Origin of the sequence: Pseudodesulfovibrio cashew (genome assembly GCF_009762795.1) — a bacterium.
Lineage (GTDB): Bacteria > Desulfobacterota > Desulfovibrionia > Desulfovibrionales > Desulfovibrionaceae > Pseudodesulfovibrio > Pseudodesulfovibrio cashew.
Genome location: NZ_CP046400.1, coordinates 2,591,152 through 3,302,500 on the forward strand (window position 1 = coordinate 2,591,152; position 711,349 = coordinate 3,302,500).

681 protein-coding genes, 14 tRNA genes, 2 rRNA genes and 1 other RNA gene (1 of these 698 cut by a window edge) are annotated in these 711,349 nt (G+C 57.0%); 322 read left to right on the plus strand and 376 right to left on the minus strand.

What is annotated here, in order from left to right; all coding sequences use genetic code 11:
• Positions 1 to 149 precede the first annotated feature (149 nt).
• The 35 genes from rpoB to GM415_RS11830 all read left to right on the plus strand — a co-directional run bounded on the left by rpoB (position 150) and on the right by GM415_RS11830 (position 26,933).
• Complete coding sequence (gene rpoB / locus GM415_RS11660) at positions 150 to 4,262, plus strand: DNA-directed RNA polymerase subunit beta (protein WP_158948352.1); 4,113 nt, start codon at positions 150 to 152, stop codon at positions 4,260 to 4,262.
• A gap of 85 nt (positions 4,263 to 4,347) precedes the next feature.
• On the plus strand, positions 4,348 to 8,496 hold the full coding sequence (rpoC, locus tag GM415_RS11665; RefSeq protein ID WP_158948354.1) for a DNA-directed RNA polymerase subunit beta': 4,149 nt from the start codon (positions 4,348 to 4,350) through the stop codon (positions 8,494 to 8,496).
• A 209-nt stretch (positions 8,497 to 8,705) separates the two neighbouring features.
• A complete protein-coding gene (gene rpsL, locus GM415_RS11670) occupies positions 8,706 to 9,077 on the plus strand; it encodes a 30S ribosomal protein S12 (RefSeq protein WP_158948356.1) in 372 nt (123 codons plus the stop codon).
• Positions 9,078 to 9,171: 94 nt separating this feature from the next.
• The gene (gene rpsG / locus GM415_RS11675; protein ID WP_158948358.1) at positions 9,172 to 9,642 is read left to right on the plus strand and encodes a 30S ribosomal protein S7; all 471 of its coding nucleotides are present in this window, start codon (positions 9,172 to 9,174) and stop codon (positions 9,640 to 9,642) included.
• A 15-nt stretch (positions 9,643 to 9,657) separates the two neighbouring features.
• Positions 9,658 to 11,730, plus strand: coding sequence for an elongation factor G (gene fusA, locus GM415_RS11680; RefSeq protein WP_158948360.1), 2,073 nt, complete (start codon positions 9,658 to 9,660; stop codon positions 11,728 to 11,730).
• Between the two features lie 132 nt (positions 11,731 to 11,862).
• On the plus strand, positions 11,863 to 12,183 hold the full coding sequence (gene rpsJ, locus GM415_RS11685; RefSeq protein WP_015416571.1) for a 30S ribosomal protein S10: 321 nt from the start codon (positions 11,863 to 11,865) through the stop codon (positions 12,181 to 12,183).
• 12 nt (positions 12,184 to 12,195) lie between these two features.
• Positions 12,196 to 12,828 (plus strand): 50S ribosomal protein L3, encoded by a 633-nt coding sequence (rplC, locus tag GM415_RS11690; protein WP_158948362.1) that lies wholly within the window; start codon positions 12,196 to 12,198, stop codon positions 12,826 to 12,828.
• A gap of 11 nt (positions 12,829 to 12,839) precedes the next feature.
• Positions 12,840 to 13,460: a 50S ribosomal protein L4 gene (gene rplD / locus GM415_RS11695; protein WP_158948364.1), complete on the plus strand. Its 621-nt coding sequence runs from the start codon at positions 12,840 to 12,842 to the stop codon at positions 13,458 to 13,460.
• Positions 13,460 to 13,750 (plus strand): 50S ribosomal protein L23, encoded by a 291-nt coding sequence (rplW, locus tag GM415_RS11700; RefSeq protein ID WP_158948366.1) that lies wholly within the window; start codon positions 13,460 to 13,462, stop codon positions 13,748 to 13,750. The genes rplD and rplW overlap by 1 nt, the downstream gene beginning before the upstream one ends.
• A 2-nt stretch (positions 13,751 to 13,752) precedes the next feature.
• Positions 13,753 to 14,583, plus strand: a complete 831-nt coding sequence (gene rplB / locus GM415_RS11705; protein WP_158948368.1) for a 50S ribosomal protein L2 — start codon at positions 13,753 to 13,755, stop codon at positions 14,581 to 14,583.
• An 11-nt stretch (positions 14,584 to 14,594) separates the two neighbouring features.
• Complete coding sequence (gene rpsS / locus GM415_RS11710) at positions 14,595 to 14,864, plus strand: 30S ribosomal protein S19 (protein ID WP_015416576.1); 270 nt, start codon at positions 14,595 to 14,597, stop codon at positions 14,862 to 14,864.
• Positions 14,865 to 14,878: 14 nt separating this feature from the next.
• Positions 14,879 to 15,211 carry a 50S ribosomal protein L22 gene (gene rplV, locus GM415_RS11715; protein WP_158948370.1) on the plus strand — a complete coding sequence of 111 codons (333 nt, stop codon included), beginning with the start codon at positions 14,879 to 14,881 and terminating at the stop codon, positions 15,209 to 15,211.
• Between the two features lies 1 nt (position 15,212).
• The gene (gene rpsC / locus GM415_RS11720; RefSeq protein WP_158948372.1) at positions 15,213 to 15,854 is read left to right on the plus strand and encodes a 30S ribosomal protein S3; all 642 of its coding nucleotides are present in this window, start codon (positions 15,213 to 15,215) and stop codon (positions 15,852 to 15,854) included.
• On the plus strand, positions 15,854 to 16,267 hold the full coding sequence (rplP, locus tag GM415_RS11725; protein WP_158948374.1) for a 50S ribosomal protein L16: 414 nt from the start codon (positions 15,854 to 15,856) through the stop codon (positions 16,265 to 16,267). The genes rpsC and rplP overlap by 1 nt, the downstream gene beginning before the upstream one ends.
• A 3-nt stretch (positions 16,268 to 16,270) precedes the next feature.
• Entirely contained in the window at positions 16,271 to 16,462 is a 192-nt protein-coding gene (gene rpmC, locus GM415_RS11730) for a 50S ribosomal protein L29 (protein WP_199244361.1), read from the plus strand.
• 3 nt (positions 16,463 to 16,465) lie between these two features.
• On the plus strand, positions 16,466 to 16,732 hold the full coding sequence (gene rpsQ / locus GM415_RS11735; RefSeq protein WP_158948378.1) for a 30S ribosomal protein S17: 267 nt from the start codon (positions 16,466 to 16,468) through the stop codon (positions 16,730 to 16,732).
• An 18-nt stretch (positions 16,733 to 16,750) separates the two neighbouring features.
• Entirely contained in the window at positions 16,751 to 17,119 is a 369-nt protein-coding gene (gene rplN / locus GM415_RS11740) for a 50S ribosomal protein L14 (protein ID WP_158948380.1), read from the plus strand.
• Between the two features lie 9 nt (positions 17,120 to 17,128).
• Complete coding sequence (gene rplX / locus GM415_RS11745; RefSeq protein ID WP_158948382.1) at positions 17,129 to 17,452, plus strand: 50S ribosomal protein L24; 324 nt, start codon at positions 17,129 to 17,131, stop codon at positions 17,450 to 17,452.
• 8 nt (positions 17,453 to 17,460) lie between these two features.
• Positions 17,461 to 18,000, plus strand: a complete 540-nt coding sequence (rplE, locus tag GM415_RS11750; protein ID WP_158948384.1) for a 50S ribosomal protein L5 — start codon at positions 17,461 to 17,463, stop codon at positions 17,998 to 18,000.
• Positions 18,001 to 18,011: 11 nt separating this feature from the next.
• Positions 18,012 to 18,197 (plus strand): type Z 30S ribosomal protein S14, encoded by a 186-nt coding sequence (locus GM415_RS11755; protein WP_097013558.1) that lies wholly within the window; start codon positions 18,012 to 18,014, stop codon positions 18,195 to 18,197.
• Positions 18,198 to 18,212: 15 nt separating this feature from the next.
• Complete coding sequence (gene rpsH / locus GM415_RS11760; RefSeq protein ID WP_158948386.1) at positions 18,213 to 18,596, plus strand: 30S ribosomal protein S8; 384 nt, start codon at positions 18,213 to 18,215, stop codon at positions 18,594 to 18,596.
• 11 nt (positions 18,597 to 18,607) lie between these two features.
• Positions 18,608 to 19,144 (plus strand): 50S ribosomal protein L6, encoded by a 537-nt coding sequence (gene rplF / locus GM415_RS11765; RefSeq protein ID WP_158948388.1) that lies wholly within the window; start codon positions 18,608 to 18,610, stop codon positions 19,142 to 19,144.
• Positions 19,145 to 19,156: 12 nt separating this feature from the next.
• Entirely contained in the window at positions 19,157 to 19,516 is a 360-nt protein-coding gene (rplR, locus tag GM415_RS11770) for a 50S ribosomal protein L18 (RefSeq protein WP_158948390.1), read from the plus strand.
• Positions 19,517 to 19,533: 17 nt separating this feature from the next.
• Positions 19,534 to 20,025 (plus strand): 30S ribosomal protein S5, encoded by a 492-nt coding sequence (gene rpsE, locus GM415_RS11775; RefSeq protein WP_158948392.1) that lies wholly within the window; start codon positions 19,534 to 19,536, stop codon positions 20,023 to 20,025.
• Positions 20,026 to 20,037: 12 nt separating this feature from the next.
• Positions 20,038 to 20,211 carry a 50S ribosomal protein L30 gene (gene rpmD / locus GM415_RS11780; RefSeq protein ID WP_158948394.1) on the plus strand — a complete coding sequence of 58 codons (174 nt, stop codon included), beginning with the start codon at positions 20,038 to 20,040 and terminating at the stop codon, positions 20,209 to 20,211.
• Positions 20,208 to 20,654, plus strand: a complete 447-nt coding sequence (rplO, locus tag GM415_RS11785) for a 50S ribosomal protein L15 (protein WP_158948396.1) — start codon at positions 20,208 to 20,210, stop codon at positions 20,652 to 20,654. The genes rpmD and rplO overlap by 4 nt, the downstream gene beginning before the upstream one ends.
• Positions 20,655 to 20,680: 26 nt before the next feature.
• Positions 20,681 to 21,988 (plus strand): preprotein translocase subunit SecY, encoded by a 1,308-nt coding sequence (gene secY / locus GM415_RS11790; protein ID WP_199244292.1) that lies wholly within the window; start codon positions 20,681 to 20,683, stop codon positions 21,986 to 21,988.
• 2 nt (positions 21,989 to 21,990) lie between these two features.
• A complete protein-coding gene (gene map, locus GM415_RS11795; protein WP_158948398.1) occupies positions 21,991 to 22,761 on the plus strand; it encodes a type I methionyl aminopeptidase in 771 nt (256 codons plus the stop codon).
• A 128-nt stretch (positions 22,762 to 22,889) separates the two neighbouring features.
• The gene (gene rpmJ / locus GM415_RS11800) at positions 22,890 to 23,003 is read left to right on the plus strand and encodes a 50S ribosomal protein L36 (RefSeq protein ID WP_158948400.1); all 114 of its coding nucleotides are present in this window, start codon (positions 22,890 to 22,892) and stop codon (positions 23,001 to 23,003) included.
• A gap of 12 nt (positions 23,004 to 23,015) precedes the next feature.
• On the plus strand, positions 23,016 to 23,387 hold the full coding sequence (rpsM, locus tag GM415_RS11805) for a 30S ribosomal protein S13 (RefSeq protein WP_158948402.1): 372 nt from the start codon (positions 23,016 to 23,018) through the stop codon (positions 23,385 to 23,387).
• A gap of 82 nt (positions 23,388 to 23,469) precedes the next feature.
• Complete coding sequence (gene rpsK / locus GM415_RS11810) at positions 23,470 to 23,856, plus strand: 30S ribosomal protein S11 (protein WP_158948404.1); 387 nt, start codon at positions 23,470 to 23,472, stop codon at positions 23,854 to 23,856.
• Between the two features lie 15 nt (positions 23,857 to 23,871).
• Positions 23,872 to 24,498 (plus strand): 30S ribosomal protein S4, encoded by a 627-nt coding sequence (gene rpsD, locus GM415_RS11815; protein WP_158948406.1) that lies wholly within the window; start codon positions 23,872 to 23,874, stop codon positions 24,496 to 24,498.
• A 12-nt stretch (positions 24,499 to 24,510) separates the two neighbouring features.
• The gene (locus GM415_RS11820; protein ID WP_158948408.1) at positions 24,511 to 25,551 is read left to right on the plus strand and encodes a DNA-directed RNA polymerase subunit alpha; all 1,041 of its coding nucleotides are present in this window, start codon (positions 24,511 to 24,513) and stop codon (positions 25,549 to 25,551) included.
• Entirely contained in the window at positions 25,541 to 25,957 is a 417-nt protein-coding gene (gene rplQ / locus GM415_RS11825; protein WP_158948411.1) for a 50S ribosomal protein L17, read from the plus strand. Before GM415_RS11820 ends, rplQ begins: the two co-directional genes overlap by 11 nt.
• A gap of 85 nt (positions 25,958 to 26,042) precedes the next feature.
• The gene (locus GM415_RS11830) at positions 26,043 to 26,933 is read left to right on the plus strand and encodes a selenium metabolism-associated LysR family transcriptional regulator (RefSeq protein ID WP_158948413.1); all 891 of its coding nucleotides are present in this window, start codon (positions 26,043 to 26,045) and stop codon (positions 26,931 to 26,933) included.
• 32 nt (positions 26,934 to 26,965) lie between these two features.
• Here the strand turns inward: GM415_RS11830 and GM415_RS11835 are convergent, their stop codons facing one another.
• The 4 genes from GM415_RS11835 to GM415_RS11850 form a co-directional block, all read right to left on the minus strand.
• The gene (locus GM415_RS11835; protein ID WP_158948415.1) at positions 26,966 to 27,781 is read right to left on the minus strand and encodes a menaquinone biosynthetic enzyme MqnA/MqnD family protein; all 816 of its coding nucleotides are present in this window, start codon (positions 27,779 to 27,781) and stop codon (positions 26,966 to 26,968) included.
• Positions 27,781 to 28,851, minus strand: a complete 1,071-nt coding sequence (gene mqnC, locus GM415_RS11840) for a cyclic dehypoxanthinyl futalosine synthase (protein WP_158948417.1) — start codon at positions 28,849 to 28,851, stop codon at positions 27,781 to 27,783. Before mqnC ends, GM415_RS11835 begins: the two co-directional genes overlap by 1 nt.
• 84 nt (positions 28,852 to 28,935) lie before the next feature.
• The gene (gene mqnE, locus GM415_RS11845) at positions 28,936 to 30,030 is read right to left on the minus strand and encodes an aminofutalosine synthase MqnE (RefSeq protein WP_158948419.1); all 1,095 of its coding nucleotides are present in this window, start codon (positions 30,028 to 30,030) and stop codon (positions 28,936 to 28,938) included.
• Between the two features lie 8 nt (positions 30,031 to 30,038).
• Positions 30,039 to 30,674, minus strand: a complete 636-nt coding sequence (locus tag GM415_RS11850) for a TetR/AcrR family transcriptional regulator (protein ID WP_158948421.1) — start codon at positions 30,672 to 30,674, stop codon at positions 30,039 to 30,041.
• A gap of 122 nt (positions 30,675 to 30,796) precedes the next feature.
• Between GM415_RS11850 and GM415_RS11855 the strand changes: the two genes are divergently transcribed.
• Positions 30,797 to 31,624 carry a 1,4-dihydroxy-6-naphtoate synthase gene (locus GM415_RS11855; RefSeq protein ID WP_158948423.1) on the plus strand — a complete coding sequence of 276 codons (828 nt, stop codon included), beginning with the start codon at positions 30,797 to 30,799 and terminating at the stop codon, positions 31,622 to 31,624.
• A gap of 125 nt (positions 31,625 to 31,749) precedes the next feature.
• On the opposite strand, the gene GM415_RS11860 is transcribed toward GM415_RS11855, so the two are convergent.
• From GM415_RS11860 to GM415_RS11890, 7 genes are all read right to left on the minus strand, one after another.
• Positions 31,750 to 32,637 carry a DMT family transporter gene (locus tag GM415_RS11860; RefSeq protein WP_158948425.1) on the minus strand — a complete coding sequence of 296 codons (888 nt, stop codon included), beginning with the start codon at positions 32,635 to 32,637 and terminating at the stop codon, positions 31,750 to 31,752.
• 178 nt (positions 32,638 to 32,815) lie between these two features.
• The gene (locus GM415_RS11865; RefSeq protein WP_158948427.1) at positions 32,816 to 33,085 is read right to left on the minus strand and encodes a hypothetical protein; all 270 of its coding nucleotides are present in this window, start codon (positions 33,083 to 33,085) and stop codon (positions 32,816 to 32,818) included.
• Between the two features lie 87 nt (positions 33,086 to 33,172).
• On the minus strand, positions 33,173 to 33,712 hold the full coding sequence (gene yjgA, locus GM415_RS11870) for a ribosome biogenesis factor YjgA (protein WP_158948429.1): 540 nt from the start codon (positions 33,710 to 33,712) through the stop codon (positions 33,173 to 33,175).
• 3 nt (positions 33,713 to 33,715) lie between these two features.
• The gene (locus GM415_RS11875) at positions 33,716 to 34,333 is read right to left on the minus strand and encodes an ABC-type transport auxiliary lipoprotein family protein (RefSeq protein ID WP_158948431.1); all 618 of its coding nucleotides are present in this window, start codon (positions 34,331 to 34,333) and stop codon (positions 33,716 to 33,718) included.
• 13 nt (positions 34,334 to 34,346) lie between these two features.
• Positions 34,347 to 35,495 (minus strand): MlaD family protein, encoded by a 1,149-nt coding sequence (locus GM415_RS11880; RefSeq protein WP_242012235.1) that lies wholly within the window; start codon positions 35,493 to 35,495, stop codon positions 34,347 to 34,349.
• Positions 35,495 to 36,331, minus strand: coding sequence for an ABC transporter ATP-binding protein (locus GM415_RS11885; RefSeq protein WP_158948433.1), 837 nt, complete (start codon positions 36,329 to 36,331; stop codon positions 35,495 to 35,497). Before GM415_RS11885 ends, GM415_RS11880 begins: the two co-directional genes overlap by 1 nt.
• A 2-nt stretch (positions 36,332 to 36,333) precedes the next feature.
• Positions 36,334 to 37,485: an ABC transporter permease gene (locus GM415_RS11890; protein WP_338419777.1), complete on the minus strand. Its 1,152-nt coding sequence runs from the start codon at positions 37,483 to 37,485 to the stop codon at positions 36,334 to 36,336.
• 337 nt (positions 37,486 to 37,822) lie between these two features.
• On the opposite strand from GM415_RS11890, the gene GM415_RS11895 reads away from it, so the two are divergent.
• From GM415_RS11895 to GM415_RS11905, 3 genes are all read left to right on the plus strand, one after another.
• Complete coding sequence (locus GM415_RS11895; protein WP_158948435.1) at positions 37,823 to 38,296, plus strand: Lrp/AsnC family transcriptional regulator; 474 nt, start codon at positions 37,823 to 37,825, stop codon at positions 38,294 to 38,296.
• Between the two features lie 22 nt (positions 38,297 to 38,318).
• Positions 38,319 to 41,336 (plus strand): proline dehydrogenase family protein, encoded by a 3,018-nt coding sequence (locus GM415_RS11900; protein WP_158948437.1) that lies wholly within the window; start codon positions 38,319 to 38,321, stop codon positions 41,334 to 41,336.
• A 340-nt stretch (positions 41,337 to 41,676) separates the two neighbouring features.
• Positions 41,677 to 44,280: a chemotaxis protein CheW gene (locus GM415_RS11905; RefSeq protein ID WP_158948439.1), complete on the plus strand. Its 2,604-nt coding sequence runs from the start codon at positions 41,677 to 41,679 to the stop codon at positions 44,278 to 44,280.
• A 108-nt stretch (positions 44,281 to 44,388) separates the two neighbouring features.
• Here GM415_RS11905 and GM415_RS11910 read toward each other — a convergent pair whose 3' ends face one another.
• The 3 genes from GM415_RS11910 to rpe are packed head-to-tail and all read right to left on the minus strand — an operon-like array spanning position 44,389 to position 47,523.
• Positions 44,389 to 44,883, minus strand: coding sequence for a GNAT family N-acetyltransferase (locus GM415_RS11910; protein ID WP_158948441.1), 495 nt, complete (start codon positions 44,881 to 44,883; stop codon positions 44,389 to 44,391).
• Between the two features lie 6 nt (positions 44,884 to 44,889).
• Positions 44,890 to 46,818, minus strand: coding sequence for an ATP-binding cassette domain-containing protein (locus GM415_RS11915; RefSeq protein ID WP_158948443.1), 1,929 nt, complete (start codon positions 46,816 to 46,818; stop codon positions 44,890 to 44,892).
• 54 nt (positions 46,819 to 46,872) lie between these two features.
• Positions 46,873 to 47,523, minus strand: coding sequence for a ribulose-phosphate 3-epimerase (rpe, locus tag GM415_RS11920; RefSeq protein ID WP_158948445.1), 651 nt, complete (start codon positions 47,521 to 47,523; stop codon positions 46,873 to 46,875).
• Positions 47,524 to 47,729: 206 nt separating this feature from the next.
• On the opposite strand from rpe, the gene GM415_RS11925 reads away from it, so the two are divergent.
• Positions 47,730 to 48,494 carry a substrate-binding periplasmic protein gene (locus GM415_RS11925; RefSeq protein ID WP_158948447.1) on the plus strand — a complete coding sequence of 255 codons (765 nt, stop codon included), beginning with the start codon at positions 47,730 to 47,732 and terminating at the stop codon, positions 48,492 to 48,494.
• Between the two features lie 77 nt (positions 48,495 to 48,571).
• Here GM415_RS11925 and ahbA read toward each other — a convergent pair whose 3' ends face one another.
• The 9 genes from ahbA to GM415_RS11970 all read right to left on the minus strand — a co-directional run bounded on the left by ahbA (position 48,572) and on the right by GM415_RS11970 (position 58,522).
• A complete protein-coding gene (gene ahbA, locus GM415_RS11930) occupies positions 48,572 to 49,021 on the minus strand; it encodes a siroheme decarboxylase subunit alpha (RefSeq protein WP_158948449.1) in 450 nt (149 codons plus the stop codon).
• Positions 49,022 to 49,319: 298 nt separating this feature from the next.
• Entirely contained in the window at positions 49,320 to 50,498 is a 1,179-nt protein-coding gene (gene ahbD, locus GM415_RS11935) for a heme b synthase (RefSeq protein ID WP_158948451.1), read from the minus strand.
• Between the two features lie 5 nt (positions 50,499 to 50,503).
• Entirely contained in the window at positions 50,504 to 51,484 is a 981-nt protein-coding gene (gene hemB, locus GM415_RS11940; RefSeq protein WP_158948453.1) for a porphobilinogen synthase, read from the minus strand.
• Between the two features lie 220 nt (positions 51,485 to 51,704).
• Complete coding sequence (gene ahbC / locus GM415_RS11945; protein ID WP_158948455.1) at positions 51,705 to 52,898, minus strand: 12,18-didecarboxysiroheme deacetylase; 1,194 nt, start codon at positions 52,896 to 52,898, stop codon at positions 51,705 to 51,707.
• 209 nt (positions 52,899 to 53,107) lie between these two features.
• On the minus strand, positions 53,108 to 54,295 hold the full coding sequence (locus tag GM415_RS11950) for an OmpA family protein (RefSeq protein ID WP_158948457.1): 1,188 nt from the start codon (positions 54,293 to 54,295) through the stop codon (positions 53,108 to 53,110).
• Between the two features lie 102 nt (positions 54,296 to 54,397).
• Complete coding sequence (locus GM415_RS11955; protein ID WP_158948459.1) at positions 54,398 to 54,733, minus strand: hypothetical protein; 336 nt, start codon at positions 54,731 to 54,733, stop codon at positions 54,398 to 54,400.
• 9 nt (positions 54,734 to 54,742) lie between these two features.
• Complete coding sequence (locus GM415_RS11960; RefSeq protein ID WP_158948461.1) at positions 54,743 to 55,978, minus strand: YIP1 family protein; 1,236 nt, start codon at positions 55,976 to 55,978, stop codon at positions 54,743 to 54,745.
• Between the two features lie 271 nt (positions 55,979 to 56,249).
• The gene (locus GM415_RS11965) at positions 56,250 to 57,452 is read right to left on the minus strand and encodes a glycosyltransferase family protein (protein ID WP_158948463.1); all 1,203 of its coding nucleotides are present in this window, start codon (positions 57,450 to 57,452) and stop codon (positions 56,250 to 56,252) included.
• Positions 57,449 to 58,522, minus strand: coding sequence for a glycosyltransferase family 4 protein (locus GM415_RS11970; RefSeq protein WP_158948465.1), 1,074 nt, complete (start codon positions 58,520 to 58,522; stop codon positions 57,449 to 57,451). Before GM415_RS11970 ends, GM415_RS11965 begins: the two co-directional genes overlap by 4 nt.
• A 233-nt stretch (positions 58,523 to 58,755) precedes the next feature.
• Here GM415_RS11970 and GM415_RS11975 point away from each other — a divergent pair, with 233 nt between their 5' ends.
• On the plus strand, positions 58,756 to 59,328 hold the full coding sequence (locus tag GM415_RS11975; RefSeq protein ID WP_158948467.1) for a nicotinamide mononucleotide transporter: 573 nt from the start codon (positions 58,756 to 58,758) through the stop codon (positions 59,326 to 59,328).
• 199 nt (positions 59,329 to 59,527) lie between these two features.
• Here GM415_RS11975 and fliS read toward each other — a convergent pair whose 3' ends face one another.
• From fliS to GM415_RS12005, 6 genes are all read right to left on the minus strand, one after another.
• Positions 59,528 to 60,142, minus strand: a complete 615-nt coding sequence (gene fliS / locus GM415_RS11980) for a flagellar export chaperone FliS (RefSeq protein WP_158948469.1) — start codon at positions 60,140 to 60,142, stop codon at positions 59,528 to 59,530.
• A 20-nt stretch (positions 60,143 to 60,162) separates the two neighbouring features.
• Complete coding sequence (fliD, locus tag GM415_RS11985; protein WP_158948471.1) at positions 60,163 to 61,857, minus strand: flagellar filament capping protein FliD; 1,695 nt, start codon at positions 61,855 to 61,857, stop codon at positions 60,163 to 60,165.
• Positions 61,858 to 62,020: 163 nt separating this feature from the next.
• Positions 62,021 to 62,908, minus strand: a complete 888-nt coding sequence (locus GM415_RS11990) for a flagellin N-terminal helical domain-containing protein (protein ID WP_158948473.1) — start codon at positions 62,906 to 62,908, stop codon at positions 62,021 to 62,023.
• Positions 62,909 to 63,180: 272 nt separating this feature from the next.
• Complete coding sequence (locus GM415_RS11995; RefSeq protein WP_158948475.1) at positions 63,181 to 64,860, minus strand: CgeB family protein; 1,680 nt, start codon at positions 64,858 to 64,860, stop codon at positions 63,181 to 63,183.
• A gap of 111 nt (positions 64,861 to 64,971) precedes the next feature.
• Positions 64,972 to 65,754: an AsmA family protein gene (locus GM415_RS12000; protein ID WP_158948477.1), complete on the minus strand. Its 783-nt coding sequence runs from the start codon at positions 65,752 to 65,754 to the stop codon at positions 64,972 to 64,974.
• An 86-nt stretch (positions 65,755 to 65,840) separates the two neighbouring features.
• Positions 65,841 to 66,815: a zinc dependent phospholipase C family protein gene (locus GM415_RS12005; protein WP_158948479.1), complete on the minus strand. Its 975-nt coding sequence runs from the start codon at positions 66,813 to 66,815 to the stop codon at positions 65,841 to 65,843.
• Between the two features lie 84 nt (positions 66,816 to 66,899).
• Here GM415_RS12005 and GM415_RS12010 point away from each other — a divergent pair, with 84 nt between their 5' ends.
• The 3 genes from GM415_RS12010 to dnaA all read left to right on the plus strand — a co-directional run bounded on the left by GM415_RS12010 (position 66,900) and on the right by dnaA (position 70,252).
• On the plus strand, positions 66,900 to 67,427 hold the full coding sequence (locus tag GM415_RS12010; RefSeq protein WP_158948481.1) for a hypothetical protein: 528 nt from the start codon (positions 66,900 to 66,902) through the stop codon (positions 67,425 to 67,427).
• 124 nt (positions 67,428 to 67,551) lie between these two features.
• Positions 67,552 to 68,283: an FAD-dependent thymidylate synthase gene (gene thyX, locus GM415_RS12015; protein WP_158948483.1), complete on the plus strand. Its 732-nt coding sequence runs from the start codon at positions 67,552 to 67,554 to the stop codon at positions 68,281 to 68,283.
• 613 nt (positions 68,284 to 68,896) lie between these two features.
• Positions 68,897 to 70,252: a chromosomal replication initiator protein DnaA gene (gene dnaA / locus GM415_RS12020; RefSeq protein WP_158948485.1), complete on the plus strand. Its 1,356-nt coding sequence runs from the start codon at positions 68,897 to 68,899 to the stop codon at positions 70,250 to 70,252.
• 148 nt (positions 70,253 to 70,400) lie between these two features.
• On the opposite strand, the gene GM415_RS12025 is transcribed toward dnaA, so the two are convergent.
• From GM415_RS12025 to GM415_RS12085, 13 genes are all read right to left on the minus strand, one after another.
• Positions 70,401 to 71,978: a hydantoinase B/oxoprolinase family protein gene (locus GM415_RS12025; RefSeq protein ID WP_158948487.1), complete on the minus strand. Its 1,578-nt coding sequence runs from the start codon at positions 71,976 to 71,978 to the stop codon at positions 70,401 to 70,403.
• A 90-nt stretch (positions 71,979 to 72,068) separates the two neighbouring features.
• The gene (gene tsaB / locus GM415_RS12030; RefSeq protein ID WP_158948489.1) at positions 72,069 to 72,860 is read right to left on the minus strand and encodes a tRNA (adenosine(37)-N6)-threonylcarbamoyltransferase complex dimerization subunit type 1 TsaB; all 792 of its coding nucleotides are present in this window, start codon (positions 72,858 to 72,860) and stop codon (positions 72,069 to 72,071) included.
• The gene (gene rseP / locus GM415_RS12035) at positions 72,835 to 73,893 is read right to left on the minus strand and encodes an RIP metalloprotease RseP (protein WP_158948491.1); all 1,059 of its coding nucleotides are present in this window, start codon (positions 73,891 to 73,893) and stop codon (positions 72,835 to 72,837) included. The genes tsaB and rseP overlap by 26 nt, the downstream gene beginning before the upstream one ends.
• Before the next feature lie 107 nt (positions 73,894 to 74,000).
• Positions 74,001 to 75,203, minus strand: coding sequence for a 1-deoxy-D-xylulose-5-phosphate reductoisomerase (gene dxr, locus GM415_RS12040; RefSeq protein WP_158948493.1), 1,203 nt, complete (start codon positions 75,201 to 75,203; stop codon positions 74,001 to 74,003).
• 13 nt (positions 75,204 to 75,216) lie between these two features.
• Entirely contained in the window at positions 75,217 to 76,020 is an 804-nt protein-coding gene (locus GM415_RS12045; protein ID WP_158948495.1) for a phosphatidate cytidylyltransferase, read from the minus strand.
• Positions 76,021 to 76,120: 100 nt separating this feature from the next.
• Positions 76,121 to 76,828 (minus strand): polyprenyl diphosphate synthase, encoded by a 708-nt coding sequence (gene uppS, locus GM415_RS12050; protein WP_242012236.1) that lies wholly within the window; start codon positions 76,826 to 76,828, stop codon positions 76,121 to 76,123.
• 19 nt (positions 76,829 to 76,847) lie between these two features.
• The gene (gene frr / locus GM415_RS12055; RefSeq protein ID WP_158948499.1) at positions 76,848 to 77,402 is read right to left on the minus strand and encodes a ribosome recycling factor; all 555 of its coding nucleotides are present in this window, start codon (positions 77,400 to 77,402) and stop codon (positions 76,848 to 76,850) included.
• A 1-nt stretch (position 77,403) separates the two neighbouring features.
• Entirely contained in the window at positions 77,404 to 78,126 is a 723-nt protein-coding gene (pyrH, locus tag GM415_RS12060; RefSeq protein ID WP_158948501.1) for a UMP kinase, read from the minus strand.
• Between the two features lie 275 nt (positions 78,127 to 78,401).
• Entirely contained in the window at positions 78,402 to 79,229 is an 828-nt protein-coding gene (gene tsf, locus GM415_RS12065; protein WP_158948503.1) for a translation elongation factor Ts, read from the minus strand.
• A gap of 2 nt (positions 79,230 to 79,231) precedes the next feature.
• Positions 79,232 to 79,999: a 30S ribosomal protein S2 gene (gene rpsB / locus GM415_RS12070; protein WP_158948505.1), complete on the minus strand. Its 768-nt coding sequence runs from the start codon at positions 79,997 to 79,999 to the stop codon at positions 79,232 to 79,234.
• Positions 80,000 to 80,162: 163 nt separating this feature from the next.
• Positions 80,163 to 81,770 (minus strand): glycosyltransferase, encoded by a 1,608-nt coding sequence (locus GM415_RS12075; RefSeq protein WP_158948507.1) that lies wholly within the window; start codon positions 81,768 to 81,770, stop codon positions 80,163 to 80,165.
• A gap of 159 nt (positions 81,771 to 81,929) precedes the next feature.
• A complete protein-coding gene (locus GM415_RS12080) occupies positions 81,930 to 83,045 on the minus strand; it encodes an SPL family radical SAM protein (RefSeq protein WP_158948509.1) in 1,116 nt (371 codons plus the stop codon).
• Entirely contained in the window at positions 83,038 to 84,000 is a 963-nt protein-coding gene (locus GM415_RS12085; RefSeq protein WP_158948511.1) for a ParB/RepB/Spo0J family partition protein, read from the minus strand. The genes GM415_RS12080 and GM415_RS12085 overlap by 8 nt, the downstream gene beginning before the upstream one ends.
• 264 nt (positions 84,001 to 84,264) lie before the next feature.
• Between GM415_RS12085 and fusA (GM415_RS12090) the strand changes: the two genes are divergently transcribed.
• From fusA (GM415_RS12090) to GM415_RS12100, 3 genes are all read left to right on the plus strand, one after another.
• The gene (gene fusA / locus GM415_RS12090) at positions 84,265 to 86,322 is read left to right on the plus strand and encodes an elongation factor G (RefSeq protein ID WP_158948513.1); all 2,058 of its coding nucleotides are present in this window, start codon (positions 84,265 to 84,267) and stop codon (positions 86,320 to 86,322) included.
• Positions 86,323 to 86,513: 191 nt separating this feature from the next.
• Positions 86,514 to 87,236 (plus strand): lysophospholipid acyltransferase family protein, encoded by a 723-nt coding sequence (locus GM415_RS12095; protein WP_158948515.1) that lies wholly within the window; start codon positions 86,514 to 86,516, stop codon positions 87,234 to 87,236.
• 3 nt (positions 87,237 to 87,239) lie between these two features.
• Positions 87,240 to 88,907 carry a ribonuclease J gene (locus GM415_RS12100; RefSeq protein WP_158948517.1) on the plus strand — a complete coding sequence of 556 codons (1,668 nt, stop codon included), beginning with the start codon at positions 87,240 to 87,242 and terminating at the stop codon, positions 88,905 to 88,907.
• Positions 88,908 to 88,931: 24 nt separating this feature from the next.
• On the opposite strand, the gene GM415_RS12105 is transcribed toward GM415_RS12100, so the two are convergent.
• The 6 genes from GM415_RS12105 to GM415_RS12130 form a co-directional block, all read right to left on the minus strand.
• Complete coding sequence (locus GM415_RS12105) at positions 88,932 to 90,767, minus strand: SLC13 family permease (protein ID WP_158948519.1); 1,836 nt, start codon at positions 90,765 to 90,767, stop codon at positions 88,932 to 88,934.
• A 137-nt stretch (positions 90,768 to 90,904) separates the two neighbouring features.
• Positions 90,905 to 91,513: a DUF2238 domain-containing protein gene (locus tag GM415_RS12110; protein WP_158948521.1), complete on the minus strand. Its 609-nt coding sequence runs from the start codon at positions 91,511 to 91,513 to the stop codon at positions 90,905 to 90,907.
• 1 nt (position 91,514) lies between these two features.
• Positions 91,515 to 91,850: a hypothetical protein gene (locus GM415_RS12115; RefSeq protein WP_158948523.1), complete on the minus strand. Its 336-nt coding sequence runs from the start codon at positions 91,848 to 91,850 to the stop codon at positions 91,515 to 91,517.
• A gap of 110 nt (positions 91,851 to 91,960) precedes the next feature.
• The gene (locus GM415_RS12120; RefSeq protein WP_158948525.1) at positions 91,961 to 92,473 is read right to left on the minus strand and encodes a carboxymuconolactone decarboxylase family protein; all 513 of its coding nucleotides are present in this window, start codon (positions 92,471 to 92,473) and stop codon (positions 91,961 to 91,963) included.
• An 80-nt stretch (positions 92,474 to 92,553) separates the two neighbouring features.
• Positions 92,554 to 93,132, minus strand: coding sequence for a TetR/AcrR family transcriptional regulator (locus GM415_RS12125; RefSeq protein WP_158948527.1), 579 nt, complete (start codon positions 93,130 to 93,132; stop codon positions 92,554 to 92,556).
• A 319-nt stretch (positions 93,133 to 93,451) separates the two neighbouring features.
• On the minus strand, positions 93,452 to 96,139 hold the full coding sequence (locus GM415_RS12130; protein WP_158948529.1) for a M16 family metallopeptidase: 2,688 nt from the start codon (positions 96,137 to 96,139) through the stop codon (positions 93,452 to 93,454).
• A gap of 455 nt (positions 96,140 to 96,594) precedes the next feature.
• Between GM415_RS12130 and GM415_RS12135 the strand changes: the two genes are divergently transcribed.
• The 9 genes from GM415_RS12135 (at position 96,595) to GM415_RS12170 (ending at position 105,746) form a co-directional block, all read left to right on the plus strand.
• Positions 96,595 to 97,245 carry a succinate dehydrogenase/fumarate reductase transmembrane subunit gene (locus tag GM415_RS12135; RefSeq protein WP_158948531.1) on the plus strand — a complete coding sequence of 217 codons (651 nt, stop codon included), beginning with the start codon at positions 96,595 to 96,597 and terminating at the stop codon, positions 97,243 to 97,245.
• Between the two features lie 12 nt (positions 97,246 to 97,257).
• Positions 97,258 to 99,093, plus strand: coding sequence for a fumarate reductase flavoprotein subunit (locus GM415_RS12140; protein WP_158948533.1), 1,836 nt, complete (start codon positions 97,258 to 97,260; stop codon positions 99,091 to 99,093).
• 3 nt (positions 99,094 to 99,096) lie between these two features.
• Positions 99,097 to 99,834, plus strand: a complete 738-nt coding sequence (locus tag GM415_RS12145; RefSeq protein WP_158948535.1) for a fumarate reductase iron-sulfur subunit — start codon at positions 99,097 to 99,099, stop codon at positions 99,832 to 99,834.
• Between the two features lie 333 nt (positions 99,835 to 100,167).
• Positions 100,168 to 101,007, plus strand: coding sequence for a fumarate hydratase (locus GM415_RS12150; RefSeq protein ID WP_158948537.1), 840 nt, complete (start codon positions 100,168 to 100,170; stop codon positions 101,005 to 101,007).
• Positions 101,007 to 101,567: a Fe-S-containing hydro-lyase gene (locus GM415_RS12155; protein ID WP_158948539.1), complete on the plus strand. Its 561-nt coding sequence runs from the start codon at positions 101,007 to 101,009 to the stop codon at positions 101,565 to 101,567. The genes GM415_RS12150 and GM415_RS12155 overlap by 1 nt, the downstream gene beginning before the upstream one ends.
• A gap of 105 nt (positions 101,568 to 101,672) precedes the next feature.
• Complete coding sequence (locus GM415_RS17985) at positions 101,673 to 101,843, plus strand: hypothetical protein (RefSeq protein WP_199244294.1); 171 nt, start codon at positions 101,673 to 101,675, stop codon at positions 101,841 to 101,843.
• A gap of 487 nt (positions 101,844 to 102,330) precedes the next feature.
• Positions 102,331 to 103,506 (plus strand): aminotransferase-like domain-containing protein, encoded by a 1,176-nt coding sequence (locus GM415_RS12160; RefSeq protein WP_158948541.1) that lies wholly within the window; start codon positions 102,331 to 102,333, stop codon positions 103,504 to 103,506.
• A 51-nt stretch (positions 103,507 to 103,557) separates the two neighbouring features.
• A complete protein-coding gene (locus tag GM415_RS12165) occupies positions 103,558 to 105,267 on the plus strand; it encodes an FAD-dependent oxidoreductase (RefSeq protein WP_158948543.1) in 1,710 nt (569 codons plus the stop codon).
• A gap of 83 nt (positions 105,268 to 105,350) precedes the next feature.
• Positions 105,351 to 105,746, plus strand: coding sequence for a response regulator (locus tag GM415_RS12170; protein ID WP_158948545.1), 396 nt, complete (start codon positions 105,351 to 105,353; stop codon positions 105,744 to 105,746).
• Positions 105,747 to 105,818: 72 nt separating this feature from the next.
• Here the strand turns inward: GM415_RS12170 and GM415_RS12175 are convergent, their stop codons facing one another.
• The 5 genes from GM415_RS12175 to GM415_RS12195 all read right to left on the minus strand — a co-directional run bounded on the left by GM415_RS12175 (position 105,819) and on the right by GM415_RS12195 (position 111,483).
• Positions 105,819 to 106,826 (minus strand): ABC transporter ATP-binding protein, encoded by a 1,008-nt coding sequence (locus GM415_RS12175; RefSeq protein WP_158948547.1) that lies wholly within the window; start codon positions 106,824 to 106,826, stop codon positions 105,819 to 105,821.
• 1 nt (position 106,827) lies between these two features.
• Positions 106,828 to 107,799 (minus strand): ABC transporter ATP-binding protein, encoded by a 972-nt coding sequence (locus GM415_RS12180; RefSeq protein WP_158948549.1) that lies wholly within the window; start codon positions 107,797 to 107,799, stop codon positions 106,828 to 106,830.
• 3 nt (positions 107,800 to 107,802) lie between these two features.
• The gene (locus GM415_RS12185; RefSeq protein ID WP_158948551.1) at positions 107,803 to 108,720 is read right to left on the minus strand and encodes an ABC transporter permease; all 918 of its coding nucleotides are present in this window, start codon (positions 108,718 to 108,720) and stop codon (positions 107,803 to 107,805) included.
• Positions 108,721 to 109,698, minus strand: a complete 978-nt coding sequence (locus tag GM415_RS12190; protein WP_158948553.1) for an ABC transporter permease — start codon at positions 109,696 to 109,698, stop codon at positions 108,721 to 108,723.
• A 225-nt stretch (positions 109,699 to 109,923) separates the two neighbouring features.
• Complete coding sequence (locus GM415_RS12195) at positions 109,924 to 111,483, minus strand: ABC transporter substrate-binding protein (RefSeq protein ID WP_158948555.1); 1,560 nt, start codon at positions 111,481 to 111,483, stop codon at positions 109,924 to 109,926.
• Between the two features lie 238 nt (positions 111,484 to 111,721).
• On the opposite strand from GM415_RS12195, the gene GM415_RS12200 reads away from it, so the two are divergent.
• Entirely contained in the window at positions 111,722 to 112,138 is a 417-nt protein-coding gene (locus tag GM415_RS12200; protein ID WP_158948557.1) for a hypothetical protein, read from the plus strand.
• 125 nt (positions 112,139 to 112,263) lie between these two features.
• Here GM415_RS12200 and GM415_RS12205 read toward each other — a convergent pair whose 3' ends face one another.
• The 4 genes from GM415_RS12205 to GM415_RS12220 form a co-directional block, all read right to left on the minus strand.
• On the minus strand, positions 112,264 to 114,798 hold the full coding sequence (locus GM415_RS12205; RefSeq protein ID WP_158948559.1) for a TIGR03960 family B12-binding radical SAM protein: 2,535 nt from the start codon (positions 114,796 to 114,798) through the stop codon (positions 112,264 to 112,266).
• Positions 114,799 to 114,897: 99 nt separating this feature from the next.
• Positions 114,898 to 115,242, minus strand: coding sequence for a hypothetical protein (locus tag GM415_RS12210; RefSeq protein ID WP_158948561.1), 345 nt, complete (start codon positions 115,240 to 115,242; stop codon positions 114,898 to 114,900).
• Positions 115,243 to 115,416: 174 nt separating this feature from the next.
• Entirely contained in the window at positions 115,417 to 116,991 is a 1,575-nt protein-coding gene (locus tag GM415_RS12215; protein WP_158948563.1) for a sodium/solute symporter, read from the minus strand.
• Position 116,992: 1 nt separating this feature from the next.
• Positions 116,993 to 117,259, minus strand: a complete 267-nt coding sequence (locus GM415_RS12220) for a hypothetical protein (protein ID WP_158948565.1) — start codon at positions 117,257 to 117,259, stop codon at positions 116,993 to 116,995.
• A 159-nt stretch (positions 117,260 to 117,418) separates the two neighbouring features.
• Here GM415_RS12220 and GM415_RS12225 point away from each other — a divergent pair, with 159 nt between their 5' ends.
• From GM415_RS12225 to GM415_RS12240, 4 genes are all read left to right on the plus strand, one after another.
• Positions 117,419 to 118,525, plus strand: a complete 1,107-nt coding sequence (locus GM415_RS12225; RefSeq protein ID WP_158948567.1) for a putative nucleotidyltransferase substrate binding domain-containing protein — start codon at positions 117,419 to 117,421, stop codon at positions 118,523 to 118,525.
• 77 nt (positions 118,526 to 118,602) lie between these two features.
• The gene (locus GM415_RS12230; protein ID WP_158948569.1) at positions 118,603 to 120,156 is read left to right on the plus strand and encodes a glycosyltransferase family 9 protein; all 1,554 of its coding nucleotides are present in this window, start codon (positions 118,603 to 118,605) and stop codon (positions 120,154 to 120,156) included.
• A gap of 78 nt (positions 120,157 to 120,234) precedes the next feature.
• On the plus strand, positions 120,235 to 120,837 hold the full coding sequence (locus GM415_RS12235; RefSeq protein WP_158948571.1) for a DUF8043 domain-containing protein: 603 nt from the start codon (positions 120,235 to 120,237) through the stop codon (positions 120,835 to 120,837).
• Between the two features lie 2 nt (positions 120,838 to 120,839).
• The gene (locus GM415_RS12240; RefSeq protein ID WP_158948573.1) at positions 120,840 to 121,196 is read left to right on the plus strand and encodes a hypothetical protein; all 357 of its coding nucleotides are present in this window, start codon (positions 120,840 to 120,842) and stop codon (positions 121,194 to 121,196) included.
• 62 nt (positions 121,197 to 121,258) lie between these two features.
• On the opposite strand, the gene GM415_RS12245 is transcribed toward GM415_RS12240, so the two are convergent.
• Positions 121,259 to 122,179, minus strand: coding sequence for a hypothetical protein (locus GM415_RS12245; protein ID WP_158948575.1), 921 nt, complete (start codon positions 122,177 to 122,179; stop codon positions 121,259 to 121,261).
• Between the two features lie 6 nt (positions 122,180 to 122,185).
• Positions 122,186 to 123,352 (minus strand): murein transglycosylase domain-containing protein, encoded by a 1,167-nt coding sequence (locus GM415_RS18205; RefSeq protein WP_277872923.1) that lies wholly within the window; start codon positions 123,350 to 123,352, stop codon positions 122,186 to 122,188.
• Positions 123,353 to 123,474: 122 nt separating this feature from the next.
• On the opposite strand from GM415_RS18205, the gene GM415_RS12255 reads away from it, so the two are divergent.
• Positions 123,475 to 123,786, plus strand: a complete 312-nt coding sequence (locus tag GM415_RS12255; RefSeq protein ID WP_158948579.1) for an Hpt domain-containing protein — start codon at positions 123,475 to 123,477, stop codon at positions 123,784 to 123,786.
• 81 nt (positions 123,787 to 123,867) lie between these two features.
• On the opposite strand, the gene GM415_RS12260 is transcribed toward GM415_RS12255, so the two are convergent.
• From GM415_RS12260 to GM415_RS12285, 6 genes are all read right to left on the minus strand, one after another.
• On the minus strand, positions 123,868 to 124,659 hold the full coding sequence (locus GM415_RS12260) for a 2-amino-3,7-dideoxy-D-threo-hept-6-ulosonate synthase (protein ID WP_158948581.1): 792 nt from the start codon (positions 124,657 to 124,659) through the stop codon (positions 123,868 to 123,870).
• A gap of 249 nt (positions 124,660 to 124,908) precedes the next feature.
• A complete protein-coding gene (locus GM415_RS12265) occupies positions 124,909 to 125,289 on the minus strand; it encodes a RidA family protein (RefSeq protein WP_158948583.1) in 381 nt (126 codons plus the stop codon).
• A gap of 19 nt (positions 125,290 to 125,308) precedes the next feature.
• The gene (locus GM415_RS12270) at positions 125,309 to 126,277 is read right to left on the minus strand and encodes a hypothetical protein (RefSeq protein WP_158948585.1); all 969 of its coding nucleotides are present in this window, start codon (positions 126,275 to 126,277) and stop codon (positions 125,309 to 125,311) included.
• A 125-nt stretch (positions 126,278 to 126,402) separates the two neighbouring features.
• Positions 126,403 to 128,538, minus strand: a complete 2,136-nt coding sequence (gene feoB / locus GM415_RS12275; RefSeq protein WP_158948587.1) for a ferrous iron transport protein B — start codon at positions 128,536 to 128,538, stop codon at positions 126,403 to 126,405.
• 3 nt (positions 128,539 to 128,541) lie between these two features.
• A complete protein-coding gene (locus GM415_RS12280; protein WP_158948589.1) occupies positions 128,542 to 128,784 on the minus strand; it encodes a FeoA family protein in 243 nt (80 codons plus the stop codon).
• A gap of 57 nt (positions 128,785 to 128,841) precedes the next feature.
• Complete coding sequence (locus GM415_RS12285) at positions 128,842 to 129,021, minus strand: FeoB-associated Cys-rich membrane protein (protein ID WP_158948591.1); 180 nt, start codon at positions 129,019 to 129,021, stop codon at positions 128,842 to 128,844.
• Between the two features lie 245 nt (positions 129,022 to 129,266).
• Here GM415_RS12285 and GM415_RS12290 point away from each other — a divergent pair, with 245 nt between their 5' ends.
• Both GM415_RS12290 and GM415_RS12295 read left to right on the plus strand, forming a co-directional pair.
• A complete protein-coding gene (locus GM415_RS12290; RefSeq protein WP_242012237.1) occupies positions 129,267 to 129,938 on the plus strand; it encodes a PilZ domain-containing protein in 672 nt (223 codons plus the stop codon).
• Between the two features lie 20 nt (positions 129,939 to 129,958).
• The gene (locus GM415_RS12295; protein ID WP_158948595.1) at positions 129,959 to 130,159 is read left to right on the plus strand and encodes a hypothetical protein; all 201 of its coding nucleotides are present in this window, start codon (positions 129,959 to 129,961) and stop codon (positions 130,157 to 130,159) included.
• Positions 130,160 to 130,222: 63 nt separating this feature from the next.
• Here the strand turns inward: GM415_RS12295 and asnB are convergent, their stop codons facing one another.
• Positions 130,223 to 132,103, minus strand: a complete 1,881-nt coding sequence (gene asnB, locus GM415_RS12300) for an asparagine synthase (glutamine-hydrolyzing) (protein WP_158948597.1) — start codon at positions 132,101 to 132,103, stop codon at positions 130,223 to 130,225.
• Between the two features lie 266 nt (positions 132,104 to 132,369).
• On the opposite strand from asnB, the gene GM415_RS12305 reads away from it, so the two are divergent.
• Together GM415_RS12305 and GM415_RS12310 are read left to right on the plus strand one after the other, a co-directional pair.
• Positions 132,370 to 133,407 (plus strand): glycosyltransferase family 9 protein, encoded by a 1,038-nt coding sequence (locus tag GM415_RS12305; RefSeq protein ID WP_158948599.1) that lies wholly within the window; start codon positions 132,370 to 132,372, stop codon positions 133,405 to 133,407.
• A 19-nt stretch (positions 133,408 to 133,426) separates the two neighbouring features.
• The gene (locus tag GM415_RS12310) at positions 133,427 to 134,104 is read left to right on the plus strand and encodes an LbetaH domain-containing protein (RefSeq protein WP_158948601.1); all 678 of its coding nucleotides are present in this window, start codon (positions 133,427 to 133,429) and stop codon (positions 134,102 to 134,104) included.
• Positions 134,105 to 134,222: 118 nt separating this feature from the next.
• Here the strand turns inward: GM415_RS12310 and GM415_RS12315 are convergent, their stop codons facing one another.
• Together GM415_RS12315 and GM415_RS12320 are read right to left on the minus strand one after the other, a co-directional pair.
• Complete coding sequence (locus tag GM415_RS12315) at positions 134,223 to 135,563, minus strand: surface carbohydrate biosynthesis protein (RefSeq protein WP_158948603.1); 1,341 nt, start codon at positions 135,561 to 135,563, stop codon at positions 134,223 to 134,225.
• Positions 135,564 to 135,585: 22 nt separating this feature from the next.
• The gene (locus GM415_RS12320) at positions 135,586 to 137,046 is read right to left on the minus strand and encodes a B12-binding domain-containing radical SAM protein (RefSeq protein ID WP_158948605.1); all 1,461 of its coding nucleotides are present in this window, start codon (positions 137,044 to 137,046) and stop codon (positions 135,586 to 135,588) included.
• Between the two features lie 362 nt (positions 137,047 to 137,408).
• Between GM415_RS12320 and GM415_RS12325 the strand changes: the two genes are divergently transcribed.
• Both GM415_RS12325 and GM415_RS12330 read left to right on the plus strand, forming a co-directional pair.
• A complete protein-coding gene (locus GM415_RS12325; RefSeq protein ID WP_158948607.1) occupies positions 137,409 to 138,275 on the plus strand; it encodes a class I SAM-dependent methyltransferase in 867 nt (288 codons plus the stop codon).
• A gap of 22 nt (positions 138,276 to 138,297) precedes the next feature.
• On the plus strand, positions 138,298 to 139,494 hold the full coding sequence (locus GM415_RS12330; protein ID WP_158948609.1) for a sulfotransferase family protein: 1,197 nt from the start codon (positions 138,298 to 138,300) through the stop codon (positions 139,492 to 139,494).
• Between the two features lie 6 nt (positions 139,495 to 139,500).
• On the opposite strand, the gene GM415_RS12335 is transcribed toward GM415_RS12330, so the two are convergent.
• The 15 genes from GM415_RS12335 to GM415_RS12405 form a co-directional block, all read right to left on the minus strand.
• The gene (locus GM415_RS12335) at positions 139,501 to 140,217 is read right to left on the minus strand and encodes a WbqC family protein (RefSeq protein ID WP_158948611.1); all 717 of its coding nucleotides are present in this window, start codon (positions 140,215 to 140,217) and stop codon (positions 139,501 to 139,503) included.
• Position 140,218: 1 nt separating this feature from the next.
• Positions 140,219 to 141,628, minus strand: coding sequence for a cytidylyltransferase domain-containing protein (locus GM415_RS12340; protein WP_158948613.1), 1,410 nt, complete (start codon positions 141,626 to 141,628; stop codon positions 140,219 to 140,221).
• The gene (locus GM415_RS12345; protein ID WP_158948615.1) at positions 141,628 to 142,644 is read right to left on the minus strand and encodes a hypothetical protein; all 1,017 of its coding nucleotides are present in this window, start codon (positions 142,642 to 142,644) and stop codon (positions 141,628 to 141,630) included. Before GM415_RS12345 ends, GM415_RS12340 begins: the two co-directional genes overlap by 1 nt.
• Entirely contained in the window at positions 142,645 to 143,505 is an 861-nt protein-coding gene (locus tag GM415_RS12350) for an N-acetylneuraminate synthase family protein (RefSeq protein WP_158948617.1), read from the minus strand.
• Positions 143,506 to 143,754: 249 nt separating this feature from the next.
• The gene (locus GM415_RS12355; protein WP_158948619.1) at positions 143,755 to 144,708 is read right to left on the minus strand and encodes an NAD-dependent epimerase/dehydratase family protein; all 954 of its coding nucleotides are present in this window, start codon (positions 144,706 to 144,708) and stop codon (positions 143,755 to 143,757) included.
• 20 nt (positions 144,709 to 144,728) lie between these two features.
• Positions 144,729 to 146,105: a radical SAM/SPASM domain-containing protein gene (locus tag GM415_RS12360; protein WP_158948621.1), complete on the minus strand. Its 1,377-nt coding sequence runs from the start codon at positions 146,103 to 146,105 to the stop codon at positions 144,729 to 144,731.
• A 225-nt stretch (positions 146,106 to 146,330) separates the two neighbouring features.
• Complete coding sequence (locus GM415_RS12365; protein ID WP_158948623.1) at positions 146,331 to 147,308, minus strand: lysylphosphatidylglycerol synthase transmembrane domain-containing protein; 978 nt, start codon at positions 147,306 to 147,308, stop codon at positions 146,331 to 146,333.
• Positions 147,305 to 148,531, minus strand: a complete 1,227-nt coding sequence (locus tag GM415_RS12370) for a glycosyltransferase family 4 protein (protein WP_158948625.1) — start codon at positions 148,529 to 148,531, stop codon at positions 147,305 to 147,307. Before GM415_RS12370 ends, GM415_RS12365 begins: the two co-directional genes overlap by 4 nt.
• 20 nt (positions 148,532 to 148,551) lie before the next feature.
• The gene (locus tag GM415_RS12375; protein WP_158948627.1) at positions 148,552 to 149,682 is read right to left on the minus strand and encodes a DegT/DnrJ/EryC1/StrS family aminotransferase; all 1,131 of its coding nucleotides are present in this window, start codon (positions 149,680 to 149,682) and stop codon (positions 148,552 to 148,554) included.
• The gene (locus tag GM415_RS12380) at positions 149,682 to 150,713 is read right to left on the minus strand and encodes an NAD-dependent epimerase/dehydratase family protein (protein WP_158948629.1); all 1,032 of its coding nucleotides are present in this window, start codon (positions 150,711 to 150,713) and stop codon (positions 149,682 to 149,684) included. Before GM415_RS12380 ends, GM415_RS12375 begins: the two co-directional genes overlap by 1 nt.
• 59 nt (positions 150,714 to 150,772) lie before the next feature.
• The gene (locus GM415_RS12385; RefSeq protein WP_158948631.1) at positions 150,773 to 151,459 is read right to left on the minus strand and encodes a GNAT family N-acetyltransferase; all 687 of its coding nucleotides are present in this window, start codon (positions 151,457 to 151,459) and stop codon (positions 150,773 to 150,775) included.
• Between the two features lie 7 nt (positions 151,460 to 151,466).
• Entirely contained in the window at positions 151,467 to 152,957 is a 1,491-nt protein-coding gene (locus GM415_RS12390) for an ArnT family glycosyltransferase (RefSeq protein ID WP_158948633.1), read from the minus strand.
• A 168-nt stretch (positions 152,958 to 153,125) separates the two neighbouring features.
• A complete protein-coding gene (locus GM415_RS12395; protein WP_158948635.1) occupies positions 153,126 to 153,857 on the minus strand; it encodes an amino acid ABC transporter ATP-binding protein in 732 nt (243 codons plus the stop codon).
• A 1-nt stretch (position 153,858) separates the two neighbouring features.
• The gene (locus tag GM415_RS12400; RefSeq protein ID WP_158948637.1) at positions 153,859 to 154,869 is read right to left on the minus strand and encodes an amino acid ABC transporter permease; all 1,011 of its coding nucleotides are present in this window, start codon (positions 154,867 to 154,869) and stop codon (positions 153,859 to 153,861) included.
• Between the two features lie 78 nt (positions 154,870 to 154,947).
• Positions 154,948 to 155,772, minus strand: coding sequence for a transporter substrate-binding domain-containing protein (locus tag GM415_RS12405; protein ID WP_158948639.1), 825 nt, complete (start codon positions 155,770 to 155,772; stop codon positions 154,948 to 154,950).
• A gap of 435 nt (positions 155,773 to 156,207) precedes the next feature.
• Between GM415_RS12405 and GM415_RS12410 the strand changes: the two genes are divergently transcribed.
• The 7 genes from GM415_RS12410 (at position 156,208) to GM415_RS12440 (ending at position 166,193) form a co-directional block, all read left to right on the plus strand.
• Positions 156,208 to 157,776 (plus strand): hybrid sensor histidine kinase/response regulator, encoded by a 1,569-nt coding sequence (locus GM415_RS12410; RefSeq protein ID WP_158948641.1) that lies wholly within the window; start codon positions 156,208 to 156,210, stop codon positions 157,774 to 157,776.
• Positions 157,777 to 157,839: 63 nt separating this feature from the next.
• Positions 157,840 to 158,946, plus strand: coding sequence for an AI-2E family transporter (locus GM415_RS12415; protein ID WP_158948643.1), 1,107 nt, complete (start codon positions 157,840 to 157,842; stop codon positions 158,944 to 158,946).
• Positions 158,947 to 159,020: 74 nt separating this feature from the next.
• On the plus strand, positions 159,021 to 160,196 hold the full coding sequence (gene mltA, locus GM415_RS12420) for a murein transglycosylase A (RefSeq protein ID WP_242012238.1): 1,176 nt from the start codon (positions 159,021 to 159,023) through the stop codon (positions 160,194 to 160,196).
• Between the two features lie 52 nt (positions 160,197 to 160,248).
• A complete protein-coding gene (locus GM415_RS12425) occupies positions 160,249 to 160,650 on the plus strand; it encodes a type II toxin-antitoxin system HicB family antitoxin (protein ID WP_158948647.1) in 402 nt (133 codons plus the stop codon).
• Positions 160,651 to 161,097: 447 nt separating this feature from the next.
• Positions 161,098 to 162,234 (plus strand): class II glutamine amidotransferase domain-containing protein, encoded by a 1,137-nt coding sequence (locus GM415_RS12430; RefSeq protein WP_158948649.1) that lies wholly within the window; start codon positions 161,098 to 161,100, stop codon positions 162,232 to 162,234.
• Complete coding sequence (locus GM415_RS12435) at positions 162,198 to 163,832, plus strand: glutamate synthase-related protein (RefSeq protein WP_158948651.1); 1,635 nt, start codon at positions 162,198 to 162,200, stop codon at positions 163,830 to 163,832. The genes GM415_RS12430 and GM415_RS12435 overlap by 37 nt, the downstream gene beginning before the upstream one ends.
• A gap of 30 nt (positions 163,833 to 163,862) precedes the next feature.
• Complete coding sequence (locus tag GM415_RS12440; protein ID WP_158948653.1) at positions 163,863 to 166,193, plus strand: FAD-dependent oxidoreductase; 2,331 nt, start codon at positions 163,863 to 163,865, stop codon at positions 166,191 to 166,193.
• Positions 166,194 to 166,272: 79 nt separating this feature from the next.
• On the opposite strand, the gene GM415_RS12445 is transcribed toward GM415_RS12440, so the two are convergent.
• A complete protein-coding gene (locus tag GM415_RS12445) occupies positions 166,273 to 166,836 on the minus strand; it encodes a DUF922 domain-containing protein (RefSeq protein WP_158948655.1) in 564 nt (187 codons plus the stop codon).
• Between the two features lie 57 nt (positions 166,837 to 166,893).
• Positions 166,894 to 167,538 carry an HD domain-containing protein gene (locus GM415_RS12450; RefSeq protein WP_158948657.1) on the minus strand — a complete coding sequence of 215 codons (645 nt, stop codon included), beginning with the start codon at positions 167,536 to 167,538 and terminating at the stop codon, positions 166,894 to 166,896.
• Positions 167,539 to 167,778: 240 nt separating this feature from the next.
• Here GM415_RS12450 and GM415_RS12455 point away from each other — a divergent pair, with 240 nt between their 5' ends.
• Both GM415_RS12455 and GM415_RS12460 read left to right on the plus strand, forming a co-directional pair.
• Positions 167,779 to 168,105 (plus strand): DUF190 domain-containing protein, encoded by a 327-nt coding sequence (locus GM415_RS12455; RefSeq protein WP_158948659.1) that lies wholly within the window; start codon positions 167,779 to 167,781, stop codon positions 168,103 to 168,105.
• Positions 168,106 to 168,199: 94 nt separating this feature from the next.
• Positions 168,200 to 168,913, plus strand: coding sequence for a DUF554 domain-containing protein (locus GM415_RS12460; RefSeq protein WP_199244295.1), 714 nt, complete (start codon positions 168,200 to 168,202; stop codon positions 168,911 to 168,913).
• Here GM415_RS12460 and GM415_RS12465 read toward each other — a convergent pair.
• The 3 genes from GM415_RS12465 to GM415_RS12475 form a co-directional block, all read right to left on the minus strand.
• Positions 168,910 to 169,485, minus strand: coding sequence for a hypothetical protein (locus tag GM415_RS12465; RefSeq protein WP_158948661.1), 576 nt, complete (start codon positions 169,483 to 169,485; stop codon positions 168,910 to 168,912). The two genes, GM415_RS12460 and GM415_RS12465, sit on opposite strands and share 4 nt — an antisense overlap.
• Complete coding sequence (locus tag GM415_RS12470; protein WP_158948663.1) at positions 169,482 to 170,255, minus strand: NifB/NifX family molybdenum-iron cluster-binding protein; 774 nt, start codon at positions 170,253 to 170,255, stop codon at positions 169,482 to 169,484. Before GM415_RS12470 ends, GM415_RS12465 begins: the two co-directional genes overlap by 4 nt.
• Positions 170,256 to 170,319: 64 nt before the next feature.
• On the minus strand, positions 170,320 to 172,953 hold the full coding sequence (locus GM415_RS12475) for a PAS domain S-box protein (protein WP_242012240.1): 2,634 nt from the start codon (positions 172,951 to 172,953) through the stop codon (positions 170,320 to 170,322).
• Positions 172,954 to 173,637: 684 nt separating this feature from the next.
• On the opposite strand from GM415_RS12475, the gene GM415_RS12480 reads away from it, so the two are divergent.
• From GM415_RS12480 to GM415_RS12490, 3 genes are all read left to right on the plus strand, one after another.
• Positions 173,638 to 174,780: a tyrosine-type recombinase/integrase gene (locus tag GM415_RS12480; protein ID WP_158948666.1), complete on the plus strand. Its 1,143-nt coding sequence runs from the start codon at positions 173,638 to 173,640 to the stop codon at positions 174,778 to 174,780.
• A 287-nt stretch (positions 174,781 to 175,067) separates the two neighbouring features.
• Positions 175,068 to 175,346, plus strand: a complete 279-nt coding sequence (locus GM415_RS12485; protein WP_158948668.1) for a helix-turn-helix transcriptional regulator — start codon at positions 175,068 to 175,070, stop codon at positions 175,344 to 175,346.
• 268 nt (positions 175,347 to 175,614) lie between these two features.
• Positions 175,615 to 177,990: a phage NrS-1 polymerase family protein gene (locus GM415_RS12490; RefSeq protein ID WP_158948670.1), complete on the plus strand. Its 2,376-nt coding sequence runs from the start codon at positions 175,615 to 175,617 to the stop codon at positions 177,988 to 177,990.
• A gap of 960 nt (positions 177,991 to 178,950) precedes the next feature.
• Here GM415_RS12490 and GM415_RS12495 read toward each other — a convergent pair.
• Both GM415_RS12495 and GM415_RS12500 read right to left on the minus strand, forming a co-directional pair.
• Entirely contained in the window at positions 178,951 to 179,445 is a 495-nt protein-coding gene (locus GM415_RS12495; RefSeq protein WP_158948672.1) for a hypothetical protein, read from the minus strand.
• An 85-nt stretch (positions 179,446 to 179,530) separates the two neighbouring features.
• Positions 179,531 to 180,130 carry a GIY-YIG nuclease family protein gene (locus GM415_RS12500; RefSeq protein ID WP_158948674.1) on the minus strand — a complete coding sequence of 200 codons (600 nt, stop codon included), beginning with the start codon at positions 180,128 to 180,130 and terminating at the stop codon, positions 179,531 to 179,533.
• Positions 180,131 to 180,403: 273 nt separating this feature from the next.
• Between GM415_RS12500 and GM415_RS12505 the strand changes: the two genes are divergently transcribed.
• From GM415_RS12505 to GM415_RS12540, 8 genes are all read left to right on the plus strand, one after another.
• A complete protein-coding gene (locus GM415_RS12505; RefSeq protein WP_158948676.1) occupies positions 180,404 to 183,469 on the plus strand; it encodes a BPTD_3080 family restriction endonuclease in 3,066 nt (1,021 codons plus the stop codon).
• A gap of 5 nt (positions 183,470 to 183,474) precedes the next feature.
• Positions 183,475 to 186,300 (plus strand): site-specific DNA-methyltransferase, encoded by a 2,826-nt coding sequence (locus GM415_RS12510; protein ID WP_158948678.1) that lies wholly within the window; start codon positions 183,475 to 183,477, stop codon positions 186,298 to 186,300.
• Position 186,301: 1 nt separating this feature from the next.
• Positions 186,302 to 186,913, plus strand: coding sequence for a hypothetical protein (locus GM415_RS12515; RefSeq protein WP_158948680.1), 612 nt, complete (start codon positions 186,302 to 186,304; stop codon positions 186,911 to 186,913).
• Positions 186,910 to 188,976, plus strand: coding sequence for a 3'-5' exonuclease (locus GM415_RS12520; protein WP_158948682.1), 2,067 nt, complete (start codon positions 186,910 to 186,912; stop codon positions 188,974 to 188,976). The genes GM415_RS12515 and GM415_RS12520 overlap by 4 nt, the downstream gene beginning before the upstream one ends.
• 21 nt (positions 188,977 to 188,997) lie before the next feature.
• Entirely contained in the window at positions 188,998 to 192,105 is a 3,108-nt protein-coding gene (locus tag GM415_RS12525) for a helicase-related protein (RefSeq protein WP_158948684.1), read from the plus strand.
• A gap of 7 nt (positions 192,106 to 192,112) precedes the next feature.
• A complete protein-coding gene (locus GM415_RS12530) occupies positions 192,113 to 193,405 on the plus strand; it encodes a hypothetical protein (protein WP_158948686.1) in 1,293 nt (430 codons plus the stop codon).
• 158 nt (positions 193,406 to 193,563) lie between these two features.
• Entirely contained in the window at positions 193,564 to 194,442 is an 879-nt protein-coding gene (locus GM415_RS12535) for a hypothetical protein (protein ID WP_158948688.1), read from the plus strand.
• A complete protein-coding gene (locus GM415_RS12540; RefSeq protein WP_158948690.1) occupies positions 194,433 to 195,695 on the plus strand; it encodes an MBL fold metallo-hydrolase in 1,263 nt (420 codons plus the stop codon). The genes GM415_RS12535 and GM415_RS12540 overlap by 10 nt, the downstream gene beginning before the upstream one ends.
• A 118-nt stretch (positions 195,696 to 195,813) precedes the next feature.
• On the opposite strand, the gene GM415_RS12545 is transcribed toward GM415_RS12540, so the two are convergent.
• Both GM415_RS12545 and GM415_RS12550 read right to left on the minus strand, forming a co-directional pair.
• Positions 195,814 to 195,900: transfer RNA gene (locus tag GM415_RS12545), tRNA-Leu, on the minus strand.
• 50 nt (positions 195,901 to 195,950) lie between these two features.
• On the minus strand, positions 195,951 to 197,636 hold the full coding sequence (locus GM415_RS12550; RefSeq protein ID WP_158948692.1) for a YcaO-like family protein: 1,686 nt from the start codon (positions 197,634 to 197,636) through the stop codon (positions 195,951 to 195,953).
• Positions 197,637 to 197,771: 135 nt separating this feature from the next.
• Between GM415_RS12550 and GM415_RS12555 the strand changes: the two genes are divergently transcribed.
• Positions 197,772 to 198,461, plus strand: coding sequence for a TVP38/TMEM64 family protein (locus GM415_RS12555; protein ID WP_158948694.1), 690 nt, complete (start codon positions 197,772 to 197,774; stop codon positions 198,459 to 198,461).
• Here GM415_RS12555 and GM415_RS12560 read toward each other — a convergent pair.
• From GM415_RS12560 to rdgC, 3 genes are read right to left on the minus strand one after another with little or no spacing between them, the layout of a single operon-like run.
• Entirely contained in the window at positions 198,458 to 199,024 is a 567-nt protein-coding gene (locus GM415_RS12560) for an arylesterase (RefSeq protein WP_158948696.1), read from the minus strand. The two genes, GM415_RS12555 and GM415_RS12560, sit on opposite strands and share 4 nt — an antisense overlap.
• Before the next feature lie 3 nt (positions 199,025 to 199,027).
• A complete protein-coding gene (locus tag GM415_RS12565) occupies positions 199,028 to 199,549 on the minus strand; it encodes a hypothetical protein (RefSeq protein WP_158948698.1) in 522 nt (173 codons plus the stop codon).
• Positions 199,550 to 199,558: 9 nt separating this feature from the next.
• A complete protein-coding gene (rdgC, locus tag GM415_RS12570) occupies positions 199,559 to 200,173 on the minus strand; it encodes a recombination-associated protein RdgC (RefSeq protein ID WP_158948700.1) in 615 nt (204 codons plus the stop codon).
• Positions 200,174 to 200,330: 157 nt separating this feature from the next.
• On the opposite strand from rdgC, the gene GM415_RS12575 reads away from it, so the two are divergent.
• Complete coding sequence (locus GM415_RS12575; RefSeq protein ID WP_158948702.1) at positions 200,331 to 200,702, plus strand: hypothetical protein; 372 nt, start codon at positions 200,331 to 200,333, stop codon at positions 200,700 to 200,702.
• A gap of 1 nt (position 200,703) precedes the next feature.
• Here GM415_RS12575 and GM415_RS12580 read toward each other — a convergent pair whose 3' ends face one another.
• Positions 200,704 to 201,183 carry a PilZ domain-containing protein gene (locus tag GM415_RS12580; RefSeq protein ID WP_158948704.1) on the minus strand — a complete coding sequence of 160 codons (480 nt, stop codon included), beginning with the start codon at positions 201,181 to 201,183 and terminating at the stop codon, positions 200,704 to 200,706.
• Between the two features lie 329 nt (positions 201,184 to 201,512).
• Here GM415_RS12580 and GM415_RS17990 point away from each other — a divergent pair, with 329 nt between their 5' ends.
• On the plus strand, positions 201,513 to 201,656 hold the full coding sequence (locus GM415_RS17990; protein ID WP_199244296.1) for a hypothetical protein: 144 nt from the start codon (positions 201,513 to 201,515) through the stop codon (positions 201,654 to 201,656).
• Positions 201,657 to 201,745: 89 nt separating this feature from the next.
• On the opposite strand, the gene rfbA is transcribed toward GM415_RS17990, so the two are convergent.
• Positions 201,746 to 202,636: a glucose-1-phosphate thymidylyltransferase RfbA gene (gene rfbA, locus GM415_RS12585; RefSeq protein WP_158948706.1), complete on the minus strand. Its 891-nt coding sequence runs from the start codon at positions 202,634 to 202,636 to the stop codon at positions 201,746 to 201,748.
• A 126-nt stretch (positions 202,637 to 202,762) separates the two neighbouring features.
• On the opposite strand from rfbA, the gene GM415_RS12590 reads away from it, so the two are divergent.
• The 5 genes from GM415_RS12590 (at position 202,763) to GM415_RS12610 (ending at position 206,908) form a co-directional block, all read left to right on the plus strand.
• On the plus strand, positions 202,763 to 203,497 hold the full coding sequence (locus GM415_RS12590; protein ID WP_158948708.1) for a DUF1614 domain-containing protein: 735 nt from the start codon (positions 202,763 to 202,765) through the stop codon (positions 203,495 to 203,497).
• 20 nt (positions 203,498 to 203,517) lie between these two features.
• The gene (locus tag GM415_RS12595; protein ID WP_158948710.1) at positions 203,518 to 204,300 is read left to right on the plus strand and encodes a MogA/MoaB family molybdenum cofactor biosynthesis protein; all 783 of its coding nucleotides are present in this window, start codon (positions 203,518 to 203,520) and stop codon (positions 204,298 to 204,300) included.
• A gap of 106 nt (positions 204,301 to 204,406) precedes the next feature.
• Positions 204,407 to 205,771: a TolC family protein gene (locus tag GM415_RS12600; RefSeq protein WP_158948712.1), complete on the plus strand. Its 1,365-nt coding sequence runs from the start codon at positions 204,407 to 204,409 to the stop codon at positions 205,769 to 205,771.
• 5 nt (positions 205,772 to 205,776) lie between these two features.
• Positions 205,777 to 205,983 (plus strand): dual CXXC motif small (seleno)protein, encoded by a 207-nt coding sequence (locus tag GM415_RS12605; RefSeq protein WP_158948714.1) that lies wholly within the window; start codon positions 205,777 to 205,779, stop codon positions 205,981 to 205,983.
• A complete protein-coding gene (locus GM415_RS12610) occupies positions 205,961 to 206,908 on the plus strand; it encodes a lytic murein transglycosylase (protein ID WP_158948716.1) in 948 nt (315 codons plus the stop codon). The genes GM415_RS12605 and GM415_RS12610 overlap by 23 nt, the downstream gene beginning before the upstream one ends.
• On the opposite strand, the gene GM415_RS12615 is transcribed toward GM415_RS12610, so the two are convergent.
• The gene (locus GM415_RS12615; RefSeq protein ID WP_158948718.1) at positions 206,905 to 208,014 is read right to left on the minus strand and encodes a glycosyltransferase family 4 protein; all 1,110 of its coding nucleotides are present in this window, start codon (positions 208,012 to 208,014) and stop codon (positions 206,905 to 206,907) included. The genes GM415_RS12610 and GM415_RS12615 overlap by 4 nt on opposite strands.
• Before the next feature lie 78 nt (positions 208,015 to 208,092).
• Here GM415_RS12615 and GM415_RS12620 point away from each other — a divergent pair, with 78 nt between their 5' ends.
• The 5 genes from GM415_RS12620 (at position 208,093) to GM415_RS12640 (ending at position 214,690) form a co-directional block, all read left to right on the plus strand.
• On the plus strand, positions 208,093 to 208,953 hold the full coding sequence (locus GM415_RS12620; protein WP_158948720.1) for a glycosyltransferase family 2 protein: 861 nt from the start codon (positions 208,093 to 208,095) through the stop codon (positions 208,951 to 208,953).
• A gap of 68 nt (positions 208,954 to 209,021) precedes the next feature.
• Entirely contained in the window at positions 209,022 to 211,673 is a 2,652-nt protein-coding gene (locus GM415_RS12625) for a tetratricopeptide repeat protein (RefSeq protein ID WP_158948722.1), read from the plus strand.
• 77 nt (positions 211,674 to 211,750) lie between these two features.
• The gene (gene gpmA / locus GM415_RS12630) at positions 211,751 to 212,497 is read left to right on the plus strand and encodes a 2,3-diphosphoglycerate-dependent phosphoglycerate mutase (RefSeq protein WP_158948724.1); all 747 of its coding nucleotides are present in this window, start codon (positions 211,751 to 211,753) and stop codon (positions 212,495 to 212,497) included.
• A 12-nt stretch (positions 212,498 to 212,509) separates the two neighbouring features.
• Positions 212,510 to 213,610: an A/G-specific adenine glycosylase gene (gene mutY / locus GM415_RS12635; RefSeq protein ID WP_158948726.1), complete on the plus strand. Its 1,101-nt coding sequence runs from the start codon at positions 212,510 to 212,512 to the stop codon at positions 213,608 to 213,610.
• Positions 213,611 to 213,712: 102 nt separating this feature from the next.
• Positions 213,713 to 214,690, plus strand: coding sequence for a VgrG-related protein (locus tag GM415_RS12640; RefSeq protein WP_158948728.1), 978 nt, complete (start codon positions 213,713 to 213,715; stop codon positions 214,688 to 214,690).
• Positions 214,691 to 214,741: 51 nt separating this feature from the next.
• On the opposite strand, the gene GM415_RS12645 is transcribed toward GM415_RS12640, so the two are convergent.
• Both GM415_RS12645 and dksA read right to left on the minus strand, forming a co-directional pair.
• Positions 214,742 to 216,259: an NFACT RNA binding domain-containing protein gene (locus tag GM415_RS12645; protein ID WP_158948730.1), complete on the minus strand. Its 1,518-nt coding sequence runs from the start codon at positions 216,257 to 216,259 to the stop codon at positions 214,742 to 214,744.
• A gap of 33 nt (positions 216,260 to 216,292) precedes the next feature.
• Positions 216,293 to 216,655 (minus strand): RNA polymerase-binding protein DksA, encoded by a 363-nt coding sequence (dksA, locus tag GM415_RS12650; protein WP_158948732.1) that lies wholly within the window; start codon positions 216,653 to 216,655, stop codon positions 216,293 to 216,295.
• Between the two features lie 217 nt (positions 216,656 to 216,872).
• Between dksA and GM415_RS12655 the strand changes: the two genes are divergently transcribed.
• The 5 genes from GM415_RS12655 (at position 216,873) to GM415_RS17995 (ending at position 218,422) form a co-directional block, all read left to right on the plus strand.
• Positions 216,873 to 216,947, plus strand: a tRNA-Gly gene (locus GM415_RS12655).
• 5 nt (positions 216,948 to 216,952) lie between these two features.
• A tRNA-Cys gene (locus GM415_RS12660) sits at positions 216,953 to 217,027 on the plus strand.
• A 4-nt stretch (positions 217,028 to 217,031) separates the two neighbouring features.
• Positions 217,032 to 217,106, plus strand: a tRNA-Gly gene (locus tag GM415_RS12665).
• A 38-nt stretch (positions 217,107 to 217,144) separates the two neighbouring features.
• Positions 217,145 to 217,219 (plus strand) — tRNA-Gly (locus tag GM415_RS12670).
• Positions 217,220 to 217,489: 270 nt separating this feature from the next.
• Positions 217,490 to 218,422, plus strand: a complete 933-nt coding sequence (locus tag GM415_RS17995; protein ID WP_242012241.1) for a hypothetical protein — start codon at positions 217,490 to 217,492, stop codon at positions 218,420 to 218,422.
• A gap of 21 nt (positions 218,423 to 218,443) precedes the next feature.
• Here the strand turns inward: GM415_RS17995 and GM415_RS12680 are convergent, their stop codons facing one another.
• On the minus strand, positions 218,444 to 219,310 hold the full coding sequence (locus GM415_RS12680; protein WP_158948734.1) for an EamA family transporter: 867 nt from the start codon (positions 219,308 to 219,310) through the stop codon (positions 218,444 to 218,446).
• Between the two features lie 105 nt (positions 219,311 to 219,415).
• On the opposite strand from GM415_RS12680, the gene GM415_RS12685 reads away from it, so the two are divergent.
• From GM415_RS12685 to leuB, 6 genes are all read left to right on the plus strand, one after another.
• A complete protein-coding gene (locus GM415_RS12685; RefSeq protein ID WP_158948736.1) occupies positions 219,416 to 220,063 on the plus strand; it encodes a phosphatidylserine decarboxylase family protein in 648 nt (215 codons plus the stop codon).
• A 33-nt stretch (positions 220,064 to 220,096) separates the two neighbouring features.
• On the plus strand, positions 220,097 to 220,867 hold the full coding sequence (pssA, locus tag GM415_RS12690; RefSeq protein ID WP_158948738.1) for a CDP-diacylglycerol--serine O-phosphatidyltransferase: 771 nt from the start codon (positions 220,097 to 220,099) through the stop codon (positions 220,865 to 220,867).
• Between the two features lie 133 nt (positions 220,868 to 221,000).
• A complete protein-coding gene (locus GM415_RS12695; protein WP_158948740.1) occupies positions 221,001 to 222,536 on the plus strand; it encodes a 2-isopropylmalate synthase in 1,536 nt (511 codons plus the stop codon).
• 3 nt (positions 222,537 to 222,539) lie between these two features.
• Positions 222,540 to 223,799, plus strand: a complete 1,260-nt coding sequence (leuC, locus tag GM415_RS12700) for a 3-isopropylmalate dehydratase large subunit (protein WP_158948742.1) — start codon at positions 222,540 to 222,542, stop codon at positions 223,797 to 223,799.
• 9 nt (positions 223,800 to 223,808) lie between these two features.
• The gene (locus GM415_RS12705) at positions 223,809 to 224,300 is read left to right on the plus strand and encodes a 3-isopropylmalate dehydratase small subunit (RefSeq protein WP_158948744.1); all 492 of its coding nucleotides are present in this window, start codon (positions 223,809 to 223,811) and stop codon (positions 224,298 to 224,300) included.
• Positions 224,301 to 224,555: 255 nt separating this feature from the next.
• Positions 224,556 to 225,623, plus strand: a complete 1,068-nt coding sequence (gene leuB / locus GM415_RS12710) for a 3-isopropylmalate dehydrogenase (protein ID WP_158948746.1) — start codon at positions 224,556 to 224,558, stop codon at positions 225,621 to 225,623.
• Positions 225,624 to 225,679: 56 nt separating this feature from the next.
• Here leuB and GM415_RS12715 read toward each other — a convergent pair whose 3' ends face one another.
• The 4 genes from GM415_RS12715 to GM415_RS12730 form a co-directional block, all read right to left on the minus strand.
• Positions 225,680 to 226,375 (minus strand): hypothetical protein, encoded by a 696-nt coding sequence (locus GM415_RS12715; RefSeq protein ID WP_158948748.1) that lies wholly within the window; start codon positions 226,373 to 226,375, stop codon positions 225,680 to 225,682.
• A 17-nt stretch (positions 226,376 to 226,392) separates the two neighbouring features.
• Positions 226,393 to 226,863, minus strand: a complete 471-nt coding sequence (locus GM415_RS12720) for a hypothetical protein (protein ID WP_158948750.1) — start codon at positions 226,861 to 226,863, stop codon at positions 226,393 to 226,395.
• A gap of 8 nt (positions 226,864 to 226,871) precedes the next feature.
• Positions 226,872 to 227,105, minus strand: coding sequence for a hypothetical protein (locus tag GM415_RS12725; protein WP_158948752.1), 234 nt, complete (start codon positions 227,103 to 227,105; stop codon positions 226,872 to 226,874).
• Positions 227,106 to 227,224: 119 nt separating this feature from the next.
• Positions 227,225 to 227,479 carry a GIY-YIG nuclease family protein gene (locus GM415_RS12730; protein ID WP_158948754.1) on the minus strand — a complete coding sequence of 85 codons (255 nt, stop codon included), beginning with the start codon at positions 227,477 to 227,479 and terminating at the stop codon, positions 227,225 to 227,227.
• 80 nt (positions 227,480 to 227,559) lie between these two features.
• Between GM415_RS12730 and GM415_RS12735 the strand changes: the two genes are divergently transcribed.
• The 5 genes from GM415_RS12735 (at position 227,560) to GM415_RS12755 (ending at position 232,914) form a co-directional block, all read left to right on the plus strand.
• Positions 227,560 to 229,533: an ABC-F family ATP-binding cassette domain-containing protein gene (locus tag GM415_RS12735; protein WP_158948756.1), complete on the plus strand. Its 1,974-nt coding sequence runs from the start codon at positions 227,560 to 227,562 to the stop codon at positions 229,531 to 229,533.
• Positions 229,530 to 229,916 carry a (deoxy)nucleoside triphosphate pyrophosphohydrolase gene (locus tag GM415_RS12740; RefSeq protein WP_158948758.1) on the plus strand — a complete coding sequence of 129 codons (387 nt, stop codon included), beginning with the start codon at positions 229,530 to 229,532 and terminating at the stop codon, positions 229,914 to 229,916. The genes GM415_RS12735 and GM415_RS12740 overlap by 4 nt, the downstream gene beginning before the upstream one ends.
• 130 nt (positions 229,917 to 230,046) lie before the next feature.
• Positions 230,047 to 230,919, plus strand: coding sequence for a methylenetetrahydrofolate reductase [NAD(P)H] (gene metF / locus GM415_RS12745; RefSeq protein WP_158950915.1), 873 nt, complete (start codon positions 230,047 to 230,049; stop codon positions 230,917 to 230,919).
• A 16-nt stretch (positions 230,920 to 230,935) separates the two neighbouring features.
• Positions 230,936 to 231,961, plus strand: coding sequence for an aspartate-semialdehyde dehydrogenase (locus GM415_RS12750; protein WP_158948760.1), 1,026 nt, complete (start codon positions 230,936 to 230,938; stop codon positions 231,959 to 231,961).
• 11 nt (positions 231,962 to 231,972) lie between these two features.
• Complete coding sequence (locus GM415_RS12755; protein ID WP_158948762.1) at positions 231,973 to 232,914, plus strand: aminotransferase class IV; 942 nt, start codon at positions 231,973 to 231,975, stop codon at positions 232,912 to 232,914.
• Between the two features lie 55 nt (positions 232,915 to 232,969).
• Here the strand turns inward: GM415_RS12755 and GM415_RS12760 are convergent, their stop codons facing one another.
• Positions 232,970 to 233,875 (minus strand): glycosyltransferase family 2 protein, encoded by a 906-nt coding sequence (locus GM415_RS12760; protein WP_158948764.1) that lies wholly within the window; start codon positions 233,873 to 233,875, stop codon positions 232,970 to 232,972.
• A 455-nt stretch (positions 233,876 to 234,330) separates the two neighbouring features.
• Between GM415_RS12760 and GM415_RS12765 the strand changes: the two genes are divergently transcribed.
• Complete coding sequence (locus GM415_RS12765) at positions 234,331 to 236,838, plus strand: SulP family inorganic anion transporter (protein WP_242012242.1); 2,508 nt, start codon at positions 234,331 to 234,333, stop codon at positions 236,836 to 236,838.
• A gap of 3 nt (positions 236,839 to 236,841) precedes the next feature.
• On the opposite strand, the gene rfbD is transcribed toward GM415_RS12765, so the two are convergent.
• The 11 genes from rfbD to GM415_RS12820 form a co-directional block, all read right to left on the minus strand.
• Entirely contained in the window at positions 236,842 to 237,711 is an 870-nt protein-coding gene (rfbD, locus tag GM415_RS12770) for a dTDP-4-dehydrorhamnose reductase (RefSeq protein ID WP_158948768.1), read from the minus strand.
• Complete coding sequence (gene rfbB, locus GM415_RS12775; RefSeq protein WP_158948770.1) at positions 237,711 to 238,727, minus strand: dTDP-glucose 4,6-dehydratase; 1,017 nt, start codon at positions 238,725 to 238,727, stop codon at positions 237,711 to 237,713. The genes rfbD and rfbB overlap by 1 nt, the downstream gene beginning before the upstream one ends.
• 93 nt (positions 238,728 to 238,820) lie before the next feature.
• Complete coding sequence (gene trmL, locus GM415_RS12780) at positions 238,821 to 239,273, minus strand: tRNA (uridine(34)/cytosine(34)/5-carboxymethylaminomethyluridine(34)-2'-O)-methyltransferase TrmL (RefSeq protein ID WP_158948772.1); 453 nt, start codon at positions 239,271 to 239,273, stop codon at positions 238,821 to 238,823.
• Positions 239,274 to 239,276: 3 nt separating this feature from the next.
• Positions 239,277 to 239,984: a molybdopterin-guanine dinucleotide biosynthesis protein MobB gene (locus GM415_RS12785; protein WP_158948774.1), complete on the minus strand. Its 708-nt coding sequence runs from the start codon at positions 239,982 to 239,984 to the stop codon at positions 239,277 to 239,279.
• A gap of 15 nt (positions 239,985 to 239,999) precedes the next feature.
• Positions 240,000 to 240,656, minus strand: a complete 657-nt coding sequence (locus GM415_RS12790; protein ID WP_158948776.1) for an energy-coupling factor ABC transporter ATP-binding protein — start codon at positions 240,654 to 240,656, stop codon at positions 240,000 to 240,002.
• Positions 240,653 to 241,348, minus strand: a complete 696-nt coding sequence (locus GM415_RS12795) for an ABC transporter permease (RefSeq protein WP_158948778.1) — start codon at positions 241,346 to 241,348, stop codon at positions 240,653 to 240,655. Before GM415_RS12795 ends, GM415_RS12790 begins: the two co-directional genes overlap by 4 nt.
• Before the next feature lie 60 nt (positions 241,349 to 241,408).
• On the minus strand, positions 241,409 to 242,233 hold the full coding sequence (locus GM415_RS12800) for an ABC transporter substrate-binding protein (protein WP_158948780.1): 825 nt from the start codon (positions 242,231 to 242,233) through the stop codon (positions 241,409 to 241,411).
• 85 nt (positions 242,234 to 242,318) lie between these two features.
• The gene (locus GM415_RS12805) at positions 242,319 to 242,705 is read right to left on the minus strand and encodes a winged helix-turn-helix domain-containing protein (protein ID WP_158948782.1); all 387 of its coding nucleotides are present in this window, start codon (positions 242,703 to 242,705) and stop codon (positions 242,319 to 242,321) included.
• 121 nt (positions 242,706 to 242,826) lie between these two features.
• Positions 242,827 to 243,660, minus strand: coding sequence for a HesA/MoeB/ThiF family protein (locus GM415_RS12810; RefSeq protein ID WP_242012243.1), 834 nt, complete (start codon positions 243,658 to 243,660; stop codon positions 242,827 to 242,829).
• A 1-nt stretch (position 243,661) separates the two neighbouring features.
• Positions 243,662 to 243,889 carry a MoaD/ThiS family protein gene (locus GM415_RS12815; protein WP_158948784.1) on the minus strand — a complete coding sequence of 76 codons (228 nt, stop codon included), beginning with the start codon at positions 243,887 to 243,889 and terminating at the stop codon, positions 243,662 to 243,664.
• Between the two features lie 98 nt (positions 243,890 to 243,987).
• Complete coding sequence (locus tag GM415_RS12820; protein ID WP_158948786.1) at positions 243,988 to 245,715, minus strand: aldehyde ferredoxin oxidoreductase family protein; 1,728 nt, start codon at positions 245,713 to 245,715, stop codon at positions 243,988 to 243,990.
• Between the two features lie 438 nt (positions 245,716 to 246,153).
• On the opposite strand from GM415_RS12820, the gene GM415_RS12825 reads away from it, so the two are divergent.
• Positions 246,154 to 246,720 carry a Rossmann-fold NAD(P)-binding domain-containing protein gene (locus tag GM415_RS12825; RefSeq protein ID WP_158948788.1) on the plus strand — a complete coding sequence of 189 codons (567 nt, stop codon included), beginning with the start codon at positions 246,154 to 246,156 and terminating at the stop codon, positions 246,718 to 246,720.
• 98 nt (positions 246,721 to 246,818) lie between these two features.
• On the opposite strand, the gene GM415_RS12830 is transcribed toward GM415_RS12825, so the two are convergent.
• A complete protein-coding gene (locus GM415_RS12830) occupies positions 246,819 to 247,160 on the minus strand; it encodes a hypothetical protein (protein ID WP_158948790.1) in 342 nt (113 codons plus the stop codon).
• A 362-nt stretch (positions 247,161 to 247,522) separates the two neighbouring features.
• On the opposite strand from GM415_RS12830, the gene GM415_RS12835 reads away from it, so the two are divergent.
• The 4 genes from GM415_RS12835 to GM415_RS12850 are packed head-to-tail and all read left to right on the plus strand — an operon-like array spanning position 247,523 to position 251,076.
• A complete protein-coding gene (locus tag GM415_RS12835; protein ID WP_242012244.1) occupies positions 247,523 to 248,566 on the plus strand; it encodes an ABC transporter substrate-binding protein in 1,044 nt (347 codons plus the stop codon).
• A 49-nt stretch (positions 248,567 to 248,615) separates the two neighbouring features.
• Positions 248,616 to 249,584, plus strand: coding sequence for a FecCD family ABC transporter permease (locus GM415_RS12840; protein ID WP_242012245.1), 969 nt, complete (start codon positions 248,616 to 248,618; stop codon positions 249,582 to 249,584).
• Positions 249,575 to 250,360, plus strand: a complete 786-nt coding sequence (locus GM415_RS12845; protein ID WP_158948796.1) for an ABC transporter ATP-binding protein — start codon at positions 249,575 to 249,577, stop codon at positions 250,358 to 250,360. The genes GM415_RS12840 and GM415_RS12845 overlap by 10 nt, the downstream gene beginning before the upstream one ends.
• Positions 250,357 to 251,076 (plus strand): substrate-binding domain-containing protein, encoded by a 720-nt coding sequence (locus GM415_RS12850; RefSeq protein WP_158948798.1) that lies wholly within the window; start codon positions 250,357 to 250,359, stop codon positions 251,074 to 251,076. The genes GM415_RS12845 and GM415_RS12850 overlap by 4 nt, the downstream gene beginning before the upstream one ends.
• Positions 251,077 to 251,250: 174 nt before the next feature.
• On the opposite strand, the gene GM415_RS12855 is transcribed toward GM415_RS12850, so the two are convergent.
• From GM415_RS12855 to GM415_RS12890, 8 genes are all read right to left on the minus strand, one after another.
• Positions 251,251 to 251,327 (minus strand) — tRNA-Val (locus tag GM415_RS12855).
• Positions 251,328 to 251,405: 78 nt separating this feature from the next.
• Positions 251,406 to 253,511 (minus strand): FAD-dependent oxidoreductase, encoded by a 2,106-nt coding sequence (locus tag GM415_RS12860; RefSeq protein WP_158948800.1) that lies wholly within the window; start codon positions 253,509 to 253,511, stop codon positions 251,406 to 251,408.
• Positions 253,512 to 253,520: 9 nt separating this feature from the next.
• Positions 253,521 to 254,096 (minus strand): electron transport complex protein RnfA, encoded by a 576-nt coding sequence (locus tag GM415_RS12865; RefSeq protein WP_158948802.1) that lies wholly within the window; start codon positions 254,094 to 254,096, stop codon positions 253,521 to 253,523.
• Positions 254,097 to 254,105: 9 nt separating this feature from the next.
• Entirely contained in the window at positions 254,106 to 254,783 is a 678-nt protein-coding gene (gene rsxE, locus GM415_RS12870; RefSeq protein ID WP_158948804.1) for an electron transport complex subunit RsxE, read from the minus strand.
• 9 nt (positions 254,784 to 254,792) lie between these two features.
• Positions 254,793 to 255,371, minus strand: a complete 579-nt coding sequence (rnfG, locus tag GM415_RS12875) for an RnfABCDGE type electron transport complex subunit G (protein WP_158948806.1) — start codon at positions 255,369 to 255,371, stop codon at positions 254,793 to 254,795.
• Positions 255,372 to 255,388: 17 nt separating this feature from the next.
• Positions 255,389 to 256,366, minus strand: a complete 978-nt coding sequence (locus tag GM415_RS12880) for an RnfABCDGE type electron transport complex subunit D (protein WP_158948808.1) — start codon at positions 256,364 to 256,366, stop codon at positions 255,389 to 255,391.
• Entirely contained in the window at positions 256,363 to 257,547 is a 1,185-nt protein-coding gene (locus GM415_RS12885; protein WP_158948810.1) for an electron transporter RnfC, read from the minus strand. The genes GM415_RS12880 and GM415_RS12885 overlap by 4 nt, the downstream gene beginning before the upstream one ends.
• Before the next feature lie 14 nt (positions 257,548 to 257,561).
• Positions 257,562 to 258,425 (minus strand): cytochrome c3 family protein, encoded by an 864-nt coding sequence (locus tag GM415_RS12890; protein ID WP_338419778.1) that lies wholly within the window; start codon positions 258,423 to 258,425, stop codon positions 257,562 to 257,564.
• A gap of 115 nt (positions 258,426 to 258,540) precedes the next feature.
• On the opposite strand from GM415_RS12890, the gene GM415_RS12895 reads away from it, so the two are divergent.
• Both GM415_RS12895 and GM415_RS12900 read left to right on the plus strand, forming a co-directional pair.
• The gene (locus GM415_RS12895) at positions 258,541 to 260,022 is read left to right on the plus strand and encodes an alkaline phosphatase (RefSeq protein ID WP_158948812.1); all 1,482 of its coding nucleotides are present in this window, start codon (positions 258,541 to 258,543) and stop codon (positions 260,020 to 260,022) included.
• A 68-nt stretch (positions 260,023 to 260,090) separates the two neighbouring features.
• On the plus strand, positions 260,091 to 261,299 hold the full coding sequence (locus GM415_RS12900; protein WP_158948814.1) for a YibE/F family protein: 1,209 nt from the start codon (positions 260,091 to 260,093) through the stop codon (positions 261,297 to 261,299).
• On the opposite strand, the gene GM415_RS12905 is transcribed toward GM415_RS12900, so the two are convergent.
• Positions 261,229 to 261,525 (minus strand): potassium:proton antiporter, encoded by a 297-nt coding sequence (locus tag GM415_RS12905; RefSeq protein WP_158948816.1) that lies wholly within the window; start codon positions 261,523 to 261,525, stop codon positions 261,229 to 261,231. The two genes, GM415_RS12900 and GM415_RS12905, sit on opposite strands and share 71 nt — an antisense overlap.
• A 91-nt stretch (positions 261,526 to 261,616) precedes the next feature.
• Between GM415_RS12905 and GM415_RS12910 the strand changes: the two genes are divergently transcribed.
• On the plus strand, positions 261,617 to 262,243 hold the full coding sequence (locus GM415_RS12910) for a flagellar brake domain-containing protein (protein ID WP_158948818.1): 627 nt from the start codon (positions 261,617 to 261,619) through the stop codon (positions 262,241 to 262,243).
• Between the two features lie 124 nt (positions 262,244 to 262,367).
• Here the strand turns inward: GM415_RS12910 and GM415_RS12915 are convergent, their stop codons facing one another.
• The 5 genes from GM415_RS12915 to GM415_RS12935 form a co-directional block, all read right to left on the minus strand.
• Positions 262,368 to 263,276 (minus strand): NAD(P)/FAD-dependent oxidoreductase, encoded by a 909-nt coding sequence (locus GM415_RS12915; protein WP_158948820.1) that lies wholly within the window; start codon positions 263,274 to 263,276, stop codon positions 262,368 to 262,370.
• A gap of 76 nt (positions 263,277 to 263,352) precedes the next feature.
• Positions 263,353 to 264,135 carry a sterol desaturase family protein gene (locus tag GM415_RS12920; protein ID WP_158948822.1) on the minus strand — a complete coding sequence of 261 codons (783 nt, stop codon included), beginning with the start codon at positions 264,133 to 264,135 and terminating at the stop codon, positions 263,353 to 263,355.
• A 22-nt stretch (positions 264,136 to 264,157) separates the two neighbouring features.
• Positions 264,158 to 265,270: a response regulator gene (locus GM415_RS12925; protein WP_158948824.1), complete on the minus strand. Its 1,113-nt coding sequence runs from the start codon at positions 265,268 to 265,270 to the stop codon at positions 264,158 to 264,160.
• 60 nt (positions 265,271 to 265,330) lie between these two features.
• On the minus strand, positions 265,331 to 266,101 hold the full coding sequence (locus GM415_RS12930) for an HD domain-containing protein (protein WP_242012246.1): 771 nt from the start codon (positions 266,099 to 266,101) through the stop codon (positions 265,331 to 265,333).
• A 2-nt stretch (positions 266,102 to 266,103) separates the two neighbouring features.
• Complete coding sequence (locus GM415_RS12935) at positions 266,104 to 266,433, minus strand: SHOCT domain-containing protein (protein WP_158948826.1); 330 nt, start codon at positions 266,431 to 266,433, stop codon at positions 266,104 to 266,106.
• Positions 266,434 to 266,626: 193 nt separating this feature from the next.
• Here GM415_RS12935 and GM415_RS12940 point away from each other — a divergent pair, with 193 nt between their 5' ends.
• The 10 genes from GM415_RS12940 to lpxC all read left to right on the plus strand — a co-directional run bounded on the left by GM415_RS12940 (position 266,627) and on the right by lpxC (position 275,385).
• The gene (locus tag GM415_RS12940; RefSeq protein ID WP_158948828.1) at positions 266,627 to 267,025 is read left to right on the plus strand and encodes a response regulator; all 399 of its coding nucleotides are present in this window, start codon (positions 266,627 to 266,629) and stop codon (positions 267,023 to 267,025) included.
• A gap of 226 nt (positions 267,026 to 267,251) precedes the next feature.
• The gene (locus GM415_RS12945) at positions 267,252 to 267,824 is read left to right on the plus strand and encodes a TIM44-like domain-containing protein (protein ID WP_158948830.1); all 573 of its coding nucleotides are present in this window, start codon (positions 267,252 to 267,254) and stop codon (positions 267,822 to 267,824) included.
• Between the two features lie 24 nt (positions 267,825 to 267,848).
• Positions 267,849 to 268,565: a class I SAM-dependent methyltransferase gene (locus tag GM415_RS12950; protein ID WP_158948832.1), complete on the plus strand. Its 717-nt coding sequence runs from the start codon at positions 267,849 to 267,851 to the stop codon at positions 268,563 to 268,565.
• A 2-nt stretch (positions 268,566 to 268,567) separates the two neighbouring features.
• Positions 268,568 to 270,298 carry a YcaO-like family protein gene (locus GM415_RS12955; protein ID WP_158948834.1) on the plus strand — a complete coding sequence of 577 codons (1,731 nt, stop codon included), beginning with the start codon at positions 268,568 to 268,570 and terminating at the stop codon, positions 270,296 to 270,298.
• Between the two features lie 202 nt (positions 270,299 to 270,500).
• Entirely contained in the window at positions 270,501 to 270,818 is a 318-nt protein-coding gene (locus tag GM415_RS12960) for a TusE/DsrC/DsvC family sulfur relay protein (RefSeq protein ID WP_158948836.1), read from the plus strand.
• Positions 270,819 to 270,977: 159 nt separating this feature from the next.
• Positions 270,978 to 271,202: a 50S ribosomal protein L31 gene (gene rpmE / locus GM415_RS12965; RefSeq protein ID WP_158948838.1), complete on the plus strand. Its 225-nt coding sequence runs from the start codon at positions 270,978 to 270,980 to the stop codon at positions 271,200 to 271,202.
• Positions 271,203 to 271,397: 195 nt separating this feature from the next.
• On the plus strand, positions 271,398 to 272,345 hold the full coding sequence (locus GM415_RS12970; RefSeq protein WP_199244297.1) for a DUF1385 domain-containing protein: 948 nt from the start codon (positions 271,398 to 271,400) through the stop codon (positions 272,343 to 272,345).
• A 2-nt stretch (positions 272,346 to 272,347) separates the two neighbouring features.
• Positions 272,348 to 273,415, plus strand: coding sequence for a peptide chain release factor 1 (gene prfA, locus GM415_RS12975; RefSeq protein ID WP_158948840.1), 1,068 nt, complete (start codon positions 272,348 to 272,350; stop codon positions 273,413 to 273,415).
• A gap of 17 nt (positions 273,416 to 273,432) precedes the next feature.
• The gene (gene prmC / locus GM415_RS12980) at positions 273,433 to 274,284 is read left to right on the plus strand and encodes a peptide chain release factor N(5)-glutamine methyltransferase (protein ID WP_158948842.1); all 852 of its coding nucleotides are present in this window, start codon (positions 273,433 to 273,435) and stop codon (positions 274,282 to 274,284) included.
• A 183-nt stretch (positions 274,285 to 274,467) separates the two neighbouring features.
• The gene (lpxC, locus tag GM415_RS12985) at positions 274,468 to 275,385 is read left to right on the plus strand and encodes a UDP-3-O-acyl-N-acetylglucosamine deacetylase (protein WP_158948844.1); all 918 of its coding nucleotides are present in this window, start codon (positions 274,468 to 274,470) and stop codon (positions 275,383 to 275,385) included.
• 101 nt (positions 275,386 to 275,486) lie between these two features.
• Here the strand turns inward: lpxC and GM415_RS12990 are convergent, their stop codons facing one another.
• The 13 genes from GM415_RS12990 to GM415_RS13050 all read right to left on the minus strand — a co-directional run bounded on the left by GM415_RS12990 (position 275,487) and on the right by GM415_RS13050 (position 286,787).
• Positions 275,487 to 276,314 carry a hypothetical protein gene (locus tag GM415_RS12990; protein WP_158948846.1) on the minus strand — a complete coding sequence of 276 codons (828 nt, stop codon included), beginning with the start codon at positions 276,312 to 276,314 and terminating at the stop codon, positions 275,487 to 275,489.
• A 9-nt stretch (positions 276,315 to 276,323) separates the two neighbouring features.
• A complete protein-coding gene (locus tag GM415_RS12995) occupies positions 276,324 to 276,731 on the minus strand; it encodes a hypothetical protein (RefSeq protein ID WP_158948848.1) in 408 nt (135 codons plus the stop codon).
• Positions 276,732 to 276,752: 21 nt separating this feature from the next.
• Positions 276,753 to 277,079, minus strand: a complete 327-nt coding sequence (locus GM415_RS13000; RefSeq protein WP_158948850.1) for a hypothetical protein — start codon at positions 277,077 to 277,079, stop codon at positions 276,753 to 276,755.
• Positions 277,080 to 277,082: 3 nt separating this feature from the next.
• Complete coding sequence (locus tag GM415_RS13005) at positions 277,083 to 277,805, minus strand: flagellar basal body-associated FliL family protein (protein ID WP_158948852.1); 723 nt, start codon at positions 277,803 to 277,805, stop codon at positions 277,083 to 277,085.
• 25 nt (positions 277,806 to 277,830) lie between these two features.
• A complete protein-coding gene (locus tag GM415_RS13010) occupies positions 277,831 to 278,211 on the minus strand; it encodes a chemotaxis response regulator CheY (protein ID WP_158948854.1) in 381 nt (126 codons plus the stop codon).
• 19 nt (positions 278,212 to 278,230) lie between these two features.
• On the minus strand, positions 278,231 to 279,016 hold the full coding sequence (locus GM415_RS13015) for a FliA/WhiG family RNA polymerase sigma factor (RefSeq protein ID WP_158948856.1): 786 nt from the start codon (positions 279,014 to 279,016) through the stop codon (positions 278,231 to 278,233).
• Positions 278,958 to 279,785: a MinD/ParA family protein gene (locus GM415_RS13020; RefSeq protein ID WP_158948858.1), complete on the minus strand. Its 828-nt coding sequence runs from the start codon at positions 279,783 to 279,785 to the stop codon at positions 278,958 to 278,960. The genes GM415_RS13015 and GM415_RS13020 overlap by 59 nt, the downstream gene beginning before the upstream one ends.
• Before the next feature lie 17 nt (positions 279,786 to 279,802).
• On the minus strand, positions 279,803 to 280,873 hold the full coding sequence (locus GM415_RS13025) for a flagellar biosynthesis protein FlhF (protein WP_158948860.1): 1,071 nt from the start codon (positions 280,871 to 280,873) through the stop codon (positions 279,803 to 279,805).
• Between the two features lie 9 nt (positions 280,874 to 280,882).
• Positions 280,883 to 282,985: a flagellar biosynthesis protein FlhA gene (gene flhA, locus GM415_RS13030; protein ID WP_158948862.1), complete on the minus strand. Its 2,103-nt coding sequence runs from the start codon at positions 282,983 to 282,985 to the stop codon at positions 280,883 to 280,885.
• Between the two features lie 65 nt (positions 282,986 to 283,050).
• The gene (gene flhB, locus GM415_RS13035; RefSeq protein WP_158948864.1) at positions 283,051 to 284,115 is read right to left on the minus strand and encodes a flagellar biosynthesis protein FlhB; all 1,065 of its coding nucleotides are present in this window, start codon (positions 284,113 to 284,115) and stop codon (positions 283,051 to 283,053) included.
• Positions 284,116 to 284,128: 13 nt separating this feature from the next.
• A complete protein-coding gene (fliR, locus tag GM415_RS13040) occupies positions 284,129 to 284,920 on the minus strand; it encodes a flagellar biosynthetic protein FliR (RefSeq protein WP_158948866.1) in 792 nt (263 codons plus the stop codon).
• Positions 284,921 to 285,068: 148 nt separating this feature from the next.
• A complete protein-coding gene (locus tag GM415_RS13045; protein WP_158948868.1) occupies positions 285,069 to 285,974 on the minus strand; it encodes a M23 family metallopeptidase in 906 nt (301 codons plus the stop codon).
• 63 nt (positions 285,975 to 286,037) lie between these two features.
• Positions 286,038 to 286,787, minus strand: coding sequence for a tRNA lysidine(34) synthetase (locus GM415_RS13050; protein WP_158948870.1), 750 nt, complete (start codon positions 286,785 to 286,787; stop codon positions 286,038 to 286,040).
• 170 nt (positions 286,788 to 286,957) lie between these two features.
• Here GM415_RS13050 and GM415_RS13055 point away from each other — a divergent pair, with 170 nt between their 5' ends.
• Genes GM415_RS13055 through moaC form a run of 4 tightly spaced genes read left to right on the plus strand, consistent with a single transcriptional unit; the run spans position 286,958 to position 290,161 of the window.
• Positions 286,958 to 288,298 (plus strand): DUF4340 domain-containing protein, encoded by a 1,341-nt coding sequence (locus tag GM415_RS13055; protein WP_158948872.1) that lies wholly within the window; start codon positions 286,958 to 286,960, stop codon positions 288,296 to 288,298.
• Between the two features lie 27 nt (positions 288,299 to 288,325).
• Positions 288,326 to 288,559, plus strand: coding sequence for a DNA-directed RNA polymerase subunit omega (gene rpoZ, locus GM415_RS13060; protein ID WP_158948874.1), 234 nt, complete (start codon positions 288,326 to 288,328; stop codon positions 288,557 to 288,559).
• 2 nt (positions 288,560 to 288,561) lie between these two features.
• Positions 288,562 to 289,680, plus strand: a complete 1,119-nt coding sequence (gene dnaJ, locus GM415_RS13065) for a molecular chaperone DnaJ (protein ID WP_158948876.1) — start codon at positions 288,562 to 288,564, stop codon at positions 289,678 to 289,680.
• Between the two features lies 1 nt (position 289,681).
• Complete coding sequence (gene moaC, locus GM415_RS13070; RefSeq protein ID WP_158948878.1) at positions 289,682 to 290,161, plus strand: cyclic pyranopterin monophosphate synthase MoaC; 480 nt, start codon at positions 289,682 to 289,684, stop codon at positions 290,159 to 290,161.
• Positions 290,162 to 290,238: 77 nt separating this feature from the next.
• Here the strand turns inward: moaC and hisF are convergent, their stop codons facing one another.
• The 5 genes from hisF to GM415_RS13095 all read right to left on the minus strand — a co-directional run bounded on the left by hisF (position 290,239) and on the right by GM415_RS13095 (position 293,430).
• On the minus strand, positions 290,239 to 291,018 hold the full coding sequence (gene hisF, locus GM415_RS13075) for an imidazole glycerol phosphate synthase subunit HisF (RefSeq protein WP_158948880.1): 780 nt from the start codon (positions 291,016 to 291,018) through the stop codon (positions 290,239 to 290,241).
• On the minus strand, positions 291,008 to 291,649 hold the full coding sequence (hisH, locus tag GM415_RS13080; RefSeq protein WP_158948882.1) for an imidazole glycerol phosphate synthase subunit HisH: 642 nt from the start codon (positions 291,647 to 291,649) through the stop codon (positions 291,008 to 291,010). Before hisH ends, hisF begins: the two co-directional genes overlap by 11 nt.
• 123 nt (positions 291,650 to 291,772) lie before the next feature.
• Positions 291,773 to 292,558: a J domain-containing protein gene (locus GM415_RS13085; RefSeq protein ID WP_158948884.1), complete on the minus strand. Its 786-nt coding sequence runs from the start codon at positions 292,556 to 292,558 to the stop codon at positions 291,773 to 291,775.
• A gap of 18 nt (positions 292,559 to 292,576) precedes the next feature.
• Positions 292,577 to 293,014 carry a YkgJ family cysteine cluster protein gene (locus GM415_RS13090; protein WP_158948886.1) on the minus strand — a complete coding sequence of 146 codons (438 nt, stop codon included), beginning with the start codon at positions 293,012 to 293,014 and terminating at the stop codon, positions 292,577 to 292,579.
• Positions 293,011 to 293,430: a CoA-binding protein gene (locus GM415_RS13095; RefSeq protein WP_158950925.1), complete on the minus strand. Its 420-nt coding sequence runs from the start codon at positions 293,428 to 293,430 to the stop codon at positions 293,011 to 293,013. The genes GM415_RS13090 and GM415_RS13095 overlap by 4 nt, the downstream gene beginning before the upstream one ends.
• Before the next feature lie 80 nt (positions 293,431 to 293,510).
• On the opposite strand from GM415_RS13095, the gene GM415_RS13100 reads away from it, so the two are divergent.
• Positions 293,511 to 294,734, plus strand: a complete 1,224-nt coding sequence (locus GM415_RS13100; RefSeq protein WP_158948888.1) for a M24 family metallopeptidase — start codon at positions 293,511 to 293,513, stop codon at positions 294,732 to 294,734.
• Between the two features lie 96 nt (positions 294,735 to 294,830).
• Here the strand turns inward: GM415_RS13100 and GM415_RS13105 are convergent, their stop codons facing one another.
• The 6 genes from GM415_RS13105 to GM415_RS13130 all read right to left on the minus strand — a co-directional run bounded on the left by GM415_RS13105 (position 294,831) and on the right by GM415_RS13130 (position 301,546).
• A complete protein-coding gene (locus tag GM415_RS13105; RefSeq protein WP_158948890.1) occupies positions 294,831 to 296,399 on the minus strand; it encodes a flotillin family protein in 1,569 nt (522 codons plus the stop codon).
• 13 nt (positions 296,400 to 296,412) lie between these two features.
• Positions 296,413 to 297,000, minus strand: a complete 588-nt coding sequence (locus GM415_RS13110; protein ID WP_158948892.1) for an NfeD family protein — start codon at positions 296,998 to 297,000, stop codon at positions 296,413 to 296,415.
• Between the two features lie 119 nt (positions 297,001 to 297,119).
• Positions 297,120 to 298,052 carry a sensor domain-containing diguanylate cyclase gene (locus tag GM415_RS13115; protein ID WP_158948894.1) on the minus strand — a complete coding sequence of 311 codons (933 nt, stop codon included), beginning with the start codon at positions 298,050 to 298,052 and terminating at the stop codon, positions 297,120 to 297,122.
• Between the two features lie 73 nt (positions 298,053 to 298,125).
• Positions 298,126 to 298,638, minus strand: coding sequence for a DUF2867 domain-containing protein (locus tag GM415_RS13120; protein ID WP_158948896.1), 513 nt, complete (start codon positions 298,636 to 298,638; stop codon positions 298,126 to 298,128).
• Positions 298,631 to 299,821, minus strand: coding sequence for an iron-containing alcohol dehydrogenase (locus tag GM415_RS13125; protein ID WP_158948898.1), 1,191 nt, complete (start codon positions 299,819 to 299,821; stop codon positions 298,631 to 298,633). Before GM415_RS13125 ends, GM415_RS13120 begins: the two co-directional genes overlap by 8 nt.
• A 27-nt stretch (positions 299,822 to 299,848) precedes the next feature.
• Positions 299,849 to 301,546: a protein-disulfide reductase DsbD family protein gene (locus tag GM415_RS13130; RefSeq protein ID WP_242012247.1), complete on the minus strand. Its 1,698-nt coding sequence runs from the start codon at positions 301,544 to 301,546 to the stop codon at positions 299,849 to 299,851.
• Positions 301,547 to 301,755: 209 nt separating this feature from the next.
• On the opposite strand from GM415_RS13130, the gene GM415_RS13135 reads away from it, so the two are divergent.
• A tRNA-Lys gene (locus tag GM415_RS13135) sits at positions 301,756 to 301,831 on the plus strand.
• Between the two features lie 208 nt (positions 301,832 to 302,039).
• On the opposite strand, the gene GM415_RS13140 is transcribed toward GM415_RS13135, so the two are convergent.
• Together GM415_RS13140 and nifJ are read right to left on the minus strand one after the other, a co-directional pair.
• Positions 302,040 to 302,780 carry a PEP-CTERM sorting domain-containing protein gene (locus GM415_RS13140; protein ID WP_158948902.1) on the minus strand — a complete coding sequence of 247 codons (741 nt, stop codon included), beginning with the start codon at positions 302,778 to 302,780 and terminating at the stop codon, positions 302,040 to 302,042.
• A 287-nt stretch (positions 302,781 to 303,067) separates the two neighbouring features.
• Positions 303,068 to 306,577, minus strand: a complete 3,510-nt coding sequence (nifJ, locus tag GM415_RS13145) for a pyruvate:ferredoxin (flavodoxin) oxidoreductase (protein ID WP_158948904.1) — start codon at positions 306,575 to 306,577, stop codon at positions 303,068 to 303,070.
• 349 nt (positions 306,578 to 306,926) lie between these two features.
• On the opposite strand from nifJ, the gene GM415_RS13150 reads away from it, so the two are divergent.
• Positions 306,927 to 309,113 carry an MFS transporter gene (locus tag GM415_RS13150; RefSeq protein WP_158948906.1) on the plus strand — a complete coding sequence of 729 codons (2,187 nt, stop codon included), beginning with the start codon at positions 306,927 to 306,929 and terminating at the stop codon, positions 309,111 to 309,113.
• A gap of 68 nt (positions 309,114 to 309,181) precedes the next feature.
• Here GM415_RS13150 and GM415_RS13155 read toward each other — a convergent pair whose 3' ends face one another.
• From GM415_RS13155 to GM415_RS13195, 9 genes are all read right to left on the minus strand, one after another.
• Complete coding sequence (locus GM415_RS13155) at positions 309,182 to 310,564, minus strand: MBL fold metallo-hydrolase (protein WP_158948908.1); 1,383 nt, start codon at positions 310,562 to 310,564, stop codon at positions 309,182 to 309,184.
• Positions 310,565 to 310,803: 239 nt separating this feature from the next.
• Positions 310,804 to 311,862, minus strand: coding sequence for a hypothetical protein (locus tag GM415_RS13160; RefSeq protein ID WP_158948910.1), 1,059 nt, complete (start codon positions 311,860 to 311,862; stop codon positions 310,804 to 310,806).
• 30 nt (positions 311,863 to 311,892) lie between these two features.
• Complete coding sequence (locus GM415_RS13165) at positions 311,893 to 313,551, minus strand: Na/Pi cotransporter family protein (protein WP_158948912.1); 1,659 nt, start codon at positions 313,549 to 313,551, stop codon at positions 311,893 to 311,895.
• Positions 313,552 to 313,652: 101 nt separating this feature from the next.
• Complete coding sequence (locus GM415_RS13170) at positions 313,653 to 314,786, minus strand: ABC transporter permease (protein ID WP_158948914.1); 1,134 nt, start codon at positions 314,784 to 314,786, stop codon at positions 313,653 to 313,655.
• Positions 314,783 to 315,718, minus strand: a complete 936-nt coding sequence (locus tag GM415_RS13175) for an ABC transporter ATP-binding protein (RefSeq protein ID WP_158948916.1) — start codon at positions 315,716 to 315,718, stop codon at positions 314,783 to 314,785. The genes GM415_RS13170 and GM415_RS13175 overlap by 4 nt, the downstream gene beginning before the upstream one ends.
• A gap of 17 nt (positions 315,719 to 315,735) precedes the next feature.
• Complete coding sequence (locus tag GM415_RS13180) at positions 315,736 to 316,680, minus strand: HlyD family secretion protein (protein ID WP_242012248.1); 945 nt, start codon at positions 316,678 to 316,680, stop codon at positions 315,736 to 315,738.
• 128 nt (positions 316,681 to 316,808) lie between these two features.
• The gene (locus GM415_RS13185; protein WP_158948920.1) at positions 316,809 to 316,973 is read right to left on the minus strand and encodes a hypothetical protein; all 165 of its coding nucleotides are present in this window, start codon (positions 316,971 to 316,973) and stop codon (positions 316,809 to 316,811) included.
• 220 nt (positions 316,974 to 317,193) lie between these two features.
• Positions 317,194 to 318,504, minus strand: coding sequence for a hypothetical protein (locus GM415_RS13190; RefSeq protein ID WP_158948922.1), 1,311 nt, complete (start codon positions 318,502 to 318,504; stop codon positions 317,194 to 317,196).
• Positions 318,505 to 318,697: 193 nt separating this feature from the next.
• A tRNA-Asn gene (locus tag GM415_RS13195) sits at positions 318,698 to 318,773 on the minus strand.
• A gap of 276 nt (positions 318,774 to 319,049) precedes the next feature.
• Here GM415_RS13195 and lysS point away from each other — a divergent pair.
• From lysS to GM415_RS13255, 12 genes are all read left to right on the plus strand, one after another.
• A complete protein-coding gene (lysS, locus tag GM415_RS13200; RefSeq protein WP_158950927.1) occupies positions 319,050 to 320,558 on the plus strand; it encodes a lysine--tRNA ligase in 1,509 nt (502 codons plus the stop codon).
• Positions 320,559 to 320,588: 30 nt separating this feature from the next.
• Positions 320,589 to 321,818 carry a lipoprotein-releasing ABC transporter permease subunit gene (locus tag GM415_RS13205; protein WP_158948924.1) on the plus strand — a complete coding sequence of 410 codons (1,230 nt, stop codon included), beginning with the start codon at positions 320,589 to 320,591 and terminating at the stop codon, positions 321,816 to 321,818.
• Positions 321,811 to 322,494: an ABC transporter ATP-binding protein gene (locus GM415_RS13210; protein WP_158948926.1), complete on the plus strand. Its 684-nt coding sequence runs from the start codon at positions 321,811 to 321,813 to the stop codon at positions 322,492 to 322,494. Before GM415_RS13205 ends, GM415_RS13210 begins: the two co-directional genes overlap by 8 nt.
• Entirely contained in the window at positions 322,484 to 325,204 is a 2,721-nt protein-coding gene (gene bamA / locus GM415_RS13215) for an outer membrane protein assembly factor BamA (protein ID WP_158948928.1), read from the plus strand. Before GM415_RS13210 ends, bamA begins: the two co-directional genes overlap by 11 nt.
• A gap of 27 nt (positions 325,205 to 325,231) precedes the next feature.
• On the plus strand, positions 325,232 to 325,750 hold the full coding sequence (locus GM415_RS13220; RefSeq protein WP_158948930.1) for an OmpH/Skp family outer membrane protein: 519 nt from the start codon (positions 325,232 to 325,234) through the stop codon (positions 325,748 to 325,750).
• Between the two features lie 5 nt (positions 325,751 to 325,755).
• Positions 325,756 to 326,802, plus strand: coding sequence for a UDP-3-O-(3-hydroxymyristoyl)glucosamine N-acyltransferase (lpxD, locus tag GM415_RS13225; protein WP_158948932.1), 1,047 nt, complete (start codon positions 325,756 to 325,758; stop codon positions 326,800 to 326,802).
• Positions 326,795 to 327,253, plus strand: coding sequence for a 3-hydroxyacyl-ACP dehydratase FabZ (gene fabZ, locus GM415_RS13230; protein WP_158948934.1), 459 nt, complete (start codon positions 326,795 to 326,797; stop codon positions 327,251 to 327,253). Before lpxD ends, fabZ begins: the two co-directional genes overlap by 8 nt.
• Entirely contained in the window at positions 327,253 to 328,071 is an 819-nt protein-coding gene (lpxA, locus tag GM415_RS13235) for an acyl-ACP--UDP-N-acetylglucosamine O-acyltransferase (protein WP_158948936.1), read from the plus strand. The genes fabZ and lpxA overlap by 1 nt, the downstream gene beginning before the upstream one ends.
• Positions 328,071 to 328,904 (plus strand): LpxI family protein, encoded by an 834-nt coding sequence (locus GM415_RS13240; RefSeq protein WP_158948938.1) that lies wholly within the window; start codon positions 328,071 to 328,073, stop codon positions 328,902 to 328,904. Before lpxA ends, GM415_RS13240 begins: the two co-directional genes overlap by 1 nt.
• Positions 328,905 to 329,037: 133 nt before the next feature.
• A complete protein-coding gene (locus GM415_RS13245; RefSeq protein ID WP_158948940.1) occupies positions 329,038 to 329,937 on the plus strand; it encodes a damage-control phosphatase ARMT1 family protein in 900 nt (299 codons plus the stop codon).
• 1 nt (position 329,938) lies between these two features.
• Entirely contained in the window at positions 329,939 to 333,094 is a 3,156-nt protein-coding gene (locus tag GM415_RS13250) for an AsmA family protein (RefSeq protein WP_158948942.1), read from the plus strand.
• A 79-nt stretch (positions 333,095 to 333,173) separates the two neighbouring features.
• Positions 333,174 to 334,586 (plus strand): YhjD/YihY/BrkB family envelope integrity protein, encoded by a 1,413-nt coding sequence (locus GM415_RS13255; RefSeq protein ID WP_158948944.1) that lies wholly within the window; start codon positions 333,174 to 333,176, stop codon positions 334,584 to 334,586.
• A 24-nt stretch (positions 334,587 to 334,610) separates the two neighbouring features.
• Here the strand turns inward: GM415_RS13255 and GM415_RS13260 are convergent, their stop codons facing one another.
• The 3 genes from GM415_RS13260 to nth are packed head-to-tail and all read right to left on the minus strand — an operon-like array spanning position 334,611 to position 337,012.
• Positions 334,611 to 335,252: a YdcF family protein gene (locus GM415_RS13260; RefSeq protein WP_158948946.1), complete on the minus strand. Its 642-nt coding sequence runs from the start codon at positions 335,250 to 335,252 to the stop codon at positions 334,611 to 334,613.
• A 5-nt stretch (positions 335,253 to 335,257) separates the two neighbouring features.
• Positions 335,258 to 336,376: a tRNA guanosine(34) transglycosylase Tgt gene (gene tgt, locus GM415_RS13265; RefSeq protein WP_158948948.1), complete on the minus strand. Its 1,119-nt coding sequence runs from the start codon at positions 336,374 to 336,376 to the stop codon at positions 335,258 to 335,260.
• The gene (gene nth / locus GM415_RS13270) at positions 336,377 to 337,012 is read right to left on the minus strand and encodes an endonuclease III (RefSeq protein ID WP_158948950.1); all 636 of its coding nucleotides are present in this window, start codon (positions 337,010 to 337,012) and stop codon (positions 336,377 to 336,379) included. It abuts the gene before it with no gap.
• Between the two features lie 126 nt (positions 337,013 to 337,138).
• On the opposite strand from nth, the gene cutA reads away from it, so the two are divergent.
• The 12 genes from cutA (at position 337,139) to pal (ending at position 346,990) form a co-directional block, all read left to right on the plus strand.
• Positions 337,139 to 337,459: a divalent-cation tolerance protein CutA gene (gene cutA / locus GM415_RS13275; protein WP_158948952.1), complete on the plus strand. Its 321-nt coding sequence runs from the start codon at positions 337,139 to 337,141 to the stop codon at positions 337,457 to 337,459.
• Between the two features lie 72 nt (positions 337,460 to 337,531).
• Positions 337,532 to 338,467, plus strand: coding sequence for a carbohydrate kinase family protein (locus GM415_RS13280; RefSeq protein WP_158948954.1), 936 nt, complete (start codon positions 337,532 to 337,534; stop codon positions 338,465 to 338,467).
• A 110-nt stretch (positions 338,468 to 338,577) separates the two neighbouring features.
• Positions 338,578 to 339,660, plus strand: coding sequence for a phosphotransferase family protein (locus GM415_RS13285; RefSeq protein WP_158948956.1), 1,083 nt, complete (start codon positions 338,578 to 338,580; stop codon positions 339,658 to 339,660).
• Between the two features lie 3 nt (positions 339,661 to 339,663).
• A complete protein-coding gene (locus GM415_RS13290; RefSeq protein WP_158948958.1) occupies positions 339,664 to 340,248 on the plus strand; it encodes an adenylyl-sulfate kinase in 585 nt (194 codons plus the stop codon).
• Positions 340,249 to 340,322: 74 nt separating this feature from the next.
• On the plus strand, positions 340,323 to 341,666 hold the full coding sequence (gene miaB, locus GM415_RS13295; RefSeq protein WP_158948960.1) for a tRNA (N6-isopentenyl adenosine(37)-C2)-methylthiotransferase MiaB: 1,344 nt from the start codon (positions 340,323 to 340,325) through the stop codon (positions 341,664 to 341,666).
• Positions 341,660 to 342,154 (plus strand): bifunctional nuclease family protein, encoded by a 495-nt coding sequence (locus GM415_RS13300; RefSeq protein WP_158948963.1) that lies wholly within the window; start codon positions 341,660 to 341,662, stop codon positions 342,152 to 342,154. The genes miaB and GM415_RS13300 overlap by 7 nt, the downstream gene beginning before the upstream one ends.
• Before the next feature lie 7 nt (positions 342,155 to 342,161).
• A complete protein-coding gene (locus GM415_RS13305) occupies positions 342,162 to 342,812 on the plus strand; it encodes a histidinol phosphate phosphatase domain-containing protein (RefSeq protein WP_158948965.1) in 651 nt (216 codons plus the stop codon).
• 111 nt (positions 342,813 to 342,923) lie between these two features.
• Positions 342,924 to 343,628, plus strand: a complete 705-nt coding sequence (gene tolQ, locus GM415_RS13310) for a protein TolQ (protein WP_158948967.1) — start codon at positions 342,924 to 342,926, stop codon at positions 343,626 to 343,628.
• 9 nt (positions 343,629 to 343,637) lie between these two features.
• A complete protein-coding gene (gene tolR / locus GM415_RS13315; protein ID WP_158948969.1) occupies positions 343,638 to 344,051 on the plus strand; it encodes a protein TolR in 414 nt (137 codons plus the stop codon).
• Positions 344,052 to 344,073: 22 nt separating this feature from the next.
• The gene (locus GM415_RS13320) at positions 344,074 to 344,997 is read left to right on the plus strand and encodes an energy transducer TonB (protein ID WP_158948971.1); all 924 of its coding nucleotides are present in this window, start codon (positions 344,074 to 344,076) and stop codon (positions 344,995 to 344,997) included.
• Positions 344,998 to 345,002: 5 nt separating this feature from the next.
• Entirely contained in the window at positions 345,003 to 346,313 is a 1,311-nt protein-coding gene (locus GM415_RS13325; protein WP_158948973.1) for a PD40 domain-containing protein, read from the plus strand.
• Positions 346,314 to 346,435: 122 nt separating this feature from the next.
• Positions 346,436 to 346,990 (plus strand): peptidoglycan-associated lipoprotein Pal, encoded by a 555-nt coding sequence (gene pal / locus GM415_RS13330; protein WP_158948975.1) that lies wholly within the window; start codon positions 346,436 to 346,438, stop codon positions 346,988 to 346,990.
• 83 nt (positions 346,991 to 347,073) lie between these two features.
• Here pal and GM415_RS13335 read toward each other — a convergent pair whose 3' ends face one another.
• Positions 347,074 to 347,556 carry a phosphatidylglycerophosphatase A family protein gene (locus tag GM415_RS13335; RefSeq protein WP_199244298.1) on the minus strand — a complete coding sequence of 161 codons (483 nt, stop codon included), beginning with the start codon at positions 347,554 to 347,556 and terminating at the stop codon, positions 347,074 to 347,076.
• Between the two features lie 217 nt (positions 347,557 to 347,773).
• Between GM415_RS13335 and GM415_RS13340 the strand changes: the two genes are divergently transcribed.
• The 3 genes from GM415_RS13340 (at position 347,774) to GM415_RS13350 (ending at position 350,406) form a co-directional block, all read left to right on the plus strand.
• Positions 347,774 to 348,880: a radical SAM/SPASM domain-containing protein gene (locus tag GM415_RS13340; RefSeq protein WP_158948979.1), complete on the plus strand. Its 1,107-nt coding sequence runs from the start codon at positions 347,774 to 347,776 to the stop codon at positions 348,878 to 348,880.
• 85 nt (positions 348,881 to 348,965) lie between these two features.
• The gene (locus GM415_RS13345; protein ID WP_158948981.1) at positions 348,966 to 349,511 is read left to right on the plus strand and encodes a class I SAM-dependent methyltransferase; all 546 of its coding nucleotides are present in this window, start codon (positions 348,966 to 348,968) and stop codon (positions 349,509 to 349,511) included.
• Between the two features lie 385 nt (positions 349,512 to 349,896).
• Positions 349,897 to 350,406, plus strand: coding sequence for a GNAT family N-acetyltransferase (locus GM415_RS13350; RefSeq protein WP_158948983.1), 510 nt, complete (start codon positions 349,897 to 349,899; stop codon positions 350,404 to 350,406).
• A gap of 66 nt (positions 350,407 to 350,472) precedes the next feature.
• On the opposite strand, the gene GM415_RS13355 is transcribed toward GM415_RS13350, so the two are convergent.
• Entirely contained in the window at positions 350,473 to 350,910 is a 438-nt protein-coding gene (locus tag GM415_RS13355) for a VOC family protein (RefSeq protein WP_158948985.1), read from the minus strand.
• Positions 350,911 to 351,053: 143 nt separating this feature from the next.
• Between GM415_RS13355 and GM415_RS13360 the strand changes: the two genes are divergently transcribed.
• Entirely contained in the window at positions 351,054 to 351,542 is a 489-nt protein-coding gene (locus GM415_RS13360; RefSeq protein ID WP_199244299.1) for a GNAT family N-acetyltransferase, read from the plus strand.
• A gap of 174 nt (positions 351,543 to 351,716) precedes the next feature.
• On the opposite strand, the gene GM415_RS13365 is transcribed toward GM415_RS13360, so the two are convergent.
• The 3 genes from GM415_RS13365 to GM415_RS13375 all read right to left on the minus strand — a co-directional run bounded on the left by GM415_RS13365 (position 351,717) and on the right by GM415_RS13375 (position 353,394).
• Entirely contained in the window at positions 351,717 to 352,088 is a 372-nt protein-coding gene (locus GM415_RS13365; protein ID WP_158948989.1) for a hypothetical protein, read from the minus strand.
• The gene (locus GM415_RS13370; protein WP_158948991.1) at positions 352,075 to 352,719 is read right to left on the minus strand and encodes a TetR/AcrR family transcriptional regulator; all 645 of its coding nucleotides are present in this window, start codon (positions 352,717 to 352,719) and stop codon (positions 352,075 to 352,077) included. The genes GM415_RS13365 and GM415_RS13370 overlap by 14 nt, the downstream gene beginning before the upstream one ends.
• Before the next feature lie 261 nt (positions 352,720 to 352,980).
• The gene (locus GM415_RS13375) at positions 352,981 to 353,394 is read right to left on the minus strand and encodes a PaaI family thioesterase (protein WP_158948993.1); all 414 of its coding nucleotides are present in this window, start codon (positions 353,392 to 353,394) and stop codon (positions 352,981 to 352,983) included.
• 259 nt (positions 353,395 to 353,653) lie between these two features.
• Between GM415_RS13375 and GM415_RS13380 the strand changes: the two genes are divergently transcribed.
• Positions 353,654 to 354,454, plus strand: coding sequence for a hypothetical protein (locus tag GM415_RS13380; RefSeq protein ID WP_158948995.1), 801 nt, complete (start codon positions 353,654 to 353,656; stop codon positions 354,452 to 354,454).
• Between the two features lie 115 nt (positions 354,455 to 354,569).
• Here the strand turns inward: GM415_RS13380 and GM415_RS13385 are convergent, their stop codons facing one another.
• Positions 354,570 to 355,187, minus strand: coding sequence for a Maf family protein (locus GM415_RS13385; protein WP_158948997.1), 618 nt, complete (start codon positions 355,185 to 355,187; stop codon positions 354,570 to 354,572).
• Between the two features lie 184 nt (positions 355,188 to 355,371).
• On the opposite strand from GM415_RS13385, the gene GM415_RS13390 reads away from it, so the two are divergent.
• The 10 genes from GM415_RS13390 to GM415_RS13435 all read left to right on the plus strand — a co-directional run bounded on the left by GM415_RS13390 (position 355,372) and on the right by GM415_RS13435 (position 365,534).
• Positions 355,372 to 356,094: an OmpA/MotB family protein gene (locus GM415_RS13390; RefSeq protein WP_158948999.1), complete on the plus strand. Its 723-nt coding sequence runs from the start codon at positions 355,372 to 355,374 to the stop codon at positions 356,092 to 356,094.
• 17 nt (positions 356,095 to 356,111) lie between these two features.
• Positions 356,112 to 356,984 carry a motility protein A gene (locus GM415_RS13395; protein WP_158949001.1) on the plus strand — a complete coding sequence of 291 codons (873 nt, stop codon included), beginning with the start codon at positions 356,112 to 356,114 and terminating at the stop codon, positions 356,982 to 356,984.
• Positions 356,985 to 357,082: 98 nt separating this feature from the next.
• Positions 357,083 to 358,030: a glucokinase gene (locus tag GM415_RS13400; protein ID WP_158949003.1), complete on the plus strand. Its 948-nt coding sequence runs from the start codon at positions 357,083 to 357,085 to the stop codon at positions 358,028 to 358,030.
• A 7-nt stretch (positions 358,031 to 358,037) separates the two neighbouring features.
• Positions 358,038 to 358,736 (plus strand): TVP38/TMEM64 family protein, encoded by a 699-nt coding sequence (locus GM415_RS13405; RefSeq protein WP_158949005.1) that lies wholly within the window; start codon positions 358,038 to 358,040, stop codon positions 358,734 to 358,736.
• Positions 358,729 to 360,180 (plus strand): dihydrolipoyl dehydrogenase family protein, encoded by a 1,452-nt coding sequence (locus GM415_RS13410; RefSeq protein WP_158949007.1) that lies wholly within the window; start codon positions 358,729 to 358,731, stop codon positions 360,178 to 360,180. Before GM415_RS13405 ends, GM415_RS13410 begins: the two co-directional genes overlap by 8 nt.
• Before the next feature lie 65 nt (positions 360,181 to 360,245).
• Positions 360,246 to 360,725, plus strand: a complete 480-nt coding sequence (gene gpt / locus GM415_RS13415; RefSeq protein WP_277872924.1) for a xanthine phosphoribosyltransferase — start codon at positions 360,246 to 360,248, stop codon at positions 360,723 to 360,725.
• A gap of 122 nt (positions 360,726 to 360,847) precedes the next feature.
• Entirely contained in the window at positions 360,848 to 361,984 is a 1,137-nt protein-coding gene (locus tag GM415_RS13420; protein ID WP_158949011.1) for a BMP family ABC transporter substrate-binding protein, read from the plus strand.
• Positions 361,985 to 361,999: 15 nt separating this feature from the next.
• Complete coding sequence (locus GM415_RS13425; RefSeq protein WP_158949013.1) at positions 362,000 to 363,064, plus strand: ABC transporter permease; 1,065 nt, start codon at positions 362,000 to 362,002, stop codon at positions 363,062 to 363,064.
• Between the two features lie 3 nt (positions 363,065 to 363,067).
• The gene (locus GM415_RS13430; RefSeq protein ID WP_158949015.1) at positions 363,068 to 363,985 is read left to right on the plus strand and encodes an ABC transporter permease; all 918 of its coding nucleotides are present in this window, start codon (positions 363,068 to 363,070) and stop codon (positions 363,983 to 363,985) included.
• Positions 363,986 to 363,989: 4 nt separating this feature from the next.
• Positions 363,990 to 365,534: an ABC transporter ATP-binding protein gene (locus GM415_RS13435; RefSeq protein ID WP_158949017.1), complete on the plus strand. Its 1,545-nt coding sequence runs from the start codon at positions 363,990 to 363,992 to the stop codon at positions 365,532 to 365,534.
• Between the two features lie 29 nt (positions 365,535 to 365,563).
• Here GM415_RS13435 and GM415_RS13440 read toward each other — a convergent pair whose 3' ends face one another.
• A complete protein-coding gene (locus tag GM415_RS13440) occupies positions 365,564 to 367,645 on the minus strand; it encodes an acyltransferase family protein (protein WP_158949019.1) in 2,082 nt (693 codons plus the stop codon).
• A gap of 344 nt (positions 367,646 to 367,989) precedes the next feature.
• On the opposite strand from GM415_RS13440, the gene GM415_RS13445 reads away from it, so the two are divergent.
• The 4 genes from GM415_RS13445 (at position 367,990) to GM415_RS13460 (ending at position 370,801) form a co-directional block, all read left to right on the plus strand.
• The gene (locus GM415_RS13445; protein ID WP_158949021.1) at positions 367,990 to 368,460 is read left to right on the plus strand and encodes a MarR family winged helix-turn-helix transcriptional regulator; all 471 of its coding nucleotides are present in this window, start codon (positions 367,990 to 367,992) and stop codon (positions 368,458 to 368,460) included.
• A 48-nt stretch (positions 368,461 to 368,508) separates the two neighbouring features.
• Positions 368,509 to 368,970, plus strand: coding sequence for a DsrE/DsrF/DrsH-like family protein (locus GM415_RS13450; RefSeq protein ID WP_158949023.1), 462 nt, complete (start codon positions 368,509 to 368,511; stop codon positions 368,968 to 368,970).
• A 134-nt stretch (positions 368,971 to 369,104) separates the two neighbouring features.
• Positions 369,105 to 370,376, plus strand: coding sequence for a dGTP triphosphohydrolase (dgt, locus tag GM415_RS13455; protein ID WP_158949025.1), 1,272 nt, complete (start codon positions 369,105 to 369,107; stop codon positions 370,374 to 370,376).
• Positions 370,377 to 370,387: 11 nt separating this feature from the next.
• Positions 370,388 to 370,801 carry a bacteriohemerythrin gene (locus GM415_RS13460; protein WP_158949027.1) on the plus strand — a complete coding sequence of 138 codons (414 nt, stop codon included), beginning with the start codon at positions 370,388 to 370,390 and terminating at the stop codon, positions 370,799 to 370,801.
• A 74-nt stretch (positions 370,802 to 370,875) separates the two neighbouring features.
• Here GM415_RS13460 and GM415_RS13465 read toward each other — a convergent pair whose 3' ends face one another.
• From GM415_RS13465 to GM415_RS13490, 6 genes are all read right to left on the minus strand, one after another.
• Positions 370,876 to 371,100, minus strand: coding sequence for a YgdI/YgdR family lipoprotein (locus GM415_RS13465; protein ID WP_158949029.1), 225 nt, complete (start codon positions 371,098 to 371,100; stop codon positions 370,876 to 370,878).
• A 108-nt stretch (positions 371,101 to 371,208) separates the two neighbouring features.
• Positions 371,209 to 371,997: an amidohydrolase family protein gene (locus tag GM415_RS13470; RefSeq protein WP_158949031.1), complete on the minus strand. Its 789-nt coding sequence runs from the start codon at positions 371,995 to 371,997 to the stop codon at positions 371,209 to 371,211.
• A gap of 64 nt (positions 371,998 to 372,061) precedes the next feature.
• The gene (locus GM415_RS13475) at positions 372,062 to 372,478 is read right to left on the minus strand and encodes an acyl-CoA thioesterase (protein WP_158949033.1); all 417 of its coding nucleotides are present in this window, start codon (positions 372,476 to 372,478) and stop codon (positions 372,062 to 372,064) included.
• Positions 372,478 to 373,674 (minus strand): cofactor-independent phosphoglycerate mutase, encoded by a 1,197-nt coding sequence (locus GM415_RS13480; protein ID WP_158949035.1) that lies wholly within the window; start codon positions 373,672 to 373,674, stop codon positions 372,478 to 372,480. The genes GM415_RS13475 and GM415_RS13480 overlap by 1 nt, the downstream gene beginning before the upstream one ends.
• 13 nt (positions 373,675 to 373,687) lie before the next feature.
• Positions 373,688 to 374,983: a homoserine dehydrogenase gene (locus tag GM415_RS13485; protein ID WP_158949037.1), complete on the minus strand. Its 1,296-nt coding sequence runs from the start codon at positions 374,981 to 374,983 to the stop codon at positions 373,688 to 373,690.
• A 2-nt stretch (positions 374,984 to 374,985) separates the two neighbouring features.
• Positions 374,986 to 376,197: an aminotransferase class I/II-fold pyridoxal phosphate-dependent enzyme gene (locus GM415_RS13490; RefSeq protein WP_158949039.1), complete on the minus strand. Its 1,212-nt coding sequence runs from the start codon at positions 376,195 to 376,197 to the stop codon at positions 374,986 to 374,988.
• A 238-nt stretch (positions 376,198 to 376,435) separates the two neighbouring features.
• Between GM415_RS13490 and GM415_RS13495 the strand changes: the two genes are divergently transcribed.
• From GM415_RS13495 to ettA, 9 genes are all read left to right on the plus strand, one after another.
• Entirely contained in the window at positions 376,436 to 377,359 is a 924-nt protein-coding gene (locus tag GM415_RS13495; protein ID WP_158949041.1) for a branched-chain amino acid transaminase, read from the plus strand.
• A gap of 152 nt (positions 377,360 to 377,511) precedes the next feature.
• Positions 377,512 to 379,425 carry a DNA polymerase III subunit gamma/tau gene (dnaX, locus tag GM415_RS13500; RefSeq protein ID WP_158949043.1) on the plus strand — a complete coding sequence of 638 codons (1,914 nt, stop codon included), beginning with the start codon at positions 377,512 to 377,514 and terminating at the stop codon, positions 379,423 to 379,425.
• Between the two features lie 26 nt (positions 379,426 to 379,451).
• A complete protein-coding gene (locus GM415_RS13505) occupies positions 379,452 to 379,763 on the plus strand; it encodes a YbaB/EbfC family nucleoid-associated protein (RefSeq protein WP_158949045.1) in 312 nt (103 codons plus the stop codon).
• 100 nt (positions 379,764 to 379,863) lie between these two features.
• Positions 379,864 to 380,469: a recombination mediator RecR gene (gene recR, locus GM415_RS13510; RefSeq protein ID WP_158949047.1), complete on the plus strand. Its 606-nt coding sequence runs from the start codon at positions 379,864 to 379,866 to the stop codon at positions 380,467 to 380,469.
• 17 nt (positions 380,470 to 380,486) lie between these two features.
• A complete protein-coding gene (recD2, locus tag GM415_RS13515) occupies positions 380,487 to 382,694 on the plus strand; it encodes an SF1B family DNA helicase RecD2 (RefSeq protein ID WP_158949049.1) in 2,208 nt (735 codons plus the stop codon).
• Positions 382,695 to 382,843: 149 nt separating this feature from the next.
• Positions 382,844 to 383,350, plus strand: coding sequence for a ferritin (locus GM415_RS13520; RefSeq protein WP_158949051.1), 507 nt, complete (start codon positions 382,844 to 382,846; stop codon positions 383,348 to 383,350).
• Positions 383,351 to 383,419: 69 nt separating this feature from the next.
• On the plus strand, positions 383,420 to 385,105 hold the full coding sequence (locus tag GM415_RS13525; RefSeq protein WP_158949053.1) for a 2-oxoacid:acceptor oxidoreductase subunit alpha: 1,686 nt from the start codon (positions 383,420 to 383,422) through the stop codon (positions 385,103 to 385,105).
• 11 nt (positions 385,106 to 385,116) lie between these two features.
• Positions 385,117 to 385,947, plus strand: a complete 831-nt coding sequence (locus GM415_RS13530) for a 2-oxoacid:ferredoxin oxidoreductase subunit beta (protein ID WP_158949055.1) — start codon at positions 385,117 to 385,119, stop codon at positions 385,945 to 385,947.
• A 96-nt stretch (positions 385,948 to 386,043) separates the two neighbouring features.
• The gene (gene ettA / locus GM415_RS13535) at positions 386,044 to 387,726 is read left to right on the plus strand and encodes an energy-dependent translational throttle protein EttA (RefSeq protein WP_158949057.1); all 1,683 of its coding nucleotides are present in this window, start codon (positions 386,044 to 386,046) and stop codon (positions 387,724 to 387,726) included.
• An 85-nt stretch (positions 387,727 to 387,811) separates the two neighbouring features.
• Here the strand turns inward: ettA and GM415_RS13540 are convergent, their stop codons facing one another.
• The 5 genes from GM415_RS13540 to GM415_RS13560 form a co-directional block, all read right to left on the minus strand.
• Entirely contained in the window at positions 387,812 to 388,153 is a 342-nt protein-coding gene (locus tag GM415_RS13540; RefSeq protein WP_158949059.1) for a DMT family protein, read from the minus strand.
• Positions 388,154 to 388,323: 170 nt separating this feature from the next.
• Positions 388,324 to 390,531, minus strand: a complete 2,208-nt coding sequence (locus GM415_RS13545) for a GGDEF domain-containing protein (RefSeq protein ID WP_158949061.1) — start codon at positions 390,529 to 390,531, stop codon at positions 388,324 to 388,326.
• Positions 390,532 to 390,780: 249 nt separating this feature from the next.
• A complete protein-coding gene (locus tag GM415_RS13550; protein ID WP_158949062.1) occupies positions 390,781 to 393,027 on the minus strand; it encodes a carboxyl transferase domain-containing protein in 2,247 nt (748 codons plus the stop codon).
• Between the two features lie 11 nt (positions 393,028 to 393,038).
• Positions 393,039 to 394,457: a biotin carboxylase N-terminal domain-containing protein gene (locus tag GM415_RS13555; protein WP_158949064.1), complete on the minus strand. Its 1,419-nt coding sequence runs from the start codon at positions 394,455 to 394,457 to the stop codon at positions 393,039 to 393,041.
• A gap of 311 nt (positions 394,458 to 394,768) precedes the next feature.
• Positions 394,769 to 396,985 carry a CHASE2 domain-containing protein gene (locus GM415_RS13560; protein WP_158949066.1) on the minus strand — a complete coding sequence of 739 codons (2,217 nt, stop codon included), beginning with the start codon at positions 396,983 to 396,985 and terminating at the stop codon, positions 394,769 to 394,771.
• A 214-nt stretch (positions 396,986 to 397,199) separates the two neighbouring features.
• On the opposite strand from GM415_RS13560, the gene GM415_RS13565 reads away from it, so the two are divergent.
• From GM415_RS13565 to GM415_RS13575, 3 genes are read left to right on the plus strand one after another with little or no spacing between them, the layout of a single operon-like run.
• Entirely contained in the window at positions 397,200 to 398,519 is a 1,320-nt protein-coding gene (locus tag GM415_RS13565; RefSeq protein WP_242012249.1) for a TolC family protein, read from the plus strand.
• Between the two features lie 43 nt (positions 398,520 to 398,562).
• Positions 398,563 to 400,254: an ATP-binding cassette domain-containing protein gene (locus GM415_RS13570; RefSeq protein WP_158949068.1), complete on the plus strand. Its 1,692-nt coding sequence runs from the start codon at positions 398,563 to 398,565 to the stop codon at positions 400,252 to 400,254.
• Between the two features lie 12 nt (positions 400,255 to 400,266).
• Positions 400,267 to 401,598: an HlyD family type I secretion periplasmic adaptor subunit gene (locus GM415_RS13575; RefSeq protein WP_242012250.1), complete on the plus strand. Its 1,332-nt coding sequence runs from the start codon at positions 400,267 to 400,269 to the stop codon at positions 401,596 to 401,598.
• Positions 401,599 to 401,651: 53 nt separating this feature from the next.
• Here the strand turns inward: GM415_RS13575 and GM415_RS13580 are convergent, their stop codons facing one another.
• Positions 401,652 to 402,374: a sulfite exporter TauE/SafE family protein gene (locus GM415_RS13580; protein ID WP_158949072.1), complete on the minus strand. Its 723-nt coding sequence runs from the start codon at positions 402,372 to 402,374 to the stop codon at positions 401,652 to 401,654.
• Between the two features lie 139 nt (positions 402,375 to 402,513).
• Here GM415_RS13580 and GM415_RS13585 point away from each other — a divergent pair, with 139 nt between their 5' ends.
• Positions 402,514 to 402,693 carry a ferredoxin gene (locus GM415_RS13585; protein WP_158949074.1) on the plus strand — a complete coding sequence of 60 codons (180 nt, stop codon included), beginning with the start codon at positions 402,514 to 402,516 and terminating at the stop codon, positions 402,691 to 402,693.
• A gap of 115 nt (positions 402,694 to 402,808) precedes the next feature.
• On the opposite strand, the gene GM415_RS13590 is transcribed toward GM415_RS13585, so the two are convergent.
• The 3 genes from GM415_RS13590 to GM415_RS13600 form a co-directional block, all read right to left on the minus strand.
• On the minus strand, positions 402,809 to 403,258 hold the full coding sequence (locus tag GM415_RS13590) for a DUF1499 domain-containing protein (protein ID WP_158949075.1): 450 nt from the start codon (positions 403,256 to 403,258) through the stop codon (positions 402,809 to 402,811).
• Between the two features lie 61 nt (positions 403,259 to 403,319).
• Positions 403,320 to 404,222 (minus strand): DMT family transporter, encoded by a 903-nt coding sequence (locus tag GM415_RS13595; protein WP_242012251.1) that lies wholly within the window; start codon positions 404,220 to 404,222, stop codon positions 403,320 to 403,322.
• Positions 404,223 to 404,360: 138 nt separating this feature from the next.
• Complete coding sequence (locus GM415_RS13600; RefSeq protein ID WP_158949077.1) at positions 404,361 to 406,385, minus strand: HAMP domain-containing methyl-accepting chemotaxis protein; 2,025 nt, start codon at positions 406,383 to 406,385, stop codon at positions 404,361 to 404,363.
• Positions 406,386 to 406,788: 403 nt separating this feature from the next.
• On the opposite strand from GM415_RS13600, the gene GM415_RS13605 reads away from it, so the two are divergent.
• Positions 406,789 to 407,547: an EF-hand domain-containing protein gene (locus tag GM415_RS13605; RefSeq protein WP_158949079.1), complete on the plus strand. Its 759-nt coding sequence runs from the start codon at positions 406,789 to 406,791 to the stop codon at positions 407,545 to 407,547.
• A gap of 211 nt (positions 407,548 to 407,758) precedes the next feature.
• Here the strand turns inward: GM415_RS13605 and GM415_RS13610 are convergent, their stop codons facing one another.
• From GM415_RS13610 to GM415_RS13630, 5 genes are all read right to left on the minus strand, one after another.
• Positions 407,759 to 408,373, minus strand: coding sequence for a CDP-alcohol phosphatidyltransferase family protein (locus GM415_RS13610; protein ID WP_158949081.1), 615 nt, complete (start codon positions 408,371 to 408,373; stop codon positions 407,759 to 407,761).
• Between the two features lie 413 nt (positions 408,374 to 408,786).
• Positions 408,787 to 408,882, minus strand: a tRNA-Ser gene (locus tag GM415_RS13615).
• Between the two features lie 91 nt (positions 408,883 to 408,973).
• Complete coding sequence (locus tag GM415_RS13620) at positions 408,974 to 409,345, minus strand: NifB/NifX family molybdenum-iron cluster-binding protein (protein WP_158949083.1); 372 nt, start codon at positions 409,343 to 409,345, stop codon at positions 408,974 to 408,976.
• Positions 409,346 to 409,427: 82 nt separating this feature from the next.
• Positions 409,428 to 409,883 (minus strand): nucleoside deaminase, encoded by a 456-nt coding sequence (locus GM415_RS13625; protein WP_158950933.1) that lies wholly within the window; start codon positions 409,881 to 409,883, stop codon positions 409,428 to 409,430.
• 48 nt (positions 409,884 to 409,931) lie between these two features.
• Positions 409,932 to 410,747, minus strand: a complete 816-nt coding sequence (locus tag GM415_RS13630; protein WP_158949085.1) for a phosphoribosylformylglycinamidine synthase subunit PurQ — start codon at positions 410,745 to 410,747, stop codon at positions 409,932 to 409,934.
• Positions 410,748 to 410,919: 172 nt separating this feature from the next.
• Here GM415_RS13630 and GM415_RS13635 point away from each other — a divergent pair, with 172 nt between their 5' ends.
• The 15 genes from GM415_RS13635 (at position 410,920) to GM415_RS13705 (ending at position 423,449) form a co-directional block, all read left to right on the plus strand.
• Positions 410,920 to 412,563: a CTP synthase gene (locus GM415_RS13635; protein ID WP_158949087.1), complete on the plus strand. Its 1,644-nt coding sequence runs from the start codon at positions 410,920 to 410,922 to the stop codon at positions 412,561 to 412,563.
• Positions 412,564 to 413,373, plus strand: coding sequence for a 3-deoxy-8-phosphooctulonate synthase (gene kdsA, locus GM415_RS13640; protein WP_158949089.1), 810 nt, complete (start codon positions 412,564 to 412,566; stop codon positions 413,371 to 413,373).
• Positions 413,366 to 413,893 carry a KdsC family phosphatase gene (locus GM415_RS13645; RefSeq protein ID WP_158949091.1) on the plus strand — a complete coding sequence of 176 codons (528 nt, stop codon included), beginning with the start codon at positions 413,366 to 413,368 and terminating at the stop codon, positions 413,891 to 413,893. Before kdsA ends, GM415_RS13645 begins: the two co-directional genes overlap by 8 nt.
• Positions 413,894 to 414,502: an LPS export ABC transporter periplasmic protein LptC gene (lptC, locus tag GM415_RS13650; RefSeq protein WP_158949093.1), complete on the plus strand. Its 609-nt coding sequence runs from the start codon at positions 413,894 to 413,896 to the stop codon at positions 414,500 to 414,502.
• Between the two features lie 19 nt (positions 414,503 to 414,521).
• Positions 414,522 to 415,367, plus strand: coding sequence for a lipopolysaccharide transport periplasmic protein LptA (lptA, locus tag GM415_RS13655; RefSeq protein ID WP_158949095.1), 846 nt, complete (start codon positions 414,522 to 414,524; stop codon positions 415,365 to 415,367).
• Positions 415,368 to 416,093 carry an LPS export ABC transporter ATP-binding protein gene (gene lptB / locus GM415_RS13660; protein WP_158949097.1) on the plus strand — a complete coding sequence of 242 codons (726 nt, stop codon included), beginning with the start codon at positions 415,368 to 415,370 and terminating at the stop codon, positions 416,091 to 416,093.
• Between the two features lie 245 nt (positions 416,094 to 416,338).
• The gene (rpoN, locus tag GM415_RS13665) at positions 416,339 to 417,745 is read left to right on the plus strand and encodes an RNA polymerase factor sigma-54 (RefSeq protein ID WP_158949099.1); all 1,407 of its coding nucleotides are present in this window, start codon (positions 416,339 to 416,341) and stop codon (positions 417,743 to 417,745) included.
• A gap of 31 nt (positions 417,746 to 417,776) precedes the next feature.
• Positions 417,777 to 418,316 carry a ribosome hibernation-promoting factor, HPF/YfiA family gene (gene hpf, locus GM415_RS13670; protein WP_158949101.1) on the plus strand — a complete coding sequence of 180 codons (540 nt, stop codon included), beginning with the start codon at positions 417,777 to 417,779 and terminating at the stop codon, positions 418,314 to 418,316.
• 2 nt (positions 418,317 to 418,318) lie between these two features.
• Entirely contained in the window at positions 418,319 to 418,768 is a 450-nt protein-coding gene (locus GM415_RS13675) for a PTS sugar transporter subunit IIA (protein WP_158949103.1), read from the plus strand.
• A 21-nt stretch (positions 418,769 to 418,789) separates the two neighbouring features.
• A complete protein-coding gene (gene rapZ / locus GM415_RS13680) occupies positions 418,790 to 419,671 on the plus strand; it encodes an RNase adapter RapZ (protein ID WP_158949105.1) in 882 nt (293 codons plus the stop codon).
• A complete protein-coding gene (locus GM415_RS13685) occupies positions 419,668 to 420,114 on the plus strand; it encodes a PTS sugar transporter subunit IIA (RefSeq protein WP_422393755.1) in 447 nt (148 codons plus the stop codon). Before rapZ ends, GM415_RS13685 begins: the two co-directional genes overlap by 4 nt.
• A 7-nt stretch (positions 420,115 to 420,121) precedes the next feature.
• Positions 420,122 to 420,586, plus strand: coding sequence for a PTS sugar transporter subunit IIB (locus tag GM415_RS13690; RefSeq protein ID WP_158949107.1), 465 nt, complete (start codon positions 420,122 to 420,124; stop codon positions 420,584 to 420,586).
• A 22-nt stretch (positions 420,587 to 420,608) separates the two neighbouring features.
• Positions 420,609 to 421,283, plus strand: a complete 675-nt coding sequence (locus GM415_RS13695) for a PTS sugar transporter subunit IIC (RefSeq protein ID WP_158950937.1) — start codon at positions 420,609 to 420,611, stop codon at positions 421,281 to 421,283.
• A 96-nt stretch (positions 421,284 to 421,379) separates the two neighbouring features.
• Entirely contained in the window at positions 421,380 to 422,300 is a 921-nt protein-coding gene (locus tag GM415_RS13700) for a manganese-dependent inorganic pyrophosphatase (RefSeq protein ID WP_158949109.1), read from the plus strand.
• A 375-nt stretch (positions 422,301 to 422,675) separates the two neighbouring features.
• The gene (locus GM415_RS13705; RefSeq protein ID WP_158949111.1) at positions 422,676 to 423,449 is read left to right on the plus strand and encodes a transporter substrate-binding domain-containing protein; all 774 of its coding nucleotides are present in this window, start codon (positions 422,676 to 422,678) and stop codon (positions 423,447 to 423,449) included.
• Between the two features lie 111 nt (positions 423,450 to 423,560).
• On the opposite strand, the gene dapA is transcribed toward GM415_RS13705, so the two are convergent.
• The 14 genes from dapA to GM415_RS13775 form a co-directional block, all read right to left on the minus strand.
• Complete coding sequence (dapA, locus tag GM415_RS13710; RefSeq protein WP_158949113.1) at positions 423,561 to 424,442, minus strand: 4-hydroxy-tetrahydrodipicolinate synthase; 882 nt, start codon at positions 424,440 to 424,442, stop codon at positions 423,561 to 423,563.
• 55 nt (positions 424,443 to 424,497) lie between these two features.
• On the minus strand, positions 424,498 to 425,358 hold the full coding sequence (locus GM415_RS13715; RefSeq protein ID WP_420705209.1) for a UshA-like (seleno)protein family 2: 861 nt from the start codon (positions 425,356 to 425,358) through the stop codon (positions 424,498 to 424,500).
• Position 425,359: 1 nt separating this feature from the next.
• The gene (locus GM415_RS13720; RefSeq protein WP_158949117.1) at positions 425,360 to 425,635 is read right to left on the minus strand and encodes an HU family DNA-binding protein; all 276 of its coding nucleotides are present in this window, start codon (positions 425,633 to 425,635) and stop codon (positions 425,360 to 425,362) included.
• Positions 425,636 to 425,769: 134 nt separating this feature from the next.
• The gene (locus tag GM415_RS13725; RefSeq protein ID WP_158949118.1) at positions 425,770 to 426,579 is read right to left on the minus strand and encodes a MinD/ParA family protein; all 810 of its coding nucleotides are present in this window, start codon (positions 426,577 to 426,579) and stop codon (positions 425,770 to 425,772) included.
• A 12-nt stretch (positions 426,580 to 426,591) separates the two neighbouring features.
• On the minus strand, positions 426,592 to 427,443 hold the full coding sequence (locus GM415_RS13730) for a GGDEF domain-containing protein (protein WP_158949120.1): 852 nt from the start codon (positions 427,441 to 427,443) through the stop codon (positions 426,592 to 426,594).
• Positions 427,421 to 428,540, minus strand: a protein-coding gene (gene prfB, locus GM415_RS13735; protein ID WP_199244300.1) for a peptide chain release factor 2 whose coding sequence is annotated in 2 segments (ribosomal slippage) — positions 427,421 to 428,464 and positions 428,466 to 428,540 — 1,119 coding nt in all. Because the reading frame shifts where the segments join, the coding sequence is not laid out codon by codon here. Before prfB ends, GM415_RS13730 begins: the two co-directional genes overlap by 23 nt.
• Before the next feature lie 9 nt (positions 428,541 to 428,549).
• The gene (gene lnt, locus GM415_RS13740; RefSeq protein WP_158949122.1) at positions 428,550 to 430,064 is read right to left on the minus strand and encodes an apolipoprotein N-acyltransferase; all 1,515 of its coding nucleotides are present in this window, start codon (positions 430,062 to 430,064) and stop codon (positions 428,550 to 428,552) included.
• Entirely contained in the window at positions 430,065 to 430,886 is an 822-nt protein-coding gene (locus tag GM415_RS13745) for a hemolysin family protein (protein WP_158949124.1), read from the minus strand. It lies immediately after the preceding gene.
• 130 nt (positions 430,887 to 431,016) lie between these two features.
• Entirely contained in the window at positions 431,017 to 432,894 is a 1,878-nt protein-coding gene (gene mnmG, locus GM415_RS13750; RefSeq protein ID WP_158949126.1) for a tRNA uridine-5-carboxymethylaminomethyl(34) synthesis enzyme MnmG, read from the minus strand.
• A gap of 26 nt (positions 432,895 to 432,920) precedes the next feature.
• Complete coding sequence (locus GM415_RS13755) at positions 432,921 to 434,141, minus strand: M20 family metallo-hydrolase (protein WP_158949127.1); 1,221 nt, start codon at positions 434,139 to 434,141, stop codon at positions 432,921 to 432,923.
• 103 nt (positions 434,142 to 434,244) lie between these two features.
• The gene (locus GM415_RS13760) at positions 434,245 to 434,529 is read right to left on the minus strand and encodes a PxxKW family cysteine-rich protein (RefSeq protein WP_158949129.1); all 285 of its coding nucleotides are present in this window, start codon (positions 434,527 to 434,529) and stop codon (positions 434,245 to 434,247) included.
• A gap of 131 nt (positions 434,530 to 434,660) precedes the next feature.
• Entirely contained in the window at positions 434,661 to 436,001 is a 1,341-nt protein-coding gene (locus tag GM415_RS13765; RefSeq protein WP_158949131.1) for an amidohydrolase, read from the minus strand.
• Positions 436,002 to 436,008: 7 nt separating this feature from the next.
• Entirely contained in the window at positions 436,009 to 436,758 is a 750-nt protein-coding gene (mtnP, locus tag GM415_RS13770) for an S-methyl-5'-thioadenosine phosphorylase (RefSeq protein WP_158949133.1), read from the minus strand.
• Positions 436,759 to 436,770: 12 nt separating this feature from the next.
• Entirely contained in the window at positions 436,771 to 437,292 is a 522-nt protein-coding gene (locus GM415_RS13775; protein WP_158949135.1) for an adenine phosphoribosyltransferase, read from the minus strand.
• A gap of 99 nt (positions 437,293 to 437,391) precedes the next feature.
• Between GM415_RS13775 and rsmA the strand changes: the two genes are divergently transcribed.
• The 9 genes from rsmA (at position 437,392) to cbiB (ending at position 446,893) form a co-directional block, all read left to right on the plus strand.
• Positions 437,392 to 438,174, plus strand: coding sequence for a 16S rRNA (adenine(1518)-N(6)/adenine(1519)-N(6))-dimethyltransferase RsmA (rsmA, locus tag GM415_RS13780; protein WP_158949137.1), 783 nt, complete (start codon positions 437,392 to 437,394; stop codon positions 438,172 to 438,174).
• A 415-nt stretch (positions 438,175 to 438,589) separates the two neighbouring features.
• Positions 438,590 to 438,862, plus strand: a complete 273-nt coding sequence (locus GM415_RS13785) for an HU family DNA-binding protein (protein ID WP_158949139.1) — start codon at positions 438,590 to 438,592, stop codon at positions 438,860 to 438,862.
• 18 nt (positions 438,863 to 438,880) lie between these two features.
• Positions 438,881 to 439,051 carry a hypothetical protein gene (locus GM415_RS18000; RefSeq protein ID WP_199244301.1) on the plus strand — a complete coding sequence of 57 codons (171 nt, stop codon included), beginning with the start codon at positions 438,881 to 438,883 and terminating at the stop codon, positions 439,049 to 439,051.
• A gap of 218 nt (positions 439,052 to 439,269) precedes the next feature.
• On the plus strand, positions 439,270 to 439,470 hold the full coding sequence (rpsU, locus tag GM415_RS13790) for a 30S ribosomal protein S21 (protein ID WP_158949140.1): 201 nt from the start codon (positions 439,270 to 439,272) through the stop codon (positions 439,468 to 439,470).
• Position 439,471: 1 nt separating this feature from the next.
• Complete coding sequence (locus tag GM415_RS13795) at positions 439,472 to 439,921, plus strand: GatB/YqeY domain-containing protein (protein WP_158949142.1); 450 nt, start codon at positions 439,472 to 439,474, stop codon at positions 439,919 to 439,921.
• A 151-nt stretch (positions 439,922 to 440,072) separates the two neighbouring features.
• Complete coding sequence (locus GM415_RS13800; protein ID WP_158949144.1) at positions 440,073 to 442,370, plus strand: endonuclease MutS2; 2,298 nt, start codon at positions 440,073 to 440,075, stop codon at positions 442,368 to 442,370.
• Positions 442,371 to 442,384: 14 nt separating this feature from the next.
• A complete protein-coding gene (dnaG, locus tag GM415_RS13805) occupies positions 442,385 to 444,139 on the plus strand; it encodes a DNA primase (RefSeq protein ID WP_158949146.1) in 1,755 nt (584 codons plus the stop codon).
• Positions 444,126 to 445,874: an RNA polymerase sigma factor RpoD gene (rpoD, locus tag GM415_RS13810; protein ID WP_158949148.1), complete on the plus strand. Its 1,749-nt coding sequence runs from the start codon at positions 444,126 to 444,128 to the stop codon at positions 445,872 to 445,874. Before dnaG ends, rpoD begins: the two co-directional genes overlap by 14 nt.
• 68 nt (positions 445,875 to 445,942) lie before the next feature.
• Positions 445,943 to 446,893 carry an adenosylcobinamide-phosphate synthase CbiB gene (gene cbiB, locus GM415_RS13815; protein ID WP_158949150.1) on the plus strand — a complete coding sequence of 317 codons (951 nt, stop codon included), beginning with the start codon at positions 445,943 to 445,945 and terminating at the stop codon, positions 446,891 to 446,893.
• 39 nt (positions 446,894 to 446,932) lie between these two features.
• On the opposite strand, the gene GM415_RS13820 is transcribed toward cbiB, so the two are convergent.
• From GM415_RS13820 to GM415_RS18210, 17 genes are all read right to left on the minus strand, one after another.
• Positions 446,933 to 448,114, minus strand: a complete 1,182-nt coding sequence (locus GM415_RS13820; protein WP_158949152.1) for a sensor histidine kinase — start codon at positions 448,112 to 448,114, stop codon at positions 446,933 to 446,935.
• Positions 448,115 to 448,225: 111 nt separating this feature from the next.
• On the minus strand, positions 448,226 to 449,026 hold the full coding sequence (gene proC / locus GM415_RS13825) for a pyrroline-5-carboxylate reductase (protein WP_158949154.1): 801 nt from the start codon (positions 449,024 to 449,026) through the stop codon (positions 448,226 to 448,228).
• On the minus strand, positions 449,026 to 449,448 hold the full coding sequence (gene ndk, locus GM415_RS13830) for a nucleoside-diphosphate kinase (RefSeq protein WP_158949156.1): 423 nt from the start codon (positions 449,446 to 449,448) through the stop codon (positions 449,026 to 449,028). Before ndk ends, proC begins: the two co-directional genes overlap by 1 nt.
• A gap of 75 nt (positions 449,449 to 449,523) precedes the next feature.
• Positions 449,524 to 450,318: an ABC transporter ATP-binding protein gene (locus GM415_RS13835; protein ID WP_158949158.1), complete on the minus strand. Its 795-nt coding sequence runs from the start codon at positions 450,316 to 450,318 to the stop codon at positions 449,524 to 449,526.
• A complete protein-coding gene (locus tag GM415_RS13840) occupies positions 450,315 to 451,214 on the minus strand; it encodes an ABC transporter permease (RefSeq protein ID WP_158949160.1) in 900 nt (299 codons plus the stop codon). Before GM415_RS13840 ends, GM415_RS13835 begins: the two co-directional genes overlap by 4 nt.
• Before the next feature lie 121 nt (positions 451,215 to 451,335).
• A complete protein-coding gene (locus GM415_RS13845) occupies positions 451,336 to 452,286 on the minus strand; it encodes an ABC transporter substrate-binding protein (RefSeq protein WP_158949161.1) in 951 nt (316 codons plus the stop codon).
• Positions 452,287 to 452,419: 133 nt separating this feature from the next.
• Positions 452,420 to 453,397 carry a flagellar motor switch protein FliM gene (gene fliM / locus GM415_RS13850; RefSeq protein ID WP_158949163.1) on the minus strand — a complete coding sequence of 326 codons (978 nt, stop codon included), beginning with the start codon at positions 453,395 to 453,397 and terminating at the stop codon, positions 452,420 to 452,422.
• Between the two features lie 350 nt (positions 453,398 to 453,747).
• Complete coding sequence (locus tag GM415_RS13855) at positions 453,748 to 454,974, minus strand: divergent polysaccharide deacetylase family protein (protein WP_158949165.1); 1,227 nt, start codon at positions 454,972 to 454,974, stop codon at positions 453,748 to 453,750.
• 19 nt (positions 454,975 to 454,993) lie between these two features.
• Positions 454,994 to 456,286 (minus strand): S41 family peptidase, encoded by a 1,293-nt coding sequence (locus GM415_RS13860; protein WP_158949167.1) that lies wholly within the window; start codon positions 456,284 to 456,286, stop codon positions 454,994 to 454,996.
• A gap of 44 nt (positions 456,287 to 456,330) precedes the next feature.
• Positions 456,331 to 457,437 (minus strand): murein hydrolase activator EnvC family protein, encoded by a 1,107-nt coding sequence (locus GM415_RS13865; protein WP_158949169.1) that lies wholly within the window; start codon positions 457,435 to 457,437, stop codon positions 456,331 to 456,333.
• 4 nt (positions 457,438 to 457,441) lie between these two features.
• Positions 457,442 to 458,095 carry an endonuclease III domain-containing protein gene (locus GM415_RS13870; RefSeq protein WP_158949171.1) on the minus strand — a complete coding sequence of 218 codons (654 nt, stop codon included), beginning with the start codon at positions 458,093 to 458,095 and terminating at the stop codon, positions 457,442 to 457,444.
• Complete coding sequence (gene prmA / locus GM415_RS13875; protein ID WP_158949173.1) at positions 458,096 to 458,956, minus strand: 50S ribosomal protein L11 methyltransferase; 861 nt, start codon at positions 458,954 to 458,956, stop codon at positions 458,096 to 458,098.
• 66 nt (positions 458,957 to 459,022) lie between these two features.
• On the minus strand, positions 459,023 to 459,235 hold the full coding sequence (locus GM415_RS13880; RefSeq protein ID WP_158949175.1) for a hypothetical protein: 213 nt from the start codon (positions 459,233 to 459,235) through the stop codon (positions 459,023 to 459,025).
• A 57-nt stretch (positions 459,236 to 459,292) separates the two neighbouring features.
• Positions 459,293 to 460,495, minus strand: coding sequence for an aspartate aminotransferase family protein (locus GM415_RS13885; protein ID WP_158949177.1), 1,203 nt, complete (start codon positions 460,493 to 460,495; stop codon positions 459,293 to 459,295).
• A gap of 17 nt (positions 460,496 to 460,512) precedes the next feature.
• Positions 460,513 to 460,971, minus strand: a complete 459-nt coding sequence (gene dut / locus GM415_RS13890; RefSeq protein WP_158949179.1) for a dUTP diphosphatase — start codon at positions 460,969 to 460,971, stop codon at positions 460,513 to 460,515.
• Positions 460,972 to 461,109: 138 nt separating this feature from the next.
• Positions 461,110 to 462,717, minus strand: coding sequence for a sodium:solute symporter family protein (locus GM415_RS13895; RefSeq protein ID WP_158949181.1), 1,608 nt, complete (start codon positions 462,715 to 462,717; stop codon positions 461,110 to 461,112).
• Positions 462,718 to 462,852: a symporter small accessory protein gene (locus tag GM415_RS18210; protein ID WP_277872925.1), complete on the minus strand. Its 135-nt coding sequence runs from the start codon at positions 462,850 to 462,852 to the stop codon at positions 462,718 to 462,720.
• Positions 462,853 to 463,436: 584 nt separating this feature from the next.
• On the opposite strand from GM415_RS18210, the gene GM415_RS13900 reads away from it, so the two are divergent.
• From GM415_RS13900 to secF, 8 genes are all read left to right on the plus strand, one after another.
• Positions 463,437 to 464,963, plus strand: coding sequence for a glutamate synthase-related protein (locus tag GM415_RS13900; RefSeq protein ID WP_158949183.1), 1,527 nt, complete (start codon positions 463,437 to 463,439; stop codon positions 464,961 to 464,963).
• A gap of 12 nt (positions 464,964 to 464,975) precedes the next feature.
• Complete coding sequence (locus GM415_RS13905) at positions 464,976 to 465,422, plus strand: 4Fe-4S dicluster domain-containing protein (RefSeq protein WP_158949185.1); 447 nt, start codon at positions 464,976 to 464,978, stop codon at positions 465,420 to 465,422.
• Between the two features lies 1 nt (position 465,423).
• Positions 465,424 to 466,719: an NAD(P)/FAD-dependent oxidoreductase gene (locus GM415_RS13910; protein WP_338419779.1), complete on the plus strand. Its 1,296-nt coding sequence runs from the start codon at positions 465,424 to 465,426 to the stop codon at positions 466,717 to 466,719.
• Positions 466,720 to 466,732: 13 nt separating this feature from the next.
• On the plus strand, positions 466,733 to 467,830 hold the full coding sequence (locus GM415_RS13915) for a class II glutamine amidotransferase (protein ID WP_158949187.1): 1,098 nt from the start codon (positions 466,733 to 466,735) through the stop codon (positions 467,828 to 467,830).
• 1 nt (position 467,831) lies between these two features.
• Positions 467,832 to 468,590 carry a GltB/FmdC/FwdC-like GXGXG domain-containing protein gene (locus GM415_RS13920; RefSeq protein ID WP_158949189.1) on the plus strand — a complete coding sequence of 253 codons (759 nt, stop codon included), beginning with the start codon at positions 467,832 to 467,834 and terminating at the stop codon, positions 468,588 to 468,590.
• An 82-nt stretch (positions 468,591 to 468,672) separates the two neighbouring features.
• Positions 468,673 to 469,032, plus strand: coding sequence for a preprotein translocase subunit YajC (gene yajC, locus GM415_RS13925; RefSeq protein ID WP_158949191.1), 360 nt, complete (start codon positions 468,673 to 468,675; stop codon positions 469,030 to 469,032).
• A 125-nt stretch (positions 469,033 to 469,157) separates the two neighbouring features.
• Entirely contained in the window at positions 469,158 to 470,753 is a 1,596-nt protein-coding gene (secD, locus tag GM415_RS13930; protein ID WP_158949194.1) for a protein translocase subunit SecD, read from the plus strand.
• 10 nt (positions 470,754 to 470,763) lie between these two features.
• Entirely contained in the window at positions 470,764 to 471,828 is a 1,065-nt protein-coding gene (gene secF, locus GM415_RS13935) for a protein translocase subunit SecF (protein WP_158949196.1), read from the plus strand.
• A gap of 293 nt (positions 471,829 to 472,121) precedes the next feature.
• Here secF and GM415_RS13940 read toward each other — a convergent pair whose 3' ends face one another.
• The 6 genes from GM415_RS13940 to GM415_RS13965 form a co-directional block, all read right to left on the minus strand.
• Entirely contained in the window at positions 472,122 to 472,787 is a 666-nt protein-coding gene (locus tag GM415_RS13940; protein WP_158949198.1) for an adenylate kinase, read from the minus strand.
• Between the two features lie 96 nt (positions 472,788 to 472,883).
• Complete coding sequence (gene tilS / locus GM415_RS13945; RefSeq protein WP_158949200.1) at positions 472,884 to 473,903, minus strand: tRNA lysidine(34) synthetase TilS; 1,020 nt, start codon at positions 473,901 to 473,903, stop codon at positions 472,884 to 472,886.
• Between the two features lies 1 nt (position 473,904).
• The gene (locus GM415_RS13950) at positions 473,905 to 474,261 is read right to left on the minus strand and encodes a hypothetical protein (RefSeq protein WP_158949202.1); all 357 of its coding nucleotides are present in this window, start codon (positions 474,259 to 474,261) and stop codon (positions 473,905 to 473,907) included.
• Positions 474,261 to 475,634, minus strand: a complete 1,374-nt coding sequence (gene hemA, locus GM415_RS13955) for a glutamyl-tRNA reductase (protein ID WP_158949204.1) — start codon at positions 475,632 to 475,634, stop codon at positions 474,261 to 474,263. Before hemA ends, GM415_RS13950 begins: the two co-directional genes overlap by 1 nt.
• The gene (locus GM415_RS13960; RefSeq protein WP_158949206.1) at positions 475,631 to 476,443 is read right to left on the minus strand and encodes a cytochrome C assembly family protein; all 813 of its coding nucleotides are present in this window, start codon (positions 476,441 to 476,443) and stop codon (positions 475,631 to 475,633) included. The genes hemA and GM415_RS13960 overlap by 4 nt, the downstream gene beginning before the upstream one ends.
• Complete coding sequence (locus tag GM415_RS13965; RefSeq protein WP_158949208.1) at positions 476,430 to 477,107, minus strand: precorrin-2 dehydrogenase/sirohydrochlorin ferrochelatase family protein; 678 nt, start codon at positions 477,105 to 477,107, stop codon at positions 476,430 to 476,432. Before GM415_RS13965 ends, GM415_RS13960 begins: the two co-directional genes overlap by 14 nt.
• 107 nt (positions 477,108 to 477,214) lie before the next feature.
• Between GM415_RS13965 and GM415_RS13970 the strand changes: the two genes are divergently transcribed.
• Both GM415_RS13970 and GM415_RS13975 read left to right on the plus strand, forming a co-directional pair.
• Positions 477,215 to 478,468 carry a glycosyltransferase family 9 protein gene (locus tag GM415_RS13970; protein ID WP_158949210.1) on the plus strand — a complete coding sequence of 418 codons (1,254 nt, stop codon included), beginning with the start codon at positions 477,215 to 477,217 and terminating at the stop codon, positions 478,466 to 478,468.
• Position 478,469: 1 nt separating this feature from the next.
• A complete protein-coding gene (locus GM415_RS13975; RefSeq protein WP_158949212.1) occupies positions 478,470 to 479,738 on the plus strand; it encodes a CgeB family protein in 1,269 nt (422 codons plus the stop codon).
• 76 nt (positions 479,739 to 479,814) lie between these two features.
• On the opposite strand, the gene GM415_RS13980 is transcribed toward GM415_RS13975, so the two are convergent.
• From GM415_RS13980 to xerD, 11 genes are all read right to left on the minus strand, one after another.
• Positions 479,815 to 481,038 (minus strand): replication-associated recombination protein A, encoded by a 1,224-nt coding sequence (locus GM415_RS13980; protein ID WP_158949214.1) that lies wholly within the window; start codon positions 481,036 to 481,038, stop codon positions 479,815 to 479,817.
• Positions 481,035 to 481,775 carry an RsmE family RNA methyltransferase gene (locus GM415_RS13985; RefSeq protein ID WP_158949216.1) on the minus strand — a complete coding sequence of 247 codons (741 nt, stop codon included), beginning with the start codon at positions 481,773 to 481,775 and terminating at the stop codon, positions 481,035 to 481,037. Before GM415_RS13985 ends, GM415_RS13980 begins: the two co-directional genes overlap by 4 nt.
• Before the next feature lie 48 nt (positions 481,776 to 481,823).
• A complete protein-coding gene (gene lysA, locus GM415_RS13990; protein ID WP_158949218.1) occupies positions 481,824 to 483,062 on the minus strand; it encodes a diaminopimelate decarboxylase in 1,239 nt (412 codons plus the stop codon).
• 96 nt (positions 483,063 to 483,158) lie between these two features.
• Complete coding sequence (locus tag GM415_RS13995) at positions 483,159 to 483,596, minus strand: hypothetical protein (RefSeq protein WP_242012253.1); 438 nt, start codon at positions 483,594 to 483,596, stop codon at positions 483,159 to 483,161.
• Positions 483,597 to 483,599: 3 nt separating this feature from the next.
• Complete coding sequence (mutS, locus tag GM415_RS14000) at positions 483,600 to 486,206, minus strand: DNA mismatch repair protein MutS (RefSeq protein ID WP_158950943.1); 2,607 nt, start codon at positions 486,204 to 486,206, stop codon at positions 483,600 to 483,602.
• Between the two features lie 45 nt (positions 486,207 to 486,251).
• Positions 486,252 to 487,397 carry a tetratricopeptide repeat protein gene (locus GM415_RS14005; RefSeq protein WP_158949220.1) on the minus strand — a complete coding sequence of 382 codons (1,146 nt, stop codon included), beginning with the start codon at positions 487,395 to 487,397 and terminating at the stop codon, positions 486,252 to 486,254.
• A gap of 8 nt (positions 487,398 to 487,405) precedes the next feature.
• Positions 487,406 to 487,768: a LapA family protein gene (locus GM415_RS14010; protein ID WP_158949222.1), complete on the minus strand. Its 363-nt coding sequence runs from the start codon at positions 487,766 to 487,768 to the stop codon at positions 487,406 to 487,408.
• A 12-nt stretch (positions 487,769 to 487,780) separates the two neighbouring features.
• Positions 487,781 to 488,269 carry an HIT family protein gene (locus GM415_RS14015; protein WP_158949224.1) on the minus strand — a complete coding sequence of 163 codons (489 nt, stop codon included), beginning with the start codon at positions 488,267 to 488,269 and terminating at the stop codon, positions 487,781 to 487,783.
• Complete coding sequence (locus GM415_RS14020) at positions 488,269 to 488,748, minus strand: TIGR00725 family protein (protein WP_158949226.1); 480 nt, start codon at positions 488,746 to 488,748, stop codon at positions 488,269 to 488,271. Before GM415_RS14020 ends, GM415_RS14015 begins: the two co-directional genes overlap by 1 nt.
• A 77-nt stretch (positions 488,749 to 488,825) precedes the next feature.
• Entirely contained in the window at positions 488,826 to 491,519 is a 2,694-nt protein-coding gene (locus GM415_RS14025) for a CBS domain-containing protein (protein ID WP_158949228.1), read from the minus strand.
• A gap of 10 nt (positions 491,520 to 491,529) precedes the next feature.
• Positions 491,530 to 492,462 (minus strand): site-specific tyrosine recombinase XerD, encoded by a 933-nt coding sequence (gene xerD / locus GM415_RS14030; protein ID WP_158949230.1) that lies wholly within the window; start codon positions 492,460 to 492,462, stop codon positions 491,530 to 491,532.
• A 202-nt stretch (positions 492,463 to 492,664) separates the two neighbouring features.
• Between xerD and GM415_RS14035 the strand changes: the two genes are divergently transcribed.
• The 4 genes from GM415_RS14035 (at position 492,665) to GM415_RS14050 (ending at position 497,180) form a co-directional block, all read left to right on the plus strand.
• Positions 492,665 to 493,831: an LL-diaminopimelate aminotransferase gene (locus GM415_RS14035; RefSeq protein ID WP_158949232.1), complete on the plus strand. Its 1,167-nt coding sequence runs from the start codon at positions 492,665 to 492,667 to the stop codon at positions 493,829 to 493,831.
• Positions 493,819 to 494,331 (plus strand): 2-amino-4-hydroxy-6-hydroxymethyldihydropteridine diphosphokinase, encoded by a 513-nt coding sequence (gene folK, locus GM415_RS14040; protein WP_158950945.1) that lies wholly within the window; start codon positions 493,819 to 493,821, stop codon positions 494,329 to 494,331. Before GM415_RS14035 ends, folK begins: the two co-directional genes overlap by 13 nt.
• 16 nt (positions 494,332 to 494,347) lie before the next feature.
• Entirely contained in the window at positions 494,348 to 494,623 is a 276-nt protein-coding gene (locus GM415_RS14045) for a transcriptional regulator (RefSeq protein ID WP_158949234.1), read from the plus strand.
• A 406-nt stretch (positions 494,624 to 495,029) separates the two neighbouring features.
• A complete protein-coding gene (locus GM415_RS14050) occupies positions 495,030 to 497,180 on the plus strand; it encodes a tetratricopeptide repeat protein (RefSeq protein WP_242012255.1) in 2,151 nt (716 codons plus the stop codon).
• Positions 497,181 to 497,220: 40 nt separating this feature from the next.
• Here the strand turns inward: GM415_RS14050 and GM415_RS14055 are convergent, their stop codons facing one another.
• The 6 genes from GM415_RS14055 to rimI all read right to left on the minus strand — a co-directional run bounded on the left by GM415_RS14055 (position 497,221) and on the right by rimI (position 502,363).
• Positions 497,221 to 498,951: a PAS domain-containing sensor histidine kinase gene (locus GM415_RS14055; protein ID WP_158949236.1), complete on the minus strand. Its 1,731-nt coding sequence runs from the start codon at positions 498,949 to 498,951 to the stop codon at positions 497,221 to 497,223.
• 500 nt (positions 498,952 to 499,451) lie between these two features.
• Positions 499,452 to 499,538 (minus strand) — tRNA-Leu (locus GM415_RS14060).
• Between the two features lie 15 nt (positions 499,539 to 499,553).
• Positions 499,554 to 499,901, minus strand: a complete 348-nt coding sequence (secG, locus tag GM415_RS14065; protein ID WP_158949238.1) for a preprotein translocase subunit SecG — start codon at positions 499,899 to 499,901, stop codon at positions 499,554 to 499,556.
• 40 nt (positions 499,902 to 499,941) lie between these two features.
• Positions 499,942 to 500,700, minus strand: a complete 759-nt coding sequence (gene tpiA / locus GM415_RS14070; protein ID WP_158949240.1) for a triose-phosphate isomerase — start codon at positions 500,698 to 500,700, stop codon at positions 499,942 to 499,944.
• A complete protein-coding gene (locus GM415_RS14075; protein WP_158950949.1) occupies positions 500,697 to 501,899 on the minus strand; it encodes a phosphoglycerate kinase in 1,203 nt (400 codons plus the stop codon). The genes tpiA and GM415_RS14075 overlap by 4 nt, the downstream gene beginning before the upstream one ends.
• A 17-nt stretch (positions 501,900 to 501,916) precedes the next feature.
• Positions 501,917 to 502,363 carry a ribosomal protein S18-alanine N-acetyltransferase gene (gene rimI / locus GM415_RS14080; RefSeq protein ID WP_158949242.1) on the minus strand — a complete coding sequence of 149 codons (447 nt, stop codon included), beginning with the start codon at positions 502,361 to 502,363 and terminating at the stop codon, positions 501,917 to 501,919.
• A 98-nt stretch (positions 502,364 to 502,461) separates the two neighbouring features.
• On the opposite strand from rimI, the gene GM415_RS14085 reads away from it, so the two are divergent.
• Positions 502,462 to 503,001: an NUDIX hydrolase gene (locus tag GM415_RS14085; RefSeq protein ID WP_158949244.1), complete on the plus strand. Its 540-nt coding sequence runs from the start codon at positions 502,462 to 502,464 to the stop codon at positions 502,999 to 503,001.
• 43 nt (positions 503,002 to 503,044) lie between these two features.
• Here the strand turns inward: GM415_RS14085 and GM415_RS14090 are convergent, their stop codons facing one another.
• A complete protein-coding gene (locus GM415_RS14090) occupies positions 503,045 to 503,836 on the minus strand; it encodes an inositol monophosphatase family protein (protein WP_158949246.1) in 792 nt (263 codons plus the stop codon).
• 63 nt (positions 503,837 to 503,899) lie between these two features.
• Positions 503,900 to 504,175: a DUF6485 family protein gene (locus GM415_RS18105; protein WP_338419780.1), complete on the minus strand. Its 276-nt coding sequence runs from the start codon at positions 504,173 to 504,175 to the stop codon at positions 503,900 to 503,902.
• Between the two features lie 183 nt (positions 504,176 to 504,358).
• Here GM415_RS18105 and GM415_RS14095 point away from each other — a divergent pair, with 183 nt between their 5' ends.
• Positions 504,359 to 506,077: a hypothetical protein gene (locus GM415_RS14095; RefSeq protein ID WP_158949248.1), complete on the plus strand. Its 1,719-nt coding sequence runs from the start codon at positions 504,359 to 504,361 to the stop codon at positions 506,075 to 506,077.
• 43 nt (positions 506,078 to 506,120) lie between these two features.
• Positions 506,121 to 507,206 (plus strand): glycine cleavage system aminomethyltransferase GcvT, encoded by a 1,086-nt coding sequence (gcvT, locus tag GM415_RS14100; RefSeq protein WP_158949250.1) that lies wholly within the window; start codon positions 506,121 to 506,123, stop codon positions 507,204 to 507,206.
• 60 nt (positions 507,207 to 507,266) lie between these two features.
• On the opposite strand, the gene GM415_RS14105 is transcribed toward gcvT, so the two are convergent.
• Positions 507,267 to 507,917, minus strand: a complete 651-nt coding sequence (locus GM415_RS14105) for a lysophospholipid acyltransferase family protein (protein ID WP_158949252.1) — start codon at positions 507,915 to 507,917, stop codon at positions 507,267 to 507,269.
• A gap of 161 nt (positions 507,918 to 508,078) precedes the next feature.
• Here GM415_RS14105 and yedF point away from each other — a divergent pair, with 161 nt between their 5' ends.
• Positions 508,079 to 508,699, plus strand: a complete 621-nt coding sequence (gene yedF / locus GM415_RS14110) for a sulfurtransferase-like selenium metabolism protein YedF (RefSeq protein WP_158949254.1) — start codon at positions 508,079 to 508,081, stop codon at positions 508,697 to 508,699.
• Between the two features lie 61 nt (positions 508,700 to 508,760).
• A complete protein-coding gene (locus tag GM415_RS14115) occupies positions 508,761 to 509,513 on the plus strand; it encodes a pseudouridine synthase (protein ID WP_158949256.1) in 753 nt (250 codons plus the stop codon).
• Between the two features lie 3 nt (positions 509,514 to 509,516).
• Here the strand turns inward: GM415_RS14115 and lolA are convergent, their stop codons facing one another.
• From lolA to GM415_RS14135, 4 genes are all read right to left on the minus strand, one after another.
• Positions 509,517 to 510,212: an outer membrane lipoprotein periplasmic chaperone LolA gene (gene lolA, locus GM415_RS14120; RefSeq protein WP_242012257.1), complete on the minus strand. Its 696-nt coding sequence runs from the start codon at positions 510,210 to 510,212 to the stop codon at positions 509,517 to 509,519.
• A gap of 13 nt (positions 510,213 to 510,225) precedes the next feature.
• Complete coding sequence (locus GM415_RS14125) at positions 510,226 to 512,460, minus strand: DNA translocase FtsK (RefSeq protein WP_158949258.1); 2,235 nt, start codon at positions 512,458 to 512,460, stop codon at positions 510,226 to 510,228.
• Positions 512,461 to 512,547: 87 nt separating this feature from the next.
• The gene (efp, locus tag GM415_RS14130; protein WP_158949260.1) at positions 512,548 to 513,105 is read right to left on the minus strand and encodes an elongation factor P; all 558 of its coding nucleotides are present in this window, start codon (positions 513,103 to 513,105) and stop codon (positions 512,548 to 512,550) included.
• A gap of 44 nt (positions 513,106 to 513,149) precedes the next feature.
• A complete protein-coding gene (locus GM415_RS14135) occupies positions 513,150 to 513,611 on the minus strand; it encodes a type II 3-dehydroquinate dehydratase (protein ID WP_158949262.1) in 462 nt (153 codons plus the stop codon).
• Between the two features lie 102 nt (positions 513,612 to 513,713).
• Here GM415_RS14135 and yihA point away from each other — a divergent pair, with 102 nt between their 5' ends.
• Positions 513,714 to 514,295: a ribosome biogenesis GTP-binding protein YihA/YsxC gene (gene yihA, locus GM415_RS14140; protein ID WP_158949264.1), complete on the plus strand. Its 582-nt coding sequence runs from the start codon at positions 513,714 to 513,716 to the stop codon at positions 514,293 to 514,295.
• A 2-nt stretch (positions 514,296 to 514,297) separates the two neighbouring features.
• Here the strand turns inward: yihA and GM415_RS14145 are convergent, their stop codons facing one another.
• The 3 genes from GM415_RS14145 to GM415_RS14155 are packed head-to-tail and all read right to left on the minus strand — an operon-like array spanning position 514,298 to position 516,795.
• Positions 514,298 to 515,437 carry an LptF/LptG family permease gene (locus GM415_RS14145; protein ID WP_158949266.1) on the minus strand — a complete coding sequence of 380 codons (1,140 nt, stop codon included), beginning with the start codon at positions 515,435 to 515,437 and terminating at the stop codon, positions 514,298 to 514,300.
• Positions 515,434 to 516,603 (minus strand): LPS export ABC transporter permease LptF, encoded by a 1,170-nt coding sequence (gene lptF / locus GM415_RS14150; RefSeq protein WP_158949268.1) that lies wholly within the window; start codon positions 516,601 to 516,603, stop codon positions 515,434 to 515,436. Before lptF ends, GM415_RS14145 begins: the two co-directional genes overlap by 4 nt.
• 9 nt (positions 516,604 to 516,612) lie before the next feature.
• Positions 516,613 to 516,795: a hypothetical protein gene (locus GM415_RS14155; RefSeq protein ID WP_158949270.1), complete on the minus strand. Its 183-nt coding sequence runs from the start codon at positions 516,793 to 516,795 to the stop codon at positions 516,613 to 516,615.
• A 124-nt stretch (positions 516,796 to 516,919) separates the two neighbouring features.
• Here GM415_RS14155 and GM415_RS14160 point away from each other — a divergent pair, with 124 nt between their 5' ends.
• Together GM415_RS14160 and GM415_RS14165 are read left to right on the plus strand one after the other, a co-directional pair.
• Positions 516,920 to 517,711, plus strand: coding sequence for an undecaprenyl-diphosphate phosphatase (locus GM415_RS14160; RefSeq protein WP_158949272.1), 792 nt, complete (start codon positions 516,920 to 516,922; stop codon positions 517,709 to 517,711).
• A 92-nt stretch (positions 517,712 to 517,803) separates the two neighbouring features.
• Positions 517,804 to 517,880: transfer RNA gene (locus GM415_RS14165), tRNA-Met, on the plus strand.
• A gap of 161 nt (positions 517,881 to 518,041) precedes the next feature.
• On the opposite strand, the gene GM415_RS14170 is transcribed toward GM415_RS14165, so the two are convergent.
• Both GM415_RS14170 and GM415_RS14175 read right to left on the minus strand, forming a co-directional pair.
• Positions 518,042 to 518,644: a LysE family translocator gene (locus GM415_RS14170; protein WP_158949274.1), complete on the minus strand. Its 603-nt coding sequence runs from the start codon at positions 518,642 to 518,644 to the stop codon at positions 518,042 to 518,044.
• 8 nt (positions 518,645 to 518,652) lie between these two features.
• Positions 518,653 to 519,429 carry an AraC family transcriptional regulator gene (locus tag GM415_RS14175; RefSeq protein WP_242012258.1) on the minus strand — a complete coding sequence of 259 codons (777 nt, stop codon included), beginning with the start codon at positions 519,427 to 519,429 and terminating at the stop codon, positions 518,653 to 518,655.
• Positions 519,430 to 519,754: 325 nt separating this feature from the next.
• Between GM415_RS14175 and ssrA the strand changes: the two genes are divergently transcribed.
• Positions 519,755 to 520,140, plus strand: a transfer-messenger RNA (tmRNA) gene (gene ssrA, locus GM415_RS14180).
• A 271-nt stretch (positions 520,141 to 520,411) separates the two neighbouring features.
• On the opposite strand, the gene GM415_RS14185 is transcribed toward ssrA, so the two are convergent.
• On the minus strand, positions 520,412 to 521,038 hold the full coding sequence (locus GM415_RS14185) for a tetratricopeptide repeat protein (RefSeq protein ID WP_158949276.1): 627 nt from the start codon (positions 521,036 to 521,038) through the stop codon (positions 520,412 to 520,414).
• Positions 521,039 to 521,252: 214 nt separating this feature from the next.
• Here GM415_RS14185 and ileS point away from each other — a divergent pair, with 214 nt between their 5' ends.
• The 7 genes from ileS to GM415_RS14220 all read left to right on the plus strand — a co-directional run bounded on the left by ileS (position 521,253) and on the right by GM415_RS14220 (position 527,526).
• The gene (ileS, locus tag GM415_RS14190) at positions 521,253 to 524,069 is read left to right on the plus strand and encodes an isoleucine--tRNA ligase (protein WP_158949278.1); all 2,817 of its coding nucleotides are present in this window, start codon (positions 521,253 to 521,255) and stop codon (positions 524,067 to 524,069) included.
• A 6-nt stretch (positions 524,070 to 524,075) separates the two neighbouring features.
• Positions 524,076 to 524,561 carry a signal peptidase II gene (lspA, locus tag GM415_RS14195; protein ID WP_158949280.1) on the plus strand — a complete coding sequence of 162 codons (486 nt, stop codon included), beginning with the start codon at positions 524,076 to 524,078 and terminating at the stop codon, positions 524,559 to 524,561.
• A 31-nt stretch (positions 524,562 to 524,592) separates the two neighbouring features.
• Positions 524,593 to 524,820, plus strand: a complete 228-nt coding sequence (locus GM415_RS14200) for a PLD nuclease N-terminal domain-containing protein (protein ID WP_158949282.1) — start codon at positions 524,593 to 524,595, stop codon at positions 524,818 to 524,820.
• Positions 524,817 to 525,722, plus strand: a complete 906-nt coding sequence (locus GM415_RS14205) for a tetratricopeptide repeat protein (protein ID WP_158949284.1) — start codon at positions 524,817 to 524,819, stop codon at positions 525,720 to 525,722. Before GM415_RS14200 ends, GM415_RS14205 begins: the two co-directional genes overlap by 4 nt.
• A 63-nt stretch (positions 525,723 to 525,785) precedes the next feature.
• A complete protein-coding gene (locus GM415_RS14210; protein WP_158949286.1) occupies positions 525,786 to 526,223 on the plus strand; it encodes an NIL domain-containing protein in 438 nt (145 codons plus the stop codon).
• Positions 526,224 to 526,245: 22 nt separating this feature from the next.
• Positions 526,246 to 526,764 carry a PilZ domain-containing protein gene (locus GM415_RS14215; protein ID WP_158949288.1) on the plus strand — a complete coding sequence of 173 codons (519 nt, stop codon included), beginning with the start codon at positions 526,246 to 526,248 and terminating at the stop codon, positions 526,762 to 526,764.
• Between the two features lie 24 nt (positions 526,765 to 526,788).
• The gene (locus GM415_RS14220) at positions 526,789 to 527,526 is read left to right on the plus strand and encodes a protein phosphatase CheZ (protein WP_158949290.1); all 738 of its coding nucleotides are present in this window, start codon (positions 526,789 to 526,791) and stop codon (positions 527,524 to 527,526) included.
• A gap of 77 nt (positions 527,527 to 527,603) precedes the next feature.
• Here the strand turns inward: GM415_RS14220 and mgtE are convergent, their stop codons facing one another.
• A complete protein-coding gene (gene mgtE / locus GM415_RS14225; protein ID WP_158949292.1) occupies positions 527,604 to 528,935 on the minus strand; it encodes a magnesium transporter in 1,332 nt (443 codons plus the stop codon).
• Positions 528,936 to 529,097: 162 nt separating this feature from the next.
• Between mgtE and nadC the strand changes: the two genes are divergently transcribed.
• Genes nadC through nadB form a run of 3 tightly spaced genes read left to right on the plus strand, consistent with a single transcriptional unit; the run spans position 529,098 to position 532,622 of the window.
• Positions 529,098 to 529,967: a carboxylating nicotinate-nucleotide diphosphorylase gene (gene nadC, locus GM415_RS14230; RefSeq protein ID WP_158949294.1), complete on the plus strand. Its 870-nt coding sequence runs from the start codon at positions 529,098 to 529,100 to the stop codon at positions 529,965 to 529,967.
• A gap of 11 nt (positions 529,968 to 529,978) precedes the next feature.
• The gene (nadA, locus tag GM415_RS14235) at positions 529,979 to 531,019 is read left to right on the plus strand and encodes a quinolinate synthase NadA (RefSeq protein WP_158949296.1); all 1,041 of its coding nucleotides are present in this window, start codon (positions 529,979 to 529,981) and stop codon (positions 531,017 to 531,019) included.
• A gap of 16 nt (positions 531,020 to 531,035) precedes the next feature.
• Positions 531,036 to 532,622: an L-aspartate oxidase gene (nadB, locus tag GM415_RS14240; RefSeq protein ID WP_158949298.1), complete on the plus strand. Its 1,587-nt coding sequence runs from the start codon at positions 531,036 to 531,038 to the stop codon at positions 532,620 to 532,622.
• A 363-nt stretch (positions 532,623 to 532,985) separates the two neighbouring features.
• Here nadB and GM415_RS14245 read toward each other — a convergent pair whose 3' ends face one another.
• The 7 genes from GM415_RS14245 to GM415_RS14275 form a co-directional block, all read right to left on the minus strand.
• Positions 532,986 to 534,449 (minus strand): TrkH family potassium uptake protein, encoded by a 1,464-nt coding sequence (locus GM415_RS14245; protein WP_158949300.1) that lies wholly within the window; start codon positions 534,447 to 534,449, stop codon positions 532,986 to 532,988.
• The gene (gene trkA, locus GM415_RS14250) at positions 534,450 to 535,817 is read right to left on the minus strand and encodes a Trk system potassium transporter TrkA (RefSeq protein ID WP_158949302.1); all 1,368 of its coding nucleotides are present in this window, start codon (positions 535,815 to 535,817) and stop codon (positions 534,450 to 534,452) included.
• Positions 535,818 to 535,987: 170 nt separating this feature from the next.
• Positions 535,988 to 536,647, minus strand: coding sequence for a nitrite/sulfite reductase domain-containing protein (locus GM415_RS14255; protein WP_158949304.1), 660 nt, complete (start codon positions 536,645 to 536,647; stop codon positions 535,988 to 535,990).
• A 23-nt stretch (positions 536,648 to 536,670) separates the two neighbouring features.
• Positions 536,671 to 537,336: a nitrite/sulfite reductase domain-containing protein gene (locus GM415_RS14260; RefSeq protein WP_158949306.1), complete on the minus strand. Its 666-nt coding sequence runs from the start codon at positions 537,334 to 537,336 to the stop codon at positions 536,671 to 536,673.
• Positions 537,337 to 537,339: 3 nt separating this feature from the next.
• Positions 537,340 to 537,657: a cupin domain-containing protein gene (locus GM415_RS14265; protein WP_158949308.1), complete on the minus strand. Its 318-nt coding sequence runs from the start codon at positions 537,655 to 537,657 to the stop codon at positions 537,340 to 537,342.
• Between the two features lie 9 nt (positions 537,658 to 537,666).
• Positions 537,667 to 538,461, minus strand: a complete 795-nt coding sequence (locus tag GM415_RS14270) for an ATP-binding protein (RefSeq protein WP_158949310.1) — start codon at positions 538,459 to 538,461, stop codon at positions 537,667 to 537,669.
• 30 nt (positions 538,462 to 538,491) lie between these two features.
• Positions 538,492 to 539,808 (minus strand): 4Fe-4S binding protein, encoded by a 1,317-nt coding sequence (locus tag GM415_RS14275; RefSeq protein WP_158949312.1) that lies wholly within the window; start codon positions 539,806 to 539,808, stop codon positions 538,492 to 538,494.
• A 102-nt stretch (positions 539,809 to 539,910) separates the two neighbouring features.
• Here GM415_RS14275 and GM415_RS14280 point away from each other — a divergent pair, with 102 nt between their 5' ends.
• On the plus strand, positions 539,911 to 540,585 hold the full coding sequence (locus GM415_RS14280; RefSeq protein ID WP_158949314.1) for a Crp/Fnr family transcriptional regulator: 675 nt from the start codon (positions 539,911 to 539,913) through the stop codon (positions 540,583 to 540,585).
• Positions 540,586 to 540,653: 68 nt separating this feature from the next.
• Here GM415_RS14280 and GM415_RS14285 read toward each other — a convergent pair whose 3' ends face one another.
• The 10 genes from GM415_RS14285 to GM415_RS14330 all read right to left on the minus strand — a co-directional run bounded on the left by GM415_RS14285 (position 540,654) and on the right by GM415_RS14330 (position 553,074).
• Complete coding sequence (locus GM415_RS14285) at positions 540,654 to 541,502, minus strand: ABC transporter substrate-binding protein (protein WP_158949316.1); 849 nt, start codon at positions 541,500 to 541,502, stop codon at positions 540,654 to 540,656.
• Between the two features lie 196 nt (positions 541,503 to 541,698).
• Entirely contained in the window at positions 541,699 to 541,965 is a 267-nt protein-coding gene (gene rpsT, locus GM415_RS14290; protein WP_158949318.1) for a 30S ribosomal protein S20, read from the minus strand.
• 147 nt (positions 541,966 to 542,112) lie between these two features.
• On the minus strand, positions 542,113 to 544,224 hold the full coding sequence (gene glyS / locus GM415_RS14295) for a glycine--tRNA ligase subunit beta (protein ID WP_158949320.1): 2,112 nt from the start codon (positions 544,222 to 544,224) through the stop codon (positions 542,113 to 542,115).
• 36 nt (positions 544,225 to 544,260) lie between these two features.
• Positions 544,261 to 545,130: a glycine--tRNA ligase subunit alpha gene (gene glyQ, locus GM415_RS14300; protein WP_158949322.1), complete on the minus strand. Its 870-nt coding sequence runs from the start codon at positions 545,128 to 545,130 to the stop codon at positions 544,261 to 544,263.
• A gap of 13 nt (positions 545,131 to 545,143) precedes the next feature.
• Positions 545,144 to 545,899 (minus strand): DNA repair protein RecO, encoded by a 756-nt coding sequence (recO, locus tag GM415_RS14305; RefSeq protein WP_158949324.1) that lies wholly within the window; start codon positions 545,897 to 545,899, stop codon positions 545,144 to 545,146.
• A gap of 23 nt (positions 545,900 to 545,922) precedes the next feature.
• Entirely contained in the window at positions 545,923 to 546,936 is a 1,014-nt protein-coding gene (locus GM415_RS14310) for a helix-turn-helix domain-containing protein (protein ID WP_158949326.1), read from the minus strand.
• A gap of 25 nt (positions 546,937 to 546,961) precedes the next feature.
• Positions 546,962 to 547,864: a SurA N-terminal domain-containing protein gene (locus tag GM415_RS14315; protein WP_242012259.1), complete on the minus strand. Its 903-nt coding sequence runs from the start codon at positions 547,862 to 547,864 to the stop codon at positions 546,962 to 546,964.
• Between the two features lie 131 nt (positions 547,865 to 547,995).
• Positions 547,996 to 548,991: a peptidylprolyl isomerase gene (locus tag GM415_RS14320; RefSeq protein ID WP_158949330.1), complete on the minus strand. Its 996-nt coding sequence runs from the start codon at positions 548,989 to 548,991 to the stop codon at positions 547,996 to 547,998.
• Positions 548,988 to 552,485, minus strand: coding sequence for a transcription-repair coupling factor (mfd, locus tag GM415_RS14325; RefSeq protein ID WP_158949332.1), 3,498 nt, complete (start codon positions 552,483 to 552,485; stop codon positions 548,988 to 548,990). Before mfd ends, GM415_RS14320 begins: the two co-directional genes overlap by 4 nt.
• A gap of 88 nt (positions 552,486 to 552,573) precedes the next feature.
• Positions 552,574 to 553,074, minus strand: coding sequence for a chemotaxis protein CheW (locus GM415_RS14330; protein WP_158949334.1), 501 nt, complete (start codon positions 553,072 to 553,074; stop codon positions 552,574 to 552,576).
• 323 nt (positions 553,075 to 553,397) lie between these two features.
• On the opposite strand from GM415_RS14330, the gene GM415_RS14335 reads away from it, so the two are divergent.
• Positions 553,398 to 553,613, plus strand: a complete 216-nt coding sequence (locus tag GM415_RS14335) for a hypothetical protein (protein ID WP_158949336.1) — start codon at positions 553,398 to 553,400, stop codon at positions 553,611 to 553,613.
• A 78-nt stretch (positions 553,614 to 553,691) separates the two neighbouring features.
• Here GM415_RS14335 and GM415_RS14340 read toward each other — a convergent pair whose 3' ends face one another.
• A complete protein-coding gene (locus tag GM415_RS14340; protein WP_158949338.1) occupies positions 553,692 to 555,029 on the minus strand; it encodes a UDP-glucose dehydrogenase family protein in 1,338 nt (445 codons plus the stop codon).
• A 199-nt stretch (positions 555,030 to 555,228) separates the two neighbouring features.
• On the opposite strand from GM415_RS14340, the gene GM415_RS14345 reads away from it, so the two are divergent.
• The 7 genes from GM415_RS14345 to cimA are packed head-to-tail and all read left to right on the plus strand — an operon-like array spanning position 555,229 to position 561,697.
• On the plus strand, positions 555,229 to 555,954 hold the full coding sequence (locus GM415_RS14345; RefSeq protein WP_158949340.1) for a pyridoxine 5'-phosphate synthase: 726 nt from the start codon (positions 555,229 to 555,231) through the stop codon (positions 555,952 to 555,954).
• Positions 555,955 to 555,963: 9 nt separating this feature from the next.
• Positions 555,964 to 556,338, plus strand: coding sequence for a holo-[acyl-carrier-protein] synthase (locus tag GM415_RS14350; protein ID WP_158949342.1), 375 nt, complete (start codon positions 555,964 to 555,966; stop codon positions 556,336 to 556,338).
• 24 nt (positions 556,339 to 556,362) lie between these two features.
• Positions 556,363 to 557,904, plus strand: coding sequence for an NAD(P)H-hydrate dehydratase (locus tag GM415_RS14355; protein ID WP_158949344.1), 1,542 nt, complete (start codon positions 556,363 to 556,365; stop codon positions 557,902 to 557,904).
• Between the two features lie 2 nt (positions 557,905 to 557,906).
• Positions 557,907 to 558,356, plus strand: coding sequence for a CBS domain-containing protein (locus GM415_RS14360; RefSeq protein ID WP_158949346.1), 450 nt, complete (start codon positions 557,907 to 557,909; stop codon positions 558,354 to 558,356).
• Between the two features lie 9 nt (positions 558,357 to 558,365).
• On the plus strand, positions 558,366 to 558,851 hold the full coding sequence (gene tsaE / locus GM415_RS14365) for a tRNA (adenosine(37)-N6)-threonylcarbamoyltransferase complex ATPase subunit type 1 TsaE (protein ID WP_158949348.1): 486 nt from the start codon (positions 558,366 to 558,368) through the stop codon (positions 558,849 to 558,851).
• A 12-nt stretch (positions 558,852 to 558,863) separates the two neighbouring features.
• Positions 558,864 to 560,102 carry an aspartate kinase gene (locus GM415_RS14370; protein WP_158949350.1) on the plus strand — a complete coding sequence of 413 codons (1,239 nt, stop codon included), beginning with the start codon at positions 558,864 to 558,866 and terminating at the stop codon, positions 560,100 to 560,102.
• A complete protein-coding gene (gene cimA, locus GM415_RS14375; protein ID WP_158949352.1) occupies positions 560,099 to 561,697 on the plus strand; it encodes a citramalate synthase in 1,599 nt (532 codons plus the stop codon). Before GM415_RS14370 ends, cimA begins: the two co-directional genes overlap by 4 nt.
• A gap of 71 nt (positions 561,698 to 561,768) precedes the next feature.
• Here the strand turns inward: cimA and GM415_RS14380 are convergent, their stop codons facing one another.
• The 3 genes from GM415_RS14380 to surE all read right to left on the minus strand — a co-directional run bounded on the left by GM415_RS14380 (position 561,769) and on the right by surE (position 565,057).
• Positions 561,769 to 562,992, minus strand: coding sequence for an EAL and HDOD domain-containing protein (locus GM415_RS14380; protein WP_158949354.1), 1,224 nt, complete (start codon positions 562,990 to 562,992; stop codon positions 561,769 to 561,771).
• 235 nt (positions 562,993 to 563,227) lie between these two features.
• Positions 563,228 to 564,211 (minus strand): type I glyceraldehyde-3-phosphate dehydrogenase, encoded by a 984-nt coding sequence (gene gap, locus GM415_RS14385; protein ID WP_158949356.1) that lies wholly within the window; start codon positions 564,209 to 564,211, stop codon positions 563,228 to 563,230.
• Between the two features lie 93 nt (positions 564,212 to 564,304).
• Positions 564,305 to 565,057 carry a 5'/3'-nucleotidase SurE gene (gene surE / locus GM415_RS14390; RefSeq protein ID WP_158949358.1) on the minus strand — a complete coding sequence of 251 codons (753 nt, stop codon included), beginning with the start codon at positions 565,055 to 565,057 and terminating at the stop codon, positions 564,305 to 564,307.
• A gap of 143 nt (positions 565,058 to 565,200) precedes the next feature.
• On the opposite strand from surE, the gene GM415_RS14395 reads away from it, so the two are divergent.
• The 7 genes from GM415_RS14395 to GM415_RS14425 all read left to right on the plus strand — a co-directional run bounded on the left by GM415_RS14395 (position 565,201) and on the right by GM415_RS14425 (position 570,363).
• Positions 565,201 to 566,229, plus strand: coding sequence for a 3'-5' exoribonuclease YhaM family protein (locus GM415_RS14395; RefSeq protein ID WP_422393756.1), 1,029 nt, complete (start codon positions 565,201 to 565,203; stop codon positions 566,227 to 566,229).
• On the plus strand, positions 566,205 to 566,837 hold the full coding sequence (gene tmk, locus GM415_RS14400) for a dTMP kinase (protein WP_158949362.1): 633 nt from the start codon (positions 566,205 to 566,207) through the stop codon (positions 566,835 to 566,837). The genes GM415_RS14395 and tmk overlap by 25 nt, the downstream gene beginning before the upstream one ends.
• Positions 566,838 to 566,954: 117 nt before the next feature.
• Positions 566,955 to 567,776, plus strand: a complete 822-nt coding sequence (locus GM415_RS14405) for an amino acid ABC transporter permease (protein ID WP_158949364.1) — start codon at positions 566,955 to 566,957, stop codon at positions 567,774 to 567,776.
• Positions 567,777 to 567,936: 160 nt separating this feature from the next.
• Positions 567,937 to 568,755: a transporter substrate-binding domain-containing protein gene (locus GM415_RS14410; protein WP_158949366.1), complete on the plus strand. Its 819-nt coding sequence runs from the start codon at positions 567,937 to 567,939 to the stop codon at positions 568,753 to 568,755.
• A gap of 12 nt (positions 568,756 to 568,767) precedes the next feature.
• The gene (locus tag GM415_RS14415; RefSeq protein WP_242012261.1) at positions 568,768 to 569,658 is read left to right on the plus strand and encodes an amino acid ABC transporter permease; all 891 of its coding nucleotides are present in this window, start codon (positions 568,768 to 568,770) and stop codon (positions 569,656 to 569,658) included.
• A 110-nt stretch (positions 569,659 to 569,768) separates the two neighbouring features.
• A complete protein-coding gene (locus GM415_RS14420; protein WP_158949368.1) occupies positions 569,769 to 570,029 on the plus strand; it encodes a glutaredoxin family protein in 261 nt (86 codons plus the stop codon).
• Position 570,030: 1 nt separating this feature from the next.
• On the plus strand, positions 570,031 to 570,363 hold the full coding sequence (locus tag GM415_RS14425; RefSeq protein WP_158949370.1) for a ferredoxin-thioredoxin reductase catalytic domain-containing protein: 333 nt from the start codon (positions 570,031 to 570,033) through the stop codon (positions 570,361 to 570,363).
• Positions 570,364 to 570,404: 41 nt separating this feature from the next.
• Here GM415_RS14425 and GM415_RS14430 read toward each other — a convergent pair whose 3' ends face one another.
• From GM415_RS14430 to trmFO, 3 genes are all read right to left on the minus strand, one after another.
• Complete coding sequence (locus GM415_RS14430; protein ID WP_158949372.1) at positions 570,405 to 571,481, minus strand: M48 family metallopeptidase; 1,077 nt, start codon at positions 571,479 to 571,481, stop codon at positions 570,405 to 570,407.
• A 124-nt stretch (positions 571,482 to 571,605) separates the two neighbouring features.
• Positions 571,606 to 572,913 carry an O-acetylhomoserine aminocarboxypropyltransferase/cysteine synthase family protein gene (locus GM415_RS14435; protein WP_158949374.1) on the minus strand — a complete coding sequence of 436 codons (1,308 nt, stop codon included), beginning with the start codon at positions 572,911 to 572,913 and terminating at the stop codon, positions 571,606 to 571,608.
• 126 nt (positions 572,914 to 573,039) lie between these two features.
• The gene (gene trmFO / locus GM415_RS14440; RefSeq protein ID WP_158949376.1) at positions 573,040 to 574,368 is read right to left on the minus strand and encodes a methylenetetrahydrofolate--tRNA-(uracil(54)-C(5))-methyltransferase (FADH(2)-oxidizing) TrmFO; all 1,329 of its coding nucleotides are present in this window, start codon (positions 574,366 to 574,368) and stop codon (positions 573,040 to 573,042) included.
• 80 nt (positions 574,369 to 574,448) lie between these two features.
• Between trmFO and GM415_RS14445 the strand changes: the two genes are divergently transcribed.
• From GM415_RS14445 to GM415_RS14465, 5 genes are all read left to right on the plus strand, one after another.
• Positions 574,449 to 575,414 (plus strand): ABC transporter ATP-binding protein, encoded by a 966-nt coding sequence (locus GM415_RS14445; protein WP_158949378.1) that lies wholly within the window; start codon positions 574,449 to 574,451, stop codon positions 575,412 to 575,414.
• 9 nt (positions 575,415 to 575,423) lie between these two features.
• Entirely contained in the window at positions 575,424 to 576,374 is a 951-nt protein-coding gene (locus tag GM415_RS14450) for an ABC transporter ATP-binding protein (protein WP_158949380.1), read from the plus strand.
• Between the two features lie 102 nt (positions 576,375 to 576,476).
• Positions 576,477 to 577,040, plus strand: coding sequence for an HDIG domain-containing metalloprotein (locus GM415_RS14455; RefSeq protein WP_158949382.1), 564 nt, complete (start codon positions 576,477 to 576,479; stop codon positions 577,038 to 577,040).
• Between the two features lie 102 nt (positions 577,041 to 577,142).
• Positions 577,143 to 577,913: a cobalt ECF transporter T component CbiQ gene (gene cbiQ / locus GM415_RS14460; RefSeq protein WP_158949384.1), complete on the plus strand. Its 771-nt coding sequence runs from the start codon at positions 577,143 to 577,145 to the stop codon at positions 577,911 to 577,913.
• Positions 577,910 to 578,626: an energy-coupling factor ABC transporter ATP-binding protein gene (locus tag GM415_RS14465; RefSeq protein ID WP_158949386.1), complete on the plus strand. Its 717-nt coding sequence runs from the start codon at positions 577,910 to 577,912 to the stop codon at positions 578,624 to 578,626. The genes cbiQ and GM415_RS14465 overlap by 4 nt, the downstream gene beginning before the upstream one ends.
• Before the next feature lie 38 nt (positions 578,627 to 578,664).
• On the opposite strand, the gene GM415_RS14470 is transcribed toward GM415_RS14465, so the two are convergent.
• Positions 578,665 to 579,096: a response regulator gene (locus tag GM415_RS14470; protein WP_158949387.1), complete on the minus strand. Its 432-nt coding sequence runs from the start codon at positions 579,094 to 579,096 to the stop codon at positions 578,665 to 578,667.
• Positions 579,097 to 579,279: 183 nt separating this feature from the next.
• Between GM415_RS14470 and GM415_RS14475 the strand changes: the two genes are divergently transcribed.
• Genes GM415_RS14475 through GM415_RS14510 form a run of 8 tightly spaced genes read left to right on the plus strand, consistent with a single transcriptional unit; the run spans position 579,280 to position 587,840 of the window.
• Positions 579,280 to 580,689 (plus strand): MATE family efflux transporter, encoded by a 1,410-nt coding sequence (locus tag GM415_RS14475; protein WP_158949390.1) that lies wholly within the window; start codon positions 579,280 to 579,282, stop codon positions 580,687 to 580,689.
• Positions 580,686 to 581,567 (plus strand): DUF2156 domain-containing protein, encoded by an 882-nt coding sequence (locus GM415_RS14480; RefSeq protein WP_158949392.1) that lies wholly within the window; start codon positions 580,686 to 580,688, stop codon positions 581,565 to 581,567. Before GM415_RS14475 ends, GM415_RS14480 begins: the two co-directional genes overlap by 4 nt.
• A 5-nt stretch (positions 581,568 to 581,572) precedes the next feature.
• Positions 581,573 to 582,874, plus strand: coding sequence for an alkaline phosphatase family protein (locus tag GM415_RS14485; RefSeq protein ID WP_158949394.1), 1,302 nt, complete (start codon positions 581,573 to 581,575; stop codon positions 582,872 to 582,874).
• A 3-nt stretch (positions 582,875 to 582,877) separates the two neighbouring features.
• Positions 582,878 to 585,022 carry an ATP-dependent helicase gene (locus GM415_RS14490; protein ID WP_158949396.1) on the plus strand — a complete coding sequence of 715 codons (2,145 nt, stop codon included), beginning with the start codon at positions 582,878 to 582,880 and terminating at the stop codon, positions 585,020 to 585,022.
• Positions 585,023 to 585,035: 13 nt separating this feature from the next.
• Positions 585,036 to 585,983 carry a thiamine-phosphate kinase gene (gene thiL, locus GM415_RS14495; protein WP_158949398.1) on the plus strand — a complete coding sequence of 316 codons (948 nt, stop codon included), beginning with the start codon at positions 585,036 to 585,038 and terminating at the stop codon, positions 585,981 to 585,983.
• Positions 585,984 to 585,991: 8 nt separating this feature from the next.
• Positions 585,992 to 586,396: a tRNA (N6-threonylcarbamoyladenosine(37)-N6)-methyltransferase TrmO gene (gene tsaA / locus GM415_RS14500; protein ID WP_158949400.1), complete on the plus strand. Its 405-nt coding sequence runs from the start codon at positions 585,992 to 585,994 to the stop codon at positions 586,394 to 586,396.
• Position 586,397: 1 nt separating this feature from the next.
• A complete protein-coding gene (locus tag GM415_RS14505) occupies positions 586,398 to 587,261 on the plus strand; it encodes an alpha/beta fold hydrolase (RefSeq protein ID WP_158949402.1) in 864 nt (287 codons plus the stop codon).
• A 12-nt stretch (positions 587,262 to 587,273) separates the two neighbouring features.
• Positions 587,274 to 587,840, plus strand: coding sequence for a chalcone isomerase family protein (locus tag GM415_RS14510; RefSeq protein ID WP_158949404.1), 567 nt, complete (start codon positions 587,274 to 587,276; stop codon positions 587,838 to 587,840).
• A gap of 45 nt (positions 587,841 to 587,885) precedes the next feature.
• Here GM415_RS14510 and GM415_RS14515 read toward each other — a convergent pair whose 3' ends face one another.
• From GM415_RS14515 to GM415_RS14565, 11 genes are all read right to left on the minus strand, one after another.
• Positions 587,886 to 588,377, minus strand: a complete 492-nt coding sequence (locus GM415_RS14515; RefSeq protein WP_242012262.1) for a DUF2179 domain-containing protein — start codon at positions 588,375 to 588,377, stop codon at positions 587,886 to 587,888.
• A 329-nt stretch (positions 588,378 to 588,706) separates the two neighbouring features.
• On the minus strand, positions 588,707 to 589,696 hold the full coding sequence (gene ilvC / locus GM415_RS14520; RefSeq protein WP_158949408.1) for a ketol-acid reductoisomerase: 990 nt from the start codon (positions 589,694 to 589,696) through the stop codon (positions 588,707 to 588,709).
• 117 nt (positions 589,697 to 589,813) lie between these two features.
• Positions 589,814 to 590,305 carry an acetolactate synthase small subunit gene (gene ilvN, locus GM415_RS14525; protein ID WP_158949410.1) on the minus strand — a complete coding sequence of 164 codons (492 nt, stop codon included), beginning with the start codon at positions 590,303 to 590,305 and terminating at the stop codon, positions 589,814 to 589,816.
• Between the two features lie 12 nt (positions 590,306 to 590,317).
• Positions 590,318 to 592,009, minus strand: a complete 1,692-nt coding sequence (gene ilvB, locus GM415_RS14530) for a biosynthetic-type acetolactate synthase large subunit (RefSeq protein WP_158949412.1) — start codon at positions 592,007 to 592,009, stop codon at positions 590,318 to 590,320.
• Between the two features lie 3 nt (positions 592,010 to 592,012).
• Complete coding sequence (locus GM415_RS14535) at positions 592,013 to 592,240, minus strand: DUF465 domain-containing protein (protein WP_158949414.1); 228 nt, start codon at positions 592,238 to 592,240, stop codon at positions 592,013 to 592,015.
• 38 nt (positions 592,241 to 592,278) lie between these two features.
• Positions 592,279 to 592,563, minus strand: coding sequence for a DUF167 domain-containing protein (locus GM415_RS14540; protein ID WP_158949416.1), 285 nt, complete (start codon positions 592,561 to 592,563; stop codon positions 592,279 to 592,281).
• Between the two features lie 18 nt (positions 592,564 to 592,581).
• Positions 592,582 to 593,085, minus strand: coding sequence for a DivIVA domain-containing protein (locus GM415_RS14545; RefSeq protein WP_158949418.1), 504 nt, complete (start codon positions 593,083 to 593,085; stop codon positions 592,582 to 592,584).
• 30 nt (positions 593,086 to 593,115) lie between these two features.
• Positions 593,116 to 593,424 (minus strand): YggT family protein, encoded by a 309-nt coding sequence (locus GM415_RS14550; RefSeq protein WP_158949420.1) that lies wholly within the window; start codon positions 593,422 to 593,424, stop codon positions 593,116 to 593,118.
• A gap of 87 nt (positions 593,425 to 593,511) precedes the next feature.
• Positions 593,512 to 594,192: an HAD family hydrolase gene (locus GM415_RS14555; protein ID WP_158949422.1), complete on the minus strand. Its 681-nt coding sequence runs from the start codon at positions 594,190 to 594,192 to the stop codon at positions 593,512 to 593,514.
• A 16-nt stretch (positions 594,193 to 594,208) separates the two neighbouring features.
• Positions 594,209 to 595,003, minus strand: a complete 795-nt coding sequence (locus GM415_RS14560) for a hypothetical protein (protein WP_158949424.1) — start codon at positions 595,001 to 595,003, stop codon at positions 594,209 to 594,211.
• A gap of 29 nt (positions 595,004 to 595,032) precedes the next feature.
• Entirely contained in the window at positions 595,033 to 595,392 is a 360-nt protein-coding gene (locus tag GM415_RS14565) for a hypothetical protein (protein WP_158949426.1), read from the minus strand.
• Between the two features lie 228 nt (positions 595,393 to 595,620).
• Here GM415_RS14565 and tatA point away from each other — a divergent pair, with 228 nt between their 5' ends.
• On the plus strand, positions 595,621 to 595,815 hold the full coding sequence (gene tatA / locus GM415_RS14570; RefSeq protein ID WP_199244302.1) for a twin-arginine translocase TatA/TatE family subunit: 195 nt from the start codon (positions 595,621 to 595,623) through the stop codon (positions 595,813 to 595,815).
• Positions 595,816 to 595,927: 112 nt separating this feature from the next.
• On the opposite strand, the gene GM415_RS14575 is transcribed toward tatA, so the two are convergent.
• Together GM415_RS14575 and GM415_RS14580 are read right to left on the minus strand one after the other, a co-directional pair.
• A complete protein-coding gene (locus tag GM415_RS14575; protein ID WP_158949428.1) occupies positions 595,928 to 596,830 on the minus strand; it encodes a hypothetical protein in 903 nt (300 codons plus the stop codon).
• A 20-nt stretch (positions 596,831 to 596,850) separates the two neighbouring features.
• Complete coding sequence (locus tag GM415_RS14580; protein WP_158949430.1) at positions 596,851 to 597,786, minus strand: hypothetical protein; 936 nt, start codon at positions 597,784 to 597,786, stop codon at positions 596,851 to 596,853.
• Between the two features lie 149 nt (positions 597,787 to 597,935).
• Here GM415_RS14580 and GM415_RS14585 point away from each other — a divergent pair, with 149 nt between their 5' ends.
• Positions 597,936 to 598,424, plus strand: coding sequence for a SixA phosphatase family protein (locus GM415_RS14585; protein ID WP_158949432.1), 489 nt, complete (start codon positions 597,936 to 597,938; stop codon positions 598,422 to 598,424).
• 61 nt (positions 598,425 to 598,485) lie between these two features.
• Here GM415_RS14585 and miaA read toward each other — a convergent pair whose 3' ends face one another.
• From miaA to GM415_RS14605, 4 genes are read right to left on the minus strand one after another with little or no spacing between them, the layout of a single operon-like run.
• Positions 598,486 to 599,418: a tRNA (adenosine(37)-N6)-dimethylallyltransferase MiaA gene (miaA, locus tag GM415_RS14590; RefSeq protein WP_158949434.1), complete on the minus strand. Its 933-nt coding sequence runs from the start codon at positions 599,416 to 599,418 to the stop codon at positions 598,486 to 598,488.
• Between the two features lie 3 nt (positions 599,419 to 599,421).
• A complete protein-coding gene (gene coaD / locus GM415_RS14595; RefSeq protein WP_158949436.1) occupies positions 599,422 to 599,937 on the minus strand; it encodes a pantetheine-phosphate adenylyltransferase in 516 nt (171 codons plus the stop codon).
• Positions 599,925 to 600,485: a 16S rRNA (guanine(966)-N(2))-methyltransferase RsmD gene (gene rsmD, locus GM415_RS14600; protein WP_158949439.1), complete on the minus strand. Its 561-nt coding sequence runs from the start codon at positions 600,483 to 600,485 to the stop codon at positions 599,925 to 599,927. Before rsmD ends, coaD begins: the two co-directional genes overlap by 13 nt.
• Entirely contained in the window at positions 600,486 to 602,093 is a 1,608-nt protein-coding gene (locus GM415_RS14605; RefSeq protein ID WP_158949441.1) for an MBL fold metallo-hydrolase RNA specificity domain-containing protein, read from the minus strand.
• A 196-nt stretch (positions 602,094 to 602,289) separates the two neighbouring features.
• Here GM415_RS14605 and GM415_RS14610 point away from each other — a divergent pair, with 196 nt between their 5' ends.
• The 5 genes from GM415_RS14610 to GM415_RS14630 all read left to right on the plus strand — a co-directional run bounded on the left by GM415_RS14610 (position 602,290) and on the right by GM415_RS14630 (position 608,418).
• Positions 602,290 to 602,949 carry an LOG family protein gene (locus GM415_RS14610; protein WP_158950959.1) on the plus strand — a complete coding sequence of 220 codons (660 nt, stop codon included), beginning with the start codon at positions 602,290 to 602,292 and terminating at the stop codon, positions 602,947 to 602,949.
• Positions 602,950 to 602,955: 6 nt separating this feature from the next.
• Positions 602,956 to 603,855 (plus strand): DMT family transporter, encoded by a 900-nt coding sequence (locus GM415_RS14615; protein WP_158949443.1) that lies wholly within the window; start codon positions 602,956 to 602,958, stop codon positions 603,853 to 603,855.
• 230 nt (positions 603,856 to 604,085) lie between these two features.
• Positions 604,086 to 604,406 (plus strand): putative quinol monooxygenase, encoded by a 321-nt coding sequence (locus GM415_RS14620; RefSeq protein ID WP_158949445.1) that lies wholly within the window; start codon positions 604,086 to 604,088, stop codon positions 604,404 to 604,406.
• Between the two features lie 266 nt (positions 604,407 to 604,672).
• Positions 604,673 to 605,794 (plus strand): ABC transporter substrate-binding protein, encoded by a 1,122-nt coding sequence (locus GM415_RS14625; RefSeq protein ID WP_158949447.1) that lies wholly within the window; start codon positions 604,673 to 604,675, stop codon positions 605,792 to 605,794.
• Positions 605,795 to 605,832: 38 nt separating this feature from the next.
• Positions 605,833 to 608,418, plus strand: a complete 2,586-nt coding sequence (locus GM415_RS14630; protein WP_158949449.1) for an ATP-binding protein — start codon at positions 605,833 to 605,835, stop codon at positions 608,416 to 608,418.
• A 24-nt stretch (positions 608,419 to 608,442) separates the two neighbouring features.
• Here the strand turns inward: GM415_RS14630 and GM415_RS14635 are convergent, their stop codons facing one another.
• The 4 genes from GM415_RS14635 to GM415_RS14650 are packed head-to-tail and all read right to left on the minus strand — an operon-like array spanning position 608,443 to position 611,872.
• Positions 608,443 to 609,198, minus strand: coding sequence for an OmpA family protein (locus GM415_RS14635; protein ID WP_158949451.1), 756 nt, complete (start codon positions 609,196 to 609,198; stop codon positions 608,443 to 608,445).
• 11 nt (positions 609,199 to 609,209) lie between these two features.
• Entirely contained in the window at positions 609,210 to 609,974 is a 765-nt protein-coding gene (locus GM415_RS14640; RefSeq protein WP_158949453.1) for an OmpA/MotB family protein, read from the minus strand.
• A 20-nt stretch (positions 609,975 to 609,994) separates the two neighbouring features.
• Entirely contained in the window at positions 609,995 to 610,747 is a 753-nt protein-coding gene (locus GM415_RS14645) for a motility protein A (protein WP_158949455.1), read from the minus strand.
• Between the two features lie 3 nt (positions 610,748 to 610,750).
• Positions 610,751 to 611,872 (minus strand): DUF342 domain-containing protein, encoded by a 1,122-nt coding sequence (locus GM415_RS14650; RefSeq protein WP_158949457.1) that lies wholly within the window; start codon positions 611,870 to 611,872, stop codon positions 610,751 to 610,753.
• Positions 611,873 to 612,142: 270 nt separating this feature from the next.
• Between GM415_RS14650 and GM415_RS14655 the strand changes: the two genes are divergently transcribed.
• Together GM415_RS14655 and GM415_RS14660 are read left to right on the plus strand one after the other, a co-directional pair.
• Positions 612,143 to 612,535 carry a flagellar protein FlaG gene (locus GM415_RS14655; protein WP_158949459.1) on the plus strand — a complete coding sequence of 131 codons (393 nt, stop codon included), beginning with the start codon at positions 612,143 to 612,145 and terminating at the stop codon, positions 612,533 to 612,535.
• 135 nt (positions 612,536 to 612,670) lie between these two features.
• On the plus strand, positions 612,671 to 612,964 hold the full coding sequence (locus GM415_RS14660) for a hypothetical protein (protein ID WP_158949461.1): 294 nt from the start codon (positions 612,671 to 612,673) through the stop codon (positions 612,962 to 612,964).
• A 91-nt stretch (positions 612,965 to 613,055) separates the two neighbouring features.
• On the opposite strand, the gene GM415_RS14665 is transcribed toward GM415_RS14660, so the two are convergent.
• From GM415_RS14665 to GM415_RS14675, 3 genes are all read right to left on the minus strand, one after another.
• Positions 613,056 to 616,643: a PEP/pyruvate-binding domain-containing protein gene (locus GM415_RS14665; protein WP_158949463.1), complete on the minus strand. Its 3,588-nt coding sequence runs from the start codon at positions 616,641 to 616,643 to the stop codon at positions 613,056 to 613,058.
• A 360-nt stretch (positions 616,644 to 617,003) separates the two neighbouring features.
• Positions 617,004 to 620,705, minus strand: coding sequence for a pyruvate carboxylase (locus tag GM415_RS14670; RefSeq protein ID WP_158949465.1), 3,702 nt, complete (start codon positions 620,703 to 620,705; stop codon positions 617,004 to 617,006).
• Between the two features lie 66 nt (positions 620,706 to 620,771).
• The gene (locus tag GM415_RS14675) at positions 620,772 to 621,692 is read right to left on the minus strand and encodes a biotin--[acetyl-CoA-carboxylase] ligase (protein WP_158949467.1); all 921 of its coding nucleotides are present in this window, start codon (positions 621,690 to 621,692) and stop codon (positions 620,772 to 620,774) included.
• Between GM415_RS14675 and GM415_RS14680 the strand changes: the two genes are divergently transcribed.
• From GM415_RS14680 to GM415_RS14690, 3 genes are all read left to right on the plus strand, one after another.
• Complete coding sequence (locus tag GM415_RS14680; RefSeq protein WP_242012263.1) at positions 621,691 to 622,833, plus strand: tRNA nucleotidyltransferase/poly(A) polymerase-related protein; 1,143 nt, start codon at positions 621,691 to 621,693, stop codon at positions 622,831 to 622,833. The two genes, GM415_RS14675 and GM415_RS14680, sit on opposite strands and share 2 nt — an antisense overlap.
• A 109-nt stretch (positions 622,834 to 622,942) precedes the next feature.
• Positions 622,943 to 623,860, plus strand: a complete 918-nt coding sequence (locus GM415_RS14685; RefSeq protein WP_158949468.1) for a DHH family phosphoesterase — start codon at positions 622,943 to 622,945, stop codon at positions 623,858 to 623,860.
• On the plus strand, positions 623,857 to 624,276 hold the full coding sequence (locus GM415_RS14690) for a response regulator (protein WP_158949484.1): 420 nt from the start codon (positions 623,857 to 623,859) through the stop codon (positions 624,274 to 624,276). Before GM415_RS14685 ends, GM415_RS14690 begins: the two co-directional genes overlap by 4 nt.
• 8 nt (positions 624,277 to 624,284) lie before the next feature.
• On the opposite strand, the gene GM415_RS14695 is transcribed toward GM415_RS14690, so the two are convergent.
• Positions 624,285 to 625,064, minus strand: coding sequence for a hypothetical protein (locus tag GM415_RS14695; RefSeq protein ID WP_158949486.1), 780 nt, complete (start codon positions 625,062 to 625,064; stop codon positions 624,285 to 624,287).
• Between the two features lie 124 nt (positions 625,065 to 625,188).
• Between GM415_RS14695 and sucD the strand changes: the two genes are divergently transcribed.
• Positions 625,189 to 627,267 (plus strand): succinate--CoA ligase subunit alpha, encoded by a 2,079-nt coding sequence (gene sucD / locus GM415_RS14700; RefSeq protein ID WP_158949488.1) that lies wholly within the window; start codon positions 625,189 to 625,191, stop codon positions 627,265 to 627,267.
• A 12-nt stretch (positions 627,268 to 627,279) separates the two neighbouring features.
• On the plus strand, positions 627,280 to 628,335 hold the full coding sequence (locus GM415_RS14705; RefSeq protein ID WP_158949490.1) for a glycosyltransferase family 4 protein: 1,056 nt from the start codon (positions 627,280 to 627,282) through the stop codon (positions 628,333 to 628,335).
• A 4-nt stretch (positions 628,336 to 628,339) separates the two neighbouring features.
• Here the strand turns inward: GM415_RS14705 and GM415_RS14710 are convergent, their stop codons facing one another.
• From GM415_RS14710 to GM415_RS14725, 4 genes are all read right to left on the minus strand, one after another.
• On the minus strand, positions 628,340 to 628,795 hold the full coding sequence (locus GM415_RS14710) for a metal-dependent hydrolase (RefSeq protein WP_158949492.1): 456 nt from the start codon (positions 628,793 to 628,795) through the stop codon (positions 628,340 to 628,342).
• A gap of 13 nt (positions 628,796 to 628,808) precedes the next feature.
• Entirely contained in the window at positions 628,809 to 629,396 is a 588-nt protein-coding gene (locus GM415_RS14715; RefSeq protein WP_158950963.1) for a TetR/AcrR family transcriptional regulator, read from the minus strand.
• A 154-nt stretch (positions 629,397 to 629,550) separates the two neighbouring features.
• On the minus strand, positions 629,551 to 630,711 hold the full coding sequence (locus GM415_RS14720) for a SufB/SufD family protein (RefSeq protein WP_158949494.1): 1,161 nt from the start codon (positions 630,709 to 630,711) through the stop codon (positions 629,551 to 629,553).
• 20 nt (positions 630,712 to 630,731) lie between these two features.
• Positions 630,732 to 631,490, minus strand: a complete 759-nt coding sequence (locus GM415_RS14725) for an ABC transporter ATP-binding protein (RefSeq protein ID WP_158949496.1) — start codon at positions 631,488 to 631,490, stop codon at positions 630,732 to 630,734.
• Positions 631,491 to 631,653: 163 nt separating this feature from the next.
• Here GM415_RS14725 and GM415_RS14730 point away from each other — a divergent pair, with 163 nt between their 5' ends.
• Entirely contained in the window at positions 631,654 to 632,382 is a 729-nt protein-coding gene (locus GM415_RS14730) for a Smr/MutS family protein (protein WP_158949498.1), read from the plus strand.
• Positions 632,383 to 632,460: 78 nt separating this feature from the next.
• On the opposite strand, the gene GM415_RS14735 is transcribed toward GM415_RS14730, so the two are convergent.
• The gene (locus tag GM415_RS14735) at positions 632,461 to 633,006 is read right to left on the minus strand and encodes a chemotaxis protein CheW (RefSeq protein WP_158949500.1); all 546 of its coding nucleotides are present in this window, start codon (positions 633,004 to 633,006) and stop codon (positions 632,461 to 632,463) included.
• 283 nt (positions 633,007 to 633,289) lie between these two features.
• Between GM415_RS14735 and GM415_RS14740 the strand changes: the two genes are divergently transcribed.
• Positions 633,290 to 633,366 (plus strand) — tRNA-Pro (locus tag GM415_RS14740).
• A gap of 67 nt (positions 633,367 to 633,433) precedes the next feature.
• Positions 633,434 to 633,509: transfer RNA gene (locus GM415_RS14745), tRNA-Thr, on the plus strand.
• Between the two features lie 76 nt (positions 633,510 to 633,585).
• Here the strand turns inward: GM415_RS14745 and GM415_RS14750 are convergent.
• The 3 genes from GM415_RS14750 to GM415_RS14760 form a co-directional block, all read right to left on the minus strand.
• Positions 633,586 to 636,084 (minus strand): Lon protease family protein, encoded by a 2,499-nt coding sequence (locus tag GM415_RS14750; RefSeq protein ID WP_158949502.1) that lies wholly within the window; start codon positions 636,082 to 636,084, stop codon positions 633,586 to 633,588.
• 13 nt (positions 636,085 to 636,097) lie between these two features.
• Positions 636,098 to 636,514, minus strand: a complete 417-nt coding sequence (locus tag GM415_RS14755) for an Hsp20/alpha crystallin family protein (RefSeq protein WP_158949504.1) — start codon at positions 636,512 to 636,514, stop codon at positions 636,098 to 636,100.
• Between the two features lie 190 nt (positions 636,515 to 636,704).
• A complete protein-coding gene (locus GM415_RS14760; protein ID WP_158949506.1) occupies positions 636,705 to 637,544 on the minus strand; it encodes a flagellin in 840 nt (279 codons plus the stop codon).
• A 163-nt stretch (positions 637,545 to 637,707) separates the two neighbouring features.
• Here GM415_RS14760 and GM415_RS14765 point away from each other — a divergent pair, with 163 nt between their 5' ends.
• On the plus strand, positions 637,708 to 638,736 hold the full coding sequence (locus tag GM415_RS14765; protein WP_158949508.1) for a glycosyltransferase family protein: 1,029 nt from the start codon (positions 637,708 to 637,710) through the stop codon (positions 638,734 to 638,736).
• Positions 638,737 to 638,789: 53 nt separating this feature from the next.
• Here the strand turns inward: GM415_RS14765 and ilvN (GM415_RS14770) are convergent, their stop codons facing one another.
• Together ilvN (GM415_RS14770) and ilvB (GM415_RS14775) are read right to left on the minus strand one after the other, a co-directional pair.
• Positions 638,790 to 639,068: an acetolactate synthase small subunit gene (gene ilvN / locus GM415_RS14770; protein ID WP_158949510.1), complete on the minus strand. Its 279-nt coding sequence runs from the start codon at positions 639,066 to 639,068 to the stop codon at positions 638,790 to 638,792.
• The gene (gene ilvB, locus GM415_RS14775) at positions 639,061 to 640,737 is read right to left on the minus strand and encodes an acetolactate synthase large subunit (RefSeq protein WP_158949512.1); all 1,677 of its coding nucleotides are present in this window, start codon (positions 640,735 to 640,737) and stop codon (positions 639,061 to 639,063) included. The genes ilvN (GM415_RS14770) and ilvB (GM415_RS14775) overlap by 8 nt, the downstream gene beginning before the upstream one ends.
• A gap of 344 nt (positions 640,738 to 641,081) precedes the next feature.
• Between ilvB (GM415_RS14775) and GM415_RS14780 the strand changes: the two genes are divergently transcribed.
• Positions 641,082 to 641,681 carry an NAD(P)H-dependent oxidoreductase gene (locus GM415_RS14780; protein ID WP_158949514.1) on the plus strand — a complete coding sequence of 200 codons (600 nt, stop codon included), beginning with the start codon at positions 641,082 to 641,084 and terminating at the stop codon, positions 641,679 to 641,681.
• A gap of 205 nt (positions 641,682 to 641,886) precedes the next feature.
• Here GM415_RS14780 and GM415_RS14785 read toward each other — a convergent pair whose 3' ends face one another.
• Both GM415_RS14785 and GM415_RS14790 read right to left on the minus strand, forming a co-directional pair.
• Positions 641,887 to 642,069 carry a hypothetical protein gene (locus GM415_RS14785; protein WP_158949516.1) on the minus strand — a complete coding sequence of 61 codons (183 nt, stop codon included), beginning with the start codon at positions 642,067 to 642,069 and terminating at the stop codon, positions 641,887 to 641,889.
• Between the two features lie 33 nt (positions 642,070 to 642,102).
• The gene (locus GM415_RS14790) at positions 642,103 to 644,247 is read right to left on the minus strand and encodes an EAL domain-containing response regulator (protein ID WP_158949518.1); all 2,145 of its coding nucleotides are present in this window, start codon (positions 644,245 to 644,247) and stop codon (positions 642,103 to 642,105) included.
• 173 nt (positions 644,248 to 644,420) lie between these two features.
• Here GM415_RS14790 and GM415_RS14795 point away from each other — a divergent pair, with 173 nt between their 5' ends.
• From GM415_RS14795 to epsC, 5 genes are all read left to right on the plus strand, one after another.
• Entirely contained in the window at positions 644,421 to 644,681 is a 261-nt protein-coding gene (locus tag GM415_RS14795; RefSeq protein ID WP_158949520.1) for a DUF493 family protein, read from the plus strand.
• A 175-nt stretch (positions 644,682 to 644,856) separates the two neighbouring features.
• On the plus strand, positions 644,857 to 645,708 hold the full coding sequence (nifU, locus tag GM415_RS14800; protein WP_158949522.1) for a Fe-S cluster assembly protein NifU: 852 nt from the start codon (positions 644,857 to 644,859) through the stop codon (positions 645,706 to 645,708).
• A gap of 1 nt (position 645,709) precedes the next feature.
• The gene (gene nifS, locus GM415_RS14805; protein WP_158949524.1) at positions 645,710 to 646,906 is read left to right on the plus strand and encodes a cysteine desulfurase NifS; all 1,197 of its coding nucleotides are present in this window, start codon (positions 645,710 to 645,712) and stop codon (positions 646,904 to 646,906) included.
• A 2-nt stretch (positions 646,907 to 646,908) separates the two neighbouring features.
• The gene (cysK, locus tag GM415_RS14810; protein WP_158949526.1) at positions 646,909 to 647,829 is read left to right on the plus strand and encodes a cysteine synthase A; all 921 of its coding nucleotides are present in this window, start codon (positions 646,909 to 646,911) and stop codon (positions 647,827 to 647,829) included.
• A gap of 9 nt (positions 647,830 to 647,838) precedes the next feature.
• Positions 647,839 to 648,759 (plus strand): serine O-acetyltransferase EpsC, encoded by a 921-nt coding sequence (epsC, locus tag GM415_RS14815; protein WP_158949528.1) that lies wholly within the window; start codon positions 647,839 to 647,841, stop codon positions 648,757 to 648,759.
• Between the two features lie 82 nt (positions 648,760 to 648,841).
• On the opposite strand, the gene GM415_RS14820 is transcribed toward epsC, so the two are convergent.
• The 6 genes from GM415_RS14820 to GM415_RS14845 form a co-directional block, all read right to left on the minus strand.
• A complete protein-coding gene (locus tag GM415_RS14820; RefSeq protein WP_242012264.1) occupies positions 648,842 to 650,143 on the minus strand; it encodes a methyl-accepting chemotaxis protein in 1,302 nt (433 codons plus the stop codon).
• A 725-nt stretch (positions 650,144 to 650,868) separates the two neighbouring features.
• Positions 650,869 to 651,111 carry a hypothetical protein gene (locus tag GM415_RS14825; RefSeq protein WP_158949530.1) on the minus strand — a complete coding sequence of 81 codons (243 nt, stop codon included), beginning with the start codon at positions 651,109 to 651,111 and terminating at the stop codon, positions 650,869 to 650,871.
• A 4-nt stretch (positions 651,112 to 651,115) separates the two neighbouring features.
• A complete protein-coding gene (gene gpmI / locus GM415_RS14830) occupies positions 651,116 to 652,645 on the minus strand; it encodes a 2,3-bisphosphoglycerate-independent phosphoglycerate mutase (RefSeq protein ID WP_158949532.1) in 1,530 nt (509 codons plus the stop codon).
• A gap of 12 nt (positions 652,646 to 652,657) precedes the next feature.
• The gene (gene rsfS / locus GM415_RS14835) at positions 652,658 to 653,029 is read right to left on the minus strand and encodes a ribosome silencing factor (protein WP_158950967.1); all 372 of its coding nucleotides are present in this window, start codon (positions 653,027 to 653,029) and stop codon (positions 652,658 to 652,660) included.
• Between the two features lie 9 nt (positions 653,030 to 653,038).
• Positions 653,039 to 653,632 (minus strand): nitroreductase family protein, encoded by a 594-nt coding sequence (locus tag GM415_RS14840; protein WP_158949534.1) that lies wholly within the window; start codon positions 653,630 to 653,632, stop codon positions 653,039 to 653,041.
• A gap of 58 nt (positions 653,633 to 653,690) precedes the next feature.
• Positions 653,691 to 654,545 (minus strand): DUF547 domain-containing protein, encoded by an 855-nt coding sequence (locus GM415_RS14845; protein WP_158949536.1) that lies wholly within the window; start codon positions 654,543 to 654,545, stop codon positions 653,691 to 653,693.
• 184 nt (positions 654,546 to 654,729) lie between these two features.
• On the opposite strand from GM415_RS14845, the gene GM415_RS14850 reads away from it, so the two are divergent.
• The 4 genes from GM415_RS14850 to GM415_RS14865 all read left to right on the plus strand — a co-directional run bounded on the left by GM415_RS14850 (position 654,730) and on the right by GM415_RS14865 (position 658,046).
• Positions 654,730 to 656,034 carry a phenylacetate--CoA ligase family protein gene (locus GM415_RS14850; protein ID WP_158949538.1) on the plus strand — a complete coding sequence of 435 codons (1,305 nt, stop codon included), beginning with the start codon at positions 654,730 to 654,732 and terminating at the stop codon, positions 656,032 to 656,034.
• Positions 656,035 to 656,059: 25 nt separating this feature from the next.
• Entirely contained in the window at positions 656,060 to 656,491 is a 432-nt protein-coding gene (locus GM415_RS14855) for an ACT domain-containing protein (RefSeq protein ID WP_158949540.1), read from the plus strand.
• Positions 656,492 to 656,776: 285 nt separating this feature from the next.
• On the plus strand, positions 656,777 to 657,550 hold the full coding sequence (locus GM415_RS14860; RefSeq protein ID WP_158949542.1) for a substrate-binding periplasmic protein: 774 nt from the start codon (positions 656,777 to 656,779) through the stop codon (positions 657,548 to 657,550).
• Positions 657,551 to 657,662: 112 nt separating this feature from the next.
• Positions 657,663 to 658,046, plus strand: a complete 384-nt coding sequence (locus GM415_RS14865; RefSeq protein WP_242012265.1) for an Hpt domain-containing protein — start codon at positions 657,663 to 657,665, stop codon at positions 658,044 to 658,046.
• Positions 658,047 to 658,069: 23 nt separating this feature from the next.
• Here GM415_RS14865 and GM415_RS14870 read toward each other — a convergent pair whose 3' ends face one another.
• Positions 658,070 to 659,428 (minus strand): MATE family efflux transporter, encoded by a 1,359-nt coding sequence (locus GM415_RS14870; protein WP_158949544.1) that lies wholly within the window; start codon positions 659,426 to 659,428, stop codon positions 658,070 to 658,072.
• Between the two features lie 97 nt (positions 659,429 to 659,525).
• Here GM415_RS14870 and cls point away from each other — a divergent pair, with 97 nt between their 5' ends.
• The gene (gene cls / locus GM415_RS14875) at positions 659,526 to 660,971 is read left to right on the plus strand and encodes a cardiolipin synthase (protein WP_158949546.1); all 1,446 of its coding nucleotides are present in this window, start codon (positions 659,526 to 659,528) and stop codon (positions 660,969 to 660,971) included.
• Positions 660,972 to 661,088: 117 nt separating this feature from the next.
• Here the strand turns inward: cls and dapB are convergent, their stop codons facing one another.
• From dapB to uvrB, 4 genes are read right to left on the minus strand one after another with little or no spacing between them, the layout of a single operon-like run.
• Complete coding sequence (gene dapB, locus GM415_RS14880; protein WP_158949548.1) at positions 661,089 to 661,868, minus strand: 4-hydroxy-tetrahydrodipicolinate reductase; 780 nt, start codon at positions 661,866 to 661,868, stop codon at positions 661,089 to 661,091.
• Between the two features lie 24 nt (positions 661,869 to 661,892).
• A complete protein-coding gene (gene ligA / locus GM415_RS14885; RefSeq protein WP_158949550.1) occupies positions 661,893 to 663,926 on the minus strand; it encodes an NAD-dependent DNA ligase LigA in 2,034 nt (677 codons plus the stop codon).
• 24 nt (positions 663,927 to 663,950) lie between these two features.
• Complete coding sequence (locus GM415_RS14890; RefSeq protein ID WP_158949552.1) at positions 663,951 to 664,985, minus strand: potassium channel family protein; 1,035 nt, start codon at positions 664,983 to 664,985, stop codon at positions 663,951 to 663,953.
• Between the two features lie 5 nt (positions 664,986 to 664,990).
• A complete protein-coding gene (gene uvrB / locus GM415_RS14895; RefSeq protein ID WP_158949554.1) occupies positions 664,991 to 666,988 on the minus strand; it encodes an excinuclease ABC subunit UvrB in 1,998 nt (665 codons plus the stop codon).
• An 87-nt stretch (positions 666,989 to 667,075) separates the two neighbouring features.
• On the opposite strand from uvrB, the gene GM415_RS14900 reads away from it, so the two are divergent.
• Positions 667,076 to 667,537, plus strand: coding sequence for a hypothetical protein (locus tag GM415_RS14900; protein ID WP_158949556.1), 462 nt, complete (start codon positions 667,076 to 667,078; stop codon positions 667,535 to 667,537).
• Here the strand turns inward: GM415_RS14900 and aat are convergent, their stop codons facing one another.
• The 4 genes from aat to GM415_RS14920 all read right to left on the minus strand — a co-directional run bounded on the left by aat (position 667,538) and on the right by GM415_RS14920 (position 671,629).
• A complete protein-coding gene (aat, locus tag GM415_RS14905) occupies positions 667,538 to 668,248 on the minus strand; it encodes a leucyl/phenylalanyl-tRNA--protein transferase (RefSeq protein ID WP_158949558.1) in 711 nt (236 codons plus the stop codon).
• 63 nt (positions 668,249 to 668,311) lie between these two features.
• The gene (clpA, locus tag GM415_RS14910; RefSeq protein WP_242012266.1) at positions 668,312 to 670,633 is read right to left on the minus strand and encodes an ATP-dependent Clp protease ATP-binding subunit ClpA; all 2,322 of its coding nucleotides are present in this window, start codon (positions 670,631 to 670,633) and stop codon (positions 668,312 to 668,314) included.
• Positions 670,634 to 670,636: 3 nt separating this feature from the next.
• On the minus strand, positions 670,637 to 670,951 hold the full coding sequence (clpS, locus tag GM415_RS14915; protein ID WP_158949560.1) for an ATP-dependent Clp protease adapter ClpS: 315 nt from the start codon (positions 670,949 to 670,951) through the stop codon (positions 670,637 to 670,639).
• An 81-nt stretch (positions 670,952 to 671,032) separates the two neighbouring features.
• The gene (locus tag GM415_RS14920) at positions 671,033 to 671,629 is read right to left on the minus strand and encodes a class IV adenylate cyclase (protein ID WP_158949562.1); all 597 of its coding nucleotides are present in this window, start codon (positions 671,627 to 671,629) and stop codon (positions 671,033 to 671,035) included.
• Between the two features lie 45 nt (positions 671,630 to 671,674).
• On the opposite strand from GM415_RS14920, the gene crcB reads away from it, so the two are divergent.
• On the plus strand, positions 671,675 to 672,052 hold the full coding sequence (gene crcB, locus GM415_RS14925) for a fluoride efflux transporter CrcB (RefSeq protein ID WP_158949564.1): 378 nt from the start codon (positions 671,675 to 671,677) through the stop codon (positions 672,050 to 672,052).
• Positions 672,053 to 672,067: 15 nt separating this feature from the next.
• On the plus strand, positions 672,068 to 672,406 hold the full coding sequence (locus GM415_RS14930) for a DUF190 domain-containing protein (RefSeq protein WP_158949566.1): 339 nt from the start codon (positions 672,068 to 672,070) through the stop codon (positions 672,404 to 672,406).
• 54 nt (positions 672,407 to 672,460) lie between these two features.
• On the opposite strand, the gene GM415_RS14935 is transcribed toward GM415_RS14930, so the two are convergent.
• From GM415_RS14935 to GM415_RS15025, 19 genes are all read right to left on the minus strand, one after another.
• Positions 672,461 to 673,531: a protein-glutamate methylesterase/protein-glutamine glutaminase gene (locus tag GM415_RS14935; RefSeq protein ID WP_158949568.1), complete on the minus strand. Its 1,071-nt coding sequence runs from the start codon at positions 673,529 to 673,531 to the stop codon at positions 672,461 to 672,463.
• 25 nt (positions 673,532 to 673,556) lie between these two features.
• Positions 673,557 to 675,758, minus strand: a complete 2,202-nt coding sequence (locus tag GM415_RS14940) for a chemotaxis protein CheA (RefSeq protein WP_158949570.1) — start codon at positions 675,756 to 675,758, stop codon at positions 673,557 to 673,559.
• Positions 675,759 to 675,891: 133 nt separating this feature from the next.
• Positions 675,892 to 677,940 (minus strand): methyl-accepting chemotaxis protein, encoded by a 2,049-nt coding sequence (locus GM415_RS14945; RefSeq protein WP_158949572.1) that lies wholly within the window; start codon positions 677,938 to 677,940, stop codon positions 675,892 to 675,894.
• Positions 677,941 to 678,100: 160 nt separating this feature from the next.
• Positions 678,101 to 678,634 (minus strand): DUF2062 domain-containing protein, encoded by a 534-nt coding sequence (locus GM415_RS14950; RefSeq protein WP_158949574.1) that lies wholly within the window; start codon positions 678,632 to 678,634, stop codon positions 678,101 to 678,103.
• A gap of 3 nt (positions 678,635 to 678,637) precedes the next feature.
• Positions 678,638 to 680,689, minus strand: a complete 2,052-nt coding sequence (gene fusA / locus GM415_RS14955) for an elongation factor G (protein WP_158949576.1) — start codon at positions 680,687 to 680,689, stop codon at positions 678,638 to 678,640.
• Position 680,690: 1 nt separating this feature from the next.
• Positions 680,691 to 681,572: a hypothetical protein gene (locus tag GM415_RS14960; protein WP_158949578.1), complete on the minus strand. Its 882-nt coding sequence runs from the start codon at positions 681,570 to 681,572 to the stop codon at positions 680,691 to 680,693.
• 34 nt (positions 681,573 to 681,606) lie between these two features.
• The gene (gene bamD, locus GM415_RS14965; protein ID WP_158949580.1) at positions 681,607 to 682,335 is read right to left on the minus strand and encodes an outer membrane protein assembly factor BamD; all 729 of its coding nucleotides are present in this window, start codon (positions 682,333 to 682,335) and stop codon (positions 681,607 to 681,609) included.
• 8 nt (positions 682,336 to 682,343) lie between these two features.
• A complete protein-coding gene (gene trxB, locus GM415_RS14970) occupies positions 682,344 to 683,264 on the minus strand; it encodes a thioredoxin-disulfide reductase (RefSeq protein WP_158949582.1) in 921 nt (306 codons plus the stop codon).
• Between the two features lie 4 nt (positions 683,265 to 683,268).
• A complete protein-coding gene (gene trxA, locus GM415_RS14975; protein WP_158949584.1) occupies positions 683,269 to 683,589 on the minus strand; it encodes a thioredoxin in 321 nt (106 codons plus the stop codon).
• A gap of 150 nt (positions 683,590 to 683,739) precedes the next feature.
• Positions 683,740 to 684,816 (minus strand): tRNA (adenosine(37)-N6)-threonylcarbamoyltransferase complex transferase subunit TsaD, encoded by a 1,077-nt coding sequence (gene tsaD / locus GM415_RS14980; protein WP_158949586.1) that lies wholly within the window; start codon positions 684,814 to 684,816, stop codon positions 683,740 to 683,742.
• Complete coding sequence (gene fbp / locus GM415_RS14985) at positions 684,816 to 685,847, minus strand: class 1 fructose-bisphosphatase (protein WP_158949588.1); 1,032 nt, start codon at positions 685,845 to 685,847, stop codon at positions 684,816 to 684,818. Before fbp ends, tsaD begins: the two co-directional genes overlap by 1 nt.
• A 41-nt stretch (positions 685,848 to 685,888) precedes the next feature.
• The gene (locus tag GM415_RS14990) at positions 685,889 to 686,692 is read right to left on the minus strand and encodes a PDC sensor domain-containing protein (protein WP_242012267.1); all 804 of its coding nucleotides are present in this window, start codon (positions 686,690 to 686,692) and stop codon (positions 685,889 to 685,891) included.
• A 48-nt stretch (positions 686,693 to 686,740) separates the two neighbouring features.
• Entirely contained in the window at positions 686,741 to 687,532 is a 792-nt protein-coding gene (locus tag GM415_RS14995; RefSeq protein ID WP_158949590.1) for a tetratricopeptide repeat protein, read from the minus strand.
• A complete protein-coding gene (locus tag GM415_RS15000; protein WP_158949592.1) occupies positions 687,516 to 687,836 on the minus strand; it encodes an FtsB family cell division protein in 321 nt (106 codons plus the stop codon). Before GM415_RS15000 ends, GM415_RS14995 begins: the two co-directional genes overlap by 17 nt.
• A gap of 5 nt (positions 687,837 to 687,841) precedes the next feature.
• Complete coding sequence (locus tag GM415_RS15005) at positions 687,842 to 688,120, minus strand: hypothetical protein (protein WP_158949594.1); 279 nt, start codon at positions 688,118 to 688,120, stop codon at positions 687,842 to 687,844.
• A gap of 271 nt (positions 688,121 to 688,391) precedes the next feature.
• Positions 688,392 to 688,973 carry a CDP-diacylglycerol--glycerol-3-phosphate 3-phosphatidyltransferase gene (gene pgsA / locus GM415_RS15010; RefSeq protein WP_158949596.1) on the minus strand — a complete coding sequence of 194 codons (582 nt, stop codon included), beginning with the start codon at positions 688,971 to 688,973 and terminating at the stop codon, positions 688,392 to 688,394.
• Between the two features lie 8 nt (positions 688,974 to 688,981).
• Complete coding sequence (locus GM415_RS15015; RefSeq protein ID WP_158949598.1) at positions 688,982 to 689,872, minus strand: Mrp/NBP35 family ATP-binding protein; 891 nt, start codon at positions 689,870 to 689,872, stop codon at positions 688,982 to 688,984.
• Positions 689,873 to 689,920: 48 nt separating this feature from the next.
• Positions 689,921 to 690,850: a DUF368 domain-containing protein gene (locus GM415_RS15020; protein ID WP_242012268.1), complete on the minus strand. Its 930-nt coding sequence runs from the start codon at positions 690,848 to 690,850 to the stop codon at positions 689,921 to 689,923.
• A gap of 47 nt (positions 690,851 to 690,897) precedes the next feature.
• Positions 690,898 to 691,539: a protein-L-isoaspartate(D-aspartate) O-methyltransferase gene (locus GM415_RS15025; protein ID WP_158949602.1), complete on the minus strand. Its 642-nt coding sequence runs from the start codon at positions 691,537 to 691,539 to the stop codon at positions 690,898 to 690,900.
• 174 nt (positions 691,540 to 691,713) lie between these two features.
• Between GM415_RS15025 and GM415_RS15030 the strand changes: the two genes are divergently transcribed.
• The 3 genes from GM415_RS15030 to GM415_RS15040 all read left to right on the plus strand — a co-directional run bounded on the left by GM415_RS15030 (position 691,714) and on the right by GM415_RS15040 (position 694,330).
• The gene (locus tag GM415_RS15030) at positions 691,714 to 692,145 is read left to right on the plus strand and encodes a CBS domain-containing protein (protein WP_158949604.1); all 432 of its coding nucleotides are present in this window, start codon (positions 691,714 to 691,716) and stop codon (positions 692,143 to 692,145) included.
• Between the two features lie 186 nt (positions 692,146 to 692,331).
• A complete protein-coding gene (locus tag GM415_RS15035) occupies positions 692,332 to 693,660 on the plus strand; it encodes a M23 family metallopeptidase (RefSeq protein ID WP_158949606.1) in 1,329 nt (442 codons plus the stop codon).
• 118 nt (positions 693,661 to 693,778) lie between these two features.
• Entirely contained in the window at positions 693,779 to 694,330 is a 552-nt protein-coding gene (locus GM415_RS15040) for a hypothetical protein (protein WP_158949608.1), read from the plus strand.
• Here the strand turns inward: GM415_RS15040 and GM415_RS15045 are convergent.
• The 12 genes from GM415_RS15045 to GM415_RS15100 all read right to left on the minus strand — a co-directional run bounded on the left by GM415_RS15045 (position 694,327) and on the right by GM415_RS15100 (position 707,380).
• Positions 694,327 to 695,313 carry an ADP-ribosylglycohydrolase family protein gene (locus tag GM415_RS15045; RefSeq protein WP_158949610.1) on the minus strand — a complete coding sequence of 329 codons (987 nt, stop codon included), beginning with the start codon at positions 695,311 to 695,313 and terminating at the stop codon, positions 694,327 to 694,329. The two genes, GM415_RS15040 and GM415_RS15045, sit on opposite strands and share 4 nt — an antisense overlap.
• Positions 695,314 to 695,345: 32 nt before the next feature.
• On the minus strand, positions 695,346 to 696,662 hold the full coding sequence (deoA, locus tag GM415_RS15050; protein ID WP_158949612.1) for a thymidine phosphorylase: 1,317 nt from the start codon (positions 696,660 to 696,662) through the stop codon (positions 695,346 to 695,348).
• Position 696,663: 1 nt separating this feature from the next.
• Positions 696,664 to 697,086, minus strand: a complete 423-nt coding sequence (locus GM415_RS15055) for a cytidine deaminase (protein ID WP_158949614.1) — start codon at positions 697,084 to 697,086, stop codon at positions 696,664 to 696,666.
• Between the two features lie 69 nt (positions 697,087 to 697,155).
• Positions 697,156 to 699,621, minus strand: coding sequence for an endopeptidase La (gene lon, locus GM415_RS15060; RefSeq protein ID WP_158949616.1), 2,466 nt, complete (start codon positions 699,619 to 699,621; stop codon positions 697,156 to 697,158).
• Between the two features lie 123 nt (positions 699,622 to 699,744).
• Positions 699,745 to 700,998, minus strand: coding sequence for an ATP-dependent Clp protease ATP-binding subunit ClpX (gene clpX / locus GM415_RS15065; RefSeq protein ID WP_158949618.1), 1,254 nt, complete (start codon positions 700,996 to 700,998; stop codon positions 699,745 to 699,747).
• Positions 700,999 to 701,000: 2 nt separating this feature from the next.
• Complete coding sequence (gene clpP, locus GM415_RS15070) at positions 701,001 to 701,621, minus strand: ATP-dependent Clp endopeptidase proteolytic subunit ClpP (RefSeq protein ID WP_158949620.1); 621 nt, start codon at positions 701,619 to 701,621, stop codon at positions 701,001 to 701,003.
• Between the two features lie 271 nt (positions 701,622 to 701,892).
• Entirely contained in the window at positions 701,893 to 703,380 is a 1,488-nt protein-coding gene (gene tig, locus GM415_RS15075; protein WP_158949622.1) for a trigger factor, read from the minus strand.
• Positions 703,381 to 703,427: 47 nt separating this feature from the next.
• Positions 703,428 to 703,512, minus strand: a tRNA-Leu gene (locus GM415_RS15080).
• Between the two features lie 166 nt (positions 703,513 to 703,678).
• A complete protein-coding gene (thiD, locus tag GM415_RS15085; RefSeq protein WP_158949624.1) occupies positions 703,679 to 705,049 on the minus strand; it encodes a bifunctional hydroxymethylpyrimidine kinase/phosphomethylpyrimidine kinase in 1,371 nt (456 codons plus the stop codon).
• A 111-nt stretch (positions 705,050 to 705,160) separates the two neighbouring features.
• Complete coding sequence (locus tag GM415_RS15090) at positions 705,161 to 705,589, minus strand: hypothetical protein (protein ID WP_158949626.1); 429 nt, start codon at positions 705,587 to 705,589, stop codon at positions 705,161 to 705,163.
• 119 nt (positions 705,590 to 705,708) lie between these two features.
• The gene (locus GM415_RS15095; protein WP_242012269.1) at positions 705,709 to 706,650 is read right to left on the minus strand and encodes a MerR family transcriptional regulator; all 942 of its coding nucleotides are present in this window, start codon (positions 706,648 to 706,650) and stop codon (positions 705,709 to 705,711) included.
• Between the two features lie 280 nt (positions 706,651 to 706,930).
• Positions 706,931 to 707,380 (minus strand): hypothetical protein, encoded by a 450-nt coding sequence (locus GM415_RS15100; RefSeq protein WP_158949628.1) that lies wholly within the window; start codon positions 707,378 to 707,380, stop codon positions 706,931 to 706,933.
• A 317-nt stretch (positions 707,381 to 707,697) separates the two neighbouring features.
• Between GM415_RS15100 and GM415_RS15105 the strand changes: the two genes are divergently transcribed.
• Positions 707,698 to 708,087: a Ros/MucR family transcriptional regulator gene (locus GM415_RS15105; protein WP_158949630.1), complete on the plus strand. Its 390-nt coding sequence runs from the start codon at positions 707,698 to 707,700 to the stop codon at positions 708,085 to 708,087.
• A gap of 77 nt (positions 708,088 to 708,164) precedes the next feature.
• Here the strand turns inward: GM415_RS15105 and GM415_RS15110 are convergent, their stop codons facing one another.
• From GM415_RS15110 to GM415_RS15120, 3 genes are all read right to left on the minus strand, one after another.
• Entirely contained in the window at positions 708,165 to 708,818 is a 654-nt protein-coding gene (locus GM415_RS15110) for a TetR/AcrR family transcriptional regulator (protein ID WP_158949632.1), read from the minus strand.
• A gap of 470 nt (positions 708,819 to 709,288) precedes the next feature.
• Positions 709,289 to 709,403, minus strand: a 5S ribosomal RNA gene (rrf, locus tag GM415_RS15115).
• A gap of 67 nt (positions 709,404 to 709,470) precedes the next feature.
• Positions 709,471 to 711,349: ribosomal RNA gene (locus GM415_RS15120) — 23S ribosomal RNA — on the minus strand (it continues 1,059 nt past the right edge of the window).

Here is a 711,349-nt window from a genome sequence, read left to right on the forward strand (position 1 = left end):
AAACATGGGCCGTAAATGCATGTTTCGGCCATGGCTTAGCACCCGTTTTCCTCGCAGCGGCCTGATCCACGTGGTCGCTGCCCGACTCAAGGGCAGAGGGTTTCCGTCCCTCCCGTCCCAACCATCAACCGCTCACGCATGAGGGTATAATGGGTCATTTCAGAAAAACATTCGGTAGCATCAAGAACTCGCTTCCCATCCCGCACCTCCTGGAGTTGCAGGTGGATTCCTACAAGCGTTTCCTGCAGGAGGGCACCGCGCCCGCCAGCCGGGGCGACTTCGGTCTGGAAGGCGTGTTCCGGTCCGTGTTTCCCATTGAAGATTTCAACAAGACCGCTAGCCTTGACTTTGTCAATTATGAAATCGGCGATCCCAAATACGACGTCGATGAGTGCATCTCGAAAGGTTTGACCTACGAGGCACCCATTCGTATTACTGTCCGTCTCGTAGTTTTCGACGTGGATGAAGAGACCGACAATCGCACTATTCGTGACATCAAGGAACAGGATATATACTTCGGGACCATCCCGCTGATGACGGAAAAAGGCACCTACGTCATCAACGGCACCGAGCGCGTTATCGTCAACCAGTTGCAGCGCTCCCCCGGCATCATCTTCGAGCATGATTCCGGCAAGTCCCATTCCAGCCGTAAGGTGCTGTACTCCTGCCGCATCATTCCCATGCGCGGTTCGTGGCTCGATTTCGACTTCGACCACAAGGACATCCTGTATGTCCGTATTGACCGCCGCCGCAAGATGCCGGCTACCATCCTGCTCAAGGCCATGGGCCTCTCTCGCGCCGACATCCTGGAGTACTACTACGATATCGAATCCTACAACCTGCTCAAGACCAAGGTCCAGCGGCTGGTTGTCGAGGATCAGTATCGCAAGGAACCCGCCTTTGCTGACATCAAGATTGACGACAAGGTGATCGTGGCCAAGGACGCCAACATCACCAAGGGCGCTTGGCGCAAGCTCGTCCGTAATGACGTCAAGCACATCGAGGTGGACCCGGTTTCCCTGCTTGGCCAGTTCCTGGCCGCCGACATCGTCGACAAGAACGGCGAGGTCATCGCCGAGGCCGCCGAGGAGTTGACTGTTGATCTGGTCGAGAAGATCCGCGATGCCGGGATCAAGGAGCTGAACGTGCTGCACACCCGCGGCATGGACGTTTCCTCCTCCCTGCGCGACACGCTCCTTCTTGACAAGACCACTGACATGGAGACCGCGCAGATCGAGATTTACCGTCGTCTGCGTCCCAGCTCTCCGCCCACTCCCGAGATCGCGTCCAACTTCTTCGAGAACCTGTTCCGCTCTTCCGACTACTACGATCTCTCCAGTGTTGGCCGTTACAAGCTCAATTCCCGTCTGAATCAGGAAGTGGACCTGAATACCCGCACCCTGATCAACGAGGACATCCTGCTGGCCGTGAAGGAACTCATGCGCCTGAAGGATACACACGGTCCCGCTGACGATATCGACCACCTCGGCAACCGTCGCGTGCGTCCCGTGGGTGAACTGGTCGAGAACCAGTACCGTATCGGTCTGGTGCGCATGGAGCGAGCCATCAAGGAGCGCATGTCGCTTCAGGAAGTGGCCACGCTCATGCCTCACGACCTGATCAACCCCAAGCCGGTAGCGGCCGTGCTCAAGGAGTTCTTCGGAACCTCCCAGCCCAGCCAGTTCATGGATCAGACCAACCCGCTCTCCGAGGTGACGCACAAGCGCCGCCTGTCCGCATTGGGCCCCGGCGGTCTGACCCGCGAGCGCGCCGGCTTCGAGGTGCGCGATGTGCACACCTCGCACTACGGTCGTATCTGCCCCATTGAGACACCGGAAGGACCGAACATCGGTCTGATCGTGTCCCTGACCACGTATGCCAAGGTTAACGACTACGGTTTCATTGAGACGCCGTACCGCAAGGTGATTGATAAGAAGATCACTGACGAAATCAATTACATGGACGCCTCCAAGGAGGCCAAGGAAGTTGTGGCCCAGGCCAACGCTCCCCTGGACGATAATGGCGTCTTCATCAACCCGCGCGTCAACGCGCGCCTTGCAGGCGACGTCCAGCTTACCGCTGCCGAAGATGTCACCTGCATGGATATCAGCCCGAGCCAGACTGTTTCCATCTCGGCCGCGCTGATTCCCTTCCTGGAGCACGATGACGCCAACCGCGCGCTCATGGGCTCCAACATGATGCGCCAGGCTGTACCGCTGTTGCAGGCCGAGCAGCCGCTGGTCGGCACGGGCATGGAAGGCCCGGTTGCCCGCGACTCCGGCGCCTGCGTCTTGGCTGAAGAGGACGGTATCGTCCATTACGTCGATGCCGAACGCGTCATCGTGAACTACGAGGGCGGCATCTACGGACCTTCCGGCGGAGCCAAGCACTACGAGTTCCAGAAGTGGCACAAGTCCAACCAGAACTCCTGCTTCGGCCAGCGTCCCAAGGTCCAGGTCGGCCAGGTGATCAAGAAGGGCGACATCCTCGCCGACGGTCCCGGCATCGACGACGGTGAGCTTGCCCTGGGCAAGAACCTGCTCGTGGCCTTCATGCCTTGGTGCGGTTACAACTTCGAGGACTCCATCCTCATCTCCGAGCGCATGGTCAAGGAAGACGTGTTCACCTCGATCCACATCGAGGAGTTCGAACTGGTCGCCCGTGACACCAAGCTGGGACCCGAGGAAGTGACCCGCGACATCTCCAACGTCTCCGAAGAGATGCTTCGCAACCTCGACGAATGCGGTATCATCCGCATCGGTGCTCGCATCAAGCCCGACGACATCATGGTCGGTAAGATCACGCCCAAGGGCGAGACCCAGCTGACCCCTGAAGAGAAGCTCCTCCGGGCCATCTTCGGCGACAAGGCCCGCGACGTGAAGAACACCTCCCTGAAGGTGCCGCCGGGAATCTCCGGCACCATCGTCGACGTCAAGGTCTTCAACCGCCGTTCTTCCGACAAGGATGACCGGACCAAGGCCATCGAGGACGCCGAGCTCGCCGCTTTTGACGCCAAGGAGATGAAGCATATCGCGGCTCTGACCGAGGCCACCCGCGAGCGCATCTGGGAAGCCTGTGAAGGCGGCAAGCTCAAGAAGGACATCGTCGGCTCGAAGAAGACCATGCTGGGCAAGACCGGCGAGGTCGTCGAGCGCGAAGCCATTGACGGCATTCCCGTGAAGAAGCTTGTCGGCATCTTCGACAAGGATATCAACGACCAGATCAAATTGATCGTGGCCGATTACGAAGGCCAGGTTGCCTTCATAAAGAACATGTATGACGTCAAGCGCGAGAAGGTCACCGAAGGCGATGACCTGCCTCCGGGCGTCATCAAGATGGTCAAGGTCTACGTCGCGGTGAAGCGTAAGCTCTCCGTGGGCGATAAGATGGCCGGCCGCCACGGCAACAAGGGTGTCGTCTCCTGCATTCTGCCGGAAGAGGACATGCCCTTCTTTGCCGACGGCACGCCCATGGACATCGTGCTCAACCCCCTGGGCGTTCCCTCCCGTATGAATATCGGGCAGATCATGGAAACCCACCTGGGCATGGCGGGCCGCAAGCTCGGCCAGCAGCTCCATGAGCAGCTGATCGAGGGTGCAAATGACCTGCGCGAGCGCGCCAAGTTCGTGTTCGAGTCTCCCGATATGGACGAATTCATCGACTCCATGTCCGATGAGGAGTTCATCGAGACCGTCAAGCGCTGGAAAAACGGCATCGTGGCCAAGACCCCGGTCTTCGACGGCGCCAGCGAAGACGAGATCTGGGGCTGGCTGACCAAGGCCGGCTGCGACGACGACGGCAAGTTCATCCTCTACGATGGACGAACCGGCGAACCGTTCCACAGCCGCGTCACCGTGGGCATCATGTACATCCTCAAGTTGCACCACCTGGTCGACGAGAAGATCCATGCCCGTTCCACCGGTCCTTACTCGCTGGTTACCCAGCAGCCTCTCGGCGGTAAGGCACAGTTCGGTGGTCAGCGCCTGGGTGAGATGGAAGTCTGGGCCCTGGAGGCCTACGGCGCCGCCTATCTTCTGCAGGAGTTCCTCACCGTCAAGTCCGACGATGTGCAGGGCCGCGTGAAGATGTACGAGAAGATCGTCAAGGGCGACAACTTCCTGGAAGCCGGGCTGCCGGAATCCTTCAACGTCCTGGTCAAGGAACTCATGTCGCTGGGTCTGGATGTGACCCTGCATTACGAGGACCGCAAGCGTCCGGCCACCGCTCCCCAGGGTGCGGCTCCAAGGCCGTTGATGCCGTAGGGACGGACACTAACACGGTTAATCGACCTGGCGGGCCGCATCGGCCCGCCAGGCACCATATAACTTTTTACGATAGGGGATATCCATGACGTTGGACGATCTGTTCACCTTGCGTGGAGCGCCGAATCAGACGGCCCAGGGCCGCAACCTGAAGGCTATCCAGATATCCATCGCCTCGCCCGAGACCATTCGCGAATGGTCCTACGGCGAAGTGAAGAAACCCGAGACCATCAACTACCGGACCTTCAAGCCCGAGCGCGACGGCCTTTTTTGCGCCAAGATCTTCGGGCCCGTGAAGGACTACGAGTGCAACTGCGGCAAGTACAAGCGCATGAAGCATCGCGGCATCGTCTGCGAGAAGTGCGGCGTCGAGGTCATCGCCTCCAAGGTTCGCCGCGAGCGCATGGGCCACATCGAATTGGCCGCGCCCGTTGCCCACATCTGGTTCCTCAAGACTCTGCCTTCCAAGATCGGCACGCTGCTCGACATAACCATGGCCGACCTGGAGAAGGTGCTGTACTTCGATTCCTTCATCGTGCTTGATCCGGGCGAGACCCCGCTCAAGACGCATCAGGTAGTGTCCGAAGACCAGTACTTCCAGGTCATCGACCACTTCGGCGAAGACGCCTTGAAGGTCGGCATGGGCGCCGAGACGGTCCGCACCATGCTGGAAGCCCTGGATCTGCCGACCCTGCGTACCGAACTGCGTGAGGAGTCCCAGACTACCCGGTCTCAGACCAAGAAAAAGAAAATCACCAAGCGGCTGAAAATCGTCGAGGCTTTCCTCGAGTCCGGCAACAAGCCCGAGTGGATGATCATGGAAGTGATTCCCATCATTCCGCCCGAGCTGCGTCCTCTCGTCCCCCTGGACGGCGGCCGTTTCGCCACCTCCGACCTCAACGATCTCTACCGTCGCGTCATCAACCGCAACAACCGCCTGAAGAGGCTGTTGGAGCTGGGTGCGCCCGAGATCATCATCCGCAACGAAAAGCGCATGCTCCAGGAAGCCGTTGACGCCCTGTTCGACAACGGTCGCCGTGGCCGCGCCATCACCGGCACCAACGGTCGCCCGCTCAAGTCGCTGTCCGACATGATCAAGGGCAAGCAGGGCCGTTTCCGCCAGAACCTGCTCGGCAAGCGTGTCGACTACTCCGGCCGTTCGGTCATCGTGGTCGGTCCGAAGCTGAAGCTGCATCAGTGCGGCCTGCCCAAGAAGATGGCCCTCGAGCTCTTCAAGCCGTTCATCTACGCCGAGCTGGAAAAGCGCGAACTGGCCACCACCATCAAGTCCGCCAAGAAAATGGTCGAGCGCGAAGACCTGGTCGTCTGGGATATCCTGGAAGACGTGGTCCGCGAATACCCGATCATGCTCAACCGTGCACCGACCCTCCACCGCCTGGGCATCCAGGCCTTTGAGCCGCTGCTCGTGGAAGGCAAGGCCATTCAGCTTCACCCGCTGGTTTGCTCCGCCTACAACGCGGACTTCGACGGTGACCAGATGGCCGTGCACGTGCCCCTGTCGGTGGAGGCGCAGATCGAATGCCGCGTGCTCATGATGTCCACCAACAACATCCTGAGCCCCTCCAACGGTTCGCCCATCATCAACCCCTCGCAGGACATCGTCCTCGGTCTGTACTACCTGACCACGCCCCGTTCCTTCGAACTGGGCGAGGGCATGTGCTTCTCCGACCGCGAGGAGGTCATCGCCGCCTACGATCACGGCGTTCTGGGCCTGCACGCACGCATCAAGGTTCGCATCGACGGCAAGCTGGAGGAGACCACCACCGGCCGCGTCATCGTTAGCGAGCTTATCCCGGACGAAGTGCCGTTCGAGATGGTCAACTGCGTGCTCAACAAGAAGAATATCGCAGCCCTGGTCTCCGGTTCCTACCGCACGGCAGGCACCAAGGCCACGGTCATCCTGTGCGACAAGATCAAGGACCTTGGTTACGAATACGGCGCTCGCGCCGGCGTGACCATCGGCGTCAAGGACCTCAAGATTCCCGACGCCAAGGCCGGTATGCTTGAAACCGCCCACGCCGAAGTGGACGAGATCGAGAACCAGTTCCAGGATGGTATCATTACCCGGACCGAGAAATACAACAAGGTTGTCGACGTCTGGACCAAGGTTACCAACGACATCTCCAACGAGATGATGCAGGAAATGTCCACCGACGTGCTGACCGATCCCAAGACCGGCAAGACCGAGGTGAACTCCAGCTTCAACCCCATCTACATGATGGCCACCTCGGGTGCTCGAGGCAACCAGGACCAGATGCGTCAGTTGGCCGGTATGCGCGGTCTGATGGCCAAGCCTTCGGGCGAGATCATCGAGACGCCCATCACCGCCTCCTTCCGCGAAGGTCTGTCGGTTCTCCAGTACTTCATCTCCACTCACGGCGCTCGTAAGGGTCTCGCGGATACCGCGCTCAAGACCGCCAACTCCGGTTACCTTACCCGCCGCCTGGTCGATGTCGTTCAGGACGTGACCGTCTCCGAGATCGACTGCGGCACCGTTGACGGCCTGGAGCTGACCCACCTGATCAAGGGTGGTGAAATCAAGCAGCGGCTGCACGAACGCGTGCTCGGCCGCGTGACCATGTTCGATGTCTATAATGAAGACACCGGCGAATTGATTATTCCCGGCAACACGATCATCGATTCGGCGTACGCCAAGAAGCTCGACGCTTCCGGCGTTAACTCCATCACCATTCGTTCCGGCCTGACCTGCAAGGCCAAGCAGGGCGTTTGCGCCATGTGTTACGGCCGTGACCTGGCCCGAGGTCATCTGGTCAACGTCGGTGAGACCGTCGGCATTATCGCCGCCCAGTCCATCGGCGAGCCCGGAACCCAGCTGACCATGCGTACCTTCCACATTGGTGGTACCGCATCCAAGGAAATCGAGTCCTCATCCATCGAAGCCCAGCACAACGGCCGGGTCGTCACTTCGCGCATGCGTACCGTCGTCAACTCCGAAGGGCACAAGATGGTGCTCGGCAAGAGCTGTCAGGTCGGCATCGTGGACGATCAGGGCCGCGAGCGGGAAAAATACGTGCTGCCTTCGGGTGCACGCCTGCTGGTGGACGACGGACAGGACGTCAAGAAGGGCTCCCCGCTGGCCGAGTGGGATCCGTACATGGAACCCTTCATCGTCGACGTTTCCGGCGCCATCAAGTTCAAGGACATCATCGAAGGCAAGACCGTGCAGGAGGATCGCACCTCCAAGGCGTCCGTCACCATCATGGAGTATCGCACCACCAACTACCGGCCCGCGGTCGGCATTCTGGACGAGGACGGCAAGGCCGTGCAGCGTCCCGGTACCGACATCGACGCCAACTTCGCCATGCCGGTGGGCGCCATTCTGATGGTCAAGGACGGCGATCAGGTCAAGGCGGGTGACGTCATCGCGCGTAAGCCGCGTGAGTCCTCCAAGACCAAGGACATCGTCGGTGGTCTGCCTCGCGTCGCCGAGCTGTTCGAGGTGCGCAAGCCCAAGGATCTGGGTGTTGTCTCCTCCATTGACGGCATTGTCACCTTCGGTCCCGAAACCAAGGGCAAGCGCAAGGTCGTGGTCACTCCCGAGGTGGGCGACTCCAAGGAATTCCTCATTCCCAAGGGCAAGCACATCACGGTTCAGGAGTCCGACTTCGTGGAAGCGGGCGATCTGCTGACCGAAGGCTCTCCGGAGCTGCACGACATCCTGCGCATCAAGGGCGAGAAGTACCTGGCCCGCTACCTGGTCGAGGAAATCCAGGACGTGTACCGCTTCCAGGGCGTTAATATCAACGACAAGCACATCGAAATCATCGTCCGCCAGATGCTGAAGAAGGTTTCGATCCTGGAGCCCGGTTCCACCTCCTTCCTCATCGGCGAGCAGGTGGACAAGCAGCGGTTCATGGAAGAGAACGCCAAGGTCATGGAAGAGGGCGGCAAGCCCGCTGTCGCAGAGACCCTGGTTCTGGGTATCACCCAGGCATCTCTGTCCACGGACTCCTTCATCTCCGCAGCCTCCTTCCAGGAGACCACCAAGGTGCTGACCGAGGCTTCGCTCAAGGGCAAGTCCGACCAGCTGCGCGGCCTGAAGGAGAACGTCATTGTCGGCCGTCTCGTGCCTGCAGGAACCGGTTTCCGCAAGTACATCGACACCGACATCGTGGTCCCGGATCAGCCCGAGCGGCCCGACAAGTTCCTTGAGGAGCTTGAGGAGAATCCGCTTCTGGTCGAGACGGAGTAACGAAATTAATAACATCGCCGTTGGTGGTGTTAATATATTGAAATGATTGGAGAGGTCTTTCCTCTCCAATCATTTTTGAGAAATCGGGACTCAAGTTACCGAAAAGAGTGGGGCGAATCCCTTGACAAGCCTCGCTCTTTTGGATTACTTGCGGTCCTCTTTGCGCAGTAGTGCGCGTGGTATTGTATTAACTATTGATTGGAGGATGAATGCCTACCATTAACCAGCTCATCCGCAAGGGGCGCAAGGTTCAGCCCAAGCGGAAGAAGACTCCGGCTCTGCTGGAATGCCCGCAGCGGCGCGGCGTGTGCACCAGGGTGTACACCACGACCCCGAAGAAGCCGAACTCCGCTCTTCGTAAGGTCGCTCGTGTGCGTCTGACCAACGGCATCGAAGTTACCGCCTACATCGGTGGTGAGGGTCACAACCTGCAGGAACACTCCGTGGTGCTTATCCGCGGTGGTCGTGTCAAGGACCTTCCCGGTGTCCGCTACCACATCGTCCGTGGCTCCCTCGATACCTCCGGTGTCGATGATCGCCGTCGCGGCCGTTCCAAGTACGGCACCAAGCGTCCCAAATAGGTTGTAGCCTTTTTCAATGCCCGGGGAGGGATGACAAAGTAGGGCGGAGGCTGCCCGAAATAATGTCCCCCCGGTGAAACTCAAGGAGAAAGAAATGCCTCGTAAAGGTCCTGTCGCCAAGCGGCAGATCCTGCCGGATCCTGTTTACGGCAGCAAGCTCATCACCCGCTTTATCAACCGTCTCATGATCGACGGTAAGAAAAGCACCGCTGAAAGAATTTTCTACCAGGCTCTCGAGATCCTGGCCGATAAAACCAACGAAGATGCCCTGCGCGCCTTCGAGAAGTGCCTGGACAACGTCCGCCCGGCCCTTGAGGTCAAATCCCGCCGTGTCGGCGGTGCGACCTATCAGGTCCCCATGGAAGTTCGTCCCGACCGTCAGACCGCTCTGGCTATCCGCTGGATGATCTCCTACTCGCGCGGCCGCGGTGAGAAGGGCATGGTTGCCCGTCTTTCCGGCGAGCTTCTCGACGCTTTCAATAACCGTGGTGGCGCTGTTAAGAAGCGCGAAGACACCCACAAGATGGCCGAAGCCAACAAGGCTTTCGCTCACTACCGCTGGTAGGCACGGAGAAGAAAAGTGGCGAGAAAAGTTCCCAGAGAGAAACAGCGCAATATCGGTATCATGGCCCACATCGATGCGGGCAAGACTACTACCACCGAGCGTATTCTGTTCTACACCGGCGTGTCTCACAAGATTGGTGAGGTGCACGACGGCGAGGCTACCATGGACTGGATGGTCCAGGAGCAGGAGCGCGGCATTACCATTACTTCTGCCGCGACCACCTGTTTTTGGCGTGACCATCGCGTCAACATCATCGACACCCCGGGCCACGTTGACTTCACCATGGAAGTCGAACGCGCCCTGCGCGTCCTGGACGGCGCTGTCGCCGTCTTCGACTCCGTAGCCGGCGTCGAGCCCCAGTCCGAGACCGTCTGGCGCCAGGCCGACCGCTACCGCGTTCCCCGCATGGCCTTCGTCAACAAGATGGACCGCATCGGTGCGGACTTCTTCCGTTGCGTCGAGATGATGAAAACCCGTCTCGGTGCCAAGGCAGTGCCCCTTCAGCTCCCCATCGGCGCTGAAGACAACTTCGAAGGCGTGGTCGACCTCATTGAGGGCAAGGCCTACATCTATGATCACAAGGATCATGGCGCTTCCTTCACCACCATCGACGTCCCGGCCGAGCTTCAGGACAAGTACGAGGAAATGCGCGCCGAGATGATCGAAGCCATTGCCGAAGAGGACGAAGCGCTCCTCGAAAAGTACATGGCCGAAGAGGAACTGACCGCCGATGAGCTTCGCGAAGGCGTCCGCAAGGCTACCAACAGCCTGACCATTTGCCCGGTGCTGTGCGGTACCGCATTCCGCAACAAGGGTGTCCAGCCGCTGCTCGACGCCGTTGTGGATTACCTGCCGTCTCCCCTGGACATCGAGGTCATGAAGGGTGAAGATCCCTCCACTGGTGAAGTGGTCGAGTGCCCCTGCGACGACGACAAGCCGCTTTCCGCGCTGTCCTTCAAGCTGATGACCGATCCCTTTGTCGGTCACCTGACCTTCCTGCGCATCTATTCCGGCAAGATCGAATCCGGCTCCACCTTCATGAACGGTGCCACCGGAAAGAAAGAGCGCATCGGTCGACTTCTGAAAATGCACGCCAACAAGCGTGAAGAGATAAAAGAGGCATACGCCGGTGACATCGTCGCCGCCGTCGGCCTCAAGAACCTGGCCACCGGCGATACCCTCTGCGATCTTAAGAGCGCAGTTGTTCTGGAGTCCCTGGACATCCCGGATCCGGTTATCGAAGTGGCCATCGAACCCAAGACCAAGGCAGACCGTGACAACCTGTCCAACGCTCTCGTCAAGCTCGCCAAGGAGGATCCGTCCTTCCGCGTGAAGACTGACGACGAGACCGGGCAGTGCCTGATCGCCGGAATGGGCGAGTTGCACCTGGAAATCATCGTTGATCGTCTTCTCAGGGAGTTCAACGTGAACGCAAACGTGGGCGCTCCCCGCGTGGCGTACCGGGAGACCATTTCCGCCGAGACCAAGGTGGACGTCAAGCATGCCAAGCAGTCTGGTGGTCGTGGCCAGTACGGCCACGTTGTCCTGGAAGTCGAGCCCAACCCTGAGAAGGGCTACGAGTTCGAGGACGAAATCAAGGGCGGCGTGATTCCCAAGGAATACATCCCCGCCGTGGATAAGGGCATCCAGGATGCCATGAAGAACGGCATCGTGGCCGGGTTCCCGGTCGTCGACGTCAAGGTCAAGCTGGTCTTCGGTTCCTATCACGAAGTCGACTCCAGCGAACAGGCCTTCTACATCGCCGGTTCCATGGCCATCAAGGAAGCCTGCAAAAAAGCCAAGCCGGTGCTGCTTGAGCCGATCATGTCGGTTGAAGTGGTTACCCCCGAGGATTACCTCGGTGACGTCATGGGCGACCTGAACGGTCGTCGTGGCCGGGTTGGCGAGATGGAAGCCCGTCCCGGGGTTCAGGTGGTTCGCTCTTACGTGCCGTTGTCCGAAATGTTCGGCTACGCCACGGACCTGCGATCCAAGACCCAGGGCCGCGCGACCTTCACCATGCAGTTCGATCACTACGAAAAGGTGCCGAACAGCCTGGCTGAAGAGTTGATGTCAGACAAAAACTAACGACGAGCCGGGATTTTCCCTTTGCTTGACAGTTTGGCTGGTCGGGTGTACACCACCCGACCGCTGCAATGAACTGCGTTGTTTACCTGAAAATGACGCGAGCAAAGATAAATCCTTCGAGGAGAAAGCACTATGGCTGCTTCGATGGCGAGCGATCGCATCAGAATTAAACTGAGATCATACGATTACCGTATTCTGGACAAGGCTGTCACCGAGATCGTTGACACCGCCCGGAATACCGGTGCGGCTATTGCCGGCCCCGTGCCGCTGCCCACCCGCATTCATCGTACCACCATCCAGAAGTCCGTTCACGTCGACAAGAAGTCCCGTGAGCAGTTTGAAATGCGCATTCACAAGCGCCTTCTGGATATTCTTGAACCCACTCAGCAGACGGTTGACGCCCTCGGCAAGCTTTCCTTGCCCGCCGGCGTCGATGTCGAGATCAAACTCTAGGGAGGATTAGTAATGTCTAAGACTCTCGGAATTCTCGGCAAGAAGCTGGGTATGACACGCATCTTCAAAGATGATGGTACCATCTGCCCGGTGACCGTTATCGAGGCGGGTCCCTGCCCGGTCATGCAGATCAAGACCACGGAAAAGGAAGGCTACAACGCCCTGCAGCTCGGTTATGATGCCATTGCCGAACGCAAGGTGAACAAGCCCATGAAGGGCCACATGGCCAAAGCCGGCAAGGAGCTTTACCGCACACTCAAGGAATTCCCCCTTGACGCAGTGGAAGGCTACGAGCTCGGTCAGGACATCACCGTTGAGATTTTCGCCGCCGGCGAAAAGGTCAAGGTGACCGGCACCTCCAAGGGTAAGGGCTTCCAGGGCGTCATGAAGCGTCACAACTTCGCTGGCTCCCGAGCATCGCACGGTGCGGAAAAGGTCCATCGCGTTCCCGGTTCTGTCGGTAACGCCACCTTCCCGGGCCGCGTCTGGAAGGGCAAGAAGATGCCCGGCCAGATGGGTAACGCCCGCGTGACCGTGTCCAACGTGGAAATCGTCGATGTCAGGCCCGAGGACAACGTTCTCGTGGTCAAGGGCCAGATCCCTGGTCCGAACAATGGCCTCGTGATGATCCGCAAGAACGGTTAGAGGTATACATCATGGCAAAATTACAAGTTGTAGATCAGAACAATACGAAAGTCGGTGACATCGAACTGGCTCCCGAGGTCTTTGAGGTTGAAATTCAGCCCGAGATCCTCAACCTGGTTGTCCGTTCGCAGCGCGCCGCCAAGCGGCAGGGCACTCACGCAACCAAGAACCGCGCCCGTATCACGGGTGGTGGACGCAAGCCCTGGCGCCAGAAAGGCACCGGTCGCGCCCGTGCCGGTTCCTCCCGCTCGCCCCTGTGGCGTGGCGGTGCCGCCACCTTCGGTCCCCAGCCCCGCGACTATTCCTTCAAGGTAAACAAGAAGGTTCGCAAGCTGGCCCTGCAGATGGCTCTGTCCTCCCGCGTCTCGGAAGAGAAGCTCAAGGTGGTCAAGTCCATCGAGCTGGAAGATATCAAGACCAAGGCCTTCGCCGCCGTTGCCGAAAAGCTCGGCCTCGGCAAGACCCTCATCGTCGCCAAGGACGCTGACGAGAAGCTGGTGCTTTCCGCACGGAACATGCCCCACATCAAGGTCATCGAAGCCGATAAGCTGAATGTTTATGACGTGCTGCTGTACCCCGAGCTGGTGATGCTCGAGACCGCCGCCCAAGACGTTCAAGAGAGGTTGAAGTAATGGATTACTCCCAAGTATTGATCCGCCCCGTCGTGACCGAAAAGGCCAACGACGCCAAGGAACAGTCCAATCACGTCTCTTTTTACGTCCATCCCGATTCCAACAAGATCGAGGTGAAGAAGGCAGTCGAGGCAGCCTTCGACGTCAAAGTCGAGTCCGTGAACATCGTCCGCAAGCAAGCCATGCCCCGCAAGCGCTTTGGCCGAGTCACCGGTCGTATCTCCGGTTACAAGAAGGCCTACGTGAAGCTGGTGGAAGGCGATAAGATCGAAATCTTCGAAGGAGTGTAACAATGGCAACCCGCAAGCTGAAGCCTACTTCTCCGGGCCGCCGGTTCCAGACGATCTCCGATTTCGCCGAGATCACCCGGACCACTCCCGAGAAGTCGCTGACCAAAGGCCTGACCAAGAAGGCCGGCCGCAACAATAATGGTCGGGTCACCGCCCGTCGCCGTGGCGGCGGTCACAAGACCCTGTACCGTATCATCGATTTCAAGCGTAACAAGCTTGGCGTTCCTGCCAAGGTTGCCGAGATCGAATACGATCCGAACCGCAGCGCCCGTATCGCTCTTCTGCACTACGCGGACGGCGAGAAGCGCTACATCCTGGCTCCTGTCGGCCTGAATCAGGGCGACACCATCCTGGCGGGCGAGGGCGCCGACATCAAACCCGGCAATGCCATGGTGCTGAGCCAGGTCCCGACCGGTACCATCGTGCACAACATTGAGTTGCACCCCGGCAAGGGCGGTCAGTTCTGCCGCGCCGCCGGCACCTATGCCCAGCTCATCGCCAAGGAAGGCAAGTACGCGCTTCTGCGCATGCCCTCCGGTGAGGTCCGCAAGGTCCTGGCCACCTGTTGTGCCACCGTCGGTCAGGTCGGAAACATTCATCACGAGAATATCAAGATCGGCAAAGCCGGCCGTAACCGCTGGCTCGGTCGTCGCCCGAAGGTCCGTGGTGTTGCAATGAACCCGATCGATCACCCGCTGGGTGGTGGTGAGGGCCGTAGCTCGGGTGGTCGCCATCCGGTGTCCCCGTGGGGCGTCCCCGCCAAGGGCTACAAGACCCGCAACAAGAAGAAGGCTTCCTCGAAGCTCATCGTCAAACGCCGCGGCCAGAAGTAGGAGTATAACCAATGCCCAGATCTCTTAAGAAAGGCCCGTTCATCGACGGCCACCTTATGAAGAAAGTCGAAGCCGCTGCCGAGAACCAGGACCGTCGCGTCATCAAGACCTGGTCCCGTCGTTCCACGATATTCCCCGAGATGGTCGGCATGACCTTCGCCGTTCACAACGGCCGCAAGTTCATCCCGGTTTTCGTGACCGAGAACATGGTCGGTCACAAGCTCGGCGAGTTCTCGCCCACCCGTACCTACTTCGGCCACGCTGCCGACAAGAAGAAGTAGGGTAGGAGGACAACATGGAAGCCAAAGCAGTAGCAAAATACATTCGCGTATCTCCGCGCAAGACCCGCCTGGTCGCCGAGAACATCAAGGGCAAGGGTGTCGAGGATGCACTGAACATCCTGCGATTCACCCCCAAGAAGCCCGCTGAGATTCTCCGCAAGGTGCTGTACTCTGCCATTTCCAATGCAGAGCAGATGCCCGGAGTGGACGTTGACTCCCTGATCGTTGATACGGTCATGGTCAACGAAGGACCGACTTGGAAGCGCATCCAGCCGCGTGCCATGGGCCGCGCCTATCGTATCCGGAAGCGTACCAGCCACATCACCATCGTGGTGAAGGAGCAGTAATATGGGACAGAAAGTACATCCTTACGGTTTCCGTCTTGGGTATAACAAGAACTGGGTGTCCCGCTGGTACAGCAGGAAGGATTACCCCGCATTCGTTTTCCAGGACGATAAGATCCGCAAATTCGTCAAGAAGAAACTTTACCAAGCCGGTATTGCCCGTCTCGAAATCGAGCGCGCCGGCGGTAAGATTCGCCTGATCATCCACACCGCGCGTCCCGGTATCGTCATCGGTCGCAAGGGTGTTGAGATAGAAAAGCTGCGCGAGGAACTCCGCAGCAAGTTTCAAACCGAGTTCACCATTGAGGTCAACGAGATCCGTCGACCGGAGATTGAAGCTCAGCTCGTAGCTGAGAACATTGCCCAGCAGCTCGAACGCCGTATTGCCTTCCGCCGTGCCATGAAGCGCACGGTGGGCCTTGCCAGGAAATTCGGTGCCGAGGGTATCAAAGTCGCGTGTGCGGGTCGCCTTGCCGGCGCCGAGATCGCTCGCGGCGAGTGGTACCGTGATGGTCGTGTGCCCCTGCACACTCTCCGCGCCGACATCGACTACGGTTTTGCCGAGGCGGCCACCACCTACGGCGTGATCGGAGTCAAGGTCTGGATCTTCAAGGGTGAGATTCTGGACAAAGAGGTAGAACAGTAATGCTTGCTCCAAAAAGAGTTAAATTCAGAAAGCGGCAGAAAGGCCGCCTCAGAGGCAAGGCCCAACGGGGTAACAGCGTGTCCTTCGGCGATATCGGCCTGAAGGCATTGGAGCACGGAAAGATCACCAGCCAGCAGATTGAATCCGCTCGTGTCGCCATCATGCGTCACATCAAGCGCGGAGGTAAGGTCTGGATCCGTATCTTCCCTGATTTCCCCGTCACCTCCAAGCCCGCGGAAGTCCGCATGGGTAAGGGTAAAGGCGCTCCCGAAGGCTGGGTTGCGCCGGTGAAACCGGGTCGTATCATGTACGAAGTTAAAGGTGTCGACATCGAGCTCGCCAAGGAAGCCCTCAAGCGTGCTTCCTACAAGCTGCCGATCAAGACCGCCATCGTTGTGAAGGAGGGCCTGTAAATGCTGACTTCCAAGGAACTTCGTGAACTGGATGACGCCAAGCTCAACGAGAAACTGGTTGAAACCCGGCAGGAGCTGTTCGGCATGCGCTTCAAGCACGCCACCGCCCAGCTGGAGAACACCATGTCTCTGAGCGGCGCCAAAAAGACCATCGCCCGTATCCTGACTATTCAGCGGGAACGACAGGGAGCGTAAGAAATGGCTGAGTTCAAGTACAAAGGCAACAGGCGCGTGCTCACCGGCCTGGTCATCTCCGACAAGGGCGACAAGACCATCGTCGTCCGGGTCGAGACCTTGGTCAAGCACCCGCTGCTGAAGAAGTATATTCGTCGCCGCAAAAAGTTCATGGCCCATGATCCGGCCAACGACTGCGGTGTTGGCGACAAGGTGCAGATTGTCGAATCGAGGCCCATGTCCAAGCGTAAGCGCTGGCACCTGGTTCAGATCCTCGAAAAGGCCGTTTAAGGGTTAGGAGGAAATACCATGATTCAGGTAGAATCCAATCTCGACGTGGCCGACAACTCCGGAGCCAAGAAGGTTCAGTGCATCAAGGTGCTCGGCGGCTCCAAGCGCCGTTACGCCAGCGTCGGCGACATCGTTGTAGTGTCCGTCAAGGAAGCCATGCCTCACTCCAAGGTGAAGAAGGGTTCCGTGATGAAGGCGGTTGTTGTCCGCACCAAGAAGGAGCTCGGTCGTCCCGATGGTTCCTTCATCAAGTTCGACAACAACTCTGCGGTCCTGCTCAACAATAACATGGAGCCCGTGGGTACCCGTATTTTCGGTCCCGTGGCCCGTGAACTGCGCGCGGCAGGGTTTATGAAGATCGTTTCCCTCGCCCCCGAGGTCCTGTAAGAGGATAAGATGATGAAGACTAAGATTCGCAAAGACGACAAAGTCATGGTCATCGCCGGCAAGGACAAGGGAAAGGTCGGCAAGGTGCTGAAGATATTGGTCAAGAAGGACAAGGTCCTGGTTGAAAAGGTCAATATGGTTCAGAGGCACACCAAGGCCAACCCCTATGCCCAGCAGCCCGGCGGTATTATCGAGAAGGAAGCCCCGATCCATGTATCCAATGTGGCTATCGTGTGCGATGCGTGCACGAAGCCCACGCGGGTCGGGTACAAGAAGACTGAAGACGGGAAGAAAGTTCGCTTCTGCAAGAAGTGCAACGAGATCTTCAAATAGGTATCAGTATGACACGTCTCGAACAGGTTTATAAAGAAAAGGTAGTCCCTGAGCTCCAGAAGGAGTTCGGCTACAGTTCCTCCATGGAGATCCCGAAAATTACCAAGATCTCCCTGAACATCGGTCTTGGTGCCGCTTCGCAGAACAGCAAGCTCATCGAACCCGCCGTTGAGGAACTGACCGCCATTGCCGGCCAGAAGGCCGTGGTTACCAAGGCAAAGAAGTCCATCGCCCAGTTCAAGCTGCGCGAAGGCATGCCCATCGGTACCCGCGTCACCCTCCGCGGCGAGGCCATGTGGGACTTTTATGACAGGCTCGTGAGCTTTGCTCTTCCCCGTGTCCGCGACTTCCGCGGCGTTCCCGACCGTGGTTTCGATGGTCGCGGTAACTTCACCATGGGCATCAAAGAGCACACCATATTCCCCGAGCTTGAGATCGACAGGGTCGAGTTACCGAAGGGTATGAACGTGACTGTGTGCACGTCCGCCAAAACCGACAAGGAAGGCAAGATGCTTCTTGATCTCCTTGGCATGCCCTTTAAGAAATAGGAGGACGGAAAGTGGCCAAAACAAGCATTCGCGTTAAGGCACGCCGCAAACCCAAGTTCAAGGTCCGCGCTTACAATCGTTGTCCGATTTGTGGCCGTCCTCGTGCTTTTCTGAGGCGCTACGGCATTTGCCGTATCTGCTTCCGCAACAAGGCTCTCGCCGGTGAACTGCCCGGCGTCCGCAAGGCGAGCTGGTAATTAAGGAGAAATGAAATGGCTGTTGTTGATCCTGTAGCCGACATGTTGACCCGCATCCGGAATGCGTACGGAGCTTATCACACCGATGTCTCCGTGCCCGCTTCCAAGATGAAAGCTTCCATCGCGGGTATTCTGAAGGAAGAAGGTTATATCACCGACTACGCTGTCGAGGACAGGGACATCAGTATTACCCTCAAATACGCCGAAGGCAAACCGCTTATCACTGGTCTGAAGAAGATCAGCAAGCCGGGCCGCCGCGTGTATGTTGGTGCTTCTGATATCCCCCGCGTGCAGAATGGTATCGGTATTTGTATCGTATCCACCTCCAAGGGGCTGCTCGAAGGCGCCAAGGCCAAAGAGGCCAATGTCGGCGGCGAGTTGCTTGCTGAAATCTGGTAGAGAGGTTCCACATGTCTCGTATAGGAAAGAATCCCATCGACATCCCTTCCGGTGTCGAGGTGTCTGTTGGAGCCTCCGAGATCCAGGTAAAGGGACCCAAAGGGACCCTGACGACTCCGGTCCACGAGACCGTTGAGTACAAGATCGAAGAAGGCAAGGTGTTTGTCACCCGCACTGATGATACCCGCCTCGCCCGCGGTCAGCACGGTCTTCGCAGGACTCTGCTCGCCAACTGCGTGGAAGGCGTGTCCAAGGGCTTTGCAAAGGGCCTGGAAGTCATTGGTGTCGGTTACAAGGTGTCCGTCCAGGGCAAGAAGATCGTCCTCAACGTGGGATTTTCCCACCCGGTCGAGTTCGATCTGCCCGCCGGCATCGAAGCCAAGGCTGAAGGCGTCAAGCTGACCATCGAAGGCATCGACAAGCAGCTTGTCGGTGAAGTTGCGGCTCAGATCCGCCGCGTGCGTCCGCCGGAACCCTACAAGGGCAAGGGCATCAAGTACGCTGACGAAATCATCCGCCGCAAGGCCGGTAAGTCTGGCGCTAAGTAGAGGGAATAAGCCATGAGTAAAAGCAAGAATGCACAGCGGCTTTCTCGTAAGCCCCGCATCAGAAAGAAGGTATCCGGTACCGAAGCGCGGCCTCGCCTGGTCGTCTTCCGTTCCAACCAGCATCTCTATGCTCAGTTGGTGGACGACGTAAACGGCGTGACCCTGGCCTCCTCCAGCACCCAGGTGCTGTCCAAGGACGGAGACGTCCTCAAGGCCAACAAGGACTCCGCAGCCAAGGTCGGCAAGGACATTGCCGCCAAGGCCTTGGAGAAGAAAATCGAAGCCGTCGTCTTCGACCGGAATGGATATATCTATCACGGTAAGGTCAAAGCCCTTGCCGACGGTGCCCGCGAAGGCGGGTTGAAATTCTAGGTAGCTAGGAAAGTACAATGGAACAAAATGAAAGTGGACTGATAGAAAAAATCGTCTACCTCAATCGCGTCGCCAAGGTTGTTAAGGGTGGCCGCCGTTTCAGCTTCAGCTGCCTGGTGGTCGTCGGCGATGGTGAGGGAGCGGTCGGTTACGGACTCGGCAAGGCCAACGAAGTGCCTGAAGCCATCCGCAAGGCCAGCGAGCGCGCCAAGAAGAGCATGATCCAGGTTCCCCTGCTGGACGGCACCCTGCCTTACGAGGTGCTGGGCCGTTACGGCGCTGGACGCGTCATGCTCAAGCCCGCCTCCCGCGGTACCGGCATCATTGCCGGTGGCCCTGTGCGCGCCATCATGGAAGCCGTCGGCGTCCATGACATCCTGACCAAGGCAATCGGCACCAACAATCCGCACAACGTGCTGCGTGCCACCATTGCCGGTCTCGAATCCCTGCGGAGTGCCGAGGAAGTTTCCGCCCTGCGCGGCGTCTCGGTTTCCACCCCGCGGAAGTAAAGGAGAGCGCCCGTGTTGAAAGTGAAACAGATCAAGAGCAAGATCACGTGCAAGCCCAACCAGGTCAAAGTCCTGGAATCTCTGGGCCTGCGCCGCATCGGTCAGGTCAAGGAGCACGACGACAACAGCGTCATCCGTGGCATGATCTATAAGGTGAGACACCTCGTGGAGGTTACTGAATCATGAGACTTCATGAACTGTATGCTTTCCCGGAAGAGTACAAGAACCGCAAGCGCATAGGTCGCGGCTCCGGCTCCGGCTGGGGCAAGACTGCGGGCAAGGGCCACAAAGGCCAGAATGCTCGTGCCGGCGGCGGTGTCCGTCCCGGTTTCGAGGGTGGCCAGATGCCTCTGGCTCGCCGTCTGCCCAAGCGCGGTTTCAAGAATCCCTTCCGTGTGGAATATGAGGCCGTGAACGTGGGCCGTCTGATCGCCATGTTCGATGGCAAGGACGAGATCACTGTCGCCGACATGTACGAGCGCGGCGTTGTCGCCAACGGCGCTCCCGTCAAGGTGCTCGGTACCGGCGAAGTGGACAAGGCCGTGACCATTGAGGCTCACCGCTTCAGTGCTTCCGCTGCCGAAAAGATCGCCAAGGCCGGCGGTACCGCCAAGGCCATTGAAGGCTAACTCTCTAGAGTATCGGAAGGGTTATCGTGTCGATGTCAGGAGTTGAGAATCTTGCCCGGGTGCCAGAGCTGAAAAAGAAGCTGCTCTGGACGTTCGCACTGCTTGCTGTCTACCGGATGGGCATCCATATCCCTATTCCTGGGGTCGACAGCGGAGCACTGTCCGAGTTCTTCGCGCAAGCGCAGAACACCCTGTTCGGCGTTTTTGACATGTTCTCTGGCGGTGGCCTGAAAAACATGTCCATCTTCGCCCTGGGCATCATGCCTTACATCTCGGCTTCAATCATCCTGCAGCTCCTGACCGTTGTGTCGCCCGAGCTGAAGCGCCTCCAGAAGGAGGAGGGTGAAGCCGGACGGAAAAAGATAACCCAGTACACCAGATACGGCACCGTGCTCATTACCATCGTGCAGGGCTTTGCCATTGCCACAGGTCTTGAGTCCGCTGCCAGCCCCACCGGGGCGTCCATGGTGCTTCACCCCGGATGGGGGTTCAAGCTGATGACCATCTTGACCCTCACCGCGGGCACCGTGTTCCTGATGTGGCTGGGTGAACAGATGACGGAAAAGGGTATCGGCAACGGTATCTCCCTGATCATCTACGCGGGTATCATCGCCGGCCTTCCAGCTGCAGTGATGAATACCGTGCAGTTGATGTCCGTGGGTGAAATCACTCTGTTCGTGTTGCTGCTCATTGGAGCCTGCATGGTCGTGACCCTGGCGTTCATCGTCTTCATGGAGCGCGGTCAACGCAGGATTCCGATTCACTATGCCAAGCGTCAGCAGGGGCGGCGCATGTTCGGCGGGCAGACTACGCATCTGCCGCTCAAGATCAACACCGCTGGTGTTATCCCGCCGATCTTCGCGTCTTCCATCCTGATGTTCCCGGCGACGGTTGCGCAGTTCTCGAACGTGCAGTGGCTGAAGGACATTTCCTCCTTCATGCGCCCTGACTCCATCGTCTACAACATCCTGTATATTGGAATCATCATGTTCTTCTGCTACTTCTACACGGCGATCATGTTTGATCCCAAGGGAATCGCTGAGAACATCCAGAAGCAGGGCGGTTTTATCCCAGGCATTCGCCCGGGAGCCCGCACCCGCGAATACATTGACCGTGTTTTGGCCCGGATCACCCTCTGGGGCGGTTTCTACGTGTCCCTGGTTTGTGTCCTGCCCATGTTCCTGATTTCGAACTTCGGCGTGCCGTTCTATTTCGGCGGTACCTCGTTGCTTATCGTAGTCGGCGTGGCCATGGACTTCATGGGGCAGATCGAGTCCTATCTGATATCCCGTCAGTACGAGGGCTTGATGGGCAAGGCCGGCAAGGGGAGATAACCTTGAAAAAGTTCAGGGGGGTCTTCCTCAAGAATGAAAAAGAGATTGGCCTCATGCGTGAGGCCAATCGTATTGTTTCCCGAATCCTCGACGAACTCGGGGAGAACGTCAAACCAGGCGTCTCCACCATGGTGTTCGAGGAAGTCTGCCAGGCTCGCTGCAAGGAGTTCGGCGTTCGCCCGGCATTTCTGGGGTATCAGGGTTTTCCCTATGCCCTCTGCTGCTCTGTGAATGAAGAGATCGTGCACGGCTTCCCCTCCAGGGAGCGCATCCTCGAAGAGGGCGACATCGTCAGCTTCGACATGGGGGTGGTGTACAACGGGTTCTACGGAGACTCCGCCCGCACTTTTGGTGTGGGAGAAGTTGATGCCGAAACGCAAAAACTCATGGACGTAACCCGAGAGTCTCTTTACAAGGGTATCGATAAAGCCTGGCCCGGCAACAACCTGTATGACATCTCCGCGGCAATCCAGTCATACGTTGAAGGGTTCGGCTTTGGTATAGTCCGACGATTTGTCGGCCACGGGATCGGAAGCCATCTCCATGAGAAGCCCGAGATCCCCAACTTCGTTCCCAGGGGCATAGCCGGCGTTCCTCTCAAAGCCGGCATGGTGCTTGCCATTGAGCCGATGGTCACGGCTGGGAGCTATGAAGTGGAAATACTGGACGACAAATGGACCGCCGTCACCAAGGACAGGAAAATGTCCGCTCATTTCGAGCATACGATTGCGGTCACGAGCGACGGACCTATGATATTGAGCTTGTCCGACTGATTTTCGCCTTGGCGATTTCGGGCTTGCGCTTTGTCGCAAAACGCTGTATGAAGTACAGCTTCGTTTAAAAGGCCACCCCTGAAAGGGGGTATTGGCATTATTGTTATTTAGAAAGTTTGGAGACGGTCATGAAAGTCAGACCTTCTGTTAAGAAAATGTGTTCCAAGTGCAAAGTAATCAGGCGCAACGGCATTCTGCGGGTGATCTGTGAGAACCCCCGCCACAAGCAGCGCCAAGGATAAAGGGTAGTAACTATGGCACGTATAGCTGGTGTTGATTTGCCGAGAAACAAGCGCATGGACATTGCGCTTACCTACATCTACGGCATCGGCCGGACCATGGCCCTGAAGATTCTTACGGATACCAACATCGACTGGCAGACCAACAGTGATAATCTCACTGCTGATGAAGTCACCGCCATCCGTAGCGAAATCGAAAACAACTACAAGGTTGAAGGTGATCTCCGCCGTGAAATCACCACCAACATCAAGCGTCTGATGGACATTGGTTGCTACCGTGGCCTCCGTCATCGTCGCGGTCTGCCCGTTCGCGGTCAGAAATCCAAGACCAACGCTCGCACCCGCAAGGGACCTCGCCGTTCCGTGATGGGCCGCAAGAAGAAATAGCGTCGGCAACGAAGCTAATACTCGCGTGGCCCCTTCTGGGTATCGCGTTTTTTAAGACTTTTATTCAACGGAGATTCAGGCCATGGCTAGACCTCGTCGAGCTGGGAAGAAAAAAGAGAAGAAAAGCATTCCCGTAGGCATCGCCCACGTCAAGGCCACGTTCAACAACACGATCGTGACCTTTACCGATGTCAAGGGCAATGTCGTCAGTTGGGCTTCCGCAGGCGCTCATTTCAAGGGTTCCCGCAAGTCCACTCCTTTTGCGGCACAGATGGCTGCTGAAGCAGCCGCCAAGCGTGCTCAGGATTCCGGCATGCGCACCGTCGGCATTTACGTCAAGGGACCCGGTTCCGGACGTGAGGCCGCCATGCGCGCCATCAACAACGCTGGTTTCAAGGTAACCTTCATTCGCGACATCACCCCGATTCCGCACAACGGTTGCCGTCCGCCCAAACGCCGCAGGGTTTAATTAAGGAGAATTATCGTGGCAAGATATACTCAAGCAAAATGCAAGCTGTGCCGCCGCGAGGGAGAAAAGCTCTTCCTCAAGGGTGATCGCTGCTACACCGACAAATGCGCTTACGAAAAGCGTCCGTACCCTCCGGGACACTCCGGCCGCATGCGCCACAAGATGAGCGACTACGCCGTTCAGCTTCGTGAAAAGCAGAAGGTTCGCCGCATGTACGGCGTGCTCGAAGGCCAGTTCCGCGACTACTATCATCGTGCAGATGGCATGAAAGGCGTCACTGGTCACAACCTGTTGATGCTCCTCGAGCGCCGTCTTGACAACGTCATTTTCCGCCTTGGTTTCGCCAACTCCCGCGACCAGGCGCGCCAGTTGGTTCGCCACGGCATTTTCAAGCTGAATGGCCGCCGCGTGAACATTCCGTCCATGCAGGTCAAGCCCGAAGACGTTATTGAGGTTCGTGATGAAGCTCGCAAGATTCCCGTGATCGGCGAAGCTCAGGAAGTCATTGCTCGCCGCGGCTGCCCCGAGTGGCTGGAGTCCGACGGCGCCAACTTCAAGGGCACGGTCAAGGCCATGCCGAGCCGGGAAGACATCCAGTTCCCGATCAACGAGCAGCTGATTGTCGAATTGTACTCCAAGTAAATAGGGGACTACATGCTTATTGAGAACGGCGACAAACTTATCAACACCCGCAACTGGAGTGAACTCGTCAAGCCTGAAAAGCTTGTGCGCGATCCCAAGTCCGGCGTGAATTACGGGAAGTTCATCTGTGAACCTCTTGAGCGCGGCTATGCCACCACCATCGGCAATGCCATGCGCCGGGTCCTTCTGTCCTCTATGCAGGGGTGTGCCATTGTTGCCGCCTCCATCGAGGGCGTGCAGCACGAGTTCACAACCATGCCGGGTGTCCTGGAAGACATGACCGAAGTGGTGTTGAACCTCAAGCAGGTTCGCATCGCCATGACCACCGATGAGCCTCAACGTCTCGTTCTCGAGGCCGACAAGAAGGGCAAGGTCACCGCCGGCATGATCCAGGAGAATCAGAACGTCAAAGTCCTGAACACCGATCAGCTCATCGCCACCCTGACCGAGGACCGTCCCCTGAAGATGGAACTCGAAGTCCGCATGGGCAAGGGTTATGTCCCGGCCGACATGCACGAGGGGCTCACCGACGAGATCGGCTCCATCATCCTTGATGCCAGCTTCTCTCCCGTGAAGAAGGTGGCCTACTCGGTGGAGCAGGCTCGCGTCGGGCAGATGACTAACTACGATAAACTCATCCTGGAAGTCTGGACCGACGGTTCCGTATCCCCCGAGGATGCCTGTGCATACAGCGCCAAAATCCTGAAGGACCAGCTCTCCGTGTTCATCAACTTCGATGAACTCTCTTCCGAGGCTGCCGAGGAAGAAGAGGATTCCATCGATCTGAACCCGAATCTCTTCAAGTCCATTGATGAACTCGAACTTTCCGTTCGAGCCACCAATTGCTTGAAGGCCGCCAACATCCAGTTGGTCGGTGAGTTGGTACAGCGTAGTGAGCAGACCATGCTCAAGACCAAGAACTTCGGCCGCAAGTCTCTCGACGAGATTCGCCGTGTCCTTGACAGCATGACGCTCAAGTTCGGTATGAACGTCGAGGATTTTGACAAGAAGTACCAGGAATGGTTGAAGAGGAAAGAGAAAAATGAGGCATAGAAAATCAGGCCGCAAGCTGAACCGGACCAATACTCACCGCGCCGCCATGTTCAAGAATATGGCCCGCGCGCTTCTTACCTACGAACAGATCCGCACCACTGAAGCCAAGGCCAAGGAACTGCGTCGCATCGTCGACAAGCTCATCACCCTGGCATTGCGCAATGATGTCCACACCCGCCGTCAGGCCTACAAGGTGTTGGGCAGCCACCAGATGGTGCAGCGTCTCTTTGACGAAATCGGTCCTCGTTTCGAGGGCGGTGCCGGTGGTTACACCCGCATCGTCAAGCTCTCTCAGCCCAGAAAGGGCGATTGTGCTCCCATGGTCATCATTGAGCTGACCAAGAAGGCGAGCCCGGAAGCCGAAAAGGGTTCCGACGAGAGTGCTGCCGAAGCCAAGGAAGATTAGCAATAGTAAAGAGGACAGGCTCTTGCCTGTCCTCTTTTTTTATGCTTATGTATAGATAAAATCAATAACCGGGATGGGTTGCCTGATGGATGTCCGTAAGCTTGAGGCGTTTTGCAGGGTTTATGAGTTGGAGAATTTTTCAAAGGCTGGGGAGTTGATGTTTCTTTCTCAGCCGACTATCTCATCCCATGTGGCAAACCTGGAAGAGGAGTTGGGTGTCAGGCTATTCGACCGTATGGGTCGCAAGGTCATGGCCACTCAGGCCGGGCACGTACTCTATCGTAGCGCGAAATCCGTTTTTGAGACCCTTGAGCAAGCCAAGGCTTCTATTGAGTTGCTGCGTGACAAGGTGACGGGTGAGTTGCTGGTGGGGTGCTCAACTATTCCTTCCTATGCGCTTCTTCCGGAAATGCTGTCAGGCTTTAGCGTCCAATACCCCGAGGTCCGCTTCACCATTGAAACCCGCGATTCAGCCGAGGTCATCAAGCACGTAGCTTCAGGCGATTGGCCGGTCGGCATCGTCGGCAAGCGCCCTGAGGAGGACTCCCTTGCAGCCGAGCTGTTGGCGGAAGATGAAATCGTGGTTGTGGCTTCTGCAGACGCGACTTGGCTTCCTCCCGAAGAGGGGCCCATCTCTTTGGAGACATTGGTCAAACTGCCTTGGGTTATGCGCGAGAGGGGATCGGGGACTAGAAATGTACTTGAACTTGCCCTTAATAAAGCGGGCAAGTCCCTCCAGGCGCTCAATGTCCGTTGCCTGATCGATAGCACCTGCAATTCAATCGCCCACACGGTAGGTGGACTCGGTGTAACCGTAACGTCGCTGCTTGCCACCAAGGAGTTGTTGGATCGGGGTGAGCTCAAGCGTCTTGATGTTCCGGAATTGGCAGGAAAACGCCGTTTTTATCTGATCTACCACCGGGACAGGCACATGTTCCCCGCCTTGAAGACTTTTATTGATTACGCTCGACGGTAACAATAAGGCCCGGTGATTAACCGGGCCTTTTCTTATGGCAAAAAAGCCAGCGGCGGCACATCGGGTATCATTCCCTTGTCCGCAAGGTGTCGATAAAAGCGGGTAAGGCCTTCTAACTCACGTTCTCCGAACTCATAGACAAGCCCGTCGAAGTAGGAGCACATCTCGGTTTCGTTCAGACAGGAGTCACCTGCGGCTAGTACGCACATGTCGCCCAGGTGGTCGGAGCCCCAATGCCTCGCCTCAATGAGTTTGGCGCAGGCTTCGCGAATACGATCTCCATGAGCGGCCAGACTGTCGCGGCGGGCGATCCAGACGCCGAAGATAAAGGGTAGGCCCGTCAGGTCTCGCCATGCTTCCCCCAGGTCCACCCTGTGCGGATAATCCGGGTGGTAGCGCAGGTTAAGCGCCTCGTCGCCGATTGCCAGAATCGCGTCAGGGCGTTCTCCCTGTTCCAGTTGCGACGTAGCGTCTCCGGTTATGTATTCCACGGTAACATCCCATTCCAGCATAAGTATCTTGAGCAGTGCGGCCGAGGTGTGGGTCTGAGAGCTTACCAGCAATCGTTTCCCGGCCAGATCCTGGACCGGAAAGCGACTCAGCAGGAGTACGGACTGGACCGGTCCCCGACTACCAATGGCGATGTCAGGGATCAGATAGTACTTTTCCGGATGCCTCGCGTATTCGATGGATGAGGCTGCCGAAAGGTCCAGTTCGCCCGCATCCATCAGCTTGTTCAGTGCGGAAGGAGGGCCGGAAACGATGTCGAAGTCGTTGTCGATCAATCCGTTTTCCAACGGATGATAAATGGGGAGGACATTGAGATAGCCGATTTTCCCAAGGCGCATTATTTGGCCTCCAACAGAGTATAGTCCATGGTGCGTTGCCGAGGGGTGAACCCGGCGGCTTCAACCAGACGATGAATCTCTTCACGTGAAAGCCGGAACGCCACCCCGGCGGCCTTGACCACGTTTTCCTCGATCATGGTCGAGCCGAAGTCATTGCCGCCGAAATAGAGGGCGAGCTGGGCAATTTTTGGCCCCATGGTTACCCAGGAGACCTGGATGTTGTCCACATTGTCCAAAACGAGGCGTGAGATGGCGAGGGTGCGCAGATACTCCACGCTGGTCAGCTTGCGACAGTGGGGAAGTTCCGTGTGGTCCGGCTGGAAGGTCCAGGGTATGAATGCGGTGAAGCCGCCTGTCCGATCCTGGGTTTCGCGTACTGCGAATAGATGTTCCAGCCGCTGCTCCGGCGTCTCGAGATGACCGAACATCATGGTTGCGGTGGTTCGCAGCCCCTGATTATGGGCCTCCTCCATAACGTCCAGCCACTGCCCGGCAGGGCATTTGTTGGGCGCCACCTCCGAGCGGACTGCGTCCACCAGGATTTCGGCCCCGCCGCCAGGGATAGAGTCCAGTCCGGCCTCATGCAGACGTCGTATGACTTCGCTGATGGGAAGGTGCTCCTTCTCGCTCCAGAAGACGACCTCGGGCGGGGAGAAGGCGTGGATATGCACGTTGTAGTTGGCTTTGATATGCCGCAGCATGTCTTCGTACCAGGTGAGTGGCAGATCGGGGTGGTGCCCGCCCTGCATCAAAATTTGAGTCCCACCCAACTCCAGCGTCTCACGAATTTTTTCACCGATCTCCTCGAAAGAGAGCACGTATCCGCCATCCTCGTCTGGTTCCTTGTAGAACGCGCAGAACTTGCAGCAGCAGACGCAGATGTTGGAATAGTTGATGTTGCGGTCCACCACGTAGGTGACCATCGGCTCGGGATGTTTTGCCAGCCTAACAAGATGCGCCAATTGTCCGAGTTCATGGAAATCAGCCTCGGCATACAACGTCATGGCTTCGTCAAAATCAATCCGTTCGCCATTAACAATTTTATCCGAGATATTCTTCAATCGTTCCATTTTCGTTCCGCCGTCTGTTGTTTTCATCGCGAAGCGTGCCCAATAGTCTAGGAAGGGAGAGGGAGATGGAGGGCCGGTGAGGCGTCAGATCTCGTTGAAAAAGCCATCGCGCTCCACCGGAGTACAGCCGCAGCCCCGAATCATGTCGGTCAGTTCCCTTCGGGTCATCCCCTGTTCAGAGGTAGCTCCTGCTTCGTGGCCGATCTTTTCCTCGACCACCGTGCCGTCGAAGTCGTCCGCCCCGAACTTGAGCGCGGCCTGGGCCTGCTTGGTTCCAAGCATCACCCAGTAGGCTTTCACGTGCGGAACGTTGTCGAGCATGAGCCGGGCCACGGCTATGGTCTTGAGCTCATCCAGGCCGGTGAGAGGCTTTTCAATGGCGAGCTGGCTGTTCTCCGTCAGGAAGGGCAGCGGGATAAAACAGGTGTACCCGCCGCTACGATCCTGGGACTCACGCAGCCGGATCAGGTGATCCAGTCGGTCCTCCTCGGACTCTATGTGGCCGAAGAGCATGGTACAGTTGGTCTTGATGCCCAGGGAGTGGGCCTCTTCGTGCACGGCCAACCATTGCTCCGCAGTGGACTTGCGCGGGCAGATCTGTTGGCGGATTTCCGGCGCAAAGATTTCGGCCCCACCGCCGGGCAGCATATCCAGCCCCGCGTTTTTCAGGCGCGTGAGGACTTCTCGGGTAGTCTGGTTCTCCAGTTTCGCGAAATGGGCGATTTCCACGGCGGTGAAGCACTTGAGCACCACGCCGGGATACTGTTCCTTAACCGCGCGCAGGATGTCCTCGAAATAGGCCAGGTCGAGCCTGGGGTGGCAGCCGCCCACGATGTGGACCTCGCGCGGGGTCAGACCGCCGGTTTGGAGCTTGGCCAGGACCGCGTTCCGGTCGAGGACGAAACCGCCTTCCTGCCCTTCTTCGCGCTGGTAGGCGCAGAAGGTGCATCCATTGACGCAGACGTTGGTGTAGTTGACGTGCTGGTTGATGACGTAAAAGGCCTTATTGCCGTGCAACCGGGATCTGGCCTGGTTGGCCAGCGCGCCTACAGCCAGGGGCTCAGGGCAGGCGAAGAGCTTTTTGCCGTCCTCGAAGGAGAGCCGCTCCCCAGCATCGACTTTGGCCTTGATGCCGGCCAGTCCCATGTTTTCGTAAAAATCGCTTTTGAGCAGTTGCATGCGGACTCCTATGCGTTTCCCAGGCCGTGGCGCAGCAGGTCTGCGACGGCGCGGGCTTTGTCCTCTATGGTTCGTCCGACGGGCTCGATGCCCATGTCCAGTGAGGGCAGGGCGTGGCTTTGCAGGAACCTGTCCAGGGTGGAGTGGAGGGTGTATACCGTCATATCCCGGTCCAGGCCGGAGCGCAGTTGGCCTGAAGCTATGCCGTCGTCCACCAGCCGCCGCAAGTACTTGGCATGGGCCGCGCGGATTTCGCCGAGAAATTTGTCCCGCAGGGGGAAGGATTCGTTAAACAGCATCTTTAGATAGATGCTGTAGAGGTGCGGATGCGCGTCAATGAAGGCGCCGCTTGCGAGGAAACTCTGCTCGATGCGTTCGAAGAAGTCGCCTGAGCCGCTGTCGCGAATGGCTTTCAGAGGTTTCTTGAACTCGGCCACGGCCTGGCCGAAGAGGTATTCGAAGAGGCCTTCCTTGCTGCCGAAATACTTGAACAGCGAGCCCTTGGCGATGCCCAGCCGCTTGACGATACGGTTGACCGAAGCCTGATGGTAGCCGTGTTCGGCGAACTCCTCGGTGGCTTCGGCCAGGACGCGATTTCGTTTCTCATCCGGCAGGTTTTCAAATGTACTATTGGTCTCGCTCATGGTTCATCCCTTGCGCTTCAGTCCTGGTTCCGGTAGAGGTGACCAGGTGGTCACCATGAATAGCCGTGGCCGAGCGTTGTGTCAATAGCAATGGTGAAATACTGTTATTCAAGTGAGATATAATGAATAGAGCACTCAAGATGGGGTATTCCCCCTGCCCCAATGATACGTTCATCTTTCATGGCCTTGCCTCGGGTCTGGTGCCCTGGCCCGGCGGGCTGGACATCCTCCTGGCAGATGTCGAGGAACTCAACGCCCGGGCTGTTAAGGGTGAGCTGGACGTGGTCAAAGTTTCGGCGGCCGCCGCGGCGGAGATTCTGGATGAGTACGTGCTCCTGCGAGCGGGCGGCGCCATGGGTTACGGCGTGGGCCCCCTGCTGGTGTCGCGGGACCGTCGGGATGTCGCCTCGCTTGATGGCGCTACCGTGGCCATTCCGGGCCGCAGGACTACGGCCAATCTGCTGTTTGGGCTCTGCTGCAAGGAGGCCGGGGTGTCGGTGGAGTTGAAGGAGATGGTTTTTGACGAGGTCATGCCCGCCGTGGCGGCTGGCGAAGTTGACGCCGGGGTGGTCATTCACGAGGGAAGGTTCACCTTTGCCGAGCATGGCCTGACGCGGTTGCTCGATCTGGGGGCGTTCTGGGAGGAGCACACCGGACTGCCCATTCTTCTCGGGGCCATAGCCATCCGGCGTTCGCTGGGCATGGACACGGCCCGGCGGATGAATGAGGCCATTCGGCAGAGCCTGCTCGCGGCGAGGGAGAATCCCGAGCGCGCCAGGGCCTACATCAAAAGTCATGCCCAGGAGATGGATGACAATGTGATCCGGGAGCACATCAGGACTTTTGTCACGGACTATAGCCTGGACGTGGGTGATGCCGGAGCTGGCGCGGTTGAGCGACTGTTGCGTGAAGCCGGGGCCACGGTGGAGGACGTATTTATTGAGCTCTGATTTGCCGTTGAATGGATTTGAAGAATTAGCCAGGAGAGCGCTTGTGACGAGCGCCGTTGAGACGATTAAAGCCGCCTAAGGGCGGCTTTATTTTTTTTGGGGGGGGGGAGGAGAAATGGAGAGGGTTAGGCCGTTTTCTTCTCCTGAGTCAGATAGACCCCGGCAATGACTAGGGCAGAGGCAGCGTATTGGATCAGGTTGAGCCGTTCGCCGAGGAAGATAAAGCCCAGAGCCAGGGTGATGACCGGGATCAGGTTGATGAAGGCCGAGGCCTGGCTGGCCGATATCTTTGACATACCGTAGTTGTAGAGGCCGTAGGCCCCGATGGTGACGAAGATGCCGAGATAGGCGATGGCCATAAATCCGATGAGTGAGAACTGGGTCGGTAGCTCTGTGCTGGGCAGGAAGAGCAGGGGGAAATAGAACAGGGAGCCGACAAAGGCCTGGATCATAGTCAGGAACCAGGGATTGTAGCGGGGCATCAGTCCCTTGAGGGTAACCATGTAGCCCGTGGCGCAGACCATGGCCAGGAATTCGAGGAAGTTGCCCAAAATGGGGTTGGGGGCCGTTTCCGTAGACTGGGCTGCGGCGGAGAGGACAAATGCGCCGGCAATGGCCAGTCCGAATCCGGATAGGGTCCGCCGGGTGATGTGCTCGCCCAGGAAGAAGCGGGCGGCGACAGCGACCATGATCGGGAGCAGGGCGGTGATCATACCCGCCTGAGAAGCGTCGGTGTAGGTCAGGGACAGGGCCTCGAAAATGAAATAGAGTCCCGGTTCGCAGATGCCCATGAAGGCGAGCAGCTTCCAGTCGCCTTTGCGGTATTCGACGTTGCTAAGGGATTTGCAGACGGTCAGGAAGCAAAGGGAGGCCATGAACATGCGGCCGAAGATGACCACCATGGGATCGAAATGGCGGAAGCCAACTTTGAGGGCGATAAAGGAACTGGCCCAGAGAAAGGCCGCCATACAGAGCGCCAGGAGCGCCTTGCCCTTGCCTTGTGTATCCGTCATGTGAGTCGCCTTGTGCTAGGGTTCGGGAGGTGCAGGTCTATCACCCTTTGAGCAGGTTGGGAATACTCGGGATCATCATATGTTAAGATGCTCTTGATCAGATTTGGCTATGGGCCGAAAACAGAAAAAGCCCTGCCGAAACGGCAGGGCTTTTTCCGGTGTTCTTCGCAGGCCCTGGCTAGTGGGGGCAGACTGCCAGGACGTTGACGGGCTTATATCCGTTCTGGGGATTCAGGGCATACCGGCAACCGAGGTGGGAGCCGGGACGCTTGTGGGCGATATCTTCTTCGCTGCCCAGATAGAAGGGGCAGGAGTTGGAGTTGCAGATGAGAATGACGTCCCAGCCGGTCTCCGGCGGCGGAAGCCAAGGCTCCATGGGCTTGCCGCAGTGGGGGCAATTGCGGTCTTCCAGCTCGGTGACGATTCCGGCATATTCGTGAATAACCATGATATCTCCTTTCCGGCGCGCGCGGCGCAGGTTTCGTGGTCTTGTGGGAAGATAAAGCCTGTAGCGCTCCCGTCAAGGGGCGGATGATCAACTTTCTTCGTCTTCGGGAAATTCGCGTAACAGCTTGAACAGGGCTCGGGCATTCTTGGACGGCTTCCCGCTCGCCTTCTCCCTTCTCGCGCCGAGCACGAGTTGGCGCAGCCGCTGCCCGTCTTCCGGGTGGGTTTCGAAAAGTTCCTGGAGCAGGTCATCGTCCCCGTCCACCAGGGCATCGCGTATTTTCTCCAGACGATGAAATTTTTCGGTCTTGACCTGGTGGCCCTGGTGGGCCGCCTCCACGATCTCTCTTACGTGGCTTGTGTCAAAGGTGCGCATGAGCTTGCCCACGTATTGCATGTGGCGACGCCTGGCCTCGTGCTTGGTCAGTTTTTTGATGAGCAGCAACGCTTTCTCAACCTCGGGCGGGAGGTTGGCTTCCTTGACGACGCGGTCGCCCAGGGCGGCCAGATCGCCGCCGAGCTGTTGCAGGTCGTGCATGTCGCGCTTGAGCTGTGAGCGGCTCGGGCGCTCCTCTCTCTCGTCGAACTCCTCGGGTGCGTATAAATCTCTTTTTTGTTTTTTTCTCATGGATTACCGGGTAAGTGGCGCGGTTTTGAGGTCTTGCTCCAACTGGTCGAAAATGGCCTGGACGCCTTGTGTCATGGCCTGGACCAGTTGCGCCGGGTCAGGGGCGGCAAAGGGCACCCGCTGGTGATAGTTTCCGGAAAAGATGACCTCGTTGCCGGAAGTGGCTTCGTCCACCACGAAGAACTGCATGTCAACCACCGCAGCGGGCGAGTCCGATGAATAGTCGCCATAGAGGGCGTTGACAACCCCCTCCAGGGTGAGGGAGGGCACCACCAGGCTGCCTGGCTCGACAATGTGCGCGAACCGGCCCGAGGCGGCAAGCCAGTGGCGGAGTTCCGCCGTCAGGTTGTTGCCCGGCGTGACGAAGAACAGGTTGTAGAAATCCGATTCGATGCGTCCGTCCCGCATCTGGTAGACCAGCTCGCGGGTGTCGTAGAGCTCGGACACGCTCAGGCGGCGGACCTTGAGGATCGTGTCGTCCTGTGGGGGCACGGCCTCTGCGGTCCTCTCGGGTGTAATACGGTAGTATCGTTTCACCAAGGGCTGGCCGCCCAGCTTGACGCAGGCGGCGGCAGCCAGGGCCAGGGCCAGAAATAAAATGGGGATACGGATGTGTTTCATGGCGTATTCCGGGTTAAGGGGTGCCGGAGCCGGCCTTTTCGGGCGGCTGGCCGAAGAAGACGCCGGACGGATAGCGCTTGGCATCGCCGGAGAGTTCCTTGAGGTTTTGCATTACTTGCCTGGCGTCTTCGAGGATGGCGTGAATGTTTGACTCCTCGCCCGCCACCACCGAGTTCAGTCGGTTGGCCAGGGCGTGGACCTTGCCCACGGCTGCGGCCAGATCTCCTGAAGCGCGAGCCACGTTCTCCAGAGCCGGAGCAATCTCCGCCATGGCCTTTTTCATGCGCGGGTCAGTCAGTGTCTTGTTCAGGGAGTCGGCCGTCTTCTTGAAGCTGGCCATGGCCTTATTGGCTTCGGCTGCGGCGGCTATGACGTCGTCCGCGGCACCGTTGACGATCTTGTTGACGCCCGCTACGGCTCCCACCACTTCGGGGATGAGGCGCTCCAGCTCGGGGTCGGCCATCAGTTCGTTGACACGAGCTATGAGGGTATTGGTCTCCTTGAGGATTGAGAGCATGCGGTTGCCCGCTTCCTTGCCGCCCTCGGCTCGCATGAAGTTGTCGATGGTGTCGACGATGGACTTGACGTCCTCGACGATGCTGGTGATGTCGCCCTGCTTGATGCCGCTCAGGGTCTGGGAAATGGTCGTCACTGCGCCTTCGATGCGGCCAAGGGTGCTGGGCACGGACGGGACGTAGGCCACGTCGGGTGTCCAATCGATGGACAGGGGAGGGTTGGATTCGGGGTCGACATAGACGAAGTTGAGGAAGAGCTGGCCGGTCAACCCCAGCGAGGTGGGACGAACCCTCAGGCCGGTAGTCACTTCCTTGTTCAGTGAGGAACGGAATTCCTCGTAATCCTGGTCCTGGAAGAGGTCCGGGTTGATGTCGCATTCCACCAGCACATAGCGGGCGTCAGTGTCATTCGCTTCCTGGTACTTGTTGTTCACGAAATTGATAGCCGCCACCCTGCCTATGGCCACGCCGCGCAGCTTCACCGGCGAGCCTACCTCAAGGCCGTTTACCGATTCATTGAAGTAGCTTTCCACAATGAAGGTGGTCTGAAAGTAGCGGCCCGCGCCGAGGATGATGACCACGGCCACCAGCATGCAGGTGCCGACAACGATGAAGGCTCCGAGTTTGAAGTAGTCGTGTTTGCGCATTATCGAGCAACCTTGCCTTGCGACGGGGAGGCATTGTCCGTCATGTTGCGGTCCGCTTCCACGCCGTCCGTTTTGCCCAGTGAAGGCATGCGGTGGAAGAATCGTTTCACGAAGATGTTGTCCGAGGTGTCGCGCAGAACCTTGGGGTCGCCTTCGGCCACGATGGACCGCACCTCCTTGTCCAGCATGATAACGCGATCCGCGGTTTTGTAAATGGATTCCAGTTCGTGGGTAACTATGACGAAGGTAATCCCCAGGGTCTCGGAGAGGTTGAGGATCAGGTCGTCCAGCTCCGCCGAGGAGATGGGGTCCAGCCCTGCGCCGGGTTCGTCAAGAAAGAGGATTTCAGGGTCCAGTGCCATGGCCCGGGCTATGGCGGCCCGTTTTTTCATGCCGCCGGAGAGGGCGGCCGGGAGCTTGTAGAAGGCGTTTTCCAGGTTGACCATGGCCAGCTTGGACTTGCCGATCATATCCCTGGCCTCCCGCGGCAGGTCCGTGAATTCTTCCAGCGGAAGCATGACGTTTTGCAACAGGGACATGGAGCCGAACAGGGCGCCCATCTGGTACATGACGCCGAATTTGCGGATGATGGCGGCGCGCTCATCACCTGTGGCCGAGATCAGGTCCCGGCCGTCGAACTCGACGCTTCCGGACATGGGTTGATAGAGCCCGATCATGTTTTTGAGCAGAGTGGATTTGCCGCAGCCCGAGCCACCCAGGATTACGAACACTTCCCCGGGCATGACGTCGAAGGAGACGTTTTCCACGACCACGGTGTCGCCGTATCCGCAAGTCAGGTCGCGCACGCTGATGATCGGTTTGCCTCTCTGCTTCATGGCTACCATCCCATATAATAGAAAGCCATGGCGAAGATGCCGTCGGCAAAGGCGATGAGGATGATGCCCGAGACCACCGCGCTGGTGGTGGACAGGCCGACGGCGCTGGCGCCGCTACGGGTTTGCAGTCCGCGCAGGCAGCCGACTCCAGCCACCAGAACGGCGAAGACGAAAGCCTTGATCATGCCGCCCCAGAAATCGAGAAAATCAAGATAGGCGAAGACCCGCGAGGTGAAGGTGACCAGGGGAAATCCGAGGGAGAGCATTACCACCGCACCGCCCACCAGGCTGGCCATGTTGAAGAAGATGGTCATGAGCGGGATCATGAATAGGGCGGAGAGAAGTTTGGGCACGACCATGAAGCGCATGGGTGAGAGTCCCATGGTGGTCAACGCGTCCAGTTCCTCATTGATCTTCATGGTGCCAATCTCGGCGGCGAAGGCCGAACCGGACCTGGCCGCCAGGAGAATGGAGGTGACCAGCGGTCCCATTTCGCGGAACATGACCAGGCCGAGCATGTTGGGGACGAAGATTTCTCCGCCGAACCGTTCCAGGCTGACCGCCGATTGGAAAGACATGATCAAGCCCATAAGGAAGCCGATCAGGGTGATGATGAACAGGGAGTCCACGCCCACGTTGAGGCAGGAGAGAAGTACGTCCTTCCATCGGACTCTCGTCGGATGCATGACCGACTGAAACAGTATGACCGTGGCTTCGCCCACGAAGGCGATCATCTCGTAGAGAGCGCGAAAGACCTCTTCGGTGGCCATGGCCACGGCCACGAATATACCGCGTCTCTCCTTGGATTTTTTGGGCGACCAGCAGGGGAGTTCGTAGCGCCAGACCAGCTCCACCAGTCGCTGCTGGTCGTCGGTCAGGTTGGTCAGTTCCAGGCTTCCGCCCGAACAAACGGCCTTTTCCCTGATCTTGAGCAGCAGAGCCAGGCCCGCGCCGTCAAGATAGTCCACCTCTCCGCAGTCGACCAGCACCGAGCGGGGCATGCCGTCGGCCAGTGGGGCCACGGCGTCGTCCCAGACCGCTGCCGTCCCCGGCGCGTCAAGGCGTCCCGCAAGCGTGATCCGCAGGCCGTTGACATCGGGCTGTACCGTGACGCGGGCTTCGGGATGCATGGCGGTCGGTCTTTGCTGGGGCAACGTGGTCTCGTCGGTTAGGTTGTTGAAAGCGGTTAGAGGCCCTGATCTCCAAATATATCTGATGACTTGATAAATGGAAAGTAGCGTATTTTGCTTTATTCGGAATTATAAGTTTCTTTCTTGGAGGTCAATTCCCGGCACGGGACTCCCCCTGTGTGGCGGCGTGGGAGCATGGAGGGGGAATGGCCATACTGTATTGAAGTCTATTATGATTTTACAAGGAATGGGCACGTGGGAGCAAGTTTGGCCTTGCGGAAATCGGAGGTGCAAAATGGCAGTCAGGCCATTCGCGGGAGAGAGTTGACAAACACAAAAAAGAATATTATTTGTTCAGACCATGATAAACAGAAAAATTGACGATCTTGATCTTAAGATTCTGAACATACTTCAGGACGATGGCAAGGTGTCCAACGCCGAAATCGCTCGCAAGGTGGGCAAGGCTCCTTCCGCCGTGCTGGAACGGGTCCGCAAACTCAGGCGCAATGGCATCATCAAGGGATACGAGTGCATCGTGGACCACAAGATGCTCGGCCGCGCCCTGACCGCCTTCACTTCCATCCGCGTGGAGGAAGGCGTGGGAGCCACCGAGGTGGGGGCCAAGCTGGCCGAACTGCCCGAAGTGCTGGAGGTGCACTATACGGCAGGACGGGATTCCTACCTGGTCAAGGTCCGTGTCGAGGACACCGAGTCACTCCAGGCGACCCTAGCCAAGTTCGGGACCATTTCCGCCGTACGCGATACCAACTCCACCATTGTGCTGACAACGGTGAAGGAGTCGCGGGTAATTCCACTACCAACAAACGACGAATAGACTATACGACAAGGAGTTTTCAATGACTACTGAAATCCGCTCCCTGGACCCGAGAATCATAACTCGGGGCAGGGAGTTTTTTTCGTCCATTTCCGGCGAATCTCCTTCGGTTTTCAACAAGGGGTGGTGGACCGGAAAAGTCATGGATTGGGCCATGAAAAACGATGAATTCAAGGTCCAAATGTTCAGGTTTGTTGATGTTCTTCCTTACCTGAACACCTCGGAGTCCCTTTCGCGCCATATTGAAGAATATTTCGCGGGTGACGACTCCAACATCCCTGACGTGCTCAAATGGGGTGCTACAAAGACCAAAATCGGCGGTGGTCTCATCGCCAAGGTACTGAACAAGACCATCCGCTCCAACATCGAATCCATGGCCCGCCAGTTCATCATCGGACAGGAGGCCAAGGAGGCGGTCAAGGGCATCAAGAAACTGCGCAAGGATGGGTTTACCTTTGTCCTTGATTTGCTTGGCGAAGCCACTGTCTCCGAGAAGGAGTCCGACGCCTACCGCGACGGCTACATGGACGTGCTCGAAGCCATCCACAAGGAGCTCGGAAAATGGAAGCCCCTGGGCGGCGGTTCCGGCAGTCGCGACTGGGGCCACGCTCCCATGGTCAACGTGGCCGTCAAGCCGTCCGCATTTTATTCTCAGTCCAAACCGGTGGACATGGAGGGCACCGTGGAGGGCATGATATCGCGCATCGAGCCCATCTACCGCAAGGTCATGGACATGGGCGGATTCATGTGCATCGACATGGAGCAGCTCAAGTACAAGGACGCCACCATAGAGCTCTACAAACGGTTGCGCACCAAATATCCCGACTACGAAAATATCGGTCTCGTCTTTCAGGCCTACCTGCGTTGTACCGAGGATGACGTCCGCGAGTTCCTGGATTGGTCCCGCGAGAAGAAGCTTCCGGTCTCCATTCGTCTGGTCAAGGGCGCATACTGGGACTACGAGACCGTCATGGCCAAGCAGAACGGCTGGCCTGTACCTGTCTGGACCCACAAGCCCGAATCGGACATGGCCTATGAGCGCATCGCCAAGATGATTCTGGAGAATAACGACATTTGCCATTTCGCCTGTGCCTCGCACAACATCCGCACCATCTCCGCCGTCATGGAGCTGGCCGCCGAGCTGAAAGTGCCCGAGGAAAGGTACGAGTTCCAGGTTCTCTACGGGATGGCCGAACCGGTCCGCAAAGGGCTCAAGAACGTTGCCAAGCGCGTCCGGCTCTATTGCCCCTATGGCGATCTTCTGCCCGGTATGGCCTACCTGGTCCGTCGCCTGCTGGAAAACACGGCCAACGAATCCTTCCTCAAGCAGACCTTTGCCGACGAGGCGGACATGGACCGGCTGCTGGAGAATCCGGAAGAGACCCTGCGCCGCCAGTTGGAAGGCGCGTGCATTACCCGGGAGGAGGAATCGGGACTGCCCAGGTTCAACAACCATCCGGTAGTCGACTTCACTCTTGAGGCCGAGCGCAATGCCTTTCCCAAATCCATCGCCAAGGTTCGAGCGGCGGCAGGTGGCAGGGTGCCGCTGTTCATCAACGGACAGGAGGTGGTTACGGACGACACCCTCGACTCCTACAACCCGGCAGACCCGACCGAGATCATCGGCACTGTCTGTCAGGCCGGGACAGACGAGGTGGCCCGCGCGGTGGAGGCCGCTTCCGAGGCATACCTAGCCTGGCGCGACGTGACTCCCGAGGAGCGCGCGGAGGCCCTGCTCAAGGCGTCCCGCTATCTTCAGGACAACATCCATGACCTTTGCGCCCTTCAGGTGCTCGAGGTGGGCAAGCAGTGGGATCAGGCTCACGCCGATGTGGGTGAGGCCATCGATTTCCTCGAATACTATGCCCGCGAGATGATCCGTCTCGGTTCTCCCCGCCGCATGGGGCACGCACCCGGCGAGATGTCTCATCTCTTCTACCAGGGCAAGGGTGTGGCCGCAGTCATCGCGCCTTGGAACTTTCCGTTGGCCATCTCCGTGGGTATGGTCTCCGCGGCCATAGTCAGTGGCTGCCCTGTAGTCTATAAGCCCGCCGGTCCCTCCTCCTGCGTAGGCGGCAAGCTGGTGGATATGTGGAAGGCCGCCGGACTGCCCGACGGCGTCTTCAACTTCTGTCCGGGGCGCGGATCGGTCATGGGCGACCACCTGGTCGACCATCCTAGCGTCTCGGTCATCGCCTTCACCGGGTCCATGGAAGTGGGCCTGCGCATCCAGGAGCGCGCTGCCGTGGTCCAGCCGGGCCAGCAGCAGTGCAAGCGCGTCATCGCCGAGATGGGCGGCAAGAACGCCACCATTATTGATGATGACGCCGACCTGGACGAGGCCGTGCTCGGAGTGCTTTACGCGGCCTTCGGCTTCCAGGGGCAGAAGTGCTCCGCCTGTTCGCGGGTCATTGTGCTGGATTCCATCTATGACCGTTTCGTGGAGCGGCTGACCGAGGCCGCCCAGTCCGTCAAACTCGGGCCGGCCGAGGACCCGGCCAACTATATGGGCCCGGTGGTGGACAAGGCCGCCCAGGAAAACGTCCTGCGCTACGTGGGCATCGCCGAAAAGGAAGGGCGTGTGCTGGTCAAGCGCAAGGCTCCCTCCGAGTTTACGTCCAAGGGCGGATGCTACGTGCCTCTCACCATCGTGGAGAACATCACCAAGGACGACCGTCTGGCACAGGAAGAGGTCTTCGGCCCGGTTCTTTCGGTCATGCGTGCCAAGGATATGGACGAGGCGCTGGACATCGCCAATTCCACCCGCTTCGCCCTGACCGGTGCGATTTACTCCCGTAGCCCCAAACATCTGGAGCGCGCCTACCGGGAATTCCGCGTGGGCAACCTCTATCTGAACAAGCCCTCGGTCGGCGCTCTTGTGGAGCGGCATGCCTTCGGCGGGTTCAAGATGTCCGGGGTGGGCTCCAAGTCCGGCGGCCCTGATTATCTGTTGCAATTCCTTGACCCTCGTTTGGTCTGCGAAAACACCATCCGTCGTGGTTTCGCTCCCATTGAGGAGGACGATGACTGGTTGAGCTGATCCGGGGTAGTCATCACACGAGAAAGCAGCCCTGCCGACGATTGTCGGCAGGGCTTTTTTGTGCTCGGGAGCGTTGCTTTTCTCTTTCGAGAGGAAATGGTTTGCCTTAGATGGGTTTTCACTGTGTTGTGAATTGATAAGATGATAATATATTAAATGTGTGTAAAAATACGTAATTTGTAAAAAACTATTAAATAAATATATTGTAGAATAATACGATTGACAAAATTAGTCTCATTGATAGCATTCGCTGTAATTCGGTCAGCGGAGGTTCTTCACTCGTGTATGTCAGGGGGGAGAAGGCTTTCCGGGGCGATTTTACCATGCATATGAGGTGCCCATGTCCAGTTTCGTGTACCGCGATGTCACTGTTCCCGGTAGTCTTCGGGGAATCATCAACTACATGGTAGCGGTCGAGCGCTACCGGGAAGAGTTGTCCAATCTCGGCAGTCAATGGGATCTGCTGACGATTCTCGGGCAGATGAGCGGGACCGGCACGGATATGACCGGCACCAGAAAGGGATTCATGAACCTGACCTCCGAGCTGCTGGGGCAACTCGGTCTGGAAACCCTGAAAAAGACTTCGCAGGCCATTGGCGCCAAGGCTCAGGTGGCCGTGGACATCGTTATCCGCAATCTTTTCGAGCGGACGGCGGATATCGGATTTCTGGCCACGGACAACGACATACGGGAATTTCTCGAAGCCGTGGGCAGAAGCGAGGCGGAAGGGGATGGAGATCCCCGCGAAGCGATGCTCGCTGCTATGGTCGATCGCTTTCGTGAGTATGTCGCCAAGTACTCGGTCTATTTCGATATTGTGCTTATGGATACAGGCGGCAATGTGGTCGCCCGATTGGACCAGGACTCCCATATGGGGCGCTCTGACTCCCCTGTCATAGCCGAGGCGCTGTCCACATCCGAGGATTTCGTCGAGTATTTCGGTCCCAGCGACCTCCTTCCCGATGCAGGAGATTCGTTGATCTACGCCTACCGGGTGACGGAGACGGACGATCCGGCGTCGCCGGTTCTCGGCGTACTCGCCCTCTGTTTCCGCTTTCAGAACGAGATGGAGGGCGTTTTCAAAAAGCTCACCAACGAAGGGGATTGGGCCGTTCTCCTTCTTTTGGACCGTGACGGCATGGTCATTGCGAGTTCGGACGAAAACCACATCAGGCGCGGCTCGGCAATGGAGTTGGTTCTGGACGAGGAGTACCGTGTGGTGCGCTTCGCCGGGCGCGAGTATCTGGCCAAGACGTGCCGGACCAACGGATATGAGGGTTTTTATGGCTTGGGCTGGTACGGCCACGCCATGCTGCCGCTGGAGCATGCCTTTGACGCCGAAAGCCGGAACCTTGCCCAGCGGGTGGACGAGAAGGTGCTTAAGGCGGTCATGAGCGACCCCAGACTGTTTTCCGAGGCGTTGCGGAGCATTCCTGTCCAGGCGGACCGGATTCAGGCCGAGTTGGAGCGGACGGTCTGGAACGGCAACGTCCGGGAAAGCGATGCCCAGTCCAAGGTCCTGCTATGGAACATCTCCGACGCCGGCTCCAGGACCAAATCCGTTTTTGAGAAATCCATCGGTAATCTCCACGAGACCGTTGTCTCGGCCATCCTTGACGATGTGGAATTTCAGGCAGCTCTGGCTGTGGATATCATGGACAGGAACCTTTACGAACGGGCCAACGACTGCCGGTGGTGGGCACTGACCACGGCCTTTCGGCGGATTCTGTCCCAGCCGCACAAAAGCGAGCAGGACTTGGAGTCCATCTCTTCAATCCTGGCGTACATCAATGGCTTGTACACGGTGTATACCAATCTTTTTGTCTACGATGCCAAGGGCACCATTCTCGCGGTTTCCAATCCCAAGGAAAAGGAGCTCGTAGGGCGAACGCTGAACACCGCCTGGACGAGTGAAACCCTCGCCATCAAGAGCAGTCAGGAATACAGCGTCTCGCAATTCGAGCAGACCGAGCTGTACGGTGGGCAGCATACCTATATTTACGGCGCGTCGATTGCCGATATTACGCATTCCAAGCGGGTGGTCGGCGGGATCGGTATCGTGTTCGACAGCCAGCCGCAGTTTGCCGCTATGCTTGAAGACTCGCTTCCCCGTGATGAAAACGGTTCGGTTTGCGAGGGGTGTTTCGGCATCTTCGCCGACAGGAAGCGGAAGATCATCAGCTCGACCGACCAGGGCCACCGCGTCGGTGATGTACTTGAAATTCCAGAGGTGTTTTTCTCGTTGGACAATGAAGAGAAGACGTCCCGAATCATAGAATTCCAGGGACAGTATTACGCCGTCGGGGCCTGCACCAGCTCGGGGTATCGCGAGTTCAAGATCAGGGACAACTATGTCAACGACGTGGTCGGCCTGGTGTTCGTCCCTCTAGCCGAGATCAGCACCCAGGCTGTCCGAAACATCCGGAAGCGGGATGTGAGCATGGACGTTATCAGAACGCGTTCCGGCAGCGAGGACTGCGTGGAGATCGCTTCTTTCTATGTCGGCAGCAAGTGGTTGGGCATCAACGCGAAAAAGGTGGTCGAAGCCATCCGTCTCGACAAGGTCACCGATATTCCGGGCGCGCGCCCATCCCTCAGGGGCAAGGTTTTGTTCAAGGACAAGGTGGTTCCGGTCATCCGGATTCACAGCCTTGTTGGGATGGAGTACCCCGAAGACGAATCGCACCTTCAGATCGTGATTGTCCGCTATGACAACGGGAATCAGGGTATGCTCGGCATCGTCGTCGACTCTTTGGCCGAGATACCCGAGGTCTGCAATACTCGCGTGGATTGCTCGCTTTCCACTCTGGAGGGGAACGGCTACACGGAATGTCTTATTAAGCCCGACGAGAATTCCAAGCGCAACGACATGCTTGTGGTGCTCGACCCCGATGGGCTCATGCGCCATCTTGCGCAGCAGGGCATCACGCCGTCCAAACACTAACCTGCCTCGACTGCATTCCCCGCCTTTGTCTGGCGAGAAGAGCAAGGCTGAGCCTGCGCTGTGTCGCGGCCAAGCAAGCGTGCCGATATTTCAGGGTGGTCCGGGGAATTATATCAGGGTGAGGGCCATCTCGTGCCATTCCGCGCCGCCGTGGGTGGAGGCGGAAAGGCCGTTGTCCACGAAGCCGAACCGGGAATAGTAGGGAATCAGGTCGGCCTTGCACAGGAGCAGGATGCGCTTTTTGCGGAGGTCTCTGGCCTGCTGAATGAAACGGGTCATGAGTTTCCCGCCCACCCCGTTCTTGCGGTACTCTGGAAGGACCGACAGGGAGAAGATGACTATGTTGCCGCCGTCCGGGTCGTGGCCGATGAGCTGCTTGAATTCTTCGTCCGTGATGTCATCCTTGCCCGTTGAGCCGGAGTTGACCTGGCCGACCACTCGGCCGTCCATCTCCGCGACCAGAAAGCCTTCGGGATAGATGTTGATGCGATTTTCCAGGGAGGAGGTCCAGGCCGCCTCGCACGGGGGAAAGCTGCGGACCTCCACGGTGTGGCAGGCGGTGAGGTCCTCCGGGGTGACTGTGCGGATGGTGCAGTTGCTCATGTCGCTTTAATCCAGATCAACGCCTTCAAGGGCGGCTTCAAGTTCTTCCCAGGTCGTATAGGCGGTTTCAAGCTCGCTTTCAAGCGCTTCGAGGCGGCTTTGATCTGTCGCCATTTCTTCCCCGCTGTGCTTGAAATACTCGGCAGAGGCCATCTTGGCATGAAGCGCCTCCAACTCGGCTTCCAGGGTTTCGATCAGGGCGGGCATGCTTTGGAGTTCTTCCTGCTTCCGCTCCAGCTCGAACTTCTCTTTGAAGGAGAGCTTCTTTTTCTTGGGGGCGACAGCTGGCTTGGCTTCCTGCTTCGGCTTGCAAGCCTTGGCCGGAGTCGTTGTTTCGGGGCGCTGCCGCAGCCAGTCATCGTAGCCGCCAACGTACTCCGCCACCACGCCGTTGCCCTCGAAAGCAATGGTCGAGGTGACCACGTTGTTGAGAAAGTCGCGGTCATGGGAAACCAGCAGCAGGGTGCCTGGATAATCCAGCAGCAACTCTTCCAGCAGATCCAGGGTCTCGACGTCCAGATCGTTGGTGGGTTCGTCCATGACCAGTACGTTGGAGGGCCGGGTGAAAAGCCTCGCCAGCAGCAGCCTGTTGCGCTCACCGCCTGACAGGACCGAGACAGGCACCTTGGCGCGGTCCGGCGTGAAAAGGAAATCCTTGAGGTGGCTCATAACGTGGCGGCGGTTGCCGTTGATGGTTACGAAGTCGTTGCCGTCGGCCACGTTGTGCCTGGCGGACTTGGTCTCGTCGAGCTGTTCCCGGAGCTGGTCGTAATAGCTGACCTGAAGGTTGACGCCGTGGCGCACAGAGCCGTTTTGCGGTTCGATTTCGCCGAGCAGAATATTGAGCAGGGTGGTCTTGCCTGCGCCGTTGGGGCCGATCAGTCCCACCCGGTCGCCACGCATGATGGCCGTGGAAAAGTCGCTGACCAGCGGCTTGTCGTTGTAGCCGAAGCAGATGTCCTTGGCCTCGACCACCAGTTTGCCGGTGCGTTCAGCCTCCTGAATGACCATTTTCACCGAGCCGGTCCGTTCGCGACGGGCCTTGCGCTCTTCACGCATCTTGATCAGATCGCGGACTCGGCCCATGTTCCGGGTTCGGCGCGCCTTGATGCCCCGGCGAATCCAGGTTTCCTCTTCGGCCAACTTTTTGTCGAAATTGTGGTTCTGCTTGGCCTCGGCCTCCAGGTCCGCCTCCTTGCGCGCAAGGTAGGTTTCATAATTGCAATCCCAGCTGTTCAGGTTGCCTCTGTCCAGTTCCAGGATACGGGTGGCGATGCGCTTCAGGAAGGCGCGATCGTGGGTGACGAAGAGCAGGGCCGTGTTCTGGCGGAGCAGGAAGTCCTCCAGCCAGTTGATGGATTCGATGTCCAGGTGGTTGGTGGGCTCGTCCAGAATGAGCAGGTCCGGGTCGGAAACCAGGGCTCGGGCCAGCAGCACCCGACGTTTGGTGCCGCCGGAGAGGGAGTCGAAAGGTTCGTCGCCGTCGAGCTTGAGGTGGGATAGGACAGTCTCGATGGTCTGATGGTGGGGCCAGCCTCCTGCATCTTCCAGAGCGTGCTGGGCTCGCTCCATGCGGGCCACCAGCTTCTCGTGGTCGCCAGTTCCCAAGGCCAGGGCGCGGACAGCTTCGTGATATGCCGTAAGTTGGGCACCGGTCTCGCCGAGCCCTTGCGCGGTTACGTCGTAGACCAGGCCGCCGAGGTCCTTGGGCACCTCCTGCGGGAGCAGCGCCACGCGGGCACCTTTGGCGTAATCCACGTTGCCGCCATCCGGGACGGTCTTGCCGGAAATGATATTGAGCAGAGTGGATTTGCCTTCGCCGTTGCGGCCAAGAAGACAGACGCGTTCACCCGGTTCGATCTGCATGGAAACGGAATCCAGCAGGATTGTGCCGGTGAAGTTGATGGAAATGTCGCGCAGGGAAACCAGGGCCATGGTGCTCTCTAAAAAAAGGCCTTTTGGCCCTTGGGTACAGTGTGTGGAAGTGTCCTACTTGCAGACTTCCTGAAAAACCTTATGCCGTTCCTCGTAGGGCGGATAGCCGAAGAAGGCGGAGCCGGAAACCAGGACATCGACGCCGGCCGCAGTCAGTTCCCCGGCGTTTTCAGCAGTGACGCCGCCGTCGATCTGGATCAGCGTGTCAGCGCCAGCCTCGTTGATCATCGCCTTGAGTTCTCTGACCTTGTCCATACAGAACGGGATGAATTTCTGGCCGCCGAAGCCTGGATTCACGGACATGATCAGGACCATGTACAGTTGCGGAATGAGGTACTTGATGACCGAGAGCGGCGTGTGCGGATTGAGGGCTACGGCGGGCTTGGCGCCGGTCTCCGCGATCTGGGCGCAGACGCGCTCCAGGTGCGTGCAGGCCTCGGCATGGACGCAGATGAGGTCGGCCCCGGCCTCAGCGAAATCTTCGATGTAGCGACCGGGATCCTCTATCATCAGGTGACAGTCGAAGAACAGGTTGGATTTCTTGCGCATGGCCTTGATGATGGGCGGCCCGAAGGTGATATTGGGCACAAACCTGCCGTCCATGACGTCCAGGTGGACCCACTCGAGGCCCGCGGCCTCCAGGGCTTTGAGTTCCGATTCCATATTGGCGAAGTCCGAGGAAAGCATGGAAGGGGAGAGTATCATCGTGTCCCTCATGGGGTTGCGGGGTTTTTATCCGGGCTCGTGGCCCGTCGTCCGTGGCAGAGGTGTACCTGTAACCGTTGCCTGAGGCAACCCCCGGGGGCTGGACAAAATGCGGGAAAGAGGGAAGACTCCGGTTCGTGCCTGTCAGGAGTTTTCTCATATCGTCAAATACACCAATCGCCCTTGTGCCTCGCCGTTTAGCGCTCATGGCGTGCCTCTTTGGTTGCGCCGTTCTTCTTCTCTTTTCCACACCTGTATCGGCAGGGAATTTTCGTTTTTATGTCGGTGAGTTGTTCCCCTATGTCATCAGGGTAGGGCCGGACGGCTATGCCGGCGCTGCGGTAGACGTGGTCTCGGAGATCATGGCCGAGGCGGGGAGCCCTGTGGAGCCGGGGGATTTGGCGCGAATATCCTGGCCCAGAGCCATTGATGATGTCGAAAGCTCTATGAACATGGGCATTTTTTGCATGGCCCGGACGCCACTGCGGGAGAACCTGTTCAAATGGGTTGGGCCCATCGCCCATCTCAAGCTCGGCCTGATAGGAAGGAAATCGTCTCGCATGACCATCAGGAATTTTGCGGACTTGGCGCATCACGAGATTGGAGTCATCCGTAACAGCGGGCCCCACACCATGCTTACCGCCGAGGGGGTGCCCGCCGCGAATCTTACTTTGTTACTCGACAACGAGCAGCAGTTTCGGATGCTACACGAGGGGCGGGTCGACCTCATTACCCAGGCCGATGTGGCCGCTCCCTATTATTTGCGGGAAATGGGCCTCAATCCTGATGAGTACGAAATGGTGTACGTTCTCAAGGAGCTTGATCTGTACGTGGCGTTCAACAAGAATACGCCCGACAGGTTCATCCGGCGGGTGCAGGCCGCTCTGGACGCCATGAAGAAGCCTGATGTCCAGGGATCGAGTCGTTTCCAGCGCATCCTGGACCGCTACACGCAGGGAAAAGAAAACTAGTCTTTATTCCGTAGGAAAGCGGAATCCCCGCGACACGCCGTGTCGCGGGGATTCCGCTTTTGTCTTGCCATGATGAGCTACTTGTCCATCTTGAAGTCGACTTTGATCTTGAACAGTTTGTCCGCAGGAAGGTTGAGGACCTTGATGCCTGTGGCTTTGGTGATGGATGCAAGGATGGACTCCACCGCTTCCATGTCCGGGGCGATGAGCGCGAACCAGACGTTGAACTCGTTCTCACGCAGGTAGTTGTGGGTCACGCCATCGTGCTTGTTCACTTCGGCCACGAATTCGTCCAGCTTGTCTTCCGGCACGGAGGCCGCGCACAGGGTGGATTGCCAGCCCAGCGCCTTGGAAGTGAAGTTGGCCCCCATGCGTCGGATCACGCCCGACTTTTTCAGGTCTCGTACCCGCTCAAGCACCTCGGCCTCGGAAAGGCCGACCTGTTTGCCGACTTCCTCGTAGGGGTGCGAAGCGAGCGGAAAGTGTGACTGAATGATGTCCAGAATCTGCTTGTCGTAATTATCCATCTGAAGAATGCCTCCGGCGGCTTAAGGAACCCTTTGAGAAGGGTTCCTTAAGAATCCTCCCAAACTTTTTATCGCGGCGCAGGAAAAGCGGCGTAGCTTGATCAGCCTTCTGGCGCCGAATTGAACCATCATCGAATGCCGTTTTCTTTTGTTCTCCTATAATCCCCTGTCATCCCTCCCCGCGAAGCGGCGCTAGAAAGTTTAGGAAGGGAGAGGGGATGGGGGTCCGGGGGAAGGGGAGAGGGACAACCCTTTGCAAAGGGTTTCCCTCTCCCCTTCCCCCGGCCGCCGGAGGCCTCTATCTAGGCCTTTTTTTCGGCGTGTAAGAACAGAGGGGTTCCTCTTTAAGGTAGTGCCCCTTCATGGTCTGGGCGCGCGCTCTGCAGCCGCCACAGACCTTTTCGTATTCGCAGTAGCCGCACTTGCCGTCGTATACTTCCGGGTTGCGCAGGTTGAGGAACTGCGGGGACTGTTTCCAGATTTCCGGAAACGGGATTTCGCGGACGTTGCCGCAATCCAGCTCAAGGTAGCCGCAGGGCTGCACCTGGCCGCGATGGGAAATGAAACAGAAGCCGATGCCGCCCAGGCAGCCGCGGGATACCGCGTCCAGGCCGAAGTTCTGGAAGTTGACGGGTACGCCTTCCTCCTTGGCCCGCTGGCGCAGGATACGGTGATAGTGAGGCGCGCAGGTGGCCTTGAGCTGCATGTCCGTGGTCTTGCGGAAGTCGTAGAACCAGTTGAGTACGTCCTCGTATTCCTCTGCGGTAATGACCTCGGTGCCCAGCTCCACGGCCCGGCCCGTGGGCACGAGCAGGAATATGTGCCAGGCGGACGCGCCGATGTCTTCACACAGATGGAAGATGTCCTTGAACAAGTGGAGATTGTTCTTGGTCACCGTTGTGTTGATCTGGAACTCGATGCCCACGTCCTTGAGATACTGGATGCCGCGCATGGAGGCGTCGAATGCGCCAAGCTCGCCGCGGAATTCGTCGTGCTGGGTCGCTTCGGGCGCGTCGATGGAGATGGAGCAGCGTTCGATCCCCGCGTCCTTCATCTTCTGCGCGGTCTCGGGCGTGATCAGCGTGCCGTTGGGGGCCATGACGCAGCGCATGCCCTTGGCCTTGGCGTAGGCGATCAGCTCGTAGACGTCGGCGCGCATCATGGGCTCGCCGCCGGTAAAGATGATGATCGGGGAGCCCACGTCCGGGAAGGTGTCGATGAGCGCCTTGGCCTCGTCGGTGGAGAGTTCGCCTTCATAGGGTTCGGGGTGCGCCTCGGCCCGGCAATGCTTGCAGGCGAGGTTGCAGGAGCGGGTCACTTCCCAGGCGATGAGCCTGCAGATGGGGGTGACGCCGTCGTCGAGATATTTCTTTGGCGCATTTTCCGCTCCGGGATGCGCGCCGCCGGGGTGACCGCCGGGATGGCCTTCGGGCGGGCAGCCGCCCATGGAGCCGGGATGTCCTTTGTGTTCGCTCATAGTAATTATTTCAGCGTCTTTAAGACGTCTTCGGTGAAGTAGGTCAGAATGAGGTCGGCCCCGGCGCGTTTGAAGGCGACAAGGGATTCCATGATGACGGCCTGCTCGTCGATCCAGCCGTTGAGAGCGGCGGCCTTGATCATCGAGTACTCGCCGGAGACCTGGTAGACGGCCACGGGCGTGTCGAAGTTGTCGCGTACCTGTCGGACGATGTCGAGGTAGGGCAGGCCGGGCTTGACCATGAGGATGTCCGCGCCCTCTTCGAGGTCGGCCACGGCTTCACGCATGGCCTCGCGGGCGTTGGGCGGGTCCATCTGGTAGGTCTTGCGGTCGCCGAACTGCGGCGCGGACTCTGCGGCCTCGCGAAAGGGACCGTAGAAGGCGGAGGCGTACTTGACCGCGTAGGACATGATCGGGACGTTGATGAACCCGGCTTCGTCCAGGGCGTCGCGGATGGCGGCCACTCGGCCGTCCATCATGTCGGAGGGCGCGACAACGTCGGCTCCTGCGCGTGCCTGGGCTACGGCGGTCTTGGCCAGCAGGTTCAGGGTCGGATCGTTTTGCACGTAGTCGTGCTGGACGATGCCGCAATGCCCGTGGGAGGTGTACTCGCACAGGCAGGTGTCGGCGCAGACGATGAGTTCTGGCCAGCGGTCCTTGAGCAGGCGGATGGCCTTCTGGACGATGCCCGCGTCGGCGTATGCCTGGGTGCCCATTTCGTCCTTCTCGGCGGGAATGCCGAAGAGAATGCAGGATTTCAGACCGTTAGCCACGGCCTCGCCCACTTTCTTTTCCAACTGCTTGAGGGAGAGCTGGTACTGGCCGGGCATGGAGGAGATTTCCTTCATGAAGGACTCGTCGTCCGTCTCGGCCACGAAGTAGGGCATGATCAGGTCGTTTGCGGTGACAGCGTTCTCCCGGACCAGCTCACGCATGGTCAGGCTGGAGCGGAGCCGCCGTCCACGATAAAAATCGGCAGGAATCATGATATATCTCCGAAAATATGTTTTTGACTGACCATTCTGTACTCCTTTTCCCCCTCAACGCCAACAATGTGCATCCACTTTCGCGGCTGCACATCCTCGACGCCGCGGGCGGAGTACCGGAAAGTTTGGGAAAAGGAGGAGAAAGGGGCCGGGAGAGGGGAGAAAAACCTTTATCAAAAGGTTTTTCTCTCCTTCCCCCGGCCGCCGGAGGCAAACCCGCTTACAGCGGTTCGCCGGTTATTTCTTCGTCGGTCAGGTAGCAGGCGGGGTCCTGCGCCCAGAAGTCGTCGTAGTACGCTTCGGCGCGGGCGCGGAAGTTGCCGCCGCAGATGTTCAGGAACCGGCACTTGGCGCAACGGCCCTTGACGTAGGGGCGCTTGTCCTTGAGCTTGTGCAGCAGGTCGATCTTCTCATCCATCCAGATTTCGGAGAACGGGCGTTCCAGCACGTTGCCGAAAGTGTGGTGGCGCATGAACTGGTCGGCGTGGACCTGGCCGTCCCAGGAGATGCAGCCGATGCCGCGGCCGGTGGAGTTGCCCTCGTTCATCTTGAGCAGTTCGAGGACCTCGGCGGCGCGCGCAGGATCTTCCTTGAGCAGGCGGTAGTAGACCAGGGGGCCGTCGGCGTGGTTATCCACGGTCAGGACTTCCTTGGGCTTGCCCTTGTCGAAGAGTGCGCGGGTCTCGTCCATGATCAGATTGACGATGTCGCGGGTCTCCTGGTGGTCGAGGTCTTCCTTGATCAGCTCGGAGCCACGGCCCGAGTAGACCAGGTGGTAGAAACAGATGCGGGGGATTTCCATATCCTCGATGAGGCGGAACAGGTGCGGCACCTCGGGGGCATTACGCTTATTGATGGTGAAGCGCAGGCCGACCTTGAGGCCCTCGGCCTGACAGTTCTCAACGCCTTTGAGGGCTTGCTTGTAGGAGCCCTTGACGCCGCGGAACTTGTCGTGAACGGCCTCGGCGCCGTCGATGGAGATGCCGACGTAGGAGAGTCCGACTTCCTTGAGCTCACGGGCCTTGGATTTGGTGATCAGCGTTCCGTTGGTGGAGATGACGGCACGCATGCCTTTGCTGGTGGCATACTTGGCGAGGTCGACGAGGTCTTCGCGGACCAGGGGCTCGCCGCCGGAAAAGAGCATGACGGGCGCGCCGAACTGGGCGAGGTCGTCGATGATCTCCTTGGCTTTCTCGTTGGAGATGGGGTCCTCATGGGCGCTGGGGTCCACTGCGTGAGCGTAGCAATGCACGCACTTGAGGTTGCAGCGCTGGGTCATGTTCCAGACCACCACCGGCTTCTTATCCTTGGAGAATTGCAGGAGATGGGAGGGCAACTGCCCGGAATCACGGTTATAGCGGAGGGCATCGGAGGCCTCCACCGCGCCGCAATAGAGTTTGGAAATACCTATCATTTAATTAAACCTCACAGGTGAATTGAAGGTCTGAGGTAGCACACAAAACGGTGGGTGTAAAAGATGAAAAAAGGCGCGGCAGCGCCCGTCTTCCCGTCCGCCCGAGAATGTAAGAACTACTCCTGAAAAGTCAAGAATAGGTTTATTCCACTCGGTTTTGCCCTTGCGGGGCAAGGATCAGGGCGCCGATTCCGGAGGAAAACAGCGGATTATTGCGCCAGGCGTATTTCAACCCTGCGGTTTTTCTGCATGGCTTCGGGGGAGATCCCCGAGGCTATGGGTCTGGATTTGCCGTAGCCCACAGTTTCTATCTGGTCCGGGGAGATGGACCACTTTTCAACCAGATAGCGTTTGACCGCGTCGGCGCGCTGCTTGGAGAGCGTCAGATTGTAGGTCTCGGTTCCGCTTGCGTCGGTGTGGCCCGCGATGATTATCCGTTTGCCCTTGAGCTCCGGAGAGTTCAGGGCCTCGCCAAGAGCGTCCAGGCGGGGATGGGACTGCTTGGCTATGGTCGCTTTGTCGAAATCGAAGTGGATGTCCAGGTTCACTCCGTTGATGTCGGGGCGGGGTGTAATTCCCGGGTCACCCTGTTTTTCGGCCTGTCCTCCTGTCTGCTCTGCGGGAAGGTTTCGTTCCATTCCTGCTCCATCGCCACCTGAGAGCGGCTGGCCGCCTTCGGGCTGTCCCGCCTGACCTGAGGCGGAAGGTGCGGAAGAGGGTTTGGTCAGTCCGGCCTTCATTTCACCGGTGTTTTCGACGAACGGGTACTGCTCTTCCGGATCGGGCAGCCATCCCTTGAGCGGAATGGCCATGTCCATGGCAATGGACCGGATCAGCTTGTTGAACGGGCCGTCCGGCATGCGGAATTCGTGGACGAAATAGACGTAATCGTCGGGTTGCCTGAATTCGATGCGCCCGGACTGGAGCATGGTCCACAGGAGCATGCCGTTGCCTGCCGCATAGATGTCGATACGGATGGTGATGGCCGTGTCGTCAACATTGCTCCCGGCATAGAAGTAGGGCACCGAGCCGAGGATGAGCAGGTCTGCGCCGCGTAACCTGGCCTTCTGCAGGGATGCGCTCAGCCCCGGGTAATCGGGGGTAGAACTGAATTCCTGCGTGGGAAAGAGGCGCTCCTGGGTCCAGACGTCGTGGAAGGTGCGGGCGAACTCCGTGCCGAGGGTGTTGAAGTCGCTGTTGTCCTGCTGGATGATGAAAGGCGGGAAATAGGCTGTCAGAGGGCGGTACTGCTTGCCCTTGGGGTGCACCGAGACCTGGAGTGACGACTTCCTGACGGGGGATTCGGAATAGACCTTTATCTGGTCGGTCAGGGAGAGGTCCACGTTGGCGCAGGCTGTCATTGCCATCAACAGTGCGAAAAGTATTGCTTTCTTCATGCCATTCACCGGATTGACGTTAGCGCGGCCCCTTGGAGCGCGCCAACATGGCGACGCCTCCGGGGCTGACGCCTGAAGAAAAGCAAGGAACGTGCCGCAGGGCTATTGCAGCCTGTCAGTAGGCGACGGGGCGGACTCGATGGATTCCAGAAGCTGCTCGCGCGACTCCTGCAGCCCCTGGCGGAGCAGGAGCTTTTTTCCGGTGGAAAGCCTGCGGAATTCCGGCCGGTCGGCCAGCTCCCGCAAACGGTCCATCTCTATGATTACATTGCGGATGAGTTGTTGGATTTCCTTGCCTCGCGGGCTGAGTTGCGAGGCGAGCACGGCAAGGTCACGGATTTCCTCGGCCATCCGTTTGAAGTTTTTCGGCTGGATCTGCCGGGCCAGCTTTCGCTGGGCCCGGAAGGCTTCCACTTTATCCTTGATCCACCGGAACATGCGCGGCTCCTAAATGGTCGTCATCCCGGCCTGGAAGGCGTAGAGACCGGCGATCATGCCCAGCAGCAGCGGGATGAGGGCCACGGGGATGACCTTGGCATAGGACGTCTTGTGGATGTGCTTGAGTCCGATGATGGTCAGGAACAGGCCCCAGACGGCGGCGACGAACATCCAGCCGATCTCAATAGAGGATATCGGCATGGGGAAGATGCCCAGGATGATCGGCGCGTTGGCATAGGCGAGTGCCCGGAACGTGCCTTCAAAGCCTTGGTCTCCCGCCTTCATGAGCGTGAGCAGCAGGTGATAGAATCCCGTCATGATGAACTGTCCGGCCGCGATGAGTGCGGGCACGAAGAGAAGCATGATGACCGGCGTAAGCATGCCCGTAGCTCCGCTCGCGGGAGTGGTCCCGTCCATGCCCAGAGGGCCGGAGAGTCCTGCCAGTCCCCAGAAATACTGGACCAGGGACTGTACCAGGGTCAGCAGGATGGTAAAGGTCAGCGGCTTGGACAGTCCGCCGCCTACGGGCATGACCGAGAAGAAGAGCCGGGGCGAGAGCAGGATCAGCTTGATGGTCATGTACAGTCCGTGGAAGAAACCGTAGCGGTCAAGCTGTTCGAAGGGCGGTGGTACCAGGGGCCCCAGATCACCACCATCGTCCTTGAAGTCTTCCATCATGGGGTCGGGAAAATCTTCGGAGAATTGGCCCGTCCAGCCGGGAACGGGCTGGTCGTCCTCCAAGGGGAGGCTTTTGGGAATGGAATCGCGGTTCCAGGGGTCTTCGCTTTCCGGCTTCGCCTCGCCTTTGGGCTTCCATTTGGCACCGATGACCGGGGGCTTTCGCGTCCTTTCCGGGGAGGGCTCTTCGCCAGCGCCGGATTCACGGGGCGGCGCCATGTCGTGCAGCTTGTCCCAGAGTTCTTCTCCGGGGGCTTCTCCCGGTTGGGCGATATGAGGAAAGACCGGGCCTTCGTCTTCTTCCTGGGCGAGGTCGGCATCCTGTTCCGTGGGATCAGGCGGCGGAGCCATGTGGCGTTCGGGAACTGGTTCCGGCGCGGGCGCGACAGTCCCGGCATCGGGCACGGAATCATCCTGTGCGAAGCCGAAATCGTCCTGTTCCTCGGGCAAATCGCGGAACTGGAACTTGGTTTTGCATTTGGGGCAGGTGGCCACCTGCGAACGGGCGGGAATCTTGGATTCGTCAACCTCGCGGCTGAACTGGCATTCGGGGCAAATTATTTCCATGTCTCAATCCTTATAAGACATCTTGGTCAGTGATGCACGGTCGTATCCATTTTGTACGCAACAATCAAGTGGACTGCAAACGGATGCACGGAAGCAGGCGGGGAGATCCTCAAGCTATTTGGCCGCGCTTGTGAATTGTTGTAACTGGCTGCATTGTTGGCATAAAATGAGTTGTGGTGCAACAGGGGACATACCCATACACCATTTCTCATTCAATCTTGCCGACTGAAATAATTCATAAATCCGTACAGATAATCTCGTGCCACATCCTCTAGGCGGGATTTTCCTCCAAAAGAAGGACCTGGATGGCCCCTTCGATGAAGGAGACTTCGTTGAACAGGCCCCGCTCCATGGTCGGGTAGTCCTCGTTGAGCCGGTGGGTTACGCCGCTCCCGGCGCGGTCGAACCGCTCCAGCTTGGCGGCCAGCTGTTCCGGAGTCTTGCTCAGGCGGCTGTAGTGCAGGATGGGCGCGTCCAGGGACAGGGCCACCCTTCCCTTGATGCCTGTGAGCCGTTCATGCACTGGTCGTTCGTAACGGACCTCGCCGTTGTTGCGGAAGAGACGCAACTGCAGATCGGGCCACAGGCCGAACCCCACTTTGACGTTCTCTTCATCCGGATAGAAGGTCATGCGGGGGAAATAGCAACCTTCAAGCCGCTTGATGAGCAGCAGGGCGGGGAACAGTGACCAGGTGTCCTCACTGAACGTTTCGTCGCCATCCAGGGAGAGAACCCATTCTCCGGAGCATTCATCCAGCATCCGGTTGCGCTGGTCCGCGAAATCCTTGAGCGGCTGGGCGAAGTGTTTCACCGCCACTCGGCACATGGGGCACTCTTCCGGCACGTTTTCGCTGTCCCAGATGACCACGATTTCCTTGATCCATTCCGGGAACTGGCCGAAGAACCGCTCGAGGTCGGGTTCGTCCGGGTTGAGGATGACACCCACGCTCATATCCGGAGCCTGAGCCGCCACATGGCTCAGGTAGGCGCTGTTGATGGCTTGGTGCTGTCGGGCGGCGTGAAAGAGGCGTTGCAGGTTCTGGTACTGCGACTTTTCTTCTCCGTTGAGGTCCGGGTTGAGGGCCGTGTGGGCGTTTTTGGCCGAGACTCCGGCCAGGGCCAGCAGTTGGAGGTGAGCCCACGGGGACGTGTCGCCCAGGACTGCGCAGCGTCCCTGGTCCCGCCAGGATGGATTGGCGTCGAGAAAACTGCGGGCCTTGTCCAGGGACGTCTCGCAGACGATGAGCCGTACCTTGGCAGGCAGGGCATTTTCCAGGGACAGGGCCTGGTCCCCGGAGCCGATGCCGAAGAGAATAAGAGTCTCGGCACCGCTTTTGGCGAGCAGCTTGAGCGTGCGTTCGACAAAGGCCTCGACTTCCTGTCGTGCAGCCTTGGGAGCGGGCTCGGAGTGGGGTGAATTCCCAGCAAAATCGAAGGCGAGAACCGCATCTGTATAGCGGCGAATGGTATTCATATGGATATTCCTTTGCGGGCGAGTTGTTCGAGGTAGAGCGTTTCCAATTGCCGGGCGATGACCTGCGCCCGATAGAGGCGGGCTGCCTTTTTACGTCCGGCCTCACCCATGCGGCGAGCTTCCTCAGGGTGGGCGAGAAGAAATTTGACGGCGTTCACGTATTCATCGGTGGTGGCGGCCACCAGCCCGGTCTCGCCGTGATCGACCAGCTCCAGTTGCGCGTTGTCCCTGAGTCCCTCGCAGGGGTGGGTGACCACGGGCAGGCCGCAGGCCATGGCCTCGGCGATGACCAGACCGAAAGACTCCCCAGTGTCGTTGGCGTGGGCGAGCAGAGAGACGTTGTCAAGGAATTCAGCTACCTGGGCGTCGCTCCGCACCGGCTCATGGAACACCACCGCCTCTTCCAGGCCGTGGGTGCGGACAAAGTCGAAGGCTTCGGGGATGCCTCCTATGACATGGTAGCGGAATCCGGGGACGTCTCGCACCAATGCGGGCAGGATGTCGAGGGCCAATCTGGACCACTTGCCGGGGTCGGCGCGGGAGATGCGGCCTACGCAAGGGCTGGAGAAGTCCCGGTCCCGTTCTGCATGTTCCCTGAAGAAATCTGTGTCCACCGGGTTGTAAAGGTAGCCATAGCGCGGAGGTACGGCTTCAATGCCGTGCATCCTGGCGAACCGGTCCTGGCAGAATTTCGAGACGAACAGGGTAGTGTCGATGATCTCGGCTATCGGGCTGGGGTCGTGGCGTCCGAAGACGTTGGTCTCAAAGACAACGGGGACCCCGGCCAGTCTGACCGGCTTGAGCAGACCTGGCTCAGGCCAGCCCGCGCGGTGGATATGGACGATGTGCGGCTTGAAGGCGTCGAGCGTGCGGAGCAGGTCTCCGCCAACGTAGGTGTCTATGCCCAGGGCTCTGATCTGGGTCGCGCGTTCGCCGTCCACCGGGCTGTAGACTGCCGGAAGAAATCGGGATCTGTCCAGGTTGGCGACCAGGAGTTGCATGACCTTTTCCGTGCCTCCCAGGGACAGGGAGTTGGCCATGTGAAGTACGCGGATCAAAGACTGGGACATGGGCGGAAAGTGACACATGCCGGGGATGTTGTAAACTCGGCAGCTGGTTATGGTGTAGTATTGTCGGCAAAATAGGCGCAGGCAATCGCTGGTCGTTTTTCGGAGACCCTTAAATGATGATCGGGCACCGTTTCAGGGGGAACGATAGCAATGGATAATGGTTGGCTTTTGAATTATGGTTCCAACTTTCCTGACATAAAAAACGCTTACGGATATTTTATGGAGTATTTTACATGGAGCTGTTGCTGCAGATATGGGGCGGAGCGTGTTATCTGCTTAACAAGGTTTGCTTTTCCCGGGCTGAACGAAGCCTAACCCACGAGCAAAATCGCACTTGGCGGATCTGGTCTTGGTGCGTGTATCTCGCGGGGCTCCCGGCATGGGTCATCGTACTTGTTTCCGAGCACAATTGGATCGCGGCAACCGTTGAGTCGGGGGGAGCGCCCGCCATGACCATAGGCCTGGTCATCGCCTTGCGTGGGCATGGCAGAGAGCCGAAGTGGCTCGATTTTCTGGCACGTTATTCGGTCATCCTCGGCCTGGGGTTGAGTCTCTATGATTTTGGCGGCATTACAACCGTCAACCAGGTGCTGGAACTCTGTATCGCCGCAGGCTTTCTCATGGGAACGTATCTTATGGCAAAGGACAAGATCCACGGATACTTCTGGCTTATGCTTGGGAATGTAAGCTGCTCTGCCTTGATGGGCATCCAGCACTACTACATCCTCATGGTGCAGCAGTTGCTGTCGCTTTTCTTTGTCGTCGACGCGTATCGGACTCGGCGAAATGCCAGCCCGAGACAATAAAGGGTAGGATGCGTCAAGGGCTTGTCCGAGTTCTCCGAAGTATGGAGTTGAACGGCGGTTGTCAAAAATACCCCGGCATCCAGGCAAACTGTTTCAGCATGACAATACCCCCCTGATCTTGCGAGTGAACAGGGGGGTATAGTTGGCTTTTCGTTTTGACCGAGAGTTGTGGTAACTCTTTGAGATTCGGCCCTTCCGTCTACGAATTGTTATTGTTGTAGGCGTTGGCTGCGCGGAATTTGGCTGCATTGGCCGCCGTGCGAAGCTTGGGCGGTGCCTGCGGTTTGCCGGCTGCCGGTTGGGGCGGAACGGCCTTTTGCTTAGGATCTGCCTGGGGGTGTGCCGGTGTCGCCTGAGACTTGGCCTCCGCCGTTGGCAGGGTGGGCGGCGCTTGGGGCACGACGGGCCTGGCGGGCTTTGGTGCATTGACCGGCGGAGTCTTGCCGTCCGCAGTCGGCACGATCTGGGCGTAGGCCGAGTGGATGCCTTCAAGAATCTTGATCACATCGTCCACCAGCTTCTTGTCCAGGCGGATGTTCGCCTTGATCAGCTGTGAGGTGCAGAACATGTAAAGTTGGGCGAGCTTCGGTGTGATGTCTCCGCCCTTTTCCTTGTTCAGACTCTCGGACAACTCATGGATGATCGCCATGGCTTTGGATATGTATATGCCCTTCTTGGCGTAGTCCTTGTTGTCTATCTCCACCTTGGCGCGCTTGAGGAACTTGATTGCCGCCTCGTAAAGCATAAGCAACAGTTCTCCCTGGGTGGTGGTTTCCACCTGGGTGGCAAGATAGGCCCGTGCTGGGTTAGCCATTACGTCATCCTCCTAAATCGCTATGCAAGTTGGTTGAGGGCGGCCTCAAGCTGCCCTTGCTGCAGTTCGTATTGCCCGAGCAGGGAATCCAACCTGGCATACTTTTCCTTCATGGTTCGCTCCATCTTCTCGATTCGAGTTGTCTCGTAATCGATCTTTTTGTCGATGGAGTCCATGATATCCTTATAGTTGTTCTGCAGGACGGCGAGCGGTCCGCCTTCATAGGTGTACTCGTTGAACGGCTTGGTCAGGTCGGCCAGCTCGTCGATCATTTCCCCGACTTTGCCCTGCTTGATGGAAACCGTGCCGCTATAGGTGCCCGCTCCGGTGTTGTCCAGGCGTATGGCCATACCCAGGGCCGAGCCTGAAAGGCCGGTGATTTCCCATCCGGAGATCTTGGCTGCCTCGCCGTTGATGGTGGCACTGGTGATGCCGCTGCCGTCGCTGACAATCTGAATGTCATAGATGCCGGCCTCGGTGGTCCCGTCGACGATCGAGGTAAGGGTGAAGTCCGGAGACTGGCTTGCCAGCAGGTTGTTGGCAGAGAAAAGTTCGGCCACGCCTTCCGGGTCATCCGCCAGGGCTTCGTCGAAAATCTCCTCGTCAAGCTTGAGCAGGCCGTATGTCGTGGACCCTTCTTCGGCGTCGGTGAGAATGCCGAGTTGGGACAGGGCGGCGTACTTGTCTCCAGTCAGGTTGTCTTGATTCCAGTTGACAAAGCCCTTGCCGAGCTCAGCGGTGATGTTCTTGAGATTCTGGCCAACTATGTCCACGCCGTAGTTGCCGGTCAGGATGGACCCCTCTCCTTCCTCGTCCACCTCGGTGAGGGCCTGGATCTGCGCCCTGATGACGTTCACCTGGTCTATGAAGGTCCTGACGTTTTCCTTGATGCCCTCGGTGTCAGTAACCACATTGAGCTTGACGTTGGTGCCTGCCTCGGAATCGTTCAGGTTGAGAGTTATTCCCTCGATGACGTCGTCGATGACATTGGTGTCCCGCTCGATCCAACCGCTGTTGGAGGCTGGGAATCCGTTGACCCTGATCTGGGCGTTGACCGCGTTCTGGGTCTCGTCGAAGTCGGACGCGCCGAAGATCATGGAGCCGGCGTCGGAAATGTAGAGTTGGTTGTCGCTGCCCTGGTCCATGCCGTTGAGCTGGAGGTGGTATACCGACCCGTCGAAGATAGTCGAGGCCCGAATTTTATCACGTGAATCCGCGTGGTTGTTTATGATGTTGACGAATCCTGACAGAGTCGTCCCCGCGCTGATGTTACTCAGGGTGATTGTTTCGCCGGCATAGGAGAAGGTGAAGGATGTGGTGGACGAGGTGATGGCCGTATCCAGTGAGGATGCCCCCGAGGCGGTGATCAGAACGTCGTTGGTGGCGAGTTGGCCTACTTCTATGTTGTGGGAGGCTTCCTGGGCGTCGCTGGTGGCAGTGGCAGTGAGCAGGGTAGAGTCGGACGAGTTGACGGACTTGGCCATGAACTCGCGCATGGTGTCAAACCCCTCAAGAGTAGTCTTGAGGGAGAGCATCTGCGTGTTGAGCGCCTTGAACTGTTCGTTCTTGGTTTCCCAACTCGCCTTCCAGTTTTCCAGGCGGGTGACACGTGTCATCTCCGCATCGACGAGGCCGTCGATGAGCTGACTGAAGTCGGTGCCGTTTCCCAGCCCGGTGAAGTTGATTGCTCCTGAAGTGTACGTAGAATCTGCCATGGTGTTTCCCTGCGTGGAAGTTTTTTCCCCCTTACAATGGGTCGCTAGTAAACATGCAATCGCGGTGCCATGTTGACGACTTGTTTAACCTGTTGAAATCAAAGGCCGAGCCCCCATTCGGGAGCCCGGCCGAAGGTGCGCATTACTGCGTCTTTGATCACGACTAACCGATGAGGGACAGAGCCATCCTCGGCAGGGAGTTGGCCTGGGACAGCATGGAGACTGCGGCCTGGGTCATGATCTGGTTCCGGACGAACTCGGTCATCTCGGTGGCGACGTCGACGTCGGAGATACGGGACTCTGCAGCCTGGGTGTTCTCGGCCTGGATTTCCAGGACGGTAACGGTGTTTTCCAGCCTGTTCTGCAGGGCACCGAGGTTGGCGCGGATCTTATCCTTGGAGATGATCGCGTTGTTCAGAACATCCAGGGACTGCTGGGCCAGGGCCTGGGTGGAAATGGATGCACCCGCACCGGTTCCGGCACCAAGACCGACGCCGAGGGCGGAAGCGGTCGCACTGTTGATCTGGATGTAGTAGTAGTCTTCCGCGCAGTCGTTACCGGTACCGAAGTGGACCTTCAGCTTGCCGGTGGCCTTGAGGCCAGCACCGCTGTGCGTGGAAGAGGACAGGTTACCGTTGAGCAGGTAAAGTCCGTTGAAGTCGGTGGAGTTGGCGATACGGGTGATTTCCGAAGCCATGGCCTGATACTCGGAGTCGATGATCAGTCGCTGGTCGGAGTTGTAGGTACCCGTGGAGGCCTGCATTGCCAGTTCCTTCATACGGATCAGCTTTTCATCGATAACGCCCAGGGCGCCATCAGCCGTCTGGATGAGGGAGATGGCGTCGTTCGCGTTACGAATGCCCTGCTGCAGGGAGCTGATGTCTGCGCGCATCAATTCGCGGACGGCCAGGCCGGCCGCGTCGTCCGACGCCTGGGTGATGCGAAGACCCGAGGACAGGCGGCGGGTTGACGTTTCCAGATCCCCGTACGCGGAGCCCAGGTTCCGTGCGGCGTTCATAGCCATCAAGTTGTTGTTAATAACCAGAGCCATAATTTCCTCCTTGAAATTGTTTCGGCTTCCATGCCTGAGATTGGCTTCCCGAGATTGGGTTTACCGGGAAAATCTCTTAACTTGTGCCTACTTCATCGTCTGGAGGAGAGAAAACTTTAGGTCGGGTGAACGTTTTTTTATGTGCAAAAAAGAAATGTAGCCGGAATCCCTCCGTCAAGAGGAAGAAATTGCCCTTTGTTGGCTCGGTTTTGCTAAGAAAAGCTAAAGATTGTGGATAAGAGACAGGTCGTCGCCAACGGCATGAAAACGGATCAGCCGAAGGTCTTTCGCATGATTTCCAGCATGCCGGAGAGCCGATGCGCGTAAGTGTGGTGGGCGAGGATGCGTTTGCGCGCGGCCATGGTCACGTTTTTCCTCGCCAGGGTGTTGTCGAGGTAGTGCCTGACCCTCTCCGGGATCTCTTCCGGGGAATGGTAGACCGCGACCTCGCTGTCGAGGTCGAAAAGGTCCTCCATTTGTTCCCGGTAATCGGTAAGCAGGAAGCCTCCGCAGGCGGGAACGTCGAAGACACGCTGGTTGACCGCGCCGATCATCTGGCGGCTGGTGCAGTTGAAGTTGACCTTGGAGTGGGGATAGAAGCGCGACAGCTGGGTGTAGTAGTCCAGGCCGGGCATATGCCGCCAGTCCCCCGGGCCGAGTTGCTCCTGCCATCCCTCGTCACCCACGATGGTCGGGTTGAACGGGAGAATTCTCCTGACACAGGAGAGCCGGTATTGCCGAGTGGCCTCCCAGGTAAGCAGAGATTCGATGGCGAGCTTGCGTTCCCGGTCGGCGAGGCCCGTAAGCAGTTTGTACCATTCCGGACGGTGCTTCCGGAGGAAGTCGGCGGCTCCGGTTTCGATTGAATCGCCGAACTGTCCGGCAACGGTGCGATACTCTGCCGCGAATTCAGGCGGCAGTGCGGCGTCCTCCAGGCAGCGGGCCACGGGAGAGGCCATGGAGTTGCCGACAAAGGAAATGTCGCAGGGCCATTCGTGCGGAGCCGTGTCGCCGAAGCGGAGCTTGAAGCGGTCGGGGTCCGTGGCCAAAGGCAGGTAGTGGACGTTGTCAAATCCCTTGTCATGGAGCAATTGCAGGTTGCCCGCGTCGTAGGTGAAGAGCGCCGTATTGTCCGTTGCCGGGCGGGCATACTCGTGGAGTATCAGGTGGGGATTGTCCACGAACCATGAGGCCAGGGGCAAGCCGAGGTCACCGAGCAACTCGGCCAGTCTCCCTTCGCGGTCAAGACCGAAGTGGTTGACCGTGAGCACGAAGTCGGGGCGGAAGTCCACCACGGTGGAAAGCAGCTCCTCAATGAAGGCGTTGCTCCCAGTGGGACCACCTTCAAGCTCCATGACCCGGTATGGGATTGCCAGCTTGTCCAGCGCCGAGCGGATTTCCCCGCACAGGAAGTAGTTGGCGTCGAAAAAGAGGACTTTCGGAGTCGTGTCCTGGAATTTGGGATATCGAGCCTGCGACCAGAAATCGGTCTTGGCGGCCGCTTTGAGGGCCTCGGCCAGGGCTCCGTAGTAGTCCCGGTCCAGGCGTAGGTACAAGGGGAGGATGACAGGTGCAAGCGGCTGTCCGCCATTCTCTTCCCGCCACAGGGACAGCCTTTCCAAAACCATGCGGGGATCGGGCTCGTCGATCAAAAGCAGGTTTTCACTACCCTCGAACCGTTGCCTGAAACCGGTAACGCTGTCGATGGCGTCTTCCCGGTCAACGATGGCGACAGGCAGGCCTCGTTTCAGGAGGCTCTCCGCTGCATGGCCCAGCCCCGCGCCCAGCAACACGGGCAGGGTGCCGGGTTCCACCTTGGCGGCAAGTTCCGCCTCTCTCTCCGTGCCGCTACGGCCCCAGAGATGCCAGGTCTTTCCTTGGACGTGCAGGCGGATGTCAGTGAGTGTGTTCTCTGTCTCGACGGGTTCCGCGATATATTCAAGCTTGGTCATGGGTTCGTTCCGTACCGTAATTCCCGTATTTTCCGCAAGTTGTTCAACAGTTGAAAAGAAAGGCCGCGCCCGGTGCGGACGCGGCCCTGTTGCTGGCTGAGTAAAGACAGCCTAGTCGCCGAACAACCCCTTTACGGTCTTGCCGAGGCCCTCGGTAGCCTCGGAGGCAGCGCCGGAAGCGCCTTCAACGGCCTTGCCCAGGGTTTCCGTGAGCTGCTTGCCCACTTGGGTGACCGAGCCGGTCACGTCGCCGGTCATCTCGCCGAGCACGATGGCGAACGCCTCGGCCGGGGAGGTCTCCTTTTCCTTGCCGATATCCTTCAGGTGGATGTCGGGCAGGTCGATGCCCACACCCTTGTCTCCGAAGGCGTTGAGCAGAGAGCCGCCCAGGTTGATCTTTCCGTTCTTGACGATGAAGTTGTTGATCTGGATTTTCTTTTCAGAGCCGGTCTCGCTCGCGGTGTCTTCCTTCTTGGCGGCCTTTTCATCGCTGGCAACGGTCTTCTTGATGTTGTTGACGATGGTCTGGAAGTTGTCGGTCTTGCCCTTCTTTTCATAGCTGATGACCGGGCCGTCCACATAAATTTCTTCGATGATGATCTTGTCCGAGGTCAGGGAGTCGGTGTTTACCTTGACGCGGATGGTGTCGCATTCGATGGCGCTGGGCATGTTGAATCCAGCGGGGTTGCCCAGCAGGAAGCCGTCCAGCGAGCCTGAACCGGACAGGATGGAGATGTCCGCGTTGTCGAGTTTGACTTCCGTTTTGGTGATCTTCGGGCCATAGGTTTCCGTGGCCGTCTTGATAATGGAACCGAGGTTGAGAATTGTCAGCACGATGACGGCAATGACGCCGATCACGACAACGCCTCCGCCGATGAGTATGAATTTTTTCATGATAGCTCCTAGGTTGACCGGATTATGATTATCGAACAGTAGGCTACTTTGCGTGCCAGGGCAACCGGAACTTGGAAAGCATTGGGTTACTCCAGGTCGGGAAACGGCGGTTCGGCGAAGTACAGCATGGCCTCGGTGGACGTGTTCGAAAGCCCGGCGTCCATGGACGGCCCGGCTTCAGGCAGAGAGAGGGGTGCGCCTTCAAACACTGCCGGTTCCATGGCGTGGCACAGGGCTGCTGCCTTTGCGGCAGCCTGGTCCATGAGTGTGTCCAGCGAGGCGTGCAGCCTTTCGCCGGTCACCGGGTGGAGATAGCTGATGGAGGCCTCCAGCCGAGGCAACTGCCGTTTCAATTGCGGCGCGTAGAAAAGCATGCCGGTTTCAGCAAGAACTCTCGGAAGGCGATGTCGCAGGGCGAAGAGCAGGCGGGCCGGGAGGGACATGGGATAGAACCGCTGGAGCAGGGCGAAGACGCGCCATGCCCGTGAGAGTTGCTTTTGGGTTTCCTGCACGGGGAGTGATGCCCACTCTGTGAGGGTCTGCATTGGAAGTCCTTCTCGAAACAGGTCGGGGCAACGGCGGAGCAGCGCGGACAGGCGATAATCCGGGGTGCCGATTTTTTCCGGGCAGGCTGCCATGTCCATGAGGCTTTCCATGGCGCGGTGGCGTTGGCGCGCCAGGGAACGGGCGTTCTCCCCGTTGGCATAGTAGTCGCCGGAGAAATGATAGACCATGGGGTGCATGGCCGCGTCGGCGAAGAGGTGCGAGACCATGCCCGCCAGCAGGGCCGCTGGGAGCTTCCTGTTCTCGGCTTGCGCCGCATGACCTGCCTGGGCGCGGATGAGGGCGAAGGTATCCTGGCCGTCGGCGCCGTGCATGACGTGGGCCAGGGACTCCAGCGGCTTGGCGCCTGGCGAGACCGCATAGAAGAGGGCGTCGTGGAATACAGCGCCGAGCAGCAGGCCAGCCTGGCTAGAGGCAAGGCATGGGCCGAACCTCGTGCCGATCAGGCGGGCGGCGGTTCTTTCGGCTACGGTGAAGTGGATCAGTTCCTTGGGCACGGCGGTTCCGGATTATCGATTGCGTTTTGTCCACCCTACTTGATAACGTCCGCCAGGCAAAGAACCCAGTAAGGAAGGAAACGAATGGGCAAGTACCTGATCAATGAAGAATACGATGTGGAAGAGGCCGGGGCGACCAAGTCCTTCGCCAAAGGGGATCGTCGGGAGGACTATGCCGACGCCTGGCGCAACACGGGCAACGTCATCCTCATGGGGTTGCCCGGGAGTGGCAAGCGCGCTCTGGCGGACCTGTTGGCTGAACGAACGGGGCTGCCCGTGGTCGCGCCCGGGGATGCTGAGCGGGCGGTCGAAGCCCTTGGCGGTGAAAACCGCATCATTATCCTGAATGATACCATCATGGAAGCTCCGACCGTGAGGCCGCTTGTCCATGGCGCGGGCAAAGGATTCTATCTCATGAACGACTCAAACACACTGGCGGACAGGGTGGCCCAACGGGACGGTGTTGAGGATCGCGATGCATTGTGGCGGGAACTTTCAGCCCGTCTGGCGGTCATGGAGCCCCTTTTTTACGAGACGCTTCATTTCATTCTCCAGCCGGGACAGACACCGGAGGAGATGGTCGAGGACGCGTTGGAAAAAATCGCCTACTAGGCAGAAAGCGGCGGATGTTCTCATCTCGCAGGGGAGACCGGGGAGTGAGGCCTTGGTGACAGGACAGCCGCTTTGGGGTACACGGAGTGCCCGTGCAATACTATATACTAATGGAGCTTGATTGATGCCGGAAAAGAAACTCAGGGTCGAATTCATGGCCATGACCCCCGATGCGCTGTCACTTATCTACGCCGCCTTCCGGCAGTGCTATCATGCCGGATTCGTGGCGGACATGTGGCCCCGCCTGCTGTCCGGAGAGATCGATCCCGAGGTCCAGGCCGAGTTTGTGGCCAAGACCATGGAGTCCGGCCATGATTCTCCCATCGAACATGTTTCCATGACCTTTGCGGCGGAGGGGATTTCCCGGGCCTGCTCTCACCAGATCGTGCGTCACCGCATCGCCTCCTATTCCCAGCAGAGCCAGCGCTACGTGACCGAAAACGACATGGAGTACATCCTGCCTCCGGCCATCGCTCGTATCCCCGAGGCTCGGGAGCGGTTTGAGCGGTTCATGGACGAGGTCCAGTCCGCCTATTCCGACCTTCGGCAAATCCTGGTGGACCACGGGCGCAAAGCCAAGGCCAACGAGGATGCCCGGTTCGTGCTGCCTCAGGCTGCGGAGACCAAGATCGTCATCACCATGAACTGCCGTTCCCTGCACCACTTCTTTCATTTACGTTGCTGTAACAGGGCGCAGTGGGAAGTACGTGCCATGGCCGACGCCATGCTTGCCATCTGCAAGGAGAAGCTTCCGGCCATATTCGCCAACGGCGGGGCAAGGTGCGAGCAGTTGGGTTACTGCCCGGAATCGCCGAAATTTGCCTGTGGCAAGTACCCGACGCGCGAAAAAAAATGAGGCAAATTTTCCAACAGAGCGGGACTTTTTCCTGTATCCCGTAACTCCCGTGACGCTTGGCATTTTTTTGTCAAGCGTTTTTTTTGTTGTTTTTTCAGTAGGTTCCTTGTGTTCGTAATCCAAGAATCGGCGGGAGCCCTTGAGAATCAAGGCCTAGCGGGGATGGGGGGTAGGTCATGCAATCTGATTTTTCGTGGCGATAATGGTTACTCATTGATTTTTTTCTTTTATATCGGTGTGTTAATGGAGAATCACGTGAATAGATAAACGCGGTACTTTTGCGCAACGGGTAGAAAAAAAATCTTTGCAAAAAGATATTAGTTGAAAAAGTGAGATAAAAGGTGAAAATGCAAATGATACATGTTGAAAACTATTTCACCAGCTGTTGATAAATATGTTGTTTAGAAAAACTCTGGACCGGGAAAACCCTGTGACAGTGCTGTTTCAAAGGGGATCGACCGGGAAACGTCCTGTTTCCGGAGTTTGGACATAATTGTTTGTATTTCAGCTAGTTAGTCTGGACGGTGGTTGTCTAAAACCTGAGCCCTCCATCGGGCCTACAAATGGAATTCGAGAATTGTCTGAGACAGGGCGATCTACTATCAATCTCCGCATGATGAAGACTGCGTGGAAGCAAATAGAACGCTCGTTGGAGAAGAGCCTGAACCCCGGGGTATACACCGTCTGGATCAAGCCGTTGCAGGGAAAGGTTGAAGGAAATCGCCTCTCTCTGGTCGCCCCGAACGATTTCGTCGCCAACTGGGTCAGGGACCGTCTCCTTCAGGTGATTCGCGAGGTCGCCTCTCATGTCATTGGCTGCGATCCCAGGATCACCATTACCGCGAGCACCGAGAAACGCGTCGCTCCCGTAGTTAAATCCGTACCGGCCAAATCCCTGAATGCGGGGTCCGCCGAGCTGGGCTTGCCTCTAGTGGAAACGCCAAAGGTCATCGCGACCCGGAACTGGCGTTTTTCTTTTGACGATTTTGTGGTCGGGCCCAGTAATGAACTGGCCTGCGCCGCAAGCAAGTCCATCTCCGATGCGGCTTTTACCTCGGATCATCTTTTTCTCAGTTCGGCCCCCGGCCTGGGCAAGACGCATCTGTTGCAGTCGGTGGGCAATGCCCTTTGCAGCGCAAGCAACCGTCGGGCTCCGCGAGTGGCCTGCCTCTCCTCCGAGGAGTTCGCCACGCGCATGGTACTCGCCTTCAAGGCACGCAAGATCGACGAGTTCAAGGCGCAGTTCCGAGAGAATATCGACATGCTTCTGCTGGAGGATGTCCATTTCTTCCAGGGAAAGGAGAAGATGCAGGAGGAACTGCTCTGCACGCTTACGGCGTTGCGTGAGCGGGGCTGCAAGGTGGTGCTGACCAGCCCCTTTATGCCCAAGGAACTCAACGGCGTGGACAGTCGTCTGGTTTCCCGGTTCTGTTCCGGTTTCTTGGCGCATATCAACCGCCCGGACATGGAGACCCGACGCCGTATCGTACAGGAAAAGGCGCGCAAGCTTCAGGTGTCCGTCCCGGTGGAGGTCACCGAGTTGCTGGCCGAGCGCATCACTTCTGACATTCGCCAGCTGGAATCCTGCCTGAACAACATGGTGCTCAAGGCGCGGCTGCTCAACCGAGCCGTTACCCTGAACCTGGCCTGGGAAGTGCTCGACAACTACGCGGTGCAGAATGCCACGCCCGACTTCGCGCACATCATTGAATTTATCTGCAAGAGCTACTCCCTGTCAGAGGATGAGCTCAAATCCAAGAGCCGCAAGCGCCAGATTGTCCTGGCCCGCAATACCGCCTTCTATCTGGCGCGGAAGCACACCGAGCTCTCTCTCAAATCCATCGGCGAACGCCTTGGCCGGAGACATTCCACGGTGCTCAAGGGCATCACCAAGGTCGAGCGGGAGATTTCGCTCCAGACACCGTTGGGCCGCCAGATCGAGAAGACCACCGAGCGACTCGCTCCCTAATTCGTCCCCCACGTGTTTCCCCGGAATTGTCGGCGCATCAGTCACGTAACAGCCGATGATTCCGGGGACATTTCATTCCTTAAGATGTGATTCCGTCCGCCGACAAGGGTGTGGTGGAGACTGAATGGTTTCGCTGTCTGGCGTGCCGTCAGGATTGTTTGGCGCCGTATCCGCCGCCGCCCGGGGTTTCGATGCGCAGGCGGTCGCCGGGGCGGAGTTCGCGGTGGAATTTACCCGGTAGTTCTTCGGTCTTGCCGTCGCGAGTGAGGGTGTTCTGACCCGGAGCGCCCGGTTCGCCCCCGTTCGCGCCGAAGGGGGCGTGGTTGCGCCGTTCGGAGAGCACGGTGCCTTCGCAGGGCGCGGTCAATTCGATGTCGCGGATCATGCCGTCGCCGCCCCGGTGTTGGCCTTCGCCGCCCGTGTCGCGCCGGACGGCATACTCTCGGACCAGGAACGGATAGGCGTATTCCAGGGCCTCTACCGGCGTGTTCAGGGTGTTGGTCATGTGCGAGTGGACCGCGGATTCGCCAGGGCCGCCCGGAGAGGCACCCATGCCGCCCGCCAGGGTCTCGTAATAGGCGAAGGGGGCGGGGCCGTGCGGGTTGCCTATGGTCACGTTGTTCATGGTCCCCTGGCTGGCCGCCGGGATGCGTTCGGGCATGGCCGTCGATAATGCACCGAGGATGACGTCCACGATGCGCTGGGAGGTCTCCACATTGCCTCCCGCCACTGCCGCCGGGAACAGTGCGTCCACCGCCGAGCCCTCTCGGGTGATGACCTCCACCGGCCGCATGCAGCCCGCGTTGGCCGGAATGTCCTGCGCTGCCAGGGCGCGGAAGACGTAGAGCACGCAGGAGAGGGTGATGGCGCGGACAGCGTTGATGCTTCCTTCGGCCTGATCGTCTGAGTCGCTGAAATCCAGTTTTGCCATGTCGTCGTTCACGGTCAGTCTCAGGCGAATGAAGATGTCCATCGTCCTGACTCCGTCTCCGTCCAGACAGTCCTCGAAGTCGTAGGTCCCGTCCGGGATGGCCGCGATGGCTTGGCGCGTGATCCTCTCGGAATAGTCCATCAGCGCCGCACCGTATTCCCGGCAGGTGTCCAGACCGTATTTGCCAATGCACTCGATCATGCGCCGGACCCCGGTGGTGTTGGCCATGAACTGGGCCGCGAAGTCTCCCTCGCGTTCTGCCGGGGTGCGCACGTTGGACAGTACCATGGCCAGGATATCCCGATTGATCATGCCTCGCCGGATGATGCGTACGGGCGGGATAATAAGCCCTTCCTGGAACAGGGAAGTGGAGAGCGGCATGGACCCGGAGGTCATGCCGCCCACATCTGCGTGGTGGGCGCGGTTGGCCACATAGAAATCCGGCTTGGTGCTCCCCTCGGCAAAGACCGGAGCGACAACGGTGATGTCCGGCAGGTGGGTGCCGCCCCGGAACGGGTCGTTGAGCATGACCATATCTCCGGGTTCGAATCCCTCATCCTCCGGCAAGGCGCGCATGGCGGCTTTGACGGAAAGGGGCATGGACCCCAGGTGCACTGGGATGTGCGCGGCCTGGGCGATCATGTCGCCGCTTGAGTCGAACACGCCGCAGGAGAGGTCGCGACGCTCCTTGATGTTGGGCGAGAACGCGGTGTGGGTCAGGGTGACGCCCATTTCCTCGGCGATGGAGGAGAACCGGTTCTTGAAGACTTCGAGAAGGATGGGGTTGATCGGCATGCTGCTCCCTGGGCATGGCGCGTGCGGCGCGATTGGTGGTCCTTTCGGCTCAGGATACGTGCCGGAGGGGCGCAAGGCAACCTCGGGAAATCAGCTCCGTTGCAGTTCTTCCAGCCGCCGCTTGGCCTCGTCCGGGTCCAGGCCGCGTTTCTTGGCGATGTTCGGCAGGTTGTCCTCGGCGTCCGTGGCGCGGACGTAGACCGGTTCAATGGAGGCGGAGGCGTAGTCGGCATGCAGGGCTGCGTCCAGGAGCATCTCCGGGGAGGCGTTGTCCCAACGGGAGGGGAGCATGACATAGCCGGGGCAGTCCGCTGCCAGTTCGGCGAAAAATTCGGGATTTTTGCGTAGGCCGCTGCCCATGAGGTGGCCTTGCTCCCCTAGGAATTTGACCGTCTTGGCCGCTTCGGCCAGGGGCAGGGAGCAGAGCGGGTGCAGCGTTTCCAGCGAAGGCGCGGCAAAGGATTGCAGGTAGACCAGCCCTCGCCTGGCATAGGTCAGGACATGGAGCGGACCGGTAATGAGTGGTGCGGGACCTGCGGCAAGGAGCGGCAGGTATTCGAGCCCGGCAAGTGCCGCCCCGGATCCTGCGGCCAGCCCTTCGGCAGCGGCGAGCACCAGCCGCAAGCCGGTGAAGCTGCCGGGGCCGCGAATGCAGGCGATGCGGTCGATGTCCCGGACCGTGAGGCCAAAGCCGTCCAGGGTCTCCTTCAGGCCGGGAACGAGAAAGCGGATGGACTCACCCGGTACTGTCCATTCCCGGGAGGCGAGCATGCGCCAGCCGCCGGGCACGGGTTGTCCCAGTGCCAGTTGCAGCCGTTCCTCGGTCCCACCCATGGCCAGGACCAGGCCGGACGATTTATGAGAGGATGCGACGGAAGTCATTGAAGATGGCCAGGGCCATGAGCATGAGCAGCAGGAGGATGCCGAAGCGCATGGCGATCCCCTTCCACTTTTCGTTCAGCGGGCGACGGATGATGGTTTCAATGGTAAAGAACAGGATGTGTCCTCCGTCCAGCACCGGGATGGGCAGCAGATTGATGATGGCCAGGTTGACGGAGATTATCGCCACCATGGCCAGCAGGTCGAAGATGCCGGATTGGGCCGAGGTGTGCACCATCTGGGCGAGCATGATCGGGCCGCCGATGCTTTCCACCGGGATGAGGCGTTCGATGATTGAGACGAATCCCTTCACCACGACCACAGCCATTCTCCAGGTTTGCTCCAGGGCAGCCTGGATTCCCAGCCCCTCAACCGGGTAATATTCAACCTTGCCCCCTTGGGTGATGCCCACCAGAGGCGCTGTTACCTTTTCGCCGAACAGGTTCTTGACGGTGTTGATCTTGGGCGTCACATGCAGGGTGAGGGTTTCATCATTGCGCTTGACGGTGAAGGCAAGATCATTTTCTCCACCCTTGCGAATGGTGGTGACAAGCGCCCCCCAGGAGTCGATTGGGGCGCCGTCGATGGCCAGGATGTGGTCGTTGGGTTGGATGCCCGCCGCAGCAGCAGGCGAGTCGGGCATGACGCCGCCCACGGTGGGCAGGATGATGCCTTGGCCCTGGGCCAGCAGGAGGAACCAGTAGATGAGAAAGGCGAGCAGGAAGTTGAAGAAGGGGCCGGCGGCCACTACAAGCATGCGGTGCCAGGCAGGACGGTTGGAAAAGAGTTCATCCTCGGGAAAATCCTCGTCCTCTTCGCCGGTTTCTCCGGCCAGAGCCACGTAGCCGCCCAGGGGAATGAGGGACAGCTTGTAGTCCGTTCTGCCAGAAGTGAAGCCGAGCAGCTTGGGGCCGAAGCCGAGAGAGAAGGCCTTGACTCCCATGCCGAGCATGCGGGCGACTGCGAAGTGTCCGAGTTCGTGGAAGAAAATCAAGCCGCCGAGGGCGAGAACAATGGCGATAGCGCTGGTTATCATAGATTCCTCATGATGCCGGGCCGGTTTTTGAATGCGCGGCAACAATTACTATACGTATTTATTCCCGTTTGGCTAGGGCGTGCAAATATTTTCCACCGCACTGCTTCTTACAGCAGCGTTTCGGCTTCTTCCCGGGCGAGGCGATCAAGGGCCAGGACCGCCTCGGGTGTGGAGACATCCACGGGCGTATGGCGCTCCAGGGCTTTTTCAATGGTTGCCGGGATATCCAGGTAGTGGATTTCCTCCCGCAGGAAGGCGGCCACGGCGACTTCATTGACCGCGTTGAGCACGTTGGCGTGGCTCGGCCCCGCATCAAATGCCTCACGCGCCAGGCGCAGGCAGGGGAAGGCGTCCGTGTCCGGCGCCTCGAAAGTCAGGCTGCCCACCTGGGCCAGATTGAGCCGGGGCACATCCACTTCCACTCTACGGGGGTAGCAGAGACAGTGGGCGATGGGTACCTGCATGTCAGGGTTGCCCATGTGTGCCAGTTGCGAACCGTCCACGTATTCCACCAGTGAGTGGACGATGGACTGCGGGTGGACGACCACTTCCACGCGGTCCATGGGCAGGCCGTAGAGGTGGCACGCCTCAATGATCTCCAGTCCCTTGTTCATCAGCGTGGACGAGTCGATGGAGATTTTGGCTCCCATGTCCCAGTTGGGATGGGCCAGGGCCTGGTCGCGGGTCACGGTCTTGAGAAAATCGAGGGACTTGCCGCGAAAGGGACCGCCTGAAGCGGTCAGTATGAGACGCCTGAGGTCGCCTTCAGCGCCGTGTCCGGCCAGCCCTTGGAACAGGGCATTGTGCTCGGAGTCCACCGGCAGGATTACCGCACCGTTCTCCCGGCATGCCTGGCGGATCAGGTGGCCACCCAGGACCAGGGATTCCTTGTTGGCCAGGCCGATCATCTTGCCGGCCTTGGCGGCGGCCAGGGTGGGGGCGAAGCCTGCTGCGCCGACGATCGCCGAGAGTACGTAGTCAACGTCGTCCATGGCCGCCAGTTCGGCATAACCCTGCGGGCCCACAAGTACTTCCGGGGCATAGTCGGAGGGGAGGCAGGAGAGGAATTCCCGCCTGGTCTCATCGTCGAGCACGGCCGCAAAAGGCGGGCGGAAGGCGATGCAGAGCTCGGCCAGCCGCATTGCGTTGCGGCCTCCGGCAAGGGCCGTGACAGTGAACATGCCGGGATGCTTGGCGATTACCTTCAGGGCACTGTCGCCAATGGAACCGGTAGCCCCAAGGATGCACAGAGAGCGCGGGAAATCCGGTAGGGTGGCAGTTTCCGGCCAGGGGGAAATGTAGGTCTTCACGAGCGGTCCGGGGCTAGGGGAAGAAAGGATGGACCGAATTCAGCAGGCCATAGGTGGGCACTACCAGCAGCAGGGAGTCCACGCGGTCCAGGAAGCCGCCGTGCCCAGGCAGAAAGTGTCCGGAGTCCTTGACGGCCAAGGAGCGCTTGAGGGCAGATTCGAAGAAGTCGCCCATCTGGGCCGCGATATTAAGAGCCGCGCCGAGGAGGAGCCATTGCCAGAACGGGGCGTCACCGAAGGCCAGGCCATAGGCAGTGGTGCCCACTACGCAGGCTCCGAATCCGGCCAGGCTGCCGACCCAGGATTTCTTGGGCGAAATCTTGGGCCAGATCTTCTTGTCGCCCCACATGGTCCCTGCATAGAAGGCCGCCGTGTCGGACAGGGCTGCCGCAGCGATGACCAGTACGCATTCCCAGCGGTTGAATTTCAGGAAGAAGTGGAAATTGACCGGGATATAGATGAGTCCCGTCAAAAAGATCATGGCCTGGACAAAGGACGCGGTCATGTCCGCTGAATAGCGGAACAGGAAAATGAAGGCCGAGATCCAGAAGGCGAAAATGGTGATCACCGCCGGGTACATCAGGTCGCCGTTGGTAAAGGCACCGAGCAGCAGGAACGTGAAGGCCGTCCCAAGGGACTTGATGGTCTTTATGCCCTGGTGATCTCGGAACAGGTCGTAGAATTCCCAGAGGGTAAAGGCGCAGAACAGGGCCAGAACGGTAAAGAGGACCCATCCCTGAAAGAGCATGGCCAGGAAGACGAAGGCGGCAAGGACCACTCCGGTGATGAGCCGTTTTTGGTGTGAGGCGATATCCATATATGATTTTCAGCGGTTACTTTGTGTTGACGCTCATGGAGCAAGTACCCACTGTGTACGCTTTTTTACCCCGGTGGGCAATACGGCCGAAGAGAAATCCTTAGCCTTCGGCCAGTTGGTCTCCGGTCTTGCCGAACCGCCGCTGCCGCTCGCCCAGGGAGGCTATGGCCTTTTCCAATTCCTCGGGGGAAAAGTCCGGCCAGAAGATGTCCGTGAAGTAGAACTCCGAGTAGGCGCATTGGAACAGCAGGTAGTTGGAGAGCCGCAGTTCACCCGAGGTGCGGATGATCAGGTCAGGGTCGGGCTGGCCCGTGGTCCAGAGTTCGGCGGCGAAGGCCTCCTCGGTGATCTCCTCCGGCTTGGCGCCCCTGGCGACGAGGGCCTTGGCCGCGCGCAGGATTTCGTCCCGGCCCGAGTAGTTCAGGGCCAGGTTCAGGGTCATGTCGGTGCAGTCCTTGGTCTGGCGCATAACGTGCTTGAGCACCTGCCGGACCGCCAGTGGCATGCCGTCGATGTCCCCCAGGATCTTGAGGCGTATACCCTGTTCCTTGAGAGACTTCTCTTCCCGCTTGAGAAAGGAAGTCAGCAACTCGAAGAGGACCTTGATCTCGGTCTTGGGTCGTGACCAGTTTTCCTTGGAGAAGGTGTACAGGGTCAGGTGTCTGACGCCCAGTTCTCGGCAGCGGGTGACGACGGCGCGGGCCGTCTCGGTTCCTGCCTTATGGCCTTCGGTCCGAGGCAACCCGCGCTGTTTCGCCCACCGTCCATTGCCGTCCATGATGATGGCGATATGGGCGGGAATATTCATTGTATCCAAGCGTGTACCCTTAGATTTCAAGGATTTCTTTTTCCTTGGCGGCCACGACGGAGTCGCTCTGCTTGACGAAATCGTCGGTCAGCTTCTGCACGTCGGCTTCACCCTTCTTGCGTTCGTCTTCACTGATCTCCTTGTCCTTCTCCATGGCCTTCAGGGAGTCGTTGAGGTCGCGACGGACGTTGCGGATGGCGATCTTGCATTCTTCGGTGTACTTCTTGGCCACCTTGACCAGCTCTTTGCGGCGTTCCTCGGTCAGGGGCGGAATGGCGATGCGGATGATCTTTCCATCATTGACCGGGTTCAGGCCGAGGTCGGAGGCGATGATGGCCTTTTCCACTCCGGCGAACGCGCCCTTGTCCCATGGCTGGATGGTGATGGTCTTGGCATCGGGTACTGAGACCGAGGAGAGCTGGCTGATGGGAGTGGGCGTGCCGTAGTAGTCGACCACGATATTATCTACCAGGGCGGTGGTGGCGCGTCCTGTGCGCAGCTTGCCGAATTCCTTTTCAAGGGACGCGATGGCGCCCTGCATGCGTTTTTTCCCGTCAGCGAGTAGCGATTGCATATTAGTCTCCTCCTTGAACAGTCGTTCCTATGGGTTCTCCGTTGGCTGCCTTCCGAATGTTGCCTTCCTCATAGAGGTTGAACACGATGATCGGCAGGTCGTTGTCACGTGCCATGGAAATGGCGGTAGAGTCCATAACCCCGAGGCGCTTTTCCAGGGTTTCCATGTAGGAAACCGTGTCGTATTTCACTGCGTCGTCGAATTTGGCGGGATCCTTGTCGTACACGCCGTCCACCTTGGTGGCCTTGAAGATGGCGTCGCACTTGAGTTCAAGGGCGCGCAAGGCCGCGGCGGAATCGGTGGTGAAGTAGGGATTGCCGGTGCCTGCGGCGCAGATGACCACGCGTCCCTTGTCCATGTGGCGCAGCGCGCGGCGGCGGATATACGGCTCGGCCACGTCCGCCATGGAGAGGGCGGTCATGACGCGGGTGTCGCATCCGTTCTTTTCCAGCGCGTCCTGCACGGCCAAGGCGTTCATTACGGTCGCCAGCATGCCCATGTAGTCGCCCTGCGCCCGGTCCATGCCCTTGGCGCTGGCGGCCATGCCGCGGAAGATGTTTCCGCCGCCGATGACCAGGGCCAGTTGCAGCCCGGTGGCTGCGACGTCCGCGATCTCCTTGGCGAATTGACCGATGGCCTCCGGCTCAATGCCGAAGCCCTGCCCACCGGCGAGTGCTTCGCCGCTGAGCTTGAGTAACACCCGGTTGTACCGTGCTTTGCTCATTCTCACCTCGTGTGTTTCTTGAATGGATATGAACTCGCCCACAGGCGATACCATGTTTCAGGCTGCCGATAAAGAGGTGATTGCGGCATCCGGAGTGTGTCCGGTTCGTTGCTCGCAGCTCTTTTCCGACAGCCTGAAGTGTCTTCGATTCAGGGAGCGCGGTGCGCTCCGCTCTCATGCCTCGGCCAGGGGGAGGAATCTTGTCCCGGTTCTTTCCCGCTCGCTTCGGCCGGTCTCAAAAAAAACGGGCCGTGCGGCCCGTTTTCTTGATTTTGCTAGTCTTCGCCAGCTTCTTCCTTCTGCCCTTCGCCTAGGGCGAGTCGGACGAAGCTTGCGACGGTCGCGCCGCCGAGGATGTCCTTGACGGCTTTCTTGTCTTCCTTGATGTAGGCCTGGTTGAGCAGGCACACTTCGGAGTAGTATTTGTTGAGGCGACCCATGACGATCTTCTCAGCGATATTCTCGGGCTTGCCTTCGTCCATGGCCTGCTTCAGGTACAGGGCCTTTTCCTTCTCCAGCACGTCTGCGGGCAGCTCGTCGGAGGAGATGCAGGACGGGTTCATGGCGGCCACGTGCATGGCGATATCCTTGGCCAGGGTCTCATCTCCGCCACCGGTCAGTTCGACGATGACGCCGAGCTTGTTGTTGGTGTGGATGTAGAGGCCGAGCACGCCGTCGGTGGAAACCTTGGCGAAGCGACCGACACCCATGTTCTCGCCGAGCTTGGCGATGAGGTCGGTGACGTCGGCGACTTCCTGGGGCAGGTCCTCGGCGGCACCGGAGGTTACATCCAGGCCGGCGATCTTTTCGGACAGGGCATCGGCGAAGGCCTTGAAGTCGTCACCCTTGGCAACGAAGTCGGTCTCGCAGAGCAGTTCGGAGATAACGGCGATCTTGCCGTCCTCGGAAACGTACGGGGTGACCAGGCCTTCGGAAGTGGCGCGGCCGGCCTTCTTGGCGGCTTTGGACAGTCCCTTCTCGCGAAGGTACATGACTGCCTTTTCCTCGTCGCCACCGGATTCGACCAGGGCTTTCTTGCAGTCCATCATGCCTGCGCCGGTTTTCTCGCGCAGGGCCTTAACCTGAGATGCGGTGATAGCCATTATTAATTCTCCTCAGTGGGGGCTTCAGCAGGAGCCTCGGCCTTTTCTTCGGTTTTCTGGGCTTCGGCCTTGGCGGCGTAGTCCTTCTGCATGGCGGCACCTTCGAGGCAGGCGTCGGCCATGTGAGTGGCGAACAGCTTGATGGCGCGGATGGCGTCATCGTTGCCGGGGATGATGTAGTCAACCATGTCGGGGTCGCAGTTGGAGTCAACGACGGCGACAACCGGGATACCGAGCTTGCGGCATTCCTGGATGGCGATGTGCTCGCGTTTGGGATCGATGACGAAAGCGGCCTTGGGGGCGTCGGACATATCCTTGATACCGCCCAGGGCGAGGTTGAGCTTCTTGACCTCGCGGTTCATGCCCACGGCTTCCTTCTTGGTGTAGCGGGAGATGGAACCGTCCTCGAACATCTGCTCGAGGTGCTTCAGGCGGTCGATGGAGCGCTTGATGGTCTGGAAGTTGGTCAGGGTGCCGCCCATCCAGCGGTGGGTGACGTAGAACATGCCGGCACGCTGGGCTTCCTGGGAAACGGCTTCCTGCGCCTGGCGCTTGGTGCCGATGAACAGGACTTTGCCGCCCTTGGCGACGGTGTTGACGATGAAATCGTGGGCGGTAGCAAACATCTTGACGGTCTGCTGCAGGTCCATGATGTGGATGCCGTTGCGGGCGCCGAAGATGTAGGGGCGCATTTTGGGGTTCCAACGGCGGGTTTGGTGACCGAAGTGAACGCCGGTCTCCAACATCTGCTTCATAGTAACGTAAGCCATGATGATCTCCTGGGTTTTTCGTCCATCCCGCAGTCCACGAAGGAGCCCGTGCCATCACGGGCCACCCGGAGTTATGGGCGGGATGTGTGAATTTGAAGTCGCGGGGTACTTAGCCCATAATTATATGGATGGCAACCCCTGACGGGTGGGTTTTTTCCGACTGTCACTTTCCAGACTTTCTCATGAGTCTTTCAACCTTTTCCCGCTGCGCCGCGAGCCAGGCCTGGAACTTCATGTCGTTGCCGTGCACCTGGCCGATCCGTGCGGCGTCCAGCTGCCGCTTGAAACCGCCTCCCGTGTTCTGGTGGTGGACGCATTTGACCAGGCCGCAGTATCGCACCTCGCCACCCTGGAGCCTGAGTCGGATGTCGTGGGCCGTGTCGTCGACCTGGGAAGGGGAGTAGCGGACGTCGAATTGCGGGCCGTCGGGCAGGTGGGCCATACGTAGCAGGTGACAGCAGCCCATGACCGCGTCGGTTTCGCGGACGAAGTCATAGTGCCCCGCGTCGAACTGACCCACCTGACAGGGGTCGGTCAGTTTGATGATTTCCGGCTCGGCCACGGCAAACGATCTATAGATGTATTGGATCATGCGTGGCTCAGACCCGAATACGACCTTCGCGCCCACGGCAGAGGTGTCGGGATATCTTCTCATGACCGTAAGGAAATGGGCCAGCCAGTCGGCGGGCAGTTCCACGTCGTCGTCCAGGTAGGCGAGAAAATCGCAGGCGCGGACTTCGGGCAGTGCGCCGAGCCAGTTGCGCGCGGCGGGCGCGCCGATATTCACTGGCAGCGTAATGATGTCGTAGTCGTTGTCCGGGAACAGAACGCGAGCGGCCTCGGCCACCTCGGCGCTGTGATCGGTGCAGCCGTTAAGCAGCACTCGGACGATGGCGGGGCCGAGGTCGGTTTCGGCCAGTCCGGCCAGAGTCCGTTCCAAGTCTTCGGCCTTGTTCCAGGAGTAGAGGCAGACGGCCACCTTGCTTTGGTGGACCAGTGCGTTGTCCGCGCGGCTCGGTTGTTCCAGTTCGGCCATGCGCAAACGGACGGGTGTCTGGTGCGGATCGAGCCGCAGGGACTCCCGGTAGCAGGCCATAGCCTGTTCGGTTTCCCCGCACTTCACGAAACATTCCGCAGCGAGGTTGAGCTGGACTTCAGACAGGGGCATGGCGGCCACCTCTGACCAGATCGGCATGGCGCGTTCCGCATCGCCCAGGCCCGCGTAGTGCAGGAAGAGACGTTGGGTCCATTCCTGTCGGAAAAACTTGGGTGGTGTAAAAGATCCCAGCCATTCCGGCTGGTTGACGCCTTGGTAGAACTCCAGTTGGAGCAGCTGGGAGGCGGCGAGGACGTGGGCGGGCATCCGATCCAGTGTTTCGGTGAGCAGCGTCCGCTTGCGGCGCATGACGCCGGGATCGCTCATGACACCACGCAGGTCCATGAGTTGCGGTTCCAGGGTGAAGTAGCGCATCCGTTCGAGCCGGGCGTCCAAGGCCGGGTCGCCGGTCAACTTGTGGACCAGCTCCAGCCCTTGCGGGTGGAAGGGGCCGAGATCGCGGAGTTTGCGCGCCAGCAGGGTGACCCACTCCCTGGTCCGGGGATGCGCTGCCGCGTCCCTGTCCCGCAGGATGCGTGAGAGAAAGACCAGGCATGCCTCCAGGTCCGGCAGCAGGTTATCGCAATAAACCTCAAGCGCCGTAAAGACGCTGTCGAGACCGATCAGCTCCAGCTCCCCGAACCGCTCCGTGGCCCGATACGTCCCGTCCGTCATGCTCCTCCCAATGGTTTTCCCCGCTATACCGGAATCTCCAATGAAATGCATTCCCTCAAAGCCAACACGCACAGGCTTTCCTTGCCCTCAACGTTCCGCCGAAGGCGCGCCAAAAAGTTTAGGAAAGGAGAGGGGATGGGGGGCCGGGGTAAGGCATTCTCATCTCTCGAAAGCCCGCGCCATGAGGTGGTTGCCGAGTCCGCCGAAATCACTGGGGGTGTAGCCGAACACCTCATTCCAGACCTCGGTGGACTCCATGCAGAAGTAGAGCTGCTTGTCCATGCCGTGGGCGCGCAGCCGGTCGACCATGAAGGAGAACTGTTCCACGCGCAGGGGGCGGAGCAGGCGGGCCTTGCTGTCCAGTCCGGGCACAAATTCATTATATATGTACGTGGTCTCCGGGAAGTTGTCGGCGATGATGGGGGTGAGCTGGGGCATGCAGCGGAAGGAACCGAGGGACATGTAGGCGATCTGCTCGGGCTTCACGTAATCAAAGATGCGGTCGATGATCTCGGCATAGCCCTCGCGCCAGGCCGGATAATGGATGATGGGGTCGAAGTGGAGGCAGACGCGGAATCCGGCCTCGGTGCAGGTGCGGGCCGCTTGGAGGCGTTCGGTCAGGGTGGAGACGTCGAATTCCTCGTGCTCGTTGATGTATGGCGCGTTCAGGGACCAGGCCGGTAGCACCCTGTCGGTGCGTTTGGCGGCCGCCATCCAGGAGAGGTCCACGACTTTGGATTTCAATTCAAGGACCACGTTGTCGTACTCATTGAGAAAGTCGACGAGATCATGGCTGTACCCGGTGAGATGCTCCAGGGCCAGGGAGTCGGTAAATTCGCCTGTGCCGACGCGAAACCGGGTGTTTCGATCCGCGCCAAAGCTGTTGCCCAGCTCGGAAAAGAGGGCGTCCTGATTGGCCCATATCTTGAGGATGCGGTCCTGGAAGTAGGCCTGGAGGATACAGTAGGAGCAGGCCATGGGACAGTTCTCGCCAATGTGGATAATCCGGTAGCCGCAGCAGTGGTATGCGCGGGTGCCGGGGCAGAAGCGGAGGAACTTCCCCTTGTATTCCTTGAGGTAGAGCGCTTGTTCCTCTCCCCGCTCGAATTCTATGCGGTCCTGGTTCTCCGGCACTACGGTCCAGGGGATAGCCTCCTGGGCCGTGCCTGTCAGACGTTCGCGTACGCGTCGGGCCATGGGCGAATCCGTCATGGATTCGTCAACGAAGACATGGGAGATGCGCCGCAGGTGGGAGGGAAGTTGCGGGTTAGTCATCCTGCCCGCCCAGGTTCCAGAGCTTTTCCCATGCCGACTGCCCGGCCATGGCTTGTAGTTGTTCCACTGCGTCGGCGAGCTGGGCTGCATTTTTGACCTGGATGGAGAGTTCGGCCCCGCCTGTCTCGAAGTTGTTGGGCTGGGTGAGCCGCCAGCGTGTTCCGGTGGAAAGTTCTCCGGCGATTTCGACAAAGCGCGCCTGGAGTCGGGACAGCGAAGGGTAGCGGGCGGCCTTGGCCGCGGAGGTCAGCCTGGCGATGGCGTCCTTGGGTGAGAGTCCCTGTTGCAGAATGGCGTCCAGCCCGGCCGTACGCAGAACTTCCGCGAGGGGAGCCTGCTGCATTCGGGCGGTCTCAAAGAGCCAGGTCAGCATGTTGACCGCATTGGAGCGTGACCAGGAGTGGCCGGAGAAAAGCGGCTCCACTGCGTCGCGGTCTTCGGGCGCCATGCGCGAGAGCAGGGTGGCGGTGGCCAGGGGGATCCGTCCGGCGGCGAGGTGTTCCTGCCAGGATTCGGGCAGGTCCAGCCAGGTGATGAACAGCTTGGCATCCTTGGACTTTGCCTTGATACCCAGGCGCGGCAGGATCACAGCGGAGAGTGCCGCGTCGTCCATGAGCGGCCGGAAATAGCGCAACGCGGCCAGGCGCATGCCGTCGTCCTGTGGGCGAGCCATGTTGTCGGTAAGGTAGAGCAGTCCCAGATCGCGTGCATCGGTATCCCTGGCGAGCCGGACGAGCACCGGGGTTCCGGCCGCCCGGAGAACGGCCAGCCGTGCGTACCCGGCCACCAGTTCCAGACCGTGGTCGGTTTCAATGGCCAGTACCGGCGTGGTCTGGCCGAATTCCTCCAAGGATTTCTTTAAGGATTCGTCAACAGTGCCGGACCAGAACAGATAAGGGCCATCCGCTTTGAGTGCGTCGGGCGAGGCCGTGATTATTTCATTGGTGAGATGCAAGTCGGTCTCCTGCCGTGAGCTAAGAAATCTGTGACATTGTATTGTAATTACTTGAATTATTGCTTAAAATGAACGCAAATTAGAATTGATATCCAATAATTTCAGGAGGATGAGACACCAGTTTTATTGCACACCCCCCCTTGACAATTTCGCGTTGCTCTTCCTATAGGACTAAACCTGTCAAAAACCAAGTGCCATTGAACGAGTCGGGTCGCAGGTGTCCCGGATCGGTGGAAAAAACCAATGAATGTACTGGAGTAGAGAATGGCTGACCTGAAAAACCAGAGAACATACGCGCTCGTCGGTCACGGCGGTAGCGGTAAGACTTCTGTTGCGGAAATGCTGCTTTTCAACGCCGGCGTCGTCAACCGTCTCGGCAAGGTTGAAGACGGCAACACCGTCCTCGACTACGAGCCGGAGGAAATCAAGCGCAGGGGCTCCACTCAGCCCGGTTTCGCCGGTTACAAGTGGAAGAAGAACGACCATTTTCTCATCGATGCTCCGGGTGATTCCAATTTTTCCGGTGATCTCTCCTACACCCTGACCGCTGCCGACGGCGCAGTGATGGTCATCGACGCGGTGGACGGCGTCAAGCCACTGACCCGCAAGGTTTGGGCTCAGGTTCAGGCCATGGGCCTTCCCTCCATGATCGTCATCAACAAGATGGATCGCGACCGCGCGGACTTCGATATGGCCTTCAACGGTATTTCCGAGGCCTTGGGTGCGCGCCCGGTCCTCCTGTATTATCCCATCGGCGCCAAGGAAGATTTCAAGGGCGTGGTGGACATGCTGTCCGGCAAGGCCCTCTTGTTCGGCGAGGACGGAGCCGTTTCCGAGGGCGAGATCCCCGGTGATATCGCCGAGGAGGTAGAGACCCTCCGCGAAACCATGATCGAGAACATCGCCGAGAGCGATGAGGATCTCATGGAGAAGTATTTCGAGGACGGCGAACTCTCTCCCGAAGACATCACCAAGGGCCTCAAGGCCGGCGTCGCTTCCGGCGAGTTGGTGCCCGTGGTCGTCTCTTCGGCTCTGAACAATCAGGGCGGGCAGATGATACTCGACACGGTGCAAAGCCTCATGCCCAGCCCGCTCGACCATAAGGCGTGGGAAGGCGAAGACGGCGAGCTGGCCAGCTCCCCGGATGAACCTCTGGCCTGTTTCGTGTTCAAGACCCTGGCCGACCCGTTTGCAGGCCAGTTGACCATCGTGCGTGTGCTCTCCGGTGAAATCAAGCCCGATTCTCATCTGCTCAATGCCTCCAACGGCGAGAAGGAGCGTGTGGGCCAGTTGCTGCTCACTACCGGCAAGGAACAGGCCCAGGCCAAGACCGCCATGGGTCCCGGTTCCATCGTCACCCTGGCCAAACTCAAGAATACCAGCACCGGCGACACCCTGGTCGAAAAGGGCGACTTCAAGCTCAATAAGCCCGAGATGGCTCCGCAACTGATCACCTTCGCCCTTGCTCCGGCCGAGAAGGGCGAGGAGGACAAGGTCTACGCGGCCGTGGCCAAGTTGCTCGACGAGGACGTCACCCTGACCCTCTCCCGCGATGAGGAGTCCGGCGACATCCTGCTCTCCGGCATGGGCCAGAACCATATCGAAATCTCGGTGGAAAAGGCCAAACGCCGCTACAAGGCCGACATCGTCCTGAAGACGCCCAAGGTTCCCTACCGCGAGACCTTCAAGTCCGGCGCCAAGGAAGTGCAGGGCCGTCACAAGAAGCAGTCCGGCGGACGCGGCCAGTTCGGCGATTGCTGGATTCACGTGGAGCCCCGGATGTCCGGCGAAGGCTACGAATTCGCGGACCAGATCGTGGGCGGCGCCATTCCGCGTCAGTTCATTCCGGCAGTGGACAAGGGCATCCAGGAGAGCGCCGCGCGCGGTGTGCTTGCTGGGTATCCGGTTATCGACTTCAAGGTCACCCTGTACGACGGCAGCTACCACAACGTGGACTCCTCGGAAATGGCCTTCAAGGTGGCTGGCTCCCTAGCCTTCAAGAAGGCTGCGGAAAAGGCCCAGATGGCGCTGCTTGAACCCGTCATGCTGGTCACCGTGGCTGTGCCCGACTCCTTCATGGGTGATGTCATCGGCGACCTCTCTTCTCGCCGCGGAAAGGTGCTGGGTTCCGATTCCCAGGCCGGCATCACCGAGGTCAAGGCCCACGTGCCCATGGCCGAGATGCTCAAGTACGCACCGGACCTCAACTCCATGACCGGCGGTCAGGGCACCTTCTTCATGGAGTTTGCCTCCTATGAGGAATGCCCGCCTCAGGAAGCCCAGAAGGTCATTGCGGCCAACAAGAAGGCCGACGACGAGTAGGCGCGACCAGATAGAAATACAGCAGGGCGGCGGGAGTGTTCCCGCCGCCCTTTTTCGTGGGCTGAACTAACCCGTGCAACTGTCCCTTATTGGTTTTTTCATTTGAACCTTTGCTTCGGATAGTGGAATCCCCTTGTTTCGCGCGTTCATTTGGTTTACACAGTCGTGAGCAAAAACAATAAGGATGGCCGATGCTTCGACGCGTATTTTTCGTTCTTCTCCTGTGGTTGGTAACCGTCTACTATAGTTACAAGATGATGCGGGTCGATCCCGAGACGTGTACTCCCGAGGAATATGATCACTGGGGGCTCAAATGGGGCGAGGCCGCGGTCAACCTTGCGGGCATCGACATTGAGGCCGACTTGGGCAATGTGGACCCCAACGGTCACTACGTGTTTATCGTCAACCATCAATCCAATCTGGATATTCCGGTTCTGTTCGAGCTGCTCAAGGGCAACCGTATTCGGTTCGTGGCCAAGAAGTCGCTGTTCGACATTCCCATCTACGGCAAGGCTCTGGCCCATGCCGGGCACATCTGCATAGACCGCGAAAACCGGCGTTCGGCCATGAAGAGCCTTGGCGAGGCCGTGGAAAAGGCCAAATCCGGCTTCTCCCCGGTCATCTTTCCCGAGGGTACGCGCAACACCAGCCTCGACGAACTCATGGAGTTCAAGGTCGGAGGCATGATCATCGCGCTCAAGTCCGGTCTGCCTGTCGTGCCCATCGTCATAACCAACACCGGTCGGGTCATGGGCAAGGGGCAGTTCGTCATCGACAACAGGCCTGTGGTTCGAGTCAAGGCATTGCCTGCCATCGATCCCTCGGAATACAGCCTCAAGGAGCGTGAGAAGTTCAAGGATGATCTCTACGCAATGATGAACGAAGCCTACAAAGAACTGCTCGCCAAAGGATAACCCATGGCCTCCACGTCCCTTACCCTTTATCCACTGGGCGGTCTCGGCGAGATCGGCATGAACTGCATGGCCTACGGCACGGAGCGCTCCATGGTTCTCGTCGATTGCGGCCTCATGTTTCCCGAGGACTATCATTTCGGCGTGGACGTGGTCATTCCCTGCTTTGAGATGGTGCTCAAGCAGAAGGAGAAGCTGCACGGCATAGTGCTCACCCACGGCCACGAGGATCACATCGGCGCGCTGCCCTGGCTGCTCCAGAACGTGGACGTGCCGGTCTACGGCAGCGAATTCACTCTCGGCCTAGTGGAGAGCAAGCTGAGGGAGCACGGGCTCGAGAAGTGGGCTGACCTGCGTCCCGTACGTCCTTATGATCGGGTTTTAATCGGTGATTTCAAGTTCAATTTCTTTCCGGTTTGCCACTCCATCATCGAGGGCTTCGGGTTGGGCATCGAAACACCGGTAGGCCGTGTGGTGCACACCGGCGACTTCAAGATCGACCGCAATCCGCTGGGCGGGCACGCCACGGACCTGGCCGCGTTCCGCAAGTTCGCGGAGGAGGGCGTGCACCTGATGCTGTCGGACTCAACCAACGTGGAGCATGAGGGCTTCGCTCTTACCGAGCGGGAGATCAAGGTTTCGCTCAGGGAAATTTTCTCTACGGCCAAGGGGCGCATTCTGGTCTCCCTGTTCTCCAGCCATATCCAGCGCATGCAGGAAGTCTTCGATCTGGCCGACGCCCAGGGCCGCAAGGTGGCCGTGTCGGGCAGGAGCCTGCACCGCAACATCGAGCTCGCCAGGGAGATGGGGCATCTGAAGATTCCAAAGGGAACCTTCATCGAGCTGGAGGAGCTGGATCAGTACGGCGATTCGGACCTGGTCTTGCTTATTACCGGCTCACAGGGCGAGCCCCTGGCCGCGCTTTCTCGCATGGCCATGGGCGAGCATCGGCAGCTTCAGGTGCGCCCGGACGATCTTTTCATTCTTTCCTCCCGGTTCATCCCCGGCAACGTCAAGGCCATCACTCGTGTCATCAACAACCTCTACCGATACGGGGCGGAGGTGCTGTACGAGAAGATGCATGGCATCCACGCCTCGGGACACGCCCACGCCGGGGAACTAGCCTTGATGATCGAGTCGGTCCGGCCCCGGTACTTCATTCCCGTACACGGCGAATATCGACATCTGGTCAAACACAGCCGATTGGCTGTGGAGTGCGGCGTGGGTGAGCGGTGTTCCCTGGTGGTGGAGAACGGCCAGTCCGTGTCCTTCTACGAGGATGGTTCCGTGGAGTACGGCCCGCTCTTCCCGGCGGAGAAGATTCTGGTGGACGGCAAGGGCGTGGGAGATGTTGGCCAGTCCGTGCTCAAGGAGCGCCAGTTGCTGGCGGGCGAGGGACTGGTCATCGTTGTGCTGGTGGTGGATCAGGCCACCGGAGAAATTTCCATCGGCCCGGATATCATGTCCAAGGGGTTCGTCTTCGAGCAGGAGTACCGGCACTTCCTGGATGACGCCAAGTGCATCGTGCTTGACGTGCATGAAAACATCGCTCCGGGTGATACCAATAAGCTCAAGGAGCGCATCCGCTCCGCGCTCAGGCGGTTCTTCCGCAAGGTCCTGGGACGCGACCCGGTTGTGGTGCCCCTGGTCATCTCCATCGAGGGCAGCGAGTAGCGCATCCCCGGTCGCCGACTAAGGCTACAGGTAATAGGCCGGAAGCAGGAACGAGAGGGTCCCCCACATAAGCAGCGCCAGCGGCACGCCGACCTTGACGAAGTCGCTGAAGGCGTATTCTCCCGCGTTCATGACCAGAAGATTGGTCTTGTAGGCCATGGGTGTGGCAAAGCTCATGTTCGCGCCGAACAATACCGCGAGCACGAAGGCTTCGGGAGGCAGTCCCATTCTGTTTGCTATGGAGATGGCGATGGGAGTGCCGATGACCGCGGCTGCGTTGTTGGAGATGATGTTCGTCAGCACGGCCATGAGCAGCATGAGTCCGCTGATGACGAAGGCCGGCGAAGCGCTGCCCGCAAGCGCCGTGAACAGCGCGCCGAGATAGTCGGCCGCGCCCGTCTTGAGCATTGCGATGCCCAGGGCCAGGCTGGCCACCACGATCAGGATGACCTGGGCGCTCAGGGCGCGGGTGGCGTCCCGCCAGCTCAGGCAGCCGGTCAGGATCATGAGTAGGGCTCCGGCCGGGGCGCTGACGGCGATGGGAAGTACTCCCAGAGCGGCGGTAATGATGATTCCCAGCATTATGACCAGAGCCACGGGCGCCTTGCGCTGGTAGGGCAGGTCCATGGTGGCGTCGAGAACCACGAACTCCCTGCTTTGTTTCAGTTCGGCGATCTTGTCGCGCGGTCCCTGGACGAGCAGGATGTCCCCCACCTTCAGGCGCAGGTTTCGCAATTCGTCCACTACGCGGAGGTAGCGGTGCCCGGAGCGGTGGATGGCCAGGGCGATGATGCAGAACCGGTCGGTGAACCCGTATTGTTTCAGCGTTGTTCCGACCAGGGGAGAGTTCTGGAACAGGGCGATTTCAGCGATCTGCTGGTCGTCGTCGCACAAGGGATGATCGTCGTCGACAGGTTCATCCTCGGAGCCGACCGGATAGAGGGTACCTTTCAAAATCCTTTCAAATTCCTTCAAGTTGTTCGGCGTGTCGCTGACCACGAGGTGGTCCCCAGGGTGCAGCACGGCATCGGGCAGGAGCATGATGGGCTTGCCTTCTCCTCGTTCAAGGGCGGAGACCTCCATCCTTCCGTGGGTCAGGGCCAGGGCCTTGTGCAGCGGTTCTCCGTTGACCGGGCTGGATTCGGTGATGGCGAGATGAGCGGTAAAAACGCGCGGCGAGGACTGACTGATGGCGATCTCCCGCTCGGGGAGCAGCCGGGGAGCAATTAGCCAGAGGTAGGCGATACCGATGCCGCCAGCGATGACGGCCGGGACAAGGAAGTCGAACATGCCGAAGGAGTGCGCGCCCATCTCCGCCGCCACGGAAACAACCAGCAGGTTGGTGGAGGTTCCGATGGTCGTTCCCGTGCCGCCGAGCAGGGTGGAAAATCCCATGGGCATGAGGATGGGAGTGGCCGACTTTCCCGTGGTCAGCGAGACGCTGATGAGCACGGGAAGGAACAGCACTACCACGGGGACGTTGTTGATGAAGGCGCTGATGAACGCTCCGAGGATCAGGGTCAGCAACAGGGAGAGGACCGGGCTTGTCCGCCAGATGCGTCCCAGACTCCGCCCCACCGGCTCCAGCGCGCCGGTTCGCAGGATTCCCTGGCCGGCGATCATCAGGGCGCACACTGCTATCAAAGCCTCATTGCCGAAGCCTTGGAAGAAAATCACCGCGTGGAGCGGGGTTCCGTCGGGCGCAAAGGGGAACAGTTCGAAGCCGATGGTGAGGGCGGCAAGAATGAGCAGGCTGGAGGTTTCAAGCGGTATCCTGTCACGGCTGAACAGAATAAGCGCCAGTCCGGTCAGCAGCAGGACGGCAAGGGCGTGTTCGTTGGGCAGGGCGGGCAGGGTCATGGAAAACCTTTCGCGTGCGGCGTGTCAGCGGTCGGGTGAACGAAATATCCGTACCATACCTTTTTACGGGTGGCGAGGGAGAGCCCGGGGTGTCGGGAGGAGTGAGAGCCGTTTCCGCGTTTCCTGGCGGGTGTTGGCTATGCTGCGTTCTTGGGCCCGGTAAACCGGAACAGGACCAATACGCTGATCGCCCCCAGCGTGTCGCAGAGCATGTCGGTCTGGGCGTCCCAGATGTCGCCCTGTGAGCCGAGAAACTCGATGCCTGCCTCACCTCCGGCCAGGACTGCGTACCACCATTCGATGATCTCATACCCGGCGGCCAGCGCCATGATGGCGAACAGGGCGAAGAGAGAGGTGACCACGGGGTGGGCGAGCTTTTTGCGCGTCAGCAATTCGGCTATGGGATAGGCGTAAAAGCCGATGGAGTAATGCCCGAGGCGGTCGAAGTGGTTGCGCTCGAAACCGAAAAAGTCGGTGACCGCGTCAAAGGGGACGTTGGCGAAAGTGTAGTGCCCGCCGATGGTGTGCAGGACCATCCATACCGCCATCAGTGCGTAGGCGAGATTGGAGAAGCGGAATTTGCGGAAGGTCAGGACCAGCAGCAGGAACACGCCCATGATGGGCAGATTCTCGGCCCACCATACATCCCGCATGACCGGATCGATGGCCAGCGCCCCCCAGAAGAGGACAAAGAGTCCTGCCAGGAAGGCGGGAAAGCGGGACGAAGCGGGCTCGCCCGTATCCATGCTATTTGACCTTCTTCATGCGAACGGCGGTGCCGAAGCAGGAATAGTACTTGTCGCCTTCGGGATGGAAGGCCACGGTTTCGCGGTAACCCACGATGGCGTCGGCGTTGACGTCCACGGCCTGGGCCATAAGGCCATAGAAGGCGTTGTCGAAGGTATAGCTCCGACAGACTATCAGGCCGAAGGCAGACTGGATTTCACGCCCGGGGATGGTCTCCGTGGTCATGATCTTCATATTGCCCGCCATGTACATGTCCTTGGCCAGGGTCAGCCTCTGGTCCATCTTGCCGTCTTCCCTGGTTCCCTGCTTCTTGGGCGAGCCGAATAAGAGCGCCATGCATCCGTCCTCATGGTTTTGGGTTCACTGTTGGAGATTATGTAGCTCAAAGAAGGGGATGGGAGCAAGGGGCAAGGCGCCGGACGGGGAGTGCGCCCTGCCCCTTGCGGTTATTTGGAGAAGGTGCGGAAGACCAGGCTCGCTCCGGCCATTTGTGCGGCCTGTGCCATAGCGTCGAAGATGGAGGTGTCCTGCCAGCCGAGGGCACGCAGGGCGTCCACATCCTTTTCGCCTATATTCTGTGGAGAAGTCAGGGCCTTGCTGACGAAGCCGAGCAGGGCGGCTTCCTTTTCCTCGAACCCGGCTGCGGGGTCGTCGTCGAGCCGGTCAATCTCCTCCTTGCTCAATCCGGCCTGCGCGAGGATGCCGGAATTGAAACTTACGCAGTAGTCGTGGCAGTAATGCCGCGCCGCCAATAGCCGGATGGCCGCCAGCAGGTGAAAGCTCAACTCCTCCTGTCCGGCGAGGTACTTGATGGTCCCGATCTGCACGTCCAGCAGTTTCGGGCTTGCACTATAGAGCTGGACCGCAGCAGGGACACCGAGTTTTGCGGGAAAGAATGAATATGCATCGCCGACGACGCCTTCCGCCTTTTCCGGGTCAACGTAATCAATCAGGAACATGTCAATCTCCTTTGTTGTAGTAGACCGGTCGTCTACTGAGTTGGTGTAAAAAAATGCCGAACCGGACACCGGAACGGCGGCTACTTCAATATCTTGCCAAATATGAACTTTTCGTTGATTTCGAGCGGTTCGTCGCTTTTGCTGACTTTCATTCGGATCAATGCGCCGTGAGAGGATTCCACGATAAAGATGCCGGTATCATGCGGGTCGAGATCAGTGGATACTTCTCCTGCCGCCTGAGCCTCGGCTACCAATTCGGCAAAAATTCCGGCCATGCCGTCAAGGGCAGAGCTGAGGCTGGCACGGAAGGGCTCGCTGAGATCGCTCATCTCCTGAGCCAGATTTCCCAAGGGGCAACCGCGCGTGTAGCCGTGATCCTTGAAGTGCTTGCCCAAGGCATGGAATATGGCCCGCACCTTTTCAAGTGGGGTCAGTGATGTGTCCCGTCGGATGGCATCGGTCATGTCCCGAAAGCCTTTGCTGAAATGATCGACAATGGCGATGCCGAAGGCTTCCTTGTTGGCGAAGTAGAAATAGAACGACCCCTTGGGCACGTCGGCGGCCCGGAGGATATCCTTGAGCCCGGTGTTGTTGAACCCTTTTTGGTGGACCAGGTCGGCTCCGGCTTCGATGATGCGTTGCCTTGTCTCTTCGCTCATGATTTAACTAATAGACCAGTCGTCTAGTGGCGTCAAGGGACTTTTCAGTAAGGTGCTCTGCACGCGGGCTATGGGCATGGAAAATCATCGGACTTGTTACAGGTGAGAGGTCAAAACATCAATGCGGTGCAACGGAAGACAATATCCAAGCAATCTCAAGCCGATGATCTTACGGCTTCAAGGATATGCTTGGCGCCCGCGAAGCGGCACCGGAAAGTTTAGGAAAGGAGAGGGGATGGGGGTCCGGGGGAAGGGGAGAGGAATAACCCTTCTCAAAGGGTTTTCCTCTCCCCTTCCCCCGGCCGCCGGAGGCATCCGCCTACGGCAACACCTTCATCAAATAGGCTTTGTCGGGGTTCATGTATTTGCGCACCACTTCCCGGACCTGCTCCGGGGTGACGGTCTGGGCGCGCTCGATGATATCCTGCTCATAATTCCGTTCGAAGCCGCGCGCCATGAGGCTGGCGGCCTGACGGCTGCGGGAGAGCAGGGACTGCTGTTCCTGGTAGTAGTCCCCGGTGAGGATGTTCTTGGCGCGGGTCAGTTCGTCCTCGGGCAGCACTTTGGCGGAGAGATCGGCGATAACCTTGCGGAAGCCTTCCAGGGATTGCTCCACGGTGTCGGGCTTGGTGCCGATGTACAGGGCTATGAACCCGGTGTTGCGGCTCTGCCAGAGCAGGGAGGTTACGGTGTAGCCCAGTCCCTGCTTGTCGCGCAGTTCATTGAAGAGGAGGCCGGACTGGCCGGACAGGGCCGCTTTCAGCAATTCCAGCCGTGCCGAGTCGTCCTTGTCAGTCTTGCCGGGGGTGGGGAAGACCATGAGCAGGTGAGCCTGGTTGCGGTCCTGAAGGGTCAGGGTGGCCTCGCGCTCGGTGCCCCACTCGGGAGTGGCGAACTCGTATTCGCCCACGGGCGCGGTGAGGGCCGTGGAAATGGTCTTGGCAAAGGACTCGATGGCCGCCGGATCGAACTGGCCGCAGACAGCGATGGTCATGGGCTGCATGGCCTGTCTGCCCCAGAAGCGCATGATGTCGGACTGGCCGAGCTTTTCGACTTCCTCAGGTGTGCCCTGGTGGAGCAGGGCGTATGGGCCGGACTTGTACAGGAACGGGAAGAGGTGGCGGAAAGCGAGACCCAGCGGGCGATCTTCGCGGCTCTTGATGGCCGCAATCTGGTCCTGCTTGGAGCGATCCACCTCGGCCAGATCAAAGGAGGGGGATGTCAGCACGTCCGTCAGCAGCGGCAGAATGTCGCCGGTGAAACGGGTGGGGAACTTGGCCTCCACGGCAAAGATGTTGCGACCTGCGCTGGCCCCTAGGGACGCGGCGTGATCGGCCAGGAACTCCTGTACCTCGGTGGCGGACATGGTCAGGGTGCCGCGCGTCAGCGCCTTGGCCGTCAAGGAGGCGAGACCTTCCTGGTCGGGCGTCAGTTCCCCATCGCCACCGGTCCAGTACAGGGACATGGCCGTGTAGGGCAGGGTTGCATCCGGCAGGAGCACGAGCCGGTTGCCGTTGGGCAGGTCGATAACCTGCTCTTTGGCCTCTGCTGCAGCGGCCTTGGCCTTCTTCACGTTGTTGCGGACGGGCCAGCCCTGTTCGGTGATGGCTTCGAGTGCCTCGGCCTTGACGGTGGTTTGCTCGGGCAGGAGTACGGCCGAGGCCATCCGGTCCGGTCGCACATATTCATCATAAAGAGACTGCAGCTCGCTGCGATCGGCCTGGTTGAGGGCAAAGAGATAATCCTTTTCTCCTTGTTCACCGTTTTCGAAGAACTGGAGGAAAGCGGTCTTGCTGGCCAGGCCGGAGAGGGTCTCCTTGGCCAGGAAGAGTGAGTCCTCCAGGTTGAGCCGGGCGCGGTCGATCTCCCGATCGGTGAAGACGGTGGCGTCGAAGGAGGCGAGATCAGACGTCAGTTCGCGCCAGAATGCGTCCACCTTGTCCGCATCCATTGTGGCGCTGATATAGAGCATGCCGCCCCGTTCCAGGGCCAGCGGAGAGACAGAAATGGAATCCACAAGATGCAGATCATACTTGAACTTGCGGTAGTAACGGGAGGTATCGTCCCCACCCAGGAGCTGGGAGAGGAGGTCCAGCCCGGCATACTCGGCGGAACTGGAGTGCGGAATGGGGAAGGCCACGCCCATGTATACCTTGTTCCACTTGCCGGGCAGGGTGACCACCTTCGGCCCCTGGCCCGCCTCCGGGATGACAAAGGGCTCGGGCGGCAGGACGGTACCTGTGTTCTGCTTGGAACCGAGCAGTCGTTCAGCCTCTGCCAGCACTTCCTGCGGATCGACCTTGCCAACCACGGCCAGGAGCATTGACTGGGGCTGGTACAGGCGGCCAATGTATGCCTTGATCTTTTCGCGGGTGAGTGCGCCGACGGTCTCGGGGTAGCCGATGATCGGCCACTCGTAGGGGGTTCCCTTCCAGACCATGTGCTGAAGGGTCTTGAACAGCTTGGAGCCGGGCGAGTCCTCGCCACGCTTCAGTTCCGAGAGCACGACCTTCTTTTCGCTTTCCAGCTCAACAGGATCAATGGAAGCGTTGAACGCCATGTCCGTGATCACGTCCATGCCGAGCTTCCAATCGTTGTCCGGAACCTCGGCGTAGTACACCGTATAGTCGAAGCTGGTGGCCGCATTGACGTTGCCGCCCACGGCCTCGATGGCTCTGGCGGATTCGCCCATGCCGCGCTTCTTGGTACCCTTGAAGACCATGTGCTCCAACTGGTGGCTGATTCCTGCGATGTCCGGGGTCTCGTAGGCGCTGCCCGCGTGTACATAGAGGCGGGTGTTGACCAGGGGGAAACGGTCGTCTTCCTTGATCAGCACGGTCAGCCCGTTGCTGAGTCTGACGAGGTGCGTGGCGCCGTCCTCCTTGTCTAGGGAAGGCAGGGCCGTGGCGGGGGACTGGGAAGCGATGTCGGTGTTTTTCTTCATGGTGCTCTGGCAGCCTACCAGGAGCGCAAGCATCCCGGTCAGCATGAGTAGTTTTCGAAACATGGTCTTATACTCCGTATGTAAGGCTCGGGGCCGGAAACATGACCTTCGAGGTGCGTTTTTCGGTTTGTCTCGCTTGAAGGTAAGTCCTTGAGCGGCCGAGGCAAGCAAAGAAGGAAGGTGAAAACGGCCCGAGGCGGAGACGAACCTACCCGAGGCCGTCCGAAATGGGAACCCGAAATGGGCGGAGGGTGATTTTTCTCCATTCAAGCATTTGTTTGCACAAAGAATTGACTCACCAGTCAATGCGAGGAAGAAAATGAAAAAAAATATTCGAGCCGGAAGCGGATAAATTGACCGAGCGATCAATGGGGGTTACGCGCACCGGAGCATTGCCGGGCCGGGCTGGAGAAGAGCTTCCGAGTTGTTGGAGATATTGACAAATTTCTTGTGGCATGCGTAGGTGTTATGGATTGCTATTCGAGGGTTGTTTCGTGTCTAACCAACGGAGGAAATGAATGTCCATCAGTTACGCACCTGCCGGCAAATCCGGTAAGTGGGATGGCGTAATGGACTGGTTCCAGATGCTTTCGGGCGCCAGTCTCATCCTGTTCATGTGGTGCCATATGCTTCTGGTATCCAGCGTCGTCATCAGTCCCGGCGTCATGAACAGCATCGCCGAGTTTTTCGAGTCGACCGGCTTGGCCCAGGTCGGCGGTCCGCTTATCTTTCTAGTCTTCCTGGTACATTTCGTACTCGCAGCCCGGAAGATCCCCTTTCGTTTCGACGGCCAGAAAACGGTCGTTCAGCATGCGAAGATGCTAAACCACGGCGACACCTGGATGTGGGTCATCCAGGCCGTGTCGGCCATGATCATTCTGATCATGGGGTCCATCCACATGTGGGTGGTGCTTACCGACCTGCCCATCACAGCGGCCAAGTCCGCCGCTCGCATCCAGGGCGGTTTCTGGGCGGCTTTCTATCTGGTTCTGCTTCCCCTGGCCGAGATTCACGTCGGCATCGGTTTCTACCGCATTGCCGTCAAGTGGGGCTTCATTAAGGACCGGGAGCGCGGCAAGTTCAAGCGCGGCGAAAACGTGTTGACCCTGATGTTCATCACTATCGGTTTCATCACCCTTATCCGCTTCATGTTCCTGGCCATCAACTAACGGAGAATTCCCATGCAGACTATCTACACCGATTTACTTGTTGTCGGCGCGGGTCTGGCTGGTGAGCGTGCAGCGGTCGAAGCTGCCGACGCCGGATTCTCCGCCATCTGTTTGAGCCTGGTTCCCGCACGCCGTTCCCATTCTTCCGCAGCACAGGGCGGCATGCAGGCTTCACTGGGGAACTCGGTCATGGGCGAGGGCGACTGTCCCGACGTCCACTTCGCCGACACGGTCAAGGGCTCCGACTGGGGTTGCGACCAGGAAGTGGCCCGACTGTTCGCCGATACCGCGCCCATTGAAATGCGTCGTCTGGCCCACTGGGGCGTGCCGTGGAACCGCGTGGTGCCTGGCAAGTCCATCTATTATAAGGGCGGCAAGCAGTTCGAGAAGGTCGAGGCCCAGGAGAAGGAAGGCCTGATCATGGCCCGCTCCTTCGGCGGCACCGCCAAGTGGCGAACCTGCTATACCTCGGACGGCACCGGCCACGCGGTCATGTGCACCATGGACAACCGCTGCGCCCAGGTGGGCGTCGAGGTCCATGACAAGACCGAGGCCATAGCCATGATTCAGGACGGCGAGACCTGCTACGGCGTGGTCGCCCGCTGTCTGCGCACCGGCGAGCTGCGCGTCTATCTCTCCAAGGCGACCATGATCGCTTCGGGTGGCTTCGGACGCATTTATCCCAACACTACCAACGCGGTCATCTGTGACGGCGGCGCGCACACCATGTGCGTGAATACCGGCGTGGTCCCCATGGGCAACATGGAGGCCGTGCAGTTCCACCCCACGGGCATCGTCCCCACGGATATCCTCGTCACTGAAGGTTGCCGCGGCGACGGCGGTACGCTCCTCGACGTCGATGAAAAGCGTTTCATGGACAAGTACGAGCCCGAGAAGGCCGAGCTGGCCTCCCGCGACGTGGTCTCCCGCTGGATGACCCACCACATGCGTGAAGGGCACGGCGTCAAGTCGCCCTACGGCGAGCACCTCTGGCTCGATATTCGCCACCTGGGCGAGGAACACATCACCGGCAAGCTCCGCGAGGTGTACGAGATCTGTACTTCCTTCCTGGGCGTCAATCCCATCCATCAGCTCATCCCGGTGCGGCCCACCCAGCACTATTCCATGGGCGGTGTGCGTACCAATAAGGACGGAGCGGCATATGGTCTCAAGGGACTCTACGCCGCCGGGGAGTCTGCCTGCTGGGACATGCACGGCTTCAACCGGTTGGGCGGCAACTCCCTGGCCGAGACCGTGGTCGCCGGCGGCATCATCGGCAAGAAGATCGCTGAATACCTGGAAGGGTGCGAGACCGAGTTCAAGACCGCTTTGATTTCCGATACGGTCAAGGCGCAGCAGGCGCGCATCGACGCCCTGGTTTCCGGCTCCAACGGTTCCGAGAACGTCTACAAGGTTCGGGCCGCCATGCAGGATGCCCTGAACAAGGGCGCGAACATCTTCCGCACCGAGGAAGGGCTCAAGGAATGTGTGACCACGCTTCAGGACACCCTGATCCGGTCCAAGAACGTGGGCCTGCGTTCCAACGGCAGGGGAGTGAACCCGGAACTGGCCGCCGCCCTCAAGCTCGAAGGGCAGGTCAAGATGGCGCTTATGCTCGCCTACGGCGCCCTCATGCGTACGGAATCCCGCGGCTCCCACAACCGCGAGGACTACCCCGCGCGTAACGACCGTGACTGGTTGACCCGTACCCTGGCCTACTGGAAGAAGCCGGATGACGACCTGCCGACCCTCGAATACGAACCGGCCACTTCGGTCGTCGAGATTCCTCCGGGGGATCGCGGTTACGGCAAGTCCGAAATCATCAGCGCCGACGACAAGAAGGAATAGATCATGTCCAGATTACTGAAATTCAATATATTCCGGTACAACCCCCAGGACGAACAGTCCGAGCCGCACATGCAGGAGTTCGTGCTCGAAGAGACCGACTCCATGACCCTGTTCATCGCGCTCAACCGCATCCGCGAGGAGCAGGACCCGTCGTTGCAGTTCGATTTCTGCTGCCGCGCGGGCATTTGCGGTTCTTGCGGCATGGTCATCAACGGGCGTCCTGGACTGGCCTGCCATACCAAGACCCGGGATCTGCCCGGTGAGATCACGCTGCTGCCGCTGCCGATCTTCAAGCTGGTGGGCGACCTGTCCGTAGACACGGGCTCCTGGTTCCGCGAGATGTATACCAAGACCGAGTCCTGGATTCACACCGACAAGGAGTTCGATCCCAACGCCCTGGAAGAGCGCATGGACAACAAGGAAGCCGTGGCCATCTACGAGCTGGAGCGCTGCGTCGAATGCGGCTGCTGCGTTGCGGCCTGCGCTACGGCCCGCCTGCGCGAGGACTTCATGGGCGCTGCCGGGCTCAACCGCGTGGCCCGGTTCCTCATCGATCCGCGCGATCAGCGGACCGACAACGACTACTACGAGATCATCGGCAACGACATGGGTATCTTCGGTTGCATGGGCCTGCTGGCCTGCGAAGACATCTGTCCCAAGCATCTGCCGCTGCAGAACCAACTCGGCTTCCTGCGCCGCAAGATGGGCATTACTTCCTTGAAGCGTTTGTTCAAGAAGTAGAAAGATGCCTCCGGCGGCTGGGGGAAGGGGAGGAAAAACCCTTTGAAAAGGGTTTTTTCCTCCCCTTCCCCCAGACCCCCATCCCCTCCTTTTCCTAAACTTTTTGGAGCTGCTTCGCGGGGAGGGGCGCGGGGGTGAGGTGGGCTGTCGAGACTTGGGTTATAGTTTGGTTAGTAGGTTAGGAAGAAGGTTGTATCAGCGCGCTCGCACGGCTTCGCCGAAGGCGCGTCAAAAAGTTTAGGAGAGTCCAGAGAACCCTTTGCAAAGGATTCTTTGGTCCCGCCCAAGGCGCCCCCCGATAGGGCCGCCGGAGGCATAACCGGAGGCAAAAAGATGAGAGAAATACAGGGTTCGGATGTTGTCGAAGCCGTTGCCGCCATGTGTATCAAGGCGAACACCGAGCTTCCGCAGGACGTCCGTAATAAATTCGAGCAGGCCATGGCCGAGGAGACCTCGCCGTCGGCCAAGGAAGTGCTGCGTCAGCTTCTGGAGAACGCTGACCTGTCCAAGAACACCAAGTTGCCCCTGTGCCAGGACTGCGGGCTGGCCGTCTTCTATGTGGAAGTGGGCGACGACTGCAAGGTGGTGGGTGGCAATCTGCGCGAGCTGATCAACGAGGGTGTTCGCAAGGGGTACGGCGACGGCTTCCTGCGCAAGTCCGCCTGCGATCCGCTGACCCGCGCCAACACCGGCGACGGCACCCCGGCCATTATCCATTTCGACATGGTGCCCGGCGACAAGCTCAAGATCGCCTACATGGCCAAGGGCGGCGGCGCGGAGAACATGTCCCGCGTCACCATGCTGGCCCCGGCCCAGGGGTGGGAAGGCATCAAGAAGTTCGTGGTCAACCGGGTGGCCGAGGCCGGGCCTAATCCGTGCCCGCCAACCGTCATCGGCGTGGGGATCGGCGGTACGTTCGAGCACGCAGCCAAAATCGCCAAGAAGGGGCTCCTGCGCGAGCTCGACGACACCCATCCGGACCCGGACGTTGCGGCCAGGGAAAAGGAATTGGAAGACGCCATCAACCGGCTTGGCATCGGCCCAATGGGGCTGGGCGGCAAGACCACCGTGCTCGGCGTCAAGATCACCATGGAACCGTGTCACCTGGCGAGCCTGCCCCTGGCGGTCAACGTTCAGTGTCACTCCCAGCGTCACGAGGAGGTCGTGCTCTAATGGCTGAATACACTTTGAACACCCCTCTGACGGATGAGGACATCGAACAGCTCAAGGCCGGTGACGTGGTCTTCCTGAACGGGATTATCTACTCCGCGCGCGATGCGGCCCACAAGAAGCTTTTTGAGCTGCTGGACGCAGGCAAGGAGCTGCCCTTTGATTTGCAGGGCTCGGCCATCTACTACGTAGGTCCTTCTCCTGCCCCTCCGGGCCGCCCCATCGGCGCTGCGGGACCGACCACCTCCTACCGCATGGACACCTATGCGCCGCGTCTGCATTCGCTGGGCATGAAAGCGTCCATTGGAAAGGGCAAGCGGTCCGATGAGGTCAAGGGGGCCATGCAGGAACACAAGGGCGTCTACTTTGGAGCCACAGGTGGAGCAGGGGCGCTGCTGTCCAATTCCATCGAGGAATCCACGGTTATCGCCTTCGACGAATTGGGCCCGGAAGCAATCCGTGAAATGAAAGTGAAGAATTTTCCTCTGTTGGTTATCAATGATTGCCACGGCGGAGAGCTCTATGTGAAACCGAATCTGGAAGCTGCCCTGGAAGAGGGTTGACACGCCCCGAGAATTCATACAGTGAGGGGGCTGGGCGACGCATGTTGCCCGGCCCCGAGCCGTTTCGGGCGGGGCGGAGTTTGACCAAGACAGAAGGTGAATGTCATGGAAAAATCCTATTTTGAAGACATAGATTGTCGTAATGACGAACAAAATGCAGAGAAGACGTACACGCCTTATCCTGGTGCGGATGAGAAGTACGACGACGGTTCCGATTGGCGACTGTACAATCCGGACAAATACCGCGACCCCAACTGGTCTCCTGACAAGGAGTAGCTGAAACAGCTTGGGGCCGAAAGGCCCTTTCTCTTGACCGGAGAAAAGTCGCCACTGGCACTATTGTCGCCAGTGGCGACTTTTTTTGTCTTTTATTCCGGCTTATTAACAAGATTGTAGGGGCTGGCAGCCGCTACAGTGGGGCCCTCGGTTCAACCTGGTTGCAGTTTTTTGTACATTTCCTTGACAAAAAGATGTCAATGAATATTATTTTCATTGAAAGGTCCGGTTTAATCCGGTCCGATAAGCGGTGAAGCCTTTGCGTGGCTTCCTTAGCAGAAAACGCACCGCGGTGCCTTCTCCTCTTCTTGCCGGGGCCGACTTGGAGTCGGCCCCATTCCTTTTGGGCTTCGGCTCCTATCCCCGTACTTGGTTTTCCTCTTCCATCCTCCAGACATTGCGGGAGAAGTCCGTTCCACTATCTTTGAGAGCTGTCTTGCGAATCAACGGGTTTCGGGGTATCCAGAACAATCCCAAGGAGAAGTTCATGTCAAATCAATTCGCCCGGAGAATGGGGACGGTCCATCGCTCGTTCATTCGGGAAATCCTGAAAGTCACTGCGGACCCGGAGATCATCTCTTTTGCGGGCGGTTTGCCCAACCCAGAATTGTTTCCGGTGGAGGCCATGGATCGAGCTTCCAACGAGGTGTTCACCGAAATCGGCACCTCGGCCTTGCAATATTCCACCACCGAGGGCGACGCCGGTCTGCGTGCCCTCATAGCCCGGCGTTATGCCGACCGGGGCCTGGAGGTTGATCCTGATTCCATTCTGGTCACCACCGGTTCCCAGCAGATTCTCGATCTCTGCGGCAAGGTCTTCCTTGACAGAGGGGACAAGGTCGTCATCGAGCGTCCCGGTTACCTCGGGGCCATTCAGGCCTTTTCCCTGTTCGAACCCGAGTTCGTAACCATCGCCCTTGAAGACGACGGTCCGAGCCTTGAAGAGCTGGAGGCGGCGCTCAAGGACGGAGCCAAGTGCTTTTATGCGGTGCCCAACTTTCAAAACCCCTCGGGTGTGAGTTATTCTCTGGAAAAGCGCAAGGCCGTGGCCGCGCTCATGGACGAATACGACGCCCTGTTCGTGGAGGACGACCCCTACGGCGAACTGCGCTTCATGGGCGAGGACCTGCCGTTCGTCTATTCCTTCAGCAAGAAGAAGGGACTGCTTTGCGGTTCGTTCTCCAAGATTGCCGCTCCAGGATTCCGCATTGGCTGGGTTGTGGCGGAGAAGGAAATCTACGACAAGCTGGTCATAGCCAAACAGGCTGCCGACCTGCATACCTCAACCGTTTCCCAGCTCATCATGCGTCGGTACATGGAGTCCAACGACATCAAGACTCATGTCGGGTTGATCAAGGAACGGTACGGGCGTCAGCGGGAGTGCATGGTGGAGATGATCGGGCGCTACTTCCCCGAAGGCGTGACCATCACCCAGCCCGAGGGCGGCATGTTCCTGTGGGTGACCCTGCCGGAACAGGTCTCCTCCATGGATTTGCTGGACGCCGCCATCAAGGAGAAGGTCGCCTTTGTGCCCGGAAAGCCATTCTATGTGGACGGCTCCGGTGAGAACACGCTCCGGCTCAATTTCTCCAATTCCGACGAAGCGAGGATCGAAGAGGGCATCAAGCGGCTCGGCAAGGCGCTTGAGGCCATGTTGGATTAACGTTTTCGGCCGTGAGGGACGGCCGGAACCTGAAACATAAGGTACAGTACCATGTCTCAACACATTGTAGTCATTGGCGGCGTGGCCCTAGGGCCCAAGGCCGCCTGTCGGTTCAAACGCCTGGAGCCGGGCTCCAGGGTCACCATGATCGACCAAAGCTCACTCATTTCATACGGCGGCTGCGGCATCCCTTATTATGTCTCCGGCGACGTCTCGGACGCCAAGGAGTTGTCCGAAACCAGTTTTCACATGCTCCGTGACCCCAAGTTCTTCAAAGAGGTCAAAGGGATTGATGTTCAGATTCTGACCAAGGCCACTAAGATCGACCGCGAGAACAAGCAGGTTGAGGTGGAGAGCGTGACCACCGGCGAGACCGCCTCCATCAGCTATGACAAGCTGGTCATCGCCACTGGCGCCTCCCCGCGCAAGCTGGGGCTGCCCGGCGAGGACCTCGAGGGCGTAAGTTACGTTAGCAACCCGGGCGACGCCACGCGCATCCGCGAGGCCATCGCCAAGGGGCAGGTCTCCAATGCAGTCATCGTTGGCGCCGGTTTCATCGGCCTGGAAATGGCCGAGGCTTTTGCAGACATGTGGGGCATCGAGACCACCGTTGTCGAGATCATGGACCAGATCATGCCTCGCCTGGTCAGCCCGACCCTGGCCAAGATGGGCCAGAAGCACATGGAAGAGAATGGCGTGACCTTCCACTTCGGCGAGACCGTTAAGGCCCTTGAAGGCGAGAACGGCAAGGTCACCCGTGTGATTACGGACAAGCGCACCCTGGAGGCCGAGGCGGTCATCATCTCCGCCGGCGTCATCCCCAATTCGCAGATCGCTGCGGACGCGGGCCTCAACTGCCATGAGCGCGGCGGCGTGTTTGTGGACGAGTTCCTGCGCACCAACGATCCGGATATTTACTGCGGCGGTGACTGCGCCATCGTCAAGAATCTGATTACCAATCAGCCCGCCTACCTGCCGCTGGGCTCCATGGCCAACCGCCAGGGCCGCGTCATCGGCAACAACCTGGCCGGGGGCGAGACCCGTTTTGACGGTGTGGTCGGTTCCTTTGTGGTCAAGATGTTCGAGAGCTCCTTCGCCGGCACCGGCTTGAGTCTGGGAGGCGCCAAGGCTGCTGGATTCGACGCCATCAGCGTGCTGCTCACCCAGTTGGATCGCGCCCATTTTTATCCCACCAAGGAACTGATGAATCTGGAGATGATCGTGGAGAAGGGCACACGCCGCGTACTCGGCGTGCAGGGCTTCGGCTCCTCGGGTGACGCCATGGTCGGCCGCATCAACGCTGTGGCTGCCATTCTCAAGTCCGCTCCGGTCATCGAGGACATCTCCAATATGGAGCTGGCCTACGCGCCGCCTTTTGCCGCGGCCATGGACATTCTCAACGCCTTGGCCAACCTGGCCGACAACGCCCTGCGCGGCATTAACCGGGGCGTGGGTCCCGAGGGCTTCAAGGAGATGTGGGACGACCGCGAGAGCGGCGAATGCTTTTTCCTGGACTGCCGCGAGAACGCGGACGCCGCAGCGTTCATGGAGCGCAATCCCGGCCAGTGGCACAACGTGCCCCAGGGTGAGATCTATGACCGACTCGATGAGATTCCCAGGGACAAGAACGTCGTCCTGGTGTGCAACACCGGGGCTCGCTCCTATGAGGCCCAGATCATGCTGGACGAGAAGGGCTACGAGAAAGTGATCAACATTCACGGGGGCATGGCCGCCATCAAGAAATACGGCGTTGACCTGTAAAAGGAAAATGGACTGCGGCCCTGGCGAACCGTTTTGCGGGAGCCGGGCAGGAATCCATTTTCAAAGGGAATGCGAGAGGGGCCGTGCGTTTTCTGATTGTTGACGATGACGAAGGCATCCACCTGCTGCTTCAGGCCATGTTGGCCGAGTACGCGGTCTGCGATTGTTTCGCCTCGGGCGAGACCGCTTTGGCCGCGTTCAACAGGGCGCATGAAGAAGAGTGGCCCTATGACGTGGTGTTCATGGACATTCTCATGCCCGGTATGGACGGCCATCAGGCCGCCGAGATCATGCGCGAGCAGGAGAAGGAATTCGGGGTGGCGCATCAGGAGCAGTTCAAGCTGGTCATGATCACCTCCCTGGTGGACGATACCAACGTCAGCAAGGCGTTCTTCAACACGGACGCCATCTGCTATCTGGTCAAGCCTCTTGACCGGTCAAAGGTCCTTGACGAACTGCGGCAGAACCTGATCCTTTGATTCCCTGCCAAATGAGAAAAATAAAGGGCGGCCTGAGGGCCGCCCTTTTTATTGTATTCAATTGTTCGCTTTCTACAATCTGCCTTCGCTCACGCCGTGGCAGGCAACCACCGTGCCGCTGTCGAGCGTGCGGGGCCGGGGAATCTCCTGTGTGCAGCGCTCGTTGGCGTGGGCGCACCGCCCATGGAAGACACAGCCGGTAGGCAGGTTGATGGGCGTGGGCACGTCGCCCGAGAGCTTGGTGTGCCCGCCAGCCTTGCCGCCGAGCCGGGGAATGGCCGAGAGCAGGGCCTGGGTGTACGGGTGTCTGGGGTTGGAGAACAACTCCTTGGCGTCGGCCAGTTCGCAGACGCAGCCAAGGTACATGACAGCCACGCGGTTGGAGATGTGTTCCACCACGCTCAGGTCGTGGGAGATGAACAGGTAAGTCAGGCCGCGCTGCTCCTGGGCGTCCATGAGCAGGTTGAGGATCTGCGCCTGGATCGAGACGTCCAGGGCCGCGATGGGCTCGTCCGCCGCGATGAATTCGGGATCGAGGACCAGGGCGCGGGCTATGGAGATGCGCTGGCGCTGGCCGCCGGAGAATTCGTGCGGGTAGTTGGAGGCCCACTTGGGGTCTACACCCACCTGGCACATGACCTCGGCCACGCGGTCCTTGACCTCGGCCCGGGACATGCCCGGGTTGTGGAACCGGACCGGTTCCTCCAGGATTTCGTTGACCTTCATGCGCGGGTTCAGCGAGGCATAGGGGTCCTGGAAGACCATCTGCATCCTGGTTCGGTAGGGCAGCATCTTGGCCGAGCTCAGGTTGTCGATGCGTTCGCCCCTGTAAAGGATCTCTCCCTTGTTGGGGCGGTATAGGCCCATGACCGTCCTGGCCAGGGTGGACTTGCCGCAGCCGGACTCGCCGACCACGCTGAGGGTCTCCCCTGGCATGACGTCAAGGGTGACGTTGTTTACGGCCTTGACCACGGTTTTCTTACGGCGGACCTTGCCTTTTTCCAACCGCAGCTGGTCCAGGAAGGAGCCGGAGATGTCGAAGTGCTTGTCGACGTCCTTGATTTCAAGCAGCTTGTTCATCCTATTTACCTCCTTCGCAGGCGAAGCAGGCTACTTGCACGCCGTCTTCCGTTTCGATCAGGTCGGGGACATCGCGGCGGCACCGGTCCAGGCTGATCTCACAGCGTGGTTCGAAGGAGCAGCCGGGCGGCATGTCGAACAGGGACGGCATCATGCCGGGTATCTGGTTGAGCCGCTTGGCGTCTCCCGCCATCTGGGGCAGGGCCTTGAGCAGCCCCTGGGTGTATGGGTGCTTCGGGTTTTCAATGATTTGTTTGGTGGGGCCAATCTCCACCACCTTGCCCGCGTACAGGACCGCGATGCGGCCGGTGACCTCGGAGACCACTGCCAGGTCGTGTGTGATCAGGATCAGGCCCATGTTTTCGGTCTCGCACAGCTCCAGGAGCAGCTCCATGATTTCGGCCTGGATGGTCACGTCCAGGGCCGTTGTCGGTTCGTCCGCAATGATCAACTTGGGGTTGGTCAGTAGGGAGATGGCGATGACGATGCGCTGGCGCATGCCGCCCGAGAATTCGTGCGGATATTGCTTGAGGCGTTTTTCCGGAGACGGGATGTAGACCTTCTTGAGCTTGTCCAGGCAGATGGCCTCGGCTTCCTTGTCCGAGACCTTCATATGCGCCAGGACTGTCTCCTTCATCTGGGTGCCGATGGTCAGCACCGGGTTGAGGGTCATCATCGGGTCCTGGAAGATCATGGAGATGCGGTTGCCCCGGATGCGGCGCATTTCCTCGTAGGAGAACATGGAGAGGTCCTTCCCATCGAAGAGGATTTCGCCGCCCGTGATACGGCCGGGTTTGGAGATGAGATTGATGATGGAGAAACCGAGCACGGACTTTCCCGCGCCGGATTCGCCGACGATGCCGAGGCGCTCGCCCCTATCAAGGGACAGGGAGACGTCGCGCACGGCGTGCAGGGTTTTCTCGCGCAGGGTGAAATCGACGTTGAGGTGTTTTATGTCAAGGAGTCGTTCCATTGTTTACCCCTTGTACAGTTTCGGGTTGAGGTAGTCGCGGACCCAGTCGCCCAGCAGGTTGATGACCAGCACCAGCACCACGAGGACGATGCCGGGGAAAATGGTGATCCACCATGAGCCGGAGAAGATGTACTCGAAGCCGGCGGTGATGAGCGAGCCGAGGGAGGGCTGAGACTGGGGCATGCCCAGGCCGAGGAAGGAGAGAGCGGCCTCGCTCATGATCGCGTTGGCAACCTGGACAGTGGAGATGACCAGCACCGGGGACAGGGTGTTGGGCAGGATGTGACGCCACATGATGCGGGTCTTGGACAGCCCTATTATGCGGGCCGCTTCCACGTATTCCTTTTTCCTCTCCGCCAGGACCGAGGCGCGCACGGTACGGGCATATTGCGGCCACTCTGCCAGACCGATGATCAGGATCAGCAGCGGAGCCGCGATCTTCTCGTAGTTGGCCACGCCGAACATGGTCTGGAAGGTCGCGCCGATGAAGATGGCGATCATGTATGTGGAGAACGAGAGCTGGACGTCGGCGATGCGCATCATGACCGTGTCCAGTTTCTTGATGTAGCCGGAGAGCAGCCCGACGAGCACGCCGAGGAAGGCCTGGAGCGCCACTGCGCCGACGCCGATGAGGATTGAGATGCGCATGCCGTAGAGCATGGTGGAGAGCATGCCTCGGCCCATGTCGTCGGTGCCGAGCAGGAACCGGGCGTCGCCTTCGGGTGACCAGAAGGGCGGCAGCTCGGAGTCGAGGATGTCGATGGTGGTTGGGTCATAGGGGTTGTGAGGGGCGATAATCGGAGCGCCGAACGCGCCGATCACCAGGATGACCAGGATGGCGAAACTGACGTAGGCCACCGGGTCGCGCAGAAAGCTGTAAAGGAAGTAGGATTCCCTGAATCGTTGCCATCTGGATCGCATCTACTTCCTCCCCGCCACGCGTACGGTCGGGTTGACCAAACCGTAGATGAGGTCGACGAAGGTGTTCACCAACACGAAGATGAAGCCCACGACCACGATGTAGGAAACCATCAGCGCGGTATCCGCACGTTCCACCGATTCAATGAACATGGAGCCCATGCCCTGCCACTGGAATACGGTTTCGGTCAGGATGGTGAAAGCGACCATGATGCCGAGCTGAACGCCGCCCACGGTGATGACCGGGAGCAAGGTGTTCTTGAAGGCGTGGACCAGCCAGACTCGGCTCGGCTTGAGGCCCTTGGCCCAGGCATATTTCACGTATTCGCTCTCAAGCACCTCCATCATCTCGGAGCGGATGAGCCTGATGAACAGGGGGAGCATGATGGAGGAGAGCGCGATGGACGGCATGATCAGGTGCAGCAGGCCGTCTTTGGTCAGCATGCCCGAGTCCCACCAGCCGAAGAGGGTCACGGTTTCACCGCGCCCGAAGGACGGCAGCCATTTCAGTTCCACCGAAAAGATGTAAATAAGCAGGATGGCGGTGAGAAAGACCGGAATGGACACGCCGACGATGGAGCCTCCCATGATCACTCTGCTGAAAAAACGTTTCGGGTGGATGGCCGAATACATGCCCAAGGGCACGGAAAGGCAGATGACGATGAGCGAGGCGCAGAAGACCAGTTCCAGGGTGGCAGGCGCCTTTGACACGATGACCTCGGTGACCGGTTTCTTGAAGAAGAAGGAGCGGCCCAGGTCGCCGTGTACGGCGTTTTTGAGAAAGCGTCCGTACTGGACGAGGAACGGGTCGTTGAGCCCCAGCTGATCCCGTATCTGAGCGCGCTCTTCCGGCGTGACGCGCTCGCCGACGAGCTCGCGCACCGGATCGCCGAACGCGCTCTTGATGGAGAAGCCGATCATGGAAATGATCAGCATCACCAGGACCGCCTGGGCTATTCGTTTGATGGTGAATGCAAACATATGATTGATGGGTAAAAGTGTTGTGATTAACTTTGCCTGCTACGAAAACGTCGGTACGCAAGCGAGCCCTCGACGGCGGCCGATCAGTTTCCTCCGTGAGGCCGGAAACGGGCGGCAGTCGGTTGCGATCGGGCATTTCCCAACAGGCTGCAAAGGGGAACCCCGCATCGTGCGGGGCTCCCCTTTTGGATTTTTTTTACGTTTTTGTCCAGTAGGAATTAAACGCTACTTGATGACAAGGTTGCCGAAGTACGGGAAGTTCATGACGTTCACGATGTCTTCGGTGTTCATGCCGGTCTTGGAGGCCCAGGACAGATTCTGCCAGTGCAGCGGAATGAAGGCAGCGTCGGCGTAGAGGATGGCCTCGATCTGCTGGAGCATGGCCTTGCGCTTTTCCATGTTGGTCTCGGTGTTGGAGGCCATGGTCAGCTTGTCCACTTCGGGGTTGCAGTAGTTACCGGAGTTGTACTGGCCCTTACCGGTTTCCTTGTTCGGGCACATGTACAGGTACTCGAAGAAGTTGGCGGAATCCTCGGTGTCGGAATGCCAGCCGATCATCTGGATGTCGGCAACCTGGGCATCGAACTGATCCCAGTACTGGGCCTTGGGCATGGTCTTCAGGCTGATCTTGATGCCGATTTTGGACATCATGGAAACGAACGCCTGGGAGATCTTCTCGTCGTTCACGTAACGGTTGTTGGGGGCGATCATGGTGCAGGTGAAGCCATTTTCATACCCGGCTTCCTTCATCAGCTGCTTGGCCTTGGCCAGGTCGTAGCGGGGCTGCAGGTCGGGGTTGTAGCCCTGGTATCCCTTGGGGGAGTTCTGAGCGGCCGGAGTAGCAAAACCCTTCATGATCTTCTTGGCCACGCCAACGTTGTTGTAGGCATAGGCCATGGCAAGGCGGACCTTGGGGTTGGCGAACTCGGGGCGGCGCTTCTGATTAAGCTGGAAAGTGATGATACGGGAGCCGGACATGGTCACGAGCTTGATGCCATCGGTGTTGCCGACGCGCTCCAGGTCGTTGGGCGGCACGGGCATGATGAAGTCGACGTCGCCGGAGAGCAGGGCGGCCACGCGGGTGGGAGCCTCGCTGATGGGGGTCAGCACGATTTCATCGATATTGCCGGTGTTCTTGTCCCAATAGTCGGCGAAACGGGTGAAGACGGTCTTCACGCCCTGTTCGCGGCTGGTGACCTTGAACGGACCGGTGCCGGACTCATTGTAGTTGGCAAAGGAGTAGTCGGTCTTGAGGATCAGGTCCTTGGGCTTGTCGTTCTTGGGATCGGTGCCGGAGTAGAACGCCTTGTCCATGGGGAAGATGTAGGTGGCCATGGAAAGAACCAGACCGTAGGGCTCGGTGGTGACCAGGTCGACCACGTATTTGTCGGTGGCCACGGCATCGCCGAAGGCGGTGAACAATCCCTTGAAGTCATCGGATTGCTTCAGGCGGTTGAGGGTAAAGACCACGTCTTCGGCGGTGAATTCGTTGCCGGAGTGGAACTTCACGCCCTTGCGCAGGTAGAAGCGGGTGACCAGCGGGCCGATGGTTTCCCAGCGTTCGGCCAGGCGGGGCTCGAAACCGCCGTCCTTGGTCCAGCGGACCAGGGGATCAAAGACCATGTGGGAGTATTGGAGCATGCCGCCGGAGAGCTGGACATGAGGGTCCAGGGAGACCGGGTCGGCGTCCATGGCGAGTTTCAGGGTTTTACCGGCCATTGCGGGGGTGGCAAGCATCATCGCGGCGACGACGATGGCGAGCACCAGGCTAGTGAGCTTTTTCATAAAGGGATTCCTCCATAATGTTGACCTATCGCGCCTTGATGATCGGGCGCACACTTTACCTCTCCTGCGCCGAAAACGACGCTGTTTCCCCTTTGCCTTTTTCCCTGTCCGGCAGGGGGTTGCCCAAGGCTCGGAACCCGGGTTACATGGGCGCAGGGAAACGTAGGTTTCATAACCTTTTCGCCGAATATTAACAATAGGGTCGAGTTATAAAAGCGACAGCTGAGGTGGCAGAACTATGTTCGGAATTCGTATTTTAAACACGTGTTTGACGATGTTTATTCTTTTAACTGCAGGGTGTGGCGTATTTTCCGGGGGTGGCTCTGGGGTAGAGCCGTCACAAACGCTGGCCTTGGACGACGGATTCGAATTCTCCGTACGCATTGAAAAAGGCAAGCTGCTTGGCCTTGATATGCCACTTCCGAACAAAGGGGGGTATCGGATCACCGGGGCTTCGTTCGATCCGTCCATTCTGGGGTTGGTCAATTTTCAGGAGAGCAGGGACGGTGGCGAGCCGCGCCTGCTCTATGTCTTCAAAACGTTGCAAAATGGCACTACGGAGGTGCTGTTCAAGATGGAAAAGCCCGGGGACGGGCACGAGGAGATCTACAAGCGGGCCACGGTCAATGTGGGCGAGAAAAAGGGGCTGTTCTAAAGGCTGACTCGTTCTTTGCTTGCGCGTTTTTTTCGATTTCTTCCAAGGTTATGTTGCCCGGGAGTTCGACCCCGGCTGCAGTCCATTTCAGGGCGTGCGATCGGCCTGAACAGGCTGGAACGAGCCTAGTCGAAGCGCTGGGCCACCTTGGTCAGCGTAAAGTCCAGGGGGGAGGCGTCGTTCATGACGTGCCGCGCCAGGACCAGCGGGCTCATGTAGCTCTGTCGCCAGTCGAGGACCACGGTCAGGCCGTCGTCGGCCTCCTCCGTTTCCTTGACCACTGGCCGGATGTCCACGGTCTTCATGCCCTTCTTGGTCCGTTTCTCCACCATGAATTCGGGGGCGTCCATGAACGCCCGCCACTGCTCCAGGTGTTGCTCCGCATCCTTGGCAAAGGCGAGTTTGAAGACTTCCTCCACCGATTGGGGCTGCTTTTTGCCCATGGACAGCCGGTCCGCCTTGAGCGGGGCCAGCCCTTCGGGCATGACCGGGATGAGGCGTTTGACCACCTCGGCGGGCTCGAAGTCTTCGCGGAAGAAGACGTTGATCCACTCCGCCGTGCTGGAGACGCCCACAGGGAGCGCCTTGCCGAAGGAGAGCCTGGGCATGGGGTGGAATCCGGAGGAAAAGGCCAGGGGCAACCCTGCCCGGCGGAAGGCTCGTTCGAAGACTGCCTGGAGTTCCAGTTGGCTGAGGTAGGCGGCGGGACCGGTCTTTTCGTACCAAAGCCGGTAGTGCCCGCCCTTGACGGTCAGGTCCGGCTTTTCCACGGAATAGGGCGGCTGTTCGCCTTCCTGGTCACGTTCGGCGAAAACCAGTCGATTGCGGATGTCCTTTTCAGTAGCCTGCCTGGACAGGGTGGAGACCCTGCCTTCAAACTGGCAAACACCGCAGTTGCGGCATGCGCCGTAGCGGCAATCCTCAGTGATTTTTTCGGCCAGGGCGCGCTCATGCTCCTTGAGCAGAAAGCGCTTGGTAACGCCGCTGGACAGGTGGTCCCAAGGCAGGGGCGCGTCCATGTCGCGCGGGCCGGTGTATTCATCCCAGGAGAGTCCGGCCTCGTTCATGGCCTCCTTGTAGGGCTCCAGCTTGAGATGGTCTTTCCAACTGGAAAAGAGCGCGCCCTTTGCATAGGCCCGCTCCACCACCTCGGCCAGGCGGCGGTCGCCGCGCGAGAATACGCCCTCCAGCGAGGACATGGCCGGCTCGTGGTAGCGCATGTTCAGTCCCTTGAACTGGCGGAACTGGTCGCGCAGGTAGCCGATGCGCCGGTAAATTTCATCCTGGGAAATCTGTGGCTCCCACTGGAAGGGAGTTTGGGGCTTAGGTACGAAGGGCGACACCGCGGCCGTGATCTGGAGCCGTTTTATGCGCCGTCCGTTTTCGTCCTTGGCCGCGTCTCTCACGGCCAGGCAGAGGTCCACGATGGCGTCCAAGTCCTCGTCCGTCTCCGTGGGCAGGCCTATCATGAAGTAGAGCTTCACTCCCTGCCAGCCGTTGTCGAAGAGCATCTTGACGTGGTCCATGAGTCCGGCTTCATCCACGCCCTTGTTGATGACGTCTCTAAGCCGTTGGCTGCCCGCCTCAGGGGCCAGGGTCGCGCCCGTGCGACGGATGGATGAGATACGCTCCATGATCGGCGCGGAAAGCGAGCCCACGCGCAGGGAGGGCAGGGAGATGGAAATCTGTTCGGAGGCGCACTTGTCAAAGCTGCGGGAGAAGAAAGTGTCCAGTGCCGAGAAGTCGCCCGTGGACAGCGAGAGCATGGAGGTCTCCTCATACCCGGTTTCGGCCAGCCCTTCGGTGAGGATGGTGTCCAGGTTCTCAAGGGAGCGTTCGCGCACCGGGCGGTAGATCATGCCTGCCTGGCAAAAGCGGCAGCCTCGGGTGCAGCCACGTGCGATCTCCATGGTCAGGCGGTCGTGCACCGCGTCGAAGGCGATGACCTGGCCTTTGGGAAAGCCGGTCTTGTTCAGGTCGTCCACCACCGCCTTTTCCACGGTCTCGTATCCCTCCACCAGCGGTTTGAGCGGCTGGCCGGGGCCCTGGTCCTCGAAAAAGGCCGGAACGTATACGCCGGGAACCGCTATAAGCCGCCGCAGCAGTTCGGCGCGGGGCAGGCTTTCCTGCTTAGCCTGTTCGATGACCGTGAGCATGGCCGGGAGTGCCTCTTCGCCGTCACCGATGACCATGGCGTCGAAGAATGGGGCCATGGGCTCGGCGTTGAAGGTGGCACCGCCGCCCGCGATGACCAGCGGATGGCTCTCGTTGCGTTCCGTCGACCGGAAGGGGATTCCCGCCAGATCGAGCATGTACAGGATGTTGGTGTAGCAGAGCTCGTGGGTCAGGCTGAAGGCCAGGGCGTCCAGTTCCGCCAGGGGCGTGTCTGACTCCAGCGTGGCCAGCGGGACCTCTCGTTCGCGCAGAATGGCGGCCGTCTCTTCGCAGGGAGTATATACGCGTTCGGCCTGGAAACGGGGCACGGCGTTGACCGCCTCGGCTAGGATCTTCTGCCCGAGGTAGGACATGCCCACTTCGTACATGTCCGGGAAGGCGAGGCCGCACCGGACGTTGATGGTCGCGGGGTCCTTGAGCGTGACGCCCCATTCGCTGCCGAGGTAGCGGGAGGGACGCGGGAGAATGGGCAGTAGTTCCTTCATCCTGATGAGCCTAAATAAGGTTGGAGGTGTGGTCCACGAAAAATGCGGGGTCGGTCCTTGATGGACCGGCCCCGCAGGGATCAATCGTTGCTGGTTCGGCTAGACGAGGTTCAGCCCGCCGCCTCCGCCGAGGCCGCCGCCTGCGCCGCCGCTGAGGTCAAGGCCGCCAGAGGTCATGCTGATGTTGGTCACGGCCTCGATGTACTTGGTCTTCATCTCTTCGGGACAGGATTTGTATTCGAACAGGACGTGATCCATGGAGATCTCGCCGTGCATTTCCTGGTCGAAGGGATAGCCGAAAGGCAGCAGGACCATCTGGGTGCCGGTCTGGGTGGGCAGGGCCTGGATGGTGGCCGGGTCCTCGATCTTGTTGGCCTCGGCGTTGAATTTGCCGACGACCATGTCGCCGGAAACGAGCTTGACCAGTCTGATGTCGTATTCCATGGGATGATTCTCCTTAAAATTGGGGTCGGCACACTAAGTAGGTATGGAGGCGGTTTCTGTCAAGACAGAGGAGCTGTGCAGGCGGAAAAAGAAGGAGAAAGACGTTGGGACGGGACCGCCTGGGGTAGCAGTCCCGTCCCGGTTGGAGAGGTGGGCTTTGAGCCGGTATGGGGCCTATGCCTTTTCAGGGCCGTGAAGGACGGCCATGACTTCATCGGTATCCGGCGGCAGGGCGTCTTCGCCCTTGGCCGAGTATTCCAGCTTCGACGCCGCGTAGATGGCGAGGAAGGAGAGGATCATGACGAATCCGCCGGGGTTCTTGTACTGCAGGAATTCAGGCAGCATGGACTTCCCGAGGATCATGAAGAAGGAGCCGATGATGCCCACGGCCAGCCCGGCGCAAGCGCCGTTCTTGGTCATCTTGGGCCACCAGACGCCCATGACCAGGACCGGGAAGAAGGTCGAGGCCGCGATGGCGAAGGCCAGGCCGACCAGGACCGCGATCTGCATGGATTCGGCCCAGAAACCCAGCGGGATGCCGAGCAGGCCCACCAGGACCGAGGAGGCGCGGGCGACCATGACGCGGGAGCGCTCGGGCATGTTCGGGTTGAAGACGTTGACCACCAGGTCGTGGCCGATGGCGCCGGAGCAGGCGATGATCAGGCCGGCCACGGTGGAGAGGATAGCCGCGAAGGCTCCGGCCACGACGATGCCGAGCAGGATCTGTCCGCCGAAGTGGGAGCCGGCGACCGGGACGGCCAGGTTCTTGCCGTTGGCAGCCAGCCACTTCATCAGGTGCGGGGAGACGCCGAGGGCCTCGCCCTGAAGATAGGTGTAACGGACCACGTGGCCGACGTAGGGGCTCAGGATGTAGAACATGCCGATGAGGAGCAGGACGTAGATGACGGTCTTGCGGGCGGCCTTGCCATCGGGCGCGGTGTAGAAGCGCACGAGGATGTGGGGCAGACCGGCGGTGCCAAACATGAGGGCCAGGAGCAGGGACAGGGTGTCCTTGAGGTTGGTCAGCCAGAAGGCCGGGCTGGTGTAGGCCGCGCCGTCGAACATCTTGCCGGTTTCCGGGTCAGGCCCCTTGAAGGTCGCAAGGAAGTTGACCACGTCGGTGTAGGTGTAGCCCTTGACCATGAAGGGAATGAAGGCGAGCAGGAACATTGCGCCGAACAGGATCCAGAACTGGACCAACTGGTTGACAGTGGTCGCCTTCATGCCGCCCACAGTGACGTAGAAAGTGATGATGCAGGCGATAATCACGATGGAAGTGCCGTAGTCCAGATTCAGGAGCAGGCCCATGACCTTGCCTGCGCCGAGCATCTGCGGGGCCATGTAGAAGAGCGAGATGAAGAGGACGCCGATGACGCCGAGGATGCGCGCTGTCTTGGAATGGAACCGCTCGGACACGAAGTCGGGCACGGTGTAGCGGCCGAACTTGCGCAGGGGGCTGGCCAGGAACAGGAGCAGGGCGATATATCCCACGAAGAAGCCCAGAGCATAGATGATGCCGTCAAATCCGAACAGGAAGGCGACGCCTGCGACGCCCAGGAATGAGGCCGCAGACAGGTAGTCCGAGGAGATGGCGGAAGCGTTGATGAACGAGTTGACCTTGCGTCCGGCCAGATAGTAGTCCGCCGACGTTTTCTGGCTGCGGAACATGAAGGTGGTCACGATGGTAAAGGCCAGCATGCATCCGATGAGGATGAGGGCCATGACAGGTATTTGGTATCCGGCTTCCATGTTACTCCTCCCCGAAGGTGGCTTCGATTTCGTCTTCCATGGCGTTGGCCTTGCCCACGTACCAGATGAACAGGCCCCAGGTGATGGGGTAGACCGCGATGGCCACGAGCCAGTAGTGCAGCGGGAAATCGAGGATAGACACCTGGGCCACCGCGTCTCCCAGCAGGTAGACGAGCAGGAAGATGGAGATGACGAACGCGAAGTATGGAATGCCCACACCGAGCGCTATGGCCAGTTGCCGTTTTCGGATCATGTCGATTTGGTTCATGGTTTACCCCCTCTGTTTGGTTGGTGTGTTTGCCGTTGAAGCCCTTTTACAGTAGAGAAAATGAAGGGAGCATCGTATTTCAGGTAAACGGTCAAACTGATCCGGTCGGAGCGGAAGCGGTCGTTTTGCTCCCGGTTAGCGGGCGTTTTGTCCCGATCAATGGTTCTCAATAAGCCCGAGGAGCCCACTTTGTGCGGTCAGGCGGCGGATAACCACCCGGCAGGGGTGACGGTAAACGGTTCATATGGCACGCCCAACGGACTGGACGGCGAACTGCTGGTCATGGCGCGCGAGGGGCGGCTGACCGGAATCCGGCGTACGCGTGCCGATCTGGTGGAGGACTGGCTGGACCGGGGCATGACCGCCGAGGAGACCTGCAAGCGGTTGTCGGCCTATAACCGGTCCGTGACTCTGGCCGTACTCGAGGCGCATGCCGAGAATCATCCGTGGCTGCGCGAGTGTGCATTTCTGGAATTCGGCTCCGGCGGTCGCGACGAGCAGGTTCTGGGCTCGGATCAGGACAACGGGCTGCTGCTGCGCGTCGATCCGGACCTTGAGGAGCTGGAGAGCGCGGCCCAGTCCGTGGTAATGGCCCTGGACGGCGCGGGCATGCCCTTGTGCGGCGGCGGGGTGATGATTTCAAACCCCTTGTGGCGCGGCGATTTCGACCAGTGGCTGCACCGTCTGACCGGCTGGCTCTCCAACCCGGCGGAAAAGGGAGCCTGGCAGTCTGGCCTCATTCTTGATTTTCGGTCCGTGTTCGGACCGAAGCGGGATGTCCTGCTCTTGCGCCAGCGGTTGTGGGAATATGTGCGGACCAAGCCCCTCGCCCTGGCTCTGTTGGTGGACGAACTGACCAATTACCGGCTTCCCCTGACCTTCTATGGCGCGTTTGTCACCGAGAAGGACGGGCCGTGGCAGGGGTTCCTCGACATCAAGCATTCGGTTCTGGCCCATCTGACCAACAGCGCGCGCATCCTGGCCCTCAAGTATGACATCATGCCACCCAACACCTGCGACCGGCTCCGCGCCCTGGCTGAGGTGGGGCATGTCTCCTCCGGTCATGCAAAAGCCCTTCTTGATTCCTGGGACTATCTCCAGCGCAAGCGGCTGACCATTGGTCTCGCCTGCGAGCGGGAATCCGTTTCGCCTCATAACTATGTCCGGCCGAGCGCCATGGACGCAGAAGAAAAGGCGCAGCTCAAGGCGGCTATCCACGCCGTGGAAAAGCTGGTTCACCTCGTTCAGGCCGGTTCCGGCCTCTGATCGGCTCCGATCTTGCAAAGCTTCAGGCGGCGACGGGGAATTGACATCCCCCCATCATATATAAAGGATATGACCGCGTGAACGTTCTCATTATCAACCTGACCCGTTTCGGCGACCTGATCCAGACCCAACCCGTGATCTCCGGCCTTGTGGAGCAGGGGCACCGTGTCGGTTTGGTCTGTCTGGAGAATTTTGCTTCTGCGGCCACGCTACTGGATGGGGTGGACGAGGTCTTTCCCTTTCCCGGGGCCGGGCTGCTCTCGCTGCTGGACAGTGACTGGCGGCTGGCCGTGGAGCGCGTATCGGCGTTTCGCGACAGGGTCTTTGAAAGAATGGAGCCGGGGCGGATAGTGAACCTGACTCCCTCGGTCTCCTCGCGCCTCCTGGCCCGCGCGCTGGCTCCGGACTCCGGCGACGTGGCCGGGTTCTCGGTGGATGAGTTCGGGTTCAACGCGGATTCCTCGGCCTGGGCCGCCTTTCTCCAGTTGGCCGGGAGCAATCGGGGCGCGAGTCCCTTCAATCTTTGCGATATTTTTCGCCGTACCGCCGGGCTCGGTGACGAGGGCAACTCCTTGGTATTGGCCCTGACCGATGATGCCGTCCTGTCTGAAGGGCAGCAGCGGCTTACTGATGGAACATCTGACAGCTCCAATGGGTATCTCGCTCTTCAGATGGGTGCGAGCGAAGAGAGGCGACGCTGGCCGGTTGAATATTTCGTGCGACTTGCCGAGCTCGTCTGGGAGCGTGACGGGCTGGTTCCGGTTCTTCTCGGCACCAAGGGGGAAGCGCATCTGGGCGAGCGGTTCCGGGAGCGTGCCGGATGTCCGAGCGTGGACCTCATGGGAGGGACCTCGCTGACGGAACTGGCCGGAGTACTCGGCAACTGCGCCGCCCTGGTCACCAACGACACCGGGACCATGCACCTGGCCGCCGGGCTGGGTGTGCCGCTCTGCGCCGTTTTTCTGGCCACCGCCCAGCCGTGGGACACCGGGCCATACCGGGCGGGCAATTTATGCCTGGAGCCTGATATGGACTGCCACCCCTGCCGGTTCGGCACGCGGTGTCCGAACGACAACAGTTGCCGTCGGGCCGTGGGGCCTGAAACTCTGTATGCTTCGCTGCGGGCCTTGCTGGACGGCGGCGATCCCGAGGGCTGCTCTGGTGCACGGGTTTGGCGAACGCGGACTGGAGACTATGGTTTCATGGATCTTATTTCCCTGTCCGGGCACGACGATGCGGACCGCACAGTGTGGAAAGGGCAGCAGCGGACCTATTTTCGGGCATTTCTGGACGGCGATATCGTGGCCGAGCCCTGCGGGCTCGGGCGCAAATTGTCTACGGGCATGGCGGAAGAATTATCCAAAACTTTGACGAACGCCCGGGACATGCTGTTCCTTCTTTCCCGCCAAGGCATGCTCCTGGCAAGCAACCCGAGATCCCAGGCCAAGGCCAAGTTTCTGGCTTCGTGGCAACGTCTTCAGGGTGTCTTTGATGCGAGTGAATATCTTGATATTCTTGGAAAATTGTGGATGTTTGAATCACAGAAGAGCGGCGGAGATCTGGCTTCTCTGCTTTCGCTGGTGGACCGGTATCACGGTCTGGTCTCCTCCCTGGTCAGGGAATTCGAGTAGTCGGCACGGATATTGAATGATCCGTGGCGAACCGGCATTTACGGAAAAATCAGCATCCCTTTCGAGGAGGAACCAATCATGATCCTGATAGACGGAAAGAAGTACGACATCGGCAGCCAGAATTTTGAGAATCTGGAGCAGGTCTTTGCCAAGGTGGTCGAGGACGGCCATCTGGAAGACCGCATTGTCACCGATGTGCGCATCAACGAAGAGCCGTTCACCGAAATTTATCCCCACCAGTCCGAGGACATCGAGATGTCCGAGGTGGAATCCATCGAGATCATCACCATGGGCACCAGCGACATGGCTGTGGAGATCACCCTGGAGCTCTATAAGGTCGTGAACATCATGGCCGAAGGCGGAAAGCGTGTGGCCGAACTGTTCCGCCAGGCCGACGACGCCGAGGCCCTGGAGACCTACCAGGACCTGCTTGAGGTCATCCGCAACTTCCTGCGCATGATCGGCGTGCTCCGCGATGAATATTCCCTCAAGGATCACAAGGACTACGAGCGTAGCGCCGAGGAACTCAATGACATGTTCACCGAGATGTCCACGGTGCTGGAGAACGAGGACTGGATTTTGTTGGCCGACCTTCTTGAATATGAATTCCTGCCGGCGGTGGAAAAGTGGAAGAAAGTCATCAAGCAGATTCGCGACGACATCCGCGAGTCCAAGAGGTAGACATGGCAAGCCGTCGCCGGTTGCTCGACGAGGCGCTTTCCATCGGTCGCAAGGAACTCGGTTGTCTGGCCGGTGGAGACGTCTTTGGAGCTGAGCGTTTTTCCCGGGACAGGGAGCGCATTCTTGATGAGGCCATTGCCGACCTGGACAGCGAACACCTCGATCAGCTTTCCGATGTGCTCGTTGAGGTGAAGTCACTGCAGGATCAGATCACCGCTGAGGCGCGTCGACTGCATACGAGCCTCAAGCAGGATCTGGCGGGCATGCGAAAGCAGACAAAACGGTTCGCCGGTTACAGTTTCGGTTCGGGAAACATGCCTCGTCTGGCCAAGGAAAGGTTTTTGAACAAGAAGGGGTGAGCCCCGCAGGATACGATTGGCAACAGGAGTCCCCGGTCATTGCGGCCGGGGATTTTTCATTTTCAGAATCGGTCCCAACGCAGTGAGCCGGTCTCTCCGAGCAGTTTTCCGCTGCCGTTGAATTCGATTCCCAAGCGGGTGAAGCCGGGGCGCCCTTCGTGCATGGAGCGGATCTCTCCGGCATACCAATACGGTTTGAAGGTCTTCTCCCTGAAGCTGAACATGAACAGGTTGATGGTCACCTGGGAGCCGGGGGCGCAGTTTTCGGGGATGACTTCGTTACGGATGCTCAGGCCGAGTCCTCCGTGGGAGATGTTGAGCACGGCGTTGGCCGACTGGGCCGCATCTTCCGTGGCAAAGGAGTTCACCGCGACGTGCGGTGCGGCATCAGGGAAGGCGATGTCCGACGTATAGGCTTCTTCCACCCAGAGTTTGATACGGATGAACTGTTGATCTGCCACGCGCTTGCGGGCGTGCTTGCGTCGGCTGATCTGCGCGTAGCCGGTGGGCACGGAGAGGATCAGGCGGTCCCGGTCCGGCCCGTCAGCCTTGAGCAGCTTGGCCGTGAAGGAGTTGACCGCGCCAAGGCTGGTCTTGACCGGGGCGAAGACGCAGGCGACAGTGTCGCCTTCCCTGGCCCGGATCTCCTCCAGGCGTTCGATGATTTCACACTTGATCTTGCTTGAGGCCACGGTGGTGACGACGCAACGGGCCGCCACGCGATTGCCTTTGGGGTCCGTGAGGACGTCCACGGACATGCCTTCCTGCTGCAGGGTGCGGGGCACGTTGACGCGTTTGGCCGGCCGTCCCTTCTTTCGGGGCAGGAGCAGCTTCAGGGCGAAAAGGAGCAGAATCAGCGCCAGCGCGCCGAGGAGTGCTCCTCCGGCCAGCCGGACGGTGTCGGGCGGGATGGAGGGGGCGAGCCCCTGGACGAGTTCGGTTATCGCGTCCGTTGCGCTGCTGATGAGATCCTGCAAGTTCATGATATGTTAAAAATTAACGAAATGCTTTTTGGCGTCAAGGACCTTGAGCAGGTAGCGCCGCGTTTCATCGTGGGGCAGCCTGGTGCGCAGGGTGGAATAGACCTGGGCGGGGGGTAGCGAGTTGATGCGGTCCGCTGCTTCGTCCCTGTCCCTGCTAAAGGTTTTGAGCACCCCACCTGCGCCGCCGTTGTATCCGGCGATGACGCAGTACTCGCGTGACACGGGATTGTTTATTGCTCCCAGGAAACGGGTGTCGAGCAGGTGCAGGTATGCGCTGCCATAGAGGATGTTCGTGGATGGGACAAAGAGTTTGTCTCGCCGAGGCGTGCCGTCATGCCCATTGAGGAAGCGGTAGACGTCGCTTCCGGCCGTGGACGGCACCACCTGCATGAGCCCGACGGCCATGGCCTGGCTGACCGCGAACGGGTTGAAGTCGGATTCCACCTTCATGATGGCGAAGATGAGATTGGGGCTGATGTCGAAACGCTTTGCGTTGGCCAGGACGGTGTCTTGGTATTTCCTTGCCCGGATGTCCAGGTGGTCCCTGACCATATCGAAGGAGACGGCGCGGGCGGTCTTGCCGTCGACCTCGCGCGAGCTCAGCCGCGTGGCGATGAGATAGTCGGCGAACCGCTCGGCCCGCCATGCCCAACGGATATCCTTGCCCTCATGATCCTTGACCTCGCCGAGCAGGAAGGGCGTCTCGCCGAGCTTGACCGTCTTGGCGGAGTAGAGGTCCACGGCCCGAGGATCGCCGGGGGTGAGCAATGTAGTGATAATGGCGTTTTTCAGGGTGGCGAGCGGTGCCTTGTCGTCCACGGTCTCAACGGTAATCCGGCCCGTGTCGAAGTCCACGCTGGCGCGGGAGAGGTAGTTGTCGGTGTATTTGACGTATTGCTTGGGCGCGGGCAGTTGGACGTCGTCCTCGCCCCAGACCGAAGCCACCGCCTCGATGAAGGCGTTGACCGTCTCTGTGAAGCGTTTGATGTCGCTCCCGAGGGCTGCCGGATTGGTCGCGTAGCCGATGGCCTTGTCGCGCGCCAGGGCCTCGGCTGCGGCCGCAGGGCTGCCCGTTGCCGCAGCTCTGGCGATGCGCACGGCATCATACCGCGAGCAGGACCCGAGGGCCAGGGCGAGGCAGAGCAGGAGGCATGTTCTCCAAGTGTGCAACACTCCATTACTCCTTGACATTTGCTTGGGCGCTGGTGACTATATAGAAAGGTTAAGAGGGTTTCACGAGAAATTCAAGCTGGTGAAAATCCTGGCACAATGGCGGTGCACAGCAGGAGGGTATTATGGATGGTCGAAACCCTATTGTCGAAATGATCGACCCCGCCCTGGAACAATTGATGGAACGGTTTTTCGACAGTTCTCACAAGGACGTCGATCAGATGAGGATGTTTCTCGAGGCCGAGGATTATTCCGGGCTCGCAAGACTCGGCCATACGGCCAAGGGGACCGGTTACGGCTACGGCTTTCGCGGCATGGGAGACATCGGATGCCATCTCGAGACGGCGGCTCGCAATGAGGATCGACAGGGATGTGCGGAGCATATTTCGCGCATGAAGCATTACCTGGACAACGTCAAGGTTGAATTCCGCAAATAACGGCACGGCGATGCCGGCAAGGAAACGGGTGGGCGACGCGATCGCCCACCCGTTTTTTGCTGGTATTCGATTTCGGCCGGGTTACAGCAGCTCCATGGCCGCGTCCACGTCCCAGTCTTCATGCACGACCTTGTTGAGCGCCGCCACGATCTTGGCCGGGCTTTTGTGCTGGAAGATGTTCCGGCCCACGGACAGACCGGAGCCGCCCGCCTGGATGGAGTCGTAGACCATCTGCACCAGGTCGCGGTCGCTGTCGAGCTTGGGGCCGCCCGCGATGACCACGGGTACGCAGCAGCCGTCCACCACGCGGGAGAAGGTTTTGGGGTCGCCGGTGTAGTTGACCTTGACGATGTCAGCGCCCAGCTCCACGCCCACGCGCGCGCAGTGGGCCACGACTTCGGGGGCGTACTCGTCTTTGATCTTGGGGCCTCGGGCATACATCATGGCCAGGACGGGCATGCCCCACTCGTTGGCTTCGGAGCAGACCGCGCCGAGGTCCGCCAACATCTGCGTCTCGGTGGCGTCGCCGAGGTTGATGTGCAGGGAGACCGCGTCCGCGCCGAGCTTGAGCGCATCGGTCACGGTGCCGACGAGGGATTTGGCGTTGGGAGTGGGGGAAAGGGAAGTGGAGCCGGACAGATGGATGATCAGCCCGATGTCCTTGCCGCCGGCACGATGGGAGCAGCGGGGGATGCCCTTGTGCATGAGCGTGGCGTTGGCCCCGCCCTCAGCCACCTGGTTCACGGTGTCACGCAGGTCCACCAGCCCGTAGATGGGGCCGACGGTGACGCCGTGGTCGATGGGGACGACGATGGTGCGTCCGTTGTTGCGGTTCATGATCCGTTCCATTCTGATCGCTTTACCCAAATGCATGACTGTCTCCTCGTGTTGTTGCGGCCGGGGTGCGGCCCAAAAAGAAAGAGGCCGCGGACTTTGCCCGCGGCCTCTTGGTTGTTCTCTGTACTGTTTAATTAATGCACACCAAGACCGCAGGCGTTCCTGTTAAAATAAAAGCTAAAAAAGAAAAAGAAACGGGCGGTAATGTTGTGCATGCGTATCAATTAGCCGAATGGAACGTGTGGTGTCAAGTGGCGATTGCGTAACGGCTTGAATTTCGATTCGTTATTTTGCCAAGGCGATGCACTTGAGTTCCACCAGACCGCCAAGGGGGAGCCCGCCGACCTCAATTGCGGCCCGAGCCGGTTTGTGATCCCCGAAGAATTCGGCATAGATGGCGTTCAGTTCCGCGAAGCGGCCCATGTCGGTGACAAAGACGTCTACGGACAGGACCTTGTCCAGGCTTGAGCCGCCTTCCTCCAGGATGGCCTTGAGGTTGGACAGGGCCTGCCGGGCCTGGGCCTCGAAGCCATTGGCCAGTTTCTCTTCGCCGGGAATGATGCCCAGCTGGCCGGACACATACAGGGAGCCGCCCGATTGGGTGGCTTGGGAATAGGGACCCACGGCGGCCGGTGCGTTGTCGGTGTGGATGAAGGAGATGGTCATGATGCCTCCTTGTTCCGGGCTATGCGTCGGCCCAGAGGTAACGGTTGCGTACGGGGGCCGGAAGTCGGCGCACAATTTGGACTATGCCGGCCATGGCCAGGATGGAAAAGCCCAGCCGCGCCCAGAGGATGCCGGAAATGTGGCCGCCCATGAGCGTGATGAGCAGGGTATCTTCGATGAGCGAATGGCACAGGCCCATGAGGGTCAGGGAATAGAAGATGTCCTCTTTGCCCACGTTGCCGGACTTGGCTTCGCTGATGATCAGGCCGCCGCCGTAGGAGAGCCCCATGGTCAGGCCGATGACCGTGATGGCCGAAGCCTTGGGGCCGATACCGATCACATTGAGCACGGGCCGCAGTATCCGGTTGAGCAGGTCGATGACCCGGATTGCGTGCAGCAGGCGCATGACCATGAGCAGGGAGAGGATGATGCAGAAGATCGAAATCAGGTTTTTGGCCTGGCCCAGAGCCCAGGCCGCCAGCGACGGATCGGCCGCTCCCAGTTGGTCCGCCTGGAACAGCAGAGTGGCCTGCCCCTGCAGGGTGCCTGTGGACGAATAGATGAGGTGCAGCGCCCAGGCGAAGACGAACGCACCCGTTAGACGGGCAAGGGCCTGGAAAAGGAAGCGTACCCCGGAGCGCTTGGCGATGGCGCACTCCACGGGCAGGCCGTGGGCCACAAGCATGAGTACACCGAGCACGGTGGCTTGTGCCGAAGTCAGCGGATTGTCGCCGATGAGGGAAGCCAGGACGATGAGCCCGGTATAGATGTTGTTGATGATGGCCGTGGCCCAGACCAGGCCCATCTCGGCGGGTAAGCCGACCAGGCTCATGATCGGCTCCAGCGGCCAGGCAAGGTACTGGATAACGTCCATCTCCTGGAGCGCCTTGACCGCGATCAGGATGGGAACCATGACCTTGAAGAGTTCCATGGATGCGGTGAAGGCATCCTTGAAGAGCGTTTTGGCAAAATGAATAATGGTGTTCATACGTTGGCCGTCCGGGAGGGACGATAGGGTATCAATGGGAAAAAGGGAAGCGGTCCCGACCGTAAAGCATACAAAAAAGGGGAGCCCCGAAGGACTCCCCGATGAATGTTTGGGTATCTTTGCCGTTACAGGAATGCTCCTGCCACGTGGTAGCTGAGGATTGCCATGGCAAAGGCGAGGGTGGTTGAGCCAACCACGCTGAAGGCGGCCCAGGACCAGCTCGATTCGCGGGCCATGGTCACCACGGTGACGAAGCACGGGGCGTAGAGCATGGTGAAGACGATCAGGGCGATGGCCGAGGCCACGGTGAACTGCGGGTCCTTCACCAACCGTTCGGACAGGGGCTGGGCCTCTTCCACGTCGAGCTCGCCCAGGGAGTAGGCTGTGGCCAGGGTGGAGACGATGACCTCCTTGGCCGCGAAGCCGCCGGTCAGGGCGATGTTCACCCGCCAGTTGAATCCGGCCAGTTCGGAAACGGGCTCCAGAGCGGTGCCGATGCGTCCGGCGATGGTGTTGCGCACGGCCTCTTCGGCTTCGCTGTTGTCGATCTCGGTGGTCTGCTCTTCTGTCTGGGCAGCGGCACGCAGCTGCGCGTAATGGTCCAGCCGTTCCTGGGGCAGCTGCGGGAAGGTCATCATGGCCCAGATGAGGATGGAGATGCCGAGGATGACGGTGCCCGCCTTCTTGGCGTACTCCCAGGTGCGTTCCCAGGTATGGATGAGCACGCCGCGCAGGGTGGGCATGCGGTAGGGCGGCAACTCCATGACGAACGGGGTGGACTCGCCCCTGATTACGGTGGAGCGCAGGATGCGGGCCACGATCAGGGCCATGGCCCAGGCGGTCAGGGTGATGCCGAGCATGACCGTGGCAGAGTTCTCCGGAAAGAAAGCGGCGGTGAGCATGAGGAAAACCGGGACCTTGGCGCCGCAGGTCATGTAGGGAGTGACGAATAAGGTGGCGAGCTTTTCCTTTGGCGAGCGCAGGGTGCGGGTGGCCATGACGCCGGGTACGGCGCAGCCGCCCGCGATGCCGCCGGAGACGATGAATGGCAGCACCGAAGTGCCGTGCAGGCCGAATATCTTGAAGATGCGGTCGAGCATGTAGGCCATGCGCGCGATGTAGCCCGAGTCCTCCAGGGCCGAGATCATCAGAAACATGAACATGATCAGCGGGACGAAGCCGAGTACGCCGCCCACGCCATCGATGATGCCGGAGACCACCAGCGAGCGCAGGTGTCCTTCGGGAAGGATGTTGGTGGCTGTGTCCCCAAGCCAGCCGAAAAACATTTCGAGCCAGCCCATGGGAATTTCGCCCACGGAGAAGGTCACTTTATATATGAGATAGATGATGCCGAGCATGATCAACGGCCCGAGCACGGTATGGGTGAGAACCTTGTCCATCTGGTCCGAGCGGGAGATTCGGTCCTCGTCGAGCACGGGATAGGAGACCACGTCCTTGATCATGCCTGCGATGAAGCCGTAGCGGTGATCTGCGATGAGGGCGTCGGGCTGGGCGTTGAGGGTCTTTTGCGTGTGTGCGCCCACTTCCTTGGCCATGGCCTCGAGTTTGTCCGAGAGGGCTGTATTGGCCAGACGTCCCTTGATGACCACGTCTTCGTCCCGTTCCAGGTACTTGATGCCGGTCCATCGGGCAGGAACCCTGTCCGTGAGAAAGTTTTCCTCGGTGATCATCCGGGTCATTTCGTCAAGCACGGGGTCGAGATCCGGGCCGTAGGAGATGTTCAGGGGCGACCAGGCGCCTTTTTTCTCCTCGGCCAGAGCCAGGGCGGCATCGAGCAGCTCCCTGGTGCCGGACTCGTTGCGGGCAACGGTCTCCACCACTGCGCAGCCGGTCAGCTTGGACAGGCGCGCGCTGTCGATGGCCTTTCCGCTCTTGCGGACCTCGTCCATCATGTTCAGCCCAAGGACCAGGGGTACGCCCAGCTCCATGATCTGCACGGCCAGGTAAAGGTTACGCTCCAGGGCGTCGGCGTTCATGACGTCGATGACGACCTCGGGGCGTTCGTCCACCAGAAAGTTCCGGGCCACCAGTTCTTCCTGGGTATAGGCGGTGAGCGAGTAAGTGCCGGGGAGGTCCACCAGTTCAAGGGAGTGGCCCCTTGCCTCGATGTGCCCGACCTTTTTCTCCACGGTGACACCGGGCCAGTTGGCCACGTGCTGTCGTGCGCCTGTCAGGGCGTTGAACATGGTCGTCTTGCCGCAGTTGGGATTGCCTGCGATACCGAGAGTGTAGCTGGCCATGCGCTAGTCCTCCAGAGGGGTGACGGTGATATGGTCGGCTTCGCTGTTGCGCAGCGTGAGAGTGAAGTCCTTGAGGCGGAGCGCCACCGGGTCCTTGAGAGGCGCCTTGCCTATGACCTTGCATTCCGTTCCGGGAATGAGGCCCAGATCACGGATGCGGCGTCCCAGTTCTCCTTCGGCGGATACGGTCAGGATTTTGAGTTTCTGGTTCACTTTAGCCTTGCGCAGGCAGATGGAATTTCCCATGGGTGTCTTCCTCGTTCAGTTGGTTGATAATTGTTATCAACGTTGTGGCAAAAAAAATCAGCGGAGCTCTCCGCAGCCGGTACAACAGTTGTTGTCATGTGCGGAGGAGCAGGATGAATCCTTACCGCAACCGCTACATCCGCAACCGGACTTTGCCGTGAACTGCCTGTATAGGCGACGTGCGACGAAGAAGACGGCGGCCAATATAATGGCGCCTACAAGAATGGTGTCATACATGATATTTCCCTCAAAGTTTCGCGGACGCTTTCGTCCGCCACAAACTAAATAGTGATGTTGAAAATCAATGTCAAGTAAAATGGTGAAGTCTGTTTGAAAGGGAAAATGTGGCGGGAATCCATGACATGCTAGGGGGTATCTCGGCAAGTGTATTGGAGAAAATCATGGGTTCATGTTCAAGCCGCTTGTTTTTGTAACCTGTTTATGCTCAGATACAAATGGCTGCTTCGGAGGATCCTGACAAGGTGAACACGAAAATATTACTGGTTGCCGAGGAGGGCGAGGCCCGCTCGGCCTATACCGGCGTCCTGAGCAAACTGGGCGTCGAATACGATTGTATTGCCTCACCGGACGAGATGACCGACACGCTCATCAACGGGGTCTATAATGGCCTGCTGGTGGATGTGCCGACCATGATTCGTTGCGAGTGCGAGGACAAGAACCGGATCACGCGCATCATGGAGCGGTTTCCCGTTCTGCGTCTAATGTACAACTCCCGGTTTGGCGGGATTCGCGGTCTGGCCCACGGCGGGACCATGCGGGACAACAGGAGCCTGAGCGAATTCATTCAGGACGAATGCATACCGTTTACCCCGCGCTCCATTCGAGTGGCGGAGCGGCATGACCTGGTCTTCAATGTCCTGTTGCTCAAGGACATCGACATGGAAGAGATGCAGGCCGAGCGCACCGTGACCATCAACGTCTCGGAGCACGGCTGCTTCGTGTATTCCGTGGACCAGTGGGAAGCCGCCAGCCCGGCCTGGCTGGTGGTCAACGAGTTCGAGGACAAGACGCCCATCGAGCTCAAGGTTCGCTGGTGCAGCCATTGGGGCAAGGCCATGCGTCTGCCCGGTATCGGCGCGAGTTTCGAATCGATGACGACGCACCAGTACGTGCAATTGCACTCCTACCTCTAGCCCCTTCAAGGGATGTGACGATGAACGACGATTCCAGGGAATTCATGGCGTGGATCGACGCCTTGGCCAAAGGCATCATCGCGGGATGCGCCATCGGCTATCTTTTCAGTTTCACGGACATGATGCCCGCTGGCAAGGCTGTGGCCCTGGGCGGGCTGGCCGGTTGCCTTGCGTCCATTACCTTCAAGAACCGTCGGGACGACCGTCGAAAAGACGATTAGGCCGGATCTCTTTGAGGTCGGGCCCTGCTGTCCTGGAGCCTTCCCTCGACGGTGAAACGCGGCCTAGACTTCGCCCGCCTGGTGCGCGGCGGCCCACAGGGCGAGGTTGAGCAGGTTCCAGACCAGGTTTTTGTGATTCTTCCTTCCGGTGATGTGTTCCTCAACCACGCTGTCCAGCGCCGCCGTGTCGAAATATTTTCCGAAAAACGGAGCCGCCTGGCTCATGGCTTCGCGGGTAAATTCCGCCGCCGATCCTCTGATCCATCGCGTCACGGGCATGGAAAAGCCCTGCTTGGGACGATAGAGGACATCCTTCGGGATGAATTTCTCCGCCAGTTTCTTCAGCAGATATTTGGTCTCGCCGTTTTTTATCTTCAGTTCGACCGGAAGTCCGGCCATGTATTCGATGAGCACATGGTCGAGCAAAGGGGACCGCACCTCCAGCCCGTAGGCCATGGAGGCGATGTCCATCTTGACCAGCAGCGTATCCGGCAGGCAGTTGACGTTGTCCATCCAGAGCATCCTTTCCACCGGATTGTCGGCGTGACCGTAGGAGTCTCGTGAGAGGTCGTACATCCAGTCAAAGGCCAGGTTGTCCAGCCTTGTCGCGGTTTCGTTGGCGTAGATGCGCTTCTTGTGGGCGTCCATGGCGCGCTCGGTGCGGAGCAAATGTTTGAGCTCCGGTCGAAGCAGGCGGAAGGCGGCCTTGCGCCGCAGCTCTGCCCAGGGGGCGTTGTCCGCGAACAAGGCATGGACTTTGTCTCTGGACAGCGGCTTGCCCTTGAGCAGACGGTTCAGGCGGCAGGCCGTCCCTGCGTGGGTATAGGACGAGTAGCCCAGGGCGAGTTCGTCTCCGCCGTCACCGCCCAGGGCCACGGTCACGTGGCGGCGGGTGGCTCGGCTCAGGAGCATCGAGGCCAGGGAGGCGTCGTCCGAAAAGGGTTCGCCGTACTGGCGGACCACCGAGGGCAGCATTTCCTCGAAACCGGCTGGCTTGAGCACCTCCACGTGATGCTCCACCCCGAGATGGCGGGCGACCTTGGCAGCGTGCTCGGTCTCGTCGTATTTTTTTTCTTCGAAGCCGACGGTGAAGGTTTGCACCGGTTCTGCGCTCATTTTCGCCATGAGCGCCACCACCAGGCTGGAGTCCACGCCGCCCGACAATAATGCTCCCAGCGGCACGTCGCTGACGAGCCTGAGCCGTGTGGCTTCCTCCAAGTGTGCCTGGATGGTCTCCAGCGCCTCTTCTTCACCGCATTCGATCTTTTGCCTGAAGTCGAGGGCCCAGTAGCGTTTGATACTCAACCCGTCACGTGTGACCACGCCGTAGTGAGCGGGAGGCAGCTTGCGTATGGCGGTATAGATGGACCAGGGGGCGGGGACGCTGCCTGTGCTCAGAAAGAGGTCCATGGCTTCGACGTCGATGTCTCGGGACACGGCGGGGTGGGCGGATAACGCACGTATTTCCGAGGCGAAGGCGAAGCCGGACGGAGTGTCGGCGTAAAAGAGCGGCTTCTTGCCCATACGGTCCCGCCCGATGACCAGCTTGCGCTCGCGGTTATCCCAGATTGCGAAGGCGAACATGCCCCGCAACATGGGCAGGCAGGCCTCCCCGTATTCGGCATAGAGATGGAGCAGGACTTCGCTGTCACCCGTGGACTTGAATTCGTATCCTTTGGTCCGCAACTCTTCGCGCAGGACTTGAAAATTGTAGATCTCGCCGTTGACCACGATGGCGTTGCCCGTAACCGGGTCGATGATGGGCTGGTGCCCGTTTTCCGAGAGATCGAGGATGGAGAGTCTGGCGTGGCCCAGTTCAATGCCATCCCTGGACCAGGTCTGCTGGTGGTCCGGTCCACGATGGGTGAGGCGCGCAAGCACCGGAGCCAGTGTCTCCGGCCGGGTGGTCCCGCCAGGCTGGAAGAAACCGGCTATGCCGCACATGAAGGGGTATCCTGGAGGTGGCCGCCGATCGATGTCGGCAGGGTTGTGGTCAGGGCGTCAACGGTTCGCCATTGCGATTTAATCATGAAAATCAACTAGCAAAATTGGGTATGCCCGGTCAATGAATACAGGCAGGGGGCAGTAGTGGGAAATGCCTGAAAATGAAACAGCTTGACCCTGGGGGGCTCACGCCTTATGCCTCCAGTGTCCTCGCCGGTTACTCTGCGCGGGACGTTTCGGACGTAATCGAGATTTTAAGGAAGAGAATGATCGAGCTGGCAACGTATACCCCCAAACGCATCCTGGCCTGCCAACTGCGCCAGATAGGCGATGTGGTCCTGTTCACCCCCTGCCTTCGCCTGTTGCGCAAGAGGTATCCGGACGCGGCCATCCACGTGTTGACCGAAAAGAAGTGCGTCCCCATTCTGGAAAATAATCCTAACGTGGACCATATCTGGCCCATCGACAGGAAGGCGCTCAAGAATCCGTTAAAGGCACTGGCCTATTATGCCAAGGTCGGCAGGGCCGGGTACGACCTGATCGTCGATTTCCAGCAACTGCCGCGCACCAAGTGGGTGGTACGACTCTCCAACGCTCCGGTGCGGCTGACCTTCACGCCGCCGTGGTATAATCGGTTCGGTTACACCCACTGGACGACCATGGACAGGGCCTATGCCGCTATTGCCAAGGCAAGCGTGCTCAAGCCCCTTGGCGTCGAGTGGGACGGGTTGCCTCCCGAAATGTTCATGACTGAAGTGGAAATGGCGTGGGCAGATGCGTACCTTGCCGGAATCGGCTTTGGGGATGCTCCGTTCTTGGCCGTGGACCCGAGCCACCGGCGCGAGACCCGACGCTGGCCCGCGTCCTATTTTGCCCGGCTCGTGAATCTGATCCGGGAACGCCATCCCGCCATGCGCGCCCTCATACTCTGGGGCCCTGGCGAGCGGGAGCTGGCCGAACGCGTGGCAGGCGAGATCGGCGAAGCCGCCGTAGTTCCCGACGAACTCCAGTCTCTGAGGGAAATGGCCGCCGTACAGAAGCGGGCGGCACTGCACATCGGCAACTGTTCCGCTCCCAGGCACATGGCCATCGCGGTGGGCACGCCGTCTCTGGTCATGCACGGCGCCACCGGCCCGGGTGCCTGGTGCTTCCCCTCCAGGGAGCACATCAGCCTGAACAAGAAATTGCCATGTCAGCCCTGCAACTCCAACGATTGCGAACATCGCAACTGCCTGAAGCAGCTCCTCCCGGAAGAGTGTCTGCCGTCGGCACTTGAGTTGCTTGATTTGAGCGTTGGAAGCTAAAACGATCGAGGTGGATGAAATGCGGTTTGCACAGTCTGTAGATGATATTAAGGAGCTTGTGGTCCGGCAGCTGGAGAATATGTGGTGTGTTGATCGTAAAAAGAACAGTACACAATTATTCCAGGCTGTTGATGTGACGATTAAACGATGTGAAAGATGCTTCAGGGATTGTGTAAGCAAGCACCTTGTTGAAGATGGCGAGCCTATTTTTAATACGGAGTATTCTAACCTTTATTGCATTTTCTTGTATTATTTGTCGAACTCGCTTTATGAAGAGTTTGAAAATGCCTCTTTGGCAGCAAGAGTCTATCAGCTAAACAAAGCTCTTCATGGCGTTGACATGTTCTATGAAGTGAAATTGCCTGACGTGTTCCATCTGAGCCATCCTCTCGGTTCTGTTTTAGGACGGGCTACCTATTCAGACTATTTCTTTTTTATCCAGAATGTCACTGTCGGCGGAAATCGTGGTAGGTATCCCGTTTTTGGAAAGAATGTCACGCTCTGGAGTGGAGTGACGGTCATAGGGGATACTCATATAGGGAAAAATTGTATCATCTCTTCAAGGTCCTTTTTGAAGGATGAAGTAATTCCGGATAATTCTCTGGTTTTTGGGCGTTCGCCAAATATTGTTATCAAGACAAAAGAGGAAAGCTATTTTTTGAATAAAAATCACTTCAATACAAAAAGCTTGCATTGAAGTGATTTTGTTAATGCTGTGATGCCTAGTGGTTTATAACCATTATGCAAAGCGTATTGCGTCGAAAAGAGTCTGCTTTTCCTTCAAATGCGTTTATTGGCCTTGCGGACAGGTGTTGCTATTGGGAATAGCGAATTTGGAAGCATTCCAAGTAGGTTTGTTTAACATCCAGTTGGGCAAAACGCGGATCATAGAATGAAAAGTCAGCAAGGAGTTGTTTTAGCTCTTGTTGTGTAAGCGGTTTCCAGAGTGCTGCGTCCTTTACCTTTTTAGGTTTGCCGGCAACGCTTCGCAGCCATTTCTTGAAACGGCGGTTCAGGCTGCGCGCACTCTGATCCATGCGTGTTTTCAGCATGAATGGGATGTCGATTTTTTTTCTTACCTGGGCGAGCTTGCGCAATTCGGCAACGGTTGAAACCGCCGCCAGAGGGCCGTCAGTCGATGTGATGTAATGTTTGGCCATCTCTGTCCACTGCGGTCTGAGCTTGGTGAAGTCCTCATCCCTGTTTCCGGCGACACATTCGCAGACTTCTTCGAGGTCAAAGGCATTGTAGGACACTGCGTCGGGAAGTTCCCGGTCGATTCCTTTCATTGAGTACGGCTTATATGACACACAGGGGACTTCAAGGAAAAAGGCTTCGACCGCCGTAGTGCATCCATGCTGGATAACCATTTCACTAGCAAGAATCCACGGGTGCACGCTTCCTTCTCGGACAACTTTGAGATTGTCAGAGGAATCGGCCAGTTTTTCCCAAGATAACGAGCTTTCCGAAGGATGCGGCCGGATTATGAAAGTCTTATCCGGAAATCGTCGCCCCAGTGCTTCCACCATCTCCAGAAATTTAGGGTAGATTTTTTCATCCAGTTCAAAGGCTTTTCTGGCAACTTCAACATTGCCTTGCAAGCCTGCCTCGATGATCCTTTTAATGGCGTCAGGCCCTTCAATGTTGTTGATCGAAGGGAAGCGGGTGTTGATTAGAATAAAGTCGCCATGTTTCTTTTTCAGGGCATCAACCCTAGGCTGAAAAATGGCCCGCAGCTCACTTCTCAGGAGGTCCATCCGAACATTCCCTACCGGAACCGATTTGTGGTTGAATTGTGGGAATACGGAGCTCACCAGCTCTCTTTGATAATTCCCCCATGTAAGGTGTAAATCGACAATGTCGACCGCTTTAGTCGTCACTGCCGTAGTATATCTTTCCGGTATCGGGGTTAATGCCTCTTCGTCGTTTACAGCTATCCGATGTCCGAGACGGCTGAGGGCCGTATGCAGCTTTGGGTAATCCGTGTGCAGGCTTTTGTCATAGAAAATGCCGGGTGTTCCAAGTTTGGCGACTCGGCGGATCATGTCTTCGTGCCCGAACGTAACCTTGAATCCTTCCAGCGCCGCAAGGCCGGCAAGAAAGGCTTTGGCTTGTAACTCTCGCGCGGTAATTTCAACAACAATATAAAGATTCATAGTGATCGGTTGCAATGGGGCTTTATTGATAGCTGCTTTTGGGACGAATCCCTTTTAAGGCTGTTTTGCAGGCGTAATTCAGATATCGGAGTTTCGTGCCGAGTTTGGCTTCTTTCAAATCGTATCTGAGAACTGTGGCGATCCTTGGAGTGTATTTAACCAATTCAAACAGAGAGTTGTGTGGCAACCGGCAGAGAAACTTGATGAGAGTCTTGCTTGGTACTTTGAGATATAATGGGGCGAGACATGTGAGATTCTGGATCTCTTTTATGTCTGGTGTGGAAATGTTTGGTTTGGCAATAGAGTAATTTTTGCCTTCGATGCCTTCGAGGCATCCTTCCTTTCGTGCCAAATCCGTCAGGGCCAGGGAAGGGAGTGGGGCAAACATGCTGATGGTAAGAAAATCCCCATCGACAGCCCTGTACATATCCAGGCTTTCAATAGCGTTGTCCAAGGTCTCCTTGGGGAAACCCATGATGAAGTTGCAGCCGACCCTGAGGCCGTGCTTTTTTAGGATTTTCATTCCATTCAGTATAGCCTTGTTGGAAAGGTTCTTGTTTAGAACGGTATTTCTGAGATATTCGTTCCCGGATTCAATTCCAACCGTCACTTTGCTGCACCCAGATGATTTCAGCAGACTGGCAATTTCGTCGTCAACACAATCAAGTCTTGTTGTGATGATATAGGGAAGACCCACGCGCTTGCTGTAGGTTTCAATAAAATCTTGAAAAAAGGCTTTGGAGATTGTGAATGTACTGTAAGTGAAATAGATCATGTTTGCTGTTGGATCAATTTTGACCAAAAGCTCACATATCTGTGTCAAGTATTCAGCAGAGTAGTACTTCGGAAGTTCTACATTTTTCCCAGCATAATTCGCTTTGTATACATGGTTGAAGCAGAAGGAACAGTTGTTGGGGCATCCTCTGGCGAAGGCTACCCGATGACCATATCGAAATGCCCCGGGGTATTGCGTAAACGCACTAACGTCCGGAAGAGGTAATTGTGAGAAGTCAACGTATTCCGTTGGCTTGTTCACTATTAACTTGTCATTTTGATATACAGCTATTCCGTCTAGGTCTGAAATATCTTTTCCCGTTTCTATCGCATTTAGGACATTGGGCAGAACAATCTCTGCATCACCAATGACAAAGCAGTCAATATGGCTATTCTGCGCCAACGACTCTGGGTACATAGCTGGCTGTACACCTGCCATAAATATGAAAGTGTTTGTAAATCTGCTTTTGACTTCACGTAGCATTGCCATAAGGTGAAAGAAATTATAATCCTTGTACAGGTCATAAACATCCGAATAGACACCTATGGCCAGTGGTGTGTTTTTATCCAACTCGTCATACAGATTATTATGCTCATGTTTAGCACTTAGCAGGGTCGGATTGTAACCTTTATCACGGAGAGTTGCTATGGTAATACCCAACTCCATTATGAAAGTGTTGTCTTTTTGGACAAAAACAATGTTTTTCATTTATGCAAACCTGTTAAGATGTGTGAATTCGGCGTGTGGTCACTTGGATATTGAGTGTGAGACAATGGGGGGCCAAGTGCGTCGTTCTTACGTAATTTCAGATGGCCGGAGCCACATCTCCTTACATCCAAGCGTTTGTTCCGTCAAACCTGTGAATAGGGACATTTCAGTAAACAGGACGGGGATCTCAGCGGACTATTGTGTTGACTAAAGAAACGATTATAGCGCATTGTCTCCCTTCCGTATGGATATCCCCATTTTGAAAAGCGATACTGCCAAAATTAACACGTGAGTGTCGAATTTTTCCCATGTCTTTCAGGGGAAATTCTTTGGCGTGCAAGAAAGAAAATCAGGAGAAGATAATGACTCCATTTGCCGATTCCATGTTCAATGAAATTACTCGATGCCCTTGGTGTAATTCCGAGTCGAGAGAAGACTGGGGGGAACCCCAAGACGGCATTCAGGCGGTTGAATGCTCCAAGTGCGGCTTAATTTACATGGGTAAGATGCTGAATGCTGAAGGGTTGGCAAAGTTCTATTCCGATCATCTTAGTCAGGTTCACTTGGCGGATGAGAACAAGCGCCAACAGCGTGAGTTGATGTATCAATTGGAATTCAAGTATATTCATGGGTTCACCGGGCCTTGCTCCGTCCTTGATGTGGGGTGTAGTGGGGGGTATTTTTTAGACGTCTTCAAGGAACAGGGGTATGAAACTCTGGGAGTGGAAATAGGGACGGAAGGCGCAGCTGAGTGTGGGAAGAAACATTCAGTTTATCAAGGCGATTTCGCCTTTATGGATTTTGACAGAAAGTTTGATCTAATTGTCTTTCGTGGGGTCATAGAACATATCCCACTTCCTAAAACATACCTTGAAAAAGCTCTCAGCTTATTGAATGATGGCGGGTACATCTATATCACCAGCACGCCAAACGCCCAAAGTGTTCCTTGTAGAGTGTTTAAGGACAAATGGAGGCTGCATAATCCTTTGCCTCATTTGATGCATTTTTCCGTGCGGCATTTTGATGAATATTTTGCAAGCCATGGCTTTTGTAAGCGCGGCGAGCATTTCTTGTATGAGGAAACGCCGTATGCCAATATTGAAGAAGATATTTTGCTCGTTGCAAAAGCCATTGAAGCGGTCCGAGAAGGCAAGAAAATAGATTTTGCTTCACCTCCTTTCTACGGTGTGATGATGAGTGTTGTATACCAAAAAGAAGGTGAGCAATAAATCCGCAAGTAAGTCGATATCAATGCGCAATATAATGATAACCGGCATGTTCCGCTCGGGGAGCACCCTGCTTTCCAAGCTGATGAACTTTCACTCGGAAGTCGTTGTCGCCAACGATTCCTTCCTTCATTTCTTCCGCCGGTTTCGCGACAGGGCCTACAGTTCGCATGCCACGCATGACTGGACGCCGGGCGGTCCGTTCAAGGACAATTTCTTGAATCCCAATGTGGCGGCGCGGTTGGCAATCGCAGGGAGTGATCTGTCGGAGCGCCTTTCGCCTGAAGACCTCGACGCACTCAATAACAGGGTGGACGACACCACGGCAAAATTTCACCCTGGCCTGCTGGAGGATATCGCCAGGATCTGGGCGGATACGTTCGCCGGATTCTTCGAAGAGCTGATGGTTCTGGTGGCTAGGAGCTACCCGAAGCAGGGATGCGCCGACCCGGTGGTCGGGTTCAAGATGTCCTGGCTTGAGGAGTTCATCCCTGCCATGCTCAGGGCCTTTCCTGATTTCAAGGTGCTGTTGCTCTACAGGGATGTCCGGGCCGTTGCCGCCTCGCAGAACGCGAAGGAAGAAAAGCGTCCTTATCTTTTCTATGCCCGCAACTGGCGCAAGTCCGTTGCCAGTCTGATCGCTTTCACCAATCCCGCTTCCGGTCTGGCAGACCGCGTTCTTCCCGTTTGTTATGAATCGTTGGTCGACGAGCCGGAAAAACAGGCCCGCCGTATTTGTGATTTTCTCGGGCTGGAATACGATCCTGCAATGATTGATGTCTCCTCCAACGTGGACCAGACCACTGGAACGAATTGGGAGTCCAATTCGTCCTATGGACAGCAGCAGGGCATTTTCACCTCCTCCGTGGACCGATGGAAGCAGACGTTGACGCCGGATCAGATCGACTTTCTCGAATATCTGTGCGGCCCTGAATTGCACTATCTCGGATACGAACTGGTAGGGAGGCACCGTACGGCTTCGGATTTCCCTCTCCCCGACATGGAGCCGAATGAAGCCGAACTGGTTTCCTGGCTCCGGGGCGAACCCGAGTCGGCGCACCTTACGGATGCCTCCAAATGGAAGCAGGTGTTGGAGAACGAGGAAATGCGGCGGGCCGTATTGGCCGGCAGCGAGTCTCTGGACGGAGACGGCGTGGTGCAGTTTTTCCTCTACCCGGAAGCGCTTGCCGTCTTGAGCGAGGCCTACGCCGATCTGTCCTGATTTCTCCTAACTTCGAGTGCTCAGGAGAATCTCTTTTCCCGCCGTGTCGTGGTTGAAGAGCAGATCAATGACACTTAAGTGAGAGATGAAAGGCAGTCCCTTGCCCTTGTTGAACTGCGCATATTCCGGATGGGTGTAGTCCTGGGTCCGGAATTCTATGCCGTGAGGACCGAAGTCCGCCTCGCCCGTGTAGGTCGCCGTGGCATTGTTGGCAAGGTAGAAATCCGCACCGATAGCCCCGCAGATGTTGATCAGCTTCTGTTCTTTCTTTCCGGGAACATCCAGGTCCGAACTCAGGACGAGCTTTGTCCCGATTCCCATTTCTTCACAGAGCCAGCTGATGAGGGCAATATTCAGGTTCCCGACGGTCATGTTCCGGAACTCGTCCAGCTTTTCACTGATCCTGTCGAACCACGGCGTGAAATACGGCGTGCCCTGGTAGGTATGGCGGATGCTGTTCAAGTGATTCTGCACCCAGTCGGAGTGCTCTGAGATGCGGACGTCCTTGATGGCCTTCATCTGGTCTTCTTTCACCGCCGGAACAGTAAGCCACTTGGTATCTTCGGTCGTCGGGCCGCTACGAATGCGGTTTCGGTTCTTCCATTCGCGTTTAATGAACTGGACATCGTCGAGAAAGACAAAGACATCCACGCGGTCTATCATTTCGAAATAGCCTACCCAAGGCAGGTAATGGGGCTGGCAGATTGCGCAACTCAGGCTCATATTAAATCAGGTCTCCGTTGAGGATGGCCCCTCTCAGGCGTTGCATGGCCGGGCTCTGCCAGGCCTCCTGGATGGTGCGGGATGTGATGTTGCCCAGGACTTTGTCGCTGGCAGGTGTCTTGATGTCCCCGTTTTCGGCGAGTTCCAGAATGGTGAACACGGCCTCCTCCGGCGTGAGCGTATTGGGAAAACGGGTCACTTTGCACTCCCTGGCCACATCAAGACTCAGTTCCCGGTCCAGCCGTTCGCGGCATGGAGCGGGCAGGGTCTCCGGAACCGTGAGCACGGGCGGAAAGAGGGCAGCGTTGTTTGTCTTGAATCCGGGGCGGCTGGTTGAAGAGACCTTCTCCGCCGCTGGGAGGAAGCGGACACGTTGTCCCACACTGGGCGGGAACCCCGCTGCCGCACGGACGGCCATGCGAACCAGGGCTGCTTCCAGCAGGAAGGGGCCGAAGGGCGCGTTGGGACCATCGTATTGAAAACAGGCATACGGTTCGTCCAGGTCCCGATGGGTGTAGAGTAGTCTTCCTGCCACGTCCGGATCGGGGTAGAGCGCGCCGCGCGGGGTGTCCGGCGTTCGGACAGGTTCCTGGTCGGAAATGAGGAGGTCTGCATCCAGGGTGTCGTCAAGGACAGTGAAGCCCATACGTTTAAGGACTTCTGTCATGGCTTCCCTGACATCCGTTTCACGAATGTCGAGAGCAATGCGGCAGGCCCGCACCCAGTCGGCCAGGGCCTGATGCTGGATGGCGACAGGCTTTGCCGCAATCCCCTTTTGGGCAAGGCAAAGCCGTCTGTAGTCCAGGTCGTAGTCCAGGGTGAGGAATAGCTCGGACAGGCAGAGCGGCTCTGGGGCGAGCTGGTATCGGATGCGGAATGACCCCGTATTGTCGAAACAGAAATTTTCCACGTGTTCGCGGTGCGTTTTTTCGGTCGCTTCGGTGGTAATTCGGTCCATGGTTCTCATGGTCATGACCACCGCGCCGTATCCGAAGGGATAGGTTCCGAACTCGAACGGCGTGACGATGTCGGCGTCGTTGTCACATAACTCTCGGACCGCGTCGTCGATGACCGGCGGCATGAGCAGGGGATTGTCCGAGCAGACTCTGACGATGACGTCGGGCCTTTCTGGCAGGGCGTTTATGGCGTCGGCCATACGGGAGACCACGTCATTTTCGCTGCCCCGCACCACCGACAGGCCTTCCTCAGCAGCTATTTCGGCCAGGATGTCGTCCAGCGGATTTGTCGTGGTGGCAAAGACGAATTGGTCCACAAGGGCGCATTTTCGGATGCGGTCAAAGACCGAGCGGATGATGTCGGTCTCCCCGAAGGGCAGGATCATCTTGTCCTTGAGACGGCTGGACCCCATGCGGGCGACGATGACAGCCGCAACTTTTTCCCCATGATGCATTATACTGTTTCCTCGCCGAAAAGGAGATCCAGGACGCGGTCAGAGCCTTTCCCGTCAACGGCCTTGAGGGCCGCTTCCACAGTTTGTTGGCGACTTCCCATGGGCAGGAGCTGCGTTATCAGCGATGCGAGTTCATCCGGCGTGGTGAATCCCATGTATCCGGCGGAGGCCATGCCCGCCTTGGCATGAAATTCTTCTGCGAGGGGAATCTGGTGCCATTGGGTGGCGATCATGATCGCCGGGGTCCTGGTTATGGCGGACTCCAGTTTGAGATAGCCAGCGCTGACGATGGCCAGGTCGGAGTTGAAGAGCATCTCGTCCATGTTGTCCACCCGTCCGAGAATTTTTGCCTCGGGCAGGATGGCCTGGAGGTCCTCGCCTAATCTGGTGGCTGCGGGGCCGAGGATGAAGGTCGGAGTGACCTGCGGAAACCGGGCCAGGGCGTGCGCTGCCTTGAGATAGGCCACATCATAGCGACCGCCGCCGAAGGCGACCAAGGCGGTGCGCACCTCACTGTTGAGGGCGCGTTCCTTTCCGATGTAGCGGCGGTAGGCCGGAGCGAACATGAAATAGTCGTATCCGGTTTCGAACCGAGTCGCTGGCGAGCTGATCGAAATATTGCCGAAGCTAGGCAGGTCCTGGCCGCAGATTACCAGGTCGCACTCGTAGGTGTGGTCCAGCAGGTCGTCGAACACCACGACCTTGTCGGCGAATCGCTTCAACAGGCGCTGGCGCAGGTGATGGCATTCCAGCATTTCCATTATCACCAGGTCGAAGCGGCCAAGGGCTTCGAGGGCTGCGCCTTCGTCCTCCAGGGAGACTTCGTCAGGCAGGCCCGTGACAGGGTAGCCCCGGCTCTCAATGAACGCGGGCACCTCTTTCGGGCCTTCCACCAGGAAGTGTATGTCCGTTTCACCCCGCTCCTTGCAGAGATCGGCGAAGGCAGCCAGCCTGAAGACGTTGCCCCATCCCTGGGTCGGGCCGCCGCGGGTGCGGAAAAGAATCCTGTTTGCCATCTAGTCCGTGTGCCTTCTGAAGTCGTACATGTACTCCTCGGCCTCGCATTTGACCACTTCCTGTCCCATGACCCGTTCCGCCTGGCGCACCTTGAACACCATTTCCTTGAGTTCGTTGGGCGTGAGGGAGAAGAAGTTGTCGGACTCGCGCAGCTTCTGGTTCACGGTGAAGTGCTTTTCGATCATGTTCGCGCCTGCGGCAACGGCCAGGGGAGGGACGTAGGTGCCGTGGGTGTGGTCCGAATGACCGACGGGCCAGTCGTAGCGTTCCCTGAGGGCATGTATGGTCCAGAGGTTGGTGTCCTTGCGCTGGGCCGGATAGGATGAAGTCGTGTGCAGGATGACCGGTTCGGCACCGTGCTCGGTGATGATCTTGATCGCCTCGTCCACTTCCTCGTTGGTGGCCATGCCACGGGTGAAGACCACGGGCTTGCCCTTGGACGCCACATGTCTGAGCAGGACCTTGTTGACCAGTTCGAAGGCCGCGATCTTGTAGCCCACGGAGCCGAGGGACTCAGCGAAGTCCGCGCTGTCCGGATCAAAGGCCGAGGTGAAGACCGTCGCGCCTAGGGACTTGGCGTATTCCCAGAGCTCCGCTTCCTGGTCCCGGGTGAACTCCCATTCCTTGAGCCATTTGATGAACATCTTGCCCTTGGGGTTCTTGATCGGGTCGTATCGCTTTTCCGCGATGTAAGTCTGGAACTTCAGCAGATCCGCGCCGCTTTCAACGGCGGCGGCTATCATTTCCTTCATGCGGCCGAAGTCGCCAAGGTGGTTGACGCCGAGTTCGGCGACGATGGTCACCGGGTGGCCGTCACCTACGGTGAAGTTGCCTAGTTGGACGGATTTTCTCGGTTTCATGATGGTCCCTCGCTTTTTCAGGACTGAGCGTTGTGGTTTCCAATCCTACCTGACTCACATCGTTTGTGGCACGGTGCTGACTAGCAATAGTCTGAAACGTAAACAGGCGCAGTACGTTCCGCTTTTTGGGCATATCCAGCGGAGTAGAACTGGCCCTGTTTTTAGTAGGCTCTGTATGGTAGCCCGTTTTGAAGGCGGAGTCTGCACCAGGCTTTGCGTTCGCCTGGTGCGGACTCCGTTGCTGTCGTTCTATTTTTCAGCAGCCTTTGCTTTCATGTAGGCGAAGGTCTTTTCCAGGCCGTCTTCCAGAGTCGTGGTCGGCACCCAGCCGGTGAACTTCTCGAGCTTGGAAACGTCGGGAACGCGGCGGTCGATATCCTCGTAGGATTTGCCGTAGTATTCGGCGTGCGTCATGTATTCCAGATCGATGGGCTTGTCGCTGACCTTCTGGACGGCCTTTGCGAATTCGAGGATGGAGGTTTCCACCGGGTTGCCCACATTGAAGATCTCGTTGAAGCACTTCTCGTCGTGGATGAGCCTGTCAAAGGCATCCACCACGTCGTCGATGTAGGTGAAGGAACGGGTCTGTGAGCCGTCACCGTGCACGATCAGGTTTTTGCCCTGGAGCGCGTTCTCGAGGTAGTTGGCGACCACGCGGCCTCTAAGTCGGGGGCCATAGACGTTGAAGAGGCGGACGATGACGGAGTCCAGTTCCTTGGCGTGAGCACAGGCCATCAGGTAGTGCTCCAGAATGGCCTTGGAAGAGGAGTAGCACCAGCGGTTGGTGGAAGTGGGGCCGAGGACGCGGTTATCCGTTTCCTTGAAGGGCACGTTGGGGTTGTTGCCGTATATCTCCGAAGTGGAGGTCAGGAAGAAGAGCTTGCCGGTCAGGCGGCACATCTCGATCAGCTTGATGCCGACGAAGGCGGTGATGTCGATGACCTTGCGCGGAGTTTTGACGTATTGATCGGGCTCGGCAATGCCGGCAATGTGGCAGACGTAGTCGGCCATGTCCACGCAACGTTTCAGAATATCATCGTTTTTTACGGTATCCTGAACAAAGGTGAAATTGTCGTAATCCAGCAGGTGCGGGGCATGGGGGCCGAGGTCGAGGCCGATAACCTTGGCGCCTTTCTTAAGAAGCAATTCACTGAAATGAGAACCGACGAAGCCCATGGCTCCGGTAACAAAGTACGTTTTCATAATGTTATTCCGTTGAGGTGTTATAATGTATTGACGACTTTCTCGTAACCCAGTTCCCACGGGCTTCCGGCCCAGTCGGCGCAGTCGCCGCAGGCGGTTACGGTCTTGAAAGCCAAGTTGAGATGCTCCATACGCGCCCGGTGATAATACTCTGAGTGCCAGGCGTCAAATATCGAAGTTTCACCCAGGGAGCGGTAGGAGGTCTTGTTCTCCCAGTCGATGGGACAGGCTTTGAGCACGCCGTCGTAATTGATGACGATCCGCCTGAAAAAGTGAGGGCAGGGCCAGCGGCGTTGGATCTCGGCGTCAGCCCGGGGGGTATCCACCAGATTGACGTTGGAGATGAGTTCCCTGACCAGCACTTTGTTGACCTTGGGCTCCCAATATTCCCTGAAGGCGTCCACTTCGTGCAGGTTGCCTTCCTGCTTGACGTAGCTGACCATGACCTTCATTTCCGGACGTTGTTCACGGGCCAGTTCTATGAACCGGTTCACATTTTCATAGGTCTTCTTGAAGGAAAGGCCAACGCGGATGTTTTTGTATGTCTCCTCGGTGGCTGCGTCGAGGGAAAAGTCGACCATGAAGATGCCGCTGTCAATGACTTTCTGGGCCATTTCTTCGGTCATCAATGAGCCGTTTGTCGTCAGACCGACCGGGCCGACGTTCTTGGCTCCGCAGTAATTCAGCATTTCAATGATGTCCGGGTGCAGGAGCGGCTCACCGTCGGCGGTAATGCGTACGAAGTTCAGAGGCTTGTCCGTGCATTCGTTCACGACCTGCTTGAAGTATTCCAGGGGGAGGTGGCGTTTGGCGCCCCTTTTTTCCGGGAATACCGTGGAGTGCGGACAATGCACGCATTTTGCGTTGCAGACGTTGGTCACGTCGAACATTACGTATGTGGGGAAGTCGGCGCACTCCTTGGATTCAAAGCCGAAACCGGCGGGCATGAGCCGTTCGTCCACAAAGGCGCTCTCTGTCGATGCCTCATATTTGGGCGGTGCCACTTTCGTGGCTCTGGCCTTGAAGCTTTCGAGAGATGGTGACGTCGGCATTTCCTCGAAGAAGGGGTGACCAGCCTGGTAGCGACTTTCTGCAAGAGACGTCTCGAAGTCCGTCAGGGGACGCGCATCATATCGGCATATGAATTTCAAGGGGTTTGCAAGGATATGTGCAACGAGTTCTTCCGGTCCCTGTGTCCAAGAGCGGATTTCGTCGTTCTGCAGGGATAAAGCGCGGCAACCCATGCCGACGGGCAGGCGGCAGTGTTCGAACTGGGTGAAGTAGTCCCAGCCGGTTCCAGCCTGCTCCAGACCATCGGTAACGATTGCGGGGTCGAAATACCATTGATTGGGGTTAATGAAGATGATGGTCGAGACGTCATTGCTCTTCGCGAACATCTGGACATCATTCCAGTTTGAGCAGACAGGGAGTCCTGTGGCGCCTGGGATTTCTCCCCAAGTGGCAACCGGACCGATTTGCTGAGCAGCTTGAACCCAAGCTGTGGAAGGAATAGCCGTATTGGGAGTGTCAACGGTTGGAACTATGAGTATCATCATTGTCGTATCTTTTTGTTGATGTTGTATGAGCCCGTCGGCTAGCACGGAGACGTGAGGCTGGCAAGCTTAGTCTTGCAGGCCATGCCGCCTGGCGCGAAAGACGAGAAGGTAAATGCTCCACGTGATGCCTGTGGTGATGACATAGGCGGACAACAGCAGGCAGCGAATGCCGAGAGTCAGGGCAGCGGCTACCTGCGGCGTAAGGCCGTTGTTTACCATGATTCCCATCCAGGTCCAATCGAGTGCTCCCAAACCTCCGGGCATCTGGCTCAATATCCCGGCAAGTTCGGCACTGGGAGCTCCCCAAAATGCAATGAGGCTCATGTTGGTGAACCCGTAAGCCATGATGATGGCGGTGTAAAAGAGGGCGCTTGTTGTGAATTTGGCGGTACTGAGCAGAAACAGTTTTCTTGCAAGAGCAGGATTGAGAATGCCGGTCCGTTGAAGTCCAATACATTTTTCGCGAAGAGGCCCCGGCACCAGCTTGAGTTTGCCCATGAGTGAGGCGATCCAGATTACAATGCCCAGGAACAGTGGCATGAGCAGAATGATTGCAATAACTCCAAGCAGGAAGCAGAGCACAGAGGTCATCCATTGCATCTTGAAGAAGAAATGAAGGAGTCCCGAGAATACGAGCAGACCCAGAGCAATCAGGTCGAACCCCTGATCCCATAGAAAGAGCCCTGTGGTCTTGGCGATAGGCATGACTTCCCTTCGTTTCATGGCAAAGGCACGGGTTGCCGCATTGGCAAGGGTCATCGGAAGAGCTTGCCCCATGAACACTGCAAGGCAGACATATCTGAAATAGTATAACAGTCCTAATCGCTTTGTGCTCTGGGCCTCTGTGACGAGCTGCCATTTGAGGGCTGATAAAAGGAAGACACAGGACAGGAGGGCGAGACAGAGAAGGACCAGTGCAGGATTAAGAGACTGGATGGTGTTTCTGAAGTCACTCCAAGTGAGTCCGGCGTGGTGAAAGATCAGCCCAAAAAGGAACGTCCCTATCAGGAAGAGAGGAAGGGCGATGAGCCAGCGCCGGGTCATTGTGCTTCTTTGCCCGCCAATGACGAATACAAAGCGAGATGTCGGTCGGTTACAAGGTCCCAGTTGAATGTCTTTTGGGCCAAATCCTGTGAGTTTTTCCCTATGGTTTCTGCCAACTCGGGATTATCGAACAGCTTGACCAGGGCTTTTGCTATATGCTGCTCCGGGTCTTTGTGCGGAATGATGACGATGTTTTCCCAGTCCTTCAGGACTCCTTTGCCGTAGGCATTGATATCCAGCATTCCCATTACCGGTTTCCCCATAAACATCGCTTCGATGTTGGCGTTCGCCAAGGAGTTTCTTCCCTCGGGATCAAGATCAAACCACATGGAGTGGAGATCGCAGAGTTTCAGGAAGGCAGGGATCAGGTGGTGCGGTTGCTTCCCCGTGAAAATGACCTCTTTTTCGAGGCCAAGTTCCGCAACGAGGTCGAGCGTGGGTTGGTAGTTCCTTGCGCCGATGATGATCAAACGTGACTCCGGGTGGGTTCTGAGCACTTTGGCAAAGCCGCGAATCAGGGAAAGCCGATTGCGCAAATGATGCAGGTGACCGACGGAGAGGATGACTTTTTTCCCATGGAGTTGGTATTTGTCTCGGAGGGCATCCACATCTGCAGCGGAGGGTTGTTGAGGGAGGTCTATGGCGAGCGGAATGAGTGTGCCGTCTTCGCGTCCAAACCGTGAAGCGAGGTACCTGGTGCAAGAGTTGTCCAGATCAACCACGGCATCTGCTTTGGATACCATGCAGTATCTGAGAAAAGTGGCGTCGATTGCTCCCAGCACGCCATTGTAGAAGGGGTTCGGATGACGGATGATGGAGTGGATCGTCAGAGCCAATGGAAGTTTCAGCCGGTTGGCAAGATAGGCGCCATTGAGGGCCATGTCGAACATGTGGTTGTGAACATGGATGAGTTGGCAGTTGTTTTCCCTCAGCTTCTTGCGCATGAAGGATATGTTTTTGGGAAACATGGTCATGCTGATCCATGGGAAATTGACAGCAATGGGGAGCTTTGGGAATTTGAAGCACGGGAGTCTGTAGACGTCAATCCCGTCCATGTTTTCGTGTTCGGGAGCGTCCTTGCTGACATGTGCTGTAAAAACGGTGACAGCTACGCCCCGCTCAACAAGTTTATTCGCTAATGTGCTGGAATGAATGGACGAACCTGTTGCCAAGGGAGGGAACAGGTTCGTCATCATTGCCACTGAGTGGATGGATTGAGTCATTGTCGTCTGATAAACAGTTATTATTTAAGCTCGTTGTTTATTTCTATCACGCTCTTGATGACATATTCTATTTGGTCGTCTGTCATTCGTGCGTACATGGGGATGGTCAAGGTGCGGTCACCGATTCTTTCGGCAACAGGGAGCATGCCTGGCTGACAGCCGTATTTTTGCTTGTAGAAATCAAGAAGATGGATCGCCCTGAAGTTGACGGCCACCCCGATTTCTCGTTCCTGCAGCATGGACAGCATATCGTCCCGCTTGCCGAGTGGAGCCCATACGGTGAAGAGGTGTCTGGCGTGTTTCGTATTATCGAGCACAGCGGGGAATTCCACTCCCGCTTCTGAAAAGGCGCTTTCATATCTGCTGCAGATGTGTTCCTTTCGTTGGAGGCGGTCCTCGATGATTTTCAATTGATGGATGAGCAATGCAGCCTGAATATCGAACATATTCGCCTTCCATCCCAGAACCGGCATGTCCCAATGCTGGTATTTGGCCGTGTAGCGATCAGCAGCAGACTTGCTCATGCCATGCAGACGGAGAGCGGTCATTTTATCTGCGAGGTCAGAGTCGTTGGTGACAATGGCGCCACCCTCGCCACAGGTAATGTTCTTCGTGGCGTAGAAGCTGAAACACGCAGCAGTGGAAAGCTCGCCGGGTTTATACCCATCCCGCTGTCCTTCGACGCAGTGGGCACAATCTTCGATGACGTCGAGCCCGTGGCGATTTGCTATGGCGGCGATGGCCTTCATGTCGGCCATTTGTCCGTACAGGTGCACGGGGATGATCGCCTTCGTGTTTTCGGTGATAGCTACTTCCACCAAGGCCGCATCCATGTTGCCGGTCAGTGGTTCTGAATCGACAAAGACCGGGGTGGCGCCGCAGTGCTCCACGGCGTTGGCCGTAGCGATAAAAGTCATTGCCGGAACAATTACTTCATCTCCCGGACCGATTCCGAGTGCCTGAAGAGCGAGGAAAAGGGAGATGGTGCAGCTCGTCGTGCCCAGACAATGCTCGGCGCCGAGGTATGCTGCGAAATCAGCCTCGAATTGGCGGGTTTTTGGCCCTGTTGTCAGAAATACGGACTGAAGAGTCTCTGTTATGGCTTCTATTTCTTCCTGGCCGATATTATGGCGATAAAATTCGACTTTCATTATTTTAATAGCCTCCCATCGAGTTTGACTTCGGAAATGACCCGATCAGCTTCAATAAGATACTTGTACCATTTGACGGTTACTGATTTGTCGTCAAAACGAACCTTGTTCATCTTCAGGGCTTCATAGATTTCCTGAGCCCCGTCAACCGGCGCGTATTGCGGTTCAAAGCCCAACACCTTGTTTATCTTGCTAAACTGGACATTGTAATCTCGTCGGTCCGGGTCGCTCAAGACATGGTTGACAGCAACAGGGAACGGCAGGACTTCCCGGATGATGTAGGCAAGGGTCGATATCTGATAATTGTGTTCATTCCCGCCAACATTGAAGATCTCCCCGTTGACAGTACCCGTGTCAGTCTCAAGAACCGTCATGAAAGCGCGAGCGACGTCCCTGACATGGACGAACGGCCGCCATTGTTCGCCACCGCCCGTTATCTGGACTTCATTGTTTGCGAACGCATGGTAGGTCATGATGTTGACCGCCAGGTCGAATCTCATTCTCTTGGAGAGGCCGTACACCGTGGCGAGGCGAAGAGCAGAGACGCAGAAGTCGTCATCGGAAAGAGCGAATGCCGCATTTTCCGCTTTTATGTTGCACTCGGCATACGTGGTCAACGGCTTGGGCGACGTCTCTTCCGTGCTGGCGATGCCCGTTCCCGCACCATAGACACTGCAGGAGCTGGCCAGGACATAGCGCCGGACCCCCGCCTCTTTGGCTTTCTGTGCGATTCTGCTACGGCCCTCGAAGTTAATGGAGGTGGTCAACTGCCCATCGAGATCTCCGGACGGGTCGTTGGATAGAGCCGCTAGATCACATACGGCATCGACGCCTTTGAATAATTCTTTTTCACAAGACCTTACATCACCTTTGACAAGGGTGAAGTTGGGATGATCGAGGGTTTCACCCAGCAGTGCTTGACCGAAAAAATATCGGTCCAACCCGATAACCTTGTGACCGTTTTCCAGAAGAAGGTCTGTAAGGGTCGTGCCGATATATCCGCCTGCGCCGGTGATTAAAATCGTACTCATAGTCACCTACTGTTTGATATAGTTGCTATTCGATGCTTCCAGTTGCTGGAATATTTCCGTTAGATATTCCTGTGGAACACCATGTCCAAGCTGGAAATGGTGTACCCTAGCTTGCTGTACATTCGTGTGGCCGGTACGTTCTCCATTTGGGTAATGACGGAGAACAGATTGCAATCGCTGTACTTTTGTTCAGCTGCAAGAATGAGTTTCCTGGCAATCCCTTGCCTTTTGAAAGGAGTATCCACGGCAACGAGGTCAATGTCGAAGACTCCATCTTCGACAATGAGCAGCAGGAAGCCGGCAATCGTGCCCTGGCTTTCCCAGACCAGCATGTCGGTTCCCCTGTTGCCACTGAAATAATTGGTAGCCCATGATGCGTTGAGTTCGTCCGCATAAGGCCGGAGCTTTTCGTCCAGATGGAAACGGTCATAGCTGTATGATTTTAACGCTATATCCCAAATCCTGTTCTTGTCTTCAGCAACGGCACTTCTGATGTTCGCGTAAGTCTCGCCCTGGGTCGCCTGCTCTTTTTGAAGCGTGACCTGTGTATTAATGAATTGAAATCCGTTGGCCAGCAGGGCATTGGCGCCCTCAATGTCGGATGATGCAATTTTCCCGAACACAAAACGAGCGTTCGGTGGTACCGGAGAGAGAGTCCTCTCGTCGTACCGGATTTCAGGATCAAGTCTATAGGCTTGGCAGTGAATGTGGGCTGTAAGCCAGGGATCTTCGAGGTATGCGTTCATCGAGACTTTAACTATCCTTGCCGGTTGGCAGTAATTTTTGAGCGTAGGAGTTTTTTCTGTCAAAATGAATTGTTGCGCCAGGAGGACTTGTGCTGTCGCCTCCAGGGGGAACATAAAGGCATTTGAGCTTGTCGATTCTGATCAATTCTCCGTCTAGGTAGGATGCAATCTGTGTTTTGTCATGCAAAAAAAGCCAGACAAGACGATTCTTCTCTCGTTTCATAGCCATCTTGATGTGATCTTCCCTGATGCCTTTAGGTTTGATCTCGACATTGAACAGAGTGTAGAATAACCCTTCAATATAATTGGGGTTCCATGGCTTCCATTCCAGAATGATCGGAGTTTTAGATGCGAGCAGTGGAGCAACGACTTGTTCGTTTTTTGTCACTTGAACTATGGCATTGGTGCTTTGGATCTTTTTGGCTGAGAATCCTGCGAATGCGATAAACAGAATGATGAAAAGAGAGGTTGCCAGTCTAGGGAAGCGGAACCGCAATTCGAAAAGAGAATTGCAGAGGAGCATGAGGCCGAAGGGGGCAGCTGTCATCCAGTAGCGTGATGAGGGCCACGTGGCTGGCTTAATCGGGTTTACCCCAGCAACCATGTAGACCAGTAGAAATACATATCCAAGGTAGAGAATGGAAATCGCCTTCCAACGCTGATCTTGAGTTTTCAGAGTCGCAATTGCGGAAATGATAGTCAGGATGAGTACCGGAATCAGGCCTCGCAGTTTTTTGAATTCAATAAAACGCAGCAGGTAGTCTGTTATTGAAAGGCTTTCGTGCCTAGCGATGGCTGTTTGTGTGACTACCCCTATCCGCCCCATCACGTTTCCCGTGTCCCACCAGAAGAAGGCCCATTCCAAAAGGCAAAGAACCCCAACGGAAACAGCAAACAGGATGAGTGGTTTGACTTTGCGGGATGGAAGAAAAATTAACAGCGCCAATCCCGGAAAGACGTATACAGCGGTGAGTCGGGCACTCCATATGAGATAAAAGGCACAGGCTGCCATGAGGATGTAGCCGGTGTTTTTCCTTTCATGCCATGCAAGGATTGCCCATATGGCTATTGCCAGAAAGGTAAACTGGAAAATGCTGGGCCAGAGTTGACTTCCCGACTGCGTCAACTGTGGAAAGAGAATAGTCGTGATGGCGACGATTATGCCAAATCGTTCGTTCTTGAGTTGGGCTCCGATGAGATACATGAACACGGAGCCCACGGAAGCCGACAAAATCGGCAGAACGTAATACAGGGCTGGCTTGTTGCCGAATAATTCCAGAAGTCCCCATAGGGGCATCGTGATTATTAACCTGGCTGTGTGATGGGACCATTGAAGGTTTTCAATGCCGTATTGGAGTGAGCTGGCAAAGTCCCATCGCATGCAATTGTCACCGCCGATGTCGACGTACTCTGCGGTTATTATCCTAACTGCCACGCTGAGTATAAAGAGCAGCAGTATTGTCCGATTTTTGTGGGGAATCAGGGCCGTCTTGGGCATGGAGAATTCCTAATAGAGACACTGTTTGTTCGTCAAGTCGGGAGAACGTGGCTCCGGGGTCTTTGTTCGCGACGAGCAGCATACTGAGTTAAGTTGAACAATGAAAGTGCCAAAAAATAAAAAAGCGCGCCACGGAGAATCCCGTGGCGCGCTCCGATAAGTCTTTAATTACAAGATCTGGCTCAGGAAGAGCTTGGTGCGGTCGTTCTGCGGGTCGGTGAAGAAGTGCTCAGGGGTGCCCACTTCGACGATCTTGCCTTCATCCATGAACACGACCTGGTCGGCCACTTCGCGGGCGAAGCCCATTTCGTGGGTCACGACCACCATGGTCATGCCTTCCTTGGCAAGGGTTTTCATGACGTCCAGGACTTCGCCGACCATCTCCGGGTCCAGGGCCGAGGTCGGCTCGTCGAAGAGCATGACCTTGGGGTCCATGGCCAGGGCGCGGGCAATCGCCACGCGCTGCTGCTGGCCGCCGGATAGTTGGCCCGGGTAGTTGTCCGCTTTGGCGTGGATGCCGACCTTGTTTAATAGGGTCATGGCCTTTTCCGAGGATTCCTTCTTGCCGCGCTTGCGCACCGAGATCTGGCCCACGGTGACGTTCTCCAGCACGGTGAGGTGCGGGAACAGATTGAAGGACTGGAAGACCATACCCACTTCCATGCGGACCTTGTTGATGTCGGTCTTGGGGTCGAGGATGTCCACCCCGTCGATCATGATGTGGCCGGAGTTGGCGTGTTCCAGACGGTTCAGGCAGCGCAGGAAGGTAGACTTGCCCGAGCCCGAGGGGCCGATGACCACGACCACCTCACCGGGATCAACGTGGTAGGACACGTCATGCAGGGCCTGGACCTCATGGGGCACGAAGAATGTTTTGTATACGTTCTTAACATCGATCATCTTAGGCCTCCGCAGTCCGCTTTTCGAGGTATTGGACAAACATGGACAGGGCGAAGGTGAGCACCAGGTACATGATGCCGCACAGGAACCAGAGTTCGTAGGGCATGAGGCTGGTGGTCACGGCCTCGCGCGTGGCCTTGGTCAACTCCCGAATGGCGATGACGCCGAGCAGAGAGGAGTCCTTGATCAGCGAGATGAACTGTCCGGCCAGGGGTGGCAGAATGCGTTTGAAAGCCTGGGGCAGGATGATTTTGGCCATGGCCTTGGTCTTGGTCATGCCCAGGGAACGCGCCGCCTCCATTTGCCCTTTGTGGATGGACTGGATGCCGGCGCGGACGATTTCGGCCACGTAGGCTCCGGCGAAAATGGCCAGAGAGGCTACGCCGAACCAGAGTTCCGGTATCTGGAACAATCCCATCTTGAGCAGCAGGTTGTTGATGATCGTCCCCAGCACGAAGTACCAGATCATGATCTGGACCAGGAGCGGGGTGCCGCGGATGAGTTCGATGTAGGTGATGGCGGACCATTTAAGACACGGATTGGTGGATATCCTTGCCAGGCCTGTGAAAAGGCCGAGCAGAACACCCAGCACGATGGACACCATACTGACTTCTACGGTTACGATGAGACCCTCAAGGAGCAGCCCCATCCGGCCTTCGTCATAACCGCCCAGCGGGTCGCCCATATAAACGAAGTCGCCTTCGGTGACCGTAAGGTCGGAGCCGGGGACGGTGTAGTATTCCGAGTCGGTGTCGCTCTTGACGATAACGACGGAGTCTTCACCTTTCTTGGTGATGGAGGAGATCTCGCCCTCGATCTCCGATCTCACCTCGACGTGTTCCGTATAATAGAAATAACGCGGGAGCCGGTTCCATCGCCAGATGTAGTCAGTCTGAGTTGTGGCCCAGTAGAATCCGAGACAGCTCCCGACCAGCAGGACGACGTAAACCGCCTTCCAAAAAGTATTTTTGTCGAACCCGCCAGCGGACTCGACTTTTTCCTTGTTGGTCATGCAAATGCTCTGTTGTGTTGATGCGAAAAAAAGGGCCGGGGACCGCCTTTCGGCAGCCCCCGGTTGGGAATAGCTATGCTACTGGATGTCCTTGTACCACTGATCGGAACCGAACCACTTGTTGTAGATGCGGTCGTAGCGGCCGTCGTTCTTCATCTGGCGCAGGAAGTTGTTGAGCCAGTTCAGGAAGTCCGGGTCACCCTTGTTGATGGCCCAGCCCAGGGGCTCGTAGGTGAAGGGCTTGTTCAGGAACTTCATGCCGGCGGCCTTGCCGTGCTGAGCATAGAAGATGGAGGTCATGGGCAGGTCGTAGACGGTGGCGTCGGACTTGCCGTTCATGGTTTCCAGCATGGCCTGGTCTTCCATCTCGAAGGACTTGTAGGTGGCCTTGGGGAAGAGGCGCTTGGCGGCCTGTTCGCCGGTGGTGCCCAGCTTGGAGGTGATGGTGTACTTGGGATCGTTCAGGTCCTTCCAGGAGGTGATCTTGTCAGCGGACTGCTTGGAGATCAGCGCGGTCTGGCCGACGATGATGTAGGGATCGGCGAAGTTGACCTTCAGGTTGCGCTCCTGGTTGACGGTCATGCCGGAGGCGATCAGGTCGTACTTGTTGGAAAGGAGGCCGGGGATGATGCCGTCCCAGGCGGTGTTGACGAGTTCCAGCTTCACGCCCATGGCCTTGGCCATTTCCTTGACCATGTCGACATCGAAGCCGACGACGTTGCCTTTCTTGTCGGTCATCTCGAACGGCATGTAACCGGCTTCGAGGCCAACGCGGAGCGTGCCGGACTGGACGATTTTTTCGAGGGTGGAAGCTTTTGCGAGTTCGATGTCTGCCGCGTTGGCGGACACGGCTGCGCACAGAAGCAGGGACAGCATGGCCAGAATGGTAATGATACGTTTCATCCTTTCCTCCAAATGGAACGTGGTTGTGTTGATATGCCTCCGTTCGACGGCTTCGGTCCGGGTAAACCGTGGACGCCGAATCGTGGATTCCAGACTCCGTTGCGCGGAATAGCGGATAACCGAATACCGCGCGACATTTTTCCATAGCCTGATGCCGGGGAAAAGACAAGGAGGGGGCCGCCTTTCTCTGGCTTTGACAAAAAGGTTAAGGATGTCTGTAATTCTGTTTTTTTGTTATTTTTTCGTATAAAATTCTCAAACGATTGTTTCAGTATTGTGCGTTTTGATCAAAATTCTACGACATTCGATATGTCGCGTAAAAAAGGAAAAATGAATCAATTTGAAATGTAATGCACTTACTCTCCTCTTCAAGGTGTGGTAGGGATTGGACAAGCTTTTACGAGTGAAGTTTTCTTATGTGAAACAGGGGTTGCCATGCATTCGGAACGAATTCTTGTGGTGGAAGACGATCCTCTCGCCCGTCTGGACATCCAGACGGCGCTGGAAAGGGCCGGATACGAGGTTGCCGGCATGGCTGCTTCCGGCTGCGAGGCCATAGAGATGGCGGACTCGCTGCGTCCGGACCTGGTGCTCATGGACATTCGTCTTGAAGGGGATATGGACGGGGTCGAGGCCGCACAGGAAATCTCCCGCCACCAGGATCTTCCCGTCATTTTTCTCACTGTCTACGCCGACGAGGAGACCCTGCGCTGGGCCAAAGCCTCGGGCCCTTTCGGCTATCTGCTTAAGCCCGTGGATCACAAGGAACTCAAGTCCGCCATCGAGGTGGGGTTGTATAAGCACCAGATGGAACGGGAACTCAAGCGCGCCAAGGAGGCCGCCGAAGCTGCCAGCCGGGCCAAGACGTCTTTCCTGGGGACCATCAGTCATGAACTGCGGACTCCCATGAATGGCGTGCTGGGCATGGCGGAACTGTTGCTTTTATCCGACCTGGGGCCTCCCTACAGGGAAAACGTACAGCTCATCAGGGAATCGGCCATGTCCCTGCTGTCGGTGCTGAACAAGATCATCGATTATTCCAAGCTCGAAACCTCCGCACTCAAGCTCCGGGAACTCGATTTCCGCTTGGAGGATCTGGCGACCGGCCTTATTTCCCAGTACGAGAAAACCGCTGAGGCCAAGGGGGTGGAGTTGGGATACACCATATCGCCGGACATCCCCGGATGGGTCTGCGGCGATTCAGGCAAAATTCGGCAGGTCCTTGGCAACCTGCTCAATAATGCGGTGAAATTCACTGAAAAGGGTAGGGTGGACGTGGAAATTCATCCTGCATCCCTTGGGGCTCTGCCTGTGGGATCGATGGGAGAATTCGCCGTTGAGGTTCGGGTTCTAGACACTGGCATCGGGATTCCTGAGGAAAAGTTGGAGGCCATGTTCGATTCCTTCACCCTGGCAGAGGACCATCTGAGCCACACCAGCGGCGCGTTGGGACTGGGGCTGGCCATCGTCCAGCGGTTGCTCACGCTGCTGGGGGGGAACGTGTCGTGCGAGAGCGAGACCGGGCGCGGGAGCACCTTCTCCTTCGTCATTCCCCTGAAGGCCAGTCGTTACGAACCGCAGGGCAAGGCCGGGACCTGTCCTGTCAAGGAGCGCAAGCTCGACGGCGTGCGCGTCCTGGTAGCAGAGGACGATCTTATCAACCAGCGTTACATTATGCGGCTGCTGGAGAAGATGGGGGCGTCCGTCACCCTGGCCGAGGATGGCGCGCAGGCCGTGGATGCGCTCCGCCAGGACGAATTCCACGCCGTGCTGATGGATGTGGAGATGCCGGTGCTCAACGGCATAGAGGCCACGCGCCTCATTCGCGATCCGCAGTCAGGTTGCCGCAATCCCGACATTCCCATCATTGCGCTCACGGCACACGCCATGTGGGCCGACGAGCAGCGCTGCCTGAACGCGGGCATGGACGATTACGTGCCCAAGCCGGTGGAAATAGATACCGTCGCCAGCATGATCCTTTCCATCCTCGGGCGGAATCCGTGATTTGTGTCATTGACGTGGCATCGTTCGGGGAATACTGATCAAAGCACGGAGTCGATACGTTACATGAGCGATATAAACGGTCCCCCCTCGCTGCTGCCCGGAGGCATCTACAAGGTCTTTTTCGTAGTCCTTCTGATGTTCTCCCTTTATCTCGGTTTCTCCCTCATCGAGCCCTTTGTTCATACCCTGATCTTTTCCACCGTGCTGGCCGTGCTCTTCGCACCGGTGTACAACTGGGCGCTGGGGGTGGCCAATGGACACCGGGCTGCAGCCTCGGCCATGACCGTGGCCATCATCGTCTTTTGCCTGCTGCTGCCCATGACCTTTCTGATCATCGCGCTCATCAGCCAGGGGGTGGAGTCCCTGGCGGCCCTCAATACTTGGGTCCTGCATGCCAATCCGGACCCGGTCGGCAATCTGCACGTGCTCGACAAGTACTTGGAGTGGCTGCATAAGGAGCTCCCATTTCTACGCCTGAATGAGCTCGATATTCAAGGCAGCATCATCCAGTATTCAAAGGAATTCGCCCAGGCCATGCTCGCGGCCGGGTCCTCCCTGGTGCGCAATGCCGCCAAGCTGGTCCTCCACTTCCTGCTCATGGTCTTCATCCTCTTTTATTTCCTGCGCGACGGCAGCAAGATGGTGGAGTATCTCAAGCATCTGTCGCCGTTGCGTCCGAGGCAGGAGGATTACATCATCGATTCGCTCAAGCGGGTGGCGCGAGGTGTCCTCATGGGCTGCCTGCTGGTGGCCGTGCTGCAAGGTATCGCCGGCGGCATCGGGTTGGGCGTGGCGGGCATCCCCGCCTTCTTCTGGGGGGCGATGATGGCGCTGGCCTCGCTTATTCCCGTGGTTGGCACCGGCCTGGTCTGGGTTCCGGCCGTGGCCTATCTCTTCCTCATGGGGGACTGGAAGACGGCCTTGTTTCTGGCCCTGTGGTGCGGTATCTTCGTGGTGGGCATAGACACCGTGCTGCGGCCCATATTCATGAAGGAGGCCTCGCGGGTTTCGACCTTCTACATCTTTCTCGCCATCCTGGGCGGTGTGTATTCCTTCGGTATGCTCGGCATTTTTTACGGGCCGTTGATTCTCAGCTTCGTCATGGTCATGCTGCATATATATATGGAAGAATATGCCGACGATTTGAATAACAAGGAGGAAACCGGATAATGCCGCTACGGCCGTCTTTGTCGATAGTTGTCCTGTTGATCGCTTTTTCCTGTCTTTTTGGCTGTTCGGGAGGCATGACCGTTTCGCCGCCGGTGGACCCGACGCCTGCTCCGGCCCCTGCCAAAGCCGTCCCTTCCTATGTTCCCATATCCGAGGAAAAGGCCGAGATTCTCTCTGAGGACCTTTCGTTTGGTTCTCAGGGCCTTGAGTCATGGGAGGCCATGAAGCCCGGCCTTGAGGACAGTCTTGGATATATCCTTGACCGCCCCGAGAATGCTGTCTGCGTTCGTCGTCCCGGACTGACCCTCACCTGGGGGCAGCTCGGAGACAGCGTGGCGGAACTGCTGGCGTTGCTGCCTCGGCTCGAAGGCGAGCCGGAGCTGGTCGGCGAACGGTTCCAGTGGCTCAAGGTGGCGCCGGGGACTCTCCTGACTGGGTACTACGAGCCGTGGCTGGAGGCTTCCCTGACGCGTCAGGGGCCGTTCCAGTATCCGCTCTATGGCGTGCCCGACGACCTGCGGGTCATCGACCTGGGCGCGTTTCACCGCCGATGGAAGGGGCAGTCGCTCGTCTATAGGATGGGTGAGAAGGGCATCAAGCCGTATCATGACCGGGAAGCCATAGACGGGGAGGGCGCCCTGGATGGCGAAGGCAGCGAGATCGCCTGGGCCAAGGACCCGGTGGACGTGTTTTTTCTCCAGATTCAAGGGTCCGGACGTCTGGTCCTGCCGGATGGAAGGGTCAAGCACATCCTGTATGGCGGGCGAAATGGCCGCCGGTATGTCTCGCTGGGCAAGGTATTGATCAAGAAGGGGTATGTGCCCCGTGACGAGATGTCCATGCAGCGCATCAGGCAGTTCCTCGATGCCAACCCGGAAAAGGCCAGGGAACTGATGTTCCGCAATCCGAGCTACGTTTTCTTCAGGCTGTCGGATAAGGGGCCGTACGGGGCCATGGGCTCCATCCTTACTCCCCGGTTGAGCGTGGCCGTCGACAGGAACATGATTCCGCTGGGTGGTGTCTGCGTACTCAAGACCGCTCTTCAGGATTCCGGGAGAGGGGACGCCGAGGACTTTCTTTCCCTGGTGCTTGCCCAGGACACGGGCGGGGCCATCCAGGGGACGCGAATGGACCTGTTTTGCGGCTCCGGAGAAAAGGCGGAGTTGCTGGCCGGGCACCTGCAGGAGGATTCCGAGGTCTTTCTGCTGGTCAGCCGCCGGGTCATGGAACCCGCGCTAAACAAAGGATAAGCCGTTCCGTTGCCGACAATTGTTCGGCCATATCGAAATCAAGAGGACAGCAATGCAATATGTCGCGCTCTTCCATAAGGAAAAGAAAGGGTATGGAGTGACCTTTCCGGATTTCCCGGAATGCACTACTTTTGGCGAGGACCTGGATGAGGCCGTTGATCAGGCGCATGAAGCCCTGGCCCTATACCTCGAGTATTTTTTGGAAAATGGCGGGACATTACCCGACCCCACCCCCAAGAAATCCCTGTTGGCGCTTCCGGAGAACAACGAGAGTAAGGCCATCAACATAGCCGTGCAGGGTGACGGGTCGGACTTCGAAGAGTTCGAAGTGACCATGCACGCCCATCTGCTTTCGCGAATTGAGAAGTACTGTACCCTCTATGGTGTGTCTCCGGCGGATTTTTTTGCCGTGGCCTCGCGTGAGGCTATCCGGAACGACGTCTTTTCCGAGTAGAATCCACTTTTTTGTATCTTTCTTCTGCGCGCCGGCGGCTTTTTAAGTCGCCGGGCAAATCGTTACGCTCAAATCCTTTTTTTTCTCTTTCTTTCTGGGAAAATAGCTCAAATTACAAATTTGTAAACAAATAGAGTGCCTACAGGGTTGCGGCCATCGGGGTTTTAGTCTACGTTCATCTGCCGGGCTACACAGTACATATGCGGCTGTTCTGGCGGGAATGTTTCCCTGCTGATTGCAAAAATGTGAATAATGTGTGGAGGGAGCCTCGTCTTCAAGGCGATCATTCGTCAAAACGAATGAGAATGCGAGGGATTTCCTGCCCGGGAAGGAACGCGCGCCAGGGATATCCGCTGTGACATCGAAGGTTGTTCGACGTTTTTCGCAACAATGTCGCAAAAGGTTCCGGCCGCCGATTAACTTCTAACTGTGGAGTGACTTGAAACAATGTGTCGTTTATTTGCGCTCACAAGCCGCGACCCGGTTTCACCCATGCTCGCCATCGACGCCCTCAATGTAATGAAGGAAGGGCATGACGGATCGGGTGTCGGGTTGTACCTCAGCGGTCTTGGCGGCCCCTTTGAAGACCTGAAAGAGTATCCTGTCCTCTCGGGCATTTTCACCGACGCCGGTCTACGGCGTCTTTCCGAATACATGACGGAGAAGGGCTTCAGTTCCAAGTATTCCGTCATGTTCAAGCCGGACACCGAACCGCCGGTGGGCACTCCCAAGCGTGGCACCTACGCGTCCATTGCCTATGAATTGCCTCCCGAATGGAAGGACCTGGACAAGGACGACCTCGGTGAGCGGCTGGTGAAGACTCGCCTGGAACTCCGGGCCGAGGGTGAGCAGACCGGCGACATCATGGTTTTTTCCTTCTGGCCTGATACCATCATGATTAAGGAAGTGGGCGACCCCATGGCCATCGGAGAGTACCTCCAGTTGGGACGCGAAGAGATTCATGCCCGCCACATTCTGGCCCAGGGCAGGCAGAACACCAACTACGCCATTAATCTCTACGCCTGCCACCCCTTCTTCATCGAGGGTATCGGCACCATGACCAACGGCGAGAACACCGCCTTCATACCTATCAAGGAATACCTCCAGTCCCGTGGTGTCACCGGATACCAGGGCTACCAGTCGGATTCCGAGGTGTTCACCCACATCGCTCACTTCACCACCAAGAAGCTGGGGCTCGACATCTCCGCCTACAAGCACGTCATCACCCCTATGAATGACGATGAGATGAAGGACCACCAGGACCGGGAATTCCTCTCCAGCCTGAAGAAGGCCTGCCGCAAGCTGATCATCGACGGCCCCAACTGCGTGATCGGTTGCCTGGAGAACGGAACCATGTTCATGGCTCAGGACCGCAAGAAGCTGCGCCCAGGCGTGGTCGGCGGCAATCCCGAGCTCGGCATGTACGCATTCTCCTCGGAGATATGCGGACTGAATGCTGCCATTCCCGATCGTGACAAAAGTCAAGATTTCCAACCTATGCATCTCGATACGGCCATCGTAGGACCCGATTGCCGGGAGGTTGTCAAATGCTCTCAGAAAGACCCATTACTCCTTCAACGCTAAGCCGCAAGGACTTGCCCTGGCAGGTCAAGTGGGACATCCAGACCTGCACCAAGTGCGGGCGGTGCACCTCTGTCTGTCCGGTCAACGCCATCGAGCTCGGCGTCTTCCGCAAGCGGGAGATAAAGACGTCCATGGGCTTGAACGCCAAGCCTGTGAACGAGTTCTCCACCTTCTACGGCATCCGTCAGCGCACGGACCCGGCCTACGCCTGTATCGGCTGCGCCATGTGCAACATGGTCTGTCCCAACAACGCCATCGAGCCGGTTCGCCAGGAACATTCGACCACGCTCCAGTTCCAGAACAACCGCGGTGGCCAGTCCCGGACCCGTGGCGGACGCCGGAACAGCGGCGAATCCCTGCTGGATCAGCTCAAGTTCATCCGCATCTCCATGCTCACCGACCCGGCCCTGGACGCCGGGCGTCATGAGTTCGATGTGCGGACGTTGCTCGGGCGCGTGCTTTCGCCCGAGAACGAAATCAAGTGTTTCAACGAGAACGGCTGGAAGCCGCCGGTCCGCGAGATTTATCCGCTGGTCATCGGCTCCATGTCTTTTGGCGCGCTTTCCCCGAACATGTGGGAAGGTCTCCAGATGGGCGTGGCGTATCTCAACGAGGAATTGAACATGCCGGTGCGCATGTGCACGGGTGAGGGCGGTTGCCCCCCGCGCCTGTTGCGTTCCCGCTTCCTCAAGTACGTCATCCTCCAGATCGCGTCCGGGTACTTTGGCTGGGATGAAATCATTCACGCCATTCCCGAGATGAAGGTCGACCCCTGCGCCATCGAGATCAAGTACGGCCAGGGCGCCAAGCCCGGCGACGGCGGCTTGCTCATGTGGTACAAGGTGAACAAGCTCATCGCAGCCATCCGCGGCGTGCCCCAGGGCGTTTCCCTGCCCAGCCCGCCCACCCACCAGACCAAGTACTCCATCGAGGAGGCCGTGGCCAAGATGATCCAGTCCATGTCCATGGCCTGGGGATTCCGTGTGCCTGTCTACCCGAAGATCTCCGCTTCCTCGACCTCTCTGGCGGTGCTCAACAACCTCGTGCGCAATCCGTACGCCGCAGGCCTGGCCATCGACGGCGAGGATGGCGGCACGGGCGCGGCGTACAATGTGTCCATGAACCACATGGGCCATCCCATCGCCTCCAACCTGCGTGACTGCTACAAGGCGCTGTGCGTCTCCGGCGCGCAGAACGAGATCCCGCTCATCGCGGGCGGCGGCATCGGCAAGAACGGCAACCTGGCCGCCAACGCCGCTGCGCTGATCATGCTCGGCGCCTCCATGGTCCAGGTCGGCAAGTACGTGATGCAGGCCGGCGCCGGTTGCCTCGGCAGCGAAAAGGATCGCTGCAACGTGTGCAACATCGGTGTCTGTCCCAAGGGCATCACCTCCCAGGACCCGAGAATCTACCGTCGCCTCGACCCGGAAAAGGTCGCCGAGCGCGTGGTCGATTTCTACCTGAGCTTCGACACGGAACTGCGCAAGGTCATTGCGCCGTTGGGCCGCTCCACTTCGCTGCCCATCGGCATGTCCGACGCCCTGGGCGTCAGCGACAAGCACGTGGCTGACCGTCTTGACATCAAGTACGTGATATAACTCGAAGCTTCTGGAGTATCGGAGTAGAAAATGGCTAAGAAAATACATCGAATAGACGGTCACGAGGACGGCGTTCGCATCGAGTCGCGCATCCTCGAAGAGCGTATCCAGGCCGCCGTCCGCAGTGGCGCGCGTAAGCTCGAGATCGACGCCATGGGCCAACACGGCATCGGCGGCAGGCTCTGGATTTCCAAGGAAGAACCCATCTCGGTTACCATTACCGGTTCGCCGGGCCAGCGTGTGGGTTCCAAGGGGTTCCCCGGCACCACCATCGAAGTTATGGGCCCGGTGTCCGACGACGTCGGCTGGCTCAATGCCGGTTCCGAGATAGTGGTCCACGGCAACGCCAGCAACGGTGCCTGCAACGCCATGGCTCAGGGCAAGGTCTTCATCGCGGGCAACATCGGCTCGCGCGGTATGACCATGACCAAGACCAACCCGCGTTTCGAAGCGCCCGAGCTTTGGATTTTGGGCTCGGTGGGTGATTATTTTGCCGAGTTCATGGCTGGCGGCACCGCCGTGGTTTGCGGCCATGAGGCCCAGAATCCGAGTAACGTGCTCGGCTACCGCCCCTGCGTAGGCATGGTCGGCGGCCGTATCTTCGTGCGCGGTCCCATCGACGGCTTCTCCCAGACCGATGCGGTCATGGAGCCCATCGACGACGCCACGTGGGAATGGCTGACTGCCAATTTGGCGGAATACCTTAAAAAAATCAAACGTATCCGGTTGCTCAAGCGGCTCACCAAGCGTGAGGAATGGCAGCTTATCCGGGCTAAGACTCCTTTTGAGAAAAAGGGCAAAACCCGTCGCGCCATGGGCGATTTCCGGACCAATGTCTGGGACGCCGAGCTGGGCAAGGGCGGCATGATCGGCGATTTGACCGATCTGGACCGTTCCCCCATTCCGCTTGTCGTGCACGGCGATCTGCGCCGCAGTGTTCCCGTATGGGAAAACCGCAAGTACATGGCTCCGTGCCAGGCCTCCTGCCCCACGGGCATTCCCGTGCAGCAGCGATGGCAACTGGTACGTGACGGCCTGATGGATGAGGCCATGGACCTCGCCCTGGCCTACACGCCTTTCCCGGCCACTGTATGCGGCTATCTTTGCCCCAACCTGTGTATGGAGGGCTGCACCCGGCCCACCCGTCAGGGCATGGCTCCGGTGGATATCACCAAGCTGGGCAGGGAAGGCTATAAATCCAAGGCTCCCAAGCTGCCGGAATTGTCCGGCAAGCGTGTTGCCGTCATCGGCGGCGGCCCCGCCGGGCTCTCCGTGGCCTGGCAGATCCGCATGAAGGGACACGAGGCCGTGGTCTACGATACGGCCGAGACCCTGGGCGGCAAAATCACCTCCTCCATTCCCAACACCCGCGTGCCCAAGGACGTGGTCGAGGCCGAGGTGAAGCGCGCTGCCGAGGTGCTGCCGCACATTCACCTGCAGCAGGAGCTCAAGACCGAGGAATTCGAGGCGCTCAAGGACGAATACGATTACATCGTGCTCGCCTGTGGTGCCCAGAAGCCTCGCGTCATCCCGGTGCCCGGCCATGAGCGCATCTATCCGGCCCTGACGTTCCTCAAGGACGCCAAGAAGGGCAAGGCCAAGATCGGCAAGAAGGTTGTCATCATCGGTGCAGGTAACGTGGGCTGCGACGTGGCCACCGTAGCCGCTAGCGTCGGTGCCGAGGACATCACTCTCATTGACATCCAGGAACCCGCTTCCTTCGGCAAGGAACGAAAGGAAGCCGAGGCCGTGGGCGCCAAGTTCAAGTGGCCCTGCTTCACCAAGGAAGTTACGGACAAGGGCGTCGAGCTCCAGTCCGGCGAACTGCTGGAAGCGGATACGGTTATCATGTCCATCGGCGACGCCCCGGACGTGGACTTCCTGCCTTCCAACATCGCCCTGGATCGTGGTCATGTGGTTGTCAACGACGACTACCAGACCACCGATTCCCGGATCTTCGCCATCGGCGACATTGTTCGTCCCGGCCTGTTGACCCATGCCATCGGCCATGGCCGTCGCGCCGCTGAAGTCATCGACGATCTGTTCAACAACAGGCGTCCCCTGTCCGACACTCGCGACATGATCGACTACGCACGCATGACCCTCGAATACTTCGACCCGCGCGTCATCGAATTCAGTGACGCCAACCAGTGCGGTTCCGAGTGTTCTTCCTGCGGTTCCTGCCGTGACTGCTACATCTGCGACACGGTATGTCCGCAAGCGGCCATCATTCGCAAAGAACTGCCCGATGGCGGCTTCGAGCGTGTGGTGGATGCGGACAAGTGCATTGCCTGCGGCTTCTGCGCCAATTCCTGCCCTTGTGGCATTTGGGATATGAAGACTCCCGCGCCGCTGGAATAGGTTCGGCATCTAGACGAAAAAACAGGGCGGCGAGGTGTTCCTCGTCGCCCTTTTTTTGCGGATTGATAGCGGACTCGGCTTACAGGTGGCCCTTGTAGCGGTATTGCTTCTGACCATGCTCTGTGATGCGGTCGTATTCCTGCTGCTCCTTTTGGAGTTGGCGGTTGATATAGCTGGCTCTTGCCTTGATGGTCTGCCATGCGGTTTCGCAATTTAGGTCAGTGAGAGAGAGCAGGGTGCGGTCAAGCTCTTTGGCCCATTTCCTGGAGATGGCACCATGGATTTCTTCGTGGATGGTGTAATGCTTGATGATGTCTCGCCACCACAGGCGCGTGTTGGTCGATTGGTGTTGGGCCAGGCGGGGATACTTGTAGGTCAGGTTGAGAAAAACGGTTACCTTGTCCACCCCGCAACGTCCGCCTTGCTGCTTCAGCCGGATCTGGTACTTCAGATCTGTTTGGGTGAAGGCCGGGACAAAGGAGCCGGCTTGCTTGTAGGGGGCGCGTCGCTGCAGGTTCCTGAGAATCTCGGTTCTGGTAACGCCGGCGATGGAGTAGTAGTCCTTGATTTCTTCCTCGACCACCTCGGCAAAGGCCGGCGTGGCAAACAGGATGAGCAAGAGTAAAATGGAAATACGCTTCATGCATGAAGCATAGCCGGAGTTGTCGCGTCAGGCAAGAAAAGGCGTAGGGGGAGGCTGTCAGGGAGCCGGAACAGATGGCGGCACGACGCCGAAGGCGTGCGTTGTGTCGTCCGGGACGGGCTCCAGGCCCTGGTTGCGCAGCGCCAGTTCTTCACGTGCGATATGTCGCGCCGACTCACAGTAAAAGAAATCCGGCTTGCAGATGAGGTCGGCCAGGGCCGTGATGCGGGTCTGCGGCGGGATGGCGTAGCGGGCCACATCAGCCTCGAAGCCGGTGGCCGAAAACCGCCAAAGCTTGTCCGCGTCTCGGGTCAAGCCGTCGTTTTGCGAAAGGAATCCGGGTCTGGTGTCGTGCCCGGATATGATTTCGACGATCTCTTCAGTGAGCCTTGCGGGATAACCTTGGGCAGACAGGATGGTCGCCGCGATCTCAGCTCCAGCCTCCTCGTGACGGAGCCGGACGGCCCGTTTGTTTTCGGCTGTGGCGGTGGACGCAAAGATGGACATGCGTTCCTCCCTGCTCAGGCTGCTCCACCCTGTATCGTGCAGGATGATGGCCGGGATGACCACATCTGCGTCACCTTGTTCCAGTTCGAGCAACCGGATCGCGTAGGCGAGCGTTACTTCTGCGTGCCCTTCGTCGTCCCTCTTCGCCTGGAAGGGCAGGGCGGCGACCCAGATGCGTTGGTGAATGGATTTCATGCTCAGGCGGTTGTGTCCGGTTGTGCTGTGATAGCGAGGTTTCCTGTTGAGAGGGACAAGGACGGATTAGGCGCGCTTGCCTCAAAATGTCAATGGTCCACTTTCCGCTTCATGACTTTGTTGCCATCCGGAACCAGCACCGGCTTACTCTCCGAAAGAGTATGATTTTTCTTGACGAGTCACATCGGCAGGCCTACCATTTGTTGAACAAGCAACAATATAATGTAACAGGTTGATATTATGGAAGGATTTCTATTAACGTTCTATACTCAACAGAATCGTATGCATGGTGATCTTCAGGTCGCCAACTGGATTCTTGAAGAGGCGCGGCAACTGGGTATTCGAGGCGCGACATTGGCTACGGCCAGGGAGGGCTTCGGCCATGACGGCCGTTTTCATTCGGAGAATTATTTCGATTTGGAGGATCGCCCCCAACAGGTAGTCATGGCTGTCACCGAAGACGAATGCAATCATCTTCTCGGCAGATTGGAAGAAAACGGGCCGCGAGTCTTCTATACCAAGTCCAGAATCGAATTCGGATTCACAGGGGAGCCTGGCGCAAGCTGATTCCCTTTGCCTTTTATCACTTCATGCCGGATCTTCCGGTTGATTTTTTGCCTTATCTCACCTCACGCCTATGCGGCGTTTCAAGGAAGCAATTATGATTGGACCGATAGTCAATGCGACGGCGTTGCTCGCAGGCAGCGTTGTCGGGGCCTTGCTTGGCCCGAAACTGAATAACAACCTGCGTACCTCCCTACCCCTGGTTTTCGGCTGTACCTCCATGGGCATCGGGATGGTCATGATCATCAAGGTCAAATTCCTCGCTCCGGTGGTACTGGCCATTGTAGTGGGAACCGTGCTGGGCGAACTCATCCGCTTCGAGGCGGGCATCCAGAAGTTGGCAGGAAAGGCTCGTACCCTGATTGAAAAGCTCACCACTCCGGCTGAGGGGATTTCCCAGGAGGAGTTCCTGGACAAGTTCGTGGCACTGCTGGTGCTCTTCAGCATGAGCGGTATGGGCATTTATGGTTCCATGACCGAAGGTATGACCGGCGATCCGACCCTGCTAATCGTCAAAGCCATCCTTGATTTCTTCACTGCGCCGATTTTCGCCTCCACCATGGGCTTCACCGTCGGCATCCTGGTTATCCCACAGATAATAGTGCAGGGGCTTCTTTACCTGAGCGCTTCTCTGATCATTCCCCTGATCTCACCGGATATGCTCGCCGACTTCTCCTGCTGCGGCGGCATTATTCTTCTGGCTACGGGATTCCGTATCTGCGGCATCAAGCAGTTCCCCATAGCCAATATGCTGCCTGCGTTGCTGCTGGTCATGCCTTTGTCCCAAGCCTGGGCTCATTTTCTGGGTTAGGTATGACGGGCGGACCTCCCTGGGCTTCCATGGGGAGATTGTTCCCCATGGCCGCCAAAGGGGCATAACAACGCCACGCATATTGCTGTGAGGAAGGCTCCTGCCAGGTTCATGAACAGGAATATACCTGTCATCTTCCAGCCGAAATAGCCGACCAGCACCGGAACGAGAACCGGTTTGATCGATCTTGCGCACATGAAGTTGGCAACGTTGAAGGATGAGGCCCCCTTGTCCTTGAGGCTCTTGAACAGGGGATACCAGGCATAGATCGGGCCCATGGAAAGGATGCCTGCCACTGTGGACAGAAGTACGCCCTTTGGACCGGATTCCCTGCCGAGCAGCCGCGAGGCCAGGGACGGGGACAGGTAGCGGTTGAGCAGTATCATCATGGGTAGGGCCACGCAGAAGGGCAGCCACAGTTGGGTGAATATCCGGCCGCAGGCGCGCAGGGCGTCGGCGGTCATGTCCGGATCAACGAGAAAGGCCACGCCGTAAAGCGCGGCGCAGGCCAGGGGGAAAAACCATGGTTTGAGCACCCGGAGCGGTTTGGAGGAGCGGGTGGACTGACTCACAGCACCCCTCTCATCCATGAGCCCATGGCAAAAGACAGCAGGACGGCCATGATGAATCCGATCAGGTTGCGCACCACTGCGAATCGCATGCCGAGGCTCTCGGCCTCCATCGGCAGTTGAACCAGGCCTACGGTAACCCAGGCCATCATCAGGGCCAGGGGGCCGGTCAGATTCACGCCCGCCTTGAGCAGACTCTCGCCGATGACGTAACTGTTGACCGGATTGCCAACCAGTATACTGCCCAGAACTCCACCCCAAAGGGCATCCAGGAAGGGCTTGTCAGGAAACAGGGAAAGCATCCCCTCTTGGCTGACGAATCCTTTAAGCAGCCCAAGTAGCAAAATGATGCCGATAAGACGCGGCAGCAGGGCGTGAAACTGGCGCAGCCCCTTTTTCGCGGCCTCTGGCCATCGGTTCGGCGGCTCCTGAGATTCCGGTTTGTTTTGCTCCTGTGATGGATCGGCCTCCAGGTATTCTCTTACGGCCTGTTCCACATTGCCGGTAACGCCCGTGACCACCTCAATGCCCAGTTTCTCCAGGCCGGCGGCAATATGCGGGGCCACATGGCCCGCCAGCATCACCTTGGCGCCGGCTTCCACCGCAAGCGACATCACTGCGATCCCGGCTCCGGGTCCTTTCTCGGAAGGGGGCGTCAATACTTCGAAAGACATGTCTTCCGATTCCACAACTACCAGGTGGACGGCAGCGCCGAGCGTGTTGCTCACATTTCCGTTGAGATAGGGCTTGTTACTTGGGAGGGCGATTTTCACGAAATCCTCCTGCCTGCCTTACCCGTGAGCGTGTCGAGCCGCTTGTTGCGTTTCAGCATTCGACTCAGGCAGCATCTTCACGCTGAATGGGCAACCCGATGATGAACCGTGTCCATTGGCCTTCTTCCGACCGGACTTCCATGCTGCCCTTGTGCAGGTCCGTTACGATGAAATAGGACACCGAGAGGCCCAGGCCGGTTCCTCGCCCCACCGGTTTGGTGGTGAAAAACGGTTCCATGACCCGTCTTCGGACATGCTCCGGCATGCCCGGGCCGTTGTCTTCGATTTCGATTAGGACCAGGTCGTTGTCCGTCCGTGCCCGCAGGATGAAGGTCGGACTATCATCGCCGTATTCTTTTTCGGCCATGGCTTCGGCCCCGTTTTTCAACAGGTTGAGAAAAACCTGGGTGATTTCGTTGCCATCGCATGTCACATCAGGCAGGTCGCTTTCGTATTCACGCACGACCTGGATTCGCCGAAAATCGAACTGCCGCTGCATGTCGTAGACATTTGTTGCCAGCTTCAGGGCCTCGTCAAGCAGTTCTGCGGCATTGTGGCTACCGGTGCCGGTGGATTCGTTCTTGCGGCTGAAGTCCAGCATGTTGCTTACGATTCGGGCAGCGCGCTCGCCGGACTCTGAAATTCCGTCGAGCATGGTCGGAACATCCCTTCTCCGTAAATAGTCACAGACCGCTTCGAGCGAAACGCCGCAATCCTCTGCCACTCTTCGATTTTTGTTTCCTTCGGCCGAAATGCGTTTCTTTATGTTGTGAGCATACCCGATGACTGCGGCAAGAGGGTTGTTGATTTCGTGCGCCATGCCTGCAGCCAGCCCTCCCACTGACATCATCTTTTCGGACTGGACCATCATTCGTTCCATCTGGACGCTTCGGGACACGTTGTCGATACGGATAACGGCTTCCTTGGAGATGTCCGAACTCAGCGGGAAGACCGTGATATTTTCATATCGGGTCTCCCCGTTTTCATGACGGGGAACCTTGGACGTCTGCCACGGCACATGCTCCACAATGCTGTCTTTGATCGTACTCATATAAGGTGCAAGCCAAGGAAGTATTTCAACAACGTTTTTACCCATGGCCTGCATCGTTGCTATGTTGGTGCTCTTTTCGGCTGTGCGGTTCATGAGGGTTATGCGTCCTTCCAGGTCAACGCCCACGAGCAGGGACGGCATGGAGTCGATGATGTTGGCCAGGTACTTGCGTATGCGCAGCAGCTCCTCCTCGGCCAGTTTTCGCTCGGTTATGTCGATGAGTGACCCCTCGACGATGACGGTCCCGTCCTGCGTCGTGGCTTGCCGGAAATTGACGCTGGCCCACAACTTCCACCCCTTTTTGTGTTTCATCTGCACATGGTGGCCGGTAATTCGTTTGCCCTGAAGGATCATCCCCATGATCTCATCGCGTTCCGAGGAATTGGCGTAAAGATCATCCTTGATGTCTGTGACCGCAGTTTCAAAGTCTTCCGGAGAGTCGTAGCCGAACATCTTTGCCAGCGACTTGTTGGCGGACAATATCTTTCCATCGAGGGAAGACTGGAAAATACCTTCGGCCGCATTGTCGAAAATGGATCGGTACTTGCGTTCGGAGTAGGTCAGCTCCCGCCTTGTGCGCCGCAATTTGAGCACCGTGCTGGAGAGAATAACAACAAGCAGGAAGAGTACGGTAATCAGAGCAATGCCCGTCCAGATCAGCGCGAAATATTCCCTGTAGAAGGAGTAGGGTTCATTGATGACCACACTGTCAGGCGGCAGCTCCTCCATGGAAACGCCAAACTTATTCATGCCAAGCCAGTTGAATATGAAGGCATTGCCACCGATTTTGACCACCGGGATATCGCTGGCCTTTTCGCCGGCAAGAATGCGTCTGCCAAGTCTGCTCATCTGACGTCCATGATGGTAGCCGCTGATGAGCTTACCGCCGATGGCGTTGTCCCGCAGGTTGAAACGGACCAGGCAATAGACGGGGACCGGTGAGTCCTTGGTCAGCTGCGATCCCAGCTTTTCGTAGGTGAGATATTCACCATTACGATCCTCATAATACACGCCCAGCAGCACCACGGAGCCGGGCTGCATGGACAGGACTTTCTCTCTCAATGCCCTGATGGACAGGTTCTCATTGTGTGTGAACTTGACTTTGTCCTCGTACGGTTTCTGGGCTTTCAGGATGCTGTCATGCCAGGCCCGTCCGGTCTTGAGGTAGTCGTTGACCACATAGATTTCTTTTGTGTCCGGGAATTGCCGGAGTATGGTCTCCACGGTTTCGCCGAAAGAGATGATTTCGGCCACGCCGGTGAAGTCCGTTATGTCCGTGATGGAGTCGTCGGTGAAATTGTTTACTCCGCCAAAGACCACCGGAGCGCCCTTGAACAGTTCGTCTCTGTGCTTCAAGAGGAAATCAAAGGCGTTGTTGTCCGTTGCCAGGATCAGGTCGAGGTCAACGTTCCGGTACTTCTCCTTGTAGATGCGTATCAGCCGGTCGTAAAATTCCTGGCCCCGGTTGCGCTTCGTATCCATGTATTCCGTGTGGACTATTACTTCGTCATTGGGTGGGAGGAGCAGTTCATCGCGTATGCCCTTCTCGAGGTTGTCAACCCAGGACATACCGGAGTGATAGGAGTGCAGGATCAAAACGTGACGGGAGCCGTATCCCTGCACTTCTGCCGGCAGAAGCAGAAACATCAGGACTATGATGGCGGCGTATATGCGGTGCGGAATGTGGAGAGATAGGGGCATGGCTACCATATGAATGCGTGAAAAACTGTCATGATTACTCTATTCAATTTAAGAAGCAGATTGCTCCATAAAAATCTATTATTTCATGTAACCCCGAAAAAGGAAAAAACACAACCGTGCATCGGATGTCGCCCTACAGCAGTGTGGTTGCGAGCAACGCGGTTGCAAGTGTGTTGTTCTCAGTTGAGGACTTCCAATAGAAGAGGTTGCGCCACTGCTTTTCTGTCAGTCGCACCAACTCCGATCTCGGCATTCGTTGGCACCAGGCGGGCTGTAATCAGGTTGGGGAATCGCTTCTTTGAGAAGCTATTGTGTTGCCGGTGCGAATCAGGAGAAAGCAACGAGGTGAATCTGGCGTATTGGAAAAGCAAAAGCCCCTGGATTGCAGGGGCTTTCTAAACGACTTCTGCTGAAGTCGGATTAATTTCTGGTACCTGGGACGAGACTTGAACTCGTACGCCCCGAAGAGCAAGGGATTTTAAGCTACGCGCGATGGGCTTTAATAAGGCATAATAACTGACAATAATGGTTCGCGACCAGTGCTTTAGACGATATACTCTTTTTATCCGGCTTTGAGTGGCCTTGCGTAGCAACGGGCCTGAGAACAGGCCGGGAAAGGAGTAGTCGAATATGCCAACGAAACTTACTCAGGGTATCGTTAACAAGGCTAGAGGTACATACCCAGCTGGCAAGCAACTTTATGACAGTGAGGTTAGTGGCCTCAGGTTGGTTATTGGAAAGAAGTCAGCTTCATTTAAGCTGGTCACAGACCAATGGGTCAATGGGCGCAAGGTAAGGGCCATCTCCGTCACCCTTGGCCGCTCAGATGAGCTTAGTCTCAAAGAAGCTCGTCATCGAGCTATCGAAAATAAGCTTGCCGTCAGAAGAGGGGAGAATCCAAACCTCAAGCCTGTAGCTCGAATGACTCTCAAAGATTCTTGGGAGGACTATCGACAATCGCGAGGAAAGGAACTCAGTCCAGAAACTCTCACTTGGTATGAGAGGAAGCTCCTCGGGCCGTTAAAGGCTTTAATGAATCGACCTCTCTCAGAAATTGGGCGTTCTGAGGTCAGAACTTTACACCAGAAGATGACCGAGACAACGGGGCCTTATGGGGCGAATGGAGCAATGAGGGTTCTCAAGCTTCTCTACAACCACGCTTCCGCAGTCGAAGACCTGCCGCCGAACCCTGTATCCAGAGCTGTCAGGATGAATAAGGAAAAGGCTCGAGATTGGGCTCTTTCACATGATGAAATTAGAGACCTGTGGGAGCGCATCGAAAATAATGATGATCGAATTCGAGCTGAGTGTTGGGCGCTGATGCTCTCGACGGGGCTACGATCCATGAGTGCCCGTTCTGCGAGGTGGGAGCATCTTTCCGAAGAAGGTGTTCTTCATGTGCCCACACCAAAAGGTGGAGCTGATAGAGCCTATGACCTTCCAATACCTAAAGGAATGTATGAGAGGTTGATGAGTCTGAAATCCCTCTGCGCTCCATTGGCTTCCCCTTTTATTTTCCCTTCGCCGAATTCAAAGCACGGCTTTGTAAATATCCGCCGCGAAGAGTCTATGCCTTACTCTCCGCACCAAGCTCGGCATACTTTCAGGAATTTGGCAGTTGAGGCTGGGGTCGATTTTACCACTACCGCATTGGTTATGAACCACAAGGTCCCTCATGTGTCTTTCAGCTACATTTCTCGCAGCCATCTTATGGGTGAATTACTGCATGCGGTTGAAGCTGTGTGGGAAAAAATAAATGATATCAGCTCATAATCGAGGGGCAAAAAACTAGCAAAACGTTTATATTTTTTAGGTTGACAGTTTGTTACCGTTGATTTCTCACATTGGGCATTAGTAGCTTTTCGAGTAGTTTTTTGTCCTTAAAAGTGACTCGTAAAAAGAGAGGAGAAAAAAAATGAGATTTGTTTTTGTTCCCGGATGCCGACGCTATGCGCGGTCTCGAAAGAGAGTCCTTGCTGGTTCTCTAGTGATGGAGGACCCAATTAAACTATGCCCGTCATCTTACGGGATGGCGGGTGTATCAACAAAGGAGTTTTGTTATGGATTTGAACGAGTTATTCCGCCCTGTTCTTGACGCCATCGGAATCATTGATGGTCGTCTTGCCTGCCTTGAGGAAAGATTAGGTTCCTCACCCAGTCATTCTGGCTATTTAACTACACACGAAGCTGCTGAATTTCTCAGCCTTTCACCGCAGACTCTCGAATTATGGAGACACAATTCGGAAGGTCCTCGCTACGTCAAGTTAGGGAGAGCTGTTCGGTACGCTGTGGCTGATTTGATCGAATACATGGAACGTAATCAGATCATGGAGGGGTAGATATGTACTTGTTTTTGCCCTCATCTGCTTGTTTGACTGATCGCACCTATAGAGAGTTTTGTGTGTTTTGTCGGATGGTAACTAATACGCGCACGGTACTTCGCGGGTACAATGATATTCGGGTTGGAGAACCTCCTCGTGAGGTTGCTAAGTTCAATCTTCCTGTATGTCCGGAATGCTATTCGAATTTGAAGCCGGGAAGATTGAGTCACAAGCATAAGCGGCTCCTTTTTAATTATCTCGAAGAGAATGAATAAGGGGAGTAAAAATGACCGATATCGATTGTATTTCTCCTGATTTTGGCTCTATCCCTGAGGAACTGAAGAATGCTGACGCGTGGATTGTTTGGAAGGCAAAGCTCAATGGCGAAAAGCTTGGGAAGATTCCTTACTCTCCGCTCACCGGAAGGCGAGTAGATGCAACTGTCCCTGCCTCAGGTTGTTCGTTTGTAGAAGCGAGCAAGGCATATCGCAATGGTAAGTATGCTGGCTTGGGAATCGTTATGGGCGTGGTTCAGAATCTTGTTGGTATTGATCTCGATAACTGCGTGTCTGCCAATGGGGTAATCGAACCTTGGGCTCAGGAGATTGTAGACTCGCTTGCCACGTATACTGAAATCAGTCCCAGCGGAAAGGGGCTTCGGCTTTTCGGTTACGGAAAGCTCCCTCTTGGTCCTAGGCGGAAGGGAACCATTGAAATGTATGACGAGAAGCGGTTTCTGACAGTGACTGGTGATGTGTATGTCGATCAGATTTTAGGAGAACCATTTTTAATTCGTAAGTTTCAGGATGCTCTTGATTCTCTGTATAATGATGTCTTTGGTTCAGAGACGATGGATGAGAGCGATTGGCAGTTTGATCTTGATGATTTGAGGGGGCTCTCAAGACTTCCTGATGCAGATGTTGTCCGATTTGCTCGTGAAGCCAAGAACGGTGGGACTTTTTCTAGGTTGTATGATGAAGGAAATACCGAATCGTATGGCTCAAGGTCAGAAGCTGATCTTGCTCTTTGTAATATGCTCGCCTTTTATTCGGGGCGAGATCCAGATCAGATGGAACGCCTCTTTAACTCTTCACAATTGTGTCGGTCAAAATGGGTAAATAGGCCAGACTATCGCGAACGTACCATCTCTATGGCTATCCGTTCGTGTTTGTCAGTCTTTGGTCCTCAGGTATCTCCTGAGGATGAATTTGAGGATTTACCCCCAGTAATTGGAGTCAATGATAGTTCCTATGAACTTCCGAACGAACCAGAATTCCCTCTCGATGCTTTGCCCAAGGTAATTTCTGCTTATATCAAGGATACCTCTACTCGTGCGGGGTGTCCCCCCGAAATGATTGCCGTCCCTGTTTTGGTTACTCTTGCGGGGTGTATTGGTAGAAAGCCTCGAATTGTCCCAAAGAGATTCGATTTGGATTGGGATGAGGGTGCTTGTCTGTGGGGAATGGTCGTAGCCCATAAGGGGAGTAGGAAGTCCTCAACACAGAGGAAGGCCCTCGAGCCTTTGTCTGCGATAAATAATCGGTGTCGTAATCGATACAAGCATGAGATGGCTGATTGGAAGCGTGCAGAGGAGGTTCTCAAGACTTCTGCCAAGCATGGAAAGATGAGTTTGGGTGACGATGAAGAAACCTATTTTGATATTGAAGGGGATCTTTCTGAACCTGTAAGGATTCAGCCTATTGTCGAAGATGTAACCATTGAGGCCGTAGCTGAACTTATGCAGCACAACGATCGTTTGACCCTTGGAGCCGATGAGCTCTCAGGATTTTTGAGAAATATGGGGAGATATAACAGGGGCAATGACCGCCATTTTTGGCTTAAGGCGCATACTGGTGGACATTTTTCCAGCAATAGGAAGGGGGGAGGAAATGTTTATGTCGAAGAAGCTTATGTAAATATTATCGGAGGAATCCAGCCCGCAGTCTTGAAAGATCTTTTTTTGGGTAAGAATGGGGTTGATGATGGGTTATTTGAGCGGTTTGGTTTGTTGGCCTATCCCGACAAGCCAATTTTGAAGGGAGATGACAATCACCGAGATGAGATTATTCGAAGTCACTATGCGTCAATTTGCAACAAGCTCTTTGAAACGGATTGGGAAAGTGAGTTGGGACGTAGCAATTCATTTTCGGAGGAGCAGCGTTGTAATCCTGTACGCTTCGAATTGGATGCCCAAGATCTTTTTGATCGATGGTTAGATGAGTATACTGAAAGAATCGCTCGGCTTGGGGATAGCCCCGTTATAGGTTTTATCAGTAAGTCTAGTGGCTTGGTTTGTAGGCTTGCTCTGGTATTGAATCTTACTGCTTGGGCTTCAGGGGAAGTTTCACGCCCTAGAAAGGTGTCGATTGCAGTCCTTCGTGGGGCAATTCGATTAGTCGATGAGTACTTTTTTTATATGTGGCATCGTGCCGTACTGGGACCGCAGGTTGATTGGGTTGCAGGACTTTATCATCGTCTTAAGACGAAAGGTATCGATCGTTTTACTCGTAGAGAGCTTGTTCGGCTGGGCTGGGGGGAACTCAAGGGAGAGGCCATTGATAGGTTTATTGAGGTACTTCTCGTGAAGCGCATGGCAAACAAGGAAGAAAGGAACAGCGGATCAAAGGGAGGACGTCCTACTGTCGTATATCATTTGATTTAGAATACCAGAATTGGTTTTGTCAGTTTTGTCAGTTCGTTTGTTGTGAGTTCGCGTCATGTTTTAGAAATGACACAAATTAAAAAAGCTGTTTTATTGATATTTAATACATTGAATTAATAGCTTAATTTTAATGAAATGTGTTGTTGTTCATTCGTGAAAAGTTAGCTGTCAAAACTGACAAAATACAGATGGGGATCTGAAGAAGGGCAGACCGCTTACGATCGCAAAACAACGCGATATGCATTGAACTGGAGTGGCTACAATAGCAAACCAGGAGATGCACATGCGATATGTATTAGATACTTCGTTTTGCGAAGGATTGGAGAATGGGAAGGCTGAAATCACGAGTCTTCTGATAGAGGTCAATTCGTTTGCCGGCGTAGCTGAGGTAGGAGGGCATACGTATCAGTTCTCATTGTCTTACGGTGTCATGGAGACCGATTGCCCTCGTTCGTTCCGACAAGACCTCGTAGAATTGATTTATATATGTGGGCTCCAATCCCTTCCGAGGGCAATATTTGATCAAATGGACATGTTAATTCCTCCTAGAGGAGGGATGTTTTTTAGAAATTTACCTGGAGCATGAATCTGACAGCTTAACGCGCGCGTGCGAGGCTCTTGTACAAGAGCAAGGGATTAACAATCATCCCAGTGTGCGTCTTAATAGCTAGGAATTGCTAATAGACTGGTATTACGTATAGTAATAAGCCTGTTTAGGGACCTGTTTTGATGATCGTTTTGTCCTTATGGAAGAGAAAAGAATCAGAACGTGGAGAAAATAGAGAAGGCAGACGTCGTGTTTAATGATGACGGTGCATCAAAGCACAGTCATGTGCACAGAATTGCTGTCCTCGGGCTATCTATGAGTGTTTCGGTGGCAGTCGTAGGCATGTATTCGATCGCGGCTACCTAAACGGTCTTCGGCCGAAATCGATAGAATTTGGAGTGGTGATATTCCCGCTAGGCTACACTTACACCGAGTTTAGCCAATCTTGCTGTGAATTCGTCCTGGCTCATAGAGTTTCGTTCGGTTTTCCCTTTGAACGCTCCCACCTTGCAAACCGCATACATTGTTGCAAAACCTTTGCGGTTGTGAATATCAAGCATTTCTTCGGCTTTGGTGTATGAAATGCCGTCGACTAAATACAGTCTGCTCAAATTGATTTCTTCCTGCGTGAGTTTGACTCCGTATCCGCTTTTCTGCATGAAATTCTGTGTGGGGGATACATCAAAGAGGCTTTCTTGGGCGCTATGTCCTTTCGATCTGACATAATCCAAAAAGCTGTTTAAAGTCATTGATCCCTTAGCTTGGGCATCCATAAAACTTAAATCTCGACATGCTTTCATGCTGGCATATCCATTCTTGCCAAAATGACCACAGGCAGTTTCAGCCGCTGGGTAAGATACTCCATCAACTACGTAAAATTTAGCCATCAGCAATTCGTCAAATTTCATATAAATACCTTGCTTAGGTTGATTATGATGTGGGGCGATCTAGTAAAAGCAATTTTTGGCCTAGTCGGATAACATAGCGCTGTTATCACTTTTTAATATTCCAGGGGGGCGACAACAGCTCTATTAGCTCCTGTTCCTTTTGGCAGATGATTTCTCTGTCTTCCATTTCGTGTAACCAAAGAGTGACATTGCTCGTAGCTAGCCTGACTAGATTGTTAATCCGACAATTCGTAGATTGCCCATCCTTATAGCAGTTTTTGGGGGCAATTCTGCCGTATCCGTTATTGACTCGCGTTCTCATATTGTCTGTACATCTACCGATGTATTTCACCTCATCTCCAACGAAATAGGCGTACACACCTTTCTTATTATGAAACTCTTTGTCGACAATGGCAAAGGAGGTGTATTCAAGGTCTCCATAGTCATTGAGAAATAATGTGTAGGAGTTATCTCCATCGTTTTTCAAGTTCATCAAGAATTCACCTAGTGGTGCATTTAGTTCCTCTTGTGAGAGGTTGGAGAAATTTTCTAGCTCTGCAATTTTTTTATAGCGTTTTGCTTGAAGCGTTTTTCCTAACGTGCTGTTGTTTTTTCTAGAGAAGACATCGCTGAATATTTCTTTACTGAATTTTAAAGGGATTCCAGAAAAAATCAAATTGTCGATCTGTCTTTTTTTGTTACTCATACCCCCTCCTACCCCCGTTCGACTTACACGTAAATGAATCAATAGTATGAGATTATTTGTTGGCCAGTATAGGAGGTGGTTTTCAGGGCCAGTCCGTTGGATTTGTGATCAATACTGTTTTTTTTAGAAAGTTGGACGTTGTTTGGGTGGGGATTTGCTGCCACAATCTTTTCAATTTATTGACCCAAGGCTTCGCGTTGGCTATAAACACCTCAAAACAATTGTTTTAGCGTTTCTGTTCCGATCGAAATAATCGTCGTCTTGAGGGCCTCCATGGAAAATCTATTTTTTGAACATCCTATTCTGAATTCTCCTTACGACTACCCTGAACAACATTGGGAACTCGATAAACAGGGACAGCCTACTCAAAAAGTCATAAATCGACGCCGTCAGGCAGACTTCATAACGCCAATTCCCAAGCCCAAGAAGCGGAAGGCCAAAGCCGAACAGGCCAAGATGGTCTTTGACGAGGGCAAGGGGCTCTCCACACAAGAGCAGCAGTATACGGCAACAGCTCGGACCATCAACGCTCTTCGAGAACACGTGGACGCTTGGAGGAAGATTCCTGATCCTGGCGGGTGGAAAGTAACGCCAGAAACCGCCCGCCTGCTCCAGCATTGGAGACACCATAAGTTCAGCGGCATTCGTCCTTTTTTCTGTCAGGTTGAAGCTGTTGAAGTAGCCATTTGGCTTACCGAGGTAGCTCCTAAGCTGGGTAAGAAAGGGAAAGCCTTTCTGGAGGTACTTGCTAACGCCAACAATGACGCGAATCCCGAGTTGATGCGACTGGCTCTCAAACTGGCGACAGGTGCTGGCAAGACGACTGTCATGGCGATGCTCATCATCTGGCAGACCATCAACGCCGTCCGTCATCCGACAAGCAACAAGTTCACTCGTGGATTTCTCATCGTCGCTCCCGGGTTGACCATCAAGGATCGGCTGAGGGTGCTCCAGCCCAATGATCCAGACAGCTATTATGCTAGCCGAGAACTGGTTCCCAATGACATGATGGCGGACCTCGAACGGGCCAAAATCGTTATCACCAACTACCATGCCTTCAAACTCCGTGAACGCATGGACTTGTCAAAGGGGAGCCGATCCTTGCTTCAAGGACGCGGGGAGGAGCTGAATACTCTTGAAACCGAAGGGCAGATGATCCAGCGCGTCATGCCTGACTTGATGGGCATGAAAAACATCCTGGCGATCAACGATGAAGCACACCACTGCTACCGGGAGAGGCCCGATAGTACGGATGTTGAAGACTCCAAGGGGGATGAGAAGGACGAAGCCAAGAAGAACAACGAAGCCGCACGGCTCTGGATTTCAGGGCTTGAGGCGGTAAATCGAAAACTCGGTCTCACCTGTGTCATTGATCTTTCGGCGACTCCCTTCTTCTTGCGAGGCTCAGGCTATGCCGAGGGAACACTCTTTCCCTGGACCATGAGCGACTTTTCGCTGATGGACGCCATTGAATGCGGTATCGTCAAATTGCCCCGCGTTCCTGTGGCGGACAATCTTATCGACAGAAGCGAAATGCCAAGGTTCAGGAATTTGTGGGAGCATATCGGCAAGAAGATGCCTAAGAAGGGCCGGGGCAAAGCTAAAAACCTTGACCCCTTGGCTATTCCTACAGAACTCCAGACGGCGTTGGAGGCGCTGTATGGGCACTACGCCAAGACCTTTGATTTGTGGAATGAGAGCGGCATCACTGTGCCGCCTTGCTTCATCGTAGTGTGCAACAACACCTCTACGTCCAAGCTTGTTTACGAGTATATTTCCGGGTTCACTAGAGAGAACGACGACGGATCGATGACGCCAGTTCCGGGCCGGTTGGAGTTGTTCAGGAATACAGACGAACATGGCAACCCGCTTCCTAGGCCTAGAACCCTCTTGATTGACAGCGAGCAGCTGGAGTCTGGAGAGGCTGTGGATAAGAATTTCAGGGAAATATACAGCGAAGAAATTGATCGTTTCCGCAGAGAAATTATCGAACGAACCGGGAGCAGGGAACAGGCGGAGAACATCACCGACCAGGACCTGCTACGCGAAGTCATGAACACGGTGGGAAAGAAAGATCGCCTCGGAGAATCCATCCGCTGCGTTGTCTCTGTCTCCATGCTGACGGAAGGCTGGGACGCCAATACCGTGACCCATGTACTCGGTGTTCGGGCTTTCGGAACGCAGCTCCTCTGTGAACAGGTCATTGGTCGCGCCTTGCGTAGGCAGTCTTATGATCTGAACGAGGAAGGACTGTTCAATGTCGAATATGCAGATGTTCTGGGCATCCCCTTTGACTTCACAGCCAAGCCCGTGGTGGCTCCTCCTCAGCCTCCCAGAGAGACGATTCAGGTCAAGGCTGTGAGGCCCGAGCGTGACCATCTGGAAATTCGCTTTCCAAGGGTTGAGGGTTATCGCGTTGAACTGCCGGAAGAACGCCTTGAAGCCGAATTCAATGACGATTCCATCCTGGAGCTGACACCGACCCTAGTAGGACCTTCCATCACCAAGAACCAAGGTATCATCGGCGAGGATGTTGATCTCAGCCTAGAGCATCTTGGAGACATGCGCAGGTCAACATTGCTCTTCCATGTGACCAAACGGTTGCTCTACACTAAATGGCGTGATCCTGGGGAAGAGCCCAAAATGCACCTGTTCGGCCAGCTCAAACGGATCACCAAGCAATGGCTGGACAACTGCCTGGAGTGTAAGGGTGGAACCTATCCGGCGCAGCTGATGTATCAGGAGTTGGCGGATATGGCCTGTGAGCGGATCACTGCCGGGATTACCCGCAAGCTGGTGGGCAAGAGTCCGGTCAAGGCGGTGCTTGACTCGTTCAACCCGGTGGGCTCGACCATGCACGTCAACTTTAACACTTCCAAGCGGAATCGTTGGCAGACGGATTCGCGCCGATGTCATGTGAACTGGGCCATTTTGGACAGCGATTGGGAAGGAGAGTTCTGTCGTGTGGTGGAGTCGCACCCCAAGGTCAAGGCGTATGTCAAGAATCATAACCTGGGGCTTTTTGTTCCCTATCGCTATGGTTCGATCATGCGAACCTACATCCCAGATTTTATTGTCCAGGTCGAAGACAGGCACGAAGACCTTCTCAACCTGATCGTGGAGATCAAAGGCTACCGGGGTGAGGACGCCAAGGAAAAGAAATCGACCATGGAGAACTACTGGATTCCCGGTGTGAACAACCACAAGCAATTTGGGCGATGGGCGTTTGCAGAACTAACGGAAGTTTTTAAAATCGAATCGGATTTTGCAGCCAAGGTGGAATCCGTCTTCAATGATATGATCCTCGGCGTAAGTGAAGCCAGAGACGAACAGGAATAGATACCATGGCAAAGAAGAAAAATCTCAAATCCGTTGAAACCATCACGCACGAAGACGCTTCCAGAAAGCATATTCCCACTGCCGAATGCCAGTCCATCTTGCGTAAGGAGCACCAGGACCCCATCCGAGTGGCGTATGAACGGCGCAACCGCGATCTTGATCCCCAGCTTGTTTGGCGCGGCAAAGATGAACAGGACTGGTCCGACCTGGTGGTCAGTGCGCCGCCGTTGTTCATCCAAGAAAAAGTCCATCCGAAAGTACTCATAGACGAACTGACCGAGCGGACCAGGAAGCAGGGAGGGGCCAAGGTCCCCCAGCAGATGAGCCTCTTTGACGACTTCAATGGTCTTCCTGATGAAAACGCCAAGACGGAATTCTACCAGCATGATTCCAACTGGTCGAACCGGATGATCCTTGGTGACAGCCTTCAGGTCATGGCTTCACTTGCAGAGAGAGAGGGCATGCGGGGAAAAGTGCAGTGTGTCTATTTTGATCCTCCCTATGGTATTAAATTTAATTCCAATTTTCAGTGGTCGACTTTCAACAGAGATGTGACAGACGGGAAAAAGGAACATATCACGCGTGAGCCTGAGCAGGTTAAGGCTTTTAGAGATACATGGAGGGATGGAATTCATTCATACATGACATACATGCGTGATAGGCTAACTGTAGCAAGAGACCTTCTTGCAGATTCTGGATCTCTTTTTGTGCAGATTGGCGATGAAAATGTTCATAGAGTTAGAACGCTTCTTGATGAAATCTTTGGTCAAGACAATTATGTCTCAACGATTGTATTTGTTAAAACATCAAGTTCAACAAGTGATTATCTCGGACCAACATTTGACTATATTTTATGGTACGCAAAGAACAGGCCATCAGTAAAATATAGAAAGATATTGCTAAAAAAAGAGCCCGGTAAAAAAGGTGGAACAGGATATAAAAGTGTACAACTAAAAAATCTAACTCGTCGTTCTTTAACAAAAGAAGAGTTGCTGGCTCCTGGTATACTGCCTGAAGGATCGAAGATATATTTTCGTGATAATCTAACCAGTCAGAGCATCGGCAGGGCAAAAGGGGAAGGCGCTTCATCTTGGTTTGGTGTTAAGTTTGAAGGAAAGACAATTACTCCATCAAATACGGTACGCTGGAAGACCAACGAACAAGGTTTTGATAGACTTCTTAAGGCATATCGGGTTGATGCGAGTTCTAATAATAAACTGGGTTATATTCGTTTTTTAGATGACTACCCTGCTTATGAGCTCACTGATGTTTGGCATGATACCTTAGGGCAGAATCAATTTGGAGGATCAAAAATATATGTGGTCCAAACAGCTCTATCTGCTGTAACAAGATGTATTCTAATGGCATCGGACCCTGGTGATTTGATCCTTGATCCTACATGCGGTTCTGGGACAACTGCTTACGTAGCCGAACAGTGGGGAAGAAGGTGGGTTACGATAGACACGTCAAGAGTCTCTCTGGCTTTATCTAGAGCTAGAGTTATGGGGGCTCGGTATCCATACTATATACTTTCTGACAGCAAAGAGGGACAAATTAAAGAAGCCGAACTATCACGTACTGAACCTTCATTGAAATCAACGCATGGCTTCGTTCGGCAGGGGTTTGTCTATGAAAGGGTCCCTCATATTACGCTTAAATCAATAGCTCATAACTCTGAGATTGATGTAGTCTGGGACAAATACAAAAACCGCCTTGAGCCAATATTGAATAATCTTAACGAGATCCTAAATACCGACTGGGAAGATTGGCAAATTCCCGTTTCTGCGAAAGAAGAATGGCCCCAAAAAGCAAAAGAGTTGCACGGTGATTGGTGGAAGCATCGAATCGCTCGACAGGAAGAAATTGACGCCTCAATTGCAGCCAAAGCTGATTTTGAATACCTCTACGACAACCCCTACGAGGACAACAAAAAGGCCCGTGTAGCCGGCCCTTTCACCGTCGAAAGCCTCTCTCCTCATCGCGTGTTGACAGTAGATGAAAACGACGAGCTTGTTGATGAACTTGCCAAGCCCGATCAGCAGGTAGAAACGCAGGACTTCGCGCAAATGGTCCTGGAGAATCTCAAGACCGCAGGTGTCCAGCAGGCGCATAAGGAAGACAAGATCGTCTTTTCCACCATCAAGCCCTGGCCAGGGTACTATGTCTGCGCCGAAGGGGTGTACTACGAGGGCGAGGAAGACTCCGGCGTGGAGAAACGGGCAGCTATTTTCATCGGGCCCGAGTTCGGCACAGTCTCCCGTCCAGACCTCGTAGCGGCAGCACGGGAGGCTGGCGACGCAGGGTTTGACGCCTTGATAGCCTGTGCTTTCAACTATGACGCACATTCTTCGGAGTTCAATAGTCTGGGGCGGATACCTGTGCTCAAAGCGCGGATGAACGCCGACCTGCACATGGCGGACGACCTCAAGAACACCGGGAAGGGCAATCTCTTCGTCATCTTCGGCGAACCGGACATCGACATTTTAGAAGCCAAGAACAGTCAGGTACAGGTCAAGATCAACGGCGTGGACGTTTTCCACCCCAATACCGGCGAGGTCCGTAGCGATGGAGCCGAAGGCATTGCCTGCTGGTTCATCGATACAGACTACAACGAGGAGAGCTTCTTTGTCCGCCACGCCTATTTCCTCGGTGCGAATGATCCCTACAAGGCCCTGAAGACAACGCTCAAAGCGGAGATCAACAAGGAGTCCTGGGATACCCTCAATAGCGACATCTCCCGCCCATTCGACAAGCCTGAGTCGGGCCGCATAGCAGTCAAAGTCATCAACCATCTTGGCGATGAAGTCATGAAAGTCTACCGGGTGGGTTGATGTGATTGAGAGCATATCTACAGCCTTCAATTCGCTAACTGCGGCAGACATTGCAAGCCTTCTTGTCTCTGTTGCACTTGTCGTCTTGACGGCTGTTTTGGCTCGATACACACGCACGCTAGCGATTGAGGCTAAAAAGGCCAGAGAACTGCAAACAAGTCCAAATGTCATAGTGACTGCGGTTCACGACGAGAGCAGGCCGACAATTATTATGTTGGTCGTACAAAATATCGGCAATGGAATGGCATTGGATGTTTCATTCATGAGTTCTGTGCCGCTTCAAAAAGCGTATGGCATTTCAGAAGATACAAAGAGAGAACCACAGCCTATTGATCGAGGCCCCTTGGTTACGGGGATTCCTGCGCTCGGCCCAGGCGAGAGCAGAAAGATGGACTGGGGACAACCTGGGGGACTTTTTAAGCTGGTTGGCAGTGAGGCTGTGACAATAGAGTGTAAGTATACTTCACAGGAAGGGCAAAATTATTCAGGCATGTTCAAGGTGGATATTGAATCGTTCATGATGACAAATGCAAATGAAAGCATGCCGTTGAGGACGGTCAAGGCGCTCGAAGATATTGCCGACAACACTAAAAAGGCTTTGAGTAAGTTATGATATTCCGAATAGCCGACACATTCACCGATAGTCTTGGCAAGCTCACGGTCCAAGAGCAGAAAGCGGTCAAAACGTCTGCCTTTGATTTGCAAATGAATCCTGCAAATCCAGGGATTCGTTTCCATAAATTGGACAAGGCAAAAGACCCGAATTTTTGGTCCGCCAGTGTCAGTATGGACATCCGGATCATCGTCCACCGCACCGAAAACAGCCTTTTGCTTTGCTACGTGGATCACCACGACAAAGCCTACCAATGGGCTGAACGAAGAAAGCTGGAAACTCATCCGAAGACTGGCGCGGCTCAGATTGTCGAAATCCGGGAGACAGTGAAAGAAATCACCGTGCCCGTGTATGTCGATACCATCAAAAAGGCCCCCGCGAAACCAACATTGTTTGCTGACACGTCAGATGAGGAGTTGTTGAGCTATGGCGTCCCTGTTGACTGGCTTGAAGACGTAAAGCAAGCCACTGAGGACTCTCTGCTTGAGCTGGCTGACCATCTGCCCCGTGAAGCAGCAGAAGCTCTTCTTGATCTAGCTACAGGCACTCAGCCTGTGATGTACAAGATGGCCCTTGGCAGCGATCCTTTCGAGCATCCCGATGCTCAACGCCGATTCCGTTTGATGACGGATGTGGAAGAACTCGAACGAGCCTTGGATTATCCTTGGGAGAAGTGGACCGTTTTTCTTCATCCAGCACAGAAGAAACTCGTGGATCGAGACTATTCCGGCCCTGCCAGGGTGTCAGGCTCTGCCGGAACAGGAAAGACCATCGTTGCCCTTCATCGAGCAGCACACTTGGCTCGCAGCAATGAAAATGCTCGCGTATTACTGACCACCTTTTCCGATCCCTTGGCATATTCTCTTCAAAATAAACTGGCCCGCCTCCTAGGCAAGGAGCCCAGGCTTGGAGAACGGCTAGAAGTGCAATCCATGAACTCCGTGGGTGTGCGTCTTTATAAGGCAAATCTGGGAGCATTGAAGGTCGCGCCCAAGGAAGCTGTTAACGAACTACTGGAACAAGCGTCTGCTCAGGTCGAAGATCACAAATTCAGCTCTTACTTCTTGCGAACCGAGTGGGAAGAGGTTGTGGATGCCTGGCAGCTCGACACTTGGGACAAGTATCGTGACGTTGTTCGCCTTGGTCGGAAGACAAGACTTCCCGAGAAGCAGCGAAAAGTTCTTTGGGAAATATTTGAAATCGTTCGCTCTGGTTTGGAAAGTAAGGGAATGAAAACCCTTTCGCAGATGTTTAGCGAACTTGCCGTTCATTTAGAAGGAAGCGCGAACCCGCCATTTGATTACGCCATTGTGGACGAGGCTCAGGACATAAGCATTGCTCAGCTTAAATTTTTAGCGGCTCTTTCATCCAGACCTGATAGCTTGTTTTTTTCTGGCGATCTTGGACAAAGGATCTTTCAGCAGCCATTTTCCTGGAAATCGTTAGGAGTTGATATTCGAGGACGGTCAAACACGCTTCGGATCAACTACAGAACATCCCACCAGATTAGACAACAGGCTGACAGGTTGCTTGCCCCGGAATTAGCAGACGTTGACGGTGTCATAGAAGATCGTCGTGCAACACAATCTGTCTTCAATGGCCCAAAACCAATCATTCAAGTCACTGATAGCCAGGAAGAAGAGCAGCAAATCGTCGCAGAATGGCTGAAAGACTTGTTGGGGGATGGATACACTCCTGCTGAAATCGGAGTGTTTGTCCGCTCTGACAATGAAATCCCAAGAGCACAACAGGCCGTCCAAAATTCAGGGTCTCCCTTCGTTGTCTTGGATGAAAAACTTCTTCCAGCGACGGAACAAGTTTCCATCTGTTCTATGCATCTAGCTAAGGGGCTTGAATTCCGAGCTGTAGCGGTTATGGCATGTGATGATGAAATTATTCCTTTACAAGATCGTATTGATACCGTGGTCGATGATTCTGACCTGGAAGAGGTCTACAATACCGAACGACATCTACTCTATGTTGCCTGCACACGCGCAAGAGATCATTTGTTCGTGACCAGCGTTGATCCTGAGTCAGAGTTCATTGACGACTTGAAGATGTAATCCACAATATCCGAGGTTGCTATGGTGCCGCCGATTGAACCGAATACTCGCGTAAGGCTAGTTAATGATCCAGAACGGACAGGGATCACAACTACTAGGTTCAAAGAAACGAGTCGGGGCCTTAAATACCAAATCCGATTCGACGACAACGGGCAGCACGGTTATCAACCAGAGTACGAGCTGGAAGTAATTAAGGACGACAATGAAGATTGGGATGACCTCCTAAAACGTAAACGTTTTGGGAAGCTGTCTGCAATGCGACGCCACCTTACACATATCCATCTGAATGGGCGTCTAGCTAATGTCGTCTACAGTATGGAAACAACAAACACCAAGTATTACCCCCACCAGTACAAACCCCTCTTATCCTTTTTGGAATCGCCATCAGGCGGCCTACTGATTGCAGATGAAGTTGGCCTTGGTAAAACCATTGAAGCCGGTCTTATTTGGACAGAATTACGCGCCAGAAGGGATGCTCGGCGCTTGCTTGTCATTTGCCCGGCGATGCTCTGTGATAAGTGGCGCGACGAACTTCAATTTCGTTTTGGAGTCGAAACAACCAAAATGGGGGCTCAAGAGTTACTCACTGAACTCAGGCGCGACAAGGGAGTAGTACCTGACGGGAAAGGGATAGTGTGTAGTCTGGAAGGGATTCGCCCTCCGTCGGCAACTAAACGCAAAGAAAATCCTAATTCAACTAAAGCAAAGTTGGTTGATCTACTTGAAAGCAAAGCCGACGAAGATTCTCTTATTGACCTGTGTATCATTGATGAAGCGCATTATTTAAGGAATCCTGAATCACGCAGCAATAAGCTCGGTGAGCTAATTAGAAACGTATCGGGTAGCATTGTTCTGTTGTCAGCAACGCCAGTGAATCTGCATAGCGATGACCTTTTCCACCTTCTTGAGATTGTGGACCCTGACTATTTTCAAGACAAAAGGGATTTTCCAGAAGTCTTAGAAGCAAACGCACCTCTTATCAAAGCAAGAGATTTGATTCGAAATTCGAACTCTTCCCTGCAAATGGTTCAGAGTTTATTAGATACAGCTGCGAAACATCGTTTGCTTGTGGACAATAGACAACTCGCAACTCTCAGGAGTGAACTCAGGGACAATGATTCTGAACTTAGCATGAAGGATAGGGTCCTAATTGCAGGCCGTATTGAACGAGTTAATATGTTGGGCCATGTTGTAAATCGAACTCGTAAGCGAGAGATGCCCATTGAGCGGGTAATCAGAAAGCCAAATATATATCACGTCGCTATGGCTGACCATGAAGAGGAGTTGTATTGGTTGGTCACATCAGAAATAAGAAAATATGCTGCCATGAAGGATATTTCTGACGGATTTCTTTTGGCTAGTCCCCAGCGGCAAGTTTCAAGTTGTATGTATGCAGCCATTAAAGGGTGGATCGACAAAGAAACATCTGTAGACGAACTGCTTTATGGTGATTTGGGGGGAGAGGCAGAGAATGAAAGGGAGAGTGAAACGAATGAAATTGGCCCCCTAGTGCGGCACATGATTGAAACCGTTTTGCCTGAAGTTAATTTGCAGGATTATTGGGACGTAGATAGTAAGTTTGAAGAGTTAATTAAGCATCTGACTAATCACTTTAATACGAATCCGAATGAGAAGATTATCATTTTTTCTTACTTCAAGGGGACTATCAACTATCTGTCAAAAAGACTTCAAGAGGCTGGTTTTGGGAACATGGTTCTTTATGGTGGAGTCGCTGACGATAAACAAGAATACATAGCAAAATTCCGTAATTCAGATACTGCAAAAGTCCTTATCGCCTCCGAGGTTGCCAGTGAGGGCGTTGACCTTCAGTTCTGTACAATGCTCATCAATTACGACCTCCCTTGGAATCCAATGAAGGTCGAACAACGGATAGGTAGGTTGGACAGAATAGGTCAGGAATCAGAATCAATTTCTATCCTGAATTTATGTCATGAAGGGACCATCGACCATCGAATTGTTGAACGTCTCCACAAAAGGCTTGGTGTTTTCACAACCTCCATCGGTGAGTTGGAGCCGATATTGGGGCCGGTGATTTACCAGCTTACTAGCGATCTCGTTCGTCATGACCTGACCCCTCAAGAGATTGATGCACGTCTTGAGCAAACAGAACAGGCAATAGAACAAGAGAAAAGGAATAATGAAGAGCTAGAAAAGGAAGCACCAAATCTCCTAGCGCATGGTGACTATATTTTGCAAAAAGTAAAGGCTGCCAGAGATTTTCGCCAAAGAATTAGCCACGACGATCTGATTGCTTACGTTAAATACTTTTTGGACAATTACGCACAAGGTCACACCTTTAGACAAATCGATCAATCGAAGTCGACCTATGAGATACAGCTCCCAACTGATGTTGCTGCAGACTATAACGCATACGTTGCTGACAAAAAGAGCTCCGGGGCCACACGTTTACAATCTGGGCAACCCGTAAAATGCCAGTTCGCCAATAAGGTCCATCAGTTGACTCGCAACTTAGAGCAAATCAGTCAGTTTCATCCACTTATTCGATACATCTCCTCTAAACTAGATCATGAAAAAGGAATTTTTCATCCACTAGTATCAGCCCAAATCCCATCCCTAGAGGCTTCTGGAGTGCCACAAGGGTTATATGCATTTGCTTTGTCGAGGTGGACATTTAAAGGCCTTCGAACTGAGGAGGAAATTAGAGCAAGGGTAAGAAGTCTGCAGTCAGATGAACTATTCCCAGCAGACAGTTCGCTTGAATTGATGAACTCTCTTAGAGCCGTTGGCTGCAATTGGACTTCGGCCTCAAATCAAAGTCTGCCTCAGAATATTGAAGACGCCATTTGGGAATGTATTGATGCTTTGGAAGGGGACTACGAGGAATTATCTTCTGTTAAAATTGACGAAAATTTCGACCGGGTCTCGTTTCAGATTCAGTCCATCGAAAACAATCGTGCAAGGCGTACGAAATCGCTTACTGCTACCATTGAAAAATTAGGTCCTGACAGCAAACAGACGCCGGCATTTAGACGACAATTGGAAAATCATCATAGCCGATGCGACGTTCAAGTAGAGACATATGAAAAGAAAAAGAATCTTGTGCGTTCACAGGATGCAATTTGTTGTGGGATAGTTAAGGTTTCGTGAGGGACACATGCCGATCAATCTGCAAGCAACTCAATACCAGGGTGTAAATCAGGATTCTTTTCCAAGGCGGCGGATTGTTATCGGGTTAGATTTTGGAACCGCGTATACTAAGTGTGTGGTGCACATAACAGGTGAGAGGCGGCAGGCTATCCAGTTCAACGAATCAAAAGAGGGGATTAGTAGGTATCTTGTAAGAGGGCTTGTCTCAATCGATGAAAAACGCCATTTTCATTTGGGGGGAAAATATGCGCGTTCATTTGATGATTTAAAGTCTGCTCTTCTGAACAAGTCGATGCAAGGCCAAAAGCTTGCCTGTGCTATGGGGTTGATGAGCGCGTTCTTGGCTTTGGTGTTACGGCATGTGCGAGAGTGGGTTTTGACGAAGCAAAGTGACGTTTTATCGGGGCATTATATTGAGTGGGATTTGAATATTGGGATGCCAACTGACAGCTACACCGATAGAATTCTAATGGATCGGATAAAGGTCGCTGCGGCTGCAGCCTGGGACAACAGTTTCGCTTCAGAAGTGACTATACGATCTGTTAGCGATTCACTAGAAAAGGCCCAAATAAAGCTAAGAAAGAAAAGTCTTCCCGATTACATTTCTATAGTTCCTGAATTTGTCGCTCAAATAACTTCATATGTGAAGTCTTCATCAAGACAGAATGACTTGCATGCTGTTTTGGATATTGGAGCAGGTACTGTGGATTTTGCCGTTTTTAACGTACATGAAGATGACGGAGATGATAAGTATCCTATCTATTCGAAGTCTGTGAAACCATACGGCACTTTTGTTTTGATGAGAGAATGTTTGGGTGCTGGAGAAATCGAACAGCGGTTGATGTTTGAGATAGAAAATGAGTTTGATTATTCGCAGTACTATCGTCCGATGAGTTTACACAACAAGGCAATGTCTCAGATTAAAAGTGGGTTCAATAGAGCTATGACTTGTTATCCCCAAAGCCCTCGCTGGAGATCTGGACTTCCTCTTTTCCTCTGCGGCGGGGGGAAAAACTTAGATTTTTATAAAGAGTTAGTTACTTGTGTAGTTGATTGCAGAGAATTCATCCCAGGCATGTCAAACAAGGCCATAACGAGAAGTGCGTTTCCAACTCTTGATGGTCTTAATGCTCCAACTCTTTCTTCTAAAGACCACGACAGACTATCCGTCGCTTACGGGCTGTCGAGGGATATTGATGATTTTGGCTTATTAATAAAGGGAGACAATTGGGGGGAGGTGCAATCTTACTCTCGAACGTCATCTCTTAGTGACCGCTTTGTTGATAAGGATCAGGTGTAACTCATATGTTGTCAAACAAAGTGGTCCTACTTTTGGAATCTTTGGTACGTAAATCAAGGTCTTGCCCATGCCGCATCTTTCTCGTGGATGGTCAAAACAGAAGTCTTCTGACGTAGGGCGTCAGCTAAAAGCCTTATGCCAACAAAATAGTTATTCAGATGTTCCAGAAGGATTTACTGAATCATCTCAAAGCATCATTCGGCAACTCGGTTCGTCTGCCGAGCAGTATTGGTTTTATCCCTGAACCAAAGGGAACTCTTAATATTCATATTAATAATCCCGACTGTAATATGCAGTCCGATCGGAACGCCTTTGAAGGGTGGGCATTGGCCTCCCGCGTAGCCGGTTTTGAGCATGTTCGTCTTTCGTGGGCTACAGAGAGCATTAAGGAACCAAAGCACTACAATCGTTTTTTGTATCGAGCTTTCATGTTCTCCAAGTATTTTAAGTGGTTTTCTTCGGATGTTCTCAATGTGGATCATATAGTCGGAGTTGGTATCGAAAAGTACATCAATCATGGAACTGTCTCTGCCTCTGTCAAAGACGATCCGAGATCCGAGTCTGCTTATGAGGATTGCTTGTATCGCTCCCAAGTTTTTAGAGTCGAGCACAATATCGATGAAGGTAGAATTGCTAGGCAACTTCCGGTTGGAGTCTATACCGAGAATCCTCCCACAGAGAAGAGCGCACTTTTTACGGGAAATGCTTCGGCGATAGATTTGATCGGTTTAGACCGCGATGGCGTTCTGAAATTGTTTGAGCTCAAGGTGGCAGGTAACAAGAAGGTCGGCGCCCTTTCGGAATTGTTTTTTTATTCGTGTATCCTCAATGACATACGGAGCGGTTTCATAAAGCCTTCTTCTGACGCGCTCATACGAGACTCTCTCCTGAGTTGGCAAGATGTCATTAATTCCAAGAAAATTGAAAATTATATCATCTCTTCCGGAGAGCTTCACCCCATAGTCAGAGGCGTGTGTGCTAGTAGCGTACTAGAGAATTTCCCAGTCACCTGCATAGAGGGCTACAAGTGCGAATAATCATCCATCGTGGGGCTGATGAGATCGGCGCGAGCTGCGTGGAGGTCGCGTATGGCACAACGCGCATTCTTCTGGATGCCGGTACCTCATTAGATGGCTCGGTGACCGTGTTCCCTGACGATATCAATGACTATTCAGCCGTAATCATTTCACATGGGCATCAGGATCATTATGGACTTCTTGAGAGCTTGCCTGAAAGCGTTGAATTGTACATGGGGGATGTCGCTTGGGGTTTTCTGCAAAGCCTCAGGATATTCACTGGTCAACCGCCGTTAGCAGAACGGTCACGTATTTGCTTGAAGGCGGAGAGGCCTTTCAAAATTGGCGAAATTGTCGTGATGCCATATCTTGTAGATCATTCCGCGCCGGAAGCTTTTGGTTTTCTCCTTTCGGCGGGAGGACGAACAATATACTACAGCGGCGATTTTCGAGCGCACGGGAGAAAGGCCAAGACCTTCGATTATCTGTGTGACCGGCTTCCTCGTGAAATGGATGCCGTATTGTTGGAAGGTACGTTGATCAACCGGGGCAATTCCCATTTCAGCGATGAATCAAAAGTGGAAGAGGGGATAATTGATGCGATTGGCAAGGAAGAGGGACTTGTCTGTCTCAGTTGTTCAGCACAAAATATCGATAGGATGGTGACGGCTTTCCGGGCTGCCAAGCGAAGTGGCAGGGTTTTAGCCCTTGATATCTATTCCGCTTGGATATTGCGAGTTGCTCAGAAGCTGTCAAAGAATATTCCGGATATCCGATGGGACGGTATTCGGGTTCTTTCACACAATAAAGTCGCTTTGGGACAGTATCGGAAGATAAAACAGAACAGTGGGTTTTTCGGAGACTTCGTTCGTGAACTCTATCACTCAGACAATGAGTTGTGGGAGAAGGATATTGTGGATTCACCGTCCCGATATCTTCTCAAGCTGAGCGACTTTGGACTAGCGCACATCCTTCAAAAGCTTCGAAAGCCTTCAACCGTTATATACTCACAGTGGTCCGGGTATCTTGACCATGATTCATCAGCATACAACGAGCCGGCTGGGGCGCTCAAAGCTCTCGCTGGGGAACGGTTTTATGAAATCCATACGAGCGGGCATGCGACCAAAGAGGATCTTGAACGTTTTGTGTCTCAAATATTGCCGAAAACAGTTATTCCGGTTCATACCAACCATAAGCATATGTTTGGGGCATTGTTTTCCCAAACAATCGTATTGGATGATGGGGAAGTTTTTGATTTGGCAGCGACGACGTAAGCTTTGTTATCTTGATTCAGGTTTGTGTTTTTGAGGCAAAACAGGTCTAAAACGGGTTTTGTCTTAGCCAATTAAAAAGCAGTTAGGCCAGATTACTGTCCTAACTGCTTATAATTATTGGTACCCGGGGCGGGATTTGAACCCGCACGGAGCAAGCTCCAAGGGATTTTAAGTCCCTGGTGTCTACCAATTCCACCACCCAGGCGTGGGAGTTTTCCTTATCGCGCGAGGCGCTGCCGCGTCAATGGCTTTCCCCTATTTGAACATGGTCAGATAGTTGCGGAACAGCCGTGGACTGACGCGGGAATAGTGATCGAAGTCCGATATGATCTCCAGGCCGGGGACGATGGCGCGGGTGACCGGGATGTTCAGGTCCTTGCGGGTCAGGTCGGCATAGGCCGGGGTATAGCCGTTGGTCATGAGCGTCTTTTCCAGGACCATGACGTCGCCCTCGGCGCTACCTGTAGAGTAGTCGGGGAGGTATTCCAGCCGCCGGACCGGCAGGCCCTCGGGAGCGGGGCCGGACTTGGGGCCGGGGTAGGGGTATGCCGTTTCCGTCATGGCTGAGACCAGGGCCGACTTGCCGTTCAGGCCGCAGCCGCCACCCTTGTTCACGTCGCCGTGGCGGCCCAGAACCACCGATTTGTAGCAGGGCACGCCCAGTTCCGTGGTGACGTCCAGGAACCAGACGTCAATGCCATCCTCCTTGTAGCCCGCGAGCAGCGGCGCGATAGCCGGGTCGTCGGTCTCGACGCGGAAGCACCGTTCGGGATCGAACAGGACCGTGGCGTCGCTGTCACGCTCGATGACTTCGGTCAGTGCCGATACTTTGGCCTCGGCCATGGTGTTGCCAGAGGCCAGGCCCGTGGACCCAAGGGCCGAGAACAGGCTCGGCTCGTCCAGGTTGCAGAAAAGAAAAACGAACTGGGCCGGGATCAGGATGGGCTTGATTCCGCCCTTGCCGTCCGGGGCGTGCCCCTCGAACCAGTGCAGTTTCTGTCCGGCGTAGGGGACTTCCAGCCGCACGTCCGCCGGGTTGATCGCCTCGGCATCCAATTCGTCGTAGCTGGCGTGGATGAGCGGGTAGTCCCGGGCGTACCCGACTATGCCCTTCTTGCCGAAGGAGGCGTAGGACGAGAATCGTTCCGCCATCTCCATGGAGCAGGAGGCGTCGGCCTGGGCGCGGGAAAGGCCTCGCCCATAGCTGGTCTGGATGCCTTCCAGCGAATTGCCCATGCTTCCGGACACGGTCCGGGTCTTGACCATCCAGTGGCGCAGGCTGGCGATAGGCGAGAGGGACGCCTTGTGCTCCATGACCGGCCCAAGAAAGGCGTCGGCCTTGTCCAGGGCGGCAAAGGCGTGGGCGATGGTTTCCTCAAGCGGCCTGCGCGCTTTGGGCGGCGGCAGTTCCCCGTCCAGGGACTGGCGGATTGTGCTTGCGTCCACGGCCTCAGGCAAGGCGAGCTCCTCTTCGGAGATCACTGCTTCCAGGCCTGCGTCTTCGGGGCGGGGCAACGCCTTCATGGCGAAAATGTTTTTGCCGAACAGTCTGATCCAGGCGGTGTGTCTGGCCTGATCCTCTCGCAGTCTGGAACGGATGTGGATGGCCGGGGTGTGCTCGAGCAGGGTGGCCGGATCAAGGCCGTCGAACAGGGGAAGCAATTGGCGCTGCCGGTCATGGCAGATGCATGCCTCGTACATGACAGCTGTGAGCACCGGGTCGGATTGTCCCTTGTCCTTCATGACTTCGTTGATGAGCTTCTGGAGCTTGCGCGTGCGGAAGTCCTTGAATCCCTGGAGCACGAATTCGTGCATGTAGTCGTCCATGGGATGCTTGCGGAGATGGTCGGCCATCTCGTTGAAGCTCAGGTTGACGTCGGGCATGGCCGCGAACATGCCGACCCCGAAATCCGTGTCCATCATTTGCAGCTTGTAGCGCATCAGGCTTCCTTGTCTTGGGTCTGAATCAACTGGAATTGCTTGAATATGTAGGCATATGAATCGGTTATGCCACAAAGTGATACGCTAGGGCATTCCGGGCTTGAACACAAGCCCTGTTTGGGCGAGGATGCCTTCATGGAAAAGTCCGCCACTCGCGCCGTGTGGAGGCGCTCCGCAAGGATTCTGCTGCTGTTCGCCGTGGCCGGTTTGCTCATCTATGTCTTTGAGCACTGGGGCGACCGTTACATGACTCGTCTGACAGCCTATGTTGCGTCCCAGGGACGGCTCGGGGTGGTCATCTACATTGCGGCTAACGCGCTTGGGACCATGCTCCTGGTGCCGCAGGGGTTTTTCACCGTGCCAGCCGGGATGCTCTTCGGCTGGAAGTTGGGTGCGCTGTGGGCGTCCATCGGCATGACTTTAGGAGCGGTCGGGGCATTTTTTCTCGCCCGTTATGGCGTGCGCGACCATATCCACCGCATGTATAAAGGGAATCGGGTGTTTGTTCGTCTGCAGCAACTCAGCCGACTGCACCCGCTTCACGTCATTTCTTTGTCGCGCATTATCCCTGTCATTCCGTTCCCCGTGGCCAGCTATCTACTGGGCGTAACCGAGGTCCGATCCCTGCCGTACGCGTTGCTGACCTGGCTGGCCATGTTGCCGGAGACGGTCTTTCTTGCCTCGGGCGGGCATTTGCTCCACACGGGATTATCGGGAAAAACGTCGCTGGAGGCCGGAGTGGCCTTGGCCGTGGGCGGGTTGGCCCTGGCCGTAGTTGTTCATCGGATGAAGCGGAAGTTTTTGAACGGCGGGGAAGGCCTTTAACCCAGAGAGCGGACCAGCTTTTCAACCATGGGGTAGAGTTCACGCGCTATGGCCTCTACGCCCTGCTCGTTGGGGTGCATGCCGTCCATGAGAGTCAGGGCATTGTCGCCGAAATAGCAGGACAGGATATCCGGGAAGAGGGGGACTCCGTGCTCTTCAGCCAATTCGGCAAAGATGGGATCGAACCCGGCCTTGTACTCGTCATCCATGACCGTCAGGGCGGTGATGCCCACGAGCAGGAGCGGGATATCTCGTTGCTTGAAGGCCGAAATCAGGGCGGTCAGGTTCGCCTTTACCACCGGCACGGGGTCGCCCACGAAGCAGTCGTTGGCTCCGAATTCGAGAACCGCGCAGTGGGGCTCGGCCATCAGCACCGAGTCCAGCCGCTCCAGGCCGTCCTCCGCCGTGTCGCCTGACACTCCGAAATTGAGACATGTTACCCGTATGCCGTCATCTCGGAGCAGTCGCTCCAGGACCACGGGCAGGGCTTCGTCTGGATGAAGGCCGTATCCCTCGGTCAGGCTGTCCCCGAAACAGGCGATGCGTACCGGCTGGCTGGACATGGTCTATCCGCCGATCCAGAGCTTGACCCTGGCTGCTTCTTCCTTCCATTCCTTGGACATGCGGAGGGTGAGGAATTGGGTGAAGACGATGTCGAGCATCTCCAGGCAGCGTTCCACCAGAAACATTTTTTCCAGAAATTTGGCGTCCGGATCGTCGCCTTCCTCGTCCTTGGACGAGACCTTGGGCGTCTTGAGGCCGGAGAGGCCGAAGTCCGATGAGGTGACCGTGACCAGCCAGTCGTCCTGGTCCATGGCGAAGAGCAGTTGGGCCTTGGAGACCTTTTTGCCGATGCCCAGGCCGGTCTTGGCTTCGGTCAGTTCGCCGCCGGGGTTGGACACCGTTGTGGTGGACTTGGTTTCGCCTTCACCGCCCTGGACCGAGACCTTCTGCTCCATGTGCAGGGTGAAGGTTCGTTTGTCCGGGAGTTGGAAGAGGATGGTTTCGTTGTCGGTCTTGTACCAGAGCCAGGTCAGGAAATCCTGGCCGAGCAGGGTGTTCTCGCGTTCGACGAGGGAAAGATCCATGACGGCTCCTTACACGAAGAGGGTGGGTTCGAGGGATTCCAGCCTGGGGGCGGCTTCTTCGCCTAGGATTTCCATGGCCATGAAAAACGGGGTCAGCGGCTCCAGGTGCAGGTCGAAGGTCAGGGTGAAGTAGTCTTCGAACAGGGCGCGGACCTTGGCGTTGGTGGTGGACAGGTAGACGCGGTTGGCCGACGGGTTCCAGATAATGTCGAACATGGCCGGGATGGGAAAGGTCCTGGCACGCAGTCGGAGGGTGACCTGTTCCTTGAGTTCCCGTTTGCGGTCCCGTGAGACGAAATTCTTGCCTTGCTCCTTGTTGTGCTCCAGCTCCTTGTTCAGGGCGATGGTGCAATGCTTCTTGAGCACGGCGGGCGGGATGCGCCGGGTGTCCAGACGCAGGCCGAAAGCGAAGTAGTCGGCCTTTTCCGGCGGGGACTGGACCCAGTTCATATCCAGCATGTCGTCGATGTTGGTCCAGCCGAAGGATCGCTCGTCGGCGGTGCCGTCGATGTCCACGAAGCAGAACTGCTTCAGTTTTTCGGGCACCTGTTGGAGAAGTTCCCGGGGGACCTCTTCAATGATCCGGTAACGTGTCAGCCCGAGGCTGGCGGATTGGATGCTCAACTGCGTCTCCTCATGTGCACAGGGTTTAAAAGCAGTCCCTGAGGTAAAATCTATCTCTCCGCTTGTAAAGGCCAAAGCGCTTGGGGAGTGGATTGTTTCCGGCCTCGGCTTGTTTTTGTCCGCCGGGGAAGGCATAGTCCGACGCAAAGGAGAGATCATGCAAAAACAAGCACTTACCGAATTGATATCCTATCTTGAAGACGTGGCCGCCAAGGTTCGCAGGCTGGAAGAGGAAGGCGATGCCGTTATCGAGACCGAAGGGCAGCTCGCCTTCCAGGCCAAACTGGAGGAGAAGGCCGAGCTGTTGGCGGCGCTGGGGGAAAAGGCGTGGAAGTTGACTGAGGCCGTAGGCGGGGAGCTGGGCAAGGAAATCGCGGCCCGGCTAGAACAGTTTTCCATGAGTGCCAGCACGTCCCTGCGCATCGGCAGCGTCTTTTTCATGACCGCGCTGCTCTATCCCGAAGATCACCAACCGGGCGAACCCAACGATCTGGAAACTTTCATAACCGATTTGAAAGGGAAGCTGTAGGCTAGTCCGGCAGGTTGAAGGCTTCGTCCTTTTTCCTGCTTTTGCGCTCGGCCTGCTGCTTTTGTCCAAGCAGGACGAGCGCGTGGATGGTATCATCTTGGGCACGGTCCGGGTCGACGTAGGTGCAGCCGACCGTACCGCGTTCATGGCGCATGACCTTGCATAATACGTTCTGGGCTTTGACCTCTCCATTCAGGATCAGGTCCATGTCCAACTCGACGCCTCCCTTGAAGCGCGGTTTTTCAAAGGCGAACCCGAGTCCCGTGGCACTGATGTCCATGACGGGGAATCGTTTTTTCAGGCGGTGGATGTGCACCTCCAGTCCCTTCAGCCGAATGCGGATGGCGTGGCGTTTCTTGGAGAGTTCGTCGTCCTTCTTGATGGAAATGCTGAAGCCCAGGGCTTCCTCATCGATGGGGGCAGCGGAGACGCGTTCCGCTTTTTTTCGCTTTTTCCCGGCGTTGTCGTCCAATTTGACCATGGTGCCTTTGGGGACTGGTGTGGGCCTTGTCCCGTTTTGAGCACCCCCGGTTGTCGACGCGGCTCCTTTGCCGCCGCCTTTTCCGGTCTTGCCGGAACGCGAAAAGAGATTGCTGAAAATATCGATTAAACCCATGTGTACCGCCAGGTAAAATAGAACGTATCCGTTGACATTTCCTTGATAATTCCGCTCCTATTTGCTGTCAAGTTAATGATTCTCAAGACGAGGTGAGAATGGGCCTTCCGTGCTTGGGGGGTTGACAATTTGTGGCGGACGGGACAAAGAACATACATCATTTCAAGGACAAGTTGGGTTGTAGGAGGACAATTATGATTGGCGAACTGCTTTCCGGAATGGCTCACAGCTCCGGTCCCGGTTTTGTGGGCGTATCCCTGATTTTCATTTATCTCGCATGGATTCTCACCATCGGCATCATTCGCGTAAGGGAAGCGATGCAAGAGGACCATCACTAGGGATTAAAAAAACCGCGCTGCCTGGCAGTGCGGTTTCCTTTTCGCCGAGGTCGTTCCTTCTTAGGAAGGGGCGGCCTCTTGTCTTTTCTCTACATAGCGCAACTGCCCGGGGGCTCTTCGAGAACCACCTCAAGAAGATATTTGCCGTAGCTGTTCTTGCTCATTTCGCAGGCCAGCTTTCTGAGTTGGGCATCGTCTATGAAACCCATGCGGTAGGCGATTTCTTCCGGGCTGGCGATGACGTAACCCTGCCGTTCCTGCACTGCCTGGACGAAGTTGGCTGCGCCCAGCAGGGACTCGTGGGTGCCCATGTCGAGCCAGGCGTAGCCCCGCCCCAGGGTTTCCACCGTCAGGTCGCCCCGTTCGAGATACGCCTTGTTGATGTCCGTGATTTCCAGTTCGCCTCTTGCCGAGGGCTTCAGGGACCTGGCAATCTCGATGACGTCGTTGTCGTAGAAGTAGAGGCCCGTGACCGCGTATTTCGATTTGGGCTTTTGCGGCTTTTCCTCAATGGAGAGCGCCCGGTATTCCTTATCGAATTCCACCACTCCGTAGCGTTCGGGGTCTTTGACCAGGTAGGCGAAGACTATGCCGCCTTTTTCCAGGTTGCCCGCCTGCTTGAGGATGGCACCCAGGCCGTGGCCGTAGAAGATGTTGTCGCCAAGGACCAGGCAGACCGAATCCTTGCCGATGAATTCCTCACCGATGAGGAACGCCTGGGCCAGGCCATCCGGACTTGGCTGGACTTGGTATTGCAAATTGATTCCCAGTTGAGAGCCATCGCCCAGCAGCATTCGGAAGTGCGGCAGATCGTGTGGCGTGGAGATGATCAGGATGTCCCGGATGCCAGCCAGCAGGAGCGTGGACAGAGGATAATAGATCATGGGCTTGTCGTATACGGGAAGGAGCTGCTTGCTGACCACGCGTGTCAGGGGATGCAGTCGGGTGCCGGAACCGCCGGCCAGGATTATGCCTTTCATAAAACGTCTCGTCGGGCCTGTGATTTACTTCGGGTTTGAGTTAGGATAGGTCCAGTCCTGAAGTCGCGCACAGTATAGTGTCGTGATAAAACAAAAAGCAACCCGCATCTGTGCGGGCGAGAGAGCATGCAGAATCCCTATTTCCAATTTTCCGGCGGCATCTTCGCGGCGCTCCTGTTCCTCGTTGCGCTGTTCTTTCTGTTCGTCTTCCTGCCGGTTTCCATTATTACCGAGGCCTTTTCCAAACTCGGGCTGACCCCGGCGCAGGGCGTACTCATGCTCATCGCCATCGTTGTTGGCCGCTTCGTGAATGTGCCCGTGCACACCAGCGAGCGGTTGGTTATGGTATCCCGCCCGGGTTCCATGCGTTTCTCAATGGATGCAATGGGGCGCGGCGTTCGCATAGAAGAAGAGACCGCCAATGAACTCAAGAAGCAGGTGTTCGCTGTGAACTTAGGCGGGTGCGTCATGCCGCTTCTGCTGAGCATTACCTTTCTGATCAGCCTGCATATGGAGGGTCGAGCGGGAGGCGCTTACGGCTGGATCGGTTTCGCAATGCTCATGGTGGCTGGCGGATGCTACGCCCTGACCAAAGCGGACTCTTTCACCGGATTGCGCGTTCCTCTGGTCCTGCCCGCGCTGATAACCTTCGTGACCGTGTACTTTTTCGTGCCGCGCGAGTTCCGCCCTGTGGCCGCTTACGTGGCGGGCACTCTTGGCACCGTCATCGGCGGCAATTTGATCCCGTTGTTGACCCCTCGTATCCGCAACAGCGTTGCCGCGCCCGTCGTCTCCATCGGCGGGGCAGGGACTTTCGGCGGCGTGTTTGTCGCGGGCATTCTTGCGGTATTGCTGGCCTGATTTCATTGTAAGGAGTCGTCATGAGTGAAGTATCCCTGTCGTTGACCCTGAACGGCCCGGTGAAAGCCGGGGAGAGGGTGCACCTGTGCAGCGCCGAGGCGGGCATGGGCAGACTGGTGACCGAAGCGCCGCTCACGGGGCTGCGGGCGGGTGACCGCCTGACTGCCGGGGAGGGCGGTTTTCTGGTTGTTTCCGTAGGCTGGTTGCCCGGAGGGGCGGAACATGCCTCTACTCCGCTGTTACTGGCCGAGGCCCTGGCCGAGGCGGAGTCCGGCATTATGGAGTGCCGTCTAGAACGGACCGGCTACGCACTGGCTTGGGTGACCCTGAGTGACAAGGGGGCGGCGGGAAAGCGCACCGACGAATCCGGGCCGCTCATCGGTCGGATGGTCGGTGAAACTCTCGATCTTTCGCTGGTACAGGGCTTTATCATTCCGGACGAGCCGCTTCGCCTGAAAGGGCTTTTGGCCGATCTCTCGCTGGTTCAGCGATTCGACCTGGTCATGACAACGGGTGGCACCGGAGTGGGGCCCCGCGACATCACGCCGGAGTCAACCCTTGCCGTCATCGAGAAGCGGTTGCCCGGCTACGAGCGGGCCATGACCGCAGCGAGCCTGCGCAAGACTCCGCACGGAGCCATTTCCAGAGCGGTTGCCGGGACGTTGGGCGAGACGCTCATAGTCAACATGCCGGGTAGCCCCAAAGCTGTGGCCGAGTGCCTGGAGCCTTTGCTGCCGACCCTGCGGCACACCCTGGAAAAACTACAGGGCGACCCCTCGGATTGCGCCGTGTTGCATAGGTGATCGTCCCTTTGTGGTTGCGGGGTCTCTAAAGATTTGTTAGAAACATCATGTTCAATTGTTGCAAGTTCAACTTTACTCTCAAAAAAGTGAAGCAGGATACCTAATTATGTATCTCAAACGGTCTTTGGCTGTTTTTCTGGCGTTCATGGCTCTGCTGGCCTTTTCGTCCATGGCGCTCGCCCAGGATGCCGACCCCGCACCCGGTTCCGAAATGGCTGCCTCGGAGGATTTCTCCGGGCCTTTTGACCTGGCCCGTTGCGTCAAGCGCGCCTTGGAGGTCAACCCGAGTATGACCGCTATCAGAGCGCAACTCACCGGCTCCCAGTTCGGCACAAAGTCATCCTTCGGAAACTTTCTGCCTACTGTGACCGGCACATACGGTTACAAGTATTATGATCGGAAGAACACGTATTCCAACGACAAGGACAACTGGGCCGCAGGTTTGAACCTGAGTCAGCCCGTGTTCAAGGGCTTCAATCTGCTGGCTTCCTGGCAGAAGGCCAAGTTGACGGAAGAGTCCAACATGGCCTCCCTGACCGATGTCGAACTGACCTTGGTTTCCAACGTGCAGTCCACTTTCCTGTCGCTGCTCAAGGCGCGCATGGACGTGAAGAGCGCCGAGGACTCCGTGGCCCGTCTGGAATCCCAGCTCAAGGTCATCAGCGCATTTTATGAAGTCGGTCTGCGGCCCAAGGCCGAGGTCCTGGATGCCGAGGTCGATCTGGCTTCCGCCCAGCAGGATCTGCTGACCGCCAAGAACGGTGTCTCCACGCAGGAGGCGCAGCTCAACACCTTGCTGAATATCCCGCTTGAGACTCAGGTCGACTACGTCGGCGAGCTCAAGTACATCCCTTTTGGCCTGACCCTGCAGCAGTGCCTGACCCGGGCCTATGCATCCCGTCCCGATCTGGTCATCGGTGAGAAGAGCGTGGAAATGGCCAAGAAGGACGTGACCATGGCCGCCAGCAGCTTCTACCCGCAGGTGGACGCTGATATGGACTACGTCAATCAGGGTACTGACCCTGGCTTCAGCAAGGGCGGCTACGCCTATCGCCAGAAGGAATACTGGACCGCCGGCGTCTCCGCATCCCTGAACCTGTTCCAGGGCGGCGCCGACTACTATGACTACAAGAAGGTGCAGGAGAGCGTGAAGCAGGTTCAGGCCCAGCTCGAAGACACTCGCCTGAGCGCCGGTTTCGAAGTCAAGACCGCCTTGCTGAATATCTCCGAGGCCGCTGATCGCATCACCGTGGCCAAGAAGTCCGTGACAGCGGCCCAGGAAGCCTACCGTATGGCCGTGGCCCGCTACCAGGCTCAGGTCGGAACCAACACCGACGTGCTCAACGCGCAGTCCCGCCTGACCACCAGCGAGGCTCAGCTCTCGCAGGCTTTGGCCGACTACGGCACTGCCATCTCCTCTCTGTACGTCGCCATGGGCGAAAAAAACCTGGGTTTGACCAAGGCAGAGTAAACGCCATGTTCACCCAGCGCAAACGTTCCTGGCAGGCCCGGGGCATGGAGTGCGAAAAGTGCGGGCTGGATCTGACCGCCTATCGGGGGTGCAGGGAAGTGACCCTGCGCTGTCCCAAGTGCGGCAAGATATACGACCTGCGCGCCTATGCCGAAGCGATGGATGACGAATTCGAGGAGGAAATGGGTTTTGTTCCCATGGACAGGATCTGATCTCTCCGCCAAGCGTATTAAGGTGGCGGCCATCGTTTTTGCGTTGGCCGCCATTTTCATTTGCGCCATGGTGAAAACCTCCCCCGCGGGGGAGAACGTCTGGGCTCCGCTGACCGACCGTCTGGTTGCGGATGGCTTTGACCGCGCTTACATCACCCCTCTCTTTTCCAATACCAAGCCCACCTTTTCGCCGGAAATCATGGCCCGCAAGATGAATGCGTTGCTGAAAAGCAAGCTTTCGGCGGCAAAACCGGCCAAGCGTGAAAAGCCCAAGGCAATGCAGCGCTACCTCAACCCTATCCTCATTGCAGGGGCCTACAGCTTTTATCGGGAAAATCGGGATGAATTGGCTCGAATCGAAAAGCGGTACCAGGTGCCGGGAGACCTGCTGACAGCGCTCATGCTGGTGGAGACCAAACTGGGCAGGCAGGTGGGCGACCACAACGCGCTAGGGATTCTGGCCAATATGGCCATAGCCAGTGATTTCGAATTGATCCGACCGCATATCCGCAGGGATGTGCCCGAAGAGTTGCAGGGGTGGCTGGAGCGTCGTACAGGGCAGAAGGCCTCTTGGGGATATGGGGAGCTCAAGTCGCTGCTTACCTACGCGCGCAAAAATGGGGCGGACCCGCTGACTATTCCCAGCTCCATGTATGGGGCCATCGGGTTGTGCCAGTTCATTCCCTCATCCGCCCTGGCTTACGGCGTGGACGGCTCCGGTGACGGCAAAGTGGACCTTTTCGATACGCGGGACGCATTGTACAGCATGGCCAATTTCATCAGGAAGCACGGCTGGAAGCCGGGGCTTGACCATGAGGCACAGGTCAAGATCGTTTATCGGTACAATCATTCCGAGAGCTACGCCCTGACCATCCTGGAAGTAGCAGATCGGATTCGAAAGACCGACGAATTTTTCGGCGACTAACGCCCGTCCAGCAGGCTTTGATAGAGGGTCAGGCTCCGCTTCAGGAACTCCTCAAGAGTGAGTTGAGACAGGGTTCGCTTTTGCGCCGTCAGAGCCTGCTCCCGCAGGGCCTGATCTGTCACAATCTTTTCCAGGGTATGTGCAAGTGACGCGGCGTCGCCCGGTTCCACCAGCATGGGCGGGGTGACCAGGTCCGGCATGACTCCGACGGAGGTGGAGACCAGTGGTCTTTCGGCCGCCATTATCTCCAGGGCGGAGCGGGCGATGGCCTCGGACCAGAGGGAGGATACCACGCCTATGTCCGTTGCCGAAATACAGGCGGCAATGTCGTCGCGCTTGCCGCTTATCCGGGTGACGTCCTCCAGGCCGTTGGCCTCTATCCATCCCCGTATCTCGGCTTCGGTCATGGCCGTATCGAATCCCATCAGGAAGAGCCGGACGTTCTCCAGGCCCTTTTTGCGCAGACGGGCCACGGCTTCAATGGTTTCCTTCTGACCCTTGACCCGGTCGAAGCGGCCCAGCAGTCCGATCACTACGTCCTGATCGGAAAAGCCGAATTCCTCGCGCACCCGATTGCGGCCTTCCGGGTCGAAGCGGAAGCGTTCCGTGTCCACGCCACCGTGGATGAGCCAGAGGCCGTCGCTGGGCGTCCGCATGGAATCAAGAAAGTAGTTGGCCATACGTCGGTTGGTAACGACCACCGCGTCAGCTATATGGGAATGAAGCCAGCGGTTGAGGGGGTCGCTCTTGGGGGGGCGCTGGTCGCCCCGGGTACGCACGAGCTTGTAAGGGAAGCCGAGGTACTTGAGCAGTCCCCAGAGAAAGAACCCTTCTCCCCGGTGGCAGTTGACGATATCAGGCCGGTGCGTCCTGAGAAGTTTTATGACGTGTCGCGCCGCAGCGGCGAAACGGACCGGGCTGACCGTGTTCAGATCAACGGCCACGGTATTCAGGCCCATTTCCCGCGCCTTTTTCTCGGGCGGGGTGCCCGCCTGGGTGAGCACGGTCACCTCATGTCCGGCATCTGCGAGGAGCCGGCTCAGGGTGATGGCGTACCAGGCGGTGGCGTTGTACCATCGGACGTTGATCACTTGGAATATTTTCATTAACTGTCGCTCGGGAGTAGTCGGTTGGAATGTTTGTCCAACATGACAGGTCGTGAACCCGAAGGCAAGAGAGTGCATATGGACGACATCCTCATTTCCATCATCCTTCCCACCTATAACCGGGCCAGGTTTTTGCCCCGAGCCCTGGACTCGGTGCTTAAGCAGACCCATGAGCGCTGGGAGGTCATCCTGGTTGACGACGGGTCCACCGATGAAACCGCCGAGGTCTTGCGTAACTTTCCTGATCCGCGGATTCGCTGTTACTTTCAGGAGAACAGGGGTGTTTCAGCAGCCAGAAACATGGGGTACACCCAGTGCTCAGGCGAGATGATGGCTCTGCTTGATTCTGACGACGAGTGGATGCCCACCAAGCTGGAGATCCAGCTGCGCTATATGCGGGAGAACGGTTTCGAGATATCTCAGACCAACGAGATATGGTACCGTGGCGGCAAACGGGTCAACCAGCCCGCAAAGTACGCCAAGCCTGAGGGATGGTTCTTCGAGGCAGCGCTTTCCATGTGTCTGATCAGCCCGGCATGTACCATGTTTACCCGTGCGGCGTGGGAGACCATAGGGCCTTTCGACGAGTCCATGCCCTCTTGTGAAGACTACGATATGTGGCTCAGGGCGTGCCTCGCCTTTCCCGTTGGCCTGGTCAGGGAGCCGTTGACCATCAAGCACGGCGGACGGGCCGACCAGCTTTCCAACTGCGTGCCCTGCGCAGACCTTTATCGAATCCGCGCGCTGGTAAAAATCCTGCAATGTGGAAAACTTGACGCTTCCCAGAGGGCACTGGCCATGAGGGAGTTGGAGAACAAGGTTGCCATTTACCGCCAAGGGTGTGAAAAAAGAGGAAAAACAGATGAGGCGGAAAAGGTCTGGAACCTGTTTTGCATGGTGCGTGAGGGGAAAGAAGTTCCCTTGAAAGCGCTGTGTTAGGATAAATTGAGTCCATTTCCGAAACCTGGCCCGTGTCAGCGGTGAGCATAAGCCGCCGGGAGAGTGTCGTGCCGTCCATTGAAAATCTCATAAATGACCTGCCGGAGATCAGCCAATCCCGTCTGGTGGCGTCCGGGTACGGCGTCTGGATTGTCTGGAAGGACAAACTCAACAACGCGGTAAAGAACACCCTGAGGGAATACGGCGCTCTGTGCGTGGCCGAGGAGTTGGACCAGGCCCTCTGGTTTTGCAATACCACTGAGGTGTTCCGTGCACTGGCCAGGCTCTACATATGGGCCCGCGTCAACCCCATGCCGGTCTCCTGCCAGGTGATCCCGCTGACCTTCCTGGTGGACTACGACATGAACTATTCCGTGTCCCTGTCGCCGGAGCTAGATCACCAGGAAGCCTCTTCGCCCGGCGACCTTGAGATACTGATTCATCCCAAGCTCAAGAACACGGTAAACGACATCCTCGGCCTGTCGCTCCAGATTCGTGGAGGCATCCCGGGCCTGGCTCCCGTTGAATGGTTCACCATGGTGGCCGACCAGGGTCTGGACTACGAAACCTTCTGCAAGTGGTATTACATCATAAAGCCCCTGGGGAGCCTGTCGGAAAAGGAAGCCAACAAGGGGTGGAGGGAACTTGTCCTTGAGATCGTCGAGCTGTTGAGGAGGCTTGGGCTCCGCTACATCTCAGACATGGAGAAGGGCGCCCTTATTCTGCCTCTTGAGAGCTTCCAATTGCTCAGATCCTTTTGCAGCGAGATGTTGAAGTTGATCAAGCGGCTCAAGGAGGATCCGGAAGGGGGCTACTGGCCTGTGGTTATGGCCGCCGTTCCGCAGCAGGAGTACGAGTTCACCTCGGACCTGCCTCAGAAGATCGGCCTGGATTGGAACAGGCTTTCGCCCGATTACCCCCATGTGCGCTTGGTAGATGGCTTTCTCCTCTCCGAGTGGTTCTATATGAGCGAGACCCGCTACGGGGTCGATGCGGTTTCCCTGGACTCGTGGTGCACCTTGGCTCTGCGTGAGGACGGGGGACGGCTGGATCATGGGACCATGCAGGTGGCCTTGGCCCACACTTTGGTGAACGGCGAGAATTCCCATTGTTTCTATTGCGGTCAGACAGGGCACAAGCCAAGGGATTGCCCGTCCAAGCAGTTGGAAAAGCCCCATCCCAAGGTCTGGCAGGAGCTTGCCAAGACCGACGTGAAGGATTTCACCAAGGGGTTCAGCGGAGTCGACGCCGCCGTGGCGGAAGAGGACGGGAGCGGGTCCATGCTCAAGCTGCTCAGTTCCCACAAGGGGCTGGAAAGCCTCATGCTCCGTGCGGTGTATGAAATCAACGCGCCGGCCCAGTTGCGCTTTCTGCGGATCGTCTGGCGTACGAGGGCCAAGGATTGGGTGGAAGGCATGCGCCAATTGGCGCCCCAGGAAGGAGATTTCGTCTGGGACGCTCTCCAGAGGATCGAGAGCGGGGACCTCGAGAACGCCGAGGTACAGATCAAGGAGGCCCAGCTCAAGTACCCACGGAGCTACCAGCCTCATTCCCTCTGGGGATTCTGGACTATGGAGAGCGGTGATACGAATCAGGCGCTCTTTCATTGGCAGGAAGCCGAGCGCATGAGCTACACGCCGTTGCAGCAAGGTTATTTTTCCTATCTTCAGGCGCGGTTACTCGAGGTTGACGGCAACTTGAAGGACGCCATCAACACGTATAAGCACGCCAATACCTATTCCCCCACCTGGGTCGATCCGGTCTACCGCCAGGGCGTGTGCATGGTAAAGATGGGGTTCACCGGCCAGGCCATGGACGTTTTCTCCGATCTCATCGAGCGAGACCCGCATATCTTCAACCGGATCCTCGTTGATCCCGAGTTGGACCGGGGCCGGGTCCAGCTCATGAGCGCGCTTTGGGAACGCTGGGCCGAGGCGGATGAAATGGTCTCCGCCGCAAAAGGGCGGGTCAGCGAGCTTCGGGACGATATTGCCCGGAGGTTCGACGAGAATCACAGTTATTACGAGCTGGGCCTGGAGGAGTTGGACCGGCTGGAGAAACTGGCCGTAACCAACAATTACGTGGCCTACCGGCAGTTGCTCCGGGGCACGGACAAATTCAAGCAGAATCTGGACGGTGAAGTCAGGCGTGAGATCAAACGGATCGACTCAAATCTGGATTACCAGGCTGAGCGAATCCGGGACATCCAGCATGAGGCCGCCTGGTTCCCGTTTCCCAAGTTGTTGTTGGAGTTCAACAAGGACTTCAACTTCTGTGTGGACAAGATCAACTGGATCAAAACGCAGCAGCTCAAGGAGCCCGACAAGTTCCGCAAGGCCCTCAAGTTCATTGACGAGATCGAGGAACACATAGAGTCCCTCCAGGGACGTCTGGTGACCCTGCGCATCGTCCGCGACAGCACGCTGTTCGTTCTCATGCTGGGGCGCAATTTCATTTGGTTCGAACTGTTGGGCCTGGGCCTTGCCCTGGCCGCCATCCCTGCGACCCTCTATTTCACCCAGGGGATGGAGGGGATATGGCTGCTGGACGCCATCCGAGAGCAGCGATGGGAGTTCTCCAAGGGTTTGGTGATCATTATTAGCGTCCTTTGCCTGGTCCTGGCCGTACTCAAGAGCGGCATCACCTTCGATAAGCGAAAGCGTGAATTGTTCGACCAGATCGAAAAGGAGATGAGCAAGTCCGCGCCCAAGCGATACTGAGCAGGGCTTCTCCTTCACATTGCCGCGCTTTGTGATATGTTGGCTCCATTAACAGGAAACAGGCATCGGAGGGCGGCATGCACAAATTGGTACTTGTCCGGCACGGGCAGAGCGAGTGGAATCTATCCAACCGGTTCACAGGCTGGACCGACGTGGACCTCACCGAACAGGGTATCGGCGAGGCCGTTTCCGGCGGGAAGCTTTTGCGCGAGGCCGGTTTCAGCTTCGATGTGGCCCACACCTCTTTTTTGAAGCGAGCCATCCGCACCCTCTGGCTGATTCAGGATGAGATGGACCTGCTTTGGCTTCCGGTGCAAAAGACATGGCGGCTCAACGAGCGCCACTATGGCGCGCTGCAAGGGTTGAACAAGGCGGAGACCGCCGCCAAATATGGCGACGAACAGGTCTTTGTCTGGCGTCGCAGTTTCGACGTGCCTCCGCCGGAGCTCGACCCTTCAGATGAACGTTCGCCCGCCAACGACCCTCGCTATGCAACCCTCGCTCCTGAAGAAATTCCGTTGAGCGAATCCCTCAAAAAGACCATCGACCGGACAATGCCCTACTGGTTCAAGGTCATCGAGCCGCAGATTCGGGCGGACCGTCGGGTGCTGATCGTGGCTCATGGCAACTCCCTGCGCGGCTTGGTAAAATACCTTGACGGCATGAGCGATGAGGAGATTACCCAACTGAATATACCCACCGGTGTGCCCCTGGTTTACGAGCTGGATGAGAACCTCAGGCCGCTTACCCATTACTACCTGGGCGATCCCGAAGCCGTGGCCAAGGCCGCCGAAGCGGTTGCCAATCAGGCCAAGGGAGGGTAATTCCCAACCGTCATGGACGGAACACGATTCACCCGAAACCTGCTCGATTGGTACGACGCCAATCGTCGCGATCTGCCTTGGCGCGACGACCCTGGTCCCTATCCCGTCTGGATTTCCGAGATAATGGCCCAGCAGACTCAGATGGACCGAGTGGTGGAATATCACCGGCGCTGGATGCGTCATTATCCCGACCCGGAAGCCTTGGCCAAGGCTCCGGAGGAAGCTGTGCTCAAGTCCTGGGAAGGGCTGGGTTACTACAACCGTGCCAGGAATATTCGCAAGGCTGCCGCACGCATCGTCGATGAGTTCGGCGGTGAGTTCCCTTCAGATCCGGCGGTCATCCGTTCTCTCCCTGGCATCGGCGAATACACGGCCGGTGCCATCGCCAGCATCGCCTTTGGTCAGCCCGTCCCTGCCATTGACGCCAACGTGCTACGTGTTTTCGCTCGCGTTTTGGATATCGATACTCCCATCCGGGAGAAGGCGGGCAGGGGGCAGGTCGAAGCGTGCGTGCGAGAACTGTTGCCCGAGGACCGGCCCGGCGACTTCAACCAGGCGCTCATGGAGCTTGGGGCGCTGGTCTGCTCCCGGCTTCCCGATTGTCCGGTCTGCCCGGTCAAGGAACATTGTCTTGCCCATGCGCGGGGCACCATCGGCGCGCGTCCCGTCCTGCCCCCGGGCAAGGACATCATCCGTATTAACATGGCCACAGGCGTGCTTGTTCACGAGGGACAGGCGCTCATACAGAAGCGCAGGCCCGACGACGTTTGGCCCGGACTGTGGGAATTTCCCGGTGGTTGCCTCGAACAGGGAGAAACCCCTGAGGAGGCGCTCGTGCGGGAATACCGTGAAGAGGTGGAGCTGGACGTGGTCCCCGAGGAGAAGATCACGGTGGTGGCTTATTCCTACACGCGTTATCGGGTGACCATGCATTGCTACCTGTGCCGTCCGGCCAACGGGGATGTTCCGGCTCCGGTTTTCAACGCGGCGGTGGAAGGTGGGTTTGTGCAACCTGCGTCCCTGGCGGATTATGCCTTCCCCTCCGGGCATCGTCGGCTCATCGATTTCATGCGCAACGATTTGCGTTTCGCTGAATTGTTCCGTCTCTCCTGATATCATCCCGTCATGCTTGGAGGTGTGGCCGTAGGCACGCCCCTTGCTTGTTTCCCTGCGCAGGCGTGTGTCCAGCCAAAACTTTGACGCAGGAGAAGCGACATGTCTTTCGGGCCAATCGAACAATATAACGCCCTGGCCGCCATGCAGTCAGGCAAGGGCGGCGGTAATCCCGTCCGCAACGTTCAATTGCAGGCGGCTTTCGATACTCAGATGCGCACGGCACAGAGTCTTTTCGGAGAAGGGTCTACAGAATACGGGGAGGGGAGCGCTTCCCGCGGGTTCGATATGGGCATCCTCAACGACGCCATGATGTTCGAAGCCCTGTCCACCATCTCCCGGCTGATGCGCGACGAGGCGGGGCTGCCGCGTCAGGTCGCCGTCTCTCGCAAGATGGCCGGGACCACGCAGGCCCCTGTTGCCGCGCCACTGCCTGAAGCCCCTAATGTCGGTAGCCTGTCGGCTCGTTTCGAGTCCGGTAGCGACGGCGTTGCCACCATAGGCTACGACCGCGTTGGTGGCACCTCCTACGGCAAGTATCAGATTGCGTCCAAGCCCGGCAGTATGGACCGTTTCCTGACTTATCTCGACGCGGAAGCGCCGGAGCTCGCCACCCGCTTGCGTCAGGCCGGTCCAACCGACACCGGTTCCAAGGAAGGCGGCATGCCTGAGGCCTGGAAGGAGATTGCCGCGCAGCAGCCCGAGCGGTTTGAAAAATTACAGCATGATTTCATAGCCACCGAGACCTATGATCCGGCCCGCAACATGATTTTCAAGCAGACCGGACTGGATTTCGACAATGCACCGCCCGCCCTGCGCGAGGTCCTCTGGTCCACGGCTGTCCAGCATGGCCCCACGGGCGCGGCCCGCATTTTCAACAAAGTCATAGATCGGTTCGTCGGACAGGTAAGCGAAGGCAAGTTCGACGCCAAGCTTATTGAGGGCGTCTACGATACGCGCAAGACCCAGTTCGGTTCCTCTACGCAACGGGTGCGCAGGGCCGTGGCCAATCGCCTGAATGAGGAAAAACAGATCGCCCTGAACATGCTGGGCGAGACCAGCCTCAACCGGATCGTGTAGGGCGTTTCCAAGAACAGTTTTTTCAGGCCGGGTATGTTGCCCGGCCTTTTTTCATGCCAGCTTTTCTTCGAGGGACGGGTCCAGGTCCACGCGCAGGGAGCCCTGCTTGGCGTCGACCATGACCTGGCCCTGAGCGAACCCCTTGACCTTGCGCACGTCCTTGACCAGGGCGTACATGATCTCAGCCTTGCCGTCGTCCCGGCGATAGCTCTTCAGGCCGCAGAGGATGGCCGCCTCGGCCAGGGTGGATTCCGGCACCTCGTGGCCGGGGTGATCCCGCTTGAGGATTACGTGCGAGCTGGGGCCGTCCGCAATGTGAAACCAGTAGTCGAAGGGCGAGGCCGCCTTGCTCAACATCTGGTGGTTGGCCTGCTTGTTCTTGCCCCTGATGATTGTGAAACCGTCTGACGATCGGAACAGGGACACGGCCAGACCCTTGTAGCGCTTTGGCAGCGGCGGTGGGCCATCCGGTCCGCGTTCCTCTTTTGACGGGAGTTGGAACTCAGGCAGGGTGCCGTCCTCCAGCCGCTTCAGTTCGGCCAGCAGCTCCTTGCGTCGACGTCGAATATGCGGAAAGCCTCGTTCCGCCTTGTCCGCCATCCTGAAGTAGCGTTCCATGTTTTCGGTGGGGGTCAGGTGGGGGTTGAGCTCCACAGTCATTTCACCGAGTTCCGGATGGGTAACCGTGACCGTTTCCAGCCCTTCCTTGTCCTTGAATCGGTAAAGCTCCGCCTGCATGGCTTCGGCCTTGCGCTTTTCGGCGGCCAGCTTCTGCAGTCGAGCCTCTTCTTCGTCCAGCCGGGCGAGGTTTCGCCGGACTTTTTTGCGCGCCCGCTTCAGCAGGGTCTGGGCGGGTTTTTCCTCTTCCATTTCCATCAGCGGAAACAGAGTTCGTTCGCCATGGGCGTTGGCTGCATCCAGAGCCGAGGAAAAGCAATCCTCCTCCTTGGCGCCCGTGGACCAGGCAAGGGGCGGTTGCCAGCCTCGAGCCGTCTGCGCCAGATAAAAGTTCTGCGTGGTGCCGCTCGCCACGGAAAGATAGAGCCCCAGCGCTTCGTTGTGGTCCAGTTTGGTCAAGGCCTTGCGCAGGGGAGGGGAGATGTGGGGATACTCGCGCCAGATTTCCTCGTCGGCCAGGACGTCCTCCAAAGCGGGCCATTCTGGCTGAGCGTCGAATTCAGGGGGGAGTTCGTCGGCGAGTTCCATGCCGTTTCGCGCGTCCAGGATGAGGAACGGGCCGCACGGAGGATCGGAGCGCGGAGACAGCTCCAAGGCGAGGCGGAGATTGGGCCAGTCCGTGTGGAATCCGAGGATGCGGCGATTGCGCAACCTCTTCCGGAACCACATGGCCATGGCCGGAACCTGCTGTGGATTGACCGGTTTGATGGGGGAAATAAAAAGATGGCCCGCCGGTTTGGCGGGCCTAAAGAGCAGGTGCATGGGCTCGCCCGGATTCTGGATTTTAATGGTCCAGACGCCAGGAGCCGGGCCGAATACCTTGTCTATCCGGCGGTCTGTCAGCAGGGTGCCCAACTCGGCTGCGAGGAAGCGGAAAAAATTTGCCTCCATGGCGGTTCGGGCACAGGCGGTGCGGTCGGGCGGCTAGTCGCCGCGAACGGCTTCGTCCGCTTCCTGCTTGCTTTTACAGTTGATGCACAGCGTAGTCATGGGGCGGGCCTTGAGGCGCGCGATGGAGATATCGTCGCCGCACTCCTGGCAGATGCCGTATTCCCCGTCCTCGATGCGCTCCACTGCCTTCTGGATTTTCTTTACCAGCTTGCGCTCGCGGTCACGCAGACGCAGTGTAAAGGCGCGGTCGGATTCCGCGGTGGCGCGATCCGCCGGATCGGCGTAGACCTCGCCGGACTCGGTCATGTCTTCAATGGTCTCCTCGCTCTTCCTGAGCGTATCGTCCAGCATGCCGGTAAGCATGTCCTTGAAAAACTGCAGATCTTTCTGTTCCATATTTTGCTCCCTTTGGGTGCAACCAGTCGGTGGGAGTACCACCAATTGAAATTACTAAATTAAAGCGCGTAGGTATACCAAAAACGCACTAAAAGTAAAGTCTTTACATTAGGTGAAAAATTCCAGGTGGTTCTTTATTGTATATATGAGAGGAAAAAAGAAAAAATACCCTTGACACCTACTGGAGGCGCGGGTAAACAGTGGTTCGCTTTTGAGCGCGGGAATAACTCAGTGGTAGAGTGCAACCTTGCCAAGGTTGAAGTCGCGAGTTCAAATCTCGTTTCCCGCTCCAAAAGAGGCGACATAGCCAAGTGGTAAGGCAGAGGTCTGCAAAACCTCCATTCTCCGGTTCAAATCCGGATGTCGCCTCCATTTAGCGGGAATAACTCAGTGGTAGAGTGCAACCTTGCCAAGGTTGAAGTCGCGAGTTCAAATCTCGTTTCCCGCTCCAGACATACCGGCCGGTCCTTCGGGACCGGCCTTTCCCAGGCGGGAATAACTCAGTGGTAGAGTGCAACCTTGCCAAGGTTGAAGTCGCGAGTTCAAATCTCGTTTCCCGCTCCAGAAATTTCAAGCCGGCCCTTCGTGGGCCGGCTTTTTTCATTTTCTTTCAGGTCGGTTGAGTCCTGTTTTGGGCGAAGTGCTTTTTTTTGTCCGGAAAAGGGGTGGTCCGGTATGGTCCCTGCAAATCGCAGGGAAACGGAAAACATTTCCCCTACCGGCGTGAGCCGCTGAAAGCTTATGAAGAATACAGATTCATCCCCTGTCTCCGCGTCGCGGACTGGCCAGTTTGATGGCTTGTACCTCAATGGTTCCCCGCTTGTTTCGGTGGGTATGCAGGCCCGCAATTTCACCGCTTCAATTTGTGGTTCCGAACTCGGCATCGCTCCGGAGTTCTATTCGTCGGAGAGTCTGGCCGATGACATTGAGCGGCTGTGCGACCCTGACCAACCGCTGGATGACGCCCGTTTTCTCAACGTGGCAGTGAAGTATTTCTTTGCCTACGTACATGACGGCGCACACCTGGAGCGGGTGGAGTACGGCGATATCGCATCGCTTTTCGAGCGGTTCTCCCGCCATCTATCCCTGAACGAGCCTGGTGACGACGTGGAGCTCATGAACCTGATGCGCCAGTGGTCGCCGGTTCTTCGGGTGCTGGCGGATGCGCCGCGTGCGGCCCACATCATGCGTGCGGTGGCCGGGCAGGTCGACGCGCCCCGTGCCATGGGCGGCCCGTATGTGGGCGTGGACATTGGCGCGGGTACGGGCATCATGCTTCTGGCCCAGCAGATTCAGGCCCGCCGCAACGGCTTCGCTGACATCAGGACGTTGGGGTTTCAGTCAGATCCTCTCTCGGGTGAGCGGACCCACGATCTGGTGCACTCCCTGGGTATGGGCGGCGTCATGCTTGCGGACCCGGCAAGGGAAGGCGCTTACGGCATGCTGCGTGGGCGTCCTGTCAGTCACGTCGCCAACGAAATGGCGGCGGGCATCCAGCAGACTCTGGATCACGGTAATTTCTTCGGCAAGTATGAGGCGTTTTTTACCGCCGTGGGCGACGCGTCGGATCGGGCGATCTTTTTCCCGGAAGGAATTATTGCCCACAGCGGGGCCGAGGGTATGTCGGTCATCCTGACAAGGGAGAATGGATTCAGTGCGCCTGCCGGTTGCGGCCGGACCGGGCTGGTCCCCCAGGCGCTGATCCTCGGGGGTGAGGTCGTGCCAGTGCATAAGCTTGGGCAGGATTTCTACGCTTACCTGACCTGATCTGCCCGGTTTGGGCTTTTCCTACCCGTAGATGACGATGGCGGCTGCTCCGGCGGTCATGATCAGTGTGCCTGCCAGGCGGTAGCTGATGCCGCGCTCCTTGAACAGAACCCTGCCATAGATAACCGAAAAGATGCCTGCCATCCTTTTTATGGTGATCATGTAAGCTGCGGCGGCCATGGACATGGCCATGTTGTGGCTGAGGACCTCGCAGAACAGGATAAGACCGGAGCCCATGGCGAGCAGCGGTTTGCGCGTCACGGCTCTGGCCGACGCCTTGCCCGTGCCGATGAGTACCAGAGGGATGAGCAGACCCAGCAGGCTGAAGAGCAGCATGGACGTGTACATCGGCGAGGAGTGGATGATCATCACCTTGCCGCCTACCGAGGTCAGGGCGTAGATGGCGGCCACGATCAGCATCAGCAGTGAGCCCGGTTCCCTGAAAATCGCCTTGATCGGGCCGAGAATGCCGAATCGGGCGCTGTCCAGATTGATCACGTAGCCACCGGCGACCACCAGTAACATTCCCGCCATGCCGGGCAGGCTGAGCGTCTCATGCAGGATCAGGTCTCCAGAGACCAGCACGAAGACAGGCGTGAAGCTGAGAAAGGGCAGGGTAAGCGATAGAGGCGAAAGGTGGATGGCGCGGTAGTGCAGGATGAAGCCGACCATGGTCAACGGTAGGACCCACGCCATGGCCGGGTAGAAGCCCGGGCCGATCTCGGGCTTGTCAACGAACAGCAGCCCTATGGCGCAAAGGGGCGCGGCATAGAGAAAAGGTATGATGCTCATCTCCCACGGCGAGACGTCCGAGAAGAACCGTTTCAGATAGGCGGAGTTGGACGCCATGCAGAATGCCGCCGAAAGAGAGAGGAAGAACCAAGTCATGGGCAGGGTATACGTTCAGACGTATATAATGTAAAAACAAACTTGCCTATCGGCCCTGTGACGGGTAAGGACGGGGAAATTCGGAAAATAAGGAGCGAGACGACCATGCACAAACCGTCCGTCGGCGTTGCCCTGGAAGGGCTGCCCTACATCATCATCTCCGCCTTTGCGACCCTGCTTTTCGCCGTACTGGACTGTTGGTTCATGGCGCTTCTGCTTTTGGGCCTGACCTGCTTCATCGGCCACTTCTTCCGCGATCCCGAGCGCGTGGGCCCGGAAAACGCCGATGCCGTGTGTTCCCCTGCGGATGGCCGTGTGATCAAGGTCGCCAGGGAAACCGATCCGGTCTCCGGCGAGTCCCGTCAGGTCATCGCCATATTCATGAACGTCTTCAACGTGCACGTGAACCGCATGCCGGTCTCGGGCAAGATCGAACTCATTCGCTACATCCCCGGCAAATTTTTCAATGCCTCCTTCGACAAGGCGAGCGAGGACAACGAACGGAACGTCGTGGTCGTCACGGGCAAAGGTAACCAGCGGTTTACCATGGTCCAGATCGCGGGCCTCATCGCCCGGCGTATCGTCTGCTGGGCCGAACCTCAGGATAAACTCAAGCGCGGAGAGCGGTTTGGTTTGATTAAGTTTGGTTCCAGAGTTGACCTTTACATCCCGGATGGCTATGAACCAACTGTCACCATCGGCCAGAAGGTCGTTGCCGGCGAGACCGCAGTGGCGGACAAGCGTAAGGCGTAAAACGGGATAAGCTAAGTTAAACAAATAGTTATTATGGCCAAGGAAAAGAAATTGCCGCGCCACAAGAGCGTCTACCTCCTTCCGAACCTGCTGACTACGGCCAGCTTGTTTCTCGGCTTTTTGGGATTGACCTGGGCAATCAAGGGGGACTACGCCTCCTGCGCCCTGTGCATCCTGTCGAGTTGCGTGTTCGACGGACTGGACGGCAAAGTGGCCCGCCTGACCGGCACCACCAGCGAGTTCGGGGTCCAGTTGGACTCCCTGGCTGACTTGGTGGCCTTCGGCGTGGTCCCGGCAACCATGGCCTATCTCTGGATGCTCAACGACTTTGGCCGGCTGGGGCTCATGGCAGCGTTTCTGTTCATGGCCTGCGGTGCTTTGCGCCTGGCCCGATTCAACGTCCAGGCGGCCACCAGTTCCAAGAAGCACTTCGTGGGCTTGCCTATTCCTGCGGCGGCCTGCACCCTGGCCACCTTGGTCCTCTTCACCGAGTATGTGCCCGAGCAGTATATGCACTCCGTGCTGCCCATCTTCACGCTCGGCTTGGTCTATGTGTTGTCCTTCTTCATGGTCAGCACCGTCCGCTTTTATTCCTTCAAGGAAATCAGTGCCTTCAAGGCGCATGCCTTCAGTTGGATGGTCACCGCCGTCCTGCTCTTCTCCCTGATTGCCTCGCGCCCCAAGGTGCTGGGCTTCGTCTTCTTCATGGGCTACCTCATCTCCGGCCCGATCTACACCCTCGTTCTACTATCCCGCTACGGCAAACGACTACTACGGGATAGCTCCAGCGAAGAGCTAGGTTAGCTCTCACTCATCCCATATTAGTACGTCGTACTGACCACGAGTTGCCACGCGCGGGTGCGTGTTGGCGCTTGCATACCCATACGCAAACAATTATGAACATACCCCCGGAAGGGGCAAAGTATCGGAGGATACCATGGCAGACAGAGTGTACGTATTCGACACCACCTTGCGTGACGGCGAACAATCTCCGGGCGCAACCATGAACCTGGACGAGAAAATCCGCATGGCCCGCCAATTGGAAACCCTGGGCGTGGACATTATAGAAGCCGGTTTTCCCATCGCCAGCGAAGGTGACTTCGAAGCGGTCCGGGCCATCGCCAAGGCCGTTGACAACGTCCAGGTCGCGGGCCTGTGCCGTGCAGTCAAGGGCGACATCGATCGCTGCTGGGAAGCGGTGAAGGAAGCCAAGCATCCGCGTATTCATACCTTCCTCGCCACCAGTGAAATTCATATGAAACACAAGCTGGGCAAGACCGCCGATCAGGTGCTGGTCATGGCCGAGAACGCGGTCAAACACGCCCGGCAGTACACGGACAACGTGGAGTTTTCCGCCGAGGACGCTTCTCGTTCCGACTGGGACTTTCTGGTCAAGGTCACCGAGACCGTTATTGCGGCCGGGGCCAAGGTGGTCAATATCCCGGATACCGTGGGCTACACCCAGCCGTTTGAGTACTATGAATTGATCAAGTACCTGATGGACAACGTGAAGAACATCGACGACGCTATCATTTCCGTCCATTGCCATAACGATCTGGGGTCTGCAGTGGCCAACAGCCTGGCCGCCATCCGCGCCGGAGCCCGCCAGGTGGAGTGCACCGTACTCGGCATCGGCGAGCGCGCTGGCAACGCCGCCCTGGAAGATTTGGTCATGGCGCTGAACACCCGCAAGGAGCTCTACAATGTGGAGACCGGCATCGTCACCGAGCAGATCTTCCCCTCCTGCCGTCGTCTCTCCCAGATCATAGGCATGCCGATCCCGCCCAACAAGGCCATCGTGGGCGCCAACGCCTTTGCTCACGAGTCCGGCGTGCACCAGGACGGCGTCATCAAGAATCGCCTGACCTACGAGATCATGACTCCGGCCTCCATCGGACGGACTTCCAATGACATCGTCATCGGCAAGCATTCCGGCTCCCACGCGGTCAAGAACAAGGCCGAGGAGCTGGGATACGAATTGGATGACGAGCAGGTCCAGGTGCTCTTCAAGGCGGTCAAGGATTTGGCCGACAAGAAGGAGCAGGTCTTTGACGAGGACGTGGAGGCGCTCATTCTGGAGAAAGTCTACCGCCGTCTGGACAAGTTCCGGTTGGTGGACATGTCGGTCTTTTCCGGCACCGGCGACGTACCCCCGCATGCGGCGGTGGTTATGGAGTTCGGGGAAGAGGGCGGCGAGACTGAGGTCCGCAAGACCAGCTCCTTTGGCGAAGGTTCCATTGACGCCGTGTTCCAGTCCATCTACAGCTTGGTGGGGGTTGCCCCGAAACTCGAAGTCTACTCGGTCAACGCCGTTACCGAAGGGTCCGACGCCCTGGCCGGTGTTGCCGTGCGCATAGAAGATTCAGGCGTCAAGGCCGTGGGCCGCGCCAACGACGGCGATGTCGTCAAGGCCAGCGCCTTGGCCATGATCAACGCCCTGAACAGAATGGATAAAGCCAAAGAGGAGAAATAGACCATGGGTCAGACGTTAGCTGAAAAAATCCTGCAGAATCATACGGACCAGGAGATCACCGAGGCCGGACAGATCGTCCAGTGTTCGGTGGACATGGTCCTGGCCAACGACATTACCGCCCCCCTGGCCATCAAGTCGTTCAAGGCCATGGGCGCGAAGAAAGTGTTCGACAAGGACAAGATTTCCCTGGTCTGCGATCACTTCACCCCGAACAAGGACATTGACTCCGCCGAGCAGGTCAAGGTCGTCCGAGAGTTCGCCGAGGAAATGGGAGTGACCCATTACTATGAATGCGGCGAGGTCGGCGTGGAACACGCGCTGCTGCCCGAGAAGGGCATCGTTGGTCCCGGTGACATCGTTGTGGGCGCTGACTCCCACACCTGCACCTACGGCGGTCTGGGCGCTTTCGCCACGGGCATGGGCTCCACCGACATCGGCGCGGCCATGGCTCTGGGCGAGACCTGGTTCAAGGTGCCGCCGACCATCCGCGTGAACCTGACTGGTACGCCCAAGGAGTACGTGGGCGCCAAGGACTTCGTCCTCAACCAGATCGGTCGCCTGGGCGTCTCCGGCGCGCTGTACAAGGCTCTGGAATACGGCGGCGAGGTAGTCGACAACATGTCCATGGAAGGGCGGATGACCATCGCCAACATGGCCATCGAGGCAGGCGGCAAGGTCGGCCTGTTCCCGGTGGACGCCAAGACCCTTGAGTACGCGAAGCAGGCCGGTTTCTCCGGGGGCGTGGCCATGACCGCCGACGCCGACGCCGTGTACGAGCAGGTCCTGAATATCGACGTTACCGACATGGACCCGCAGGTTGCCTGCCCGCACTTGCCGGACAACGTCAAGCCTGTTGACGAGACCGCCGGTCTCAACATCCACCAGGCCGTTATCGGCTCCTGCACCAACGGTCGCATCGAGGACATGCGCGAGGCTGCTGCCATCCTCAAGGGCCGCAAGGTTGACCCCAAGGTCCGCTGCATCATTCTGCCCGCCACTCCCTCCATCTGGAAGGCGTGCATGAGCGAAGGGCTGATGGAAATCTTCATGGACGCCGGTTGCATCGTGGGCCCGCCCACCTGCGGCCCGTGCCTGGGTGGTCACATGGGCATCCTGGCGGGCGGCGAGCGCGCCATTGCCACCACCAACCGCAACTTCAAGGGCCGCATGGGCTCCCTGGAGTCCGAGGTCTTCCTGTCCAACCCCGCCGTGGCCGCTGCCAGTGCCGTGGCCGGTGAGATCATCAACCCCGCCAAGCTGTAGGAGGCGACAATGAACGTTACCGGAACCGCCCATAAAGTGGGCGATCATATCGATACGGACGCCATCATCCCGGCTCGTTTCCTGGTCACCACTGATGCCAAGGAGCTGGGTGCCAACTGCATGGAAGGCCTGGAGGCCGGATGGGTGGAACGCGTCAAGGAGAACGACGTAATGGTCGGCGGTGTTAACTTCGGCTGCGGCTCTTCCCGCGAGCACGCGCCCATCTCCATCCTCGGTGCGGGCATCCCCGTGGTCATCGCCCACAGTTTTGCGCGCATCTTCTACCGCAACGGCTTCAATATGGGCCTGGTGCTGCTGGAGATCGGCGATGATATCGACAAGTTCAGCGACAAGGACGAGATCGAGGTGGATACCGCCACTGGCGCGATCAAGAATCTGACCACCGGCGTGACCGTCCAGGCCGCCGCTGTTCCCCCGTTCATGCAGGAAATCCTGAATGCGGGCGGACTGGTCGAATACGCCAAGAAGAAGCTGGCGTAGAGTTTGAATGGAGCCGCCTTCGGCGGAAATGAAGGGTGGTTTCGCCTCTGGCGGCCAATGGGGTGCGCCCCCTTTGGAAACCCTATATGCGCCTTTGGCGCAGGTGAATATTAAGTTTTGCCGTTAAGCACCCGCGAAGCGGCGACAAAAAGTTTAGGAGAGTCCGGAGAACCCTTTTCAAAGGGTTCTCTGGTCCCGCCAAAGGCGCCCCCCGGAGGGGTGCCGGAGGCATCCATACCAAGGAGATAGTCAATCATGAAGATTTGTGTACTGCCCGGTGACGGGATCGGCCCGGAGATCGTGGCCCAGGGCCTACGCGTACTGGACGCGGTGGGCGAGAAGTTCGGCCGCACTTTCGAGACCACCGAGGCCCTGATCGGCGGCGCGGCCATCGACGCCGCTGGCGAGCCCCTGCCCGCCGAGACCGTGGCCAAGTGCAAGGACGCTGACGCCGTGCTGCTCGGTGCGGTGGGCGGCCCCAAGTGGGATACCATCGACCCGGCCATTCGTCCGGAGAAAGGACTGCTTGGCATCCGCAAGGCGCTGGGCCTGTTCGCCAACCTTCGCCCCGCCAAGCTGTTCCCGCAGTTGGCCGACGCCTGCTACCTGCGCCCGGACATCGTGGCCCGCGGCCTGGATGTCATGGTCGTTCGCGAGCTGACCGGCGGCATCTACTTCGGCGAGCCGCGTTTTGACGGCGAGAAGGACGGCGAGCGTTTCGGTTACAATACCATGACCTACTACGAGCACGAAATCCGCCGCATCGCCAAGCTGGCCTTCGAGGCCGCTCGCAAGCGTTCCGGCCGGGTCTGCTCCGTGGACAAGGCCAACGTCCTGGACGTCTCCCGCGTCTGGCGCGAGATCGTCATCGACGAGCACAAGAATTACGCCGACGTCGAGCTGGAGCACCTGTACGTGGACAACGCAGCCATGCAGTTGGTGCGCGACCCCTCTCAGTTCGACGTGATCGTCACCGGCAACCTGTTCGGTGACATCCTGTCCGACGAGGCCGCGGCCATCACCGGTTCTATCGGTATGCTGCCGTCCGCCTCTCTCGGAGCGGAAAATCCGGGTCTGTACGAGCCTATCCACGGCTCCGCCCCGGACATTGCGGGCCAGGACAAGGCCAACCCGCTGGCCACCATTCTGTCCGTGTCCATGATGCTGCGCCACGCCTTTGACATGGCCGAGGAAGCGGACTGCATGGAGCAGGCCGTGGAGAAGACCCTGGAGCAGGGCTACCGTACCGGCGACATCTGGCAGGAAGGCGGCAAGTCCGTGGGCTGCACGGCAATGGCCGACGCCGTTCTCGCCAATCTGTAGTCGACAGCTGAAACATAATTGAAAGGGCCGTCCTCCAGAGGAGGACGGCCCTTTTTCTATTGCTGGGCGTCCAGTATCTCCTGCAACCGTTGTTTCAACTTGGGCGATGCCTCGGGCAGAGCTTCCCGGATTGTTTCAACCACGATGGGGTGCTGCTTGGCGTTGACCGTCAAGGACCAGCGAGCGGTGGCCTGGACCAGGGTTATCTTTCCATCGGGTTCGCCGCCGTCCAGGGCGGTGATGATTTTTTTGATGGGCCACTTCTCGCCCGTTGCGCCGAAGATGGCCCAGAAGCAGTCCAGGTGAAATGGGTTCGGGCGGGAAATTGCCTTGAGGTTAGGCTTGCGGGCTTTCAGCAGCCGGGCGGCATGAGTGCTCCCTTTGGCCGCCATTTTCGTCAGGTACTTGTGTCCGTATTCGTCATGCATCAGCCAGGCGGCTGCAATAGCCACCTGTTGGCGCTGCGGCGGGAAGCCTTCGGCCTTGGCAAGGGTCTCTGGAGCGTATTGCGGAGCTCCGTCCAGAGCAGTGGCCAGGAACAGGGCCGCCAGGTTCAGAGTGTCTGAGTCTTTGGGCGGGTGATTAGTCCAGAAAGCGAGATAGGCGGGTAGCAGCTCCGGGGTGGGATGAAGGTAGTAATGCATCTCGTCCAGTGGCGAAGACGCCGCATCGGTTCCCGTTTGGGCCAACGCCGGAGGAATGACGAGACAGGTGAGAAGAAGCAGGGTGGCTAAGTGGGAGAGTCTGGACATGGAAGGCTGAAGTCGAATCAATCGTTGAGCCCTGTCGCCTTGGATTTGATCTTGTTGACTTTCATGGCCTTTTGGGCCGTCTTTAGGTCGATGTAGCCCAAGGCCAGGCAGGAGCCGAGAAAGTCCATCTTGAGCACGCTCATCTTTTGCATGACCTTCTCGTTCTGCTCTAGAGATATCTTGCCCTCCTGAAGCAGGTAGCGGCTGACCTTCTGGTCCTCGTTCTCATCCTCTATGCCCAAGTCTCCGGCTGAGACGGTTTTGATGCCGTCCTGGCTGTTTTTCAGGGTGGAGAGCTTTCTTTCCTTGTCCTCCAGCTCCTTCCGCAGCTCCTTGCGTTGCTTCAGCATGAACTCGAGTCTGTGCTCCATGGATCGTTTCTGGGAGTCCAATGCGTTGACCTCCCTGACTCTCTGAGCAGAGATCTTGTTTATGGCCAGGAACAGGAGAACCGCGCTGACCAGGAGAATAAGGAAGAGGGTAATCATAGTGTCGGTTAGTTGCTCAGGATGTCGATCTCTTCATCCAAGGTTTCGATCTTGACTTTGAGGTCGATGATTTCTTTTTCAACCACGTCGATTTTCTGGGAAAGCTTTTGGGAATACGAGGCCACTTCGTTCTTCTTGCGTCGGACCTGGTCCGAATTGCTGTGGTAATGGACCATGATCATCGCCACGCAGATGAAAACGACCATTACGATAAGAAGCGATAGTGTGCTGATGTCCAACATGTAAACAATCCGTTGCGGTTTGGTTGTTTGTTTAATTTCTAGGTATCGACTTTACTTTTACATTGAAGTCAAAGGTTTGACAAGGTGTGCAAATGTAGGGGGTTTGGGGAGCCGACGAGTTACGCCATATGCTCGAGCAGAAAGTTTATCTTTTTGTATCTTGGCTGTTTCTTTACTTTTATTTCGAGTCGGAGGGCATCGCTCCGGCTTTTCGTACTTACGCAGGCCTCAAGGGAAACCGGTGTCCTGCTCCGGGTGTATTTTGCGCCGGTGCCCGAGTTGTGCTGATCGATGCGGCGTTTTACGTCCGTGGTCACGCCGCAGTAAAGAGTGTCGTCGGCGCAGCGGAGGAGATAGACGTACCAGGTGGGCATGGGGCGGTTGTAGCCAATGGGCGCGGGGCGGTAAAGAGGGCGCTTGCATATTGCCCGTGACCATTATATTCCCTTCACCCATGTCACGAATTACAGTTCAGGGTCTCGGCAAGTCCTATGGGGGCGAGGCCGTTTTTGCAGACGTTTCCTTCGAAGTCACGCCGGGCATGCGTCTTGCCCTGGCCGGTCCCAACGGGTGCGGCAAGAGTACCTTGCTCAAAGTGCTGGCGGGAGACGTGGAGCCTGACGAAGGGCAGGTCTCCGTTTCCGGTTCGGCGCGGGTCGGGTACGTTGAACAGGAGATGGGCGACGACATCCTTGCGCAGCAGTTGTTGTCCTGGGTCCTTTCCGCGTTGCCGTCCTGGAACGAGTTCTGGGAGCAGTGGGAACAGGCCGTGGCCGATGGAGACGACGCCCGCATTGAGCGGCTCGCCCACCGGCAGGCCGAGTTCGAGGAACTATACGGCTACAACCCGGACCACAAGGCGCGCGCCATTTTGTCAGGACTCGGGTTCGCTGACGGTGACCTGCACAAGAATCTCGGGGAACTCTCCGGCGGTTGGCGTGAGCGAGCCAAGCTCGCCCGCGTTCTGCTTCAGGGGGCGGATATCCTGCTGCTGGACGAACCTACCAACCACCTTGATCTGGAGGCGGTGGAGTGGCTGGAGGAGTACCTCCTGTCCTTCCGTGGGGCTCTAGCCTTTGTGGTACATGATCGGATTTTTCTCAACCGCGTGGGAACCCATGTGTTGTTCCTGGGCGGGGGCAAGCCTGTTCTGCGTAAGGGCTCTTTTGACGAGTATCTGGCCTGGGACGCGGAAAACGCGGACCAGCGGGCCAAGGAAGCGGCCAAGCTCTCGGCGCGCATCGACAACGAATACAAGTATATCAACAAGTTTCGCGTCAAGGCGCGCAAGGCTGCTCAGGCCCAGTCCAAGCTCAAGAAGGTGGAGAAGCTGGAGCGGGAGCTGAGTCAGATCAAGGAGTCGCAGGCCAGTCAGCATAGGGGCAGAAGCCTTAGCTTCCGGTTGCCGGAGCCCAAGCGCGGCGACAAGGTAGCCGTGTCGGTGGTCGATCTCGAATTTCACTACGAGGGCGGCGGCTCGGTCTGGCCCAAGCTTGATTTTCAGCTTTTCCGAGGCAAGAAGGTGGCTCTGGTCGCGCCCAATGGCGCGGGTAAGTCGACCCTGCTCAAGCTCATTGTGGGCCGCCTGGAGCCTTCCGCCGGACACACCAAGATCGGCCCAGGAACGGACGTGGGCTATTTCAGCCAGCACCAGCAGGAAATCCTGAATTTGGATAATTCGGTTCTCGGAGAGATACGACGACTTTCGGACCCCAATCTGACCGAAGAGCAGGTCATGTCCGTCCTCGGCCTGTTCCTGCTTGGCGAACCCTATTTCGATCGCAAGGTCAAGGGATTGTCCGGTGGCGAGAAATCCCGCCTGTTGCTGGCGACCCTGTTTCTGGCCCGTTCCAATTTCCTGATTCTCGACGAACCCACCAACCATCTGGACTTCGAAACCCGTGAAGGCCTTATCCGGGCCTTGAAGGATTACGAGGGCACGCTCCTGTTCGTGGCTCACGACCGGTACCTGCTGGGTGAGGTTGCTGAGGAGGTCTGGGCCCTGGACGAAAATGGAATCACTCCCTATCTGGGCGGATTCAAGGCATATCGGGAAAAGCTCAAGGAAGAAGAGTGCCTCAGAGAGCAGGCCGAATGTGTCCAGGAGCAGGCCAAGGAAAAGCGCAAGCTCACCAAGGAGGAGAAGCGCCGTCAGGCCGAGGAACGCAACCGTCTCTACCGCCAACTCAAGCCGTTGAAGAAAGAGTATGAAAAACTTGAAGTTCAGCTTGAAAAAGCGTTGGACGAGCAGGCGACAATCGAAGAGAAGATGAATGATCCCGCAAGTTATGAGAAGCCTGAAGAGGCGCTCAAACTCAACGCCTCCTACAAGGACGTTTCAGACTGGGCCGAGGAACTCATGCTCAAGATGAGCGAGATCGAGGAGCGCATGGAGGTCGTCACGGCCGAGGTGGGGGAAATCGAGTGAAGCCGACTATTCATGTGGTTGCGGGCATCATCTGGCAGGATGGGCGTTACCTGGCGGTGGAGCGTCCGGAAGGCTTTCCCATGGCCGGATGGTGGGAGTTCCCAGGCGGCAAGATCGAACTGGGCGAGTCCCAAGAGGACGCGTTGGTCCGCGAACTGCGTGAGGAGTTGGACATTACGGCCACGGAGCTCTCTTTCTGGCGGGAACTCGAACACGAGTACGACCGGTATTTCGTACGGCTGTATTTCTTTCATGTCACCGGCTTCGACGGCGAGTTGAAGTGCCTGGAAAATCAGCGCATGGAGTGGGTCGATCCGGGCGAACCGCCTGTCCTTGAGTTCCTTCCGGCGGACGTCGCCGTGGTCGAAGCCCTTCACTCCTGATCTTTCTTCGGTCTGAAAGGATTTCCCGGCATTTCTCCATTGAAGGTTGCGCCAAGAAAGCGTATGTAATTTCTCTTTCCCGCATCCCGGCGGGACAAGGATGAACATCGCCAACCGCAAGGAGTGTGCATTGCACGTCTGTGATTTGATCGAAGAACACTCTCCGTTTATTTCACTGGAATTCTTTCCGCCCAAGGAGAAGGAAGCGTGGTCGGGCTTTTTCGAGGTCGTTGAAAAGGTCAAGGCGCTTAATCCCCTGTTCGCTTCGGTGACCTACGGAGCGGGTGGCGGAACCCAGGACAACACGCTTGAGATCGCCTCGCGCATCAAGAAGGATCATGGCATCGAGCCGGTTACCCACTTGACCAGCGTGGGGGCGTCCTCCGAGAAGCTTGATGGCTTTCTGAAGAGCCTGCGCGAGGCGGACATCCAGAACGTCCTTGCCTTGCGCGGCGACGCGCCCCAGGGGGTGAAGGATTTCGATTTCGCCACCCAGGAGTTTCAGCACGCCACCGACGTCATCGAGTTCATCCGCACGCGATACCCGGAAATCTGCGTGGGCGGGGCCGCCTATCCGGAGCCCCACCCCGAGTCTCCCTCCATTCAGTCGGACCTGGAAATGGTCCGCCTCAAGGTGGAGAAGGGGGCACGTTTTCTGGTCACCCAGCTCTTCTTCGACAACCGCATGTACTTCGACTACATCGAACGGCTGAAGGAATTGGGTGCGGATGTGCCTGTCATCCCCGGGGTGCTCCCCATTATGAGTCTGCGCTCGGCCAAGTTCATCCTCGGCCTCTGCGGTGCGGCCATACCCGGTAAATTTTTGAGCGCGCTGGAAAAGGCGCATGTGGAGGGCGGAGACGAAGCCGTGTATGAACTCGGCATCGCCTACGCTACCAAACAGGCCCAGGAGCTCATAGACGGCGGCGCGCCCGGCGTGCACCTCTATACGCTCAACCGGGCCGAAGCAGTGTTGGAAATCGGAAAGAATTTAAAGATATGAGGTTTTGGAGAGAGTTATGAGCAAGAATCCTGTCGTTGCCGTCTGCGGCGCCACCGGCGCCGTGGGCCGTGAAATGTTGAAGGTCCTCGAACAGCGGGACTTCCCGTACAGCGAAATCATCCCTATGGCTTCCTACCGCAGCGCCGGTAAGAAGGTCCCGTTCAAGGGTGAGGAGCTGACCGTTGTCGAGCTGACCGAGAATTCTTTCGAAGGTGTGGACCTGGCCCTGTTTTCCGCTGGCGGCTCCACTTCGGAGAAGTTCGCCCCCATCGCGGCCAAGTCCGGTTGCGTCGTGGTCGACAACTCCTCGGCCTGGCGTATGAACGACGAGTGTCCGCTGGTGGTCCCCGAGGTCAATCCGCATGACCTGGACTGGCACAAGGGCATCATTGCCAACCCCAACTGTTCCACCATCCAGATGATGGTCGCTCTCAAGCCCATCCATGACGAGGCCAAGATCAAGCGCGTGGTGGTCTCCACCTACCAGGCCGTTTCCGGCACCGGCCAGAAGGCCATTGAGGAACTGGAGAACCAGGTCCGCCGCCTGATGTCCGGTCAGCCCGTGGTCGCGGATGTTTACCCGCACCAGATCGCCTTCAACTGTCTGCCCCAGATCGACGTGTTCATGGATAATGGTTACACCAAGGAAGAGATGAAGATGGTCAACGAGACCGTCAAGATCATGGGCGATCCGTCCATCAAGGTCACCGCCACCTGCGTGCGCGTGCCGGTCTTCTACGGCCACAGTGAGTCCATCAACATTGAGACCGAGGAAAAGCTGAGTGCCGATGACGTGCGTTCCCTGCTGTCCAAGGCCCCCGGCATCATCGTCGAGGACTATCCCGAAAAGAAGGCCTACCCCATGGCCATCAATGCAGCAGGTGAAGACGCCACCTACGTGGGTCGTATCCGCGAGGACGAAACCATCGCCAACGGCATCAACATGTGGATCGTTTCCGACAATATCCGCAAGGGCGCGGCCCTCAATACCGTCCAGATCGCCGAGACTCTCATTGAGCGTGACCTGGTTCGGGTGCCTTAAAGGACTTTATAATGGTCAAAGTCGCTGACAGGCAGGCCTATCTCGACGCCATGCTCGCCGCTCAAAGGCCGGGCATCGCCGAGATTCAGGCCTTTTACGAGCATCGCGTGGGCATGATCTGCACGGACCCCTCCGTGATGCTTATGCCGTGGGACGATCATCTGGTCCACCGCGGCGACGGCGTGTTCGAGGCCATGAAGTTCGTGGAGGGCAGGTTGTACCAGCTTGATCCTCACCTCGAACGCATGAAGCGTTCCTCCTCGGCCATCTACCTGGAGCCGCCGTGCTCCTGGGAAGAGATTCGAGAGCTGATCCTGGAGGTCTGCCGCGCCGGAGGAAAGGACACGGGCATGTTGCGCGTGTTCCTCGGACGCGGGCCCGGCGGATTCGGCGTGTTTCCTTCCGAATGCCCTGAATCGAGCCTGTATATCGTGGCGGGCAACCTGCATGTGCCGAAGGAGTCTGTCTACGAGAAGGGGGCTACGGCCTTCAAGACGTCCATTCCGGCCAAGCAGTCCTATCTTGCGACCATCAAGTCCATCGACTACCTGCCCAATGTGCTCATGAAGCGCGAGGCGCTGGAAAAGGGCTACGACTATCCGTTCTGTTTCGACAAGAACGAGTATCTGGCCGAAGGCGCCACGGAAAACGTGTGCATCGTCAACCGTGAGGGCAAGCTGGTCATTCCGGAGTCCACCAACGCCCTGGCAGGGACGACCCTGCTGCGGGCCGTGGATCTGCTCAAGGGCGATTTATCCGTGATCTTCCGAGGTATCACCAAGGAGGATATCCTGGAGGCCCGCGAGGTGATCATTGTGGGCACTACCGGGGACGCCATTCCGGTGGTCCGCTTTAACGGCAAGCCGATTCACGACGTGCAGCCCGGCCCGGTGGCCAAGCGCATTCGTGCGCTGCTCAGGCAGGACCTGCTGGAGAACGGCACTCCGCTCTAGTTTGATAAGGGAAAGTGAAATCAATGAGGGCCGCCTTTGGGCGGCCTTCTTTTTTTTACCGGCTGGCCTGGATAGTGTGGGGTTCCAGATCGAACTGCCGGATGGCCTTCCGGGTCAGGACGTCCGTGCCCATTTGCTGCATGTGGTATTCATGCATCATGCGGGTCACTTCCATAGCCGTGGGGATGACCATGAAGCTGTAGGCATGTGCCCAGGAGTCGCCGCGCAGATAGGCGAGAGCCCACTTGACCGTATGGATGTGAAAGCAGGACTGGTTGTTGATGACGATCATCGCCTTGCAGCGGCCGTCCTCGGCACGTTCACGGAAAGACACCTTGGCATGTTCGCAGGAAGACAGAGGATAGTCCACGTGCAGGAAACCGGCCCCGGCGCCTGCGGCCTGAATCCAGAGATCCCAGTCGCGGTATACCGTGTTGTCCCGGAAACCGACCGTCGCGTCGAATGTTTCTCGACGCATCATGACGGCGGGGCCGAGGATGTTTCTTGAATGGAGCAGGCCGTCGTCAAAGTCGGGCAACTGAACCATACCGGGCCGGATGGACTTGTCGTGCTTCGGCGCCAGACGGATGTAGTCGGCGTACATAACGTCCGCCTCGGCCCGGTCCTCAAACACGGAGATCGCGGTTGTCAGGTACTTCGGGTCCAGCCGATAGTCCGGACGAAGGAAGGCGAGCAGGCTGCCATGGCTTTCCTCCACGGCCCTGTTGCGGGCCGAGGCCGGAGTGGCGTCTGCGTCCACCCGGAGCAGGGTGACGTTGTCCATGCCGGTAATGGCAGACCAAAGAGATTCGGAAGAAGCTGAGTGGACGTCTCCACCTGCCACGATTACCTCGGTGCGTTCCAGTCCGGTGGACTGGCGGGCAACCGATTGCAGCAGGCGCGGCAGGCTCGGGTTTGCTTCCAGGTCGGAAACGATGATGGAGACGTAATGCTTGGTCATTGTCCTCTGCCCTTCCGTGGGTAAGCGTCAATGCATAAGCGGGACCGGGGACGATCCGTGTACCCATTTATCCTCACTCGTGCTTTTTTTATCGGCGCGATATGCGATTACTTTAGGGCTCGGATGATATTTTTTTGAAAAAAATTTGCTGGTACGGATTGGGCTCCCGGCTTGCGCGGGTGCCGCCCTTCACGTATGTATGGTAAAAGTATCAAATAGGTTATGCCTTCGGGCGGGTCGATTTACAATCCATTTGGTGGTGCAGCGTGGCAATTTTCAAGTGTGACTCCTGCGGGTACGAGCGTGAAGTTCCTGACAAGTTGAAAGGGAAAAAGGCCAAATGCCCTCATTGCGGTCAGGGGGTGAATATTGTCGCCGGTTCGACCGTTTCGGTGGCAAACGTTGCTGATTTTTCAGGGGAAGCGCTCGGCGGGATGCCGGAAGAGGGTGCACGCATGGAGAGCACGAACCCGGCGGAGCCGGAAACCGACAGGGGCAGTCAGGAGGATGTTCTCTGCCCTGAGTGTGGTGCGGTCATGGAGGGCGGTTTCGGGGAGTCGGTATGTTCCGAGTGCGGCCATGAACTCGTGCGCAAGGAAGACTTGAAGGAGTTGGATGAAGCCGATGTGGATGTTGAGGATCTGGCCCGACACAGGCCCCCGGAGGTCTGGGACCCCGAATTCGAGGCCGGGCCCGAGAGCCTCTCGGCGTTGGAATCAGGGGATGGTTCCTCCCGCGCAACCGGATTCTTCGGCGCGAGCCTGTTCCAAAATCTTTTTGCGGGTGTGATCTCGGGCGGCCTTGCTTTCTTTTTCGCCGTGGCCATGGCCATGCTGGCCACCGCCCAGTCGGGTATGCATCAGTTCCTGCCTTTCGTCCTTTCGGCGACCCTGGCGGCCATGGCCGTGGGCAGCGCCTTCTACTCGCTGCAAAGCCGCATTCCCTTTGGCCTGGCCGGGAGCGGCACCGTGGTCACCGCCATGATGTTTTTCTTCCTGGGAGCTGTTTACAGAAACATGGCAGGGCGTTTCGAACCCGATATTATCCTGTCGACGTTGGTTGCGGCCATTGTGCTCAGTTCCGTTGTCGTCGGCGTGGGTTTGTGGCTCATCGGGATCCTGCGGGCCGGCAAGCTGATCCGTTATGTTCCGGTTCAGATCATCGGCGGCGTCATCGGCGGTATAGGCATCTATGTGTTGGCCGGCGCCTTCGACTGGATGGGGGGCCTGGGGCTGCACTGGGGGAACCTTCTCTCAACAGCTCAGGAATGTATCGAAGGCCCCCTGTCGGGAGGCTGTCTACTGAACATGGTGCCGAGTCTGGTCTTCGGCTTGCTCCTGTTCTTCGGGCTTTCCCGATGCAAGAACTCCCTTTTTCTCTTTTGCCTTCTGCTGGTGGCCTGTGCTGCCGGATACGGCGTCTCTTTTTGGGGAACGGGCCAGGCTGACGGTCCTTTTTCCACCTCTGTGGCCGATCTAGCAAGTGGCGTCCCCCTGTATTCACTGGATGTGTTGAAGATGGGGCTGGGGGATGTGCAGTGGGATATCATCCGTGCGCACGGACTGTATCTCGGTGCATTGGGATGCATTGCCGCCCTGACAGGCATGTACCGTGTGACCAAGCTGGAGCTGGTGCTGGGCGGCGAGGTGGATTTCAGCAGGGAACTCCGGGCCTTGGGAGTGGTCAATGTCCTTTCCGGGCTTTGCGGAGGCATGCCTGCCGGAATATCCTTCGGTCGGAGTGCCGGAGCCAAAGCCATCGGTGGAAGCGGTCCGTTTGCCGGAGTCGTTGCCGGTCTGGTTGTCCTGACAGGTCTTTATTTTGCCAACACCGTCATGTTGTTCATTCCCCGTTTCGTGCCTGAAGGGATGTTGGTCTTCGCGGGGTTGGCGTTGGTACGCGGGTGGATGTTCAAGGCGCGCACGGCCTTTACCCGGCGGAACGACCTCTGGATGCTTTGGGTGACCTTTTTCGCTACCGTAGTTTTTGGTCTGCTTATTGGTACGGGCTTCGGAGTGGCCCTGGCCCTGATGGTCACGGTTCGTCGGTCAAGCAAGGGCGGTCCGGTGCGTAACGTCCTTTCCGGCGTCGCTCATCGCTCAAGTGTGGACAGGGCTTCCACACAGCAGCGGGTCCTGAGAGAATATGGGGATCACATCCATATCCTCCGGCTTCATGGATTTCTGTTCCTGGGCTCGATGGAAGAGCTGCTTTTGGCGATAAGGCAACGTCTTGATGACAGGAGCCTTTTGCCTGTGGAATACCTGGTCCTGGATTTCAAGATGGTTACCGGCCTGGCGTCGGCTACGGAAATAGGCTTCAGGAAACTTAATCGTCTGGCGGAAGAGTACAGTTTTGAACCGATTATCGCCAGCGCCCCGTTGGAGTTGGAGCAGCACCTGGAACAGGCCGGCTTTCTCGGTGGCGAGGAGGACGCGTTCAAGGTGTTCTACAATTTGGAGTACGCCATGGAGTGGTGTGAGAACCGGGTGCTGGATGCCGAAGGGTTCCTGGACATGCATGAGATGGCACTGCCTGATCTGCTTATGCCCGTGTTTCCCGAGCCCAAGTATATTCCCGCGTTGATGAAGGTGCTCAAACGGGTGACTTTCAAAAAGGGGGAGACCGTTTTCGCCCAGGGAGATGTCTCGGACGCCATGTATTTCGTGGAGTCTGGCAAGCTGGACGTGGAATTGTCGGTGGAGGGCGGCCGGGTCATCAGGCTCAAAAAGGTCGGTCCTGGTGCCGTTGTCGGCGAAATGGGCATCTACACTGCAGCGCCTCGGTCGGCCACGGTGCGTGCAACGGAAAAGTGCGTACTCTACCTGATGACTCTGGACAAACTGGAGGCCGTGGAGAAACGAGCTCCCATGCTGGTTACGGCCATCCACCGTTTCATGATCAACCTACTTGCCGAGCGGTTGGCCGAGGCCAACTTCAAAGTCCACAAACTGATGGGCTGACGTTTAGCTGTCTTTTTCCTGATTAATATATTCCTTGAGCGCATCCTTCCAATGGCGCGGGGTTTCTCCCGTGGTTTGGATGAATCGCGTCAGGTCGAGGACAGAGTAGGCGGGGCGCACTGCCGGAGTCGGGTACCCACTGGTGGGAATCGGTTCCACTGTGCAGGGAAGTCCGGCCAGGCGCACCGCTTCGCTGGCCAGGTCGAACCAGGTGGCGGTTCCTGAGTTGGCCAGGTGGAAGATGCCCGTGGCATCCTTTTCCAGCAGCTTGATTGAGTTGGCGGCAACGTCCGGTGTATAGGAGGGCGAACCGGTTTGGTCGTCGACTACCTTGAGAGTGTTTCTCTCCGTGGCCAGCGTGATGATCTTCTTCACAAAATTCATTTTATCCGGGCCGAACAGCCAGGACGTGCGGATAATTAAAGTGCCGTCGTAGCCGAGGGCGATAAGGTTCTTTTCTCCTTCCGCCTTGCTGATGCCGTAGACGGAGAACGCGCCAGGATTGTCGTAGACCGTGTATGGCGTGGTGCGATTGCCGCTGAAGACGAAGTCCGTGGAATAGTGGAGAAAGGGTATGCCTCTCCTGGCAGCTGCGGCCGCAAGCAACGGCGGTGCTGTGGCATTGAGGGCAAAGGCGACTTCTTCCTGTTCCTCGGCAAGGTCCACCTGAGTGTATGCGGCGGCATTGATCAGCACATCCGGATCGATCTTGTTCAAGACCCGCTCCACGCTTCCGGGGTCGACAATGTCGCAGTCCTTGCTTGAAAGCGGTTTCGGCTTGGCCTTGGCAGCCGTGAGCGCCTTTACCAGTGCCTGCCCGAGCAATCCGGTCTTTCCTCCTAGAACGGCGATAGTTTTACCTCGCAATTCCATCAGCGTCTTTCCTCGTACCAGGTGTTCATGAAGATGCGGTATTCGCCGCTCTGGACCTTTTCAAGCCATGCCGCGTGGTTTTCGTACCATGTCAGGGTGCGCTTCAGGCCGGTGGCGAGGTCGACCGTGGGCGCGAACCCGAGTTCTTCGGCAGCCAGAGAGAAGTCCATGGCGTACCTTTTGTCGTGCCCAGGGCGATCCGTGACGTGGGTTATGAGGGATTCTGGCTTGCCGAGCAGGGAGAGGAGCGTCCTGACCACGTTGATGTTGGCCTCCTCCGCATCGCCCCCGAAGTTGTATGCCCGGCCGGGACGTCCGTGCAGCAGGGTCAACTCAACCCCCAGGCAGTGGTCATCCACGTATATCCAGTCCCGCACGTTGAGCCCATCGCCGTAAACCGGCAGGGGCTTGTCCGACTTGGCGTTCAGGAACATGAGCGGGATGAGCTTCTCCGGGAACTGGTAGGGGCCGTAGTTGTTGGAGCAGCGCGTCACTAGGATGGGAAAGCCGTAGGTCTCGAAGTACGCCCTGGCCAGGAGGTCCGCGCCTGCTTTGGAGGCAGAGTAGGGCGAATTGGGAGCCAGCGGGGTAGTCTCCGTGAATTTACCCTCGTCGCCCAAGGTGCCATAGACTTCGTCGGTGGAGATGTGCACGAAGCGCTCCATGCCTCGCTGGCGTGCGCACTCCATGAGATTTTGTGCTCCCAACACGTTTGTTGCCACGAAGGGGGTGGGGTCGTTGATGGAGCGGTCCACATGGGATTCAGCGGCGAAGTTGACCACCGCATCGAAGGCGTGTCCAGCGAGCAGGTCCATGATTATGTTCCTGTCGCCGATGTCTCCCTGTACAAAGCGGTATCGGCCGCCGTTCTCCTCAAGGTCCAGCAGGTTGAGCCGGTTGCCTGCGTAGGTAAGCTTGTCCAGATTGGTGATGGACCAGTCCGGATGCTTTTCCAGCATGAGGCGGATGAAGTTGGTGCCGATGAAGCCGCATCCGCCGGTGACGAGTAGGTGCATAGTTTTTGGGGGCTAAGTGTTGTGCTCGGGGCGTGCCGCGAGAATCTCCCGAAATCTACAGCCGGGAGGGCAAAAAAACAAGGCGGAAGCTGTTTAGTCGGGTAACAGGTCGGTCTGCCTCATGGCCTCGTACAGCAGGATGCCCGTGGCCGTTGACAGATTCAGGCTGCGTACCTCTCCCCAAATGGGGATACGCACGGCATGAGGCGAGAGGGCCATGATCTCCTGCGGCAGGCCTCGTGTCTCCGGGCCCATGACGATGGTGTCTATGGGCTGAAACTGGAAGTTCTGGTGGGCGACAGAAGCCTTGGTCGAGGCCATGACCAGCCTGTAGGGCTCCACCGTGCGCACGAAGTGTTCGAAACTCGGGTGGATAGTCAGCTTGACGTGTTCCCAGTAGTCGAGCCCGGCCCGCTTGAGGTGTTTGTCGTCGGTTTTGAACCCCAGGGGTTCGATGAGGTGGAGCGGGGTCTTGGTGGCCGCGCAGAGGCGGGCAATGTTGCCGGTGTTCGGCGGAATTTCCGGTTCGAAGAGCACGATGCGCATGGATTACACGTCCAGTTTGATGGTTGCCTTGCCGGGGGAATATCCCTTGAGGGTGCGGATCATTTCACGAATCGAGGCGGAGATTATTTCTTCCACGAAGGGCTTCATGCCCACCGGCGCACCGTTGATGTCCACGGTGATGGAGTTGTGCATGGCCAGGCACGCCTTGGTGGTGACCGCGCCCCGCACGATCTCTGCGGCCAGGGTCCGGCAATCCGGGCGGCCGCAGGTTTCGCAATCCATGCCGGGCAGGAAGAAGCCCTTTTCCAGGACGATATCGGCCAGCGTCTCAACCGAGTCGGCGGCCTGGATTCCGTCCAGGGTCTTGTCGCCGTAGGTGGCGATGGCCAGCTCGGGGCCGAGCCAGTCGGTTCCATCGGAAAGGTCACCGGACAGGCAGAGGATGCGCGGCAGGAAGCCGAAGGACTTGCCGCCTTCCACTATGAGTACGTCCGCCGTGAGCAGCGGGAGCAGGTCCGGTAGGTGGCGACGCTTTGTCCAGTGAACAAAGGCTTCTTCAGAGCCGAGTCCGGCAACCGCGTCACAGACCTTGGCGTATTTTGCGGTATCCGTCTCTACCCAGTCCAGCCCGCTGTGGCTGAACTTGGCGGCCGCTACGGTAAGTCCGCGTGCCTTGAAGGTCTCTGCGAGCCTGATGCCGAGAGTTGTCTTGCCCGAATTCTTGGGACCTATGATGGAAACTGCCTTCATGATCAACTCCGCGAATTAGGTTATGTTCGTGATGATGCCGTTTTCCAAGTGGATGGTCTTGTCGCTCACCTGGTCGAGCCAGGGCAGGTCATGGCTGGCGATGACCAGGCAGGTGCCGTTTTTGTCCCTGGCACGCAATGCTGCCTTGCGTGTCAGTTCGGCGGATCTGATGTCGAGGCTGGCTGTGGGTTCATCCATGAGCAGGACGCTCGGCTTGAGCACCAGGCGGGCTGCCAGGGCCACACGCTGGGCTTCACCGCCGGACAGTTCGAACCACTGCCGGGGAGAAAACGACTCAGGGTCCAGGCCGACCTCCACGAGGGCGTTGTGCACCTTGGTGGTGATGTCTGATTTTCTTCTCACCCGGAGTCCGTAGGCGACGTTGGCATGGACCGAGCGTTTGAGCAAAAAGGGTTCCTGAACCAGCAGAGTCACCTGGCGATGGACTGCGCCAGGGTGTGTGGACGTGGGCGAACCCATGAAGGAGACCGTACCTTCCGTGGGAGCGTTGAGGAACGCCAAAATCTTGAGCAGGGTGGATTTGCCGGAGCCGTTGGGCCCGGCCAGGCCGATAATCTCGCCCTTGTTGATGTCGAGATGGTCGATTGAGAGGACGGTACGTCCGTTATAAATCTGCCGCACCTTTTCCAGGGAGATGAGCGGTTTATTCATTTGACCGCCTTTTTCTTCAACCCAGTGGCGGCAACGTTGACCACCAGGGCGACTGTAAGCAGGACCATGCCAAGGGCGATGCCCACGGCGAACTCTCCCTTGCCGGTCTCCAGGGCGATGGCAGTAGTGATGGTGCGCGTGTGCCACTTGATGTTGCCACCCACAAGCATGGAAATACCAACCTCGGAAACGATGCGCCCGTAAGCGGCCATGGCCGCAAGCATGATGGAAAATCGCGCTTCCATGACCGTAGCCCAGAGGATCTGTTTGGGGCTGGCCCCCAGAGTGATGAGGGTCATGGGCAGCCGTTTGTCCAAACCATCCACTGCATTGGCAGTCATGGCGACGATGATCGGCAGGCCGAGCAGGGTTTGGCCTATGGCTATGCCGGCCAGGGAAAAGAGGAGCCCTGTGCCGCCTAAGGGGCCGTGGCGGGTCAGGAAGGCGTAGACAAGCAGACCGATGACCACTGTGGGAAAGGATAGCAGAGTGTCCACGCCGGTGCGGACGATCTTTTTACCGGGGAAGGAATAGTGGCCGAGGCAAAAGCCGAGGGGGACGCCTATGGCGAGGCTGCAGAACATGGAGAGAGAGGATGCTCCCACCGTTGCCCAGATAGCCGAATAGGTCTCCGGGTCTCCACTGAACAGGAGCACGAAGCCTTGAAGAAAACCTTGAAGCAGATAATCCATGCGTATTCCTTTTAAAACGGGGGGACGGCATGCCCGTCCCCCCGAGAGGTCATACTAGGATTATTTTGCGTTGGGAATAAAAAGCTTCTGTCCGAGAAGCTTGAATTCGCCGATGGCCTTCTGGGTGGCCGGGGAAGCCATCCAGTCGATGAACTGGGTGGCCATCTCGTACTGGGCGTCCTTGCAGTGCTTGGTGTTCACGGCCAGGCCGGAGTACTGGTTGAACAGCACCTTGTCGCCTTCCACCAGAACCTTCAGCGGGGGATTGCCCTCGTGGTTGTGGGAGTACTTGATGTAGGTGCCGCGGTCGGTCATGGTGTAACCGGACTTCTCGTTGGCGACGTTGATGGTCGGGAGCATTCCCTGGCCGGTCTGGATGTACCATTCCTGCTTTTCGGGGACCGCCATGCCGGCGGACTTCCACAGGGAGATTTCCTTTTTGTTGGTGCCGGAGTTGTCGCCGCGGCTGGCGAAGACGGCCTTCTTGGCCTCGATGGTCTTCAGGGCGTCGGTGACGGACATGCCTTTGACGCCGGCGGGGTCGGAAGCGGGACCGATGATGACGAAGTCATTATACATCAGCTCCTTGCGGTCCACGAGGACGCCTTTGTCCATGTATACTTTCTCGGCGCCGGGAGCGTGCACGAGCACGACGTCCACGTCGCAGTTTTCAGCCATTTTCAGGGCCTTGCCGGTTCCCACTGCCACGAATTTGATCTCGATGCCCGTATCCTTAAGGAAGAGCGGTACGATCAGTTCGTCCAGCAGACCGGTGTTGGCGGTCGATGTGGTGGTGGCCATCATCAGCGTCTTGTTTGCCATGGCGGGCAGCGCGAGCGCGAGCGTCAGCATGGCAGCAAGCACGATGGTCATGATGCGTTTCATTGGTGTTCCCTCACTGAGTTGGTGGTTAATCCTTAAAGCCGCTTGAGGCTTCTCCTATCCCAAATTTCAAACACGAAAATATCTCCTATTCCTTGTCGTCGCGGTAGAATTCTCCCGATTTTCCTACCTGCATCTCCAAGATGTCGGATGCCTTTTCGATAGCGTAGTTTTCCACGTCAAGATAGAATTCAAGAAATTTTTCCATCAGTTCCTTGCCAAAAGGAGACAGGTTGAAACGCTGGCCCTGTCCTTTTGTCTTTTCCACCAACGGTTGTCCGATGCGCTCTTCAGCACTTTTCAGCTTGCCCCAGGCACGGCGATAGGACATGCCCAGAGCTTCCGCCGCCTTGCGGAGGGAGCCGAGTTTCTCGATGTGCTGGAGCAGCAAGGTCGAGCCTATTCCGATGTAAAGATCGTTTTCCTGTTCGATCCAGACTCGCAGACGTAAGGTTGCTTGATCAGATTTTGCCATGGGGTACCATAATGTTTTTGAATGATTAATACTATTAGACCGCAGAGGGTAGTATATGCAGGAAAAGCTTGATTAAGTCAAGCTTGGCATAATAGTATGTTTCAATCATAAGCCCCTGAATTTAAAGCAAAATACGGTCAAAGGAAAGTGTTTTTAGATCTGCGATTAGCATGGCTGAGGTGAGTTCGGACTGGCCTGTCGTCAGCAGTTTGACTGCCTCGGCAGCCATAAGAGCAGCGAAAAAAGTGACCGCCGGAGCAGGGCATCCAAGTTTTTCCTCCGCGCCGTTGTCGGTCCCCATGATGTCTGCCGGACCTTCATGTCCGGGCATGACCACTGCCACATAACCGGTCCAGCCCGCCAGGGCGCCGGTGACCAGAGGGATGCCTGCGTCTGCGGCGGCCTGCTGGAGCGCTGGGCGCGTCTTCAGTCCGCCGAGGGCGTCCACGGCCAGGTCGGCCCCGTCCAGAAAGTCGGGGAGGGTCCGGGCGTCGAGGAATTCGTTTTTCGCCTCAAAGGATACCGACGGGTTGAGTTGTTCTGCCCGTTCGGCGGCCACCTCGGCTTTGGGTCTATCCAGCGCTGCCGGAGAACTCAGAGCCTGCCGGTTCAGGTTGGTAGCCTCGAACGTGTCACCGTCCGCACCTCGAATGGTTCCAATGCCCGTGCGCAGGAAGACCTCCAGCAGGGTTCCTCCCAGGCCACCCAGGCCTACCTGGGCAATGGTCGATTCAAGCAGCTTTGCTTGGTGTTGTATGTCAATGATCAGTTGGTTTCTAAGATATCGGGCAGGATGAATGCCCAGAGACAGGGCTTTTGCTTCGACCACATGCCCTTTTACGCCATGCTCGTTTCCGATGGCCATGACCGCAGAAAGACCTAGGACCTGTCCATGTCCTCCGGACGGCAGGTCCTGGTCTACTGCATGCGTTCGAATGGAGTCGGCCAGCGGCACGCTAGCCTCCGCCTACGGCAGGGAAAAGCCCGACGCGATCCTTGTCCTTGATCTCGGTGTCCAGCTCCACCTTGAGGGAATTGACGAACATGATCGCCACATCCTTTTCGGGGATACCGACCTTGACCATGAGCGACCTGATGGTCTCTCCTTCCTCAATGGGATAATCCGCACTGTTTTCAGGCAGGAGAGGGGCCAGAGTCGCAAAGAGTTTTAATTCAATACCCATGTGTTTCCTCTAGCAATTTTACAATACTCGGTCAACGATTCCCAAAAAAAAGGCCGGAGAAAATCTCCGGCCTCAAATCATGCTTGGTGGGCTCTGGATTAAACCTTGGCGCCCTGGAGTTCGTCTTCGTCGATGTCCCAAACCACGTTGTGGGGCGGCAGGGGATCGGTTTCGAAGAAGCGGGGCAGCTTGTCATCCAGCTTGGTGAAGCCGGCCTTGGCGTTGAAGTCCAGTTCGTCCTGCAGGGCACCAACGCCGAGGTTGACCAGGTCGTCCGCGGTGAAGGTGTTGCCGGTGTAAGCCTGGACCAGGTCGGCCATGGCCTGCACGCCGTTTTCGCTGTCGAGGACGGCGAAGGCGACGAAGAGGCAGAAGCCCATGGAGTCGATGGCGGCGGTGGCAACCTGAAGGTTCTTGGAGAGCTCGACGTTGCCGTCCTTGACGTGACCGTCGATGGAGCCGCCGACGCCCAGGACGTTCTGGCAGACGCCGTAACCGGCGGTGTGGTCAGCGCCCATGGGGGTGGTGGCGTAGGTGACGCCGACGCCCTTGACCGCACGCGGGTCGTAGGCGGGCATGGACTGGTTCTTAACAACGGGGAGGCGTTCCACGCCGAATGCGCCGCCAGCGAAGGTGACGCCGTTACCGATGATCATACCCATGGGATCGTCGGAGCCGACTTTCTTGAGCAGCTCAATGGCGGCCTTGCCGTCACCCCAGGGGATGATGCCGCCGTCCATGGCGATGGCGATGGTGTTACCGATTTCGATGGTATCCATGCCCTTTTCGTCGCAGATACGGTCCATGGTGGCGATGTCGTCAATGTCCTTGATCAGGGCGTTGGCGCCGAAGGCCCACACGGTTTCGTACTCGAAGCCGGAGGTGAGGTACTCACCGTTGGCATCGTTGTACTGCTGGGAGCACTGGATGACGCAACCGGTGTGACAACCTTCAGTGGGCTTGCCGCTGCGGGACTTGATGACTTCCTCGATCTTTTCACCGGAGATGTCGGCGGCGTGATCGACCTGGCCGTAGCGGAAGTTCTTGGTCGGCATGGCGCCGGCTTCGTTGATGATGTTAACCAGGATGGAGGTACCGAATCCAGGCAGGCCTTCAGCGGTGACCGGGTGGCCGCGCAGGATGTCGACCCAGGTCTTGCGAGCGGTCTTGAAGGCTTCTGCGTCAGCGGCTTCGACCTTGTTGTTGACGGCGGGGTCAAGGATGATGGCCTTGATCTTCTTGGAGCCCATGACGGCACCAACGCCGCCGCGACCGGCGGAGCGAGCGGGGCGCTTGTAGGGATCGGTGAACTGGATGGTGGCAGTCTTGCGGACGGTCTCACCAGCGGGTCCGATCATACCGCAGACGAGCTTGTCGCCGTATTCGGCCAGCAGCTTCTCGTGAGCGGGGTAGTTGTCCATGCCGACGATGTCGGAGGCGTCCTTGAATTCCACGGTGCCATCGGAAATGACGATGTTGGAGAAAGACGCGCCTTCTTCGGGCTTGTCTTCAAGGATGATGGCCAGCAGGCCCATCTTGGGCATCTTGTGAGCGAACATACCACCGGAGTTGGACTCCTTGATACCTTCGGTCAACGGAGATTTCGTTCCCACGGAAAGACGGCCGGAGTTGGCAGCGGTGGAGCCGCCCAGCAGGCCGGTAGCGAAAACGAGTTTGTTCTCGGCCGAAAGCGGATGGCAGTTGGCCGGGACTTCTTTGTTGATGACGCGCGATGTCAGAGCTCGGCCGCCAAGATTGGCGTAGGGACCGACCTCTTCAAAAGCGTACTCCTTAGTACGGGTGTTGATTCGGAGAATCTTAGGCATTTTGCACCTCTTGCAGTTGAAAGATTCCGGTGCTTAGGACGGGGGTGTCTTTGTAAGCACTTAAAAAACAATTCACCTCTACACCCTTTTGAAAAAAAATGTCAATAAAAACAAACGATTATGCTCAGTCGGACATAATGAAAACGGTTCTTGGGTACTCTGAATAATATGTATGGGATTAAAAGTACTGTGATTTTACCATACTAAATACCCATCTCGGTAAAATACCATGAAGAGCAAAAAAATGTGATTGTGAGAAAAAAATGATGACCAACATAAAAAATGATCAAGTTTTTTATCTTTGAATTATTGATATGCAATGACTTTGCGATTAGAGTCCTGCAAATAAATATTTTCAAAGAAAACAATTGATTATGCCTTTGTGAGCATAATAAATGTGATTTTAAGTTTGGAAATTACAAGGGCAAGGAGCCGAAAATGAATAATCTCAAACGGCTGGCGATCCGGATGGATGAAGCCTCGCGAAGCAACTGGAATTTCATACTTCAAAAGGGATTCTTTGTTCATGGGCAGGAGGGCATGACCGTCAGGGAGTTTCTCTTCTCCCGGTTCGGGTATGATTCGGACTTCATCGATAATTCCGTAAGAACCATATTTCTTAACAGAAGTCCGGTCGACGGCATCGACAAGGTGTACGTCAAGGACGGTGACAGGCTGGCTCTTGGCGGAGCCATGCCCGGCCTGGTGGGCATTGTCATGGGACGAGACAATCCGTTCAAGAGTTTCAGAAAGGATATTGCCAGCAAGGACGGTACCGCGGATGAAGCCAAGGGCGTTTCGATCCGGGTGTTCGCCAAGGTGTTCAGCACGCTGGCGGTTGAGTCGGGTGAGGAGATTCTGAGCCGCGGCATCGAGATCCCGGGCGCTTACCTGCAGAGTGTCCTGGAGGATCATGCGGCAGTTTACCAGGATGGAGGCGGAGCTGTAGAAATGCCCGGGGATAAGGAGATGGTGATGGTCACCGTGGAGTTTGGCAGTCTTTGATAGCCTCCCGACGCTGCCGGTAAATCGGCTTCGACCTGTCTTTTCAGATTTGGTCTTTCAAAGGAGAGCTCCCCGGCGAGGGAAGCTCTCCTTTGCTTTTACTGATTGGGGCAACCCAAGGTTTTGGCGTATCCTTCCAGCTCCTTGAGCTGGCGTCGGTATTGGGTCTCGTAGAAGTAGCTTGACTCCAGAGGAATCTGGGTCCGGTTGTCATAAATCCCGTACCCCATCTTCTTGCATGCGGAGGCACGTTCCGTCTCCGGCATTCCCTGGAGAGATTCGCCATAGTCTTTGACGGCCTTTCTGTAAGCCTTCTTGGCGATCCTGTAGCTGGAGTCAGCCTGTCCTCGAAGTCCCCTGGCGATGTCCATGGCGCTTGCGGGGGAGGTTAAGGCAAAAAGACAAAACATGAGTAGGGCGGATGTGAGTATTTTTCGCATGATGTTACTCCTTTTATTTGTCGTATAGCACGATCCTGGCGTTGTTGAATATCAATAACCATCGCTCATTTTCATGCAAGTGTCATCGCAGCGTTAAATGAGGTTGTTCCGGCTATTTAATTGATTATGTCTAAAAAGGCTCAATGCACTGTCACGGAACCATTAGTTTTCGTGATAGTTGGTCTTTTTCTTGCCACAATTTATTCCGACAGAGTAGAGATTACCCTTATCGTCTGAAGCCGCCCGACCTAAAGGTCGGGAGACATCGGGGCATATCAGCCGCACTTTGATCGGTTCAGGGGTGTATGGCGGGTCGCCCGTGCCCTGTCGCCCAACATCATTATATCAAGGAGATTCGTTCCGTGAAATTATCTTGCAAACAGTTTGCGATTGCCTGGTTGCTGACCTTGCTGCTGGCCGTGCCCGCGCACGCCGCCCGTACCGTCACCGACCAATTGGGCAGGACCGTATCCGTTCCGGACAGCGTCAGCCGGGTAGTTGTCTTGCAACACCAGGCCCTGGACATCATGATCCAGCTTGGTGCCCAGGGCACGGTAGTGGGCGTACTCGAGAAGTGGGACAAGTATCTGCCCGGAGCAGCCAAGTGCATGAGCGACATCAAGGCGATGCCTACTCCCGGCGGCCTGAGTTCAGTGAACATGGAAGCACTCCTCGCCCTAAATCCCGATCTGGTCATCGTCACGCACTATGCCCCCAAGGATATGATCGATCAGATCAGCGCGGCGGGAATCCCCACAGTTGCCATTTCCCTTTTCGACGCCGCCTATGCAGAAGCTTCCAAGCTGAATCCCGATCTGAAGGATGCGCAGGAAGCCTACAACAAGGGGCTGAAGGACGCGGTGCTGCTGCTGGGCGACATCTTCGAAAAACAGGAGCGGGCGGCCAAATTGATGCAGACGGTGGAGCAGAGCCGTTCCATCCTCAAGTCCCACCTCGGCAATATTCCAGAAGGCGAGCGGGTGCGGTGCTACATGGCCAGGTCCAACCTGCACACCTATGGGCGTGGCAAGTACACCAGCGTAATCATGGAGCGCGCCGGAGGCGTCAACGTGGCCGCCAAGGAAGTGGTCGGATTCAAGGAAGTGACCATGGAGGACGTGCTGCGCTGGAATCCCGAGGTCATCTTCGTGCAATGGCGGCACCGCAAGGCCGCCGATCAACTGATCGCAGACCCTGCCTGGCAGCAGGTGGATGCCGTCAAGAACGGGCAAGTTCACGTTTGCCCCGAGTACGTCAAGCCGTGGGGGCACGCTCTGCCTGAGTCCATGGCCCTGGGCGAACTCTGGATGGCCAAGACGCTTTACCCCGAGAAGTTCAAGGATGTCGACCTCGACGCCATGGTGCAATCCTACTACAAGGAATTCTATGGCATTCCCTTCGAGTAGGCCGGTATCGGATCGCCCGCCCATACGCTCTCTGTGGCTATGGGCGGGCGTGGTCGCAGTGTTCTGCCTCGGCCTGGTTTGGGGACGCTATCCGGTCCATGTGGCCGATGTGTGGCGTATCCTGGCCCATGCGGCCGGATTGCCGGTTGATGACGGCCTCCCCGGAGTGTTGAAGGCCGTGGTTCTGCAGGTACGCCTGCCGCGCGTGCTGGCGGCCATGCTCATCGGCGGAGGACTGTCCGTGTCTGGCGCGGCCTTTCAGGGCTTGTTCCGCAATCCCCTCGTGTCGCCGTATGTTCTCGGCGTCGCCTCGGGTGCGGGTTTTGGCGCGGCCCTCGGCATACTGCTTTGGGAAAGCGCGCTGCTCATCCAGGTTTCCGCCTTCGCCTTCGGCATGGTCGCCGTGGGCACGGCGTGGGTGATGAGCCGTCTCTACAGGACCTCCGGCACCATGATCATCATTCTTGCCGGGGTGGTTACGGGCGCGTTCTTTCAGTCCCTGCTTTCCCTGGTCAAATACATGGCGGACCCGGACGACAAGCTGCCCGTCATCGTCTATTGGCTGATGGGCTCCCTGGCCTCGGTGAGCATGGACGACCTGCTGGCCGTGCTTCCCGCCATGGGGATCTGTTTGCTGGGATTGTTTCTGGTGCGCTGGAAACTCAACGTCCTGACCCTGGGGGATGAAGAGGCCCGCGCTCTTGGCGTTGAGGCCGGACGGCTGCGTTTCGGCGTGGTCGTGGCTGTGACGGTGCTGACCGCCTGCGCAGTCTCCATCAGCGGAATCATCGGCTGGGTGGGCCTCGTCGTGCCGCATCTGGCGAGGATGGTGGTGGGCCCGGACTACCGCCGACTTATACCCGCTTCCCTGGCCCTCGGCGCATGCTACCTGGTGATTATCGACGGCCTGGCCCGCAACCTGACTGCCACGGAGATACCGCTTGGCATTCTTACCGCCACGGTGGGCGCTCCGTTCTTCGCCGTGCTTCTGGGCAGGGGGAGGACCGGATGGGCCTGATCCTGCGCATCGAAGAGCTCGGTTTCGCCTATGACGGCAAGCCGCCGGTCTGGACGGACGTGAACTTGTCCGCTCACTCCGGCGAGGTTCTCTCCATTCTCGGTCCCAACGGAACGGGCAAGTCGACCCTGCTTCGCTGCGCTGCGGGGCTGGAGACGCCTGGAAACGGCAGGGTGTTCGCCGGAGAAACGGAGGTGTCGGCCCTGAGCAGGCGCGAGGCGGCCCGACGTATCGCCTTTGTGCCGCAGATGCATACGCCGATATTCTCCTTTAGCGCGCTCGACGTCGTGGTTATGGGGCGAACAGCCCATCTGGGCGCTTTTTCCTCTCCGTCCGGCAGGGATTTCCGCGTGGCGAGGGAGGCGTTGGAAACCATGGGCGCGGCCCATTTGGCGGATGTTTCCTATGACGAGACCAGCGGGGGCGAGCGGCAGCTCATTCTTTTTGCCCGGGCTCTGGCCCAGGAGGCGGATATTCTGCTTCTGGACGAGCCCACCTCGCATCTGGATTTCGGCAACCAGGCGCGTACCCTCGCGCTCATTCGTTCCCTTGCCGACCGGGGACTGACCGTGGTTATGACCACCCATTTCCCGGACCACGCCTTTGGCATATCAGAGCGGACCTGCCTGTTGGCCGGGGGACGGGTGCGTGGCAGCGGCCTGACGCGTGAGATTCTGACCCCGGAAGCGTTGACAGACTTGTATGGTCTCGGCGTGGACATCCATAACCTGGAAGGGGAGCGAATCGTCTGCACCGCAAAGGGGGAGGCCGTATGAGTCTGACCGTGTTTTCCGCGGGCAGTCTGCGCAAGGCATTGCCCGCCATGGCCGAGGCCGTCGGGCTCGATCTGGATGTCCTTTTTGGTCCGGCCGGGCTGCTGCGCCGTCGGATCGAGGAAGGAGAGCGTCCTTCTCTGTTCTTCTCCGCAAATATGGATCACGCACGAGCCGTCGAGACCCTGGACGACTATGCGCCAGCACGGGAGCTTGCTGTGAATCGGCTATGCCTGTTCGGGCGGCGCGAGGCGTTGGAGTGCGGCGATGCGCTGGCCGCCATGCTGGCGCAGGAAAACCGGCTGGGCACCTCTACGCCCGGTGCCGATCCCGGTGGAGATTACGCTTTTTCGGTTTTCGACCGGGCCGAGGCGATCCTGCCGGGCAGCCGGGAACGCCTCCGGGCAAAGGCGTTGCCCCTGGTGGGCGGCAGCCTGCACGGCAAAGACGGCCCAGGTCGCTCTCCGGTGCCCGGACTATTCGAGGCGGGCAAGGTTGATCTATTCTTGGGGTACCGTACTTCGGCCTTGGATGTGGTTCGCTCCGTTGAAGGGTTGGCCATGGTGGAGTTGCCTCCGGCTCTGGCTGTGGAGGCGATTTATGGCGTGGTTGCGCTTCGGGGTGATCCCGTTGTCGCCAAGGCGCTGGCCCTGCTTGATTCCCTGCCTGCGACCGAGGCTCTGGAGCAGTGCGGCTTTATGCGCTGTGACGGGGCTTGATACACATTGTTTGTGGAGGGCTGTTACCGAGCAAATCCATTTGGGGCTACATAATGGCGACATGGATTGTCGGCCGTGCTAGATACAATTGTTACCAGAGTAGATCTCGGTTGGGCCATTAACGCAAAATGGGCAGTTAGAATATTCTAACTGCCCATTCCGATTTGCGAAAAGTGGTGGGCGATACGGGATTTGAACCTGTGACTTCCACCGTGTGAAGATGGCACTCTGACCAGCTGAGTTAATCGCCCACTTTGGTCTCCCTGGGAGCATAACGCCCGAAGGGAGCACTGATATATCCACAAGCGATTTGCTTTGCAACCCTTTTTTTACGGATTCTTGACACAATCTTCGGCCAGACACTCCTGTCCTTCCGTCAGGTCGCGGTTGTAGCAGGTTAGGCCACAGCGCAGACAGCGGCAGGTCTCGTGTTTGACGTCGGCCAAGCCCAGTGGACCCTCGATCTCCTTGAACGTGCATTTGCGTTCGTCACATTCGATTTGGTGCGGCAGTTCGGACCGTCGCCGGTAGCCGACGTCAGGCACATCCGTGAACATGGTGTACGGGATCAGCTCCCGTTGAAGTTGGCTGGAGTAGTGTATCCTGCCTTCGGTCAGGAGCTGGTGGATGGACCGCGCTGCCTTGCGTCCCTCGCCCAGGGCGGTGATGACCAGGGCCGGGCCGGTGTGCATGTCGCCGCCGGTGAAGACATGGGGCAGGGCGGTCTGCAGGGTGTCGGGATGCGCGCCCAGCGTACGCCAGCGGGTCTCCTCCAGCGTGCAGGTCCCGGAGCCGTCGTAGAGGCAGGAGAGCTCGGGTTTCTGGCCGATTGCCGTGTAAACCGTGTCACATTCTATCAGGGTCTCGGATCCTTCGATGGGCACTGGCCTCCGCCGCCCCGAGGCATCCGGTTCACCCAGCTCCATCTTGATGTACTCCACATGGGTTACGTGGCCGTCGTCGTCAGTAATGATCCGCTTGGGAGCAGACAGGAAGAGGTAGTTGACGCCCTCCTCTTCGGAACCGACTATTTCCTCAATGTGGGCGGGCATTTCATTGCGGGTCCTGCGGTACATGAGGGTCACGTGCGCGCCCAGTCGTACCGAAGAGCGGGAGGTGTCGATGGCCGTGTTGCCGCCGCCGATGACCACGACCTTCTTGCCGATGCCCGTGTCCACACCCAGGCCGACCTTGGTCAGGAATTCCGTCCCGGTCTCCACGCCCTTGGCGTTTTCGTTGTCGATGCGCAGGTTCATGTTCATCCATGCTCCCACGCCGAGGAAGACCGCCTCGAAACCTTCCTCTTCGAGGGTCTTGAGGGTGAAGTCGGTTCCGAAATTATGTTCGTGGCGGACCTCTATGCCGAGGTTCAGGATGCCCTCGATCTCCCAGTCCAGGACCGCATTGGGCAGCCTGTATTCAGGGATGCCGTAGCGGAGCTGGCCGCCCAGTTCTGGCATGGATTCGAAGATGGTCGGGCTGTGTCCGAGGCGGCGCAGGAAAAAGGCGCAGGATAGTCCTGCCGGGCCACCGCCGACCACAGCCACCTTGCGACCGGTCTCTGGAGCGCAGGAGATGGGCAGCCGGGTGCCCGAGTTCATCTCCCAGTCTGCTGCGAATCGTTTGATCATGTTGATGCCAACGGGCTCGTCCACGTGGCCCCGGCGGCAGACGCCTTCGCACGGGTGCGGGCAGACGCGACCGATGGAGAGCGGCATGGGGATGCGCTCGCGGATCGTCTCCAGGGCTCCGGCGTAGTCGCCGCGTGATACCTGTTCGATGTAACGCGGGATGTTGATCTGGCCGGGGCAGCGCTGGCGGCAGGGGGCCAGGCAGTCGGTGAGTTCATTGAGGTGGGTGATACGTGCGGTCATGCCTCGGATGGTGATGACGCCGCGTGGGCAGACCTGGGCGCAGCCGCCGCAGGCCGTGCAGAGGTTGGGATCAACCACCGGATAGCCGTCCGGGCCGATCTCGATGGCTCCGAACTGGCATGCGGTCACGCAGGTGCCGTAGCCGAGGCAGCCTTCGGGGCACATCTTGTTGCCGCCGTACAGCATGTGCTGGGCTCGGCAGTCTGCCACGCCGTGATATTCATAGGTCTCTTCGGCCCGGACGCCACCCGTGCAGTCCACGAAGGCGGTCTGCTTTTCGGTGGAGGCGAACTCCAGGCCCATGATATCGGCCACCTTGGCGGCCACCTCGTCACCGCCGATGACGCAGACGTTTGCCCCTGCCTTGCCTTCGACCACTCCCTGGGCCGCGCCAGCGCAGCCGGGATAACCGCAGCCGCCGCAGTTGGCCCCGGCGAGGACAGACTCCACCTGGGCGATGCGCGGGTCTTCATAGACATAGAGGAGCTTGGAAGCCACGGCCAGGATGACTGCCGAGATGAAGCCGATGCCGAGGAGGACGAGAACGGAAGAGGTAATCATGCGGTCCTCCTAGGATGCCATGCCCTTGAAGGCGAAGAAGGCCAGGGACATGAGCCCGGCCATGATCAGGGCCAGGGGCGTGCCTTTGAGCGAGATGGGCACGCGGGCCAGGTCAAGCCGCTCCCGGATACCTGCTAGCACGACCAGCGCGAGAAGGAAGCCGGCACCGGACGCCAGCGAAAAGATGATGGTTTCAGGCAGGGTGAATTTCTCCCTCTGGCAGATGATGGCGATGCCGAGTACCGCGCAGTTGGTGGTAATCAGCGGCAGGAAGATGCCCAGCGACTGGTACAGCGGGGGGATGGCCTTTTTCAGGAACATCTCCACGAATTGGACAAGGGCCGCGATGATCAGGATGAAGGCGATGGTCTGGAGGTATTCCAGGTCCAGCGGGCCGAGCACGTATTCCTGAACGCACCAGGTTATGGTGGCGGCCATGGTCGCCACGAAGACCACGGCCAGCCCCATGCCGATGGCCACGCCTGATTCCTTGGAGGTGCCGATAAACGGGCAGTTGCCCAGGTACTGGGCCAGGACGATGTTGTTGACGAAGATGGCCGAGATGACGAGGACGAAATAATCCATTGTGCCTCCTTACAGCGTGGGCTTGGTGGCGCACATGCCGCAGCTCTTGCAGTCGTGGCCCGGACCCTCGATAGCGTCCAGTCCCTTGGTCTTCCGCTGCCAGTTGGTGAAGGCGTTCATACCCGCGAGCAGAACGCCGAGGCAGACGAACGCGCCGGGGGCTTCCACCATGAAGGAGAAGGGCTTGAACCAGTCGCCCATAACGGCCATGCCGAACCAAGTGCCGTAGCCTAGCAGCTCCCGGAGCGAGCCGAGCAGGGTGAGGGAAATTGTGAATCCGAGACCCATGCCCAGGCCGTCCGCCACGGCCAGGTGGACGGGGTTCTTGGAGGCGAAGGCCTCGGCCCTGCCCAGGATGATGCAGTTGACCACGATGAGCGGCACGAAGATGCCGAGCTGCTGGTAGAGGGGATAGGCGTAGGCCTGCATGAGCAGTTCAACACAGACCACCAGCGAGGCGGCGACCACGATGAAGCAGGCGATGCGGACCTTGGCCGGGATGGCCTTGCGCAGCAGGGAGACCAGGAGGTTGGACAGGGCCAGGACGAAGATGACCGCCATGCCCATGCCGAAACCGTTGTAGGCGGTCTTGGTCACGGCCAGGGTCGGGCAGAGCCCGAGCACCAGTTTGAACGGAGGCAGGTCCTTCCAGAGACCCTTGGAGAATTCCTTCCACAATGTGCTCATGATACCGTCCTAGGAACCCCACGCGTCGGGGAGTTTGTCCTTGATTTGTTTAAATATCCTTACCGCTTCATTCACCGCGGTCACGGTGGCCGTGGAGGTGATGGTCGCGCCGGAGATGGCCTGCACACTGCCTCCGTCCCTGGCAAGGGCTATCCCCTGAGTGGACATGTTGCGGAACTGGTTGCGGAACTCGGGGTCCTTGGCTCGCTGTCCCAGGCCGGGCGTCTCCTTCATGGTCGTGATGCCGATGCCCTCCAGTCGGGAACCGTCGGTTGAGATGCCGACCATCACGCCCACCGGGCCGCCGTAGCCGTTGCCGGAGGTTTCGAAGGCCACGGCGGTCAGCGTGCCGTCCTTTATGGCCGGGAAGACCGTGACCGGTCCGGAGGGCAGATCGAAAGTCTTGCGGTCCTTCACCGGGTTGTTATCGTGCGCGACAAAGACCTGTTCCAGAGCCGGGCCCTGGACATAGGTCAGGACCTGTTCCTCGATGCGCTCGCGCGTGGCCTGGCGAACGCTGGCCAGGGTCAGGCCCGACAGGCCGCATATGAGCGACAGGATTACCACCATCTTGATCATTTCTTTCATCTTACGCTTCCTTCATCTTACGCTTCTTCCATGGGCAGGCGATAGGGGCCGCCGAAGGGGGTGGGGCGAATGCGGTCCAGCAGCGGAGTGAACAGGTTGGCCAGCAGGATGGCGAAGGGGACGCCGTCGGGATAGATTCCGTATACGCGGATGATGATGACCATGGCTCCGGCAATGAGGCCGAAGAGCAGGCGCGGAATGCGCCCTACGGGCGAGCTGGCCGGTTCGGGGGCAAGGAAGAAAGCGCCGAACACGGTCCCTCCGGCCAGCAGGTGGAATAGTGGCGAGGCGTAGGTTGCTGGGTCGATGAGCTGGTATACCCAGGCGGTGCCTGCAACGCCCGCCAGAAACGCGGTCGGGATTTCCCAGGTGATGTGGCGTCGGGCCAGCAGGAACGCGCCCCCCGCCAGTAAGCCAATGACCTGAACCTCGCCGAGCCCTCCCAACTGGTTGCCCATGAGCAGGGAAGTCGGGTCCAGGGAAGCGACCGATTTCAGCCCGAAGTATTTCAGTAGTTGCAGTGGCGCGGGCAGGTTGGACGTGAGCATGGTCGCGTTGGTGTCCATGAACGCGGGCCAGGAGATGCGGCATACGGCCCATCCCACCAGGGACGGGCAGAGCGGATTGCAGCCTAGACCGCCGAAGAGCATCTTGCCGAGGACGATGGATACCGCTGCACCCATGGTTACCAGCCACCACGGAGCCGAAGCCGGGAGCAGAAAGGCAAAGAGCAGTCCTGTGTACAGCGCGCTCAGGTCATCTATGGACTGGGTTCGGCGGAATATCCTGTTGCAGGCCGCCTCGCTCAGGACGGCCACGGCACAGGAGAGGGCCATGACGCGCAGAGCGCCCGTGTGAAAGGCCACGACTGCCATGGTTGCGGCCGGGAGCAGGGCGGCGAGGTGCTCGGCCATGTATCCCTTGATGGTCCGCCCGCAGTGGGCGTGGGGGGGGGCAGTGACGGTCAGGATGGGTTGGAGGGGACGGGAGATCATGCTTCACCTCCGGCGATGTCCTCAATGGGATGGAGAGATTTGGTGCGCAATAGGGCAAGTTCGTACTTGGCCAGCCGGATGTACTGGAGCAGCGGACGTTGCGCCTTGCAGTAGTATGCGCAGAGGCCGCACTCGATGCAGGAGTGGATGTGGTAGTCCTCGGCCCGGGCGAAGTGTTTGAACTCGGCGCAGCGGCTGATCATGCCTGGCATGATACGAGCCGGACAGTGCGCTTCGCACTCGCCGCAGCCAAGGCAGAAATTGTCGGTGGGGTTCAGGCCTTCGCCCTGCTTGACGATGGTCAGTCCGGTTGCTTCCTTGTCCACGCCCTGCTGCAGGTTGAGGGCGGCGCGGCCGCGCATTGGTCCGCCCAGCAGCACCCTGTCTCCGGGGTGGGCCGAGGCGCCCGCCTCTTGGAGGAGGAATCCGACTGCCGTGCCAATCATTATCAGGTGGTTCCTGCCACCGATGGTCAGCACTGTCTCGGTTACCGGACGGCCCGTCTCCATTACACGCCCAATGAGGTAGAGGTCGCGGACGGAAAGGATGGTCACATCTTCCGGATGGGTGCCCAGGAGCACCTCCCTGCCGGTGACCGCCTTCATGACGAGTTGGTCGATGCCGCTCGGGTAGACCGCCGGCACGTCGAGGACCGTACAGTCCGGGAAGGCATTTGTTCGGTTCCCTCTGGCAGTCACCAGATAGGTCTTGGCGGAGGCGGTGATCCGCAGGACCGTTTCCAGGCCCAGTTCTACCACCTTGCGGTAGTCCTGCAACAGGGGCGCGTGGATGGAAATGCCTGGTTCTGGCGGGACTGCATTCACAATCAATGTGTTCGCCTGGCGCAGGGAGCCCGCGTCCACTCCGCTTTGCCGCAGCCACTCTCTGAGGTGATCGCCTCCGTTCTCCGGGGGCTCCTGCGGCGCGGTCCGTTCCTTGCCCGTGACCCGGATCAGGATGCCGTCGCTTTCGATCTCTTCGATGACCCCTGCCAGCGGGGCATGCAGGTCGCCTTCGTCAGGGAGCAAAGCCTTGGCGATGCGGGTTCCGGCCAGGACCTGGTCACCCTTGGCGTAGAGCGCCGTATGGCCATGGGTGGGAATGCGTACCGTTTCGGGTGTCGAGGCCTTGATCAGCGGGCCGGTTTCTCCGGTTTGCAGACTGAAGGAAAATGTACTCATGTCTCGTCGGTCACCTATTTCATATGACATTGATAGCAGGCGTCATCGCCGAACGGGCCGCTGTTCTCTTTTTCGTGGCATCCCATGCATTGTGCGTGGAACGCCTTGGACGTCGTGGGGATCAGTTGATCGGCTGGCTCATCATGGCAGGTGGAACATGCCTCCGGGGTGGCTGCTCCTTTGCTTTCAGGCTTGCGCTCATGGCATCGGCGGCAGCCGTTTTTGCCTTCCTTGAAGAAGTCATCATGGCAATCCGCGCACCTTTCGTGAGTCGCCTGTCGAAGGGCCGGTGTATCTCCGTCCTGGTTCTGCCCGTGACAGTTCGAGCAAGCTTCGGGTTCGGACTCGATGGACTCGTCGTGATGGCAGGCCCGGCAATCCCCGCCGGCATAGTCCTCGGCATGCTCGTCATGGGAGAAGGGCGTTATGGCGGCCCCGGCGTGGTGGCAGACGGAACAGGAGGACTCGTCAAGGGTAGTTTGATGGTCTGCCGCAAAGGCCGTGTCGAATCGGCTTACATGACAGCTTTTGCAGGGAGGCGGTGCGGTGTTGCCACCGGTGGTGTGGTGGCAGGTTCCGCATTGATCGCCAAGGGCGGTGTGGTCGGCGTGGGTAAAAATGACCTTGCCGCCCTTGTTTTCGAGCAGAACTCGGGTGGGTGAGGCTTCTGGGGAGGTGGGAAACAGATATCCGGCAAGGGCGACCAACAACAATACTCCGGTCACAACGGCAATGGGGAGATGGCGTCTCTGCAATGAATCGACCTCGATTTTTAGGTATTGCCATCTTGTAGCTGAAAAATCAGGGTTTCGTCCATAGCTAAGTCGTTTTGACTTGGCGCTCAACCCGGTCCTGCCTCCTTCTGCGGTTGTCACCACTTCGATACGTGGAGGTCACCTCGATCATGATGTTGTCCATGTTTTCGTAACATGGCGGTTGTACATATGAGGGCATTATAAACCGCAATCCGTATCTTTTATCTGGAGGTTGACCATGCGTTTTGTTCGTAGAATTTCAATCTGTTCTCTGGCGTTCGCGCTGATCCTGGCTGTTGGGGCCATGGCCGGTGCGGGCAATGCCGAAGCCGCAAAAACGGCCAAGTATGTATTCTTTTTCATTGGTGACGGCATGGGCCTGCCCCAGCGTGCCGCCACTGCCGCCTATACGGGGCAGAAGCTGGCCATTGACGCCATGCCTGCCCAGGGCATCACCACTACTTATGCCAACGACCGTTTTATCACCGGTTCCGCCGCGTCCGCCACTGCCTTGGCCACCGGGGTCAAGACCAATATCAACTACATCGGCATGGATCCTAACTTCAAACCGGTGAAGACTTTGGCCGAAATGGCCAAGGAACGGGGCATGAAGGTCGGTATCGTTTCTTCCGTGTCTGTCGATCACGCCACTCCGGCGGCTTTTTATGCCCACGTCAAGACTCGCAGCATGTATCACGAGATTGACCACGCCCTGGCCGACTCCGGCTTTGACTTTTTTGCGGGCGGCGGTCTGAAGGACCCCGCGGGCAAAAAGTCCAAGGCCCCCATGGGAGACGCCCTGGAAAAGGCCAAGGCCAACGGCTACAAGCTGGTGGACAATAAGAAAGAGTTCCTGGCCCTGAAGCCCGGCGACGGCAAGGTCATCGCCTGGAACGCCTGGCTGCAGGACGGCAAGGCTCTTCCCTATGTCATGGACATGACCGACAAGGATGTCACCCTGCCCGAATTCACGGGCAAGGCCATTGAGATGCTCGACAACGACAAGGGCTTCTTCCTGATGGTCGAGGGTGGCAAGATCGACTGGGCCTGTCACGCCAACGACGCCACCGCCTCCATTCTCAACACCATTTCCTTCGATAACGCCGTGAAGAAGGCTCTGGCGTTTTACGAAAAGCACCCCGAAGAGACGCTGATCGTGGTTACCGGCGACCATGAGTGCGGCGGCCTTACCCTCGGATTTGCCGGTACCAAATACGGCTCTCACTACGACGTCCTGGGCAGCCAGAAGGTCTCCTTCCAGAAGTTTACCGACGAGACCATGGTTGCCTTCAAGCAGAAGAGCGGCTCATTCGACGATATGAAAAAGATCATCACCGCCGAATTTGGCCTCAAGTTCGACGGTGACGCCAAGAATGACCCAATGGTGCTGGCCGATTACGAAACCGCGAGCATCCAGGCCGCTTTCCAGCGCTCCATGGCCGGTGAAAAAGTCAAGGGCGGCGAATATTTGCTCTACGGCGATTATGATCCCCTGGCCGTGACGCTGACTCACGTGCTCAACCAGAAGGCCGGGCTGGGCTGGACTTCTTACAAGCACACCGGTGTGCCCGTCTCAACCTCGGCCGTCGGCGTCGATGCTGCGCTCTTCAACGGCAGCTACGACAACAAGGACGTGGCTACCAAGATCATGTCCGCCATGGGCATGCCCGCCAAGCCCGTGTACGTCGATGCGGGCAAGCTGCGCCTGGCCGCCAATTAAAACACGATCCATCTTACCGCGACCGGCGGGCCGTATCCCGGCCCGCCGGTCTATTCCTAAGGAATTTCATGCAGACACCAAGCAAGCGGAACCGCGACTGGCTTCTCGTTCTGGTTTTCTTCGTCATCACCACGGCTCTGTACTTCGTGCCCACCGGCTTCGAGAAGGCCGGTGACAGTGACTCGGTTCGATGCAGCGCCGAGGTGGTGGAGGTGGACGACACGAACATCCAGAGCCTCGGTATGATCCGGGCTGGTGAGCAGAGCGTCACTCTGAGAATTATGGACGGCCCCTTCGTGGGAGAGGTGGTCAAGGGCAACAACCAGCTCCTCGGACAGCTGGATCGAGACAAACTGTTCGTCCCCGGCGACACGGCCTACGTTATCCTGACCGTGGATCGTGACGGCAACATCATCTACGTCAACCCGCAGGCCCACTACCGGCTCGGGCTGGAGTTGTTTCTGCTCGGACTGTTCGCGGCGCTGCTGCTGATATTCGGGGGGGTGACCGGATTCAAGGCGCTGCTCTCATTCGTCTTTACCGGCATGATCCTGTGGAAGGTGCTGGTGCCTCTTTTGCTCAAGGGTGTAGATCCGGTCTGGCTGACGCTATGTGTGGTCGCGGCGCTCAGCGCGGTAATCATCTTTCTGGTGGCCGGGGTCAATCGCACAGGCATGGCCGCCTTTCTCGGCGCCTTCCTGGGCGTGGTGTCCAGTTGTGCTTTAGGAGTTTATTTTACCGCCCGTTTTCACGTCCACGGCGCGGTCATGCCATTTGCCGAGACCCTGCTATACGCCGGGTACGGGCACTTGAACCTTACCCGGGTGTTCATGGCAGGCGTCTTCCTGTCTTCCTGCGGGGCGGTCATGGACCTTGCCATGGACGTGGCGGCGGCAATGTCCGAAGTGGTGGCAAAGAAGCCGGGCATCTCCAGGTCCGAGGCCGTCTGGTCGGGCATCCGCGTGGGCCGGGCTGTGGTCGGTACCATGACCACCACACTGCTGCTGGCCTATTCCGGAGGATTCGTGACGTTGCTTATGGCCTTCATGGCCCAGGGTATCCCCTTGGATACCACTTTCAATTTCATCTACGTGGCAGCCGAGGTGCTCAAGACGCTGGTGGGCAGTTTCGGACTGGTGACCGTTGCTCCGTTTACCGCCGTGGTGGGGGGCTTGCTATTGGTGGGATCCGGAGGAGCAGAGGCGACTACTTCCCGAAAACCACTTTGGAGATGGCTGCCAATGCGAAAAACAGCGCACCGGTCAACCACAGGGTAATCGCGAGTTCTGTGGTTGCAAGCACATAAAGGCACTTGATGGCCACGTCCAGGGGAAGGCTTTGGATGGCCGAGGCCAGTTCCAGGCCCAACACATCATAGGCCAGGGAGAGCAGGGTCAGCGCGGGCCAGGATGCGGTGACGACCCATACAAGGGTTTGATAGATCAAGGTCACGACACAACCTATCCAGGCCAGAAGGCCGAGAGCTCGCATTATTCGCAGCACGAAAAAATCTCCTTGGGAAATAGCATGCCGGTCATATATATAATTGCCGCTCCAAAGGCCATGGTATAGTTTTCTCTTAGAGGAGGGAGACGTGAGCGGAATTCAGGCTGGCGACAAGATTCTCTTGGAATTTTCCACCTTTGGAGATCGTTTTCTGAGCGTTGTAACCGACGTTGTGCAGGACGGGCGGCTGTTGGTTTATTCTCCGGTGACGGCTCCAATCATCGAGAGACTGGAGACGGACCGCAAGGTGGTAGTCAAGTATGCTGAAGGCGGCAAGCTGCTGGGATTCCGGTCTCGCGTCCTTAACCGTCTCAACCCCGGCAATTCTCTTTTCGAGCTGGCCCCCCCGGAAAGGACCTTTGACGCCGAGGAAAGGGCTGAGCCCCGGTGCTCCTGCGGGTTTCCCGCCATGATCAGAGAGGGGGCCTTCGAGTTTCAGGCCGTGGTCGAGGACATGTCCCACTCCTGTTCGCGGATTCGTTTTCTTAATGGGGGAAGTGCCTTTGCGGAAGGCATGGAGGGCGACGTCAGTCTGACCTTTCACCCATTTGATATGGACAAGGGCTACTCCGTGGAATGTATCGTCAAAAATATCTTTCTCAAAGGTGACGTACGTTACGCAATTCTTGAGTTCAAAAAGGATGAGGCCGAAGCGCGCAACAGGATATCCCGCTTCATAGAGGCGAAGGTGTGTTGCGGCATCCCCCGGGTCTAGAGTCCGTTCCCAACTGCCTGTATCGATCTTTCAAAAGCAGGGCCGCCGGAAAGGTTCAGTACCTGTCCCGGCGGCCTTTCTGCCCTGAAAGCCTTGTTTGCAGTCGGCCCAAGCGGCCGATGTTTTACTTCTTGTCCCGATTCTTTGCGTAGGTCGCGGCCTCAATGCCGGACACGCAGCCTTCGCCCACGGCCTTGGCCATCTGAAGCGGCGGGCCGCAGATGTCGCCCGCGGCATAGATGCCAGGGATGTTGGTGCGCTGCTTCTTGTCCGTTTCAATGTACTTCATGCTTTCATCCAGTTGGATGCCGAGCATGGCGGTCAGTTCGAGCACGCCCTTTGCGCCAAGCTCGATGAACACGCCGGTCACAGCCTGGGTGGAGCCGTCATCAAGCAGCACGGATTCGACCGCGTTTTCACCCTGGATTTCCTTGATCTGCATGCCTTCGTGAACATGCACACCCTTCTTGGACAATTGCTCGCGCAGTCCGTCCGCCACATCGAGTTCCTCGCAGTAGAGATGTACTTCGCTGGCGAAGTTGGTCAGGGCCACTGCGCCGCCTGCGGCCGCGCTGCGGCAGCCGGCCACGGCCACCACCTCACCCTTGTAGAAACCGGCGTCGCAGTCCACGCAGTAGGATACGCCCTTGCCCAGGAGTTCCTTTTCACCTGGAACCTTGAGCTTATTGCGGCTGGAGCCGGTGGCGAGAATCACGGTCTTGGAGAAGATCTGGTCGCCTGACTCCAGGCCGAGGGCAAAGAGATCGCCGTCGGGCTCCAGGGACAGAACATCCTCGTCGCGGAATTCCGTGCCGAAGCTGGCGGCCTGGTCTCTCCCGGTCTTCAGGACTTCTTCACCGGAGATCTTGAGTTGGCAACAATAGTTTTCAATGTGGGCCCAGTACAGGGAGCTGTTGTCCATACGTCCGAGCATGAGGGTCTTGGCCTTCTTGCGCGAGGCGTGAATGGCCGCTTGCAGGCCGGCGGGACCGGAGCCGAGAATGGTGACGTCGTATATGGTGGATTCGGACATGGGAGCCTCCGTATTTTCAGGTGAAAAAGTGCTAACGAGAATTATAATCACTCTCCTGAAAATGTACAGATTGAATCTAGAGAAAGGGGATGGCCAACATGTTTGGAAGGGATAAGTATTTGGGGTCCCTTAGGATGTTCAGGCCGATGACCATCGTCTCATGCCCTTCGTCCGGCTGGGCCTTATAGGTGCCGAACAAGCGGTCCCACCAGGGAAAGCTGAAGCCGAAGTTGGCGTTGAATTCGTGGGGGTGGGTGGAGTGGTGGACCCGGTGCATGTCGGGCGTGACCACGAGGAGACGCAACGTCGCATCCAGGCCGAGGGGGAGTTTTACGTTGGCGTGGTTGAACATGGCGCAACCGTTTAGCACGAGTTCGAAGGTCAGTACGGCGGCAGGAGGAGGGCCGAGCAGGGCAATGGCTGCCAGTTTGATGAGCATGGAAAGGAAAATTTCGATGGGATGAAACCGGATGCCGGTGGAGGCGTCAATATCCACATCCGCGTGGTGCATGCGGTGGATTCGCCACAGCAGGCGCTGGTGATGGAAGAGGACATGTTGCCCGTAGATCAATGCATCGAGCAGGAGCACTGAGGGCAGGAAGGTTAACCACTGCGGGAGGCTCAGAAAGTTGAAGAGTCCCCAGCCCCGTTCCGCCAGAGTGACGGCCAGTCCGGTGGGGACCAGGGGAATAAGGAATCGGACCAGGAGTGTGGCGATCAGCACCACGGAGAGATTGGAGAACCAACGGCGAAAGCGGGGCGCGGTGAGCCGTTTTCTGGGCCGGAGCGTCTCTGCTGCCGCCATGATGGCCAGGACGAGGAAAAAGACGCCGAGGCGGAGTGACGATTCGTAGGGCATGCTTTCGGTCCGTACCCGAGGCTTACGGGTCGACGTCCTTGGCGGATTCCCTGGTGCCCTCGACCTGGGGGCGCTGCTGGAAGACCTGTTCCTTGTCGGCTTCCCACTGCTTGCCGTGAATGCGTTGAAAGAGTTTGTTGGCTTCCAGAAAAGCGGGATTCATCCTGAGGGACATCGTCACTTCCTTGGAAGCCTCTTCCAGCCTGCCCATGAAGAAATGGGCCTTGGCCATGTTGAAGTAGATGTTTTCATCGTTGGGCGTCAGTTCCAGGGCCTGCGAGTATGCGTGAATGGCGCCTGGATAGTCTCCCTGCTTGCGGAGGTTGACTCCGAGAGTGTTGAACGGATTGGGCGTTTCCGAGTCGTACTTGAGGATCTCAATGAACAGTGATTTGGCTTCCTCAAGCCGATCGAACTGGGCATGGACCTCGGCTGCCTTGCGCAGGAATTTCTTGAATTCCTCCATGTTGCCCTTGCCCTTGTAGGCGTCGGCCAGGCCCTTGTAGGCTTCGGCGAACAGATCATTGATCTTGACCGCCTTCTTGAAGGCCACGATAGCCTTGCCGTACTTGCCCTGGAACATGAACTGGCAGCCCATGTCGTAGTATTTCTGGGCCTCGTCCTGGTAGGAAATGAGCTCCTCGAAGGCCTCGATGGCCTCGTCGAAGTCGCCGCGCTCCACCATGTCCTTGGCTTCCTGCAACTCCATCTCCTCGATTTCCGGGTAGCTGTCGAGTTGGTTCGCCAGTATGAGATACTTTTCGAAGGTGTCCATGGAATAGGGTCGGAGGATGTAGCCGATGCACCCGGCGGCAATGGAGTCGAGGACATAGTCCTTGCGGTTCTCCAGCGTGATCATGATGATGGGTAGCGGCCTGCCGGACATGTTCTTGCGAACGATCTGGGCGAACTTGATGCCGCTCATGTCGCCCAAGTCGGAATCGCACAGGACAAGGTCAATGCGGTTGTCGCAGAGATGGTCGACAGCACTGGCGCCCTCGGAGAACACGTGCACGTGCTTGGCGCCGAACATGTTGATGTTGGCCTGATCCCTCTTGGCATGGACATCCACGCCGCTGACGATCATCACATTGGTGAAGCACCCGTATGCCTTGCTGTTTTTCTTCTGCGCCATGGTATATCATGTTCTCCCTTATCAAATGTCTAATGCGTTGGGAGAGCGATATCAAGAGGGCTATGCGGCATTATAATGGATGAATTTGTTTATCTTTTCTTCAAGGTATTGAATCTTTTTATCTTTTGGCAAAAATGAAAAGATTCTTTCGATCAGGCCTCTGCGGGATGCGATGGAGATGGCGGAAGCGAAGTTGAAATCGTAGATCCAGCCCGCGATCAACAGCTTGAAATCGTTAGCGCACTTTATGTCCCGGTAATCACCAGGCTCCTCCGCCATGACCGCGTCGTATATCCGGTCCGAGTATTGTCCTGGAATTTCCTTGAAACCGTGGGTGATGGTCGGGTCGTTCAATTCGCCGGAAAAGAATTCGATCATGACCTTGAGAATATCGAGCTTGTCGGCATCCCGGACGACCTTGGTGATCAGACCTGCCGGCTCGGGCAGGCTGTCTCTGATAGTCTTGACGTTGTGCTGGGCCACTGCCAGGCGGATGGTGCGCCAGTCATCCGGTGCAATGCCGCAGGGAAGGTCGAGGGATCGCAGGGTGAGGACCCCGAGCCTGGCATGGTTGACTGAATCCTGGTCCTTGAAGGTGCCATAGATGGCGAGCTGGGGAAAGCGTCCGGTGTCGTGATACAGCGTGGCCAGCCTGGCCAGCGTGGCCGTGTGACCGTCAATCCCCTCGCCATCGAGGATCCGTTCGCCGTTGTCCAACACCCGCAGGGAGTGCTCCAGCTTGAGACGGATCATGTCGTCGCGGGAGGGATCTCCCGTGAAATGCCGCTCGGCGAATGCTGTCAGGAAGTCGATGTGCGACGCGAGGGTCATGCTCAGTCCTTGAGAGACTTCATCTTTGTGTTGAATTCCATTTCGGAAATGTCCCCCTTGGCAAAGCGTTCCTCGAGCTCAGCCCGTTCGCGGCGAACCTCCTCTGCCGCCTCCCGATCCATTTCTTTGTCCCTGAAGATGCCTTTGGGCCCGAACAGGACGCGCAGGAAGAGGATGATCACAGCGAAGATGAGGGCCACGAAGGCCATACGCGCGATGGCCGGGCCGATCTGTTCTCCATAGCCGGAATTGAACGGCCAGGCACGCCAGGCCGGGCTGTCGAGAAAATCAAAAAAGCCGCTGACTAAATTGGGGATGGTGTTTAAAATCATGTTTTCTCCGGGAAACTTCCGTTATGGAAGGCGGGACCATAACTACGTCGCAAACTGCCCGCTGGCAAGCCTTTTGGAGCCAGTGGAGTAGCGGCGGAGGATTGCGTCAAGGCGTATTTCCTATTTAGGAATCTTTCCCGTTGAGTTTACCCATGCCTTGGTGTAGGAGGGGTTTGCTCTGGACGGAGGATCTATGCGAATTCTTATAGTGGAAGACGAATTCACCAGCCGCAAGCTGCTCACGGCGTTGCTGGCGGATTACGGGCAGTGCGATACGGCTTCCGATGGTGTGGAGTGCGTTGATATTTTCACCAAGGCTCTGGACGAAGGCAAGCCGTACGACCTGTTGTGCATGGATATCATGATGCCCAACAAGGACGGGCACCAGGCGCTCAAGGAGATCCGGGCCATTGAAAGCCAACGGGGCATTCCACCCTCCCAGGAGTCCAAAGTGATCATGGTCACTGCCCTTAATGATCCCAAGACCGTGGTCAAGGCCTACTATAAGGGAGGCGCGGCGGCCTATTTGCCCAAGCCCATTGAGGTGGAGACTCTGACGGCCATTTTGCGCGATCTGGCATTGATAGACTGATTTCGCAGTTCGTTGTATGTTTCGATCCATGAAAGGAACACTCCCCCATTTGCAAGTTCGATTTTCGCGCAGTCTCAGGCTGTGTTTGAAGGCGGTTTTCGTCCTGTTGGCGTGGGCTTCTCCTGCCTTCGCCCAATCCCCCGCGCCCTCCACGGGGGGCAGCGTCCTCAATATTCTCCTTCTCGGGGTCATTGCCTATTTTCTTGTCCGCATGTTTCGGCGACGCATGGGAGGGGGCGACAAGGACAACACCCGTCCCGGCCAGTGGACGAGGCAGGACAAGGGCGAGAGCGGGACTGAATCGGGCGGTAAGGTCCTTCGGCCCATGGATCGTTACGACGCGGCACGGCAGATGTGGGGTCATCTGAGCTCGGAGAAGTCTTCGGACGAGTCCGCCGCGCCATCGCCTGTAGCCGCGTCCGGCCAGATCGGGTTTGACGAGAACGAATTTCTGGAGGGCGCCAAGCTCTTCTTTTCCCGTTTCCAGCAGGCCAATAGCGAGAAGGAGATTGAAGATCTGCGGGTCTTTCTCTCCGACGAGGTGTACGCCAATGCCGTGCTCAAGGCGCAGCAGTTCCCCGACGAGCGAATCGAGGTCATGCTGGTGGACGCCCGGCTGATGGAACTGAAGTCCGAGGGCGGGCAAACCCTGGCCACGGTGTTTTACGATGCCCAGATAAGCAGGGGAGAGTCGGGCGGACAGCCCGGCCATGTCCGGGCCGTTTGGGAGTTTTCCCGCGACGACGATGTCGAGAACGGCCTGTGGACCCTCGAAAAAATCAATAAAGTAGACCAGTAGCCATCCGGCTGCTTGGAGGATGTTTTGGCTGCGAAAGAGTATGATCTGGACCAGCCCATGGACAAACTGATCGACCTGGCCGTGAACAAGTTCGGCGAGGTCGAATTTCAGGATGTGTCCGTGGGTGGCGACCCCTTCAAAGTGCTGCAAATTAAACACATGCAGCGGTATATTGACAAACTCATGGACAAGACCCGCTCCGGCAAGACTGTTGCCTTGCCGCTATGGGCCAAGCTTTGGCCCGCAGATATGGTCATGGCCCACTCTCTGTCCAAATTCCCCTTGGCCGACGGTGCTTCGGTGTTGGAGATCGGGGGCGGTTCGGCCCTGGCCGGATTGACTCTTGCCCGCAGGGGCTGTGAAGTCACGGTAACGGATACGGACCCGGATGCGCTCCTGTTTGCCCGTATCAATGCCCTGAAGAACGACTTGGGCGAGAAGGTGCGTGTGGTGCCGTCCGACTTCAAGGCTTCACTGGGGTCCCGTTTCGACTGCGTCGTGGGCTGTGAATTGCTCTACGACGAGCCCCTCTTCGACCTGCTCGCCGGATTTATCGACGGTCACTTGGCTGAAGGCGAGGGGGGCGAGGTGTTTCTTTCCTTGGACCTCAAGCGGGCCGCGCGCAACTTCTTCCATGCCTCAGGTGAGCTGTTCAAGATCATGAAGTCCACAGCCACATTCAAGGATGGCGAGTCCGGTGAGGATAAACCGGTCAACCTGTTCCGTTTCATGAGGAAGTAGCCGTGATCGAGCTCAAGGATTGCGTTAAGACATACACCACCGATCAGGACAAGGCGTGCAGCCCCGTGGAAACGGTCACGCGCGTCAAGGGATTGCTCGCCGAGAAGTGTGCGGGCGTCCTGGACAAGACCGATCGGGTGGATACCGGCAGGCTGGGTATTCCTGTATTCGTGTCCACCTGCGGCCCCGAGGCCAAGCGGTTCATGCCCACCCGCAAGCAGATGGGCAAGGGCGCTTCGCCGGAACAGGCCGAGGCTTCGGCCCTCATGGAGCTGGTGGAGCGGTTTTCCTATTTCACCTTCTGGGCCGACGAGGATAACTTTACTCGTTTGACCTGGAGCGAGGCGCAGAAAAAGTGGCCGGGGGAAGTCATGGACATCGCCATGATCGCCCGTTCGGTGGAAGAGGATATCTCTTCCGAAGACGCGGCCCGGCTCATGGACCTGCATCGCTGGCGCTTTCATCCCGCCTTGAACGTGGCCACGGGCAAGCATGAGTATGTGCCCCTGGACTGGTTCAAGAAGCTTAACGAGTTTAACGGGTCCTCGGCGGGTAATACCTTTGAGGAGTCCATCGGACAGGGCGGATGCGAGCTGGTGGAGCGCCACGTCTGCGCCCTTATCGACCGTAGCCGCAAGGTCATGCCGACCATTGACCCCGCATCCTACTCCGATCCGGTCCTGAGCCGGCTGGCAGGCTGCTTCGAGGCCAACGGCGTCAAGCTGGTGCTCAAGGACTTTTCCTTGGGACAGCCTGTGCCGACAGTGGCGGCCGTGGCCTGGGATCCCAAGACCTTTCCGGGCCTAAGCGAGATCGTTTTTACGGCGGGAACATCTTCGTCACCGGTAAAGGCGGCCATCCGCGCCGTAACAGAGGTGGCACAGCTGGCCGGAGACTTCGAGACCAGTCGCGTGTACGAGGCCTCCGGGCTTTCCAAGTTCACCTCTCTGGACGACATTCAGTGGTTGCTGGAAGGCGAGATGGTTCCGTTGGATTCCCTGCCCACTGTGGAGGAACCCAATATATATAATGAATTGATGGCTATGGCCGAGGGGTTGGAAAAACAGGGGACGCCGCTGTATTCGGTGGACACCCGTCATCCGGATCTCATGGTCACCACCAATTACAATTTCGTCCCCGGTTTCGATTTTCGGGAGCGGACGCCTCACCGGTCCATCGGGCTTTTTGTGGGCCGTATCCTGGCCGAGGACGCCGAATTCGGCGACGCCATGGAAGGGCTGGAGGTCGTCGAGGAGATTTATCCGGACGCGTATTTTTTGCCGTTTTTCCGTGGCCTGCTCGCCATGCGCATGCAGGACGTGGAGTACGCGGTGGAACAGTTCCGCGAGGCGGAGCCCATGCAGCCCGCGGATGCGGAACGGGCTTTGGCTGCCTTCTACCAAGGGTATGCACTGTCCCAACTGGAAGAGTGGGAGGACGCCGTGGCGCCGCTCGGGCGGGCTATTGAACTTGACGCCGAGACCAAGGAATACTTCAACCTGCGTGGCGTGGCGCACTTCAAGGGCGGGCGCTACGAAGAGGCTGCCGGGGATTTCCGGGCCGCGTTGGACATCGACTCCGGTTCACCTCATGATTTGGCCAATCTCGGTCTATGTCACAAGTTCATGGGTAACGATGCCGAGGCCCTGGATTACCTGGGCGCGGCCCTCAAGCTTGATCCGGAACTGGAGTACGCCAGGAATCATTACGATGAACTCGTGCAATCCTCATAGGTTGCCCTGAGTCCCTTTCGTGCCTTTGCCTGTGAGAAACGCTCAAGGTGCTTGACAAGCTCAGGGGGGAGAAGTAATGTCCCTCCACGGTTTTGCGCCGTGATCTTTTTGGTATCAAACAGCGGATCGCTGTTTACTGGATATGGTGGCTTCGAGTTGTTTCGGAGCTCAGCATGAAAAACTATCCACTTAGGAGGATAATATGGCTGTTGTTGAATTCCAGGGTGCTACCTTTGAAGTTGATGAAGACGGTTTCCTGCAGAAATTTGAAGACTGGACCCCGCAGTGGGTTGAGTACGTCAAGGACTCTGAAGGTATCAAGGAAATCTCCGAAGACCACCAGAAGGTCATTGACTTCCTGCAGGACTACTACAAGAAGAACGGCATCGCCCCGATGGTTCGTATCCTCTCCAAGGTTACCGGCTTCAAGCTGAAGCAGATCTACGAGCTGTTCCCGTCCGGCCCCGGTAAGGGAGCCTGTAAGATGGCTGGCCTGCCCAAGCCCACCGGCTGCGTCTAGTCCGCAACCCGAGCTTGAAATCAAAGGGTGGAGGCTTGCCTCCACCCTTTTTTTTGCCCTTCACTCCCTTTCGGAAAAAATACGCATTTTCCCTTGCCAACCGGTGAAGTAGTGCGTATAAACCCGAGTTCCAAACGAAATCAATGACAGGAGAGCGTCATGAAAAACGATATTCATCCCAAGACTTACAAGGCCAAAATTCGTTGTCACTGCGGCTACGAGGCCGAACTGCTGTCCACCAAGGGCGAAGAGATCGAGGTCGAAATCTGCTCCAATTGCCATCCGTTCTACACTGGCAAGCAGCGTTTCGTGGACACCGCCGGCCGTATCGATCGTTTCCGCAAAAAGTACGCCGCGTTCGACAAGAACAAAGCTGCAAAGTAACTGTTTTTCACGGCGGAAGCCGCGACTGTATGCCTTCGTTGGGGTCGTGTACCCTTCGAAGGCATATTGTTTTGTCCGGCGGACTTTACAACCGGGAGAGAATCCTTGATTCTTGTCCCGGTTGAGCATCGTGCAGCGACGGGAAGCACGGTGCCTTAAATCGCGCAACACCATCTGTTTCCGGAGGGTAACCGATTGCATCTGCGAGGACTATTCGCCTTGGCGGCTCCCCAGGCCGTGGGAGGGCAGGCCGTAATCGAAGGCGTGATGATGCGCGCCAAGGACAATCTTGCCATCGCCATCCGCAAGTCGGACGGTGAAATCATCACCGAGGTTCGTCCCTGGTTTTCCCTTGCTGTGCATCCCTGGCTCAAGAAGCCTTTCCTGCGCGGTTTTCCTGTGCTGATGGAAACCATGGTCAACGGTATCAAGGCCCTCAATTTTTCAGCCATACAGGCCGCCGATGACGATGAGGAAGAGGGCGAACTGACCAGTTGGCACCTCATCCTGACTATGGTCCTCGCCCTCGGTGCAGCCCTCGGGCTGTTCGTGGTCCTGCCGCACTTCCTGTCCGTGGGCATGGAGTTTCTCGGTCTTGCCGGCGATGTGGATTCCCTGAGTTTTCACCTCTGGGACGGCATTATCAAAATGATCGTCTTCGTGGGGTACATTCTCGCCATTTCCCTCATCCCGGATATCAAGCGGGTCTTCCAGTATCACGGGGCCGAGCATAAGGTTATCTGGACCTGGGAGGATGGACGCGAACTTTCTCCGTCTGCGACCCATTTTTACAGCCGCCTGCATCCGCGCTGCGGAACCGCCTTTCTCCTGTTCGTTCTGGCGATCTCCATACTGCTTTACGCCATCCTGGTGCCGTATCTGCTCCTGGTTTATTCTCCCGAACATTTTGTCGTGAAACACCTGTACATCGTAGGCCTGAAGCTGTTTCTCATGATTCCGGTCTCCAATATCGCCTATGAGGTCATCAAGTTCGCCGGGAAGCACAGCAAGAGCATCTTGTGCAAGATTCTCTGCTGGCCGGGCCTGATGATGCAGATCCTGACCACCAAGGAACCGGACGACAGTCAAATCGAAGTGGCCATTGCCGCCTTGCAGTGCGCCGTTAACGCCGAGGAGTGCTAGAGATGTTTGGCAAGCTTGAAGAAATCGAGACAAAGTTCGTGGACCTGGAAAAGGAGCTCGCCGAGCCCGAAATTTTCAACGACCAGGACCGATACAAGAAGGTCTCCAAGGCGCATGCCGATCTCGGTGATATCGTCAAGGTGTTCCGCGAGTACAAGCTGGTATCGCAGGATATCGAGGACAACAGGGAACTCCTGCACGACTCCGATCCGGATATTCAGGAGATGGCGAAAGCCGAGATAGAGGAATTGGAGCCCCAACTGCCCGAGTTGGAGGACAAGCTCAAGATCCTGTTGCTGCCTAAGGATCCCATGGATGAGAAGAACATCATCCTGGAAATTCGTGCGGGCACCGGTGGGGACGAGGCGGCCCTTTTCGCATCTGACCTCTACCGTATGTATTCCCGATACGCCGAGGCGAATCGCTGGAAAGTCGAGGAGATGAGCTCCAACACCACTGGGTCGGGCGGACTCAAGGAAGTCATTGCCTCCATTTCCGGTGAAAAGGTCTATTCCAAGCTCAAATACGAGTCCGGCACCCATCGCGTGCAGCGTGTGCCTGCCACCGAGTCCCAGGGACGCATCCACACCTCGGCCGTCACTGTGGCGATCATGCCCGAGGCGGAAGAGGTCGATGTGGATATCCGCAACGAGGATCTGCGCGTGGACGTGTTCCGTGCTTCCGGTCCCGGTGGTCAGTCGGTCAACACCACTGACTCGGCAATCCGCATTACCCACGTTCCCACCGGCCTGGTTGTCATCTGCCAGGATGAGAAGTCCCAGCACAAGAACAAGGCCAAGGCCATGAAAGTGCTGCGTTCCCGCCTGCTCCAACTCGAACAGGAAAAGGCCAAGGCCGAGGAAGACGCCGCCCGCCGCAGCCAGGTCGGGTCCGGTGACCGCTCCGAGCGCATCCGCACTTACAACTTCCCTCAGGGCCGCGTGTCCGACCATCGCATCAACCTGACCCTGCACTCCCTGGCGAAGGTGATGGAAGGAGAGTTGGAAGAGCTGACCGACGCCCTCATCAGCCACTTCCAGGCCGAGGCCATGAAGCGGCAGGGCGAGTAGCTCTTCGGGGACCGAGCATGGGTTCCACCATCCTTTCTTTGCTCAAGGAAAGCGAGTCTCGCCTGCTGGCGGTCGATTCGCCGCGTCTGAGCGCCGAGGTGCTTGTGGCCGAAGTGTTGGGCTGCTCAAGGCTTACGCTTGTGGGCGATCGCGAGCGAGAGGTGGACGACCGGGACTTGGAGCGAATCCGCGAACTGGTGGGCCGCCGTGCGACGGGCGAGCCCCTCGCCTATATCCTTGGCCGCAAGGAGTTTTACGGGCTGGATTTTATGGTCACTCCCGATACGCTTATCCCGCGCCCGGAGACCGAACACATTATCGAGGCCGTCGAGGAACATTTCCCCCGAGATTCCCGTTTTCGGTTTGCTGACCTGGGAACTGGCAGCGGTATCCTGGCAGTGACCCTGGCCCATCTTTTCACTGGTTCCAAAGGCGTTGCCGTGGACCTGAGTCCAGGTGCCCTGAATGTGGCTGAAAAGAACGCTCTGGCCCACGGGGTGGCTGATCGGGTTGAGTTTCGCCTGGGAGATTTCACCGAACGGTTGTTTCCTGACGATTCGCTGGATCTTATTGTTTCCAATCCTCCCTATGTGCCTCAGCAGGAGTTCGACGAGGCCAGCCGCGAGGTCGTTGACTTTGAGCCTGTCACTGCTCTTGTCAGTGGGGCGGACGGACTGGACCACATCCGCGCCATGCTGCCTCGTGTTACGGACGCGTTAAAAACCGGGGGGCTATTCATGATGGAAATCGGATACCGTCAGGCAGAGGGTGTTGTGAGAATAATTACTGACTACTTGTCGGAATACAAGGAGATTCAGGTCCTCAAGGACCTTGCGGAGCACGACCGGATCGTGTTGCTGCGGAAATAATAATCTCAAAAAAGCAACACCGGCCAACGAATGTTGTTGTAAAAATACAAGAAGTTGCCAAAAAACAACATAAGTCTAGACAATTTTCAGATAGATAAATCAAGCTAAATCAGTATGTTAAGCTTAAATCAACGGTTGGCATAATCCTTGCTTAGTTAAACATGATTTTCAATCGGAGGATTAATGCTACAAAGAACCATACATAAAACAGTGCGTTGCACGGGGATCGGTCTGCACAGCGGTAAGCAGGTGGAGTTGGTCCTTCGTCCGGCCGCTGAGGATACCGGCATCCTTTTTTCTCTGAAGAATGGCTCCGGTTCCACCTTCCTCACTCCCGCCCCGTCTCTGGTCGTCGAGACCGGTCTGGCCACCGTCTTGGGGGACGGGCGCGAGACCGTCGCTACGGTTGAGCATCTGCTCGCCACTGTCTCCGGCATGGGTATCGACAATATCCACATAGAGGTGACGGGCCGGGAACTCCCGATCATGGACGGCAGCGCCGCTTCCTTCGTCTATCTGCTCAAGCAGGCTGGCGTCCGCAAGCAGTCCAGGAGCCGCCGTGTTCTGGCCGTAAAGAAGAACGTGGAGTTTGAGCAGGACGGCAAGTTCATCAAGGCCCGTCCTTACGACGGCTTCCTGGTGGACTATACCATCGAGTTTGCTCACCCGCTGATCGGCACTCAGCAGATGCGGTTGGAAATCACTCCAGAGAATTTCAGCTCCGAGATCGCCAAGGCGCGTACTTTTGGTTTCCTCAAGGAAGTCGATTACCTGCACGCAAACGGTTTGGCCTTGGGCGGTTCCCTTGATAACGCCATAGTGCTCGATGAGTACGGTGTGCTCAACGCCGAGGGGCTGCGCTTCAAGGATGAGTTTGTACGCCACAAGCTGCTTGACTTCGTCGGTGACATGGCCGTTATCGGTGCTCCGCTTCAGGGCCGCTTCGAGGTTTTCGCTTCGGGGCATGCCATGAATAACGCCTTCCTGCGTCACCTGGACGAGAATCGTGACCTCTACCTGGAGTCCAAGATCTTGGGCGGCAGCGAGGCCATGGAAGCTGTTCCCGGAGACGTTCTGGAGCCCGTGGCTGTCACCGCCTAGACTATCCTTTCCGCAAATGACAAAGCCCGTCTTCGGACGGGCTTTTTTATTGGCTTTCATTGCAATTGAGATGTCCTTTTCGGGACACCTGCATTTGATGGCTATCCTTGTCCGAACATGCGTTCCGCGATAAGGCCGCCGTGGTTGCGCCTAGGCAGATGGGATACTCCCAAGCACTCCAGTCCGCCGGTGAAGCCGGATCGATCCCTTGAGGACAGGTAACGCTTGAGCGCTTCGCTTCTGGCCGGGTGTTGGAGGCGCACTTTGTAGGCCATGTCCGGAGGTCTGGAAATGAATTCCACCCTGACCATGCCGAAGCCTGTCAATTCGAATTCGTAAGTGGGTTGGACGAGTTGGCTTGAACTTTTCTGTCTGGGCACAAAGGCGACGTGGCGTCGCGCCGACGGGATAAGCCACGGCAGATAGTGAAAACGGCCGTCTGCTCGGTCGAGCACGCTGTTGATGGCCTCAAGGCAGCGAGTGGCATCGAGGAGGGCTGGCAGCAGGGCGGCATCTTCCCGTGCGCAGTAGAGAAATGCTTCGAGGCGATCCTGAATGCGGTCTTCGGAAAGAGCCCCATAGTGTTTGCGTAGGCGGTTTTCAAAGAGGGTGCGCGCCGTGTCGAAGTGGCCTGCAAGATTCAGGGCGCTGATTCCGGCGCTGGATGGCTCGAAGATGGCCTTGAGTATGATCTCGGGTTCCAACTGCCGGATAAGGAAGGTGAGTGTACCGCCTTCGGAGGGGGAAAAGGGTAACTGTGCAAGGAGCTTGTGTCCCTCGATATCCACCCAGGCCAGTTCCGGCGAGACGCGCTTAACCAGGGTACCTCGCACCTTCTGACCTTTCTTTCGCCCCTTTTTGAAAGAATCGGACCGGTCGTTGCCGCCACCGGAGCCGAAAAAATGGGAACCGGAATCGCGAATGCGCATTGTGCCCCCCTATGCCTGGTCGATAATCAGTTCCACTTCTTCGATGCTTAGTCCGGTGGCCTTTGCCATGGCGGTAGTTGATTTGCCGGCCCTGTGGCCGTTGAGGATAATTTCTCGCATGAATTGGGGAGATTTGCAGTAGTCATTGGCCAAATCGACGAGCTTCTTGAGCTCTACGGATTTCTTTTCCAGATCTTCATTCAGGGTGACCAGACCTGCCTGCCGTTGTTCGAAGGTGGCGACCAGTTCATTTTCGAGTTGCGTGTTGAACTGGAGGCGTTTGATGAATTCCTCCTGCTTGAGCTGGAGAGCGGTGAGCAGAGATTCCGATTTTCGCAGGCGCAGGAAGAAGAGGATTACCACGCACAGGAGAACGATTTCGCTTACGGTGAACAGGAGCAGAAGCAGGTTGGACATGGGAAGACTCGGGGGTTGAAATCAGATTTTGACGTTGACGATATTGCCGGACCACGGCGAGGGGTTGGGAGAATCGGACTTGGTATCCTCGTCGGATTCCTTTTCCTTTCGCTCCCTTTCCGGAGCTGCCTGTTGTTGGTGCTGTCCTCCGTCGCGATCCACCGGAGTGGTGCGTTCCTTCTTGTCCACCTGTTGGACCTTGCCCTGATCCTGGCGGACCTGTTCCCTGAGTAGCGGGCCGAACAACTGCTGCTGCGCTTCGGGGCTGGCCTTGTCCGCATGCACGATTTTCGCAACGTAATGCATTTGCGAAATGAGGACCGGAAGATCCAGTGGTGTCGAACTCATGGCCTACCTCACTAGGTATTGTTCGAAGAGCAGCGTGTCGAACTGGCCGAATCCCATGTACTGGTTGATGATGGCCAGCAGCTCCTTCTTGAGCTTCTCACTATTCTTCTCATCGGACAAAAACTGTAAATCCTTATTCTTCAGGTAGTAGTACAACGCATTGCGGACGGTGTATGTTTCTTGCTTGAACTGCCGTGCCAGCCCTTCTTCCGTGGTGCTGATAACAATTCGGACCTGAAGAAAGCGAATCTTGTCTTCGTTGTCGCGTTGCTCGATGAGAAAAGGATCGAGTCGGATGAGTATCCGAGGAATTTCGACTTCCTCGGGTTCTTGTGGCGTCTCCTGGACAGTTTCCTCGACGGGCTCGGGAGGAGGCGGGGGAGGTTCTTCGGGGTCGCGTGCGAGCAGGAATATGATGACGGCTACGAGAACCAGAATGATGCCGATGAAGATCAGGACCATCTTGTTGGTGAGCAGATTCTTGAGGGAAAGCTTGGGTTTCTCCTCTTCCTCCTCACCTGGGAAGGGAGTCTCTTCCTCTATGACGACCTCTTCTTCCTCTTCGTCTTCGTCCTCCAGAAAAGGAGCGTCGTCGAGGTCAAGGTCGACTTTTTGCGTGGCCCTGCTAGCTTCGCTGTCGTCAAGCTGGGCTTTTGGCTGCCCGGACTCTTCGGAGGACAGACCTTCGGTCAGATCATCTGAATCGTCCGGGACAAGCAAGACCATGGCGTTTGCCTAACGGGCCGCTGCGCTAGGCGAAGATTTTTTCGATCTTCTGGCCCAATGTTTCCGGGGTGAACGGCTTGACGATGTAATTGGACACTTTGGCTTGGACAGCCTCGATGATATTCTCCTGCTGTGCTTCGGCAGTGACCATCAGGAAGGGGATGTCGGCGTATTCCTCGCTGGCGCGCACTTTGCGCAGCAGATCGATACCCGACATGGTGGGCATGTTCCAGTCGGAAACGATGAAGTCGATGTTGTCCTTATTCAGAATTTCCCATGCGGTGGAACCGTCATCAGCCTCAACGATGTTGTTGAAGCCGAGCTGACGAAGGATGTTCTTCACGATCTTGCGCATGGTGGAGAAGTCGTCCACCACCAGAACACGCATGCCGGTATCATATGCCATGGGATACTCCTTTGACTTATTACTCGCTTTCGTAGCGAGCTCTGAATGTTTTTCTCAGTTTTATCAGGGCCTGGGAGTGAAGCTGGGAAACACGGCCTTCGGTAATGTCCATGACCTCGGCTGTTTCCTTCATGTTCAACTCCTCCCCGTAGTATAGAGATATGACCAATTTTTCTCTTGGCGTCAATTCCTCAATGAGATTGGCTACTTTGTCAACTATTTCCTGAAATGCGGTGGACTGGAAAGGCTCGTCTTCGGTCATATTTTTTCGGCCGATGACGTTTTCATGGAAGCTGTCCAGGCTGAGGCACATCTGGTTGTGCAGCGCCTCCAGTCCCTGTTGGACCTCTTTCTCAGACATTCCGGTGTGTTCCTGAAGTTGCTCAGGGGTCGCGGGGGCACCAGTCTCATGTTCGATATGACGCTGGGCGTCTTCCAGAACCTTTACTTTCTGTCTGAGTCCACGTGAGAACCAGTCCATGCGTCTGAGTTCATCGAGCATGGCCCCCTTGATCCGGTTCTCGGAGTATGTCTCGAACTTGATGCCGAGGCCGGGATTGAACTTCCCCAGGGCATCAAGCAGGCCCAGGCTGCCCGCGCTGATCAACTCGTTGAGTTCGACCGAATGGGGCAGCTTGGCCTTGAGGCGCAGGGCGAGGATGCGGATTTTAGGCGCGTAGAAGCGGACGATGTCCTCACGGTCCCGTGGAGAGAAATCGTCCCAGCTTTTGGCGCCTGCTTCCAGCTCACGCCACGGATCGTTCTTGGAAGAGGAGCTTCTTCCAGAAGAATTTAATATTGCCATCGGTGCTCGGGGTTACTTTCCATGCATCCAGTTTCTTGGCGGCCTGCCTGACCGCCACACTCGCCGGGGACTTGGGAAATTTGTGGCAGAACGGCACCTGCGCGATGACCGATTTGCGCACGTTGGTGTCATAGGGAACACAGCCGACCAGGTCCAGGGAAATGCCATCAAGGAAGTGGTCACAGGCGTTGAGCAGCTTGAGATAGACTTCCCGGGCTGTTTTCTGGTCCTTGACCATGTTCACCAGCACGCGGAATCGTTCCACGCCGTGTTGCAGCTTGAGGACCTTGATCAGTGCATAGGCGTCGGTGAGCGATGTGGGTTCCGGTGTAATGACCAGCAGTCGTTCCTGCACGGCCAGGTTGAAGTAGAGCACGTTGTCGTTGATGCCCGCGCCCGTGTCAACGATGAGGTAGTCCACCTGGTCTTCCAGGGTGTCCATGGCATCCAGGAGATCTATCTTCTGTCCCTTGTCCAGGTCGACCATGTCGGACACGCCCGAGGACGCCGGAAGGATGCGGAATCCATACGGGGTATCGAAGAGGATCTTGTCCAGGGTCACATCCTCGTGGAAGAGGTGGAACAGGTTGTACTCCGGCGCCAGGCCGAGGATGACGTCCACATTGGCCAGCCCAAGGTCGGCGTCCAGGAGGACGACGTTCTTCCCAGCCATGCTCAGGGTATAGGCCAAGTTGACGGACATGTTGGTCTTGCCGACGCCGCCCTTGCCGGACGTCACGGAGAGAACCATCGGAAGATTCGAAGTCATGGCGTCAGTCTATCTCCTTAAGGTTGAATGTCGCCGTTGGGCAGCTTGCGCATGAACAGCAGGCGCCAGATCTTTTCATGTGTGGCCGGTACGATGCTGTTCTTGAGCCCGGGACCGTACGACAGGGCGGAAACCGGCAGCCCGCTGGCGAACGCCATGTTCAATATTGCACCGAATGTACAGGCTTCGTCCAGTTTCGTCCAGATAACGCTTGCAAGTTGTTCACTTTTGTACTTCTCGATGAATCGGCCCAGTTGGCGCTGCGAGTAGTAGGGGTTCAGGACCAGGTGAATATCCATGTCCCGGCACTCCGACATGCCGTACAATTGTGTCCATTCCTTGAGCGAGGTCTTGCCCGGAAGGCCCGGCAGGTCGAGAAAAATGACGTCGAACTGGGCGGCTTCCTTTTGCAGGAGATCGAAATCGTCGCGGGTGATGATTTCCCGAAAGGCGAGGCCGGAAAGCTCGGCATAGTGCTTGAGGACGAGGCGTCCCTTGCCTCTGCCGCCGTCGGCAGTTGCCAGACAGATACGCGCCTTGGGGTTGGCCTTCTTCTCCCGGAGAGCGAGTCGGACCAGACTGGTGGTTTTGCCCGCGCCGCCGGGACCGGCAAAAGCGTGAAATTTTGACGGTCGGTCTTCCAGCATGGAGCGTGCCTCGACCATGTCGTCAAGAACAGGAACAATGGAGCGGGTGCCGTCGTCTCGCAGTTCGCAATAGATTTTGGCCAGGACCTTTTCGTCCACATCTTCGCGCTCAAGGTACTCCAGGGCCAGCTTCTGCTTGGGGGAGAGGGTGTTCAGGTCCATCTGCGGCTTCATGAGTTGAAGCAACTGGTTCCTGATCTGGCTCCATTCGCGTTGCCAGCCGACGCTTTCCTGAAGGGCGTCGTCGATAACCCCGTCCCTGGATCGGGCGGGAGCGGTACGGGCCGGGGTGGAGTCGACTGCGGCCACGATTTCGCAGCACTTGCAGCCGTCTTCGGTTACGGTCTTGTTGGACAGGATGACGGCGTCCTCACCGAGATCAGCCTTGACTTTGGCGAACGCCGCTGTGGAGGTTGCGGCCCGAAACGTCTTCATTCTCATGGTCTGGTCCTACAATTGAACGGTTGCTGCCGATTGGATCTTGACGTCCGCAGGTATTTCAGCCTGCGAGATGACGGGCAGGGTCGGAATGAACCGGCCCAGGAGCTGCGAGAACTGGTTCCTGATCTGCGGAGTAACCAGGAGCACGGGCTGGCCGTCGGCGACCATGGCGTCCTCGGTGGAGCGGTTGATGGCCTGGATTATCTGCTGGGCCACACCGGGCTCCAGGGCGAGGTATCCACCCTGTTCCGCCGGGCGCATGGCCTGGTTGAGGATTTGGTCGATCTCCGGATTCAGGGTGATGATCGGGAGGGTGCCTTCCTCGCCGAGGTATGGCTTGACGATGGTGCGTCCCATCTTGGCCCTGACGAACTCGGTCAGCTGCTGCGGGTCCTGGGTGGCCGTGGCGTAGTCGGCCAGGGTTTCCACGATGGTCAGCAGGTCGCGTATGGAGACGTTCTCCTGAACCAGCGCCTGGAGCACCTTCTGGCAGCCGCCCAGGCTGAGCACGGACGGGACCAGGCTTTCCACGGCCTTGGGAGCCCGCTTGGCGAGGTTGTCGAGCAGTTCCTGGGTTTCCTGGCGTCCGAGGAATTCGTGCAGGTTGCGACGGAAGACCTCGGTGAGGTGGGTGGCGATAACCGTGGACGGATCGACCACGGTGTAGCCCGCCAGCATGGCCTCTTCCTTCTGGGCCTCCGGGATCCAGACTGCCGGAAGGTTGAAGGCCGGTTCCACGGTCTCCACGCCTTCGATTCTTTGCTTGGCGTCGCCCGGGTCCATAGCCAGGTAATGGTCGATGAGCAGTTCGGCCTGGGCCACGGGGTTGCCCTTGATGACCACCCGGTATTCGCCCGGCTTGAGCTGCAGGTTGTCCCGAAGGTGCAGGGAGGGGATGACCACGCCCATGTCCAGGGCGAACTGGCGTCGGATGGAGCGGATTCTGGAGAGCAGGTTGCCGCTCTGTTCCTCGTCCACCAGAGGAATGAGGCCATAGCCAACTTCCAGTTCCAGTTGGTCGAGGGGTAGCAGGGCCTGAACTTCTTCCGGGGTATCCAATGTCGTCGCGTCGGCGGCGGCGTCCTTGTCCTCTTCCGCCGGTTCGAATTGCTTGAAGTGCTGGGCCGAAAGGTGGCTGACTCCGTAAACGATGCAGGCCAGCAACAGGAACGGCAGGGTGGGCATACCCGGCACTATGGCGAAAATGAGCAGGATGCCGGAGACCAGCTTGAGGGCGCGGTGGTGGAAGGAAAGCTGTCCGATGAATTCCTCGCCCATCTTGGCTTCCGCTGCGGCGCGAGAAACGATGATACCCGCAGAAGTGGAGATAATCAGGGAGGGGATGGTGGCCACCAGGCCGTCACCGATGGTCAGCAGTGTATAGGTCTGGGCTGCGTCCATCCAGTTCATGTCTTTCTGGATGACGCCGATGAGAAAGCCGCCGATGATATTGATGCAGGTGATCATGAAGCCGGCGTTGACGTCTCCCGAGACGAACTTGCCGGCACCGTCCATGGCTCCGTAGAAGTCTGCCTCGCGGCGCATGTGTTCACGCTTTTCATTGGCCTCTGTCTCATCGATAAGCCCGGCGTTGAGGTCTGCCTCGACCGCCATCTGCTTGCCGGGCATGGCGTCCAATGTGAAGCGAGCCGCGACCTCGGCGATACGGGTGGTGCCCTGGACGATAACCTTCTTGTTGAGCAGGAACAGGATCATGAAGATGACGATGCCGATGACATAGTTGCCGCCGACAACGAACTCTCCGAAACTCTGAATGACGGACCCCGCAGCGTCCGTGCCTTCGTCGCCGTGCAGGAGGATGGCTCGAGTGGTGGCCACGTTCAAGGCCAAACGGAGCAGGGTGGTGACCAGGAGCAGAGTGGGAAAGATGGAGAACTCCAGCGGAGACGTCATGAACATGGAGGTGACCAGCACGACCAGCCCGAGTGAAATGGACACGGTAAGCATGAAATCGATGAAGAACGTGGGCAGCGGGATGAGCATCACGAAGAGGATGACCACCACGCCGCCAGCGAGCAGGAAATCTCCCTGCTTGGCGAATTTACCGTAATCTATCTTGGGAGCCAGTGGTGTGCTGGGCGTTTGAGACATGTTTTTGACACCTCGTGGGCACGGTTTTCAGCGTTGGCCGGAGGTGCGTTATTGTTTCGTAACTCTTAGCGATTTTTGAACTTATCCAGTTTCGCCAAGATGGCCGCCACGGCCTGGAACAATTCCTCCGGGATGGTTTCCCCGATTTCCACCTGTTTATACAAAGCCCGTGCCAAGGGAGGGTTGGCTTCAATGGGTATGTCGTTCTCTTTCGCAACCTCTTTGATGCGCTCGGCGATGCGGTTGACGCCTTTGGCAAGAACCAGTGGCGCGGGCGCGACCAGGGCGTCGTATTGCAGAGCTACCGCATAGTGGGTCGGGTTGGTAACGACCACGTCCGCCTTGGGGATGTCCTGGAACATGCGGCTGGTCATCATCTGCATCATTTTCTGTTTCTGGCGGTTCTTGACCTGCGGGTCGCCCTCAGCCTGTTTTCGTTCATCCTTGACCTCGTCCTTGCTCATTTTCATCTCTTCCTCGTAGTTCCAGCGGGCGTACCAGAGGTCGGCGACGGCGATGATCATCATGGGGATGAGCGCGTAGTAGGCCATCTTGTAGCCGATGGTGAGCAGGTAGGCGGCTATGCCATGAACATTCCCGTAGAAAAGCGGCAGCAGGTTGGGCATCTCCTGTTTGATGACGATGTAGGGTGCGATGCCAACGGCCAGAGCCTGAAGAATGCTTTTGCCCAACTTGATGAAGGACTGTGGGCTGATGAACAGTTTTTGGAGCGCGGCAGTGATGTTGAACAGCTTCCCAAACTTTGGCTTCATGGGTTTGGTGGTCCAGAGTTTGCCCACCTGAAGTCGCATGGTAGTGTAGGAGACGGCAAAGAGGACCAGGAGAAACGGGAGGACCAGGTACGTCATCTTTTGCAGGCCCCAGGTGAAGAGCGTGTAGGCAATGGACTTATCCATCTCGATGCTCAGCGCATCCTGAAAGGCCCATCGGAAGATTTCCGAGAATTGATCGTAGTAGAAGCCGATCATGAAGCGAAGTGTCAGAATGCCCGCCAGGAGGATGATGACCTTGGAAATTTCCTCGCTTTTGGGAACGTTGCCCTCTTCCCTCTGTTTCTTTCGCCGTTTCTCTGTGGCTTTTTCCGTTTTGCTCGGATCTTTCTGGGGCATACCGCTTCTCTTCCTAGAATGTATTCGGGCCAGCTGCCTGCATGACAGTGCGGAAAATCTCGCTGAGGAGCCCGATGAAGTCGCTTACGTAGTTGGCCATGATGGTGAACAGGAATCCCAGGAAAAAGAAGCCTACGGTGACCTTGATGGGGAAGCCCAGGACCAGGACGTGCATTTGCGGTGCGGCTCTGGCAATGAGCGCCAGGGAAAGATCCACCAGGAACAGGGCGGCCATGACTGGGGCCGCGATCTTGATGGCGAGGATGAACATCAGGTTGGAGAATTCCAGGATGTGTTTGGACAGCCCCGGGGTCAGGAGCAGTCCGCCGGGAGGAATGTACTTGAAGCTTATGCCTACGGCATTGAGAAGCTCCAGGTGTCCGTTGAGCACCAGAAAGGTGAGCATGGTGCACATGTAGAGGAAGTGAGCAGTGGCTGCGTTGGACGTACCGGTGATGGGGTCCACGACGTTGACCATTGAAAATCCCATCTGGAATCCGATTATCTGTCCGCCGAATTGGACCGCTCCAAAGAGGAATTGGACAAGCAGTCCGAGCATGAGGCCGAGGATGATTTCACCGAGAAGCATCAGGACGATTCCGGTGCCCGTGCCCGGGAACATGGTGCCCGGGAAGGATAGTTGCGGCCAGAGCGCGGCGGACAGGGCAAGAACCAAAGCGGCCTTGACTGTCTTGGGGATGGATTGGCCTCCGAAAAAAGGCAACAGGAAAAGGACGATGCTGACCCTGAAGAGTGTCAGCAGAAAGCTGAGGATGCTGTCTGGATTGAAACCGAATAAATCCATATCATCACCGTTGCAAAACCCGCACCACCCCAGCGCGCCCGGGGCTTGCCGTTTTGCGGGGCGAAAAACCTGCGCTTGTTGTCAAAGAAATAGCCCTCCCGGAATCAAGCGTTCCAAGAGGGCCGGTATTGATCATTGCTGATGAACGCTAGTTCAGAATGTAGCGCTTCGGGTTGACCGGAACTCCGTTGAGTCGGACCTCGTAGTGCAGGTGAGGACCGGTGGAGCGCCCCGTGCTGCCTACGTAGCCGATCAGCTCACCGCGGGTAACCACCTTGCCGCTTTTGACCGCGATACGGTGCAGGTGGGCGAAGCGAGTGGTCAGGCTGGCGTTGTGCTTCAGGCGGATGGACAGGCCGTAGGAGCCGTCGCGTCCGGTGAAACTGATCGTGCCGCGAGCCGGGGCGTAAATCGGTGTCCCCCTGGGGGCTGAGATGTCGATACCCTTGTGGAACTCGCGCTTGCCGGTGAACGGCGAGGTGCGCCAGGCGAAACCGGAAGTCACCCAACCGGAAGTAGGCCAGATGGACGGTGTTGCTTCCAGGATGTTCTGGTTATTACGCAGGGTGTGCATGATCTCCTGCTGCCGGACTTCTTCGAGGCGGGCCTCGACGTTCAGTTGGCGCAGGAATTCGTGCATCTTGCGGGCAAGGAGTTCCTGCCTGTAGAGGGGCAGGTAACCTTTGGAGAAATTTTCGTCGGTGGGGCCGCCCTTGGGTGCGGTAGCCTGTCCGCCGTCCTGATCGATGTTGATCATGACACGCAGTTTGGAGTCGAAATCCCTGATGCGGTCGAGGTTGCTCTGGAGGGTGGTGATTTTTTGGGAAAGGCTGAGGAGCTGCGTTTTTTGCTTCTGGACCGTCATCTCCGCCAGGTTGAGACCTTTTTCAACTCGGGCGTGCTGGGCGTATTTTTTCCACAGAATGACATTTCCTGCGGTGAGCCCGGCCATAAAGACAAAAAGCGTGGCTATGACCCATCCCCGAATTTGAAATTTCTTGCAGGAACCCTGTTTGTCCTTGAAGACAACTATATGATATTTTCTGAAAAGCATAGCCTTTGCAGTTGGTTATGGTCTAAGAAAAAAGACGGAAGCGCAGCTTGAAGTGAAATTAGTCTAGACTTTTTTACTTGTCAAGTCAACCTGTTGGCGGGTTATCGCGTTGAACACATTGTGTTTTATCCGTTTGTCCCCCTTCCACGCAAGGCGCAACCATTCATGTATATCGTCCCTTTTTGTGGAACCATTAGAGGGGCATGTGTTTTCCCATACGGGCAGTTCCCACTGGGCGGCTGCTTTTTTGACAGTGGCCTTGTCTAAAAGCATGGTCGGTCGAATGACCTGGAGCTCTCCGCCGAAAAAGGCGTCGTTGGCTTTTAGGCCATCTGCTCTGCCGTTCTGGAGAATGTTCATGAAGAACGTGACGACGTTGTCGTCTGCGTTATGGCCGAAGGCGAGGTGAGTCAAGTTGTACTCCCGACAGAGTTCAAAGAGCCGTTTCCTGCGCAGCATACTACAATAAAAACAGGGGGAGTTCTTGCGGTTTTCCTCGGTGTGAGCGCGCGGGCCATAGTCCGTCAGTTCTATGTGGGCGGAGATGCCGTGGTCGGCACACCAGTCCACGAGCGGGGCGTGAGAAGTCGGATCGAAGCCCGCGTTGACGTGCAGAGCCATCAGCTCTACGGGGAAGGGCATGATCGCCTTGCGGATGGTCAATACCTTGAGCATGAGGAAGGAGTCGACGCCGCCCGAGGCGGCCACTCCGATGCGGGCACCATGAGAGACCATGTCGGTCTTCTGCATGAGTTTGCCCGTTGCGGTCACGCATTTTTTTTGCGCGAAGGTCAGTTTGCCCCAGGAGGCCATGGTTTTTCTCCGTCCCGTTTTTCTGTTAGGTAGTTCAGGTCCGGTAGGGCAGATAGACGATTCCTGCTTGACTTGCAAGTGGGGTTGGGGCAGCTTTACAAGCTTCCGCGCCGTTCCGGCTGAATACAATTCGAAAATAATGCACGGTTTCCCCCCGGAGGGAAGGTGTCTTGAAAAAAATAGCTCTGTTCTTGACCCTCGTCTCGCTGGCCGCCATTGCCGCGGCGGGATGGTGGTACAACAACCTGACCCGAGAGGAATTCGACACGACGAGATGGTTATCGGATTCCTTCGAAAACGTGCAGTCAATTCGTGTGCGGGCAGGCAAAAACGATTTCACCCTTGAGGCTTCCGCCGATGGCTGGCAGGCTCGGATTCCGGGGGCGTCGGGGGCCATCGTCGCAAGGGCCATCCCCAAGAAGGTCCTGGGCTACCTGGTCAGGCTCTCCGAACTGGAGCCCCATCGCTCTATCGGCGGTTTCGACAGGGGCGGTCCGGAAGAATACGGCCTGGACGATCCTGACCTTCGCATCGACGTTACCTTTTCAAAGGCCGGGACAGTCCCGCTGTCTGTCAAGATGACTTCGGACGGTGGCGGTACCATCTTTGGTTGGAACTCGAGAAGCCCCGGGCTTGTTTACGAGTTCGGGAGTAAGGTCGTTGAGGAATTGGGCCAGACCGTCGACTCTTTTCTGGATACCTGGGTACTGAAGTTCGACGAGGAGAACGTAGCCAAGATCCAGCTGGTTCAACCTTTTGGTTCCAGTTGGTTGGTGGAAAAGCGCAAGGAAGGGTACTACTTCGCGTTGCCTGGCTATCTCAAGGACAAGCCCGCCTCGGATTCGGCGTTGAAGCTCTACGTTCATTCCCTCGCCCTGCTCAGGGCCGATCATTTGCTTATGGATCAGATGGAGACCGAAAATCGGATTCCCGCCCTGACCATTCGCATCTGGACAGGGAAGGACAAGGAGCCGTCCTCGGTGGAGTTCTTCACCATCGCCGATGCGCCTGAGGTCTATCTGGGCAAGTCGTCGTGGTTGACCGTTCCCTTCACACTGGACGCCCAGAGCGTGGGACTGCTGGTGAAGAGTGCCTTCGACGTGCAGGGAAGGACCGTGATCAAGCTTGATCTTGGAACCGTGGCTCGTCTGATAGTCGCGCACGGGGAAAACCATTATGCCGTGGAGCGGGGAGACACCGGCTGGCGACTGATGGACAGGAAAAAAGACCTGCCGGGCATTGACATGTTCCTGTGGCGATTTACTGAATTACAGTTTGAGGCTTTGCCTCTGAACAACCTTCCGGATACCGCCGTGAAGCTCATGTACTGCAAGTTGCAGGACAGGGACGGCGAGACACTGAAGGAACTGACGTTTTATGCCGACCCCAAGCTGCCTCAGGGGCAGTGTTGGATGAAGAACGGCGGCGGGATGTATTATCCCGTTTCAAGCAGGCTGCTCAAGGATCTGCAGGGCATGTTCCCCTCCGGCAAGACCGGGGCGGATTCCTAGCCTTGGATTATAGTTAAGGAGAATATCATGGCACGCATTACCGTTGAAGATTGTCTGGCAAAGGTCAGCAACCGTTTTCTCATCACGCAGATGGGTATCAAACGCGTCAAGCAGTACCGCGAAGGTTACGACCCCCTGGTCGAGTCCAAAAACAAGGAAGTGGTCAGCGCTCTGCGGGAAATTGCCGCAGGCAAGATCCTGCCTGAGGAACTCGTGGATGGTGCCGACGCCGACGTGAATTCCGGAGACGTTGACGAGTAGTCATGTCCAAGCGTGATTATTACGACGTTCTTGGCGTCTCCCGCGAGGCGTCCCAGGACGAGATCAAATCGGCATACCGCAAGCTCGCCTTCAAGTTTCATCCGGACCGGAATCAGGATGATCCCGATGCCGAGTCCAAGTTCAAGGAGGCCGCCGAGGCCTACGAGATCCTCGGCAACGCCGAGAAGCGGCAGACCTATGACCGGTTCGGCCATGAGGGCGTAAATGGCAACGGGTTCTCGGGCTTCTCCAGCAATGAGGACATCTTCGGTGCCTTCAGCGATATTTTCGGTGAGGTCTTCGGCTTCGCCGGAGCCGGGCGTGGCGGTGCGAATCGTCCCCGTCCCGGGGCTGATCTGCGCTACAACCTGGAAATTTCCTTCCGTGAGGCCGCCAAGGGCACGGAAGTGGACATCCAGATTCCGGTAGAACAGGTCTGTGATGCCTGTGACGGATCGGGTGCCGCTCCTGGAAGCAATCCCGAGACCTGCCCTCATTGTGGCGGCTCGGGCACTATGCAGCAGGCGCAGGGCTTTTTCCGCATCCAGGTCACCTGCCCCCATTGCCGGGGCGCCGGGAAGCTCATCAGCGACCCGTGCGACACCTGCATGGGCCGGGGCACGGTCATCAGGGACAAGGACCTCAAGGTCCGCATCCCCGCGGGCGTGGACAACAACTCCCGCCTCCGTCTCCGCGGCGAGGGCGAGAGTGGCTTTAACGGCGGTCCTCCCGGCGATTTGTACGTGGTCATCCGGGTGGAGCCCGACAAGGTCTTCGAGCGACAGGGCCAGAATCTGATCATCAGCCGTGAGATATCCTTCGTGGAAGCCGCTCTGGGGCATCGTCTGGAGGTTCCGAGTCTGGACGATCCGGTCAACCTCGACATCCCAAAGGGAACCCAGTCCGGTGAGATTTTCCGCCTGCGCGGCTTGGGCCTTCCGCACTTGGGCAGCGCCCATAGCGGCGACTTGCTGGTGGAGGTTCGGGTCAAGACGCCCACGCATCTCAACTCCAAGCAGGAAGAGCTCCTGCGCGAGTTTGCCGAGATAGAATCCAAGAAATTGAGCACCAAGGCCAAGGGCTTCTTCAAGAAGGCCAAAGACAAGGTCATGGGAGAGTAATATGTCCGACGGCTTTTCGCATATGGATGATGACGGCAACGCCCGCATGGTGGACGTCTCCGCCAAGAACGACACCGCGCGCACGGCGATTGTCCGTTGCGTGATCCGGCTCGCACCGGAGACCCTGCGTCTGCTCATGGAGAACGCGTTGCCCAAGGGTGACGTGCTGACCACGGCCAAGATTGCTGGTATTCAGGCTGCCAAGCGGACTGCGGACATGATCCCCATGTGTCATCCGCTGCCCATCAGCTACGTGGACGTTCGCTTCACCGTGGACGAAGGGGAGTCCACCATCTCCCTGGAGTGTGAGGTACGCACTACCTACAAGACCGGCGTGGAGATGGAGGCCCTGGTGGGTGCGCAGATCGCTGCGGCCACCATCTATGACATGTGCAAGGCGGTCCAGAAGGACATCGTCATCGACAACTGCCGTCTGGCTTTCAAGTCCGGCGGCAAGAGCGGGACATTCCAGGCTGAGTAGACCGCAAGCGACTATGATATAAAAAGCCGCAGTCCGAGGACTGCGGCTTTTTTGGTGCTTCTTTGATGGGATGGGGGCTACCAGACCGAGCGGATCTGGACGCCGGCGTCCTTCATGTATTTCTTGATTTCCGGGATGGTGTACTCGCCGTAGTGGACGATGGAGGCGATCAGCGCGGCCGTGGCGCGGCCTTCGGTCACCGCGTCCACCATGTGCTGAGGAGAGCCTGCGCCGCCTGAGGCAATGACCGGGATGGTCACGGACTCGGAGACCAGTCTGGTCAATTCGAGGTCGTAGCCGTTTTTCACCCCGTCTGCGTCGATGGAGTTGAGGCAGATTTCGCCTGCGCCCAGCGCCTCGCCGGTTTTCGCCCATTCGATGGCGTCCATACCCATGTATTTCCGGCCGCCGTGGATGACTACCTCGAATCCGGAGGGAATGTCTTCGGAGACCTCGACGCGCTTCACGTCCATGCCGAGCACCACGCATTGGGCGCCGAACCGGGCAGCGCCTTCGCTGATGATGTCCGGGTTCTTGACCGCGCCGGAGTTGACGGAAACCTTCTCGGCTCCAGCCAGGAGCACGTCTCGCATGTCGTCCACGGTGTTGATGCCGCCGCCTACGGAGAAGGGGATGAATATCTGGGACGCAACCTTTTCGACCACATCCAGAAAGATGCCGCGCGCCTCGTGGGAGGCTGTGATGTCATAGAAGACGATCTCGTCGGCGCCATCCTCGTAATATTTTCTGGCGGTCTCGACCGGATCGCCGATATCCACATTGCCCTTGAATTTGATGCCCTTGGTCAACTTGCCGTTGCGGACGTCGAGACAGGGGATGATCCGCTTACTGAGCATCGGCCACCTCCAGACAGTAGTTGTAGAAGTTGTCCAGCAGCTTGAGGCCGGGGCGTCCCGATTTTTCGGGATGGAACTGCACCGCCCAGAGGCCTTCGCGCCCGTGGATGGAACAGAAGTCGATGCCGTAGCGGGTCGTGCCGATGACGAACTGATCACCGGGAGCCGGGTAGTAGCTGTGCACGAAGTAGAAATCCGAGGCCGGATCGATATCCTTGAACAGGCGGCACTCCTTGTGGAGGTTTACCTGGTTCCAGCCCATATGGGGAACACGGATGGGAATCCCTTCGTAATCGGTCCAAGAGGGATTGAACAAACGGCATTCGCCAGGAATGACTTCCAGGGCCTTGGTGTCGTTTTCTTCGCTGTAATCGAGCAGGATCTGGCAGCCCACGCAGATGCCGAGCACCGGCTTCTTGTCGCGGATGAGATGCTTGATCACTTCATCCAGGCCGTGGGAATGCAATTCTTCCATCGCCTGGCCGGCAGCACCGACACCAGGGAAGATGATGCCTGCGGCTTGGTTCAGTTCTTCTGGATCGTTTGTAATTTTGTTGGGAATGCCCAGATTTTCGAGTGCCCTGTGAACACTCGTCTGGTTTCCGGCCTTGTAGTCGAATATGGCGAGCATGGGGTCCTCCGGTGCGTCTCTATTCACCAGAGGCACTAGTAAAAATAAATGGGGAAAACAAGGGGTTTTTTCGTTTTGCTGAAATTGTATAACGCCCCGGGAGAACGAGGATGGGCAAACGGCCTATCTGGCCATAATGCGGAGCAGCAGGTCGCCGGTGAACGGTCCGAGCTTGCGTCCGAGCCCCTTGAGGCGGATGGGGCGTCCGACAACGAAATCAGGGGGCAGGGTGACCTCGATTGTCTTGGGCCCTTCGCTGAATTTCTGCTCCACGGTGATACGCACTTTGCGGCCTGGAAGTAGATTCATGGCAGGGAAGTAGACGGTCTGTTCGTGATCCATCTGCCCCTTGAACCAGGATTTGATCCCTCCGCCGATGCCTTTGGACAGGTCCAGGCCCAGGGTGCGCTTGCCCCAACTGAGCTTGAGGTTCCGTTTCTTGAGTTCCAACGGTCCTTTGTAGCCCGGCTGCTCCTTGCGGATTTGGCTGTAGATGTCCTCGAACACCTTCTTGGCGAACGGGTCGTTGAGGATGGTCTTGAGGACCTCCTCTTCCTTGTAATAGAAATTCTGTTGTCGAGAGCGGGCCGACGACTTTTGTTTGCGGGGGCCTGTCTTGCCTGGTTTGGCGTGTCGTTGCTGGCGGGCGTATGCCTTGGCGCCTTCGGCCCGGCTGGCAGTGGGCTCTTCCTTGGCGGAAGCGGATTGCGCACCCCCGTTGCCGTTTTCCAGCAAGCCCTTCGCAATGACATAGGCTTCGTTGATCTCGCGGAATTTCTCCGCCGCGGCGGGATCTGCGTTCAGGTCCGGATGATACTTGAAGGCGAGTTTGCGAAATGCCGTCTTGACTTCCCCAAGCTGCGCGCCTTGCGGGAGCTTGAGTATCCGGTAGCATTCCTGGAGGGTCATGGCCTGGCGTATCCTGCGTTAGTCGTCTGAAATCAGGGCATTGGGCGCTGTGTCAGGATCATAGCGCAAAAGATCTTCATCGTGCAAATATTGCTTGCCCTGGCGCACGAACTCGGCGTGTCCTGCCTCAGGGTTCACGCCCGGGCAGTATTCCTGGATCATCTCCCAGCTTACTTCGTCCACAAGGTTTCCCCGGAAATAGGGCCAGGCACGGCAGATGTCCGGCCTGCCCGGATGGACGCCGCAGCCTTCGTCGAAGAAGAAGCAGTAGCCGTCTTCCTTGGTGACAAGGTGGAGCTTTCCGCCGCGTTGTTCCGTATACCGCTCAATGAGTTCCGTCTCGGTGATGCCGAGATGTTCCGCCAGGCGGGCACGGTCCTTGGCAGTCATGACTATCCCGCCTTCCCCGTGGCAGCAATGGCCGCACATTTGGCATTCGAACGCCTGCACCGTCATCGCGCCACCCCCAGCCGCCTGAGTTCGACTTTGAGGCAGCGGTCCTCGATGACCGTGATGCCGCTGTCCTTGAGAATTTCGCGAGCCTCGGGGCTAATGATGCCGGACTGCATCCAGAAACATTTCGGGGGAGATGCCATTTCCAGCACTTCGCGGGCATGGTCCGGGCAGAACTGCGCATTGCGGAAGACGTCCACCAGGTCGACCTGCTCGGGGATATCCGTGACCGACTTGTAGGTGGTCAGGCCCCAGACATTCTGGCGCACCGGATGGACCGGGATGATTTTCAGGCCCATGTCGATCATGGCACGTCCCACGTCGTGCACCGGACGCCCCGGCTTGTCCACCGCGCCGATCACGGCCACGGTCTTGACCTCGGCGAGCAGGGCGGCTAGCTCTTTGTCATTGTACAGCATCATTTCGTTCCCTTTGTCTTGTGAACGACCTTTTACAGTAATCCAATCACCTTGCCTAGTCGAATATCAGGAGCTTCCCCATGTTTGAGACCAACCGTACCATTCCTCTCGACGAATTGACCAGGCGGCAGGACGCCGTGCGCAAACACCTGCGGAACGTCGCCCCCGAAGCCGGGGGCATTCTCGTCTTTTCCCGCCTGAATATCTACTACCTGACCGGTACTTTCGGGCAGGGTGTGCTTTGGCTTCCCCTCTCCGGCGAACCGGTGCTTCTTATCCGCAAGGGCATAGACCGCGCCCGCCTGGAATCACCTCTCGGGCACATCGCCACCTTCAAGTCCTACTCGGAACTCGCACCGCTGTGCGCTGAGGCGGGCAGCCCACTGACCAAGACCCTGGCGGCGGTCCAGGCCGGTCTCACCTGGCAGCTCGGCAACCTGCTGGCCGCCAAACTCAAGGAGCATGTCATTCTGCCGGGTGATCATGCCGTGGCCCTGGCCAAGATGGTCAAGTCGGAGTTCGAATTGGAAATCTTGCGCCGCTGCGGGGAGTTGCATCACCGCAGCCTTTACGAGGTCCTGCCCTCGCGACTGAAGCCGGGCATGACAGAACGCGAGATATCCCACTTGGCCTGGGAGACATTCTTCGAAGCTGGACACATGGGCATCCTGCGTATGCAGGCCCACGGCGAGGAGGCGTTTCTCGGGCATGTCGCTGCCGGAGATTCCGGCAACTACCCCAGTTCGTTCAACGGCCCGCTGGGGCTGCGGGGCGAGCACCCGGGCTCTGCGCTCATGGGCAGCGCGGCCAAGGTTTGGAAGCTGGGCGAACCGTTGATGCTCGACATCGGCTTCCAGATCGAGGGCTACCATACGGACAAGACCCAGGCCTATTTCGCAGGACCAGCCTCGGCAATTCCGGATGAAGTGCGACGGGCGCATGAGTTCTGCATCGAGGTCCAGAAGTGGCTGTGCGCCACTGCCGCGCCCGGTGTCACTCCGGCCGAACTCTATCTTCATTGCCTCGCCATGGCCGAGGAGCAGGGATATGCCGAGGGGTTCATGGGATTGGGCGACAATCAGGTTCCATTCGTAGGACACGGCATCGGTCTGACCATTGACGAATTCCCGCCTATCGCCAAGGGGTTCGATATCCCGCTGGAGCAAGGCATGGTCTTGGCCTTTGAGCCCAAGCAGGGGATTCCCGGTGTGGCCATGGTCGGCGTGGAGAATACCTTTGAGATCACGGCGGACGGTTGCCGTTGCATCAGCGGCGACGCCTACGACATGGTGCCCGTGGAGTAAGTTGATTTATATCATCGGCAGTTCTTCCAGTAGAGCAAAAGAAAGGGACTCCCGCCTGGGAGTCCCTTTCTTTTGCATCTATTGGATTCAAGACAGTTATTCGGCCTTGGACTCGGTTTCTTTTTTCGGTGATTCCGGTTCGTCCTGCATCTTGCCGAGGTACTCCGGGAGCTCCAGTCCGGCCATTTTGGTGATGTCCTGGAGTGGCGGCAGGCTCTTGACCATATTTGAGAAGAAATTGGCAGTGGAGCTGGAGCCGTCCCCGTTACCGCTGTCCCAGACGGTGACCTTGTCGATCTTGAGGTTCTTGACGGCCTCTATCTGGGTCTGGACGATGTTCTCAAGCTTTTCCAGCAGGAGCATGGTGGCGGCAGCCTTGGCGTCGCCGCCGGTGCTCTCGACGAGCAGGCGGTAACCTTCGGCCTTGCCTTCCAGCATCTGCCGGATACCCTTGGCTTCGGCCTCGTACTGCATGAGGGTTGCGTCGGCTTTACCCTTAGCTTCGCGACGAATTTTTTCGGCCTCGGCTTCGGCTGCGATCTCGATCTTTTTCTTCTCAACTTCCTGGACAGCCACTTCTTCCGCCTTCAGTCGCTCGACCTCGGCCAGATATTGCGCCTTCTGGATTTCGGCCTCGGCCTTTCTCCGGGCGACTTCACCCTGTTGCTTTGCTTCGGCCTGCTTGATGTGCAGTTCGGCTTCGGCTTGGGCTATCTCGGCCTTGGACTTGTTTTCGCCGGTGACGGCCTCGGATTCCTGTTGCTGGACAAAGATACGTTGGTTTGCTTCGGCTTTCTTCTTACCCTTGACCGCCTCGGCCAGGTTTTCAGCGACTTTGATTTCCATCTCGCGGTTGGCGTCGGCTTCACCGATGGATGCCTGGGATTCCTGTTGCTGGACGAAAACGCGTTTGTCGGCCTCGGCCTGCTTTTGGCCTTTTTCAGATTGGGCCACATTTTCGGCAACGCGGATTTCTTTTTCCTTGTTTGCGCTGGCCTCGCCGATGGCGCCGATCTTGTCCTGCTCGGCCACGTCGACCTTGGCCTGGTTAATGGCCTCGGACGCAGCCTTCTTGCCGATGGATTCGATGTATCCCGACTCATCCGTGATGTCTGTAATATTCACGTTGATCAGGTAAAGGCCGATTTTATTCAGTTCTGGGGAAACGTTTTCGCGAACGGACTCAAGGAAGCTCTCTCGATCCTGGTTGATCTGTTCGATGGTCAGGGAGGCGACGGTCAGGCGGAGCTGGCCGAAGATGATCTCCATGGCCATTTCCTCGATCTCCTGCTTGCTCTGGTTGAGCAGCCGTTCCGCCGCGTTTTGCATGATCCCTGGCTCAGTGCTGATGCCCACGGTGAAGGTGCTGGGCACGTTGATGCGGATGTTCTGAAAGGAGAGAGCGTTTTGCAGCGGAATGGCAATGGTCATGGGCGTCAGGCTCATGTAGCTGAAATCCTGGATCAGGGGCCAGATGATGGCGCCTCCACCATGGATGCAGCGGGCCGATTGTCCTTGCCCCACCTTTCCGAAGATGACCAGGATCATATCGGACGGACAGCGTTTGTACCGGGATGCCAGGAAAACCGCCGTGGCAAAGATAAGTATGACAAAGGCAATGACGGGCAGCGCCCAGAGGCCGAATGAGGAAATTTCGTAGTCCATGGGAGTTCCTTCGTTATTGGATGGGGGTTACGACAAGGATGTTGCCGCTTACTTCCGTCACCCGTATCCGGGTGCCGGTACGGATTTCGCTGTTGTCGGCCGATGCGGCGTCGTATTCACGCAGCCTGCCGAGAAAGGTAACCATGACGCTGCCGGTTTTGTTCGGATGGATGGTGGTATAGACCTTACCTTCACTGCCCACGGCCTGGCTGATGTTGATGGTCCCGCTGTGCTGCATGGAAGCCATCAGTTTGAAGAGCCTGCCGATGACCCAGAATGAGGCGAGCCCTGCGGCTGCGGCACCGAGAAGAGAGAGGGCTGCGCCCACCTCGCTTTGTCTGTAGAGCGCATACCCCACCAGGCCGAACATCATGAAAAAAGAGGAAAGACCGTGCAGGGAGAGGAATTTCAGGCTTGCGTCCGTGTCGAATGCGTCGCCGCCGTCCGGGGACTCGAAGTCGGCATGCATCGCCGCTTCATCGCCGAAATCCGCACCAAGAAACTGCAGGGCGAATCTGGCAAGCAGGGGGATGCACCCGGCCAGGGCGCAAATGAGGTAGAATATGTCCAAGCCATTGAGGTTGTTAAACCATGCGCCCATTATCAAACTCCTTACATAAATTAAGGAATCTTTACAGGCTTGAGAGCATCAGTGCAACCCTGCAGATAGATTTTCTGTGTTGGGTGCAATGCCTTGATTGCTTTTGGCAAGAGGGGGCTTTACGGCTCAGATCTCATGGTTGAGGTGACGTCCTTGTCCCTAAAGTAGATGCAATCGCGGCCAGCCTCCTTGCTGAGGTAGGCCTGTCTATCGGCTCTTTCCAATACGGATTGGGCCGATTCGTCTTCATCCGACAGGGCACAGCCAAAGGAAGCGGTTACGCTCAACCTGCTTTCCTCAGTGTCTATCCAGGATTTTTTCAGCAGCTTGCGGAGTCGGTTGGCGACGGTTATCAGCCCCTTCTCGTCGCTATCGAGAAGGAGGATAACGAATTCATCTCCGCCCCAGCGGCAGGCCGCATCAAGCGGGCGGAGCATCGCTGTCAGCGTCTTGGCGACCATGGTGATGATGCGGTCGCCAACTGCATGGCCGAACGTATCGTTTATCTGTTTGAAGTTGTCGATGTCGACGAAGAGGATGCCGAAGGGGGTGTTCCCCTCCCGCATGGAAAGTCCGCACTGATTCATGGTGATGTCCGCATAGCGGCGGTTGCCTATCCCTGTGAGGGGATCGACGAGGACTTCCTTGCGGAGTTTTTCCATTTCCATGACGAGGTTTGGACAATCGGAGCATCTGTTGAACACTTCCACCGCACCGGTAATCTTTCCCGAGGCATCACGTATGGGTGAAGAGCGGACAGTGATCGGCATGCGGTGCCCATGTTTATGATGCATGTAGACCGTTGCTTCTCTGACCTTTCCGTCTTTTATGGTCGCGGCCATGGGGCACCCAGTCAGGCAAAGCTCCATTCCGTTTTTATCGACATGGCGCAACAGATTGTCAGCGCATTCTCTTCCTAGAATTTCTTCGGCCTTATAGCCGCTCAGGAGCTCGGCGCTTTTGTTCCAGAAGGTGATCACGCCATCTGGGTTCATCATATAAACACCGTCTGTCAGGGCATCGAGAATTTTTTTATACTGATCCGAATCCATACTATTTTGATAACCATTGGCCAGTTTAAATCAAGCATAAATAGTAATTGTTTATAAAAAATAAATGCTCTGATCAGGCAACCGCATGTCGTATCATGAAATGGACGACGAGATGGTGAAAGGGCCGGATAATGTTGAAATAGACTGGGCCGGTCCAATGCTTGTAGCGAACAACGGTTCCCGCATAAAAGCGGTTGAGGCCGTTTTCCAATGGTTCTGCGGCAATCAGGATGTGGGCGCTTAAGTGCTTGTCTTCACTCATCGCGGCCAGGAAGGAAGCTTCCTTTCCGTGGGTGACGGTGAAAAAACCGAATGAATCACCCGGGGTGAAGGATATCTCTTCCGGGCTGAGTTTCGGATTCTCCATTGGTTCCTGCCGCATGCCCAGCAGGCGGACGAACATGCCTCTGACGCGATACAATAGTTGTAGCCAACTAGGCGAATACGAAATAAGCCCCGCGAGAAATTCCCGCAGGGCTTTGTTGCTTTCAATGGTCTTAACGTCCATATGGTCGGCCCCTTGGAAAAGCGGCTCCAGTTCCGGCAAGGAAGAAAGGTAGCGCATCGAGGCCGAAGAATCACTCATAGGCCGCCTCGTAAATGGCGATGACGTCTTCAATACCCATGGAGACCGGCGTGATGTCGAAGAGCGCACCCATGGTGGTCAGCGCGTTTTCCGCCAGGAAGGGTATCTCTTCCCGGGTTACGCCATAGTCCGAAAGTTTCTCGTCAGCCAGGCCGGTTTCGGTGATCAGCTTGTCCAAGGCATCCAGGAAGGCCACACCCGAGACTTCCTCCTCCAGGTTTTCTTCCAGGGTGTCACCCATGGCCAGAGCCAGATCACCCAGCCGCTCTTCGCCGCGCGCGGCAAGGAAACCGAAGTAAGCCTTGGAGATGAGCACCAGACCGGCACCGTGGGGCAGGTCGGGGTGGAAGGCGGAAAGCGCGTGTTCCAGAGAGTGATGGGAAATGCAGGAAGAGTATGACTCGCACAGGCCTGCCGCAGTGCTGGCCCAGGCCATGACGGTGCGTGCTTCGAGGTTTTCCGGGTTGGCAACAGCCTCTGGCAGGGTGTGCGCGATGAGATGGACCGCCTCCAGGGCGAGCATGTCGCTTGCAGGCTGGCGACAGGTGGCGAGGTAGGCCTCGGTAGCGTGGAAAAATGCGTCCATTCCCGTGTAGGCCGTCTGCCTCGGCGGCACGGAGATTGTCAGGACAGGGTCCACAATGGACAGGGCCGGGAATGTGGAGTCGTTGCCCCAGCCGATTTTTTCTGCCGAATCCGAGCGAGTGATCACGGCCCATGGGTCCGCCTCGGTGCCGGTGCCCGCCGTGGTCGGGATGGCAACCAGGGGCAGGGCGTCCCTTTCCGGCATCTTGCCCCCGCCGCTTCCGGACTGCATGTAATCCCAGTATGTTCCCGGGTTGGCCGCCATGAGCGCGATGGCCTTGGCCGAGTCAATGGTTGAGCCGCCGCCAAGGCCCACGAGGAAGTCCACGCCGGTCTCTCTACATATCTTTGCGGCTTCATCCACATCATCTGATTCCGGGTTGGGTGCTATCTTGTCGAAGACGATGGTCTGGACTTCCTGTTTTGCCAGGAGCCCCTGAACCCGCGAGAGATACCCCTGTTTGATCATGGCACCGGATTCGCCGATGACGATCATGGCCTTTTTGCCGCGGGGCAGGTACGGGGTGTCACCCAGTTGGTCCAGGGTGTCCGGCCCGAAGACCAGGCGGGTGGGCATGAAGTATTGGAAGTTGAGCATGAGGGGTCTCCTTGTGAATGGTGTGGGCTACTTCTCCCACGATTTCAGGATGCTTTCAAGTTGAGACTCGGTGAATAGATCACGCAGCACCAGCGGGGAGTGGACCTCGCCCGGCCTGAAGAGTGCTGCCGTCGGGATGGACATGGACCCCAGGGCGCGGAGCACCCCTTCTCCTTCCATCGAACGTTCCGTGAGGTCAACCCGGATGAAGGTGACGCCGTACTTGCTTTTCCAGCGCCGGATGTTTTCGGGAGTGAGTACCGTGGCTTCCAACGCTTTGCAGGTGGGACACCAGTCCGCCGTAAAGTCCAAGAAAATTTTTTCCTTTCCTAACTTTTCCTTGAAGATAGCAACTTCGAAGGTTTCCCAGTTGTTGCCTTCCACGGTTTGGGGCGTTGTCCATGCGATGGTCCCGGCCAGGAGCAGCAGACTGAGCATGCGGATGCCCCATTTTAAGGCTGCGCCTGTCGAACGCATGCGCAGCCAGAGCCAGCCGCCCAGCAGTAACGCCCAGAGCGGGGCGAGGACGCGAATCCAGCCGGTGCCGAGAGCGATGCCCGCCAGGTAGAAGGCCGTGCCCACGAGGAAAAAGGCGATCCCCTTTTCCACATATTCTATCCATGGCCCTGATTTGGGCAGGAAACGGGAGAGGCGCGGGTTGACGATCAACAGGATATAGGGGGAGGCCATGCCTACCCCGATGGAGATGAAGACCGTGGCGATGACGGCCCCGCCCTGGACCAGAGCCCAGCTGAGCACGCCGCCCAGGAAGGGGCCGCTGCAAGGGGTGGCGAGCAGGGTAGTCAGGTTGCCCGTGAAAAAGGCCTGGACGCGGGGATTCCTGCTTTCGTTGCCGAACTTGAGGTCGATGACAGGCAGGTGAAATAATCCGAACAGGCTGAGGGACAAGGCCATGATAACAAGGGCCACGCCAAGGACGAGCCATTGCTTCTGGAACAGTGCACCCCAGGCCTGGCCCGTTGCGCCCAGGACCACGGCCAGCACAAGGAAGAAAGTGAGGATGCCTAAGGCGAAAAAGGTGTTGTGTTCACGGAAGGCCTGAATGCGTTCCTCCTCGCTCTCCATGGCGGTGGAGTTCAGGAGGGCGGAGAGCTTCAGGCTGACCACGGGAAGGACGCACGGCATGATGTTCAGGATCAGTCCTGCCAGCAGTCCCATGAGCACAGCGGACAGCAGGCCCGTTACCTCGAGACCTGGTTGCAGGTACCGGGGGGAGAAGTCCCATGTCGCGAATGTTTCCTCTTCAGGGGGAAGGGCTTCGGTTTGGGAGGCTTTGTCGGAGGTTGTCGATGCCAGAGTCTGGTATGCGGGCCACCACTCCTGTTTTTCGGCAGGGGGAAGCGAAGCCGTGTCTATACCCTCGCCGAAGGTCAGGTCACGGCGTACCGGGACGCATTTGGTTGGGTGGCAGAGGAGCAACTCCAGCCGCAGGGAGGCGGGAAGCGTCCCTCCTTTGGGCAGGATGATGAAAAGTTTGGTTCCACTCAGGTACTTGTTGACCATGATTGACGGATCGTACGTATCCGGTTTGCGGACTCCTTTCGGGTAGACCACGGTAAGGTCTTTGCCGTCCGCCGTGGTCCCGGTTAGCTGGGTTGGTTTGCCCATCTCTCCGGGAACATTGGAGTAGGCGTACCAGTCCGGCTCCATGTCCAGAGAGAGAGTTATGACGGTCTCGCCAGCCTCTGTTCTGAATGCGTGCATGGGCATATCCAGCGGCAGGCTGGAGGGGGAAATTTGCGCATTGGCCGGGGTCCAGGCGAGGCAGAGGATGAGCGTTATAAACAGTATGGTAATCTGCCGGGTTAGCTTCATTTCGATCCTATGTGAAAAAAGTGAAAATTTGTTGTTGACAAATGTGACCGTGGCTTATAGATATCTCTCCGTCGTGAGGGCAACCCGCGGCACCGAGTGGGTCACTAGCTCAATTGGCAGAGCAGCGGACTCTTAATCCGGAGGTTCAAGGTTCGATTCCTTGGTGACCCACCACTCAGACTACCAAGCCCGGCTTCGGCCGGGCTTTTTTTGTGCCCTGTTTTCAGGGTGGGTGCTGTTATTTTTTGTGTTTGCATCAGGTAGACAATGTACCCGGAGCGGAGTGGGGTGACAAGATAAACGAGGGGTGGAGGCAGCTTTCGTCCAAAGACAAAGGGCGTCCACTTGGTGGACGCCCTTTGTCTTTGATTGATGTCTGGTGTCAGCCGAGAATGCGCTTGCGCCCGATGCCTACAAGGCCGAGCAGGCCTGCCGCGAGCAGGACGAACGTGGACGGCTCGGGAACGGAGCCGATGGTATCTTCGGAGACTTGCTCAACAGACCCGATGGTCATGTCGTCGAAACCGAATGCGTCGGCGTATGAGCCCCCTCCGAGATTGGAAAAGGTAATGGAAGTAAAAGGGTTGTCTGTGTCGATAAGGCCCCAGAAAAGAACCGAACCGCCGGTTATGCCGAGGGTGTGCGGGACTGCGTATTCTGTGGCTCCGGCAAAAATGCTCAACTGGCCGCTGAAGTCGCCAATGTCGATGCCGTAGAAGCCGAAAGCGGCCACAGGGGTGTCGAAGTTGATGATGAAATCATCTGAGTCCGCATCCCAGTAGTAATCACCGGACGTGCCGTATCGTCCGTAATTGTTGGTCGACCCAGCGGAAACATAATTAATCTCTCCACCGCCCGTCAGGGTTGCGGTTCCGGCTCCCGGAAATGAAATTGCCAGGGGAGCTGAGGTGCCGTCGGAATAACTCTCGAAGTCTTCCGTGCCGGTGCCGGTCAAATGACTGAGAAAATTGGCTTCTGCAGCTTGGGCGTTGTTCCATACTCCCAAAGCAGTTGATTCTCCCACACCTTCATCCTCACCAAAAAACACCTGTTGGTATGCGAACGCGTTGGCGGCAAAAAGTACCAGGGCGCTGCATATGGTTGAGAAGAGAAATTTTTTCATATTGGTATACTCCTGGTTTTAATTTGCTAAGCAAGCTATGTGCCAAAGTATATAGGTAGTAATTTTAGGCTGTTGTGGTTTTTATGCAATAGCGTTTATTAAGAAGTGTAAAGAGATTCGTCCCTGCGTGTAGAAAAAGTTAACATAGGTAAGGTTGAATAACAGCCATAGATGGCGTTGCTGCCCTGGTGGTTGTCATCGATTGTGGCGGAGGGAAGAGAGGCACAAACAAGGGGACCCCGGCAGCGCCGGAGTCCCCTTATTATTAACGTTGGCAGTAGAGTGATCTACTTTTCTTCGCAGGCGCCTTCGGCCATGTGTTTCAGAGTCTCGTAACGGTCGTTGAGATCCTTTTCGATCTTTTCGCGGTATTCCTGAGAGAACTCGGGGTAGAAGCGTTCCAGCATGGCGTAGCGGTTTTCACCGGAGAGGAATTCCTGGAGGGTTCCGTCCGGGGCCTTGGATTCCAGGATGAACGGGTTCTCGCCCTGGTCGGCCAGTTCCGGGTTGTAGCGGTAGAGCGGCCAGTAGCCGGAATCGACCGCGAGCTTCTGTTCGAGCTGGGTCTTGCCCATGCCCTTCTTGATGCCCTGGTTGATACACGGGGCGTAGGCGATGATCAGGGACGGGCCGGGGTAGGCCTCGGCTTCCTTGACCGCCTTGAGGAACTGCTGCTTGTTGGCGCCCATGGCCACCGAGGCCACGTATACGTAGCCGTAGGTCATAGCCATACGGCCCAGGTCCTTCTTGCCCGTGGTCTTGCCTGCTGCGGCGAACTTGGCGATGGAGCCCAGCGGCGTGGCCTTGGAGGACTGGCCGCCGGTGTTGGAGTAGACTTCGGTGTCCATGACCAGGACGTTGATGTCCTTGCCGGAGGCCAGAACATGGTCCAGGCCGCCGTAGCCGATGTCATAGGCCCAACCGTCGCCGCCAAAGACCCAGACGGACTGTTTGGTGAACAGGTCGGACATGTCGGCGATTTCTCGCAGCGCTTTCTTGCGCGTGCCCTTGAGAGCGGCCTTAAGCGCGTCGCCGGTGGTCTTGGAGCCCTCGGCGTCGCCCTTGGCTTCGAGCCAATTCGTGAGCGCGGTCTTGATCTCGCCGGTCTCGTTTTCTGCTGCCGCCTTGGCCAGATCGGCGAGGTGGGTGCGGCGCTGGTCCGTGGCCATCTCGATGCCGAAGCCGAACTCGGCTGCGTCCTCGAAGAGGGAGTTACCCCAGGCCGGGCCGTGGCCGTCAACGTTGGTGCAGTAAGGCGAGGTCGGTGCGGATGCACCCCAGATGGAAGAGCAGCCGGTTGCGTTGGCGATGACCATGCGTTCGCCGTAGAGTTGGGTAATGACCTTGACGTACGGGGTCTCGCCGCAGCCCGCACAGGCTCCGGAGAACTCCATGAGGGACTGGCGGAACTGGCTGCCCTTGACCGTATCACGGCCGAAGGCGTCCTTGTATCCGATGGTTTCGGTGTAATCGAAGTTGGGAACCTGCTCGACGGTCTGGGTGGCGGTGGGCTTCATGACCAGCGCCTTTTCCTTGGCCGGGCAGATGTCGGCGCAGTTGCCGCAGCCCATGCAGTCCAGGGAGTTGACCTGCATGCGGTAGTGCATGCCCTTGACGTCCTTGCCCTTGGCTTCCTGCGTGGCGAAGGTCTTGGGAGCCTTGGCCAGCTCTTCGTCGGTGACGAGCACCGGACGCAGGGCGGAGTGCGGACAAACGAAGGCGCACTGGTTGCACTGGATGCAGTTGTCCACGATCCATTCGGGGACCATGATGGCAACGCCGCGTTTCTCGTACTTGGAGGTGGAGAGGGGCATGGTGCCGTCGTGGGAGAAGGCGGAAACCGGCAGGGTGTCGCCCTTCTGGGCCAGGATGGGCCGCATGACGTCCTTGACGTAGGCGGGCTCTTTCTTGGCCTTGGGCTTGTCGTCGGAAAGGTCCTTCCAGGCGGCCGGGACTTCGATTTCGATGATGGCGTCCGTGGCCTTGTCCACTGCGGCGTTGTTCATCTCGACGATCTTCGGTCCCTTCTTGCCGTAAGCGGCCTCGATGCCGCCCTTGAGCAGGGCCACAGCCTTGTCAAAGGGAATGACGTCGGCCAGTTTGAAGAAGGCGGTCTGCATGACCATGTTGATGCGCCCGCCCAGGCCGACTTCACCCGCGATCTTGACCGCGTCAACGGTGTAGAACTTGAGGTTTTTCTCGGCGATGGTCCGGCGCATGGCTGCGGGGAGCTTCTCGTCCATGTCCGCAGCGGTCCAGGGACAGTTGAGCACGAAGGTGCCGCCGTCCTTGATGCCTTCAAGCACGTCGTAAAGGTTGACGTAGCTCGGGTTGTGACACGCGATGTAGTCCGCCTGGGTGATCAGGTAGGTGGACTGGATCGGCTTCTTGCCGAAGCGCAGGTGCGAGATGGTGATGCCGCCCGATTTCTTGGAGTCGTAGGCGAAGTATCCCTGGGCGTACAGGTTGGTGTTGTCACCGATGATCTTGATCGCCTGCTTGTTTGCGCCCACGGTGCCGTCGGAGCCGAGACCCCAGAACTTGCACTGGACCGTGCCCTCGGGGGTGGTGTCCACGCAGTCGCAGTCGAAGAGGGAGAGGTTGGTGACGTCGTCAAGGATGCCCACGGTGAAGTTGTGCTTCGGTTTGGACAGCGAGTCGTAAACCGCCTGTGCCATGGCCGGGGTGAACTCCTTGGAGCCCAGGCCGTAGCGGCCGCCCACGATCTTGGGTGCGTTGGCCTTGCCCGCGTACGCGGCGCAGACGTCCAGGTAGAGCGGATCACCAAGGGAGCCGGGCTCCTTGGTCCTGTCGAGGACCGCGATCTTCTTGACCGTCTTCGGGATGGCCCTGAGCATGTGCTTGATCGAGAAGGGGCGGAACAGGCGGACCTTGACCAGGCCGACCTTTCTGCCCGTGGAGTTAAGGTAGTTGACGGCTTCTTCGATGGTTTCACACGCGGAACCCATGGCGATGATGATGCGGTCTGCCTTGGGATGGCCTACGTAGTCGAACAGTTTGTAGCGGCGCCCGGTGATTTTGCCCACTTTCTTCATGTAATCGGCGACGATGTCCGGGATGGCGTCGTAGTACGCGTTGACGGTTTCGCGGCCCTGGAAGTAAATGTCCGGATTCTGGGCTGTTCCGCGAACGTTCGGGTGTTCCGGATTCATTGCCCGTTTGCGGAATTCCGCCAGCTTGTCCATGTTCAGCAGTGGTTTCATGTCTTCGTAATCGATGACCGCGATTTTCTGGATTTCGTGCGAAGTGCGGAAACCGTCGAATGCGGACATGAAGGGCACCGAGGCCTCGAGGCTAGCCAGGTGCGCTACCAGGGACAGGTCCATGACCTCCTGGACGGAATTGGAAAAGAGCATGGCGAAGCCGGTCTGGCGGGTAGCCATGACGTCCTGGTGATCGCCGAAGATCGACAGGGCATGGGCCGCAACTGCGCGCGCCGAAACATGGAAAACGCCGGGGAGAAGTTCGCCCGAAATCTTGTACATGTTGGGGATCATCAACAGCAGTCCCTGGGAGGCCGTGAAGGTGGAGGTCAGGGCGCCGCCGGCCAGGGAGCCGTGGACCGCGCCTGCCGCGCCGGCCTCGGACTGCATCTGACGGATCTGGACCCGTTGGCCGAAAATGTTCTTTCTTCCCTGGGCCGCCCATTCGTCGGCAATCTCGCCCATGGGTGTTGAGGGTGTGATGGGATAGATGGCGGCAGTTTCCGACATGGCGTAAGCCACGTGTGCTGCGGCGGTGTTGCCGTCCATGGTCTTCATCTTCTTCTTGGGCATTTCTCTACTCCGAGTTTGTAATTGAACCGCTACATCAAGGGAGCCGCCATCCGGGGGCGGGCAGCCTTGACATGAAATCCGCCTCTCTCAATGACGGGGCAATCCGGACGAGGTGTAGACCGGGACCCGAGGTTGGACCGCATGAGGGGGATTTCATTCTCGAACGATTTTTGTCTCTCTTTATGCTTGTATGGTCAAGCCCTTTTGCTACCGTTGCCCGGTCAAAGAGAACCACTTACCGAAATGTGTTCGGTGAAAGGGAACGTCGGAGAGGAAGCGCGGAGCTGATAGCCCCTTGCCAAGAATAGCGTTTTCCGGTCAGACTGACGGAACTTTTCGAGGATCGCGAATGACGGTGAAGGATGGAAGTATATCTCAGGGACGGCGGTGCGTGCCCGGTGCGATAATCGCGAGCGGATTTTTCGCTGCCTTGGGCATGGCGCTTGTCTCCTTTACCCTGCCGTTGGCCAGCCTGGATGCGAGGGTGAGTGGCGCATGGCTCGGCACGGGGTTCGCCGGATTTTTTCTGGCACGGCTGCTGGCCGGTCCCCTGGGAGGCCTCTGGGCCGACAGTGGCGGGGCGCGCATGCCGCTTCTAGCTGGCGCGGCTATCGGGGCGCTTGCCCCGCTTGCGTATGTCGCGCACCCTTCGGTATCAGCTCTCTATTTTATCCAATTCGTGCTGGGCGGTGTCTCAGGCCTGATTCGTCCCGTGGGCCTGGCCGTGCTTGGCGGCAGCGCCCCCTCCGGCTCGGAGGAAGGGTGGTTTGCCGCCCATGTGCTGGCGTTCAATGTCGCCCTGTTTACTGGCCCGCTTCTTGGCGGATTCCTCTATTGGAACAGGAGCATGGAGCCGGTGTTGGCCGGGGTGGTGGCTTGCATGGTCGTCGCTCATTTGTGCGTTTTCGCGGGAGTGCCAGCCTCGGTCCGTTCGAAGCGGACTTCTGTAGGCGCCGAAGATAATTCTCCGGTCCAGAGGGAGCTCGGAGTGCTGCTCCTGGCTGTGTTCGGGCGTTCTCTGGGACTCGGTCTTTTCATTGCCTTTTATCCCCTGTTGCTCACCATGCGGGCAGGCAAGGCGCCCTTGCTCGTTGCAGCCCTCTTCGCTTTGCCCAATCTGGTGGTCTGCGCAGGTCTGTTTCCCCTCCGTCGGTTAACCGCCCGGTATTCAGGCGTTGCCGTCACCGTAGGAGGGCTGACGCTCAGCAGCCTGGGCTTGTTTGGCGCAGGGATCGGCACTGATATTCCCGCATTTATTTTCAGTGGCGCAGTCATGGGGTTGGGCACCGCTCTTTCCATGCCCGCCTCCATGAATTTGATATCTCGAACTAGGCAGGGGCAGGGGCGGGTGTTCGGCGTGGCCCATGCGACCACCGGCGTGGGGCTTGTCCTGGGGCCGTTGTTGGGTGGGCTGATTCTGACCTGGTCTGGCTCCTTCGGTCTTGCCTTTGAACTGGCGGCTTTGATCGGAGTTCTTTGCTGCGTGCCGTTGCTCTGGAGTAAAGGCGGTGGCGGAGTAAGCAAACTCGCGCGCTGGGCAAAAGGAGTCTTGGCGGTCCTGGCTGCGACTTTGCTGATAGTGGGCCTCGCCCGTGTGGACGCTGCCCTGAACGTAGTATCCATACCTGACGACGGGTTGTACCGCTTTACCGACATGGCCATGGGTACGGTGGTGCACCTGACCCTGGATGCGGACAGCCGGAAAGCTGCAGACGATGCCGCCCGCAAGGTCCTGGCATATATGCATGCGGCCCGGGCCGACCTGGATTTCCGTGACCCCGAGGGCTCTGTGGGGCGTATTAACCGGGGTGCGGGAAGCTATTACGTCGAGCCGAGTCGTCGGGCCTATTCCCTTATTCGTCGGGCCGTAGCCTTGAGCCGGGCCACGGGCGGCGTGTTTGATCCCACGGTTGGCGCACTGACTACGTCCCCTTTATATTATGTATTGGACGAAGCCATTGCCGAGTCAAAGAAGGGGTTGGTGGACTACCGCAAGGTCCTATTTGAGGAGGGGCGCTGGCGGGTCAAGCTTGAACGCAAGGGCATGGCGCTCGATCTCGGGGGCATCGCCAAAGGGGCCATCGTGGACGGGGCGGTGCGTCTGCTCAGGAGCGAGGGCGTGCGCGCGGGCATTGTGGAAGCGGGAGGCGATTTTTACTGCTTCGGGCCTCGGGACTGGACCGTCGGCATACGGCATCCCCGCGAAGACAAGGTGTTCGTAACGGTGACCGTGCGCGAGAAGGGCGTCTGCGGCTCGGGGGACTATCAGCAGTTCGTCAAGGTGGAGGAAGCGGACGGGATCAGCCTACGCCATCATATCATCGATCCGGAGGATATGGAGCCTGCCGACCGATCCGCCGGGGTGACGGTTATTGCCGGAAGCGCCGAGCTGGCTGACGGTCTGGCAACGGCCCTGTTCATTACGGGGCCTGCCAGGGGGAAACTGCTTCTGGACAATACATACCCTGATGTGTCGGCCCTTTGGTTCTCTCGGGATTTAAAGGTTTCGGTCACGGATAATTTTCCGAAGAAATGAGGTGGTAGCTGAGTCAAAAAACAAACCCCGGCATGACCGGGGTTTATTCTTTTCATTGAGACGAGTGGTTATTTTTCTACTTCATATCCGGCCCGGCTCCAGGCGAGGAAACCGCCCGCCAGGGCGCGGACGTTCCAGAATCCGTGCCGTTGCAGGTAGGAGGCCGCGATGTTGGAGCGGTAGCCCGACGCGCAGTAGAGGATGTGGTGGTCATCCTCGGAGAGGTCGAACTTGCCGTCGAGAATGTCGGCCAGTGGGAACTTCACGGCTCCGGGGATGACGCCTCCTGCGGTCTCACCCGGTGTGCGCACGTCGATTAGGCTGACGGGCTTGTTCTCGGCCTGGCAGTTCTGGAGGTCCTGGGCGGAGTCGATGGACAGTTTCTCCACGGGACGGCCGCTGTAGACCCACGACTGGATGCCGCCGGTCAGGTAGCCGAAGATGTTGTCGTATCCGATACGATGGAGTTCGATACACATGCGATCGTAGTCTTCCTTGGACTCGACCACCAGCAGGAGGTCCGCCTTGGGGTCCACGACCATGCCCACCCAGTTGGCCAGGCTGGGTTCGAACCCGATGTTGATGGAACCGGGGATGTGGTATCCGGCAAAGGCGGCGGCGTCGCGTACGTCGATGACTGCGGCTCCGTCGAGCATCCGTTCCTCAAAACGCGCAGGCTCCATGGCTCTGTCCAGAGGGCAGCGCTCCAGCAGGGGCGCACCGCCCGCGTTGGTGGAGATGATGTGCGTGAAGGATTTGGGGCGTGCCGGGAAATTCTGGCTCATGGCCAGGTGGAACGACTCGTAAGAATCGAAACCGAGCATGGGATTGTGGCGGCGCTCGAACCCGAGGGTGGAGCTGGGCTTGGAACTCATGCCACGCCCGCAGAGGGAGCCCGCACCGTGGGCCGGAAAGACCTCCAGGCTGTCGGGATATTTCTGGAATTTGATGTAGAGCGTGTTGTAGAGGTTGTCGATCTGCTCATCGAGCTTGGCGTCACCCACCAAGTCGGGCCGTCCGATGTCGCCTACGAACAGCACGTCGCCGGTGAGGATCATCCACGGCTCGTCGCCGCGGGTGAAATCCGTGACCAGCAGGGAGAGGGCGTCGGGCGTGTGGCCGGGCGTGTGCAGGACCTCAAGTCCGGCGTTGCCCACCACCAGTTTTTGGCCTTCCTTGAGGGGAGTGAAGTCATAGCTTACCGGCGAGGTCTCGTAGACCATGATGTCGCATCCGGTCAGTGATTTGAGTTCGTGTGTGCCGGAAACGTGGTCCGCGTGGACGTGGGTATCGATAACATGGGTGATTTTCATGCCTTCTTCACGAGAGATATCCAGGTAGTCCTGTACGTCCCGCTTGGGGTCGACGACAACCATTTCGCGTGCGGCCGGACAGCCGATGACGTAGGAAAAGCAGCCGAGGCCGGGAGTGGTGATCTGCTTGAAATACATTGTGGCTCCTTATGTTCAGTCAGGTATGAGTACATGTCACAATATGTATTCGGATATTTTTGTGCAACCGCCTCGCATTCTTTTTTAGGAATTATTTACCAAAATCATCTGGAGGGCGACAGTTTCAACTCCGGCCGAAGTTGGTAAGACGCCAGGACAACAGGATGTGCTGCAGCCTCCCAGCTGGGAAGTTGCCGGGGGTTGCTCTCATGGCGCGCATGCCGTGGATGAGGCGGTTGCTACTGTTCCAGCCCTTTGGCCGCTTCGCGGCACTGTTCGGCAAAGTCCGTGAGGACCGTTGCCGCGCTTTGGAATGCGGCTAGCTTGGCATCCGGATCGTCCAGTACTCTTCGGTAGCTCCATTGAGCCAGATAGAAAAGTTCGGAAGGCTGGCCGCCTGGGCAGCGTGCTCCAAGGGTGGAGATGATTTCCTGCCGAATGTGTTCCCGCTGCTGAATGGCTTGCTTCAGGCGTGTGCTCGCTTCGCCTGTGGCCTTGCCGTCGGCCATGGCGTCCTGCAAACGTCCGTTGGCCCGTTCCACGGCTCGGGCTGCCTGAAGATAACGGCCCGCCAACTGGGTAATGTCGGGGTTGTCAGCTATGGCTGTGAAGACGCAGGCGGCACGGTCGATGCGCACGGCGTTGAGACGAAGCATGGCCGCGATCTCGGCTGGTTCCAGCGTTCGCCTCTCCTTGCCGTCCCTGACCGAGTAGACGCGTTCATCGGTCGCGGCGGTGTCTTTCAAGTGGGCCAGGAACGCCGGGGCATAGAGTTTATAGAGCATGGAGATGGCTTCTGGGGTGAAGGCGTAGTCGAGCACGGACCGGCGTGCGGCGCGGATATCGTCGATACGGACGTTGAATCCGCTCAGTTCACGTCCGAAATACACGTTGAGTGCCTTGGCGGAGGCCAGGGTGGCGGGTTTGCCGGTCATGTCCTGGGGGACGAATCGCTGCAGCATGAAGTCGGCCAGGGCTTCCACGAAGGTGAGGGTGACGACCTTGTCCTCCTTGATCTCGATGACCTTAGTCTGCTTTTCGGGCTGTATGGCCGGAGCGGGTTCGGCCACGGGCTTCGTGGCGTTGCGCGCTTCCATCTCCGCCGAGTCGTAGTTGGGCGTGGCATTTTGCTCATGGCCAACCCAGGCCGGAGGCTGTGCAGTTTCACCGGGCGGGCTCACTTCGCGGCGAAGTTCGCCCTGACCGGAATCAGGCGACTTGGAAACGAGGAAATAGGCGCCGACAGCCAGGAGCAGGGCGCACACCACGAGGATGGCAGCGGTAATGTTGCGATTCATTTGGCCTCCGATGGTCTGATGAATAACAGGTTATTCTTCCGGTTTCCAGGCGTATTGATTTTCTTCGTCCGCATTGGCGCAGGTGATATTCAGGCTCCTTAGCCTGGACCAGTAAATGGTCCCCTTGGCCGCCTGTTCGCACATCTGGCGCATACGGGAGTAGTAGTCCAGCAGGGCCACCATTCTGTCGATTTCCAGGTCGCCTTTGGCGCCGACCAGCAACAACTCCTCTTTCAGATCCTGGTAGTGGTCGTGAAGGTTGAGTAACATGCTGTCCAGGTCCTCAAACTCTTCGGCGCAGGGCGTGTGCGCCACGTTCAGAATGTCCCTGACGTTGCGCCGGAAGGCGTGGGCCACGCTCTTGGCCGGTTCCTGCAGGGAGAGGTCCAGGAGGGGGTGCCCTTTGAAGACTTCGTTGATGACGTTCAGGGTCTTGCGGTAGTACTGGATTACCCTTAGCGCTCTTGGCAGTCGGGTCGCCACCTGGTCGGGAAGATCCATGTGCTGCATCTTGACGCAGAAGGCACGTATGTGTCCTGTCAGCTCATCGATGGACGCCCTGTTTCGAATGAAATCCCTGTGGCGAAACTTGGAGGAAAGGGCTTCCTGGCACGTCTGCCGGGTCATTTCGCCCAGCCGTCCCAATTCCATGAACAAGGCGTCCATGGCCAGGGTCGGGGCGTTGAGGACGTTCTTGTCCAGATAAACCGGTTTACCCAGCTGTTCGAATTCCTTGCCGATATGCTCATTGAGAAAAGTAACCAGCCTGCGGGTGAAGGGAAGGAAAATCACCACGCCGAGGAGATTGAAGGCGGTGTGGAAAACGGCAAGGCCCGTTGCCGCATGAGTCGGACCGCTCATGGCCGGGATGGCATCGGCTATCCGGAGAAAGATCGGGATCAGGAATAGCGCCACCAATCCAGTGGCGCCGTTGAAGAGTACATGGGCTGCGGCCACCTTTTTGGCGTTGTAGGTTGCGCCGATGACGGAGAGGCCAGCCGTGGTCGTGGTGCCGATGTTGGTCCCGATGACCGCTGCCGCCGCACTCTCCAGGGTCACCACTCCGGTCATGGCCGCCGTGAGCACCAGGGCCATGGCTGCGCTGGAACTCTGCATGACCAGGGTCAGGGCGAAGCCGATGAGCACGAAGAGGACGAGGCCGGGAAAGCCGCCGATGTTGAAGGCCGATAAATCGATGACCGCTTCCACGCTTTTGAAGGCGTTCTGGAGGACTTCGATGCCAAGAAAAAAAAGACCGAAGCCCGTCAGGGCGTCACCGATGTGTTTCCATCGGGAATCGCCGCCGGTCAGGCGGAGAATCGCACCCACACCGATCATGGGCAGGGCGAGCGCCTTTATTTTCACGTTGACGCCAACGGCGCTGACAATCCAGCCCGTGACCGTGGTGCCGATGTTTGCGCCGTAGATGACGCCAACGGATTGCGGCAGGTTCATTAGCCCTGCGTTGACGAAGCCGATGACGGCTACGGTGATGGCGCTGGAGGACTGGACCAGTGCGGTGATCATGAAACCCGAGAACAGTCCGCGCAACGGCGTTTTGGTCCATTTGCCGAGGATTTGCCGCAAGGCTGGGCCGGCGGCGTTCCGCAGCCCTTTGGTCATCATGTGCATGCCCAGCAGGAACAGGCCGAGGCCGCCGAAGAGTCCCGAGAGAATGGCGAAGGTCATGATTCGGTCCGGCAGGAGAACCGCTGGTCGGCGGAGAAAAGTATATAAAGTAATGATTCAAGCATAGCGCGTGGAGATATCACCGTTTTTTGAGACCTGTGTCAATCCAGGGTTTGGCGATACCGCTTGAGCCCGATCATGATCACGATTGCCCAGAAGGTGAGGATGGGCCAGACGTGGGGCAGGGATTCGGCCAGCCCGTTGCCCTTGAGCAGGATGCCCCTGACAAGCCGGAGGTAGTGGGTCAGGGGCAGGGCCGAACCGATGATCTGAGCCCATTGGGGCATGCCACGGAAGGGGAACATGAACCCGGAGAGGAGGAGCGAGGGCAGGAAGAAGAAAATGGACATCTGTACCGCCTGGAGCTGGTTGCATGCCACGGTGGAGACGGTCACCCCCACGGAAAGATTGGCGCCGATAAAGACCAGGGAGAGCACGAAGGCCATGGGCACACTGCCGTGCATTGGCACCCCGAAGAGGAACCTCGCGGCCACGGTGATCAGCGTCATCTGGATGTAGCCGACCAGGATGTAGGGAATGATCTTGCCCAGCATGACCTCCAGAGGGCGGATGGGGGTGGACAGGAGATGCTCCATGGTCCCTCGTTCCGATTCCCTGGTGATGGCCAGTGAGGTGATCATGACCAGGGTCAGCGTCAGGATAACACCCATGAGGCCTGGAACGATGTTGTACTGGGTTTCTCCCTCAGGGTTGTATTCGTTGTGGATGCGGATATCCACGGGGGAAGCTCCCTGGTTCAGTACGGCGTTGGGACCCTTCAGCTCCTTTTCCAGGGCACGGCGGACGATCTCCGGGAAGGAGGCGACCGCGAGCCCCGTCGCCGTTGGATCGGTGGCGTCGGCTTCGAGCAGGAGCACGGGACGCTCCCCGCGCAGCAGGTCGCGCTCGAAGCTCTGGGGGATGGTCAGAACGAACTGGACCCGTCCCTCGCGCAGGAGGTAGGCGGCATCCTCGCGCGTCTTGGGGGAGTTGGTGAAATCGAAGAATGTGCTGGTCTGCATTGCCGCCACAATGGCCCGGGAGCAGGGCGTGTTGTCTCCTGACAGGACTGCCGTGGGCAGGTGGCGGGGGTCCGAGTTGATTGCGTATCCGAACAGGATGAGCTGGAGAAGCGGGATGCCGATCATCATGGCGAAGGTCAGGCGGTCGCGGCGCATCTGCACGAACTCCTTGCCGACCATGGCTCGAAAGCGTTTCAGGGAGAACCTGGTCATACCAGACCATCCCTGCTTTGCTGCATAAGGTCGATGAACACTTCTTCCAGGCTGGTGTCTATCTCGGACCAGGCATAGGGCTGACGCATGAAGGGGGAGATGTCTTCACGCAGTAAAGCCGGGTCGCGTCCACTGACGTGCAGGGTGTTGCCGAAGGCCACCACCTGATCAACGCCGGTCAGGGCCTTCAGGGTGGAGGAAAGCTCATGCAGTGCTCCGTCTCTTTCGGCAGCGCTTACGGACCAGGTGGTCAGCTTCGCAGCCTGAATCATTTCCTCCAGGGTGCCGGAGGCGAGCAGGTTGCCGTAGGCGATGTAGGCCAGCCGGTGGCAACGTTCGGCCTCGTCCATGTAATGTGTGGAAATAAGCGCGGTGATGCCCTGTGACGCCAGCGTGTGCACCTGGTCCCAGAAGTCGCGCCGCGCACCTGGGTCCACACCCGCCGTGGGCTCGTCCAGGAGCAGCAGCCTGGGGGAGTGCAGGGTGCAGGCGCCCAGTGAGAGGCGTTGTTTCCAACCGCCCGACAACGATCCGGCCAATTGTTTTTCGAATGGCCCGAGGCCCATGCGTTCGATACACTCTTTGACTACTTTGCCGGGGGCTTCCAGCCCGAAGACGCGGGCCGTGAAATCGAGGTTTTCCCTGACGGTCAGGTCCTCGTAGAGACTGAATTTTTGTGTCATGTAGCCCACGTGGGGCTTGATCTTGTCGGACTCGTTTACCACGTCGAATCCGAGGCAGGAGCCGGACCCGGAGTCGGGTTTCAGCAGGCCGCAAAGCATACGGATGGAGGTGGTCTTGCCCGAGCCGTTGGGACCGAGGAAACCGTAGATCTCGCCTCGCTTGATTTCCATGTTCAGGTTGTTGACCACAGTCTTGGGCCCGAAGGATTTGGTCAGGCCGTGGACGTCGATAATGGTTTCTGCGGTCATGGCGCGGTTCCGTGCGGTCAGGGGGCGAGTTCGGGTGCGGTCACGTCAACGGGCTGGCCAGGGTGGAGGCCCGAGGCTTCAGCCGGAGCGGGCCTGGCTTTGAGCATGAACACCAGTTTGGCCCGACTCTCGCTGGAGTAGATAACGGGCGGTGTGTACTCGGCAGAAGGAGAAATATAGTAGATGTGGGCAGGTACGGGCGTTTCCCTGCCGTCCATGGTCACACTCACCTCTTGGTCGGTCTTCAGCCTGCTCACCACATTCTGTGGCACATAGAAACGGATTTCCACGTTTTCCGGCGGAAGCAGAGACACGACCGGCTTGGACGCGGCCACCCATTCGCCGGGACGATAGTAGGTGTCGAAGACGAAACCGGCCGCAGGGGCGGTCCGCTGTTTCTGGTCCAGGTTCCATTGGGCCTGCTTCAGCTTGGCTTCGGCCTGGAGCACCTGGGCCGTTGCCGCTCGGATCTCGTCGCTTCGCGCACCCAGGCGGGCAGTGGTCAGCTCCGCCCCGATCTGCCGGACAAGCTGCGCCTTCTGTTCGTAATCGCTACGTGTCCGGTCCAGCTCCTCCTGGGAAATGGTCTGCTCCTCAATGAGCTTGAGTCGTCGTTCGAATTCAATTTTGGCCAGGTTGGCCGAGGCTTTGGCCTGCCTGAGCTGGGCCTGGATAGAGGCTATTTCGGATGGCCTCTGGCCTTTTTCGAGGTTGGCGAGGTTGTCCTGCGCCTGTTGCAGGCTATGGCGCGCTTCTTCCACGGCGGCCAGTTCAAATTTTCGGTCAAGGGTGAAGAGCAGGGCGTCCCGGGCAATGGATTGCCCGCGCTGGACCATGAGACGTTCGAGCGTTCCGCCTATGGCCGGGGAAACGTAGACGTATTCACCTTCTACATAACCCTGGAAGCGATTCTCCGGCGAATCGGAGCAGGCCGCCAGGGCGATCAGAAGGAAAAACGGCAAAAGGATTCTTCTACATATTCTCATGGACGTACTACTTTTTTGATAACAGTACGTCAGCTTTGAGAATATGACAATGCCCGGTGATAAATGCTGGTTAGGGCCGGCCTGTTGAAAAGAGGGGGAGCGATCTAGCTGAAGTAGCGGTTTTTGTCCTCGCGTTCCTTGGCCAGGTCGAAATCGATATTGATATTGGGCCGCTCATGGGGCTTTCTCTTGCTGTTCACGGCATACAAGATGAAGCCGACGGCGGCTACGCAACCAACAATGATTGATGTTATCAGAATAGTATCCATAATGAGGATTTTTACTCCAAACGCTTGCCTCGGGCAAGGTAAATTTCGACAGAAAACCCAACTTTCGGAATTGGCTGGAGAAACGGATGGTTGCGATAAAATCTTTTGATTCAGGGGTGTTGAGTAACTCGTCAGAGTCGGGAAATTCTCCCGGAACAGAAGGGTGTTCCTCCTTGGACAGGAGGTGGCATAAAATCGTTGGAGAGCGTGAAAAGGGCGGCTAACCGGCGGGAATTCCGAAGAGGGTGACCAGGGCACAGACGGCCGCGAGGCTGCCGAACATGACCGCCTTTCGCCTGGAGAACTCCACGGCGCGGGAGGAGCGCATGACCAGGAGGGCTACCACGCACTGCAAGGCGTAGAAGAGGGCGAAGGCTCGGGAGGCGTAGCTGATGATCTGGTACACGTCCGTGAGCCAGGTCAGGGCGATGGCCAGGGACGAGACGAGGAGGTAAGCGTATTTGGCCGGAACTCGTTTGGTCATGATCGCCTCCATCAGGCCTGAACAGCCTGCGTCGTCCGCTGTGGCCGCCGAGAACTGGCTGCCGATGGCCGTGATGGTGATCAGCGCGGGCAGGATAGGCGCGACCGCGCCGGAAAGGGTGACGATGGCAGTGATGCCGTCCTGAGCCGCACCGCTTACCCCGTTCATGATCACTGCCATCATGGCGATGAAGACCAGGTAGATTCCGGCGGAGATGAGTTGTGCCTGGCGCATTGTGCGGATGCGCTCCTCCTTGGAGTGCTCTGCCCCAAGAAAACGGGAGGTTTCAAATCCCTGAACGACGATGAGCAGGCCCATGAGGATACGCAGGATGTGGAATTTGTCTTTCGGTAAGGGCATTTGCCCGAGTTGCCAGGTGCCTTCGGTCAGATGCGCCGCGTTATGATAGACAAGGCCGGTCACCAGGGCTGCGATCATGGCCAGGTTGAAGCCGACCACGATGCGTTCCACTTTTTCGATTCCCTTCAGGCCGCGCGAAGTGCCGATGATGCCGATCCCGGCAAGGATAAGAGTCACCAGCGTCTTGCCGATCCAAGCACTGGTGAGGGATAGAGGTTGGAGGGCGAAGCTGGCCAATAGTTGCAGGTAATAGGAGACGGATACGCAATAGGCTCCGGCCAGTGCGTAATGGGATATTTTTTCCAAAACATCCGCAGCTTCATCCACCTTGACCCGGCATGCCGCATTCCAGTGGCCTACGTGCGCCTTGTGTTCGTCCCGGCAGGAGTCTTCGGGGGCGTGTTTCTCGAAAATGTCCTCGCCGTAGCGGATATTGAAGCGCACAACCGATCCCACGGCATAGGCGAGGGCGAGCAATCCGGCCATGGCGAACACCGCATAGTTGCCCACGTTTGCGTAGAGCAGGGGGGCGCAGACCAGGAAGCCGCTGCCCATGATCGAAGCCAGGGGCGTGACCGTGGCCCGCCAGGCGGAGGAGTCGGTCAGGGGACGGTAGAAAAGGAGCAGGGAACCCACCGAAAGTGCGGTTACGACAACAATGATGCTGGGTATGGGAAATGTCGGCAAGATGCCCCCGTTGCTACAGATTCCGGCCTCACTCCATAAGGAGGGGGCCGGTCTGGTTTACGTCCTCGATGGGAAGCTCCATCGGCGGCAATGATTCATTTCCTAGGGGGGAATGTCAAACCGGATCAGGGAATATAGTGCGGTAAAAAAAGAAAAACCCCTTACGATTTATCGTAAGGGGTTGTACTTTCTTTGGCTCCCCAGCACGGACTTGAACCGCGAACCTAGTGATTAACAGTCACCCGCTCTGCCGATTGAGCTACTGGGGAACATTTGCCGTCGAAGCGAAAGAGGGTTTAAACAAATCGAATGTGGCGGTCAAGAAAAAAAATTGACTTTTTTCATATTTCGCCTTCTTGATGAAACCGGATGTTAAAGGGGCCATTTTCTTGACTGGAAGCGTTATTTGGCTTACGCATTCAACGTCTCTTGCATTTTTCTAGACTTCTCAAGGGACAGGGAAAAATACATTGTCACAAGATAAGAAAAAAAATAAGAAAATCAAGCTTGCAACGAAGTCGCCTTACGCGGCCAAGTTTATGCCCATGCTCGAGGCCCTTCAGGCCAAGGACGAGTTGAACCCCGTCATTAAGACCCGTGTGGAAAAAGCGTGCGGTCTTTTGGACGAGAATATTCATCTTTACCCCAACGACTTCAAACGCGACACCGAGATCAAGGAGATCTGGGATCGCTTTGATGAAGTTGACGGTGATGCCCTTGAATCCTGCGGCGAACGGTTCGCCATTGCCGGACGGGTGGTTTCCTACCGCTCCTTCGGCAAGGTAACCTTTTTCCATGTTCAGGACCGGAGCGCCAGAATCCAGGTTTACGCCGCCCGCGACGAGTTGGGCGAGGAAGCCTATAAACGTTTTAAGAAGACGGACATCGGCGACATCGTCGGTATTGTCGGCGGCTTGTTCCGGACCAAGACCGGAGAGCTGACCGTCAAGACCTGCGAATTCAAGCTGGTGACGAAATCCATGCGACCGCTGCCTGAGAAGTACCACGGCCTGAAGGACGTGGAGACTCGCTATCGCCAGCGTTACGTGGATCTCATCGTCACGCCCCGCACCAAGGAGATCTTCAAGATCAGGACGGGCGTGGTACGCGAGCTGCGTAACTTCCTGGACGAGAAGGGCTTCATGGAAGTGGAAACGCCCATGATGCAGGCCATCCCGGGCGGCGCCACGGCAAAGCCTTTCGAGACGCACCACAACGCTTTGGACATGAAGCTCTACATGCGCATTGCGCCCGAGCTCTACCTCAAGCGTCTGCTGGTGGGCGGTTTCGAGCGTGTTTACGAGATCAATCGCAACTTCCGCAACGAAGGCATCTCCACCCAGCACAATCCGGAATTCACCATGCTGGAGTTCTACTGGGCGTATGCGAACTTCGAGGACCTCATGGACCTGACCGAGGAGATGTTTTCGCGCATCGCCGTGAAGGTCACGGGATCGTCCGTGGTGGAATACCAGGGCGATAAGATCGACCTCTCCGTCGGGGCCTGGACGCGCATGCCGTTCCATGAGTCCCTGGAAAAGATCGGCGGGGTTTCCCCCGAAGTCTACACCGACTATGAGCAGTGCAAGGCGCTGGTCAAGGAAAAGGGCGAGAAGGTCGTTGAAGGGGAGAAGCTGGGTAAGCTGCAGGCCAAGCTTTTCGATCTGCTGGTCGAGCCCAAGCTGGTGCAGCCGCATTTCATCTATCATTACCCGACGGACATCTCTCCCCTGTCCCGCAGGAATGAGGAGAACCCCGACATCACGGACCGTTTTGAGCTTTTCATGACGGGACGAGAAATGGCGAACGCCTTCTCAGAACTCAATGATCCCGCGGACCAGAGGGCCCGTTTCGAGGATCAGGTTGCGGAGAAGGAAGCCGGAGACGAAGAGGCCCACTTCATGGATGAAGATTACGTTCGCGCGCTCGAATACGGCATGCCGCCTGCGGCGGGCCAGGGCGTAGGCATCGACCGTTTGGTCATGCTGCTGACGGACAGTGCCTCCATCCGGGAAGTCATCCTGTTCCCGCTACTCAGACCGGAGGTTGGGTAAGGCGCAGCCGCCCACTAAAAGAATCCGTTTATGCGATTCGAATCGTTCGTAGCCCTGCGATACCTGTTCGCTCTGCGCAAGCAGTCGTTCATATCCGTCATTTCGCTGTTCGCAGTGTGCGGCGTGGCCATCGGCGTGGGTGCGTTGATTGTGGTCATCGGGGTCATGAATGGGTTTTCCTATGATCTCCGAGAGAAGATCCTCGGGGTGAATGCGCACATACTGGTCACTTCGGTCAGGGGCGGTATCAGTGATTACCGTGAGATGGCCGAGGAAGCGAGCCAGGTTGAGGGTGTGACCGGCGTGACACCGTTCATTTATTCCGAAGTGATGCTCTCCACCCGCAATGGGGTGAAGGGCGTCGTTCTTCGAGGCATTGACCCCGCATCCTCCAAGTCAGTTCTGAGCCTGTCCAAGGACATGATCAGCGGTGACGTGGCGAACCTTGAGGTTGGTGGAGATGCCCCTGGTATCATCGTCGGGTCGGAACTGGCCAAGCGGCTGGGCCTGACTCAGGGGTCGCAGGTGAACCTGCTTTCTCCGGCGGGCCGCTCAGGATCGGCTGGATTCACGCCAAAGGTCCGCAGGTTTGTCGTGGCGGGTGTCTTTCGCACCGGTATGTTCGAGTACGATTCGACACTTGGTTACGTGACCATCCCTGCGGCGCGTCAACTGCTCGGGTTCAAGGGAGATGTTGTTTCCGGCCTGGAGATCAGCGTGGATGACGTCTACAACGTGAAGAGCATATCCACGGCACTCAAGGACAAGATCGGTTCCTTTACAGTGTACGTACGCAACTGGCAGGACATGAACGCCAATCTTTTTGCCGCGTTGGAACTGGAAAAAACCGCCATGTTCATCATCCTGGCAATGATCGTGCTGGTGGGGTCTTTCTCCATTGTCACAACCTTGGTCATGCTGGTAATACAGAAAACCAAGGATATTGCGGTGCTCATGTCCATCGGTGCTGATAATAAAAGCATTCGGCGCATTTTCATGCTGCAGGGGACATTCATCGGGTTGGCAGGGACGTTTATCGGATTCTTGATCGGTGTGCCGGTAAGTTTGCTGCTGAAGAAATATCAGTTCATCAAGTTGCCGAGCAACGTTTATCCGGTGGATTACCTGCCTGTGCGGCTGGAGTCGATAGATCTGGCGGCCATTGGTTGTGCGGCATTTTTATTGTGTTTCTTGGCGACCATTTACCCGGCGCGCCGGGCTGCGGCACTGAGCCCCAGCGACGCCTTGCGTTATGAGTAAAGAACCTTTATACCGCTTGGTCGCCGTGGAGAAGGAGTTCGAAGGCCCTACTGAGGCTGTTCGTGTCCTTCGCAAGATAGATTTGACAATTGAGCGGGGGGAATCCCTGGCCGTGCTGGGAGCGTCCGGTTCGGGCAAGACGACTCTGCTGCACATGCTCGGTACGCTGGACGAGGCTTCGGCCGGAAAAATTTTTTTGAACGGCGTTGATCTCTCCTCTTTGGACAACCGTCAGCGGGCAAGGGTACGGAATCGCGACATTGGATTCGTGTTTCAGTTCCATCACCTGCTGCCGGAGTTCTCCACCTTGGAGAACGTAGCCATGCCTGCCTTTATTTCGGGCATGGGAAGGAGCGAGGGGTTGCGGTTGGCCAAGGAAGCATTGGACATGGTTGGCCTTGCGCACAGACTTGAGCACAAGGTCACGACACTGTCCGGGGGAGAGCGGCAACGGGCCGCCATCGCGAGGGCCATTTTGCTCAGGCCCAAGGTGCTTCTGGCTGACGAACCCACGGGAAACCTGGATGAAGACAACGGCACAAGGATAGGTGACTTGTTGGTTTCTCTTAATAATGAATTGGGTATGACATTTGTTGTCGTCACGCATAATCCCGAACTCGCCGGCATGATGCACCGGCGTGTGGAATTGCGCTTAGGAGAACTCTATGCTCAGTAGTCGTTTTCGCAGTTTGGTGATCCCTGCCATCGCCGTTCTCATGATTGTACTCATGGTCGGTGGCCCGGTTCGCGCCGCAGAAAAGGTCACGCAGGACGTGAAGGTCGCGGTGCTACCTTTCGAGATCAACGCGGGCGAAGATCTTTCCTATCTCAAGGACAGCCTGCCCGAACTGCTGGGCGACCGCCTGCGCGAGGCCGGTTTCGAGGTGGTGGACAATGCGGAAGTGACCCGTCTGATCGAGGAAAAGGGCATCACCTCCATCACGACGAATACGGCACGGCAGCTCGGACTGCTCGCCGGAGCTGGTTTTACCGTTTACGGTTCGCTGAACCAGATCGGCGATGACCTCACACTGGATGCACGCCTGGTTGATTCTTTCCAGTCCACAACCGGCAAGAAGATTTCCGTGACCGAGCAAGGGTTGATTAACCTTCTGCCCGCCGTGGACGGCCTAGTGGACCGGATGAAGATGGATCTGCTCAGGCTCGATGTCATCGCAGAAGTTGACGTGGAAGGCACTCAGGTCCTGGACAAGGACGTGGTTCTCATGCGTCTGACCTTGCAGAAGGGTGACATGCTCTCCGCCAAGGCAGTTAATACGGCACTCAAGAATATTTATGATCTCGGTTACTTCGATGACGTTGAGGTCAAAGTGGATACTGTCCCCGAGGGCAAGAAGATCGTCTTCGTGGTCAAAGAGAAACCGCGTATCCAGGCCCTCGGTGTTCGTGGCTCCGACGCCATTGATTCCGAAGACATCATGGAAGCGATTTCCACGAAGAAGGGCGGTCTCGTCAACCCCAAGGTTCTCGCCGATGATATCCGTGTCATCCGCGAGATGTACCGCAAGGACGGCTACTACAAAGCCAAGGTAACCCATGAGATAGAGGATACCGGAACCGGCGTGGCGCGACTGACCTTTGTCATCGACGAGGGCCCCAAGCTGTATATCGAGCAGGTGGTTATAGACGGTGCCAAGCAGATGGATCCGGATGATATTAAGGACGTTCTGGCGCTCAAGGAACGCGGGATGTTCTCGTTCTTCTCCAATAGCGGCGTGCTCAAGGAAGAACTTCTTGACCGTGATGCGGCCGCCATTCAGGCCTTCTACCAGAGCAAGGGATTTATCGACGTCAAGGTCGGCCGTCCTGAGGTGGAAATCAATGATGACGGCATCAAGGTCATCTACCAGGTATGGGAAGGCGAACGGTACAAGATGGGGGAAACCCTGTTCAAGGGCGATCTTATCGACGACAGGAATCGCTTGTTGTCCGTAACTTCGATCGATTCGCTCAAGGAAGAGGACGAATATTTCGACAGGACAATGCTGAAACGTGACGTGGATGCCTTGACCAACCATTACAACAATTATGGTTACGCCTACGCGGATGTGCAGGTAAACCTCAAAGATGATTCTGAAAAAAGGATTGTCGATGTCGTCTATACCATTACCAAGCATCAGCGTGTCCATATCCGTCGGGTCCTTATCGAGGGCAATTCGATCACTCGCGACAACGTTATTCTGCGCGAAATGCGTCTTGCCGACGGCGATATGTTCAGTGGCAGCAAGCTCAAGCGTTCCCACGCCAGGCTGACCAACCTGGATTACTTTGAAAAGATCGACATCTCTCCGGTTCCCACTGGTAATCCCGAAGAGATGGACCTCATGGTCAAGGTAAAGGACAAGTCCACGGGAAGAATCGGCGGTGGCATCGGCTATTCCACCTATGAGAATGTCTATCTGGCTGCCAACATCACCGAGGCGAACCTGTTCGGCAAAGGATATAACCTATCCCTCAATGCCGCATTCAGCAGCGTTAAGACGTCCTTTACATTGTCATTCAGGAATCCGCACATTAATGATACCGATGTTGGATTCAGTACTGAGGTGCACCGCAGGGCAACGGAGTACAGTACTTATGACAAGTCTTCCACTGGCGGCAGCATGTCCTTTAGCTATCCTGTTGGCGAATATTCATCTTTGGCTTGGGGCTATACCGGAGACTATTATGTCATCAGCGATGTTGATGACGATGCTTCCGACACTGTCAAGGATGATAAAGGATCGCATTTCCTGAGTCAGCTATCCGGTTCTTTCAGTAGGGATACCAGGGATTCCTTCCGGAATACGACGACTGGAACAAGGACTGCTCTGGGTATTCAGTTCGGTGGTGGACCGCTGGCTGGTACGGATGACTTCGTCAAGTATACCGGCGAATTCGGCTGGTGGACACCGATCTTTGAAGAGGTTGTTTTCCATTCCAAGTTCTGGGCCGGATTCCTGCACAAGAACTTTGGTGGAGACACGGTGCCCACCGACCAGCGTTTCGAGCTTGGTGGTATCAGTACTGTGCGTGGTTATTCGAATTATGCCATCACGCCGCTGGATTCGGATGATTCCTCCGAAGGTGGTACCAAGGCGTTTTATACGAACTTGGAGTTCAAGCGGCTGTTGAGCAAGGAATACGGCATCAGTTCGCTGCTCTTCTTTGATGCAGGTAACTCCTGGAAGGAAGATGAAATGATATTCTCTTCCCCGACCCGAAAGGGGACGAGCCCCAGCTTCGGTCTTTACAAAAGTGTGGGCGCAGGTATCAATTGGTATTCCCCAATGGGGCCGATCGGTTTCGTGTACGGCTACGGTATGGACAGGATCGGTACCAGCGGACGTCACAAGATCGAGTTCCTGATGGGACAGCAATTTTAAGCGCAGTCAATCTCAAGGAGAAGTGATATGAAAAAAGCATTGTTTATGGCCGTTGTCTTTACGTTGGTTCTTTCCGCCACCGCCTATGCGGAGCCTAAAATCGGCATCGTCAACATCCAGGCGGCTGTTCTTAATTCCGATTACGGCAAGGAAATCGCCAAATCGATGCAGCAAAAGTTCGAGCCCATGCAAAAGGAGCTTGAAAAAGAAGCAGCAGAAATTAAAAAATTGGAAGACGAACTGAAGAATCAGAATGTGGCGCTCAAGCTGGAAGCCCGCCAGGATCGCCAGCGCGAGTTCCGTCGCAAGATTCGTGATCATCAGGACAGCCTGGTCGCTTTCCGCCAGAAGGTGCAGGCCGAGTCCGAGAAGCAGCGCCAGCCCATCCTTGAGAGGGTGATCAAGGTGATCGACGAGTATGGCAAGTCCAATGGCTACACCGTCATCATCGAATCGACCAATAACATTGTGTACGCCGCTGATGGCGTGGACGTGACCAAGGATATCGTCAACTCACTCAACAAGCTGAAGAAGGCTGGAAAGTAGTTTCCATGAAAATCATGCTGTCTGCCCTGGCTGAAAAGCTGGGGTTGGAATACACCGGGAGCGACCTGGAAATTACCGGCGTGAATACGCTGGAAAAGGCGCGTGAAGACGAGGTCTCCTTTCTTGTCAATCCCAAGTATGCTCCCCAACTGAGTGAAACCCGGGCCGGATGTGTTCTCACTTCCGGCCCGTACGTTGAAAAGGTCGAACGGGCCCTTGTCAGCGGCAACGTCTACATGGACTTGGCCAAGGTCGTTGAGATTTTTGCCGAGCCGCAGGGCTGCATGAGCGGGGTGAGCGAGCTTGCTTACGTCCACCCCGATGCCGTGGTGGATGAAAGCGCCACGATCTACCCCTTTGCCTTCATTGGCGCCGGGGCGGTCATCGGCGCGGGCACCCAGGTCTTCGCCGGGGCTTATGTCGGAGAGAAAACCTCGGTGGGAACCGGTTGCATTCTCTACCCCAACTGCGTCCTCATGGGCGGTTTGACCGTGGGGAACGATGTCATCATCCAACCGGGTGCGGTGCTCGGCGGAGACGGTTTCGGTTTTGCCCAGACTCCGATGGGCCATATGAAGATTCCGCAGATCGGAAACGTCACGGTGGAGGATCGCGTGGAAATCGGTTCCAATGCCGCCATCGATAGAGCCGCATTGGATTCCACTCGCATCGGCATGGGATCCAAGCTCGATAACCTGGTGCAGATTGGCCACAATGTCGAAATCGGACAGCACTGCCTGATAATCGGACAAGTCGGTGTTGGCGGCAGTACCAAGGTCGGCGATGGTGTTGTTCTCGCAGGACAGGTCGGTGTTGCCGACAATGCCGAGATCGGGGACGGCGCCATGATCGGTGCACAGTCCGGAGTAGCTGGCAAAGTCGCTCCCGGCAGCAAGATGGCTGGTTCGCCGGTAATGCCTGCTGGAACCTTTCTGAAGGCCTCGGGCGTTTGCATGCCCAAGCTCCCCGACCTGTTCAAGCGGGTCAAGAAACTCGAAAAAGAGCTTGAAGCGCTGAAACGGACCGTAACCAACGGGGATGAAGATGAGTAACGAACACGTACTGGACATTCGGAAGATCATGGAGATGCTTCCTCACAGATATCCGTTCCTGCTGGTGGATCGGGTGCTTGAATTCGAGTCCGGAGTCCGTTTGAAGGCGTACAAGAACGTCTCCATGAACGAAAATTATTTCCAGGGGCATTTTCCGGGCCTGCCCGTCATGCCTGGCGTGCTGCAACTGGAGGCCCTTGCCCAGGCGGGCGGAATTTTCGTCATGAACTCCGTCGAGGAGTCTCTGGGAGACAAGATTTTTCTTTTTACCGGGCTGAATAAGGTTAAATTCCGCCGCCCGGTGGTGCCTGGAGACCGGCTTGAGCTTAACGTCTTTTACGAGCGGCACAAGCTGAACATGTGGAAAATGCGCGGTGTAGCCGAGGTCGACGGACAGGTGACTGCCCAGGGCGAGTTCTCTGCCACCGTGGCCAATAAAGGGGATATGTAGTGGCTACTGACATACATCCGAGCGCGGTCATCGATCCCTCCGCCGAACTGGGAGCCGATGTTCGCATCGGACCCTACGTCGTTATCGGAGCGGATACCAAGATCGGCGACGGGACCTGGATTGAATCGCACGTTGTGATCAAGTCCTATACGGAGATGGGGAAAAACAATCATATCCATCCTCATGCCGTTATCGGTGGAGAACCTCAGCATACTGCCTACAAGGGCGAAAAGACCTACACCCGTCTGGGTGATAATAACCAGATCCGCGAGTGCGTTACCATTCATCGAGGAACGGTGCAGGGCGCTCAGGAAACCGTGGTGGGATCCAACTGCATGCTGATGGCCTATGCCCATATTGCCCACGACTGTGTGGTCGGCGACAACGTGATCATGGCCAACTCGGTCAACCTGGCCGGACATGTCGAGGTGGGACGTAATGTCATCATCAGCGGCATGTCCGCGGTGCAGCAGTTCATCCGCATCGGCGAATATGCCTTCCTGGGGGGAGCCAGCGGGTACAAGCTTGACGTGCCGCCTTTCATGCTCGCCCATGGAGTACGTGGCATGCTGTTCGGCCCCAACCTCATCGGCCTTAAGCGCAATGGCTTCAGCACGGAAGCCTGCAAGGCGCTCAAAAAGGCGTACAAGATCATTTTCCGCTCTGGTCTGACCCGGGAAGAGGGCATGGCCCAGGCGGAAAAGGAACTGCCGGGCATCCCGGAAGTGGAGCGCCTCACGGCCTTCATTCGCGAGGCCAAGAAAGGAGTGACTCCCGATCACAAGCAGCGCAACTGCTCCGAGAGCCACGACGACTAATGAGTGAAGAAGCGACCACCATCGGCCTGATCGCCGGAGGACTCCAGTTTCCCATACTGGTGGCCAAGGGCGTCAAGGCGCACGGCGGCAGGCTGGTGGTGGCCGGATTCACCGGGCATACCAATATGGAGGTTGCCCGGTATGCCGATGTCTGGCAGGAGCTGAAACTCGGCAAGCTCGGCAAGCTCATTGATTATTTCAAATCCAACGGCGTGGAACGGATCATCATGGCCGGGACCATAGACAAACCCAAGGTCATGGATATCCGGCATTTGGACATGCGCGCCGTCAAACTCCTCTTCAAGCAGAAAAACAAGGGCGATTCCGCCATCCTCGGTACCCTGGCCAAGGAAATGGAGCGGGAGGGGATGCCTGTCATTCCTGCCCATGAATACCTTCCGGAACTACTCACGCCAGAAGGCGTCATGACTCGCCGGCAACCGGATGAGCGGGAATGGGAGGATCTTTCCTACTCTTGGAAGATCGCCAAGGAACTCGGTCGGATGGATATCGGCCAGTGTCTGGTTTCCCGCGAGGGTATCGTCTCCGCCGTGGAGGCGTTGGAGGGCACTGACGCCACCATCCGTCGCGGGTGTGAACTCGGCGGCAAGGGGTGTGTGGTGGTCAAGGTCTTCAAGCCTGGACAACAGGAGCAGGTCGACCTGCCCAGCTTCGGTCTCGGCACATTGGAGATCATGGCCGAGGGCGGCGCCACATGCCTTGGGGTCGAGGCAGGGAAGAGCCTGTTCTTCGACCAGGAAGAGAGCATCGCTTTTGCCGACAAACACGGCATCTCCATCGTCGGCTTGACCAACGATCAATTCGAATCCTGATTCCCCTTTTTTGCGGCATTCTTCTCGCATCAATCTCCGCTTCTTGCCAAGCCGGAGGCGATGTGCGATTCCTCATTGGAGTTTTGCGAATTATCGTCCCAACCTATTAGGGGCGGATCAAGGATATACAGCAATGAAAACTTCTTTGAAATGCATGCCGTGTTTCATGCGTATGGCGCTCCACGAGGCCGAATTAGCTTGCCCGGGAGACGAGGAATTGCATCGCGAAATCATCGTCGAGTGGGGACGTCGCTTGGGCGAATATGACCTGGGAGACTCGCCTCCGGCCCTTGCTCGGCATCTTGCTGAACTGATTCGTGAGAAGACCGGGTGCGGCGATCTGTACCTGGAAGACAAGCGGCAGGCCAATGCGCGGGTGCAGCAACTGATGCCGGAACTCAGGGCCATGATCGAAGCAGAACGGGGCAAGGATGGGGGCGATCCCCTGAGCCTTGTCCTCGAAATGGCCGTGGTCGGCAATTATATTGATCGGGGCGTTGACATCGACGTGGATTGGGAGGCTGAGTTGGCCTGCGTTTCCCAATCCCTTGACCCTGAAATCATGGCCGGTCTCCAGTCGCGGCTTAAGAAAGGTGCAGATGTGCTCGTTCTCGGAGACAACACCGGGGAGATAGTACTCGACACTCTGTTGGTAGAAGAGTTGCAGCGGCTGGGCTGCCACGTCACCTACGCGGTCCGTTCCCATCCCGTCATCAACGACGCCACCATGGCAGATGCAGAAGCCGTAGGTCTCACCGCTTTGTGCGAGGTAGTGGAGAGCGGTGTGGACACTCCGGGCACCGTCATTGAGCGCTGTTTCCCGGATTTCGTAGAGCGCATGCGCCAGGCCGATGTCATCCTGAGCAAGGGCCAGGGCAATTTCGAGGCGTTGGAGGGTGTCTGGCCAGGGGTTTTCTGCGCCTTCAAGGTCAAATGTGAGCGTGTGGCTCGCGACGCGGGCCTGCCTCTGGGGAGTTCGGCATTGCACATTACCACAAATTCGTCCGTTTGTTCTTGCGAAATGGAGAAGTAACGTGCTCCGACGTGCTTGGATTATACTTGGTGAGATCACGGTTGCCCTCGTCATTGTGGCGGCCGCGATTCTTCTCTGGGCTTCCTGGTACGTGGATACGGACGAGTTCAAGGACAACTTCGTCAAGGTTGCCGAACAACTGACCGGCATGCCCGTGCTTCTACGTGGTGAGTTGAATGTCGCGGTGTATCCTGGCGTTTCGCTTGAGGTACTTGATCTTGCCGTGCTCGGTGACGAGAAGTTCGGCAGTGAACCGCTGATGGAGTTCGACACCCTGCGGGTGAGCGCCCGCCTGTTACCGCTGCTGTCAAAGCGCTTCGAGCTGCACTCCATCCTGGTCGAGGGCATGCGCATCAACATCCTCAAGTCTCCGGACGGCGAGCTCAATTGGCAGTCGGTGCTGGATCGGCAATCCAGGCTGGCATCGCTTCCCGAATCAGGAGGGGAGAGCGCTTCGGACATCACCCTAAGCGATTTGGAGGTCGTCAATGCATCGATTGCCTATCGGGACATGGCAGATAATCAGACAATCAGCCTGCAAGGTATAGCCATTCGAACCGGCGCCATCGAGGCAGGCCGTGACATACCCTTTTCCGCCACCAGCATGCTGACGTGGAAATTGCCTGGCATTAACGCCAGATTCGTGCTCAAGGGAATCATCGAGCCCGGAGGCGATGGGAAGGGATTCCAGCTTCGAGACGGCAATCTGTACGCTTCTGTGGGTGGAGCCTTTTTGCCAAAGGGGGCTAGTCCTGGCGAACTGTTGGCTAATGTGGACCTGGATTGGGAAAAGAAGAGGCTGGCCTTTGAGAACGTGACGCTTAGGCTGCTCGGCCTTCAGGGGGAAGGGGAAATCAGGTCAGGCAATTTGAACGAGGGAGTTCATTTTGACGGGCGACTCCACATCAAGCCATTCTCGCCTTCGTTTCTGGCCAGACGTTTTTTCCCGAACATTAGTTCCGAGGCCTTGAAGGGGCTTGGAACAGGCGAATTTTCAACAGTGTTCAGCGTGGATCAATCCGGCTTGGCACTGCAGGAAACAACGGTTTCCGTAGGCGAGACCGTCCTTACGGGTGAGCTGCGGATGCAGGACTACGCCAAGCCTGTATTTACGTTCGACGCCAAGGGCAATCGTGTCGATCTGGAACTTTTCCAATCCTTCTCCGCTTCTAACGCTCCTCTGGTCTGGGGAGATATCCCGTTGGACGCGCTCGCCGTATTTCGAGGAAGCGGCAGCCTGCGTTTGGGCCACCTGAAATTTCGGGGAAAGGCTTTTGAGAATGTCAGTCTCAAGGTCGGAGCACGGGATGAAGGGCTATCGTTCGAGCTTGAAGCCGGGACCGCGAAAGGCGACACATTCATGGCGCAGTCAGATTTTCTCGTAGATCGGAAGAAAGGCTCCCGGATTCCCACCTTGGGCGGTACATTGCGCCTGCGAGCGTCGACTGCGGAGCAGGGCGTCCCGTTTTTGTCCTTCTCTAGCCTCTCAACCACAGGTCCCGGCAAATTTGATGGTGATTTTTCTTTTGCCTCGGTTCCTTGTACCCCGGCGGGATTGGTCCGGGATATCCTCGCTTATGTCAAAACAGACGCAACTTTGTCTCTAGGGCCGGGAAATGGGACGTTCCGCCAGGAAAAAGTCACCCATTCGCTTCGCTATGCAGGATTGGAAGGCTCTTTCAAATTCGTTCCCCGAAAACAGGAATTGGGCGGCGTATTGAATTATGACGCGGATATCTCACTGCGAGGGAATGGTGAGGGACGAGTGGACAGCTTTTCCCTGTCGGCCCAGGGACCGCTGGCCTTTGCCATGGAGAGCGGTCATGCCGCCAGCTCCGGTTTGCAGTGCAAGGGCGGGGCGGCCGGCACTCTGTCGGGTAAACCCAGTCGAGTCAGTGCGAACGGGTTGATCTCATTCGATACGGCGAGGCGCTCCGTTGCCGCCCGCAACGTTAGGGCCAAGGTGCTGGAATCCTCCGTCGGTGGAGAGGTGCAGCTGAGCGACTGGAAGAGTTTGAAGGGCACTGGCAGGCTGGATGTGCCGGGTGCCAACGTTCGGCGCATGATCTATCTCCTGACGGATGTTCGGCTTCGGACCATGGATGTCAATGCCTTGGGAAAGGTGCGCTTATCGACGGATTTTTCATTTGATGACAAGCAGTTTCGTCTGGCCAATCTCAATGGTGATGTCGATGGCACCCCGTTCGAGGGGGTGGTGGATGGCAAGGGATATATGTATCCTAAGCTCTCCTTCACACTGAAGGCCGGCAAATTCGACCTGGACCGCTACCTGCCGCCTTCGACCGGCCCGACGCCCGAGGAGAAACGGGCTGGCAAGGTGCACAAGGCCCCGCCTGTGGACCTGCCTCTCGTTTTCCTGCGTGCGCTCGATTTGAGCGGCGATGCCCGGTTTGAGGAATTCAAGCTGGCCTCCATGCGCACAAGAAATCTGACCGGGCACATTGAAGCGGAAAAGGGGAAGATTTATATTTCAAGGCTGCACGGCGATTTTTACGAAGGAATTTTGACCGGCGAGTGGACCGGACTGATTCGGGCCAGGGACTTGATTACCCGTCTGCAACTGCACGCGAAAAATGCCCAGGCCGGACCGCTCATGAGAGATCTGGCTGAGCGCGAGTACCTTCGGGGGAGGACGAATCTCGATTTCGACCTTACCAGCAAGGGGGGCACGGACGACGACATCGTCAGGAATTTGAGCGGCAAGGCTCGGGGAATGATCAACGATGGCTCCTACAAGTTTTCCGGCTACAGGGACGTGCCTGCGGACCCGCAGCAGAAGGACACCGTGCTGGTCGGCGGTACGCCCTCTCGTGCAAACCAGAGGACTTCGTTCAAACGTGCCGAGGCATCCTGCGCGGTGAATCAGGGGATTTTCGAGGTTGAAGCCCTGAGCCTGGAGGCCCCGCCCATTCTTCAGTCTACCGGCAAGGGGTGGTTTAACCTGCCTGACGACTCCATTGACCTCTCAATTCGAAATGATTTCGTGGCGGTGCCAAGCGTGACGGTTCGCATCAGCGGAAGATTATCCGATCCCGAGATAAACATTCCCAAGGGAAAGATCGTCAACGACACGGTGCGCAATATTCTCAACCTGCCAGAGAAGTCCTTCAAATTCCTGCGCGATTTGTTCAATTGATACGCGGCGGCTTGCCTGGCGGGCGAAGAATGGGATATGGTCCCTTTCAGCAGAATTTATCCGTTTTCATGGAGCAGACATGACCCCGGCAAAGCTCGCACACACCTCACGGGAGATGAAACGTCATTTTTCCGAATCCATCTGGGTCCGTAACGCCCCGGATACTCCCGTTCTCGTTCGCCTTTGGCGGGGGGCGTGTCGCCTTTTGTATCTCATCTTTTTTGGGTTCATGCAGGATCAGTGCATCAGTCGCGCCGCAGCCCTGACCTTTACGACAATCCTATCCATCGTTCCGTTTCTCGCCGTGGCCTTTTCCATTTCCAAGGGGTTCGGGTTGCAGAACACCGACACAATGCGCGTCTGGGTCCTGCGTCTGACCACGGGGAAACCCGAGGTGGCCGACAAGATCATCGAATACATCGACCGGACCAACGTTCAGGCTCTGGGATGGGTGGGCGTGGCCACACTGCTGTTTACGGTGCTGTCCCTGGTCGGGACCATTGAAAAGGCCTTCAACACCATCTGGCACGTGGAGAAGGGACGCTCCACCTGGCGCAAGGTGGCGGACTTCTTCCCTGTCATCGTCTTCGGCCCGATCATTCTGTTCGTGGCGTCCAGTTTCAACGTCAGCCTGCAGAACCAGCAGATCGTGAATACGGTCCTGAGTGTGGAGACCATCGGGTATCTGGAAACTCTTTTTCTGAAAATGACGCCGTATCTGCTGATCATCCTGGCCTTCACCATGATGTACGCCTTCATTCCATATATCCGCGTCAGGTTTTCCTCGGCGGTCATCGGCGGAGCGGTGGGTGGCGTTTTGTGGCAGCTGGCGCAGTGGGGCTACATCAACTGGCAGATCGGGGCGGCCAAGTACAACGCCATTTACGGCAGCTTCGCCCAACTGCCGGTTCTGCTCATGTGGATTTATATAAGTTGGGTCATAGTGCTGCTGGGAGCGGAGGTCAGCTACGCCTGGCAGAACATCAATTCCTTCGTCAAGCAACGCTATTTCGGTCAGGCTACGCCGTTTGAGAGGCAGAAGATCGCCGTGCTGATGATGATTGTGCTGGCCAAGCGGTTTCACGATGGCAAGCCGTTGCCGTCAGTCGAGGAGATATCCGACGGGCTTATGGCTCCGGTCTCCCTGGTGTCCGATCTTTTCAATCTGCTGCAGAGGGCGGGGTATGCCATTCTGACAGAGATCCAGGGCTGTGAGGTCTACGCCCCGGCCCGCAGTCTGGACCATGTGCGTGTTCTGGACATCGTCCGCGTTATCAATATGGACGGGGAGAATCGTATCTTCAAGGCGTTCGCCGAGAAGTTCGGTTTTCTCGACAAGCTGTTCGCCCAACTCGGTGAGGCTACGAGAGAGAGCGAGGCCAATCTGACCCTGCTGGAGTGCGCTGACAAATATCCGAGCTATGTGTTGGACATCGCACCGGAACAGGGCGCGGGCGAATGTCATCACGCGGTGGCCGATACGGATCTGTAATCCGGGCTGGCTTCCGGCGTGAAATTAATCCGTTGAGCGGTACGCGCCTCCTGCCAGGTAATACAGAGTTTTGGCAAACTCCATGATCAGCCTTTGCGCCGAACGCTGATCCTTCCACCACTTCGTCTCGAAAGCTCCCTCTTTGGTAGCCATGACCGTGATGTCACATTCGGGCAGCAGGTCGTCGAGGATTATCTTTACCCTTTTAGTGTGCTCTGGAGAGGTGACCACGAGCAGGGACACCCGCTTGCCATTAAGGTGTTTTTTTAAGGCCTCTATTTCTTCAAGCGTGCTGACGTGACCGTTGCCGAAGGGTTCCAGTTTTTTGGTGTCCCCGCCTAGCACAGACACCAACCTGCGCACGAATTCCATTCTGGGATAGTCGGGGAAGCCTATCAGCCATTTGGTTCTGTCGAGTGGAGTGGGAGGATATTCCTTGGACATGCTGATCAGGATGACGGGCGCATATCCCTGCTTGTACAACTCCACGGCTTCGATCAGCCTATTGTCGTTGCCGGCCAGCGGGAAGATGTAATCCGCCTTGATCGGCGGCTCGTCCACGCGCATCCAGTATCCGGCGAAGGCGGCCAGACCCACACCGGCAAGCATGACGACAACAGTCAGTGCGCCGATGGCCTGAAGCATTGCGCGAACGAGTTTTTTCATGGCTCTTATCCCTTTGCGTACGCGGCTTCGTATTTGGCCTTGAGTTCGGCGAAGGTGCCGTTTTCGATGGCCGCTCTTATCTGTTTCATCAGATCCAGGTAAAAGTACAGATTGTGGTAGGTGTTGAGGCGGTAGGAGAGCAGCTCCTTGGCCATGTACAGGTGGCGCAGGTATGCCTTGGTGAAGTTGCGGCAGGTGTAGCAGCCGCACTCCGGGTCCAGAGGAGAGTCATCCTCGGCGAATTCGGCCCGCTTGATGTTGATCTTGCCCTGGGATGTGAACAGGGTGCCGTTTCTGGCGTTGCGGGACGGCAGCACGCAATCGAACATGTCCACGCCTGCGGACACGCCTTCGAGGAGGTCCAGTGGGGTGCCAACGCCCATGAGGTAGCGCGGCTTGTCTGACGGCATTTTCGGCGCGATGTGGTGGAGGATGTCGTACATCTCCTTAGTTGATTCGCCCACGGACAGGCCGCCGATGGCGAAGCCCTCAAAGTCGATCTCCCGCAACTGCTCCAGGCTTTTTTCTCGCAGGTCCTTATAGAAGCCGCCCTGGACGATGCCGAACATGATTTGGCCGCCGCTTCCCTTGGGATAGTGGTCCCGGCAGCGTTTGGCCCAGCGGGTGGTCATCTCCAGGGATTTGTTGGTGTAGTCCTTGTCCGCGCCATAGCCCACGCACTCGTCGAGCACCATCATGATATCCGAACCGAGGTTCTTCTGGATGTCGATGGCCTTTTCCGGGGAGAAGAAATGCTTGGAGCCGTCGATGTAAGAGCGGAATTCAACGCCCTCTTCGCTCAGCTTGCGGATTTCCTGGAGGCTGAAAACCTGGAAGCCGCCGGAGTCGGTCAGGATGGGCCGTTTCCAGTTGGCGAACTTGTGCAGACCTCCCCGGCGTGCCACCAGGTCGTCGCCCGGTCGCAGGTATAGGTGGTAGGTGTTGCCAAGGATGATCTGGGCGTCCATCTCCTCCAGGTCCAGGGGGGTCAGGGATTTCACCGTGCCCTGGGTGCCCACAGGCATGAAGATAGGGGTCTGGATATCGCCGTGCGCCGTGGTCAGAGTGGCGCGTCTCGCCTCGCCGTCGGTGGCGTGGATTTTGAAATCACCGGGGGTGCTCATTTATTTCACTCCCTTTTTCGGACAGATGTCGTTTAATTCGCACTCATCGCATTTGGGTTTGCGGGCAGGGCAGACCTCGCGGCCGAAGAAGACGAGCAGATGGTTCACATCGCCCCATTGCTCACGGGGATAGAGCGGCATGAGATCCTTCTCGATCTGGATGGGGTCGGTTTTGGTTGTCAGGCCCATGCGGAAGGCGAGCCGCTTCACATGGGTGTCCACGGCGATGCCCTCGTTTACGCCGAAGGCGTTGGCAAGGACGATGGAGGCGGTCTTGCGCGCCACGCCGCCCAGGGTGATGAGTTCGGCCATGGTCTTCGGCACCTCGCCGCCGTATACCTCCATGATCCTGGTGGCCGCAGCCTTGAGGTTTTTGGCCTTGTTGCGGAAGAACCCCGTGGAGCGGACCACGTCCTCGATGTCGGTGACGTCGGCCTCGGCCACGTCGCTTATCTCCGGCCACCGCTCGAAGAAGACGGGTGTGACCATGTTCACCCGTTCATCAGTACATTGGGCAGAGAGCGCAGTGGCCACCAGCAGTTCCCACGGCGTGGACCAGTGCAGGGCGGGCTCGGGCGAGGGATAGCGTTTGGCCAGCCGGTCGTATATTTCCTTTGCGCGTTCTTTCTTTCGCATGAGGTCTCCTTTCGCCGCTCTGGTTAGCACCTGGCGTCATGCGACTCAAGTGCCGAGTGGAGCGGATTCCCGTTGCGTCCTCCACCAAAGCATGTATCCTGAAGGCAGGACCATACGGGAGGGAACATGTCCGAGGTATTCATGTACGTGACCTGTGAAAGCGAAGACCAGGCCGGAATCATAGGAAAGGCGCTGGTGGAAGAGCGGCTGGCGGCCTGCGTGAACATCCTGGGCGGTATGCGGTCACTCTACTGGTGGGACGGGGCTGTACAGCAGGGGGATGAAACCGTGCTCATAGCCAAGACGCGCGACGACTTGACGGACGCGGCAACGGATCGGATCAAGGCACTGCATCCTTATGAGGTGCCGTGCGTGGTCTGCCTGCCCATCACTGGCGGCAATGACGATTTTCTTGAATGGATCAGGGCGGAAACCGGCCGGAAGTAAGGCGGGCCGTTGACTCCCCGGCGACAACCCATTACCCTCGCGGCCACTAAAACGGTATCTTCAGGAGGAAGAATGCAGATCTATATCACCGGGTCACTCGCCTTTGACCGCATCATGACCTTTCCCGACAAGTTTTCCAATCATATCCTGCCGGATAAAATACATATTTTGAACGTCTGCTTCCTTGTGGACGGACTGGATGAGCGGTTTGGCGGCACGGGCGGGAACATCGCCTACAGCCTGGCGCTGCTCGGAGAGAAGTCGGTCCTCCTCAGCCAAGTGGGTAAGGACTTCGCTTCCTACGACGAGCGTCTGCACAAGGTGGGCATCTCAGTGGAGGGCATCCGCACCATCGAGACCGAGTTCACTGCGGGCGCATACATCACCACCGACCAGTCGGACAACCAGATTACCGGCTTCAACCCCGGCGCCATGAAGTATCCCAGCCAGTACGATATGAGCAGGATCGATCCGTCCGAGGCTCTCGGTATCATTTCTCCCGGCAATCTCGGAGACATGATCGACCATCCCCGCTACTATCGGGAAAACTCCATTCCGTTCATCTTTGACCCCGGCCAGCAGATCCCGGCCTTTACCGGCGAGCAGTTGCTGGAGGCCTTTGACGGTGCCGAGATTCTGATCACAAACGACTACGAACTGGAGATGATCCTCAACGCAACCGGATTGACCAAGGACGAGGTTCTGGATCGCGTGGCCTATCTCATTACCACCTTGGGTGAGCACGGTTCCGTGGTCAACTGCAATGGCGAGGTGACCGACATCCCTGCCGTGCCCGTGGACGACGTGGTGGACCCGACCGGCGCGGGCGACGCCTTCCGCTCCGGCCTGCTCAAAGGGCTGGCCATGGGAAAGACCGTTGCCGACTCCTGCAAGCTTGGTTCGGTCTGCGCTGCCTACGCTGTTGAGAAGAGCGGCACCCAGGAGCATTCTTTCACCTTGGAGGAGTTTACGGCGCGCTACGAGGCGAGCTTCGGCCCGCTGGAATGATTCCGGCGAGGGAAGGGGACCGGTTTGCCGAGAAGGCCGTGGGAAAATGCGGGCTGTGTAGCGGGTGACCGTTTGTCGCAGCCTGCCAATCACCAGCCCGGGAGGTTCCCGTGATCGAATTGAAGATCGAGTCCATCAAGCGGTATCTGCAACGCGCGTTCGGCGATGATGCCCGGCTCATCGGAGCGGGTGACATCGGCAACCTGGACGAGCAGGGAATGAAGGGGTTCGGCTACGGCAAGCCCCTTCTCATCCGGTTCGAGGTCGGAGGCGAAGAGCGGGAGGCCGTGCTGTCGGTCATGAAGGGCGACAAGTACGGCCACCAGTTCTATTGGGATCGCGCCGCCATTCTCATGTTCCAGTACGAGACCTCGGCGCGCATGGAGCGTCACGTCCGTCCCCTGGGACTCGGCTACGTGAACGGTTCAGATACCCTCGTGCCGGTGGAGGACCCCAAGGAGTTCTTTATCGTCAACGAGAAGTTGGAAGGGTACGACTACTTCCTCGATCTAGACCGCATCAGGGGCGGCGACTTCCGCGAAACGGACGTGGAGTGCGCCAGGGATTTCGCCCGCTGGCTGGCCAGGATTCATGGCACCAAGCACGACGATCCCCACCTCTACTACCGCCGTATCCGCAACCTGATTGGTTCCAGCGAGTGCATTCTCGGTTTGGTGGACGAGGCCTACCCGCATCCGTACCCACCATTTACCGATGAGCGTTTCGTGGCTCTGGAAAAAAGACTCATTGACTGGCGATGGAAGTTGAAGGGATACGCCCACCGTCTCAGCGCGGTGCACGGGGATTTCCATCCCTGGAACATCCTGGCTACCGGAACCGGCGACTTTTCCGTCCTGGACCGCAGCAGGGGCGAGTGGGGCGAACCGGGCGGCGACCTGGCGACCATGGCTGTCAATTACCTGCTCTGGAGTCTCTACGATCACGATCGGTTGGCAGGCCCCTTCGAGGCCATGTACCGTGCCTATTTTGAGGAGTATCTGGAGCGGACCGGTGACAATGAGGTCCTGGAGGTCATGGCGCCGTTCTTTGTCTTCCGTGGGCTCGTCATAGCCTCGCCCGAGTGGTATCCAGACCATCCGGCCTCGGTTCGCGGCAGGTTGTTCAATCTGATGGTCAATGTGCTGGAGGACGAGGTTTTCGATTGGGAACATATCAACCGGTACATGGAGTAGGCCATGGGTGGGGCAAGCGACGGGAGGGCCATTTGGGTCGTGGGGCTGCCGGGATGCGGTAAGTCCACCCTGGTGCGTGGCATCCGGGACCATCTGCTGGCCCGGGGCATTGAACCGGTGATTCTGGAGATGGACCAAAAGCGGAAGGAATATTTTCCGGAACCCGCTTACACCGCCCAGGAGCGGGAGCGGGCCTATGCCATGTTCGTTGATGAGGCCGCCGAAATAGTCGGGCAGGGGCGGTTCGTGATCATGGATGGTTCCGCCTACAAGGCCGCGTTTCGGGAATATGCCAGGCAGCGCATTCCGCGGTTTGCCGAAATCTTTCTTCGTTGCCGATTGGAAACGGCCATGGAGCGCGAGGCTAATCGTCCTGGCGGGCTGGTCATGGCCGGAATGTATCAAAAGGCCTTGCGCCGACGTATCACGGGCGAGGTCGTTGAAGGGCTTGGCGAAGTCATCGGGGTGGATGTGCCCTTTGAGGAAAGTCCCCATCCGGAATTGCTTATCGACAACTCCAAAATGGACAAAACAACCTGCTTGGGAAAAGTTTTGCACTTTGTAGACGGCTGGGTTTCAGAAGCGTAGTCGCCGCATAAGGGACGAAAAGGGTCCTTGTAATATAACCGTTAAACGCCCGCCTTGCGGGCCGGAATATATAGATGAAATTTCATATCACCACTTTCGGGTGCCAGATGAACGTGCACGATTCGCAGTGGCTGGCCCGTGCCCTGGAGAGCCGGGGCTGGGAGGAAGCCGACGAGGACGAGGCACAGGTCTACGTGCTCAATACGTGCAGCGTGCGCGAGAAACCCGAGCAGAAAGTCTACAGCGAGCTGGGGCGGGTCGCGGCCCACCTCCAGCGAGACCCGGAAATTTTCGCCGCCGTGGGCGGGTGCGTGGCCCAACAGGTGGGCCGCGGCTTTTTTGAGCGTTTCCCTTTCGTCAAGCTGGTTTTCGGTTCGGACGGCATCGCCAATGCGCCCAACGCCTTGGAGCGGATTGCAGAGGGAAGCGATGAGAGGGTGGCGCTGCTCGACTTTGTGTCCCTGTACGAGGAACGGGAAGAGACGCAGACCCGGGTCGTTTCGGATAATCGCCAGGCGTTCGTCAACATCATGCAGGGGTGCGACAACTTTTGCGCGTACTGTATCGTGCCCTACACGCGCGGCAGGCAGAAGTCGCGGCATCCCGACGCCGTGCTCAAGGAGTGCCGCGAATTGGCCGCATCCGGGGTGCGAGAGATCACGCTGCTCGGACAGAACGTCAACAGCTTTGGCCTGGACAAGGGCGGGGCGGGCGTCAGCTTTGCGCAGCTTTTGTATTCAGTGGCGAGCATAGACGGCCTGGAGCGGCTTCGGTTCACCACTTCGCACCCCAAGGATATCGCGCCCGAGGTAATCCGTGCCTTCGGGGAATTGGATAACCTCTGCCCATCGCTGCATCTGCCCCTGCAGTCCGGATCGGACGTCTTGCTCAAGGCCATGCGCCGCAAGTACGACCGCAAGCGGTATTTGGAGATCGTGGACGGTCTCAAGGCGGCGCGTCCGGACATCGCCCTGACCACGGATCTTATCGTCGGCTTTCCAGGAGAGACTGAACAGGACTTCATGGACACCCTTGAGATGGTCGAGCGGGTAGGGTACGAGTCCAGCTTTTCATTCAAGTATTCCGACCGCCCCGGCGTGGCCGCCGTGAACATGGAACCCAAGGTGGAGCCGGAGGAGGCGTCAGATCGCCTGATGCGCTTGCAGACTCTGCAAAATAAGATTACTAGAGAATGTCTAAAGAAGCTTGAATCGACGGAAACCGTGGCTTTCATAGAGGGACTCAGCCGCAAACAGGACGGCGGAGACATCTGGTGGAAAGGCCGCGATCCGGCCGGAAGGATCGTCAACGTGGCCATGCCCGAACAGGACGGTTTGGTCGGGATGATGGTCCCGGTACGCATCGTCGAAGCCAAGAAACATTCGCTTTTGGGCGAAAGGACGGGCGAGCCATGGTAGAGATGGAAATCTTCGGACTGGCATTGGACGAGAATTCCAAGTCACCCATACTCATCCTCAAGGAGGAGGGGGGGCGCGCCCTGCCTATCTGGATAGGGGCCATGGAGGCCATGGCCATTTCCATGGCGCTGAACAAGGTGCCGTTCCCCAGACCCATGACCCACGACCTGCTCCTTTCCGCTATCCGCAAGATGGACGGCTCGGTCGTCCGTGTCGAAGTCACCGACCTCGAAAGCGGCACCTTCTACGCCGAAATCGTCATAGCCTCGGGCGAGGACACCATTCGGCTGGATTCCCGTCCGTCCGACGCCATAGCCCTGGCCGTGCGGGCCAAGTGTCCCATCCTGGTAGGCGACGGCGTGCTCGAAGAAGCTGGCGCTCCCATGCAGGAGGAGGGCGGCGAGGCGGTCATAAAGACCGAGGACGCCGACAAGTGGGCAGACGAGCTTGAGAAATTCTCCGAAGAAGAGACCAAATATAAAATGTAGGCAGACCATGATCGATTTGCACACCCATACTGTATTCAGCGACGGCGAACTCATTCCCGCGGAATTGGTCCGCCGGGCCGAGGTCATCGGGTACAAGGCCCTCTGCATGACCGACCACGCCGATGAGTCCAATATTTATTTCATAGTGGAAAATGTTCTCCGCTTTGTGAAGAAGCATGGCCACTTTTATGACATCAACATCATGGCCGGCGTGGAACTGACCCACATTGCGCCGCCGCTCATCGCCGAGATGGTCGGCAAGGCCCGTGATGCCGGCGCGCAGGTGGTGGTCATGCACGGAGAAACGCCGGTGGAGCCGGTTGCTCCCGGTACCAACCTGGCCGCCATCGAGGCGGGAGTGGATGTGCTCGCCCATCCAGGCCTGATCACCGACGAGGAGACCGCGTTGGCGGCGGAGAAGGGCGTGGCCCTGGAGATCACCACCCGGGGCGGCCACAGTTACACCAACGGTCACGTGGCGGCCATGGCCCGCAAGCACGGAGCCAAGCTGGTGGTCAATAACGACGCTCACGCCCCCAGGGATCTGGTGGGCGCGACCCTGCGCCGGACCATAGCACTCGGAGCGGGGATGACCGTTGAGGAGTACCGCCGGACAGAGGCCAATGCCTGGGAAATCGTGCAGAAATGCATGCGGTAGGCTTGTGACGGAGTGGCGAATTCTAGGAAATCAGAAAGGCCGTTGTCTCGTATGGCGCGGCTTTTTTCGCAAGAAGCGTGTTCCCGGAACACAAACACATAGGGTAAAAGCATGAACATTATGCCTGAAAGCGGAATCCTGACGCTGTTGATGGGCGCGACCCTGGCCGTGAAGCTGGTCATGATTTTCCTGGCGCTCATGTCCATCTGGAGCTGGACCATCATTTTCTTCAAATTCTTCACCATCGGCTCCGCCCGCAAGAAGGTGATCATGGGATACGACCAGTTCATGGATTCGGAGGACCTGACCAGTGGCCTCAAGGCCCTCGGGGCCAAGGAGCAGTCGCCGTTGGCCCGTGTTTCCACCCTGGCGGTGCAGGAGTTCCGCCTGTTGGAGAAGGCGGATGTGAGCCGTGACCGCAAGCGGCTGTTGGTCAAGGACACCCTTCGCCGCGTGCTCAAGCAGGGTATCTCCAAGGAGATGCGGTCGCTCACGCGCAACCTGCCGTTTCTCGCCACTTGCGCCAACGCGGCCCCCTTCATCGGCCTGTTCGGCACGGTTTGGGGCATCATGCATTCCTTCCATTCCATCGGGCAGGCTCAGTCCGCAGCCCTGGCCACGGTGGCCCCCGGCATCTCCGAGGCGCTCATCGCAACGGCCATCGGCTTGCTAGTCGCCATCCCGGCCACCATTTTCTACAACTATTTCCTCGGCAAACTGAATGAGGTGGAGTCCGGCATGGTCGATTTCGCCGGAGCCTTTCTCAACCGCGCGGAACGCGAGATCGCCTGGGCGTCCAAGGGCGAGAAGTACTAGGGAGGCACCATGGCCATCAAAACCGGCGGCGGATTCCTCAACGAGATCAACGTGACGCCCTTCGTGGACGTCATGCTGGTGTTGCTGATCATTTTTATGGTCACCGCACCCCTTATGACCCAGGGAGTGGAGGTGGATCTGCCCACCACTCGGACAGTCAAGAATCTGCCTCAGGATGCCGACCACCTGGTTCTCACCGTAAAGAAGGACGGCAAACTCTTTCTGGATGAATACCAAGTGGGCATCGATGAATTGGCTGATCACCTGAAGCGGTTGGTGGCCAATCAGAAAAAACAGCTCTTTCTTCGGGCCGACAAGGAAGTCGCCTACGGTACCGTGGTTCAAGTCATGGGCGAGATAAAAAGCGCGGGCATAGAGCGCCTGGGCATCGTCGCCGAGCAGAAAAAAGAAGAGAAAAAGTAATCCCCAAAGGGATGACGAGTATATGCGCCTGAGTTTCGGACTGGTTCTTTCCATTGTCCTGCACGGGGGATTGTTGGCCTACGCCTTGTTCTGGGCGGGAGGGCCCGCCACGCATGTGGATATGGACAGGCCCGTCTACACCGTGGACCTTGTATCCCTGGCTCCTCCTCCGCCCCCCGCTCCGACGCCGGTGGTGGAGGCTCCCTCCAATACGACTCCGGAAACCCCGGTGCCGGAGGTTGAAGCGGCCTCTGAACCGGCCGTGGAGGTCAAGGCTGCCCCAGTTGTAGAGGCCAAGCCCGAGCCCAAGCCGGAACCCAAACCTGAGCCTAAGCCCGAGCCGGAAGCCAAGAAAATCAGCGAGAAAAAGGTCGAGAAAAAGACCATCATCAAGAAAAAGGAAGAAAAGCCCAAACCGAAACCCAAGCCCAAGTCGAAACCCAAGCCGCAAAAGACGGCGGCGCAGCTGCGGGCCGAGGCCCTGGCAGCGGCCAAGGCGCAGGTCAAGAAGCAGGAAGCGAAGAAGAGCCAGGCCTTGCGCCAGGAGTTGGCCGCCCTCAAGAAGGAAAAGGGCGACGTCTATGCCCACGGCGGACAGCCCGGAGGGGTGGAAGGAGGCGTCGAGGGCGGCACGGTGGGGGGTGCCCAGGGAGGCACCGGTTCCGGTCTTTCCGAGGTCTATGCCCTGATTGTAGGGACGGCCATCAAGAAGCACTGGCGCTATCCCAGCTTTGCGGGAGAGGCTAACCTGCTGGCCACCTTGGAGATAGTCCTGGACAAGGACGGAAAGATTTTGGCCTCCAGGATTCTGGAATCTTCGGGAAATCCCGAATTCGACAATTCCACCCTGCGGGCGATCAAGGAAACGGAACAGGTGGAGCGGCCACGCACTGACAGGGATCGCGTGCTGCACATCAATTTCAACAGCCAGGAATTGGCAGAGTAGATCGTATGAAACGCATTTTGACGATGATATCGACTGTGGTCCTGACCGTGTGCATGGCGGTTGCCGCCCATGCCGCCGGCCCCCTTACCGTGGACATTCACGGTCCGGGGCAACGGCTGGTGAACATAACCTTGCTGCCTCCCAGGGGGCTTCAGGGAGCGCCCGTGCCCGAGGCTTCGGCCAAGGCTTTTGCCGAGTTGGTGGCCAATGATTTGAGCTATATTCCGTTTCTTCGAATCGTGCCTGTTTCCGATATTCTCGGCGGCGATCCGAGCAAGGGCGTCACCGGACGGGACATCGACTACAAGCCGCTGCAACTGGCCCGGATCGACCTGTGCATGACCACCGGCTGGAACGGCCGGTACATAGAGGCGCGCGTCTTCGAAACCTTCAGCGGCCGCCGTCTGGCGGGCAAGTCGTATAACGATCTTAACGAGACGACATTGCCTCAGGCTGCGGACCGGTTCTGTTCGGCTCTGCTTGAGGCTCTCAGCGGCAAAAAGGGATTTTTCGATTCCCCCATCGCGTTCGTCCGCCAGGAGGGCAAGGCTAAGGAGATCTTTACCGTTCTACCCCAGGGACGCGGTCTGAAGCGCATCACCCGACTGGGCGGCTTCAATCTGAGCCCGGCCTGGTCCGCCAACGGCGAGAAGATTGCCTTTACCCATATTGCCAAGACCCGGCACCAATTGGGCGTTTATGACAGTGCAACCAGGAAGATAACCCTCTACTCCAAGGGATTGGGGCAGACCGTAATAAGCCCGATTTTCGATCCCCAGGACAAGCTGGTCGCCTCGCTTAATCGGAATGGTGCGACCAACATCTATGAATTGGATGATCAGTACAAACCACTGCGTACATTGGCAAAGAGTCCGTATATCGACGTCTCTCCGAGTTTTGACCGGACCGGGACCAAGATGGCGTTCACCTCGGGGCGGGCCGGGAATCCGCATATTTTCATTATGGACGTCAAGTCCGGGCAGGTTCGTCGGGTGACCGTTACCGGCAGGTACAACACTCACCCCTGCCTCAGTCCGGACGGGCGGTATGTGGCCTACACCCATCGGACCGCCAACGGGCACCGTATATTTTTGCATGACCTGACCACGGGGAGGGAGAAGCAGCTATCCTTCGGTCCCGGTAACGACGAGTATCCGGCTTTTGGCCCGGATGGCTATTTCGTGGCCTTTGCGTCGAACCGGACCGGCGAATACAAGCTGTATCTGACCACCCGGCACGGGGATACTCCCAAGCGGATTTCCACGGGCAAGGGGCAGGCCTATGCACCGGCATGGGACACCTCGCTGCAGTGGTGATTTGTCACCCGTCGTGGGTTGATTTTTGTGGAAGAAAGGGTACACGTAATGCAGAAACGTGTACAAGTGCTTGGAAAGCTAAACCATAATGGCCGAGCAGCGGCTCTGGCGAAGGAGTTGGCATGAAATCGAGATGGTATCTTGTTGTAATGGTCATTTTGGCCCTGTTGCTCATGCTGAGCGCGGGATGTGCCAAGAAGAGGACTAGCACCGCGCCGCCTGAAACCCAGGTGGAGGTCAAGGATGATTCCAAATGGACTCCTCAGGAGCCAGCGGAATCCACGGTTGACGAAGCTGCGCTCGCTGCCGAAGCCGAGGCTCGCGCCAAAGCTGAAGCCGTACAGGAGCTCACCAGCGCCACCATTCATTTTGCTTTTGATTCCTATGAATTGGATGCCGAGGCCCGGGGACTTCTGGACCTCAAGGCGAACATCATGCGTCGCTTCAAGGACGTCAAGGTGGTCATTGAAGGCCATTGCGACGAGCGTGGGACAGAGGAATACAACCTTGCCCTGGGTGAGCGCCGTGCGCGCGCCGCATACGAGCATCTGGTTATTCTTGGTGTTGAGCCAGAGCGGATGTCCATTGTCAGCTTCGGCGAGGAGCGCCCCGTGGACCCGGCCCACAACGAAACTGCATGGGCCAAAAACCGGCGCGCGGAGTTCGTTGTTCAATAGACGAAACAAAACGTTGCTAAAAAAACGCCGCATCCTTTCGGGGACGCGGCGTTTTTTTGTCTTTTTGTAGGGGAGCGCGGGGACTAGAACGTGTGGGTGATCAGTTCCAGGACGATCAGGGCATAGAGACCAGCCACGCCGTCATCGGCCATGACTCCCAGGCCGCCGGGTAGGATGGTTTCAACACGCTTGATGGGCCACGGTTTGAAAATGTCGAAAAGACGGAACAGGAGGAAGCCGAGCCCGAGCTGCCACAGCGGCATGGCCGTAAAGCAGAGCAGGGCGAGCCATTGGCCGAAGACTTCGTCGATGATAACGCAGCCCGGGTCCTTTTTGACCAGAATCGATTCAGCCCTGGAGCTGGCCCATGTGCCTACGGCAAAGACGAAGGCCAGGATGAGCAGGCGGCCCGGCGGGGGAAACGCGAGGAAAAGCCAGGGCGCGGCGATGACAGCCGCCAGGGAGCCCCAGGTGCCTGGTGCCTTTGGAAAGTTGCCGATGGGGCCGAGGGTCGCGATGGCCAGGGCCAGTTTATCCGAGGGGAGTTGTGCTTTCGTATTGATCATGGGCGTTATTCCTATCATGTCAGCGTTTGTCTTTCCAGCCCAGATACCGCGCCGCCGCAGTTCAGTTTCATGGGAGCGTATTCGTGCAATCGTATTAAGATATTGGTAAAATGACCGATGAGATCATAGGGTGCGCATTGAGAAGCCGCGCCAATTGGTGTAACAAGTCGCCATACAACGGCGTGCGCAGAAACCGCACCCGAACCAAGGGGGAAATTTGGAGAACCTCAAGCGAAAACTCATTGCGGACGACCGTTACAAAGAGGGGCTAAACGGATGTCTGGAGGTGCCACAGATTCTTTTGGCCCCTACTAATTATTGCAACCTTGCCTGCTCCTATTGCTCCACGAAGAACATCAGGCCTAGCAAGGTCAATATGGATCTTGGTCTGGCCAAGAGCATTATCTCGCAGACCCTCGACAACGGCTGGCCCCTTTCCTTTGGGCAGACCTACGAGCCGTTTCTTCATCCCGATATCGTAGAGATCATCCGTTTTGTGATGGACAGGGGAGGCCGGTTCATTTCCGCAACCAACGGAATGGCCATTGGAAAAGGGGCCTACGATTTGCCCATGAACCTGCTGCTCAGCTTCAGCGCTGATGAGGATGATTACGTTTACCGCAATACCGCCGTTGCCTATGACCGCTACAGGGCAAAGCTGCACGCCTTCCTCAGCCATCGCATCGCGCATACGGTTCCGGGTCGTATTTCCCTGCAAATCGCCGATTATTCCCTCTTCAGCGGCGATATGGAGTACAGCAAGGAGATAAAGGACGTGGATGGCATCCTGCGGAAGTCTCTGGCCACTGCGGCCTGGCTTGGCCTTGATCCGGATCAGGACATGGCAGAGTGGGCCGGACTAATTGCCAGGAGAGCCCCGTTGCCGCTTTTTGAAGATGGTGAGACGGTCATCCAGGTCCAGCCAACCAAGATAATGCCCAATTCCTACGATGCCTTCGTTGATATGGATGTTCCGGCAGCGGCTCGTGGTTATTGCGATTCATGCTACACCATGATGTCCATCCAGGCGGATGGCAAGGTGGCGTATTGTTGTTGCGACCCCAGCGCCAACGCCATTGCAGGGATCCTGGACGCTGACACCGATCTCAAGGAATTCTGGTTGGGCGAGGAGATGAACAGGGTGCGCCGGGGGTTCGACGACTTCGCTCCTATTCATTCGTTTTGCACGCAATGCCTGGATAATGTCAGCGAGCATGTCAAGCCGCTCTTGACAGTGAGAAAGCTTAAGGTCGTTGCCGCCATCCTCAGAGACCACGGCGTACGCGAAGACTTACCCTGGTTCAAATTTCCGGCAGGAATGTAGGTTAAAGTACCGCTTTAAGTTTTTGGAAAAAACAGATGCAATTCCTCTCTCGTGAATTTTTTGATCTATTTTAAAAGTGTAAAAGATGCAGCATGTTAAACGATTTTCGGAAGGCCGGCTGGACGATTCACTGATTTTGAAGGAGTTGAAGCTTTCCAGGGGCCAGACCGTCGTGGATGGGGGATGTGGCTCGGGGTACATGTCCCGGCTCATGGCTCGAAGCGTTGGTCCGGAAGGCAGGGTGTACGCCTTGGACGTCAACGCGCATTACGTGGATTCCCTGCGTCGGGAGGCGACTGAGGATAACCTGGAGGCGTTGGTCTGCGACATGACGAGCACCATGCCTCTGACTGACGGTGAGGCGGATCGAGTGTTCATTTCAACGGTGATTCATTCCCTGCGTCGGGAGTGGATGCCTGGGTTAATCGCCGAGCTGCGACGCGTGTTACGTCCCGGAGGTTTGTTGGGGGTGGTGGAGATGGCCAAGGTGGACACGCCGTTTGGCCCGCCGCTGTGGCAGCGTTACTCTCCAGAGGAACTTTGTGCAGCCCTTCCTTTCGAGCCGGTCAAGACCGTGATGGTCGCGGAATTTTTCTACATGCAATTGTTCCTGGCTCGCGGAGAAGGGTGATCGTTCTTGGCGAGTTCTCCATTGGTGACCATTGCCATTGGCGATCGCATGGGGTAGGCAATTCGTATCTTATCCATAAACGATACCATGCGGTATACGGGACTTGTTTGTTTAAAAGCATAATGGATCTTGCGCTTCGGGTTGCCGGCGATCCTCGCGGCCTTTAGCCCCGTTACATCCGGCTCGGAGTGATGCCTGCATTTCGCATGAGCCTTCCTTTCCCGCCTTCGGGGCGGGTCTTCAGCCGTGTCCGTTCGGTTGCACCCCATCTATTCAGCATCTGCCCTGGAAGTTCGTTTAGCGCTTTCAGATGGCATGGCTTATGCCAGCCGCGTCACAGCGCGGCCAAGACGGCGGGAATACACACTGAACAGGAAGAAATATCATGCATATCAGAAAGGAAACTCGTGAGGACGAAAGAACCATAGAGCGGATTCAGTATGCCGCGTTCAAGGACCATCCCATGCACGCTCCCGGGGCGGAGCCACAGGAGCCTTTGATTGTCAGTATGCTCCGCGCGGATGGAGCTTTGGAAGTATCGTTGCTCGCCGAAGAGGAAGGCACGGCCGTCGGCCATATCGCCCTTTCCTCCGCAACGGTGGGCGAGGATGCGGCGGGCTGGTTCCTGCTCGGACCAGTGGGCGTTCTGCCCGCGCATCAGAAGCAGGGAATCGGGTCGGCTCTGATTCGGGAGGCGATCCGCATCCTGAAACTTAGTGGAGCCGCTGGAATCGTCCTGGTGGGCGATCCCGGTTACTACGGCCGGTTCGGCTTCGCGAGCGTGGACGGATTGACTTGGGAAGGCGTTCCGTCCCAGTTTGTCCTGGCCTTGCCATTGGGCGAAGCCAATCCCAAGGGGAGGATCATGGCTCATGCCGCGTTTTACACGCAATAGTCAGGGCTGGTAAAAAAAACGACAGACATGGCGCGGGGTAGCTAGGCTCTCCCGCGCCTTTTTGTTTTAAAAGCCTTCAAGCACGAGGCTACCGTCAGGATTGAATTGCCAGAAATCGGCATAGGCCACTTCCCATAGGTGCCCATCAGGGTCGGCGAAGTAGCCGCTGTAGCCGCCCCAGAACACGTCCTGGGCCGGTTTGACGACGCGTCCCCCAGCGTCTGCGGCAAGGGACAGGAGTTCGTCCACGTCCACCTTGCTTCGCGCCACATGGGCAAGGGTCACGCCTGAAAAAGCTGGCGGCGCCTCGCCCGCGTCCTGACAGGCATCCTCTGCCAGTTTGTCCAGCGGGTAAAGGGCGAGGCGGGTGCCATTCGTCTCGAAAAAGACGATGCCCGACTCCGGTGTGCCCTTTGCGGGAAATCCCAATGCCCGGTGATAGAAGCGGTAGGCTCGTTCCAGGTCGGAAACTCCGAGGGTGATGAGGCTTATTCTTGGTTCCATTGTTCTCTCCTGATGATGAATTGTCTTTCTGTATACCGATAATTCCCTTTGTAATCTAAACGAAAAAAAATTACACGATTCCAGGCTGTATTTTGAAAGCGTACAATACGGATTCGCAACAGGAACCAGCAGGAGTGAAGAGCATGCGGGATGCGACGGAGCAGGACCTTCCCAAAATCGTGGCTATCTACAATACGACGGTTGCAACCCGTCAGTCCACTGCGGACACCGAGGAAGTCAGCGTAGAGTCCAAGCTGCCGTGGTTCAGGAATCATGTCCCCGGCAAGCGGCCCATCCTGGTTCATGAGGAGGAGGGCGAGGTCGCTGCCTGGGTGAGTTTCGAATCCTTCTATGGCCGCCCGGCCTATAATCATACAGCGGAAATCAGTATTTATATTGATCCGGCTTACCGGCGGCGGGGCCTCGGACGCAGGTTGCTCGACGAGGTTATGGGGATGGCTCCTGGCCTGGGCATCAAGACGATTGTTGGCTACATCTTTTCCCATAACGAGCCGAGCATACGGCTCTTCCGTTCCTTCGGCTTTGAGGAGTGGGGCCGTTTGCCGGACATCGCGGAGATGGACGGCAAAGAGTACAGCCTCTCCATCCTGGGAAAACGACTTATTCCCTAAAGTCTTCTCTGTGCCTTGGTCCTGACAGCTTTCCTTTTGTGTGCTTTCGTGATTTCGGGCCTCTCATTGTGGTGAAGATATGGACTGGATGACCCCGTTGGATAGAAGCAACATGGCTGGCCGTCTGCGAGGAGAGGCCGGATATGGGAGAAGGGAGAGCGCTAAGCGTTTTGCTCAATCCATTTCCTCCAACATGGCCCGCAGAGTTTCCAGGTCCTGTTCAGCCGCACCCGCTGCGGCCTTCACTGCTTGAATTGTATCCGAAAACATCTTTGACATCCTGTTGTAGCCGGATCGCTCCAATCGGGAGGATAACTGGACGTGCATATTGCCGGCATCCTCAAGTAGCTGTCTGCGCTCCTGTCCCGACGACATGTACGCTTTGATGATATTTTTCCTGATATCGCGAAAGAGCTTCTTTTCAAGGGGCTCGTATTGTCCGACCGATTCGGCTTTTGCCGTTTTTGATGGTTGAATCCTTCCTTCCCGGACATCTTGCTCCCATTGCCGAATTTTTGATTCCGCCAATAAGTCAAATCCGGTCATTTTCTTTTCCGTCCTTGTGTGCCCAGTCGATCAGGGCGTTGATTCCGGCGAGTTGGTATGCCGTCATTGCGGAGAGCGCTTTCATGATGGATTCCGCTTCCGTGAATGTCTCCAGGGCAGAAACAAGGAAGCGTACGGACTCTTCGAGGATATTTTTTACCATGAAATGAAACGTGGGCGACAAAGTCATTTCGGGGAACTGTTTCTGTGCCTGTCGAATGGATTGCGATTCCATGGACTGGACGTACTCCCTTGCGAACGATTCATATTTCGTTCCTTGCGCTCGCGATAGAATAATTATGATTTCCAACCGGTTGTCGACGTAGAATTGCAGTAATTCTCCAGACGCAACTTGCGTTTTATTGTCGGGACTCAAGGGACCGTCTTTCCTTGCGAAGGAGGCAATCCTGTTTTGTGTTAACCGCAGGTATGCATCCACCAGACTGTCGGTGATGATCGCCCCGAACAGTCTGTTTTTGTTTTTGAAATATTTGTAGATAGTTCCGGTGGCCACACCAGCTTCGCTTGCTATGTCCCCCATGGTTGCCTTTTTGAATCCAACCTTGGCGAATCGTTCCCTGGCGGCCGAAAGTATTTGCGTCCGTACCGTGTCCTTCAGAATTTGAACCATCAGCTTCTCCCGTGCGCACAAAAGTGAATTGTGCATTCATTTTTAAAAATGAATGTAATGTTCACTAATGAAGATGTCAAATGGATATTGACGAGGACATGCCTGGTACAATTATCTTTTGACCGACGCAGATACCGTGCTTCAGGCAGATGTTATGGAGTGCTATGTTGGCGATTGCGGTGAGCGGAGATTCTGTCAGCTCTGTGCCCGGACAATACATTTCCGGGAATCGCATCCGGCGTGTGAGCCAGACTTATGATGCTATTTTTTGCCGCGCTTGATGTTGTAGACGCCTCGCCCTTCGGCCACATGGACTTCCGGGTTGTCTTCGGACCAAATGACGACATGTGCGTTGCCGACCTTGTTCCCCAACAGGCGAACTGTTGCCTCGGCGTACAGGTCGCAAGCGGCTGCCGGTCTCAGGTAATCGACGCTGAGCGTAATCGTGGCGACAAAATCCTTGCGTTCACAGCGCGTCCAAACGGCAAAACCGCCACAGATGTCGGCCAGCGTTGATATAACCCCGCCATGAATCATCGCACTGTCCGCATGTCCGATCAGTTCATCCTTGAAAGGGATGTACAGCCGTACGGACTCTTCATCGATTTTATCCACTTTGACGCCGAGGAATTGGTGAAAAGGAAATCCGCTTTCGATGAATTTTTCTATGGGCATGAGCTTCCCTACTGTGCATTCTGTGTGTTTGTAATCCCGCCACTCGGAATCCCACTATATTGATCAATATGGTAAGGTTGTAACGGCTTGTCGTCAATTGACTTTTACTTCACGAAACGCATTGAAGTGGGCCTGTGGGAGCTTGCCAGAATGAAATTATATTGATCGGAGCTTGTGCGCTTTCATTGTCAAGACTTACTCGATTTCGTATGACACAAGTGGAGCAAGAAATAATAATGATCTAAAATTGAGGGTAATTATGCCGACTGACAGCGACAGACTTGAGAACCCGGAAGAGCAATTGCTCGTAGCGCTTGAAGGGCTTGGAGGAAAGGCAGGTAATATTACCTTACTTTCAGAATTGAGTGAAAAAGGGTGGGATGACAGCAAGTATTGGGAAGTAAGAAATAAATTGGTCGATAAAGGAGATCTAGTCCTTGGCCGAGGCAAAGGAGGTAGTGTTCTTCGTCCAGAGGCTTCACAGCCTGAACCTGAGCCAACAAATCAAACTGAATGTAGTAGTATAACAAGCGAAATTGATTTATATTCTCCAATTCAAAAACTAATTGAATCAAGGTGGGTAAAAGACAAGAGACTTGATCCTTGGTTGCTTGAAGTAACAGCTCAACAGGGACGGCGGGCAACTGGGGGAGTTTGGTCACGCCCAGATATTACAATCCTTAGCTACTCAACATTCCTATATGTTCCTAGAAAGCAGTTCGAGATAATTACCTTCGAGATTAAGCCCTGGTCTGGTCTTGATGCTAAGGGAGTTTATGAGTCTTTATCGCATAACAAAGCATCTACAAGATCATATCTTCTTTCTACTATTCCAAAAGAATACAATGACGACAATGGGTTATTAAAATCAATTGATGAGACAGCTAAGAGATTTGGGATCGGATTTATTACTGTTTCAGATGTCAACGATTACAGTACATGGGAAGAGCGAGTAGAGTCAGAATATAACGATCCGGAACCACAACTTATGCACGATTTCATATCGCAGCAAATATCTGATGAGGGAAAAGAGACTTTGCTAAAATGGTTTCATTCATGATTCAGTCAAACTGAAACCAAGTACTCTTAAATTTACCTGTAATTAGCCATTGTGTGGGAGCGCCGTGGGGGCTTTGTCTTAGATTGCTTATGAAAATACCCCAAATGTATATTTATTATCCTTCCTGTGGAACGGCAACACCCCAGGACAGCAAAACTTCCAAAACTCTCGCCAGCGGCAGCCCCACGACGTTGGTGTAGGACCCTCGTATGGCCGTGACCAGGAAGGTGCCGATGCCCTGAATGGCATAGGCCCCGGCTTTATCCATGGGTTCGCCTGTGGCTATGTAGCTTTCCAATTCCGTATCGCCGGAGACGCGCATGTCCACGTCCGTGACAACGGCTTGGACCATGGGCTCGCCTTTTGGCGGGACTATGCAGAAAGCGGTGATGACCTGGTGGGTTTGCCCGGAAAGGGACCTGAGCATCTCCAGGGCGTGTTCGGCATCTTGAGGCTTGCCCATGATGCGATCGTCCAGGACCACGATGGTGTCCGCGCCGAGCACCGTGGCGTCGGGAAAATGCGCGGCCACGTCTCTGGTTTTCAGTTCGGCCATGCGCAGGGCATAGGCTTCGGGTTTTTCACCGGTCTCCGGGGCGGGTTCGGTCATGGTGGAAGGATGTATCGTGAAGTCGAGTCCGAGATCGGCGAGTAGTTCCCGCCTGCGCGGAGAACCCGAGGCCAGGACGAGGGGGCCGGTGGTACGGAACGGGCCGTTGGTCGTTTTAGTCATGGCCATCTCTTTGCCCATAATCCGGGTCTCGTCAACGGAGGATCCGGCGACGGTTTTTTGTCATTACCCTTTCTCTTTGTGTCTTGAAGTGATCGGCATGTAAAATAATCTAATGAATACTGATGGTTATATTTATGGCAGAGTTCTTGCTTGTTTCCGTTCGCGGACAACCGCAGGAGATGCCATGCAGGAAATTGACAAGCGATACAGCGACGGACTTTCGTCATTCGACCAGATGGGGGGCTCCTCCAACGCGGAGGGTATGCATGATTGGGCTGTACCCTGGTCGGATCTGATGATGGTCATGTTCGTCCTCTTCGTGGTGCTGTTCATTTATGCCGACACCCATCAGGACGTGAAGGTTCTGTTCAGCAACGAAAGTTCTGAGCAAGCCAAGGCGAGTAGCTCCCTTGATCCGCTCATCGGGCTCATCGGCCAGATCGCCAGCAGGGCGGATACCGGCGTTTCTCAGGAACGGGTCAGTATCTCCTCCAGCGAGGTTCTGTTCCGATCTCGTTCCAACGGCGTGTCCGTGGTCCGTGAAGATGGCAACCGTATCCGCGTTACCCTGCGCGGGGCGTTGTTTTTCGATCCGGGTCTTGGCGGGCTGAAGGAGGGAGCAAACCAATACCTCTCCGAAATCGCGGAGGTCATCCGGCTCAGCGTGGGAGTGGTCCACGTCATCGGCTATGCCTCGGAGGATGAGGCGGAAGGAGCCGAAAGCTTTGCTCTCTCGACGCAACGAGCCTCAGACGTTGCCCAAATGCTCATAAGCCGCTTCGAGGTGGACCCCAAGCGGGTTACCATTACCGGACGCGGTTCCTATACGCCGGAAATCCCCGGCACGACGGAAGTCAACCGCGCCAGTAACCGGCGGGTTGAAATCGTCATCACCAATGAAATCTGAACGGGGTGGAGGAAAACATGAACAGGAAAAATGCAATAGGGGTCGTCGTCAGCCTGCTTATTTTCGTGGCCAGTTTTCTGTTCACCGGGGCAGCGGCTGCCTATTGGAACCTGGCTGCCTTTCTGGTTGTCATATCCGGCCTGACCGCCGCCATGCTTCTCAGTTACCCCATGGAGCATGTGAGGAACGCCTTTCAGGTAGCCAGGAATGCATATCGCAACGGACATGCCTCGCCCAGCGAGATCGTCACCACACTGCTTGATCTCTCGGTAAAGTCCAAGGTGGACGGGGTCCTCTCTCTGGAGCGCAGTGCGGCCAAGGCAACCAGTTCCTTCCTCCGCAACGGGTTGGCCCTTCTTGTGGACAACTACAAGGAGGAGGAGATCCGTGAGACATTGAACACGGAGATGGCCTTCTTCAACCTGCGCCGCCAGCAAAGTGAACGTTTTTTCCTGACCATGGCGCGCGTGGCTCCGGCATTCGGCGTTGCGGGCAGCGTCATCGGCCTGATCGGCCTGCTCATGGGGATCAACGACACCGCTGTAATCCTCAAGAACATCCCGGTGGCGTTCATCTCAACATTGTATGGTCTGGTACTCAGCAATCTCGTCTTTTCGCCCATAGCCGAGAACATCAATTATTCAACTCGGGTGGAGTTGCTCAACCAAAAGTTGGTGCTCGAAGGTGTGGTCGCCATCGGCAAGGAACAGAATCCCTACAAGCTCGAGCGCAAGCTGACCTCATTCCTGACTCCCAGCGAGCGCGAAGGCAAGACCGAGACCCTACGCCGGATTACCCGCAAGTACGTGCAGAAGCGGCAGGCCCCTGTGGAGCCCGCCGGATTCCAGGAGCGCCTGGAGCAGGCCGGTGAGGTTACTGAAGCCGCCTGATCAGGAGATGGCATATCCTAAAAGGAAAGGGACCGTAACGGTCCCTTTTTTTTTCGCGGGTTTGTGCTATCTTTCCGGCTACGGGAGGTAATGCACTCATGGCTAAGATTCTGGCGGCAGACATTGGCGGCACCAACAGCCGGTTTGCCTTGTTCGAGAGCGCGGGCGGCGAGTTGGTTATGGAAGATTCCATCTGGCTTGAGACGCATGGCGCAGCTACGTTTTCCGAGTTGGTCCAGCAGGTCTGGGACAGCGATTTTGCTGCCAGGCCTGGAGGATTCGAGAGCGTGGCCCTTGCCGTGGCCGGGGCTGTGATTCACGGCGTTGCCTGCCCGGTCCTTCCCAACGCGCCCTGGGGTGTTGATCTACGGCAGGTGGATTTTGGTGTTAAGAAAGCCTGTCTTATAAATGATTTCGCAGCACAGGCCTATGCTTGCCGGACTCGAGCCGTGGTGGATGCGGTCGAAATTCAGCACGGAGTGGCTGATGACCGGGGCGTCATCGGCGTCATCGGTGCCGGGACCGGGCTGGGCTATTCGGCTTTATTGCCCGGCGAGGCAGAGTGGATAGCCCTGCCAAGTGAAGGCGGGCACATGGCATTTCCCTTTTCCGGTCCCGAAGAATACGAATACGCCGAGTTCAACCGTCGGGAGAGCGGCCGTAATTGGCCTGAAGGCGATAGCGTGGTGACCGGGCTGGGGCTCCGGCTCGTGCACAAATTCCTGACTGGTGAGGACCGGGCGCCAAGAGAGATCTCCGAAATATTGACGCCCGAGAGCGAGACTGCCCGGTGGTATGCGCGTTTTTATGGCCGAGCCTGCCGGAACTGGGCCATTGCGCTCATGTGTGAGGGCGGCCTCTATGTGGCGGGCGGCATTGCCGCCAAAAATCCCATGTTCGTCAAGATTCCGGAGTTTCTGGAGGAGTTTCACAACTCCCATGTATACGGCGCGTTTCTTCGTTCCGTTCCGATCCGTCTCAACGCCAACCAGGAAAGCGGATTGCTCGGCGCGGGATTCTACGCCATGCAACTGCTCGGCAGGTAGGCGTTCCATGCAGGCAGGGACCACCAAACGGCTGATCGTCATCGGCGTTGTCGTCACACTGGTCCTTTCCTATTTCCTTTTCGATTTCGGCCGTTTTTTTTCGCTGGAATACCTCAAGGCATCCCGCGAGCAGTTCCGGGAGCTCTATGCGGGGCATACCGTCCTGGTCCTGACTGCCTACTTTTGTCTCTATGTGGTCTCCACAGCCCTGGCGCTGCCAGCCGCAACGGTTATCACCCTGGCCGGCGGGGCGCTCTTCGGCTGGACTACCGGGGTCATCGTGGTCTCGTTCGCAAGCAGCATCGGCGCGGCCCTGGCTTTTCTGGTTTCGCGTTACCTTTTCCGGGACTGGGTGCAGTCCCGCTTCGGCGACAAGCTCGCACAGATCAATGGGGGCATAAAACGGGAGGGAGCTTTTTACCTCTTCACCCTGCGCCTTATTCCCGCTTTTCCCTTTTTCGTCATCAATACGGTCATGGGACTCACACCCATGCGTCTTTCAACCTATTATTGGGTTTCGCAGGTGGGTATGTTTCCGGCCACAGTGGTCTACGTCAACGCGGGCAAGGAGTTGGGGCAGCTCGAATCGCTGTCGGGCCTGCTGTCGCCCAGCCTGATTGTTTCCTTCGCCATCCTCGGTCTGTTCCCCCTGGTCGTGAAGAAAGGCATGGACTGGTACAGGGGCAGGGGGGGCGCCCGTGGCTGAATACGATTTCGACATAGGCATCATCGGCGGCGGTGCGGCTGGCCTGACCGTGGCGTCCGGTGCCGCGCAGTTGGGGGCCAGAACGCTGCTTGTTGAGCGAGCTCCACGGCTTGGCGGCGACTGCCTGCACTACGGCTGCGTACCGAGCAAGACGCTCATCCGAACGGCGGCGGTCTATCACCGCATGCGCACGGCAGAGCGATACGGGTTGCCGTCTGTTGACTTGCCACCCGTGGATTTCAGGCAGGTGGCGACCCGCATCCAAACGGTAATTGATCGCATCCAGGTCCATGATTCCGAGGAGCGGTTTTGCAGCTTGGGCGTCAAGGTCGTGTTCGGCCTGGCATTCTTTGTCGACGAACATACTGTGGAGTGTGGCGGCAAACGGGTTACGGCGAGAAAGTGGGTCGTGGCAACCGGTTCTTCCCCGGCTGGCTTGCCCGTGCCAGGGTTGGAGGAAACCGGGTACTGGACCAACAAGGATATTTTTTCCCTGGATGAACTGCCCGAAACGCTTTTGGTCATGGGGGGCGGCCCCATCGCCTGCGAGATGGCCCAGGCCTTTTCCCGGCTTGGATGCGAAGTTACCGTTCTCCAGCGAAACACCCAGCTTTTATCCCGCGAGGACCGGGACATGGCCGAGGTCGTGGCGGATTCGCTTCGCGCAGAAGGCATTCATCTGGAACTGGGCGCGGCCTTTCGGGAAGTGCGCCGGACGGGTGGGGGCGTAGAGGTCGAATTCGAGCGGGATGGCGAAGTGCATACCGCGCGTGGCGTCAACCTGCTGGTGGCGGCGGGGCGCAGGACCAACGTGGAAGGCCTCGGCCTGGATAACGCGGGCGTATCCTATGATCACAAGGGTATTGCCGTGGACGACCGGCTGCGTACTTCGCAAAAACATATTTTCGCGGCAGGGGATGTGACCGGAAAGTATCTCTTCACCCATGCCGCCGGCTACGAGGGGGGCGTCATCATCGCCAACGCCGTGTTGAGACTGCCCCGCAGGGCGGATTACACTTGGTTGCCGTGGTGCACGTATACCGAGCCGGAACTGGCCAGCGTGGGGATGAATGAAAAAGCGGCGCAAAAGGCAGGCAGGGAGCATGCCATCTGGATCGAGGAGTTCGCGGATAACGACCGGGCCCTGGCCGAAGGCGCGACGGGCGGCCGGATCAAGCTGGTGCTGGACAGGAGGGAGAAGCCCCTGGGGGTGCAGATTGCGGGTCCGCACGCGGGCGAGTTGGCCTCGGAGTGGGTGGCGGCTCTCAATTCAGGCACCGGGCTTTCCACTCTGGCCTCGGCGGTCCATCCCTATCCGACCCTGGCCGAGATCAACAAGCGGGTAGCGGGCAGGGTCATGTCTCCCAAGCTCTTTTCCGGCAAGGTGCGCAAGGCGTTGAGCTTTCTCTTCGGTTACAAGGGGCGGGCCTGCCAGCTTGATTAATGGGTCAAACACGGGTAAGAGTCCGTCTCCTTTTTAGGCGTCACAAGTATAATGGAGGTCTGCAGGTGGGCAATTCGAGCTACACGAAAATGTTTCCCGTTTCCTGGGAGCAGTTGCATAGGGACTGCCGGGCGCTGGCCTGGCGTCTGATGGAGAGGGGGCCGTGGAAGGGCATCATCGCCATCACCCGGGGCGGCCTGGTTCCGGCTGCCATCCTGGCCCGGGAACTGGACATCCATCTCATCGACACCATCTGCCTTTCCAGTTACGATTGGAAGGAGCAGGGCGATGCCAATATCCTCAAGCCCATAGATAATGACGGCGAGGGCTGGCTGCTCATCGACGACCTGGTCGACACCGGCAAGACGGCCAAGATCGTCAGGGACATGGTTCCGAAGGCTCATTTCGCCACGGTGTACGCCAAGCCGGCCGGTAGGCCTTTGGTCGAAACTTACATCACCGAAGTCAGCCAGGATACCTGGATTCTGTTCCCCTGGGACGCGGGTTCGCAGTTCGTGGAGCCCATCATTCAGGCCGGTGTGTAGGGCGAAAAAAAATTATCAGGAAAATTCGTAGAGTATTCCCGGATCAGTCGCTGGGGTATTGCCCTTGAGCGCTCGCTGGGATAGTTGAATTTGATCCATATCACGCTAACGGAGAGGTCACCATGAAGAAACTGTTGAAGCTGTGTCTTGCCGTCGCCGTCATGGCGTCGATGCTGTCGCTCTTCGCCTGTGGCGAAGCGCCCGAGGAAAAGAAACCCGCCGAAGCTCCGGCTCCTGAAGCCGAAGCGCCCAAGGAAGCCCCCAAGGCATTCAAGGTCGGTTTTGTTTATGTCTCTCCGGTGGGCGACGCCGGATACTCCTACGCCCATGACTTGGGCCGCAAGGCCGTGGCCGCCATGCCCGGCGTGGAGACCAAGTTCTCGGAATCCGTTCCCGAGGGCGCCGACTCCGAGCGCGTCATTCGCAATATGGCCCGCAACGGCTTCAACATGATTTTCACCACCAGCTTCGGCTACATGGATCCGACCATCAAGGTGGCCAAGGAATTTCCCGACGTGGCCTTCATGCACTGCTCCGGCTTCAAGAAGTCCGAGAACGTGTCCAACTACTTCGGCCGCATCTATCAGTCCCGTTACCTGACCGGCCTGGTCGCCGGGGCCATGACCAAGTCGAACAAGATCGGCTATGTGGCCGCCTTCCCGATTCCCGAAGTCATTCGCGGCATCAACGCCTTCACCATCGGCGTGCGCGAAGTGAACCCCGAGGCCGAGGTCCGCGTGGTTTGGACCAAGACCTGGTATGACCCGGCCCTGGAAAAGGATGCCGCCAAGTCCCTGCTGGACGCCGGATGCGACGTCATCACCCAGCATCAGGATTCCCCGGCTCCGCAGGAGGCCGCCGAAGAGGCGGGCGCCTACGCCATCGGGTACAACTCCGACATGTCCTCCTTCGCTCCCAAGGCCAATCTGACTTCCGCCATCTGGAATTGGGGCCCGGCCTACGTCAAGACCGTGGAAGAGGGAATGAACGGCGCCTGGAAGGGCGACCAGTCCATGTGGTGGTCCATGGCTGACGGCGTGGTTGATATTGCGCCCTTCGGTCCCATGGTCCCCGAAGATGTCAAGGCGAGCGTTCTGGCCAAGAAGGCAGAACTGGTCGCAGGCAAGGACACCATCTTCGCCGGTCCGGTCAAGAACCAGAAGGGCGAGGTCGTCATCCCCGAGGGTACGACCGCTCCCGATGCCGACCTGCTCGGCATGACCTGGTTCGTGGAAGGCGTGGTCGGTACCACCGAATAACGCAACGGACAGTCCGTGCTGAAGATCCGAAAAAGAGACGAACCCTGGAAGTGGGGCGCCCTGGTCATATTCCTGGGCGCCCTGCTCTTTTCCCTCGGCGTAAGCGCTCTGCTCCTTGCGGGGCAGGGTAAGGACGCCCTGCACGGCCTGGCCATCCTTTGGCAGGGAAGCTTCGGCTCCTACTGGGCGCTTGAGGGGGCGCTGCTCAAGGCGATTCCTCTCTTCCTCTGCTCCCTGGGAGTGGCCGTGGCATTTAGGATGCAGATCTGGAACATCGGAGCTGAAGGGCAGTTTGCGCTGGGGGCCATCGGCGCTACCTGGATGGCTCTCTCATTTCCCGACCTGCCAGGGGCGGTGCTCCTGCCGCTCATGTTCATCATGGCCTTCATCCTCGGCGGCATCTGGGCGGTCATTCCGGCGGTGCTCAAGCTCCGACTTAGGGTCAACGAGATCATCTCGACTCTGATGCTCAACTACATCGCCATCCAGCTGCTGGACTACTTGGTCTTCGGCGTGTGGAAGGACCCGACCAGCTTCGGCTTTCCCATGTCTCCTGAATTTTCTGCCGGTGCTGTAATTGGGGGCATCGGATCCAGCCGAGTGCATTGGGGTCTGCTCTTCTCCATTTTCGCAGGCATCGGGCTGTGGGCTTTGATGCGCTTCACCCGCGTCGGGTTCGAGCTCAAGGCCTCGGGCGAGGGAGCGCGCGTGGCTCGTTACGCCAAGATTCGTTACGGTATGTTGGTCATGTTCGTCATGTGTCTTTCCGGCGGGTTCGCCGGATGGGCCGGATGCGTGGAGACCTCCGCCGTGCTCAACCGCCTCCAGCCGAGCCTCATGGTAGGCTATGGTTACACGGCCATTGTTGTGGCCTGGCTGGCCCGGCTCGAGCCGCTGAACATCGCCTTTGCCTCGTTCCTGCTGGCGGCGCTCAGGGTGGGGGTGGAGAACCTCCAGCTTGAGCTTCAGATTCCGGCTGCCTTTGGCGCGATAATGGAGGGCATGATCCTGCTTACGGTGTTGGCCGGGCAATTTTTCCTCATGTACACTCTGGAACGCGTCAAACGGAAGGGGGAGTAAGCTGTGACGGAATTCCTGATCCCGCTGTTTGCCGCCACCGTGCAATCCGGCACGCCCATCCTCTATGCCACCCTGGGCGAGATGATGACGGAGAAGGGTGGCGTGCTCAACCTCGGGGTGGAAGGCATCATGTCCGTGGCTGCACTCGCCGCGTTTTTCGTCTCCATGTCCACGGGCTCGCCCTGGCTTGGCTTTCTGGCCGGCGGTGTGGCGGGCACGCTCATGGCCACGCTGCATGGCTTCGTCTGCATCACCTGCCTCGGCAACCAGGTGGTCTCGGGCCTTGCCCTGACCATTCTCGGCGTCGGGCTGACCAATTTTCTCGGCGTACCGTACGTCGGCCAGAGCGCACCCGGTTTCACTCCCTTTGATTTTCCGCTGCTGTCCTCCATTCCCTATCTCGGCGATATCTTTTTCAAGCACGACATGCTGGTCTACATCTCCTTTGTCGTGCCCTTCGTGTTTTGGTTTTTCTTCAGGCGCACCAGCCTGGGGCTGCATGTTACGGCCACGGGCGAGATGCCTGCCGCCGCCGCTGCCGTTGGTCTGAAGCCGGTTGCGCTTCGCTATTTCGCGGTCATGGCGGGCGGATTCCTCATTGGACTGGGCGGGGCTTACCTATCCCTGGCCTACACCCATCTGTGGACCAACGGCCTGTCCGGCGGACGCGGCTGGATTGCGGTCGCTTTGGTCATTTTCGCCTTCTGGCGGCCAGGGCGAGCCGTTGCAGGGGCCTATCTTTTTGGCGGGGTCATGGCCTTTCAGCTCCGGCTGCAGGCCATGGGCACCCATCTGCCTTCCTCGTTGCTGCTCATGCTGCCCTATGCCTTGACGGTTCTGGTCCTCATCCTGTCCGCCGCGCGAGGCCGCCGCACCGACGCGCCCGCGGCCCTGGGCACCAACATCGAGCCGGAAGGGTAGGGCTATGGCGGAACTCAAATTCGTTCGTCCGGCCCGCGTGCGCCTCCTGCCGGAGGGCACCCAACCGGTGGTATCTCTCAAGGGCGTGACCAAGCGCTTCGGCAAGGTTGTGGCCAACGACTCCATTACGCTGGACATCTATCCGGGCAGGATCAAGGCCCTGCTGGGCGAGAACGGAGCGGGCAAATCGACCATGATGTCCATGCTGGCGGGCCGCTATCGCCCGGATGAGGGCACCATCGAGGTGGACGGCAACCCTGTCCGTTTCCATTCTTCCAAGGATGCCATCGCTGCGGGCATTGGCATGGTTTACCAGCACTTTATGCTTGTGGATTCCATGACCGTGGCCGAGAATGTGCTTCTGGGCCAGGAGGGCAGCTTTCTGGTCAAGCCGGCAGAAATGGAAGGTCGCGTTGGTAGGCTCGCTGAGGAGTACGGCCTTGAAATCGACCCTGCCGCTCGCATCGCCGATCTCTCCATGGGCGAGCGCCAGGTAGTGGAAATCCTCAAGTTGCTCTACCGCGAAAGCCGCATCCTCATTTTCGACGAGCCCACCGCCGTGCTTACCCCCGAGGAGACCAACAAGCTGTTCGAGGCCCTCTGGCGTATGACCGAGCAGGGCAAGTCCATCATTTTCATCAGTCACAAACTTGAAGAAGTCATCGCCCTGGCAGACGAAATTTCCATTCTGCGCCGGGGAAAGATCGAAGGTGAACTGGACCCCAACGCCATCGAGTCCAAGGCTGAGCTGGCCTCGCGCATGGTCGGCAAGGAAGTGCTTCTGGAGATTGATCGCCAGCCCGCCGAGATCGGCGATCCGGTCCTTGAGGTCAGGGGGTTGACAGGGATCGGTTTGAGCGATGTCAGTCTCGACGTTCACAAGGGCGAGGTTGTTGCTCTGGTGGGCGTGGCCGGAAACGGTCAGAAGGCACTGGTCGAGGCCGTGACCGGGCTGGTCAAGCCGCCGCTGGACACGGTCTTCATCATGGGTCAGCCGTGGCGCAAGTTTTTTGCTGAGTCTACCTGGAACCGGTCCATGTGCTACATCCCGGAGGATCGTCTCGGGCTTGCGACTCTGCGCAATCAGAATCTGGTGGACAACCTGCTGCTGACCACTCGCAAGGGCTACACCAAGGGTTTTTTGCTGAACAAGAAGCAGGCGGAAAAAGACACCGTCAGCCTTATCGAGAAGTTCGACATCCGTCCCGGGCGCATCCACGCCCTGGCCTGGCAACTCTCCGGGGGCAACCTGCAAAAGGCCGTGCTCGCCCGCGAACTCTTCCGGGAACCGCGCCTGATAGTCGCGGAGCAGCCTACTCAGGGGCTTGATGTCTCTGCAACGGAAGAGGTCTGGAACCGACTCCTGGCCGCCCGAACCATGGCTGGAATCCTCCTTGTGACCGGAGACCTGAACGAGGCCCTGCAACTTGCCGACCGCGTGGCCGTCATCTACCGGGGCCGGATTCTCGGCGTGATAGACGCCGCTGCCCCCAATGCCCTGGACCGCATCGGCCCCCTCATGGCCGGCGTCCTGGACGATATTCTCTAGCCCTTCTTTTTGCACAGGGCGAGGAGGTGCTATCCCCTCAGGTCAGGCCAGTTGTCATATATTTTTTTGACGATATGGTGCAGAAGTATTTTTGCTCCGGGATAAGATAAATGGTCATCATCTCTATAATACACCACATTGTTGTATGTGTAGCATTGTGAGTCATCACAAAAAAGCTGTTCAGGAAAAACTCGTATTAAATTTGGATTATCTTGAATCCGATCAAGAATTGCATATGATGCTTTTGTCCTTTCGCAGAATACGCTGTATCGTGTTGCTAAATTGCTTTTTTTTGAAATAAAAATTTTGAGTTCACTCGCGGACATATTTATCGTTTTTCTCAATAGCGTATTCGGAACATCCCACCCAACTTCCGGGATAGGATAAACTAATACAACTTTACATCCATTGTTCAGTAATTTTTTTATTGTATCACAATATGCTGATGCAATTTCTTCAAAGTTTGCCTTGCGATATCCTGTCTTCGTTTTGATAACGAGGCCGGGGTGATCATTCCCATACTCACAGCCACCTAATTCATTGTCAAAACGTTCATTTTCTAGCAGCAAAGGGAGCCTGCCGCCGGTAATAATGACAGGTTTTTCATATCCCAAGACCCTTTCTAGTCTATTTTGGTTGAAGTTGATTAGGTCTCTTGTCATGTTTGGATTATCAATGTTGTCCGCTCTATCTATATTCAAGATAAATAATGATGCAGATGAAGTTAAGGGTACAAACTTAGAAATAAAAGGAATTGATTTGTGTTGATTTATGATAGGAGCATTCAAAGTCTCAATGTGTGAATCCCCTAATGTTATCAATGTATACTTTCCACTTTTATTTAATATATAGCAAAATGGGTTTTTTCTAATCTCGGCACCATTACTTTTTGCCAACGATATATAATGGTCTTTTTGAGATTCAAGTCCATAATTTACATCTGACATGAACATTGGCAAAATTTTGAAGCGTGATGGAAATCCCTTCTCCACGAAGATAAGTATGCCAAACATAGATAAAAGGGTGCATGCCAATAACGTCCCACTGAAGACAGTTTTGCGGTTTATTGCCATCTTGTTTCTAAATGGTGTTTCGACATATAAATACGAAATGATAGAGAGAATTAGACAGGTGAAAATAGCTAAAAAAGATTCTTCATTCGTTAAACCTCTGTTTAGTTCAACACGTAATAGGGAAAGCACTGGCTGATGCCATAGGTATAATGAATAAGATATTAAACCGATAGATACAAAAATCTTATTTGAAAGTATTTTCCCAATAAATGTGTCACTTTTCGCGAATGCGATAATGAATGTTACGCTGAATATCAGAACTGCATTTATTAGAGAAGGAAGACGACTATTGTCAGTGAAATGTATTGAGAATATAAAAATGACAGCTAGCGAAAATGATAGGATATATTCAATTGTCATTTTGTGTTTTTCATATTGGCGAATGCGATCATCACACTGGACAATAAGTCCACCTGCAATAAGTTCCCATGCTCTAGTTGGAAGCATATAGAAATTGAAATCTTTATGAGTGAAGCTCATCCATTCACACAAACTAAGTGAAGCAACTCCTATAAATAGTAGTGTTTTGGTAATAGATTTTTTTGACTTGACTACAAGAATGATTAAGATTGGATAAAATAAGTAAAATTGCTCTTCCACACCGAGACTCCACATATGAAGAAGCGGCTTTAGGCTGCTAATTTCAGCATTATAACTATCCTGTCTCCAAAAGAATATATTTGCAATAAATGCAACAGTAGAAAAGAGGCTTTTCCCAAATTCAATAAATGCTTGAGGGAGTAATATCTTCCAACAGAAATAGCTTGTAATCAGGAGAACAACAGTTAGAGCTGGTATGATGCGTCGTGCTCGACGTTCATAAAAATTCATGATGGAAAATGTATTTGAATTTATTTCGCGAAATATTATTTTTGATATGAGGTAGCCTGAGATTACAAAAAAGATATCTACCCCAATAAATCCACCAGAGAATAGCTCCTTACCTTGATATGATATCCCGGCATGGTAGAAAACGACTAGCATGACTGCAACTGATCGCAATCCATCGATTTCCGGTCTATATTTAATATGACCCATTGTTAATCCTTTTGGTTTCTGTTATGCGATGTTTTTTTATATTATATACTTATAATTATCAATCGGGTTCAGGTTAAATTACTGTGGATGATTCAGTTGTGGTAGAATTTTTCGGATGTCATCCAAAGTGTTTTTCAAATCTAATGTTCATGCGGAAAGAGCGGATATATTGCATTGGGAAGAACCAGCCTATCCAATACCCCAACCACGTTTTTCTGTACAATACAGAAGCACTTCAGCCCTAATGTCCTCGTTTCCGTCATTATTGATATTGGAGTGATTCTTTTGTGAGATATAATCTGTGCCCTATTGACAACTTATTCATGATGTATAAAGTTAACACTATGAACAAAGATGAACAGCACATGTTGCCACAAAGGGATGTGGCTGAATTTCAGGATCTCATCGAATCTCTCTTCCAGTGTTGCCGAGAGAGGCAGCAGTACCAGAGTGAGCGGTTTGGTCTGCCCGATGCAGAGTTGCGTTGCCTGTTGTTGTTTCGTAACGAGCGATACCTGACAGCCAAGTCTATTGCGGAAAGGCTTCATGTGGCCAAGAGCAGGGTGACCAAGATCGTTTCTTCGTTGGTGCGCAAGGACTTTGTTGAATCCACTGACGATCCCGTCGATTCCCGTGTGAAGTTGCTTTCCCTTACGCGGTCGGGTGAGAAGTTGTTGGCGGAGGTGCTGACATTCCATTCCGAGGTTCATCGAGCCATTCTAGGAAGATTCACGGATGAGCAGCGCGCCATGTTGCTAGGCAGCATGTCGTTGCTGGGGCGACATATGAAGTCGGTCCGCGATTTGATGGAATAATTTTTTTTTAGCAATTAGTTAATAGCATTAACTAAAAAGGAGCAGGATATGTCGAACGAGAACAAGCAGGGCAAGGATCGGCAGCGGCACGCATTCATTACCTCTCGGGGAACCATGGACGGCGCTATGCCTGCATTGGTAATGGCGCTCAACTCGGTGCGCCTGGGCCATGATGCTACGATTTTTTATACGTTCATGGGGCTGGATGTGATCAAGCCCGGCGGCATCGACAAGTTGAAGTACTACCCTGAGGGGACCATGGGAGCCATTCCCGGAATGCCACAAATGGCTACCAGCATGATGAAGAAGTGGATGGCCGACGCCAACATCCCCGAGGTCGGTGATATGTTTGAAATGGCTCAGATCGAGGGCGTGAAGCTGGTAGCCTGTCATATGACCATGGAAATGATGAAGCTGAAGCCGGAAGATTTCGTTGAAGGTGTTGAGGTCTGGAACGCCGCGGATTTCATCAAGTTCGCCGGAGAGTGTGACTTGTGTCTTTTCACGTAAAGATATCAGTGAGTCGAAAGAGAAACCCCGCGTCAGCGGGGTTTTTTGTGGCCTGTGTGAAGTCGAGCATGTCCCTTGCCGCTTCATTTCCTTCGGTCTTTTCGGTATGGTTACAGGAATAAAGGAACATTTCCGTGAAGAACAGATTTTACACCGAGTTTGATACGGCATCCATTGGCCGGGGACAGTCCAAGAATGTCAAGGGGCGGACGCCCTTTGAGCAGGATCGGGACCGGATCATCTACTCTCCCGCCTTTCGCCGCCTCCAGAACAAGACCCAGGTTTTCCTGTCCGGAGAGTTTGATTTTTACCGCACCAGACTGACCCATTCCATGGAGGTCTCTCAGATCGGGCGCTCCATCGTCAATCACCTCAACCGCACTTCAGGCTTGTTGAGCGATGATTTCCACATCGACCAGGATCTGGTTGAGTCCGTCTGTCTGGCCCACGACATAGGGCACCCCTCCTTCGGTCATGCGGGCGAGCAGGTTCTCAACAAGCTCATGTTTAAGTCCGGCGGGTTTGAGGGCAACGCCCAAAACCTTCGCATCCTTGTTGATCTTTTTTATCGGGACAAGTCTCGGTGGAAGGGGATGAAGCCCACCCGCGCCTTCCTGGACGGAATGCTCAAGTACAAGACGCTCTTTTCCGATTCGGAAAAGAAGAAGCATCATTTCATCTATGATTTCCAGCGGGATATATTGGATTTTGTGAGTCCCGAGGTCGCCTTCGATTCGCTTTTTGAAACGGAAAAGGAGCTCAACTCCTTTAAATCACTGGAGTGCCGGATCATGGACTGGGCAGATGACATAGCCTATTCCATCCACGACATAGACGACGGAATCCGGGCCGGATTCATCACCATGAAGAAGGTGCGCAACTGGATGGAGGAACTGGGAAAGGGATTATCGCCTGACCACGCGACTTTTCTGGATAACTTATGCGGTGCCATTGCGGACGATACCTTTAGCGAATTTCTGGCCCGGCTCATCGGCGAGTTCATTCACTGCACCACGCTGGTGGAACGCGAGAATCCGCTTTCGCCCATGACCAACCGCTACCGCTTCAATATCGCGGTCCGCGCCGAAGGCAAGGCGCTTTGCTCGTTGCTCAAGGACATGGCCGTAGCGTTGGTATTTCATACCCCGCAGGTGCATCAATTGGAGTTCAAGGGAAGCATGATCCTGCGCCAGGTTTTTGAGGTTCTGGAGGGGGAATACATCGATGGGAAATCGGAATACCGGCTGCTTCCGGCGCATTACCATCATGCCCTTGCCCTGCGGGATGACGACGACAAGCGGCGGATGTTGTGCGATTATCTGTCTGGTATGACCGATGGATTTGTCGTCAGGACGTACAAGCGGCTGTTCGATCCCGATTTCGGTTCGATTATCGATTTGATCTAGGAGGAAAGAACATGAAGTGCATGGAATGGTTGGAAGTCTATGACGTCGGAGTCGAAGAGATCAACAAGCAGCACAGAGGGTTGGTGAGGGTCACCAACAAGTTATTCCATGCCATCATGGAGGACAGGGGAGAGGAGCTTCTCTATGACATTCTCAAGGAGTTGGAAGAATACGCGGCGTTTCACTTCGATTACGAGGAGCGCCTGCTACGCGAACACGAGTATCCGAAGGAATTGTTGGAGCGGCATATTCGGGAGCATGACAAACTGAAGGCGGACGTCGCAGACTACATACAGCGCTTGGAAGGACGCGAAGTTGCCATGGATCTGGATCTTTTCGCTTTCCTGAGAGACTGGACGGAGAATCACATGCGCAACACCGACATGCTGTACCGTGATTTTTTCAACGCCAGGGGCGTATACTGAGAGGCCGCGTGAAGCCTGCCTGCCGACTATGTTCTTGCGACATGTCGGGCATCTGCAAGATTGGCTTCCCGCACTTATTCCTTTTCTTGAATGACTTCGATGTCTTCCTGATTGAGGATGACTTCCTTTCCCTTGTCATTCTTGAATTTGTAGGTCTCCGACCTGACATCGTACTCCGGGGTGCCATAGGTCGTGTAGCTTTTGCCCGTCTTTGTGGTCACTTCATACTGTTTCGCTCCGCAACCAAGCAGAAAGAGCGACAGTAGCAGCGTCATCAGAAACGTGATCAAACGATACATGTTTTCCCCTCTCGCTGAATTTATCATACAGTTCCCCCCATACCCCATTTTCCCCATTATAATCAACGCCTATTCCGTCAAGACGTACGGGAAAGGCTGGGGTGGCGATTACAGTCCCAGGATAGAGCAGGAATTTTCCATGATCGCGTCAAGGTCCGCAGCCGTCAGCTTGAGCCTTTTCGTGAGCCGGTCAAGCTCGCTTCCGGCATCAAAGAGAGGGTAGTCGCTTCCGAACAGAACGTGGTCCCGACCAAAGGCGCGGTAGAGTGTTTCCAGCTTAGCGTCGTCGAGGAAATCCATGGAACTGGATGTGTCCACGAAGACGTCTTTGCCCGCCAGTTGATCGAGAGCGTAATCCCAGTGCCGGTATCCGCCCATGTGCGCGGCGATGATGATCGGTTTGGGAAAGGCCTCTCTCAGAGCGGCCAGTTTTCTGGGACAGGAAGGGTTCTCTTCGGGCGGCAGGGTGTCTCCCACGTGGAACAGGCAGACGAAGCGGTCTTCGACCATCTCCATGATGTTATAGAGAGCCGGGTCATCCATACGGAATCCCTGAAAGTCAGGATGGAATTTCAATCCCTTAATGCCATTTTCTTCCAAGCGGTCAAGTTCCTTTTCAAGGTCCTTGTAGCCGGTGTGAACGGTGCCGAAAGGGATGAACTCCTCGTGTTCCTGCTTGATGCTGATGGCCCAGTTGTTTGCCGGGATGACTTGGGCGGGAGCCGTGGCCGCCGCCAGCACGACGCATTTGTCTATGCCCGCGCTGTTCATGCGCGTGTCGAGGTCTTCCATCAAGCCGTTGCCGACGGGATGTATGCCGTAGTGATCCTCAAGTTGGTCCACTACCTTATGTGCGATTTTCGGATGAAAAACGTGCGTGTGAATGTCGATAAACATGGTCGTTACGATGCCTGAACATGAGTCGTATGTAAACGACTGTTTGAATGGGGGCGTGAAGCGGCTAGAACATCTCTTTGAGCCAGTCAGGAACGCGGGTGGGGCGGCCCTCGGCGTTGACGGCGGCGTGTTCTGTCATACCTGTGGCATGGAGCAGGGTTTTGTCCTTATTCCATACCTCGTAGGTGAACTTCATGGACGCGCGCTTCCACTCGCTGATGCCGATGTGGACGAAAATCTCATCATCGAAACGGACGGGCGAACGGTATCGGCACTGGGCTTCGCGTACAGGCAGGAGGATACCTCGCTCTTCGACCTCAGCATAGCTCATCCCCCTCTCGCGGATATAGAGACTGCGTGCTCTTTCAAAGAGATGGAGGTACTCGGCGTAGTAGAGAACTCCCATTGTGTCTGTCTCGCCATAGGAAACGAAGTGCCTGTACCAGCAGTCAGGCTTGGGGAAGTCCTTCGAGGTCGGCATTACTTCATCCCCAGACATTGCAGGGCGAAGGAGAGCAGTTCGTGTCCCTTGTCCAGCTTCAGGCCGGTTCCTTCGGCGGTGGCTTCGGTGAAGGCCTTTACCCCGGAGGGTTCGAGTCCGGGCCCGTTAATGATGAAGGGCACTGCGTCGGTGGTATGCGTCCGTTCGACGATGGGCGTGAAGTGGTCACAGGTGACTATCCAGGCCACGTCTTCGTCCTTGAGAGCCTCTCGCAAGGGGGCGACGATTCGGGCGTCGAAACGGGAGATGGCTTCCGCCTTTTCCGCCGCGTTGCCGCCGTGGCCGCATTCGTCCGGTCCTTCGAGATGCACGAAGACGAAATCGTTGTCCTTGAGGAAATCGAGTGCCGCGTCCACCTTGCCCTGGTAATTGGTCTCCAGCAGGCCGGTGGCACCTTCCACGTCGATGACGGACATGCCCGAGGCGTTGCCGAGTCCCTTGATCAGGTCCACGGCGGAGATGACGGCACCTCGCATGCCGAAGGTCTCTTCGAAATTGGGCAGGATCAGGGGGCGTCCCTGTCCCCAGGGCCAGATGGAATTGGCTCTGGAACTGTTGAGGTTTCGGTCCTCCAGCACTTCCTTGGCCTCGAAAAGAAGGTCCCAGAGCTGGGGGCTTTTTGAGTAGGCGCGAAGATCGAGCTTGATGGGCTTGTCCGTGATGTCGTGGGGCGGATTGATGAACAGCTTGGCGTCGTCGGTGTTGGCTCCGTTTTTCTGGACCAGCAGGTGCCGATACTGAATGCCGGGCACGAAGGTGTAGGTCTCATTGCCAAGCCGCTTTTGGAGCTCCTCGACGATGGGCCGGGAGACCTCGGTGGCGATGTGTCCGGACGAGTAGTCGCGCATGTAGCCGTCTATGGTCAGCTTCGAAACAGTGACCAGGTTCAGCCGCCAGACCAGGTCGTCCGGGTCCAGCACGAGACCTTGGGCCGCCGCTTCAATGGGGCCGCGCCCGGTGTGGTAGGTGGCGGGATCGAAACCGAGCAGGGCCATGTTGGCCACGTCGGACCCCGGAGCCATGCCCTCGGGTACGGTTTGAGCCCGTCCGACCATGCCGGTACGGGCCAGTTCATCCATATTGGGCGTGTCGGCGGCTTCTATGGTGGTCTTGCCCTGAAGCTCGTCCAGGGGCCAACCTCCCATGCCGTCGGCAATAAGGTAGAGTAATTTCACAACAGATATCCGGTTACAGGATTCGGAACTTGACGCACGGCTTCACTGAGAAGTCCATGGCGTCCATCTCCTCGATCATGGCGTCCGCAGCCTTGGCGGAGGTCTCATGGCTGATGATTACCAGGGGGACACCCTCCTCGCCAGCCTCGCCTTTCTGCACGGCCTGGGCGATGGAGACCCCGTGTTCGGCCATGGACTTGGTGATGGTGGCCATGACCCCGGTGCGGTCGGCAACGGTAAAGCGGAAATAGTACTTGGACTCGGATTCCTCGGGGGGCAGGATGTCCGCCTTGGGCAGGGGCTGGTTGCAGAAGCCGGTGTTGTCTGGCACGCGGTCCCGGCATTCCATGCCTCGGACCAGATTCATGATGTCCGCAAGAACAGCGCTGCCCGTGGGCAGGTCACCCGCGCCCTGGCCGTGGAGCATGATCGGGCCCACTGCGTTGCCTTCAAGGCGCACGGCATTGTAGTTTCCTCCCACCCGGGCCAGCAGGTAGGTGTAGGGCACCAGCGCGGGGTGAACTCCCGCCTCCAGCCTGCCGTCCACGTTCATGACGTGGGCCAGCAGCTTGATGCGGTAGCCGAACTCTCTGGCGAACTCGATGTCCATGGGCGTGACGCCGGTGATCCCCTGGATGGGGATATCGGCAAGCGGGTAGTCCACGCCGTAGGCCATGCGGATGAGCACGCACAGCTTGTGCGCGGTGTCGAACCCTTCGATGTCGAAGGTCGGGTCGGCCTCGGCATAGCCCAGATCCTGGGCATCGGCCAGTGCAACCTCGAAGTCCATGCCCTTGGTGGTCATCTCGGAGAGGATGTAGTTGGCCGTGCCGTTCATGATGCCGAGCAGCTTGACGATCTCGTCTCCGGCCAGGCTCTCCTTGAGGGTCTGGACAATGGGGATGCCACCTGCACAGCTGGCCTCGAACATGAGGCCCACGTTGTGCTTGCCAGCCGCTTCGAACAGTTCCAGGCCGTGTTCGGCCAGGAGGTGCTTGTTGGCGGTGACCACATGCTTGCCCGCGGCGAACGCGTCGAGAATCAGGTCCCTGGCCGTGTCCAGACCGCCCATGAGCTCGACCACGATGTCGATATCGTCATTGACCAGCGCCTTGGGATCGTCGGTGAAGGTGACGTCGGAGCCCAGGTCGAAAGCGCGCTGCTTGTTCAGGTCGCGGACCAGAACGGACGCGATTTCAATGCGCTTGCCGAGACGTTTGGCAATGCGCTCCCGGTTCATGTCGAGAATTTTCGCCAGGCCGGAACCGACCGTGCCGAAACCACCCAGACCGAGTCTTATGACATCCATGATTACCCCTTGGCGAAGAATTTACGCAGGTTGCGAACAGCCTGGTTCGTGCGGTGGCGGTTCTCAACGAAGCTGAAACGGACATGGTCGTCGCCGTACTGGCCGAAACCGAGCCCCGGGGAAACCGCGACTTCGGCTTCCTGGAGGAGCATTTTGGAGAACTCGACGGAACCCATGTTCTTGAATTCATCCGGGATTTCAGCCCACAGGAACATGGTCGCCTGAGGCGGGGTCACTTTCCAGCCGATGCGGTTGAGGCCTTCGCACAGGGCGTCGCGGCGGTCCTTGTACACATCCATGATATCTTTGACCGCTTTGTCCATGTCCTCCTGGGAGAATTTGGGGTCGGCGTCCAGGTCTCCGTTCAGGGCGCAGGCCGCCGCAATCTGGATGGGCTGGTAGATACCATAGTCAAGGTAGGACTTGATGCGGGTCAGGGCCTGGACCATGTCCGGGTTGCCCACGCAGTAGCCCACGCGCATGCCTGCCATGGAATAGCTCTTGGTCATGGAGAAGAACTCCACGCCCACTTCCTTGGCGCCCTCGGCCTGGAGGAAGCTCGGAGCCTCGTAACCGTCGAACACGAAGTCCGCGTAGGCGAGGTCATGGATGACGTAGAGGGAATTTTCCTTGGCGAAATCCACTATACGCTGGAAAAAGGCGACGTCCACGCACTGGGTGGTCGGGTTGTGCGGGAAGTTGATGATCAGCAGCTTGGGCTTGGGCCAGGTGTGCTTGATGGCGGTCTCCAGGTTCTCGAAGAAGTCCTGTCCGGGACCGATGGGCACACGGCGCACGTCGGCGCCCGCGATGATCGAAGCATACGGATGAATGGGGTAGGCCGGGTCCGGGGCGAGCACTACGTCGCCGGGCGAGAGCATGGCCAGGGCCAGGTGGGCGAGCCCTTCCTTGGCACCCATGGTCACGCAGACCTCCTGATCACGGTCCAGGGACACGTCGAAGCGCCGGTAGTACCAGTCGCGCACGGCCATGCGCAGCCCCTTGATGCCCTTGGATGCCGAATACTTGGAGTTGCCGGGCTTGTATGCGGCCTCGGTCAGCTTGTCGAGAATGGGCTTGGGGGTGGGCACATCGGGATTGCCCATACCCAGGTCGATGATATCTGCGCCTGCGTGGCGCATTTTCATCTTGAGTTCATTGACCTGAGCGAAAACGTAGGGGGGCAGTCGATCGACTCTCGCAAACTTGGACATGTCGGGAAACTCCTCAATATAGTATTAGTGCAAGCTTGAATACATAGCCATGACCGAGCCGGACTGTCAAAATGAAATTCGGACAAATTGTATGCCACACATTAAGACGGGAAAGCGTGTCTTCAAGCGGGGTTGTCAAACTGTCTTGACCTTGAGGCAACTTTTCCATAGCGTTCGTGTTTCGACTAATGAACCCGACGCCCGGAGGGGCGACAGATTCCCTATTTTGGAGGTATATATGGTCCAGAAATCCGAAACCATCTGGTTCGACGGCAAACAGGTTCCCTGGGACGAGGCCAACGTGCACGTCCTTACTCATGCCCTGCACTACGGCACGGGCGTTTTCGAAGGCATCCGCGCTTATGAATGCGCTGACGGCTCCTCCGAGGTATTCCGCCTTGAAGAGCACATGGTTCGCCTGGCGAATTCCGCAAAAATTCTGGGCATTCCCATGCCTTACTCGGTTGATGAACTTGTCGCCGCTACCGTGGAGACCCTCCAGGTGAACAAGCTGCCCGGCGCCTATGTCCGGCCGCTGGTCTTCGTGGGCGAAGGCGCCATGGGGGTCCATCCCGGCGAGAACCCCATCCGCGTCATCATCGCCACCTGGCCCTGGGGAGCCTACCTTGGTGAAGAAGCCCTGGAGAAGGGCATCCGCGTCAAGTGCTCCACCTTCAACCGCCACCACGTCAACGTCATGATGACCAAGGCAAAGGCGACCGGCAACTACGTCAATTCAGTGTTGGCCAAGACCGAGGCCGTGGCCGACGGTTATGACGAGGCCATCCTGCTCGACACCACCGGTCATGTCTCCGAAGGCTCCGGCGAGAATATTTTCATGGTCCTCAACGACGTCATCTACACCCCGCACTCCGACGGCGTTCTGGGCGGCCTGACCCGTGATTCCATTATCTCCCTGGCGGGAGATCTGGGTTACGAAGTCCGTGAGGAACCCATCACCCGCGACATGATCTACACCGCCGACGAGGCCTTCTTCACCGGCACCGCCGCGGAGTTGACCCCCATCAGTTCCGTTGACCGCCGTGTCATCGGCACCGGCAAGGCCGGCCCTGTGGCCAAGCTGCTCCAGGGCGAGTTCTTCAAGATCGTCAAGGGCGAGAACGAGGATTACGAGCACTGGCTGCACCGCTACTCCCTGTAGTGAGCGGCCACCGGGGAATGACGGAAAGTCTAGAAAACCGGTGCGTCATCTGCTAAGAAAGGGGAAATCCGGCGCGGTTTGTCGGGTTTCCCCATTTTTTTACCGTGATTCCAAAAGGGTCCGTTCGCCGCGCCACAGCCTCAAGTGATCCCATGAGCACATCGAATCTCACTGCCAAGTACCGTCCGCAGACCTTCGCGGAAGTGGCCGGACAGGATGCGATAAAAGCGATCCTCTCCCGCGCCGCAGCCACAGACAAGGTGGCGCCGGCCTACCTGTTTTCCGGCACGCGCGGAGTGGGCAAAACCACCATCGCGCGCATCTTTGCCAAAGCACTGAATTGCGTGAACGCACCCACCGCCGAGCCCTGCAACCAGTGTCCCAACTGCAGGCAGATCACGGCTGGCGTGGCCGTGGACGTCATCGAGATCGACGGCGCTTCCAACCGAGGCATCGACGACGCCCGGCGGCTCAAGGAGGATATTGGCTACGCGCCGGTGGAGTGCCGCTACAAGGTCTTCATCATCGACGAAGCGCACATGCTGACCAAGGAAGCGTTCAACGCGCTCCTCAAGACCCTTGAAGAGCCGCCGCCGCGCGCCACCTTCATCATGGCCACCACCGAGCCGCACAAGTTCCCTCCGACCATCATCAGCCGTTGCCAGCATTACATATATAAGATGTTGACTCGGCAGGAGCTTGTAACCCATCTCGAAAAGATCATGAATCGGGAAGGGCTGCAGTTCGAGCAGGCCGCCCTGGAGATCATCGCCAAGCGCGGTGCGGGCAGCGTTCGCGATTCCATGTCCCTGTTGGGTCAAGCCCTGGCCATGGGGACGGATGTGCTCCGCGAAGAGGAGGTGCGTTCCTTTCTCGGGCTGGCCGGACAGGACGTCTTTTTCCAGCTCATGGAGGCCATGCACGCCCGTGACCTTGTGGCCGTGGGCATGGTGCTGCGTCAGGTCCTGGACCAGGGACTGGACCTCGGTTTCTTTTTGCGGGAGTTGACCAACTGCTGGCGCAACATGTTTCTGCTCAGGCAGGCGGGGGAGGCGGCCCTCCCGCTTCTCGGGTTTTCCGGTGAGGAAGCCCGGACCTGGCTGGACTGGGCCGGGAGATTCGATCCTGCGCACATTCACGCCTGCTGGCAGATGACCCTGGATGGTCAGCGCAGGGTCATGACCAGCCTGGAACCGGCCATGGCCTTGGAGCTCTTGCTGCTTAACCTGACCAGCCTCCCGGACCTGATCGAGCTGGAATCGGTCGGTGCTGCGGCCCCGTCCGGAGGCAACGTTCCACCGCGTCCCATGGGCGGGCAGGGCGGTCCGCAGGGTGGCGGCAGGTTCGGCGGACAGACCGGCGGGCAAGGTGCGCCCCAGGGCGGCCCCGGCGGCTATGCCCCTCCGGGCGGGCAGCGTTTTGCACCGCCTCGGGCGCAGGCCGCGCCCCTGAACCGTGAACCGGAACCGGCGCCTCCCCAGGCTCCGCCCCGGCCATCGGCACCGCCGCCGTCGCAACCATACTCCCAGCCCCCCTCCGGGGTCGAGATGTCACGGCCGCAACAGGAGTCTGTCCCCCCTACGCCGCCCCCGTCTCCAAAGGCTGAACCGGCCGCTACGCCGGAACGCCGGGCTGAAGACGGGGGAGACTACACCGCTTCCGGCCGTATGGCTGAATCTGTCGGGAAATCCGTTGCGAGTGCGCCTTCCGGCCCTCGCGATTGGAACGGATTTCTCGAATTTGTTGCTGCGCGCAACGGGCATTCGGGAGTCAACTCCACGCGGTTGCGGCTGAATGAGGGCAAAGTGGAAAAAGATCGGCTGGTCATCACCTGTTCCAGCCGGGTCCAGTGCGAGTACCTGAGCGAGAGCGCGGTAAACTCCGCCCTGGACAACCTGGTCAGGGAATATTTTGGCCCCATGGTTGAAGTTAACGTCGAAACTGGCGATATCGCCGTCCGTAAATCGGACAGGCAGCTATGGGAAGAGGCCGAGGCCAACCCGAGCGTGATCAAGGTCATGGAGGCCTTTTCCGCTCAGTTGATTTCGGTCGGTGCCCGGGAATAACGACAACAGACATTCAGGAGAATACGATGAAAGGCATGAACGAAATGATCCGCCAGGCGCAGGTCATGCAGCGCAAGATGACCCAGAAGCAGGAAGAGCTCAAATCCACCGTCGTTGAGGCCTCTTCGGGCGGCGGCATGGTCACGGTCAAGTGCACCTGCGGACAGGAGGTCACCGAGGTGGTCATCGAGGATTCCGTCATGGAGGCGGGCGACAAGGACATGCTCCAGGACCTGGTCCTCACCGCTGTCAACGAGGCGCTCAAGAAGTCCAAGGAAGTGATGGAAAAGGAACTCTCCTCCATCACCGGCGGTCTGAATATCCCGGGCATGTTCTAGGGTTGCCGAGGGTTTTCGTTTTCGGGCCGTCCCTGTGGCGGTCCGATTTTTCCGTCCCGCGCTTTTGCGTGGCGGATATTTCGCTTTAAAGGAGTCATCGTTGCAGAACCTTCCCGGTCCCCTCAGGGACGTGGTGGAACAGCTTTCCTCCCTGCCCGGCATCGGGCCCAAATCCGCGTTGCGCATTGCCCTGACCCTGCTCAAGATGCCCAGGGAAAAGGCCGGCGGAGTAGGGCAGTCCATTATCGACCTCAGGCAGCGGCTCTGTCTCTGCGAGGAGTGCGCCTGTCTGGCCGAGTCCTCGCCGTGCGCCATCTGTGCCGATCCGGGGCGTGACGATCACCAGCTTTGTCTGGTGCCCGAGTGGGACGCGTTGCTGGCCATGGAGGAGATGGGCATCTACAAGGGCCGTTACCTGGTCCTGGGCGGCCTGCTTTCCCCGTTGGATGGTGTGGAGCCCGGGCATCTGGAGATCGACCGGCTCAAGCGCCACTTGGGAAGCGGGCGGATTACGGAGCTGATCCTCGCACTGGGAGCCACCCTGGACGGCGAGGCCACGGCCTCCTATGTGAAGAACCTGGTTGAGTTGGCGTTTCCCGACGTGTCGGTCACCCGGCTGGCCCAGGGCATTCCCATGGGCGGCGAGGTCAAGTTCATGGACAAGGAGACGCTTCGGCAGTCCCTCGTGCATCGGCAGAAAGTGTAGCGGCGGGCGGTTTCGGCATGCAAGACGAGTTGTCGCATCTCGCGGGCGCGGAGGTCCGTTCCGTTCTCTATCACAACAAGGAGAACGGTTACACCATTGCCAAGGTCAGCGTGCAGGACGAGCCCGGCCTGGTCTCCATTGTGGGCACCATGGGCGAGCTCGTGGCCGGGGCCACGTTGGATCTGCATGGCGTCTGGACCGTACACCCCAAGTTTGGGCGCCAGTTGGAGGTGCGCACCTTCGAGGAATCAAGGCCAGCCACCGAGAATGGAGTCATCCGATTTCTGCAATCTTCCATCAAGGGCGTGGGCGAGAAGACCGCCACGATCATGGTCGAGGAGTTCGGCGTGGGCGTGCTCGACCTGCTCGACGACGATCCCGAGCGGTTGCTCTCCATCAAGGGCATCTCCAAGAAAAAGCTTAAAGACATCATCGAGTCCTGGTCCAAGCAGCGGGAAATCAAGAACCTGCTCGTATTTCTGCAGACCCACAACGTGCCGACGACCTTTGCCGGGAAGATTTTCCACCTCTATGGTGCGCAGGCCGAGCAGAAGCTGAGGGACAACCCTTACGATCTTGCCTACGAAATTCGCGGGGTGGGCTTCAAGACGGCTGACCAGATGGCCATGAAGCTGGGATTCGAGCCGGACTGCGCCCAGCGGTTGGAGGCGGCCATTGTCTACCACCTCTTCACCTACTGCGAGCGCGGCGGGCACATGTTCATTCTCAAGGACAAGCTGCTGGCCGATGTCGCACGCATGTTGGACGCAGGAGATTTCAACAAACTGGAGCTGGCTCTTTTCTCGCTGGAGGAGAAGAAGCGGGTGCGCATCGAGGACCTCCCCGAGCAGCATCTCACGGATGCGGTTTACCTCATGCATTACTATCACTGGGAGAACGAGATCACCCAGCGCCTGTTCCAGTTGGTCAGCCATCCGACCCCGGTCAGCAGGAAGAAGATCGACAAGACCCTGCCGCGCGTGGAGGACAAGCTCGGTTTTACCTTGTCAGACGAACAGCGCGAGGCCGTGTTCGACGCCTGCTCCAACAAGGTCTTCATCATTACCGGCGGTCCCGGCACGGGTAAGACGACCATCACCAAGGCGATCACGCTCACCCTCAAGGAGCTGGGACTCAAGATCGAACAGGCAGCACCCACAGGCAGGGCGGCCAAACGCATGGCCGAGGCCACCGGACATCCCGCCCGGACCGTGCACCGTCTGCTCCAGTTCCAGCCGGATGGCGGGTTCCACTACTGCGAGGACCAGAAGCTCAAGGCTGATGTTCTGGTGGTGGACGAGGCTTCCATGGTCGACTCCCAACTGTTTGTGGCAATTCTGCGGGCTCTGCCGCACACCTGCCGCCTGATCCTGGTCGGCGACGTCAACCAGCTCCCCAGCGTGGGACCGGGCAACGTGCTGGGCGACCTGATCAACTCTCATCGAGTGCCGTGCGCGGTGCTGACCCACATCTTTCGCCAGGCCCAGGAATCGTTCATCGTGGTCAACGCCCACCGCATCAACCAGGGGCAGTTCCCCCGCCAACACCCCGGCCTGGCCCCGGAGGCGGACTTTTTCTGGATTCCGCAGGAAAACACGGCCAAGGTGCAGAAGCTCATCCTGGATTCCGTGTGCGACCGTATTCCCAAGCGCTACGGGCTTGATCCGCTGCGCGACATTCAGGTCCTCACGCCCATGCATAAAGGGGAGGTGGGCACCCAGGCGCTCAACGCCGCCCTGCAGGAGCGGCTCAATCCGCCGGGACCGCACAAGCCGGAGATCAAGCGCAAGTTCGCCACCTACAGGGAGGGCGATCGGGTCATCCAGCTCAAGAACAACTACGACAAGGAAATCTTCAACGGTGATCTCGGCTGGATTCTGGAAGTCGATACGGATGACAACGAACTGTTCATCGAGTTTGACGGCAACCAGGTGGTCGTGGAGGCCGGCGAACTGGACGAACTTGGCCTGGCCTATGCCGTGTCAGTGCATAAGTCCCAGGGCAGTGAGTACCCGGCGGTGGTCATGCCCATCGTGACGCAGCATTACATGCTTTTGCAACGTAACCTGCTTTATACCGGACTGACCCGGGCCCGGGAGTTGGCCGTGCTCATCGGCAGCGAGCGTGCCTTCCGCATCGGTCTGGACAACGCCACGGCGGGCAAGCGGAGTACCAATCTGGCCTACCGGTTGCAAACCATGTTTTCGCAGAATCGTCTTATTTAAGCAGCCGTGAGCATGCCGCGTCGCTTGCCAATTGCGGAAAAACGTGGTGAATTATCATTCGCATCAGGAATTTCCAGGCCTTTGTTTGTGGAGGCCGCTAGCTGGAAAATAATGCTGAATCAAATAGTTGAAACAGAGAAGGAGTCTCCATGTTAAGTGAAAAATTGGAAGCCGCTCTCAATGAGCAGTTGAATTGGGAAATCTTTTCCGCACACATCTACCTGTCCATGTCCTCCCATTTTGCTCAGGAGGGTCTCGGCGGTTTCGCCCAGTGGATGTATGCCCAGTATCAGGAAGAAATGTTCCACGCCATGAAGTTCTTCAATTACATCAATGAAGCTGGCGGTCACGCCAAACTCGCTCAGATCGACGGTCCGCCGCTGACCTGGGAGACTCCCTTGGCGGCCTTCGAGGAAGCCCTGGAACACGAAAAGGGCGTCACCGCTCGCATCAATGCCATTGCAGACCTGGCCGTGGAAGAGAAGAATCACGCCGTGGGTATCTTCCTCCAGTGGTTCATTTCCGAGCAGGTCGAGGAAGAAGACACCGTGAGTGATGCCGTAGGCAAACTCAAGATGGTCGGAGACGGCGGCGGGCTGTTTATGCTCGACCGTGATCTCGGCACTCGGGTATTTACGCCTCCGGCGACAGCGTAGAAGCACATCCGCAGGCCGGAAGGGGGATTTCCCTTCCGGCCTTTTCCATTGCAACAACAGGGAGCAGTAATGTCGGAAGCCAATATAAACATCGTTATTGGCGGCGGAGCCGGTCAGGGGTTGGCAACGGTCGGGCAGCTTATGTCCAAGGCCGTGATTAGGGCCGGGTACCATCTTCTGGTCAGACAGGACTACATGTCGCGCATCCGTGGCGGCCACAATACTTTTTCCCTTCGCATGGGGCCTGATCCGGTGGAGTCTCCCTGCGAGCCAATCAATATCCTGGTGGCCCTCAACGAGGAGACCGTCGCGTTGCACCGGGATGAACTCATGGACGGCGGCATCATCATCGCCGACCGGAAGATAGATACGGGTATCGCGAACACGCTCAAGGTCCCTTACGACGAGTTGGCTTCCAAGCCCTTGTATTACAACGTGGTCGCCTTGGGCGTGCTGGGCTCCACGGTCTGCAATGACATAGGTATTATAGAGGAACTGCTGGCCCAGACCTTTGCCAAAAAAGGCAGTGCCATCATCGAGGCCAATCTGGAGGTGCTGCGCGCGTCCTATGAATGGGTCAAGCAACAGGATTTCGATTTTTCGTGCATTGCGCCGCCACCTGAGGACGCCGGTTCCAACCTGATGATGAACGGCAACGAGGGCATTGCCATGGGGGCTCTGGCTGCGGGATGCAACTTCGTAACGTTCTATCCCATGACGCCGTCCACTTCCGTGGCCACCACCCTCATCAACAAGGGGCGCAGGCTCGGCCTCAAGTATGAGCAGGTGGAGGACGAGATTGCGGCCATGAACATGGCGCTCGGGGCGTCCTATGCCGGGGCGCGCCCCATCGTGACCACATCCGGCGGCGGGTTCGCGTTGATGGCCGAAGCCGTGAGCCTGGCGGGAGTGAGCGAGACTCCCATCGTGACCGTGGTTGTCCAGCGGCCCGGTCCGGCAACGGGCATGGCCACCCGCACGGAGCAAGGCGACCTCGGTTTCGTGCTCCATGCCGGACACGGCGAATTCCCCCGGGCCATTTTTGCGCCGGGCACGGTGGAGGAGTGTTTTTATCTGACCCACCATGCCTTTGGCCTGGCCGAGCAGTTTCAGACTCCGATTTTCATTCTATCCGATCAGTTCCTGGCCGATTCCTATCGCAACGTGGAGCGTTTCGACGTGGACTCCCTGCCGGAGATCGCCGGACCGCTCCTCAAGCCGGAGGACTCGTCCTACAGGCGATATGAACTGACCGATGACGGGGTGTCGCCCCGGCTGGTCCCCGGCTTCAGCGAAACCCTTGTTAGGGCCGACTCACATGAGCATGCCCAGAGTGGGGTCATCACCGAGGACCCCGCCAACCGTGTGTGTCAGAACAACAAGCGGTTGAGCAAGGGCAACGGGTTGTGGGAAGAAGTCATCGGCCCCGACTATTATGGCGAGAAGGGCGCGGAAGTGGTTCTCATGTGTTGGGGATCGAGCCTTGGCGCATGCCTGGAGGCGGCAGACAAGGTGAACGGCAAATCCGTGGGCGTACTGCATTTCAAGCAGGTCTATCCCCTGCGTGAGGAGCAGTTTATGGACGTTCTTGAACAGGCAGGCGAGGTCATCGCCGTGGAGGGCAACGCCACGGCGCAATTCGCCAAGCTGGTTGCGCTGGAGACCGGATTCCAGGTTTCCGGCAGTGTACTTCGTTTCGATGGCCGTCCCTTGACTCCCGAATATGTCCTGCGCGGACTGGAAAGCATCATTTAAAGGAGCGCGATATGGTCTCCATAGAACAATACGGCGATTTCGAGACGTCCTGGTGCCCCGGTTGCGGCAACTTTTCCCTGCTCAAGGGGTTGAAGCAGGCACTGGCTGGGCTGGATTTGGCTCCCCATCAGGTGATGGTTTCCTCGGGCATCGGCCAGGCGGCCAAGGCGCCGCATTACATGAACTGCCACATGTTCAACGGACTGCACGGTCGCTCCCTACCCGTGGCCCAGGGTATGAAGATGGCCAATCCGGAGATGACCGTTCTCTGCGAGTCGGGTGACGGCTGCTTGTACGGCGAGGGCGGCAACCATTTTCTGGCCGCCATTCGGCGAAATCTGGACATTACGTTGCTGGCCCACAACAATCAGATTTACGGCCTGACCAAAGGGCAGGGCAGCCCGACCACCACGCGTGGTCAGGTCACCAAGACCCAGCCCGACGGTGTCGAATCCGATCCTTTCAACCCCGTGGCCGTGGCCGTGGCCATGAAGGCCGGGTTCGTGGCCCGGGCCTTCAGCGGAGAGCCGGACCACCTGACGGAGATGATACAGGCGGGAATCCGGCACAAGGGTTTCGCCCTCATCGACATCATGCAGCCCTGCGTATCCTTCAACAAGGTCAACACGTTCGCCTGGTACAAGGAACATAGCTACCTTATCGAAAATCACGACACAAGCGACTGGCATGCCGCCCTGGCCCTGGCCGACGAGTTCCCTGAGCGGATCCCGCTCGGCATTTTTTATGAGGCGGACAAGCCGTTGCGCGAAGATGGCGACGTGCTGGCCGTTCATGAATACGCCAAGGACGACCTGAAGGCTGTACTCGATTCGTTCGCCTGATGAGAACGGGGCCGGTCCCGTTTTCGCTTTACAAACCCATGCATCTTTGAGAAGCCTCTGGCTCCCAAGGAACGATCCCCTTTTGCGAGGTATACATTGAGCAACGAAGCAGAAAAAATTATCTATTCCATGTACAAGGTGACCAAGCGCCACGGTCAGCGCGAGGTCCTGAAGAATATTTCCCTGTCCTATTTCTACGGCGCCAAGATCGGTGTGCTCGGCCTCAACGGTTCGGGTAAGAGCTCGCTGCTCAAGATTCTGGCCGGTGTTGACACCGAGTTCGAAGGTGAAACGCACGTCAAGGAAGGATTCACCATCGGCTACCTGGAGCAGGAACCGCTGATGGGCGAAAGCCGCACGGTCCGCGAGGTAGTGGAGGAAGGCGTGGGCGAGGTGATGGAGATCATCCGTGAATACAACGCCATCAACGAGAAGTTCGCCGAGCCCATGGAGGCCGATGAGATGGACGCGCTGATCGAGCGCCAGGGCCAGGTTCAGGAACTCATGGACGCCAAGGGAGCCTGGGACATCGACTCCAAGCTCGACATGGCCATGGATTCCCTGCGCTGCCCTCCCGGCGACACGCCAGTGGACGTCATCTCCGGTGGTGAAAAGCGCCGCGTGGCTCTGTGCCGCCTGCTGCTTCAGTCGCCCGACATCCTGCTCCTCGACGAGCCTACCAACCACCTGGACGCGGACTCCGTCGCCTGGCTGGAGCGCTTCCTTTCCACCTTCCCGGGCACGGTCATCGCCGTAACCCACGATCGCTACTTCCTGGACAACGTGGCGGGCTGGATTCTGGAGTTGGACCGAGGCAGGGGCATCCCCTGGAAGGGCAACTACTCCTCCTGGTTGGAGCAGAAGCAGAACAGGCTCGCCCAGGAAGCGAAGCAGGACGCCGATAGGCAGAAGACCCTGCAACGCGAGCTGGAGTGGATCAAGATGTCGCCCAAAGGCCGTCGCGCCAAGGGCAAGGCGCGCATCAACGCTTATGAAGCCATGGTCTCCCATGAGTCCCAGCGGCTGGCGGACGACCTTCAGATATACATCCCGCCGGGGCAACATCTCGGTAAGCAGGTTATTGTCGCCGATCATGTAAGCAAGGCCATGGGCGACAAGCTGTTGGCCGAGGATATGAACTTCATCATTCCGCCCAACGCCATCGTCGGTGTTGTCGGCCCCAACGGCGCGGGTAAGTCCACGCTGTTCAAGATGATCATCGGTGAGGAGAAGCCGGATTCGGGCGAAATGACCATCGGCGCCACCGTTGACCTTGCCTACGCCGACCAGAACCGTGACTCGCTGGTGCCCGGCAAGACCGTGTACGAGATCATCAGCGAGGGAGCCGAGTTCATCAAGCTGGGTGATCGCGACGTTAATGCCCGCGCCTATTGCTCCCGGTTCAACTTCGCTGGTTCCGACCAGCAGAAGCCGGTGGATGTCCTTTCCGGCGGCGAGCGCAACCGTGTGCACATGGCCCAGATGCTCAAGTCCGGGGCCAATGTACTCCTGCTCGATGAGCCTACCAACGACCTGGACGTGAATACCATGCGCGCCCTGGAGGACGGCCTTGAGAACTTCGCCGGCTGCGTGCTGGTCATCAGCCATGACCGCTGGTTCCTGGACCGTATCGCCACGCACATCATCGCCTTCGAGGGCGATTCCAAGGTGGAGTTCGTGGAGGGCAACTACAGCGACTACGTGGCCGATCGCAAGAAGCGGCTTGGCGTGGACGCGGACCAACCCCACCGGATCAAATTCCGTAAGCTGACTCGCTAGAAATTATTCCATTCGTAATGAAAAAGCCCTTCGTCCGTTGGCGAAGGGCTTTTTTTCGGCGCGGGATGCGCGTCGTCATTTGGCATTAGGAGCGAAATATGAAGTATACGGCACCGAGCAGACAGAGTGCCGCCCAGAGGTAGTCGAGCTTCAGGGGCTGGTGCATGTATATGAGGCAGAAGGGGGCGAATACGGCCAGCGCCAGTACTTCCTGCAGGATCTTGAGTTGCGGTAGGGTCAGCGTGGTGTAGCCGAGTCGGTTGGCCGGGACCTGGATCATGTATTCAAACAGGGCAATTCCCCAGCTTAGCAGTGCGGCTACATACCATGGACGTTGGTTCAGCTCCTTGAGGTGGGCGTACCAGGCAAAGGTCATAAAAATGTTGGATGCGGTGAGCATCAGCGCGGTGATCAGGGTGACTCGCACGGGCAATCCTCTTGGGCGTGATATGGCGGCTACTGAATGAACAGCTGTTGATATGCTGATCGGTCCCCACCGTCCAGAGGAAAGCGTTAAAACAACTTAGCAGGCATGGCCCGTTCCATCGGAAGCAAATAGTCAGCGGGATGGGGTGGGCGCCAGGTTTGTGCTGGAGGCTATTCCGAGCCGAGAGGCGGCCGTCGGTCAACCGCAACGGAGTTGCCTGGTTTGGATTTGGCGAATTTCTTGATGTGCGCGGCGCGTTCACCGATTTCCATCAGCGAGCATTGACCACATATCTCGATGACCCCGAGGGAGATGGAAACCAGCGGATAGTCACGCTCCTTTCCGTCGCGTCCCTTGGCGTTGATCCACCCCCGTCGCTGGTCTTCGGCGCAGTAGCAATTTTTGACCAGCCTGCCGAAGCAGCGGGTCACCGAGCGGCAGACTTTTTCCACGGCGGAAGGGGTGGTGATAAGCACGAAATCGTCCCCGCCGATGTGACAGAGCCGGGAGTCCTGGCCCGCGTGCTTTTTCATGGCCCAGGCCATTATGTCCGCGGCCAGGCGAATGATCTGGTCTCCGTTTTTGAAGCCATAGGTGTCGTTGTAGACCTTGAAGTGGTCGAGATCGGCGTAGATGATGGAGAAGGACCGCTTCTGCTGGATGCGACTTTCCACCTCCCGCTCCAGGGAGACGTTACCGGGCAGGCCGGTCAACGGGTTCGTCCCCTTGGCCATGTCTATCTGAATCTTGGCCAGGGCGTTGAGCAGGTTCTGGACGCTGACCACGCCGTAGAGAAAGCCTTTTCTGGTGACGATGATGTCGTCATAGGCCTTAAGGGGTTCCCTTTTCATGGCGGCGCGCGCGGCCTGCTCCACGGGCATGTCGATGTCCACGATGAGCGGTCTGGTGTCCATGACAGTCTCGATGGAGCGCTTGAAATACAGGGCGATACCGTATTGCGACGAGAGCTGGCGGTTAAGGTGATACTCCATTATCAACCCTTTGGGGATGTTGTTCTCGACGGCAACGATATTGGTGAATCTGTTGTTTTTCTTGAAGAAATCGTGTGCCTCCGAGACCTTGCAGTTTGGCGAAAGGGAATGCGGAGGCTTGGCGATGTCGCCGATGGGCAGGGAGCAGGTGATGGTCTTGTTGGTCACATCGCTGACCGATTGCAGATCCAGGCATTGCTTGCTTACGCTCGGCTTTGGCGTTGCGGGCCGGGCGATGAAGTACCCCTGGCCATAGTGTACGCCGATGTCCTTGAGGCAGACAGCCTGTGCCTTGGACTCGATCCCTTCGCTGATGATCTTGGAGCCGATCTTGTCGGCGAAATTTACCGTGGTCTCCACCAGGGCGCGTTTGACCGGATCCTTGTGGATGCCATCGATAAGGGATTTGTCCAGCTTGATGAACTCTGGCTGAAGCTCTGCGATGGTGGTCAGTCCGGCATACCCGGCTCCTGCGTCGTCGATGGCGACCTTGAATCCCTGATTCCGATAGTGGTCCAGGGTCCGGTAAAAGAGGCCGAACTCCTGCACGGAGTGGCGTTCGGTGATTTCGAATACGATGTTGTCCGGAGTCAGCCCTGCCTGGTCCAGCAGGCGCAAGGTGTTGCCCGGTGTAAATTCGGGATCGGCCATGGTTTTGGGGTGGATGTTCAGGAAGAGCTTCTGATTCTCTCCCAGCTGGCCGATGTTGGCCGTGGCCGACTCTCGGCAGAGTTTTTCCAGAGCAAAGAGGCGGCCCAGTTGTTCCGCTGTTTCGAACAGCACCACAGGGGAGTGGAAGGAGGAATTATCCGGCCCCCGGCTCAAGGCTTCCCAGCCGAAGATGGTGCCGTTTCTAAAATCGAGAATAGGCTGATAGCGGGTGGAGACCAGCCCCTGGGCCAGGATGGCATTGAATCGGTTGGCCACCGAGAGCCCCTTCATGTTCAAGGGGATGCGGATCATGCGCCTGGCTTCGTCCAGGCTTTCCGAGAAGAGCGCATCGCTATCGGATGTTGTGGCGAGGTCCAGGACGGCGTAACCCATGCCAAGGTCGATTCCCAGTCCGGTCTGTCGGAACATGGTCTTTTTCAGCCCGTTCTGCGCCTGTACCTTGTATTCATAGGCCAGGTCAGCGGGCGCTCCCTGATGGGGAGCGAGAAAGGCCACCTCTCCAGGACCTACCGTGAGCATATCGACCTTGTTGAGGGCGGCCTTGGAACTGGTGAGGTGTTGTTTCAGTTCGAACTCAAGTTGCTCGATAAAACCGGCTCCATACATCTCCTTCAGGATAAAGTAGTCCTTGATGGCTATGAGCACCAGTGTGAGCCGGGATTGTTTTGTCGGAATTTCTCTTGCCAGGGTGTGACTGGCCAGTTGCATGTGCATGCAGTCCCTCTCCTCAGTTTTGCAGCGTGGAGTGAAAAGGCGGGTGAATTGTAGTCCGTTCATATGCTTCGTCCGAGGGCTGTGCTAAAGTGGGTTGTTCGAGCCGCCAGATTGAACGGGTAATTTCTACATGGCGGAAGGGAATGGGTGTTACCGAAGGGTGACGGTTCAAGAATGTTTTGGTGACATGAAAAAAGGCGATCGCTTAAGCGATCGCCTTTTGGGGTGCCGGATATAGGAGGGCTTCTGCTATCTGTAGTAGAGATTGCGCCCGCCGATGGTCAGCATGGTGTGTTGCAGGTTCTTGCGAATGTCCTTGCGGCTCCACACACCCTGGATATGGCCCCGTGAAAGGGCCTTGTAGCAATTGTGGTAGTTGGGCGGGATCTCGATGCCCGTGGTCTCCTTGATGACGCCGGGGCCTGCGAAGCCGAGGCGTGAGGAGCGGACCGCGTACTGGTAGGGCGAGCAGCCCAGGAAGGACGCTACCGGTCCGGCGTAGGAGTTGGTGTCGTAGAGGACGATGTAGAGGCCGCCTTCCTCAATGTACTTGCGCACCGCCATGGTGCAGCGGGGCATCTGGATCAGGCCGTTGACGCCTTCCTGGATGCGAATGCCTGCGGTACCGTGCACGTAGGCGAGGAAGGGCTGATGCTTGGTCTGCGCCAGCTCAAGGGCCCGAATGAACTTTTCGCCCTCGGCGGCCCCAACGGACCCGCCACGGAAATTGGCCACCAGGGTGGCGCAGGTCAGGCGGATGCCTTCCAGGCTGGCGTTGAAGGTCATGCAGCTGGACTGCAGGCCGGTCTTCTCTTTGGCCGCGTCAACCCGCTCCTCGAAGTTGGGGAACCCGGTGGGGTTGCCCGAGGCGATGTCGCGGTTGAACTCGCGGATGGAGCCCTTGTCGAAGATATTGTGCAGATACCACTGGTATTCCATGGGGAAGTTGTATCCGCAGTGGGGACAGACGCCGGCGAAGTCCGTGAACAGGTCGCGGGCCCAGATGTCCAGGCAACCGCGCTTTTCCGCGTGGGGGCAGGAGATTTCCCTGTCGACCTTGGCCTGCGGAGAGATGTAGCCGTCACCGTTGAAAGTGGGCGTTTCCTCTTCCTTGACCTCGGAGAGACCGGTCAGCTCCATTTCTTTCTGCTTGTCGTCGGTGGACTTTATGCCGAGTTTCTTGAGCCCGGCTCGCCAGATGGAATCGATCTTACCCGTGACCACGTGGATTTCGTCGGTGGCTTCCTCGATGAACCGGCCGATACGCTGCTTGAACGGCTTGATGATGCCGTAGAGGATGGCGGAAGTGGTGGAGGAGACCATGCCGCTGCTGGTGGCGTTGAGCTTTTCCAGCATGGAGCGGTTGTCCTGATAGGCGTTCTGGGCCAGCTTGCGGTACTTCTTGAAGCGGCGCTCGATGAGCCGGTCCCTGGCCTTGTCGTTCATGCTCCAGCGGACGATGATGTCGGCGTGCCTGCGGAAGAGTCGCAGGGCGGCGGCGCGGAAGAAGCGCACCCCGCGTACGGACAGGGTGACCTCGTCGGTGGCTCGAACCACCTGCTCACGGACCTGCTTGTAGAAGTCGAAATGATCGGCGCGGGCGCCCAGGGGCGGCTCCTCGATGATTTCGTCGATGTAGCCGTTTGCAAGGTTATCCTGAGCCGTGATCTTCTGTGCCATGGCGCAGGATTCGATCAGTTCGGTGGGAGCCCGTTCCGTGGACTTGATCCGTCCCTCGATGGCGGCCGCACCTTCGGGAGAGATGACCGAGTAGTAGCCGTGAGAGAGCATGAGACGCTTGTCGGCCATGCCGATGGCCTCGGCGCCGCCGGAGCCACCTTCGGAAAAGATGGCGATGATGGGAACCGGCAGTCCTGCCATTTCATAAATGTTTTCGGCGATCTGTTGGGCCGCACCGGGAAAGTCCTCGATTGGGTAGGAGCCGGGCGTGTTCACGTAGGCGTGGATGGGGATCTGCTCCATGGCCGCGACCTTCATGTATTTGAGCGCCTTGGAGTTACCCCACGGCTTGATGGAGCCGCCGTTGCGGAACTCCTGGCCGTGACCCTTTTCCTGACCCACGACCATGACCGGCTGGTTGATGATCTTCTTGCCTTTGCGCCGGGTGATATAGGCGCGGGCGATGAGCATCCCCGGATCGATGGAGTGTTCGTCCTTGCCGCCGATCTCGGTGTAATTGTCGTAGACGTTTTCCAGGATGTCCTTGAGGCAGGCTCGCTGCGGATGCCGGACTATGCGCACCTTGTCCATGGCTGTGAGCTGGGCATCGATGGCCGTTTCCATGGTGCTCAGCCGCTTGTCCAGGGACTTGATGGCGCGGACAGACTTGTCTTCGGGAGCCTGGGAATATTTGCCGGGGAACTCCAGAATCTCTCGGGCGAAGGCGTCCAGTTCAGGACGCGACTTGTTGCCCAGGATGTCGCGGGCATAGTTGACCCGCTCGGTGAGTTCACTGAGTTTCTTTTCTATATTCATAACGTGCCGGTTTAGAATTCAAGGAGATTTTCCGTTTTCTCTATCAGGAACGGAATGTTGGATTTCATGGTCGATCCGCTGGAATCGACGCCGTTGAGTTTCAGGTCCTTCAGGAAGCTGACGCCGCGTTCCTTGGCTTCCGCCAGGTCCTTGCCCCAGATGATGGCCAGGGCGAGGTTGGGGTCGTACTCGGTGGGAATCTGGTACGCCCGGTCGCGGGGAACATGCGTGTGGACCGAAAGCCATTCCTTCTGCGTCCAGCCGAGTTCCTCTATGCGGCCCACCCATGGGGTGAAGCCGTTGACCGTGTCTTCGGCGATGATCCGGTACTCGATGGAGACGCCGTCAAAGGTCACGTCATCCTGGGTGTAGCCCAGCTCCTCGCCCAGCCCGATGCGGATCTGTTCGCGGATGAGGTTGACGTTCCTGTCGCCCCTGACCGAAGCGATGTCGGCGGATACGCCGTTCTCGACCTGGATGCGTGTGTTGACCTCCATGAGAAAGGGCTCGCCGGACGGCGTCACGATCCACTCCCAGGTGCCGACGTTGTCATACTTGATCTCGCGGGCGATGGACAGGGAGTACTCGGTGATGTCGTTAAGCAGCTTTCCCGCGTCGAAGGAGTAGGGCAGGTCCTGCGGCCAGAAGCCCGGAGCGACCTCAATGCGTTTTTGCAGGCCCGGGCTCTGCACCGAGCAGTTGCGGGAGCCGAAATGAACAGGGTTAACGCCGGTACGGTCCGAGACGATCTGCACTTCCAGGTGGTTGAAGTCGAAGACGCGCTGTTCGATGAGGATGCCCTCGTCGTTGAAGGTGCGCAGGGAGAAGTTGCGGATGCGTCGGTAGGTCTGGCGGAAGCGGGCCATGTCCTCGCACTCGTCGATGCCCATGCCGCCACCGCCGGCCGAAGCCTTGACCAGGACGACGGGGCGCTTGATGCCCATCTTTTCCTGGAAGGCAAAGAGGGATTCGGCGATGGATTCGGCTTCAAGTTCATCGTAGATGGCACGGTCCGAGCCGGGCACCGTGGGTACACCGAGCTTACGGGCCAGCCGCTTGGTGTTGATCTTGTCGCCCAGGTCGCGAATGACGGGCCAGGAAGGGCCGATGAAGCTCATGGGCCGGTCGCGTTCGGTCACGCGGCGGGCAAAGCGGTAGTTCTCGGAAAAAAAGCCGTAGCCCGGGTGAATCGCGGTGGCTTCGGCCTGGTCTGCCACGGACAGGATGTCTCCGGCATCGAGATAGTTCTGGATACGGTAGAGCGAGCTGTTACCGCCCAGTTTCCGGGCCATATCCACATGGCCGGAGTGTTCATCTTCCTTGGTGTACAGGGCGACGAAGGAGAGGCCTAGTTCATTGCATGCCTCCATGATTCGCACGGCGATTTCGCCCCTGTTGGCTATCAGTACTTTGTTACCTTCTATACTCACTGGAATTTCTCACTTGATCGGTGATGTTTTGAAGCTGCCTTTAATAGCCCTTCTTGTCTCTTCTGGCAAATTTTTGAAAACACGCTTTTTTCAGCGATATCGGTGTATTAACATGAAACAGACGTTTAAATTTGTTAAGGAAAGACATTTACGGCAAATCGAAAATCCAACAAATTTGCATGTGGTGAATCAAAGAAGTTCCCACAATTGGCAATGCATGTCGGGCAAACTGGGATTGTCGATTGATGTGTTTCCCAAGCTTTAAAATGGGGCGTGCTCTCTGGATTAGTCGGAAGGTTCGTCGTGATGCGCTATTTTTTCTCGTGCGTGAAGACCCCATCCCATTCGGCTTCCGGGGGATTTGCTTCCAGCAGGCGGCACCGGTCCATATATAAGGCGTATAGCAGTGGCTCGGTGCCAAGGCCATCCAATTCCTTGAAGGCTTGGTGGGCTTCGGTGAAGCGTTTTTGTCTATAGAGGTTGAGGGCCTCTTCGTAGCGGGCCAGTTCTTCCGCTCTATTGGCGGCGCTATCTTCGGAGTAGACGGTGTAGATGGTGACGGGCTCACGCTTGCCCTTGACCCGCACCGAGTCGAGGACACGGAAACGGTATCCGCCGGAGCAGGCGTCAACTATTGATTGGCTGACGATCAGCTTTTGTCCGTAGAATTTGGTCAGTCCCTCCAGCCGAGAGGCCAGGTTCACGCTGTCGCCGATGATGGTGTAGTCGAAGAGATGCTCGGATCCCATGTTTCCAACACGGACAGGACCGCTGTGCAGGCCAATGCCTATCCGGATAGAGAATCCGTATTTTCCCCTGAAAATTTCATTAAGGGTTTCGAGTCGCTCAAGCTGAGCAAAGGCTGCTGTCAGCCCTTTTTCCTGGTGGTTTTCAGTGTCCAGTGGGGCATTCCAGAAGGCCATGATAGCGTCACCGATAAACTTGTCCAGGGTGCCTTCGTAATCGGTAATGATAGTGGTCATCGGGGTAAGGTAATCATGCAGCAGATCGGTGACCTGTGCAGGGGTGAGTTTCTCGGACAAGGCTGTGAAACCGCGGATGTCGGAGAATTGGATGGTCACTTCCTTTTCCTGCCCTTCCAGTGTGAGAGCATCGGGCCGTTCCATGATCTGGGAGATAACCGACGGCGCGAGATAGTGGGCGAAGGCACCGTGGATGAAGCGTTTGGCCCGCTCCTCGCGCCAGAACTTGGCGCCCATGACCAGGGTGAAGGTCAGGATAAGGTTGAAGAAGGCATAGACTGGCGAAACATACAGCAGATGTTTGGTATAGAAGTAGACTGAGCCGTACCAGATGCCCGCCCCCATGATTACCAGCGGAACCGCCATCCACGCCGCTCCGGTCCAGAGTAGAAGCAGGGTGGTAAGCAGTCCGGCCGCAGCCATGGCGCTGAACTCCAGACCGATGCCCCAGTCGGGCTTTTTCAGGAATTGTTTGGACAGGATGTTGTCCACGATGGTTGCGTGTGCCTCCACCCCGGGAAAGCTGGGGTCCAGCGGAGTGGCGCGGATGTCCTTGAGGCCTGAGGCTGAAGTGCCGACGAAGACTATCCTGCCTTTCAAGGCATCCAACTTGAGCCTCCCGCCCAGGACGTCTGCGGCGCTGATGTATTCGAAGGTCCGGGAAGGGCCACGGTAGTTGATCAGCATGCGTCCCTGCATGTCGGTGGGGATGGTAATGTCGCCCAGGCGGAGAGACTCCACCCCGTTGGTCGACATCTTCAGCAGCAGGGTTTCCTCACCCGTGGCCTGCATGATCGCGGCCAGCGCCAGGGAAGGATAGAGCTTTTCGTTCCAACTGAAGAGCAGCGGAACGCGGCGGTAGATGGAGTCATGATCCGCGCCGATGGTGATGAAGCCGACTTTGGGTGCCGCCATGGCCAGCGTAGACAGGGGACAGATGACTTCATCCGCTTTCAGGAGGGCCTGGTGTGGTGAGGGAGCGTCTTTTGGCCGGTGTGTCGCCACATTGGCTGGAGGAATGAAGCACTCCCGTCCCAGATCCGTGAAATCGATGGTACTGTTCACATCCCGGGATAGAAAATCGATGCCGAGGATGAAGGGGCCGGTCCTGAGGTTGTCCGCAAGCAGCTTATCGTTGTCTTCCAAGGCCGGAGGGAGTCCGCCGATATTGATGTCGACTTTCAGTTCTTTTTTTAGCTGTCGACGGATGATCTTGGGCGAAGTCTTGTCCGGCTCGACAAAAATGATATCCGTGGCAACGGCGGCCGCCCCATATCCCTGCAACAGCTTGAGCAGCATGGCTACCCTGTAACGGGGCCACGGCCATTGTCCGAGGATTGCCAGGCTTTTTTCATCAATATCGACTATCACGGGGACATCTGTGGACTTGTCCGAATGGTACAGGTTCATGAAGCTGTCATAGGCCTTGTAGTCGAGATATCTTATGAATGACGGCTGTTCCTTGAAGAGTGCCGACATGAGCAGGGTGGCGGCCAGCCCTATGCACAGGAGCAGGAGGCGGTCTTTGTCGAGCTGTTTTATCATGTTCAGGACACCGTTGGATGGGCTGAATGTCGAAGCGTAGCAATGCCATGCCGATAATGTAGTAATATTTTTGATGAAAATAACATGGCTGTTGCTAATCGTCCGTTTTTTTACTAATGTATGTACGCTAAAAGGCGGGCGTTCTTCTAATCGATTGAAATTGTTGCCGATGGATCAACGCCTCCTGCTATGTACATACACATGGGAGTAAGCTTTGAAAAGGCTGTTTGCATATACCGTCGCCGGACTTGCCGTTCTGGCCGTCGTTCTTCTGGGACCAGGGGCTTCATTTGCGCAGGAACGCAATCTCGATCTTGACGCGCTGTTGGAAGAGCTTGTCCAAACGCATGACCGTATCAAGGCTTCGGAATCCCAGCTTGAATCCATGCGTCACCAGTACGAGGGGACACGCGGCGGCTGGATGCCGAGTGTGGATCTGAGCGCTGAGGGCGGCCAGGAGAATATCAGCAAACCCAGAGAATCGGAAACGCAGATGTCGCGCAACGAGCAGACTCTGAGCGCCCGGCAGCTCCTCTACGATTTCGGCGGGGTTTCCGGTAAGATCGATTCCGCCGCCGGGCGTGTTGGGGAGTCCGAGTCCCGTCTGGCACAGGTTCGTCAGCAGATCATGGCCGAAGGCATCATCGCCTATCTTCGCGTCATTCGCTCCAGAGAGCTGGTCAAGTATGCCTTCCGTTCGGAGGAGAGCATCCGGGAATTGTCCGGCATGCAGGAAGTTCTCGTTGAGCGGGGCGCCGGCTATTCCTATGAGGAGCTTCAAGTCAAGGGCCAACTGGCCGGAGCCCAAGCCTACCGGGTGACCCAGCAGCGAGAACTCAAGACTGCAGTCAACAATTTCAAGTCGGTGTTCGGCTTCGCTCCCACGGACGAGGAGATCAAGCGACTGCACTCCGTGCCCGTTCCCCGCAAGTACATGCCCGGCAGCGTCGAGGAGGCCGTGGCCGTGGCCTACGAAAACAATCCGCTGCTATTGGAAGTCAAACACTCCATGGATCGCCTTGAGGGCGATCTGCGCACTTCCGAATCCCGCTACTACCCCAAATTCGATGCGGTGCTCGAAGCCGAGCGCATGGAAAACGACCAGGCCAATGCCGGGGTGCGCACCGAACAACGGGCCACACTGGAAATGAATTACAATCTTTTCTCCGGGTTCCAGGACCTGGAAGGGGTCCGGGCGGTCAAGTCCGACATGAACGGCGCGCAGCGGACCTTGCAGGATCGCCAGCGCACGGTGGAGGAAGCCGTGCGCAACGCCTGGCTTGAACTGACCACCCTGAGGCAGAATTCCGAATTGTATGAAACCCGGGCCAATATCACCTGGGAATTTCTCGGACTGGTCAAAAAGAAAAAGGCGATGGGCGAGGACGTACGGCTGCTGGATATCCTGGTGGGTGAACGCGACTACATCAGCGCAATCAGCGCCAAGATCGCCACGGATATCGATACGATTATTGCCGGATACACCCTGTTGTACCAGATGGGGCTCATCACCAAGGACATCACGGAAATGTAAGCGCGGGGCACGGCCCTCGGGCGAGTCCGCGGGAGAAGCCGGCATGAACGAGCTATTCAGACGTCTGTTTCGAATCAAGTCCCTTGCGGCGGAGATTATCGCCGCCTCCTTCTTTGTCAATATTCTGTTCCTCGCTTCGCCCATCTTCGTCATTCAAATTCTCAGCCGCTACATCGGCTATGGGTTTGACGGAACCCTGTATACCCTGACGGCAGGCATGCTCATTGCCCTTCTGTTGGGCATGGGTTTTTCCGTAATCCGGACTCGGATGTGCGCGGAAGTCAGCCGCGAGCCCGATCGCCAGCTTCAGGAAGCGGTGCTGCGATCTCTTTGCGAACTCAAGGCCCAGGCCCTGGGACGCCTTCCCGAGTCCAGAATTCAGGAGATCATGGCCGCGCCGCAAATGGTCCAGTCCGCGTATGAGGCTTCCAGAATCGCCTCGGTGCTGGATATGCCGTTCTTCGTTCTTTTCGTTCTGGCCGTGTTTGTGCTCAGCCCGCTGCTGGCCGTGATAACCCTGCTGGCCGTGGTCATGCAGCTTGTTTCCGGCAAGCTTTCCATGCGCAGTCTGAGCCGGGCCGATCATGCCTACCGGGAAGAGATGGTGCACCACCGGGGCAGCGTAGTTTCCGCTATCCATGGAGTGGAGACGGTCAGAGCGCACGGCGGCGGGCACTTTCTGCGTGGGTTATGGGAACGGCAGGTCGTCGGTCTGGCAGCCTTCAAGGAGGCGATTCTCGTCCGCAGAAGTTGGTCCCTTGCGATCGCTCAACTGCTGAGCTCCCTGCTCAAGGTGGCCGTGTATGCGGTGGGCGCGAAATTGGTCATCATGGGGGAGCTGTCCGTAGGCTCGCTCATCGGTGTGTCCATCCTCTCTGCAAAGGCGTTGCAGATCGCCACCAGCTTCATGCAGACTCTGGAACTGATGGGCAAGTCTGATGAAGCCATGGACAAGATCCGCGAATTTCTCAAGCTGCCGAGAGAGGACGCAAGCGGCACGGCCCTGAATCGATTCTCCGGGAAACTGGAATTTCGCGATGTGAGCATGGGGTTTGCCGGGGCCGCGAGCCCACTTTTTGAATCCTTGAACCATAGCGTGCTTCCCGGAGCTGTGGTGGGGATTCTCGGCGGCAATGGCGCTGGCAAGACCACCTTGGCCCGACTGCTTGTCGGGCTGGTGGAACTCGTGCGTGGTCAAATTCTGGCCGATGGGGTGGACTTGCGGCAACTGGCCTCGGAGTGGTGGCGGGGGCAGGTCATGTACATGCCCCAGGAGCCTACATTTCTGAACGGTACCATCCGGGATAACATCACGATGGGCAACCCGGATATAGAGAACGACCGGCTCAATGAAATTATCAGGCTGACGGATCTGCGCCGCTTCCTGGACTCTACGTCCAAGGGCATGGAGACAGTCATGGAAGAAGGAGGGCGCAGTCTTCCCGTTGGCATCCGCAAACGGCTTGCCCTGGCTCGCGCTCTGGCCATGCAGGGACGATTGGCGGTTTTTGACGAGCCTACCGAAGGATTGGACAAGGACGGCTGTGAGGCTGTGTCTCGAGTCATGGCCGGTTTGATCCGGGACGGCGTAACCCTGGTGGTTGTGTCGCGTGATCCTCTCGTTGCCAAGACTTTTACTACGCTCATCGATCTGGATTCGAAGCCCATTCCCCGTATCGGACTCGTCCAAAAGGCGGACAAGGTCCGCCAGCTTGAAACTTCAGCAAAGGCATAGGCGGAGATGGCAGTGCAAGACGAAATCCGTTCCGTCAAGTGGACGACCCGTGCGTTCTTTTATCTGTGTGCGGCCTTTTGCGTCAGCTTTTTCATCTGGGCGGCGGTTTCCCCGCTGGATATCGTCAGCAACGCCATGGGCGAAGTGGTTCCCAGTTCCAAGGTGAAGCGGATCCAGCACCTGGAAGGCGGCATTGTCCGTGCCCTCAAGGTTCGTGAGGGTGACACGGTCACCGTTGATCAGCCCCTGATCGAACTGGAGGCCACAGCCAGTGATTCAACCGTGGAGGAGCTCAACGTTCGGGTGGCATCCCTGAAGGTTGAAATGCTGCGTCTGGAAGCCGAATCCCGTTGGTTTGACGGCGGAGGCAAGGAGTCTGTTTCTCCAATGGCCGTTGATCCGTTCGAAGTAACGCCTGTTTTCCCGGGCGAACTTGGCAAGGATGCTCCGGACATGGTGGCCCAGGCGAAGGAGCTGTATAACGCCCGACGGGAACGGTTCGTGAACGACATCAAGGCGCAAGAGGAGCAGATCAAGCAGCGGCAGCAGGACATTAAGGAAATTACGGCCCGTATCCGCAACCAGCAGCAGAACCTCAAATACGTGCGCGAGCAGATCAAAATCAGTGAAGGGTTGCTCAAGGACAAGCTTACCACGCGGTACAAGCATTTGGGATTTCTTAAGGAAGAATCTTCGCTGGTCAGCCGTATTGAAGAGGACCGGGCAGCCTTGGACAGGTCCCGCTCCATGCTTTCATCCGCCCGGGAAGCCCTGGCCCAGATTTCCAACCAGTTTCATGAGCAGGTGCAGTCCGACCTGCGCAGGGCGCGGCGCGAGTTGCTGGAGTTTTCCCAGCGCCTGCGCAAAATGTCAGACAGCCTGCAACGGACTGTTATCAGGTCGCCTGCCAACGGCATCGTCAAGACCGTGTATATCATGGGCGAGGGTGAGGTTGTCCAGCCCGGCATGACCGTGCTCGACATAGTACCTGCGGATGACAAGCTGGTCATCGAGGCCCACCTGCCGCTGGGTGACATCGGTTATGTCCAGGTAGGGCAGCCCGCATCGGTCCGGCTGGCTACCGGAGACGCGCGCATGTTCGGCAATTTGACTGGCAGCGTCAGGCGAATCAGTCCGGACGCTATCACCACGCCCGAGGGAGGGACGTATTACCGGGTTCTCGTGGAGACCGAGAGCGATCACTTCCAGAAGGGAAGCCGGAAGTATCAGCTCTATCCGGGCATGCGTCTGCTGGTGGCCATCAAGACCGGTGAGCGAACCGTCATGGAATATCTTGTCTATCCCTATTTTGACACGCTCTATCACGGGTTGCATGAACGGTAGTCGTTTGCACCGTATGAATTTTGAAGGGGCGTTTCGCCCCTTTTTTTATGCCGTTACATGTTCTTGAGAATCATCATGATTCCTAGGAGAAGGACCAGGATAACTGCCAAGCGGCGGTAGCCCTGGTCGGAAATGCGTGTGTATGCATAGGTCCCGCCCAGCACGCCCACAGCCAAGGCCGGAACCGAGACAGCAACGAAATGCAGCAACTCGCCGGTAATCATCCCCGCAGAGCCCTGGGCGATAAGGGTGATTACGCCGCTGATGAGGAAATAGGAAGAGAGAGTCGCCTTGGCTTGGTCCTTGGACCACGGCTGCATGGCCGAATAGATGATTACCGGAGGACCACCTACGCCCATGCTGCCAGTCAGTACACCGGATGTCAGCCCCGCCGCCAGCGTGATCGGTAGGCCGAGCTTTTGGGGACGTGGTGTAACCAGGAGTTGGTATGAGGTGAACGCAATCATGATCGTACCGACGAGTATGGCCAGGTTTTCCGGGGCCACATGTTCAAGGATAAGGATTCCGGCCGGAATCCCCGGCAGGGTGGCGGCGAGCCATAACATCACTGTTTTACTCCTTATGGAGCGCCTCAATTGGATGGTCAGAGTGAAGTTGATGAGCTGGGCTAGCAGGATGATCAACGGGACGATGAGCTTGATGGGCAGGAACAGGCTTAACAGCGGCAGGGAGATTAGCCCGAAGCCGAATCCGGTTAATCCCTGGAGAAAGCCGGCGGCCAGGACAATGGATGTGAGGGCAAGGAGTTCATTCATGGGAGTGATTAACTGTCATGGAATACTGCTGTCGAAGTTAGCATAAAAACGTTGCAACCAAAACGCGAGAAGAGCTATAGTCCCAACAAACCGGTGTGGAGTTTTTCTCTATTAGCGTAATATCCCAGGAGGTTTTCTCATGGCAATCGTAATTGATCCGGATGAATGCATTGGTTGTGAATCGTGTGTGGAAATATGTCCAGACGTTTTCGAGATGGATGATGACGGTGAAAAGGCCGTTGTTATCAATCCCGATTCAGACGCGGATTGTGTAGACGAAGCAATTGAAACCTGCCCTAACGAAGCCATCTCCAAATAGTTCCGTTTTTCTGGAACAATAACAGGCCGCTTTTGCGGCCTTTTTTTTGTGAAGGTTGCAGAGATGTCTTTTCCCGCTCTGACTCTCAGGTCAGCATCTTCTGAGTGTGAAGCGACTATTGCCGTTTGGCGAAGAGGGCGCGGAGTTTCTCGACCCGTTCACGATTGACGTTGAAATCGGTGTACCCCAGGCGTGAGGCCGAACGGATCTGAATCTCGCCATTGGCTTCGTCATAATAGCACTCGAGGTCGTCGACGAATCGCCAGACCCGGCTGGTGAATTCAGCTCGGAGATAATTCCCTTTCAATTCGACCACGTTGCCGCCGAACATGGATTCGATGGTGTTGGCCAGGTCGACCATTACAACTTCCTTGAGGCCGTGGGCCGGGATGGGGGCAATCTTGTGCGCATCGTCGGTGGCTTGGGAGGAAACGCAGTTGTCTGATCCGGGGCAGGGCGCGAGTTGTCCGTTTCGTACCCCAAGATTGCCGGGAGTGCTGCCGGAACAGCCGGTGAGCAGGAGCAGGAGCATTGTGGCGACCGTAAGAAGGATGATGTATTTCATACTTTGCACGGTAGGGCCAAGAGCGTGGAAGGGCAACCGTTTTTTGTCGGTCCGGATGAGTCTAGCGCAGTCTCGTGGCCATGAATACGCCCAGAAAGATGAGGACGAACCCGGCCAAGTGGGCGAACGTGATGGGCTGGCCCAGGATAAAGTAGGCCGCCACGCCGCTGAAGACCGGCATGAAGTACTGGAACAGTGAAGCCGTTCCAGGTCCGATGATCCTTACGGCGTTGTTCCAGAGGAAGAACGCGGCCAGGGAAGCACCGAGGCCTAGATAGAGCACAGCTCCGGCAATGGGCCAGCTCATGGACCACGCGGCTGCCGTCTGCTGCTCTATAAATGCGGCCGGGATGAGCGGAATGGCCCCGATGAAAAAGGTTGTCCCCAGATACGAGAGCGGATCAATATCCGAGGGCATCTTCTTGACCAGGATGGAGTAGACTGCCCAAAGCAATCCGGCAAGCAGCATCCATATGTCGCCGACGCGGAAAGTCATGGCCAGGAGTATTTCCAGGTCGCCGCGTGTGGCGATGGTCAACATGCCGCAGATGGCGATGAGCAACCCGGCTGCGCGAGCCCTGCTGATGCCCTCGCCCAGAAATATTCTCGAAAGGATGACCACGAAGACCGGAGTCGAGGAGGCGAAGAGGGCCATGTTGGTGGTGTCCGTGGTTCGCGCGCTGACATAGACAAGGGTGTTGAAGAGCGTGACACCGGTAATCGACGCAACCAGGATTTGCCAGCGATGCGCCATGATGGCCGGCAGATCGCGATGGATACGTTTCCAACAGAAGGGAAGAAAGATGATTGCGGCCGTCACCCAGCGTAATGCGGCCAGTGTGATGGGTGGCAGCGAGTGGACAAAGCCGCTGGCAATGACGAAATTGCCCGACCAGATGGAAACAGCGATCAGGGCGAACAAGAGACCGAGGGAGCGGGGCTGTTGCATGGTGTGAAGGACCATGGACGAACCCGGTCCGAATGGCAACCCCTTGGTGGAAAGAAATCGGTTGGCTCACTGGAAGTGCGAAGGCATTAATGCAAATGAAAGGCGGCCCTTCCGTGGAAGAGCCGCCAAGGTGCCGGATGTTGAAGCAAGAGGTTAGAAGCGTTCAAAAGCGTCGTCATCCATTTCCAGGGCGAGCCCGGTTTGCTTCGGTTCCTTTTCGATGGGGATCGGGGAAGCCTGAGTCGCCTTTTCTCTCGTCATGGGTGCAACCATTGTCCTTCCAAGCTTGAAAAAGGCCATGGTCTGCTTGAGGAGCGTGGCTTGGGAGGCCAGCTCTTCTGCCGTGGAGGCGATTTCCTCTGAAGAGCCTGCGTTGGATTGGACGACGCTATCCAGTTGCTGCAAAGCAGCATTGATCTCGGAAGCGCCGACATTCTGCTCACTGCTTGCGGCCGTGATCTCCTGTACGAGTTCAGCGGTCTTCTCAATGTTCGGGACGATGGAATTAAGCATTTCTCCAGCTTCGTTGGCCACTTCCATTGATTCCGTGGACAGTTCGCTGATTTCGTTGGCTGCCTGGCCCGACTTTTCCGCCAGCTTTCGTACTTCGGCGGCGACTACCGCAAAGCCCTTGCCGTGTTCTCCTGCCCGCGCGGCTTCGATTGCCGCGTTCAGCGCCAGCAGATTTGTCTGCCTGGCGATTTCTTCGATGATATTGATCTTTTCGGCGATCAGAGACATGGAGTCTCTGGTCTTGCGAACGGCTTCGCCGCCCTTGCGGGCCTCTTCGGCGGTCTTCCGGGCAATGGATTCGGTTGTGCCAGAATTGTCCGTGTTCTGGCTGATGCTTGAGGTCATCTCCTCCATGGAGGAAGAGACCTCTTCCACGGCGGAGGCCTGTTCCGTAGCTCCCTGACTGAGAGCCTGGGATGAGCTGGCCAGTTCTTCGCTGCCCGCCGCAACCATGGTGCTTGCGTTTTGTACTTCAAGGACAATGCCGCTCAGCTTCTCTATCATGCTCCTGATGGCGTCGGCCAGTTGGCCGATCTCGTCGTTACGCCTAACGTCGAGCTTGACAGAGAAGTCTCCCTGCGAAAGGGCTGTGGATACTTGGGCGCTTTGCTTCATGACATTGGCTATGCGCGTTGCGACGACCAGGGTAGTAATGACGGAAAGAATAATGAACAGTATGGTTGCCAGGACGTAGATGAGGATCGTTCTGTTAATGATGTTGTCCAGATCTTCAAGCCGTCTCTCAACGCGAGACATTTCCATATCGCCGAGCTTGTCGACGCTGTCGCGCATGGTGGAAAAGCGTTCACCGCTTTCCTGCAGCAAGGATATCTTGCGCAGATTTTTCTCTACATTGGCCCGCGTCAGTTCCACCACCTGGTCGCTATTTCCCTGCCACGCGGAGAAGAGCCTGAGGAAATCGCTCTTTAATGTCGAAGCCTTTCCTCCTACTATGTCACAACCGGAAACGACCCTTTCCCTGGTCTGACCAACGTTCTCGACGAAGGAGTTTGAAAGCTTGATTACGGTTTCGATGTCCTTGGCCCTGGTTATGAGCAATTGAGCCACATAGGCCTGATAGGCGTCTCGGTCTGCATTGAGAACCTTGGAAAGAGCTTCCTCCAAACGCACGCGACGGGTTGGGTCGAGGTATTGGTCTCGCAATTCACCGTCAATCATTTCTCCAAGATTGTTGACTACATCGCGCATGGCGTCGAACGAATCCAGCGCCTTTTTTTCGGCTTGGTCTCGCATTTGATTGCTTGCCAGCGTTTCGTTGGACAGGGAGACGATTTCCTCGTTCCTCCTTTTCCACTCGGCGTACCCTGCCTTGAAGCTATCGAGGTTAGAGGCCATTTCCGGAGTGAAATTTTCGGCTGGGCCCATAATGCGTTCCCAGGTCTGCGTCAGGTTTTCCTCGCTATCTTTTTGGGCGCCTTGCAATTCTTCTTGAGAATCCGCTTTCAGCACATGCATTATGGCCACTTGCGCCTGGTAGGCATCGCGGTCGGCGGCGTTCATGGTGGCACGGTCGAGGTGAAGGGAATTCACCTCACTCATTGCGCTATTAATATTGTAGAAACTGGATAATCCTACCCCGAAAATAATGACAATTGCGGCTATGGGCAGGCTTACCATCAACAGCAACTTCCATTTAATGCTCATTATTCCTCCGAGGGTAAAATTATTGAGTAGGCAAAAGATAATCTCATATTGAAGCCTGATACAATGATATTCTCAATACCAGCAGGTCGTTTTTTTAAATGAAGGCGGCAAGGATTGCCGAACTCTTAATTGCACCATACATCCGGTAGGCGTCATTCCCTGAGGCCGAAGAGCGTTGCCAGCGCGGGGAGTGCATTTAAAGCACATATTAACTTATCTTGATTATGAACTTTTTGTCATCTTTTTCGTCTGAGGACATTGCGAAGAACTATCCATCTTAATGTTTCTTAATAAAATTATTCAATATTTTTGGGATGTCCGGCCCATGCTTTGCTGCCTTGAATGCGGAGTTGCATAGGGCAATTCTTGCCATTTTGGCGCGTTAACGTGAAAGGAGGGCATCATGAGCATCTCGGCAGTGGGTTCGGGGATATCCGGCTCCGGCTTTGACCTTGAGCAGATGGCCGGTTCGTATCGGAATCGAGGGCCGGACACGGATGAAATGGCGTCTTTTATCGTCGAACAGGACGATGCGGACGGCGATGGGCTATTAAGCCTTGAGGAAACGCCGCTTGACGAGGAGCGGTTCAATTCCATCGATGAGGATGGCGACGGCTTTATTTCAGCCGAGGAATTAAGTTCCGATGCGGCATCCCGCATGCAGGAGCAGAACACGATGATGGGCAGCTTGAACATGCGTATGCAGGGAATTGACCCTGCCGAAATGGCTGCTTCCATTGTGGAGAAGGATGACGCCGACGGCGACGGCATGTTGAGCCTGGATGAGACGCCGCTTGACGAAGACCTCTTCAATTCCATCGACGCTGACGGCGATGGCTTCATCACCGCTGACGAATTGAGCGCCGACATGGAAGAGAAGGCGTCCCAGGGTGTATCCGCCCCGCCAGCGGGAGCCGAATCCCAGGCCGCTGCGGCCATGGGCGGCGGGTCTGCTTCGGGAACGGAATCAAGCAGTGAGAGTGATGAGGAATATGACGCCTACGATCTTAACGAAGACGGTGTGGTTACCTTTGACGAACTGCTTCAAGCCTTCCGGGGCGGCGACAACAGCCTGACGTCCATGTTCCAGAGCATGGGAGACCTCGGCTCGGAGTCCCTGCGTCGTTACGCCATGGAAGCGTACCAGGCGCAGATGGGCTAAACGCGCACATCCGGAAAAGCCGCCGGATTTCGCATTTTGTCACAGTATGGTGATGATTGATCAGAGCGACTGCCACGCTCTTTCCGGCGGTTTTCTTGCCGTGAATGGACATGCGTTAGGACGTATGTCCATTCACGAAATATTTCGTGTCAGGATGAAAACGGACCGCGAGGACAAGCCCATGCTCCGTTTGGATTGGGGAGAGGGCTTCTTAGTATTTTGGGCCGCGAGGGCGTGTATCGTGAAAGAGGTATATTCGGCGCAGGGCTTCGCAGGCTTCGATGGAATAATACACGGCGAAAGCACCGCAGAAGTAGGTCACCATGTCGTTTTTCGAGTGCAGGGAGCCTAGGTAGAGCAAAAACATTAGGTATTTCGATCGAATGAATTTTCGAAGCTCCACTCCGAGCTCATTCGCGTAGACAGCCAGAGCGATGAAGATCAGGTATGAGCTGGAAAAAACCACCATGGCCGGTCCCCAGGCGCCGAAGTGGTATATGGCTGCGGCAGGCAGGAATACTACCCCCAACTGGTCCACGACGATGTCGATGAGCGATCCCCCCGCATGGGCGCTGCCCAAGCGGCGGGCAAGCGGTCCGTCTATTCCGTCGCAAAACACGTGCAAGGCCATGAAGAACGTGGCTGTGTACGCGTAGTCATGCGGAAGGACACAGGCCAACAGCAGGAAGACAACGCCAATGATGGATATCTGGTTTGCCGTGGCTCCCAGCGAAACCAACAAAGTGATGACGGGGGAGAAAAGTCTGTCGCGTTTGGCGGCGAAAGCCATTTGCTTGGCGCGTTCTTCTTCGTTGAAATAATCCATGGGACGTATTGGTTATAGCGACGGGGTGGAGCTGGAGCAGGCACTTGAGACAAGCCCAGTTGGTGGGGTGTTGGAAATAGCCAGCCATTTCCCCAGCGTATCCCGGACCACGCACTTCCCCTTTGCGTATCTCATATGTGGCCGAGAATCTTTGAGCGCCAGCGGCTTGTTCCTTGTGGATGTTCCGTGAGTGTACATATGAACTTGTAGATCGATTTTAGGCATAAACTCTATCAGCAGAGACCAGAAAGTTCAAAAAAAGGTCGTAAGCCGAGTCAAATCAGATTGTTCCAACTCTCCGAAACTGTCAACCAGTAAGGATTGAACAGTGTGGTGTCGGGCGCAAAATCGTATGGCGTGATCAATCTTAACAAGAAAAAGGGGGTACGAAAAACTTCGTACCCCCAAAAATATGGCGGAGAGGGTGGGATTCGAACCCACGTGACGGTTACTCACCGCCAACTCGATTTCGAGTCGAGCGCGTTACGGCCGGACTTCGCTACCTCTCCTGGTGGCTTGCGCCGATGTGAAGTGGCTATATAAACAGACTCGGCGCGGCTGGCAAGAACTTTTGCCTGTCGCGCCAAGGTGTTTTCGGAATTACAGGTGTTCCAGGTCATGGTGGTCGCAGTCGTGGTGGTCGCAGGTGATCAGGTTGTCCTGCAGGTCGCCGGCGATCCATTTGGCGGCAACGTCCTGGATAGAGCCGGAGCAGCCGCGCACCACCTGGATGCCGCTGCCCTGGAGGATGTTCACGGCGCCTTGGCCCATGTTGCCGGCGAGCATGATCTTTACGCCTTTTTCCGCAAGGATCGGGGCAATGTTCGATTTGCAGCCGCAGCCCTCGGGGGAGTCCATAGCTTCGATTTTGACGATATTCTTTTCATCGTCCAGGGTCATCAGCGTGTAGTGGTCGCAATGACCGAAATGGTCGTCAATCTGCCCGTCACGGGTGGGAAGCGCTATCTTCATCTCTATTCTCCTATGGTTATGATCCGCCTTGGCGACATGTAAGTTCGATTTCGGCGCTGTAAAGAGCGGCGGGAGGAAAATGTTATCGTTTCCGTTTTTCCAGGAAAAAGCGTTTCAGCAGGGTGGAGCATTCCGACTCCATGACGCCGTGCAGGGTCCAGACCTTGTGGTTGGTGAAAGGCAGGGCGCTGCCGTCCATATTGGTGACCAGTGCTCCGGCCCTTGGGTCCAGTGCGCCCATGACCACACCTGTGACGCGGGCATGCAGGATCGCACCAGTACACATCAGGCACGGCTCCAGGGTCACGGCCAGAATGGTTCCTGGCAGGCGGTAATTTCCCATGGCTTCACCGGCCCGGCGTAGACAGAGTACTTCGGCGTGCCCGGTGGGGTCGTTCAGCGAGATGGGACGGTTGTGCGCCTTGGCGATGAGCTCGCCCGATGAAGAGAACAGGGCGGCCCCGATGGGGGCCTCACCTTCTGCCGCCGCCTTGCAGGCCTCCCTAAAGGCCACGTCCATCAGCGCGCGCCAGTCCATGCCGGCGGGCGGAGTTGGAATCGCAGGAGAGGCCAAACGCGTCTCCGGCTATTGGTTCTTCAGGTAGTTCACGCCCGCTTCCAGCATGGCCAGGCCGAGCGGCATGTTCGGATCGGTGCCGCGCGTCCAGGACGGATGGTTGGTCGGGTGGTTGTACGCTTCCGGGTGGGGCATGAGGCCGAGGATGCGGCCCGTGGGGTCGGTCAGACCGGCGATGCCCAGGGGTGAACCATTGGGATTCAGCGGGTATTCCTGAGTCGGTTCTCCGGTCTTCGGATCGACGTACTGAACCGCGTGCAGGTTGTTGTCGAGAATCGCCTGGAGCATGGCGTCATCCATGGGGATGATCTTGCCTTCTCCGTGACGGATGGGCACGTCAAGGTATTCGATACCCTTGGTAAAGACGCACGGGGAATTCGGGTTGGTTTTGAGACGGACCCAGCGGTCTTCGAACCTGCCGGAATCATTGTAGGAAAGGGAGACCTGGCGTTCAAAGTACTTTCCGCCGACGGCCGGGAGCAGGCCAAGCTTGCAGAGCAGCTGGAAACCATTGCAGATGCCGAGGATGAGCCCGCCCTTGTCAAAGAAGGTCTTGAGCTGATCCAGAACGGGGTTGCCGTCTTCGGTGGTGGCCCAACGCCAGCGCAGGGCCGCGGCCTGGGCAGCGCCGAGGTCGTCGCCGTCCAGAAACCCGCCGGGGCAGAGGAGGAAGTTGTACTTGTCCATGGTCACGTGGCCGGCGGCGAGATCGGAAAAATACACCACATCCGCGTTGTCGGCACCCGCCTTCTTCAGCGCATGGGCAGATTCCTCGTGGCAGTTGGTGCCGTATCCGGTAATAACAAGGGCATTGACGCGAGCCATGAAATTCTCCTCTTCGTATTGACTTTGTTGCTGTACCCTGCAAAATTTGCGAAGCAGCGTTTGCTGCGCCATTACATACGTGCCAGGCGCGCCACAGTCAACATGGAGAGTCCATGGGCGCACTCACTTTATATCCTTATAATTCAATTACTACGAAGGGGTTCTCGGTCATATGAAAACCAAGTTCATATTTATTACGGGCGGTGTGCTGTCCTCACTCGGCAAAGGACTCGCTGCCGCGTCCATCGGAGCACTGCTCCAGGCGCGTGGTCTTAAGGCGACAATCCAGAAGCTCGATCCATACATCAACGTCGATCCCGGTACCATGAACCCCTTCCAGCACGGCGAAGTCTACGTCACCGATGACGGCGCCGAGACCGACCTCGATCTGGGCCACTACGAGCGTTACCTGGGCACCGCCCTGAGCCAGCAGAACAACTACACCTCCGGCTCCATTTACAACTCGGTCATCCAGAAGGAGCGGCGTGGCGATTACCTCGGCGGCACAGTGCAGGTCATCCCGCATGTCACTGACGCAATTAAAGAGGCTGTCATCAACCTGCCCAACGGCGAGGATGTGGCGCTCATCGAGATCGGCGGCACTGTGGGCGACATCGAGGGGCAGCCCTTCCTGGAGGCCATTCGTCAGCTCAAGAACGATCTGGGCAAGGAAAACGTCCTGTACATCCACCTGACCCTGGTGCCCTACATCCGTGTCGCAGGCGAGCTGAAGACCAAGCCCACCCAGCACTCCGTCAAGGAACTGCGCAGCGTCGGCATCCAGCCCGACATCATCATCGGTCGCTCCGAGGTGGAGCTTGAGGAAGATCTCAAGAAAAAGATTGCTCTGTTCTGCGACGTGGACCAGGACGCCGTTTTCTCCGGCGTGGACGTCTCCTGCATTTACGAGGTTCCCCTGAAATTTTACGAAGAAGGCGTTGACCAGAAGATCGCCATCCTGCTCAAGCTCCCGGCCAAGAATGCCGAGCTGACCCCCTGGGAAACCCTGGTGCATACGCTCCAGAACCCCAAGGGTTCCGTGAAGATCGGTGTTGTCGGCAAGTACGTCGACCTGACCGAGGCATACAAGAGCCTGCATGAAGCCCTGGTGCACGGCGGCGTTGCCAATGAAGTTAAAGTAGAACTTGAATATGTGAACTCCGAGAAGATCACGCCCAAGAATGTTGAAAAGAAACTCAAGGGGTTGGATGGTATTCTCGTTCCCGGCGGTTTCGGCTCCCGAGGCGTGGAAGGCAAGATTCTGGCCATCAAGTACGCCCGAGAGAACAAGGTCCCGTTCTTCGGCATCTGTCTGGGTATGCAGTGCGCCTGCATCGAGTTCGCGCGCAACGTCATCGGACTGGAGAATGCCAACTCCGAAGAGTTCGATCCGACCACTGACAACAACATCATCTACCTGATGAAGGAGTGGTTCGACTTCCGTACCAAGAAGACCGAAGTCCGGGATGAGGAATCGGATAAGGGCGGTACCATGCGCCTGGGTTCCTACCCCTGCAAGCTCAAGAAGGACACGGTGGCCCACGCCGCATACCAGACCGTCAACATCGACGAGCGCCACCGCCATCGCTTCGAGTTCAACAACAAGTTCATCGAAGCCTTCGAGGAAAACGGCATGATCCTTTCCGGCACCGCGCCGGACGAATCCCTGGTGGAGATCGTGGAATACCCTGATCATCCCTGGTTCCTGGGTTGTCAGTTCCATCCCGAATTCAAGTCCAATCCCATGAAGCCGCATCCGTTGTTCCGCGAGTTCATCAAAGCTGCCAAGCTGGATAAGCAGAAGAGGGGCAACTAGTTGGCAAATAAAGATTTATATGCCGTAAGCCGGTCCGGTCCGTTCATTCTGGCCGGACCGTGCGTCATTGAGAGCCGGGAAATCGTGCTGCGTACGGCGGCCACGCTGGCCGACATCGCGGCGAGGCTCGAGCTTACGCTGGTCTTCAAGAGTTCTTTCGACAAGGCCAACCGCACTTCGGTGACCAGTTTCCGGGGGCCGGGCATGGACGAGGGATTGTCCATACTGGCCGAGGTCAAGCGTGAGACCGGGTTGCCCGTTGTCACGGACATCCATCACCCCGAGCAGGCCGCGCCCGTGGCCGAGGTTGCGGACGTCTTGCAGATCCCCGCTTTCCTCTGCCGACAGACCGACCTGCTGGTGGCGGCCGCCGCGACCGGGCGGGTGATCAACATCAAGAAGGGGCAGTTCCTGGCGCCGTGGGATATGAAAAACGCGGTGGACAAGGTCCGCGCCTCGGGCAATGACCGGGTGTGGCTCACCGAACGCGGTTCTACTTACGGCTACAATAATTTGGTGGTGGACATGCGCTCCATTCCGGAAATGAGCAAGTTTGACGTCCCGGTGGTTTTTGATGCCACCCATTCGGTGCAGTTGCCGGGCGGACTTGGCGGCAAGTCGGGAGGGCAGCGTGAATACGTTCCGGTGCTGGCCTCGGCTGCCGTGGCCGCCGGAGCCGACGGCGTGTTCATGGAAACCCATCCCGACCCGGACACGGCTCTGTGCGACGGGCCCAACAGCCTGCCGCTGGACGAGGCCGAGGCGTTGCTGAAACGGCTCAAGGCGATCTGGGAGTTGAATCATGGTTGATCGCGCGCTTGAGTTGGCGAAAAACATCAAGTTGATCGTTCTCGACGTGGACGGCGTTCTCACCGACGGCGGCCTGTATTTCGGCGACGACGGCTTGATCATGAAGCGGTTCAACGTCCAGGACGGTTTCGGCATCAAGCTGGCCCAGTCGGCCGGGTTGCATATCGGAGTTATCACCGGTCTGAACCAGAAGCCGGTTGAGCGGCGGGTGAGTGAGCTTGGCATCACGCTCTATTCGCCCGGCCATCACCACAAGGTCGCGCCGTTTCTGGCTATGTGCGAATCATTGGGTATCCAACCGGAACAGGCCGCGTTCATGGGCGATGACTGGATCGATCTCGGCGTCATGTCCAAGGCGGGCCTGGCGTTGTCCGTTCCCAACGGGTTGCCCGAAGTCATTGAAGCAGCAGACTGGGTTTCGGCTCGCAAGGGTGGTGAAGGAGCCGTGCGCGAGGCCATCGGCTTCATTCTTGAAGCGCAGGGATTGCTGGAAGACGCCAAAAAACAATGGGTTGAATAGATGAGAAAGCGTCCGGCGCTCTCCATTCTGATCATCTTTGCCGTGGGTATGACCATCGGCATCGCGGTCAAGACCTATTTTTTCAGTGATCCGCTGGTGATGGAACAACCGGCTCCGTCCACTGCCGACATGAGCCGTGAGGAGTTGCTCAACCAGGCGGACATCGTCGCTGAAGACATTGAACTGGTCCAGGGGAAGCAGGGGGCCATGACATGGAAACTCCTTGCCAAGACCGCAAAATACAACCAAAAGAGAAAGTTGATCGGCGTGACGCGCCCCCAACTCACCGCTTATTTCGGCGAAGACCGCAAGGAGGTCTACGTCAAGGCGGACCGGGGTGAGGTGGACCAGTCTAACGATAACCTGACGCTCTACGACAACATCACCGGGCGGTTCGGGGACATGGAATTGGTTGCCCAGTATCTGGATTACGTGGGAGCTATCAAGAAGGTTTACCTCAAGGGCGGCGTGACGGTGCGACGGCCCGACATGACGTTGACGGCCACTGCCGTAGAGATCGACCTTGTCAGCCGGGAATTGACGGCGGCAGGCGACGTCAAGGCGCTCATGGCCCCCGGCGGAATGCGGGATCTGCCATTCAACCAGTAGACAAAGGAGCGGGACTCCGATGAAAAAGATATATGCCATGGCGCTGACATTGCTATGCGGCCTGTTTGTCACCGGTGCGGCTCTCGCCGCCGACTGGGGAGAGATTCGCGTCGCCAAAAGCAACTTGAATGTGCGGGAGGGGCGTTCTCCCAAGACGGAGCACGTCCTCACCCTCGCCAAGGGGCAACGGGTCAAGGTCGACTTTCTCAAGGAGGGCTGGGTGGCTGTTTTCAATCTAAACGAACCCACCCGTGACGAATCCCGCGCCATCGGTTACGCCAACGACAAGTATCTCGAACGGGTAGAAGCGGCGCCTCAGGCTGCACCCAAAAGCGAGGAAAAGCCGGTCGTGGCGGAAGCCGAGGGAGAGGGTGAGGTTGTGGCAAACGTGGCCTCCGCACCGCCTTCGGCTACGGAAAACCTCGGCGTGGATTCCAATCGCATCCCGGTGAAGATATCTGCGGACAGGATGGTCTACGACGAGAGCGGAAAAGTGGTTTCCTTCGTGGGGAACGTGGTGGCGGAACACGGCGGCCTGACCCTTTGGGCAGATAAGCTCTCCGCCTATCTGTCGTCCAGCACCGGCAAGAAGTTTTCCGCAGACTCCATCGACCGCATCGTGGCCGACGGGAACGTCCGGGCCAAGAAGGGCAAGTCCGAGGGTGAGGCTGGTCGCGTGACCTATTTTGTTGCCAAGCAGATCCTCAAGATGGAGCAAAACCCCAAACTTCAGGACGGTCCCAACAGCCTGACCGGCGACGTCATCAATTTTTACGTTCGTGAGAACCGCAGCGAAGTGATCGGCGGCAACGGACAGCGCGTCAAGGCCATCTTCATGGCGCCGAGCAAGCTCAAGGTGCAATAGATGCAGTCAGGACTGGTCGCCACCAATCTCTCCAAGCGCTACGGCCAGAAAGAGGTCGTGCACGGCATTAATCTCGAATTGCACCCCAAGGAGGTCGTCGGGTTGCTTGGTCCCAACGGAGCGGGCAAGACCACGACGTTTTACATGCTTGTGGGCATCGTCAAGCCCAACACCGGCCAGGTGGTCCTCAGCGGCACCCAGCTTACGGAGAAGCCGCTGCACGAGCGGGCGCGCATGGGGGTAAGCTATCTGCCGCAGGAGAGCTCCATCTTCAAGAAGCTCTCGGTCCGGCAGAATCTGGAGATCATTCTCGAGCAGACGTCCCTCAATACCGCGGCCCAGAAGCGCCGGGCCGAGGAACTCATGGAGATGTTCACCATTACCAAGCTGGCGGACCAGGCGGCAATGTTCCTCTCGGGCGGAGAGCGCCGCAGACTGGAAATCGCCAGGGCTTTGATAATGGACCCTCAGTTCATTCTCCTGGACGAACCTTTTGCCGGGATTGATCCCATCGCCGTCATCGATATTCAGGAGATCATTTCCGTGCTCAAATCCATGGGCATCGGCATTCTTATTTCCGACCACAACGTTCGGGAAACACTCAATATTTGTGACCGTGCGTATCTTGTGTACGAGGGGACCGTCATCCTTGAGGGGACGCCTGCAGAGATCGTGCAGGATAGCCGCGCTCGTCAGATCTATCTTGGCGAAGACTTCCGCCTGTAACGCCTTTTCGGCACCTTTTTTACCTTTGGTGATTTACACCGTCATGAAAGGTTGGTACAATTCTTTCATGTGCCATATCTTCCACTTTTAATTCAATACTCACAACGAGTTAGCAGGATGTTCTTGCAACATTCCTCTCAATGTGGCATAGTTTATCTCAAGAAATCCAACTTCAATGATGGAAAAAGTATTTTGCAGATAGAATTGTATATATGCGCGTTTGCCGCGGATGAGGCCTGATAACTATGGGCCTTGAACTCAGGCAACAACTCAAGCTTTCTCAGCAGCTGGTCATGACGCCCCAGTTGCAGCAGGCCATCAAACTGCTGCAGCTTTCCCGTCTTGAGCTTCTGGAAACGGTGCAGCAGGAACTCATGGAGAATCCATTTCTCGATGAGACCGAGACCGAGACCGAGATTCGGGAGAAGGAAACCCTGACCGAATCCCAGGCCGAGGAAGAGCTTGTACGCACAGCCGACTGGGAAAATTACCTGGGCGAGTTCTCCAGTACCTCCAAGCAGGCCATGGCTCGTGACTCCGAGGTGCCGGAAGAGGGGCTTTCCTTTGAGGCTCGGCTGGCATCCAAGCCCTCACTTGAAGGGCATCTCAACTGGCAGATGCGGCTTTCCAATTTTACCGAACGGGAAGTGGCCATCGGTGAAACCGTTATCGGCAATGTGGACCACAACGGGTACCTCCAGGCCTCCAACGAAGAGATCATGTCCATGGTTTCGGCCACTGAGGAGGAGATCGATTCCGTGATCGAGCGGATCAAGCGTCTCGATCCCGTTGGTGTGGGCGCGCGTACTCCTCAGGAGTGTCTGCTCGTCCAGATGGAGGTACTCGGTTACGATGACCCCATTCTCGAGTCGCTGGTCAGGGATCACCTTGAGGACCTGGAAAAGAACCGTTACAAGCCCCTGGCGCGAAAGTTCAAGATTTCCATGGAAGAACTCAAGGAATACCTTGATCTCCTCCAGACCTTGGATCCCATGCCGGGCACCAATTTTTCTTCCACCGAGCCGCATTACGTCAGCCCTGACGTCTTCGTCTACAAGTACGGCGACGAGTTCGTGATCATTCTCAACGAGGATGGTCTGCCTCGCTTGCAGATGAATTCTTTTTACATGGATTCCATGAAAGGCGCCAAAGACAAGGAAAAGGACTATTTTCAGGAAAAGATGCGTTCTGCCGCATGGTTGATGAAAAGTCTGTACCAACGCCAAAGAACCTTGTATAAAGTAGTTGAGAGTATTGTCCGTTTTCAACGGGAGTTCTTTGAAGAGGGCGTAACCAAGCTCAGACCATTGATACTTAAGGAGGTTGCCGAAGATATCGAGATGCACGAGTCCACGGTGAGCCGCATTACCACAAGCAAGTATGTGTCCACGCCGCACGGTATTTTCGAGTTGAAGTTCTTCTTCAACAGTGCGCTGGATTTGAATGACGGTTCCCAGGTGGGTTCGGAAAGCGTCAAGGCGCTCATCAAGCAGATGATCGCCGAGGAAGATGCGAAGAAACCACTGAGCGATGAAAAAATCGGCGAGATACTGAAGGAGAAGCTGGATGTTAACATCGCCCGGCGCACCGTCGCCAAGTATCGTTCTGCAATGGGTATCGCCTCATCTTCAAAGCGCAAGCAATACTTCTGATCTTGTTGGACTTATAACCAGGAGGTAGAGTATGAACATAAGCTTCACTTTCAAGAACTTCGACCCGTCTGATCATCTCAAGGGTTATGCGCAGAAGCGTTTTGAAAAGGTGGCCAAGTTCGTTTCCGACTCCGAGGCCGATCTTCAGGTGAACCTGCTGGTCGACAAGTTCCGCCATAAGGCAGATGTCATTCTCAACGCGGACGCAATCCATATATCGGCATATGAAGACTCCGAAGACATGTATTCCACCATCGACATGGTGCTCGACAAGCTCGAGGCGCAACTGCGAAGGATGCGCGAAAAGATGAAGGATCGCCCCCGGCAGGCGCGGGGCAACAAGGTGATGATGAACTTCCTCTCTTTCGAGGAGACAGCCGGCGTTTCCGGCCCGACCATTGTGGGCACCGACTCTTACGAGGCCAAGCCCATGTCCGTGGACGAGGCGGCGGAACAGCTCAATTCACTCGATAATGAATTCCTCGTTTTCCTCAATGCGGAGACCGAGGGTGTCAACGTAATCTATAAGCGGAAGAACGGCGACTACGGCCTGATCGATCCTGGACACTAATTATGAAACTCGGTGACTACCTGGTGAAGGATCTCATCCTTCCCAACCTCACCTCCGATTCCAAGTCGGGGGTACTGATGGAACTCATAGCCCCTGTGGGCAAAACCGAACCCGAAGTGGACACGGACCATGCGGTCCGTGTCCTTCTTGATCGGGAGCGGCTCGGTACGACCGGCATCGGCGACGGCATCGCCATCCCCCACGGCAAATTGGAAAACCTCGAGAAGGTCATCGTGGTGGCGGGCCGGAGTCCCGAGGGCGTCGACTTCGAGGCCCTGGACCACAGGCCGTGTTTCATCTTCTTTCTTGTTTTGGCCCCGGAACAGATGGCCGGGCTTCATCTGCGCATTCTGGCGCAGATTTCCCGTGTGCTCAAAGATGAGGCCTTCCGCAAGCGTTTTCTGGAAGCCGAAGGGCGGGACGAGTTGTGGAACCTGCTTCAGGACGTTTAATCCGATGAAGGAAGCGATCTGTTGAGTTCTGCACGCAATTTCCCCGTTGTTGTGGTTACCGGTCTTTCCGGTTCCGGAAAAAGTACCGCCCTCAAGGTCTTTGAGGATCTCGGTTTCTTTTGCATCGACGGCTTGCCGGCTGGTATGGCCGCCAAAATTGCTGAGCTTATTTTCAATCAGGATTCCAAATATCGTGGGCTCGTCCTGGGCATGGACATGCGCCAGATGGAATTCACCGATTGCTGGAACGCGGCTCTTGAGCAACTGGCCGAGATTGGCGTCAGCCCCCAGGTAATCTTCCTCGAAACCAAGCAGACTGAATTGGTGCGCCGTTACGCAACCACGCGTCGACTGCATCCGCTGGAAAGTCAGTCCCTTGGCCTTGAGCAGGCCTTGGAAAAGGAACGGGGACTCCTGGAGCCCATCCGCAGAAATGCGGACTTGGTGTTGGATACAACCCAATACTCCGTGCACGACCTGCGCCGGGTAATTCAGGAAAAGTGGACGGCCATCAAGGAGCTCGGGAAGGGGATGCGCGTGCACATCATCACCTTCGGGTTCAAATATGGTGTCCCCACCGAGGCGGACTTTGTTTTCGATCTGCGTTTCCTGCCCAATCCCTATTTCGAAAAAGAACTGCGTCCACTCTCAGGTCAGGACAAGGCCATTCAGGATTATGTCCTGGGCAGTGATGTCGGCGCGGGATTCAACAAGAAATTTCTGGAATTTATTTTATACATGTTGCCCCTGTATGCGGACGAGGGGCGGTATCGCATCACCCTGGCCCTCGGTTGCACGGGCGGCAGGCACCGCTCGGTCTCGGTCGCCGAATCGGTGCTGGCGACCCTCCGGGAAAAAGGGTATGCAGTCACCATTGAACACAGACACATGGAATTGGGATGAGTATGCCCGACAAGGACCGGAAGAAAAACAAGCCGCAGGTCGGCGTGGTGGTGGTTACCCACGGCAATTTCGGTCAGGCTTTGCTCCTGGCCGCCGAGATGGTGCTCGGCCCTCAGGATGATTGCCTGGCCATAGGGGTTGATGTGGAACTCGGCGTGGACGAAACCATGGAAGCCATCCAGAAGGCCATCCGGTCCGTGGAAAAGGGAAGGGGAGTGATGGTTTTGACCGATCTCTTCGGAGGCTCTCCAACGACCATGTCGCTTTCCCTGATGGACGATGAGAACCTTGAAGTGATCACCGGCGTCAACCTGCCCATGCTCGTGGCGACCTTGCAAGCCCGCGCCATGAACCTGGACGCACTGGCGGAAAACGCCAAATCCGCAGGTGTGCAGGGCATCAAGGTTGCGGGTGCCATGTTGCGGAAAAAAACCAGAAAATAGCAGACCCATGACACTCGTGCGTATAGACAACCGGCTCATCCATGGCCAGATCATCGAGACTTGGTTGCCGTATACAGGGGCTGAGACAGTGATCGTCGCCAACGACGAGCTCTCCGTTGACGCGTTGCAACAGGAAATCATGTCCTTGGCTATTCCGCAGAGCGTCACCAGCCGATTTGTCTCGATTGAGAACCTGGCCGGTGAGATGCAGGCCATTTTTTCGGGCAAGGAGTCTGCATCGGTTCTGGTTCTTTTTTCTAGCTGTCCGGATGCCAAGCGAGCCTACGACAGCGGATTTGATTTCCAGTCGCTCAACATAGGCAATGTTCACTACAGCCCCGGAAAGAAACAGATTTCGCCAAGTGTGGCCCTGTCCGACGATGATGAAAGCTGCCTCAAGCAGTTGTCCAGAAAGGGCGTTTCACTTGATTTTCGCTGTGTGCCCAATGATCCGATTCAGGTGAGGTTCTGATGACACTTGCCAATCCCAATGTCTGGTTCGGGCTGGTCGCTTTTTTTTTGCCCTCTTTTCCCTGTTCCGCTATTCGCTGAGCATAGGTCTTCTTGAACGCCCGCTTGTGATTGGCCTGTTGTGGGGGCTATTCACCGGCGATATGACGACAAGCCTGTATATAGCAATTTTCTTTGAGCTTTTTTGGCTCGATCTTATCCCGGTCGGAACATATATCCCACCACATCTGACTGCGGCGACTCTGGCGGCGCTCTCCCTCACCACCTATTTCGGGCTTGAACATCCGGCACGCATCATGGGCATTCTGTTCGCTTGCATGCCGCTTGCGTGGCTCGGGGCCAAGGCCGAGGGATTGTTGCGTGATCAGGAGAGGGGAGGGTACAATCGTCTGCTGAATTGGTCTCGAGATCCAGCTAGTCCGGTTGTTCCTACCCAGCTGATACTCAAGGCGTTGCTTCGAACCTTTGCTGTATCCTGGTTCTTATTCCTGGCGTCCACCCTTGTTCTGAAATTCACATTTGAGACCCTTTTTTCCCTGTACCCCACATTCCTGACCTCGGTTGGTATCACATGGCCCCACCTATGGGTAGCCGCCATGCTTGGAGGCTTGATGTCCCTGCGATTGCGCCGGGCCTACGGAGTCCTGATGGGGGGGGTTACGCTCATCGCTATTTTCATGTTTTTTGGTCGTTTTTAGCTTGGCAGACGATTCAGATTGTGATATTTGGCACATTCTACTTTCGAGTGTGATTTTCCTGATTGACAGGAGTAATTTAATTAGGAGGACTTTGATATGGCTATTCTGGTAGTAGGACACAAAAACCCCGATACCGACACCGTCGCTTCCGCGCTTGCCGCTGCTGATCTGTACACCAAACGTGGTATGGCAGCCGAGGCTATCACCCAGGGCGAAATTGCTCCCGAGACTGCTTTCGTGCTCGAGAAGTTCGGCTTTGCCGCTCCCGCAATCGTCACCGATGCCACCGACAAGCAGATCATTCTTGTCGACCACACCGACATTTCCCAGACCATCGACAACCTGGACAAGGGCGAGCTCGTCGCCGTCGTCGACCACCACAAGCTGGGCGACGTGACCACCTCCGGCCCCCTGGAAATGTGGGTCTGGCCCGTGGGCTGCACCGGCACCGTCCTGAAGTCCATGTACGATTTCTACAACGTTGAGATCCCGGCCAACATCGCCGGCATCCTGCTCTGTGCCATCCTGAGCGACACCGTCATGTTCAAGTCCGTCACCTGCACCCCCGCCGACAAGGACGCTGTTGAAGCCCTGGCAAAGATCGCCGGTGTTGACGATGTCATGGCTCTGGGCATGGAGATGTTCAAGGTCAAGTCCGCTGTCGACGGTGCCTCCGCCAGCGAGCTGGTTTTCCGCGATTACAAGGACTTCGACATGTCCGGCAACAAGGTTGGCATCGGCCAGCTGGAAGTCGTGGACCTGTCCATGCTGGACGCCCACAAGGATGCCCTGCAGGCTGAAATCGAAAAGGTCAAGGCTGACGGCCGTCACTCCGTCTTCCTGCTGCTGACCGACATCATGAAGGAAGGATCCGAAATGCTGATCGCCTCTGACGATCCGTCCGTGGTCGAGAAGGCCTTCGGCGTTGCGACCGATGGCGCTCCGGTCTACCTGGACGGCGTCATGAGCCGCAAGAAGCAGGTTGCCCCCAACTTCATCAAGGCCTTCGAAGGCTAAGTCAGTCACTGACATACCAAGCGCAAAGTCAGCCCGGTACGGATTGTCCGTACCGGGCTTTTTATTGTTCAATAAAGTTGATTTTGCCTTCTCCTTATCAGGACAAGTCGTCGCTTAGTGTTTTCCATTATTCAATTATTTCTGGTTAATGGAAGGCGCAGCATATCTACATCCAGTGGTGTTAAGTCGACGTGTAAGAGGTAACCGGTATAAATAGTTGATTTCGTAATGTACTGAATTGATAAAACCGTATAGGGTCATTGTTGAGTAACAAGTGTATATGCCAGGACTTTATTAAAACCAGAATGTAAGGTTTTTATTTGTTGGACTCCAATCCAACTCGTTGTTTGCGGACATGGTGTCGGGAATCAAGAAGTGCTTTTTAAGAACTCTTTTTCACATATGGTATGGCTCGCCATAGCGGCCTTGACGACAATTTTCCTCGTAGCGGGAGTGGCAACCGGGGAAGACGAGGTCTTGCGTTGCGGCTTGGCAACCGGGTATCCGCCATACCAATTCAAGGATGAAAAAGGCAATCCTGCGGGCATTGACGTGGAGGTAGCAAAACTCCTGGCCAAACAAATGGGAGTACGGATTCAATTCGTCCAGGACTCCTGGGACAATGTGGTCACATCTCTACGCCTGGGGAGGTTGGACTGCATCTGCGGCATGGAAATCAATCCGAAACGAAGGATTATGTTTGAGTTCACTCCCCCATATTATTCTAGGCGCGTCGTTGTGCTTGTCTTGGCTAGGACCAAATCCGTTAACTCCTTGGAAGACCTGAAATGGAGTGTCGTGGCTGGAGACCGCCATTCCTACATTGAACGCCTTCTCGAAAAGCGAGGACTCAAGAACAAGATCCGCATCCATCAGACAAAGAGCAAGGATGTATCCATGCAACTCCTGGAAGAGGGAAACGTGCTTGCAATGATAGCCCCCAAGGCCGTGGCCCACTATCTTGCCAAAAAACACGACGTCCATATCAAGGTTATCGAAGATTCCGACCCGGGGTCGCCCGTGGCTGTGGCGGTGGAGAAGGGCAATACCAAACTTATGATCCGATTGCAGGATGCCCTCGTCAAATTGGAAGAAAATGGCAGGTTGGATGCTGTCTTCAGTAAGTGGAATGTTTCCCAGTCGCGATAAGTAGTCCCCAGCCAATGTCCATTGCAGCATCCCTCGTGTCGGCAAAAATGAAACGCGGACCGGACAAGTGTCCGATCCGCGTTATTTCATTCTGGCTGAATGCCCGACGCCTTAGAGGATGCCCGCTTCCTTGAGCACAGCCTCCAGCTTGGGCTTGTTTTCCTCCTGGAGCGGAACGATCGGCAGGCGGAAAGAAGCCTCGGGGAACAGGCCCATCATGTTCAGTGAAGTTTTCACCGGAATGGGATTGGTTTCCATGAACATGGCGCGATTGACCGGTGCCATCTTCAGGCTGAGGTCAAGGGCCTTGTCGTGATCCTTTTCAAAGAAGGCCTTGCACATGCCGGACATCTCTGCAGGCATGATGTTGGAAATAACCGAAATAACGCCTCGACCACCCACGGCCAACAGGGGGAGGGCGGTGAAATCGTCGCCGGACAGGAGGTTGAAGTCCTTGCCGCACAATTCTATAACGCGCGCGCCCTGATTCAGGTTACCCGTGGCTTCCTTGATCGCGATCGCTTCGGGGACGGCGTCCACGATCATTTTCAGGTGTTCCGGCAGCAGATTCAGTCCGGTGCGCCCGGGAACGTTGTAAATGACGAACGGCATGGAGACTTCTGCCGCAATGGCCTTGAAGTGCTCGACAAGACCGCCAGGGGTCGGCTTGTTGTAGTATGGTGTGATCTGCAAAGCACCGTCGGCGCCGGCTTCCTTGGCCAGCTTTGTCAGCACGATGGCTTCCTTGGTGGAGTTGGAGCCTGCACCCGCTATGACCGGTACGCGTCCTTTGGCCTGCTCCACGCAAATCCTGATGATCCGGCCCTGTTCCTCGTGGGTCATTGTAGCCGCTTCGCCGGTGGTCCCGCACGGAACCAGTCCGTCAATGCCTTGCTCGATTTGCCACTCAATAAAATTGCGATAGCTTTCTTCGTCGATTTCACCATTTCTGAATGGTGTCGAGAGTGCGGTGAATGCACCTCTGAGTTCCATGATCCTCCCCTCCTGGGTAGATAAATTTTATGCTCGATGCGCCCCGCAGGGCTGCTTATTGTAGAATCTTGCTTACTTCCGGATTGTCCGGATACTGGTCGCCCAATCCAATGGAAAGGGAGCGCAGATTGTCTGGTTCACTCCAGGCAAAGGGTTTAGTGCGGTCAGGCCAGGCTAGCACCTGAGCCTCGATCACCGTCATTCCTTTGTCATATGGGCGGTACCATGCGCACCGGCGGTCTGCCAATAGCCGTCCTACCACCCCGGACCCCAACCCGCTGCCCAGCAGGATGTCGGGGACATACTCGGGGTTTTGTCCCAGATATTCCCGTTCGCCGACCCAGCCCCAATCAGATAAGGCAACAAGCAGGTCCACGTTGTCCCTCTTCGTCTTGATCGATGCCGTGATGCGGTCAATTAGCTTGGGCGAGGGGATATTTTCACCTTCTCCCAGAGAGGGAAAACGCAAGAAGCCCACGGAAGCGCCTTCGGAGGTGTGGATAACCGTGAAGGGTTCTTCTTCTGCGGTTTTTCTGTTTCGGTCCGGAGCGATTCCCGCCTTGGCGAAAAAGTCGGCTTCATTGCGGCCTAACATGGCCACGTCATACTTCATGAGATCGTAAGCCTTTGCAAGCCCGGCGACCAATTCCGGTGAGGGGAGGTCGCCTTTTGGGCGCATAAACTCCCACCCGCCGGATACGAGAACACGCGGAGAGCCTGCCTTGTGTACATCAAAAAAATATGTGGCCCGCCGGGCCACGCCACCCAAGGTCTTACCACCTCAGGAGGGACATGGCCTGACGGTGCCATACGTATTTGCCGAATACAGGATGGTCAGCAGGGACTGCTCAGCCTGCGCCGGCCTACAGGTAAGAAAGAAGGCCGCCGCAAGAAAGCAGCATATGATTCGTCGCATCCTAATCGTTGATGTATTCTTTCAGCTCTTTTCCGGGACGGAAGAAGGGGAGCTTTTTGGGGCGGACCTGGACGACGCTTCCGGTTTTGGGATTACGTCCCGTGTACCCCTCGTAGTCCTTGATCTTGAAGCTTCCGAAGCCGCGAATTTCAACCCGGTCGCCGCGCAGCAGAGCTTCCTTCACGGAATCCACGAAGGCTCCGACCACCTTGGTGGCCTCGTCAACGTGCATTTTCTTCTGTTCGGACAGAGCCTTGATCAATTCGCTCTTGTTCATGATTTCCCCCTGGGAAAATAAGTTGACTGCATCCCCGTTTATCAGGGCGGACAGCTAACGAAAAAAGAATTTCTGACTAAATTCTCACTAACTATGCCGAAAAATAACTCTTTTCGTCAACCCCTATCTTCATCTCATGCACTGAAAAAATCCTTGAGGATGGGGCGATTGGCGATCTTCTCCGAATTGTCCTGGCGATATCGCATAAGTTTCTGTGCCAACCCCTTGATATCCTTGCTTGCCTTGCAGTCTGGCGCAAATTTGAGCAGTGGGGTCTGGCGACGTACTGATTCAATCAACGTGCTGTCCTGATGGATGAAACCGAGGTTACTCAGTTCGATATTCAGGAAGTTACGGCAGGCCGCCGCAAGCCGCTCAAAGGTGATTTTCGCCTCTTTGGCCGAGGTCGCCTGGTTGACGATGATCAGGAAATCCTTGATTCCGTGCTGGGTGGCGAGGACCTTGATCATGGCATAGCTGTCCGTGAGCGAGGTCGGTTCCGGAGTGACCACCACGATCCGCAGCTGCGTTATGGCCGCCAGGGAGAGGACCGTATGGCTGATGCCTGCCCCCAGGTCGAGCATGATATAGTCGTATTCCCCGGCCAGGGTCAGCAGCTTTCTGAACAGGATATCCTGCATGTCTTCATCCATCTCAACCAGTTCAGGCACACCGCTGGTGGCCGGCAGCATGTCGAAGCCGTCTTCAATGGAGACCAGGACGTCTTCGGCGTCCACGCCGGTTTGCAGTAGGTCGTGCAGGTTGCGTTCGGGCGAAATGCCGAGCAGGACGTCGAGGTTGGCGAGTCCGAGGTCGCAATCCATGAGCATGGCGGTCATATTGGCCTGATGAAGAGCGTAGCCGAGGTTGAGGACGATATTGGTCTTGCCGACGCCGCCCTTGCCGCTCATGATGGAAAGACTGAGGGTCTTGTTTTCGTTCATGGACTATCTCCGTTATTTCCCACCAAACAGGAATTGCTTTTCGTTTGCGTGGACCAGGGTGTCGTTGGGAACGTTGTCAGCGAAAGGAAGCTTCGAGACGCGCACCTGGTCCTTGCCGGATGTTTTAGCCTCATACAACGCGTCGTCGGCCAGTTTGACGAATTCTTCGACATCCATGGCCGCCGATCCCTTGAAACAGGTAAGCCCCACGGAGCAGGTCACGGAAAAACTCCCGGCCCCGTCAGGTTTGTCGAACTCAACCAGCCGAAGTTCAGACAGAAGCCGGTTGAGAAGGCGTTGCGCTTTGACCACGCCGGAGCCGGCCATGATCAGGGCGAACTCCTCACCCCCGTAACGGGCCGCAAGATCGTATCGACGCGTCGTGTCCTTGAGCATGCGGGCAAAGGTCTCCAGCACCTCATCCCCTTTCTGGTGGCCGTAGGTATCGTTGATGCTCTTGAAATTGTCGAGATCAAAAATGGCAAGGGAAAGCGGCGTTCTGCTCCGTTTTGAGCGCTCCATCTCTATGTCCAGCGTCCTATCGAAGGCACGCCTGTTGGCCAGGCCAGTCAGCGGATCGTGTTCGGTCTGGTAGGCGAGACGTTCCAGGGTCTCCTGAAACTGCTTGAGATGGGGGTACGCGTCTCCGTCCAGGGGGAGGGTCAGCCATCCCGAGAAGTCGCGCTGGGCCGACAGCGTTTTCCAGTCGGCAGGAGTTATGCCCTGAAATTGGCGAAAGACCCACACCGCCTCCGACGCATCATCCCCGCTGAGCGGGAAGAGGTCTCCCAGTTCGCTTTGCAGGGACGCCAACTCCTTGGCGAGTGCATCAAGGGGGAGTTTAGGATTGTTTTCCGTGTGCATGGATGAATAATAAGTGGTTGCGGATCATCTCGTCCAGATCGCCGTCCAGGAACGCGTCCACGTTGCCTATTTCGGAATTGGAACGGTGGTCCTTGACCAGCCGGTAGGGCTGGAGGGTGTAAGTCCGTATCTGACTGCCCCAGGCGATGGCCTCCTTGGCCTCGTAGTCCTGCTTTCGGCTTTCCTCGATCTTCTTGAGTTCCCGTTCGTAGAGTCGGGCCTTGACCAGTCTGAGCGCGGTGGCCTTGTTCCTGTGTTGGGATTTTTCGTTCTGGCATTGAGCCACGATGCCAGTGGGAATGTGAGTGATGCGGACGGCCGAACTGGTTTTGTTGACGCTCTGTCCGCCGGGACCGCTTGATCGGAAGGTGTCGATGCGCAGGTCTTCGTCTTTGACCTCGATTTCGATGTCCTCGTCCATGTCGGGATAGACGTCCACCGATGCAAATGAGGTGTGGCGCCTGCCCGAAGAGTCGAATGGAGAGATGCGGATGAGCCTGTGCACGCCGCTTTCGCCCTTGAGTAGGCCGTACGCGTAGAGTCCTTCCATCTGAAGGGTGACCGACTTGATGCCCGCTTCGTCGCCGTGCTGGAAGTCGAGTTGGGTGACCTTGAACCCCTTGCGCTCGCCGTAGCGGGTGTACATGCGCAGGAGCATCTCCGCCCAATCCTGGGACTCGACCCCGCCCGCTCCGGGATGGATTTCAAGGATCGCGTTATTCTTGTCGTGCTCAAAGGCGAACATGGTAGCCAGTTCAGTTCCGGCAAGGCGGGACTTGAACACGCCAAGTTGAGATTCCAATGCCGACAGCACTTCTTCGTCCGGTTCTTCCTGGGCAAGCTCAAGCCATGCGTCGAGGTCGTCCTTGGCTTCGGCCAGGCCGTCGTACATGTCCAGCTTCGTGGAGAGTTGGCTTTTTTCCTTGAGTACTGGGGTGAGTTCGTCCGGTTTGTCCCAGGCTCCCGGCTTGGAAAGTTCCTTTTCTATTTCATCCAGCCGGGTTTTGGTTTCAGCGTAGTCAAAGACGCCCCCAGAGGGAGTCGAACTGTTGTATCAGGTCCGAGGAGCGCGTCTTGAGTTCTGGATATTCGGTCATCGTTGCTAATCATCCTGTGGTCGTTTTGCGTGACACTCCGATGATAACCCAGGCGAACAGGGCCAGGGTCAGGAGCGGAGTGTAGAATGTGATGTCGTCGTGAATCCGGTGGTACGGGGTCGTTTCCTTCAATGGCGCGATTTTCGCGCTCAGGGTTTCGGCCCGGAACTGCCCACCGACCAGGGCCAGCCGTCCCAGCGGGTCCACGAAGGCGGAAATGCCGTTGTTGGTGCAGCGCACCAGCCAGCGTCCCTGTTCCACGGCGCGCAGTACCGTGAGATCGAGATGCTGTTTCGGAGCAGAGGTGTCGCCGAACCATGCGTCGTTGCTGATGTTCAAAAGAGCGGTGGCCCCGCGTTCCACCTGCTGTTGCGCCAGGTCGGGGAAGATCCCTTCATAACAAATGAGCATGCCAAGGGCAACGCTGTCTATTACCAGCGGTTTGTTATCCGTCCCGGGTTTGAAGTCGCCTGCCGCCTGGACCAGTTTCTTGAACGGCACGTACTCCTCAAGGGGCATGTACTCGCCGAATGGCACCAGGTGTTCCTTGTCATAGGACTGGGTGACGTTCCCCAGGTCGTCCACCAGCCAGGCGCGGTTGAACAGGACGTAGTCACGTTTTTTGAGATCGATGACCTTGTAGGCCGGAGAGCCGGTGACAATGGGAGTATGGGTGTCGTGGGCGAAGAGCTTGACGGCTTTCTGGAAGGGGGAAACGTCCTGAAGATAGAACGGCATGGCGGTTTCCGGCCAGATTACCAACTCGGGATGGTTCCTGTCGATGGCCTCCAGGCTCAGGCTGGCGTATTCCTTGACTGTGGCTGCCTGGAATTTGGGCTCCCACTTGAGAGCCTGGTCTATGTTGCCTTGGACCAGTGAGACCATATAGCTCGGGTCTTCCTGAGGCATGAACTGGAGCCGGTATACGCCGAATCCGGTGATGAGGGCTGCCATGCATACGGCGAACCAGAGAGTGCTGCGGTAGGTGGAGTAGAGCAGGATGGCCACGGCAAGGGCGGCCAGGACGCCGGAGAGGCCATAGGCACCAATCAGTGATGCCCCTTGGATGGCGAAGGTCCAGGGTGTGAAGGCTGAGGCGAGAGTCATCCAAGGAAAGCCGGACAACAGCGTTCCCATGCCCAGTTCCATGGTGCTCCAGGCCAGTCCGGCCATCAGGCAGAGAGGAATCCCCGTAACCCGTTGTCCGGCGACGTGCATGAGCACGGCGAACAGGGCGTAATAAACGGCCAGCGCGGCTGCGAGTAGGGCGGGGCATGGCAGAGCCACGTACCAGGGAAGGCCGCCGTATATCTGGACGGGAATCACCACCCAGTAGAAAATACCGATCCCGGCCAGCAGGCCGGCGATCCATGCGAATTTGAAGGCATTGCCGGCAGAAGTGGCCCGCAGGCCTATCCAGGTCAATCCCAGAGGCAGGGCAAGAGCGGCCAGCGGAAAATGGAAAAGCGGATTGGCAAAGCCGATCCAGGTTCCCACCGCGGCGATGAGGACAAGTGTGAGCACTTATGCTCCTTCCAGCGGTTCGATACGGATAGTCCAGACCTGACGGTCGTCGGCTTCGAGGACCGTAAAACGTTTACCCTCAAAGGTGAAGAATTCATTCTTGTTGGGGATGCGTCCGGCCATGGCGGTCAGGTAACCGCCGATGGAATCGACATCCGTTGATTCCAGATTCATCGCACATTTTTCGCATACCTCGTCAAGAGGCACGCGGCCAGAAACGACGTAGACCCCGTCGGGCAAAGTCTGGATCTCCTCCGGTCGTTCCTGGTCGTATTCGTCGGCTATTTCACCGACGATTTCCTCCAGCACGTCTTCCATGGTCACCATGCCCGAGGTTCCGCCGTATTCGTCCTGGACAATGGCCATGTGCTGCCTTTCCCGTTTGAAGGCGGCCAGTACGTCGTCCAGGCGCGTTTCCTCGGCAATGAAGAATGCCGGGCGCATGAGCGAGGCGATGGACATGTCGTCCTGCCCCTGAAGCAGGGGCTTGAGCAGGGCCTTGGCGTGGACCACCCCGAGGATGTGGTCTCGGGTTTCCCGGTAGATGGGAATGCGGGAGTGCGCTCCCTGTTCGATGATAATTTGCGCGATGTCCTGCACCGTGGAAGATTCCTCGGCGCAAGCCATATCCGTTCTGGGCACCATGATTTCGGTGACCATTTTTTCATCAAAATCCAATATGTTGAGAAGCATGGAGACCTCGTGGGGCTCAATTTCCCCTTCAGCCTTGGCCTCCATGATGTGTTCCTCTAGATCATGTCCGTTGGAACCGAATAATTTTTTGATGATGTTGATGAATCGACTGTCAGACCCTTCGTCCAAGATCAGACTCCTTGATATCGTTTGTCGTTCCACACGCCGGATGACAGGGCATCACCTGTGGGGAGTATTGTATTAGTTGTATTTAGACAGAGGGACACACCCTGTCAATAGTGGGGAAACTTGTTGTGTGTTACAAAAAGCCAAGTTTCTTGAGGTGGATTTCCAGGCAGGTGAGCGCGGCGGGGGTTACCCCGGATATGCGGCCCGCCTGCCCAAGGGTGACGGGTTGTATCCGGGACAGCTTTTCGATGACCTCGGTAGTCAGTCCGGAGACCGCTGCATAGTCGATCTCCTCCGGCAACCTGACGTCTTCCATCAGCTTGAACTTGGCCACCAGCTCAGCCTGCTTGACCAGATAGCCCTCGTAGCGGATCTGGGTTTCCGCTTCGCGCAGGACATTGTCCGGCATGTCCGCCAGCTCCGGAAGGAACACGGTCAGCTTTTCGATTTCCATGTGCGGCTGACGCAGCAGCGCGGCCAGCTCCACGGCCTTGCCCGGAACAGCCGCACCGATGGAACGCATGGTTTCGCGGGTGGCGGCGTCGGGCCGGATACGGATGGTTCTCATTGCCTCCAGCACGGACTGGAGCAGCTCCTGCTTTCGGGAGAAGAGTGCCCAGTGGGCGTCGTCCACCAGACCGAGGTCGCGCCCGATGGGCGTGAGTCGTTCGTCCGCGTTGCCTTCTCGCAGGAGGAGCCTGTGCTCGGCGCGGGACGTGAACATGCGGTAGGGCTCCATGGTTCCCTTGGTTACCAGGTCGTCAACCAGGACCGCCATGTACGCCTGATCGCGGGAGAGCAGGAACGGCTTCCGGCCCTGGTTGGCGCAGGCGGCGTTGAGGGCGGCCCACAGCCCCTGAGCGGCGGCTTCTTCGTAGCCGGAGGTACCGTTGATCTGTCCGGCCATGTACAGGCCGGGAACCAGTTTGGACTCCAGAGTCGGCTTGAGCTGGGTGGGCGGCACAAAGTCGTATTCGATGGCGTAGCCCGGGCGGACGATCTGTGCGTTCTCCAGCCCGGCAATGGCTGCGACCATTTTTTTCTGCACATCGAAAGGCAGAGAGGTCGGAATGCCGCTGGGGTACATCTCCGGGCTGTCCAGGCCCTCGGGCTCCACGAATACCTGATGGCGGTCTTTTTCCGGGAAGCGGGCGACCTTGTCCTCGATGGACGGGCAATAACGCGCTCCGGTGCCTTCTATGACGCCGGTGAACATGGGAGAGCGGTCAAAGCCCGAGCGGATGGCCTCATGGGCCTCGGGGTTGGTATAGGTCAGGTAGCAGGGCACCTGTGGCATGGGCACCGTGGTGTTGCGGAAGGAAAAGGGAACCGGCGGATTGTCACCGGGCTGCACCTGCATCTTGTCGAAGTCGATGGACGAGCGCAGCAGACGGGGCGTGGTGCCGGTCTTGAGGCGGCCCAGCTCGAAACCGAGCTCCCTGAGAGAGTCGGAAAGGGTATTGGCCGCCGGATCGCCGAAGCGTCCGCCGCTGAAATTGGAGAGCCCCACATGCATAAGCCCCTTAAGGAAGGTGCCAGTGGTCAGAAGGACGGCCCTGGCGGGGATGATCTCGCCCAGTTCAGTCCTGATGCCGGAAACCCGGCCTTGGTTCGTCAGAATCGCGCCTGCCGTGTCCTGGAAGACCCAGAGGTTTTCCTGGGCGAAAATGTCCCGTTGGACCACGCGCATGTACTCGGCGCGGTCGATCTGGGCGCGGCTGGAGCGGACAGCAGGTCCCTTGCGGGTATTGAGGATGCGGAACTGGATGCCAGCCGCGTCGGCCCACAGCCCCATCATGCCGCCCAGGGCGTCGATCTCCTTGACCATGTGCCCCTTGGCCAATCCGCCGATGGCCGGATTGCAGGACAGGTGGCCTATGCGGTCGATGTTGATGGTCAGCAGCAGCGTTTGCAGGCCGAGGTGGGAGGCGGCCATGGCGGCTTCACAACCGGCATGGCCCGCACCGACCACAATCAGGTCGAAAACGTCTGGAAAAGGGGCTTTCATCACAGGGCGCCCTCGCTTCGTGTCATTCAGGACATGAGCATGTCGGCGATGACCTTGGCGTCGCCGATGGTGTTCTTGATGGAGGCCCACTCGTTGGGCTGGTGCGCGTTGTGGTTCAGGGTGGCCCAGACCACGGCTTCATATCCCTTGCGGCGCAGGATGGCGGCCACGGTGCCGCCGCCCACACCCACCGGGTAGGGATTGTTGTTGTAAACCTTCTTCACGCTGGCCATGACCCTGCGAGCGATTTCGCTCTCTACGGAAGTCTGCGGGGCGGCCTGTTCGTAGTTCACCGGCTCGTAGGAAATGGTGACACCGTATTCCTTTTCTACCTCCGCGCCGAATCCCTTGATTGTGTTCAGCACGTCTTCCAGATTGTAGACCGGCATGACTCGACAATCCACGTAGAAAACGTCACGGCCCGGCAAGGTGTTCACGTTTTCCACGTTGGCCTCCTTCTTGGTGGGCTCGAACGTGGAGTGGGGCGGATCGTAGATGGGGTTTTCCTCGTCGAAAATCGTTTGGAGATCCTTGATGCGCAGGATGAGCGCGGCGGCGGCCACCAGGCTGTTGACGCCCTGTGCTGGAGTGGAGGCGTGGCACTGCTTGCCTTCCACGGTCACCTTGAGCCAAAACATGGATTTTTCCGCAACCTCCACCTGCTCGGAACGGGGCTCTCCCGAGTCGGGAATAAGGAACAGGTCGTCCTTGCGGAAGAGGTCCTCGTGCTCGCGGGCCAGATAGCTCAGGCCGTAGGTGGAGCTGGTTTCCTCATCAGCGACGAAGATCATGCCGTAATTGATTTTCGGAGTGACGCCGTTCTCCAGCAAAGCCTTGGCCGCGAGCAGGGAGGACACGATGCCCTGCTGGTTGTCCTCGACGCCACGCCCGATGAGCGTGTCGCCGTCGCGCACCATGGTGTACGGATCGGTGTCCCACAGGGTCAGGTCGCCCGGAGGCACGACGTCGAGATGGGAGATGACCCAAAGGGTCTTGCCCGTATCTTCGCCGGGCAGCATGGCGACCAGGTTGGGACGGTAGCCGCAGGGAACGTCGTCACAGGGGGCGCGGTACTCTCGTACATCCTCTATCCCCAGGTCCTTGAGGTAACCCATGACCCAATCGGCCTTTTCCTTTTCTCCCTCGCCGCCGTTGCGGGGGCCAAGGGCGGGAATGGCCGTGAGTCCGGCCTGCAATCCGACAACGGTTTCGGTCTGCTCGTCGAGGTTCTTGAAAAGGATATCCATGCTGCCTCCCGGGAATGTGTGTCCACGGTAACGGGAATTTCACCCGCACGAAACAAAAAAAGGGCGGGGACAAGCCCCGCCCGTGTCTTGACGAATAAAAGGCCTAGCGACCGCGGGCGGCGCGCTTGGAAGCCTTGAGCGGGTTGACCTTGACAGCACCGGTCTTGTCGACCTCGGCGCGGACGTGCGTGGCGAAGTTGCACACGCCGTGAGCCCACTTGCGGGCGGGCTGGGCGTAGGTGGGGCAGTACTTGCCGCCTTCAACTGCAGCGATGCGCTCGCAGCCTTCACACTTCTCGTCAACCTCTTCCATGATCACGCCCTTGTAGGTCAGGCCGGCGTCGGTCTTGACGGCGCCTTCAAGGGAAACTGCTTTTTTCTTGGCCATGATATGCCTTCCTCCTAAAAATTGGTGCGGCTCATTGTATGCCCGCAGGCATTGAAAATCTTGTTGTGGTGCAAGAGCAGTGTTGGATATGCATCCAACATGGGTGTTGTCAAGTTTTTTTAGACTTCATTTCAATTTTTCGCCTTGGACAATACCCATTTTTTAGCCTGCAACGCCTCGTTCCGCAACTCGTGAACGTCCATAGTCCGATAGTCGCCATATAAATACAGAACTTCGCCCGCCACCATGGTCATGCATACCTCCATGCCGGTGGAGGCGTAGACAGCGTGGGATACGGGATTGAATACGGGCATCAGGTTCGGGCTGTTCAGGTCCAGGGCGATCATGTCCGCCGGGCATCCCTTTTCGATGCGGCCCAAACCCTGCCAGCCGAGGCACTCGGCGGAGCCCCGCGTGGCCATGTCCAGGGCGCTCTGGGCCGACAGCGCAGAGGCATCCTCATGGCGCACCTTGCCCAGAAGCGCGGCCAAGGCCATGTCTCGGAACATGTTGAGTTGATTGTTGCTGGATGCTCCGTCAGTACCCAGCCCTACGACGACTCCCGCATCAAGCAGTTTCTGGACCGGCGAAATGCCGGAACAGAGTTTGAGGTTGGAGGCTGGGTTGTGCACCACCTTTGTTCCTGTTTCGGCCAGGATGGCGATCTCTTCGTCCGTGACGTCCACGCAGTGATGCAGGGTGGTTCGTCCGGAAAGCAGGCCCAGTCCGTGCAGCAGCGCCACGGGGCGTTTCCCGTATTTTTCGAGGCAGACGGCTGTTTCCTCAGGGGATTCCGCAAGGTGAATCTGCCAGGGAATACCCAACTCTTCGGCCAGCGCATAACTGGCCGTGAGGTCATCCGGCCCCACGGTAAAGGCCGCGTGGGGAGTAATTGCAGTACGCACGAGCAGGTCGTTCTGAAAGTGTTCCTTGAGCTTTCTGTTGACCTGCCAGCATGCTTCCGCAGAGGGGAAGTGAGGAGAAGGGAATCCGAAGAACCCTTCGCCCACAACGGCCCGCATCCCGGCTGAGGATGCCGCCTTTCCCGTGATTTCTTCATGGAAATAGCCGTTGAGAAACGCCGTGCAGCCGGTGCGGATCAGTTCGGCGCAGCCTATCTTCGCACCGATCTCCAGCATGGCGTCGGTGAGCTGGAACTCCACGGGCCAGATGTGGTCTTCCAGCCACTCCATGAGCGGCATGTCGTCGGCGAACCCCCGAAAGAGGGTCATGGGCAGATGAGTGTGGCCGTTGACCAGCCCGGGAAACACGATTCTGCCCGATAGGTCCAGGCGGGCCGCTGGTTCAAAGCGGGCGTCCAGGGCGGCGTAGTCTCCGACCTCCATCACCAGTCCGTCGGAAATGGCGATGCCCGCTCCATTGAAGATGGAACGGGCGTCGTCCTGGGTGACTACCGTATCGGCCCTGACGAGCAGGTCGCACGGTTCCGGGATGAAGGACGGATCACTCATCGCCGGGTTAATCCAGGGCCTTGATGGTTTCAATGAGCAGGGACACGACCTTTTCCACGTTGCCGTGGAAGACTTCGAGGATTTCCTCCCAGGTTACCGGGGCCTCGTCGGTTTTCCAGCAATCGTAGTCGGTGCTCATGGCCACGGCGGCGTAGGGGAGGCCTGCCTCGTTGGCCAGGATGCACTCCGGGGCCACGCTCATGTTGATCACGTCCGCGCCCCAGAGGCGGAACATGTTCGATTCCGCCCTGGTGGAAAAGCGGGAACCTTCGATGGTGATAACGGTTCCGACCTTGTGGTGGGCGATGTCCAGTGCGTCGCAGGCTGCGTTGAGCTTGCTGCGCAGACCTTCGTCAAAGGGGTCGGCCATGCCGGTGTGCACTGCGCAGTTTGGTTCGAACCGCTCGTGAAAGGAGACCTGGCGCAGGCGGGTAAAGTCGATGAACTGATCCAGAATGACCAGGTCGCCGCGCTTGATCTCCTCGCGCAGGGAACCGCACGCCGTGGTGGCCAGGATGACGTCGCATCCGGCACCCTTGAGAGCCATTATGTTGGCCCGGTAGTTGACGTAGGTGGGCGGAATGGTGTGTTCCCGACCATGCCTGGCCAGAATAGCCACTTCCTTGCCGGCAATGGTGCCTTCCTTGAGTGGGGAGGACGGGGAACCGTATACGGTCTCCACTTCCACGTCGTGGGCGTCCTGCAGAATGTCGGGATTGTCCAGGCCGCTGCCGCCGATGATGCCGATCTTGGTCATGAGAACTCCGGGTTAGTCAATGGTCAGCAGGCAGGTGGGTTCCACCCCGGCGTTCTGCATGGTCTTGACGCCGTCCAGGAAGCCGAGTTCAACCACGAAGCCGCTGCCCACGATGTCGGCGCCGGTCTCACGGACGAGTTGCACCATGCCCACGGCAGTGCCGCCGGTGGCCAGCAGGTCGTCGATGATCAAGACCTTGTCCCCCGGATCGATGGCGTCCTCGTGCATGCACAGGGTGTCGGTGCCGTATTCGAGGTCGTAGGTGACGCTGCGGTTCTTGTAGGGCAGCTTGCCTGGCTTGCGGACCGGTGCGAAGCCGATGCCCATCTTGACAGCCAGGGGCGTGCCGAACAGGAAGCCTCGTGCTTCCGCGGCCACGATCTTGGATGCGCCGCACCCGCTGAAGCGTTCGGCCAGGCCGTCCACCGCATATTGCAGGGCTTTGGGGCTCTTCAGGATGGGGGTTATGTCGAAAAACATGATACCGGGCTTGGGGTAGTCGGGAATGTCCCGGATGTAGTCTCGTAAATTCATGAAATCCTCCTGGTGATGAATACCGGAGATTCATACGGGGTATTCGGAGATCGTGTCAATATTGTTGCGGGTTGAGGGGACATCCGCTAGGTAATGCCCATGACCAGCGAACGCCCCCGACATCGCGCCAAGAAGAGTCTTGGCCAGAATTTTTTGCAGGACCCGAACGTCTGCCGCCGGATCGTCGACGCCATACGGATCGAGCCGGATGATTATATCATTGAAATAGGTCCGGGGCAGGGTGCCTTGACAGGACTCATCGCCGGGGCTGGCCCCCGGCGGTTCACAGTGCTGGAGATGGACGATTCGCTGGCGCTTCGTCTGGAAGAGGATTTTCCCGACGTCGAAGTCGTCCGGACAGATGCCCTTGAATTCGATTGGGAATCCCTCAACGCCGCGTCGTGCAAGATTGTGGGCAACCTGCCGTATAACGTGGCCTCCAAGCTGATCTGGGACATCGTCAGCAGGGTGCACTCCCTGTCTTTGGGGGTATTCATGGTTCAGCACGAAGTGGCCATGCGGCTTACCGCCGATCCCGGAACCAAGGCCTTTGGCGGGTTGACGGCCTGGGTCAGGAATTTCGCGGATACCCGTTATTTATTCAAAGTGCCTCCGACGGTCTTCAAGCCCCGTCCCAAGGTGGATTCAGCCGTGGTCGGGTTTCGGCCGCTGCCGTCTGAACTTTGGCCTGATGATCCGGAAGCCCTGTCCAGACTGATTAAGACCCTTTTTCAGAAACGCAGGAAGCAGTTGTCGACCATTTTGAAACAGGAATGGAACGAGCAAGTACAGGCGTGGTTCGACGAAGAGGGCGTCAGCCCCAAGGCCAGACCGGAAAATCTCACGCCGGAACAATTCCAGGGCCTTTCGAGGTTGATATAGCCGCCGTGGCGCTGTTTTTCTGATTTTTGGATGACAAAAACGTTTATGGTGAAGCGTGAAGTGCTTGAGGAGACAGGCCATAAATCTCCTCTTGTCGCTCGATGTTATTCATGAAAATTAAGAAGAGAGTCTTTTGATGGGGGACTTTGTGAATCTTGATACAAAAATCGACGATTAAGAGGCTTGGCGAAGCTGAAAGGGTTCTGTCGAGGCTGATTTTGGATGTGGCAAAATGCTCTGAAAGGTCCATATTGCGTAGTTTTTTCCGATTTCCGGCCTCTCGGACTGGACACAAATTGAAAGTTCAATTAAGGGCAAATAGGAAGTCGTGAGGAGAGGAAGTGCATATGAGTATCTCTCTGCAAAGCGCTTTGCGACAATATTAAGGTTAATCTTTTTTGAGGAGGAAGGACTGATGACTAAGGCTGATTTGGTAGACAAGATCGCAGAAAAGGCCAAACTTACCAAGACCGGTGCCGAGAAGGCCCTGAACGCTTTCCTGGAAGCTGTTGAGGATACTCTGGTCAAGGAAGGCAAGCTTACCCTGACCGGCTTCGGCACGTTTGCTGTCGACGAGCGCAAGGCTCGGGTTGGCCGCAATCCCCGCACTGGTGCCGAAATCAAGATTCCGGCCACCAAGGTCGTCAAGTTCCGCCCCGGCAAAATCCTCAAGGACGCCGTTAAATAGGCATAAGGAGTTTAAGAGATGATTCACGGTGAAACCGTACACAGCCCCCTGCCTATGGACCTTCCTTGGTGGATGCCCGACCACTTTGTCTTTTTCGGCGTTCTGTATGTCGTCCTGGGTGTGATTGGTGTGGCCCTTTTTGTCACGATCCTCCAGTCGCTGCGCGACGCAAAGAATGCCAGCCACTAGTTCTACACCATAGAGATTGATCGAGTTGCCCGGTGCGGAATGCACCGGGCAACTTTTTTGGGCTCGCCGCCCACCCTGAAGTCTTCATGTCTCATGGGCCTAAAATGTTATTTTAGGGTTGCATTTCGGTCTCAGGCCGTATATGTAGACTGTCTTATTTCGCCAGCCCGCGTATAAAGAATCTGGTTGCGGGCGGTTCACCGAGGAGGTGATTTACATTGCCCGGCGTTTATTTAGACGATAGCGACAACTTCGACATCTCCCTGCGTCGATTCAAGAAGCAGGTGGAAAAGGCAGGCATCCTGTCCGAGTTGAAGAAGCGTCAGCACTACGAAAAGCCCAGCGTGCAGAAGAAGAAAAAGAAAGCTGCCGCCAAGAAGAGGCTTGCCAAGAAAATCCGCAAGATGCGTGGTATGTAGCATGAGTCTGTTAAAACAGATCGACAAGGACTACATTGAGGCCTACAAGGCCAAAGCTACGGTAAAAGTGGCCGTCTTGAGGCATCTCAAGACGGCCATTAAAAACCGTATGGTCGAAGAGAAGGCCGACAGCCTGTCCGATGACGTCGTCCTCGAGCTGATCGCCAAGCAGGCGAAGCAGCGCAAGGACGCACTCGAACAGTATGGAAAGGCAGGTCGTGACGATCTGGCCAAGGTTGAGGCCGACGAATTGGCCGAGCTTGAGCAGTACATGCCCAAGCAGCTCTCCGATGAAGAGCTTTCCGCAGCCATCGATAAGGCCATAGCCGATCTGGGGGCCTCAGGAATGGCGGATATGGGCAAGGTTATGGGCGTTGTTCTGGCCGCGTACAAGGGTCAGGTCGACGGCAAGAAGGCCAGCGGGATGGTCAAGGCCAAGCTGTCCACGTAGCAAAATCATAATCGCACCACGACTGTGGTGCAGCAGCAAAACTCAAACCGGGGCGCTTCGGCGTCGGACTTGAGTTTTTCTTGCGTTTGGCGACCTGCGCCCTGTTGGTTTGCAATCCTCCTTACGAACATCAACCCTTCATGGTTGCCAAATGGAATCCAGAACGCTTCAGGTATTGGAATTTCCCAAAATACTCAGGGTGTTGTCCGGCATGGCCGTTTCCGAGGCCGGTGCCGCAGCCTGTCTTGAGTTGCGTCCTTTCGACAATTTGGACGAGGTGCGTCGTGAAGGGGAGATATTCCGCCAGGCTGCCGCCTGGGTAGGCGAATCCGGCATCGCCATGCGTTCGTTTCCTCCCTTGGACGGGCTTTTTCTTTTTTTGGAGAGGCAGAACGGTGTTCTTGACCAGGACGGCCTCTTCGCTCTTAAGCAGGCACTGGAGATAGCCCGCATCTCCCGGGATTCCCTCATGCAATACGAGGACAGAGGATGGGACGTCCTGCGGGAGAAACTGTTTGCCTATACCTGGCCGGTCAAGACCGTTTCCGCCATCGGTCGTTGCCTCGATCCGGAAGGGCGCATCAAGGACGAAAGTTCGCCCGGTCTCATGGATGTGCGCCAGGAAATCCGGTCCATCCACCAGCGGTGTACAAAACGGGTCAAGGATTTCGTCCAGCAGGAGAATCTCGGACAAGCCCTTCAGGACGAGTTCATGACTATCTCGTCCGACCGTTATGTTCTGCCGCTCAAGGTGAATTTCAAGAACAAGACCAAGGGCATCATCCACGATTACTCCCAGACCGGCGAGACTTGTTATTTCGAGCCCATGTTCCTGGTGGAGACCAACAACCGGCTTCAGGAACTCAAGCGGGAAGAGCGCGAGGAGGAGTACAAGGTACTTGACTACCTGACCGGTCTTGTCCGGCAGGAGCAGGAGGATCTGTATGAAGCCTATGCCGGGCTGGTCGCTCTGGATGTGCTCATGGCCAAGATCTCCATGGCCGCAGGCTTCGACGGCCTTGCCATTGAAGTGGTGCCGGACGGAAGCCCCAGACTGATTAAAGCTCGTCATCCCTTGCTCGCTCTGGCCGATGATTCGGTCCAGGCCGTAGATATTGAGTTGCTTGAAGGACAGAAGGCGCTGGTTGTCAGCGGCGGTAACGCAGGAGGAAAGACCGTCTGCCTCAAAACTGTGGGCCTCATTGGGCTCATGGCGTTTACCGGGCTGCCGGTGCCTGCTGCCGAAGGGAGCGTCCTGCCGTTCTGGAATGATGTTTTCGTTGTCATGGGCGATGAGCAGTCTCTGGAGGAGAACGTCTCCACTTTCACGGCGCAGATCCAGTACCTCAAGCGCGTCTGGGGCAGGGTCGACGAACACTCCCTTTTCATTCTCGACGAGTTTGGCGCGGGCACGGACCCGACCCAGGGTGCAGCCCTGGCCCAGGCGGTCATTGATTCCCTGGTGGAAAAAAACGCGACCACATTTATCGCTACGCATTTTCCGGCCCTTAAGGCCTATGCCATGGCTGCCGATTCCGTCAGGGCGGCCAGCGTGCTTTTCGACCCCTCCACCAAGAGGCCGCTGTACAAGCTGGCCTACGACCAGGTGGGCGCATCCATCGCTCTGGACGTGGCCCGAGAGCATGGCCTGCCCACCATGATCCTCGAGCGGGCCGAGAAGTACCTCCTGCTCGACGGTTCCGACACGTCCGCCGTTCTCGACCGGCTCAATACCATGGCGGTCAAACGGGAAAACGAGCTGGAGGAGTTGGAGGCGGAGCGGGCCAAGCTTGAGAAGAAGAGGGCTGGTCTCGAAAAGCGTTTCGAGCAGGATCGGACGCGCCTTCTGGATGAGATCCAGACCCAGGCCCAGGATTTGGTCCGGCAGTGGAAAGCGGATAAGTTGGGGCGTAAGGAAGCGCGCAGGAAATTGGCCGAGGTGCGGCAGCGGACAGAGGCCCTTGCACCGAAAAAACAGGAAGTTGCCGTATTTTCCTTTCAGGATATTGTCCCCGGCATGAAAGTGTCGTATCCGGCATGGAACAAGTCGGGCACCGTACTGGAAATAAATGCCCGGAAAAAGCAGGCCAAAGTGGACATCGGCGGTGTGGCCATGTGGATCAAGGCCGATCAGTTGGCTGCTGCCGGCAAGGAGAAGTCCTTTGCTCCGAGCGGGCAGAAGACGAAAGCTGTCGCTCCGTCGGACCTGGCGGTGGAAGTTGATCTGCGCGGCGAACGTGCGGATATGGCGCTGTCAAGACTGGAACGAGCTCTGGACGACGCTTTGCGCAAGGGGGCAGGGAGGTTGGAGATCGTGCATGGGCGCGGCACGGGCGCGTTGCGCCGAGAGGTGCATGAGTTTCTCAAGCACTATCCCGCCGTTGCGGAATTTTCCCTCGCCGATGAGGAACACGGCGGGGACGGCATGACCGAAGTAACGCTCAAGTAGCCGGGAGGCGCGTTTTGGATAGAAGTGCTGTGGAGGCCGTGAAGGCCCGCATCAGCATCGCGGACGTGGTTCGCCGGTATGTGGACCTGAAACCGGTTTCCGGCCGGTTCATGGCCGCGTGTCCGTTCCATCAGGAGACCAAGCCCTCCATGTCGGTGAACGACGATGAGGGGTTTTTCTACTGCTTCGGTTGTCAGGCGTCCGGGGACGTCATTGATTTCTATTCGCGCATCAACGGCCTGGATTTTCGCGAGGCGCTGGAGCAACTCGCGGCGGAAGCGGGTATTGAACTGGGCAACGTGCCGCACGATCCACATGCTGCCGAGCGCAAGGCGCTGAAGCAGAAGCTTCTGGATATGCACGGCGAGGCCAATGATTTTTTCCAGCGCAACCTCCGCATGCAGGCGGGAGAGGGGGCCCGGCGCTACCTTGAAGGACGCGGCATGTCCCCGGAGATGATCAGCCGGTTCGGGTTGGGTTACAGTCCGGACGATTGGCATGGCTTGGACAATTTTCTGCGGACAAAAGGGCGGACACCGGAGGACGGTGTGATTGCCGGACTTTTGTCAAAGAATGAAAAAGGTAATATTTATGACCGGTTCAGAAGTAGACTGATCTTCCCGATCCAAAATTTATCGGGAAAGGTCATTGCTTTTGGCGGCAGAATAATTACAGATGGAGAACCCAAGTATTTAAACAGCTCGGATACACCTATTTACAAGAAGGGCGACCACTTGTACGGGTTGAATCTGGCACGGTCCACCATGACTCGTACAAAGCGGGCCATCCTGACCGAAGGATACATGGATGTCATATCGCTCCATCAGTTCGGCTACACCGATTCCTGCGGCGTTTTGGGCACTGCCCTGACTCCGGAGCAGGTAAAACGGTTGGCTGGCTTTTGCTCGCGCATCGATCTGATTTTCGATGGCGACGGAGCGGGACGCAAAGCGGCACTCAAATCGAGCAGGATGATTCTCCTGCAGGGGGTCGCTTGCAAGGTTGTTCTCATGCCCGATGGCGAGGACGTCGATAGCCTGTTGCAGCAACAGGGCACGGAGGGGGTGGAAGCCTGCATGGCCAATGCCCCTGACGGATTGCAGTTTTGTATGAACACCCTGCGCGCGGAGTTTGCGCCCAGGGATATTATGGCGTGGGCCAAGAGTTTTCTATCGGATCTGTCCGATGCCTCCCTGCGGGCATACTATTTGCCACGCATTGCAGGCGGGTTGGGCTTGTCCGAGGCTGATTTCAGGCGCGATGCAGGTGTTTCTGGACCGCCGCGCAATACCATTTCCCAGCCTCGACAACAGGCGAGACCCGCCGGAATTCCCGGGCAGTGCGCGGTAGGCAAGGAAGATAAGGACGACCGGTATTTTTTGAAGTTTCCCATCCAGTATCCGGACTATATTCCGGCTCTGGTGGAGAGGGGATTCGGACGCATACTCGGTACCGAGTGGGCAGTGGCGCTATGGAATAAACTTGTGAATGCGCAACAGGGCCAGATAATGAGCCTGTTGAATGACCAGGAAAAAAGTTTTTACATCCGGTGCCGCGAGGAAGTGCGTCAATCCGTCCTTTCGGGACACGAATTACTGTGCGAGTGGGAGCATATTTGCAAGAAAATTGCGGATGGACAGGAAAAATCAAGCAGAAGACAGCTCAAAGAGGCTTTGCGGCAGGCGCAATTGAGCGGCGACAGACAGCGCATGAACGAATGCTTCCGGGCCTTGGAAGAATCTCTCAGGAGGGACGATGAGCAATATTAAGGAAATCCAGCAGATAAAAACTCTTATCGCGGAAGGTAAGAAAAAAGGATTCCTGACTTACGACGAGTTGAGCAAGGCGCTGCCTTCTGACTGCAACACGCCGGAACAGCTGGAAGAAATTCATGCCATCTTCGACCAGATGGGTATTGCCCTGGTGGACGACGAAGGCAATGAGAAGAAGTTCGATACGGACGATAAGGACCTGAAGTTCGAAGAAAAAGACGATGAGGATAGCGCGGATTACGCATCCCGGTCTACGGACCCGGTGCGCATGTATCTGCGTGAGATGGGAGCCGTGCCCCTGCTGGACAGGGAAGGCGAAGTCGTCATCGCAAAGAAGATTGAAAACGGCGAGCTGGACGTTCTCTACTCTCTGGTGGAAGTTCCGGTTGCCGTGGAAGAGCTCATCGTTGTGGGTGAAGATCTCGAAGAGGGCCGCGTCAAGCTGAAGGATGTGGTCAAGACAATCGAAGAGGACGACCCGAGCGAGGATGAGATGAACCAGCGTCAGCGGGTCATCCACCTGCTGGCCGAGGTCAAGAAGCTCTACAAGAAGAAAAAGAAGATTTACGAGAAGCTGGACTACTGCGCCCAACCGGACAAACGCGTCTATGGAGTGCAGAAGGATATCCTCAGCTACAAGGACGAGGTCGTCACCCGGTTGCGCGACATCAAGCTGGAGAAGACGCTCATCGACCGGATCATCGAAACCGTCAATGACTACGTCCGCCAGATGCACAACTGTCAGCGCGATCTCTCCGCTTACGTCCTGTCCGTCGGCTTGACCAAGAGCGAGATCGAGGAACTGTTCAAGAAGGTTGACGACCGCGAGATCAACCCCGTGGTCGCTGCGGACCAGCTCGGCATGACCGTTGAGGAGTTCTTCTCCTTCAAGGAAATGCTCGCCGGCAAATTGGAGATCATGCACCGCCTGCAGGACAAGTGTTGCCATTCGGTGCACGATCTGGAGGAAGTTCTCTGGCGCATCAAGCGCGGCAACCAGTCGGCCATGCGAGCCAAGCAGGAGCTTATTCGCGCCAACCTCCGCCTGGTGGTCTCCATCGCCAAGAAGTACACCAACCGTGGCCTGCAGTTCTTGGATCTCATCCAGGAGGGCAACATCGGCCTGATGAAGGCCGTGGACAAATTCGAGTATCAGCGTGGATACAAGTTCTCGACCTATGCAACCTGGTGGATTCGCCAGGCCATCACCCGCGCCATCGCGGACCAGGCCAGGACCATCCGTATTCCCGTGCACATGATCGAGACCATCAACAAGCTTATCCGGACCTCTCGTTATCTCGTCCAGGAGCTTGGGCGTGATCCGTCTCCCGAGGAAATCGCCGAGCGTATGGACTACCCCCTGGAGAAGGTCAAGAAGGTGCTTAAGATCGCCAAGGAACCCATTTCCCTCGAGACGCCCATCGGTGACGAGGAAGATTCCAGCCTGGGCGATTTCATTGAAGACAAGAAGGCCGCCGCGCCTGCCGAGGAAGTGGTCTCTACCAAGCTCAGCGAGCAGATCGCGTCCGTGCTTTCCGATCTCACCCCGCGCGAGGAGCAAGTGCTCCGCAAGCGGTTCGGCATCGGAGAGAAATCCGATCACACCTTGGAGGAGGTCGGCAAACTCTTCAACGTTACCCGCGAGCGCATCAGGCAGATCGAGGCCAAGGCGCTCAGGAAGCTGCGTCATCCGGTTCGCAGCGCGTTGCTCCGGTCCTACTTCGAAAACTAGATCATCCAAAAGGCCGGGAGAACATTCTCCCGGCCTTTTTTCTTGCCCTGTTCGCACCGGGAGAAATCATGGAATCCGCCTTTTACGTTTTGCTCCTTCCGGCGCTTGCCGTATTCCTCGACGCTCGATTGGGCGATCCGCACCACTTTCCACACCCTGTTCGTTTCATCGGCAAAGGGCTGGATTCGTTTGAATACCTTGCTCGTAAAATTGGCCGAAATCTTCATTTAGCCGGATTCCTGGCCCTGGTTCTTTTTCCTTTGGCAGCATGGGGACTGGTGGCCTGGCTGATGGTCATTCCCTATGTCGGTTTTCTGATTGGCCTTTATTTCGCCTATGCGGGGCTTGCTCTTGGGTGCCTTCTGCGGGAATGCCGGGAAGTGGCCAGTAAAATCGATCGTGGGGACCTTTCTGGTGCTCGCATGGCCCTTTCCATGCTGGTCAGTCGCGATACCGATGCCCTGGATGAGCAGGGCATTCGCCGGACCCTGGCTGAGACCCTGAGCGAGAACCTGAATGACGGGTTCGTGGCCCCCTTGTTCTATCTCGTTCTGCTGGGACCGGGAGGTATGTGGGCTTACAAGACGGTCTCAACCATGGATTCCATGTGGGGATACAAAACCGAGGCCTATCGCAAACTCGGCTTTGCCGCAGCCAAGACCGACGACATCCTTGCCTATGTTCCGGCCCGGATTACAGCCTGGTTGCTCCTGTCGGTGGGGAAGGGCAGAGGCCTGGATGCCGATACGGCCAGGCGTTGTTTCAGGAAGGATGCAGCGAAGATGGAGAGCCCCAATGCTGGCTGGCCCATGGCAGCGGCAGCCTGGCTGCTCCAGGGGCAGATGGGAGGGGCAACAGTGTATTTCGGGAAGGTAAAGGAAAAACCAGTGCTTGGCCCCGAAGGAAAGCTCTGGGATGCGAGCATGATCCGCAAACTCATTGCCGTTTGTCAGGCGACTGGATATCGGGCCGCCTGGATTTTCATCCTTCTTTTCGGGGGGATTCAAACGGCATTCTAGAGTGTGCTGCAATAATATTGTTGCTGACAGTACACGCCTCTAGCGTGAAACAGCAATGGAGCCGGGAAGATGGATGTGGAAGGTCGTGCCTTCGTCCACCTCTGACTCGACTCTGATTCGGCCACCATAGTGCTCGACGATTTCCTTGCAGATGGCCAGTCCCAGGCCGGTCCCCAAAAACTTGCCGCCCATGGTGTCGCCGTTGCGGACAACATAGAATTTGTCAAAGATATTCACTAGGCTCTCTTCGGGAATCCCATGGCCCGTGTCCGAAACTGACAGATGGAATCCATTCGTTTCCGAGGCGATGCTCAATCGGATCATTCCCTGCTCGGTGAATTTGAAGGCATTACTGATCAGGTTGACAAGCATTTGTGTGACCTGGTCTGCGTCGACGCGAATGGCAGGCAGACCTTCCTCAAGGCTGGAAACGAACATTACGTCATCGGTTTCCAGGAATAGGCCTTCGACTGCAGCGGTCGATGCTTCAAGAATTTGTTCAAAGGAAACATCCTGGTCCTTCCATTCGAGTTGGCCGGATTCAATTTTCGCCAAATCCAGAACATTGTTGATCAGGCGGGTTAGTCTTCCACATTCCTTGCTGACGATGGTCAGATTGGTTGCGAGTTTCTCCTTTGTTTTTCGAAAGACTTCCGCGTCAGATTTGTATTCCAATGACGCGATTTGTTTCCGCTGTAATTGAGTGAATCCAAAAATGGACGTCAGTGGTGTGCGGAGTTCATGCGAGACCAGGGAAAGAAAGTCCGATTTGAGTTGATCCGCCTTCTGAGCCTCTACCCGAATGGTTATTTCACGCTGCAATCGATCATTCGCTTCCAGCAGACGGCTTTGTTCCTCTTCAAGCTGCCGGTTCTTCTGCAGCAACCTTTCATTGGTTTCATCCAGTGCCGTGAACATCCATTTCTGTATGGTGATGCCCATCAGAACGAAGATCGCGCCAAAAAAGAAGATGACAGCAACGAAGAGAGAGCTGGCAAATTCAATTCTCTCGAGAAAAAGAAAAAAGACGGCAAGATAACCAAGGAAAAAGAACACCATGAAGAATTGGTGGGACAGGATCAGAACCTTGGTCCGACGGGAAGTCGCTTTACTTTTCTTGCGAATGGCCTCGACTGTATGACGGTGGCTGCCGATGTTCACCAACATCAGCGCAGCTCCGAAGAGAATCAAGGCGCTCGAGAGAAGTGATACCCAACTCATCCATTCTCCATGAGAATATTTATTTATGCAGATGGGGCTATTATCCGTTGCCCGTATAAAAGGCAAGGATGGCGTTTTAAACGCAAAGGGCTCCCGGAGGAGCCCTTTGTTTTATTCGCCTAATTCAATACTTCGCAAATAGGATTCGAAGACTCCGTCAATGATGTTCCCGCGTATGGCGGTTCGATCGAAGTGTTGCAGGGCTCGAATGGTAGTGCCTCCCGGCGAGGTGACCATTTCTCGCAACTGCGTCACCGGGAACTCGCTCTGGTCCGCCAGCTTGGCCGAGCCGAGGAAGAGTCCCTTGACCATCTGTGTCGCCTGGGGGCGAGTGAGCCCTAGGGCAACACCGGATTCGATGAGGGCCTCCATGAAGTAGAAGACGTAGGCCGGGCCGGAGCCGATGACGCCGGTGAAGGCATCAAAGAGTTTTTCCGGCAGCACATGAGTCTGGCCGATGCCCTCCAGAAGGGAGGGAACCGTCGTCTTCATGTCGTCGGTCAAGTCCTTGTCGTCAAGACAGATGGCGGACACGGATTCGCCGACCAGGGCAGGGGTATTGGGCATGACGCGAACAATCGGGCAAAGGCCGTCGGTCCAATCTTTGAAAACGGCCACATTCAGGCCGGCGCAGATGGAGATCAGGCATTTTTTGGCGTTCAACTCGGAGGTGATTTCTTTCACCACCGGCTCGGCATGCTGCGGTTTGATGGCCAGGACGATGTAGTCACAGGCTTTGACCAGATCTACAGCGGTTTCCTGGGCCACGACACCACACTCTTTGCCGAGCTTGGTGACCATGCCCATGTTGAGATCGAAGCCGTGCAGCTCGACCGAATCACGGGAAGCAAGGCCGCGAATGATGGCCCCGCCCATGTTACCTACGCCGATGAACCCGATTTTCTTAGTCATTATCCCACCAATTCGTTCTCGTTGAAGAAGTAAGCCACCTCGGTCTTGGCGGTGTCGGGACCGTCGGAACCGTGGCAGGAGTTGTTCTGGATATCCTGGCCGTATGCTGCGCGGATGGTGCCTTCTTCGGCATCGGCCGGATTGGTGGCGCCCATCAGCTTGCGGTAGGCTTCAATGGCGTTTTCGCCTTCCAGGCAGGAGACGACCACCGGGCCGGAAATCATGTAGTCCACCAGTTCGCCGAAGAAGGGGCGTTCCTTGTGAACGGCGTAGAAACCTTCGGCCTTGGCGCGGTCCATGTGGATCATCTTCATGCCTTTGATTTTCAGGCCGGAGTCGGTGATCATTTTCAGGATTTCGGCGATCAGGCCGCGTTCGACAGCATCGGGTTTGATGATGGAAAAGGTTTGTTCAATAGCCATGTGTACCTCCAATTCTTGTCTCGTATACCTATCGGCAGTTTTTTGCCAGTTAAACAGAAGCTGCCCGGAAAACAGCTAACACAACAGCATGCGGTCAGAGATCTCCGCCTCACCACGCAGTTCCGAGAACCGCAGCAGAAGGTCTTCGACCTTGAGATTTTTCTTCTCCTCCCCGGAGATGTCCATGACGATCTCACCGCGGTGGAACATGACCAGCCGATTGCCCATGGTAATGGCCTGGTTCATATTATGGGTGACCATCAGCGCGGTCAGATTCTGCGAAGAGACGATTTCCTCGGTCAGGTCGAGGATCATGCCACCGGTCTTGGGGTCCAGGGCGGCTGTATGCTCGTCCAGGAGCAGCAGATTGGGGCGGACCAGGGTGGCCATGAGCATAGTCAGGGCTTGGCGCTGGCCACCGGAAAGCAGTCCGGTGAGCGTCTTGAGGCGGTCCTCCAGCCCGAGCTTGAGCACAGAGAGCTTTTCCTTGAAGAAAAGTCGGTCTTTCTTTTTGACCCCGAGTCCCAAGCCGCGGCGCTGACCGCGTTTAATGGCCATGGCCAGATTCTGCTCAATGGTCGCTCCGGCGCAGGTGCCGAGAAGGGGGTCCTGGAACACCCGCCCTATGAGCTTGGCACGACGGAATTCGGTCCATCGCGTGATGTCCTCATTCTCCAGCACGATGCGTCCCTCATCCAGCGGAAAGGTGCCTGCCAGGGCGTTGAGGAAGGTGGACTTGCCTGCGCCGTTGGAACCGATAATGGTGATGAAATCGCCATCCTTGACCTCGAGGTTGACGCCGTTCAACGCCTTCACCTCGTTGACGTCCCCTCTGTTGAACGCCTTGGTGATGTTGGAGATGCTGATCATGACGCGCTCCTGGGCAGGAATTTACGTTTGACCCTGGGCATGACCAGCGCGGTGACGACAAGCAGGGCGGTGATGAGATTCAGGTCGCTGGGCGTAAACGAAAACTCGCCGAGCTTGAGCCCGAGGGCCAGGGCGATGGCTATGCGATACAGGACGGAGCCCAGCAGTGCTGCGATGAGCGCCCGGGTAATGGTTTTGTCTCCGAATACCGTTTCGCCGATGATGACAGAGGCGAGTCCTGCGATGATGGTGCCCACACCCATGTTCACATCCGCAGCTCCCTGATTCTGTGCGACCAGGGAACCGGAGATGGCGACCAGGGCATTGGAGAGGCCCACGCCAAAGATGATGACGCTGTCCGTGTTGACACCCTGGCTTGTGATCATCTGCTTGTTGTCGCCGGTGGCCAGGAAGGCCAGGCCCTGCTCGGTGTGCAGGAACCAGATGAGCACTGCCACGGCCAGGATGCAGATAATCAGGAAAAGGAAGGGAGTCGAAAGGTATGCAGCCCACCCTGTGGATTCGATGAACCAATCGACAACCGTGTCCTGGCCGAGCAGGGTCATGTTCGGCCTGCCCATGATCCGCAGGTTGATGGAATACAGGGAGATCATTGTCAAAATGGACGCAAGCAGGTGAAGGATCTTGAATTTAGTATTCAAAACCCCGGTCATGGCTCCGGCGAGGAAACCCGCTCCCGCGGACAGGAGGATGGCGAGAGCCGGGGAATATCCTGCGGAGATGCACACTGCGGTTACGGAGGCGCCGAGAGGCAGGCTACCGTCAACCGTGAGATCCGGGAAATCCAGCACCCGGAAGGTGATGTAGACGCCAATGACCATCAGGCCATAGGCGAATCCCATCTCAAGTGCACCAAACAGAGCGTATGTAGTCATTACTTAATCCTGATTCAAATTCTTCGGACCGAACGGCCCTCGCAAAACAAAGGGAAAGGCGCGTTGTGAACAACGCGCCTTGTATACTGATTGGGAGGAATACGCAAATGGGCCTGTGTGGCTATTCGATGACCTTTTCCGCGCGTTGGATCATTTCCTCCGGCAGGGTCACACCCATGGAGGCAGCAGCCTTCTTGTTGACATGCAGGTTGAGGTCGTTGAGGAACTCCACGGGCATGTCGCTCGGCTTCACGCCTTCGACCAGAATGCGGTATGCCATGTCGCCGCTCTGGAGGCCCATTTTGTAATAGTCCAGGGCCACGGCCGCGACGGCACCGCGCGACACGGAGTCGACGTCGGCAGCGATAAGCGGCAGCTTGTTCTGGCGGCAGACTTTGACTGCGGATTCGATTGCGGAGACCACGGTGTTGTCCGTGGGTACGTAAACCGCGTCGGCCCGGCCCACCAGGCTCTTGGCGGCCTGGTACACGCCGCTGGAGTTGGCGATGGTAGCTTCCTCAACGGAGAGGCCCGCTTTGGCGGCTTCTTCCTTGAGTTTGTTGACCAGAACCACGGAGTTGGGCTCTCCCGCGTTGTAGATGACGCCGATGGTCTTGACCGTGGGGACGACTTCCTGAATCAGGGCCACATGCTTGTCCATGGGGCTGAAGTCAGACATGCCGGTGATGTTTCCGCCGCCACTGTTGGCAAGGTCCTTGACCAGACCAGCAGAGACCGGATCAGTGACACCGGTGAAGACGATGGGAATATCCTTGATTTTCTGCGCGGCGGCCTGGGCACCGGGTGTGGCGATGGCCAGTACCAGGTCGGGCTGTTCGCCGATGATCTGGCTGATGATTTGGACGTTGGTGGCAGGGTTGCCCTGGGCGATGTGTACGTTGGCAGTCACATCAACGCCTTTTTCCTTGAGGCGGTCAAGAGTTCCCTTGCGGATGGCGTCCAGCGCGGGATGCTCGACGATCTGAGTGACGGAAACGGTGTAGGACTTGGCGGCGAAAGCAGTGCTGGCAATCAGGCACAGCGCCACGACGGTCAAAATGATCTTTTTCATGGATACACTCCTCATTTGATTGATCCGGAAACATTGAAATCTGGCAGCGACAAAGTCAAGAGGTTCCCGGTTTCAAGACCACAAAAAAGGCTGCCTGACGGCAGCCTTTTAAAACAAATTTTGACGGAATCAGCTAATAGCGAATTTCTTCTTCCTTGATGACTCGGAAAGACTTGTTGCCTTTGACCCGGCCAGGCAGCCCTTGGAACTTGCGAACGCCCTCCACCTCTGCCTCAAGGAGCTCGTCCTCGTCGGTGTCGAGAAGAATGATGTCGCCTTCCTGAAGGTAGAGCAACTGCCGCCCGCTGATGGTCGTCTTGCCCAGACGGACTACCATCTCCACCGGCGTCTCCATGAGACGCTCCTTGAAGCGATTGATCCAGACATGGTCCACTTCCAGCCTCTCGGACTGGAACGAGGCATGCAGCTTGGAGCGGATGGGCTCCATGGTCGCATAGGGGAGGCAGACGATAAGCGAGCCGATGGCGTTTTCCAGTTCCACCTCGAAGGTCACTACGATGACAACGTCGGAGGGCGGAACAATGGCCGCGAACTGGGGGTTGACCTCGGTGCGCACCATCTCCACGTGGACCTCATGCACCGGCTTCCAGGATTCCTCCATATTGGCCAGGGCAATCTTTACCACGCGTTCGACGATAGCCTGCTCAATGGGCGTGAAGTCGCGTCCCTCCACCTTGGGTTGGGAGCCTGCACCACCGAAGAAGTTTTCCACCAGGGCAAAGACAAGCCTGGAATCGACGACGAGCAGGGCGTTGCCGCGCAGGGGGTCCATCTTGAAAATGGAAATGGATGTCGGCACAGGCAGGGAGCGCATGAAGTCGCCGAACTTGGACATGTCGATGGAGATGGGGTTGATGTCCACCCGCTTGCGCATGGTGTTGGCCAGGGCATTGGTGCACAGGCGTGAAAAGCGATCGTTGACGATCTCGAGAACGGGCATACGGCCGCGAATGATCCGGTCCTGGTTGGCCAGATCGAACGCGACCACACCGGAGTCGTCCTCCGGTATTTCGGTCTCCGTCTCGACGTCCCCTCCGGAAAGTCCCCGGAGCAGGGCATCAACTTCATCTTGTTCGAGGATCTTGCTCATGAAAACAAAGCCTCTCTCATTGGGCCGGTTAAGTGTCCGCGCGTTTCCGGCTCGTGCCGGATTTTTGAACGCCGTTACAGACTAAAGCAAAAAGCGGACCGAAGCCCATACTATCTATTCGGCCATTGGCCCGAATCCCTTAGGGAACTGTGACACATCCCCCGCCACCATGGCAACAATGGGAGGGGAAGCTGATACCGAATTTGTCCGGAAAATGTTTAAACAAACGCTAAAATGAAAATTTAATTAAATTAAATTAAATTGTTAGAATGCCAAATAAGATAGCATGCAAAGAGTATGAGGTAAAAAGTGGAGGCAATCTGCGGTGCCGTGCGGATTTGTTAAAAATCCTATTGAGGCGCCATCTTCGACAGGTAAACCAGACGGATGGCCTTGTTGCGGGTCTGTCCCCATTGCCTGAGAGCGTCGAGAGTTTGCCGGTGCGGGTGGCCGATGGCGATGGCATGTCCCTGCTTGTGGGCAACGTTTTCCGCCTTCTTGAGTTGGAGGATGATAGCGTTCACGTCCTTGACGTTGTCGATGAATATATCGCGTTCGTAATAGGGGATATGAGCTTCCTTAGCTGTTGTTCTGCCCACGCTTTTGCCCGTGGTCATACTGTCCAGGAAGAAGAGGCCATTCCGTTTGAATTCGGCAAGGGCAACCTTCATGCCGGGCGCATCGGTGGTAAATCTGGAGCCCATATGATTGTTGACGCCGATTGCCTCGGGAATTCGGGCCACGTTCAGGGCCACACGCTGTCTGATCTGTTCAGGGGACATTTTCACGAAGAGAGCATCGTCGCCCGGATCGTATTCAGGGTAACCCTGCGGCTCCATGGGGAAGTGAATCAGCAGGTCATGCCGATTTTCCGTGACCAGTTCAGCTGATTCCCGCGTGTGGGTAGCGTTGGGCCAGACAGCGAGGGTCACGGGGAAATCAAGGGAGAGGAGACCCTTGAGGATGGGCAGATTTTCACCAATGTCGTCGATAACGACGGCCAGTTCCGGCCCTTCAGGCTCAGGGCGGGGCAGGGCCAGGGGAACGGACTCCAGCAGCAGTCTGTGTGTGGGGAGGCCGTTGATGAACAGGGCAAGTTCGTTTTTCGCACTTGGCTCCACGACCGCCTGAGGCAGTCGGCTGGCGAGGTTGGTTTTCAGATTTTTCAGGAAAAGACTGTGATTGGGGACAGCGGGGAGCTGGAGGACCTGATAGTGGTAGCCTTTGCCTTCTAACCTGCGGATTTCCACGTCCAGCAGGTCCATCTGATTCAGGCCAAGGTCCATGGCCTTCATTGTTTCGATTATCGCCAGGTCTGCCTGTTTGACCATGTCCTCCATGTCGGAGGAGGTATCTTCTTCGTAGATCCGAGGGGCCTCGGCGGGCGCAGGCGCTTCCTCAACCACGACCACGGGAGGGGGCGTTTCCTCGGTCAGCAGAAAATAGCCCAGGCCAGCCAGGGCGGCAAAGGCCAGAGTAAAGAGGAAAATCAACGGACCGGGCCGATACAGGCTGCTGAGCAACCTGTCCAACCCGGTCCTTTCGGTTTCTTTTTCTTCCTGGGAACGTTCGTCCATGGGAAGAGAATATCCTTCTTTAGATGATGTTTTTCAGTTTGGGCAGCGTCTTGACCAGTTCCAAGGCCATGCGGAGCTGATTGTCCCGCTCCAGACGGTCCTTGGCCTTTTGGGCGTCTTCGTCCGTGTCCTTTTTGCGGTCCGTTCCCTTGGAGCCGTTTTCCAGGTGATGAGTCAGGTCCTTTTCACGCACGGTGAAGCGTTCACGCATTGCCTCGTCCTCATCCTTGGTGGGAGCCACGAAGGGGATGCGGATGTCAGGCTCAATGCCTTTGGCCTGGATGGAACGGCCATTGGGGGTGTAATAGAGCGCGGTGGTCAGCTTGATGCCTGAGCCGTCGGACATGGGGATGATGGTCTGGACGGAGCCTTTGCCGAAAGAACGCTCGCCCAGGATCAGGCCGCGCTTGTGGTCCTGCAGGGCGCCTGCCACGATCTCGGAAGCGGAAGCGGATCCGGCGTTGATCAGGGTAACCATGGGCACCGAGACCTCGTCGGCGTTCTTGGAGGCGTAGAAGTCCTTGCGGGAATGCTTGGCCTTGCCCTGGATGTAGACGATGGTGCCGTCCTTGATGAAGGTGTCGGCCACGGACACGGCCTGGCCCAGGAGTCCGCCGGGGTTGTTGCGCAGGTCGAGCACGATGCCCTTGAGCTCATGCGATTTGCGGTACTCGGCGATCTTTTCGCGCATATTCTTGGTGGTGGATTCCTTGAACCCGGTCAGTCGGAGATAGAGGTAGCCGTCCTCAAGAGACTGGGACTTGACGGAAACGATGGGGATGGTGCCGCGCACGATGGCGACTTCCTCGGGCTTGTTGGAGTCCTTGTGCAGGATCACCAGATTGACCGTGGTGCCCTTTTTGCCCCGGATGCGTTTGACCGCATCCATCAGGGTCATGTCCTGGGTGGACTCGCCGTTGATTTCAAGAATGATGTCGCCAGCCAGGAGCCCCGCCTTGTAGGCAGGCGTGTCCTCGATGGGCGTGACCACGATGAGGCGGCCCTGGTCCAGGCTGATCTCGATGCCGATACCGGAGAATTTGCCGGCGGTCTGGTCCTGCATGTCCTTGTAGTCTTCAGGGGTCATGTAGGTGGAGTGGGGGTCAAGCTGCTCAATCATCCCCTTGATGGAGTTGTCGATGAGTTGCTTGCGCGTAACCGGCTCGACGTAGGAGCTTTCGACCATATCCAGAACCTGCGAGAATCGCTTGAGCGCCTGAAAATGGTCGTCGTTGGCGGCCTGGGTGGAGACCGGCCCTGCAGTCAGGGTAAAGAGCAAAAGAAATGTGGCAATCCAGAGCGATACGCGCATATGTCCTCCCGTAAAACGGAGTCTGTTCTGAAATTGGTGCCGCGCTATCGGCGTGCGGTCAACCAAAGCTTTGGGTTAATTGGTTTTTGATGAAAACGCAATTCAAAATACAGCCCGGGCCCGCCCGCCTTGGGGTTGTAGCCTACCACGCCGAGGGGCTCGTTCTTTTCCACCTCTTGTCCATTTCGTACATAGGTCTCGGACAAGTAGGCGTAAAGACTATAGTAATTATATCCATGGTAGACGATGACCACGTGTCCGAAACCGCGCAGGGTGTCATTGTGCACCACCTTGCCCCAGAACACGGACTGGACCCCGGTCCCTTCCGGTGCGCTCAGGATCAGACCGCGTACCGGCGGCTTGGCCTTGGGCCGAAAGCCCGACACAAGGTGTCCGTTCACGGGCCAGGGCAGGGTGCGTTTGTAGAGCGAAAATCGTTTGGTCTTCTGTGACTGCAACTGGTAGCGGAGGTCTTCGATACTGGCCAGAATTTCGCTCAGTTCGGTTTCGGCGTCACTCCGTTCCTTGCGGACTTTGTTCAGTTTTTTACGAAGTGAGTACTGGCTGCCCAGGAGCCGGTCCTTGTTCTTGTTGACCATGGCCAGCTGATTTTCCGCCTCTGCTTCCAGGAGGCGTTGGCGCTCAAGGTTTCGGGCTATTCGCTCGGAGTTGACTCGCGCCTCTTCCAGTTTTTCCCTGGTGGCTCCGTAGATGTCAGTAAGCCAGTTGAAGCGGCGATCGAATTCATCCCAACTGTCCACGCCCTCGAAACGGGCGCGTATGTTTTGCAGGTGCACGGGCCACAGGGTGCGAACCAGGTCAGCCAGCTCGCCGGAGATGAGCTGCTTTTCCTTTTCCAAGGCGAAGTGTTCCTGCCGGGCTTTGCGTTCATTGTCGCGGATGCCCTTGAGGACTTTTTCCTGCTGTCCGACCTTGCTCTTGAGCACGCGGATGTCATGTTCGATGTCCGAAAGCTTGGTGGATATGCGTCCGGCCTGTTTGGTCAGTTCGCGGACCTTCATTTCCTTGTCGTCCGCCCGTTGATGCTCCTGTTGAAGGGATTGCTGCAAGGCCTCACCATCCTCCTCCGCGCGGGCGGAGCCCGGTAGGACCGTCAGGAGAAGGGCGAGGAGCAGGAGGAATTGTTTCATGATGTCAGGAAGCTAGAAACGGTTTGAGCGGGCAGGTATCGCATAGCCCGGCTTTCTTTTTGCACCAGTCCTTGCCGGCGCGAACGATGAGCGCATGGTATTCATTGTACAGTGCCACATCCTCGGGCAGGGCGTCCATGAAAAGCGCCTGGAGATCATGGTATTCGATCCCTTCCCAGGCAAGGGCATGCCGTCCCATCAGCCGGGCGGTGTAGGCATCCACCACAAAGGTGGGTTTTTCCAACGCGTACAGCAGGATGGAATCAGCGGTTTCCGGGCCCACGCCGTTGATGCCCAACACCTTTGGCCGAAGCTCATGCAAAGGTTGAACTTTGAGAGCCTCTAGATCGTAGTCTGCCTCAATACGCAGAAATTCCAAGAAATTTCTGAGCCGTTTTGTCTTGATGTTATAGTAACCGGCGGGGCGGATCAACTCGGCCAGTTCCGAGGGGGGCAGTTCCAGCATGGCCCGGGCAGACAGGTTGCCGCTCTCCTTGAGGTTGGTGATGGCCTTTTCCACGTTCTGCCAGTTGGTGTTCTGGGTCAGTATTGCTCCCACGGCAATTTCGAACGGAGTGTCGCCCGGCCACCAATGGCTCGGGCCAAGGGCGTCAAGCAACGCCCCGTACATGTCGCGGATGACCGCGCCCGTGCCCATCTAGCCGACCTTCTCCCAGACAAGGCAGGACCATTCGCCGTCGATGAATCGTTCCGGCGCCCCGATTCCGCGTCTTTCGTAAGCGTCGGCCACGGCGTCGGCCTGGTTGCCAGCGAGAATGCCGGACAGAATGAGTACACCGCCAGGTTTGACGTGGGCTGTGATGTCCATGGCCATCTCAATGAGCGGCCCGGAGAGGATATTGGCCACAACCAGGTCGAAAAACTTGTCCTTGTCCAGGCAGTCGATGCTGCCCACAGCCAGTTCAAGGGTGTCCGCCACATTGTTGTTCTGGGCGTTTTCCACGGCGCAGACAATGGCCTGGGGGTCGATGTCGAGCCCGGTGCCATGCAGTCCGAGTTTGCACATGCCGATGCCCAAAATACCCGACCCCGTGCCCAGATCGAGGAACTCCTGTCCCTCTTTGAGCAGTCCTTTTTTGGCCAGCTTGCCGATGGTCTCCAGGCAGAGGGCCGTGGTCGGGTGATGACCGGTGCCAAAGGCCATCTTTGGCTCTATGACGATGTGGGTCGAGCCGTTTTCTTCGCCGTCCTCAAGCCAAGGAGGGAGAATCTTGAATGTCTCGCCACAGTTGACCGGGGAAAAGAAATCCTTCCAGGCCATGGCCCAGTCTTCGGATTCCTGTTCGGAGTAGACAACGTCTGTATCCGGAAATTCGGTCTGGAAAGCCTTGACCATTTCCATGCCCAGGGGATGGTCCTCAAGATACATAGTAAAGTGCCGACCTCCGTCTGCCGGGGTTTCCTCCCAGCCGTGAGGGACTTTGGAGGCGATGAAAACTCCGGCCTCGTCGGCCAGGTCTTCGGCAATAGTGAACTCGATTTTCAAAAGGGTGGACATGAATGCTCCGCTTTGGTGGATATGAAAAGGCCGGGAACCGAAGCTCCCGGCCCTGTATTGTTGTTTTTAGAAGACCTTGTCGATGAACGATCCCTTGCCGGTGTACTGGAAGGCATTGAGCGTGGTCTTGGCGTCCTGTTGCTCTACAGCGGCCTTGACGACCGGTGTCCGGGCATCTTCATTTGGTTGCGCCTGCAGGGGATCTATTTCCTCCCGCTTTTCTTCGTACCGCTCGGGCGAATACTCGCTCATGGGCTCAAGGGGGGAGATGCTGCTCATCGTATACCTCTCCCTCCTAGATACGCACTCGGCCAACCACGGTCAAGACGCCCCGGATTACAGCGCCGACAGGATCTCGTCCAACGCGGCCATGAAGGCTGAGATGTCTTCCTTGGTGATGGTCAGCGGCGGCACCAGCCTCAGGATCTTGCCCTGGGTAAGGTTGCAGACCATCTTCTTTTCGAGCAGCCCCTTCCAGACCGGCGCGCCGTCCACGGCGAGCTCGATTCCGAAGAGCAGACCCAGGCCGCGCGGCCCAACGATCTTGTCGGGGTGCTTGGCCCGCAGCTTTTCAGCCTCCTGAGCGGCGAATACGCCCATGTGGAAGGCCTGCTCGTCCAGTTTTTCCTCGAGCATGATGTCGATGACCTTGGCGGCCACCGCGGAGACCACGCCCCCGCCGCCGAAGGTGGTGGCGTGGGAACCGGGCTCGAAGCCCTTGGCCAGTTCATCTGTGCACAGCACCGCGCCCATGGGCAGGCCGTTCGCCAGGGCCTTGGCTGAGGTGAAGATGTCCGGCGTCACGCCGTAGTGCTGATGGGCCCAGAAGCGGCCGGTCCGGCACAGGCCCGTCTGGACTTCGTCCACGATAAGCAGGATGCCGTTTTCCTTGCACAGGGCGACGATGTCGTTGACGTAATCCGAGGGCAGGGGCCGGACGCCGCCTTCGCCCTGGATCATTTCAATCATGATCGCGGCAGTGTGCTTGTTGATGGCCCCGCGCAGGGCGTTGACGTTGCCGAAGGGCACGGTGACGAAACCCTCGGGCAGCGGGTTGAAGCCATCTTTGATGGGACCGGCCTGGCCCGTGGCGGTCAGGGTGGACAGCGTTCTGCCGTGGAAGGACTTCTCCAGGGTGATGATTTCATGCCGTTCCTCGCCCCGCACCTTGTGCATGTATCTCCGGGCGAGCTTGATGGCTCCCTCGTTGGCTTCGGCCCCGGAGTTGGCGAAGAAGACCTTATCGGCCGCGCAGGTGGAGAGCAGTTTCTCCGCGAGGTCCAGCTGCGGCTCCTGGTAAAAGAGATTGGAGACGTGAACAAGCTTCCTCGCCTGCTCGGCCATAACGTCGGCCAGATCGTCCCGGCTGTGTCCCAGGCTGCACACGGCGATGCCCGCCAGGAAGTCGATGTACTCCTCCCCATCAAGGTCGTAGAGGCGGCAGTCCTTGGCCTTGGACACGGCCAGGGGATACCGTCCATAGGTGTGACAAAGCAGAGAGGATTCCCTTTCCTTGATTTTATCGAATTTGTTGCTCATCGTTTATTCCTCGAAAGTTATATCGTTCCCGTGGAACCGAAGCCTCCGGCCCCGCGGTCCGTGGCACCGAGTTGGTCCACGATCTGGAAAGCGCCTTGAAAGACGGGCATGAAGACCAGTTGTGCGATGCGCTGTCCGCGCTCAATTCGTCGCACTTCCCCGGAGGTGTTGAGCAGGGAGACCTTGATCTCGCCCCGGTAGTCGGGGTCGATGACGCCTACGCCCTGGCTTACGGTCAGTCCTTGCTTGGTGCCGAGGCCGCTGCGGGAAAAGACATAGGCGGCAATGCTCGGCTCAAGGATTTCGATGGCCAGGCCAGCAGGTATGGCGGCCTTTTCTCCCGGGCCGATCTCCAGTTCCGGGACATCGATGCAGGCGCGCAGGTCCACGCCCGCCGAGTACTCGGTAGAGTAGGCCAGGTCGTGTTCCTTCCACACGTCATGCAGGTACTTCACGTTCACGGGTATCGTCTTCATTCGTTCGTCCGGTCCTTTGGCTTGATGGTTGGTTGTTTATTGTCCGTATGTCCGCGCCTGTCAAATGATGAATGGGCAAAAAAAAGCGCCGGAGCTGGTGGGCTCCGGCGCTAGTATTTACCACGTTATGGCGAATGGTTAGCAGAGGCCTTCCCAGCAGAGGTCGAGGTGCTTTTGTTCCATTCGTCGGGTGGCCAGGGAGACGCCCACGGCCAGGGCGAGGGAGACAGGCAGGGCGACCACGTTGGGGTCCACCCACTGGAGCAGCCACGCCCAGGACATGGGGGCGGCGTCCGCCACCAGGGTGACCTTGCCGGTCAGGGCCTGGCACAGGCCGATGGTCTGGGCTTCCTTGACGTGTATGAAGAGCAGCCAGAACATGGAAAAGGCGAAACCGCCGACCATGGAAACCTTTGCCCCCCGTTTGGTCATGCCTTTCCAGTAGAGCCCGAGCACGTAGATGGGCAGGAAGGAGGCCGCGCACAGGCCGAAGAAGAAGGCCGTGGCCCTGGCGATGACGCCGCCGGGCAGCAGCCAGGCCCAAACCAATGTGGCGATGACGGCGACCGTCACGCCGAGCCGGTTGAGCTTCATGTCAGAACCGCTGTTGCCGACCTTGATATATTGCTCAAGGAAATCGCGGGAAAGGGATGTGCCGCCCACGTGATACTGGGAGCTCATGGTCGACATGGCCGCCGCGAACATGGCCACCAGGAAAAGCCCCGAGAACCAGCCGGGCATGATCTTGTCTATGTAGATGGGAATGATCTTGTCGAAGTTGCCTCCGGCCATGGCAATGGAGATCTTGCCGAACTCCTTGAAGAAGACCACGTTGGAGAGCGCGCCGGTCAGGAAGGCTACGCCGGTCATGAGCAGGATGAAAACGCCGCCTATGGCCACGGCCCGATTGAGTTCCCGGTCGGAAGGTACGGTCATGAAGCGGATGGCCAACTGGGGCTGCGCGAGTACGCCAATGCCCACGCCATAGATGATGGTCGTGTAAATGGTCAGGCCGATGGGCGACTGGAAGTGCGGTCCTTCGGTCCATCCCACCAGGCCGCCCTTGAGCAGTTTGGCTGGTACCAGGGAAATCATGTCGGTCAGGGCCTGGTGCGCCTCGGTCACGCCTCCCAGCAGGGAGTAGGTCGTGACGATCAGGATAAGCATCATGGCGGCCATGATTGAGCCCTGGAAGGCATCGGTATACATGACGGCCTTGAGCCCGCCCGTGACAACGTACATGGCCACGATGGCCGTGACGATGAGCAGCCACGCACCGTAGCTGATAGCGGGGAAGGCCACCTCGAGCATGCGGCAGATGCCGATGAGCACGGCCGCCGCGTAGACCGGGATGAACACGAAGATGACCACGCCCGAGAACTGCTGGATGAATTTGGACTTGTAGCGTCTGCCCAGCAGTTCGGGGAAGGTGTGGCTGTCCAGGGCCAGGCCCATGCGCCTGGTCCTTTTGCCGAAGCAGACCATGGCGATGAAGATGCCGACGAAAATGGTCAGGAAGGTCAGCCAGAGCAAAGACATGCCGAACATGCCTGAGACGCCGCCGAAGCCGATGATGGCTGACGTGGATACAAAGGTCGCTCCGTAGGACATGGCCAGGATGAATGGATTCATCTGCCGTCCGGCGAGCATGTAGTCCGTGGATTCCTTGGTCCGCAGCCATGCCTTGTAGCCGAGATAAAAAATGACCCCCAGATAGACGAGGATGCCTATGATTTTGCCTTCCATCTACGCATCCCCCCCCGGTTTATCGTTGCCCCCCTTGTTCCAGTTGACGATGCCGTAGACCACGCATAGCAGCGTGGAGGCGATACTGAGCCAGAAGGCCAGCGCGATTTCAACACTCCCGAATCCCAACATCATGAACCTACCTCTCCTTGCTTGCGGGCCAGACGGTCAGCCGGCGGAAGCACAAACAAAAAGGCCGCCGGCTTGTCGCCTGCGGCCCTTGTTTACGATGTGTCGGTTATCTATCCGTTATGCACACACCCCAAGACCGCAGGCGCTTCTAAAGAAGCGAAAGCTAAAAAAGAAAAAGAAGCGAAAGCGATTTTGGTTTATATGCATGAAGTTCCAATATTTTGAAAAGCAAACAATGTCAAGCAACCGTTTGCCTCCTGAACAGGTTTCGTCCTCTTATGCTGACAGGAAGTGTGCATTCACACAGGTAAGCTTTGCCCTGGAACTGACTTCGTCTTTTTGCAAAAAGACTCACACCTGCATTTCGCCGCCCTTGCATGCCACTGGGCTCCTTTTGCATATGAGGTTAAATTTTTCTTTTTATTTACTATGTTGTAGAAATCTTGACAGTTGGGACAGACCTGTGGTCTGGTGATAATCGTTCGCCAAAAGCCCTTTTTGTCTGCAATGGAATCGGGCTGAAAGATTTTCTGGATAGCGGTTCGCAAGACAGTTTTTGAGGCAACACATCAAACGAGGTAAGCGTCTTGCTCTTTCAACCAGTCAATAAGAACTATCACGAATTCTGCATCGACCGGGACCCGGAATTGTGCATCAATTGCAAGGTCTGCATAAGGCAATGTTCCTATGAAGCACATTTTTGGGACGATGCCCGGCAGAAGGTCATGCATGACAATACCAAATGCATCGGCTGTCATCGTTGCGAGGCCCTCTGCCCGACAAATGCCTTGACCATCCGCAACAATCCTTCCGACTTCCGCTCCCACGCCCTGTGGCGGCCCGTGTTCCTGCAGAACATATACAAGCAGGCGGATACAGGCGGGGTGCTTCTGGCGGGCATGGGGTCCCCGGTGGATATTCCCATATATTGGGATCGGATGCTGCTTGACGCCAGTCAGGTGACCAATCCGTCCATCGACCCGTTGCGTGAACCCATGGAGCTCAAGACGTTTCTTGGAGCCAAGCCCAGGCGGGTAGAGGTGCAGACGGGCAAGGACGGCAAGCCCGAGTTGAAAACGAAACTCGCACCGCAGATCGCCCTGGACGTGCCGATCATGTTCGCGGCCATGTCCTTCGGGGCCATCAACTTCAACCTGCACCGGGCCATGGCGCGTGCGGCCACCGAGACCGGCACCGTCTACAACACGGGCGAGGGCGGGTTGCACAAATCATTATATAAATATGGTAGCCACACCATCGTCCAGGTGGCGTCCGGTCGTTTCGGCGTGCATCGGGACTACCTCAAGGCCGGAGTGGGCATTGAGATCAAGGTGGGGCAGGGTGCCAAGCCCGGCATCGGCGGGCATCTGCCCGGCGAAAAGATCAACGACAAGGTTTCCGAGACTCGCATGGTGCCCATCGGTTCCGACGCCATCTCTCCGGCACCGCACCATGACATCTACTCCATTGAAGACCTGCTCCAGCTCATCTACGCCCTGAAGGAAGCCAGTGAGTACAAGGTGCCGGTTTCGGTCAAGATCGCCGCAGTGCACAATGTGGCCGCTATCGCCTCTGGTATTGCCCGGGCCGGTGCGGACATCGTGACCATCGATGGCATGCGCGGCGGCACGGGCGCGGCCCCGGCCATGATCCGCGACAACGTGGGCATTCCCATCGAGCTGGCTCTAGCCCAGGTGGACCAGCGTCTCCGAGACGAGGGCATCCGCAACAACGTCTCCATCGTAGCCGCCGGTGGTATCCGCTGCTCGGGCGACGTGATCAAGGCCATCGCCCTCGGGGCGGACGCCGTCTATATCGGAACGGCCACGCTGGTGGCGGTGGGCTGCACCCTGTGCGGACGGTGCTACACCGGCAAATGCCCGTGGGGCATCGCCACCAACGACCCCAAGCTTTCCAAACGCCAGAATCCGGATATCGCCGCCAAGAAGCTGGCCAATCTGATCCGGGCCTGGGGACACGAAATCGAGGAGATGCTTGGCGGCATGGGGCTCAACTCCATTGAGTCCCTCCGCGGTAACCGCGACAAGCTGCGCGGCGTGGGACTGTCCGACACCGAACTCGACATTCTCGGCATCAAGCATGCCGGGCGTTAGGCGGAAGAAATCATGAAGCGCGTCTATCCCAACAAGGATTACTGCATCGGCTGCCATCTCTGCGAGTTGGCCTGCGTCACGGCCCATTCCAAGTCCAAGGACCTGATCATTGCTTTCAGAGAGGAGCGGGGCAAGGACGGCCTTTCTCCCCGCAAGCGGGTCTTCGAGAGCGGCGACATCAGCGTGGCCATCAGTTGCCGTCACTGCGACGAGGCCGCCTGCGTGGCCGCCTGCATTGCTGGCGGGTTGCGCAAGGACCCGGAAACCGGTCGCACCGTTTATGATCGCGACAGATGCGTGGGCTGCTGGTCCTGCCTCATGGCCTGCCCCTACGGAGCCATTCGCAGGCACCCCCTGGAATCCAAGATCGTCAAGTGCGACCTGTGCGAGGGGCGGGAGGGCGGCCCGGCATGCGTTGCGGCCTGCCCCAACCAGGCGCTCAAGTACGAGGAGCGGTAGCGTGCGGAATTTGAAATACGTCATTATCGGCAACGGCGTGGCCTCCATAGGCGCCATCGAGGGCATCCGCAAAGTGGATCGTGAAAACGAAATCCTGGTCATAGGGGCAGAGAACACTCCCGCCTATGGCAGGCCCCTCATCTCCTACCTGCTGGCGGGCAAGATCAAGCCTGACCGGTTGGCCCTGCGCCCTGCGGAATTCTACGAGAGCAGCAAGGTCGACCTGATGCTCGGGACCTCGGTTGAGGCCATCGATACCGGAGCCAGAACTGTCACCACGGACAAAGACGAAACAATAGGCTACGAAAATTTGCTTATCGCCGTGGGTGGCATGCCGTTCACCCCGCTGATTCCCGGCGTGGAAGGGGCTGATGTCTACAACTTTACCAACCTGGATCACGCTCAGACCCTAATTGCCAAGGCAGGGGATATCAAACGCGCCGTGGTCATCGGCGGTGGGCTCATCGGCCTCAAGGCAGGGGAATCCCTGTTTGACAGGGGCGTTGACGTGACCATCCTGGAGCTTTCGCCGCGCATCCTGAGCCTCGCCTTTGACGAAAACGCGGCAGCGCTGGCCGGTACCCGGCTTGCCGAAGTCGGCCTGAACGTGCGTTGCGGCGTGTCCGCCAAGGAAATTCAGCGCGACAAGGCAGGCAACCTCAAGGGCGTGCACCTGACGGACGGCGATTTTCTCCAATGCGACGTGGTGGTCATCGCCATCGGCGTGGTTCCCAACTACGATCTGGCCAAAGGTACCGGGATCAAAGTCGACCAAGGGATTCTGGTGGATGAGCACATGCGGGCCGACGTACCGGGCGTGTTCGCTGCAGGCGATGTGGCCCAGGCCAGGGATCTGCTCTTTGGTGATGGCAGGGTCATTCCCATCTGGACCAATGCCTACAACCAGGGGTTCTGCGCGGGCAAGAATATGGCGGGCGACGAGACCGAATTCACAGGCTCCCTGGCCATGAATTCCATCTCCTTCTACGGGCTGCCCACCATATCCGTGGGCACGGTTAATCCGCCGGAAGAAGATGAAAGCTACGAAATCGTCTCCTCGATTGACGAAAAAAAGAAATCCTACCGAAAGCTGGTTTTTCACCACGACCGGCTCGTGGGATACGTACTGGTTGGAGACATCGACATGGCCGGAATGTATACGGCCTTCGTCAAGTTTCGCATGGCCGTGCCAGAAGAGGCAAAGAAACGGATTCTGGCCGGCGGGCCCGATGTGCTCATGTGGCCCGAGGATTTCTTCAGGGAAACCTGGAACCCCGGTTACGTGGAACAGGATTGAGCGAGGTGGACCGATGAAAGCGCCCGAAGGATATCACGATTTTCAAAAGGACATCGCCGGTTGCGGCGTTTTCGGGGTCATCAACCGGAAAAGGGGACTGATTTCGGGTGACGTGCCCATCCGGGCCATGACCTGCATGCACGACCGGGGCAACGGCCTTGGAGGTGGATTCGCGGCATACGGCATCTATCCCGAGCACGCCGATCACTATTGCTTCCACCTCATGTACGATGACCCGGCGGCTATTGAGCGCACCGAAAAGATGCTGCGCGAGTATTTCGATATGCACCACTTCGAGCCCATTCCCACCCGGCACACCCTGGCCATCCCGAATCCGCCGGTGTTTATCCGCTATTTCGTCACCGTGCCTGATAGTCCGGTCAACGAATTCGCGGAACTTGCCGAGGAAGACTACGTGGTGGCTGTGGTCATGAAGATCAACACCGCCATCGGCGGGGCCTTCGTTGTTTCCAGCGGCAAGAACATGGGCGCGTTCAAGGGGGGGGGCTACCCCGAGGACATCGCCGAACTCTTTCGGCTGGAGGAGTACGAAGCATACATCTGGACCGGACATAACCGCTTTCCCACCAATACGCCGGGCTGGTGGGGCGGGGCGCACCCGTTCACCATCCTCAATTGGTCCATCGTCCACAACGGGGAGATTTCCTCCTACGGCATCAATCGCCGCTGGCTGTGCGAACACGACTACCTCTGCACCATGATGACCGACACTGAGGTGGTGGCCTATGAGCTTGACCTGCTCATCCGCAAGCACGGACTTACCTGGGAACTGGCGGCCAAGTGCTTTGCGCCGCCGTTCTGGGACGAGATCGTGCGTATGGATGAGGCCGACCGGGAGCTCTACACGACCTTGCGCGCCACATACGGCCCCGGCATGCTCAACGGCCCCTTCGCCATCCTCGTGGCGGACAACCATCGGCTGATGGGCCTAAACGACCGGATCAAGCTCAGACCCCTGCTGGTGGCGGAAAAGGACGATATGGTCTTCATGGCCAGTGAGGAATCCGCCGTGCGAGAAGTCTGTCCGACCCTGGATCGCGTCTGGATGCCCAAGGCGGGTGAACCCGTTATCGTGGACCTGGAGGCCTAGCATGAGCGCCAAACAAAAAAAGACGCTCTCCGTGGGCGGGATGTACTACAAACAACTGAACGAGGAAATTCGGGCTCAGGCCGCAAAAGGCGTCGGCCATTTCGTCTTAAAGGAATGCAACGGCCAGCGGTATATCGCCACGGCTCTGGAAGGCGATCTCTTGTTCGATATCTATGGCGTGCCCGGGCAGGACCTCGGGGCTTTCATGCGCGGCCCGCGCATTCGGGTTCATAACAACGCACAGGACGGCGTTGGCAATACCATGGACGAGGGCAGGGTGATTATCGAGGGAATTGCCGGAGACGTCATCGGCTACGCCATGCGCGGCGGCGAGATATTCGTCAGGGGTGATGTGGGCTACAGGGTGGGCATCCATATGAAGGCCTACCTCGATCATCAGCCGAAGATAGTGATCGGCGGCAAGGCCGGTGATTTTCTCGGAGAATATATGGCTGGTGGAATTATTTTGCTCTTGGGTATGTTTTCTGATAAGCCTGATGCGCCCGTTGCGGGACGGAGTCTCGGCACGGGCATGCACGGCGGCGTTATCTACGTCCGGGGTGGCATTTCCGAGGAACAACTCGGTCCCGGCCTGCAGGCACAGCCCGCATCTTCCGAGGACCTTGAAGTCGTCGAAGAACTCGTCAGGGAATACGCCCGGGAATTGAAACTGGACAGCGAAGCCATTTTAAGCGAGAACTTCGTGAAAATACGTCCGTTTTCGCATCGTCCGTACGCCGACCTGTACGTTCCCTGCTAGGGGGACGTCAAAAACGGCGTGGACCAGGAAGACGGCATCGTCTTTTGTCGCAAAACCATTTTTACCCAAGTCTGGAGGAACCATGTTCTTCGATTCCATAGCCTACGCAATGGCTCCGCCCACCGGCGGCGACGGCGGGGCTGCAGGCGGCCTGGGCGGCATTCTCGGCGGCCCGCTGCCGATGCTCGTCCTGATGTTCGCCATTTTTTACTTCCTTCTCATTCGCCCGCAGCAGAAAAAGCAGAAGCAGCACAAGGCCATGCTCGACGCTCTGAAGAAGGGCGACAAGGTCTGGACCAACGGCGGCATCCTCGGCCGTATCACCGATGTCGACGGCGACAACCTCACTGTCGAGATCGCCCAGGGCGTCAACGTTGTCATCAAGCGCGGTTTTGTCGCCGACAAGGACGGCAAACCCGCAGCAGACGAAAAGAAGAAGTAGGCTTGACAGCCGAAAATACGGACTTCCGTGCGGGCCGGACCACACCTGTTTGTGGCCCGGTCCGCGTTTGTCTTGGCGAAGCCCCGCATTGTAGGCTGTAACTCGTTCGTATCAAGGGAGATTTCATGCAGAGTCTGCGCCTCAGAATCATCGTGACCCTGGTCGTCCTGGTCCTCGGACTGGCATACATGTTGCCGTCCGTCCCCGGCGTTTCCGGGTCCGCGCTCGGCAAAATCCTGCCGGGCGAACCCGTCAATCTCGGCCTTGACCTCAAGGGAGGCATTCACCTCACCCTGGGTGTTGACATGGAAACCGCCATGCGCAACAACCTCGCCCGTCTTGGCGATGATCTCAAATCAGCGGCCCGTGAAGAAAACATTTTTGTCCTGCGCCCCAACATCCTTTCCGATTCCCGCGTGGAGATCGTCCTGCTCAAGGCCGACCAGCAGAAGGGGTTCGAAAAGGCCGTGGCCGATTACACCCCGTTCGACATCGAATCCGTCGAACCCATGGACGGCTCCAAGGTCAAATACGTTCTTGCCGTTCAGCCCACCTATAAAAAGGAAATGGCCAAGCTGACCCTGGATCAGGCCATCAAGACCATCCGCAACCGCATTGACCAGTTCGGAGTGGCCGAACCCGACATCCGCAAGCAGGAGGGTAACCGCATCCAGGTCCAGCTCCCCGGTCTTCAGGACCCGGAGCGAGCCATCAAGATCATCGGCCAGACCGCCCATCTCGAATTCAAGATGGTCGACGACACCGCCGACGTGGCCAAGGCTACCGAAGGTATCCTGGCTCCGGGCCGCGAGCTCTCCGTGGTCCTGCATCGGCAGGCCAACGGCTCCTATACCGAGACCCCCATCGTCCTGAAAAAGGACGCCGTGCTCACCGGTGAATACATCACCGACGCCAAGGTCCAACTCGACAGCTGGAACCAGGCCTACGTTTCCATCACCTTCAATAGCCGGGGCGGCGCCATCTTCGCCAACCTGACCGGTGAAAACGTGAATAAGCGGATGGCCATCGTCCTCGACGGCAAGGTCTATTCCGCACCCGTCATCCAGGAAAAGATCACCGGAGGCCGCGCCTCCATTACCGGCCAGTTCACCCGCGAGGAAGCACGCGACCTGGCCGTGGTCCTGCGCGCAGGTTCGCTCCCTGCTCCGGTTGAAATCCTGGAGCAGCGCACCGTGGGTCCGTCCCTTGGACAGGAATCCATCGATAAGGGCATCATGTCCGCACTCATCGGCATGGGCATGGTCCTGGGCTTCATGATCATCTACTACGGCTTTGCCGGTTTCGTGGCCGACGTGGTGCTCTGTCTGAACATCATGCTCATCCTCGGCGGTCTTGTGGCCTTCGGCGCTACCCTGACGTTGCCGGGTATCGCGGGCATTATCCTGACCATCGGTATGGCGGTGGACGCCAACGTCATCATCTTCGAACGGATACGTGAGGAGTTGCGCAGGGGGTTGACCGTGCGCGCAGCCATTGCCGAAGGATACGGCCGGGCCACCCTGACCATCCTGGACGCCAACGTGACCACGGTCATCGCGGCCATCATCCTCTACCAGTTCGGTACCGGTCCGATCAGGGGTTTTGCCGTCACGCTGACGCTCGGCATCATCACCTCCATGTTCACGGCCATCTTCGTATCGCGCATTCTGTTCGACCTGTACACGAAGAACCGCGCCGACAACTCCAAGCTGAGCATCTAGGGAGAAGATCATGGGACTGCAAATAATCAAACCCGATACCCGAATCGACTTCGTCGGCCTGCGCAAGATCGCCTTCATCCTTTCGGCGGTAATCATCCTCGCCGGGCTCGGCTCCCTTGTGATCAAGGGCGGCCCCAAGTACGGCATCGACTTCGCTGGCGGCATCATCGTCCAGGTCAAAGCCGATAAGGCCAAGGACGTGGGCGAAATCAAGGACGCCATGAACGGCGTCGAATTGCCCGGCCTGGTCGTTCAGACCCTCGGCCTGGAAGGCGACCACGAATACCTGATCCGTACCTCCAGTTCGGATATCTCTTCTCAGGATATCCGCAACCGGGTCAATGAGGCCCTGACCAAGGACCTCGGAGCTGACGGTTACAGCATTCAGCGACTGGAGATGGTCGGCCCCAAGGTGGGCGCAGACCTTCGAGCCAAGGCACTTGAGGCCATGTTCTACGCCGTGTTGCTCATTGCCGTGTACATCTCGGGCCGTTTCGAGCAACGCTGGACCGTGGCCGGAATCATGGCCGCCGCTCTCGGCGGGGTCATTTACGGCGTGGGCCTGACCGGCCTGGACATGGGTTGGCTCACCGTCATTGCCATGGTCGTAACCATCGCCATGTGCTGGTACCTGAAATTGAACTACGCCCTGGGCGCGGTTGCGGCATTGATTCACGACGTGATTATCACCGTGGGCATCTTCTCGATCCTGGGCAAGGAGTTCGACCTGACCATCATCGCCGCGCTCCTGACCATTATCGGTTACTCGCTCAATGACACCATCATCGTCTTTGACCGCATCCGTGAGAATACCCTTGCCAACAAGAGTAACGCCAGCTTTGGCAACGTCATCAACCGCTCGGTCAACCAGACCCTTTCGCGTACGATCATGACCTCGCTGACCACCTTGGTGGTCGTAATGTGTCTGTACGTGCTCGGCGGTTCCGTCATCCACGACTTCGCCCTGGCACTGCTTATCGGCATTGTCGTCGGTACCTACTCCTCCATCTTCGTAGCCAGCCCGATCCTGCTCGGTTTCGGTCCCGGTTCCGCAGCCGAGGAAGTGGAAGCCTGATAACAGGGCTCATAATGTAATATGAAAAGGGAAGGACCGACGGTCCTTCCCTTTTTTTATTTCCCTCCCGGGCATCATTACGAATGATATAACCGCCGCGCCTGGAGTAGCGGACAGAAAAGAGCTCGCTCCTTCCTTATGGCAACTTTCTTCCTCTTGTGACTCTGTCAACCGCTTAACCATTGACGGATATAATCACAGTTCTCACAGCATGGGCAGGAGACTTTCTGCACACGAAAAAGGCCCTTCCGAACTGGTCGGAAGGGCCCACGAACAGGTCTGTCTAAAGGAAACTAATCAAGCTGGCTGATCAGGTAATCCTTGATGGCGTCGATGGTGTCTTCGCCATTGAGTTCGATGTACTTGAAACCGCCGTCCTTCATGTCCTTGTAGAAGTTACAAGCGGCCATGGTGCCGGTTTCCTCATCGTAGTAGATGTCGTGACGCTTGTTGATGGCGTCCTCATCCTGGTCGTCGGAGCGGGCGGACAGGGCACCGCCGCAGACGCGGCACTTATCACCGTCAGGAGCGATGGCCGAGATGCCGACATTGTTGGGGTGGTTCGGGTTATTCTCACAGAGACGGCGACCCATGATGCGGGCCTTGGCGATCTCGCGGGGCAGCTTGATCTCGATGACGTAATCCAGCTTCACGCCGTCCTTCTGCAGGGCGTCCCAGAGCTTTTCGCCCTGAACCAGGGAGCGGGGGAAACCGTCAAGGAGCCAGCCTTCGGTGGAACCGGACAGCACGTCGAGAACCATGGGGATGGTGATGTCATCAGGAACGAGCTCGCCCTTGTTGATGTATTCCTTGGCCTTCATGCCCAGTTCGGTACCGCCGCCGATGTGCTTGCGGAAGATCGCGCCGGACTCGATGTGGTCCAGTTTGTACTTGTCCTTGGCAATGTTGCCCTGGGTGCCTTTACCGGAGCCGTTGGGGCCGAAAATCAGAATATTCATACTGTCCTCCTGATGATATTCATCGGGAATGCCTCAATGGCATCCCGGCACATTGTGCAAAAGATCACATGCTCTTATACTGGTGGACCGAGGAAGTCAATGCCTGGAGGAGAAAACAGAGAAAACCACGCCGTCCCTGGTGATGGTAGCCCGCTTGTCGCCGGGGAACTGGAATACCGCGCCAAACCTGCGCTCTTCCCAGGCCGAGTCCAGCTTGAATAGGGTGTCGGCCAGAGCCTGGCCCCCGTCCATCTCATCCAGAGAAGCCTTGTACAGGCGGAGTCGCAGGGCCTTGTGACTCGTCTTCAGCAGGGAGTGGGGAAGCAGGGGGCCGCTGGAGGTGGTCTGCTTGTCCCAATAATCACGATCAAGGCGTCCCACCTTCCAGAGGCGGGCTACGGTCTCCGGGAAATTGGGATTTTCCATGAGAAAAAGCGGCAGCAGGGAATGGCGCACCCTGTTTCGGGTCATTGCAGGGTCCGCATTGGTGGCGTCCTCACGCCATGTAACGCCGATATCTGTCAGGAATCGCTGCAGGACCGATTTGGATGTAAGCAACAGGGGGCGGATGATCCGGCGTTCCCGGTCATACCCGGACATCCCGGCAAGCCCAGGCCAGGCCGTGCCGCGAGCCAGGCGCATGAGCACATCTTCGCACAGGTCGTCCAGATGATGTCCCAGAGCACAGCAGTGCGCGTCGTGTTGCGCAAGGATGTCCGCGAAAAACGCATAGCGCGCATCCCGTCCGGCCTGCTCAAGGCCGACACCGCCCCTTGCAGCCAATTCAGCCACGGGCACGGTTCGCTGTTCATATGCGATGCCCAGTCCCTCACAGAACACCGCCGTCCACTGTGCGTCAGCGTCTGCTTCGTCTCTGAGTTGGTGATTGAGATGTGCGGCCACGACGCGGCTGCCATTCTTCTGGGCCAAGTAATGGAGAATCAAGAGCAGGGCGGTGGAATCAACCCCGCCGGAAAAGGCTACGACCACTGTCTTTCCGGAAAGGTCGAACTCAAGCTCTCCGGCAAGAAAGTGCTCCACGTGAAGACAGCAATGCGCCCATTTCGGCGGCAGGTCCTGCAGGGTGCGCGGGATGTCGCGGGGCGCGGAGACCATGCTACACCGAGATCTCGAGCTCCTCGATGAACTGGTCGAGGTACTCGATCATGTGCTTTCGCTGTTCGTGAGTGGCGTAGTTTACGCAGGAACAACGAATCTTGTTGCGGGCGCGGGTGAGCAACTCAAGCTTGAGCTGACACTCGGACATGTCGGAAGCGCCCTCAATGATCTCCAGGGCCATGAAATATGGGCCGCATTCGTCCTGGTGGTCCTTCTGCTCCTGCTGAAGCAGTTCGGTGGGCAAGGGCAGGTAGTAAATGCCCTCCAGGGGGCCCTGCAACTGCATCTCGTTCAGCGCGCCCTTGATTTTTTCAATATCGGCTTCAAAAAGGTCTTCTATCAGATAAGAACGCATTATTGTTCCTTGTTTTTTGACGTGTCGATCAACTGTTCGATGTCTTCCGGGGAGCAACTGCCGGACTTGCGGTCCAGGTGCGCTGTATCCGGCACATTTTCGTCGTCCAGGTTGAACATGCGCCGGGCCAGGTCAATGAATCGTTCCGCAGAACCTTCTTCCTGGGTACGCCTCTTTAGGAAGCAGATGGGCTCATGCAGACATTTCCGCCCCACGGAGAGGACCAGAGTCTCCAGCGCGTCACGCGTACGCTGATCCACTGGGCCGATACGTTTGAGTGTCTTGCCCAACTCGCGCATGGCTATTTCCTCGTTCTTGTCGACGAGATCAACGATGGTGGGCTGGATACTGAGGGAATGCAGCCAATTGCTGAAGGTCTCCGTCTCCATGTCGACAACGGCGCGGGCCTTGTTGGCCTCTTCCTGGCGTTGGGCCATGTTGTCCTCGACCACCTCGTTGAGGTCGTCGATGTCGTAGAGGTAAACGTTATCCAACTGGTTGACGTCCGGGTCGATGTCGCGGGGCACGGCGATATCGATGAAAAACATCGGCTTGTTCTTGCGCTTCCTGAGCACGGACTTGACGTCCTTGGCCTTGATCACGGCCACGGGCGACCCGGTGGAACTAATCACGATGTCCACTTCGTGCAGCCTATCCGTCATGTTCTCGATCTGGATAGGTTCGCCACCAAGGGACTGGGCCAACTCTCTGGCGCGGGAGAGGGTGCGGTTGGCGATGATGATGTCCTGAACGCCGTTCTGCAGCAGGTGGGTGGCGGCCAATTCGGCCATTTCACCGGCTCCGACGAGCATGGCCCGGGTGCCCTGCAGGTTGCCGAAAATCTTTTTGGCCAATTCCACTGCGGCGAAGCTGATGGACACGGCGCTGGAGGCGATGGCCGTTTCGGTGCGAACCCGCTTGGCCACGGAAAAGGACTTGTGCAACAGTCGGTTGATGATGGTCTTGGCCGTCCCTTCATCTACAGCTTTACGGTAGGCGTCCTTGAGTTGGCCGAGAATCTGGGGCTCGCCCATCACCATGGAATCCAGCGAGCTGGCCACGGTGAACAGGTGCTTGACGGCGTCCAGTCCGGCATGCCGATAGGTGTTGTCCACCAGCAGCGCGGGATCGCCCTTGCAGATGCCGGCCCAGTATTGAATTACGGAGTCCAGGATTTCATGCTGGGGAGCGCGCTGTCCGATAACAACGATCTCCACCCGATTGCAGGTGGAAAGGCACATACATTCCTGTACGGGACAGTGGGCCATCAGCCCTTTCTCGAAATTCTCCACATCGGTCAGGGCGAACTTTTCGCGAATGTCCACGCCAGCGGTGCGGTGGTTGAGTCCTATGAGTATGATATTCCTGTTCATGGCATGGACCTGAAAGTAATCGTGTGATGGATGAGCGAAATGCACATTCCCGCAAAGACCCAGATAGTGAGGACTGCGGGTTTTCTTCCTCGCCAGCCCAGCACCAGCCTCTGGTGGAACAGGAAGGCGAACAGGAACCAGACGGCCAGGGACCCGATTTTCATCACGTCCCAGGCGAACTGCTTGCCCGGCGCGATCCAGTACCAGAAAAAGGTCGAAAAGAGGCCGAGGGTAAAGAGCGGAAAGCCGACGAGTATGGCCCAGCGGTTGACGCGGTCGAATTTGTCCAGGGAGGGTACGTCCTTGCCCATGCTGGCCAGACCGGCCTTGGTCTTGAGCTTTCGGTTGTAATGCAGAAAGGCCAGGCCTGCGCCGAAGGCCATGATCAGAACGCCCATGGTCAGGATGAGCGTGGCGATGTGCAGCCCGAAGAACAGGGCAGTCAGTTCCGGCGGCATGATCACGCGGATGCCGCCCATGGCCATGGAGGAGACGAAGAGCAACAACGCCAGGGGCAGGGCGGTGATAGCCAGGAATTCAAGCCGTAGTCGCCACCAGAGATAGAAATAAACGGCCAGGACGCACCAGGCCAGAATGTTGAAATAGAACTTGCCGGCGGAGAGCGCGCCCGGTTCCCTGGCGATAACCAGGACCAGGTCGACCGTGTTTAGGGCAAAACCTGCCGCCGCAAGCCAGACCGCGACCTTTTTAAGCCGGTCATTGCTCGTCCCAAGCCCCGTCAGGAAAAGGACGGTGCCCAGGCCATACAAGGCAATGATGGCGATATGGAGGAATTCAAACAAGCCCATCGAGCAGCTCCGGGATGTTGGCGTACAATGGTTGGGGCAACGATTCTTTAAGGATTTCCTCGGCCGCGTCAAGGTTGTGCATTCTGATGGCCTCCAGAAGGCCGGAGTTCACCAGCGACCGGAAAACCGCCGTATTGGCTTTGGTCTCCAGGCCCAGCGAAAGCATGAGCGCGCGGACTTTGCCCATCAGGGAGAGCAGGACGGCGTATTCATCACCGAAGTTCTCCTGTAATTCTCTTCGGATGCGCTTCGCCATGGCAGGACTTTGGCCTGCTGTGGAAATGGCAACCGTGAGATCCCCGCGTTTCACCGTGGCGGGTACGATAAAGCTGCACTTCTCGGGCTGGTCCACGATATTGCACAAGATGCCGCGCTCGGCGCACAGGGTGCTGATGCGCCAGTTGACCTCTTCACTGGAGGTGCAGGCGATGACCAGGAACTTGCCGTCCAGATCAAGGTCTCGGAATTCGCGGCCCTCGAAGGTCACGTTGTCCAGGGCGAGTACGCCGTCCATCTCCGGATCGGCGGGGCGGGTGTCGATGATGGTCACGGAACCGGCTCCTGCATCCACCAGGGACTGGATCTTCCGTTTGCCGACCTCTCCTGCGCCGACCACGAGGCAATGCTTGTTTTCCAGATTCACGAAGATGGGGTAGTAACGCATGTCCACTGATAACCAATGGTCGGTCGCATGTAAAATAGGAATTGCCCGGTTCTTGCAATAACCTGCCGGGTTACGATAGTATTTTGACGCTCATACCAGCAAACCGCATGAAACATTACCTTGTCATACAACTCGCTCGATTCGGCGACCTCATCCAGACCAAGCGTCTGTTGGCGACCCTTTGCGCCCGAGAGGACGCAGAGGTGCACCTCTGCGTGGACCATTCCCTGGCTCCGTTGGCCCGGCTGGTCTATCCGCAGATCACGGTCCATTCCGTCATCGCCCACGGCACGGGGCTCAGCCGTGAGGAGGCTGTTCGGGCCATGCTGGTGAAAAATCGCGACACCTTCTCCCGTTTGGCGGCGGTTGATTTTGAGCGCGTGTATAACATCAATTTTTCACCGCTCAATTTTCGTCTTGCCGCACTGTTCGATCCAGACAGGGTAGAAGGATTCGCCTGGCGCAACGGGCAGGAAATCACCGGGTTGTGGCCGTCCATGGCCATGCGCTGGGCGCGGCATCGCCGTCTGGGCATCAACCTGGTGGATTTCTGGGCGGGATATTGCCCGGACGCTGTGGCCCCGGAGACGGTCAACCCGGCTCCGGTCCCCAAAGGCGGCGGTATCGGCGTAGTACTGGCGGGGCGGGAGTCACGCCGTTCCCTGCCGGTGACGACATTGGCGCGTATTACCGCGACATTGGCCATGAGCAACAAAACCGAGCGAATTCATCTGCTCGGTGGAAAATCGGAGCAGGCGGCGGGACTGTCACTGATCAAGGAACTTCCAGCACGGCTGCAGTCAAAAACGGTCAATCTGGCTGGAAAGACAGACTGGGCCTCACTGACGGAGGTAGTGGAGTCACTGGACATGTTGATCACTCCGGACACCGGAACCATGCACCTGGCAGCTCACCTTGGCACGCCTGTCGCAGCCTTTTTTCTTTCATCCGCATGGTGTTTCGAGACCGGACCTTACGGTCAGGGACATTGGGTGTACCAGGCCGTTAGTAATTGTCTGCCCTGTCTTGAAACCCAGCCGTGCCCCCATGATGTGGCCTGTCTTGGTTGCTTCAATTCACCAGAGTTTCTTCGTTTCATTACTACCGAAAAGCCAGAACACGCTCCCGACGGGCTGATCGCGTTTACCTCGGAATTCGACGCCCTTGGCCAGATTTACACTCCGATGGCGGGAGAAGATACCGACGCCGCCGACCGCGCCGTGTTCCGCAATTTCCTGCTTGAGTACCTGACCGGGACAGGGGAGGGCGACCCGGGAGGTAAGGCCGACATGGCAGGACGCTTCTTTCATCCACGGGATTGGACCACCCGGACGAGGCCCGGGGCAACTATAGGAATTTGACATGCAGCACCTTCGTATTCTCGTCATCCTGCCGCTCTATGGCGGCTCTTTGCCCATAGGTCGCTACGTGGCGTCAGCCCTCCGGGAAGAGGGGCACCTGGCGGAAGTCTTTGAAGCACCGGAATTTCACTCGGCCTACGAGTCCCTTAAGGATCTTCGGGTGACCACAGACAGACTGGAATACCTGCAAAATTCCTTTCTCAACATGATCAGCCAGGCGGTACTGGCCAAGGTCGAGACCTTTGAGCCGGACCTTGTCATCTCCATGGCCCAGGCTCCCCTCAACCAGCAGGCGCTCAAACGGTTGCGCAGGGACGGCGTGGCAACTGCCATGTGGTTTGTGGAGGACTTCCGACTCTTTACCTATTGGAAGGCCTTCGCGCCTCTCTACGATGTTTTTGCCGTTATTCAAAAGCAACCCTTTTTCAATGAGTTGGAGGCCATCGGTCAACCCAATGCGCTTTACCTCCCCCTGGCCGCCCAACCGGATTTCCACAAGCCTCTAGAGCTTTCGTCGGTTGAAAAACGCAAGTTCGGCTCGGCGGTTTCATTCATGGGCGCAGGCTATCCGAATCGGCGTCTCGCCTTCCGTGAGTTGATCAATCACGACCTCAAGATATGGGGAACGGAATGGGAAGGCGACCACGTCCTCAAGCCATTTATCCAGATGAGCGGAGCAAGGGTATCCCCTGAGGATTGCGTGAAGATTTTCAACGCCACCCGCATCAATCTCAATCTGCACTCCAGTGTACAGGCTGAAGAACTGGTCACTTTTGGTGATTTCATCAATCCGCGTACCTTTGAACTGGCCGCCTGCGGCGCATTCCAGTTGGTGGACAAGCGTAGCCTCATGCCCGATGCGTTCAGGGATGATGAGCTGGCTACCTTTTCTTCCATGGATGAACTGAAGGAAATGATAGGATATTTTCTTGCCCATCCGGATGAGGCCGAAGCCATTGCCGTGCGTTCGAGAGCACGGGTGCTGGCCGACCACACCTATGCGGCGCGAATGAGGACCCTGTTGGAGTTCACCGCTGAATGTCTGGAAGGGTGGCCCAAACCCAAACGGGAAACAGGTGCCCTTGCACAATTGCCCCCCGAGCTGGCCGCCGATATTGGTCTGTTGCTAGGCAGGTTGGGGCTGCCGGATGACGTCTCCTTTCCTGATCTTGTCTGGGCCGTTAGGCAACAGCAGGGGAAATTATCCGACCTGGATACTGCCATTCTTTTCCTGGATGAATGGCAAAAATTATATTTCAAACGCGCCTGACCAACTTAAAGCATTGCATGAAGAAAGCCCTCTTTTCTGTTGTCAGAAAAGAGGGCTTTCTCTATTATTACAAATATTAACGACGTCTCTTGAATTGACGTAGCCATGCCGTTAGCCGAGGTTCTTCGCCCTGCTCCTTGGCGTGGTAGAACACCCGGCCTTTGAGCTCGCTCGGCAGGTATTCCTGATCGGCCCAGGCCTTGGGAAAGTTGTGGGGATAGAGGTAGCCTCGACCGTAGCCCCATTCCCGTTGAAGCGCCGAGGTAGCGTTGCGCAGATGCAGCGGCACGGGTTTGGGGCCATTTTCCCGAACTTCTTTTTGGGCGGTGCGGTATGCCGCATAGGTGGAATTGGATTTCGGTGCAAGCGCCAAGTACACGGTGGTTTCGGCCATGGGGATCACGCCTTCGGGCAGGCCAACGGTTTCAACGGCCTGATGGCAGGCGTTAGCCATTCCCAATGCCTGGGGATCAGCGAGTCCGATGTCTTCCGAGGCGGAGATGATCAGCCGACGAGTGACGAAACGCGGGTCCTCGCCGCTCTCCAACAGGCAGGCAAGGTAGTAGAGCGCGGCGTCAGGATCACTGCCGCGAATGGACTTGATCAGGGCCGAGGCCAGTTCGTAATGAGAATCCGCGTCCCGATCTCCTCGGACAACGATTTCCGGCAGGGAGTCGCGCAGTTGCTCCGGGGCACGTTTGTCTCTGGGCAACTCTGCAGTGTACTCAAGTAAATTCAACAAGGTACGGGCATCTCCACCACCCATGGCCGCCAGCAGCTTGTAGCTGTCTTCTTCCAGTTCGATCCCGAGCTCCTTGGCTCCCCGGTGTGCGACCTCCAGCAATTCCTCCCGGCTCAGGGTCCGCAACCGGAGCACGTGGAGCCGGGAAAGGAGCTGGCGGGTGACGGAAAAGGAGGGGTTCTCCGTGGTGGTAGCCAGGAGCGTAATCTCACCTGTCTCCAGAATGGGAAGGAAGAAATCCTGCTGCGCCTTGGAAAAGCGGTGCAGCTCGTCCAGAATGAGAATATCATGTCCGGGCAGGCGCTTGCGAAGCGCGGTTAGACCTGCCTCGGGAGCGCTTACACGCAGAAACTTCTTTCCGGTCAGATTGGCCAGGAGCAGGGCAAGGGTAGACTTGCCACAGCCGGGCGGGCCGAACAGCAACAGGCTCGGCAGGCGCTTGGAGCGGGTAAATGCCTCTATTCGATTGCGAATATGCCCCTGTCCGACAAAGTCATCAAGAGATTCCGGCCTAATGCGGTCAGCCAGGGGTTTGGTTTCTTCTATTTCCAGCTTCATTTCATTTCCTGTCCGGCAAAAAAGGCAAGGCTCAGGCAATAGGCGGCAGCCGTCTCCCAACGGAGAGTGGAGTTGCCCAGGGTCACTGGCTTGAATCCGGCGTCCATGAGTTGCATGGCCTCGCTTTCATCCATGCCACCCTCGGGACCGATGACCACCAGGCTCCGTCCATCGGCCAAGTCCAGCGGTTTCAGAGGGATGGTAGCCGCTTCCGTTTCCCAGGCCAAGTAGCAGTGATCAAAACTGGCGGAAAATTCGATAAGACCGATTATACCGTCGGGGAGAACGGAAACAGAAGGGAGATACGGATTGCCGCATTGCTTGGCGGCCTGGATGCATTTCTCCCGCCATGTTTCCTTGGGTTCCGATGGCAACCGCCCCTGGCTGCGGACTCCTTCCCAGAAGACCACGCCTTCGGCTTGAAGTTCCACAATTTTTTCAAAGAGATAGTTTCTTCTTTTGGACTTTCCCCAACCAATGGCCAAGGTGAGGTTGCTTCCGGACACGGGAGCGTCTTCCAGGCTGATTGTTTCCAGGGAAGCCTGCTTTTTCCCGGCCTTGAGGACACGGAAGAGCCCCGAGTTGCCCTGTCCGTCGAACAGGCGCACGGTCTGGTCCGCCTGCGTGCGCAGAACAGTCAGCATGTGCCGGGCTTCGTCACCTTGAAGCGACACCACATCGCCGGGAGCGGAAGGCCATTGATCCGGAGGAAGAAAAAAGGAATTGAGCCGCGCCATGGAGTCTTCCAAAAAAAAGGGCCGGGAGCGAACTCCCGGCCCGGTGTGTTAGAGTTCGTTTTCGATCAAGCTATCGTAGGTCTCCCGCTTTCGGGCCACGATGACGGTATCACCGTCGACGAGGAGTTCACAAGCGCGCGGCCTGGAATTGTAATTGGAGGCCATAGTGAAACCGTAGGCACCGGCGGAGTAGACCACCAGCCGTTCTCCGGCCTCTACCTCGGGCAGCTTGCGGTCGCGTGCCAGGAAATCGCCCGACTCGCAGATGGGCCCGACAACGTCGTACTCCTTGGCGGCACGGCCCTGTTGCTCCACTTCGCCTATACGGTGGAAGGAACCATAGAGGCTCGGGCGAACCAGGTCGTTCATGCCTGCATCCACAATGAGGAAGTTCTTGGTGGGGTTGGACTTGGTGTAGACTACCTCGGTAATCATAACCCCGGAGTTGCCAGCGATGACGCGGCCGGGCTCCAGGATGACCTTGAGCGGCAGGGCGGACAGTTTCTCGGCCAAAGCCTTGCCGAATTCGGTCGGGTGGGGCGGCTCTTCCTCATCGTAAGGAATGCCGAGGCCGCCACCCAGGTCGAGGTATTTGACGTTTACGCCCATCTCGGTGATTTTCGAATGAAAGTTGAGAAGCTTATCAAGAGCTTCCAGGAACGGATCAATGGAGGTGAGCTGGGAGCCGATGTGGCAGTCCATGCCCACAGGTTCGATGTTTTCCAGCTCCAGGGCCAGCTTGTACGCCTCCAGAGAATGCTCGATGTCCAGACCGAACTTGTTCTTCTTCATGCCCGTGGAGATGTACGGATGGGTCTGGGGATCCACATCGGGGTTGATGCGGATGGAGATGCAGGCGGTCTTGCCCATGTCTCCGGCGACCTCGTTGATCTTGACCAGTTCAGCCATGGATTCCACATTGAACATGAGGATGCCGGCGGTCAGGGCCTCGCGGATTTCGCTGTCGCGCTTGCCTACGCCGGAATACACGATCTTGGCCGGGTCAATGCCGGCCTTGAGCGCCCGGAAGAGTTCGCCACCCGAGACAACGTCCATGCCCGCGCCCATCTCGCCGAGCATTTTAAGCACGGAGAGGTTTGAGTTGGCCTTGACCGAATAACAGGTCAGGTGGTCCAGACCGTCGAATGCGGAATCGAAGGCCTCGAAGTGACGCCGAAAGGTAGCGGCGGAGTAAATGTACAGAGGGGTTCCGTAGTCCTCGGCAAGGCTGGTGACGCTGACTTCTTCGGCAAAAAGCTTGCCGTCGCGGTATTCAAAATGATGCATGGTATCTCCTTAAAATATATGTCGGCGGAAATTTGATTGAATCCTTAGAAGCATGGACCGTTCGTCTTGTCCAATTCATTCCGTATATCGATCCTCTCAGGGATCGGCAACGAAGACGTCAGTATACACGAGCGGAGCGGTAGGAAGTTCGCTTTTGCCCGCGACGCGGAAGCGGTAGGGGACGCCCGGTTCGAGGGTGCAAAGGCTCAGGTCCAGGAAATTGCCCTTCAAGCTGAACTCCTGCTGGTCGCGAGTGATGTGCACGGCCTCACGCGGAACAAAGGGACAGCCGGGGCAACCGCCACCTTCGCCGCCAACCCGCTCAAGCTGGATGCTGACGCGATACAGCCGGTTAACCGCGCCGCGTACGCCCACTTGTAGCGTAAGGCATTGATCCTTGCGTTGGGCGGCGATGACCTCCAGTTCGAACGCATCATCGCTCTCCCTGGCTGCGGGCCACTCCTTCTTGCCCAGGGCGCAACCGGAGACAAGCAGCAGGGCGAGCAGGGAAAAAACGAAATAACGTATGCGCATGGGCTATCCCTTGATCATTTCTTTCCACTGGTTGAGGAGCATCAACGCCTGGATGGGCGTCATGCCGTCCACGTCAAGTTCGGTGAGCTGGGTGATGATCGGGTGTTCAGTAAGCTCTCCCCGGATCTCAATGGGCGGCGCGCCAAAGCCGGGCAGCAGAGTCTGCGATGCCCGCTCCACGGCTCCTTCCGAGCGGCTATCCTGCGATTTTTCCTCCAGCTTCGCAAGGATTTCCCGTGCGCGCTCAACCACCGGACGGGGTACGCCCGCCAATTTGGCGACCTCTATGCCGTAGCTGCGGTCCGCCGGTCCCGGCACAAGCTTGCGTAAAAAGACGATATCTCCCTTCCACTCCTTGACCGCGATATTCAGGTTCCTGAGCCCGTCGATCTTGCCTTCCAGGCTGGTCAGTTCGTGATAATGGGTGGCGAACAGAGTACGGATGCTGCCCCGGGCGCGGGTTGAGAGCTCTTCGACAACCGCCCAGGCCAGGGAAAGACCGTCGTAGGTGGAGGTGCCGCGCCCGATCTCGTCCAGAATCACCAGGCTTCTCTTGGAGGCCTGACGCAGGATGCGGGCGGTCTCGTTCATCTCAACCATGAAGGTGGAATGCCCTTTGGCCAGGTTGTCCGATGCGCCAACGCGGGAAAAAACGCGGTCTGTCAGGCCGAGCCGGGCGCGTCGTGCCGGTACGAAAGAACCGATCTGGGACATGATGGTCAGGATGGCCACCTGGCGCAGCACCGTGGACTTACCTGCCATGTTGGGGCCTGTGATGAGCAGAATGCGGCGGGTTTCATCCATCCTGAGATCGCCGGGGATGTAATTGGACGCGCCCATGGCTTCTTCAACCACCGGGTGGCGTCCCGCCTCGATCTCGATCTCCATACCTTCGTGCAGTTCCGGGCGACACCATTCGTTGATGCGAGCGGCCTCTGCCAATCCTTGCCAATAGTCCAGAGACGCGACGGCGTCGGCCATGAACAGGAATCGGCTCCGCGCGGCGGCTAGCCTTTCGCGCAGGGCCTGGAACAAGGCGTATTCCATGGACTTGCGCTCCTCCGAGGCAGATAGGATGCGATCTTCCAGCTCCTTGAGTTCAGGAGTGATGTACCGCTCACTGTTGACCAGGGTCTGGCGCCTGACGAAATGGTCCGGAACCTGGCCTTTGAACGCCTTGGACACTTCGAAATAATAGCCGAACACCTTATTGAAGCCGAGCTTGAGTTTGGGTATGGCGTGAGCCGCCAGTTCCTTTTCATGCAGCGTCTTGAGCCGGTCCTCACCGTGTTCGTTGAGCTCGATAAGTTCGTCCAGCCGGGCATCGTAGCCCTTGCGGAACAAACCGCCGTCGGTGATGACCGGGGGAGGGGAGTCTACCAGGGCTGATTCGAGCAGGGCGGCCAGGTCCTCCATGTCATCCCAGTGCCTGAGAAGTTTCTCCAGTCCGGGAGCGGCCTCTAGTTCCTCGCCCACCAGCAGGAGGCGAAGACGGGGGAGCATGCGCAGGCTCTGGCGCAGGGCGATGAAATCCTTGGGCGTGGCTCTGCCCAGGAAAACGCGGGTGGACAACCGCTCCAGGTCGTAGACCGAATCCAGCGCCCCGCGCAGGTCACCGCGCAGCCGGTCCCGCTCAAAGAGCAGGGCGATACAGGCCTGGGATTGTTCAATTCGGGAAAGATCTTTCCATGGACGACGCAGGCGCTCTTCCAGCAGTCGGCCTCCCATGGGTGTCATGGTCCGATCCAGGACGTGCCACAGGGTGCCCTTGCCGGTTTTGCCATTGAGCGTTCTGAATATCTCCAGATTCCTCTCGGTCACTTCGTCCAGGAGCAGGGACTTGCCCAGATTGAGCGGCTTGAACTCGCCCAGGTGCCCAAGCTCACTCTTTTGGGTGTGCTCCAGATAGGTGAGCAGCGCACCGCAGGCGCGAACCAGCTCGGGCTTGTCCGAAAGGTCGAGCGGCTTCAGGTCCGCCGTTCCCTGCAATTCGCTGATCTTGTTCGAGGATGAGGCCAAGTCGAAATAGGCCCCGGCCGCGACAGGCGTGACCTGGCTTGAAAGCTCATTGTATTGGGTGGGCACCTGCCATCCCTGGGGTAGTAGCAGTTCGCTCGGATTGAGCTTGACCAGCCACTGCCAGAGTTCAGGTTCCTTGCGACTGTAGAGGCCGGACCATTGTCCAGTGGAGAAATCAATCCAGGCGATGCCGCCAACGGCCTTGTCTCCATTCCAAAAATATGCCGCCAGATAATTGTTTTCCTTGGACTTGAGGTTGGAGTCCTCAACCACGGTCCCCGGCGTCAAGACGCGGGTCACGTCGCGTTTGACCAGCCCTTTGGCCTCACGCGGGTCCTCGATCTGGTCGCAGATGGCGATCTTATAGCCTTTCTCCAGCAACTGGCTCAGGTACGGTTCCACCGCGTGGTGAGGCACGCCGCACATGGGGATGGGGTTTTCGTCGTTGGGATTGCGACTTGTCAAAGCGATCTGCACCGCTCTGGCCACGGTTTCAGCATCCTCGAAAAAAAGCTCGTAAAAATCGCCCATACGGAAGAACAGCAGGCAGCCCGGGTTCTCGTCCTTGAACCTCAGGTACTGCTCGAGCATGGGAGTCAGTTTTTTCTTAGCCACGTGATCCGGAAGATAAGTTTATTATTGGGAAAATTCGGTTCGGAAAGCGATAGAATGCCAACTGCGGCAACGCGGGCAGTTGAAGAAGAGCTGATCGCGCTTTAAGCCGCAACGGCGGCAGTAGAAACGGCGTACCTTACGCGCATGGCCCATAAAAAAGGCGAGCTGCTCCTCGAAAAAGGGCGTCATTGTCTGGTTTTCCTTGGAAAGATCAAACAATTCCAGACGGGCCAGCCAGAAGCCGGGCTCCATGACCAGCGCCTTCTCCAGCCATTCCTTGGCTGCTTCCACGTCTTCAACCCGCAGGAGAAAAACTGCACCATAATACAGGAGAAGGACATCCGGTTCCTGGGTTTCGAGAACGGGGAGTACCGTTTTGGCAACGTCCGCATCGGAACAGGCATTGGCCCAAGGACCAATCTCACCTTCCGAGTGCTCCCGTGCTGCCTTGATCATGGCCTGAACCAATCCTTCGAGAAGTACGAAACGGAGCCCCGGTTCAACTCGGTTCAAAGCGTCCTTGAGAATGTCAGCCACCTTGCGGAGACTTCCGGCCTGATAGGCGTGCACGATTTGTTCAAGCCACGCTTCAATTGCTCCGGGATAGGCCCGGATGGCATGCCTCAGCGCTCGGTAGCCCTGAGAATCCCTGCCTTCGTTGAAGTGATCTGTGGCCAGTCGTACCAGGCTATTGGCCTGGGGGAGAGGGAGTCCCAACTGTCCGTAGGAGTCCGCCGCCTTTTCAAAGGCCCCTCGTTCGGCCGCCAAGCGGGCCATTTCATGATGAATCGCGGTCGGATCCTGGCCGAAGGAGCGAGCGTCCTCAAAGGCTTTTTCCGCCCGGTCGAGAAAGCCTCCCCGCCGAAAATCGCGTCCCAATTCAAACAAGGCACGGGCCTTGAACTGACGATCAAGGCCCGGCCTGACAATAAGGCTGTTTCTGATTTGAATGGCCCGTTCGATCTCCCCCTGGGATCGGTACAGATTGCCCAAAGCAAGATAGATTTCAACCGCTTCAGGGTCGTTCTTGACGACCTGGCTCAGCTCCTCAATGGCCGCACGGGTATCTTGAACCGGGAGGGTTTCACCGCCTCCCGCATCCCGTGCCGCCTTGAGGTTCTTCTTGAACCCGACGGACTTCTTGCGGCTGAACAGTTTCCAGGCCATCAGCCGTCCTATTGCTCCTCTTCTTCCTTCTTTTCTTCGGCGGCACCGTAGGGTTGGTCTTCGCCGATGGGCATGTTACGCAAGGAATTGAGCTCCTGCTCCAGGCTGGCCATGCGGGTCTTGCATTCCTTGAGCTTGGCTCCGCCGCGGACCTTGTCCACTGCGAAGTAGATCATGGTCAGCAGGGAACCGGCCACGAATGCCGCCAGAATGAGCACACCGAAGGGCAGGGGAATGGAGTGCAGGGTCATGGCGTAGGGGATTTCCAGCTTTAACTGCAGGGCCTGCAACAGGACATCATTGTTCTGAGAGAAGAACAGGATGGAAAAAACGAAAAGAAACAGTAAAAACAGAACCTTGATAAAACGCATTAAGCACACTCCTTAAGATGGTGTCTCGTCGAACAGCGGCTTCAGCCGGCTGTAGGTCGACTGCAGATGTTCCGGTATGACGGACGTCTCCCCGAACACGGCCATGAACGAGGCGTCTCCGTTCCACCTCGGGACGATCTGGAAATGCATGTGCTGGGCGATGCCGGCCCCCGCCGCCTCGCCAAGATTAAGCCCCATGTTGATCCCCTGCGGATGGAAAGCCTTTTCCAATACTGTCGTACACCGTCTCAACCATAACATGCAATCCATGGATTCCGCTTCCGTCAGTTCCGTCAGGCAGCTGACATGTCGATACGGCGTCACCATGAGATGCCCATTGTTGTAAGGGAATTTGTTCATGATGACAAAACAGTGTTCACCCCGGGCCAGTATACAGCGTTCCTCATCCTCCGAGGTGTCCTCGGGAATGCAGAAAACGCACTCATCCGGCTTGGGGCCGAGTATGTAATCAAGACGCCACGGCGCCCATAAAACATCCATTATTTCTTCCGGTCGAAATATTTCTTTACCAATGAGCAGGCATGCCGGGCATCGTCAGCCCAGACCACTCCTTCCACTCCGGCCATGGAGCCGATGGCGATGACTTCCTTGCCGGACTTCTTGGCCAGGGCGACCTCGGACAAGGTTCCGTATCCTCCGCCGACCGCAACGACGATATCTCCGTTGGCCACAACCAGCATGTTGCGCATCTGGCCGAGGCCGGTGGCCACGGCGGTCTGCACGTAAGGGTTGGCTTGGGCACGATCCAGAAAGGGGAGGATACCGATAGTATGTCCTCCGGCCTCTTTGGCACCGCGGCACACGGCCTCCATCACGCCACCGAGCCCGCCGCACACTACGGTATATCCGGCTCCGGCCAGGAGTGACCCGAGTTCCATCGCCTCTTTGTACAGAGCGCGACCCGTTTCACCGGCATCACACTTGCCGGCTCCGATGACGGATACATTCGGCTGACTCATTCCCGCCTCCTTGGACACGGCCAACAACAGCTTGGATTTTCTACACTGCTTGCGGGTTCAGGGCAAGTCTCAAACAATCATGGCCGACCGATAACTTCGTCGCCGTCCCCCAAATCCCTATACAACTGCCTGGCGAGCGTGAGCTGCGCCTCCCTGGTTTCGGCCTTGCCGTCAATCTTGGCGGCCATGAGTTTATCAAGGATAATGGTATACACCGGACCGGGCTTGATGCCGAGTTCCCTGAGGTCATTGCCTCCGACCTCAATTTCAAGATAACGCAATCGTGCGAGATATTGGGAGATGTTTTTCTTAATGTGTTCCTTTCGGCTTCGAGCCATGAGGAAAATGATCCCTTCGACCGGCATGGGGTGGAGTATGGCGTATAATCGGCTCAAGCGAGACCGCCCCTCGCGCCAACCCATAAGCTTCATCAAGGCATCGGCGATCATGTCGCGTAGTTGGAAAAATTCGCGCTCCTCCCGGGCGGTGAAGTGAAGCCGCCCTGTGACCTGCGAGAGTTGGTCGCGCTTGATTCCCATGGTCAACCCCAGCATGTACACCTTCCACGGTACCGCCTTGGGTTCCAGGTAGAGCAACTTGTACCAGTTGTGGACCTTGACCAGCTCGATGAGCACCTGCACCCGATCTCTATTCAGTTCCAGCAGGGGATGAATGGCCTCCATGATGCCGAGCTCCTGCATTCGATTGAGGCAGGCCAGCGGGTCCTCCTCATTCATGATCCATTGCAATTCGTGCATGACGCGGGTGCCGGAGAGCTTGCTGAAGAGTTCCAGACTGAGAGCGTTCTTGACGAGCCGCATTGTCTGGCCACCTATCTGGAAGCCGAAACGACGCTCGAAACGAATGGCTCGCAAAATCCGTGTGGGGTCCTCCACAAAGCTCAGGGAGTGAAGCACGCGGATGGTTCTGTTGCGGATATCCCGCTCGGCCCCGAAAAAGTCCACCAACTGACCGAAGCGGCCGGGGTTCAGCCTAAGCGCCAGGGCGTTGATGGTGAAGTCCCGGCGGTAGAGATCCATTTTGATGGAGGACAGCTCCACCGTGGGAAGGGCGGCGGGGTATTCGTAATATTCCAGCCTTGCGGTGGCCACGTCCACGCGACGTTCATCGTCCAGAATGACAACGGCGGTCTTGAACTTGTTGTGTGCCTTGACCCGTCCGCCGAGCCGCTTTGCCAGCTCCTTGGCAAAAGCGATACCGTCGCCCTCCACCACCAGGTCAAGGTCGAGGTTGGGCCGCCCCAGCAGGATGTCGCGCACAAAGCCGCCTACGGCATATACCTCCCAACCCAATTCGCTACCGAGATCACCCGCCGCCTTAAGCAGATCGAGCATGTCCTGAGGCAGTCGATTGGTGACCATGGAGGAAATGTTGCGCTCCCGGCGCCTGTCCGGGAGGAGCGAATCGGGGATTCTGGCGGGTTCTTCAATGAGCATGTTCAGGAGATCCGTGCGGGTAATCACTCCGGTGATCTCGCCGTTGTCGACGACCGGCAGCATGCGCTGGCGGTTACCCAGGATGATCTCCATCACCCGGTATAGGTCGGTCTTCTCCTCCACCGAGTCGAACGAACGGCTCATGTATTCGCTGACGCCCATGGCTCCCAGTCCGTGGGAGACGGCCTTCTCCGCAGTGACCTGTCCCATGAGTCCGACACAATGCAGGGTGCCTCGCTCCACGACAGGCACGTCCTTCAGCCCATAACGGGTCATGAGCTCCACGGCATCGGCCAGCGTCTTGTCGTCCTCCATGACCACAGGCGGCCGGGACATGAGGGTGTCGACCACTATCTGCGGATTGATTTCGGAGTAGAGCAGGGCGAACAGGTCGTCGCGCACCTCGGCCAGGGTCTTGTCCTTAACCGTGGCAGACGCTGCCACGCCATGGCCTCCCCCGCCCATGGACGAGCAAATGCGTCCGACATTGACGTCCGGGTTCTTGGATCGGGCCACCACGTGTATGCGGTCGCCCATGCGTCCCAGGGCAAACGCCACCTTGATGTCTTCCATGTCCATGAGCTTGTGAACGAGGAGGGCGAAATCGGGAACGAAGCTGTCCGTGGACAACTCGGTGATCACGATATCCACGCCGTGTATGTCGTAATTGCTGGCATTTTGCAGCAGTTCGCCGAGATAGGTGATCTGCTGGGCCGACATGTCGTGGGACAGGAGATCCTTGATGACCTCGATGTCCATGCCCTGGCTCTTGAGCCAGCCCGCCACTTCAAAGTCCTTGGGAGTGGTCGTGTTGAAACCGAAGGAACCGGTGTCCTCATAAATACCCAGGCCGAGAAGGGTGGCTTCCTCGCCAGTCAGGGCGAGCCCCTCGCTACGGACCATGTCGGTAACGATGGTCGTTGTGGACCCCCAATCCTTGACCACGCTCTTTTCGGCATCCAGGTCGTCGTCCGTATCGGGATGGTGGTCATAGAGATGGACTTTCAACCCCGGATTGTTGAGGACACCCTGCACGTGGGGGATGCGGGAACGCTGCCTGGTGTCGCAGACGACCAGCAACTCCACGCGGTCCGGGTCAATGTCCTTGAACGCCTTGAAATTGAAGAGATATGTCGTGCTCTGGACAAAGAAGTTGCGCAGACTCTTTTCCTGGCTCCCGGGAAAGATCAGCGTAGCTCCTGGATAGAGTTTGCTCGCGGCAACCATGGAGGCCAGGGCGTCGAAATCCGCGTTGGCGTGAGCGGTGATGACCGTTTTGGCGATGAGTTTTTTCTGGGGCTTCTTGACAGACATGCTAGTAGGGTTACTCCGCCCGCATTCCCGAACGGGGATGATATTCCTGGTGGATGGCTTTCAGTCTTCCGGCCTGGATATGGGTGTAGATTTCGGTCGCGGTAATGTCCGCGTGCCCGAGCAATAATTGAACAGTCCGCAGGTCCGCGCCCCCTTCCAGTAGGTGGGTGGCGAAGGAGTGGCGGAAGGTATGTGGTGAGATGGCTCGCTTCACACCGGCCATCTCGGCGTATCTTTTGACCAGCTTCCAAACGCCCTGGCGAGTCAGCCCCTTGCCGGAACGATTGAGAAAGAGGAAATCCGCCGCCGGTTTGAACGCGGGGCGAGTCTGATCAATGTATTGGGTGAGTATATCCTGAGCCATGTGGTGGATGGGTACCAGCCTTTCCTTGGCCCCTTTGCCGAACACTCGCAGGATCCCCACCTGGGGGTCATAATCCAATACTTTAAGGCCGATCAGTTCCGAAACACGCAAACCCGCAGCATACAGCAACTCCAGCATGGCCCTGTCGCGCATGCCAAGACGTGTCGAGACGTCAGGCAGGCCTAGGATGCGGGCGACTTCGTCGCGGGAAAGGAATTCCGGAAGCTTTTTAGGGAGCTTGGGATTTTCCAACAACAAGCCGGGGTCTTCCTTGTACCACCTTTCGTCCAGGGCAAAACGGAAAAAGCCCCGGAGGGAAGAGAGGTGGCGGGCCAGAGAGCGGCTTTTCAATCCCTTGGCGCGAAGGTGGGTCAGGTGAAGGAACAGGGTCTTGTCGTCGAGCCGTTCCAGCCGGATGGAAAGGTTGTCCAGAAAGCGGAGGAGGGAAGTCAAGTCCTGCGCATAGCTGGACAGGCTGTTCTCGGACAACCCCTTTTCTATGAGAATATGCTCCAGATACTTGTCCACCCAGCGGTGTGTCGGCAGGGCGGCCGTATCTGTATTCCCCTTCTTGCTCATGATCACGCCATCATCGGGTTAATAAATTGATATGCAAAACGAATTAGACAAGACTGACGTACCCGTGCTCAGCTTATCCCAATTCGCCAGGGACCATACGATTGCTACCAAGCCGGAGCCCAAAGAGCAATGGTTCCATTGACAGGCGTACGCACCCCATTTATGAAAGTTGCTTCCAAGTCAATTGAAGGAGAGACTGTACATGTCAGAATTTCAGCTTGCCGATCGTCTTTCGACGCTTCCCCCCTATCTTTTTGCGGCCATCGACAAGGCCAAGGCGGAAGTCGCCGCACAGGGCATTGATATTATCAGCCTGGGCATCGGCGACCCCGACCTTCCCACCCCGGATTTCATCATTGAAGCGCTCTACGCAGGCGCTAAGAAACCCGTAAACCATCAATATCCTTCCTATGTGGGCATGCCCGCATACCGTCAGGCCGTGGCCGACTGGTACAAGGAACGGTTCGGCGTCGAGCTGGACGCGAATCGGGAGGTGGTCAGCCTGATCGGTTCCAAGGAAGGCATTGCGCACTTCCCGCTGGCCTACATCAACCCCGGTGACCTGGCCCTGGTGGCCACACCCAACTATCCGGTCTACGGTATTGCCACCAACTTCGCCGGCGGCGAAGTGGAATATCTGCCGCTGCTGGAAGAAAACGATTTCCTGGTCGATCTGGATGCCATCAGCAACGACACCTGGGCCAAGGCCAAGATGATCTTCGTCTGCTACCCGAACAACCCGACAGCAGCGACGGCCACCAAGGAATTCTACGAAAAGCTCATTGAAAAGGCCAAGGAATTCAACGTGATCGTTGTCTCTGACGCCGCTTACACTGAAATCTACTACGACCCGACCAACAAGCCTATGTCCATCCTCGAGTGCGAAGGCGCCAAGGATGTCTGCATCGAGTTCCACTCGCTGTCCAAAACCTACAACATGACCGGTTGGCGCGTTGGTATGGCCGTGGGCAACGCAAGCCTCGTGGCAGGACTCGGCAAGATCAAGGAAAACGTGGACTCCGGCATTTTCCAGGCCGTCCAGGAAGCTGGCGTCGCTGCGTTGCAGAAGGGCGAGCCCTATGCCGAAAAATTCCGCGCCATCTACAAGGAACGTCGCGACGTGGTTTCCGCCGCGCTGACCAAGGCCGGCATCAAGCATCGTGTTCCCGACGCATCCTTTTACGTCTGGTGCAACACCCCGGCAGGGTTCACATCCTCCGAGTTCGTCACCAACGTTCTCAAGCAGACCGGCGTGGTGCTGACTCCCGGCCAAGGTTTCGGAACACCCGGAGAAGGGTACTTCCGCATCTCTCTGACCGTTCACAATGATCGACTCGAGGAGGCGGTATCCAGAATATCGAAACTGTAAACTGCTACGTCAGCCTCGGTTCCAACCAGGGTGACCCTGAGGAAAACCTGAACTACGCGCTGACCTTGCTGGAGACATACGGAGACGAAATCTCCTTGAAGGCCTTTTCAAGCACCTACCTGACTGAACCACAGGGCGAGATCAAAGATCAGCCCTGGTTCACCAACCAGGTGGTCAAGCTTGAAATTGACGCTGAGATATGGGCTCCTGCAGGCTTTCTGTCCACATGCACCGCCATCGAGGCCCAGATGGGCCGTGAACGACAGGTGCCGGGTGGCCCAAGGCCGTTGGATATGGACATCATCTCCTGGGGAGACCTGGTGATGGAGAGCGACTTCCTGACGCTTCCGCATCCGCGGGCAAAGGAAAGGGCGTTTGTGCTCGTGCCGCTCAAGGAAATCGAGCCCGATTTCGTCTTCCCGGACGGGACGACAGTCGACCAAGCTCTTGCAGCCATCGACTACCGTATGGAAGGCAACAAGATCTGGCAGGATTCATAACACAGCGGAGCGCTTCATGTTGAAATTCATCGTCATCGGCGTAGCCCTTTTTCTCGTCTACAAACTCTTCATGGGCGACAAGAAAAAAAAGGAAATGGACCAGGCCCAAACCACCAAACAGAAGGTGGCCTCCGGCGAAATGGTCAAGGACCCCATCTGCGGAACCTATGTCGAACATGATGGACATATCCGTGTCCGGGAAGGGGAGAAAGTTCACGTCTTCTGCTCCTACGAGTGCAGGGACAAGTTCCTTAAGCAGCTTGAAGCAACCACTGTGAACGAAGACGAGTAGCTCCTTCGCCCACATAGTTATTCAAAAGACCCGGTAACGGGTCTTTTTTTTTGCCAACGGCAGAGTACTCAGAAAAGGCCTCCAGAATCCCGCTGAAGGGATTTTTGACCTTAGACATATCATCTTGTCGTTTCCTGTCTTTATTCGCTCATAAACAATCTCTGGCAACAAGAGTGAGTAAGCTTACCGGTAAGCTACGAAGTGGGAGCACGCGCTTTAACTATTTTATTCATATATACCGGATTGATATAATGTTGTCTCATAATGTAAATTATGTAAACTTTTAAAATTATATAAGGCACCAGCGATGGTTGATGCTCTAAACATGATTGCCCTTCTCAAATCCACATGCGAAAAATCGGTATCGCCCGTGTTGGCTCATTGAGAGTTTTTTTGAGGACTGGTAATGGGCTTACAAGCAAACTTTAACAAAGCCGCTTCTACGGCCTCTCAGGACGTTATGATAAAAACTTACCGCTTCCCCATGCTGACTTTGGTTGTACTCCTTTCCTTGTGCAGCGTCTCAATTGCTGCTTCCCAACCAGCCAGCTTCGAACAATGGCTTAAGCAATACGGTGCCTGGGATAAACTGGAAAAGGAATACGCCGCCGAACAGGACAAAGACACCCCTGAAGTCATTCTCAAGCGCGCTGAGGTCTATCTCAACCTCAATTCTCCCCAAAAGGCTTTGGAGCTCATTGAGATGACGCCGGCTTTTGCTGACAACGCAACGGAATCCCAACGTCTGTGGTATGGCGGCCAGGCTCATCGTGCTTTGGGCGACCTCTCCAAGTCCGTGCTATGGTTCAGCCAGGCTGCCGAGCATATTTCCGACAGCAAGGACATGCAACGACGATTCGAGTCGGAGCCGGAGTTGGAAACCATATGGAAGGATGTCTGGCTTAAGTTGTATTGGGCCTTTGGGGCCAATCACACCATGTCTAGAGGTGCGCAAAAGGATGCCCTTGAACGTATAAATCGGATCGGTTTAACCGTATGGGGCGGACAATACTGGGAAAAAGCTGGGCTAACCCTAGGAGCAGGCAAAACTAATGCTCCGACGGCAAAGGCGAACACTGATGAAAAAGGTCTTCCTTTGCAGCCGTTTGTTTCTCAACAGGACAGGGAGGCTATCGTCAAAGCGCTTGCCCTTGTCTCACTGGAAAAATTCGAGCAGGCTCACGCCCTTGCCGCTTCAATCTCACGCCCGGCGGTGAAATTTTTCTGGGTATCCGTCATCGATTTCCTGGCGACAGGTCAAGGTCCCGCTTCCCTGGCTCCCCTTGCTGAATCCAATCACTTGAAAGCCCTTGCCTTCTGGCAGGGCAACGTTCTGGCCCCCTACTCCGCTTCACGCGCTGGTTGGCTTCTTGGTAATCCTGATTCTGCTCCATGGACTAAGTTTAGGAACAATATCCTGAACATGTCCGTATCCGATGCAAACAAAGCCATTGATAACGAGTTGGGCTCCATGTTGATCTCCGAGCAGACGGCAGAGCTGCTGAATAATTTTAAACTCGCCCTTTCTCTTTCCAACGGGGACTTCATTGGTTCTTCAACCACTTGGAATAAAATAAATAAAAAACATCTCCCTCTTGCCTTACAGCTGGCTGGGGCTTTGCTTTTCAAGGAAGACTTGAATGCTATCCTGCCGGACACGGCAAGCAAGGCCTTTGCCATCTACCCTGTCTTCACTTCTCTTTGCGGCGCAGCAGGCGAGGATCGAACAAGCGGTGACCAAGCTGATTTCTGGATTTCCGCTCCCAAGAACTCCCTGAAACAGTTAGCCACATTAACCTATCCCATGGATAAACTATTGTTGCTGGCCCACTGGCAGAACGCCTTCAGTGCTTCTCCGAATAGGAATCTCGCCAAGCGGGCTGCTTATCTCTTCGATGACACATCTTTCGGTACAAGCGCCCTGCTCTACCTTGCGGACCAGGAAGTCAGAGCCAAGCGGTTGCAATTAGGGGCCTTCTATCTCAACAAAGTGAAATCGGACAGCCTGCCCATAGACCAGAAAACTGAATGGCTGGATATCAAGACCCGCCTGGAACTGGATTCCGGCCGCCCGGCCGCTGCGCTTAAGACCTACGGAGAAATGGGTGCCCTGGATACAGACATTCCGGTCATGACCCGTTTGCGCATGGCCTTGCTTTACCAACAGAACCGCAACTATGAAGCGGCCAGGGAGCAGTTGCTGGCCATGTGGAAAAGCCGCACCGGCATGACTACGGCGCTTCAGGCAGAGACCCTCTTCTGGCTCGGCGAGGGAGAACAGGCCATGCGCAATCCTGATCGGGCTCTGGACTACTATCTCCAGCTAGCCTGGCAGTACCCGCAGGAGAACATCTGGGCGTTGACCGCCATGTATAGGGCTTCGCTCATTTATGAAAAACGCGGAAAATACGAAACGGCAAAACGCTTACTCGGCACAGTGGTCAAACGTGCGGATCGCAAGGAACAGCGTGAAGCCGCTCAGGCCAGAATTGCGGCCATTGATAAGAAGATGGGCAAGGAGACAAGCAAGGAAAGCACCCTTGTCTATCCCTTCTAATGAATATGAAATGAGGCTTACAGCCTAGCGCGACTACGCTCTACGCGGGCACGGAAAAAAAGAAAGTACTCCCCTCACCGGGAGTGCTTTCCACCCAAATCCGTCCGCCATGGTGGGTCACGATCTCTTTTGATATGGCCAAACCGAGCCCTGTCCCGGAGGGCTTGCCGCCAATCTTGTTTTGAACCTGTCTGAATTTGCTGAAAATGAGTTCTTGCTGGTCTTTCGGGATGCCTATGCCGGTATCGCTCACCGAAAACACGACATCATCCCCCGTCCGAAGAGCGCGGCACGTTATCTTGCCCTCTTTGGTAAACTTCTCCGCATTGGACACCAGATTGATCAACACCTGAAGCAATCTGTCCGGATCGCCCTGTAAGGAAGGAAGCTCTTCTTCGACCTCGGCTTCGAATTTGATGGGCTTATCCTCGAAAAGCGAAGCCGTGGCCACCCCAACCCTTGCAACAAGATCAGCCGGATTGATCTTTTCCTGCCGCCAGTCCATCCGGCCTGACTGAAGTTTGGAAAGATCGAGATGATCGTTAATCAAGTTGGAAAGCCGTTCGCTTTCCGTAAGTATGATTGCAATATTTTCTTCAATCCGTTCAGCTGGCTTGAGCAATGAAGGATCGTCTTCCAGCCTCTCTTTGAGCTTGGTTTTGAACGTCTTCTGAATCAGCTTGGCAAAACCATGCACAGAGGTCATCGGGGTCCGCAGTTCATGCGACACGGTATCCAAAAATTCCGACATAAGCCTGTTGGTCGCCTCGGCCATATCCTTGGCATCGACAATGGCTTTTTCTGCCTCTTTACGCTTCGTGACATCCATTATGTTGTCTATGATCTGAACTACGTCGCCCTTGTCGTTGAACACGGGATAGGAATGAATCTCCACATAACGGGGGGAACCGTCTGGGCCGACGTGATTATGTTGAGTCACGATCGGACGTTTCGTCTCTTTGACCTTGTGCAATGGGCACGCCGTTACTTTCCCGATACAGGGAAGATTGCTTCCGTGGAGAAGTTGATGACAACGCATCCCGTCCAAATTTCTACCTTTGGCAATGGCCGAATTGGCCAATTTGACCGTGTAATCGGCGGCATCAACCACAACCAGCCCATGTTCGATGGAATTGATGACAGTATCCAAAAATTCGCTTTTTTCACGACTTTCTCTCTCAGCTCGAACCTTCTCGACAATCTCGTCTTCCAGTCGCCTGTTGGCGGCCTGTAATTCGAGGGTCCGTTCGGCAACCTTCCGTTCCAGATGCTCGTGAGCCTCCTTGAGCTCATTCTCAGCTTGTTTTCTGGCGGAGATATCCAACATTACTCCGAGCAGCCCGGCCACCTCTCCCCTGGCGTCATGGAATACGGACTTGGTAAAATACATATCATGCAATGTGCCGTCAGCGAATTCCACTTGGGTTTCATAGCGCTGCACTCCCTGTTTCTCGAAGAGGTCCTTATCCGCCCTTTCATAAATTTCAGCCAGGTGCTTCGGTGAAAGATCGTAGACGCTTTTGCCAACGACCTCCTCCTTTGTACGGCCCAGCATAGTCAGGAACGCCTCATTGCAACCTAGGTATAACCCATTCCCATTCTTGTAGAAAACAGGACTCGGGATACTTTCAATCAAAGTCTGTAGGAATGTATTCTGATCCTTCAGACTCCTAACGAACGGCCGTCGGATGAAAAAGACGGCAGCCAGGACCAAAAGTCCCACTGTCAACAAAGCTTCCGGCAGAAGCTGCAACATCTCTGAATTCAACACGTTCACTCCAGATTTTCACACGACCATATCTCAAGCCCCACCTAAATTGAACCCTATTATTCCGAAGAGATGGCATTCTCATCAATCAGGGAATAACCGCGATAACTGTCTGGCATCGAATTCGAGGGAATGGCCCCTTTCAGGCATATTGCGATAAGCAAGGGCAGTACTAGTAGGTAAGCAATCGGATATTATGGCGTATCCCAAGATGCGCAGGAGTAAAGAGTACTCCCTAGCCATCGATTAACAGGGAGGGACCGCCTCTCGTGCAGAAACTCGAGTTGTTAGGATTTACGGCAGATAACTTGAAAAGAGATTTCACAAACGATACCGAGCAAAGCGTCAGATGAGTTTGCACAGGAGCGCCGCCAACGGTTTGCAAGAGTATTTCTCCGTGCCTCTTGGCACGCAGCGTTCAAGCACGCAACTTCTGACCTTGTAGCCGGGCCCCAAAAAAGAGGAAGGGTTGCAGCTTGTTAGCTACAACCCTTTTGTATTCGTGGTGCCGAGGGGGGGATTCGAACCCCCACGGAATTTCTTCCACTGCCCCCTCAAGACAGCGTGTCTACCAATTCCACCACCTCGGCACGTATGCTTAAGAGCTATTCGCTCTTGGCGTCGTCGCCAGTGTCCTTGAACTGAACGGCCGGCTTCTGCTGTTCCGCTGGAACGATCGGCTGGACAGTCCCTTCGCCCTGCAACATGATGGAATCCTGTTGGGATACCTTATTGCCGGTGAGGACATTGTAGGTCAGCGAAGTGACGAGGAAAACTACTGCCAATCCCGTCGTTACCTTGACCAGGAGGCCTCCTGCGCCGGTGCTGCCGAACATGGTCGAGCTTCCGCCGCCGAAGATGACTCCCATCCCTTCGTGACCGGACTGGAGCATTACCGCGCCGATCAAAAAGATGCAAGCTAAAACATGAATGACAATTACTAAAGTTTCCAAAATCTTATCCTTGCTACTGACTCGTTTCAAGTGACTTGTGTTAGCGGGCCAAAACGATCTTTGAGAAGCTTTCGCCCTGCAAGCTCGCGCCTCCTACCAATACTCCGTCGACATTGTCAAGCGCAATAATCTCGGCACAATTGTCAGGCTTAACACTTCCGCCGTATAACAACCTCATTTCATTGGCTTTATCTCCAAAAATGGAAATCAATATTTTCCTGACAAAAGCATGAGCCTCGGCGATTTCTTCCGGGCCGGCAACCTCGCCAGTGCCAATCGCCCAGACAGGTTCATAGGCGACGCTCAGGTCCTCGGGAGCAACTTCGGCGGAAACATCCTTGAGACCGATGCGAATTTGTCGCTCAAGAACTTCTTCCACCTTGTTGCCACGGCGCTCGTCGATGGTCTCGCCGATGCACAAAACCACCTTCAGGCCGCAAGCCAGGCCAAAGGAGGTTTTTTCACCGACAAAGGCATCCTGTTCACCCAAAACGTGTCGGCGCTCGGAATGCCCGGTCAGGCCATATACAGCACCGGCGTCACGCAACATGGCGGGAGAGATCTCTCCAGTGAACGCGCCCTCTTCTTTAATATAGTAGTCCTGGCCTCCTGCCGAAAAGCCTTCCGCAGCTTTAAAAATTTCGGCGACTCCTTTTACGGCGGTAAATGGAGGAAAGACTAAAACCTCACGGTCTTCCGGAAGGTTGTCCGCCACAAACTCAATCAACTCCCTGGCCGTGGCGCACGCCTCATCCCAGGTCTTGAACATCTTCCAGTTGGCTGCCATCAACTTTTTCATTTGTTAACGCACTCCTTTAAGGCTTTAAACGCGGGCAATTCCTTACCCTCCAGAAATTCGAGGAAAGATCCTCCACCTGTCGAGATGAAGCTGAATTCATCTGCGAGATGCAAGAGGTGAACAACCGCGTCTGTGTCACCACCTCCCACGATGGTGGTGGCATCGTCCAGGCCTGCAATGGCACGACAAACATCCAAGGAGCCGGAGCTGAAGGCCGGGGTCTCGAACATGCCCATAGGACCATTCCAGACGATGGTTTTGGCCACGGACAGGATCTTCACAAAAGCGGCGATACTATCCGGACCAATGTCGAGCACGACGGCGTCGGCCGGGATGGCGTCAGCAGCGCAGACGCCGATGGCCTCCTGGGCATCCGGAGAGGCTGCATACTTGAAATCAACGGGCAGATGCAGATTGGAGCCCAGGCTTTCAGCCTTGTCCATTATCTCGACCGCTGCTGAAACCAGATCCTTCTCAACCAGTGAATTGCCTACCTCGTGCCCCTTGGCCAAAAGAAACGTATTGGCCATGGCGCCGCCGATGATGATGTCGTCCACCTTGCCGAGCAGGTTGTTAAGGATTCCAAGCTTGGTGGACACCTTGGCGCCACCGGACACGCAGACATAGGGACGGCGGGGATCACTCAGGGCATCGCCCAGGTATTCCAGCTCACGTTTGAGCAGAAATCCGGCACAGCATTGGGCTGCATGCTTCGGAACGTCCACCACGGAAGCATTCGCTCGGTGGGCCACACCAAAGGCGTCATTTACATAAATATCAGCCAACGCTGCGAGCTTCTTCCCAAAATCGCCCCGATCAGCCTCCGTCTTACCCGTTTCCATCGGATCAAAACGGAGATTTTCCAACATCATGGCCTGCCCGGGTTGCAATGCAGCCGCCATTTTTATGGCACCTTCACCCACGGTGTCGGGAGCGAGCGGAACAGGCACGCCAAGCAACTCGGCGGTACGGTCTGCCACGGACGCCAGACTCAACTCAGGCACCACCTTTCCCTTGGGCTTGCCGAGGTGGGCACAGAGAATAATTGCCGCCCCCTGATCCAAGGCATATTTCAATGTCGGAATCGCAGCCCTGATCCGATTGTCGTCCGTAATTTTCGTGCCATCCTGCGGGACATTGAAATCCACGCGGAAGAGCAGTTTTTTGCCGGTAATGTCCATCTGATCGATAAACTTCATCATCTTTCCTTACTCCGTCAGTATGCGAAATCATACCGGAACAACAAGGCATCTTCCTTAGTGTCCGGGTAGTATTTCTTTCGAACTCCAATCTGCTTGTATCCGAACTTCCTGTACAAATGGATGGCCGGTTCATTGGAAACCTTGACATCCAGAAAACTCTTTTTGACTCCCCTGTCTCGGCATACTCCAAAAGCGCTTCCGAGAAGGGCCGCCCCGAAACCCAACATTCGAAAGTCTGGGTGCACCGCGAGGTTGAGGATCTCCATCTCATCTTCGATCAGTGAAAAGGCGATATATCCCGCGAGACGTTCGTCCAAGCGAATTCCCAAAATGACGAACACCTTGCGCTCCAGTCCCATGAGGAACTGTTCACGAGTCCAATTATAGGCGAAGCACCGTTTTTCCAATTCCACAAGGTCATCGAGGTCCGACGCCTCCAGTTCCTTGACCTCAACTTCCATGCCTTGTCTCCTCCCCGGGATTATCCGGGCTGGCAATGTTCAAGCATTGAGTGTATACGCTCTTCAGAATCAAATCAAAGATTTCCAGTGACAGGACCATGATTTTCGACACCAAAGCTCTCGACAAACAGGATGCCGCCCACCTTCTTGAAGTTCTGGACGACAAAAATCGTCCGCTTGCCGTTCTTTCAAAGGACATCATTCACAGGCAATTGCTCAAACACCGCTCGGTCCAGGTCCTGGTCTTCAACAATGAAAAAAAATTATACCTCCAGAAAAGGGACGCCCAAAAACGTTTTTTCCCTGGACGTTGGGACATATCCGCACGCACCCACCCCAGAATAGGCGAGTCAACCCTTGATGCCGCCCTGCGCGTACTCCAGGACAAACTCCAGATGGAAGTGGACGCTCCGCAATTCGTACGCAGCCTGCCGGCCTGCGCCGAGACCGGCTTCGAATACGTGACCATCTATGCCGTGACGCGAAACACCCAGCAGATCGTTCCCAATGAAAAAGATGTTGCCGAAGGATATCATTTTTCCCGTGAGGAATTGACCTGCCTGGTCAAGGAATTCCGGGAACTCCTGACCCCCAACCTGGTAACCCTTTGGGAAGCGGGGCTTCTCGAAGCTCCTTAGGCGATGTCAACACAAGTTCTTCTCTTCCGTCTTGCCCCAGAGGCTAAGCTTCACAAAGCAGGCGACTCAACTCGGCGTGAATAATGCCGTTCGACGCCAGGATCGTCTTTGAACCAAAGGCGTATTCCCTGGCCGCGTCGTATTCCGTGACAAGTCCCCCGGCCTCCTTCACCAGGAGTAAACCGGCAGCCGTATCCCACGGATTAAGCGCGCTTTCGTAGAATCCGTCATATCGCCCGCACGCAACATAGGCGAGATCCAGGGCCGCAGCACCAGGACGACGGATGCCCTGAGCAAGTGGCAACAACCGTTCCAGATGTTTGAGCACCGTCTCAAGATGCTCCTCGATGGCATAGGGAAAGCCCGTGGCGAGCAGGCAGCGCTGCATTTCGCTCTCCCCTGTTACGTGAATGGGGCGGTCGTTGAGGAATGCGCCTTTGCCCTCGGCTGCGGTAAACATTTCGCCCATGAGCGGCAGATTGACCAGGCCAAGCACCACACGACCTCGATGCCACAGCCCGATGGAGTTGGCCACCAAGGGCAGACCATGTGCATAGTTGGTCGTGCCATCGATGGGATCGATGATCCAGGTGAATTCGCCCAATTGCCCGTCGCTTGCCGATTCTTCGGCCAAAAAATTGGCTTCGGGCAGCAAGGTCCCGAGGGCTTCCTTGAGCATCAACTCCACAGCCATGTCGGTCTCCGTGACCAGGTCTATCCTCCCTTTGTAGGATATCTTCCTGGTTCCGGCGGAAGCCTGCCTTACCATTTCACCGGCCCTATCGGCTATGACCATCAACTCCGGCAATAACAATTCGGCCTTGAATGATTTCATTTAGTCTCCTCAAGAAAAAAGACGGTGAGGACACCGTCTTTTCACTTTCAAACAACCTTCCGATCAGGTCCGGCGCTGGATGAAGAACTCAACAGTTCGATTGTAGGTCTTCTCCTCCTCCGCAGTAAAGAAACACGCCGGGATCTCACCACGCTGCCGGTGGTAATGCAAACATTCGCAACAAATACCGTGCTTGTCGCAAGAATATGTGCAGGAACAGTACTGTTCATTGATTTTCGACCGTGGACATTGGTCTTTCTTTTTCATTGCAACCCCCTCATGCCACATGAATTGGACTCGCCTCGCAGAGCCTGGGAGACTGTAGACAACGTTACTCATTGAGTCAATGATTCTAGCGGTTATGGGGCAATACTTGAACACATGGATAGTTGCTTCGAGTAAATGGCGGTCATTCCACCGGGCAAATCCGTTGAATTTCACGCCGGATGGGTATATGAATTTATGATTGCGGCATAGCCGCTTAGACCACTGTTATCATCACAAGATCACCGGCAGGAATTCATGTGGAAGAAAGCGTTCAGCAAAGCTCCGGGCTTCAAGAAATACGGCAGGAGGAATTCCCCCTCTCCCGAGCTGAGAACCCTTGAGGAACTCAAGGAATTTCTGGACTTCAGTCATATCAAATATTGCCTGCTCAAGCCCTATTTCGAGGTGAAGGATTATCCGTTGGTGGAAGCCAGGGAACTCCTACCCTCCTTTGAGGTGGATCTGTATGAATACAAGGCTCTGCCCGGTATGAGCCTCGTCGCCTTCGAACGTCAGCTTAATTCCTTCCAGGAGGTCTTCCAGTTCGACGCCCTGCACGCCCTGTCGGACTGGGAAGGCATGCTCAGCCAGGACTCGTGTATCGTCGAGGACAACGCCATTCAGACCAACCTGCGCACGTTCCAGAGTCGCCTGCCGAAACGTCACCATCCGGATTTTTTCAAGGCGTATGACAGCGCGGATATCACCAACATGAAGAACTACCCGAAGCTGCTGTCCTTCCTGCTTGAACTGGAGCGCGCTCATGTGCTGGCGCACGATAGCGCAGGGCAGTTCACCCTGCGCGGGATATATTCCTCTCTGCCCTCCAATCTGGACAGCGAACTCAAGCAGTTTGGCCTGAAGATAGGCAAGTTCCGCCCCGGGGACAGCCTCATGTACGAATGCAACCGCCTGTTTGTTTACCAGTTCATGATGGAGTTGCATGGTTTCCCCATTGTTTCTGAGCGGCGCACCTCTTCAGCCATGTTCGCCATTCGTCTGTTACGGTCCGGGGAGCGTTTCATAGTCCGTGTTTTGGGACAGAGCGACCGCACCATCACCACATTGATGACACCGCCGGAAAGCAGACCCAAGCCATTCAAGAAATATCCACGAGTGGAAAAGATGGCCCTTGTCCAAGTCAATGAAAACCAGAAGGACGCCATCGCTTTCTTCAATGAGAATGGGTATTTCGTTGATAAGAAAAAACGGGTTGTCATTCTCCGTGTGACCTACCAGCAGCATGAATACAGCCCCAAGAACGTGCGAGAGGATCGTGCCCTTTCCGTGTTGCGTCAGGAGGTCATCCACCCCATCACGGGCGAGATCATGGATAATGTCAATATTATCCAGAATGTCCAGAACATGATCCTCAGGCTCAACGACATCGTGCGCGGCGAATACCGGATTGCCATAAATTACAAACGCAATGAGATCATCAGCAGCACGGAAACACACGAAAATCGTCTGAAGGTGCTCTACTCCTGGCTCTCCAAACACATGCATCGGATCGTGGATTATTCTGATGAGTATTACTCTCAGGTGGTGAAGGTTTTGGACGGATATCTTCTCGCTCCAGACAATTACGATATTTTCAATGAACACTATCTGCTGCATCAGGAAGTCTGGTCTCGTTACAGCCAGATTCAACAGGCGAGAAAGGTACGGATCCTTGAAGATCTTCGTTATCGGAAGTACAAGGGCGAGCCGATCTCCTATGGACGCATGCTGGAGCTCATGACCGAAATCCTGAGTGAACTCAAATTTGAAATAGTAAATTATTTCGATAAGCTGGTCGTAAAAGTCCTGATCATAGGCAACGACGTGATCTCAGACCCGTATTTACAGCGGCAATATGTGAACGTGGATGAAGCCACCCTTTCCCCCTATGGTAGAAAGATTCACTCCCTTTACAACCAACTGGCCCAACTGCTCGATGAATTCCGCTTCATCAGAAAGTCCAGGACCACATAAACCTAAGGTTTAAAGCCTTTTTTACAAGAATTCAGGAGGATACATGACAAGTCTAGAGATAACCCCATTAACGCAATGGCACCGGGACAACGGCGCCAAGATGGCTCCCTTCGCCGGTTTCGACATGCCGGTACAGTACAAGGGCATCATGGTTGAACATAAGCACACCCGCTCCCACGCCGGGGTCTTCGACATTTGCCACATGGGTGAATTCGCACTTGTCGGCGCTGGTGCAAAAGACGCCTTGAACAAGATAATCACCCATGACCTTGAAACACTTGCCCCTGGCAAATGTCGATACGGATTTTTGCTCAATGAAACCGGTGGGATCATCGACGACCTGATCGTCTACTGCACGGCCGAAGATGAGTACATGCTCGTGGTCAACGGCGCGTGCCGGGAAAAGGATTTCAAGCAGATCAAGGCCAATCTTCCCGAATCGGTCCTGCTCACGGACATCAGCGATCAGACGGCAAAGATCGACCTTCAGGGCCCCGACTCTCTCGACGTCGTAAACGAGCTCATGGGAGCATCTTGGAATCATTTGAAATACTTCAATTTCGAAACGACGAACACCCTCGGCTTCTCCATGATCATCAGCCGAACCGGCTACACGGGTGAACTGGGCTACGAACTCTACCTCCCTTCCGACAAGGCGTTGGAAATCTGGGAAAAGCTTGTGGCGGACGAACGTGTGGAGCCGGTCGGACTCGGTGCACGCGACACCCTGCGCCTGGAAATAGGCTATCCCTTGTATGGCCAGGACCTGGATGACGTCCACACTCCCGAAGAGGCCGGTGCCGGATTTTTCCTGAAAAAGGAGACGGACTACATAGGAAAGAGCGGTCTGGGCAACGCCAAAGTATCTCTGATTCCTCTGACCATCGAAGGCCGACGGACAGCCCGCCACCACGACGAGGTCCTGCTCGCCTCGGGTGAAAAAACCGGCGTGGTCACCAGTGGCTCCTTTGCCCCCAGTTTGGGGCACTGCATTGCCCTTGCCTATGTCAGGAAGGAAGATGCGGACAACGAAACCTTCATCATCAAGACCGCCCGCGCGGAATTGGAAGCAAAAAAGACCGGTCTGCCGTTCTTCAAGGATGGCACGGCACGAAAAAAAGTTGATTAACAAAAAAAGGGACGCTTCGGCGTCCCTTTTTTTAGCATTATCCTATTGAACTTCCATTTTTTATTCGTGATCACGACCCAGCTCGCGCATGCGCGCCTCAAGCCTTTTCCGCTCCCCCGCCATGACTTCGGGATTAAGCTTCTCACGGGTCACCTCCATTGGTTCCCCCAAACAGATGCGACATTTGGTAAATGGCATTGGTAACACAAATTTATCCCACGAATTGAAAATCTTGGCACGTTTGGGGAATGCCCGCAATGGGACGATGACTCCCTTCACACGCTGAGCCAGAAAAATGACCCCATCCTTGGACTTGTGACGCGGACCACGCGGGCCGTCCAGGGTAATGACCCCGATACGATTCTCTTTTTCCATTATCCGCTTTGCCTTGAGCAATGCCCGTACTCCGCCCCGGGAACTGGATCCGCGGACAGTCACATGGCCCAACCGTTCGATGACTCTGGCGATAACCTCACCATCCTTGCTCTGGCTCACAAAGGTGACCAAACGGTCGCATCTGGAGTAACCAAAAGCGGTGGCCGGGAATAATTCGCCGTGCCACAAGCCAAGGATCAGTGGTTTTGCCTGTCTATTCAAGGCAAGAAAGCCGTCCCAGTCACCATCGATTTCATAACGAATCGACCGAGCCCACAGTTTGAATAGGAAGGCGATGAACGGAGCGAGGCAAGCGGGATCAAAGGGTATTTTCATGATAGTCCGAATGGCGTTTTTTCCCTTCATAGCCGCAGTGCCGAAACAGGGCAAGATGCAATGTGCATTGGCGTGGACGTTTTGTGCCCAACCGTGGATAGATCCTTTCTATTTGACCCTTTGATCGCACCTATGCTTCAAATTGATGCAAGGAGAAACGTATGACACAGATTCAGCTTGAATGCCAAGGGCTTCCCTGCCCTCAACCGGTTCTGAAATGCAAGTCGGCCATCGAAAATGACGCGCCGGACGAACTGATCATTATAGTGGACAACGACGCCGCCAAGGAAAATGTGAGCCGTTTTCTGAAAACACGCGGATACGACGTCCAGGTTGAGAACCGAGGTTCCGATTTTGCTGTAATCGGCAAGCGGATATCTACGGACGGCGACGAATGTGAAGTCTGCAAGGTCATGAGCGAAGCGGAAATCAGCAATGTCGGGCAGGAGAAAATCCTGGTCTTCATTCCCACTGAAGTCATGGGAACGGGCGACGACGAACTGGGCGCCAAGCTCATGACCAATTTCCTGCTGACACTGAAGGAGCTGGGCCCGGACCTGTGGCGAATCGTCATGGTCAACGCAGGAGTCAAACTGACCGTACCAGGCAACCCCTGCATGGAGGTGCTCAAGGAACTGGAGGAAAACGGCGTCTCCATCCTCGTCTGTGGAACCTGTCTGGAGTTCTTCGGCCTCTCCGACACGTTCCAGGTAGGCAACATGACCAACATGCTCGACGTGGTCACCAGCTTCCAGCTTGCCAGCAAAACCATTCGCGTCTAAGACATGATCATCCGGCGCGGGGCGGACTCCCCTGCCCTGCGCCTATTTCACAGGATGGATCATGCCGCAGGAAACTTCACTCATTCGTCTCAACAAATTCATAGCCCAATCCGGTATAGCCTCCAGGCGAGGTGCCGATGATCTTGTTTTCGCCGGCAAGGTTACAGTCAACGGCGTCACAGCCGATTCCCCGGGCATCAAGGTCGATCCGGCCAAAGACAAAGTTGCGGTAAACGGGCAGTTGATCGGTACCGGCGGAGGCAAGGACATCACTCTCATACTGCACAAGCCGGTAGAAGTGGTGACCACAGCGAGCGATCCTCAGGGACGGACAACCGTCCTCGATCTTCTGCCCAAGAAAATCAAGGAGATGCGCCCATTCCCTGTGGGACGTCTAGATTTTTTTTCCGAAGGCCTTTTGCTGCTGACCACGGACGGCGATCTTTGCTACCGACTCACCCACCCGAAATACCACCTGCCTAAAGTCTATAGAGTGACTGTCCGAGGCAATGTAACCGATGGAATTCTCAAGAAGATGCGTTCCGGCATGACTCTGGAGGATGGAGAAAGGCTCGCCCCGGTCAAAGTGGTCGCGGAAAAACCCGTAGCCGGGACCCAGACGCTTGAAATGACGCTCATCCAGGGAGTCAATCGTCAGATTCGACGAATGTGCCAGGAGAGCGGACTGACCATTCTGCGCCTGCACAGGGTCAAACAGGGACCGGTGGCCTTGGGTGACCTTAAGCGGGGCCAGTGGCGCGAATTGACGCCAGCAGAACTGAACGCCCTGAAAAAGGCGGTCAAGCTGCGCTAGGCCCTAAAATCCTTGGGTGTTGTCTTCGATATGGACGTTTTTGGGTGGAGTGAACGTGAACATCTCCGCTCCCAACTTCACATCCAGGGCGACGTCGGACAGCCTGACCTCATTGCCGTTTCCATAGAAATCCACGATCATCACCTGACGCAGCAGCCCGGTGTCAGGCTCTACGCCAACATAGGCCAGGACCATACCCGGCTCCGGCTCCTTGGGCACCAGTTGCAGCACTGTGAATCCTTTTCCCCATTTGGATCGAACCTTGTCGGCGCCCTGCCATTCGGTTTTGACCACGAAATCTTCCTTGATGTTGGCCTTGCCGGAAATGAAACGAAGAATAGTCTTGGAGTCCAACAGCCCGGCAACGCTGTACTTGATGGCCACCTCTTCATCTTCGATATAATCCCAGGCGGCATCCGGGCCGACGATGAGCAACTCCTTCTCCGGATCGGTAGTCTCCCAACGCACCTGAGAGGGCTGCCTGAACCATATGCGCCCCTTGCGCAACTGGACTTCGCCACTGGCCACGTTAGTCAGCTCCTGAACAAAATCTGCCCGAAATGTTTTCAAAGACTCGTACCGTTGCTGGATAAGGTCGGGTATATCTTCGGTCGCAATGGGATCGGCCGCCTGGCAGGTCATGACGAAAAAAGTGATCAACACGGCGGTGATGAACAACGTCGCAATATTTTTCAACATCAGGGAACTCCTGTTATTTCTTGATAAGGACCTTGCGCGGCTTGCTGCCGTCCTGAGGGCCGATAATCCCTTCCTGCTCCATCTGCTCGATGTAGCGGGCCGCACGGTTGAAACCTATACGGAATTGCCGCTGCAAAAGGGAAATGGACACTTTGCCCTGGTTTAGCACGAATTGTACCGCTTCGTCATACACGGGATCGTCAGACTGACCGGGCTGGCCGGAACCGCCCGGGCCGTCATCTTTCTTCCAGTCAGTGAAGTCCAGATCGAAATTCTGGGGCACGTTCTCTTCCCAGAATTTGACGACCTGCGCAATTTCCGTCTCATCCACGTACGCTCCGTGCATGCGCTTGAGCTTGCCGCCGCTGGGCTTGAAGAGCATATCTCCCTTGCCGAGCAACCGCTCCGCGCCTACGGCATCTAGAATGGTTCTGGAATCGAATTTGGAAGTGACAAAGAAGGAAATACGCGTGGGGAAGTTGGCCTTGATCAGGCCGGTGACCACGTCGACGCTGGGTCGCTGGGTTGCCAGGATCATGTGAATGCCAGCAGCGCGCGCCAACTGCGCCAGCCGCACGATGCATTGCTCCACATCCTTTGCCGCGGTCATCATCAAATCCGCGAGCTCATCGATGATGATCACGAGATACGGCATCACTTTGTAGCTCTCACACCCTTCCGGAAGATTGTCGCCCAGATCCTCGAGCTTATTGTTGTAGCCCTCGATGTTGCGTACCCCGAGTTTGGCCATCTTCTTGTAGCGGCAATCCATTTCGAAGACCGCCCACTCCAGGGCGGACTTGGCCAGGCTCATCTCGGTGACCACCGGATGAACCAGATGCGGCAAGGTGGCATACGGAGCCAGTTCGATGCGTTTGGGATCGACCAGAAGCAGCTTAACCCGGTCCGGCCCGGCCTTGTAGAGCAGGCTGAGCAAAAAACCGTTGATGCCCACGGACTTACCCGCGCCGGTGGCGCCCGCCACCAGCAGGTGCGGCATCTTGGCCAGGTCCGCGATGCGGTTTTCGCCGTGCAGGTCTTTGCCCAGTGCAAGGGTCAACGGCGACTTGCTCTTGTTGAATTCCTTGGATTCAAGAACCTCCCGCAAGTACACAATCTCGCGATCGATGTTTGGAATCTCGATGCCGACGCTGTCCTTGCCCGGAATCGGTGCCTCGATGCGTACGGATTCGGCCCTCAAGGCCAAAGCAATATCGTCAGTCAGATTCTCGATCTTGCTGACCTTGATGCCGGGTGCGGGCTTGAATTCGAACATGGTCACCACGGGGCCGGGAACCACGCGCTGGATTTCACCCTGTATCTTGAAATCGTTCAGACATTCCTTGAGCCTGTCAGCCAGAGGTTGCAATACCTCCGGCGTCTGGGTGGTATGCTGTTCCGGCGGTAGGGTTAACAGTTCCGTGCCAGGCAACTCCCCGTTACTTGAAGACACTGCGGCCTTGGGCGCGGGCTTGTTCTTCGTCTTTTTCTTTGGCTTGGGCAGGCTTTTCTTGTTCTCCGGTTCCCCGGCATCAAGATCAATGAACTGAAGCCCCAATTCTTCTTCGCTTTCTTCCGCTTCCGCCTCGCCATCGGCTTTGCGCGCGGCTTTCTTCGCAGCTTTGGCCTCCCGTTTCTCCCTTCGGAGAATGGCGCGCTCGGAAGCTCCCTCTTGATAGAGAGCCCACCATCCAAGCAGGCGTGACCATACGGAAGTCCAAGTGAAGCCCATGGCCATCTGGAAGGAAACAATGGACACAAAAGCCCACACCAGAAATGCCCCCAGGGGACGCAGATACGGCAGAGTGAACCGGGAGATGATGTCCCGGCCCAAGAACCCCCCGCCTATCAATCCGTAGGCGTCCGGCGGGACGTTACTCAACCAGGGATGGGTGGCCCAGGCCTCGAAGGCGATAAACAAACCGCAAAGACCGATCCAGCGTGAAGCTGAGAGGCTCATTCTGGACACGAAGCGCGAAAGGCCGAGATAGAGGAAATAAAAAGGCCAGACCATGGCCCCAAGACCAAATATTTCCACAAGAAAACCGGCACAATAGGAACCAGCCAGCCCCACGACGTTCTGAACCGGCCACCCCGGGGATACAGCCTGGTTGAAGCTTGGGTCCTTGGGATGGAACGACAGGAGACTCAAGAAGAGAAAGGCTGACAGGAAGAGCAGGAAGATGCCGGCAATTTCCCTGCCGCGCCCCTTCCGCACCGTTACCGCCGTGGTTTTCCTTTGTGCCATTAAATCCTCATTAGGAAAAAAGGTCCCGGACGGCAAGCCATCCATGGACCTTTTTACGCAACTTTCACAACGAGTTGCAAGTCAAGTTTATTCCCGGCCCAGGTAGCCGCCGCTACGCGTATCGACCTTAATGATGTCCCCTTCGTTGATGAAAAGCGGGACCTGAACCACAAGGCCGGTTTCCATGGTGGCGGGCTTGGTGGCGTTGGACACGCGGTCGCCCTGAACGCCGGGGTCGGTCTGGGCTACGCTCAGGCTGACGTTGGCGGGAAGATCAACGCCGATCAGTTCTCCATTGTACAACAACACCTTTACGGTGTCGCCTTCCTTGATGTAGCCGCCCTTTTCGCCTACGGCGTCACCGGGAACATTCATCTGCTCATAGGTTTCCAGGTCCATGAAGACGAAATCGGTGCCATCCTTGTAAATGAACTGCTGCTCGACCACGGCCATGTCGGGCTTTTTGACCTTCTCACCGGAGCGGAAAGTCTTGTCGAGCACCTGGCCGGTCTTGAGCTGACGGAGCTTTGTCCGAACCATGGCTCCGCCCTTACCCGGCTTGAAATGCTGAAATTCAACTATTTCAAACGGTTTATCATCAATTTCAATTTTCAGGCCTGTCCTGAAATCTTTGGTGGATATCATATATTCTCTCCAATGCGTTACCCCGGACACGCCGGGCGTTTTTTCTACTTGCCGGTGAGGTGCGCGTGGAGCGCCTGAACACCGAGGGCATAACTCAGAATCCCGAATCCGGCAATGACGCCGATGCACTGACCGCCCATGATGGACTGTTGGCGCAGGGGTTGGCCCGTGCGCGCCCAGATGTTGCTGATATGCACTTCCACGCAGGGAATGCCTATCCAGGCCAGGCAATCGGCAATGGCCAGGCTGGTGTGGGTGTAAGCCCCGGCGTTGAAAACCACGCCGTCCACACCCTCTTCCCTGGCCCGCTCCAGCCGGTCAATGAGCGCGCCCTCGCTGTTGGACTGAAAGTGGACGATATCAATAGCATCAGCGGCGTCACCCATAAGCCCCTTGACGATCTCGGGCATGTCCTCCATGGTCCTGGAACCGTAGATTTCCGGCTGGCGCTTGCCTATGTGTCCCAAATTCGGACCGTTGAGCATCAAAATGGTTAGTCTGGACATGGTATTCCTCTCGGGTTGGTCCTATGCCGCCTTGACGCACAGGCGTAAATCGAGAACACTGACGGGCTCTCTTCACCTGCAACACGAAAACGGTGATTCTTCATGAACAGAACCATTGAGTTAATCAAAACAATATACGAAATCAAGCAGCTTGAGGACTTCGAAGAGCCTCAGATTGCCCTGGCAGGCCGCTCAAACGTGGGCAAATCCTCGCTTATCAACTGCTTGGCGGGTCGCAAGGGACTCGCTAAAATCAGTTCCAAACCGGGCAAAACCCGCAGCCTCAACTACTATCGGGTTGAACCGGACGGCTTCTTTCTCGTGGACCTGCCGGGCTACGGTTATGCCAAGTGTTCCAAGGCGGAACGCGCCAAATGGGCCAAGCTCATCGAGGCCTATATTCAGGGAAACACACAGCTTAAGGCCGTGGCCGTGCTCCTCGACTCCCGTCTGACCCCGCAGAAACTCGACCTGGAGCTGACCTCCTACCTGAAGAGCCTTGGCATTCCGGTCATCCCAGTCCTGACCAAATCGGACAAACCGAAACAACGCGACCGGGCCAAAATTCAAAACCAGTGGAAGGATATCCTGCAACAGGACAAGGCACCGCTCTGTTTTTCGAGCAAGACGGGCATGGGTGAAGCCAAGCTCTGGGACATCCTGGCAGCCCACGCGGCCCTGTAGCGTCAGGAACGGGCCACCCTAAGGCCCGACATCCACTCCCTGAGAGAGGACTGGAAGCCCGGCAGGCTTACCCAGGCCAGTCGCACGGAGGCCAAGCCACCCATGACGATGTTTCCCATCCATGCAGCGATAAAGGGCGGTAGCACGCCCTTCTCCCCTGCCGTGACGCCCACCACGTGGATTCCGTACTGGACGAAGATCAGGATCAATGAAAGCCCGATGTTGGCGTAGATGTTCTCCGAAAAGGTCGCCAGGGTCAGTGCCAGCAACGCCATGACTGCGATGGAGAAGGCGTAGGACCATTTGCCATGCCACGCTGTCTTGAGAATCTCCACGTTGGACCCGGATTCTTCAAGCTTCTTGATCGCCTTGGATAACTCAAGCAGGGGCAGTTGCGCCTTGTCACCTTTGAGTTCCACCGCAGCGTACGCCTTCAGGTTCTGGCGCACGGATAAAAATTGAGAGAGTCGTTTCACTGAAACGAAGGTCCGGGTGTCCAACTCCTGAACATCCAGCAACCCCCAGCCATTATCGTCGATAAGTGCTTTTTTTGCCTTGAGAATGCGGATCAACTCCTGGCTGTCAGTGGCAAACTCGTACACCGTGATGTCCGTGGCCCTGCTCTTGGCCGGGAACGCCTCCTTGGCAAGCACGATGAACGGTCCGTCACGAAACCAAAGGTCGTTGATCTTCAACTCGTCGAGCTGTTTCTTTCGAACCTCTTCCTTCCAGATCCGATTGGCCTCGACCTCGCCGAACACGCCGAGGAATTGAGAAAAGACCAATTGGCCCATGCTCCAGACAACCGCGTAGAAAACGAAAAAGCGGATGAACCAGGCAAAGGACACGCCCCCCGCACGCAGGGCCAGCATCTCTTTACTTCGCGTCAACACCCCCAACTGCACGACCATGGCCAACAGGAAAATGGCGGGCATAAGTTGAGAGACGATGAGCGGTATCTTGACGAAAAAATAGAATAAGATGGTATCAGCGCCGAGTCCGGCCCGGATAAAGTCATCCAGCCTGTCAAACACGTCGGAGAGCAGATAAATGCAGGTTCCGACCGAGAGGCAGATGGCCATGAGATAGATATTCTGCCTGATAAGATACCGGCTCAGCACGCCGATGCCGAAGGCGCTCATGCTTCGGCCCTCCTCAGTCTCCCCCGCAGGTGGGCGATCCAGTCGACGATGGGCAACGTCCGCTCTTCATTGGCGAACTTTATGCCCACGACCGCAACGAAAATATAGAGAATATTGGGAGCCCACATACCGTACAGGGGCGGAATGCTGCCGGCCTCACCCATGGAAACGCCGATGGAGAACATCGAATAATATACCAGGAACAGCCCCATGGAGAGCACAAGTCCGTACTGTTGCTTCAATCCCCTGAATACATAGGCGATAGGGATGGCGAACATGCCAAGAATCAGGCAGCCCAACGGCAAGGTCAGCCGCTTGAAGTACTCGGTATCCACCTTACGCTGAAAACGCGGGGTCTGCGAAGGTCCCTTGCTGGGGTCCCGTCTGATTTCACTAAGCCTGGAAAAGGTCATATCCTTGGCTTTCTGCTCCGTGAAGTTGAACCCACCCAACAATTCTCCCAGGTCGAGTCTGACAGAATAGGTATTGAACTTCAATACGTTGAGCTCATCTCCATCCTGCCTGAATATCTTTCCCCGGTTAAAGACGATTTTCACTTCCGCCGTCTTCGGCGAGGATATGATCCGGGCTTCAGGCGCAACGACCACAACGGATGCGCCCTGGGTCGATTGATCGCGGACAAAGGCAAACTTCAGTATTCCCTTCTCGTTGTCGACCTGATGAGCATAAAAGGTCAGCCCAGGGAATTCTTTATTGAATACACCTGGTTGAAGAGAGAACTTGGAGTGGGTCCTCGCGAATTCATAAAGCTTCACTTTAAACATATCCATACCCCAGGCCAATCCCCAGAAGGATATGAAAAAGGTAAACAGAGTACAAAGGGCGCAGAATGCCACGGGCGCGGGCAACATCTTGTATAGGCTCACCCCGTTGGCCTTGAGAGCCGTGAGTTCGTTGTCCGTACTCATGCGCAGGAACGTCAGGAATACACTGAGCATGGTGGAGATGGGCATAACCAACAGCAGGAAAAACGGAGTCAGGAAAAAGAATAATTGCAGGATGTTGAAGAAACCGATGTTCTGGGAAAGAAACAGCGTCCTCAACTGGAGCATGCGGCCTATAAGAATGAGGCCGAGCAGACAGGAAACCGTCAAGCCGAACAGCTTGCACAGTTCCAGAAATATCTGACGATGGAGCAGTTTCACCGCGCTGGTTTAATCCTGTTTTTCCTTGTAAAAACGCGAAAGGAACTCGCAGTCCTTGGGGCAGAGATTGAAACGGACCGCCGCTTCTTCGAGCAATTTGGGCATTTGCCTGTCTGGAGCTTCTTCCAGTTGTTCACTGATCCAGGCTATGGCTTTGCGCGTCAGTTCGCTCTGCGGCATGATGGTGGTCATGGGTATTCTCCCTTGCGATTGAGTCCGATCAACGCAGAACTACACCACCTTCCGAGGGGTTGCAAGATACGGTTTCCTGGAGTAGCCCTCATCGGGATAGTATCATCATCAACAAGAGGTCACTATGACATCATGGTACGTGGCGGTCATCCTCGGCATCGTCGAGGGGCTGACTGAATTCCTTCCTGTTTCCAGCACTGGACACCTCATCCTGGCAAACCACCTGCTCGGCTTCACCGGGCCCAAGGCCGAGACGTTTGACATCGTCATCCAACTCGGCGCCATCCTGGCCGTGGTCGTCCTCTACTTCGAGCGATTTGTGGGCCTGTTCAAAACAGACCCGGACCGCCGCTTTTCCGGCCCCTACGGATTGTGGCTGCTCTTCCTGACGTCGCTCCCGGCGTCGGTGGTAGGCCTGTTGGCCCACCATGCCATCAAGACCTACCTCTTCGGTCCGTTCACCGTGGCCTGCGCCCTGGCCGTGGGCGCGGTCATGATCTTTATTGTCGAAGGCATGCCCAAACGGGAAAAGACCACCTCCCTGGATGAGGTAACGCCCCTGCTCGCCTTCGGCATCGGCTGCTTCCAATGCCTGGCCCTCTGGCCGGGATTTTCGCGCTCGGCCGCTACCATTATGGGCGGCATGCTGCTTGGCGCCAGGCGCACCGTTGCCGCCGAATACTCATTCATCGCCGCAGTTCCGATCATGTTTGCGGCAACGGGCTACGACTTCCTCAAGAGCTACGAACTGTTCGCCACTGACGACCTGATCTTCCTGGCCATCGGCTTCGGCGTCTCCTTCGTCTCCGCCTGGCTGGCGGTCAAAGGGTTTATCTACCTGTTGGGCAAACTCACCCTACGACCCTTTGCTGTATACCGTTTGGCCCTGGTTCCATTGATCTTCCTGTTTTTGTAATTGAAATCCGAATTTGCACTTTTCCACTTTTTCCCCTTGCCAAGCAGAGGCAGACAGTCTATAGACATCTCCGCTTCGGCGAAAACAACCGTGGCGAGGTAGCTCAGTTGGTCAGAGCATGCGGCTCATATCCGCAGAGTCGGAGGTTCAAGTCCTCTCCTCGCTACCAAGAACTCAAACGAAGGTCCGTAAAATCATACAGATTTTACGGACCTTCTTCTTTTTTTACTCCGCACCTCTGTGCGTCTGGCTTCAAATGCCAAAACGCCCGGTGACAAGACCGGGCGAGCAATCAGGGAAAAGACTATCGAAGAGTTTTTCGCAGGTCGGCTAGAACAGAACAGGGACGATATACCGCCACGCCATATCAATGGCAACGGCGACAAGCATCACTCCCATGGCGATGTTGAAATACTTGAAACAAGACGCATTCTCTACATATCTAGCGGCTGTCGTCCCGAAAGCCGCATAAGCGAGCGGTGCTCCAAATCCGAGGAGGCTGAGGCCGAGCGCCCATACAGCGATCTGCCCCCCTACGATGCCCGCTGCCGGGAATTGAACCGCTGCCACCGGAAGGACAACCATGAATGTTTTAGGGTTCAACAGTTGCAGCAGTAGCCCGTCCCGGTATGAAAGCGAGAAGGCACTCCCGCCGTTGCCCGTTACATCTGTATGCGACGAAAGTATTTTATAGGCCAAATACAAAGTGAAAAGGACCCCCATCGCACTAATATAGGGAAGAGCAGCCTCATTCACGATAGCACTCCCTGCATATCCCACCAGAAGAAACCAGAAAAACATGGAGGTTGCCACCCCCAGTGAAAACGGAACGACAGACATGAATTTCTTCTGCACGCCGGTGTTGAGGCTCAGGATGTTGACGGGGCCGGGAGTATACATCACTCCCACCGAGAAAAGCAGAATGCCGATCACTTGTTGCCTCACTTATTCAATTGATATTGGTATTGCCTGGGTGTGATGCCGTATGACCGCTTAAAATGGCGGTTCATGTGGCTCACATCAAAGAAACCGAACTGCTGGGCGATATCCGTGGGAAGCCCTCCGGCCTTGAGGGCCTCTCTCACCCGGTTGATCCTGTGATTGAGGATATATTGATGTGGTGTGAGGCCGAACTGGCTTCGAAACAGACGGATGAAATGGAACTTCGAGATGTTGGCCACCTGACTGAGGTCATCGATTGAAATGTCCTCAACGATGTTGTCGTGGATAAAATCCCGAGCTTTCAACAGCAGCGAATCCCTATCTCCTTTCCACGAATCAGGATAAAAAATCCCCATTCTCTGGGTAAGTCGCTTTGCTATCTCATAGAGGCATTGTTCACTCTCCAGTGCGGAGAGCTGGTTATTGCTTACGAGATGGGTCAAACGCAGGATCATGGAACTCAGAACGGCATCGGAAAAATTGGTTTCGTGATTCTGCAGTTCCACGTTTTCAACTGTTGCGGCACTTGCCAGAAGCAGCTGAAAATCAGATGGATCAACGTAAAACATCGTATATTTCAACGCGTCGCTGTTTCCGGGATGGCCGTTGTGCACATCCCCAGGGTTGAAAAAGATGATGTTTCCAGGGCGACTCCGGAAGCGGCAACCATTGAAGGAGAAATCCTGAAGTCCCTCAAGGGTGACGCCGAGAGCGTACTCCTCATGCGCGTGATTGGCGTAGGAAAAATCCGCCATGACAGCATTGAGAACAGTCATATTGACGGAACTCTTAAGGTTCATGAATTGAAAATCATTCTGTCTGGTTGGTTCCATTTTTCTCACCCACTCCGCATAAACAATTAGCCTGGCCTCAAAGGGAAAGCTTGGACAAAATTGCTCGATTTACGATTCCCTCCCCCGTCCCCCCCCTGTAGGGGCTGATTCAATCAAGTCAAGCGGCCAATACCAGCACCAGGATGCTCGACAGGCTCATTCGTTGCTGCCTTCGAAAAGCCGAAGCCAATTCCCGATTTTCCTTCTTCAGGACTTGCCAAACCGGATAGACGCCATATATAGGTTCTGTCCGAATTGTTCTTTGAAAGGGGGCGCACTGGTTTCGACGGGGATAGTTGAAGCCAAGGCCGCAGGTCGAGGTTGGTCGATGGCCTCGTAAAAATCGACCACAAAGATAATTGCCAACGACAATTACGATTACGCAATGGCTGCTTAATTGCAGAGTTGCTACCTGACAGCTTAGCATGTCACGATTCCCCCGCTGACGCCTTATAGGCGGAAGGAATCGTCAAACTATAGGGCTAGCCACATACGTTTGTTCTTTGCCTATGTCGCGAAACTCATAAAAGGACTAGTCGGATGGCCGTCTGGCCCGGAGCAATCCATCCGGCGAATTTTCATTCCGGACCTAAACCTGTAGACGTCTTCGCGGATCGTTCTCGGACGGGAGTTCGACTCTCCCCGCCTCCACCATTACAGTATGATAACTGTATCCCAACTAAAAATCGGTTCATGGCATGCCAAGTACCGGGCTGACACCAAGCCCCTTGGCATAGTATAGTCATGGGCCTTTTTTTGTTTCATTTCCCAATTGCGAAGCAACAGGAAGCTGAAGACAACAAAAGGCCTCCAGTCGCTCGAAAGCACACCTCCAGAAAACAAGAGGCGCTGTCGACCGTCTCCCAAAAGACATCGGCCCACTAACTTTGGCGGGCCCATCTCTCCTCTACTGACCGATCACGAATTACTTGCCTTCCATCTCCCGCACCAGTTCGGCCACAGGTCGCCCGCCCGGGGTTTTGGCCTGCGGGTCTATGGACAGGACTTCCTTCCATACCTTGAGCGCGTTGGCGCGGTCGTTGAGGTCATGCAGATAGACAATACCCATATTGAAGCGGGAAACCACGTGCTTCGGGTCCAATGACGCCGCATGGCGGAAGGCATCGACCGCCTTGTCGAATTGCTTGGTCCGGCGATACATGACGCCCAGATCGGACCAAACGCCCACGTTGTTGGGCCTGAGTTCCAGAGACCGCTCATAGGCTGCCACGGCCTTGGTCGGCAGATCGTTGTCGAAACAATAGTGCCCCAACTGCGCCCAGGCGTTGGCGTCCGTCGGGTTGGCTTTGGCAATGCCTTCAAGCTCCGCCAAACGTCCCGAATCCACAGCCGGAGCAGCAGGTTGGCTGCTCGTTGTCTGCACCTGCCGCACACCCTGCGACGGCGTGTTGGCCATATATAACATGGTAATGGTGTTGCCGATGAAGCATCCGGCGAGCAGGGCAAGGACAACAAGCAGGTAACACGACGATTTCTTGATGTAGTTTTCCTTGAGATCTTCCATCTCTCGTTCTCTTTTGTGTACGCCCATGAGGCCTCCTGTAAATGGGGTTTCTCGCCATTGAAGCGTGAGGCCCTGATCGTAACAAAACCCTTGCCGCCAGGCCAGCGGCAACATGCACCGTTTATGCGCAAAAATGGCGCAAGCCTTGACTTCCTGACTGGCTTATAACAATGTACCTCGATTCATTCGAGCCGATACAAATCATCATGGAAATATATTTTCGCGGAGGACGTTGACACCCATGAGCGACTATAAAAAGACCCTGCTCCTGCCCAAGACCCAATTCCCCATGAAGGCCAACCTCAAGCAGCGCGAGCCCGAGATGCTCAAGTTCTGGGAAGAGACCAAGGCCTATGACGCCATGGTCTCGGCCGGCGACCCGGACGACATGTATGTCCTCCACGACGGTCCCCCTTACGCCAATGGGCATATTCACATGGGCACCGCCCTGAACAAGGTCCTCAAGGATATCGTGGTCAAATCCCGCAACATGCAGGGCCAGCAGGCGCAGTACGTGCCGGGCTGGGACTGCCACGGCCTGCCCATCGAACACAAGGTGGAGCAGGAACTCAAGAAGAAGAAAAAGGAACTGGACACTCTGACCATCCGCAAGATCTGCCGTTCCTACGCGGCCAAGTGGCTGGACACCCAGCGCAAGGAGTTCAAGCGGCTGGGAGTACTCGGTGTCTGGGAAGACCCGTACATGACCATGAAGCCCGAATACGAAGCGGCGACCGCCCGCGAACTGGGCCGGTTCATGGAAAACGACGGCGTGGTACGCGGCAAGAAGCCCATCTACTGGTGCTGCGACTGCCGCACCGCCCTGGCCGAGGCCGAAGTCGAATACGAGGACCACTCCTCTCCGTCCATCTACGTCCGCTTCCCCATGGCCGACGAGAATTTCAAGAAGTTGGCGGACATCGACGTCTCCCGGCTATACATCGCAATCTGGACCACCACCCCCTGGACCATTCCGGACAACATGGCCGTGGCCGTGCATCCGGACTTCGACTACGTGCTGGTCAAGACCGGTGGGGACTACTACGTCCTGGCAGAAGGCCTGCTTGAGGAATGCGCGGGGAAATTCGGCTGGGACGCTCCCGAGACCGTGGCCACCTTCAAGGGCGCTGAACTGGAAAACCTGAAGGCGAAGCACCCCATCTACGACCGTGAGTCGCCGGTGGTTCTGGCCGACTACGTCACGCTCGAGACCGGCACCGGCTGCGTCCACACCGCACCCGGCCATGGCCGCGAGGACTTCGAGACCGGCATCCGTTACGGCCTGGAAGTATACTCCCCCATGAACGATCGGGGGGAATTCCTCCCGGAAGTGGAGTTTTTCGCGGGACTCAATGTCTGGGAAGCCAATCCCAAGGTCATTGAAAAGCTGACGGAACTGGGCAACCTGCTCGCCAGCGAAGAAATTTCCCACTCCTACCCCCATTGCTGGCGCTGCAAAGAGCCTGTCATTTTCCGCGCCACCACCCAGTGGTTCATCGGCATGGACGAGAACGACCTGCGCAAGCGCGCCCTGAACCACATCCGCAAGGACGTGCAGTGGGTCCCCTCCTGGGGTGAGGAACGCATCTACAACATGGTCGCGAACCGCCCCGACTGGTGCATCTCCCGCCAGCGCAACTGGGGCGTGCCCATCTCCGCTCTCATCTGCGAAGATTGCGACGAGACCTGGTTCGACGCGAAGTGGGTCTATGACATCTGTGAGAAGTACGCGGCCCACGAGACCGGTTGCGACTATTGGTTCGAGGCTCCCATCGAAGAGTTGGTGCCCGAGGGACTGACCTGTCCCAAGTGCGGCGGCACCCACTGGAAGCGAGAGACGGACATCCTCGACGTCTGGTTCGACTCCGGCACCTCTTATGCCGCCGTGGTCGAGCAGCGAAAGGAAACCCGCTTCCCCGCCGACCTGTATCTCGAAGGCTCCGACCAACATCGCGGCTGGTTCCACTCCTCCCTGCTCGCCTCGGTGGGTACGCGCAACACGCCGCCCTACAAGACCGTGCTCACCCACGGCTACGTGGTGGACGCCGAAGGACGCAAAATGTCCAAGTCCATCGGCAACGTCCTCGCGCCCCAGGAGATCATCGACAAGTTCGGCGCCGAGATCCTGCGCATGTGGGTCTCTGCCTCCAACTATCAGGAAGACATTCGCATCTCGGACGAGACCCTGAACCGGTTGGTGGACGCCTACCGGCGTATCCGCAACACCTGCCGCTATCTGCTGTCAAACCTCAATGACTTCGATCCGGCGAACAAGGTGTCCGTGAGCGACATGCTGCCCCTGGACCGCTACGCGCTGGACATGGTAGCGCGCCATCACGAATCCATCCGCAAGGCGTACCGCAATTTCGAATTCCATAAGGTCTACCACACGCTGCACAACCTGTGCGTGGTCGACCTCTCCGCCTTCTACCTCGACATCATCAAAGATCGGCTCTACGTCGAGGAGGAAAACGGCCTCAAACGCCGTTCCGCCCAGACAGTGCTCTGGCAGGTTCTGCTCATGCTCCTCGAAGACATGGCCCCGGTCCTCTCTTTCACTGCGGAGGAGGCCTTCCAGAACCTGCCCGAGGCCATCAAGGCGGCTCTGGACCAGGACGAGACCGTGTTCGCCCTGCGTTTCTCCCCGGACGAAACCGGATTGAGCGACGACGAGCGCGCCCGTTGGGAACAGCTCGCCGAGATTCGCGGCGAGGTGAACAAGGCTATCGAGCCCAAGCGCAAGGATCGGGTCATCGGCAAGTCCCTCGACGCCGAGGTTACCCTCTACACCACCAAGACGGTTCGTGAACTGGTTGCTTCTGAAGACCTTGACGCCATGGAATTCTTCATCGTTTCCAAGGTGATCCTGGCCGACATCGCCGATGCTCCCGACGACGCCTTTGTCGCGGAAGAGGTCGCGGACCTCAAGGTCGGCGTAAAAGCTGCAACCGGCGAAAAATGCGAGCGCTGCTGGAGAATCAGCGAAGACCTGGGCACGGACCCGGCGTACGCCGATGCCTGTCCGCGTTGTACGGCGGTGCTCAAGACCCTGGATTAGGGAACCATGAACCGCTACCTGTTGGCGACCATCTGGACGGTGGCCGTGGTCGTGATCGACCAGGCCACCAAGCTATGGGTTTCCTCGACCATGAAGGTCTGGACGGGCAAAGCCGTCATTCCCGGCCTCTTCAACCTGGTCCATTATCTGAACAGGGGCGCGGCCTGGGGCTTTCTCGGCAGCGACGCCATCGATTGGCAGCGCCCGATGTTTATCATCATAACTCTCGTAGCCCTCGGATTCATCGGCTACATGCTAAAGACCACCTGCCCTTCGGACAAGTGGATGATCCACGGCCTCGGCCTCATCGCGGGAGGCGCAGTGGGCAACCTCATCGACCGTGTCCGGCTGGGCGTGGTCGTGGACTTTCTCGACTTTTACGTGGGCTCTTCCCATTGGCCCGCATTCAACGTGGCGGACTCCGCCCTGACCGTGGGCGCGGGATGCATCCTGCTGTCCATGTACATAAACCGGAACCGGAGCAAGGCGTAACCCCCCTTTCCGGAACCAAGGAGTGTAGACGATGTTTGCAGATTTTTCGGCACTGACCACCCAGCAGTGGATAATCATCATCGCGATCGTGACGGCCTGCTTCTCCTTTTCCGCATGGTCCATCCTCGATGCCTGGAAACGGGATTTCGAGTCCACCAATGAAAAAGTACTCTGGATGCAAATCTGTATTTTTGTTCCAATTCTCGGCTCGCTGGCGTATCTTTTCCTGGGAAAAAACCGAGGGAGTAAAAGAATATGAAGAAAATAATAAAAGATTCTAGCATAGTTACCATCGTTCTTGCGATGACGATTCTCGCCGGTTGTGTTACCAGCAGCGACATGCAAACCCTCCAGATCGAGCGAAGGCAGGACCTGAACCGGATAAAGCAGCTTGAAGCCGAACTTGAGGAATCCAAGCAACTTCTCAAGGAAGAAATAGAAAAGTCGCAGTCGCCGGTTCGCCAGCGTACGGCCGACATGTGGGCCGAGCTGCAGTCTCTGCGCAAGGACTTGGCCACGGTGCGTGGCGATTTGGACACGCTGAATCTGCGACTGGACCGGCAAGTTGGTGCCTCCAATTCCACCCGCAGCCTGAGTGGCCTGGAAGAACGTATTGATGAAATCGACTTCATCCTGGAAAATCAGCTCCAGGTCGACATGGGCAAGGCACGTGGGGAACGGGCTGCGGCATTGGCTGCACCCGTCGCCGCCGAAAACACCGCTGCCAGCCCTACTCCTGCAACTGAGACCAAGTCCGAAGAAACGGCCACTCCGGCAGTGGAGACAGACCCGGCCAAAGCGCTCTACGACAAGGCCTACGCCCTCTACAAGCAGGGACAGTATGAAAAGGCTCGCTCCTACTGGGCCGAATTCACTGACACGTTCAAGAACCATTCTTTCTCAGCCAGCGCCGTTTTCTGGCAGGGCCAGTGCTACTTCAAACTGAAGGACTATGCCCGATCCGCCATCCTGTTTGAAGACGTCATTGAAAAATACAAGAAGAGTTCAAAATACAAATCCGCTCTGCTCAAGGCCGGTTACTGCTGGAACTATCTTGGCAAGCCCGAGCTGGCCAAGATGCGGATGAATGAAATCGTCGAAAAATTTCCCAAGTCCGTGGAAGCCACGCAGGCCAAACGTTTCCTGGAGAAAGCAAAATAATAACACTCATGGGGTTGCCGACCGGCAGCCCCCATGCAATACTCTGGTAAATCAGGATATCCAATGAAAGAAGTCATCAAGGGTTTCAGAAAAATTGTCTACCTCTCTTTCCCGCCGGAAGCGTCGGGACGTCCAGTCATATGTAATCTCACCCGGCTCTTCGACCTCAATTTCAACATCCTCAAGGCGGACATCAGCCCGAGACATCTTGGCTCGATGACTCTTGAAGTCTCCGGAATGGAAGAAGATTTCCATAAAGGCATCAGCTATCTCAAGGAAAATGGCATCAGGATCACCCCGGTGGCCCACAAGATTTTCCGTAACGAGGAGTCCTGTGTCCACTGCGGACTGTGTACTGCGATGTGCCCCACGGATGCCCTGAGCCTGGAGATGAGCACCCGCAAGGTGATCTTCGATGTGGAGAAGTGTTCTGCCTGCGGTATGTGCACCCGCATCTGTCCGGTCAAGGCCATGACCCTGGACCTGGACGAAAACAAATAACTCCTTGCCGGAGGGAGCTGGCATGAGTGACGAAAAACGGACCTTCTCACGAGTCGACGTCAGGCTTAAGGGGTATGCCCGAGCCATGAACTCCCTTGATTCGCCTCCGCTCTTCACCAGCGGCGCCGTAGTGGAGAAAAGAAACTTTGACCAGCTCTTCCGAAGCAGCAAGCTGCCGGAGGATTTGGCAACTTTTCTTTCGGAGATGGACCGCAAGCTGGACAGCATCCTCGGCATTCTCAGCAAAGACCAGATCAAAAGCGATTTCCCTCTTGATATTGAAATAAGGGAAATTTCCGCTGCAGGAGTCAAATTCCGCTCCAAAATCCCACTCTCGGTGGACGACACCTTGGAAATGGTCATCAACTTGAGCCAGATTCCCCTGACAATGGCGAGCTCCAAAGGACGCATTCGCGGCTTCGACAAGGAGACCGAGCTCTACCGTTTCGAATTCATAGATATTCGGGGAGCCGACCTCGAGGCCATTGTTCAATTCGTTTTTCAGAAGCAACGCGAGGAAATTCGCAACTCCAAACTCTAATCCGCGCCACTTCAGGAGCAATCCATGACCGCCAATGATGAACTCGTCCGGGAAATAATGGAGCGTATCACCACTGACCTCGGTGACCGACTCAAGGACTCGATCTCCGCAGCCGTGGAGAGGGAAATTATCGACAATCTTTCCCAATCACTTCTCGAGGGCGAATTCTACCGCCGCGTCAACAAAGACCTCCAGGAAGGCCTCAAGCAGATTTACCAGGAGGTCAAGGCGGCCAGAGGCGGCCGGGAGCGCAAGTCAATTACTGCTGAAATCGACCCGGAGGAGCTGTTCAGCGAAACTTCAGACCAGCTTGACGCGGTACTCCAGACTACAGAGAAAGCTGCCGTTGACATCATCGACATTGTCGAAAAACTGCAGGAGCTTCAGGGTTCAGTCGCTAAAATAGTCAAGGGATTCGAATCCGGCGGCGTGACCAAGGCCGACCGCGAAAAGCTCAAGGAAATCAATGAAACCCTGGGCAACGACCTTTCCACCATCATGGTCACCCTGAGCTTCCAGGATCTCACCGGACAGCGCATCAAGATCATCATCAATTCCATCCGGCAGGTGGAAAACATCGTCCGCGAAGTCATCTTGTCCACCGGATTGATGATCAAACAGCGCGAAGCCGAGCCGGAAAAGGACATCGACACCCTGTCGGTGGACGCCAAGTCCGCAGCCTCTTCCAAACTAGCCGGTCCTTCAGCCGACACCAACCAGGACAACGTGGACGACCTGCTCGCCTCACTCGGGCTGGACTAAGCTACTACGATCAATTGTCAAAAAGGCCCGCTATCCTTGAGGATAGCGGGCCTTTTTGACTTAAAAAACAATCCGGCTCACAGGATGAACAGCGTGGCCAGCCCGAGAAAGCTGAAAAAGCCGATGGAGTCCGTGATGGTGGTCAGGAATATTGAGGACGCCTGGGCAGGATCACGTCCGATCTCCTTGAGAATCAACGGAATGGATGCACCGGCCAATGCGCCTATGAGCATGTCGATAATCAGGGCTCCGGCCATGCATCCCGCCAGCATGATGTCACCTGTGGCAATGAATATTACGGCCAAAACCATGGATGAGATCAACGCACTGTTGATGACACCGATCTTGATTTCGCGCAATACCGCGAACCACGCCTTCTTGCGATCGAATTTTTCCATGGCGAGCTGGCGGATCATCACCGCCAGAGCTTGCTGCCCCGTATTGCCAGCCTGGTTCGATACGATCTGCATCAGAGCGGCGAGGAGCGCCATGGCCGCGATGGTGGCGTCGAACAGATGGACGACATAGGCGGCAATGGCAGAGTTGACCACGTTGAGGATTAGCCACGGGATACGCTTCTTGACGGAAAAAGTGACTGGAGAATCCGTGGTTTCATTTGCGCCGGCACCGACCATGGTCTGCATGTCTTCGGACGCTTCTTCATGGATAATGTCAATTACGTCGTCAACGGTGACAACGCCCAGAAGACGGTTTCCGAAATCGACTACGGGAAGGGCCAACAGGTTGTAGTGCGCGATGAGGTGGGCCACCTCCTCCTTGTCCACGTTGTACCCAACCGTGATCAGGTTCTGGTCTTTGACCATCTCGCGTAGGGGCACTCCCCTTTTGGCCAGCAGGAGATCGCGCAGGGAAACAACACCGACCAACCGTTCCTTCCGGTCGGTCAGATAGGCGTAGTAGGGAACTTCCTTATCCTCGACCTGTTCTCGAATCTGGCCGATGGCCTCGTCCGGAGCGAGGTCCTGGTCGAGGATGACGACCTCTGTATTCATGACACCGCCGGCGGTGTCCGGGTCGAAGGTGAGCAGCGTCTTCAGCTCGGCCCGTTCCTCCTCGGGAACGCGACGCAACAAGGCCTGGCGGTGTTCCTCATCGAGGTCTTCCAGCAGGTCGGTCGCGTCATCAGGGGCCATTTCCTCCACGATGCGCGCGGCAAGCCCATGATTCAGATTCTGAATGAGAATCTTCTGGTCATGGTCTTCCATCTCCGCAATGGATTTGGCGGCATCCCTGATGGGGAGCTGTTTGATGAACTTGACCTGGTCGATGATGTCCAGACCTTCGATGGTCTCGGCGGCATCGGCCGGGTGCAGGGATTCCAGTTCGGCGGCGGTCAGGCCATCGTTGAAATCATCCTGCTGTTCACGGATTTCCTCATGCTTGCTCATGGTGAGAATCCCTAGCCCAAATCACTGTTCAGGTCAAAGCTTTCCCCTCCATTCCATGTTATATATTTGTGAAATATTTCATAAACCAAACCAGATTCGAGGTGAAAAAATTCCGCTCCCCTACTTGCCTTCCACTAGGTAACGTAATATTGAAAACCCATCATGCCCACCAATCTCTTTGATGAATTTTTCCAGGCTGAGGCACGCATGTTCCTGCTGGCGACCATCCGGATCGCGCTGGCCGAGGACGGCTCCGATTTGACCTCCATGGGCGTCTTCAACGACAGCGACATGGCCCAGGCAATGATAGTGGCCAAGGAGGACACCGTGGTGTCCGGCCTTCCCATCATTCCCATGGTCCTTGAGTTTGGCGGAGAGGATTGCCAGGTCCACCTCAATGTTGACGATGGCGATCGCGTCTCGCCAGGCACCATGGTTGCGGCCCTGCAAGGCCCGACTATCCAACTGCTCAAAGCCGAGCGCGTCATCATGAACTTCCTTTGCCATCTGTCCGGCATCGCCAACCTGACCGCCCGGTACGTCAAGGCCCTCGAAGGCACCAGAACTCAGCTTCTGGATACACGCAAAACCTTGCCCGGACTGCGCTTCCCGGAAAAATACGCCGTGCTCTGCGGCGGCGGGAAGAACCATCGCCTGACGTTGCAGGACATGCTCATGCTTAAGGACAACCACATCGACAGGGCCGGGTCCATCACCCAGGCAGTAGAAGCCCTGCACCGGGCTCACAATCCCTGCCCCCCCATCGAAGTGGAATGCCGCAACCTCGACGAGGTAAAAGAAGCCAGCGCATGCGACATAAGGCGGATTATGCTCGACAACATGGATGCCGAGACCGCCAAAGCCGCCCTTGAACTTATTCCGGACTCCATAGAGACGGAAATCAGCGGCAACGTCTCCCTGGAAACAATCCGTGACGTTGCGGAAGTCGGGCCGGACTACATCTCCGTGGGCAAACTGACCCACTCCGCTCCTTCGTCCGATTTCAGCATGCAATTCGTACCGTTAGCTTAGAGAGGAACACTGTGGAAAAGTCCATCGAGACCATCGAATCCATCCGAAAAGTCATGGGCGAGGACCTCGCCATCCTCGGCCATCATTACCAGTCCGACGCGGTCATAGCGCATACAGACATCCGTGGCGACTCACTGGAACTCTCCCGCAAGATCAGTCCTCTCAAGGCGAAATACATCGTTTTCTGCGGCGTTTATTTCATGGCCGAATCTGCGGCCATCCTCCAGCGTCCCGACCAGAAGGTCTTCATCCCGGACACCGGTGCCTCCTGCCCCATGGCTGACATGGCCGAGGCCGGACGGGTGGAAACCGTCCTCAACCTGCTCGGCAAGTCCGGACGGAAGATCATTCCGCTGACCTACGTAAACTCCTCGGCCGCAGTTAAAGGCGTTGTCGGCCGCTTCGGCGGCTCGGTGTGCACCTCTGCCAACGCCAAGACCATGCTCGATTGGGCTCGCAAGCAGGGCGATGCCGTCCTCTTCCTGCCAGACAAGCACTTGGCCCGCAACACGGCCAACTATCTCGGCATCCCCGAGGAAAAACGGCTGATACTGCACGAGGCGGTCATCGACGGCGATCCCAACCTCTACGTGGACCCGGCCGAGGCCGAGGACAAGGAACTGATCATCTGGCCCGGCTACTGCCCCATCCACGAAGAATTCACCTTGGACGCCATCGACAATATCCGCAGGACCGAACCCGATGCCAAAATCGTGGTTCACCCCGAATGCGATCCCTCGGTGGTCCAGGCCGCCGACGGCAACGGGTCCACCACCTTCCTGATCAAGTATGCAGAGGAGGCCCCTGCCGGCTCCACCATCTATATCGGCACCGAGGAGAACCTGGTCAGCCGACTGGCCGAGCGCTTCAAAAATGAAAAGGTCATCAAGCCTCTGAAGGTCAGCCTGTGTGAGGACATGGGCAAGATCACACTGGAGAATCTCGCCGCCCTCCTGGCGAATATTGAAAACGAAACTCCCGTGAGCGTCTCGGACGATGTGAAAGAACCCGCCCGCCTCGCCCTGGAACGCATGCTCGAAGCATGTGCCTAACCCTGCAGGGATCCAAATGAATGATTTTCGACTGTATTGCGACGCATTGATCGTGGGCTCCGGTATTGCCGGTAGCCTGGCCGCGCTGACCATGGCCGACCAGGGCCTGGACGTCATCCTGATAACGGCCAGCGAAGACGTAACCGAAGGCAACACCGCCCTGGCCCAGGGAGGTATCGTCTACCGCAGCGAGGATGATGACCCGCGCATTCTGGAAAAGGACATCAAAATCGCCGGGTGGAATCATAACTATGCTCGTGCGGTCCGCTACCTCAGCCACTATGGCCCGGAAGTGCTCAAGAAAATCTTTCTGGACAAATACAAGATCCCATTCAATCACCGGGAACCGGGAGACTGGTTCCTGACCAAGGAAGGCGGGCACTCTCTGGCGCGCATCCTCTATTGTGACGACCACACGGGCAAGAACATCATTGACGTTCTTACTGCTGAGGTGACGGCCCACGATAACATCCGCGTCCTGACGGGCAGGACGGCAATCGACCTGCTGTCCACCCAGCATCATGCTCGCCATATGGATTTCAAGTATTCCCTGTCCAACCAGTGTGTGGGGTCCTATGTCTTCAACCAGACGCTTGGGGCGGTGGAAACGATCATAGCCAAGACCACCCTCTTGGCTACGGGTGGCATAGGCCAAATATACCTGCACACGACCAATACGTCGGGCTCCATCGGTTCCGGCCTGACCATGGCATTCAGGGCCGGAGCTCGGCTCATGAACTGCGAATATGTCCAGTTTCACCCCACCGCCATGTACGGAGGCTCCAAACCCGGCAAACGGCGCTTCCTTGTCTCCGAGGCAGTACGCGGAGAAGGCGCGATTCTGATCAACGCCACGGGCGAAGCCTTCATGCCGAAGTACGACTCCCGCGCCGACCTAGCCCCGCGCGATATCGTGACCAGGGCCATCATGGACCAGATGCTTCACTCCGGAGACAGCTGCGTCTATCTGGATGTATCCAAGGTCAAACATGACGTGCAGAAACGCTTCCCCACAATCTACGAACGGTGCCGCTCCATAGGAGTGGACATGCGGACTGATCCAGTGCCGGTGGTGCCTGCGGCCCACTATTTCTGCGGTGGTATCCTGGTTGACACGCGTGGGCGCACTACCTTGGACAGGCTCTACGCCGCCGGGGAATGCAGTTGCACTGGCGTGCACGGCGCCAACCGACTGGCCAGCACCTCGCTCCTCGAAGGTATGCTTTGGGGATACAGCGCTGGAATGGACATGGCCGCCCGTTGCCGCAAGAAGACCATTAGCCGCAAGCTTGATGACTCGATCCCCAATTGGGTGTCCGGTGGCGAACTTCACGACGAAGACCCTGCCCTGGTGGCGCAGGACTGGTCCAACATCCGCAATACCATGTGGAACTACGTGGGCGTCTCGCGCACCCGCGCCCGCCTCACCCGCGCCGTTACCGATCTGCGCAAGCTGACCAAGGACCTCCAGGACTTCTACAAGCAGACCGCACCGAGCAAACCGATTATCGACCTGTTCCACGGCTCCCAGGCTGCGTACATCGTCACCCTGTCGGCTCTGCGCAACAAGGAAACCAAAGGCTGCCACTTCCGCACCGATTAGGTTCCGCACTGCGGCATAGCACTACAGGATGCAAGCTCTTCTTCGTTAAGTACGAAAACGAGAATTGCGCCCTTAGACGCGCGACGCGCCTGCCATTCTACGACCTACGTGGCCAAGGAGACCTTCCATACTTCCCCACAGCTGCCTCTATGGGATGTAATTCAACACCCTCTCCTCAAGCCTGAAATCCTTGCGGCACTTCGACTCTGAAAATACTATAGACTTTCGACACCAATCATTCATTCGTACACACAAGCGATTTGAGCATATCTCCCACACAGCTATAGGGTACTGAGGTCTCCCTCGGCTCGATTCGGTAACTGGGAAGTGTTGCGGGCTTTCTGGGAAAGCGAATGGGCGTGGTTACTTGCGCCAAAATTCAGGCACAAAGAGAATGATGACCGTATAAATTTCAAGTCGCCCCAGGACCATGCAGAAGGTCAGGACCCACTTGGCTGTATCGGGCATCCAGGCGAAGTTGTCGGTGGGGCCGACGCCGCCGATACCGGGGCCGATATTACCGATGCAGGCCAGTGACGAGGCAAAGGAAGTGACCACGTCCACCCCTGTTGCGGCAACGGCGAAGCCGGCCAGGACAAACAGCCCAATCCACAGGACGAAGAATCCCCAGACACCGCTGAGCACGTCGTCCTGCACAACTATCTTCCCCATCTTGACCCGGTTGACGGAGCGGGGATGGATGAGCCGGAACAGCTCCTTGTAAGAATGCTTGACGAGCAGCATCATGCGCATGACCTTCATGCCGCCGCCCGTGGAGCCTGCACACCCTCCGATAAACATGCAAAACAGCAAAATGGCCTGGGCGATCCCCGGCCATAGTTCGTAATCGGCCGTGGCAAAGCCGGTAGTGGTCAGGATGGAGGCCACTTGAAACGAGGTGTAGCGCACGGCATCCGCAGTGTTGTCGTAGTTCCCGCCAATGTACACGGCAACGCTGATAACAGCGATAAAAACCGCCACCATGGCAACGAAGACCCGGAACTCGGGGTCCTTTATCATTTCGCGCGGCCTCCACTTCAGCAGCGCATAATGCAGGGTGAAGTTAATCCCGGCGATAAGCATGAACACGGTAATGATATAGTCGATATACGCCGAATCAAACGCTGCGACCGAGGTATTCATGGTCGAAAAACCGCCCGTGGCCATGGTCCCGAATGTGTGACAAAGGGAATCAAAAAAGTCCATTCCACCAAGCATTAGCAGAATCGTCTCCACCAGGCTGAACAGAAGGTAGACCTTCCACAGGGTCATGGCCGTGTCTTTGATGCGAGGTTTGAGCTTGTCCGGCGCCGGGCCCGGAACTTCGGCCTTGTAAAGCTGCATGCCGCCAACGCCGAGAAATGGAAGGATGGCCAGGGAAAGAACGATAATGCCCATGCCCCCGAGCCAGTGAGTCAGAGAGCGCCAGAACAGGACGGGCCGGGGAATGGATTCGATGTCAGCGAGGACTGAGGAACCGGTGGTGGTGAACCCGGACAGGGATTCAAAAACGCAATCCACCACCGAATCAAACGTGCCGCTAAGATAAAACGGCAGCCCCCCGAAAGCTCCTGCAGCGAACCACCCGAGCGCGACGATGGCCATGCCTTCACGGTGCGACATGACCGATTGGGACTTGGAGGCTTCCGGATCACGAAACAGAAAAAACAGGACAACACCGGATGTTATGGTGATGGCCATGGCCAGAGAGAGGGCCGAGGCCGTGCCGTCGTGGTAGTAGAGGGCCCAGGCAACGGGAAAGACCATGGTCATACCGACGCAGGCAATCAGAGCGCCGATGACATGCAGGACGTATTTCCAGCGCATCTAGAAGAACTCCACCTTTGCAGTCAGGACCTTCTCGACCTTGGGAATATTCTGGCGGGTTGAGATGATAATGAGTTGGTCCTTGGGCTCAATCAAGGTATCACCTCGAGGAATGACAACTTCGTCCCCGCGCTGGAAACAGAGAATCAGGCAACCGCGCGGAAAGTCGATATCCTTGACCTTCTTTCCGACAATGGGAGAATCCTCGTGGGCGATAACCTCAAGCGCCTCGGCCTCCTCTCCCCTGATATTGACCGAGGAGATTATCCTGCCCCGCCGTATAAAGTGCAGAAGCGAATTGATGGCCGACTGCCGAGGACAGACCACATAGTCGATGCCGATGGGCTCGATTAGCGGCATATAGCCGAAATTATTGACGCGGGTAACCGTCCGTTTGGCACCCAACGATTTGGCCAGCAGGCAACTCAGGATGTTGGTTTCCTCATCTCCGGTCACGGCGATGACCATGTCCATATCCTGAATGTTCTCCTCCCGCAGGATTTCCTGATCGGTGGAGTCCCCCATGAGCACAATAGGCCTGTCCAGCTTCTCGGATAAAAACTCGCAGCGCTTCTGTCGATTTTCCAGCAATCGCGTGTGGTAAAATTTGTTGTCCAGCGCCTTGGCCAGGCGAAAACCGATATTGCCACCGCCAATGATAAGCACCTCTCGCACGGGCTCGGTGGCCACGCCAAGACGGGAAACGATCTCCTCCTGGTCCCGGATGTCGCAGACGAAGTAGATGACGTCACCCTGCCGGATCTCGTCGAGACCGCTGGGAATGATCAACTCGCCGTTGCGCACCAAAGCCGCAATAACGATGCCCACATCGTCACCGATCTTCCCGCGCAAATCGATCAGCCGGGTTCCTACCAGGGGGCTTCCATCAGGCAGATTTATCCCGATGAGCCGGATCTTGCCGCCCGCAAACTCGTTGATCTCCACGGCCCCGGGCACACTCATGAGCCGAAGTACCGAGTTAACCACTTCCTCGTCGGGGTTGATGACCTTGGTGATGCCCGCGCCTTCGTCCATGAGCAGGTGGCGATAGTCGGTGTACATCTCGCTACGCACCCGGGCGAGCTTGGTCATCTCCCGGTTCAACATATTGGCGAAAAAACAGGAGATAAGATTGATCTCATCGCTGTCGGTAACCGCAAGGAGAATATCCGCCTCCTCCACTCCGGCCTGCTCAAGAATCTCCGGGCTGGACCCGGAGCCGGTTATGGTCTGTACGTCGGAGGCCTCAGCCAACTTCCTGAGCGCTTCTGCGCTCTTGTCGATGACCACGACTTCCTTGTTCTCCACGGCAAGCCGACGGGCGATATGATAGCCGACTTCACCGGCTCCAATAATGATGATCCTCAACGATTTTCTCCTCGAAGCGTGAAAGTGCTTCCCAGTGTCTTCTACCTGTCTTTATCAGGTTGAGCAATATCGCTCAATTTTCCCGCTGTCCAGGTATCCTAATGAAATACAACAAAACAGGCGGCCCGAAAAATCGGGACCGCCTGCCTAAAAAGAATCGGGGAAACAACCTACAGGATGGCCGCCTTGACCGCGTCGATGCCGACTTTGGAAAGCAACATGGCCGAACGGGCGCGCTTGTTGCCATTCTCCCTGTAATATTCCATGAAACGGCCGACCAGTTCGACGACCTCACTCCGGGTCAGGTCTTCTGCCAGGACATCCGCGATCCGCGGTTTGCCCGAGGCATTACCACCCACGACCATGGTCCAGCCATTCTTCTTGCCGATCAGGCCGATGTCACGCACATAAGACTCGGCGCAACACATGGTGCAACCGGAGACACCAACCTTGAGCTTGGCGGGGAGTTCCTTGCCTACGAACATCTCCTCCAACTCCAGACCGAGTCCCAGGGAATCCTGTACGCCGAACTTGCAGACCTCGGTACCGGGACAGGCCTGCACATAGTGCACGCAAAGTCCAACCGCCGGGCCGATGTCCATTTTGAGGTCGTCCCATACCTGTTCGACCTGCTCCTCCTCCAGCCCAACCAGGGCGATGCGCTGGCCGGAGGTAATCTTCATGATGGGAATCTCGAACTTGCGTCCCACCCGGGCCAGGGCTTCGAGAACGTCTGGCGTCACCAGCCCTACGGGTGTGCGGGGAACGATGGCATAGGTTTTTTTGTCACGTTGAAGAATGGCTCCCTTGGGAGCGCCTTTATCCTGCATGTCAAACTCCTGAAAAAGTGACGTTAGGCGCCGTTTACGGCTTCCAGTACCGCATCAATACCTACCCGCTCGACAAAGCGTGCGGTGCGTTCCTTCTTCTTGGCGTTTTTCGCGTAAAAATCAAGGGCGTTGCCCACGATTTTCAAAGCTTCCTCGTCTGAAACGCCCTTGGCCAGGACATCACCCTTGCGCACGCGACGCCCCGCATTGCCTCCGAAGAGGACTGTCCAGCCCTTCGGCGTCCCTGCCAAACCGATATCTCGTACGTAACTCTCACCACAAGACATGGGGCAACCGGATACACCGGACTTCAGCTTGGCCGGTAGATCGAATCCGTTAAGAAACTCTTCAAGGCGGGCTCCCATCTCCATGGAATCCCTGACCCCGAAACGGCAGGAAGAATTTCCCGCACACGCCTGGACGAAGTACTTGCGCCCTTCGCCCACTAGGCCAAGGCGCTCAATGACTGTCCGCAGCTTGTCCTCGGGGATACCTATGAGCTGGATGCGCTGCCGAGCAGTCACTCTGACGCCTGGTAGACCGAATTCCTTGACGACCGCGTTGATGGTGTCAAGCTGCTCCGCGCTCACGTCCCCCAGCGGGGTCCGGGCCATGACCGAATAGAGTCCCTCCCCACGAGAGCGGCAGGCTCCCTTGGGGAGGGTTTCAATGTATTCTTGTGTTTTCATATATCAAATTGGGGGGGCTATGGTTACCAGGACGCGCATGTCCGTTGCCGCCCTGACTCCGTGGGGCTCGGCGATCTCCGAGACAAGCACGTCGCCTGTCCGGGCAGGCATGGACGAGCCATCCGCGCCGAGAAACTCTCCTTCGCCTTCAAGGATGGTCAGGGTCAACTCGCCTTCCAGATCGTGGGAATGAACCGGGAGGGATTGGCCCGCCTTGAAGTTGAAATTGATGACCTTCATGAACTCGGACTCATGCACCAGGTAATTGGAAAAGGTCAACTCCTTGAAACCATGTTCTTCAAAAAGCGCTATCTTCTTCATGGCAGCCTCCTAGGACTGAAACTCCAGAGGGACGGAACTCAGGATGGTTCCGGTCCGGGATATGGTCACCCTGATTGTGTCAACAGACTTGCCCGCCCGCTTGACGGCCTCGCCAAGAATGACCGACATGGAGGAACAGCACGGGACCTCCATTTCAAGGACAGTTATGGACTTCAGATCGTTTTCGCCTATGATTCCGGCAAGCTTTTCCACGTATTCCATCTGGTTGTCGAACTTGGGGCAACCCATAAGCACCACACGGCCCGGAACAAATTCGGCGTGATAGCCAGGATAGGCCGCGGCCACGCAATCGGCGGTCAGCAACAGGTCAGCCTCCTTGAGAAACGGCGCTGTGGGCGGTACCAGACGCAACTGGATGGGCCAGTGCGAAAGCTGGGAACCGCCTGCCGGAGCCGTAGCGGTAGGCACGTTGGCCTGACCGCAAGGGGTCAGGGCCTGCATGGCGGACCCGGGGCAGCCTCCCATGGGTCGGGGGCCTCCAGCGGGCTTGTCCAACCGCAGGCTTTCCGGATCGGGCATATGGCCGGGAACGGTACGTCCCTGAGCCTTGAGATGCTCGGCCACAGCTTCGGGGTTGAAGTCCTCAGCCTCTCGTACCTCAACCTTGAGCGCACCAGTGGGGCAATCGCCAAGGCAGGCTCCCAGGCCGTCGCAGTAGATTTCCTTTACCAGCTTGGCCTTGCCGTCCACGATGGCCAGAGCACCTTCCTCGCAAGCGGGGACACACTGTCCGCAACCGTTGCATAACTCTTCGTCAATGGAGATCATCTTTCTAGTAACCATCTTATTAACCTCACAATTTTACATAAACATCTATATTCTAGCCACACCCAGGAACAGGGCATGGAGACTGACAACCAAAACAATAAATACTGTCCGGGCCTGCTTAGGCGAAAGACCGGGGAAACGGTAGCCAATGCGCCCATGCGCGCAGGCGGGCACGCAGTCACCACAAAGGGTGCAAGAAATGGCGGGCTTGCCCTGCGCCACTGAAAAGGCATCCAGCGCGCTGTATCGGCAACGTGAGAAACACGCTCCACACCGGTTACAATCGTCATCGATCCGAATCCGCCACGGAGAGAGCTTGCCGAACACATTGGCAATGAGTCCCATGGGGCAATACGCGGTGCAATGGACCATCACCCCTGCCCGCCGGGAAACAATAGCCATGACACCCACGCCGGCCAGGCCGAAGAGCGCAGCAAAACCCACCGCTGTCGGACCGGACACGCCCAGAAGGCGCAGGCAAAGGGCCACGCCCACAGTCAGGCACAGGGTTCCCAGCCGGCCGTAAACGCTCAGGCGCCCCCACCGCGCATTGGGGACAGGGCGTCCGCCCCGTCGGCTCATGGCATCGTCCCAAGCTCCTATGTAGCAGAGATGTGAACACCATGCAGGACCGACCAGCAGGACCGTGACTGAAAAGAGAATGATCATGAAGAGCCCTTCCCCGCGGAAAACCGGTCCGGCAAGGATGAGCGCGGGCACCGGCAGATGCAGCGTCCCGGTCATGAGCATCCGGTCCAGCCCGGCCAGCCCCAGGAGAAGTTGTCCGAAAAAAACGGCGGAAAACAGACCCCAAATGCGCGGCCGCAATATCCGGTGTGAGCTGGCGTCAAGCATAAGGCCGCCGATCCATTGGGCATAGAACGAAAGCAGCGCGATCTCCAGCCATCCCCAGCCGGGCAGATAACGATCCGCCAAGAGGATCGGAAAGGAGACCTTGGCCCGAGCCATGGCCAGACCGAAAGCGGTCAATATGAAGATGGCCGCGCGGGGCAATGCTGTTGCCCTGCTCTTGTAAAAATACTCCCGACCTGTCTTGCCGAAAAGGACGAGGAGAGCCAAGGCATCAAATCCGATCACCCCGCCCATGATCCAAGCTAACCGTTCCCAGGACAATTGCATGGCCTGGCGGAACTGGATGAGCTGAACGGTGGCATCGGCCCAAATGAAGCCGCCCCAGAATAACGCAACCATTGCCGCAAGCCGCAACCATCCCCTGCGAGAAAAGACCAGCCCGGCCACCAGCCCGAATCCGGCTGCCAGACCGAAGTCTCCCTGTCTGAGCGCATGCGCCCCGAGGAGCAGCAGCGCAAGGATGGGTATGGCAATAATGGCGTTCTTCATTTCCGTTCTCCGTGTCCCCTTTCTGCCCTTTTCCTTTGACGAGGACTATGACTTAGGTCAACTTGTACAAATACCAATTGATTTTGAGGGGAGCCTGCATCTATGAACAAGTTGGAAGCGGTCAAATCCGTCATGTTTTTCGAAGGGTTGCCAGATGAACAATTCGAAAAACTCGCACAGATATCCATTATTAAAAAATTCGAAAAGGGCGAGCTTCTGTTCGAAGCCGACGTCCCGGCCCATGGTTTTTTTGCTCCCATTTCCGGCCGAGTAAAAATCTTTCGTACCTCTCCTTCAGGCAAGGAGCAGATACTGCACGTTTTCGGCCCAGGTGAGGCGTTCGGCGAAGTCCCGGTCTTCGAAGGTGGCACCTTCCCAGCCCACGGGCAGGCCATTGAACCCTGCAAGGCTCTCTTCTTTCCGCGCCGTGAATTCGCGGAAATGATCCGCAAGGACCCGGACCTGGGCATGAAGATGATGGCCATGCTCGCCCAGCGGCTGCGCATACTGGTCAACAAGATCGACGACCTGAGCCTCAAGGAGGCACCGTCCAGGGTGGCCTCCTATCTATTGCTGCTCCGTTCGTCCCAGGATTCCGACACCTTCAAGCTAGACCTGCCCAAGGGACAGATAGCCTTCTACCTGGGCACCATCCAGGAAACGCTGTCACGCATCTTCAAGAAATTCAGTGAACAGGAGATCATAGACATCGACGGCAAAGAAATTACCATCCTGGACCGGAGTCAACTGGAAGAGATTGCCAACGAAGGCAGATAGCCAAGCCTGAAATCAAAAAAGGGGGAAGCGTTCAGCTTCCCCCTTTTGGTTATTGTACCCTCTGTGATCTAATGATCATACTGCTTTGCGTATTCGGCATCATTGTACATACCCTCGCCGTACAAATCCTTGCCGTAGGATGCAATGATGCCCTGCCCTTCATCCGAAGAAAGGAACCTGATGAATTCCATGACCAGAGCGTGATTGGGAGCACCCTCAGGCGAAGCCAGGGCGTGATAGGTGTTGATGAGCATGGGATCGCCTCGGAACAGGATCTTGAGATCCTTCATCTCCTTTTTCCCGGCAACCCAGGTGGAGCTGTCAGTCATGAAGTAGCCCTTTTCCGCGTCTGCGCGCTTCAAGGTCGCCATCATGAAATCCTTGGTGATGACATACCAACTTCCGGAAGGTGTGATCCCGGCCTTTTTCCAAATAGCCAACTCCTTCTTGTTTGTGCCGGAATTGTCGCCACGCGACATAAACGGAGCCTTGGCCTTGGCAATGCGGGTATAGGCATCCGCCGCGTCCTTGGCACCGGCAATGCCCGCGGGATCGTCCGAAGGGCCGACAATATAGAATTCATTGGAACCTATCAGTGTGCGGCCTACGGCCCATCCATCAGCCACAGCCTGTTTCTCGGCGGCAGGAGCATGCACCATGCAGGCATCGACCTCACCCGCCTTGAGCAATGCCAAGGACTTGCCGGAACCGGCCTTGACCCAGCACATCATGGCGTCATGTTTGGCATTGAACGTTTCAGCCAACACTTTCAGCAAACCAAGCTCGCCGGGACTGCCCGTGGCCAATTTGTATACGGTCTTCCCTGGACCGTATTCTGCCTTGCACTGGACGCCTTCAGCATAGGCAACGCCAGTAAGCATGAGCAACATCAATACGAGAGACAAAATCCTTTTCATGAATACTCCTCCCTGGTTGGATTATGATTTTACATCCAATACCACAAATGAATTATGCTGAGCAATACACAATTCACCATAACTATGGAGCATCACGAACAATACGGTGGAAGTATACAATTACCACGACCCAACGCAAAAAGCCCGCCGCACGGAAGTGCGGCGGGCTGCTTTCGCAGAAATTGCGCAGATGAAGCTAGGCTTCGATCTTATTGATGGCTACCTGCAGGCGGGAAATGCGGCGCTTGGCCTGGGCAGCGTGGATAACGTTCTTGCGGGCGGCCTTGTCCAGAATGGAAGCGGCGGCCTTGAGAGCCTCGTTGGCCTTGGCGACATCCTTTTCCTCGATGGCAACACGAACAGCCTTGACGGTGTTCTTGATGCGGGTCTTGGAAATGCGGTTGCGGGCGCGACGCTTCAAGCTCTGACGGTGCCTTTTCAGGGCGGATTTGTGATTAGCCAAGGTAATTTCTCCTGATCAATGTATTTCGTAAAAAAAGCTTTTGCTTGTGATTCTTCCCAAAGGGAGAGCCTTTTATATGGACTCTGCCTCTGATGTCAAGCGTTTTCTCTGTCCCTGCGGCAAACAAAGTGGCCGCACCGGACCAACCTAAACCTGCAGAGCGCTGAAATCGGCCAGACGACCCAGCTTGTCCACCAGCGCTTTGAGCAGATTCAACCGATTGAGGCGAACCTCCTGATCATCGCACATGACCATGACGTTGTCGAAGAACGCATCCACGGACGGGCGCAGCTCCCGCAGGAGTCCCATCAGTCCGGCGAAGTCGCCGGCCTGCCACAGATCGTCGAAACGCGGCCCCATTTCCTCCAGGCGGGTACCGAATGCTGTTTCCGCCTCGCCTTCGAACAACTCCTTGGTGTAGCCTCCGGTCAGGACCTGCCCGGCCTCGTCACCCTGCTTGCGGATGATGTTGGCAGCGCGCTTGAAGGTCAGCACAGCCTGCTCGAAGTCCGCCTCCCTAGTGAAGTCGGCAAGAGCTTCCAAACGGGCCTTGAGGGTCCGGATGTCGTTGAATCCGGCACCAAGGGCAGCGTCAACGGCGAGGGTGTCAAAGCCCTGGCCCGTGAACAGCGCGCGCAGACGCTGGCCGAAGAATTCCATCAGGTTGGACAGGGACTCGCCCTGCTCCACCTTCCACTTGATATCCTTGCTGTACGCAGCCTGGGCGTTCTTCAGGAAAACCTCCAGGTCGACGTCCAGATCATGCTCCATGATGATCCTGGCGATGCCCAGAGCGCAACGACGCAGGGCATAAGGATCGTTTGCACCTGTGGGCTTCTTGCCCAGGCCGAAACAACCGGCCATGGTGTCGGCCTTGTCCGCCATGGAGACCAACGCACCGGACAGGCTTGAAGGCACCGGGGTATCGGGGCCAGCAGGCAGGTACTGCTCGTAGATGCCCTGAGAGACGATGTCACCCTTGTCTTTGCGAGCCGCGTAGATACCGCCCATCTTGCCCTGAAGCGAGTCGAACTCAATGACCATCTCGGAAACGAGGTCCGCCTTGGCCAGACGTCCGGCCTCGGCGTATTCAGCAATCTCGCCCGGCAGGATGGATTTGGACTCGCCGAGCATTCCGGCCAGCTTGGAACACAGAGTTTCAATGCGACGCGCTTTGTCTCCCACCGAGCCCAGCGGACCGAGAAAGACGACGTTTTCCAACTTGTCGAGCCAGGTCTGGAACTCCACCTCGCAGTCGGCTTCCCAGAAGAAACGGGCGTCTTCCAGGCGAGCCTTCAGCACTCGCTCCCACCCCTTCTTTACCAAGGCCACATCAGTGGGCTCAAGGTTGAGGGTGGTCAGGAAATGAGCCATGAGCTTGCCGTCGGGCCCCTGGACACCGAAAGACTTCTGATGGGACTGCATGGAGGTAAGAAGTACCTCACGCGGCAGTTCCAGATACAACTCATCGATGTCGCCAATAAGCGGCTTCGGGTACTCGACCAGGTTGGCCACTTCATCCAGCAGGCCGTCGTTCCAGACGATCTCACCGCCCAGTTCCTTGGCCAATCTGTCGCCTTCGGCCACGATGGTCTTCTTGCGTTCCTCGGGATCGATGACAACTTTGCAGTCGTTCTCGATAACGGAAAAATAGTCGGCTGAGGAAGCCACGGCAAACGGTCCCGGACCCATGACCCGATGGCCGCGCGTTTCCCGTCCGGAGGTCATGTTCTCCACGGTGAATTCCACCACGGCGTCATCGAGCAAGGCCAGCAACCAGCGCACGGGACGGCCAAAGGTAAAGTCATACCCGCCCCAATGCATCCGTTTGGGGAAAGAAAGGGATTCCACTGCCTTGAGGCAGAGTTCAGGGAGAATGTCAGCAGTCTTGCCACCACCCACGACCTTCTTGGCCGCCAGGTATTCACCCTTGCCCGTGTCCATTTTAAAGAGGTCTGCTTCGGCCACGCCCTGGGTCTTGGCAAAACCGGCCCCGGCCTTGGTCAGGTTGCCGTCGGCGTCGTAAGCGATGCGGGTGGGCGGCCCGGTGACGGTCTCCTCTTCCTGGCGCTGCGCCTCGGCGATCGCCACCACCTGCGCGGTGATACGACGCGGCGTGGCAAAGGTCCGCACCTCGGCGGCCTCGACCATGGCTTCGTCCAGCAGCTTGCCGAAAGTCTCTTTCAACTCCGCAGCCAGCTTCGGCACGAAGCGGGCAGGCATTTCCTCGGTTCCGATTTCCAGTATGAATTCGGCCATTGTTCTACTCTTTTATTGTAATTGCGCGTGGCAGCGTTATTTCTTCAGCATGGGGTATCCCATCTCCTCACGCTGGTCGGCGTAGAGACGGGCAATCTTGGATGCCAGGTTCCGGACGCGGCCGATGTAGGTAGCGCGCTCGGTGATAGAGATGGCGCCGCGAGCGTCCAGCATGTTGAAGGAGTGGGAACACTTGAGACAGCAATCGTATGCGGGCCAAGGCAATCCCTCCTCGCACAACTTCAGGCACTCGGCCTCGAACTTGTTAAAGAGATCGAACAGCAATTCCGGCGTGGACAACTCAAAATTGTACTTGGACATCTCCACTTCATTCTGATGAAAGACGTTGCCGTAGGTGATCTCGTCATTCCACTGGAGATCATAGACCGATTCTTTCTCCTGGAGATACATGGAGATACGCTCCAGGCCGTAGGTGATCTCCACGGACACCGGCTTGAGATCGATGCCACCCACCTGCTGGAAGTAGGTGAACTGAGTCACTTCCATGCCGTTGAGCCAGACTTCCCAGCCAAGGCCCCAGGCGCCCAGGGTGGGCGACTCCCAGTCATCCTCAACAAAACGAATATCGTGGGCCTTTGCATCAATGCCGAGAGCCCCGAGTGACTCGAGATACAGCTCCTGAACGTTGTCCGGCGAAGGCTTCAGGATGACCTGGAATTGATAGTAGTGCTGCAAACGGTTCGGGTTTTCGCCGTAGCGGCCGTCAGTGGGACGCCTGGAAGGCTCTACATAGGCGGTCTTCCACGGCTCGGGACCTATGACGCGGAAAAAGGTATTGGGATTGAACGTGCCCGCGCCGCACTCGATATCCATAGGCTGCACCACGGCGCAGCCGTAATCGGCCCAGAAATCCTGAAGTGTCAATATGACGTTCTGAAAATTCATCAGTTTCTCCAACTCATACCTTTTTATACATACCGTTATCCCAGGACAGGCCCAGGTGATAGGCAACGAACAATTCCACCAGTTGACTGCACTGGCGGCGAATACCGACGTCCATTTCCACGGAGGCCCAGTCGGCAGGCCTGCTCCGCTGTATCCAATCCAGGGCGCGCAACGCACCGGCGGAAACCTGCCGAGCAAGTCCCTCTAACGGTTTCCCGGCGGAAAGACAAGTGGGACAGGCTACCTGCCCGGTCTCCACGCCGAACTGATATCCCTTTTCCGTACCCACCGGCTTACCGCATGCGCCACAGGAAAGAAAGTCCGGCGTATAGCCCATGGCAAAGGCATATTGGGCCCGGAACAACCAAGGCACGAAGTCGGGTGCCCCACCCGTTTCCAGCATCTCCCATGTCTCCAGCAACAGGCCGTAGGCATGGACGGCATCCGACGGACCGGCATCCACGGCCTCAATGAACTTGACGCAGTTGGCGGCTATGCCCGTCTTGAGCGGGTCCTTGCGCACACCGGGAAAATTGTTGAGCAACGATCCTTCCTCCAGAACCGTATACTCTCCGCGCCTGCCGGAACCGATGGTGAAAAGAACATGGGAAAGCGGGTCAAGGCAACCAACGAAACGACGTCGGCTATGGCTCCCGCCGAAGGCAAAGGCATTGAAGATGCCGCGCGATGGTGTAAGCAGACGAACCCAGACGTCCGACTCCCGGAAACGGCCCGTTTTCAGGACAAGCGCTTTTTCCGTGGCCCCCATGCCGCAAGTCCCCCGGGGACGGGTTAGTACCCGATCTGCAAAGTCTGGATGTTGGTCTTGTTATCTTCGAGCTTGTAGGGCTTGCCGTTGTAGGTCACGGTCACGCCGGCCACATTGCCGATGCGGATGCGGCGCGGGCTGTTGAACATCAGTCTGAGGGGCTCTCCTTGTTTGAGCACAAAATCGCGAGACATACGGGATTCATCGCCCTTCCAGACGCCTATCCAACACCCTTTTTCAGTGATTGCGCGAATGATCACGACATGATCATACAGCTGCTTTTCAGCCATAGCCTCAGCGGGCTGCTCATCGATTTCAGCACCCTGCTCCGCCGCCTCCCGCTCGGCACGGTCCGCACTAGCAGCAGTCTCCGTCACGGCTACGCCCGCCTCATCGGTCGCCTTGGCAGTATCACCTGAGACTTCCTTTGCTTCCGGGACCTCCTCCACGGCTTCATCGGCAGCCTGTCCTGCGGCCTCATCGTCGGCTTGCGGTGCGAGCTCACTGTCAGCAGGCGGTGCGGCTTCAGACTCAGGCGCAGAAAGTTCCTCGCCCGTAGGGGCTTCCAAAGCAGGCTGTTCGCCAGTCTGTTCCTGCAGCGCAGGCGGAACCGGCGTATCCGCATTCTTTCCCTTGAGATTGAAAAAGAAGAGTCCGCCTCCAGCCAGGAGCAAAACCAGAATCAGCAACAACGGCCAGCGAACGCGGCGTTTCCCTTCCTGAAAGTCCTTGTCCTGAAAGGCTTTTTCTGCGGCAGGAGACACTTCGTAGATGTGTTCTTCCGGTCCGCCCGCCTCATCCTGGTACTCGCGATCCACAACCATACTCAACTCCTCGGCGTCGAGGCCGAGGAACCGGGCATAGCTCTTGACGAAACCTTTGGCATAGACCGGGTGCGGCAAGGAGGAACGATCGCCATTTTCCATGGCAACGATGTTCGTCCGGCTGATCTTGGTAGAATCCATGACCATCTCGATGGACAGCCCCTTCTTCTCCCGCTCCTGCCTCAGCGCTTCTCCAAGTTCCTGAAAATCCATTGAAATCTCCGTAGGTATACCTGGGTTATTCCATGTACTCGATTACCGAGCTCTGCTTCAACTGTTCAAAGTATTCGTCAAAAACCTTCTCCCGCTTGGCATCCATGAGCCGCTTGAAAATCTCGTCACGGACTTCATCCAAGGGAATCAACCGGTCTTCAATGACCTTGACCGGCGACAGGAGCGCCTTGTTGCCCTGAACTTCAATGGGAGCACTGACGCCTCCCTCCTTGATCCCGTCAAGAGATCGCTGCCAATCATCGGCAAGATCATTCCAGGCGACCTCTCCGATGGATCCGCCGTTCTCCTTTCCTGGACCTATGCTGTATTTTTCCGCAGCTTCGGCAAAAGTCAACTCGCCATCCTCAATCCGCTTCTTCACTTCAGTTGCTGCGACATCGGGCGGCAGGACTATTATGGCCAATGAAATCAATTTCTCAAGCACATAATCGTCATGGTGCGCGTCATACTCTTCCTTGATCTCGGAGTCCGTAACCAACACCTTGCTGTGGACCATATAGCCAAGCAACTCCTGCTTCTCGATTATGCCCCTGAGCTTGGTACGGAAATCCTCAAGAGTCAAATTATCCTTCTTGAGCATTTCGTTGAAATCTTCATCCGTATACCCTTGCTCTTTCTTGATCTTTTTGATCTCAGCATCCACCGCATCATCGGAGATCACGATCTCGAACTTCTTGATTTCCTGTTCCATAAGCTTGTCGTTGACCATCCGTTCGAGGACCTGCTTGCGGAATTGGTCGAGCTGCTCCTGTTCACGAACGGACAGCTGCCTGTTACCAAGTTTGGCGAGAACAGGTTTGATCTCTTCGTCCAGGTCGTACTGGGTGATAATATCGTCGTTGACCTTGACCAGGATACGATCGAACACGACCTCATCGGCCAGGGCGCGCACGGGTGCTATCAACATCAACACCCACAGCATCATAGACAAATATCGAAACACGTATGGCTCCTTGATCCCCCGGCAGGAGGATTTCGATCATGTGATTTTGACGGATTCTAGTCTGTTTGCGAAAACTATGCAACGAACGCGCCGACTTAGCCGTCGCTTCCGTTCCCTTCCGGTTCGCCAGGAAGATCATCGCCCGGAATCGCGGGGGCTTCCTCTTCCTCCATACCATCCCGTTCAGGCAACAAATGACTTGAAACCTGAATATCGGCAGCGGCGACCGCCTTTTTCAGCCAGGCTCCGAAGGCATCGCGCATCTTGTTCTCCAGCAAGGCTTTCTCCACAATGGGATAGGCCTGTGCCGGAGGCAACATCTTGGCCGGACTCCTTTCCAGAAGCACGAGCGCCTCAAACCCGAAACGATCAGTCAGGACACCGCTGGCCTGACCGGGTTTGAGTCCGTTCATGGCGTTTTTCCACGTAGCGGACAGCTTGCCCTCCCGGACGACCACTTCGCGGGTTTCAACTTCTCCGAATGCGGTTTCCAGGTTCACCGAATCCCGCTCGGCCAGAAATTTTTCCACGGCCTTTCCCACGATTTCGCGACTTGGCCCCCGCACCACCAAAATACGTAGGCTTTCCGGCAGGTAGAAATCGGAGATATGCTCCCTGTAATACTGCTCAGCTTCCTTGTAATCAATTTTGATCTGCGGCCTGAGCACCTGCTGATAAAACTTCTTCATGGCCAAGTGGGCCTTGAGCTGCTTTCTCCAAGCCTTAAGATCGATGTACTCCTCGACCAGCATCTGATCAAAGGCGCCCTCGGGATAATCGGCGCGCACCGTTTCCTCGGCCTTGAGCAACTCTCGATCGGTGACGGGCAGATCCCGACGGGCCAGCTCCTGTACCACCAGCTCCTGAACGATCAGGTCCGTGAGAATCTCTCCGTACTCCTGGCGCAATTTCTCCACACTCGGGACAAAGGCCCCGGCCGTGTCGGCCTGGAACTGATCATGCTGGAATTCCAACTGGGACAGCTGAATGGGCACCCCGTTGACGCGTGCGATGATCCCGAGCTCGTCGGCATCGCCCGAGCAGCCGAGCAAGAGAAACATTGCGCAACATATTAATATTCTTTTAATCATCTTTCCTCTTGGTTGACGGTTGCCGTCTCTCCGACATTCGATCCGAGCAACTCCTCCAATTCGGAAGCGGTCTCCTCCAGAGCCCGACGCATGGATTCTGTCTGCTCATAACGCAACTCCAACCTGGCCGGAGGCAACACTTTGGCCCGCTCCGGTCTCTCGGCAATCCAATCCATGAGCTTTCTCGGATCGGTGGCCACTGCGTTTTCTCCCCAGGAGACAACCGCTCGGCCGGGATACAGCTCTGCCCTGTCCACCTGTAGCCGGGAGAGGGCCTGTTTGATGCGCAGGACCCCAAGAAAGGTTTCCAGCTCCTCAGGCAGATGGCCGAAGCGATCACGTATTTCGGCCTCCAGTTCCTTGAGCGACAATTCCTCGCGAGCCGAAGAAAGTGCCTTGTAATACCGCAACCGTTCCTTGGCATCCGGGATGTAATCCCCCGGAATATGCGCCTCGAATACAAAATTGAGTTCCGGCTCGGAAGCCCGCGTGTCCGCCTCGCCGCGTAACCTGCGTACTTCTTCCTCAAGCATCTCCAAAAAGAGGTCAAGCCCTACCTTGGCGATCTGCCCGGACTGGGCTTCGCCAAGAATATTGCCCGCCCCGCGCAGCCGCAGGTCCTCCATGGCGATCTTGAAGCCTGCCCCCAGATAATCCATGTCCAGAATGATACGCAAGCGCTTGCGCACGATTTCCGAAAGATCGTCTACGTGAGGGACCACGAAATATGCGTAGGCCTGACGGTCGCTCCGGCCCACCCTGCCCCGAAGCTGATAAAGTTGTCCCAGACCGAAGAGTTGCGCCTGATCCACGATAAGCGTGTTTGCATTGGGGAAGTCCAACCCTGACTCCACAATGGCGGTGCAGACCAGGACATCAATCTCGCCATGCCAGAAGCCGTGCATGGCCTCTTCCAGCGCCTTCTCGGTCATTTTGCCATGGGCCATGGCCACCTTGGCGTCAGGAGCCAGTTCACGGACGAATTCCGCCACCCGCTCCAGGCCGTTGACCCGATTGTAGACCCAGTACACCTGACCGCCACGATCAAGCTCCCGACGCAGTATACCCTGCAACGCCAGTTTCTCCCGCTCGGCGATGGCGGTCTCCACTGGCTTGCGGTCCTCGGGCGGCGTTTCGATGACCGAGAGCCCCCGGATACCGGAAAGGGAAAGTTGCAAAGTCCGGGGAATGGGTGTTGCCGTCAGGGTGAGCACATCGATATTCTGTCTGAATCGCTTGAGCTTTTCCTTGTGCTTCACGCCGAAACGCTGCTCCTCATCCAAAATGAGCAAGCCGAGGTTGGGGAGCTCCACGTCCTTGGACAGAATCCGATGCGTCCCGATAAGAATGTCGATCTCACCACGAGCAGCGGCCTCCAGCACCGTTTTCTGGCGCTTGCGCGGCACAAACCGGCTGAGCAGTCCGACCCGGACGGGAAACCCTTCCATGCGCTTGGTAAAAGTCTGATAGTGCTGCTCGGCCAGGACAGTGGTGGGACACAGGAGCGCGGTTTGAAGCCCCTCGGAGGCGGCGCGAAAAGCGGCCCTTAGGGCTACCTCGGTCTTACCGAAACCCACATCGCCGCAGACCAGACGGTCCATGGGCTCGGGACGTTCCATATCTGCGAACACATCCCTGACCGCCCTGTCCTGATCCGGAGTCTCCTCAAAACCGAACGTGGCTTCGAATTCGGCATACATCTCGTCCAGCGGGCCATAAGAGAACCCCTTGGCGACCCGGCGGAAGGCGTACATTTCCACAAGATCATGGGCGATTTTTTCAATGGCCTTGCGGACCTTGGCCGTGGTTTTGGCCCACCTTGTGCCGCCGAGCTTATCCAAGGACGGCGGCCTGCCTCCTTCCGGGCCTTTGAAGCGCTGGACCAGGTTGAGTCGGTCCACCGGCAGGTAGAGCTTGTCCTCCCCGGAAAAGTACAACAGCAGGTAATCATTGGTGGCATCCCCAAGCTTCATGGAGTGCAACCCGCCGAACTGGGACAGCCCGTAATCGCGGTGGACCAGCAGATCCCCTTCGCTGAGATCTTCGTATTTATCCAATCCCTTGAAGGTCTTGTCTCTGTTGCCGTGTGCCTTTGGCGGCTCGGGCTGAAGCACCTCCTCGCCCAGGATGCGCACTTGGCTCCAGGCCAGCTCCATGCCCTTGCGTAACGGCGACACCAAGGCGAACAGCCCCGCTTTCCTTGGGGAATACTCCAAAGATATGGGAAGATGCTCCTGCTCGGCCAGGCTGAGAAACTTCTTGCGTGAGCGCTCCGAGCGAAAGCTGAGAATGGTTTGAAAAGAGGAACGAGTCCAATCCCGTACCCCTTCCATCAACGCGGACCAGGGACGACGCGACGCCTCGGGTTTCCAGAAAAGATCGGTGAAATCACTGTAGGCGGTTTCGGCCAGGTCTATGCCGTTCTTTTCCCGCCCTATAGTCAACTCCTCGAAGACCACCTGCGGTGCGTCACGCCAAACCTGGCGGGCCCCTTCATGGGAACGGCAGAAAAACCGCAGGGGCCAACGCACACCCTTGCTCCGCCCCTCCTCCTCCACGTATTCCCTCCAGGCCTGATCCTGATCCTCCAGGCGAGCCCGCAAGGAACTGCCCGAGGAAAGCAGGTAAGCAGTGTCAGCCGGGAAATAAGTCTCCAAGCCAACAGGGTCGGCGTAGTACATGCCCGGCCAGACAAAGCCGTCATTGAGTTCCAGCCGTTCGTCCAGGGAGTGCTCCTCGGCGGCGGACATTTCGCCTGTAGTCCGCAACCGTTTCCAGACTTCCCGGGCCTGAGCGGCGTATGCTTCGGTGGTAATGCCGGGCGAGACAGGCAGGATCACGGCTTCGTCCAGATCCACCCTCGACCGCTGGGTCGCGCCATCGAACAGCCGGATCTCCTCCAAAGTATCGCCAAAAAATTCGAACCGCAGGGGCAAGTCATATCCGGGCGCATGAATGTCGAGGATATCTCCACGCATGGCCATGTCCCCCGGACCGGAAACCAGCTTGCGACGCACGTATCCCCAGGACACAAGCTGCTCCAGCAGAAGATCGGGCGACATGTCCTCGCCCTTGGTCAGGGAAATCCAGTTTTCGCGCAGGACCGAATCGCCGGGCCATAAAGGCAGCAGATTGTCCACGGTCATGAGCACGCCCCGGGACTTCCCACCGTAAGTCAGTGCATACAGTGCCGCCCACCGTTCGCTCCACGCCTCTGCATCGGGCCGTTTGGGCTGATAGGGAGGCAGGAAGGCCCACTCCCTCTCCCAGACCGGGCTATGCGAAGCCTCGCCATTGGACGAAAACAGCGTTAGCAGAGCCTTCATCTGCCTGAACTCGGCAGCACCGGGAACCACGATGACCGTTGAGCGGCCCCTGGCCAGCAGTGAAGTGCCTACAAAGGCCTGGGTGGCTGGACCGGACTTGAAGACTCGGACGGAATCGGCCGCTCCCTTGATAAAGTCCTGTATGGCTCCGGGGAAAGTGGATGACATGGTAATTGGCTGGTTGTAAGAATATAGAAAAATAAAGCCGCCTCTCTCCTAACGGGAGAGAGGCGGCTTGTCACTGGAAAAATAATGGCTACACGGCGCTCAGGGCCTCGCGTTCCTCGTTATCGAGAAGCTTATCCAGATCAAGCAGGATGAGCAACCTGTCCTCCAGCTTGCCCACACCGTCGATGTAATCTGAGTCCATACCCGCCACAACCGGGGGCGGAGGCTGGACCGAGTTCGCTGGAATCCGAAGCACCTCGGACACAGAGTCCACCACGAACCCGACAACAATCATTTCAATTTCTATGACGATGATGCGGGTATACTTGTCGTGCTCCTTGGACTCCAGGCCAAAACGGCTGCGCATGTCCACAATGGGGATAACCTTGCCGCGAAGATTGATCACGCCTTCCACAAACTCGGGAGCACGCGGAACGTTGGTGATCTCCATTGTACGGATGATCTCCTGCACCTGGAGAATGTTGACCCCGAATTCCTCCTCACCGATACTGAACGTGACCAGTTGAATGACTTCCTGGTCGCGCTCGACCTCTTCGATATCCGTGACATCTTCGACTTCAATACTCATGGCTACCTCAAAAAAAAAGGATGCTGGCATGCAGGCCCATGTTGACCTTTTCACTGTGTCAACGGTCCTTTTTTTTGTCAATTAAAATATCTAGTCGCATGAAATCGTTGACAAGATCAACACAACAGCCTCACTGCCAACGCATACTTGAAACAAGCCATACATGGCGTTTGATCAATAATCAGACATTGTTGGAGAGATTATAATCTATTGAATCCAAAGTTCGGTTGACCTGCGTCTCATAAAGGAATAACTTATTTTTCACTTTAGTCATACTTGACTGATTTCGTTTGAATTTTAGCCTACAGGACGAACCGCAGCACATGGGTCAATACGCCGCATTCGGCGACCACGCGTCGCTTGAGGAACAGGTCAAAAGCCTGGCCGACGAAGAACTACTGGACTTTTGGGAAGAAACACAACAGGTTGCCAAAATGTTGGATGAGGAGGAACAACCGGGTATCGAGTATAACCCGGAGTATGAACGAGTCATCCTGCAGGAGTTGCAGTTCCGCACCTCCTTCAAGGGCCAGTTCTAACCCGGTTCCGATCTTCGACAAAAAACCCCTGTCTCAACAGAGACAGGGGTTTTTTGTTTGTTATCCGGTTGGTAACGGCTAGGCGACCGGCTGACGCCCGATGCTGAAATAGGCGAAACCGGCTTCTCCCATGGCCGCGGGATCATAAAGATTCCTGCCATCGAAGACGATGGGTGCCTTGAGCTGTTCCTTGATCTTGCCGAAATCAGGATTGCGGAACTGGTTCCAGTCAGTGACCACGGCCAGAGCATCCGCCCCTTCCAGCACGGCCTCCTGACTGTCCATAATTTCCAGGCCCTCTATGTCGCCGACCTCTTCGCGAGCCCGCTCATTGGCCACGGGATCGAACGCACGGATCTTCATACCCAAGGAGGTAAGCTCCCTGATAATGCGTACGGCCGAAGCCTCGCGGATGTCATCGGTGTTCGCCTTGAAGGCGATTCCCCACATTGCGAGAGTGCGTCCGGCGACGCCTCCCTGGGGCTCAAAGTAGGCTTTGATCTTTTCTGCCAACACGCCCTTCTGGACGTTGTTCACATCATCCACGGACTGGATGAGCTTGGCTTCATAACCATACTCCTTGGCAGTGCCGATGAGTGCCTTGACGTCTTTGGGGAAGCAGGAGCCGCCATACCCTACCCCGGGGTAGATGAAGCTGTAACCGATGCGGCTGTCAGAGCCGATGCCCGCACGTACCTCTGTGACGTTGGCACCCACCCGCTCGCAGATATTGGCAACCTCATTGATGAAGGAGATTTTGGTCGCCAGCATGCAGTTGGCCGCATACTTGGTCATCTCGGCGGAGCGGACACCCATGACGATCAGCTTTTCACGGCTGCGGGCGAAGGGGGCGTAAAGGGTTTTAAGCACAGTGGCGGTTTCCTCGTTCTCGGTGCCTACAATGACGCGATCCGGCTTCATGAAGTCGTTGACCGCGTCGCCTTCCTTGAGAAACTCGGGATTGGAAACCACATCGAAGGAGATATCCTCATTACGCTTTGCCAACTCCTCGGCGATGATGGCCCGAACGCGGTCTGCCGTGCCCACAGGCACAGTGGACTTGTCCACCACGATCTTGGGAGAGGTCATGCATTGCCCGACCTCGCGGGCAACGGCCTCGACGTACTGAAGATCACAACTGCCATCTTCACCACAAGGCGTGCCAACGGCCACGAAGACCACCTGGGCGGTGGAAATACCCTCGGCCAGGTCCGTGGTGAAGTGCAGGCGACCTTGTTCGGTGTTGCGCTTGACCAGGTCCTCCAGACCGGGTTCAAAAATATGGATGCGGCCGGCCCGAAGCGTCTCGACGACCTTGGGGTTGACGTCCACACAACAAATATCATTGCCCATTTCGGCAAAACAGGCGGCGGAGACCAGGCCCACATAGCCTGTGCCGACAATACAAACGTTCATATCGTTATCACTCCGAATTGAATTAACGGTGTTTGACTGAGGTGGCCCTTACATTGTGCCCACGCGCGGTGTCAACTCATCTATATGCTGCCTCCCGATCGTCACATTCGCTCGCCGCAGTTGCCAACTGCGGCGAGAAGGCATAAATTAATTGGATATAGTCAAAGCACTTTCCAGCCAATCCAATGAGGAGAAATATATGCCGCAACTCGCAGTCAACGTCGATCACGTAGCCACCCTCCGGCAGGCCCGCATGGGCATAGAGCCCGAGCCCGTCACCGCCGCTTACCTGGCGGAAATGGCCGGAGCTACCGGCATCATCGTCCACCTGCGCGAAGATCGCAGGCACATCCAGGACCGGGACGTGGAACTTATCCGCAAGACCTGCAATACCCGGCTGCACCTGGAGATGGCCGCAACTGAGGAAATGCAGGGGATCGCCCTGGGCATAGATCCCGAATTCGTCTGCCTCGTGCCCGAGAAGCGGGAGGAGTTGACCACTGAAGGCGGCCTCAACTGCGTAGGCAACGAACAGCGCCTCAAGGATTTCCTCGCCCCGTTGCACGCCAAGGGAATCCGCTCCAGCCTGTTCATCGACGCCGACCCCAAACAAATCGAAGCGGCTCGGGCCATAGGCACGGAATACATCGAGATCCACACCGGCCATTATGCCGACGCCAAGGAATTTAACGCCCGCAACGAGGAACTCTCGAAGATAATCGAAGGCATCCGTCTGGCCCAGGGTATCGGCCTGAAGGTCAACCTCGGCCACGGCCTGAACTATCGAAATATCCTGGCCTTCAAAGATGTTCCCGGCATCATGGAGTATTCCATCGGGCACTCCATCATGGCAAAAGCCATTTACGTTGGTCTGGACCGTGCGGTCCGCGACATGGCCGAACTTGTCCGTTCCTTCGCGGACTAGGGGGTCCGCATGATAATCGGGTTGGGTATTGATCTTGCCGAGATAGAACGCATCCGCGACATGTGGAATAAATACGGCTCGAAATTCGCCGAGAAAATCCTCACATCCAAAGAGATCGCCCAACTGCCGAAAAAGGCCCCGGTGCCCCGTCTGGCTGCGCTCTTTGCCGGCAAAGAGGCGGCGGTCAAGGCTCTGGGCACGGGCTTCGCCCAAGGCATTCACTTCAAGTGCGTGGAAATCCTGCATGCTGAAAGCGGCAAGCCGGAAGTGACCTTCCTCGGACGCGGAAAAGAGAAATGCGACGAATTGGGCGTGAAGGCTGCGCACATCACGCTCACCCACTCCCGTGACACTGCCGCTGCCACTGTGGTATTGGAAAGATAATCAAAACCGCAACCAAGGACACCCATGCTGCTTCCCCTGCCCACTCCCGAAGAAATGATGCTCTGGGACCGCGAGACGATTCAAACCATCGGCATACCCGGCGCGACCCTCATGGAGTCAGCCAGCCGCGAAGCCGTGGACGTGCTGCTGGAAGAATACGGCTCAGTGGAAAACGCCGAAATATTCTGTTTCGCAGGCTCGGGCAACAACGGAGGCGACGCCTTTGCCATGGCCCGTCAACTGGCTGACCTCGGGGCGGACGTCACTGTCTTCCACACCATCGCCAAGAAGCGTTATAGAGGCGAAACCCGCCAGAACCTCCAATGGGCGCAAAAGCTCGGTGTGCCCCTCAGGCATTTGTCCGCTGTGAACACGGACTCCCTGCCCCAGCCCGACATCATCGTGGACGGCCTGCTCGGAACCGGACTCCAGGGGCCTCTTCGCGACGATTACCTTACCCTTGTCCGCAGTCTCAACAGGCTCGGCAAAAGGGCCTTTGTCCTGGCTGTAGACATTCCGTCCGGCTTGAGTGGGCTAACCGGAGCTCCCCTGCCTGAAGCGGTCGTAGCCGATGCCACGGTCACCTTCCAGGCCCCGAAACTCGGCCTGGCCATGCCCGGAGCCAACCGGTTCACAGGCATGCTCCATGTTCGGACAATCGGCATCCCCAACCTGGTGCAGGAAAAGAATCCCGCCTCCCACCACCTGATTACAGAGGAGGCTCTGGACCGCATCCCGGGTCTTGTCCACGACATGCACAAAGGAACGGCGGGCCACGTTCTCATCGTCGGCGGTTCCATCGGATTGACGGGAGCGCCGCATCTTGCGGCTCGTGCCGCCCTGCGAAGCGGAGCCGGGTTGGTGACCCTTGCCTGTCCCGCCGGGCTGGCCGATTCCATCAAGCACGGTGCGCCCGACATCATGACCCTGCCGCTTGGGCAAGGAGATGAATGGACGGCGGATATTGCCAACGACCTCCTTTCTCAAATGGATCGTTTCGACGCTGTGGTTGTCGGGCCGGGCATAGGCAGGGCCCAAAAAACCGTTGATCTCCTCGAGGATTTTATTGCAAAGTGTCCCGCGCGTACGGTTCTGGATGCTGACGCGCTCTACGCCCTGTCGAAATTTCCCGGCAGGATCGCCGAACTTCCGGCGGAGACAATACTCACTCCGCACCCCGGCGAGATGGCCATGCTCTTCGCTTCAGCCATTCCGGAAATCCAGGGGGACAGATTGGGGTGCGCTAAACGCTTCACGAAAATGAGCGAGGCAATCCTAGTGCTCAAGGGCGCGGGTACAGTGGTGACCAACAAAGACGTCACGGCCATCAGCCCGTTTTCGGAACCCAACCTTTCCGTTGGCGGCTCAGGGGATATCCTGGCCGGAGTCATAGGCTCACTCCTGGCCCGGGGCGTCACAGCCATTGAAGCGGCCTGCATCGGCGTGTACTGGCACGGCCTTGCCGGACGAATGCTCAGAAAGGACTTTCCGGCAAGGGGCAACTTGGCGACGGAGATCGCATCCGCCCTGCCCCTTGCGATTCAACATCATCTAAAGGATATGTGAACATGCTGAAGGCAAAAGACATCATGACCACCGACTGCATCACCCTGACGCCGGACACCGACATCATGACCGCCGCCAAAACCCTGCTCGAAAACAAGATCAACGGCGCGCCCGTGGTCGAGGACGGCCAGGTCGTCGGCGTACTTTGCCAATCAGACCTGGTGGCCCAGCAGAAAAAAATCACTCTCCCTTCTTTCTTCACCCTTCTGGACGGCGTGTTCCCGATATCCTCTCACGACGAGTTGGAAAAGGAGATGTCCAAAATCGCAGCACTCAAGGTGGGTGAGGCCATGACCCCGGCGCCGACCTTCGTCACTCCGGACACATCCATCGAAGACGTCGCCACTCTCATGGCCAACGAAAAGCTCTACACCCTGCCTGTGATCATGGACAAAACGCTTGTGGGCGTGGTCGGCAAGGAAGATATCCTCAAGACGCTGCTCAAGGACTGATCCGCTGCCGTGGACGTAAGACTTCACCTGGAGGATACCCAAGCCACGCTGGCGCTGGGTGCCGAATTGGCGAAAAAACTGGCTAAATATGCCAATCCGCCCGCTTTGCTCTTGCAAGGCGACCTCGGTTCAGGCAAAACCACGTTGGTCAGGGGCCTGGTCGAGTCCCTGCCAGGCGCGGACCAGGCCGAGGTTTCGAGCCCCAGCTTCAATATTTTCAACCTCTACCCTACCGTCCCGCCCGTGGCTCATTTCGATCTCTATCGGTTGGAGGGGATGCCTCCGGACGATGCTCTTTTTGAGCACCTTGATGATCCCGGGACACTGACCGTGGTGGAATGGATACAGTTTCTCGACCGGAGCGAATGGCCTGAAAAAGCCCTCTTCCTCGAATGGACTCCGTCCGAAAACGGACGCGACGTAACGATACACGCCTTCGGGGAAACGGCTCTACATATAGCCCGATCCTTAGCGGATCACTTCACACTCAAGTAGAACAGAGCTAACATGAACATCGTCGTACAGAAATTCGGTGGAACATCCGTGCGCAACCTGGAATGCCAACGCCAGGTCATGCAGAAGGTCCTTCGTCCCTATCGCGAGGGCAACAAGGTCATTGTGGTCCTGTCGGCCATGGCCGGTGAAACCAACCGGCTTCTTGAACTGGCCAATCAGTGGTCGGATTCTCCCGACCCCGCAGAAATGGACTCCATGGTCTCCACGGGCGAACAGATTTCCTGCGCCCTTTTTACCATGCTGCTAAAACAACAGGGCGTCAAAGCACGCTCCCTGCTTGGATTCCAGGCCCCTATCAAAACCGACGACTGTTTTGGCAAAGCCCGCATCAGAAGCATCGACGACACCCGACTCAAGGAGCTTCTCGAGGAGTATGATGTTCTGGTCATGGCCGGTTTCCAGGGCTGCGACGACGAAATGCGCATCACCACCCTGGGCCGAGGAGGCTCGGACACCTCTGCCGTGGCTCTGGCCGCAGCGGTCAAGGCCGACGTCTGTGAAATCTACACCGACGTCCCAGGAGTCTTCACCACCGATCCGAACATGTGCACGGATGCGCGCAAGATAGACCGCGTCGCCTACGATGAGATGCTGGAGATGGCCAGCATGGGCGCCAAAGTGCTCCAGATCCGCTCCGTCGAATTCGCCAAGAAATATAATGTAACCGTTCACGTCCGCTCCACCTTTTCCGACGAGCCGGGCACCATAGTCACGCAGGAGGATGAAACCATGGAATCCGTTCTCGTTTCCGGTATCGCTTACGACAAGGACCAGGCCCAGATCACGCTGGTGCACGTCAAGGACACCCCCGGCATCTCCGCCCAGATTTTTTCCCCCCTTGCCGAAAAGAAAATCCTCGTTGACATGATCGTACAGAATCCGAGCAAGGACGGCGTCACGGATATGACTTTCACCGTGCCCCGCGCCGATGTGGACCAGACCATCAAGACCCTGGAAAAACTCCAATACGAAATCGGTTACGAACAGCTAACATCAAACCTAAATGTCTCAAAAGTCTCGATTATCGGCGTCGGCATGCGTAACCACTCCGGAGTCGCGTCTCACGCGTTCCAAGCGCTTGCCGATGAGAATATCAACATCCTGATGATCAGCACGTCCGAGATCAAGGTCACCTGCCTGATCGACGACAAATACACCGAACTTGCGGTGCGGACACTTCACAAGGCCTTCAAACTTGAAGAAGGCCAACATGTAATAGAGACATCATGAGACAAATAAGCATATATGATACCACGTTGCGCGACGGCGCTCAGGCAGAGGAACTCAATCTGACCAGCGATGACAAGTTGCGCATCGCCCACAAGCTCGACGAGCTGGGCATTCATTACATAGAAGCCGGCTGGCCCGGCTCGAACCCCACGGACAAGAGGTTCTTCGAACAGATAAAAGGACACGTCCTAACGAACGCGAAGCTGGCGGCCTTTGGCTCCACCCATCTGGCCAAGACAACGCCGGAGAACGACCCCAACCTGGCTGCCCTGCTGGAGGCGGAGACTCCGGTCATCACCATCTTCGGCAAGACCTGGGATCTGCATGCCACTACGGCGCTGGGAATCTCCCTGGAGCGCAACCTTGAGTTGATCGCAAACAGCGTCGGCTACCTGAAAGCTCGGGTGGACGAAGTCTTCTTCGACGCCGAACACTTCTTCGACGGCTTCAAGAACAACCCGGAATACGCCCTCCTGGCCCTTCGCACCGCATATGAAGCCGGTGCGGACCGCCTGATTCTCTGCGATACCAACGGTGGGAGCATGCCCTTCGAGGTTGCCAAGGCCATGGAAGCGGTGACGAAGTCACTGCCGGATGCCGAGTTCGGTATCCACGCCCACAACGACTCCGAGGCTGCCGTGGCCAATTCGATTGAGGCCGTCCGCCTGGGCGCAAGCCAGGTCCAGGGCACCATCAACGGCTACGGAGAACGTTGCGGCAATGCCAACCTCTGCTCGGTCATTCCCAACCTGGAACTCAAAATGGGGATGAAGACCATCGGCAAGGAGAATATGGAACGGCTCATGGTCACCTCGCACTTCGTAAGCGAGACGGCGAACCTGCGGCCGTTCATGCGCCAACCTTTTGTCGGAGTCTCAGCCTTCGCGCACAAGGGCGGTGTCCATGTCTCGGCCATCCTGAAGGACGCCAAGACATACGAACACATCGTGCCTGAAACCGTTGGCAACAAACAGCGAGTACTGCTTTCCGACCAGGCCGGTCAATCCAACATCCTGTTCAAGGCCGAGGAGCTCGGTTACGACCTGAAGAAGGGTGACCCCACGGTCAACCGACTCCTTAAGGACCTCAAGCTCAAGGAGAGCATGGGTTACGAATACTCCGTTGCCGACGCCTCTTTTGAGCTGCTCCTGCTCAAAGCCTTGGGCAAACCCTTGAACTACTTCCACTTCAGAAACTTTTTTGTGGTGGACGCCAAGCGTGAGGAAGACCCGGAACCGTTCACCGAGGCAACCGTCATCGTAGACGTCAAAGGCCAGGTCGAACATACTGCGGCCACCGGCATGGGACCGGTCAACGCCTTGGACCGAGCGCTACGCAAGGGGTTGGAGCGGTTCTACCCCAACCTGCGTGAAATGCGCCTGCTGGACTTCAAGGTCCGCGTCCTTTCCGGAGCCGTGCGCGACACGGGTGGCACCGCCTCCTTTGTCCGTGTCCTGATCGAATCGGGAGACAAGAAGGAACGGTGGACCACAATGGGCGTCTCGCACAATATCATCGAAGCCTCCTGGCAGGCTGTGGTTGACGCGATCAATTACAAACTATTCCGGGATGATCAACGCGATTCCGCTGAGTAATACTCCCCCTCAAAAAAAGAAAAAAGGCCGGACAACCAACAGGTTGTCCGGCCTTTTCCTTCCTTTTCTAGTCAACGCTTCATCTCCGGCAATTGCCTGACCGCCCAGGTGGCCGCTTGCATGTACTGTGTCGCCACGTCCAGCAAACAGACCCCATACCTTTCAAGAAAGGCATTGGCCTCACCGGTTCGTCCTGTTTCGACCGCCATAAGCATGGCGAGCCACTGGCCATACTCGTTGTCCGCACCACACAGGCCTTCCTTGATGTCCCTCTCTAGCGGCAGGCCATCAACAGCCTTCTCCATGGGATAATTCAACAAGGCATCAAGCTTGGAAAACAGGCCAAGCATGAACAGGGTGCTGGAAGAATGCGAGATTGACTTCAGCGAATCTCCAAGTTTGGACAGAAAACGAGCCCGCTGCAAAGCCATATACGCCAATTCCTCCCCAGCGGAGGTTGTGTCCAGGTCGGTCATAACCACCACGGTCGCCCAACGCCGTAATTCATCCAATCCAAGCAGGGAGATGGCCTGCTGAATGGACCGAATCTCGCGTATCAAACCGAATGAAGCAGAATTGATGTACTTAAGTATTCTATAGCTAAGCGAAATATCAGTAGAAATTATGGAGACCAGTTCATCCAGCTCACAAGCCGGATTATTCAACTCCCTAAGCAATTGCAGCTTGGCTATGGAACTGGCAGAAAGCCTGTCGTCATCTCGTTTCTGTGGCTTGGTAAAAAAGGATCCCTGAAAATAATCGAAGCCCAGCGCGCGTGTTCCCTCGAATGCTTCCCAGGAGTCGACGCCGGTTCCCATTATCACGCAGTCCAAATCCTTGTATTTCTGCCTGAGCTGAACAATCTCCGGCGGCGTCTTTCCCTTGAGAGAGACCTTAATGATGTCATATTTCCCCACCATCTCGGCAGGAACCGTCCCTCCGTTTTCCAGGGCAACACCCGCTCCCCGCTCGTGCAGGCAATCTGCAAATCCGGCGCATCGAGAAGAGCAAACTGCTTCACTGCATATGCCGAAGACACAATTCCCCATTTCCATAGGCAGGGACGCGACGTCCAACAATCTGTCGCTGCCCAGATTCAAGAAGAGCTTTCTTCCGCTTCCCAAATCGGAGCAAATTGCAGCCATGGCGGCCAACCGTCCTGAAATCAGACCAGATAGGTCTTCCTCCAACGAATCCTCCGCAACCAGTTCATACCCCCAGACGGCTTTGTCCCTGTCGAAAATCGGCTGACGAACCAACAGGGGCAAATCACCTTGAACAGGATTCTCATCCATTGCTCCACCTCTCCCTTTTCACTCAGTCCTCCCCAAAACGGACCTTGTGAACAAATGAACACAATTTTTCCATTCTTTCTAGTACGAAAAAGAAACCGCAGTGTAAAGTGGTAAAATCGGATTAAACACATCTTAATATAGACGATGAAGCCGTGCCGACATCAAGACTGCTCTGATGAGCACAAAAAAAGGCCGCCCCTGATCAGGAGCGGCCTTGAACTTCTTGGCCCGGCGCCTACATCATGCCCGCGACCTTGCGAGTCAGTCGCAGCAGCTGGTTGGTGAAACCGGCTTCGTTGTCATACCAAATGATCAATTTGAGCTGGGTGCCGCCCATGACACGGGTCAGACCGCTATCGACCACTCCGCCGAAGGTGGAGCCCATGAAGTCCACGGACACCAGGGGTTCCTCGGTATAGCCCATGGAATCATTGGCCGCGGCCTTGAGCGCGGCGTTAACTTCCTCAGCGGTGGCCGACTTTTCCAGTTCGCAGACAAGGTCGACCAGGGAGACGTTGGGGGTGGGCACACGAATGGCCATTCCATCCAGAACGCCGTTGAGCTCAGGAATGACCAACCCCACGGCCTTGGCCGCACCGGTCGTGGTGGGCACCATGTTCACGGCACAGGCTCGGGCTCGACGGATGTCCTTGTGAGAACCGTCCAGGATACGCTGGCTCATGGTGTAGGAGTGCACGGTGGTCATGATGCCGTGCTTGATGCCGTAAAGATCGTTCACGACCTTGGCAACGGGAGCCAGGCAGTTGGTGGTGCAGGAGGCGTTGGAAATGATCTTGTGCTCGGGTTTGAGCAATTCGTCGTTGACCGACATAACCACGGTGATGTCCGGCTCCTTGCCGGGCGCGGAGATGATCACCCTTTTAGCGCCACAGGCCAGGTGTTTCTCACAACTGGCCCGGTCGGTGAACTTTCCGGTGGTCTCGATGACCAGATCGCAGCCAAGGTCGCCCCAAGTCCATTCACCGGGCGCGTTGCGGGTCACTGTGACGGACTGGCCATTCATCTTGAACCCGGTCTCCGTCGGCTCAACATCGAGAAAACGGCCGTGCACGGAGTCGTACTTGAGCAGGTGCGCCAAATCTTCATTGGATGCGCGGGCGTTGACCGCCACCAGTTCCAGGTCTTTCTCATCAGCGAGCAAGCGCGCGAGATACCGTCCGATTCGTCCAAACCCGTTCAAGCCTATCTTCGTTGCCATGGCAGTTCCTCCTTCCCTGGCGTGTTGTTACAATCGTTGGAAATGACAGAATACTTGAGACAATACGCTTTCGATCTTTTTTTCGTCAACCAATCAGCCAAGCTCACCGGCCAGAAGCCCAAGGGTCTCCCGATCCGTGAAGTCGAACCGCAGCGGGGTTAGGGTGACGTGTCCATCCGTAAGCAGCGCCCTGTCACGGTCCGGGCTGATCCGCTCTGGCGGTATTGCCCCGCACAACCAGTAATAAGCATGCCCACGCGGGTCCTCCCGGGTGTCATACCAATCCCTGTACGAAGCGCGCGTATGCGGACAAACGACCAATTCCTTGGCCTCTTCGATGGGACAATCCGGGAAATTAAGATTGACCACGGTCTTGGGCGGCAGGGAACCCCAGGGAATTCTCGGGATCAGGTCCACGCAATAACGGGCCTGTCCGCTCAAATCACCCGGGCTGAAGCTGTCCATGGAAACGGCCATGGACGGAATCTCCATGAGCGCCCCTTCGGTTGCAGCCGAGACCGTACCGGAGTAAAGGATGTCCACCCCAACGTTGGCCCCGGCGTTAATGCCGGACAACACCAGGTCGGGAGCGTCATCCAGAAGCGTGGACAGGGCCAGCTTGACGCAATCCACTGGCGTACCGTAAACACCCTGCCCCACAAAGCCGTCCTCCCGGAAGGTCTTTACTTTAACAGGCATGGACAGGGTCACGGCGTGCCCCACTGCCGATTGTTCAGTGACAGGAGCCACAACCCGGACCTCGTGTCCGGCCTCCTTCAGAGCAAAATAGAGCGCCCGCAGGCCCACGGCCTGGATACCGTCGTCGTTGGCGAGAAGAATCTTCATGAAGCCTTCCGTTGTTCGATTTGACAATCCAAGTGAAATCAGGTTCATAACCCTGAAGCGGGCAAAAGCGCCCGCACGCGCCGCCCCTTTGCGGAAAACCGTTAGGGGCGAGGTACCTCAACACAAGAAAGATGGCAAGATTAGTGACACAAAAGTCGCAATATATTCAAGACCTGACCCCCGGCACCCAGGTGGGAGATATTTTTCTTCTGGCTGCGGCCAACTTGGCCCAGTCCAGAAACGGCCCATACTGGAATCTGACATTTCAAGACGCAACCGGCAAGGTTGACGGCAAGATTTGGTCACCCAAGAGCCAGGAATACCCTTCCCTGGAGCCCGGACAGATGGCCCGCGTCCATGGCTTCGTGGAGAATTACCGTGATAAGAATCAGCTCAAGGTCGATCACCTGGAGTTGATAGCACCCGCGCCCGGGGAAATCGATTTCGCCGACTTCCTGCCCGCTTCAAACATCCCGCCTGCGGAACTCTTGGAGGCTCTGGAAGACCTGATCACGGAACACATGAAGCATACTCCATGGAAGAATTTCTGCCGCAAGGTGCTGGGGGATGAGGAAATCCGTGCCCGCCTGCTCGTTGCTCCAGGAGCCAAAACCGTTCACCACGCCTACGTCGGCGGCCTTCTGGAGCATACCCTTCAGGTGGCGAGGGCCTGCATGGCCCTGTGCGACGTCTACCCTGCCCTGGACCGCCAGACCCTACTCGCCGGAGCCGTGTTCCATGATCTGGGCAAGGCCTGGGAGCTGTCTGGCGGTTTGACCAATGATTATACCGATGAAGGCCGCCTCCTCGGCCATATCCAGCTCGGCATGGAAAAGATTGATATTTTCCTAAATAAAAACAAAAGACTGGATGACAAGTTAAAGCTTCACTTTAAGCACCTGATCACCAGCCATCACGGCGAGCACGAGTTCGGTTCACCGGTCCGCCCCAAAACGCCCGAGGCCTTCATCCTCCACTTTGCGGACAATATGGACGCCAAGCTCAACATCATCGATCAAGCCTACGCGGACATGGATAAGACGGGCGCGGAGTGGTCCCCGTATATGCGTTTCCTGGAACGCAACGTCTTCCGCACTCCGGCGACTCCCGACAAATCCAAACAGAAAAACGACAAGCCGGAGAACCAATGTTTATTACCTTTGAAGGCATAGAGGGTACCGGAAAAACTACGCAGATCCAGCGGGCCAAAGCTTATTTCGAGGCCAAGGGAAAAGAGGTCTTTCTGACCAGGGAGCCGGGCGGTAGCCGCGTGGGCACGGAGTTGCGTAAGATGCTCCTTCACGTGGACAACAGCGACATCACCCCCATAGCTGAGCTGTTTCTCTATCTGGCCGACCGCGCTCAGCACGTGGCTCAAGTGATCCGCCCCGAACTGGGAGCCGGGAAAGTCGTCCTGTGCGACCGTTTCGCCGACTCCACCGTGGTCTACCAGGGCTATGGACGTGGGCTGGACACCGCAACGCTCCAGCAACTCAATGAGGTGGCCGTGGACGGACTGTGGCCCGACCTGACCATCGTGCTGGACCTCGACCCGGAAACAGGCCTGAAACGGGCTACCTCCCGCAACAAGGATGAAGGCAAGGCTGAAGAGGAAGGACGATTCGAGGCCGAGCACATCTCCTTCCACAAGCGTATCCGCGAAGGGTACCTGGACTGGGCCTCCCACCACCAGGACCGAATCAAGGTCGCCAAGGCGGACGGCACCCCGGACGAAGTCTTCACCGCTGTCAAAGCGCTTCTAGACGATATCACAGCCTGATCGGGACCATTCATCCGCCAGCAACGGATTAGGGTCTGGATTCTTTGAGCGAATCTGCTATGCTGCAAGACATGGCCCAAGGACATTCCCGTCAACATACCGTCCATACAGGATTTCATGCCTGAAGACAGCACGCTCGGACCTCCACATTCTCATAAAATACCGGTATCATCGATTCTGGATACCGTATTATACCTCGCCCTCATGGCCGGGCTTCTCTGGCTCGTTTCCCTGGGCACCGAACGGCTGGGCTACAACTGGCAATGGTATCGGATACCGCAGTACCTGGTCCAGGTCACGGACAATGGTCTATCCTGGGGCCCGCTTATGCAGGGACTGGGAGTCACCCTGCAGATAACGGGCATATCCTTATCGCTCATGTTGGTTATCGGCCTGACAACAGCCCTCATGCGCATGTCCCGCTCCTGGGCGGCGCGGGGCGTGGCCCGGCTCTATATGGAACTGATCCGCAACTCCCCGCTGCTCATCCAGATATTCTTCCTCTATTTCGTGCTCGCCCCCATACTGGGCATGTCCGGCTTTTGGGCCGCTATCATTGCCTTATCGCTGTTCGAGGGAGCCTATGCCTCTGAAATATTCCGGGCGGGCATCACCTCTATAGACATGGGTCAGTGGGAAGCTGCCAAATCCCTCGGCATGCCGTCCTACGCCATGTACCGGCACATCATCCTGCCCCAGGCGATACGACGCGTCCTGCCTCCGCTGACAAGCCAGGCTATCTCGCTGATCAAGGATTCCGCGCTGGTGTCCACGGTGGCCATCCTCGACCTGACACAACGAGGTAGAATGATAGACGCCGAAACTTTTCTGACCTTTGAAATATGGTTTACCGTCGCCGCCATCTATCTCGTCATCACTCTGGCCCTGTCCGGCGTGGTGCGGGTACTTGAACGGCGCGCCAACGGCCTCGCGCCCTAACCCGCAACCCAGGAGGACCACATGACCATCTGGAGAGCGATCAAGACCGGCAAGGGTATTCTCATCGCCATTTTGGGAGTGTCCCACGTGACCTTCGCACAGGCATCCTGCAAACCTTAACGCGTCCGGATTCGTTGCGGACCGGAACAGGAGAACCCACATGAAACTCTTTCGTTTAACCACCCTGCTGACCATTTTCTGCCTTGCGGCCCTCATACTCGGCCCGGCCCATGCCGCCCGGGCGGCCGAGTCCAGCCAACTGGAGACCATCCTCAAACGAGGCACTGTCAAAGTAGGCTTCGACACATTCAAGCCCTGGGCCATGAAGGACAAAAAGGGCGACTACATCGGCTTTGAAATCGACGTAGCCAAGAAGCTTGCCGAGGATATGGGCGTCAAGGTCGAATTCGTGCCCACCAAGTGGTCGGGCATCATCCCCGCCCTGCTCACCGGCAAGTTCGACATCATCATCGGCGGCATGTCCGTGACGCCCAAACGCAACCTCAAGGTGAACTTCTCGCTCCCCTACGAGTTCTCTGGCATGTCCATCGTGGCCTCCAAGTCCATGGCGGGCGAACGCTCCACCCTGGAGGACTTCAATACGCCCGGCACCAAGATAGCCGTCCGCCTGGGCACCACTGCGGCGGAAGCGGCCAAGAACTTCCTGCCCAAGGCCGAAAAGCTCTACTTTGACGAAGAGTCCCAGACCATCCAGGAACTTCTCAACAACCGCGTCCATGCCGTGGTCGCCTCCAACCCGCTGCCCTTCAACCTGGCCAATGAATACGCGGACCAGCTCTACCTTCCGCTGAAGGAAGACTTCACCAAGGAGCCCATCTCCTTTGCCGTGCGCAAGGGCGATCTCGACTATCTGAACTGGCTCAACAACTGGGTCCGCGTGAACATGAGCAAGGGATGGTTGCAGAACAGGTATCACTACTGGTTCTTCACCAACGAGTGGGAAAACCAGATCCAATAACGGACCGGTCTCTTGGCTTCCCGCCCCACCTCCCGCATACCGAAAATCACCCCGCTGGACGCCGTCATCCTGACGGCGCTGGCGGGGGTGATCGGTTACGTCCTGTTCAAGGCCGCCACCGGACTCAACTACCACTGGAAGTGGGAGGTGATACCGCAATTCATCCTGCGCTACGACGAGGGGACTGGAAACTGGCGGGCTGGGCTCTTGACCGAGGGACTGATAACCACGCTTCGGCTCTCGGTCTGGGCCACCGGCATGGCCATTATCATCGGCACGGTGGTCGGGTTGTTCCGGGTCAGCCCCTCCCTGTTCAAGCGACAGGTGGCGACAACGTACGTGGGCCTGATCCGCAACACCCCGCCCCTGGTCCTGATCTTCATTTTTTATTTTTTCATTGGCGACCAGATCATGACCGCCCTGGATGTGGATGGATTCGTTCGTTCGCTCTCCGAGGAAACCAAATCTTTCCTGGCCGTTTTTTTCGGTCCCATGAACCGCTTTCCTCAATTCCTGTCGGCGCTGATCACTCTGACCCTTTTCGAAGGCGCATACATTGCCGAGATAGTCCGAGCAGGCATCGAGTCAATAGAGGCGGGCCAATGGGAGGCATCCACGGCCCTGGGAATGCGCCGTGGTCAGTCCATGCGTTACGTCATTTTGCCACAGGCAATGCAACGCATGTTGCCAGCACTGGCTGGACAGTTTATATCCATCATCAAGGATTCGGCCATCGTGTCCGTCATTTCCATTGAAGAACTGACGTTCCAGGCCCAACAGATCATGACCACCACCTATCGCAGCTTCGAGGTCTGGACCACGGTCCTGGTCATGTATTTTATTTTGACCTTTTTCTGCTCATTACTGGTCAGAAAACTCGAACTTGCATTGCAAAGGAATTGATTCCCGTGAACCTCTTCGGCTGGAATCCATTTAAAAAGAAATTTAATCAGGACGCATCCCCTCTCGCACAAGAGACGCAATGCGGCCCGTTCAACAAGGAGACATTTCATATGGACGACATCAAAGTCTATGCCCTTTCCACCTGCATCCATTGCCGCAACGCCAAGAAATATCTCGACGAGTGCGGCGTGAAATACAATTGCGTCCATGTGGATGAACTCAGCGGCGATGAGCGTAAGGAAATAGTACAACAAATCAAGGACCTCAATCCCGCTGTTTCGTTCCCCACCATCGTTATCAAGGATACGGTCGTCGTGGGATACCACAAGGACAAAATCGACAAGGCTCTCGAAAAGGAAGGGATCAAATAAGATGGATGCCAAGACGCTCTACGAAAACCTCAGGAAAATCCAGGAACCCAAGGGATACTACTTCAACAAAGACATGGAGATGACCCTGCCGTTGCTCGAATCGCTGCTGACCAACAAGGAGCGGCATGGCTACATGGCCTGCCCCTGCCGTCTGGCAAATGGTGAACTGGAAGCGGACAAGGACATCATCTGCCCCTGCGTATATCGCGAAGAGGACGTCAAGGAGTACGGCGCATGCTTCTGCGCCCTGTACGTAAGCAAGGAGTACAACGACGGCACCATTGAAAAGCAATATGTGCCGGAAAGAAGGCCGCCGGAAAAAATTCTTTTCTAAACCGCAGACAGCGCCCAAAAGCCCCGCTCAGCCCGGGGCTTTTATTTTTTCTTTGCTACTGTTTCAGCCCGCTCCGGCATGAGGTCCTTCCCGGCCTCCTCCTTGCCCGCTATTTCCTTATGACACTCGGTGAGGAATACGTATCGGGAGGCAGAGGTGGGGTGAGTCGTAGCATGGGTGATCGCATAAGGGAAACTCGCCCCCATCCTGCGCCAGAAGTTGGCTACATTCGAGCTGTCGTATCCGCCTCGCTCCATGAAGTACATTCCCACATAATCCGCCTCCTGCTCGAACTCCTGGCTGTAGAGCATACCACCAACGTTCTGGAACGTGTTGATGTACACTCCTGTCAGTCCGCTCAGAATGCCGTCAAGAACGGCCCCCATCACCCGGTTGCCCTGCTGTTTGTCGATATGGTCCATGACGTTGTGACCCATTTCATGACCTATGACCAAAGCGAGTTCGTCATCCTTTTGTGCGAACTGCATCATCCCCTTGGTGACCATCACGGCATGCCCGTTTGCGTAGGCATTGACGACCACGTCCTCCGTCAGGACGACGGAATAACTGCACCGTTTAGCGGGAGATACAACAAGTTTCTTGGGCAAACCGTCCCGCTCGATCCAAAACTCGATATCCTTCCCGGATTCAAGGAGTTCAGTCAATCGCGTCTGGAAATCTCTGTAGCAATACTTGCCCGGCTCGATCTTGTCGTCATTCAGATAGGTGATGATATCCCCAACCTGGAAACCACTTTTCTCGGCCGGAGAATTCGCCAACACATAGGTGACTTTGACATATTCTTCCAGGCCCAGAGCATCCGCATAAGCGGAACGCCAGTCCTTGGCGACGGCATCAATGGAGTTGGTGTCCATGCCTATGAAATAGGTCACGTCATCACCGCAAATCGGTACCCCGTTGGTCAGTATTGGCTGGGCGACTCGGCTCAACCTGCGAAACAACTCGATCTGCTCTTCGACCGCCATTTTTTTCTGGATTGCGGCTTCCTGTTCGGCAAGCTTGGGATCGATGGTTGGGCGTGCGGTAACCGGAGCACAACCATTGAGGACATAGAGTGACAACAGGAGGGAAAAAGACAAAAACAGCCGCATACGCATGAAGCACCTCGAATATTGAGTAACAGATACGAGACACCGATACCTTAAACAATCGTGTGCCACAAGACGAAAAAAAAGCCCTCATCACTGAAGGCCTTTTTTATCAGTAAAATAAGCAGGGAAGCTACCTCTGCGACTTCGCCAGAGCCATATCCAGATCTTCTATAATATCTTCTGCATCCTCGATACCCACGGAGATACGGACAAGATCCTCCGGCACGCCGGCGGCAGCTTGTTCCTCTGGGGTGGACTGTCCGTGTGTGGTGGACGCGGGATGAATGACCAAGGTCTTTGCGTCAAGAATATTGGCCAGATGCGAGCACAGTTCGACCGACTCGATGAACTTGCGTCCCGCTTCAAGGCCACCCTTCACACCGAAGCCAAAGACCGCACTGGGGCCCAGTGGGAAGGTGTTCTTGGCACGGTCATGGTCCTTGTGGCTGGGCAGACCTGCATAATTAACCCACTCAACGGCATAGTGCGTTTCAAGGAATTCCGCTACCTTGCGAGCGTTTTCGCAATGCTGTTTGGCACGAAGCGGCAGAGTCTCCATCCCTTGAAGAATCTGGAAGCTGTTGGCCGGGGAAATGGTTGCGCCGGTATCGCGGAGCATGCCGATACGCAACTTGGTGACGAAGACAGGACATGGATTGCCTGAGCCTCCGCCCAAGGCTTCCCACAGTTTAAGCCCGTTGTAGGTCGGGTCCGGTTCAGTGAGTTCGGGATACTTACCTCCCTCACCCCAATCGAAATCCCCCTTCTCCACAATGGCACCACCCATGGCCGTACCGTGTCCGCCGATAATCTTGGTCAGGGAATAGACCGCGATGTCGCAGCCAAAATCAAAGGGATTGAAAATTGGCGGCGGAGCAACGGTGGCATCAAGCACAAACGGCACGCCGTGGCGATGGGCCACATCGGCAATACCCAAGAGGTCATCCACGTTGCAACGCGGATTGCCGATAGCTTCGGAATAGACAAGTCGGGTGTTCTCGTCCATGGCCGCCTCGAAGTTGGCAGGATCGGACGAGTCCACGAACCTCACTTCAATACCGAACCGTTTCAGAGTATGCTCGAACAGGGTCTGCGTTCCGCCATAAATGTTGGAGCCGGTGACAATGTTCTGCCCCGCAGAGGTGATTGCCGTGACGGCATAGAAGATGGCAGCCATGCCCGAAGCCACGGCCAGGGCACCGGCACCGCCGTGCAAATCGGCAAGGCGCTTTTCCAGCACGTCCGTGGTCGGATTCATGAGCCGGGTATAGATATAGCCCGCTTCCTTGAGTGCAAAGAGGTCTGCGGCGTGTCCGGCGTCCTTGAACAGGTACGCCGTTGTCATATGGATGGGCACGGCCCGTGAGCCGGTATCGCTGTCAGGGGTATGGCCCGCATGCAGGGCCCTTGTCTGGGGACCATAGGATTTATTGGCCATGGTCAATACTCCGTGGTTTACGCGGTCGCCCGCTGGGTTCTTTCTCACGGCCCAAGCATGCGCAAAAGCGGACGCTGTGGCAATGCCCTGTCCCATTGGAACTTGTTATGGCGGAGATAACCCGGGCTAATTCGTCAAATCAACCTGCTCCAACCAGACTCGGAACGCCTCCTGAGCCCTCTGGCCGTAGGCTTCCTTACGGAACTTCTTTTTCATCTTCTTTTCCAACCCTGGCATGAGGCCAAAATTAACGTTGGAAGGCTGGAAGGCCTTGTCCGGCTTGTCTGCCAAATGTCCGAGCAAAGCGCCAAGCGCGGTTTCACGGGGCGGATTCTTCAGGGAAAGGTCATCGAAACGTCGGGCCAGGGACAACCCCACCCACAGGCCGCAGGCAGCCGACTCCAAATAGCCTTCCACGCCGGTGATCTGACCGGCCAGATAGAAACCGGGACGGGCACGCAACTGCAGGGATTCATCCAACACCTCGGGAGCATTGACATAGGTATTACGATGAATGGACCCCAGGCGGAGAAACTCGGCGTTTTCCAGGCCGGGAATCATACGAAAAATGCGTTTCTGCTCGGGGTACTTGAGCTTGGTCTGGAAGCCCACCAGGTTGAAGGCGGTCTTGTCCTTGTTCTCTGTGCGCAGTTGGACAATGGCAAAGGGACGCTCCCCGGTCTTGGGATCGACAAAACCCACGGGTTTGAGCGGACCGAAGGCCAAGGTCATCTCTCCGCGCTCGGCCATGGCCTCCACGGGCAGGCAGGCCTCGAAGTGGACCTCCTTCTCGAAATCGCGGGGCTTGACCTTCTCCCCCTCCAGCAAGGCAGCGACAAAGGCCTTGTACTCCTCCTCGGACATGGGACAGTTGAGGTAGTCGTCGTCCTCCGGCTTCCAGCGGGAGCCCCAAAACGCCTTGTCGAAATTCACTGAATCCCGGGAGATGATGGGCGCGATGGCATCGTAGAAGTAGAGCCGTTCGTCGCCTACCGCCGCCATGATGGACTCGGTCAGTTCCTGGCTGGCCAACGGCCCGGCGGCGATGACTACAGCGTCGTTTCCGGCCAGCTCCCCGGCATCGAGCGAAGTTATCTCCTTACGGATGACTGTAACTCTGGGATGGCTCTCCAGCTTGGCGGTGATGTACTCAGAAAATAGTGTCCGGTCCACGGCCAGGGCTCCGCCCGCAGGTACCTGCGTGGCGTAGGCGGCCTCCATGACCAGGCTTCCAAGAGCCCGCATTTCCTCTTTGAGCAACCCGATGGCCGCCGCTGGTCCTGTGGCTCGGAAGGAGTTGGAGCAGACCAGCTCGGCCAGGCCGTCCTCGGTGTGTGCCTCGCTTCGTTTGTCCGGCTTCATCTCGAAGAGAATAACCTCATGCCCGGCACGGGCCAATTGCCACGCCGCGTCACATCCGGCCAGACCTCCGCCCACTATGCTCACCTTCGCCATTTCATATCCTTGGTATCGTTTACGTTCGCCGCATTATGCCGTATAAACGGCAAAACCGCGACCATTTGGATGCACTTTACATGAAAGCCCCGATCCTAGATATACGCAAGCTGACAACCTGCTTCTCCTCGCCCCAGGGCATAGCCAAGGCGGTGGATACCGTCAGCCTATCCTTTATGCAAGGAGAAACCCTGGCCATAGTGGGCGAATCGGGTTGTGGCAAGACCGTGCTCGCCCTGTCCATCCTCGGCCTGATTCCCGACCCGCCTGGACGCGTTACCGAGGGCGAGATCCTGTACAGGGGCGACGATCTCCTGGATATGAACGAAGATGAACTCCGCCGGATTCGCGGCAATCATATTTCCATGATCTTCCAAGAGCCCATGACCGCGCTCAACCCGGTCTTCCGCATCAACGACCAGATAGCCGAACCTCTTATTCTGCACCGGAGGATAGACAAAGGCGAGGCACGAGAGAAGGTGGTAGAGGCTCTTTCCCTGGTTGGCATCCCCAACCCCGCCAAGGTGGCCGAAGCCTATCCGCACGAACTCTCCGGAGGCATGCGCCAGCGAGTGATGATCGCCATGGCCCTGGCCTGTGATCCGGACATCCTCATCGCGGACGAGCCGACCACGGCCCTGGACGTGACCATCCAGGCCCAGATTCTAGATCTGATGAACGAGCTGAAGGAGCGCATGGACGGCTCCCTCATGCTCATCACTCATGACCTTGGGGTGGTGGCGCGCATGGCCCAGCGGGTGGCGGTCATGTACTCGGGCAAGATAGTGGAGCTCTCCGAGGCCGGCCCCCTCTACAAGAAGCCGCTTCATCCCTACACGCAGGGACTCCTGGCCTCGGTGCCGACCTTGGGAGACAGGACCGACATCACGCCTATTCCGGGCATTGTCCCTTCCATCTTCGACCTGCCCGAAGGCTGCCGTTTTCATCCTCGCTGCCCCAAGGCCTTTGCCAAGTGCTCGCTCATCCTGCCCCCTCTGACCGAACCCGAACCGGGGCGCTTCGTGCGCTGCTGGCTCTATGATTAGGAGCGTGCCATGCCCCTGCTGGAACTGATCGACGTCCGCAAGCATTTTCGGGTCACCAGCGGCCTGATGGGTCTCAAGTCCGACACGGTCCGTGCCGTGGACGGCGTCACCCTGTCCGTCAAAAAGGGCGAAACCCTCGGCCTGGTGGGTGAATCCGGGTGTGGCAAATCCACCCTGGCCAAATGCGTGATGGGATTGCAACAGACCACATCAGGCGACGTTCTGTTCGACGGCCGCTCCATCGCTCAATGGGATGAAAAGGAGCTTCGTCGCCGCATCCAGATGATCTTTCAGGACCCGTACTCCTCCCTGAACCCTCGGCAGAAAATCAGCTCGATCATCCGCGAAGGACTCGACATTCACAAAATCGGCACCAAAGAGGAACGCAAGGCCAAGGTGGAGGAACTCCTCGGTCTGGTAGGCCTCAGGCCGGAACACGGCAACCGCTATCCACACGAATTCTCCGGTGGCCAGCGGCAGCGCGTGGCCGTTGCCCGCACTCTGGCCCTGGACCCGCAGCTCATCGTCTGCGACGAGCCGGTCTCGGCCCTGGACGTTTCGGTCCAGGCCCAGGTCCTGCGCCTGCTCAAGGATCTGCAACGCAATTTCGGGCTGACCTACATCTTCATCTCCCACGACCTGTCCGTGGTCAGCCACATTTCGGACCGCGTGGCCGTTATGTACCTGGGCCGGATCATGGAAATAGGGCCTTCTGAAACCCTGTTCCGCAACCCGCGGCATCCATACACCGAGGCCCTGCTCTCCGCCGTGCTGCCGCCCGACCCGGACAGCCAGCCGGAGCGTATTCCGCTGACAGGCGACCTGCCAAGTCCCATGAACCCTCCCTCGGGCTGCCCTTTCCACCCCCGATGCCCCAAGGCCTTCGACAAATGTTCGCTGGCACGGCCCGAGCCCGAGGAGATCGAACCGGGCACAGAAGTGGCCTGCTGGCTTTACTGAGTCCTGTCACGAAGACAAACTCCGCAATCTGTCCCTGTACACGTGACAGATCGCGCCTTATTTTTACCGGCAACACCAATTTCAACCATTACGGAGCCACCGATGTTATCCCGTGACCAAGCCATGGCATTGCTCAAGGAACACAACAGTGAACAGAACCTGATCAACCACGCCCTCGAATCCGAGGCTGTCATGCACGGCCTGGCCCGCAAGCTGGGCAAGGATGAAGAGCTGTGGGGAATCACCGGCCTGCTGCACGATCTCGACTACGCAACTACCAAGACCAATGAGGCACGCCATGGACTGGACAGTGCGGCACTCATCGGCGATGGCCTACCCGCCGAGGCCCTTGACGCCATCAAGCGGCACGCCTGCGAAATGAATGGAAGTGACGATCCGTCTACGGACTTCGATTTTGCCCTGCGCTGCGGCGAAACCGTCACCGGCATGGTCCACGCCGGAGCCCTGGTCCGCCCTACCCGGATCGAGGGCATGAAGCCCAAGAGTCTCAAGAAGAAGATGAAGGACAAGGCATTCGCAGCCAGCGTCAACCGCGATTGTATCCGTGAGTGCGAAAAGATAGGCCTGGAGCTCGGAGAATTCCTTCAGATCGCCATCGCTGCCGTCACGGAGATAGCCCCGGAAGTCGGGCTTGCGGCGGAGTAATCTCCAACAGGACGCACGGGCGCGGTTGCACGCCATCCCGTTCTGTACTACGCAAAGCTTTCCTGCGGGAAATCAATAAAATAAGCCTAACAAGGGAATTCCGTGGCCGCCATCGACGAACCGTTCGCCTCGGGCGATTCTTTCATCCACACGGTGGACCCGCGCATTCGCCTGCTCTGCGCGGTCATGCTGACAGTGCCCGCAGCCCTGTTCACGAACATGGACCAGGCCTGCGCGGCCCTGGCTGTCGGCTTTATCCTGGTCAGCGCGGCACGTCTTCCCATAGGCCTGGTTGTCAAACGGCTGGCCGTGGTCAACCTCTTTGTACTCTTCCTGTGGCTGTTTGTTCCCTTTTCCCTGCCGGGAGAGGCGGCCTTCACCGCCGGGCCGCTGGCGATCACGCGGGAAGGCATCGGCTTGGCCGCACTCATTTCAGTCAAGTCCAACGCCGTGGTCCTAGGCCTCATGGCGCTCATGGGCACAATCCCCCTACGCGACCTGGGACCGGCCCTCCAACAACTCCGGGTACCGGACAAACTCTGCCACATTCTCCTCTTCACCTACCGCTACATCTTCGTCATCCACCAGGAGTATCTCACGATGCGCAGGGCCATGGCCGCGCGCGGCTTTCGCCCCAAAACAAACCGACACACCTACCGGTCCTACGCCTGGCTGGTGGGTATGCTGCTGATCAAGAGTTGGGACCGCGCGGAGCGCGTATATGGAGCCATGCGCTGCAGGGGATTCCGAGACCGCTTCTATTCGCTGACCACCTTCACCTCCGCAAGCAAAGACTATCTTTTTCTCGCCCTGTGCCTCGCCGCCGTCATCGGCATGGAGTCGCTGGACGTCATCAGGAGCCATTTTTCATGAGTCACGCCATAATTGAACTCAAAGACGTCGCCTATGCCTTTCCCGGAAGGGGAACGACTCTGGACGGCCTGGACTTTCACCTGCACCAGGGCGAAAAAATCGGCCTGTTCGGCCCCAACGGCGCGGGCAAAACGACCATGCTGCACATCCTAATGGGCTTGATCATACCCCAACAGGGCGAGGTGATCCTGTTCGACAAGACCATGACGGACGGAAAGGCCTTCGATGAGGCCCGACTGAAGATCGGCTTCCTCTTCCAGAACTCCGACGACCAACTCTTCTGCCCTACGGTCCTTGATGATGTGGCCTTCGGCCCGCTCAACCAAGGGTGTACCCCGGACGAGGCTCGGCAAAAGGCCGCCCGAGCCCTTGAAACCGTTGGGCTGGCCGGTTTCGAAGACCGAGTGCCCTACCGTCTCTCCGGCGGCGAAAAGAAATTGGTGGCCCTGGCCACCATCCTGTCCATGGACCCCGAGGTGCTGGTTCTTGACGAACCGACCACGGGCCTCTCGCCCGAGGCCAAGGATCGGCTGGTAGAGATCCTGCAGTCATTGGACATGGCGCGCCTGGTAGTCTCTCACGAACCCGATTTCCTGGCAGCAACAACGGATCGACTCCTGGCAATGCGAGATGGAAAGATACGTCCCGGAGAGCTCAAGCCGCATAGCCATACCCACGTGCATGAGGAAGGCGACGTTCCGCACCAGCACTGAGCAGGCATCGGGCTTGGTGAATCAGAACAAAACGATTATCACTTTGCGTCCCGGGTCAAAACGTTGACCACTTTGGCCAACAACTGTCCTGCACTGAACGGTTTGACGATAAAGCTGGAAACGCCAAGACGGACTGCATTGATTACGTCCTCGCGCATGGGTGCCACCGTTATCATGATGAAAGGAATGCCGGGATTACGATCTCCCTGACGAATTGCCTCAAGCAGACAATCACCACACATATGCGGCATTTGCTGATCAGAGAGTACCAGATCGAAATCGCAGTGCTGAAAGACTTCCCAGGCCTCGTCGCCGTCATGAACCACGGTGACATGTTTCAATCCGGCATGTTCAAGCGCAGCATGTATGATCCGACACATGGTTGGTGAATCATCCGCCAGAAGGATACGCATGTCGGGATTCAAAATATCACATACCGACTCGACACAATAATATTCGGCAGTCTCCAAACCTTCCTCCACTCTAACACCAGCCTTCGGCAATCAAATAAAAACAGTCACATTTTATACAGCCACTATATCAAAAAAGATCACAAGAAAACTGCTAAATCAGCCTTGGCTTTTGGCAATTACGACCTATTATTAGCAGATGGCTCGCCATCAAGGCCCGCCGCAACCTCCACGCATATGAGCATGTCCGATAGATTCAGCGAAAACATGACGCGGGCTCCCTACCGCACCATCTGGCACCTGGCCTGGCCACAGATCATCATGATGGTCTTCCACTTCTTCATCGGCCTGACCGACGTCTGGGTGGCAGGGTATATCAACCGCGAAGTTCAGGCCTCCCTTGGAATCATCTCCCAGTCCCTCTTCTTCCTGCTGGTGGTGGCCATGGCCGTGGCCAACGGCTCGGTGGCGGCCATCAGCCAATCCATGGGCGCAGGGCTGCACAAGCGGGTCAAGCGGTACGTCGGATTGTGCCTTCTCCTGGCCGCAGTGCTGGGCAGCATCTTCCTGTTCCTGGGGCTGCCCCTCAAAAACATGCTGGTCGCAGCCCTCCAAGTCCCCCAGCCCATGCGTCCGGTAACGGAATACTTTCTCCAGGTGTATCTGTTCCTGCTGCCGCCCTACTATCTCCTGATCATTACCAACGCCATCTTCCGGGCCCGTAAGCAGGTTATGTATCCGCTCTATTCCATGATACTCGTCACTGCGCTCAATACCGTCTTCGACCTCGGACTCGGGCTGGGTTGGTTCGGCATGCCTAATATCGGCTTCAAGGGACTGGCCTGGGCCACCTTCGGCTCGGTAGCCGCGGGTGCGGTGCTAAACCTCGTGGTCCTCTCGACCCAGGGACTGCTCAAGCCGGAATCCTTTGCCCCGTGGCGCTGGATGAAACGGGCGATGCCGTACCTCCTAAAGGTGGCCTGGCCTTCAGGGCTCATGCAGATCGTCTGGCATTCCGGCTACCTGGTTCTCTACGCCATAACCGGGAGCCTGCCGTGGAACGCCATTGACGCCTTGGCCGGCATGGCCATCGGCCTGCGCATCGAAGCCCTGCTTTTCCTGCCCGCCTTTGCTTTCAACATGACCGCTTCGATCCTCATCGGCCATTATCTCGGAGCGAGGCAGCCGGATGAGGCCAGAAAATTCGGTTTCCGCATCCTCGGGCTGGGCCTGGTTTCCATCACCATCTTTTCTCTGGTCGTCTGGCAATTCATCGGGTCATGGGTCGATCTCCTCACCCGTGATCCGGCGGTTGCAGCCCAGGCCGTGAGCTACCTCAAATGGAACGTGCTCGCCATTCCGTTCACCCTGACCTCCATGATCCTGGCAGGGGCATTCAACGGAGCGGGCGCGACCCTGTGGAATATGTTCATTATGGGTGGAGCCACCTGGCTCCTCAGGCTACCCCTGGCCTACGGACTCGGACATTTCGTCATGAAGGACGCCGAAGGCATCTGGATAGCCATGTTCTGCTCACAGATAGTCCAGTCCTCCATCCTGCTGTATGTCTTTACTTTCAAAAACTGGCAGCGTTTCGCCATGATCAAAAAACGAAACGGCAACACCAAAACGCTCTCCAAGGAATCCGCATGACACTGGAATTCGAACCGATCAACCTGGCCCGTCAGGAAGAATATCACGCCGCCCTTTCGGGCTGTCCGCAATTGTTGACCAGCGACTTCTCCTTTGCCAACGTCTATGGCTGGGCCGAGCACTATGGCCTGGAGTGGGCCTTCCACAAGGAGTTGTGCTTCATCCGCCAGACCAAGCCCGAGACGGTCTATTGGGCGCCCATCGGCCCGTGGGAAAAATACGACTGGGCCAACTGCTGCGCCATGCGGGAGTCCGCTCATTTCACCCGCGTGCCCGAAGCCCTGACCCGACTCTGGTCCATTTCCTTCGGCAACAAAATCCTGATCGAGGAAAACCGCGCCCACTGGGACTATGTCTACTCGGTGGAAGAACTGATCGCCCTCAAGGGCAAGCAATTCCATAAGAAAAAGAATCTCCTCAACCAGTTCAAAAAGAACTACCTGTACCAGTATGAACCCATGGCCCCGGAATGCGTGGAGGAAGTCCTGGAGATGCAGGACGAATGGTACAAATGGTATGAGGAAAACAATCCCTCCGAAGCGCTCAAGGCGGAAAACCGCGCCATCACCCGTGTCCTCCACAACTTCGATCAGATCAAGGGACTCATGGGAGCCACCTTGCGCGTAGAAGGCAAGGTCATCGCTTATACCGTTGCCGAACCCCTCTGCGACGACTCCATCGTCATCCATTTCGAGAAGGGCAACATCCAGTATAAAGGAGTGTATCAGGCCATCAACCAGATGTTCCTGGAAAACGACGCGGCTGAATACATCAACGTCAACAGGGAGCAGGACCTGGGTGACGAAGGATTGCGCAAGGCCAAGCTCTCGTACAACCCTTCGTTCTTTCTAAAGAAATTCGAAGCAACCCTCCTATAGGCTCCATGTCCATCCTGCTCTCGCCGGAACCACAACGCCCACGCCTGGCCGTCCTCGGCCTGGACGGGCTCCCTCTGGACCTCGCCCTTGAACTGGGGCACTCCCTGCCGAATATAGGGCGGTTGGCGAAGAACGCGGTCACAGTTCGCGCGGAGGTCCCCGAACTCTCACCGGTGAACTGGACCTCATTTTTCACCGGAGAAGGACCGGAACGACACGGTGTCTTCGGGTTCTCGCATATGGACCCGCAAACCTACGCTATGCGCATCACCGACAGCCGGGACGTCCGCTGCCCCACCCTGTTCGACAAGCTGGGCGAGCATGGCCTGGTTTCGCGGGTCGTCAACCTGCCCAACACCTACCCTACCAAGCCGCTTAAAGGCATGCTCATCTCTGGGTTCGTCTCACACGAACTGGCCGGAGCAGTGTATCCCCCGTTCCTGGCAGGCAGACTGGCCGAAGAAAACTATCTGCTGGAGGCCGATACCAACCGGGGAGCCTCGGACCTTCCATATCTGCTGGACGAACTGCGCCATACCCTGCGTTCGCGCCTCGCCGCCCTGGACATCCTCTGGCCGGACCTAGCCTGGGACCTGTTCATTCACGTCTTCACCGAGACCGACCGCCTCTTCCACTTCTTCATGGATGCGGTGCTGCACCGGGATCACCCGCACCATTTGGAATGCATGCGCTTCCTGGCCGACTGGGACCACGCCCTGGGAGCATTCCTGACCCGCTACGACGCACTACCCGGTCCCAAGCGGCTCATGGTCCTGGCCGACCACGGGTTTACGGAAATCCGGACCGAGGTCTGCCTCAACACCTGGCTGAAACGGCAAGGCCATCTCGTCACTAACTCCCTGCCTGCCGACGAGTGGGACGCCCGGTGCATCGGACCGGAAACCACGGCCTTTGCCCTTGATCCGGGCCGAATTTATCTTCACGATAATCGCTATTCTCGAGGCCGGGTCACGGCCGCAGAAAGACAGGCTCTCCTTGAGACCATCCGAAGCAGTCTGGAGGGGTTGACCTTGAACGGCGAGCGGGTCATGGAACAGGTTCACGAGGGGAAGGACCTGTATCCAGGAGCGGACGCAGCCGTCCTGCCGGACCTTGTCTGCCAAGCCAGGCCGGGCTACGACCTCAAGGCCAAATTCGACCGGAGCGAGATCTTCGGCCTGCACGGGCGCACGGGAACACACACCGTGGATGGAGCTATCTTTTTCGACAGTGAGGGAACCCGTCCCAAACGCATGCGCGACGTGGGCCGCGCCATCCTCGACCACTTCAACATCGCCGACAAATAATTCATGAGTATAGACATAGACAACGAACTCAACGAGGCCCAACGGGAGGCCGTACTGGCCACCGAAGGCCCCGTGCTGGTCATCGCCGGAGCGGGTTCGGGCAAGACTCGGACAATCGTCTACCGCCTGGCCCACCTGGTGGAACAGGGAGTGGACCCGGCCCAGATCCTGCTGCTGACCTTTACCCGCAAAGCCGCCCAGGAGATGCTTTCCCGAGCCGAAACCATCCTCGGACGCCCCCTGACCGGCACCAGCGGCGGCACCTTTCACTCCTTCGCCTACGCCACCCTCCGACGCAACGCCGCGGACATCGGCTTCGACAACGGCTTCACGCTCATGGACCGCGCGGACAGCGAAAACATCTGCAAGGAAGTGAAGGACGCGCTCAAGCTGGGCAAGGGGGACCGCTCCTTCCCCAAGAAGGCTACCTTGCTGGACATGATCACCAAGTCCAGAAACAAGGAACTGACCATCGATGCCGTCATGGAGCGCGAGGCCTACCACCTCTCGCCCTATCTGGACGCAGTCACGGAGATCGCGGACGGCTACGCACGTTTCAAGCGCGAGCACGCCCTGGTGGACTACGACGACCTGCTCTTCCTGCTCGACAAACTGCTGGCGGAAAACGAGCCGCTGCGCAACCAGCTCCAGGCCCGCTACCGCTACATCATGGTCGACGAGTACCAGGACACCAACCTGGTTCAGGCACGCATCGTCAAGCACCTGGCAGGCACCAAAGGCAACGTCATGGCCGTTGGCGACGACGCCCAGTCCATCTACGCCTTCCGTGGAGCCAACGTCGCCAACATTCTGGAATTTCCAAAAATTTTCGAAGGCGCTAAGGTCATCAGGCTTGAGCAGAACTACCGTTCGGTGCAACCCATTCTGGACCTGACCAACCAAATCCTGGCCGGGGCCACCACCAAGTTCGACAAAAACCTCTACTCGGACCTGAAGAGCGACGTGTTGCCCGAAGTGGTTCATCCCCTGAGCGACCAAACCCAGGCCCGACTGGTTGTGGACGCGGTGCTTGAGTTTCAGCGCAAGTACATGCTGCACGACATCGCGGTCCTGTTCCGCGCTGGCTACCAGTCCTTCCCTCTTGAAGTGGCCCTGACCCGCATAGGCATCGATTATCAGAAGTTCGGCGGCATACGCTTCCACGAGGCCGCGCACATCAAGGATGTGCTCTCCTATTTGCGGCTCACTCTCAACCCGCATGACCTCCTGGCCTGGCAACGGGCCATGGATCACATCAAGGGAGTCGGGCCCAAGACCGTAACGAAAATCTATCAGGCCATACACACGAACGACGAGAAGTACCTGGTCAAGATGACCAAGAAGCACGATACGCTCCGCGAACTGCTCAATGAACTCAACGCGCTGCGCGCAATGCCGCCCAAACCGTCCGCCGTGCTGGAACGGATACTCGCCTTCTACCAGCCCATTCTCATGGAAAAATACCCGGACGACTACCCCAAACGACAGGCCGGGCTGGAACAGCTCTCCCAGATCGCCGTGAGTTATTCGGACATGGACCAGTTCCTGGGCGACCTCAGCCTCGATGGCGATCCGGACGAAGAAAAACGGAAGGAAAACGCGGTAGTCCTGTCTACTGTGCACTCTGCCAAGGGCCTCGAATGGTCCGCAGTGATCATCATCGACCTGGTGGAGGACCGATTCCCCTCGCGCAGGGCCATGCAGCGCGCCGAGGACCTGGAAGAGGAACGCCGCCTCATGTACGTGGCCTGTACCCGGGCCAAGCAATGCCTCAAGCTGTTCGTGCCGAGCTCGGTCTACAACCGAGCCAGCGGTATGTCCGACCCGACCCTGCCCAGCCCCTTTGTGCTGGAACTGCCCGGTGATGTGTTCCAGCGCGTCAACGAGTCTTACGGCGGCGGCCTGGAACGGAAACAAATGCAGAAAACTCCAGGCGCAACGCCATCTCCACGTCATGATTACGGCGATGAAACGGCATCAACCTCCGCAGCTTCGCCCAAGGTCGACCCCTCCAAGCTCGGCTTCTGCAAACATAAGATTTTCGGCAAGGGAAAAATTATCGCCCAGCCGGAGCCCAACAAGTTCAAAGTCAACTTTCCCGGCTTCGGCATCAAGACCATCATCGGCGACTATCTGGAACTCCTCTAACCACCATACTGACATGCAAAGCGAAGAACACTTCCTTGAACTGCTGGATACCCATTTCGCCCTGAACAATGAATTCGTGAGCCTGGGACGCGGCGACGACTGCGCGGTCCTTACGGGCGGCAAGCCCTACTGCGTTTCCACGGACCTCTTTCTGGAGGACGTACACTTCCGGCGCAGCTACTTCACCCCGGCGGACATCGGCTACAAGGCGCTGGCCGTAAACATCAGCGACATCGCGGCCATGGGCGCCAAACCCGTGGCCTTCACCATGGACCTGATGCTCCCGGCGGATTTGGACGACGATTTCCTGAACGAATTCCTCAAGTCCATGGCCATGCTGGCCCGGCAGAACGACATGGTCCTGGCCGGAGGCGACCTGAGCCGGGCGGAAAAACTCGGCGTGTCCATCACCATCTTCGGCGTCACCGGATCGGGCGAGTTTCTGCAACGAGGCAAGTGCGCGCCCGGCGACACGCTCTTTACCGTTGGCGATCTGGGGCTTGCCAGGGCTGGCATGCTGACCCTGGAGGCCTTGGGAGAAAAAGGCCGGGAAGCGTTTCCGGCCGCCGTGCTCGCTCACCTGCGCCCTAAGCCCAAGGTCATGATCGGTACCCTGCTCAAGGCGGCGGGCGCCAGTTCGCTCATGGACGTCTCGGATGGCCTGGCCCGCGACCTGCCCCGCCTACTCGGCCCGAACCTGGGTGCAGACATCACCCTGGCACCCGAGCAGCTCAACGGCAACGTTCTCGCCTTCGCCCTGGGCGTGGGAGAGGACCCGTTGCAGATCGCCATGCTCGGCGGCGAAGACTACGCATTGCTCGGAGCCTCCTCGCCTGATACGCTTGATAAAGTGAGTTCAGTCCCCGGCCTGACCATCATTGGCACGGTTACCGACACCCCCGGCTTACGCCTTAACGGAGAACCCTTCACCGCCCGGGGCTTCGATCACTTCGAAAATTAGGAGCAGACATGGACAGGGAACTCGTCATTATCGGCACCATTCGCTCATCCATAAAGGATCTGGAAAACGCTCCCAAGATGGAGGACGAACCCGGCGCGGTTCGAGCCCAAATCGAAATCGATCCGGCCTATGCCGAAGGCTTGGACACCATGAAGCCGGGCGCACAACTGGAACTCTTCACCTGGTTCCACAAAGCCGAACGCGACGTACTCAAGGTTCATCCACGCGGCAACAAGAACAACGCCCTGCGCGGTGTGTTCACCACCCGCTCACCTTTTCGTCCCAACCCCATCGGCCTGCACCGGGTCACCTTGGTGGACATCGATGGCACTACCCTGACCGTGGAACCACTGGAGGCCATCGACGGCACCCCGGTCATCGACATCAAGCCCAAGCCCAAAGACCCCAAGTAGCATGGATCAATTCGAAGCTGTCGAGACCAGGGGGGACAACCACGTCGGCGGCTGGGTGACCACCACGGACGCAGCCCGAGTCTGGGTGGACGTCCACGGTTGCGGAAAGCCCATGGTCCTGATCCATGGCTGGACCATGAGTTCCGCCTTCTGGAAAAGGCAGGAAGCCTTGGCCGAGCAGTGCCAGGTGGTCACCATCGACCTGCGCGGCCACGGTAAATCCGACTCAGTGCTGCGCGGGCACAGTGTGCCCCGCTACGCCCGCGACGTGCGTGAAGTCCTGCGGGCACTGGGGCTCTCCAAAGTCATGCTCGTAGGCTGGTCCATGGGCGGCTCGGTGGTCATGGAATACTGGCGAGAGTTCGGCGGCGATCTGCTTTCCGGCCTGGGACTGGTGGAAACAGGTCCGGCCCCCATGTCCGGCGCGCCATGGAACGTCCATCGCTACAGGGGCGGAGACGTCGCGGCCATGAAAGCCGACCTGCAAACCATGGTGCGGGATCGGCGCGCGTTCGGCGAACGGTTCGTGGACGCCATGTTCCTCTCTGGCGAAGCCCCTGCTCATGCCCGCCGCTGGATGCTTGTCGAACACCTCAAGGTGAACGATCACACTGCGACCACCATTTACGAAGACTATGTCCAGCGGGACTACACCGGTGTACTTCCGACCATCACTGCCCCCGTTTTCGTAGCCTACGGGAGATCAAGGCACATGTGCTTCGGCCCTTCCACGGGCAGGTATGTAGCCGGGTCCGTACCGAATTCCCGATTCACCATTCTGGAAAACAGCGGTCACCTGCCCTTTTACGAGGAGCCCGCCGCATTCAACAACGCCCTCGGGCACTTCCTTAACCTACTGCCCTGATGGAGAAGAATCATGAATCGCCTTTTTTCTGCTGCTTTGGCCTGCACCATTTGCCTGTTGGTCGCCCTACCCGCCATGAGTGCGGAAAAGGCGGGCGTCATCCTGCCCGACACAGTGGAGGTCGCAGGAACGACACTGCAACTCAACGGCATCGCATTGCGTGAAAAATTCGTCTTCGATGTATATGTTGCGGGGCTCTATCTTACGGAGGAATCCCAAGATCCGAACGCAATCCTCAAACTGGACGCGCCGCGCAGAATGGTCATGTATTTTGTCCGCGACGTCGACGCCAAGGCCATCAATAAGGCATGGCTTGAGGGTCTCGAAGCCAACGTAACGGATGCCAGCCCGGCATTGCGAGATAAGTTCCTCCAATTGACCGGCATGATGTCCGACATTGAGGAGGGCCAAGCCATGACCTTCACCTATGCACCGGGAAACGGCACCACCGTCGCAGTTGCGGGCAAGGGCAAGGGCGTCATTCCGGGTAAGGATTTTGCCGACGCCATCCTGGCTACCTGGATCGGCCCCAAGCCCGGACCAGGAAAATCATTCAAGAAGGCCATCCTGGCGAAATAGTTTCCAAACAAAAAACGCCCGGCTCGTACGAGCCGGGCGTTTTGTCTACATCTGAGGCACCAGCCGCTTGAGCGGCCTGATGAATTTTGTTGTCCGGCTCTCAAACGGGCTGCGTACCTCGCTCACCCCGCCGGCAGTCTCAAAGGTATAGAATAGCTCCGGATCAACGGAACGAGCAACCGTCAGCACGTGCTTCATGTCGTTTCGCTTGCAGACCACAAACTGGACCGTAACCGGTCCGTCCGAGCCCTCGCCCGCCACGGTGGTGATCATGAAGCCGGCCCGGCGGACCGCCTCGGCAATGGCCTGACCGTGCCATGCGCTGATGATGCGTACAACGACATTGCCGAGCGCCAGCTTTTTCTCGGCAATGATGCCGACGACATTGCCTCCGGCAAACCCCACCGCGTAGCACACACCAAGGAAGGGCTCTTCCCCAACCTTGAGCATGACTGCGGAGGTGCCGAAAACCCATAGGGTCATCTCCAGGCACCCGAGAAAAAAAGCCGCGCGGGACTCTCCCAGTACGGTAATCATGGTCCGTACGGTCCCAATGGTGAGGACAGCTACCTCCGCCAGAAAGATAAGTCCTCCAAGAAACAGAACATCCATAGACATCGCAAACCCTCTCAAAAAATTTTGAAGAGCCGGGTTTAAGGATGTTTTTCGGATGGGTCAAGCAAATTTTTCGTCACAAATCCAACGACAATTTTGTCTCCGTCAACCCACATTTTTCGTACTAATTCGAACCTCCTCCCTTTTTCCCGCGAAGCGATAAAAAAAGGGATGGGCCGCCGAAGGTAATAAAAAAACGCCCGGTTCGGCAGAAGCCGAACCGGGCGATGAAGTCGCTTTGCGCAGACGAACTACTTTTTGAGCCAGCTCATCATCTCGCGCAGACGGCCGCCGACTTCCTCGATCTGGGATTCGGCACCGATGCGGCGCATGGTCTTGAGGCCGACCTGTCCGGCCTTGTTGTCCAGGATGAAGTCGCGGGCGAACTTACCGGTCTGGATGTCCTTGAGCACGGCGCGCATTTCCTCGCGGGTCTCATCGGTGATGATGCGCGGGCCGGTGACGTAGTCGCCGTATTCGGCGGTGTCGGAGATGGAGTAGCGCATATTGGCCATGCCGCCCTCGTACATGAGGTCGATGATCAGCTTGAGCTCGTGCAGGCACTCGAAGTAGGCGACCTCAGGCTGGTAACCGGCCTCGACCAGGGTGTCGAATCCGGCCTTGCACAGCGCGGTCAGGCCGCCGCAAAGCACAGCCTGCTCACCGAAGAGGTCGGTCTCGGTCTCTTCCTTGAAGGTGGTCTCGATGACGCCGGAGCGAGTACCGCCGATGCCCTTGGCATAGGCGAGAGCGATGTCCATGGCCTTGCCGGAGGCATCGACAGCCACAGCGGCGAGGCAGGGAACGGCTCCGCCCTCGGTGTAGGTGCGGCGAACGAGATGACCGGGACCCTTGGGAGCGATCATGACGCAGTCCACGCCCTTGGGAGGTACGATCTGCTGGAAATGAACGTTGAAGCCATGACCGAAGGCGATAATGTTGCCTTCTTCGAGGTAGGGAAGAATTTCGTTCTTGAAGACCTCGGCCTGGTACTGGTCAGGCAGCAGGATCATGATCATGTCGGCCTGCTTGGAAGCCTCGGCCACGGACATGGGCTCGAAGCCGTGCTCCTTGGCCAGGTCGTAGTTGGGGCCGCCCGGGCGCTGGGCCACGATGACGTTGACGCCGGAATCACGCAGGTTCTGGGCGTGGGCATGGCCCTGGCTGCCGTAGCCGACAATGGCCACGGTTTTGTCCTTCAAGAGGCTCAGGTCCGCATCTTTCTCGTAATACACTTTCATGGGAAAACTCCTCATATGTTTGGCCACAATGGACCGCAATCATCTGAATTATATGATCATGCAAAATGCCCGGGCAAGGGAGCGACTCCCCTGTCCGGCACGACGCCTGGTTGCGGGCTATAGATCGAGCTGCATGGAACGGCGCAGTGCGACGTTACCGGTGCGTGCGATCTCCTTGATGCCGAATCGGGTCAACAGGTTGATCAGGGCGTTAATCTTGCCCTGGTCGCCAGTTATCTCGATGGTCACCTCGTCGGGGCTGACATCTACAACCTTACACCTGAAGATGTCAACAATACGCAGGATTTCGGCCCGCTTGGAATCTTCCGCATTGACCTTGAGCAGGACCATCTCCCGCTCAACGGAACTCAATTCTGTGAGATCCTTGACTTTTATTGTTGGAACCAGCTTGCGAAGCTGCTTGACGATCTGCTCGACGATGGAGTCGTCACCTTCGGCGACGATAGTCATCAGGGAGACGCCCTTCTCCAGGGTCGGCCCTACGTTCAGGGAATAGATGTTGAATCCGCGCCCGCTGAAAAGACCGGCGACCCGGGACAGGACTCCCGGCTCGTTCTCGACCATGACGGAAAGTGTGTGTTTGCTCATATCCTCGTCCCCCTACACCAGCAGCATCTCGGTCAGTGAGGCTCCGGCAGGAACCATCGGATACACATTCTCTTCCCTCTCCACTCGGATGTCCACGATGACAGGCTTGTCCACCGCGAACGCCTCGCGCAGGGTCGACTCCACGTCCTTCTTTTCGGTCACCCTGAACCCGGCGGCCCCGTAGGCCTCGGCCAACTTCACAAAGTCGGGCTGGGCGTCCATGCAGGTGGCGCAGTAGTTCTTTTCGTAGAACAGCTCCTGCCACTGGCGGACCATACCGAGGTAACCGTTGTTGAGAATGACGATCTTGACCGGCAGCTTGTTGCAGACCACGGTCATCATCTCCTGAATACACATCTGGATGGAGCCATCTCCGGCGATGTCGATGACCAGCTTGTCCGGGAATGCCTTCTGTGCACCCATGGCGGCGGGGAAGCCGTAACCCATGGTGCCGAGCCCACCGGAGGTCAGCAAGGTGTTGGGTTTGGTATACTTGTAGAACTGAGCCGCCCACATCTGGTTCTGGCCCACCTCGGTGGCGATGATGGCGTCGCCCTTGGTTATTTCATAAATCTTTTCGACGACGTACTGCGGCTTGATGGTCTTGTCATCATCCTTGTAGGTCAGCGGGTGCGTGTTGCTCCACTCCTGTACCTGCTTGACCCAATCGCCATGGTCCGACGCCCAGTCGTACTCGTCGAGGGTGCCCTTGGTCTCCTTCTTGAGCGCGGCCAGGGCGGACTTGCAGTCTGCCACAAGCGGCACGTGCACGGAGACGTTCTTCTGGATGGAAGTCGGGTCCACGTCGATATGAACGATGGTCGCGTTAGGCGCAAAAGTGTCGATCTTGCCGGTCACGCGGTCGTCGAAACGCGCACCCACGGCGAGCAGCAGGTCGCAGTTGTTCACGGCCATATTGGCCGCGTAGGTCCCGTGCATGCCGAGCATGCCCAGGAACAGTTCGTCGTCGCCCGGAAAGGCTCCGAGTCCCATGAGGGTCGAAGTCACCGGGATGGAAAGTTTTTGCCCGAGCCAAGTGAGTTCCTCATGGCTACCGGAAGTGATCACGCCCCCGCCGGAATAGATGAGCGGCTTCTTGGCCTGCTTGAGCAGCTTGACCACCTTGCGGATCTGACCGATGTGCGGCTTCTTGGTCGGCTTGTAGCTGCGCATCTCGACCTTGTCCGGATAAGAGAACTCGGTGATTTGGTTCTGAACGTCCTTGGGCAGATCCACCAGGACAGGGCCGGGACGGCCCGAGCGGGCCAGGTAAAAGGCCTGCTTGATCGTCCCGGCCAAATCTTCGATGTCCTGCACCAGGTAGTTGTGCTTGGTGCATGGCCTGGTGATGCCGACGATGTCGACTTCCTGAAATGCGTCATTGCCGATCAGCGGGCGGGGCACCTGCCCGGTGAAAATGACCACCGGTATGGAGTCCGCATAGGCCGTGGCAATGCCGGTTACGGTGTTGGTGGCGCCGGGGCCGGAGGTGACTAGGCATACCCCTACCTTGCCCGTGGCGCGGGCGTATCCGTCGGCTGCATGAATGGCGCCCTGTTCATGGCGCACTAGAATGTGCTCAACGGACGATTTGGGTATTTCATCATAGATATCGATGACGGCTCCCCCAGGGAAACCGAACATGACATCAACACCTTCCTCTTCCAGACACTTCAAGAGGATCTGGGCCCCGGTCAACTTCATGATTTACGCCTCCGTACGGTATTTATCGAGCAGCCCCTGCAATTGCGTCTTGCCGGCCAGCTTCTTCTTCTTGAGTTCCTTTATTTCCTGCGTCTCTGTGGGAGAAAGGTAACTCTTGCCCTCCAACTTCTCCAACATCTTTTCGTATACAACGTGCTGATCCCACAGAGCCTTCAATTCCGGATCGTTGGCCTCATACTGCTGAATGAGTTCAAGGTCTTTGGCTTCCATGTACCGCTCCTTTTTAAGGGTTCATACGGGCAACCGGCTCAACGGAACACCGAGAAATCCGGTTTGGCCGCACCGTCAATAGTCAAGCGTTTGCGCCGGTTGGTCAAACCGGACTCAATGACGACCTGACTTTTTTTCACTTTCAACAACTTGGCGATATAGGCGACGAGCGCCTTGTTGGCCTTGTTGTCCACAGCAGGAGCGCCGAGGCGTATCTTGACACACCCCTGGTATTCCCCGGCGACCTCGGTCTTTTTGGCCCCGGGCTGTACCCAAACGTGGAGAATCCACCCTTTCCCGCTCTTGCTGACAAATTCCTTCAAAAGTCCCGCTTGATCGTTTTAGTCTACTTTCTTCAAGTACTTGAGCTTGGACTCCAACTCTTCGACCTGTTCCCGCTCCGGGTTGCTCATCTCGATCATCTCCAAATGGGATTGGAGCAACCCCTTGAGCTGCACCTCGAACTGGGTGCGTTGCCGCTTGAGCGATTCGATCTCCTCATGAACCTGCGCCAGCCTGTTGTGCCCTTTCTGGACTGCCGCATCCGCCTTGGCGCGGGCCTCGTCGAGAATAAGCTGGGCCTCCCTGTTGGCTGTTACCTTGAGGTCGTCGACCATTTTCTGCGTGGATACCAGGGTGTCTCGCAGGGTCTCGTCCCTTTGGCGGTACTCCACGACCGTCTTCTCCAACGCCTTGATCTTTCTGCGCATGGCCTTCTGACTATCTGCCGCATTGCCGAGGACATCGGCCAGTTCCAACATGAACTGGTCCACCTCCACGCGGGAATAGCCGAGCATGCTGCGGGAAAACTGCTTGTTGAGCAAATCAATCTTGGAAACCGTCACGGGGACCTCCTTGGGCCGTTATCTTTCGGATCACATCGGCATGCCCGTGCCCATGGAGTAGGCCAGGCGCATCAGGTTCCCCACGACCACTATCTCGACCACCTTGATGGCCAGCAGGACCACGATGGGCGAAAGGTCGAAGCCGCCCACCACGGCAAAGGGAATGACGGAGCGGATCTTATAGAAGACGGGCTCGGTCACCCCGCGCAGAAAGCGCACTATGGGATTGTACGGGTCGGGGTTCACCCAGGATAGCAACGCTGAGATGATGACGATCCAGAAGTAGGCATTGAGAATGATACCAAGAACAGTTGCGATTGCGCGGACAATCAAGTCCATGAAACCTCCAGATGACGGCTGGTTGGTTACTCGCCGCCAATAATTCGATGATGGTAATTTCGCACACGAAATTGCAAGAATCAAGTCCTAATACGAACAACGACTGCCTTTGTAGCACCGCTGCATCACTGCTTTGATTTCCCAGAAATCTTCGATGTGAACTTCCGCGGAAAGAGTCTGATCCCCATGAGCCCAGAACCGGACTCCGGCCGCTCTGGCGGTCTTCTCGTCCACATGGGTGTCCCCAACGAAAGCCGTTTCTTCGGGACGCACGTTCAAGGTCCGCAGAATCTTGTATACCCCCTCGGGGTGCGGCTTTGGCGCGGCCACTTTGGCCGAGGTGATGACGGGGAAAAAGAACCCTTCCAGATCCATGATCTTGAGAATGTAGTCCATGGTGTCCGTCCGGCTGGTATTGACGGCCAGCTTGAACCCGGCGCTCCGCAGCCAGCAGAGAAACTCGCGGATGCCTTCCGTCCTCTTCAGATAGCTGGACAGGGAGGATGAGTCGTACCCTTTGGCAAGCTCCCATGCCTTGGGCAACAGATCGCCTGGTGCGATGTGCTCCAGGGCCAGCTTGTGGGTCCGGGAGTGGACGTAGTGAATCTCGCTTTGGGTAATTGGGGGCAGCCCGAGCTGCTCCTTGATATCGCCATAGTATTTGATGTTGGCCTGCAGGGAGTCGATTAGGACCCCGTCACAGTCGAAAATGATGCACTTGAGCCCCGAGACCAGCGCGGGGTTCATCAATGGATTGGCCAATGCCATGTAGCTTCTCCTGATTTTACCGTATGATGGCAACGGTCACTTCTTTCAAGGCCAGGGGCAGATTGGCCGGGGCCTTGCGCCGCCCGGCGAACTGCCAAGCAGGAAGGGTCGCCACGACCGCTCCCTCGGGCAAATCGTCTCCGCCCTCTCCGAACGCAATCTCCAGATCGTCCCAGGCTGCGATGATTTCCTTGTCGACACATACAAGAACCGAGTCCTCGGGAATGAAGGCGGGCAGCGCCTCTATGATCCGCTGCCACGGCAGAGGCACCCGCTGCTCGTCGGAGACGCCGCCAGTGTGGCTCAACCGGTTGCCCAGGTCGAGCACCTTTTCCTCATACCGGTCCTCGTCGTCCACGCCCAGGGTCTGGTCCATGGATTTCCAGGAATTCTTGACGCCCTGCTCGATGGAGGCCAGCTCCATCATCTTTTCCTCGAATGACCATGCCAACAGGAGGATGAACTGGGCGCGAGCTCTGTTTTCCCTGGCTTGACGTTCTTCCTTTTCGCCCTGCCCGTCTCTGAACTGCTGCATGAGCTGGTTCTGGATGGACATGGAAGAGCCTTCATAAAAATCATCGGCGGAGACGGCCCCGAAATACGCCATCTCAGCGGGGTCCTTGAATTGTTCCCCAAAGTTAATGCAGTCCCGTATCAATGCCGCCGCAGTCTTCCTGTCCAAAGGAAGCCCTTCAGGCCGAAAGGAGCACTCTCCCGGCGTCTCGGCCAGGCCGGGATCAAAGAAACGCATCCCGTCCGCCTTGACGCCGGGCACCAGCTCCGGGTGCATGTAGGGAAATGACAGCAACATAGAAAAGACTCCTTTTTGGTGGAGGTCGGTTATCTTGAAAAGTGACGGCACCGCCCCGGGCAGGGAGGCAGAGCCAGGCGGCAGAGGCCGTCCAGGGCATGAGCGCATGCCGGAGGACCGCCGTTCACGCTATGAACATAATCTTGGCAATCGAAGACCTGCCGCGCCATCCTTTGGAACTTGCGGCCCCAGAGATCCGGGACAGCGTCCTGGGATACGCCGAAGGACTCGGCCCGAAGCAGGAAGTCGTCATAGGCGTCTTCCCAACGGGCGAGTACGCGGCAACGCCACTCGGCCGAATACCCCGGATTGAGATGCTCCTGATACAGGCAGCGACCAGTTGTATGATGACGGCACCCTTTTCCGGGCAGCCGTTTCACATCGCCCATTCCAATTCCCTATGTTCGGCGTCGCGCAGACGGCGTTTGTCCCAGTCCGCGCAACGGTTCATCTTGTCGGGATTGTGTAAAACTCCGCCGGGATAATGTAAAGGCAAGGGCAACCTTTTTCACATTCTGACGGGGCCCGGAGAGAGTCCCCGCTTCTTGACCTCTGCATGGTGCGGGTGTATAGCCTCTGTCACTCGATTTGAAGAATTTTACCATTGGAGGCAATATATGATTGGCGGATTCGGAATCTGGGAACTTTTGATCATTCTGCTTATCGTCCTGGTCATTTTCGGCGCCAAAAAGTTGCCCGAGATCGGCGGCGGCATCGGTCAGGCCATCAGCAACTTCAAACGGGCCACCAATGAGCCCGAGGAGATCGACGTCACGCCCAAAAAGGAAGAGAAAAAAGACGGCGAGGCATAACGCCTGTCTTGATTTTACTAATAAAGCCCGGTCGCGAATGCGGCCGGGCTTTTCTTTATTGATTACCGCGGAACAACGGAGAAGAAAACAAGGCGACCGGACTTGCGGCTCCCTATTTACTATCCTTCTCTGAAAGCCTGTAGGTCAAACCTCGCTGGGGCAGGTAGCTCTTCAACAGCGAATCAAGACGGCTCGCGTTGAGGAGACGAACTTCCCAGACCCCCCCCACTCCCGAGGGCTGCATGTCCAGCTCAACCAACCGGGCCTCCTGCACTGCGGATTCCCAGGCGCGCAATACACCGTCAAACTCGAGGACTGCGTCGGGCGCAAACCAGCCATCCACGGACAGGGTTTGCACACCGGAGCGCGCTACCGTGCCTTCATCGCGGTTGAAGTACTTGCTCCAGAGCTTGAACCAAAGCACTCTCAGGTCCTTGTCGATGGCGACGAATTCCTGCTTGTCCATTTCCAGACGAGCCTTGAAGGCGTCCTTGGGGCCAGGCTCCAGCGTGAAGGAGGGCAACACGTCCACCCCCTGGCGAATGCCGGTCAGGGTCATGAGTTGTTGCAACCCGACCACGGTCTCCTCGGGCACTCCCTCGGGCCACGAGATCGAGGCGGTCAAGGGGCCGGCCTCAGCGGCGAACAATCCCATGCTCTTGAGTCCCTCGCGAAGAAGCTTGCGGTTGACCCGCACATCAAGAGCAAGCGCCACGCCCTCTCCGGAGACTTTGGAAGACAGGATCTTGTAGCCCTGAATATACTGCCGCGCCTGAGTGAGCATATACTGCTTGAACGCTTCACCGCGCGCCTCGTCCAACGGCGTTCCTAGCATGGTCTGCGCCTCCTGCAAGACCGCGAGGGCGAAGCCCTCGGCCATTGCCCGTTGGCGAAGCTCCATGGTGGAGACCTCTTCATCCGCAGGTTTGAACACCTGCACTTCGCCTGCTCCGGCCACCCCGGACAACAGGCAGAACAACACTGCCGCCAATATGACATATCGCAAAGTTCGCATTACGTATCGTTCCTTTGGGGCTACTCGCTCCCGGGAGCTTCTCCGGGCTCGGTGGATTCCACAACGGGGTCGGCGACCTTGGGCCTGCGCTCATCCACGACGATGACCACACGGCAGTTGCCCGCAACGCTGGGCGAGGAAGCCACGGCGGCAACAAGCCGAGCCATGGACGTGGGGATGATCAGGTCGGTCCGCCAGGAGCCGTAGGCGCTCAGCGCACGCACTGTCAGTGGGCGCTTCCCCACCCTCTCGGCAAGAATGCCGGGATCGGATGTCGTGGCATAGGCCGCCACGCCCTTGCTCACGGCGCTGTCACGGCTGACAAGGAAGGTACCGTAGACGCCTTGACCATCCTGGCCGTACACGACCGGTGTCAAGGCAGGAGTCACCTCCAGGCCGCGTGCATCAATGATCAATCCGGTGTAGCCACCCGAATTGCCACCAACCGGTTCGGGCACACCACCCTCGAATCCCATGGACTGTTCCATGGACGTGGAGAGCTTGGGAGGGATGCCGCTTTGAAATTGGATGGTCGTGGGCAGGACCAACTCTGCAAGCTTGTCCCGAAACCGCTCTGAAACGCGAACGGCTCCGCCCTGTCCCGCACCGACAGGACGTTCCAGAGGCGAATTCTGTACAACCCCACGGACCCGTGCAGCCAGCTCAGCATCTTCGGACAAGTAGGCGGAGACGGTTCGTCTTGCGTCGATTCGCACGGACAGGATGATGTCGAGCAACTGCTTGCGCGCGCCGCTCACGGCCTTGCGGATGGCCAGCGGATTCACAGTGGCGTCCTCGCCCGCAGGCGCCAGCTCCCGCGAAACCTCGGCTTCGCCGCTTCCCCAGGACAGGGTCGCGTTGTCGCCGAATGTCTGCACGTAGCCCTGGAAAGCCCGCGAACCTGCCGGGAAAACCAGCAGCATGGTCACACTCAATAGAAATATTCTCAGGGACATATGATCGCTTTGTTTTTGTCGGGTCGCAATGGTTGACGATAGGATTCAACAGCCACACAGCATGTATCGCGCTTGGGCCTTTTCCGCAAGCGGCTTGCCGCGCCCTGCACGTGATGATAGACTTTTCCGCAACCCAAACGGAGAGAGCCATGCTGATCCATCTGATGCAACACGGGACCTGCCTGCCCAAAGAAATAGACTCCCACCAATCCCTGAGTCCTGTCGGCCGGGAGCAGATCGAAAAATCCGCCATTGCCGCGAGCAGACTAGGCCTTCGCTTCGAGCTCATGGTCTCCAGCAGCAAGCCCCGCGCACTGCAAACGGCCGAGATCATGGCCGCGCACACAGGCTACCCGGTCATCCGCATCGAAATGTCAGACGCCTGCAAGGCCATGACGCCTCCTCAGCGTCTAGTGGAATTCCTTCGTGAATACGAAGGGTTGGACTCCGTCTTTGTGGCCGGGCACCAGCCTTCGCTAGGATTGGTGGCCTCCACTCTGCTGACCGGCACGGCCAAGCTTGAAGTGCACATCGAAAACGGCGGACTGATGCAGATAAACTATGACGTGCAGACAGGTAAAGGAGTCCTGAACTGGTATCTCACGCCAGCCCAGCTTGCCTTGATAGCCAAGGACTAGGTTTATTTGTTCAAGCAACGGTTTAACAAATGCGGCGCTGTTACTGTGCCCGGTCCCGGCCTCAGCCGAAATTCTCAGCCAGCCAGGATTCAACCAAATCGGCGATGGCCGCGTTTTCCCCTGGCGCAAACCAGTTGATGCCGGATTCTTTCTTGAACCAGGTAATCTGCCGCTTGGCATAGGCACGGGTGTTCTTCACCCAGCGCAGCTTGGCCTCTTCCAAAGAAATCTCGCCCCGCAGGTGGGATAGCAATTCAGCGCAGCCGATGCCGCTCCAACCCGGCGCTTCCGGGTCAGAGCAGGACGCCATGGCACAGCGCGCTTCGTCTAGAGCACCCTGCTCAAGCATGACGTCGATACGTCGGGCCAGATGCGGCTCAAGATCGGATAGCGCAATCTGCATGCCGATCTTCAGCGGCGAATACGGAGCAGGCGTGTGCTCCCCATGGGTATGCCACCATGTCATGGTCCGACCGGTGGCCAGAAACACCTCTGCGGCACGAGCATTTCGCTGGGTATCATTGGGGTGGATGCGTGCCGCGTAGTCCGGGTCGGTCCGTTCCAATTCCGCATGCAACGCCTGCGGCCCTTCGTTGATGATCCGCTCCAGGACCGAGGTCCGAATGTCATCCGGTATCTCTGGAATGGGCGCGATTCCGCCGAGCAAGGATTTCAGGTACATCCCGGTGCCCCCCACCAAAATGGGCAGCCGATTCTCGGCCCGAACGTCCTCAATTGTCCTGACGGCCAATTCCACGAACCGGGCGGCGGTCATCTTTTCAATAGTAGGCAGGAACCCATATAGCAGATGGGGGCAGGCCGCCCTCTCGTGCTTGTCCGGCTGTGCCGTAATAACCGGAAAGTCGGCATAAACCTGACGGGAATCGAAATTGACCACGGATGCGGGAATGCGACGGGATATCTCGATAGCCGCCGCAGTCTTTCCCGTGCCGGTGGGACCAAGCAAACAAACAATAGGTGGGGCGTCGGACACGACTTACTCCGAGCCGCACCCGAAACGGGTGCCGAACTTGACCTGAAGCGCCTTGACCACAGGCCCTGGCACCAGGCCGCATATGTCTCCGCCGTATCGGGCCACTTCCTTGACGATGGTGGAGCTGAGGTACATCCAGCGGAAATCGGTCATCATGAACACGGTCTCAATTTGGCTTTTGAGCTTTCGGTTCATCAGGGCCATCTGGAATTCGTACTCAAAGTCGGACACCGCGCGCAGGCCTCTCATGATAACGCCCGCCCCCATGCTCTCAACGTAGTCGATAAGCAGTGTATTGAACGGATCAATGACCAGATTCGGCGTATCGCTGAACACCTCCTCTGCTAAAGCCACCCGTTCTTCAATGGTAAAAAGCGTCTTTTTCGGGGTAGACTCGGCCACCGCCAGAATAACCTTGTCAAAAACCTGAAGGCCCCGCCGGATCAAACTGACGTGGCCCATGGTCAAGGGGTCGAAGGTGCCCGGATAAACCGCAATCTTGGAGTTCAGTGCCGCCATAACAAAATCCTGGTCTGACCATATTCCCGGTCGGTTACGAGTTCCATTTCGGCTATTGGCCCCTCATCCGGAGCCTTCACCGCCGTTTCCACTTCGGCCAGGACAAACCCGCCCTCCGCGATCCAGCCATTGGCGAGCGCCTTTTCCAGCGCAGGCACGAGCATGTCCCTGCCATAGGGCGGATCGATAAAGACAAGGTCAAACGCCTTGTCCGGCTTGGTAGACAATACCCCAAAAAGGTCCTTGGAGACCACCCTGGCCCGAGCTTTTTCCACGCCGAGCGCCGCCAAGTTCTTTCTGATCACCGCAGCCGCCTTGCCGGCCTTCTCCACAAACCACGCTGTGGGGGCTCCCCGGCTCAGGCACTCGATGCCGAGGCTGCCGCTGCCCGCGAACATGTCAATGACGCGCACTCGACTGAAATCAACGCCCCTGGCCGTGAGCATGGAAAAGATGGACTCGCGCACCTTCATGGTGGCTGGACGATAGCCCGGTCCCTCCCAGGTGCTGAGTTTACGCCCCTTGAAGCGCCCGCCGACGATGCGCATCTACATCTCGGAAATGAGCGCGACAATCTCGCGGTTGACGTTGAGCAGACGATCGCGCAACTCCACCTGGTCCACCCAGGGCTTCTTTGACACGTCCCTGATACGGGCCTTGAGTTCCGTGTACAGGGACTCGGAATCCTTGAGCAGGAAAGCCCAGTCCACCGGAGGACGGGCGACATCCATATCCACCACCGGAGCAAGGGCCTCGCCGGGCTCCAGCTCCAACTCTTCCATGTATTCGGGGATGTGGACCTCGAACCCGAAACGCTCCGTTATAAGGGCCGCAAACTGCTTCTGGACCTCGGCCTCGCCGTGTACCAGCATAATCTTGACCGGCTTGCCCTGCATCGTCGACAGCCAATCCAAGAGTTCGTCCTGCCCGGCATGACCGGAGAATCCGTTGATGGTGAAAATGTTGGCGTTGACCTTGACCTCCTCGCCGAAGATACGGATGGACTTTGCCCCGTTCAGAATCTTCCGCCCGGGCGTACCCACGCCCTGCCAACCAACAAAGACGACACTGGCTCCGGGCTTCCACAGGTTGTGAAAGAGGTGATGCTTTACACGCCCCGCGTTGGCCATGCCACTGGCCGAGATGATGACGCTCGGCCCCTTGGACTCGTTGATGGCCTGAGACTGTTCCCGCGATTCGGTAAAATGCAGGTTGGGCAAATCCAGGGGATGCTCTCCCTTCCGGATGAACTCCTGGGTCTGCTCGTCATAGAACTCCGGATGCTTGCGGAATATTTCCGTGGCCCGGATTGCCAGGGGACTGTCCAGGTACACCGGCATATCGGCAGGAAGCCGCCCCTGCCGTCTGAGCAGAAAGAGCGAATAGATGATCTGCTGGGAACGTTCCACGGCAAAGGCGGGGATAACCACCTTTTCGCCATTCTTGTAGCTGTAGTCGATAGCCTTGGCCAACTCGTCCAGGCTGTGCTCCTCGTCTGGGTGGTTGCGGTTGCCATAGGTGGATTCCATGAAGATGTAGTCAGCGTGCTCCATGTCTTCGGGATCTTCCACAATGAGCTGCTCTGGACGCCCGAGGTCACCGGAGAAGACTGCGCGAGTCCGCTTTCCGTCCTGCTCGTAATCAATCTCGATAAACGCGGACCCGAGGATGTGTCCGGCATTCTTGAACGTCACGTTCAGTCCCGGCGCAGGGGAAAAGGATTTGCCGTATTCGATGGTTGCCAGAAGGGGGATGGTGTGTTCCGCGTCCGCAATGGAATACAGGGACCGTATGGGCTGCTCCCCATGGCGCATGCGCGTGCGGTTGGCCCACTCCGCCTCCATCTCCTGAATGTGCGCGGAATCCAGGAGCATGATCTCCATCAGATCCCGCGTGGGAGCGGTACAATAGACCGGGTTTTTGTATCCCTTGGAGACCAGTGCCGGCAGCAGGCCGCTATGATCTATGTGGGCATGCGTGATCAAGATGAAATCGATATGTTTCGCATCGTACTTGTCGAAATTCCAGTTTCGCTTTTCTATCTCAAGGTTTCCCTGATGCATGCCGCAATCCACGGCGAACCGCTTGTTTCCGCACTCGAGAATGTAGCATGAGCCGCTGACGGTCCGGGCCGCCCCCATAAACGTAATCTTCATCCTGTTTCCCTCGAAAAGCTTCTCGTCCGTAGCGGAAAAATCCACTTTCAGAAGAGAAAAAATCGGTGTATTGAGAATGTTAGAGGCAACAACTTCCGCCGGTCGCCGCCCCGCAATACATGCCTCATAAACAGGAATCAGGCAACCGTTCTCTCCCGGACTACTTGTCCGGCAACGCCACGAGGATACTTTTATGATGTCACACCGCTCCAAACAGTTCCTTATCGACGACCTTTCCATGAAGGAGTCCTGGCGGCTCTTCAAGATCATGTCTGAAATCGTGGAAGGCTTTGAAAATCTCTCCGAAATCGGCCCCGCCGTATCCATGTTCGGATCGGCCCGGGTCAAACCCGAGGACCCGCTCTACCTTCAAACCGTTGAGATTTCAAAGAAACTGTCAGAGGCCGGCTATTCCGTGATCACCGGCGGAGGCCCCGGCCTGATGGAAGCGGGAAACAAGGGCGCCTTTGAAAACGGCGGCGAGTCCATCGGCCTGCACATCCACCTGCCCATGGAACAGCACAACAATGAATATCTGAATATCCGCAGTGACTTCCGATACTTCTTCATCCGAAAGTTGATGTTCATCAAGTACGCCCTGGCCTACGTGGCACTGCCCGGCGGATACGGCACTCTGGATGAACTGGCCGAAGCTCTTGTGCTCATCCAGACGCATCGCATCAAGCCGTTCCCCATCGTCATGTTCGGCACGGAATTCTGGTCCGGCCTGGTGGAATGGTTCGAAAAACAGATCGTGGCCAACAACTTCGCCAAGAAGGAAGATCTGAACCTCTTCATTATCACGGACGATCCTGACAAAGTCGTCGCCCATATCAGAAAGCACGTCATCATCTAACGTCGAGTGAACGACAAACGAAAAGCACTCCTATTCGGCCTGGCGACGGTGGGCATCTGGTCCACCGTCGCCTCGGCCTTCAAGCTGTCCCTGCGCCACCTGGCCCCGATTCAATTGCTGGCCTGCGCCTGCGCGGCCTCTCTCGTCGCCTTGGCCATTCTGATCACAATTCAGGGAAAACAAGGGCAGCTCAAACAGCTGTCCCGGCACCAACTGCTGCGATGCGCCCTCCTCGGTGTGCTCAACCCGTTCCTCTACTACCTGATACTCTTCAAGTCCTACGCCCTGCTGCCCGCCCAGGAAGCCCAGCCTTTGAACTACACCTGGGCCATCACCTTATCCCTGCTCTCGGTGCCGCTGCTCGGACAAAAAATTTCCATGAAAGCCCTGTTGGCAATACTCGTCAGCTATTTTGGAGTGGTAGTCATCTCTACCCACGGAGAACTGCTTGCCTTCCGTTTTTCCAACCCCACCGGGGTGGCGCTGGCTTTAGGCTCGACGATCATCTGGGCTCTATACTGGATCGGTAATACCAGATCCGACACGGACCCGATAATCGGTCTGTTTCTCAACTTCGCCTTCGGCTTTCCGCTCATTCTCCTCACCATGTTTTTCGTTTCCGGCCCTCCGGCATTCAGCGTGGAAGCGGTCCTCGGTTCAGCCTATGTAGGATTCTTCGAAATGGGCGTCACCTTCGCCCTATGGCTTACAGCCATGAAGCATGCGGCCCTTCCCGACGGCGGAGGGACGGCCCGTATTGCCAATCTCATTTTTCTCTCTCCTTTCCTCTCCCTCATCTTTATCCACTTCCTGGTTGGTGAGGAGATCCTCCTCTCCACTGTGGCGGGCCTGGGTTTCATCATCGCCGGCAATGTCCTGATGCAATGGGGATCACGCAATAAATGATATTTATCTTCAAATCGCGGGATTTATGAACGCTGGAGCCAACAGTAGGAAGAAGGGCCATCTCTTGACAAAACTTCAAATGACCGAACTGCCCCCTCTGTTATCCAATCAATTTCCAATTTCTTTGACAATAAATTCCCCGGCATCTACTGTTTCCGGAATCTCTGAAAAACACACTCATGCGCTATGCATTCTCGCAGCATTTAGCAGGTGCAAAACAAGGAGGACTCATGTTCGCAGTTATGGTCACCGTACACATCAAGCCGGAAAAGAGAGACGAATTCATCAAGGAGATGATACTGGACGGAGAAGGGTCGATAGCCAACGAAGAAGGATGCCTCCTTTTCAACATCATAGAGGATAAAGAAGACCCCAATTGTCTGCACCTTTATGAAGTTTACACCAGTGAAAAGGCCTTTGAAATCCACGAAGGCATGCCGCACTTCAAGAGATGGGTGGAAACAACCGCCGACCTTCTTGCCAAACCACTTGAAGTTGCTACCGGGACACACTTGTTCCCGGCCGATTCCATATGGAAAAAACAAGAATAATCCCGAAAATGAAATGAAAATGAAAAAGCACTGCTCCAAGAGCGGTGCTTTTTTTTCCAGCTGCCGAGTCAACAGTTAACCGGAATCTCTCAACATATATTTGCCGAATGGACCGAAACAAACTCATTCGTATCCAATTGGCGGGATCAGTGCTCTTTTCAAACCACGCCAGCCGATGCAAGATAATGAAACAAATGCTTTTTATTGCTCAATTTTTACATATAGGATATGCCTAAATTACGAGAATCGATTAAAAGAAGGATTCCATGACGCTCAGCAGATACCTTGGCATCATCGCCATATTCTGTGCCCTCTTCCTTACGGCTTGTAGCGATGCCTCGCCGATTATCGTAGGCTTTTCCGGACAATTGACGGGAAGTAATTCCGACCTGGGAACCGCCGGAAGAAACGGCGTTATACTAGCATTGGAAAACATCAATGCCGCCGGAGGAATAGACGGTCGGCCATTAGAACTGTTAACAGCCGACGATCACAATACACCTGAAGGAGCCATCCAGGCCGACCGCGAACTGATCGACGCAGGGGTGGTAGCCATCATCGGGCACATGACCAGCTCACTTTGCCTGGCTGCGATGCCGCAGATTTCCGAAAACGGGATCGTCATGATCTCACCCACTGCTTCCTCCCCACAATTCTCGGGCAAAGTAGACGCCTTTTTCAGAACAATGATGGAGGCATCTGTTCGCAGCAAAGATTTGGCCGAGTATGCCTATTCCAGAATTGGTATCAATTCCGTAGTCTCAGTGGCTGAATCGGACAACAAGAGTTACTCCTTCTCGTTTATCGCCAACTTTGGTGACGCCTTCAAAGCGCTCGGCGGAAGAATGGTGGGTGAAATCACCTATTCCACTCAAAATCCACAAGACTGGCAAAAACTCATAGCGGAACTCAAAGAAAAACGGCCGGATGCTCTCCTCCTGGCCTGCCCGGCTCAAGATGCGGCTGCCATCGTCCAGAAAATCAATTTTTCCGGACTGCATCTCCCAATATTGTCCGGCTCTTGGGCCTACACGGAAAGGCTGCTCCTCTGGGGTGGAAGGTATGCCGAAGGAATGATCTTCGCCATCGACTATGCCTTCGACAACCCCAGACCGGAATTTATAAAATTCAAGGAACATTACAAAAATCGATTTGGAAAAGAACCTAATTTCGCTTCAGCTTTTTCTTATGAAGCAACCCTAGCTTTGGCGGAAGGACTGAAGAAAACAAAAGGAACACCCACGGGCCTGGCGAACGCAATGGCCCCAAGCCAAACGATCAACGGCGTGGTAGGTCCATTCAAACTCAACCCGTTCGGTGACGTAACCCGAAAAGTTTTCATAGTAACCGTCCAGAATAAAGAATTCAGAACACTGGAAATGCGATAGGCAAACTTGTTCAAATACTGACAACGGCGAGACGGCAGATGGCATCATTCTCACTCAGACAACTTGTCCAGCGCAACCTTACCTTCTGGATGCTGATACCCAGCATCAGTCTCATAATGTTGCTGGGAGCATATGCCGCCTATGAAAAAAGCAAGGATTTCGAGGCAAGAAATACCGTCCTTACGCAGGTTTTGGCCAAGCACATCACTGAGCACGCAAGTGACTCCCAATCTGCGCTCGGCTCGCTAGCCAACAGTATTACCCGCTACGATCCGTTCTGGTTCCAGTGGATGTTCAGCAACTTCCTGTTGGCCTATCCCTATTTCGAACAATTGATTTACGTGGATATTCATGGCCGAATAAGAGCCACCTACCCTCAAAAGGATTCCACGCTCTTCTCAATGGATCTGTTTCTCGACAAAGCCACGTCGAAAGTTTCCATTCTCTCAGCCCCGATTCCTTCGGCCATTTCGCACAACCTGGTTATCTACATCGGCGTACGGCTGAGCAACAACGACATCCTGCTGGGCGAACTCAGCCTTACAAGTCTTCAGAACCATGTTCAGGAGCTTCTGCCACAGGAACAAGGAAACCTCGTCCTGATGGACTCGTATGGAAACCTAATCTCCCATTCGGATTTCCAAAGGGTTGAGAGGCAGGAGAACATAGGCAACCTGAGCATCATACGAAACCACAAATCAAAGACGACCCTAACGGCCGTATACAAGGATGACGGCGTATACCGCATCGGGACTGTTGCGAACATTCCCAGAACCAACTGGCAGATCCTGATATCAAAACCACTCAAAGATGTATTCCTGCCCATCCTGTCCCCCCTGTTGGCACTACTCACTGTCATTCTCTGCCTTTTCATCATGTTCGCCCAATTCCTGCTTCACCGTTTGAAAGAAAGCGTTGTGGAGCCATTGGCGGATTTTACGCAATCAATTGAATTGACCGCCCAAGGCAATTACCGAAAGCCCGAGAATGGACGCCAGGTTTTCTCCGAGCTGGCCATCATCCAGGATGAATTCGACAAGATGGTCCTTCACGTGGACAAACGTGAAGGAGAAATCAAGGAGAGCGAGGAACGATTCAGACAGTTGGTGGAAAATATCCATGAAGCATTCTGGATCACCGAAACCGAAAACAACTCCTTCATATATGTCAGCCCGTCCTATGAAATGATCTGGGGACGAACCCGCGAGTCCTTGTACGGAAACCCGGAATCCTTCTTCCTCGCAATTGACAACGCGTTCCGTTTCCGTGTGCTGGAGCGATTCAATCGAGTGCGCACCGAAGGAAGAATCCTTGATGAAGAGTTTCAGATCATCATGCCGGATGGCAAGAAGCGATGGCTTAGAGCCCAGTCCTTTCCAGTTTATGACGGAGACGGCAAATGCGTTCGCATGGTCGGCCTGGCTGAAAACATTTCCGACCGTAAGGCGATCCAATTGGCCCTGGTCAAGGCCAAGCAGGCAGCGGAGTCCGCAAGCCAGGCAAAAACGGAGTTCTTAACGAATATCAGCCATGAACTGCGCACTCCGCTAAACGGCATCCTGGGTATGCTTCAATTGACGCAAAGCACGCCCCTGAACGCGGAACAGAGTGATTACATCAACACGGCCATCAGTTCGAGCAAGGTCCTGCTCAATGTCATCAACGACATTCTTAATATCGCTCAGATCGAAGCAGGCAAACTGACATTGCGCGAACAGTTATTCAAGCCACATGAAATACTGGAAACTATCTACAAGTTCTTCAAGCTCTCCACCGAGTCAAAAGAATTGAGGCTCAGGCTGGATGTGGAACCGGGGCTGCCTCCGTATCTTCTTGGAGACGAAGTCCGCATCCGCCAGATTCTTTTCAATCTGGTAGGCAATTCAGTCAAATTCACGGAGGAGGGCGGAATCGATATTACCGTCAAGGCCCTCCCCTACAGCAACAAGCCGAAGACCGTAAACATCCTATTCACCATAACAGATACCGGCATCGGCATCCCTCATGAAAAGATCAGTTACGTATTCGAATCCTTTACCCAAGTGGATGGCACATATACTCGAAGCTACCAAGGCACCGGGCTCGGACTGGGAATTGTCAAGAAGTTGGTCGAACTCATGAACGGCTCCATAACCGTAGATAGCTGCGTGGGAAAGGGAACGACGATCTACGTCACCCTGCAACTCGCCGTTCCATCAAATGAGCAAATCAGCAATTCCAAAGCCCTCAGCCGCCATGTCCACCAAGCGAAACGAAAGCTGTCCATTCTTGTTGCGGAAGACGACAGGGTCAACCAAATCGCCATCAAGAGAATGATTCAAAAACTCGGGCATACCGCCATCTGCGTCAGCGACGGCGAAAAGGCTTTGAGGCTACTGAAAGAGGAACCATTCGACTGCGTCTTCATGGATATACAAATGCCGGTGATGGACGGAATCGAAACAACAAAACAAATTCGGACCTCGAAAGAATTGGAGGCTGTCGCCGACATCCCCATCGTGGCCCTGACCGCCCATGCCATGCCCGAGGACCGGGACAAATTTCTTCGTGTTGGCATGAGTGACTACATTTCCAAGCCGGTTTCATTTGAGGAACTTGCGCAGACGCTAGCCAACATCCAATAAAAAACACTCACCGATAGGGCGCGATTACCACTTCGATCGCCCAACGGGCATGTAGAAAAATTCCACCCGCCGGTTGGTTCTCTTATTGGCCTCGGTAGTACTAGGCAGGATAGGCTTGGCACTGGCGTACCCGACAGCCTTCATCCGGTTGGCTTTAACTGTGGAATGATCGAGAATATACCGCAGGCACGATGCCGCACGGGCAGCCGAGAGCTCCCAATTGGATGCATACAGCTTGGATTCCGTTTCCGCACCATCAGTATGCCCGCGTATGATCAAATTGAAATTCTTGTTCTCCATTCCGTCAATGACAACCTGCAGGCCCTGCTTGGATTCAGGGGTCAATTTGGCCGACCCTTTATCGAACATGGCGCTGTTGTCAAAACGAAGCATGACTCCGGATTTGTCACTGCTGACCCTGGCCATCTTGGACAGATCCTTGGAACGAATAAACTTTTTCAGCCTAGCCCCGAGTTCCACGATCTCGCGATTCTCACGTACGCTCCGCCTCTCCTTGAAGGCCGTTTCGGCATACGGCGCAGCCAACGCACTCGGATCCTTGGTCTGCACACCCAGGGCTTCCTGGACCGACCCCATCATGATGCGAAAGTTCGTCACATCCTGGTTCGTGAAGGACAGCAGCAGCACGAAAAAGCACAGTAGCAACGTCACCATGTCGGCAAACGTTGCCATCCAAGCAGGAATGCCCTCCTCCTGCGGCGGCGGCTCGGACTGGACTCCGCCCGAGGTCTGTTCTTCTTCAACCGCTTCTTTCGCCATGGCTATCCACCCTACCACGCATCGCGCTGCGGCATGTGCAGGTAAAATTCAACACGCTGATTTTTAAGCCTATTCGCCTCAGAATCATTGGGTACTTCAGGCCGTGTATCCGCATACCCAACGGCTTTGGCCCGATTGATCTCAATTCCACCCTTATTGATAATATAGTCGAGAGCCACCGCCGCCCGCGCAGCGGACAACTCCCAGTTGGAAGGGAATTTTGCCGTGGAAATGGGACGATCGTCCGTATGTCCCCTGACCACGAGATTGAGTTTGTAGTCCTTGAGCACCTTGATCACCTTGTCCAAAATCCGGTATGCGCCGGGGGAAAGCTCCGCGCTTCCGGGGTTGAACATGGCGCTGGACCGTGCGCTGAAAATGACGCCGTCACGATCGGCTGTCACACCGGTCCCTTCCCTGATTTTGGCGTCTTCGTCGTCCAACAACGACTTGATGCGCATGATCACACCGAGGAGAAGACGCTCGTCATGGGAGATGTTGGCAGCCATCTTTTTGGCTGTTTCGCTTGTGCTGAACATTGCCATGTCCTCGGAGACCGCTCTCACCTCCTTGACGCCAAACGCCCCCTTGATGGAACCGAGCGCATCCCGATACTTCTGTTCACTCTGTTCGGCAAAGGAAAGCAAAAGCACAAAAAAACAGAGCAGCAACGTCACCATATCGGCAAACGTAGCCATCCACGCAGGAAGCCCTTCCTCTCCCGGAGGTTCCTCGGGCGGCTTGCGCTGTATCTGTTCTTCAGCCTTTTCAGCCATGACGGTCCTCCGTGAGGCGTCTAGGTATTCTCTCGCATGGCGGGCGAGAGGAAGGCTTGCAGCTTTTCTTTGACCACGGTGGGATGGTCGCCACGCTGGAGGGACGAGACTCCCTCAATCATGATCTGCATGAACAATGAGTCCTCGGCCGACCGCTCCTCCAGTTTGGTGGCCAGTGGCAGGAAGACACAGTTGGCCATAATCGCTCCGTAAAACGTCGTCAGCAAAGCAACAGCCATGGCGGGACCGATGGATGATGGATCCGAAAGATTGGAAAGCATATTAACCAGGCCGATAAGCGTACCGATCATTCCGAAGGCCGGAGCCATGGCCCCCATACCCTTGAAAACCGCCTGCCCCTGCCTGTGCCGCTGTTTCATGAACTCCAACTCGATCTCCATAACCGAACGGACCAGAGATTCGCTGGAGCCGTCCACCACCAGCATCACTCCCTTCTTGAGAAAGGCGTCTTCAATGGGAACCTTCTCAAGGGCAACCAGACTTTCCTTCCTGGCTGTGTCCGCCAATGAGGTGATTTGGCGGATGATCTCCTGGGGATCATTGGACTTGAACAGCAAGGTCTTCAGGCCAACCTTGATCGTGCCGATAACCGTCCCCATGGGGAACATGACGAAGGTGACCGCAAAGGTACCGCCGATAACGACAACAATGGATGGGATGTCGAGGAAGCCTGCAGCGTTTCCACCCATGAAAATGGTGGTGAAAACCAGGCCGAATGCTCCGACAAGACCGATGAGAGTTGCGATATCCATAAGCTAACTTGTGTGTTTCTTGGCAGTAGCGCCAATTTTTACTTCATTGTTATCGTAATAGAAATAGACATCTTCCAGGTAGTCGTCCACCTTCAGGTAAGCTGAGCCGATGCTTATCTCGACCCCGGGCTTGACTACTCCTGGCACCAGTATCTTGCAGTTCCCGATGTTCTCCGTCCCATGAATTCCTTCCCACAATTTGACCTTGAGCATTTTTAACAAACCAAGCTCCCTTTCCGCCGATTCCAATTTTCTGGCGAACTCATCATGGTTGTCATCGCCCTTGCCCAACACCTTTTCATAGGATGAAATGTCTTCGTGCAATTTCTTTATGCGTCGGTTGTACTGCTCGTCAGCATACAACAAGGTCGGATCATAGCCTAACACCAAGGAAGTATTGGTATCCAGGCCTCCCCCCAACTGGGTGCCGACGTAGACATAGTCGTGGCAATAGTAATTTCCGCCGGTAAGACGGCCGCCAACCGCAAGCCGACTCCCCGCGTATACATCCGAATGCATCAGGGCTCCCTTGATAAGGATGTCCCCTCCGGCCTTCAAGGTGGCGTATTCGCAGAACGCGGCCTTGATGGTTTTTCCTGCTTCCGCAAAGGCCTCCCGGCCTCCCTTGATCCCGCCCCGACAGCTTAAGTCCCTGAGCGCCTCTATCCTCGCGCCCTCCACCTGCCCTTGAACGGTCACGTCCCTGCCCTGGATGGAAAACCCAGCCCGTACAGAACCGCCGACGGTCAGGTTCCCGATGAAGTCCACATTCCCCGTATGGAAATCGATGTCGCCGGGCAAATCCAGATTTTGCCGGACCACGATCTTACCGTCAGCATACATCACGCATCCGTTGACCGCTGCAAAGAGCTTGTCTGGATGCTTGCGGCTCAAGGCAGTACCCTTGCCCGCAGGAAACTTCAGATCCTCGCTCACAAACCGAGAATCAACCTCTTCCCGCTCCACGCCTGAAAGATCGACCAACTCGGCAATGATGCTGCCCGCCTCGACATTCTGGACGAAATTGAGTTGGTAATGATCGACGCTGCCATCATCCTGCTGCTGTGGCTTGAGACTATGCGGATCCCAATCTGGATCAAAATGGTGTTTCAGCAAAAACGGCATGGCACATATCCAAGCGAAATTGAGGGCGACGGCAAAACGGCTACACAAGATAACCAGCGCAAAACATTACATTTATGACTTTTTTAACGGATTGAAATCATAGTGAATTTTCTTTTCCCAGTCAATGCATTTAGAAGAATCGATGTCTTCCGGCATTCTTTTGTATTAAGTGAGACACCCACCCTAAAGATATGACCAAAGTTGCCGATGAGAACAGCGTAAGAGGCAAATCAGGTTGGGATGATTCGTGTAACACCAGGGAGGGAGACCATGAATATCCCCGAAATCAACAATGACGTGAAGCAGAGCCTGCGCTCGGAGAGTGTAGCTGCTGCCCAGGCCGTCCATGGCCCTAGCATTCGCGACGGGTCGGACAAGGTTCCCAGCGATGCAGTCCAGAAGCAGGACAGCTCCAAGTCGGACAAGCAATCACAGCAGTTCTCCAAGGAACAAATGAACGACCTCGTGAAGGAAACTCAGGAGTTGCTGGAAAACAACGACGTCAAGCTCAAGTTCAACGTCCTTGAAGAGAACGACACCGTGCAGGTTGAAATCATTGACGGCGAAGGCAAGGTTATCCGCAAGATTCCCGGCGATGACCTTCTCAAGCTTTCGAAGTCACTGAAGAACCTCGATCGCGGCTTCCTCGACGAAGTATCTTAGGCCAGCCATCGGCAAGAGCATATACGCCCCCCGGCGCTAATGTGGCGGGGGCTTTTGCCGTGCCCGACTAGCGGCCTTGTCATTCATATACTCCTGATGGTATAGTTTTGATAATCATCCCTGAAGGAGGCAGCCATGTCCGACATAAGCATTTCAGCCAGCAGCCCGTTATCCATGGCCCTTGAGAGCGTGGCGACAGGGGCGGAGATGACTGCGGACGAGTCCGGGACCGTCATGTCCGGCGTCAGCCCCAACGGCTTGGACACCCAGGAGCAGACTGTGGTCGGCGCCGAAACCGTGGACAAGACCACGGAATACATTGGGGCCGGAACGGACTTCAGTTCCACCGGAACAGATATCGACGTTGCACAGGCCATCTCCCAGACCTTGGCGGAAGGAATGGGCAACATTGCGGACAAGATCGCCTGACCGCCCAGCTCTATCTCCTCAATTCAGCAACCAGACTTCAAAAAAAAAGGCCCCGCCATTCGACGGGGCCTTTTCCGTTATCAATACAAACTTACCATTGCTTGTTGCGCTGCTCTTCCAGGGCGGCTTCCTGCTCATCAAAGGATGCGAATCCGGCATGCCGCATGGCGTCTTCAACAGTGTGGTGCCAATCCCAGCTGGCATAAATGACCGGCTTGTGGAAGATGCCGCGGAACTGCTGCATCTCCTGACGGTAGAACTCCTCCTTGGGAGTTTCCATGTGCTCCCGGAGCTGTTCGCTGAAGCGATCCAGTTCTCCTTCGTACCACTCCATGAAGTCCTCGGGAGACTTATACTTTTTCAGGATATGGCCATAGCTGTTAGCCTCGAGCAGTTCGCACAGCTTTTTCATGTGCTGCTCCTTAAGCCACGCACCCAGGTCACGAGTACGAATACCCAGTGACTCGACGGCTGCCATGTCCACCTTGGTCTGGTGGTAAGTATCCGGCACGACCGAGGCGGAGACGATGCCAGCGATGGCCACCAGCCCGCGCAGGATGACAGAGTTGCTGACACCCTGACCGCAGAAGCCCACTTTCTTTCCGACCTTCTGACCGGCGAAAATGGCGGAGAGGATAGCCCAGACAACGGCCGGGTCCTCTTCGTCATATATGTGCTGGAGAGAAGCGTTGTCGCGATCTGTAGCCAGCACCATCTGAGTCATATCATTGGAACCGATGGAGAATCCGTCCACTTCCTTGAGGAACTCCTTGCACAGGATGGCGTTGCTCGGAATCTCGGCCATGAGGATGACCTTGAGGTCGTCACGACCGGACTCCAGGTTGTGAACCTGCTTGAGGTACCGCTTCATGGAGCGAGCTTCCTCCAGGGTACGGACGAACGGGAACATGATAGACAGGTTCTTGCCGCCGTAGATGCCCCGAGCCAGCTTGAAGGCCTCCAGCTCCCAGTCATGGATATTGCGGGAAACACCGCGATAACCGATCATGGGGTTGTCCTCGAAAGCCTCGAAGAGCGAACCGCCCAAAAGGTTACGGTACTCGTTGGACTTGAAGTCAGTGGTCCGGTAGACAATGTTGCTGCCGAAGAATGCCATGGCAAAGAGCGCCAGCCCCTGAGACAGCGTCTGAATGTAATTTTCCTTGCCCGTGGTGTAGCCCCTGCTCTCCAGGATACCGCGAATGCGATCGGGCAGCGTGGCGACTTCGTCCATCTCGGACTTGAGGCCCATCTTGAGCGCAACTTCCTCGCGCAGAGCGGTCACCTGGTCGAGGTACTCCTGCACCTCCGGCACATCCTTGAGCTTCTTGACCTGATCGGCCACGATCTGCTCATGCTCCATGCGAATCTTCCAGGATTCGGTCCTGGGTTCCGGCATAGCTTCCAGCATGTCTTGGAAACCGAGGATGACGGCAACATGCGCCTCAAGATCAATGGAAGTCTTGAGAACGTCAAGCCGATCCGTGGCCAGGGAGATATGCTCGTCGAGCTTCCGGTCCATTTCCCGCAACTTACGATGCATGGCCAGGACTTCGTCTGTGGAGCGGGATCCTTCCTGCTCGGCCAGCTTGTCCATTTCCTTGGACAGGCCGGTGATCAGTCCCACGTATTCGCGCAGCTTGAGAGGCATGCGGATCAGCCCGTCGGCGAGCTGTTCCTTCATGACCTTGGTCAGCCGATTGTCCATCTCCATGAGCTTTTCATCCACCAGGTCGTTCAGCGTATCCTTGTCATACGCCTCCAGGGCCATGGGGTGGACGCCGATGTTGCCGAGCATGAACTCGGCGCGCAGCAGGCCTACCTCGAAATCGGGGACGTTGCGCAGACGGGAGAGGAAGAGAGCCTGTCCCACGTCGGCCAGGATCAGACCGACCTTGGTCTTGGTCGCGGGCAGTTCGGCAACGTTGATTTCGCCACCAACCTCCACCAGGGGAAGTTCACCCCGGTAGACCTTGCCGCGGGAGCCGTCAACGGTGACCTGCTGCCCTTCAAGGGAACGCAGCGCCTCAATGCGCTGAATACCAATGATGGCGGGGATGCCCAGCTCGCGGGAAGTGATCGCCGCGTGGCTGGTGTCGCCACCCACGTCGGCCAAAATGGCGGAGGCGATGCGCATGCCGGGCACCATGTCCGGGTCGGTGCGCTCGGCAGCCAGGATGTCGCCCTTGTTAATCTTGTTCAGCTCGAGGGCGGAACGGAGATACTTGACGGTGCCCTGCCCCGCGCCTCGGGATGCACCATTGCCTTCCAGAATGACTTCGGCATCGTCGAGGGCCTTGGGGTCCACTTCGAGACGGCGCATGAAGATGGTGTCGGGATGCTTTTCGAAGTCCTCGTTCCAACGAGTCTCAGGACGGGCCTGGACAAACCAGAGGCGATCGGTCTTGTCGATGCAGAACTCGGTGTCCATGATCATGCCGTCGTAGGCCTTGGAAATGGCGCGCACGCCCTGAGCGACCATCTCGGCCTGGGCGATGGAAAGAGCCCAGCGGGAAACTTCGTTCTCCGGAACCTTGACCACGTGGGTGCCGCTGCCGTCTTCCTTGTAAACGATCTTTCTTTCCTTGCAGCCCATGTAGCGGATGACGACTTCCTTGCCGCCGTCACGCTGGAAAACATAGAATTTATCAGGTGTGACCATGCCACCCACAACCGCCTCGCCGAGGCCGTAGCTGGCGTCGATGGACACGAGATCGTTGCGGTCGGTGCCACGGCAACCCGTGGCCGTATCCGCGCTGAAGGCGGTACCGGAAATGACCGGGTTGATCATGCGCATAAGGCAGACTGACAGGGAAGTGTGCTCAATGGCCCACTCCTTCTTGGCGGTCTCGGCGATGGAATCGTCGCCCGTCTCCTCGGCCTTGGTGATGGCGTCGAGAATGGCCTCACGGCGGTAGGTCATGGAGCGCAGGTTATAGGCGGAAGCGCAATCCCAGTGGTATGCTTCTAGGCAGGTGTTCTCACCCACGATGTTCAGGTAGGTGTCCTGCAAACCGGCGAACGCCTTCTTGCGGCTGTCCTCACCTGCCGCAGAGGAACGAACCGCGACCGGCACGTCGTCCATGCCGGCTTCCTGGCAGATGGACGCATAGGCGCCCTTGACTTCCTTGGCGATCTCCTCGGGAACCTCCACCGACAGGATGGCGGACTGCACGAGCACCGAGCGCATGCGTAACTGGTCGATTCCCTCCGGGGAGGTGGCGAACCCGTCCACTACATTATTAATAAAGGTGCGAAGCTTGATGGGGGTACCGGACTGCTTGGTCGACTGTTCGCGGATCCTGCGGCCGACCTCGCGCACGAAATGCTGAAGATATTCGGAGTCCTGGTTCACTTCATCGGAGTGCCAGTCCACCTTGTTGTATTCCTTGTCCACCGTGGCCCGAACAACAGCCGCGTTGACCTTGGTTTCATCCAGAATGGTGTGGAAGGCAATGGAAGAAATGGCCCGGAACTCGGGAGCCCGGATACCGGGGACCTGACTGATGATTGCCGTGTTGTAGTTCTTTCCACCAACGAGAAGTTCGGCATCCTCGCCGATCGCCTTGATGTCTGCGCCGGAAAGAATCAACTTCTGTTTGAGACGCTCAGCTTTTGCATCCGCCTTTTTGGCTGCGGCGGCATCCTTTTCGGCGGGCTTTTTCTGGGTCTTGGCCATCGTATCCTCCTGGTAAGTCAGTTCCACCGGTAGTTAACAAAACGCATCCGCGCCCCGGTTCACTGCTTCCTGAAAAATTGAAATTTGAAAAAAAGAACAATCACCTCTTCAGTTTCGAGTTTTCGCTTACAGGCAATACAATAGGGAAGTCAATGAAACTATTGGTCCAACCAATGAACAAATTATAACACCAATTTCTACCGAGAAATCATCTAAAGAGGACGTGCTTACAATCCAGCAAACTAAAATAACAAGAGCCGACAGGCTGTTATAACCTGTCGGCTCAAAGTAGTCATTCATGGCCGAGGAATCCGACCACATTATTCTGTTCAGACCAATTTGATCAAGCTGAACTTTTTTTTACATTTTCTGGCCACAATTGGGGCAGAAGTTGAACTCCTCACCCGGCACTTCCATCTTGCAGGTCGGACAGATTCCAGCAACAGGACCGAGCTCGACGATCAGTTCTCCTTCCACCACCGGGATCATCTTCTTGTCCTCTGTGTAGTTGGCAGACTTGATGACGCGCCGCACCATACCGTCTATGGGTGAAAGCACCGACTTCTCCTGTTTCATGATGGAGATATTGAACAGCTCTTCACCCACCTTGACCTTGTCTCCGGGACGGACATGGGTCACCCACAGGTCACCGTTACTCGGCGAGCCAACATGGTACGGATTGCCGGAATCGGCCATTTCCATGGCGTCCTTGGCTCCGGCCTCGGGCTCGGCGACCTTGACCTGATGGCTCATGATCTCGGAGTCGAGCACATAGCGAACCACGACCATACCGTTCTCATCAGGCTCGGAGATATCCAGAATGCGCATGATATGCGGCTTCTTGCAATCTCCCTGGAAGTTGAGGATCTCGCCCTTCTCCAGGCCTTCGAACCAGACATCCACAGGCAGGTTGTTGATATTGCCGTACTTCTCACAGAACTCGATGGTAGTGATGGCATCGCCCGGATGGTTGAGGTACATGACGAACTCTTCCTCCGTGGGCTGGCGGTGCAGCCGCTTTTGGAGTGCAGCCTTTTCAGCAGCAAGATCGACATCCTCAAGAGTTGTCAGGGGCGAAACTTCGACGCGCTCGGTAATGGCGGTCTCCCACCCCTTGCCGAATGCGGACCGGTAGACCCAATCCTCAGGGAAGCCCAAGGGCAGCCTGCCGAACTTTCCGAGGAGCAGATTACGGAAAGCATCGTTGGCGTCACGGTACAGATCGAGCCGCGCGTCGCGCTCAAGGCTGGTCAGTTCCTCTTCCTTGCAGAGGTTGACAATGTCCAGGATGTTGAGCAGGCGGCGTACTTCCCGCTCTCCCCCACGCTTGTAGGCGCCGGTCACAGCCAGGAAGGCAGTGTTCCAGGTAATCTGGGACCCGGGGGTGACATCGTGATAGCGGACGATCTTACGAGTCCCTTCAAGGAACTTAAGCATATACGGCAGCAGCTTGATGTATCCCTGCTTGAGAGCGCCCTCCTGCGAGGAGGAGGTTGCACCGCCAGGCATGCCGTGCCGGACCACGTCGTGATCGATTCCCTGGAAGTAGGGAGCGGTATATTTGTCGTAGTAAGGCATGATCTGCTTGAGCTTGAAATTGGTCGCGCGAATCATGTCCTTGTCGAGATGGGTCTTAAGACCGATCTCGTCCTCGATGTAGGCGGCGGTGGAGAGCACCTCGCCCTGGCCGTACCAGCGCACGGACGCGCCCACGGCGACGTCGACGATATGCGCACCGGCTTCGGCGGCAGCCCCCATGGTCGGCACGAACAGACCGTCGGTGTAATGACGATGGCTGTGAATGACCAACTCGGGGTATTTAGCGGTGATGGATCCGATCAGCTCGCGCATGAATCTGGGCGGACAGACGCCGGCCATATCCTTAAGGCCGAGGATGATCATCCGTTCCACCTTCTTCTGGCTCACTCCGGCCACATCCGCGCACATCCGAATAATCTCATCGGTGACCGCCATATAGCGGTCCACACCGAAGCCCTTGGCCCAGGACAGGGACAGAGCAGGCTCGAAGATGTTCTTGTTGGAACTGAGCGCCACTTCCGCGAAAGGACGCATATTTTCGATATGATTAAGGAAGTCGAAACAGCGGATAACATCGTAATGCTCGTTGATCATCTCGCCCGTCATACGCATAACGTTCTTGGGCTGAGGCTTGTAGCCGAGCACGTTGGTGGACCGCACCAGAATCTGCTTCAGGGTCTGCGGTGCGAACTTGTTCCATTCGGCCGCCTCTGTGAACGGGTAAGTCATGTTGGCGAGCATGGCCACGTGGAAATGCGCGCCGCCGCCGTTCTCCAGGGAGAAGAAACCGCACTTGTCGAGGGAGGGGCCGACGATGGCGTCCTCGGCGAGGCGGAAACGGTTGCCCGAGTTGGACTGGGTTATGTCACGGGTGGTCGTATCCGTCATGTGGATGATTCCGGCCTCGCGATCGCTACGCAGGGTGTCCAGGATGGTATCACGATCCATACCACGAGTGATATTGGGCTCGAACCAGGACGAAACCTCCGGAGCATCAGCCAGTTCGAAACGCCCTAACCGCTTGTCCTCACGGCCACGGTATTCGCCAAGACGGACATATTGGTTGTGTCCCAGGGCGGAAATCTCCGCGACCAGCCGGGTCATACGCAGGGAATCAGGCTCACGGTCGGAATAATCCATGAGTTCCGCGTAATTCTGACGGACAAAATTGGTATCGTAGTCAGCTTCGATAAACTTCTTGTGGTCAACGATCTTGCGGTGGAAAGGAATGGTCGTCTTCAATCCGCCGATCATGTATTCCCGCAGGGCGCGGCTCATGAGAGCATCGACCTTTTTCCAGGAATTGCCGTAGGCGATGAGCAAGGCCGCCGCGGAGTCATAATTGGACGGGAAACGGTAGCCGTCGCCTACGCAGGAGTCGATGCGGATGCCCTGCCCGCCCGGTGACACGTAGCGGGTGATACGCCCGGAGTTAGGTTCGAAGCCCTTTTGCGGGTCCTCGCAGTTGATGCGGCACTGGAACGCCCACTGATACGGCTTGGTCTTTTCCTCACTCAGGCGGAGTTCCGCACCGAAGGCGATGGCGATCTGCTCCTCGACCAGGTCGATGCCGTAGCGACACTCGGTGATGCCGTGCTCCACCTGAAGCCGGGTGTTGACCTCAATGAGATAGGGAACCCCGTCGGTATCGACAAGGAACTCCACTGTTGCCAGGGAGTAGTACCCCACCGCCGCGACCAGCTTGCGGGAATATTCCTTGAGTTGCTCGCGCAGCTCCGGAGTGAATTTGGGCCAGGGAGAAGGTGTGATCTCAATCAGCTTCTGGTGATTGCGCTGCACGGAGCAGTCGCGTTCGTCGAAGCAGAAAATGTTGCCATACTGATCAGCCACCACCTGGATTTCAATGTGCCGGACGGACGTCAGGAGTTTTTCCACGTAGAGGCGCGGATTGCCGAAGGAGGCCTGCGCCAAAGCGGACGCCTTGGAGAACGCGTTCTCCAGGTCCTCCTCCTTGTAGACCTCGTAAATGCCGCGACCGCCTCCGCCGCCCTCGGCCTTGAGCATGACCGGGAATCCGATTTCCTTTGCAATCTCACGAGCTTCCGGGATAGACACTGCACCTTCGGAACCGGGTACGACCGGCACATCCTGCTCGATCGCAAGTTTTCGGACGGCCACTTTGTTTCCGAGGACACGCATGGGCTCCTGCTCGGGACCGATAAAAATAATGCCTGCTTCCTTGCACTTGGCGGGGAAGGAATCATCTTCGGAGCCGAATCCCCAGCCAGGATGGATGGCGACCACGCCATCAGCCTTGGCCTTGCGGATGACCCTGTCCATATCGAGATAAGCGCGAGGATCGGAACCGAGCATGAGCAGCTCGTTGGCGCCGGAGGTCGCGGGGGATGTTTTATCCACGTCCGTGGCGGTCATGATCGCCTTGGCGTTGAACATTTCCGTGATGGAACGGCAAATGCGCCGAGCCGGGATGCCCCGGTTGGCTACAAGAATCCGCTTCCCCTTGACCTCATCAAGCACCTGTTCAAAGGACTTCGGCTGCATGGATACACTGATCTCCTTGGCAATAATAAGAAAAATTTATTCCGCTGTTCTCTGCCACTTGATATTCTACAGAGGAATAATGGAACCGGAGAAGAGAACCCCTTCTCCTTCCGGACGGCGTACAACAAGTCCGCCTTCTGGCGAAATGCCAATTATTTCGGCTTGAAATGATAGACCCTCTCTCTCGTGAACCAGAATGCGGCGCCCCAACCAGGCCAGTCGGGGGAGCATAGCCGAAACAAACTGGGGAGGCTTCAACTCGCCGAGCAAGACTATATACATCTTTTTCCACCGGTTCACAAGCGTATGCCACATTCCCACGGTGGTGGGCACACCTCTCCCCGTTTGCATAATTCCGGCTGGGACCGAACGATCTTCTCGCATCAAGGAGTCAGACGGTGACTCGATAAGATTTATGCCCAACCCAAGAATATCCACTTCTTTTTTGCTTTCAATAAGCATCCCTCCGACCTTCCTGTCGTTCTGAAGGAGGTCGTTGGGCCATTTCACCTCAAGCTGCGCCCCCTGTTCCCCGAGGATTTCTGCAATCATGTAACCGCACAATAGCGGAAGCAATTTCCCGTAGGCAGTAGACCATTCACTTTCGGTCGGAGCTTTGGGCAAAACCACCGAAGCGAACAAATTCCCCGGAGGCGATGACCAGGGACGACGCAATTGGCCACGTCCACCGGTCTGTGTAAGGGCGACAACCGAACCCCACTCACCTACGGCGCCCTGCTCGTACAGAAGACGGGCTGCCTCCATGGTTGAGAAGCAGCGGCCCACTATGACGATAGTGGTTTCGCACTCTTTTGAGGCTTGGCGAAACCGCCCAATTCCTGGCATCTCAAGAGGATCAGCCCATTCTCCGCATAGAGCCAGCCCTTCTTCCCAATTTTGGGTTAGAGGGCCGGAATTCTCAAGAGAAGCCCCTCCGGGCAAGGCTTCATCCTCGGGTTCCCATAGAAAAATTCCAGGTGGCAGCATGAGTTACCTTGTGATATTGATTAAGGAAATGAAAGTCTATCTGGCTGGCGGCGCTGTCCGCGACATACTTCTCGGCAAGCCCATCAAGGACCGCGACTACCTCGTGACGGACACGACCCGGCAAGAATTCGAAGCGCGCTTTCCTGCGGCTCGGGAGGTCGGCCACACCTTTCCGGTGTACCTTTTGGAAAGGATGGAATTCTCCTTCCCCCGGGCCGAGACACTTGAAGAAGAAATAAAGTCCAGAGACCTTACTGTCAATGCGATGCTCCTGGATGAGGACGGGGAATTGATCGCTCATCCTCAAGCGCTTGACGACCTTGTGAACCGAGTTCTCAGACCGGCCGCTCCCGATTCCCTTACTTCGGACCCACTCAGGGTTTTCCGCGCCGCAAGGTTCTGGGCCAGATTCCCGGACTTCACTCCCCACCCGGAGTTGCGAGCCGCCATGTCCGCAGTAGCCGAGGCCGGACTTCTGGAGACCATCGCCCCGGACCGCGTGGGACAGGAGACCATCAAGGCTCTCAACTCTCCTAAACCGGGTAATTTCCTTCAACTTCTGGCGGAAACACGTTGCCTGTCGCCGTGGTTCCGGGAATTCCAGGGGGGCATGACCATTCCGGCGGGTCCGCCCGCATACCACGACACACACGTCATCGGCCATACCTGTCGGATCATGGACAGGCTGGCCGGAGACGAAATCGCCGTTTGGATGGGACTCTGCCATGACCTGGGGAAAATGCTATCCGATCCGAAATTCCTCCCGCGACACCATGGGCACGACAAGCGAGGCATCGGACCGGCCGAGTCACTTGCCAAGCGCATCCGCCTGTCCAATGCGCACGTCACGGCTGGCATAAAGGCGGCCCAATGGCACATGACCGCCGCCAGATATGAGGAACTCCGCCCCGGCACCCGTGTAGATCTGCTCATGGATCTCCATCTCTCTCGTACCGTAGCTCCCCTGTTCGCCCTGATCGTGGCCGATACGGGGGTCGATCTTCTTTCGCAGGCCAAGACTGATCTGGAATCCATACTTGCAGTATCTCTTCCACCTGAATCGAGAAACCTTGGCAGCAAGTCCGGCCAGATCCTGCGTGAACTCCGTGCGGCAGTGCTCGGGAGAAGCAAGAAGCGGTAACAACTTTTTTTTGACAGGAATTCCGCGCGTATTATAATTGAAAAACAATTGTGCGCTGTTAGGTTTATCGAAACCGTTATAAAAACACGCTTACCCCCGGAGTTGCCACATGCGCCTCGTCACGAGATCCGACTTTGATGGATTGGCTTGCGCCACCTTACTCAAACACCTCGGCATAATTGACGATTATCTTTTCGCTCACCCCAAGGATCTTCAGGACGGCAAGGTAGAGGTCACCAGCAAAGACGTCCTTGCCAATGTCCCATACGTAGAGGGGTGCGGACTCTGGTTCGACCACCATCAAAGTGAGATGGAACGACTGGGCGAGATACAGTTCGAGGGGGCCTCGAAGCCGTTGCTCAGTTGTGCAAGGGTCATCTATGAATACTATGGGGCGGACAAATTTCCTGAGAGCTTCAACCCTATGCTGACGGCCGTGGATAAAGTCGACTCCGCTGACCTGACCATAAGCGATATCACAGACCCGGAAGGGTGGATAATGCTCGGGTATATCATGGACCCGAGGACCGGCCTTGGACGCTACCGCGACTACCGCATTTCCAACTACCAGCTCATGCTCGACATGATCGAATACTGCCGCATCTACACGGCAGACGAGATAATGGCCCTTCCCGACGTGCAGGAGCGAATCGAGCGCTACAGGCAGGACAAGGACGCCTACATCAACATGCTCAAGGAAAACACAAAGTTGTACGGCAACGCCATGGTCATGGATCTTCGCAGACTGGACAGGATTTACTGTGGCAACCGCTTCATGATCTACACCCTCTTCCCCGACTGCAACGTATCCATCCGGGTCATCTGGGGATTCAAGAAGCAAAACGTCGTCTTTACCGTAGGACATTCCATTACGAACAGAACATGCAAAACAAACATCGGCAAGCTCATGCTCTCGCTTGGTGGCGGTGGGCACCGCATGGTCGGGACCTGTCAGGTAGCCGAAAGCGAGGTGTCTGAAACCTTGAAGACGATTTTAGATCAACTCAGTGCCGATGAAGCCAAATGAAACCGTTGATCCCAACTCAAAGACGCTTTCTCATAGTGGATGACGATGAGCGATTCGCCCTTCTCGTCGCCAAACGCCTTGAAAATACTGCCCAGTGCGTCGTAGTTCTGTCCGGGGAGGACGCGCTCTTACAGTTTGAATACCACCTCCGGGAGAAAGCCCCGTTTTCCGTAGTATTCATGGACATCGGCATGCCGGAAATGGATGGTCACGCCGTGGTGGAGCGCATGCGTGAAATCGAACGCCGACAAGATGTTTCACCGGTGAATTCTTTCAAATTGATCATGCTTACGAGCCATAAGGACATCTCCAACGTCAGCAAGGCCTTCTTCCACAATGACGCCGACGCGTATATCCACAAGGCGGAAATCAATACAAAGCTGCATGAGGAGTTACGCAACCTCGACCTGATTTAAAAAACACGTCATTCGCTCCCAACAAGCATACGCTGTAGTACGGACCGAACCTCGTCAACTCTGCCGGGAAACATCTGCCAGCAAAAATCGCGTATCGCAGGCTTCACCTCGGCAAGACGGGGAAGGTCCTGCACGACCGGCAAACCCAACCCATCGAAATCCAATGGTTTGAATTTTAGATCCTCGTCCAGGCTGCATTCATCCAGACGGCAGGATTCACCGATGAAAAGTTCCTTTTCAGCCAATTCCGGGTCCATGGCCTTGACGTAGCGCAGGGTCTCACTGGGTGACATGACCCGATTGACTTGGTCGACTTTTTCATTGATGTGCTCTGCCAAAGCCTTGAGGCGGATATAATGCACGGTGAGGCGCTTGCGCCCCGTCTGATCGGGATCGGGATAGTATCGACCATTCAGATATTCGTCCGCGATCTTCTGAAATCTTTCATAAGCCATGCAAACACACCGTTCATAACGCCCGCGTACGGTCAGGGCGAACGGTATCGATTCAAGAAAAGGCACGACCTCTCCTTCCGGAAAAGGAATACATGAGGGAAGGATATCCAGAGCAATGTAGAAATTCCGTGCGGTAGTGCGGTCCAATAGAAGCGCATGCAGACGGGCCGCTGCCAGGGAGAGTTTGGGACCGATCTTGCGGAAGTCCTCCACCATCAGCTGAAAGCCCTCGATCATGTTGTCCAAGTCCTTTCTATGCCCGAAGTAGGACTCGGCCATATCCGCGACCACATCCTGCTGCAATTGATCGGCGAAATCCTTCAAATCAGACATGGGAACTCCTGGCGGATTTATCCATAATGTCTTAATGTACCTCCGATTCTTTTTAACGGCAACAACAGCGCGCCGGAACTTCAAGTCCGGCAGGAATCCGACACCCCAACCCCATGAGCGAGTCATGCTGCTGAACGAACATAAGAGCAAACTACTATTCTCCAAAGCCAACATCCCCGTTCCTCCCGGCATCGAAATACATCCAGGCGATGAGGACAGTGCTCGGCCAGACTTTCCCTTGCCCTGGTTCCTGAAATCTCAGGTGCTCACCGGCGGTCGAGGCAAGGCGGGCGGCATCCAGCGGGTGGTCAACGCTGCAGAACTGGGGCCTGTCGCCAGAAAGCTGTTTGCTTTGAAAATCAATAGGAACGAAGTGCCCTTCATCCGCGTGGAGCCGGCTGCAGACATCCGGCACGAATTCTACCTCTCCCTAACCGTCTCCCGTGAACGCCGATGCATCCTGCTCACTGCCGGACGGAGCGGAGGAATTGAAATCGAAAACCTCGGCAGGGACAATCTGTTGATACAGGAAATCCATCTTCCCAACGGACTGGCTGCGCATCAGGTCCGGGCGGCGTTCTTCCACATGGGACTAGAAAAGGAGTACTTCAAGCCCTTTGCAGAGCTACTGCAAAACCTTTTTGCCGCCATGCTCGATTCCGGCCTGCTTCTGGCGGAAATCAATCCGCTTGTCATCACCAACCAGGGTACTCTTCTCGCCCTGGACGGCAAGGTGGAAATCGACGACAACTATGCCGAGATCCACCCAGAGGCAGAAGCATATTATCAGCCCGAACACGCGACCCAAGAGGAAAACGCAGCCCGCGAAGCAGGCCTTTCCTTCGTCAAGCTGCCGGGCTGGGTGGGACTCATGGTCAATGGAGCCGGCCTGGCCATGGCCACCATGGACCTGCTCAACTTTTCCGGCCTTCCCGCCGCCAATTTCCTCGACTTAGGAGGAGCCGCCGACCAGCAGCGGATGCGCACGGCCATGGACCTGCTCTTTGGTGACGACAAGGCAAAAGCCATCTTCATAAATCTTTTCGGCGGGATACTCTCATGTGAGAAGGTGGCCCGGGCACTGGAGGGAGCGCTGGGCGGCGAAGCACCGCCCAAACCCGTAGTGGTCCGCATGGCAGGCAAGGACGCTGAAGGAGGACTGGCTGTTCTCAAGGAACTTGACGTGGCCAATGTCCATGTGGCGAAAGATATGCAATCAGCCATTTCCATCCTCGACACCCTCAAACCGGCCACGGCCGCAGCAATCGAATTCCCGGTACCGGAATTACCCAAACCCTGTAGCAGACCGGCCAAGACAGGCTATCGATCCGATCAAACATTCGGCATTGACCGGGATACACCGGTCCTTGTCCAGGGCATAACGGGCAAGATCGGCCAGCTCCATACACAATTGATGCTGGAATACGGAACCAACATCGTGGCCGGCGTCACTCCGTTCAAGGGCGGCATGAAGACGCTCGGCATCCCGGTTTACAACTCCATCGCCGAGGCCAAACGGAATCATGACATCGGCGTCTCCATCATTTTCGTACCACCGCCCATGGCCGCAGACGCAATCCTTGAAGCCGCGGCCAATGAAATTCCTTGGGCAGCCTGCATAACCGAGGGCATCCCGCAGCATGATATGTTAGCCGCTTTAAAACAGGCCGAAAACTCCCCAACGCGAATAGTCGGCCCGAACACACCGGGAATCATCATCCCGGAACAGACGAAGATAGGCATCCTCCCGGCCTCGCCATTCACACCCGGGCCGGTCGCGATCCTCTCCCGTAGCGGGACCCTGACATACGAGGTGGCGGCCCGGTTGAGCGCCGCCGGAATCGGCCAATCCATATGCGTAGGGATCGGCGGAGACCCGTTCATAGGCACGAGTTTCGCTGACCTGTTTGAAATGATTCGCAATCACAATAAAACACGGGCCGTGGTCGTTCTCGGTGAAATCGGTGGACAGGCCGAAGAGAATCTGGCTGAATACGTCGCGGCGACCGGCTTCGACAAACCGGTCATCTCATTCATCGCCGGTCAGACAGCCCCTCCTGGCAAACGGCTAGGCCATGCCGGAGCCATTCTCGAAAATGGAGGGGGCATCGACCACAAGCTGGCAACCATGCGCAAAGCGGGTTTCATCCTTTGCCCCAGCCTTGAAGACATGGCCGCGATAACACGCGACGCATTGAATTAACTGGATTCTCAATTGAAGATACTGCTTCTGGACTTAGGAAAAAAACTTCGTGGCGGACAGCGCCAGGTCTATTATCTGGCCCGTCGACTGCACCGAACGCCCGGCTTTGACCCTCTCGTGGCCCTGCCGGGCAAAGCGCCATTGCGTGCCCTGCTTGAAGAAGAAGGCATACCGCATATAGCGCTGCCCTCTGCAAGCGACCTGAACCCGCTGAATATTTTCAGTTTTTTTCGAATCGTTGCCACCCAGCAGCCGGACATCATCCACACTAACGACGCCAAAGGCGCTACCCTCGCCGCTCTCGCCAAGGGCTGGCTGGGTGAGTTCAAACTGGTGCACAGCAGGCGAGTATCCTATCCCCTCAAGGCTCGCTCCAGAAAAAAATACATGGCTGGCGACGCCCTGGTGGCGGTCAGCCGGGAAATTCAGGAAGTCCTGGTGGAAGGCGGCATTCCAAAAGAACGGACGTCCACCATTCACAGCGGCATCGACGTGGAGCGCTATACCACGGAAAAACGCCACGGCCCTCTGCTGACCATCGGTGCAGTGGGAGCCCTGAGCTCTCAGAAAGGATTCGAGGTCCTCATCGATGCACTGGCCATCCTCCGCGATGAGGAATGCATACCGGACTGGCAGTGCCTGATAGCTGGCGACGGACCGCTCCTGCAACAACTCAAAGACAGGGCTGACCAGCAGGGAATCTCCCGCTCCATCCTCTTTCTCGGCTACAGGGACAGCCGCGAGGTACTGCCGGAAATCGATATTCTCACCGTGCCTTCGGTGGATGGCGAGGGGTCCAACGGCGTGATCAAGGAGGGCTGGGCGTCAGGCACGCCGGTGATCTCCTCCGATCTCCCCTCCAACCTGGAATTGGTCACTCACGAACACGACGGCCTGGTATTCGGCAATCGCGACGCCCGGGAACTGGCGGCTTGCATCGTCCGCCTGGCCTCGGATCCGGCACTCGCCGGACAGTTGGCTGCAAACGGCTCGGAAACCGTGGCCCGTTTCACGGACAAGGTCATGGCCGATAAGTACATGGCCCTCTACAGCAGCCTGCTTTCCTGAATCATTACCGAAACTCGCCGTCCAGCAGGAGATGGGAGAAGTATCCCGTGGCAAATGCCACATAATAGGGAACAAAAATATTAGCTTGGGGAAACCCGAGCATGGCAGCCGGGACAAGCAGTATGGGCAAGGGCACCACCAGCATGGCCCACCATGTGTGGGTCCATCCTCGGTGTGATCCGATGGCGGGCAACATGGCAAAAAGCCCCAACCATGCCGACCAGATATACTGTTTTTGAATGATCAACCCGAGATCAACCATGGCGAAAACGGAATAATAGAGATTCTGGCCCTTGGAATCAGTGTCTACATCAGGGAAAAGAGCCCCCAACAAGCAAAAACCGATCAGACCGGCTGCGGTCAGAGGATCGAAGACAAACCATCCGAGCAACACCGCGCCGACCAACCCCATGACGGCGAAGAACAGTCCCCCCAGCAGATGTCCCTGATATCCAGGCATACTTCAAAAACGATCAGGAATTGAGCGAAGCGGAAGACCCGACACTCCGCAGAACGAAATCGCAAGCCTCGTCATACAGTCCGTGGACGTCATAGGGAGTCAAAAAACGTGTGCGGACCGCGCCGACGATATTGCCGTAGACCATGAAGGCTGTCTGCGTGACGGGCAGGTCTACAATGGATCCGTCCTCTATGCCACTTCTCAATATTTCTTCAATTATATCAATCAACTGCCTAAACTTGGCACCAATCTTCTTACGGTCTAGATCGGGATTGTCATCACTGAAAGGAGAACAACGAATCAGTGTGGGAAAAGTCTTCTCATTGCTAACGGTGAAATCCAGGTATGCCCTGACAAAGGTCCCCATGGCCTCGTAGCCATTGCGACAATCGGCTATTTTGTCCCGCAAAACCATGATCATGGTGTCCACCAACTCGCTTCCCGCGACCATGAACAGGTTCTCCTTACTGTCAAAATAGTGAAAAACCAAACCAGACGCCACGTTGGCCTGTTCGGCGACCATCTTCATAGTGGTGCCGGCATAACCATACCGGGCAAAAAGCTCCTGGGCGGCAATCAGTATTTTTTCCTTTTTCGACAGGGACAACGGCATTCTCCTTGCGGACTGTTTCTACGTAACCAATTTGCTTAATACGGGCATCAGGATACTTCAAGCCCTATTTCTCTATCAGTAAATGGACAAAAAAAGACGGAGCCCGAAAGCTCCGCCCGTTAACTTCACATGATAGGGTCGGTTACATGGCATCAGAGGACTGCAACTCCTCAATCTGGCGATCAATGGCTACCTGGAGCTTCTCAGGCAATCCCATGATGTCGGTATTGAGGAAGCCGCGCACGATGGTTGAGGTCGCTTCGTCCTCGTCCATGCCGCGCGCCATGAGATATTCAATCTCTTCCTGAGCGATCTTGCCGACCGAGGCCTCATGAGACAACTCCACGCCTTCGAGGGTGCCGTCCAGTTCGGGGATGGCCCAGATGCGGCCTTCGCCGAGGATGAGCCCCTGACATTCCAGGTGCCCCTTGCTCGGGACATGGTGGGCGCCGATGTGACCCCGGTTGATGATGGTCCCACCGGTGGAGATGGTCCGGGCGATGATCTCACATCGCGTGTTGGGCGCATCCATGATTACGCGATTGCCCATGTCGAGATGGGAGCCCTCGGTGGCCACGATAACGGAATTGAACCTTGCTACGGAGTTTTCCCCGGCCATGGTGATGCTCGGGTACATCTGAAGGTCCTTGACGGGCTTCATCAGTACGTAGTTGGAGAGGAACTTGCCCCCTTCCTTGACCACCCCGGCGGAGCGCGGACGCACAGCCACGTCCTCGCCCCAGTTGTGCACCATGGTGAAGGTGAGGGAGGCGTCCTTCTCGACGAAAAACTCGGAGATACCGAGATGCGCCCCGGCCTTGGTGCCGTGTGCCACGGAACAGCCGGTAATGATGTGCGCCTCGGCACCTTCCTCGATGATCACGAGGTTATGGACGTTCTGGCCCACGTTCTCGGACTTGAGCATGAGACAGGACTGGATCGGGTCCTTGATCTTGGCCCCGGCCTTGACGCGAATGAAATAGCCACCGTGAAGATTATCGTAGGCGGAACGGGTATACTCGTCCTTGTCCTTGTCCACGAGCGTCCAGAGGTACTCGGTGAGGCCGTCGTACTTCTCGATGGCCTCTTTGATGTCCATGATCTCGACATTCTCGTCCATGGACTTACAATGCACCGAAGACTGGTCCATCTGCAGGTATGTGGCGGAACGGGTGGAAAGGTCGGAAACCACGCCCGCCATGAGGAGTTGGTCCTTGTCCTCCTGGGACAAGGCCGTAAGGTCGGTCAGGGCATCCTGCTTCAGGCCATCAAATTTGAAATCGGAAAGATCAACGTTACTCATAGGTTACTCCATGCATGTGACTAATTCATGCAGCGCACGCACTCTTGATAGCCGTGCTCGCGGATGTGATCGAGGATATCGCGGGGACGCCCTTCGCAGCAGAGATGTCCGTTAAACAGGACCTGACCGCGGTCGGCGTTGACGTAATCCAGAATATATCCCGTGTGGGTGATGATGAGCCCGGAGGTGTTGATGCGCTCTTTGCGCTCCTTGAGACTCAAATCCATATTTGCATGATAGTTGCCATCAAGCACATGGCGGGCGACCTTGCCCACAAGCTGCATATTTTCCATGTCCACGCCTGATTCGGGCTCATCAAAGAGCACCAGGTCCGGCTGCTGGGCCATGAGCTGGAGCAGCTCGGAACGCTTGATTTCACCGCCGGAGAAGCCCGCGTTGATATCACGATCGAGGAAGTCGGTCATGTTGACGATCTCGGCCAAAGCGTCCGGGTTGACCGACCCTTTTCGGGCGCACATTTGCACCAGGTGGCGGGTACGCAGGCCATGAATGGTCGGCGGGCGCTGGAATGACATGCCGATGCCCAGCCTGGCGCGCTCATACATGGGGGCTGAGGTAATGTCCTCACCCTTGAAGGTAATACGGCCTTGGGTAATATCGTAACCGGCAAAGCCCATCAAGGTCATGAGCAGAGAGGTCTTGCCGGAACCGTTTGGCCCGAAAAGAATGAATGTTTCGCCCTCGTTGATCTGGAGATTGATCCCCTTAAGGACGGTCTTATCGCCGATGTTGACATGCAAGTCTTCAATGGTCAGCATGTGTTTCCTCACTTTGGATCTTGGTGCAAACAGGGCTCTTACTGAAGCCTGTCTTGGAAGTCCAGAAAATCATGGAGGATGGACTCCCTGGCCGAACAAACAGCCAAGCGTGTAAGTAAGCATTCCCAAGCCAAACGCAACAGGCGAATTAAGGATAAAAGATATGGGCAAGAAAAAAAGGATACAAAACCTGAGCCAGCTCAAGGACCTGAAGCTGAAAAAAGACAAGGACGACGCCTACACCCTACCCTACGAGAAAAAGGCCCGACCCGATGCAGCGGAAACCGAGCGGAACGAACCAGCTGACGAAGAACTATTCATGGCGGCCATGCATGGAGTCAAAAACCTCGAAGGCGGCGGACGCCAGGTTACCCCGGCCCAGCAGCCCGCCGCGACGGCCCTTAGCGTCGACCCCGAGGAAAGAGCCAGAAACGACCTGCAACGCTTCCTGCGAGGCGAGGTCGAGTTCGAATTGGAGTACACCGAAGAGTACATGTACGGATACGTCCGAGGGCTCGACATCAAGACATTTCAACAGCTCAAGGCAGGAGCTCTGAGCGTGGAGGCCCATCTGGACCTGCACGGGATGACATCTGTCCAGGCAAGGGACAGTCTGCACTTCTTCATCAGGGAATCCTACATGCAGGGACACCGTTGCGTCCTGGTGGTTACGGGTCGGGGACACAACTCCCCCGGCGGCCAGTCGGTGCTCCGGCGCGAGACCGAAGGCTGGCTGACACGCGATCCGCTCAAACGGGTGGTGCTGGCCTTTTGCACGGCCCAGGCCAAGGACGGCGGGGCCGGGGCAATCTATGTCCTGCTCCGGAAGCAGAAAAAAACCCAGGGAAAGATCACCTGGGACAAGATGGCAAACTGGGATGAGATGCCCTGACAAACATGAATGCAATACCATTGAAAAGGCCTCCATCCCCTGCGGGACGGAGGCCTATTTATGGCTTCTGTAAACGAGTTACAGGGTGATGACGGCTGCGGACGCGTCCTCGGCGGGCATCTGCTCGGCTCCACCGCCCAGTCCGGCCATTTCCTTGGCCATGGCCAGCTCATCGGCAGAGAAGATCTTGTTGATGTCGATGATGATGATGAACTGCTCGTTCTGGCGGCCCATACCCTTGATGTATTCCGCATTGATGGCGGCACCCATCTTCGGGGCAGGCTCGATGGTATCCGGCGTCATTTCGAAGACCTCGCGAACGGAATCGACCAGTGCGCCCATCACGGTGAATTCGCCGTCGAATTCAATCTCTACGATGATGATACAGGTGTCCACCGTATCCTCGCCCTTGGACATGCCGAGCTTGAGCCGCATGTCCACGACGGGGACCGCATGGCCGCGCAGGTTGATGACCCCGCGCATGAACTCGGGGGTACGCGGAATTTTGGTGATGGAAGTCAATTCCAGAACTTCACGGACCGTTCCGATGTCCAGAGCGAAGATTTCCTTGCCAAGGGTGAAAGTCAAAAATTGATTGATATCTTTCAACACATCATCAGTCATAATACTTCCCCCGCTTCATTGAGGATTTCTTTTTTTTGCGAACACGGACACGTCTACTTGATGCCGGAATATGCCGTTCACTCATTCCGTGTTTATTAACTATAGGGTAACGCCACAAAAAACTATTATAAACTTACTCTAATTTGAATAATACCCAGTGCTCCCCACCCCTGAAAAGGGTGAGTGGTGACCATGCAACCACTTCAAAAAACACCAAGTTGAATTTTTTTCTCAAAAAACGATTGACAATAATCCCGCTCACAGATAGTTACTCACCTCGCGTCGGGATGTAGCGCAGCTTGGGAGCGCACTTGAATGGGGTTCAAGGGGTCGGAGGTTCAAATCCTCTCATCCCGACCAAACGAAGAAGTACCCCGGCGAGCCGATGAAAAACTCGGCTTGCCATTTCTTCGAAAACAGACCAAACGCTGCTGTAGCTCAATCGGTAGAGCGCATCCTTGGTAAGGATGAGGTAGGCGGTTCAATCCCGCCCAGCAGCTCCATATATCGAAAACGCCGTTCCTCTGGGAACGGCGTTTTTATTTTGGCACTTCAGGAAGCTACTCCCCGAAGCAAGCGTTACTTTTTCTTGGCCGGAGCCTTCTTTTTCGCTGAAGCCTTCTTTTTCCCATTCTCGTCTTCCTTTCCGAAGGCGATCAGTTGATCGGCAAGACTCCTGAGCTTGTCATCCACAAGTGCATTAATGGAATTCTTGGGATATTTCCCGGTCTTTCCGCGAACTCCCGCCTTTGCACCAGTCAATATCTCGATGCCTTCATCGATGCTCTCCACAGCCCAAATGTGGAACTTGCCCTCGCGGACAGCCTCGACCACTTCGTCACGCAACATCAGGTCCTTGACGTTGGGTTTCGGAATCATCACGCCCTGCCTGCCGGTCAGTCCGGCATGCTTGCAGCAGAGATAGAACCCTTCGATCTTCTGGTTCACCCCGCCTATGGGCTGTACCTCGCCATACTGGTTGACGGACCCGGTGACGGCCACGTCCTGACGGAGTGGCTTGCCCGACAGGCTCGACAACAGCGCGTACAGCTCGGTAGAAGACGCCGAATCGCCGTCTATGCCGCCGTACGACTGCTCGAAGGCAATGCTGGCCGCAAGCGACAACGGCTTGTCCTGCGCGAACCTGCTCCTCAGGAACCCGGAAAGAATAAGCATCCCCTTGTTGTGCGTGGGGCCGGACATGTCCGCCTCACGCTCGATGTTTATTATTCCTTCCTTCCCGAGCGAAGTGACGGCGGTTATGCGAGCGGGTTTGCCAAATGCGTAATCCCCCATCGAATAGACGGCCAGACCATTGACCTGACCAACGACTTCGCCATCCGTATCGACGAACAGGCTGCCGCGGTCGATCATCTCCTGAATCCGCTCCTCCACCTGGTTGGAGCGATAGCGCTTGGCCTCGACCGCCTCCTTGACGTGCTCGTCACCTACTGTCCCGGCCCCGCTCCGCGAAGCAAAGTAATCGGCCTCGCTCAACAAATCGGCCATGGCCGGAAATGACGTAGAGATCTTTTCCTGCCGTCCTGCCCAGCGGACCGCTTCTTCCATCACAGCGGAAACTCCGCTCACGTCGAACGGCTTCAAGTCGTGTTTTTCCACCTCGGCCTTGATGAACCTGGCCACCTGCAAAACGGAGTCCTCTGTCAGATCCATGCTCGATTCGTAGTCGGCGCGTACCTTGAATATTTTCGGCACGTCCTCGTCATAATGGCGGAGCATGGCATACAGGTAGGGGCTGCCTAAAACCACCACCTTGACCTGCATGGCAATAGGCTCGGGCTTCAACCCGGTGGCACTGATAAAATAGTACGGGTCGAAGGTTTCGATCTCAATCTTCTCGGTCTTGAGCGAACGCTTGAGGGTCTGCCACACTCCGGGCTCGAAAATGGCGTCCATCAAATTGATGACAAGGTATCCGCCATTGGCCTTGACGAACGACCCGGCCTTGATCTTGGTGTAATCGGTATGCCAGCCGCCTGAGCGGTCCTGCACCCTTTCGATGCTGCCAAACAGATTGCGATAGGTGGGATACGACTCGACAATGACCGGCGGCCCTTCCAGCTCGGTATTATCCACAAGCAGATTGACTTGATAGGGCTGAAACACCATTTCCGGCGAAGGCCCCGCGAACAACATGCCCGGGATGGGCCCCTGCTTGGGGGGACCGCCCAGAGCCTTGATGTTGTCCAGATCATCAGCCATGTTCTCCAACACGCTATCCAGGTACTTCAAAACCTTTTCGTCAGGATACGCCTCCCGAAGAGGCTTGATGAAATCCTGAGCCAAGGCCGTGAACATGAGGCGATCAACCTCTTCGTGCTTTTTGCGGACTTCCTTCTGCAAGTCCTTGAGTTCCTGCACGATGGTGTCGATTTCCTCCTTGAGCTCAAGGCGCTTGTCACGCAAGCGCTCGAATTCGTCCTTGGGGAAACGCCCGTTCCCGACCATCTCCTCCAGTTCGATCATACGCTTTGGCTCACCATCAACCAGCGGCAGGACGTCGGGGCGCTGAATCGGCCCCATCTGCATGCGGACGACCACCAAACCGGTGTCCTTAACCTGATCCTCGATAGCCTTGTAAAAACTCAGAATCTTCTTTTCATGGGCCTCGGCGATCTCATTTTTCCTGGCGATGTACGCCTCGCTCTCGAAAAGCTGGGGGGCCTCGCGCTTCACCGCATCCAGAAATGTCTGCACATCCTTTTTAAACCGGCTCCCTTCACCGTATTTGAAACGCAGCAGAATAGGTGCTTCTGGATGCTTGAAGTTGTTAACGTAACAGAGGTCGTTCGGTGTCTCGTTCTTGTTTGCCATCTCGCTGAGGAGTTTCCGAACGGATGATAGCCGCCCGGTTCCCGGCTGGCCGGTCACAAAGATATTGTACCCTTTCTTGATCATCCCCATACCGAAACGAAAGGCCTCGACACCCCGCTGCTGACCGATGATCTCGGTCTGCGGCTCAAGGTCGTCGGTGGTCTCGAACCCTACCGTCTTGAAATCAAGCTTCCACTTCAAGTCTTCAACAGGAACTTCTGTAGGCATTTTAGCGGTGGGCATAGGCGGGCTCCCTCTATCTCCTGATTATTTTGACAAGCTGGCCGATCTGGGTCGGACATTTGGGAAGGCGCACCTCTAGGACGCCATTCTTGAACTCCGCATTGACGTCCTTGGGCTGGACAATGCAGGGCAACCTAATCTCCTTACGAAAAACATGATTCTCGATACGGCTCCCGTTCTGAGCCGTACTGTTCACGGAAATGATCAATCGGCGCTCGAAAACGGAAACGTCCACGTTGTCCGGGTTGATATTTCCCAGTTCCAGCCTGACCACCAGGGCATTCCCCTCTTCCCGGAGATCGAGGTCGCCAGCCATACGGCAAAACATGGCCGGCAAATCGAAATCAACGCACAGGTCGTCGAACAACCGATCCATCTCCTTGCGCATGCGGGATATTTCATCCCGACTCCAACGCTTCAAATCAGCCATGGTCTCAATCTCCTTACTCTGGCTGTCACCGATCAAAATGAAATGGTTTACTAATATCTTGATATCATAATGCAGGAATCAACGACAAGGGGCTTGTCGATAAACGACAAGCCCCTTCCTGTATTCTCTTGAGGCCCTTTTAGAGAAAAGGCCGAATTCACTGCTCGTTGATAAGGAGAAACCCAACTGATCAGCCGTCTGTATCGATGATTGTCCCGGTGTTTCTAACGATTAGGTCCGCCAACAATTTTTCCAGGGAGTAATCGGGGTCGGAGGGCTTGCGCATCTGTGCGGCGTTATCCAGCAGCTGCGCCTGGCTCTCAAGCTGCAACTGTTGACTGACAAGCGAGTCCTCCTTGGAATCGTAAATGTCCGCGATGGAGCTGGCCCACTGCTTGAGGTTGTCCACATAGCTTTTCTGCGTAGCCAGGGAGCCGTCCAGGGCCGCGCCGCTGAGATCCGCCCAGTCCACGGAGCCGGAACCGGAGTCCACGGCGTTAAAATTGATGTTGAAGCCATCGCCCTCGTTGGACTGGATGTGGACCTCGCCTGTCGAGGTTATCTGCTCGGTTCCCCACTGGCTGCTGTCCAACACATATATTCCGTTGTAATCCGTGGAAGAAATGAGGCCAGTAATCTTGTCGCGAAGGTCGTCAAAGTCACCCTGCACCACAGAACTGGTGGCATCCAGAGTGCCTGCCTCGATATCGGCGATCATATCCTCCATCTCCTCCAGAGTATCCACGATAGTAGCCATGGAACTGCTGGCGATGCCCATCATGGACGCGGCCTCGCCCACGTTGCGGCTCGCCTGGCGGGTGGATTGGGCGTCGGACCGGAGAGTTCCGCTGATGGCCTCTTCAAAGGGGTTGGTGAAAGTCTGCGCGCGAACGGGTTCCCCCAATACCAATGAACGCAGATCCTGCCCCACCTTGGAGGACGCAAACAACTGATTCGTCAGCATATCCTGCTGAAGCAGTTGCTGCGAATAATCATAGAGCAGACTCTTTTCCAAATCGGTCAGTGCCATGGCATTCTCCGGGAGGCAGTCGTGCCTTCCCGTCTTTTTTATCGGCGCATGAGGAAAATTCTTTAGGGCCGTCGCACATTTTTTCTTTCACGTGACAAGAGCACCCACTTGCCTCTCCCCTCCCAATTCGTGTATCAATAGCTGAAATCCAAAGGGGTTATCCTTGCGTATACTCAACCTGGACGGACACTATTTCGTGAACGCGTTCCGCAAGCTCGGCCATGAGGTTCTCTGGCTAGGCCCGTTCTCCGGTTGTGACCTCCAGCTAACGCACACGCTCTCCCTGTCCGACCTCCTGAACGTGCTCGCCCAGCGGGACTTCCGCCCCGAACTGATTGTCTGGGCGGACATATGCAGGCCGCCATCCGTGCTCGGTTTCGAGAATCTGCCCGCCATCACCATCGGCTACTCCATCGATCAGTATTGCAACCCATGGCACACCCCGTTCAGTGCAGCCTTCGACGTCATGATGCTGGCCCAGAAGGACTACCTGCCTGGGTTCAGGGAGGCCAATATCGGCAACGACCTGCAATGGCAGCCACTGTTCTGCAATCCGCTCAAGGACAAGGACCTTGGCCTGGAGCGGGACATCCCGGCCTCCTTCGTAGGGACCGTAACCGGGTCCATCAACCGAGAGCGCAAAATATTTCTCGATCATTTCAAGCGCGTCTATCCTCTCTTCGTAACCCAGGGAAACTACGTGCCCGTCTACAACCGCAGCAGAATAGTGCTCAATCAGAGTGCGGCCGGGGAACTTAACTTCCGCATTTTCGAAGCCATGGCCTGCGGCGCGGCCATGCTGACGGAGGATACGAGCAACGGGCTGCGCGAAATGTTCATTGAGGGCGAAGACATTCTGCTCTACCCGCGGGGCAACCCGGCGGCAGCCGCGGAAATCGCCAGAACAGCTCTGGCCGACCCGGAAAGGCTGGCACGAATAGCAGCGCAAGGTAGAAGAAAAGTTCTGTCCACCCACTCCTCGACCGTCAGGGCCAGACACATCCTAAACTGCGCGAAAGACGTCGCCGCATCAGGCCCGACCTGGAGACGGCGTCACCCTGAAACGGCGCGAAAGACCCTGGGAAACGCCTACCTCATGCTGGCGCTGGACACGGAGTTTGGCCTCACTCTCGAACAACGGGAATTCTACGCCGCAATCGGCCAGAAGATGATCAACCAATCCAAAAGATGAGGGCCGGGCACATGCCCGGCCCCAACTGAGAGGAGAGGATTGACGAAAAACGCCTATTGGACGAATTCCGTCATTTTCGAAAAGACCTCGTGCCCGTTGTCATGGCGCTCGACTTCCAGCACGTCCTCCAGTTTGTCTACCTGCTTGACCATTTGGTCCAGATTGGATTCCTTGTTTACAAGGAGCCAGATCTTGCTTGTCGTGCCCCCGTTGACCGGCATGCAGGCGATGCCTTCCACATTGTAGGCGCGGCGCGCGAACAGGCCGCAGATATGGGACATGACGCCCGGATGATTATTCACCCTGAGTTCGAGAACGGTCTGCTTACACATTGGCTTCACCTCCGATCATTTCACAATTGGCGGCTCCGGGAGGAACCATTGGATACACGGGTTCATCGGGACTGATCGGCACATGGATGAAGGCAGGCCCAGGCGTAGCCATGGCTTCCGCCAACAGGGCAGCCGGATCTTCGCACTGCTCGAAATCATAGGTAGCGATACCGAATCCCTCGGCAATCTTTACGAAATCCACCCTGCGCGCATAGTCGGAAGCATAATAGCGCTTGCCGTAGAACAGATCCTGCTGCTGGCGGACCAGCCCCAGCGCGTTGTTGTTGGTCAGGATGATCTTGATATTGACGTTGTTTTCCATAGCCGTGGCCAGATCCTGAATGTTCATCATTATCGAACCGTCGCCGGTGAAACAGAGTACGGTCTTATCCGGTGCGGCCAAGGCAGCGCCTATGGCCGCGGGCATACCAAAGCCCATGGTGCCGAGTCCGCCGGAAGTGAGCCACTGGCGGGGCTGCTCAAAAGGATAAACCTGGGCGGTGCGCATCTGGTGCTGTCCCACATCAGTGGCCACGATGGCGTCATTGCCCGCCAATTCAGCGGCCCGAAGGATCACGCCATAGGGAGACGCAGGATTATCGGCATCGGGCACGATCATGGGACACGCTGCCTTCAACGAAGCGACTCGCTCCATCCAGTCGGCCCTGGCCTGCCGGTCAACCAACGGGAGCAACATATTCAGGATATCCGCAATGTCGCCGGTAACCGAGGCCGTGGCGGTCTTGATCTTGTCCAGTTCGCTCGGGTCAATGTCGATATGCACGATCTTGGCGTTGGGACAAAACTCCGCGACCTTACCGGTGGCTCTGTCGTCGAAACGGACACCGGCAGCGATGAGCAGGTCGCATTCCTCCATGGCCATGTTGGTATAGCGGGCGCCGTGCATACCGAGCATTCCGAGGTTGAGTGGGTGATCGTGAGGCAGGATGCCCAGGCCCATGAGAGTCAGAACCGTGGGGATATTCCCCTTTTCCGCAAGAGCCAGAACATCGCCGGAGGTGCCGGATTGAATGACACCGCCGCCCAAGTACAGGAGAGGCTTCTCCGCCGCGTTGATCATGGCGGCGGCGCGCTCCACTTCTGCCGGGATAAGCTCCGGGCCGGGATCACGACGGCCCGGCGCTGGCCATTCATCGAACTCCAGAATGGCGGTCTGGACGTCCTTGGGCACGTCAATAACCACAGGGCCGGGACGCCCGGAGGCAGCGAGACGAAAGGCGTTGGGGATGACGTGCAGCAGTTCCTCCACGGAACGGACAAGATAGTTGTGCTTGGTGATGGGCACGCTCAGGCCGTATGTATCGACCTCCTGGAAGGCGTCCGTGCCGATCATGGAGAGCGGAACCTGGCCGGTGATGCAGATAACAGGGATGGAGTCGAGCTTGGCGTCGGCGATGGCGGTCAGGGTATTGGTCGCACCTGGTCCGGAAGTAGCGAAGAACACGGCGGGCTGGCCGCTGACCCGGGCCATGCCCTGGGCGATAAATCCGGCACCCTGCTCATGCCGGGTCAAAATGTGCTTGATCTTTTCACTCTGGCCGAGCGCGTCGTACATGGGCAGGTTCGCGCCGCCGGGGATACCGGCGATAGTCGTAATCCCCTGTCTCTCCAATAATTTGACAATGATTTCCGCACCGCTGAATTTCATGTGAAGCCTCCTGCGTCCCGCCTCGCCGCCGGGAATGAAAAAACCCCCGCCGGTTGCACCGGCGGGGGTTATTAAGTCTTGTAAATACTCTACAATCCCACTAGGGTGCGTCCTTGTCGACATCACCTACTACTACCTCTACTACTACGGATACGCCGTTCTCTAGGAGAACGCCGGAAAGAGTGGGATTAATGTCGAAAGTACGCATAATTCAGATAAACCTTTTCGTTATGTTGCTTCTTGATTATGCAGAACACATCAGAACGTCAAGCACAAATTTCAAAATTTCGATATCCACTAGCCAACTAATAAGCCCTCATCCACACCCTGCACCTGGAGAGACAATGACTATCCTCATCATCCTGGCCCACCCAAACGAAACCAGCTTCAACCATGCCATCGCGGATAGAGCGCACAAAACCCTGTCAGCCAATGGCCATACTGTCATTTTCCACGATCTGTACAAGGAAAAATTCGAGCCAGCACTGCCGGGTGAGGAAATTCAGCGTGACGTGACGCTACCTGAGGAGATCGCCCGCCATTGCAGCGAGGCTGCGGAGGCCGATGGCATCATCGTGGTTCACCCCAACTGGTGGGGCATGCCTCCCGCCCTGCTAACGGGCTGGGTGGATCGGGTAATGCGTCCAGGTCTCGCCTATGAATTTGTTGAAGGCGATGATGGGGAAGGCGTGCCGGTGGGGCTGCTTAAGGCGAAAAAAGCCATGGTCTTCAATACGTCCAATACGTATGAAGAACGCGAGAATCGGGTTTTCGGCGATCCGCTGGAACGGATATGGCGGGATTGCGTCTTTGATCTTTGCGGAGTGAAGGAAACCACACGCAAAGTGTTTCGGGTCATCGTTACCAGCACGCAGGAAGAACGCGAAGCGTGGCTACACGAAGTGGAGCAGAGCATAACCACCCTCTTCCCGACCGAGCCTTGATCACCTGCAGCCATTGCATGACCGCTATGGGCTAGAACCGGTCTACAACCAACCAGAAAGCGACAGCTCCGACCGCAAGCCGAACCACATGCCCCACGTTGAAATGGTATCCCCAGTCAATGGAAAACATAGCGACGACTGCGAGTACGAATCCGGCCAAAATACACTTACGCCAAATGTTGAGTCTGAATAAATTCATCTGGCTCTATAACCCTCTGAAAACATTGGATACGGCCAAGATCACAAAACCGGTCGAAACCAACCAGAAGGGACGGACCAAATTTTCCAATGCAGGGACGGACATGACATCCATCTGAATGAGGATGCCGAGAAGGCCGATGATGACGCCAACGACCCAGGTGATCACTTGCGGTGCGCTCAAGTTCATGTTGGGGAATTCTCCGTTTCAGGGCTTGAGTGATTAGTCCAAGATAGTCAACAACTCCACTGCCTCCGCCTTGGGAAGCGGCTTGGAGTAGAGATAGCCCTGACCGTAATCGCATTGCAAGGAATAAAGCAGGTCCCGTTGCCGCTCGGTCTCAATCCCTTCGGCCACCACGCGCAGGCGCAGGCTATGAGCCATGTTGATGATGGCGCGCACAATTTCGATGTTCTCGGGAGATTCTTCCATGCGCCGAACAAAACTCAGGTCCACCTTGAGCTGGTCCAGAGGGAACTTCTGCAGGTAACTCATGGATGAGTATCCGGTGCCGAAATCGTCAATTGCCAGCTTTATACCCAATGACTTCAGGCTATTAAGCCTATTAGTCGACTCCACTGCGTCTCCCATAACGACCGTTTCCGTAATCTCCAACTTAAGCATGCCGGGAGGCAGGCCGGTCCGACTCAGGATAGTCTCCACATCGTGCACCAGGGAGGCCTCGGCAAACTGCTTGGCAGAAATGTTTACGGCGATATTCAGCTCATCCACACTGGGATGTTCCTCCCGCCACAGGTTGAGCGTTTCGCAGGCGTCCTCCAAAATTCTCGCGCCAAGCGGCACAATAAGCCCTGTTTCCTCGGCGACGGGTATAAATTCACCCGGAGAGACTAGGCCGCGCTCTGGATGGTTCCAACGCGCCAACACCTCGAATCCATAAAGCCTTCCGTCCGAAAGATTGACGATTGGCTGGAAAAAGGCCTCGAATTCACCGTTATCCAAAGCCCGCTTCAGATCCGCCTCCACGGCGACCACGTTGACCAGGCCAACCCGCATCTTGGGATTGTACTCGAGGCAGCGATTCTTGCCTCCCCCTTTGGCCTTGAACATGGCCAACTGGGCGTTGCGCAACAGTTGCTCCCGATCGGCATTCCCGTTTCGGGACGTATCCAGTCCGAAACTGGCCGCAACAGGAAACTCCATTCCGTCAATTCCGATTGGCGTGTTGAAAGACCGGCGAATACGCTGTACCAGGCTGCGCACGTCCTCCTTCCGTTCGAAATCCTCGAACAGGATGACGAACTCGTCCCCACCGAACCGGGCCACTGTATCAGCGAGCCCTAATTGCTGCTTGAGACGAACGCCCACATTGACCAGCACCTTGTCTCCCACGATGTGCCCATAATGGTCGTTGATGGCCTGGAACCTGTCCAAGTTGATATACAGCACGCCAAAGACGTGCCCCTTGCCCACCGCCCGTTCCAAGGCCCGATCCATACGATCCAGGAACAAAGCCCTGTTGGGGAGACCGGTCAGGGGGTCATGGAGGGAACTGTGCCGCAACTGGGCTTCCATCCGCTTGCTGCTGGTCACGTCCCGAATACTGGTTCGCAACCCGAGCGGTCTTCCATCCTCTTCTATGAGATGCTTTACCATCGAAACCCAACGGACTTTGGCGCTCCTATGGTTGATCCGAAACTCCAAGCCCTCCTCGTCTCCGGATGTGCTGTCCTGCATGTAATTGTTCCAGGCAAGCAGGTCATCATGATGGATGATACGCTCGAACAGGGCCGGTTCGTTCAAGAACCTTTCCGGAGGGTATCCGCTGATCCGTTCACATGACGGGGACACGTATATGGGCACCCCATCCGGGTCGATCCAGCTTTCCCAGTCGTAGTTGTAATCCGCCACCATTCTATATCGCTGCTCCGACTGCTGGAGTGCAGCGCGAGAGGCTTCCAATTCTTCGATGGTGTGCTCCAACCGCCGGGTTGTTTCCTCCAGCCCCCGCCTTTTGCGGTGCAATTCCGAAAAAGTCCCGATCTTGCTTCTCAGGACCTCCGGCTCAACCGGCTTGAAGAGATAATCGACCGCGCCAAGACCATACCCGCGGAAGACATGCCGTTGTTCCTTGCTGATGGCGGTAATGAAAATTATAGGCAGCCGCTTCGTCTGCTCCATGGAACGAAGCCGTTCCGCCAACTCGAATCCGTCCATGCCGGGCATCATGACATCGAGCAACGCAACGGCGAAGTCATGATTCTCGACCTCCCGCAATGCGGCTTTACCCGAATCGGCCAAGACGAGGTTGAGTTCCCGTTCGCGAAGAATACCCTCAATCAACTTGAGGTTGATGCGTTCGTCATCGACGACAAGTATGTCGATTGATTCATTGTGTATGGACATATCGGTTTTCATGACTATTGCTTTTTTACATGATTTCTAAAAGTCATAGCAAAAATATCGTTAAAGATAATTTATAATCTTCTACTATTTCATAAAAAAACGAAAAGCCCGACTGCAGCAAATTTGACAAATCGAAAATGCGCAGCTAGACCCCACCCCGAAAAGGAGCAACCATGCCTCACAAAAACGCCCGGTTCAAGCAGGCGCTGGACGGACACCACCAGTGGCCCTGCCCCTACGTCTTCAAATTCATCGTGCCCAACGAAAGCCTCGAAGCCCTCTTGGCCCTCTTCCCAGGTGAAGAGGTCACCACCCGCCCTTCCAAAAGTGGAAAGTACATCAGTGCAACCTTGGAATCCCACATGTGCTCCAGTAAGGCTGTAATGGATGTCTATGAAAAAGTATCCGTTATTCCAGGGATAATGGCTTTATAGTCCAGACCCTCTCCGACTTCGCGCCCCGAAATCAGACTTCAACGGTATGAAATATACCCTTTCCGCCTTTACACGGCTGGTATGCATACTTATCTATTCGTGATAGAAAGACAGAGTACGAAGTATTTGTACGACAACCTACCGAATTGACGGAAAACATATTTCAGGAGAGCCTATGTGGGAATACACTGATAAAGTCAAAGATCATTTTCTGAACCCCCGCAACGTTGGACAAATCGAAGACGCCGACGGTGTTGGCGAAGTAGGTTCCTTGGCTTGCGGTGACGCGCTGACCCTGTACATCAAGGTAAAGGACAACGTCATCACCGACGCCAAGTTCCAGACTTTCGGCTGCGCCAGCGCCATCGCTTCCAGCTCCGCTCTTACCGAGTTGCTGGTGGGAAAGACCGTTGAAGAAGCCGAACAAATCACCAACAAGGACATTGCCGACTATCTTGGCGGATTGCCGCGCGAGAAGATGCACTGCTCTGTCATGGGCCAGGAAGCCCTTGAGCAGGCCATCAAGAACATGCGTGGAGAGGCTCCGCCCCGTGCAGAGCACGAACACGAAGGCGAACTGATCTGCGAGTGCTTCGGGGTTTATGACGAAGAAATCCTGCGTGCCATCAAGGAAAACGACCTCAAGACCGTCGAAGACATCACCAACTTCACCAAGGCCGGCGGCGGATGCGGCAAATGCATCGACGACCTGGAGCGGCTCCTGGCCGAAGCCCGGGGCGAAGGCGTCTGCGAAACGCCCGGCGAAACCCCGGACTACCCGGCCAAGGGCATGACCAACATCGAACGCATGCACCTCATCGGTTCGGTTATCAACGAGGAGGTCCGCCCCATGCTCCAGGCCGACGGCGGAGACGTCATGCTGGTGGACATTGATCGCAAGCTCGTCACTGTCAAGCTTATGGGCATGTGCACCAACTGCCCGTCCAGCAAGCTGACCCTGACCAACGTGGTCGAAAACAAGCTCAGGGAAAAGGTCGACCCCCAAATCAAGGTCCGGGAGGCGTAGCATGAACACGATCTATATGGACAACAACGCCACCACCCAGGTGGACCCGGCGGTCTTCGAGGAGATGCAGCCGTATTTCACGGAACTCTACGGAAACCCCTCATCCATGCACCGCTTCGGCGGACAGGTGGGGCAGAAACTCAAAGAGGCTCGTGAGCGGGTGGCCACACTGCTCAACTGCGATCCGGCAGAGATCATCTTTACCTCCTGCGGCTCGGAGTCCGACAACACGGCAATCCGTTCGGCTCTCAAGGCGCAGCCGGAAAAACGACGCATCGTAACCACCCGTGTGGAACACCCCGCCGTGCTCAGCCTGTGCAAATACCTCGAGAAAAAAGAGGGATACACCGTCACCTATCTTGGCACCGATGAACACGGTCGACTGGACATGGATGAATACAAAGCCGCGGTTACCCCCGACACAGCCATCGTTTCCATCATGTGGGCCAACAACGAGACAGGCAATATCCACCCCATTGAGGAGATGGCGAAAATCGCCAAGGATAAAGGCGTGATCTTCCACACCGACGCGGTTCAGGCCGTGGGAAAGGTCCCCATCGACCTCGAGGCTATGCCCATCGACATGCTCTCCCTGTCAGGGCACAAACTGCATGCACCCAAGGGCGTGGGAGCCCTGTTCGTACGAAAGCGCCTGCCCTTCCGCCCCTTCCTCATCGGCGGACACCAGGAAGGTAGCCGTCGCGCGGGCACTGAAAACACCACGGGCATCATTGCCCTTGGCAAGGCCTGCCAGCTCGCCCAGGAGAACATGGAGGAGGAAAATACCCGAGTCAGGACTCTCCGTGACAAACTGGAGAAAGGCATCCTTACCACCATCCCGGACTCCATTCTCAATGGGGACAAGGACAACCGGCTGCCAAACACCGCGAACATCTCCTTCGGTTACGTGGAGGGCGAGGCCATTCTGCTCATGATGGACCAACTCGGTATCTGTGCCAGTTCCGGCTCGGCGTGCACGTCGGGCTCACTGGAGCCCTCCCATGTGCTTCGCGCCATGGGGGTGCCCTTCACCTTCGCCCACGGCTCCATCCGCTTCAGCCTCAGCCGCTTCAACACCGAGGAAGAGGTCGATTTCGTCCTGGGCGCACTGCCCAAGATCATCGAGAACCTGCGCAAACTCTCGCCCTTCTCCGCGGACAAGGAAGCGCCAGCCTGCGCCAAGAGCTTTTCGGAGTAGCCATGAACATTGCCGGCGACATTACGGAACTCGTGGGGCGAACCCCCATGGTCAGATTGAACAAACTCTCCGAAGGGCTTGAAGCCACCTTGGTGGCCAAGCTGGAATTCAACAACCCGTGCGGTTCAATCAAAGACCGCATCGGCAAGAACATGATTGAGACCGCCCTGGCCGCCGGTCGTATCAACCAGGACACACTCCTGGTGGAGCCCACGAGCGGCAACACCGGCATTGGCCTGGCCTTTGTCTGCGCGGCAAAGGGCCTCAGGCTCATACTGACCATGCCGGAGTCCATGTCCATAGAGCGGCGTAAGCTGCTCAAAGGGCTTGGCGCAGAACTTGTGCTCACCTCGGCGGACCAGGGCATGAAGGGGGCCATCGCCAAGGCCGAGGAAATCCTAGCCGAACACGAAGACGCTTTCATGCCCATGCAGTTTGAGAACGAGGCCAACCCGGAAGCCCATCGCAAGACTACCGCCCTTGAAATATGGGAAGATACGGACGGCAAAGTGGACGCCTTTGTCGCAGGCGTTGGCACGGGCGGCACCATCACCGGCGTGGGCGAGGTCCTCAAGAAAAAGAACCCCGCCGTCAAGGTGGTGGCCGTGGAACCGGATGCCTCCCCCGTGCTCTCCGGCGGAAAACCTGGCCCGCACACCATCCAGGGTATTGGCGCGGGCTTCGTACCCAAGGCCTTGAACACTGAAATCTACGACGAAGTCATCCGAATCAAGGGAGATGATGCCGTGGAAACCGCCAAGAAACTTCTGCGTCAAGAGGGCATCCTGTGTGGCATCTCCTCCGGAGCCAATTGCGCAGCCGCTCTGGAATTGGCCAACCGTTCCGAGTACAAGGGGAAAATGATCGTCTTCGTGGTCTGTGACACCGGCGAACGCTATCTCAGCACCCCGCTTTTCGAGTAAGGATTTGTCATGACCGAACAAGAGTATTCCCTGGCCGACGTCGTGGCCCTGCTGGTGGAATCCGGCGACTCCGGCCCTGCGTCCCACCGCTACTCCGAAGACGCGCCCATGCCCTCCGTGGAGATGCTCTCAGAGATTGTCGAGGCCCTGCGAACAGTGCTCTTCCCGGGCTATTTCGGGCCTTCGGAAGTAACCCCGGACACCATGCCCTATTACATAGGCTCCACCCTGGATAGCGTCGAGCGCAAACTGGCGGACCAGATAAACCGTGGCTACTGTTTCGTCTGTGACAAGACATCCACAGAACGCTGCAAGGACTGTCGGACCCGTTCCCGCGAGATGGCCCGCCGCTTCATCGGCAAGCTGCCCGCCATCCGTGAGCTGCTGCTCACCGACGTGGAAGCGGCCTACGACGGCGACCCCGCGGCGAAGACTCACGGAGAAACCATCTTCTGCTACCCGTCCATCCGGGCCATGACCAACCATCGCATCGCCCACGAGCTGTACGAACTCAAGGTGGACATCATCCCGCGCATCATTGGCGAAATGGCGCACTCCGATACGGGTATCGACATCCACCCCGGAGCGACCATCGGCAAGTCGTTTTTCATGGACCACGGCACCGGCACCGTCATCGGCGAGACCTGTATTATCGGCGACAACGTCCGCGTCTACCAGGGCGTAACCTTGGGAGCCAAAAGCTTTCCTAAAGGAGAGGACGAACGGCTCATCAAAGGGCTGCCCCGCCATCCACTGGTGGAGGACGACGTCATCGTCTATGCGGGTGCGACCATCCTGGGCCGCGTGACCATAGGCAAGGGCGCTGTCATCGGCGGTAACGTCTGGATCACCCGCGACGTGCCCGCAGGCTCCCAAATAGTACAGTCCCGGAGCATGAAACAGTCCTTTGTGGATGGTGCCGGCATTTAAGCCCAGTTCACCCCAATGCTAACAAAAAGGGAAGGCGGAATGATTCCGCCTTCCCTTTTACGTTTATATGAGAACAAAAGGATCAGCCTGCGACCCGAACGTCGGCGGCGATGACGCCCCGCACCTGGCCTGCGGCATCCAAAAAGGGACCGGATACGGTGATGCAACTCTCGCCCGAGGCGGAGGAAACATAAACGTCCGAGACGTTGAAGGTCTTGGTGTTCATGACTTCGGAGAACCACGGCCGTTCACTCCAATTCGTGCCAACGGCCGATGAATCCTCGTTGAAATCGGTAACTTTGCCCCCCATGTTACTGACGGTCTGTTTACCCTTATCATCAGTGATGTAGAGAAGTTCCAGGAAATCGTTCTCACGGAGTACGCGCCGCATGACCTTCTCCTGTCGCTCGCGATTCTGGGACTGGATGTCCGGCGACGATGCCATCTTTGTAATGACATTCTGCACAGTCCCGTTGCCCACCAAGCGGAAGACGCCAGTCATGACCGCCAACTCCTCCACCTGCTCGGCCAGTTTGGCCACTGATTGCGTGGCTTCGAGCATGCCTTCGTCCGTTGCGCGGGAAATTGCGTGTACTTCGCTAATGGTCCGGGTTACCTCCTCGCTGGCCACGGACTGCTGGGATGCGGCTGAGGCGATGGACTGAATACGGTCCGCGCTGGTCCCTGCTATGGTCACGATCTCGTCCAGGGCCTGCCCGGACTGCTGCGCCAGCGACGCGGCCTCGTCCGCCAGGCCGGTCATCTCCTGCACACCCTTCACGGTCAGCGAGACCTGTTCCTGAATACCGTCGATGGCCACTCCCACGTCCCGGGTAGCGTCCATGGTCTTTTCTGCCAACTTGCGCACCTCGTCCGCGACAACGGCAAAACCGCGCCCGGCTTCGCCTGCTCGAGCCGCTTCGATGGCGGCGTTAAGGGCCAGCAGGTTGGTCTGATCCGCGATGTCGTTGATGACGCCCATGATTTTGCCTACACCTTCGGCCTGGGCTCCCAACCCGGTCACGCGTTCAGCCAGGGATTGCGAATTCCCGGATACAGAACTGATGGAATCCAGGGTCCGGGTCACGACCTCTGCACCGCTGCGGGCGTACTCGCGGGTCTGACCGGCATCCTCAGCAGCAGCCTCGGCATTGATTGCGGCTTCGCTCACAGCGGCGTTCATCTGCTCCATGGCGGAGACCGCACCTGAGATAAACTGCTGCTGATCCGCAGCGCCGGACTGGGCCCGATCCGTGGACTCGCCCAATCGGTTTGCCTCATCCCGGATTCCCTGCACCGCCGCTTCCAGGGTATGGGCGGCGGAAAGCAACCCGTGGCAACGAGCGGCTTCTCCCTGTTTCCTAGCCTGATCCGCTTGATTCAATGCGTCCCGAGCCTTTGACTCAGCTGCGGAAGCGACACTTTCGTTATCCGCAATAGTTTTTTCTAACTTGGCAATGAAACTGACAATTTGGTTCACTCCGCTTGCGGCTCCGCCAAATTTGTCAACTTCAACACCGTTCCGATCTTTACTCCCCGACTCCTGTGTCAAACGAATCAGTGAATCAGACAACAGACTCAATTTATTTGAGTAAAATGTCCTGACCAAAAGGACGGCGACGATTAGCGCAACGACGGCAATGACAGACACCGCCACCAGCATGGTAGTCAACCAATCCACTTTCTCTGACAGAATTGTAACGTTTGTTTCAGCTCCCCAAGCCGGCAAAACGCATATCTGCAACAGCACAAAGGTGAAAAATCCCCATGCAAAACCAGCCGAATACGGCCTTCTTTTTCTTATCATTACAGTTTTTCCCATAAGATTTAATGATCAATCCGGTTGAATCCCATAGGCAATTTCCGGACCATTTGTATTCCGACCTCTCTCTGCCCGTTATCTATTCTCAAACTGCATCTCTAAAAAAAATCTAAATAATTTCTAAAATTTCAGCCATCTGAGCGTTTTCTAAATAAACTCTAGAAAATCTCTAACGCTATCCCACTTCAAAAACAGAGATGCATCATGCAGAAAAACAAAAAAAACAACGGCTCCGCGCAGGATGCGCAAGCCGTTGCCAGATGCTTGTCACGGAAAAGAGCGACAGGCTACAAAAAATCGGGATCAATACCGGCCTTACCACCAGCCAGGATGACCTTCATGTAGCGAATAGTCCTGTCGTCCACCGGAACTATGGGGAAATTCTCCCGACAGGCGTCGCACTGGGCCATAGCCGGACGCGACGGCGCGATGAGTGGCACCTCCCGGTCGCAATGCGGACAAGGGTAGAGAAAAATGAGTTCCATACCCGTGGGCTTCACAGGTGTCAGCGGCTTTTTCATATCGGACATACTTCTACCCTTTGGTTATGAGATTCCTGCCGGTCATGCCTTCAGGTTGGTCCACGCCCCACAAGGAAAGGATAGTGGGAGCAATATCACCGAGAATACCCTCGGACAGCGTCACCTCACCACAATTGTCCTCGATGTAGACCAGCGGCACCGGGTTGGTGGAGTGCGCCGTATGCGGAGTTCCATCCTCGGCAATCATTTGCTCGGCGTTGCCGTGGTCCGCTGTGAGCAGCACCCGCCCTCCCCGCTTGAGAACGGCGTCGACGATTCGGGCCACGCAACCGTCCACGGTGATGCAGGCCTTTTCCGCCGCCTCAATGATGCCGGTGTGCCCGACCATGTCGAGATTGGCGAGATTACAGACGCACAAATCGTATTCCGGCATTTCGGCAATGAGCCGGTCCGCGACCTCGTCCGCGCTCATTTGTGGCTTCTGGTCATAGGTGGCCACCTCGCGCGGGGAAGGGATCATGATCCGGTCTTCCCCTTCGAAGGGCTCTTCCCGCCCGCAGTTAAGGAAATAGGTCACATGGGCGTACTTCTCGGTCTCGGCAATGCGCAACTGTTTCATGCCAAGGCCGGACACGATTTCGCCCAGGGTCTGGTCATAGGATTCCGGCGGAAAGGCGTTGGGCATGGGAAAGGAGCTCTCATACCGGGTCATGGTGGCAAAGCCGGCCAATGCGGGCTTGGACTTTCGCTCGAATTCCTCGAAATCGTCTTCAAAAAGGGTGCGGCTGATTTCACGCGCCCGGTCCGCCCTGAAATTGAAAAAGAACACGCCGTCACCGTCACCGATACGGCCGTCTACCCCCTTAACCACACCTGGCTTGACGAATTCGTCATTCTCGCCCGCATCATAAGAGGCCTGGATGCCGGAGAGCGGATCGTCCATCATGACGCCCTCTCCGTCCACCAGCGCCTTGTAGGCCACCTCCACGCGCTCGAAGCGCTGGTCGCGGTCCATGGCCCAATAACGCCCCGAGACAGTGGCGATTGTTCCGACGCCGAGTTCCTCCATCTTCTTAATGAGCTGGCTTACGTAACCATACCCGCTGGCTGGCGGAGTGTCCCTGCCGTCCAGAAAAATGTGGAAGTAGACTTCCTCGATTCCCTGCGCTTTGACCGTTTCCAGCACGGCATAAATATGATTTTGATGGCTGTGCACGCCGCCGTCAGAGACCAGCCCCATGAGATGCAGCCTGCCGCTACCAGCCTTGGTGCGAGCTATCAGATCAAGCAAAGCCTCATTTTTCGCGAACGTCCCGTCCTCGATGGCCATGTCGATGCGAGTCATGTCCTGATAAATGACACGCCCGCCGCCGATGTTCATATGCCCCACTTCGGAGTTGCCCATGAACCCGTCGGGCAGCCCGACCGACCTGCCCGAACAGGCCAGCTGGGTCATGGGATATTCCGCGAGCAACCGGTCTAGGTTCGGGGTGGCTGCATTGCGCACGCAATTCCCCTCGCCCTCCGGGGCAATGCCCCAGCCGTCGAGGATCAGCAACACGGTCTGTTTCGGCTCGGCCATCATGCTCTCCGCTCAGGCTTCGAGTTCCACACGCGGAGCCTCGCCCCACATGCCTTCGAGGTTGTAAAAGTCGCGCAATTCATCAAGGAAGATATGTACCAGCACGTCGTTGAGATCCACCAGAACCCACTCGCCGGTCTTCTGTCCTTCCATGGCCAGAAACTCGATGTTCTCCTCGGAGCATCGCTCCAGAATGTTTTCGGCCAGGGCCTTGGCGTGTTTCACGCCCCGGGCGGACACCACCACGGTTATATCCGTAACCGAGCTAAGGCCGGTCACGTCCATGATCACGATGTTCTCCGCCTGCTTGGCCTCAAGCCATTCGGCAACGAGCCTGGCCTTGTCCACACTGGGAATTTCACTGTATTTCTTATTTTTATTCATCAAGTTAATTCAATCCTGTTTGTTCGGATACCGGCCCACCAGCAACTCGCCAACCGACCGCTTGGGCACGTGATGTTTGTCGTCCGAGGTGCGCCAATACTCGATTTTCCCGTCGGAGGGAAGCGGTTCTACCACGACCTCCTCGGCGGGGACGCCCAATGCCAGAACCAGGAGAATCTCGTAGCGCTCCTCCAAACCGAGGAGCTCGGCCAACTTTCCGCGCTTGATTGTACCGATGATGCAGCCGCCCAGTCCTTTTTCCGTCGCCGCCAGCATGATTGTCTGACAGGCGATACCGTGGTCGCAATGGGGAGTGGAGGCAATATCTCTGTCCAGGAGGATAACTACGTAAGCAGTAGGACGCTCGCCCTCTGCGGGACCGTCCCAGTCCTTGAGGTATCCGGCCCAGCCCAGCAGGGGAAAAATCTCCGCGCACTGATCCTGGTCGGCGGTTACCACATACTTGAGCGGTTGCTTGTTCATGGCCGACGGCATCAGCCGCACAGTATCCACCATATCGACCAGATCCGCCACGTCCACTGGACGAGACTGATCGAAGATGCGCCGAGTCCGGTTTTTCGCAACCAATTCCTTAAAATTCATCTTTCCTCCCTGGCAACCTGTGATTTGTAAAGGACTTTGCCGCCCTCTGCAACGCCCATTAACGGGGCCGGTCATTGAGACGCCAATCATATTCGAGATATTTGACTGTCGGTGTCTTCCCTTTCTCGGTCATTGCGTCCAACTTCTCCTTGAGACTCCCTCGGGCATATTGTTGAAGCCAACTCACGACATCCTCGGGGAAGTCCTTTGCATACCATTTGAAAATCCGGCTCAGGTAAAGCTTTCCATTTTCCAGCCTGTTCCCTTCGGAATCGTTGATAAAGGTGATGGCTGCAACACGAAGCCGATCCTTCAACGAATCAGCGACATACGGCTCCTCCGCCAAGGGCGGGCAACTTCGCGCCGAACAATTGAGAGCAAAATGGACCAGCGGCTCCTGGAAACGGGGTCGAAGGATCTCGTGTTCCACGTGATCAAGGGAGACCAGTTCACCCTTCAACGGAACCACCTTCTGCTTCCACGGCGAAGAGAACCATCCGCCTATGTCCTTGATCGAAGACACGGGATAGTGGTCTACAACAAGACGCAATGTGGCCGCATTGTACAGATTGATGTAAAATGCCAGTTGACCTTCCCGCGACAGGGACTCGGGATCAACTGTCCCCATACGGGAGAGGCTCTCGTCCAACAGCTTACGATTTTCCTTAAGCCCGGCATAGTCCACGCTTCCACCCCGGACGTACCGGTGCAGGACTTCGGCATATTCCGCTTGGCCGGGCGGCCCTGCCAGAGCCGCCTGCCATGACAGCAGGATACACATGGCTAAGAACATTGATTTTCGCACGATCTTTCCCCTTTGTGCATGAAACCTACCATACTGGGACGCAAAAACCAGGAATTCCCGCAAGAGACATTCAAAACGGGACAAACCCCTTGACGCGGAAAGCGACATCGGACAAACTTCCGCCTATGCATAATCCCTGTAACCGACACGACTTTTGGTCTACGAGCCTCCGCTAGGAAGCTCGTGGAATTTCGTTACAGGACTCGCTGATACAACCACGGGCTTCAGGGCTCCGTGGTTTTTTTTCTTGTACGTCAGAGGGCTGAGGGAAGGCCCGCAAGGAGGAGAGAGGATGATCTACGATATTCAAAACGAGACTCTGCCCAGGGAGGACCTGGAAAAACTGCAACTGCGGCGTCTCCAGGCCCTGTGCGAGCGGGTCTACGCCAACGTGCCCTTCTACCGCAGGAAATTTGATGAAAAGGGCATCAAGCCTCAAGACATCAAATCCTTGAGGGACATCACCCTGCTCCCGTTCACGGTCAAGCAGGACCTGCGCGACCAGTATCCCTTCGGCATGTTCGCCGTGCCCAAGGACCAGATCGTGCGCATTCACTCCTCCTCAGGAACCACCGGCACCGCAACCGTGGTCGGCTACACCAAGCGCGACATCGACAACTGGGGCGCGCTCATGGCCCGCTCCTTTGCCGCGTCCGGCGCCACCGCCGCCGACACCGTGCACAACGCCTATGGCTACGGGCTCTTTACCGGAGGCCTGGGTGCTCACTACGGAGCGGAAGCCCTGGGCGCCACGGTTGTCCCGGTATCGGGCGGAGCCACCCGCAGGCAGGTTACCCTGCTCAAGGACTTTGCCCCGGACGTCATCTGCTGCACGCCCTCCTACGCCCTGTTCCTGGCTGAAACCGGCGAGGAAATGGGGATCAACATCAAGGACCTTCCCCTGCGCATCGGCATCTTCGGAGCCGAGCCCTGGACCAACGAAATGCGCGTGGAAATCGAAAAACGACTCGGGATCACGGCCATCGACATCTACGGTCTGTCCGAAGTGATGGGCCCCGGAGTAGCCATCGAATGTGCCGAGGCCCAAGACGGCCTGCATATCCAGGAAGACCACTTCCTGGCCGAGACCATCGACCCGGTGTCCGGCGAACCCGTAGGCCCGGGTGAAGAAGGCGAGCTGGTCTTCACCACCCTGACCAAGGAAGGCATCCCCCTGATCCGCTACCGCACCCGCGACCTGACAACACTGAATACGGTGCCCTGCAAATGCGGCCGCACAACGGCCCGCATGAAGCGCGTCACAGGTCGCTCCGACGACATGCTGATCATTCGCGGCGTCAACGTCTTCCCGTCCCAGATCGAATCCATTCTCATCGAGACTGAGGGACTCACTCCGCATTACCAGCTCATAGTCGCACGTCAGGGCAACCTGGACACCCTGGAAGTCCAGGTCGAGGTCAATGAGTCCATCTTCTCGGACGAGATTAAGAATTTACAACGTGTGGAATCGAAGGTAATGAAGAACATCAAGGAATTCCTTGGCGTCACGGCCAAGGTGACCTTGGTCAACCCCAAGGAAATCGAGCGTTCCGTCGGCAAAGCCAAACGCATTGTCGACAAGCGAAACGAAGGATAACCGAACATAATCCAAGGAGAAAACCATGAAAGTAGATCAACTCTCCATATTTCTGGAAAACCGAGCGGGCCGCCTGGCCGAAGTGACCCGCCTTCTGGCTGAAGCGGAAGTCAACATCCGGGCCCTGTCCCTGGCCGACACCTCGGATTTCGGCATCCTGCGGCTGATCGTGTCCGACTTCGAAAAGGCCAAAGCCAAGCTCAAGGAAAATGGCTTCACCGTTGGCCGCACCTCTGTGGTGGCGGTCGAGGTTGCCGACTCCCCCGGCGGATTGCACAATATTCTCTCCATGTTGCAGGATGCCGGCATCAACGTCGAATACATGTATGCCTTTGTGCAGCAGTCTGGCGACTCCGCCGTGCTTATCCTGCGCTTTGATCGTACTGAGCAGGGCATCGAACTTCTCCAGAAGAACAACATCACCATCATTCCGGGAGAAAAGCTCTACTCCATGTAGTCTATTGAAGTACCCGAATAGTAGCAGGGGCGGGAACCGATATCGGTTCCCGCCCCCTTTTTTACCACTCCGGACGAAATGCGCGAAGCAGAGAAAACTGCATGTAGTGAATTTTCCACTCCATTGTTGCGCGCTAGCCGCAAAAAGCCTATGAAGCGCATAGGGTCAGCCTATAGGGAGCAAAAAAGAGATGAACTGATGTCCTATCCTCTCCCCGGCACTCCTGCGACAATACCTGCACACATCCGAGCATGGCCGCAGAACATAGCGGCACAGGAATAAAGCATGCCGAAAATCTTCCTCATCCCCACGCTGTTGCTTCTCTTGGCCACGCCAGTACTGGCGGAAGACGTTGTTCTGCTTTCAAACGAATACGCCCCATACGTGAATGTTGATCAGAACCACCCTGGATTTCTGACGGAACTGGTTGTGGCAGCTTTCAAGGAGGTGGGAGTAAAGGCACATGTTGAATTCCGTCCGTGGCGACGATGCGCCATGTTGGTGGAGTCCGGCTCCTACCTTGGGGCCTTTCCCTACGCGATCTCCAAAGAGCGGGAAAAATACGCATGGTTCTCCAACAGCATCTGGAGTTGCCGAAATGTTTTTTTCTATCTTAAAAAATCTTTTCCAGACTACGATTACACCAACCTAGAATCCATGCGGAGCTACCTAATCGGCGGCACGTCAGGTAACTACTACGAAAAAGTCTTTCACAAAGTCGGTCTCCGGGTGGATTATGCGCCGGGAGAAGCCTCGGGACTCTGGAAACTATGGGACCGACGCAATGACTTTTTTGCGGAAGACGAGTTGGTGGGATGGAGCTTGATCAGACGCATCTTCCCTGAGCAGCGAGAACGGTTTGCCTCCACCCCCACGCCCTGGCGCATCAATCCCCAACACCTCATGATTTCCAAGAAGTATCCCGGTTCACGAAAATTGCTGCAACGGTTCAACGAGGGCTTGAAAAAGATCAGAACAAACGGGACATTCCATATGATCCTCAGCCATTACATCGACCTGGACCAGCCATCAAACACCATCCGCTTCGAAAGCAAATAATTGGCATCTCCCTCCCCATATTTTTCAGCAAACCTGTTGCCGAAAATTTCTCAGTACCGTATGAAATAGGAATCCGTACGGATTAGAAAAAGAGGTACCGAGGGAGACGTCTGTGACGACTGCAGAAAGAACCAAAAACATCATGGAGCCGGTGGCAAGCGAGGTGATGGATTCCAAATTTCTGGAGTCCATGGCAGGCAAGCAATCCTTTCTGAAACGGATGTTCACGGTTTTCATTTCCCAGGAGCCCAAACGGTTGCGAGAAATCCGAAAGGCGCTGGAAGAGGGAAACGAAGAGCAACTCCGACACTTGGCCCATTCACTCAAGGGAGGTTCGGCAACCATGGGCGTCGCACGAGTGCGCGACTGTTGCCTCGCCCTGGAGAACGCGGCCAAGGCTCATGACCTGAAAGCCGCCGAGGCTCTAATCCCCAAGCTGGAAACGGAGATGCGTCGGGCCTACGCCTTCATGTTCAACTACCTGGACGAGCACTAGACTCCGCTTACGAAACCCATTCGTCAGGCATCCGCTCTGAGCGGAGCCCGTCCCACGCCGGGCCAGACGCGAACCAGACCGAACGCGGCCCGTACAGACGTCCACAGCGCGGTGGTCAACCAGACATAGACAAGAAGATGTTCGGGACGGACGGCCTCCAGGTACATGACGGCACCGCCTGCCATCAGCGACGCGGCCAGCATGGCGTTTCGCAGATAGCGAAAATCGCCGGTTCCCCAGTGAATGCCGTCGGTCGCAAAGGAAAGCGCTCCGACGGGCTGGCTCAAAGAGACCACTAGCCAGGCAGGACCGAAAACAGCCATGGCCGAAGGAGGAACCAGCAGCCACGCCACTCCGGCCTCCCCCAGAAGCATGGCACCGCACAGGACCACCCCGGTTGCCAGACTCCAGAGACAGACGCTTCTCGCCACTCGCCGAGCGAGAGCCCTGTCTCCCGCACCTAGAAAATAGCCTACGAGGCTCTGCCCGCTAATGGCGAAGGCATCCAGAAACAGAGCTGAAAACAAAAAGAACTGCCGAATTGCCTGATAGGCGGCGCCCTCATCGGCCCCGGCCTTGTTGGCAACCCGCGTACACAGAGCCAAAAAGACCAAAAGCGAACCAGTTCGCACAAAGAGGTCCCCGCCGATCTTCATCAGTCTCGCCACGCCCGCACCGCGTATATCCATGGTCAGACCGAGGCGTTTCTTGACCACGGCCAGAGTCCAGATCGCACCGATCCACTGACTCGCCGTGCTGGCTATTGCCGCACCGGCCACGCCCATGGGAGCCACAGGCCCTGCCCCGAAGATGAGCCACCAATCAAGCAGGACGTTGACCAGGTTGATTCCAACGGCCACGAAAAGGGGCGTACGCATATCCTGGACACCCCGGAGTGCCCCGAAACAGGCAAGAGTTACCAGCACGGCGGGCGCGCCTAACAATCGATAGTACATGTATTGACAGGCAAGATCGTTCACCGCGCCTTCACCGCCAAGCAATGCTGCGATGGGACTCAGCACGGGCAAGGCCGCCAGCATCAGAATGACGCCTATGCCCGTAGCCATGGCGGCAGCCAAAGAGACCACCTTCACGGCCCGCTCGTGATGTCCGCCGCCAACAGCCTGGGCCACTTCCGTCTGGGTTCCGATACCGAGAAACGTGAAGGCCCAAAAAATGGATGAAAAGGCCACCGTCCCGACCCCCAGCGCGGCCACGGGTTCCGAACCGGACAAACGTGCCACGAAAGCCGTATCCGCCAAGCCGGTGAGAGGTTCGGCCACAAGGGAAAACAATACCGGCAACGCCAGACCGAGCAGCGTCCTGTTAGGCCTGCGCACAAAAGGATGTTCTCTCGACTCTTCCGAAACTCTCTTGTTCATTCAATCTCTCCCGTTCAGGGGAAAGAGAGATCACATATCTTCAGTAACGGCAAGAGAGTATATTCCGCTCACCATTTTTTTCTGTTATTTATCAGCCATGTTCGAAACAGACATCCACTTCCTGCTTTCGGCTCTCAGCGCCGCCTACACTGTCATAGAAATAACCGCCATCATCAACGCGGTTTTCGCCGTGCGAGATACGCGGACACCACAAGGGGCCGTAGCATGGGCCATCTCCCTCGTTACGTTTCCTGTCTTGACGCTGCCCCTGTACTGGGTATTCGGGCGGCGCAAATTCCACGGATACGTGGATGTCATGCGCGAGGGCGAGGAACGCTTCCGGGAGTTGGTGGGCGACGACCATCCCCTGCCAGCCATAAAACGGCTTTCGGAACGACGGAATCCCCACTTGCCGCGTTGTGCCTTCGAAACTCTGGCAGGCATTCCCTTCATGGAAGGCAACTCTCTGGAATTGCTCGAGGATGGCAAGGCTACCTTCGATGCCATTTTCAAGGCAGTAGAAAGCGCTGAGCACTACATCTTCCTCCAATTCTTCATTGTCCACGATGACGGACTGGGCAGAAGCCTCAAAGACCTGCTCCTACGGAAAGCCCGGCAGGGAATCCGTATCCACTTCCTGTATGATGAGATCGGCTGCCACGACACTCCCGCCGCCTACTGGGAAGAGTTGCGGTCAAGCGGCGTCCAAGCCCACCCCTTCCATACCACGCGGGGATGGGGCAACAGGTTGCAGCTCAATTTCCGAAACCACCGCAAAATAGTAGTCGTGGACGGACACACCGCCTTTGTGGGCGGGCACAACGTGGGAGACGAATACCTCGGCATAACAAAGAAATTTAACGGGTGGCGCGACACGCACCTGCGCATCAGCGGCCCGGCTCTGCTGGGAGTGCGCATGAGTTTTGCCCGAGACTGGTACTGGGCCACAGGTGAGATGCTGGAGTTGGACATGACCGTGCCCCCGGTGGCAGGTGATGCCGACGTACTGACTCTGGCCACGGGGCCCGCCGACGAACTGGAATCCTGCTCTCTCATGTTCATCCGCGCCATCAACGCGGCCCGCAAGCGGTTCTGGATCGCCAGTCCCTACTACGTACCGGACAGCGCAGTGACCAAGGCACTTCAACTGGCGGCCATGCGCGGCGTGGATATCCGCATCATGCTCCCGGAAAAGGCTGACCATCTACTCGTCTACCTGGCCGGTTACGCCTGTCTCCACGACCTGGATATTCCCGGTATCCGCGTTTACCGCTACAATCAGGGATTCCTGCACCAAAAGGTCTTTCTTGCGGACAACACCCTGGCTGGAGTGGGCACCGCCAACCTGGACAACCGTTCCTTCCGCCTCAACTTCGAACTGACCATGCTCGTGGAGAACGCTGCCTTCAATCGGCAGATCAAGGAGATGCTCGAACGGGATTTCGCCCGCTGTGAGGAAACGGATACCAAGGAATATGATCGAAAGAACATCGTCTATCAGACTGCAGTCAAGTGCGCCCGCCTGCTCTCTCCCATTCTGTGATTTCTTACTCTAGAAATAACCGGCTCAAATAAGAGACACCGCTTTCGAAGAAATAGTATTCAACAAAAAAGAGGCTCCCTACGGGAGCCCCTTTTCTCTTGTCAGTATTAAATTCGCCTAGAAGATGTCAGCCATGGCGTAGAGCTTGCCCGGCTTCTGCTGCGCCAACCACTTGGCCGCACGCAACGCGCCGGAGGCAAAAGTCTCTCGCGAGTGGGCACGGTGAGTGACTTCAATCCTCTCCCCCGGACCGAAGAAGAACATGGTGTGGTCGCCGACCACGTCGCCGCCGCGCAGGGTCTGGACACCAATCTCCTTCTTCGGGCGCTCGCCGATAATGCCGTCGCGACAGTGCTTCTTGACCTCGTCATAGTCCCAGCCACGGGCTTCGGCCAGACACTGGGCCAGCTTGAGGGCTGTTCCGCTGGGCGAGTCCTTCTTCATCTTGTGATGGGTCTCGACCATCTCCATGTCATATGCTTCGCCCAGAGCCTGAACCAGATCGGGCAGGATCTTGAGCAGGACGTTGACGCCCACGGACATGTTCGGAGCCCAGAAGATGGGAACCTCCTTGGCCGATTCAGCCAGTTCGGCCTGCTGCTCCTTGTTCAGGCCGGTAGTGCCGATGACGATGGGATTGCCGTTCTTGGCCGCCACCTTGGCCGAGGCCACAGAGGACTCGGGGGACGTGAAGTCAATAACCACGGCACCGGGCACCTCCGGGAGAAGCTCCTCCAGGCAGTCCGAAGCGGTGCAGCCGTCAAAATCGATGCCCCCGGCGTTGCCCTTGCGCTCGCACGCGCCCACCAGGTTAAGTTCATCGTCAGCCAAAGTCAGGTTGACCAGCGTGTTGCCCATGCGCCCCTTGGCGCCCAAAATCACGATATTTGTCGTCATTGCATACTCCTGCTTGTTAAATATTTATTCGGATTCATTAAGCAAAGCCATGAACCCGTCAAAATCGATCACGGTCAGTCCGAGTTTCTCCGCCTTGGCGATCTTGGAGCCAGCCTTTTCTCCGGCTACCACAAAATCCACCTTTTTGGATATGGATTTGACCGCGCTGCCGCCCCGCTCCTCAACCAGAGCCTGGGCCTGCGTGCGCGTCATATCCGGCAAACTCCCTGTAAAGATGAAAACCTTTCCTGCAAGCGGCTGCTTTGCCGCGTCCTCTTCCGTTTCCGTATCGATGGAGCCCACCGGCCAAAAGCCCACCATCTTGAACTCGGCTAGAAGCTTTCTGGTCGGCTCACTCTGGAAAAAGCGATGAACGCTTTCGGCCACTTTGGGCCCCACATCTTCCAGATCCTGCAACTCGTCTTGTGTAGCCGCACCAATGGCGTCCAGATCGGCGTAATGGGCGGCAAGGGTGCGCGCCGTCTGCTCGCCCACGTGGCGAATGCCCAATCCGGCGACAAGCCGCCAGAGCGGAGCCTCTTCCCGGGCCTTGGCAATGGCTGTGATAAAGTTATCAGCAGACTTGTCTCCCATGCCTTCATAACGAAGCAGATCGGTCTTCTTCAAAGAAAAGAGATCGGCGGGCGTATCAAGCACACCGTCCACGGCCAGACGCTCCACCCACTTGCGGCCCACCCCTTCCATGTCGAGCCCGGCCTTGGACACGAAATGGATGATCTGCTGTACGGTCTTGGCCGGGCACGCCGGATTGGAACAGCGCACGGCCTCGCCGTCCTCATAGGCATCGCTCTCACAAACGGGACAGGTCATGGGAAAGACGTAGGGCTCGGCATGGGAGGGCCGTTCCTCCAGGTCCACGGACAGGACCTGCGGAATGACATCCCCGGCCCGCTGGATGAGCACGGTGTCGCCTATGCGAAAATCCCGCTCCCGGATGTAGCCCTTGTTGTGCAGGGTGGCGTTGCTCACCGTCACTCCGGCCAGGGGAACCGGCTCCAGTTCCGCCACAGGGGTCAGCACACCGGTGCGCCCGACCTGGATACGAATGTCCTTGAGCACCGTCTTGGCCTGGTGCGCAGGAAACTTCAGGGCCAATGCCCAACGCGGTGCCCTGGACGTAAAGCCGAGCGCCCGCTGCATCTCCAGGTTGTTCACCTTGGCAACGACACCGTCAATTTCAAACGGCAAAGCGGCGCGTCGTTCCCCAAGTTCGAGAAAATAGTCGGCGACCTCCTGTTTGGAACCGCACAGCCGGGCCTCGGGCGGGATGGAAAAGCCGAATGCTCCAAGCCCATCCATGATCTCCTTTTGCGAGGTCCAGCTAAACAGCGGCCCGCCCCACTCAACTCGACCGACGCCGTAGGCCAGAAAGCGAAGAGGTCTGGACGCAGCGACCTTGGGATCAAGTTGACGAATGGACCCGGCAGCAGCGTTGCGGGGATTTGCAAACACCTTTTCCCCGGCCAATTCCTGACGCTCGTTCAAGGCAGCGAAATCCTCGTTGGCCATGACCACTTCGCCCCGGACCTCCAACAGGTCTGGGACGTTGCCCCCGCGCAGGTTCATGGGCAGGTTCATGACCGTGCGCATATTATGGGTCACGTCCTCGCCGGTTTGTCCATCGCCGCGCGTTGCCGCCCGGACGTAGCGCCCCTTCTCGTAAATAACCTCCAAGGCCAGGCCATCCATCTTCGGGTCGGTCCAGTACTCGACGTCCGCACGACCGAGGCCTTTGGCAACGCGCTCGGTGAAGGCATACCAGTCCTCCACCTTCATGGCGTTGTCCAGGCTGTACATACGCACGGCATGCTCATAGGGCGTGAACCCTGCGGCAGGCTCACCGCCTACGCGTCGGGTGGGGGAATTGGGATCGTCCAGTTCCGGGTGGGCCGCTTCCAGCGCCGCCAGTTCCCGAAACAACTCGTCGTATTGGCTGTCCGTAATCTCGGGCGCGTCCAGAACGTAATAGAGATAATTGTGATGTTCGAGAGTTTCGCGCAGATACGCCGCGCGTTCGGTAAAATCAGATGATGCCATAGGGTTCGATGCAATCCGCCAGGGTTAAAGTATTGCCTTGATCTCGCTCAGGTTGGTCTTCTTGCCCACCGCCAGCAGGGTGTCCCCGGCATGGATGACTTCCTTGGGGCCGGGGTTGAAGACCATCTCCCCGTTGGCCTGCTTGATGGCGATGATGATCAGGTTGAAACGCGGGCGAATCTTGGAGTCGATGAGGTCCAGGCCGCACAGTTCGGACTCGGCGGTAACGGCGAGCTCCTCCATCTGCAGGTCGATGCCTCCGCGAACGGCCAGTTCGATGAAGTTGGTCACCGTGGGACGAAGCACGTTCTGGGCCATACGCAATCCGCCGATGAAGTGAGGCAGGACCACACGATTGGCCCCAGCCAGTTCCAACCGTGAAATATGCGTCTTGTCTCCGGCGCGGGCGACGATGGTAATATCCGGGTTAAGCTGGCGGGCTGTCAGGGTCACGTAGACGTTGGCGGCCTCGCTGGTCAGGGCGGAGATGAGCGACTTGGCGTGAAGCAGGCCTGCCGCCAAAAGGGTCTCATCGCTGGTGGCATCGCCTTCAATGCACAGAATCCCGTCCTGCTCCAGCTTGTCGATCAGGTCAGGGTCCTGTTCGATGACGACCACGGCATGTCCCTCGTTCATGATCTCCTGAACCACGATGGTGCCGATTCGCCCATAGCCACAAATGATAAAATGATTTCGCAGCTTACTGATTTCTTTGAGCATCTTGTGCTTACCCCACATTATTTGCAAACGCCCGTCGATGAGCAGTTGAGCGAACGCACCGGCAATATAGACGAAACCGCCCACGCCACCCATGATCAGGAAGGCCGTGAAAAGCCGCCCTGCCTCGGAGAGCTGGTTGACCTCCATGTAGCCGACGGTGGAAAGAGTGATGACCACCATGTAAAACGAACTGACAAAATCCCAGTCCTCATAGCCCATGTAAAAGGCGATCCCGATCAGGAAGACGATGAACAGATATACGACGCCGAGGACGACACTCCAGAAAGACCCGAGTTTCGCCCTCAGCCTGAGCATCCGTCTGTGAAACACATCGCCCATATCCCCTACCCCAGCTCCAAAATTCTTTCCTGCAACAAGGCTATGCTGTCCCGAAGTTCGGCCGCCCGCTCGAAGGCCAGCTCCTTGGCGGCCTCTCGCATTTCCCGCTCCAACCGCTTGACTGTCTTCCGCAATACTTTCGGATCCGAGCCATACTCGGCGGCGGGCTCGGCTGCCATGGCCACGGTCTGGCCGCTACCGCCTCCCAACTCGCCGAACAGATTCTCCACCTTCTTGCGGATGGTCATGGGCGTAATGCCGTGATCAACATTATATTGCTGTTGCTTTTCACGCCGCCGTTCGGTCTCCTCCATGGCTTCAGCCATGGACCCGGTGACCTTGTCCGCATAGAGGATCACCCTTCCTCCGACATTGCGCGCCGCCCTGCCGAAAGTCTGGATAAGAGACCGGTTGGAACGCAGGAACCCTTCCTTGTCCGCATCCAGAATCGCAACCAGGGACACCTCGGGTATATCGAGCCCTTCCCGAAGCAGGTTGATTCCCACCAGCACGAAGAATTCCCCCGCCCGCAGAGCCTGGATGATGGCCATGCGCTCCAGGGTGTCGATATCCGAATGCAGGTAACGAGCAGGAACGCCCATGGAGTTGAGATAATCATTCAAATCCTCGGCCATGCGCTTGGTCAAAGTGGTGACCAGAACCCGCTCGTCCCGTGACTGTCTCTTTTTACATTCTGCCAGTAAATCGTCAATCTGTCCCTGTACTTTTCGGACCTCGACCTCAGGATCAAGCAGTCCCGTCGGACGAATGATCTGTTCCACTACGACGCCCTGAGCCAGGTCCAGCTCCAAGGGACCGGGCGTGGCCGAAACATAGACGGCCTGATGCACCCGACCCTGGAATTCCTCATAGTTGAGCGGACGGTTGTCCAGGGCCGAGGGCAACCGAAATCCGAAATCCACCAGCGTGGTCTTGCGTGATCTGTCGCCGTTATACATCCCGCCCACCTGCGGCAAGGCGATATGGGACTCGTCCACGAACAGAATGAAATCTTCCGGGAAATAGTCGAGCAAGGTGGATGGAGGCTGTCCCTCGGTCCGCCCGTCAAGGTGGCGGGAGTAGTTCTCGATGCCGTTGCAGTAGCCAAGCTCTTCTATGATCTCGAGGTCATACATGGTCCGCTGTTCCAGCCTCTGGGCCTCGACCAGCTTGTTCGCGCCTTTCAATTCGGCCAGGCGCACCTGCAATTCATTGCGAATGTCATCCACCGCGCGATCCAGGTTTTCACGGTCGGACACGAAGTGGCTGCCTGGATAGATGACGGTCTTGCGAAGGCGGTCCTTGACTTCGCCGGTCAGCGGATCGGTCTCGGCAATGGAGTCGATCTCGTCACCGAAGAACTCTATGCGCAAGGCCTTCTCCCGGCTGTAGGCCGGGATGATTTCCACTACGTCTCCCCGAACGCGGAATGTGCTGCGATGGAAATCATAGTCGTTGCGCTCATAGTGAATCTCCACCAGCCGCGATAAAAGGGACTCCATGGCCATGGTCTGCCCTTCTTCAACAGGGATGACCATTTTGGCATAAAAATCGGGTGAGCCCAATCCATAGATGCAGGAAACCGAGGCCACGACCAGCACGTCGCTCCGGGTCAGGATCGCATGGGTGGCGGAGTGCCGGAGCTTGTCTATATTGTCGTTTATGGACGAATCTTTCTCAATGTAGACGTCCGAGTGCGGCAGGTAGGCCTCAGGCTGGTAATAGTCATAATAACTTACGAAGTACTCGACAGCATTATCGGGAAAGAGAGAACGGAATTCGGTGTAGAGCTGCGCGGCCAGTGTCTTGTTGGGCGCGAGCACCAGGGCGGGCCGATTCAGTCCGGCCACTACGTTGGCCATAGTGAAGGTCTTGCCCGTACCGGTGGCGCCAAGCAAAACCTGATCTCGTACCCCTGCGCGCAACCCCGTCGTGAGCTCCTCGATGGCCTCCGGCTGATCTCCCTTGGGAGTAAAATCGCTGACAAGTCTGAAATCCGGCATGAATATATCTCGTCCCACTTGAGGAAATTCGCTGAAACGCGTAATCAATTGTTATAGATACCCGAAAAGCAACACGGAGCGACCGTAATGGAAATCATCATCATACAGCCTGAAGAAACGCCACCCGTCCCCTTTGTCCACTCGCTGTCCATGGTCATAAAGAGCTTCAAAGGCCGCCGTGACGTGGAGGTCCACCTCTTTCGAAGCTCCTGGGAAACCGCCATGGAGGAAGGGGTAGACTGGACCCGGCTTATCAGCGGCACGGAGGACGCAGAGTCCAGCAGGCGCGTGATCATGGAATCCTTTACCGCCGCTGAGCGCGACCGTATCATAAAGTATCTGAAAGAGCAGTATTCCACAAGGCTTAGAGGGATACGCTCCACACCATTGACCTTCCCGGTCCCGGCTGGGCTTGCCGGCCTTTCTCAGCTGACGCCGAATAAATCCGTCGGCCTGATCGAATTCGAAAGAATCCCCAGCTACTCTCTGGGGCTGCCCATCAAGGGACTCTACGACCTGAACCAGCACCCGCCCATCGTCGAAGACTGATCAGGAACCCGGCTGGCAGCAAGATTGGTCGTCGAAGGCCCAACGCCCTTCGCGCGTGGGGTTCTCCATGGCCTCCCGGAGCATGGCCTGAAACCGAAAGCGCTGCAACTCGCGGGCACCGAACCGGAGCAGATGGCTTGTGGTCTGCTGGCAATCGATGAGAGTGAACCCCCAGACACGCAACTGCCGGACCAAAGTGCAAAAGGCCGCTTTCGAGGCATTGGGTACTCGGTAAAACATGGACTCCCCGAAAAAGGCGGAACCGAGTGAGACACCGTACAGACCGCCAGCCAACTCCCCATCACGCCATGCCTCCACGCTATGTGCGTATCCAAGGCGATGCAACAGGATATAGGCCTCCTGCATCTCGGGTACGATCCATGTTCCCTCCTGCTCCGGCCGACAGGATGTGCCACAGCCTCGGATGACCGCCTCGAAGTCGGTATCAAGAGTGAAAGAAAACTCACCCCTGTTCAGTACACGGCGGACACTGCGCGGCGTATGCAACTCTTCGGGCAACAGCACCAAGCGGGGATTGGTGGACCACCACAATATGGGGGAATCCTCGGCGTACCAGGGGAAAATACCGTTGGCGTAGGCCGTGAGCAGACGTTGCGGAGAGAGATCGCCGCCCACGGCGAGCAATCCGTCAGGCTCGGCCTCTTCCGGGTCCGGGAAAATGGGTTCCTCGAATAGACGGTAGATGGTCATGCCACTCGCTCAATACAAGGAGGGGGCGGCGCAATGCCACCCCCTGATTCCGTTGCAGTCGGATTATTGAATCTTGCCCGTCGGATCGAAAGTGAAAACAAATTCACCCGATTCGTTGACGGCGGGGATCTTCTTTTTGCCCTTGGACTTCCCGGCCACATCCACGGTGACCACGCCACCCTTGACCAGCTCTCCGAAGAGCAGCTCGTCGGCGATGAAATCCTTGATCTCGGTCTGAATGACCCTGGCCATGGGACGGGCTCCCATGGAAGTGTCGTAGCCAAGCTCGGCCAGCCGCGCACGCGCCGGGTCGGTCAGCACGACCACCACGCGACGGTCCTGCAACTGGTCGTTGAGCTCCTTGACGAACTTGTCCACGATCCGTTCCATGACCGGCTGCTCCAACGCCTTGAAGGTGACGATGGCGTCCAGACGGTTGCGGAATTCCGGACTGAAGAGCTTTTCCAGGGCCTTGATGGCACCGCCCTTGCGGTCGGCGTTCTCGTTGCGCGTGAACCCGATGGCGCTCTTGGACATCTCCCGCGCACCCGCGTTGGAAGTCATCAACAGGATGACGTGGCGGAAATCGGCCTTGCGCCCATTGTTGTCGGTCAGCGTGGCGTAGTCCATGACCTGGAGCAGGATATTGAAGACGTCCGGGTGGGCCTTCTCGATCTCGTCGAACAGGACTACACAGTGCGGCTTCTTGCGCACGCCCTCGGTGAGCAGACCGCCCTGGTCGAAACCGACATAGCCAGGAGGCGCACCGATAAGTCGGGCCACAGCGTGCTTCTCCATATACTCGGACATGTCGAAACGCAGGAAACCGATACCCAGGGTCTGGGCCAGTTGACGGGCCAATTCGGTCTTGCCCACGCCGGTGGGGCCGGTGAGCAGGAAAGACCCGACGGGCCGGCCGGCCTGGCGCATGCCTGCACGGGAACGCTTGATGGACTTGGACAGAGCCCTGACGGCCTCGTCCTGACCAAAAACCACGTTCTTGAGATCATCCTCAAGGGACTGAAGCCGGGCCTTGTCCGAAACAGTCAGCCTGCGGGCCGGAATGCGGGCCATGCGGGCTACGATCTTTTCGATGTCGGCCACCTTGATCCGGTCACCCTTGCGCGACCTGGTGGAGAGCTTGTAAAGCGCACCCGCCTCGTCCATGACGTCGATTGCCTTGTCGGGCAGGAACCGATCGGTAATATGTCGCTCGGAAAGCTCAGCAGCCGCCTTGAGTGCAAAATGGGTGTAATTGACACCGTGGAACTCCTCATAGTGAGGCTTGAGTCCCTTGAGAATGGCGATGGTCTCTTCCACAGTGGGTTCGTTGATCTCGATCTTCTGGAACCGGCGCGACAGGGCGCGGTCCTTCTCGAAATGGTTTTTGTACTCCTCGAAGGTGGTAGAGCCGATGCAGCGGATTTCACCGGACTGCAACAGCGGCTTGAGAATGTTCGAGGCATCCATGGACCCGCCGGAAACGGCTCCCGCGCCGACGATGGTGTGGATCTCGTCCACGAAGAGGATGGCGTCCTTGTGAGTCTTGAGCTGTGCCAGCACACCCTTAAGCCGCGCCTCGAAGTCACCACGGTACTTGGTGCCCGCCAGAAGCGACCCCATGTCCAGAGAGTAGACCTCGGCATTGAGGAAATCGTCAGGCACGTTGCCCTCGACAATCATGAGGGCCAGCCCCTCGGCCATGGCGGTCTTGCCCACGCCGGGATCACCTACGAAGATCGGATTGTTCTTGCGGCGGCGGGACAGGACCTGCACCGTGCGCTCCAGCTCGTCGGCACGACCGATCAGCGGGTCGATGAGCCCCTGGGCAGCCCGTTCGGTCAGATTGACTGTGAACTCCTCCAGCGGAGACTTCTTTTCGCCGGGACGCCCCTCAAGCGGGTCGACCTTGGAAGGCTGTTCCTCACCCACGTCATCCCAATCCTTGCCCATGGACATGCCGTGAGAGATGAACTCCAGAATGTCGAGGCGGGAGATGTCGTGCGTGCGCAGGAAGTAGACCGCGTAGGAGTCCTCCTCATCGAACATGGCCGCGAGCACGTCGCCCACGTCGACCACGGTCTTGCCGGAGGCCTTTTTCTGCCACACGGCGCGCTGAAGAACACGGCGGACGCCCAGAGTCTGGATGACTTCGGTCTCGGTCCCCTCGGGCAACGCCTCCATGTTCTCCACGAAAAATCGGCCCAACTGGTCGCGCAACCGTTCCAACTCGGCACCGCAGGCCTCGAGAATCTCCTCGCCCTGCTCCCCGATGGAGATGGCATACAGGAGGTGTTCCAGCGTGAGGAACTCGTGGTTCCTCCGCTTGACTTCGTTGACGGCGGACGTCAACGCACTTTCCAGTTCCTTGCTCAGCATCGTCATAATCTATTCACCTTCCATGCTGCACTTGAGCGGGAATCCCGCGCTCTTTGCCAGCCTATGAACCAAATCAACCTTGGTTTCGGCTACTTCGGCGGTATAGACGCCACAAACGCCATACCCCTGGTTATGCACGGACAACATGATCGCCGTTGCCTGGGCCTCGCTCTTGCGAAACACCCGAATCAAGACCTCGACCACGAAGTCCATGGTCGTATAATCGTCATTATGCAGCAGGACCTTATATTTCCGAGGCTCCTTGACTTCATGCTCGTCAAGCAGCTCGGCATCGGACCGGTCGCCGGTAACAGGGTCGCTCATTTCGATGACACTCCAACAATCCTTTTTTATCCTTTAGCACCCAATATAAATTCCTTTTCCCCACCTGTCGAGAGGAGCGGGTCAATCTTTCCCCATTTGACGGAGGATTTCCTCCCTTTTCGCCCCGGAAAAGAGAAAATTCTCATCCGGTTCAAGGCCGTTAACGGCCCGGTGTTCGATATTGAGGGCATGATAGGTCGACTTGGTCGTTCTGTTGTCGTCCAGGCCGAGGGCCGCCGCACAGGCGGGAACGCTCTCCTCGCTTCCCTCGATCTCCACGAAATCGCCAAACGGCAACCGGTCAAGACAGACGGCGCATCCCATGAACAACCATTTCTCCCGCACCTTCTCGTACCCGAAAGCCACGGAAAAACCCACTGTTTCCAACGAAAGACGCATGGCGTCAAAATCGTCCACCCCGGTCTCGATTTCCTCGAAGACTTTGAGGGCCGACGGATGAGGTTCGTCGGGCAGCTTCTTCACGGTCAACACCGCCCGGCCCCGCTTCTCCCGGAGCCGGAGCAAAGTCCCCGCCTTCTTGAGAGAACGTTCCGAATCATCGAATACGAGATTCGACTCGAGGTACGGCCCGGTCGAATCTCCTCCTGCTTCGCGCAGACGCATGGAAAGCGCTTCGAGGTTCGCATCAAGATATTTCAATTCACATTCAAGGGACATTGGCATTCTCTCTTCATCTTGCTAAGGTGCGTCAAGGATTAGCACATGTTTACGAAAATTCTCTACCTTTGTATCGGTGGCGCTGCCGGGACCCTTTCCCGGTATTGGCTCTCGGGAGTGGCCCAACGCCTGGCGGGCGGTTCATTTCCGGCGGGAACCTTTGCCGTGAACATGCTCGGCTGCCTCTTCTTCGGGACGGTCTGGGGCTTCTTCGAGAATCGGCTCCTGCCCGGTAGCGAGATTCGCCTGTTGTGCCTGACCGGCTTCATGGGCGCGTTCACGACCTTTTCCACCTACATGTTCGAGACCGCTGGGCTGGTCAAGTCCGGACAAATGATCATGGCCATGGCAAACGTGGTGGGCCAATCCGTCGCCGGGCTGGCACTTGTCCTGGCGGGGATCGCCGTGGGAAGGCTTCTCTAGAAAACGGAGCACAGCATGAAACTACTGGAACAAGCGGAACGCATCCGGGTCTACACCGGCGAAGACGACAAGTACAAGGGCCGCCCCATGGCCGATCTCATAGTGGAGGAGGCGCGGAAACTGGGGCTGGCCGGAGCCACGGCCTATCGCGGCTTGAGTGGGTTCGGAGCCAACAGCCGGGTCCATACCAGCAAGATTCTCCGTCTCTCGGAGGACCTCCCCGTGGTGGTTGAAATTGTGGATCACCCGGAGCGCACCGCCCCGCTGCTCGAATTCCTCGACAAGGTCATGGGTGAGGGCATGGTCACACGCGAACCCGTGGACGTCATCCTATACCGGCACAATCAGAAATAACAGAAGGCCTCCGGAAGAAACCTCCGGAGGCCTTTGACTCAAGAGAGAAAAAACCTAACCGCAAGCCCGGACAATCTCTCCGGCGATGCCGGTCAACGTCATGACCTTGTGCACGCCGCCGTGCTTGATGGCCTCCTGAGGCATACCGAAGACGACACACGACGCCTCATCCTGAGCGATGGTATAGGCCCCCGAATCATACAATTCGCGCATACCCTTGGCACCGTCATCGCCCATGCCGGTCATGATGGCAGCAACCACGTTCTTGCCTCCGTAGCGCGCACCGGACCGAAACAGAACGTCCACCGAGGGACGATGACGCGAAACCAGCGGGCCCGCCTTGACCTCGACATGATATTTGTTCCCGGTACGCTTGAGCAGCATGTGCTTGTCGCCGGGTGCAATGAGTGCCTGACCGCGCATCATGGGGTCGCCGTCCACAGCCTCCTTGACGCTGATCTGGCAGATCCCATTAAGCCTGTTGGCAAAAGCTGCCGTAAAATGCTCAGGCATGTGCTGGACGATGGCGATAGGCGGACAGTTCACAGGCTGAGCTTCGAGGAAAATGCGCAGGGCCTCGGTTCCGCCCGTAGAAGCACCCACAAGGCATATTTTTTCCGTTGCCGAAAGATTCTGTGTCTTACCCATGGGAATCACCGCATCCGCGTCTAATTTAGGGGCTACCTTCATCGGTTTCACATCAGCCAGGGGCTTTACCCTGCCCCTGGTGCTGGCCGCCGCCTTGACCTTGTCAATGAGGCGGATGGACGATTCCTCAAGAAACTTCTTTGTGCCGACCTTGGGCTTGGTGATGATTTCCACCGCACCGAGCTCCAACGCCTTGATGCCGTTGGAGGTCCCCCTGTCCGCGACCGAAGAGCAGATGACAACCGGAATGGGGTGTTGCTTCATCAGCTTTTCAAGGAAGGTCAATCCGTCCATGCGCGGCATTTCGATATCCAGGGTGATGACGTCCGGGATCTCGTTTTTGAGACGCTGAGCCGCCACATAGGGATCGGAAGCGGTCCCCATGACCTCGATGGCTGGATCCGAGTTCAAAATATCCACCAATGTCTGCCTGACAACAGCGGAATCATCCACTACAAGCACGCGAATCTTCTTCATACCTATGCCTCACGAAAGAAAGTGGTTACCTCGACTCGGCGATGACCCTTCTGACCAAACTCGGGATATCCAGAATCAATGCAATGGAACCATCACCCTTGATGGTGGCTCCGGATATGCCTTCCACATCCTTGTAGACGCGGCTCAGGCTCTTGATGACGGTCTGATGTTCGCCGATGACGGTATCAACCACAATACCAACACGACTCCCTTCCACGCCCGTAATGACGATCTGCTCGATTGGCGGATTGTCGCCCTCGATGCCGAACCAGTCGCGTATGTGGATGTAGGGTACGATCTCGCCCCGCAGGTGCAGGATTCTCTGTCCTGAATCGTTCTCGTCCACTTCCTGACGAGCCAATTCCACGCATTCCTCGACCAGTGAAAGGGGGATGACGTAGTATTCATCCTCCACGCGCACCTGAAGGCCGTCAATGATCGCCAGCGTCAGTGGCAGACGGATGGTGATCGTGGTGCCCGCGCCGGGCTTGCTGTCGATATCGATGGTGCCGCGCAGGGAGTCAATGGCCCTTTTAACGACATCCATGCCCACGCCTCGCCCGGATACATTGGTCACTTCCTTGGCGGTGGAGAACCCGGGCTCGAAGATAAGCTTGAGCAGGTCCTTCTCCGACATTTCGGTATCCTTGGTGATCAACCCGCGCTCAATAGCCTTCTCGCGAATCATCTCCTTGGCCATGCCGCGACCATCATCGGTGATGCGGATGAGAACCTCGCCGCCCGAATGTTCGGCGGAAAGGAAAATCGTTCCCTGGGGGGGCTTGCCTGCGGCCGTACGTTCCTCGGGGGTTTCGATGCCGTGATCCAGGCTGTTGCGAAGCAGATGCACCAGAGGGTCACCAAGCCGTTCGATGACCGTCTTGTCCAACTCGGTGTCCTCTCCGCTGGTGCGTAGGCCGATCTCCTTGCCCAATTCGCTCGAAAGATCGCGTACCAGACGCTTGAACTTGGAGAAGGACGTACCGATGGGCAGCATGCGGATACCGAGGGTGGAGTCACGCAGTTCGTCGCTCAGACGTTCCAGTTCCTCTGCCAGGGCGGTCATCTGCGGATCGCTCCGTTCGCTGACCACCTGGGTTATCTGCGCCTGGACAATGACCAACTCGCCCACCAGATCGACCAGATAATCGAGCTTGTCGGCAGCCACGCGGATGGAGGACAAGGCCTCCTGACGGCGCTTGGACGCCTCCCGTTCCTTTACGGCTGCTTGCTTCTTCACCACCTGATCAATCTTTTCGGGTTCGATCTTGCCGTCCTCGGCCAGAATCTGGCCCAGAGGCTTCTGCTTCTTTAGCGCTTCCTGAATGTCCTCTTGGGTGACATCCCCGGTCTCAACCAGATACTCTCCCAAACGCCTGGGGGCCTCATCTTCCCCCATATCCTCTTCCTTCAGGGTTGCACCGGTCTGAACAGGCTCTTCCGCAGGCACATCCTTGGGCGTGGGAGCGGGAGGCGGCACCTCCTTCTTCTCAACCACAGCTTCATCCCCGGACTCGGAAATATCGATGTTCAAGTCTGCATCTACAAAGAAAAAGACGTCGCTTACGTTATCCTTCCCGATATTGGAGACAAGAGCACATTCCCAGGAACGAGGGCCCGGGGCATCCGGGCTATCGTCGGGACGCTTGACCACTTTGAACTCGCCGAGCTTGACCAACTCCTCGAACAAGGATTCGAGCATGGACTCGTCCACCTCGGCATCAGGCTTGGCCGTCAGCACGATCCGGTAATCGTGTTCCTGCGCCGGTGCGGCCTCCTCAACTTCGGCAGACTCATCATCCCCGGTTACTTCGGGTGTCAATTCATCCTCCGAAGCCTCTTCCCCACCTGAGGCGAGCTTCTTGAGTCCGGTCAAGATTTCCGACCTCAGGGTGGAGTCGACTTCCTCGCCCTGGACATCGGAATCCAGCATCAACTTGATATAGTCGCGCGACTTGAGCGCCAAGCTGCATAATGCCGGCGTCACCCCAAGATCACTGTTGCGGACCATGTCGAAGACGGTCTCCACCTCGTGGGTGAACTCCGCAATATCCTCGAACCCGAACATGGAGCCGGAGCCCTTGATGGTATGCAGAGCCCGAAAAATCTGGTTCACCACATCCATGTCATGAGGGTTCTCTTCCAACTCCAGGAGCGCCCCTTCCAGTTCGCTCAGAAGATCGTAGGCTTCTTCCTTAAATATCTGCTTATTGAGATCATCGGACATCTACAATGCTCCTAATGCTCGACAGTATGCTTTCATGGCCTGCGGGGTATCGATCCGACTGCTACCAACTTCACCGACACTATCACAGAAAAGGGTATCAATAGCCCATTATAAATTACCAATCTGGGAAAAATCATTTCCTGCCGAGAAAACGTATCTCGGCCCTGGCGGTCTGCTCGTCGAACGGCTTGACCTGAATATCGACATTCTCACCTTTGAACTCCGCCGCGCCGAGCAAAACCCCTTCAAAATAATCAAAAAGCCCCCTGCCGGAGCGATAGTTCATGAACAACGAGTCGCCCTTGTCCTCATAGGTAAAGGAGGGAGGCTTGATACCCGGGATTTCCCGCGTGAGTTGGCGATGAATGTCATTCATGCGCAAATAGAAATCCTTGAGGGATTCCTCCTTGAAATGCCCCGGATACATCTCCTGAAAGCGGCCCACGGTGTATCGACCGAGATCGAGGAAGAACCGACGGACGGAAACTCCCGCAAGAGCCGAGACGGTCTCGGCCATCTGCATGACAACCTGATCCGAATACCCTTTGCCTGGCAAAAAGACCGGGTTGCCCATCTCCTCCTGCATCCCGTCATATATGTCTTTGGCATAGGTCTTCTGGACAAACTCCTGGGCCAGCTTGGGCAGGATACCTTTCATCAGATGCTCGGATTCGCGCAATCGCTCCCCACCGTCTCCTTCCAGAAAACTGCGTGAGACGTCGAGCAGTTCCTGAGCCAGCCCGGCAAGATCGCGGGTCGCGCCTGCCGCCTGACCCGCAGCCTCATCGGCGTCTCCGGAAATTTCGGCTATCTCGTCGATGGCCCGATTGATGTTGTCCGCCGCCGTGGATTGTTGCTCGGTTGCTGCGGCGATAAGCGAAACCCCATCGACCATGTTGCGGATGTTTTCCATGATCTGTTTCAGAGATTCACCGGCCTGAGTGGAGAGTTCGGTGCTGGAAGTGACCTGCCCCTCTGTCATGCGCATGGCCTCAAGGGCTGCGCCAACACCCGACTGAATGGTAGAGATGGACCCTTCAACTTCCCGAGTGGCCCCCATGGTCTTCTCGGCGAGTTTGCGTACCTCGTCCGCGACCACGGCGAATCCGCGTCCCGCCTCACCGGCCCTGGCGGCCTCGATAGCCGCGTTAAGCGCCAGCAGATTGGTCTGGTCGGCTATGTCGTTAATCACGCCGATGATCTGCCCGACCTGTTCCGCCCGGGCATTCAGCCGTTCGATATCCTGTCCCAAGGCCTGAGAGGAATGGGCGACTTCGTCGATAGCGCGCACGGCCTCGCTGACTCTTGCGGCACCTTCCTCCGCCGACTCCAGGGCTTGGCTCGCAGCTTCACGGGTCGCCGTGGCATTCTGTGCCACGGACAACACCGTGCCGGTCATCTGATCCATGGCTTCGGCGACCGATGCGGTCTGGACCCGTTGTTTTTGAGCTCCCTCGGCCTGATCGTCGGCGGAAGCCGAAAGCAGTTCCGCAGCCGAGGCCACATGCTCAGCCAACTCGCTCAACTGCTTTCCGGCCCGGATCATCTCCTCGCGGTGCCTCTCGATCTCGCGCTGCTGCTCCAGCGTTCGGGAAATATCGATAAAGGAACTGGCGACCCCCACGACCCGACGTCCGGAATCGCGAATCACATTGATGTACATCATGCAAGGAAAAGTCCTTCCGTTCCAGAGGGTAAGGTCAAGGGTTTCCCGAAAGTCCTCTTCGCCCTTGAGCGCCTTTTCCGTGAAGGACTCACGGTCATCACCGTAAAAAGCCCGAGACACGGATTGTCCCAGTATGTCTTTCTCAGGTTTGTCGAGCAAGGCAAGGAATCCCTTACTGCATAACGAGATCCGCCCTTCCCGGTCACAGAGGATGGCAGGATACCCCAACCCCTTGAACGCACTTTCGAAAAAAGCCACCCGCTCCCTGATCGAGCCCAGACACTCTGCCAACGGCGAAAGCAACGGCACAGAGTCGGCTCCTACGGACAGATCCCGCCCTTCGGCAAGCGCCTCCAGTCCTCGGAGCAACACCCTCCGGCGCCGAGCGGAATATACCATTCCCCCGACACCGCAAATCAGTGAGAGACAAGCGGCCACGCCAAAAGCAGCCCAGCCCCCGATCTTGAAGGCCACGGCAAAGAGCAAACAAAGGACAACGGTCAATGCAGCAATCACCTGGTGCTCCCCCTTGCCCCTGTTTCCCCATCCTGAATATGACGGAAAATGTCAGGGATTAGTTGTGCCACCTAAGCCATGAGTACTCGGTATTCCTGGGAAAAGCAATTGCCGCCCAAAAAAGAGGAAATATAGAGAAGAAGTCGCCGCCCGGCTGCGCTCAATTACCTGTCCGCTTTCGCAGAAGCCGCAACGCCCTACGCTCGCGGTACTTGCGGATGGCGAATAAAGAAACGAAATAGGTGATGATAGTGGCTGGTATTCCGAAAGCCAATCCGCCAGCCAGCATGACGAGGAAAACGTCCCAACCGGCGGAGATCATCTTCTCCATGGCTAGGTTGTTGGGGTCGAACGCCACATTCAAAGGCGTCACCACGCTGCCGACCTTGTAGAGAAAATAGTAGAACGGAACCATGGTGAAGGCGTTGGAATAGCAGGTAGCGAGCCAGGCCGCGAGCTTGTTCACCCTGAAAAGAAAAGCCAATCCGATAACCACCACCGACTGGAACGGAATGATGGGCAATGCGCCGATGAACATCCCAAGCGCCATGGCCGCCGCCAGATTCCTGGCCGACGACTTCTGTCGCATGAGCCGGAGATACCAATACTTGGTCCATCTCTTCAGTCTGCTCCACCAGTCCGGACGGGCCTGTTGCGGCGCCTCCGGCGGCAAGTGCCTCTTCAAATCCGCCACGAATTACTCCAACACATCAAACCTGTTGAATTTCATGACGAAGGCAGCCCTCCCCTGAGTGGCGGAACGCAGATCCGTGGTGAATCCGAACAATCCGGCCAGCGGTGCAAGCCCTTGAACTATCTTCTGACCGGACCTGTCGAGCATGTTCTCGATTTTGGCTCCCTTGGAGCCAAGCAAACCGACGACTTCGCCCACGAAATCCTCGGGCACGCCGATCTCCACCCACATAATGGGCTCCATGAGCCTGGGGTCGGCCTTGCGCAATGCGTCCTTGAGAGCCATGGCCGCAGCCATACGGTATCCCACCGGGCTGGATTCGCCGTCTTGGCGGTCGAGTCCGGTGACCCGGACGCGGACATCCTGCACAGGGTAGCCGCGCACAACGCCACTTTGCAGGCCGTCAGAGATGCCCTCCTCCACGGCTTCAAGCCACGGTCCTGGGTAGGCCTCAAAATCCACTTCCAGAGATATTTTCCGACCGGTTTCCCTTTCCCTAGGTTCCACAGAAAGAGTGACACCGCCAAAATGCATTTCGCCGCCGAGTTCGCGCCGGAACTCCCCTTTGCCCACACCCTTGGAGGCTACTGTCTCCTGGTACACCACTTGCGGCTTACCTGCCCGAGGCTCCAGATTGTACTCGCGCCGAAGCCGTTCGAGCACCACATCCAAATGAAGCTCGCCCATGCCGGAAAGGATGATCTGATCCGTATCCTCGTCCCTCCGAAGTTCCAGGGTCGGGTCTTCCATCAGGTACTTTTCCAATACCTCGTCGAGCTTCTCGGCCTCCTCGGAGTTCCTCGGCTCGATGGCCAGAGAGATGACCGGCTTGTAATCGGCAATCTGCTCCAATAAAATAGGATCCGTCTCATGACAGAGTGTGTCGCCGGTCCGGGCGAATTTCATGCCTGCGGCACCGATCATGTCACCCGCAAAGGCAGTCTCGATCTTTTCTCGGCGTCCTGCATGCAGGCGGAAGAGTCGGGCCACCCGCTCCTGTTTATCCTGCGTGACGTTGTACACCGTGTCGCCCGCAGAGAGCTTGCCCGAATAAATTCGCATCATGGCCAGCTTCCGACCGGAATCCATGGCCACCTTGAACACCAGCGCGGACAGCGGCTCCTTGTGAGACACCGCAAAAGACTTGCGGTTGCCGCTGGCGGGTTCTATGCCCGTAGCGGCAGGCACTTCCAGTGGGCTGGGCAAATAGTCGCAGATGGCAGCCATAACCGGTTGCACACCGATATTCCTGAGCGCTGATCCGACCAGGACGGGCACCATGCGCTGAGACAGCGTGCCCTTGCGCAGCGCCTCGCGAATCTTAGCGGTGGGAACATCATCTCCGGCCAGGTAGAGATCAAGAATCTCCTCGTCTTCCTCGGCTGCGGCCTCGATAAGCTTTTCGCGCCACGACTCCAGCCTGGCCGTCTCTTCCCCGCTCAGTTCATGGGCGGCATACTTCACGCCGCTGCTTCCCTGATCGAATTCCAGCCGCCGCATCTCGACGAGGTCAAAGACGCCTTTGAATTCGTCCCCCTCGCCGTCGGGATACTGAATGGGCACAGTGTTGGCCCCAAGCTTGGTGCGAATGGAATCCACCACCGCCTCAAAGTTCGCCCCAAGCCGATCCATCTTGTTGACGAACGCCAGCTTGGGAACGTGATAGGCTTCGCTCTGCCTCCACACCGTTTCCGATTGCGGCTCAACGCCGGAGACGCCGCAGAAAACGCCAACTGCGCCGTCAAGTACGCGCAGTGAGCGCTCCACCTCGATCGTGAAGTCCACATGCCCTGGGGTGTCGATGATATTGATCATGCACGGATCCCACTGGCAGGACGTCACCGCCGAAGTGATGGTGATGCCGCGCTCCTGTTCCTCGGGCATGTAGTCCATGGTGGCCGTCCCCTCATGGACCTCTCCGATACGATGTATCTTCCCTGAATAATAGAGAATCCTTTCGGTCAGCGTCGTTTTTCCCGCATCAATATGCGCGATGATGCCGATATTGCGAAGGGCTCCAAGCGCCTTCGCGGAAGGAGCGTTTGCCTTGCTCACGTCAGCCTCCGATGGTCCAGGCGGTACAGTGGGATTGAAAATGGTCGAGATGCAGGTCCGGCCAGACCCAGCAGCCTTCCTGCCCTGGGCCCAACACCAGCCGCATGCGCGGCAGGCCCCGGTCCGCATGGCTTGCGGGAAGGTAAGCCACGTCGGCGGCCACGGAAATACAGTCTTCGAATGCGCCGGGAGCACGGGTGAAGCTTTCTCCCGGCAGTTCGCTTTCCGCTCCATAAACGGTAAAACGCATGTCTGGATGCGTGAACGCCAGCACCTCTAAGTCGAAAGTGTCGGGTTCCTCCATCCAGACTGAGGCCGACCGGCTGAAGCGGGGCCTCCAGAAAGTCATGCGGGATGCGGCCTGCATCTCGCTGCTCTTGATTGCACCGGCCCTTGGCCCAAGAACGGTGACTGCGCCCGACGCTTCCGATTCCCTGAGCTCGGAGAACAGTTTCCTGGCCCGGCTCTCGTTCAGGTCTACCACGAACTCCTGGCCAGCCAGTTCTAAACCGGTAAGAATAGGCTTGGGCCACGGCGCACCCTCAGTCACCCGGACGGCCAGCAGCTTTTCCACGCCGCCCGCCATGGCCGGGACCAGCCCGGCCAGCAAACGGGCCGGGGACAACAGAGTATCGTCAAAAAGGACTACTCCGAAATCCACCGGTGCGTAAGCGGACCGGGTATCGAACCCAGCCTGCCAATGCCGGACGATCTCGCCGCTCGGGTCCTTGCGCGGCCCATACCAGTCGAACAGTCGGGCGATGCAGGTCTTCAGCCACGCCCTCTTCTGCTCCCCCACCTCATCGTAGGCCGCAGCAAAGAATTCGTCGTCCGGGACGAATTCGTTCAGCCACTGGGGGAACTCGAAGGATGCTTGCTTCATGGGGTACAAAGGGGGCGTGGTAGCCACCCGAGGGTTAAAGCCATTTTTTGAGCCACAGCTTCCAACTGTCCTGAATACGCTGTCGCTCCTCTTCCGACAAGGTCTTCTGATATTCAAAGTAGGAATATTCCGCCCGTTTGCGCGCGTAATCGCGCAAATCCGGTATGTCTGAGAAGTTCTCAACCACATACTGATAGCGATGCCAGGCGGGACCATACTGTTCCGTCCGCCAGAAGAAGTCCGCCACAAACACTTCATGTTCGGCGAGAATTCTCCGGCTCTTGGTGATCAGATCCTTGGCCGTCTCCGCGTATTTGGAATCGGGATACGTTTCGCGCAGGCGGTAGAAGTACTCCAGCCCTTCCTTGATATTTTCCTGACGACGGTCAATGGACTGGAAGAGTTCATAGTTGGCATATCCGATCTGGAACAGGACATAGGGGATCTCTTCGTTGCTCGGGTGCAACGCCTCGAATTCCTTGTAGGCGTCCAATGCCATCATGAATTTCTCGTCCAGAAAATACGCATCGCCAAGGGCCAGTTCCGCCTTGAGCGCATAGGGACTGAAGGGAAAACGATCCTTGAGCTTGTTGAAGTACTCCTGGGCGTTGTCGTACTCCTTGGCGTCCATGGCATCCATGCCCGCCTCGTAGATTTCCTGGGCCGTGTCTTCGGGCGGCGGCAGGAAAATGCTGTCGATCAGCGAACAGCCGGATGACAGCAAGAGGACGAACAGGAACGCCGTAACATACGCTACACGCATGGACTCTCCTAACCGTCGAGCTGTTCGAGATAGGTGAAGGCGGCAGTGGCGGCAGTGGCTCCGTCGCCCACGGCGCTGGCCACCTGGCGGCACATCTTGGACCGGATGTCGCCCGCAGCGAAAACGCCGGGGACGTTCGTCCGCATCTCCACGTCAGTGATGATGCCGTTGCGGTCCTTCCCGATTTCTTCCGGAACAAAGTCCATGATGGGCTCAAAACCGACAAAAATGAACGACGCGTCCACCTTGAGCGTAGAGGTCTCGTCAGTGGCCACGTTGCGCAGAGCCAGGGACTCGACGTCCTCGGCGCCCTGAATCTCATCGACCACGGTGGAACGGATGATTTCGATCTTGTCGTGGTTGAAGCACTTGTCCTGATAGCAGACCAGACCGCGGAACTCGTCGCGACGGTGGATAAGATAGACTTTGTTCACTAGCCGCGCCAGGTACAGAGCCTCTTCCAGTGCGGAGTTACCCCCACCGATGACGGCAACGTCCCGGTCCCGGAAGAAGTTGCCGTCACACAGGGCGCAGTAGGAAACCCCCCGGCCCAGCAACCGCTCCTCGCCCGGCACGCCTAGCTTGCGGTAGCGCGAGCCGGTAGCCAGGATGATGGTCTTGGCATGCACGATCTCCTCGCCCACCGATATGGCATGCAAGGATTCACCGACCTCAATGCTCCGGACCTCATCGTAAATACGGCCCAGGGGATATTCATCCAACTGTGCGGAAAACTTGTCGGCCAGTTCCCAGCCCTGAAGGCCGCCGGGGAAGCCGGGATAGTTCTCGATCTCCGAGGTCATCAAAACCTGGCCGCCCGGGGAGAGCTTTTCGATCATGGCGGTTTTCACGCCAGCCCGCAAAAGATAAAGGGCAGCCGTCATTCCTGCCGGGCCGCCCCCTATGACTACAGCGTCATACGAATTCATGTAATTACAGTGCCTTCTTGGTGATCATTTCCTTGATGCTGCTCTTGGACACGGCTCCGGTGGACTGGTCCACGACTTCGCCGTCCTTGAACAGGATCAGGGTGGGGATGGCGCGGATGCCGTACTTGCCGGGAGTGGCGGAATTCTCGTCAACGTTCATCTTAACGATTTTGACCTGACCGTCATATTCCTCCGCCAGTTCATCGATGACCGGTCCCATGGCCCGACAGGGGCCACACCAGGGAGCCCAGAAATCAATAAGGACAGGAACATCGCTCTTCAGTACTTCCTGTTCGAAATTGCCATCCGTGATTTGATTAGCCATTTGCGTCTCCTTTTTTCGGCTCCCAGCCGTCATTCACTTCAATGTGGACCGCCCCGGGAACCCGGAACGAAGCATATTCAATCAATTCACATAAAATAGGGGGTACGCACCCCCCTGTCAAGAACCGCCGCCAGAATAATAACCTGCCTCTCAGCTTTTGCCAACCGTCCAATCCAGGGGCACAACCCTCCCCCGGGGCACGGCTTCAAGGGCCAGGTCATGGTGCAGTCCCGCCTCGGATAAAAGAGAACCGGCATAAGCGATCATGGCCCCGTTATCGGTGCACAATGAGAGAGCCGGCAGGGTCAATCGAAGTCCATTCTCATCCGCCAGCCGTCCCATGAACTCGCGCACCATGGAATTGGCGGCCACACCGCCCGCCACGATCAGACTGCGGACCTCGCCCGCCTGTCGCAACGCGCGCTCCACTTTGATCCGCAGGGTATCGGCCACACTCCAGTTGAAGGAGGCGCAGACTCTGGCCAGCGCCTCCCGCCGCTCGCCGGAAAGCTGCTTCACCGCATCAGCGTCAGCCATCTCTGAAAACACCAGTTCGGGATGAGCGTTCACATGGTTTGCCACGGCTGTCTTAAGTCCGCTGAAGCTGAAATCCAAACTTGGGTTGTCGATGAAGGCGCGGGGAAAAAGCTTCGTATCGGGCTCGGCCTCACTGCCTAGCTCGTCAATAAACCTTCCACCGGGATACGGGAAATTCAACGCCTTGGCCACTTTGTCAAAGGCTTCACCTGCGGCGTCGTCCAGCGTTCTCCCCAGTAGTTCGAACTCTGTCGGCGAGGATATCAGGTAGGTGTGGGTGTGGCCGCCCGAGACCAGTAGCCCCAGCGCGGGGAAGACAAGTTCCCCGTTCAGTCCGGGAGCCAACAAGTGAGCCCAGAGATGATTGACCCCGATGAGCGAGGCCCCGGAGGCAAGGCAAAGCCCCTTGGCAAAGGATACTCCCACAAGCAGACTGCCGAGCAACCCCGGCCCCCTGGCCACGGCCACATTGTCGATCTCCTCAGGTTCTACACCGGTCTCGTCCAGCAGTTCGCGGAACAGTCTCGGCAGCACCCGCAGATGCTCCCGCGAGGCGATCTCCGGCACCACACCGCCGAACAGCGCGTGCACGTCAATCTGGGTAGCCAGCTTCTCACCCACGAGCCGTCCGCCCCGAACCAGGGCCACGGCGGTTTCGTCACAGGAGGTCTCAATGCCGAGGGTGAGCATTATTTCTTCTTCTTTCTCCGGGACTCGGACTCGAATATCTCCTGCACTTTCTGCACGTCGTTCAGGGAACCGCAGAAAAAGGGAATACGCTGGTGCAGGTGTTCAGGCTCGATATCCAAGATGCGGGTAAGCCCATCGGTGGCCATGCCGCCCGCCTGCTCGACAATGTAGGCCATGGGATTGCACTCGCAGGTAAGGCGGAGCTTGCCCGCGGGCTTCTTGGGGTCGCGCAGGTCGGCGGGGTACATAAAAATACCGCCATAGAGAAGATTACGATGAAAATCAGCCACCAGAGAGCCGATGTAGCGCCCGCTGTACGGCTTGTTCAGGGCGTTCTTGGGCGACTTGAAGTAGGCCAGGGCCGTCTTGGTGTCCCTCTCCCAGTATCGCTCGTAGCCCTCGTTCACCGAGTATATCTTACCCTGCTCCGGGATACGGATATTGGGATGGGAGAGTATAAACTCGCCCACACTCGGGTCCATGGTGAACCCGTGCACGCCGTCCCCTGTGGTGAAGACGAGCATGGTAGAGGAGCCGTAGAGGATGTAGCCCGCGGCAACCTGTTCGCTTCCCGGTTGCAGGACATCTCCGGACATGAGCGGGGACTCCGGGTTGGACTTGCGCTTGAAGATGGAAAAGATGGTCCCGATGTTGACATTGACGTCGATATTGGAGGAACCGTCCAGCGGGTCGAAAATAATGATGTAATCGCCCCGGGGCAAAGTTTCCGGCACTTCGATGATGTCAGCGTTCTCCTCGGAGGCCATGGCGCAAAGCACGCCGGAGCGGGCCAGGCGGTGGATCAGGATGCGATTGGCGTATTCGTCGAGCTTCTTGACCTCCTCTCCCTGGACGTTGACCTCGCCAGTGAAGCCGAGGACGTCCACCAAGCCGGCCTTGTTCACGGCGCGTGAAATAATCTTGGCCGAAAGGACCAGCTCATTGAAGAGCCTGGTCAATTGGCCGGTAGCGCCGGGCACCATCTTCTGGTGCAGCAGAATATGTTCGGTAACCGTAACCTGTTGTGGCATTCAAGCTCCCCTTGCCGAGGTTTTCAGCAACGCATTCATTCTCAAAATAGCCAGGAACCGGAATCCGCGTTCGGGTCCACCGATTCCGTGGCATAGATGTACGGGTCCTTGCCCACGTAACGTACAAGCCATGTGTAGTACTTCTCTCCAGCCTTGACTTGGCCGTGCACCTCGTCCTCCAGCAGCGTGTTCCAGTCCACCGCCATCAGGGCCTCCTTGTTCACGTCCGCGCCGCGCGACCAGACGCCGCCGCCGGGGTGAATGATGATCAGCTCCTTGGGCTCGGGGCACAGGGAAAGCAAGGCGCGCGGGTCGAACCCGACACCAATGAGTCCCCGGAAATCGAGATCCTGAAAATAAGGCCGTCCGATGTACAGTTCCGGGCCGAGATCCGAGTAATCGACGACGGTCAGCAGCCGGATTCGCCGCCAGATACCTTCGAAGACCAACGGCTTGGAAATCTTCTTCACCGGAATCTCCGGCTGCATGAAGATAATGGTGCCGTCCTCATCCGTGACCAGCACCCGGTTAACCCACGGGAACCTGGCGAGCAACAGGTCCAGCCACTCCACTCCGGGCAGGGTGTCCCTGTCGTCCACAAATCGGGCCAGGGAGGTCAGCGGACCGTCCACAGGGGTGAACAGTCTGGCCAGCTTCTCCTGGTTCGGATTCTCAAACTGGTAGCTGTCCGTATTGATCTCAGGCGGAGGATCGATGAACTCCTTGGTGGATTGCCAGGAGTCCTTGGCGTAGTCCCTCGTAGAAGTCCACGCCCCGCAACCGGTGAGCGGCAGCAGGAGCGCCAGCAATATCAAGTAGCAATATTTCATTGTGTCAACTTTCATGAAAACACGACGGAGTCCTTACCGGCTCCCGCCGAGGTAGGTTGGTTGCTAATTCTGCACCCGGGCTTCGAAACGGGACGCCAGGGTTTCCAAGGTGGAGATGAGACGGTTCTTGGCATGGGCGCTGAAGGCGTCCTCGCGCGGCGCCGGTTCGACTCCGTCGCGCTCCTCCAGCTCGGCGATACGCTTGCTCAACTCCGCTCTCCGATCGTCGGAGACCGTTGAATGCATCAATTCGCGATAAATTTCCAGTGCGCCGTCAACGTCCCCCTGCGAGGCGAGCAGATCGGCCATGGTCTTGGTGCGCAGGGAAGCGGCGGCCCGCCCTAGCTGGGTCTCTCTTTCCCGAAAGGCACCGTTGGGCACGACTTCAACATTGGGGAAACAGGCTGAAGGCCGTCCCTGGGACGGCGGCGGCAAGGGCGCACCCACCAGCCTCTCGGCCAGGGTGGAAATTCCTTCGAAAACCACGTCGGTCCACTTGATGGTGTCCCCGCTGAGATTGGAGGAGACAAGCATGAGGAAAACCGCAAGATCTCTCTGATCCTCGGGCAGACTCCTGGCCCACCCACGCCAGAATGCGGGGTAATCCTGAAGTGGCGTGATAATGCGCTCAAGCTGATCGTGAACCTCGTCTTCCCTGCCCAGTTCGGTCAGGAGCTCCAGCAGGAGCATGCGGGCTTCAAGATAATCGGGATGACGGTCGAGTCCCTTGCGCAGGGTAATGACGGCATCCTCGGGCATGCCGTTTTCGACGAAAAGTTTGGCCAACGGGAAAAAGACTCGGGAACCGGGCTCCAGGGAGAGAACTTCTTGATACCACTCAATTTTGTCGCTCATCGCCACCCTCTTTGCTCTTGGCAATATCATCCGGGAATATATACAGGATCTCGTCCTTCTTCACAAAATTCATCCGCTCGCGCACGACCTTCTCCTGATAGGCCTTGTCCGACTTAAGGCGACGGATCTCCCGGCTCAGGTCCAGGCTCTGCTTGTCGACCGCGTCGATCCGGGCCTGGAGGACTTCATACCGGCTCTTGAGCTCCAGATATGCGAAAACGCCCTGATCGCTCCATATCAACCGAAACAGCAGGAACAGGTTGATGAGGAGCAGCAGAGCGACAAGTACTATTTTACCTCGCATAACGGCTACTGCAACCTGCGTCCCTTGCGGCCGCCCTTCTGGGCCTTGGCCAGGGGCCCGCGCAACTCACGGAGAAAATTCGCGGTGGCGGTCTCGATACGCTCCACGTCCGCTTCGCTCAGATCCACCTTGTCGATCTTCTGCAGAAATGATTTAAGCACTACAAACTCATCCAGCAGGGAATTCCCGTGTTCCAGTTTTTCCAACTGGGACTCGAGTTCCAGGATGGTCTGGAGACAATTGGTGATGCGCACAAGGTAGCTCACGGAATTCATATCGCTCATCGGAGTCACTGCTTTGCGTTTTCGCCACCGCACTCCAGCGGCCTGACTTTTCAGAACGAGTTCGATGGCTTACTGCCTTCAACGTAACACTTATAAAACCCCTTGTCACCACTGAATTTGCTCAATAATACCAAATTGTTGCAGCCCACCATCCAGGAGACGGCTACAACAAGTCTATAAAAAATCGAGAAAAAAGCTGGACATGCCGAAACAACCGGGTCTCAAGGAGTCTTGAGCCCGGCTCCGATCCGACAAATGGTGAGCGCCAGGCTCAATCAGTCGTGACGATCCACTTCTTGTAGAAATCGTACAGGTAATTCCCGCCGGAAATCACCGTCAGGGCCAGGGCAAGCCACAACAGGCCCTGCCCCACGGGCTTGGGATCGAAGCCCAGGATGGGATAGTGGAAAATGAGAAATCCGCCGGCCAGACTCTGAGCCAGGGTCTTGGCCTTGCCGAGCTTGTCGGCAGCCACCACTTCGCCCATCTCCGCCGCAACGGCGCGCATGCCGGTAACAGCCAGCTCTCGGCATACAATAATTATCACGATCCATGCGGGAACGCGCCACTCAGGACCGAGCCGGACAAGCATGATGAAAACAGAACTGATGAGCAGCTTGTCGGCCAGAGGATCCAAGAACTTGCCCAGGTTTGTAATCAGGTTCTGCTGCCGGGCGATACGGCCGTCAAAGAAATCCGTGATACAGGCCAGGAAATAGATGCCGAAGGCCGCGTAGGAGCCGAGCCGGAATTGGAACCACATCTCCAGATAGAGCAGGAAGACCACGATGGGGGCCGCAAGGACCCTCATCATGGTTAGTGTATTGGGCAGATTGAATACTTCTTTTTTCATGTCACAGCCTAGGCATGGGTGGTGGACGCCGCTTCCAGGCTCTTGGCGGCGGCATCGGCGATGGTGTCCGCAAGTTCGGTGAAAGCCTTCTTGGCGAACGATTCCTCCTCCAGCAGTACCACAGGCTTGCCCAGGTCGCCAGCCACAACAGTGGCCGGATCCAATGGGATTTCGCCGAGGAACTCCAGGCCATACTTCTCGGCCAGATCCTTGCCGCCGCCCTTCTTGAACAGGTCGATGGACTCGTGGCAATGCGGGCAGACAAGACCGGACATGTTCTCCACCACACCAAGCACGTTGGCCTTGGCGTATTGAAGGAAGTTGATGGACTTGCGCACGTCGGAGAGGGAGACCTCCTGAGGCGTGGTCACGACCACGGCCAGAGCCTCGGGCACGGTCTTGAGCACAGTCATGGGTTCGTCGCCGGTGCCGGGCGGAGAATCGATAACCAGAAAGTCAAGCTCGCCCCACTGGGTATCCGAGATAAACTGCCGGATGGCCGAAGTCTTCATGGGACCGCGCCACAGCACTGCCTGGTCCGGGTCCTTGAGCAGGGACTCCATGGAGACTACGTGGAGATTCTCGTTGTACTTCTTGGGGATGACCAGAGAGCCACGGTCCATGTCCAACTGGCCGGAAAGTCCCAGAAGCGTCGGCACACTGGGACCGTGAATATCCACGTCGAGGATGCCGACTTTGAATCCCTTGGCGGCCAGGGCCGCCGCCACGTTGACCGAAACAGAGCTCTTCCCCACCCCGCCCTTGCCGGACATGATGAACAACTTGTACTTGATCTTCTCCAGGGTGGACTTGATCATTTCGTCCTGAATCTGCATGCGGGCACTCTTCTGGTCGCCCTTGCCGCTGCTCCCGCAGGAGCCGGAACTGCAATTACTCATCGCATTCTCACTTTATGTTCTTCGTCCCTCAAAGGACCGTCACTATAATCAACTCTTCCTGGACACCCGGTCCAGCAACAACACGGCAGCGGCCCCGGCCAAGACCAGGCTCGCAGCCACAAGTAAATTCGCATCCATGTGAGGCAGGATGTTCTGCTCCCGAAGCACGTGCAACTTTCCCCGGATGACAACGGACTCCAGGACCTCTTTCCAGGGCCAGACCTTTCGAAGGGCTCCGGCCATGAATCCGGTGAGTACGGCCACCGTGGCCGCATGCCACCGATGCAGAAGGTAATGCAGGAGACGGGAAAAGACAACGATGCCCACTGCGGCCCCGGCCACGAAGGTGCCGAGAATGAGCAGGTTGCCGTCGGCGAACGGCGCCTTGAGTGTGCCGGTAATATACTCGTACTTGCCGAGCATGAGCAGGAGAAACGCCCCGCTGATGCCCGGCAGGATCATGGCGCAGATGGCGATGGCTCCGCACAGAAAGATGAAGCCGGTATTCTCCGGCGTGGTCACCGGAATTATGCCCACAAGCCAATAGCTGAACAGCGCGCCAAGAACGATACACATGCCATTAACCGCATTGAAGGGCTTGATCTCACGCCCCACCACGTAAATGGAAGCGAGGATGAGCCCGAAAAACAACGACCAGATTTCCACAGGATGGTTGTTGAGCAGGTAATGCATGACCCTGGCCATAGAGACCACAGCGGTCAGAATGCCCAGCAGCAGGCAGACGAGGAAACGCAGATGCGCCTCGGCCAGCGCCCCGGTCAGATCAAATGAAAACAGCCTGCGGGCGAAAGTCATGTCAAAGGAACGGATGGCATCGACCAGTTGCCCGTATATGCCAGTAATAAAGGCGATGGTCCCGCCGGAAACGCCGGGGATGATGTCCGCGCCCCCCATGCAAAACCCCTTGACGCAAAGCAGCGCGGCACCCTTGAGATCCCTGGGCCCGGGAGAAGCCATGAAGGCTTCCGTCCATGTGGTCTTGTTCCGGCTCATGGCGTCCCTTTCTACCATCCGTGGCTGCCGACAAGGTCGACAAAAGCAACAGCCCCGAGGTTGGTCCTGATGACCTCGCCGCCCTGCTTTTCAATCAGCACCAACTCCTGAAAACGCTTGGAAGCGCCTACAGGGATGAGCATACGCCCTCCGTCCGCAAGCTGGTCCACCAAAGGTTCAGGCACCTCCGGCCCTCCCGCGGTGACGATGATCCTGTCGAACGGGGCCTCGTCCGGCCAGCCCATGGTGCCGTCGTCCAGCTTGAGCTTGACGGAAAACATGCGCATGTCCATGAACCGCTTGCGCGCGGCGAAAAACAGTTTCTTGATGCGCTCCACGGTGTAGACTTCCGCGCCCAGCTCCGCCAGCACGGCAGCCTGGTATCCCGACCCTGTGCCGATTTCCAGCACCTTCATGCCGGGTTCAACCTCGAGCTTCTCCGACATGTGTGCCACGATGTATGGCTGGGAGATGGTCTGCCCTTCCCCGATGGGCAACGGACTATCGGAGTATGCCTTGTAGGCCAGCGCTTCCTCCACGAACTCGTGACGCGGAATCTTCCGCATGGCGTTCAGCACCGCCCTGTCGGAAACGCCTCGCGCCTCGATCTGTTCTCGCACCATGCGCTCTCTGGACCTGACCGGATCAACCATGCATACTCCTTGACGCAACCCCTGGAGGTTGACTTAAAATTTCCTGGGCATGCTGACCATTTTCCGAAGCCAAAGTCAACCGGCACCCCGTCCGGCGTGATTATTTCCCACCCTTTCTTGACAGCACACAACCTTTCGGGAAAACTTAAAATGCACCAAAATCGGAGGGATCGTATGCTCAAAGTCAAAGACCTCATGACCTATCCGGTATTTTCACTCAGGGAGACCGATTCCCTGCTCAACGCGCGGACGCTCATGGCACTGCAACGCATCCGCCACATCCCCATCGTTGCCGAGGGCGACACCTTCACGGGATTGCTCACCCACCGGGACCTCCTCTCCGCCACCATCTCAAAACTGGCCGAGGTCGACCCCGAAACCCAGAAGGAAATCGACGCGGGCATCCCCATAAGGGAGATCATGCGTACGGACGTCAAAACGGTTACGGGCGAGACACAGGTCAAGGAAGCCGCCCTGCTGCTGCTCAATCATAAATACGGCTGCCTTCCTGTAGTTGAAGACAAGGTGCTGGTCGGCATAGTGACTGAGGCCGACTTCCTGCGCCTGACCATCCGACTGATGGACGCCCTGGATGAAGGAAAATAGTAGCGACTCTTCGAACACACTACCAAGACGCACTATCCAGTGCGTCTTTTTCTTTGCAGAACAAGGTGTTCTGGTAATTATCCCTATTTTCGACCTTCATCCCTTGTCTCGGGCACGGGATGAGTATAGAAATAGTCTGGACTTTTAGATTGACGAACCTTCATGAGCAAAGAGAGCAGTGGATACATGAAAAAGGACAGCAAATCGGTCTTTCCCTTCATCCTGACGACGACAATAATTCTCCTGGCATTGGGAGCGGCGGCATTCCTTCTTTTCAAGGACACCACGCCCCCGGCCATCGCCATTGGACCGGATGCCACGGATATAGGCAAGGGCGGCAAGATAACGGTCAGCGTAAGCGATCCCGGCAGCGGCCTGAAATCCCTCAGCGTCGTAGCCGAACAAAACGGTAAGTCCATCCCGCTGATCCAGAAGGAATATCCCGCTGGCACCGTACAGGTAGAAGAAGAAATCAGCCTGGCCGACGGCATGGTAAAGGAAGGAGCGTTCACCGTCACGGCCTCGGCCAAAGACACCTCGCTCTACCCCTTCGGCACGGCGGGCAAGTCCTCTGCGCAGAAGAGTTTCGCCTACGACGGCACCCCGCCGCGCATCTTCGTCGAGACCCACACCAACAACCTGAATCAGGGCGGTGCAGGCTTCCTGGTCTACTCCCTGTCCGAAGAGGTTGACCACACCGGAGTCAGTGTGGGCGAGCGATTCTTCCCCGGCCACCTTCAGCAATCCGGCAACGGCACCTTCCGCTACTACTGCCTGTTCGCCCACCCCTGGGATACCCCGGTCAAAGACTTCAAACCGTTCATCGTGGCCTCGGACAAGGCGGGCAATGAATCCAAGCGGCCTTTCAACTACCACACCAACGCGAAAGCCTTCCGCAAGGACCGCATCAACCTGTCCGACTCCTTCATGGAGCGGACTATCCCGGAATTTCAGGGCCTGGTCCCGGACAAGGGCACCCTCCTCGACCGCTACCTCTACATCAACAACACCCTGCGCAAGGAAAACCGCGCCAAGCTGGTTGAATTCAGCCACCAGACCAGCCCGACCATGCTCTGGTCCGGTATATTCCGAAGGCTGCCAAACGCGGCCAACCGCGCCAGGTTCGCCGATGCCAGGGACTACATGTACAACGGGAAAAAGGTGGATCAACAGACCCACCTAGGCCTCGACCTCGCCTCCATCCGGCACGCGCCGGTCCCTGCGGGCAACAACGGCACCGTGGTATATGCGGATTTCCTCGGCATCTACGGCAACGTCGTGGTGCTGGACCACGGCCTGGGACTCCAGACCCTGTATGCGCACCTGAGCTCCATCGACGTCAAGACGGGAGACACCGTGTCCAAGGGTGACATCATCGCCCATACGGGCTTCACGGGCCTTGCCGGAGGTGATCACCTCCACTACGGCGTCACTGTGGCGGGCATTCCAGTCCAACCAATCGAATGGTGGGACGCAAGCTGGATCAAGCACAACGTCACCTCGAAAATGGACTAACCGAACAAAAACCAAGGCCCTCGTTTGACGAGGGCCTTGGTTTTTCCGGCACATCCTGCCAAGGCCCGATTCTTGCTGTCTTTTCTCTGTGGCAATTCTTTCCCACAGGAGCAAGAACATGACCCTCGCCATAGATTCCTCACTTCCGACGACCTCCATAGCCAGGCCCGCACGCGGGCTGACCAAATCCATCGGTTTCGATACATTGACCATGGAGCCGGAAAAAACCGAAGAGGAAAAGCAACGGGAATCCGCTACCCTATCGTTCCAAAAGGAACTCACACCCGAAGAGGAAAACCGCGTGGTTTACCTCCAAAACCTGCTTTCGCAGCTGCTTGTCATGGCAGACGGCCAACCCACCGACGAACAGAAAACGCGCATCCGGGACGTTGAAAAAGAGCTTGCAGAAATTACGGGAGTCAAGATGCGCTCCAGCCTCTCTTCCATGACCCGCAAATTGCCCAAAACAGGAAAGGATGAGAACGAAGAGGAAAAAGACGCCGAACGGATGGCCAACGGCATCGATCCCAAGGAGGCCGCCCACAAAAGGGAGATTAAAACGGGTCAATCGACCAATCCGGGCATGCAATTGCTGCGCAAAAACGCCTTCATGACCAACCTGAGCAGTTCCCTCGCCAGCTTCGAGAAACTGTCGGACATCGCCATCTAGCTCAGCCGGGACGCCACTTTTTCCGCGTTGGCGAGAATCTCATCCCTGTCACGCAATCCATCGACAAACCGTTCGGGAATACCCGCAAGCCCCACCAGAGCCCCGCTCAAGGCACCTGTCATGCAGGCGCGGGCCATGTTGTTGCCGCCACCGTTGACGGCGGTCAGCACAGCGGTTTCAAAATCATTTTCATACCGTGAAGCAAGCCAGTAGGCCGCCGGAAGCAGAAAGCCGAGCTGACAGGCCAGACCGTAAATCTGTGCAATGGCGTGAGGCGGCTCCACGATGATGGATGGATTGATCGCAGCTGCGTGAACCAACCCAGGTTGCAGGAATACGTCAATCAGCGCCCGGTCGACATCATGCTGCGCCCAGCCCATCAGGGATTTTCCCGAATCGGCCAATGTCTTGCCGCGAATGAGACGACAGACGGCAAGCGCAAAAGCCAATGACTGGGCCTGGATGAACGGTTCTCCATGAGTAAGGCGTATATTGCTCAGGGCATGCTGCGCCAAGTCGCGCGGTTTGTCCGCGTAACGCGCGGCCAACATCACTGCGCGGATTGCCGCCTCCCCGGTGTCCGCCATGCTCGCCGCCCCGCTCCAGTCCGCGCCTTCGTGCTGGGCTGTCCAGACCTCGCGCATGGCGATATCCGTATAACGGCCGCCATTGGGCGTACCGTCCAGAGAATCCAGAAAATTATCAAGCCGACCGGTGAAATCCGATTCGTCGTACTCGTCCGTATCGGCCAACGAGGCCAGAAGCAGTTGGGAAACCTGTCCGGTCTGGGACACGTCGCCCGCCTGGCAGCCGTCGTGATAGCGCCCCGGCTTGGGCGGTGCATAGTCCGAAATCCACTCCCCGAAATCAGCCCGCAACTGCACAAGATCATAATACCAATGCGGCCCCAGCCCCAGGGCATCGCCTACGTACAACCCGACGATCGCACCCATGGCCCGATCCCTGCGCGTTAATTCCGCCATCCCTCTCTCCCTTGTTGCGGTTGATCACTCGGTCATGCGCCCTCGCCCTGCCAATCGAATATCACATCTCTCGCCTCCGGGACCTCGGGGCGGAGAGTAACCGCCTCCAGCACCATTGCTCGCACAGCCTCGCCCACGTCCTCACCTTCGCCGTGCAACACCGCCAGCGGGTCGCCCTTCTTCACAAAAGTACCCACGCGGACGATATCCGACAGCCCAACGGAATGATCCACATGTTGGTCCGCCCGAATCCTACCCCCGCCCTGGCAGACCACTGCCAGACCAAGCCTACGCGTTTCCCAGCCAGCCACATACCCGCTCGCCGGAGCGGCCACCGCCACCTGTCGGGGCGCAGCCGGGAGATACGCCTCCCAGCGCTCAATAAAATCCGTGGGGCCTCCAAGCCCGGCAACCATACGCCCAAAATGTTCCGCTGCCAGCCCGCTGTCCAGAACACGATGCAGCATCGCCTCAGCCTCGCCGCGCTCGGCCGCGAGGCCGCCCAGGAGCAGCATTTCTGCGCACAAGGCCATGACCACCTGCGCAAGCCTCGGGTCGCGCCTTACTCCGGTTAGAAAACGGACCGCCTCGGCCACCTCCAACGCGTTGCCCGCGCACGGGGCCAGGGGCTCGCTCATGTCCGTGACCAATGCCGAGGTGGGCAGGCCGGCCTCTCCCGCAACGGACACAAGGGATCCGGCCAGAGCCACCGAACGCTCATATTCTGACATGAACGCGCCGTTGCCGGTCTTCACGTCCATGACCAGCCCCTCAAGTCCGGCCGCCAGCTTCTTGGACAGGATGGATGCCGTTATCAGCGGAATGGACTCCACCGTGGCCGTGACGTCGCGGATGGCGTAGATACGCCCATCCGCAGGGGCCAGGGAGCCGGTCTGACCGATGATGGCCACTCCGGCCTCGCGCACGGTGCGCCGGAACCGATCATTGCCAGGCATGGCCTCATAACCTGGAATGGATTCAAGCTTGTCCAGGGTGCCGCCCGTGTGCCCCAAACCTCGGCCGGAAATCATGGGCACGTAGCCGCCGCAGGCCGCGACCATGGGACCGAGCACCAGGCTGACAAGATCACCGACGCCACCCGTGGAATGCTTGTCCAGCACCGGGCCGTCCAGATCCCAAGAAAGCCGTTCGCCAGAGGCAGCCATGGCCGCAGTGAGCCAGGCGGTCTCCTCCGGGCTCATACCCCTAAAAAAAACGGCCATGGCAAACGCGGCCACCTGGCCTTCAGTGATGGAACTGTCGGTCACACCTTTGATGAAACTGTCAAGATCCTCCCGACGCAAAGAGTGGCCGTCTCGTTTCCGACGAATAACCTCCTGTGGCAGCATGCTACTCTTCCTCGTCCGGCAGGATAAAGGCATCCGGCAATAGGTCGTCCATGGTCCAAGAGACGGTCCTACCCGCCTCGCAGGCAGAATAGACAATATCCTCAGGCATGAAGAACTCACTCAACACCTGCCGACACGCCCCGCAAGGGGGATGCGGCGTACCTCCGGGGGTGTAGATAAGCAACGCCACGAAGTCCCCCCTGCCGCACCCGTCGGCTACGGCAGAAAACAGGGCCGAACGCTCCGCACAGTTGGTCAGGCCGAAGGAGGCATTCTCCACATTGCAACCCACGTAGATATCGCCGCCCTCGGTCAGCAAGGCCGCTCCCACGGAAAAGCCGCTGTACGGCGCATAGGCGTTGAATGACGCCTGCCTCGCCGCCTCCACCAACGTATCCAGTATCTTCTCGCTAATCTCGCTCATGTCCCCTCCTACCATAGAAAAAGGCCGGACAGCAAAACTGTCCGGCCCTCTTTTCGGTCATAATCGTCACTATTGATGCGCGGAATTGCGTTGCGCGTCCTTAAGCAGCTCGGTAGCAAGAGGCGGCACACCATGTTGGTTTATGAGCACGCTCTCGCTGTCGTTGTCGAGGGCTCGCTCGATGACCTCGTCCATGGTCTTGACGGGAATCACTTCGAGATCCTTGAGGATGTCCTTGGGCACATCCTTGAGGTTCTTCTCGTTCTCCGCCGGGATGAGCACGGTCTTGATCAGTCCGCGATGGGCGGCCAACAACTTCTCACGCAGCCCGCCGATGGGCAGGACGCGTCCACGCAGGGTGATCTCGCCGGTCATGGCCAGGTCATGGCGTACCGGGATGTTCAACAACGCGGAGATGAGCGCCGTGGTCAGGGTGATGCCCGCGCTGGGGCCATCCTTGGGCGTGGCGCCGTCCGGAACGTGAATGTGGATGTCCACCTTGGTGTTGAAGTCAGGCTTGAGGCCGAGCTGGTCCGAACGGGACCGGATGTAGGAAAGAGCGGCGCGCGCCGATTCCTGCATGACCTCGCCCAGCTTGCCGGTGATCTCCACCTTGCCCTTGCCGGGCATGAGCGCGACCTCCACCATCAGCATCTCGCCGCCGAGCTGCGTCCAGGCCAGGCCGTTGCAGACGCCCACAAGGGAATCCGCTTCGCGCTCCCCGTAGGAGAACTTCTGGACGCCGAGCATCTTCTCCAGCGACTGCTTGGTGATGTGCACGACCTTCTCCCTGTCGTTGTCCTCCACGATCTTCATGGCGGACTTACGGCAGATGGAAGCCACCTCGCGTTCGAGGTTACGCACACCCGCCTCGCGGGTATAGTAACGCACGATATCGAGGATGGCGTTCTCGGAGAACTTGATATTATCCGGCTTCAGGCCGTGGGCCTCGATCTGCTTGGGCAGCAGGAAGTCCTTGGCGATCTCGACCTTCTCGTTTTCCAGGTAGCCGGGCAGACGAATGATCTCCATGCGATCCTGCAACGGCAACGGAATGCCCTCAAGCTGGTTGGCCGTTGTGATGAAGAAGACCTTGGACAAATCGTAATCCAGGTCCAAATAATGGTCGTTGAATGCGTAATTCTGTTCCGGATCCAGCACTTCCAACAGCGCGGCAGACGGGTCTCCGCGGAAATCGGCGGACATCTTGTCCACTTCATCCAGGCAGATGACCGGGTTGTTGAACTCCACCCGCTTCAGGGACTGAATGATCTTGCCGGGCATGGCGCCCACATAGGTGCGCCGGTGACCACGAATCTCGGCCTCGTCACGCACGCCGCCCAGGGAGAGCCTGATGAACTCGCGGTCCATGGACCGGGCGATGGACTTGGCGATGGAGGTCTTGCCCACGCCGGGAGGGCCGACGAAACAGAGGATCGGGCCCTTCATGGTTTCGACCAGAGTCTGTACGGCCAGGTATTCGAGAATGCGCTCCTTGGGCTTCTCCAGTCCGAAATGGTCCTCGTCCAAGATGGTCCGGGCGCTCTTGATGTCCACATCCCGGTCGTCCTTGAGATTGTCCCAGGGAAGATCCAGAATCCAGTCGATATAGTTGCGAACAACGGTGTACTCAGCGCTGGAAGGCTGCATGGTCCGCAGCTTCTTCAGTTCCTTGCGCACCCGCTCGCGATTCTCATCGGACATGGGCTTGGCGTTGAGCTGTTCCTCCAGCTCCTGCGCCTCGGCCTGGGGGTCGTCTTCGCGCCCCATTTCCTTGTTGATGGCCTTGACCTGTTCGTTAAGATAATATTCGCGCTGATTTTTCTCCATCTGATCCTTGACGCGCCCCTTGACGCGCTTCTCGATGGAGACAATCTCGATTTCCCCGAGCAGCAGTTCATAAACGCGCTCAAGACGCCTGTTGGGATCAAGCTCCTCAAGGATCATCTGCTTGCGGGAGAAATCGATCTTCAGATGCGGCATGACCTGGTCTGCCAACGCGCCCGCGTCCTTGAGTGTGGACATGGCGAGGATCGCCTCGGGGGCTACCTTCTTGTTGACCTTGCCGAACTCCTCAAGGGATTCATGCACGGCACGTACTAGGGCCTCACCCTCGGCGGACGTCCCGGAGGCTTCCTCCACCACGGACACCACGGCCTGGGGGTACTCGGCGTCTTCTCCCTCGTCGTAGACAAGGCGAGACTCCTCGGGGTCCCAGTAGGCGCGGGACACGCCCTCGAAGAGCACCTTGATGGTGCCGTCTGGAAGGCGGAGCATCTGGAGAATCTTGGCCACGGTACCCATTTCAAACAGGTCGTCCGCTTCGGGATGCTCCTTTTCGGGCGATTTCTGAGTGACCAGGAATATCTGCTTGCCATAGTCCGCAACAGCGGTCTCAATGGCTTTAATGGAGGCCTCGCGTCCCACGAACAGGGGCACGATGGACCGGGGGAACATGACAACTTCCCGAAGGGACATCATCGGGAGAGTCATGGTCTCAGGGGATTTCTTGCCGTCAAAACCAAAAGTCGGCATATCTTCCTCCAATGGTTACAAATATATGGCGACACCCACCTTCACACCGTGATGCAGGTGGGCGATTGCCGTCGATATCCTGAAGTAAGACTGCCCGGGGGAAAGTCAATCGTCCCCCACCGATTAAGCCGACTTTACTTCCTGGTGGTACAGCAGAAGAGGCTCAAGACCATTTTCAACAACGGCCTGGTTGATGACGCATTCCCGCACGCCGGACAGCGACGGGAGCTTGTACATGATCTCGAGCATGGTCTTCTCAAGGACATTGCGCAGTCCGCGAGCACCCGTCTTGCGCTTGATGGCTTCGCGGGCGATGGCGGTCAGCGCGTTCTCGGTGAAACGCAGCTCCACCTTGTCCAGATCGAAGAGCTTCTTGTACTGCTTGACCAATGCGTTCTTGGGCTCCTGAAGAATGCGGACCAGGTCTTCCTCGGTCAACTCCTCCAGGGCGGTCTGCACCGGGATGCGGCCGATGAATTCGGGAATGAGGCCGAACTTGATCAGGTCCATGGGCTCGGCAAGGGCAAAGGAATCACCCAGGCTCATTTCCTTCTTGGCCTCGACCTTGGCGCCAAATCCCAGGCCGGAGCCGGACTTGCGCTGCGCCACGATCTTGTCCAGGCCGATGAACGCGCCACCCAGAATGAACAGGATGTTCGATGTATCCATGCGGATGAACTCCTGCTGCGGATGCTTGCGTCCTCCCTTGGGCGGGATGTTGGCCTCGGTGCCCTCAATGATCTTGAGCAGGGCCTGCTGGACGCCCTCACCCGACACGTCGCGGGTAATGGACGGAGAGTCGCCCTTACGCGCCACCTTATCGATCTCGTCGATGTAGATGATGCCCCGGGAGGCGGCATCAATATCGTAGTCCGCGTTCTGGAGCAACTGGACCAGGATGTTCTCCACGTCCTCGCCCACATAACCGGCCTCGGTCAGGGTGGTGGCGTCGGCGATGGCGAACGGCACCTTGAGCACGCGCGCCAGGGTCTGGGCCAACAGGGTCTTGCCCGACCCGGTGGGGCCGATGAGCAGGATGTTGGACTTGTCGATCTCCACCTCGTCTGGACCGGACTGGGCCGCGGCGTAAAAGACGCGCTTGTAGTGATTGTGCACTGCCACGGACAGGATCTTCTTCGCCTGTTCCTGGCCGATGACGTATTCGTCAAGCAGCGCCTTGATCTCCTGAGGGGGCAACAGGCGGCCGTCTTCGAATTCCTCGCTGATGGTCTCCTGAGCCATAATGTCGTTGCACAGGGCAACGCATTCGTCACAGATGTACACGTCGGGCCCGGCGATGAGACGCTGCACGTCCACCTGGGTCTTGCCGCAGAACGAGCAACACAGTTCAGAGGTGTTGTTGTCTGTACCTGCCATAATTACTTACCTTTCTTCTTTTCATCCAGATCGATGACATCCGCGCGGGAAGCCATCACCCTGTCGATGAGGCCATACTCCTGTGCTTCCTTGGAGGACATGAAGTAATCCCGTTCGGTGTCGTCGCGGATCTTGTCGAGATCCTGGCCCGTGTGATCGGCCAGGATGCCGTTGAGTTCGTCTCGCATGCGCAGGATTTCCTTGGCCTGGATCGAGATGTCCGTGGCCTGACCCTGAGCACCGCCCATGGGCTGGTGAATCATGATGCGGCTATGCGGCAAGGCATAGCGCATGCCTTTCTCGCCCGCAGCCAGAAGCACTGACGCCATGGAGGCGGCCTGCCCCAGGCAGAGTGTTGCAACCGGCGCGGAAATGTACTGCATGGTGTCGTAAATGGCCATGCCGGACGTGATCACGCCGCCGGGCGAGTTGATGTACATGTATATTTCCTTTTCCGGGTCCTCGGACTCCAGAAAAAGCAATTGCGCGCAGATAAGGCTGGCCACGTTGTCGTCGATGGCGCTGCCCAGCAGGATGATCCGGTCTTTGAGGAGGCGGGAGTAGATGTCGTAGGCACGCTCGGTGCGGCCCGTAGTTTCAATGACCATCGGAATGGCGACCATGAATGTCTCCTTGAAACGCTTTTGAAGTTTATCGGCAGTCAGGAGCACAAACCTTAGGAGCGCCCTTTCGGGCAGCCTTTTTCCGGTCCGGCTTGGCCTTATATCTTAATTAATGCAGTATGCGGCATTTCCCCCCCGAGGACAAGGATAAACTTCCCGCCATACCAGGGATTACATAGCTATCCGAGGACCGGGGTCAAGGGGGCGACAACAAAAAAACGGCGGTCCGGAAGCTTCCGGACCGCCGCTGTTCTAACTTGGTATTCCGGGGCTACTGCTCGGCCAGGAACTTGTCGGCCCGTTCCTGGAGCTTGGCCAGGGAGTATCCCTTGGCGGTGGTTTCCTTGATGCCAAGATTGGTCACTGCCCACTCCACGGCCTCGGCCTTGGTCTCGAACTGGATGCCCTCGCCTTCGGCGGCCTTGGCAGGCGCTTCGCCGGCTTCAGCCTCGGTCGCGGCCCCGGCGGACGGCGGCTCGACCTCGACGATCTCGGCGGCGTCGTAAATCAACTCGGAAGCCTTGTCGCACAGCAGACGGTCCTTGAGCGACACGATGAGGTTGTTGTCCTCATAGTATTTCTTCAGTTCATGCAGCGGCTGACCGCTCTGGACGGCGAGCTGGCTCAGGGTGGCCTCGATTTCTTCGGGAGAGATGTCCAGCCCTTCCTCTGCGGCCACGGCCATCAGGAAGATCTCGGATTTAACCGTGGTTTCGGCCTCGGCCTTGAACTCGTCACGCATCTGCTGAGGAGTCTTGCCCAAAGACTGCAGGCCCTTGCCCTGGCGGTCCAGCTTGTATTCGAGATCCTGGATCAGACGATCGATGCGATCCTCGACGAGAGACGGCGGCAGAGGAAAGTCCTCAATGGAGCCGATGACTTGGGAAAGCAACTGGGTCTGGGCAGCGGATTTGTTCATCTGCTTGCGCTGATTCTTGTAGGACTCCTCAATGCCGGAACGCATGGTCGCAACATCGCCGAAACCGGCCTTCTGGGCCACAGCATCGCTCATTTCGGGAACGACGCGTTCCTTGACCGCATGCAGCTTGCACTTCATGGTCACGACCTTGCCGGCCAGACCGCCGTTGATGAAGTCGGCGGGGAACGTAACGTCGGCCTCGCCACTTTCGCCGGTGGTAAGGGTCTTGATCAGGTCTTCAAACTCGGGAAGAGCCTGGCCCTGGCCGAGCACCATGTCGAAGTTGTCGGCCTTGATTCCGTCAAGAATCTCGCCGTTCTCATATGCAGCAAAGGAAATGGAGACAACTTCTCCGTCCTTGGGCGGACGGACATCTTCGATAACCTTGACCTCAGCGTTATTTTCAAGGATGCGGGATTCGACCTCGGCGATCTCCTCAGGGAAAATCACGGCCTTGACCTCTTCAACCTTGAGCCCCTTGTACTCGGGCAGATCAAGCTTAGGTGCGACTTCGAACTCAATGGAGTAGGAAAAGTCGGTGTCGCGCTCCAGTTCCTTGGCGTCCACGTCGATGCGGGACATGGGCTGGATGGACAAGCCGCTCATAATTTCATTGATCTGATAGTTAATCAGATCGGTGGTGGCTTCACCGTAAACCTGCTTGTGATACTTGGATTCCACCACGCTGGAAGGCACCTTGCCCTTGCGGAAACCTTTGACATCGGCCTGCATCCGATACAGAGCGATAGTGGTGGTGATGGCGGCGTTGACCTCTTCGGCCGGGACCTCCACCACGATTTTCCGTTTTACCGGGGAAATTTCTTCAACATTGTATTCCATGACGACATATCCTCCTGAACACCCTGCGGTGCGTAGTATTGCGCTTCTGGTGCGGGCGGAGGGACTCGAACCCCCAAACCGTGAGGTACCAGATCCTAAATCTGGCGCGTTTACCAATTCCGCCACGCCCGCCTGAACTCATTGTCTTTATTGGAGCATCGACGGGTGAAAGGCACTCCTTACAATGCGTTCCCCCATTTCGACATCCGCAAAAGAACGTGCTTATTAAGCAAGGTACAGCAGATATGTCAACCTTCAGGGTCCATTCCGACCGGGAATCCGCCCGCCCTGTCTCGGATCAGACGATTTCTCGCAGGCTTTTAAATATCCGCTCCACCCTGCTCCGGAGATCTTCGGCGTTTTCGCCCAAAACCCGAACCAAGGGCTCGCATCCGGTTCCGCCGGGATCTATCACGGCACGAACAGATTCCGGTCGCGCGTGATCCTTGAGAGCTTCAAACACGCCCCATTCCTCGAATTCACCGCCCAGATTACCGATATAATCAGGCTTCCGGGTTCGGTCTATGAACGAGCACTCAACCCCGACCGCCTCCAATGCCCTTTCCATGGGAGGCGTAAAAGCCAAGGTCATGGCACAGGAAGCCTCGGGGCACAATCGACGTGCTGCCAGCAGGGATGCGGCCGTATACACTGAAGCTCCAAATTCGGGATAACCAACCGCCATGAGCCTCCCCTTAAACCCGGCAATCAGGCCGCCGGTAAAGCCGGCCACTTCGGAGGAGCCGTCCGCAAACGGCAGTGCTATGGCCACGTTGGACCGGACACGCGGCAAAAGCCTACCGGCATCAGGCTCCGCCATGAGCACGCGACCAAGGTGATCTATATCGCGCAAGACACCGGCCCTAGCCTCCGCCTTGAGCCACGGAGCCAGGTGATTGGGAGGTCCTCCTCCCTCGCCAAGCGGATACCCCGCCCGTAGTCCAAGATTAAGATACGCTTGCGCCCGTTTGATGGCGGCTCCGACTTCCATACCCTGCCCCAACCCGGTGGCAATGGCAGAGGAAAGCGTGCACCCCGTGCCGTGGGTGGCGGAGGTGTCCACTCGACGCTGCATAAAAGGAATGGGCTCGGCCCCCTTGGCTACATACCAATCGGTAATTGCCAGCGAATCCGAATGCCCCCCCTTAATCAACACCGCATCCGGCCCCATGTCCAACAGCAGGTCTGCAGCTTTGAATACGTCTTCGCGGTCATTGATCCTGAGACCGGTGAACAGTTCGGCCTCGGGCAAATTCGGAGTGAGCAGGTCGGCGTGAGGGAAAATCAGTTGCTTCATGGCCTCTACAGCATCTTCCTTCAGGAGCCTGCTTCCCGAAGTGGCAACACAAACCGGATCGACAACCAGGGGAAAGGTCTTTCGGCTCAGAATGGGCGCGATAGCCTTGATGATCGGCTCGGAAAAAAGCATCCCGGTTTTGGCCGCATCGACACGTATATCTTCGATGACCGTACGCAGTTGCAAGGCAACAAACTTGGGAGACGGGGCGTGAATACCCGTGACTGCCGCCGTGTTTTGCGCAGTAAGTGCGGTTATCACACTGGCGGCGTATCCTCCGAGCATGGAAATAGCCTTGATGTCTGCCTGGATGCCAGCCCCCCCCCCCGAGTCGGAGCCGGCAATGGTCAGGATGCAGGGAAGTTTTTCCAAGGATACTCTCCTTAAACAAAAAAACGACTACCGGCAGGCGTTATCACCTGAAACCGACAATCGCAACAAGACCCTTGAGACAAGGGAGCAAAAAACCGTTTGAATCCAGCTCTACCCGCAAGAAAGCTTGACGTAATCATCCACGGACACGCCGTTCCACGTCTTGGAAACCCAGTACGCCGTAGCCCAGATCATAAGCGCCGTAGCCTGGAGGTCGGAAAGCCGTCGCAACTTCACTTCGAGGTTGGACTTGGATGCACCGTGCTGAATGTGAACGCTGTGTTCCTCGCACGCCTCCTCAACTCGCAGCATAAGATAGGCCTGCTTCGATTGGTTGGGAAGGAGCTTGACGTCCTTGTGGGACTCCAGAATGGTCTTGAGTTCGGCAACGGAAAAGTCACTGGACACATTTCGGATGGACTTAAAAAAAACGTCTACGGCCCAAGGCAGAATAAACTCGGCTCCGGCGCTCTTAGTCTTGAAATATTCCTTGAGCCACTTTTCCTGATCCGTCGTAATCCTAGCAGCGACCTGGGGCATACCGTCTCCTCCATCCCAGCAAAACATCCTATCGAGGTACAATTAGCAGTGCCTATATAATTGAAACAAGACAAAGAATCAAGATTTTTTCTAGAAAAGACCGGAGCAAAAAAAGAGACTCATCCATTGAAAACTGCTTTGAGTTGCCGGAACAGGGTCAACAGCAAGGCATCGGGAGCGTCGTTGCCGTCCACGTTCAAACGAATAATTTCGCTAACGGTATTTCGACTCGGCGTAACGGTCCGCTTCGCCACCAGAACAATGTCCTGCTCCCGCCCACTTTCGAGGTCCTCGGTTTTCAGCACCAGCACCCAGTGCTCGCCCTGTCGCTTCCAAGACGTTTCCACAAGCATAGAATCGGACATCTTTCTTTCAATAAGCTGAACGAAGTCCTTGAGAGAAAAATGCTTGCGCCCCTTCCCCTGGACTCCGAGATACTCCCCTTCGGAACGAATCACCAACGGACTGGACAAGAATTCGGCAGGAGGAAAGTCTATATTACGATCAGCAGCAGCACTTTTCACCTTGCTCCGCAATTCGCCAATTTCCTTTTCCAACTCGCCCAGACGCTTCGCGTGAAGTTTCTCGGCTTCTCGCCGTTCCCTGCGAAGCTCCGCGACTTCATCACGCAGTGAACGAATCTCGCTACGAAACAGACTCTGATTTTCCAGCACATCGGACATCTTGCCGAGCACCCCCCCAATCTCCCTGGCTAAGCTTTCAGAGGGATCAAAGGGTACTGATTGATCAATTTGTTGATCAGTCTGTTGATCAGTCATTAACAAGCTGAATTTCAATGCCAATTCATTTTCGATTTGTTCAGTTGACCAATTGTTGTTAAACATTTCGCGAATCCTCCTGAATATCTCCAACACTTCCGACGGGTAGCGACGACGCCTTCCGCCGCCACCGACAGAAGGTATGTATTTATGGAATTTATCCTTATAGTAGACCACCGTTGACGGGGGAATGTCCAACTGTCGGCCCACTTCTCTCAAGCTGATGTACTTTTTGCTCATAGCGCCAAACTCTTGTTGATCACTGTTCTTTAGATTGTTCATAAAACAATATCTTCACTTGTGTCAACATCTTTTTGACCAAGAATGATCAACAATCAACATCACGACCAGGATAGCCCCACATACATGAAAAAAAGGATATGAAGAAAATCCTCCACCCCAAAAGGGATAATCAGTTTCCCTCACTTGGCGCGTTTCGAGAAGAAGTATGAAAATGGTGTTGATCCACACCACCAAATGCCGATCGACTAGTGGGAATTACACACAAAAAAGGCGTGACGACAGTTGTCGTCACGCCTTAAGAAATCAATCGTGGAAAAAACTACTTTTCCAATCCATCTCGAATATCTTTCAAACCGGCGAGCACTTCCTGCATTTTGGCGCGCATCGCCTCATCCTGGAGCACGTCAGAAAGATAAACGGCCTTCATGGTCATTTCGTTAACGATATCGTGAGCGATCAAACGCTTCATCTGCACAGGAACATCTTCCTGCATTTTCACCATTCGCTGATCAAGGCTTGCAACATCTTCACGAAGTACGCCAAGAGATTTAACTTCTTCGGTCAATCCGGCTATATTACGATTCATACCGAAAAAGAAAATGACAAGCAGCAACACAGCCAGCAGGGAAACAATCATGGCGACCTTGCTCATGTCGCGCTGGGCTTCGTCGGTACTGGCTGAAGGAACGACAGTTTCTACCGGTTCAGCATTTTCCGTTTCTACCTTAACGGCTTCCAACTTATGCACTTTCCCATTCTCTGCACTCATTTCTCACTCCATTGCTTTGAGTCTTTCATCAGTCCCACACATCATGTGACTTCATACTTCACCATATGGTTATACGCAAGATTTTCCGTCTCCAGCCTCAGCCGCTGTTGTCAGGACAATCCTGCAGCACTTGTCTGTTCTCAAAATGCATTGACAACAACCGATCCCCATATGCTATGTACTACTTGGCGGTATATTCTTGCTTTCATCCAGGCACAATGCATGTTTGTTTTTTTGTGTAGTAACAGGCATGCTTCTGTAGTTAATTGCATGTTAGCCAAATCAATTCTAATAACCATAGTAATGGAGTATAGTGTATGGAAGATTATCTGAAAGAAGCCCTTGAGATCGTCAAAGCTCAAGCCGGTGTCCGTACCATGACGGAAGAAGAAATCACATCCATGGTTCAAGCCTTGTCCGAAGGCATAAAAACCATTTCGGAAGGAGGATCAGTAGAAATTGACGACGAAACCGCCGTTGATCCGAGCAAAGCCATTCGCGAAAAATCCATTCTCTGTTGCGTCTGCGGAAAGTCTTTCAAAATACTTACCAAGAAACACCTTGCCAGCCACGGACTGACCGCTGACGAATACCGTGAAAAATTCGGATACAAAAAAAAGCTTCCTCTCGTGTGCAAATCCCTGCAGCGGGAACGCCGCAAAAAAATGAAAGAGATGAAACTCTGGACAAAACGCGGAAAAAAATAATGATACTGAAAGGAGCCCGGTGAAGACGCCGGGCTCCTGCTTTACAAACGCCACGCAACGAAGCGGACCTGGGACTCCTAATCCCCCTTTGCGAATCTCTTATCCAAAATAGCTTGCATGAGCTTGTCGATGGTCTTTTCGATCCGATCCCATCCAGATTCGGACTGAAGGTCAATCCCCCCTAACGTAGGATGAATTCGAGATCTTATCGCAAGAAAATTCATCGCCCCTGCCATGATCAGTACTAAGGCAGTTAAGTCGACGTTTTCTGGTGGGTCATCATTCATCAATTCAAAGAACTCCAGAGCAGTCTTTACACGAACTTCTTCCAATGCCTTGGTGAGAGCATTGCGTTCAAGAGCCTCCCAAGCCAATATTTCCAAAGTGTTTGGCCTAGCCAAAATTGCTTGCAGATAGCGTTTAAAAAACAAGGATACCAGCTCACTGGGAGGCATAGAACGAATCAAGTCTCTGTCCGTTCCGATTAACTCTTCAGCACTTGGCCAAAAATCAAGCGTACGACCATACGTAGCGACCAGTTCCTCCAATCCACCGAAATATCGATAAATCAATTTCTTATCGACACCAGCTTCACGTGCCACCTGATTAACACCCAACTGTTGAAAGCCAACATTGGCCATGACTTGGCCAACTGCCTGTACCAGTTTTTGCTTGGTCATCTCCTTATTGCGAATGGGGATGACCTTAGGAGCAATCTTTAATTCTCGCACTCTGTCCTCCCGAAATTATCGACAAACTGAGGATTACACATCGCCCTGCCTGAAACAATGATAGTTGTTCCTCTTACATTTTACCAATCACCATCCTCTCCTAAGTCACCAAATGGAACAGTAAGCTCTGCTTCCGCTTCCAACAATCCGCTCAAAAACGAACGAGTAGCTCCCCTTTAGCCATCATCTTCTACCTGGTGCTCCGGGCCGGTCTTGGTCAGGCTACGTCGTCAGACAGCGAGGATGGTGCGAGCATCATCTTCTATGCGGCTGTGGCGGCGATAGTGGGGATGTTCACGGACCAGACCGTGGCGAAGTTGAAGAAGGTGGCGGAGGCCATTCTCACCAAGTACGAGCGTCCAGAGGAGGTGGCGACGGACAAGCAGTGAGGGGGTGATGGCCGAGGTGCGGCGGCCGAACACCAAACGCAAAAAGGCCCTTCAGTTAGACTGAAGGGCCTTTGAAATATTCCTTGGCGCCGACCTACTTTCCCACACGCTACCATGCAGTATCATCGGCGATGGAGGGCTTAACTACCGGGTTCGGAATGGGACCGGGTGTACCCCCTCCTCCTTGGGCACCAAGAAAATTTGGTGAACCATAAGGTTCGAGATATATAGTCAATAGGGTGAAGAGAGAATTCCATTAATTGTAAAATAAGCCGCACGATCTATTAGTACCGGTCAGCTGAACAGCTCACACTGCTTACACCTCCGGCCTATCAACCTCGTGGTCTTCGAGGGATCTTCAGGGACATTCGTCCAGGGAGAACTTATCTTGAGGCGGGCTTCCCGCTTAGATGCTTTCAGCGGTTATCCTTACCGAACATAGCTACTCTGCAATGCCGTTGGCACGACAACAGAAACACCATAGGTTCGTCCACCCCGGTCCTCTCGTACTAGGGGCAGACCCTCTTCAATTCTCCTACGCCCACGGAGGATAGGGACCAAACTGTCTCACGACGTTTTAAACCCAGCTCGCGTACCACTTTAAACGGCGAACAGCCGTACCCTTGGGACCTGCTTCAGCCCCAGGATGTGATGAGCCGACATCGAGGTGCCAAACCGCGTCGTCGATGTGAACTCTTGGACGCGATCAGCCTGTTATCCCCGGCGTACCTTTTATCCTATGAGCGATGGCCCTTCCATTCGGAACCACCGGATCACTAAGACCAACTTTCGTTCCTGCTCGAGATGTCTCTCTCACAGTCAAGCTCCCTTATGCCTTTGCACTCAACGGCTGGTTTCCAATCAGCCTGAGGGAACCTTTGCAAGCCTCCGTTACTATTTGGGAGGCGACCGCCCCAGTCAAACTACCCACCAGACACTGTCTCCAAACCGGATAACGGTATTGGATTAGATATCTAAGTATCCAAGGGTGGTATTTCAAGGGTGACTCCACGACCACTGGCGTGGCCGCTTCAAAGTCTCCCACCTATCCTACACATGAATAATCAAATACCAATGTCAAGCTGCAGTAAAGGTGCACAGGGTCTTTCCGTCCTTCCGCGGGTACCCAGCATTTTCACTGGGAATTCAATTTCACTGAGTCTCTGGTTGAGACAGTGGGGAGATCGTTACGCCATTCGTGCAGGTCGGAACTTACCCGACAAGGAATTTCGCTACCTTAGGACCGTTATAGTTACGGCCGCCGTTTACTGGGGCTTCGATTTAGAGCTTCGTCCGAAGACTAACCCCACCTCTTAACCTTCCAGCACCGGGCAGGCGTCAGTCCCTATACATCGTCTTACGACTTAGCAGAGACCTATGTTTTTAGTAAACAGTCGCCCCCCCCGATTCACTGCGCCTCAGGTGTGCTCACAAAGTAAATAAGATCACACATCCGAGTACCCCTTCTCGCGAACTTACGGGGTCATTTTGCCGAGTTCCTTAACCAGAGTTCTCTCAAGCGCCTTGGTCTGCTCGACCCACCTACCTGTGTTGGTTTGCGGTACGGTCTGCATACGCTAAACTTAGAAGCTTTTCTTGGCAGCATGGAATCAATGACTTCAGTCGTTTAAAGACACGGCATCACGTCTCGGCCGTAAAGAAGAGCGGATTTGCCTGCTCCTCAAGCCTACACGCTTGCACCGGGATATCCAACACCCGGATCACCTATCCTCCTGCGTCCCTCCATCGCACACGTATACAGGTACAGGAATATTAACCTGTTTCCCATCAGCTACGCATTTCTGCCTCGCCTTAGGGGCCGACTTACCCTGGGAAGATTAACTTTACCCAGGAAACCTTAGGTTTACGGCGAATAAGTTTCTCACTTATTTTATCGTTACTCATGCCAGCATAATCACTTCTCATTAGTCCAGCTAACCTTCCGGTTCACCTTCATCCCATCTGAGAACGCTCGCCTACCGCTCACACATAGTGTGAACCCAAAGCTTCGGTACAATGCTTAGCCCCGTTACATTTTCGGCGCAGAATCGCTAGGCCAGTGAGCTATTACGCTTTCTTTAAAGGATGGCTGCTTCTAAGCCAACCTCCTGGATGTATCAGCAACTCCACCACCTTTCCCAC

What these genes read in the sequence shown, in the direction of transcription:
- rpe (WP_158948445.1), bottom strand. Translation starts at nt 47,523, where the DNA reads ATGATACTCTCCCCTTCCATGCTTTCCTCGGACTTCGCCAATATGGAA.
- rfbB (WP_158948770.1), bottom strand. Translation starts at nt 238,727, where the DNA reads ATGCACCTACTCGTCACCGGCGGATGCGGCTTCATCGGCACCAACTTC.
- GM415_RS12920 (WP_158948822.1), bottom strand. Translation starts at nt 264,135, where the DNA reads ATGCCCTACGAATCGTCACTCCGCCTCGGCGTCTTTTTCCTCGTCCTG.
- GM415_RS13360 (WP_199244299.1), top strand. Translation starts at nt 351,054, where the DNA reads ATGCGGGATGCGACGGAGCAGGACCTTCCCAAAATCGTGGCTATCTAC.
- rpsQ (WP_158948378.1), top strand. Translation starts at nt 16,466, where the DNA reads ATGGCTGAGTTCAAGTACAAAGGCAACAGGCGCGTGCTCACCGGCCTG.
- rsfS (WP_158950967.1), bottom strand. Translation starts at nt 653,029, where the DNA reads ATGAATAAAAATAAGAAATACAGTGAAATTCCCAGTGTGGACAAGGCC.
- GM415_RS14350 (WP_158949342.1), top strand. Translation starts at nt 555,964, where the DNA reads ATGATAATCGGGTTGGGTATTGATCTTGCCGAGATAGAACGCATCCGC.
- GM415_RS12120 (WP_158948525.1), bottom strand. Translation starts at nt 92,473, where the DNA reads ATGTTCCTGATTGATTACGTTGACCCGGAAAAGGCGGAAGGCGTCGTC.
- GM415_RS14175 (WP_242012258.1), bottom strand. Translation starts at nt 519,429, where the DNA reads ATGACTGTTCTCAATGCTGTCATGGCGGATTTTTCCTACGCCAATCAC.
- flhA (WP_158948862.1), bottom strand. Translation starts at nt 282,985, where the DNA reads ATGTCTCAAACGCCCAGCACACCACTGGCTCCCAAGATAGATTACGGT.
- GM415_RS14610 (WP_158950959.1), top strand. Translation starts at nt 602,290, where the DNA reads ATGTCACACCGCTCCAAACAGTTCCTTATCGACGACCTTTCCATGAAG.
- ilvB (WP_158949512.1), bottom strand. Translation starts at nt 640,737, where the DNA reads ATGAAATTCAGCGGTGCGGAAATCATTGTCAAATTATTGGAGAGACAG.
- GM415_RS14360 (WP_158949346.1), top strand. Translation starts at nt 557,907, where the DNA reads ATGCTGAAGGCAAAAGACATCATGACCACCGACTGCATCACCCTGACG.
- GM415_RS13400 (WP_158949003.1), top strand. Translation starts at nt 357,083, where the DNA reads ATGGCTAAGATTCTGGCGGCAGACATTGGCGGCACCAACAGCCGGTTT.
- GM415_RS12935 (WP_158948826.1), bottom strand. Translation starts at nt 266,433, where the DNA reads ATGATTTTAAACACCATCCCCAATTTAGTCAGCGGCTTTTTTGATTTT.
- ilvN (WP_158949510.1), bottom strand. Translation starts at nt 639,068, where the DNA reads ATGTGTAAGCAGACCGTTCTCGAACTCAGGGTGAATAATCATCCGGGC.
- GM415_RS12380 (WP_158948629.1), bottom strand. Translation starts at nt 150,713, where the DNA reads ATGAGTACGATTTTAATCACCGGCGCAGGCGGATATATCGGCACGACC.
- GM415_RS12480 (WP_158948666.1), top strand. Translation starts at nt 173,638, where the DNA reads ATGCCAACGAAACTTACTCAGGGTATCGTTAACAAGGCTAGAGGTACA.
- GM415_RS14565 (WP_158949426.1), bottom strand. Translation starts at nt 595,392, where the DNA reads ATGGGCGATGTGAAACGGCTGCCCGGAAAAGGGTGCCGTCATCATACA.
- GM415_RS17985 (WP_199244294.1), top strand. Translation starts at nt 101,673, where the DNA reads ATGGAAAAATCCTATTTTGAAGACATAGATTGTCGTAATGACGAACAA.
- GM415_RS13980 (WP_158949214.1), bottom strand. Translation starts at nt 481,038, where the DNA reads ATGAAGCTGGAAATAGAAGAAACCAAACCCCTGGCTGACCGCATTAGG.
- GM415_RS12075 (WP_158948507.1), bottom strand. Translation starts at nt 81,770, where the DNA reads ATGACGGACGGGACGTATCGGGCCACGGAGCGGTTCGGGGAGCTGGAG.
- pssA (WP_158948738.1), top strand. Translation starts at nt 220,097, where the DNA reads ATGGCCAAGGAAAAGAAATTGCCGCGCCACAAGAGCGTCTACCTCCTT.
- GM415_RS13115 (WP_158948894.1), bottom strand. Translation starts at nt 298,052, where the DNA reads ATGGATTCGGATCAGTATAAAAAAATTCTCGATGCCCTGACAGACGGT.
- rnfG (WP_158948806.1), bottom strand. Translation starts at nt 255,371, where the DNA reads ATGAAAGAAATGATCAAGATGGTGGTAATCCTGTCGCTCATATGCGGC.
- moaC (WP_158948878.1), top strand. Translation starts at nt 289,682, where the DNA reads ATGTCCGACGGCTTTTCGCATATGGATGATGACGGCAACGCCCGCATG.
- xerD (WP_158949230.1), bottom strand. Translation starts at nt 492,462, where the DNA reads ATGAGCAAGAAGGGGAATACAGATACGGCCGCCCTGCCGACACACCGC.
- GM415_RS17990 (WP_199244296.1), top strand. Translation starts at nt 201,513, where the DNA reads ATGATTGGCGAACTGCTTTCCGGAATGGCTCACAGCTCCGGTCCCGGT.
- GM415_RS12330 (WP_158948609.1), top strand. Translation starts at nt 138,298, where the DNA reads ATGCGCAATATAATGATAACCGGCATGTTCCGCTCGGGGAGCACCCTG.
- GM415_RS12370 (WP_158948625.1), bottom strand. Translation starts at nt 148,531, where the DNA reads ATGACTCAATCCATCCACTCAGTGGCAATGATGACGAACCTGTTCCCT.
- GM415_RS11960 (WP_158948461.1), bottom strand. Translation starts at nt 55,978, where the DNA reads ATGGAAATAATTTGCCCCGAATGCCAGTTCAGCCGCGAGGTTGACGAA.
- bamA (WP_158948928.1), top strand. Translation starts at nt 322,484, where the DNA reads ATGCTCAGTAGTCGTTTTCGCAGTTTGGTGATCCCTGCCATCGCCGTT.
- yajC (WP_158949191.1), top strand. Translation starts at nt 468,673, where the DNA reads ATGTTCTTCGATTCCATAGCCTACGCAATGGCTCCGCCCACCGGCGGC.
- GM415_RS14825 (WP_158949530.1), bottom strand. Translation starts at nt 651,111, where the DNA reads ATGTCCGATATGAAAAAGCCGCTGACACCTGTGAAGCCCACGGGTATG.
- GM415_RS14260 (WP_158949306.1), bottom strand. Translation starts at nt 537,336, where the DNA reads ATGAAAACACAAGAATACATTGAAACCCTCCCCAAGGGAGCCTGCCGC.
- GM415_RS14960 (WP_158949578.1), bottom strand. Translation starts at nt 681,572, where the DNA reads ATGAAGCAAGCATCCTTCGAGTTCCCCCAGTGGCTGAACGAATTCGTC.
- GM415_RS14475 (WP_158949390.1), top strand. Translation starts at nt 579,280, where the DNA reads ATGTCCGATAGATTCAGCGAAAACATGACGCGGGCTCCCTACCGCACC.
- rpmJ (WP_158948400.1), top strand. Translation starts at nt 22,890, where the DNA reads ATGAAAGTCAGACCTTCTGTTAAGAAAATGTGTTCCAAGTGCAAAGTA.
- GM415_RS11965 (WP_158948463.1), bottom strand. Translation starts at nt 57,452, where the DNA reads ATGAATACCATTCGCCGCTATACAGATGCGGTTCTCGCCTTCGATTTT.
- GM415_RS13090 (WP_158948886.1), bottom strand. Translation starts at nt 293,014, where the DNA reads ATGACGGTGCAGGCGTTCGAATGCCAAATGTGCGGCCATTGCTGCCAC.
- GM415_RS14215 (WP_158949288.1), top strand. Translation starts at nt 526,246, where the DNA reads ATGAGTGACGAAAAACGGACCTTCTCACGAGTCGACGTCAGGCTTAAG.
- GM415_RS12395 (WP_158948635.1), bottom strand. Translation starts at nt 153,857, where the DNA reads ATGATCGATGTTAAGAACGTATACAAAACATTCTTCGTGCCCCATGAG.
- GM415_RS14050 (WP_242012255.1), top strand. Translation starts at nt 495,030, where the DNA reads ATGGGCTTACAAGCAAACTTTAACAAAGCCGCTTCTACGGCCTCTCAG.
- GM415_RS12505 (WP_158948676.1), top strand. Translation starts at nt 180,404, where the DNA reads ATGGAAAATCTATTTTTTGAACATCCTATTCTGAATTCTCCTTACGAC.
- GM415_RS13405 (WP_158949005.1), top strand. Translation starts at nt 358,038, where the DNA reads ATGCAGGCAGGGACCACCAAACGGCTGATCGTCATCGGCGTTGTCGTC.
- secF (WP_158949196.1), top strand. Translation starts at nt 470,764, where the DNA reads ATGGGACTGCAAATAATCAAACCCGATACCCGAATCGACTTCGTCGGC.
- GM415_RS13095 (WP_158950925.1), bottom strand. Translation starts at nt 293,430, where the DNA reads ATGCTGTACAATGACAAAGAGCTAGCCGCCCTGCTCGCCGAGGTCAAG.
- GM415_RS14550 (WP_158949420.1), bottom strand. Translation starts at nt 593,424, where the DNA reads ATGGACTTGATTGTCCGCGCAATCGCAACTGTTCTTGGTATCATTCTC.
- rpoD (WP_158949148.1), top strand. Translation starts at nt 444,126, where the DNA reads ATGAGCAATATTAAGGAAATCCAGCAGATAAAAACTCTTATCGCGGAA.
- rplD (WP_158948364.1), top strand. Translation starts at nt 12,840, where the DNA reads ATGGCAAAATTACAAGTTGTAGATCAGAACAATACGAAAGTCGGTGAC.
- GM415_RS13160 (WP_158948910.1), bottom strand. Translation starts at nt 311,862, where the DNA reads ATGAATCGCAACATTACCGCTGCCATCCTCGTGGTGTGCGCCCTGCTC.
- GM415_RS12010 (WP_158948481.1), top strand. Translation starts at nt 66,900, where the DNA reads ATGGGCAAGTACCTGATCAATGAAGAATACGATGTGGAAGAGGCCGGG.
- GM415_RS11885 (WP_158948433.1), bottom strand. Translation starts at nt 36,331, where the DNA reads ATGAAGCAGAGAGGCAAACCGATCATCAGCGTGCGCGACCTGACTTGC.
- dksA (WP_158948732.1), bottom strand. Translation starts at nt 216,655, where the DNA reads ATGGAACAGAAAGATCTGCAGTTTTTCAAGGACATGCTTACCGGCATG.
- GM415_RS13210 (WP_158948926.1), top strand. Translation starts at nt 321,811, where the DNA reads ATGAGTAAAGAACCTTTATACCGCTTGGTCGCCGTGGAGAAGGAGTTC.
- rplF (WP_158948388.1), top strand. Translation starts at nt 18,608, where the DNA reads ATGTCTCGTATAGGAAAGAATCCCATCGACATCCCTTCCGGTGTCGAG.
- GM415_RS12805 (WP_158948782.1), bottom strand. Translation starts at nt 242,705, where the DNA reads ATGGCAAAATCTGATCAAGCAACCTTACGTCTGCGAGTCTGGATCGAA.
- GM415_RS12140 (WP_158948533.1), top strand. Translation starts at nt 97,258, where the DNA reads ATGCAGACTATCTACACCGATTTACTTGTTGTCGGCGCGGGTCTGGCT.
- GM415_RS11950 (WP_158948457.1), bottom strand. Translation starts at nt 54,295, where the DNA reads ATGAAGAAAGCAATACTTTTCGCACTGTTGATGGCAATGACAGCCTGC.
- rpsJ (WP_015416571.1), top strand. Translation starts at nt 11,863, where the DNA reads ATGGCTGCTTCGATGGCGAGCGATCGCATCAGAATTAAACTGAGATCA.
- GM415_RS13645 (WP_158949091.1), top strand. Translation starts at nt 413,366, where the DNA reads ATGGTTGATCGCGCGCTTGAGTTGGCGAAAAACATCAAGTTGATCGTT.
- GM415_RS12725 (WP_158948752.1), bottom strand. Translation starts at nt 227,105, where the DNA reads ATGTTGGACATCAGCACACTATCGCTTCTTATCGTAATGGTCGTTTTC.
- GM415_RS12360 (WP_158948621.1), bottom strand. Translation starts at nt 146,105, where the DNA reads ATGTTCGCGAAGAGCAATGACGTCTCGACCATCATCTTCATTAACCCC.
- GM415_RS12485 (WP_158948668.1), top strand. Translation starts at nt 175,068, where the DNA reads ATGGATTTGAACGAGTTATTCCGCCCTGTTCTTGACGCCATCGGAATC.
- GM415_RS13005 (WP_158948852.1), bottom strand. Translation starts at nt 277,805, where the DNA reads ATGGTCTTGCTTGTCCCGGACGATTCAGATGATCTGACCGAAGGTCTG.
- GM415_RS13045 (WP_158948868.1), bottom strand. Translation starts at nt 285,974, where the DNA reads ATGCTTTTCAGAAAATATCATATAGTTGTCTTCAAGGACAAACAGGGT.
- GM415_RS12500 (WP_158948674.1), bottom strand. Translation starts at nt 180,130, where the DNA reads ATGAGTAACAAAAAAAGACAGATCGACAATTTGATTTTTTCTGGAATC.
- GM415_RS14755 (WP_158949504.1), bottom strand. Translation starts at nt 636,514, where the DNA reads ATGGCTGATTTGAAGCGTTGGAGTCGGGATGAAATATCCCGCATGCGC.
- tilS (WP_158949200.1), bottom strand. Translation starts at nt 473,903, where the DNA reads ATGGTCTCCGCGCCCCGCGACATCCCGCGCACCCTGCAGGACCTGCCG.
- GM415_RS14145 (WP_158949266.1), bottom strand. Translation starts at nt 515,437, where the DNA reads ATGAGCGCCTTCGGCATCGGCGTGCTGAGCCGGTATCTTATCAGGCAG.
- GM415_RS15090 (WP_158949626.1), bottom strand. Translation starts at nt 705,589, where the DNA reads ATGCCCCAGGTCGCTGCTAGGATTACGACGGATCAGGAAAAGTGGCTC.
- GM415_RS12990 (WP_158948846.1), bottom strand. Translation starts at nt 276,314, where the DNA reads ATGCGCATTCGCGATTCCGGTTCCCATTTTTTCGGCTCCGGTGGCGGC.
- GM415_RS14035 (WP_158949232.1), top strand. Translation starts at nt 492,665, where the DNA reads ATGTCAGAATTTCAGCTTGCCGATCGTCTTTCGACGCTTCCCCCCTAT.
- GM415_RS14665 (WP_158949463.1), bottom strand. Translation starts at nt 616,643, where the DNA reads ATGGCCAAGACCCAGAAAAAGCCCGCCGAAAAGGATGCCGCCGCAGCC.
- GM415_RS12025 (WP_158948487.1), bottom strand. Translation starts at nt 71,978, where the DNA reads ATGCCGATCAACCCCATCCTTCTCGAAGTCTTCAAGAACCGGTTCTCC.
- GM415_RS13880 (WP_158949175.1), bottom strand. Translation starts at nt 459,235, where the DNA reads ATGAGCAGCATCTCCCCCCTTGAGCCCATGAGCGAGTATTCGCCCGAG.
- GM415_RS13630 (WP_158949085.1), bottom strand. Translation starts at nt 410,747, where the DNA reads ATGGCTCGCGTCAATGCCCTTGTTATTACCGGATACGGCACCAACTGC.
- GM415_RS12340 (WP_158948613.1), bottom strand. Translation starts at nt 141,628, where the DNA reads ATGCATCATGGGGAAAAAGTTGCGGCTGTCATCGTCGCCCGCATGGGG.
- GM415_RS12795 (WP_158948778.1), bottom strand. Translation starts at nt 241,348, where the DNA reads ATGGATTATCTGCTTCAAGGTTTTCTTCAAGGCTTCGTGCTCCTGTTC.
- GM415_RS13765 (WP_158949131.1), bottom strand. Translation starts at nt 436,001, where the DNA reads ATGAGTGATCCGTCCTTCATCCCGGAACCGTGCGACCTGCTCGTCAGG.
- GM415_RS13845 (WP_158949161.1), bottom strand. Translation starts at nt 452,286, where the DNA reads ATGAAAAAGATCATTTTGACCGTCGTGGCGCTGTGCCTGATTGCCAGC.
- GM415_RS14330 (WP_158949334.1), bottom strand. Translation starts at nt 553,074, where the DNA reads ATGAGTATTGAAGTCGAAGATGTCACGGATATCGAAGAGGTCGAGCGC.
- GM415_RS13350 (WP_158948983.1), top strand. Translation starts at nt 349,897, where the DNA reads ATGCATATCAGAAAGGAAACTCGTGAGGACGAAAGAACCATAGAGCGG.
- GM415_RS14405 (WP_158949364.1), top strand. Translation starts at nt 566,955, where the DNA reads ATGCCTGAAGACAGCACGCTCGGACCTCCACATTCTCATAAAATACCG.
- GM415_RS12960 (WP_158948836.1), top strand. Translation starts at nt 270,501, where the DNA reads ATGGCTGTTGTTGAATTCCAGGGTGCTACCTTTGAAGTTGATGAAGAC.
- nifS (WP_158949524.1), top strand. Translation starts at nt 645,710, where the DNA reads ATGAACACGATCTATATGGACAACAACGCCACCACCCAGGTGGACCCG.
- GM415_RS13475 (WP_158949033.1), bottom strand. Translation starts at nt 372,478, where the DNA reads ATGCCGACCTCGAAGGACTTCCCCAAGCCTGACTGCTGGTACAGGCAC.
- GM415_RS14075 (WP_158950949.1), bottom strand. Translation starts at nt 501,899, where the DNA reads ATGAAGTTTATCGATCAGATGGACATTACCGGCAAAAAACTGCTCTTC.
- GM415_RS12695 (WP_158948740.1), top strand. Translation starts at nt 221,001, where the DNA reads ATGGCAGACAGAGTGTACGTATTCGACACCACCTTGCGTGACGGCGAA.
- GM415_RS14510 (WP_158949404.1), top strand. Translation starts at nt 587,274, where the DNA reads ATGAATCGCCTTTTTTCTGCTGCTTTGGCCTGCACCATTTGCCTGTTG.
- GM415_RS13470 (WP_158949031.1), bottom strand. Translation starts at nt 371,997, where the DNA reads ATGTTTATCGACATTCACACGCACGTTTTTCATCCGAAAATCGCACAT.
- GM415_RS14585 (WP_158949432.1), top strand. Translation starts at nt 597,936, where the DNA reads ATGCTGATCCATCTGATGCAACACGGGACCTGCCTGCCCAAAGAAATA.
- GM415_RS12135 (WP_158948531.1), top strand. Translation starts at nt 96,595, where the DNA reads ATGTCCATCAGTTACGCACCTGCCGGCAAATCCGGTAAGTGGGATGGC.
- tsaD (WP_158949586.1), bottom strand. Translation starts at nt 684,816, where the DNA reads ATGCTCACCCTCGGCATTGAGACCTCCTGTGACGAAACCGCCGTGGCC.
- ileS (WP_158949278.1), top strand. Translation starts at nt 521,253, where the DNA reads ATGAGCGACTATAAAAAGACCCTGCTCCTGCCCAAGACCCAATTCCCC.
- GM415_RS14335 (WP_158949336.1), top strand. Translation starts at nt 553,398, where the DNA reads ATGGGTCAATACGCCGCATTCGGCGACCACGCGTCGCTTGAGGAACAG.
- GM415_RS11970 (WP_158948465.1), bottom strand. Translation starts at nt 58,522, where the DNA reads ATGTCCCAGTCTTTGATCCGCGTACTTCACATGGCCAACTCCCTGTCC.
- GM415_RS13380 (WP_158948995.1), top strand. Translation starts at nt 353,654, where the DNA reads ATGCCGACTGACAGCGACAGACTTGAGAACCCGGAAGAGCAATTGCTC.
- tmk (WP_158949362.1), top strand. Translation starts at nt 566,205, where the DNA reads ATGTTTATTACCTTTGAAGGCATAGAGGGTACCGGAAAAACTACGCAG.
- rplW (WP_158948366.1), top strand. Translation starts at nt 13,460, where the DNA reads ATGGATTACTCCCAAGTATTGATCCGCCCCGTCGTGACCGAAAAGGCC.
- GM415_RS14645 (WP_158949455.1), bottom strand. Translation starts at nt 610,747, where the DNA reads ATGGATATCGCAACTCTCATCGGTCTTGTCGGAGCATTCGGCCTGGTT.
- lptB (WP_158949097.1), top strand. Translation starts at nt 415,368, where the DNA reads ATGCAGTCAGGACTGGTCGCCACCAATCTCTCCAAGCGCTACGGCCAG.
- rplQ (WP_158948411.1), top strand. Translation starts at nt 25,541, where the DNA reads ATGAGGCATAGAAAATCAGGCCGCAAGCTGAACCGGACCAATACTCAC.
- GM415_RS12180 (WP_158948549.1), bottom strand. Translation starts at nt 107,799, where the DNA reads ATGGAACGACTCCTTGACATAAAACACCTCAACGTCGATTTCACCCTG.
- GM415_RS13245 (WP_158948940.1), top strand. Translation starts at nt 329,038, where the DNA reads ATGAAAACTTCTTTGAAATGCATGCCGTGTTTCATGCGTATGGCGCTC.
- GM415_RS12325 (WP_158948607.1), top strand. Translation starts at nt 137,409, where the DNA reads ATGACTCCATTTGCCGATTCCATGTTCAATGAAATTACTCGATGCCCT.
- GM415_RS14380 (WP_158949354.1), bottom strand. Translation starts at nt 562,992, where the DNA reads ATGGATGAGAATCCTGTTCAAGGTGATTTGCCCCTGTTGGTTCGTCAG.
- GM415_RS12555 (WP_158948694.1), top strand. Translation starts at nt 197,772, where the DNA reads ATGGAAAAGTCCGCCACTCGCGCCGTGTGGAGGCGCTCCGCAAGGATT.
- leuB (WP_158948746.1), top strand. Translation starts at nt 224,556, where the DNA reads ATGAAGATTTGTGTACTGCCCGGTGACGGGATCGGCCCGGAGATCGTG.
- GM415_RS13390 (WP_158948999.1), top strand. Translation starts at nt 355,372, where the DNA reads ATGCAGGAAATTGACAAGCGATACAGCGACGGACTTTCGTCATTCGAC.
- GM415_RS12730 (WP_158948754.1), bottom strand. Translation starts at nt 227,479, where the DNA reads ATGCCCACCTGGTACGTCTATCTCCTCCGCTGCGCCGACGACACTCTT.
- mqnE (WP_158948419.1), bottom strand. Translation starts at nt 30,030, where the DNA reads ATGCAACTGCTCAAAAGCGATTTTTACGAAAACATGGGACTGGCCGGC.
- GM415_RS13905 (WP_158949185.1), top strand. Translation starts at nt 464,976, where the DNA reads ATGAAGCGCGTCTATCCCAACAAGGATTACTGCATCGGCTGCCATCTC.
- GM415_RS14940 (WP_158949570.1), bottom strand. Translation starts at nt 675,758, where the DNA reads ATGTCCGATGATCTCAATAAGCAGATATTTAAGGAAGAAGCCTACGAT.
- GM415_RS14995 (WP_158949590.1), bottom strand. Translation starts at nt 687,532, where the DNA reads ATGAGCGACAAAATTGAGTGGTATCAAGAAGTTCTCTCCCTGGAGCCC.
- GM415_RS13960 (WP_158949206.1), bottom strand. Translation starts at nt 476,443, where the DNA reads ATGGGCTTGTTTGAATTCCTCCATATCGCCATCATTGCCTTGTATGGC.
- trmFO (WP_158949376.1), bottom strand. Translation starts at nt 574,368, where the DNA reads ATGGCGAAGGTGAGCATAGTGGGCGGAGGTCTGGCCGGATGTGACGCG.
- GM415_RS13625 (WP_158950933.1), bottom strand. Translation starts at nt 409,883, where the DNA reads ATGGACTGGCGCGCGCTGATGGACGTGGCCTTTAGGGAGGCCTGCAAG.
- mtnP (WP_158949133.1), bottom strand. Translation starts at nt 436,758, where the DNA reads ATGACCAAGATCGGCATCATCGGCGGCAGCGGCCTGGACAATCCCGAC.
- fabZ (WP_158948934.1), top strand. Translation starts at nt 326,795, where the DNA reads ATGAGTAACGAACACGTACTGGACATTCGGAAGATCATGGAGATGCTT.
- GM415_RS12225 (WP_158948567.1), top strand. Translation starts at nt 117,419, where the DNA reads ATGGTTCTCAATAAGCCCGAGGAGCCCACTTTGTGCGGTCAGGCGGCG.
- GM415_RS12615 (WP_158948718.1), bottom strand. Translation starts at nt 208,014, where the DNA reads ATGAAAATATTCCAAGTGATCAACGTCCGATGGTACAACGCCACCGCC.
- rpoN (WP_158949099.1), top strand. Translation starts at nt 416,339, where the DNA reads ATGGGCCTTGAACTCAGGCAACAACTCAAGCTTTCTCAGCAGCTGGTC.
- GM415_RS13595 (WP_242012251.1), bottom strand. Translation starts at nt 404,222, where the DNA reads ATGGTCCTTCACACCATGCAACAGCCCCGCTCCCTCGGTCTCTTGTTC.
- GM415_RS13795 (WP_158949142.1), top strand. Translation starts at nt 439,472, where the DNA reads ATGAGTCTGTTAAAACAGATCGACAAGGACTACATTGAGGCCTACAAG.
- lolA (WP_242012257.1), bottom strand. Translation starts at nt 510,212, where the DNA reads ATGTTGAAAAATATTGCGACGTTGTTCATCACCGCCGTGTTGATCACT.
- GM415_RS13835 (WP_158949158.1), bottom strand. Translation starts at nt 450,318, where the DNA reads ATGATCAGCATCTCCAACATCACCAAGGCGTTCAACAGAGGGGACGTC.
- ahbD (WP_158948451.1), bottom strand. Translation starts at nt 50,498, where the DNA reads ATGAGCGAACACAAAGGACATCCCGGCTCCATGGGCGGCTGCCCGCCC.
- GM415_RS12565 (WP_158948698.1), bottom strand. Translation starts at nt 199,549, where the DNA reads ATGGATCTTTCCCTCGTCGAACGCGAGAACACCCTGCTCGGCCAGGAT.
- GM415_RS13300 (WP_158948963.1), top strand. Translation starts at nt 341,660, where the DNA reads ATGGTAGAGATGGAAATCTTCGGACTGGCATTGGACGAGAATTCCAAG.
- rpsC (WP_158948372.1), top strand. Translation starts at nt 15,213, where the DNA reads ATGGGACAGAAAGTACATCCTTACGGTTTCCGTCTTGGGTATAACAAG.
- rsmA (WP_158949137.1), top strand. Translation starts at nt 437,392, where the DNA reads ATGACCAGCGAACGCCCCCGACATCGCGCCAAGAAGAGTCTTGGCCAG.
- GM415_RS11880 (WP_242012235.1), bottom strand. Translation starts at nt 35,495, where the DNA reads ATGCGCAAACACGACTACTTCAAACTCGGAGCCTTCATCGTTGTCGGC.
- GM415_RS11900 (WP_158948437.1), top strand. Translation starts at nt 38,319, where the DNA reads ATGACTACTGAAATCCGCTCCCTGGACCCGAGAATCATAACTCGGGGC.
- GM415_RS12940 (WP_158948828.1), top strand. Translation starts at nt 266,627, where the DNA reads ATGCGAATTCTTATAGTGGAAGACGAATTCACCAGCCGCAAGCTGCTC.
- GM415_RS12800 (WP_158948780.1), bottom strand. Translation starts at nt 242,233, where the DNA reads ATGAAACGCATCATGACCATCGTGCTTGCTGCCATGCTGACGCTCGCG.
- GM415_RS13995 (WP_242012253.1), bottom strand. Translation starts at nt 483,596, where the DNA reads ATGCGCATACGTTATTTCGTTTTTTCCCTGCTCGCCCTGCTGCTTGTC.
- fusA (WP_158948513.1), top strand. Translation starts at nt 84,265, where the DNA reads ATGGCTGACCTGAAAAACCAGAGAACATACGCGCTCGTCGGTCACGGC.
- GM415_RS14760 (WP_158949506.1), bottom strand. Translation starts at nt 637,544, where the DNA reads ATGGCACTGACCGATTTGGAAAAGAGTCTGCTCTATGATTATTCGCAG.
- ilvN (WP_158949410.1), bottom strand. Translation starts at nt 590,305, where the DNA reads ATGAGCAAACACACACTTTCCGTCATGGTCGAGAACGAGCCGGGAGTC.
- GM415_RS13720 (WP_158949117.1), bottom strand. Translation starts at nt 425,635, where the DNA reads ATGAACAAGAGCGAATTGATCAAGGCTCTGTCCGAACAGAAGAAAATG.
- GM415_RS13050 (WP_158948870.1), bottom strand. Translation starts at nt 286,787, where the DNA reads ATGGCCTCCTGGGGCAAACTGACCTTCGCGCAAAAAAAATGCGTGACC.
- fliS (WP_158948469.1), bottom strand. Translation starts at nt 60,142, where the DNA reads ATGGCTAACCCAGCACGGGCCTATCTTGCCACCCAGGTGGAAACCACC.
- GM415_RS14725 (WP_158949496.1), bottom strand. Translation starts at nt 631,490, where the DNA reads ATGCTGACCATTGAAGACTTGCATGTCAACATCGGCGATAAGACCGTC.
- GM415_RS15025 (WP_158949602.1), bottom strand. Translation starts at nt 691,539, where the DNA reads ATGGTTGATCCGGTCAGGTCCAGAGAGCGCATGGTGCGAGAACAGATC.
- GM415_RS12865 (WP_158948802.1), bottom strand. Translation starts at nt 254,096, where the DNA reads ATGGATTATTTCGTCCTCGTCATCTCGGCCATCTTCGTCAACAACATC.
- GM415_RS12825 (WP_158948788.1), top strand. Translation starts at nt 246,154, where the DNA reads ATGAATAATCTCAAACGGCTGGCGATCCGGATGGATGAAGCCTCGCGA.
- pal (WP_158948975.1), top strand. Translation starts at nt 346,436, where the DNA reads ATGAAATCGAGATGGTATCTTGTTGTAATGGTCATTTTGGCCCTGTTG.
- rpsM (WP_158948402.1), top strand. Translation starts at nt 23,016, where the DNA reads ATGGCACGTATAGCTGGTGTTGATTTGCCGAGAAACAAGCGCATGGAC.
- lptA (WP_158949095.1), top strand. Translation starts at nt 414,522, where the DNA reads ATGAAAAAGATATATGCCATGGCGCTGACATTGCTATGCGGCCTGTTT.
- hemB (WP_158948453.1), bottom strand. Translation starts at nt 51,484, where the DNA reads ATGATTCCTGCCGATTTTTATCGTGGACGGCGGCTCCGCTCCAGCCTG.
- GM415_RS13320 (WP_158948971.1), top strand. Translation starts at nt 344,074, where the DNA reads ATGCGCCTGAGTTTCGGACTGGTTCTTTCCATTGTCCTGCACGGGGGA.
- GM415_RS14245 (WP_158949300.1), bottom strand. Translation starts at nt 534,449, where the DNA reads ATGCGCTGGAAATACGTCCTGCATGTCATCGGCGCTCTGATTGCCTGC.
- GM415_RS14900 (WP_158949556.1), top strand. Translation starts at nt 667,076, where the DNA reads ATGGAAATCATCATCATACAGCCTGAAGAAACGCCACCCGTCCCCTTT.
- GM415_RS13345 (WP_158948981.1), top strand. Translation starts at nt 348,966, where the DNA reads ATGCAGCATGTTAAACGATTTTCGGAAGGCCGGCTGGACGATTCACTG.
- GM415_RS12445 (WP_158948655.1), bottom strand. Translation starts at nt 166,836, where the DNA reads ATGAAGCGTATTTCCATTTTACTCTTGCTCATCCTGTTTGCCACGCCG.
- epsC (WP_158949528.1), top strand. Translation starts at nt 647,839, where the DNA reads ATGACCGAACAAGAGTATTCCCTGGCCGACGTCGTGGCCCTGCTGGTG.
- GM415_RS12130 (WP_158948529.1), bottom strand. Translation starts at nt 96,139, where the DNA reads ATGTTTCGAAAACTACTCATGCTGACCGGGATGCTTGCGCTCCTGGTA.
- GM415_RS14445 (WP_158949378.1), top strand. Translation starts at nt 574,449, where the DNA reads ATGAAAGCCCCGATCCTAGATATACGCAAGCTGACAACCTGCTTCTCC.
- rpsE (WP_158948392.1), top strand. Translation starts at nt 19,534, where the DNA reads ATGGAACAAAATGAAAGTGGACTGATAGAAAAAATCGTCTACCTCAAT.
- GM415_RS15040 (WP_158949608.1), top strand. Translation starts at nt 693,779, where the DNA reads ATGACCCTCGCCATAGATTCCTCACTTCCGACGACCTCCATAGCCAGG.
- GM415_RS14490 (WP_158949396.1), top strand. Translation starts at nt 582,878, where the DNA reads ATGAGTATAGACATAGACAACGAACTCAACGAGGCCCAACGGGAGGCC.
- rpoC (WP_158948354.1), top strand. Translation starts at nt 4,348, where the DNA reads ATGACGTTGGACGATCTGTTCACCTTGCGTGGAGCGCCGAATCAGACG.
- GM415_RS12105 (WP_158948519.1), bottom strand. Translation starts at nt 90,767, where the DNA reads ATGACCCTGCCCGCCCTGCCCAACGAACACGCCCTTGCCGTCCTGCTG.
- gcvT (WP_158949250.1), top strand. Translation starts at nt 506,121, where the DNA reads ATGACAAGTCTAGAGATAACCCCATTAACGCAATGGCACCGGGACAAC.
- lpxC (WP_158948844.1), top strand. Translation starts at nt 274,468, where the DNA reads ATGCTACAAAGAACCATACATAAAACAGTGCGTTGCACGGGGATCGGT.
- GM415_RS13020 (WP_158948858.1), bottom strand. Translation starts at nt 279,785, where the DNA reads ATGACTTCGAATCTTCCGATGGTTCTCTCCGTGACGTCCGGCAAGGGC.
- GM415_RS14635 (WP_158949451.1), bottom strand. Translation starts at nt 609,198, where the DNA reads ATGGCGAAAGAAGCGGTTGAAGAAGAACAGACCTCGGGCGGAGTCCAG.
- GM415_RS12815 (WP_158948784.1), bottom strand. Translation starts at nt 243,889, where the DNA reads ATGGGTATTGAATTAAAACTCTTTGCGACTCTGGCCCCTCTCCTGCCT.
- GM415_RS14780 (WP_158949514.1), top strand. Translation starts at nt 641,082, where the DNA reads ATGACTATCCTCATCATCCTGGCCCACCCAAACGAAACCAGCTTCAAC.
- GM415_RS12640 (WP_158948728.1), top strand. Translation starts at nt 213,713, where the DNA reads ATGTCTTTCGGGCCAATCGAACAATATAACGCCCTGGCCGCCATGCAG.
- GM415_RS13940 (WP_158949198.1), bottom strand. Translation starts at nt 472,787, where the DNA reads ATGAATATTCTGATTTTCGGCCCCAACGGCTCCGGTAAAGGCACCCAG.
- GM415_RS12255 (WP_158948579.1), top strand. Translation starts at nt 123,475, where the DNA reads ATGGATGGTCGAAACCCTATTGTCGAAATGATCGACCCCGCCCTGGAA.
- trxB (WP_158949582.1), bottom strand. Translation starts at nt 683,264, where the DNA reads ATGAATTCGTATGACGCTGTAGTCATAGGGGGCGGCCCGGCAGGAATG.
- GM415_RS12305 (WP_158948599.1), top strand. Translation starts at nt 132,370, where the DNA reads ATGATCGAGCTGGCAACGTATACCCCCAAACGCATCCTGGCCTGCCAA.
- ahbC (WP_158948455.1), bottom strand. Translation starts at nt 52,898, where the DNA reads ATGATAGGTATTTCCAAACTCTATTGCGGCGCGGTGGAGGCCTCCGAT.
- fbp (WP_158949588.1), bottom strand. Translation starts at nt 685,847, where the DNA reads ATGCCACAACAGGTTACGGTTACCGAACATATTCTGCTGCACCAGAAG.
- gpmI (WP_158949532.1), bottom strand. Translation starts at nt 652,645, where the DNA reads ATGGCCGAGCCGAAACAGACCGTGTTGCTGATCCTCGACGGCTGGGGC.
- GM415_RS14575 (WP_158949428.1), bottom strand. Translation starts at nt 596,830, where the DNA reads ATGCGAACTTTGCGATATGTCATATTGGCGGCAGTGTTGTTCTGCCTG.
- GM415_RS13775 (WP_158949135.1), bottom strand. Translation starts at nt 437,292, where the DNA reads ATGAATTTACGAGACTACATCCGGGACATTCCCGACTACCCCAAGCCC.
- GM415_RS13280 (WP_158948954.1), top strand. Translation starts at nt 337,532, where the DNA reads ATGCAGATCTATATCACCGGGTCACTCGCCTTTGACCGCATCATGACC.
- GM415_RS12820 (WP_158948786.1), bottom strand. Translation starts at nt 245,715, where the DNA reads ATGCCTAAGATTCTCCGAATCAACACCCGTACTAAGGAGTACGCTTTT.
- GM415_RS15035 (WP_158949606.1), top strand. Translation starts at nt 692,332, where the DNA reads ATGAAAAAGGACAGCAAATCGGTCTTTCCCTTCATCCTGACGACGACA.
- GM415_RS13130 (WP_242012247.1), bottom strand. Translation starts at nt 301,546, where the DNA reads ATGCACGCATTCAGAACAGAGGCTGGCGAGACCGTCATAACTCTCTCT.
- mltA (WP_242012238.1), top strand. Translation starts at nt 159,021, where the DNA reads ATGACCGTTTCGCCGCCGGTGGACCCGACGCCTGCTCCGGCCCCTGCC.
- GM415_RS13885 (WP_158949177.1), bottom strand. Translation starts at nt 460,495, where the DNA reads ATGAGCAACAAATTCGATAAAATCAAGGAAAGGGAATCCTCTCTGCTT.
- GM415_RS12685 (WP_158948736.1), top strand. Translation starts at nt 219,416, where the DNA reads ATGCACAAACCGTCCGTCGGCGTTGCCCTGGAAGGGCTGCCCTACATC.
- mutS (WP_158950943.1), bottom strand. Translation starts at nt 486,206, where the DNA reads ATGCTCGAGCAGTACCTGAGGTTCAAGGACGAGAACCCGGGCTGCCTG.
- GM415_RS11915 (WP_158948443.1), bottom strand. Translation starts at nt 46,818, where the DNA reads ATGGCCCTGGTTTCCCTGCGCGACATTTCCATCAACTTCACCGGCACA.
- GM415_RS13110 (WP_158948892.1), bottom strand. Translation starts at nt 297,000, where the DNA reads ATGGGCGCATGGTTTAACAACCTCAATGGCTTGGACATATTCTACCTC.
- thiL (WP_158949398.1), top strand. Translation starts at nt 585,036, where the DNA reads ATGCAAAGCGAAGAACACTTCCTTGAACTGCTGGATACCCATTTCGCC.
- GM415_RS13915 (WP_158949187.1), top strand. Translation starts at nt 466,733, where the DNA reads ATGAAAGCGCCCGAAGGATATCACGATTTTCAAAAGGACATCGCCGGT.
- GM415_RS13000 (WP_158948850.1), bottom strand. Translation starts at nt 277,079, where the DNA reads ATGAGTTCGACACCACTGGATCTTCCGGTCCTCATTTCGCAAATGCAT.
- GM415_RS12495 (WP_158948672.1), bottom strand. Translation starts at nt 179,445, where the DNA reads ATGAAATTTGACGAATTGCTGATGGCTAAATTTTACGTAGTTGATGGA.
- GM415_RS12885 (WP_158948810.1), bottom strand. Translation starts at nt 257,547, where the DNA reads ATGAGTACATTTTCCTTCAGTCTGCAAACCGGAGAAACCGGCCCGCTG.
- GM415_RS14205 (WP_158949284.1), top strand. Translation starts at nt 524,817, where the DNA reads ATGAAGAAAATAATAAAAGATTCTAGCATAGTTACCATCGTTCTTGCG.
- GM415_RS14735 (WP_158949500.1), bottom strand. Translation starts at nt 633,006, where the DNA reads ATGACTGATGATGTGTTGAAAGATATCAATCAATTTTTGACTTTCACC.
- GM415_RS12355 (WP_158948619.1), bottom strand. Translation starts at nt 144,708, where the DNA reads ATGAAAACGTACTTTGTTACCGGAGCCATGGGCTTCGTCGGTTCTCAT.
- GM415_RS13255 (WP_158948944.1), top strand. Translation starts at nt 333,174, where the DNA reads ATGACCCCGGCAAAGCTCGCACACACCTCACGGGAGATGAAACGTCAT.
- GM415_RS14750 (WP_158949502.1), bottom strand. Translation starts at nt 636,084, where the DNA reads ATGCCCACCGCTAAAATGCCTACAGAAGTTCCTGTTGAAGACTTGAAG.
- GM415_RS13490 (WP_158949039.1), bottom strand. Translation starts at nt 376,197, where the DNA reads ATGTCCAAGTTTGCGAGAGTCGATCGACTGCCCCCCTACGTTTTCGCT.
- GM415_RS12580 (WP_158948704.1), bottom strand. Translation starts at nt 201,183, where the DNA reads ATGGTCAAATTGGACGACAACGCCGGGAAAAAGCGAAAAAAAGCGGAA.
- GM415_RS12115 (WP_158948523.1), bottom strand. Translation starts at nt 91,850, where the DNA reads ATGGCGCTCTTATTCGGCTCGCCCAAGAAGCAGGGAACCAGGGAAGAC.
- GM415_RS14115 (WP_158949256.1), top strand. Translation starts at nt 508,761, where the DNA reads ATGCCGCAGGAAACTTCACTCATTCGTCTCAACAAATTCATAGCCCAA.
- GM415_RS12880 (WP_158948808.1), bottom strand. Translation starts at nt 256,366, where the DNA reads ATGATCTCCCGTCCCCTCCAACCCATCCTGACCGTCACTGCCCCCCCC.
- GM415_RS14685 (WP_158949468.1), top strand. Translation starts at nt 622,943, where the DNA reads ATGCGCCTCGTCACGAGATCCGACTTTGATGGATTGGCTTGCGCCACC.
- GM415_RS12430 (WP_158948649.1), top strand. Translation starts at nt 161,098, where the DNA reads ATGTGTCGTTTATTTGCGCTCACAAGCCGCGACCCGGTTTCACCCATG.
- GM415_RS14265 (WP_158949308.1), bottom strand. Translation starts at nt 537,657, where the DNA reads ATGAAGAAGATAGCGCTTTTTGAAGAACATGGTTTCAAGGAGTTGACC.
- GM415_RS14135 (WP_158949262.1), bottom strand. Translation starts at nt 513,611, where the DNA reads ATGTCCAGACTAACCATTTTGATGCTCAACGGTCCGAATTTGGGACAC.
- mgtE (WP_158949292.1), bottom strand. Translation starts at nt 528,935, where the DNA reads ATGAGCAAGCATGAGGAAATCCGTGAACAGCAGGATGATTTCAACGAT.
- glyS (WP_158949320.1), bottom strand. Translation starts at nt 544,224, where the DNA reads ATGGCCGAATTCATACTGGAAATCGGAACCGAGGAAATGCCTGCCCGC.
- GM415_RS12205 (WP_158948559.1), bottom strand. Translation starts at nt 114,798, where the DNA reads ATGAAGGAACTACTGCCCATTCTCCCGCGTCCCTCCCGCTACCTCGGC.
- GM415_RS14125 (WP_158949258.1), bottom strand. Translation starts at nt 512,460, where the DNA reads ATGGCACAAAGGAAAACCACGGCGGTAACGGTGCGGAAGGGGCGCGGC.
- GM415_RS12435 (WP_158948651.1), top strand. Translation starts at nt 162,198, where the DNA reads ATGCTCTCAGAAAGACCCATTACTCCTTCAACGCTAAGCCGCAAGGAC.
- hisF (WP_158948880.1), bottom strand. Translation starts at nt 291,018, where the DNA reads ATGCTCAGTAAGCGGATCATCCCCTGTCTCGACGTCCGCAACGGCAAG.
- GM415_RS12110 (WP_158948521.1), bottom strand. Translation starts at nt 91,513, where the DNA reads ATGGATACGGGCGAGCCCGCTTCGTCCCGCTTTCCCGCCTTCCTGGCA.
- GM415_RS12375 (WP_158948627.1), bottom strand. Translation starts at nt 149,682, where the DNA reads ATGAAAGTCGAATTTTATCGCCATAATATCGGCCAGGAAGAAATAGAA.
- recD2 (WP_158949049.1), top strand. Translation starts at nt 380,487, where the DNA reads ATGCAAGACGAGTTGTCGCATCTCGCGGGCGCGGAGGTCCGTTCCGTT.
- GM415_RS13365 (WP_158948989.1), bottom strand. Translation starts at nt 352,088, where the DNA reads ATGACCGGATTTGACTTATTGGCGGAATCAAAAATTCGGCAATGGGAG.
- rplC (WP_158948362.1), top strand. Translation starts at nt 12,196, where the DNA reads ATGTCTAAGACTCTCGGAATTCTCGGCAAGAAGCTGGGTATGACACGC.
- trxA (WP_158949584.1), bottom strand. Translation starts at nt 683,589, where the DNA reads ATGGCTAATCAAATCACGGATGGCAATTTCGAACAGGAAGTACTGAAG.
- GM415_RS13690 (WP_158949107.1), top strand. Translation starts at nt 420,122, where the DNA reads ATGACACTCGTGCGTATAGACAACCGGCTCATCCATGGCCAGATCATC.
- GM415_RS14485 (WP_158949394.1), top strand. Translation starts at nt 581,573, where the DNA reads ATGTCCATCCTGCTCTCGCCGGAACCACAACGCCCACGCCTGGCCGTC.
- GM415_RS14695 (WP_158949486.1), bottom strand. Translation starts at nt 625,064, where the DNA reads ATGTCTGATTTGAAGGATTTCGCCGATCAATTGCAGCAGGATGTGGTC.
- GM415_RS14255 (WP_158949304.1), bottom strand. Translation starts at nt 536,647, where the DNA reads ATGCAGGATAAAGGCGCTCCCAAGGGAGCCATTCTTCAACGTGACAAA.
- GM415_RS12190 (WP_158948553.1), bottom strand. Translation starts at nt 109,698, where the DNA reads ATGTTTGCATTCACCATCAAACGAATAGCCCAGGCGGTCCTGGTGATG.
- cimA (WP_158949352.1), top strand. Translation starts at nt 560,099, where the DNA reads ATGAGACAAATAAGCATATATGATACCACGTTGCGCGACGGCGCTCAG.
- cutA (WP_158948952.1), top strand. Translation starts at nt 337,139, where the DNA reads ATGTCCGAGGTATTCATGTACGTGACCTGTGAAAGCGAAGACCAGGCC.
- deoA (WP_158949612.1), bottom strand. Translation starts at nt 696,662, where the DNA reads ATGCTGCCACAGGAGGTTATTCGTCGGAAACGAGACGGCCACTCTTTG.
- GM415_RS13260 (WP_158948946.1), bottom strand. Translation starts at nt 335,252, where the DNA reads ATGAAAAAACTCGTTCGCGCAATGCTTCAGGCCATCGGCGCACTGACT.
- GM415_RS12995 (WP_158948848.1), bottom strand. Translation starts at nt 276,731, where the DNA reads ATGTCCAACCTGCTTCTGCTCCTGTTCACCGTAAGCGAAATCGTTCTC.
- GM415_RS12265 (WP_158948583.1), bottom strand. Translation starts at nt 125,289, where the DNA reads ATGACCATCTCCTTCATCCACACCGACAACGCACCGGCCGCCGTGGGT.
- rpsH (WP_158948386.1), top strand. Translation starts at nt 18,213, where the DNA reads ATGGCTGTTGTTGATCCTGTAGCCGACATGTTGACCCGCATCCGGAAT.
- GM415_RS13585 (WP_158949074.1), top strand. Translation starts at nt 402,514, where the DNA reads ATGGCAATCGTAATTGATCCGGATGAATGCATTGGTTGTGAATCGTGT.
- GM415_RS12415 (WP_158948643.1), top strand. Translation starts at nt 157,840, where the DNA reads ATGAGCGATATAAACGGTCCCCCCTCGCTGCTGCCCGGAGGCATCTAC.
- efp (WP_158949260.1), bottom strand. Translation starts at nt 513,105, where the DNA reads ATGATATCCACCAAAGATTTCAGGACAGGCCTGAAAATTGAAATTGAT.
- thyX (WP_158948483.1), top strand. Translation starts at nt 67,552, where the DNA reads ATGCCGGAAAAGAAACTCAGGGTCGAATTCATGGCCATGACCCCCGAT.
- GM415_RS13620 (WP_158949083.1), bottom strand. Translation starts at nt 409,345, where the DNA reads ATGAAGATAGCGCTTCCCACCCGTGACGGGCAGATTGACGACCATTTC.
- GM415_RS13155 (WP_158948908.1), bottom strand. Translation starts at nt 310,564, where the DNA reads ATGTATTTCAAGCAGATCACCACTCCCGGCCTCGGCTGCTTTTCCTAC.
- GM415_RS14340 (WP_158949338.1), bottom strand. Translation starts at nt 555,029, where the DNA reads ATGAACGTTTGTATTGTCGGCACAGGCTATGTGGGCCTGGTCTCCGCC.
- yihA (WP_158949264.1), top strand. Translation starts at nt 513,714, where the DNA reads ATGAACAGAACCATTGAGTTAATCAAAACAATATACGAAATCAAGCAG.
- surE (WP_158949358.1), bottom strand. Translation starts at nt 565,057, where the DNA reads ATGAAGATTCTTCTCGCCAACGACGACGGTATCCAGGCCGTGGGCCTG.
- GM415_RS13800 (WP_158949144.1), top strand. Translation starts at nt 440,073, where the DNA reads ATGGAATCCAGAACGCTTCAGGTATTGGAATTTCCCAAAATACTCAGG.
- GM415_RS12425 (WP_158948647.1), top strand. Translation starts at nt 160,249, where the DNA reads ATGCAATATGTCGCGCTCTTCCATAAGGAAAAGAAAGGGTATGGAGTG.
- GM415_RS12080 (WP_158948509.1), bottom strand. Translation starts at nt 83,045, where the DNA reads ATGACTAACCCGCAACTTCCCTCCCACCTGCGGCGCATCTCCCATGTC.
- GM415_RS11865 (WP_158948427.1), bottom strand. Translation starts at nt 33,085, where the DNA reads ATGGTTATTCACGAATATGCCGGAATCGTCACCGAGCTGGAAGACCGC.
- tatA (WP_199244302.1), top strand. Translation starts at nt 595,621, where the DNA reads ATGATTGGCGGATTCGGAATCTGGGAACTTTTGATCATTCTGCTTATC.
- GM415_RS12315 (WP_158948603.1), bottom strand. Translation starts at nt 135,563, where the DNA reads ATGAATCTTTATATTGTTGTTGAAATTACCGCGCGAGAGTTACAAGCC.
- GM415_RS14870 (WP_158949544.1), bottom strand. Translation starts at nt 659,428, where the DNA reads ATGAACAAGAGAGTTTCGGAAGAGTCGAGAGAACATCCTTTTGTGCGC.
- GM415_RS11925 (WP_158948447.1), top strand. Translation starts at nt 47,730, where the DNA reads ATGGCGTGCCTCTTTGGTTGCGCCGTTCTTCTTCTCTTTTCCACACCT.
- GM415_RS14320 (WP_158949330.1), bottom strand. Translation starts at nt 548,991, where the DNA reads ATGATTAAAAGAATATTAATATGTTGCGCAATGTTTCTCTTGCTCGGC.
- GM415_RS12295 (WP_158948595.1), top strand. Translation starts at nt 129,959, where the DNA reads ATGAACGACGATTCCAGGGAATTCATGGCGTGGATCGACGCCTTGGCC.
- GM415_RS12240 (WP_158948573.1), top strand. Translation starts at nt 120,840, where the DNA reads ATGGCAAGCCGTCGCCGGTTGCTCGACGAGGCGCTTTCCATCGGTCGC.
- GM415_RS12785 (WP_158948774.1), bottom strand. Translation starts at nt 239,984, where the DNA reads ATGAAGGCAGTTTCCATCATAGGTCCCAAGAATTCGGGCAAGACAACT.
- hpf (WP_158949101.1), top strand. Translation starts at nt 417,777, where the DNA reads ATGAACATAAGCTTCACTTTCAAGAACTTCGACCCGTCTGATCATCTC.
- GM415_RS13170 (WP_158948914.1), bottom strand. Translation starts at nt 314,786, where the DNA reads ATGACCAGGTTCTCCCTGAAACGCTTTCGAGCCATGGTCGGCAAGGAG.
- GM415_RS13820 (WP_158949152.1), bottom strand. Translation starts at nt 448,114, where the DNA reads ATGAGTTGGGTATCACTTCTCTCGAGCGCCTTGATTCTCTTCGGAGCT.
- cysK (WP_158949526.1), top strand. Translation starts at nt 646,909, where the DNA reads ATGAACATTGCCGGCGACATTACGGAACTCGTGGGGCGAACCCCCATG.
- miaB (WP_158948960.1), top strand. Translation starts at nt 340,323, where the DNA reads ATGAAATTTCATATCACCACTTTCGGGTGCCAGATGAACGTGCACGAT.
- GM415_RS12575 (WP_158948702.1), top strand. Translation starts at nt 200,331, where the DNA reads ATGCAAAAACAAGCACTTACCGAATTGATATCCTATCTTGAAGACGTG.
- rfbD (WP_158948768.1), bottom strand. Translation starts at nt 237,711, where the DNA reads ATGGAATTGCGAGGTAAAACTATCGCCGTTCTAGGAGGAAAGACCGGA.
- GM415_RS13520 (WP_158949051.1), top strand. Translation starts at nt 382,844, where the DNA reads ATGTTAAGTGAAAAATTGGAAGCCGCTCTCAATGAGCAGTTGAATTGG.
- GM415_RS14730 (WP_158949498.1), top strand. Translation starts at nt 631,654, where the DNA reads ATGGGCAAGAAAAAAAGGATACAAAACCTGAGCCAGCTCAAGGACCTG.
- GM415_RS12210 (WP_158948561.1), bottom strand. Translation starts at nt 115,242, where the DNA reads ATGGAATACGACATCAGACTGGTCAAGCTCGTTTCCGGCGACATGGTC.
- GM415_RS15095 (WP_242012269.1), bottom strand. Translation starts at nt 706,650, where the DNA reads ATGAACAATCTAAAGAACAGTGATCAACAAGAGTTTGGCGCTATGAGC.
- GM415_RS13870 (WP_158949171.1), bottom strand. Translation starts at nt 458,095, where the DNA reads ATGGGCACGGGCGCGGTCATCCGCGACATGTACGGGGCGTTGCTTGAC.
- GM415_RS12220 (WP_158948565.1), bottom strand. Translation starts at nt 117,259, where the DNA reads ATGAACCAAATCGACATGATCCGAAAACGGCAACTGGCCATAGCGCTC.
- GM415_RS12925 (WP_158948824.1), bottom strand. Translation starts at nt 265,270, where the DNA reads ATGGCGCAGAAGAAAAACAGCAAGGCATACGGGTGCTTCACCAATGTG.
- GM415_RS14020 (WP_158949226.1), bottom strand. Translation starts at nt 488,748, where the DNA reads ATGAGTCAGCCGAATGTATCCGTCATCGGAGCCGGCAAGTGTGATGCC.
- GM415_RS12895 (WP_158948812.1), top strand. Translation starts at nt 258,541, where the DNA reads ATGCGTTTTGTTCGTAGAATTTCAATCTGTTCTCTGGCGTTCGCGCTG.
- GM415_RS13105 (WP_158948890.1), bottom strand. Translation starts at nt 296,399, where the DNA reads ATGGACTACGAAATTTCCTCATTCGGCCTCTGGGCGCTGCCCGTCATT.
- GM415_RS14425 (WP_158949370.1), top strand. Translation starts at nt 570,031, where the DNA reads ATGGATGCCAAGACGCTCTACGAAAACCTCAGGAAAATCCAGGAACCC.
- rpsG (WP_158948358.1), top strand. Translation starts at nt 9,172, where the DNA reads ATGCCTCGTAAAGGTCCTGTCGCCAAGCGGCAGATCCTGCCGGATCCT.
- GM415_RS12155 (WP_158948539.1), top strand. Translation starts at nt 101,007, where the DNA reads ATGGCTGAATACACTTTGAACACCCCTCTGACGGATGAGGACATCGAA.
- GM415_RS14650 (WP_158949457.1), bottom strand. Translation starts at nt 611,872, where the DNA reads ATGCCGTTTTTGCTGAAACACCATTTTGATCCAGATTGGGATCCGCAT.
- GM415_RS13730 (WP_158949120.1), bottom strand. Translation starts at nt 427,443, where the DNA reads ATGCACACGGAAAACAATCCTAAACTCCCCCTTGATGCACTCGCCAAG.
- recO (WP_158949324.1), bottom strand. Translation starts at nt 545,899, where the DNA reads ATGGGGGCCACGGAAAAAGCGCTTGTCCTGAAAACGGGCCGTTTCCGG.
- GM415_RS11820 (WP_158948408.1), top strand. Translation starts at nt 24,511, where the DNA reads ATGCTTATTGAGAACGGCGACAAACTTATCAACACCCGCAACTGGAGT.
- ndk (WP_158949156.1), bottom strand. Translation starts at nt 449,448, where the DNA reads ATGGCTATTGAACAAACCTTTTCCATCATCAAACCCGATGCTGTCGAA.
- GM415_RS13185 (WP_158948920.1), bottom strand. Translation starts at nt 316,973, where the DNA reads ATGGATACTATTCTGATAACATCAATCATTGTTGGTTGCGTAGCCGCC.
- GM415_RS12520 (WP_158948682.1), top strand. Translation starts at nt 186,910, where the DNA reads ATGATATTCCGAATAGCCGACACATTCACCGATAGTCTTGGCAAGCTC.
- GM415_RS12535 (WP_158948688.1), top strand. Translation starts at nt 193,564, where the DNA reads ATGTTCCAGAAGGATTTACTGAATCATCTCAAAGCATCATTCGGCAAC.
- GM415_RS14630 (WP_158949449.1), top strand. Translation starts at nt 605,833, where the DNA reads ATGGCATCATTCTCACTCAGACAACTTGTCCAGCGCAACCTTACCTTC.
- GM415_RS14345 (WP_158949340.1), top strand. Translation starts at nt 555,229, where the DNA reads ATGCCGCAACTCGCAGTCAACGTCGATCACGTAGCCACCCTCCGGCAG.
- GM415_RS14660 (WP_158949461.1), top strand. Translation starts at nt 612,671, where the DNA reads ATGTCCGACATAAGCATTTCAGCCAGCAGCCCGTTATCCATGGCCCTT.
- GM415_RS11835 (WP_158948415.1), bottom strand. Translation starts at nt 27,781, where the DNA reads ATGCGCCTTGGGAAAATCGGCTATCTCAATGTCCTCCCCATTTATCAT.
- GM415_RS12790 (WP_158948776.1), bottom strand. Translation starts at nt 240,656, where the DNA reads ATGAATAAACCGCTCATCTCCCTGGAAAAGGTGCGGCAGATTTATAAC.
- GM415_RS12760 (WP_158948764.1), bottom strand. Translation starts at nt 233,875, where the DNA reads ATGACCAAGCATTACGTCTCCATCATCGTTTCCGACCTGGAAGCAAAC.
- GM415_RS12245 (WP_158948575.1), bottom strand. Translation starts at nt 122,179, where the DNA reads ATGAACTTGCAGGATCTCATCAGCAGCGCAACGGACGCGATAACCGAA.
- GM415_RS15015 (WP_158949598.1), bottom strand. Translation starts at nt 689,872, where the DNA reads ATGAGTAATTGCAGTTCCGGCTCCTGCGGGAGCAGCGGCAAGGGCGAC.
- rpsS (WP_015416576.1), top strand. Translation starts at nt 14,595, where the DNA reads ATGCCCAGATCTCTTAAGAAAGGCCCGTTCATCGACGGCCACCTTATG.
- pyrH (WP_158948501.1), bottom strand. Translation starts at nt 78,126, where the DNA reads ATGAGCAAAGCACGGTACAACCGGGTGTTACTCAAGCTCAGCGGCGAA.
- GM415_RS13220 (WP_158948930.1), top strand. Translation starts at nt 325,232, where the DNA reads ATGAAAAAAGCATTGTTTATGGCCGTTGTCTTTACGTTGGTTCTTTCC.
- GM415_RS14455 (WP_158949382.1), top strand. Translation starts at nt 576,477, where the DNA reads ATGTTATCCCGTGACCAAGCCATGGCATTGCTCAAGGAACACAACAGT.
- GM415_RS14625 (WP_158949447.1), top strand. Translation starts at nt 604,673, where the DNA reads ATGACGCTCAGCAGATACCTTGGCATCATCGCCATATTCTGTGCCCTC.
- rimI (WP_158949242.1), bottom strand. Translation starts at nt 502,363, where the DNA reads ATGGAAGTTGAGGTCAAGGAACTGGAGGCGTCGGACCTCGATGACCTT.
- GM415_RS13495 (WP_158949041.1), top strand. Translation starts at nt 376,436, where the DNA reads ATGGTCCAGAAATCCGAAACCATCTGGTTCGACGGCAAACAGGTTCCC.
- GM415_RS12310 (WP_158948601.1), top strand. Translation starts at nt 133,427, where the DNA reads ATGCGGTTTGCACAGTCTGTAGATGATATTAAGGAGCTTGTGGTCCGG.
- rsxE (WP_158948804.1), bottom strand. Translation starts at nt 254,783, where the DNA reads ATGAGCACATTGTGGAAGGAATTCTCCAAGGGTCTCTGGAAGGACCTG.
- GM415_RS12280 (WP_158948589.1), bottom strand. Translation starts at nt 128,784, where the DNA reads ATGGGAAATTCCATCTGCCTGCGCAAGGCTAAAGTGAACCAGAAACTC.
- GM415_RS12195 (WP_158948555.1), bottom strand. Translation starts at nt 111,483, where the DNA reads ATGAAAAAGCTCACTAGCCTGGTGCTCGCCATCGTCGTCGCCGCGATG.
- GM415_RS12100 (WP_158948517.1), top strand. Translation starts at nt 87,240, where the DNA reads ATGGCCTCCACGTCCCTTACCCTTTATCCACTGGGCGGTCTCGGCGAG.
- tgt (WP_158948948.1), bottom strand. Translation starts at nt 336,376, where the DNA reads ATGAGCACCCCCGGTGATTTCAAAATCCACGCCACCGACGGCGAGGCG.
- gpmA (WP_158948724.1), top strand. Translation starts at nt 211,751, where the DNA reads ATGCACAAATTGGTACTTGTCCGGCACGGGCAGAGCGAGTGGAATCTA.
- GM415_RS13465 (WP_158949029.1), bottom strand. Translation starts at nt 371,100, where the DNA reads ATGTATCGTTTGATCACGTTTCTGATGACGCTGCTACTGTCGCTCTTT.
- GM415_RS13290 (WP_158948958.1), top strand. Translation starts at nt 339,664, where the DNA reads ATGGGTGGGGCAAGCGACGGGAGGGCCATTTGGGTCGTGGGGCTGCCG.
- GM415_RS12850 (WP_158948798.1), top strand. Translation starts at nt 250,357, where the DNA reads ATGAGTCTGACCGTGTTTTCCGCGGGCAGTCTGCGCAAGGCATTGCCC.
- GM415_RS13600 (WP_158949077.1), bottom strand. Translation starts at nt 406,385, where the DNA reads ATGAGCATTAAATGGAAGTTGCTGTTGATGGTAAGCCTGCCCATAGCC.
- GM415_RS14450 (WP_158949380.1), top strand. Translation starts at nt 575,424, where the DNA reads ATGCCCCTGCTGGAACTGATCGACGTCCGCAAGCATTTTCGGGTCACC.
- GM415_RS13545 (WP_158949061.1), bottom strand. Translation starts at nt 390,531, where the DNA reads ATGCACATGCAACTGGCCAGTCACACCCTGGCAAGAGAAATTCCGACA.
- GM415_RS13420 (WP_158949011.1), top strand. Translation starts at nt 360,848, where the DNA reads ATGAAGAAACTGTTGAAGCTGTGTCTTGCCGTCGCCGTCATGGCGTCG.
- GM415_RS11855 (WP_158948423.1), top strand. Translation starts at nt 30,797, where the DNA reads ATGAATAGAGCACTCAAGATGGGGTATTCCCCCTGCCCCAATGATACG.
- GM415_RS14095 (WP_158949248.1), top strand. Translation starts at nt 504,359, where the DNA reads ATGTGGAAGAAAGCGTTCAGCAAAGCTCCGGGCTTCAAGAAATACGGC.
- GM415_RS13975 (WP_158949212.1), top strand. Translation starts at nt 478,470, where the DNA reads ATGCAGCACCTTCGTATTCTCGTCATCCTGCCGCTCTATGGCGGCTCT.
- GM415_RS12365 (WP_158948623.1), bottom strand. Translation starts at nt 147,308, where the DNA reads ATGACCCGGCGCTGGCTCATCGCCCTTCCTCTCTTCCTGATAGGGACG.
- GM415_RS13855 (WP_158949165.1), bottom strand. Translation starts at nt 454,974, where the DNA reads ATGGACGAACGTTCCCAGGAAGAAAAAGAAACCGAAAGGACCGGGTTG.
- GM415_RS13440 (WP_158949019.1), bottom strand. Translation starts at nt 367,645, where the DNA reads ATGGGTCATATTAAATATAGACCGGAAATCGATGGATTGCGATCAGTT.
- GM415_RS12200 (WP_158948557.1), top strand. Translation starts at nt 111,722, where the DNA reads ATGTTCGGAATTCGTATTTTAAACACGTGTTTGACGATGTTTATTCTT.
- GM415_RS18105 (WP_338419780.1), bottom strand. Translation starts at nt 504,175, where the DNA reads ATGAGTAACGTTGTCTACAGTCTCCCAGGCTCTGCGAGGCGAGTCCAA.
- GM415_RS12440 (WP_158948653.1), top strand. Translation starts at nt 163,863, where the DNA reads ATGGCTAAGAAAATACATCGAATAGACGGTCACGAGGACGGCGTTCGC.
- rplN (WP_158948380.1), top strand. Translation starts at nt 16,751, where the DNA reads ATGATTCAGGTAGAATCCAATCTCGACGTGGCCGACAACTCCGGAGCC.
- GM415_RS14560 (WP_158949424.1), bottom strand. Translation starts at nt 595,003, where the DNA reads ATGTTGCTGTCATTTCCCTACATGCACCCGGAGCTGGTGCCCGGCGTC.
- hisH (WP_158948882.1), bottom strand. Translation starts at nt 291,649, where the DNA reads ATGCTCGCCATATTCGACTACAAGGCCGGAAACCAGACGAGTGTTCAC.
- GM415_RS14220 (WP_158949290.1), top strand. Translation starts at nt 526,789, where the DNA reads ATGACCGCCAATGATGAACTCGTCCGGGAAATAATGGAGCGTATCACC.
- GM415_RS14840 (WP_158949534.1), bottom strand. Translation starts at nt 653,632, where the DNA reads ATGAATTTTAAGGAATTGGTTGCGAAAAACCGGACTCGGCGCATCTTC.
- flhB (WP_158948864.1), bottom strand. Translation starts at nt 284,115, where the DNA reads ATGCCCCAGAAAGATCCGAGCAAAACGGAAAAAGCCACAGAGAAACGG.
- rseP (WP_158948491.1), bottom strand. Translation starts at nt 73,893, where the DNA reads ATGATAACCAGCGCTATCGCCATTGTTCTCGCCCTCGGCGGCTTGATT.
- GM415_RS13685 (WP_422393755.1), top strand. Translation starts at nt 419,668, where the DNA reads ATGAGTATGCCCGACAAGGACCGGAAGAAAAACAAGCCGCAGGTCGGC.
- GM415_RS13325 (WP_158948973.1), top strand. Translation starts at nt 345,003, where the DNA reads ATGAAACGCATTTTGACGATGATATCGACTGTGGTCCTGACCGTGTGC.
- GM415_RS11875 (WP_158948431.1), bottom strand. Translation starts at nt 34,333, where the DNA reads ATGAAACACATCCGTATCCCCATTTTATTTCTGGCCCTGGCCCTGGCT.
- GM415_RS12475 (WP_242012240.1), bottom strand. Translation starts at nt 172,953, where the DNA reads ATGTTTCTGCTTCTGCCGGCAGAAGTGCAGGGATACGGCTCCCGTCAC.
- GM415_RS14655 (WP_158949459.1), top strand. Translation starts at nt 612,143, where the DNA reads ATGAATATCCCCGAAATCAACAATGACGTGAAGCAGAGCCTGCGCTCG.
- pgsA (WP_158949596.1), bottom strand. Translation starts at nt 688,973, where the DNA reads ATGAAAAAAGAAGTATTCAATCTGCCCAATACACTAACCATGATGAGG.
- GM415_RS13985 (WP_158949216.1), bottom strand. Translation starts at nt 481,775, where the DNA reads ATGGCGCGGCTCAATTCCTTTTTTCTTCCTCCGGATCAATGGCCTTCC.
- GM415_RS14420 (WP_158949368.1), top strand. Translation starts at nt 569,769, where the DNA reads ATGGACGACATCAAAGTCTATGCCCTTTCCACCTGCATCCATTGCCGC.
- GM415_RS13860 (WP_158949167.1), bottom strand. Translation starts at nt 456,286, where the DNA reads ATGCGCGTATCGCTCTGGATTGCCACATTTCTTTTGCTCTTTACCCTG.
- GM415_RS13950 (WP_158949202.1), bottom strand. Translation starts at nt 474,261, where the DNA reads ATGCGTTCTTATCTGATAGAAGACCTTTTTGAAGCCGATATTGAAAAA.
- GM415_RS14845 (WP_158949536.1), bottom strand. Translation starts at nt 654,545, where the DNA reads ATGTCGCTTTCCGCGTCAAGGGGTTTGTCCCGTTTTGAATGTCTCTTG.
- GM415_RS13505 (WP_158949045.1), top strand. Translation starts at nt 379,452, where the DNA reads ATGAAAGGCATGAACGAAATGATCCGCCAGGCGCAGGTCATGCAGCGC.
- dnaJ (WP_158948876.1), top strand. Translation starts at nt 288,562, where the DNA reads ATGTCCAAGCGTGATTATTACGACGTTCTTGGCGTCTCCCGCGAGGCG.
- GM415_RS13760 (WP_158949129.1), bottom strand. Translation starts at nt 434,529, where the DNA reads ATGGCCAAGAAAAAAGCAGTTTCCCTTGAAGGCGCCGTCAAGACCGAC.
- lspA (WP_158949280.1), top strand. Translation starts at nt 524,076, where the DNA reads ATGAACCGCTACCTGTTGGCGACCATCTGGACGGTGGCCGTGGTCGTG.
- GM415_RS13370 (WP_158948991.1), bottom strand. Translation starts at nt 352,719, where the DNA reads ATGGTTCAAATTCTGAAGGACACGGTACGGACGCAAATACTTTCGGCC.
- GM415_RS12285 (WP_158948591.1), bottom strand. Translation starts at nt 129,021, where the DNA reads ATGTATGACACCATTCTTGTAGGCGCCATTATATTGGCCGCCGTCTTC.
- GM415_RS13530 (WP_158949055.1), top strand. Translation starts at nt 385,117, where the DNA reads ATGGTCTCCATAGAACAATACGGCGATTTCGAGACGTCCTGGTGCCCC.
- tolR (WP_158948969.1), top strand. Translation starts at nt 343,638, where the DNA reads ATGGCCATCAAAACCGGCGGCGGATTCCTCAACGAGATCAACGTGACG.
- GM415_RS14580 (WP_158949430.1), bottom strand. Translation starts at nt 597,786, where the DNA reads ATGTCCCTGAGAATATTTCTATTGAGTGTGACCATGCTGCTGGTTTTC.
- GM415_RS11905 (WP_158948439.1), top strand. Translation starts at nt 41,677, where the DNA reads ATGTCCAGTTTCGTGTACCGCGATGTCACTGTTCCCGGTAGTCTTCGG.
- GM415_RS15005 (WP_158949594.1), bottom strand. Translation starts at nt 688,120, where the DNA reads ATGAGCGATATGAATTCCGTGAGCTACCTTGTGCGCATCACCAATTGT.
- glyQ (WP_158949322.1), bottom strand. Translation starts at nt 545,130, where the DNA reads ATGAATTTTCAGAACGTCATATTGACACTTCAGGATTTCTGGGCCGAT.
- sucD (WP_158949488.1), top strand. Translation starts at nt 625,189, where the DNA reads ATGCTGCTGAACGAACATAAGAGCAAACTACTATTCTCCAAAGCCAAC.
- ilvB (WP_158949412.1), bottom strand. Translation starts at nt 592,009, where the DNA reads ATGAAGTTGACCGGGGCCCAGATCCTCTTGAAGTGTCTGGAAGAGGAA.
- GM415_RS12185 (WP_158948551.1), bottom strand. Translation starts at nt 108,720, where the DNA reads ATGCGATCCAGATGGCAACGATTCAGGGAATCCTACTTCCTTTACAGC.
- GM415_RS12350 (WP_158948617.1), bottom strand. Translation starts at nt 143,505, where the DNA reads ATGAAACCGAGAAAATCCGTCCAACTAGGCAACTTCACCGTAGGTGAC.
- GM415_RS12385 (WP_158948631.1), bottom strand. Translation starts at nt 151,459, where the DNA reads ATGAACGCATACCTCGAAGATCCCTGGCTTACAGCCCACATTCACTGC.
- GM415_RS15045 (WP_158949610.1), bottom strand. Translation starts at nt 695,313, where the DNA reads ATGGCGGAATTAACGCGCAGGGATCGGGCCATGGGTGCGATCGTCGGG.
- nifJ (WP_158948904.1), bottom strand. Translation starts at nt 306,577, where the DNA reads ATGCCCAAGAAGAAGATGAAGACCATGGACGGCAACACCGCCGCAGCA.
- GM415_RS14670 (WP_158949465.1), bottom strand. Translation starts at nt 620,705, where the DNA reads ATGCAGCCGAAGTCCTTTGAACAGGTGCTTGATGAGGTCAAGGGGAAG.
- GM415_RS13175 (WP_158948916.1), bottom strand. Translation starts at nt 315,718, where the DNA reads ATGACCGCAGAAACCATTATCGACGTCCACGGCCTGACCAAATCCTTC.
- GM415_RS12335 (WP_158948611.1), bottom strand. Translation starts at nt 140,217, where the DNA reads ATGAGCCTGAGTTGCGCAATCTGCCAGCCCCATTACCTGCCTTGGGTA.
- GM415_RS14555 (WP_158949422.1), bottom strand. Translation starts at nt 594,192, where the DNA reads ATGGCATTGGCCAATCCATTGATGAACCCCGCGCTGGTCTCGGGGCTC.
- mutY (WP_158948726.1), top strand. Translation starts at nt 212,510, where the DNA reads ATGGACGGAACACGATTCACCCGAAACCTGCTCGATTGGTACGACGCC.
- GM415_RS13460 (WP_158949027.1), top strand. Translation starts at nt 370,388, where the DNA reads ATGAAGTGCATGGAATGGTTGGAAGTCTATGACGTCGGAGTCGAAGAG.
- GM415_RS14015 (WP_158949224.1), bottom strand. Translation starts at nt 488,269, where the DNA reads ATGGATGTTTTATGGGCGCCGTGGCGTCTTGATTACATACTCGGCCCC.
- rplO (WP_158948396.1), top strand. Translation starts at nt 20,208, where the DNA reads ATGAGACTTCATGAACTGTATGCTTTCCCGGAAGAGTACAAGAACCGC.
- dnaA (WP_158948485.1), top strand. Translation starts at nt 68,897, where the DNA reads ATGATGAAGACTGCGTGGAAGCAAATAGAACGCTCGTTGGAGAAGAGC.
- GM415_RS12150 (WP_158948537.1), top strand. Translation starts at nt 100,168, where the DNA reads ATGAGAGAAATACAGGGTTCGGATGTTGTCGAAGCCGTTGCCGCCATG.
- GM415_RS12595 (WP_158948710.1), top strand. Translation starts at nt 203,518, where the DNA reads ATGAGTGAAGTATCCCTGTCGTTGACCCTGAACGGCCCGGTGAAAGCC.
- GM415_RS12720 (WP_158948750.1), bottom strand. Translation starts at nt 226,863, where the DNA reads ATGATTACCCTCTTCCTTATTCTCCTGGTCAGCGCGGTTCTCCTGTTC.
- prmA (WP_158949173.1), bottom strand. Translation starts at nt 458,956, where the DNA reads ATGTCCACCCTTTTGAAAATCGAGTTCACTATTGCCGAAGACCTGGCC.
- GM415_RS12160 (WP_158948541.1), top strand. Translation starts at nt 102,331, where the DNA reads ATGTCAAATCAATTCGCCCGGAGAATGGGGACGGTCCATCGCTCGTTC.
- GM415_RS12215 (WP_158948563.1), bottom strand. Translation starts at nt 116,991, where the DNA reads ATGGAAGCCGGATACCAAATACCTGTCATGGCCCTCATCCTCATCGGA.
- GM415_RS11830 (WP_158948413.1), top strand. Translation starts at nt 26,043, where the DNA reads ATGGATGTCCGTAAGCTTGAGGCGTTTTGCAGGGTTTATGAGTTGGAG.
- GM415_RS12260 (WP_158948581.1), bottom strand. Translation starts at nt 124,659, where the DNA reads ATGCATTTGGGTAAAGCGATCAGAATGGAACGGATCATGAACCGCAAC.
- coaD (WP_158949436.1), bottom strand. Translation starts at nt 599,937, where the DNA reads ATGGCGGCACTGAACTCCAAGATTGCGGTTTATCCGGGCACCTTCGAC.
- GM415_RS12765 (WP_242012242.1), top strand. Translation starts at nt 234,331, where the DNA reads ATGGAGAGCACGAACCCGGCGGAGCCGGAAACCGACAGGGGCAGTCAG.
- GM415_RS14505 (WP_158949402.1), top strand. Translation starts at nt 586,398, where the DNA reads ATGGATCAATTCGAAGCTGTCGAGACCAGGGGGGACAACCACGTCGGC.
- GM415_RS13725 (WP_158949118.1), bottom strand. Translation starts at nt 426,579, where the DNA reads ATGAACGAAAACAAGACCCTCAGTCTTTCCATCATGAGCGGCAAGGGC.
- GM415_RS14605 (WP_158949441.1), bottom strand. Translation starts at nt 602,093, where the DNA reads ATGAAGATTACGTTTATGGGGGCGGCCCGGACCGTCAGCGGCTCATGC.
- GM415_RS14675 (WP_158949467.1), bottom strand. Translation starts at nt 621,692, where the DNA reads ATGCTGCCACCTGGAATTTTTCTATGGGAACCCGAGGATGAAGCCTTG.
- fliD (WP_158948471.1), bottom strand. Translation starts at nt 61,857, where the DNA reads ATGGCAGATTCTACGTACACTTCAGGAGCAATCAACTTCACCGGGCTG.
- GM415_RS12405 (WP_158948639.1), bottom strand. Translation starts at nt 155,772, where the DNA reads ATGAAACGTATCATTACCATTCTGGCCATGCTGTCCCTGCTTCTGTGC.
- trmL (WP_158948772.1), bottom strand. Translation starts at nt 239,273, where the DNA reads ATGCGCATCGTGCTCTTCGAACCGGAAATTCCGCCGAACACCGGCAAC.
- GM415_RS14200 (WP_158949282.1), top strand. Translation starts at nt 524,593, where the DNA reads ATGTTTGCAGATTTTTCGGCACTGACCACCCAGCAGTGGATAATCATC.
- GM415_RS14280 (WP_158949314.1), top strand. Translation starts at nt 539,911, where the DNA reads ATGAACAAGTTGGAAGCGGTCAAATCCGTCATGTTTTTCGAAGGGTTG.
- GM415_RS13395 (WP_158949001.1), top strand. Translation starts at nt 356,112, where the DNA reads ATGAACAGGAAAAATGCAATAGGGGTCGTCGTCAGCCTGCTTATTTTC.
- lysS (WP_158950927.1), top strand. Translation starts at nt 319,050, where the DNA reads ATGCTCGAGGCCCTTCAGGCCAAGGACGAGTTGAACCCCGTCATTAAG.
- hemA (WP_158949204.1), bottom strand. Translation starts at nt 475,634, where the DNA reads ATGAACAGGAATATCATACTCATAGGACTCAACCACCGCACCGCTGGC.
- GM415_RS13970 (WP_158949210.1), top strand. Translation starts at nt 477,215, where the DNA reads ATGAAACATTACCTTGTCATACAACTCGCTCGATTCGGCGACCTCATC.
- yedF (WP_158949254.1), top strand. Translation starts at nt 508,079, where the DNA reads ATGACACAGATTCAGCTTGAATGCCAAGGGCTTCCCTGCCCTCAACCG.
- GM415_RS18000 (WP_199244301.1), top strand. Translation starts at nt 438,881, where the DNA reads ATGATTCACGGTGAAACCGTACACAGCCCCCTGCCTATGGACCTTCCT.
- GM415_RS12510 (WP_158948678.1), top strand. Translation starts at nt 183,475, where the DNA reads ATGGCAAAGAAGAAAAATCTCAAATCCGTTGAAACCATCACGCACGAA.
- GM415_RS14480 (WP_158949392.1), top strand. Translation starts at nt 580,686, where the DNA reads ATGACACTGGAATTCGAACCGATCAACCTGGCCCGTCAGGAAGAATAT.
- GM415_RS12345 (WP_158948615.1), bottom strand. Translation starts at nt 142,644, where the DNA reads ATGGCAAACAGGATTCTTTTCCGCACCCGCGGCGGCCCGACCCAGGGA.
- GM415_RS12680 (WP_158948734.1), bottom strand. Translation starts at nt 219,310, where the DNA reads ATGACTTGGTTCTTCCTCTCTCTTTCGGCGGCATTCTGCATGGCGTCC.
- rplP (WP_158948374.1), top strand. Translation starts at nt 15,854, where the DNA reads ATGCTTGCTCCAAAAAGAGTTAAATTCAGAAAGCGGCAGAAAGGCCGC.
- GM415_RS12320 (WP_158948605.1), bottom strand. Translation starts at nt 137,046, where the DNA reads ATGAAAAACATTGTTTTTGTCCAAAAAGACAACACTTTCATAATGGAG.
- fliR (WP_158948866.1), bottom strand. Translation starts at nt 284,920, where the DNA reads ATGGATTTATTCGGTTTCAATCCAGACAGCATCCTCAGCTTTCTGCTG.
- GM415_RS14275 (WP_158949312.1), bottom strand. Translation starts at nt 539,808, where the DNA reads ATGAAGAACGCCATTATTGCCATACCCATCCTTGCGCTGCTGCTCCTC.
- GM415_RS14105 (WP_158949252.1), bottom strand. Translation starts at nt 507,917, where the DNA reads ATGAAAATACCCTTTGATCCCGCTTGCCTCGCTCCGTTCATCGCCTTC.
- uvrB (WP_158949554.1), bottom strand. Translation starts at nt 666,988, where the DNA reads ATGCCGGATTTCAGACTTGTCAGCGATTTTACTCCCAAGGGAGATCAG.
- GM415_RS13335 (WP_199244298.1), bottom strand. Translation starts at nt 347,556, where the DNA reads ATGATCAATACGAAAGCACAACTCCCCTCGGATAAACTGGCCCTGGCC.
- GM415_RS13355 (WP_158948985.1), bottom strand. Translation starts at nt 350,910, where the DNA reads ATGGAACCAAGAATAAGCCTCATCACCCTCGGAGTTTCCGACCTGGAA.
- GM415_RS14270 (WP_158949310.1), bottom strand. Translation starts at nt 538,461, where the DNA reads ATGGTTACTAGAAAGATGATCTCCATTGACGAAGAGTTATGCAACGGT.
- mqnC (WP_158948417.1), bottom strand. Translation starts at nt 28,851, where the DNA reads ATGGAACGATTGAAGAATATCTCGGATAAAATTGTTAATGGCGAACGG.
- GM415_RS13560 (WP_158949066.1), bottom strand. Translation starts at nt 396,985, where the DNA reads ATGATAAAACAGCTCGACAAAGACCGCCTCCTGCTCCTGTGCATAGGG.
- GM415_RS14435 (WP_158949374.1), bottom strand. Translation starts at nt 572,913, where the DNA reads ATGGCCAATAAATCCTATGGTCCCCAGACAAGGGCCCTGCATGCGGGC.
- GM415_RS14185 (WP_158949276.1), bottom strand. Translation starts at nt 521,038, where the DNA reads ATGGGCGTACACAAAAGAGAACGAGAGATGGAAGATCTCAAGGAAAAC.
- prmC (WP_158948842.1), top strand. Translation starts at nt 273,433, where the DNA reads ATGGGTTCCACCATCCTTTCTTTGCTCAAGGAAAGCGAGTCTCGCCTG.
- GM415_RS13015 (WP_158948856.1), bottom strand. Translation starts at nt 279,016, where the DNA reads ATGGCAATATTAAATTCTTCTGGAAGAAGCTCCTCTTCCAAGAACGAT.
- nth (WP_158948950.1), bottom strand. Translation starts at nt 337,012, where the DNA reads ATGCGAAAGAAAGAACGCGCAAAGGAAATATACGACCGGCTGGCCAAA.
- rpoB (WP_158948352.1), top strand. Translation starts at nt 150, where the DNA reads ATGGGTCATTTCAGAAAAACATTCGGTAGCATCAAGAACTCGCTTCCC.
- lptC (WP_158949093.1), top strand. Translation starts at nt 413,894, where the DNA reads ATGAGAAAGCGTCCGGCGCTCTCCATTCTGATCATCTTTGCCGTGGGT.
- GM415_RS13375 (WP_158948993.1), bottom strand. Translation starts at nt 353,394, where the DNA reads ATGCCCATAGAAAAATTCATCGAAAGCGGATTTCCTTTTCACCAATTC.
- GM415_RS13920 (WP_158949189.1), top strand. Translation starts at nt 467,832, where the DNA reads ATGAGCGCCAAACAAAAAAAGACGCTCTCCGTGGGCGGGATGTACTAC.
- GM415_RS15100 (WP_158949628.1), bottom strand. Translation starts at nt 707,380, where the DNA reads ATGAGTGCAGAGAATGGGAAAGTGCATAAGTTGGAAGCCGTTAAGGTA.
- GM415_RS12620 (WP_158948720.1), top strand. Translation starts at nt 208,093, where the DNA reads ATGGACGACATCCTCATTTCCATCATCCTTCCCACCTATAACCGGGCC.
- GM415_RS13610 (WP_158949081.1), bottom strand. Translation starts at nt 408,373, where the DNA reads ATGGATTATTTCAACGAAGAAGAACGCGCCAAGCAAATGGCTTTCGCC.
- GM415_RS12600 (WP_158948712.1), top strand. Translation starts at nt 204,407, where the DNA reads ATGTATCTCAAACGGTCTTTGGCTGTTTTTCTGGCGTTCATGGCTCTG.
- GM415_RS13305 (WP_158948965.1), top strand. Translation starts at nt 342,162, where the DNA reads ATGATCGATTTGCACACCCATACTGTATTCAGCGACGGCGAACTCATT.
- prfA (WP_158948840.1), top strand. Translation starts at nt 272,348, where the DNA reads ATGTTTGGCAAGCTTGAAGAAATCGAGACAAAGTTCGTGGACCTGGAA.
- GM415_RS14045 (WP_158949234.1), top strand. Translation starts at nt 494,348, where the DNA reads ATGTTGAAATTCATCGTCATCGGCGTAGCCCTTTTTCTCGTCTACAAA.
- GM415_RS15105 (WP_158949630.1), top strand. Translation starts at nt 707,698, where the DNA reads ATGGAAGATTATCTGAAAGAAGCCCTTGAGATCGTCAAAGCTCAAGCC.
- rplX (WP_158948382.1), top strand. Translation starts at nt 17,129, where the DNA reads ATGATGAAGACTAAGATTCGCAAAGACGACAAAGTCATGGTCATCGCC.
- GM415_RS12645 (WP_158948730.1), bottom strand. Translation starts at nt 216,259, where the DNA reads ATGGAGGCAAATTTTTTCCGCTTCCTCGCAGCCGAGTTGGGCACCCTG.
- GM415_RS14005 (WP_158949220.1), bottom strand. Translation starts at nt 487,397, where the DNA reads ATGGCCTGGAAACTGTTCAGCCGCAAGAAGTCCGTCGGGTTCAAGAAG.
- GM415_RS12270 (WP_158948585.1), bottom strand. Translation starts at nt 126,277, where the DNA reads ATGAACACCATTATTCATTTTGCCAAAACGCTCTTCAAGGATGCCTTC.
- GM415_RS12410 (WP_158948641.1), top strand. Translation starts at nt 156,208, where the DNA reads ATGCATTCGGAACGAATTCTTGTGGTGGAAGACGATCCTCTCGCCCGT.
- rpmE (WP_158948838.1), top strand. Translation starts at nt 270,978, where the DNA reads ATGAAAAACGATATTCATCCCAAGACTTACAAGGCCAAAATTCGTTGT.
- GM415_RS12715 (WP_158948748.1), bottom strand. Translation starts at nt 226,375, where the DNA reads ATGTCCAGACTCTCCCACTTAGCCACCCTGCTTCTTCTCACCTGTCTC.
- rfbA (WP_158948706.1), bottom strand. Translation starts at nt 202,636, where the DNA reads ATGAAAGGCATAATCCTGGCCGGCGGTTCCGGCACCCGACTGCATCCC.
- tsf (WP_158948503.1), bottom strand. Translation starts at nt 79,229, where the DNA reads ATGGCTATCACCGCATCTCAGGTTAAGGCCCTGCGCGAGAAAACCGGC.
- GM415_RS17995 (WP_242012241.1), top strand. Translation starts at nt 217,490, where the DNA reads ATGCAGGCCCGCAATTTCACCGCTTCAATTTGTGGTTCCGAACTCGGC.
- cls (WP_158949546.1), top strand. Translation starts at nt 659,526, where the DNA reads ATGTTCGAAACAGACATCCACTTCCTGCTTTCGGCTCTCAGCGCCGCC.
- GM415_RS12490 (WP_158948670.1), top strand. Translation starts at nt 175,615, where the DNA reads ATGACCGATATCGATTGTATTTCTCCTGATTTTGGCTCTATCCCTGAG.
- feoB (WP_158948587.1), bottom strand. Translation starts at nt 128,538, where the DNA reads ATGGCCAGCTACACTCTCGGTATCGCAGGCAATCCCAACTGCGGCAAG.
- tpiA (WP_158949240.1), bottom strand. Translation starts at nt 500,700, where the DNA reads ATGAAAAAGTTGATGGCAGCCAACTGGAAGATGTTCAAGACCTGGGAT.
- GM415_RS11990 (WP_158948473.1), bottom strand. Translation starts at nt 62,908, where the DNA reads ATGGCTCTGGTTATTAACAACAACTTGATGGCTATGAACGCCGCACGG.
- GM415_RS12705 (WP_158948744.1), top strand. Translation starts at nt 223,809, where the DNA reads ATGAACGTTACCGGAACCGCCCATAAAGTGGGCGATCATATCGATACG.
- GM415_RS13755 (WP_158949127.1), bottom strand. Translation starts at nt 434,141, where the DNA reads ATGGATATCCTTTTCAAGAACCTCGACGAGCAGACCGAAACCGTTGTC.
- GM415_RS13435 (WP_158949017.1), top strand. Translation starts at nt 363,990, where the DNA reads ATGGCGGAACTCAAATTCGTTCGTCCGGCCCGCGTGCGCCTCCTGCCG.
- mfd (WP_158949332.1), bottom strand. Translation starts at nt 552,485, where the DNA reads ATGTCATCCACTTTCCCCGGAGCCATACAGGACTTTATCAAGGGAGCG.
- asnB (WP_158948597.1), bottom strand. Translation starts at nt 132,103, where the DNA reads ATGTGCGGCATAGCCGGTTTCTTCCAGCCTGGCGGGACCACCCGGCCG.
- crcB (WP_158949564.1), top strand. Translation starts at nt 671,675, where the DNA reads ATGTTTACGAAAATTCTCTACCTTTGTATCGGTGGCGCTGCCGGGACC.
- GM415_RS14680 (WP_242012263.1), top strand. Translation starts at nt 621,691, where the DNA reads ATGAGTTACCTTGTGATATTGATTAAGGAAATGAAAGTCTATCTGGCT.
- GM415_RS13635 (WP_158949087.1), top strand. Translation starts at nt 410,920, where the DNA reads ATGAAAACCAAGTTCATATTTATTACGGGCGGTGTGCTGTCCTCACTC.
- GM415_RS13025 (WP_158948860.1), bottom strand. Translation starts at nt 280,873, where the DNA reads ATGAGAATGAAGACGTTTCGGGCCGCAACCTCCACAGCGGCGTTCGCC.
- dnaX (WP_158949043.1), top strand. Translation starts at nt 377,512, where the DNA reads ATGAGCACATCGAATCTCACTGCCAAGTACCGTCCGCAGACCTTCGCG.
- GM415_RS13605 (WP_158949079.1), top strand. Translation starts at nt 406,789, where the DNA reads ATGAGCATCTCGGCAGTGGGTTCGGGGATATCCGGCTCCGGCTTTGAC.
- yjgA (WP_158948429.1), bottom strand. Translation starts at nt 33,712, where the DNA reads ATGAGAAAAAAACAAAAAAGAGATTTATACGCACCCGAGGAGTTCGAC.
- GM415_RS12930 (WP_242012246.1), bottom strand. Translation starts at nt 266,101, where the DNA reads ATGACCCTCGCGTCGCACATCGACTTCCTGACAGCATTCGCCGAGCGG.
- GM415_RS12525 (WP_158948684.1), top strand. Translation starts at nt 188,998, where the DNA reads ATGGTGCCGCCGATTGAACCGAATACTCGCGTAAGGCTAGTTAATGAT.
- GM415_RS13785 (WP_158949139.1), top strand. Translation starts at nt 438,590, where the DNA reads ATGACTAAGGCTGATTTGGTAGACAAGATCGCAGAAAAGGCCAAACTT.
- tsaA (WP_158949400.1), top strand. Translation starts at nt 585,992, where the DNA reads ATGGACAGGGAACTCGTCATTATCGGCACCATTCGCTCATCCATAAAG.
- rpsL (WP_158948356.1), top strand. Translation starts at nt 8,706, where the DNA reads ATGCCTACCATTAACCAGCTCATCCGCAAGGGGCGCAAGGTTCAGCCC.
- GM415_RS13100 (WP_158948888.1), top strand. Translation starts at nt 293,511, where the DNA reads ATGTTTGAGACCAACCGTACCATTCCTCTCGACGAATTGACCAGGCGG.
- rplB (WP_158948368.1), top strand. Translation starts at nt 13,753, where the DNA reads ATGGCAACCCGCAAGCTGAAGCCTACTTCTCCGGGCCGCCGGTTCCAG.
- GM415_RS11995 (WP_158948475.1), bottom strand. Translation starts at nt 64,860, where the DNA reads ATGACCAAGCTTGAATATATCGCGGAACCCGTCGAGACAGAGAACACA.
- clpA (WP_242012266.1), bottom strand. Translation starts at nt 670,633, where the DNA reads ATGACGATGCTGAGCAAGGAACTGGAAAGTGCGTTGACGTCCGCCGTC.
- GM415_RS13485 (WP_158949037.1), bottom strand. Translation starts at nt 374,983, where the DNA reads ATGGATGTCATAAGACTCGGTCTGGGTGGTTTCGGCACGGTCGGTTCC.
- GM415_RS14085 (WP_158949244.1), top strand. Translation starts at nt 502,462, where the DNA reads ATGATTTTCGACACCAAAGCTCTCGACAAACAGGATGCCGCCCACCTT.
- GM415_RS14465 (WP_158949386.1), top strand. Translation starts at nt 577,910, where the DNA reads ATGAGTCACGCCATAATTGAACTCAAAGACGTCGCCTATGCCTTTCCC.
- GM415_RS13085 (WP_158948884.1), bottom strand. Translation starts at nt 292,558, where the DNA reads ATGACCCTCCAGGAATGCTACCGGATACTCAAGCTCCCGCAAGGCGCG.
- rpsK (WP_158948404.1), top strand. Translation starts at nt 23,470, where the DNA reads ATGGCTAGACCTCGTCGAGCTGGGAAGAAAAAAGAGAAGAAAAGCATT.
- GM415_RS13590 (WP_158949075.1), bottom strand. Translation starts at nt 403,258, where the DNA reads ATGAAATACATCATCCTTCTTACGGTCGCCACAATGCTCCTGCTCCTG.
- GM415_RS13550 (WP_158949062.1), bottom strand. Translation starts at nt 393,027, where the DNA reads ATGAATATAGAAAAGAAACTCAGTGAACTCACCGAGCGGGTCAACTAT.
- GM415_RS14430 (WP_158949372.1), bottom strand. Translation starts at nt 571,481, where the DNA reads ATGCGTATGCGGCTGTTTTTGTCTTTTTCCCTCCTGTTGTCACTCTAT.
- GM415_RS14210 (WP_158949286.1), top strand. Translation starts at nt 525,786, where the DNA reads ATGAAAGAAGTCATCAAGGGTTTCAGAAAAATTGTCTACCTCTCTTTC.
- GM415_RS12550 (WP_158948692.1), bottom strand. Translation starts at nt 197,636, where the DNA reads ATGCGCTACAAGCTGCAAATGATGGACACGGATTTCGGGGTCGGCATG.
- GM415_RS14515 (WP_242012262.1), bottom strand. Translation starts at nt 588,377, where the DNA reads ATGATTACCGTACTGGGAGAGTCCCGCGCGGCTTTTTTTCTCGGGTGC.
- GM415_RS14930 (WP_158949566.1), top strand. Translation starts at nt 672,068, where the DNA reads ATGAAACTACTGGAACAAGCGGAACGCATCCGGGTCTACACCGGCGAA.
- mnmG (WP_158949126.1), bottom strand. Translation starts at nt 432,894, where the DNA reads ATGAAAGCCCCTTTTCCAGACGTTTTCGACCTGATTGTGGTCGGTGCG.
- GM415_RS15000 (WP_158949592.1), bottom strand. Translation starts at nt 687,836, where the DNA reads ATGCGAGGTAAAATAGTACTTGTCGCTCTGCTGCTCCTCATCAACCTG.
- GM415_RS12460 (WP_199244295.1), top strand. Translation starts at nt 168,200, where the DNA reads ATGATTGGACCGATAGTCAATGCGACGGCGTTGCTCGCAGGCAGCGTT.
- GM415_RS12165 (WP_158948543.1), top strand. Translation starts at nt 103,558, where the DNA reads ATGTCTCAACACATTGTAGTCATTGGCGGCGTGGCCCTAGGGCCCAAG.
- GM415_RS13675 (WP_158949103.1), top strand. Translation starts at nt 418,319, where the DNA reads ATGAAACTCGGTGACTACCTGGTGAAGGATCTCATCCTTCCCAACCTC.
- rplV (WP_158948370.1), top strand. Translation starts at nt 14,879, where the DNA reads ATGGAAGCCAAAGCAGTAGCAAAATACATTCGCGTATCTCCGCGCAAG.
- GM415_RS14090 (WP_158949246.1), bottom strand. Translation starts at nt 503,836, where the DNA reads ATGAAATCATTCAAGGCCGAATTGTTATTGCCGGAGTTGATGGTCATA.
- GM415_RS13165 (WP_158948912.1), bottom strand. Translation starts at nt 313,551, where the DNA reads ATGACCTTCGCCATTCTCTCGGGACTCTTCGGCGGCCTCGGCCTGTTC.
- GM415_RS12000 (WP_158948477.1), bottom strand. Translation starts at nt 65,754, where the DNA reads ATGAAAAAATTCATACTCATCGGCGGAGGCGTTGTCGTGATCGGCGTC.
- GM415_RS14850 (WP_158949538.1), top strand. Translation starts at nt 654,730, where the DNA reads ATGATCTACGATATTCAAAACGAGACTCTGCCCAGGGAGGACCTGGAA.
- GM415_RS13570 (WP_158949068.1), top strand. Translation starts at nt 398,563, where the DNA reads ATGAACGAGCTATTCAGACGTCTGTTTCGAATCAAGTCCCTTGCGGCG.
- rplR (WP_158948390.1), top strand. Translation starts at nt 19,157, where the DNA reads ATGAGTAAAAGCAAGAATGCACAGCGGCTTTCTCGTAAGCCCCGCATC.
- GM415_RS15020 (WP_242012268.1), bottom strand. Translation starts at nt 690,850, where the DNA reads ATGGCTTCTCCCGGGCCCAGGGATCTCAAGGGTGCCGCGCTGCTTTGC.
- gap (WP_158949356.1), bottom strand. Translation starts at nt 564,211, where the DNA reads ATGGCAACGAAGATAGGCTTGAACGGGTTTGGACGAATCGGACGGTAT.
- GM415_RS14410 (WP_158949366.1), top strand. Translation starts at nt 567,937, where the DNA reads ATGAAACTCTTTCGTTTAACCACCCTGCTGACCATTTTCTGCCTTGCG.
- GM415_RS12830 (WP_158948790.1), bottom strand. Translation starts at nt 247,160, where the DNA reads ATGCGAAAAATACTCACATCCGCCCTACTCATGTTTTGTCTTTTTGCC.
- GM415_RS12735 (WP_158948756.1), top strand. Translation starts at nt 227,560, where the DNA reads ATGTCACGAATTACAGTTCAGGGTCTCGGCAAGTCCTATGGGGGCGAG.
- GM415_RS13205 (WP_158948924.1), top strand. Translation starts at nt 320,589, where the DNA reads ATGCGATTCGAATCGTTCGTAGCCCTGCGATACCTGTTCGCTCTGCGC.
- GM415_RS13450 (WP_158949023.1), top strand. Translation starts at nt 368,509, where the DNA reads ATGTCGAACGAGAACAAGCAGGGCAAGGATCGGCAGCGGCACGCATTC.
- GM415_RS11895 (WP_158948435.1), top strand. Translation starts at nt 37,823, where the DNA reads ATGATAAACAGAAAAATTGACGATCTTGATCTTAAGATTCTGAACATA.
- GM415_RS14890 (WP_158949552.1), bottom strand. Translation starts at nt 664,985, where the DNA reads ATGGGCGATGTGTTTCACAGACGGATGCTCAGGCTGAGGGCGAAACTC.
- GM415_RS12605 (WP_158948714.1), top strand. Translation starts at nt 205,777, where the DNA reads ATGTTCACCCAGCGCAAACGTTCCTGGCAGGCCCGGGGCATGGAGTGC.
- clpX (WP_158949618.1), bottom strand. Translation starts at nt 700,998, where the DNA reads ATGGCAGGTACAGACAACAACACCTCTGAACTGTGTTGCTCGTTCTGC.
- GM415_RS14855 (WP_158949540.1), top strand. Translation starts at nt 656,060, where the DNA reads ATGAAAGTAGATCAACTCTCCATATTTCTGGAAAACCGAGCGGGCCGC.
- aat (WP_158949558.1), bottom strand. Translation starts at nt 668,248, where the DNA reads ATGACCATCTACCGTCTATTCGAGGAACCCATTTTCCCGGACCCGGAA.
- GM415_RS14720 (WP_158949494.1), bottom strand. Translation starts at nt 630,711, where the DNA reads ATGAGTAACGTTGATCTTTCCGATTTCAAATTTGATGGCCTGAAGCAG.
- GM415_RS12235 (WP_158948571.1), top strand. Translation starts at nt 120,235, where the DNA reads ATGATCCTGATAGACGGAAAGAAGTACGACATCGGCAGCCAGAATTTT.
- GM415_RS12915 (WP_158948820.1), bottom strand. Translation starts at nt 263,276, where the DNA reads ATGTCCGAATCCACCATATACGACGTCACCATTCTCGGCTCCGGTCCC.
- GM415_RS14785 (WP_158949516.1), bottom strand. Translation starts at nt 642,069, where the DNA reads ATGAACTTGAGCGCACCGCAAGTGATCACCTGGGTCGTTGGCGTCATC.
- GM415_RS13385 (WP_158948997.1), bottom strand. Translation starts at nt 355,187, where the DNA reads ATGACTAAAACGACCAACGGCCCGTTCCGTACCACCGGCCCCCTCGTC.
- GM415_RS13700 (WP_158949109.1), top strand. Translation starts at nt 421,380, where the DNA reads ATGGCTATTCTGGTAGTAGGACACAAAAACCCCGATACCGACACCGTC.
- GM415_RS13120 (WP_158948896.1), bottom strand. Translation starts at nt 298,638, where the DNA reads ATGAGTGATTCTTCGGCCTCGATGCGCTACCTTTCTTCCTTGCCGGAA.
- clpS (WP_158949560.1), bottom strand. Translation starts at nt 670,951, where the DNA reads ATGAGCGACCCTGTTACCGGCGACCGGTCCGATGCCGAGCTGCTTGAC.
- rpoZ (WP_158948874.1), top strand. Translation starts at nt 288,326, where the DNA reads ATGGCACGCATTACCGTTGAAGATTGTCTGGCAAAGGTCAGCAACCGT.
- nadB (WP_158949298.1), top strand. Translation starts at nt 531,036, where the DNA reads ATGAATGATTTTCGACTGTATTGCGACGCATTGATCGTGGGCTCCGGT.
- GM415_RS13895 (WP_158949181.1), bottom strand. Translation starts at nt 462,717, where the DNA reads ATGGAAGGCAAAATCATAGGCATCCTCGTCTATCTGGGGGTCATTTTT.
- GM415_RS14010 (WP_158949222.1), bottom strand. Translation starts at nt 487,768, where the DNA reads ATGCGTTTTATCAAGGTTCTGTTTTTACTGTTTCTTTTCGTTTTTTCC.
- cbiB (WP_158949150.1), top strand. Translation starts at nt 445,943, where the DNA reads ATGGAATCCGCCTTTTACGTTTTGCTCCTTCCGGCGCTTGCCGTATTC.
- GM415_RS14640 (WP_158949453.1), bottom strand. Translation starts at nt 609,974, where the DNA reads ATGGCTGAAAAGGCTGAAGAACAGATACAGCGCAAGCCGCCCGAGGAA.
- GM415_RS13865 (WP_158949169.1), bottom strand. Translation starts at nt 457,437, where the DNA reads ATGAAACAATTCCTCCTGCTCCTCGCCCTTCTCCTGACGGTCCTACCG.
- GM415_RS13125 (WP_158948898.1), bottom strand. Translation starts at nt 299,821, where the DNA reads ATGCTCAACTTCCAATACTTCATGCCCACCCGCCTGGTCTTCGGGCCG.
- nifU (WP_158949522.1), top strand. Translation starts at nt 644,857, where the DNA reads ATGTGGGAATACACTGATAAAGTCAAAGATCATTTTCTGAACCCCCGC.
- GM415_RS12175 (WP_158948547.1), bottom strand. Translation starts at nt 106,826, where the DNA reads ATGAACAAGCTGCTTGAAATCAAGGACGTCGACAAGCACTTCGACATC.
- dapA (WP_158949113.1), bottom strand. Translation starts at nt 424,442, where the DNA reads ATGGAACTCAGAGGTGCATTCACCGCACTCTCGACACCATTCAGAAAT.
- GM415_RS12845 (WP_158948796.1), top strand. Translation starts at nt 249,575, where the DNA reads ATGGGCCTGATCCTGCGCATCGAAGAGCTCGGTTTCGCCTATGACGGC.
- GM415_RS14355 (WP_158949344.1), top strand. Translation starts at nt 556,363, where the DNA reads ATGCTGCTTCCCCTGCCCACTCCCGAAGAAATGATGCTCTGGGACCGC.
- ligA (WP_158949550.1), bottom strand. Translation starts at nt 663,926, where the DNA reads ATGGCATCATCTGATTTTACCGAACGCGCGGCGTATCTGCGCGAAACT.
- GM415_RS12125 (WP_158948527.1), bottom strand. Translation starts at nt 93,132, where the DNA reads ATGAGCGAAGAGACAAGGCAACGCATCATCGAAGCCGGAGCCGACCTG.
- dapB (WP_158949548.1), bottom strand. Translation starts at nt 661,868, where the DNA reads ATGACGACAAATATCGTGATTTTGGGCGCCAAGGGGCGCATGGGCAAC.
- GM415_RS12530 (WP_158948686.1), top strand. Translation starts at nt 192,113, where the DNA reads ATGCCGATCAATCTGCAAGCAACTCAATACCAGGGTGTAAATCAGGAT.
- GM415_RS14620 (WP_158949445.1), top strand. Translation starts at nt 604,086, where the DNA reads ATGTTCGCAGTTATGGTCACCGTACACATCAAGCCGGAAAAGAGAGAC.
- leuC (WP_158948742.1), top strand. Translation starts at nt 222,540, where the DNA reads ATGGGTCAGACGTTAGCTGAAAAAATCCTGCAGAATCATACGGACCAG.
- bamD (WP_158949580.1), bottom strand. Translation starts at nt 682,335, where the DNA reads ATGCGTGTAGCGTATGTTACGGCGTTCCTGTTCGTCCTCTTGCTGTCA.
- GM415_RS12750 (WP_158948760.1), top strand. Translation starts at nt 230,936, where the DNA reads ATGAGCAAGAATCCTGTCGTTGCCGTCTGCGGCGCCACCGGCGCCGTG.
- GM415_RS13445 (WP_158949021.1), top strand. Translation starts at nt 367,990, where the DNA reads ATGAACAAAGATGAACAGCACATGTTGCCACAAAGGGATGTGGCTGAA.
- nadC (WP_158949294.1), top strand. Translation starts at nt 529,098, where the DNA reads ATGCCCACCAATCTCTTTGATGAATTTTTCCAGGCTGAGGCACGCATG.
- GM415_RS12045 (WP_158948495.1), bottom strand. Translation starts at nt 76,020, where the DNA reads ATGGATATCGCCTCACACCAAAAACGGCTCATCACCGGAGTGGTCCTT.
- lpxD (WP_158948932.1), top strand. Translation starts at nt 325,756, where the DNA reads ATGAAAATCATGCTGTCTGCCCTGGCTGAAAAGCTGGGGTTGGAATAC.
- GM415_RS12455 (WP_158948659.1), top strand. Translation starts at nt 167,779, where the DNA reads ATGGAAGGATTTCTATTAACGTTCTATACTCAACAGAATCGTATGCAT.
- GM415_RS13525 (WP_158949053.1), top strand. Translation starts at nt 383,420, where the DNA reads ATGTCGGAAGCCAATATAAACATCGTTATTGGCGGCGGAGCCGGTCAG.
- GM415_RS14370 (WP_158949350.1), top strand. Translation starts at nt 558,864, where the DNA reads ATGAACATCGTCGTACAGAAATTCGGTGGAACATCCGTGCGCAACCTG.
- GM415_RS12590 (WP_158948708.1), top strand. Translation starts at nt 202,763, where the DNA reads ATGCAGAATCCCTATTTCCAATTTTCCGGCGGCATCTTCGCGGCGCTC.
- GM415_RS11955 (WP_158948459.1), bottom strand. Translation starts at nt 54,733, where the DNA reads ATGTTCCGGTGGATCAAGGATAAAGTGGAAGCCTTCCGGGCCCAGCGA.
- rplE (WP_158948384.1), top strand. Translation starts at nt 17,461, where the DNA reads ATGACACGTCTCGAACAGGTTTATAAAGAAAAGGTAGTCCCTGAGCTC.
- GM415_RS13140 (WP_158948902.1), bottom strand. Translation starts at nt 302,780, where the DNA reads ATGAAAAAATTTCTCTTCTCAACCATATGCAGCGCCCTGGTACTTTTT.
- tsaB (WP_158948489.1), bottom strand. Translation starts at nt 72,860, where the DNA reads ATGACTTCCGTCGCATCCTCTCATAAATCGTCCGGCCTGGTCCTGGCC.
- fliM (WP_158949163.1), bottom strand. Translation starts at nt 453,397, where the DNA reads ATGAGCAAGATCCTCGAACAAGATGAAGTTGATGCCCTGCTCCGGGGA.
- GM415_RS14315 (WP_242012259.1), bottom strand. Translation starts at nt 547,864, where the DNA reads ATGTTGATAGCACCCGTGCGCGCCCTGGCCGATGAGGTCGTGTTCGAT.
- tolQ (WP_158948967.1), top strand. Translation starts at nt 342,924, where the DNA reads ATGAACATTATGCCTGAAAGCGGAATCCTGACGCTGTTGATGGGCGCG.
- GM415_RS12095 (WP_158948515.1), top strand. Translation starts at nt 86,514, where the DNA reads ATGCTTCGACGCGTATTTTTCGTTCTTCTCCTGTGGTTGGTAACCGTC.
- GM415_RS15055 (WP_158949614.1), bottom strand. Translation starts at nt 697,086, where the DNA reads ATGAGCGAGATTAGCGAGAAGATACTGGATACGTTGGTGGAGGCGGCG.
- uppS (WP_242012236.1), bottom strand. Translation starts at nt 76,828, where the DNA reads ATGAATATTCCCGCCCATATCGCCATCATCATGGACGGCAATGGACGG.
- GM415_RS14795 (WP_158949520.1), top strand. Translation starts at nt 644,421, where the DNA reads ATGCCTCACAAAAACGCCCGGTTCAAGCAGGCGCTGGACGGACACCAC.
- secD (WP_158949194.1), top strand. Translation starts at nt 469,158, where the DNA reads ATGCAGAGTCTGCGCCTCAGAATCATCGTGACCCTGGTCGTCCTGGTC.
- GM415_RS13965 (WP_158949208.1), bottom strand. Translation starts at nt 477,107, where the DNA reads ATGCGTTACTACCCCATCTTCGTGAATCTGGAAAACAAGCATTGCCTC.
- ahbA (WP_158948449.1), bottom strand. Translation starts at nt 49,021, where the DNA reads ATGGATAATTACGACAAGCAGATTCTGGACATCATTCAGTCACACTTT.
- proC (WP_158949154.1), bottom strand. Translation starts at nt 449,026, where the DNA reads ATGACTAAGAAAATCGGGTTCATCGGCGTAGGTAACATGGGCGGGGCC.
- GM415_RS12390 (WP_158948633.1), bottom strand. Translation starts at nt 152,957, where the DNA reads ATGCCCAAGACGGCCCTGATTCCCCACAAAAATCGGACAATACTGCTG.
- GM415_RS12145 (WP_158948535.1), top strand. Translation starts at nt 99,097, where the DNA reads ATGTCCAGATTACTGAAATTCAATATATTCCGGTACAACCCCCAGGAC.
- GM415_RS14535 (WP_158949414.1), bottom strand. Translation starts at nt 592,240, where the DNA reads ATGGAAGCCAAAGACCTTGAACTCATTCAGCAGTATGAGGCCAACGAT.
- GM415_RS14160 (WP_158949272.1), top strand. Translation starts at nt 516,920, where the DNA reads ATGACATCATGGTACGTGGCGGTCATCCTCGGCATCGTCGAGGGGCTG.
- GM415_RS12400 (WP_158948637.1), bottom strand. Translation starts at nt 154,869, where the DNA reads ATGACCAACAAGGAAAAAGTCGAGTCCGCTGGCGGGTTCGACAAAAAT.
- GM415_RS12560 (WP_158948696.1), bottom strand. Translation starts at nt 199,024, where the DNA reads ATGTCCAGCCAGCCGGTACGCATCGCCTGTTTCGGGGACAGCCTGACC.
- GM415_RS13010 (WP_158948854.1), bottom strand. Translation starts at nt 278,211, where the DNA reads ATGGCATATGATACCGGCATGCGTGTTCTGGTGGTGGACGACTTCTCC.
- GM415_RS13150 (WP_158948906.1), top strand. Translation starts at nt 306,927, where the DNA reads ATGACGGTGAAGGATGGAAGTATATCTCAGGGACGGCGGTGCGTGCCC.
- GM415_RS11850 (WP_158948421.1), bottom strand. Translation starts at nt 30,674, where the DNA reads ATGAGCGAGACCAATAGTACATTTGAAAACCTGCCGGATGAGAAACGA.
- GM415_RS18210 (WP_277872925.1), bottom strand. Translation starts at nt 462,852, where the DNA reads ATGATGTTGGGATTCGGGAGTGTTGAAATCGCGCTGGCCTTCTGGCTC.
- dut (WP_158949179.1), bottom strand. Translation starts at nt 460,971, where the DNA reads ATGAAGACGATACCCGTGAACGTGAAGTACCTGCATGACGTGTGGAAG.
- GM415_RS15030 (WP_158949604.1), top strand. Translation starts at nt 691,714, where the DNA reads ATGCTCAAAGTCAAAGACCTCATGACCTATCCGGTATTTTCACTCAGG.
- GM415_RS14920 (WP_158949562.1), bottom strand. Translation starts at nt 671,629, where the DNA reads ATGTCCCTTGAATGTGAATTGAAATATCTTGATGCGAACCTCGAAGCG.
- tig (WP_158949622.1), bottom strand. Translation starts at nt 703,380, where the DNA reads ATGGAATACAATGTTGAAGAAATTTCCCCGGTAAAACGGAAAATCGTG.
- GM415_RS14710 (WP_158949492.1), bottom strand. Translation starts at nt 628,795, where the DNA reads ATGCCTGGATATCAGGGACATCTGCTGGGGGGACTGTTCTTCGCCGTC.
- GM415_RS13580 (WP_158949072.1), bottom strand. Translation starts at nt 402,374, where the DNA reads ATGAATGAACTCCTTGCCCTCACATCCATTGTCCTGGCCGCCGGCTTT.
- rsmD (WP_158949439.1), bottom strand. Translation starts at nt 600,485, where the DNA reads ATGCGCATCGTCGGCGGGCGCTTCAAGGGGCGTAAACTCAGCACCTGG.
- lysA (WP_158949218.1), bottom strand. Translation starts at nt 483,062, where the DNA reads ATGCATCATTTTGAATACCGCGACGGCAAGCTTTTTGCCGAAGAAGTC.
- frr (WP_158948499.1), bottom strand. Translation starts at nt 77,402, where the DNA reads ATGCAATCGCTACTCGCTGACGGGAAAAAACGCATGCAGGGCGCCATC.
- GM415_RS12450 (WP_158948657.1), bottom strand. Translation starts at nt 167,538, where the DNA reads ATGAAATCCATTCACCAACGCATCTGGGTCGCCGCCCTGCCCTTCCAG.
- GM415_RS14155 (WP_158949270.1), bottom strand. Translation starts at nt 516,795, where the DNA reads ATGACCACCATCATGCCGCAGAGCGAACTGACGCGCAAAGCCATAGCC.
- GM415_RS14935 (WP_158949568.1), bottom strand. Translation starts at nt 673,531, where the DNA reads ATGAAGAAGATTCGCGTGCTTGTAGTGGATGATTCCGCTGTTGTCAGG.
- GM415_RS14990 (WP_242012267.1), bottom strand. Translation starts at nt 686,692, where the DNA reads ATGAAAGTTGACACAATGAAATATTGCTACTTGATATTGCTGGCGCTC.
- GM415_RS14310 (WP_158949326.1), bottom strand. Translation starts at nt 546,936, where the DNA reads ATGGATTTTCAGGAACTTGGAGAAGCGCTGAGGCAGGAGCGGGAGAAG.
- lon (WP_158949616.1), bottom strand. Translation starts at nt 699,621, where the DNA reads ATGCCGACTTTTGGTTTTGACGGCAAGAAATCCCCTGAGACCATGACT.
- rpsB (WP_158948505.1), bottom strand. Translation starts at nt 79,999, where the DNA reads ATGGCTTACGTTACTATGAAGCAGATGTTGGAGACCGGCGTTCACTTC.
- ilvC (WP_158949408.1), bottom strand. Translation starts at nt 589,696, where the DNA reads ATGAAAGTGTATTACGAGAAAGATGCGGACCTGAGCCTCTTGAAGGAC.
- GM415_RS11860 (WP_158948425.1), bottom strand. Translation starts at nt 32,637, where the DNA reads ATGACGGATACACAAGGCAAGGGCAAGGCGCTCCTGGCGCTCTGTATG.
- GM415_RS14025 (WP_158949228.1), bottom strand. Translation starts at nt 491,519, where the DNA reads ATGTCTGTCAAGAAGCCCCAGAAAAAACTCATCGCCAAAACGGTCATC.
- GM415_RS14690 (WP_158949484.1), top strand. Translation starts at nt 623,857, where the DNA reads ATGAAACCGTTGATCCCAACTCAAAGACGCTTTCTCATAGTGGATGAC.
- clpP (WP_158949620.1), bottom strand. Translation starts at nt 701,621, where the DNA reads ATGGTCGCCATTCCGATGGTCATTGAAACTACGGGCCGCACCGAGCGT.
- GM415_RS14790 (WP_158949518.1), bottom strand. Translation starts at nt 644,247, where the DNA reads ATGTCCATACACAATGAATCAATCGACATACTTGTCGTCGATGACGAA.
- GM415_RS14860 (WP_158949542.1), top strand. Translation starts at nt 656,777, where the DNA reads ATGCCGAAAATCTTCCTCATCCCCACGCTGTTGCTTCTCTTGGCCACG.
- GM415_RS12755 (WP_158948762.1), top strand. Translation starts at nt 231,973, where the DNA reads ATGGTCAAAGTCGCTGACAGGCAGGCCTATCTCGACGCCATGCTCGCC.
- GM415_RS12945 (WP_158948830.1), top strand. Translation starts at nt 267,252, where the DNA reads ATGGGAGGGGGCGACAAGGACAACACCCGTCCCGGCCAGTGGACGAGG.
- GM415_RS13840 (WP_158949160.1), bottom strand. Translation starts at nt 451,214, where the DNA reads ATGACTACATACGCTCTGTTTGGTGCACTTGAGATGGGATTCGCCTAT.
- GM415_RS11975 (WP_158948467.1), top strand. Translation starts at nt 58,756, where the DNA reads ATGGAGCTGTTGCTGCAGATATGGGGCGGAGCGTGTTATCTGCTTAAC.
- GM415_RS11910 (WP_158948441.1), bottom strand. Translation starts at nt 44,883, where the DNA reads ATGAGCAACTGCACCATCCGCACAGTCACCCCGGAGGACCTCACCGCC.
- GM415_RS14285 (WP_158949316.1), bottom strand. Translation starts at nt 541,502, where the DNA reads ATGAAAAGGATTTTGTCTCTCGTATTGATGTTGCTCATGCTTACTGGC.
- GM415_RS12900 (WP_158948814.1), top strand. Translation starts at nt 260,091, where the DNA reads ATGCAGACACCAAGCAAGCGGAACCGCGACTGGCTTCTCGTTCTGGTT.
- GM415_RS12860 (WP_158948800.1), bottom strand. Translation starts at nt 253,511, where the DNA reads ATGATTACCTCTTCCGTTCTCGTCCTCCTCGGCATCGGCTTCATCTCG.
- GM415_RS13240 (WP_158948938.1), top strand. Translation starts at nt 328,071, where the DNA reads ATGAGTGAAGAAGCGACCACCATCGGCCTGATCGCCGGAGGACTCCAG.